This window comes from Synechococcus sp. MIT S9508, from assembly GCF_047303045.1.
Lineage (GTDB): Bacteria > Cyanobacteriota > Cyanobacteriia > PCC-6307 > Cyanobiaceae > Synechococcus_C.
Genome location: NZ_CP138941.1, coordinates 1296356 through 2174476 on the forward strand (window position 1 = coordinate 1296356; position 878121 = coordinate 2174476).

The window sequence follows — 878121 nt, forward strand, 5'->3', positions numbered from 1 at the left end:
CGCAGCCGTTTGAGCCTGACCTCACGCTTCAGCGGCTTCAAAATCTGTTCGCGCCGCTGCGCAGACGTTTGCCTGAGTTGTTGGAGCAACTCAAGGGCAGTCCAAGACCGTCGTCTCTCAGCTGGGACTTGCCAGCATCGACTCAGCAGCAACTGTGTGATCAGCTCCTCAGCGACTGGGGCAGGGACAAAGGGATCACATGCGTCGCGGCGTCGCCACACCCCTTTTCAATCACATTGGGTCCTCGCGATTTCCGCATCACCACGCGTGTGGTGGCTGGTCAGCCTTTGTCCTGTTTTCTGGCCACAGCCCATGAATGGGGCCATTCGTTGTACGAGCAGGGACTGCCGACCTCTGCGCATCAGTGGTTCGCCTGGCCTCTCGGTCAGGCCACGTCGATGGCCGTGCATGAAAGTCAGTCGCTGTTCTGGGAAAACCGGGTAGCCCGCAGTCAACCCTTTGCAGAACTCTGGTGGGAACGTTTTGCCGCTGCGGGTGCACCTCTGGGGTCATCGTCGGATCTGTGGAAGGCGATGAATCCGGTGGCTCCCGGTTGCAACCGGGTGGAAGCGGATGAACTCAGCTACGGACTTCACATCCTTGTGCGAACCGATCTTGAGCTGGCTCTGCTGGAAAAGGGTCTACCGGTGGAGGATCTCCCGAGCGAATGGAACCGTCGTTACCGCGAATTGCTGGGGGTCACCCCTGCAGATGATGCGCAGGGCTGCCTCCAGGATGTGCACTGGAGCGAAGGTCTGTTTGGTTATTTCCCCTCCTATCTACTTGGGCACCTGGTGAGCGCGCAGTTGAGCGAGGCAATGACGTCGGCGATTGGGTCCCCCGAAGAGCATATTCGCCGTGGTGATCTCAGCGTCATGCTCGGTTGGCTGCGAGACAACGTCCATCCCATCGGGCGAGCCCTCAATGCTGAACAGCTCGTCGAGCAGGTTTCCGGCCGATCTCTCTCAAGTGATCCCTTCCTGAACTACCTGGAAGCGAAGCTGGAGCGCTTGTTCACCATCCGGGCCTAACCCTCTGCCCCGTGCTTTGTGCTGGATCAGCCTGCGGTGAATGTCAAAGCTGCACCATACGGTTGAGCACAAAGCTGCGTTGAGACGTGCTCGTAATATCACCGCTCCGAACGCCGTCTTCCATGGCCAATCTCGACCAGGCTCCGAGCCGCAGCATGCCGAACCTGCTGCATGTGCTGCCGGCCTTTGCTGACGAATCCGAGTTGCGTCTGAACACGATCGTGGAGCTCAACTCGAACACGATCAACAAGTATGAGCTGATCACCGAGACCGGTCATCTGAAGTTGGATCGGGTTGGTTATTCCTCTCTGGCCTATCCATTCGCTTACGGCTGCATTCCCCGGACCTGGGATGAGGACGGAGATCCACTTGATATTGAGATCGTCAATGTCACTGAGCCTTTGGTTCCAGGTTCGATCGTTGAAGCTCGAATCATCGGCATCATGACCTTTGACGATGGTGGTGAGGTTGATGACAAAGTCATCGCTGTGCTGGCTGATGACAAGCGCATGGATCACATCAAGAGCTTTGAGGATCTTGGTGATCACTGGAAAAAGGAAACCACTTATTATTGGGAGCATTACAAGGATCTGAAGAAGCCAGGAACCTGCACCGTGAATGGATTCTTCGGTACGGACAAAGCCATTGAGATCATCAAGACCTGTGAGGCTCGTTATCTGGCTGAGATCGATCCCAAGCTCGTGGATTGATCTACGCATTCTGCGAGTTCAACATGATGCTGCCCACCCATCCCCGGATTGCCAAGTTGCTGATGCAGGTCACCTGGATTGTGGGTGGCATCGGTCTCTTCTTTGGATTTAATGCCCTGTCTTCAGGCCAGATTGCTTCTGCCCTTCAGTGGGTAGCGCTCTGGTCAGTTGGTGGTGTGGGGCTGTTGTCATTCGTCCGTCATGCCGTCTTTCATCGCAGCGATGCGGTGCGGATGGGCTGGGATCTCGGCAAGCGCAATGATTTCCAGATCGAGGTGGGATTCGCCAATCTCGCCTGGGGTGTGGTCGCTTTGGTCGCCTCGTGTCTGGACTGGGGAACCATGACTCTTGGTTCGCTCATCCTGGTGTTCGGCATCTACATGCTGCAGGCCGCGGTGTTGCATCTTTTTGACCGTGAGCGCAATCCCCAGCATCTGAGAGCAGGACGCCATCTCATTAATCTTGCCTTTGCTGTTTGTCTGCTCTGGTTTGCTTTTTCGGTGCTGCCCTGAAGAGGCTGGATACCGCAGGCTTTGCTGCAGTCAGTGATGGATTGAAGAGGTTTCTTCAGAAAGTCCTCCACTGGTGTGCGGTTTTTCCTTCGACCAGTGGATACGTTGAGACCAGTGAGTCTTGGCTGTCTGGTAATGCGTCTCAAGTGCGTTGGTTGTTCTTCGCTGGCGGTTTTTGGGGCCGTTTCCTTGGCTCTGGTTGCACTGGGTCCAGCGGTTGCTTCGCCTCAGCTGCAGACACCGTTGTTTGCTTCAGCGACAGTGCATTCCCTGAATGCTGAGACCAGCATTCACCTCGATCTCAAGCAGCGACGCATCAGTGTGATCCGCGCTGGTCAGTCCATCGGGAGCTGGCCTGTGGCGATTGGTGATCCCAAGACTCCAACTCCGACGGGTGTGTTCCGGGTCGAGACCAAGCTTGTCAATCCTCAGTACGAAAGCACGAAATCCGGCCGGGTTCATCCCGTGACAGGGCCTGCTAGCCCACTTGGGCATCGCTGGATCGGATTCCTACAGCAGGGACCCAACCAATTCGGAATTCATGGAACCCCCTGGCCTCATTGGGTGAAAATCCGCGCGGCGGTGTCGAATGGCTGCGTACGCATGCTCAATGCCCACGTTCAGAAGCTTTACGAGCTGGTGGACGTGGGCACGCCAGTGATGATCACCCGCTGATTTTTGTCAGGCTTCGGGGCGAACCGAGGCGAAGATTTCCTTCAGGATCTCGCCTGCGCCTTGAGATTTCAGGTCTGCTGCGAGCTTCAGGCCCACATCCTCAGGATTGCCGAGGGGGCCACGGCGTTCATCACGGATCATTCGCTTGCCATCCAAGCTGGCCACCATTCCGGTGAGAACCAGTTCATGGTCATCAATGCGGCTGTTCACTCCAATAGGCACCTGGCAGCCGCCTTCAAGTTCCCGGAGGAAAGCCCGCTCAGCCAGGCATCGTCCGCTGGTGGGGCCATGCTCAAGCACTTGAATGATATTGAGAACATCTTTGTTGTCTGTGACACATTCAATGCCAAGGGCTCCCTGTCCCACGGCATGGAGTGAGATGTGGCCAGGAATGATCTGGTGGATCCGATCTCCGAATCCGAGTCGACTCAGGCCTGCCGCCGCGAGGATCAGGCAGTCGTAGCCACCAGCATCTAGTTTCTCGAGTCGGGTAATGACGTTGCCGCGAACGTCCTTGAACTGAAGATGGGGGAAGTGGTACCGCAGCTGAGCCAATCTGCGCAATGAGCTGGTGCCCACGACGGATCCCTCCGGCAACGTTTCCAGCGTGTAATCAGCGTTCTTGCTGTTCACCACCAGGGCATCCGCGGGATCTTCCCGCTCGGTGATGCAGCCGAGCATCAGCCCATCGGGCAGGTTGGTGGGTAGATCCTTGAGCGAATGCACGGCGATCTCCGCTCGACCCACCAGCATCTGGGCCTCTAATTCCTTAGTGAACAGGCCCTTGTCGCCGATTTTCGCCAGGGCCACATCCAGGATTTTGTCGCCCTGAGTGGCCATGGCCTCCACCGAGATCGCCAGGCCTGGGTGGGCTTTCTCCAGTTCGGCTTTCACCCAGTTGGTCTGCACCATGGCCAGCTGGCTGCGGCGGGAGGCGATGCGCAGTTGCTCGAGAGCCATGGGCACGTTGAAACAGCCATTCAGCCTACGGAGTCGAAGGCCCAGTTCCGTTCAAGATTTCACAGAATGCAGGCCCGCGGTCGCCTCTAGGCCTTCCATCTCAGCGGCATCGCCCACTCTCCAAGGCGAGCAGCTTTACGATTTAGACGTTCTCGAGGGTCGTAATGCCTGGTCCTGTGGTCAACGGGGTGAAGCTGAACCAGTCATCCGCCGGCTCCTCTCTGGTTCAGGCGGATGAATCGGTACCTTTCTTGCCTTTGTTGAGTGAGGGATCGATTCGGCTGGTCTTGCTGACGAGTGGGGTGATGCTGGTGGCACGCCTCAGGCAGACCACTGATTCCGATGGCGATCGGGCTTATCAGTTGATCCGGCCCCTGCGACTGGAAAAGCAGGATGACTCAGGACCGTGGTCCCTGCACTCCTATCTGGCTGGCTTAACGCCTCAGCGCAATGTTGTGATGCTTAAGGCTGCAGTCGCAGCACTGCTAGAACCTGAAGCACGCATTCTTCAGGCCTATACCCGTTCCACCAACCAGGAATGTCCTCCATCGGAAACGCCCGTTGAGCGTTTGAAGAAGGCATTTCAGGAATTTACCGAGAGCATTGAGTCGCACTGAATGGTTGAGGCCTGAGGAAGATTCCAATAAAGAAAGGAGGCCAATGGCCTCCTTTCTTTATTGATCTGAGAGCTGCTGTGATGCAATCACTTGATGTATTCCTTCAGGACCCCGTTCCGGTTGGGATGCCTCAGCTTGCGCAATGCCTTGGCTTCGATCTGGCGGATCCGCTCACGGGTGACATCGAAGATCTGGCCAATCTCCTCAAGGGTTTTCATCCGTCCATCATCAAGGCCATAACGCAGGCGTAGAACGTCGCGCTCTCTGGGACTGAGGGTGGCCAGCACGCCTTCCAGATCCTCACGTAAGAGGTTTTTGGCGACGTCCTGCTCCGGATTCTCGATGTCGGCTTCGATGAAGTCGCCAAGGCGGGAATCCTCTTCTTTGCCAATGGGAGTCTCAAGGGAGATCGGAAGCTGGGCGCTCTTGGCGATGAAGCGCAGCTTTTCAATGGTCATTTCCATTGATTCTGCGATCTCTTCTTCCGTCGGTTTGCGGCCAAACTCCTGGCTGAGCACTTTGGTGGTCTTCTTGATGCGGGAAATGGTCTCGTAGAGGTGAACCGGGAGGCGAATCGTTCGACTCTGATCAGCGATGGCCCGTGTGATGGCCTGGCGAATCCACCAAGTGGCGTACGTGGAGAATTTGTAGCCCTTCTCGTGGTCGAATTTCTCCGCGGCACGAATCAGGCCCAGACTGCCTTCCTGGATGAGGTCCTGGAAGCTCAGGCCCCGGTTCATGTATTTCTTGGCGATTGACACCACAAGGCGCAGGTTCGACTGAACCATTTTTTCCTTGGCCCGACGGCCGAGCATCAGTCGCCGGCGGAAACGAATCAACGGCATCTCAACCAATGCCGCCCACTCCTTGTTGTCAGGTTCGCGGCCGTTGTCGCTTTCGAACTGAGCCGCCAGCTCCTCGAGGTAAAGAAGATCGGCGATTTTTCTGGCCAGTTCGATTTCTTCGTCTGGGCGCAACAGGCGGATCCTGCCGATCTCCTGCAGGTAAACCCTGATGGAATCTTCGGTGTAGACCCCTTTGGGGCCAACCTTGATGCTCGCCAGCACCTTTGCCTTGGCGTCTGCTTTGGCTTTCTCCTCCTTGCTGGCAGAAGGGTTGCCGGAGGTCTTGGCCAGCAACTGATCAGCGGCAGCATCAAGATCAGCGGGCTTGACAGCGGCCGCGCTCTTGGCACGTGTTGCTGCAGCAGAGGTTTTCGCGCTTTTCGTTGTCTTGGCCGTCTTGGCAGCTGATGCGCTCTTGGCAGCTGATGCGCTCTTGGCTGCTGTCCCGCTCTTGGCTGCTGTCCCGCTCTTGGCTGCTGTCCCGCTCTTGGCTGCTGTCCCGCTCTTGGCTGCGCTGCTCTTGGTGGCCGGTTTCGATTTCGCGGCGGCCTTCGTTGCAGAAGACTTTGCAGCTGAAGTGTTGGACTCCGACTTGGTCTTCTTACTCACACCCTTCGCTAGTCCTTTGGAATCCGCCAGCATCACGAAGGATGGAGCCGCCTTGGACGACGCCGCTTTGGAGGAGGCCGTCTTGGGCGCTGCAGCGGTGGGCTGAGCTGACTTGCTCGCAGCAGGACTCATGGGGATTGGGATGGTGAGGGTGTACGGAACTAACGCAGTCAACTAAATCGCAACCAAGCTCGGCTTGGAGGCGCATCACGGCTTTCAGATCTGCCCCAAGCAGAGGGGTAGACGACTAAGACAGTGATCGAGAATCAATTGGTGGGCTTTGGGCAGGGGCAGGGCTGTCAGGGGCGTTCGCAGACCGGTCGGCCGTCGGGATGAACCCTGGCTCGAGCTTCGTGTCTTCCCACTGGACGGAACTCTGCTCTGTTCCGACAACAGCTGTTGAGCTGTCCAACATCTGTATCTTAAGAAAAACATGTGATGTCGGCAACCCCCGTCAACCAATCCTCCAGCCCGCCTGCCGCGCAGTCATTCTCGGAGGTCGATGTCTGGCTGGAGGCCGGTCGTGACGGGCGTACTTTTATCTATTGCGACAGCCTGAGTCTCGGCGTGGGATTGGGTGATCTTGTGGTGGTCCGGCTGCGAGGTCGTCGACTGCAGGGGTTGGTCACGGGCTGTCGATTGATCACAGCAAAGGCGAATTCTGCTGACAGCGATGGTCTACAGCTCAACCCCGTTGAAGAGCTGGTGCAGCGCGCTGCAGTCGACCCATCCTGGCGGTCATGGCTCGATGCGATGGCGGTCCTTTGTCATACCAGTCCCTTTCGCATGCTCAAGGCGGCATTGCCTCCGGGATGGCTGGGCCAACGGCCCGGTTCGACCCCTGCCTTGCGCCAGCTCTGGTGGATTGAGCGGCTTGAGGCTGCTGATCCCTCCGCTCTCCCGAAGGCCACCAGGCAGAGCGCACTGCTGGCAGAGCTCGAACGCCGAGGCGGTGGCGCCTGGCAGCGGGACCTGCTGGCGGAGGGGTTTCAGTCGGGCACGGTCAAGAGCCTGGAGAGCAAGGGCCTGATCCGCCGGCAACGCAAATCTGAGAGCGGCCCTCGTGCATCAGACCAGTCAGCAGCCAGGGCTGCTGAGCTGGAGTCACCGCGCTCGCTGACCGATGAGCAACAGTCTGTGGTTAACAGGTTTCAATCACTTCCTGAGGGTGGAGGTCTGCTGCTCTGGGGCATCACCGGCTCCGGCAAGACCGAGGTCTACTTGCAGCTGGCAGCAGCAGAGCTGGTGGCTGGCCGTCACGTTTTGCTGCTCACTCCCGAGATCGGCCTGATTCCCCAGCTCGTGGATCGTTGCCGACAGCGTTTCGGAGAGAGGGTTCTGGAATATCACAGCGGTTGTACCCCCCGTGAGCGGGTTCGCACCTGGCGTCGCTGTCTCGTGAGCGGCGACCCTGTGGTGGTGGTGGGCACGCGCTCCGCTGTGTTCCTTCCCCTGCGCCCGCTGGGCCTTTTGGTTCTGGACGAAGAACATGACAACTCCTACAAGCAGGACTCACCCATGCCCTGCTATCACGCAAGGGTCATGGCTTCAGAGCGGGTCAAGCTGCAGGGCGGCCGTCTGCTGCTTGGCAGCGCGACTCCTTCGCTCGAGAGTTGGAGTCGTCTCCAGCCTCATGGATCTTTGGTTCTTGCACGGCTGCGCTCGCGGATTTCCAGCCAGCCACTGCCACCTGTACGGATCATCGACATGCGGCATGAATTAGCCGAGGGCAATAAACGCTTGATCAGTCGTGCCCTGATGGATCGGCTGGCACAGCTCCCAGAGAAAGGGGAGCAGGCTGTCGTGCTGGTGCCGAGGCGTGGATACAGCACCTTTCTGAGCTGTCGCAGCTGCGGAGAGGTGGTGATGTGTCCTCATTGCGACGTTCCTCTCACGGTTCACGGCAGTCGGGGCGCGCAGCAGTGGCTGCGCTGTCATTGGTGTGACCATCGAGCACCCATCACACCCGCATGCTCGTCATGCGGTTCCCTGGCGTTCAAGCCCTTTGGTGCAGGAACACAACGGGTGTTGGAGCGTCTTGGCGAGGAACTTAGTGACCTGCGTCTGCTGCGGTTCGATCGCGACACCACAGGCGGTCGTGATGGTCACCGCAGACTGCTGGACCAGTTTGCGGAGGGTGAGGCCGATGTGCTGGTCGGAACGCAGATGCTGGCCAAGGGGATGGACCTGCCACGCGTGACTCTGGCAGCAGTGCTTGCCGCCGATGGTCTTTTGCATCGACCTGATCTGAGGGCTGGAGAGCAGTGCCTGCAACTTCTGCTTCAACTCGCTGGCCGGGCTGGGCGCGCGGAGAAGCCCGGTGAGGTGCTAGTTCAGACCTACAGCCCTGACCACCCAGTGATCCGACACCTGGTGGATGGTCGTTACGAACGTTTTCTGGAGGAGGAATCGACCCTGCGCCGCGAAGCCGGATTGGTTCCCTTTGCGCGGGCCTGCCTGATTCGCCTTTCGGGAGAGTCCGCGAGCGATACGGCGACTGCGGGAACCCTGCTGGCTGAAAGGATTCGTGCAGGCTGTGCCGCTGCAGGCTGGCAACTGCTGGGTCCTGCACCTGCGCCTGTGGCTCGGGTGGCGGGCCGCAGTCGCTGGCAGCTGCTTCTCCACGGTCCCCAGGACAGTGAGATCCCCCTGCCCCCCGGTACCGGTCTTTGGGAAGGGCTCCCCAAAGATGTTTCCCTTTCCGTTGACCCGGATCCTCTGCAGCTTTGAATCAGGACGGCAGCTCGGGATAGCCGAAGCCGAGTCGAACGCGCATGGACTGGAGCAGAAAACTCAGCAGCAGCAGCAGGCCTATCAGTACACTGCCAAGCCCTAGCGGGCTCCACTGCCAGCGGCGGATCTGCAGTTGATTGACGCTGCCGCTGTCGAGGACCCAGAGCAGAACATCCCCCTTCAACCGACCGGTCATGGGACTGCTGTTGACCTGTTGGAGGTCATGGACAGGGGTGATGCTGACCTGCAGATCTCCTGCGGGGAACTCGGCGAGGGGTGAGAGGTCAAGGCGCAGATTCAGTTGCTGCTGCACTCCGATCAACCAGTTCCTCTCCACGATTGACAAGTCGGGTGTGGGAAGGGTCACGCCCGCGCTGCGTCCAGCCAGCTCCACACTGCTGCGCATCAGCCTGGCGGCCTGGTCGGAACCCAGGGTGGGGCTGATCAGGTTGAGAGAGCCCGTTCGGTCTTTCTGCACTGTCCAGTTCAGGCCTTCGGCACGCAGCGCCTTGGCGAAGTTCTGCTGCCAGGGAAGACTGTGGCCATTCAGGCTGTTGATCCGCCAGCTCATCGCCAGGCGATCGGGACCCGCTAGATCAATCTCTGCTTTGACGCGCACGCATCCGCTGAGCAACAGGGTCAGCCCGAGCAGCACTGTCAGCACCAGCACGGCAAAACCTGCTGATGGGGCCTGGGTGGGACCGGTTGGTGGAGGAGGTGGTGGAGTGGGCTTTCGTCGTCGGCTGCTGCTGGGGCTCCCTTCCCCCATGCGGGGAGCCATGTCCAGCGTCGGTAACTGCATCGACCAGCGAGCAGGACGCTCAAGGCTTGGAGCCTCGAGCACACTCAGCAACTGACGAGCCCGGTTGCGTAGATCAGGATCCTTGCAGCGTGTGAGCAGACGACAGGTGGAGATCGCTTTGCGTTCCTCGCCCTGTCCCATCCAGGCCGTCACCATCACCATGCGGATGGCAGCTCCTTCGGGTTCAGTGATCGGGTTGGCGGCGGCGAGCGGTTCCAGCAGGCGTAAGCACAGGCCGTAATCACCCCGTTCGAGTGCCCGTTCGGCTGCCGCAAGCCCTGTGCTCATCCCTCAGCTGCGTCCCACCACCATGGTGCCGATGCCTGCATCGGTGAACACTTCCAGCAGCAGGGCATGGGCGACGCGCCCATCCACGATGTGGGCAGCGGAAACTCCCTGGGCGAGTGCTCTGATGCAGCATTCGGTCTTAGGTGTCATCCCCCCGGCCACCACGCCCTCGTGAATCAACTGCCTGGCTTCTGAAAGCTTCAGCTGACGGATCAGAGACCCTGGATCCTCTCGGTTGCGCAGGATGCCTGGAGTATCGGTCAGCAAGATCAGCTTTTCGGCTTGCAGGGAGGCAGCAACTTCGCCAGCCACCGTGTCGGCGTTGATGTTGTGGGCCACTCCATCGGGATTGGCGGCCACACTGGAGATCACGGGCACATAACCGCGTTCCAGCAGGGCTTCGAGCACGTCGGGGTTGACCTTGGCCACATCGCCGACCATCCCGTGGCTGCCATCTCCCCAGGCGCGGGCTTCAACCAGACTGCCGTCACTGCCGCTCAGGCCGACCGCTTTGGCGCCAAGTCGGTTGAGTCCATTCACGATCTGTTTGTTGACTCGCCCGACCAGGACCATTTCCACCACGTCCATAGTTTCAGGGTCGGTCACACGCAAACCGTCTTTGAATTCCGGCGCGATGGCCAGTCGCTTCAACCAGTGATTGATCTCTGGACCACCGCCGTGCACAACAACCGGCTGAACTCCGACACTGCAGAGCAACGCCAGGTCTCTGAATACGGCGGATTGCAGTTCGGAATGGGCCATGGCTGCACCGCCGTACTTGACCACGATCCTGCGGCCTGCGAATCGCTGGATATACGGAAGAGCCTCACTCAGAACAGAGACCCTGAGGGCATCATCCATTCGCCACTTCTCCGGACTCACCTTGCTGATCCGATGTCGAAACACCCACTGGCAGAAGCAGCAAATCCAGTCGGTCTCCACTCAGAGGTTTGATGGTTGCCTCGAGGCCCTTGGCAAAAAAGCGGCTCAGTCGGTCTCTTCGCTCCTGCCAGATCTCAAGAGGAACGGCCTCGCAGGCGAAACGCAATCGCAGTCCGTAATGACCGCTTTGCATGATCTCCTCAATCTCCAGCAGCTGAGGAGGGTTGTCTTCATCCCAGAGCTTGAGAGATTCCAGAGAGCTTTCCAGATGGGCTTTCTGGCCATAGCGCCAACGCGTGACATCGCCGAGAAGTTTTCCCAGTTCTGGAGTGGCAGCCTGACGTTCTCCTTTGAATTGCGCTTTTGGCGTGACGCGCTTGGCCGGTGGTAATTCCGATGACTTCAAGGCCAGTCCACCCAGCAGGATCGGAATGCCGTAAAAAATTGTCGGAAGGCTCAAGTTGGCGGCGCCGGTCCCGTAGGCCACAGCACCCACCACGGTGAGCACACCTCCGGCGATGGTGACCAGGCTTCCTGGCGAGAGCAGATCGTTCATGCGGCATTGGAAGTGGCGCCATTCTGACCGTGCGGGGTTCAGGATGGATGGGCCTGCGGCCGCAGTTGATGGACAGCACCCGAGCGCAAGACCAGGATCAGAACGCAATGGACGATGCAACGGCGCTGATTCAGCAGCTTGAGCAGGACAGGGCCTGGTTGCTGGAACAGATTGACCGGGGGCGATGGCAGGAATTCCGCCTGGACCTGGCCGCACTCGAGCGTGAGCTGGGCCAGCTGTTACAGCGTGCCTCAGAGCATTTCAGCTACGGCGCCGATCAGCGCTGAACAGAATTTGCTGTGGTTCAGAACGGGATGTCATCTGTGTCTGGAACCAACGGCGCGGCATTCCACTGCGCTGCAGGCTCTTGCGCAGCTGTGGGCGCAGCAGCAGCTTCAGTCCTTTTCGCAGGAGCTGACGCTGCAGGTTGGGCTGGAGCTGTGGAGCCTGCACCATCCGACACCGGGTGCAGCCTGGCGAGTGTGAATTCAGCGCGTTTTTCCTTGGTACCGTCCTGACGGGGCACCGTGTTCATCCGAAGCCTGCCCTCGATCAGTAGGCGCTGGCCGACCTGCACGCGATTTTGCAGATCCTGGGCAAGATTGCCCCATCCCACCACCTTCAGTTGACCTCTGGGATCATCGGGACGCAACGCATCAAAACCAACCTCCATTTCAGCGATTGGTGTCTGATTGTCTTGGGTGTATCGCAGGGTGGGAGCCTGAAGAACATCCACCTCAAGTACGCAGTGATTCATCCTCGGCCTGGTCGGTGAGCGCCATCTTGATGCACCGCTGGCGGAATCGCCAGAACCATGTGCTGGTCTTTGCCGGAACCGGCGAAGGACCAGGAATCGCGAGGACTCTGCAGGAGTCTGGTCATCGCGTCAGTATCAGTGTTGTCAGTGCAGCTGCGGCAAGGGCTTATGCCGGCATTCATCTGGATGACCTGCATGTGGGGCCATTCCCATCTCAAGACCCTCTCGAGCAACACCTGGCGGCGAGGGGTGTGACATTGGTCCTGGACGCGACCCATCCCTTCGCTCTGCAGATCAGTGCTCAACTCCAGTTGGCCTGCTCCAGGTGCAATCTGCCGCTGCTTCGATTCGAACGGCCTGACCACGCCGTGTCGGATGAATCACTGCTCGCAACAGTCAGTGATCTCTCTGACTGTGCTCTTGCGGGCCACCATCTGCTTCTTGCCGTAGGCGCGCGGCAGCTGGCCGCCGCAGCGACGGCAGCCAGGCTGGCAGGAGCCTTGGTTCATGCCAGGGTCCTGCCCACACCTGAAGCCGTACGCCAGGCTGGTCTTGCGGGCTTGTCTGGCGAACGGCTGGCTGTGTTGAGGCCTGGGACCGGTGATCGCACTGGGGGGTTGGAAGCGGCACTCTGCCGTCGCTGGCAGATCAGCGATGTGCTTTGTCGTCAGTCGGGTGGAGCTGCGGATCAACTCTGGAGTGATCTGGCCCGTCGCCAGTCCATTCGGCTCTGGAAGCTGAAACGACCCAACCCGATGCCTGGAGTTGACGTTGTTCATAGCGTGAAGCAGTTGTGTCGACAGCTGGATGCCCATGTCAACGGACCTGAGAGTGGTCCTCACCACGGAGGCTGATCAGATCAAGGCCGATGCGCTTGCTGAGCAATTGATCACCCGTCGGTTGGCTGCTTGTATCACCTCGATGCCAGTGCAGTCCTGCTACCGCTGGCAGGGGAAGATTGAGCGTGCGCAGGAAGTGCAGTTGCTGATCAAGACAAGCTCTGATCGCCTGGAAGAGCTGCTTTCAGCTCTGGAGGCACTGCACAGCCACGACACTCCCGAAATTCTCCAGATGGCCGCACAGGCTGGAGCTGCCTATGCGGCGTGGGCGCTGGGTGCTGTCAGTCCAGATGCTGCTTCTGCAGCTCTGGAAGCGAGACCTGGGAACGAGCACCCAGCTGGGTGACGATCTGACCGGCACACAGTGCTCCCAGCTGACCGCAGCGCTCCAGTGAATGGCCCTGGGTGAAGGCATGCAGAAATCCTCCGGCGTAGAGATCACCGGCACCAGTGGTGTCAACCAGTTCGCCGAGTCCGTAGGTTCCGATGTCCCAGCGCTGATCGCCGCTGAGAACAACGGATCCGTCGCTTCCGCGTGTCACCGCCGTCACCGAGCAACAACCGCGGACCTTCTCGATTGCGGTGTCGAAGTCTTCGGTTTGGTAGAGGGATTTGATCTCCACTTCATTGGCGAATAGCACATCGACATGACCGTTCACCAGCTCGAGAAAGCTTTCTCTGTGGCGATCCACGCAGAAGCCATCGGAGAGGGATAGCGCGACTTTCCCGCCGGCGGCACGGCAAGCCTCCGCGGCCGCAATGAAGGCCCTTTTGGCTGCAGGGCTGTCCCAGAGGTAGCCCTCGAGGTAGAGCACTTTCGTCTCCTTGACCATGGAAAGGTCGAGATCCTCCGGCTCAAGCTGAGTTGATGCACCGAGGAAGGTGCACATCGTGCGCTCTGCGTCCGGTGTCACATAAATGAGACAGCGTGCGGTGGTCGCGCCTTTGGTGGCGGAGGGGGTCTCAAATCGAGTGCCTACGGCACGAATGTCGTGGCTGAAGATCGATCCAAGCTGGTCATCTCGCACCCGACCGATGAACCCGGTTCGGCCGCCAAGCTGAGCGATACCGACCATGGTGTTGGCGACCGATCCGCCGGAGGTTTCCAGTCCAGGACCACTGGACTTGTAAAGAGCTTCTGCCTGCTGTTCATCGATCAGGCACATTCCTCCTTTCTGCAGTCCGTGCTCACTGAGAAAACCGTCTTTTGTCTGGACCAGTACATCCACGATGGCGTTGCCGATTCCCACCACATCCAGGGACGCGTTGGGCTGGAAACGGGAGGAATCGGCCATGAACAAACTGGTATTGACTGCGGCAGTCTTACGCCTGATGGGCTCTGCCGGAATCAGGCACTGAGCAGTGCCCGTTTTGGACCGTGGATTGGATCCTCAACAACGATGGTCTGATCCCGACCGGCACCCAGTGACACGATGGCGATTGGAACCTCCATCAGATCGGCCAGGAAGCGCAGGTACGCCATGGCTTTCTCGGGGAGATCCTCAAGGGTGCGGCATTCAGCTGTTGAACATTGCCAGCCCGGTAGCGTTTCGAAAATCGGTTGACAGCGGGCGAACGCCTCTGCACAGGAAGGGAAGTATTCGATCCTTTCCCCATCCAGTTCATAGGCCACACAAACCTGAAGTTCGTCGAGTTCGTCCAGCACATCGAGCTTGGTGACGGCCAGGCAATCAAGGCCGTTCACGCCAACGGCGTAGCGTCCGATCACACCGTCAAACCAACCACAGCGGCGGCGGCGGCCGGTGGTGGTGCCGAACTCACCACCTCGGTCGCAGAGATGATCATTGAGGCTGCCATCGAGTTCGGTGGGGAATGGCCCTTCCCCAACTCTGGTCGTGTAGGCCTTGGCCACACCGATCACTCGGTCGATCAGGGTCGGACCCACGCCAGCCCCAATGCAGGCCCCGCCTGACACAGGGTTGGAAGACGTCACATAGGGATAAGTGCCGTGGTCAAGGTCGAGCAGCGTTCCTTGTGCGCCCTCGAACAGAATGTTTTTGCGACCGCGTGCTGCCTTGTGAATCTCGCGGGTGCAGTCCACCACATGGGGAGCCAGCCGTTTGCCGTAGGCCAGATATTCACTGATCACCGCTTCCGCATCGAGCGGTTCCATGTCATAGATGGTCTGCAGAAGCTGGTTCTTCTCCTTCAGTGGGCCTTCAAGGCGGTCACGCAGACGTGCTTCGTCGAGAAGATCGATGACCCGTATGCCGCTTCTCTGAGATTTATCCGCGTAGGTGGGACCGATGCCCCGTCCAGTGGTGCCGATGCGTCGATCGCCGCGCTGCTTCTCCATCGCCTGGTCGAGCAGGCGGTGGTAGGGCATGGTCACATGCGCCGTGGAGGAGAGCTTCAGCCCAGCGATGTCGATCCCGTTCTCGATCAACATGTCGAGTTCGCCAAGCATCACTTTGGGATCGACGACGGTCCCTGAACCGATGAGACAAACGGTATCGGGATACAGAATTCCAGAGGGAATCAGGTGAAGCTTCAGAACCTGATCGTCCACAACGATGGTGTGGCCAGCGTTGACTCCGCCCTGATAGCGAACAACGACATCAGCGGAACGGCTGAGGAGATCTGTGATCTTTCCCTTCCCTTCGTCACCCCACTGCGCACCGATGACGACAACATTGGCCAAAGACACCGCGGCCCGAAGCCGCCATTCTGCACAATCCGGAACTCTCTCAGATTCACCTGCCTGAGGTCAAAGAGAGTTGCGAAATTGTGATTGGATTATGAAACGCCTCCCGGATTGAAGTGGTCAGGTGCCTCGGAGAGCGGATTTCTCGGCTTTGCTCAACTCCTTTTCAACACGAGTCCGCAGTGCTTCCGGTACCGGACGGTTGGTGTAGGTGTTGTAGTGACCTTGCAGAGAATTCAGGGCTGTCTGCATGGTGGTGAAGGAGCTGAGGCCATTGATCCGGGGCCTTGGTCGATACCTCGACATGTAGTCATTAATGAGATCATGTGCTGCCTGCTCCGACTCCTGTAACCCTTCAGCATCAGAGGGGAGTGCAAGCGTGGTCTGCAGCGACTGAACCACAGCCACTGTGTCTTCGACGTAATCGCCAGTCATCGTTGAAATGCTGTCGCTACAGGCGGATAGCATCAGGGTCAGGCCAAGGCATAGGGCCAAAGTGAACCCCCTGAGTTGGCGGCTGAGGCGTTGCAGCTCTATTCGCATGGCAGGAAAATTTTGGTGAACTTTAAGGCGAAGCATCGCTCGCTAGACCATGGGGCGAGCTTGGACGGCCTTGAGCACATGGGTCAATGCGTCCTGATGCGACATGGTGCTGTTTGAGCGGGTGGAGCGCTCCACCACTTCGACCCGTCCGGCTTCGGCTTCGCGACCGACAACGACCCGCCAGGGGATTCCAATCAGATCGGCGTCTTTGAATTTGACTCCGGCACGTTCGCTGCGGTCATCCAGGAGGGCATCAACTCCTGCAGATTGCAGCGATCCGTAGAGAGACTCTCCTAGGGCCAGCTGTGTCGCGTCCTGCACGTTCGCGACAACAACGATGACCTGGAAGGGCGCAATGCTCACTGGCCAGCAGATCCCCGCGTCATCGTGATGCTGTTCCACTGCCGCTTGGGCGAGGCGAGAGATGCCAATGCCGTAGCAGCCCATCAGCAGCGACGCTTGTTTGCCCTCTTTGTCGGTGAAGCAGGCCTCGAGCGCGTCGGAGTATTTGCTGCCGAGCTGGAAGATGTGGCCCACTTCAATGCCCCTCCGCTCCTCAAGGATCTGCTCCTGGTTGTGGAGAGACCGATCTCCGGCTCTGGCATTGCGCAGATCAGCTTGGATCTGAGCGGGCATGGAGCTCCACGTCGCTCCCCAGCGATGCTGATCGGCGTTGTTGGCGCCACAGACGAAGCGCTCAAGATCCAGGGCGGTTGGGTCGGCCAGGCGTTCAAATCGGGTTTCCCAGCTTCGCGACTCCTTCAGTGTGCTGTCGGCAAGATCGGGCCCGATCGAGCCGAAGGGCAGTGATGCAAGACCCTGCTTCCGGAGTTGCTCTGGGTTGATCGGTGCAATCTCCAGTGCGGAGGAACCCATCCGCTGGGTCACGGCATTCGTCAACTTGACGTCATTCAGCTCCTGGTCTCCTCGCAGGCTGACCAGCAACGGTTGCTCTCGACCATCCTCGAGGCGGGCCAGCAGCACCAGAACCTTGACGGTCTGAGATGGGGAGAGGTCGTTGGCAGAGCAGAGGTCCTCAATCGTTGCCTGTCCAGGCGTGTCAAGGCTTCGTTCCTCGCCAGGAGGCAGTGCTTCTGCTGGGCACGGATGTGACACCGCTTTCTCTTGATTGGCGGCATAGCTCCCATCTGGCGTGGAGAGAATCAGGTCCTCGCCCGCATTCGCCATCACCATGAATTCCTGGGACGCAGCTCCTCCAATGGCGCCGCTGTCGGCATCTACTCCCACGGCGTTGAGACCGCACCGCTTGAAGATGCGGGCATAGGCCCCGGCCATCAGTGCATAGGTCTGCTCCAGATCCGCTTCGTCGGCATGGAAGGAGTAGGCGTCCTTCATGATGAATTCCCGACTGCGCATCAGCCCGAAACGGGGCCTGATCTCGTCGCGGAATTTGGTCTGAATCTGATAAAGCGTGACGGGCAGCTGTTTGTAGGAGCGCAGCAGCTCCCCAGCGAGCTCCGTGACGACTTCCTCATGTGTGGGGCCGAGGCCCACGCTTCGGCCCTGGCGATCCTCCAGGTGGAACATGATGCCCTCGCCGGCGGTGTAGCCCTGCCATCGACCGCTGCGTTCCCATGGTTCGGCGGGTTGGAGCTGGGGAAGCAGCGTCTCAAGTGCACCGAGGCTGTCAAGCTCGTCACGAACAATCGTGCTGATTTTGCTCAGCACCCGCCACATCAAGGGGAGGTAGGCATAGATGCCTGGTCCAACGCGTCTGATGTAACCACCTCGAACAAGCAATTGATGAGACGGGATTTCAGCGTCAGCGGGCACGTTCCTTAACGTCACCAGCGACAGGCGGGAGACGCGCATGACAGGAATTTATAGAGGGGGTCAGGAAGCTATCACCGCCAAGAAAACGGTCGATCGAGGAACTGTCACTTTTGCTGTGATCGATGCTGGCGTCCTGAGTCTCAGCTGCTATGGTCTGCCAAATCCAAGCTGTCCCAGCGCTGTCTCATGTTTCCTCGGTCGTTAGACGTTTCAGTGCCGGCCGTGAGTGAATCTTCGGATTTTCGGAATGATGCTGCGGCTGTTCTTTCTCAGTCGGATGCGTTGGTTGGAATCGACGATGTTCAGAAGTCGTTGAATCGATCGCGTGCATCTGTGTATCGCTACACCAACACCGATCCGCGCAACCTCAACCCTGTTTTTAATCCCCGCAAGCTCAATCCTGAATACAGAAGCGATCAGAAAGATCCGCTTCTGTTTCATCCCAACGAGGTTGCTCGATTTGCCAAGGATGTCTTGCGGATCAAAGAGGTCACCGTTGAGGTTCTCAACTCACCCTCCACGGCTACGCAGCAAGTGCTTGGAGCAATTCTCGATGAGTTGCGACTGATCAGGGCCCGCCTTGATGGCCTCCCTGAAGCTCCATCTGATCTTGCCTCCCGTCGTGATCGGCAGGATCGTCCTGCTGCATAAGCCTTGCAGTGATGTCAGAATGCAGAAGAGTTTTGATTCTTCGGATTCACAGCTCAATCTCCCTATAAGGCCGTCTTCGGACGTCCTGAATGACTTCTGAGCACTTTGCATGAAGTCTGGGATGTCCCCGACCACCACTGAATGGACCCTGAGCCTGCCCCCAAACACCCTGCGCATGCAGCGCAGTTCGTGGCCATCCCCGCTCTTGCTGTTCTCGGGTTCACTCTCGCCGTTACAGGGCTAGGCATTCCATTGGCCGCTGTGCTGACCGATCGCCCCACCCACTCCTCCGTCACTGTTCAGGAGAGTTATGGATCTCAGGGCTCTTACCCCATCTCCGTCTCCAGGACTGGTGAATCTGATCGTTGAGATCCCAGCGGGAAGCAGCAACAAGTACGAATACTTTGAAGAAGCTGGGGTCATGGCCCTCGACCGAGTTTTGCATTCATCGGTCAGATATCCATTTGATTACGGCTTTATCCCCAACACCCTGGCTGAGGATGGATCGCCTCTTGATGCCATGGTGATCATGGCGGAACCCACCTTCGCTGGATGTCTGATTCAGGCAAGACCGATTGGGGTGCTTGATATGACCGATATGGGCCATTACGACGGCAAAATTCTTTGTGTGCCTGTTGCTGACCCACGTCAGCAGGCCATTCAGAGCATTGTTCAGATCGCGCCGAGTCAGCTTGAGGACGTCGCTGAATTTTTTCGCACTTACAAAAACATGGAAGGTCGTGTGACCGAGATCGGCGGTTGGCGCGACGTGGATGCGGTTCAGCCCCTTCTGGAGACCTGCGTTCAGGCGGCTTCCGCCTGATCAGTCATCGATTCAGAATGAACACCTCGCTCTGCAGAGGTTGGCGGCAAAATCCTCGGTTGCCACCATGAGGCTTGTAAATTAAGCGACACTTTGATGTAAAAGATCCGTGCCCACCATCCGTTTTGAGCAGGAAGGCCAGCAAATTGGCTGTATTGAGGGTGCCAACCTGCGCAAAGCGGCTCTCTCGGCTGGTGTCAACCCTTACAAAGGTCTGAACAACCTCAACAATTGCGGTGGTGTTGGTCAATGCGGCACTTGCGTCGTCGAAGTTCTTGAGGGAGCTCAGAACCTTTCCCCTCTCAGTGATGTTGAAGAGGTTTATCTGGCGGATCGACCAGCCAATTACCGCCTCAGCTGCCGCACGACGGTGAACGGTGATGTGACCATCCGTTCACGTCCCGGCGATGGAGTTGGTCAAGGCTCCAACAGCCTTATTGGTGCTGTGAAAAGCCTGCTGAACCAATAATTGTGGCCGGTTTCACAGTCTTCAGTTATTCCCGTTGCAGCACTTGCCGCAAAGCGCTTTTGTGGCTTGAGAATGAAGGGCTCGAATACGAGGTGATCGACATCACGCTCGTTCCTCCTTCATCTGATCTTCTGCATCAGGCTTATCGGCAGTTTGGCCAGGTCAAGCCCTTGTTCAACACCAGTGGACAGAGCTACAGGGCCCTTGGTGCTGATGCGGTCAAAGCCATGACCGATGATCAGGCCCTTCAAGCATTGGCTGCCGATGGAAAGCTGATCAAGCGTCCTTTTGTGCAATGCCCGGACGGTCGATTTCTGGTTGGCTTCAAGCCCGAGGCTTGGTCTGAGCTGCTTCTGAACTGAAGTTCAATCCATCGAGCTCTGTGATCAGTTCATCGACATCCTTTTGGAACCTCAGTTGATTCATGCTGTTTCTCTTGAAATCTTCGAGAAATGCCGCCACGAGTTCTTGGCTGCGTTCAAGAACTGGACCCTGCTCAAGAGTTTTCGCTAGTTCCTCCCAGAATCGGTCGATGGTCTGAATTCCCAGTTCCTGAAGCACCGGATCCTTCTGTGCAAAACGATCGCCTGCGTTGCGGGAGAGATTCAACAGAGAGTCAACGAGGCCTGTCGAGAGCTGAAGGCTGAGCTGATGTTCGGCTTTGTCAATCCCAGGCAGTGCTCGCAGCGGCGTTGGGATTGCTTTGTCTTCAAGGTTGCGTCGCAGAGCATGACTCACCAGGGCCACAAGCTGGGGTCGCATGCCTGGCCCGACCTGGGTCAACACCAATGGAAGCCAGAGGCGCAGCAGTTCAGCGAGCTCCCTTTCCCCCTCCGATTCGATGCTCTGATGGCTGCAGAGACGACGGATCTTGTCGGGCCAATGGGGTGAGCGCACCGCATCCTGCGCAGCATCAAGGATGCGCAGTGTGATCACTTCGAACAACTCGAGAGCGAGTACTGCGACCACGCCGCGGCTCACCGCGGCTCTCAGGGGTTCCAGTTGGATCATGCGTGTGCTGGACAGGCGCTCTGCAACGGGGACGACGCGCAGCAGCCTCCAGAACGGAATCAGCAGTGGCAAATCAATCCATCGACGCAGCAGTGCATCTCTCCAGGCGATGGCGGGATAGCGCTGCTTCAGCCGAATGGCGCGCAGCATGATGTCCAGCAGAAAGAGAATCTGGAAAGGAAGATCGATCCTCCATGACAGATCGATCGGCTGCCCGTTTTCATCCGTGCCGCGCCAGTAATTCGTGGAAGCAAGGGGAAGAATGTTGTTGCGCCAGAACCTTCGTTCCGCTGCCCATCGTTCATCCGTGAGATAGCGGTCTCCCAGTAGATGGGCGGCAGATTGTTTGGCTGAATCCATGCCTGCCCTGGCCCTCAGGCGACTTTTGAGTTTCTCCAGCGTTCCCGTTTTGTTGGAGCTGACAAAAGGGTTTTCATCGATCAGCTGACTGTTGCGCACCACCATTTCCAAACGCAGCTGCTTGGCTGCAGGGCTGTTGATACCACTGGCCGCGGCAGTGCGTTCCAAGCGCTGAAAATGTTGGATGTAGGCCTCAGTGTCTTGATGAGGCTCAATTCCCTTCACCGGGTCATACAAGGGTGTGATGTCAGGCAGCCAGGGCAGGGGAACTGCAAAGCTGATCGAAGGTAGGGGAAATAGAGTGCGCTGAAGCCAGAAGTTGCGCAGCGGCACATAGGTCATGTCGAAGACGACCCAGGCGAGGTTCAGAGCTGCAATCCCCGCGACCAGTCGGTCCCAGCCAAGCCAGAAGCGACGGCTTGCGGAGGGTTTCACACCTTGCCACCGAGGTCTGACCATGGGTGTGAGCGTTCTCAGCTGAGGCTAGGAGGCCATCGCCATCAGGCCTATCTTGGATTATCCAAGGTCAGCAAGGTTTCCGTTGCCAGACGCCCAGCACGACGCTTCGCCTTCACAAGCTGATTCTCCATCGGATTCGTCTGCGGCTCCCTCCAAGTCACAGGGCCAAAAAGGACATCCGTTCTGGGATTTCTGGGGGCCTGTGATCTTCACTCTGGCCCTGTATCTCGGGATCCGTCATTACGTGGCTGAAGCACGCTTCATCCCTTCCGGTTCGATGCTGCCTGGTCTGCAGATCCAGGACAGGCTGCTCGTGGAAAAACTCTCCTATGCCAGACGAGGGCCCAAGCGCGGCGAAATTGTGGTGTTCAACTCACCGCATGCTTTTGATCCAGCATTGAAAACCGCTGGATCTCCCCCCACCTTCCGCTGTGCCCTGGCCAACTTTCCTCTTCTGGGACTGATCCCCGGCCTGAGCCATCCTGCATGCGATGCCTACATCAAGCGGGTTGTCGCTGTGGGTGGAGACCAGGTCTCCGTGAACCCGCGAGGTGAAGTCCGCGTGAATGGAGATCCCGTGGATGAGCCCTATGTGACCAAGTATTGTCCTGTTGATGAACAAGGGATGAGCCTCTGCCGCACGCTGAATGTGACGGTGCCTGAAGGGCACGTGCTCGCGCTTGGTGACAACCGCAGCAACAGCTGGGATGGGCGCTATTGGCCAGGAGGTCCTTTCTTGCCTGAAGACCAAATCATTGGCCGAGCGCTCTGGCGGTTCTGGCCTCTCAATCGGCTGGGAACGCTGGGGTCCTGAGCCCGCATTGCACAACGCGTCCACTTAACGGCTGGTCGAGGCAGGGCTGATTGGCTGCCTTCGAAGCCCATGGATCTGATCGCGTGGGTCTCCAGGTCACATCGGGGTCAAACAGAATCCAGCGATTGCTTCCTTGTGTCAGACACTCCTCTTCAACCCCCAGGATTCGGGAGGGACCGAAGCTGAGCACGTCCCAGAGCCGTTCTGCTGTCCAGCCGCTCGACACCACAAGCGTTTGCCAGAGGGAGGGAAGCACGTGTTGATGACCGGCGATCCCACGTTGGCGCTGATCAGGAGGCAGCAGGCACTCTTCATCATCAAGCGGTGATGCATGGACAGCGATCGCCTGGATCAGGCCCTCGCTGAGGCCTTCGACCAGTGCCTCACGATCTGTTCTGTTGCCCAGGGACGGTGAAACAAACCATGAGGTTGCCGTGGCTGCACTGGAACTGTTACTCGTCAGCACGTGCCACCAGCTCACGGTCGCGGCAGGACGCAAGCTCATCTGCTTCAGCAGACCAACTCCTGCTGCGGTGGACAAACCCATCAGCGTCAGCTTGCGCTCTGGGTGCTCCTGTTGAAGCTGAGCGAGCTGGCTGAGGGGCAGTGTTTCGCTGCTGAGAGGATCGGTTGGCCAGCCAGCCCGTAGTGCTTCGGGGCCTTCCCGCAACAGGCCCTCCCCGCGCAGAACGGCATCAAGGGGTGGGATCAGAACAGGAGATACACCTGATTCTCCGAGGGTAAAGGCGCGGTCGAGCAAGGGGACCGGCGGCATGTTGTTGCCATCCGAGAGGCCAACGGCACCTGCCTCGATCAGATCGGCATGGGGAGTCAGTTGTTCGCCCTGACCGCCCTGGCTGAAGCCTCCCCAGAGATGGACAGCCACGTCACAGTCGGATCGCTCAAATCCGCGAAGTCGATCTGGCAGTTCCCGTCGGTTCCCTGATGCCTCAGGTAGCAAAGCAAGCTGTCCATAACCGCCTGCAGCGGCCGATCGCACCAGGCTTTCCAGAGTTTCGCCTGGGCCCTGGAACGGCTCCGGCAGCAGGGAATGAACATCGACCAGGCATGGAGCAAGCAGCTGATGTCCTGCAGCAGTCGAGCCGATTCCCGCTGTTCGAGCCGCTTCGCGGGCCTGGTCGCCGAATGCCTCGAGACGTCCCTCGCGCAGCAGGGCTGCACCCTTTTCCTGCAGCGGCTGGTCGGGCCCGACCAGCACCCTCACGGGGTCAAGCAGGATCATCTCGGTCATCAATTCAGTGTTAGAGCGCGCCGGCCGCCGTGCGATCAAGCACACCGCCGAGGTGGGAGGTGAGGTTCAGGCAGGCAACCACTGCAGGCTGGCCCGGTTCGGATGGCATGTCGACCACCGTGACGCCTCCGTTGCCCTGTTTGACGGCCCAGATGTCAGCAGGACTGAGCCCCAGCAGGTGGCAGAGGATTGTTTTATTCACAGCGTCATGGGCCACCACCAGGGCGGTTTCCGTGGCGTCGAGACTGGATGCAATGGCATTCCAGCTGTCAACGGAGCGATTCCAGACGTCTTGGATTGTTTCCCCTTCAGGCATCTGCACTGTGTCGGGTGAGCGTTTCCACTCCTCCAGCAGATCTCCCCAATCGGCGCTGATTTCTGATTCAAGCTTGCCCTCCCAGAGGCCATGACCGATTTCCATGAGTCCGTCCGTGAGCGTGATGGAGATACCTGGGTGAGATTTCAGGATGCCCTCAGCTGTCTCGCGTGGGCGTGACATTGAACTGCTGTAGGCCTTTTGCAAGGACACGTCTTGCAGAAAGCCCCTCGCAGCCTCCGCTTGAGCATGACCATTGCTGTTCAGAGGGATGTCGATCTGTCCTTGGAAGCGACCTTCTCGATTCCAGTTCGTTTCGCCATGTCGCACAAGGATGAGTCGTGATCCTCCGCCTTTGGCAGGAAGTGGAGGGTCGAGGTGCGCGGTGCTGTTCAGGCACTCGATCTGCACCTGATAGCCGTTTTCGCATGGGCTGAGATTGAAAATCGAGAGTGAGGCATTGTCGAGGCGGAGTCGACGGAAGCCCCGTTCCGGATCTCCCAGCAGGCTCACGATCAGGCAGCGCAGGATGGCGTTATGCCCCACCAGCAGCACGGTGTCATCGCTGTTCACGGGATGCCGCCTGACCAATTCCTCCAGGAAGCGTCGGGCCTGCTTCATCAACTCCTCGTAAGGGCGATAACGGCTCCCGTCCTTTCTGATTAACTCCAGAGCTTCCGGTTTCTGTTTCCAGGTGGCGAAGTCCTCTGGGAAGCGTTCCGAGCGTTCGGCCGCAGTCAGCCCACTCCACGGCTCGAGATCAATCTCCAGCAGGCCGTCATCGAAGCTTGGTTCCAGTCCGTCGTCCCGGCTCTCGAGGATTCCCGCCGCTGTGGATGCAGCCCGTTTCAGCGGAGAGCTGTAAACCGCCTGAACGGGGACATCGACAAGCGCCTGCCCGAGCCGGCGAGCCTGCTCCTGTCCTGAAGCAGTGAGTGTGGAGAGATCGTCTCGCCCCTGGATTCTCCGCTCCACATTGAAGCTGCTGAGACCGTGGCGAACGAGGAGAAGACGCAGGGGCACCGCTACATGCTGAAAGAGCGCCGCCATCGTATGAGCGTGCCCAGGGTGAACTCTTCATCGGCTGTGGCAGCGCTACCGACGAGAATTCAAGGCAATTGCCCGCTCTGTGTGACCAGCCCACCTTCCGGACGATCAACGGCGGCCTCGTCTTGGAAGGTGCTGCTTGCCATTTTGTCGCTGGTACTTGCTACCACGATCTGGGCCCTAGGGCTGGTGGACAGTTTCGCTAAACCCTCTGTTGCGCCTGCATTGTCGCTGGAGCAACAGGAACTGACGTTGCTGGCAGAACCGCAGATTGCCCCGCCTCTGCGACCCCTTCTGCTTGGAACAGATGCCTCCGATTCCCTGCTCAACAGCCTGCGGCAAATTCCGCTGGAGCGGTTGGATGACCGCCAGAAAATTTTGTTCACAGCCCTGGAGACGGATCCCGAGCATCGGCGCAGTCTCCAGCAATTGGATCTCCAATCCAGTGATCTGCGGCAGCTTCAGAGAGCGCTCGCGGAAGGCGATAAGCGCAATGTCTCAGCGGATGAGCGTTCCAGGCTGCTTCTCCTGACTGCCGACCCGCTAACCCGTCGACTCGCCTGTGAAGCACTGGGTGGTGACGAGGAGAGCTGTCTCGATCAGGCCTTGGCGACAAGGGCTGCCCGCCGGTTGGTGATCAGTGAGCTGCTTCCCCTGCTGGCCCTGCTGCTCGGTGGACTTTTGCTGTTGCGCCATCTATGGCAACTGCTGCGACGCCGACTGCCCTCCTGGCCAGCTCTGCTTGCCCCTCCTCTCAGGGTTCTGGACATGGTTCTGCTGGTGGCGGGCGGTTTTGTGGTGCTCGGTGAGGTGTTGATGCCTCTGTTGGTCATTCCGATCTCCTCGGCCTTCACGCGCGGTCTTTCTGCACCTCTGACGCAGGGCATCAATGTTTTTCTGGGTTATGTCGCCCTGGCGGTACCTCCCCTGCTGATCTTGCGTCAGCAGCTGGGGCAGCTGGACCGTGCACAGAGGCCTCCGCAAGGATGGCTGCAGTGGGGGATTCAGCCTGTTGCTAGGGCCCTGCTTCAGGGGGGGCGAGGCTGGCTGATGGTTTTGCCTCCCGTTGTTCTGACCGGTTGGTTGATCACTCGTGTGATCGGGGATCAGGGAGGCAGCAACCCATTGCTAGAGATCGTCCTCAAAAGTCAGGACCCCCTCGCCCTGTTGCTGCTGTCTCTCACGGCTGTGGTTCTGGCGCCGCTGTTTGAAGAAACCATCTTCCGCGGTGTGCTGTTGCCTGTGCTTGGACAGTCTCTAGGTCGATTGGGAGGCGTGCTCGTGAGTGCTCTGGTCTTTGCAATCGCTCATCTCAGCATCGGTGAACTGGCTCCGCTTTTGGTGCTCGGACTCGGCCTTGGCCTGCTCCGTCTCAGCACCGGCCGGCTGCTTCCCTGCGTGGTGATGCACGCACTCTGGAACGGCGTGACCTTCCTGAATCTCGTGTTGTTAGGGAGCTGAGCCAATCTTCAGTCCTGGTCAAGGTTTCAGGCTTGCGGTGTCCTCTCTCAGGTGGTTCACTGGCGCATTGATCAACCTTGTCCGTGGTCGCGGTTCCGCAGTCACAACCGTCTTCCGCGCAACGTCAGGCCTCAAGACGTCCGTTCGAGGTCATTCAGGGATCGCTCTCTGCACGTCGTGTTGCACGCAAGTCCCCTCTACTGGCCGGTTTACACCGCACGGCAGACGGCAGCCTGATTGGAGTCTTCGCGGCAGTTCTTCTCCTTAGTGGGCTCACGCTGCATTGGCAGCATCGGTGGACCCTCGCCTTCCGTCAGCTTGAGATGACCAGGGAGCAGGCCCATCGTCTGACCGAATCCACGGCCATGCTCGAACGTCATTTGTTGGAGCGCTCTCAGACCCCCAATCAGATGGTGCCCACCACGGTGGCCAATCTGGTGTATCTCGACCGTCCCTCATCGGCTTCTACTAAGCCAGGGATCGACCACCTGGCCATGCTCGGTTCGCTCATGAAGCGCACCATTCATCACGGCTACTGATTCATGGGCCGTTCCACCAAGTCTTCACGGCCAGGAGCCGGCCGTCAGCGCAGGAGAGTTGTGCCTTTGGAGCCAGTCCCGGCGGGACGCATGCGATCTGTCTTCGCGCTGCTGTGTGTGGGCATTGTCGGCTTGATGGGACGAATGGCCTGGCTGCAGGTGTTTCAGGCCAGCGAGCTCGAGGCTCGTGCGCGTTCAGTGCAGACCCAGCGAACGCAGCCGCTGGGGACCCGTCGCCCCATTGTTGATCGCACCGGGCGTCTTGTTGCTCTTGACGAAGAGCGCTACCGACTCTGGCTGCATCCGCGTTACTTCAATCTTCCCGGCGATGTCCCGACTCTGATTCGCCCACCTGCCGATGTTGCGGCACGTTTAGCTCCGTTACTGACACTCACCGAGGCGGAGATCCTTCAGCGAATCGGAGACCGTCCTTCTGGGATCAAGTTGATCGAGGGGCTTGATCCAGAAACTGCATCAACAATCCGCTCCGCTGGCATCTCCGGCGTTGACCTTGAGTCCTATCCCTACCGCGTGTATCCCCAGGGTGATTTGTTCGCCAATGTGGTCGGATTTCTCAATCAGGATCGTGAGCCTCAGGCAGGTCTTGAACAAAGCCGACATGACGAACTTCAGCGCCATGAACAGGCCCGAAGTCTTCGTCGAGGAGCCGATGGCACTCCGTTGCCCGACAATCTTGATGCCGGAGTGTTCTTTGGGGATGATCTGAGACTGCAGCTCACGCTCGATGCGCGTCTTCAGGCCGTTGCTGCGAAGGCCCTGGCTGCTCAGATCAAAACCTGGAAAGCCCAGAAAGGAGTAGCCATTGTCATGGACGTCACCAACGGTGAGTTGCTGGCGTTGGCATCGGTGCCCACTTACGACCCGAACAGCTACTGGAGTTTTCCGGCAGGTCGTTTCCGAGAATGGTCGGTACAGGATCTCTATGAACCCGGATCCACCTTCAAGCCCATCAACCTGGCGCTTGCTCTTCAGGAAAATGCAATTCAGACCACAGGACGTGTTCAGGACAGCGGTTCTGTCACGATCGGCGGGTGGCCGATTAACAATCATGACCGTCGAGCCAACGGTTTGATCGACTTTGCCACGGTGCTGCAAGTGTCCAGCAACGTCGGCATGGTCCAGGCCATGCGCAAGCTTCCCTCCTCGACGTACTGGGACTGGTTGAGTCGACTTGGCCTGGATGCACGGCCCGACACCGACCTCCCCGGTGCCGTTGCCGGTCAGCTCAAGACCAAGGAGCAGTTCACCACCCAGCCGATCGAGCCGGCAACGGCGTCGTTTGGGCAGGGATTCTCACTGACACCGTTGAAGTTGGTGCAGCTGCATGCCTTGCTCGCCAACGGCGGCCGTCTGGTTAGCCCCCATATCACCCGAGGTCTGAGAGCCGGCGATGCGTTGGCTCCACCTGGATCACGTCAAGGCAAGCCACTGCTGAAACCTGAGGTCACGCGAACTGTGATGGCTTGGATGGAATCAGTGGTGGAGAAAGGAAGCGGCAAGGGCGTCAGAACACCGGGATACCGCATCGGTGGCAAGACGGGCACCGCTCAGAAGGCTCTGAACGGCGTTTATGTTCCCGGCGCTTTGATCTGCAGTTTTGTGGCGACTCTCCCCGTTGACGATCCGCGCTACGTCGTGTTGGTGGTCGTGGATGAGCCCCAGGGAGACAACGCCTATGGATCCACGGTGGCTCTTCCGGTTGCGAAATCAATCATTGATGGTCTGTTGGTGATTGAAAAGATTCCGCCCAGCACTGCGCGTACTCCAGCTTCGGCGCAACCAGGTTGAAGTGGTGGAAGTGCCTCGTCTTGCTGGGCTTTCGTTGGGATGCCAGCTCTGAAAACACCGCTACGTTACAAGCAACAAGCCTTTAGAGACATGGCAACTCTTCTTGAGCAGCTCTCTGCGATAACCGTTGTGGTGGCGGATACGGGTGATCTTGAAGCAATCCGCAAATTCACACCACGGGATGCCACCACGAATCCATCCTTGATTCTCGCTGCTGCTCAGATCCCTGCTTATCAAACTCTGATCGATGAGGCCCTGCGATCCTCCCGTCATCTGATCGGCGATAGTGCACCCGTTGAGACGGTGGTGCGCGAGGCGCTCGATGAAATCAGCGTGATTTTTGGCAAGGAAATCCTCAAGATCGTGCCCCGCCGCGTGTCCACCGAGGTTGATGCTCGGCTCAGTTACGACACTGCCGCCACGATTGAAAAGGGTCGCAAGTTGGTTCGCCTCTACAACGACGCCGGCATCAGTAATGATCGCGTGTTGATCAAGATCGCCTCCACCTGGGAGGGCATCAAAGCTGCTGAAGTGCTTGAGAGGGAAGGTATTCACTGCAATCTCACGCTCCTGTTTGGCTTTGCTCAGGCGGCAGCCTGCGCTGAAGCAGGCGTGACTCTAGTTTCGCCGTTCGTTGGCCGCATCCTCGACTGGTATAAAGCCGAGACAGGAAGGGATTCTTATCCCGGTCCGGAGGACCCCGGTGTCTTGTCTGTCACCAGAATCTTCAACTACTTCAAGGCCTACGGCTACAAGACTGAGGTGATGGGGGCCAGTTTCCGCAACGTCGATGAAATCACCGAGCTTGCCGGTTGCGACCTGCTCACTATTTCACCCAAGTTGCTGGATCAGCTGCGTTCCAGTGAGGCCATTCTCAATCGCAAACTCGATGCGACAAACCCCTCAAACAGTGAACCTCAGATCCACGTCGACAAGGAGCAGTTCGACAGCCTGATGGCCTCTGATCGGATGGCCACAGACAAACTTGGCGAAGGCATCAAGGGCTTCAGCAAAGCGATTGAAACGCTTGAAAGCATGCTGGCCCATCGACTCGCGGAACTTGAGGGTGGTCAGGCTTTCGGTCATGCCGTGCAGGAGATTTTCATGCTGAATGACATGAACGGTGACGGCTGCATCACGCGTGATGAATGGCTGGGCAGTGATGCTGTGTTTGATGCTCTGGATGCAGATCATGACGGCAGACTTACTCAGGAAGAGGTGCGGTGCGGCTTCGGATCTGCTCTGTCACTGACCAGAGCCTGATCGTCCTGTCGTCTCTGACTGTTTCTCCGTGAATGCCCTCCTCGACACCATGCGTGCCCTTGCTCAGAAGAGTGAGGTGCATGGCGCTCATACCGGCGACGTGATCTTTAAGGCTGACGACCCTGGTGCGTCGATGTTCGGTGTGCTTGAGGGAAGAGTCCGACTGAGCTGGACCAATGAAAACGGCCAGCAGGGGTATGAACTGATCGAAGCTGGCAATGTTTTTGGTGCCGGTGCGTTGGTGATGGAAGGCCATCGTCGACTGGGCACGGCAAAGGCTGAAACCGATTGCCGCCTGATCGAGATGAACCGCGAGAAATTTCTGTTTGCCGTTCAGGAGTCGCCCATGTTTGCCGTCGAGCTTCTGGCCTCAGTCGATGCCCGTCTGCGTGATCTGAAGATTGCACCCCAAGCCTGATCTTAATCTGACTAGTTTCTTGAGAGTGTTTTGGAGCTGTTCCGCAGTAGATGGCGTTGCAGCTGGTCTGGTTCAAGCGTGACTTGCGGCTCGAGGATCACAGGCCACTGATCCAGGCACTGGCTCTTGGAGACGTGCTGCCTCTTTACATCGTTGAGCCTGATCTTTGGCGCCAGCAGGATGTGTCAGGTCGTCAGTGGGAGTTCTGCAGGGAAGCTCTGCTCGACCTTCAGCAGGCCATGGCCGCTCTTGGCCAGCCGCTGGTCATTCGCTGCGGGGATGCAGTGACAGTGCTTGAGCGTGCCAGGCGTCAGCTCGGAGTGTCGGGCCTCTGGAGTCATGAAGAGACTGGTAATGACTGGACCTACGCCAGAGACAGGCGGGTCGCGGCGTGGGCCAGGGAGCGCAGCATTCCCTGGCGAGAGATTCCGCAGTTTGGTGTGATCCGCCCGTTGCGGACACGTGGTGGATGGGCCCGGCGCTGGGAAGAGCGCATGGCGGAACCGATCACGCCTGCTCCCACCCGTCTCGAGCCACTGCAGGGGGTCTCAACCGGTGAAGTGCCTTCGGCTGCTGACCTGGGACTCGAGCCTGATCCATGCCCTCATCGCCAGCATGGTGGCCGTCATGCCGGTCTGAACGAACTCGAGCATTTCCTGGACCAACGGGTGGGGCAGTACTGCCAATCCATCTCCAGTCCGAACATGGCCTTCACAGGATGTTCCAGGCTCTCCACTTATCTCACCTGGGGTTGCCTGTCCATGCGTGAGGTTCTTCAGCGCAGTCGTGCGAGCCGGGGACGCGGGGCGCGCAGTTTTGGGTCGAGGCTTCACTGGCACTGTCATTTCATCCAGAAGCTTGAGGATCAACCCTCAATCGAGTGGCAGGACTTTCACCCTTTCATGCGTGATCTCCGAGATCCTGATGCCGAGCGTCTATCGGCCTGGGCAGAAGGCCGAACCGGAGTGCCTTTTGTAGATGCCTGCATGCGGGCTCTGAGGGCCAATGGCTGGATCAACTTCCGGATGCGGGCAATGTTGATGTCGTTTGCGAGCTACAACCTTTGGTTGCCCTGGAGGGACAGCGGCCTGCACCTCGCCCGTCAGTTTGTGGATTACGAACCGGGGATTCACTGGAGTCAATGCCAGATGCAGTCGGGCAGCACCTCCATCAACACGATCCGGATCTACAACCCGATCAAGCAGGGTCGTGATCACGATCAGGACGGCGTGTTCATCCGCCGCTGGTGCCCTGAACTGGCGCACATTCCCACGGTGCATCTTCATGAACCCTGGGCGCTCAACGGCGTTATGCCGATTGTGGATTGTGCCGATTCAGCAAGACAGGCCAAGGAGCGGATCTTCGCGATCAGGCATTCAGCTGGATTTGACCGTCATGCCGATGCGATTCAGCGGCGGCATGGCTCCAGGCGGGCTGGTTTGCCGGCACCATCCCGACGACGATCACGTCGCCGCGTCAGTGATCCATCGGTGCAGCAGCTGGCCTTCGATCTCTAGCTGCGCTGCAGCAACAGCCGGCGAATGACCCGCTGAGCGATATCGCCATAGCCCATCTCTCCGGAGAGGATCTGGGCGATCCGTCTGGGAGCTGTCGGCCGTTTGACCCCTAGCTGATAGCCCACACCGGGGAAGCGGTAAAACACCTGGGCAATCCGACGACCCCATGCCATGGAGTCGCCCCAGCGCTGTCGCATCGCCTTTGAGTAGCCCTTTAAAGATTGTTCCTTGCCCTTCAGCCAGTGGTCCAGGTGCTTTGCGGCTTCGCAGCCGCTCATCAGAGCTGGTCGCAACCCCTCTGCAAGGAAGGGGTCGCAGAGAGATGCGGCATCGCCAACCGCCACCACCCCGTCGGCATGGAGCGGGCTGTGACCGTTCCAGACCCTCAGATTGGCCTGCTGCCGAAGACCTGCGTCGGCTGCAAAGCCAAGGTCAGGCAGCAGTGCATTCAGGATCGTCTCCGAATCGGTGACATCACGACCGATGAAGGTGCCCACTCCCACATTGATCCCATCGGCCAGCGGAAAAGCCCAGGCAAACCCGTGGTGCACAAGCCCGAATTCGAAACGTGCCGTTCCAGGAGCGAGCGTTCCAAGCCCTTCCAGACGAACCGAGAGTGTGCTTGCCATGTGCAGGGAGCTCGGGCCGACGCCGACTTGTTGCGGCCAGGGAGACCCTGAGCCATCAGCGATCACCACAGCTCGGGCCTTCAAAGTTGTCCCTTGTTCCGCTGTGAGCGTCCAGCACTCGCCGGTGCGATCGAGCGCTGTCACACGACATGGTCGCTGAACGGTGGCACCAGCGCTCACGGCCTGCTCAAGCAACAAGGAATCCAGATGCTCACGCCTCACAATCCAGAACGGTGCCTCACCGGGAAGTTCGGCGACAACGGGATCCTCCAGACACCAGCTGAAGTCGACCTGACGGATGACATCATCAACCGCAGGGCTGAGGTCGAAAGGGAACCAGTTCTGCACAGAGGAGGCCATACCTCCACCGCAGGGCTTGATCTGGGTCCGGGTCTCCGCTTCGAGAATGGTGACGGAATGCCCTGCGTGAGCAAGGTGAAAAGCAGCTGAAGTGCCGGCAGCTCCGGCACCGATCACGGCAACGTCAGTTGTAATCACACTTTAAGGATGTCGGCCTCCTTATCGGCCAAGTGCTTCTCCAGCTGTGCAATGAACTTCTCGAGAGTTTTCTGGATGGTTTCCTGTTCGTCACGGCTTTGATCCTCGGAAAACTCACCCTCTTTTTCTTGCTTCTTGATTTTGTCGATGGCGTCGCGGCGGATGTTGCGCAGGGCAACCTTTCCTTCCTCGGCATATTTGGAGGCGAGCTTGCAGAACTCCTTGCGCCGCTCCTCGGTGAGTGGTGGCACGTTAATGCGGATGATTTTGCCGTCGTTGTTGGGGGTGAAGCCCAGTTCGCTCATGGCGATCGCCTTCTCAATTCCCGCCAGCGAGCTGATGTCGAAGGGCTGGATCTGGATGGTCTGTGAGTCCGGTGTGGTCAGCGTGGCCAACGATTTCAGTGGTGTGTCGGCGCCGTAGTACTCCACCGAGATGCGATCGAGCAGAGACGAGTTGGCCCGTCCTGTTCGGATGGTGTTGAACATGCGTTGGGTGGATTCCACCGACTTCTGCATGCTCGCTTCGAGGTCTTGCTTCGTCATAACGCTTGTCAGTTGTTGATCCGGGAACCGATCGGCTCTCCAGCCACGGCTTTGCCGATGTTGCCAGGTTCAAACAGATTGAAAACAACAATCGGGATGTTGTTGTCTTTGCAAAGAGCGATGGCCGTGCTGTCCATCACGGCGAGTTCACCGCTCAGAACCTGCTGGTAGGTCAGGTGCTCCTGTTTTACGGCATCGGCATGGATGGCGGGATCCTTGTCATAGACACCATCCACCTTGGTGGCCTTGAACACCACATCCGCATTGATCTCGGCTGCCCGCAGAGCTGCCGTGGTGTCGGTGGTGAAGAAGGGATTGCCGCAACCAGCGCCGAAGACCACCACACGTCCTTTCTCGAGATGGCGGATCGCTTTACGGCGGATGTAAGGCTCGGCGACTTCCTGCATGCCAATGGCGGTCTGCACACGGGTTGGTACACCTGCGCGCTCCAGTCCGTCCTGGAGCGTGATCGCATTCATCACGGTGGCCAGCATGCCCACGTAATCCGCTGTGGCTCGATCCATTCCTGCGGCCGACCCTTTCAGGCCTCGGAAGATGTTTCCTCCGCCCACCACAATCGCCAGCTGGGTGCCGCCAGCGATCACCTTGGCAACGTCTTCAGCGATGGACTGCACGATGGCGGGATCGATTCCGTAGCCCTGGTCTCCCATCAGCGCCTCTCCGCTGAGTTTCAGGAGTGCACGCGCGTAGGCCATTCATCCACCTGATCCAGCTGACAGTAGCAACCAGGATCGGACGGTCCCGCCACTGGCGCGTACGCAGCGGAGCCGCTTGGATAGGGAAACGTCAAAGCCCCCATGTCTGACGAGAACGGTGGACGCAGTTCGGTGATGGCACGCCTCACCCTCTCCGCTCTGGATCGCGCTAGTCAGGATCCTTCCTGCTGGCGTGATCCCATTGTTCATCGTGCTCTGCTGGTAAGTGGTCTGTCGGTGCTGACTGCTGCATCGGGTTTGATCAGACGCGATCTGGATCAGGGCTGAGGTTCAGTACTCGATGCCAGCCTGAGCTTTCACACCCTGCTCTCTGAATGGGTGTTTGCTCAAGGTCATTTCCGTAACGAGGTCGGCTGCATCGATCAGTGATGCCGGTGCTCCGCGTCCAGTGACGGCCACATGGCACAGCTCAGGTCGCTCCCTCAGGCCAGCAATCACGGTGTCTGGCTCGATGTAGCCCAGCTTGATGGCCACATTGAGTTCATCCAGCAGAACCAGCTTGATGCGCTCGTCACGCAGATGGTCCAGGGCGGTTTGCCAGGCCTCTGTGACCAGTTGCTGATCACGCTGGCGGTCTTGGGTTTCCCAGGTGAATCCCTCCCCTAGTGCATGCCAGCTGATCTGGTCGCCGAAGGCTTGTAGCGCCCTGGCTTCGCCTGGCTCCCAACCACCCTTGATGAATTGCACAACCGCCACCCGTTCGCCGTGGCCGAGGGTGCGAAGCACAAGCCCCAGGCCTGCCGTTGTTTTGCCCTTGCCGTGGCCGGTGAACACCAGGATCAGTCCCTTCTCCTTGTTGCGCTCCTCGACGCGCTGGCGTTGCACCTGTTGGCGTCGTTCCATGCGCTTTCGGTAGCCGGCATCGTCCTTCTCGGGTGCAAGTTTTCCTCCCATACCCAGTTCCGCTGCTGTCTGGTCAAGATTGATGTTGCTCATGGAGAAGGTGCGTCGATGCTTGGGCGTGCCGCGGTGAGCCGCTGCAGGGCTTGCCCTGCCAATAACTCCTGCTTCACCGCAGTGAAACCGAGCTTCTGCAGCTGAGACGGCAGGTCGTCCTCCAGCATGGACGTGGCCGTATCGGTTTCAAACAAGGCGCAAAACAGTTGTTGCGGCAGTCGCAGCCATGGTCCTGCGGGGTGCAGATCCACAATCACCAGCCAGCCACCTGGTTTCAACAGGCGCAAGCTCTGGCGCAGCACCAGTTCGCGTTCGCGGCGAGGAAATTCATGCAGCGCAACGCTCAGCTGAACGGCATGAAAGCTTTCATCTTGGAACGGTGGTTCCTCGGCCAATCCCTCCACTCGCTTCAGGCCTGGGTGGCGTCGGGCGGCCAATGTCAGGGCGAGCGGAGAGAGATCAAGCCCTGTGACACTGAAGCCGGCCGCCAACCATGGCGCTGCGGCCTCACCGCTGCCGCAGCAGAGATCCAGCACAGGTGCACCGCTCTCAAGCCTGGACTGCAGGGCCTCCACCCCCAGACTGCGGAGTTGCTCGACTCCACCCACGCTCAGTGATGAGATCGCCGTGACCGTGTCGTAGATCCAGCGGTAGCGATAGGCCAGGGGCCGCAGAAACGAGGTCATCAGGGTCAGGAATGGATGAGAGGGGCGTCATCCAGAACGTTCATCCTGACTTTGGAGTGACGCGTTCTGCGGCACCGAAAGCCGATAATCAGTTGTGATTGCGATGCGTTCTCGCAATCCAAACCGCAGCTGTTGTCTGCAACTGCATGGCCAGCCTTGATCATTGATCCCTCATGACGCCTGTTGTCGTGCCAGGGCCGCGTCCACAGCCTGCTGCTGATCGCGCCGGGTGATCCAGTGGTGATAGGTGCGGGTGTGAATGGCCACGGAGTGGCCCATCATTCTTGCGGAGACCGTGTCAGGTAGACCGATGTGGATGGTTCTCACTGCCCAGGCATGACGCAGGTCATAAGGGGTGAGGGGAAGGTCGTAGCGCCGAAATTGCTCGGTGACCCGGCGTCCCACCTGCTGCAGGGTCGTTGTCCTCAGATCAGTGCTGATCACCGGTAGCGCCTGCGGCTCTCGTCCAAGTTTCAGAAGGTCAAACCGCTCGACCCAGTCCGGGTTGAAAGGCCAAACCTGATGCTCACCCGTTTTGGTGGTGGGCAAGACCCGGATCACGCGATCTCCCGCGTCGCTTAGTGCGGAGAGGTCGCTGAAGAACACTTCATGGTTGCGAAGGCCATAGGTGGCCATCAGGCCATAGGCCAGTCGCCAGCGTGGATTGGGAATCCGCAGGATGCTCTCGAGAATTTTCTGGTCGCTTGGGAGCTGGCGGAAGCGGGCTCGATGCAGGCCATAGCCGGCCGCCTCTGCTCGCCAGTTCTCGGGCAGTTCCAGTTCCAGGTGCCTGGCCAGGCTGCCCAGGGCTGTGCTGCATTGCTGGCGACTGCGGCTTCCATCGGGGTAGCTGTGCAGGGTCTGAAGCAGCAGCTTGGCGCCGATTCGCCCCGTGTCCTTGCCGGCCAGAGTGCGCAGTCGTCGCAGATAGGGGTTGTAGGCACCTGTCCATGTGGTTCGACTGCCAGCAGGTGAGCGTCGCCGACGTGGATCAGCAAAAAAGGCTTGCTCGAAGGTCTGTAGTTGCTGATCCAGCAGATGGCGAGTTCCTGCTGCAGCGCCGGATGTGGTCGCCGTTTGCGCAGGCGCCTTGATCCACTGCTCCCATCGAAACTGGTCGCGCTTGAGCTGGGCATCAATCACCCGAGCGATCTGTTCGGCTTCGCGCAATCCATCCCTGTCGTTCTCAAGGCCGAGGCTGAGACGTTGCACCGATCGCTGGCCGGGTTTTTCACGCCCAGGTAACAAGCCACGCAGGTTTAACCGGCGACCGCGACATTCGATACGTAAGCCGATGCCGATCGAGGCCAGCGCTGTATTCGAATTTCGCCTGATCTCTTCAAGAGGCTCGCTGGGAGTCATCCTTTCCTTCAGGACATCGTCAAGATGCCGTTAACGCGGGTTACTCTCAACCCCTGCAATCGTTTCCAGACATGGCTCGGGTCGGTGTCGTACTGCTCAATCTGGGTGGCCCTGAGCGGATTCAGGACGTAGGTCCCTTTCTTTTCAATCTCTTCGCGGATCCGGAGATCATCCGGCTGCCGATTCCAGCTCTGCAGAAGCCTCTGGCTTGGTTGATCAGCACCCTTCGCAGCGGCAAGTCACAGAGCGCCTACCGCTCCATCGGTGGCGGTTCTCCACTGCGTCGGATCACCGAGCAGCAGGCTCGAGAGCTGCAGAGCCTGCTGCGGCAACGGGGTATCGAGGCCACCAGCTACGTGGCCATGCGCTACTGGCATCCCTTCACAGAGTCTGCCGTTGCGGATATCAAGGCCGACGGAATGGATCAGGTGGTTGTGCTGCCGCTTTACCCACACTTCTCCATCAGCACAAGTGGTTCAAGTTTCAGGGAGCTCCAGCGCCTACGTCAGGGGGATGGTGTCTTCGAGAAGCTGCCAATCCGCTGCATCCGCAGCTGGTTTGACCATCCTGGCTACGTCACCGCGATGGCTGAGCTGATCGCTGAGGAAGTCCGCAATAGCGATGACCCCCACAAGGCTCATGTCTTCTTCAGTGCCCATGGCGTACCGAAGAGTTATGTCGAAGAAGCCGGTGATCCTTATCAACAGGAAATCGAGGCCTGCACGGCTCTGATCATGAAGAGGCTCGAGGAGCTTCTGGGCCACGACAACCCTCACACCCTCGCTTATCAAAGCCGTGTGGGTCCGGTCGAGTGGCTGAAGCCTTACACCGAAGAAGCCCTCGAAGAGCTCGGCAAAGCCAAAATCAACGATCTTGTCGTGGTTCCGATCAGCTTTGTCAGCGAGCACATCGAAACGCTCGAGGAAATTGACATCGAGTACCGCGAACTCGCCACCGAGTCCGGTGTGGTGAATTTCCGGCGCGTCCGTGCTCTCGACACCTATCCCCGCTTCATCGAGGGATTGGCTGATCTTGTGGTCACCAGCCTTGAAGGCCCTGAAGTCAGCCTTGATGCTGCAGCTGAACTGCCAACCAAGGTGAAGCTCTATCCCCAGGAGAAATGGGAGTGGGGCTGGAACAACAGTTCCGAAGTCTGGAACGGGCGATTGGCCATGCTGGGCTTCTCCGCGTTTCTGCTCGAGATCATCAGTGGCCAGGGTCCTCTGCATGCACTCGGACTGCTCTGAACTCCGGCAAACCGACAGGCCGGCCCTTAATCTTGAGGGTCAGTTCCCCGTGACGACACAGTGACGCTGATCTCCGCTCCCACGGCCGACACAGCGTCCAACAGTGATGGAAGTCGCCGGATGAGCGGAGCCCAGGCCTTGATGGATGCTCTGCGCCTGCACGGTGTGGATACGATTTTCGGCTACCCAGGCGGCGCCATTCTTCCGATCTACGACGCCCTGCATGTGGCAGAGAGCGAGGGTTGGTTGCGTCATTTCCTCGTGCGTCATGAACAAGGCGGAACCCATGCTGCTGATGCCTATGCGCGTGCGACCGGCAGAGTCGGTGTGTGCTTCGGAACGTCCGGTCCTGGGGCGACCAACCTGGTCACGGGCATTGCCACCGCTCAGATGGATTCTGTGCCGATGGTGGTGATCACCGGTCAGGTTCCGAGGACGGCGATTGGAACCGATGCATTCCAGGAAACCGACATCTTCGGCATCACCTTGCCGATCGTGAAACATTCATGGGTTGTGCGAAACCCCGCAGATCTCGGCTCGGTGGTTGCTCAGGCCTTTCACATTGCCGCCTCGGGTCGACCCGGTCCCGTTTTGATTGATATCCCTAAGGATGTTGGCCAGGAGGAGTTTGATTACATCCCGGTTCAGCCAGGATCCGTCGTTCCTGCTGGGTTCGGCTCCACTCCAGCACCTGATTTCCAGTCGATCGAGGCAGCACTTGACCTGATCGCCGAAGCCCAGCGGCCTCTCCTTTACGTGGGGGGCGGCGCAATTGCCTCATCCGCTCACGACAGCATCGCCGTGCTCGCAGAGCGCTACCAGATTCCCGTCACCACGACGTTGATGGGTAAGGGCGCCTTTGACGAGAACCACCCACTAGCGCTGGGCATGCTGGGTATGCACGGCACGGCCTACGCCAATTTTGCTGTAACCGATTGCGATTTGCTGATTGCTGTCGGTGCTCGCTTTGATGACCGGGTGACCGGCAAGCTCGATACCTTCGCCCCGCATGCCCGGGTGATTCATTTCGAGATCGATCCGGCTGAGATCGGCAAGAACAGGCGCCCTGATGTCGGCGTTCTCGGTGATGTCGGCACCAGCCTTGCCGCGCTGGTGGATCTGAGTCTGCGCCGTTCCTTCGAACTTCAAACCAGCGTCTGGTTGGAGAGGATCCGCGAGTGGAAACAGCGTTACCCCCTCTCCATTCCTCCTCAGGAAGGGCCCATTTACCCCCAGGAAGTGCTGATGGCTGTCCGCGATCTGGCCCCCGGCGCCATCGTCACGACGGATGTGGGACAGCATCAGATGTGGGCTGCTCAGTACCTGCGCAATGGTCCACGTTGCTGGATCAGCAGCGCCGGACTGGGGACGATGGGGTACGGGATGCCTGCAGCTCTTGGTGCCCAGGTCGCTTGTCCTGATCGACAGGTGGTGTGCATCGCTGGAGATGCCAGTGTGCTGATGAACATCCAGGAGCTGGGCACCCTCGCTCAATACAGGCTTCCGGTGAAGGTGGTGATTGTGAACAATCACTGGCAGGGGATGGTTCGTCAGTGGCAGGAGAGTTTCTACGAAGAGCGTTATTCCGCTTCGGACATGCTGGGTGGCATGCCCGACTTCGAAGCTCTGGCCAAAGCATTTGGCGTGGAGGGGATGAAGATCGTTGAGCGCAATGATCTCCACACCCGACTCGCGGAAGCGTTCGCGTCACCGCATCCAACCCTGGTGGATGTGCATGTTCGTCGGGGTGAGAATTGCTATCCGATGGTTCCACCCGGTTGCAGTAATGCCCAGATGGTGGGTCTGCCGGCCCATCCTGAGTTGGCGTTCCAGGACTCAGGTCGTTCTGCCTCTAATTCAGGAGGCCAGTGAGAGTCGGCATTCTCATTGCAGCTGTCTTAAGCCTGATGCTGTTGCTCGTGCTGCCTCCCCAGGCTTTTGCCGCCGAGGTTCTGCAGGTGCGCTCAGCAACGCTGCTTCAGATTGGTGACCGCAATCGTAATTACAGCGTGCAACTGGCTTGTGTTCAGGTGGATCCCGAGGATGAGCCGCAAGCGCAGGATTGGATGCGTCGTGCGCTTCCCCGTCGCCGACGGGTGAATCTGCGGCCGGAGGGCAGTGCAGATGGTGTCCTGCTGGCCAGAGTCACTCCGATCGGAGATGACCTTGATCTGGGATCGGCGCTGGTGAGTGAAGGTCTGGCCCAGGTCACTTGCCCCGGAGTATGAGATGGCACGCAACCGCATTGCCTCAGGAATTGTCATGGTGCCCTGTGTGCTTCTGGGCGCAGCTTTTTTGAGCACGGCCATTTGGGGTGACGCGGCGTCTGGCAACCGCTCTCTCGCGATCGGCATCGGCAGTCTGCTACTGGTTGCCGGGCTGCTTTCGCTGGCGATTCAGGGTGGCAGCCCCGAAGCTGAGACCAAGGACGACCCAACAGAGCAGTCCCCTTAGGGGGGCGAACAATCGTTCTGATCTCCGCTCGGTAGTGTTTGTACCAGGGGTCGGGAAAGGAGAGAGCTCGTGCTGCGCCTGAGCGAGCTTCGACTGGAGCTGGACCATACGGAGGATGATCTCGAGCAGGCTGTTCTGCGTTGCCTGCGAGTGCCTCGCGAGCAACTGATCTCGCATCAGTTGGTGAAGCAGAGCATTGATGCCCGTCGTCGGGATCGAATCCGGATCATCTACAGCGTGGATGTTCAGGTACGGGGCGAGAAAGCATTGCTGCGTCGTCGTTCGGCTGACCGGCGCATTCGTCGCAGTCCTGATGAGTCCTACCGATTTGTTGCCCGCGCTCCTTCCAGTGCGGTTGATGCGTCAGGGGCGCGGCCTGTGGTGATTGGGGCAGGACCCTGTGGATATTTCGCAGCACTGCTGCTCGCGCAGATGGGATTTTGCCCACTGTTGCTGGAGCGCGGACAGGCGGTGAAGCAGAGAAGCCGAGACACGTTCGGATTCTGGCGTCGTCAATCGACGTTCAATCCCGAATCCAATGTGCAGTTTGGCGAAGGGGGTGCTGGAACCTTTTCCGATGGCAAGCTCTACAGCCAGGTGAGCGATCCCGTTCATTACGGCCGCAAAGTGCTGGAGGAACTGGTGAACTGTGGCGCCAATCGCGACATCCTGACTCGTCACAGACCCCATATCGGCACCTTCAAGCTGGCGACAGTGGTGAGGGGGTTGCGCGCTCAGATTGAGGCTCTGGGCGGTGAGGTCCGCTTCGGTTCCCGCGTGGAACAACTTTTGCTGGAACCGACCCACGCCAGCGACGGCAAGTCGATGCGGATCACTGGTCTGCAACTCGCCGATGGCAGCCGTCTTGACTGCAGTCAGGTGGTTCTAGCTCCTGGACATTCGGCGAGGGACACCTTCTCGATGTTGGATCGGATCGGTGTTTCCATGGAGCGGAAGCCCTTCGCGATTGGTCTTCGGATCGAGCATCCGCAGTCGCTGATCGACAACGCCCGCTGGGGAGATGCCGCTGGCCATCCCTTGCTTGGAGCCGCTGAATACAAGCTGGTGCATCACGCAGCCAATGGCCGCTGCGTCTACAGCTTCTGTATGTGCCCCGGTGGGTTTGTGGTGGGTGCGACCTCCGAACCAGGTCGTGTTGTGACCAATGGCATGAGCCAGCATTCCCGCAACGAACGCAACGCCAACAGCGGGCTGGTGATCCCTGTGTCGGATGCAGACCTTGAGGCCCATGAGCGCTGGCCTGGAGATCCACTTGCGGGCCTGGTGTTCCAGAGTGAACTTGAATCCCTCGCTTTCCAGCTCGGCGGTGAGGACTACAGCGCCCCGGTGCAGCGACAGGAGGACTTTGTGGCCGGAAGGCCATCCACGTCTCTCGGATCGGTTCGCCCCTCTTATCAACCTGGGGTCCAACCCTCAGATCTTGCCGAGCTTCTGCCGCAACCGATGGTGGTTGCCCTGAGGGAAGCTCTGCCGGCCTTCAGTCAGAAAATCTCCGGTTACGACCACCCCGATGCCGTTCTGACTGGGGTCGAGACCCGTACCTCTTCGCCGTTGCGCATCTCTCGGGATGATCGGCTGGAGTCGCTCAATGTGCTCGGTCTCACGCCTGCCGGTGAGGGTGCCGGTTACGCGGGCGGGATCCTTTCAGCAGCGATCGATGGCATCCGTGCTGCTGAAGCGGTTGCATTGCGTCTGCTGGCGCCTATATCGAACTGATGCCGGCGGAATTCAGATCGCAGCTTGTCCAACGATTCCACTCCACTGAACCGCCTTCACCTGATCACGCCGCCAGGAGTGAAACAGGCTGGGCTCAGCGACCGTGCAGAGCGGACATGTGCTGATCCTTGTGTGGTTAATCCCTTCGGCTTTCAGTTGCTGCAGGGCCGCTTGTCGGATATCCAATCGGCAGTGACCTTGCTCGGGATCGGAATCAATCACGGCTTGCCTCTGCAGCTCCTCCAGTGATCTGGGTTCGGCTGCCAATGCTTCACCCACCTGAAGGGCCACTGACTGCTCCACTTGATAGCGCTGACCACTGACCGCTGGTCCGAGGGCGACGATCAGCTGTTCTCTGCAGGCGCCTCGTTGCTCAAGCCTGGCGATAGCCTCGGGAAGGATACGGCTGGCCACGCCTCGCCAGCCGGCATGGCATGCGGCAACGTGCCCGCTTTTGGGATCAGCGAGCAGAACCGGAGTGCAGTCGGCTCCACAGACCCAGAGGCTCTGCCCTCCGCGATCGCTCACAAGGCCGTCGGCATCGGGCCATGGTGCTGATGCCGCAGCGGAGGCCTCAAGCACGACGTTTCCATGGACTTGCTGGGGTCGATGAACGGAGACACCGCAGGACAGGTAGGTCGCTAGCTCGTCGGGACCACGACCCTGCCAGCGACGGGTGAAGAACCCATGCTCAAAGCCAGCGTCATCCAGTTGATCTGCTGTGAGGTAATAACCGCCATAACAGCCCACCCATGTCCAGCCCGGCAGGGTGTTGAAGCGGCTGTCGGGCTGAGCGAGAGGATCCTCTGTCTCAGCGCCAGAATTTGCTCCCTGAGCGGAGCTCATGGTTGAGGCTGATCCCTCAGCATCCAGAAGCCTTCGAACCGTTCACTCTCAGGTGCACTCTGCACAGCGATGAATTGAAGGCCATGCAGGTTGAGGCAGGAAGCTTCGAGCGCGGCGGCGATCTGCTCGGCTTCCTGTTGGCTCAGATCACTGACCAGCCAGGAGTCGTCCTGACCAGCGTCAAGGATCAGTTGGCGGGAGCTCACCCGCAACCGCACGGGTTCTAGCCCTCCGAGCCAACCTGCGAGGGCTAGGGCTCTGGTGCGACTGAACAGACGCAGCCCGGGAACCTCAAGATTTGCCTCCAGAGAGGGGGGGACCTGCAGCAGACCGTTAAAGCCAAGAGGCCAATCATTCGCATCCTTCAAGCTGCCGACCGGCAGCCCAGCCCAGGTCCAGGCGTCGCCCCGGACGGCTTCGGGCAAGGGCAAAGGTGGGGTTTCAACAGGGGACGGCGGCAGGGCAAGGGGGCCTGCCATGAAGCCCTCTTCCTGTGGGTACAGCGTCCGCTCTCGTTCATCAAGCCAGTCGAGCAGGGCATAGGTGCGCCTGCTCGATACCACTTCCAGCAGCAGTTCAGCCGCCGCACGCTGCACCATCGTTCTCATGGCACTGCGCCAGGCGCGCAGTCTCTGCGGTGGCTTCCAGCCCTGCTCTTCAGCCTCAGCCAAGGCTTCGCGCAGGGCAGCGGCCAGCCAGGTGGAATTCACCTCGCTTGCCGGACAGAGCTTCTCGAAGCGGAAGCAATCGTTGCTGTTGATCTCCGGGGTGCTGATGATCAGCAGCTCCCAGCGCTTCTTCCCATCTTTTTCCAGGATGGGTCTTGAATAGAAATCCAGCTCCCAGTCGGCCTGACGATCGGTCCGGGACTGGGGGCCGGCGTCACCGGCAGACATGGAAGCTGTGATCATCCAGCTGACTGTTCCTGCTGCCTGAGGACGTTACGGGCTCTGTTGGCTCGATCGGCAGCCTCGGCCATGACGGTGTCCTTATCGACGAGAAGTTCCCCTGGTTGTCCCTCCAGCAGGGCAGTGTTGAGCGCGATTCGACCTCGACCGGGGTCAAGTTCGGTGATCAGAGCCTTCACCGTGTCGCCCTGACCGAAGACTTCGCGCAGTGAGCGCAGACTGCCTCCGGTGATGACTGACTGATGCAGCAGTCCACTGACGCCTCCTAGATCGATGAACAGTCCATAGGGCTTGATGGAGGCCACCTGACCTTCCACCAACTGCCCAACCTCAAGCTCTGAGAAGCGAGCGGCCGTTGCAGCGCGCTTCTCGGACAGGACCAGTTTGCGGGTCTCAGAGTTGACCTCCAGGAAAGCGACGCCAAGAGTCTTGCCAACCAGTGCTTCATGGTTTTCGCCCTCCTGAAGCTGAGATCTGGGAATGAAACCCCTCAGCCCTTCGAGGTCGCAGGTGACACCCCCTCGATTGAAACCAGTGATTTTGACCTGAGCCACCTTGCCGTCCTTGGCGAGCTGCTTGACCTTGTCCCAGCTTTTGCGCAGGACTAAGGCACGGCAGCTGATGGTGACCATGCCATCGGCATTCTGTTCACGGGTGACCAGTACCTCTATCTCGAGACCCTTGGGAAAGCGTTCCTTCAGGTTGGTGATGACCCCCAGCCCACATTCGCTTTTGGGCATGAAGCCTGGAGCCTTGCCGCCGATGTCGACATAGACGCCATCACTTTCCATCGCGATCACGGTGCCTGTGACCACTTCACCGGTTGTGCCTACAGGCTCATTGGCATCGAGCGCTGCAAGGAAGGCATCCTCATCGAAATCAAAATCGTCAACGCTGCGGCTTGCTGCAGTGGATGATTTAGTGGGCGCATTGCTCAGTTTGCGTCCTGCATCAGCAGGGCCAAGGAGATCGGCCATGGTCATTCCAGCCAGATCATCGTCGTCGGCATCGCGTGATGGAGCTGCAGATGCTTGTGGCCCTCTGGGAGGCGCAGGGGGGCTGGGAGCAACCGACTGGCCACCTTCTGCGGCAAGTGCAACCTGCTCGAGCTCTGCGGCACGCATCGCTGCCGCATCTGCGGCGGCACGAGCCTCGTCAGCTTCTTTGCGCAGGCGATCTTGCTCTTCCCGCTTGCTGATATGCATCACCTGAAGCGGTTTTCGTGGCGGCTGCGCCGAAGCCGCAGCAGCTTTGCCACCATCCAGTCGGGAATTCTGACGTTCTGTTCCTGCCATGGAACCCATAGTCCTTGGCAGGTCAGTCTGACAGCAGGAGGTTGATTCAGGATGAGCGTCGATGGTGGACAAAACTCCAGGCGGCTGGGCTGCATGCCTTGGCCGGAGGCTTCTCTGTCACTGCAGCGGAGCGGTTCAACCCTTGTCTGGCCATTCGGCGCTTTCGAGCAGCATGGTCCTCAGCTCCCCCTGCTCACGGATGCGCTGTTCGCGCAACGCATTCTGGATCGCGTGCTGGAAGGGCTTCCCGAAGAGATGCCGATCTGGGCTCTGCCAACTCAGGCGATCGGTCTTTCTCCTGAACATCGCGGCTTTCCAGGAACACTCAGCCTCAGTGCTGAACTGCTGATTCGGCTTGTCAAGGAAGTTGGTCAACAGCTTGCAGACCAGGGTGTGAAGCGCTTGGTGTTGTTCAACGCCCATGGCGGTCAGATCGGTCTTTTGCAAACCGCCGCCCGAGAACTGGCAGCTGAAACTCCCTCAATGGCCGTACTTCCCTGTTTTCTCTGGAGTGGAGTTTCAGAACTCAAGTCCCTCGTGCCTGCTGATGAGCTGGCGAATGGATTGCATGCGGGGCTGGCTGAGACCAGTCTGATGCTGGCGCTTGAGCCCTCCCTGGTCGGCGAACAGAGGCCGCTCGATGGTGACCATGCCAGCGAGACGGCGGCAGCGACTCCTCCTGAAGGCTGGAGCCTTGAAGGTCCCGCACCCCTCGCCTGGTTCACCGCCGACCTCAGCCGCTCCGGTGTTGTCGGGGATAGTCGAGGCGCGGACACGATGCTTGGAAGTCAGTTGGAGACTGCGCTTGTGGCTCATTGGCATCGACTCTTCACAAGCCTGATGGCCTCCAGTTGGCCACCTTGTGGAGATCAGCGACGTATCTGAACTCCATCAATCGAACATCCAATTTCGGCAACACTGGTTACACTCAACCGCGTTGAACGTTACGGAAAGACTTATGCCGACTCCCGTCAGCCCCGAGGTCGCCGTCCTTGACGAGCGGGATGCATCGGCAGAGCAATTGCCTGACTTCACCACTGAGGCCTACAAGGACGCCTACAGCCGCATCAATGCGATCGTGATTGAAGGGGAGCAGGAGGCCTACGACAACTACATGGCCCTGGGAACGTTGATCCCAGAAAACAAAGACGAACTCGCCAAACTGGCGAAGATGGAGATGAAGCACATGAAGGGCTTCACGTCATGCGGTCGCAACCTTGGTGTGACCGCCGACATGCCCTTTGCTAAAGAGTTCTTTGGACCTCTTCACCAGAATTTTCAGAAAGCTCTGAAGGAAGACAAAGTCGTGACCTGTTTATTGATTCAGGCACTTCTGATTGAAGCTTTCGCTATTTCCGCATACCACATCTACATCCCAGTTGCTGACCCCTTCGCTCGCAAGATTACTGAGGGTGTCGTCAAGGATGAATATCTCCATCTCAATTACGGTGAACTGTGGTTGAAGAACAATTTTGAGGCAAGTAAGGAAGAACTCTTTGCTGCCAACAAGGAGAATCTTCCACTGATCCGCTCCATGCTCGACCAGGTCGCTTCTGACGCAGCCACTCTCCACATGGAGAAGGAAGATCTGATCGAGGATTTTCTGATCGGTTATCAGGAAGCTCTCAGCGAGATCGGCTTCAACATGCGTGAAATTGCTCGTATGGCCGCCGCAGCTCTCTGACTCCTGTAGGACCTGAGCCTTCTAGGCCCCGTTTGGAAGGCTCAGGTCCGGTTCAAGCACAGGCACGTTTTCCTTCAAGACTGCCTTCATGGGAACATGAGCGAATTGCCCTTATCAGGGTGAGATTGAGTTCAATGCGTACACGTACGACCGTCGGCAGTACATGTTTGGTCTGATCGGGCACTCCACCAGTTTTGAGGCGGCGAGGCGCAAGGCCTCGGATCTCGGATTCGATCACATCGCCGGAGGCGATCTTGACGTCTGGTGCAGTGCGCCTCCCCAGCTGGTGGAAAACGTTGAGGTCACAAGTGCCACTGGCAAGACCATCTCCGGTGCCTACATCGATTCCTGCTTTGTGCCTGAGATGCTGAGCCGCTTCAAAACGGCTCGGCGCAAAGTGCTCAACGCCATGGAGCTTGCTCAGAAAAAGGGCATCAATATCACAGCTCTCGGCGGCTTTACGTCGATCATTTTTGAGAACTTCAACCTTCTCCAGCATCAGCATGTGCGCAGCACAACCCTGGAGTGGGAGCGGTTCACCACGGGCAACACCCACACGGCCTGGGTGATCAGTCGCCAGGTTGAGAACAACGCTCCTCTTCTGGGCATCGATCTCTCTAAAGCCAAGGTTGCCGTGGTCGGTGCCACCGGAGATATCGGTAGTGCTGTCTGCCGTTGGCTGTCCAACCGCACGGGTGTTGCTGAGCTTCTGCTGGTCGCACGTCAGCAGCAGCCCCTCAAGGATCTCCAGTCGGAACTGGATGGTGGAAGGATCCTCACCCTTGAAGAGGCGCTCCCTGAGGCTGATGTCGTGGTCTGGGTCGCGAGTATGCCGCGCACTCTTGAAATTGATTCAGCCACGCTGCGAAAACCCTGTCTGATGATCGATGGGGGCTATCCGAAGAATCTCGATGCCAAGGTCGCCTGTGAAGGCGTTCATGTGCTGAAGGGAGGCATTGTTGAATTCGGCAGTGACATCGGCTGGACAATGATGGAAATCGCTGAGATGGAAAAACCTCAGCGCCAGATGTTCGCCTGCTTCGCTGAAGCGATGCTGCTTGAGTTCGAGCAGTGTCACACAAATTTCAGCTGGGGGCGTAACAACATCACTCTGGAGAAGATGGATTTCATCGGTGCCGCATCGGTCCGTCACGGTTTCTCCACCCTCAATCTCCAAGGACAGCCTCAGGCTGTTGTTGTCTGAAGTCGTTTTCTCCCTCCTCAATGGCACGTCGCCCCCTGCTTGATTTTGAGAAGCCGCTGGTGGAGCTCGAACAGCAGATCGAGCAGATCCGTCAGTTGGCAAGAGATTCAGAGGTCGACGTCAGCCAGCAACTGCTGCAGTTGGAAACGCTCGCAGCCCGACGTCGTGATGAGATTTTTCGTTCCCTGAGCCCGGCTCAGAAAATTCAGGTTGCCCGGCATCCTCATCGGCCAAGCACCCTCGATTTCATCCAGATGTTCTGTGATGACTGGGTTGAATTGCATGGTGATCGCCGTGGCAGTGATGACCAGGCACTGATTGGTGGGATCGGACGGCTAGGGGAACGATCGGTTCTTCTTATCGGCCATCAGAAGGGGCGTGACACCAAGGAGAACGTGGCGCGGAATTTCGGCATGGCCACTCCGGGTGGCTATCGAAAAGCTCTGCGCCTGATGGAGCATGCCAACCGCTTTGGTCTGCCGATTTTGGCTTTCATCGACACGCCCGGGGCTTATGCCGGTCTGTTGGCGGAGGAGCAGGGGCAGGGTGAGGCCATTGCCGTGAATCTGCGCGAGATGTTCAGCCTGCGGGTTCCGATCGTCGCCACGGTGATCGGAGAGGGTGGCTCTGGCGGGGCACTCGGCATCGGAGTCGCGGACCGGTTGATCATGTTTGAGCACAGCGTTTATACGGTGGCCAGCCCTGAGGCCTGCGCTTCGATTCTTTGGCGTGATGCGGCGAAGGCTTCAGAGGCTGCGGCTGCGTTGCGTATCACCGGTAAGGATCTGCTCAGCCTTGGTGTGGTGGACGAAGTTTTGCCTGAACCTGCTGGTGGTAACAATTGGGCTCCCCTTGAAGCGGGTGAAACGCTGAGGGCAGCACTGAATCGCCATCTCGACGATCTGCTGGCTTTGTCCGTCGATGACCTGAGAGATCAGCGCTACATGAAATTCAGGGCCATGGGGCGATTCCTCGATGCCACCTCGCCGGAAGGAGGTTTCGCTGCCTAGGGTGCACCTGATTGCACGGATTTCTTGCCTTCCGTTCTGATCACCGGTGCATCACGTGGAATCGGTCATGCTGCTGCCAAGGCTTTTGCCGAGGCGGGGTGGAACTTGCTTCTTGTTTCCCGCAGTGAGGCTGCATTGCAGTCTCTCGAGTCGGAATTGAGTGCTGGTGGCGTTCGTGTCGCTTACAAGGCGATCGATCTGACCGACTCATCCGCCATCGCTCCCGGCATTGGTGAATTGCTGAATCAGGGGCTCCGTCCCTCAGTGCTCATCAATAACGCCGGTGCTGCCTGGACCGGGGAATTGCTTGAGATGCCCCTAGACCGCTGGGACTGGTTGATTCAACTCAACCTCACCAGTGTTTTCCAGGTCTGTTCCGCTGTTGTCCCTGCCATGAGGCCAGCCGGTGGATTGGTGATCAACGTGAGTAGCCACGCTGCCAGAAACGCATTCCCCGGTTGGGGGGCGTACTGCACCGTCAAAGCTGCTCTGGCGAGTTTCACTCGCTGCCTGGGTGAGGAAGAACGTGCTCATGGCATTCGTGCCTGCACTCTCACGCTTGGTGCGGTCGATACCTCCCTCTGGGACTCCCCGACCGTCGACAGTGACTTCGACCGACGTGCCATGCTGCCCGTCAATCAGGCCGCTGCCGCCCTTCTTCACTTGGCCCAACAGCCTGCCACGCAGGTTGTTGAGGATTTAACCCTCATGCCAGCTACAGGCGCTTTCTGACTTCTGAAAGAGATGACTTCTACACTTCCTACTTCCACTAACGGAACCAGTACCGCTGCGCTCAGTCAATTGAGTTCGCATCCGACTCGCAGTAAGGGCCGTGGTCAGTTCGCCATTACTGACGCCAAGATTTCCGAGGTGATTCGCGAACGTCTGCGTGAGCGTGGGGCTTCTTTCCTCGCCAATGACAACATCGCCGATCACATTCTCCCTGGAGAATTAGAGGAGCTTCAGATGGAAGTGGCAGATCGCTTCCGTGATCTTCTGCACAGCCTCGTGATTGATATCGAGAACGACCACAACACCGAAGAGACGGCCGAACGGGTCGCCAAGATGTATATCCAGGAGGTCTTCAAGGGTCGTTATCACCAACAACCCAAGGTGGCCAGCTTCCCGAACGTGAAGCAGCTCGATGAGATCTATACGGTCGGACCTCTCACAGTCCGTTCCGCCTGCTCTCATCACTTTGTGCCAATCATGGGCAACTGCTGGGTCGGCATCAAGCCAGGAGCCCGAGTGATCGGTCTCTCCAAATTCACCCGTGTCGCCGACTGGGTGTTCTCAAGGCCTCATATCCAGGAGGAGGCAGTGATGATCCTTGCCGATGAAATCGAGAAACTCTGCGAGCCCAAGGGCCTCGGGATCATCATCAAGGCTCAGCATTACTGCATGAAATGGCGTGGTGTGAAAGAGCCTCAGACCAGCATGGTCAATTCCGTTGTCCGAGGTGACTTCCGTCATGATCCCAGCCTCAAGCAGGAATTCTTTGAGCTTGTGCGCCAGCAGGAAGCTTTGCTGAGCAACTGATCGGAGCACTCACTTGTTCTGCAGGGATTGGGGTGACGCAAGCAGCACCCCAATCGCTTAATCACTGATCGGACCGATCACGTTGCTGCTGGTTCGTTGAACCTTGCCGTCACGGCCTCGCACCACCAACACAGCCATCAGCCTGTCGTCTCGGTCCTGAGGACCGACTTGATAGCTGTGGCCTGAGCCAGATTCCACCAGCGTCCAATTCCCCTGGCCACTGCGCCGGTACCAGTGGACTTCAAGTTCATCCACGTCAGCTCCCTGGAGTTGCAGTTCCGCTTTCAGCAGCGCACCTTCTCTGGCCTCTCCGACCAGCACGAAGCGTTGCAGTCCTTGAATCGCCTGCTCCAGATGTCCTTCCTGCTGAAGCCCCTGGTTGATCTGTCCATCGAGCACCTGAATCTGTTTCTCTGGGCTGGCCGTCAGGCCTGGCACACATTGAAGACTGCCGTTCTCTAGTCGGCATCCCGGCAGCATTCCTTGGGCTGAGGCCCCGAAAGGGACTGCCGCCATCAGGGTGAGGCAAAGTGACGTAGCCCGGAACATGGGTGCTGTTGAGGGGAGACTCAACTTATCCCCGGCTGCCCGAATTGACCCTGACCGCCTCAATGAGTGCTTCGACACGACGGAGATCCTTCACCCCCGGACTGTGCTCCAGGCGGCTTGAGGCATCCAGACCAAAGGGGCTCGCTTGATGCACCAGTGTTGGGACCCACTCGGCGCTGATCCCTCCAGCAAGCCACCAGGGAAGATCGCTGCAGATCCGTGTCTCCAGCCGCTCAAGCCAGGCAGGATCGAGGCGATGCCCCGTCCCTCCCAACTGCTTCGGGCTCCAGGCATCCAGAAGCAGGGCATCCACGCTGGCTGCATAGGCGTCGATGCCGTTGAGATCCGCTTCCCCACGCAGGCGTAGGGCTTTCCACCATTTAGTGCCGGGATACAGCCGGCGCAGCTCGGCACATCGCTGCGGCGATTCCTCCCCGTGCAGCTGCACCACCGAGGGCTGTCCCTCTCCCGATAGTGCCGATGCCAGCAGTTCATCGCTGGGGTCTGCCACGACCCAGACCCGATTCAGCGCAGGATGCTCCTGGGTCAGTCTCTGAAAGATGGCCCTGCGCTGATTCGGCTCCACGAAACGCGGAGTGTCTGGCACTCCGATCACGCCGATTGCATCAACCCCCATGGCAGCGATCTCACAGGCCTGGTCGCAGTCAGTCAGACCGCAGATCTTTAGAGACAGGCCCTGATCGACCATCGGGGAGCAGCATTGGATGTCCTTTCTAGGATTGAGTCAACACTGCCGGCCAGCCCGCCGGAGAAGCATTTGGGTGATGGCTGGCAACTGATGCGAATCGGCGGGATCCCTCTGAGGGTCCATCCCAGTTGGTTCATTGTTCTGGTGTTGTTCACCATGGCCTTTCAGCAGCAGGTTGCCAAACTCCCAGCTGCGGCCGGTGCTGACTGGATCAGCTGGTCGATGGGGCTGCTCACTGCGCTGCTGCTGTTCGTTTCTGTGCTGCTGCATGAGCTTGGTCATTCCCTTGTGGCCCTGCGCGAGGGAGTGAAGGTGAGCAGCATCACCCTGTTTTTGATGGGTGGAGTCGCTCGGGTGGAACGGGAATGCTCCACGGCGATGGGCTCACTGAGGGTGGCTGCCGCCGGGCCAGCGGTGAGTCTGATTCTTGGAGCTGTGCTGCTGTTCAGTGTTCACTCCGCTGAACATGTCAGCCCTCTTCTGGGAAATCTTGTGGCTCAGCTCGGGGGGCTCAATCTGGTGCTGGCGCTGTTCAACCTGCTGCCGGGGTTGCCGTTGGATGGCGGCTTGATTCTCAAATCCCTTGTCTGGCAGTGGACCGGCAGTCAACGTCGAGGCATCCAGGTGGCGACCGCCAGTGGTCGTTTCCTATCTCTCCTCGCCTTGGTGATCGGGTTCTGGATTGTGCTTAGGGGAGGTGGATTCGCCGGACTGTGGCTCGTGCTTCTCGGCTGGTTCGGAATGAGCGCGTCCCGAAGTCAGACCCAGACCCTGGCCCTGCAACAGGTTCTCAAGCGGGAAACCGTTGGACCGGCGACCTCCCGTCGCTTCCGCGTGGTGGAGGCGGATCAGAGTCTGCGCAGTCTCAGCAAGTTGCGTCTGGGAGCGGTGGACAGCGACGATCCCTGCATCGCGGACTGGGTGCTTGTCTGTCGAGGCGGTCGATGGATTGGCTTCATCACGGATCAGCCGCTCAAGGACCTACCTGTTCAGCAATGGGATCGCCAGACCATTGCTGATCATCTTCAGCCCCTGGAGCGTTTGCCCTCGATCAAGCAGGCAGCACCTCTCTGGGAGGCGGTCCTTGCTCTGGAAGAGACGGAGCAGGGGCGTCTGCTGGTGCTCGGCCCTGCCGGTTTGCCCGACGGAACCCTTGATCGCAGTGATCTGGGCGAAACCGTTCTCAAGGGTTTATCCGTGAAACTGCCGGAGGCCATGCTCACTGCGGCACGCCGCTCCAACACTTATCCGTTCGGAATGCCCCTGGCCCAGGTGGTGAAGAGTATGCGTGCTTCAGGGCTTCTTGATGATCAAAGTGCTGAAGCATCCAGTCGATAACGCTCAGCACCTTGCTGCATCAAGGTGCGTTCTTCGCTGCTCAGAGGCTGATCAGTCCAGACGTGATTTGACAGACCCTCGCTGAAACTGGAGATCAGCGCTGTTTCGACTGCCGAGGCATCGGGCGCGGCTGGCCTCCATTGCGGAGGGTCGGTTCCGAACACGGTTCGCCAGAGATCCGCCGGTGAGTTGAGAGGGATTTCACCGTGCTGCAGAAGATGGCCGTGCTGCCAGAACTGGGCACTGCCAATGCGTTTGGTTCCCTGACTATCGACAAGGTCGGCCGCTGTGGAACGGGCGAAGCAGTTCACGGCGCCGGCCTCTGCAGGGGCGACGCCTGGATTGAGACTGACGCCCAGTTTTGCGAAGCCTGCGGTGAGCCAGTGGTTTACCTGCAGATAAGCCTCCCGCTTCTGTCGCGGTGCTTCAGGCCACACCAGTGCGTAGGTCAGACCACCGGCGTGGAGCACGGCACCGCCACCACTGGGGCGGCGAAGCAGATCCAGCTCACCAGTCCTGGCAAGGTTTCGCCAAGCCTCTGGAATGTCCCGTTGATGCCTGCCCAGGGAGAGGGATGGCCTTCTCCAACCGTAGAAGCGCAGCACTGGTTGCTGATGCCCTTTGGCCCAGCACTGCTGAAGCAGCAGGGCATCCAAGGCCATCTGTTCGGCGCCGTTGAGCGTGAGATTGGGCAGCAGGCGACCGTGGCGTGAGTGCTCGGACCGGCAGGATGCTGGCAGCGTCATGGCAGCGATGACTTTGGCGGATGTGCTGTTGGCCGTGCCATTGGGGCTCTTGGCAGGAGCTCTGGCCGGTTTGCTGGGAATCGGTGGTGGTCTGATCTTCGCGCCTCTTCTGCTCTGGATGGGGCTCAGCCCCCACCAAGCGCTGGCAACGAGCACGTTTGCCATCGTGCCGACGGCGATCGGCGGCAGTTACACCCATTGGCGGAGCCGTTCCTTGCCGCTGAAGCCTGCCTTGGTGATTGGCCTGACGGCTTTTGCGACCGCACTGATCTTCAGTCGTCTGGGTGGTCTGGTTGCCGGCTGGCACCTCTTGGCTCTGCAGGCCTTGCTGTATGTGGTGTTGGCCGGCTCAATCCGAGCCGATCGTGAGGCATCTCATCCGAGTGATGGGCAGGGTCCATCTCCCTGGGGGTTGTCTGCGGTCGGTGCTGTGGCGGGTCTGTCCGGAGGACTGCTTGGACTGGGCGGAGGGCTGTTGATGGTGCCCCTGATGATGAGTGGACTGTCGATGCCCATCCGTCAGGCCATTCGACTGAGCACGTTGGCCGTGGCCTGTTCGGCCAGTGCAGCCTCGCTCCAGTTTCTGCAGGAAGGACGGGGACTGGCTTCGATGGGGTTGCTGCTCGGAGGCGTTGCTGCTGTTTCGGCCCAGTGGACCGCATCTCGCCTGGATCGGGTCAGGCCGGGAATGCTGGCCTGGCTCTTACGGCTTCTGGCATTGGTGCTAGCCATCGACAGCGGACGCAGGGCCATCGCCCTCGCTCTCTCCCTGAACTGAACTCAGCCCCCAGTCCAGGCGATCAGAGGCTGAAGGCCAAGAGCGATCACCAGGCTGACAATCATGCCGATGAACGCTTTCCAGAGATCGCTGCCGACGATCTTGCCGAGACTGCCTCCGGATCGGTTGGTGAACACGTATTCGAATTCCTGTTCTTTGATGCGCAGGGCGATTTCACGACCACCCAGCAAACCCAAGAACACCCACGTTGTGCTTAACGGGAAGCTGCTGAGAAATGCCTTGTACAGCAGGCAAAGTCCGAACATGAAGTCGATCACCGTGGCCGAACGCAGATCAGTGGTGTTGGTTTTGCTGCGAAGCACATCCTGAATCGGACCACCGCCGATGGCGACGAGCACACACAGTCCGATGCAGAGGATGGCGGTGCAGACCAGCATCGGAAATAATCCAAGCTCGCGGGGAAGGAAGACGAAAATGTTGGCGAGATCCTGCACCATCCACGTGCTCCAGAGGAAGCCGGTGGAGAACCACTGAAGGCCATACCAAACCTTGTTGAAATCCTTGCCTTCCTGGGTCCGCCGGAACACCCAACGCTCCAGTAGCCACATTCCAAGACCCCAGGCCGCCAGTCCGAGACAGAACGCCAGGAAATAACCAGCCAGTGAGCTTTCGAGAAGTTTTGGGATGTTCTTGGGAACAAATGCGGAAAGCACCAGAAAGGATGTGCTGACGGGTGCCCCCCAGGCGGTCAGCCCCAGCACCGCAATCGGAGGAATGATGTAGGCCCAGGTGAAAGTTTCAGGAGTCGGGAACTTTGCCAGCCGTCCCCAAGCAGGGTCGCCGCCGTTGATGGACCAGCCGAGCATCAGCACGAAGATCGTGACGGTGCAGATGAAAATCATCTGCACCACCTTTGGAGTGCGTTTTTTGTTAGATGAGATGTAAGTGCCGAGTGTCTGAAGCGAATCGTTCGCCACCACTGAGTAGGCAGCTAACAAAAAGCCAATATCCATCCAGATGTTGGCGTCCATCGATCCAATGAATTCCATCTGGTTTTAGGAAGCGTCTCGCGGTGCTGGTGTTGTGTGAACAACACGTGGATTGTGCGCATCCTGCGTGCAGTCTTCTTTGAAGGCTTAGTTCAACACGGTCAGTGACTGGATCTGGAATGTTTTTACCCAACTTGCGAGTGCCTCCAGTGAGGTGCGATCTAGAAGACAGACGCAGCCACTGCCGGGGTCGCAACCATGGATGCCCAAGCCGGAGCGGGTCGTTTCGAAGCGTGGCGTCAGGGTGAGCCAGATGTCGTCTCCCAAGGCTTCAGGCAGACCCAAGGAGTAGTTGCCCGAAGGCAGGGGGGCTCCATTGCCAGGAGACCAGCGGCGATCGAGTGATTGGCTGGAAGCAAATCCGCTCACGGCCTCCCAGCTGGCCAGACGTCGATCGTCTTGATGAAGCTCAAGTTTCCAGACGCGTTCTCCATCCTGACGTTCGTCTTCAGTGCGTCGAGCTGACAAAGAGAGAGGCGCTTGGCTCAGATTGGAAATTAGCTCTGGGGTTGGGCCGAGCTGCCCTGGTGGTGGAGGTTCCTGTGGCTGTGATTCTGAAATCGCGGCAGGGATGGAGGCTTGCGCTGGTGCTGTGAGGGCTTGCTCTGGTGGCGATCTCCTCAAGCAGCCCTGGAGAAGAAACCCCGCCAGCATTAGGCAGCACCATTGACATCTGGCTCTCCTCGCGGTCATCGCGCCTGGTCCAGCAGCTCCCAGAACCCCCCATCTAACTCGAAGCCAAGGCTTGCCGCCATCAAGGAAAGATTGCCGCGTTGATGTCCAGGAATCCCCGCATCTGCCCCATGCTGATCTAGAAGCATCAGTCGGTGAGTGATCCAGAGCTCAAGGGCCTGGGGGTCGAAACGGATTCCTTCGCTGGGGCTGAAATCGTGGGGAACCAACATCGCCACATGTTGAGCCAGGCTTCCGCCGGTCCGATCCAGTAACAAAGGCAGCCAGGGGTAGTGAGCGTCTGCCCGCAGAGCCCACAGCCGAGGCTCAGGACATTCGCTGAGTTCTCTTGGGTCGTCGACCTCACGGGGCCAGTCGTAGCGAAATTCCAGGACAGCGCCGGCATCGAGCAGCTCCTGAAGAGGTCGTTCCATCCAGGCTGAAAGAGCCTGCAGGTTCAGTGTCCTGATCGCTTTTGCGTCGATCGTCACCAGGGAATCAGGACTCAAGGCTTCCATGCGGGTGTGACAGGCCTTTGCGAATGATGGCGCCCCGAGGCCTGCGCAGGAAAGAATGCGAAGGTTTCAAGCTTCCGTCATGGTCAGCACCCTTACCCAGGCCGAAATCTTCATCGCTCTCGTGGTGGCTGCTCACGCCGGTATCCTCGCGATCCGCCTTTGCGTGAGCCTCTATCGCGCCTGAGCTTTAAGGGGCCTCTTGGCACGAACGGTACGCCGCGTTACAAGCGGACATGCAGAAAGCCGTTTCTTCAGCGCCTGATGCTGCCTCTCTGGCAGCTTTGCTTCAGCAGCAGAATGATCGGAGGGAACTGTTGTGCAGTGCCCTGGCGCTTGCCGTGAAGAGTGGTCTGATCTTTCTGGGCGTTGTGAGTGTTGTGCGGTTGTCGATGGCTTATCAGGAACGGCTCGACCGCCATGGAGAGCTGGCGGCTGTGGTGGATGTGGAAGCCACCAAGCTGCAAGGGCTGCAACAGCGCTTTGACACCCTGTTCACTCTCGGTGGGGACGAACGTCTGATGGATGAGCAGGAGCAATGGATTGCTCCCAATCGCTTACGGGTGATTTGGCGCTGACTCTGCTGCGCTGACGGTCTGTTCTCTGGGCTGACAGCTGCCCGCAGAGATTCGTGACCGGTGGCTGTTGTACCCATGGTCTGAACGGCAGACTGAGCGATCTGCACAGATCCCCCGATGCCCGTTCCAGGCACTGTTCTGATCACCGGAACCACATCCGGGGTTGGCCTGAATGCCACACGTGCTCTCGTGCAACAGGGCTGGACTGTGATCACTGCTAACCGTTCTCCTCAGCGTGCCGCCGCCGCTGCCGATGAGCTCGACCTGCCCACTGAGCGGTTGAGGCATGTGCTGATGGATCTTGGTGATCTGGAGAGTGTCCGCCAGGCGGTGGAGGGACTGCCTGAGCAGATCGATGTATTGGTCTGCAACGCTGCCGTCTACAAACCGAAGCTGAAACAGCCAGAACGTTCACCTCAGGGTTATGAGATCTCGATGGCCACCAATCACTTCGGCCATTTCTTGCTGATTCAGTTGTTGATGCAGCGTCTCAGGGCCTCGACGCACCCCTCTCGCCGTGTGGTGATTCTTGGCACTGTCACAGCGAATTCCAAGGAGCTTGGAGGCAAAATCCCGATTCCTGCGCCTGCCGATCTCGGTGATCTCTCCGGTTTCGAGGCCGGTTTCAAAGATCCTGTTTCGATGGCCAGCGGCAAGTCATTCAAGCCCGGGAAGGCCTACAAGGACAGCAAGCTCTGCAACATGATCACCACGCAGGAACTGCACCGTCGCTTTCACAGCGAAACCGGTATCAGCTTCACTTCGCTGTACCCAGGGTGTGTTGCCGACACTCCGCTCTTCCGAAACGCCCCGAGGCTGTTCAGAAAAATCTTTCCTTGGTTTCAGAAGAATATCACCGGTGGCTATGTCTCCCAGCCGCTGGCAGGTAGGCGTGTTGCCCTGGTGGTTGCTGATCCGGACTTTGCCGAATCCGGGGTGCATTGGAGCTGGGGCAACCGTCAAAAGAAAAACGGTCAGCAGTTCAGCCAGGACTTGTCCGACAAGGTCACCGACTCCCAGACCGCCTGCAGGGTCTGGGAGCTGTCGATGGGGTTAGTCGGGCTGAGCGCCAGAACCTAAAGCTCAGTCAAATCCCAGCAGGTCGAAGATTTCGCGATCCTTCAATGAGACGGCTTCGAGGGGTTCGACCTTGTCGAGCATGTTCTGTGCAAGGTTGAGATATTCCTGTCGACAGGCTTGCACTGCCTCGTCGTCGTCGTCCATCTCAAAGATGGTGCACTTCTTCAGGCGGGAGCGGCGAATGGCATCCACATCCTTGAAGTGAGCCATGGTTCGCAGACCTGTGCGCTCATTGAACTTGTCGATCTGATCGGTGTCTGCCGATCGGTTGGCGACAACACCTCCCAGCCGCACCTTGTAGTTCTTGGCTTTGGCCTGGATCGCCTGGACGATCCGATTCATCGCAAAGATCGAATCGAAATCATTGGCGGTCACGATTAGGCAGTAGTTCGCATGCTGCAGCGGCGCCGCAAATCCCCCGCAAACCACATCCCCGAGCACATCGAAAATCACTACATCGGTGTCTTCCAGCAGATGGTGCTCTTTAAGGAGCTTCACGGTTTGCCCTGTGACATAGCCACCGCAGCCCGTGCCTGCCGGTGGACCGCCGCTCTCAACGCACTGCACGCCGTTGAATCCGGTGAACACGAAATCCTCTGGTCTGAGCTCTTCGCTGTGGAAGTCCACCTCCTCAAGGATGTCAATCACCGTTGGCACCATCTTGTGCGTGAGCGTGAAGGTGCTGTCATGTTTCGGGTCGCAGCCGATCTGCAGCACCCGTTTGCCCAGTTTTGAGAAGGCGGCTGAAAGATTCGAGGAGGTAGTGGATTTGCCGATCCCGCCCTTGCCGTAGACGGCAATGACCAGGGTCTCCTCCTGGATGTTCAGCGACGGGTCCTGAAGGACCTGCACACTGCCTTCTCCGTCAGCTGGCCGCGTCAGGGTCGTGGTCATGCAGGACCTTTGCAAAAGGGATCAATCTCATTCAACAGCAACACATGCATCCCGGCTGATATTCACCAAGAAATAAAAGATCCTTCGTTTCAGAAATGCTTGACTCTCGTATTTTCTTTGGATTGATTAAAAGAAATGAGTGAATTTGCTCATGCCTTGTAGTGGGCTTTTGCGTCATAGAGCGTTTCGCTGCTGATCTCCAGGCGCCCCTCCTGGCGTGCATAGGTTTCGGTGTTTCGGCGCACCTTGCCACGCACAAAGAAGGGGATTTTTTTCAGTTCCGCCTCGCCGTCGGCAGTCCACACCGGGCCTTGCTCTTCATGGCTCATGACCACGGGGGATGGGCTGTGCTCTTCGGCGGCTTGATCTGTCCCGCCGCGATGCCCCAAGTGGCTCTGATGTCCGTCCACAAACTCAAAGTCATGGCGGAACATGCCGATCAGATGTTCCTCAAGACCCATCATCAGCGGATGCACCCAGGCGTCGAAAATCACATTGGCGCCTTCCCATCCCATCTGAGGGCTATTGCGAGCAGGAACGTCCTGCACATGCATCGGCGTGCTGATCACGGCGCAAGGGATTCCCAATCGCTTGGCGCTGTGTCGTTCCATCTGGGTTCCAAGCACCAGCTCGGGAGCGGCGTCGGCCATGGCCGCCTCGACCTCCAGATAGTCATCGCTGATCAGGGCTTCAAGGCCAAGCTCCTTGGCAGCAACACGGACCGACCGCGCCATCTCGCGGCTGTAGGTGCCAAGGCCAACCACTTTGAATCCAAGCTCCTCACTGCAGATGCGAGCTGCCGCCAGGGCGTGACTGCCGTCGCCAAAAATGAACACCCGCTTACCTGTGAGGTAGGTGGAATCAACGGATTCCGAATACCAGGGAAGCCTTGAACAGCGATACCCTTCTTCTCCTGTGGGTGGATCCATCCCCAGCAGCGTGTGCAACTCCACCAGAAAGTCGTGGGTGGCACCGACGCCGATTGGCACCGTGCGTGTGAAGGGCATTCCGAAGCTGCGTTCAAGCCAGCTGCAGCTTGATTCGGCGATCTCCGGATAGAGGCACACATTCAGATCTGCCTGGGGGATTCGCTGGATATCGCTGACCTCCGCTCCAAGCGGTGCGACCACTCCGACATCGATGCCATGCACGGTGAGCAGTCTCTGGATTTCGAGCACGTCATCACGGCATCGAAATCCCAGCAGGGACGGACCGATCAGATTGACCCGAGGTCGCCGGCCGACGGCTATCCAGGCCTTGGGATCATGCTGCGGCTGATCAGGCACCTGGGGCTTCAGCAGATTGCGCACAAGCTGGTAAAGCGTTTCTGCTGCTCCCCAGTTCTCCTTTTTGCTGTACGCGGGTAGTTCCAGGGTCACAACGGGCATGCTCAGTCCCATGCCCTGAGCCAGGGCGCCCGGTTGATCCTGAATCAGTTCAGCGGTGCAGCTTTCACCCACCAGCAGTGCATCCGGACGGAAACGTTCTGCCGCTTCACGCACTGTGCGCTTCACCAGTTCGGCTGTGTCGCCTCCTAGGTCGCGTGCCTGAAAGGTGGTGTAAGTCACCGGTGGGCGCTGCCCGCGCCGTTCGATCATCGTGAACAGAAGGTCGGCATAGGTGTCACCTTGAGGCGCATGCAGCACGTAGTGCACGCCGCGCATAGAGGCGGCGATGCGCATGGCCCCCACATGCGGTGGTCCTTCGTACGTCCAGAGCGTCAGTTGCATGGGAATCAGGCGTGGATGGAAGGATTCGAGGTCTGTGGATGCAGTGCTGGATGGATGAGTTGCCTCCTTCGTAACGGGCGTGAGAACAATTCGGCCAGATCTCCGGCTTGATCGATGCCGTGGATCGGGCTGAACACGAGTTCGATCGACCATTTGGTGGTGATGCCTTCCGCTTCCAAGGGGTTGGCCAGTCCCATCCCGCACACCACAAGATCCGGGTGCTGATCGCGAACACGGTCAAGCTGCTGCTCCACGTGCTGACCCTCCGTCACGTCGGTGCCCTCCGGCAGCAGTTCCAGTTCCGGCACCATCTGTTCTCGGTTTAGATAAGGCGTGCCGACCTCCACCAATTCCATGCCGCACTCGCGCTGCAGAAAGCGTGCAAGGGGGATTTCAAGCTGCGATTCCGGCAGCAGCACGATGCGTTTCCCAGTTAGTTCCGCCCTGTGGGGTGCAAGCGCCATGCGCGCTCTCTTTTCCAGAGGATCCAGCACTGCAGCAACTCGATCTCCAGGGAGGTTGAAATCCCTACAAGCTGTCTCCATCCATCGGCGGCTGCCCTCCGCCCCGAGCGGAAACGGTGAACTCAGCACCTTGGCGCCCCGTTCCTTCAGCAAGCGTGCGGTGTTGCTCAGAAAGGGCTGGGTGAGTAGCACGGTGGTTCCTGGACCCACACCCGGCAATTCCGTGGACTGTCTTGGTGGAAGACTGCACACAGTCTCAATTCCGAGCCGGGCGAACAGGTGAACCAGGCGGTCCTCAACCGCATCAGCCAGGGTTCCAGCAAGCAGAAGCTGGCGTTTGTCGGTGCTCGGCAGAAAGGGGACCAGGGCTGACAGGGCGCCGTCCTCTCCCTCTGTGAATGTGGTTTCAATTCCGCTTCCGGAGTAGTTCACCACACGAACCCTGCCTTGCAATTCCTCGTTGAGGCGTTCGGAGGCGCGGGCAAGATCGAGCTTGATCACCTCGCTCGGGCAGGAACCCACGAGGAAGAGTGTGCGGATCTCGGGGCGTCGTGCCAGCAACTCACGGGCCACACGGTCCAGTTCGTCGTGGGCATCAGCCAGGCCTGCGAGGTCTCGTTCATTGAGGATGGCTGTGCCGAATCTGGGCTCAGCAAAGATCATCACGCCCGCTGCGCTCTGGATGAGATGGGCGCAGGTGCGCGACCCCACCACCAGAAAAAAGGCATCGGGCATGCGTCGATGCAGCCAGACGATCGATGTCAGCCCACAGAACACCTCCCGGGGTCCAGATTCCTTACGCAGATTGGCGCCCATCGGGATTCCAGAGCTGTCCTTCCCTTCACCATGACTCCGGATCGGCTCAACGGTGCAAGTGTCTGAAACTCTTTGGGATCGTTGCGGTCGGAAATGGTCGATCTGGGTACATTTCGACGACCGCTTCAGATCCACTGATGTCTTCTATGCGTGTTCTCCCTGCCGCTCTTGCGCTGGGCCTGGCACTTGTGGCCTGTCAGTCGGCTGAGAAGAAGGCGGAGAACGATGAGGTGAAGGTCTCTCATGGTGTTGAAGCCGTCTGTGCTGCTCAGGTCGACGTTGACGCTGCCGTGGAGCAGGTCAACGGTCTCACTCCTGATTCCACCGTGGCGGATGCTCAACAGGCGGGAGACAAGCTCAAAGGCGCTCTCTCTGCTCTCAACAAAGCTGAGGGTCAGCTTGAAAAGGCCGAAGTGAAGGAGTATCGAGATCAGGTGGATCTCTTCCGCAAAGCCGTTGCTGAAGTCAGCAAGAACAAGGGCCTGACCCTGGCAGAAGCGGCTGATCAACTGAAGGGCAAGGCTGCTCCGCTGCTCGCGGCGCGTGAACAGCTGGTATCCACAACGGTCTGCATCGATGCTGCGGATGACAGCGCCGATGCAAAGGCGGATGAGAAGCCGAAGTCCTGATCAGTGGGATTCAGAGTCGACGGCGGAAGCGATCATCAGCGAAGTTGCCGCTGCCACGCCCATCCGAGCCGTCTATTCGGCTCAGGCGCCAGACATTGCGACTGACACGCCGCGCTGTCAGGCCTCCCCTCTCAACAGATTCTGTGCCGGGTCGAGCCCCGAGCAGATAGGTGACTTCAGTCGTTGTTAAGGGAGCTCCGCTATTGACGGCTAAAGCGGTGAGTTCCAGTCTCTGGCGAAGCTTCCGAACCATGCCGGCATGGCTGCTGTCATCAGTGTCCAACCAGGGCATCTCCGGCTGGCCTTCGCCGGCAAGACGCTGCATCAGGCTGTAGCTGACCAGACCCAGGGCCTGTTCGGCGTTGAGTTCAGTGGAAAGCTGGCCAGGTTCCTCTGATTTTCGACGGGCGGAAGCCATGGCTCATAGGGCAGTTGGCCCGAAGTTATCGGCTGTGTGGGGCAGTGCAAGCACCTGCGCGCTGTTTGTCGATCGGCATCCGGTAAGATCCGCGCCATGAATCGTTTCGCCGGCTTCGACGCCAGAGAGCGGCGGGTTGGCGGGAGCGCTCTCGTCACCGGTACGGAGGTAAATCCCTCTGTCGGAGGAGCGAGCTGCGTCGTGACGACTGACTCGGAGTCTTCTCGGCTCAATCGGAAAAATAGTCTTGTGCAGTCAATCGAGCTGCGCACCCATGTGTTCATCGATTCACTGCAGCCACAGTTGGCTGCCTACATGGGAACGGTGAGTCAGGGCTTTTTGCCGATTCCAGGGGATGCCTGCCTGTGGCTGGAAGTCTCGCCAGGTATGGCTGTTCATCGAGTGACCGACATCGCTCTAAAGGCCAGCAATGTGCGACTCGGACAGATGGTGGTGGAAAGGGCCTTCGGATCGATGGCCCTTTATCACCGAGACCAGAGCACTGTGCTCCATTCCGGTGATGTTGTGCTTGAGGCCATTGGCAGCTCGGTTGACCAGCGAACTCCTGCTGAGGTGAGTTGGACCGAAGTGATTCGTGCGATCACTCCTGACCATGCTGTGCTGATCAACCGAATCAATCGCCGTGGCTCCATGATCGAGGCCGGAATGAGCATGTTCATTCTGGAGACAGAGCCAGCGGGCTATGTGCTGATTGCCGCCAATGAAGCGGAGAAGGCATCCAACATCACGCTTGTCGATGTGAAGGCTGTGGGCGCTTTCGGACGCCTTACTCTGGCGGGGCGAGAGGGTGATGTGGAGGAGGCCGCGGCTGCCGCCATGCGTGCGATTGATTTGGTGAATCGACGCGCCGCGCGGAGCTGAACGTTCAGTCCAGTTCCAGTTTTTTGCGTAGGCCAGGTGCCAGAGCGCGGGCGGCCTTGCCTCGACTCCCGAGTTTGGACAGCTGTGAGGTGTTCAGTTCTCCATAACTGCAGCCGGCCTCACGCACCCAGAACAAGGATTCAATGCCTCCTCCTGGATAGGCCGGTGCAGACAGAAGTTCACCCCAGCAGATGCCTTCCGCTTGCTCGTCGCAGGCCCCGTCAGGTGAGCAGAGCACCATGGCACTTCTGAAGCGCGCACTGCGATAAGGCACGTCCGCCATTGCTTGCATGAGCTTCGAGAGTTTTTCCTGATTGCTGGGGGCGAGTCGTGCCGTGTAGAGCCCAGGAGCTCCATCGAGGGCGTCGACCTCAAGTCCGGAATCATCTGCCAGAGCCCAGCAACCGGTTCTTGCCGCCGCGGCACTGGCCTTCAGCCGGGCATTCTCTAGATAGGTACTGCCAGTTTCTTCAACATCCAGATCGGAGGGTTGGCGCCGCACTGACACATCGATCGGGCCAAGCATCGTTTCGATCTCAGCAACCTTGTGTGGATTACCACTGGCGATGATCAGCGTGCGCAAAGCGCTGCTCCTGGAGTGGAGCACCATTGTGTGTGATCAGGTGTAAATCTTTTGAGCTTCAGTCGTCACAGGAAACCTGAAGAGGTTGAACATCCCACCCGGAAAGCCCGGATTTTCAGATTTCCGCCTGTATCGTTAGGGACCTTTTTCGGTCTTGCCACCGCATGTGTTGGCGTGCTGACCTCGGAGAGCACAGTTCTTTAGATCAGTCCCTGACAGGGTGATCAGCAGGGCTTATCAGGTTCACTACGGACAGTGATCCCGAGAAAGCGCTTTAGCTCTTGACGGGGCGCCCATTGGCAGAGCAGTCTCACCGGCGAACATCCCCCCCTATTCCCGGTAGGTAATGGCAAACGAAACCATGGGCATCGCTCTCGGCATGATCGAGACACGCGGCCTCGTTCCTGCGATTGAAGCGGCTGACGCCATGACCAAGGCAGCCGAAGTGCGCCTGATCGGTCGTGAGTTCGTCGGTGGCGGTTATGTCACCGTTCTGGTGCGCGGCGAAACCGGTGCTGTGAACGCTGCTGTGCGTGCTGGCGCCGATGCCTGTGAGCGCGTTGGCGACGGCCTCGTGGCTGCTCACATCATCGCTCGCCCTCACCGCGAAGTGGAGCCTGCACTAGGCAACGGCAACTTCCTCGGTCAGAAGGACTGAGATCGTCTGAGCCTCTGAAATTTTGAGGTTTCAACGACTCACCCGCCTTCAACGACTTAACGGACTTTTCTTATGAGCAAGAAGTACGACGCCGGGGTAAAGGAGTACAGAGACACTTACTGGACTCCTGATTACGTTCCCCTAGACACTGACCTGCTGGCCTGCTTTAAGTGCACCGGCCAGGAAGGTGTGCCCAAGGAAGAGGTCGCCGCTGCTGTGGCTGCTGAATCGTCCACGGGTACATGGTCCACCGTGTGGTCCGAGCTCCTTACCGATCTCGATTTCTACAAGGGCCGCTGCTACCGCATTGAGGATGTCCCTGGAGACAAGGAATCCTTCTATGCCTTCATCGCCTACCCCCTCGATCTGTTCGAAGAGGGTTCCATTACCAACGTTCTGACCTCATTGGTCGGAAACGTCTTCGGTTTCAAGGCTCTGCGCCACCTGCGTCTCGAGGACATTCGCTTCCCGATCGCTTTCATCAAGAGCTGCTACGGCCCCCCGAATGGCATCTGCGTCGAGCGCGACCGGATGAACAAGTACGGCCGTCCTCTGCTGGGTTGCACCATCAAGCCGAAGCTCGGCCTGAGCGGTAAGAACTACGGCCGTGTGGTCTATGAGTGCCTGCGTGGTGGTCTGGACTTCACCAAAGACGACGAGAACATCAACTCCCAGCCTTTCCAGCGTTGGCAGAACCGCTTCGAATTCGTTGCCGAAGCCATCAAGCTGTCTGAGCAGGAGACCGGCGAGCGCAAGGGTCACTACCTCAACGTGACCGCCAACACTCCCGAGGAGATGTACGAACGTGCTGAGTTCGCCAAGGAACTCGGTATGCCGATCGTGATGCACGACTTCATCACCGGTGGCTTCACCGCCAACACCGGTCTGTCGAAGTGGTGCCGCAAAAACGGCATGTTGCTGCACATTCACCGTGCAATGCACGCGGTGATCGACCGTCATCCCAAGCACGGCATCCACTTCCGCGTTCTCGCTAAGTGTCTGCGTCTGTCCGGTGGTGACCAGCTTCACACCGGCACCGTGGTCGGCAAGCTCGAAGGTGATCGTCAGACCACCCTCGGCTACATCGACCAGCTGCGCGAATCATTCGTGCCTGAAGACCGCAGCCGCGGCAACTTCTTCGATCAGGACTGGGGTTCCATGCCTGGAGTGTTTGCAGTTGCTTCCGGTGGCATCCACGTGTGGCACATGCCTGCACTGGTGGCGATCTTCGGTGACGACTCCGTTCTGCAGTTCGGTGGTGGTACCCACGGTCACCCCTGGGGCTCCGCTGCAGGTGCTGCTGCCAACCGTGTGGCCCTCGAGGCCTGCGTCAAGGCACGCAATGCCGGTCGCGAGATCGAGAAAGAAAGCCGCGACATCCTTATGGAAGCCGGCAAGCACAGCCCTGAGCTGGCGATCGCCCTCGAGACCTGGAAGGAGATCAAGTTCGAGTTCGACACCGTCGACAAGCTCGACGTTCAGAACTGATCGCAACCAAGGCCGGTTGATTGAACCGGCCACCTTTTTTTACTTACACCCAGGATCCCCATGCCTTTCCAGAGCACCGTGGGTGACTACAAAACAGTCGCCACCCTGGAGACCTTCGGCTTTCTTCCGCCGATGACCCAGGACGAGATCTACGACCAGATCGCCTACATCATTGCCCAGGGTTGGAGCCCGCTCATCGAGCACGTCCATCCCAGCAACTCCATGGCTACCTATTGGTCTTATTGGAAGCTGCCCTTCTTTGGTGAGAAGGACCTCAATGTTGTTGTGAGTGAGCTCGAGGCTTGCCATCGCGCCTACCCCGACCACCACGTGCGCATCGTCGGTTACGACGCCTACACCCAGAGCCAGGGTGCTTGCTTCGTGGTTTTCGAAGGACGCTGATCCTTCGAACCTTTGGTTCCGAGCCCTGATCTGAGTTCAGGGCTCCAGATTCTTTTCGGGAGCATCAGCTCCCAGCTCTTTGACGACTTCACCGGGCGGACATGGCAAGACTTTCCAGTCGAGAACTCGCACTTGAGCGCCGCAAAGCGCTGACGACCTCTGGTAAGAAGGCGTCTGCCGCCGCCGGTGGTAACAACCGCGTGCGCACTGCAACCGATGCTCGTCCTACCCGAACGGAAGTCACGTCAGTGAACGAACCAGCGGTGACTGTTCCCATAGCGGCAGCTCCCGAGCGTGCGGCCTCTCTCACTCGGACGCCCGCACGCTCCCACACCTCAAACGCGAAGGCGCTGCGCAACCCCAGTCGCGATCTGGTTCTGTCCCGTCGTGAAGCCCTGTCTCGCCGCGGCAAGACCGCAGCATCCAGCCGCGACCGCAACCGTGCAGATGTGGCCCGTGAAGCTCCTGCCCCTGCACCGGTTGTTGCTGCTGAAAAAGTTGATCGTCCAGCCGTCACCGTTGAGCTGACATCGCGCTCCGGTGATCGCCGTGCCGGTCTTGAGCGCCGCTCAGTCACCCCAAAGAGGCGTTCCATCGAAAATCCCAGCCGTGCCCTAGTGCTGGCGCGTCGTGATGCCATGTCAAAACATGGCAAAACCGCAGGTAAGCAGCCCACCAGCGCAGCCGCTGTGGCCCGTCAGGCTAATCCTGATCTCTCCAGCCGGGAGATCGCTCAGCAGGTGCGCGAGCTGCGGGCCAAAGCCGGTGCAATCAGTAAGCAGAACGCTGGCGTTACCCGTCCCACCGGCCCTAATCGCCATGGTGCCAAGCAGGCTGCCGCCGCTGATGCTCACTGGAAAGTGGGAGAAAGCACTACGCCATCCGGACAGACTGTGACCGGGACCCAGGCCAACCGTTCGCTGAAGACCACCGGTAATGAGGCCAGCACCTGTCGCTCCATCACAGGCACTGAGTACTTGGGCGCTGAGGTCTTCCAGACCTTCTGTCAGCAGGCCCCCGAGCCCACAACACCTGCCAAGGTGAGAGTTACTGCCACCAGTCATGGCAATCGTGTGACCGGTAATGAGGTCGGTCGATCGGGCAAGGTCACCGGCGATGAGCCTGGCACTTGCAAAAGCGTGACAGGCACGGAATACATTTCCGCCAATCAGTCCGCTGCCTACTGTGGTGGGTCCAACCCATCCCCTCGCAAGGTCGGTCACAGTCTCACCTTGGAGGGCCGCCCTGTGAGTGGTGTGATGGTTGGCCGTTCTGCCAGCGTCACCGGCGATGAAGCCGGAGCCAACCGCAGCCTCACCGGAGATCAGTACCTCGGGTCAGATCCCCTTCCCGATGGTCGCCCAGCCGCAAAAGTCGGACTGTCAGCCACTCTGTCAGGAACGGGAGTGACCGGCACCTTGGTTGGCCGTTCCTCCCAGGTGACTGGTGATGAGTTCGGATCCTGTCACCGCGTCACCGGTGATCAGTACATCAGCTCTGAGCAGGTCAATGGTTTCTGCGGAGCAAAACCTGACCCGGAGGCCGCCAAGGTCGGTTTCAGCATCACCAACCGCAATCAGGTTGTGAGCGGGACCCGTACGGGCCGTTCCGAGCGTGTGACCGGTGATGAGCCCGGCAGCTGTCAGGCCGTGACCGGAACGCCCTACGCCGGTCTTGAGCAAGCAGGCCAGCATTGCGGAACTCCCGCAGTCCAGGCGATCAGAGAACGCACACCTGTCCGTCCTGGAACACCCTCAGCCGCCATGACCGGCATCCAGCCCGGAGTGGGCGGAGTGATGACCGGTGATCAGCGTGGTGCCTGTGAAGCGGTGACCGGTACTCCCTACGTGGGAGCAGATCAACTGGCCGCAGCCTGTGGTGCAGAGGCTCCGGCCGGCACCGACACCCACGGTCAATCGCCTGAAGGTGCTGCCTGGACCCGTTTCAGCGTGACCTCACCAGCTCGCGCCGCTCAACTGCAGCGTGATGCTCAGGGTTACGTCACCGGAACGTCCTACGAGCAAGGTAATCGCATCACCGGCCCTTTTGACATGGCAGGCGGCAAGGTCACCGGCACCGAGCAGTTCCGCTTTGACAACAGCGACTTTCAGCGCCGGCACTTCCAGCCCACTGTGGCCGTTGTCAGTGAACCTGCTGATGAGCCAACCTCCCGGGTGACGGGTGAGGGCTCCTCCACCAAGGTCACTGGAGATGACTGGGACCGTGGCGAGCATGTCACCGGTACCGAAGGTGCTTCAGCCCGCCGGCGCAACCCCAGCCGTCCTGGTCCCATGGGTGCCATGGCTCCCTTCGAGCGCAAGCGAAATGAGCAAGCCGAGTGGCCTGTCTGCCGTGTGACCGGATCCCACGGCAATACCGACAAAGGCTCTCTGATCACCGTCTCTGGCGGCGCAAGGGGCTGATTCGCAAATGGTTCGCTCCATGCCTTCCCGTGGCGGGCGACCTCTTGCGCCCACTGCTCCAACCCGGCGACAGCTCCAGGCCTCACTGGCTCAAGACACTGCCAAGGCTGAATCCTTTTCACCTGGGGAGGTCAGTTCGCCCTCCGGCAGCACAGCACGACAGTCGGCTCTTCTGCGCCGCCAGGCCCTGACCACATCCGGCAAGGCTGCTTTGCTGAATGGAGGTTCCGTCTCAGGCGGACGTATCCGTTCCCAGGCTGACCGCCGTCGTCCCACTCCCCAGCAGCCCGGCTGGGTGAAGCGTGGAGAATCTCGAACTTCGGTTGCCGTCAACCTCAGCAGAACATCGCTTCCCTGGTCGGTGGAGTCCCATCCGCTGACCGACCAGTCGGCCAATGAACGCCTCAAGGTTTACGAACTGGAGGTGAAGGGTCGCTTCGATCGGATTGTGCCTCTGCTGAAGCAGGTCTCTGCTCTGCAGCACGAACCAGACTTCCTTGCGCAGGCTCAGCGGCTGGCCCGCGCCGAACTGGGTTTCGATCTTCCGGATCACATCCTTGAGAAGTCTTGGGTGAGACCTCTCGACATGCGCGCATTGTTTGCATGGTGCGTCTTCCAGTCCCACCAGCTGTTCAGTGAACGTTTTTTCCAGGACGATCCCCTGGAAGCCGCTTCAGGCAGCCGGGCTTCGGAGGAATTCAATGCGTTTCTCCTCGACTGCGGTTTTCATCTGCTGGACGTCACACCCTGCGCTGATGGTCGCCTGGCTCACACGATCGCCTATGCGCTGAGGATCCCTTTCAGTGCTGTGCGCCGGCGCTCCCATGCCGGAGCCATGTTCGATGTTGAGAACACGGTCAATCGTTGGATCAAGACCGAACATCGTCGTTTCCGTGAGCAGGTTCCGAATGAGGCGCATGCGCCAACGCGGTATCTGAAGGTGGTGGCTTATCACTTCAGCTCCCTCGATCCAACGCATCAGGGTTGTGCAGCCCATGGCAGCGACGATGCTCTGGCCGCATCCTCAGGACTTCAGCGTCTGCATGACTTCCGTGAAGCCGTTGAAAACAGCTTTTGTTGTGGTGCTTCTGTTGATCTGCTTCTGATCGGTCTGGACACCGATACCGATGCCATTCGCGTTCATGTTCCTGATCAGGACGGTGAGATCCGACTGGATCAGTGGCTCTGTGCCAGATCGCTTTACGAAAGCACCGCTCCGCTCACGGTGCAGCAGGCCAGGGATGCTGTCCAGGCGGCTGTTCAGACCCATGTGTCATCCGCTCCCGATGAAGGCATGGTTCGGTTCATTACTCGATTGCTTGTCAGCAACATCTCCCAGCAGGACTACGTTCGATCGCTTCATCACGGCGCTTATCCCGACGCCGGCCATGCAGAGCGCTTCATCGGTGTTGGCATCGGCTTTAAGGAGGTGCATCTGCGCAACCTCACCTATTTCGCTCACCTCGACACCGTTGAACAAGGTGCTCCTGATCTTGATGTCGGTGTGAAAATCTTCAAGGGACTCAATGTCGCCCGCGATCTGCCGATTCCGGTCGTGGTGCGTTTCGATTATTCGGGCAAGGTGCCCGGTGCGCGGGAGCGTGCCATCGCCGATTGCCAGCGCATTCAGAAGGCCATCGATGAGCGTTATTCAGCGCTCGTCAGCGAAGGTCTGCTCCACACGCTTCTCACGATCCGCGACCGTGACCAGCCGCTCCCCGCGGTGGCGGTAGGTTCCACACTCGATCCCGTCCAGCAGGAGGCTCACTGACCATGCTGATTGTCAAGGTCCTGAAGCCGCTCGTTTCAACCAACCGGATTCCGGATTTCGAGCACAAGCATCTCCAGGTGGTTCTGGACGGCAGCACGAAGAAAGTGGCTGTCGATGCAGTCGGGGCCAAGCCCGGCGACTGGGTGATCTGCGTCAGCAGTTCCGCCGCCCGCGAGGCTGCCGGCAGCAAGTCTTATCCAAGTGATCTCACCATCGTGGGCATCATTGACCACTGGGAGCCCGATCCACCCAAACCGTCGTTGGCACCCCCTTCAGCTCCTGCAGCCTCCAAGTCATCCCCCTCCACCAAGCCAGGAGAGAAGACCTGATGGAGATCATGCAGGTGATGGGGACACTGGTCTGCTCTTACCGCCTGGCGGGGTTGGATCACATGCACCTGCGCATTCTCAAGAACAACAAGGGCAAGCAGATGGTTGCTGTTGACCCGGTCGGAGCTCGAGAGGGCAACTGGGTTTTCACTTCCAGTGGTTCAGCTGCCCGTTTTGCATGCCCAAACAGCTCCGTGCTCACGGATCTGACGATCGGTGGAATCATCGACCACTGGATGCCGGATGGATAACTGATCGCGTCCCGTCCCTCCATTCCATCCGTCTGAAATCTTCCCCATGGCATCCCCAGCTCCCCGTCGTCGCTCTTCCGCAGCCGTTGCTGCAGCTTCGACCACATCAACGACGGCCAAGGCCTCAGCTGGGGCCACAACCAGTTCTGCATCCAAACCGGTTTCTTCGACGGCTGATCCTGCAGCCTCTAAAGCCACTGTGGATGTGACTCCGGTTGCAAGTAGCCGCTCTACAACGACCCGTCGCAGCACCACTGCAAGGTCTGGCTCCAGCCGTGCCGTGGCGGCACGGAGTGGCAGCACCCGTCGCGCCTCATCCTCCTCAGGCTCATCAGGCTCAGGTCGCGCCGCCAAGTCCGTCGCAGCTGCTCCTGAGCCGTCTGTGCAGGGAGTCGCCCTCGGCATGATTGAAACCCGCGGCATGGTGCCAGCCATCGAGGCTGCCGACGCCATGACGAAGGCTGCCGAAGTGCAGCTGATCAGCCGTGAATATGTCGGTGGCGGCTACGTCACGGTGATGGTGCGCGGTGAGACCGGTGCCGTAAACGCCGCGGTGCGTGCAGGTGCTGACGCTTGTGAGCGTGTCGGCGACGGCCTCGTGGCGGCCCACATCATTGCCCGTCCCCATCAGGAAGTGGAGCCTGCGCTTGTGCCGACCAATGTGCGAAGACGTAGTTGATCAATAACGTCTCTCTGCATCATTTCGGACTAGATTCCCCGGCCAACACGCACCACAACGGCCCTTCAGGTCTCGTTGCTTTTGACTCCAGCTCTTTCGCTGCCTCTTCAGACCGCCTGGTTGATTCCTCTCTATGGATTCGCCGGAATGCTGGTGTCCCTTCCCTGGGCCTTCGGATGGTTCCGTAGAGATGCCCATCGACCTCCGGCGTATCTCAATATCCTGCTAACCCTGCTGGCCGTGGTTCACGGCAGTCTTGTGCTCAGGGAGGTCATGGCCAACGGTCCTGCCTTGATCGGCATGCCCTGGCTGACTGTGGGTGATCTCAATCTTGAGATCAGCTTCAGCCTTTCGCTCACCAATGTTTCCGCTCTTGAGCTGATCACTGGCCTGAGCCTTCTCTCCCAGATCTATTCGCTGGGGTACCTCGACAAGGAATGGGCTCTAGCTCGCTTTTTTGCTCTGCTCGGTTTCTTCGAGGGCGCTATGTCGGGAGTTGTGCTGAGCGATTCGTTATTTCAAAGCTATTTCCTTCTGGAGATGCTCACCCTGTCCACCTATCTGCTGGTGGGCTTCTGGTATGCCCAGCCGTTGGTGGTCACTGCAGCCCGCGACGCGTTTCTAACCAAACGCGTCGGTGACGTGATGTTGTTGATGAGTGTGGTGGCCCTCACCGCCTGGTCAGGCGTTACGAGCTTCGATGATCTCTACAGCTGGTCGGCCCAGGACACCCTGACGCCATTGGCTGCAACTCTTCTCGGTCTTGGACTGGTGGCAGGACCAACCGGCAAGTGCGCCCAGTTCCCCATGCACCTCTGGCTTGATGAGGCCATGGAGGGTCCGAACCCTGCCTCGATTCTGCGCAATTCCGTTGTGGTGACCTGTGGTGCGATCGTGCTGCTCAAGGTCATGCCCCTGCTGCAGCACGCGCCGGTGACTCTTGTAGTGCTTCAGGTGATCGGCACGATCAGCGCCGTCGGCGGTTCCCTTGTTTCGATTGCCCAGGTTGATATCAAGCGCACGCTGTCGTACTCCACGACGGCCTATCTCGGTTTGGTGTTCATCGCGATTTCCTTGCAGGTGCCCGTGCTGGCATTGCTGCTGCTCTATGCCCACGCCGTCTCGAAGGCTCTCTTGTCGATGAGTGTCGGTGGGGTGATCGCCTCGACCAACTGTCAGGACATCACCGAGCTCGGCGGTTTGGCCAGTCGTATGCCCGCCACTACAGGAGCCTTTCTGGTTGGTGGCGCTGGGCTCGTCGGATTGCTTCCACTCGGTGGATTCCTCTGCCTTGCCCAAGCTGTGGAGTTGGTCGGTGCCAGAGCCGTGGTGTTCGTGCCGGTATTCCTGATCACCAATGCCCTGACAGCGTTGAACCTCACCAGGGTGTTCCGCCTGGTGTTTCTTGGTCCATCACTTGCCAAGACCCGTCGAGCCGCTGAGATCAATTGGCAGATGGCGCTGCCGATGGTGGCTCTCACCGTGATCGTGGTGCTGACGCCGTTCCTGCTGATCCGTCTGGAATCCCTCGATGGTCTGCTGGCCTTTCCCTTCTGGGCCGCTGCTCTGGTGGTGTCGAGTGGTGCTGCCGGGTTGATTGTCGGGGCTCTCGTTCCCCTCAACAAAGCCTGGTCACGCTCGCTCAATCCGATTCTTCGTTGGTTTCAGGATCTGCTCGCCTACGACTTTTACACCGAGCGTTTTTACCGAGTCACCATTGTCAATGTGGTAGCCACCTTCTCGCAGCTCGCAGGCTGGTTTGACCGCAATGTCGTCGATGGAGTGCTGCATGGTCTGGCACGCTTCTCCCTGTCGAGTGCCGAAGGCCTCAAGCTGAGCATCAGTGGTCAGACCCAGTCGTATGTGCTCACAGTGATCGGTGCCATCGTGCTGCTGCTCATGTCTCTGAGCTGGGTTCTGCAGTGAGGTCATCATGCTGACGATTCTTCTTCTGATCCCCTTCCTGGGCGCATTGTTGATCTGTGTTCTGCCGGATGCAGACAGTTCCGACACTGAGAGTGTCGGTCGCAGTCGGACCTTCACCCTGGTCACCCTCGCGGTCCAGTGCCTGCTCAGTTTTGGTCTGCTGATCCCCTTTTCGGCTGTCGAGCCCGGCCAGCAGCTGGTGGAGATTCTTCCCTGGCTTCCGCAGATGGGCCTTGAATTCAGCCTCGGAGTTGATGGTTTGTCGCTCCCGCTTGTGCTGATGAATGGGGTTCTCTGCCTCGTGGCAGCAGCTGCCTCGCGCTCAGTTGAGAATCGTCCCCGCGTGTATTTCGCCCTTCTGCTGGTGATCAGTGGAGCTGTGAATGGAGCCTTTCTTGCTCAGAACCTTCTTCTCTTCTTCCTGTTCTATGAACTGGAACTGATTCCTCTCTGGCTGCTCATCGCCATCTGGGGTGGCGCCAACAGGGCCTATGCCTCCACCAAGTTCTTGATCGTCACCGCCGTGTCCGGCGTGTTGATTCTGGCGGCCTTCCTGGGGATCGCCTTAGTAACGGGGAGCGTTGATTTCGGAATTCGGCCGATCCTCACGACTCAGATGGGATTGACCAGCCAGCTGGTCCTGATGACCTGTCTGCTGATCGGCTTCGGGATCAAGATTCCTCTTTTCCCTTTCCACACATGGCTTCCAGATGCGCACACCGAGGCGTCCACTCCAGTTTCAGTGCTGCTGGCCGGGGTCTTGCTCAAGCTGGGCACCTATGGCCTTCTTCGTTTCTGCCTCGGCCTTTTCCCGGAGGCCTGGTCCGTGGCCGCTCCATGGCTGGCTGGCTGGGCTGCAGTTTCAGTGCTGTATGGATCGCTGGCAGCCATCGCCCAGACCGATATGAAGCGGATGGTGGCCTACAGCTCCGTGGGCCATATGGGCTATGTGTTGCTCGCCGCCGCTGCGGCCACCCCCCTCGCGCTGATTGGTGCTCTGTTTCAGATGGTCAGTCACGGTCTGATCTCCGCGGTTCTCTTCCTTGCGGTGGGTGTCGTCTATGAGCGCACCGGCACCCGTGATCTGAATGTGCTGAGGGGGCTTCTGAATCCTCAGCGTGGTCTGCCACTCACCGGCACTCTGATGATCATCGGTGTCATGGCCAGTGCAGGCATCCCCGGCATGGCCGGCTTCATTTCCGAGTTCCTGGTGTTCAAGGGCAGTTTCGAGATGTTCCCTGTGGCCACCCTTTTGTCGATGGTGGGTTCAGGTCTGACGGCCGTTTATTTCCTGCTGCTAGTCAATCGAGCTTTCTTCGGTCGTCTTGCCGTGGCTCCCGGCGCCAATCAGAATCCGAAAATTCTCAATCAGGTTCCCTTCGCTCAGCAGATCCCTGCTCTTTCGATGTCTTTGCTGATCCTTCTGCTTGGTGTTGTTCCCAATCTGCTCGTGGGCCTGAGCCAGCCAGCCACCGCCCAGCTCAGTGAACTCGCCACACTGGTCAAGCCTGGAGGGCTTTCATGACCACCACTGCCCGACCTCAAGCCACCGAACCCACGCTCCCCGATCAGGAGGAACTGATCAGGCGCTTGCTCTCGGATACACCGCTGCTTGCTGACACCCCTGATCATCTGCTGCAGGTCGTCAACGTGCTGGAGAGCTATGGCCTCGTCCTAGACGCCTACAGCTGCAATCTTGTTCATCAGGGGAAGACTCAGCTTCTCAACCCGTTTCCGGTGTTCCGCTTCTTTCACGAAGGGTTGACTGCCAAACGCCTCTGGGAGCACCTGATGGGTGACCGCATCAATTTCGAATATGCCGAGTATTGCCAAAAGGCGATGTTCTGGCATGGCACCGGTGGGATGGATGCCTATTTCGATTCAGAGCCGTTTCAGGATGTATGCCGCCGCGTGATTGCCTTGCGCTCCAAGCGGGATCCGCTTCTGCGTTTGGTGAACACTCTTTATCCGGGATTTGCACCGGAGGCGATCCGGTCGATGACGACGATCTATGCGCTCGGCCTGTTCTGGCGGGTGATGAGTGACATCTTCATCGATCTGGCACGCCGCTATCGCATAGGTGAAGTGGCCTGTGTGCTGGATGTGGTTCACCACATCCGCGATGGTCTGGTTACGGCCGCAGGTAATCCCATCACCTACGAGGTCATGGTGGGTGGAGAGTCCGTCTGGGTTCTCCCCCCGGAAGCAGGTCTCACCTTCCTTGTGGATGTCGCCGTCCCTTATGTGGAGGCGGTGTTCTTTCGAGGGATGCCATTTCTGGGAACTGTGTCCTATAACGCCCAGGCCCGTCAGATCGCGGCCGACCAGAGCCTGTTCAAATACGGAGCTCTGTACGCCGATCCTTTGCCGAGTATGGGAGCTGGAATTCCTCCCAGCCTGTGCATGTCGGACATGTACCGGAACCTTCCCGAGGAGCTCAGCCGCTGGTACGACCATCACGGCCGTGCCCAGGCGGATGCCCATGTTCAGATCTGCATCAGCTTCCAGAAGTCGATGTTCTGTGTCACTAACGCAGCGATCGCCGGGACGATGCCTAATCCTCTCGATACCCAGGACCCCGAGCAGCAGGCGGCCAATCATGCCTACGCGTCTGCTTGGTCAGAACGCCTGATGGGCTGCCAGAGGGGCGCTCTCCTTTAAGTTTCGGAGAGGCCTCGAGGTTGTCGATGGAAGCTTGGAATGAACGCAAGCGACCGGTCTGTCTGGAGAAGCGATTCGAGTTCGGTAGCTACAGCTCCACCCGTGATTTTCTTGATCGGCTCGGTGAGTTCAGTGAAGTGAGCAAGCGCTATCCCGATATCAGCTTTGGGAAAACCTATGTGAACATCACTTTGCGCCCCGATGAGGATGCGGAGGATGCGACCCTCACCGATTCAGATCACGCCTTCGCCGCGGCGATTGATGGACTCATCGATTGATCTTGAGGCCAGCTTTATTGCGTCGGGAGTCGGAGAGGTTCTCGAACACTTAGACACCGAGCTGATCGGTCTGTGGCCAGTCAAAACCAGAATCCGTGAGATCGCCGCTTTGCTGTTGGTCGATCAGGCTCGCCAGTCCCTGGATCTGCTCAGCAAAGCTCCCAGCCTGCACATGTCGTTCACCGGTCAACCAGGAACCGGAAAAACAACTGTTGCGCAGAAGATGTCGCAGATTCTTCATCGCCTGGGTTACTTGCGCAAAGGCCATGTGATCACCGTCACCAGGGATGACCTTGTTGGTCAATATGTGGGGCATACGGCCCCGAAAACCAAAGAAATGATCAAACGCGCCCAGGGAGGCGTTCTGTTCATTGACGAGGCTTATTACCTCTACAAACCAGGAAATGAGCGGGATTATGGAGCTGAAGCGATTGAGATCCTCTTGCAGGAGATGGAGAGCCAGCGCAATGATCTTGTGGTGATCTTTGCCGGTTACAAAGACCGGATGACAGCGTTTTATCAATCCAATCCAGGACTTTCTTCAAGGGTTGCTCACCACATCGACTTCCCTGATTACAGCCAGAGTGAATTGATGGCGATTGCTCAACTGTTGCTGGAACAACAGCAGTATCAATTCAGCGACGCAGCGGTTGAAGCTTTTGAGAGCTACATCAGCCGGCGGCGTCAATTGCCGTTCTTCGCCAATGCACGTTCAATCCGTAATGCCCTCGATCGTCTGCGACTGCGGCATGCCAACCGCTTGTTCTCGCACCGCGGCCAACCTCTCAGTCGTGAAGCCTTGATCACGATCGAAGCAGCGGATGTGTTTGCCAGTCGTGTGTTTCAGGGGGAAGTGGAGGGAGCCGATCCTTCCCAGCCACTGACCAATGGAGCCGAATGAGCTTCCCTCACCTCGGGGTGGGCTGCTCTAGATCTCTCTTGATCAGTGCCATCAGGTAGGAGGGGGCCTTGTAACGCCCTGGCAGGCAGCGGTTGAGTGTTTCCAGATGGCCCCAGCACACGGTTTTTTCGATGTCCTTGACTTCTCGACCTTCCTTGAGCAGCCGTCGTAACGCCTTGCAGTACAAGGGATAGCCCGCTTCCAGTTCGCCGATGGTCAGCTTGGCCTGGGCCATGAAGGTCGCTCGGTTCTTCTCTTAACTTATGAAACCGCCGGATCGCTTTATCCAAGCCAGGCGATGCAGTCGATCTCCACCTTTGATCCCTTGGGCAGTGCTGCGACCTGAACGCATGCCCTGGCAGGGCTGACACCGCTTCCGAACAGTTCGGCATAGATCGCATTGACCGCCTGAAAATCGGCGAGATCGACCAGGTACACAGTTGTGCGCACGACCTTGGCGGCCTCAGTTCCCGCAGCGCTCAAAACGGCCTTCAGATTGCGCAGCACTTGCCTTGTCTCCACTTCCACATCGCCGCCGCCCACCATCTCTCCGGTTGCTGGGTCTAGAGGGATCTGGCCCGAGCAATAGAGCCATCCGCCAGCCTGCACGGCCTGGTTGTATGGCCCTACCGGAGCCGGCGCGTCAGGTGTGGTGACAGCTTGATGGGTGGTGGTTGACATCAAGAGGGATCACAATGGGACTGCATTTTCGCGCTTCGTGTCGATGGAGTCCCTTCCGGTCGAGATCGATGGTCTCTGGCACAGCTATGACGCTTCCGGAGCGGAGTGGACTCTTCAGGACATCAATCTCAGCCTGCAGGGCGGTGAACTTGTGGGGTTGTTGGGCCCCTCCGGCTGCGGCAAGACCACCCTTCTGAGATTGATCGCCGGTTTTGAAAGACCAATCCGCGGCAGTATTCGCCTTCATGGCCGCGAGGTGGCCAGCCCTCAGCGCTCGCTGGCCGCCGAACGCCGTGGAGTGGGCATGGTTTTTCAGGACTATGCCCTGTTCCCTCACCTGAATGCCTGGGCCAACACCTGTTTCGGTCTTCGCCGCGGGCAGGACACAGGTCGGGCGTCCTGGCTTCTGGAGCTGCTGGGTCTGGAACGGTTGAAAGAGCGTTATCCCCATGAGCTTTCCGGCGGTCAGCGTCAACGTCTGGCTTTAGCTAGAGCTCTGGCACCAGCGCCATCGGTGGTGCTGCTCGATGAACCCTTCTCCAACCTGGACGTGGAGGTTCGGCTGCGCCTGCGCAGTGAACTGCCATCCGTTCTCAGTGCCTGCAACGCCAGCGGCGTGTTGGTCACCCATGACCCGGAGGAGGCCCTGGCAATTTGCAGTCGGGTGGCTGTGCTGCGCGACGGACTTCTGCATCAGTGCGCCAGCCCGAAGCAGCTAGTGGAGTCACCGGCAACTCCCTTCGTGGGCAGCTTTGTGCTTCAGCGCGATGTTCTGCCGGTTTGGAACGATGCCGCCGGCGGTTGTCTGCGCTGCCCTCTGGGTGACCTGGAGAGACCTGGTGATCTTCAGGCCGATGCCCTGCCGGAGGAGGCAACGGTTCTGGTTGCTCCCGAAGCTATCGCGCTGCTGGAGGATGCCAATGGTGAGGATCAGGTGGTGGGGCGCGAGTTCCTTGGCCACAGCTGGATGTACAGGGTGAAGAGCGGTGACCGGCAGCTGCGGCTGCTGAGACCGCTTTCCGAGGACTATCAACGCGGCCAGAGCTGTCGTCTGCGTCTTCAGCCCGGTTCATCGGTCTTGCTGCATCCTGAGCGACGCGCCCTGGTGACTCGAGCCTGCTGAGCCTTTCTCAGCCGCTCCAGCTGTCCTTGTGCAGCCTGAGTTCACGCAGTTCTTGCACTGAACACGCTCGCAGAAACAGGTTGGTGCGCCGCTCCTCACCCATGGTGCTGGGCAGGGATAAACTTCCACGGCTGCGCAGGTCTTGGACCGTGCTTAGGCGTGCGGCGATGGCCTGATCATCAGGTCTTAGGGCGTGGGCCCAGCGAAGGTTGCCTTCGGTGTACTCGTGAGCGCAATGCACGATGGTGTCGTCCGGAAGATCCTGCAGGCGTTTGAGGGCCAGGTGCATGTCTTCGGCGGATCCTTCGAACAGACGACCGCAGCCTGCCCCGAACAGGGTGTCGCCACAGAACAGCACTGGCGTCGGAAGCTCCGGGGAGCACCCCTCGGGCAGGACATAAGCCAGATGCGCCCGGGTATGGGCTCGCACATCGATCACCGAGACGGGCTGTCCCAGCAGCTCGAGCTGTGTGCCGGGCTCGACCGACACCGTCTGGAAAGGAATCCGCTCCTGATCGGCAGCTGCTGCGATCACCGCAGCGGAAGGCCATTGCCGCAACAGATCGGGTGTACCGCCGATGTGGTCGGCGTGGTGATGGGTCTGAAGGACGGCGGTGAGCTCCAGCGTGCGATCCACCAGCCATTGCCTCACGGGTTCGGCAACGGCGGGATCGACGACTACCGCCTCGCGTCCCCTTGTCCAGATCCAGACGACGTTGTCCTGCAGGACCGGCAGCGGCTTGATTCCGTCGCTCTGACAGGGGTGGCCCATCGTTAAAGTTTTGGGCGATGCAAGCTTCCATGATCACCGTTGCACTGGCCAAGGGCGCGCTGCTGCGGGAGTCCGTGGAACGTTTCCAGCTTGCCGGTCTTGATTTTTCGGCAGTGTTGGATCCCGACAACCGCCAGCTGATGGTGCCTTCGGTCTGTGGCCGGGCCCGAGCTCTGCTGGTCCGCAACGGTGATGTGCCGGTTTATGTGGCTTACGGCCAAGCCCAGCTTGGTGTGGTCGGTTACGACGTGCTGCGCGAGCACCAGATGCCTGTGGCGCATCTGGTCGACCTCGGTTTCGGCGGCTGTCGCATGTCCGTTGCTGTCAAGTCGAGCAGTGGTTACCAGAGGCCCACCGACCTGCCGCCGCATTGCCGTGTTGCCAGCAAATTCACCCGTTGTGCCAGGCAGTATTTCGATTCCATCGATCTCCCGGTTGAGCTGGTGCACCTCACAGGATCCGTGGAGCTTGGTCCAATCACAGGAATCGCCGAAGCAATTGTCGACCTGGTCGCCACAGGCCGAACCCTCAGGGATAACGGTTTGGTGGCGATTGAAGACCTCTTCCACACCACGGCCCGACTCGTTGGCCATCCGCTGTCGCTGCGCTTGGATCAGGGAGAGCTGCAACAGGTGATCGAGGCGATGGATGCTCCCAAGAGGGAGATGGTGAGCACGACCTGATGGCCGGTTCCGATCTTCAGCGCATCAGTCGGCTGGGGCGCTACCTCGGACGCGACCGTCGTCGTCTGCTGCTCACCCTGATTCTGCTGATTCCGGTGGCGCTCGCCGGCGCGATTCAGCCGCTGCTTGTCGGTCAGGCCATCTCGATTCTGCGAACCGTCTCCGGTGCCACCAACGAGTCGGTCGCTCCGATCCTGCAGCCCCTCGATAGCACCCTGGCCCTGCGGCTGATCATTGGTGCTCTGCTGATTTCTGTGCTGGTGCGTCTGGCTCTACAGGGGGTGCAGAGCTACAACATCCAATCCGTAGGGCAGCGACTCACAGCCAGAATTCGCCGTGATCTGTTCGCCCATGCGATGGATCTTTCCCTGCGGTTCCATGACCGCATGCCAGTGGGCAAGTTGCTCACGCGCCTCACTAGTGATGTTGATGCACTGGCTGAGGTGTTTGGCAGCGGGGCTGTTGGCGTTCTTGGCGATCTGGTCACGCTCACCGTGATTGCGGTGACCATGTTGTTGATCGAATGGCGACTCGGGTTGCTCTTGCTCGTGTCTCAGGTTCCGGTGACCCTGGTTGTGCTCTGGTTGCAGGGGCGCTACCGCAAAGCCAACTATCGGGTGCGTGAGGAGCTGTCGCAGCTGAATGCAGATTTTCAGGAAAATCTGCAGGGTCTGGACGTGGTTCAGATGTTTCGCCGTGAAGCCTTCAACGGTGACCGTTTCCAACGCACCGGCCTGGCCTATCGCGAGGCGGTGAATGGAACGATTTTGTTTGACAGCAGCATCTCCGCATTCTTGGAGTGGGTTTCCCTCGGAGCGGTGGCGATTGTGCTGGCTCTGGGGGGCTGGATGGTCACCTCCGGGGCTATGGGGCTGGGGATCCTGACAACGTTCATCCTCTATTCACAGCGGCTGTTTGATCCACTGCGGCAGATGGCCGAGCGCTTTACCCAGATTCAGGGTGGCTTGACCGCGGTTGAGCGAATCGGAGAACTGCTCGAGGAGCCACTGGAAATTCGAGATCACACCCTTGCGGGCCCTGGCAACACCAAGGAATCGCCTGTTGAAACCTTGACTGCTCCGCTGCAGGTGAAGCCTTCGGCCCGCGGCGAAGTGGTGTTTGAAGGTGTTCATTTCGCCTATCGACCTGATGAGCCGATTCTTCAGGATCTGAGCTTCAGGCTTGCGCCCGGTGAGCATGTGGCATTGGTGGGCCCCACCGGCTCTGGAAAGACCACGGTGATCCGCTTGCTCTGCAGGCTTTATGAGCCCCAGAAGGGCCGCATCCTTCTCGATGGACGCGACATCCGCAACCTTTCTCTGGCGGATCTCCGTCGTCAGCTGGGGGTGGTTCTCCAGGACACCTTTCTGTTCAGTGGCAGCGTCGGTGACAACCTCCGACTCGACCGGGAGATCGATGACAAGCAGCTCAAGGATGTTTGCAGAGATCTCGGCCTCAGCTCACTGCTGGCCCGGCTTCCTCAAGGGCTGGACACGGAGCTGCGCGAGCGCGGGGGCAACCTCAGCTCTGGAGAACGTCAACTGCTTGCTGTGGCTCGGGTAGCGATTCGCAATCCCAATGTGCTTGTGATGGATGAGGCCACCGCCTTCATGGATCCTTCCACGGAAGCCACCCTGCAAAGAGATCTCGACCGCTTGCTGGAGCGCCGAACCGCCGTTGTGATTGCTCACCGTCTGGCCACCGTTGAGGCCGCCGATCGGATCCTCGTTCTGCGTCGTGGCCGTTTGATCGAGCAGGGAACCCATCTGCAGTTGCGCGCTCAGGGCGGTCTCTATGCTGAACTCGCCGAGCTTCAGGAACGGGGTCTTGCCAGGCTCTGAGACTCAATCCAGCTGGACAGGATGTCGCTCAGAATCTCCGGCTTCTCTTGCATCGGCAGATGGCCACAGCCAGCGATCTGGTGATAGTCATGCCCAGGGCTGTAAGCCGCCAGATGGCGCACATAGCCAGGTTCCATCACCTGATCGTTGTCGCCACTGATCCAGAGGCTGTCGACGGCTAGGTCAGACACCAATCCTGGCAGTTCTCGAACAGCGCCCCGGCTGGTGCTGTTCACCAGCAGTCCGCGGGCAGCCCGCCGCTCGGCCTTGAACGGTCCAAGGGTTCCAAGGGGGGCTGGTAGCTGAGCCAGGCCATCGGGACGCAGCTCCAGAATCAATTTCCCGAAGCCGCGCAGTCGACGAAAGGGCCGTGGCTGATAGATCCCTCCCCCTGCTGCCAGCAGAACAACGCCCAATAAACCGGTCTGTTTCTGTCGTCGCAGATGTGCTTCGGCATGCAGCACCACGCTGCCGCCGAGTGAGTGGCCCAACAGCACGAATGGTCGTCCCTTCGCTCTATGAATGGCGTCGTCTGCCAGCCAGCGGCCGTAGGCCGACAGGTTGGGAAGCAGTCCTGAGGGGCGCTCCGCATCCCCGAAGCCAGGCAGATCAGGGCACCAGAGCTCAATCTCTGGATGGCGTTCTTTCCAGCATGCGGCAAGTGGCGACCAGACCTGCTTGCTCAAAAGCCAGCCATGAACAGCTATCAGCAGTTGACTTGCAGGCATCTGTGCAGAACTTGCCCATCCACCTTGCCGCCTTCCGCACCTTCCGTGCGCCAAGATCGTGACAATGCAGCATCGTCAGTGATCGACGACTCTTCCCTTACGCCAGAGACACTGCAAGTGATGTATGGCGATCAGGCGAAGCTGTGTGCGACCCCTGCCAGCCAGCTCACTCTGGTGTTCAGCCAGCACCGACCCTTTGATTTGGTGGAGTTGGAGCAGCTTCTGGAAGCGGTGGGCTGGAGCCGGCGACCTGTCCGACGGGTTCGCAAGGCTCTCGACAACAGCCTGATCCGGGTTGGTCTCTGGCGCCACGATGCCCGGATCCCACGTTTAGTGGGTTTTGCGCGCTGCACAGGCGATGGGGTGCTCGAAGCGACTATCTGGGATGTTGCTGTTCACCCCCTGTACCAGGGCTCCGGTCTCGGCAGTCAGCTGATGGATTACATCCTCGATGCTCTGCGCGCTCTTGGGACTGAACGCGCCACCTTGTTCGCCGATCCAGGGGTCCTGCCTTTCTATAAACGTCTGGGCTGGGACCTTGAGCCCAATGGTCATCGCTGCGGTTTCTGGTATGCGAACTGAGTGCCGTAGTAATCCTCGGCTAGCCGCTCCGCAGACTCGCCCTGCTTCCAGCGCCGACGCAGCCGTGCATTACGCCAGCTGCGCCGTAGGACTCCGTCGTCTTGCCAACGTCGGCCATCGGTGGTCAGTGGGAGGCCTATCCGCTTGAGATCAGCGATGCGGCTCAGGCGCTCCATCAGATCCAGATCCTCCATCAGCGGCAGCTCGGCAAAGCCGCCGCAACGGTGATAAAGCTCGCGATGCAGCAGCAGCCCTTGATCACCGTAGGGACGCTGTAGCCAGCGACTGCGCAGGGCCACAGCCTGCTCCAGCAGACGTCGCGACGCTGTGGAGGGAGCAATTCGAAAATCGAAATACCAGGCGTTAGCTGCTGCGGCAGAGGTTTGCAGTAGCGGGCTGACCCCCCTGAACCATTGAAGGGGAAGACGACTATCTGCATGCAAGAACAGCAACCAGTCGCCATGAGCCTGAGCCGCTGCGGCGCGCAGTTGACGGCCACGGCCAGCGGGATGAATTTTGATCAGATGAGCACCTGCCAAGCCTGCGATCTCCGGTGTGGCATCGCTGCTCCCCCCATCCGCTAGCAGAATCTCCAGACCGCTCCCAACGCACTGCAAGTCCGCCAGCAGCAACGGCAGCCGTTCTGCCTCATTGAGGCAGGGGATGACCACGCTCAGAGCTGCTTGCCTGGTCATGCCAGCCATCCCTCAAGATCCTCGAGCTGGTCGATGTCATTGCGTGTGTCGAGCTGTGCCGGTTTCAGACCGCGCTGGCAGGCTCGCTGCCAAGTGAGGCCAAAGACCTGGTCGCTACCCCAAGGGATCGAATGAAAGGGCCAGCGGGGTGCTCCTGGTGTCGTTGCCGACAGACCGAACAGCCAGTAGCCACCATCCCGTGATGGTCCGATCACCAGTGGTGACTGGCGAAGAAGCTCGATAGCCTTGATCAGATCTTTTGCAGCCAGGTCGGGAAGATCCGTGCCGATCAGAATCACCGGAGCAGCAGGGTCAGTGGAACGTGCCTGCAGAACCTCCCTGCGCATGCGATTGCCAAGATCTCCTCTTCCCTGTGCGCTGATGCTGGCCTCAGGAATCGAGGCGAGCCAGCGACGGCAGGCTCTTGAGCCGGCACCGCTGATGGCGATGTGCAATCTCAGCGTTCCATCTCTGGCGAGACCTTGGGCCACAGCCAGGGTGTGAGCGATCAGCCGCGCCTGGATCCCTGCAGCCTGCGAAGCCCCCAGCGTGCTTGCAAGGCGACGTTTGCAGCGCCCGCTGGCGGGCCAGCGAGTCATCACCACCAGGATGGGCTCGGTCATCGAATTAGCCCGCCAAGAATTACTGCTGCCGCGGGAGTTCCTCAGGTTTCACCATCAGCTCGAGGCTTTCGCCGTCGCGCTCAACAATGATGGGCATGGCCTGGCCGACACGGCCCCGGTCGACTGCCAGCTGCACCTGAGAAGGATCCTGCACTTTGGTGCCGTTCACTTCACGGATCAGGTCGCAGGGGCGGATTCCGCCCTCTGCAGCAGGGCTGTTCTCCACCACTTCGATCACCACCACGCCGTTCAATTCAGGCACCGTGCACAGATTGCTGTTGGCCGCGGCATTGATCTCCTTGGCGAGCTGGGGCGTGAGGCTCTGGAGACGGACGCCAATGAAGGGGTGAGACGCCTGGCCGGTACTGATGATCTGCTGCGCGATTCGCTTGGCCAGATTGATCGGGATGGCAAAACTCAAGCCGGCTCCGGGGGCCTTTTTGATGGCGGTGTTGATGCCGATCACCTGACCAGCGGCGTTGATCAGCGGCCCGCCGCTGTTGCCTGGATTAACGGCAGCATCGGTCTGGATATAGGGCACTCTTTGCCCCTCTCCAATGGCATTGGTGCGATCCACGGCGCTGATGATCCCAGCCGTCACCGTGTTGTTGAGGCCAAGGGGATTGCCGATGGCGATGGCCCATTCCCCGGGCTTGAGATTGTTGGAATTGCCGAGGGGAGCGACCGGCAGTTTGTCGGCAACCACGCGCACCACAGCGATGTCCGTGAGTGGGTCACTGCCAAGAACGCGACCGCTGAAGCTTCGACCGTCGGGCAGTGTCACCGAGACCTGGTCCGCGCCCTCCACAACGTGTGCGTTCGTGAAGATCAGGCCATCGGAACGCGTGATGAATCCGGATCCCTGGCCCGCCTGTTGCTGGATCGGTGCTCTGCCGCCGAAGAGGTTGCCAAGCGGGTTCACGACACGTTTCACCGTATCGATCCGCACCACTGAGGGACCGACCCGATCCACCGCTTCAACAATGATGTTTTTTCCCGGTTGAAGGGGGGCTGAGCGGGGGCCATCGCTGACCTCAGGTAAGGGGTCGCTGGCAGGGGCCTGATCCAGTCCGATGCGTTGCTTCCAGGCGGTTCCGCAGCCGCTGAGACTGGAGCCGATGAGGCCGACGCCGATGAGCGTGAGTGCGCGCTGCAGTGGACGCTGGATGGCGGAGGCCATGAAGATCTGTGATGTCGTCAGCACCTCATTAAAGACGGACCGATCGGCCTGGAGTGCGTAGATTCAGCCACCGTGATTCGGAGGGTGTAGTGCTGACGGGCAGTGAGCTTTGGAGCAAGGTTCAGCAGGCCCTTCAGAGCAACCTCAGCAAGCCGACCTTCGAGACCTGGATCCGCCCTGCTCAGTGCGGTGGATTCAGGGAGGGGACTCTGACATTGCTGGCGCCTAACAGCTTTGCCAGAAACTGGTTGCGCAAGAACTACGCGAGCGCCATCGCGGACGTGGCTGGTGAAATCATTGGTCAGCCTGTGACGGTGTCGGTTCTGGCGCGTGATGCCGAGGACCTCCAGGCAGGTTCGGCACCTGCAGCTGTCACTGCGGCAGCTTCCGCAGCAGCTGTGCCGGCTCCTCTAGCGCCGCCAACCCCAGCGAAGAAGGCGCCCCGACGTCTGCCGGGGCTGAACATGCGGTACGTGTTCAACCGATTTGTCGTGGGGCCTAACAGCCGCATGGCCCATGCCGCTGCCCTCGCTGTCGCTGAGGCCCCGGGTCGCGAATTCAATCCGCTGTTCATCTGTGGAGGGGTCGGCCTCGGTAAGACCCACCTCATGCAGGCCATCGGCCATTACCGCCTCGAGATCGATCCTGAGGCGAAGGTGTTCTATGTCTCCACTGAGACCTTCACCAACGACCTGATCGTGGCGATCCGCAAAGACGGCATGCAGGCCTTTCGCGATCGTTACCGGGCCGCTGACCTCATCCTTGTTGATGACATTCAGTTCATCGAGGGAAAGGAATACACGCAGGAAGAGTTCTTCCATACCTTCAACGCGCTGCATGAGGCAGGTCGACAGATTGTGATCGCGAGCGATCGTCCCCCTAGCCAGATCCCCCGACTGCAGGAACGTCTGATCTCTCGTTTCTCCATGGGTTTGATCGCTGATATTCAGGCTCCGGACCTAGAGACGCGTATGGCGATTCTTCAGAAAAAGGCCGAACAGGAACGTGTTGCCTTGCCAAGAGATCTGATTCAGTACATCTCTGGTCGTTTCACCTCCAACATCCGTGAGCTGGAGGGAGCGCTCACCAGGGCGGTCGCCTTTTCCTCGATCACCGGGATGCCGATGACTGTTGAATCGGTCGCTCCCATGCTGAATCCCAGCGGTCAGGGTGTTGACGTCACACCACAGCAGGTGATCGACAAGGTGTCAGAGGTCTTCGGGGTGACTGCGGATGACATGCGCAGCAGCAGTCGTCGCCGGGCCGTCAGTCAGGCCCGGCAGGTGGGCATGTTCCTGATGCGTCAGGGCACCGGCCTCAGCCTGCCGCGCATCGGTGAAACCTTCGGCGGAAAGGATCACACCACGGTGATGTACGCCATTGAGCAGGTGGAAAAAAAGCTCGGCAATGATCCACAGCTGGCTAGTCAGGTGCAGAGGGTGCGTGATCTGCTTCAGATCGATTCACGCCGCAAGCGCTAACTGTGGCTTGAGGGAACGGCTGCATGCGAGAACATGTCGATCGCATCGGCTGAAATCATTCCTGCCTGAACGACGATCGTGACGCTTCCTCCCTTGGTCACCACTGATGGGGACCTCACGTCGACCCTTTGTTCGTCATTGCTGATTGGTTCAGTTTCCTCCGGTCCAGCCGGCCAGATGAGCTGCAGCTCGGGACTGAGCCAGTCGCCGGGAAGCTGGCAGAGCAGGGTCCAGCTGGGAGGAACTGAACGGCGGCAGAGGGCGGGTTCGCAGCCATGCCCCCCAGCGGAACTCGTGATACGGGATTAAGCGCTGTGGTTCGATCAGGCCTTCCTTCTTGAGTTTCCAGACGAGGCTGCGGTAGGGGTCGTCTTCAAGGCCCAGCAGTGAATGGGGCAGCTTCGAGGGTTCCCAGGGACCGTTGCCCCGTCCGTCATGGAGATAGAGCCAGCCCCGATCCTGCAGGGCCAGTAGGGCTGCATCGCGGCTGTCGCTCTCAATCTCAGCGATCACGTAGCCATAGGTGGTGACGGTGGGATCCATCTCCAGCAGTGCCCTCAGGCGATGGTGTCGATCCACCATCCAGAGCTGCCCAAGGCGGTTGCGCACCAGGGGCACTGGCTTGCCGCGCAGATATTCGAGACGTTCTTTCCGGCTTTCCTGGCTGAAGTCCCTCTGACGGCTGCGAACTTCCGCCAGCCCAACGCACATTTGCGTGGGCTGGAGATCACTCACCCTGACTTCGATCAGGCTGTGGTCATCGTCATGATCAGGAATCCGGTCGTAGCGAGGCAGATGCACACCGGACTCCAGGTCTCGATTGACTCAACCCTATGCGGATCTCAGCGATTGTTTGGTTTGCTGATCTGAATCGCACCCTGTGAAGAGCTGGAAACCAAACCCATCAGAATGGTTGGTAGTTGAACGTCAGCTGCGGTGAACCAGTCGTTTGATCTTGTGGTGCTCGGTGCTGGTTCCGGTGGTTTGGCGGCTGCTAAGCGGGCGGCACGTCATGGTGCTCGCGTGGCCATCGTGGAGGGTGACCGCGTTGGTGGCACGTGTGTGATCAGGGGCTGTGTCCCCAAGAAATTGCTGGTGTATGGATCCCAGATGGCGGAGCAGATGGAGGAGGCCTCCAGTTATGGCGTCCATCCTTCTGAGGTCCGCATTGATTCAGCACAGTTGCTGGCCAATGTGCGTACTGAGGTGGATCGCCTCAATGCCATGCACATTGAATTTCTGGCGAAGGCCGGTGTCACCCTGATCCAAGGCTGGGGCCGGTTCGAGGACGACCATCACATCCTTGTCTCGACTGATCCCGGTGGTGACCCGCAGCACCGCCTGCAGGCTGAGAGGGTGCTTATCGGTGTCGGCGGTCGCCCTCAGCGACCTGATATTCAAGGAGTCGAGCTGGGCTGGGTCAGCGACGACATGTTTCTGTTGGAACGTTTCCCTGAACGGATGGTTGTGGTGGGTGCTGGCTTCATCGCCTGCGAATTCGCCGGCATCCTCAGCGGTCTTGGTGTTGAAGTCACCCAGCTTGTGCGGCGTGAGCATCTGCTGCGGGGCTTCGACGCCGAACTGGCTGGAGTGGTTCAAGAAGGTATGGCGGAGAAGGGCGTGAATCTTCAGTTCACAACAAGCCCTGAAAGTATTGAGGGAATGCCGGGAGATCTCGTGGTGCGCACGGATCGTGGAGATCGCATCGCCTGTGGCGGGGTGCTGCTTGCCACAGGACGCCGGCCTTTCTTGAAGGGACTCAATCTTGATGCAGCGGGCGTATCGACTCAGGGGCATCGCATTCCCGTCGATGCTGATCAGCGCACCAACGTCTCCCATGTGTTCGCCGTCGGTGATGTGACTGATCGCATTTGCCTCACGCCAGTGGCGATTGATGAGGGTCGCGCCTTCGCTGACAGCATTTTTGGAGACCGTCCGCGTCAGGTGGACCATGAGCTGGTGGCCAGTGCCGTGTTTAGTCAGCCTGAGCTGGCAACGGTGGGATTGTCGGAAGAAAACGCCATTGCTCAGTACGGCGCCGATGGCGTCGTGATTCACAGAGCCCGGTTCCGTTCCATGGCGCAGGCACTTCCGAAGCGCGGCCCCCGCTGCCTACTCAAGCTTGTGATTGAAGCGGAAACCGAGCGAGTGCTGGGTTGCCATATGGTTGGTGAGCATGCCGCTGAGATCATTCAGATGGCAGCGATCGCGGTTGGGATGGGAGCGACCAAGGCCGACTTTGACCGCACGATGGCTCTGCATCCCACGGTGTCAGAGGAATTCGTCACCATGACCTGACAGCCAAGCCACCCCTGAGATCTCCTAGTCAGTTGTGGAGTCTTGCGTGGAGCGTGTCTGCCATGCGCAGTGCCAGGGCGATGGTGGTAAGACCAGGCCCCACGCTTGGGCAGCTTGGGAACACACTGCTGTCGACGATGTAGACGTTGTCGAGCTCATGGCACTTTCCAGTTGCGTCCACAACGGATGCGGCGGGATCCTCACCCATGCGGCAGGTGCCGCAGGCAAAGCCAACAACGCTGAGAGGGGCTTCACCGCGGGGATGAATGGGCTCTGACGTCACCACCTTGGTGTACGGATCAGCCTCCACGGATTTGAGCGTATCGATCCACCTGTAAACCAGTCGGTCATGGGCTTCACGGTTGTTATGGAGGTAATTGATGCGGATTTGCTCCTTGTTCATCCACACTCTGTTCTCCTGATCGGGGAGCACTTCCGTCATGGCCCACCAGGCCACCGTCCGGGAGGCGAGACGTTGGATCCCAAAGCTCGGAATCAGTTTGCTGATCAGCGACAGGACAGGTGGTGATTCGGCAAACAATGCGTCCTGAAGCACTCCTCCAGCCGCCTGAATGTGTCCAAGTGGGAAGTTCACATTCTTGTCTCCCCAGTAGTAGTCGTTGACTCCATAGGAACGCGCATAACGCCCGCTGTTGGGTGCCGCGGAACGCTGCAGGATGGAGGTGATCTGCACGTTCATCAGATTCCTGCCCACCTGGTCAGACCTATTGCCGAGGCCGCCGGGGTTTCGTTCACTTCTGGATCTCAGCAGGATCGCCGGTGTGTTGATTGCGCCAGCCGCAAGCACAACCAGATCCGAGGAAAACAGCCAGATCTCTCCCTCTACATCCGCCTCCACTCTTTTCACTTCCTGTCCGCTGGGATTCACATGCAGCCTGAGAACCTTGGCTTTGTGGCGAATGTGCAGATTGCCGGTGTCGGCATGCGCCAGTCCGCATAGCTCGGCATCACCAACGGGATCCCCTTCATCGTCTGACCAACTGAGAGGCAGGTCATAGGGTTGACATCCCTGGCGCAGTAGACCTTCCCGCAGCTCCTCCAGGAACGGCAACACCGCGCGAGGTGAATGTTCAAAATCCTTGCTTCGTGATGGTTCCGTGGGATCGACGCCAGCTTTGCCGTGGACCCGATATAGCGTTTCAGCCTGGTCGTAGTAAGGAGCCAGGTGGTCGTAATCGAATGGCCATGCCGGCGAAACCCCTTCCTGCAAGGGCAGGTCGGTGAAATCCTTTTCGCGCATGCGCTCGAGCACGGCTCCCCAGATTTTGGTGTTTCCGCCTACGGCATAAAACGTCTGGGGTGAAAAGGGATCCCCATCCGGTCCGAACCACTGTTCATCTTTGATCCGTGGTCGGGTTTGCCAACCCTCTTCCACCGCTTCGCCTCGCTCGAGCACGAGCACACTGCGGCCTTCTCGGCTGAGGGACCCCGCCAGGGTTGCTCCTCCGGCACCACTGCCGATGATGATGATGTTGTAATGGCGGTCGTCGATAATCATGGCGATGCTGTCACTTTGACGGCCGGAAGAATCGGCTTGTTCAGGTCGTGCGTTGCCATACGTAAATCAACAGGAAAAGAATGATCCAGATGACATCCACGAAGTGCCAGAACAGACTCACTGAAGTGACCCCCATATCACCTTTCGCGTAGTTATTTGGGAGAAAAGACCGGAATAACATTAATCCCATCAGGAAAATCCCAGTGATCACGTGAAGACCGTGGAAGCCGGTCAGCAGGTAAAAAGTTCCGCCGAAAACACCGCTGCTGAGTGTGAATGTAAGTTCCGACCATTCAACATATTGCCCATACACGAAATAGCTGCCCATGGCCATCGTGAGCAGCCACATCGCCCTGAATCCCCAGAGGTTTTTCTTGTGGAGATAAACCTCCGCAAAATAAGCAACAAAGCTTGAGCTCACCAGAATGATCGAATTGATCAGAGGCATTGTTGTTTCAAGCCCTTCAACCCCATCGGGCAACCATTCAGGGCTCGTGATCTTCAGCACGGCATAACCGGCGAAGAATGCAATGAAGATAATGCTTTCTGAACACAGAAAGATGATGAATCCGGTGAGATTATGGCCATCGTGCTGGACATGCCCCGGGGTGTGATTGAGAGGTAGATCTGGATTGGCACCTGTCATCAGGTCATGCCTCCAGCGAGCGGCGGATGTAGAACTCCTCATCCTCGACAAGGGGATGTCCCATTCCATAGCCATAGGGCTCACTGATCACCGTTGGGATGTCGTCCTCAAAATTCTCGGCAGGTGGAGGAGATGGAAGCAGCCATTCCAGACCGATGGCTCTCCAGGGGTTGGGGGTTGCCCTCGGACCTCGTGCCCAGGAGCTGACGATGTTGAGGATGAAGGGAATGGAGGCCACACCAAGAATGAAGGCCCCGATGCTGGCGATCACATTCCAGAGAGCGAATTCGGGGTCATAGGAGGCAACGCGTCGCGGCATGCCGTAGAGGCCTGCCCAGTGCAGAGGAAGCCAGTTGAGGGTTGCGCCAATGAAGGTGAGCGTGAAGTGGATCTTGCCCAGTCCTTCGTAGTACATCCGGCCCGTGAATTTTGGGAACCAGTGATAGATGCCTGCGAAGATTCCGAATCCAATGGTGTTGAAGATGATGTAGTGGAAATGGGCGACAACGAAGTAGGTGTTGCCGACGTGGATATCGATCGGAACCGTGCCGAGCATGACTCCGGTGATGCCTCCGAAGATGAAATTCACAAGTCCACCCAGAACGAACAACATGGGAGTGGTGAGACGGATCTTCGCTCCCCAGAGTGTTCCTAGCCAGGCGAACACTTTCACTCCGGTGGGGACGGCGATCAGCATGGTGGTCACCATGAATAGATTGCGCATCCACTGTGGAGTTCCGGTGTAGAACATGTGGTGCACCCAGACAATCAGGCCCAGAAAGGTGATGATGAACGAGGCCAATGCCACGAACTTGTAGCCAAAGAGTGGTTTGCGCGAATAAACCGTGATTAGCTCCGAGAAAATTCCGAATACCGGAAGCACCATCACGTACACCGCCGGGTGAGAGTAAAACCAGAAAAAGTGCTGGTAAAGCACGGGATCGCCACCCCCTTCAGGTCTGAAGAAACTGGTGCCGAAACTGAGATCGAACAGGAGCATGATCGCTCCACCGGTGAGTGCCGGAAGACCGATCAGCTGAAGAGTCTGCGCGGCCCATGCGGTCCACACAAACACCGGCATGCGGAAATATCCCATGCCCGGAGCCCGCATGCCGATGATCGTGGTGACGAAATTGACGGCACCCATGATTGAGGAAACGCCGGAAATGGCTACGGCAAGAATCCAGAGAAATTCACCATTGATGAAATGTCCCAGAGGGTTCTGAATGCTCATTGGTGGATAGGACCACCAGCCCGATGAGGCAGGGCCGCCTGGCACGAAAAAGCTGCTGAGCAGCACGACAGCAAAAACCGGCACCAACCAGAAGGCCAAGGCGTTCAACTTGGGGAAGGCCATGTCCGGAGCCCCGATCATCGTGGGGATCAGCAGATTGTTGAAGCCGTTCAGGACCGGGAACAGAAACAGGAACAGCATCACCGTTCCATGCATCGTGTAAAGACCGTTGTAGACACTGGGGTCCACAAGATCCGCCGGTGGAGTGATCAATTCCCCTCGCATCACCATGGCCAGCAACCCACCCAGGAGAAGGAAGAGAAGGGAGAGACCGATGTATTGAATGCCGATCACCTTGGCGTCGGTATTGAAGCTGAAGAAGCGCTTCCAGTTGTCGGGAGCACCTGGAACGGGGTGGCTCGCCTTCAGCACCCTTGGGTCGTAATCGGTGATCGTCATCTTTTCAGGAGTCGTGGGGCGCTTCGGGATTACCGGGGTCGTTGACCAGGGGAGGGGGAGCTGGAGCAACCGTGGCCCAGCCGCGGTTGCCCTCCTTGAGGCGTTTCTCATAGAGAGGGGTACCCGGGCTCAGTCCCTGCACCATCGGGAGCTTGGCTGTGATTGTCAGCCATGCGTCGTAGTTCTCCTCGGATTCGACAATCACATTCGTCTGGTTCTGGGAGAAATAAGCGCCGCTGAACATGGCATCGCGCAGCCTGAAACGTCCTTCTCTTGTGGGTGTAAGGCTGTAGGAGATGACGCTCCCTGGAATGATGTCCTGTTTAAGACGGAAGGCTGGGATGTAGAAGCTGTGGATGACATCATTCGAACTCAACAGGAAATTGGCCCTCAGATTCACAGGAAGATGCAGTTCGGAACTGCGAACTGCATTGGGATAAATGAATTCCCATGACCATTGCCTTGAGATCACTTCGATTGGGCCGACCTCGCGAGTTGCATCCAGGGTGGCAACCGTTTCAGGTGTCTGATTGACGGCAACGTCATATTTCTGCTTTGGACCAAGTGTGGCCAGCGTTTCATTCACATGGATGGAATAAAACGCAAGAGCCATGACAATGACGAAGGGAATCACGGTCCATATGATTTCTAGCTTCGTGTTGCCTTCAATTGGCAGACCATCACTTTCGTCATACTTTTCGGCCCTGCTGAAAAGTATGGACCAGATGATGAAACCCACGCAGCCGATGAAGATGAAAGCCCCGATGCCCACTTCCAGGCTGAACAGATCATCCACATAGGGAGCGGCCGTGGACGCTGGGACAGGCAGCCATCCGTAGGCCCAGCGGGAGATCTGATAACTCGCTGCAATATCAATCAGAGTGCAGACCAGGACCACGGCGAGAAGCTTGAGCGGCGGGCCCTTCCTTGGACTCCGGCGAGTGGATGTCATGGCAGAGCCTCCTTGAGATCGACTCCTGCAGCTAGCAGCTGGTCCGCTGTGATGTGGACCCCGAATTCACTGGCGAGCCATGCCCCGAGGCTTCCATGAACGCCCATCACAAGCAGGATCGTGGCTCCGCAGAAGAGATACATCCAGGTCACCTGACGTCCCAGGTCTTTCCGCCAGACGAAGCGCTGGTAGCCACGCCAGATGGTCATCGCCACGATGATCAGCAGCAGGGCCACGCCTCCGATGCCATGCCAGAGCATGGTGTTGATGGCGTTCTGCCCGATCACAGTGCGAATGTCCCCCGGAAGAGGCACTGCCAGGAGCATTTCGTAGAAGCCTGCAGCCACCGTGAAAAAGGTGATCACGCTGCAGGCCAGCACGTTGTACCAGCCCACGTCGTGAAAACCCGTTCGGGTCACCGGCAGGGCAAGAAAGCGGAACACCCGCTTCTCCAACGGGTAAAAGGCACCGGCGAAATCGAAAGCGATTCCGATCGCAAACAAGCCGATCGTGAAATGCACGAGATTCGGATGGATCGGGATTGAGTAAGGCAGATCATTGGCTCCCAGTTGATCGGCGATCTGATTGATCGGAGAGGGAATCGCCATCAACAGGCCAAGAATCTCGGAGTTCATGACACCGCTCCACTGCGGATGGCATCAACAACTGGGACCGTGTGCAGCCCGTAGATCCAGACGAGCATGTCGCCCAGATACACCTGACAGAACACCAGCGTGGCGAGCACGCCGTCCAGCACGAGGAATCCTGCGGGAAGACGGGTGGGGTCCTTCTGACGCACCACGTAGCGCCATCCTGTGAATAGGCCCAGCACGCCTGCCAGGGACCAGCCGATGGTGCTGTGGTAGTTGAGGATGTCGCGAGCTGCTCCGTAGGGGCTGGCCAGGCCCGCTTCGATCTGACCGAAAATGATGGCGACGAAGATTGCAATTGTCGCCACTAGAAGATTCCAGAAGCTCACCTCGAAGAGATTTCGCCTTCGTGTGATCACACCCAGCAAATCGAACACAACAGTGATCAGCGCCATCGCGATCACGAAGTGCACGACGATTGGATGGATGACATCCAGCCAGGGCAGATTTTTGTCGTTGAGAGGTGGAAGCAGCTCGAGCATCGGCAAGCCGAGCAACGTCCCTCAAGGATGGACAGCATTGAGTGAGCAGTCAGCCCTTCATGAACGAATGCTCGCGATGATTTGACACAGCCTTTTCGATGAGCCCGCGCAATCAGCTCGGCTCGTTGGGTTGCTTCAGTCGCTTGCGTTGTAGCTGTCGCCAGTACAGACCAGCTTGAACAACAATTACGACAACTACAGCTGGAACCACGAGGCAAAGCATCACCAGTCGGAATTCGTCCTGCCAGGTGGGCAACGTGCGAGGCAGTACCTGATCCACCACGTAGAACACGTACAGGGCCAGCAGGATTCCCCCTTCCAGTCGGGTGATCTGGCCTTTGGTCCAGAAGATTGGCATGCAGGCCAGTGCGGTTAGCACCATCACCGGCATGTCGCGCTGAATCAGCAAGGGACTCACCTGCAAACCGCCGGCGCCAGCCGCTGCCACGGAACTAGCGCCCAGCACGAGCAGCTGGTTGAGCAGGTTGCTGCCCACAACATTGCCGATTGCCAGATCGGTTCTGCCCTTGATGGCCGCCACCAGAGAGGTGATCAATTCGGGCATTGAGGTGCCGGCGGACACGATCGTGAGTCCAATCACCGCTTCACTGACGCCCAGATAGGTAGCGGCGCCGCTGGCACCGCTGACGAGAACCCGTGACCCAATACTCAGCAGCAGAATTCCCAGCAAAAGTGACAACACCGCTTTGAGGATGCCGCGCTTGCCCTGGTCGGGATTCACATCGGGTTCTGCTCCTTCAACACCTGCTGGCTCCTCTCGGGCTGTGCGGATTTCCCAGATTGAGTTGATCACAAGGGCCAGCAGTAGTGCCACGCCCGACTGCCAGGTCACCCTCCCAGCCGAGGCCATGCCCCAGACCGCCGCGGACACCGCGATCATTAACGGCACGTCCCTGCGAACGAGACGGCTTTCGACGCACAGTGGCATCACCACAGCACTGCTGCCTAGCACCACCATCACATTGAAGATGTTGCTGCCCACGACGTTGCTCACGGCCAGGGAATCCAATCCACGCAAAACGGAATTGATACTCACGAACAGTTCAGGAGCACTGGTTCCGATCGACACGACAGTGAGTCCGATCACCAGTTGAGGGATTCCGAAAATCAACGAGAGCGTCACCGCTCCCTGGACGAAAACTTCTCCGCCTGCAAACAACAGGCCGATCCCGATGAGGACCTCCAGGGCGGATGTCAGAAACTCGGGCATCGTGCGTCGCAGCCTGCTCTCATTGTGCGATGCCACCCAGTTCTCATAAGGGAACGAGCCTGCACGGATTCAGTCCATTGCGCTGACAGGGAATTAGCATTCCGCCACATTCGAAACGGTCTGGCGTGCTTCTGAATCACATCAGTACACGCAACGTTCGTGGGGATTTTTTCGGTGGTGTGACGGCAGCCGTCGTGGCGTTGCCGATGGCCCTCGCCTTCGGTGTGGCCTCCGGCGCGGGAGCCGCTGCCGGACTTTGGGGCGCTGTGATCATCGGCCTGGTGGCATCGCTCTTCGGTGGCACTCCCACACTGATTTCCGAGCCGACGGGCCCCATGACGGTGGTGTTCACCGCCGTCATTCTCAGTTTCACAAGCCAGATTCCCGACAAGGGCACTGCACTGGCGATGGCCTTCACTGTGGTGGTCTTGGCTGGCGTGTTCCAGATCCTGTTCGGATTTTTCCGTTTGGGCCGCTACATCACGATGATGCCCTACACGGTGATCTCGGGCTTCATGTCTGGGATTGGTGTGATCCTGGTCATTTTGCAGCTCGCTCCCTTCCTGGGACAGAGCAGCCCTCCCGGCGGTGTGATCGGGACTCTGAGTTCTCTCCCCGCGCTGTTGTCGGGTGTTCAGCCTCTTGAGCTGGGACTGGCCGTGATCACCTTGTTGATCCTTTGGTTCACACCCGAGCAGTTGAAGCGCTTCTGCCCTCCTCAGCTACTGGCTCTTGTGGTGGGGACCTTGTTGTCGCTCACTCTCTTCGGTGACGTTGAACTGCGCAGGATTCCTGAATTCACAGCCGAATTTCCCAGTTTCAATCCACCGACCTTTTCAAGTGATCAGATCCGGTTGATGGTGGTGAATGGTGCCGTGCTCGGCATGCTGGGATGCATCGATGCCCTGCTCACCTCGGTGGTGGCAGATAGCCTCACCCGTACGGAGCACGATTCCAATAAGGAACTGATTGGCCAGGGCCTCGGCAATGTGATTTCGGGTCTGTTCGGTGGACTGCCAGGAGCTGGAGCCACCATGGGCACCGTGGTCAATATTCAGGCGGGGGGGCGCTCGGCCCTTTCCGGGATCGTCCGGGCCCTGATCCTGATGCTGGTGATCCTGCTGGCAGCGCCGCTGGCAGCGCAAATTCCTCTGGCGGTGCTGGCAGGAATCGCTTTGAAGGTGGGCTTCGACATCATCGATTGGAGCTTCCTTCAGCGTGCTCACCACCTTTCGATCAAGGCGGCATGCATCACCTATGGGGTGATTGCACTCACCGTGCTGGTTGACCTGATCTGGGCCGTGTTCATCGGTGTGTTCGTGGCCAATGTCCTCACCATTGAAAGGATGACGGCCCTGCAGGCACGAGGTGTCAAAACCATCAGTACGACCGACGATGACGTTGAACTTCCTGAGGATCAGCAAGCACTGCTGGATCAGGCGGGAGGACGGCTGTTGCTGTTCCAGCTCACAGGTCCAATGATCTTCGGTGTGGCCAAGACCATCAGTCGTGAACACAACGCTATTGAAGACTGCGAAGCCGTTCTGTTCGACCTGACGGAGGTCTCCCATCTCGGAGTGACTGCATCATTGGCCCTTGAAAACGCCATTAAGGAAGCTGTTGAAGTGGGTCGGTCTGTTTATCTGGTTGTGATGAACGGCTCCACACGCAATCGTCTCGAGAAGCTGAAGCTGCTTGAGCTTCTGCCTGAGAATCATGTGAGCGAAGATCGGGAAGAGATTTTGCGTCGTGCGGTGGGGGAGCTCCCTGTCCTTCAGGAGGTCTGACTTGGCGGAGGTTCCAACGTCCCTGGTGCTTCGCCGTCCGGACGACTGGCATGTGCACCTCAGGGATGGAGCCATGCTGCGGGCTGTGCTGCCTGCCACAGCCAGAACCTTTGCCCGGGCCATCGTGATGCCCAACCTGCGCCCACCGGTGACATCGGTGGATGCAGCGGAGGCCTATCGCAGCAGGATTCTTGAGTTTCTGCCTGAGGGGATCAGCTTCGAGCCGCTGATGACGGCATATCTCACAGACGATCTCGATCCCGATGAGCTGGCGAGGGGATTCGCTCAGGATGTGTTCCGAGCGGCCAAGCTGTATCCAGCGAATGCAACCACCAATTCAGCAGCCGGTGTCAGTCATCTGTCCAGGATCTCATCGGTGTTGACCTGCATGGAGGCCATCGACATGCCCCTGCTGATTCACGGTGAGGTCACGGACCCTGATGTTGATGTTTTCGACCGTGAAGCCCTGTTCATCGAACGGCATCTGAAACCGTTGCGCCAGCGCCATCCTCGTTTGCGGATCGTGCTTGAGCACATCACTACCGAGGAATCGGCGATCTATATCCGAGAGGCTTATCAGAGTGGTGATGACCGCATCGCCGCCACAATCACTCCGCATCATCTGCATCTCAACCGCAACGCCATGTTCATGGGTGGGCTACGCAGTGACTTTTATTGTCTTCCGGTCGTGAAGAGGGAATGCCATCGAAGGGCGTTGGTAAAGGCTGCAACGAGTGGTCTGCCCTGCTTCTTCCTCGGCACGGATTCCGCCCCCCATCCCCGCTCTGGCAAGGAGTCATCCTGTGGTTGTGCAGGCATCTTCAATGCCCTTCATGCATTGGAGAGTTATGCCGTGATTTTCGAGCAGGAGAATGCTTTGGGTCGACTCGAAGGCTTTGCCAGTGAACATGGGCCCAACTTTTACAGACTCCCCTTAAACGAAGACACTGTCACCCTGGTTCGACGTGATCAACAGGTTCCTCTCAAGCTGCGTGAGCCTTCTTCACCGCCAACAGGTGAAGAGTCAATGCCAGAGACTGAATGGCCTGTCTTATTTCATGGAGGAGAGATTCTCCCCTGGAGCATTGAATTCGGTTGTTGAGTTTGGATCAGCTCAACGCATTAGTCCCGCAGATTCTTCGCCCAGCTGTGCGTCGGAGATCGCCGAAGTTGATATGAACGAAACACCCTCATGTTTGCGAAGTGAATGAGGGTGATCTGGAATGCCCATGACGAAAGGACTTATTTCACTGCCGGTGGTGGGGGCGGGGGGACTTGAACCCCCACAGGATTTTCATCCCAAACGATTTTAAGTCGCGTGCGTCTACCGATTCCGCCACGCCCCCACGAGCCACCGGCACCGTGATGGCATTCTAGATTCCCCCAAGAAGGCCCATTCTGCAAACCATGGAGACTCTCCTCAACGCGGTTTCCCTGGATACCTTGCTCGTGATCGGAGCATATGTGGCTCTTGGTGGTGCCTACCTGGTAGTCGTCCCTCTCCTGCTTTATGCCTGGATGACACGTCGCTGGACCGTGATGGGTAAATACGAGCGTTTGGGGATCTATTCCCTTGTGTTCCTGTTTTTTCCTGGATTGATTGTGTTTGCTCCATTCCTTAATCTCCGCTTCAGCGGTCAGGGTGAGGTCTGATCCTTGACGCGTGCTGGTGTCCTGAAACTTGGCCTTGGCCTTCTGCTGGCTGGTGGTTTGGGCTACTGGCTGTTTGAAGCTCTTGGATTAGAGGGGTTTTCTGCGGGTATTGCCGCTGAGGCGCTTCTGGTTGTGGTTGTGGTGATTTGGACCAGCTCCTATCTGTTCAGAGTGGTGACGGGGCGGATGACCTATATGCAGCAACGCCGTCGCTATCGCAGCGGTTACGACCAGCTCACCGCTCAACAGCTGCAGGAGCGGTTTGATGCCATGACTCCCGAGCAGCAGCAAGCACTGATGGCCTCCATTGCTGAAGAGGAGACCACTCAGGCCTCTGAGTAGTTTCAGTCGACCTTTAGGCTCGCCTGCATCACAGTTTCAGAATCCGTGGCAGAGCTGTCCTCACGCATTGCAGAGGTCTTTGTGAAGACCGCCAGTGAGCAGCGTCTAGCACTGATGCCTTTTGTGATGGCTGGTGATCCTGATCTGAAGAGCACAGCTGAAGTGTTGCTCAGTCTTCAGAACAATGGAGCTGATGTGGTGGAGCTTGGCATTCCTTACAGCGATCCTCTGGCGGATGGACCAGTGATCCAGGCTGCAGCTCACCGAGCTCTTGAACAAAACACAACTCCGGCAAAAGTGCTGGAGTTGTTGAGTGGATTACGTGAACAACTCACCATGCCGGTTGTGCTGTTCACCTACAGCAACCCACTGCTGAATCGAGGCGCGGAACGCTTTTTTTCTGAAGCTGCCGCCGCTGGTGTTTCTGGGTTGGTTGTGCCTGATCTCCCCCTTGAGGAAGCGGAACGTTTGTCCCCACTTGCAGCACAACATGGCCTTGATCTTGTTTTGCTTGTGGCTCCCACGACACCTGAACAGCGGATGGAGCGCATTGCTGCTTCCAGCCGTGGGTTCACCTATTTGGTTTCTGTGACGGGTGTCACCGGAGAACGATCAAGTCTTCAAGAACGTGTCGGCCAATTAGTTACTTCTCTGAAGCGATGTGAAGCCGGTCCTGTTGCTGTGGGATTTGGAATCTCCGGTCCTGAGCAGGTCCGTCAGGTGAGGGCATGGGGCGCCGATGGAGCCATTGTTGGCAGTGCGTTAGTCAAAAGAATCGCCGCTGCGCAACCTTGTTGTGCAGCGGCGGAAGCAGGAGAATTTTGCCGTGAACTGCGTGCAGCAGCCGGCTGAAAATCACTCTTCGTCTTCGTCTGTGCCACCAACGGGAACGAGGCGGATCTGTTTGCGACCCAGCTTGATCTCGAACTCATCACCAGGCTTGAGATCAAGCATGGCGGTGTAAGCCTTGCCGATCAACAAGTTGCCGTTCCCTTGGACAGTTGCAACGTAGGAAAGCTTGCGACCACCCTTGCCAATACCAGCGGAACCACCGCCAAGTTCAATGCCCTTGGCATTGAGAAGAGCCTCATAGAAAGCTGTGAAGTTAACGCGATCAGAACCATCCTTCTTTTTTGAGACATACCCACAGGCAGTGGCCAGGTCTGTCTTGGAGACGTCACCTAAATCCTTGACCTTTGCAAGGAGTTCAGTACCAGTGAGCATCATCATAAAAACAATCTACCTTCTGAACATAGCGCTTAATGTGCAGTATGCGTCAACCATTCGGCGCAGATTTTTTTAACCGGAGGTGAAACTATGGCCCGCTTCGTTCTCTGGGGGACTTATTGCGACAACGCATTGGAAAAAAGAGCTCCGTTTCGCGATGAGCATCTCGAGCGGCTTAAAGCCCTCAAGGAAAGTGGGACATTGATCACTCTCGGACCGACTGTTGGCAGTACACACGTTTTCGCAGTCTTTGAGTGCGACAGTGAATCAACTGTGCGAGCTCTGCTTGAAGCAGATGTCTATTGGCGAGAAGGAATCTGGACTCATCTGGATGTTTATCCCTGGATCCAGGCATTCTGAGCCTGCTGCCAGATCCAGTCGGCAACCACGACGTCATTCCCTTCTCCGAGAACATCGGCATAACCGCTCATTTGGCCAACCCCTTCACGGGCAATCTGCGCGATCGCTTGAGCATTGTTGAGCTCTCGTTTTTCGAGAGCCTTGAGCTTTAGTGTTCGTCCTCGACGAATGATGTTGCCACCGTTGGGATGACATCCAGCGCAATGCAGATCAAATAGTTGCGCTCCTGATCCACTCAGGCTCCAGGCGCTTGAACTCTGCCAAAGCAGTGTGATTAGCATCAGGGCCCCTGCCAGCAGAGTTCTCATCGTCAATCAGCCGGTGATTTCAGTCTGCCTCGGTGCAAGCCAATGGCTTAATCTGAATCTGCGGGTTGTCAGGATCACAACAGTTGTTCCTGATCTGATGGCGGAAGAGGATCTGCAGCGTTTTCTGTTGAAGGTTCAACAGCTCAACGCATTAGTCAGCAGTCTTGATGCTGATCCGGAACGACGTCGTCAGTTGGCCTCATGCTCTGATCACAATGCGGTTGTGCAACTGGCCCGGTCTTGGGGATACAGCATCGGCCGACGCTGGGGAGAGCCGAGTGTTGAGTCGCCACGTCGATCGAATCTGCTGGCGGAGGCCCCTTCAGCTTCAGGGCAGGAATCAGAGGAGGAGTTGTGTTCAGGCCGGGATTGGAGGCTGATGAGAATCAGCTCCAATGGATCGCGCAGTCCTGATGGTTTCTGGTATCAACAGAAAGAGAATGAGTGGCTCACCCTGTTGAAAGGAAGCGCTCGCTTACGTCTTGAAGATCCAGAGGAATGGATTGAACTCAGCGTTGGGGATCAGCTGATGCTTCCAGCCGGTCGGCGTCATCGGGTTGAGAGGACGGATGCTGATCCTGGAACGGTATGGCTCGCTCTTTATTGGAATGAGAGTCCGGGCGAGTATCGGGTTCATTCGATCGTTTAACGAGCCAGTAAGCCCCCGCCAACGCGATAGCGGAGACACCAAGGCCGATCAATAGCTGAGGCTTATCTTCCGCACCTTTGGGCAGCACAATGACTTTTCTGGCTACGGCCGTCAGTGCGGTGACTAGCACCAGTTCGATCTGCACGACATGGCGACGCAGGTAACTGGTGATGTTCTGCAGCACTTCAAGGGCAATGAGTACGGTCAGCAGATCGCCAAGGATGCGAATCAGACCATCACCGAGCCAGTAGGAATCCTGTTCATTGGTGATCAGCGACAACGCAACCCGGATTGTGAGCTGCACGATCGAAGCAGCGATCACAACAGCAGTGATCGCGGTGAGCAGGATGGCGACCTGCTTTTCACCCGCATCAACCCATTGAAGGAAACTTCGACGTGTGCGGCGGGATTGAATCACTGTGCTCAGTTGCTGCTGAACGGGTTGAAGTAAGGCTTGGCGGGTGTGTCGCCAGGGGGGTTCTCGATCTTGGTGTTGCAGGTGATCGATCCATCCGCTGCTTCGACGCAGTCGGTGGGAACAACTGTGCTCTGTTCACCGGTGCGGCTGTTGGGGCCCAGCAACCAGACCTCTGATTGAGCCATCGCGGCTTGAGGAAGCGTCACGCTGACAGCGGTGAGGAGGCTGACGCCGAGCAGTCGTTGCGGGACGGATGCCATGGAGAATCAAATCTATATCCCCATGTTGCCTGCGATCGTGTTCAGCCGGTGCAGTCGTCTCTAATTTCTCTAAGCAGCAGATCCAACTGACCGAAGGGATCGGCATTGGTCTGAGCGGGGCTGGATCCTGAACCCTCATGCGCAGGTGCTCCTGGATCAGCGGCCCACTCAGCTTCGATCGAGCAGAGCCGGGCTGCTAATCGAGGCATGCCCCCAAGGACATGCTCTCTTTGCAGCACTTCCATCAGGGCTGGCATCCGGGTGGATGTCGCTCTGAGGCTGCGGCGGAGGTCCGACTGGGTACGCCCTTGCTGCTTGAGCCAGTCCTTCAGCAGTGCTGCAAGGTCGTCCTCTAACTCACGTGACCAGCGGCTCATGGGCGGTGGATCGGGAACCATTGATCCAGTTTGCGTTGCGCCCGTTGCCTGATCTCGGGAGTGATGTGATTCCGGCATAGACCCATGACTGCGGTGATGGCCACCAGGTCATCACTGAAACCAGCCACTGGTAACAGATCCGGGATGAGGTCTGTGGGGACGAGAAGGTAAGTGAGAGCTGCCAGCAGGGTGAACCTGGCTTGAGGAGGCGTTGCCGGATCAAGCATCATCTCCAGCGCTTCAAGGGCTGGGCGAGCAATCGATCGTCCAGCCCGCTTCAGCAGTTGCCGAAATGCAGACTCATCGATGACTTCACTGTCGAGCACTTCGGCATCCACTCCCTCACCGTTGAACCCGGCGTTGAACTCCGTGGTGCCTGAAGGGGAGCTCGATGTCATGGCGATGGCGGTTACGCGGTCAGCCTTAAGAATCTCACCCCTCCAGGCGAATCTGCCAGGAGGTGAGCCGAATCTCCGGGGGTGGGTTCCCGTTCAGACGCTCATCTCGACAAGGCCGTGTTGGATGCCGGTTTTGCGCAGTTTGCGCAGAGCGCGTTGCACCACTTGGCGGCAGTACTCACGGCTGCAGTTCATGTGCCGGGCTACCTCAGCCAATGTGCGCCATTCATGGCTGCCATCGAGGCCGAATCTCAGCATCACGACCGTCCGTTCTTTGGGCGTGAGATTGGATTTGTCCAACAGCTTCCAGGCCGAAGCCGTCCTTTCAGCGATTTCCGCCCGTTCCATCGGTGGAATTTCATCGCTAGGGAGAACGTCAACCAGCTCTGAAGGATCAGATTTTGACTTCACGACCCCCTGAAGGCTGACCGTCACACTGCGTAATTCACAACCCAGAAGATCTTCCACTTCGCTGAGGGAGATTTGCATCGACTCCGCCAGTTGTTCTGATGTTGGAGGCAAGCCATTGCTCTGCATCAGTCGAGCCTTGGCAGCACGAAGTTTGGTGAGTTTTTCATTCACATTCACGGGAATACGAATGGTGCGGCTCTGCGTTGAAAGAGCGCGGTTCAAGCCCTGACGAATCCACCAGTAGGCATAGGTGGAAAAACGGTGACCACGCGTTGGGTCGTATTTTTCGACGGCGCGTGTGAGTCCAAGGGTGCCTTCCTGAATCAGATCCAGTAGGTCAAGTCCCTTGCCCTGGTATCGCTTCGCAAGATTCACGACCAACCTGAGGTTGGACGTGATCATCTGATTTTTGGCTCTTTCTCCCCGCTTAATCGTGCGCTTCTCTTCATCGTTGTAAACACATGCGGGTCCACTTCCGCCGGCAAGCTGACAGCGCTCGTTCAGAGCAACCATCGCTTGAACTTTGCGACCCATCGTTAACTCCTGTTCAGGAGTCAGTAGTTGATGTCTGCCGATTTCGCCTAGAAATGCACTCAGTGAACTCACCATCACATGGTTGCCAGGTTTATTGAACCTAGGGCGAAAGCCTTTTTATTTGGCGCGTGTAATGAAGACTGCGGAATTCACATTTCAGACGTAATTCTGAATTTGTACCGAATTCAAGTTTTGTTCATAGTGTGATTCGTTTCGCTTCATATTTGCCTTGAATTGGTTGTGCAGACCTTCCCAATGAAAGCGACGCAGGCTTCCTCTCAGCCGCTACTGTCGCCAGCAACAAATGATTCGAGCTCATGTTGCTGGCCTCTGCGCTGACTCCGGAGATTGCCAAGAGTGCTGGAGTGGCTTACGTCCACTACCTGAGCTTCATGCTCTGCTTCGCAGCCTTGGTGGTGGAGCGCCGGCTGATTCGTCCTGATCCGGATCGCAGGACCGCAACGGCCATGGTGATCACCGACATAATTTATGGAATTGCAGCACTCGCTTTGCTGGTGACTGGAATTCTGCGGGTGCTTTATTTCGGTCAGGGCAGCGAGTTTTACACCGAAAACCCATTGTTTTGGTGGAAGGTCGGTTTGTATCTGAGTGTTGGAGGGCTGTCGCTCTATCCCACGGTTACTTATGTCCTTTGGGCGATTCCACTGCGCAAGGGCGAGTTGCCAAAGGTGGGAGAGGCGCTAGCAACCCGTCTTGGCTGGATCATCAACGTGGAGCTGGTGGGATTTGCAATGGTTCCGATGCTCGCCACACTCATGGCAAGGGGTGTTGGTCTTCCCGCTGCTTGAGTAACGAGTTCGATGCTTGATGCCCCCTGTCCACCGGTTCAGCAGGTTCGCAAGCTGGAGGGGCATCCCTTCACTGCTGCGGCTGCCGAAACAGCACCTGGATACGGGGCGCGTTTGGCGACAACGGCTTTCGGGATTCCATCTCTGCCTCGCTGGTGTGTCTGGGTCGAGCCTGCAGCTGGTGAGGTGGCGGATCAATGGGAGCGACGTTGGCTGAATGCCATTGATGCCGCTTTGGATCAATGGATGCCTCTGTTGCCGATCACGCGTGTCAGTGATCGCAACCGTGCTCACATTCGGGTGGAACGCCGTCGGCCGCCGCGGCGCAAGCTGGCGGGGGGCTGGAGAGCCAGCAATGGTCGTGCTGTGCTCCAACTGCTGGAAGTGCGTCGCGCAGGCATCTGGCGACTGGAACCAGGCGTGACCGTGCTGGTCTCACCGGAGCTGAGGGCGCAGTCCCTGCAGGCCACCGCGTTGCATGAGTTGGGCCATGCCTTTGGTCTCTGGGGGCACAGCGTTGATCCGGCTGATGCCCTTGCTCCGGTGCAAGGAGCCTCGCCTGTGCTCGCTCCATCCGCCGGGGATCGAAGCACGCTGAACTGGTTGCGTGACCAGCCCAGCCGTTTCGGTGAGCCCTTCAAGCCTGCCGATGCCGCAGAGCAATGATGATGCTTTTGACGCACGCTTCAAGCTTCTGTCAGGCCGCTCAAAACTCGGCATGCTGCCTGCAGTGAACAATTGCTGGACTTGAGGATTGCGACCTTGCTGCGCTCACGCAGCCTGATGCGTTCACTGCTCATGAGCGTTGTGCTCGTTTCGGTTGCCGGATGTGGTTCCTCGGGTCCTCTTCCCAGGGACGGACGGACCGCCAAAGACAGCATCCGCATTCAGTTGGATGCTGCCAATCCCTCCGCCAGCACTGGAGAGCTCAATCAGGGACGGGAAGATCGTCGCTTCAAGGTTGGCTACGGCCGCAACGGCATCGCCTGCGCTGGAACAACCTTTGAAGAGGGCTGGACTCCGCTGGGCACCTTTCGCGTGAACGCAATCCTCAGTAAGGATCGCTTTGTGATGGATCCCGCTTTGGTGAAGGAGTCCGGAAAGACTGAGACCTATCTGCGCGAGAACCTCTTTCGCAACATGAGTTCCATCGATTTCAAGGGTGATGGTGAAACGGGGGAGTACGGCGATGGATACATCAGCCTGGCGCCTGTGCCTGCCACGCCACAGCCATTTCGTTTCAACACTTACGACGGCAAATTCCGCTGGTACAGCTTCGCGATTCACGGCACCAACGATCCCAGCCGGGTGGGGCAGTCGATCACCGGTGGCTGCATCAATGTGGATCAGACGGTGATGACGGATCTGCTCCAAACTGTGCAACTTGGAGATGAAGTGGTGATCAGTTCTGAGTCTCCCTGCACACCTTGATCACGCACACAATGATTAAGGTCTGCGCGGGGCTCTACGCCGGGCCGCCAGGACGGCCTGTACTTGGCGCCAGCTCACACCGTGATGGGCTAGGGCCACCTGCAGATGAAAGAGGATGTCGGCCGCTTCTCCAGCAATCTCGTCGGCGTTGTCGTCCTTGCAAGCCATGACAAATTCCGCACTCTCCTCCCCGATTTTTTTGAGGATGCTGTTGTCACCTCCCTCCAGCAGTTTGTTGGTGTAGCTGCCTTCCTCCGGTTGATCTCGGCGGCCTTCGATCACGCGCATCAGCTCCGTGCAGGCATCCGCCGGGGGGGCAAGCGACTCCGGCCCCCCCGGGGCGCGTTGATCACTGTCTTCGTAAAAGCAGCTGCGAGCGCCGGTGTGGCAGGCCACATCGCCGGTCTGTTCAATCGTGATCAGGATGACATCCGCATCGCAGTCGTAGCGGATGCTTCTCACTTTCTGAGTGTGGCCGCTGGTGGCGCCCTTGTGCCAAAGCTCTTTGCGCGAACGGCTCCAGTAATGGACCTCACCGCTGCTCAGGGTGAGGTCGATGGAGTGCCTGTTCATCCAGGCCACCATCAGCACGGCACCATCCAGCCAGTCCTGGGCGATTGCAGGGATCAGACCCGCATCATTGAAACGGAGCTGATCAATGAAGGCTGATGTGAGGGGCTGCATCGGGCTGCGCTTGCTGCAGATGGAGTCAGAACGAATCCTGACGCAGTGCCTGTCCCCCTATCGATTCGCCCGAATTGGTCGAGGCTGGCTTTCTGGAACCGTTGGTTGACTGAGGTCAGCATCGATACGTTGATTACAGAGTTCTGAACGTTGCGATGCGATCTGGTCTCAAGCGAGCAATTGTCAGCAGTGGCCTTGTGCTGCTGTCCTGCGCACTCGCCACTGCGACCTCTGCTTCGCAACGGCGCAGTTCAACACCTCTCGATTTTTTGACTATCCGAAAGGCCTCAAGCCCGCAGATCTCGCCTGATGGCGAGACGGTGGTTTTCGTTTTGGAGGAGCCAGGACCTCAAAAGGAGGGTCAACCCTGGCGTGGTGATCAGGATCTTTGGAGAGTTCCAACAAACGGCAGCGCTCCTCCCCAACGCTGGATCTCAAGTCCACAGCGGGACTGGTCACCTCGATGGTCTCCGGATGGCGGAACGCTGGCCTTTCTCTCCAAACGTGGCAAAGCAGAGTCAAACGGATCCACAACACAGATTTTTCTGAGCGATTCATCTGGCGCCGAGGTTCGTCAGCTCTCGCGGGTGAGCGGAGAGATCTCCGCATTCCGTTGGGCGCCCGATGGCAGCACTCTCGCTTTTCTTGCTTCAGACGATCTGAATCATTCCGACAGCGGCCCCCATCCATCGAACCGGCCCCTACCTCTGACGAAGCTTTATCAGCTGTCTGTTTCAGGAGACGAGGTGACGCTGATTTCACCGTCTGGCCTGAATGTGATCGACTTTGACTGGTCACCGGATGGCACCCGAATTGCCGCTCTGACCTCTCCAACAGCCAAGGTTTCGGATCTGGTCAGTGCCAGGCAGCTCGTGATCATTGATCCCTCCCTGGCTGCGGTTGAGCGCCGTTTCACCAATCGCATCGGTTGGGACTCTCCCGTGTTGTGGTCGCCTGACGGGGAGCTCATCCATGTGGATGTCTGGAGATCACCCGGAGATGCTTGGTCTCCGGCTTTTATCTCAACCAGCGATGGTCAGACTCAGGTTGTCATCGATGATGTCAGAGCCACGATCGGAGATACACGCTGGTCTGCTGACTCCCGCTTTCTTTTCGGCCAGTTGTTGGAGGGGAACCAGACGACTCTCGCAAGGATTGAGCGAGAGACGGGTGCCATCCAGCGGCTAACTCCATCTGGCGCCAAATTGTTTGAGAAGGGCACATACACCGCTCATGATTCATCGGGCCGAGTTGTTCTGCTCAAAGCTTCTGCATCGACTCCGCCAGATCTCTGGTTCGTTGATGCAGGTCAGGCTCCCAAACAGCTCACGCGTTTAAATCCGCAGATTGATCAGATCCGATTTGGAGAGGTGCGTGAGCTGCAATGGCGCAATCCAGATGATGGTCAAACAGTGCATGGATTTTTTGTTCTTCCCCCTGACTATCAACCTGGTCGCCGTTATCCGATGGTGACGGTTCTGCATGGTGGTCCGACATCGGCGTGGCAGATCGGATGGTCGGATGGTTTTACGGATTGGGGCCAGGTCTTGGCTGCCAATGGTTACATCGCTTTTTTCCCAAATGTGCGGGGTTCACTGGGTTCTGGAGTTGATTACGCCAATGCAAATACAGGTGATTTAGGCGGAATTGATTATGTGGATGCGATCAGTGGAGTCGACGCAATGGTTGCGCACGGATTTGCAGATCCCAACCGGTTAGGTGTTGGTGGTTATAGCTATGGCGGTTATCTGAGCTCATGGAGCATCACCCAGACAACACGTTTCAAGGCAGCGGTGTCCGGCGGAATCCTGGCTGATCTGATCAGCTTTTACGGCACCACTGATATCCCTCAGTATCTGACCATTCACCTCGGCGAGCCACCTTTCCCTGAACAATCACTGGCATGGCAGCGCTCTCCGCTCAAGCATGCGTCAAAGGTGACAACACCCGTTTTGTTTTATGTGGGTGACAGTGACCAACGCACCCCCCCGGGTCAGGTTCATCAGATGCATCGTGCCGTTGAGGATGCTGGAGTCACGACCTTGAAAGTGATCTATCCAGGAGAAGGTCATGGATTCGTGGACCGAAACAATCAATTGGATCTGATGCAACGGATGCTGGCTTGGTATGGACGCTATCTGGCGCCAGCTGGGGAATCTCAATGAGAATATTGAGCTTCAGTCAGCCGCGTTTCTTGGGATTCACTGTCAACTTTGTAGCGTCATGCCTGCGCTTGCTGAAGATATAGACAGGAAGAATCCTGCCGCAGTGCCGTCCCTCTTCTCCGCCCGATGCCTCTGCCCTCCGCTGGTTACACCTGCAGCAAGCATTTCGAGGAGTACCCCTGTTGCCATCGGCAGTGGCAGCACCCCGGGCATTGCCGGTTTGTCCACGGCTACAGCCGCAGCTTCACCGTGTGGTTCGCCGCGACCCACCTCGACCCATGTGGGTTTGTGGTGGATTTCTCCAGTCTCAGGCCCCTGGAGAAGCAGCTCAGGCACCAGTTCGATCACACCTTTTTGGTGAATGCTGATGATCCGTTGATGCAGCAATGGCAGAGCCTGCATGAGCAGGGTGCTCTGGATCTGCGGGTGATGGACAACGTTGGGATGGAAGCCACTGCGCGGTTGGTGTGGGGCTGGGCCAACACCCTGTTGCAAGAACGTGATGCCGGCCGCAGCTGCTGCTGGAAAGTGGAGGCTCGTGAGAACCAGGCCAATGGCGCTTGTTACGAGGCTCTGCCCGATTGGTTCGGCACTGCGAACCAATCGGGTCAGTGATCAGCTCAGCACCAGTTTCCGCTGCTCTTCGCTGCCGCTGGTCGGCTGCACATCCACAGTGACGTCATCTCCGTCGCCGTAACGTCCAGCCAGGATGGCTTTGGCAATCGGTGTTTCCAGCTCACGCTGGATGGCACGCTTGAGCGGACGGGCGCCGTACACCGGGTCATAGCCGGCATCGGCAAGCCAATCGGTGGCGTTGTCGCTGATGCTCAGACCGAGCTTGCGCTCCATGAGACGTTGACGCAGGCGGTTCACCTGCAGACTCACGATCTGGCGTAGTTCGTCTCTGCGCAGGCTGTGGAAGATGATCTGATCATCGAGCCGATTGAGGAATTCAGGACGGAAATGACCGCGAAGGGCGTCATTCACCCGCCGTTCCATTTCGTCGTGCTGCCCGTCATCACCGCCCAGATCCAGGATCGACTGGCTGCCGATGTTGCTGGTGAGGATCAGCACGGCATTGGTGAAATCCACGGTTCGGCCCTGACCGTCGGTGACGCGACCGTCATCCAGGATCTGCAGCATCACGTTGAAAACGTCGGGGTGCGCTTTTTCCACTTCGTCGAAGAGGATCACGGCATAAGGGCGACGGCGCACGGCTTCAGTGAGCTGTCCTCCCGCCTCGTAGCCGACGTATCCAGGAGGAGCACCGATCAGACGACTGACTGTGTGTTTCTCCATGTATTCACTCATGTCGATGCGAACCATTGCGTCTTCGCTGTCAAACAGCTGTGCTGCCAGGGCCTTGGACAGCTCGGTTTTGCCGACACCGGTGGGACCGAGGAACAGGAAACTGGCGATTGGTCTGTGGGGATCACTGAGCCCGGCGCGTGAACGCTGAATCGCATCGGCGACGGCGGTGACGGCCTGCTGCTGACCCACTACTCGCTCGTGTAGCTGGTTCTCGAGCCCGAGCAGCTTGGCCATCTCCGATTGCACAAGCTTGGCCACAGGAATACCGGTCCATTTGGCGATCACCTCGGCGATGTCGTCTTCGGTGACCTCCTCACGCAGCAGCGACTTCTCCTGACCGTTGTCGTTGTCCTCGCTCAGTGCGGCCTCTTTCTCAGCCAGCTGCTTCTGGAGTGTGGCCAGTGTTCCGTATTCCAGCTCCGCAGCCTTGTTGAGGTCATAACTGCGCTTGGCCTGGTCCACCTGCAGCTGCACACGCTCAATCTCCTCCTTGAGGTTGGAGAGCTCATCAATCGCTCCCTTCTCCTGCTGCCACTGAGCATTGAGAGTGCTTTGCTGCTCTGAGAGTTCTGCGAGTTCCCGCTCGAGCTTCTCCAGCCGCTCCTGGCTGGCGGCATCGGATTCTCGGCCGAGCGAGAGTTTCTCCATCTCCAGCTGGAGGATCTTGCGATCGATTTCGTCGATCTCCTCTGGTTTGGAGGTGATCTCCATCTTCAGTCGCGCGGCGGATTCATCCACCAGATCGATGGCCTTATCTGGCAGAAAGCGGTCGGCGATGTAGCGGCTGCTGAGGACGGCGGCAGCCACCAGTGCACTGTCAGCAATGCGAACACCGTGGTGCACTTCATAACGTTCCTTAAGTCCGCGCAGGATCGAGACCGTGTCCTCCACCGTGGGTTGGTCTACGAGTACCTGTTGGAACCGACGCTCAAGAGCTGGATCCTTTTCGATGTGCTGACGATGTTCGTCGAGTGTTGTGGCGCCGATGCAGCGCAGTTCACCTCGGGCCAGCATCGGTTTGAGCAAGTTGCTGGCATCCATGGCGCCGCCTGTGGCACCGGCCCCAACCACCGTGTGGATCTCATCGATGAATAGAACGATCTGTCCTTCGGAGTCGGTGACCTCTTTCAGAACCGCTTTGAGCCGCTCCTCGAATTCGCCGCGATATTTGGCCCCGGCGATCAAGGCCCCCATGTCGAGGGCGATGAGCTGTCGGTTCTGCAGCGCCTGAGGAACATCGCCGTTGACGATGCGCTGTGCCAGGCCTTCGACAATGGCGGTCTTGCCGACGCCTGGTTCGCCGATCAGCACGGGGTTGTTCTTGGTTCTGCGGCTGAGGATCTGAATGGTGCGGCGGATCTCCTCGTCGCGGCCGATCACGGGATCAAGCTTGCCGTCGCGGGCTGCTGCCGTGAGATCACGTCCGTATTTCTCCAGTGATTCGTAGGTTGCTTCTGGGTTTTGGTCGGTCACGGTCTGGCTGCCGCGCACGGCATCAACGGCAGTTCTCAGGGCTTTGGCGTCAGCACCCACCTGACTCAGCAGGCGTTGTCCGCAGCGAGAATCCTCTGCTAAAGCGAGCAGCAGGTGTTCGATGGAGATATAGCTGTCTCCGTACCCCTGCTTGAGAGATTCGGAACGATCCAGCAGGGCGTTAAGCCCTTTGCCCAGATAAACGGATTCTGGCGGAGACTGCAGCGCCGGTTGCTGACTGAGATGGGCTTCCAGGTTGCTCTGCAGAGCGGATGGCGTCACACCGGCTTTTTCGAGAATGCGACTGGCCAGTCCGTCCTGTTCGAGGAGTGCCAGCATCAGGTGCTCGGTCTCCAGTTGTTGATGGCGTCGCTTCTGGGCCAGGTTCTGGGCCGAGAGGATCGCGGCCCAGGCCTTTTCAGTGAATTGTTCGGCCGTGGGTTGCATGAGTCCGTTGGTACTGATGTCACCGTATGGGTCTTATCCATGCTCGAGCCAGGGGGAACCGATCCAGTTGGTTCGGTCTGCACGCCAGCATGCGGTCAACCGATCCAGATCGGTAGGGTCCACCGAATCCTGCAGCGATCAAGGTGGATGGAACCCCTGTGAACCCGACTCTGGTCACAACATTGGTGGTCAGAGTGCAAGAGCTCTATGGACCGTCGCCCTCGGACCTGGAGAGGATGTGCTGGACAGTGGTCCATGAACATCATCACGGCACCATGCCGTCTGAGTACGACATCCGGGAGGTTGATGAGGATCTCTATCTGGCGGTGCTGACGGCGGCTCGCTCGTAGGAATAAAGGGTTGCAACGGCGTCTCGGCGTACTTGCAACTCAGGCACCGGCTAGGCCATGGTTAAGCAAATCTGAAGGAGTGGGTTGTGAAGGCTGCCCCGTCCTGTCCCCTGCATCTGGGGATTCTCGATTCACCCGACTACTGGACCGACAACGCTCTGGTTGAGTCTGTATCGCCAACCACCGCTTCTGAGTGGAGGCAATGGATTCAACAGTCAGAATCCGATCGCAGGCTAAGGAACCCTGACCGGCAGGCTGGTATCCGTGGCTGAATCGTCCTCTGTTCGGCAGGATGAAGACATGAAAAGACGGTCATGGCTGACTCGGATCAGTGCACACCTTCTGGGTGTTGTAGATGAGTACTGGGCGATGCGCGAACCCGCCCAGTATCACCAGCAGCTTCCCTGTTGTGATCTGAAAAGCGAAATGGATGCGACCAGGTCGACGAGCCAGCGTTGAGACAGTGGAGATGGCAGCACTGTTGTAGCGCTCTGAGACAGCATTCCCGCTTCAATCACGAGATTGCTGCCACTCCGTTGGACTGTGGCTAGGTGATGGAGATGACCTCATTGATGGTGAGCTGCATGTCCGTGATCAATATCTCCGGCGACAAGACCCCCAAGCTGGATCGTGTGTTTGAGTACTGGCCGCGCACGATCCAGCAGTACTGGCGTGATCAGGAGAACCGTCAGAAGTCGCTGCAGGCCAAGCTCTTGTCTGAAACGATTCGCCTGCAGAGTGCTTCAAGGCCTCGTAAGCAGCTCTTCGCGAAGCGACAGAGTTTTGTCTCTCCGTGCCATACCCTTCGGTCGTAAGGCCTGTTTCAGCGACAGGCCGCAAGATTGACTTTTGCTGCCTCCAGGGCTTCTTCACAGGCGGCACGATCCTCCTTATCGATGTCCCCCTGGCTGCCATTCAGGCGGGCTTCAAGAAACGCGATCTCTTCGATCCAGTGGTTGCGGTCGTTGGGTTCAAGGCTCATGGCTGACGAAGAGTCGCTGCGACTGTCGCATTTACCATCCCAGCATCGAGGAGGTGCTGATGTCGGTTGTGGTGCCGGAGGATTTCGATTATTCGGCTTCCATTTCGTTTCTTGAGATCAGGGATCAGCTGCCCTTGATCGATCCTGAAAGCCTGTCCCGGCAGGATGTGCTGGCGATTCTTCTCCATCTGTTTGATCAGAAACCCGGTTTTGTCGACCGCGGTCACGATGTCAATAACACCGAAACGGCCTGGGTGAATGCCTATCTCTTCAGGCTCAGGCCAGGCCGTGATGATCAGGGGTTGGAAGGATATGTGGTCGAATGCATCGGATCCAGTGTGGATCGCATGGCCCAGCTGTTCTGATCTCAGTCATTGACGATCGTTGTCCAGGCCAGTTCAGTTACTTCTGTAGCGGCCGATCAAGCAGGTCGCATTGATTCAACCCCTGAGCATTGGGGTCGGCTTCCTGAAGTCGATGGAGGATGTTGCGAAGATCGGCTCCAGCCAGTTCTCCGTTGGTTTCCCACTTCAGGCTGGTCCCGCGACGGTTGTGAACGGTGTCGTTCATGAGCATTCTCGAGCGAATGCACTTTCGTTGATCAGCAGGACGCCGGAAAGCACCCACTTGAAATCCTTAAAGGAAGTTAAAAGTGTGTTGGTTGCTACTTTCCTGGCGCGGTTTGTTCTCGGCCAAAGCCTTTGGCTTGCGCCTGGCGGGTGAGGTTGCGTTGCTGGCGGCTGAACAGTGCTTTGCACTCAATCGCTTCTCCCGCATGGGGTGCGATTTCGATGCCACTGGTCTGCATGGCGTGCTGCTGCTCTTGTTCTTCGCTCGACCCCGTCTCGTTCTGTAGGTAGGCATTGACGTAAGCCTGGGCAGTCTCTGTAGGCGGGTAATACAGCGTTCCAGGTCCCCTTCGGCGGCGAGTGAGGTTTCTCGCTAGGCGTCGATGTTGGATGCCTGCCCAGAGTTGACCTGGGTTGCGGACCATTTAGTTATTGAGACTTGGCGCCTCGGTGTCTTCGCTGAGCGCCATCGAGGTTCCATCAACGAAGTCGCTCAGCAGGGTGACGACTGGCATGGCCTGGGCCACAAAGGTTCAGTCTGTGCTGCCGTGCGTTCTGATTCCCAGAGCACTGCGGCTGAACCAGCTCTCCATCTTTGATGTCTGATCGTCTGCGACCAGGTCGGCACGATTCAAAGCGAAGTCGAGACTTCTTGCTAAAGCCACAATCTCAGTATCGTCTGAGCAGCCGTGCAGTTGTCGTCTGAGCGATTCACTGTGTTCGAGCGCATGCACAAAGGCACTCAATGCTTCTCTGCTCATCGTGACCATCCTTTTTCAGCCTGTTTTTCGACGAATGCAGCGACATCATCGATTTCCGTGAGACTCAGCTTGCCTTCGTAGGAAGGCATGGCATTTTTGCCGTTCTCGATCTGATGCTCGATTGCTTCAATCGGATGCTGGCTGTAGGAATCGAGGTAGGCCTGCAAGTCCGCCTGGCTCAGGGTGCGAGTGGCTCTGATCACATTGCCGCCACCCATATGGCAGGCAGCACAGTTGCTTGAGAACAGCTGGGCTCCATGAGACAGATCAGCGTCAGTCATGGCTCTTGCCGGCAGAGCCGCTCCGAGAGTGAGGCATAGGCTGAGGACCAGTGCCAGTGCAGAAGCAGGGTTTGGCATCCCTTGGCGTTCATCTCTATGCCAAACCTATCCATCATCAACAACAAGAAAAGACCCCAGGTTGAACGTTGACAATCTGGGGTCTGAATATGTTGAAACCTGAAAAATCAGGTGTTTTCTGAACAAATCACTCGACGATCACTTGGCCAACCATGCCAGCACCGCGGTGGGGCTCGCAATAGAAGTCGTAAGTACCGGCTTCGCTGAAGGTTTCTTCCCAGGATTCGCCGGGGGAGAATGCCAGATCGGGGTGGCTGTATTCATCGTGACCTTCAAAGACGGCGTTGTGAGGGGCCATCTTGTTGTTGACGAACTTGACGGTGTCACCGGCTTTGATCGTGACCGAGCTGGGCTCGAAAGCCAGCATTCCTGAATCTGCGCCAAGCTTCACCTCAACGGTGGCGGCACTTGCGGAAGCAACACCCACGGTGCAGGCCAGCACAAAAGCGAAGGCGGTGTAGAAAATCGATTTAAGGCTCTTCAGCATGACGACTGTTGAAGTTGCCTCATTATAGGCGTATCTCAGGGTGATCCCCGTTTCGGTAAACCTGAATCCAGCAAGACCGATTCAAGATCTGCGGCATGGCTTTTGACGCCGAAGCGCTCTGGCTGGGTCACGGGTTCGTGAATGAAATGGCGCTGACGAATGGAAAAGCGATCCCAGGCATTGACCTCGATCGGCAGCACCTTGATCAGTGTTTCGATCAACCAGGGCCAGAGAGGGATACCAGGAGTTCGTCGAATCCCACGCCAGCGGCAAAGGCTGGCCACTGCTTCATTCACGCTGATGGCCTTCTGTCCCATCACAATTCTGCGTACAGCACCCTGGCCGGGCTCCGGGTTGCGTTGATGGGGATGGGTGGCGAGATAGCCGCAAATCGCAGCAATGTCTGCTGCGTGGATGAAGTGGAAGCTGGCATCGGCCCGAAGGAATCGAGCCAGCCAGAGCCATTTGCTGGCTTCTGCGAGGCCTTCGGTGAGGTAGCTGGTGGGGAAAGGACTGCTGCCGTCCACTCGGCCTCCGAACACCAGGGTGGGGAAGACGGTGACAATTTTCTCGGCGAGAGGATGCTCCTCTAAATCTTTCAGGCACTGGGCTTTGGTCTGGATGTATTCAGTGCCGTAGGCCAGTGCTTCGGTGAGGGGCTGCAGATGCCGATCCAGGATGCTGGCTGTTGAGAAATAGGTGATTTGCTCGACCAAGGATGGATTGAGCAGTGACAGCATTCGCTTCACGGCCACAACATTCACTTGCTGAGCCCGTTCGGGATCCCCCCAGGCAGTGGCTGTGTGGATCACGCGGTGCGCACTGGCCAGCTCAGATGCGAATCGATCGGCTTCGCGAAGGTCGCCCACCAGCAGTTGAATCCGCGGATGATCCGCAGAAACGGCAGTGAGTTTGCTGGGATCACGCAGCCAGAGCAGCAGCTCTGCGTCGCTGTTCTCCAGCAGCCATGAAGTGGTGTATTGCCCGACGCAGCCGCTGGCACCCGTGATCAGGATGCGCGACGGAGTTGTGGTCTGACTCAAGCGAGAGCCCCGACTCGATCCATCACGCTCTTGCCTGCTGTGAAGAAGGCAGCTCCATTCTCCTCGGGTGTGCCGGGAAGAATTCCATGGCCGAGGTTCAGGATATGGCGGCGACCTCTGGCCTTGCGAACGCAGTCATCGATTCGGGCTTCGATGGCCTGAGGGGTTCCGAACAGCAGGCCGGGATCAACATTGCCTTGTACACCGATGTGTTCAGGCAGGCGTGCACAGGCCTCTGCCATGTCCACGGTCCAGTCGAGGGAGATGATGTCCACACCGGTCTGGGCCATCCTTTCGATCACGCCGGCGCTGCCGGAGATATAGAGGATGAACGGGGTATCGGGATGGGTCTGCTTGACAAGGTCGACCACCTTTTTCTGGTAAGGAGCCGCGAAGACGTCGTAGTCGGCTGGGCTGAGTTGCCCTGCCCAGGAGTCGAACATCTGCACCACTTGTGCCCCGGAATCGATCTGATAGCGCAGGTAGTTGGCAATGGACTCGGCGAAATGGTCGAGCAGTTTATGCAGCAATTCGGGCTCACGGAAGGCCATGGCCTTGATCACCGCATAGTTTTTGCTGCTTTTGCCTTCCACCACGTAGGCAGCCAGCGTCCAGGGAGCACCAACGAAACCCAGCACAGCCGCCTCATTGCCAACGCTCTCACGTAAACGCCCCAGCACTTCGCCTACAAATGGCATGGATTCGCTGGGAATCAAGGGTCGCAGAGCATTGACCTGGTCGAGATTGCGGATCGGATCACCGATCTGAGGCCCTTTGCTCTCGATGATGTCGAAGTCGATTCCCATGCCAGGAAGAGGCGTGAGGATGTCGGAGAACAAGATCACCCCGTCTGGCTTGAAGGCCCTGAAGGGTTGCATCGAGATCTCGTAGGAGAGGTCTGGATTTTCAGAGCGCTCGCGAAAGCTGGGGTACTTGTCCCTCAGGTCGCGGTAGATCTTCATGTAACGGCCGGCCTGACGCATCATCCAGACCGGAGGACGCTCCACCGCTTCACCACGGGCTGCACGCAGTAACAGAGGCAGAGAGTTGCTCATCAAGCCGGGATCAAATCAGTCGGAAACCTACCTGAAGAAACTGTGCAGAAGCGCTGGATTCCAGGCATGCTCAGCTGTTCGTCACATCGTTCGCCTGGTTTCAGACGCTCTCGGTTTGCTCAAGAGCGCTCAAGCTGCGTTTCGGATCGTGTCTGAACACCATCAGGCTTAGCGGTGGCAGGCACAGATCGAGAGAGTTCTCGTATCCATGAATGCCCCACTCATCGGTGGGTTTGCCTCCCATGTTGCCCAGGTTGCTGCCGCCGTATTTGGCTGCATCTGTGTTGAAAATCTCCTCGTAGAAGCCCGCCAGTGGCACGCCCACTCTGTAGTGGGAATGACTCTGAGGAGTGAAATTGGCAACCACCACCAGCCAGGTTCCGCTGCTGCTTTCCCTGCGCATGAAGCTGATCACTGAATGGCGATTGTCGTTGCAATCGATCCATTGGAAGCCGAACTGATCGAAGTCATCCCTCCATAAAGCAGGTTCGGCCTTGTAAAGAGCATTGAGATCCCCCACCAGGAGTTGAAGCCCTTGATGCGGTTCGTGGTTCAGCAGATCCCATTGCAGATCGCCCCACACATTCCATTCGGCTCGCTGACCGAATTCCATGCCCATGAAGATGGTTTTCTTGCCTGGGTGAGTCCACATGTAGGCCAGAAGAGCCCGCGTGTTCGCATATTTCTGCCAGTCGTCTCCAGGCATCTTGTGCAGGAGATGACTCTTGCCATGCACCACTTCATCGTGGCTTAGGGCAAGCATGAAATTCTCGGTGTAGGTGTACCAAATCGAGAAAGTGATGTTGTTCTGATGAAACTGTCGGAACCAGGGATCCAGCTCGAAGTAATCGAGCATGTCGTGCATCCAACCCATGTTCCATTTCAGGTTGAAGCCAAGGCCCCCGATGTCGGTGGGCTGGGTCACCATCGGCCAGGTGGTGGATTCCTCCGCAATCGACAGTGCTCCTGGGAAATGCTGGAAGAGCACGTGATTGGCCTGCTGAAGGAAACGCACCGCTTCAGTGTTCTCACGGCCGCCGTTCTCATTGGGTAGCCATTCGCCGTCCGGCCGCAGGTAGTCGCGGTAGAGCATGGAGGCCACCGCATCCACCCGGATGCCGTCGATGTGGAACTGGTCGAACCAGAACACCAGGTTGGCCACAAGAAAGTTGCGAACTTCATTGCGGCTGTAGTTGAAGATCAGCGTGCCCCATTCCTTGTGTTCGCCGATGCGTGGATCGGCGTGCTCATACAAATGGCAGCCATCAAAAAAGGCCAAACCGTGGCTGTCACGGGGGAAGTGACCTGGCACCCAGTCGATGATCACGCCGATGCCCTCGGCGTGGCATCGATCGACAAAACCCCGGAATTCATCCGGGGTTCCGTAGCGGCTGGTCGGGGCATACCAGCCAGTGACCTGGTAACCCCAGGAGCCATCAAATGGATGCTCGGTGATCGGCATCAGTTCGATGTGGGTGAAGCCCCTCTCCTTGACGTAGGGAATCAGGCGATCAGCCAGTTCCGGATAGGTGAGCAGGCGAGCACCTGGTTTGAGATCTGCTGCGGGAACCGGTGGCCTGGCACTGCCATCGGCCTCAATGAAAGGCTCTTCCGCGGAGGCGTGAATCCAGCTGCCAAGGTGCATCTCATACACAGAGATCGGCTGGTCCAGCACATTGCTGCTGTCGCGCGTCTGCATCCAGCTGCTGTCCGTCCAGTTGAAACCATCGAGATGGCTCACCAGGGAGCTTGTGTCTGGACGCACTTCGTGCTGGAAGCCGTAGGGATCGGCCTTTTGGTAGCAGTGGCCGTCGTGGGTTCGGATTTCGTATTTGTAGAGCTCTCCTTCAGCCATTCCGGGGATGAACAGCTCCCAGATCCCGCCGAGGCGCTGTTGCATGGGGTGCTGGCGACCATCCCAGCTGTTGAGATCGCCGATCACGCTGACGCTGCGGGCGTTGGGAGCCCACAGGCAGAACATCACACCCTGGACGCCGTCTTGATCGCAGCGATGGGCACCCATGCGCCGCCAGATGTGGTGGTGATTCCCCTCCGCGAACAGATGGCGGTCCATTTCGCCCATCCATTCCTGACGGAAGGCCCACGGATCATGCTGTTCATGGGTTATCCCTCCACGGTTTACGCGCACCCTGTAGGTACTCCCTGGGTTGAGATTGACCTCGGTTTCGAAGATCCAGGGATGGTGTGGAGTTGCCATGGCGATCTCCTCTGAACCGGTCAGGAGAGTCACGTTGTCGGCTTCGGGCATCCAGACACGGATGACCCAGCCACCGTTGTCTTGCGATTGAGGGCCGAGAATGGAGAGGGGGTGGTCGTGACGACACTCCGCCAGTCGCTGGGCATCCTCAACCATCCAGTCCTGCACAGTGATGGTCATGACGACGGAGCTTTCGTAGGCCGGGAGCTTAAGCGGAAAGCCTGCTCAAACTCCTTTCCTGCCAGGGATTTCAGACCAGATCTGCTGAGAAGTCGACGTTGATGATCCGCCCCTGGCGGTTGAAGATCACAAAGAGGTTGTCGGTCATGTTGACGAATTCAATTGTGACCAACACCAGTTGCTGCTCACTGTTGCTCGAGGCTGCAAGCGCGCTCTTGACGCTCTTCACCCCCCCGAGAACCCGCTCCAGCTTCGACCACTTGCGTTTGAGGTCAGCTGGGGAGATCTCCTTTTGAAAGTCGAGGTCCAGGTAATACCGGGCTGCGATCCAACGACCGTCATCCAGATCTTGCACAAACTGCAGTGCGGTCTGTTCGATCGGGAGCACCGTCTCGACCCACTTCCAGGCCAGCAGTTGTCCGTCGTCATCGAGCACCAGTAATAGAGGCAGCTCACGGGTGCCGCTGTTGGTGATGGCCACGGTTTCCACGGTCGTGTCGTCAAGACCTGGATTGACCGAGACCACTCGGAAGGATTCGATCATGGGCGCGCTTTGAAGCCGCTGGCTGATGGCCTCCACGCTGGTGGCTGATTTCAGGGGCGTCGCCAACAACTTGTAAATCCCATGCGCGTTCTTCGCTTGGATCGATGTGAGCAGTTCTTTGGCGGCGTTTTGGGCTTGGCTTGGAGTGAGATTGGTCCGCGGCGCATTTAGGGCCTGTGCAACCTGGACCTCTGCTCGGACGCTTGCCGCAGGGATCATCTCCACAGTGCAGGTGGCCATGGCAGCTGCCAGAAGACAGGAGGTGAACTTCACGGCAATCGTCAGAACGGTAGAATCAGTCTGCCGGAGTTCCCAGGTGTTGGGGCGCCAGCAGAGGCAGCATCCACAACTGAGCCATCTCAAGATGCAACTCGATGCTGATCACACGGCAATCGGCACTGGGTGCGCTGCAGGCCACGGCCTCATGCCCAGGATTGATGGCAATGGCTGGCCAGGCTGCTCCTGCAATCGATAAACGCAGCCTGTCGCCGGGTTCGAGCGTGGCAAGCAGCGGCTGAAGGTCTAGCTCCCGTTCACAGAGCTCGAAGGCTTGCTGTCCGCGGATTCGCAGCATCCCAGTCGAGAGCTGTTGCACCGTGTTCTTGCCACGAGGCAAGCGCGACAATGCCACACAAAGATCAAATCCAGGCTGGTCTGCGCAGACGTTAAGTTTGAGCTTCGGCTTGCCCTGCAGAGGCAGGGCGCCCTTAAGGGGTTCACCGGTGAACACCGCCACGTCACTGCGACGATCAAGGGATGCCCGATCGCAGGGCCCGGCGCTTGGGCTGAGATGTCCACCGATGGCGGGTACAGGCCGCCATGGGTCATGCACGATCACCACCTTGCCGCCACGGTCAGATGCTGCGTCAAGGATCTGTCCTTCTTCTGGGTCAAGGCAGGCGAGGCCTCGACTGCACAGATGCCAGCGCTGCTGATCGAAAGGTTGTGAGGAGACCGGGGATAGGGGGGTGATCGATGCTGGATGCAGATCGTCTGCTCCGCACCAGCTGTCGCTGACTTGGTCCCACAGCCAGACGACGATGTCATCCGCACTGTGCGGGGGGGCGCAGTCGCAGGGAGAGTCGATCAGATGCCGCTGGAAGAACTTCAGCAGCAGTTCGCTGCTCTCTGCCCACCACTGCAGATGGGTGGCAGGGCCGATGTGGAGTTCAGGTCGCCCTCCCGCTGCTCTGGCTTGTTCCGCAAGAGCAATCACGCCGCGGAGATGGGGATCCCACCAGCCTCCAAGTAACAGCATCGGTTGCTGCAGCCATCGATGTGGCATGGAGTGTTGGATCCAGTCGCTGTCCCGTTCGGGGCTTTGCTTGAGCCAGCGCAGGGCCATGCCCTCGGGATCGTGGTGTTCAAGCATCGACATGCCTTCACGCAGATAGCTGCCGTCTTCAAGGCTGCGTCGCATCTCGTCCCAGGCCTGATGGTCTCCCCGCCTTTTGGCCTGGAGACTGGCCAGCTGCAAGCCCCAACCCAGCCCCAGATGCCACCAGTGGGCGTTGCCGTCGCAACTCCAGTGGTCCCGTTCGTCCAGGCCGCACATCGCCGGTGCCAGACAATCGGGTGGTGGGCACTCCGAAGGCGCAAGCAGTTGGGTCAGGCCTTGATAGGAGAAGCCGTACATCCCGACTCGACCATTGACCTCTGGCCTTTGTCTCAGCCAACTCAAGGTGTCGGTCGTGTCGTGCGCTTCTTGGGAGAAGCCGCGGAAATGTCCTCCCGACGCTCCCTGGCCGCGCACATCCTGAACAACCACAACAAAGCCGTGACTGCACCACCACTCCGGGTGAGGGAGCGTGACGGTTGAAGCGATGGACTTGCCATAGGGCTGTCTCATCAACAGCGCAGGCCAGGGGCCTTCTCCGCAGGGTCGCCACACTCGCGAGACCAGCTCAACGCCGTCGCGGGTGATCAGTGACGCATCAGCGAACATCCGGGCAATTGAGTCCGATCACGTAGGTCGCAACAATTTCAGCTTCCGTCTTGTTGAGGTTGCGTTGGCCAGCAATCACAGCAATGGATTGGCTGGACAGTGCCGACTCCCCTTGGGCATTGATGGATTTGAACTGTTGGCAGAGTGCCTCGGCTTCACCGGGATTGCGCTTAACGCTTTCCAAAAGAGACGACTGGGCCTGACTGAAAGGGCTCACCGCAAGCAGGGTTGAAACTGCGGCAACTGTTGCGAATCTGAGGTTGTTGAGGAAACGCATCGGAACCTCTGTCCGAATCTGTCCCTCATTTGAAACGGGTGAGACGGAGCTTGCTGGTCTGGACGGTCAGTTCGTGTTTTGCCTCTCCTTGGCACGGAGGATCCAGCGGCGGGCCACGGCAAGATCCACAACTGGGGGGTGTCCGCTTCGCAGCTGACGTTCCAGTCGTCCGGTGCGGGTGAGCAAGTCCTGTGGGGTGGCCCCAGCGATCGCTGTCACGGTGGCCAGTCCTGCGTGCATCAGCAGGGCAGCATCCTGAGGGGCCAGGTCCAACGCGCAGGCCAGATCAGCCATGCCTTGCAGACGTCTGAGGTTGCGTGCTGACGCCCGACCGCTGGAGGCCAGTCGACTGATTTGCAGCTCGTCAAGAGACTTCAGCTGCCCCCAGGTGGTGATGCCGGAAGCCAGCAGCTGTTTCAGTTCATCGCGCATGCCCTGGGGTAGCTCCTGTAAGGGATCCTCTGGTCTCATTCGGCTCGAAAGTTGCGAACGGTTTCGCCCAGAACCACTGATCTGGAAGCTCCTTCACCCTCAGGCTGGAGCTGACGTAAACGAACAGTCACCTCAGGGCTGTTGCGGCCGCCAGGACGGACATTCCCCGCCAATTGCTGCAGGGTCGGTTCGATCGCTTCGTCTGGAAAATCGGCCTTGGCCTGAGCCACCACCAGATCATCACCATTGTCAAAAACTACCGGGGCTCGCAGTGCTCCCTCCACGCTGACGCTGGGTGTGTAGCTCAGACCAAAAGCCCAGCAGCTGGCCGACAACAGCAGCGTGAAGCTGCTCACTCCCACCAGTCGGAAACGGATGCCCCAGCGGGCGATGAAGGCGATCAGTGTCAAGCCAAACAGCGCCAGCCCGCCTTTGGCGAGCCAGATGCTGGAGGTGGAGAGCAATTCCTCAAGTGGCATGGGCTGGTCTGCTCGGAATGTGGTCCTTATATTGCGTCGACCTCCGGCGTATTGACGGGCATCGATGCGAGGAGGTCCAACCAGCATGCGGCGTAACAGGCTCGTCCTGTCTGTTTTGGGTGGATCCCTCATCGGTGGGGTGGTGCTGTGGTTTGCCGCCGATCACTGGGCCAGTTCGCTGTTTCAGCGGGTGCGTCCAGACATCGAGGCTCAGATCTCCAAGCCTCTTGGTCACCCCGTCAGCATCGGTCGCTATCGCGGCCTGGGTCTGCAGGGACTTGCTCTAGGTCCTGTTCAGGTCCGCAAAGGTCCACTCGATCAGTCGAATGCAGAGATTCAGCGCCTCACCATCGGGCTCGATCCCTTCACCAGTCTTCTGCGATTCAAGCCCGTTCTCACGGTGCGGGTAAGAGGAGCTCAGCTCGATCTACGGCGCAATGACCAGGGCCGTTACTGGGTTCCAGGACCCTTTCCAGAGCAAGGCGACCCACCCCGCTTGGATCTGCAGGTGCGTTTCAGCGATCCCGCCAGGATCAAGATCGACTCTGCGGGTCTCAGCTTGACAGCTGCTGGTTGGAGCGGCATCCGTCTTGATGAGCACAGGGCTGATGGCGTCCTCAATCTCTTGCTTCCAGACAGGGGGCGTATCACCGTCAAGGCACGAGGCCGTTGGGTCCGCCCGGAGTTTGAGCTCACCACCCAACTGGAACGGATTCAGTTGGAGCGCTATCAGGGCTTGTTGCCGTTGAATCTGCCCGTTCAGATGCAGGGCCAGCTTGGTGGCAACCTGCGTCTGGGCTGGCGTGGGGGACGAGCCAACTGCAGCGGGGGGCTGTCTCTGAAGAGAGCGCAGTTCAGTGGCCAGGCCATGGAGCACAGGCTGGAGTCTCCAGAGTTGCTAGTCAGTTGTCGCGGGGACACACTCAAAGTTCCGAACAGTCGATGGACTTACGGGCCCTACAGGGCTTCTCTCGGCGGCAACGTGCGTCTCAACCGCTCTTTTGCTCTAAAGGGAGCTTTCAAGGAACTGGATCAGGATCGCAATCTGGCGTTTCGGCTCGATGGCGACTGGTCTCAACCGAAGCTGCGCGTCGATGGTCTCTGGGCCTTGCCTGACTCCATTCCGGTGGACGGACCTCTTCGCCTTACCGCTCAATTGAGTGCTGATTGGCGGGACCGCCAGGATTGGTCGGCAACGCTGGATTGGCTTGCTCTTCAAGCGCCTGGTGTGGATGTGAAGGCCAAAGGTGAGTTGCATCCTCAGCTGCGGGTTGCCACCCAGCAGCTTGAGCTGGCGGGGCCTGCCTGGAAGCGCCTTCCTCTCGTCTCGCCTCTGCTCGGTACGGCAGCTCCCTTGAAGGGAATGCTTCAGTTGAGCGGTGAATCATTGAAGCCTGAGTTGTCTCTGGAGATGGCTCAGGCCAGTAATCCCTTGCTGCAGGAATGGTCGCTGCAGGCTGGATGGACTGCACAATCAGGACTGCTGGAGCTTGAGCAGCTCCGCAGTCCTGATTTCACCGCCAGCGCAAGGATGCCGCTCAGCCTTGGTGCAGGTGGTCTGAAACCCGGTCCATTGGAGGCCGATCTGCGCCTTGACTCCTATCCCCTCAAGCGTCTGGGTCCTCTTCTGGGCACAGAGATGGACGGAACGATTGCGGTATCTGGTCAGGTTCTGGGTCCTCTCGATGCATTGCGACCTGATCTGCGCCTTGCCGTCAATCATCCGAGGGCGGGTGCTGTGCGCCTCATGGAGGACTGGATTGGAACCTTCCTCGGTCGCTCCGGCGGCGGTGGTGTGCTGTCGATGGCTTCGGTGGGATCCGTCATTGCTGGATCTCTTGAGGCCCGGCTTGGTGCGAACTGGCTTCCCACTGATGTGATGCTGCGTCGCCGCAAGGGGGATCTGCAGCTTCAAGGAACGCCTGCCGGTTACCGATGGACAGCCACTGATCTAACGGTGGATGGACTGGAACTGGCGCTTCCCCCCAGGCAACGCTGGGAAGGGGTTTATGGCCGTTTGAGTGGCGACGGCACTCTCGGACTGCAACCGCTCGCCATGACGGGTGATCTGAGCATCAGTCGCCCTGGAATCATGGGCCTGCAGCTGCAGCAGATTCTGCTCACGGGCCGTTACGCGGATAGTCGTTATGCCATCACTAGCGAACTGCTGCCGCCGGATACGGGCCAGATCACCGTGGATGCCGAAGGACAGCTTGATGGCTTTTTCAAGGGCCAGGCTGTGGCGAGGGGACTGAGCGCACGCTGGCTCAGCAACAGTGCTCTCAACCTGCCCAGGTTGAACAAGGATGCTCCCTTAGAGCAGGGCTCAGCATCCGACCTGGGCACGCTGCTGATCAACACTTTTGGCGGCAATCTCGATGGGCAATTGCAGGCCCTGCGGAACGCCCGGACGGCGTTGCTGCAAGCCCGTCTGCAGAACCGTGAACGGGAACCATTCCGTCTTGAGGATCTCCGCGGGCAAGTGGATGCGGTGATCGATCTGACCGGTCCTCGCATCAGTCGTCTCAATCTCGATCTCAAGGCCCGAGGTCATCTGTGGATCGAGGGTGAGGATGCGGATTACGCCTTGCAGGTGAAACCCTTCACTGCACGGATTGAAGGTCCCCTGCAGGGAGGAGAGGGGCAGTTCTCCTTAGCTCATCTCCCCTTCAGCCTCTTGGCCCTGGTCGCTCCTGTGCCGACGTCACTGCTGGGAGCACTGGGCATGAAGGGGACCTACCGCCTCGATGGTTCCAAGGCAGCGATCAGCAGCGAGCTGGTTCTCGAGGATGCACGCCTCGGCCCCAACCCGATTGCGCTGAAACGCGGCCAGGTGCTGCTTAGCGATCAGGCTCTCAAGCTGGATCTGGCTCTCGTCTCCGAGACCTCCACAGAGCCTGTCACCGTCACCGGCAGGATTCCCTTTGCTGCTGATCAGCAGCTTGATGTCCGCATCGTGAGTCTTGGCGATGGCCTGAACTTTCTCACCGGACTGACCAATGACACCGTGTCTTGGGATAAGGGTGATGTGGATCTTCGCCTGTTGCTCGGCGGCACGCTTCGAGCGCCGAAGGCCAACGGCTACATCGTGATCAAGGATGCTGCCTTCAAGGCTCAGGGCCAGAGCCTTACCAAAGTCAACGGCTCCATGGTCTTCGACTTTGACCGGCTGGAAGTGCAGTCGTTCAAGGGTCGTTTCGGCTCGGGTGGTCAGCTCAAAGGCAGTGGTGCCCTGGCGCTTCTACGCCCATATCCCGAGCCCAATCCGCTACGCATCCAGCTCGAAAAGGCACGCATCAAGATTCCGAATGCCGATGTCGAGGTTGGCGCTGATCTGATGCTCACCGGAGCTGTGGTGAACCCACAGATTGGCGGAATTCTTGAGGTCAGTCACGGAGCGATTCGCCCGAACCGCTCCCTGCTTTCCCGTGTCAGAAATCCACAGTCTCGAAACTCTGTTTCCACCAAGGCAGTCTCCATTGATGAACTGATCGAGGATCAGTGGGACTTCAAAGAGCCTCTGATGCTGCGGGGGGCTGATGTGGAGGCGGCGACCAGTCGCTCGATCAAGGCCTCTCTGCCCAAGCTTCCCTTCATCGGATTCCGTGACCTGCGCCTCACGCTTGGTCCCAAACTGAAAGTCGAGGTGCAGCCCCTGGCGACGTTCACCACGCAAGGTCTTCTCAGCATCAATGGTGCCCTTGACCAAAGCCTGGAACTGCAGGGCGTCGTGCAGCTTCTGTCTGGACGGGTGTCCATGTTCACCACAACCTTCAGCCTTGATCGCAGTGCTGCGAACGTCGCTGTATTCACTCCAGCCCTCGGGCTGATCCCCTACGTGGATGTCGCCATGGTTACCAGGGTTTCCGACAACGTGACCATCAACAACGATGACAACAATGCTTTCTCTACATCTGTGTTTGATTCCAACGGTCTCGGCAACCTCGGAGCGGGAGGACAGCTCAGGCTGATCAAAGTGATGCTCGCCACAAGCGGTCCAGCTGATCGTTTAGCGCAGAACATCCAACTGCGCAGTTCACCTGCGCTACCCCAACCGCAGTTGATGGCGCTGATCGGTGGCAACTCACTGTCGGGTCTTTCCGGAGCCGGAGCCGGCACAGCTCTGGCCGCCGTGCTTGGTCAATCCTTGCTGTCTCCTGTTCTGGGTACCTTGACCGACGCCTTCAACCAGAGGCTGCAGTTCGCCCTCTATCCGACTTATGTCAGTCCCGTTGTTCAAAATGAAGAGGAGCGTGTCTCTGGTCAGGTTCCACCCCAGCTGGCTCTCGTGACGGATGTGGGCTTGTCCATCACTGATCGCTTCGATTTTTCCGTGCTGGCTGCCCCCAACCGCAATGACATCCCCCCGCAGGGAACTGTGACGTATCAACTCAACCCAAACATGAGTTTGTCTGGATCGGTCGATAGCCAGGGCACTTGGCAAAGTCAGCTTCAACTGTTCATGCGGTTCTGATTGATGGCTCAATCAGTGGCTGAAGGAGTTGCAGATCGGTGCGTTCTGGGTGTGGATCTCGGTGGAACCGCGATCAAGCTCGGTCTGTTCAGCCTTGAAGGGGAGTTGTTGGAGGAACATCAGCGTCCAACGCCCCAACCCGCCACGCCTGGATCGGTTTGTGTGGAGATCGTTGAGGCGATCGGGTGCATTGACCCTCATGGTCTGGCTTCGGTGGTGGGGATTGGTTTGCCGGGGCCCATGGATGCTGAAGCGCGAGTGGCCCGCGTTTGCATCAATCTGCCGGGCTGGGAAGAGGTCCCACTGGCCGCGTGGCTTGAATCACGCCTCAATCGAAGGGTCACCCTCGCCAACGACGGCAATTGCGCTCTCGTCGGTGAGGCCTGGAAAGGCGCGGCTCAGGGCTGCAGCGACGTGGTGTTGCTCACTCTTGGAACCGGCGTTGGTGGAGGAGTGATGCTTAGGGGTCAGTTGTTCACAGGGCACAACGGAGCAGCCGCGGAACCAGGTCTGATCACGCTGTTTCCCGATGGACCTGAGTGCAACAGCGGCAACAGGGGGTCGCTGGAACAGTTCGCGAGTATCGCTGGGCTGAAGCGGCTCAGTGGTGCTGAGCCGTCTTCACTGGCCATGGCGGCATCCCGCGGGGATGTTCAGGCCAGGGACCACTGGGAGCGCTATGGCCAGCTTCTGGGTACTGGGATCAGCTCGCTGGTTTATCTGTTCACGCCCCAGCTGGTGCTGGTGGGGGGAGGGCTGGCTGGTGCCAGTGAGCATTTCCTTCCTGCGGTGCGTCAGGAGGTCTCCACCCGTGTTCAGGCGGTGAGTCGCGAGGGCCTGCAGATCAAGGCGTGTGCCCTGGGTAATGGTGCCGGTCGTCTGGGTGCGGCTCGCCTGGCGATGCAACGGTTGCTGCTTTCTCCGTCGCCCCAGGCGGGATGATGGAAGCCGTTTTGAGATGTTGCTCGTGCAGGCCGTTCCAGACCCCTCCCCGGAGCTTCTGTCTTTGGCGGCGGGCCTGCGCCGTGCCGCCACGGATCTGGGCCTGACCAGCGATGACCAGCGCCGGGAGGCGCTGCTGGCCATGGCGGAGTCACTCCGTGCCAACAGCGGCGCCATCGTTGCCGCGAACCAGCTCGACCGTGAGAACGCTGAGCAAAGCGGCCTGGCTCCGGCACTGATGGCCCGCCTCAAGCTCGATGACGTCAAGCTTGAAGGTGCGATTGCCGGGGTGCGACAGCTGGCGGAACTTGCTGACCCACTCGGTCGACGTCAGTTGCATCGGGAACTGGATGATGGCCTTGTGCTGGAACGCGTCAGCGTTCCCCTCGGGGTCGTGGGTGTGATCTTCGAAGCCCGTCCTGATGCCGTGATTCAGATCGCTTCGTTGGCGATCCGCTCCGGTAATGGGGCGATCCTCAAGGGTGGACGTGAAGCTGAGTGCACCAACAAGGCGGTGATGGCAGCACTGCAGCAAGGCCTAGTCGCCACATCGGTATCTCCCGAGTCCCTCGCTCTGCTCACCACCCGTGAAGACAGCCTTGCTTTGCTGCGGCTTGAGGGATTGGTGGACCTGATCATTCCCAGGGGTAGTAACGAACTGGTGCGCTTCATTCAGGACAACACCCGTATTCCCGTGCTCGGCCATGCCGATGGGGTTTGTCATCTGTATGTGGATGCCGAGGCGGACCCAAATCAGGCTGTGACCATTGCCCTGGACAGCAAAGTGCAATATCCGGCGGCCTGCAATGCAATCGAGACTTTGCTGGTTCATGCCGACATCGCCGGGATATTCCTGGAGAAGGCCATCCCCGCTTTCCAGGCCGAAGATGTGCGGCTGCTCGGTGATCCAGGCGCTTGCTCTCTCGGGATCAGTGAGGCCGCGGCCGAGGAAGACTGGAGCACGGAATATCTGGCGTTGACCCTGTCCGTTCGTGTTGTGGATGATCTCGCTGCAGCTCTTGAACACATCCGTCGCTATGGCTCACGTCATACCGAAGCGATTGCAACCCGTAACGTCTCCACTGCAGAGCGATTCCTGCGCTCAGTCGACAGCGCCGGTGTCTATCACAACTGTTCTACGCGCTTCGCAGACGGCTTCCGCTACGGATTCGGCGCCGAAGTTGGTATCTCGACTCAGACGCTGCCTCCCAGGGGACCTGTCGGTCTGGAGGGGTTGGTGACCTATCGCTATCGATTACGTGGTGATGGCCACACTGCTGCTGACTATGCCTCGGGTGCCCGTCACTTCAGTCATGTGGACTTGGATGGATGAGCAACGTCACCCATCCCCTGGACATAATCAGAGTCGACAATCTTCGCCTCTGGGCCCATGTGGGGGTGCTCGACCATGAGCGTGAACACGGTCAGTGGTTTCGTGTTGATCTGGAGCTGCATCTTGATCTGAGCCAGTCGGCCTCCGCTGACTCGCTGGCGGCAACGGCTGATTACAGCTTGGGAGTTGAGGCTTTGCAGCGTCTTGCTGCCGAGATCACTTGCCACACCATCGAACATTTCAGTGAGCGCATGTTCGAGGAGCTTGAGGGGATCTATGGGTCTTTGCCGATGCATCTTTGGCTGAGCAAATGTCATGCTCCGATCCCAGGTTTCGCAGGTACGGTGAGCCTTGAGCGCTGGCGCCGCAAACCGTTTTGAGATGACAAGCACGGTGCCTTCTCCATCGCGGCGACCGCTGGTTCTTGTCCATGGCCTCTGGGACACGCCGCATCTGTTTCGTCGATTGGTCCGTCGCTTGGAGGAGCATCAGGTTCCGCTGCTGGTGCCCCATCTCCCGCACCGCTTAGGCGCTGTTCCCTTGCGCACCCTGGCGGAACAACTCGACGATCACATCCGTCAGAGCTGGGGTGGCGACGTTGAGGTGGACCTGCTTGGTTTTTCGATGGGAGGCATCATCGGGCGAGTCTGGCTGCAGCAGTTGGACGGTGCCCGACGCACCCGTCGCTTTGTGAGTGTTGGCAGTCCGCAGCGGGGAACTGTCACGGCGCAGTGGATTCCCTCGTGGCTTTGTGCCGGGTTGGCCGATATGAAACGAGGCAGTCCGCTGTTGCGTTCTCTCAATGATGAAGTGCAGACTCTCAAGGGATTGGACTGCGTCAGTTACTACTGCCGCTGGGATTTGATGGTGTTCCCTGGATGGCAGGCCCATCTGCCTTGTGGACTCGTGAGCAGTGTTCCTGTCTTCACCCATCAGCAGTTGATGTCGCATCCTCGATCTCTTGATGTTTTGCTGAGAACGCTTCTGAGCGACTGATTGGCTCACGAACAGTGACATGTTCTGTGCTGATGGGCACACTTTGAGTGTCATCCATGTCCTGCCGCGCATGTGTTTTTCGGCTTCGGCAAGCTTCACGGCATCCGCCGTGCTCGTTCCTTTAGGTCTTTATTCGCATCATCTGGCCACGCGTCATGAGCGGCCTGATTACAAGCCTCTCGCCCTAGTGCCCTTTTTCTTCGGGGTTCAGCAATTTGTCGAGGGCCTCGAGTGGACAGCCATCGACGGCGGAAACATCGAACCTCTTGCAACGATTGGTGGTCTCGGCTTTCTCTTCTTCGCCTACTGCTTCTGGATGATCTGGATTCCGTGGAGCGCGTGGTCGATTAGCCGCAGTACCGACTCCAAGGGATTGCAACGCCGCTTGAAATGGGTTGCGATTGTGGCCACGGTTCTCGGGATCGCGTTCTATTTGCCCATGCTCTTCAACCCGCCTGCGATTCAGCCAGCGGTTCACAGCAATGGTCGACTTCTCTACGACATTGCCAGTCTGCGCAGCATCTTTCACAACTTTGTCAACACTGAACCTGTCGGTGAGTTGGTGTATTGGGGCTTTATTGTTTTGCCGCTTCTGGCCGTCAGAGACAAGGCGGTGAAATTGTTCGGCGTGCTGATCTTCGTGTCGATCTTCCTGACGTGGGCTACGTACAGCGCAACCTTCAATTCGGTCTGGTGCTTCTATTGCGCCGTGCTTTCGATCATGGTGATTTGGATCGTTAATCGTCCCCATCTGCGTCAGGCTTGAAGCCAATGGCTGACCAGTTGTTGGCATCTCTTGAGTCGATGGGGCAGCTGCTGCTGGTCATGGACTCTGGTGTTGGTCTGCTGATCGGCGTTGGATTGTCGATGTCCGCTTCGCATCTGTTTGCGTTGCTCGCCAACCGTCTGACTCCGATGCAGATCCTGATGCACATGATCGTTGATGCGCTCGTGCTCAGCCTTGCTTTTCTCCTTGGAATCCTTTGCCACAGCTTGATGCTGATGCTTCTGGAAGGTGTCCCTCTACAGCCGATCACCTTTGCTAATCACATGGGTGCAGCCATGTGGCCTGGTTTGTTTTATGTGCTGGCAGCTGCTCCTTACGTCAGTGATCTGATTGCAGTGACCTTGCTGGCCTGGATCCATCTCAATGTGCTGCTGCTGCTTAAGGCGGTTTACAACATTCCCCTGGAGACGAGTTTGGTGGTGGCGCTCCCTGGTTTCGTGCTCGCACTGCTCCTGGTGGGCTTGCTCTTCGCCCAGCGTTGGCGCACTAGCTACGCCATGCTCGCCTCAGAGGTCTCAGCCCTGAGGTCGCCATGACAGGGTCCTCTTCGACAGAAACAATCGCCGCTGTTCAGCACCAGCGCCGTCGTCTTCGCCATGTGCGTCGTTGGCTCGTGGTGGCCTTGGTCTGTGTTGCCATGCTCGGACTGCTGGGTCTGACTGCCGTCCGCAGGGATGCGGCCTCGCTGTTGCAACCCGAATCGTTACTGGAACTGCTGACCTGGTTCGGAAGCGTGCTGGTCGTGGTGGTCGCCCTGGTCGGCGTGTATTCGGTGATGGTGGATTTCGTGTTCTGGGAAGGCTGGATGCATGGCCTCCCGGACCCCCGGCAACTATTTGCCTCAGAACGTGAGGGTTCTGGTCAGCATCGTCACTATGTCGTTTACCTCGATGGAATCCATCAGAGCGAAGAGAGTCATCCACCACGGGTGAGTGAATTTCTTGACTGTCTGCAGGAGTCGATTACGGATGACACGATGCTCGTGAAAGGGATCGAGGCTTACACGATCACCAACGTCGGACTGCGTACGACTACCTTCGCTGGATGGTTCTGGCAGCGGCTGTTCGCTCTGCAGGAGCATCACCCCAATGGTCTGGTTCGTTTCATCTGCGCCTTCTGCGTGCAGGCGAACAACGTCATCAAGGTCGGAATCTCCTCAGATCGACGTTATGGACCGGTGATGAACTATGAGCTGGCGTTGAAGATCGCCCGTCGTCTCGATTCGATCGGCTTCATTCCTCATCAGGCGTCCCGCATCGTCCTCGTTGGTTACAGCGGAGGTGGAGAGATGGCGATCGGCATCGCTGAGATTCTCCAGCAGCTTTGTCGTGTGAGGGTTCAGGTGATCACGGTCTGTGGAGTCTTCAGCGGCAACGGCGCGCTCGAGTCCGTCAATGATGTGGCCATGGTTCTGGGTAGTCGAGACCCCGTGGCGGCTCTGGGGCGGATCGCCTATCCCGGTCGTCTGCCCCTGCTGCCACTCTCCAATTGGAATTGCTGGCAACGGCATCATTCTCTGCAGCGCTACATGATTGAGGGGATGAGTCATAACGGCTCCTCCGGCCCCTTTTCCACGGCGTTCCGTAGCTCGGTGGTTGAGGCCATCTGCAAGGAACTGGAGCTTTCTGCCCTCAGTCCTCCGTTGAGAATTCCCCGTTGAGAGCGCGAACCAGTGCGAAAGGGCTGTGTCGTGGCTGGCTGGCTTTCAACCTTCGATGGGCTTCAGGTCGGGTCTGGTTGTCATGAAAGAGGTCCTGGGGCAGTTGGTCCAGGGCGAGGCGGTAGCGGTTCACGCTGTCGTCTGTCGCTTGCAGGCCAGCGTCCAGTTGTTGTTGCAACTGGCGATGCAGTCGCTGACGCCAAAGGTCTCCGAGCGTCAGTGGGAACAGATGAGTTGTTCCCGTGATGGCCTTCTCCAGCAGGGCTGTGGAGTCGATGCAGAACCCCAGCACTCCGTATCCGCCCATATGGAGAGAGCTGAACTGGGCTTCGCTGTTGTGCACGGCCCCCATCAGCTCACAGAGATTGAGGGTCTCACCCAGCTGTTCGCCTCTAAGTTTGGTCGCTTGATAGGCGACGGTTCCATTGTTCCGATCGTTCTGCCAGGGACGATGCAGCTCATTGAGGGCTGCCCAGCCGTTCAATCCTTCAACGCCCTGGTAGTACTGCAACAGTAGCGGTGAGCCGCTGGGAGGCTGCAGTTCCATTTCCAGGGAGGAATGGGGCATCAGTGCCTGGATCTCTTCGCCAGTTTCATCAAGAAGGCTGGTCCGATAGGGCACCGCCAGAGGTATCTGCAGCCATTGCTCACCCATGCGGGTGCTGGCGCCCAAGCCGAAACTGGCCACACTCGTGCGAATCCGAGCGCAACACTGCCAGCCCTTGCTGTTCAGATGATCCAACAGCTCACGGCCGCTGCTGACGTTCTCGAACCTGAATGGTTCTGATGCACGGCTTGCCCCGTTTAGTCGGTTGCTCCCGAGCACATTGAGGATCTGAGCTAGCAGACGGTTGCGCAGCCGTTCAGGTTTTGCTTGCAGATTGGAGAGTCCTTGGTTGCTCCAGGTCAGAACCCCGCCCATTGCACTGATTCTCGCCAGCGTGCCAGGGGGTTTCTCTTGGACTGCAGGCAAGTCCTCGGATGCATCCACCGTCATTGACCACAGCGCTTTGAGCGTCTGCGGCAGTGTGAGGGTCTTTTCAGCGCTGATGGAGATCTGTCGCTGACACCAGCGATCAAGGGCACCGAGTGCTGAGGGTTTAGAGACTGCGGGCAACATGTGTTGCAGGTCATCGGCCAGGGTTGCCAGCAGCAGTGGGCTGACCAGATTGTTCTCTAGCAGGCTTGCAAAGCTGCGTAGATGTTCCGGCAGGCTGGCGCTCTGCCCTCGCCAACGCCTGGGAAGCATCATCAACAGCGGGATCAAACGCTGATGGTGTAGGTCGTTGAGCAGCTCCTTGAGAAACACATCACGGCTGATGCCGCGACGCAAGCTGCTCTGTTCCAATGCGGCTTCCAGCTCGATCAGAGGAGCGAGGCCAGTGCCATCTTCAGCAGACTGGCCCCAGGTTGCACTCAACCTGAGCAGATCGTCTGCCAAGGCTCAGGCCTCAAGCTGATCGGGACGCCGAGACCGCCAGACCGGTATGTCGGATGAGTGCTGCGCTGGTGGCGTCCCTGCCGCGGAAGCGCCGATAGACCTCTGCAGGCCGCAGGCTCCCACCCAGGCTGAGGACGGTGTTGCGGAAACGTTCCCCAGTGGCAGCGACATCATCGTCCTTTTCCAGGCCCACTTCTTCAAAGGCTGCAAATGCATCGGCGCTGAGCACCTCGGCCCATTTGTAAGAGTAATAGCCAGCGGCATAACCCCCGGCAAAGATGTGGCCAAATGCGCAGAGGAAACGGTCTTCCTTGATGGGCTGCAGCACGCTGGTGGTTTCAGCGATGCGGCGACGGAATGCATCCGGGCTGATCTTGAGTTCTGGGTTCCATTGGCTGTGGAGTCGCAGGTCGGTCAGAGCGAAATGAACCTGCCGAAGCGTGCCGTTGCCCTGCATGAAGGTACGGCTACTGCACAGCTTCTGATAGTCCTCCTCCGGAAGAGGTTCCCCGGTCTGCCAGTGACGGGCCATGCCCATCAGGGTGCTTCGATCCAGACACCAGTTCTCCATGAACTGGCTGGGGAGCTCAACGGCGTCCCATTCCACGTTGTTGATGCCAGCGGCTTCCGGGTGCTCGACCGTGGTGAGCATGTGTTGAAGGCCATGACCGAATTCATGGAAGAGGGTTTCCACCTCTTCGAAGCTCATCAGGCTGGGGGTGTCACCAGCCGGGGGGGTCTGGTTGCAGATCAGGTAGGCCACCGGCAGGGTGAGATCGCCATCGGCGTTGCGTTGACGGCTCAGGCACTCATCCATCCATGCACCGCCGCGCTTGCTGGCGGGACGGCTGAAAGGGTCTAGATAAAAAGCCGCCAGGTCTTCGCCGCTGCAGTCCATGACCCGGAAGAAGCGAACATCCTCGTTCCAAATCGGTGCTTCGCCGTCTGCGGCTTTGATGCGGATGCTGAACAGACGTTCGCAGAGGCTGAACAGTCCCTTGAGCACCTGGGGTAGAGGAAACCAGGGCCGCAGGGCTTCCTGATCGAGATCGAAACGTTCTCGTCTGAGCTGCTCCGCCCAGTGGCTCACATCCCAAGGGGCCAGTGCATCGGCTTCGGCCGCACCGTGGCTTCGGGCACATTCACCCAATTCCTGGAGTTCCTTTTGAGCCACTGGCATCGCTGAAGCTCTCAGCTCTTCCAGCAGCGACTCCACCGCGGGCACATCATCAGCCATTTTGGAAGCGAGGCTGAGCTCCGCCCAGTTGGCGTAGCCCAGCCGGGTTGCCTGTTCACGCCGCAGCTGAAGGATCTCCTCGATCAGCGGCGCGTTATCCAGATCGCCACTGCTGGCGCGACTCACATGGGCTTTGTAAACGGTCTCACGCAGGCTTCGGTCCTTGGCGTGAGTAATCACCGGGATGTAGCGCGGCATGTCCAGTCCCAGTCGCCATGGTCCTTCGGTTGCGCTCGGTTCGGAACCGTCAGCGGCTTGATCACCGGCTTCCTTGGCGGCGGCAGCAAGGATTTCCAGGGCTCTCTCTGGAACACCGTTCAGCCGATCACGCTCCTGAATCACCAGGCTCCAGGTCTGCGTGGAGTCGAGCACGTGGTTGCTGAAACCGGTGGAGAGAGCCGCCATCCGTTCACTTGTACGGTTGAAATCCGATTGCTCTTCGCCTCTGAGGGCCACTCCTCGATGCTGCATCGAGAGAAGCTCCGCATCGAGGATGCGTATCTGGGTGCTGTCGAGTGGTTCAGCAGGGGATGACTTCAGTCTGCTGAGAGCTTCATGCAGTATCTGGCTCTGACCGAGGCGGTTGCTGAAGCGCACCACCTCGGGCTGCTGTTTCGCATGGGCTTCACGCAGCTCTGGTGTGTTGCGAACACCAGTGAGATGACTCACCACGCCCCAGCTCCAGCGAAGACGTTCGCCAAGCTGATGCAGGCTCGGCATCAGCTCATCCCAGCCCAGAGGTGAGGTCGCGGCGAGGCGCTGCTTCAGGGATGTTTCCAGCGTCTCCAGCTGATCGTTCAGGCTGGTCAGAAGCGCAGGGATCTCGTTGTTGACCTGCTCAGCGTCAATGGCCTCGAAGTGAGGAAGGCCTTCGCCGCGCAGCAGTTCTGGGGTGCTCATGGATGGTCAGCCGGTGGGGAGAAGGGCACGGGCAGCAATAACGGTGTGACTTGCTAGATCAGAAGCAAGGGCATCGGTGGATGCCTCATAGAGATCCATGGCGATCCGAGGCCAGATGCCAATCACCAGTGTTGGAACCAGCAAGGTGAGCCCAATCGCCGCTTCCCGAGGGCGCATGTCCTTCACGAAGGCGAGGGCAGGAATTCGTGGTCCGAAAAACACTCTGCGGCACATCGACAGCAGATAGATGGGAGTGAGAACAAGCCCAATCGCCGCCAACACGATGGTGGTGACTCTGAAGAATGTGGTGAAACTCTCCTGACTGGTGATGCCTAGGAACACTGTGATCTCGCTAATGAAGCCGCTCATGCCAGGTAAGGCCAGTGAGGCTAGGGAGCTTGCAAGGAAAAAGGCGAATGTGATCGGTAAGGCTTTGGCCAGGCCTCCCATGTTGGGGATCGAAAGGGTCTTGGTGCGCTCGTAGAAGCAGCCCGTGACGAAGAACATCGCTGCTGCTATGAGGCCATGACTAATCATCTGAAGCATGGCTCCGCTCAGGCCGAGAGCATCGACGGCGCCGATCCCCACCAGCACGAAGCCCATATGACTGACGGAGCTGCAAGCGATCCTGCGCTTCACGTTGTCTTGGGCGAAGGCGTTGAGAGCGCCATAAACGATGTTGACGATCCCGAGGATGATCAGAGCCGGGGCCAGTACCAGATGGGCTTCCGGGAGCATCTGCACGTTGAAGCGCAGCAGCGCGTAACCGCCCATTTTGAGCAGTACGCCGGCTAACAACATGGAGACCGGAGCATTGGCTTCACCGTGGGCATCCGGAAGCCAGGTATGCAAAGGAAAAATCGGCAATTTCACGCCGAAACCAACGAGGAAGCCCAGATAGCAGAGCAGGCCGAAGCTGCCACCTGGGGAGCGCTGAGCCATCTCAGTCATGTTCAGGGTAAAGCTGTCACCGGAGTTGGCAATGGCTAGGCCGCTGATCAGGATCAGAAGGGATGCCAGCGCTGTGTAGAGAATGAATTTGGTCGCTGCGTACTGACGGTTCTGACCGCCCCAGATGGCAATAAGCAAATACACCGGCACTAGTTCCAGTTCCCAGGCCAGGAAGAACAGCAGGAAGTCCTGGGAGAGAAACACCAGGGCCTGGGCAGAGGCCTGCACCAGCAGCAGTGCGAAATACAGCCTGGATTTATGGGTGATGTTCCAGCTGGCGCACACGGTCAGCAGCGTGACTAGACCACTGAGCACAACGAGTGGAGCTGAGAGACCGTCAGCTCCGAGTGACCACTCCAGACCGATCGCAGGTACCCAACTGACACGTTCCACCAGCTGAAGCTGACTCTCCAGCGGGTCGTAGTGACGGCTGAAGGCAGCGATCATCAGACCGAGATCCGCCAGCAGCACGGCAACTGTGAGATTGCGTGGAACCGGTGAGGTGTTCTGGTCTTCTCCAGGGAGAAGCGGCATCAACAGCGCTGCAGCCGCTGGAAGCAGCACGATCAGCGAGAGCCAGGGGAACCCTGCGTCGGACGCAGCCATCAGCGGCAGGTTGGCGTCCATGAAACTCCCAAGATTGTGATTGAACTTATCAGCCCCGAGACCTCTCCTGAGTACTTCTACCCAGTTCTGAGCTCAGCCTGCATCCTTGGGATGCCAGTGACTGCCAGCTGTTTGGAGGCTTAGAAGCGGCGCGCGACTGGCAACACCCACAGACTCCCATGCCCTCACCATCGCCTGGCTGACGGCGGCACCATTCTCTTCGCAACAGAGGGCCAGGATGCTTGGACCGGCACCACTGATGGCGCATCCCCATGCCCCTGCAGCGATTGCAGCTTCTTTGACCTCCTGTCCGCCCTTGATCAATCGCCAGCGATAGGGCTCATGCAGCCTGTCGTGCATCCCATCCGAGATCAGGTCACCGTTACCGGTGCGTAATCCCTGGAGCAGAAGTGTGAGTGCACCCAGGTTGACTACCGCATCGCTCACAGGCACAGCCTTGGGCATGGCGCGACGCGCTTCACTGGTGCTCAGTCGTATCGCCGGAATCGCCACAACGGCCTTCACGCTGTTCATCCATTCGCATCGCACAACCCGCCAGCGTTGAGAGGCGGCCTTGGCTGTCATGCAGAGGCCCCCCAACAGCGATGGCACGACGTTGTCTGGATGCCCTTCGATATCGATCGCGAGCTCCAGCAGTTTCTCCCGACTCAGAGGTTCGCCCACCAGCGCGTTGGCTCCCACAAGCCCCGCCACGATTGCTGTGGCACTGCTGCCTAGTCCTCTGGCCGGAGGCACCGCAAGACGCACCCTTGCCTCAAGAGCGACCGGTTCTTCACCGGCAGCTTTCCAAACGCGCTGAGCCGCTCGGTAGACAAGATTTTCAGCACCGCCTCGCAGGTGAGATCCCTCTTGCCCTTCGATGATCAGCTCAAAACGCTCTCCATGCCCCTCGATGCGTCGCATCGTGAAGCGGTTGTTGAGATCGAGGGCGGCGCCAAGGCAGTCAAAGCCTGGCCCGATGTTGGCGGTGGTGGCTGGTACATCCACCACGACGGTCTGGCCTATTCGCGGCTGCGCCATCCCTGCTGCTCTACTCAGGCCAGTGTCCCACCCGACTCCACGAGATCACGTGCGCGGCAAGCCGCGCTAAACAATCCCGCCTCCGGATCGATGACAGCGCGGATGGTCAATCCTTCGATCAGGGAACGAAACCGTCCTTTGGACCGTAAGGGCTCCAGAAACTGCGTTGAGCAAAGGCCATCAATATTTTTCTCGGCCGTTCCCCCTCCAATCCAGAGGCCTCCGATGCAGAGCTCCTGTAGGGCCAGGTCTCCTGCAGCAGATCCATAGGCTCCAAGCCAGAGTTTCAGTGCTTTGCCGGCAAGGTCGTCACCCTCTGCGGCTGCTTTGCCAGTCAAGGCCGGGAGATCCGGATAATCGGGGTGATCGGCAGGCATGGCGCGCCATGCCTGGGCCTGAGCCTTCAGACCATGCTGAATTCCGGTCTGGCGGTGAAGCAGCCAATTCATGACATATCCGAGTCCGGTGCCACTGACAATCCGCTCGATGGATAACCGTTGCAGTCCAAGGTCCCGCTTCAGCCACTGAGCCAGTTCCCATTCCTCTTCGCTGCGCGGTGCAAATTCCCGATGGCCGCCTTCGCTTGGTATGGCCAGCCACCCGCCAGCTGCGGGCAGTCCGCGCGCCATGCCGAGGCCGGTTCCCGCACCAAGGATGGCAACGGGCCCGTTTTCAGCACCGGCAGGTGCAGGTGTCGATCGGTTGCATCCCATCTGCAGCACCACCTGTTGCTGATCACTGAAATGGGATAGCCCATGGATCAAGACAGCGAAGTCGTTGACCAGCTCAAGCCGTTCCAACCCCGTTGCAGCGGATAAGGATGTTTCACTCATCTGCCAGGGCAGATTGGTGAGCTTTGCGATGCCCTGATGCACAGGCCCGGCAACCGCAATACAACTGGTCGTCGGTTTTGGTAGCTCGGTGGGCGCTTGTTCCAGAAAATGCTTGAGCATCGACTCGAGGTCTTGCCAATCCGCTGATCTGTAGCGGTGGCTGTGCTCTTTCTTCAGCTGCCCATCAATGTCCCGATAGATGCTCAGGAGTGTCTTTGTGCCTCCAAGATCTCCTGCCAGGTAGGTCTTGGCTGCCATGGGTGCGGATCAGGGCTGCTGTCTTCAGGCTGGAGCTCGCCTTGCTACTCGGCAACCAATTGGATCGACTCAGCCATCGGATGGCGAATGATCTAGGGAGTGGATGCAAAGAAATCCAGCGGGAGGGGGCCCCATGTGGTGCTTGGCTCGGTGTTGTCGTTGCCGTGACCGCTGATCAGGATTCCTTCCCCTAACCCGTGCTCGATGCGTAATCTGGCAGTCAAGGTCTGCTGGTTGGCTTTGAGATAAACCGGTCCATCCAGTTCGGGACCGGAAATCAGCTCATGAGCTGGCCAGGCTTGATGTTGTTCAAGTTGGCGAAGTGATCGAACAGCCTGCTCAGCCGTTAACGCCATGATTCCTGCGGTGAACCATCGATATAACATCATCTGCTGTTGAAGCTCAGTCACAATTAAGGCCTTTTCCATTGCATGGAGAACAGGTGCAGTTCTCAATCGACTAAAGTCAGTCAGTCTCATGAATGAACTGCCGTAACCAGAGCATCTTCAGATTTATTGTTATTTGCTTGATTGCAATAATTGATCAATTTGTTAACAGATATTTCTCCTAAGTCGCCATTCTTTCGACTTCTGAGGCTGACGGTATTGTTTTCAGCTTCTTTGGCTCCAATTACTGCAAGAACTGGGATCTTGGCTTTTTCTCCATTGCGAATGAGTTTGCCCAGGCGCTCTCCGGATTCATCCACAGTGGCAGAGATGCCTTGATTGAGCAATTTAGTCTGAACTGTTTCGGAAAAGCCTCTTGCGTCGTCGCTCACTGGAAGAATTCTAATTTGCTCCGGTGCAAGCCAGAACGGAAACTCGCCGGCGTAGTTTTCAATCAGAATTCCGATGAAACGTTCAAAGCTGCCCAGAATAGCTCGGTGCAGCATGACTGGGGTATGGCGAGATCCATCTTCCCCGATGAAGCTTGCATCGAGTCGATCAGGCATCGAAAAATCAACCTGAATTGTTCCGCATTGCCACACTCTTCCTAGGCAATCTTGGAGAGAAAATTCAATCTTGGGCCCATAAAAAGCACCTTCGCCAGGGTATAGCTCCCACTCCAGATTTTTATTTTCTAAGGCGTCTTGTAGCGCCTTTTCAGATTTGTCCCAGACTTCATCGCTGCCCACTCTCTTCTCAGGACGGGTTGATAGTTTAATCGAAATTTTCTCAAAGCCAAGTGTTTTGTAGACGTCAAAGACAAGGTCGATGAAGTTTGATACTTCAGACTGAATCTGATCTTCTGAGCAGAAGATATGTCCATCATCTTGAACGAAGTTCCTGACTCTCATTAGCCCATGCAGTGTTCCTGATGGTTCATTTCTGTGACATGAACCAAACTCAGAGAGCCTGATTGGTAAATCTTTATAGCTGCGTAATCCCTGGTTGAAGATTTGAACATGACACGGACAATTCATCGGTTTGACCGCGTAGTCTCTGTTTTCAGAGGATGTTGTAAACATGTCCTCTTTGAATTTATCCCAGTGCCCTGATTTCTCCCACAAAGTTCTATCCACAATTTGTGGAGTGCTGATTTCTTGGTAGCCAGATTCTCGAAGTCTCCTGCGGATATATTGTTGCAACTTTTGGTAGATCGCCCACCCCGGTGGATGCCAAAAGACCATTCCTGGCGCATTGTCTTGAATGTGAAATAGCGAGAGCTGGCGGCCCAAGCGTCGATGATCTCGTTTTTCAGCTTCTTCGAGTTGCTTTAAGTGCGATTTCAGTTCTTTTTCTGTGCCCCATGCCGTTCCGTAGATTCTTTGAAGCATCTGGTTATTGGAGTCACCTCGCCAATAAGCGCCAGACACTTTCATCAGTTTGAAATGTCTTAAATGCCTTGTATTGGGGACGTGAGGACCACGACACATGTCTGTGTATTCTTCATGATGGTAGAGCTTGATTGTTTCGCCGTCGGGAATGTCTTCAACGATTTCCAGCTTGTAGGGTTCTTCTCTGGATTCGAATGCTTGTTTTGCCTGATTGCGATTGACGACTTCAACATTGACCTCATAATCTTTGGCAATCAGTTCTTTCATTCGTTGCTCTATGGCTTCTAAATCTTCTGGAGTGAAGGGTTTTTCATAGGCAATATCGTAATAAAATCCGTCTTTAATGACAGGGCCGATGGCCATCCGTGCTTCCGGGTAGAGCTGTTTTACTGCATGCCCTACAAGGTGAGCAAAAGAGTGTCTTATAATGTCAATTCCCTCAGCATCTTTTGCTGTTAACAAGCGCAGATCAACATCCTTATCGATTGGCATGGCCATATCCAAGGATTCACCATTGACCACTCCTGCGAGAGCTGCTTTGGCAAGCCCGGGTCCGATGGATGCCGCGACATCTGCAATGGTGACTGGCCCGTCAAAACTTTTAGTGGTTCCGTTTGGAAGGGTGACGACGGGCATGGAGGCGTGAGTCCTGAGATCTGATCGATGGCTACTGCCACAGCTGGCAAGCCACGGACATCCTATTAGTGGATGTACGCTCGCAAAAAAGCGAGGCTCGTTTCACTTGCCCTCTGAACTTGAAGGTGGTGACTTGCTCGCGCCACTTCTTGCTTCGTTGCTAGCTGATTTCGACCACTGGTTTACCAGGGGGCAAAGTAATACTTGAGCAATGTCCTGACGGCGTCCTGTCGTCATGTGATCGTCTTGAGTTGGCTGAACGTCTTGCCGACGGAAAGCGTCCGATCGCGGCGACAAGTTCTCTCTTGCAGGCCTCCTCTGAACCGGTCGCTGTCTCGATGCAGGCGATGGATCCCTGGCATCAACTGGTCATGGAGGTTTGGGCTCTCTCGGCGCGTGTCTAGCGGTCTTCTGGATGAGCCGCAGGGCTTGAGCTGTCTGGGCAGCTTTTGGGGCAGCCCGGAATCATTGATGGTTGGCTATCAGGCGCTTTGGCGCAGCTGACTCAGATTGGTCATGTAGAAGGCCACAAGCTCGGCATGGCTTTTTACGGGCTGTCCATAGGCGCTTTGGCCGGCATGGGTCGGAAAGGAAGCCCATTCCGGGGCGAGCCGATTCATTGCCGCTTTGGTGAGGCCATTACGGTCAATCTCCTTCAAGGCGCCACGCTTTTCGACGAGATGCAGCGCTGCTTGGTCTTGATGCTCTGGGGCGAAGCTGGGTAGGTCGAGCCTGTTGGCCACCTCCTGCCAGGTGGTTGGCAAGAACTGATACGCCCCTGCTGCGGCACTGGAATAGCGCTTCACGACAACACGTTCAGGGTGGCGGGAGAGGTCTTGAAACTGACCACCCCCATAAAGGATGCGGTAGCCCTGGTCCTTGCCGTCCTTCCAGGTGCCTTCTGCAAAGCGGATGGTGTTGAGCAGTGCGCGACGTTCAGGTGTGATGACGTAATGCGCTGCGGGTTGGCCTGAGAGGTTCGCTGCGCTGATGTTGTCGCTCGTGGTGTTCAGCGATCGCTGCGGCTTCAGAGCCTCAGCCACCATCCGGTTGTGCTGATTGCGTTCGCTCGAGCGCTCGGCCTGCAGGCTCTGTCCCACGGAAAGCGCCAGCCCGACGCTGATGGTGCCAAGGCCGAGGACCTTTGGCGCGGCCTGGGCAATGGGCTGGATCCGGTGAGTGAATCGATGCAGCAACCGAGATAACTCCGAACAAAGGAGTCGCCACCCTCGTCAATGGCATGGCTTGATGGCGAGGGCCCCATGCGCTCTCTTGACGCGTTGCCGTTGATATGCCTAGGCAGAAAAACTCAGCCGGATCTCGGTACTGGACTCGCGAGACCGGCCTGGTGGCGTGCAACCCCTTGCCTGAGTGCTCTTTGATGCGCTGGTTGCTCTCATCGAGCTTTAAGTATTAGCAAAGCTTTTTAATTGCTTTGGGACTGATCAGCTGGCGCTGAGGAATCCCATGGCGTCCCGCGTTCGTCTGACCGTGGTGTCAGCCACGGCGCTGGCCCGTTCGCGACCCTTCTGCAGGACTGTCTCCAGCTGGGCGCGGTCGTCCATCAGTAAGCGGTAGCGCTCCTGAATCGGCTCAAGAGCGGCAATCGTGGCTTCCGCCAGCAGGGGTTTGAACTGCCCCCAACCCATCTCGGCGCAATCCTTGGCGACGACATCGCGCCCCTTGCCGCTGAGAATGGCGTAGAGCCCCAGCAGGTTGTCGGTTTCGGGACGGTCGGGATTGTCAAATTCCAGGCCACGCTCAGGGTCTGTTTTGGCCCGTTTGATTTTTTTGGCAATCAGCTCCGGAGGGTCCAGCAGGGTGATGCGACTGCCTTCATTGGGATCGCTCTTGCTCATTTTGCTGCGGCCATCCGTCAGGCTCATGACCCTGGCGCCCTCCTTGAGGATCAGTGGTTTGGGGACCTTGAGTACAGGGGTCTCAGCTTTGCCGAAGCGGGCATTGATGCGCTGTTGTGCGATGTCGCGGGCCAGTTCCAGGTGTTGCTTCTGGTCTTCGCCGACCGGAACCAGGTCTGCGTCATATAAAAGGATGTCGGCGGCCATCAGCACGGGGTAATCGAGCAAGCCCACCGACACGTTGTCGCCTTGCTTGACCGCCTTTTCCTTGAACTGGATCATCCGTTCCAGCCAATTCAGAGGCGTGACGCAGTTCAGTAGCCAGCAGAGCTCGCTGTGGGCAGCTACCTGGCTCTGAACAAAAACAGTGGAGCGCTCGGGATCCAGTCCGCAGGCCAGATACAGCGCTGCAGTGCTGAGGGTGTCCTGGGCCAAGCGATCCGGATCGTGAGGAACCGTGATGGCATGGAGATCGACGACACAGAAAAACGTGTCGTGATCCTTCTGAAGATCAACCCAGTTGCGGATCGCTCCTAGCCAGTTGCCCAGATGAAGGGCGCCCGTCGGCTGGACGCCCGAAAGAACACGAGGCAGCCCCATTAATCAGGCCTCTGTTGTGCTGTCCTGGTTTGCGCTGTCATCTCCTATTGGTTGTTCAGGAGTTGAGTCGGCTTCAGCAGCAGCCTCTGCTGTTTCTGCAGGTTCTTCAGGCTCGGGCTCTGGAGCGGGGGGCTGGGGTTTGGCAGGGCGCGCGAAGGGATCCGGTCTTGATCCGCGACCACCTTCTCCGCGATTGTCACGGCGTCCGCCACGGTCATCATCACGCCGGCCACCTCCTCGGTTGCCTTGGGTGCGTTGCGCTGCCACCAGTTCTTCCAGCTTCCCCTCTTCCAGCATCTGGCCGAGTGTGCGCACTGCAAAGCCGAGCACCGCAACGGTTGAGCGGAGATTTAAGGCCTCCTGCAGCGCACGTGCGGAGCGCATTTCGTTGTCGCTCAGCCTGATTCTGAAGCCACCGCCCTCACGGTTGCCCTGGCCGCGTCCTCCGCGGCCTCCACGACCGCCATCGCGGCCGTTGTCACCCTGTCCGCCCTGGTGGCGGGAATCGCTGTAGGAATCAGTCATGGCCTGGGGCCTGGAGTCAGGCGCAAGTGTGACGCATCACCGCTCTTCTGACAGTGACTTGATTCGTTCCCAACAGCTTTGACCTGATCGCCTGCGGTCGACACCAGCGGTTCGCCCCCTTTGCAGGTTTCCTGTGAGCGAGGCAATTCGACTTGTTGATCGATTGCAGGCGGCCGATTCTCTGGGCTGTATCACTGGAGGTGAGCTAAGAAGGCCAGATCTGGAGGATCCCAGTGCAGTTCCCGGTCCAATTGATCCGCTCCTTATCACTGGGTGATGGAACCATGACGTCCGGTGTGATCAGGCGTGTCCTGCTGTCTGTCGGCGTGATCGGAACCGGTCAGTGGCTGCTGTCGGATGTGGTGCATGTACCTGGGGGTGGGCTGGGTGTTGCTGCTGTTGCAGGCCTGTGGTGGTTGTCCAGGTCTCCAAAACAACCCCGTTTTCGTGAGCCGGCATCCCTCAAAGGTTGGATCGAGCGCTGCGAGCTGGTGCTGAATCAGTTCGAGGAGCTTGAGGTGGTGCTGGAACTGCAGGGATTGCGTTCTCCCCGGGAAAAGGAGTTGCGGCGCATCGAAGGCTTTGATGTCCCGCTCAGTGTGGGTGTGGTGGCCACTGAGGGATCCGGTGTGCCCGCTACGGTTCAGTTGCAGCAAGCGTTGGCGGGCGCGGCCTCGCTCGATCTCTGCCTGGCGAATCCCCTACCGGTGACATCCACTTCTTGGAGCTGGCCTGATGATCTGCAGGAGCTGGATGTGCTGCTGCATGTGCTGCCCCTGCCTCTGCGTGCTGCAGACCTGCTCTGGTTGGACCAGCTGCCTGCGGATCGCCCTGTTTGGCTGCTGCTGCGCTCCTCAGTTGACAGGTCTGCTGAAGACCATCTGGAGGCTTTGCGCTGTCAATTGCCGGAGCGATGGCATCAGTGCCTGCTTCCTTGGTCTGGTGAAGCCATCGAACTGCGAGGTGTGCTCCAGCCTGTTCGTCAACAGCTGATGCGTGCGGAACGGGTTCGAGAGGGCACGCGTCAACGCTTGCTCAACAACCTGCATCGGCGCTGGCAAGCTGATCTTGAAACGCTGCGAAGAGAGAGATTCCGCCTGCTGCTGCAGCGCAGTCAGTGGATTGTCGCTGGCGTTGTCATCGCTTCACCGGTTCCCTCTGTTGATCTGCTGGCTGTTGCCGTCGGCAATGGCTTGATGGTGAAGGAGATGGCCACGATCTGGAGCTGTCCTTGGAGTTCCGAGGTGCTGCAGGTGGTCGCCCGGCAGCTGGGCAGCGCCGCTCTGGCTCAGGGTGTTGTGGAGTTGAGCGGCCAGGCGCTGCTTGGACTGGCCAAGCTTGATGGGGCCAGCTGGATCGCCGCAGGTGCCATGCAGGGATTGAGTGCTGCTTACCTAACCCGCGTGGTGGGCGTTTCCATGGCCGACTGGATGGCCTTGAATGCCGGCGTCGCTGAGCCCGATCTGGAGGAGCTGAAGCGACAGGCTCCGCTGCTGGTGGCACGTGCTGCAGAGCAGGAGCGCCTCAACCTCGCTGGGTTCGCCCAGCAGGCCCATGAATGGATTCAGGAACGCAACAGCTGCACCCCCGCATGATTTGGGCGACCAGAATTGCTTCAGACTTCTTCATGAAGCCTTCATGAAGCCGTCATGAATGAATGCTGCGAGTTGACTCGATTGATGAGAATGACGGGTCAAAAGTCGACATTTCCATAACCTTGAAACGAATCTTTGCCGACCGATCGGAAGGCTGATTCATCTCCGTTCTCTTTCCTTTCATGGCTACTGCAATCCGCAGCGGACGCCGCGGCAGCTGGGAAAATTTCTGTCAGTGGGTCACCGACACCAATAACCGCATTTATGTGGGCTGGTTCGGTGTGCTGATGATTCCCTGTCTGCTTGCAGCCACCGTCTGCTTCATCATTGCCTTCATCGCCGCTCCCGCGGTGGACATCGACGGCATCCGTGAGCCCGTTGCTGGCTCCTTGATCTACGGCAACAACATCATCTCTGGTGCTGTTGTTCCCTCCTCGAACGCCATCGGCCTTCACTTCTATCCCATCTGGGAAGCTGCTTCTCTCGACGAGTGGCTGTACAACGGCGGTCCTTACCAGCTGGTTGTCTTCCACTTCCTGATCGGCATCTCCGCTTATATGGGGCGTCAGTGGGAACTCTCCTACCGCCTCGGCATGCGCCCCTGGATCTGCGTTGCTTACAGCGCACCGCTGTCTGCAGCCTTCGCTGTGTTCCTGGTGTACCCCTTCGGTCAGGGTTCCTTCTCTGACGGCATGCCCCTGGGCATCTCTGGCACCTTCAACTTCATGTTGGTGTTCCAGGCCGAGCACAACATCCTGATGCACCCCTTCCACATGCTTGGTGTGGCTGGCGTCTTCGGTGGTTCACTGTTCTCCGCCATGCACGGTTCACTGGTGACCTCCTCCTTGGTTCGTGAAACAACCGAGAACGATTCACTGAACTATGGCTACAAGTTCGGCCAAGAGGAAGAGACCTACAACATCGTGGCTGCCCACGGTTACTTCGGTCGCCTGATCTTCCAATACGCGTCGTTCAACAACAGCCGTAGCCTGCACTTCTTCCTGGCTGCCTGGCCCGTTGTCGGCATCTGGTTCACCTCCATGGGCATCAGCACCATGGCCTTCAACCTGAACGGTTTCAACTTCAACCAGTCCATCCTTGATGGTCAGGGCCGCGTCCTGAACACCTGGGCTGATGTGCTGAACCGCGCCAACCTCGGCATGGAAGTCATGCACGAGCGCAACGCTCACAACTTCCCTCTCGACCTGGCTGCTGCTGAGTCCACTCCTGTGGCTCTGCAAGCTCCCGCCATCGGCTGAGGCTGAAGTCTCCAAGAGATTCAGCTTTAGCTGAATCGGAAAGCCCCCTCTCCCGAGGGGGCTTTTTACTGGCTTAATTAACATCCCTGCTTTCGCGCAGGAATCCTTTCAATAACTCTGAGCTTGAGTGATCGATCGACAGAATGGTATGTCTGCTAATTACTTCAGTGCAGGTTGTATTGATGCTGATCGATTCGCGCAGCCTTCCCCTATATGAGAGACATGCGAACTGGCTGTTGGTCAGGCTTTTTCATTGCAAGCACTGGCGTGCTTTTCGCGCCAGTTTGATCCACAATGGTGCGGGTACTCAATGTTTTTGATTCCAATTACATGGAGGCAGGCTCTAAAACTATGACCCACTAATATTTCGCGAAGAGATGATTCGTTGAATATGTATGGATCAACTTCTTCCTTGTAGGAATGACTGATTAGTATTTTTGTCCAGATCTGAAGTCGTGCTCTTCTTCTTTTAATTCAGATGAACTGCAGGTTGATTGCGCATAGTGGATGAGGTTTTTATATCCTTCTGGTACTAATCCAGGGCAAAGAATGCCGACTTCGATGGCCTGAGGGCAGAAATACACACCGGCCCACCGATTGATGAAACGCCCTTTGATCTCGTCTGAGAACACGAAGCCATTGCGCGCCGCGTAGTCAATGATCTGCTGCGGCCCGAGATCCGCTAACTGCTCTCGGAATGTCTTGTCCTCTCTTGCTCTGTCAATAAAAGCATGCAGCGCAGCCTTAGACATTGGGCTCCTGGATGTTTTAATCAATGTACTGCTTTTAGATTCTCTTATTGTCGTGAAGCTTGTGATTGCAATATTTGCTTGCACCATGCATCCTCACTGTTGAGCTTTGTGAACTGATCAGTTTTTTCATGACTATCTTTTATGAAAAGACCTATGATTAATGTAATGAGCTTTTCGCTTTACGCTCTCATCAGGTCTGCTGTCCTCGGATGAAAAGAGTCACGTTTGAGCTCGGTGACGAGCTCCATAAGAAATTAAAACTTCTCTGTTATACCGAGGGAGTTTCGATCGGACATATTTTGCGTGAGTGTGTTTCTGACTTTTGTAATAAGCATGATGCACATCTTATTGAATTAGTTGACCATCGCTCCAAGTAATTATTTTAATGCTCTGGTTCAAGGTCAGTTCTTGATTTTGCGAGTGTTCTCTTCTCCGGAAGTTAGGCGTTATTTCCTTGGTCAAAGATGTTGGGGCAAGTCTGATTTTGATTGTCCTGATCCCGGCAACGTTTTTGATGCTTATTGATTGGGGGATACATTGAAATTAAAAACTGTAACGCATCCCCTAAGGTGTTTTGGTGATCCTTGGTTTGACGATAGTTTAAAATTTATTGTTTAATGCTGCAGCGGTATGGCAGAGCGTTTTGATGTTTTGGTTCAGGGAATATCCAAGTCTGATGCGCTTCATTTATTGTTTGCTAAAACAGATTCTGTTCAAAGGCCCTCTGATCGTTATTTTGCGGCCACGAGGCTAGGCCTGTGTGATTGTGATGAAACTCTTGATGCCTTGATCAGGGCAACTACCGATCTCAAGGTTGACGAATTATTTGACAGGATCACTCGACGTAAGGCTGTCGAGGCATTGGGTAGAAGGAAGGATCCCAAGGCCATTCCTGCATTGGTTGAAGTCCTGAGGTGTACTGATACCGAAGCAGTGATTAATTCCTTGTCGGCATTGATCAGAATTGGCTGGTCGCCAAATGAGGAAGAGGAAAGTCATCTTCTGAATCTGTTGGATGGAGAAGTCACGCAAGCTCGTGCAGTGATTCAGCTTTTCACGAGGCTTCGTATTCAAAGTGCGCAGTCAAAGAATCGGATTGGCGGTTTGTGCGATCACGAAAGTCTGTTGGTCTCCGGTGCTGCAAGGGCTTATCTGGCACAGCTTTATGGGGAAGTCGGTTTGATGAAACCATTGGTCGCTTGTCTTACTGACCTTGTTGCTGGAAAGCGGAGATCTGCGGTGATTGATATTGGTGATTCCGGGGATGAAAGCCTGCTGCCTGTCTTGGTTCGTGCACCTGTATCGATGTCGCTTCGAGCTAAAAGTTTCTTGCAGATCGTTGATGGCAACCAGTCTCTCTCGAAACCTGAAAATCAGGCTTTGTTTGAACAGCTGCTTCGCGATGATCCTTTGTTGTTAGACATTCGACCGGAGTGGGAATGTGGATCAGATCCTGATGAGATCGAACGGAATCTCAGCCATCGTGATGAAGCTCGACAGTATGGTGCTGCAGCGAGTTTGATGCGGATTGATCGCAGCGAATGCCTTGCAGTGATTGAAAGTATGCAGGAAAGACTCTGGTCTGATTATGTCACTCACTATTATCTGAGTTGTCTTGTTGGTTTGCGAAAGTTCAGCGAAAAGAGTGATCTTGTCAGGTCTGCTCTTGCCGAAACCACGCCCCAATATACGAAGTCGAGAATTGCAGCTGCCTGGGCTTGCGTTGAACTGCAACTTGATGACCAGATGGATCTTTTGTACGAGCTCTCTTCATCGGCTCCTTGGGTTCCATTGCGTTGGACATGCCAGAAAGCATTGGCACGCTTGATTGAGACGCAACAGCTCGAAAGGACGTTCTGAGATCTCTTGACTGAACGATTTTCCTCTTGCTTGCTTAAGCAGAATGCTTGGCCATGTGCTGCATCAGGTCAATGCATTTGCAGCTGTAGGCCCATTCATTGTCGTACCAAGCCACCAGTTTCATGAACTGATCATTGAGCGCCATGCCTGCTCCAGCATCAAATACTGAGGTGCAGCTTTCTCCCAGAAGATCGTTGGATACGATTGGATCTTCGGTGTAACCAAGGATGCCGGAAAGACCGTTCTGTGAGGCTTCTTTCATGGTTGTCTTGATTTCTTCGTAACTAGCTGGTTTGGCCAGATTCACGGTCAGGTCGACGACGGAGACATCAGGAGTTGGTACCCGGAACGCCATGCCTGTGAGTTTCCCATTCAGTTCTGGAATCACACGACCCACGGCTTTGGCAGCACCCGTTGAGCTGGGAATGATGCTCTGCCCCGCGCCTCGTCCACCTCGCCAGTCTTTGAGTGAAGGGCTGTCAACTGGCTTCTGGGTTGCCGTGGTGGCATGCACGGTGGTCATCAGACCACTGACGATTCCGTAGTGGTCGTTCACGACCTTGGCGAGTGGTGCCAGACAGTTCGTTGTGCAGCTGGCATTCGACACGATGTCTTCTCCTGCATAGGAGTTGTGATTCACTCCCATGACGAACATCGGCGTGTCGTCTTTGGAGGGAGCGCTCATCACCACGCGTTTGGCGCCGGCCTCAAGGTGTTGGCGGGCGGTGTCGGCGGTCAGAAAGAAGCCAGTGCTTTCCAGCACGTAGTCGGCTCCCACCTCACCCCAGCGCAGCTGGCGGGGGTCTCGTTCGGCCGTGACGCGAATGTGACTGCCATTCACCATCAAGTGGCCATCCACCACGTTGATTTCACCTGGGAAGCGGCGATGCGTTGAGTCGTAACGCAGCAGGTAGGCGAGGTAGTCGAGTTCGATCAGGTCGTTGATGGCAACCACCTCCACGTCGGGGCAGGCCATGGCCTGTCGGAAGGCGAGACGCCCGATGCGTCCGAAGCCATTGATGCCAATACGGATGGACATGAAGGCGACCCCTTCTGCTTCCCTGACTTATAGAGCCCATTGCAATCGAAAACCCCCTCCTTTTCTGGGACGCAGACAGAGTGAGCTCAGGTCGTTGCCGATGCCCATGGTTTCTCCGCCAGCCGAAGCCTCTTGCCCCAACCGGCCCTGCCCCGCTGGCCGGTTGGGGCCTGCTTGATTCGCGTCGACACTGTGGTGGCCCAATCAACTTTGTCCCTGAGGAAGCGCAGGATTGGGGCGTTGTTGTCCAACGTGCTTCCCAGTTGGTACGTGCGGTCACAGGCTGCGAACGTGTCTATGCCATCGCCTTCGGTGAGGGAGCCCGACATCTGCATCTGCATCTGATCCCACGTTCTGCTGATGATCCACGCACCAGCGCCTGGAAGATTGCTGATCTCTATCGAGATTTCGAAGCGGGAAAGGTCAATGCAGCGTCTGCTGACTGTGTGAATGAATGGGTGTTGCGCGCCAGAGATTTGGCCTCAGCCGTTCTGGATTGACACAGGTCATTGTGATTGCACAGCTCACCGATGCCAGTCGTCTCCAGTCACGCTTTTGTAGCGATCAACCAGCATTTGCTCGGTTTGCTTGAACCGGTTGATGTTGTTCGTCAGTTCCTGCTCATTGTGTTTGAGATAGGCGTGATGACCCACTTTCCATAAAGTTCTGGCTTTTTTCCAGCGAACCTGTGCTTCCTTCGCAGCAGCAATTAATTCGCTGAACTCTTCGTTTGAGAAGTCAAATTTCATCCTTTGCATGGTCTTGATCAGGGTTCGCCGTAAGGCCCGAAGCGCGTCGCGCAGGCAGCACCGCAGCGCGCTCCCAGCGCGACCGCCAGTTGAGTGCTCCAACCTGCGCTTAGTCCAGCGGTGACGCCTGCGGCAAAGCTGTCGCCACATCCATAGGACTCCACCATCGGGCCTGGCAGTGGAACAGCATCAAAACGGCCGCCTGGAATCAGCACGCCTCCGGCCTCACCCTCCGTGGCGATTCGAACGGTGGGTGCCGGATTGAGACAGTTCTCGGGAACCTGTTCGCCGGGGTCCAGTGCGCTGCCGATCAGGGCGTCCAGAGGCACTGAAGCCTGCTGCAACACGGCGAGTCCGAGTCGTGGTGTTGCACTCAGAACCCTGGCCTGGCGTGCCTGATGCAGGCCATCGCAGTCGGTGGCTGAGACGAACACGCCGTCGCAGTCTGCAAGTCGTTCCCAGTTGAGGTCGTCTTCAGCGGTGGGCATCAAGCGCTCGCCAATCACCGTGATTGCACGGTCACCACTGGGATCCATCAGGCTAATTCCGCGCCGACTGGGTTGGTCGCGCCAGGCCACCACTGGTTCAACTCCCAACTCTCTGAGGCGTTGTTCGCTGCGTTGGCCAATCGCATCCCGACCGAGTGCTGTGAAAAACAGAACTCTTTGACCGGTGAGGCGTGCCAGCTGGACTGCGATGACAGCTCCGGCACCCGCAGGTTCTTCGAGGTCTCGAGAAGCTCGTCCGATCCTGCCTGGTCTGGGCAGTGCATCGACCTCTAAAAAGGTGACCCACTCCTGATGCCCTACCACCGCCAGAGTCAGAGATTTCAGCTCGCTATCCAAGGGCGTGGGCATTGCGTCAGGGGATCGGCAGGACGGATTTGGCGGCATTGCGCAGCTGCACGTTGATCTTGCCTCCAACAGAATCCACTCTCACTGCTCCGGTCACATTCAGTAGTTCCCCATCGGGAGTGCCGACCAGCACGGGACCTCCGTCGCTGCCGTTCACGGTCACCGGCGCGGTGACTTCTTCCACCGTGACGGCACCTTCAACGGAAACACTGCCCTCAACCTTGACGGGTTCGGTCACGGCCACACCTTTGGGCACTCCCACGTCGCCGCTCACGGGCAGCGCTTTGACAGCTTCGATCGATAGAGGCTCCTCACCCTTCACGCTGACCGGCGCAGAGAGCTGATCAACGGTGATGCCTCCCACGAGCCGAACAGGCAGCGGCTGATCTAGTGGCAAAGCAATCGGGATGGGTTGACGAAGGATCTGAATGGCAGCCACGGCAATGGCCCACGCGGCGATCACTACAGCCAGCGGCCAGCGGCTGGCCATCATCAGAACGAACCAACGGGGATTAGAGCTTGGTGAGGTCGATGGGCCCTGGTCTGCCATGGCTTGAATGAACTTGATGCACCGGTTGTACCGGCTTCCTGCGGCTCGGCCATGGGTGGCGCCAGGACCTAGAGCTCAAGTTCAGAGCTCGTATTCCTCTTCGAATCGGCTCAATAACCCTTTGTAGAGAGCCAAGGTCCCCTCGCTCTCTTCGGTCACCCCATCGGTGATGTAGAGCGCGGCCAGATGGCTGCAAGCGGCATGAACCTGAGCAAAGGCTTCTGCGTACTCGTTTTGAACGTCTTCCTCACGGATGTCTCTGATCATCGCTGAGACGAATTCCACTTTCTTCTCGGCTGCTTTGATTTCAGCCTCCATCTCCTTGCTCAGTTTGCGTCGCTTGCGAGCCATGCCTCTGGTTCGACTGGCTTCAACCTAGGAGTGAGACCTGCAGGTCTTCCGTCGAGTCAGAAACAGAACGGAAGATATTTGGCGCTGCAGGCGACGTAACCATCAACCAATGGGCCGAGTCCGATCTGATGGACGATTCCCTGACCTGTGATGGCTTCAGTGAGAACGCCTATCACGATGCCCAACATGGCGGCACGGCCATTGAAACGCTCCACCCGATCCAGCTGCTGTTCATGGATGGCGCGGGCCGCTGAATCCTGGAACCACTTGTCGCTGGCTTGCTGCTGAGTCATGAAACCGTTGCGGATGTTTAGCAATGTAACAGCACATTGACTTTTGTCCTTAATCACTATCACTAATGCTTCTAATCGCCGCCCAGTGGCAGATCGGGCCTTGCCCCTGACCGATGGCCAGAGCCTGCTTCAGGCCTTGCTTGACGTACTCACGTGCCGCCGTCATTGCCACGTCGAGATCTTGCCCGAGAGCCAATCCTGCGGTGATGGCAGCTGACAGCGTGCAGCCTGTGCCGTGGGTATGGGGAGTATCCACCCAGGGACCCTCAAGCCAGTGGGGTTGGCCGTTGAACAGCAAATCCCGGCCCCCCAGCGATCGTTCGCTGCCGCTTTTGATCAGAACTGCCGCAGGCCCCTGGGCGTGGATCGCGGCTGCGGCTGCTTCGATGTCACTGTCGTCGTTCAGTTCATGGCCGCTGAGCAACCGCGCTTCATGGCGATTCGGGGTCAGCAGGGTTGCCAGCGGCAGCAGGTCGTCGCGTAGCGCGGCGATAGCGTCATCTTCGAGCAGCACGGCGCCTGTGCGGCTCACCATCACCGGGTCGATCACCTTCGGGATGCTCCAGTGCCGTAAGAGTTCAGCGGTGGTTTGAATCAGTTCGCGATTCAGCAGCATGCCGGTTTTCAGTGCATCGACAGGCAGGTCGTTCTTGACGGCTTGCAGCTGTGCCTCCAGGCCTGCGGGAGGAATGGGATCCACTCGGGTCACTCCGCAGGTGTTTTGCGCGGTGACGCAGGTCAGGGCACTGCAGCCATGAACCCTGAAGGCCATGAAGGCGCGCAAATCAGCCTGGATCCCTGCACCTCCTCCTGAATCGCTTCCCGCGATGGTGAGGGCGATCGCGGGAGTGATGTGTTGGGCCTGCATCAGGGTTTACGCCAGATCACCGGCTTGCGGCGTTTCGGGTAGAGCTCTCGGCACAGCTTGCAGACGGTGCCATCGCAGCCGCGTGCGCTGCAGTGCTCGCGGCCGTAGAAAATGATCTGCAAATGCAGTCGATTCCATTGCTCCTTTGGGAAGAGAGCCTTGAGATCTGCTTCTGTTTTCACAACGCTGTCGCCTTTGCTCAACCCCCAGCGCTGAGCCAGACGATGAATGTGAGTATCCACGGGGAATGCAGGGACCCCGAAAGCCTGCGCCATCACCACGCTGGCGGTCTTGTGCCCGACTCCTGGTAGCGCTTCAAGCTCTTCAAAACTCTGTGGAACGACTCCGTTGTGGACATTCACGAGGATGTGGGCGAGCTTGTGCACATTGCGCGCTTTGGTTTTGGCCAGTCCCAGCTGACGGATGTGGCGGTGGATCTCTGTTTCCTCGAGTGCTGCCATGGCAGCGGGCGTTGGCCCGGCAGAGAACAGTGCTGGAGTGACTTCATTCACCTTTTTGTCGGTGCACTGAGCACTGAGTAGAACGGCGATCAGCAGCGTGAAGGCATCGCTGTGATCCAGGGGAATCGGCGTCTCGGGGTAATGCTCGTTCAGCCGATCGAGGATCACTCTGGCTCTTTCGCCCTTGTTCATCACGGCTTGAGATCGACAGCCATAATTGCAGCGCCGTTGTTGGGATGAGAGATTGGCGAGTGTTCGAACTGTGGGTTCATGAGCCTTGAGCAGCGCCGAAACAGTTCTGATTCAAGCGACGCTTATGCACGAGCTGTGCGTCGGGAAGAGCAGCAACAGGAGCGTGAACAGCAGCAGCGTCGTCAAGACGACAAACCTCAGAACATTGCTGAACTCACTGAGATTGACGAGGCCAGCGATCTGTTTCGCCAGCACAGCCATCAACAATCAATGGAAGGTGGCTGAGTCTGGCTTGTTCTCGATCCCATCTCCATGAGTTTCACACGCTCCCAAGAGTGAAGACATTGAACCTGGTCTTTGATTGAATCGAGACGTATCAGCGTCCTGTTGAACAGCTCGAAAAGGAAATCAAGCTTCCAGATTGAATCAATTGATGGACGAAACGTCTGATGGCAGCGTTTCGGGAGAAAGCATCAATCCACTACAAACGGATAGACATCCGTATGAGGTCTGAAGAAATCACACACGCGAACCAAAGCATTCCAAATCTTGTTGCAACTTAATCAGATCAAGATATAGTGACTTTCCGATAAATACTTTGTTGGAAGCCCTGCTCCTGTCAAAACCTAAAGCGGTGAGGCTTTTAGGAGCCTTCATTACGGGAGCTTGTGCCTTCACAATATTGCCATCACAAGGCTTAGCTGCTGACAACATTCAAGAGATAACAGTTGGCCTAACTTGCGCAAACGTCGGAAGGGAGACCGGCAAGTGGGAAGACCTTGAGGGAACAGGAGGGTTTCTTGACGCGCCTTGGTATACCGGCAAAAAAGAGAGCCAAAATTGGCAGGAAGACAATTCAAACAAGGCGTCAAGAATATGGTCAGAGCTCTACTACGAAAAAACAAATCTTCAGTGGACAAGATTTTTATACTATTCAGACAAGTCATCTAGATCTTATCCAGTAAATCGTCATCACAGGTGGGCCGTAAAGGCAGGTCATTCTTCAAGCCTTTTCACATGGGTGCATTCAGACACTTCGCAAAGATGGGGTAGATATATGAGCAATTGCGAAACCATAGAAGGCGGCATACCGATTAGTTCGGTTTCCAAGGCGAGCATCCTTGAGTTAGCAAGAGGAATAAATATTGACGTTGAAAATACTGTGGCAAATAATTTCAAAATGGCACTCAATATACTCCCTAGAGCCCACACAGCGACTGGTGGCAGGGCAACCCAGGAATACCAATATCAACTCAGTGATGTTGTTTTGGATAGTTTTGACCCAGTCCAGCCTGACGAAGTCAAAGAATCCAATGAAGCAGAAGGCACAACAAAAACAGATAAACAGTCACGTCAATCAAAACCTGCCATAGAAGCCTGGATCAAAACACTGAGCGGCCATCATTCTGTTTTTGATTACGAACGCGGCTCTCACGGCACATTTGGAAATTGGGAAAGCAACTACTCGGGATACGTCATAGGAGTCAACGCAAACCTGAACAAGAACTTTTCGGTTAGTGGATTCATGAACAGAGCTGACATTGATGTCAGCTTTCTAGATGCGGGAGGAGGCTATTGGCGCCCAAGTGGATATGGTGGAGGAATCTCCTTGGGTTATCAACAAGGCAACTTTGTTGCTAAAGGCTTGCTTGGAAAAAGCACAATAGATGGACTGCATTCGAGAGGTCTCTTGGCAATCGGAGATTCAGAAGCAGGATTGGCCTATGGAGATAAGAAGGCGGAGATTTACACAGTCTCTTTGATGACGAGCTATAAAATAAAGATTAAGCTTGCAACTTTTGAGCCTGAAATATTTCTGAATGCGAATAAGAACTATGACTATCAGTGGAATGAGATTGGGGGAGGTGATTTCAACTTACGCTATGAGAACTACGACGACTTCTTTCTAAGAAGTCGTTTATCAGTAAAAATATCGCCTCCCCTCGCCGCCGAAGAAACGAACAGATTTTCTCCTTACCTGCGCATTGGCTGGCTTGCTGATTGGAACACCAACAATCGCGACGTTAAAGTTCAAAATATCTACAACAACAATCGCGCATCTCTTCCAATTAATCAAAAGCACTGGAACGGACTGAGCATTGAAACCGGATTGAACTATCTAGTGAATAAACAAGGTGACAGCCAAGCATCGATCAATGTCAAGGGAGGAATTGAGACTTGGGACTCGTCCAAGAAGCCAACAAACTGGAGTATTTCAGGCGGAATATCAATACAATTTTGATCGTGAATCACATCATTCAATCTTAAAAATCCATAGCCTTATAAATCGGCTGCAAGGCGCCTAAAATAACTCGGACAATGAATCCATCATTCACACTCACTAATAGACCTTGCGGGGTCTTAAATGCACCTCTGCTCTAGTCGTAAACCATCCACGAGCTTCTCCAAAAAGATCCTTGATTGAGCAGAAGACATCTATTTTGCTTTGCATGTTTTTATAGTTTTCCAGGTCATATTTAAATTTATCACAAAACTTGTCTTTGGCTAATTCTAAAAACTGTTCCGTATTTATTCGTTTAGCCATCACTTGTCCGGCATCTTGAGCCGCGCGAGCCAAGGGATCCCTAGTGGCACCATCATGACCACATGCTGATAGATAGCGAGCCGCTCAACCTCTGGATTCTCTGCTCTTGAACGTCGACATAAATTTCTGAGGGCCTATTACGTATCCGAACGGACGCTGAAGGACCCCCACGCCCCCTTGCGTGCCTGCTGATCAAGGTTTGCGTTGTTCGCGATCTGTTCTGCTTCTTTCTCAGTGCGGTTGATGGTTGGTCGCGGCCGCCGATGCCCGGCGGTCAATCCGCTCTGTTCATGGCAAGAAGGGACATGAGAGCCGAGGACACTGTGTCCTTGTTGTTCCAGCTCAATGCATTGGGTGGACTATTGCTGAAGCTGTTTGGTGAGCGCAGCACCGGACCCTTTTATTGTCTAAATGGTTTAGAAGCATGGTGTATAGATTGGTTTATAGATGTAAATGAGTGCTGCTGAGAAGCCAGGGTTGTACTGGACTCTGAGCCTGTCTTTAGGATGGCTGTAATTAACAATCAATGGAAGGTGGCTGAGTCTGGCTTGTTCTCGATCCCATCTCCATGAGTTTCACACGCTCCCAAGAGTGAAGACATTGAACCTGGTCTTTGATCGAATCGAGACGTATCAGCGTCCTGTTGAACAGCTCGAAAAAGACATCAAGCTTCCAGATTGAATCAATTGATGGACAAAACGTTTGATAGCAGCGTTTCGGGAGAAAGCATCAATTCAATTAGCATTTTCCGCTTGCATGTATTGGCTATAGTGATTTTGAGGCTTAAGAGAAACAGGATGAACCTTCGCAATCGATTGATCGCAGTTACGACTGTTGACTTGACGCTATCCACTGCCCACTCTATTTCCGCAGCAACGCTTCAAGACAAGGTTCGGTTTTCATACAGTATCGGCACGCAGCCTGGAAAACAGTATTGCGCCAATAAAGCAGCTCAAGAAGCGATGGAAAAAGGAACTGCTATTGCCATGGGTCAGACAAATATACCGATGTCAGTGATAAGCGAAATGGACTTTGAAGATGATCGCTACGCACTGCCTATGATTGAGGGCATGATTTCTTATGCTATCGATCATTGCCCGCAATGAGCAAAAAGACTATTCCCCGACCTCTATAAAATGTCTGATTAATCAATAGCGCTTAGGCGCTAGGGAGTGTTGCAATCCTTTTGAACCGATTGTGGTCTTGGATCACTTGGTTGTATTGATCAAATCATTTATTGATTTCTCAGCCTGTGCTCAGATTTGTGCTTTGCTTCGGGATTATTCAGATGGCTGATTCAAGCATGCCTCTATGTCAACGGCTATCCACTTCGACGCGCAGTATGGGTTGAGTGACGCGTTGCTACTTTCATTTTTGTTGACTGGTCTTTCCTCTATCCCTGTTGGCTTTGTTTTGATTATGTGGTTTGACTTGCTCCCTTGGCTCGATGACAGCATCTCTGGCTTGGTTGCCTATGTCGGCCCCATGTCCCCTCGTTGTAGTCTCGGCCCATGACTCAGTGAGTTGCATGTCGAATCGACGGATCGCTTTAGTGATTGGGACCGTTGTCGGCTTGATTGCGATCGTTGCATGGGTCGCTGAGATTGACATTGTCTTTCAAGAGTCAGCGGAAGAACAAGAGCCGAATCAAAAGTCACTGGTGATTGATGAGTCTTCTGCTGAGTCAAAGGCTCTTGCGAAATGACATGACGTTCCGGCTTGATTAGTCTTCCTCTAGTTGCCATGCGTGCGTGCTACAGACAGTTGTTTTGGTGTGTCTTGGCCTTGTATGGGCTTTTTATGTCAGAAGAACAAAGGCAATAATTAAAAATCTAAGGTCGCAGCTTCGAGATCATCAGCTTCAAGAACATGCTGCAATTAATTGGTGCTGCTGTGCTATTCAGCGTGCCGACAATAAGGATGAGCTGCTGAAGGCTTTTTGCCAGTTTGTTGACACCGGTCGTGAAATTATTGACTATCCGGATCGTCTCGCTGAGTTTATGAGCATCAATGGGCTGACAGAAGTTCAGCACATGAGAAATATCATTGTGCTAGATAAGGTTCTAAAATCGTTTAAAGAGCGTTGATTGATCGAGGTTGGATGTTCTCCTGAGCTGCCTTCTCAGTTAATCATCGCTCTGAAGCATGGATCTGCTGTCTGCGTGTTGATTACTTGGATGGATTGATCTCTATCGAGAGATTTTTATGCTTGCATTGCGCAGTGACGTCTGAAGCCTCGCCCGCCGGGATTAGGGCGATTCCTCCTCTCTGTCCATAGTCAGCTCCGCGATATTGAGTGATTTCTGCATAACCAGCTTTGCCTGCGTCGCAATCCACCGTGACGGCCACCAGTTGGTCACTTCTGACATCAAACGTTTCTCCTAGTTTCTTGTCGAGGTCCGCTGACCTGCCCGTCTCAGTGCTCAGCGTTGTTTGAATACTTGCAGGGCTGCAGACACTGGTGACATCTGTTGGTGTGCTGTAGTCCGCTGCATAGCTGAATGGCAAGTCTTGAGGAAACACCGTGACGGAGACCTGTAGTGGATGGTCTTTCCCTTCCAATCGCTCGTACTGCATGGGGTAGGTGTCTCCAACGTCGTCGTAAACCGCCATTTGTAGGAGCGTTGGGCTGCACCAAGTCACGACTGTCTGCAGTTTCGACCTGTCAATTCCGATGGTTCCTTGTTGGTAGGGGCCATTGCTCAGAAATGTTTTTTCTTCAAACCGATCTGATGCTGTACAGCCTGCAAGCAAAGTAGAGATCAAAAGAACGATGGCAACAAAGCTCTTCATGTGCTGATGAATGATTTCAATATTAGATTGTTTGTGCAGGAGTTTTGATTTCTTCAGGACATTCTTGTCTCAAGGCTTTCTGCATTATCTGCTTGCTGTATTCAAAGATGGAGCGCAATGAGGCTCATTCAAGAGCCAGGCTTGATCGCTTCTTTCACTGATTCAACGCCTTTCTGGATCGCTTCTGCGGGCATTCTGAGCTTCTGTTGCTGAGTAGTCGACCAGATGTTGACGGCGTAGACGATGGCGCCGCCCACAATCAATGCGGCAAGAACAAGGCCAATTCCATTGCCCCCCTGTTGAATCACGACAGGCCTTTGCTGTTCCTGATCACTCATTGAGGCTCCTCTCACTGTTCATCACTGACATGGTTGTAGCCATTGATTGTTGTCTTGTCCTTCTGCGCCAATGGATTTGATCGCTGGCATCGTTGTCGCTATGACGAGCCATAACGTCACCAGTTCGGAGTGTTCGGGCCATGCTCACCACCAGCACCCGTCTGAAGCTGCAGTCAATCCTTCAGCGAGTGGCTGAGGGGGCCAGTGTCAGCCTGTCGGACCGTGTTTATCTTCAGAAATTTGCCGACCGAGATCGCACGGTCTCGTCCTGGCTGCGTCGTGCTCGGCGCCAACAACTCTCCGGGTACCCTCTCGAAGGTCTTGACAGCCTTCTCGATGGTCTTGACCTGTGCAGTGCAGAACCCGACCAGCAGCACAGTCCCGAGGCTGATGACCTCGGTGATTGGTTCGCAGGGGCCGATTCCTGGCTGAGACGTGACTGAGGTTCGCTTAGCGTTGATTCAGCGCCTGATGTCTCGTCTTGAACAACACCTCGCGAGGAGTGATTTACGTTTCGGTCTGGGTGGTGATTTGGGGCACGGCTTCCTCACTCGTGGACTGGTTGCTTCTCCACGCTGATCTGTATCAAGAAGGTAGTTTCGGTCAGGCCGCTACCTTCATCGGCTACGGAGCTGCTGCCTCGGTTCTCGCGGTACGTCTTTCCAGTCGCTTTCTGTTCAAAGCCGAGGTTGCCGAGGAGAGTGCCGACAGCGATCAGTCAGCCAGCTGATCCGGCGATCGATGGACCGCCAGCGCAGCCAGTATTCCGGCTAGAAATCCGGTTGCATGTCCGATCCAGCTCACGCCAGCGGGAGATGCCCAGGGAAGCAGGCCAGGTAGGGCGCTTCCGTAGAGCAGCAGCGCGATGGTGCTCAGCAGGATCGACAGAGGTCGTCGTTCCAGAAAACCGATCAGCACCAGATAGCCCAGCAACCCGTAGACCACTCCGGATAAGCCGTGAGAACCAACCGGCCAAAACAGCCAGACCGGAATCTCCAGAACGATCACCGCAATCCAGATGTTCAGATAAGCCCTTCGGCTTCTGGCCAGTACGAGGTAGCTCAGCGGTAGGAAGACCAGGCTGTTCGTGAGCAGATGGCCGAAGCCTTGGTGGCTGAATGGTGCTGTGAACAACGTCCACCAGGGTGTTCCAGGACCCATCGCCAGGTTCCAGCGACCGCCGAGCAGCAGTTGATCCACCAGTTCCTGAAGCCAGGCCAGGCCCAGCAGAATCAGAGGCAGAGCAATCAATCCATCCACACATTTGCTCTGATCACTGAAGCAGTTTTTGGCCGATCTCGGTTCGCTGTGTTGGTGACAGCCGATGTTCATGTGTCGGAATGCAGCTCCGACCCGCTATGAACTGACCATTCACCGAGCGGATCACACCATGACCACCAAGTGTGAGGTGATCGTGATCGGCAGCGGTATCGGTGGTCTCTGTTGTGCTGCACTCTGTGCCAGAGCCGGCCACGAGGTGATGGTTCTCGAAGCCCATGGCCATCCAGGTGGTGCTGCTCATGGATTTGAGCGGCAGGGCTATCAGTTCGAATCAGGCCCTTCTCTCTGGAGCGGACTTGGCCGATGGCCAAGCAGCAACCCGCTGGCTCAGATTCTCAAGGCCTTGGATGAACCCCTGGAGGTCATCCCCTATCGAGACTGGGATGTGTTGTTCCCCGAGGGGCATCTGCGCATCGGGGTGGGCGCTGACGGCTTCGAACGGGTTGTCGCTGATCTGCGAGGAACGGCGGCGGTAGAGGAGTGGAGACGTTTCGCTGAGGTGTTGCAGCCCATCGCAGCAGCGGCGGACGCACTGCCGTTACTGGCACTACCGCCGGGTGGACTCGAGGGTCTTGGACCACTGCTGCGACGCAGCGGTCGCTTGCTTCCCCATCTGCCGGCTCTGCGTCATCTCAGCGGTGCCTTCGGTCCGCTGGTGGATCGCCACCTTCAGGATCCCTTCCTGCGCCATTGGGTTGATCTGCTCTGTTTCCTGATCAGTGGAATGCCCATGGCGGATACCAATGCGGCAGCAATGGCAACACTGTTTGGCGAATGGTTTGAACCTGAGGCCTGCCTTGATTTTCCCAAGGGCGGGAGTGCTTCCGTGGTGAAGGCCCTCGTCCGTGGTCTTGAGAAACATGGCGGCAGCCTGCGCCTTGGCGCCCGTGTGAAGCGGCTCCTGCTGGATGGAGATCGTGCTGTTGGCGTCGAGCTGGTCAACGGTGAACAGTTCGCTGCCGATCATGTGGTCAGTAACGCTGATGCCTGGAGTACGGCGAAGCTGTTGCCTGAAGCGACATCGCCCTCCTGGCGCCATCAACGCCTAGAGACTCCAGCCTGCGCTTCCTTTCTCCATCTGCACCTGGGGTTTGATGCCAGTGGCCTCGACGATCTGCCCATTCATACGGTTTGGGTTGGAGACTGGGAAAGGGGAATCGAGGCCGAACGCAATGCCGTGGTGGTTTCGATTCCGTCGGTGCTTGATGCCTCGATGGCGCCTGCCGGTCAGCACGTTCTGCATGCCTACACACCGGCCAATGAACCGTGGTCGCACTGGAGTGGTTTGGAACGTTCAACGGCTGCCTACGACAAGCAGCGTGAGCAGCGCTGTTCGGTGTTCTGGCAGGTGCTTGAGCAGCGCATCCCGGATCTGCGCAGCCGCTGTCGGATCGTGATGGAGGGCACGCCTCTCACCCATCGTCATTTCCTGTCGGTGCATCAGGGCAGTTATGGCCCAGCGCTGTCGGCAGCCAAGGGGTTGTTTCCTGGTGTGCAGACGCCAGTGCAAGGTTTTCTTCAATGTGGAGCCAGTACCTTCCCCGGTATCGGCATTCCGCCTGTGGCCGCCAGTGGAGCAATGGCTGCCCATGCGATCACCGGACAACGGGCTCAGAAGCAATTGCTGGAGAGCTTGTCTCTTTGATCAACCACACAACCTCTGCCAGCTGCTCATTGCAACTCTCCAAGGGACGCGCTTCGTCGCTGGTTTCTTTAGCTTCCGAGTTGATTGGACGGTAGGAATTCCCCGTGGTCGTGCAGGTCTTGAACGACAACGAGCGCTTCAAGCTCGACGACAGTGATGATGCGCTGTTTTACAGCGACCCCCGTTTTGTTCAGCATCTCGATGCAGCGTTTCGTTTGCGCTTGACACAGCTTTATCGCGAGCGCATCCCTAGTTGTGCGGTTGTGCTCGATCTGATGAGCAGTTGGGTGAGTCATCTGCCGGAAGATCAACGCTACGAGCAGGTGATTGGCCATGGATTGAATGCTCAGGAGTTGCAGGCCAATCCGCGTCTCGATCGTCACTGGGTGCAAAACCTGAATCGCGACCAGACACTTCCCCTCGACGATGCCAGTGTCGACTGCACCTTGATCGTGGCCGGCTGGCAGTATCTGCAGCAGCCAGAGTCTGTGGCCGCCGAGCTGCTGCGCATCACCCGCCCCAAGGGGCAGGTGATCTGTGCTTTCAGCAATCGTATGTTCTTCACGAAGGCGCCTCAGATCTGGACCGATGGCGGTGACGGCGACCACCTTCGCTACGTGGCGGAGGTGATGATGGCGCAGGGATGGCCTAAGCCTGAATTGGTTGCTGAACAAACGCAGCAAACCGGACCTCTTGGTTGGGTCGGTGCGAAGGGAGATCCCTTTTTTGCAGTGATCGCCACCAAGCCCTTGGCTTCAGATTCCCTCTGAGTCGTCTGGAGGGATCGGCTGCCATCCGCTCTGCCATTGCGCCTTGTCTTGAAGCTGCGTCCAGCTTTCTCTGAGTCGTACCTGAGGCTCCAGCAGTGAAGCCAGTTCAACCCAGCGTTCAGAGCCGCGTCCGCCCTGAAGAACAACGCGAAAATGACGTCGTCCTGATCGGGGAGTGAGGCTGGTCCAGGCTTCTGCTGGCTTCCAGGGCACAGAACTGCAGCACAACGGTGTAGAGAACGATCATGCCTCGCGTTCTGCCCTCTCGACGTTGTCAGGATTCGGTTGCCCCTAACGACTCAACAGCTGGCGATTGCTTCTTGCAAGCTCACCACGGGTTGCTTCTTAGAACTGGTGACCTCAAGGATTTTTCCGATCGAATCGGAGGTGTTCAAGGCTTCGATGCAGCAGCGTGCAACCAGACGACGAGGGATTGAATCACTTTCCTGCTTGTCAGCTCCAGTCCACAGCACGCCTTCCTCGTCAAGGTCGTCTTCGCGCTCGTTGAGTCCACCAGGTCGGATCACTGTCCAGTCGAGCCCACTGTTTTCCAGATTGCGCTCACCAACACGCTTCCAAACCAGGATCAAGCCAAACAGGTTGAGAGGGTGTTTCCAACGCCCTGCGCATAGGGAACTGACCAGCACCACGCGCTGCACGCCGACGCGCTGGCAACTCTCGACCTGTCGCTCGACGCCCCAAGCATCCACTTTCATGGGCCCTGTCAGGTCAACGGATGGACGTGCTCCTGTCGCGATCACCAGCGCGTCCACGCCGCGCAGAGAGTCGTCCAGGGCGTTGGAATCCATCAGGCTGAGTCGGTGCTGTTCACAGCCCTCCAGTGATGATGGAATCTGGGATTCAGGACGCAGAAGCAGCCTGGCCTGATCGCCTGAAGCCATGATTTCTTCGGCAACACGGAAGCCTGTTTTGCCCGAGGCACCGCTTACGGCAATCGTGCGCGTCATAGTCGATCGAGGCGGGCACGAAACCTAGCCATAAAGCCCAGCCATAGAGTTTGCTCCTGATACGGCAGCGGCGCTGGCCGGAGCGTGACCAGCACAAACACTCAGTTACACAGCTTTACAAACAAGCTATGGTTCTTAACAGAAGTACACAAGCTAGTAATGACTGATTACTCCGCCGCCATCTATGGGCTCCTTGCTTTCACCGCTGTGATCACTGCAGGTGTGATCTATGTGCTGGCTCAGCCGACCGACCTGCCTTTCGTTCAAGCAAAGGGTTGATTGATGTCGATTGATTCGCGTTGCAAGGAACAGCAGTCGGTTGCTGATCAGATGTTTATGGATTTCAAGTACACCAAGCCGGGCTCGAAGGAGCAGGTTCGTGCTTTGTCCACACTCAGTTTCCTTGTTGGCATGTGGTCTGATTTTCTGGTGAACGAAGAGAAAAGGATGTCCTCGGCTCTCGCTCTTGAAGCGAGTTCGTAGTTGTCGATCTTGGTTGCCTGCACAGGCCTGTATTCAAGACGTTGAATTGGACCTTCACGTTCAATGATTTGAGTATCGATTCCTAGGGCGCGTGGGTCTTCTGCACGCGATAAGGAGTGTGCACGGAGTTTTTCTCCGGAAAGTGCTTGGGGAGAGTTAAGACGGGCCGCCACCCGTCTTTTTTGTTGGTTCCTTCAGAATCGAGGCTTTTCCAGCGGTTTCCATGCCTGGCAAGGATGTTGATCTTGTTGTGATCGGTGCTGGGCTGTCCGGTTGCGCGTTGGTGGCAGCTCTGAGCAACAAAGGCTGGCGCGGGACAATTCAAATTCTGGAAGCTGGGCGAGGACCCGGTGGTCGCTGTGCCACCAGGCGGCGGCGCGATGCCCCTCTCTGGCGTCTGGATCACGGATCTCCGACCCTGAGTTTTCAGAGTGAGCCTCAAGGCCATTTGCTGGACCTGATGCAGTCGCTGGAACAACGCGGCGTCATACGTGTTGATGATGATCCTGTTGTTGGCTTGGACCATCACGGTGCTGTCGTTGCACCTCCCGATCACCCTCTGCTGCGCGGTCCGCGCTGGCGAGGTATCCCAACCATGGCTTCGGTTGCGGAGACGTTGCTGTCTGATGGCTCTGATCAAGTTGGTGTTTGTTTTGGGGAGCGGATTCAGACGCTTTCCAGAGATGGTGAGAGCTGGGTTCTTCCTGGTGGAGCTTGTGCCAGCAATCTCGTGCTCAGCGGAACGCTTCTTGCCCATCCCCGTTCGTTGGCCATGCTTGGCAGGAGCGATGTGCCCTTGCGTGACGCCGTTCCTGAGCGGCACGATCTTCTTCTTGATCAGGCACTGGCCTCGATTGCCGGCCTCAACGCGAGCATTCGCTGGAATCTGATGCTGGAGTTCCCGGCGATGGATCTTGATCCTTTGCCTCGGCAGATCTGGCTGACGCCTCGGGCGCAGCAGCAATTCGGAGTGGAACGTCTTGTGCTGCAGCGACAACAGCAGGGGCGTCTCGGTCTGGTGATCCACGGTCTTGACGATGGTTCGTTGATCACGCCTGAAACGCAGCCACAGCTTCTGATCATTCAGGAACAGCGATTGCTGAGTGTTTTGCCAGAGCTTCTTGGCTCTTGGCCATCACTGCAGAGGATGGTGTCCAATGCGCATTCGCTTGGCGTGATGCGCTGGGGAGCTGCTCAACCCTTGGAGCAAGGAATGCCAAAAGCGCTGCAGTGGTGCAGCAAAGCCCGTGTGGGGTTCTGTGGCGACTGGATTGCGGGACCCGGTTTCGGCATGGCGGAGGGAGCTCTTCAGAGCGGTCTCGATCTGGCCGAGTTGATTGCGTCCTGAATGGCGACTGCTTGTCGCTCAAGCATCACCCGTCGTTGGTTCATGCAAAACAATCACAGGATTGTGATAACTGCTGGCCGGAATCGGCGCAGCGCGTCACAACAGAGAAAAGGTCGTCTCCCATGCGCAGCCGATTTCAGCCTGTCCGGGTTCATGCCAGTGTTCATGATGATGAGCCATGCCAGTGCCAAGACTGTGTGGCCCTACGTCGTCGCTTGACCCAGATGGTCACTCAGACCAAACCGTTGCCTGGGCCGCATCGCCCCGTCTACGCCTGCCGGTGAGGATAAACGTCTCCATGGTTGGACTTTGAAGGTTGATCCAGGGCTTTGACAAGCATTTGAGCTGATCAGCCGTATTCGGGGCACCATCCAGCCTGGTCCTGCCAGGTCGGACACCAGAGCCGGCAGCGCTTGGTGAGATGGTCTCCCTGCTGGAGTTGTTGCTGTCTGAGCTTGCAGGCCACCATCGTTCGGCAGGACGCATCCACTCCATAGGTGAAGTGCTGGCAGGTCAGGCAAATCCGAGCCCCCTTCCAGCTCTGAAGCTCACTTGCGTCGACGTATTCCCACTCGTCCATAGCCTGCTAGTCAATGGTACTGATGTACTAATGCATCCAATGGCGCCGGGTCAAGTGCCTTCAACAAGCCTCTGGTGGCTCTGGGCCAGATCCCCGTCCGCAAGCAGTCACCGCACGAGCCGCCGCCGCAAGAGCAGCCATTGGCCAGAATCAATTCCCTTGACGTCAGGCCATGCGATGGTTGATCACGGCTCTGCTTTCCCTGGCAGCCTTTGTCGTTGTCTTGGCCAGCGGAGCCAAGGCCGATGTCACGATTCACGTGGGTTCAAGAACCCCACCGGCTGATGCCCATTGCCATCGGGTTGGAACTCGCAGTACCGATGAAGGCAGGGTGCTGAGCGTGTATGCCTGCCGCCCATAAAAAAGAGGCAGAGTGCCAGCTCTGCCCCTGAGTTTTCTCGTCGTGCCACCCATGGCTGGGAGGCACGCGAACATTCTCGTCATCGCCGGAATGCGGTCGTGTGCATGGACACCAAATCAGCAGCTCCGTTGATAGCGCAGCTGGAATTGATGAGTTGAGTTGTTCGCTCTGAGTTTTGGTTGATTATTGGCCAAAACCCTTATTCGATGATTGCTTTTGAGCTTTCTTTGCTTTGGGCGTAGTTGTCTCCTCCATAGCAGAATCTTTGAAGAAGATTCCATCCAGCCAGACTGTGATGATGTAAACAACGATCAAAACTGGAATCAGAACAAGCCACTGATTCTCAAACTCATAGGGAAGTTTCTGAACCCCAAAGATCGCTAGGTATCCGGTGATCAGAGTGAAGATAAATCTGCGAATGCTGGAGGGATTCAAGGCAGGGCGTTGTCTCTGTTGAGCGGTTCATCTGAGAACTGCTCAGATGTTGGGTTCAGTCAACACCTGTGCGACTCGTCAGGCATCCAGCTGTAACAACAGTGTTAGTTGAAGACGTTTGTCTGGCCTCGATTCAAGCTTCCGGAGTTTCGATTGTTTTGCCGAGGCTCTCCAGGCGTTGTGCATTCACGCCGAGGTCGGACTCTCCAAGGCGCGAGATGGAACGCGCCTCCAGAGTGACGGCATCGGTTGCAGAGAGTTCGACGTCGTCGACGAAACCGAAGATCCTGCTGCTGTAGGTGGCATGCAGATAGTTAGCCCTCTGCTCGACAATCTCGGTGCGAGGAGTGGCTTTGATTCGTTCAGAAAGCTGTTTCAGAGCTGCAGAGGAATCTTTAACGATCCATTGGCTGCTTGCACAGTGCTCAGGGCCTGGGCAGGGACTCAGGTGACCGCCATTGGTCGCCAGGTCGGTTGGCATGGGTCCAACAACATGGAACAGCGCCAGAACAACCGGGATGGTGATCTGAACCAGAAACGCAGGCATGCTGATCAACAGTCCAGGCATGCAGTCATCCTATGGGGCTTCATCAGCGATCATTCCTTGATCTCAGTCATCTGAACTGAAGGCCACATCTGCAGTCTCCTGCAATCGTCTGGTGGCTCCCGAGCAATTTCTTGAGGATCAGAACGAGTCAATCATTGGGCCACGGTTTCTCTTTGTGGCTATTGCTGGGGAAGCGGTCTCGTTGGTGATGAGATTTTTCACTGTAATTCTGCTCGGCTTCTTGCTGTTGGGTTTTGGGCCTACAGCTTTTGCCAATGATTTATCGATCTCCGCTAGCGGGCGAAACCGAGAAGTCACGCTGAACAAACTGCTTTCACAAGTTCCTGAAGGCGCAGCAATGACGGATGCATCGTGCAAAAGAATTGGCATCGCTGGCCTGAATTATCAGTATCGCTGTTCTGTGGCATGGGAATTCAGGAATCAATACCTGGGAGCCAGCTGACTGTGCCTTTCATGATGGTTCTTTTCTGATCAGGTCCAGCGCACGGGATCGTCCGATTTCAGGTGTTGCACGTGCTCGGTCGCGTGATCGAGCAGGTCGTGACTGATCGTGAGGCAGATGCTGTCCAGCGGCAGGGAAAAGCTGCTGCAATCTGCATCAAACGGACCTTCCACATAGGCACCGATTCGTTCGGCCATCAGGAACAGCACCACGATCACCACACCTCCAAAACGGCTGTGTGAATCGGGACCAAGGTCGTGGAAGTACAGCAGCAGCAACAGGACGAACAACCAGTTCAGAAGTCTGACGAAAACTTCGTAAGAGGCCGGAAGCGGTGTGTTGCGGATTCGCTCCAAGCCGCCAATGGCATCGGTGCAGGCGTTGCCTACTTGCATCAGCTGCAGCCGACCAAATCCATCGGTTAAGCCTTGGCGATGGAGATCCCCAATCCAGACGCCGCGTAGCTGTCCCAGCTGGCGAAGGTTGGTGGTGCTAGGCAGCCTCAGATCCTGCAGCAATTGATCTTGCAATTCCCGCAGGTCTCGCTGCCAGAAGTTGCGTAGCTGAAAGTTCAGTTGCCACACGATGGCAACCTGTAGACGCAACAACTTGCGTTCCTGGCGTCCGGGCGGCCTGCTGCTGTCGAGATGGGCCCGCAGTGCGTCTGCCCAGTTTCGGCTCACGTTCACAACGGTTCCCCAGAGTTTGCGGGCTTCCCACCAGCGCCCGATTGCCTGGGTGTTGCGAAAGCCGAGAAAAATCGATGCCGCGATGCCCATGATCCTCACCACGCTTTGGTTGGCGGTCCAGCTGCGGGGGATCCAGTCGTTATGCACGAGAACGATGATCAAGAGCAGCAGCAGCAAGTCGAAGCGCATGCGCCAGAGCAGCTGCAGCACAACAAGCATGTAGTCCTGTCTGCGGGTGCTTGGTGGATAGCCGTAGTCGCCAGACTCGATCATGGCCGCTCTTGCAGAGACTCGATCACAGCTGTGATCATCGCCGGCCAACCAAGGGGCCAATGGCCAAGGGTCGATGGGTGGGGCCGGCGCCGAGTAATCATGGTTTGCTGATGCCGCGATCAACCCCGCGATGATCTGTGTGACCTCCAACTGCCCGGAGAGTGTGATCCTGGCCCTGGGTGTTCGCGACTGGCCGGTCTGGGCCTGTGAAATCAGCTGTTTCCCCTGGCAGTACGACCAGCGGGAAACCTGTCTGCTGCTTGAGGGTGATGTCACGGTGACGCCAGAAGACGGCGAGCCGGTTCGATTCGGTGCTGGCGATCTCGTGGAATTCCCAGCAGGCCTGTCGTGCACCTGGCAGGTTCATCAACCTGTTCGAAAGCATTATCAGTTCGGCTGACGACAGATGCTGCGTCTGGCGAGTGTTGACGGCTTAGAATTCAACATCAGCGGCCCACTGGGGCCTGCATGGAAGCCAACCGACACGTAGGAGTTCACCCCAGAGGCGTTCAGCCGTGTCCTGACTCAAATGCACACGTGTGGTCAACAGTGGTGCCTGGTCTGGAAAAGGTCGCCCTGAATCCACGAACACCCTCGGATCGCGGTTCCAGCTTTTTTCATCGGCATGGAACCGTTTCGTGTCCTTGGTGCTGGGATCCTGGATCCAACCATGGCTTGGCATCGTTTCCGTGGGGTGATCAGGGACGCACGCATCCACTCCTCAGCCTTGAACGGTGCATAGGGGGAGCTCGGAGCCATGGATCCTCTGCTGATACACCTGTTCTAGTGCTGTAGTACAGATGTGTCAACGCAAGGCTTTGTTGTCTTTTGGTCGCTGCCGTTGTTGGTGTCGTCCCGTTTCGGTCAATGCGTACATTGATGGTTCTGCGAACGGACTGCGGTCCCTCAGGTTCAAGCTGCTGCGACAACGATGATTTATCTGGCTTTCCGCTACGGCAATCTTGAGATGAGCAATCTCAGCGTTGTGGTGATTGCGGCTGCAGGGGTGTTGTCATTGGTGTTTTTTGTTATTGCTTCCCTAAACACGGACACCCAGGGGCTGATTGATTCGGCCGTGCAGAAATTTGACGACGACGATTGAGGCCGCTCTAGGTGATCGCAGGCTTTGCTGGCGATTTCAGCTGTTCAGACAGGGATTTCAGCCTCAATCTCCCAGCCTTGATCCGTGAGCTCTTGGATCTGCAATGGGGCTTCCTGGGATGGAACCTCAACAAGGAGGAAGTCCTTTCCCTGATGGCAGTAAATCCTGGTTTGACCGATCACGGCGGGGGCTCCCGGGTGACACAACGCCATCAAACCCAGTTTTGCGTCCAGAGACAAGAGGCCTGATCCAGGCTTTCCTGTTTGCTCACATTGCCGCCTTGGAACAGGCCCAGTTCGATGGCGTTTTCGCTTGACGCGATGGTGTCCACGTTGCTACTGCGCAGTCAGTGATGGATCCGTCAATGTCTCAAGCACGTGAGCTGATTAATGCACACCTTTACCCAGTGCTTTTGATCTTTGCCGTGATCTATGGAGCCATCCAGATCTCTCCGCTGGCGAATCAAGCGCGATATTTCAATCACTGCGTAGACGATGTGATACGTGAAAGTAATGTTGAGAAAATGTCGTTTTCAGAAAAACGTGCTCTGGGAGTGAGGCTCTGCAATGGGACTTCTCTTTGAGGGATTTTCCTCGATGCATGATGGAAATTCTGAGCGCTTTCTTCTCCCTTCAGAGCTGAGGGGAGAGGCGTCTCCTGTCAGATTGTCATCATTGACCGACCTCTCGGGTTTCACTGAACAACGCGCTACGAGTCGAATTCTCGTTTGAAATAGTTGCTGGCAATCTCCTCGGGCTTGAATCCTTCCAGTACCAATTCAGCGAGTTCGATCAGCCATGTTCGTCGCATCATTTTCTGATGTGGCTGTCCATCAATTGTGCAGGGAAAGCTCACGTCATAGCCGCGATGCCCAGCGGGAGTTTTCTCCTCTCTGCGAGTGATCCGGTAGCCGGCTTCCTGAAGAATGTTGCGCGACAGCTCGTAAGGCGTGACCTGCCTTTGAGCTGCCAACCTCTGGACCCGTCCCATGCTCAGATTTGTCTGTGCTGTCCCCACGCTGCACTGACCACAGCTCGTCGGCAAGCTTCATCCGTTAGAGCCCTGGCGTCATCGATCACCGTTTGCGCTTGAAACAGTCCATGCTGTCGTTTAGGTCAGACCCGGAGTCGGCACTGTCGTTAGCCCAGTCATGAATGCACCACAAGCACTGCTGACACGGATTGGAAAGAGCCAAGGCCATGGTCAGGGATTTAACCGTCTGGTTTTGCTGCTGACACAGCTTGGTGACTTTGATTCGATGGAATATGCCCAGGCGCTTGTGCCTGCGCTGCCCAGACTCGAACAAGCAGGGATCCGCCCCCTCGCCATTGCGATTGGCGATCAGGCCGGGGCAGAGCGCTTCTGCTCGTTTACTGGGTTGCCAAGGGAGTTGCTTGAGGTCGAGCCTGATTCCGGCCTGCATCAGGCTCTTGGCTTGTCCCCCGGTCTGCAGGCCCCGGGAGGGCCCTGGCCTTCGCTTTTGCTGATGTGCGCTGGCATCGGTTCCCCAGGAACCCTTGCCGAGGTGTTGCGTGGTTACACCGGTGACCGTTCAGCGGCCCAACGCTTTGACGCTGATGAAACGGTGTCCACCGGCGTGCTGCCTCCTATACCTGCTGCTTTGTTCCGACGTGCTGGAGGCGATGGGTTTCAGCGGCCCTTTGAATTGGCCACCGTGCGGCTGCGCAACATGAACGAGGTGCTCCGCAACTGGAGCACTTACGTGCCGGATGATCGCTTCATCACCCAGCGTGGCGGCACATTCCTACTGGATCGCGACGATTCACTCCTCTACGTCTACCGCGATCGTGGCATTCTTGGATTCTCGGCAACCATGCAGCGTCCGCTCGCGTTTCTTGATCCCTGGCTGAATGATGTCGAGTGATCACGAAACGGCGATGAGTCTTCCCCCTTGGCGATTACTTCTGCGCAGTGCTCGTCAACGGGAGGGGCGATCTCCCGGCGCCACCTGGCTGCAGTTGGCGACGACTGCAGAAGACGGCAAACCACGAGTGAGAACGCTGGTGTTCCGGGGTTGGAGCCCTCGTGGGGAATTGGAGCTGCTGAGCGATGTGCGCAGTGAAAAGTCTTCTCAGCTGCTCAGTCAGCCGAGGGTTGAACTGTGCTGGTTGTTTCGCAAGGCTAAAGAGCAGTTTCGACTGAGGGGCAGGGCGCTTCTCGTCACTGCTGAGCAGGAACCGGAGGCGTTGCTCGATCATTGGCAACGCCTGTCGCCATCCGGTCGCAAGGTCTGGGCCTGGCCGTCTCCAGGTGAACCTTTTGATGCGCAAGGGCCCTGGCCCCAGGAGGTGGCTGATGACGAGCCGATGTCCTCGCATCTGCTGCTCATGCGTGTTGCTCTGGAACGTGTCGAGCGACTCGATCTCAAACCCCATCCCCACCTTCGCCGCAGCTGGGAGCTCCGAGATGGCTGGCATGAGCAACGTCTCAACCCCTGAGAGTCCAAAACGCCAGTCCGCCGCCTCTGCCCCGCGCGGCCATCCACCCCTCTGGGCTGCGGCTGATCAGGGCAAAAAACGGCTCTCGACCTTCTTCCGGTGGCGGCAACTCCTTCTTCAACAGCGTGAAGCGGCCGAGCAGCAGTTTCACCTGCTCAAAGCGGAACTTCAGCAGTGGTTGGCGGCCATTCAGTTCGCCTGGACCTGTGAACTGGAGGGTGAGTCCGGCGAGGTTCACGGCGTTACGCAGTTGAAGCCCGTCGGTAGATCCACCGCTGATTTCGAGGCAGGCACCGATGCTGCGCAGCAGCCAGCCATTGAAGGCATTGGCTTCGGTTTGACCCTTGGGCCACACGGTCTTGAGTTGCCAGTACCCCATCAGGTTTCCGGCGGTCAGTCCTGAACCGCTGCGACGAGCCTGCTTCTCGAGATCCAGTAGATGGCTGTGTTCGATGTCCACGGGTAATCCGCTCTGGCGATGATCATGCAGCGGTGCTCCGAGGATGCCATGACAGAAGTCCAACCTGGCGCTGATGCGCTCAGCTGGTCTGAGCTGGATGCTCTGGCGGCGCCAGCAGCCGAGCGCATCGAAGGACCTGCCAATTCCCAGGCCACCTTGCGCCTGTTTGGTCAACCCGAAGACTCGATTCGGGTCACATTGTTCCGCGATCACCATGCCTGGTGCCCGTACTGCCAGAAAGTGTGGCTTTGGCTTGAGTTTCGCCGGATTCCGTACCGAATTCGCAAAGTGACCATGCGCTGCTACGGCCCCAAGGAGCCCTGGTTCACTGCCCTCGTTCCGTCGGGGATGCTTCCGGCTCTGGAGCTTGATGGCCGTCTGATCACTGAAAGTGATCGGATTTTGGAGGCTCTGGAGCGAAGCTTCGGGCCCGTTGGTGCTCCTATGGCCGACCGCAGAGTGCGTCGGCTTCGGGATCTTGAACGCCTGCTGTTCAGGGCCTGGTGCATCTGGTTGTGCACTCCCGGTCTGGGAGAGCGACAAGAACGTCAGGCCCGTGATCAGTTTCAGCGTGTCGCCCAGCAAATGGAGCAGGCGCTCATCAGCGGCGGCGGCAGCTGGTTGGATCCCGATGCACCTGATGCTCCGATCCCTGGCACAGCAGACCTGGTGTTCATTCCTTATGTAGAACGGATGAACGCCTCACTCGCTTATTTCAAGGGCTTTGCGTTGCGCGAGGAGCATCCCGCAATCGATCGCTGGCTCACCGCACTTGAGCAACTGGAGACCTATCGAGGCACCCAGAGCGATGTGCACACCCATGCCCATGATCTACCGCCGCAGATGGGCGGCTGCTGGGCTGATGGCAGCCAGGCACAGCAACGCATGGCTCTGGCGGTGGATAGCGGAGCCGGACTCAATGAGCTTGAACGTCGCTGGAGCTCGTCAAGCGAGATGGTGTCTGCAAAGGCGCGCGCTTTGGAGAGGGTTCTGAGGCATCGCAGCATTCTTCTGGCCAGAAACCCTCTTGGTGATCGCTTTGATCAACCGCTGAGGGCTGCACTCACAGCAATGGTTCTTGACCAGCCCGTAACACCGGAGACAGGTTCGGCCTCAGCATTGCGTTATCTGCGAGACCGGATTTCCGTGCCCCGGGATATGCCGCTGGAGAGCGCCAGGTTGCTGAGGAAGTGTCTGGAGTCCACTGCGGCACTGGATGGTGATCAGCATCCAGATGCACTGCCGTTTGAGCATCGTTTCGATCAGGATCCCAGGCCTTTTTTGACCCATCACAGCTGATGGATTGGCTCAGCAACTGGCGTTAGATCCACAAGATGAGAGAGACCCTCTGTCATCAAAAAGCCACCGCCGTGGCAGTGGCTCGACTCTTGGCTCGGATCATTCCCATCACCCGGCCTTCTTCGGGAGAGTAGGGATCAAACACGCGAAATAAGTGTTTAGGCATACCTGGTCATCAATTTCAGCAGCGATGCACCATATGTGGCGTTGACGAGCCTGATGAGTGATCCCAAGATGTGGATCCCCATCACCCTGGCCCGGCTGCACTAGCAGTGGGGTCTTTTTTGTTGCTACGCCACGTTGTGGGCCTCGGAGCCAATCCGTTTCGTTGCCCATGGCTGGGGGCTGACCGCCCTTGAAGGTTCGGTTTCAGGCCCCGTTCCTGCAGGCATGCACGTGGGGCCTATCACCGTGATCTGAATCGTGTCCCACGAGTGATGCCTGCTTATGGCTATGGCCCTGGATCCGTGTATGGCACACCTGCAGGCGTTGGGATTCAGCTGAGCTTGTGAGCGATCAGAACATCGATGCGGATCGCGTTTGATCCGCATCGGACATGGAGAAAAAATAAGTAGCAAGCGCTACTCGTATTCCCAAGCAACCTTGCCCCAGTTTATTTCTCAAATGTCTTTGCTCTTGGCGCGTCCTATGAGACTTCGAGGGATAAGCCTTGCTGATGGCGGGTTATCCTGTGGAAAAAAAAGGTCGATTTTCCACTGATCTCAAGAGCTTTTCCACAGAAAATCCCCGAAACAGCAGATGAAAATTGAAAATCTGTGGTTTTTGATCCGAGTGCCATTCGCCGCTTGACAGAAAAGGGACCTCGCTGGAAAGCGAACTGTTGGACCCCATCGCTGAGTAGGAAACCACTGCCACGACACGAGTCTCGTCTGAGATCAGCGATTGCTGGCAATTCTGCGAGAGCTTTGACGTCCTTTCAGATTCATGGCTTTGTGGTGGCGGAAAGCCGGACGTCCGAAGACTGAATGGATCGCAACCAATTGGAACGCTGCGTCAACCCCGCGCTGGCTGCCGCCACTGAAGAAGAGGCGTCGTTTGTGAGTTTGGAATCTGAAATTCCTGAAGTCCTTTTCACCGCGATGAAAGGGTTCATCGGTGCCAACCCCAACTGGGATCAATATCAGCTGATGAGTTCAGCGTTAGCTCGATTTTTGTACCAGAACGGTTGTAGCGAAAGAGCAGTGACGGAGCGTTATCTCGATGACTTGTTTGCAAGTCCGATCGTTGAATGTTCAAAGCAATAGAAGGGCTCAACAGCAACTTGAAAAGTTCGTTTTCAAGTGATCAGTTTTGATTGATTTGAGTGCTGTTAGATATGAATGTCAGCGAGCATATTGATTGTCGCGAGCTAATCTTCAGAGGCCGTCATTCCAGTTAGAAGAAGGCCTTCTTTTGGCTCAAATGCTGGGATAAGCGTTTGCCAATCCCCAAAGAGCCCAGGCTGCGATGTAGGCGAAGGTCAACGTGGCCCACGCTGTCGTGATTGAACTGGGGCGCTTGGACAGTGGGAGCTGGATTTTTCTCGCCATCACTTGAGGCCAGACATCTCCCCATTGGTTGCTCAATCCGGCCTTGGTGACCACTGATGTGTTCGAGCTCTGACGGAGCACCTGACTGGCGCAAGCTCATCAAGGTGCATGCGCAGATCGAGCTGGACCGTCGCCTGTTGCAAGGTGGAAGAGATTTCAGGCTGCCTGATGACCACCATTACTTTGCTGGGTATTGGCCTTCTAGGCGCTGCAATCGGACAAAGGCTGCTTGATGTGGGCTGCACGCTGAACGTGTGGAATCGCAACCCCACTCGCTGTGCTGGGCTTGTGCAGGCAGGGGCTCAGCAGCTGAACCTTCCCGGTGAGGGGCTGGACTCTTCATCCGTTGTGATCACAGTGCTGCGTGATGGTCCAGTTACCGCTGAGATCATCGGCAGCCTCGGTCCCTTGGCTGGGAGATGCATCGTGCCGATGGGAACCATGGGTATCAGTGAGAGCGTCGCCCTCGCTGAGCAGGTGCGCCTGCAGGGAGGCTCATATCTGGAAGCTCCGGTGCTCGGCAGTCGTCCTGAGGCCTTGAAAGGCAGATTGTTGGTGATGGCCGGCGGCGAGCAGCAGGTGTTTGAAGCTCAGTTGCCCCTGCTGCGCCAGTTGGCGTCAGAGCCGCGTTTGATGGGTTCTGTGGGCACGGGCGCTGCCTCAAAGCTGGCTCTCAACCAGCTGATCGCCAGCCTCACTCATGGATATTCACTGGCGCTGCGTTTAGTTCAAGCCTCCGGTCTGGACGTTGATCGCTTCATGGAGGTTCTGCGTCCGTCTGCTCTGTATGCCCCCACTGTCGACAAGAAGCTTGAGCGGATGGTGTCTCACCACTACGGCGATCCAAACTTCAGCACCAGCCTGTTGCGAAAGGATCTACATCTCTTTCTGAAGGAGGCGCGATTGGCGGGAGTGAATGCCTCTGCTCTTGATGGACTTGCGAGTTTGCTGGAACGCGCTGACGGTACGGATCTGGATGATGGCGACTATTCCTCCCTCCATGAACTGACGGACGGACGATGAGTTGGCGGTTGTGTTGAAGCTCAGCTGAGGTACCAGCGGATCAGGGCCACCACCTGCCCGGCGGGACCATGGCCGGTGATCCACTCGCCGACGATCGCGGCTGCAAATCCCACCATTGCGGTGCGGCCATTGATTCGCTCAACGATCTCCAGAGCCGAGGTGTTCCAGGGACGTTTGGTGGTGAGGCTTTCACCGAAGGCTTCGATGGGTTCGTATTGATATCGCTGATCGGGCATGGAGGGAGGCGCTTGTGCGGCACAGAAGCTTATGCAATCTCCGCAGAAACCTGAATAGTGTGATTTTCTTTCTTGGACTTCGCTGTGAACGTTGATCGTCTGCGTGAACTGTTCACCAAGCCCTACGGCATGGCTGCGCCCACTGAGGAGCAGTGGCGAGAGCTCTATGACGAGAATGTGCGATTTAAGGACCCGACTCAGGAGCGTCAAGGCATCAAGGCCTACGTGGAGGCCCAGGACGGCTTGATGCGGCGTTGCGATGACGTGTATCTCACTCCCGCCGCTATCGCCGTCGAGGGCGACACCGCATTTGTGGAATGGGAGCTGGGACTCAAAATCAAGGGAATTGAGTTCGTCTACCCAGGCACGAGTCGGCTGCGCTTCAACGCCGAAGGCAAGGTGGAGGACCACAGGGACTACTTCGATTTCGTGGGGCCAACCTTTGAGCCCGTGCCAGTGGTTGGTGGATTTGTGCGCTGGCTTTACAAGCGGTTTGTTGACTGAGCACGGCTCAGTTTCCAGAACAGCAGGCTGAGGGTTGCAGCCCCGAAACCAAGGAACAAAGTGATGAGAGCTTCGCTGGTCATGTCAAGCACTCTTAATGTTCCTTCATTTTGGGGCGCCTTGACTCATGTCGCGTCCTGGCTGGAATGAGTATATCTGCTTATTTTTTGTCTGATCTGCTCTTTGGTCACACGAGTCAGGGGGCCAGTCCCTTACGTTTCGTAAACTATCTTTTATTTCTGTGATCAGGGCAATTCTTACTCGACCCTTCCTTGCTGATGTCGGCCTTCTTCTGCTCCGGGTCTTCACTGGAGTGCTCCTGATTCATCACGGTTACGAAAAGCTTGCCAATATCGGCAATTTTGCAGACGCTTTCGTTCGTCCTTTGGGACTTCCCTTCCCAATAACGCTGTCTTACATCGCAGCCTTCTCAGAAGTTGGCGGCAGTTGGTTGCTGATCACCGGATTGCTCACCCGCTTCGGTGCTCTAGCCATCCTCGGAACAATGTCGGTGGCGATTTACCACGCTGTCAGCACTGCTGGATTCAATATTTATCTACTTGAGCTTCTTGGTTTGTACTTCGCTTCTGCAACAGCAATTCTGGCTGTAGGACCTGGCCGACTTTCCGTCGATGAGCTGATTGCCCGACGCTTTGCAACCGACACTCGCTCCCAAGCCGATCTGCTTGAGGCAGCTTTCACTGCAAACAGTGAGTCAGCTGAAGAGATCAATGCCGACGTTGTTGCTGACGGCGTCGGTTGAAACAGCTATCGACCTGCCTCAGTACACAGATTGAGGCAGGGTGAATCCACTGTTCATGTGTTCGAAATCGAGCAAGACCCAGCTGAGCCAGATCACCAAAGCCACAACGCCAGAAACCGCAGCGAAGCGGGCGAAATAGCGGGCAACCAGCTCAACAATGCTGATTTCCTTCATCGATTAATGGCGAGGATCTTCATTTTGCTCGATTTGTCGCTCTGCTGATGCCTTTCCAGCTCGACGCTCCAACATTCAGTCTGCTCGTGGTCGGCTCGGTCTTCGCCGGTCTGCAGGTCTGGTGGATTGGCTCACTGGTGATTCGCAACAATCGCCGTCGCGGAGAGCGACCTCTCTCCACTCAGCAATTCCGACGCGATCTGGAACGTATCTTTCGTCAGGAATCCTGATCGAGCCAAGCTGAAATGTGCGGTCGTTATGCCCTTGCCACGCCCCTGAGCCAGTTGCCGGCTACGTTGCTCGAAAGCATGGATCAGGAACACCGCAATCGCTACGCACCACGCGATTTGATTCTTCCTGGCGAGCCCCTGCTGGTCTATCGCTCTGACCAGTCGGATCCAGAAGCATCGCTGATGCTTTGGGGATTGATTCCCGTTTGGCAGAAGGATCCGTCGCAGGGACCCAGGCCTTTCAATGCCCGTTCGGAAACGGTCGCAGACAAGCCCAGTTTTCGAAGTTCCTGGCGTCATCGACGCTGTCTGATCCCTGCCAGTTGTTTCTTCGAAAAAGGTCGCGCGATCAGACGCATTGATCGCCAACCCTTCTGGCTTGCGGGCCTCTGGGAGCGTTGGTTGGGGAGTGATGGCAGTGAGGTTGATAGCTGCACTGTCCTCACAACGAGTCCGAATCAGCTCGTCAAGCCACTGCATCACCGGATGCCCGTGCTGATTCCGCAGGGATTGGAAGAAGCCTGGATGTCAGCCTTGGATGGCCAGCAGTTGAGAGCGCTTGAGCCGCTTCTCAGTCCATGGGATCCCAGTGGCTGGGAAGTGGTCTCTAGCAAGGATGATGGCCAGCTTTCGTTGCTTTCTGCTCTGCAGAGCTGATCCGTTGGTGAACGGACGAGGTTTTCGGCAAACACCAATTGCTTTGAAACCAATCCTGTTCAGGCAGTGAGTCGATGGTTTGCGAAAAGACGTTCGACGGTGCCTCTCCTTTTGAGCCATACAGCTTCCATCTGCATCAATTGAATCCCTCGCCTGGTCGAGGAGACCTTGCTTTGTGGAGCAATTGATACAGCGCAGGGACGCGTGAGTATCAAAATCTAATTGGCACTGATGATTATGGCTAACACGCAAGCTACAACTTTTCAGCGTCGAGTTGGAGAAGTGCTGATTGCTCAATTCTCCTCGAAGCTTCTGCTCAATCTGATTTTTCTCCTGACCTGGTTTTGGGGAATTTTCTGGATTGTTAATGCAGCGGAATCGGATTTCAGCGTTTTCATCGCGGGTCTGCCGGCAATGCTTCTTGTCGCCGGTGGATGGTTCACCTTTTTAAATAGAGGCTTTAACCGGAAATGAACAGCTCCACTCAGGTCACAACTGAATTGCCAAAGAATTTTCGGGCTTTTGGCTTTGCATTCTTTATGACTGGTGCTTGCTTCCATTGCATTGACTTTCTTGGTGCTGAAGACACTTTGATGTGGGGAATGGGGCTCGGATTTTTAGGAGCACTTCTATTGTCGTTATATTTTTGGGGTCGAATTGCTGTGAATAAGAAATTCTGGAAATATTTGGTCTAACGATTGTCTCCAAATCTTTGGGTTGCGCCTGAATGGCGCACTGTCGGTTCAGCGTCTTCCTCTGTAGATAGCAGCTGCTTAAATCTCGATCATGTTTCGATGACGACCGGAGCTTTGATTTGTCTGGCCCTTTGGATTTGGCTGAAGCATCGGGTTGTTTGTTTCGACGACCACGGTTGCTATTTCCATTGATGCATTGATGTGAGCGTGATCTGATCGGAGGAATTGTGCCCTAAGTGATTGGGGTTAATCTGAACAGGATGCTGAGCTATCGATTCCGCGAGGGTGTTCACGTTGATTCGGGTGAGAACGCTGTTTTCATCACCACTCCCTATGCCACGAGGCTGAACTCTATTCAGCAAAGCCTGAAGATTGAAGATCCAAGTGATTGGTTGAAGATTCTTTTGCATGATCTGTCTGAATCGGGCGTAAATCGGGCGCAAATTTTTAGAAATAATGATCCATTATTCGTTATTGCTGATCATCAAGAGCTTCTTTATCAGCTTGAGACTTTTTACGCGAGGGGGTTGCTTTTTATTGAAATTAGTGGATTAAACGGTGCAGCAATCTGTCTTGATCCTGTGAAGTCGTTGCTTCACCGAAAGAGTCTCCCTGTCGGCGACTACCGCATTAAGTTTTCAAAGTTTGTTCGTGTTCTGCCTCGGGTAGATGGGCTACAGATCACAACACCTTTGGCAACGGCAATGGTTTTGCTGAAGGATCAACGATTGTTCCCGACCCTCGTGAAACTTGTTTCAGCGTGCGATCAGAAGAGCTTCCAAGAAGCTCTTCCTGTTGATCTGCTTGAACACCATGAGGATGTTGTTTCTCTGTTGTTGAGTTCTGGTATCGCAGGCGTCTGTGATCACGAGGGTGTTGTTGATATCGATAAGGACGCTGTCGATGCGGGCTGGACGCCTGAAGACCTCGCGTTTCACTGTCATACGCGTGAACAGATGATTGATGTATGTCGCGATCCATCACCCCCGAAGCCCATTAACAAACAGCAGTTTCCTGCGAAGCATCAAAGAATCATTCTCTCTACTGCTGTTCTTCCTGAGCCATCCCACAATCATCACAACCTGGGTTTTTTTCAAGTTGTTCGCGAACGTAAAACAATCCGCGCTTATCACGAACAGCCCGTGACTGCAGGTGTGTTGAGTGATTTCCTCTGGTACTCCATGCACATTCGGGAGGAAATTCTCTGCGATCCAGGTCTATCGCGAGCGTATTCCGGCTTGTTGAGACCTGTCGCCAGTGCAGGAGCTCTTCATTCCATTGAGCTGTACTTATGCATCCACCGATGCATCGGCCTTCAGCCTGGGTTTTATCACTACGACTCCTTCAATCACTCTCTAGGAAAACTGAGTGATCTCGGCGAACCTTGTCTTCAGATGCTCGACCTTGCCGCTGCCTCCACCTGTCGTGCACCTCAGGTCACTTCTGTATCGCCGAGCCAGGGCCAGCGACCGGATGTGCTTGTTGTGATGGCTGCCCGCTACGGCAGACATGCAAGTCTTCATCAGCACACCGGTTTGTCCTACGCGTTGATCCTCAAAGATGTGGGGTCGATCTACCAGCAGCTGTATCTGGTGGCCACGGCGCTCGGCCTCGCTCCTTGTGGGCTGAGTTTTGGCAGCAGCGAATTGTTTGAGCAGGCTTCAGGCCTTTCCGGTCGGCTGGAATGTTCCGTGGGTGAATTCATGATTGGCAATCCAGCGTCAACGCATGGATTTGACCCGGGGGCTGCTGTTTTGGCTTAAAGCCTGTCCTGCCGCAGACGCCTCATGGTGTTTCTGGGAATCATTCGGTTGTCTTGCAGTGAGGGCATCCGATTCCCTGGCTGTCGTGCGCGCGGATGAAAGCCGATCAGCACCATGCCAATCAGCATCAGAACGATCACCGCTCCGGCTCGAAGCATCTGGAGCATCAGCTGATCTCGTCCTCCAGTCCAGGTTGCACCACACCCTGCTCGAGCGGCAGCAACTCTTCGTCATCGCCGGCCCTGCTGCGCACCGGAGCGCTGAAGCCGCGAGCGCGTGGGTTTTTCACCTCAAACGGTCCTGGTGTTCCAGCCGGCACTGCCAGTCGCAGTGCAAAAGGGTGGTCTCCTGGAAGCACATCGCCGATCGATCCCACGCGTGTGCGGTTCTGGAGCACCGGTTCGCCACTGCGATCCAGAATTCGGGCGTACACATCAGTATCCACAACGGAGTTGCGGCCGGGGTTGTTGACGTTTCCGCTCAGCACGTAGCAGCTAGCTCCTTCCGGGCTGGTGATGTTGCTTCGTTGCCTGTTGCTGTTGCTCGGCTGGGAGCCCGGGTCGGCAGCGTCGCAGGGAGCGAGGCTCACGGAGGTGAGCTGCAGGTCTGCTGCCCATGCCGGTTGCGCCATCAGCAGGAGGGCTGCAAACAGCAGTGAGAACAGGCTTCTCAGCATGGGACCCAGACAGGATGGGCGGACGCTATCAGGGCTCAATCGCTCCCGCGAGCAGAGAGCGCCGCTCGTCGCTAGAAGAGAGCGAACTTCAGCGTCTGACGCATTCACTTCATGCAGAGCCCTTCGTCGATGCGATCGGTCACCCCAGGAGGTCCCGAAGGTGGTCTGGTGGCGATCGTTGCCCTTGTTTTGGCCGGTTTGCTGCTCTTGGGTCAGGCGCTGTTTGTTGTCCCAGCCGGTGAGGTGGCGGTGATCACCACCCTTGGCAAGGTGAGTGGTGCTCCGCGCCAGCCGGGCCTCAATGTGAAAGCTCCGCTGGTGCAGCAGGTGTGGCCATTCAGCATCAGAACTCAGGTGAGGCCCGAAAACTTCGCCACGCTCACCAAGGATCTTCAGGTGATCCAGGCCACGGCTACCATCAAATACGCCTTGCGCCCTGATGAGGCCGGCCGGGTTTACAGCACGATCGCCAGCAGTGATCGCGATGTTTATCCGCGCATCATTCAGCCTTCGCTTCTGAAAGCGCTCAAATCGGTGTTTTCCCAGTACGAGCTGGTCACCATTGCGTCTGAGTGGAATGACATTTCCTCGCTGGTGGCCTCCACGGTTGCTGAAGAACTTGACCAGTTCGATTACGTGAAGGTTGTGGGCCTGGATCTCACCGGTCTGGAGATTGCTGAGGAATACCGAGCTGCCATCGAGCAGAAACAGATTGCTGAACAGCAGCTGCTTCGCGCCCAGACCGAGGTCAAGATTGCTGAGCAGGAAGCGCTCCGTTACGACACGCTCAACAAGAGCCTCGATGATCAGGTTCTCTACAAGCTTTTCCTGGATAAGTGGGATGGCCAGACCCAGGTTGTTCCTGGTCTGCCAGGTGGTGCTGGCGGAACTCCTCCGGTGATTGTCGGCCGGAAGTGATATTTTTTCAGCCGCTGGTATTGATCAGGTCATTCGCGCCTGAGAGGTTTGTCCTCCCGGTCGGCTGGCCTGTGAGGTTGGTCTGAGCATGAATCAACGCGCAGCTACAGGACTGTTGCTGGTGCTTCTGTTGGGTCTGATCACCCACTGCGCTGCTCGTACGCGGGTGAGGGTTCAGTACCGGGTGTTGCCGCAACAAGGGCCTTTGCCGCAGGCTCCTGCTCCTTCACAGCAGCGCAATCAGCGTCCAGGTGTGCTGATGTGATGCCGCTTGTCAGGGCAGCTGCCATGGCTCGTGTGTTGGGGAAGAAAAACCGATGGATGCGGATCTTCCCTTCTGGTTGGGTTAGCGGTGGAGAAACCCTCTGGAGGTTCCCCATGTCCATGAAACAGCTGGAGACTTTTCTCGCCAGGGCTAACGGCAACGACAACATCCGCCGCGAGGTTGAGCAGTGCGCTGGTGACACAACCTGCGTGGCCAAGGTTGGAATGCGCCATGGGCACAAGTTTTCCGCTGCCAACTTCAGCCGCTGGCAACGCGAGCACAAGTGATCATTCGGGCCGCCACTTGATCAGTTGGCGGCCCTTATGTAACGGCACATTGACGACATCCACGCCTTTTCCGTTGAAGCTTTTAGAACCGCCGGGTTGGATATTCGAGCGTTCCATGCAGATCAGCTTCAGCAGTGAACTGGCACATTCAATGGCTGTGATGCTGATGGAATTGCACGCTGAACTGGAAGAGTTTGCTTACCAGCAGGATCATGTGTCTGATCATGCTGAGCAACTGTCCACCAATCTGCTGGGAAGCTCGGCTCAAGCCTGATCTGGATCCACTGGCAGTCCACGCATTTTCAGAGCAATCTGTCTGGCCAATAGCAGCCCCGGATACAGGCGATTGGCTCGACCAGAATTGCTGAACAGTCCATTCAGCAGGAGCAGCAGAGGATCGCTGGGAGACAGCTGCTGACAAAGCCTGGAGATGGCTTCACTGCCATGCCAAATCAGGTCTTCATCCATCAGCACAGCGCCGTTGCTGAGATTGAATCCTCGGTTGCGCAGTTCAGCTCTCAGCGCATGGTCACTGCGGCCGTCCCTGATCACCAGGTCGGGAAGACCACCCATCAGTTCACTGCGGTGTGCGAAATGCCTGCAGAACGGGCAGCCGCCGTCATAGACGAGTGTGAGAGCCATGCAGACATCCTGGCGTGTTCAGATGCTGTTCAGCGGCAGTGGTAAGCAACGGTCTGCCGTCAATTCTCTGTGTAACGGAAGCGCGCTGCACTCTGAACGGTAGGTTGATGCCATCGATTAAACGGATCGCATCGGGCTCGAATGGCAGACAAGGAACTCCTCAGAGAGGTGGCGCTTGAGCTTTGGGGCTCAGTCAAGAAGCTGCGTCCAGGCCTACCAAGGGAGTCTCGGCTTGAGCTCACGCTCAAAGCCTTGATGGTGATCGGCGATCTGCATGACCAGGTGCAGGCGGCTGTGGTGGTTGGCGTGATTGCTGAACAGGAACCTCCTGAGAATGAGCCTGAAGGGCAGGATGTGACCAAGTCGGCAGACTCGGCAGACTCCGCTCCTGAAGTCGAACAAACACCTGACGGTCGCCGAGTGGTGCGTCGCCGCTCCCGCTCCACCAGTTGAGTTGCGCGATCGCGCCAGTTGTTGTTGATGCAGCAGTGCTGGGTTGGATTCGTTTTGGTGCTGTTGCCATTGGATCGGGTGACGACAGTCAGCCGTTCTGACCAGCTTCAGGACTGTGAAACTCCAATGATGTTCTCTAATGAGTGGTGGTCTCTCGCTTGAATCGCTCAAAGAGCGACAACGGTATGCCGACTGGTATGAGGCAAAACCTGAGGAGGAACAGCTGCTGATCGATGAAATCGCAGACCAGACTGATTACATTCTTGGCGAAGATCAGAACAATGCATTTATCATTCTTTTAAGGCAAAACGGAATCAGGACTGCCGATCAGTTTGTTGATTCCTTTTGCGTCGAATATGAGGGTGTTGTCCAGTCTGATGAGTTTGTGGTCATTACTTTTGAGGGTAATTCATACTTTTTTAGAAGGTTGTGCAGTCGCTCCCAATAAAAACTTGGCCTGATAGATGAATGGGGTAAGCACCTAACCATGAGATCCCCAGTTTTCAAGCTGATTGAAGCCCACTCAGCTTGTAGCACCGCTTGAAGGTCTGAGCTCCAGCACATCTCAAGCAGCTCGTTAAAGGGCTGACTGGAATGGGAGTAATAGCCGCATCGCAGTAACAGTATTGGTTCGTGGCTGTGCTTTAAGAAGACGACTATCTGACTCCATCCGTAGCTAGTAATTGAATAACTCTGTGAGTGACTATAAGACTCGCTCTTCTTTCTGCTCTAGGTTTGGCGATTGCTATACCAGCAGCTTCTGTTGCGGAAAATCTTAGGAAAGGTGAATGGGACTATCTCACAACTGCTGATGATGAATACTCTTGCTACGGTCGTGTGCTTTCAAGGATGGGGGATCAAGTTGTAATGAAAGTCCTAGTTGCCAACCCTAAAGATGAGGTTGAAAAGGATTATGTGGTTACTTATGCCATTGAATGCAAAAAGATGGCAATTAAACAAAGTGGGGGAAAGTAAATGGGAGAAAATTGACAAAACTTCCGTTGCCCAAAGTTGGTGGAGTTGGGCATGCAAATAACACCTCGCTTCTGGTGGCTCATATCCTGCCTGAGGTGACTCAAGAATCCTCCAGCATGCCTTTTCAACTTGCTATAGGTTCAAGGTGACTGCGGCTTTAATAGCACCCACGCAGTGATGGAACAGAGCCGCACCCCTTATTAGGCTAAAGCTCCTTTCTGCCTTTGATCACATCGGTTGATTGACAGCATTAAGTTCACTCCTGATAGAATGACTGATGTTACTTATCAGTTCATTGACCTTCCCAAGCAATACGGTTAAGTTGCAAACAGCATGCCATTGGCAATGAAAACACTGTTACTACTTATCGCCTTGCTTACTGCAGCTGCAGCTCCAGCTCCAGCACAAGCTGAAAGATATGATTTTGGCCAGGGCGTAGCTGCAATGGGGTGTGCAATGCTGGATTCAGGTTACAGCAATCGAGAAGTGGAAAATGTATTGAATTCGCTAGAGAGATCTATTGTCAGAGATGGAATCAGTAAGAGGGGGCAGGCACAAATGGTAAGAGGTTTTAATTATCAGACTTCTAGGCTGAACTGCTCATTGAGGTATAGAGACTAATCTGATGTCCAGTAAGCCAAAGCTTTTGTCGACTACCCAGGCAGCTTCCTTTTTAGTTGCGTTTTTTGTTGTTATTTCGCTGTGGGTTCAAGTCCTTTTGAGCTGGACTCGTGAAGGTGTTATTGCTCTGCAGCCTGTAACACTGTCTGATTACATAGTCATACTTGCACTATTTGTAGCGGTTCCTCTAGTTGTTATTGCTTTGTTTGTTGCTTGGGCTGCTTATTTGGCTTTGCATAGAGCTCAGTCTGATTAGATGGATGCTTACAAACTACTAGTCCTGTTAAAAGAAGGAAGACTGATACTCTATTCATTGATTGCTTTGCAAATGCCTTTGGTTGAAAATTTACCAATGTACAGGCCTTCGAGAGAAGCGCCTTTGCAAGGATCTGATTTCATTCTGATGACTGCATGACAGATCGCGAATCTTTCAAGGCAAGCATAAATAATTGATACAAAATATAAGCTGCAGGCGTGACAAAACTGGTTACAAGCAATTTATGCGATAATTGGATCAATATCGTTGCTCAAGATGAAAAAAAGCAGATATGTCTTATCTTCTGGAGAGGCAGAGATCTCAAAGAAAACCTGCAATGCTTCTCCTGGAAAATTTAGTATTTGGTGGACTCTTCTATCTCTTGGCCTCCAACGAAAGGAGCTCCACCAAGGCTGGCTCGTGTTTACCAATCAACGAGTGATCTTTTGCAAGCGTCACTGGCTCAAGGCGGACTTACTGGGGCTTTTTCATGCATTTATTCCAAGCAAGCGCATTTTATGGGAAGTCAACACAGAAGATATTGAGTCCATCAGTCCTCGTACGTGCCTTCTGATATACCCAGTGCAACGGGTTAGGACAACTCGGCAAGACGGAGAGATTTACGATTTTGGGTATGGAAACGAAGGTATGAAGGAACTCTGCAAGTTGACAAACATCAAATATATAGAGAACTAAGTATCAATGAATTTACCTAAGCCTATTTTGCAAGGTTTTATTTACAGCATGGGAACGAGTGAGGACTTGAAATGCGTTAAAGGTGTCTCTTACTTCAAGTTAAACAATGAACAAGGTAAGGAAATTAATACATGCTACGCAGCGATGGTTAACACAGAAAGTTTTTTAATTCCATATAAGTTGCATGTTAGCAAGTATGTCATTGCCGAAGTGAATGCCGGTAAGAATGATGCGGGAGATCAGTATTATGAATTAGACCAAGATTGGAAAGAAGAGCTTCAGTCGGTCCAGCTCCTTCCTGCCTCACTGCCAAAATATCAAATAGGAATGGACTCATATTGGCCAGCAATTGGGCTTGGTCTTCTGTTCGTTGGCTGGATTGGTTTTGTCATTGTGCAAGCAGTCAATTCTAAAGTCGAATCAGAAAATTCATTGTCGGACGACCAAGCATCTGAGAAGTAATTGCAAAAGTCGATTAATATATTGCCTCCCAACATCACTAGCTGATTTGCATCAGCTCTCAGACTGTTTGAAAGACTCGTTCCATGCTGATGCATCAACTTCTTCGCATACGCCTTCAGCTCTATAAGTCGATGATTGATTCTTGGCTTTGACGATCCCTGTACCTGTTGAAGAGTTTAAATATGGCGGGGATAATTTAATTTTGGTTACGTCGTCAACCTTTACTTCGTCATCATCAACTTTTTGAATAATAGTTGCTATTTTATTTTTTAGCGCAAAGTTGACTGTCAGTCCAGCACGTGAGTCGTGCATTGTCTTCTTCGAAAAGTCTATCTTAAGGATGGATATGTCATCTATTGTTCTGTCTTCAACTATTTCGGATGTTATTAAATCGGTAATGACTATATCAACTGACTGCTTGCATCTCAAATAAAGCAAGTCATCTGCAATGGCAGGTGATGCTGAGAGAAGCAGAGCGCCAAGAATTGGAAGGTATTTCATATCAATAGGCTAGAGAGGACTCTCTATTTTATCTGCCACCTGCGAAGGGATTGGCAATTGCTCAACCGTACCGATTCCTGTACGACTCTAGGATTTCCATAAGTTCCTCAACCTTTTTCCCATAACAGTCACTCAGTGAGCGCATCTGGTCATCATGATTCATCCAGAAGCTCACAAACTCCGTCTTGCTTTTGGATAATCCTGTTCCATGTTGCACAATCGTGATCCCAAAACGGTTAATGTCACTCCAGCGATAATAAAACTTTCGAAACATCACCCTATTCCTTATGCCATCTGGCCCTAGTTTCAGCCAGCTACTATTAGGCCAAAGCGTCAATACGGATATCAGCATTCCTAAGCCGCCCAGCACGCAGAGGAACAGCCCAAGCAATGTTTCAGTGTCGTGATCTCCTATCAGGAAGATCCCCATTGTAATAAAGATGATGCAGCCCAGTAACACCAATACCCACTTGGTTTTGTTGGGATAAAGCGTCATTGACTCCGATAGCAATTCCTGTTGATTCACAAGCCTTAGTGTGCTCCCAATAGCTGTTCATAAGCTTAGAGACGACTGCCTATTCCATCTACCACCAATGAAAGTCCCCCAAATTAAGGCCCTCGGGCGATCTTTGACCCGTTTGTGGGATGCGCCTTCATCACCCTTTCAGCGACGGTGCGTATGTTCACAATCAATCAATCAATCAATCAATCAATGAAAGGTCTTAAGCGGGTTGTTCTCTGCTCTGCTGTTGGCGGTCTTCTGCCTGCGGTGTCGTTCTTCGCAGTAGATCCTGACATCAAAAAGCCCTGCATCTAGTATAGAGACATCAATCTGGGTTCTACAGATCTAAAATGACATTATCAACAGTTCTTGTGTATGTTTCTATTCCATTCGTATTAGTCACCCTGTACTTCGGTACAAGGAACGGTTTTTACAATACAGATAAGTATGACGGAGACGGAACCGCTCATAAAGTATTGAAGTGATTTAACAAGAAAGTAAAGCGATGAAGACCCAAGTCCTTCTGGTATTGATGGCATTCGGATGCTCGCCAGTGATAGAACCTTTTGCTCGACCCATGAGGTCACAGTATTAGGCACACTATCGATTCAATAGCCGCATCCCTTGATCGTAGATTTCAGTTGCGTACTGGGTCCATTGACCCTGACCCCAGTATCTAAAGCAGCTGGTTTCCAGCAGCAGCAGATGCATCAGTGCATCTCGGAAGGCAGGTGACTGCGACAAGCCTGGCTGTTCAGAGAGCTGCTGATCGAACTGCTGGTGAAAGCTTGCGCTGAAGCGCTGCATCGGTTGGAGCACGTTGTCGTATCCCTCAACCCAGCTGAGGTTGTTGGTCCATGAAGCACCCTCCATGGAAAAACCGTCGTTGGCTGAGCTGAGCTCATCGATGCTTGTGGCAACGCTTTTCACGTCACCAGAGTCACCCGCCTTCTGCCATAACCGATTTTGGTGCACGGCTTGGATGCGGGGATGATCACTCGTCTTCAGTCCCATTGCCTCGAGTTGTTCGAGGTATTCCGATCCATTGAGTGCGGCTGTGTCTGGTTGGCTGTCGCGAATGCGGCGATTGGCTTGACGGAAGGCTTCCGGAAATTCATTCATCATCACACCACCGTTCTCTCCGTCTGCGATCTGGCTTACGAGAGAGGGGATCTCAACGTTGCCAAGTCGTTGGCGACTGAGACCAAACGCTTCCTCACACGGTTGCATTTGCCCGACGAGTTTGGTGTCGGACCCCTGGGTCTTTATCAAGGCTGTGATGCTGACTTCCTCGCCTGAGCAGGAACGAGCCACCAGCCTGTTGGGAACAAAACGTTGTTGGGAACTGAGGGGTGATCCATCCAGCTGTTCCACGCTGTGTTCCTGAACGATCAGCCAGCGATAACCGCCTTGGAGCAGGCTGTTCACTAGCGCAAACAGGGTGTCCGGGTGATTGGGCAGGTGCATTTCCGGCAGTGAGAACCCACGTACGCGCTGGAGAGCGGCGTCGCCAAATAGGTCGGCGAACTGGTGTTGCCATGCGCTGATCTGCAGAGCCAGATCTGGAATGGGCGTGGAGGGTGCAACGGCATGGCTCCAGAATGTGCCCAGCCATTCCACGTGTCTTTCCATCTCGGCATCACAGGCCAGGTAATGAAGAGCCTCGGTAATGTCTCGGCGTTGCATCTGCGTGACGCCCCAGAGAAGATTTCCTGAGTAATCGAGCATGATCCGCGGATTGCAGCCCTCTTGGATCAACTCCGGGATCAGCGTCGCCATGCGCCTGTAGCACTCAGCGAAGGGTTCAGCGTTGTGGTTATCGCCTTCATTCGGATGTTCCAGCATGTACTGCAGGTGGGAGATCAACTCTCCATTGGGACCTGCGGGCACCGTGGGTTGATGCATATGCAGCGCACAGGCGAAGGCCGATTTCAGCCCCTGAGCTCCGTGCTCGGTTGATGGCCAGTTCCGAGTCGACTTCTGCATCAAAGTGCGCAGCTCCTGCTCTCTTCCACAGATCACAGGGTGGTGTGCTGACTGGATCGCCATGAACGCCTCTCTTGTTGAGCAGGATGTGATTGATGCTGGTCGCGGTCAGGCGATGTCTCGCTCCCTAACCGCGACAGCCGTTTGAGTCGGCATGAATGAACCCCCGGAATTCAGAGTTGGTGCTGAATTCCGGGGGTTTTTGCCAGCAATTTGCTGGTTTGGTGACCGCACCATCCGGATGAATGGAACGGCCTAACTCGCTCGTTTGTTCATTGGCTTCCTGTCTGAATCTGAACGTGAATCCTGGTTGAATTCGTTGCGAAGGACAGTGAGTGAAGCGAAGGAAAGTAGAAGCGAACAATCCTGCTGTGAGCCTCTTGGACCAGATTTCTGTGAGGCTTGGCTGATCGGATCGGCCTTGATGACCTGATCAATTACACCTCATGTTGGTTGAGAGAAACGTTGGAGCAGTGACGAACAGCCGAATCGCTTCTCAGATCTGCTCAGGTGGAGTGTCTGCCGTCATCCGGTGCCTCCGATTGGATGACTCCAGTGTTGATGTTGTGTGGCCCCCTGGGCAATCAGTGCAATCACGCATTGTTCTGGGTTGAGACCTGCGTCAGGCTGAATTCATAGTGGCTACTGCTTCGCCCCGATGCCGTCTTGCGGAGTGATGCAGATGTTTCAATCTTTGGCCCAGCGCTGACTGCACCTGCTGGAGCAGTTCATGTCCCCATCCGGGTAGCTGAAACCAGCTTTGCGGGCATTCTTTTCAACTTCCGCTGGGCTTGAACCACTGAAGCTTCTGGTGGTTTTGGCCTCGACAGCGATGGAGGCTGCCAGCAAACCAGTGGCTGTGACCAGAGCGATGCTGATTGAGCGCATGATGAGGGTGAAACGGAGTTGATCCTCTGGTTTTCAGGTATTCAGGTCAAGAAATGGCAAGCAATCGTTTGAATGGGCGATCTCGATCCCAGGCTTGAGCGATGGGATTACTTCACTGTCCACTCTGTATGGGTCTGGCTGTTTTGTCGGCGCTTCGCTTCTCTGCTCACGCTGTGATGGCCTTTCAGCTTGAGAGGCAACGACTGGAACGTTCGTCCCACGTCGATCACTCGATGGGAATGCTGCTGCGCCTGTGATGAAGGCGATTCGTGGTTATTGCTCTGAGACCACCCAGGCGGTGGCAGCCCGTTGGCGGAAATAGAGGTCAGTGAGTTCCCGTGCCAGAGATTGAAGTTCATGCACATCAGTGGTGGCATCAATCATCCGCTTGAGCGACTCGGCTTCGAATTGCTGAGAAAGATTGACCTGCATGAAACAGCTAGTTGATGACTGAAGCTTAAAAAAATGTCACGACCGTTCGCGAGAGCCCTTGTCCGGCAGATCTGCGATGGCACTCGCGGTGGCCTGTCGCGAGCGTCATGATGTAACAACTTCGTTACAAATCTCCGATGACCCTCGGCGAGCTATTCCTGGAAAGCCTTTCCACAGGTGTGATTACAGAAGATGAGGTGGATTGGCTGGCTTCTCATCAACATGTTTTTTCGCGAGCCGAGGAGGCCGCTGCAGTCCGCTTGGGACGCTTGATGGACGATGGCGTGGTCAACCTCGGTTGCCGTGTTCCGCCTCAGTGGCTTCAGCATCGGGATGTGGTTGAACACTGGATTGAGCCTCTCGGTCGGCGGCGTCATGCGGCGCAGGCTTGATGCGATGCCGCAGCCCAGTGAATGAGTATCCGAGACGTGAGAGCGTGAATTCTTCAAGCATGCGGATGTGAACTTCACTGCGGTGCTCTTCTCCGGGCTGACCACGCTTTCTCTTTCGGTTGGTCAGCAGGAAGCGGGGATCATTCCGTCAGGCGATTTTCAGCAACTGCCTGCCGGTGGAGCCACGTCCAGCTTGTTCCAATTCATCGAAGAGAGCGTTGTTGTTGAAGGCACCAGGTCAAAATTTGAACGGGCTCGATTGCTGATCCGAGGATTGCCTGTGAATGAGGCGATGGTCCGTCTCGCTGAGTTCTTTCTTGGCAGCCCCTATTTGGCCATGTCTCTCGATCAATCCGGTCGAGAACAGTTGCGTCTCGACCTGACCCAGTTCGATTGCATGCTGTTCGTCGAACAGCTGCTAGCCATTGTGTCGGCTGATTCGTTTGACGGTTTCGCTGAACTGACCCGGCGCCTTCGCTACCGAAACGGCGAGATCAGTTATTGCACACGTCAGCATTATTTCCACGACTGGGTTGGCTCGGCGCAGCTTCAGGGAGTGCTTGAGACGTCTCCCGTCTGGCCTGGGCAGGCCATGCGCCATCTGTCGCTCAATTTCATGTCGAGCCATCGCGATCGATACCCCGCCCTGCAATCGCCTGCTCTGTTTGATTGCATCGATGCTCTGGAGCAGGGAAGGCGGATTGATCAGCATTACCTGCCGCTTGCGGCGCTCGACGATGCGCTTCCCAGTCTTCAATCCGGCGATATTTTTGCTGTGGCAACGCGGGTCGCAGGTCTTGATGTGAGCCACACCGGGGTTCTGGTTCGAGATGGTTCTCGGCTGGATGCCATCCATGCAGCCCCCGGTCGAGGCGTGATGCGTTCGCGATCATTCACCACTTACCTTCGCTCAGTGCCTGATGCAATCGGTGCAGTGATCGTGAGGCCGCAAAGGGTCAAGTCAGTTTCATTTCTGCGGCAATGAAGCGCTTACCTCGAAGTCCTGTCGTTGAAGACCTGATTGCCATCGTTGTGATTGTGGTTTGTTGCACTGAAGCCGTTCCAGACATCTCGTTGATCTTCTGATCGATTGATTGATGAATTGCTCGATCAGCATGCAGATGACCTGATTTGCTTGCTCAGCAAGATGATTGATGTCGCTGTTGTTGAGCATTCGATCAAGCATGAGATTGTTGGTTATGCATTGAACGTGCCCAATGCTGTGATGAGATCACTGCCGCATCAGTTCGCGATTTCACTGGTGATTGGCCTTTGCCGCTGTTCGCTTTTGGACGGCGATTCCGGAGGCAAAGGTGTGTCTGAAACGGCTGCTGGAGTTCCGCCATCTCTGGATCGGCCTCTTCTGATGCGACTGGGAGACAGCCGTGTCGCTGCTGCGTCTTTGGAGGTGATTCAGGCCTGTGAACAGCGTCTTGGTCTTGCTGCGGAAGATGTTCAGTTGGCTCACCCAACCAATTTCGGAGACCGCAAGGTCAGGGATTCGTGGGGACGTGTGTTGCAGGTGAAGCCGATGGTGATCGTGCTGCACGAAACAGTGATCAGCGAGCCTCAGGCCCTTGGCCTGTTTCAGACCAATCATCCGGACGATGATCAACAGGTGAGTTATCACATGCTGATTGGCCGGGATGGGCGCCGCGTGCGGATTGTTCCTGATCAGAAGCGTGCCTACGGCAGCGGTATGTCGGCCTTCGGTGACATCACGATGCGGGATCGGCCCGGCAGCGTGGGATCGATTAACAACATCGCTTTGCATCTCAGCTTGGTGACGCCATCGGATGGTCGCGGAGACTCACATGGCCATTCTGGTTACACGAACGCGCAATACAAATCGCTCGCAGAGCAGGTGTTGCTTTGGCAGGCGACATTCGGGATCCCCATCACGCGCCTGACCACGCATGCGGCCGTGGATCGAAGTCGCAGTCGATATGACCCGCGTAGTTTCCGTTGGGATCGTTTTGACCCTCATTACATTCACGCAGCAGAGCTCTGTGGGTTCAATCAGTTCAATAACGAGCAGGCAGGCCCGTGAACAAGCAAAGCCTGGGAGGAGTTATCTGCGCGGCATCTTCTAAATTCAATGCTGCTCTTTCGTTAATGCCGTGCCGCTGATTCCCCGCTGGCGGTATATGACCGACGACAGCAAGGCGCTGGTCAAGCGTGGTGCTGTGAGTCTGCTGGTTGTGTTCCTCGCCGTGATTGTGTTGCGTGCACTGCTGCCCTGGGTGTTGCTCGGCGTGATTGCCTGGTTCGTCTGGTCTTGGGTGGCGCGGCGTTGATTGGCTGTGCCAGTCGACATCCCTTGAGCCGATGTCGACGAAGGTTCGTCGTTGTTTCGTGGATCAACGCGTTATCCGTCGATGTGAATCACGCCACTGAGATAAGGGATCACACGGCCGCTGATCAACACTCTTTCATCCGCCAATGCGCAGTGCAGCAGTCCTCCTCGAGCTGAAAGCTGACGGGAAACCAGGCTTGTGCGATCGAGGCGATCAGCCCAGTAAGGCGCCAGGGTGCAATGTGCTGAACCGGTCGCGGGATCTTCTGCGATGCCGCATGACGGAGCGAAGAACCGGCTGACGAAATCAACGCCCGAGTGCGAACCTGGTGCTGTGACGATCAGACCCCGTCCAGGAAGAGCGGTGACAGCTTCCGAATCAGGCTTGATCGCCTCGACCTCACGCTCATCTGCGACCACCACCATCAGATCCATGGCCTGCAGACAGGCAACGACGTTGGTGCCAAGGATCTGATGGAGTCCGGTCGGGGTGGCGCACGGTTCCCCCGGCTGCAGAGGGAAGTCGAGAGTTAGCTGCTGTCCATTGCGGCGAACCGTCAGTGGTCCGCTGTTGGAGCTGAACTGCACAATCTCGAGGTCGGGTTCGCGCTGGAAGACGACATGGCCAGCCGCCAAAGTGGCGTGGCCACAGAGATCCACCTCGCAGCTTGGAGTGAACCAGCGAAGCTCATAGTGACCTTCGCTGCCTACATAAAAGGCGGTCTCGGAAAGATTGTTCTCACAGGCGATCGCCTGCATCAGCTGATCCGGTAGCCAGGTCTGCAGAGGGCAGACAGCGGCAGGGTTGCCCTGAAACGGACCTTCAGCAAAGGCGGCGACCTGTTCGATCGGGATCGTCCCTGTCATGACCTGCTCAGCTGGATTCGTTGCGGGTGTGTTCATCGGCAGAGCCGCGTGATCTCTTCACCTGCGTGAACAGAAGCCAGGCCATGGATGCGAGGACTACCCCGGTCAAGTGGCTGCGCAGCAGTTCCACGATCGCAACGGTGCTTGCGGCAATGCGTAGGCCTCGCAGCAGAATGTCCTGAAGCGCAGGCCTGACAGGCGTTGATTTGGCGGGCGTTTGCGGGTCCATCGTTGAGCAGCCTGTCACCGTTCAAGGGTCTGGTCGACTAATCAATTGCACGCTGGCCCACACATGGGCGACACAATCTGTTACAAAGGGTGCATACGTGCTTCTTTCCCATGGACAACGCAAAATTTGGTTTCTCCGCCTTCGCTGAGCAGTGGAACGGCCGTCTGGCAATGATGGGCTTCGTGATAGGTCTCGGCACCGAGCTTCTGACTGGTCAGGGAATTCTTTCCCAGGTTGGCCTCGGTTGAAATCCATTCAGGAGCCTGATGTTTGGGCACCGGAAGATCGCGTTGGATACGTCCAGTTGATTCTCTTCGGTGCGTTCATCGCGACCCTCGGAGTAGGTGCCAACATTGTTGTGAAGTACCTCTGGTCATCGCTGGACGCTCTCAGCAATTATTTTTAATCGAATTTATCCGGCAACTACGATTGCCGGTTTGAATGAGCCCCTGTTAATTGCAGGGGTTTTTTGATGGGAACTGCTGTTCTTTACCAAGGGAGCACTGTGCCGTTGGCGTGCCAAAAGCTTCCACTGCTCTCAAGAGTCAGTTCATCAATTCGTGCAATCAGTCCGTTGACAGAGTCCGCCGGGCTGATGCCGTTGGGGTTGAATCTGATCATCCGAGTCTTGACCAGGCCAGGATGCAGTATCGCCACGGCAATGCCTCGTCTCTGCAGGTCAACTGCGAGTGATTTGCCAGCAATGTTCAGCGCCACTTTCGACATCCTGTAGCCGTAAGAGCCCCCTGAACTGTTGTCTTCGATCGACCCCATGCGGCTGGTCATCAGCACCAGTTTTGATCCCTCAGGCATCAACGGAATCAACGCCCTGGCAAGCAGAAGAGGTGCCAAGGCATTGACCTCAAACTGCTGGCGGATGCCATCCGGGTCCAGGTCGCTCAGCCCCATTGACTGCAGCACACCTGCATTGAGAATTACTGTTTCCAGCTGTTGGCCGGCCAGTCCATTGACCAATGCAGCGATCGAATCGGGGCTGGTGAGTTCAATTCCTGATTCAACCCGTACGCCAAGGGCGTCCAGTTCGTCGCTGGACTGACGGCAAACTGCGATCACCCTGTCTCCACGAGCGTGGAGCTGTTGGCAGTAAGCAAGACCGATTCCCCTATTGGCACCGGTCACCAGAGAAGTCGCCAAGGCCGAATCGCAGTTGATCACCATCCTGCCGTCAGAATCAAAGGATGGTGGCCGCTCCCATAGCCTTGGCTCGTAGTCTCTTTGCATTCGCTGAAGCGGTCGCCGTCGCGCGGTTTTCATGGGCTTTGATCCGCGCCAGTGGTCGCCGTCATCGTCAACCCGTGACGATCGCAACCGGCAGAACCACGCTGAACGTGTCACCAGCAATGTGGAAGCTTTGCTGCGCGAAAACGACGCTCTGCGCAGGGAGGTGCAGCGATTGCATCAGAAGCTTGATCGTTTGCAGCGGCAGCAGTGGCAGCGACCTCAGCGTGATGCGGACCGTGATTGGAACCGGAAACAGCCATCGACTCTGGTGAACTCTGCGCAGGTGCAGCGCTGGGGAGATTCTCTGGCGATGCAGCCGGGTTGGAGTGTGTTGCGCCAGCACGGACTTGAACAACTGATCGACCAGCTCAATCGCAGCAGCTTTCACTCTCAGCTCAGCTTGAGCCAGAGGCTTGACCGGGTGGTCAGTGGTCTTGGCACTGATCTGTTGGCTGCCGTGGGGGGCAAGTCCACGAAAAAAACCGCGGCGGTGCTGGCGGCGTTTGCGCTGTATGGGGTGCGGGCCAGTGAGTGGCTTGATGAGGATCCACGCAGGGTGGTGGCGGAACTCCGTCACCGTCATCGGCAGGGCCAAGATCATCGCCACGCCGGCTGCAGCGGTCGGCGAACACGCAGTGATCAACGAGCGACGGATCGAGAGCCAAGCGAGCAGGGGCGCAGTGGATCGGGTGATCTGCGTTCCGAAGCTCTGTCGGTTCTCGGCTTGAAGACGGATGCCTCACAGGAGGCCATCAAGCAGGCATTCCGGACGTTGGTCAAGTTGCATCATCCCGATCTGGGTGGATCGGCAGATGCTTTTCGCAGGGTCAATGACGCCTATCAGTTGCTGATGGCCTGAAGGCAACGCTGCGAAGACATCCATGGCCCTGGCCTCATCGCCACAGCACTTCGATCGTGGTTCCTCCGGACATGTCGAAGCGGATGCCTGTTGTGCTGTTGCTGCGCTGACAACGCAGTCCCGCTTCGCTGTACGGGAAGTTTGTTCGCGGAACATGATGGTCACGTAGCCCTGGCGCTGGCTGAACCGACACGGACCGGATTGGAGCTGAACAGAAGGGTTGTGATGGCTCAGTTGGCAATGGGCGATCGTGCTGTCGGCATTAACCCTGGTGGCCGCTTCAGTGATGGCGAAGCCAAGGCTCAGCAGCAGAACCCTGCAGGTGAGTTTCAGGGGATGGTGCAGAGGCATGAAAAAAGCCCTGACGGAGCAGGGCGTTGTGCCGGAGTTCGGCGGAACTCATCTGGCCACTTTCTGGCCCCGGTACACGAGTTCAGGACGCTCGCTGCTTTTGGCGACAGCGGTGTTCTGCGCGTACTGCTGGCCGCGGTAGGTCAGTGTCATGGTGGTTCCTCGAAGCAAGCTCAGGTCCCCGTTCCATGGCCTGAGTCGTACTGCGCCTCGCCAGGGACGAGGTGAACGATGTTCAGAGTCTCAACCAGATTTGTTAGCAGGCTGGTCAACAGTGAGGTCGTTCGCGCCGCTACACGGAGCGTTTAACTCTCCTCCGGAAGCGGGCAGGGCATCAACGGCAGGCAATCTCCGGAGGGGTTCAGCCATTCCTCGAATTCACTGCGAACTGCATCGGCGTCGACGCGACGGTCGGTGCTGTGCAGAACTCTGCAGCGCTGCCGGCTGTAATCCACCGCGGCTCCAATCAGTGCAATCGCTTGTTCTTTGGTCATGGGCTGCCAGCAGTTGGATGCATGCTTGACGTCCAGCCCGGCTTTGGTCGTGGCAATCGCGACAGTCTGCGAGTTCTGCGGCGTGGTTCGGCTTCTTAAGATGAGGCCAACGTTGGCCGCGACATGAATCCCAAGCAGGTGAGTGCCCTTCGACGGGCCGTGATCTATTTCCTGGTGGGATATGGCGGACTGACTGTGATCAATAACAGCGGTCTGGCTCCCGAACGGATGTGGCTGGCCTACACGCCCTTGTTTGTGGGGGTTTATTTCTTCGCGCGCTGGGCGGACGCCAGAATCGCCGCATCAGGCCAAACCAAGGACGAGTAAGTGGCCGATGACGGTGTTGTTCAAGCTCTCATAATGAAAAGCACATTCAGGACGTCATTGTCGCTATCATTTACTTAGAAGATCTCATTGATACCGACTCCAATCTTGAGTTGAAGTGTTGGGGATGTCGTTCAGTTGATGTCTGACTTTGGATCGTTTCCAGTAAAAATCTCCGCAGAGAGTGCTGCGGAGATTTTGTCCGTTGCTTCAGGTGTGACTACAGCGATCAGCTGAGGCCAAGTATTCCGAAAGTGATCTGACTGAAGATGCCGTGACCAGTCAGCGCTTCAGTGAGAATTCCGATCACGAAGCCGAGCATGGCAACGCGACCGTTCAACAGTTCTGCGCGCACTAGTCGCTCACCTTTGATCTGGCTCGCAGCTGCATCTTGATACCACTGGTCTTGGGTGGATGTAGAAGAACTCATTGCATCTGCGCTTATGAAGGAATATTAAGGTCTTTTGTGACGGAATGCAACGCATCCGATGGCGGTTTGGCGGGATTGTCTGTCGGCCAGGGCATTTCAGCCCGATTGATTGATCAACTGCGACTTGAGATGAACCAATCCCGACATTTTTCCGTTGCTTCTCAAGATGTTCGTTTCAGCCGCACATCTTGATGGCAGATTCCTCTAGATCTTGTGTTTCAGATTGAAGAGCTCACTGACGCGGGCTGGCATCAGACAGACTTGCATGACACCAAGGACCACGCTCTTTGGCATGCAAGATCCAAAAGTGATGCAGATGGCCACACCTATCGGGTGATCAGCAGGGAATCGGGTCTTGTGTGTCTGATGACCAGGAATGGCAGTGAATGCTGGGAACTGGATTGAATTCATCCACCAGGTTTTCACTGTTGATGACCTTCGCTTTGCATGTGATTGCCCTTGGCTCGCTGGGACCTGCCAGGGCGGATCAGTGGTCGCGCTGCCTCTACAACAACCAAAGTATTGACTGCAGGCGAGCCTTTCTGTGCAGCGGTGCTCCCTGCGGCGTGTTCAAGCTGGAATGGAAAGACGGTGCGAGTGATGTGTTCACTCGCTACAAAGACGGTGTTGCGCGCAATGTCGGCTTCTACAAAGACACACGAGGCGGTGAATGGATGCTGCGTGGATTTGCAGGTTCCTTCGGGCTCCGGAATGTCGACAACGGGAACGCCATTGTTTATGGCATGACTCTTTCTGAGTGCAGGCAATCGATGCTGGAAGATTTCTGCAGCTGATGATCACTCCGAACCGTCATCCCCAGATGTCAGCGTCCGAGAGGGTCTCGAGGTATCCGTTGGCGTCGTAGCGCCGCACGATCTGATGGGTTTGCCCCTGGGGAGTGATCCAGCGCAGGCCGCAGGCCGTGGAATCTCCCATTTGCCGATCTCTGGCATCGAGCAACAGCTCCACATGCGGCTCGGGTTGCCAGATCACCCAGTTGCCGCTGGTCCTTGTCGTGCACTGCAATGGCTGAGCCGGTGCCACTGGTTCACTGTCTTGCCTGGTTTCAACGATATAGACCACCTGATCCAGACCATGAAATCCATGGCGTGCAACAACCCGCCGCCGTTCTTCGCCATGGACGACGCTCAGTTCACCGACCCAGGCCAGAGGAGTGATTGCACTCGGGCCGAGTGACCAGCCGCCACTTGAATTCACCTGCATCGTGAACGGCACGGTTTCGAAATTCATCGACCGCTGCTCTCCGGAGGAGATATAGGTGAGGCAGTTTTCGATCACGCCATCGCGTTCCTGCACCTTCAGCGATGTCGGGAAACGATCGTCCTCATTGCCGCTGCTGCCCAGCCGAATGAAGCACCCCTTCCAGTGTCCGCTGTTGTGCTGCAGCAGCGCAGCGCGGGGGTCATGCATGGCTTCAAGTGGTGTTGGTCGACCACCAATCGTGGCGGCCTAAGCGGTCAGCCGTGATGCATCCAATACGGAAGGCCTCCCCTTCCGGATGGAAGAGACGGCCTAACTCGCTCGTCCTCGCAAGGTTCACTCCATCAACGTCGGTGGAAGAAGGAGTGCGAAGCAACTGGCTGTGGCGTCCCTGGGGCCATGACGTCCAGAGGTGGGGCTGATGCTGCTCCGGGGCACCTGCGGCGGTGTAATGAAGTGTCGATCGACGTGGCGCACCTGATATCTGCCTGTCGAAGGACCAGCCTCACGGATGGGTGGAAACTGTTGGAGTAGGGGGCCAGAAAGTCAGAAGGCTTCTGCGATCTGGTTGGGTGGAGTGTCGGCTGTTATCAGCGCCTCCGATCTCGATCAACATAGTTTTGGTGTCGGTCGCTACAAAAGCAATGAGCATGAAGGCGCATTACCTGATCCCGGTGAATCCCTGGAGAGTGAAGACGGCGTGCCTGGATCTCGAACTGAAGCGCTGAGTTTTACGCTCCGTGCCAATAAGACACCCCCTGAGGCTCGAGATGCATGGCTTTGCAACTTCACTCAGCTGAGTTTCTCCATGACGATGGACTCACCTATTGCATTCGGCGTGAGTCGCTTGATCAGGACTTCACGATCTATGAGAAACAAGATGGTGATTGGGTTGATTGTGGTCTTGATCAAGCTGTGAAAGACCTCAATTTTGCTGAGTTCAAGCGCCTTGGATTGCTGATCAAAACGATCATGGACGCCGATCGCTGGGTCGCTTAGTTGATTGTTGATGTGTGAAGCAGTGGAGGAGTTGCATCTCTTGCTGTCTGGACAACCGACCCTGTGCAGGCGGTTTTCCCCCTGTGAAGATTCTGGGCGCTGTAGGAATCTTGTTGCGGTTGAGAAGTTCATGAGAGCACCAGTTCCTGAGGTGAAAACCTTGGGAACTTTTTTATGAAGCGCACGTGTTTTTCCAGTGATGGCAGAGGACGATGGAGTCTTGCTGCTGCACAGCCCCTTGCTGGAACCGGAGCTGATCACGCCACTGACCGCCCTCAGGGTCGATGAAGCCGGTCGGCTCACCTATACGGGCCAAGACGGCTGCCGGCGTGTGATCGTCGGCGACCCTGATCTGCTGGACAGACTCACGCAGAATGATCCAATCATTGATGAACAGTGAAGCTGAGCGGCTTGATTGGGTCGCGTTCATCTTCATCGATCAACAGCTGTGATCTTCAGGGCCTTGACGGTGACGTTTAAGTAGGGAAGCATTTCACCCTTCCATGATTAAGGGCGTCTTTGGGTTTCTGAAGTCGTTGTTTTTCGGAGAATCCGATCAACAATTGGCCACGGATGATTCTCAATCGTTGAAGCAACGAACGCTTCAGGCGGTTGCCTCCGAACAGCAGGATCTGGTTCACAAAGGGCCACGCGGAGGTCTTTACCGCCTGGACTCCAACGGCCGGAAGATCTATCTCAGGCAGAGCTCCCAGGCCGCAGGCAAGCCTCGCCGAGCCAGGCGACGTCGGCATCATTCCTCCAAGGCGTCCTGACGGCTTGCGCAGAGTTCTCATTGGCGTGGTGTCACGCTCACCAACAGCCCGTCACGCGGGGTCGGGCTGGGAATCTGCTTCAACGAGAGATCTTGATCGGGCACGAGATGCAGCTGCAGCTTCTGGATCAGCCCCACGGTCATCAGCTTGATCTCCAGTTCGGCCAGGGCCTTGCCGAGGCAGACCCGCTCACCGCCTCCGAAGGGGAGAAGGGTTTGAGTGAACGACCCATCCAGATGGCGCTGCGGCCTAAATGCGGCGATGTCAGATGAATCCTCTGCGGTTCTGGAACCCAGCACCACCTGAATCACCCGATCCTGGGGAATCTCCAAATCGGCCAACCGGATCGGCTGCAGATTGCGTCGAAAAAAACCTCCCACCGGTGGCGTGAGCCGCATCACTTCCAGAACCGTGGCATCCAGGCGGGGTGATCGATGGGAGGCCTCGAAAGGCCAAGGTGATGACCGCAGCTCCGGCAGAAGCCATTGCTCCACGTCTGGGTTGAGCAGCAGAGCACGGAACAGACAGCTCAGCGATGATGCCGTTGTCTCATAACCAGCGAACAACAGAAGCAATAACTGCTCCACGAGGTCGTCGTCATCCAGTGGCATGTCGACTTCATCGAGCCCGCCACTGAGCAGATCCAGCCCTCCCTGGCTGGAGTCGCTGTGTTGCAGCACCGTTTTCAGGCTGGTGAGCAACCGCTCCCGTGCAGCCAGTGCCCGGGCAAAGGGAGTCCCCGGTATCGCCAGTGGAATGGAGAACAGGGCCTGGGTCCAGATCTCGAAATCAGCGAACAGAGCATCGCGATCGCTGGCTTCCAGCCCCAGCACGGTGCTGGCGATCACGGCGAACGCGAAGCGTCTCATCCTGGCGGCCAGTGGCTGCGGAGTCTCAGATTGCTGCAGCTCAAGGATCAGTTCCTCGATCAAACCCTGGATCGATGGGGTATAGCGGCAGAGTGCACCGCTGGAAAACAGCTGCCCCACCACGCGACGGCGGGCTTTGTGAGCAGGGCCGCTGCGGTTGGCCAGCGACCGGCTGCCGAGTAGTTGACGCACGCTGCCTGGCCACCAACCCTCGAGGGTTGCTCCCTGCTTCAGCAGATCGGAAATGGCCCGCTCCCCCTGGATGAACACAATGCGCTGAGCCAGCAAGCGGGTCTCAAAGACATCGCCATGAGCTGCGAAGCGTTTGCTGGCGAAGCCAGGATCACTGAAGAAGTCGAGTGTCTCCCTGAGGCCCGTGACCGCACCGGTGCTGGGACATGTCGCGACGCTCATGGAAGCTGATTGGTTGCCACGAGAACCTATCGGCTTGGCTCAGATCTGTGGGTCAAGTGCTGTCGTTGATGGCCGGCTGAAGACGCGTGAACTGAGGATCAGGGCGATCAGGAATCCCAGGAATTGCACCATCACCACCGAGGGACCTGAGGGAAGGTTGGTGAGTCCGGATGCCAACAACCCCAGCAATGCGCAGGTGCCTCCCAGGATCGAGGAGACGAAGACGTAGATCGGAAAACGTCGACAGAGCAGACGGCCTGCGCAGGAGGGAATCACAACAAAGGCGCTGATCAGGAGCACGCCAACCGCCTTGATAGACACCGCCACCACCACGGCGAGCAGCACGATGAAGGCCAGTCTGTGCCATCGGGTCTGCACACCCACGGCACCGGCAAGATCCTGATTCAGGGTGAGCAGCACCTGTGCACGCATGCTCAGGCTCAGATAGAGCAGTGCCGCTGCCAGCAAAATGCCGATCACGATCAGGTCGAGACTGCTGACCCCGAGGATGTCTCCAAACAGCAGCTGGCGAATACCGCCCCGATAGCTCTCCACCAGGCTGAGGAACAAAATGGCAGCCGCAAGAGACGTTGAATACACAATGTTCAGCAGGGCATCCGTGGGGAGGGAGCTGCGCTCCACCAGCTGATTCACCAGGATGGCGAACACCACCGCAAAGGGGATCAGAACCAGCGTGGGGTTCACGCCGATCAGGATTCCCAGCGTGATGCCCAGCAGGGCGGAATGCCCCAGGGCATCGCTGAAAAATGACAGTTCCCTGAGCACGGCAACACTGCCCAATAAACCGCCAAGCGCTCCGGTGAGCAGGCCGCCGATCAGCGCGCGCTGCATGAAGGGTTCGGCGAGAACAAGCACCAGCGCTTGAGTGTCAACCATGACACTGATGCCTGTACGGAACCATGTTGGGTCCATACAGATCAACGAGTCGTTCAGGAGTCAGGGTGTGGTCCGGTGAACCACTGCAGCAGAGGCGACGATTCAGTCCCAGAACCTGGTCGCTGCTGCGGCGCACCATGTCGAGATCGTGAGAGACGTGCAGAACGGTCCATCCCTCCTGACGCCGCAACTCCAGCAGCAGCTGTTGAAAGCGTTCGTTCGATGGCACATCAAGACCGGCCTGTGCTTCATCGAGCACCAGGAGTTGACGGGGCCGAACAACGCAGAACGAGAGCATCACGCGTTTGAGCTGACCCCCAGACAGTTCACTGAGAAGACGGTTTCTCAGATCGATGCAACCGGTGCGATCCAGGGCCTTCTCAATGGCACTTTTTCGTTTGCGATGTTGATGCCAGGGCCAACGTGGCCCTGGCGGGTCAAACCCGAAGCCGACGAACTCCGCCACGCTCAAAGGGAAGCGTCCCTGTAGGGAAAGACTTTGCGGCACGTAGGCGATCTGGGATCTGATGGCACCGGGAAGGTCGCCGTTGGGCGAGAGCTGTTTGCCCAGAATCTGCACCTGACCGGCTGTTCGGGGCAGCAGGCCAAGCAAGGCGGCTACCAGGGTGCTCTTGCCGGCACCGTTGGGTCCAACCACGGCGGTCTCGCTCTCACTCTGGAGTTCGAAAGAAACCTTGTCCACCGCTAGACGACCTGAACGTTCAACCGACAGGTCGCTCACTACCACCACCGGGCTGGGCATCAAACGTCAGTCCCCAACGGCTTTGACCAGATTGTTGACGTTGGAGCGCATCACCTCAAAGTAAGTTCCAGGAACTTTGGCGGACTCTGCTGAGCCGGTCTCAAGCGGGTTGAATTCAACGATATTCACCCGGAGATCTTTCGCCAAGGCATTGAAGGAACGATTGCCCTCCTGAGGCTCGCTGAGCAGGGCTTTAAGGCCTGAAGCTTTGACCTGAGCGGCCACCTGTTGCAGATCTGCCGGGCTGGGATTCATCTCGGGAAGGTCAACCAGGAATTCCGCTTTCAGCGAATAACGGTTGGCGAAGTAGGTCGCGAAGTCGTGAAAGGCCACGAACGTCTTGCCGCTGTAGGGCTTGAGCTTCTCGGTGAATTCCGTATTTAGCTCTTTGAGCTTGGCGGTGTACTGAGCAGCGTTCTTCCTGTATCCCTCAGCGCAACTGGGATCGGCTTGGACAAGACCATCTCGGATGTTTTCGACCTGCTGAGCGGCGCGAACCGGGTCAAGCCAGATGTGCGGGTCGTATTCACCGTGGCTGTGTCCATGGCCGTGATCGTGGTGATCATCGTGATGGTCGTCGTGGTGACCACCTCCAGCGGCTTTGATGGTCTTTACGCCGCGGCTGGAATCAATCACGACAAGATCCTTGTTGCCAGCGGAGTCGATTAGGTCGTCGAGGAATTCCTCCATCTCCAGTCCGTTTTTGACCAGCACATTCGCGCCACTGAGGTCCGTCAGGTCGGATGGTGTGGCCTGAAAGTCGTGGGGTCCCAGGTTGGGTGGAATCAAGGCTGTGACATCTGCGCAGTCGCCAGCCACCGCTTCGGTGAACAATGTGATCGGCAGGAAAGTGCTGACCACTTTCAATTCCTTGCTTTGGGTCGCATCAGTGTTGTTGACACCAGGAGCACCGCAGGCCACAAGGCCAAACAGAAGCGACATTGCGCTTAGACGCGAAAACACAGAAGCCATTCGGTTCCGAAAGCCAGGACAGGTTTGAAGTTCAGAGCTCAATCGAGCCCACTGATGAAAAATGATAATCATTATCGCGGCGGTTGACTGTGCTTACTAGCGTTGTGAAAGCAAGACGCCCAATGTAGATGTATCAAAAAGTACCCGTTACGATTCTGACCGGCTATTTAGGGTCTGGAAAAACAACATTATTGAATAAAATCCTCAGCGAAGAACATGGCAAGCGCATTGCTGTGATTGAGAATGAATATGGGGAAGTTGGCATTGATCAAGGGCTTGTCATCAACGCCGATGAAGAGGTCTTTGAAATGTCGAATGGGTGCATTTGTTGCACAGTGCGTGGGGATTTGATCCGAGTTCTTGGCAACCTGATGAAACGACGTGACAAGTTCGATTACGTCTTGGTTGAAACAACTGGGCTGGCTGATCCCGGTCCAGTTGCGCAGACATTTTTCATGGATGATGAGATCCGTGATGAATTCACCCTTGATGGAATTGTCACGCTCATTGATGCTGCACATATTGATCAACAGCTTGAGCGAAGCAATGAAAGCTCCGAGCAAGTGGCGTTTGCTGATGTGTTGATCCTCAACAAGTCTGATCTTGTTCCAGAGGAATCACTGGTGAAGCTGGAGTCACGCCTGCGTGATATGAACACGATGGCCCGTGTGGTTCGCAGCACACAGGCTGAAGTTCCAGTTGAAACGGTGTTGAATCTGAGCGCCTTCGATCTTGACCAGATTCTGGAGCGTCGTCCCACCTTTCTTGAGCCGGAATATCCCTTTGAATGGACCGGTGTTTACCAGCTTGAGCCAGGAAATTACGAGATGACTCTCGATGATGGGCCAGACCCTGAGATGTCTCTGGTTGCCATCCCCGGTCAGAAAGCGGATGAAGATGCGCTGAAGCAAAGCGCAGAGCAGTGTGTTCGACTCTTCGCCCAGGCCGCGCAATCTCTCAAGCCAGGCGATTCGATTGCTGCCAACAAACATCTCAGTCTGGAGTTGGAGTCGAAGGGGACGAAGTCGTTTCTATTTGAAGTCAAGAATGAGGAAACGATCGGTTTCTATGCCCAGCACACGGCAGAGGAATTTGACCTGAAGATCATCAAGGCTGGGCAAGCGGTGAGCCCGATCAAAGAGCGCGTCTGGGTCGCAGAGCACGAGCATGATGATGAAGTCGGTTCCATCGCCATTGAGCGTCAGGGCAATGTTGATCCTGAAAAGCTCAATCAGTGGATTGGAACACTGTTGGCTGAAAAGGGTGTTGATATTTTCCGGACCAAGGGATTCATCAGTTACAAGAACGAATCCCGCAGAGTTGTGTTTCAGGGGGTCCACATGTTGTTCACCGCCCAGCCGGGGCAGGAGTGGGGAGATGCGCCGCGCTGCAATCAGCTCGTGTTCATCGGCCGTAATCTCGATGAAGCCCAGATGCGCAAGGACTTTGACGAATGCCTGATCTGAAGACGTTTGCCCCCCAGGGCATGCTTCATGAGGGTTGGACTGCCCAGGTTGATGACTACGCGCTGGCCTGTGGATGGACGGGCGATGGAGACAATCTGCTGGTCGGTGATGTCGCCGGTGGACTGTCTCTGTTTGCAGGCAAGACCGGTGAACTGATCTGGACCAAGAACAACATTCACCAGGGCGGTTTACTGGCTCTGGCGATTCATCCGAAAGGGGATCGTTTCGCCACATCCGGCCAGGATGGATGCGTCTTGATCTGGGATAGTCAGCAGGGGGAAATCCTGCACTCGATCAATCCTGGGCGGAGCTGGGTTGAGCATCTGGCCTGGTCAGGCAGCGGCGACATGCTGGCGGTTGCTGCATCAAAAAACGTTCACATCTATCACCCTGATGGTGTTGAGAAATGGTGCACTGAAGAACACGCCAGCACCGTGAGTTCGATCGCCTGGTCGAAGCCCGATGAGCTGGCCACCGCTTGTTATGGGAAGGTCAGCTTCTTTGACATCACCAGGCAACAAGTTGCTCAGGAATTGAAATGGCAGGGATCACTGGTCTCTATGGTGCTGAGTCCCGGCGGAGACATCGTGGCCTGCGGTAGCCAAGACAATTCCGTGCATTTCTGGCGCCGTTCAACCGGCATGGATGCTGAGATGACCGGCTATCCAGGTAAGCCCAGCCAGCTGGCGTTTGATCAAAGCGGTCAGTTTCTGGCCACCGGTGGCAGTGATCAGATCATTGTCTGGAATTTTCAAGGTGATGGTCCTGAAGGATCACTGCCTGGTCAGCTTGTGCTCCACCCCGAAGCCATTTCCACCCTGGCTTTCGCGCATGAAGGACGGATCCTGGCTTCAGGTGCAAGGGATGGATCGGTGTTTGTCTGGCTGCTTGATCACAATGGGGATGGCAATCCGCTGGGGGGAGCCTTCACTGCTGAGAAGATCAGTGCGGTGTGCTGGAAACCGGATGACACCGCTCTGGCGGCGATTGACTCCGATGGTCGAGTCTCAGTGTGGCCCTTCAAAATTCGTGGCTGATCTCTGATCCAGCTCTCTGTTGGGCATGTTTGAACTTCCCAAACCCATACAGCGCAGCAGGATCCGGCATGTGCTGGGTCGAGAGTTTCATATTGCAAAACGAAAGGTCCACTGGTTGATGGGAGGCCAGAGCTGGGCTTCACGCTCGGACTCCCTGTTGATCAACCATCTGAAGTTCAGTCATCAGTCGTTGATTCTGCGTCCCTTGCCAGGAGTGGACCTTCAGCTTCAGCACAACAAGCGCAGGAATCTCGAGCTGGCTATCGCCCGATTGGACCGAGTTGTGTTGCGTCCTGGCGAGACATTTTCAGTGTGGAAGCTGGTGGGTCGGCCGACCAGAAGGAAAGGCTATCTGGATGGTTTGGTCTTGAAACAGGGAAGGATTGCTCAAGGTCCGGGTGGGGGACTTTGCCAGATGGGAAATCTTTTGTTCTGGATCGCAGGGCACAGTCCACTTACGATCAGCGAGCGCTGGCGGCATGGCTTTGATGTTTTTCCTGATGTGAATCGATCGATTCCTTTCGGGGCTGGAGCAACATTGGCTTACAACTATGTCGACCTGCAGTTGACCAATCACACGGCCTATTGCTTTCGTATTCACTTATGGCTGGATGAGAAGCATTTGCATGGTGAGCTCTTCTGTGACACCAACTATTCATCGACTTACACCCTGGAAGAGCGCCATCACCAGATCAAGCAACAGATCTGGGGCGGCTATTCCAGGCACAATCAGATTTTCCAGATCCGGCATGATCTGGATGGTTCCAGCTCAGACAAGCTGCTGGTTGAAAACCATGCCCTCATGATGTACGAGCCGTTGTTGACAGCAGCTTGAGCCAGGTGCTGTGGTTGTGGCTAGCTAGTTGAAGTGACCTGTCTCTCTGCCCATGGACTGGATGCTGCTGCTGTTGATTGCCGCTTCCCATCTGGCCAGCGCCTTCCTGGCCGCGACGATTGCGCGGCAGAAGGCTCGCAACAGCCGGTCGTGGTTTGTCGCCGGTCTTCTGTTCGGGATGCTGGGCCTGATCGGGGCTGCAGGAATTCCCGATCGTCATCAGATCGTTTTTCTGCGCCATCTCGCTGAAGCTCAGGGATACAGAAACAGACGTGGATCCGGGGGCAAGGCAGGTCAGCCTCAACGGTGAACCGTGCCGCAGCAGTTTGTTTTCGTGGCGTCGGCTACCGGTTGATCACGGCGATGGAACCCGGATCTCTGATCTGTCATCGACCACACATCAGCGTTGGTTCGGCTGCGGTGTCATGCCACCACCTGTTGCTGATCCATGGGTTCTGCCTCCTGCTCTGAGAGCACCTCCTCCAGTCGATCCATCAACAGTTGTGCGGAGGATTTCTGTGGGGAGGATTTGGTCTGCGTGCAGTTCTGGATGAATGGCTGCTCCCAGGTCGCCCATGTGAGTCGCTCTGCTCTCGGTCGCTACCGCCGTGATCTGCTGGCGACGGGGGCTGTGCTGTTGAACTGAATAATTAGAGCTTCGGCGTTGATGTGGACTCAGCTACCCGTTCCCAGTGGTTGTCTCTGGGCTGATTGCAGTTGAATGGGCAATCAATTTCCTGTTGCGGCCAAGGACTCGACTTTCGTTGATTCGGGTGTGATGTACTCACAAGAGATTTGATCGTTGATGATTGGTGTGATTACAGCCACTGGGACTGGTGAATCAGGTACGTCGGCATCAAGGTCGATTTCAAGTGTATCGAGATCCAGTGTCAGTGATATAAAACCGTCTACAAAGGATATTTCCGTTGGGGACATTGTGAAGACAAAAACGTTGTCAGAAATTTCTGTTTTAAAATTAATCATTTCTAGATTGTTGGAGATATCGTTGTATTGACTTTTTGGAATGAAAGAAGCGAAGGGCACTTCGTCTTTAAGGTTGAAATCGACGAGAGATTTGGTCTTTTTGTTGTAGCTGAAGACTTCTCCTGTTAGGCGGTCAATATGAAAGTCAAATCCAACTGAGTTTGCAGAGCAGTAAACGCGTTTGATTGTTCCGCTATTGAAGGCGATGTTCTGGTTTGGGATTGTGCACCCTGTGCATAGCAGTCCGATCAAATAGGCTGAAAATCGCAGGCTGTTCCATCGGTTGTTGGTCTTCACAGTGACTTGCTTTGCACGTTGGTCTTAGCGATTGATGACCATATCATTTGTTTGTTTTGCCATATTCGGGTTCTTTTGAAATCTGGCTCTGATTCTTGTATGGAGAAGAATCAGATTCGGACTGCTTTGCTTGTTGAATTGTATTGTTGCGACTCTCAGCGAAAGATCGCTTACGGCCTTGTAGGAAGTTTAAGTATTGCTCCAGGATCTGGGGCTATGAGCTGCTCTCCTTTGTGATCTGGATACGACAAAATCATGAGTCGTCATGGGGCTTTGTGTGGGCGTTGGATATGGACTCAGAGGCACCCCAGCAATTGGCTTGAACCGGCGTGATGGATCTGACTGCTCCCCTTGACTTCTCTTTCGTCGCAGCCCTGTTGTTAGTGGCCACCGCTTTTGCCGCCTGCGCTGGTTTGCTGATTGCCCTCGTGGGGTTGCAGCGGGTGTTTTCGATCGCCCCTTGCTTGGAGGCAGCGCCTGAACTTGATCCAGCGGACACCTCGCTGTGTGTGGTGATCCCCGCCTACAACGAAGCCGACAACATCGGTCCTTGCCTGAGCAGTGTGCTGGCCAGTGATCCTCCCTGCCATGACTGGCAGGTGCTGGTGGTGGATGACGAGTCCACGGATCTCACCGCCGAACGAGCAATGCGCACAGCAGCTGCGAGCACAGCCAGTGATTCGAGCGCTGCTGGGCTGCCGTTTGAACTGCTCAGGGCCGGCCCCCGTCCCCGCGGTGAGCGCTGGGTGGGCAAGAACTGGGCCTGCACCCGAGCGATGGAGCAGGTGCGCAGCCACTGGGTGCTGTTCATCGATGCCGATGTGCGTCTGCGGCCCGAGGCCTTGCGCCGTGCCTTGGCTCAGGCGATCCGGGAGGAAGCGGATCTGTTCAGTCTGGCGCCGCGGCTTGGCTGTGGCTGCCTGGCGGAATGGATGGTCCAACCGATCATGGCCAGCCTTCTGGGGCTGGGGTTTCCGATTGAGGCCACCAATGACCCTGATTCAGAGGTGGCATTTGCGGCAGGGCCTTTCATGCTGTTCCGCCGCAGTGCCTATGAGGCGATTGGCGGGCATCGCGCCCTCGCGTCAGAGGTGGTGGAGGATCTGGCTTTGGCCAGGGGCATCAAGGGGGGCGGCTTCCGCTTGCGCTACCTGCTCGGTCTGGATGCGGTGGATCTGCGCATGTATGCCGATCTGCCATCGCTCTGGGAGGGGTGGACCAAGAACTGGTTGATCGGTCTCGATCGCGACGTGGGCAAGGCACTGGCCGCCGCCGGTGTGGTGGTGCTGATGTTCAGTTCTCCCTGGCTGCTGCTGCCCTCGGCGCTTGTGTTGTTCTGGCTGTTGCCCCAGCTATCGCTCTGGTGGCTGCTGTTGTCGGGGTTGTCATTGCTGGGGATTGGGCAGCAGTTGGCCCTGCGCTTCTGGCAGCGCCGGCGCTTTGATGTTCCGCTCACCTACTGGTGGCTGATGGGTGCCGGCGGCCTGCTGCTGGGGGCGATCGGACCGGTGTCGGTGTGGCGCACGCTCACCGGCCGCGGCTGGACCTGGAAAGGTCGTCAGCTGGCCTGATCAGCCTTAATCACTGATCACCTGTGCTGGTTTCTGAACGTCTTGCCCAGACTCCCGTCTCTCTGCCTGCCAGGCTTCCAGCACTTCCGGGAAGTGCTCTTCAATGCAGCTGTCGCAGATGCCATGGGAGAAGTTCAGGGTGCTGCGTTTGGCCAGGTACTGATCGAGATGCACCCAGTCGCCACGCTCATCCTTGGCTTTGCGGCAGTAGCTGCAGGTGGAGATGATTCCCGATGGCTGGCTTTCAGAGCAGAAAGATTCGAGCAGATTGATCGATCGTTTTCTCAGATCGAGGAACGAAACCACCTGTCGGGACAGGGCTTTCATGATCTGCATCTGATTGCCTGAGAGCTGGCTTGGCTTGCGGTCAATCACACACAATGTGCCGATCCGGTGCTCTGCATCGTTGTTGAGCGGAAAGCCGGCGTAGAACCTGATCTTTGGATCGCCGCAGACCAGCGGGTTGTCGACAAAACGCTCGTCGCGAAGCGCATCGGTCACGATCAGGGGCTGGTCGGTGTGGATGGCATGGGCACAGAACGACCAGTCTCTTGGAGTTTCCTCAGCTTCAATTCCCACCTTTGATTTGAACCATTGGCGCTCGCTGTCCACCAGGCTCAGCAGTGCAATCGGTGTTTCGCACACCAGAGAGGCCATGTGCGTGATGTCGTCGTACGACTGCTCAGGGCGAGTGCCCAGAATCCTGTATTCACTCAGGGCCTTGAGGCGTTCCTGTTCAAATTCAGGGATGAGAGCGGTTTTCATCGCCTGGCCCAGTTGGACCCCAAGTTATGTGTTGTTGAGAACCCGTGCTGATGCAGCAATGGAAATTCACGGCGTTGCACAATGTGTGTGAAGTTTCGAGATGAATCGGTGAGAAAACCCTGCTTTGCTGTATTCACAAAGCCGGTGGATTGCGATCAAACAGTGAACGGTGCTGCTGAATTCGTTGCGGCTGAATTCATCGCCGCTGCGATCGTTCTGGTGTTGTGTTGATTCACCGCGACTCTTGCCGGCTGACTGCCAGGTTTGATCCAGGGCGATCTCAAGCAGGAAACCAGGCGGTGTCAAGGTGGTCTTGATTCGACTCTTGATCACTTTCAGGCCGAATCCTCCGATCTCAGCAGTGAGTTGGATCACTGAAACGGACGACAACCATCCATCAACTGCTGGCTCTTGTGGTTGTGAAAACGCCTCAAATTGTCGGCACGATCAGACGCGGCTGTAGCCCAGCTTGCTGGCGAAGATTTTCAGCGGCAGTCCGAACGACTCCATCAGGGCGCGGCATTCGTCGCCGACGGTGCCGTAGACCTCGACGCTGAAGCCATCACCCAGCTCGGCGTGTTGTTGCAGATAGTCCTGCACCGGTGGATTGCTCACATGAGCCGCGAAGGCCGCATCATTGGCATACACCTCTGACCAGACGAAGGCCTGGGGATCGTCTGGGTCCTGATCAAAGGTGTGATGCAGCATGCCGGGCTCACTGGCCTGGACGGCGGTATCGGTGGCTTCGGCAAGCTTCAGATAGGCGTCCACGCAGCCCGGTTTCACATGAATGCGGGCCAGCAACATGAACGGTGTGGATGCATCAAATCCGGCCATCACTTCACTTCACTCTGGAGTAGTTGATTTTTGCCTGAATAGGGTCCGCTGACTGAATCATGGTCACACTGAACTAGGTGTCTGTTTTGACCTCTGAATCCATGCGTAAGTTCGTTCTCCCCGCCCTGGCGGCAGCCTCTGTTCTGATCACGGGTGTTTCTGGCTGCTCCAACCGGGGAAGTGAAACCACCCAGGCTGCTGCGCCTGCCGAGTCGGCTTCAACTGAGGTCAAGATCGAGGAGGTGTTCAAAGGCTCGAAGACGCTGAACGGCACCGCTCTGAGCTACCCCGAGGGCAATCCGGAGCTGCGCCTGTATCGGGTGGAGATTCCTGTGGGAGGCAAGATTCCTGTGCACACCCACCCCGCTCCGATGCTGGTGCATGTGCAGGGCTTCGAATCCGGGGATCTGCTCAACACGCGGGTTCAGCCGGATGGCACGGAGGTGAGCACCGTGTTCAAGCCCGGTGAAAGTTTCATCGAAGGCTCGGCGGAACCTCATTTCGTGCAGAACAACAGCGACAAGCCCACGGTCGTGTGGGTGATGGTGGCCTCGGTGGAGGGGATGCCCACCACTGAGTGGGACGAATGAATCGCTGATCGCTTCAGCTGAGTTCAGGCCCGGGTGGCTTCAATCAGGCAGAACGGTGGGGTGGCCACGATCGCTGTCCAGTAGTCGGCTCCCAGTGCCTCCACCCCTTCTTGAGCCAGGCTGAGCTGCGGCCAGTGCACCTGTTGCAGGCCGCAGCCTTCCATCACCGTCTGCATCACCTCACGGCTGATGTAGTAGTCGGTGAGTGTGAACACACCACCGTCTTCGAGTTCGAAGCGGTAGTGGATCCCGGCACCCTCCACCAATGGGCCATCGATGCTTTTGCTGTAGCCGTAGGGGCGGCCCGCCTCGAAGTTCGACGGAGGGTCGTCGGGGTTGTTGTTGAGCGCAACCAGCCGTCCTCCGGGGCGCAGCAGATTGCTGACTGTGATGCACTGGGACCGTAGTTCCTCGCGGTTGCGGGCGTGATTGAACAGGTAGCCGGCGAACACCAGATCAACGGGTTCCGCCAGTGTCAGATCGCCGGCATCCCCGACTCGGTAGTCGATGCCGAGGGGATGGCTCCTTTCCTGGGCTCGTGCCAGCTCCACCATTTCGGAAGACAGGTCGACCCCCAGTACCTGCGCGGCACCGAGCTGCTTGAGCAGGCGGCTGTAGTGGCCTTCGCCGCAGCCCAGATCGACAACGGACTGGTTGCTCAGATCTCCGAGCAGGGCCAGCGCGGAGGGCTGTTCGAAGTAGGTGCGCCAGGGCTGGCGCTTGGCTGTTTGGTAGCCGGCGGCATGTCCCTGGTAGTCACTCATGCTGCCGAATGTGTGGGCTTACAGCCTATGAACGCTGTGATCAGGGCACTCATGGCTGCGTCTGCGGTACCAGATCGATCACAACGGCGGTGGCTGGGTGGTCTGAGTCGTTTCTCCAGCCGTGCAGCACACCGGTGGATTCGAAGACGGCCTCTCCGGCTCTGCGTTGGATGGCGCGGGGACCTGTCCCGTCATCGCGGATCTCGATAAGGGATCCATTGATCAGGTAGGCAACACCGGGCCGTTGCTGATGCTGATGCCAGGCCACTGATCCACCGGGAGCAATCGTGATGCGCCTGGTGCGCAGCATCCGGCCTTGCAGTGCGGCGAACTCCCTGGAGAGATCAAGCCTGCCCAGAGACTCCACGCTCACCTTTGCGGTGGTGGATGGTGCATCACGGGGAGCTGGGCGTTGTTCGCGGGCAGGCGTCAGGGTCTGGGATTCGTGGTTGCCGTGAGCCAGGGCAGCGGCTCCCGGCGCCAGCAGGCCGGTGAGGGCGATCAGCGACAGGACGGGGGTTCGCATGGCTTCGCTCGACTTGGTCACTATTGTTTCAACCACTGCCAAGGCGGTGCTGATTACCGCTCGATCGACATGAGTACCCCCGTTTCGCCCAACCGGGTTCTGGACTTTCTGGGCCGCGTGTTTATCGCAGCTGTGTTTGTGAACGCGCTGCCCGGCAAATTCACCGATTTCGCCGGTAACGCCGCTCGGATCGCTTCCAAGGGGATCCCCGAGCCGTTGGCGAATGTGCTGCTGTTCGCAGCGATTCTGGTGCTGATTGCCGGTTCAATTCTGCTGGTGTTCGGCGCCGACACGATCCTGGGCGCTTCACTGCTGCTGGTGTTCCTGGTGCCCACCACCTTGGTCTTCTATGCGTCCCCGTTTCAGGCCGTGCCGTTTCTGATGAACCTGGCACTGATCGGTGGCCTGATCCTGGCAATCACCCGTTCAACGGCCAATGCTGCGCCCAACTTCCGCAAAGTGCGGGCCAAGGCCTTCGACATCATCCGCTGATTGGCATCTTCTGAAGGTGGACTGAGCGTTCAGGCCACAAAAAACCCCCACGCTCTGGTGGGGGTGATGGACAAATGTTCAGAGCTTCACTCGTCGAAGACTTTGCACATCGGTGAACCGGGATGGGTATCGCAGATCTCGTCGAGCACCTTGTCGCGGTGACGGCTGTCAGGGTTGTTCACGCCCGCATCCTTTTTGGGGTCGAACTCTTCTGTTGTGTGCTTTTCGTTGGTGCCGTAAGGGAGCTCATACTCCTCGAACTTGTGCTTGCCTTCAGACATCGCGCAATTCCTCCTACAGAACGAATTCCTTAAGTCCAGACCTTAGAGAGCCTGGGAGGGGAACTGAGCAACTTTGGCAATTCTTTCGTTGAGCTCAGCTTCCGGAGGCGCGCAGCGGTCTGCGTTGGATGCGCAGGCGCTGGGGGATTTCGCTTGCGCTTGGCAGTTGCAGCTGGGCCTCGGCCCAGTCCTGCATCAGCGCTTCCAGCAGGGATTGACGATCGCCGAACAGCCGAAGCATTGTCCTTGCATCTGAGATTCACTCTCAACAAAGCATGGCTGCTCTGCTTGGAGCAAGTGATTCTCATTAGCGTTCACATTGTGTTGCTCGAGGAGGTTCAGCGCTCGCCTTCGGCTTGCTCCGGGTTGATCACAACGTCGTTTCCGTAGCCTTCGCACAGCGTCGACAGCTCCGGATTGGGAAGGTTGGCCTGCTCCCACTCTTCGTTCACCGGCCTAGAGATCCGGCAGGTAGGCGTGGCTGAACCGTCAATGGGCCCCTTGAGGTACACGTTGTAGAGCAGGTCCTGTTCGGTGATGCTGCGGGGCGTTGCGGGTGCTCGGTAGATCTGATGCGTCCAGGAGCAGCAGCTGGAACGGCCGCTGGTCACCAGGTATCCAGCGATCGGCCGAAACAGGGAAAAGCCTCCCTTGAAGAACAGATAGGCCTTGTGTTGCTGGGGCATCAGCTTGTGAATGCGGTACCAGCAGTTAGGTCCGGCTCCGCAGAACACGCGTTCAACAAACTCCAGCTGGTCATCGCCATCCATGTCGTCCAGGCGGCCTCCGCCGCTGGGATGTTCGGAGAGCACTTGGCTGCGCTGCAGAAGGGTTGTGTAAGGAGCTGATGCCGTAGGGCTGACCTCGATCCGGAACACACGCCTGTCGCCTGTCGGGTCGATCTGCTCGGTGAGCCTCAGCCTGGAACCGTCTGGATTGCGTTTCTCCTCCGCTCCGGCCGCCTCGGCGGCCAGTGCCGATCCAGATAAAAGCAGCAGTGCTGTGAGCAACAGGATTGGCACCGGCAGTCGACCGCTGCCTGAAGCCTGGCAACACATCCGCATTCAGGCTGACGCAGGCAGCTTCCCCATTCACAATCGCCTCAGTTGCCCAACCAGGCGCTGATGGGGCCGTTCCGCCTAGAGCTGATCAGCAGGCACAACATCCGTGATCCAGGCCTGGGTCTGAATGAACCCTCAGGCCTCACCCTGAATGCCGATGGCACGGGGCTCTATACCGTGAGCGACGACACCAAGGCCATCTATTGCATGGATCTCGAGGGCCGGGTGTCGACCAGCGAGTCGTTGTTCTTGAGCGTGTCGGATCTAGAGGGCCTCGCCCTCAGTCGCGACGGCCAACAACTGTTCGCGGTGCAGGAAGACAGCAACACCGTGATCAGCATTGATCTGGCCAGTCGCCGCGAACTGCAGCATCGCCCCCTGGCGGAGATGGCTAATTACGCCACTGTTGCGATGCACTTCCCGGCCAAGCCCGATAACAAGGGACTGGAGGGGATCACGGTGAACAGCGCGAACCAGAACGTGTTTGTGGTGAAGGAAGCTCGACCGGGGCTGCTGATCGAACTCGATGCCGATTGCGGCACGATCCTTTCGTCGAGGCTGCTCAGCGAGTCGAATGGCTTCTCCCATCCCCGAGTGGGGCCCGGCAAGCTTGATTTCTCTGGGCTGAGCTACGACAGCCAGCGCGACACGCTTTGGATCGTCAGCGACAAGGGGCAGTGCCTGTTCCATTACGACTGGAATCGCGACCGGGTGCTGCAGCGCCTGGATCTGATGCTCGATCCGGAGGGTAAATCCAAGCGGGTGCGAAAAGCCGAAGGCATCGCCGTGGATTCAGAACGTGGCAGGGTTTATGTGGTGAGCGATCGTGACGCCGAGCTCTACGTGTTCCAGCTCCATGGCTGATCCTGCATCCCAGCGCGTGTTGCTCACCGGAGGCAGCTCCGGGGTTGGTTTTGAAGCGGCGAAAGTTCTCAGTGCCCAGGGGCATCAGCTCACGATTGTCTGCCGCAACCCGGCCACGGCCGATCAGACCCGCAGCCTGCTGCCGGATTCTGTTCATACCTTGATCTGCGACCTGGCTGATCTCGCGGCCGTTGCCACGATCTGCAGCCAGCTTGTGGATCGCGGCACAGCGTTGGATGCGCTGGTGCTCAATGCCGGTCTGCAATACGCCGGTGCCTCCGAGGCGCAGTTTTCGGTGCAGGGCATCGAGCTCACCTTTGCGGTGAATCAGCTGGCCCATCAGCTGATGGCGATGCGGTTGCTGCCGCTGCTTCGGAAGGCCGCAAGCCCGCGGGTGGTGATCACCGCTTCGGAGGTGCACAACCCCTCAAGCGGTGCCGGCAAGGTGGGCAAGCCTGCGGATCTGGGCGATCTGGAGGGGCTGCGTGCTGGGGCCGGCTTCGCGATGGTGAATGGCAGCCCAGGCTTTGATGGCAACAAGGCCTACAAAGACAGCAAGCTCTGCAATGTGCTGATGGCGCGGGAGCTCAACCGGCAGCTGGAGGGCGCTCTGCCGGTGATCGCCTGGAGCCCCGGTCTGGTGATCACGCGCAACAGCGGCGGCTTTTTCCGGTACAACAAGCGCAGCAATCCTCTGGGCATGGGGGCGTTTGCGTTTGTGGCCCGCGATCTGCTGCGCATCACCGAATCGCCTGAAAATGCAGGCCGCTTGCTGGCGCAGCTGGTCTGCGATCCAAAGATCGCGCCGGGGTTCAACTACTTCACCAACAAGGTGGTGAGCTTCGGTGGGCATCGGCTGGAGCCCACCGACACCAGTGCTGAAGGTGCTGATCTGCAAAAAGCCAGGGAGCTTTGGCAGCTGTCGGAGCAGTTGATTTCCCTAACTTGAGCGCACGCACAACAGCTTCATGGGCGAAACGGGTTCTTCAGCGCAGCAGCAATCGCATGTGGTGGTGGTGGGCGCCGGCTGGGGCGGCTGGGGTGCCGCCAAGGCGCTCTGCGAAGCCGGCGTGCGCGTGACTTTGATCGATGGGATGGCGGATCCCAGCGGCAGTGAGCCGATCACCACCGAGAGCGGCAAGCTCTTCGAGGCCGGCACCCGCGGCTTCTGGAAGGACTACCCCAACATCAATTCACTCACCGATGAGCTGGGGCTCGGTTCGATCTACACCGACTTCACCACCAGTGCGTTCTGGTCGCCGGATGGGCTGGAGGCCACCGCACCGGTGTTTGGTGATGCGCCACAGCTGCCCAGTCCGGTGGGGCAAGTGCTGGCCACAGTGAAGAACTTCAAGCGACTGCCGGTGCCGGATCGGCTCAGCATCGCCGGCCTGCTTTACGCCATGCTCGATCTCAACCGCAGTGATGCGGTGTACCGGAGCTACGACGCCATCGATGCGCTGACGCTGTTCAAACAGCTGCGCATCAGTGATCGCATGATCGACGACTTCCTGCGGCCCACGCTGCTGGTGGGACTGTTCAAGCCGCCGGAGGAGCTCTCCGCGGCGGTGACTATGGAGCTGCTCTACTACTACGCCCTGGCCCATCAGGACTCGTTTGATGTGCGCTGGATCCGCTCCAAAAGCATTGCTGAACAGCTGATTGCACCACTCAGTGAGCGCTTGCGTGAGCGCCATCAGCTCACGGTGCTGGGCGGCACCCTGGCCGGCAAGTTGAACGTCTCATCCGATGGCCAGAGCATTCGCTCGCTGGAAACCCGCAACGTGATGACGGGCAGCAGCGCTGTTCTCGATGACGTGGATGCGGTGGTGCTGGCCGTGGGTGCCAAGGGCATGGGCTCTTTGATGTCGCAGTCGCCGCAGTGCGGCGTGCTGGCACCGGAGCTGGTTCAGGCCGGCACGCTTGGAACGATCGATGTGGTGTCGGTGCGGTTGTGGCTGGATCGCTACGTGCCGGTTGCCGATCCCGCCAATGTGTTCTCGCGCTTCAGTGCACTGCAAGGATCCGGTGCCACCTTCTTCATGCTCGATCAGCTGCAGAAGGAGTCGGAGGCTGAGCTCTGGGGTGGTCAGACGCCTCAGGGATCGGTGATCGCCAGCGATTTCTATAACGCCACCGCGATCGCCGAATTGAGCGATCAGGCCATCGTTGATTGCCTGATGCAGGATCTGCTGCCGATGGCGCAGACCGCCTTTGGCGAGGCCAAGGTGGTAGATCAGGAGGTGCGGCGCTATCCGCGTTCGGTGTCGCTGTTCTCACCGGGAAGCTTCAGCAAGCGGCCGCCACTGGAAACCTCATTGGCGCCGGTGGTCTGCGCTGGTGACTGGGTGCGGATGGGCGAGAGGGAACATGGAGCCAAGGGGTTATGCCAGGAACGCGCCTATGTGTGCGGTCTGGAAGCGGGCAACTCGCTGCTGCGGCGCGGCATCGTGCGCGGCGACAGCGTGCCCCGCAGTCGCCAGCATCCTGTGATTCCGATCCGGACGGATGAACCGCAGGTGCTGCTGGGTCGTGCCCTCAACAAGCTGGTGATGGATCCGCTGGAGACCCTGGGCATCAACTGGCCCTGGCTGGGGAATTAGCTCTAGCCGTGGAGTTCAGGGCAGAGCTAAAGCTGTGCCTTCCCGGCGTGGGTCGGCCGCCCCATGCCAGCGGTCGTTGATCCTTTGCACCAGAGCAGTGCCGCTGCCTACCCGCTGCAGGCGTGCGAGGTGATCGCTGGTTTGCAGCTGATCCAGCGGCAGCGGCCAGGGGATCGGTGGATCCTGTTCCAGCACAAGCCCTTGGCCGCGGCTGGAGAGATGGGGCAGGCCCACGCTTTGCTGCGGCGATTCGTTCCAGATCAGTGAGGCCAGCAGCACCCGGCTGAGCAGGTGGGGAATGCTGCGGCCTCCCGGGCTGCCGAGCGCCAGCACTGGCTGGCCCTGCTTAAACACCAGCGTGGGCGCCATCGATGACATCGGCCGCCGGCCCGGCAGACGACGGTTGGCGACCGCTTGGCCGTTAATCATTGGCTGAAAGGCGAAATCGGTGAGCTGATTGTTCATCACCATGCCGGCCACCAGGTGCCGACTGCCGAACACCGTCTCCACCGAGGAGGTGTAGCTGGCGATGTTGCCGAACCCGTCCACGATCGTGACTTGGGTGGTGCCCTGTTCGCGGCCCTGGTTCGGGCGGCCATAGGGGTAGCGACCGATCCCTGCTGGCAGCCCTGGTGAAGGTTGGGCTGAGGGTGTGGCCTGGATCTTGTCTGCTCGGCCCTTGATGTAGGCCGGATTCAGCAAGGCCGCGACGGGACCACCACCATCGATCGGGTCATGCACCCAGTAGAGGCGGTCGGAATCGGCCCAGGCCTGGGCTTTGGCCAGTTGCCGCCAGCTCTGCGGATCAGCGGCGCTGGAGCCAGGCAGATCCGTGGACTGGTCCAGCAGGGCCAGGGTCTGCAGCAAGCCCACGCCACCACTGCTCGGCGGCGGCATCGTGCAGATCCGGTGCTTCAGTTGCTGGCTGCAGAGCGGTTGGCGGCGCAGCACCGTATAGGAGGAGAGGTCTGATCGGCTCCAGCCGCGGAAGTCAGGGTCGCCGGCCTTAAGCCTGGCCATCTCCTGCAGGATCTGGCGGGCCAGGGTTCCGCGATAAAAATCAGGGCCGCCCTGCTGCGCCAGTGCCTCCAGCGTGCGTGCCAGCTGCGGATTGCGGAAGGCTTGATCGGCCGGTGGTGGTTTGCCGCCGGGAAGGTAGAGCGTAGTGAATGCTTGGTTGTGACCCACCCCGATGCGCTGGGCCAGGCTGATCGATCGCAGCAACCGCGGGCTGGGAAGGAAGCCATCGCTGGCCAGCCCGATTGCCGGTTGCAACGTGTTGGCCCAAGTCAGTCGCCCGAACTGCTGATGGGCCTCCCAGAGCAGCGCCACCGTTCCGGGGATGCCGATCGCATCGAGTTGTGCCGTGGCTTCGCGCCAGGGCAGTGGGTCTCCGGTTGGCGTCAGCAAGTCGCCGGGCCGGCTGCTCCGTGGTGCGACTTCGCGGCCATCCAGCACCTCCAGCTCCTTCGCCTGCGCGTCCCAATAGAGAAGGAAACCACCACCGGCGAGCCCGGAACTCTGCGGTTCAACAACGGCCAGCACGGCCTGGGCTGTGACCAGAGCATCGGCTGCGGTGCCGCCATCTTTGAGAATTCTCAGGGCTGCTGAGCTGGCCAGGGGATTGGCGGTGACGACAACCGCAGAGCCAGCGGCTGTGGAGATGGGCTTGTGGCCAGGGTCGGAGGATTCCGGATCATCGCGGCTAACCGGTGCTGCAAAAGCTGCCGCAAGGCTGCCGGCACTCAGCATCAGCAGCAGAGCTCTGAGCAGTGGGGCAGGGCTAGGCAAGTGGAGTTGTTGGCTTCGCGCACCAGCTTGGTCGCTGCTGAGCGTCTGCGCGGGGGAATGGTTCAGGGCGTGGAATGAACCAGCTTCTGCAGAAATGACCGCAGCTCAAACACCTTTGCATCGAGGTAGGTGATGTTGTTGATGCGCCAGCCGCCCTTGCTGTTGTTCAGCTCGTAGAGCAGCCGTCGCGGGCTGCCGCTGGATTGGCCACGCAGGCCAACATCCACGGCCACCTCAGCCTGGATGCTGTTGTCCTTTTCCGCGCTGCATCCTGTGACCTTGGCTCCGTAGGTCGCCACCTGGGTGTTGCTGAACACGTCGAAATCGAGAAAGCGTCCATCACGCGTGGGCGTGAGTTGTCTGGCCTCCCGCAGCAACTTGAACAGTGATGGTGTGAAGCGTTGGCGCTGGCTGGAGAACGCTTTGTCGGGGTCTTCGTTGCCATCGAATGGCTTCACATGCCATTGGTAGAGACCATCGATCTGAGCGATCACTCCTCTGGGGCAGGGTCGATCGGCTGCCGGAACCGCAACGGCGATTAGGCTGGTCGCCAGCAAAGACAGCATCGGTGCGCTTCGGTTGGCATCAGTCTGGCTGCGGCAATCAACCAAGAGTGTTGCTTGATCAATTCCTAAAAAGTGATCGCCTATTCGTTTCATTTGTCTCCAATCACACCGCATTGCTGATCTGAAGGCGGCATGATTTCCTTACGTGGATGGTCAAGCCGACCAAGACGCGGAATCCAAATAAACGGACCAGTTCAATGAGCCGAAGAGGAATTCACCCCCTTTTGATGGGGTTGGACAAGATCAAGCGCAAACCGATCGAGAAGAAACAGGTTGAACTGTCTGGCTATGAGTCAGCGCAGCGCAAGCGTTTTCTTCGTTCCGAAGCTGAAGAGTCTGAGCAGCGCAAGGCCGCCTAAGGCTGGAACGCTTTGACGGTTTTTCATCAAGAGGGGGGCGACCTAGGCCGCCTCCGTCCTCATGACGTGGGCGCCCCACCAAGAGCGCTTCCCACGCACTATTGATGGCAACGGAACTGAGAACAGGCAACCGTTGATGCCACTGGATAAGAGAAGTTAAGGGGTCGTGATTGGGGTGATGGATTCCTAGATTTTTGGTCAGAGGTTGGTCGGAACATGATTCGCAGAATCGCAGCGTTATCGCTCTTCGCCGCGCTGAGCGGAGGCGTCATCCCTGTTTCAGCCGAGCCGGTAAAGCAGCTGCTCCAGAGCCTTCCTCCCAGCCTGGGATCCAATGCCGAGATGATGTTCAGTGCCAATCCCCTGGGGCAACTGGCGCTCAACAGCCGGCATCAGAACACCACGCTGGAAGCCTTGCTGGCCAAGATTCGAGCCGATCTCACCAAAGCCGGTTACTGCGAAGAACCGATTCGCACCAATGTCACCCGGGGAACGTTTTCAGCCACCTGGGCACCGCCTAAAGGAACCGTTGTTGATGGCACACAGCAGGGAAAATACGCAGTGCTGGCCACGCAGGCTGTGATGCTGGATCCATCTGTGGTCAACCTGAATGTGAGCTTCAGGGAAGTACTCGGCGGTAATCAGGCTGTAATCACTGAGTGCTATGGCGGTTCCTCTCTGAACAGCAACCCTTCTGGATCAAAACCGTCGTCAAAACCATCGATTTCTCCAGTCAGGATCAAGTTGTTCTGAGCCCAAGCCTGGCTGCCGGGAAGGTGCTGCAGCCCATGCTTTAAAGCTGTCCCAGCGCCAGCTCCAGCCCATCAATCACTGAGGCCAGGAAGGGCAGATCGAGCGTGTCGATCGTGTCGCTCATCTGGTGATAGTGCGGGTTTCGCATGAACGAGGTGTCCGTCACCATCAGGGCGTTGTAGCCCTGATCCCAGAAGGGACTGTGGTCGCTGCGGCGCACAGCGGGCACATCGATGCCGGCGCGCGGCACCGGCAGGGCTTTGCTTTTCACGTGTTGCCCCATGGCATGGGTGAGCTTGGAGAGCATCAAGCCAGCGCGGGCATTCGCCACCAGGGCAATGAAGTCGCCGCGGTTGCCGTAGAGCCTGCCCATGGCGGGGTGGGGGTAGCTCTGCTGGTCGCTGGTGTAGGCGAGCATCTCCAGACTCACCATCAGCTTGAGCCGTTGCCGATCGGCCTTGAGTTGTTCGGCCAGCACGGTACTGCCGATCAGGCCCCATTCCTCCAGATCGAAGCCCACCAGCCACACAGGTCGCCGGGGCGGTGCAATGCTCCAGCGCCTGCCCAGCTCAAGTAGGGCAGCAACGGCACTGGCATTGTCATCGGCGCCGATCGATTGCAGCGGCCCGTCGTAATGGGCGCCCACTAGTAGCGGCCGGCGCCTGGGGTTGCGGCCGGGAAGTTTCAGGATCAGATTCACGCCCTCATGGCTTCCACTCCTGAAGCTGTGCTCCTCCACATCGCCGAGTGCGGCCAGCTGTTCGCGCACATAACTGCGCACGGCCAGCAGACCCACCCGATCCCAGCTTGTATGTCGGGGAACGGCGATGGCGTCCAGGTCCTTTCGGCAGGAGGTAGAGAGCAGGGCCATTCCCCCAGTCTGATCCGCTTGCTTGGCTGGCACCCAGGCAGGAAAAGCCTCCCCCGAAGCCATTGCAATCTCAAGCAGTGCCTTGAGATCCTCCAGGGGGACAACCGTCTGCTGCGGGTGCGGGGATCTCTTTCGCAGTCGACCAAGCAGCTGGCTTGTGCATTGCACAGATACCTCGCAACCAAGCAAATACGACCTGCGCGCCATCAGCTCATCACTTCGGGCTGAGCCGGAGCCTTTTAGTTTCGCAGGATCAAATGTAGATCCAACGGATGTCCGATCCGACTCAGCCATCGGTCTGGCCGGCCATGCTGCCCACGTTTCTGTTCTTCGGGGGGCTGGCGTCCGCCGCTCTGCTCACCCAGCTGATCACCTAGCTGCCCCTGCCCTTGTGCTGCAAAGCACAGGCTGGAGTGAGGTTCTGTGAACTCTGGCCCGCTTTGCAATGGATCACAGCGAAACTTTCCGGCATGCCGAACTGGGACCAGGCCACCCATGAACCACCGCTGAAGGCCGGCAGGGATGGCTGGCTGGTGAATGGTGATGAGCAGCTGCTGGTGAGGTTCAGCAATGGCCGCTCCACCGCTCATGGTCAGTGGGTGATTCTCAGTACCTATCGATGGGTGAGGCCTCACCCCCCGGAGCCGCAGAGCCAGAGACGGATGCTGCAGCACAACGCCATCGAGGCTTGGCAGAACATGCAGAAGGTCGGCTGGCGGCGCTGCCGACCACCGGTGCGCTGACTTTGCTTTGAGAAGGAAAGGCACATCAAAGCGATTTGCCGGGGTTTACTGATCTGCGGGTTGCCATTGAGCGGCGAGCCGGTTTGATCCTTGGCAACAGGTCTTTGCCCATGGACCGCGCTCAGAATCTCGCCGGACTTGCCTCCATCGCAGTGGCCAGACAATCCATGGGCGAAGCCAAATGGCAAACCATGGAGAACATGCGCCGGGCTGCCTATATCCATCGCATCGTCGACTGCATGCTCACTGGCCAGGTTGCACGTCTTCCCGATACCTATCGGATCAACCCTGTGTGATCCAGCCATCAGTGCTCAGGCTTCCGGGCTTACCCAATCGGAGGGAGGAGCTGCCACGACCACTGGATCAACCAGGCAATGGCTAGCGAATGCAGCACGTAAGGGAACTGGTCGCTGAGCTTGGGGAACTGACGCCGGGCTGAACCATCACTGCTTTCTTCAGCCGGGCCTTGGCTCAAGGCAAGGTGGGCGCCCCAGTTCAGTACCAACCAGGCAGAGAGCCACTCCACGAACAGGTATTGATCGAGCCCGAACATTCCCATTGCTCCCTCCTTGATGCAGGGGAACTCTCGCAAAGTTGCGATGACCGGACTTCACCGGGCGTGAACAACGGGGGATGACAACGCTGCTGCCGTCGTTATGAGGTTGCGGAGCTCTGATCAAGTCAGCTTGACGTTCACAGGTTGCTCACAACAGGAGCTAGCAGCATCGCCAGCCCAGCAGCGCCCAGAGACACCAGCCAGGCCAACAACCGCTTGCGCACGGCGACTGGTCGCGGATCAAGCCCCGTGAGGATCACAACGCTGGCATTGCCGAAAAGCCTTATGGCCACTGTGATCAAGGCCAGAGCTAGCAGCTGTACTTCCATGCTGATCCGCTGCTTGTGCCCCTGAATGACTCCCTGCCATCTGTACCAAGGGAGTGAATCATGGCTTCGCCATCGCCCTCTGCGAGCTGGCTGAGTTCCGACTAGCCCGGTGCTGAATCGTTCAGCACCGGTCCCACCTAGGCGACCAATCGACCATCAGATTGGACTCACAACCTGGCAACAGCTGCCTAAAAAGCCTTGCATCACCTGAAGCACCAGCACAGGTGAAATGCATCCCAACCACTGAATCATTTGCGGGTGTCCATACGTCCTGGCGCTGTCCCACCAGCGCCCGAACGACCAATCAGCCACCTCTGACTCATTGGACCTCAAAGCTGCCACCTCAGCGGGGTCCGTCAATGTGTCGCCGACATCCTTTGACCAATGAATATTGGCCGTTGTTGCTGTTCAATCCCGCTGAGCAGTCCATCAAAACGGGTGACTCTGCTCCTGGCTGACCTGCCCGAGAAGGTCCTGAAACCGAACCGACTAGGGCGGCTGTCCTTCTCCCAAGCGTCATCGAAGGGGTATAGACCGATCAGGTCCCACTCGGAGACAGCCATGACAACTGCAACTCTTTTGGATGATGAGCGCTACTGGCAAGACCTTGCCGCAGCCCAGATGCGCCGTGAACACCTGGCAAAAGCTGAACGCCTGAACGGACGTCTGGCCATGCTCGGCTTTGTTGCTCTGATCGGCAGCGAAGCCCTGCTCCACCAGGGTCTGCTGATGGCGCTGGGTTTTTGATCTGATCTCATCTGCCTGACTTTGTTTTCGTTCCTCAGCGGCTCTTGATTGTTAGCGAGAGCAACGATCGGTGGCGAGATGTTGCCGGTCGTTAGTTAGTTGATTAAAGAACAATATGACTCAAATACAGACAAGCGCTCATCAGCGGGTGCTTTTTTTTGATCAAATCAAGGCGGTGATGATCGCACTTGTGGTCGTGGTCCATGTCACTCTGCTCTTTCTCCCTGGAGGGGCATTCATGGGATTGAGCTTCGCTGGACGGATTCAACCAGGCTGGTTGACTGGATTTGATTTCGCGATTGTAGAGCTGTCGAATACTTTTTTTATGTGCATGCTGTTTTTAATATCTGGTTACTTTGTGCCGCGCTCAGTGGCCAAAAAAGGTGTTGCCGATTATTTTAAGAGTCGATTGAGAAGAATTGGAATTCCGTTTTTATTCGGATTGCTGGTAATTAATAACCTATCTTATTTGGTGAGTCAATGGTTCCAAACGGGTCTTTTGCGTGGAATACCTCTTGCAGACTATCCATTGAATCATCTTGGTGTTTTGTGGTTTCTGGTCGTTCTGTTTGGCTTCGATTTGTTGTATTGCGGCTGGGTGAAGATCTGTGGTGGTTGTTTCAGGATTGATGACACCATCCCACCGCCTGGACTGTTCCCCTGGCTTGTCAGTGCAGGGATCTTGGCTGTCATCGAGGTGTTGATGGCCATGCAAGGTAACTTTTGGTTGAAATTGATAAACTCACCGCTAGATGGTCTTGGCGCTCAGGGACCTCATATTTTTACCTATGCCTTTCTCTTTTTCCTTGGTTGCAAGTCTGCATCTCATCAATGGCTTGAGCGTCTTGATACCCATTTGGTTCTGAAATGGTTTCGTCTTTCAATCTTTCTATCTTTGCTTTTGCTGGGTCTTTGCGCCGTATTGGCGATGAATGGACATCTCAAAGACGAAGCAATTGGTGTCGCTCGGCTCCTTGCTTTTATGAACACATTTATTGGCTGGGGTGTCATGGGATATTTGCTGCTTTGGTTCCAGCGTCATCAGCAGACTTGTGGCCAGTGGTTGGCCACTGCAGGAGTGGACAGTTTTGCTGTTTATATCATTCATCCACTCATTGTCGTTGTTGTTATGGGCCTTATTTCGCTAACCGAATGGCCTAATTTTTCTGCTTTGGTTTTGGGTGGTGTCGCATCCGTGATTGTGAGTTTTGGCTTGAGTCATCAGCTCAGAGAAGTGCCTTTCTTAGGCAGGGCGATTTGATTGGGTCTCTTCATCAGGTTCAGTCCAATTCAGAGCATTGAATGTTTCTTGTTTGGTGGTAGCCGGGCTGGCTTTTGTGCGGCTTAGCCAAGTTCCAGGCAGGCCAGCCCGTACACCTCATCCAGCTGCCGGGATGGCATCACGCCGCGGTACATCCGTAGCGTGCGGCCAACGGCTTTGAAACCAAGCTTCTCTAGCAGCGGCGCGGCTAGGGCATTGCTACCCGGTGAATCCATGATCACCAATCCCTGTCTGGCACTGAGCAGATCCATGATCAACAGCTCGGCCAGTTCAGGGGAATCCGCCAGTAAGGGGCCGATGCGCCAGCCCGCTTCGTTTTTCAACAGGCAGGGGCGGATTCTCGCAAAACCGTGACAGTCCTGCTGACTGTCAATCAGTGCCGTGACAACCCCGGCTGGGTGATGTAGCCAATCAGACAAAAAGTGCGGTCTGGGGTTGAGTTCACGATCAGCGTCATAGATCTGAACCTTGGGTTCAGGTATGTCATCGCCATGAATCAATCTGAGCCCTTCCGGTCGTTCCAGTGATCTGATCTGATTAATACGCGAGTCAATCTCAAGCTGCCACCGCGTCGTTGCGGAAGCCGGTTGAAACCCCCAGTTTGAGTAATCATCAATCCTGTTTTCTGCGGCTTCGAGACCAACGCAGCTCACGTCATGCAGATGGTCAAGCGCTTCTCTCCAGAGCCTCACTCCGTAGCCTCGACCTCTCTGATCGGGGCGCACGATGTAGAGCCCGATGAATCCGTAGGCATGGTTGTAGCGGATGCCTGCGATGCATCCAACCGGATCTTCACCCAGGCAGCCGGTCCAGATGCCCTGGCGGTCGGTCTGGCGATAAATCCCAATATCTCCTGAGCCAGGGGCAAACCCTTCACGTCTCGCCCAGTCGTTGATCACTGGAATGTCAACGGGTTGGACTGGGCGAATCGTGAATTCAGAGTTCATCGACTCAGCCTGAACCGCTCCCCTTGCTGTTGCAAGCAGGCTTCATGACTGCTACAGATTGTTGATGCAATCCCCTCAGGGATTCAGGGTGTCTTGAGTATGTCTTGGAGCTTTTTCAGTGATTGATTGCTTCAGTTGCAGGATTTGAATCTGAAAAGTTTTCACTGGTTTTTTGAATCACCACTTCAGTTTGATCTCGCTTCCGTGTGGTCCTTCGAAGGTGACACTGCCTGATTTCTTGCGTGGCTCGTAATAAGGCCCCCAGTTCACTGGTCTGCGGCCCGTCCACCAGGGGCCATTGCGAATGCAACGACCCTGGCCGGCGTAGTGATAGCCAATGGCACAAACAAAATGGTCTTTGCGGTGTTTTGGCTTGCAATAACCAGAGCCCAGCATCGGTCCTGTTTGAACCCAATGAGCGCCAGATCCACAGTCTTGAGCGGCCTGGCCTGGCATTACGCCAACGGTGAATGCCTGGGCGACGGCAAACAATGCGATGGAAGGTGATCTCAGTGAAAGCATTTCATTGACCCCGATCCCTACACGTTGAACATGACGAGTGTGTTTGTCAGGACTTCCGCTTGATGTTCAGAGGTGTCAACTCCAAATCTGGGAGATGCTGCGCAAGAGCTGCAGCCAGCGATCCATCCCGACGAGGCGGGAGCCGGCGCGGATCAGTTCTGCTTGTTCAGGTATTGCAGCTGTAGTACCGATGATCACGCCATGTAACTCATCGATGACACATGACTGAAAATAATTCAAATTCAACCAATGGTTTGATCGAAATTGGGTATCAATAAGTGAGTTGTTTCTTTTGCTTTTGGCTAATATGTTGAAAACATTGATTCAAATGCTTAGCATTCTGCCTTCCTATTATCTTGTTTTTCTTGGCTTGGGCCTTGCTTCTGTGGTTGTTGTTTTATTCACTGCTTTCAGCGAGACCTCAAAGCATGAAATGAGCCGCCGACGTCGCTGAAGGCTGGGGTTCATTATCGTCGTCTTGGCGATTTGTTCGTTCTCTGAAGTTCTCATTAGTTCGCTCAGGCCCCTTTCTGACATTGCTTGCCGGATGAATCGTCTTTTTTGTTGTCATTTGTGAAGTGTTTGACAGGAAGCGACTTTAAAGATCGCAGGAAGCTACGAGCTCTGAACTGAATTGCCGCTCAATGCTGCATTAAAAGTGTCAGAAGTGTCGGACAATACTTTAATTATGAGCCATGCTTTAGCATTTGAATAGTGATCAATAGTCTTATGCAAAATCAAATTGAAAGTCGTGAAATTGAGGAAGTGCCGGTTGAGTCTGCCGGTGTGGTGAATCCCGCTGCTTTGATCCTGCTGGGTTTGATTGCCATCGCTGGGCTGTGGAGTTTTTCGTTGCTTCTGGAATATCTAGTACCTGATTAATGTCTACGAGGTTTCAGTTGCCGCCTTCTCCAAAATTGTATGAAGGTGTGGTGTCTTGTCTCTTTATTTTTACGCCTTCAATATTTTGATTTGAAATAGACTTTAATTCCGTTTCTGTGAATTTAAATCCCATAGCGCTGGCGATGGAGGCGATCTCGTTTGCAGTCGCAAAACTTGAAACCTTGTCGTACAGAGTCATGTCGGTTTGAATGGCAACTAGAAATCTTTTTAATTCTTCCATCGACATATGTTGCTGGCAGGTCGATAGAACTTACTCGGTTTTGTCGTTTTGATTGATCAGATGATTGTCAGGGAAACCCTCTTTGGCACATCTGTTTGATTTCTTGGCAGTGATGCCTTCAATCTCCTCGATGGGCATCCTCCTCAGGCGATCTCTGGAACAGGGAAGCTTTTCCCAACGGCTCGACGACCGAGCCGCGTCTCGTCGCCAACGATCCATTGCGCAAAGGTGTTGCTGTTCGGTCCCGGCCAGTATCGGTAGGTTTCGGTGAATGGGTAGTGGTGTGGGGAGGATTCAATCTTCTCCGCGATGCTGATCGCATCATCACTAACCCATCGCTCGATTAAACGTGATGGACCATTGCCAACACCTTGGTAGGGAGACAGAAGGTTCTTGTGCAGATGCCCCCAGCAGGAATCGTTCTGGCGCGCGAATTGCCAGACTTCCCAGCGATCGCAAGTTTCATGATCGCTGGCTTCAACGTCGCGAATCACCAGCAGCCAAAAATGATCTGCAATCAATCCAGGTAAGCCTGGAATTTTGGCGGCCCTTAATTCAACCTTCAGCATGGGTTGATCAAAGAAACGACTGAGGCTTAAAGATCGTTGGCCTGCTGCCGCTGCTTCCTGAGTTGAACTTTCTTTAACTTCACCTGCACTTCGTAATTGGTTGTGCGTGTGAAGGAATAAAAAATAACCACAACAATCGTTGCCAGCCCGAGGCCGAGCGCCACCAGATAATACGGAGAGACCAGGCTCAGCAAGGTTGACTGAAGAATTGCGAAACTCTAGCTGCCTCTTGTGGCTTCAACGGCACTTGCTCTTAACTCAACCTGTATGGCTCAAGTCACTTGCTCGTTGTTCAACATCAATTCGATGGAGCACTCGTCGTTGAACAGATGCAGTGCTCCATCGCGCCTGATGTACTCATAATCCTCTGGCTCACCACTCACGTCTTCCGACTTCAGAACCTGCTCCAGCTCGTCAAGAGATAAGTCTTTTCAGTGGAGTGTCTTTGGGCTCACTGATGATTTGCTTGGAGCAGCACTTTAGGGGATGGGCCATGGGGCCGCTTCGCTTGGCTTCAACAGAAGAAAAGGCAGGGCTGATCAGTAACCCTGCCTTCCATCCACTAAGTGGTGATTGGCTTTGTTAGCCCGATCACTCTTCGCCTTCTTCCTCACCGCCCACAGGAATCAGGCGGATCGCCTTTTTACCCAGCTTGATCTCGAATTCGTCGCCAGGAGCAAGATCCAGCATGGCTGTGTATGCCTTGCCAACCAGGAGATTGCCGTTGCCTTGCACTTTGGCGGTGTAGCTCAGTTTGCGACCACCTTTGCCCATGCCCGCAGAACCGCCACCGAGTTCGATTCCTTTGGCATTCAGCAGTGCCTCGTAGAAGGCAGTGAAGTTCACACGGTCAGAGCCGTCTTTCTTCTTGGAGACATACCCACAGGCAGTTGCCAAATCAGTTTTAGAGACATCTCCTAGTTCTTTGACCTTGGCAAGCAGATCGGCACCAGTGAGCATTTCAGGTAGAAGAATTCGTCAGTCATATTTATACCCTGCCGCGCATGAATAACAAGTCTTGAGCTCGTCGGGCTCTCAACCTTTCGTAGATCTCATCAGTTGAGGATGTAGCAGATGAACTCGCAGAGTCCTGCCTCATGCTGGTAAGGAATTGGCCTTTTCGATGCAAGCGACCCTCTCAGTGAGCTTCTCCCCAGCTCTCTGCAATGTTGCAATCTGCCTCCAGGGGAATGTCACCCAGGTATTGCTTCTGAAGCTTTTCTGAGGTCATCGAGGCCACGGCCACGGCTTTGACCTCGTCCACCAGATCCCTTGGAACCTCGAGAAGAATCTCATCGTGAATCAGGCCAACGATGTGAACACCTGCGAAGCGATCCAGTGCAGGCCAGAGGTCACCAAGGGCAGCGGCGAGCAGATCACGACCAGAACCCTGAACAGGGAAATTGATCCCGTTGGTGCGTCCCAGCGGTTGCATCGCTCTGATGCCATCCGGGCCTGCCTGCTGACTGCGGAATGTCATCCGTCTCCCCGCAATGCTGCGCACTTCGGTGACGTTTCTGTTGGAGAACCTGTCCATCTCCAGGCTCATTTGTGGGTGCAGGCGATGCCAGGCGTCGTAGACCTTCTGGGCTTCAGTCTCCGTGACCTGCTCACCGCGAGCACGGGAGAGCAATTTGCGAACACCCGAGAGCCCACAGCCGTAGGCCAGGGCGAAATTGGCACGTTTGCCGATCGTCGAGCGTTCCGGATCCGCTTTGGTGATCTCGCGTCCGCAGGCCTGACTGGCGATGTAGGCATGCGGGTCAATGCCATCCAGCAGGATCCTGCGCTGACCATCGTCGTTGTAAAGCTGCGGGCTGGCCTGGAGCCGGATCTCAATCGATGACCAGTCGAGGTCCATCAGCACGCTGTCGGGATTGCCGGTGCCCAGGGCTTTTTTGCGATCGCCAGTGATGCCCTGGAAATTGAACCCGCATTGCCCAAGCTTCACGGCCTTGGGTTCTCCTTGTCTTTGGCCTGTTTTGAACCGCTCGGTATCGGAAGGGACCTGACTGCTGGTTTCGCGGATCAGAGCGCTGGTGCTCATGCGGCCTGTGCTGGCACCAATGATCCGGTAGTGGGGCCGGACCCGGCCATCCGTGAGCTGGGCCTCCTCGAGCAGCCAGTTCACCTCTTTCAGCTCCTGATCCAGCGCCTTAAGCTGGAGCAACGTCTCGATTACGGGATCGGGACGGTAGGTGTTCAGAGTCCGGTCTTTGGTGTTTTCAACTGGCTCTCCCAGGTGAACACTCAGAGCCTCCTGAAGCTTGTCCGGGCTTCTGTAATTCTCAATCCCGAGCGTCTTCTGCACCTCAGTCGCCAAGCGTTGCCGTTCGCTGAGAGCTCGTGTTCTGGAGTCGCGTGCTGCTTCGACATCAACTGCCAGCCCTCGCACCTGACCATCGGCGCAGGCACTGATCATTGAGCAATCGAGCCGATGCACTGCAACCTGTTGCGTGGCCACCAGCTGTTGATGGAGCTCACGCCCCAAAGGCAGCACAATTTCGGCATCCAGAGCCGCATAGCGCAGCTGGCTGGCGCTGAGGGCATTCCCCCAATCGCTGGTCTGTTCGCTCTTGTCGAGCTCACGCTTCAGGTAGTGCGCAGACGCGGCGGCCAGGCTGTTGCTCGTTAAGTCGCCGATGATCTGGCAGGCCAGCATCGTGTCCCACCACTGGCACAGCGGCCTGATTCCAGCAGCGATCAGAAAGGTGGCTTCAAACAGAAGGTTGTGGCCCACCAGCCTGCGGTCCGGGTTGCGCGCCAGCCTTCGCAGCCAGTCGATGGCGGCTTGGCCGATCACCGCCACATCGACCACCAGCGTGCTGTTGCTGTCAGCCGTCGTGAGCTGAGCCAGACGGATTTCGCCACCCAGAGACGGGCTGAGGCTGGCTTTATGACGCCATAGATCGGTGCGGCGGTTGAACGTTTCCAGATCAAACCCAATGGACAGTGCCATCGAATCAGGATCGGGTAGATCAACCGCGTTACCGATGTATTCGATCCCGGTGGGAGCCTTCCCGCAGAAAGGCACCGGGCAAGCCGGTTGGATGGCTTCGCTTCCAGGGAATAGCAGTTGCTGATCGAACAACGGCTTTGACTTCCTCCAGGCAGTCTCGGCGGTTTCAAGCGATTGCGGCGTGCCTGACCACGCTGGTTGCCTCGATCGGGCTCAGTGCCTGACCGGGCAGGCGCAGGCGTCCATCTGCAGCTCGCGGGTCACAGCTGCCACGCCATCCATGTCGCGGAAGGCGCGATACATGGCCAGCTGCTTGTTCAGGTCCTGGCAACGGTTGCTGTTGGCTTTCATGAGTCCAACTCCAACGATGGTGATGCAGTCATGCTGGCCAGCCGAAATGCCTTCGTCGGTGACAACGGCTACGGAGACCCGATCGATGTGTTGCTCAGCTGTGATGGGCAGCTGTGATGAGGGTCCGTCAGATGAAAAAAAACTGTGAATCTGCTCTCACCCAACCCGCCTGGAAAGATCCTGAAACCGTACCTCTGAGGTCGGCTGTCCCTTCTGCTCCCTGCAGTGCGACAGGCATAGAACGAAAAGGTCCTTCCCGGAGACACCCATGACAGCAGTTCTGTTTCAGTGCGCCTGCCCCGGCTGTACCTGCGCCGTTGAGGAAGCCACCGCCATGCGGTGTGGCAATCAGCTCTTCTGCTCGCAAGCCTGCGCCAACGGTCATACCAAAAGGGAGCCATGCCATGAGCATGAGCCCTGTGGTTGCAACTGCGCCGGTTGATCTCCTTGATGTACGTCTGCGTCAAAAACACTTGCACCTGAAACCATGACTGACACCACCCAACGCCGCTTCGGCTTCGTCAACTTCGCTGAAACCTGGAATGGCCGTCTTGCCATGCTTGGCTTCGTGATTGGCCTCGGCACCGAACTTCTCACCGGCCAGGGCATCCTCAATCAGCTCGGATTCTGAATCTGGCTGGCCTGGACAAAGGTTGGCTTATCACGCCCCGGGCCTGACCGTGTGTTCGGCCCGGGGCGGATTTCACTGTCACGATCGAGCCCAGGAATGGCGATCGTTGAATTCAGCTAATCAACGTCTCACTCAAGTGAGGCTTTTGCCGTCTCTGCACCATGACCAACCATCGCTTGTCGGTTGAGCAGAAATTCAATCTCGAATCTGCGTTTCGCGAAATTGATGCCTGTGAGGACATTGAGCAGTTGCGTCAGCTCACCAAACAGATCATCACGGCGCAGGAAAACGAGAAGGCTTTTGCCCGCGAAGCGATTGTGCAGATCAGACGCGAGGTTGAAGCCAGCGCCGCTCGCCGTTTTGGGTTCGCTTAGAGCAGGAGTCAACTGATGTCACCAGTTCAAACGACGAACCGCTACCTGGTGCGCTACCGGGATCTCAGCGGAGCCACGCTCGAAGGTTGCGTCTATGCCTCTGATGCGATGGAGGCTAGGGATCTGGCCCGTGAGTTCACTGCCGAACTGCGGCAACGCCCGAACCTGATCAGCGCGATTCTCAGAATTGCCTGACGACAACGTCTGTAGGGATTCGTTCAGGCTTGATGGCGCTGTTGAAGCGCCTGGACCTCCTGGTTCAGCTGCGCGTTGAGCTTCTCGAGGTAGCAGACCTCGTGCTCGAGCATCTGCATGTACTTGGCGATTGAGGGGTCCGTGCCGCGCAGACTTTTGCGTGCCTGCTTCTGCAGCTCTGGGTCAACGTTCATTCAATCAGTGTGATTGGCTGTGAACCCTACGGAGCATCGCCATGCTGATGCGGGCTGTGAAATCAGGCTGGAGTTGGCTTAGATAGGAGATCTTTTTCAGCTTGGTGTGACCTTCGGGAGATTTCTGGCGTTGTTCGCCCTGGGCCTCATCGCCGCTGTCTGGCTGCAGTGGTCATGGCTCTACTGGTTGCTTGCTGCGGCTGCTCTCTGGGCGCTGTACAAGCTGGTCCGAGCCTGAAGCTGGGCATCGGTGGTTGGTGGAGCCAGCGCACAGCAAAGCCCCGCGTTGGGCGGGGCTTTGGGTTGTTGTGAGTTGGATCAGGCTTCGAGCTTGGCGGGCTTGGCGTCACCTTCTCTGAGCTCGGCGTCGATGATCATCACGGCAGCAGGGTTGCCTGCGGCGAACTTGACGCGACCCAGCAGATAAGCGGCTTCGTGCTCAGAAAGGCGCTGATCATCAACGATGGGATCAAGGAACACCGAGGTGCGGCGGTCGAGATCCTGCTCAGCGGTGCCGTAGAGCTGCAGAACGGAAGCTGTGACATCCGCTTCCATGCGGAAGACATTGGCGATCACCTGCTCGACATCAGGCCATTGCTGACGAGGCGGTTCAACGGTGTCGAGAACAGGCCGTTGACCTCTGGAGATCAGGTAATCGGCGAACTTGGCAGCGTGTTGCTCTTCCTGTTTGGCCTCATCGCGGAGATGCTCGGCAAAGCCGACCAGCTCGCGTTCAGCAAACCAGATGGCAGCAGCGAAATAGGCAGCAGCGGACTGACGCTCCAGGTTGAGGTGAGCCTGCATGAGATCGAGCATCTCGGAGGACATGGGCTCGGCCATGGCCCGTCCTGCAGGACCGACGGGAATAGTGATGGTGGCTTGAGCGGCAGCTGAATTTGTCATGTCGAACCTCTTGGAGGGATGAATCAGTTCTACATCACAAAAGAGCGAAAGATAAGGGTAAAAACCGAACATTAAGGGATCAAAATATGCTTTTGAGAATCACATTCAGTAGTCGTAAATATGCACTTGAGAATCACAGTCAGGAGTGCAAATCTGCTGATGAGAATCAGTTTCGTTTGTCTGCCCAGTTCGTCCTGCGCTGCCCGCCAGGCGGCTTTTATGGTTAATGTTGCGCAATGTTAAGGGCGGTTCGCTTGCCCTTTTGTCTCACTGCCGCATTCATGACCTACCCCTTCGGCGCTGCCAGAACCGAGTTGGAGAAAGCCTTTGCGCTTCCTTCCGTGCCGCCGGCTGTTGAGCTTGAGCCGGCCTCCCGCGCCCGCGAGCTCAGCGAGTCCGACCGGGCAGTGGCCCTGTTTGAGCATCCCGATCACTGATCTGACCGTTCAATGGACAGCGGCCTGCCCGACCAGCTCACTTCTGAAGACATCGATCGCGTGATCGAAATGGCCTGGGAAGACCGCACCACGTTCGAAGCCATCGAATTCCAGTTCGGCCTGTCTGAAGCTGCAGTGATCGCTCTGATGCGCTCCCAGCTCAAGTCAGGCTCTTTTCGCGTCTGGCGCAAGCGAGTGACTGGCCGGCGTACCAAGCACGGCAGCACCAGTTCGTCCGAGCGTTTCCGCGCGGCTTGCCATAAGTGAGATGACAGCGTCCCGATCCCACTCCAGGCCCAGCGTCTTGATCACTGGAGCGTCCAGTGGCATTGGTCTGGCGACAGCCCACCGGTTGCTCGACCGTGGTTGGCGAGTTTTCGCTGCTGCGCGTCGGCTTGAGGCGATGGAGTCCTTGCGTTGTCGCGGCGCTGAGGTGTTGCCGCTTGATCTCGCTGATCAGGCGTCCTGCCGGCAGCTGGCCGACGCTGTCAGCGGCCAGGTTGGTGCTTTGGATGCCCTGGTGAACAACGCCGGCTATGGGGAGACGGGTCCGGTGGAGACCATGCCGATCGAGCGTGCCCGAGCGATGTTTGAAGTGAATGTGTTTGGGTTGATCGGTCTCACTCAGATGCTGCTGCCGCCCATGCGTGAACGGCGTCGCGGCCGCATCGTGAATCTTTCATCGATTGCCGGCCGTTTTGTCACTCCCGGTGCCGGCTGGTATGGCGCCAGTAAGCATGCGCTGGAGGGCATTAGTGATGCTCTGCGTCTGGAGCTGCATCGCTTCGGGGTGCAGGTGGTGCTGGTGGAACCTGGGTTGATCCGCACCGGCTTCGAAGCGGTGAGTGAGGCTTCCTTGCAGCAGCAGTCGACCGATCCGGTGTGGGGGCCGATGATGCGTCGTGTTGCAGCCAGCTGGGCTGAGGGCTTTCGCCGAGGTTCATCGCCGGAGCTGGTGGCCAGCACCATCGTCTCGGCTCTGGAGACGTCCAGTCCCAAACCTCGCTACCGCTGCGGCAGCGAGTCGGAAGTGTTGGTGTTGCAGCGGTTCATCCCCGTCCAGCTGTGGGATGCACTGGTGCGCCAGCGCATGATCGGTTAGCGGCGTCCAGGCTCTGCAGCGCCTGCCACTGAGGTATCAAGGCGCGTGGAATGGGTCTGGGTTGATAGTCGCGTGGGTCAACCGGGCCATGGCGTAACACCGCATTCACCACGGTTGCAGCCTGATCACCCCGGACGATGGCGGCATGCGGAATTCTCGGCGGAATGCGGACCCAGGTTCGATCCTTTTGCTTCAAGCGAATCAACTGAAACTGGCGATTCTGAAGAATCACCAGATCCAGGCTGCCGCTCAGAACCATCAACTGGTCGGTTTGGTGGCGATGACAGAACAACTCGGCATGTCGGTTGGGCGTCACGTCCGCGACCAGCGTTTCATGGCTGATTAGGGGATCACTGAAAAAGGCGATTCCTGTGTCTAGGCCAGCGCATCGAATGATTTCAATTGATTGTTGATTCGCCATGATATCCGCATTGATTCCGCATATCATCGCGACTCAATCATTGGAGCTGATGTGTGCATGAATACCCATTCAGCCTGTTGTCAGCGATTGGTCATTCGCTGATTGAGCGTTTCAAACAATGGCTGGTTCCAGCATCGATGGTGACATCAGCTTGAAGCCGGAATCCTTGATCTTTTGGTTCGAAACACGGGCGTTCATGCTGCGTTCGCTCGCTGAGCTGGAGTGGCTCCAGAGCACGGGAGGCAGGCCATCTTGATCGCAGATCAGAGTGGAGAGTTCCCGGCGACTCAGCTGCATATCGTCGACCAGGTTGTAGATGCCTGTCAGTTTCTGTTCGCTTGCGAACTGCACACCTCTGGCGATGTCGACAAGACTGCTCCAGGCATTAATGGCATTGCCGTTCTTGGGCACCTGCTGGCCAGCAGCCTCGCGAATCATGCCCACCATGTCGCGGCCGGGTCCATAGATCCCGCCCACCCTCAGCACACAGATCGAGGTGTCAGGGCGGTCAATGTCGAGCATCAGTTCTTCCGCTGCCGCGAGCATGCTGTTCACCGGAGAGCTGGAGTCCACCGCTGAGTGCTCCCACACCTCTTCTCCCTGCCGGTCTCCGTAGACGCTGACGCTGCTGATGTAGGTGATGTGCAGGGGTTGTGTGCTGGTTCTGCGCCGCAGTGCGCCAGCCAGGTTGCGCATGCCGCGGGCGAAAACATCGCTGTAGCCATCGTTCTGTCTGGTGGGTGCCACGCTGATCAGCAGGCCCTGCAGATCGGCAAGGAAAGAAAGGTCCGGATCGGGGTCAGTGATGTCGAGCTGGCGCACGTCATCCATCAGTCGCCGCAATTCGCGAACGTTCTCTACTGAGCGTGTGGTGGCAGTCACGGGCTGGCCTGCCCTTTTCATGCGCATGGCCACGGCGGTGCCAACGTATCCGCTGCCGATTACTCCGTATCCGGTGGACATGCTTGCTGTTCGTGTCAACCCCTTTTAACGGATCTTGACCTGCCACTGTTGCAGCGACGCCGACAGTTTGGCCGTTCTGTTTGTGCGGGCTTGCTGATGATGCGCCATCCATGATTGGCTGCCCTGATTGCGATGTGCAGTCCATGGACGACGAGAACCTGATGCAGCTTGAGCGTCTGCGTACCGTTCTGGAAGTGGCCAGGCGCAACGGTAATCAGCTGTTTATCGACAACATCGAACGTGAGATCGCAGCCCTAGAACGCGGTGATTGCTCTCCCATCGTTGAGGAGTACCTCACAGAGGAGGAACGTTCTTGAGGCTCGGCTGTGCCCCATCAGATTTGCCGGCGGCGCTGTGCAGAAGTGCAGCCACGCTGGTGCTGTTGGCGCATCCCTGCTCTGCGGGTCTCGACAGCTACACCGAGCTTGACCGGGTCAATGGCTGGTTGATTGAGCGCAAGCAGGGAGCAGATGGTGCGATGAGCTGTCGGGCGTTTTTGCCCTCAGGCGCGTCGTGGTTCAGCGCCAACATTCATCTCGATGCCGCTGGCGAGCTTGTGGTGCCGGCAGGTCGCAACTTCGAAGCAGAGCAACAGGAGCTCGAAGATGTGCGTGAGGCGTTGGAACGCTGCAGTTCTGATGTTCTTTATCTGCCCTTCTGAAGGCTGCTGGTCAGCGGCGATCAAACGTTGCGGACCGGTACAACGGTCATCCCCACAGGAGCCAGGGAGATCAGGGCCAGCTTCATGTGCTGAATTCCGAAGGGGATGCCCACGATGGTCACGAAGCAGGCCAGGGCGGAGCTCAGATGGCCGATCGCCAGCCACCATCCCGCTACCAGAAACCAGAGCACGTTGCCGATCAAGCCCAGAGATCCGGTGCCCAGATCATCGCGGCCCCTCAGATCCCTGCGGTTCACGGCTTCCTGCCCGAAGGGCCAGAGCGAAAAACGCCCGATCACAAAACAGGAACGAGCCCAGGGCATTCCTACCACCGTGATGGCGCAGATCAGTCCGGCCAGCCACCAGCCCAGAGCCATCATCAGACCGCCGAGCACCACCCAGAGGATGTTGAGCAGGGAACTCAGCATGGGGCTCGCCTCCAGAAACGCGATCTCTGCACACAATGACCCGCTTTCACACATCCGCTGAGGATCGTGTTCAATTGCACCAGTTCATCAGCAGCGATGACCGCATCACCGGTGCAGCAGTTTCTTGAGCACCTGGGCCGTGATCCGGTCCTGCAAGTGAGGGTTCAGGCGGCTGTCACGGCGGATGAAGTGGCGCAGCTGGCCAAGGAGCTGGGTTATGCCGTGTCTGGCAGCGATCTGCTGATGTTGTCCGGCCGCAGCACGGCGGGGGTGCGCGTCACACGCGTTGATCATCCTGGTGAATATCCCGGCCGTTACTACTGAGTTCAGCTTTTTCACTCAGGCGCATTGGTCACAGACATCAGCGGAACCGTCTGGCAGCCTCCCTGAAGTCTGAGAGTTCAAGTGGTAGCCCGATTTCTCAACAACGTTCGTGTCCGCTGCAAAGAAGGCTGCGAAGACAACTTCATCGCCGTAACGAAGCAATGGGTCAATCCCGAAGGGATGCTGGATGCCTACTGGGCCAAGACAGGTGAACGCTCCTATTGCTTTGTCGGCCTCTGGGAGAGCGAAGAGAAACTCGTTGATGCAAGGCCTCAGATGATTGAGCACCTCAATGCAGTCCGCGACTTCTTTTTGAAGCTCTCACCAGAGCTTGGAGTCACTGACCCTGTCTCCGGTCCGGTCATTACCCACAAGCCTTGAAGCCGACGCACGAACAGAGGTGGAATCCGCTGATTGGTCTTGTCATCAGTGGCGCGATTGCCTCTCTGCTGATTGCGACGATTGGCCCCAATCCTCTGCTGGTGGCTTATTTGTTGTTTGCGGGAATGGTCTGGCTGCTGTTGGCGACGGGAGTGCTGGATCAGTAAAGGCCCTGTTCGAAGGCTTCAGGGAAATCCTGCGGATTGCGATCACTGCTGCGCTGCTGCCGGTACAGCTCCATCAGATGCTCAGAGGCTCGAATCGTGATCACGGCTCCGTTATGTGCGGTGAATTTCAGACACACTCCTCCTTCAGACTCCAAAACACACCGGGCAGTTGTGGTGTTTGGATCGATCGAAGCATCCAGCTCCGCTTTTGTAATGCGTTTTACCTCAATCTGATGCTGGGAGCAGTAGTTCGCGAGAGCCGTCAGCTCGGCTAGGCCATTGATTCGGTGGCTCTGCTGATAAGGCTGCAGATTGAAACGCATGCGCTGGCTGATTCGTTAAGTCATTCAGATGATCCGCAAAACTGCTCGAATCTGCGTCAACGTGGACTCACCCGACGCTGCATTCCGCAATACGCCGTCGGGTTCGTCACGCGCGAACGCCCACCTCTGAACGGTCGCGGAGTGATCATGGCGAGCCGGCTGGCATCGTTGCTGCATCACATGCACCGCATCGCCTGACAAATGCACTGAGTGCATCAGTCCACGACGTCATTCATCGGGTCGTCTCCATTGAAGCTGCTGCATTGGTTCTGTGCCCGGCCGCCAGGGAGCATCGTTTCGGGAATCAAACCATCCTTGAACCCCTGGCAAAGTTCAGCCGGTGGTCTGCTGTCCACCCAGTCCTGGAAATCGAAATCACTCCATGCCAGGAGTTGAGCGATCAACAGAAGGCCCTGCATGACAACCCCGGTGCATCTTCAGTGCTAGCTCGGTGAGCACGTTGATGGCTTGTGGTGGCAAACGGCTTGCACTGCGCATGGCTCAGGGCTGTTCGTTCTGTCGTTGTTTTGCGTATTGCTGTCCTGGCCAGAAGAGCAGTTTGAAATTCGGATAAATCGACAGGATTCCAAGGGTGATGATCAGCGACTGCACCCCCACAAAGGGGAACACCTCATATCCCGGCATCAGGCTGCTCACAACAGCGATGTAGAGCCAGTTTTTCTTTAAGCGTGGTCCCAGATCTCGCCATCGTCTCCAGGTAATCGGCAGAAATAGAAAGACGTTCAAAATCTCACCAAGCAACCACACTCTGACGGCGTGATCTGTAGCCCATTGTGAGATTGCTGCTGATAACTCTTCGTAAGAACTGCTGAAATAACCTCTAAAAACCCAGGCAAGAGCAACGAAGAAAATCAGGCCTGCAATCAGCGACCTGAAGATGGCGCTACCCCAGTAATCAATGCGACCCATCTCTCCTTCGAAAGAGAAGAAAGAAGGCTTCTCATGCGTCATATCAATGAGACTTCAGATGAATGAACGCTACCTGAATCAACGCTGACAAGCCCACTTCTGCCTTGCTTGCTGCTTGTTTGTGCGTTGTCGCTCAGGCAGATGTTGCCTGAATCGGCAGAGGCTGTCTGGAGCAGACCGGTATTGAAGCGGTGATTGATGTTTCCTCCCGCGCCACGCTGTCCATGGACTTCATGGATCTGCATCACGTCTGGAGTACTGAGAGACAAAGCGCCTATCAGTGTGATGGCGGCGCCGAGTAGGCCTGACTGGAAAGACATGGAACAGTTTGCGGTGGAGGGAACTCCGTTGCCATCACCATGCGCTTTCCCAAAGGTTCACTCGTTCACCTGAGGCAGCCAGACCTGTGATGTTGCGCACAGCTGAGCAGTGTGCTCACTGGTCTCCATGGATAGAGGTCAATCGTTGTGCGCCATCTCTGATCCACCCAAGGGCCGCCCACCCGTGGCGAGTTTGTACATTTCCTCGTGAATATCCTCAGACTCTTTTGCAAACCAATTCACTTCATGAGTGGTTGGAATTGTCTTAAGTCCAAGGTCTAAAACTTGATACTCAAGAGTCATGAAATCGAGACCACTCTTGTAACCAAGATCGACAAGAATTTTACCACTTTTGAATGGTAAGTTGATCCTGACTCTTTCTTCATTTAAAGAGACTTGGACTATTTTAGACGATATCGAATGATCCCCGCTGATGTCTTTCATCCTGATGAAGAGTGCAGATTCAAAGTCCCGTTGGATCATTGATTTGCTTTCATCTCTGATCTTCCAATGGCAGATCAACTGATCAGAGTGGACGTTGACCGCAAGAAAGGATACGTGTGAATTGCTTTGCTGATTGGGCTGTTTGCTTTTGCTGGAAAATCCAAGTATGGATAACAACCATCTCATATTCTTTATTTTAATATTATTGCAGCACTTTATATGTTAAAGACGGCCTGGATTTCTGACACACACGATACTTAATACCTGCATGCAGTCTCGGCATGCCTGAAACTCACGCGCCATGCCATGAGATCAGTTCATTCAAACGGGCATGAGCCGTCAGGAACTCGAATCCCGATAAGCCACATCGCTGATGCAAAGGGCTTACTGCGGCTCACTGGGTTGTGATTAATGAATGATTTCGTGGAAGCCGGAGGAATAGGGATAGTCAAAGCCTTCGTCTAATTCCCGCACTAATTCTTCTGCTTTGTATAAATCACCACAAAATTGACATTGCCCGTCTGGATCGCAAACAACAAAGCCCTCGTGATGTTTGTGCAAGGCAGTTCCCCTGGCAGTTCTGGCAAGAAGTGTCTGGACATCCATGGAGTTGGAGCGGGTTGCCTTTTTGTCATGGCATTGGTGAATCAGGCAGTGTCGTAACGATTCCTACCAGAACGAAAATTCAGTTGTAGGACTCATCGCGGCATTCGTGACTGCAGATCGCGTGCTGATTTTTGATCAAAACGAAGTTCAGCCTTAGCGAATATCAGATGGCAACGATTGTTGGCGCTGAATGCGCCTCAAGCCAGGGCTAAGGCCTTCTTGTTTTCGTCTTGCACGCTTGTTTCCACAACCGGTGGGAACAACATGAACACTAGACAGGTGAGAATTTCATCGAGACCGTCGTCATCCAGGGCTTGCCGCGAAGATTGTCCGGAGATCGAAAGCCAGGCCAGGAGCGTCGCTCCATCGCTGTGATCCACCCTGGTCATATCGCCCTGATCGTTGTCGACCGTTTCCATGCCATGACGGTCCTCCAGGATTGCCACCACTCTCTCCAGTAGATGCTGGCGGTTGAGACCCTCCTCCGCCTCCATTTCCACGAAGAGGTCTGCACCCTCGGTTTCAAAGCGAACGTTATAGAGCTTCGCTGCCATTCGTCGCACCTTGAAGGATCCCTGTGCAGGGTGTGCTTGCAGTATCGGTAGGACCAGCCTTCACGGCAACGGAAGTCGGTGTTCAGCTCAATGTCAGTTCGAGAAAAGCGTCGTCCACCGCAACCATTTCGCTCTCGTCCTCATGGCTGCTGCAGCGGTAGAGCAGGTTGATGATGCGCCCTATCTCCAGGTTTCGATCACCCACCTCTTGCCAGAGCCGGCGTGTCAATTCCTGATCGGCCAGAATAAATTGAGCTTCGACCAATTCACGGGAAATGCAGAAGTAGGTCTGACGGTCATTGCGGGCACGGCATTCCTCTCCTGCCAGCACGGTTTCATTCAGCAGCTCCTGGTCACTGAGCAGTTTCTGGGAGATCTGTTCTTCGCTCAGGCCTGAGGGAATGGCATCAACCTGTTGGTCTTTCATGCTTTTCTTTCTCTTCGCTCACTCTTCAGTCTGATTGCCTTGCTGGGCGCGAAAATCGGTGTTCCTACTCAGCTCAGCTGTGGTAAAAAGCGACCGAAACCAGCTGGTGAGGGTGATTCGCGACGATGGCGTTGAAGACGACCTCACGCGCAGGTGCTTCAGCACGTATGACGAGGCGTATGACGAACTCGAACGTTTTTATGCCGATCTCTGCTGTTCTGATGATCGGGTGGAGTATTCAATAATGCCAGCAGAATTGGAGAGTGATAAGCAGTGAAATGTCTTTCGTTAATGAGTTTTATTGATCTTGTTGGCTTTGGTGTTGATTTTTGTCTCTTGATAGTTTAGATCGATTGCCGATTCTTGTTGCTACTGATTGGTTGTTCTAAATTGATACAAGAAGCTTTGGCTTGTTCAATATTTTTTCGATTATTGATCTGCTCAACCACACAATCGCAAGTTTTGTTGAGTTGGCTTAGCAGTAATTGTTTGTTGGCCTGCTGATATTCTTTTCGCATCGCTGCGGCGCAGCCGCTGAAGATGATGTTGTTCTTGAAATTAGCCTGAGCAGGGCGTGGCGCAGTAAGTGCAATGACTGCAAAGACGGTAATTCCCCATCGTGGTTTCATGGCACCGTCATTTTTTGTTTCAGTAGCAGCTTAAACCTAAACCGCAATGTGTGGTGATGGCTGATTCACATTCGGTCATCAGTTTTTTCACCAATCACTCACGTTTTGTTGGTATTGGCGTTGTACCTTTCATCGCCAGTGTCATTCCCGACGTGATGCTTGATCAGAAGTGCTGCCATGTCGACGTCTTTCGAAATGATCCTTGAAGGCTCGTCTTGATTTCTCGGATGATGCGAGTCTGCTCACGAGAAGTGCTGTGTCGTGTGCCGACAACTCTCCGTCGATCCCCCACTTAAGGCAAGACAGTGGCGCCGGAGATTGGCCTCTCATCTGCACAACAAACGGTTGGACCTTGCCACCTTAATGTCAGCGAACCCAGACAAATAAGCAGACAAGCTGAAGAAGTGAGATAACCCCTGAGTATAAATCACCAATAGATTGGCTTATTTGGCTGAACTGGTCAGCAAAGCCCAGCGAATCGTGCGTCCACTTCTTGCCGGCCCTGCTTGCTTTTTCATGCCTGCCGCCATTTGGCTGGTTTCAATCTGATCGATGGAGCCACAGCACGGTTGCTCAAGCTGGCTTGTCGGCGTATTGCTGGTTGAGCCTTGATATTGTTTGTTCTGGCTGAAATCAAGGCTCGGCTAAGGATTTCGTCCGTAACGGAGCCTCTTCGCTGTTTGTTTATTGCATCACTGGCGACAATAAAACATGCATTAACAGATACAAGCTGACTCCAATCAGAACGGTAGGGAGCGTGAAACCCATCAAAATCCTCCGACTGTCTCAGCTTTATAGGCGTAATTTGTGTGAGTAGTAGTCTTTGCCACACAAAACTTTGTTCAGGTAATAATGCTTAGGGCTATATGCTTAGCCATGTTTCTAATGCAGCAAGTCAGCCCTTTCCATCATTCTTTTCAAATTTTCTGGTCAATCTGTGCCACTAAATAAGTCTGCAATACCTTGGTATCGATCACTTGTTTGCCAGTCAAGGGCGGGATTGGCCTGGGTCTCCGAGTGAATCACTTTTAGAGCCATATCTGATGGCTCTACACAGCAGAGTAAAGCGACTCCTCAAGCTTTGATGATCTTTCGTTCATTTCACAATCTAGCTTTCAGCAAAGGTAGTTGCTATTCACGTCCTATGTCTTTCATCTTTTCTCGAGCTAAGTCCATCGCTCCACTGAGGTTGCTGTAATAAATGTGCCTGTTGGTGTGATGTTCTTGCTGGTGATTCTGTTTCGTTTGATTAGTTTGCGCTTTGCCAACGTTTCAGATCAATGTCTAGGTTTGTCAAAAATCTTGCTACTCGTCTTATTAACTTAGCTCTATTGCTTTGTCTGAGTTTGGGACTGCTTGTCACGGCATGTTCCAACGCTGGTGTTGCTTTGAACAGCAATCCTGTTGTGTTGGAACCCGTCTCAATGGATCAAGCGGAAGCAGACCAGGCACTTTTTGATTCTGGTTCGTTGGATGACGCATTACTGGGTTCTGGTCTCTGAAGCTGGATTTGCAGCCGCTTTCTAAGAAGATCCTGCTGTTTTGAGCTGGTGTGCTGAGTTGCTTCGGGCGTCCTCGTTGAAGCGCGATGTCATTCATGACACCGCGCGATCACAAGATGCCCTTAGGATCAGTACAAATACTCAGCGTGATTGTTGCTCCGATGCTTTCCTTCCTCGTTTTGGGCACGGTCGTTGGTCTCACAATTTTTCTTCGGGCGACCAGCGACATGGAACCTTAGGCCTGAACACCGAATGTGGTTAATCACCGTTTCATTACTGACCGGTTTCACGGTTGTTGCCCTTGCGCTCTGAAAACAAGCAACAGATTGGTTTACTGGCTGATTGGTTCCTCCAAGATTTGAGTTGGCGCGGATCTGCTGAAATCCAAGGCCAGACTTAGCCTTTAAGTCTTATCGCACGAGTCCCATGGGCCTGATCGGTTGGTTGTTGCAATGGCCTGTGCGTGCTGTGGTTCTGCTGCTCGTGGCGGCGATGCCTCTGGGAGTTGAACTGGCTGGGTTCCAGGCAGCTCTTTCATCGGCCGTCACGATTGGTTTGCTGGGCACTTTCCTGATCCTGCCTCTGAAGTTTGTTTTGGCGCTGCCTTGGGCAGTGACCAGTCTTGGCGGTTTGATTGCCCCGGTTAGCTGGCTGTTCGACTGGTTGATCACTGTGATCCTTTTTGGTTTGGCGGCGTCGTTGATTGATGGTTTTCGTTTGAAGTATGGACTGCGCAGTGTCGTGCTTGGGGCTGCGGCCTACAGCGTCATCAGTGCCGTATTCATCCGTGTTCTCGGTCTGGCTGATGTCGGGGTCATTCGTGCTGCTGCAGGAGGCTGACGCCTTGTTACCTCGGCTCAATCCGGCCTCATTGGCAAGATAAGCAAATACACCTGGTTACACAGCTTTACAAAACGCCTAGGATCCTTTACAGAAGTACATGCACAATGTCCGATTACTCCGCAGCTATCTATGGCCTCATTGCATTTGCGTCCGTGATTGCCTCAGGTGTCGTCTACGTCTTGGCTCAGCCTTCGGATCTTCCTTCGATCAAAAAAGTAAAGAGCTGAGTATGTCGACAGCATTCTTAACCCTCGCGTACACCGTTGTTTGCACGTTTGTGCTGCTGTCGGTATTTCGCGGCATGGCATTGGCATTCAGGCGTCAATCCCGGACTGGTGACAGAACTGGTTTGAAAACAACTCATCCTGAGTTGATTGATGAAAATGGTTTTATCACTCAAGAGGAATTATTAGTCGTTTACTTTGGTGGGCTCGACGGTAATCCTCTGTCGGTCAGCTCTTGAAGAGTGGATGGTGATTTGATGGAAGTTCTAACAGCAATTGCAATTCTGCCCTTTGTTGCTGCTCTCGCAATTGGTGCACGTCAGGCCGAGCGTGAAGAAGATTAATTCTGGTTCAATCAATTTGAGGTTGGAGTACATCGGTGGATCCAGCAGCTTCGTCAAGGTTGATCAATGTTGACTCTTGCGTTCTGTGGGGTGTTGGCATTGCTCAATGTAGGTTTCATTATGTTTGTGCTTTTTGTCGATAAGTTGTTTGTTTGACATCTTCTGATAATTACTTAAAATTTGTACTTGCTTTTGTACACTTATTCTCAAGCTTTGAATTCTGAATAAAAGCTGAATGGAACCAAGTCAATAAAACTGATCCCAAGTTCTAAATGCGATGGATCAGCAAAGTTGCGTCTCTATCGCACTGATGTTTGGCTTTTGATGCTTGAAACGAATACAATTTGGTTGGATTTGAAGAATGAGCTCGTCATTCTTTGTTCGAAACTGCGTCAAACATCAATTTGGGGCTGATCGGCTTTTGGCTCGCACGTCCCAGCAATTCATCGACATCGTTTGCTGATCAGGCGTTTCCCAGATTTGATAAACGCTTCGCCAAGATCAGACGGTTGGGTCTCTATAACAAGACTCGCAACGATCTATGGCCTAACGCAGGTCGTGGTGGCTCATCAGTGCGCATAACCGCACACACACATCTCAATAAAGAGGGCAAGACATCGTGGTTCCTCTTGCTACGGACATGCCGTTCAGCTTGGACAAGCCAATGGCTTGGAAACTTTTGAACCAGCGTTCAACAGCTTCCCGCTCTTCTTCATTGCAACGCTCGAGGATTTCTCGTTGCAGGACTTGTCGAATCTGGGAGTCCATTACAAAACTTTATGCCTGCAGATTCTGGCGAGTTCTCCCCCGGCGCTTCGTTGGCTTGATTACGGAAGGATGTTCAAAATGCTTCTGTGGCCTTGGTTTTGAGCATTTCTACTCAGACATGAAGCTCAGGCTGTTGCTCATGTTGTTATGGCTATCAGTCAAAGCTTTGCTTTGAGTTGTTCTGTCGTGAGGCTTTGGAGGTGGCTGAGATAGGCCTGTTGCATCATCTCGGCTGGTGTAATGCCGATGTCTTTGCAGTAGGAACGATATTTTGCGAAAACCTGTTCGACCAATGTCTCCTTTTCGGTCATTGAGCCTTCCATTGAGCGTTGAAGATTCGCTGAAGCTGGTTTTGATCTGCAAAAAAGAAACCCCCGCCAAAGGCAGGGGTTCTGAAAGTTCAACGTGAGTGTGTCCTTGTTTCCACCACGTGAGCTTATCTCCTCACAAGATTAATTTAGCCACCTGACTGGCACAGTGCCACTTGTTGGCAGGCCGGTCTCTTGAATGGCACAAAGGAGCTGCTAGAACTCGGTCAGTTGGTTCTCCTCACAGAGATTCCAACTCCTCACACCCCCTGAAGGCCCTTCGGGCCTTTTTTTTTGCGGTTCCTGAAAAAGCTAAAGCTGACCAGCTCGACTCCAGACGGCTGACCCATGGTCATACCCCACCACTAGTGCCTTCCAATAAAAAAGCCTGCCACTGGGGCAGGCCGGGTGATGGGGTCTCCAAAGCTAGGTCGTGGGGACGCTAGATGCAGAGTTTTGCACCCAAGTGTTTCAAGACTGTTAATAGTTCACTCAAACCTGAAGGGCAGCTTTAGTAACTCCATATGTGCGGTTCACGCACTAACATTTTCTTCAAGTACCACAAGATGTGGTGCAAACGGCCGGGTGATGGGGATCGCTTGGTTTGAGGGGTGAACCGCTTCAGTTCTGGAGCGGTTCTTTTTGTTTGCACCTTTCACCTGATGCCAAGTGGGTCTCCCGAGGGCAATGGCCTGAGGCATGAAGGAGGCCTGTTCAGCGTTGATTAAGCAGCGCGCTTGTCGTCTTTGAGCCAGATGTTCCTCCTGCTGTCAGGAAGGCGCACAACTGATCTCTCATAGCGACTGCGGCAGCTCTGCCTAAGGAGATGTTCCTCCGCTTCTTGCAGCAGGATTGTCAGTCTTTGATCCGTCATCACTGAGTCACAAAGTGCCTCATCATTGAGAAGCAGGCTGATTGATTGTCAAGGCATTCGATTGTGAGATTTTTGTTAATTCTCCAGCGAAATTGATATGGGTGTTGCGCTTGGGGGCGATGCTGCTTTTGAACGTAACGTGATCTTTACAACGTAAAGCGAAAGTTACATGGTTGGCACTTGCGAATCTTTGCTTCTTTGCGTTGCTCTTTCAGGCCATAGGTGGCCAGACTAATCGTATTCAGGAGTAGGTATGGCCCGTCGTCGCGTCTTCCCCAGTCCTGAGACAAGGGCTGCCCAGAAACTTTACGATTCGCTGATTGCCACTGGGGTTGGCATTGCTTTTATCGGTATGGTCACGACCTGCTATCTGGCCTTGTCTGAAGCTGCCACTGCACCCTTTGATTCCTGGATTGCTGGCAAGACGTTCTTTTAGTGCTCGACTGCCGCGTCTTGCTGGGGTGATCACTCTTCATCTCGAAGTCAGTGAGACGGTTCAGCCCCTGATATTCATCAAAGAGAATAATTTAGATGATTAACATTTGATTGATTGGTGTAATTTCGCAGTTGTAGACCAAGAGATGCGAATCTGCATCTCAATGGCTCAATCCAGTCGCATCTGCCTGACATCAAAGGGATCCACCATCGATGCTCTGGGAGGTGGTCAATACAGAGTCTGCGATCAAAGCCGAAGCTGCACAGTCACAGAAGGTCTTTGGGCTGCTTACGAATCCTTGCGTGAGCTAGAGCAAAAACGCATTCAGTGATTCAGTTGTCGGCTTCTAGTCGCTTGAACTGCTCAGAAATCGGTGCGATCAAAGCCCTGGATTCCTCTTCGCTGAGATTGAGGTTTGCGGCTGCTCTCTCGATCAGAGCTTCAAGCGCTCGTCTTTTGCTGTTGTCAGTCATACAACTTGTTTAGCGAGTTCGCCTGATCAATGCACAACTCGCGTTCATAAGATCACAACAAGATGTTATTGGTGAATCTTTGATCATCGCCTCAACCTTGGGCCTGAACCGGCTCGTAGCGGAGGTTGAGGTCATCACCCAAGACCATCAAGAAGGCAATCTCTGATTGGTAAGAGAGTAGATGGCAGGTTTGTTCCTGCCCATTTTTTCCGTAGCAATAAGTGTCAAAATCTGAAGGATCTCTTTCAGACTCGAAGACCTCTCCACTCCCCAGTACAAATCTTGTCATCGTCTGTTGAACCCTTGCTGGTTTGATAGCCAGAGGGAGTGCATGAGTCAGCTTTTTGTTCAGACCAGGTTCTGATTCTCTGACAAGCTATGCATCCTGGTTGTTGTTATTACTCGCTTTCAGCTGAGTTTGGGCTGTTTGTGATCAGTGCCGAGTGAGCCGATGGTGTCTGGCCTGCACAAGCCAGACAACCTCCATTAATGCGATACGGGGCCAGATGACCTCGCAGGCAAGACGTTCCTCGAAAAAACAGAACCTGGCCGAGCTCGCGAGCATGGGCATCAGTCAGTGGAAGTCGCAGCCAGCGATCCGGCACATGCCCCTTCAATGCATCGCGTTGACGCTTTGCGTCCTCCCGTCTCTGACGTTCTTCACGATCGTTCTTGGCGCAGACACCTTCAACCTGTAGTTCTTTGGAACAGAGCAGACAAGCCGTAATCACTGGTTTTTTGCGGGCTGTGTTGGTGGAGAGTTTGTCTCCGGGCACCTCTCTTTCTTTGCCACAGCTGCAACGACACCACCAATAGGCATTGCCACTTTTAGTGCGGCGTTCGGATGCGCGAACCACGGTCAATCGTCCATAGATTTCGCCGACACGATCACGGGGTTTAGATGGCATGCCAGTCTCTAGATCTCAATGCATGGGCAGCGTGCTCAGTGTCATTCTTGATTGACGTCATTCGTCAGGTCGACGCCGATGTCTTTCATGGCACTGACCGTCTCATTGACTGAGGGAACTACGGCAACTCGCCTTTTGAGTTTGTCCAGCGGTTGAAGCAACCACATCCACACAGACGATTTTTGATTTTGTTTTCGCGTCTCCAAGCTCTCAGGTCATCACTAAAATCAATTTAGCGCTTCTTTCTCTGGCTGCTGTGAATTTTGCCAGCCTCCCTCTTGATTCATCCATTGGGTTGAATCTCAGCCTGATCGCTCTTGATCATCTTGTTAAGGCGGTCATCAATGTTTCTGAGGAGTTAACCTCTGATTTGATCAATCACATTGGTTTTCGCATTCAGAAGACGACCAACAATCCTGGTCGTTTCACCTTCTCCCACGTTCAGATCTGAAAGTTCCTGAAATTTATTGAAGAAGAGTTGATCAATCTCTTCGCAAAAATTGTCGTAAAAGATCGATAGAGCCTTTTTTTTATCTTCGCCGTAGAGTCTTTCCACTGTCATCACTCATGCAATCGATTGATCATTGTATCAAAAGTCAGTCTGGATGAGTGAAATTGCTTTGTTGCTTGAGTTGGAATTCGTCAAAAAGAGCTGATGCAGCCAGTGGCTGTTTCATGGCAATCAGCAGTTCAATGCGATTGGACCACCAAAACTCCAACCGGTCAATGTCTTCGATTGACCAAACAAAGGTTGGCAGCATCTGTCTACGCTCCTTTGACTTTGAGATTGCTCCATGCTGCCAATGCTTATGACCGTTGAAGTTTGCTGATGCGGTCTCCATGAATGATTTCCCATGTCCCATCGGGATGGGTTATGAGGAAATATTCTTCGGACAGGCGTTGTAATCCGGCTCGATTCATAAAAACAATTTACGTTCGCACAAGCCTGCGCCAGTGTGCCTGTTGATACTCTATGAAGATGTTTTTGGCTTCAAGAACCTCGGTTTTTGAGGAGTTCTTCTGTCTCGATGCATTGCTACGCCCGCTCGGCAACTCACGACACCTGATCTGGTCTCATTCATTTCAGTCCAATCTGTTTGTTTGTCCGATGGTTGTAGTGCTGATTGCTGTTACGCAATTGGATTGATTTGATGAAGGGTGGTTTCTCCATTCAATTCGAATCAAGCAGGTTGGGCTGGTGAGTACTAGGGATGGTTTCACCAGCGCACCTCTGTCATTCGTCTTGTCTCCGTGCGTGGTTCGACAACGGACAGGCATTGATCAAGAGTAAGATGATTAGGTTTTAGTTTGCCTGAAAGTCATGAGTGAAGAAACGTCGAATCAATTTTCCTCAGACTTGTGCTTACTGATTCTGCGCGTAGCTGCAGGATTTCTCATGATTCATCATGGGTTTGAGAAGTTGCAGGATCCTGTTGGATTCACCTCATTTATTGTTGATCAGTACTTTTCTTTTTTACCGTTTGACCATGTCCTTTGGACATACCTTGCTGCATACACACAAATCATCGGATCTGTTGTTCTCGTTTTCGGCATCGCCACTCGTCCAGCTGTGATTGGTTTGTTGTCGACGATGTTGTTCGCGATGACATTTCATTTTCTCGACACCGGTTTTCAAGGCGCTCCCTTCGGAGTTGTTGAAGCCCACAACTACGAATTCGAGACTTCAGCGCTTTATCTGTTCATTTTTCTGGTGCTTGCCATCGCTGGTTCTGGCTCTCTAAGTCTGTCGAAGCTTTATCGCGATCGTTTCCCGCAACCTCTCAAGGCCTGGGTTTGATGAAGCGATCGAGAAGTTGATCCAGAATCTGGTGTGACAGCCACGATTCGGCACTAAGTATTTCTACCATGTGTTGGCCCACCTGCAGAGAAAGCCCTCCTTTTGAGAGGGCTTTTTACTGCGCTTCTGCCAGCATCTGGTCAATGGCGCGTCGTGCTGCAGCATCCGCAGCCTTCAGGGATGGATATTCTCTGCCCAATTGCTTTAGGTGTCCCTTGGGTGAGCCAAGCACGAGATATCCAGGACCACCGGTCATTTCTTTAATGACATAAGCCATGCCTTTGTGCTCGTATCGACCCTGGAGCATTGAAGATTTGTGCTCATTAATCATCATTTAGCAGATTTACCGCTCTTTGACCGTCTCATCTGGTGACCGATTGGAACCTCGGGCCTGTCAGCAACGGACTGTGAACTGAAGTGGCAACTGAGACTGGTTGGATTTGGTTGATTAAAAATTTTACATATGTTCTCGTAACTTTAGCTGGAAGTTTGTCTTCTAAAAAGTGTCTTTGGGGGTGTTGGATCCTTATTTGCTGCTGATTCGGTCGAGAATGTTGGCTTCAAGCCATTGCCTGGTCATGGCTCTCTTCTTTTTTAATAGTGTTGGATTTTCAAATGCTCTGAGGTCAATATCACTTTTGTAGACGGATGGTATGTAAGAGTCGTCCATAAGTCTGCGGATGAAAATGTTTTTAATGTATTGGTCTCTTGCGAAGGTGATGACAATTGAAATAACAAAAGCGGGTGGAATTGTGGCGATGATGATGCTTGAAGAGTCAGCCGCTTGGGTGAACTTAGGGAGAATGTAAGCCGCATTTAAGACCAGTAAAATCGCAGTATATGATTTATTGCTTAGCAGAATTTCTTCGGTCTTCTTTTTTAGCTCCTGCAGTGAGGGAAGGTTAAACTTCATTGAATTTGAATTTTAAATTAATCTAATTAGATCTTTTTGTTGTTGATGCAAAAAACATCACACTCTGGTCAAACATTGGGGCTCTTCAGCGTTTCTGTTTACGAAGGGTGCCGCTACAGGCGATGATCAGCTTGGTCGCTTATGTCCATGGCTCTCGATCAGTTGAAGGCGTTTCTGGTTCTGATGCAGAGCGATCCAGCGTTGAAGGATGCTGTTTTGGCCTCATCCACTGCTGATGATGTGGCCAAAATTGCTGTCGGTCTTGGCTATGAATTCGCCGGTGATGAGCTGCTGCGTTTCTCAGGTCAGAAGGTGGGACGTGTCACGGTGTCGAAACGTCAGCCTCCAGGCGAATACAGCTGAATCAACAGCATTCTTGTTCTCTGACCTGATCCTGTGTTCTCCTTGGCTGATTAACCACGCCGCTCCGCATCGCATGAAGCAACTGCCTGGGCGCAGTCGCCCCCCTTGGCTTCAACAGTTGATCAGCTTTGCTGTTCTGGTCATCGTCACGGTCTGGATGGTGACGCTTCTGCCGGTTCTGCTCGTTGTGGGACTGATTGCAGCAGTTCTGTTGATTCCTGTGCTCAAGCAGCTCCGTCAGGAAATCGATCAGATCGAGCGAACGCAACGGGGGGACAGCGTTCCACCCCAAGATGTGACGCCTTGGCATCGACGTCTTTGGAATCGCTGGAACAGTCGTTGAATCACGAGAGCAATATTTTTTTGTCGCTAGCTGTTGGCATGATCAGTGCAGAACCGCATTCTTTTGTTTCGTGGGCTCCAGTGACCTCCTCACCCAGGCCAGCGCTATTGCTGATGCAATCGAGCAGTTGGCCGACCAGCTCACTCCATCAGTGATTCGCACTGCCCGGGCTGATCAGCAGGGACGTGCAGATCTCGATCGGATTGAATACGCCCTTGGCACGATTGGTAAGGCTCTGATCCTCACTGACTATTCGATCGATCAGGAAAAAGACATCGACAAACTTCAGGCCTTTCGAGAATCTCAGCAGCGTTGAAAAGATTCAGACTATTGGCCATTTGAGACGCTCACCATGCCTCTGATCACTCTGCGCACCTCGCTTGCTTCTGTCGATCGTCGAGACGAGCTTCTGCTTGAGCTTTCAGCCATGTTGGCCGAGCAGACCGGCAAGCCAGAGGCCTACGTGATGACACTCCTCGAGACCGATGTGCCGATGACCTTCGCCGGTACATCCGCTCCTGCCGCATTCGTTGAGGTCAAGTCCATCGGGGCCCTGCACCCATCTGCGATGACAGAGGCATTCTGTGAGCTGATCACGGCTCGAACGGGGATTCCTGCCGACAGGATCTACATCAGCTTCGATGATGTTCCTGCGAGTTTCTTCGGTTGGAACGGAAGGACGTTCGGCTGACGCATTGTCTTTCTTTCGCAATGGCCGCAGAGTCCAGTTATCCATAACCTGAACCGCCAGGCTTTCTTTTTATGGCCGTTCTCGGGCGTCAGGCGATCCTGCGGTTGATCGACAGTGGCGCCATCACCATCACTCCGTTCATTCCTGAGCATGTCGGTCCTGCCTCAGTCGATCTCACGCTGGCTTGCAGTTTTCGAGTCTTTCGCAAAGTTCACGAAATTGTCGATGTGAATGAACACACTGACTACCGCTCGTTCACCGACAAGGTCGACATCGCACGAGGAGACCACATCCTGATCATGCCAGGTGAAACCATCCTCGGGATCACCGAAGAGCGTTTGAGGCTTGGCCCTGGCCTTTGTGGATGGCTTGAGGGGCGTAGCCGATTTGCTCGCCTGGGTCTGATGGTGCATATCAGTGCACCCTTTATGGGACCTGGAATCGACAGTCAACAGGTGCTGGAGATGAGCAATTTCGGACCTGCTCCTCTTGCCGTTCATCCTGGTACAGCCATCTGTCAGTTCATCTTCCAAAGTCTTGATGGCGAAGAGAACTATCAAGGTCGTTTCGCCGGTCAGAACCAGAGCAGTTTTTGAATCAGCGTCTGCCACTCATGATGCGATACCGCAAGCGATGCGCGCACCTCCACCGCCGAGTGGGGGAACGTCGCTGTAGGTGTCTCCTCCGGCATGAACGATCAGAGCCCTCCCTCGCAGATCAGCAGTGTTCAGCCGCGGAGCCAGAACTTCGGTGGTGGTGCTGCCATCGGCATTGACAATCAGGCGACTGAGATCACCACGATGTCCTTCGCTGAACGGACCCCTATGCGTCTTGGTGTTGTCGGGATCCCAGTGCCCTTTGGCTGCCAGCCCTGCGATGCTCACGTTCTCATCATTGAAAGCCGCTTGGCAGGACGTGCCGGCATGCAGATGAAATCCATGCTCGCCTTCGCTCAGACTGGTGAGGGATGGTGTGATCACAAGTCCGTTCTGACTGTCTCTCGCCAGAACGGTGCCAATCGATTCGCCGATTCCGTCTTTGGAGATGCTGTGGATGTCAATCTCCAAAGAACTCGCCTGACCCTTGCCCGGCATCAGCAGGGCGATGCAGAGAGCCAACAGCGAAGCAAGCAGACGCATCAAAGACATTCATCTGGAACCATTCTGCTGTTGTGACTTGCTTGCTGTGATCCACGGCTGATTGTCTCAACACCATTCAACTTCGGTGCCTCCCGACAGAGAGGTTCTTTGTGTGCCTCAACTGTTGTTCTTTCAAGGGCGGCCATGACTCCTTACCTCAACCTGGCTGGGAGCAACCCCAACCCATCTTCGAGTTCTATGGATCACAACACATCCAGTTCAAACCAGCGTGATAATCGTTTTCAGGATCGAAGGATTAAGCGGTAATCATTATCATTTTCTCGTTTAATTGTGTGACTTTCATTTACTCTCAGGTCGGCGAACCTCCATTTGCTGTTAGACCTGTCTCAGAAGTGAATGTTCGATGATGGCAACAGTCTTGAAATGTGCATGCCCAGACTGCAACTGCGAAGCTGGCGGTTCGTCTGCTGTACAAAGAAATGGCCAAAGTTTTTGTTCTGATGCTTGCGCCAATGGGCACCCCAACGATGAGCCTTGTCATGATGCCGCGGGCGCTTGTGGTTGTCGTTGTGGCGGATAGTTCGCCAGTCTGTACTTGATTGCCGCGGTGAGCCTGGGGTCTGTTGTCAGGAACGAGAGTGATAACCATTATCGTTTTTAACACTGTTATGTAACTCTCAGCCATTTTTCAGTTACTCAAGATCATTCGGCTGTTAGGACGATTGAAGTCGCGATTAAGTCGATGTGCTGCAACAACCCCAATGCTGAACATCACAAGAATCAGTCTGGTGACACAAAAGCTCCTGCGAAGTGAGCTAACTCTTCAAGGTCAAAGTCCGGGACCTTCCCGTGCCTTAAAAGGAGGTCCTTTCTTGAAGCCTTGAATCAAATCATGCCCCTTCTTGCAAGGGGCATGATTTGATTGGGTCAAAGTCCATTGGTGCTTGCAAGGCCTGACCCAATCAACTCGGGAGCTGACCTTGCTTGAATAGCCCTTATGGGTAACAAGCCGTTTTTTCAAGCCAACATTCACTCGCCGGGAACGGGAGTGGCGTTGATTGTGATTGCCATCACTCTGATTCCGGTTGGTGTGGCCTCCCTGGCTCAGCTCAGTTGCTTCGGCAGGCCCAGTTCAGAATCTGCCGCCTGGTCGATTGAGCGCATGAGTGCCTGTCATGGCGGCTGAATGGAGTGGCCTGGTGCTCCAAAGCCAACCTCAGCCCGGCTCTGTGGTTGAGACGGCAAGGTTCAGTGATGTTTGATGCTTAACGTCGTCCAACCCAGTGGGTATCCCTATCCACTGGATTGGCAAACGCCCGAAAGCTCGACGCAAATCGGACTTTGACTATGACGACTGCAGTGATCCCTCTGTGGGTCGCCAATCAGAAAGCTGACCCAAGGCAAAAAAAAGACCCATTGGGTCTTCAGTGGGTGTGAGGAGTTGGGAATCTCGGTGAGGAGAGCCAACTACAAGAGGTATAGCCACCGCTGTGTGGTTCGGTGCATTTAAAACACACCTGGTTGTATTTGCACGGAAAGTTCCGTCGTCACCATGACGTCCAATCCAAAGGCCTCATCGCGAGTGCCTGCTTGTCTCGAAATGGAGCTTGAATCTCAAGTTCGTGACAACGGATACAAGAACACCTACTCCGAGGTGATGATCTCTAAACTTGTTGTATTGGGTCCGGTGATGGGGATTATCCGACATTCCAAGTTGAACCACTACTAACACTGTGGTTTTTTATTGGCGTCGACGAGATAGTGCAATCACAAAAAAAGAGGTTGGATTGCTCCAACCTCAGATCCATCTCGAACTGTGCTGATGATGCCAGTTGCTTGATCGGATGCAAGTCGAGCTTGGTGTAGATCGAAAAGATCGTGCTGAAGCGAAGCTTCATCGCTTTCTTTTTCGGCGATTCGCCTTGCGCGTTCCTCCGTATCTGTAGCCCGATTGGGTAGCAATTCTTGTCCAGCACTTTGCACACACAAGAGTCCACTCTCTGGTTGCTTCGCTGCGCACCCGGTAGTGCACAGAACCGAGACATTCACAGAGCTCACAACACAACCCTGGTTCGGAATGGATCACCGGCCCAGCGCTCCATCTCGCCAGGGATAACGCCCATGCTTGATCAATATGTCGCGGTTTCGCCGCGCCACATCGGCCGTTGCGATATCAACCCATCTCTCCATAAGAGGGATGGCCTTGTTCACCGTCTCGAGGCACTCGGCGTGCAACAGGGGCATTAACCAGAACTGTCGACGTGCTCTCTGAGGCTCAAGCTCCAACCAACGTTGATCCAGTGCCAGGTGGCTCAAGCGCTGTGCATGGAGATCTCCCTGAAAGGCACGGGCTTGCTTACGCCAGATCTGTCGAGAGAACTGATCGAGTAACAACACGAGCGCTAAACACGACGTCTGGCTGACTTCCCAGTCGATCAACCCCTGCTCCTGGGCAGCTTCCGCTAGCGATCTGAATCGTTCACTCACAGAACGATCAAATTCGCTGTCATGCCGAAACCATTGCCAGGGCCTGCAGTCTTCAAACCAGAAGCGAAGGATGTCTTCCGCGAGAGGGAGTTCCTCAGCCGGCATCGCGGACCCGTTTTACGGCAAGACCTGCTTCCGCTGCGGTGATGCCAGCCAGCAACAGAAGACCCAGCAGACCCACCAGCTGATTCTGCTGTTCCGCATCAGCTGCGGCCCCCTGCGCCAGAGCAGCACCGGCAACAAACCAGATCGTCGCAAGAGCGGATGTGATCCAGTAGGCCTTCCAGCGACGCTGATAGAGATAGCCAGCACCGAGGCCCGGCAACACATTCAGCAGCACGGCCACCCAGCCCGCTGATGCGGCGAGAACCTGGTCACGGTTGGGGAAGGTCATGACTTCTGGTGACTGTGAACTCATGGCTTGTTTTGATTAGCCGCATAGGCCACGGCTCCACCTGCCACCAGGGTGAGCAGACCGGTGCTCAACAAAAATCCCGTGAGCATGATCAAGCCGAGCACAGAGCCGAGCAATGACATCTTTACTCGCAGCAGCTTGGATTTGATCAACAGAATTAGTAACAGTGTCACTGTGGCCTTGAGACCGGCAATCTTCGCGGCGCTGATTGGACAGAACGGAACAAAGGGAGGGAGCATTGAACTGGACCTGCACGAGGGTGCGACCGTGTCACTCTGTCGTTTCAAAGGCGCTGCTGTGGATCAACCTCTGCGATGGCGCGAGCTTCTGTGCCGTCGATTGTTCCAGCTCCTGCTGGTGTTGACCATGATCGTCACAGCTGAGCTGCCGGTGTCAGCGACCTGGATTTGTGATGGTGACCGCCTCACCGCGGAACCCATTCAGCTGGGTCGTGACGCTTTCGGTGCTACGGCTGAGCCGATCCCCAACAGTGCTGACGGCACCGTTCCTGGGGATGTAATCCTGCTCAGTTGGCGGGGCGTCACCCTGCAATTACCTCGTACCAATAATGCTGGGGCTCCCAGTTACACCGATGGTCGCTGGTGGTGGCAAGTCGAGGATCCTGAGCAGCCTGATTTCCGCCAACGCAAGGGGGGGATCGTGAGTTATGCCTGCAGCCCTGAAGAATGAACCCGTTGAGTCAGGCCGCAGGCGCTAACCCCTGTACGAGTGAGTACTCATAGGCCGCAGCCGCCAAGAGAAACACTCCGATCACACCAATCAGCACTCGACCGTCAATGCGTTTCAAGGTGAGCTTGTCTGCTGAGCAGAACCAATGGAGACTCAAGCTAGGGGTGATGCCGTTGATGAGCTACAACTCGCCCGCTCGTCGTCGTTGTTCCTCCTCTTCGAATCGGTCAGTCTCCACCAGGGTCCAGCCGTCATCTCGAAGCATGGAGTTGATCACCTGGTCGCGATAGTCGACTTCCAGAGCACCATCAACTCCAAAGGCGACCATGACCTTGCCACGATCAGCGATCAATTCCTCGCGGTAGATCTCGTAAAGGTCGGGGTTTTCGATCAGGCTTGGATCGGGCTTGCCGTCGAGTCGCCACAGCCACTGGTACAGGAACGGTTTGTATCTCGACTTGGTTTGCACGATGGACATGAGCTGATCGAGCTTCAGCAGGTCGCACCGGGTTTGAGCATCCCAGATCTGCTCATCACTCAGGGCTTCTGAGTTCTGCTTGCAGTGATCGAAGAGGGCTTTGAGGAACTGCTGAGCTGTGTACTCAAGGCACCGTTCAGCAGGAGCGATACCCTCCTGTGCCAGATAAACCATTCGGTTTAGGTCGTTCTGGCTGAAGCTTCCCTGTAGTGCATAAGTGGCTGCAGCTTTGCGAATGTCCCAGAACAAGCCGGTGTTCTCAGCGCAGGCACGGGTGATGAAGTCATCAAAAAGTCTCTGATCATCGGCAGTGATGTGAATTGAGAGGGCGTGCACCGCTGAAGCGAATTCTTGGTCCAGCCGATGATCGAAATTCTGCTGATGGGATCGATAGAGATCGCTGCTGCGCCAGTCATTGAGGTCTCCCACCCAGCCCGCGGGTGGAGCTGGATCCCTGAATAGCTGAAATCTCTCTTTGCCCTCCAGGCTCCAGTTGTAAGCCGATAAATCCTCAGCTTTCACTCCTTCAACCAGGTGGATATCGTGACCCTGGCTATTGGAAATCAGACGTACCACCGCCAAAGTGCTGCGCGGCAGGTCAAGGGTGTCAATGGCAATCACCCCTGTCCCCTCGCTGGACAATTCGATCAGCGTGCCGTTGGCGCTGTGGCTGAAGCTTTGTAGGCAGCTTTCCGGTCTGCGATCGCTGCGAATCTTCCTCGTGATTGGATCAATGACGATCGAATACGACTCGATCGGTGCTCCCTTGATCCCGTTCGGTCGCCACGAGCTTTCGTCTGAACGGCAGATCACGACCACCCGATTATTCAGCTGGTGCGTCAAGTTCCCCATCCCGAGGGCTGGCACCTTAATCGTTTCGATCAGAGTCCAAAGCAAGTCGGGTTTGCTGTCTGTTGAATTGCCGCCATGAGCTGAGCATCCTGCGCTCTGATCGTTGGGGCTTCAACTCGACGATCCGCGTGCCATGGTCTTGACGATCATCAAAAAGAAACCCCCGCCGCAGGCAGGGGTTTTGAAAACTCTGCGGGAGTGTGTCCTTGTTTCCACCCCGTGAGCATTTCTCCTCACCGATTCAAGCTAGCCACTTGAGTGAAACTGTGCCAGTTACCGTTCAGCCAGTCCGTTGAATGACACAAGTCACGGCGCTTCGTCATGCCGTGGGCTTGCCTCGAGGTGGCCTGCAGCTGCTGAATCCTGGCCATCTGGCCTTGGTTCGCCAAGGGCTGGAACGGGCGCTGCGAGTCCTTGCCGCCTGTGCCTCAAGCCACGAATCCTTGTATAAATCTTTGCTCTTGCTTCAGCGTGCTTCCTTGGACGGGATCCCGCTAACAACAAGGAGGGGCAGCGGGATGCCCCTTTTTTACTGTTCAGCGTGGAAGACTGACTGGCCCACTGACGGGTCGACTGACAGAACTGTCCGACGACATAGCCCTCTTTAGGCAGTTGCTTTCACCACGAAGGTCATCACCATGACGGCAAGTGCAACCGTGCATCCGAATAGGGGGAGCGACAGGTGCAGTTCTTTCATGGGGCTCCTTGCGGTTCCTGACTATGGACGCTTTTTTTCTTTTCGACGATTAAGGCTTAATGCCTATTTCTCAATCCCGGCTCGAGCAATGTCCCCAGGGATTGCCCTTGTCACATCAGCCAGAATCATGCGATGAAGCGCAATTGGAGTGACATCGAGCCGCATTGGCTGCGACTGAGCAACAGGACTGCGTTTGACCTCAGTGCCGAGTGCGTGGTGATCGATCAGCAGAACGAAGTCATGCAGACGACTCTTTCAGGCCTCTCGACTCATCTCAGAGTTTCGTCGGCGATGTCGAGTCCACTGGTGAAACAGTTCATTGCTCTTGCGAAAGAACGGGGAGCAGAGAAAGCCATGCACAAAATGCTGATGAACTCCGGAGAGGAATTCGCTCAGTTGTGGAAGGAGGCTCAATCAGACTTGCAGAGAGGAGCCATTATGACGATGGATGATGTTGTTGAGGCTGTTGCAACCGCAAAGAAAGGCTATGACGAATCCCCGAGACGAATCCTGGTTATTCAAGTGAATCAGCGCGATTGTGATGTGCTCTTGGTTGGGCCACCCGATGACGACGAGTCAGATTCGTGGAATGCCTAAGAATTGATCATCGTGCTTAGGACAACCCATTCCAATAAAGACGATTGCAGTGATCGCAAAGCTACGGGTTAAGTCATGGGCATCAATGACATCGGCGCATCAATTCAATTGCTGAAACAATGTGTGACTTAATTAGATGTGGCAACGTCGGTGTTTGATCAGCATCAGTAAACGACGTTGGGTTGCAAGTCTTTGCTCTGGCAGTTGTTCGTCCAGGGGTGGAACTCCGCTCCAGCATGGCGAACAGAACATATGGCCATGGCGAATCCAATACGTTTCCATCGAGCCTCCAACGGATTGACTACAGATGAGGCATTGAAAAGGCTCGTGCATCATTAACTCAGACCAGCGACCTGTCATGCGACAGTGCTCTTCTTTCTTGATGACGTCTGTTCAGAATAAGCGTCTTGTTTGGTTGGTGAATCCTCTGGCGACATTGGTGTGTCGAACCAACGCCTCTTGCCGCCGATCACAATGTAATCGTCGTCACTTTTTTGATGCTTGCTTGGCATAGAAACACTTCTGATTGGCTAATCGTTGCGAACCTGTGTTTGATTGCCAGACTCCTTAACCAATTTTCAAATACAGTTGCGCCAGTCGTTATGCCATGGCGTCCTTCAATCAAGATCTATCGAGATGACCAAGCTCCCCACTGATGCGCTTGGTAGCAACATCAGCACTGCTTGATGGATTCAATGCTGAAAAACTCCGCGCTATTCGATTTCTGGGCGTCTCCGCCCCGCATGGATGGTTGCAACTTCTGTGATCTCCTCAATCACTAAGTGCTTTCTCCAGTCTTGTGAGCCATTCAATAATTCATCGAGCTCCTCGGCTGTCATCTTTTTGTCTAGGCCTCCGAGAGTTCCCTTGATCGCGCATTTAATGATGATCTCTTGCTCATACGTCATGATTAGAAGGTTGCTATCTTTAGCGTGCTCAATGAATGAGCATTGGCTTGAGATCTGTGGATTTATTCACCATCTGAATTTTTGAATGGGTTTGGCATCGCCTCGAAGTTTCATTAACTCATCGGCAAAAACAGGTTTGTCAGCGTCTGGCAGATCAAACACGTAGCCGATGTATTGGATCTCTTTCTTCTCACAGAATCGATTGGTTGTTGCACCCTTGTATTCGATACTCTCGAGGTATCCGCTTGGCTCAAGGGTGAATGCAATGCCTTGGCGAGCCCAGTTTTCGCATGCTTTCTCTGCTTGTAACACTGACTGATAGTTGTTGTCGCATGCCGTCAAGCTGCTCACTACGAACGCTAGAAAAATTGGAAGAGTTTTCATTGCGTTGAGCTGAGCGTGTGCTTCTTACTGATCAAGCCTAGTTCTTTGGAAATTCTTGAATGGGAGTTGGCATCTGACTGTGATTCATGTCTTCTGGCCTCTTGGCAAGTCTTATTCCCTTGTCGTTCTTGTCTGTTTCGTCTGACGTTGCGTCGTGTTGTATTGCTGCAGTGAGTGACTGTTGTGTCCAGTTTCCGCAGGCTTGATGCCTTCTTCCCTAGAACGATCTATGTCTTTTGGGTCTTTGAAGCCTGTCCGTGAGCCAGCCTTATCCATCTATTTTGATGCAGGGATCTCAGGTCTCTCGGGCATCTGCCGCCATCGGGTCACCTCACCGCTTGGCCAAAGGTTGGTCACACTCCCAGTTGAAACAACCGCTTTCTGTCATGCCAATGGATGTCGATGAACTTGCATGATCCCCGCTTGATCCTGGTTGCTTGGGCCGTTGTGGCTGTTGCCTCTGCACTGCGCTTCTGGCGGCTTACAGGTCCGTTCCGTTCCAAACTGAAGGCTCAGCAGCGGTTGGAATCGCTCGACCCTGATCAGGTGCGCGCCTCACTTGAACGGTCCTGGCTTAAGAGCGACACTCGTAACCATCGCTGAATAGCATCATGGAATGGCCAATTCGATGTCATCTCAGCAGTTGGAGCGGGAGCTGAACCACGCTCGCGAAATGGGTCGCTGGCTGAGTGACGACGAACTTGAGCAGCTTGAGCATGAGCAGCTGTTGATCCGACAAGAGCAGGCGCAGCACTCACAAAGACGTCTGAAGCTTGGCCTTTTCACCGTCGTCTGTGTGCTGATTCCACCCCTTTGGCCTGTTGCTCTGGGGTTGAGCCTTCATCTTCTCTTCCCCCAGACATTCCGACGACTGCTTTGGTTCGCCGGGGGGAGTGTGTTGTTGCTGACTCTGTTGGCTGCTGGCGTCAGTATCGCCGTTGTGTCGTTGCTTTGGATGTTGATCAGCTGAAGTTAGAGATTGAAGATCAACCAGGCCAAAGAACATCCCAAAAGCAGTGCGAAAATGCCCAGGAGAAACCTCCAGAAGCTTGGGTCGTTGGGCTCAAACAAAATTTTTTGGGTTGTCAGGTCAGCCTGATCGATCCATTGTCAACCTGCTTGAGCAGGTCTCTGCGCAACTTGAGATCTTGGTCGTCGAGATCCTTCAGCGTGAGCACCGATCGGTAAGCATCTTCGGTGATGCAGCTATGCAGCTTTGCGTTCAGGTAAAGCTCAACCATGGATGAACCAATCTGAGAAAACCCTAATCGTGCTGGTCAGCCAGTTGTGGGGCTCAGAAGGTTCATTGGACACTGAAAACAGGTGATTTTTAGGCAATGGAGGCCAAGACTGGCGGCATCATCCATTCGGCGCCATGAGTGGAGGCATGTCCTGTTTGAGCACCCAGCAGGTTGCCGCTTTCTGGGTCTGCCAGGCCTGCATGAGTTGTCTGGCTAAGTGACGAAGCTGTTCCGGGTCCTGGGTTGTGTCGAGAGCACGATTGAACTGCTCGATCTGAAATTGCTGCTCGGTGGTGAGTTGGATGCTGCCTTTCATGTCGATCACCAGTGCGGAATGGCTGCAAGGTATCGGGATCATTCAAACGTTTTGTTGCAGATCACACGGTTCCCCAGGTTTTTCAGTGATCCCTCGCTTAACAGCCTGGGCTGCCGCAAGTGTGTCGTCAGGCTCTGCCAAGGCCCAAAAACACCACCACGAGGATGACCAGCAAGACCATCAGGATCACCAGACCGCTTCGGCAAGAGTCCTCCACATTCTTTTCATCTCAAGCACAGAGTCATTGTTCTGGAGTTCATGGACTCGGGCCTGTCGGTCGCTGATTTGAGCACAACCCTCAGTGGAGAAAAAACATGGAGTTGTTGGCAGTCATCAAGGGAAGCGGATTTCGAACTGACTAATCATTTCCATTGGTCCATGCATTACTCGTCAATTGTTGGCATGAATCAGCGTCGTTAAGTAGATGTCGATCCAGTTCAATGGCTCATGAGGAACCTCATTGATTGGTCTGTTTGATTACACTTTCGGGTGAATCATGACCTGTTGTGTCTCAAGTCTTACTGAAACCTTAAGCTCCGCTGAAAAAGAGCTGATTCGGTCTTCATCGCAATCACCGCTTCGTTAGGTTCTTGTCAACTTATGGCGACAAGCCCGCCTCAGTCAGCAAAGGAGCCAATTCCATGGCAAATGAAAAGACCGCGAAGCCCAAAGATTTCATTGTTGTGGGTGGAAGGCGTCGCTGGTTTTCTGTACTGGATCGGGATGAGCGCTTTAGTGAGCTTCAACAACGGGTGATGCAGGAGCGAGACCTTTCCATCCCTGAACGACCTCCAGAAATCAGCTGATGACACTCTTCGATGTGCAGATTGTGCGTTCATCAACGATCGACGACTGCTTCAATCCCGATTCGCGAGCGATCAGTGTCAAGACCAATCCGAATTGCAGATCAATGTTGAACTAATGCTGTCTTGCCCTCCTGGCGAGGCTTTTAGTGCCTGACGCAATATCTCAAGCTCTTCACTCTGATCATGAACTTAGGGCTCATCAGCTTTGATTAGCCAGCCAGCGCGTTGCTGGTTCGTTGACGATGTTGATGGAGTGTGACTCCCGATCTCTCAGGGTTGTTGTGGCCATGTTCATGTGCTCTGGCTAATACGAAGCGTCGACCAGCCCGGTTGGCATCTTCCACGGACCGGTAATTGCCCACATGGGTGTAATCGAGGCCATCGCTGGTTGCTGACACCGAAAACAGGTTGTTGGTCACGCGCTGAACGCTCCAGTGCATGAAGCAGGACGGTGCCGAATGATGCAGAGCCATACCACGTCAGAAACCGAATGTGTTCAAACTATGACCAATGCCTGGAGCCAGTTCAGCAGCTTCTTAAATCTCAAATAAGTATTTATTTTTCCTAAAGAATTATACTTCGATTGGCTGGAGCCTGGTCAATTTTGCGTGATGGTGTTGGCGTCGATCCTGTCTGCGTCGCGGGACTTCATCTGATCAGGTTGGATCAGAGTCTCGAATTGCTGGCCAGTTGCCCTAACTTTTGAATTGGTTTTGTGACTTTTCGTGCTCGTTAGCGCTGATGGGTAGGCAGCGAAGAGAGCGATCGGGTGTTGTCTCTGGGGTTCGCCCTCGCGATCGCCCCGTGAAAACCTGTCCGGTCTGTGGCCGGCCTTTTCAGTGGCGCAAGAAATGGAAGGACGTCTGGGATGAGGTGCGCTACTGCTCCGAGCGCTGCAGGCGTCAAAAAAATCCCCGATCACTGATCGGGGAGTCAGAAGCCGGTGATTGAAAGTCCCCAACACCCGGCCCTGGAATGGGGTCGCCGCGGCTGATGCCGCCTCCCATTCACCCTTCTACCAATAGGTCTGGTGTGCGTCTTTGCGCAAGCCCCATATCTAGCGCCATCGAGCGAGCGGATGGGCTTTGCGTTGGCCCCTCTGTCGCAGTGTGTCTTCGCTCGGAGTTGTCGGCCACTACATGTGGCGTGAGTTCATCGTGCCGTTTTGAGTCGGTGCGCGTAGATCACGTGAATGCGGCTGGAACGATTGATCTGAGTCATCATGTTGTTTGAAGCATTCATTCAGGCGGCTCATCTCCGCCGAGATGTATTCATAGAAGTCATGTTTGAGTTTATCAATGTTATGATTTTGCCAGTGATGTTGATCGTGTATTATGCGATTCAGCGTCTTGTTGTACATCATAGTGCTATGGAACTGAAGGTGCTGATGCACTATCTGATAGTGGAATCTATGCACAAGCATGCTCACGATTTTGATGACTGATTGCATGCTGTCTCGGGCATCATTGCCTGGGCTGTATCTCTTTGTTTGATTGGAATATCTCAGCTCGATCTCAGGAAAAGGAAGAATCAAATGATGGGTGTCATTCTTTAAGGTAGATATAGAGGTGTCACGCAATGGTGAGCTCGATTTGTTGAAGCGGGGCCTGCCTCTTGTCACTACCTGGATCAGTCTCTTTTTCATCACGGCTGCCTGCAATAGCTCGACTCGGCTGGGGGCTCCCAGTGTGGGGGATCCTTCTCAGCAGGGTCGTGGCTCAGATCGTTCGGCTCAGAGCAGTCGCCCCAAGGTGCTGACGACTTTCACGATCCTCGCTGACATGGCCCGCAATGTTGCTGGCGACAGGCTGCAGGTGGAGTCCATCACCAAGCCCGGGGCGGAGATTCATGGTTATGAATTCACGCCCAGCGATATCGAGCGCGCTGCCGGTGCCGATCTGATTCTTGAAAACGGACTCGGTCTTGAACTCTGGGCCAGGCGTTTCACGGAAGCGGCAGGTGATGTGCCCTCGGTGACGCTCACTGATGGCATTGAACCGCTCTTGATCGGAGAGGACGCCTACGCCGGTCGCCCCAATCCGCATGCCTGGATGTCTCCCAAAGCTGCCCAGCATTACGTCGACCGCTTGGTTAAGGCTTTTTCGACGCTTGATCCCGAGGGTGCGCACCAATACGAGGCCAATGCAGAGGCATACAAAGGTCGTCTTCAGGAACTGGATGCGGAGCTGCGCAAGAGCTTGAAGGTTCTGCCTGCTGGTCAGCGCCTGCTCGTGACCTGTGAAGGCGCTTTCAGTTATCTGGCGCGCGATTACGACCTTGAAGAGGCCTATCTCTGGCCCGTCAACGCAGAAAGTCAGATCTCACCACGTCGCATGGGCCGGTTGATTGAACGCGTGAAGCGAGATCAGGTCCCTGCCGTGTTCTGTGAAACCACTGTCAGTGACAAGGCCCAGCGCGAGGTTGCCAGGGCATCTGGCAGTCGTTTCGGCGGCAGTTTTTATGTTGATTCCTTGTCAGATCGCAACGGTCCTGCCGCCACCCTGCTTGATCTGCAGCGCCACAATGTGAAACTCATTCGAGCAGGGCTGGGTTCCGCCGCCGATCCAAAGCCATGACGATTCGGATCGCAGCCGATCAGCTCTGCGTTGATTACAACGGCTCCGTTGCGCTTTACGACGCGTCGCTGACGCTGCCTGCCGGTTGCATCTGCGGAATGGTGGGGATGAACGGAGCTGGTAAAACCACCCTGTTCAAAGCACTCACCGGCTTTGTTCGTCCGTCCCGGGGACAGATCCGCATCAACGGACTCAAGGTGGCTGAAGCTCAGCGGGAGCAGGCTGTGGCCTATGTACCCCAGAGCGAGGGTATCGATTGCGATTTCCCTGTGTCTGTCTGGGATGTGGTGATGATGGGCCGCTATGGCTCCATGAATCTGTTGCGCATTCCTCGCCAGTCCGATCGCCTGGCGGTCCGTAATGCGCTCGAGCGGGTGGAACTGCTGGATTTGAGAGATCGCCCCCTTTCTTCGTTGTCCGGTGGTCAGCGCAAGCGAGCATTTCTGGCCAGGGCGATTGCCCAGAGAGCTTCTGTTCTGCTGCTCGATGAGCCATTCAGTGGCGTTGATGTGCGCACTGAAAAGCTGATGGCGGAATTGTTTCTGCAATTGCGTAAGCAGTCCTGTTCGATCCTGATCTCGACTCATGACCTCAGCCATGTGCGTGATTTCTGTGATCTGGTGGTGCTGATCAATAAGACCGTGCTGGCCTACGGAGAAACATCGGAGGTCTTCACTCCGGAAAATCTCTCGCAGGCCTTTGGTGGTCTTCCACCTGATGTGCTGCGGGGGCAGACCCAGTGATCTTCACCGTCTGTCGGATGGCCTGTTTGCTGAAACAGCGCACGTATCAGAGGGGGCACAACATTGCCTGACGTCCTGCTGGAGCCTCTGCGTCATGACTTCATGGTGCGAGCGCTGATGATCAGTGCACTTGTTGGCGGAGTCTGCGGTTTGCTCTCCTGCTACATGACGCTGAAGGGATGGGCCCTGATGGGTGATGCCGTATCCCATGCCGTTCTTCCCGGTGTGGTGTTGGCCTATGCCCTGGGATTGCCTTTTTCCTTGGGAGCCTTTGTGTTCGGTGTGGGATCGGTGGCCACCATCGGTTTCGTGAAGCAGAAGTCGCGCATCAAGGAAGACACGGTGATTGGCCTTGTTTTCACAGGCTTCTTCGCTCTTGGTTTGGTGCTGGTCTCCAAAACGCGCAGCAATATCGATCTCACTCAGATTCTGTTCGGCAACGTGCTGGGGATTTCCGCGGCTGACATCCAGCAGACCTGGATGATCTGCCTTGTCGTAGTGGCGCTGCTGCTGCTGTTCCGACGTGATCTGCTGCTGTTCTGCTTCGATCCCACCCATGCCCGCTCGATCGGGATCAACACCGGTTTCCTCCATTACCTGCTGCTGTCGGTGTTGTCGCTTGCGGCGGTCGCCGGCCTGCAAACCGTTGGCATCATCCTTGTGGTGGCCATGTTGGTGACACCGGGTGCGACGGCCTACCTTCTCACTGATCGCTTTGATCGCATGACCTGGCTGGCGATCGGCAGCAGTGTGCTGTCCAGTCTTCTGGGCGTTTATCTCAGCTACTGGACCGACAGCTCCACGGCTGGCTGCATCGTTCTGGTTCAGACCGGTCTTTTCCTGCTGGCGTTCCTGCTGGCGCCGCGTCACGGAATCCTCTGTCGACCGTCCTCCTGAGGCTTGGCCCCGTTCCTGTGCACATCAACGCTCTCTAGCTAAATATCTCTTAGTAACGACATTCCTATGACTTTATTGCGACGTTCATCAGTTGCCGCTGCCGCTGTTGCGGTCTCATCCCTTGTTGGTGCGCAGGTTCAGGCCAAGCCTGTGGTTCAGGTTTTCAACACTGCAATCACTGAAGCTGAAGTCAATCAAATTCAAGAAGGTTGGTGCGATGCTCTGCTGGCCATAAGTGCCGCTTATCAGAACGGTGGCTATGACGCGGCCAAAGCCAAAGCTGCTGCCGTGATCGACACGGCGTATGCCTACAACTACGGGCCTGTGGCGTTTAAGCCCACCTATGCCACAGGACCAGACACGTTCCGAACAACCCGCGATGGGGCTCTGGCTTACTTCGTGGGACCCGATCCTTCGATCCCCCTCTTCCGTGGCAAGAAGCTGGGATTCGCCACCTATCGCCACTGGGTCAAGTGCGAGATCAAAGACGAAGTGGTGCAGCTGTTTGGTAACACTGCAAACACCATGGGTCAGGTGATCGTCACTGATGCCGAAGGACAGACGGCGGCTCCTGAGAAAACCTGGACGTTCATCCGTGAAATGGATGGCTCGGTTCGCATCGTGCTGCATCACTCGTCCGCACCATTTGATGCTCGCTAGTTCGTAAAGGGCTGCACAGAGGCTTGGATGATGTTGGAGAATGTTAGAAACACATCTGCGTTGTCCAGCCTGATGCTCCTCACCAACCGACCCGTCGTTAGGGGTTCCCTGGTCGCACTGGCCGCACTCACACTCGTGGGAGCACAATCAGCCCGGGCCCACCATGTCCCAGGCGATGACCACACCGGCACCCTGCTGTCTGGTCAGTCCACGACCAAGACCACTGCACAGGGCAAAAAAGCCATGTTCAGCACTCAAGCTGAGGCTGAAGCAGCTGCCCCAGGCTTCAATTGCACGGGCGCTCACAAGATGGGCAATCAGTGGATGCCCTGTTCAGCGCATGGTCACGGCGCTCACTGATTGCGCTGGCCGCCTCAGGCCATCAAAGCAGTGATGGTCTGAGCCGGCTTGGTCGGTAGCTGAGTAAAAATTTTTGATCCTCGGCTCTCACCGCCGTGATGCAGTCGTCTTCTGTATTCCAGATCCAGACCTGTTGAGGGACTTGATCTGAGTTTTTGATTATTGTGCTGACAGGCGAGCCATAACGAGTTCTGAGCCCTGCCAGCACTTCCGTCATCGATTCGCTGGGCAAGCTGTAGACCAGTTGTTCCAGCCCTTGATTGCCAAAGCGCAGATCCAGCTTTTCAACAGGGATTTCACCGATGTGCTGGTTGCTGACGCGATAAATAGCTGACGAATCTGCGTCCAGGGAACGCGCTGTTTCCAGAGACACCTCCAGACGCTGTTCAACGGTGGAGCTGTCCATGCCCCACTGCAAACCTGGAATGCAGGCCATGGCTTCTCCGGGAGACCAGAGCAGAGCGCCCGCAATTAGCAAACTCAGCCCCCATCGCAGCGAGAGTCGCAGCATGAATTCCAAGACGACGTCTCTCCTCGGACGTTAGTGGTGATGCATGCGGCTGTCTGTTCTCTGCCGCTGTTCATTCACCAACAGAGTGATGTCGACATTGCTGACGTTGCTTCCTACGTTGAGCAGCAAACAACTAACGGTTGGAGCTGAAGTGCTCAGGTCTGAATGACGCGTGTCGCAACCGGTTGGGCCATCTTCCAAGGCCTGCTGATCGAGGCACTTCCCTTTTTGATGTTGGGAGTCACCATTGCCGGTCTCGCTCGCTGGCTGGTTCCCCAGTCGGCCTGGGTTCGACGTCTGCCACGACATCCCCTGCTCGCACCAATCGTTGGAGCCTTGCTCGGGTTTGCGCTCCCGGCCTGTGAATGCGGCAATGTGCCGGTGGCTCGTCGCCTCTTGGCCAGCGGTGCTCCTCTAGGTACGGGATTCGGCTTTCTTTTCGCTGCTCCGGTTCTCAACCCCATTGTTCTGGCCAGCACCTGGGCGGCATTTCCTGATAAAACCTGGTTGCTTTGGGCCAGGCCTGCTGGGGCATTTGTAATTGCACTGGCTTTGAGCGCTCTGCTGGGGCTGATTCCTGAATCCCGCCTGCTTCAGGGTGCACTGCTGGAAGAGCGCAGGCTCAGTCAGCCCCTTTCGAGCATCGGGTTGCTCGAGCGCCGCATAGGACTGGTCGGTGCAGGTCCTGCCAAGCCTGCAATGCCAGCCCAATCAACGGCCCTTTTGCCGCGTGAGCTTCTCTCCCACAGCACCCGGGAATTCCTCAGCCTGCTCACGTTGTTGGTGCTCGGCAGTGCTCTGGCCGCCGTGGTGCAAACCTGGCTGCCGCGCAGTTGGCTGCTGGCGCTTGGTAGTGCGCCAACGCTGTCGGTCCTTGCGTTGATGCTGCTGGCGTTGGTGGTCTCGGTGTGTTCGAGTGTGGACGCTTTTCTGGCAATCGGTTTTGCCGCCCAGGTCACGCCAGGTGCGTTACTGGCTTTCCTGTTGCTTGGACCGGTCGTTGATCTCAAACTGGCCGGATTGTTCACCGTTCTGCTCACTCCGCGTGCCATCGCAATCACAGCGCTGTCTGCATCACTGATGGTTCTGCTCATCGGCCAGTGGGTGAACCTGATTCAGCTCTGATGTGGTGTCTGCTGCGATGAGATCCTTTCGTCACCTGCGTCGGGCAGCTGTTCTCCCCCCTCTGGTGCTCACGCTCTGGGGTTGGGTGCTGGTGTGGAGCAGCCTGTCTTCCCGGTTGGATCTGCTGCTGAATGCGGCCTTTCACCCGGTGGTCGCCGTTGCCGGTGTGGTGCTGATGCTGGTTGGACTGATCCAGCTGCGGCTGGCTGGTCGACGTCGCCTGCCTGTTGCTCCTCTCGGCTGGTTGCTATCCGCAGCAGTGGCGTTGTTGATTTTGCTTCTGCCTCCCCGACCATCGTTCAGTGACCTTGCCGCGAGCCGTCCGGACAGTCTTCCGGCGGCACCGAGTCTGAGTTTTTTCCTGCCTCCGGAGCAGCGCACGCTGACGGAGTGGGTGCGGCTGCTTCGCAGTCAGCCTGATCCGGAGTTGCATGCAGGAGATCCTGTGCGGATCAGTGGTTTTGTTCTGGATCGACCCGGTGAACCCTTGCAGCTGGCTCGCTTGACGGTGCGTTGCTGCCTCGCGGATGCAACGCCAGCCGGACTGCCCGTGGACTGGCCAGCTGAGGCGAACCCTCAGGCGGACCAATGGTTTTCGATCGAGGGGACGATGATTGTGCAGGAGCGGAATGGGGTGCCGGTCAGTGTGGTGAAGCCGACTCAGATGACACTGATTCCAAGGCCTGAGCGCCCTCTCGAACCATGACCACCCAGGCCTCATCGGCAAGGCCGCGGCTGTTGCTTGGAAGTCTTGCGGCTCTGGCTGGACTGGCTGTTGTGCAGCAACAGATCCTGTTGCGACGACCACCTTGGCTTCAATCCGTGGCCATTCAGCCCCTGCGTTCTGGAGCCGCTGCGCTGGATGTGATCTTCAGCAGGCCGATGGATCGCGACACCGTCGCAGCCAGTTCACTGGCTCCAGATCTTCCGCACAGCTGGTTCGGGCGACAGGATCGTCTGCGGCTTCTGGTGGACTCCGGCCAACCCATTGCGGGGCCTCTACGTCTGGAACTGCTTGGTCAGGATCTGCGGCAGTTGCCCCTCAAGAAGCAAGTTGTGTGGTGGAACCCCAGGCCCCACCTGCTTGCGGTGGTGCCCAGCGGGGATGGAGAACGCTTGAAGTTGCGCCTGCGAGACGGACGATGGCAGTCGCTTGCACCGGTGCAGCAACGCATTCTGCAAATTGAACCACTGGGCAATGGCTCCGGTGTTGCACTGGTCAGCGACGACAGCGAGGCACGGCAGCGGGTGCTGCTGCGTCAACTGGATCAACAGGCTCTGAGCATCCGTGAGCAAGGTCTTGGGGATCCAGTGCTGGGAAGCCTTGAGGAGCTGGAGTCCGGAGACTCAGGATCGCTGCTGTTTGCTCATCTAAGTAGCAATCAACTGGGTGAATTGCTGGTTCAGCTCGGGGGGTTTGAGCCAGACAGTGATCGCGCCTGGATTCAGTCCAGAGGCAAAGCACGACGGCTTCTGGATTTGAAGGCCAGTGGTCCTCTGCGTTTGCTCCCTGATGGCAACGGACTGGTGTTGCCGTCTTACGACGGTTTGGAGTTGCTGCCCCTTAATCCTTCCCTGGAAGGAGGATCAAGGCAGTCACTGCCTGGAAGTCGGGAGGTGAAAGCCTTCTGCTCCGGATCCGGGCGCGCTTTGTTAGTGCGACACTGGCCTGACTATCGCCGATCTCTAGAGCTGGTGATTCCGGCTCGGCCTCCACAGCAGGTTTGGCTGGGTGAGGCAGGGGTGATGGCGGCGGCCTGCGATAACGGTGGCGAGCGCCTCTGGCTGGTGTTGCGGGAAGCCGGCCTGCGCACCGAGGACGTGCTCTTGCAGCTCGACAGCGAAGGGCAAGAGATGCGTCGACGCTCCCTGGGGCCATGGCGATTGAGCTCAGGGTCGGTACTCGACTACGACCCCGTGAGTGATCAATTGCTGACTGTGGTTCAGAAGCCTGCGGCCGACCATGGACGGATTGCTCTGATTTCCGGCAGCACATTCAATCTCGAGGTGCTAGAGCAGCCGGCGGTGCTGGCGCGTTGGCTGCCGGCCGGAGGAGCCTTGACTGACTTTTCAAAGCCATCTCGATAAGTTGGCTGAGAATCGTTCTCACTGCCCATGAGGGTGGCTCCCCTCGTCGCGCAAGGTCTGTCTGTCGCCTATGGCGATCGCGTCGTTGTTGATGATGTGTCGTTGACGCTGGAAGCCGGAACGCTGACGGCGCTGGTCGGCGCCAACGGTGCCGGCAAATCAACCCTGTTGCACTTGCTGCAAGGCCGATTGACCCCCTCCGCCGGCAATGTCGCTTGCGACGGGATGCCGATTCAGAGCTGCCGTGATCGGGTGGTGCTGATGCCGCAGCGGGGCAGGATCGACTGGTCTTTCCCGATCTCCGTGCGTGAGTTTGTGGCACTCGGGGAGATCGGTCACCGTTCCTTTGGTTGTTGCGACCGGGAAGCGGCATTGCAGCGTGTCGGTCTGGAATCGCTGGCGACGCGTCGCTTGGATGCGTTGTCGGGAGGACAGCAGCAACGGGCGTTGTTGGCACGCACTTTGGTGCAGCCGTCTCGGGTTCTTTTGCTGGATGAACCCTGTGCCGCGATTGATCCGCCGTCGCGGGAGCAGCTGCTTGCGCTCATGCGTCAACTCGCTGATTCAGGTCACACCCTGTTGGTGAGCAACCACGACTGGGGCGCTTCCCTCGATCTGTTCGATCGGGTGCTTGTTCTTGATGTCAGCGTCGTGGCGGATGGTCGCCCCGATGAAGTGCGTCGCAAGCTCAGCAGCCAGCCTGAGCATCGGGAGTACCGGCATGAGTGAGCTCGATCTCTGGTTGGTGCCGCTGCTGATGTCGTTGCTCGTTGGGGTGCTCTGCCCCATTACCGGCACGTTGCTGGTGACGCAACGACGCGTTTTGCAAGCGAATCTGATTTCCCATGCTGTTTTGCCCGGTGTCGCCATCGCAGTGGCATTCGGTCTGGATCCAGCCATTGGCGGTGTGATCAGCGGGTTGCTGGGTTCGCTGGCGGCTGAGCGCATGCAGCGGGGTCAACCGGCGGGCCAGGAAGCTGTGATCAACACGGTGCTTGCGGGTTTTCTCGGCCTCGGTGTGCTCTTGATTCCTGTGCTCAACATTCGCCTTGATCTGGAGGCGCTGCTGTTCGGGGATTTGTTGATCGTCGACTGGTCAGACCTTTACAGGGTTCTTGTGGCCGCTGCAGCGATGGCGTTGTTGCTTCTGACCCGCTACCGACAGCTTGTGTTTCTGGGTGTTGATCCCGAGGGTGCCCAGGCTTCCGGATTGCCGGTCCGTGGCTTGCAACTGGCTCAGGCACTGGTCACCTCCATGGTGATCGTGAGTGCCATGGCTGCTGTGGGTGTGATTCTGGTGATTGGCCTGCTGTGTGCACCCGTCCTCCCTGGGCTCTGGCGAGTGAAAAGTCTGCGTGCGGCAATGCTGCAGTCGGCGCTGGTGGGTTTGGGCCTCAGTGCTGTGGGTTTCCTGTTGGCTGTCCCGCTCAATCTTCCTCCGGGTCCCCTGATCGGTGTTGTCTGTATGGCTTTGCTCTGCCTGCCCAACCTGCGACCTGCCAATGCAGGCTGACTTGCAGAGTCAATGAGAATGATTATCATTCCCGAAGATATTTTGTCGCATTTTGCCTTTCCCTCTTGTCACGGCAGCAGCAGGAACCCTGCTAGCCGCTGCATCTTCAGCCCCAACGGTTGTTGCAGTTGACGGCGTTCTTTGCGACATCACCAAGAAGTTGGTGGCTGATCAAGCTCGCGTCATTTGCTTGATCCCGCCGGGTGCAGACCCGCACACCATGGCCCTCAGGCCTGCTGATCGCAGCAATCTCAGCAAAGCCAAACTTGTGCTGTTGAACGGCTACAACCTCACGCCTGCCCTCAAGGGCGTCAAAGCCGGCGGTCCGGTTGTATCCGTTGGCGAAATTGCTGTTTCCAGCAATCCAATGAATGATCCGCATCTGTGGCATGACCCTGCAATCGCGGCGTCCATGACCAATGCGGTTGCGGTCAAGCTCAAGCCTTTGTTCAACGGAAATCAGGACGCAGCGATTGATCAACGCAGGGCTGCTATGGATTCAGTGCTGGGTTCGCTAGGAACCTGGACGGGACAGCAAATTCAGACCGTGCCGGCTGAACAGCGCGTTCTGATTACAGGACACCGCGCCTATTCCTTCTTGGCACGTCGGTTCGGCATTCGTGAACTCCCTGTTGTTGATGAATACGCCACCGGCGGCCGCATGCGCCCCTCCAGCCTGAGTGCCATCAGCAAGGCGATCAAGAAGTCAGGGACCAAGGTGATTTTCCCCGAGGCTTTGCCTCCGTCCAAGACGATGCGCCGGATCAGCAAGGCAAGTGGCGTTCCCCTCGCCAGCAAGCCTTTGTTCGCAGATGGCCAGGCTCCAGGAAAAAGTCTTGTCCAAACAGCAACCGGCAACATTTGCACATTTGTTGTTGCGCAGGGCGGACGTTGTGATGAGAGCGTTGCGGCTCAGCTTCAGGAGCGTTGGGCTTCAATTCGCTGACTTTTTGTTTTTCTATTTTTCTAATCTTTCAATCCAATGATCTTTTCTCGTCTTTCGTTTCTTAATGCCGCTGCTGGGCTTGTCTTGTTGCTGGCTGGTGATGCTGCAATCCGCGGGGTCCATGCCCATGGCGGCCATGGTGGTGGTGGTGAACAATTGCCAGCTGGTGAATCTCGAGTGACCCCCACGATTACGATTGAGGGACATGCCGGTTTTGAAGATAACCTAAACGAACCTGGAAAGCATTATGCAATTGATGCCCTATTTGGTTACGTCTTCGAGTGGGGGCTTGCAAACGAAGGCACTTTTGCCATTGAAGCTACCGTTGGTCCCGCTGCTGTTTGGAATGAAGCGGAACATTTTTGGGGGACAGTTCATGTCGAAGATGAGCATGCAGAAGAGGAAGAACATTCTCATGGAGGTGGAGCTGAGTACAAAAGAACAGACGTCAAGGGATATTTTGCTGCGCGATATCAACCGAATGATCGGTTGTCTTTCCAGCTCTCTTGGATGCCCTACTTCGTCACAGGTAAAGGTGAGCACTATGGCGAGGGTCTCAAGAATGAAGTTGGCGTAAATGTGACTTATGCATTCGGCGATGGTGATGTGGACTTCGCTTTAGGTGACGGCCTCGAAGATGTGATCGATGGTGCCTTCATTTCCCTTGAAAATCGCACTGGTTGGGAAGCCGATAGTACTTATATTGGTAACTACACTGATCTTTGGCCTGGTTTAGGCTTCAATACTGATCAGTTGAATTTCACAATTTCAGGTGGTCCTCGTTTTTATTCGCCTGGTAGTTACTCAGGTCTTTCTTCTCGCACAGATTGGGGTGCAGAGATACAGGTTGAGTATCCAATGACGGACAAAATCACCTTGTTCGCCCATTGGAAGCCTATCTATAGCTCAGAAAACTGGAGTGATGAAGGTGGCAAAGGATGGAACCATCATGCTGGTACAGGCGTGAGCTTATCGTTCTGATCTGCAGCGGGTTGTCTACCCATCGCTTGGGTTAGGCAACCTTCTCCAGTTTTGGTCGCTGTATCAAAGCCCTGTTCAGGCATCATCTGAACAGGGTTGTTCTATCTCTGGGGGGAAAATTCTGATTCAAATCTTGTCGAGTCATTGATCAAGATCAATCAAGCAATCCATGAGTTTTGACTCTTGTTCTCTTTCTAATTTTCTGCTGCAATTTCAGCTGACTTTCTTGATTTGCATCCACATGATTGTGCTGATATCGATCTTGATCAGGGTTTCCATGTGTTCTTGCGTTAAAGCTCGAGCATCATTTTCTCGACCCTGGAGTGTGAGTTTTGAGAGTTGACCCATGCACCAGTTTTGTAATGCAGCTGCCTGTGCTCTGCGGCATCTGAGATGACAATGTTCAGGCAGATCCATTGCGCTGGATTCAGTGCAAGTTGTCTACTTGTGCGAATGAATAGGTGTGGATTCAAGCTCAACACCCGCATGTAGCGAAATGCACCGCTGCACTGTTCTGGTATCAAATGTGTGAAATTGATTTTGTTGATTGAGCGCTCTTTTGTGTTGCTGTTGTGAGTTGTTGATCGTCATTCTGATTGCAGTTAGGCAGCTTCTGAGCATGCCGCGCGTGAATGCTTCTTTGGCAGGTTCATTGCTGGCAACTGCGGGGCTTGAGGACTGGTCTGGAAAGGTTTCCAGGATGCTTCGCTCACGACTTTGAGCAGCGACTGAGCTGACGTCGTTGCTGGGGGATCTGCTGAAGATGCTGCTGATGGTGATTTGCAGACGTGTGAAGGTCGTATGTAACGAGCTGCAACGTCTGATCGACGGCTTCTGGCTCGGATCTCATTCTCGTTGCTCATCGCCTTCCAACGGTCGCTCTGATTGCGGTCTTTGCAGCTGTCCAGTGGGATCTGGTCGGTTGTACTGGTGCCATCTGTACCTCGCAGGCCACGTCTTGTTGGGTCTTCAGGTAGCAAATGGCTCAAAGGAACCCCCTACTGCTTCTGAGAATCGCTTGCATGAAGGCAAGTTTTGCTTCTAGAGTCGAGATCGATTCTCAATAGCAGGACGTTTTCCGTCCATGACTCTCTCGGCTTACCGGTTTCTCCCTGATGCTCCCGTGGCATTAATGACGATGCCTCGCCACCAGACCGTGTTGATCGACCCGGCTTCTGCTGGCCAAGGCAGCATTCTTGAGGTCCATGAAGGCTTCTGCCGTGTGTATTGCCCCTGCGAAGAAACAGAGGGCATGACTCTGGCTTTCCTTCAAGCAGGTGATCGCCTGAGGACTGATCGTCTTTGCAGCGAAGGCATCTGCGTCGAAGCTCTCACTGATCTTCGTCTCGCCCGCAGCGTTTCCTCCGACGATGAAGTCGGCATGGATGCAGTGAACGAGTGGACATTGCAGCTTCTGCGCATCCGTCACCTCGGACAGGCTGAGCAGAGACTTCATGCTCTCTTCGCTCTGTTGGTCAATCGTCTTGGCAAGCGCTGCAGCGATTGTTTCCAGTTGCCTTTCCGTTTGACCCATGACCGCCTCGGAGAGCTGATTGGAGCCACGCGCGTCACCACGACCCGTCAGGTCTCCAAGTGGAGAAATGTGGATCAGATGAATTGTTCGGGTGGTGAATTCACCATGAACTTCTCGATCGACATGATCAGCACCGCGCCTCTGACCCATCTCTGATGGCTGTGATTCACCGCAAGGGAAGCAATCTCATGGCTGCGCTCTGTCGTGATGCAGAGCGCTGCACAAGGCGGAGCCTCCAGATCACTCAACAGTGTGATTTTTGTCTGAATCAGACACTGCTCAAGCGATTGCGCTCTGAGCAGTGCCTGATTGCCATACGCCTCGAGCAACTGCAAAAGCTGATTGCGGGGATGGATCGCGAGTCTGTCGTTGATCCGCTGGCATTGGATTTCGCCAGTGAAGTTGCCCGGCGGGCGATTGTCAAAACACGCTCTTTGGCGAACTAACTACTGAAGCTGGGCAGGGTGCGAGACACCTTCCCTCAGTTCGTTGTCTATGACCAGTAAGGCGGCAGCCTGACCATCAGCGAACTTGGTCCGACCGAGCAGATGGGTTGCTTCATGTTCAGCTTTGATTTGTCCTTCCACCATTGGTTCAAGGAACACGGTGCTGCGTGTGTCGCCAACACGTTCTGCTGCCATCAGCAGTTGTTGGAGCGACGTTGTCACGTCCCGTTCCGTCAGGAATGCGGTGCTCATCAGGTCGTAGACCGACTCCCAGGATTGATCCGGAGCTTCAAGGGCATGCAGTTCGGGTGTTTGTGCCCTGGCAATCAGGTACTCAGCAACTTTGGCTGCGTGCTCTTGTTCTCCTTTTGCCTCATCGTTGAAGTGTTGGGAGAAGCCGCATAATTCCCGTTCTCCCATCCAAATGGCGGCGCCAAAATAGGTGGCATGGGCCTGGCGCTCCATGTTGAAGTGCGCCTGAAAGCCCTCCAGCAACGACGGATCCATTGGCTCCGCCATGGTCCGACCGGCAGGGCCAACTGGGAGTTGAACGTGCTTGGAGGGGTCTGAAAGCATCACATCGGGCTGCCTGTGTATCAAATGTACAAGAGTTATCGAGTCTTTCGATGGTCGTTGGCGTTGTGATTGATCAGCGCTGTATAATGAGATGCATTCTCAGCAGCTTGAATCGTGACGGTTCATCAGCCTCAGAAAAAGAAAGGTTGTAAGAAGTCCAAGTGCTCGAAGTGGAAGGGTGGTCAGTGCAAGTGCGGGCGAGGTTGAGCGAAGAGTTCGTCTTGCTTGACTTGGAGTTGAACCAGATTGAGTCGCATCGTTTTCGTCACTGCATCCACGTCGATCAGCTTCTGGCGTTGCATCCAGCCAAGATGCCTACTGATCGTCGGTCTGGTGCTGCTGATGATTTCCCCGATGCGTCGGTGCGATAGGCCCGAAATCAGCGTCTGTTCAGTATTGGCACCTTGATTGCCTTTTGATTTGGCAAGTAGTAAGAACAGTTTGATCAATCTTTCCAGGCTGTCTGCGGGCTGCTTGATTTCGTAGAGGTCGAGAATCCAGTTTTCCAAATAAACGTTGGTGTTCACTGGTTGATCTTTTTGGTTGAATTCAACTTTGGATTCTTCAAGCGCTTCAATCATCAGTCTTCGGTGGTTATTCCAACAAATTGAACTGTCGGTGCCAGCATGAATTAATGCCAATGTCGATTCGGTCGTATTATTTCCAATGTCATTCATGCAGTAAAGGCGAATAAAGCCATCAATTATCTTTAGCTGGAAGCTTCGATTTTCGCTGTCGTTCGTGATGATCCTGTGTTGACTTGATTTCTTCAGTGTGATGACTGATGTGACCAGTGTCGTCAGATCTTTTTCAGCCTGCGCCATATCAAATGCTGGTGCAGGATTTTAGGAATGCACCTTTAATTACTGTTGTTATAACAGTGCAAGCGTGCCTGTGATGGGTGTTGTTTGATACGCCCTCTTGGAGGTTTCGGTGCAGTTCGAGCTGGGTTGAGAGCAATGCGAATCCACTGAATCAGATTCTGACCTTGCCCACTTCTGCGCGAAGCGGCGCGTTTCCTGTGCTGATCAGAATCGGCTGACGGGTGAAGATTTCGACGCGGATCCCGCTCCGCGTCACAACGATCAAGGTCCAGCTGATGGCCAGGACTGAGATGACAAGGGCAGCTGGCCAGATCAAGGCCATCAACAGCGCAGTCAGATCAGCCATTGTTGTGCGGTTGCAATCTGCACTTGAGATAGCAATGGTCGCCTTGAGGAATGCTTGGTTGGATGGCTCCAACTTCTCGTTCTGGCGTGCAGAGGGATTGGGGGGTGACGGATTGAGCCAAGCCAGGCACCATGGTCAACCATGTTGAATCCCATGCGTCGCATCGCCTGGCTCCTCGGGGGCGCTCTTCTTCTTGCCCCTCCCGTTTCAGGGGCGGGATTGATGGAGCTGCTCGACAGCATGAAGCCGGCCCGGCCTGAGCGGTCAAGGCTGCAGCTTCCGCCGCTTCCGTTGACGCCTGGTCGCGGCAAAAACTGGGTTGGTGACCGCATGCCCAAGCAGGGAAGCTCGATTCTGGTTCTGGCAGGTCACGCTGATTCTCAACGGATGTACGGCTCTGGAACGCCAGGCTGGGCAGTCGGTGTTGCTGGAGCCGCTCCGATGCAATCGGGAATGACGGACGAGCTCTACTGGAATCTGCGCACCGCCAGGGCAGTCGTGGCCGAGGGAAAAAAGCAAGGTCTGAACATCAGCTTCTATGACCCCGGCGTGCGCACCATCCGCAATGTGCAGGATCCGCGCACCAACTGGTCCGTGGGGCAACAGCATGCTTCAGAGGGGGGATACGTGTTGGAAATCCATTACGACGCCTACTCACCCCATGGCATCGGCTCAGGAATCATCCCAGCCGTCGCGTTTGGTTTTTCCGTGATGGATGAAGCCCTGGCGAAAGAATTCGGGGCCTATCCCTATGACTACCGGGGCATGTTGGGAGCACCTCGCAGGGGTGTCTCGATGTTGGAAATCGGCATGCTTGAGGGCTCTCTGGAGCGGGGACTTCGCGACCCACGCCAACGCAAGCAGACTTTGGAGAGGATTGCCAAACGCGTTGTTTCCGCACTGCGTGAGGGCTTGGAACAAGGAACCTCACTGAGGGCGATCTGTCGTCCCACGACAGGCATCGCGGCTTATTGCCGTTAAGAGCTTAGAGAGTGGTGTTCAAACAGTCCTCAAGGCGGTCAGTTGGAATGTGCTGATTGGAGACGGCTTTCCCTAATGGCATAAAGAAGGGCATGGTGAGTTGTCCATCGATCACCAGGGGAATCAGCGGCTGTAGATCCACCCGCATCTCGGCGCCGATTTTCTGAACGCAGAGCAGTTCAAGAACCCCATCGTCGTGCTGGCGTTGGTAAATACGTGCATTCTCAATCGTGGCCAGGTTGCAGGGAGCAAATCCATGGTTGGCGACAACATCACTCAGCCTCAAACTTCAGAGCCCCCTTCTCTTGAGGCCATGAGCAGACCCATGCTCTGTCGGATGCGAGGCGAGATGGACCGAATGGATTGTTCGAGTGCGAGTGCCTGATGCCATTCACCGGCGGCTTGTGCCGCATCCTGCTGATCCCAGAGGAGAAGGCGTTCACTGAGCAATTGCAGCAGTGAGTGTGAGTCGTTGATCGTGTTGGTTCGGTTGTTGTTTTGCGTATTTTGCATACTGATACTGTCTATGATTGAAACCAAAACATCAACGCAATGAAGGGTGTGATTGCCGAGCTGAGATGTTCGGTTCACCGCTCTGATGTTTTGGCCTAAACCTGCAGCACTGCATGAAATTCATGGCCAGGCATGCGAATGTCAAAGCCGTTCAGCAATGATCAGCAGCATGAATCTGATCCTGCTTTATGCCGACGACGTCTGGTCTGGATCCAGCTGTTTCTTGGCGAATGGTCGCCGCACCCAACACATCCGTACGGTTCTGCAAGCGGTGGTCGGCGACACGCTTCGGGTTGGGTTGTATGGCGGTGCTCAGGGGAGCGCTCGTGTTGATGTCATCGACGACGCTGGTGTGACGTTGTCTGTGCAGTTGAAGCAATCACCGCCGCCAAGGCATCGCTTCGACATCGTTCTGGCACTTCCTCGTCCAAAAATGCTGCGGCGGATTTTGCGCACCGTCGCGGAATTTGGTGTCTCAAACCTGCATCTGATCAATAGTGCCAGGGTCGACAAGAGTTATTGGCAGTCACCTCTGCTGTCGCAGGTCAAGCTAAATGAAGCTTTGATTGCGGGGATGGAACGCTCACAGGACACGATCGCTCCAGTGGTGCACTGTCATCAACGCTTCCGTCCTTTTGTGGAGGATGAGCTTCTCCAGCTTTGCAACGGTCGGCCTTGCTGGATCACCGACAAGGGAGCAGCGACTGCCCTGTCGCAAACACCTGCAAGACCTGCTTTGGTGATGATCGGTCCAGAGGGAGGTTTTGTCCCTTTCGAGGTCGAGCTTGCTACCTCGGTCGTGGCAGAGCGGGTCCATCTCGGTGAACGCACTCTCAGTGTTGATACTGCCCTGCCGGCGGTCTTGGCACAGGGTCTGGCGCTGTAATCAACTCCAGATCAGCTCCAGGTGAATCGATGGATCAAGGCTGCGTTTCACAGGACATTGCTCGGCCACGCGTTGCAGCAGTGAGCGCTGTTCGTTGCTGAGCTGCTGGGGCAGTTTCAGTTGCACTCGCAGCTTTTCCACCTTGCGGGGACCTGATTGGGTCATCTGTTTCTCAACATCTGCAGTGCTCCCCTCAATCGACCAGTTTCTGCTCTTGGCAGTAATTCCCATGATGGTGAGCATGCAGGTTGCGACGGATGTGGCCAGAAGGTCGGTAGGGGAGAACTCTTCGCCTTTGCCGGCGTTGTCGATCGGAGCATCGGTGATCAATACGGCACCAGAGCCATGGTGTGTGGCTTCACAGCGCAGCTCACCGCGATACCGACAGGAAACAGTGGGCATGAAGTCCCTTCGCATGGTTTGTTCAAGTTGACAGCACAATCCGTGACTGGTCAGTTCTTTGTGGTGTGCTCACAATGAGTTCATGTTTTGTCGCTTGTGGAACTGTTGTTGTTTTAAATCTCGTGTCAGTGATTCATCTCTGTTTAAGTGTCTGATCTGATGAGTTGATGATCGAATTGTTGTTGGTAGGTCGTCATCATTGAGATGTCTTTGTCTTTTCTGCTGTACTTGGTTTCGTGAGTTGAGCTGCAGAAACAGATCGATTTGCTCAACGTTCTGGATCAAGGGTTTCTGCTGACAGGTGAGCCACTGGCTCTTCGTCGACTGATTGTCACGTCATCTGATGGCTATAACCCTGTAGCACTTCAGCATTGATGCAGTCCTTCGTGGACAATGACGACATGACAGACAACAGCGAACTTGCCGGATTGCAGGCTCTCGTCGCCGACGTTGGCGGCGGCAATGTGATCGATGCCGAACTGCTTGAAGGATGCACGGTTCAGGCGCATGAGCTTGATGAGATGGATGAGGATCAGGCTGCTCGTGTGGCGGCTCACTGTTTCTCCGTTCTCTTTGATCACAAGGTTGAGCAGCTGGAGGGCACGGCTGCTGATGCTGCGATAGGGGTCTGGCGCGGCAAGGTTGACGGCTTTGCTTTCACCATCAGCCGTGAAGATCTCGGTGACCTGGTGCTTGATTTCAGCGTTCCTGATTGATGACTGTCGATGAGCTGCGTCAGGACCTGTCCCAACGGATCGGTCGACCTGTTGAACTGCTGTTGACGCGCGATGGCGAAGCAGTCGTCGAATTATCTGATCTCTACCAACCCTCTCCTGCTGGTTTTGGAGGACGGTTGCGTCTTCGTGATGGAACGGCGATGACCTGGGAGCTGTGGCTGGAGGACGGTGACAGCTGGAACTTTCATAGTGCGCCGTTAGTGGAGTCATGACGACGTGCATCGACGCAGTTGGTGGCTTCGCTGTGATGGCTCTTGTGGCGATTTGGATTTGATCGTGGCCTTGCATGGCACCCTGATGTGACTGGGACGGCAGTTTGCGCGAACAAGATGGATCTTTGTTGCGCTAATTGTTGAGTATTGTGTTTTTGTTGCTGGGTCTTGATGAGATTTGTTGTGAGAGTTTTTGTTTGCTGAATTTATTGTTCTGTGCATGTCCTTCTCCCGCATATTGGCAGCTTGATTGCTGAGGTGCGCAGGTGGCTGAAAGTCCTGGTCAAAGTGGAGACTTGCCATTCAAAGAGCCTGTTGACGCTGCCGAACTGAATCTCGGGCTTGACCCCATTGAGGCTGAAGAAGTTCAAAATTTTGAGATTGCAAAGTCTCCACCGGATGCTGTTGAAGCTCCGTCATCCTTGGAGTCAGAAGATCATGGGGATGAACTCTCGGTCTCTCACCTCCTCCAACAGCTTTCGCTTGGATTGGATTCGCTGAAAGAGTTGAATCTTGAGGGCTTTAAGCAGATTTACCCGATCTTTCTGATTGTCTTCGGCTCGGTGATTCTCGGTTTGCTGCTGTCGTTTATCACCACATTTTTGAGCTCAATGAACCATCTGCCGGTTGTCGGTGGATTGTTCCAGGGAGTCGCTGAGCTGATTGGCCTGGTTGCTGTCGTGCGATTGATTACTTCGAATTTATTGCTGCAGCATCGACGAGCAGAAGTGTTCGCGCGTATTGCCGCATTAAAAAAAGATCTACTGGGAGGGCAGGAATGAATGTGTTGATTGCTGAGCCCGATCTGACCGGTCCTATTCCTCGATCACAAATCCAAAACTTTCAAAAACCTCGTCATTGGTGTGGATGATCTTTCGGGCACCTTCTTGCTGTTTGACAGCGAATCCAGTTTGAGCAAGACGCCTCATCAGAGCAGCTGTGTCTTCGAATCGTTCAGCCATGTCTTCAAGGGTTCCGCAATCTGCGGAGAGGGTGGATTCATTCCAGGTGAAGGAGGCCATGGCGATTTCGGAAGAGGGTGAACCAGTGCTGCGTCAGTGCAGATTTGACACGACTTTAAAGCTTTTGTCTGAGCAGTGCTGATGCCAAGGGTCTGCTGGACCCTGCTATTGGTTCAGTTGGCGCTGACGCTCTGCGCCAGTTCTTGGCCGAATTCCTCATGCAGCCCCAATCGTCCATCGATGTCAGAGACACGATCGGCCTTGTCGGCCAGTGTCAACATCTCCTGCTTCGAGCGAGGTGGTGCTTCGTTGGCTAGCACCACATGCAGAGGGCAGTGCAAGTTCTGAACCTGTGCCAGCCACCAGCGGGAGTCGGAGGCCGCATCCAAACCCCCGCTCACAAACGCCACGCTCGCAAAACGAGCTCCCGGCTGCCGACTGATCTGTTGCTGCTCACGCAGGCGTTGAGGTGTTAAAAGGTTGCGATTGACCCAGACATGGCGACGCAGCATCAGTTTCAGGATCGCTCGACTGGTGTTGAGTCGATAGAGAAGCGGTCCGATCAGTGGCAGTTCCACCAGCCGTCTGACCCAGTTGAAGCTCTGCCCTGCTCGTCCTGTCATGGTTGGAAGCGGACCTCGGAACGTTGGTGCAACTACCACGATCTGTGCCCATTGCCGAGAGCATTTCTCGGCGAGGCCTAGAGCGATGGGAGCACTGTGGCCCGCCGCCACAAGATTGATCTTGTTCAGATCAGCACCTTGAATGTGTTGAAGAATGCCGGTTAAAGCCTCACGCAGGGTATTGGCGTTGTACGCAATTGCTGGACGTTCGCTATCTCCAAATCCCGGCCAATCGAAGCTCACCAGCTGACATCGTTCACCCATGGCATCAGCAAAGTCATGCCACTCGCTCCGGCTCGACACGGTGCTTAAAGCTGGTAGCAGCAGCCAGAGGTCGCCGTTCTCTGGACCGCGACGTTCCAGCGTGATGCGAACGTCGCGGCCATTCAGGTTGACGTGGAGATTTTCGGGTACACCACCGATCCGGGAACGAAGGTTCATGGTGACGTCGAGGTATTCGACTTCGTGCATGGTTCCAGCTTCGCTCTGAAGCAGTGATCTCCCAATGGATGTTGCAAAGATTTGCCGTGCCTCACTCCATCAGTCGTGCTGGTTCGAAAGGTCACCAGCAATGAGCGAGTGGCCTGATCAGTGGATTGAACAGTGGCCCCATGGACCACAACCTCAGGGTTGAAAGGCTCTTCGTTCGAGGTCGCAGTCTCCGTTAGGGGACAGGCCTTGACGGCGCATGGCCTGGACTTCCGCTCTTGCGGCTCGCAGATCAGCGCGGAAGACCGGATCGTTCTGCAATTGAGCCACGGTGCCTGAGGCGATGATTTGGCTGGCCTGTACATCACTCAGCCAGTGCACATTGCAGATGTAGCGGCTCTTTCCGTATTCAATGCCTCTGGCCAGGATTGCATCGCGACGTTCCGGTGCGAGCTCACTGAGAACCAGTGCCCATGACCATCCAGCAGCGGTGTGGCCGGATGGGTAGGAGCCATCGCCTCTCAGCAGGGTTTCCTCGTCGGGCGTGCAAATTGGCTTGCCGTTGACCATGAACGGTCTGGGGCGTTGATAGTTGTTTTTGGCCTTGTAGGTCGCCAGACCGGCGTCGGTCAGTGTGCGTCGCAGCAGGGTGTAAAGCCTTGGTGTTCCTTCTTTGGTGATCGGCACGCCAAGAGCGCAGGAGTAGATCGCTGCGGCCTCAGGGAAATGCAGATTGGCATCAATCGCTGCCACCTCCCAGCGTGGACCTCCCTGTAGCGGAAAGGTTGATTCGGCATTGGCCACATCCAGGTCGTAGGCCATGGACCCCTTCATGGGATGCGCCGGCAGAAGCATCAGCGAATCGGGTACGGCATCGGGCGCCAGATAGCCCTCGAGCAGCCCATGCTTGATGGTCTTGAGATTCATCGGTGAACCAACATCAGGTTCGCAGTAAGTCGGTATCTGTGCTCCTGCTGGCAGGCCTGCAACGCTGATGCCTGCAATCAACCCGATCGCAGCGCAGCTGTAAGCGAATCGACTCATTGTTAGTTGTTGTTCGTTCATTCACGGCTTAGCAACTCGGGAGATTCAGTCCCAACAGTCATGGCGTCAGGTTTGCACTCCATGTATCAGCCGGTTCGCAATGGCTCTTCAACTTCGGGGCTTCATCAGCAGTGTGAGTCCTGATGCTGTGATCACAACGGTGAGCACTCCCAGCAGCGCTGGATAGAACGACTGCAGATTCAGCCAGCCGAATCTGCCGGTGTGAATCTTGAGTAACCAGAATGCATCAATTCCTTGCTCCAGCAAAACGCTGTAGAGCGACCCGCTGATTGCCGTGAGCATGAGTGGTGCCGCTGCAATGGGAACAAGCCAGCGGTGAACGCGTCGTGCCTGACGCTGTGAATCAAGGACGCGCTTCATTGCTGACGCAGTTGTTGATGCAATTCACGCTCATCTGCGCAGGGCATCCAGCGACCGTTGTTTTCATGAACAGCCTTGCAGCCGATCTGTTCAGCGCGTTCACGTGCTTCGGCTTCTGTTGCGTAGAGGCCTTTGCTGTGAGCCAATGCAGGGTCAGGCATCACCAGGCCAGACATCACAACAGCAGAGATGCAGGCAACGGTTGTGCATGCAATCGCCAAGGCAGAAAAAACCATGATTCAGATGCAGGTTCAGCGCCTCTCGCAGTGTGCAATCAGCTTGAGCTGAATCAAGTTTGCCGGTGCTGACTGTGCGCTGGTTGTTGCTGAAGCCGCTTTGAGCTTTTTTGTGGCAGCTGAGTGGTGTCACAACGGTGGCCATTGATAACCATTCTCATCACAATGGATGCAACGACAGATTGTGCATGCGCGCTCTCGCTTTCACGTGTATCGCCGCTATGGCTGGTATAGGTGGTTTCTATCAAGCTCCTGTGTTGGCTCATGCTGGTCATGGCGATGAGTTTGTCCAGACCGGTTCCGTGGGCCAGGTGAAGGCCAATCCCACCCGCGATCAGATGCTCGGTATCGTCTCTGAAAAGCCCAAAAAGGAGGCCAATGGTCAGTTGAGCGTGCCGAACGTTGCCATCGTCAAGGCCTACGGACAGCCCTACGTCTTCGTCTTCAGCGGTACCACCTACGACCCTGTTGTGATTAAGCCAGGCTCTGTTTCTGTGATGCGCACGGTGGTTCTCGATGGTGTGACGGCAGACGAGCAGATTGTCGTCTCTGGTGCGTTGTCGATCTTCGCTGAATCGCAGAAGAACAAGCGCTGAAACTCGTTTTTCTCCCTTTTTCTTTCGGCGATTCAACATTTCAACGATGTTCAACAATCTGCTGAACGACATTCTGCGCTGGTCGATTGCCCGCAGATGGCTTGTGCTGATCAGCTCCGTGCTGATCAGCCTTCTCGGCGTGATCAACGTGCTGCAGATGCCGTTGGATGTGTTTCCGCCATTTGCACCACCACAGGTTGAAATTCAGACCGTTGCGCCCGGTCTGGCTCCCGAGCAGGTCGAGCATCAGATTAGTGAGCCGATCGAGGCTGCAGTCAATGGCCTTGGGGGGGTGGATCTGGTGCGATCCGCCTCCAAGCCTGGTCTGTCGATGGTGCAGGTGGTGTTTCGTGATTCGGCCAGCTTGGATCGTGCCCGGCTGGCCGTGTCGGAACGCTTGCAGCAAGTGCGGATGAAACTTCCTGAGTCGGCGGAGGCTCCGGAAATTTCGCCGTTGCTCTCTCCTCTGGGAACGATTCTTCAATACGCTTTCACGCTTCCGGAGACCGCCTCCCCCGAGCAGGTTTTGCAGCTGCGCAGCGTTGTGCAGCGCACCTACGAACATCCACTGCTCGCCATTCCCGGTGTGGCGCAGGTCACGATCTATGGGGGTGACCATCCGCAGACCCAGTTGCAGCTTGATCTCAAGGCTCTGCAGGATCAGGATGTCGCCTTGAATGAGCTGGTTGAAGCAGCTGGCAACGCTCAATTCAATGGCCGGGGCGGGGTGCAGATTTCCGGTGGTCAGGAGCGTCTGATCCTCAGCGACCATGCCATTAGCAACAACGACGACATCACACGGTCCGTGGTGCGTGCGGGTGATGGTCGTGCCATTCCGCTGGGCTCGCTTGCAGAGGTGAGATCCGGAGCTGCGCTGCGGCGCGGCGAGGCCAGCCTGAATGGACAATCGGCTGTGGTGTTGATGATCAACAAGCAGCCTGATGTGGATACGCCTCAGCTGACACGCACTGTTGAAGACAGCATGCGACGGCTTCAGTCGTCACTTCCCACGGATGTCTCGGTGACTCAGACGTTCCGTCAGGCGAAGTTCATTGAAATCGCCATCCGCAACGTCAGTGAATCTCTCCTACTTGGCGTGGTGATCGTTGCTGTTGTGCTGCTGCTGTTTTTGATGAATTGGCGCACGGCCTTGATTGCCCTCAGTGCCATTCCTCTGTCGCTGCTTGTTGGACTGTTGTTGATGCGTGGGCTCGGCTTGCAACTCAACACCATGACCCTCGGGGGACTGGTGGTGGCGATCGGTTCCGTAGTCGACGACGCCATCGTCGATATGGAAAATTGCTACCGGGGTCTGCGCAGCAACCGGCTTCAGGACAAGCCTTTGAATCCCCTTGAGGTGGTGTTCTACACCTCGGTTGAAGTGCGACAGCCGGTGCTGTTTTCCACCTTGATCATCGTTGTGGTGTTCGCACCGATCTTCACGCTCAGTGGTGTGGAGGGGCGCATTTTCATGCCGATGGGGATCGCCTATGTGCTGTCGATCGTTGCCTCCACAGCGGTCGCGCTCACCTTGTCACCGGCACTTTGCGCCTTGCTGCTCAGTCGTGCTCCCCTGCCGGCTGCAGCGTCATGGGTGGAATCCCGTGTTCAGCGTCTTTATAAACCTCTGCTTGAGGTTGTTCTGAGATCTCCTCGCCGGGTGCTTGTGCTGGCCGTGTCTGTGGTGATCGCCACCCTGCTGATTCTTCCTAGTCTCGGCCGGGTGTTCTTGCCTGAGTTCCGGGAGCAGTCACTGGTGAACTCGATGGTGCTTTACCCCGGTGTCTCGCTCGAGATGACCAGCCGGGCAGGTCGACTTCTCTCCCAACAGCTCCAGTCCAGCGACGATGTGGAGTGGGTACAGGTGAGAGCCGGCCGGGCGCCGGGTGATGCTGATGGCGCCGGAGTGAACATCGGCCATGTGGATCTTGAGTTGAGTGATCAGGCGATGCGAGACCGTCCTGCTGCGATCGCGCGCATCCGTGAGGTGTTTGTTGGCCTGCCGGGTGTGGCACCCAACGTCGGTGGATTCATCTCCCACCGGATGGATGAGGTGCTGTCGGGTGTGCGGAGTGCCATCGCGATCAAGATCGCCGGTCCTGATCTGGTGGAACTGCGTGATCTCGGAGAGCAGGTCCGCGATGTGGTGGGCGTGGTTTCCGGTGTGGTTGATCTGCAGCTGGAGCCGCAGTTGCCTGTGCCTCAGATTCAACTGCGCATTGATCGCGCTGCGGCGCTGCGGGAAGGAGTGAGCGTCGCCGCACTGGCGCGAGCCGCTGAGGTGGCCCTGCATGGAACGACCGTTGGCCATGCGCCATCCTCCGGCATTCCGGCTCCATTGGTAGTGACGCTTCCCACTGAGCAGCAGGGCGACCTGCAGTCGCTGCAAGAGCTTCCGATCCGAACGGCATCAGGGGACTTGAAGCCACTCGGTGATTTCATGACCTTCGAACAGACGACGGGTCCCAATGAGGTCAATCGTGAGGATGTCTCCAGGCGGATCGTCGTCTCGGCCAATGTCGCCGGTCGCCCCCTTGGGCCGGTGGTGAATGACATTCGTCGCCGTTTGGATCAGTCGGTGAAACTGCCCTCTGGCTACACCCTGCGCTATGGCGGTCAGTTTGAGTCTGAACAGCGTGCCACCCGTTCTCTGGTGCTCTACAGCCTGCTTGCCGCTGTGGTGATCGCGGCGGTGATGGTGGTGGCTGTTCGTTCTCTGCCCGCGACGGTTGCCATTTTGCTCAATCTTCCGCTCGCGCTGGTTGGAGGCCTTGTTGCCGTTCTGCTCAGTGGCAGCGTGCTCTCCGTGGCATCGCTGATCGGGTTCATCACCCTGTTCGGCGTGGCAGTGCGAAATGGGCTGCTGCTCGTTGACAACTACAACCGACGCCACCAGAGGGGCGAGAGCCTCAAGGAGTTGATCCGAGCGGGCACCTTGGACCGTCTTAACGCAATCCTGATGACTGCCCTCACCTCATCGCTGGGGATGCTGCCACTCGCTCTGGCCTTCGGGGCCGGTAACGAGATTCTGCAGCCGTTAGCGATCGTGGTGCTGGGTGGCCTGATCACGTCGACCCTGCTCACGCTGGTGGTGATTCCGGCTCTGTATGCACGATTCGGATCCAGGTTGCTTGCTGATGTCAGGCGCTGAATGTTCAGGAGTCAGCCCGAGCAACAGTGGCTAGCAAGGAAGTGGCTAGCCATTCAGGAACTGGTGACGGTCCGGGATCAGCTGTGATGGGGGCGTCATCGACTGTTGATGTGCTCGTCGTCGGTGGCAATGGGCGCGTCGGTGCCTCAACAGTGCGTTGGCTCCATCGCCTCTCCTCCCGTTGCAGCGCGAGTGCGCCACTCAGACTTGCGATTGGCGGTCGCAGTAGGGCCCATTTTGAGGCTGTACGCAATCGTCTCGATCTCCCGGAGCTCCTCTTCAGGACGGTGGATCTTGAGGCTGAGATGAACTCGCTCGTCACGGTGGTGCGTGGCGCAAAGCTGGTGGTGCATACGGCAGGACCATTCCAGGGGCGGACGCAACCTGATCTCCTCCGTGCCTGCATCGAAGCAGGAGTGCCCTATTGCGATGTCTGCGATGAGTACAGCCTCAGTCGCCATGCCAAGGACCTCTCGGGAGAGGCTGCGGCGGCTGGGATTCCTGCCGTGGTGTCGTGTGGAATCTGGCCTGGCGTCAGTGCACTCATGGCGGCGGAGGCGGTGCAACAGCTTGGGGGGGCGTCGAGCTGTGAACGCATTGAGCTGAGCTTTTTCACAGCTGGAACCGGTGGTGCCGGTCCCACCATCGTGAGTGCCACCTTTCTGCTGCTGGCCACCAAAGTGCTGACCTATCGGGATGGAATGCTCACGCTCAAAGATCCATGGACCGAGCGACGGCTCGTTGACTTCGGTGATGGTGTGGGCAGGCACGCCTGCTATTTGTTCGATAACCCCGATGTGCCAACGACCGTTGAAGCGTTGGCTGTTGCTAACTGCGCTTCTCGCTTCGGCACCGCTCCGGGTGTCTGGAACAGTCTGTTTGCCGCCATGAAACTGATGCCGAGCGGTTGGCTGGTCAATCGCGCTGCGATGCAGGGCTTGGCAGTGGTCTCGATGCCTGTGATCAGATTGGTCGACAAGCTTGTCGGCGCCACCAATGCCATGCGTGTTGATGGCTTCAGCAAAGCTGATGTCAGTTCAGGTTTCCCTGAAAAGGTCACGCTGCGCTGTGTGCATGCGGATCTCGAAGATTGCGTGGGTCAGGCCACAGCAGCATTCGCGATGGAGCTGTTGCGAGGGCGTTCAGGCCACACATCTGCAGAGCAGACCATTCCCTCAGGTGTCTGGTATCCGGCCGAGCTGCAGGCAACAGCACGCAACAACATCCTTGAGGTGGCGCGTGAAAATACTTTGGTCTGGAAGATCTGAACTGGCAGCAGCATGATCACTTCGGCCTGTGCCGCGAGATGCAGCGGCAGTCGAGGTGACTCGTGCTTTCGCTGGTTTCCTGAAGAGAGCAGGCACTTTTTGATCTTCAGGTGGTGATCTGAAAGTGTTGGCTGTTCAATCAGCTCTGCTTGTTACAACTCCGGAGTCTTCCAGGGAAGTCCGGGAACCGTAGAAAACAGCGTCAGTAAAAGTCCCTGCGCTACAAGAATGGTAGTGCACCCGGCCAGAGTCCATCGCCTAGATGTTGTTGATAACCAGTTGGCGTATATGCGACTGAGCCAAGGCACAAGTAAGTAGCCGGTGAGTAACACCGTGATCAAGTTGCTGATCAACATATTGAGGGGCATGGGCAGGTTGCCGAGTGTTGGACCACTCAGCCACATCAACAGCATCACTGAGGGGTAGAGGGCCAGCCAGACCAGAAGATTCACCTTCCAGATCGGTTTCTGTGATGGTCCTTTGGCCTGAATCCACTGGTCAAAGGAGTTTGAATCCAGGCGGAAGCGATAGTGATAGCTGATCAGTTTTTCTGCTTGATTGAGCAATTCTCTTCGCTGCGGGCTGTCCAGCCAGCGGAGGCATTGCTCCAGTTCTTTAAAGCGAACATGCGTGGTCACCTTCACTGCTGGACCAGTGTCTGACTCCTCATACACAACGTCTTGCCCGAGGTAACCGCTAAAGGCCTGAGCGGCATGGTTCATGCGCTCTTGAATGCTCTGATAGTCCTGGCGCTGTGAGGCTGCGATCGAGCTGTGAATCGTGTAGACAATTTGATTTTCAGTTTGCTCAGACATGACGACTTAGTCCTTGATGCTCAATAGCGAGCCCCGTCGGGCAGCTCGCGGAATTCATCCCACACGTTGCAAGCCTCACACTTGAGAATTTGTGTGAGTTTGATTTCACGCTGGGCCTTTGGTTTCTGCATGTCTTGATTGATGGCTTCATCGGAAAATAGATCGTTGTAGTCCGACCAGGACGCCGCGTAGAACACGTTGCGAATGCCGGCCCAGTAGGCCGTGGCGTAGCACATCGGACAGCATTCGCAGCTGGTGTACATCACACAGCCAGACAGATCCCAGGTTCCTAGTGTCTTGCAGGCAGCTCGAATCGCATTCACCTCAGCATGGGCGCTCGGGTCAAGATCCCTAATAACGCTGTTGCCGGCCGAGGCCACTATTTCGCCGTTTTTGGCCACCACAGCTCCAAAGGGACCCCCTGATTTATTGACGATCCCAGCTTCACGCATCTGCTTAATCGCTTCACGCATCAAGACCTCATCATGTTTTGCTGCCATGGCCAGGAGGGGGCACTCTTCTGAATCGTGACCATGACCATCGCCCACGACAACGAAGAGAACGAAAACGACAAACACTCGGCCGACGATCACTCACGACCCTTCCAGAACTGCTTCAAGCCATGGCAGACATATGCCGCAAAACAAGATTCTTCCAACGTTGCAGCGCTGGAAGGCTCAGCGGCAGAAGTCTCAGCGCTGGAACCATTTGATCCGGTTTGAAGGCCCGGATCTGCTGGCAGCCCTCAAAAATTCGATGTGATCACTGGACGGGTCATAGAGGGTGTAGTTGGCGCCCGAACCCACACCAATCACGCTGCGTTTGGGCACAGGTTGTTCATGCAGCTGCTCGCCGGCGTGATCTTTCACTCTTGATCGAATCTGTCCCCCTGTGAGCTGCAATCTGAACTGACGTCCACTGCGCGCGGTGAATAGTCGGTTGACATCCAGTCGAGTGAGGCGATCGAGCAGGATCAACGGTGAGGTTGATTCCTCAAGTTCATCGCCCACATCCGCTGAGCTGCCGTGGATCAGGCCGCAGTCCAGTTCTATCAAGCCAAATTGCAACGAAGCCAGCCAGTTGAGGTGCTCTGTGTCCACCGCCTGTCGTAACTGCTGCACTCCGGAATCGTCGGATTGAAGCTGAAATTCCTCGGCTTTGGCTTCCCCTCGATAGCCGTGTAGAGACAGCAATTGCTCTTCCAGCCAGCCGTAGATGCAGTGAGGTTGGAGATCACCGCGTTTAGGTTGGCGTAAGCGCTTCAACAGCGCATCACACTTGGGGTGGGGACCGATCATGTCGCCCAGAACAAAGAGATGCGCCGTTCCCCGCCGCTTCTGCAGATCGGATTGGATCTGCTCATAGAGATCTAGGTCTCCACGCAGGCCACTCACCAGTGCCCAACGTTCCATCAGCGCTCACAGACGTGGCTGGCGTCTTCCGCACGCTCGGCATATTCGAACCCGTGGCTCAGGCGCCAGGCGAACACCTCGGGTAGTCCCGCCTCAATGATGGCTCGGCAGGTTTTGGAGACGTCGTACTCCACTTCACGGACACTCACCGCCCCGCTGTCGTCGTCATGGACCACATAGGTTGCTTTGGTCGAACCATGCCTGGGCTCTCCAACTGAGCCGGCATTAACAATGCGGCGCACCGGCAGAGTCATCTCCTGTTCGCTGTCGGAATGATTGCCGTTCTTTTGTACCGACACCCGAATGGATCCTTCACTGAGCTCTCGCACGTAGGGCTGATGGGTGTGACCGCAAAATAATGTCTCCGCTCCAGCGGTTTCCACGCGTTCCAGTGCTGCGAATGCATTCATGTCTGGCAGCAGGTATTCGTGCTGACTGTTGGGACTCCCATGCACAAACAGCAAGCGTTCTCTGCGCAGGGTCATGGGCAGGCTTGCCAGAAAAGCCTTGTTGTTTTCAGTGATGCGCTCAGCAGCCCAGTGGTGTGCGCGGTGACCGCGACGCTCGGCCAGCTGGGAGGGATAGCTGCATTCGCAGGCGTTGAGTCCGTCGATGATGTCCTCATCCCAGCAGCCCTGGCAGGTGGGAATGGAGCGTTCACGAACGAGTTCAATCACTTCATTGGGTTGGGGGCCGTAGCCCACCAGATCGCCCAAACAGGTAATCGTGTCGATGCCTTGTTGGTCGATATCGGCCAGCACGGCTTCGCAGGCTGCGAGGTTGGCGTGCAGGCAGGAGATCACTGCGTGGCTCATGGTCATCCGTTGGATTGAAGGGCGTGTTGTCTGTCTCTGAGTGGGGCCTGATGCAGTTCCAGCACGTCGTCTGTGAGCAGGCAGTCGTCGATCGTTGACTGAATGCCGGTGGGGTCAAGGGCTCTGCCCTGAACCACCAGGTGTGATGTGCGATTCGGCCTGCCTGCCGGCGGCTCCACCGCTTCCAAGGGAAGAAACTGAGAGCTCTGCTGGCTCACCATCCAGTTGCACAGGAATGAACGACCATCCGGCAGGTTCATCAGTGCTTTGGCCCGATACACATCGCCATAGGCGCCATTCACCAGCTCAAACCAGAAGCTGCTGAGGCTGTTGGGATCCCAGACACAACCTTGAAGATTGCGATGCCAGGATTCAAGACGCTTGAAGTCCAGGACGTCTTCGTCCGGGAGTTCTGGATCTAGGCCGAAATGCAGTGTGCGATCCGGCCGCAGATTGAAGCGCTCCAGCTGCCGGAGCACCTGCGGTTCGATGCCGTCCGGGCCGCTGTTGGTTGGTGGCTGAAACTGCTGAACCTCGATCAGCAGCAGTCGGGTGCCTGTTGACGGTGGAGCATCCGCTGTTGTTGCAACATCCAGGAGTTCAGGGATCTGGTCTTGGAGCCAGGTGCTGTCGATGCCTGCGTTATGGCCCTGTTCGAGATCTTCTTGTTCGGATCCGCTCAAGCGGAGATAGGCACAGGTGCCGGGGTGCTTCAGGAAGGAGTCGCGGATCCAAGTGGTTTTCCCGCAGCCGGGAGGGCCCGTGATCAGCCAGGTGTTCTGCATGGCCAGAAAGCGTCAGACCCGGGTATCCGCAGGCCTGGGAATGGGAATCATTCTCACTATGCCTGGTCAAATGACACTTGTCAGTGAATCAAGCGTAGAGATGGGTCATGTCTCGCCTCCAGGCACTGTCATGGTTGTTTCGGCTGCTGAGCTCTGCCTGTTCTTTGCTCGGATCGTGCTGTCAGGCGCGATTCGTTGCTTGCCGAGATTGCCGCTGATCCAGATCCAGTGGTGATGTGCTTTGTTGTGCGGCAAGCAGGTTGTCTTCGATGGAGCACTGCGGATCGTTCGACACCAGTCGCTAACCATCAGGAGCCCATGATTCAGATCTCACGGCGTATCAAAAATAACAATTGATCGGCTTCTAGGCTCAAGCTCTTGGCGATTTAAGTTCTCTTAACGTTTTGCAAATGCCTTTGTTGCTGCAGTTTGCCTTTCTACCTCTTCTGTTTGGCCATGGAGGAGGTGGAGGAGGAGCTGATTACTCCAAGCATGCTTACTCCGTGTGGGCAGAAGAGCATGCTGAGCATCGATGTGATGCTTACAAGCAGGGCATGAATTGGGATGAAGCTTATGCCTATGCCAAGGAATCGTCAGGCCAAGGTTGGAGAGCTGTGTTTGTCTCTTATCCTGAAAGAATGAAAGCATTCAATGCTGCTATTAAGCGAGATTGCAAGATCCTTCATGTTGAAGCGTGGAATCAAAAAGTGAACAATTGATCTGTGGTTGATTGATCTACGCAGTTGCTTTCTGTTGATTGAGATCTGAATCTGCTGCCGCGCCTCGAGTGATAGGACAAAAGAGGAAGGCCGCCCTTCCGGATGGAAAGACGGCCTAAGTCGCTCGTTTGTGCATTGTTCAACCCATCGCTTGTCGAGTAAGGAAGGGGTCGAAGCTTCTGGCTAGAGGCGCCCTGGGGCCATGTGCTCTAGGTGTCGGGTTGTTGTCTCCGAGGGCACCTAGGGCGGTGCGAGTGGAGCGTCGATTGGCGTGGCGCACAAGGTCTGCCTACCAAAGGACCAACCCAGGTCATTGTTGAGACTGTTGGAGCAGGGGCCAGAAGTCAGTCTGCTTCAGCGATCTGCTCAGGTGGAGTGTCGACCAAGCTTGGTTCCTCCGATTGCGTGGCCTTACTCTCCACCCGCAGAGGCGTTTTTGGCATCGGTTAAATCGCGCATTGCCTTGGATGGCAAAACCTCCAATAGTGGAAACGGTGTGGCTGGATCGTTCCCTGGAAGCAACTCTTGAGCTGTTATCAATACCGCAGAAGGATCGGCTGGCGACCATTGGCGGCGGCAAAGCAGCAACTTTGATTGACTGATGGCGGCATTTGCGCGGGAGATTGAAGCCTGTGATGGCTATTCATCCAGGCGGACCAAGGAGATCTTCAATCAGAATTTCAAGGACGCCACCCCTGAGGAGATTGAGGCGTCCCGCAAATGGTTCGACCACGACAGATGGACTGAAGAGAATCAGGAACAACAGATCTGGAAGCCAGATCTGTTGGCCCCAGTGCCAGAGGGTCAACAAGGCCACGGTGTGTTCGTGGTCAAGCATCCACACAGCATCACCTTCATGTGTGGGCTTTGGGCGGTCGTGCTTGCGCTCAGCGACGAAGCAGGCAAGAGGCACAAGTATCCGGCCTGGACACTGGGAGTGAAGACCGGCAAACGGTTCCGATGTTCACCCTCAGCCATTCGCACATTGATCCTCGGCCAGTTTGATCAGGACACCTATGACAACTGGAAACAGCTTGTGATGAACAACCAGCAAGGAGCGTATGAAGCTCTTGCTTCTGCATGTGATTGGCTTGGACACAAGAAAAAAGTTGGCTTGAGCTACCTCAGTGGTCGATCATCGATGCAGCTTTTAACGGACATGGGGATTCGATGTGAGAGAGACCATGCCTTCCTTTATCCCCATTACAAAAAGATGTTTGAGGAGAGGCTGTTGAACGAAACCAGGTCGGAATATGAAGAGTGGCTCAAACATGCTGCAAGCGACCATCGAGAGATGTTTAAGCAGATGGTCTGGAACACCAAAAGAGAGAACCCAAGGCTCACCGAAGCGGCTGCACGACAACAGGTCATTACCACCCTTCATGAAATGGGCGTGATGTCATAAAACCTTGCCGCCAACCTGTCGTTACGGATGGTTCATCAATGTCTTCAGCATCAAGTGATTCCAGATTTCTCAGTGATGATCAGGACTTGATTGCACAGAACCTCGATCAGATCATTCATTCGGACACCTACAAGCTGGCTCACCATGACCTTGACCTGCTGAATCGGTCGTCGATGCGCGGGGTCAGGATGCTTTTGGAGATTAGTAAGCCAGAGCTAAGGCTTGAGGAGGCTGGAATCACTTCGACCATCATCGTCTTCGGAGGTGCTCGCGTTCAAGAACGCTCAACTGCAGAGGCGTGTCTGGCGAAATCAGTTGATGCACTGAATGCTGACTCAAGCTCCCCCTTTTTACAACGCAAAGTGGATCAAGCCCGAAGACTTGTAGAGCTTTCTGGTTTCTACGATTCAGCACGAGAATTTGCTTATTTGGCTTCCAGATATGGCCAACAAGGTGATAGCTCCTCTCCTTGTTGTTCGACCCATGTGATCGTGACTGGTGGCGGCCCTGGGATTATGGAAGCTGCCAACCGTGGAGCTTTTGACGCTGGCTGCCGTTCGATCGGTTTCAATATTGATCTTCCCCATGAGCAATATCCAAATCCTTACATTACTCCAGAGTTGTGTTTTAAATTTAACTATTTTTCGCTGCGTAAATTCCATTTTGTGATGCGCTCAGTTGGTGCAGTGCTATTTCCAGGCGGTTTTGGTACGTTGGACGAACTTTTTGAAGTGCTGACATTGCGGCAGGTTGGAGCTAAAAGCGCCATGCCAATCATTCTTTTTGGTACTGATTACTGGTCGAGTTTGATCGACTTCGACTTCATGGCTGACTCGGGACTGATTGATGATAAGGATCAGCAATTATTCCAGTTTGCTGATACAGCTGATCAGGCTTGGAGCATGATTCGTGATCAAGCTCAAGCGCCTTCCTGAACGATTGAACCAAAGTCGAGGTATGGCCTCGGCTGAATCAATAGCTCTGTTTGACCCAGGACTTTGACTTGATTGGACGTCCTTTGCGTCATTCGGGGTAATTTCAGTTGCAGAGACTGATTTGATGTGAAGCGTTTTCTCGCCACGGTGATTGGCTTAAGTGCTATGGCTGCCCCGGCCTTTTGCGCTGAACAAATCAGCTTTCAGCTTGGTGAATTCGAGCGATCTATCCCGATCGATGAACTCGCCGACTACGCGGCTGGCAAGTCTCCAGGAACCGCGCTCGCCGATATTCTTCGTCTGTTTAAACCTTCACAACAACAGGCACTCCGTAAGGCTCTCAATCAGTCGGCGCCGGTGAATGCCGTGATGGCATCGACCTATCTATCTACGCCTTTGGGGCGTCGAACGATTCAACAGCTGGTGAAGCTGATCAACCAGCCCACAGACGTTGCAGCAAATGCCCTTGCTTCAGCATTGATCGAGGGAGCTGCCAGCAATAACAGCATGGGCATGATCGATGTGCTTCAGGCCTATCCATTGCCCACGATTCCTATTGATGTGAGGGCTGTCGCTTCGCTGCTGCGTTCCCTTAATCAGGAGTTCAATCTTCAGAACAAGTTGTATTCGCGTCTGGCTGAACTGGAAGGGACTCCAGAGACTGGTCCAGATCTTCTGGCTGCCGCGAAACCAGGCAGCATCCGCTTTCAGCAGTTTCACTTCAGCTTTAAAGGCCATGTTGTCGACAGCATCAAAGCCGGCGCCTATCTGCCTGACTCGTCGACGGCTGAGAGCAAGGTTCCTCTGGTGGTGCTTGCGCCCGGCCTGAACACCGACATGAACGCCCTTTTGTATGTGGGGCAGACCCTTGCCAGTCATGGATATGCGGTTGCTTCTCTCGATTTTCCCTTCACCAGCGCCGACACCATGACGGCAGCCATCAAGGGCACAGGAGCCATTCCTCCTGCGAACGCCTGGTATCGCCAGCCGATCACAGTCAGCGAATTGATCGATCAGGTGGAGAAGCGCTGGGGGAATCGTGTCGACACACAACGGGTTGGCGTACTCGGTCAGTCCCTTGGCGGTTATACGGTCACGGCGCTTGCTGGCGCCAAGCTGGACTGGCCCCATCTGGTTCGTGGTTGTGAGCAGCTGAATGATCTCCGCACAGTGGTTCTCAATCCGGCGATCGTCTGGCAGTGCAAAGCACCCGGTCGTGTGGTGAAACAGACAAGCTTTCGTGATCCCCGCGTCAAGGTTGCTGTGGCGGTGAACCCGGTGACCAATCCGATTTTCAGCAGTCAATCAATCTCCTATGTGGAGGTGCCGATGCTTGTGATCGCTGGCATGAATGACGTCTTTGCTCCGCCTGTCTCCCAGCAGCTCTCCATGTTTACAAGCCTCCGCCAGCCAGGCTCGGTTCTGGCAGTTCAGGAGAAGGGCACCCATCTTTCCTTCTTGGATGCCACTTCAAACTTTCCACCAGTGATCACCGGTCCGGATCAGTCACTCGCCAGACAGCAGCTTCGGGGGATGGCCAAACTGTTCTTCGACAGGAATCTGCTTGGTGATTCAGGGACTGTTCCGCTCGCGCCTGCGGGTGATGGATCATTTCAATCTGGTGGAGCCCCTCTTCCTTTGCTGTTGCGATCCTCGTTAACCATGCAGCAACTGCAGCAGGTGGAGCCAGGCCTGAAGGAGGTTCCCTGATTGCACGACTGCTGAGAACCTTTTGGCCAGAATCATGAGTGCTGAACATCACTTGAGCGTTTTCGATCTTTAGACAATGGTCAGCAAGCCTGGCTCTCACTTATTCCGTAGTTCTTTGATGACTGCAATAAAAAAAGGTGGCCGCAGCCACCTTTGTGTTGGTTGTGTTGGGTTGATAGCTGAAGTCAGCTGTTGCTCCAGCTGAACTGTGCGCCCAGACTGATCAATTGTGCATGGGTCAGTGAGGAGTGGTTTTCGTCATAGGGGTTGCGAATCTCGTATACCCCTGTGACCTCGTCGTAGCTCATGATTGTGCGAGCGTGACCGCCCCATCCTGCGCATACGACACGGTCGCTGTTAACGAGGGTTTGCAGCTCCGCAGAGCTCACATTGTTTACGCCGATGCCTGACGCGCTTGCATTGCCCCAGCTGGAATTGAGTCCAGTGATATGGGTAATCGCGTCAGTGGTGAACCCCCAGCTGATGCCTTCATCACCGGCAATGCCGTAGCGGTTTGTCGCTTCTTCTTGATTAAGGCGACCCGACTCATTCAGTTGTGCATAGGCTTTTTCCGCCAGGGCAACCCAGAGTTCGTTGTGGTCTGCCACCACGCCGTCGATTGCGTCGCCCGCGCCGGTGTCGGCATGCAGGTAAGTGCCATCGGCTTTGGTCGCCATCATGCTGTCGACGGTGACGTAATCAGCCTGCCCGTTGGTATAGAACCGAACGCTGTAGGTGCCGTCACCATTGTCAGTGAACATGTCCTCAATGATCGACACCTTTTTGTCGGCGGTGCCGGCAAGAGCGGAGAGGAAATAACAGGAGCCTGTCGCTCCTTGATCAATATCGCCGGCGCTGTAGCCACCGATCTCCAGGGTGCCTCCGGCCTGGGTGTAGGTGCCGGTGTGAATCATCGGCCTGTCGGTGCCGAGCATGTGTTTGCCAATCAGCAGATTGAGGTTCTGGGTGCTGGTGCCGGATTCCAGATTGCCGAGATCATCAACGATGCTGTCGTAGCCGGTGTAGTGATCATTACTGGCATCCCCGAACACCACCTTTTTGGAGAGGCCGGCAATATCAGCGCGCATGGTGCCGCTGAATATGTTGTGGAATTGCTTTAGATCGGTCAGCTCGGTATTGGTGACAGATCCATAGTCGCCAGCACTTTTAAGGATGCCGATCACGTCGTCGCGGCTGAATTCGTTATCGAGTTTGATTGAGTTGAGCGTGGCGTTTTTGACGCTGCTGTCATCAATCAAGCAGTTAGTGATTTGTTCAAAGCAGTCGGCCTGGCGGCTGATGTTGAGATTGAAGGCAGTGGCGCCTTTGTTGTTCCACCAAGAGGTGTTATAGCTGTAGATGCGGCTGGTGTAGTGGCCTTCACTCAGGTAGGTGCTGATGTTTTCATCCTGAGTTCCCCACTTGTTGGACCAGGTGACCAGTGAGCCACCCTCGTCATAGAGAGCCAGACCAACGTTGGCCGAGAGGCCTGTGAGGGAGAGGTCAAAGTTGCCGGATTTGCCGGCATAGAAGGAGAAGTAATCGTTGCTGTCACGATTCCAGCCGCTGCGGTAACCAACGGTGCCGATCACCTGTTTGTCATCGCGATAGGCGACGGTGCCGATGTCAGCTGCATTGTGGAAGCTGTCGGTGACGTCGTAGCCGCTGCCTTCATGGGCGGAGAATCCGCTGCCAATCGTGAAGTTGTAGTGGGTTTCGGTGCCGGTGGATTGATCGCGATCAAAGCGGTCTTCTGCGAGCAGGTTGTTCACCTCTGCGCGTTCGCCGAGATAAGAGAGCAGATCCGGATCAATGTCAAAGATGCTTGGCATTGGCATTGGCACAAAGCCCATGGCGCCGGACCTCGTATCTCCGGTGAGTGGATCGAGCTGGGTTTGTGCGGTGTTGAGATCTGTTGGGCCAGCCTGATTGGCTTGATTGAGCTTGAGCAGGTCAGTGCTGGTTGTGGGTTGTGTGCTCAGGATGTCGCGGCCGCCGAGGTGACCATCGGTGAGGAGATCGATCTGGGCTTGATCGCTGTTGTCTTGCTGGCGATCACTGCCTTGATCGCTCAGGGCAGGGACCCAACCAAAACCTTTTGGCTGACTGGTGTGGTTCTGGATGGGTGTGCCCTGGTTCCAGAATGCAGTACGAGGCAGGTTGAGTGTTGCTGCGCAATCGTTTTGAGCCTCATCTGCCAGCGCAGAGAGCGGATCATGGGCGCTCAGAGGATCGAAGGCCAACTCGGACTGGAGATTTTTCTGTGGAGAGAGGCCGTAGGCGGAAGCGTCTCCTCCAGGGAATGGCTGGTAGACATTGCTGGCGTCCAAAACGCCGAGGAGCTCGCCTTGGAGGTTGAACTCAAGCATGGGAGGAGGTGAGAACGTTGGAGACCGGATTGGGGCCTGGCCTCTGAATGAACTCAGCTTTCCCGTTTTGTTGATTGGCCTTGATGATCGAGATCAAGAGGAGCTGTGATTTTGCTCACAGGTGCTAGTTGGAAGCAATGGCTGAGCTGCTTGATTCCAGCAGGACTTTCTTTTTGCGTGGCTATCAGTGAGGTTGTTCGCCGACCTCGTTGAGGTCGAGGGAGATGCCATGAACGCAGTAATCTCAATGGCTGTTGTTTTGCTGGCAGCTGGAGCTGGGTCAGAGTCCGTCTCGCCTGATGGTCAGCGCACGTACGCCTGCCGCAGTGAGCGCTTGTCGGCAGCTGGTTGTTTCAACGCCTGGACCAAGCTCACCCATAAGGGTGAGTCGGATGGGTGGGTGCCTGCTTATTGCAGTGATCAACCTGATAAATACAGCTCAGGGAGCTGTTATGGCGGTGGTGTTCCCTGGTGGTGGTGGAACGGCAACGGAAGGATTGGTGATGCTGTATTGAACGACTTCTGGTTTCGTGATTACGCGGGTCCTGAAGTCGATGGTGTGTTCCGCAACAACAATGCTTACGGCGATGCTCAGCGTTTGCCAGGTCATCACCATTGCTACAAGGCCAAGGAAAGTACTTTTTGCATGGAATTCATGCGGCCTCGTTAGAGCCTTTGAGCCTTGTCTGGATCTTGATGAAGCATCGATCAATCAAGACAGCTCATGGCTTTCGATTGTGATCCGGCAATGAGTGTCTCAAGTCAGCCTTGAAGGTTTTGAATCACTTCCGGCTGCAACCGTTAGTTGACTCAGCGTCCACTCTGCCGATTACTCAGCAGCAGCCAGGTCGAGGGGGAAGAAATGAACTTTGTGCTCGTGAATCACTTTCATGTCGAGGCCGGCATGGTTGAGGATGTCAGCTCAGGCGAAGCAAAATCCGCGCTGTGTCTCTGCAGATCATGGTTTTCGCGAGTGGATCGATCGTTGCCTGCTCAATCCATCGGCCTGCGAGTTCGATGTCTTCGTAGGGGTAATCCGTGGAGAACATGATGCGTTCCGGGCCGAGAGTCGCGATCGAACACTGCAGTGCCGCATCATCACACACGCCTGAGGTAGTGATGAAGAAATTTCGTCGGAAGACGGCGCTGGGTGTGGTGCTGATGTCGTTGCGATAGCGAGTCGACGCATAACGACTGTCCAGTCGCCAGAGATAAAAGGGCAGGTTCTCACCCATATGTCCGAGGATCACGTTGGCGTTGGGATGTTTGTCGAAAACGCCTTTCACAATCAGACGCAGCGCATGGGTAGCGGTGTCAAATGACCAGCCCCAAGTGGCACCATCGAGTTCTTTCACCATCGAAGCAGGTTGGTTGGTGGGAAGTCCGGGATGGAGATAAAGGGGCACATCCAGCTGCTCGAGCGTCGACCACAGCGGATCGACTCTGGGGTTGTCGAGGTATTCAGATTGTGTGCTGCCATTGACCAGAGCTCCAACGAAACCCAGCTCGCTGACGCATCGCTTCAGCTCCGCACAAGCGGCATCGATATCCAGCAGATTCAGTGCCGCAAAGCCTCTGAAGCGCCGAGATTGCTGCTCGATTGCTGCGTGCAGAGCGTCGTTCGCATGTTTGGCCATGGCCGATGCTTCGGTCGAGTCGGCGATCGCTTGAATACCCGGCGCAGTCTGTGACAGTACGGCGATCTCAATACCGGCCTTATCCATATTGGCTAGTCGCTGTTCAGCCAGCTCAGGCAGTAACGGTTCAATCACCCCCAGCACTTGTGGGTCGAAAAACTCCAACTCTTCTGATTTGGGGAGAAGTTCTCCGATGGAGAAGTGTTCTTCGAGAGCGATCTTATTGATGTTTGGCTCTTCCTCTGCCGCTGCCGGTATCAGTTGGGTGCAGTTCTGGTTCACTTTCGGACCTATTGTTGATTCGCCAGTCATTGCCCGTTCATTCATCGATTTGCCGGTGTCAGTTTGTTGAGACTTGAGCCTGTTCTATTGGTAGCAGCGGTAGCGATAAAACAAAAAACATCGGAAATAACCAAGTGTTTGCTCCTGGGTTTTCTTTTGTTTTATGCGCAACAGGGCGTGATTGTGGGCTAGTGCTGATTTGCTGTCTGAGCGGTGTTGGTGTGAATGCCTGAGTGGATGGAATTCAGGTGATGATTTGAAATTTGGCTGTGAGGTCGTTGAAGTCGTAGTCGGAGGTTGACATCTGGGTGTCGTCCTCAAAGGCAAAGAGGCAGCAACCGAGATTTTTGACTTGAGATGAGCCGTAGGTGTGGATGTCACCTGAGAGGTATTGATTGATGTCAGCACGATGAAAATCCGATTGATCTCGAATTCCATTGAAGCTACTGATCGCGAACGGCTCTATTTGAAGCGTGTGTGATGCGTGCTCGCTATCCTTTTGATTGATTGAATGACCCGAAGAAGTGGGTTTTGATTGAAAGCTTTTGACGCTTTTTATGGCCAGGATAATGGCGACTGCTGGAAAAGAGATGATTCGGAGAATCGTAAAAAGAGGACTTAGTTCATCGTGTGCAGCCAGTCTTTCTATGTCTAAATTGATGGGATTTTTGTATAAGTGATTGTCGGGACGTTTGTCTCTTGTCGATATTTGCTGGACCGAATTTACTGTCTTATTAATACTAAAAATTGCCGAATCCTGCTCCGAGCCTGAATACCCGCCTTCTTTGTCTGATGTCGCTGTTATTTTAAGACTTTGCGCATTGCCCACTTTCCCTAAAAGATCAGCTGTGAAGAAGACTGTTTGAGGTATATCCCAGTTTTCAGGCGTGAAAACTAGCTTTTCTTGAGAAAAAATCCCTTGGAAGTCGTTCGGCGAATTTAAAGTAACTGTGAGATTGCTCGTTGGCGCAGCTGTGAGAACTACAAAAAATGCATCGCCAGTTGAAGCCTTGTGTTGAATAATACTGTCATCAACTGAGGAGCAAAAAGAATTAGCTAATATTAGTACGCCTTTTTCTTGACTAATTCCGCCATCAGTTTTTGACCTAAGGGTTTGACCGCCGCCGCCTTCCCCTAATAATGAGTCGTAGTTAGTAACTATTCCCGTTGGTTGTAATTCACGAAAGTTGATCAAGCTATCTGTTGTGAATGTTGTTGATGGTTGATCGACCTTTATTTGACCTGTCTCAATGAATTCGTTAAAGCCTGAAGGCGGGTTTGTTTTAGGGGCTACATCGATGTTGATGCCGGTGTCGACGGTGAGGGTGACGGTGTTGTTGCTATCAGAACCGTCGTTGTTGGTATTGCCTGCGGAATCGGAGAACTTGGAGGAGGCAACGGAGATCACACCGTCGGTGGTGCTGTCTGCTGTTGGTGTGAAGGTGGCGGAATAGGAGGTTGCCGATGCAGCGCTCCAGTTGGAGAGGGTTCCACCAGAGACGGTGACGTCGGATTCAGCGAAGTTGGAGGAGGCTTCTGAGAGGGTGAAAGTGAGGGTTGCGGTTTCTCCTGCTTTTAGGGAGGCGACATCAGAGCTGACGGCGATGGTGGGCCTGCCGGTGTCGACGGAGAGAGTGACGGTGTTGTTGCTATCGGAGCCGTCGTTGTTGGTATTGCCTGCGGAATCGGAGAACTTGGAGGAGGCAACAGAGATCACACCGTTTGTGGTGCTGTCTGCCGTTGGTGTGAAGGTGGCGGAATAGGAGGTTGCCGATGCAGCGCTCCAGTTGGAGAGGGTTCCACCAGAGACGGTGACGTCGGATTCAGCGAAGTTGGAGGAGGCTTCTGAGAGGGTGAAAGTGAGGGTTGCGGTTTCTCCTGCTTTTAGGGAGGCGACATCAGAGCTGATGGCAATGGTGGGAGCAGCACCGTCGATAACGAGTGCGCTGGAGCCGGCGAGGGAATCGCTACCGGCAAGGGAGGGGAGTGTGAGAGTGGCATTGTTGCCTGCGGCCTCTTTGATGGTGCCGCCGTTGAGTGCGAGAGAGGAGGTGGCCTTGTAGTTGAGATCGGAAGCGGTGTCGCCTGCTTGAACGGTGTAGGAGAAGGCGAGTGTGGTGGTGCCAGATCCAGAGGAGTAGGAAGCGTTCTGGTCTGTAGAACCGGTTTCGAGGGTGAGTTGCGGGGTGCCACCAGTTGTTGTGACGGTGACGGCTTCTGAGAAGACGACGTTGATGGTGATGACGTCACCAGCTTTGTAGGTCCCATCAGCGGTGGAACTGCTGACGGATTGCACTGTTGGTCGAAGGCTGAAGACCCTTACGTGGCCTGAGTTGCTGCCATTGCCGTCGTTGCCGCGGGCACCGATGGCAACGAAGCTGCCGTCGCTGGAGAGAGAAACGCTTCTGCCGCTGGCATCGAGGGCGGCTTCTCCATCGATATCGCTACCGAGTTGATTCCAGGAGGAGGAGGCTGAATCCCACTGGTAGATGCGCGTATGGCCTGAGCCATTGCCATTGGCGTCGTTGCCGCCGGCACCGATGGCAACGAAGCTGCCGTCGCTGGAGAGAGAAACGCTGTGGCCGCTGCCGTCATAAGCGGCTTCTCCATCGATATCGCTACCGAGTTGATTCCAGGAGGAGGAGGCTGAATTCCACTGGTAGATGCGCACATGGCCCGACTTTGCGCTACTGCCATTGTTGGAGGGGGCACCGATGGCAACGATGCTGCCATCGCTGGAGAGAGAAACGCTGACGCCGCTGCTATTGTCTTTGGCTTCTCCATCGATATCGCTACCGAGTTGATTCCAGGAGGAGGAGGCTGAATCCCACTGGTAGATGCGAGTATGGCCTGAGCTGTTGCCATTGCCGTCGTTGGAGGTGGCACCGATGGCAACGGTGCTGCCATCGCTGGAGAGAGAAACGCTGTAGCCGCTGGAATCATTAGCGGCTTCTCCATCGATATCGCTACCGAGTTTGTTCCAGCTGGAGCCGTTCCATTTGTAGATGCGCGTATGGCCTGAGTTGTTGCCATTGCCGTCGTTTCTGTGTGCACCGATGGCAACGATGCTGCCATCGCTGGAAAGAGAAACGCTGTAGCCGCTGTAATCGAGGGCGGCTTCTCCATCGATATCGCTACCGAGTTGATTCCAGGAGGAGGAGGCTGAATTCCACTGGTAGATGCGCGTATGGCCTGAATCTTCACCATTGGCGCCGTTTCTGTGTGCACCGATGGCAACGATGCTGCCATCGCTGGAGAGAGAAACGCTGTGGCCGCTGCGGTCACTAACGGCTTCTCCATCGATATCGCTACCGAGTTGATTCCAGGAGGAGGAGGCTGAATCCCACTGGTAGATGCGCGTGTGCCCAGAAACAACCTTGCCATTGCCGTCGTTGGTGTAGGCACCGATGGCAACGACGCTGCCATCGCTGGAGAGAGAAACGCTTTTGCCGCTGTAATCGCCGGAAGCTTCTCCATCGATGTCGGGGCCGAGCTGGGTGAAGGCCATCGCTACGTCTCCTCGAGGCTTGCGTCCTGATCTCCCAAATCGAGCCAGCTACTAGGCTTCACCGGACATGTCCAGACGCCAGCGTTCCACTCCCTGTTCCAAGGGAGATGCTCCGGTATGAGTGGCGAGAGAACTAGCAAATGCAGGCTTTGTTTGCTTGATTCTGGAGCCGACACTGTGATGAAGCCACTGGTGTTAAGCCGATTCGTGCAGGATTTGATTGGGCCATCGCTCGGTTTCGTTGAGAGGGGTCAAGAGGGGGCTGAGTCTTGGTTCCGGCTTTAGAGGTCTGTTCGATGCCACTGGCTGCATGCCATTTTCAAATCGATCGCTGCACGCACCGCCTCTAGGCAGAATCGTTGTCAGGAAACTTGAATTGAGTGGCTGCGAGCAGCATCCAATCTGAGGATCAGAGTTGGCCCTGGTGGCCGCTGCTGCCGTTGTATCCATATGGCCGCCGTGCCACGCACTTTGAAGAGCTGATTCCCGGACAGCTCTGGAGCCTTGAGCAGCTTCAGGGTGTGTATTACGTGGCGGTGCCGATCCGGCTCACGGTGGTGAAGGTTCCCGGCGGTTTGATGCTGGTGAATCCGCTGCCGCCCACCGGCGAGCTTCGTGCGTTGATTCGCCGCCTCGAAGCTGAGCATGGTCCGGTGCGCAGCATCGTGTTGCCCACGGCCTCCGGTCTGGAGCACAAGCTGCCGTTGGCTCCTCTGGCCAGAGCATTTCCTGAGGCTGATCTCTGGGTCTGCCCAGGCCAGTGGAGTTTTCCGATCAATTTGCCGCTTTCTTGGTTAGGTGTGCCCGCCAACAGAACCAGGGTGTTGCTTGACGATGGCGTGCCCCATCCCGAAGTCTGTGAGTGGATTTCGCTTGGGCCCCTGGATCTCGGCGTTGGTCGTTTTCAGGAAGTGAGCTGTCTGCACCGCCCCTCAGGCGCACTGCTGGTGACGGATGCCCTGGTTGGGATTTCCTCTGAACCGCCGGATGTGTTTGCTCACGACCCTGCACCGCTGCTGTTTCATGCGCGTGACCGCGGCGATCAACCCTTTGACGACACACCAGACAATCGCCGGCGCGGCTGGGCGAGGCTCGTGTTGTTTGCCTCCTATCTGCGGCCTGAACCGCTTGATGTACCTGATTTGCTGCAGGTGATCCGGCAGGCTTTTCGGCCCGGTCTGCGCAGTGCGCGAACCCATTTCGGCCTGTATCCCTTCGCCTGGAAGCTCGGCTGGCTGGATTCGGCAAGAGCGTTGATGGGAGATGGTCAACCACGACTGCAGGTGGCACCGGTGTTGGAGCGCCTGGTGCTGCCCAGGCAACGACAGGCGTTGATCGCCTGGTTGGCGGCTCTCGAACAGCAGCGCGATCTGCACTGGTTGGTGCCCGCTCACTATTCAGCGCCGCTGGTCTTCTCAACCTTGCAGGTTGTTCAGCTGCGCGAGCATCTCATGATGCGGGAATGGGCCCCCAGTGAAGGCAACTGGGAGTTCCTGGCAAACATTGATCAAACCCTGCTCGAACTCGGCGTTGTTCCCGACTCGCAGAAGTCATCGCAGTGAAAAAACGCTGTAATCGCTCATCACTGCAGATGTGAATTGGATTTGGATTCAGAGATCCGAGTCGGAGTCGATCGCCATTTCATCGTCGCCGAACAGCGTCTCTTCCAGCTCCTTGCGTTGCTCCATCTGGCGCAGGAAATAGCCGGTCATCATCGCGGAGGCCAGCATGTTGGCCAGGTTGTCGCGATTGGAGGTCACTTTCACCTCGAACTGTTCACCGGGAAGCATTCCCAGCAGCCCCTGAACGTTGTGGCGAATGATGTCCTGAATGTCCGGACTGGCCGATTTGGCCACGCGTTGCAGCACGTCTGGAGATTGATCCTGCAGGTACTGAATCAGGCCATTGACGGGCTGACCCTCCTGGTTATCGGTGGTCAGAAACTCAGGGTTAAACATCCCATCGCTCTCCGTCATGTGACTGACCCTATCGCAGCTGTGCTCTTCGTCACTAAAGCGTCGGGTCGAGAGAACCGAATCGGACCGAACCTGTTAAGCGGCCAGTAGCGCAGGATTGCCGTCCCGATCACATCGGCTTCCGGCAGCGGGCCCCAGAGGTGGGAATCAAGGCTGGCATTACGGTTGTCGCCCATCACCCAGAGTTCGTTGTCGGGCACGGTGAGCGGGGCCATCACATAGTCGATCTCTTGGTTCAGCCAGGGCTCATCCACGGCCTCACCGTTGCGCCAGAGCTGGCCATCTCGCACCTCCAGCTGGTCTCCTGGCCTGCCCACCACCCTCTTGATCAAGGCAGCATCCGGGTCATATCCGGCCTGTACCAGAGGCTCAGGAACCTTGAACACCACGATGCTGTTCAGGGGCAGCGATTGGTGACGTACCCGGTCAAAGCGTGGACTCAGTTTCTCCACCAGGATCCGGTCCTGCAGTTGCAGGGTGGGCAGCATCGATCCGGATGGAATCCAGCGCGGCTCTACCACGATCCAGCGCAGCAGCAGTGCCAGCAGCACCCAGATCAGCAAAGAGCGCCAGCTCCCCTGATGTTTCGTGGAGTCGGCGGAAGGGTCGCTCATCAGCAGCGTCAGCAATGAGGGTTGGCCTTGACCGAGGATCGCATCAGCCTTGGCATCAGGTCTGAGTCACGCCGCCGACAATCTCGCTGCAGCGATAGGTCTGCTGTTGTGCCTGCAGCGGCAAGGCCTGGAGCGCCTGGTGCTCTGCCCTGGCAGTCGTTCTGCACCACTGGCGCTGGCGGCGGGTGGCCTGGCTGAACGGGGATTGCTGACGCTGACCACGGCCATTGATGAGCGCTCCGCCGCCTTTCATGCCCTGGGCATGGCGGCAGCATCCGGGCGTGCAGTGGCTGTGATCACCACGTCGGGCACTGCGGTGGCCAATCTGCTGCCCGCTGCGGTGGAGGCCGATCGCTCCGCTCTGCCCTTGCTGTTGCTCACAGCCGATCGTCCGCAAAGGCTCAAGAATTGCGGTGCCAACCAGACGGTCAATCAGGAGGACTTTCTGGCGTCGGTTTGTCGTGCGTTCACGACTGGACCCCTGGATGGTCTGCACCGGCTGTCCCAGACCCAGCTGCAAGCGCTGGCGAACCAAGCCTGGGAGCAAACGCTTCAGTATCCCGGGCCGGTGCACCTCAATCTCCCCTTCGAGGAGCCCCTGCATCCCAGCCGCGAAGACCAGCAGCAGGCCTGGTCGGGTTGGGATTGTGCTGTGAATCAGCAGCGGCAGCTTCGCCGTCCACCGGCCTCCGCTGCTACCCGGCCAACCGATGGCTTCGATTGGTCCCGTCCCGGCGTGGTGGTGGCAGGACCCTGGCGAGGCCTGGAAGCCGCCAAGCCCGCCTATCAGCAGGCAATCAGGGCGCTCGCTGAGTGCAGTGGCTGGCCGGTACTGGCCGATCAGCTGGCTGCGATTCCCGCTGATCTGCCCCATTTGATCCGCCACTGGGAACTGCTGTTGCCGCAGTGTCTGCCGGCTGCTGAGGCAGACCTTCAGGTGCTGCGGCTGGGCCCACTCCCTGCCAGCCGGCGACTGGAGAGCTGGTTGCGCAGTCTTGGTTCGGGCCAGCTGTTGATCAGCGAGGGCGAACCCCGCTGCCTTGATCCGCTCGGTTTGTCGCGGCAGTGCAGCAGTGGCCTGGTGGCTTGGTGGAAAACCATCAGCACCGATGCTTGCTTCAGTCCGTCCAGCTCGCGGGCGCTGCTCACGGCCTGGGCTGAGGCCGATGCCCAGGTGCAACACGTTCTGGATCAGCACTTGCCGGCTGCAGGCGGCGTCAGCGAGCCCGCGCTGATGAAGGCCCTGCCTGAACTGTTGCCGCAGGGGATGCCGCTGATGCTTGCCGCCAGCAGTCCTGTGCGCGACTGGCAGACCTTCGCGGCTGCCGATCTTGGCTCACGTCGATGTTTCAGCTTCCGCGGGGCGTCCGGCATCGATGGCACCCTGTCGCTGGCTCTTGGTCTGGCCCGCGTTCAGGGTCCAACCGTGCTGATCTGCGGTGATCTGGCGCTGCAGCACGACAGCAATGGCTGGCTGCTGGCCAGCGGGGCCTCACCACCTCTGCTGGTGCTGCTGATCGATAACGACGGTGGCGGAATCTTTGCCCAGCTGCCGATTGCTTCCGTTGCATCCAACGCGTTGGATCAGTTGTTTGCCATGCCTCAGCGCCATGACCCTCTGGCTCTGGCAGCGGCCCATGCCGTGCCCGCTCGCCAGCTGACCCGGCTCGAGGATCTGCAGCTTGCTCTGGAGTGGGGACTGGCGCAGCAGCGCACAGCACTGCTGCGTGTTTGCACCGATCGATCCGCCGATGCCGAGCTGCGTCATCAGCTGCGCGAGATCACCGCCGCCGCACTGCAGCAGTCGCGGGGCGGTACAACGGAGGCCTGATCGTCGTCGCTGCCATGGCTGAGTCGTTCCCCCGCGCGGTCTTGCCCGGTGATCCAGGGGTGACGTGGCAGCCCTGGGGCCAATACGAGGATGTGCTGCTCGATCGCTGCGAAGCAGGCATTGCCAGGGTTGCCATGAATCGACCGCAGAAACGCAATGCCTTTCGCCCGCGCACTGTGGCGGAGCTCTGCGATGCCTTCGCCCGCATTCGCGATGACAGCAGCATCGGTGTGGTGCTGTTCACTGGGGTTGGTCCTGCAGACGACGGCGGCTACGCCTTCTGCGCCGGTGGGGATCAGAGCGTCCGTGGCGACGGCGGCTATTTCGATGAACAGGGTCTTGCCCGCCTCAATGTTCTTGATCTGCAGAGGATGATCCGCAGCCTGCCCAAGGTGGTGATCGCTCTGGTGGCCGGCTATGCGATCGGCGGCGGCCAGGTGTTGCACCTGCTCTGCGACCTCAGCCTGGCGGCAGACAATGCCGTGTTCGGTCAGACCGGACCACGGGTTGGCAGCTTCGATGGCGGATTCGGTGCCGGTTATCTGGCCCGGGTGGTGGGTCAGCGCAAGGCTCGGGAGATCTGGTTTCTCTGCCGTCGCTATGGCGCTGAGCAGGCGCTCAGCATGGGACTGGTGAATGCCGTGGTTCCCCTGCAAGAGCTCGAGGCCGAGGGCGTTCGCTGGGCGCGCGAGGTGTTGCAGCACAGTCCTACGGCGATTCGCTGCCTCAAGGCTGCCTTCAATGCCGAGACCGATGGGCTGGCTGGGATTCAGGAGTTGGCGGGGCAGGCCACCCATCTTTTCTATCGAACCGAGGAGGGCCAGGAGGGTCGTAACGCCTTCCTCGAGAAGCGAGATCCTGATTTCTCTGCGTCTCCCTGGTTGCCCTAGCTAAACAAGGAGAAATTCCCCGCTCTGCGTAGCGATGCCGGTTCGCATTCCCTTCGTTTCAGGCCTTCCGGCTTTGGCAGCCATGCTGCTGTTGCTGCCTGGTGTGGCGCTGTCTGTTGAGGCAGAGCCCAACAACGACACTGTCGCGTCTGAAGCCACTGCCGCTCCCTCCGCCAAGCGCGAACCTGATCCCATTCCTCCCCTGGCAGCAGCCGTTTCGGATGCTGAATCGATGCAACGGGTTCCCGATGATCTGCTGCAGCGGGTTGGGTTGCAGCTGGTGCTTGATCGTCAACATCGCCAGCTGCTTGTTCTGCACGATGGTGTTCTCACCCGGCGCTTTCCTGCTGCGGTCGGCACCGTGGGCTGGGAAACGCCTGCGGGGCGATTTAGCGTGATGCAGAAGGTCAAGAAACCGGTGTGGACCCATCCGGTCAACGGCAAGAAGCTGGGCCCGGATGATGCGACTAACCCACTTGGCAGCCGCTGGATTGGCTTCTACCGCGATTGCAAAGGCCGTGAAGGCTGGGATGGAGAGCAATACCTCGATATCGATGGCTGCACGGTGGCTGGCTTCCACGGCACCCCCTATCGCTGGACGGTGGGTCGCGCTGTGTCCCACGGATGTGTGCGTCTTTACGAGGAGAACGTGCAGGAGATCTTTGAGCTGGTGCGTGTCGGAACTCCGGTCACCGTGCTGCCCTGATCGGCCTGAATACAGGGGGGATTGCGCTTACAGTCGCGCCGCTTAGCCGGATCGATCATCCATGCGTGTGCTGTTTGCCGCCGCCGAATGTGCACCCATGGTGAAGGTGGGCGGTATGGGCGATGTGGTCGGCTCCCTGCCTCCCGCCCTGGCGCAGCTCGGCCACGACGTGCGCCTGATCATGCCTGGCTACAGCAAGCTCTGGAGCCAGCTTGAGATTCCCGCTGAACCGATCTGGCGCGCCCAGACCATGGGCACTGAATTCGCCGTGTTCGAGACCCGCCATCCCACCAATGGCCTTCCTCTTTACCTGGTGGGCCATCCCGTGTTCGATCCGGAGCGGATCTACGGCGGCGAAGATGAAGACTGGCGTTTCACATTCTTCGCCAGTGCGGCGGCGGAATTCTCCTGGAATGTGTGGAAGCCCCAGGTACTGCATTGCCACGACTGGCACACCGGGATGATCCCGGTCTGGATGCATCAAGACCCTGAAATCAGCACGGTCTTCACCATCCACAACCTCAAATACCAGGGGCCCTGGCGCTGGAAGTTGGATCGCATGACCTGGTGCCCCTGGTACATGCAGGGGGATCACACCATGGCGGCAGCATTGCTCTATGCAGAAGGTGTCAATGCCGTGTCGCCGACCTACGCGCAGGAGATCCGCACGTCCGAATACGGCGAAAAACTCGAGGGGTTGCTGAACTACATCTCCGGCAAGCTGCGCGGCATTCTCAATGGCATCGATCTTGAGGCATGGAACCCCGCCACAGACAAGACCCTGCCAGCGAATTACAGCGCTGATGATCTCAGCGGAAAGCTGGTTTGCAAGAGCGTGCTGCAGGAGCGGATGGGGCTTGAAGTGCGCGATGACGCCTTTGTCTTGGGCATGGTGACGCGCCTGGTTGATCAGAAAGGCGTTGATCTGCTCCTTCAGGTTGCCGATCGACTTCTGGCCTACACCGATACCCAGATCGTTGTACTCGGGACCGGTGAGCGTGGCCTGGAGTCCGGTCTTTGGCAGCTCGCCTCTCGCCATCCGGGCAGGGTTTCGGTGTTCCTCACCTACGACGACGCACTCTCCCGGCTGATCTATGCCGGCAGTGATGCCTTCCTGATGCCGAGTCGTTTTGAACCCTGCGGCATCAGTCAGCTCAATGCCATGCGTTACGGCAGTGTGCCTGTTGTCCGCAAGGTGGGCGGACTGGTGGACACCGTGCCGCCGCACGATCCCCGCAATGCTGTGGGGACAGGGTTCTGTTTCGATCGCTTTGAAGCTGTCGACTTCTACACCGCGCTGGTGCGCGCCTGGGAGGCCTACCGCCATCAGGACAGCTGGAAACAGCTCCAGCTGCGAGGCATGCGTGAGGACTACAGCTGGGCACGCTCGGCCCTGGAGTACGACCAGATGTACAGGGATGTCTGTGGTCTGAAGGAACCCGGCCCCGATGCGGCAGCTGTCGAGCGGTTCTCTCAGGGCCAGGACGCTGATCCATCACGCAACGGAGCCATTGATCCGCAGTCCGATCAAGAACTGCAAGCCGAAGCCCGCGGTCGTGGCAGTCGCAACCCCCTGGCCCGTTTGCTGCGTCAGTCTCGCTCCTAAAACCAGCGCATTGCCGTCAGGACAGGCCATGATGGTGATGGGCTTGGTGCGCACCAACTGGGCAGCACTCGGTTTGCATGTCCCAACGCTTGAGTGATGCAGGATCAGGACGCAAGGGACGAACGTTCGCTTCCGGCTCCCTACCAGAGTCCATGGGAAGCCTTGCGTCAGGATCTTCCCGCTGCAGCTGCTGATCTGCGCCTGCGCGTTCAGGAACTCTGGCGACGCAACCGCGAAGGTGATCTTTCCACGCCTGGTTTTTGGCCGCAGGATCTAGCTCCTTTGTTCTGGCCTGTCACGTTGGCTGTTTTGCTGCTGCTGCTGGCTCTTGGTGTCGTCCAGCTTCGTGCAGCATTGAGCGGCGCCGATCCAGACCCTGTTCCAGCTGTCGAACGCATTCGCACAACTCCCTTGCCTGAGGCCCGGCCGCTGATGTCAGCGCCAGAGATCGTGCCGGATGCTGCTGATCCAGCACTGATGTCAAAGCCAACGTCTCCTCCACACGCGCCGATTCAGCCCGCACCACCTGAGCCTGTCGCTCTCGAACTCCCTGAGCCGGAGCTCCCGATCCTTCAGGTGGATCCTTTGTTGAACCTGCTGGAGCAAGTAGACGCCGACGGGGCAGCTCCAGCAGGCTTGTTGCTGTCTGCACGTCCCGTGCCTGCTGAGAATGCTGCGGTGCTGGTTGTGGATGCAGATCTGTGGTCTGAATTGCCGCAGGCTCTCCGCCGCGATCGTGCTGAAAGCTGGTGGGCCACTCTGCAGGACCAGGGCTATGACGCCATCACACTCGAAGATGTCGATCAGCATCTGCTCGCCAGGCCAGCCCGGGTGGGCGGCGGCATGATCATGTTTGATTCGTTGCCTTCGCCATGACGCTGCAGCTTGCTCAGCTTGTGCAGCTCTGGGGGCATCCCGAAATGAGTGGAGCAACGTCTGCTCAGTTGCAGGTCAAGCTCGGGCCTGTCTGCACCGACAGTCGCCAGCTGCAACCGGGTGCGTTCTTCATCCCCTTGCGCGGTGAACGCTTTGACGGACATACCTTTTTGAACCAAGCCGCGAAGCTGGGAGCGCAAGCCGCAGTTGTGTCCAGTGACTGGAACCAGCCCCTGCCGGAGGGTCTGCTGCACTGGCGGGTGGAGGACACACTCTGGGCCTATCAGCAGCTGGCCATGCTGCACAGGCGTCAGCTCAAGGCCAGTGTGGTGGCCGTGACTGGTTCAGCCGGAAAGACAACCACCCGTGAGCTGATCCGAGCAACGCTGGCGCCTCTTGGAGATGTTCAAGCCACGGTCAGCAACAACAACAACGACATCGGGGTGCCGCTCACCCTGATGGGTGTGCACCAAGGCCATGCTGCTGTGGTGTTGGAAATGGGCATGCGGGGCCTGGGTGAGATTGAACGTCTCTCCCGTTGTGCTGAGCCGGAGATTGCCGTGATCACCAACATCGGTACGGCACACATCGGTCGGCTGGGGAGTCGTGCGGCCATCGCCACGGCCAAGTGTGAGATCACTGCCGCTTTGGCCCCCCAGGGAGTGGTTGTGATTCCAGCGGGTGATCCCTTGTTGGAACAAGCCCTTTCGCGCTGCTGGAGTGGTCGCACGCTGCGGGTTGCCCTTGAAGGTGACATCGCCGCTGACCTGCCGGAGAGTGATTGTTTTGCGGCCGATCTGATCGGTGTTCATGATCCACAGCAGGGTCTGCTCAGCCTCGAGGGTCTGCGCTTCTCGTGTCCGTTGGAGGGTCGCCACAATGCCCGAAACCTGATGCTGGCTCTGGCGGTGGCCTCAGAACTCGGTGTTCCCCTGGCGGATCTTCAGCACCTCAAGGTGACCGTGCCCGGTGGCCGTAACCGGCGCATGAGCATCGGCACACTCACTGTTCTCGATGAGACCTACAACGCTTCCCCGGAAGCTGTGCTTGCAGCTCTGGATCTCCTGGCACAGCAGAGCGGTCGGCGGTTCGCCGTACTCGGCACCATGCTCGAGCTCGGCGCCAGCAGCATCGAGCTGCATCAGGCCGTGGTCTCCAGAGCCGTCCAGCTCGGATTGGACGGTCTGGTGGCTGTGGCGTCGGGTGACGAGGCTGCTGCCATGCAGCGAGCGGCGACATCTCTCGAGCGATTTGCTCTAGTGGAGTCGCCCGAACTGGCTGCAGAAACTCTCAATCACTGGTTGCAGCCTGGCGACATGCTGTTGCTGAAGGCCAGCCGCGGAGTTGCTCTTGAGCGATTAATCCCGTTGCTCAAGCAACCCTGAGGGTTGCGGTTTAGGCCGCCATCACTCCTGATTGGGTGTCTTCGCAGCGAATCAGATCGATGGCATGGGGATGGTTTCGGATGTAAGGAACTGACTCCATGGCCAGCACTCTGGCCTCAAACGCATCACCGGCGTAGTAACAGGATTCGATCTGTCGGCTGCTGGCGTCCCGATAACGCACCGTGTAGCGCTTGTGATCGTTCATGGATCCAGTGATGGATTCACCCAACGTCCCGCATGATCAGCATCAGGCCATCGGCATCACCTGAAGACAATCAGTGGATTCGGACAGTGGATTCGGATCAGTTTTGCGCGTTGATGTTGCCTACAACAAGTTTTGCCAACCGTTCAATTGGCGTTTGAACTCATTGTTTTGAGTTGATCAGGTTGCGGCAGTTCCATCGCATTCATCGTGACCTCATTCCAGCCGCTCTCCTCACGATGGGAGATCAGGGGAGTCAGTCGGATTCGCAGGGGACTGCCCTCGCTGATGTCAACTCGCAGGGCGCTGTAAGCCTTGCCGCCATCGCAGTCAGCCCAGCTTCTGCCCACATACAGTTCACTGGTGGCGACCCGTCGCTGCTCTCCATTGCTCTGCGATTCGCTGAGGTGAGGGCCCTGTCCTCGCTGGTCACGCAGGCTGTAGCCGCTGCCGCCGCAGACAGCCCAGTTGGTGAATGAATCGCCATGACCGGTGTCGTCTGTCCTCAAAATCTCGAGGCAGTGAGCATGCCCGCTGAGCACGAGATCGACGGTTCGCTGACTGCGGCTCTGGCGGCCGAGGACTCGGTTGACATCATCAAGAACAGTGCGCAGCCGCTGCCTGATCCCCAGTGTGTCGGCCTTTGCCCATTTGGTTCTCTCGGTCACGTAGGGAGGGTGATGCAGGGTCAGGATTCGGCCGCGAACACGCGGATCTCGATGGGATGCGATCAGTCCGTCGCGCAGCCATGTGAGCTGCTCGCCATCTTCAGCGGCGTGATGGTGAAGCCTCCTTTGCAGATCGAGCCGTTCCTCCTGCAGGGTCTCGAGATCATCCATTAATCCATCGCGTTGCTTTTCATCGCGGGCTTTCAGCGACAGCGCTTTCAGGCAGCGGGTCTGCTCGTCGTCGAGGGATTTCAGCTGTTGTCTCAGCGAGGTACGGTCGTCGCGCCCGCTCAACGGAGTAATCAGAGTGTTGGAGTCGAGCGCGAAGACGTCTACACCGGCATGACGAAACCGGTAGTAGCGGTTCGGCAGTCTGGTGTGATGGCCCGGTTGATATTGAAGGCAGCGTTGACCATCCCATTTAGCCGTGTAGTGGCGGTCGAGATAGTCGTCCAGTCGACTGCTTGATATCTCCGACAGCACATCCCAGGCCCGTTCAGCTCCTGGGGCAGGGAAATGGACCAGGCCGCTGATCTCGCCGTGCAGAATCGTCGCGGCCAGTTCGATATCGCCTCCTTACGCGATGGTGCGCGACGACGTCACAGAAAGATTGCCGAGGCTGCCGTCGCTGGTCATGCGCTCAAGCACTTCCTCGGCAACGAGAAGATCGAAACCTTTGAGCACCTTACTGTTGTTGCAGGCCCAGGATCTGAGTGCCGAACAGACGTTCAGATCGGCATTGAGAACAATCTTCGACGGCATCGATGCTCAGGGGAGAGGTCGGACGTCAGAAACTGGCTTGGCTGTGGAGTCGTGCTTCACCCTTCTCTGACAATTTCTCGAGTTTGATTGATGGCAGATGCGCCATCAACGACACCCTTGTTGGTAGTGGATCCAACGTTCAGCGTCAGCTGATGATGGAGGCCGACAGATCCCAAAAGTGCTGAGATTTCCTCCGTTTTGAGATTGGCCCTATGGCTTCGCTGCATGCCAGTTGTCTTTCATCGTTTGTTTGGCGCGTCCAATCGCGAGAGCTCCATCAGCAACGTTTTTGGTGAGAGTTGAACCGGCCGCCACCGTGACACTCTTTCCAAGGGTGATCGGTGCCACCAGCACTGAATTGGCTCCTGTTTTGCTGTTGTCGCCGATCACGGTGCGGTGTTTGTTCACGCCGTCGTAGTTGGCCGTGATCGTGCCAGCGCCCACATTCACATTGGTCCCCAGCTCGGCATCGCCGATGTAGCTGAGGTGATTCACTTTGCTGCCATTGGCAATGGTGCTCTTTTTTACCTCAACGAAATTGCCGATCTTGCAGCCATCGCCGATTGCCGCAGCGGGCCGGAGGTGGGCGAATGGTCCAACTGCAGTGTTGCTTCCCACCTCGGCCTTGTTGATCACCGAGTGCAGCACGGTGACACCGTCCCCAAGCACCGCATCCTCCAGAAGGCTGCCGGGTCCGAGTCGGCAGTTGTCGCCGATCTGGCAAGCGCCTCGTAGGTGTGTTTGAGCTTCGATCACCACATCGCGACCGAACTGGCATGTTTCACTCAGGCTGCAGCTGTTCGGATCCACAAAGGTGACCCCCTCATCCATCCAGTGTTCTTTGAGGCGCTGCTGCAACATGGCTTCGCATTGAGCCAGCTGGCGCCGGTTGTTGATGCCGTTGACTTCATCAGAATCCTGCACTTCCAGGTGCATGGCCCGATCGAGCATGCCAACGGTGTCGGTGAGGTACAACTCGCCCTGGTCGTTGTCAGTGCTCAGCGTCGGCAGCACGGCCGCGAGCTTGCGCCAGTTGAAGCAGTAGATGCCTGCATTGGTGAGGTTGTTGCAGTGTTGTTCCTCATTGCAGTCGCGATGCTCAATGATGGCGCTAACCAGGCCATCGGCAGTTGCAAAAACGCGGCCATAGCCGGTGGGGTCGTCCAGTCGTGCCGTCAGCAGGGTCACATCGGCACCACTGCTCCGGTGTGTGGCCACCAACTGATCGATGGTTTCAGCACGCAGCAGCGGGACGTCGCCATTCAGCACCAGCAGCTCCCCCTCAAAACCATGTAGTGGTGTCAACAGCTGTTGCACGGCGTGGCCCGTGCCGTTTTGAGGATCCTGCAAGACAAATTCCAGCCCGCCGATGGGGCTCAGCTGTTGTTCAACACGAGCGGCCTGATGGCCAACGATCAGAATCCGCCGCTCAGGCTGCAGATTGCCGGCGCTAGCCAGAACCCGTTCCACCAGAGTGGCGCCAGCCAGTGGCTGCAGCACCTTCGGCAGTGCACTCTTCATGCGGGTGCCTTTGCCTGCGGCCAGAACAGCGACAGCGAGCATGAACAGCAATGCGAATCGGGCGGAATCTAACGGATGCCCAGCTTTTTGTCAAAACCTGTCGCTGCAGCTGGTTTGGGGCTTAAGCTGACCACACTAAAGGGCGCACTAAGGCTGTGGGGAGGAACAGGAAAGGTCCTTACAAGACGTCCAAGGGACCTACTTACTACTGCCGTTTGATAGTGCCGCCAAGGTTACGGGAGGTTGTGGGTAAAACATGCCTAACAAGATCCCTGAAGACCACCAACTACAACGTTGCTCTCACCCGCTATGGACCTACCTACCTGCAGCTTGAACGGGAACTGGAGGCCCTGATGAAGCCAAAGGGTCTGTCTGACCTCAGAGACCACGTAGAAGCCATTAGGGACCCTGAAGAGAACCCAGCGTTCCTTACTGAGCTGTTGGTTGGTTTAGACGAGGCCAATCCAACTCAGAAGCAGAAGCTGGTTTACGAGGCTCTCAGCACCGGCAAAACCATTCCCGTTGATTGGGAAGAGGCCATGCAGCTCTGGATCAAGCAAAAGAACCGCACTAACTCCAGACCTCTGGCAGCCGGTTCCATCAAGCACGCCAGAAGTCAGATCAAAAAGATCCAGCCTTACGGATCACCACATCAATTGACCAAGCAACTGATCTGGGACTTCATTGAAGACGAAGAAGAGCTAGGCAAACAACCCAACACCGTGGCCTCTTACCTAAAGAATCTCTCTGCCATCACCGAAGTGCTCGTGCAGTTAGATCACCTTGAGGTAAACCTCTTTAAATCAATCTCATACTCAGTCAAGAAAAAATCAGACAGACGTTCCTTTACTGATGATGAGCTTTGCTTGATCAAACAGAAGCATCCTGAAGCACTCCTTCTGACAATGATGGGCCTAAGGATTCAAGAGCTTGAATATGGTGTAGTTGATAAGGATATGCTGGTTATTAATGAAGTCTGGAAGAACGGCAAACTGATCTTTAGACCTAAAACATTGTCTAGTTACCGTCGTGTCCCTCTCCCAAAGGTCTACAAGCGTCTAGATAGGAATCAAAGGACGCTAAGGAAAAGACTAAGAGACTTGATTTCTGACACTAATGTTGTCTTACATAGTGCTCGGCACACCTTCATTGAACTCTCTAGAAGAGCTGGCTGTGATGCAAGGATTATTGATGAGGTATGTGGTCATGGCTCTAGTAGTGGTTCATCCTCTAACCGTTCCTACTGTGAATTTCCTGATGCAGTTCTCCTGAGAGAGACACAAAAGGTCTGGGATTTAATTGATGACATCACAGGTGCCTTGAATCAGCAGGAGCAATAGCAATGCAAAACACGCAGTGCTTGTATCTCACAAAGGGTGATTCTTACACGAACCATTGATTACAAAGGTATATAAAATTCCACCTTTTTCCGCTGTTCCCCAGTCAGTTCGGTCAATGATTTCCGTATAAACAGAGGACAAAGAGCCCTTATCAATAAAAATACTATATTCCTGGAACTCTTGATTGCCGGTGCTTTGATATGTGCTCTCAAGTATAGGGCGCCTTTTCCTGACTAACTTAATTTGATTTCTTGTTTCTTCGATAGAATAAAAGATAATATCTGAACTACGGTCTACAACAGCTTCCCGTGTATCTGGGTTGAACTCAATGGTGTATGGGTCATCCTCTCCATACATGTGTCGCGTTTCACAATCATCATTGAAATAATCTTCTGGCTCACATATTGGTCTCTCAACCCTTTTTTTTCGAAGTACTCCATCAACTCATTTGCTTCATAGATGGCCACTCCATCATTTTCATGGCACAACAGCCTTGCAGGTAGAGCTAATGCTGGAGAAGCTGAGAGGAGTAGAGCGCCAAGGAGGAATGAAAGCTTCATTGGTACACCTCTTTGCAGACTATATCTTCTGTTATATTCTGGTATGAATTGCGTATGTCAGAAACATAAGGCTTGTGATCTGGATTTTCTGAAAGCGCCTTAACTGTCCCAGATAATATATCTTTTGCGTATTCTTTTTTAATAAAGTTATCTATTGCCAGGCCGCACAAAATATTGCCGACTCCATAAATGTAGCCGTAATTATAACCTTTCAGTCTTGCTGAAGCCGTATTGCTGGCAGCAAGACCAGGCGTAACTGATAGGAGCAGAGCACTAAAGAAGATTGGATGTATCATCTGAAAAATCTATATATTATAGCTTAATTCAATGGCGGGTATTTGCTCTTACAAATAGTCACAATCTCTTCAAAAATCTCTTTGAAGTCTTGGTCTGCATATTTAACGTAGAAGTATTCGCCCATACAGTCGCAATACTTAGATTTCTGAATCCTGTAGTCGTCCTCCATTTCATCGGAACCCATACACTTTTCTTTAAAGGCAACAGGAATTGGTCCGATATCAGCAAATACTACTGGAGAACCATAAAGGAGTAGTGCACTAAGGGCTATTAGGGATTTCATAGACAGAAACAAGATTCCTGAACATTAGCAACGTCACGCATCTGCATCATTACTCAGGCTTCTTCTCACAGACCGCTTCGTATAGCTCAGGCAATCCCATTTCAGCTGTATTGAGCCAATCCTTAGGAATCTTTAAGTCAAGCCCATTTTCCCTAGCAATAGTCTGTACTTTGCAATCAACGATTGATTCAGAGAAGTAAGGATTACTAGGTGTATCATAAATAGTTTTAGTTTTAATCTGCCATTTACCTATCCCAACTTTCTCTGCCTTGATTAAATAGCTCCAGTAATACTGGCCTTGACGGAAATTTTCATAGAAGGGCACGACACTGCTGACTGATTGTGACCTTGTATTTAAGCCCAAGGCGAGTTCTAACGAACCTAAGCCAAACATAAGTAAAACAATCAGCAGCTTCATATTCCTCCATTGGCAAGGTATGGATCTTGAATGTTCAGTTCTTTAACGATATCTAGAATTAATTGTTCATCCTTCTTGCTGTACATTTTGTCATCTAGCTCCTTTTGAAGAGGTGCTACTTTAACTCCTCTTGTATTGTTAAAGCATCCCAATATGTTCTCTCGTTCGCCGACAAAGAATAGAATCCTTAGATCAGAGCCTCTGCCGCTATCGGCTAATGGATTTCCATAAAATTCATGTACTCCGTCGCAGCTTTTTGATGGATTTGGCTTCGCATCTGCTGTAATATTAATAATGGAAGTCGCGCAAAATAAGGCGATAACGCTTAAGCTTATAAAGAGAGTTGGAATTAGTTTTTTCATTAAACTTGCTATTTGTTTATTTTTAGTCTTGGCTTGATATATACATCAAAGACACTAACAAAGGTGCCAATTAACGCACCTCCTCCATAAAGCCATAAGTCATATTTCCCGCCATTCCCTCCAGTTGCCGTAATAAAACTAACTACACAGCAAAGGGTAATAACAGGCATTACTAACCTCTCCCCTAACTCCCAAACTTTCTTCTCCTTACTCTTTCTAATAAAGATGTATGACATCAACGCATAGACTGGAACCCATTGCCAGTTTCCACTACCTGGTACAAACGAAGTTACCGTAATCGCTATGAATAGAACAGCCCCTGCCCAGTTCAACCAGTTGGGGTATGTCTGCGTGAGTTTGTCCGACTTCTTGTCACCCATTAGCTGCGCCTGTGTATACGCTCCTTATAGCCTCTTGTTAGGCGTTAGATGGCGTTAGGTGGCGGAACATGTCAAAAAAAACTGAAGTCTGGAGCTGTCTCTAAGGCTAGAAAGCGTTCCAAATCCTTATAAGTGTAATGACACCAAAAGCTGGTGCATGCGGGCAGGGGCGCACGCAGGCCCCTTGCACACCTCTTAAGAGTGTGCCAGTTGCCTTATTAGCAACACGCAGAGACCGGGGGCCGGATTTATTTGGGTACGGGCACAGGTACGAGCGACATTATGAGGCGAGAACCCAGTGATAGCTAGCGACCTCAGCAAAGCCAAGCCGGATTAGCAATCCAACGTGGTGCAATGTCCTGAGCCACTGCCTGCTTAACAGGGCAGGCTGGACAGGGTCAAGGCAAAGGAGAACTTGCAAAAGTTCTTGATTCTATTTATTCGTTAAATTGACAGGAAGTTCATCTTGAATAGAGTTAAGTACTACTCGGCTAACAAGAATGAGTAATTCCAACAATCTGCTGGCCACTAAACAATTATCAATTATTACTTTTTTCGCAGCAGCATTGGCACTTGTGTTGGCATCGTCTAGCTCGCATCCATTTATTAGTTTTATTATTTGGATCATTCTTCTCTTTAGCTTTTTCTCTATCTCTGTTTTGGTGTTTACTCTGTTGGCAAGGGGGGCAAAAGGCAGTCCCTCTAAATCACGAACAAACAAAAGAAGAAACTCGTATACGGATGAGAGCGATAGATTAAATCATGAGATGTATGAGTATGAGCAAGATAGTCAGGATGATCGCTGTGACTCAAGCAGTAGCGACTCAGGCAGCAGCACTTGTGACTCAAGCTCTGACTGAATCTTCCTCTAAAATTGCTTGTTATAATACCAATCCCTTTTCAAGATTGAAAGTACTACGAAGGGGGAGAAAAATCCCGAAGTAGACAAAATAAACCCAGTAGTTATACGAGTGAATAGAAAAGTATAAAACTGGCTAACATTAGTTTTTCAGCCTTTTTTATAGGGCGAGCCTAGAAGGTTACTCTGCAAAAAGTCCGGCGAGCAGGGAAAGAAGTACCTGTGGATACTGAAAACAGCACTACGGCACCAATACCAGGGAGTCGGAGTCGATTGCTGCCGTTGAACGAGTATTGGCAGGAGTTGCTAGTTGATTGCAGTCTTGATTACTAATTAAGCCAGTCTTTTTCTAATTGTTCAGTAAGTCCGTTTCTATTCATCTTGGCAATCTCAATATTGATTAATTGCTTAAGACCGTCATCCAGATTGCTGCCAAAAATAAATGATTGAGGTGTTTTTCTAGGAGATTGATAGGAAATTGCAAATTCTTTTTCTAGACCAGCTTCTTTTAGTTTAGTCGAATAAGTGGTTATATTTGCCACGAAATGATGGGGCTTGTCGGCAGAGCGACCGCGCAAAAGGTCGAGCATTTCTGCCTTGGTTTTAACCGTAATTGGCTCGAGATCCGGCTCTGAATATATACCAGTAATTGCAATCCTGTTGTTGAGCCAGCTTGCTGTCGAAGACTCGCCGAGGACAGCGATTCCCTCTTTCAGCATGGATTCAAGCTCTTTATTGCCAAGTTCCTTAGTTGCTTTAGCAATATTCTCCTCGAAAACGATTGTCACTGTTGTTCCAATAATTGCAGACATTAAAAGCATATGTGAAAGGCTAGAAATCAGTACAGCAATGTTGTCAAGAATTTTTGGTCCAATCACCGTATCAATCCCGTCATTAAGAATCAAAAACGTCCAGGCTCGAGTGAATCGCCTAGCCTTTGATTTTCTAGTAGCTTTTGAGCTTCTAAAATATTTTGATGTATACGCTGTTACGGCGGTTACCAAGAGCAACAATAAGCTGCAGCGAACAACAATCTTATTTCGAAATATTTTAACAATAAGATCAAAAACTGGCCTTTGATTTTGCCTGCTAACTATAACTATTCCGCCCGAAGTGTATGGAACTGCATATTGAACCAATTCTAGGCGCTCCGGCGTGACTTCATGACATGAAGCGATCACATCAAATTTTCCGATTGCAGCAAGGCTTACGGCTTCGTCAAAACTTGGAATACTAGATATTTCGTATTTCAACTTTAGCCTTTCACCGATTCGCCTCCAAATATCAATAGCCATTCCTTCGTGGGTTTGATTTATATAATCTGAGCACGGTAAAAAGTCGTCAACAGTGCCGATTTTGAGAGTCTTTTCATCCTTATCAAAAGCTTGATCTGCTTGTATCGGTATAAAAATAAACTCTGCAACAAGGCACAGCGCAAAAGCGCTGGTGATTGTTGCAAGCAATTGATTCCACTTGAATCTCATGTCGTTACCGCTACGGGCGTTACCGATACACCACTATTGACAATGAGTACGAGTTGTGGCAACTCATTCGCTTGATAATACGAGCACGGAAAGGACTGTTCTCCCCCACGCCCCATTGAGCATGCGCAGTGGGTTGTTGTCGAGACAAGACCGCTACGGCGTGGTGATCAGCTCGTCTTTCGCAGGATGTCGACCTTTGCTTGGTTGCGCTCATTGCTTACCCCTTCTGGGAATCACTCCACCTGTTCCTTCAGCTAGCTCTTACGGCTTAGCACTAGGCTTGCCCAATGCGTCGTAGGTGCCCCCCAGGTGAAGCTCTCCAGCGGCGAGCAGTTCATGCGCCAGCCGAACCGCATGCAAGAGGCAACGACTTAGGCTTTTAGGAGCCCCCAGTTTTGTTAACTTAGTGACTATCGATTGGATGGAATAAGTCTCACTGCATCACCTTTGTCATTCATCAACAAAACTTCGTCAATCCCCCATTTTTTGGGATAAATCTCTTGAACAACCCCGGTCACATAATCGTTGGTATGCACTGTGTTTCCCTTTACATGAAGAGTTACGCCAGGCTCCAGCCTTATAGCGGCAAGATTGAGCTTGCCTGAATCAACTTTCCCAACCACGAAATAAGACTCTCTTCCATCAACTTTTGACAAAAGGGTAAGCATGTGGTCATTTGGATGACGTTCAATTCTGGCGCCGTTCTCTGGTAGAACGAAATCTTCTAGATAATCTGCTCCATATATATATGTTGCCAAAACGCTTTTTTTGGGAGTATTCAAGACATCCCCTGGTTGTGCTATTGAGGCACCGTATTTCAATAGTTCGTCTGAGTACATTGAGAGAATTGGGATTAATTCATTTGAAGCAGAGGTTTTAAATATATATTTTCCAGGTTTTCCTGCCAGCCCTTCACCTCTGGTCCATCCAATGATTCTTGACCGGTCAACAGGTGGGTGATTTGATGCTTTAAAAGGCAATTCATCAGGGTATTGACCATTACAGATGAGCTTGAATTTACCTTCTCCGATCCAAAGAACATTTTTAATTTGCATGCCAGGTCTAGACCCAAGCGTTTTTCTTAGTTCTTTTTCCAGGCTTTCTGCTTGTAATTTGATTCTTTCATACAGGATCCTTGGAGTGCATTGTTCCCTCGCCATTACAGGGAAGGAATTAAAAACTAAAGCAGATGAAGCGAGCAGTCCAACGGAGAGACGGCGAAGCATGGCTCAGGAGTCATTCCGCGAATGATGCCGAGCTTTGCTTGGTTGTGCCCGCTGCGGCACTGAGGAAGATTTCGTGCCACTCGAATCAGACTGGCGGCTGATTGTTCTCCTGCATGCCGATTCCCTGGGGCCAGCACCTCGACCTGGCCCTCTGCGAGTCGTTGTAGTCGACTGGACTACGACGAAGCGCCATCCAGAACAGCAACAGCACCAAGGACGCTGCCAATACCTATAAACATGACCAGAGCTAGGAACACGGGACAAAAAGGAATTTAACCAGATGAGTATTAACGCTTAAGTAGATTTACTCATGTCTTCCGGAATACGCTGGTTGCCTTTTCTTGCGAAAGGGAGCACTTCGAGCTGGCCAGATGCGCTGCATCGATCGCCGATGTGGATTCAGGCGTGATCAGGTGGGTCAACACACACCCGATGAACTTGACGCGTTTTTAGGAATGCCCCAAAACGCAGGTGTAGACAGGGATCTCGGCTGATGCCAAAAAGGATTCGTCCCCCGCTCTCGGATGAATCCATGTTTGATTTACCTCCAATCCCGCAGAGGATCGTCGCGAAGCTCCAGGTCGGTGTTGACCGTGGATTGGCTGATCGCGTCGACGCGACCGCAAAGAAATACGGCGTGCCTCGAGCACTGCTGCTTCGGCATGTTCTCGACCAGGCGTTCCCGGCGGAGGGCACAGCTGATGCCTGAACTCGCATGGGACATCGGACAGGTTGAGGCTCAAGCCAAGAGATGGAAGGAGATGGCTTCTGTCCTTGAGAACGACCAACAACGCGTCGCTTGGTTGATCGATCAAATCTCTTACCTGAGTGCCTCACACATGCAGTTGCAGCAAGTCTGCAAGGTGCATGCGGATGCTCTGGTCCGCGTCATTGGAAAGGCAGACGCCATTGAGCAGGTCCAGTTGATTCAGATCCAGTCGATTGCTGAACGACTTGAAGTACTGGAGCGGAAGTCATGAAAAAAACCCCTGCGTCAACAGGGGGCCAAGAACAAAAGACTGACTTCAACGGTACTGCGACATCCAGTAATGGATGGCCCGTAGCGTCAAAGTTCAGAACAACTTGGCCCTGGCAAGACATCGATGTCTCCACCACCAGCGCCTTGCTGCGGCAAGGACGCGAAGTCGGCTGGACTGCCGAGCATTGCCAACGAATCGCTGACGTTCACGCCCATAAATTCCCATTGGGCTGCTTGCTCTGGGAACGCGAGGCGAGGAGGGCTCGGCGATGACGGGTTCTCGTATTTATGACTCCTGGGAGGCAGAACAGGCTGCTAACGAGAAGGTGGCGGCTCTCGCTCGACGCTCTAGTCCTGATGAGCTGTTGGGCGAACTACTGCCACGGAGGGCTCAGAAAAAAGCCAATGCGGCGACGGTGATGGAGGTGCTGTCAGAGATGGCAGCACAAGGGCACGGATCGCTGCGCTGGAATTTGATGACCGATGAGGTTGAGGTGCAGGGCATGCCCCTCTCTCCAACGGCGCATGACTGCTTTTACGTGCTCTGTCAGAGCCGTGGGTATGACATCGCCAAGGGTGAAGCCATCGATGCTTTGGACCTTGCAGCGCAGGGTGACGCCTATCACCCGGTGCAGAACTGGTTGCTGAGTTGTAGGGACCAAGAGCCGTACGACATTTTTCGTCTTGCGTCTGAGTTTCTACGTCCTGGTGATCTTTCAGGACCGGAGACTATTTACGACCGGATGCTGGTCAAAACCTTGGTCGGTGCAGTGCGCAGGGCTTTTGATCCGGGCTGTCAGCACGACACCTGTTTGGTGCTTCAAGGGGAGGGAGGCAGCCGCAAGACATCGTTTTGGCGCACGCTTTTCGACCCCTGGTTCACAACGTTTCGAGGACGCATCGGCAGCAAGGACGCGATGCTCACAGTGCATCGTTTCTGGGGACTGGAGCTGGGGGAGCTGGATGGGATCACCAGTCAGACCCACGCCGGTCATCTCAAGAATTTTCTGAGCACCAACGTCGACAGCTTTCGCACCCCATACGGACGGAAGGTGTCGCCAGTCCCACGCCATTCCGTTTTTCTCGGCACCTGCAACGAAGGGACATTCCTGGTCGATCCGACGGGCAATCGTCGTTGGTGGATCATCCCGGTCACGCGCACACGGCAGGAACAGATCGACACGGAAGCTTTGGTCCGTCTCAAGCCTCGTATTTGGGCCGAGGCTTATCGGCTTTTTCTAAATGGCTACAGCTCGTACTTAAAAGAGTCTGATGAGCATTTAAACGATGCAATTAATGATGACTTTGGTGAGGACAACCCGTTAGAGGAGCACCTTAATAGCTTCATCAGGAGTCGGCCAGATTGCACGCAGATTGCACCAAGCGAGCTGTATGCGGATCTGGCCAGAACATCGGAAATCTTCCGCAAGATGACGGCCCAACGTGGACAGATGTTGGTCAAGTCCCACATGACAAGGACCGGATGGAGTCTGAAGCGGATTGCAGCCACCAAAAGCGACTCAACACGTCCACGAAGATGGTGCAGGTCCTAGGTAGGTCCATGGTGCTGTCCATGGTTAAAAGCCAGTTATTGCAGTCATAGGTCCACTGTCCTACTGACCCCTTCCCTTTAAAAACTATGGAGATAGAGATGCATGGAAGAGAGTTGATGGGGAGGGGGGCCATGGACTTATGGACCTCCCCTGTGTTTGCGTTATGGGTCTTTATGGCTGCTTAGGCCAATTTCTGCACAAAACGCCCGAGAATTGCATTGATTAGACCGATTTAAGCAAGAGCAGCATATTCATTTCTTGTGATATTTAGCATTTAAGTACTCACCTTTTATGAGACAGGAGAGTTATTTATGACGACTACAGCCGTTGATGTCCAACGGCGTTATCTCACCATCGATGAACCTCAGGCTGATTCTGATCAGCTTGAGTTCTCGTTCAGCAGCGAGACACCTGTCACCCGATATTTCGGTGATGAGGTGTTGGATCACGACCGAGAAGCCGTTGACCTAACCAGGCTCAACGGTGGTGCGGCACCGCTGCTGTTCAACCATGACCCCGATCGCGTGCTCGGCATTGTCGAGCGGGCATGGATTGATGAGAGACGCCGCGGCATGGCCCGCATTACATGGGCCACTAACGACCTGGCACGACAAGTGCGGCAGGACGTCGAAGCAGGAGTGATGTCCAACATCAGTGTTGGTTACTCCGTGCTGCAAGCCGAGCAGGAAGACGACGTGATGGTCGTCCGCAAATGGCAGCCGATCGAATTGAGCGTCGTGAGCATCCCTGCCGACGCATCCATTGGCGTGAACCGCGCTTTACCTACTACGACAACACAACCAATGACCAGCACTTACGAACCGATCAGCACTGCCATCGCGCCAGATGCTGAATACAACCGTGAAGCCGAGCAGTTCTCAATTGTTCGCGCTGCTCAAGGCATCGCCTCTGGGCGCGGACTGAGGGGCCGTGAAGCAGAGATCAATCAAGAGCTGGAACGACGCAACGGTCGCCGCACTCAGGGTTTCTTTGTTCCTGATTCAGGCTGGAAGAAGCGCACCTATGTCGCTGGCACGGCCACGGCAGGCGGCAACCTGATCGCTACTGATCACCTGGCTGACAACTTCATCGAGGCACTTCGTGATCGCCTCGCAGTAGCTGAACTTGGTGCGACCTTCCTTAGCGATCTGGTCGGAGACGTAAGCATCCCTAAGCGCACCGGCACGGCTACGGCCTATTGGTTTGGTGCTGATGACAGCGACAGCATCACCGAATCAACCGGGACGATCGGCACCGTAACGATGTCGCCCAAGACCGTTGGTGCACTCAGCAAGTTCTCTCACCTGATGAATCTGCAGAGCACTCCTGACATTGAGCAGCTGATCCGCGCCGATTTCGTCGCCTTGATCGCTGACGCAATCGATGCGGCTGCAATCACTGGTAGTGGATCAAGCAACCAACCACTCGGCATCCTCAATACATCAGGAATTGGTTCAGTAGCTGGCGGAACCAATGGTGCATCGCCAACGTTGGATCACTTACTAGACCTCAAAAAAGAGGTCGCTGTCGATAACGCTGATGTTGCAACGTGCGGCTTCCTCACGAACTCGAAGGTCGAGTCGGTTCTTGGAAAACTCAAGGACTCGCAAAGCCAATACCTGCTCAGCCCTTATGGAGCTGAACTTGGCCGTTCCCAGATTGCGGGGAGGCGTTACGAGGTCAGCAATAACGTCCCCTCAAACCTCTCCAAGGGCACTGGGTCCAATCTGTCCGCTGTTATCTACGGGAACTTCAACGATCTACTGATCGGCCTCTATGGCACGACTGAGATTCTTGTAGATCCCTACACCGATTTTGCTAAGGGAACGACAGGCGTTCGCGTCTTACAGAGCATCGATATTGCAGTCCGCCACGCTGAATCATTTGCTTCTATGCAGGACGCGATCGCATAACCGCGTGACCGCCTGCTTGTGGTGCAGCACTGGCCCGGGGTTTGGACGCCTCGGGCTTTTTATGCATGACGAACCAGTACGGGGCATCATGCGCGGACTGACGCCTATCCAATGCTCCGCCGCCTCTCGATTGGATTGTTGGCTTCTGCTGTTGCCATCGCCCCACTGCCACTAAGAGCACAGGACGGCAGTGCAGAGGATCTGGGTGATGTGATGAGCATCAGCCTTAAGGATGTGGTCAAGCCAACCCTTGGCTTCCAAGGCGCGCTGCAAGGTGCTGGAACGCCGAACCAGGCGGGCATTGGCGGGTTCTTGCCACTGTCTGTTGGCGACAACAGCGTTTGGTTCCTTGATGCCCTGGTCAACGCCAACTTCGCTGACCGTGAGGGTGATAGCAGCATCATCAACACCGATGTTGCTGGCACCACTGTCAGCACTTCAACTCGGCTTGGGTATCGCTGGCTGAATAGCGACCGCAGTTTGATGTTTGGTCTGAATGCTGGTTATGACAGCCGTCCGATCACTTCAGGTGAGGCAGATACAGGAGTGAGTGTTAAGGATAAGAGGACGGTTCTTTTCCAACAGATTGCCTTCAATGCAGAAGCAGTTCATGAAAGCGGCTTTGGGTTAAATGCTTATACCAACATTCCAGTAGGAAATACATTTCAACGCCTAAATTCTAATTACAATGGTGGCGCTCTTGATCTTTATGGATTAGATGCAAGCTACTACTTGAGACCTGAGCTTAAAATAAAAGCTGGATACTATTTTCAAGATACCGATTGTTATGTGAATGAAAGTTCGTCAGGAGGGCAAGTTGCACTCGAATATGAAGCAACAGATGATCTTGTATTTGGGCTAAAGGCTAGCTACGATGAAATCTTTGAAACTCGTATTTTAGGAAGCATTTCATACAGACTGGGCTTGCCTGCCCAAGAAAATAGCTCTAGCCGTAGCATTGGACAAAGCAAGCTGCCAGTAATTCAATCGCTGACAGGTTCTATTGCTAATCGAGATATCAAAGTGGCAGATGGATGCTACATGCAGCAAGGGATGTGCAGGAATTTAAGTGAATGCGGATGCCCAACATTTGTTTGCAATGCCCTCCTCTGTGTCCCAGTTTGCGACTATGCGGCTTGCTAAGATGATCGATATTGTGCTCAAAGTTGATTTTCTAATTCGCACCAACCTCATGCTTGTCTCTAATTGCTAATTAATGCTTAGTCCTCGCCCTGAAAGTGGTTCTGTTATCTGCTTGGGTACGCCCAAGGCGGGCTAAAGCCTAAAAGCCAACAAATCAGCCTTTGATGCCTGGCACGATTGAGCGCAGTTGAGCAGAGATAGTCAGGGCTTAACCAGTAATCAAGGCTGCAATCAAATAGCAACTCCGGCTAATACTCGTTCAGCAGCAGCCCGGTCTTCGGGGACACCCTGGCAAATGCGGGGTTTCTTGTCACTCTATTTATTGGGTCCTTCTGGCTTAAATGTGAGTGGGTCGTTCGTGCGCGCACTTTTCCTGTAGCGCCAGCGAATCATTGGTTGATCACCTAATTGAGATTATGGCCGTCTTAAATCTGAGTAATGCGAGTTCCCACCTTGGTTTTCGCTCATGCGTGACATTGCGACGAATGCACCGTGATGGCTAATTAGATGACTACTTACGGGATGGAGTGGACAGAAGGGGCATTTATCTAGAGACAGACCCTGATGATCTGCCGTCATTGCAAAGGCACGTGCAGAACCACACGCGGTTCAATGCAGCGTCACCGCTGTGGAAGCGTTGCCCGCCTAGGTGGTGATTCAGACCGTTGCTATGAATGGTGAACAGACCTGCTACTCATGTCAGAAGAGCAACTCAAGGCATTCCTCGAAAAAGTCAAAGCAGACACCATTCTTCAGGAGAAGCTCAAAGCAGCTGCTGACAATGATGCTGTTGCTGCGATTGCGAAAGACGCTGGGTTTAGCATCTCTGCTGATGACTTGAAGAACGCTCCATCGATTCTGAGACGATACGCTCCATCAAGAGAGCTTTCTGAAGAAGAATTGAAAGGGGTGGCTGGTGGAGCCAGGGGTTATGACAATATTTATCCAATTAGATGATGTTATATTGACTTATATTGAAGGATGAATCAAAGCCCCTGCAACCGCAGGGGCTTTTTATTGCTTCAATCACTCCAAAAAGACCAACAATCAGCCTTCAATACCTGGCACGATTGAGCGCAATAGGTGTTAATCATAAACTTTGCAACTGTTCGTTGCTATAAGCGGTGTAACAGCGCATTCCTCATGTCAGAAGAGCAACTCAAGGCATTCCTCGAAAAAGTCAAAGCAGACACCATTCTTCAGGAAAAGCTCAAAGCAGCTGCTGATAGTGATGCTGTGGTTTCTGTTGCCAAAGAGGCGGGATTTATGATTTCTGCTGACGACTTGAAGCAGTATCAATCAAGAGGTAGAGAATTATCAGAAGAAGAGCTGGAAGGTGTGACTGGGGGTGGCAGATATATAAATCCAGATCCAATTAGATGACTACTTACGGGACGGAGTGGACAGAAGGGGCATTTATCTAGAGACAGACCCTGATGGTCTGCCGTCATTGCAAAGGCACGTGCAGAACCACACTCGATTCAATGCAGCGTCACCGCTGTGGAAGCGGTGCCCGCCTAGGTGGTGACTTGACTCAGTTCCCCCCTCCGTTGCACCAGCGGACAGCCTTGGCTTGCACCCATTGGGGGTCGGGGTAGGTGTCGCCGTCAAACAGAGACCCAGCTTTTTCGACGCATTCAGACCAGATCCTGGCTTGTCGCGCGTATTGCCAGCCTTGTGACAGAAGCATTCCGCCAACGACTGCAGCGACGAGATAGGGCCAGAACAATGAGGGCTCTTTCATGCGATCAGCGTGGCTGAAAAGGTGGTGAAGGTCAGTAGTAGCAACTGACTGAATCGTCACCATCGACGTTGCAGCCGTATAGAACCGTGTGCCCGTCTTTGGTTTCAGGTCCGATCAAATAAACAGTGACATCGTCACCATCTTCAAGCTGCGCATTGGCAGGGGAGGGGTTCAACCCATCGACAGCGAAGAACGCCGCCGCACCCAGAAGACCGCCAAAAGCAGAACCGATAACAACACGTCCGAGACCTTTCATTGATCAAGCCTCCACCTGAACTGGCGTTTCACTTAGCCAGTACACGCCTTTAAATTTCTTCTTTGCCAGCTTTTCGAAGGCAGACATTTCCATGTGAATCGTGGCTTTGAACTCAACGCTGAGTTCTTCACCAGCGGAATCGGTTCTGACGGTCGTGACCATCTCGCGGTGATTGTGGTCATCAGGGCTGATTGAAAAGTGCCCTGGACTAAACGAAGCCATTGGATCTGTTCATCTGGAGTCACCGTCGCTGAAAGGGTGGTGAAGGCACATCCCCTAAACGGGTGATTTCGTCAGTCAGTCGATGGAAGGATGTGGCTGACCAGATCTGCATTCACCCAGCGAATCGCTCCGGTATCGACATCAGCGATCTGAAAGAGGTTGTGGATCTTTGGATCACGGGCAGCACCACCGCAGTGGATCACCTGCCCCATCCACCAGTCCTTGTCTTGCTTCTCGCCCACCCGGTGGTCACACCTGACGATCACCGTCATGCCTGGCGCTACGTCCAGGAAAGCTGGCCGCTCTGACTGCGGCGAGCTGTAAACACCATGATCAACAGACACGAGCAACTGGTACTGGTGTATCAGGCTAGCTAGGGATCATCGCGGCGACTTTGTCGAGATCGAGTCCCATAGCAGCGGCGTCATCCATGACGCAGTCGATTTCAACCAGCTTGTAATTCTCAGTTTTAAGCCTGCCGAACTCCATCCTTCCGGTGCGGGTGTTGATGGCGAAGCCGAGATTCTCACGAACGAGCCAACCGTTGAATTCATTGCGATGCGACAGGTCAGTCCTGTCCCCATCCATGAATGCCTTGAGCCGTCGACGCACCTCACGTTCGGCTTTGCGACCGGTAGGGCGACGCTCAAGCGACTGCATGGTGTCTTCTGCTCTTGTTAGCTCCTGCTCCTTCGAGCGGACAGCAGCCTCTACTTTTTCGAGTCTCTTGTCCCAAAGGTTCAGAACATTCACCGGGGTTCCAGGCTCTGCATCCATGATCTGCAACCGCTTTTCTTCGACCTTGTCCTGCAGTGCTCCGAGTTCTCCTGTCAGCGTCAGGACCACTCGACGAGCGTTAGCGAGTTCAGCTTCGTGCTTGTCGCTCCCGAAGAAATCAGCCCAGCGGAAGTGATGCAGCCTGTTGAGCATCGCTTCTTCGTCGTACCGGATGTTTGGTGCGTCGCAGGTCTTGTTCTTCTTTGAGCTGCAATAAAACGCGTGACCGTTTCTTCCATTTCGTAATCCCAGCTTGGCCCCACAGCAATCGCAGAATGTTTGTGCCTCAAACAGGTTGTGGCGGTGCCGTCCGTTGGGCACCCGCTTGTAATTGCGAGACTTCAGAGCGACCTGAACCGCATCAAACTCCGCTGGAGTGATGATCGCGGGGTAGACACCCTTAACAGGATCACCGATCGCAACATTGTCTTCGAAGTGCTGCCTCCAACCCATGACGGCAATGTTTCGGAGAAGAACATCGACATCGCCAACTTTTATCGGCGTGTCACTTCTCGCCTGCGTGACGCCAATGTCGCGCAGTGCTTGAGAGATGGTCACCGCACCCTTTTCCTTGGCAAGCCTGAAAGCACGCTGCACCCAAGCAACCTCCTTCTCCAGCTGGACCCAGTTGCCATCAGCGTCAACATCGAGCCAACGCGGGTAGCCAGGATCTATGGGGCATTCGCTTCTGGGTTTGAAGCGATAGTTGCCGAACACGGCGGACTTGCCACCACTGGCATTTTCAGCAATCTGTTCTCTGCGCCATCTACGAGCGCCGCGGGTGCGATCTCGCTTCTCAAGCCACTCACGATGTGAATTGGATGCAGCTCCAACGATCTGGTGGACAGTGCCTCCCGTCTCATCAAGCGATCGGAGGATTTGATTTCCAAAGTCGCAGAAGCTGACACCAAGCCCTGCCTTGAAGATGTCGAGCATGAGCTGCATGCAGCCCTGCATGTCGTCCCGACTTAGGCGAGAGAAGGTTTCAACAACAAGAACTGTTCCAGGGGCAACACTGCCCTTCTGTGCATCTTCAAGAAAACGACCGAGAAGACCTTCCTTGACGTTCTTCCGACCTGAGATCGCTTCCTTGATCACGCGGACCTCATAGTCAGGGTGATCGCGTTTCCACCTGGTTAAAGCTTCACCTTGCCGACTGAAGCCAGATCGATCCTCTTCTCCCTGAGCCTCTGTACTCACCCGCTGGTAGCTGACCGCCAGCTTGACAAGTGGATTGGTTTGCGGATTTTGCGTCTTAGTGGGCGACAACAGTGGAAACCAGATCCCTTGCAGTCACTACGTTATGCGATGTGTCAACTGCATTAGGTGCATCAAGCCGACCTGGTGACGCACATCCTGCCGAGGGGCTGAACCGCTGCCATCTTTGGGGTATGGCCATTCTCAGGAAAAGCCTTGTCACCATGGGCTTGACGATGATTCTCGCCGTGCTGACGCTCCCCTGGAAAATTGCAGGGCTGTTTTACGTAAGAGTGATTGTCGCGATTTGTCTCGGCTATTTGAATCCTTGGGATTGGGTGGTGGGAACTGTTGAGCTTGTGGCGGTGATTTTGTGGATGGCCATGCTCATCGCTGCTTTCTCCTGGGCACTCTGGGGCATCTGGCGGAAGCCAATCGCTCTCGCATTAATGAAGGCAAGGGCTGAAACGGCAGCCATACAGCGGTGCTGCGCTGGGTCAACGCTGATCTCGTGATCTACATCCTTCAGACGATTGAATGATGAAATCACCCGAGCAAGTACTGCACCACAAGCAGGCAGTAATCGATTATGCGATCGCGTCCTGCATCGAAGCAAACGAAGCCTGGGAAACGATGCAGAAGTCAGGGGGTGGAAGCGTTGCAAGCCCAAGTGGTGATATTTAAGTCATCAAGGACGAGTTTTTGCGCAGTAATCACGAAGCTCACCATCCCTCACTGCAATTCGTGCTTGAGCAACCTCATCACTAATGTGCCCGTCCCACCAAAGATCACAAGTATGTATTGGGTTTCGCTCTGTTTCTTCTACGCATGCGGAGGCTTCAAGGCTTAGTGCAGTTAACGCGATAGCAGTGACGATAAAAATTCGTTTCATGCAACCATCCTTGCTTGGAAAGTGGTGATGAGCGTGTGACCAACCTCACAGCCCTGCATGAGGCAGGTCATCAAGTCAGACGCTGAAAGCGGAGATGGTGTGTCCATCGAGAGGGAACAACCCTTCACCGCTTTCAAAACTATGCCTCACATCACTACTTGGGATGGACTCATTGCCCGCCAGGCTGGCTTTCAGAAGGCAGATGAATTCATCAAGTTGGGCGACATCAAAGGTGAGTATGAAGCAGATGAGCTACCCGGCGGCTTCGATCCACTGAACGAAACAACCAACTTTGATCCAAAAATCTTGGGTCCCATCAGTGGTGAAGGTGTGTTCAAGCCCCAAGACATCGACACCAAAGGCAGCGTGATCGTTGGCGATAACCACTTCACGCCAGATCGTGGCGGCGACTCCCTTACAGGTGAAGGTCGTCCTACAAAAATCTGGACAAACGGTGGTGCCAGCACCTTTGAAGACAGGACCGTTGGTGATTACGACGCCAACGATGCGGTGTTCGGCGTTGGGGAGAACATCGACTGGACTGCTGCAAATGGCGGCAATGGTTCGAGTTGGCTGACAGCAAAGAACGCCAGCAAGGTCAATGCTTATGTCGATGAGGATGTGGATGGCTTTATGAAGCTCGGCGACATCGGCGCGTTTCAAGCAGATGAGCTGAGGAGCGATAACAGCTTTGTAATGGAAAGCTTCGAACCACTCGCTGGGATGAACAGCTTCGGGGAATCACTCAACCCTGTTGCTGAACTCGGCGGTACTGCTGGACCTGGAGCTTCGACCTTCATGACAGAAAAGATCGGCGCTAACCCTGGTCAAATGCTCAGCCCTCTTAGCGGAGGTGACGGCTGCCCCTTCTGAGCCACGACGCTTCAACGCAATGCCCCGCTCACGAGTGGGGTTTTTTAGTGGTGATGCTCTGGGTGAATGCCGATCTGGTCACCCATATGATTCCCTGACTTTGATGAGTCTCTGGCGAAGGTTGGGTAAACCGTCAGCCATGAACTCTCGCCGCCCAAATCTCTGTTTCTACGGTTTATAAGTCGTACTGATGAAGGATGCGACAGCTAGAGGCAGGAAGTGATGACCCTGCCTTTTTCCTAATCGCATCACTAAGTGCCATGCTTTATCTCTTAATCGCTGTTACGTGGTTAGCGGTGTTCATTGGCATCGCCAAAAGCGAGAAATAAATAGGCAAAAAAGAAACCCCCGCCTAAGGCAGGGGATCTGAAAACTCTGCGGGAATGTGTCCTTGTTTCCACCCCGTGAGCTTTTCTCCTCACAATGAAAGCGTATCCCTTGGGTATAGGTATGCAACCAGTTGTGACCAGTGAGCTAAACGGCACAGGCTTGGGCTATACCAGTGGCAGTTGGCTTTCTCCTCACCGAGACTCCCAACTCCTCACACCCCCCGAGACCCGACAGACGTCCGGGTCTTTTTTATTGAGACAGCAAACTATCTTCTGAACATTGCAATCAACAAAGAACCAGTGCTCAGTGCGATCACTCCATAGAGCCAGGCTTTCCTGCTGTATTTGCTGTTGATGTTATAAACCCAAGTTGGAACGCCATCACTTGTGAAGATGATGGTGAGGCCCAAGATGATGACGACGGGAATCCCTAAAGCAATGACTAGATCCATTTCAGCGGAGTGCGTGGCAATCATCCTGCTATCACCGCCAGCAGGAAGGTGTTGATGTTATCTCTCTTCATCTATGAATTAACGGATTTCTATCCCAATGACATTTTCATTGGTGTTGTTGACGTTCTCAAAACCTCGGTTGCTCGCTCGGTGGCTCTGACCGCCCAAAACCCAGCAGAAATTTCCGAGGCCCTATTACGTACCTGCACGGACGCTGAATAACCCCCACGCCCCCTTGAGTGACTGCTGATCCAGGTTTGTGCCGTTCGCGATCTGTTCTGTTTCTTTCTCAGTGCGGTTGATGGTTGTTCACGGACATCGATGCCCGGCGGTCAACCTGCTTTGCTCATGGCTAGAAGGGACATGACATGCATGGGCACTTTGTTCAGGTCATGAAATGTGGATGGACCATGTCTGAGTTCCCCTGGTAAGCCAAAGGAGAACGCTCTGTTGGCACTTTCAACTAACCACACAAAAGGGCACACTTTAAAAAAATTTGTTTGGCTGAGAGACCTTTCAGTGACTCAAAGGGATTTTACGGAAATAGGAGGATGATCTTCCAGGATCCCGTGGCTTCAGCCCAGCAGGACGGTTCTTGGTCTCTTCAACGGCCAACCAGAGTGCAACTGGGTTGACGGATCAAGGCATGGGCCCGTTGACGGGTGCAGTCCATCGGTTGGAGCACGGTGCTGAGGCGCTCGTCGTCGTGCAGGGCTTCAAGAACAAGAAGACTGCCGTAGAAGACGATCTGAAATGTCCAGGCGTCGAAGCCGGACAGGGTGAAAGTCATGGCAGAAATGCACATCACTCCATTCAGCCTGGACCTTCATGGGCCCGAAGTCGACGATATCTTGAACTCCCCACTAGCACTTAACAGAAATGACCATCAAGATCCCGCCATTAGCCTGGTTTTTCATACGGGAGAAGGTTGATCTCAGCAGAGAAAATAGTTTGGTCAGAGCATTTTAATTCAGCCTGTACAACCGGTTTTTGATGTCGCTCCAGCCTGGAAAATCCAGACCTGTTTCTTCGTTTCAGGATCACACTCAGCTGATATCTGAACTTTGCTATGGGGTTTGGTTCATCATCCAGCGACGCTGCCAGGCACTGGTGCTCTCCAGATCACAGCACTGTTGCTCGAGCTCTCGTCGTTGCTGGATGCTCTCGGCCTCATCAACACCTTCGGGATCTCGATAGGGCACTGACGCTCTGGTGTTGAGGTGCTCTTCTTCCATTGCACTCAGTGCAGTCCATCCAGGCCCTTCCGTCGCCAATGGTGCTGAGGCGAGGGGTTTCACTGCCAGTGTGCCGGCGCTCCATCCGATCCGCTGTTGTGCTGCCGGACGCAGTGATCGAAGCGTCAGGCCTGCACGCCGCAGGCTGCTTCTTACGGCAGCGGCTCTGCAGTAGGTGAGAAGGCGTCCTCCCGGTGCCAGACGACTGGCCAGAGTTCCGAGGAATTCCTCGCTCCAGAGCTGTGGACAGCGCCCAGGAGAGAAGGCATCCAGGAGGATCAGGTCCATTTGATAATTGCTGGGTAGGGCCTTCAGGTTTTGGCGCGCATCGCCCCAAAGCATCGTTCCCTGGCCCCCCTTGTCACGCCAGCTACCGCTCTTGTGAAGCTGTTCAAGCCTCTGCAGAATGGCGCTGGGCCACAGCTCACAAAACGGTTGGTGATTCAGTGCCCATGCAAGGGGCCGTGGGTCAACATCCAGCCCCCACCACTGCACCGAGGGTGGGCTGGTGGGAGGCAGTGCAGCCATCACGGCCGCGCTGTTGTATCCCAACCCGAAGCAGACATCGAGCAGCTTGAGCTCGCTCGTTTGCGAGAACCGTCTCAGCTCCGCGGGTCGGACAAATTTCGTTTCCGTTTCCTCTAGGGCTCCTGCGGAGCTGTGAAACGCCTCATCAAAATGATCGCTGTGAAGACTCAGACTGCCGTCAGCCGTTTCCAGCGCCTTGAGTTGCCCGAGCGGATGGGTCAACGCTGCAGTCGATCGAGATCGGTCCAGAAGCTGGGGTAGCTCACCGCTGCGGCTTCACTGCGCGTCAGGGTTGAATCACCCTTGGCCATCAGGGCTGCCACCGCAAGACTCATGGCAACACGATGGTCGGTCTCGCTATCGAGTTGTGCAGCTTTCAGTGGTCGACCTCCACGGATGGTGAGACCGTCGGGATGCTCATCAATGTCTGCGCCCATGGCTTTCAGTTGGCGTGCCATCACCGCCAATCGGTCTGTTTCTTTCACTCTCAGTTCAGCCGCTCCAGTGATCTGGCTTTCGCCATCGCAGAAGCATGCCGCCACGCTCAAGATCGGAACTTCATCCACCAAGCGCGGCATAATCTCCTCTCCAAACCGGAAGGGTTTCAGTGATCCGTGCGTGACACGTAGATCCCCTACCGGTTCGCCTGCCACATCACGCTGATTGATCACTTCGATCTTGGCTCCCATCTGCTCCAGAACCTCCAGCACTCCAGTGCGGGTTGGATTCAGACCCACATTTTCAACGGTCAGATCAGCACCGGGCATCAGGGCGCCGGCGATCAGCCAAAACGCTGCTGAGCTGATGTCACCTGGCACCACAACATGCTGCCCCTGCAGTTGAGCACCGGGGCGAACGGTGATGTGGCGACCCATCTCTCCACCCACATCCAGGTCGGCACCAAAGGCCTTCAGCATGCGTTCGCTGTGATCGCGGGAGTGTGCAGGCTCAATCACCGTGCTGGTTCCATCCGCCGTCAGTGCGGCGAGCAGCAAGGCGGATTTCACCTGTGCACTGGCGACGGGGGTGCCGACAACGGCACCGCGCAGCTTGCATCCCTGCACAGCCAGTGGGGCAAAATTGCCCTGCCCGCGTCCGCGTACGTCGGCCCCCATCATCGAGAGCGGTTGCCCAACGCGTTGCATGGGTCTCCGCTTGAGTGAATCATCCCCGCTCAACACAAAATGTCGGCCATCCCGTCCTGCCAGTAATCCGAGCATCAGGCGCATGGTGGTACCTGAATTCCCGCAGTCGAGCACTTCACTCGGCTCCTGCAAACCATCCAGGCCAACGCCTTGAACGGTGATGATCTCCCCGTCGGCGACAGGACTGATCTCCGCTCCCATCGCTCTGAGGCATGCTGCTGTACTAATCGGATCCTCTGCAGGAAGCAGGCCCTCAATGGTGGTTTGGCCTTCGGCAATGGCTCCAAACAGCAAGGCCCGATGAGAGATCGATTTATCTCCAGGAACCCTCACATGACCTCTAAGAGTTCCGCCGGATCTCAGTTGGCGGGCATCTCTTGGGGTTCCCGGCACTTTTTCTCATGGCTTTGTGCCCTAATTCTATGAGTCGTTTGCTCCAGGTCCAGTTTGCACTTGCGTGTTGATTGAAGCCATCAAATTTGTGTGATCAACTTCAGATTTTCTCGGAACGACTCGGTCAATCCCAAATCCAATGTAAAATGAGAGATTTTGAAAAAATTACCAGAGATGGTTGATCAAGTGATGAGTAAATCCATGAATGGCCAAATATTAATTGTAGGACTAAACAGATTGAATAGCGTTTACTTGCAAGGTATGCTGTAGCTAGAGCGCTTAATCTGTTTTCGGTCGAAGCGTGATTTGCAAAAGCTTTTTCGAAATAGCTACTCCATACAATGAATGTTTTGAATTGATTCAGCGAATCAAGCAACTTACTGGTTCAAGAAAGAGCAACTTTTTTGGCGATTAAAATGTTTAGCTCGTCCCGGTAGTTTCGAGCAGCTTGCCAATCTTTCCGTTTCACCGCATTGTTGTAAGATTTGATGAGTTGTTGTCGATGTAATTCGTGCGCGACGTCCATAGTTTCGTGTTTGGTACAAATAATTTATGGATTGTTTTGATTGCGTGCGCGAAGTTCTGATGCGCTTTGGGGTGATCAATGAGTCTTGGCGCTTGTTGGGCATTACGCCGATTGAACTGCGAATGGCGGTAGCGGCATGGTGTCGATGACTGTCTTGCTCATGACGGCGAGCGACAAGTGATCACAAGCGAAGGTTGTATAGGTTACAAGGGTGGTCGGTTCGCGTTTTGGCACGCTTTGCGCTTTGGCTGCGTGCAGGCTCTGCCTCGGCATGGCTCCTCAATGGCTGGCCTGGTGCTGGGCTCCCTGATCTCTGCCCCGGAGTCGGGTTGGATTTTTTTTGCTGAATGCCAGTGAGGCCAATTGTTTTGAAGTTTTTCCTTTGTTCTCTTGTGCGTCTTTGTCGGGCATTGACAGCTTCGATTCATCCTCTCGTGCAACAGGTTGCTTTTGTGTCGCGAGCCGGAAGGGTTTCGGTTGATTTGCTTTCCCGAGGTTTTTTTCAGTGTTAACCCCCTCCGTCGTTTGTCTTCTTGAGTGTTTTGGGTAGCAAAGTCGTCGATGGTGCGTTTTAATACTGTGCGAGGCAAAAGCCTCTTCCTCTTTTTTATTGGTGTGAGGATCAATGAAACTGTTCAAGCAACTGCTTGTTGCTCCCGCTGCTCTGGGCCTCATGGCTCCAGTAGCTGCTGTTGCAACTGAAGTTAGTGTTTCTGACTACACAAACGTGTCTTCCGACGCGGTGGCTGTAGACCAGGTCACCAGCATCAACCAGTTCAACGATGTCTTTCCGGCTGACTGGGCTTATCAGGCTCTTAGCAACCTGATCGAGCGCTACGGCTGTGTTGCTGGTTATCCCAACGGCACTTTCCGTGGCAACCGTGCAATGACCCGCTTTGAAGCGGCTGCACTGCTGAACGCCTGTCTCGACCGCGTCACCGAAGTGACCGACGAGCTCAAGCGTCTGATCAAGGAGTTCGAAAAGGAACTCGCCATCGTCAAGGGCCGTGTTGACGGTCTGGAAGCCCGTGTTGGCGAACTGGAAGCAACCCAGTTCTCCACCACCACCAAGCTTAAAGGCCGTATTGACATGGTCCTTGGTGGCATCAGCTACGGCGGTAGTGGTGCGGAAGGCACCGATTCGGGTACTCCTGCTAACCAGAACTACGGTCTCAATACCGGTTCTGATTACAAGGGCCAGGATGCGCTGACCTTCAACTACACAGCCCAGTTCGATCTGAACACCAGCTTCACTGGTAAGGATTTGCTGTATACCCGTATCAAGACCGGTAACTTCAGCAAGAACTTCTATAACCAGGACTCTGATGCCTACGGTCAGTCCAACCTTGCTGATCTTGCAGTTGGTAACTCCAATGGAGATACTCTGAAGGTCGACAAGCTCTGGTACCAGTTCCCCATTGGTTCCAGCTTCACAGCTTATGTAGGTCCCAAAATTGAGCATTACTACATGCTCGGATCTACACCAAGTGTGTACCGTCAAATCCTGAAGCAATTCAAGCTCGGTGGTTATTACGGTGCCTACGGCGCCAGCACATCCCCTGGTGCAGGTCTTGCTTGGAGGCAGCAGAAAGATGATCGCATGTCTCCTAGGTTCACCGTTTCTACCGCTTACACAGCTTCAGAGGGTGATCACAGCTGCATAAGAGGTAGTAGCTGTGGTGGTATTGGAACCAACGAATCCAGTGCTAGGTGGACATCCCAGATTGCTTATGGCAATCCTCAGTGGAACATCTCTGCTGCTTATCAGTACGCTCAAGAAGGCGGCTTCAAGGGTTATGGAACTCCTGTTGGCAAAGCCAACTACTACATCAACTCAAGCGGAGCTCTCACCAAGGGTAGTTACGCTGATGTGAATTCTGTTGCCCTGCGTGCATGGTGGCAGCCCTCCAAGTCCGGTTGGATGCCCAGCATCAGTACAGGATGGGGCCTGTCATCATTCAGTGACCCCGCTGTTGAAGGTGATGAGCTGAACTACAGCTCCACCTCACAAAACTGGTTCGTTGGTCTGAACTGGAAGGATGCCTTCATGAAGGGCAACATTCTTGGTGCTGCAATTGCGCAGTCTCTTTTCAAGACTTCCATGAAGAACTATTCCGATAACAATGGTGCTCGGGATGGCAACTACTCCATGGAGCTCTACTACCAGTTCCAAGTTACAGACAACATTTCTGTGACTCCTACCATCTTCTACCTGTCACGTCCTTATGGACAGCTCACAGGTTCAGAAACAAAGTATGGTGGTAACGGCGCTGACAGTTTCAACATGTTCGGCTACCTCGTTCAGTCGACTTTCCGTTTCTGATTCGGAATTTTTGAGTCCTTTAAGCTCCCTGAAAGGGGAGCTTTTTTTTGCTTTTTATACAAAATAAAAAAAGGAGACCTTTCGGTCTCCTTTCTCCATTGGTAAGTCAGTCAGGACTTCACCAGCAATTTTCGCCCTCGCCAATCGGTACACAAAGATCTTCTTCAGCGGCTTTTTCAGCAGCTTTTTTGGCATCGGCATCTTTTTTGGCTTCAGCATCGATATCTTGATCGGTGCTCCATTCCTGCATCCCACCGGCAGGAGTGTCGGCTAACGCTGCTGGTACTGCAACGGCAGTGCTCAGTGCTGTTGCACCTGCAATAAAGATGGAAAGAGTAGACCTCTTCATGACAGAACGACTAAGTGACGAACAGCTCTTATTTTAAGGAATTACGGATGCGTTTTCATGTGCCCAACGATCGCAGCAAATTCGTATAGGCGAGAAAGATGAGATCGAGCTCTTCGCTGCGACCATGTTTGGCAAGCAATCCCCTAGCACCGCTATCTAGTTGAAATAGTGTGGTGCGGTCGAGCTCGCTTTTTAAGTAGCTCTCGATCCAGCCCACGCAAGCGATGCGCACGCCCTCTGTGACTGTGTTCACGCGATGCATCGATGTACTTGGGTAGATCACGATTTCTCCCTGTTCAAGCTCAAGGTCAATCGAATCCATCACAGTATCAACTTCAAGTGATCCGCCTTTGAATTGATTGTGGTCTGATAAGCATAAAGTGAAAGATAGATCGCTCCTGCCGCTGCTCATATAAGCATTGTCCACATGGCTGTCATAGCCTCCTCCTGGGCTTGTTTTGCTGATTAAAAAACGATGGAGTTTTCGTGGCAAGCAAAAGCTTTTAATGGCGGGATGAGCCCACATTGCTTTTTGTACATAGGTATGAATTTCCTCTCTTAATGGAGAGGATTGTTTGACTTGTTCATTGATTTTTCCTGTTTGGGCTTGAGAGCCTGCCGTTGTCTTCCCATCAATCCACTCCGCATCGCAAAGTTTGCCTAAAAGCTTTTCGCACTCCTCGTTGTTGAGCAATTGAAGCTTGATGTGGTTCATTGCTTAACATAGGTATCAAATGTTCTCTTGCTTGGTGCTAAATGCGCAAGACGAACCGGTTTTTCTTGGACAACCTCAGGTGGGTTCTTGTGTTTTATGAAGCTGTTTGCCATCCCATTGCTCGCGTCGCTGTCTTTCTTAGCGGCTGCCGCACACGCCGAAGAAGTTCGAGTTTATTCAGGGCGTCACTACAATACGGACCGTCAGACTTACAAGGCATTTTCTGAGAAAACTGGTATCAAGGTTCGTCTGATCGAGGCAGCAGGTATCTCTCTTGTTGAGCGTCTTAAGCGAGAGGGAAGTAACACCAAGGCTGACGTGATCATTCTTGTTGACGCAGCCAGAATCAATAATGCAGCAAAAGCTGGCTTGTTTCAGCCAATCAACTCTGCAAAGTTGAAGTCCGAAGTTCCTGCGCGTTATCGCGATCCAGGTAACCGCTGGTTTGGTATTGCACGACGTGTGCGTGCAATCATCATTAACCCCAATCAGGTCAAGCCATCACAGGTACAGACTTACGCGCAATTAGCGTCTCCCGATCTCAAAGGCAAAGTTTGCCTACGTAATCGTAAAAATGTCTACAACCAATCGTTGGTCGCTGATCAGCTCGCGATTCGCGGAGAGGCAAAGACCAAATCTTGGCTGAAAGGTTTGATTTCCAATGTCTCCCAGCCTTACTTCCCGGGTGATATCGCCCTCATTCGAGCAGTCGCTCAAGGTAAGTGTGGTGTTGGTGTGGTAAATCACTACTACCTTGCCCGAATGCGAGCTGGTATCAATGGTGCGAAGGATACGAAGCTTGGTAATCAGGTGAAAATTGTGATGCCAAATCCTGCACATGTGAATATCAGCGCAGCAGCTGTGTCTAAATACGCCAAAAACAAATCAGCTGCTGTTGAACTCATCGAATTCATGGCTTCCCCTGATGGAAGCAGAGGGATTGCAGGTCCCACTTTTGAATTCCCGCTCACTGGTGTTGGTGGTTCGGCCTATCTCAAAGGGATGACCAAGTTCACCCCTGACAACGTCACGATCTCTCAGTTGAGTGCACTCAATCCCAAGGCCATTCAGCTCATGGCCGAGTCCGGTTGGCAATGAGCTGATCCAGCAGGTAGCCGAACAATTCCGGGTTCGGCTCCGTGTTGCTGATATCGGTTAATCCCAGTTCATCCAGGCGGTCCGTCACGCGTTGTTCTAGATCGTCTGGTCTGCTCAGAGGTTCGCCCCAAGGATGGTTTTTCTCAGGGCCGATTTTGGTGGTGGCGTCAATTGCCAAACGTCCGCCAAGGCCGAGTTGCTCACTGGCGAAGTCCAGGGTGTCGAAAGGCGTGTTTTCCAGGGTGAACAGGTCCCTTTGTGGATCCACTTGAGCGGCGATTGCCCAGACCACCTGCCGGGGATCACGCACGTTGATGTGACTGTCGACCACCACCACAAACTTGGTGTAAGTGAACTGCGGCAAAGCGCTCCAGAACGCCATTGCGGCGCGTTTGGCCTGGCCTGGATAGGCCTTGTCGATGGAAATCACGGCGAGCTTGTAGCTCAGTGCTTCCATTGGTAAGAAGAAATCCTTGATCTCAGGAATCTGCTGACGCAGGATCGGTGTGTAGATCCTGTTCAGTGCAATCGCCAGCATCGCTTCCTCTTTGGGCGGCCGGCCGCTGAATGTGGTGAGAAAGATCGGATCTTTGCGTTGCGTCATGCAGTGAAAATGCACCAGAGGTGAGTCCTCAACCCCCCCGTAAAAGCCCATGTGATCGCCAAAGGGTCCATCAGGCATCACCTCACCGGGCGTGATCGTGCCTTCCAGCACCACCTCACTGTGACTTGGCACACTGAGATCCACGGTCTTGCAGGGAGTGAGCCTGACGCCTTCGCCGGCGTAAATCCCGGCGAACAACCATTCGCTCAACTGCACAGGGATGGGTGTGGCAGCCGCCATCACCAGCAGTGGATGCACACCAACCGCGATGGCGATCTCTAGCTTTTGGCCGAGGGCAGCTGCTTTGCGCAAATGGCGTGCACCACCGCGGACGCTCAGCCAGTGAACGGTCATGGTGTTGACCGACTGTTTCTGGAGCCGATACACCCCCACGTTGGGAACACCGGTTTCGGGGTCTTTGGTGATAACCAGTCCGAGCGTGATCACCCCACCCGCATCGCCTGGCCAGGGGCGGATCAGGGGGATGTTGTCGAGGTTGACTTGATCGCCTTCAAACACCTGTTGCCGGCAGGGAGGCAACAGATCCCTGTCTGGTCTTGCCTTCACCAGATCCCAGAACACGCGGGCAAATTTCTTGGTTTCCCCTAATCCCTTGGGCGGGCGTGGTTGTTGCAGCAGCGCCAGACGCTCACCCAGGTCTTCCAGTTGTTCTGGGTACTCGAGGCCCATGCTCCAGACGACGCGCTCCACGGTGCCGAGCAGGTTGACGGCGACCGGCATGGAGGATCCGATCACGTTTTCGAACAACAATCCCGGTCCACCACTGGCCAGCACGCGATCGGCGATCGCTGCCAACTCGAGATCGGGATCCACCGGGGCCGTGATCCTTTTGAGTTGACCCCGCTCCTCCAGCAGTTGAATGAAGGCGCGCAGATCCCTGGTGCTGGGACCGGAGCGGAACAGAGCCATCTGGAAGCCACCTCAGCGGGGGTGATCTCGGTACTGTGACGCACGCTGACGGTGATTGTGGCCATGCAGGTTTCCTATTTTCATGCGGCCGCGGATGTCCCCGACACGGTTGGTTCCGCCGACGGTCCTGATGCTGCGGTCGTGATCGATGTCCTGCGAGCCACGACCACGATTGCCTGGGCGCTGCACAACGGCGCCGAAGCGGTTCAGGCGTTCGCTGATCTCGATGAACTGCGTGCCCAGGCGCAGCTGTGGTCTGAATCCTCCCGTTTGCTGTTGGGGGAGCGCGGCGGTTGCATGCTCGACGGCTTTGACCTGGGCAACTCCCCGGTGGCGGTGACCCCTGAGGTGGTGCAGGGCAAGCGATTGCTGATGAGCACCACCAACGGCACCCGTGCATTGCAGCGGGTTCGCGACGTCGCTTGCGTTGTCACGGCGGCTCTGCCTAACAGGCGTGCAGTTACCGAGCGGTTGCTGGCAGGCCAACACCAGCGGCTTCTGATTCTTGGCAGTGGTTGGGAAGGCACCTATTCCCTGGAAGATTCACTGGCTGCCGGCGCGATCGGAGAGCTGCTTGTGTCGGCTGGAGCCTCGGTTGCCAATGATGAACTTCAGGCTGCACTCGCCCTCTGGAATCAGTGGAAGCATGACCCTGAGGCCTGCCTACGCACCGCTTCGCATGGTCAGAGGCTGATCGGGATTGGCAATCATGATGCCGACTTCAGCTGTTGCGCGGCGTTGGATCAGATTTCCGTCGTTCCGACCCAGGTCGAGCCCGGTGTTTTACGAGCCGTGCCTGTCTAAAGCGCGGAGCCCGCTTCAGCCATACCATTTCAACGACTTAACTCTGATCTCTGTGCGTGATTTCCTGGCGGCGGCCGTGCAACTCACCAGCAGTTCTGACCCGCAGAGCAATTTCACGGCTGCCGAGGAACAGATCGACCTTGCCGCACGTCGGGGAGCCGAGTTGATCGGATTACCCGAGAACTTTGCCTTTCTTGGTGAGGATTCACGGCGCCTTGAACTGGCTCCCTCTCTGGCAGAACAGGCCTCAAATTTTTTGGTCACCATGGCGCGTCGCTATCAGGTGGTGATTCTTGGAGGTGGTTTCCCTGTCCCCGTCGGGGATGGTGAGCACACCTATCAACGCGCGCAGTTGGTGGGTCGTGATGGTCAGATCCTTGCCAGTTACGACAAACTCCATCTGTTCGATGTGGACCTGGCCGACGGTAGTTCCTATCGCGAGTCAGCCTCGTTTAGCCCCGGCACGACACCTCCACCCGTTGTGGATGTGCCTGGACTCTGTCGGGTGGGGCTGTCGATTTGCTACGACGTGCGCTTCCCTGAGCTCTACCGAGATCTGATCGGAGCCGGAGCTGAGTTGCTGATGATTCCCGCCGCTTTCACGGCTTTTACGGGTAAGGACCACTGGCAGGTGCTTCTGCAGGCCCGTGCGATTGAAAACACGTCCTACGTGCTTGCCCCAGCACAGACCGGTGTTTACGCAGGACGACGTCAGAATCATGGACATTCCCTGGTCATTGACCCCTGGGGAACGGTGCTCGCCGATGCCGGGGTGAGCCCAGGTGCAGCAGTCGCACCGGTTGACCTTGATCATCTTGAGCGCATTCGCACTCAGATGCCTTGCTTGAAGCACCGCAGAACCGCACTGTTCTGAATCTGATGCCTCGGCTCCCTCGTCGTTTCAGCGCTCTGCTGGTTGCTCTCGTTATGCAGAGCGCTGGCTTGCTAATGGCCTTGCCCGCTCGGGCTGCCAGTGCCCTTGCGGCTTGGTCGCTGGGACGTGATGGGGTTCTGCAGTTGCGCACGGCCACGGGAGCGCGCCTTGATGCTTTCTTTGAAGCCGGTGAAGCCGGTCGTGGGCCAAGGGTTTGGATCGATTTTCCCGGTGAGCTGAGCCGCACACGCAAGCTGCGTGGTTCTGGACCGGTTCGTGAGGTTCGACTCGGCAAGCCCAACCCCGGGGCCACGCGTCTGGTGATCGAGTTCAATCCTGGCGTTGAACTTGATCCTGGCCAACTGCGACTGATCGGCACCTCGCCGGATCGTTGGAAGTTGATGTTCGAAGGGCTTCCCACAAGAGGCCTGCGCACCATCGGGGAAGGTGATCTCAATCGGGCCAGCTCCGGACGCTGGGGCGGCGTTCGCATCAAACCCACAAAAACTCCGGTGAATGCGGAAGGGCTGCCGAGTGTGCCTCGAGGTCGTTACAACGTCGTGATCGATCCAGGCCATGGCGGACCTGACCCTGGCGCAGTGGGGATCAGGGGGATTCGCGAGTCGGAAATTGTTCTCGATGTTTCGCTTCAGGTGGCTCGATTGCTTGAGGCCAAGGGCGTTCAGGTCACCCTTACTCGAACCGCAGAGGTGGATGTTGATTTACCTCCGAGGGTGTCGCTGGCCAACCGACTGGGTGCAACGGCCTTTGTGAGCATTCATGCCAATGCCATCAGCATGTCTCGTCCGGAAGTGAACGGCATTGAGACCTTCTATTTCGCCGACCCTCGCTCTGCACGGCTGGCCGCACATATCCAGCAGCAGGTGCTGAATGTGTCTCCTGGAAGCCCCAATCGCGGAGTCCGTCGCGGCCGCTTCTTTGTGATCCGCCGCACCACCATGCCTTCGGTCTTGGTGGAAACAGGCTTTGTCACTGGCAGTCTCGACTCCCCAAGGCTGGCCAGCGCAGCGCATCGCCGGCGGCTCTCTCTTGCTATTGCCACCGGCATCCTTGAGTATCTGCAGGGGGTGCGATGACCATCCGTCTTGGCATGTTTGACAGCGGCCTTGGCGGACTGACGGTCTTGCGTCGGGTCCTGGAACGCCATGGATCCCTTCAGGTGATCTACCTCGGGGATACGGCTCGCGTGCCCTACGGCAGTCGTTCAGCGGCTGAAATCCGCACGATTGCCTCCGAAGTGGTGAGTTGGCTCAGCCAGCATCAGATCTCCACTGTCGTGATGGCCTGCAACACCACCAATGCTCTGGCCAGGGATGTTGCCGAGGGTCAAGCAGGTGTTCCGGTGGTCGGCCTGATTGGAGCTGCCGCAGCAATGGTTCGGGAAACCCGGGTCGGGGTGCTGGCCACACCGGCAACCGTTGCATCGGGTGCCTACCGGGAAAGCATCGAGGCTCTGCATCCTGGAACGCTGGTGGTGCAGCAGTCCTGTCCTGATTTCGTTCCCTTGATTGAAAGTGGAGATCTGCGTTCTGAGGCCCTCCGTGATGCTGCTAGTCGCTACCTGCAACCCCTGATGGAGGCTTCTGTGGAGTCTGTGGTGCTGGGCTGCACGCACTATCCCTTGCTGGTGCCGCTGCTCAACAATCTGTTGCCGCCATCCATCCGGCTGATCGATCCCGCCATTGCCGTAGCCAGCCAGCTCGATGCCTTGCTAGGGAAGCCAGTCCCCGGAGGCCTGGGTCAGCCCCTTGCCATGGGGGCAACTCGCATTTGTGTCACGGCTGACGCTGACGGATTCGCGGACCGTGCCACGCCCTGGCTGGGGCAACGGCCACGGGTTGAGCTGGTGCAACTGCAGTGACAGGTCGACGCCTTCTAAGATCTGCGCACTGAGAGGATTCATGACCACCGTCACCGATTTGCTTGAGCCAGTCGAGGCGGATCTAGAGATCTTGCTCAGCGACCTGCGCAGTCTGATCGGAGCCGGTCACCCGATCCTCCAAGCAGCTGCAGAGCATCTATTTAGCGCTGGCGGTAAACGCTTGCGGCCCGGCATTGTTCTCTTGATCTCAAGAGCTCTTGCCAGCGACGGTGGGCTCACGTCCCGGCATCGCCGCTTGGCAGAGATAACTGAGATGATCCATACAGCCTCGCTGGTTCACGATGACGTCGTGGATGAAGCCGCAACCCGGCGTGGCGTCGAAACTGTTCACAGTCGTTTCAATCACCGTGTGGCCGTTCTGGCAGGTGATTTTCTGTTCGCACAAGCCAGCTGGCACCTTGCCAATCTCGATGATCTCGATGTGGTGAAACTGCTCAGCCGCGTGATCATGGATCTGGCTGATGGTGAGGTGAAGCAGGGTCTGTTCCGTTACGACACGGGCCAGACTTTCGAGACTTACCTGGAAAAGAGTTATTGCAAAACCGCGTCTCTGGTTGCCAACAGCGCTCGTGCTGCTGGGGTTCTCAGTCGTTGCACCGAGCCTCAGCTGGAATCGCTCTACCGCTATGGACGCCAGTTGGGTCTGGCCTTCCAGGTGGTGGATGACATTCTTGATTTCACGGCCAGTGATCAGCAACTCGGCAAGCCTGCCGCTAGTGACCTCTCCAGTGGATACCTCACCGCACCGGCTCTCTATGCCCTGGAGCGCAATCCAGCCATGGGTGTGTTGATCGAACGGGAATTCAGCAATGAGGGTGATCTCGACGAAGCCCTTGGCATCGTGCGTGAGTCGGATGCGATTGCTCGTACCCGTCAACTGGCAGAAACTTTCGCTCAGGAGTCCCGTGAAGCGCTCACCTGGCTTCCGGATTCCCCCTACCGCACAGCCTTGCTGGAGCTCCCCGATTTCGTTCTCAGTCGTCTCTACTAACGACCGATTCAAGGCTGCGCTGGGCCTCGCTCAGTTGGCTGATGACAATCAATCGATCAGCCTGCAGCAAATCATGCTCTACAGGTTCCAGCTGGTCAGCCTTCTCAGTCGTTCGAAGCAGTCGCCAAACCAAGCACCCTGCCGCCAAGGCTGATTCGCATCCGGCCCTGGAATCCTCGAAGGCCCAGCACTCTTCAGCCTTCACCTTCAGGCGATCAGCTCCAAGCCGGAAAGGATCCGGAGCTGGTTTTCCAGCCTTTAGATCGTAATCATCTCCGCAGATCATCAGCTGCAAACCATTCACCCAGGGGTGATTGCCAATCTTGTGTCGTACTGATGCTCGGTCGCTGCTGGTGACTAAAGCCGTCGCAATGCCAAAACGTTCGGCTGATCGCACCAGCGATTCTGCTCCCTCCATGGCCTTGGCTTCAGGCAGCAGCTGTTCTGCGATCGGTTGCCTGACGGTGAGCAGTTGCTCCGGTGTGATCGCTTGATTGATCCAGGAACAGACGAGCTTTGCGTTATCGAGCCGGCGGCGGCCCTGCAACTGGATCAGCTGATTCGATTCAAGATCGGTGCCGAAATGAAGTGCCGCCTGTTGCCAGGCGCGCGCATGCAGCGGCTCAGTGTCGATCAACAGACCATCGAGATCAAACAGGCAGGCCTTGGGTGGGCTGGTGAGCTGATTCAGAGATCACCCCTCTGGCTGGCGTTGCCACGCATCAAAGACTCAGCGCGAACAGGACTGAGGCGGGCATCCAGCCTCGACATGGCTGCTCCATGAACCTCAACCATTCTGATCGGGGTTTCCATTGAGTGACCACTAACCATTGACCACTGATCGCACTTAAGCAGAAGGGAGTGTTCAGCTGTTCGAAACGGTTTAATCCAAGGTTCTGTCTGAATGCGACGCGGCCACTATCTTTTGCCCTAGGCGCAACAGGCAAACCCCAGATGACGAGCGAGACATCCACCATCGAGAGCGTTCTTCAGGAGCAACGGGTTTTTGAGCCGCCTATCGACTTCTCTCGTTCCGCCCGTATCGGTGGCATGGAGGCCTATCGGTCCATGTCCGACGCAGCCCGCCAGGACCCTGAAGCCTTCTGGGGAGACGCTGCGCGCAAGGAACTCTCCTGGTTCACGCCTTTCGAGTCAGTCCTCGATTGGTCGGATGCGCCGTTCGCGCGCTGGTTTGAAGGTGGCACCACCAACATCTCCTACAACTGCCTGGATCGACATCTCCAAAGCGACAAGGCCAATAAAACGGCACTGATCTGGGAAGGCGAGCCAGGCGACGTGCGACGGTTCACCTACCGCGAGCTGCATGCCGAGGTCTGCAAAGCCGCGAATGCCCTCAAGGCCATGGGCATCGGTAGGGGCGATCTTGTGGCGCTCTACATGCCGATGGTGCCTGAGGCAGCCATCGCCATGCTCGCCTGCGCTCGCATCGGCGCACCTCACTCCGTTGTTTTTGGCGGTTTTTCAGCCGAAGCCCTGCGTGATCGTCTGATTGACGGTGAAGCCAAGGCGGTGATCACGGCCGATGGCGGCTTCCGCAAGGACAAACCCGTGTCGCTGAAGCCAGCTGTTGATGCAGCTCTTGCCGGTGGGAGCTGCCCAACGGTGCAGTCCGTTCTGGTGGTGCAGCGCACCAAGCAGGCGGTGGAGATGGCTGAAGGTCGTGATCAGTGGTGGCATGACCTGGTCGAGGCACAGAGCACCGATTGCCCAGCGGAACCGATGGCCAGTGAAGACCGTCTTTTCGTGCTCTACACCTCAGGCTCCACCGGCAAACCCAAGGGTGTCGTGCACAGCACTGCGGGATACAACCTCTGGGCCCATCTCACATTCCAATGGATCTTCGACATTCGCGACGATGATGTCTACTGGTGTACAGCGGATGTGGGCTGGATTACGGGTCACAGCTACATCGTTTATGGCCCGCTGTCTAACGGTGCGACCACAGTGATGTATGAGGGGGCGCCGCGTCCGTCCAATCCCGGAGCGTTCTGGGAGCTGATCCAGATGCACGGCATCACGATCTTCTACACCGCTCCCACCGCAATCCGGGCGTTTATGAAAAACGGCCGTGAGGTGCCCGATCAGTACGACATGAGCAGCCTGCGGTTGTTGGGCACCGTGGGGGAACCGATCAATCCTGAAGCCTGGATGTGGTATCGCGATGTGATCGGATCCGGTCGTTGCCCGATCATCGATACCTGGTGGCAGACCGAGACCGGTGGCGTGATGATCAGCCCTCTCCCTGGAGCAACCCCCACCAAGCCTGGTTCAGCCACACTGCCACTGCCTGGAATTGAAGCCGACGTTGTCGATTCGGATGGCAACACCATTGGAGCCGATGAAGGCGGATACCTCGTGGTGCGTCGTCCCTGGCCGGGGATGATGCGCACTGTGCATGGCAATCCTCAGCGCTTCCGTGAAAGTTACTGGGAGCACATCCGTCCCGCTGACGGCAGTCACATCTACTTCGCTGGTGATGGCGCTCGTCGTGATGCTGATGGCTACTTCTGGGTGATGGGGCGTGTGGATGACGTGATCAACGTCTCCGGTCACCGCCTCGGCACCATGGAGATTGAGTCTGCTTTAGTCAGTCATCCGGCCGTGGCGGAGGCTGCGGTTGTCGGTCGTCCCGATGACCTCAAAGGTGAAGGCATTGTCGCCTTCGTCACCCTTGAGGCAGGACGTGAACCGGAGGATGCCTTGGTCGCAGAATTGCGGGCCCATGTAGGCAAGGAGATCGGTCCCATTGCCAGGCCCGATGAGATTCGATGCAGCGATGCTTTGCCTAAGACCCGTAGCGGCAAGATTATGCGCCGGATTCTGCGTGCCCTCGCCGCCGGCCAAGAAGTAACGGGTGATACTAGTACCCTGGAAGACCGTTCTGTGCTGGATAAGCTGCGTGCCTAAGCAAATGGCTCATCAGTGACTGCGACCTAAGGTGATGAAACTGGGCCGCCCTAGGCCTAGGAGGTTGTCTGGTCCTTTATGAGGTTCACCTGCTGCTGCCAGTCGCCACCTTCTGCCCAGTCGACCAGAAATTTCTTTGTACACCTGCAATGGCGCTTGTGAGGTGATTTCTGAGCAATCTGATCAACTTGTTGCTCTATTAGGAGCATGTCAGTCTCTGATCAATAGCGACTCGTTTTCGATGCATTGCTTGCGTAGACATTATCCTGATTGTTTGACGTTCTGTTGATCTGTTGTTGTCGGGGATATTGTGCAGACGAATCTAGATTGTACCGAATTAGTTGTTAGAGATGGCGTTGATGGTCAGCTTTAATTTTTTTTAAACGAGCTCTCGAGTTCTTTGTTCTCATACTGGGATGTTGACGAAATGGGCAATCGAAAATTGGCTGAGCGTTTGGTGATAATCCGTGATCTGCAAATCTTGAATAGTTCGCGTGTAGAGAGAGCGAGGGGGAGAATGAAATATTCAATCAATGGATTGTATCGATTGTAGCTAGTATCGGTTACCCCGAAGGATATAGCTTTGGCTTGATGCTTGTTGACATAAACATATGTCCCAAACATTTGATCCCAACACTTAAGGAAAGTGCCGTAGTTCTTGTTAAAGTGCCTGGGATCCTTGGAGTGGTGTACCCAGTGATCACATGGACTCATTAAAACGATTGATAGAGGCTTGGGAAGTCTTAGGTATAACTCCGAATGCCCAACCCACTGGTTTATGTGCTTGTAGGCTGTAAATAGTGTGAAGCCAATTACTGAATATATTGAGAGCGAGTCAATTGCTTTGGAAGAAGCCCAATATATCGGAATTGCAAGCGGCAAGAATATAAGAGCCTTAATCATTTGCTCCAATGGGCTTGTTCTCATAACCGTGAAGCCGGTCATGTGAGTTGCTGAATGATGCAGCTCATGTATTTTCCAGAGGGGACTAAATTCGTGGTGAACACGATGGCCCCAGTAATGCAAAAAATCACCTGCCGCGAAAGTTAATGCAACCCAGAATATACCGCTTGGGCTAAATCTTGTGTCTAGGAATTGGTGAATTGGATTTGAGATCTTTTGAGATATTAACGGAACAATCTGGTCGCTTCCCAATACGATCGTGGACGATAAAAATGCTATCGAACCTACGAAAAAATAAAATATGTCTGCACATGGAAACCCGTCAGCTTTAAATAAACCTCTTATAGTTAGCGCTTTGCGGATGTTAATGGATGGCCTGCATTCCCAGGGTTTGAACTTCGGGCATATTTCGCAAACTGATATCGTGGCAATTGGGATTGCCGCTAAAAGAATTCGAATTATCAATGGACTTGACTCTAGGCCTACAAGTGCTTGTTCAAGTCCGGTGCCACTAAGGGAGTTGCTAATGTATGGTTTATTCATCCAGAAAGCGCTAACCAGAAATAGGCTAAATACGAATATGTACATGTAATTGGATTCAGGACGGTTATTATAACGCTAATTTAGCCTAAATCTGCTGAAAACGTTCAGCTATTGAGGCGCACACGTTTGCACAGCAGCCGGCAACCGAATCAAAGATGTGGGGCCCCGGAACAGCAAGGATAACGACGTTCACCAAGATCACATTTATTTATAAATAAGCTTGCTAAACAGTTGTCATGCTAAATCCGAATAATTGTCTTGTCATGGTGCTGGATAAACCTATATTCCAACTTATCTTTCACTTCTTTTATGCTATTGAATCCTGAAGATATATTTGCTATTTGTGGGAGATGGTAAGTCTTAATGGTTTAGGCATTTTGATTGATTTCGCGACTTTTCTTTTCATGATGGGCCTCGTCTTTGCATGCTTAAGTCGATTGGTTGTTGTGTTTGATTGAGCTAAATTCCATACTTTCATCGGTTTTGAAAGCTTTGAAGTATTATCCTCAATAGAATTTGAGCTGTTATGACGGGATTCAGGGTATTCAGAGAGTCTGAGAATAATAAAAAGAGTTCTAAAAAGCGAGAAGATATTCAGTTAATCTTTTTAGAAGCACGAGATTGTGAATTGCGTTTTGAGACAGCAAAGGCAGAGAAGGCTTATGAAAAAATTATTAAATCTGGTTGCTATCATTCTGAAGCTTTTTTCAATTTAGGTGCTATTTACTATGAGAGCGGGCGATTAAAGCAAGCTCTGAATCTTTATCAGAAAATTATAAGTGTCAAGCCTAATCTTGCTCATGCGCATCTGAGAATAGGCACAATCTATAAAGACCTTGGGTTTGTAGATTTGGCAAGAAACGCGATCTTGGATTTCCTTGAGCTATGCCCCGAAAGCCCTCGAGCACTATTAAGCATAATGAGCGTTCATAAAATAGAGGATTTGAAAATGTTGAAATTAAATGCAGTGACACTTTTAAGGCGAAATCCGAGCATTGTAGAAAATTTGGATTTTATTGAATTTGTATCGACGTTAGGAGAGGATTTTTACCATGAATGTTTTTCTGGCCTTGAGCTTTCTGTTGCATTTAAGGATGTTTGAATGAGTTGGATCTCGAGTTCTAGCGCTTTACTAAGTTCGGATTCACTATTTTGATCATGCTCTTGAAGGGCTTTTGTTAACTCTACTCTTCTCTCGATATTTAACTTTTGAATGAATATCATTAGATTCCTTGTGGTTTCTTTGTCTATTCCTGTAGTGGAGAGGATGGATGATAAATGCAAGAGAGGTAATTTGGATAATTGGCACCCAACTGGTAAAGAGCTAATTGATATCAAGCCAGAAGTGATTTGTTTGCAGTCGATGTCGTTGGATTCTGCTTCTTGTTGTCCAAAGCATCTGATAACGGTTGAGTATTGTTTGACTGTGATTTCAAAGGGGATGCTATAAGAAATGATGCTTTTGGCTGAGAAGCCATAAGACCTCCATAAGCTCATCGCACTATTTTTGCCACTGTATTTATGCAATATTTCTGCATCTTTTGGAATTGCTGGTGGGGTCTCTAGGCCAGTGTTGGTAACTCTGAAGGGTGGAGCAAAGTTGCTATGGTTGACTAGTTCTAGCAATGGAGCAAGTACGCTTTGTCCTTTGAATCTAAATGCACGCTCGTCAATAAATCTTTCTAGAAGTGTTTGGTCGTTGTCGAGGTAATTTGACATCCTTTTGTCTATAAATTTGTTATTGGCCAATGCATTTTTAATGGGCATTGGAAGAGTTGTAATGTATTTTAGAAATGCTTTTGCATCTTGATTACCGTCGCTTCCCCAGGAAAGTTCATTGTAATAGAGTTCAGCAAACTCTCTTTCTTTCTTCCCTATCCCTGAGCTGGGGAGAATTGATATATTTCTGTCATTGATTTGCACGCTATCGCTTTTGATGAGTATGTTTTCTGGAGTGACTATTAGGGATTTCTGAGCGGAGTCTTGTGGAAATATGCCGCGACCATGTCTTCCCTTTTTTAAGTCAATGTTCTCAGCAATGCCGCCAAGGCTTTTGAATGTATTAATTATATTTGCCCATATATTGTGTGGCATTTTTGGTTCGTTGCTTGGGATCATTATACACTGATCTCTTTTGTGAGCTGCTGGGTTAAATGGTTCCCTGCCCAATGCCGGCAAATTTTTGTTTAGCCGTTTTGATGGCTGCTTATTTGTAAATATTTAATCCTGATTGGGTTTCTTGCAAATCTTCAAGCGTTTCGCTTTTAAGGGTTTAAAAATTGCGAAAAGTTGACGAGCATTTGAGTTGACCGATCATCATTTAATTGTCAGATATGTTGGTCTCCTGGATTAGGCTGTTTTCCGGCTATTGGAATGATATTGAGTTTTGGAGCGCAAACGATGTGATCAGGTCCTGTAGACGGTTCACCTGTTGTTGACGGTCGCTGCCTTCAGCCCAGTCGCCAAGGAACTGTCTGCGCAGGCCGGCACTGGCCGGTGTGAGGTGATCTCCCGACAACCTCAGCAGTTCGCTGCAGTCGCCTTTGCGCGCCTGCAGTGCCGTGATCAAATCGAGACTCTGATCGATCTTGTCTTTGTTGAAGCGCACCACCTGATTACGTGGCTGCAGATACTGACGCTCGATCAAGCGCAGGGTTTCCTTTGGGCTCGGACTGAATTCGGTGCTCACCCCCAGGCTTGGCGCCACGACGTCGAGCAGGGGAATCGACTGATCCGCGGTGAAGTTGTTGAAGCTCAGCGCCACAAGGCCGTTGCAGTTCCGTCCTCCATCGGGCGCCAGCAGATGCAGTTTGCAACCCAGGCTGTGACCGAGGCGCAGAGGTGATGGCAGCTGTCCTAGGCGTTCCAGATGTCGTGACCGGCAGGCGCGCATGGCACTCCAGGCTTCGCGTGCCTGGAGCTGGTGGTCGAAACCTGGCACATAGCTCCAGGCATGGATGGCGATCCCACGGGCCGCCAGTCCTTCGAGCAGACGCCGGTAACTGATCTGTGGTGTTGCCGCGAGGTAGCTGCCTCCCACGAATTCGACTAACCCACGTGGCTGACGCGGGTAGAGGGTCCAACAGTCACGGAAGCGAACCCAGTTGCTCATTGACTGGGTTGCAGCGAACGCAGCACCTGCATGGCTTCGCGAACGTGGGCAGGGCCATCGAGCAGGTTGTTGAACACGTGCTGGATCACTCCTTGGCCATCAATCACGTAGGTGACCCTGGATGGCAGCAGGCCGAGGGTTTTGGGCACCCCGAAGGTTCGGCGCAGGCGTTGGTGACTGTCGCTCAGCAAAGGAAAGGGCAGCTGATGGCGTTCCGCGAAGCGGCGATGGCTCACTAGATCGTCACCGCTGACTCCCCAGACCTGAGCACCAAGCTGTTGTAGCTCCTGGTGGGAATCACGGAATCCGCAGGCTTCTGCGGTGCAGCCCGGGGTCTCGTCTTTCGGATAGAAGAACAACACCAGGGGAGTGCCGTTGCGCTCGCTGATGGCGCAGATGTTGCCTTCGTGATCCTCCAGGTTGATGGACGGAACGCTGTCACCAACGGTGAGGGCCATGCCAAACAATCGAATTGGTGGCGAAACCTTAGGAAGCGTGGATAAAAGACGGAGAATGGAGCGATCCAGGAGGGAGGTCAGCGCATGGAGAACCAATCCGTACCAGGTCAGCTCGATTTGCTGTCGTTAGGCGGTGGCCCACCTTTTCCTGTCTCGACGCCTCATGTCACACCTCAATCTTTGCCGCCTTCAGCTGCTGATCGCGCCGCTGCAGCACGCACGCTGTTGATTGTTGACACTGAAACCACAGGGCTCGATCCGCAGCTGGATCACTGCCTTGAGGTGGGGGTGATTCTCTTCGACGTGTCCAGTCGTCAGGTGCTGGCGCAGCAATCGTTCCTGTTGCCGGTGGAGGCGAATGCCGCAGAGGCGATCAATCGCATTCCCGCCTCCACGACCACCCTGCCTCAGCCCTGGCGACCCGCCCTCGACTATCTGCAGTCGTTGCTGGATGCTGCCGATGTGTTGGTGGCCCACAACGCCGCCTTCGACCGCCAGTGGTTCGGGCGTGGTCACTTGCCGTCCACTGAGAAACGCTGGCTCTGCAGCATGGAGGACATACGTTGGCCTGCGGATCGTCAGCTCAGGTCAAGGCCATCGGTGCGTGATCTGGCCCTGGCCTATGAAATCCCCGTTTGGGCCGCCCATCGTGCTCTTACCGATTGCATTTACTTGGCGGAGGTCTTCCGTCGCTGTGATGACCTTGAGCAGTTGATCGAATGTGGTCTGGAGCCGCGTCAGCTGATGCGTGCTCAGGTGTCTTACGACGAACGCCATCTCGCCCGGGATGCCGGTTTCCGCTGGAACGAACCGGTGAAAGGAGCCTGGGCTAGGCGTCTATCGGTGAGGGAAGCCAGCAGACTCGATTTCCCTGTTGTGCCTGTTGATCCTGAATTGCCCCTGGCATCCTGATTTGCTTCAGCAGTCGGAAGCCTCGTAGTGGGTTTGCCAATGCTGCTGCTCAGACAGCCAGGCTGAAGTCATGGATCTTCCCAGGCATCCGCCTTCCATTCGTTCTCGCCTGCAGCGTTGGCAGCAGGTCAGGACTTGGGCGCGCCTGATTCGCGAGGCGGAGTGCCTCTGGCATGTGGATGTGCGTGAACTGAAGCGTCTCGGTGCGTTGGAGCTCTCGCATTTGCTGGAGGAGGTTCCGTCCTGTCAGCGGTCGCGAGTGAATCGATGGCTGACGCGTTATTCGGCATCGACGCGGTTGCCTTCAGGTGCATCCACTCATGAGCATTGATTCCCTGCTCAAATGCTCTTAAGCATTTACCAACCACGTTCACCAACGCTGCTGAGGTCTGCTCTCGGCTATGGGTAGGTCGCTTCTCTTCAGGCAACCCATGAGCTTTGCTAAGCAGGCTCTCACCCTGTTTGCTCTGCTTGCCGTTGCAAACGGTGTCTCCGCTTTTGCAGAGTCGTCTCTGACCAGTGTCGGTGCCTCACTCCCCGCCAGGCTCTACCGAAACTGGTTTGCCCAGATGGCCAGCTCAGGCGGTCTTGAGGTCAGCTATCGCTCCGTGGGCTCAGCTTCGGCTCAATGGGCCTTGATCAGGCAGACCGTTGATTTCGCGGTGTCCGATGCTCCAATGCAACCGAAGGATTTGGCCAAGGTGAGGCGTGGTGTCGTTCAGATCCCCATCGCTGGCAGCGCCATCGCTTTCGGATACAACCAGCCTGGGTGCGATCTGAAACTCACCCAGCAGCAGGCTGTTCAGCTGGCCAGCGGCAGGATCACCGACTGGAAGCAGCTCGGCTGCGAGTCCGGTTCTCTGACCTGGGTGTATCGATCTGATGTCTCTGGGATCACTGATGCCTTCACTCAATCCATGCAGGCGTTTTCTTCCCAATGGCCGCTAGGAACCGGAGCAACGATTCGCTGGCCAGCAGATCATGCGATCGCTGCGGAGGGGAACTCCGGAGTTGCTGCCGCGATTGAAAAAAGGAGGGGAACGATCGGCTACCTCGGTTTGTCCCATCTCAGCGGCAGTGTCAGGGCTGCTGCCTTGCAGAACAAGGCCGGAGAGTTTCAGCGACCCAATTTGATCTCAGCGGCCAAGGCCCTCAAGGCCATCGAACTGGACTTCAATCTTGCCGGCAGTAGCCCAAATCCTTCGCTCGAGGGTGCCTATCCGATCGTCACGCTGATCTGGGTTCTGGCCTACAGGTCTGGGAACGGCGAGAACGCGCCCGCGATCAGAGCGGCGCTTGACTTCATGCTCAGCAGCCCGGCTCAGAGCCAGTTTGCCGAGCTTGGCTTGATTCCGCTGGAGGCTGAAATGCTCAGCAAGTCGCGGCCGGTCGTTGAACGGATCGCTCAGTAATTGCAGGCCTGCTGATCGATCATTGCCCGGTTTGTCAACCATCGATTGATCAATTTTGCCCTGATCTTTCGATACTTTTGACCACTCCTTATTGATTCGATTGCGGGCTCTTCGTCTGGGTGTGTGATGTTGCGCTCCATACACTCGTCGGTAGGGAATCGTCAGTCGATGCTGTCGAATTTCCTCCAGAATCAAAAGCACAAAAAGCAAGGCCCTGCCTTCTGGACTCCAGTATTCAAAATCGAAATCGCTTGCACCTTGCTGCGGGAAATGTAGTGCCATTGCACAAAAACAGGCTCTGGCTTGTCGTCAATGGCATGGTGAAGCTCGGGGCGGTTTCTGTCCATGGAGACGAGCTGTTGCTGGGCTTGGCTGGTCCTAACGAGACGTTCGGCGAGCCATTGAGCACGGTGCAGGCTTATGAGGCTGTGACGCTCACAGACTCGGACCTTCTTTGCATGACGATGGGTGAGGTGCGTGAATCACAGGACCTCGCCAATGATCTGTTGGGAGCGGTTGTGCTCCGTCATCGGCAGTCGGAGTATCTGCTCTCTCTGCTTGGTCTGCGTCGTGTTGAGGAGCGCGTCAGAGGTTTTCTGGAGTTGCTTGCCCAGGACTACGGCCAGCCCTGTGAGCAGGGATTGCGTCTCAATCTGCGTCTGACCCATCAGGAGATGGCGAGTGCTCTGAGCACGACCCGTGTCACGGTGACCAGGGTCATCGGTTTGCTCAGAGACGAGGGATGGCTCAAGATCGACGGCCAACGTCACCTTGTGATCACCCATTTGCCCTGCAAATGAATGAGTCCTGAGAGATTAACTCTTGCTTCTTTCCTTCGGAGTTGCTGTTCTTGGCCTTGCGAAGATTACAGAGAATTGCATTAAAAAGACCCCTCAGATAAGGGGCCTAATCAATCGATTGGTCTGTGACATCGGAGCGGCGGGATTTGAACCCACGACCCCTACTACCCCAAAGTAGTGCGCTACCAAGCTGCGCCACGCCCCGACGGCAGATGCAAGCTATCACAAGGCATTCCCGCTCTTGGTGTGTCGCTTGATGCGTGTCAGCAGTCTTGTTGTGAGCCTGTCACGGCTGTCGCCCGCATACCCCCAAAGTCGCAGTTGTCTGCCCAGCTGACGCAACGCCGCCAGATTCATCGAGGCCAGCCGCAGCTCTGGCAGCGTTCTCCAGGCTCTGGAGGCAATCGGCAGATTGGAGCGTCGTTTGTTGTCGCCAAGACTCAGGGTGCCATCCGCGATCCACTCCGGAATCAGCACCACCAGCACAGCAATCAGGCCATAGAGCTCCACCAGGCCACTCGGCAGTGGATGCAGACGACGAGGGGGCTTCGGCTCGGGAATGGTGGGCACGCCGCGCGAGGAGTCCAGTCGCTACCAACCTTGCCAGGTCGGTTTGACCAGAGGGGAGGGAGTGGTCAGATCGCCAGGGTTCCCCTCAGAAGGTGAGCGCTCACCTGTGCTGGAGGGCTAGGAGAAGGATCACGCCACAGAAATGGACGCTCATGATCCGACCTTGGTCTTAGAGCAAAGGCCATCGCGAAGACCAGGATCACCGTCAGAGCGATCACAGCGATCACCACCCTGTCGGGAAGGGAGTCATTCATTTTTGGAGCTGGATCGGACTGTTGTCACCACGCAAGACGCAGTGACTGATGCTCCAGTCGTAATGGTTCCAGACCTGAGTGGGTAAGCGATAGTCGGATCCTTCAAAGGCATCGAGGCTGATCCCTGTGGGCATGGCGGAGCAGTAGGGCCTGCTGCCGGGACGCGCCAGATATTGCTGGTGGTAAGACTCGGCGAAATGGAAGGTTCGGTCGGATGCGATTTCGGTCGTGATGCTGTCCCGTTCGGCCTGAGTCAGAGCCTGTTGGTAACAGTCGCGACTGGCCAGGGCCAGTTGCATCTGCCGAGGGGTGGTGGTGTAGATCGCAGATCGATACTGACTGCCCTGGTCATTGCCCTGGCGGTCCCCTTGCGTGGGGTCATGACATTCCCAGAACAGTTTCAGCAGGTCGCTGACGTCGATGGCTGGGGTGCTGTAAACCACGCGCACCACTTCGGTGTGACCAGTCCGTCCGCTGCAGACCTGCTCGTAGCTGGGAGATGGAGTCTGGCCGCCGGCATAGCCCACGGCTGTGGAGACAACACCGGGTAACCGCCAAAAACCTTTTTCAGCGCCCCAGAAGCATCCGCAGCCAAAAACAATTTCTTCCTGGTCCTCCATCAGAGGCGCCTTGAGTGGCGTTCCAAGAACAACGTGACGTTCGTCAGCGTTGCCGTCTGATTGTCCTTGCTGAGAACCCGTAAGCCAGTTGGGCAGCATCACATCCTTGTCTGTGTCGCAACCCTAGGCAGATGTCATCGGATCCAGGCGGATGTGATTGAGCAGAGTGGTGACGAAGGCAAATAGCAGAAACGGCACGCTGAGCACAAGAATCAAGCCGACTCCCACCAGGGCAAACACCGGTCGTGAAGAGCCCATTAGGGCCAGCCCTGCTGCAAGGCTCACAAAAATCACAGCCATCCAGGCCAGGATCTGTCCGTAGATATCCCCGAACGTAAGGGTGCAGCGGACCGAGAAAGGGGTACCTGACGTCATGGTTCGACAGCAGAGACTCCAGCTAAGCCGAGGCGCCAGGTTTTGTCGCCCGTTCGTTGCGCAACCTTTGCGTCAGGCCACCGATTCCAGCCGTTCTGCGGCCTGCTCCCGTTCCCACAAACTGCGGTAGAGACCCTGTTCCTGAATCAGATCGGAGTGGTGTCCCTGCTGCACCAACCGTCCCTGATCCAGTACCAAGATCCGGTCGCATGCTGCGGCTGCCGAGAGTTGATGGCTGATCATCACAATCGTGCGTTGTGTCTGGCGTCGGACCGAAGCGAGAATCTCGGCTGCGGTGTTGTTGTCAACGCTCGCCAGTGCATCGTCCAGGACCAGAACAGGAGCCTTCATCAGCAAAGCCCTACCCAGTGCGGTGCGCTGCCTCTGGCCTCCACTGAGCGTGATTCCCCGTTCTCCGACAAGCGTATCCATGCCATCGGGAAATCCGCGCACATCTGCCAGCAGGCGAGCCTGTTCAGCGGCTGCCTCAACCCGTTCGATGTCGGCTTCGGGTTCGCCATAGCGCAGGTTGTCCGCCAGGCTGCTGGTGAACAGATAGCCCTCCTGCGGAACGAGGGCGATCTGTTCGCGCAGGTGATTCAGGCGCACGTTGGTGAGGTCATGCCCATCCAGGAAAAGTTGATTGGAGGGCACTTCCACCATGCGACCCAGCGCGCGGGCCAGGGTGGTCTTGCCACATCCGACTGGACCAACAACGGCCACAAGCTCGCCTGAGTGAATTTGGAAACTCAGTCCATTAAGGGTGTCGAACTCGGATCCGTCGTAGCGGATGTGCAAGTTGCGAGCTTCCAGATCTCCGCGCACAGGAAGTTCGAGATGATCTGGATCGATTGGATCTCGGATTAGCGGTTGTCGCGACAACAGTTCCTCGACACGTTCCAGGCTGACCTGTCCGGTTTGGAATGTATTGAGTGTGAAGCCAAGCAGAGCGGTGGGAAACACCAGCCGCTCCACGTAAAGGATCAGGGCGACCAGGCCGCCGATCGACAGGGTGCCCTGCTGGAGTTGCCCGCTTCCAAGTGCAAGCAGCAACAGCAGCGAGATGGACGAGATGCCTTCTAGTAGGGGGAAGAGGGTGCTGCGTGTGCGTGCCAGCTGAATGGCGGTGTCGCGATAACCGCGGTTGCGAGAACTGAAGGCATTCAGTTCCTGTTGTTCTTGGCTGTAGATCTTGATGGCTGCGATCCCTGACAGGTCTTCTTGAATGAGTTCACTCAAACCTGCCAGTGCTTCCTGCTGGCGACGCTGTTCGCGCATCATTCGCCCTCCGAACAGGCGAACGGCACCGAGCATCACTGGATAGAGGGAGATTGCGGCAACCGTGAGACCGGGATCAATCGCCAGCATGGCCGGCAGTGTGAAGGAGTAGGCCAGAACGGTGTTCGTCAGGCTGAGCACTGCAAAACCCAGGAGCCGGCGCACGTTTTCAACATCGCTGGTTGCACGGCTGATCACCTCACCGCTGCCCGTTTGCTGAACCCACCCGGGCTCCTGTTGCAGCATCTGATCAAACAGCTTCTGCCGAAGCTCAACCTCCACCTGACGCCCAACTCCAAAGACCAGCTGGCGCGAGATCAGCCTCACCACGCCCATGCTCGTGGCGAGCAACACGATCCAGCCCGCCTGTGCAAGCACATCGGAGAAGGCGAAACCCTCCTGAAGGTCATCAATCACCCGCCGAACTTCGAGGGGGATGGTGACGCTGAGGATGTTCACGATCACCAGAGCGATCGCACCCATCAGCACCGTGCGGCGATGGGGCTTCAGGTAGCGGCCGATCAGATCGAGGCGGAAAGCGGCCATCGCGAACCCTGAACAACGAACAACCTAGGCATTGAGCTGGTGCTCAGGAGAGCGATAAGCGGCAGGAAGGGTTGCGATTGGCGTTGAACTGGCCATCGCATTCTTTTTAAGGGATAGTGTTGATGTCCCCATCACCCGGCCCGGAGTGCATCTGCACCCGGGCTTTTTTCTGTCCGTCGATCTCCAAGGCTCCAAGCCTCTTTTTCCCATGGTCTCCGCAACTGTTTCCTGGCCTCAGACACTGGAACTTCTGCTCAACGGCGGAGTGCTCGTTCCTGATCAGGCAGCGGCCTTGATGAGGGCATGGCTTTCGGAGGAACTCACGCCAGTGCAAACAGGGGCGTTTTTAGCCGCCATTCGGGCACGTGGTGTCAACGGCGGAGAACTCGGTGCCATGGCAGCGGTGTTGCGTGAAGCCTGTCCTCTGCCGGGGGCACGGCCGGACTTGTTGATGGTGGATACCTGTGGAACAGGGGGTGACGGTGCGGACACCTTCAATATCTCCACAGCCGTGGCTTTTACAGCTGCAGCCTGCGGTGCCAACGTGGCGAAGCATGGCAATCGCAGTGCCAGCGGCAAGGTGGGCTCAGCGGATGTGCTCGAAGGGCTCGGCTTGCATCTGCAGGCACCTGCGGCTCAGGTGGTGGATGCTCTCTCTCAGGTCGGAGTGACCTTCTTATTTGCGCCGGCATGGCATCCAGCACTGGTGAACCTGGCTCCACTTCGCCGCAGTCTGGGCGTGCGCACGGTGTTCAATCTGCTGGGCCCCCTTGTGAACCCTCTGCGTCCCAATGGTCAGGTGCTTGGCGTGGCTACCGAAGACCTGCTGGATCCGATGGTCGAGGCACTGCAGAGTCTTCGCCAGGAGCGAGCCGTCGTTGTTCACGGTGCTGGTGGTCTGGATGAAGCGTCGCTGGCCGGACCCAACGCCCTGCGCATTCTTGAAAATGGCGTGCTGCGTTCAGAGTCCATTTCACCTGGTGATCTCGGACTTCAGGAGGCACCACTCGAAGCGCTGCGTGGTGGTGATCTTGCCTGCAATCAGGCGATCCTCAGTGATCTACTCCAGGGGCGCGGCACTCAAGCCCAGGCCGATGTCGTTGCTTTCAACTGTGCGCTGGTGCTTTGGGTGGCGGGTGTGGAGATGGATCTGAAATCTGGTGCGCAGAGAGCTCTTTCGGCTCTTGGCGATGGCCTTGCTTGGAAGCGTCTTGAGCAATTGCGCCAGGGCCTGACCCCCGCCGAGGGAGGATGAGGGCTCCAGCGTTGTTGAGGGGATTCGTCTGCTGATGACTGCTTCATCCAGTGAGTCGGCATGGCTAGTGCTGGCCGATGGCACTGTCTTCTCCGGTCTGCCATGTGGCGCTGGCGGCAGTGTGGTCGGTGAGGTTGTTTTCAACACCGGCATGACCGGGTACCAGGAGGTGATGACCGACCCCAGCTATTCAGGACAGCTGGTCACGTTCACCTACCCGGAACTGGGAAACACAGGGGTCAATCCTGATGATCAGGAGGCGGATCAGCCGCATGCTCAAGGTCTGATCGCCCGACAGTTGTCCCCGGAGGCAAGCAATTGGCGCTCCCGTCAGAGCCTCCAGGACTGGTTGGCGGCCCATGGCGTTGTGGGTATTCAAGGCATCGATACCCGCGCTCTGGTGCGCCATCTGCGTGAAACAGGCGCCATGAATGGTGTGATCAGCTCCGATGGACGCTCGCCGGCTGAGCTGCTTGAGCTGGTGCGTTCAGCACCGTCAATGGAAGGCTTGAATCTCGCCGACAGGGTTTCGACAAGTACCTCCTACGCCTGGAGCACTACCTGTGCTGTTGATTTCGATCGACGCTTGCAAAGCGGCCGACCGCAGAGTCCGTATCGCGTTGTCGCGATCGATTTCGGCATCAAGCGCGCCATCCTCGATCGATTGGTCAGTCATGGTTGTGATGTGACCGTCATGCCGGCCTCGACGGACCTACAGAGCGTGCTGGATTGCAAGCCTGAGGGTGTGTTTCTGTCCAACGGCCCGGGTGATCCGGCGGCCGTCAGTGATGGGATCGCTCTGGCTCGTGGTCTGATTCAGCAGCGGGATCTCCCTTTGTTCGGCATCTGCCTCGGCCATCAGATTCTTGGACTGGCCATGGGGGGCACCACCTTCAAACTTGGCTATGGGCATCGTGGTCTCAACCATCCTTGCGGCACCACGGGTCAGGTTGAGATCACCAGTCAGAACCATGGTTTTGCCCTGGATGCGGCCAGCCTCCCTGCTGACAGCATCGAGGTGACCCATCTCAATCTCAACGACCGCACCGTTGCAGCGATGGCCCATCGGCAGCAGCCGCTGTTTGGTGTGCAATATCACCCTGAGGCAAGTCCTGGACCCCACGATGCCGACCATCATTTCGCCCGTTTCGTTTCGCTGATGTCGGATCGACGTTGATGCGTGGTCTGTCTGTTGGAGCATCACTACACTTCGCACGACGACGACGCAACATGGGGGGTCTGGTCCCATCACTGAACTGCAGCGACTGACGGTTTCGCTCCGTGGAGGCTTTGAGCAGAAGGATGGCTGCCTGGTGTTTCATTTCACCGGCCAGTTGGATGCCTACTCCGAAAAGCAGTTCATCACTTACGTGATGGATGTTTTGAAGGCCAATGCCTTCCCGGCAGTCTTTGATCTGAGCAAAATCGACTTTCTCGATTCCTCCGGTCTCGGCGCCCTGGTGCAGCTCGCCAAACAATGCAAAGACGCCAAGCGCAGCTTCGTGGTGGTTGGCAATGCCCGTGTGACCCAGACCGTAAAACTGGTCCGACTGGAATCGTTCCTCCACCTGGTGAATGATCTTGAGACGGCTTACACCCAGCTGGCTGCTTGAGCGACTGGATCCGGCTTCAACACGCTCTGCCGGCAGGCTCCACTGATCTTGGGCCCTTGCAGCTCGCCTGGCTCGGAGACGCTGTCTGGGAGCTCCATCAACGTTTGCGGCACTGCCGGCAGGCAGGCCGTTCCAAGGATCTGCACCAAGCGGTGGTGGCCGAGGTTCGGGCCGATGCTCAGGCGGCTGCCTTGAAACGGCTCGAGCCCTGGCTCACTGATGAGGAGAAGGATCTTGTGCGTCGTGGCCGCAATCGTGCCGGCCGCGGACCACGCGGTTCAGACCCTGCGGCCTATGGAAAGGCCACGGGGTTTGAGACAATGGTTGGCTGGCTCTTTCTTCAGAATCCGACGCGGCTTGCCCAGCTTCTGGATCGACTCGAGGAGACCGAATCCGCCCTGTCATAACCATCGATCCCATGAGCTCCCGTTTTGATCGCCGCCCCGCTCGCCCCTCCCGTGGTGGTGATTCCGCAGGTGGTCGACCGCCTCGTGGCGGGCCCCGTGGTCGTCGCACAAGAGTGGATGGCAGCCCGACAGGATCGCGCCGGCGGGATGGAGACGACAGCCGGGGCGATACCCCCTGGCGTGGATCCCGCGATGGTGAGTTTCGAGGACGTGGACCGTCCCGCAATGGTGCATTTCGCGGGGGTCCCAGAGACGCATCAAGACCTCCTGGCCGAGGCGATCGTCGTGAATGGGAGCGACGCTTTGAAGACCGCCGTCAGGGTGATCGCCGTGACGGGGACCGACGCTTTGAAGACCGTCGTTCTGATGATCGGCGTTTTAATTCAAGGCGCTTTGAAGACAGCCGCGATGGTGACCGGCGTTTCGAAGGACGCCGCCCTGAAGAGCGCCGTGATGGCGATCAGCGCTTTAAGGGGCGTCGTTCTGATGAAAGGCGGTTCCCAGACCGTCGTCCTGGAGCTCGTCGCTTCAGTGATGGCGAGGCCCGCAGCATTCGCCCCGGCCGTGGCGAGCGTCGAGATCGTCAGGTTGATGATCAGCCCCGTGGAGAAGCCACTCCCCATGCTGCTGATCCTGTGGCTGATGATCTGCTCTGGGGCCGGCATGCCACTCAGGCTGCACTGGAAGCCGGTCGTCCGATCCATCGCATCTGGTGCACCAGTGAGATGAGGAGTGCTCCCAAATTTATGCAGCTTCTCCGGGATGCCAAGGCCTCCGGAGTTCTTGTGGAGGAAGTCACCTGGGCTCGTCTGGCTCAGATGACCGGTGGTGCCGTCCACCAGGGCATCGCTCTGCAGACCGCTGCAGCTGACACGCTGAATCTTCCTGATTTGATCGATGGCTGCAGCGAGCTCAATGAACCTCCGCTGCTGCTGGCCCTTGATGGCCTCACCGATCCCCACAATCTCGGTGCGATCGTTCGTTCCGCTGAAGCCTTAGGAGCCCACGGCGTGGTTCTGCCTCAGCGCCGCAGCGCAGGTCTGACGGGATCCGTCGCCAAGGTTGCGGCTGGTGCACTGGAACATCTGCCTGTGGCGCGGGTGGTCAATCTCAACCGCTCCCTTGAAACCCTCAAAGATGCTGGCTATCGCGTGGTCGGCCTTGCCGAGGAAGGTGATCAGACCCTTGAAGAAGTTGATCTGGAAGGTCCTCTGGTGGTGGTCACGGGTTCTGAGGGCCAGGGACTGTCCATGCTCACCCGTCGCCATTGTGATCAGTTGATTCGCATCCCACTGCGGGGTGTCACGCCAAGCCTGAATGCCTCGGTTGCGACCGCTCTCTGTCTCTATGAGGTGGCGCGTCGAGGCTGGATGAAGGGTCTGAAGGGTCAGACCCCATCTCCCCGCATCGTGCGCCCCCAGCTCCCCGCGCCGCCATCAGAGCCATCAGAGCAGATTGAAGCCTCGCAGAACGGGACTTCATCGCCGTTGGAAGCATCCGATACCGCTGGGATGCAGCCCTCCAGCGAACCTGACGCCTCCCCCGTGCCGCCCGAGAACCCACGCATTGATTTGCAACTAGAACGTCTTCCGCAGACAGTCGAGGCACCCTTTGAAGGCAGCATCGATCTCTGACCGCGCTGCGGTGAACTTCAGGGACTCCGAACAGCGATGGTTCGAATCCTTCCGCCAGGGTTGAATCAGTGCACAATGACCTTGTCTTTATCGCTCCGCCATGGGCCCTCTGAACCGACCGATGCGCTCACTTGCCAACGGTCTAGGCATGGCTTGGTGGGCCAGGGTTCAGACCCATGGACCAGACGTCACCTACTGGTTTGGACCTTTCGTGCGCCGCTCCACCCTGGAGCAGGAGCTCCCGGCTTTTCTGAATGATGTGTCCTCGGAATCGCCCGCTTCACTCGATCATTCATTGGTGCGCTGTCGTCGTTCCGAACCGTTCACGATCGAATCCCAGGGCTGAGTTAGCCCGATGCGAACGCATCTGACTGATAGCGTCTCAGCTGCACGCAAATCCTGACCATGGCGATCGCCGAATGGCGTCAGCAACTGGCAAACGGGGAGGTGTCCGCGAGGGAACTCACCGACCATCACCTTGCCAGGATTGAAGCGGTCGACCCAGACGTGCATGCTTTTCTTGAAGTCACGGCAGAGCGTGCCCGTGCTGATGCCGATCGCATTGATGATGCTCGTCGTGCCGGCGATGATCTGCCGCCCCTGGCTGGGATCCCTCTCGGCATCAAGGACAATCTCTGCACCAGGGGCGTGCGCACCACCTGCTCCAGTCGCATGCTCGAGCAGTTTGTGCCTCCCTATGAATCCACGGTGACCGACCGGCTGTGGGCCTCCGGAGCGGTTCTTCTCGGTAAGACCAACCTGGATGAATTCGCTATGGGTGGCTCAACCGAAACGTCCGCGTTTGGTGCCACCGCCAATCCCTGGAATCCTGAGCATGTGCCCGGTGGGAGCTCCGGCGGCAGTGCCGCTGCTGTTGCCGCCGGCGAGTGTCTGGCCTCCATCGGCTCCGACACCGGTGGTTCGATTCGTCAGCCCGCATCCTTCTGCGGGGTGGTTGGTCTCAAGCCCACCTACGGGCGCGTGAGTCGCTATGGCTTGGTGGCTTTTGCCAGCTCCCTCGATCAGGTAGGACCGTTCACCTCATCGGTGGCGGATGCCGCAGAACTGCTGCAGGTTATGGCAGGAGTTGATCCTCGCGATTCGACCTGTCTGAATGTTCCTGTTCCTGACTACACCGCTGGCCTTGCCGCTCCGATCAAGGGTTTGCGGGTCGGTCTGGTCACCGAATGCTTTGACCAGGAGGGATTGGACTCGCAGGTGAAGGCGTCGGTGCTGGCGGCAGCAGATCAGCTCAAGGCTCTTGGCGCCGAACTGGTGGAAGTGAGCTGCCCCCGCTTCAACGATGGCATCGCTACGTATTACGTGATTGCGCCGTCGGAGGCATCGGCCAATCTCGCCCGCTACGACGGCGTCAAATATGGCTATCGGGCCGAGGATGCAACATCTCTGGCTGCCATGACTGCCAGAAGTCGTGCGGAGGGTTTCGGCAGTGAGGTGCAACGCCGAATTCTGATCGGTACCTATGCCCTGTCAGCCGGTTACGTCGATGCCTATTACAAGAAAGCGCAGCAGGTGAGAACGCTGATTCGGTGCGACTTTGACGTGGCCTTTCAGTCGGTGGATGTGCTGTTGACGCCCACGGCTCCCAGCACCGCCTTCAAAAACGGTGCCCATGCGGATGATCCCCTGGCCATGTACTTGTCGGATCTGCTCACCATTCCGGCCAATCTCGCCGGCCTGCCTGCTATCAGCGTGCCCTGCGGCTTTGATGCCGGCGGTCTGCCAATCGGGGTTCAGCTCATCGGCAATGTGCTGGAAGAGCCCCGTCTGCTGCAGGTGGCTCATCAGTACGAGCAGGCGGCGGACGTGATGAAGTCCAGGCCGAAAGCGGGGCTGGTGCCTGCTTGAAACGAGGCTTCTCGCCTGGTCGGCACTGCATCTGGTGTTTCCTGGGGCGCCTGTGCACTGCATCTTGCGCATGCTCCTAGGCTGGGTGCATGGCATTCGTCCCCCTTCACAACCACAGCGACTACAGCCTGCTGGATGGTGCTTCGCAGCTGCCTCAGATGGTGGAGCGTGCCAAGGAGCTGGGAATGCCGGCATTGGCACTCACCGATCATGGGGTGATGTACGGCGCTGTGGAGCTGCTCAAGCTCTGCAAGAGCAGTGGTGTGAAGCCAATCATCGGCAACGAGATGTATGTCATCAACGGTTCAATTGATGACCCACAGCCCAAGAAGGAGCGTCGATACCACCTGGTGGTGCTTGCCAAAAATGCCGTCGGATATCGCAATCTCGTCAAGCTCACCAGCATCAGTCACCTGCGTGGAATGCGCGGCCGTGGAATTTTTTCACGTGCCTGTGTTGATAAGCATCTGCTCGCGCAGTATTCCGAAGGCCTGATCGTTGCCACAGCCTGCCTGGGCGGTGAGATTCCTCAGGCCATCATGCGCGAACGACCTGATGTGGCCCGCGATGTTGCCCGCTGGTACCAGAGCGTTTTCGGTGACGACTTCTACCTGGAGATTCAAGACCACGGCTCGCCGGAAGATCGCATCGTCAATGTGGAGATAGTCAAGATCGCCCGTGAACTGGGCATCAAGGTTGTTGCCACCAACGACGCTCACTACCTCACTCGTAATGATGTGGAGGCCCATGACGCACTGTTGTGCGTGCTCACGGGCAAACTAATCAGCGACGAAAAACGTCTTCGCTATACCGGCACCGAATACCTCAAATCTGAAGAGGAGATGGGCCATCTCTTCGCAGATCACCTCGAGCCTGAGGTGGTGCGGGAAGCGATTGCCAACACTGTTGCCGTCGCAGAAAAAGTCGAGGACTACGACATCCTGGGCCGCTATCAGATGCCCCGTTTTCCGATTCCTGATGGCCATACCCCGGTCACCTATCTGCGTGAGGTCACAGAGCAGGGCTTGCGTGACCGTCTTGGCCTGATAGCTGCAGACACCATCGAGGAGGTTTACGCCGAGCGGATGGTGCACGAACTCAAGATCATGGAACAGATGGGCTTTCCCACCTATTTCCTGGTTGTCTGGGATTACATCCGTTTCGCTCGTGAACAGAGCATCCCTGTGGGTCCGGGTCGTGGTTCGGCTGCAGGCTCACTGGTGGCCTACGCCCTTGGGATCACCAACATTGATCCCGTGAGCAACGGTCTGTTGTTCGAGCGTTTTCTCAATCCGGAACGTAAGTCGATGCCTGATATCGACACCGACTTCTGCATTGAGCGCCGGGGCGAGGTGATCGATTACGTCACGCGCCGCTACGGCGATGAAAAGGTGGCTCAGATCATCACGTTCAACCGCATGACCTCGAAGGCCGTGTTGAAGGATGTGGCCCGCGTTCTCGATATTCCCTACGGAGATGCGGACCGTCTGGCCAAGCTGATCCCTGTGGTCAGGGGCAAGCCCGCCAAACTAAAAGCCATGATCGGCGATGAGTCGCCGAATCCCGACTTCAAGGAGCGCTACGAGAAGGATCCCATCGTGAAGCGCTGGGTTGACATGGCCATGCGCATAGAAGGAACCAACAAAACATTCGGCGTTCATGCCGCGGGCGTGGTGATTGCCGCTGATCCCCTCGACGAACTGGTCCCTCTTCAGCGCAATAACGACGGCCAGGTGATCACGCAGTACTTCATGGAAGACGTCGAGTCGATGGGTCTGCTGAAGATGGACTTCCTTGGCCTCAAAAACCTCACGATGATCGACAAGACCCTCGAGCTTGTCGAGCAGACCAGTGGCCAACGGATCGACCCCGATCAGTTGCCCCCTGAAGATCAGGGGACCTTCGATCTTCTGGCCCGCGGTGACCTCGAGGGTATTTTCCAGCTCGAGTCCACAGGGATGCGCCAGATCGTGCGTGATCTGAAGCCCTCATCCCTGGAAGATATCTCCTCGATCCTGGCGCTTTATCGACCAGGTCCACTGGATGCTGGCCTGATTCCTAAGTTCATCAACCGCAAGCACGGCCGTGAAGCGATCGACTTCGCCCACAGCACGCTGGAGCCGATTCTGAGCGAGACCTACGGAATCATGGTGTACCAGGAGCAGATCATGCGCATTGCGCAGGACTTGGCCGGCTACTCCCTTGGCGAGGCGGATCTGCTGCGTCGCGCCATGGGCAAGAAAAAAGTCTCGGAGATGCAAAAGCATCGCGGCATCTTTGTGAAGGGAGCCACGGAGCGTGGCGTTGACACCAAGGTCGCCGACGAGTTGTTCGACCAGATGGTCTTGTTCGCCGAGTACTGCTTCAACAAGAGCCATTCCACGGCCTATGGAGCGGTGACATATCAAACCGCTTATCTCAAGGCTCACTATCCAGTGGCGTACATGGCAGCGCTGCTCACAGTGAATGCCGGAGCTAGCGACAAGGTTCAGCGCTACATCTCCAACTGCAACGCCATGGGCATCGAAGTGATGCCGCCGGATGTGAATGCCTCCGGTACCGATTTCACCCCTAGGGACAGCCGAATCCTCTTCGGGCTATCGGCGGTGCGCAATCTTGGCGACGGTGCGATCCGTGCCCTGATTCGCTCTAGGCAAACCGATGGCGTGTTCCAGTCACTCGCTGATCTCTGTGACCGGGTTCCCTCCAGTGTGGTCAACCGGCGCAGCCTGGAATCGTTGATTCACTGCGGAGCACTCGACGCGCTGGAGCCTGAGGCCAACCGCGCCCAATTGATCGCCGATCTTGATCTTCTGATCGACTGGGCCGGATCCCGGGCAAGGGATCGTGCCAGTGGTCAGGGCAATCTGTTTGATCTGATGGCGGCTCCTGCTGAGGATGAAGCTGAAGCCAGCACGGACCTGAGCCTTGCTCCCAAGGCAGCTCCTGTGAAGGACTATCACCCCAGCGAAAAACTGAAGCTGGAAAAGGACCTGGTGGGGTTTTATCTCTCCGATCATCCGCTCAAGCAGCTCACCGCCCCCGCCCGTCTGCTGGCACCGATCGGACTGGCCAGCTTGGAAGAACAAGCAGACAAGGCGAAGGTCAGCGCCATCGCGATGGTGAGTGAGATGCGTCAGGTCACGACGCGCAAAGGTGACCGCATGGCGATTCTTCAGCTCGAGGACCTCACCGGTTCCTGTGAAGCCGTGGTGTTCCCGAAAAGTTATGCGCGGCTCTCCGATCACCTGATGGCCGAGGCCAGGCTTCTGGTCTGGGCCGCTGTGGATCGACGCGACGAACGGGTGCAGTTGATCGTGGATGACTGCCGCGCGATTGATGATTTGCGTTTGCTTTTGGTGGAACTCGACCCTGATCAGGCCTCTGATGTGGCGGTTCAGCACAAGCTGAGGGAATGTCTCCAGGCCCATCGTCCTGACCAGGATGAGCTGGGTGTGCGCGTTCCCGTGGTGGCAGCGGTGCGTCGAGGCCCGGACGTGCGCTATGTACGTCTTGGCCCCCAGTTCTGCGTAAAGGATGCGGTCGCGGCTCAGCAACATCTGCAGAACAGTGCTTTCACCGTCAGCTGCAGCGACCCGTTGATGCGTTAATGCTGAATTCGATTAAGCCTGCTTCTGGGCTTTGATCGAGCTGCGCAGACGTTGCAGGTTGGGCTTTAGGTGCTCCAGGCCCAGAAACGTTCCTGGCTGAGGTTCCCAGCTTGCCGACAGCACTCCGTAGCTCAGGCCGACCAGACCTAAAAGGAAGAAGAAGCCCGATCCCAGCAGGGTGATGCTTGGCGGGACATCAAGAATGCCTCGACTCACCACGAGGTAACTGATCACAAAAACGGCCATTCCCATCAGGGAAGGAACCCCTGTGGCAATGGCGACGCGTCGGGCCATACGGTTGGCTACTTCTCTAGGAATCGCTTGATTCCGGGTTGTCTCTGCAGCTGAACGACGCGGTTCAAAAGGAAGAGGATCGCGCTTTTCAGCCATGACTCATGCAGATTCTGGGATGCGGTTCAGCCGCGGATACCCAGTTTGGCGATCAGGCTGCTGTAACGCTGTTCACTCTTGCCTCTCACATAGCTGAGCAGGCGCTTGCGGCGACCAATCATCTTCAACAGCCCCTGACGCGAGGAGTAGTCGTGGTTGTTCTGCTGCAGGTGGCTACTGAGCTTCGAGATGCGCTCGCTCAGCATCGCCACTTGAACCTCAGCCGATCCGGTATCGGTGGCATGGGTCTGGTGGGTGTTGATCAGCTGCTGCTTTTCGGTGGTATCGAGCGACATGCGCGGCGTCTGGCCCAGACAGTGCAAAGAACCAACTTACCTTCCCGCGGTCCCGTTAAGCCGATTCGCTGAGCCAACGCAAACTGGCACGCAGCCATCCTTCATTGTCGTTGTCTTCAGGCACCTCGGAACTGCTGGCGACAGCTCGCATGGCCCGTCGGATCTCGAGGTCCTCATAGCCGAGAGTCTCGAGGGTGAGTTGAAGTTCCTGCAGGGAATCAGGCTGGATTGGCAGAGCTTTCACGTCGCTGCGATCAACAAGCGATAGAGACGCCTCGTTGGCCTCAGGCGCCCAGGAGCCAAGGCGATCCCGGAGTTCCACTGCGATGCGTTCAGCAGTGCGTTTGCCGACCCCCTGAGCCTGCGTCAGCCGCTTCAGGTCCCCTTCAATGATCGCCATCACGAGTTCAGTTGCTGCGCAGCAATCGAGCAGCGAGAGAGCCATCTGGGGACCAACTCCATTCACCGCAATCAGGGTTCGGAACAAATCACGGTCCCGTTGCTGGGGGAATCCATAGAGCGTCGAACCGTCGTCTCGCTGAACCTGATGGATCCAGACGGTGCAGCTGTCACCGATCTGAGTTTGCTGGTCGCGTTTGGTCAGCTGCACTTCATAACCGACCCCTGAACAGGCGATCACGACGCCCCGGCGGCCGCCCTGCTCCCAGGCCTGGATCCGTTCACCCCGAAGCCAGCCGATCATGAAATGCCCCTGTCTGTTGAATTCTGACCGTCACCAATGATGCCCGTAAAAACTGAATTCAGAGCCACTCAGGTTGATGAATGCCAGATTGAAGCTCGGCGGCCTGGCTGAGAAGCAGTGGTGATCCAGCTTTTGTTGTCAGGGTGAAGGCATTAATAGATGTCGGCTTGGATCAAGACGGCTTCAGCTGGGCTGATTCTTTTCGCAGTGCTCCTGGTCAGTCAGGCTGCGCAAATAGCGGCGGCGTTGGGGTGATTCGTCGCCAGTTCAAAGACTGTGGTGCGGTGGACTCGATTTGGTTTGAATCTTTTGTTTCCCTGATGTTGAGGTGGTTCTGTTCATGCTGGAAGTTGGCGTTATTGCTGTTGATTTGTCAATTCCTAAAAGTTCAATGATATTCCTAATTATTTCATGAAATACATGCTTGAACGGTATCAAGCAATGAAAATGACCTGATCTTGAGGATGTTTCGGGTCGTCGACCGTACCTCTGATGGCGGCTCTCCACACTTCACGTTGACTTGAGTCGGGATTACACCGAATCAGTCGGTTCTGGTCTGATTTGAATGACATCAATCCCTATTTTTGAGCATGACGTGGATCGAAAGTCTGGATTGTTCCGATTATCCGCGAATTTGTTTTTCCAGAGTCTTTCCCGGTGATGACACATGAAATTTTTGGCATCTCTTGCTGCTCTTGCTCTGATGGTCATCCCTGCTAAGTCGACTGCAAGGCCGATGGTCGGAGATCTTATGGCTGAAAAGCTGTATTACGCCGAGGGGCGGCAGCATCCTGGACATCCCTTACATGGTTCTCATGAAGGTCTTTGGGCCGGTTCAGACCGTTGATTTTTTTGTGATTGATGTGGTTTTCTGTATTACCTTTTTGATGAGTTAATTCATAATTCTACTTTTTGATCCAATCCCGAATTCGCTTTTGAATTAATTGCCGAATCAAAGTCTTTCTGTGTCTTTGTAGCTTTGGTTACCTGAATGGCTCTTGTTGTGTGAGATTGTGATGAATTAGAGTGTAAAACATGGCTAAATTAAGGCTTGGCCTTTATGGGGCTACTGCGTTGGCTGGTATTGCGTGGCCTTGGTATTGCATTTATCAATTCATTCAGGAAACGGAAGCGCTGGGTTTAACGGATCCAATTGAAATCGTTAATTTGTTCTCCCAGGGCGTCTGGGCCAATGCCTCTGCGGGCTTTATTGCAGCTGACCTCACGCTTGTGCTGATTGCATCGTTTGTTTTTTATGCAGCGGAAGGGATACGGCTAAAAATGAAGTTTTGGTATCTCTATATCGCCGTGACGTTTGCTATTTCCTTTGCTTTTTCGTTCGGTCTGTTCATGTTCAACAGGGAGCGGAACATGGCTGCTGCGTCGGCGTCTGACTAGTCGTTGCTGGAGCGCAGAGGCAGGCCGTTCTCACCCTCGGTCTGACCAGTGTGGTTACAGGATTCGGGCTGCCGTTAGCCTGAACCTGTAACTCCGTGTGATTGCTCCAAACACCACCAATGACTGGTATCCAGGTCAGCGAGATTTCAGATGTCCATGCGTCTGATTGTCCACTCCGTTTTGCAGTGATTCAATCTCTACGCAGCGCGCCCAGGGCGCTTCTGTCCTTGTTTCTGATGTGTCTGATCAGTCTCGGCCTGACCTCCTGTTCATTTGGCGATCGTCCGCCTCGCGCTGTGATCCTCAGCGCTCTTGGTCAGCAAATTCAGCTCACCCAGAGTGCAATCGCCCAGTCGTTGGATCTTGATGCCTCCGGGGCTCCAGAGGTCACCAGGGTCCGCCTTGAGGAGCAAGAGAGTCTGAGCATTGGTGATCAGAAAGGCGTGCACCTCATCGGACGCTTCGATTGGCGACTGCCTGGAGATGCGATCAAGGTCGATAGTCCCTTCGAGCTGTTTCTTGAGCGAGGGGAACGCGGCCAGAGCTGGCGTCTGGCATTGCCGAGTGGTTCCGATGACGGCAGTTCGCAGACCTGGATCACTTATCCACTGGCGATCGATCAAGCCTGACGTTGTTTTGCGCTCAGGCTGATCAGAGTGGCTCCGAGCACGCAAAGTGCACCGACGATGACGGTGCCGGTCACCGGTTCAGCAAAGATCAACACTCCCCAGAGAGTGGCGAACACCACCTGCACGTAATTGATGGAGGTTGCGCGCGCCGCAGGGAGTGTCGCCAGGCCTTCGGTCAGCCAAACCTGCCCAATCTGTGTGAGCAGGCCGACCCCCAGTAACCACAGCCAGTCGCTTCCCGTCGGTAGCACCAGATTGTTCACCAGCAATGGCAAGGTCGCTGGGACGGAGACGAGCGGGAAATAGAACACGATTACCAGAGGATGCTCCCGCACAGAAAGTTGGCGGACGCTTACGTAAGCGAGTGCCGTTAACAGGGCTCCACCAAGTCCGATCAGTGCTGAAAACGGTGGAAGTCCTGCCATCGACTGTCCTGCCCATTCGGGCTGCACCACAAGCAGAACACCGAATAGCCCCAGCAGCACCGCCAGGCTGATGCGCTTGCGGATCGGTTCCCGCAGCAAGGCCCAGGCGCAAACCGTCGTGAGGGTCGGGTAGGTGTACTGAAGGAGGGTGGCTGCGGCCAGAGGCAGGCTGGAAATAGCTTGGAAAAACATCAGCAGTGCGCCAGTGCCGAGTACACCTCTGACCAGCAGTAATACCCTCTGATGCCCCCAAGGGGAGACTCCCAATTGCCTCAACATGGTGAGCGTGATCGCGAGGCTGATCAGCGATCGAATCAGCACGACCTCAGCCACGGGTAAGCGGCCTCCAAGGTGCTTGACGCAGACGGTCATCAGGCTGAAGGCCAAGGCCGCTCCGACTAGACTCACGCAGGCTTTCCATTCCTCAGGGGACTGCGATCCGCGGATGGTTGTCAGCAGGCCTCGCATTCACCGGTCTGAACGCTAGTTCTCAACGATGCCACCGGACTTGTTCCTGATCGAGCCCTGTGTTGAGGGATCAGTCCGAGTCATTCATCAGCGAGACCATGGTTCATGGTTCCCGTCCGTTGTTTGGATCGTCTTGAGCTCGAAGCAGCAATTGCGATCGACGGGACGCGCGGTTTCTCGCAGAATGGTTCGATGGTCAGCCCCCGACTTCACCCACGCACCATCGAGGCCGTTAAGGAACGCGCCGACATCGTGGATGTTGTTGGTGAGCACGTGGTGCTCAAGAAAAAGGGTCGTGAGTTCGTCGGAATCTGCCCGTTCCACGACGACAGCAAGCCGTCAATGACGGTGTCTCCCGCCAAGCAGTTCTATTACTGCTTCTCCTGCGGCGCAGGAGGAAACTCCATCAAGTTCCTGATGGAGTTTCAACGTCAGAGCTTCAGCGAGGTGGTGCTTGACCTTGCCCGCCGATATCAACTGCCAGTGGAGACCGTCGACGGTCCGCAGCAGGAGAAACTCAAACAACAGCTGTCTCGCCGCGAAAAGCTGCACCGAGCGCTTGCATTGGCCTCCGGCTGGTTCCGTGCACAGCTCAGAACAGACACCGGTGCTGATGCACTTCGCTATCTGCGCGAGACCCGCGGCCTGAGCGAAACCACCCTTGATCAGTTCGAGCTGGGTTATGCGCCTGATCAGTGGGATGGCTTGCTTAAGCATTTGCAGCAAGTGGAGGGATTGGCTCCAGAACTGCTCGAGGCAGCAGGACTGGTGGTTCCCCGTAAAGGAGGGAATGGTTTTTATGACCGCTTCCGCCATCGGGTGATTGTTCCCATTCGTGATCGTCAGGGGCGGGTGATCGGCTTCGGTGGCCGCAGCCTCGATGGCAGTGAGCCCAAGTACCTCAACTCACCTGAAACAGAGGTTTTCGAGAAGGGGAAGCACCTTTTCGGACTTGACCGGGCCTCATCCGCAATCCGCAAGGACGATCGTGCTGTTGTTGTGGAGGGCTATTTCGATGTGATTGCCCTGCACGCCTCAGGTGTCACCAATGCGGTGGCTTCTCTGGGCACCGCTCTCAGCAGTCAACAGGTCACCCAGCTGTGCCGATGCAGCGATGGCAAGCGGATTGTTCTGAATTTCGATGCCGATGGTGCCGGCGTGCGAGCCGCCAACCGAGCGATCGGCGAGGTGGAGCAGCTGGCACTCCAGGGACAGCTGGAGTTAAGGGTCCTGCACCTTCCATCCGGGAAGGACCCAGATGAATTTCTCAAGGAGCATGGCGCCGGTGACTATCGGGCTCTGCTGGATCAGGCGCCGCTCTGGCTCGACTGGCAGATCGAACAGGTCCTTGAGGGAAGAGATCTCAGTAGGGCAGATCAGTTTCAACGTTCGGTGGCTTCGCTGGTTGCGTTGCTGGGCAAGCTTCCCCAATCCGCCATACGCACCCACTACATCCAGCAGGTGGCCGAGCGCCTCAGCGGTGGGCAGGGGCGTCTGGCTCTGCAGCTTGAAGACGATCTCCGCCAGCAGGTTCAAGGTCAGCGCTGGCACGGTCGCTCTAGCCGACATGAGAAGGCTGGTGAAGCTTCCCAGCGCGAACGTTCAGAAGCTGAGATCCTGCTGCTCTATTTGCATTGCCCTTCCCATCGGGCTGGCATCCGCCAGGAACTGAGGAGTCGGGAGCTCGAGGATTTCGCGCTGCAGCATCACCGTCTGCTCTGGTCTGGCATCACGGATCTAGAGGAAGGCAATCTCGGCAGTGTGCGTCTGGAAGCGATCTGTCGCGGTGAGGATCGCGGCGACGAACTGGCAGACCTCGATCTGCCCCGACTGCTCACGGATCAGCTCCTGCTGGACAACAGTGATCTGGTGACGCGTCTGACGCCACTGCTCGAACCGGATGAACTGCAGCGTGTTGCCTTGGCCCGGCCGATGGATCAGCTGCGTGGAACGGCAGCGATGCTTGAACGTCAGAAGAGCAATAAACGTTGCCGGCATTTGCTGGAAGCCTGGACTGGTCAGCGTCTGCAGACCCTGGAGCGTTGCATTGCCGTCTTAATCGAGCAGGAGAAAGATGAGCAGTCAGCTCCTGCTATTGAGATGGAAGTCGATATGGAGCAGCGCATCCACACCATGTTCGACGACCTCAACGCTGAAGCCCTGCGTTTTCAGGAGCTGTATTACACCGAACGTCGACACATCCAACATCTCGATCAACAGCGCTGTGCCGGCTATGCCTCGGACACCAGCTCCGAACCTGCAGCTCCCGTCAACGGTTGAGTTAACGACCCATCCAACCTCCATCCACGACCAATGTCTCTCCATGGACGTAGCGCGAGGCCTCACTGGCGAGAAACACCACCGGGCCGCGCAGGTCATCAGGTGATCCCAGGCGACCGGCGGGGATGCGTTCCAGGATCTGCCTGCATCTCAGTGGATCCGACTGCAGCGCTTCGGTCATGTCAGTTTTCACGTATCCGGGTGCAATGGCGTTCACCCTTACGCCGCGTCCTGCCCATTCATTGGCCAGTGAGCGCGTGAGGTTGGCCAGGCCCGCTTTGCTGGCGGCGTAGCTGGCCACATTCAATCCACCCTGATCACTAAGGATCGAGGCGGTGAAAATGATGCTGCCCTTGCCTCGCTCCAGCATCAGCGTCCCGATCCGGCGACTCACTCTGAACTGCGCACTGAGGTTGACTTCCAGCACCGTGTCCCAGAGCTCATCGCAGTGTCTCTCTGCGGGTGCCCGACGCACGATGCCGGCATTGTTCACCAGCACGTCGATGACTGGATGTTGGCTCAGAACCTGTTCGAGCACGCTGTCAAAAGCATTGCGGTCGCTGAGGTCGCAGCGAAAACCAGAAAATCGACGGCCACGCCTGCGAATCACGTCTCCCACCTCACTGCTGTCAGGGTTGAGTGAGGCGCTGATTCCAACAATGTCGGCTCCTGCTTCAGCCAGTGCATCCGCCATGGCGTGGCCAATGCCTTTGCGGCATCCCGTGACCAGTGCCACTTGACCATCAAGCCTGAACAGCGAATCCTCCATCGTTCTGCGCGTCCCTTATCCCCATTCTTGAGCGTCTAGGCACTGGGCAGCGGCTCGGGTCGGAGTCATGATCAAAACGGTCGTTCCCAGTGTCCGATGTCGGAATTCTTCGAAGCGTTCTGGCATGGGGAAGGCATCGGTGATGGCGGTGACCTGGAGGAGGCTTTGCAGGCCTATGTGACCGTCAAGCCTGACGACAACGACTGGATTGCGGCCTGTGCAGTGAAGGAGGCGGCTCCCCGGATTGAACGTTTTTCGTCATTCGAGGCCTATCTCGATAACCAGGATCCTCTGGATGTAATTGAGGTTTCACCGCAGATGATTGTGGTGGCGATCGAACAGCTGCCTGTCTGATGTCTCATCCATCCGTTGATTTCGCGGCCAGCGCACCGGTGAACGACCTCTGGCCTGCTCTGGTGGAGCGACTCGGTCTTGAACGATCGCAGCGTGCAGTCCGGCAGGCTTTAGACCTTCAGGCTATGCAGGGCAGTGCTGCAACGTTGCCGGTGTTGTTTTGTGAGACCTGTGGCCTGGCACTGGCCAGTACTGATTTGCTGCGTGAGCAAACTGGATTAAATGGCCATGGCGACAATTTTGTGCTCTTGTTCTCTTCTAGATCCAATGCAGTGCAGTTGGTTTGCCCTGTCTGATCAAAGACTTGAAGCCTTTCAAAAACCAGCTGTTCTCTAGATTGCAAATCTGAATGGTTAGGGATCACTGATATCACTGGCGATCGGGGATGCAATGAGCCACTACGGATATGAAGGAACTGTGATTTGATGGCCCGCAAAATTCAGCTGCCACTGTCGAAAAGCTCCAGCTCGAGTACAGCGGCCTGGGCGGCCATGACCTTCGCCTCGATTACAGCCTTGGCGGTTTGGGGTTTGGCGAATGCCTATCCCCATATCTGACGAGACCAGTGGAGCTGCCAGTGCAAGGGGAATTGGTCTGTTTTGTATCGACTCGAACGACCAACCCCTTGAGAGTTGTCTTATATAAGGTCTGTAGCAACAGCTACCAACACGTTCACCTCTTTTCGGAGAGGCGCAGTTCGATTCAGGCCAAGGAACGGGGACCTGAACTTGCTTCGAGGAACCACCCATGACAGCTCTTATTTACAGAGGCCAGACCTACACCCCTCATCACACTGCTGTGCAAAAGCAGAGTGTTGAACTCACCTACCGACGCGAGCACTACAACGCTTGTCGCCAGCAGGCAGCTCGTGAGCTTCACCCCCAGCTTGCTTATCGCGGTGTCTCCTACGCCAGATGATCGAGCGATGATGGATGACATGCCTCGCTTTTGCGAGGCTTTTTTATTGACCAGATCTGAATCTGCTGCCGCGCCTCGAGTGATAGGACAAAAGAGGAAGGCCGCCCTTCCGGATGGAAAGACGGCCTAAGTCGCTCGTTTGTGCATTGTTCAACCCATCGCTTGTCGAGTAAGGAAGGGGTCGAAGCTTCTGGCTAGAGGCGCCCTGGGGCCATGTGCTCTAGGTGTCGGGTTGTTGTCTCCGAGGGCACCTAGGGCGGTGCGAGTGGAGCGTCGATTGGCGTGGCGCACAAGGTCTGCCTACCAAAGGACCAACCCAGGTCATTGTTGAGACTGTTGGAGCAGGGGCCAGAAGTCAGTCTGCTTCAGCGATCTGCTCAGGTGGAGTGTCGACCAAGCTTGGTTCCTCCGATTGCGTGGCCTTACTCTCCACCCGCAGAGGCGTTTTTGGCATCGGTTAAATCGCGCATTGCCTTGGATGGCAAAACCTCCAATAGTGGAAATGGCTTGCCCAAGCTCAGATGCAGGCCAGATTTGATGCAGCTTCGATCGATGGCAATCCAGTTGCTGGCGACGGCGATGCTTGCAGGGCCGGCTCAAACGGCAGCTCCTGAGAGTGTCACCATCAGCGACTGCTACGACGGTGATACCTGCCGAACAACCGATGGCGAGCGGATTCGGCTGGCCTGCATCGATACCCCTGAACTGAGGGGAAAGCGGGCTGATCCTGTTCCCGCGAGGGCTGCCCGGGATCACCTTCGCGGGATGGTTGTGGGACGATTCGTCGGGCTTCGACGCATCACGATCGACCGTTATGGCCGGACCGTCGCTGAGCTGTTTGTCGACGAGATGAATGTGCAGTTGGCCATGATTTCCAGTGGATATGCCCGGATCGATTGGCGTTACGCAGGCCAATGTTCTTGGGCCTCATGAACAACAAAACTGCTCCGATTCACTCGATCGCTGTTGCGCTGCTTGCCGTTGCTGTCATTTTTCTGGCAATCAAAGAACCTCGCTGCGACTGCGACAACGACATGCCATCAGCAGAAACGACAACTGGTCAGCAGGATTCAATGCAGCGCCCGTCGAGAACTGGACGGCTGCGTGAGCTCCGCAAGTTTTGACCTGCCGCAATTGCACCAACCACTGACTCTGGTCAGGCTGATCCCCCACCCACCCACCCACCCCCCCCTCCATGGAGTGATCACTGAAGCCTCAAGATGCACTCAGGCAGTGAAAGGGTGTTCTGATAAACAAAAAGTGACTTTGCCTCTCAATCAATCAGTCAAAACAACAACAAGCAGTCTTGTTAATGTTGTTTTATGAAGAAACTTACACAATCCAACATTGACCGATCGCGAATGCTTCTTTTGGATCGATCAATCTTAACGGCGTCTATGCCTTTTGAGTGTCTTGATTGCCGCTTTTGATATCCAATGGTTTTGTCTCATAAGCTGAGGGCAGTACGAATGATTTGTATGGAAGACAAGCTTGCTAATGGCAACTCTCAGGCTCTGAGTGAAGAAGCGGTCAGCGATATTAATCCAACAGTTCTCATTGGAGTTTTTATCGCTGTGAGCACATTTTTTATCCTTGCATCGACCATTGGCTCAGTTGTGGAGAGTTTTTCATGAGATAAGAGAAACTCAGTAAAAATAATTTGGTGAGCCATGAAACATCGATCATTCAGCATGGGCCTGCCTTGATTCTGATAGTTCAGCTTCTTGACGATTCGAAGGGGGTGTTGATCTTCAAAAGGAGGCCGGAACGGCAGGTCTGGAGCCTCGCATCAAGCGTTAGTCACAACATCTTCGGGTGACTTTTTCAAGAAAGGCTTTGAGTTGTTCTTCTGCCATGGCTGATTGCCTCTTCCAGAAGACTTGGCCATGACCATCAGCAACGCCAGCAGGGCTAAGGGCCTCATAAGGGCCCCATCCCGTTGGCTCTTGCTGGGTGGGGCTTTTATTCATGGACTGTGCTCAGGAATCAACAGCACTCGCAGCTGGTGCAGCATTGATCTCCGCCGGCATGTCCATCAGCGCAAGGCTGAGAACAGAACAGCTTTCCATCTTTTTCGACTGCAGAGTCTGGAGCAATCGTGCAATCGCAGGGCTCACAGGCACATGTTGGGGTTGGGATCGCCATGGGCAGACCTCATCACTCATGCCTTCCTAGGACAGGTTGTGTTGAGGATCAACCCTCAAGTGGGTGTTCTTCTCCCATGCTTCAGATCAGTGCAGAGGCCACTGATCCGGGTGCTAGCGAGCGTTGGCAGATGAGGCTGTTCAAGATTTCTACTGATCGCTAGGAGGTGCGATCACACGCTGGGGTGATGTGTTCTGCATCGAGATCGAGGACCCTTGCACCAACTTGTTTTGGTGAATGGACAGTCGCGCTCGGGTGGTTATGGGTTCTGCTGTTGCCGGCCTGATTGGGGTGGTGGCGCTTGCAGCAATGGAGGGATGGTTCAACCCTGCCCAAGCCGATCAGGTGTATCTGTGTTGTGATGTCTCCGGACTGGATGGAACCATCTGGGAAATCACGCTTCATGAGAAGGCTGGCAAAGCTTGGGTTTACAAGCCTGAATTCCGCAGCAGTACGGAATATCCAGCCTCGTTTACACCTGAGCACGTGCGGTTTGGGAAAGAGCTGCCCTACACGGGGTCATACCTTCCCAAAGTTTTGGATGGTTCAATCGGTACTTTAACCAGTGATATTTGGGGTTTGTCCGCTCCTCCTCTGACCGCAACCTGCGAAATTGAAGCCAAGACAACTCACACGGTTTGATCGGCGACTTCCTTCGTTTTGGTGATGTGCGCTGTTTCAGGCAGAAGACGTTGGAGCAGCTCACCTTGGAGAGTGGTTGGGAACTCGGTTGATGTCCGTTCAGCAGTAACGCTGGTCAGCTCTGCAGAGTTTTTGATTGGCTTGCCAGGCCGGCCATGACTCCTCCGGCCTCGGACGCTTGTACATCAACTTCAGCGGCCATAACGCCAGGGTCAACAGCATCTGCATGCAGATCTTCTCAAGCCATTCGGAAAGATGAATCAACACCTCTGAATCACGACTTGCAGATGGTCTGTTGAAGAGTTCGGTCATGGTCAACGTACCGATCCTTTAGTCGTAGCTCATGGACCGTTGAAGAGCATCGGAACTTCAACCCAATCGGGTTAGTTGAACAGACCAAACACCTGGTTGAGGATGCCTTTGCCGGTGAGTGCTTCCACGGTTACTCCGATGGCCAGCCCCAGCATGGCCATGCGTCCATTGAGACGTTCTGTGTAGAGATTGACAGGGTCTGCAGTTGTCTGCCTTGGACCCAGTGGTGAATTTGGGGTCAACAAAAACCGGGCTGTTCAATTATTGAGCAAACCTTAAGAGCGGCGATCTGTTGTCCGTTGTGCCAAAAGCGCGTGTCGTGTCATTTTTGATTGCTTGCCTGAATCAGGTTGTAAGCACCATCTGTTTCTGTGCACTTCATGGATTCTCTGAAGTTTTCTCAAGGATGGGTTGGGTTGATTGTTCAGACGCGCATCGTGATGCTGGGTTGCCCATGTTCAAGCTGCTTTCGCGTCGCCGTTCGCTTCTGGTTTTGACTGTATCGATGGTCTGGGCCGGTGTTCATCCGTGTCTGATGCAGGAACACGACCGTCGCATTTGAGATGTGATGCGTTGCCAAAAGATGGAAGAACGTTCAGGTTTGCTTCCAGGAGTGCGTCTCGTTAAATGTTTCGATATGGATCCAGGAATCTGTCCTCTTCTTCCTTTTCATGCCGCGACTCTTTCTTGTTTAAGGATGGCTTCAGCCCACGTTGATGGTATCCAAGGGGCTGTTGTCTGTAGCCCCTTGGATACCAGCGCTTTGAAGTATGGCAATCGTTCTTCAGCTGTTGGTGTGGGGTGTCCCGCGTGTCCCCGGATACACGGGACGGGCCAGCAGCGTGAGCGGTTTTGAGGCCTCAGATTTCTTCTGTTGCGTTGCGTTCTTGTCGATTGACGGCATAGCACCAAAAGCGGTTCTTTCAGGTGTAACCCAGGTCGACCCTTTCGCGCACCTTGGTAAAGCCTCGGAATTGATCCTGTCTCGCTGGGATGGTGCGTCTTGCAGGATTCACGGTTGCTGGGCGTGCTTGCCAGATGTTTGGGTTGATGCCGAAGGGGCTCTTGCCCAGCTTTCTCCTCTGGTTATTGCAACGCATCAAAAAGGGAGGCTTGTTCGTTGGCCTCCCCAGGATTTGAACCGACCGTGAAAGGCTCAGGCCACTGAAATGCTGTAAGGAGCGGCGGGATAGCTTGTCGGCATCGGATCAATGCTGCCGTTGGCCATGGCCTTTGCGCGTCGATACATCTGACTATCAGTGGCGCCTTGCTTCTCCATGGCGGCAGCAATGACTGCCCAATTGCGAATCTCGTAAGTCATTAGAACAAGCGAAGAAAGAACAACAAGACCATCGCGAAATCCTGTTGTTGTCCGTGACGGAGATATCCGCACAGCTGCGACTCGCGAAAAGCTCAACGACCACCTAATGCCAGTTGCGAAAAATGGATACTGTTGCTGCTGCTACGTCAAGGCAGCATGGAAACTTGTAATAATCTCTTCATCATCTCGTGTGTCCCATGAACGAGCCTGTTGCCACCTTCTCCTACGACTTGAACGCTCTGAGGTTGGAATACAAGACAACCTGCGACGCACTGCGTCATTGGCCGGGCGGCGATCCCAACGAGCAGGATTTCCTTGAGTGCAAGAAGCAGGAGATTTTCCGGGCCTTGGCCGAGCAGTCACTGCAGCTCATGGTTTAAGCGCTTAGCACGTGTTTTGAGAGGAAGGCGTCGAGGCTCCTGGCTCGATGACTGCCTGGGTCTGTTGCGGTGTCGAAGGCCCTTGCATTGCTTTCCGCGTTGGCGATCGTTCGGTTCACTCAACTGTGGTTACTGCAACATGTCCTCAGACGTTGTTATTCAATGCATCGTTTTTTGATTGCTCTCACTGCTGCTTCTTGTCTTTGTGCTTCTCCGGTGATGGCCATTCCGGCCATGGATGATCTGGAGCTCAGATTGCAGGGTGAAGCCAAGGGTTGGCTTGATGCTTCTTGCACCTATTACGGATTGGGTTGACTCACTGCCGATCAGGGATCAAAGGCCTTGAAGCGTCTGATGTTGCTGTTGGCGGCGCACTAACTCGATCCAGAAGAAATAGAACGGGCGAAATCCGCTGCACTTCGAGAGATCCGCAATGCAAAACCATCTGGCCTGAGTCATCTCCATGACGTCCGCTCAGGCTCAGTCCAGCTTTACCCCCACCTGGATGGAGATGTTGTTGTTGACCTTTGGACTGCGTAGTTCGTTGTAGATCGTTTGGCCGTTCAGGGATGTGAACAGGCGCTGATTTTTCATGGGGAAGACTTTCAGCGCGATCGAAAAGATGTTGTTGGTTGAGATTCCGTTCACGTATGCCCCGGTATAGGTATTAGTCAGCGTGAGGCTGGTGGCAGAGCTGGGCTTCCATTCCAGTTCAGCTCTCGCTGTTGTTGCTGCGAAGGTCTGTCCGCAGACTGGATCTGCGTTGCATCCATCCCCTCCCCAGATCTGTTCAATGGAGGGACCGAGGGACACGGTGAACCGTGTTTTTGAAGTCTTGATTAGGTCGTAACCGAGGCCAATTGAGCTTTCAAACGCGTCGGTTCCGCTGAGGTTCAGTGTGTCGTAGTTGAAGTGCGCACCTGCATAGGCGTGCAAACGACTGTTCAAGCTGCGGATGTAGCGCAGTTCAGCATCGCCTTCATTGGTGTCTGTTGAGTTGCTGGTCTCTCCCTCGTCACGGGAGACCTCGTACTGGGCATTCACTTTCAACGAGACTTTGTCGGCGCCTGAGGCGTAGCTCGTTTCTAGCTGTGCTGTCCCCCCGACGTCGAGATCGTTGTCGGTATTGGATCCCGTCACTCCCCCGGAGAGACTCAGCTTCCATGGCTTCGGTTTGGTTTCGGGCATCAGTGACGTTTTCGGGATGCTCAGCCGACCCAGCACTGGGTGCTGAAGCACCGTTGTGGTATCTGTGCTTGCGGAAGGGATCAGCTCCCCGTGCAGCGTGTCGCCGTTGCTCAGCGTGAGGGTGACCTGCTCGGCGACAGTCGCTGTGGCCCCCAGCAGGACAGCACCCGCAGCAATGATCGGGATTCGCCGCAACACAACCCTTCCGTCGATAGAGGCCAGATTTTTTCATAGAACCCTGTTGATGTTGTTCAGGCCTGGACCACGGGTACATCGCTCAGTCGTGTGGTGGCTGCCCGGCCTAGGCGTTCCCGTCGCATCGCCCAGCCGGAATGCAGGCCGCAGGCGGCCCACTGCACGGTGCCTCGTCCATAACGGCGGTTGAGACCGTCGATGGTGTTCATCAGCGTGTCTCGCTGTTGCAGGTGTGCTGCGCTGCAAGGCACCAGCAGGTGATGCTGCAGTTGCTCAGTGTCCTGCAGGTGCTCCATCAGCACCCCGGCCTTGGCAAGCTGACGGTGGGGCTGGAAGATCCGTTCCACCAGTGGCAGCGCGGCGTTCAGCAGCATCTGGGTGTCGTTGCTGGGCAGGTCCAGATGGGTGCTGGCGCTGCGGCTGTAGAAGCCAGGTGCGAACGGACTGGTGCGGGTGTACACGCTTAGGGAGGCGGCGCGTTGCTGCTGTTTGCGCAGCTTTTCCGCGGCACGCACCACGTAGGTCGCCACAGCTTCTCGCAGCTCCGCCAGAGACGTTATGGGTCGGCTGAAGCTTCTGCTGACACAGGTTTCCTGCTTCGGGGATGGGGCCAGATCGAGGGGAAGACAGGCATGCCCCTGGAGTTCCCTCTGCAAGCGCAGGCCGACCACACCCGCTTTGGCCCGCAGGGGGCCGCTGGCCATGTCTCGCAGTTCCCTGGCGTTGCGCACACCACGCAGTCGGCACCAGGCAGCGAGTTTGCGACCGATTCCCCACACGTCTTCGATGGCGATCGTTTCCAGCCAGCGGTCCCGATGGCTGCAGTGCCCCAGATCGAACAGGCCTGCATGGCTGGCCTCCACTTTGGCGAGATGGTTCGCCAGCTTCGCCTGGCCTTTGCTGGCTCCCAGTCCGATGGCGATTGGCAGTCCCAGATTGCGACGGATCAGGGTACGCAGCTGCCGGCCCCAGGGCCGTAGATCTACCGCCGCTGGACGACTGATGCGAGCGAAGGCTTCATCGATGGAATAAACCTCCAGCTCCTCCACCTGACTCTCCAGAAGGCTCATCAGTCGCTGGCTCATGTCGGCGTAAAGGGCGTAGTTGGAACTGCGCACCACCACTCCGCACTGTTCCAGTGTCTGCTTGGCCTTGAAATACGGAGTGCCCATGGCAATGCCGAGTGCACGGGCTTCGGCGCTGCGGGCCACGATGCAGCCGTCGTTGTTGGAGAGCACCACCACTGGGCGGCCGATCAGGGCTGGATCCAGGCTCTGCTCGCAGGAGGCATAGAAGTTGTTGGCGTCGATGAGGGCGGTGACCTGAGCCATGGCGTTCAGAGGGGATGAATCACATGAATGGCAACCCCCCAGATCTGCACGTCGTTGCAGGACCGCAGATCTAGAGGTGGATAGTTGGGATTGGCTGCTTCCAGGCGCAGCTGGCCGTGATGGCGGACCAAGCGCTTGAGGGTGAAGCCGCCATCTAGAACGGCCACCACCACGCGTCCGGGGTGGGGGTCAAGGCTGCGGTCCACAACCAGAAGGTCGCCGTCGTGAATGCCGTCACCGGTCATGGAGTCGCCGCTAACACGCAGGAAAAAGGTGCTGGTGGGATGCCGGATCAGCTGGTCGTTGAGGTCAATCCCCACGTCCACGTAGTCTTCTGCCGGAGAAGGGAAGCCTGCGGCCACCCGCTCTCCGGCCAGTGGCAGCTGCCTTGACGTTCGTTGGGGGCTTAGGGGTTGCGGTGGCTGGAGAAAGGAGCGATCGATCTCCATTGCCATGGGTTCAACAGCCCGACATGCATAGAATAGTACAGGCGTTCTATTCGGGAGGGGGCTGGCGATTGGTGGCTGGTGGTTGGTTGTGCTCTGCGTTCAGGTTGGGGCGATGAGATCCGCCAGGCCTGAAGCGATTGCAGGCTGGGCCTGGCTATCGAAATGGATGCCATCAAGGGGTGAGGGGCTGGCCACGGTCTGAACATCGAAAGCCAGCACTTCCAGTTCGTCGGCGAGCTGGAGATAGCAGCTGGCTAATGCCTGGGATTTCGTGTCGGCGCCCTCGAATCCCCAGGCCAGCGACTGTGCCGTGATCTTCACCAACGGTGGTGTCATCAGCACGATGGTGGGGGGCTGGTCGGGCCGCTCGCGCGGGCCACAGTTGAGCGCGCTGCGGATGTCATGCATCAGGATGCGGGCGCCATCAGCGATCTGCTCGGCGGACAGGTTGAGATAGTCCTTGCAGTCGTTGCAGCCCAGCGCCAGGATCACCATGTTGATGGGTTTGTGACTGTGCAACGACGTCATCAGGCCTGAGCGGCCGCTGCAGCTGTATTGCGCGCCATACCTGGCTGCGCCGATGGGATCGTCGAGCAGCCAGGTGCGGGAATTGAGACCGTCCTCAATCGTTCGCCAGGCCTGGCCGGACGCACGCCGGTTGAGCTGCTGCTCCAACTGATTTGGCCAGCGTGTGTCGTGGGGCAGTCGCCCACCACCGTCGGGGTTGAATCCCCAGGTATTGGAGTCGCCGAAGCAGAGAATGGTCCTCGGCTCCCGAGCTGGTGCTGTCATGGACGGCAGGTTGTCTGCGCAAATCCAGTTCAGCCATGATCCGCATTCCGCGCCATCGCGGCCTTGACCGGAGAGGATGCGCTCACTGACGTTGTCGTGATGGCTGCTGCTCCATATCTCGTTGCCCTCGCCCTGATCGAGCAGGAGGGGAAGAGGGCTCTGCCGCTGGCCGGGCGTTCCCTCAGTGCAGAAGCCGCTGCTGCGGAGCGGCCCACGCAGGTGGCCCATTCGCTGGCTCTGGAATTGCTGCTGCGTCTGTGGCAGCGCAGTGATGAGGGGCCGTTACGTCGCGCCTGCGGCTTGGAGAGTCTGCTGCTGGTGGAATTGCCGATGGAGTGTCTGCCGGAGGACCTCCCCAGGCTCAAAGCCGACTGGCTCAATAGTGGCGACACCGAGGCCTTTCAGGCGAGTCTTCAAGCCATCTGTAGGCGCGCCTGGACCATGAGCATCGCCAAATTCGAAGCTGTCGCTCTCAGCACCTGGCCAGCCTGAACCTCGTGTTGGTGTTGGTTTTAGGCCCGGTGATAAGGACTCCCCTGCAGGATCGACTGCGCTCTGTAGAGCTGCTCAACCAGCAGCAATCGCGCCAGCTCATGGGGAAAGGTCAGGGGTGAAAGGCTCAGTTGCCAACGGGCCGAGCTCTTGAATGCATCGGTGAAGCCGTCAGCACCACCGATCACAAAGGCCAGGCGCTCGGAGCCAAAGTTCCGTAAACGATCAGCGAAGTCCAACGAGGTCAGGGTGTTGCCCTGCTCCATCAGCAGCACCGGCAACTCATCGGGACGCAAGGCCTGACGGATCGCTTCGACCTCCTTGTCACGGCTGCTGTCACGCAGTTCAGTGATGGTTAGCCCAGGCAGGCGCTTGAGGTAGAGCTCCATACCGTCCTGAACCCATCGCTTGCGCACTTTTCCGACCGCGATGATCCGGCATCGGGAGATGTTCATGGCACAGCGGCGTTACTCCGTCTCGTCGTCTTGTTCCTCGAGAAACATCTGCCCGAAAGCCACATAAAGGCTTTCCTCTTCGCTGCCGGGCACCACATCACGGCGTTGAGGGCGGGTGTTCTTGCCCTTGCCGGTCGAGCGGGCGGGGACCGCTGTTTGGGAAGCGAGCGAATCCTGCGTCAAGGGGGATGGCGCATTCAGCGTCTGGCGTCGCTCACTGTCGACCCGCTCTTCTGCATCCCGCAATCTCGCCATCAGATGCTCAGGGACGGTGCCGTCCTGGCTCACCTGCATCAGTTCATGAAACAGCGCTTTGGGGTCCTGCTCGGTTTCGACTCTGTGGCGCGGTCGGCTGGTTTTTGCAGAGCGTTGAGTTTCGGCTTCTGGTGCAGGGATGGGCTCAGGCAGCTGCCGTCCCAGTTGCCTGAGCCGCTCAAGACTGCGGGGATCGAAGCTCATGGGCAGCCGAGGGTGTCACGAGTGTCGCGGCCGGTCACAGGATTGGTGCCATCAGCAGCGGCGCAGAGTGTTTTCAGTGCGTCGCCGCGAAACGGCACGTTGGTGAAGTCGGCACCGGTGATCGTCACATTGATGAATCGGGTGTTGAAGGCAAAAGCATCCTCCAGAACGGCATCTGTGAGGTTGGTGCCATCAAGCACTGCTGAATCCAACGTGGCATCACGCAGATTGGTTCCTGTGAGGTTGGCGTCCTGAAGCTTGGCTCCGTAGAGACTGGCGCCCCGCAGATCGCTGCCAGACAGATCAGCTTCTCGCAGGTTGGTGAGGTTGAAGGTCACCCCCTGCATCTCCCGGTTGGAGAAATCAGCACCGATCAGCACCTGTTTGGCGTAGTCCATCGCGGCCTGCACCGGCTGCAGAGGCAGACCAATGAGCAGGACGAGAGCAAGCAGGAAGGCCAGCAGATGTCGTTGCATCAGCGGATCAAAAGCGTGGCCCAAGCCTAGGGGGCCTGATTCCTGGCTTAAGGGGGGGAACACTTCGAGAATCCAGGGAGATGAGTCTTGTGCGCTTTTGATGCGAAGAGAGATCCCGGTCGCTGGGCAGAACTTCGTGCTCTCAATCTGTTGAAACGTCGTGGCTGGCGTTGCCTTGCTGAGCGCTGAAGCTGTCGTTACGGGGAACTGGATTGAGAGGAAGAAGAGAGCAATAGCCGCGACGGTGATGATCAATGAGCGTCGATGTGGTCTTGATGGCTGGGGAATGAGAGCTTTTGCCAGGTCCAAGCGCCGACGACTGGCCCGAACGCTTGCCTGTTGGCAGTCCTGTCACTCCTGTTGTGATCAGGGGCATCTCGAGGTGGTGCTAGCGCTGGTGCCGCTGCCACCCAGCTCAAGGTCTGTGCGCTGGATCAGGGTGCCGGAGCTCAGGATCTCTTGATCAGACCTTCAATCCGTTTCACAGCCAGCGGAAGACCCGTTGGAAGATCGCGGATCACCAGATCAGCCGAACGTCTCAGCGGATGGATGAACCGCCGCTCTCCCGGCAGCATCTGCATCACTGACTGACGCAAGACCGACAGGGGGCTTCGCTGGCGTTCGCGTACGTCACGGCGCAGGCGGCGAATCACCCTTATCGGCAGGGATGCGCTCAGATAAATCAGAAGATCAGGATCGAGATGATCCATCAACAGTTGGGGGCCGAACGCACCCTCCAGGAGCACAACATCCCAGATCTCGTTGAAAGACTCCCAGCTGACGTCCCTGGTGCTCATGTCGTAACGGCGTCGATGCTGCAGACGGCGTTCGAGCAGGGCCTGAACATCGTCGATCAGTGCATCCCTGTCGATGGCATCGACTGTGTCGAATCCATAGATCGAATCCGGTGTCCAGTGCTCGCGGTAGTAATCGTCGGAGCCGATCACCACAGCAGCAATCCCGCTTTGCGCGAGCGACGTTTTCAGCTCCTCACTGAAGTGGGTCTTGCCTGCTGCGGATGGGCCGGCGATACAGATCAGCAAGGCAGATCTGTTCATCAACCGCGCCAGACCTGGACACCATCATCATCGCGTTCCGCGCCCTCTGCTGTGGTGCACAGTGAACCCATGGCCCGCATGACATGAGCTTCGCAGGACATACGGCCCGCAAACGGTTTGGACAGCACTGGCTGCGGGATGAACGGGTTCTTGATCGGATTCTCGAGTCGGCAGAACTCGTGGAGGGGGACCGTGTTCTCGAGGTGGGACCAGGACGGGGTGCTCTGACCGAACGACTGCTCAGGAGTCCTGCCGCGTTGGTGCATGCGATCGAGCTGGACCGAGATTTGGTGTCAGGTCTGAACGAGCGATACGGAGCCCAATTGCGGTTTTCACTCTGTGAGGGCGATGTTCTCAACGTTCCTCTGACACTTCCTGACGGTTCTCCGGCCTCCAAGGTGGTGGCGAATATTCCGTACAACATCACTGGCCCCTTGCTCGATCGGCTGATTGGTCGTCTGGATCGGCCCGTTGATCCGCCCTACGAGCGGCTCATCCTGCTCGTCCAGAAAGAGGTGGCAGAGCGCATTCGAGCCCGTGCCGGACACAGCAGTTTCAGTGCTCTCAGTGTGCGTTTGCAGCTTCTCGCCCGTTGCCAAACCGTTTGCCCTGTGCCGCCGCGTTGCTTTCAGCCGCCTCCGAAGGTTCAGTCCGAGGTGATCAGACTTGACCCCCTGCCGGCGCATCAGCGCCCAGATCCGGAGCTCTGCCGTGGGGTGGAACGATTGCTCAAACAGGCGTTTCTGGCTCGACGCAAGATGCTGCGTAACACCCTTGCCGGTGTCAAACCGCCGGATCAGCTTCAGGCGCTGGCACAGCAGGCCGGCATTGATCTGCAGCAGAGGCCTCAGGACGTGGCACCGGAAAACTGGGTGGCCTTAGCCAGGGGCTTAAGAGCAGCGGACTCATCCGAGTGAGCCGCTAAGCCCGGGTCAGCGTCTGCGCCTGCCGTGGATGAGCAATCCGCCAGACAACTTGCCTTCGATCCCTTGTCAACACTGGGCTCTGCCCGTGGTTTAGCCTCAACGTTCGGGTCGGAGTCCGGCCGACTTCGCTTTGTCCTGTTCATGACGGCTCCGGTCTGCGTCAAAGCTCCGGCCAAGATCAATCTGCATCTCGAGGTTCTGGGCCTGCGGGATGACGGGTTCCACGAACTCGCCATGGTGATGCAGAGCATTGATCTCGCCGATCAGTTCGAGTGTGAGAACACTGCTGACGGAACGCTTTCCCTCAGCTGTGATCAATCAGGACTCAGTTGCGGAGACGACAACCTGATCATGCGGGCGGCCAGGCTGCTGCGTAAGCGATCCGGATACGGGGAGTTGGGTGCACGGATGCATCTGCGCAAGCGCATTCCCATCGGCGCCGGTCTTGCGGGAGGCTCTAGTGATGGGGCAGCAGCACTGGTTGGCCTGAACATGCTCTGGGGCCTTGGCCTCAGTGCCTCTCAGCTCGAGACGCTGGCTGCTGATCTTGGATCCGACATGCCGTTCTGCATTGGCGGCGGCACCCAGCTCTGTTTCGGACGCGGAGAACGGCTTGAGGTTCTGCCTGAAGTGTCTGCGCCGCTTGGCGTTCTGCTGGTGAAGGATCCATCCATCAGCGTGTCGACACCGTGGGCCTATGGCGAATGCAAGCGAGAACGTTTTCATCTCTATCTCGAGGGTGAGGCAGCCTTTGAGCAACGTCGTGAGTCGCTTCGAACCTCTGCTTGGCTGAGGCCCCTGCGAACCGAATTGCCTCCTCCTTTGCGTAACGACCTTCAGGCCGTTGTGGCTCCGCAGACGCCCTCGGTCCGCACTGCGCTGGCCCTCTTGAACGCATTGCCAGGGCAGTTGCAAGTGGCCATGAGTGGTTCCGGCCCGAGTTGCTTTGCTCTGTTTCCAGACTTCAGCGCTGCTGAACAAGCCCGTCTTCATGCTGCTGCGCAGTTTGAAGCGGAGGGCCTGCAATCCTGGAGTTGTTCCCTGCTCCCCTATGGCGTCAAGCTGGCGGCATGAGTGATAGCGACGCAGCCACAGCCAAACCCCGCAAAGGGCCCCTCAGTTTCCTATCCGGATCAATCACCAGTCTGGTTCTGGCCTGGTTGAGTTTCGGCTTAAGCAAAAAAGTCGTGATTTATCTCTCGACGCACTCGTCAAATTTCAGCAGCACAACAGCGCAGAACATCGCGTCTGCCATGAAAACGCTGTTCATCGGAATGTGTTTTCTGGCCACATTCAGCTTTGCCTTCATCGGGATTGGCTTGTTCCTGGTGTTTCTTCGCAGTCTTTTCACGAAAGACACCGTTGACGCTGCCTAGCCTCATTGCAGAGCCCTCGCAACCATGACCCCCCACGATCTCGGTCAGCTCGTGTTGCTGCTGTCTCCAGGTCTGCTTCTGTCGGTGCTGCTGCTGGCGACCTTTGCTGCCGGAGGCTGAACACCCCTGGACTGAGATAGCTTGGCCGCTGACGCCGGCATTGCCGGGATTGCAGCAACGCCGTGGCAGGGACTCTTCTCTTCAACGCACTTCGCGAAGCCATCGATGAGGAAATGGCCCGTGATCCCCATGTTTGTGTGATGGGAGAGGACGTCGGCCATTACGGCGGCTCTTACAAAGTCACCAAGGATCTCTACGAGAAATACGGGGAACTGAGGGTCCTCGACACCCCGATTGCCGAGAACAGTTTCACCGGCATGGCTGTGGGTGCCGCGATGACAGGACTAAGGCCGATCGTGGAGGGCATGAATATGGGATTCCTGCTGCTGGCCTTCAATCAGATCTCCAACAACATGGGGATGCTGCGCTACACAAGTGGCGGCAATTTCACGATCCCCACGGTTGTGCGTGGCCCGGGTGGTGTCGGTCGACAACTTGGCGCCGAGCACAGTCAGCGGCTCGAGGCTTATTTCCATGCTGTGCCGGGCATCAAGATTGTGGCCTGCAGCACGCCGACCAATGCGAAGGGCCTTATGAAGGCCGCCATCCGCGACAACAATCCGGTTCTGTTCTTCGAGCACGTGTTGCTCTACAACCTCACGGAAGAACTGCCAGACGGCGACTACACCTGCGCCCTCGATCAGGCGGATCTGGTCAAGGAGGGCAGTGACATCACGATCCTGACCTACTCACGCATGCGTCATCACTGCCTCAAGGCTGTGGAGCAGCTCGAGGCCGATGGGATCAACGCCGAACTGATCGATCTGATCAGCCTCAAGCCCTTTGATATGGAGACCATTGCCCGCTCGATCCGCAAGACCCACAAGGTAATCGTGGTGGAGGAGTGCATGAAGACCGGTGGCATCGGTGCCGAGTTGATTGCTCTGATCACCGAGCACTGTTTCGATGAGCTCGATGCCCGGCCGATCCGGCTGTCCAGCCAGGACATCCCCACCCCCTACAACGGCAATCTCGAGAATCTGACCATCATTCAGCCGCATCAGATAGTCGAAGCGGCTCAGACTATTGTTCGTCAGGGGCTCTGATTGATGGCCCGTCAACAGGGCTGGTTTGCCCTCATCCTTGCGCTTGCCATCGCTGCAGCTGCAGTTCTTTCCAGCTTCCCGCTGCAGCTCGGACTTGATTTGCGTGGGGGCAGTCAACTCACACTGGAGGTCCAGCCGGCCGGAGAGATCACCACCATCGGCGCCGAGCAGATGGAAGCGGTGAAGGCGGTGCTCGATCGCCGCGTCAACGGTCTTGGTGTGGCTGAATCCACCCTGCAGACCGTTGGTGATGATCAACTCGTGCTGCAGCTGCCGGGCGTCACCGATCCGACCCGCGCCGCAGACGTTCTCGGAAGCACAGCCTTGCTCGAGTTCAAGGCTCAGAAGGAAGACACGCAGGAGGAAGTGCAAAGCCTTCGACAGCTGAGAGGCCAGCTGCAGAGCGTGCTGGCCACCCGTTCGGACGATGATGAATCCGAGCTTGACTCCGTTGAGCAGGACGAGCTCGCCAGACGCCAGAAAGAACTGGATCTTGATGGAACGGCAACAACGGAGACGGAGCAACTGGAGCAGTTGCTCGCGCGCACCAATCAGGAAATTCTTGATCGGTTCGAGCCCACGGCCTTCACGGGTAAGCAACTGGTCAGTGCAGGTCGACAGCAACAACAGAACGGCTCTGGCTGGGAGGTGACCCTGAATTTCAACGCTGAGGGTGGCGAGAAATTCGCCGAACTCACCCAGTCGATCGCCGGCACGGGACGCCTGCTGGGAATCGCTCTTGATGGCGAACTCATCAGTGAAGCCAGCGTCGGTCCCCAGTACAAAGCTGCTGGAATTTCAGGAGGCACGGCGTCAATCTCCGGCAACTTCACAGCTGAAGACGCCCGCGATCTCGAGGTTCAACTGCGGGGTGGTTCGTTGCCCTTGCCGGTAGAAATCCTTGAGGTGCGCACCATCGGACCGTCTCTTGGTGCGGAGAACGTCCGTCGCAGCCTGATCGCCGCCCTTTCAGGTCTTGTGTTGGTCGGCATTTTCATGCTGCTGATCTACCGGCTTGCAGGTGCTGTGGCGGTCATGGCCCTCAGCCTCTATGCCCTGTTCAATCTCGCGGTCTATGCCCTGATTCCTGTCACGTTGACGCTGCCGGGTATCGCTGGTTTCATCTTGAGCATCGGCATGGCAGTGGATGCCAACGTGCTGATCTTCGAGCGCATCAAGGACGAACTCCGGCGAGGCAACACCCTGATCCGCTCCATTGAAACGGGATTCTCCCAGGCGTTTTCATCGATTGTTGATGGTCACCTGACCACCTTGATCAGTTGTGCAGCCCTCTTCTTCCTCGGCACCGGACTGGTGAAGGGCTTCGCGGCGACTCTCGGCATTGGTGTTCTGCTTAGTCTGTTCACGGCTCTGACCTGTACACGCACGCTGCTGCGTTTCCTGATGAGCTATCAGGGCTTGCGGCGTCCGACGAACTTCCTGCCGGCATGGCAACTTCCTACGACAGCGTCCTGAGCCATGGCTTTCACATCACCCGCAACTGATGAGCGACCTCTGCGCTTCCCCCTGACCAGTGGTCGACGGCAGGTCTGGTTGGTGTCCGCTGTCTGCCTGCTGCTGAGCCTGATCGGGATTGTGCTCAGCTGGACTGACCCTCAGATCGGATTGCCTCTGAGGCCAGGTCTCGACTTCACCGGTGGAACTCAGATCCAGCTGGAGCGCAGCTGCGCTGAAACCTGCGATCAGCTCAGCACCGTCGCTGTTGAATCTGAGCTTCAGCAGATCAAGCTTCCGGTTCAGGATGGGAAATCACTGCCCAAGTTGGACAACGCTCGCGTTCAGCTCCTCGATGGTGGTCAGTCGATTGTTGTGCGGATGCCAGCCCTCTCCGCAGGCCAGGGGCAGGCTGTGATCGAAGCGCTTGAAACGGTGGCTGGACCCTTTGAGCCTGGAGGTCAGTCCGTTGACACCATCGGTCCCAGCCTTGGTGGACAGTTGCTGCGCAGCAGTCTGATTTCCCTGCTGGTCGCCTTTACGGGAATTGCGCTGTACATCACCGTTCGCTACGACCCTCGCTATGCCTTTCTGGCCCTGGTGGCCTTGGCTCACGACATCGTGATCGTTTGCGGCGTCTTCGCCTGGCTCGGCCTCACCACAGGGCTTGAGGTTGACAGCTTGTTTGCCGTGGCTCTGCTGACCATCGCTGGATATTCCGTGAACGACACCGTTGTCGTTTTCGACAGAATTCGCGAGCGCCAGCGCATGGATGGTGACCTTCCTCTCTCCGTGCAGGTTGACCGTGCTGTGTCAGCCACGCTGACCAGAACCATTTACACCAGCGGCACCACACTTCTGCCCCTGGTTGCCCTCATCCTCTTCGGTGGTTCAACGCTCTACTGGTTCGCCATTGCTCTGGCACTGGGAGTGATCGTTGGAAGCTGGTCCAGCATTGCCTTGGCCCCTTCTCTGTTGAGCATCTGGCCATCCCGATCTGGTGCAGCTGCTAGTGCCTGATCGCGCAGCAACAGCATCAGTTCGCTCTCAGCGCTGGATACCGCTGTTGTTGTTGATCCTGGCTCTGAGTGATCTCAGAACAGAATTGCTACTGCTAGCGGATCATGTGACCTTGACGGCTTTGATCTTTGCTGTGCGACATCACCTGCTCGCCGTGGTGGTGCTGGTGTTGCAACCTTCACTCTGGAGCCGCTACGGCCCGCGCCGTCGGCGCGTCAGTAACGAAACTGTCGATAACCCTTGATTTCCAGAGAGTTCTGCTGTGCAGCTGTCAATTGTTCATCTCTGGCAACGTCGAATTCAATGCAGTTGAAGCGTCGATAAGAGCTCACAGGGGTGCATGTTCGGCGCGGGCGTTGACTGGTCTCAACACGAACGTCCTCGATCACTTTGGTGGTGGGAAGATCGCTGACACCACCGGCAGCCGTTGCCGTCGAAGTCGCGTTGGGAGGTAACTGCTGAAAGGAACAGAGCTCTTTAGCGAGATCCGTTGCCGCTTGATCGAGACAGGCTTCAAAGTCCGCTTCAATCTGGCCTCTGCGCTTTTCATCAGCCAAAAGCTCGAGTTTGCGTCGTTCCTGGCGGGTGAGGGGGATGGTCTTGCGAACGCGTTGTGTGGTCGTGACGGTGAAGGTGCCCCCCTCCGTGATCCAGCGTTCGGCTTCCTGCTTGGCCTGCGCTTGCGATGGATAGGAGGGGCGAAGCTCCTGGGGCTCTTCTATGGAACTGGTTCGACGCAGGTTTGCGTAAAAAAAGCCGGCGTAGATAAGCAGGCCCAGTACTCCGCTTCCGGCCACCATTGCGAACACACTCAGGGAGGAGGGCCGATCCAGGGGATCCTGCTCAGAAGCCGTTGAAAACTAGCAGTCTCTCTCTGGTGTCTGCAGCGCTGTGACGTTGTGCTGTGACCGTTTTGCCTATTCTGCTCGCATCGTGAGTACGAACCGCCATGTCGCTTGATCTGGACGCCAAGAAGACACTGTTGCGGAAAATTCCCCATGGCCTGTTCATCTGCGGCGTCGCCGAGGGTGATGAGGTGAACGGATTTACGGCCAGCTGGGTCACCCAGGGATCGTTCGAGCCGCCTCTGGTGGTGATGGGTGTCCGTGCCGACAGCACCAGCAACGGCATGATCCAGCGCACACGTCGTTTTTCTCTGAACGTGCTGGCCGCCGACCAGAAGAATCTGGCTGCGACATTCTTCAAGCCCCAGTCGGCAGTAGGCGGCCGTTTTGAGGTTGCGCCCTTTGAGCTTGGCTCCCTAGGTCTGCCGATTTTGAAGGATGCACTGGGTGGTGTTGAGTGCGAACTGGTGGGTGAGCTGGCCCACGGCGACCACACCGTGTTCATCGGAGAGGTGAAATCAGCAGTGCTCCACCGTGATGGAGACGCCCTGGAACTGAGCACCACCGGCTGGCAGTACGGCGGTTAACGGATTCTGTTAGCTCCAGCGGTCCATGGGCTGCTGAGTCATACCAATGCTTCTTTGGGGGTGTGTGCCCAAAAGTGTGGCCAATCACCCTCTCGGGAAGGGATCAAAGCGACGCACTGTCCTCGTATCCCCAGTAACTCTCGAACTCTTTCAAGGACTTGGCCGCAGATCTGATGAAGAGTTCGTCTTCCCCAGTCCCAGGCGACATGGGCATCTCACCCGGCAAGCCATCGGGGAAGTCTGCCGAAAGTGGGGCAAAGCCGCTGGGTTCCACGTTCACCCGCACCAGCTAAGGCAAAGCCAGCCATGCCACACATGCTGTTCAGCGAGTTGTGGACGTCTTCACCCTTCAGGCAACCCTGGGGCATTCATCTAGTGCAACGATGGGCCATTACGTCGCCAGCAATCCACGAGATAGCTCCTTTCTGCGGCTGGGCTGATCGAACATGAAAAAAGCCCCTTTCTCACGGGGGGCGGTTTTCTCGTGCCGTGTTCAGACACGAAACCATTTTACAAGGGAGGGAGGCTGCCGGCCAGGCCATCCTTGGATAGAAGCTCAATCAGATTTAAGGAGTCAACCCCTGCCTCAACTGATAGTCAACAAGCAAATAAATAAACTTTGTTTTCTATTGTTTTCTAATCCTTCCTATTTGCTTCCAATGCGCTCTAAATAGTAAAAGCAAACTAACTTTGAAAGCTGGTGCCTAGGCGAAGCCAGTGCTGCGCAACACTCCGCAGGTTCATGGATTCGGAAGGACCCTAAGTTAATTGATTTTGACCTCGGCTGCCGCAACTCTCTTAAGAGTTATTGGCCTCTCTTCTCCATCTGAATCAATCACGATAGTTACATATGTGCCTGCCTCACCACCAATCATTTCAGTAAGCTCTTCTACACTAACTCCGCGAATTTTTTTGCCGTTAACTTCTAAAATTCTATCTTGCTTCCTAAGCCTTCCATCTTTGTAAGCAGGAGACCCTTTAATGACTCCCAAAATAATGCAATGATCAGACTTTTCGGACTGCGAAGCCGCATAACATGAAAACTGTAAGCCAATAACACCAGGGGTTGTAAATCCGGGGGAAATAAAACCTTCGGCCTCTGTATTGTTCGAATAGTCTGGCTTGCTCTGCGGAGCTGTTCCGTAATACAGATCAGGACATTGCTGTTTTATCAAATAGAGCATCGAATCACGCATTGCAGAACCGCCCGTGATGATGTTTGCAATATTCGAAGAAAAACCACCTCCCATACTGTTCGCCAGTGCATTAGTTGCTGCTCTGGAAGCTTGGTCATGACTCCTACCCGCAGCCCTAGCTGCGCAATAGGCAGTCGCACCTACTTGAGCCCCACCTCCACCCCACTGAGCAGAAGCTCAACTGCCAAAGATAAACAGACCTACAAAGACCAGCAAAAGGCGATTCATATACAAATCAGGCTTTGCTTCACTCTGATCTCAATTCTTAGTCAGTCTTGGCAATCTGGCCAAGCTGCTCCAACCGCCGCCAGGTGCTGCTGCGCCCCCAGCGATTCAGCCTGGCTTGTAGCTCCACCCATCGACCTTCTGGCTTCTGATAACGGTCAGGGCGCTGCCCGCCGTTGAGGTAACTATCAGTGACCCAACCCATGGTGCTGATGCGATCTGAATAGAGCGGGTCGGAGGCTCCATAACTCCGACCCTGTTGTGTTGCTGCCAAGTGAGCTATGCGCCTGAAAACCACCTGAACGGGTGCTTTGGTATTAGTTCAGTTCAGTGATGGTCTGAAGGTTCGAGACGAGAGCCATTCAATTCATTGATCAATTGAGCGAGGCGATTACGTTCCAGCGAGTTTGACTGAGTGGCGGGTAGTCTTCACTAAAAGGAGTCGATGCTTTTGAAACCTGTGAGTCAGCTTGATTTTGATGCTGAATACGGACGCAAATACCGAACCACAATTCAACATTCTGTACCGGGTCATGCAACCCTTCTTGAGATCGCTGCGGCTGCAATCGGTGAAGCAAATCCCGCAGCCAGGCGACTCCTTGTCGTAGGGCCTGGACCGGGAGATGAGCTGCCTCAGCTACTGGAGGCCTGTCCTGAAGCTGATTTTGTAGTAGTCGAGCCCAGTGCTCAGATGTTGCAGACCAGTATTGAAACCGTGAAAGGCCAGAGTGGTTTTCAAAGGTGCCAGTGGGTGCCAAAGACCCTAGAAGAAGCTGTTCACTCGGGACTCCTGCAGAGGGATTTTGATGGCGTCATCTGTCACAACGTGCTGCACCTGATGGCTGCAGATCAGCAGGATCTGATGATTGAGAGTCTTGTAGAGCAGTCACTGCCAGGGGGCGTGCTGCTGGTCAGCAGTTACAGCGAAGCTGCGGAGCCTTGGGTCTGCGAAACGATCTTCAGTATCGCTGCGCGACGATTACTCGATCGTGGACTGCCTGCTGAAATGGTGGATAAATTTCTGACAGCAAGAAACACCGCTGTTTTCTCTCTGGATGCAGCGCGGTTCGAATCCATCCTTTTGGGTCTGAACTGCCAATCTCCAATCCAGCTTTATCAGGGCCTGTTTGCACGCTTGTGGATCACCAGGCGGAACGATCCTTGATAGTCAGGGCTATGACGCCAGGTGGGGCTCCAGTGGCGGCAACGCTTGGCTAAGCCCCTGAAACGCTTCCGGTGAGACTGAAGTGCTGAAAAAAATGAGACTTTGTTTTGACAAGACTGCTTGCTAGCAACAACACAAGAGGCACGTCGAGGCAGGTGATTATCTACTGCCTAAATTGACGAGCCTGATTAAAACTAAAGCAGAACGTGACTTAATCAGAATGTCTACATTCACCTACAGCTTATTGGCTGGCTTTTCACTATTTGCAGCATCACTTTCATTGTTTATCTTGCCTTACATGGGTAACTGGCCGCAAAGCTAATCAGCATCAGGCAATTATTCCGTTTTAAAAGCCCCGCCAATTGCGGGGTTTTTTGTGGCAGTCGATGCGCTCATATGCAACAACGGGCTCAACTACGCCAAGCTCGGCATGTTGCCAAATCTGACGCCATAATCAGTCGCCTCAGTATTTCGGCATAGCCATCAACTAGTGGGAGCACCTTGTTCGGCATCTGGCCACGATGGTCCAATTAGAAAATGCCAAGAGTCTTTTTTTTGCAGTAACCAGCGCCGATATTCATCCAACCTGACTTGCAAGCTTTGCCATAAGTGGGTGCTACCTCGTAATAGATGGGCGAAACACAAGTGGTACCGAGTGTGTTGATGTAACCAAGCGGGCACTGCTCATGACCAGGCGCTTTCGGGATTTCCCTCTGAGCCATGGCTGCTTGAGGGACTGATGCAATGACCAAAGGCAGGAGTGTGAACAGTGCTTTTTTCATGAACAGGTGATTTCTTGCTGTCGGTGTAGCTAACTCAACGAGTGGAGACAAGCTGATCAGGCAGACAGGTGGTCGCTTGTCCTGCTGTTGCTACTTGGCCTGGCGCATCCGATTACGTCCTGAAACTGGTCTTATCGTTACGGCCTCTATCAAAGCCGCAACGACTTGGCCTGTGCTGCTGGGGTTAATCGTCAGGAAATGCTCTGTTGGTGGATACACCAGCTGATGTCTGCTGCCGGTGAAGGCGTTAAACATAAGCAGCCATCCGTCACTATCAGTGCTAGTCGTGAGTTGGATGCGTTGCTGGGGCTTGAACTTCTCCGCCTACTCGGCAGCAACCACCGGCTTGCTGGTGAACAGGAAAGCCGGTGCTTCATTGATAGTGACTAATTCATGCATGGGTATGCCTTGAAGTTGCCAACAGGAGCAATGTAGTCATCGTAATTAAGCCAAGGAAAAACCAGCCAAGGCGAGATTGATTGGGATTCGGAAGTTCTTCGCGAAAAACGCTAATTAGTAATCCTCCGCCAATAAATGCAGTGGCTATAGCAAGCGTCAAGTCAGAGATGGGATGAAACACAGCTGCATGAATCGTGCCTAAAAACAGTGCAGAGCTACCAAGCCAGCGAAAGCGATGCCTAAAAACTTGCCTATGGTTTTGATCTAAAACTCGATCTGCAAGCAAAACATGCGCACTAATTACCACTGTATACAACAAGCCGTAGCTTATTCCGGTTGTTAGCAATGACGGTAATGAGTATGCATAGAGATAACTGACCAAAGAGAAAAGAGCCAGGCGAATTATGCCTGTCCACTGATCATTGGATGGATGCTGCGTGCTGATCACTCCTAATGCATAAGGAATCAAGACACCCAGGAGAACAATGAGGAAAAGAAAGCTCTCTGTGAGTGCATCTGGCAGATAGCTATGCATCCCTACAGCCTGGCTAATGGTGTCACCTCCACTAGTTAGCTCCGGCAATAGATGCACAAAAAGATATCCCAAACCAGCTCCACCACCAACAGAGGCCCAACGTATTTGAATGGATTCTGATTGGTATGAGATCAAACTTGCCAACCAATGGCAGCTTCCGATAGCGGTAACGCAGATGATGACCAAAATCCAGAACATCATCTAGCAAAAGCAAGCTATTGCATCCTTGGTAGCAATACTCCTCAGGTTCTGCAGCCTGCTCATATCAGGCGTTCTTGAAAGTTTTTCACCATTCGGCGTTCGTGCAGAAGTCCTCGTTTCGTGAGCATGTCAGTCGATGGCGGGATCCAAAGCTGGCAATCCATCTATCTCTGCGGCGCTGTAAGTGTACTGACCGGCATTTGGATGATGAGTAGCAGGTTTTCTTTGTTCAGAACTGTGATAGGAACGTCATTAAGTCACTTGCGAATGGGGCTTCCATGGAGGAGGTTCTGGAACTTGAATCAAAAGAAGTTCAGCTGGTATATGACCGACGGCCCAAGAACGATGGCCTTTTTTATTTTTTGTTCCCTGATCACCCCCAAAGCTGATATCTCCGGGCCCCATCTCCACGATCACACCATCCATTGTCTCCACGCTCCAGCGCCCACGCAAGGGAATGATCCATTGAGGCATTGGATTTTCATGCCAGTCTCCAACTTCACCCGGCATTAATATTAAAGTGATTAATTTAGCGTTTCCCTCGTAGTGAACTGCACTCCAGATTGGAGCTGCTCCCTGCGCAAAGACTGATTGCTGATGCCCTGTTAGTGAGTGGAGGCTCTGACAACTGCCACCTTGATCATTAACCCACACACGCCAAAAATTTACAGCGTCGTTTTTCATGGTTCTTTAGTTAGTTGGATTCAACTTCATCAAAAACATCTTGCGCAGCTAAAAGTGCATACGTTGCAGCTGGAAATCTGCAATAGGCAATCATTTGGGTGATGATTTCAAGGATTTCCGATTTGTTGCTTCCTGTGTTTGATGAGCCCTTTATATGCACCTTTAGTTCTGGCAACGAAAAGCCTTGGACTGTCAGCGCTGCCACCGTGCACAGCTCACGCGTTATGTCGTCAATAGTCAATAACATCCCTTCGATATAACTCACCAAATGGAAATTCTAAGTCCAGCGGTCCATGATCTGCTTGACCACGACTTGCTCCATCCCCACCTGAAGCACCACAACCAGTGGCAGCGCCAGCAACACGCCAGGTAGTCCCAGCAGAGCACCCAAACTAAGCTGGGAAGTGAGAGCCACCGTGGGAAGCAGATTCACGGTCCGCCTGAGCAACAGCGGTGTGAGCACGAAGGCTTCCAGGTTCTGCAGTGTCAGCCGCAGCACCAACACCTGAAGCATCGTTCCCGGTGAAATCATCAGCGCCAGGCTGAGAGGTAGAAGCGTTGCCGCTGTGGGCCCGATTGTCGGCACGAAGGTCAGAAGTCCACAGACCAGAGCAGAGAGCAGAGCCAGAGGAATGCGCAGAATTGCCAGACCTGCCCAGGTGCAAAGAAACATCGCCAGGGCGGAGAGAGTCATGCCAGCCAGCCAGCCACCCAGAGCAGTCCGGCACTGGTCCAGTAGATCCTCCATCGATGCGCGTGCAGGACGCGGCGTCGCAGCGACAAGGATGTGTCTGTGTGCTGAGGGGTCCAGGACGAGCAGTACCGCCAGCAGGCTCATCAGCAGCACCTGAACCAGACCGTTGGCTGCTCCTCCGGCAACGCCGAGCAATTGAGCTCCGAAAGGTTGGATGCGGTCCCAGCTGAACTGGTCGGGCAGGCTTCGTGCCAGTTCTCCAAGCAGGGGTTGATTGGACAGCAGCGCCTGGACCTGGCTGAAAAGTACAGGCAACAGGGTTGTGAGCTGTTCGAACTGGTTGATCAGCTGAGGCAGCAGCAGTTGCAAAACCAGCACTCCTCCCACGATTGTGATCAGCAGCACTGCTAGCAGCGCAATCGGACGGGGTAGCCGGTAGCGCTTGATCAAATGGTGAACGGGCACATCAAGCGCCACCGCCAGCACAACAGCACCGAACAGCACCAGCAGCACCCAGCGCAGCTGCCAGGTCAGCAGAGCAAGCACCACAAGGGTGAGAGCTGCCAGCAGATTGCTTGGGTTCATGCGGCCGCGCGACGTTTCTTCCAGGGATCCAATAGGTCGTGGATCACGATTTCCGTGATCAGCACTTGGATCACCACCGCCAGAGGCAGGGCCATCAACAGACCTAGGGGTCCAAATAGAACTGTGAAAATGAACTGTGCCGTCAGTGTGAGTCCAGGAAGCAGGTTCACCTGCTGTTGCATCACTGAAGGAGTGATCACATAGCTTTCAAAGTTCTGGATCACCACGTAAAGCCCCAGCACGGCAACGGCCTTCCAGGGATCGTCAAGCAGAGCCACCGCCATGGGGAACACGGTGCTGAGAGTGGGCCCCACATTGGGGATGACATTGAGCAAGCCAGCCAGCAGGGCATTGGCCATCACCAATTTCACGCCAAGCAGAGAGAGTCCGATCCCTGCCAGTAAGCCCACGCAAAGCGAACTGATCAGCACGCCGATCATCCAGCTGCTCAGGGCTTCTCCACACTGCAGAAGAATGGTATTGGCGCGCCTCCTGTAGAAGGAAGGCACTAACTGAATGGCCACATTGCGATAGGACTCCGGTTGGATCGCCACCATCAGCGCCACCGCGAATACGAACACCAGCTGAACGAGTCCGCTGCCGAGATTGCTGGCCAGACCCAGCAAACCCTTGATTCCACCACTCACGCCGGAGGCTAGAGCCGTGCTGTTGGGGAGTGATGAAAGGTCGCCCGGAACGAGCCTTGCTCCGCCATTCGTTGCCTCACCTGCTCCGTATACAAATGATGAGGCATGGTTAACCCAGCCCATCACGATCTGTTGGAGCTCGCGTGCCGCAGCAGGAAGCTGTTGGAGCAGCTGTTGAAACTGGCTAAAGAACGGCGGAATGATCACGGCCACGGCAAGGGCTACGATCAACATCAGACCGAGCAGACAGATCAACAGGGCCAGCGGCCTCTGAATCGTCCATCGCCTGCGCAGGGCACCCACCAAGGTGCAGACCGCCATGGCGAGAACCACAGCCGCGAACAGATGAATAAGGACTTCGCGGAGGCTCCAGAGCAAAAGCCCGGACGTCAGCAACGCCGCAAGTCCGAGCCAGTGCTGAAATTTCACCCGTCTGTTCCTTCCTCGCTGGAGTCATTGTCGCCGGAGTTCTGTGAATAACCCATTCCGTTGGAATCCGCATAACGTTGCGCAAAGCGCATGAAGCGTTGGAAATCCTCTTCGCTTTTCCAGGTGTAGGTCGCTTCCAGTGCAAAAGGCTTGCCATTCACGAAACGGCCATTCACTTCACGGGTCACCATTTCACCCTCTTCATCCACCATCCACATTCCGGCGATTGCTTCAATCGTTTCCGGTGCGAGTGCCTGAGGTTCTTCGAAGACGAAGATGGCTTGCCCGGTGCGACCATCTCGGCTGCGCGTCATGCGGATATCGGGAACCACGGGCTCGTCTGTGCCGCGGAAGAACTGAATCGCCGCCTTGTCGCCTTCAGCCATGGTTCATCAACTTGGAGGTGTGGATCTTAGTTGGAGATCCCAGGGATGACGTGCCCTTGATCAAGAAGCAGTCTGGCTGCTTGCTCGCTGGTGAGTCCCTGCAGATTCACCGAGGATCTCGCTGGTGAACGCTCAAGTTCACGGTCATAACAGCTGTCGTAGTAATCGAGCATGGCTTGACAGGCCACATCCCAGTTCTGGGAGTCGATCGCTTCAATCGCCTGTCTTGTGCGCTGAGGACCAAGGCGTTTCTGGATCCGTTCTGTGGCTTGCTGCAGTTCGGCCCGCTGATGACACGAGTAGACCTTCACAAGTCGCTCCACGCGTTCCTGGTCACTGCGCTGGATTTCCAGGACTGGAGACGTTTGCATCTGATCAAACAGCCCTTTGGGAATCCTGCAGCGGCCGACCTGGATGCTTTCGGCCTCTAGCCAGATCTCCTGCACTCCTGTGTGGCGCAAAACCTCCAGGCATTCCGCCAGTTTGTTTTCGTAGTGCTCGCTGGTCGGTTGAGGCGGCAGCCCCAGATTGCCGAAACTGCTGCCGCGGTGATTGGCGAGACCCTCAAGATCGATCACACCAACGCCCTGTTGGTTCAGCTCGAGCAGCAGGTCCGTTTTGCCAGTCCCTGTTCTGCCCCCGAGCACCCGCAAGGGCCAAGTCTGCTCGAAGCACTCCAGCACCCATCGGCGATAACTCTTGTACCCCCCCTCCAGCACCATGACGGGGTGATCGCTCATGCTAGCCAGCCATCCCATGCTGTTGGACCGCATTCCTCCACGCCAGCAGTAGATCCTCAAGGGATTTGCGGGTCCAGCGGCTGCCGTTGAGAGTGCAATCGACAACTCGGCCAGAGAGGGACCGCAGAGCTTTAAACCGAGTTGGATCGCTGCGAGTCGACCCTCTTGCTTGTAGTTCAGGCCCACCAGATGACGCTGTTCATCGGTGAACAGGGGGATGTTGACAGCTCCTGGCCAGTGACCTTGAGCAAATTCAGAGGGTGTTCTCACATCCACGATGGTTCCCTGCGCCGTGCGGAAGCTGTTGAGACCGGTCACGATGCTGTTGCCCATGCCTGACATAGTGGGCCAATGCTGAGCCAGTCGGTGCCGGCACATCGCCATGCTTTCCGGACGACCTCCCTCCACACAACTCGGTATTGATCAGTTGCTGGATCGACTGGTTTCGGGATCATCGCGTCAGAAGCGTTCCACGGCCTCAGCGCTGGAAAAGGTCTCAGAGCAGCTCTCAGGACAAGCAGATGTTGCCCTAAAGGCTTACTCCCCAGAGGGTGATGACTGGGGAGCGGGCTGGATCTTGCAGATCCTTCAGCGTCACCACCCCGAGACTCTGGACGCCATTCCAGGTGTCTCTGGCGGTTGGTTCCAGATGCCGTCGTCCTGCGGGATCGACTATTCAGATCTCCAACGTGCATTGCTGAAGGAAGAGTTTGAGGAGGCTGATCGCCTCACCAGTTGCGCACTGCGTCAGCTGGCCGGTAAGCAGGCGGTGGAACGGGGATACGTGTATTTCAGCGAAGTCCCTTCGATCAAACCGTTGGATCTGACCACCATCGATAGGCTCTGGATCGCCTACTCCCAGGGACGTTTCGGATTTACGGTGCAATCTCGACTGCTCAGTGCACTCGGCGGTCGTTACGACAGGCTCTGGCCGAAGATCGGCTGGAAGAACGAGGGTGTCTGGACCCGTTATCCCGGCAGTTTTCAGTGGTGCATGGATGCACCAGAAGGACACATGCCATTGGTGAACCAGCTCAGGGGTGTCCGCTTGATGGATGCGCTTCTTCAGCATCCCGGTCTGGCGAGTAGGACCTGACACCGTCGGATTCCTCTGGCAGAACCTCAGCAGGCCGGTAAGGTCGAAAAGGATGAAACAGTGCTGATGTTCAGCCGATTTCTACCTTCGTTTCGGTGGGCTGATTTCATCCTTCCGTCAACCTTTCAGCTCAGTCCATTGATGGAGCTGTTGCTGGAACCTGTTGACTGCAATGAGACCTCGTGTCGGTTGCAACTGGGTCTTCAGGAAGCCTTGGTCAATGCCGTGCGTCACGGCAACGCGGGGGACCCTCGCAAGTGCCTGCGGATCCGTCGGATTCTCACGCCGAATTGGTTGATTTGGCAGATCCAGGATGAAGGCGATGGTCTCTCGAGTGATGCCAGGCAGGGTTGTTTGCCGGATCAAGTCGATGCCAATCAAGGGCGTGGTCTGTTTCTGATGCATCAGTGTTTTGACGACATCCGCTGGAGCCGTCGAGGCAACAGGGTGCAGTTGGCCTGCCGCCGTCCTGGAACCAGCCAACGGGCCATCAGTGCCTAGGGCAGCCAGGGTCTTTCAGCTCTCCCCTGATCCAGCCCAGAGCCTGCTGAGTCAAGGCTTCCACATCACGATTTCGTCCGTTTTGCAGCAGCTGCGCCAGTGCCGCAGCCAGCAATTCTGCTCCGCGTCGATCCGCATCGGCTTTGAGTCTGTGCCATTCACGATCACTGATACTGAGGCTCTGATGCAGAGACAAGGCCTGTTCAATCGCCTGTTCTGGCCATTTTTTCGCGGACACGTTGGCGTTGGATTAGCGGGGCCTCTCTATCCTGACTGCTGTGATCGCTGGTGGTGGTGAACAGGCAGCTTCACAGTCGGGGAGGTTTGCACGGACTGCGCTCTCTTCTCCGCTATCAGCCCAGATCTTGGGAGGCGAGGGATCGACGCTCGATCCGTCGAATTCAACAGCGTCGACTGCTTCGTCAATTGATGGAGGCGGACCCTGAAGCTCTCAACTGGCTGCTCACACCAGAACGTGGTCAGCGTTTCTGGAGGGTTCTGCGCTGGGGAGGACCGGCTTTGGTGTTGGGTTGGTGGCTGACTCGCTGAGCCTCAGGCTGCTACTGCTGCGCTATCGACCACAACAAGGGAATTCGGTGCCTCCTGAAGCCGCTCTTCAGGGTGAGGCTGGCCTTCGTTCGCAGAAGGTAGGGCTTGACCTTTGATCCAGGCCTGATAAAGGGCACGACGACGGCGATCCTCCGCAAGCACTAGACGATCCGCAGCAGCAGTTGGGCTTTCACCGGGATTAAGTGCTGTTCTCAGACAGATCCCAAAACCTTGAGCTTCAACTTGAACCTTGCCTTCCATGAATACGATCTGAAAGGTCCATCCCCGCAACCAGCGGATCCGAAAAGGATTCGACATGGACGCAGTCCCTGAGTTATTGCACAATATGGGGTTGCTGTGCCCCTGCAAGCGTCTATGTCAGGGAATCACTGTGTTGAGGTGATGAATTCTTCGTGGCTGTCCACACCCTGGTCATGAAATGAGATTCAGCTTGCACATCACTGAAGCCAGCATCTTTGAGGCGCTGGTCAATGTCATCACTGATGAAATTGCGGTAGTAGGGCTCGTGAAAAACGCGTCTGAAATTGTCCATGGCAACGTCGAACTGTGGCGAATCCTTCAATTGCACTGAATCGGCCAAAACCAGAACCCCGCCAGGCTCAAGCAGGCGGTAACAGTCCTGAAGAACTGCCTGCCTGGCATCAGCAGGCAGTTCGTGAAACAGGAACACGCAGGTGATGGCCTGGAAGCCAGCGTCATCGAAGGGCATCCGCTCTGCGTTTCCCTGAACCAGCTGCACCAGCGGTTTGTTGGATTGGTTCAACCATCGATTGGCCTGGCGCAGATAGGCCTCGGAAAGGTCCACTCCAACAAGAGTGGCGTGCGGCAGCGCAGCACGAATCTGATGCAATGTTCTGCCCGTGCCGGTCGCGACATCAAGGATGCGCAGACTTCCCGGTGCACGACCTGCAAATCGCTTCAACCCTTGTTGCAGTGAAGGGAGAATCCGGCGCCGCATGGCATCAGCGGCGCCATTGAACAGGATGTCGACCTGAAGGTCGTACAGCTCGGCGGAGTGATCGCTGAGGTAACCATCGGTTTGATGGTGAAAATTCTGGAGGTAATAGTCGGGATAGAGATCGCGATTGGCCAGATCAGGAATGTCCTTGACGTCTCTGGCACGCCTTCTGGCCCAGTTGGAAGGCAGGTCCAGCCACACGCGTGGATAGCGTTCAGCCCATTCCAACCAAGGGATATCAAACAGCAGCGACTGGGGGTAAATCCCAGACTCAGAATCCTGCCAGTCACGCTGATGCAGCTCATCCAGCGACTGACGCAGAGCGTCCATCATTTCGCTGGGAACAGGTTCAGTTTTGGGCACCACATCAGGCGCCACCACTTCCATCACTTTGGTGCTTAGTTCCTTGTGGACCAGGCCAGCAAGACTGCGGCCCTGTTGCATGGTCCGGTAAGCGATTTCAGTGAAGCTGGGCGCCATGAAAAGGATTGAGATCCAAGCCGACTCATTTCAATGGATTGCGAACGTTGTTGTGGGTTTTTGCCGCAGTGATCACGAAAGTTATGTGAAGCCCCTGTGAAAATGGTAGCCGTTGCTACAGAATTGACTCAGGTACTTCAGGAGCTCTCGATGGCCGTTGAGATCACCACCGCCGGGACCATGGCGTTGTATTCGGGCAATGTGCTGGAGCGCCGGCAGCGTGCGGCCGCAGAATTTCTGGCCTGGGCGGAGCACCATGCCCATGACGTGCTTAGGCAGCAAGCAGCTCATGCTCAAGTTGAAGGCCATCCTGATCGGCTTGATCAACGCAGCGCTCTGGCTCAGCAACAGGTGTGTGCTCGCCGACGTCTGCATGCCAAGCAACTGCATGACAGCGCCATGGCTCAGTTAAGGCACTCCTGAAGTGCCCTGTCGCTAGGTGCTCACGATGGCCACAAAAAAAGGAGCCGTAGCTCCTTTTAGAACAACAGAAACTGTCGATTAATGACCAATCAAGCGTCGTAGTACATCACGAATTCGTGGGGGTGCGGGCGCTGGCGCAGCTGCTGAACCTCTTCGTATTTCAGGTCGATCCAGTTGTCGATGAAATCCTTAGTGAACACTCCACCTTCCAGGAGGTAGTGGTGGTCTGCGTTTAGAGCTTCGAGCGCCCCATTCAGGGATGCAGGCACAGTGGCGATCTTCTTCAGTTCATCAGCGGCGAGTTCGAACAGGTCAACGTCCACGCCGTCTCCGGGGTCGATCTGATTCTTGATGCCATCGATGCCGGCCATCATCATCGCGCTGAAGGCGAGGTAGGGATTGGCCAGAGCGTCGCCGGAGCGGAACTCAAGTCGCTTGGCTTTCGGGCTGGGGCCGGTGAGAGGAATGCGAACGGCCGCGGAGCGGTTGCCTTCCGAATACACCAGGTTGACAGGAGCTTCAAAGCCAGGAACCAGTCGCTTATAGCTGTTGGTCGTGGGGTTGGTGAAGGCGAGGAATGAGGGAGCGTGCTTGAGGATGCCGCCGATGTACCAGCGTGCTGTCTGAGACAGGTTTGCGTAAGTCCCTTCCCCGAAGAACAGCGGCTGTCCTCCTTTCCAGAGGCTTTGGTGCACGTGCATTCCTGAGCCGTTGTCGTTGAAGACCGGCTTGGGCATGAAAGTGGCCGTTTTGCCGTACTTCTTGGCGACATTGCGCACGATGTACTTGTACGTCATCACGTTGTCGGCCGCCTGAATCAGCTCAGCGAACTTCATGCCAAGTTCGTGCTGTCCAGCTCCGGCCACTTCGTGGTGGTGCTTTTCGATGGGAATGCCCAGCTGAGCCATCATCAACAGCATTTCCGAGCGGATGTCCTGGGCGGTGTCGTTCGGAGCAACGGGGAAATATCCCTCCTTCTCCTGGATTTTGTAAGCGAGGTTTCCGCCTTCTTCGACCCGCCCTGTGTTCCAGCCGGCCTCGATGGTGTCAACGCTGTAGAAGGATCCGCCTTCAGCGGAGTTGTAACGCACGTCGTCGAACAGGAAAAACTCCGGTTCTGGACCGAAGAACGCTGTGTCAGCAAGACCCGTGCTGGCCAGGTAAGCGAGTGCTTTCTGGGCAAGTGCTCTGGGACAGCGCTCGTAGGCTTCTCCCGTGCGCGGATCCTGAATCGAGCAGATCATGCTCAAGGTTTTATGCCTGTAAAAAGGATCGATCCAGGCGGTTGCAGGATCGGGCACCATGGCCATGTCGGAGGCGTTAATCGCTTTCCAGCCTCGGATCGACGATCCATCGAAGGCCAGTCCTTCCGTGAACGATTCAGGTTCGATTAGGTCCTGACAGACGGTGAGGTGCTGCCACTTGCCGTGCAGGTCCGTGAACTTGAGGTCGATCAGTTCGATGCCTTCATCCTTGATCTGACGAAGCACGTCCTGGGCAGTTTTGGCCATGGCGGGGAATCGAGCCCATACAAGTCGAACCGACCGTAGATATCGATCCGTAGCTGTTTTGTATCAACGGGCACCTTTTTGCCTTCCTTCTTCCTTGGTGGCTTCAGAGAGCCACTTAGTAACCGTTTCTGTCAGATTGCTTTGATCGCCTTTGCTGAAGCAGGTTTCATCGCTTTGTCGGTGTTACCTTCCAACCAACGTGGACAGGGCTTGCATGCGCGATGCCATCACCGGACTGATCGGGCAGTACGACCAGCTGGGTCGCTATCTCGATCGTTCTGCGATCGATCGCATCGAGAGCTACTTCGATGAAACGGAAGTGCGTGTTTTGGCCGTTGAAATCATCAACCGTGAAGCTTCTGAGCTGGTACGTGAAGCCAGTCAGAGACTCTTTCAGGCGGATCCGGAGTTGTTACTTCCGGGCGGGAATGCCTACACAACCCGTCGCCTCGCGGCCTGTCTGAGGGACATGGATTATTTCCTCCGTTACGCCAGCTACTCCTTAATCGCTGGCGACAGCACGATTCTCAACGAGCGCGTCCTGAACGGTCTGGACGACACCTACAAGAGTCTTGGTGTTCCAACCGGACCGACCGTCAGGAGCATGGTGCTTCTGGCTGATGTCCTGTGTGAACGCCTTCTGAATGATGGTGTTCCTCAGGATCGTTGCGCGCTGGTCCGTCAGCCGTTTGAGCACATGGCCTCCGGTCTTGCGGCCAGCGACGTGCGTCAGCGCTGATCGAAAGTCTCCGAATCATTTCAAGCGGCGTCGGAGTATCCGTTTGGGGCCAATTTCTCACCGATTGATGCGTAGGCTTCTCGCCATTGATTTCCGGTTCCGGCTTCGCCGATGACACACCCTCATCCTTCGGTTGACTCGTGCCATCGATCCTCCATCGGTCCGATTGACACACCCGACCGTTTGTTGCTGGGTCCCGGACCTTCCAATGCCCATCCCACGGTTCTTCAAGCGCTGTCTCGCACGCCAATCGGTCACCTAGATCCGCTTTATGTGGAGCTGATGGGAGAGGTTCAGGAGCTCTTGCGGTACGCCTGGCAGACCGACAACCGCCTGACTCTGCCGATGAGCGGTACTGGTAGTTCAGCCATGGAAGCCACGCTGGCTAACACCATCGAACCCGGGGATACGGTTCTGGTGGCTGTGAAGGGATACTTCGGGAATCGCTTGTTGGATATGGCCGGTCGTTACCGCGCCAACGTTCAGGTGATTGAGAAGCCCTGGGGTGAGGCATTCAGTCTTGAAGAGATCGAAGCGGGGATCAAGAAGTACAAGCCTGCGATCCTGGCGATGGTTCATGCCGAAACGTCCACCGGCATTTGTCAGCCTATGGAAGGGATCGGTGATCTGTGCCGAGAGCACGATTGCTTGCTCCTGCTCGACACGGTGACCTCCCTCGGTGGCGTTCCGCTGTACCTAGATGCTTGGAAGGTTGATCTGGCCTACAGCTGCAGCCAGAAGGGTCTCAGCTGCCCTCCAGGCCTCGGTCCCTTCACGATGGGTCCGCGTGCAGAAGCCAAGCTAGCTGCACGTCAAGACAAAGTCCCCAACTGGTACCTGGATGTTTCTCTGTTGAACCAGTATTGGGGGAGCGACCGCGTGTACCACCACACCGCCCCCGTCAACATGAACTTCGGCATGCGTGAAGCGCTTCGTCTTCTGGCCGAAGAAGGACTGGACAACGCCTGGGCCCGTCACCGCCGTAACGCGCAAGCCCTCTGGACTGGCCTTGAATCACTCGGTCTGGAAATGCATGTGCCTGAAGAGCTGCGATTACCGACGCTCACCACGGTTCGCATTCCCGAGGATGTGGATGGCAAAGCTTTCTCTTCTCACCTTCTCAATAGCCACGGCATCGAAGTCGGTGGTGGACTCGGTGTGCTTGCTGGAAAGATCTGGCGGATCGGTCTGATGGGCTACAACTCCACTCCTGAAAATGTGGATCGTCTGCTCAATCTGTTCGAAACCGAACTGCCTCGGTTCCGCCAGAACGCTGCCGTCGCTGCCTGAACCAGCGCCCCAGCAAAGCGGATGCTTCAGGTTCCATCACGCCCCCAATCACTTGCATGTGATGGTGCGCACTGGAATGTTTGGAGAGATCAATTGTGCTTCCCAGGCCACCACGTTTGGGATCGTGCGCTCCGTAGATCACCTGACCAATGCGTGCCTGTACCAGAGCTCCTGCGCACATCGGACAGGGTTCCAGCGTCACAATCAACGTGCATTGATTCAGTCGCCAGTCGCCAAGGATTAAGGATGCCTGGCGCAGAGCCACGAGTTCCGCATGCCCGAGTGGATCTGAAGCCCATTCGCGTCGATTGCTGCCGTGGCCGATGCATCGTCCTTGTGCATCCAGCACCACCGCACTGACAGGGATCTCTCCCGATTTACCGAGACGCTCTGCACGCTTGAGCAGGCGCTGCATCCAGGCATGGATCTCGGTGTTCCCCAGTTCGACTGGTGTCAGTCGCACCTCCAACCCCATCGTGCAGAGGCGTCCAATGTGCCACCGCAGGTGAGAATGGCTGTTCCTTCCGCTTCCTCCTTGTTCGGATCCTCCAGGACTTCATCGGCGGCATCGACTGCGACGGAACTGTCTGCATTTGCCTCTTCAGAGGCCCTGGATCCGCAGTTGCAGCGGTTCCTGGAGGACGCCAGCGCTCGCCTGTGTGAGTGGCTCGGTTCAGCTTCCAAACGATCGCCGCTTCCAGCTCTGCGGCTGCTCCCCGAGGCGTTCCCAGAGCCTCAGGGTGTCGGGGCGGACTGTCTGCTGGATGACCTTCAGCAGTTGATGGATGGTGCTTACCAGCCCAACCATCCTGGCGCCCTCGCGCATCTCGACCCTCCTCCGAACACGGCATCGATCGCTGCCGAACTGATCTGTGCCGGACTCAACAACAACCTGCTGGCAGAGGAACTCTCACCAAGCCTCAGTCAACTGGAGCGTCAACTCTGCAGCTGGTTCGCTGCCCGTTTTGAATTGCCCGATGGCGCTGGTGGAGTCGCCGCGAGCGGAGGCTCCCTCAGCAATCTCACCGCCCTGGTGACGGCCCGTCATCGGATGGGGCTGGACCATGACCCCAATGCGGTGATTCTGATCAGTGATGACGCCCACGTGTCACTGGAGAAGGCGGCCAGAGTCATGGGGCTCAGGCCTGACGGCATACGGCGTGTTCCTGTGGATCCCCGGGGATGCATGCTGATTGAAGACCTGCAAGAGCACCTGCAGGAGCTGAAGCAGAACAACCGGCCTTGCATCGCAGTGGTGGCGACAGCGGGCACCACCGTGCGTGGAGCGATCGATCCGATTCCCGCTTTGGCTCAGTTCTGCAAGGACCAGGGCCTCTGGCTGCACGTGGATGGAGCGATTGGTGCTGTTTTTGCACTGTGTCCTGGCACCGCGAACCTGATGGCTGGACTTGGCCAGGCCGATTCCATCACGGTGAACCCTCAGAAGCTGCTCGGAATCGCCAAGACCTCGTCGCTCCTGCTGGTGCGAGAGCAGTCAGCTCTTCAGGAGACATTCCACACCGGCCTCCCCTACATGGAGCCCGCCTTCGCTGTTGCCCATGGCGGTGAACTGGGTCTCCAGGGAAGTCGCCCTGCAGAGATCCTCAAGCTCTGGCTTGGGTTGCGTCAACTGGGTGAGCAGGGGATCAATGCAGTGCTGGAGAAGGCTCTGTTGAGACGTCAGCGCCTGGAACAGGGTCTTGACTCCTCTTTCTTGGAGGTCACATCAGGTCCCCTGCATTTACTTGCCTGTGCTCCGCTTGGAGCTGATCCAGCGCGTTGCGACCACTGGACAGCGGCTGTGCGACAACGGTTGCTGGATCGGCAGATCATGGTGTCCAGGCCCGTTCATCAAGGGCGGCATCGCATCAAAGTCGTGCTCGGTAACCCCCACACCTCCAATGCGCTGATCGACCAACTGGCGGCCGATCTGAACGATTTCTCACGGGAGATGTTGTGATGCCAGCAGCTCAGAACAAGCGAGGACGCTGGGTTGCCATCGTGACCGGAGCCATGTCAGTGCTGATTGGTGTGTTGTATCTCGGTCTGATCACGGTTCTCGATAGCCGCGGTCCGATGCGTCCTCCGCCGCCCGAGGCCCTGGCCGGGGCGGAAGTCGTTTATTTGCCTCCTGCTGGAGGGGCTCCACCACCCGCCGCAGTGCCGCCTGCAGAAAGTCCTGCAAGGAGCGATCCCGCTGGTTGAGCTCGTAGTGGTGCTGAACTACGTCCTGAACTCCGCCATCGCCCCAGTCCTGATCCTGTTGGAAATAGGTCATGAAACTGGCACCCGCGATTCTGGTGAGCCATCCGGCTGCCACACCCTGAACCGCCCGACCGAGTAACAGGGTCGGCAGGTTCACACTCAGTGCGGTGCCGATCAGAGCCACTCCCCCTTTGACCACACCCAGCCCCGCAAGTGTCCGACCCACCGAGACGGCCAGCTCCTGAGCCCTGCTCCGGGTCAGTTGGATCCCATACACCGCTCCCACTTCCATCACCATTTGGGCATTCACAGCAGCAGTGCCCAGTAAATCCACTCCAGGCAGTGGCGTGGCGGCGACGACACCCGCACTAATCCACGTGTAGCGATCAATGATTCTCTGGGCTTCATCGGTGCGCTGTCGGTCGAGCAGATCCCGACCGGCCGAGCCCAGATCTCTGCATTGCAAGAGGATGTTGTCTGCCAGCAGTTCCTCGCCATCGGCATGCAGTAATGCGGCTAACCGTCTCACCAGCAGCCCGATCTCGGCTGGTGGCTGAACGGGCCGTTGGCCAGGGCGAGGCAGAGACTGGGGGCGTGCACTGGCAGGAATGACATCGTTCGGTTGCAGCCATTCCGCGCAGCGTTGCCGCAACAGCTGAAGCAACCGGCGTTCCTCCTCCTCACCTCTGAGATCACATTTATTGAGCACCAGCACGAGACGCTTGCCCAGTCCTGACAGGCTCTGAACCACATTGAGTTCGCTCTTGCGCAGATCGCCATCCACCACAACGATCATGAGATCTGCTCTGCTGGCTTGGCGACGTGCTTCTTGCTCGCGTCCCCTCCCTTCCTGTCCTGCTTCAAGGATTCCCGGCGTGTCCACCAGAAGCACCCCACGCTCGAGACCTTTGAGCCGGAGCCGGTAGCTGCGACTTTCACTGGTGGAGCCCATGGCGGCACCGACATCGCCGACGATCTCTTTGAGCAGGGCACGGATCAGAGACGTTTTGCCACTGGAGCCGGTACCGAAGACCACAAGCACGAGATCACCGCGTTCCAGTTCCCTGGCGACCCGTTGCCGTTCCTGCAGGAGAGACTCACGTGCCACATTGTTCTGAAGTCGTTCCAGCAGACGATCCACACTTGACAGGCTCTGTTCTGCTGCATCTCGACTGCTCGTCGGTGCTGGTCTGTCCTGAGGCGATGACGCGGCCCGACGTTGACGTTGTGTACCCCACTTACGCAGCCATGGCAGGCCAACCTGAATGACGACCGCCACCAGCAGAACCGTTCCGATCAGCAGCACCGGGCCGACCAGCCAGGGCGGCAGCCAGTAACTCAGATCCCAGAGCAGGTTTCGGATTCCCTGCAGCACCAGGCCAATCACCATGAGGGCGATCAGACCGGCGGCTCCAAACAGAATCCAGCGTGTCGATCCCTTCATCCTCCGTTGAGCCCTCCTCGACCCGCAGCGCGGATGATGTCAGCCCAGAGCGATGCCGCAAGGGCGCTGGAGCTTCTGGAGGGGCTGTTGTCGTCATTGCCGAGCCAGATGCCAAGCACCCAGCGCCGTGAGGGTTCATAGCCCACGAACAGCAGATCCCGGCCTTCATTGGTGGTTCCGGTTTTGCCTCCTTCCTGTCCCCCTAGCGATGCAGCAGTGCCGGTGCCACTGCGTACAACCGCGCGCAGCAAGGCCTGCATCTGAGCCGCAATGTCGCTGCGGACAGCCTGGCGTCCAGTGTTCACCTGGCGCTGATCGTCGCCAGCAAGGCTGCCGCAGCCACGCAGATTGTCCTCGCGACATGTTTCCGCATCAAGCAGACGACGAATCGTGTTGGGGGGTCTCCATTCCCCCATGTTGACAATGGCTGCATAGGCTCCAGTCAGCTCAATCAGTCGCACTTCGCTCTGGCCGAGTGCGAGTCCAGGAACTGGATCAAGCGGTGTGGTGATGCCCAGGGCTCTGGCCTGGCGAACCACCTGTTCAAGTCCCACCCGCTGTGCCAGGCGCAGAGCTGCTGTGTTGTTGCTGGATGCAAAGGCGTTGGTGAGGCTGAGGCGACCTTTGCAGCTGCTTTCAAAGCGTTGCCCTCTCCAGTTCAGAGGACTGCAGTCAATGGTTTCGCTGGGTTTGATTCCCCTTTCCAGGGCCGCCAGGTAAGTCATCAGCTTGAAGGTGCTGCCTGGCTGCCTCAGGGCCATGGATGCACGATTGAACTGACTGAAGCGATAGTCACGTCCGCCGGCGATCGCCAGGACTCCGCCTGTGCTGCTGTCGATCACCACGGCGGCCCCTTCACTCACGCCGAGTCCTCCGGCATTGCTGACCACATTGCGCAGTTGTCGTTCAACAACCGACTGCAGCACGGGGTCAAGGTGGGTTTCGATCAGGAAATTCCCTTCAGCGGCAACCTCTGGACCCACAAGTGCCGTCAGGTCCCTGCGCACCTGATCGGTGTAAAAGGGTGCTGATCGGGTCAGAGCAGTCCTGCTGCAGGCCTTGGGTGCGAGCTGGATGGGTTGACGTCTTGCCAGACGAGCGGCGTCGAGTGAAAGGCGACCGGAATCAGCCATCTTGTTGAGCACGCGGTTGCGAGCTTCAAGGGCTCGCTGGGGGTGACGGCAGGGATCGTGACCATTGGGTGATGGCAACAGTCCCACAAGCAGAGCGGCTTGTTCAACGCTCAGATCAGACGCTGATTGATCAAAAAAGGTCTGAGCGCTGTCTTCGAATCCCCAGCCCACCCCGAGGTAGACCCTGTTGAGGTAGCTCAGCAGCAGCTCGCCTTTGCTGAAACGGCTTTCCAGCTGCAGCGCCACGAGTAGTTCGCGCCATTTACGGCCCAGGGTGTCGCCCTCTCCGACCAGGTTGGGGTAGAGGCTCCGAGCCAATTGCTGGGTGAGGCTGCTGCCACCTTCGAGAACTCGTCCGCCGGCCAGGTTGGCGGCGAAGGCACGCAAGCTTCCGATCGGATCAACCCCTGGATGCCACCAGAAGCGGTTGTCCTCACTGCTGAGCAAGGCATCGACCAACAACGGAGAAAATGCGTCAAGGCTGTTCAGTTCACGGTGTCGATTGGAATCCACCGACTTGAGCGGTTTGTTGTTGCCGTCGTAGATGGCCAGTGGTCCGCGAACGCTGGCCAGTCGTCCACGCACCGGCACGTTGATGGTGGCCAGAGCGAGGAGCAATCCTGCCCCGCCCAGGCAGCCCAGGATGCAGATCCCCAATGACTTCCGAATGCGCTGATGCAATCGTTGGCTCGGGTTCTCAAAACCAATCCAGGGGGTATCGGTGTCTTGGGTCGGGGAAAACCTGATGCAATCGCCGTTCTGGAGCACCAGCTGTTGCACACGTCGCCCTTGCCACCACAGCCCGTTGGTTGACCCTTGATCTTTGAGAATCCAGTGTCGGCCTTTCTTCTGTAGCAGCGCATGTAGGCGACTGACTGCCGCATGGTCGATGCGGATCTCCACGTCTGGATCGCGTCCAATCCGATAGCCCTCGCCGTGCAGATGCAGGGTGCGCTCAGAGCAATCCTGCTGATGAATCGTCAGCAGGGCTAATCCACTTGGTTCAGCCGTCGCTCTGCTCATGTCTGTTGATAAAAGCGTCGATGGCAAAGCAGAGGACTGCCAGGTTGATGGCGATATCCGCCCAGTTGAAAATCGGAAACTGGATCGGCACCAGTTCGAGAAAATCGGTCACATGGCCAAGACGCCAGCGGTCGATGCCATTGCCAATCGTGCCTCCGAGCAGAAAGCCGAGGGCCATCCCCATCCAGAGATCTCGTCTGGCCTCCCGCCAGATCCAGATGCTCACGCCGATGGCGACCACCAGGCTGAGAATCCCAAGGATCAGGGAGGAATCATGGAACAGACTGAAGGCAGCACCGGTGTTGCGCACCAGATTCAGTTGCAGCAATCCGGGAATGAAGGGCCTCGACTCTCCTGGGAGCAGGGTTCCTCGGGCCCAGTGCTTGCTGAGCTGATCCAGCACCACCATGAGCACACTGAGCGCAATGACGCTGCCGCGTCGCATGCTTTGAGCTGGTCGTCTGTTCATGGCATGGTTCCGGCTCATTCCACCCAGAGCACACGTCGGGTCACGCGTGCGATCAGCCCAGCGGCGCAACACAGGGCTAGCTGGGCTGCCAGGGGCCCGAGGCTGTACCCGAACAAAAGCTCGATCAGGGGTTCATTCCAGCGATTCAGTGCAGCTCCCAGAACAAGATTGAGCAGACCGCAGACCTGGATGGTCAGCAGGCCGGCTATGGCTGCCAGAGTCAGTCTGGCGATGTCATTCATGCCGTTCTGCTGGGCCAGCCGACCGGTCAACCAGGCGGCAGGGACGAATCCAGCCAGATATCCGAATCCAGGATTCAGTACATAAGCGAAACCACCACCTCCGTGGAACACAGGCAGGTCCACCAAGCCGATGGTCAGATAAGCCACTGAAGCAATCACGCCCGCTCGTGGACCCGCGACAAGGGCACAGACGAGCAGTGCCGGAACCTGCCAGGTGCTGGGAAGACCCAGCAGTGCCGGGGGTAATTCAGGCAGCGGCAGAAGCAGGGCAGTCGGAATCAGGCTTCCGACCAGGATCAGAAGCAATCCGGCAAGAGCGCCGCTCCAGGTGGCCAGTGCCCGCACGGGCAATCGTCAGCTCGCACCATCCTGCTGTAAGAGAGATGCATTGCCCAGCAGAGATGTCCGTTTCCATTGGTGACCAGGTGCGACTGGTTCGCCCTCAGACCTTTTTGAAGACAGCTGATCCAATGCCGATGCTCAGACCTCCTGATCTTGTGGCCCACAACGAGATTGGCAGGGTCATGGCACTGCAGCCGGCGGAAACTGCGGCGGTGCGCTTTGCCAGGGGCACGTTTCTGTTGTCGATCGAGCAACTCACGCTCGTGAGCGAAGACTTGAACACGGTCTCGGATCAGGATGCCCCATCTGACTCAACTGGCTTATCGGACTCCGATGCTTCATCAGCGACGCATGCATCTGCTGATCCATCCGACTGATCCGGCTGACTGATCAAGGCGCGTTGCCTTCAGCAAAAGCGCTGAGGGTCCATTGTTTCTCCAGAGATGCCAGGGTTTCCGCGGGGCCGCACAAGCTGAGTTGCGGACTCTGCAAATAGCGTCCTGCTGCGTCACGCAGATCACTGGCCCGCAGCTGATCAAGTTGGTTGAGGCAGCTCTGGTCATGGTCATCAGGGAGATTCAGACCACGCAGTTGCGCTCTCCGCTCTGCCCTCTGGCCAGTGGTCTGGGAGCCGTGAGCCAGCTGCCCCTTGAATTTAGCCTTGGCGAGCTTGAGATCGACCTCAGAAATGCTCGTCTCCATCAGCTCAATCCAACTTTTAAGCAAGAGTTCGAGCGATAGTTCCGCCCTGTCGACTCCGGTTGAGGCATGCATCACGAAGGGTGCCGCTCCAGCGCGTGCCGGGTGATGGACACCCACGTCGTAAGCGACGCCATGCTCCTCCCGAAGCCGTCGGAACAACAGGCTGGACATGCCTGAACCCAGGTGGGCCTGGAGCAGCCTCAGTGCCAGGTCGTCCGGGTGGCCGTGGGGCAGAGCGGCTTGCCCAAGCATCAGCACCACCTGTTCGGTGGCGAGGGACTGAAGCCCTAGCGAAGGTCTTTCGCAACGGTCTGATTCCAATGATGCTCGGATCGCTGATCCGGCTTCTGAGGAGCTTGATTCGGTCTTGCTTGTGCCGAGCCAGTCCACCAGTTGTGCTTCGGCCTGATCAGGAATCGTTCCGGATAACGCCAGCACCGAGCCTCGGCTTTCGAGATCTGAGGCAAGGCTGGTCAATTGCGCTTTCTGAAGATGTTCGAGGTCAATACCGATTCCGAGTGGGTCGTGTCCGTAGGGACCTTTGCCATAGGCCAGCTGTCTCCAGCCATCAAAGGCGCGATGGAAGGGATCCTCTTTCTGTCGTTGAAGGGCCTGCAGGCTCAGATCTCGCTCCAGTTCGATCTGACTTTCGTCCAGATGCGGCTGGCGCAGCATCCAGCCCAGTGCAGGCAACAAACGATCGGCATCAATGTCGCGGCACTTGAGACTGATCAGAATTCCGTCTTCATGGGTGTCACAACGAAGACCGGCTCCACAGCCTTCAACGAGATCCGCCAGTTGCAGATGATCGACAGGTCCGCATCCCCGGCTGAGCACTGAGCCCAAAAGCTGATGCCCGCCCCTCTGCCCGAGCGGATCAGCACTGCTTCCCCGCCGGATCCAGAGCTTGGCGGAGAGCACCCCGGTCGTGGTCACCGGATCGAGAACGAGATCACAGCTGGAGCTCAAGCGTTGTCCTCCGATCGGGCAATCAGGGTGAAGCTGTGTTGGGGTTGCAGTAGGGGCATGACCCGTTCCCGCAACGTTGGAGCATTCCAGTGCATCAGGTCCTGAAGTGGAGCCAGAAGGTCTCGGTGTCGTCCCCAGAGTGTCTGTGAACCGGCACTGGCGGCCACAGCTCCAGGCGCTTCGAGACTGAAGCGATGACCGTTGCCGACCAGTTGCAGCGCGCGATGAAATTCCTCATCCGTGATGGCCGTGGTCAAGCTGCTGTTCAGCTGTTGGTGGATTTCCATCTCCACGCGTTCGATCTGTTCGGCGGGGCAACATGCCTCAATCATCACCAGGCTTCCCTGTTCCAGCGTGGTGACATCCATGTCGATGGATTCAACAATCTGAAGCTCTTCGCGCAGCTTCTGCACCAACCGACTGCGCCGACCCTCGGCAAGGATGGTGGTGGCCAGATCCGCACCGGCGATTGCCAGCTGATCGTCTGCAGAGGCAACGGGCCAGACCATCATCAATCGTGCTGCTTCCAGTCGAGGGAACATTCGGCATTCCCGTCCGCTGTGAAAGCTCAGTGAAGATTGGGTTCTTGTGTTCTGATCGGAGTCCTTCATTGTGTCCAGCGTCGCAAGCGGGCTGCTGAGCACGTGACTGATCAGACCCTCCTCGAGGGCTCCAGCTACCGAGAGGCAGCAGTTGGCTCCTTGGTAGCGGCGATGGTGGTAACTCCTCATTCCACCAGGGCTCATCTCTCGCAGGCTGTTCTCCCAGCCGAGAATGGGTCTGCCATAGGAGTGGGGAGCACAGCAGAGTTCCAGCAGGGTCTGCAGCACTTGGTCATCAGGCTGATCTCGGTACTGGGCGATCTCCTCGAGCACCACCTCGCGCTCCATTGAGAAGCTGTCCTGCTCGAGAGCCGGATCGAGAACGAGATCCAGAAGTAAATCGAGTGCTTCCTTCGATTCCGCGCTGGGCACAAGCACGTGGTAGTGCACGTCATCAAATCCAGTGGCTGCGTTGCTGCTGCCACCCAGCGCTTCAATTCTCCGGTCAAATTCACCTGGACCCAGCCTTCGGCTGCCCTTGAACACCATGTGTTCGAGGAAGTGAGCCATGCCCTCCTCACCGCTTCTCTCCCAGGCGCTTCCGCCTCGACACCAGAAATCAAGGCAGGTGAGTGCCGCATCGGGGATGGCGGCAGTCACAAGGTTGCTGCCGTTATGAAGAGTGCGGTGTTCGAGCACCGGACCGGATGTGATCGCAGTCAGGGTCCCGTGGCAAAGTCCCATTCTGTGCAATTACGGATCGGATTGATGCCAGCGTCCCCGAGCGGTCAGGAGATGCACCCGCTGGTGATGGCTCTGGCTGCTCGCATTCGTCAGTGCAGGGACGGCTTTCCGGAGCTCAATCCACTCATGTTGTCGACTGACCTCGAGGAGATCATCGGGACTCTGGATGGCGAGGCTCTGTTCATCACCAATGAGGTGCATTCCTGTCGTGGACTGCGCAAACTTCACCTGGAAATCGCACGACTTGGACTCGGGCTGCAGATCCTTCATTGCGTCTTTTTTCCCGATCCTCGTTTTGATTTGCCGGTGTTCGGCGCCGACATTGTTGCCAGCCCCGCCGGAATCTCCGCGGCCATCATCGATCTTTCCCCGGTTGGTGATCAGCTTCCCGAACGCATTGAGTGTGGCCTTGAAGCCGCTGTGATCCCTGCCTTTGAACAGGTGCGCGAACTTCCCACTTGGGCCACCATCTTCTCGCCGTTTGTGAGATTCATTCGCCCCGTGAATCAACAAGAAGAAGATTGGTTCGTGGAACTGGTTGACGATTACCTCCAGGTTCTGGGCGATGCCGTGCAGGCTGCAGAGCCCGATGACCCAAGTGCTCCTTCTACTCTGGCCCGGTATCACGGACAGGTGTCCTATTGCCGGCAACAGAAACGCAACGACAAAACGCGGCGGGTTCTGGAGAAAGCCTTCGGGACGGTCTGGGCGGATCGGTACATCGAGGAGCTTCTGTTCGACGAGCCACCGAGTCCCTGAGTGGATCAAGTCGGATCTGGCTCGGCGTAGGTGCCCTGGCAATACTTGCTGTTGCTGGTGGAGTGTTGATGCTGCGTCGACCGCAGCCACCCACTCCTGCCTCTGCTTCAGAGCAGGTCGCAAGCCGACAGCCAGAATCGGTCGCAGCCCTCGGAAGCCTCAGACCTGCTGGTGAGGTCCGTCGTCTTGCGGCACCGGTGAGTGGTTTCGGTGGCTCCCCGAGGGTGTCTTCACTGTTGGTGAATGAAGGCGATCCGGTTCGCAAGGGTCAAGTTCTTGCTGTGTTCGACAACCGGCCGAAGATTGAAGCGGATCTCGCCGCAACCGACGCCAAGATCCTCACCGCTGAGACCGAGATACCGCTGAAGCGAAGAGAGGTTGCCCGTTACGCACAGGGCGCTGGTCAGGGTGCGGTGGAAGTTGTTGTACTGGAGGAAAAACAGAACCAACTCACCCTGCTTGAGCGCAAAAAGGCTGAACTGATTGCCGAGCGCGGAAAACTAGAAGCTGATTTGAACGACAGCGAACTTCGTTCTCCAATCGATGGAACGGTTCTCAAGCTGCGTGCCCGGGTGGGTGAGCGACCTAGCGCCGATGGTGTGTTGGACGTTGGAGCGAGTCAGTCGATGGAGGCTCTGATCGAGGTTTACGAGTCAGATATCAATCGCATCAAGCTTGGCGAAGCGGTCACGTTGATCAGTGAGAACGGCGGTTTCGAAGGGGATCTCCAGGGAACGGTTGCACGCATCAGTCCTCAGGTGCGACAACGACAGGTTTTGTCCACGGATCCGACCGGTGATGCGGACGCCAGGATCGTTGAAGTGTTGGTCCGCTTGGATTCAGGATCCACCCAGCGTGTTTCAAGACTCTCGGGCTTGAAGGTGATCGCCCGATTCGGATCCTCATGATCGGTCGCTTCCTGAGCGGGCGTGGGATTCCACTGGCTTCACTGATGCTGGTCAGGCAGCCGGTTCGTCTGGCTGTTGCACTGGCTGGCATCAGTTTCGCGGGAATCCTGATGTTCATGCAGCTGGGATTCCGCGACGGCCTCTTTGATGCCAGCGTCACGGTGCATCGCCTCTTCGACGCTGACATTGTTCTGATCAGTCCACGTTCGACCAGTTCCGTGAGCATGGCTGGCTTTCCTCGGCGTCGTTTGGTGCAGACCATGGCCCTGCCTGAGGTGGAGGGCATCACGCCAGTGCACTGGAATCTTCTGCTCTGGCGCAATCCCCAGACACGCGGCACCCGATCGATCCTTGCCCTTGGTTTTGAACCGGGTGATCCCCTGTTTGTGGACCCAACCCTGGCGCCCAAAGCTCAGGTGCTGACTCAGAAAGGTCGGGTTCTGTTCGATGAGAAGTCGCGTCCTGAGTTCGGGCCGGTGGCCGAATGGTTCCGAGATGGTCGAACCGTTGAAAGTGAGATCTCAGGGAAAAGGGTACGGGTGGCCGGTTTGATTGAGCTCGGCAGCTCCTTCGGTGCTGATGGCAATTTGCTCACCAGCAGCGAAACGTTTCTCGAGCTCCTGCCCAACACGCCCCCAGGAAGCATCGAAGTTGGACTGGTTCGGTTGCAGCAGGGCACGGACGCCGAAGCGGTGGTGGAGAAACTCAATGCTCTGCTCCCTGAGGACGTCACGGTTCTCACCAAGCAGGGTTTTATTGATTTCGAGCAGAACTACTGGCGCACAAGCACATCGATTGGCTTCATTTTCACCTTGGGTGCTGCCATGGGCTTTGTTGTCGGCTGCGTGATCGTTTATCAGGTGCTGTATTCCGATGTCAGTGACCATCTGCCGGAGTACGCCACGTTGATGGCCATGGGCTACAAGCTCAGAACCCTGCTGGGTGTAGTTGTGCGCGAGGGGCTTCTGCTTGCGCTCTTTGGATATTTGCCGGCTTATGCCGCCGGGCAAGGTCTCTATCTGCTGGTCAGAAGTGCTACCGCACTCCCTGTGGCGATGGATTTCAGTCGAGCCATCACGGTGTTCAGCATGATCCTGGTCATGTGCATGGCTTCGGCAGGTTTAGCCATGCGCCGTCTAGTGGATGCCGATCCGGCGGAGATCTTCTGAGACCATGACGGTTCTTTCTCATCCAGCTCAACACCAAGGTGCTGATGTTGTCAGCACGGTGAAGATTGAAAATCTCAGCCACTGGTACGGACGTGGGTCAATGCGCCGGCAGGTTCTTCAGTCGGTTGATCTTCAGATCGCGGCCGGCGAAGTGGTGCTGCTGACCGGTCCATCAGGCTGTGGCAAGACCACTCTGCTCACCTTGATCGGCGCGCTTCGACAAGTCCAGCAGGGGGATGTTCGCGTGTTTGGACAGCAGCTCCAGGGTGCCGGCCGGGGCCAACGACAGTTGCTTCGCCGCCGGATCGGCATGATTTTCCAGGGCCATAACCTTCTGCGTTGCCTCACGGCCGAGCAGAACGTGCAGATGGGAGCTGATCTCCTTGAGGGCTTCAGTTATCGCGGTCGCCGTGATCAGGCCAGAGAGTGGCTCAGGGCCGTAGGGCTCGAGGATCACCTCAGCAAGATTCCTCAGGACCTCTCGGGTGGTCAGAAACAGCGCGTGGCCATTGCTCGTGCACTGGCTGCTAGGCCCCAGTTGCTGCTTGCCGATGAACCGACGGCAGCGCTGGACAGCGGGACCGGTCGTGAGGTTGTGGAATTACTCAAGCGCCTGGCTCGCGAGCAAGCCTGTTCCGTGTTGATGGTCACCCACGACCCGCGCATTCTTGATGTTGCTGACAGGCTGGTGAAAATGGAGGATGGCCGTTTGCTTCAGCCCATTGAGTAAGTTGGGTGAACTTCAAGAAGCTCCGGACTCCCGAATGGCCAAGCGCAGAAACCTCAAGAAGGAAAAGCAGGAGCGCAATCGCGCCTACGCGCGCAAATTCAAGAAGCGCAAGATGCGCAATGACGGCCGTGGTGAAGGTGCCGGCAACGGTGTGACAGGCACTGCCAATAATGGTGGCGCTGCAGACTGATCTGTTTGCAAACAGCTTGTTCAGAGGGGGCTGAAGGCCCCCTTTTTTTCTTGCCTTTAGGCTGACTCACGACGGCTCATCGTGCGGGCGGATGTTCATCAGCGTCGTGATTCCCACCTACAACAGACGCGACATCCTCGAGAAGTGTCTGCGTTCTCTGGATTGTCAGAGCGCTTGTTCAGAAATTGATGAGTATGAGGTTGTCGTGGTGGATGACGGATCCACCGATGGCACTCCTGACTGGCTCAGATCATCGGCAGGGGAGTTCTCCAGGGTCCGTTTGATTGAGCAGAGCCATGGGGGACCTGCCGAGGGACGCAACCGTGGCGTCGCTCATGCCCGGGGCGATGTGATCGTCTTCATCGACAGTGATCTGGTCGTCACGCCGACATTCCTGGCCAGTCATGCGCAGGCTCTTGCGAGGCAATGGCAACGTTCCGGAAACCGTCTCTGCTTCACCTACGGCGCAGTGATCAACACCGCTGATTTCGACAATCCAACAGGAGAGCGTCACAAGATGCGTGATCTTTCCTGGGCTTATTTCGCAACTGGAAATGTCGCGATCGATCGACAAGTGCTGGAACAGTCTGGCCTGTTTGATACGGGATTCAGGTTGTACGGCTGGGAGGACCTCGAACTGGGTGAACGTCTCCGCCAGATGGGAGTGCAGCTGGTTCGCTGTCCTGAAGCCGTTGGTTATCACTGGCATCCTGCCTTTCACCTTGCTCAGATCCCCGACCTCATTAGGGTCGAACGGGAACGCGCCCGCATGGGGCTTGTGTTTTATCGAAAGCATCCCAGTCGCAGGGTGCGAATGATCATCCAGTTCACCTGGATGCATCGTCTGCTCTGGGGTCTGCTGACGTTGGGGGGCTTGCTCAATGAACGCAGCTTGCGACCGGTGCTGGCCTGGTTGATTCGCCTGGGTCAACCGTCCCTGGCACTTGAGCTGCTGAGACTTCCGCTCAACCGCATCGGTGTGGAGGCTTTGTTTCGAGAAGCGCGTCAGGCCGGGCTGTCCTGAGCCGGTACTTTGTTAAATTCGGCGGGTCCTTTCAAACCGCACACCTGTCTGTTTCGGGTGCTGGATGTGATCTGAACCCCGGTTCACCACACCATCCCTGACAGGTGGAGGCGAACCCGAAACCTCAACACAACCATGGCTGTCGTCACTCTCGCCGAGATGATGGAAGCTGGTGCCCATTTCGGTCACCAGACCCGTCGCTGGAACCCCAAGATGTCGCGCTACATCTATTGCGCGCGCAACGGAGTTCACATTATTGATCTTGTGCAGACCGCTGTCTGCATGAACAACGCCTATAAATGGACGCGCACCGCGGCCAGAAGCGGCAAGCGTTTTCTATTCGTTGGCACCAAGAAACAAGCGTCCGAGGTGATCGCTCATGAAGCGGCACGTTGTGGAGCGTCCTATGTGAACCAGCGTTGGCTGGGTGGAATGCTCACCAACTGGACCACGATGAAGGCCCGGATTGATCGCCTCAAGGATCTGGAGCGGATGGAGTCCAGCGGTGCGATCGCCATGCGCCCCAAGAAGGAAGCAGCTGTGCTCCGCCGGGAGCTTGATCGTCTTCAGAAGTACCTAGGTGGTCTGAAGAACATGCGTCGTCTTCCCGATGTGGTGGTCCTGGTGGATCAGCGTCGCGAGACCAACGCTGTGCTCGAGGCCCGCAAGCTCGATATTCCTCTGGTGTCGATGCTTGACACCAACTGCGACCCGGATCTGTGCGAGGTGCCGATTCCTTGCAATGACGATGCAGTGCGTTCCGTGCAGCTGGTGCTGAGTCGCCTCGCTGATGCCATCAACGAAGGTCGTCATGGTTCCAACGAGCAGCGTGGCGCCGACAACCAAGGTTGAGTCGCCTTAGCCGCTAAGTTCACGCCGCCCCCCCGCCAGAGCGGGAAGGCGGATCTTTTTGTCCCAACGTCCTCCACCAACACATCCGATGGCTGCTGCCGTATCCGCCAAGCTCGTTAAGGAACTCCGCGACAAGACCGGCGCTGGAATGATGGATTGCAAGAAAGCTCTTGCAGCAACTGATGGCGATGCCGACAAAGCCGTTGAGTGGCTTCGTCAGAAAGGTATCGCCAGCGCCGAAAAGAAATCTGGTCGCACTGCCGCTGAGGGTGCCATCGGCAGCTATATCCACACGGGAGCCCGCGTTGGTGTCCTGATCGAAATCAACTGCGAAACCGATTTCGTTGCGCGTGGCGACATGTTCCAGGAATTGCTCCGCGACGTATCCATGCAGGTGGCTGCCTGTCCTGGTGTGGAGTACGTCACCACGGATGAGATTCCTTCAGAGATCCGCGAGCGTGAGAAAGCGATCGAAATGGGTCGTGATGACCTTGAAGGCAAGCCCGAGCAGATGAAGGAGAAGATTGTTGAGGGTCGCATCAACAAGCGCCTCAAGGAACTGGCTCTGATGGAACAGCCCTTCATCAAGGACAGCTCGTTGACCGTGGCGGAGCTCGTCAAACAGACAGCAGGCAAGATCGGCGAAAACGTAAAGGTGCGTCGATTCACCCGCTACACCCTTGGAGAGGGCATTGAGATTGAAGAGTCCGACTTCGCTGCAGAAGTCGCCTCCATGTCGAAAGGCTGATCTTGACGGGATTGCCTGGGAGTCGTCACGCGCACGATCCAGGCGTGCAGCTTGCACGTCTGGAAGATCGCTGTAACTCTCTGGCACCTCATCTCTACAGAGAGCAGGCTCAGTATCTGGAACAGGTGCGTCGGACCTTGCCCACCGCAGTCAAGGCGGCGATCCGCCACCTGCTCTGCTCTCTTGCGCCTCTGCAACGCGCATCGCTCTCAGACCGCCAGACGGTGTTGCAGCAACGCATTGATGCACTCGTTCAGCGTGCTTCATCGATGATCACGATCGAGCAGTTGCTTGTTTTGGCTTTGCGCCTTCAGGACGAAGATCGGAGGTCCCGCATTCAGCAGTTTCAAAATCTTGCGGATCGAGCCACCAGAAGCGTCGAGCCACAGAACCAAGATGCACCGTCCCAGGGAATTGAACTGGGCCTGGATCTGCCTCTGGAACGTCCCGATCTGCTGGAGGGTCTGCTGCCGAACGATCCGCCTTCCTCAGCGGATGATTCGCTGGATCCTCCTGAAGCCGTCGATCCTCAGTCACTGACATCACCTGATCCAGGGGCCGAGCTGTCCGAACTGGAGATTCTGCGGTCGCTATTTGTCATGGCCGGTGAATCATTGGATCAGGGTGAGTCCTCCCAGGAGTTTCAGAGCGGTCTCGAAGCCGACGATTCCCTTGTTCCTCTGGCGGCCCAATCCAGCGATCAGCTGATGCCATCGACAGCAAGCGGTCTTTTGAGTTGGATGGATTCAGTGGATTCCGCCTTGATTCGCAGACTCCGCAACGTGTCCCACGCTGTGAATGTTGAGCTGATGCGAGCAGGGGTCACGCGCAGCTTGCTTCCCATTCAGCTTTTGGATGCCGTTAACACTGGTCAGCTGCCATCACAGTCAGCACCCTCCAATGTGCTGAGGCTGACGCTGCCTCTTTCAATGGTCAACGACGGCCAGGCGATGGACACGGCCTGCGTCTTGATGCGCCCGTCCGAGCTTGAGTTCGATGACCATGTTCTGAGACGCAGTCGCAGTCGTCTTCGATTGCACCGTCGTGATCTAGGCAGTTTGCTGCAGAAGGAGCGACACTGGCAGCGTCGCGCCAGTGTCCGAGAGGTCCAGAACGATTGGTGGCCCAACCAGCCGGAGACTCCTCAACTCAGTTGAACGCCGGCCTGGATTATCAGGCTCTTGAGCGGTTTCTGGTGTGGATCCGACCTCTGCAGAAGGCGTTGTCACTGGAGGTAGACCGCGGTTTCAACAATCTTCAGGGCCGCACCGAACGCTTTGACAGCTTCATGCAGCGCGAGCTGGGAACGCCTCCGCAGATCCCTTTGCCAGGCGATGTTCCGCCTCGGCTTCAGGCTTTGGCGAAGGACTTCGCCGACTACGCATCCCTTGATGATGCAGCCCGCCGCCGACAGGTCACCGTGGTTAGGCAATGGCTGCATGCACTGCGCCAGCGGCTGGAGCCATCAGAACCCATGGCTCCACCGCGTCTGAAGGTTGCGCAACGATCTTCGTCGTCTGCTGCATCCACGCCTGCTGCACCTAGTCTCGACAGTCCACTCGCTCAGGTTAAAGGCATCGGGCCGAAACTCGCAGAGCGACTGGCCAGTCTGGGGCTATTGCTGGTGCGTGATCTGATCCTCCATTACCCCAGGGATTACGTCGACTATTCGGCGCTGCGACGCATTGATGCCCTTGTGCCGGGTGAAACAGCAACGATCGTGGCCACGGTGCGTCGCTGCCATGGCTTCACCAGTCCCCGCAATCCCAACCTGTCGATCATTGAGCTGCAGCTTCAGGATCCAACAGGGCGGATCAAGGTGACCCGGTTCCTGGCTGGAAAGCGGTTCAGCAATCCCTCCTATCTGCATGGTCAGACCCGTCAGTACCCCAATGGAGCCACGGTGGCCGTCAGTGGTCTGGTCAAAAGAGGGCCTTATGGAATCAGTTTTCAAGATCCACTGATCGAAGTGATGGAAAGTGCTCAGGCACCGCTTCGTTCCAGCCGCATCGGCAGGCTGCTGCCTGTGTATCCACTGACGGAGGGGCTGACCGCGGATCGCTTCCGTTCGCTGATCGAACGCGTTCTGCCTTCGGTGCGTCTGTGGCCAGAGCCCCTTCCCCGGGGCCGGCGTGATGCTCGGCAGCTGCTCAGTCGCGATCGGGCCTTGGTGGCGATTCATCGTCCTGAGTCATCTGATCAACTTCAGCAGGCCCGGCATCGCCTGGTCTTTGATGAGTTTCTGTTGCTGCAGCTCGGCTTGATGCAACGCCGCGCGGCGTTGAAGCAGCGCTCCGCTCCCTCCCTGAGCAGCAGTGCCTCGGATCCTGACGGGTTGCTGGGTCGGTTCCTCACCATGCTGCCGTTTGAATTCACTGAAGCGCAGCAGCGGGTGCTGGCGGAAATCGAGTCAGATCTGAACCGCCAGGAACCCATGGCTCGACTGGTTCAGGGAGATGTCGGCAGCGGCAAGACGGTCGTTGCCGTGGCTGCGCTGTTGAGGGCCATTCAGGCTGGATGGCAGGGGGCAATGATGGCCCCAACGGAGGTTCTTGCTGAGCAGCATTACCGCAGCCTCTGCGGCTGGATGCCCGCGCTGCATGTCACCGTTGAGCTGTTAACGGGGTCGACACCACAGAAGCAACGGCGCAGGATCCTCGCTGACGTTGCCTCTGGGGCGTGCAAAATTCTGGTCGGAACCCATGCCCTGCTGGAGGACCCGGTGGCCTTCTCCCGTCTTGGCCTCGTGGTGGTCGACGAACAGCACCGCTTCGGTGTGCGTCAGCGCAACCGTTTGCTCGGTAAGGGTCTGCAACCCCATCTGCTCACCATGACGGCAACGCCAATTCCTCGCACCTTGGCGCTTTCGCTGCATGGTGATCTGGATGTGAGTCAGATCGATGAACTGCCACCCGGCCGGACGCCGATTCGTACCGCCATGATCACCGGCTCGAATCGCGACGAGGCTTACGACTTGATCCGGGACGAGGTGGACAAGGGCCAGCGGGCCTATGTCGTGCTGCCTCTGGTGGAAGAGTCCGAAAAGATGGATCTGCGCTCAGCAGTGGATGTGCACCGACAGCTCGCCGATGAGGTGTTTCCTGATCTTCAAGTGGGTCTTCTGCACGGACGTCTTGCCAGCGCCGAAAAACAGGCTGTGATTAGAGCCTTCGCTTCTGGGGAGACCAAGGTTCTGGTTTCGACCACCGTGGTGGAGGTGGGCGTGGATGTGCCGGAGGCCAGTGTGATGGTGATCGACCATGCCGATCGTTTCGGTCTTGCGCAGTTGCATCAGCTGCGTGGTCGTGTCGGCCGAGGCGCAGCGGCCTCCCACTGCCTGCTGATCAATGACAGTCGCAACCCTCTAGCCCGCCAGCGTCTTGAGGTGCTGGTGCGTTCCACCGACGGCTTCGAGATCGCTGAAATGGATCTTCGCTTGCGTGGACCAGGCCAGGTCCTGGGCACCCGTCAATCCGGCCTGCCGGATCTGGCGCTCGCAAGCCTGGCGGATGATGGATCTGTGCTGGAGGAAGCGCGCGAAGAAGCTGCGGACATTTTTCGTGAGGATCCAGAGCTGAGGGATTACGCCGTGCTCAGGCGTCTTCTCGATGAGCAGCGCAGTCGTGTGACATCGGCGGCTCAGCTCAACTGAAATCCATCGTCGCTGCTGTTGCTCTCCCCATACGATGGCTGCCTTGCGTTCTGAGGTCGGATGAGTCGTCCCTGGAGCGATGTGGTGATCGACGACTGTGGTGAACCGCTTGTGTCGCTCAAGCCACGCTTCCTATGCCTTGAGCCCCATCCCTATGCCTGCGTCGGTGCACCGTATGGCGAGGGTGCAGATCCCTATCGACTGCGCTCTGGCGTTCTCAAGCGGCTGATTGCCGCACAAACCCTTCTGTCGATGCGCAGTGATCCTGAGGTCGACACGGTGCAGCTGGCGATTTTTGACGCGTGGAGACCGATCCGTGTGCAGGCCTACATGGTGGAGCACGCCGTTCAGGAGCAATGTCGCTCTCAGGGTTTTGATCCTTCAGACCCGTTGATGGCTGCAGCTCTTGAACAGGTGCAAAGCGATGTGGCCCGGTTCTGGGCTCCTCCGAGCCCGGATCCCTGTACACCCCCTCCACACAGTACTGGTGGCGCAGTGGATCTCACCCTTGCGGACAGCTGTGGAGCTCTACTCGAGATGGGCGGTGACATCGATGCCATCGGCGATCAGTCCATTCCTGATCACCATGCCAAGGAGGCTGAAGCGAATCCTCACGGTGAGGCGGCTCTCTGGCACGGTCGTCGTTGTCTGCTCAATGAAGTGATGACCAAGGCTGGTTTTGCCAGACATCCCAGTGAATGGTGGCATTTCAGCCACGGAGATCAGCTCTGGGCCTGGCAACAGCAGACCTCCGGAGCGATCTATGCCTCCGTTCCCAGGAGTTGTTGAACTGCTTCGTCTCCGAGTCGGTTGACGTGAGCTCCGAAACTGCGCCTGACCCCGCACTGTTTCCAATTGATCAGCAAGGGTTCCAGCGTTGATTCCAGTTGATCAAGGGGCATCTTCTGCAGGAAGGGCCTGGCGAGCACCTGAAGATTCGGAGTCCCACCCAACCAGAGCTGATATTGATTCAGGCCACTTCCCACCAGAGCCAGTTCGGCCATGTAAGGACGGGCGCAGCCATTGGGGCATCCGGTCATGCGCACCAACACCGATTGGTCAATGCCCAGTTTTTGCAGTAACGCATCCAGGCGGTCAAGCACATCGGGGAGAATTCTCTCGGCCTCTGTAATCGCCAGCCCGCATGTCGGCAGAGCAGGGCAAGCAATCGCATGACGTGCCAGTGGGGCCGGTTCACCTGGAAGTTCAAATCCCAGTTTGGCGAGTTCCCGCTTGACCGATGTTTTTTGGGCAGCCCCGATGTTGCAGAGCAGCAGGTCTTGATTGGCCGTCAGGCGGATCTCAAGTTGATAGGTCTGCACAATCTTGCGCAACCCTTTTTTCACCGCACCTTCCAGTCGTCCGCACATCATCGGTAGGCCAACGAACCAGAGGCCTTTCTTCTGACGGTGCCAACCCAGATAGTCCTGAAGCTTGGCAATCGGTTCCTGGCGGATTCCCTTCAGTTCACCATTGAAGTAGTGCTTGCGCAGAGTTGATCTGAACCAGGTGATCCCGCGCTGATACAGGAGATATTTCATACGGGCGTGCTTGCGGACTTCCCGATCTCCATGGTCCCTCTGCAGAGCCATGATCGCTTGCAGTAGATCGAAGATGTTCTCTGCTTTCACGTAGCCGAGTACGTCGGCGGTTCTCGCAAACGTGTCTTCCTGATTGTGAGTTCGGCCCATGCCGCCACCCACGTAGACATTGCAGCCTTTGAGTGCTCCTGAGGCATCAACAAAAGCCACAAGACCAATATCCTGCGTCAGCAGATCGATGGAGTTATCACCAGGCACGGTGACGGCGACTTTGAATTTACGTGGTAGGTAGGTGTCGCCATAGAGGGGTTCAGCTCCGCTGCCCGAAAAGACACCTCCCTTTTGCTGGCGGGTGCGAGCCTTGCTCACCGTTTTGGCCGGCTGAAAGCGATAGCTGTGGTCACCATCAATCCACATGTCCAGATAGGACCCCTCAGCGGCTTCAGGACTGAGCAGATCAGCGATTTGATCAGCGAGCGCACGTGCAGCGGGGTAAGCACCCTTCTCGAACGGCGCAGGGGGCGCCATCACGTTGCGGTTGATGTCGCCACAGGCGGCGAGGGTTGAGCCCAGGTTGGTGATGATCGTGCCGATCACGGTCTTCAGGTCACCCTTGGGCACCCCGTGCATCTGGAAGGCCTGTCGGGTGGTGGCGCGCAGTGTGCCGTCGCCATAGCGGTCGGAGAGGTCATCCAGAGCTGCGAACAGGTCAGCCGGAACCCGACCACCTGGGTTGCGCAGCCGCAGCATCATCTGCCAGCAGCGCACCTTGTCGGTTTTGCGCAGTTCGCGATGGTTCTGTTGATAGCTGCCGTGGAATTTCAGCAGCTGAACCGCATCCTCACTGAAACGGATGTCGTCGTTCAGCAGTTCCGACTGCAGCGGCTCGCGCAGGTGACCGCTGTAAAGCTTCCTTTTCTCAGCTTTTGACAGTGCTGTGTCGATCGACTCTGTGCGCGCTGCAGGCCCATCCAGCACAGAAGACACCACGGCCTCCTGGGCATTGGATGTGGCTGTCAGTCCGTCGCTCACACGTGCATCGTTGTTGCATTTGAAACTAGCGAAGCGGCGTCTCATAAAGTCGCCACCTGCATTGGCACGTGGAGTGGCAAACACGTTTCTGCTCGAGATCGGCACCGAGGAACTACCGGCCGATTTCGTGCGCTCAGCGCTTCAGCAGCTGGAGCGGCGTGTCCGTACTGATCTGAAGGAGCTGCGGCTTGACCATGGACAGCTCTCTGTGACGGGCACACCCCGTCGTTTGCTAGTTCAGATCAGCGATCTCATCGATTCACAACCTGATCTTGAGGAGGATCGCAAGGGCCCTCCTTTGTCCCAGGCGCTGGTTGACGGCCAGCCAGGACCGGCTGCCATCGGTTTTGCCAAGCGTTGTGGTGTGGACCCTTCGCAGCTCGAAAGTCGAGAGACGCCCAAGGGTCCCTGTCTGTTTGCGAGCATTTGCACACCTGGTCAAGAGAGCTCCGTTCTGTTGCAGGACTTCATCCCCCAGTGGATCGACTGCCTTCAGGGTCGTCGGTTCATGCGCTGGGGAAGTGGAGAGCAGCGGTTCAGTCGACCCGTGCGTTGGCTGGTCGCTCTGCTGGGTGAGACCTTGATCCCAGTAACGCTCAATGCCTCTGATCCCCTCGTGCGAAGTGGTCGTCAAAGTCGAGGCCATCGTCTCCACGACCCACTCGCTGAGCTGAAGTCAGCGGATGAACTCCCCGCGCGTTTGGCTGAAGCCGGTGTGATGGTGGATCGCGATCAGCGTGCCGAAACCATCCGCAGTTCCATTGCTGCCGAGGCAGCGTCCTGCGGTGGTGAGGCGGATTGTCCTGAGAGTCTGTTTCAGGAGCTGGTGGATCTGGTGGAAGCCCCGGTGGTCCTGAAGGGTGAAATTGCCGATCAGTATCTGGATCTACCCCCAGAAGTGATTGTCACGGTGATGCAGTCGCATCAGCGCTACGTCCCGCTCAGACAACCGAACGCGACTGCCGATCCATTGCAGCTTGAGGCTCGCAATGTGTTGCGGTCTAATTTTCTGCTTGTTGGCAATGGACTGCCGGATGCCTCCGACACGATTGTCAGTGGAAATCAGCGGGTTCTGAGCGCTCGACTTGCGGATGCGGAGTTTTTCCTCAACGTTGACCGCCTTCAGCCCAGCGAGCAGCGCCGTCAGGAGCTCGATCGCGTCACCTTTGCCGAAGGTCTCGGCAGCCTGCTGGATCGCACCGAGCGGATCAGCTGGGTGATGGACCAGCTAGTTCAGGCTCTTGCAACCAGCGACTCACTGGCAGGCCATGGACGCCGTGCGGCCCATCTCTGCAAGAACGATCTTGTTTGCCAGATGGTGGGTGAATTCCCCGAACTTCAAGGCCTGATGGGCGGCAAATATCTGCTTGAAGAGGGTGAACACCGCGAAGTTGCCTTGGCAGTGGCTGAGCACTATCAACCCGCCGGATCCGGCGACGCACCTCCCTCCAGCGATGTCGGTGCCCTGTTGGCGCTGTCGGAACGCCTGGAGCTTCTGCTCAGCATTTTCGCCAAAGGTCAACGCCCGTCGGGTTCGTCCGATCCTTATGCGCTTCGCCGTGCTGGCAACGGGATCGTCCAGATTCTCTGGGATCGTGGGTGGCGCCTGCCGCTGCAGACTCTCTTGAGCACAGCGTCACACCACTGGGCAGGGCTGTTCCCAGCGTTTCAGTTCGACGCGGCTTCTCTTGCCAATGATCTGGGACAGCTGTTGCGCCAACGCATGGTGTCTCAGTTCGAGGATGATGGTTTTCCCCCCGACCTTGTTCAGGCCGTGAGCGGAGAGGCCGTTAGCAGCGCACGCCTGCTTCAGGATCCGGTCGATGCGCGTGAACGGTTGTTGTTGCTCCAGGATTTGCGGGCTGATGGCCGGCTACAAGCGGTTCAGGCTGTGGTTCAACGGGCATCCAAGCTGGCTGAGAAAGGAGATCTCGACACCTCTCAACTGGTTCCGGCTCAAGTGATCAAAGCCTCGTTGTTCGGCTCCCCCAGTGAGTCTGATCTGCTGAAGCAGTTGGAGAGCCTCAGTCCGCTGGCTAAAGCCTGTGACTACAAAGGTCTGGCATCAGAGCTCCAGGGTGCTGCCCGAGCTCTCGAAGCCTTCTTCGACGGCGAAAACAGTGTGATGGTGATGGCTGAGGACGAAGCTGTACGACGCAATCGTCTGAACCTGCTGGGTGTACTGCGCAATCAGGCTTCCGTTTTGGCATGTTTCGACAACATCCAGTCGTGAATAACGCCTTGAGCCCGTCAACAGCCGAGCTCAGCCTTGATGGGCTCAGCTGCTGGTGACTTTTGAACGCTCCTCGCTATTTGAAGCTGGGTCTTCGCTGGCCTTCGATTTGATCGCCTGGGACGCTTCCTCAGCAAGGAAGTCTCCGTCTGAGCGACCTACAGCTGAGGGAACAGACCCGTAGTTGGACGGTGCAAGGGCCTGACCACGCAACAGGCTTGCCACAGTGCGCAGGGTCAGTTTGACCTGCTGCCAGGGATTCATCATCACCACTCGCTTGTACAAGTAGCTGTCGAAAGTGAGTTTCTGAACATCGCGGTCATCGCACATTTCCACAAAGGCTTCGCGAGCGGCGTCGTTCCGGTAGAAAATCTTCTGAAGAATGTCGAGCACCGCGTAAGTGGCGCCGTACTTTCTGTCCCAGCGCTTCAGGTAGGTGGACTTGATCTGCTTCTCCGTGGGGATGCAGCTGCCATTGGCTGAAATCTCCACGATGGCTTCGGCACACATCCGCCCACTCTTGGCAGCGAAGTAAATCCCTTCGCCGGAGCTCTTGGTGACATAACCAGCGGCGTCGCCAACAAGGGCCATCCGACCCACGACGCGTCTTGGACGAGGGTGCTCGGGGATGGGATGGGCTTCCACCTTGATCACCTCACCTTTGAACAGACGCTTGCGCGCCCGTTCACGAATCCCTTTCTGCAGACCTTTGATCAGCGACTGGTTCTGCTGCATGGTGCCTGTTCCCACAGCCACGTGGTCGAACTTGGGGAACACCCAGGCATAGAAGTCAGGGGAGACATCGGTGCCGACGTACATCTCGGCGAGATCCTCGTAGTAGGTCATCTCCTCAGCAGGCAGCTTGATGCGTTCCTGGAATGCGATGGCCACGTTGTAATCGCCGGCATCCATGGCCTTGGCAACGCGGGAATTGGCGCCGTCGGCGCCAATGATCAGATCCACCTCGAGAGTCTTCATCTCACCGGTGGGCCCACCGTTGCTGTAGTCGGCGTAATGCAGGGTGTAGGGCCCCTGGCGATTGGTTCCGGTATCAATCTTCTGAACCAGCGCATTCACGAGGGTCGCCCCGAGCTCGGCGGAACGGTTGCGCAGGAAGGAGTCAAAAACTTCGCGACGACACATGCCGATGTAGGCATCGTTGTCGTAACCCAGGGGATCCAGCCGGATGTCCACCTCCTTGTTGGAGGGGGAAATCATCTTCATGTTGCGGACTTTTCGATCGAGGATCGATTCGGGAAGTTCGAATTCCTCGACCATGCAGAGAGGGATTGCTCCTCCGCAGGGTTTGGCATTGTCGAGTTTGCGCTCGAAAATCCAGGTGCTGATACCAGCTTTTGCAAGCACTTCGGCCGCGCAGGATCCACTCGGACCTCCGCCGATGACGGCAACTCTCAGCATCTCAGCACACTCCGCTGGACTCTAAATTGAAGCTACACCGCAATCAGTTGTTTCGCCGCTGGGACTGGCGCACCCCCTTACGATCGAAACATCAATGAAGTGCTCTTTTGTCTCGGGCTGTCGCCACCCGCAGCAGGAAGCGTGATAGCAGCCGCGATGACATCCCCATCGCACGCCGCAGTCGTTCCTCTCAACCGAAGCGGGGGAGTGGTTTAGGTCTTCTTCTCACCTGTGGGGTTATTTTCTTACTGTCGCTGGCCACAGTGATGTTCCTGCCGGAACTGCTGCCCTTCGGCTCCAAAACCCAAGTGGTGGAGGGCATTGATGAACAACCAGGACGTGATGGTCGCCTGCTGGGGCATTTCCCCTACGCGGAAGCTGTCGTGGATCAATTGGTGCCAGTGGAGGCGGGCATTGAATTGCAGCGAGACGCCGCTATCTCTCTTGATGCCATGCGTCGTGCGGCTGCAGCTGATGGTGTTGATCTGAGATTGCTGAGCGGTTATCGCTCCCAGGAGCTCCAAAAAAGTATTTTCTTCGACGTCAAATCAGAGCGAAATCAAACGGCCGCAGAGCGGGCCAAGGTCTCCGCGCCACCCGGTTATTCCGAACACAGCACTGGGTATGCCGTCGACCTCGGTGATGGGGCCGATCCAGCAACGAATCTTTCCGCCTCGTTTGAACAGACCGACGCCTTCAGTTGGCTTCAGGATCATGCAGCCAGCTATCACTTCACGCTTTCATTCCCTGCGGTGAATTCGCAGGGTGTCAGCTACGAGCCTTGGCACTGGCGATTTGAAGGTTCAGCGGATGCATTGCGAAGGTTTGAGCCCGCACGTCGCCTGGCCAATGGAGGTTGATGGTTGATTGGCAGTCGTTCTGCGCGACTGATCATTTGCGCTGCTCTCGGGCGTTGATCTGGAGCAACCTTCAGCCAGACCGTCCACATCGACCCGAAACGATCTCACGTTGAGATAAGGTGCGTCGACTGCGCCCCCGGGCGCCAAGAGACATTCCGCCACCTACAGACTCCTATGAGCGCCCAGCAAAAGGCGATTCGCAATATCGCGATCATCGCCCACGTTGACCATGGAAAGACGACCCTGGTCGACTCACTGCTGGCCCAGTCAGGCATCTTCCGTGACAACGAAGCAGTCCCCACCTGCGTCATGGATTCCAACGATCTGGAGCGTGAGCGCGGAATAACCATTCTTTCCAAGAACACGGCTGTCACTTACAACGACACCCGCATCAACATTGTTGACACCCCTGGACACGCTGATTTCGGCGGTGAGGTGGAGCGTGTGCTCGGCATGGTGGACGGTTGCCTGTTGATTGTTGATGCCAATGAAGGACCGATGCCTCAGACCCGTTTTGTGCTGAAAAAAGCGCTCGAGCAGGGTCTGCGTCCCATCGTGTTCGTTAACAAGATTGATCGTGCTCGGGTTGATCCTGAAACTGCTGTCGACAAGGTGCTGGATCTGTTCCTTGAGCTCGGTGCTGACGACGACCAGTGTGATTTCCCTTATTTATTTGGAAGCGGCCTGGGGGGATTCGCCAAGCCCGATATGAAAACAGAGAGCGACAACATGCGTCCGCTCTTCGATGCAATCCTCCGCCATGTTCCGCCTCCGGTTGGCGATTCCACCAAGCCTCTGCAGCTTCAGATCACCACACTTGATTACTCCGATTTTCTCGGTCGGATCATCATTGGCCGGGTGCACAACGGCGTCATCAAGCAGGGTCAGAATGCAGTTCTGATCAAAGATGACGGCAACCTCAAGAAAGGCCGGATCAGCAAACTGCTGGGCTTTGAGGGTCTTCAGCGCGTGGACATTGCTGAAGCCAGCGCTGGCGATCTGGTGGCTGTTGCCGGTTTCGACGAAGTCAACATTGGCGAGACCATCGCCTGCCCAGATGAACCCAAGGCACTTCCACTCATCAAGGTCGATGAGCCAACCCTGCAGATGACCTTTGTGGTCAACGACTCACCGTTTGCAGGCAAAGAAGGTAAGTTTGTGACCAGCCGTCAGGTGCGCGACCGTCTTCAGCGAGAGCTGCTGACCAACGTTGCACTGCGCGTCGAAGACACGGACTCCCCTGATCGTTTTGCAGTGAGTGGTCGCGGTGAACTGCACCTCGGCATCCTGATCGAAACCATGCGACGCGAGGGTTACGAATTCCAGGTGTCCCAGCCACAGGTGATTTTCAGGACCATCGACGGAACACCCTGCGAACCCGTTGAGACCCTTGTCATGGACGTCCCCGAGGCCGCTGTGGGCAGCTGCATCGAAAAGCTGGGATCTCGCAAGGCTGAGATGCAGAACATGGAAACCAGTGCTGATGGCCGCACGCAGTTGGAATTTGTCGTTCCTTCCCGTGGCCTGATTGGTTTCCGCGGTGAATTCATCCGCGCCACCCGTGGTGAAGGGATCATGAGCCATTCCTTCTTCGAATACCGCCCGATGACGGGTGATTTCGACGCCCGCCGCAACGGTGTGTTGATTGCATTTGAAGAGGGCACAGCCACCTTCTATGCCCTCAAGAACGCTGAAGACCGTGGTCAGTTCTTCATTGCTCCAGGAACAAAGGTCTACAAGGGCATGATCATCGGCGAGAACAATCGTCCTCAGGATCTCGAGATCAATGTCTGCAAGTCGAAGCAGCTCACCAACATGCGTTCTGCGGGTGCTGAAGAACTCGACACCCTCCAGGCACCTGTGCAGATGACGTTGGAGCGGGCCCTGGAATACATCGGCCCAGGCGAAATGCTTGAGGTCACTCCGGAATCGATTCGTCTGCGCAAACTTCCTGCGAAGAAGATGGCTAAGCGTTGAGTCCGGCCGATGATCCCCGTTTCCCGCAGGCTCTGGAACTGTTCAATTCCGGAGCCTGGTATGAGGCCCACGATGCCTTTGAGGAGATCTGGCATGAACAGATCGATCCCGACCGCAAGTTGATTCAGGCGATCGTTCAGATCGCTGTCGCTCATGTTCACCTCGAAAGGGGAAACACACGCGGTGCAACCATTCTTCTCGGTGAAGGCATCGGGCGTCTCAGGCCCTCATTGCCTAGCGCGCTGGGACTTGACCTCGACGCGTTGCATACGGCTGTCGCTGACCGCCTGAGCGCCCTTCAATCCGGCTCAGACCCGGAGGCCCTACCGCCACCCCGACTGATTGCAGCGGAGTGATTCATGGGACCATGACACATCACCTTTTCAGCTTCTTGCCCGATCGTGTTTCCACCGTTTCAGCGATCGATGACTTTGCTCCGCTCTTCCTTGATCTGGTGCGCTGGTCTGCTCCTTTCCTTTGTCGGACCTTCTCTTGCCCAGGAGTTTGTTGCACCTCTTGAGGGTCCCCCATCGGACGACGGCTTGATCACTATCGAATCCGACAGCCAGACAGCCGACAACGTCACTGGCGTGGTCACTGCTATCGGGAATGTCCGCATTGTTTACCCCTCCCGCGGAACAGTGGCGACCTCACGTCAGGCTCAGTACTTCAGTCGCGAGGGACGCTTGGTGTTGAGTGGTGATGTCGACGTGGTGCAGGAAGATGGCAGCACACTCAGGGCTGAACGTGTGACCTACAACCTTGAGGATGAGCGGGCTGTCGCAGTGCCATCGAGTGGCGGACAGGTGCGCTCAACCATGATCCTGCGCCCGGATCAGCCAGCGCAGACCCCGCTGACGCCATGAGTCTCAGTCTCAATCGGGTCTCTCTCGCCCTGGGAGGTCGACCTCTGGTGAAAGACCTCACGTTGACGCTGGAACCGGGTGAAGTGATCGGTCTTCTGGGGCCAAACGGTGCCGGTAAAACCACAAGCTTCAATCTCGTCATCGGTCTGCTCAAGCCCGATCAAGGCGAGATTTTGATGGATGGTCATCCTGTTGCCAGTCTTTCCATGCCTCAGAGGGCACGGCTCGGGATCGGTTACCTGCCTCAAGAACCCAGTGTTTTTAGACAATTAACTGTCCGGGAGAATCTGGAGCTCGTTCTTGCCCAGACCGGTCTTGCGAAGTCACAGGCCCACGAGCGCCTGCATCAGCTGATTGATGATTTTCATCTGCAACCCTTTCTAAATCGCATGGGTTTCCAGCTTTCTGGCGGCGAACGTCGCCGTTGCGAAGTGGCCCGTGCTCTGGCGGTCGGGCTTGAAGGACCGCGTTATCTGCTCCTTGATGAGCCTTTCGCTGGGGTGGATCCACTGGCTGTGGCTGACCTGCAGCAACTGATTCAGGCGTTGCGTCAACGCGGGATGGGAATTCTGATTACCGATCACAACGTGAGGGAAACCCTTGCCATTACGGATCGGGCTTACATCCTCACGGATGGCAGCGTTCTTGCCTCAGGGCTTTCCGACCAGGTGGCATCTGACCCATTGGTTCGTCGTCACTACCTCGGCGAGGGATTCCAGCTGTGATGCAATCAATTAATCACAGGGTCCGCACTCTTCTTCGGCGCATTCCGCTTCTCGATCGTTGGCTCATCGTCGAGCTGATCAGCCCACTGTTGTTTGCAGTCGCCGCCTTCACGGTTGTGTCGCTGTCGGTTGGGGTGATGTTTGAACTTGTGAGAAAGATCGTTGAATCTGGTCTTCCCGTTCTGATTGCTGTCCAGGTGCTGTTGCAGCGTCTGCCTAGTTTTCTGGTGATTTCCTTCCCGATGGCCACCCTGATGGCCACCCTTCTTGCCTATAGCCGTTTATCTGCAAACAGCGAACTCACTGCTCTACGCAGCGTGGGCGTCACGGCCACCCGAATGATCCTGCCAGCGCTTGCTTTGTCTCTTGTTATGTCGAGTCTGACATTTGTTTTCAATGACGTAGTGGTGCCCCGAAGCAATCGTTCTGCTGAGATCACTTTGCGCAGAGCACTAGGGAAGTCGATCGCCACTGAGAAAGGCGACAACATTGTTTATTCACGGTTCGGATCTATCCAGCAACCTGACGGTTCCACCGGGAAGGGCTTGGTTCAGCTGTTCTATGCCAGCAAATTTCGTGACGGCACCATGACAGGCGTAACAGTGCTCGATTTTTCCCGGATGGGGTTCACACAAATGTTGGTAGCCGAAAGCGCTAATTGGAACGAGAGAGAAGCCAAATGGGAGTTTCTAAACGGGCAGATCCTGACTCTCACCCCCTCTGGCAGCACCACTTCGGCAGATTTTGTCAGGTACCTCTATCCGCTTAGTGCTGCTCCAATTCGTATTGCCAAGCTTCCTAAGGATGCCAACAACATGACGGTGGCTGAAGCGCTGCAGGCAGAACAACTTCTTCTGAATGCAGGTGATATTAAAGAGGCTCGTCGACTTCAGGTCAGGATTCAGGAGAAATTCACTCTGCCGATGGCATGTCTTGTCTTCGGTTTGATTGGTGCGAGTCTTGGTGCTAAACCCAACAGCCGAACCAGTCGAAGCCAGGGTTTCGGCATCAGCGTCGTTTTGATCTTGGTCTACTACGTGCTGAGTTTCAGTTTCAGCTCGCTTGGTGTTAAAGGCACACTTACACCCGTTCTTGCTGCATGGAGTCCTGTGTTGATCTCCCTTGCTGGTGGCGGATTCTTACTCAGGCAGGCCAGTCGATGAGCCAGACCGTCAGAATCAAAGTTAGTACGTCCTCTGCTTGAGGTGGTTGATGGGGTTTTCCGGTCTGGAAGCGATCGTTTCGGAACCTGTTCTGCTTCTGGGTCTGATGGCCTTTGCCTTCCTCTTGGTCGCGCTGCCGTGGAGTTTCTGGGCATTGTCCAATGGTCGGAGCTCCAGCGGTGTGCGCTCGCTGATCGCCCTTTCCAACCTCTTGCTAACCTCTCAGCTTGTGCTGCGTTGGTGGCAATCGGGACACTTCCCGATCAGTAACCTCTACGAATCGCTCTGTTTTCTGGCCTGGGCTTGCACACTCACCCAACTTCTGGTTGAACGCAACTGGACATCGCCACTGGTGGCAGCTGCCGCAACCCCCGTGGGCCTTGGCTGCATTGCCTTTGCCAGCTTTGCTTTACCCGACCAGCTGCAGCAAGCATCACCACTCGTGCCGGCCCTGCGCAGTAGCTGGTTGGTGATGCATGTCAGCGTGATCATGGTCAGCTACGCGGCTCTGATGGTGGGGTCATTGTTGTCGGTTGCCGTGCTGCTGACTGACCGTGGTGAAGAGCTGGAACTTCGCAGCAGCTCCATCGGAACCGGTGCATATCGACGACCGAAGCTGTTGTCGATGCAAGGCTCTGTTGCCGTCCAGAACCCGCCGGAAGTTCAGCTTTCATCCATTCACTTCAGTCGCACAGAGCAGCTCGACAGCTTGAGCTATCGCACGATCACCGTGGGTTTTCTATTGCTCACCGTCGGCATCATTAGTGGGGCCGTTTGGGCGAATGAGGCTTGGGGAAGTTGGTGGAGTTGGGATCCAAAAGAAACTTGGGCGTTGATTTGCTGGCTGGTCTATGCCGCCTATCTCCATACACGTCTGAGCAGAGGCTGGCAAGGTCGGCGTCCGGCGCTTGTCGCCGCTTTCGGTTTGGTGGTGATTGTTGTGTGTTACATCGGGGTCAATCTTCTTGGCATCGGATTGCACAGCTATGGCTGGTTTTTCGAGTAAGCACCAACCACAAAGGTTCAGCTGATCTCATGTCGTGTTGATCAGTTGATTGATATCCCCTAAGAAGCCACCTGAAACACAGTAAGGGTTTGATCGGTTCACGCTTTTCGTCCGGTTCAAGTTGCGATCAGATTTTTCGGCGTCTTGTCTGCCAATGAGGCATTCTCAGGCCAACAGAGTATGAAGGAGATAAAATTCTCTATGGCTATTTTTTAGCAGCTCAGGGATTGGAGTCTTGAAGCCTTATGCTCATGGCAAACGATGGCAGGTTTTTTAGGTAGTGCTATTAATGGTAAAAGTCAATCACTCATGAAGCGCAACTTCTTACTTGCTCTCTCAGGTGTCACAGCAGCATGTGTCTTGGAGCGCCTGTAATGAGTTCTGAATTTATGATCAATCAAAGGGTTGATGCTTATTGCTCAATCATGAAAGGAGAAAATGTAGCCGTTATGAACTCATATGATCGAGGTATGAATGAAGGTATGGCTATAGGATTGGTTATGGCTCAATGCCCAGAAAAGATTGACCAACTTGCCTCAATGAGCGAGCAACAAATCAATAGCAAATTTTACCCTGTGATTGAGCAAAGATGTCCTCATTATTCATTCGGCGTCAAGTAGCAAATAGTCTGAAATGATCTATGTTTCTGACAGAAATGATTCTTCTCACTCTGTTTTCTGTTCTGCTGACCTCTGGCACTTCTACGATTGCTGAAGAGCTAATTTATCTCCATTGCAAAGGAGATCTCACCTCAAAAGTTGCCAATACAAATACTTCCGAAATTATTCAGCAGAACAAAGGCAAGCAAAGCAAGACATTCATCATTGATCCTCAGAGAAGAATGGTGATGTTCAAGGGCGGGGAATGGTTGAATGCTGAGATTATTGACGGTGTAATCACTAGTATAGGCAGGTCTGGACAAGGTTTCAGTACAAGTGAAAAAACAATCCGAATCAGTCTTGATCCTGTAAGTGAGTACACCTATGCGCAGAGGATTCAACAAAGGAATATCACTATGGAAATTAATGTAATAGGCACCTGTCAAGAAGTTGATCCTTCGTCATTGTGATTGAGGATCAACAGCGAATCATCTTGCTCTTTTCTGTTCGATGCCCGTATAGATCTAACGCCTTTGCAAACGAAATCATTGGTTGTTAATTAAATTTCTCACAATAGAACCAATGATTAATTGAAATGCTGGTTATCTCTTTGAATGTATGAGAAGCTACGCCTTTGTCCGCTAATCATCTTCTGCTTCAGCCAATGCGGTAAACCATTCTCTGAGTTGTGTTGGTGTCTTGATTCCTATCCGTGTAAGACCCTTCACGAGTTGCTTGCAGTCTCTTGGACTCAAATAAATTTCTGTCTCGATCTGAATCATCTCATCGTAGAGACCCCTCTGCTCATCCGATAGATCTTTGTACCAATGCCAGTCGATGAGCACTGCTCAACTGCGTGTTGATCTCAGTATCAGTTCTGATGCTGAAGCTGTCTTCCCCCATTCGTACCAAAAATAGACCAATGACACTGCATGATTGGCTCTAACGGGCTAATGAACTGATGACTGTTGATTATGTTCAAATCGGTCTACGAAATTGACTGTATAGCTTGGTATGTTTTTGGAGAACCTTGCATGTAGGCTTATTCGAATCTGAGGTTATTCTGTTTAGTCTGACTTGTTTTGCTAAAGTCATGAACATGATAAATATCAACGAATTGACCAGCTCTATCCCTTCCCTCCAAATACACTTCTTTCCAACGGCCAAATGACCCTAGTTCAATAGTTTGATTGAACTGTTGTAATGCTTCTGCATAGTTTTTAAAGCAATCGACTTCAATTAAGAGATTACCGTCATTTAGGTGCACAACGTAACAGGCTCCTTTTAATCTTAAATTTGCCATGGTTGTTTGGAAATTGAAGTCTTGGAAAACTGGAATTGATATTTTGATTCTAGAAGTTTGCATGTCTCTTGTCGTTCCTATCTCCCATAAATGTCTGATGACGTGCTGGCGTGAAGATTCAACATGGTTCCATATCGGGATCCAGTCTTTTCGAGATCTATCGAATTGAAAACTGTTTATTAGCTGGTTGTTCATGTCACTCAATCCCAGCCGCCTCAACAAATTCGCTCTGTCAGGCGTGCATGACATGTGTTGGATACCATCGTCACGCCCAGTGCTCTAAACTCAATAGCTCATCTGAGATGCTAGATTTTTGAATTCCTATTAAATGAAAGTTAGTTGGTGTTTTTGATTCGTACAAAATCAAGTTGGTTTTCATGATGCCTGACAGTAACAAGCTACAATCCGCTGAATATGAGTTTTCTGGCGAAAATTTTTGCTTGATGCGTGAGACGGTTCAAGATGAGGCTTATGTTTTGTATATGGAGGACAGTGGGAAATGGGCTGAGATGAATTGGCAAGGCTACTTCGAAGACGGTGATATTGATACGTTGAAAATGATTGAAGAGATTACTAATAACATTATTGCTCTTGATGATTGGCTACCTGATTCACAGATGCCATCAAAGCCCTTTGCTTATTACGAGGAAGGCCATATCTATTCTTTCTGGAACCAGAAAATTGAAAAAACGGTGGAAGTCGAGGCATCATGCTTGGATGAAGCTTCTAATATTATGTTTGGTGATGGTGAGTATGATCCGAATAATTGGAAGTTAATTTTGATTGATCAGGAGCCGATCACGCAAGTTTGATGGCTAATGACTCTGATTCTTGAGATCAATACACTGAGATTTCCTATCAAGATGCCGAGCTCAACCTGTTGACTAAACTGATTTTAGCGAGTCATTTCAGCCAATGTCTTTACAAATCATTATAGCTTTGTTGGTGGTTTGTCTTTTAACGTTTGTCCCTCCAGGACTGGCTTCCAATCTTGATTCTTATCTCAAGGATGGTGCTGAAAAATTACAATCCGGCGATTATCATGGAGCCTTGATTGAATTCAATAGGGCCATTGAGCTGGATCCAGAGAATGCAGCTGCGTACCAATATCGTGGTGTTGCTAAAGCTAGATATGGTGATTTTGAGAGTTCAATTATTGATTACAGCAGGTCAATAGAGCTTGACTCAACAAGCAGCGAAACGTATGGCAGTCGAGGTATTGCGAGGGCGCGATCTGGTGATCTATCTGGTGCCATTCTTGATTTCGATGTTGCGATTCAAATGAATCCTAACGATGGCGCGGCTCACTTCAATCATGGAATGGCGATGGAAATGTCAAACGATCTTGAACGAGCATGCTCGGATTGGGCCCAAGCGGACCGGCTTGGTGATTCTCAATCTATTGTTTTTATCAGAAAGTACTGCAGACCCTAGAAAATAATATATTGGCCAAAATATGTTTGTAGCAAACTTGATTCGCTATAAGTATTTGAGCAATACTGATAGAGGAATAAATTGAATTTTTAAGTGAATTTTTAAGATGTCAAAGTCGAATGCTGAAAAATAATTTTTTGTCTACTTTCAGAGTTCATCAGTTGGTTTTGAATAAATCAGATGCCATATCCCGGAAGCCCGACAAATTTTTTCCTGGAGCCCTCTTATTAGGCCGAATTGAATTTCCCGGACGTAAGGCATTCGGAGCAAAGTTCACTAGAGCGCGAACAGGCTGATCCGCTTCTGCTGCTGCGAGTTGAGCTGCGATCGCTTCGGCTGTCGTTAACGATGGCTTTTTCTGGTTGGACGCATCAAGTAAATTTGAGTCAGTTGCATTTCGCTCAAACTCAGTTGTTTCGCTATTATGACTCTTCTGAACTTCCGAATTTTCGTCCGAAGAGGCAATTGTGGTGACTTCTGATCTTTGATCTTCGACAATCTCACTGGTCTCTGCTGATGGTGCTTGTTGCAGGGGACGTAGCAGAAAAATTCCGAGAGCAAGCACTAACAAGGACAAGATCGTTGCAGGGAGTCCCAGAGTGCGACCCTGAAAGTTCCAGAGAATCGATGAACCAGTAAGTCCAAGGACGCCTGCGATCGCCACCAAGGGGCCGAGAAATTTCACTAGAAGATTTTTCATGACGTAATTATGGCGAATCTAATCCAGTTGATGTGAGTTGGAACGGTGCGGGAGATCAACAAGCTTGATCCTGATCCAGGCGGAGCCTGATGCCTGTGCAAATTTTTCCTTGTGTTTGATCTTGAAGTCAATGATGTATCAAAGTCATCATCCAGGTTGGCTTTGTGACACCCGCGCTGTTTTCGATGCCGTGATGTTCTTTGGTTGTTTAATTGCTCAAGGATTGCAAAGAATTGATTGCGAGCATTCATTCATTTTCATTTGGATTGGTCTGATTTGGTCTCTAATGTTATTAGGAAGTCCAGTAATTGATTCTTGTCATGCGGCTGTATTGGCTCAAAGTTTTTTTTAGTAACCGCGTTGTTCTTGTTCACGCATTTGGAGCCGTATTTTTTGGTATTGAAGAATTGCTCGCTCTTTGCTGAGATGTGGAAACAGAGCTGATGCTTCTTGTTGATTGATGGGATCCAGTAACAAATCATAATGTCGTTCTGGTGTTACTTCCTCGGCTGATCGCTCCCATCGTTGATGGATCGGCAGCCATCCAAACCAGCGTTGGCGCCATTGGCCAAAGGTTTCAAAAGGATGCATAGATCTTTTCTGTGGAGTCGATGTTTTCCGTTGTGATTAGGCTTGAAAACTCACGCGTTGATAACAGAACCACAGCCATTGCTGAAAGAGAAGATTTCGGTGTGATCTCCAAAGAGTCTGAGGATGGTCAGAATCAAAGTTCTGTGGTGGCGGTACATCGCCCCGGGCTTTGTCTCGTTCCATTTCCGCCAGAATTCTGTCGACGTTGTATTCGGGATGCCCAAGATGCATCAGTTGTCGTTGATCTGGTGTTTCGAAGATCGTGTAGCCGACTGACTCTCCATGTGCAAGTAGTCGCAGACGCCCCTGTCGTTGGGCTTCCTCCATCGCGGTATCTGGAAGCGTCGCGTAGCGACTTTGCGGACAGAGAAATTGATCGTTTTGAGTTCCCATCAGAGAATGGCCTGGCACAAGGCTGCGCATCGGAAACACTCCAAAGAGTTTCTGTTGAAGTGGCACTTTGCGAACCCCAGTCAGATACGCCAGTGCAAATCCGGCCCAACACAAACCAAGAGTGCTGGCGCAGCTGATGCGTGCTTCATCAACCAGTTTTACGAATTCTCTCCAATAGGTCACCTCTTCAAAATCGAGATGTTCAACAGGTGCGCCGGTGATTATTAATCCATCAAGAGGTCCCTTGGCATTGGCCTCGTCCCAGCTTTTGTAGAGGCCGTCAAGGTGAGATTGGTCCCAGCTCTTGTACGCATGGGACTGCAAACGAATCCAGATTGGTTCGATCTGCAGCACTGAAAGTCCCAGTGGATGCAGCAGGTTGAATTCGTACTGTTTCCCCAAGGGCATGATGTTCAGAATTCCGATCCTCAAGGGCCGGATGTCCTGACGTTCAGCCTGCTCTGGTTTGATCCAGGAAATGCGATTGCGTTCAACGGCGGTGATCTTGTGATAGTTAGCCGGGAGGATCAGAGCCATGTCACAACATCTCCGATCAGGCGCCTGATGCCAGGGCCTGATCGAAGTCAGACTTGATGTCATCAATATGTTCAAGGCCCACCGACACCCTCACCATTGTTGGCGTCACGCCGGCGGAAGCTTGCTCACTTTCGCTTAGCTGTTGGTGTGTGGTGGATGCCGGATGGATCACCAATGTTTTGGCATCCCCCACGTTGGCCAGATGGCTTGCCAGTTTCAGGCTGTTGATGAATCGCACTGCATCGTCATAACCGCCGTTGAGCGAGAACATCAACATGCAGCCCATTCCTCGGCCTGTCAGATATTTCTTGGCTGCTGAATGGTATGGATCGCCGCTCAGGCCGGGGTAACTAACGCTTGTGACCTTCGGGTGTTGTTGCAGCCATTGCGCCAGCTCCATGGCGTTTTGAGCATGGCGTTCGACACGCAGGCTCAGCGTTTCCAGGCCTTGCAGCAGTAAAAAGCTGTTGAAAGGACTCACTGCCGGGCCCCAGTCGCGCAGTCCTTCGACTCGGGCTCTCAGTGCAAAAGCAATGTTTCGATTGTCTGGAAGTCCCAGCATCTTGCAGATGTCACTGCCGAAGCCAAACGCATCCCAGTGCACAAGACCGTGATACGCAGCGCTGGGCTGGCTCATCAGCGGGAATTTGCCATTGCCCCAATTGAAGGTGCCAGCATCCACAATCACCCCGCCGAGACTGGTGCCATGGCCACCAATCCATTTGGTAGCGCTTTCTACTACCACATCAGCACCATGCTCGATTGGGCGAAGCAAAGCACCGCAGGCCCCGAGGGTGTTGTCCACGATCAGGGGAATGCCTCGTTCTTTGGCGAGAGCTGATAGCCCTTCAAAATCAGGGATGTTGAAGCGGGGGTTGCCCATCGCTTCCACATAGATCGCTTTGGTGTTGTCGTCGATCTGCGCGGCAAAGCTGGCAACATCGTCTCCCTCGGCGAACTTGACGTTGATGCCGAGGCGGGGGAATTGAACCTTGAACTGGTTGTAGGTCCCGCCATAGAGGAATGACGTGGAGACGAAATTATCCCCAGCCTGCATGCAGTTTGTGATGGCCAAGAACTGGGCTGACTGTCCCGATGCGGTGGCAAGCGCTGCGACACCTCCTTCCAGAGCAGCCACCCGCTTTTCGAAGACATCCGTCGTCGGATTCATCAGTCGGGTATAGATGTTCCCGAATTCCTTCAGTCCAAACAGATTGGCGCCGTGTTCTGCGTCATTGAAGACGTAGGAACTGGTCTGATAAATCGGTACAGCTCTTGAATTGGTTGTGGGATCAGGGACCTGTCCCGCGTGCAGTTGCAGGGTCTCAAAGTGCTGATCCGTCACGGCGATCGCAAAAAAGTCAATCCATTTCTAGCGGTGCAGCGATCGAGCGACCTTAGCCGGCGTCTGGAGCAGGTTTGTCGGTTTCTGCCAGTGAGGGAAGGGTCTGACGCAGCAGCGGAGTCAACTTGCTGCGCACTTCGCTGCGAAAGCTGTCGACCGTTCCGCCCAGCAACACCGGATAGGGCTGTTCTCCAGTGAGTTCGCGTAAATGACGCCATTTGCTGTTCTCCTTTTCTTTCAGTTCCGCCAGCGCGGCCTGAAAGTCATGTCTGCGTAATTGCATTTCCTCGCCGACCAGCGCAGATGCCTGTTCAGCCATCTGCTCCCGGAAGGCATCAAAGCTCTTAGCTTTGATCGTGTCCGGAAGACCAAGGACAGGCTGGTAATGGTCTAGAAGACGCAGCTCTTCCTCCAGAAGAATCGGCCACGCTCCCTGAGATCCTTCAGTGAGCTGCATCTGGGACTGTGCCGCGCACATGGCATCCAGGTGGAAACGCAGCCAGCGGTAGTAGGACTTGTCTTGCGTGTTCTTTTTGACAGTGGCTTTGCCGGTTGCAAGAACGGGCAGAGCTGCTTCGGCTTTGCGCAGAAAAAGACGATCTTCCCGCTCCAGGTTCATAGCCCCCCAGCGCTGCCGATACTCCCAGAGTTCGGCGTAGCGACTGACATCGTCAGCAGACCAGCCGAGACCGGCCAGTTCGTCGGCGCGATGGGTGAGTTCTTTTGCCACGCAGCTTGTTGAGTCCTGATCTCAGAAGCGTAGATGCCAGACGATGAAAGGCCAGGGGGGATGGCCACTGTTGCAGCATCTTCAACCCATGTCTGCGTCTTGCTTCAGGGTTGGAGCTCTTCCTTCAGCGGTGCACTGTGGCGGTTTTGTCGCAGATAGTCGATCACCCCAATCGGTTGTTGTTGCTCATAACCCTCATGCAGCCAAAGGTCACCGCCTGAGGAGGCGTAATGGATCTGCCATTGGTGAAGACTCCGATAGGTCAGTGGCTCTTCCTTAAGTAGTGCTGCGTAATGGAGCACTGCTCGGCCGTAGTGGTCGCTGTTGTTGTAACCCCAAAGTCCGCTCCGGATGTCCTTCAACCCTCCGCGTCTCACGAGATAGCGAGCTGCTGCATGAATGGCATCCCATGGGTCACGGATATTGCCACCATTGCCGATGCCTGGTTCTGCCCAGGTGGTTGGTAAAAACTGCATCGGACCCTGGGCATTCGCAACGGAAACGCCATCGATCCTTCCCATTCCGGTTTCCACCAGATTCACTGCAGCCAGAACAGTCCAGTCGATCCCTGTGGCCGCAGATGCACTGCGGTAGGCCTTGAGTAGTTGATCAGCAGACGCAGGTGACTGGATTCTCCAGGCCGGCAATGTGGACGATGCAGGTCCACGGTGCATTGCTAGAAATTCTCTGCGGGCAGCGATGTGCTGGTCAAAGACCCAGCGCCAGCGTGGATCAATACGGGAGCGGACGTTCTCACTCAGCTGCGGGCGCTTGGAGAGAACTCTGTAAATCACCTGTTGCTGGTGGGCCAGAGCGGCGAGGTCTTGTTGAGCCAGCTGCGGGGTGATTAAAGCAGCCTCGATATCGGTAATCAGCGCGGCGATGTCACTTGGTTCTTTCGGCACCAAGGGATAGTTCCGACCATTCGGAGCAACGGGCAGGCCTGTCTGCTTTGGCAGGTTCGGGATTGTTGCGCTGCTTGGCGTTGTATCGATAGCCGTCTCGATGGTTTCAACCGTCTTGCAGGCCACGGTGATCGGACTGAGCAGAACAGCAATGCTCATCAGACAACGCACCCAGACCCTGGTGTCAGGCAGATGACTGTTCACCAACGCAGAAAACCCCTCCGGTCATGGAAGTCTGGCTTGTCTGCTGGATGGGACAGAGCCCAATAACTCAGACATTTACTTCGGTCTTCCAGAACCATGCTCAGGGCAATTTCAGGAATCTCTGCGTGAGGCCACCAGGGCTGGAGTGGAATCTGAATGGTGCAGCGGCAACCAACACGTTCAAAGCTGAAGTGCACTTCAGGGGGTTCCGCCAGTGGCTCTGCCATGCCACCCGTGCGGTAACTGCTGAATTGATAAAGGTTCCAGTCTCCGTTCGGCGCAATATTCACCTCCCAGTACCCTTCGTCACCCGGACGAGCAAGAAAGGCTTCGAAACAGGTGTGCTTCCAAAGGTTGTCTTGCCTCTGTGACGTGTTCTCTTCCTTAGTGCTGTTGAACAAGAGGCCATCGACGCAGCTTTCGGCCAGCTTCGGGCCAAGGCTGAAGCTCAGTTCAAGAGCAGCGTCTTCGGTCCAGACAAACTCCGCGGTAGCGAAAACCGCCGGGCATTGAGCATGGTCGAAGGGAATGAGTGGGCAGACCTGCCTGACCATCACAGGGTGTCGTCCCATCCCTCAGGTCCTCGTCCAAGCTGTGCCGGTTTGAGCTCGATGCCTTATTGCGTGCCTTGTCGTCACTGTTGAGTGGTGAAGTCCGGCCTGTTGAGATTCGCAGATTAGGAGCAGAGTCAGAATGGAACCAGGGGCAGCTGACAAAACATGAGCCTGAGAGAACACTTCGCTGATCTGTTGATTCGCGCTGCCTGCCGCATCGCCCCACCTGTGAGTCCCGACGAATTCGAAGACTTGCCACAGTTGTTGGAACCCTTGGAGGATGCTGACCCTCTCACGATTCCAGCTTCGGCCGATGCTGCTGATCTGCCTTCCGTGGAACCACTCTCGTTGGATCAACGTGTCATCAGCCGTTCGGTTAAAACCCTTAAGGCCGAAGCCATCAGCTCCCTGGCCACTCTTCATGCAGCCCATTTAGTGGGTGCCTCCGTCTGGGATGAGCGCCGAATTGCTGCTCGGGTGAATGCTGCCTCTGGTATCAAAGCTGCCAGTCCTGAAGTGCTTGCTGAAATCGAGGGGTTGGCCGTCACCTGGCAAAACGACCTGTCTGCCATCACCAACGCGCTGCAGCAGGTTGCTGCCATCAGCTGTCCAGAAGCACCGATTTCTCAGGACCTTCGGCTTGAGGGGGAAGAGCAAGACCTTGCAGCAGATCTGATCGAATCCTGTTCCGTGGAACTAACGCGCCATCAATTGGAACTGGCCAACCCTCAGGGCGAAGACTCTGAACAAGATCCAAACGCTGAACAAGATCCAAACCAACAAGATTGATCGACAGACTCAACACTCAATCAAGGACTGAGCTGGAACAGCTGTGCAGGTTCTTTGCAGTCTGAGGGCAGGGATTGGCAACAGCGACACCGGTTCACGCTGAGCTGAGTCATCCTGGTTTGACACCAAGCAAGCAGCAGAAGATGTCAAAGGAAACTGGAAAGAATGATCGCTCCCCTGGTTATAGGCAAGCCAGGGAGTGGTTGATTTCAGCAGCTCTAGAGACTGTGCTTGATCATTGTTCAGGCGAGGATCTTGCGCGGCTGAGGCTGAATGTGTCCTCAGAACTTCAGAACTGTGATGTACTGATACCTGATTTTAATGAAGAGACCAATCAATATGCTGATCTTATTGTACAGCAAGCAATCGCGACGATCTCTATCTTGATCTCAAAGGAATACAATATCACTATTTTAAAGTAGGAAGCCTGATCCCATTTCACTTCTTGAGAGGGGTTTGATTTTTGTAGGCTGATCCAATGCATTGTTAATCAGCGAAGATCTGAGTGATTTTTGGTTGTCAATATGGCTGAAACTTATTGCGCTGACTTTGGCGGATCAGTAGGCAGGTGTTTTGCGCCACATGGGAGTGGGGTTTATTGTTTCCATCCTGTTGATTCTTGATGGCATCCTCTGTAGCCCATTGTCTTGACCTGATTCGCAGGTGATTGGTGGCAAGCTTATTGCTTTTTGGCAGAACAAATCTTGTTTTTCGGAGGATGTCGCAAAGGAGCAGCTACAAGAGATTTGGTTTTTCCTTGTAGTTATATCCCTTGGTCAAGATGTTTGTTTCATTCTCTTCGGTGCACTCCGCCTGTGTGCTTAAGGCTTAGCGTTCTTGCGATAATTCTTCGATCAGGTTGTTGAGATCTTCCCATTGATTCTCGATCGATCGTGTCAGCGCAAACTGAACCTCAGCACGGTCGAGATTGTGCTGAGGCCTTGATGTTCGGAAGTAGCGGTCTCCCGACAGATGATCTGTGAGAAAGCGGATTCCAAGCTCAAGTGGAATCAGGCGAATGCAATCAGGTAGGTAGCGGAAATCCTCTGGCGTGAGGAATGATTGACCGATCGACAGATATCCCTCAAGGATCGCGCGGCAAAGGTTGAGATCAAAGCTGACCTTTCCTGGATCGAGAGTTTCCTCTCCCAATCTGTTGCAGCAGGAACGTAGACAGTCGCCGATGTCGTAATGAACCAGTCCAGGTTTCACCGTGTCAAGGTCGATGAGACCGACGGCCTGTCCGGAGGCGTTATCGATCATCACATTATTGATCTTGGGATCTCCGTGGATCGGTCGTCGTTTCAGTTCACCTCGTGCGCAGGCCTGCTCAAGAACATCGATCCCTTGTCTTCGCTCTTCGATGAAGGAGACGGCCTGAGTGGTGCGATGGCTGATCTGATCATTTGATCTGGAGAACACCAGGTCGAATTCAGCCAGGTAAGCCGGCGCAATGTGGAAATTCTCGAGCGTGTCTGCCAGTTCGTCAGTGGCCAGATCACTGATTAGGTGGTGAAACATCCCCAACCCGTAGCCCAGTTCACGGGCATGAAGGTCGTCTTGGATGACATCCGTTGTGGTGGCTGCACCGATGTGGGTGATAGACCTCCAGAACTCCCCTTGATGTTCCACCCAGTGGCCATCGGCATCCAGTGTCGGCAGAACTTTGGGAACCTCCCAGCGACGACCCAAAAGTTCTGGCGGTTGTTGTGCAAGACGCTGCTCAACGTGGCTGCCCAGTTTCAGCAGATTGCGCATCACCAATTCAGGTTGTTCGAACACATCAGTGTTCAGGCGCTGCATGACGAATGCTGATCGTGATGCGCTGCGATTGAGTGTCACCAAAAATGTGTCGTTGACATTTCCAGACCCGAGCTGGCTGATCCCATCGATCTGTTCCGGTGGATGGAACAGGCCTGCAATGGTCTCCAGGATCGAATTGGAGCTGGAGAACGGGGAGGACACGGCGAATCGCATGGGTCTCATTACGAAACATGCCGTCTTTATTGCCCTTTGCCAGCAATCAGTGTGCGGAAAATCAGGCGGGAACGCGGCAGCATGGTGATCGTTGTCTGAATGGCACGGGTGCCACGAATTCTTCACACCGCTGACTGGCAGATCGGCAAGCCCTATCGCTGGATTGAAAATTCTCAGAAACAGGCTCGTTTGCAGCAGGAGCGCGTTGATGCCGTTCTGAGGATTGCTGAAGTAGCAAGCCAGCAAGAGGTGGACGTAGTGCTGGTTGCCGGTGACCTGTTCGACTCGAGCACGGTGGCTGCTGCCATGGTCATGGAGGTGCTGGAAGCGGTGGGATCGATCCCATCACCTGTGGTCGCGATCCCTGGAAACCATGATCACGGTGGTGCCGGTGGGATTTGGAGGCGTGAGGATCTCCGCCGGCAGATGCAGCAGCGTGCTGGCAACCTTCAATTGCTCCTCAAACCGGAACCGGTTGATGTTGCTGGTGTCACTCTTCTGCCGTGCCCCCTGCAACGACAGCGGATGAGCCAGAGTCCTTCTCTCTGGCTCGATCAGCTCAACTGGACACAACTCGATCCGTTGAAACCGCGCGTTGTTCTGGCCCATGGCTCGGTGCAGGGTTTCGGTGATGAAGGCCAGGTCAATCAGCTTTGCTTTGAGTCTCTGCCCCGTGATCAAATCGATTACATCGCCCTTGGCGACTGGCATGCGCTGATCGAGGTTGATCGCAGAACCTGGTACAGCGGCACACCGGAACCCGATCGTTTCCCCACCGGGCCCGATGACTTGAGATCACAGGTTCTTGTGATTGATGTGGAGAGGACCCAACCGCCAACGGTCATGGTGAAACCCACGGGTCGTCTGCGCTGGCACCGGATCACCATGACCCTCAACAGCGATGCCGATCTGCCCCGGCTTGAGCAAACACTGGTCGAATCTGTAGGCAGTCGCGTGGGTCGCGATCTGATGCGGCTTGAACTCAACGGACAACTTGGTCTGCAGGGCCATCTCCAATTGGAGGAACGCCTGGCGCTGCTCGGGGAACAGCTTCTTCACCTCCGCCTGCGAGGCAAGCTGCACCGTCAACCAACCGCGCAGGAGAGGGATGAGCTGCTGCTTCGGATGGATAGTCCCCTGGTCAGCACCATTGCGGCAGGTCTTCAGGACGAGCTTCAAAGCAGTGCTGATCCTCTGGTTGAACAAGCCTTGATCGAGTTGCACCGTCTCTGCTCCATGGATCCATGCGCCTGATTCGTTGCCGACTGGAAAGCATTCGCCGGCATCGAGCGCTTGAGGTGTCCTTTGCTCCTGGGCTGACCTTAATTGGAGGTGCCAATGAATCCGGTAAAAGCTCGCTTGTGGAGGCGATGCACCGCACATTGTTTCTGCGTGCTTCTGCCACGGGAGCAGCAATTCGTGATCTGCGCTCGGCAACACATGCAGGTCATCCCCAGGTCGAGATCGACTTTGATGCTGCTGGGCATCGTTGGTCATTGTTGAAATGTTTTAGCGGTGCCGGCGGAACCAGCCGCTTGAGTCGAGCAGGTCAGAAGGCTTTGCTTGGTGGCGATGCCGAGGACCAGCTGGCTGTTCTTTTGGGAGTCGAGGAGATCATCGGTAGCCGTCAGGTGAACCGTGTTTTACCCACCCGTTGGGCTCACCTCTGGGTGATGCAAGGACTGGCCGGTCGCAATCTGCTGGATCTCAGCGGCGAGCACTATGACCTCAAGAGATTGATCACTGCTTTGGAAGGCCAGGCTGAGCAATCTCTGCAGTCGCCGATGGATCAGCAGGTCTACAACCATCTTGAGCAACTTGTGGCCTCCAGCCTCACCAGTCGGGGCGTGAAACAAAACAGTGAACTCTGGAAGCGCCGGCGGGACGTTCAACAAGCTTCAGAGCAACAATCCGAAGCACAGGAGCGACTGCTCAGTTATGAAGCAGCCTGCATCGAGCTTGACGCCAATGAGCAGGCTCTTGATCAGCTGGAGTGCCGTGCGCCGGAAGTTCAGAAGCGACGTCGACAACTTCTCGCTCTCAAGGATCTGCAACAACAGCTGGCTCCTCTTCGTCTTCAGCAGAGCCAATGGCAACAACAACTCAGTGCTCTGAGTCGTCTGATCAAGGAAATGCAGGCTGCTGAAACGGCGATGAAGGTGTTGCGACAGGAGCTCAAGGTCATGAACGAGTCCGCCGAGACCACCTCCATCACACTCGTTGATCAACGACGTGCTTGTGAACAACTCGACTTCAAGCGTCAGATGCTTGAAGAGCGTGGCCATGCACTACGACGTCGTCAGGACCAGGAACGGCTTGAACAACGGATCCAGGAAATGCGTCGTCACAAGGAACAACGCGCCAAATTCGAACAGCAGAAATCGCAGCTCAAGCAAAAGCTGACGGCACTGCCAAGTCGCGATGCCAGCGATTTGGCGGCTCTTCAAGCTCAGCAATCACAGCTCCGTGAGTTGGAGATCCGCCTTCAAAGCATGGCATCGCGAGTCGAATTGCAATCCTCGAACATGACTGTGCGCCTCGATGGCGAACAGCTCGGGATTGGCGACGTTGCTGAAAGGACTGGTGCTTTTCGGCTTGAAGTGGGTGAAGACGTCACCCTGTTGGTCAGTCCTGGAGAAGGGACCGGCCTTTCAACACTGATGGCCGAGAAGACACAGTGTCGGTCTCTGTTGGAGCAGAAGCTCAAGCTCTGGGGTGTCAACAGCCTCGAGGCTGCTGAGGCTCTGTTGCAGACGCGCACGGAGCTACAACAGCAGCTTGCTGTTCTTGATGCACGTCTTCGCCAGCTCATGGAGCAGCAGCAGAGCAACCTGAAGAGTGATCAAGACCTCGAACAACTCGATCAGCAGCTCGCTGAGCTGCGACAACATCCAGTTGATCCGGAGATTGTTGTTGAGGACGACCTTGCAAAGGCTTTGGACGACTGCCGCCAGAGTTATCAATCGGTTCAGCAACGGGTCCGCTCACTGCGTGAGGACTGTGAGCGCGTGGAACGTGAACAGAAGGGATTTGCTAAGACGCTTAAGGATCTCCAAATTCGACTGGAGCGTCATGAGGCTCAGCATGCCCAGCAGCTTCAGCAACAACACGAGATCGAATCGCGGCATGGCTCAGCGCAAACTATCGATTTTGAACTCAAGAAGGTCACGCATCAGTGTGAGCTGTTGCAGGACCAACTGCTCGTGCTGAGCGACAACTGTGGTCTGGCCTCTGGCACCAAGGTGGAGACATCACTGGCTGAGCTGGATGATCGTGAGCTGAAGCTCAATCGTCAACGCATCGATCTCAATCGTGAACGGGGTTCATTGCTCGAGCGCTGTGAACGTCTCGGAAGCCGTGAACTCCATGCCGAACTTGAGGAAGCGTCCAATCGTCTTGAGCTGGCGCAACAGTCAGAAGAACAGGAAACCCAGCTGGTTGAGTCACGGGTTCTGCTTCTCAAGCGATTCCAGGACGCGCGTGCGGATCTTTCACGTCGTTACTCGTCACCACTGAGAACCAGCATTAATCGTTTTATTGCCCCGTTTCTGCAGCATCCCGGCGACAGCTCGGAGCTGCATTTTGATGCCAGCGACGGCCTGAAGGATCTGCGACTTCAGCGCTCAGGTCAGAGCCTCGAGTTTTCACAACTCAGCGGAGGACTCAAGGAACAGCTCAACGCAGCTGTTCGCTTGGCGATCGCTGAGGCTCTGCGAGATGGTCACGACGGCTGTCTTCCTTTGTTGTTTGATGACGCCTTTACCAACAGTGATCCCTCGCGACTTGAAGCGGTTGGGAGCATGCTCCGGCAGGCTGTAGATCTGGGTCTTCAGGTGGTGCTTCTCAGTTGTGACCCCAATCCCTACCGAGAGGTTGCCGATGCGGTGATCGACCTCGACGTTCACTGATTGTTTGGACTTGGATGATCAAGTTCAGAGTGCGTTTTCGATCACGTTCATGGCTTTGAGATAGGCCGGTGGTTCATCAGCTGTGTCCTGTTCCTCAATGCCGTTGTCATCCCGAATCAAGCGGCGGGCGTTATCGGCAATCACAGCATTCACCAACAAATCCATCGCTTCGGGCTGGTCAAGATTCTGGAGTGCCTCTGCGTACCGCCGGCTGTGGGTGGGTCGCACCGACTCCTGGCAGTAATTGGAGAGCTCACGGCTTTCGGTCATCACCGAAAACGCCACATCTTTGGTGGTGGAATTTCCATAAATGGCCATGTAGAGCAGATTCACCATCGATGCGTCGTGCACGGGAATGGCGTATTTGCGCACGATCTGTGGCCAGTAGCGCAATGACTTGAGACCTTCCAGGCCTCCTTTACGCAGGCCTGCCTGTTCGCACCAGTTCTCGAGCTCTTCCATCGAGTGTGGACAGCGCTTTTCGTCGAGCATGTGCTCTGCTAACACCTGACCTGCATGGAAATTTCGGGTCGGTGTGCCGGAAACCGGCAACATCATGCTGCCGCGTACGTCAGCCACCATGGCGGTGAGTTGCGCAAAGGTGTGATCGCGCACCTTCTCCATATCTCCCCCGCGCACTAAAGCCGCTTCGATCCTTTGAACGCCATAACCGAGCTCCGTCAGTGCAAAAGGCTGACGGTTGTAAAGCCTCTGGCGATTGCGCCGAGCCATGGAAACCGTTGCCGCTTGGTCCAGACACTGGTCAAGCAGAAGCGTCAGCAGAGTTGGAAGCACTCCAGGGTTGTCCTGGTGATAGGCGTAGCCAAACCCGGCGAACACCGACGACATGTTTTTCGCTGCCTTGATGTACTGCCCCTCAATGTTGTGAACCCCAGCTGAGACCTGAATGTTCGGCGACAGTCGATCCAGCATTCGCGCTCCCAGGAGCGCTGTCAGTGCGTTGGGATGGCAGAAGTTGGCCGTGAAGCTGTCGAGCGGATTGCGCAGGGCGCCATGACGGTGAAAGCCTGAGAAAAAGCCCAGGCTTGGGACTTTTTCACATAGCACATACGACTCGTTGATCAGGTTGTCATGACTGAATGATCCGGCCAGGCAGGCCAGAACAACGTGTTGCCGACCCAATTGATCCCGCAGTTGAATCGCTTCGATCAGGTCTTCTTCAACATGATTGCTGTTGGCACTGAGCACCACCAGCTCACAGCGTTTGAGCAAGTCAGCCAGTGTGTTGGGCTGACGCACACCACCAACTCGATGGCTGCCCATGCGTTCCATGACCGCCACATGCTTCGGGTCCATGCCGTCGAGGGCCGACTGCGTGAACGCACCGAGAAGCTCGCGATCGGGTCGGGGTGCCAGCAGCAGATTCTCTTCGTCCTTCTGCTGCATGGCGCAGTTGTAGGCAAGGGAAGCGGGATAGAGCCCCACGCTGTAAAACCCGACCTTTCCGGTTTCCAACTCCCAGACCCGCTGACGCACCTGATCCCTGTCGAGGCTTGGAGGAAAGAATCCGTTTGAGTTCAACAGTGCTGCAGTACTGAGACTCATTGCAATGAAGGGGAGGATGAGGTGAACAAAGGATGGAAAGCTTGGGCTGGCAGCCGAGTTACACCACCGCTGTCTTTGGCAGTGTCATGAGCTCGGAGCAAACCGTTGGATCAGCCTGTTCAACCTCAGCATTGATCCATTATCTGCTCTCAGGTCAGAGGGAGCTTCGCCCATGCTGCAGGGATGATGGCTGAGAACACCAGCCGAGAATCTCATTCCCCAAGTTTGTGAATGGTTTGTCTGGCGACAGATGGAAGAATCGATTGGTTGAGATGTGCATCATTGAAGACTGACTTTGCGTTGACAATCGGTTGCTGTGCGTCAGACAGCTCCAGAGAATGTTGCTTTTGTTCGAGAGATCATGGCGTTGATGGTTTATACTTATTTCAAGACCTAATGCCTTTATTTAGTTTCTGAGCGATGAATAGCCTGGAAATGGAGAACGAAATTCGTGTTTTGCTCGGAAGTGGAGAGATTGGAGTGCTGGAAGGTCTTTTGGTGGATTCGGCGGATTGGGGAGTCAATATCAGGATGACATTAAATGAAAATTTTGTCGAAGTTGATTTGATTAAAAACTGGGATGGATTTGAAATGATTTTGCTTGATGATCAAAATCGAAGTTCTATCCAAATTGATGAACTCAAGGACATTCTGCAGGTTTTAAAAAGTCACTATTAATCCTCCTGTGACACTGTTTTGCTTCCGTTTTCGTAGGCGAATTTCATTGCAAAGATTGCTAGGTTTAATGCCAATGTGAATGAATTTGCGATCATCACCGGTTTGGCGTCAGCCTGATACCCATAAATCACCCAACAAAAACACCCTGTGCTGAACGTGAGCAGCAAAGCATAGGAAACGTCCTTGGCTGATCGCGTTTTCCATGTTTTGATCACTTGTGGCAGAAATGCGATTGTTGAAAGTGTCGCTGCTGCGAAGCCGAATATTTCCGATGAACTCAAATCTAATGTCATATGAAAAATGTTCATTGATCAAGGTTGCAGCCTTGATGATAGCTGAATCAACCAATTGTTTGAAGCTAAAGAACACGGAATCTCAGGCTCAGGTTTTTCAAGACATCCTCAGAACTCAGGGCGATCTTTCAGGCAGCTTGAATCTGGCCGAGCCCGTTGCCAGCATTCATCCACAAGTGATGTGATCCTGTAACTTTAAAGGTTTTCGGCGGTACAAGAACAAGAGCTAGCATGCCCCTCTGGTTCATGGAAGAGAAAGCGATCAACGATGAACTGGTTAAACTGGACCTGCAGTCAAATCAGCATCGCCATGCTGATTTCCTTGGCGTCAACCCATTTGGAAAGCTTCCTGCTTTGATCGACAGTGATGTCCTTCTTGAGGATGGATCTCCACTCAAGTTGTTCGAAAGTGGTTCAATTCGTTTGCATCTTGCCGAGACTTATAGCTTCGGCCTCATGTGCTTGATTCGTTCCCTCCAGTCGTGATCGTGAATTTCCACGACTCATGGAGGTGCTCAATCGTTAACTAAATCCTGAGCGTCCTCTGGTTGGCGATTGCTGAGGTGCGGCTGACTGCGCTGTTCAGGCCCATCTCAGTGACCTGCCATTGTTTTCCCCAGAGCTTGCTCTCAGCCCCTATCCGGTGATTCAGGCTGTGATTGAGCGCACCCATCTCCGGCCTGCTTTCAGGTTGGTCATGGGTTTTGCCTGAAGTCTGATTATCGTTCCGCTGTTCGATGATTGGCGATTCAATCGCTGCATGGGAGGGTGAGAACCAAGCTCGCGACAGTATGGTTGGGATGGATCTCGCTTCACTGCATCAGGAACTCGTCGCCAGTCCAGACCTTTTGATCGTGCAGGACCTTGACGGGGTCTGCATACCTCTGGTGAAGAATCCACTCAGCCGGAGCCTTTCTGCGGATTATGTGCATGCCGCTGCTCGATTACGTGGCAGTTTTGTGGTGCTGACCAATGGCGAACACGAAGGTCACCGCGGAGTGAATCGCCTTGTTGAGAAAGCACTCGGTGACAGTGAAAAGGCCCGAAGTCAAGGTCTCTATCTCCCCGGGCTCGCTGCCGGTGGTGTGCAGCTGCAGGATGAATTCGGCAACGTCACGCATCCAGGAGTCAGTGAGGCTGAAATCAGCTTCCTGGCATCGGTTCCAGGGCGGATGAAGGCACTGATGTGTTCCATGCTCCCTGCCTTGATGCCGGAATTGAGCGATCAGGAGCTATCCGTTGAGGTTGACCTGGCGGTTCTAGATACTCAGCTCTCACCAACCATCAATCTCAACCACCTGTTCAGTCGGATCCCTGATGATGTTGCGCATCAGCGCCGATTGCAGTCAATGCTGGAGTCGCTCATGCAGCAACTGATGGCGATGGCCGTTTCCGAAGGGCTTCACGACTCTTTCTTCCTGCATGTTGCGCCGAATCTCGGGCGTGATCCTCTTGGCTGTGAACGGCTCAAGCCTGCCGTGAAGCGAGATGTTGGCAGTACCGACATCCAGTTCATGTTGCGAGGAGCCATCAAGGAAGCGGGATTGCTGGTGTTGATCAATCGCCACATCGCAGCACGCACAGGCACGGCACCTCTCGGTGAAGCGTTCAACGTCAGAACAGCACCCAATGACCATGAAGCACTGCTGGCTCTCTGCAAGCAACGGATACCTCGTGAACAGATGCCTCACCTCGTCGGCGTTGGTGACACTGTCACTTCAACGATCAATCCTTCTGGAGGAGGCTGGTTGAGAGGAGGCAGTGATCGAGGCTTTCTCACTCTCCTTCAGGAACTCGGATGCAGCTACAAACGTCCAAACCGGGTGGTGCTTGTCGACAGCAGTGGCGGAGAGGTTGACCGACCGTCGTTAACCGATGGCTCTCTCGCTGGGATCAGTGACCCTGAGGATCCTCTGCATTTCGATGTCTGCATTCCTGGTGGTCCCGAGGCCTATGTGAACTGGTTCATCGCTTTGTCGGAAACTCGGACCGAACTCACACCCTGAAACGTTCCTGCCAAATTGATCTCGGTGTGTGCCCTGATCGTTGAACAGTCGCCTCCCTCACCTTGCGGGTGATTCGCCAGAATTCCAACAGGTCACGGCTTCAGATCGCACCCCGACGTTGACATCAATCTTTCCCGAAACACTGAGGTTCCCCCCCGTTCGTCGAGGCAGATTGACCACCCTGCAGGTCAACCTCGGCTATCGATGCAATCAGAGCTGCAGTCACTGTCATGTGAATGCCGGCCCCTGGAGGAAGGAAATGATGGCTAGGGAGCTCATTGATCTGATCCCTGAGGTGCTCGCTCGCCTTGGTCTTCGCTGTCTGGATCTCACCGGCGGTGCACCGGAACTGCACCCTCAGTTTCGTGAGCTTGTTACGGCGGCCAGGGCTCTTGGCGTCGAAGTGATCGATCGCTGCAATCTCACGATCCTCAGCGAACCCGGACATGAGGATCTTGCTGAATTCCTGGCGGTGATGGGTGTGAGGGTGGTTGCATCTCTGCCCTGTTACGAACAGGAGAGGGTGGATCTGCAGAGAGGCCAGGGGGTCTATGAGCGCAGCATTGCAGGTTTGAAGCAGTTGAATCGGTTGGGATACGCCCAACCCGGATCACCCTTGCAACTGGATCTGGTGTTCAACCCTTCAGGCCCTTCCCTTCCTCCGGCTCAGGAATCCCTTGAGGCCCAATACCGGCAGGCCTTGTCTTCTAGCCACGGGATTGCGTTCTCCCACCTACTCACGATCACCAACATGCCGATTCAGCGGTTCGCGCGAGATTTGCAGCATCAGGGTCAGCTCGAGCCGTACCAGCAGATCTTGCGTGAGGCACATCGACCGGAAAATATTGCTGAGGTCATGTGCCGAAGCCTGATCAGCGTGAGCTGGACCGGAGCGCTCTACGACTGCGATTTCAATCAGCAGTTGAATCTTGCATCTAACGCTGGCCCTCGAGTGCTCGCTGATCTACTCAGCGCTGCGGATGGACTGATGGATCAACCGATTGCCGTCGCAGACCATTGTTTTGGGTGTACGGCTGGCAATGGATCCAGTTGTGGTGGATCTCTTAGTTGAGAGTGACCTGAACGCCAGCTGGCGTGAACAGGAACACATGCACCCCAAGCCGATGTTCCTCACCGTCGACAGCCCTCACGCCACCGGACACGAAATCAGCGGTGCGTTGTGCCTGGGCGATCTCCATGGACGTGAGATCAAGCACCACCGTTCTTTGACTGCGAACAGCCAGAACAGCTGCCATCCCCTCCGTCACGTCTTGCGGACGGATCACAAGCAGTTCCCGTAATTGGGTTGGAGTGAATTGATTCATTACTCTCAGCCTGGCGAGGCTGGAGGAAATCCGCATCAACCGTCACCATGCAGAGATGACCAAATCTTCCTCACCTGATTCGGCGCCAGCTCATTGCGGCAGTAAGCCCAAACGCCTGGCTGTTGGAATTGCCCCACTCGGCACTGTTTCGATCGGCATCGTGCCGATGGGAGTGATTTGTATCGGCATCGTTCCGATGGGGGTGGTCTCCATCGGTGTGGTTGCCATGGGGGTGATCAACCTCTCAATTGTGGGAATGGGACTGCTGGCAATCGGTGCCAATACCATGGGGGTCTGGACGGTTGGACCGATGAGCATGGGTTTGGTCCAGATCGGTGGGCGAGGCAGCCACAATCACAGCAGCCCTAACCACAACAGCAATTCTCTCGCTGAGTCAGAGGACGATCCACGCTTGCTGGCTTTCCCAACCAAAGCTGAAGCTGAAGCACAGGCCAAGCTGATTGGCTGTGAGGGAGTCCACCAGATGGGCAGTCACTGGATGCCTTGTTCCGAGCATTCAACAGGCCATCACTAGGAAGCCCTGATCAGCGGCATGCAGGGCAGATGCCACGCACATTCAGGCTGGAATCGATCAGTTCAAAATCGAATTGCTTGCAAGCATCACGCCCTGCCTGAAGTACAGGCTCATTTTCAAATTCTTCCGTACGGCCGCAGCGCACGCAGACAAGGTGATGATGGTGAATGTGTTCTTCATCCGCCAGCTCGAAACGACTTCCTCCATCTCGAAGTTCTAGTTCCTGAAGAAAATCCATCTCCACCAACAACCGCAGGGTGCGGTAGATGGTTGCCAGCGAGACCTTGGACTGATTGTCCACAAGCTGACGGTGGACCTCTTCCGCACTGAGATGACTACCGCTGCCGATCTGTTCAAACAGGTCCAGCACTAATCGCCTCTGCGGCGTCATCCGACGCCCTTCCTGGTGTAGCCCCTTCTTCAGAGTTCCGGTCGCTTCAGCAGAAGAGGTTGCAGGCGACATGCAAACGGAATGCAGTGTTTCTCAATAGTACGCACTATTGAGAGTCAACACCAGTGCTCGTTGACGACTTGTTTTCACCTTTGGCTGGTCGCAAGCGTGACCTCTGATACGAATCGCCAGTCCAGCTGTGACGTCAACTGCTAATGGGTGCGTTTTGGGGCTGATCTTTGCGGAACCTCATGCCGATTGATCTGACATCGGACTTAACAAGCCTCAACAGCCCGTCGAGGTTCAAGCCGGCAAACCCGATAGGCTGACTTGCCGTTCGATGAAAAGAGTGTCGGTCTCCTGGTCGGTGCTAATGCGCTTCGTCGCGAGCGGCCTTTTCTTGTTGGCTCATGGATTGCTGGTGCTTGAACACATCGCACTGGGAACAGCACTTCACGGCGTTGCCGAAGTCTTTCTGGCTCCCTGGGCGTTGCGTCACCGTGCCTGGGACCTGATTGTGATTGGGTTGATTTTCTGCGTTTTTGACCTGTGGGGAACCCTGAGATTGATCAATGTGCTGGGTTGAGCGTCACAGATTCCATCCACCAACGGGCCACGCGTCCAGCTTGATTGGGTTGAGGCGCTGGCACCGTGACCACTACGAGCCGCTTGTTGCTCCGTTGGTAGTCGTAACGGCAGTATCCAGCACCTGTCCCTGAGCAAGACGCCAGTGACGACAGTTGATTGCCCGCCAGCTTCTGCTCAAAGGTCTGTACTTGTCCTTCAGGAGCAGGATTCCAGCCTGTGGAAGTGAGGGTTTGGTCGACAACCAAAATCGATTGCCCTGCCTGCAATTCAGGTGGACGTTGCTCCGCTTTGAGATCAACCCAGATCCCGGACATGATGAGTCCGGAAAAAAACAGCAGCCAGCGCATAACCGAGCCCGTTTACTCAGGCATAGCCATGGATCTGCTTCTAATGCCACGCTTCAGCGTTGATCCTGTTCGGCCTCTCTGGCTCCAAAGACCAGAGCGGCGAAAAAAGGCAGAACCGCAAGGGCTGTGAGGATTTCCACCAGTGATCTTCGAGTACAAGGAAGCTTGCGCTGTGTAACGGATCGCTGTGGTTTCAACAGTTACCAGCGCAATCACAACCCACAGCAGCTCCTTGTGATTCACCGGCTCGGTTCTGGATAACAATCAGGCCGACAGAACGATCGCCTGAGCGAATGATTGGTGTCCAGTCAGTTCATTGCACATCGAAGATTCGCGAGGAATTAATTGTTGTCGTTTCAGTATTGATAAAATTTTTGCATTGAATCAGCTCATTGAAGTTGTGTGATATGGAGTCAATCAATTTCCTTCCCATAAAAAATAACCACCTAACACACCAGCTTTATTGGAATGCAACATCACGTCGTTTGATAACTCCGCTTCTTTCAGAAGCTTGCTGTTGCCACCACCCAAGTGCAAAAAGTCCCAGTTCCAGATGTACTTTGTCGTTGATATGACTTTTTTAACACGCTGAATCCACTTCTCTTTGCCAATTTCTTCAAGTGCCGGTCTGCCGATATAGTCTTCGTACGTCTTTTTCTTTTTAAACAAATGATGGGCAAGTTCCAAGTTGGGTACCAGCCGTCCATCAAGAAACAAGGCTGATCCCATTCCTGTGCCAAGGGTCAGCACCATTTCAACACCCTCTCCGGAAACACATCCATATCCCTGTACATCTGCGTCATTGGCAACTCGAGTCGGTTTTTTTAGGCGCTGTTCCATTTGAGCGGCAAGATCAATGCCTAACCAATGGGTATCTAAGTTGGCAGCAGTTTCAATGATTCCATTGCTGACGACGCCAGGGAAGCCAACGGCAACACGATCAAATTCGGGTACTTTTCTGGTCAACTCTTGAATGACCCCAAGAATTGATCCCGGGGTTGCAGGGTGAGGAGTTTCTTGACGTTGTCGATCACACAACTCACTTCCTGTGGGGTCAAGAACAATGAGCTTGACACCTGTGCCGCCAATATCGACGCAGAGAGTGTTGGCTGATGATTTCATTCTTGCGCTTAATATTAATGATAGTCTATATCTGAAAACTCAGCTTTTCAATAATTTCAGGTTTTGTCGAAATTGCGTTTGAAACTATCGATATCCCGAGCCTTTGGCCAAGGTCTAAGGCTGAGACTGATTGTCCAGATTTTTCGATCTTGTATTGCTTGTGAATGAGGTATCTAGAATTCTGACTTCTCGCAGTCTCTTTGGAGGTCATCAGACCGCTGTTGATCGCTCCACTCGGTTTTTCTTGCACGTCAATGTCATCTTGGATGCCTCGCAGGTAGAGAGATCATGCCACTACCGCTATAGATATTGCACAGATCACGGCGATCGTTTTCAAGAATTTTCCCAAAGCCGTACCTGGCGCAAGCAAAACTCTGCTTTGAGCTTCTCGTTTGAATTTCGGTCATCAATCGGGGCGACAGGATTCGAACCTGCGACCTAGTGCTCCCAAAGCACCCGCGCTACCAAACTGCGCCACGCCCCGTTACCTCCGCATAGTAGTCGTTGGAGGTCACTCCCCCCATCCGCTTCAGCATTGCGCATTGATATCTTAGCTGAAACCACACTGATTGTTTGCTAACCACATCCTTCGGATTGCTCAATCGGATGGTTGAAACAGAGCGCAAATGGGTTTCATGACAATTGCTAGCTTCAACGAGTGGATGGAATATCGATTGATTCAAGCCATGTCATTGCTGTTCCGTGGCTTGATGAGGTATCGATCGAGCAGTTCAGGAAGGCGTTCAAACAGATCTGACTTGATGATGTAATCAGTCGCTCCATTATCGATAGCTTCTTGTCGTTTGGCCTCGTCATTGAACGAAGTAACAAGAAGGACCGGAATTTTCTCTGCGCGCTGATTGAGATGTCGAAGGCAGGTCAGTCCGTCCATGACCGGCATCATGAGATCAAGAAGAATCAGGTCAACCTTCTCAACATCTAAACAATCCAACAGTTCCTGGCCGGTGGTGCAAGCGAGAGGCTGAACGCCTTCATCGAATAACTCTTCGGCAATCAGACTGCGAAGACGTGGATCGTCATCTAGGAAAGCAACCTGTGGTTTTCTATCCATGTTCAACCCTGGCCAGTTACAACAATCATGACCGGGGCATGAGGATGTCGGTAAAATGGGTCGCCTGAGATTCGAACTCAGGACCAATCGGTTAAAAGCCGAGTGCTCTACCGCTGAGCTAGCGACCCCCCTTGAGCCGGAGCAAGCGATCCGGAACAGGCTGTGCCTTCAAGCACACAAGAAAAATATCACCCTGACGAACCATCGTCCATGAGCTCCTCGGAATCCATTTGTGCCTCAATTGGCATCACCATCATTGCCAGATCTGGTCAGCTGCTGATCTCACCCGCTTAAATCAGCGCTCCGAGTTCAGGACTGTGAACTGATGGCTGGTTCGTCCACTCCAGAGCCGTTGAAGATCGGTTCGCCAAGGATTGATCCTGAGGCTTGGGTCGCTAAAAGTGCCGTGGTGATGGGTGATGTTGAGATTGCAGCAGGTGCGAGTCTTTGGCCAACTGCCGTGGCAAGAGGCGACATGTCGTCCGTCGTGATTGGACCGCACAGCAACGTGCAAGACGGTGCCGTTCTGCATGGTGATCCGGGTTTACCCGTGTTGATCGGATCTCATGTCACGATTGGCCATCGGGCCGTGGTGCATGGGGCCACCCTTGAAGACGGTTGTCTGATTGGAATCGGAGCCATTGTTCTCAATGGCGTCACCGTTGGCGCAGGTGCTCTCGTTGCCGCAGGAGCGGTTGTGACCCGTGATGTTCCTCCACGCAGCCTGGTGGCAGGGGTTCCGGCTCTGGTGAAACGTGAGCAGAGCGATGCGGCAGTGCTCGAGCAGAGGCACCATGCGCTCAACTATGCGCAACTGGCTGCACGTTGGGCTGAAATGCTGCAAAACCAAACGGACTGACCTTTTTGAGCCTTCGCTGGACTCACATTCATTAGGATCACCCGACCATCCCTAAAAACCATGGACCTACGTGTCGTCGTCGTGGCAGCTCCGATCCTGATCGCCCTGGGTTGGGCTGGTTACAACATCAGCCGTGCTGCGATCGGTCAACTGCAGATGATGCTCAAGCGCGGAGAAGCTTGAGTTTTTCCAGCCGGTTCTGAACCGATCGATAGGGTTGAGAACGGTTCATTGAGATCTCTTGGGAGTTAGACCCGTCATTGTCATTGGTGCTGGCTTGGCCGGTACCGAAGCTGCTTGGCAGATTGCACAGGCAGGGGTGGCGGTTCATTTGGTCGAAATGCGACCTCTGAAACGATCTCCCGCACATCACAGCAGTGAATGTGCAGAGCTTGTCTGCAGCAACAGTTTCGGAGCCCTGAGCAGTGACCGAGCAGCAGGCCTTCTGCAGGAAGAACTGCGCAGACTCGGCTCACTGGTGATTCGAACCGCTGATGCCCATGCGGTACCGGCAGGCGGTGCACTGGCTGTCGATCGTGGTCGCTACAGCGCTGCCTTAACGAAGATTCTTGAGCAACATCCTCTGGTCACGTTCGAACGTCGTGAACAGATGTCCCTCCCCGATTCTGACCAGATCACTGTTCTGGCGACAGGACCGCTGACCAGCGAATCACTGGCGAATGATCTTCGTGAGTTCACGGGCCGTGATGACTGTCATTTCTTTGACGCTGCCAGTCCGATCGTCGACGGTGACAGCATTGATATGGACAAGGCTTTTCGAGCCAGCCGTTACGACAAGGGAGACGCGGATTACATCAATTGCCCGATGGATCAGCCTCAGTATCTCGACTTTCGCGCAGCGCTTCTCGAGGCTGAGCAAGCTGAACTCAAGAACTTTGAGAAAGACAGCGCCACATTTTTTGAAGGTTGCTTGCCGATCGAGGAACTTGCACGCCGTGGTGAAGACACCATGCGCTACGGACCTCTTAAGCCGATTGGCCTCTGGGATCCACGTTGGGGAGATGTCTACGATCGCGATGTGCGACGTGCCAAACGCGCCTACGCCGTGGCCCAGCTGCGTCAGGAGGACAGAGACGGTCGCCTCTGGAATCTGGTGGGCTTTCAGACAAATCTCAAGTGGGGAGAACAGAAAAGGGTTCTTCGCATAATTCCCGGGCTTGAACAGGCTGAATTCGTGCGCTTTGGCGTGATGCATCGCAACACCTTTCTCGAGGCCCCTGAGCTGCTTCAGCCCACGCTTCAATTCCGAGGGCGTCAACGCCTGCTCGCTGCCGGCCAGATCACAGGTACAGAGGGTTATGCCGCTGCAGTGGCTGGTGGCTGGCTTGCGGGGACCAATGCCTCCCGTCTGGCTCTAGGACGCCCCACGTTCGACTTGCCTCCCACCTGCATGATTGGCGCGCTGACGCACTTCATCAGTGAGGCACCATCGGGCAAATTTCAGCCGATGCCCCCCAACTTTGGTTTGTTGCCCGTTCTGCCTGAAAAAATCAAAGATAAGCGCCGTCGCTATTGCGCTTACAGGGACAGAGCCCTGAACGATTTGCTGTTAGCAACTGAGAAGCAGGAGTCTGTTGATGTCGCCTGTCCGGCCTGAAGATCGGCTGATTGAGCGCCGTTCCCTCAAGATCGGCGTCTACGCCAGCGCACTGATGGCGATAGCTGGGGTCGCTGTTCACGTGATTTCAGGCTCCTACGCCCTGCTTTTGGATGGCCTGTATTCAGCGGTCATGGTCGGTTCTGGTCTTGTGGCCGCAAGGATCAGTCGCAACGTGGTTCGACCGCCAGATCGTGCCTATCCCTTTGGCTACGACGGGCAGGAAGCGTTGTATGTGCTCTTCCGTTCTCTGCTGCTGATGGGGGTGCTCTCTTTCGCTGCGATCTCAGCTCTCAGCACCGTGATTGATTACGCCTATGGGGTTGAAGTCAGCTCTGTTCGGCTCGGACCCGTCGCTTGGTATTCCATTGCCATGGTGGCCACATGCTGGGGCCTTGCCTGGCGCCATCATCACGACTGGTGCCGGACAGGGCGGCACTCGCAGATCCTGCTCACCGAAGCCAAGGCTGCGCGACTGGATGGTTTGATCAGTGGTCTGACCGGCTTGGCTTTGCTCGGGTCACCGTTGCTCAACGGCACCATGCTGTCTGGCCTGATTCCTGTAACCGACTCCTTGCTGGTCTTGATGGTCAGTCTTCTGGTGTTGCGTGAACCGTTGCAAGGTTTCCTCATCGCTTTAGGGCAAGCAGCAGGTGCTTCGGCTGAGACTGATCTCATTCGCAGTACCCGGTTGGCCCTGGAAGATCTCCTGGCAGGACTGTCCTGCTGGCTTCTTGATCTCACGGTTTATCAGGTCGGTCGCACGGCCTTTGTGGTTGTTTATTTGAATCCAAGTCAACCGATGGATGGCGGCGCCATTGATCTGATCCGTGATCGCATTCAGGAGCGATGCCAGTCCTTGCTGGCCTGTCCTGTGCGAACGGAGGTGATCCTGACAGCAAAGCCACCCTTCGCTGCGTCCGGTGTTTCCTAGGGTTTAAAGCTGCAGCAATTTCTCAGGTGTGGCCGTGAGCTCAAACCCAGACTGGGATGTGATTGTGATCGGTTCCGGCATTGGCGGGCTGGTGACCGCATCTCAGCTGGCTGCCAAAGGCGCCAAAACCATTGTGCTTGAGCAGTATCGGATTCCTGGTGGTTCTGGTGGCAGCTTTCAACGCAAGGGTTACACCTTTGACGTGGGTGCCTCGATGATCTTTGGCTTCGGCGAGCATGGGCACACCAATCTGCTCACAAGGGCCCTTGCCGATGTGGGGCAGTGCTGTGAAACGGTGCCTGACCCGGTGCAGCTTGAGTATCACCTGCCCGATGGTCTAACCATGGCAGTGGATCGAGATTACGAGGGCTTCATCGCTCGTATGAGCGCCAGATTTCCCCATGAGGCAGGGGGAATCAGGGCCTTCTATGACACCTGCTGGCAGGTCTTTCGCTGTCTCGATGCCATGCCGCTTCTCTCTCTTGAAGATCCGGCCTATCTGGCCAAAGTTTTCTTTAGAGCCCCACTTGCCTGCCTGGGACTAGCACGCTGGCTTCCCTTCAATGTGGGCGATGTGGCGCGCAAACACATCCAGGATCAGGACTTGCTGCGTCTGATCGATATGGAATGTTTCTGCTGGTCGGTGATGCCAGCTGATCGGACACCGATGATCAATGCAGGCATGGTTTTCTCCGACCGCCACGCCGGTGGCATCAATTATCCGAAGGGTGGTGTCGGGACAATCGCCGAGAAGCTGGTGGCAGGGCTTGAAGCCCACGGCGGAACGATTCGCTACAGGGCTCGTGTTGAAAAGGTGCTCATCGAGCAAGGTCGTGCCGTTGGTGTGGCGCTTTCCGATGGAGTAGAGCTGAGGGGCAAGCGCATTGTGAGTAATGCCACCCGCTGGGACACCTTCGCTGGTGAAGGTTCACCTGAGAGCACTCTGGTTACGAAAGACCACACCCCTTCCGCCGAATCCACTTGGCGTCGTCGCTATCAACCATCAAGTTCGTTTCTGTCGGTTCACCTCGGAGTGAAGGCTGATGTTGTCCCTGAGGGCTTCCACTGTCATCACCTGCTATTGGAGGACTGGAATGAGCTTGAAGCCGAGCAGGGAGTGATCTTTGTGTCGATTCCAACGTTGCTGGATCCATCCCTGGCCCCTGAGGGGAGACACATCGTTCATACCTTCACCATGAGTGATATCCAGCACTGGGACGATCTCAAGCCCAAGGACTACAGAGCTAAAAAGCAGCACGACGCCTCTCGGCTGATTGAGCGACTGGAGTTCATCCTTCCGGGTTTGTCGCAGGCCATCGAACTGCAAGAGGTGGGTACACCCCGCACCCATCGCCGATTTCTTGGCCGGATGGGTGGTTCCTATGGGCCGATCCCGGCAGGTCGACTGCCTGGTCTTCTGCCCATGCCGTTCAACCGAACAGGATTGAACGGTCTGTATTGCGTGGGCGACTCCTGTTTTCCTGGCCAGGGATTGAATGCGGTTGCCTTCAGCGGCTATGCCTGCAGCCATCGCATTGGGGCGGATCTGGGTTTGAATCCATGGGCTCTCCCCGCTTGAATCTGATCACGTCAGAGCGCATGAGCTGTTTAAGGTCGTTTTGATCAGTTCATCTCCATGTCACCGGCTCCTCAACCCAGTTCTGCAGAGCTCGCGCGTTACCTCGAACTACGTGGTGAACTAGGGAAGCCTTGGATGCTTCAGATGCTGCGGCTTTCAAAATTGAAAGAGGCGCGCGACCAGATGACTCCTGAGACCTATCTGAAATCGATTCAGGAGGCCCATGCCGACCTAATGCGTCTGGGTGAATTCTGGAAGGGTCGAGAGGAGGAAGTCTTCAACGGCGATTACCGCCCCAACGATGTGATCGAGCCTCTGCCGGGTTCACCAGAGGATCGCTGAGCGATGCCTGTCGCGCTTCAGGAGCGGTTTCGACTTTCACCACTGATCAGGGGAACTCTCATCTGTGTCTACCTGGCACTGGTGCTGCCATTGCCGTTAATGGCACCTCCAGGTTTAAAGCTGACGCTCTGGCTGGCTGCCCCGATTGGATTGACACTAGTGCTTGCCATGCTCAGCGAGCGGGTCAACGTAGATGACCAAGGAATCAGCGTGGGTTATCCCCCTTGGTGCCGCTGGTTGATTCGTCGTGGTTGGCAGCTGCAATGGGGAGAGATCCAGCGACTGGTTCCTGTTGGTACAAGCCAGGGAGGAAGTGTCTATTACTTCACCACCTTCAACCAGGAGAAACGGTTGCTTCCACAACGTCTTGAGCAGTTCGATCGGTTCCTTTCAATTGTTGAGGGGAGAACCGGTCTCAAGACAGGCTCGATCCAACGGCTAACTCCACCCTGGACCTACCAACTGCTGTTTGGCCTGGCGGTTGGCATGCTGACTATCGAAATAGCGGTGGCTGTTGCCGTGAGAACGGGATGGATTGCTAGTCCGGCAGGTTATCCAGGCTGAACCGATATCCCTGCTGACGAACGGTGGTGATGCCGCCACCTTCGCCTAGACCTGCCTGTTCAAGCTTGCGGCGGAGCGTCAAGACCTGGGTATCCACTGAGCGTGGCCCACCACTGAACGGAGGCCAGGCCATTCTCAGAAGCTCTTGACGGCTGCGCACCATCCCAGGTGGCATCAGTAATGCGCACAGCAGGGCGAATTCGCGGGGACTGAGTTCAACCGGTTGCTCTCTCAGGGTCACCTGACGTAGCAGTAGATGGACCTCAAGGGGACCAACGGCAACGCGTTCCTGCAGGCCGCTGCGACCCCGCTTGAGCAGAGTGCGACAGCGGGCGGCCATCTCTTCAAGGCCAAAGGGTTTGCGCAGCACGTCATCCGCGCCGTCATCAAGCAATCCCACTACGGGTTCAGCGCCGCTGCGGGCTGTCAACACAATCACTGGACAGCGCAATTGCTGGCCAAGTCTCAGGGCAGAACTTTGTTCCAGCAGCTCAGCACTGACCAACAGATCAGGAGACTGCTCCTGACAGAGCTCAATGGCTTCCTGCGACGACGACACCGCAGCAGTGAGATGGCCGTCCTGGCGCAGACGCTGAACAAGGACGGTCCGCAGTGTCGGATGAGGTTCTACAACGAGAATCCGAGCGGGTTCTCGGGACGGAATCGCGGGAACAGTGAGTTGCTGCACAGGAGCCTGACCGGTTCCATGGGCGAGGAGATCGCGGGAGGAGGAGGTCACAAGGCATCCGAAAGCCGTCTTACGCTAATGCCTTTCCTAGGCACGCTGGTAACAGAGGCTGCCGTCCTCACCAAAGATGACATCTCTTCAGCACCCGGAGGCCATTCGCCACTTCCAGGCGCTCTGTGATGCCTGCCAGGAACTGACAAGTCGCTATCACGGCCCGTCTGAGTTGCGTCTCTATGCCGATGGCTATCTGCATGCTCTGCGCAGAACCGGTGATCTCGATCCAAGAGAACTGTCCAAGCTTGAGACACTAATTGAACGCTGGATCCTGGATCCTTCCAGTTTTATTGGTCCTGACGGGGATGTGAGCGCTCTCTACAGGCATCCGAATCAGTATTGAACCTCCGGGTCATGGGCATCAATCGTCATTCCCTTGAGGCTGTAAGAACGGTCTCGGTCGACGGAGGCTTCATTGAGCTGCGTTATTACCAACCTCACGCTGTGGAAGCTGCTGATCGGGTTCCTTTATTGATCACGCACGGAGGTCCAGGTGGTTCCAGCGTTGGTCTCTATGACGCTCTGAATCCCCTGGCTGATCAACGACCAACGATCTTCTACGACCAGCTTGGCTCGTTTGCATCACCTGCCGATCTGCTGCCGGAGCAGATGACACTGAAGCGCTTTGCGACGGAACCCCGTTGCATTCTCGATCAGTTGGGCATCGCCCGTGCCCATGTCTTTGGACATTCATGGGGTGGCGCAGTCATGACGCAGTTCTGCCTGAATCACCCAGATCGAGTGGCAGCCCTGTTGCTCTCGTCTCCTCTGCTGTCAACACAGCGGTGGATTGCCGATTGCAATCAGCTGATCAACAACATTCAAAGAGAGTTGGGCGAGTCGGTCGATTTGGAGACCGAATTCGAACGCCGACACTTCTGTCGTTCCGATCAAGCATCAGATCAAGAAGCAGTGCGTTGTGAGCGTCAGAGGGGCAACAACAAGCTTTATCGACAGATGTGGGGACCGAGTGAGTTCCAGCATCAAGGACGACTCAGTGACCTTGAGTTGTTTCCAAGCTTTCAGAATATCTCGAAGCCAACGCTGCTGATCTGCGGGGAATACGACACGGCCACGCCACAGACCCTGGAGGATGCAAGATCAATGCTTGGTGATCGCGCCCGATTGGAAGTGCTGAAGGATGCAGGTCACAAGACCTATATCGATCGCAATCAGACGTTCATTGCAGTGGTGAATCATTTCTTGGATCAGTTGGATGAGTCAGCTGGCTAAAGCTATCTCCAGCTTTTCCTTCAAAGTGTTGTCGTTGTACATCTCGATGAGGATGTCGGATCCACCCATGAATTCGCCTTTGACATACACCTGAGGAATGGTGGGCCAATCGGAGTATTCCTTGATTCCCTGGCGGACCTCAGGGTCAGAGAGCACGTCAAACGTCTCAAAACTCACGCCAAGTGCATTGAGGATCTGCACAACATTGTTGGAGAAGCCGCACTGAGGCATCAGCTTGGTGCCCTTCATGAACACAAAGATTGGGCTCGACTGGATCAGGCTCTCGATGCGGGATTGGGTCTGGCTGTCCATGGAAATCAGGCGATCAGAGAAAGAGGCGAATCAGTTGGGTGTGGAGGTGTTCAGAGCTAGGGCGTGAATGGCCTCTGAAGCCAGCTCCTCCCTCAAGGCTCGATAAACAAGCTGATGTTGACGGATGCGATTGAGACCGTCGAAGGCGGTCGACACCACGCTCACCTGAAGATGATCACCACCACCGGTGAGGTCCTCGACGCTCACCTGAGCATCTGGGATCGCGCGACGAATGGCAGAGGTGACCGCGTCAGGCTGAACCATTGGATCAGAGCTTGAACTCAAATGATGCTGGCAGATGAATGTCGCGTGTGAATCCGATCACTCACCAGCGGAAGCACCGCGGTAGGGGGTGTCAACGAAACCGAGTTCCAAAAGGCTCTGGTAGGCCTTCTGACCTTCTGGTTTGGCAGGGGTCATCAGTCTCACGACTTCAACCAGCACCGGCACAGCAACTGCCGGCTGCCCCTGACGGCGGAAGAGCGCTGCAAGACGGAGGTTGGACTGGGCAAGGAGAGCCAGAGCCGCACGTCCTTTGGTATCCATTTCCCTGGGGATACGGGCATCGAGCCCTCGGAATGAACCAGAGAGATCGCGGTAGAACGCCAAAAGCTGCTTGGAAGCAATTCGAGCGTTGTCGTAGTCCTTCTTCGCCTGAACCAGATTGCCGGATGCCACTGCTGCATCACCGCGCTGAATCAAGGCCTCGACGGATGAAACATTGAAACCCGAGCCACTGGAAGCAAGCACTTTGGTGGGTGAGCCAGAAGAATCCGCTCCCGACTGTGCCAATGCAGGGGTCATGCACAAGCCGGCAGTCAAGGCAATCGCTGAGCAAAGAAGGCGGGTGCCCATGGAACCAATCTTGAGTGCGCGGACTTTAAAGGCAATTCAGCGGTCGTCCGATGGCCTCTCGGGCCGCTTGTTCAGCCGTATGCATCCGATTGGCGAGTAAGTGATTGAAGCGAAGGGCCTCCTCCTTGCCCTTGCCATCAACCACTAAAGGTTGTTCGAAGCAAATTGCTGAACGACTGCGTGGGCCTGGAACAGCAGGGTTGTAGGCAAGACCAACAGGCACTACCTGCACATTGATCCCCCGGCGTTGAGCCAGTTGCGCAAGCCTGACGGGGCCTTGCTCCAACTCGATTGGTGCATCAGTCCTTTTGATCCGTCCCTCAGGAAAAACCACCAGTTGTTGACCACTCTCCAAAAGGTCAAGAGCAAATCTCAGGGTTGTCAGTGAAGGCTTGTCTTGGTCGACCGCAAAACAACCCAGACGGTGCAGGAACCATCCCTGCAATCCGGACATTTCTGTTCTTGTGACCATGAAACGACAGTCACGGCCAGTGATCCGTCGTCCTGCAGCCATGGGGATCATCAGGGCATCCCAGCGGGCTCGGTGCGTTGGAGCCAGAAGAACCGGACCGTCTTTCGGAAGATTCTCCGCGCCCAGAACGGTTCTCCCACGCAGGTAATGAAGCGCCATGTCCTGGGTCACAACCATGGCAAGAGGGGCCCAGAAGGGATCGATCCCCGTATCGAGGGCAGATGAACGCATCGTCAGGCTGCTGGACACCGCCTCGAACTAAAAATCCACTCAGCAGAAATTACCGGGGAAGACCGCACCCCAAGGACTCTGCTGGGCAGTTGCTCCTTCGGCCGAATCGGATCAGGCGCTGAATAGGATTCATGCCATTTCAACGACACAACGTGGCCAGCCTTGGGGTGAATATCGACCACATTGCCAATGTGCGGCAGGCCAGGAGAACGGTGGAGCCTGATCCTGTGCCAATGGCTCTATTAGCCGAACTTGGAGGAGCTGACGGAATCACCGTGCATCTGCGCGAAGACCGTCGTCATATTCAGGACCGTGATGTGGATCTTCTCAGGCAAACCGTGCGCAGCCGTTTGAACCTGGAAATGGCTGCCACCGACGAGATGGTTGAAATCGCTTTGCGTGTCAGACCAGACATGGTCACATTGGTTCCTGAACGTCGTGAAGAGGTCACCACCGAGGGAGGGCTAGACGTCGCATCTCAGATTGAGCAGCTGAAAATCATGGTGCAGCGACTGCATGAGCAAGCCATTCCCGTCAGCCTTTTCGTGGATCCGGACCCGTCGCAGTTGAAGGCCAGTCGCGATGCAGGAGCACGCTGGGTTGAATTACACACCGGCACCTACTCGGAGGCTGCTTGGACAGAACAACCCCATGAATTGGCCCGTTTGACGGAAGCCACTGCGTTGTCCCGCTCCCTCGGCCTACGCGTCAACGCCGGCCATGGACTCACCTATCAGAACGTTGAACCAGTCGCAGCCATAGAGGGAATGGAGGAGCTCAACATTGGCCACACGATTGTGGCCAGGGCGCTTGCAGTCGGTTTGAAAACCGCTGTTAGCGAAATGCGCTTCTTGGTTCAGAATCCACGCCGTGAGCCCTTGTTCGCCAGCCAAAGTTGATGACCACGTACTACTTCGTTGCAGCAAGCGATCGATTCCTCACCGAGGAGGAGCCATTGGATGAAGTGCTCAAGGAAAGACGACGTCACTATCAAGAACATGGCAAGGAGGTCGATTTCTGGCTTGTTCGCCAACCTGCTTTCCTCAACGCAGCGGAGATGAGGACGATTCGTGAACGGCTCCCTCAGCCTGCTGCGGCTGTGGTCTCGACAGATTCCAATTTCATTACGTTCATGAAATTAAGGCTGGAGTTTGTCCTTGACGGACGTTTTGAAGCCCCCAGTTCTGAAATTCCTGATGCCATCGCAACCGCGGGATGAAACCTCTGCCATCTTTTTCGTATCGCTGAGCAATGGCTCTACTGGTATTGATCATTATTCCTAGGCATTTCAGTTCAGGAACTGAGTAGTTGCTCTTCAAGCAACATGTTGAAGTTCAAAAGTTGCTCGTCGGTGAGCTGCTGACGTGAACTGGCCTGAAGGTGTTGATTAAGAAAGTCTTTCGCCTGTTGCTGATTCCATTGCAGCCGTTTGAGAATTTCGTCCCCCTGAGTCACTAAATCGGATCGACGTAAAGGAATCTCGGCGTGCTGTGGATCACTTCCTGCCGTCAGATCACGAAGACGTTTCAGGTAGGCCACGAGATCACTGAAGCGCGTTAGTCGATGGCGGCTTGCATGTCCGAAGGCTCGTTCGAGATAGATCTTTTCGCTGTCGCGGTCCCATCCGATCCTCTGAAGTTCGAGGTCGATGGCAGTGAGCTCCTCACTCCAGTCCTCTGGGTCGATCGGTGATTCGCTGGGAGGTTGTGGATCAGGACCCCTTCCCACGATTTCGTCAGCAGCAGCGGTAACAGGCGTTGGCTGCTTCTGCTGGGGTTTCATAACCTGCTTGGTTTCCACCGATTCCTTGATTTCAGGCTTAGCGACGCGCCTGATCGGCTGCAGCTGTTTTGATCCGCCAGGCTGAACCGAGCCTTCAACGCTAGTAAGAAAAGTCGTTGTAGTTAGTTCTTCGACTTTGGCGGGTTCAGAGGTGCCCAGCCTTGCTCGAAGTCGCTCAAGAGCCTGATCCTCAGCTTCTATGGCGCTGCGTCCTTCACCGAGAGCACTCCCCAGAGGTGTTGTGCCCTCGTAGGCCTCAACAAGCACAACGCATCGGTCGGAACTCACATGGCAGAGCTGGGCGTGGGTTCGCATTCCACTGATCAATGTCTTCCATTTCTAGGCTGTAGAAATGGATACAGCTGCACTGTCGTCACTCACTGCCTGGTTGGACGGCGTTGATCAGCTGGGTGAACTGCTGCCGCTGTTGCCAGTACTTGTCGCTCTTGAGTTGCTTCTCTCGGCCGACAATGCGATTGCGCTGGCGGCAATCGCCCGTGAACAAAGGGATCCCCGACTTGAACGACGGGCGTTGAATCTCGGCATTGTGATGGCGTTCGGGTTGCGCGTCGGGCTGATCCTGATGGCGCAGTATGTTCTGGCTTTTCCGCCGATTCAGTTGATTGCAGGCGGTTACTTGCTCTGGATCTGCTTCAGTCACTGGAATTCTTCGACCGAAGAAGCCAGTGAAGTATCGGTTGAAACAGCTTCCAAGCCAATCCGATTCAGTCGAACGGTGCTGACCCTGGCGATCACCGACCTCGCCTTTTCGATCGACAGTGTCGCTGCTGCAGTTGCCATCAGTGATCAGTTGCTACTTGTGTTGACGGGTGCCTTGATCGGAGTGGTCGCTTTGCGTTTCACCTCAGGACTGTTCATTCGCTGGCTGCAGATTTATCCACGTCTAGAAACAGCCGGTTTCCTTGCGGTTGGTTTTGTGGGTCTCAAGCTGCTGGCGCTGATGGCCCTACCAACCCTTCATCCATCTGAACTGGTGACTCTTGCGGCAGTCGTTGGCTTGATGGTCTGGGGATTTTCTCTCCGTGAATCCCCTGCAGCAGAGGAGTCCTGAGCAAATGCTCGTGGAAATCCGACAGACCGGCAGTGAGCAATTGCTCGATCGTGTTGAACTCGATGAGCTTCCTTCCCCGGGCCTCTGGTTCCTGCACGACGACGACAGTTTCCTTGTGATGCAGCGCCGTCACCGTTACCGACTCCATTCCGGAAGCTATCAGTTGAGTTCAGTCGTTCTGATGGTGAAACCTCAGAAGAGACCCGACGATGCACGCTGGTTTCAGCATGGCTGGGTCATTGGTGATCCTGCCTGTCGTTTCAATGCTCGAAGTCCACTGATGCGCTGCGCTGTGATCCCTGAGGGTCCATGCGAACGTTGCAGTCACTGGTCGGCGTGACATCAATGAAACGTGAGCGCTGTTGGGTCTGGTTTCGTGGTGGTCTGAATCAGAAGTCCCACTGGGAAGGAGGGTTTTATGCCACCACGGATGAACAGGAAGGGGTCCTGATTCAACATGGCAGCTATCGAGATACAAGGGTTCCCGCTTGGCGGGTGAGCCAGCAGGAGCCAACCGATCTACACACGGCACCGGAAATTCCAGAGGATGCTGTCTGGAAGATCAACTGAGTTCGTTTTGTTGAAGGCCAGGCAAGCCTCTAGCCAGTGTTTTTGGGTCGCCTCCTAGGGTGAAAGATTCGGCTCCAACACAATCAGCGAGACCTCTGTCACGGTCAATTCCCAGGTCGGCTTCGAAGACCTGGGACTCGGTGAACCCCTTCTCAAAGCGCTGAGGGACAAGGGGTATATCCACCCGTCGCCGATTCAGGAACAGGCGATTCCAGCGGTGATTCGTGGTCGTGATGTAATGGCGGCAGCTCAGACCGGCACTGGGAAAACAGCCGGATTCACGCTGCCCATGCTCGAACGACTTCGGCATGGCAGACGCTCCGGTCGTGGGCAGGTGAGATCGTTGGTTTTAACGCCCACTCGTGAACTGGCCGCTCAGGTTCATGAGAATGTGCGTGCTTATGGGCATCACCTTCCTTTGCGAAGTGATGTGGTGTTCGGTGGAGTCAAGATCAATCCGCAGATTGAACGACTTCAGGGAGGAGTGGATCTACTGGTGGCGACACCAGGCCGACTGCTTGATCTCCAACAGCAGGGGGTGGTGCGTTTTGATCAGTTGGAATGCCTGGTGCTGGATGAAGCGGATCGAATGCTTGATATGGGCTTCATACATGACATCCGCAGATTGATTCGGCTGATGCCCGAGCAACGGCAGACCCTGCTTTTTTCTGCCACATTCAGTCCTCCGATCCGAAAGCTGGCCACCGGGTTACTGCATCAACCACTGCAGATTCAGGTCACGCCCGAAAACCAGACTGCACGTTCTGTGGAGCAGGTCGTTCACCCCTGTGACATGAAACGCAAGCCGGAACTTCTCAGTCATCTGATCAGAAGCGGGAACTGGCGTCAGGTGCTCGTGTTTTCGCGGACCAAGCACGGCGCCAATCGCGTGGCGGAAAAGCTCAGCAAGGAAGGACTCGAAGCGGCTGCGATTCATGGCAACAAAAGTCAGGGTGCTCGTACCCGAGCTCTTCAGGGCTTCAAGCAGGGCAGTGTCCGGGTGCTTGTGGCCACCGACATTGCTGCAAGGGGAATTGATATCCAACAGTTGCCGCACGTTGTCAACCTGGATCTTCCCAACGTGGCAGAGGATTATGTCCATCGCATTGGTCGCACCGGTCGAGCTGGTGAAACCGGTCATGCCATTTCGCTTGTTGCCGCTGAGGAATCACTGTTGCTGAAGGCCATTGAGCGTCTCACTGGCGAAGCATTGCGCAAAGAACAGGTGAAAGGTTTCGAACCGACGATTCTTACGGCCCCACCTCTGGACCTCGGCGGTGGCAAACGGCGCAGCAGTCAACGCGGTCATCAACGCGGTCGTCGCAGTCCAACAGCCGTATCCCGCCAGCGCAGACGTTGAGCGGGGCCAAGGAGTGTTTGCTCAGTCAGCCAAGCATGACGCCTGTCTTGGCCTGCAATTGCTGAACGAGAGCCCGGCCATGGCTCCTACCTTTTCCTTCCAGCTGTGCTTCGCGGATCAGTAATGGGCACCCTGAACTGCTGACCACCAAACCAGCCTCACAGCTCTCCAGAACCATTCCGGCCTGGTGCCCACCGGTTGGCCAGCGGCCCAGGAGGTCTTGCGCGAGAGGGCTCAGATCCTGACGCAGTCTCTCGATCAAGGGTTCAGTGACCAGCAACTTGAGCCGTTTTCCGTTCCAGAGGGTCACAGCACCTGGAAAGAGGCCCATCACCTTGCGATGGATGGCAAGTGCCGAAGCAGACCAATCGATCTGGTAGTCACTTTTCACGAGCATGCGTGCGTAGGTGACCTCAGAAGTCTGGTGGCGTACACCCAACCTGCGAAGTCGCTCCTCTTCCGGTCCTGCTCCTGCGGTTTCAATCTGTGGCAAGGCCTCAACCATGAGATCTGCCGTGAGTTTGCTGAGTCGCTCACCGAGTTGATGCGCGTTTTCAAGTAAACCGATTTCGAGTTCCCTTTGGATCAGCACGGGACCGGTGTCCAGTCCCTCTTCCATGCCCATCACACCAACGCCGGTCTGAGCATCACCTTCAAGGATGGACCATTGAATTGGGCCTGCTCCCCGCCATCTCGGCAGCAATGAGCCATGACCGTTCCAGCAGCCCAATGGTGGCTGTCTCAACACTTCAGGAGGCAGAATTTGGCCGAACGCAACCACAACAGAAAGGTCGGCACCAAGATCGGCGAGCTGCTGTTGACAGGCATGATCTCGGCGGATTTTTTCGGGGGTATAAACCCTTAAGCCGAGTTCCAAAGCCCGTGCTTTCACGGCTGAGGGCATTAATTGTTTGCCCCGACCTCGACGTCGATCGGGCTGCGTCACAACACCGACGATCCGATGTCCTGCAGACAGCAGGGCATCGAGCGTGGGCACTGCATAAACGGGCGTACCCCAGAACAGAACTTTCAAGACCAATGAATCAGCAAAGACTGTTCAGGCTTCACCAGTGATCGCCAGACCATCAACCCACACGTAAGGACTAACCCCTTCATGGGTGATCACGGATTCCGGTTCGAGATGAACAATGGAACGTAGGAGTTCGCGAATGTCGCCGGCCACTGTTGCGGCCTCAACGGAAATGCGTTCCCCACCTTGAACCAGCCAACCGTCGAAGGGCAGTGAGAACGCTCCTTGACTGGCTTTCACACCGGCATGAAGAGCACTGAGGCTTTCAATCAAAACGAAAGTGTCAACACTGGTGGCGTGATCAAGATGATCGGCTCCTGTGTTCATGGAGGGCGTGCGACTGACTTCAAACCAGTCGGGACCGACGGACACCTTGGCACCCATCCCAGCATGTCCTGTTGGATTTACCCCGAAATGGCGAGCGGTGGCTTCGGAATGCAGGAAGTTCTCCAGGCGACCCTCACGGATCAGGGGTAGGGCTCGGGTTGGGGTTCCTTCCCCATCAAAAGGCATGGCTCCAACATGGGCTGGATGCAGACCGTTGTCGGTGAGATTGAAGAAAGGAACGGCTAATTGATCGCCGATCGATTCAGGTTTGCTGAGACTGACACCGTCTAGGACGGCACGGGCATTGAGCATGCTGCTGAATGAACCGATCAGATCAAGAAAGGCCTCCGGTGTGAAACACACCAGGTAGCGACCAGTGTCGATGGGCTGATAGTTGAGATGGCTGATGGTGCGCTCTGCAGCCTCATCGATGCATCCCGACAGATCCAGATCGCGGCTGCCAAGAGCGAGCCGCACCGCACCGCCACTGCGGGGTTTGCGACCACTTTCCTCCGCACGTGCCATCAGAAAAATGCTTGCCTGAGTGCGTTGTGCCTGGCGCAGTGCACCTTCACTGTTGAGGTAGATCCGTTCACTACTTCCCTCATTCATGGCGTTGTAGGGAAGTGTGCCGATGGCCGGATGACGACCCAGCAGTTGCTGCTCAGCGTCCAGCAGTTGCTCGAGGAGACGCTGAATGCCTTGAGCCTCTTGGACAGGACGATGAAGATCCGGTTGAGGTGCAGTGGCGAGAGGGGAAAAACCAGGCACGTCGTCGGGGTTACCGAATTCACTCGCTTGCTGCGCGCCCATCAGCGCTTTTTCCAGACCTGAATCAGACAGATCAGAGGTGCTGGTGATGCCAACCAACCCTTGTTGGTTCCAGACTCGAACCGTGATCGAACTGCGTTGTGCAGCTTTCAGCTGTTTGGCCTCACCACGGTCAACCTGAACTGAAGCACTGCTGCTTCGACTGGCGCCCAGATCCCATTTTGAAATTCCTTCGCGACGGGCAAGCGACTGGAGCTGATCCTGAAGCGACCTCACATTGAGTGGAGCGTTGGTCATGATCAACGACCTCCCACGGTGATTGAATCCACTTTCACGTGAGGTTGACCCACGGTTACAAACACGCTGCCGCTGACGGACCCGCAGTAGCCGGCAGCAAGCTCAAGATCATCAGCACACATAGAGATCCGGGGCATGACTTCCTTGGCATCACCGATCAAAGTGGCGCCTTTGACCGGTTGACCGAGCTGACCATTTTTGATCAGGTACCCCTCTTCAACAGAGAAGTTGAACTGTCCGGTTGCACCGACGCTGCCTGCTCCCATGGATTTGCAATACAGCCCATGGTCAATCGAGCTAATCAGATCATCGATGCTGTGAGGACCCGCATCGATGTAGGTGTTGCGCATGCGGCTTGCAGCAGCGAAGCCATGACTCTGTCGACGACCGCTGCCGGTGCGGGCGTGTCCTGTTCGCATTTCACCAGCTCGGTCACTCAGAAAACATTGAAGGATTCCGTTTTCAATCAGAACGGTTCTTTGAGGCTCCATGCCCTCGTCATCCATGGATATGGATCCGAATGCACCACCACTCACTCCCTCATCGATTGCAGTGACGGCGGAATGGGCAATGCTTTCACCAATGCTGTCGGCAAATGGTGTGGAACCACGCTCAACCTGGGTGGTTTCCAAAAGGTGACCACAGGCTTCATGGAAGATCACACCACCGAATCGATTGGCCAATACCACGGGCATCTGGCCACCGTCGACGTAATCGGCCCGGAGCATTTTGGCGGCGCTGTCACAGACCTCTTGAGCCGAAGCATCAACGTTCCAGTGGCATAGATCATCAGGACGATCGCTGCTTCCGTAACGGCGGGCAATGCTGGAGCGATGTTCGCCATCGGCTGCGAGCACACTCAGTCCACTGGACTGATGCAACCTGATGTCACGGGCAAATGTTCCATCGCTGGCTGCAACAAGTACTTCTTGCCAGTCGCGAGCGAAGCTGCCCCGACGGACGTCAAGATGCTGACCGCGCTTCTGCAGGCAATGTGTTCCCTCAAGAAGACGCTGCGTGATGGTGACGAGATCTGGTGTGCTGTCCAGCCACGTGTTTTTGGAAGAGCCGTAGTCACGAAGAGGTCCAAGACCATCAAATGAGTTAGGGGAGGCAAGTGTGGAGGAGTTGAGCTGAAGCATGGCCAGAGCCTGGTGGAGAGCTTCTTCCAGCCCTTGATCACTCAGGTCGTTGGTACTAACGAAACCATCCCTCCCAGACCGGAACACCCGGATACCTGCTCCCATCCCGAATGAGGGGCCGACGCTTGTGATCTTGTCCTGTTCGGCAAGGACCCCGAGATGATCCGTGCGTTCCAGAAACACTTCAACGAGATCGGCTCCGGCACTGACCCCCGCATTCAGCAATGCGTCGAGGCGTTGACGCCAGGGGTGATGGCCTGGGTTCAGATCATTGAACCCAGCCGAAGACTTTTGAAGAGTTGTCTGCATCAGCGCACACTGGGCTGATAGTTTTCGCTGCGAACAGGTGACATCAAGAAGAGAGATGCCATCTGTGCTCCGTTGGCAATCCAGTGCGGAAGTTTGCGAACAAATTTGAGTGGAGCTGGTGATGAACTCTTATCCACAGAATCCAGAGACTCGTTGTTCGTGATGATTTTTTCCAATCGTTCGTAGAAACGAGGATTTTGTACGTCAAGAACAACCGGGAAGACCCGAGCGGATGTCTCGTTGGTCTTGTCGATCACCATTCGGTCGTACTCGCGAGCATCGAGGCCAAGAGCTTCGTAAAACTCCTTGCGAGCCACATCCCTGACATACATCGTGGCGAAAACTGCAAGCAGGAAGAATCGACACCAGAGCCGGGCACGCAGACCGCGAACGGTGTCAGGCTGAGACTTCATCAGGGCGTCAAAGAAATCTCCATGGCGATTTTCGTCTTGACACCAGTTTTCAAAGAAGTTAAAAATTGGGAAAATTTTACTTTCAGGATTCTTTTCAAGATGCCTGAAAATTGCAATATAGCGCCAGTATCCAATTTTTTCAGAGAGGTAAGTGGCGTAAAAAATAAATTTTGGCTTGAAGAAAGTGTATTTCTTGTTTGCAGTTAGAAACCCTAGATCGAGCTGAAGACCAAAATCACTCATCGATTTATTGAGGAAGCCAGCATGTCTGGCTTCATCTCTGGCCATGTGAGCGAAGCATTCTGCAAGCAGCGGATTCTTGGCTTTGATGCGACGGCTCAGCTCTTTATAGAGAAGAAAACCTGAAAATTCAGAGGTACAACTCTGTTCAAGGAACTCAATGAAGACGCGACGCGTCTCGGGGTCGAGTTTGTCTGCTGCACCGTCGAATTCCTCATTACGCACAAAGTGGTGACGGTTGTAATCCTTGCGGAACTCCTCACAGATCGCCTCGAGCTCAGCCTCATTGGGGCGGAGATCCATCTCCGCCATGGCTTCAAAATCAGTTGTGTAGAAGCGGGGCGTCAGGATCGTGTCCTTGACCGGATCTTTGACGGCGACGCCGGAACCCCCGGATTTTGCGTCATTCACAGCGGTGGGAGGCACCATCAGATCCAACGTGTGTTTTCAGCATCGTAAATGCAGTCCAGGCACAGCCGGGGCTGGGTGTAACCCATTGGTTCAGTTGCCTCCGAACCACTTCTGACCATTCAGGCGTTGGAGCAGTCGAGATTCAAGCAAGGCCAGGTTGATGCGTTTCTCATCGATCAGGAACGATTCGAGCAGGCTTGGATCTGAACCGGATTCAGCAAGAGCGATCGTTTTGCCCGACGTGATCGCATCGGCTTCAAAGCAAAGCCAGAACCGACGTTCTGAAGGCAATTCGCCTTGAACCATCCAACAACGACCACCCACCACCGGGCGTTCTCCCTCAACCAGCGTGAGGCTGATCGGCGTTTGTTCGCGCGCGGTCAAAGATTTGGTCAGTGATGGAAGCAGATCCTCCTGGATGAAATTGGTAAATGGCTTGTCCTCCGGTTTGGGTTTTGGTGCGGGTTTGGCGGGTTTATCCGTGGTATTAGTCTTCCCTGCCTTGGCCGCAGCTGGAGCAGAACTGGCTGATGAGTCGGCTTTCACAGGGGCAGACTTCTTCTGCGCTGGATCAGGCTTCTCTCCTTGATTCGGTTTGGCAAGGGTTGGAGTCTTGTCTGGCTTGTCGGTTGCTGGATCCGAACTGGCCGATGAGTCAGCTTTGACGGGGGCACCTTTCTCCTGCGCTGGATCAGGCTTCTCTGCTTGATCTGGTTTGGCAGAGGTTGGAGACTTGTCTGGCTTGTCGGTTGCTGGATCCGAACTGGCCGATGAGTCAGCTTTGATGGGGGAAGCCGTCTCCTGAGCTGGATCAGGCTGCTTCCCTTGATCCGGTTTGACAGGGTTGGGAGTCTTGTCTGGCTTGTCCGCTGCTGGATCCGAACTAGCCGATGAGTCAGCTTTGATGGGGGCAGCCTTCTCCTGCGATGGATCAGGCTTCTCTGCTTGATCCGTTTTGGCAGGGGTTGGTGTCTTGTCTGGCTTGTTGGTTGCTTCTGTTGCTGGTTCGGCTTTCTCCGCTGCTTCTGCTTTGGCCTTTGCTTGTGTCTTGTCCGGTTTGTCTGGGGAGACAGTCACGTCCGCTTCCGCCGAAGCTTCTGTACCTGCAGGCACTGCAGGTGCCTCAGGTGTTTCGGGCTTGGCAGGAGTGTCGGGGGTTTCGCTCACCGGACATAAATCGCTCGCGGGACTGTAGACAGCCCAGGACACTTCTCACCAGTTTCACCAATCTGTCGGAATTGGTTGATTCCAGTCATCAAGGTCTGTTGTTGAGGTTTGAACAGGCTCTGGAACAGTTTTCTCCCGCACCTCCGGCCGAGGCTTGCTGTCCTTGGATGAGCGACCGGTCCGAATCACCCTGAAGGGCACTGACACGGTGGGTGCAGGATCTCGCACGTCTCTCTCCGGCCAAGGCATGGTTGCTGCCGTTGTGGCTGCACGCTGCGTGTCTGGCTCTGAGACTTCTTCTTGCCATGTGTAAGGCCGCCGGACCTCCCGTTGCAGGGTCTGCTGTTTCGATGATCCTGCAGCCAGCACACCTCCAGATCCGAGCACGGCGCCTGATGCGGCGGCGACAGCCATCCACACGCCGATAGGAAGTTTGGGTAGCTCCCAAGTGAGGATGCGAAGACTGCCTGACTTCCCAAGGTTGAGGCCACCGACGAGCAACGTGAGAAGCAGGGGTGAAAGACAGGGGATCAGCAATAGGCGCTGGAAGTTTGTCATGGCTGAGGCCCCTGCCAACGTTTCTGATCGGTGAGGGATTCCCCTAACGAGTCAAAGAGCCTCATCACCAGAAAATCGAGCATGTCGTCGATGCTTTCAGGCTGGGTGTACCAGGCCGGGATCGGAGGAGCAATTCTTGCTCCTGCTTCAGCGAGGGTCGTGAGGTTGCGCAGGTGTAACAGGTTCCAAGGCATTTCCCTTGGAGCGATCACGAGAGGACGCCCTTCCTTGAGATGGACGTCAGCACAGCGCTCAAGCAGGTCACCGGCAAGTCCTGCCGCGAGACGACCCACTGTTCCCATGGAACAGGGCACAACAACCATGCCTTTGGTGCGCACACTGCCGCTGGCAACGACAGCTGATTGATCATTCCAGCGATGACAGATCAGTTGACCATCGTTCACCCCAAGTCGATCCCGCCAGAAGCGTTCCTGAAGCTTGGGATCCACAGGCACCGAGATTGATCGTTCAGCACGCCAGACTTCGTGCGCGCCACGACTGAGAATCACGTGAACGCTGAGATCTCGACGCAGCATCCACTGCAATGTGCGTTCAGCCAGTTGTTGTGCCGAAGCTCCGCTGATACCAATTACATAGGGAATCATTCCTCGCTCACGGCCACCGGAAGGGGGTCCTCAGCAACTGGTGTAGTGGCAGGAACCACTTCAAGATCGATTTGGTTTCTCAACACATCAACCTTGAGCACTTTCACTTCGACGCTGTCACCTAACTGATAAACGCGCCTGCTTCTTCGGCCAACTAAACGGTTTTGCCTGGATCGATATTCATACCAGTCATCATTCAGTGAGCTGACATGCACAAGACCTTCAACCATTGAAGGGGCAATTTCAACAAAAAATCCGTAGCTCTGAACGCCACTGATGACACCGGCCTGCTGCTGCTCAAGCATGGGCTCTGCACTACGAGCCTTGGTCATTGCCAAGACATCCTTTTTAAGTTCTTCAACTTGGCGTCGCCGCGCATTCAACTTCTGCACTGTGCGTTCACGGATCGTGTCAAGGATTTTCTGCTCCTGAGACGCCGTGAATAAAGGCCAGCTGACTGAGGCAGCGACTCCTTTTTCTCCAAGTTTGACTTTGTTCTTTTGGCGCACTGTTGGACGATCCTTGCCGTCATTGAGCAGTGCACAAAGCACCTGCTGGTTGATGACATCTGCCTGATGGAGCGTTGGGCAGCACCAGGGTGCAAGGGTTTGAAGTGGCTGCTTGCCCGAACCATCAGCGTCGCTGTTGTCGGAATGATTCGGTGAGTGATCCACAGTGGACTCACTCAATGTTTGTTCAGATCCGTCTGTACCGGGCTCCTGACTGCTGCTTGAAGCCCGATAGAAACTCTCTGGCAACGCCTGCCTCAGTTGCAGATTGAGGACATGACTCGACTCGCTGCTCGCCAAGGCTTGGCAAAGTTCAAATGGTGTGGGAGCACCATCCTCGTCTAGTTCAAGAGGCACATCCAGTGCGATGGCAGCCTTGGCAACATCATTGAGAGCGGCATCGTCCGCCGGTGGAGCGTCAAGAAGAATCGCTGGCAAACCAAGTTTCCGACTGTGTTCTTCCCAAACACGATGGGCGTGCCGAATCAGGACAGAGAGAACCGAATTCGGGCAACTGGCATTCAGTGGTGTTGACCAATTCTGACCGTCACCATCAGGCGACACATGATTGAGATCACCCAGGTCGTCCGCTTGCGCTCGCTTGAGATCCAGTTCGATGCGACCTTCTCGCCGTTCAGCTTCATGCAGCTTGGTTGCACAGAAAATCAGTGTTTCCAGCTGACCGATTTGGTCTTTGATCGACTTCAAAGCGGTAGGAACTGCTCTCGACTTTGGTTTACGTGATTGCAATGCATGGAGAGCTTCAGCCTTCACTTCAGCGACAGGCCGAATTCGACTGAGGCAAAAGTCCCAATCGCGCCACTCACCATCGGAATCGATATCCAGACGCAACGAAACAGCGTCCTGCACGTCCCCGACGGAAAAGTCAGCGGCCTTCGCAAGGGCGGGGCTCAGCAATGGAATCCAGTGTCCACCGAGACAAAGGCTTTCCGACTGATTGAGAAGCCACTGGTCGTAACTGTTCCCTGGGCTCAGGCGCTCGGCCACGGCGGGGCTATGAATCCATAGACGGATGCCACCCTCGTGAGGAATGACATGAACAGCTGGCAGCGTTGGAGCGCCATCTGAAGTCCAGCCGCTGATCATCAACGTGGGCTGCTCGGTGAGGTCCTCGCGTTTTTTGGCTGATGGCGCTTTGAAACTGGCGCGAGGAGCAGCCGGCCGCTGATGAAGATTGGCCTTGGTGAGCATCAGCTCACGATCAGCTCCAGCACCACCATCGAGGGGAAGCGATCGAGCTACATGTCCGCGTGCCGGAAACTGTGCGATTGGATAGCGATCCAGCACGACTTCTGCAACGGCCATCCCAATCGGTTTTTCCGCATGGGGCGCATCGTCGGAAGAGAGTTCAATCGACGCCAGTAAACGGTCGTCGAGTGGAACAGCGATCACGTGGTCATCCTGTTGTTCCACCGAAGCAAGCAAACTTGTGGTGGCCCGCTCAAGAATGCACTGGATTCCTCCTTCAGGGGAACGGCGTCTTCCTCCTTCACGCGTGAGCCTGACAAGGACCCGATCGCCGTTCCATGCGTGATTGAGTTGATGATCACGGATATAGATGTCATCCCCGCCGTCATCACGAATCGCAAAACAGAATCCTTTGCTGCTGCAGCGAAGACGTGCTTCGACCAGATCGACTGATGTTCCCCTGCTGATGGCTCGATCGCTATCGAGATCAAGAATTCCAAGCCTTGTCAGAGCTTGGACAGCAAGCTCGAGAGAATGTTTCTCTGCACGATTGGTCAGTCGCAGGATCTTTTCAAGCTTGGCAATCTCAAGATTGCCCTCTTCAGGAACCTGGTCGAGGAGGTCAGCGACCGTGAATTTCATCGGAACGGTTTACGGGAACCGGCCTTCAGGACCGGGAGGGATCATCTCGGGTGCGCGTGCAGCGAAAGACCGCGCCTTCCCTTGATTTCTCAATCTTAAAGGTCCCTCGCGCGCCTGGAGATTCAGTCGTCGGCCGTCGCTGTTGATTCCGCTCCACTGAGAAGTGGCCAAAGCAGTTTCAGTCCAATCGCCAGAAAACCAAGTGATGCCATGAGCTGCAGCCAGTCGGCAGGCACAACGCCTGACAGTGATCCTCCGGCGATGGCACCGATCAGGCTTGCCAGCACAAGCGCTGATGATGAGCCGAGAAACACGGCCAAGGGGCGGTTGGATGTTCCGCTAATTGCCACGGTGGCGAGTTGGGTTTTATCGCCGAGTTCAGCAAGGAAAACGGTGGCGAACGTGGACAGAAGCAGGGGCAGATCCATGACAAGAAAACGTTCAAAGGCCAATCGATCGAGAGAGTCCTTTTAGAGAGGGTTGGCGGAAATCAAAGACTGCAGTGCCTGGGAACCGAGCCATAACCCCAGTCCCAGCATCAACAGGCCGGCCATCTGCTCGAGCCGTTCCGGTTGCATCACTGTTGATAGCCAACGTCCCACCAACACGCCGACAAGGCTGGAGCAGATCAACGCCAGCGCCGCACCACCGAACACAAGCCAAGGTTGCCCCGATTGAGCAGAGAGTAAAAGTGTGGCGAGTTGGGTTTTATCGCCAAGCTCGGCCAGAAAAACCGTTGTGAATGTCGTCAGAAGGACGGTGGTGAAACCAGGACGTGGTGGGGTGCCGGAATCAGTCATCACAAAGGATCCGTTGAACGGATGAGACGTTCGAACTTACGCAGTTCCCTACTGCGACCGCCATGAACTGAACGGATCTGTTGTCGGCAGCAATCGATCGCAAATCGGTCCATCTGATCGGGTTCGATGCCGAACAAGCCGCACAGACTGCTGACACGGCAGAAATCTGGACGGGAGTCATAAATCCGACATCGCCTTGATCCACTGTCGAAATGAATGCACCAGCCATCGTCACCCACCATCGATAGATATTGCTGTTGCTGAAGAGGATTCAGAGCCTCAACGGCTTCTGGGCGTTCATCAGGTGCCAGTCGGCAGCAGGCACCGCACTGGTCCATGCAGGACCAATGGGGTTGAGAGCGAGTCACGAGACCACCTCAAGACCATGATCAGCACTTTGCGGCTGTGACAAGCCATCACAGAGGTTGAGTTCGTGCTGTACGTGGAGGGGGAATGCCTCGTAGCCTGCATCTGGCAACATGCCGCTCATCTGCTTCCGTTCCATGGGACTCGATTTCCACCTGATCGCCAATTTCGCGGCACTAGCCCTGATCACCCTGGCCGGCCCCGCCGTCATCTTCATCCTCTTCTATCGCCGTGGTGCACTCTGAAGTTTGCTGAGGCCGTGATACACCGGATCTCTGCAGACCAAGCGTCCGGTGTAGGCAGCAAGCACTGAAGCAAGAACAACTCCAGCAAACAACTGTTGGTCGCCTGTCAGTCTCCAGGCAAAAACGATCGAGACGAGAGGGAGTTGGGTTACGCCTGAAAGTCCTGCAGCGAGGCCAAGGCCGATTCCCACTTGTGAGCTGATTCCGGCCACTGCGCAAACGGTGTAGCCAAGGACCGCACCGAACGTCAGAGAAGGGTCAATAAGACCGCCTGGGACTCCAGGGCTTAATGCCAGCATCGGTCCAACGACCCTCACCAGCGTGATCCAGCCGCTAGTGAGTCCAGTAATGAAATCCTGATCATTGCCAAGAGCATTGGGCATCCCTTGTTCAATAAGCTGACGGACGAGCGCTTCGCCATCAGACGTGGAGGTTCCCCAGCTCAGCAGAGCAAGCACTGTCAATCCACCACCGAGACATAAGCCTGTTCGCAGGGGTTTTCTTTTGATCACCGGGGCCAGGCGTCTGGTCAGCCAGACCAGGCCTTTGTTAAACAAACCACCGACAAGTCCGCAGACAATTCCGATCGGGAAAGCCAGCATGAGTTGCTCGATTTCCGGCAAGGCGATGTTGAGGACTCCGAGTCCAAACATCGGTTCTCCGCCGATGTTGGAGAATCCAGCTGCGGCAACACTGACCACCAGCGCTGGCCAGATCGTCACGATCGAATAATTAGCGGTGAGTTCTTCGAGCATGAACACGGCTCCAAGCAGAGGCGTGTTGAATCCACCGGCAAGACCGGCACCTCCACCGATGGCCACAATCTGGCGTTCATTAAAAGAAGGCAACCAATCCCGGAAGCGCCGATGGCAGGCCCTCGCAACGGCTGCACCGAACTGAACAACTGGACCCTCCCTTCCAAGCGGAAGCATGGCGACGGTGGCAATGGACCAAAGCACTCCACGTTGCACTGTTCCAGGCAGTGCCATTGCTTTGGGCAGTTGAGATGGGTCTTCAAGCCCATTCATTGTGGATGGAATGCCGGAGCCAGCACCGGCCTGCCAGGGTCCACGCTGGAGCAGCAACAGGATCGGCATCACCACGAGCGGCATGAAGGCGACAAGCAGTCCCTTCCAGCTCCATCCTTCAGTAGCAGAGGTCGGCATCAAGTCGTACAGATGATCCTGAACGCCATCGACAAGATTCAGAGGCAGACATGCAAGCCCGATCAGCACTCCGACCAGAACCAGACCGATGAAATGGCGAACAAGGCCTTTGAGTCGGCTCTGTGAGGGCAATGTTCCTGGAATCAGGACTGATTCCTGTCGGCTATCCGGACTCATGGGCGTAAACCGAGGCCGATACAAGCCTCCTGCAGTAGAGCTGCAACGTAAGGGTGTGAAGCGCGACTGTCGTCGCTTTCCAGCACACCCTCGTGATTGATACGACTCACCAGTGTTTCTCCGTCTGGATTGATCAGCTCCAGGCTTTGGCGATCGATGCGCTGCACTCGGTAGCTTCCGCGAGAACGCAAGAGTTCCATCACTTGATGATGGGGTCGAAGAGCCTGGATCTCCAGTTGAAAACGGCTCTCGCCACGCCAATGATTCTGAGTGACGGTGTACGTGGCATCGATTGTCTGACTGAGAACAGCGTTGTCGGGCCAGCGCCAAACAATGGCCTGGCGTTCCACTCCGTGTTGTTCAAGTTTCAGCCGTAAGTGCCCGCCGCGTAGGGATTGTTGGTCGGTGATTCTGCAACCTCGTGACCAGAACAACGGTTTTGGATGACCAGCACCGAAGGGTTCGAGTTGTTGCAAGGCTTGCCAGAAATCATGGTTAATTTGATCGAGCTCTAGCAGCGCTTCCGGTTCAACCAACAGATCCTCACCCCGACCCTGCAGCCATTGCGCAGCAAGAGCGTTGAGGGCTTGATGCAGGGCACTGACAGACGTCACCTGAACCGTGAATCCGCCAGCGGCGGGATGACCTCCGTGACGGTCTAGAAGAGCACTGCAATGTTGCAGCGCTCGATCAACGGCAAAACCATCGGGTGCACGCACCGAGGCACGCATTTGTCCTTCGCCGTCGCTGGCGAGCAACGCTGCGGGACGTTGATAACGCTCAACGAGTCGTGCAGCAACGATGCCAATCACACCGTGATGCCAATGGCCCTGCGCAAGCAGCACAAAGGGAGGCAAAGGTGATGGGTCACTTTCAAGCAGTGCGACTGCTTCCGCTTCGATCGCATCGCAGAGCTCTCGTCGCTGACGATTCAGTGCGTCGCACTGACGCCCGAGCTCAAAAGCACGATTGGGGTCATCGGCTGTGAGCAGGTCAACCACTAGGGAGGGTTCACCGATGCGGCCGACCGCGTTGATCCTCGGTGCCAATTGGAAACCGATGTCATCAGCACGTAAGGGACGATCTCCAAGACCAGCGAGTTGCTGCAAGGCTTGAACCCCAGGGCAACGGCTCCGATGCAGATGACTCAACCCTTCTCGGAGCAGGGTTCGATTGGCTCCTGTGAGTGGTGCCATATCGGCCACGGTGCCAATACAGAACAAATCTCTCGCTGTGGTGATCGACGCTGGATTCTTCAACTCCGCTGCTAAGGCTCTGGCCAGCACATAGGCCAATCCCACTCCAGCCAGACAACCATAAGGAGAGTTTTTCGGAGTGGTTGCTGGGTGGATCAGAGCCAATGCTTTGGGTCGATTGGCGGGAAGGGTGTGGTGGTCGGTCAAGATCACCTCGACGCCGAGTTCCGAAGCCTTCTCGAGAGCTTCATGTGCAGCCACCCCGTTGTCGACTGTCACCAGTAGACGAACGCCCTGGGCATGGAGCTGCTCCACCATGCCACTGTTGAGGCCATATCCGTCGGCCATCCGGCTCGGGATTGCTGCTTGAGGACTGGCTCCCATGGCCTCAAAGGCACGCATGAGAAGAGCAGTACTGGTCATGCCATCGGCGTCGTAATCGCCACAGATGGCCACTGCTTCCTGGTTGAGGCACGCTTTTTTCAACCTTATGAGTGCTGCAGTCAGCTCCGGAAAGTGGAGATCGGCTGCCGGAAGCGGTTGATCACTGAGAAGCAGCATCACCTGCTCAGGACTCTTGAGTCCTCGTCTGAACAGCATCACTTTCAGAGCGAGCGGAAGATCCACTGAGGGCAGTGGGTCTCCTTCGATGGGTTGTGGGAGTCGCCACTGTTGATCCTGGGCGCCCGCAACCATGCCGATGGAAAGTAATGGCTGCATTGTGCGTCCTCATCGCCTCAAAAGCGATCGTTCAAGCTGGGCCCCGATTGGATCTCCAACATGACCCGTTTGCAGGCTGTTTTCTGGGATGTGGATGGAACGCTCGCTGACACCGAGCTGAATGGTCATCGCCCAGCTTTCAATCAGGCTTTCTCAGACTGTGGTCTCGACTGGTACTGGAATGAAGAGCTCTACTCCGAACTGCTGAGAATCCCTGGCGGACGGCAGCGCATGCAGTGCTACGCGGAACAAGTGGGAGCCCCGATTGATCAGGCCTTGGTCGATCGATTGCGACGATCAAAGCAACAGCACTATCTGAAGATCGCTTCCTCTGGAACTGTGACTCTTCGTCCCGGTGTCAGTCGACTGCTTCAGGAACTCAACAGTGCTGCGGTGCAGCAGTGGATTGTGACTAGCAGTGGACGAGCTTCTGTTGAGGCTCTACTCCAGTCTTTACCAAGCGAATTGGCCGGAATCTTTAAGGGAATGGTGACTGCCGATGATGTGGATCGACATAAACCCCATCCCGATCCTTATCAACTGGCACTTGACCTGAGCCAATCAGATCGGGCCCATGTTGTCGCTTTCGAGGATTCATCCCCTGGACTCCTGTCAGCCAAAGCAGCTGGTTTGCGCTGTCTGCTGACCCCATCCCCGTGGGATGCCGAGCTTGACTACAACCTGCAAGTCGCCGAAGCCGTGGTCGATCAGTTCGGAGACGCTGATCAGCAGGCAAGGATCTTGTGCGGCCCCCCTTGTGCAGAGGGCCGGATCACGCTGGAGTATCTGGAGTTGCTGATCACGACCCACTCGCGATGACGCTTCAGGCCACTCGCTACGAACAGTTGCAACGCCGGATCGGCATGCAATTGAACCAGACACTGGTCGGTCCCTGGAGACGACGCAGTGTTGCGGTTTTGGCTCTGCTGTTCGGCTTCATCATCGGCAGCAATGTGACCATGATTTGGTTTCAGAGATCTGGTCAGAACCGTCCTGCAGCGGTGCTGGTGATGGTGCTAATCATTGAGCTGATCGTTCGCCTACGCAGCAAAGTACGCCCGGGCCCGTGGCCTCTCCCCTGGCTTGCCCTCGACAATTTGCGCATCGGCACGGTTTATGCGGTTGTGCTCGAGGCTTACAAGCTTGGATCCTGATCACAAAGTCGATTCAATGCCTCAGGAAGTTCCTGTTGGCTTCGAGCGTCTTCTTGCAAGCTTTGACTGGTCCAACGTTGAGGACTGGTGGAATCGATGGGTACCTCATGGCGGTGTGACTCTGGCCAGACATCATTGGTCTGCGCCAGTTGTGGATGGCTGGATTGCGTTCGTTGGTTTGCCATTGCTGAGCCGAGTTGAGTTGGCTCTGCATCAGGGGGAGTGTGTTGTGCTTGGTGTAAGTGCCCTGCCGGGGTGCGGTAAATCAACGCTGTGCAGCTGGGTCAAATCCGCCTCTCAACACTTGGGTTGGCCGGTGGAGCATCTTTCACTCGATGATTTCTATTGGCCAGCGGAGCAGCTGGAGAAGAGCATGCGGGGTAATCCCTGGTCGGTTCCGAGAGCTCTTCCTGGCAGTCACGACATTGATGGGCTGGTGCAATCGCTTGCAACTTGGAAAGAAACTGGTCAGATCACGGCCCCCCGTTTTGACAAGTCACTCCGCCATGGCCGGGGAGATCGATGCGGAAGCAGCAGTTCACGACCACAAGTGGTGTTGATCGAAGGCTGGTTTCTGGGGGTATCTCCCCTACCCTCGATTGAGACCGAAATCCTTGAAGGATTGTCAGAGCATGAGCTTGCCTGGCGCTCCAGATCCGTTTCTTTACTCACTGACTATCAGCAGGTCTGGACACTCCTTGATGATCTCTGGCATCTGCGGGCTGTACGAAACGACCAATCGTCTCGATGGAAGCAGCAGCAACTGGCCACCTTGGAGAAGCAGAGTGGAGTGGGCTACCGCAGCAGTGAACTTGCCGACTTCAACCGGATGGTGCTTGCCGCACTACCACCGAGCTGGCTACGCATGCTTCCACTGAGCAGTGTGGTGATCGATCTCACGGAATCACGCGATGTGCGTGAGATCCACGTCTTGGATCGTCAGCTTTCAGCCTCGTCCTCTTCAGCAACAGGATAAACAAAGCCCTGAGCCCGTCCGCTCAGCACAGACTTGCCAATCGAGAGTGCACGCTGAGCGGCAGTGGCGGCTTTGGCCTTCCAGACAGCATGTCGCTGGTTGCGCTTGCCTTTTGAGGTTTTCTTCTTCGGGACGGCCATCGCGGGCGTTTCACTGCCAAACAGCCATGATCTACTTCGAAGAGCCCACTCGTCAAATCGCTAGTCTTAGTTCAACGCATTTGCGGTGTGAGTTCAGAGCAGCCGAGCCAGTCAGAACCGGGAACTCAAGCGCCCAAGTCAAAGCCTGAGGAGCAACAGAACAATCCGTTCGCCCTGTTTCAAAGGCAACCGGATGTGAGTTACAGCACCCTGCTCAAGGAAATTTCGTCCGGCTCCGTCAAGGAACTGGTGTTGGTCCCCGCTCGCCGTCAGGTGATCGTCACCTACCGCGACGGGAAGCAAATCACAGTTCCTGTACTGGCGAATGATCAGCAGATCCTGCGCGTCGCTGAAGCATCTGGTACACCTCTGAATGTCAAGGATGTCCGACAAGAGCAGGCACTGGCAGGCCTCGCTGGAAATGTTGCTCTGATTGTTCTGATTGTTGTCGGCCTGTCTTTGCTGTTACGCCGTTCAGCTCAGGCAGCCAACAAGGCCATGGGGTTTGGACGCACCCAGGCCAGAACCAGCCCACAAGATGAGATCACGGTGCGATTTGAAGATGTTGCCGGGATCGGTGAAGCCAAAGAAGAGTTGCAGGAGGTGGTCACCTTTCTGAAACAGCCGGAGACCTTCATCAACCTTGGTGCTCGAATTCCTCGTGGGGTGTTGTTGATTGGTCCCCCAGGAACCGGCAAAACACTGCTTGCCAAAGCCATCGCCGGAGAAGCAGGCGTTCCCTTTTTCTCAATTGCTGCCTCTGAGTTCGTTGAAATGTTTGTTGGTGTCGGTGCCAGCAGAGTCAGAGACCTGTTCAAAAAGGCCAAAGACAAAGCCCCCTGCATCGTGTTCATCGATGAAATTGATGCTGTTGGTCGCCAGAGAGGTGCGGGGATCGGTGGTGGAAATGATGAGCGCGAGCAAACCCTGAATCAGTTGCTCACCGAAATGGATGGATTCGCCGATAACTCGGGCGTCATTCTGTTAGCAGCGACGAACCGACCTGATGTTCTGGACACAGCCTTGATGCGTCCAGGACGGTTCGACCGACGCATCCAGGTGGGTCTCCCTGATCGCCGCGGTCGGGAATCGATTCTCGCTGTGCATGCAAGAACACGACCGTTGTCAGATGAGGTTTCGCTTGCTGAATGGGCCAGCAGAACGCCTGGTTTTTCAGGCGCGGATCTTGCGAATCTTCTCAACGAAGCAGCGATTCTTACGGCTCGTCATGAGGCGTCTTTTCTTGGCAACAGAGAGCTTGAAGAGGCACTCGAGCGGATCACGATGGGCCTGACAGCTGCCCCGCTCCAGGACGGAGCAAAGAAGCGATTAATTGCTTATCACGAGATTGGCCATGCACTCGTGGCGGCACTCACTCCCCATGCCGACCCGGTGGACAAGGTCACTCTGTTGCCCCGCAGTGGTGGAGTTGGAGGCTTTACTCGTTTCTTCCCTGATGAGGAAATCATTGACTCTGGTTTGGTCACGCGTGCCTATCTGAGAGCAAGGCTGGTGATGGCCTTGGGCGGTCGTGCGGCTGAGATTGTGGTTTTCGGAGACTCTGAGGTGACACAGGGCGCCAGCGGCGATCTCCAGATGGTGTCGCAACTCGCACGAGAAATGGTGACTCGTTTCGGATTTTCTGATCTGGGCCCAGTTGCCCTTGAAGGACAGGATCAGGAAGTTTTCCTCGGACGTGATCTGGTGAATACCAGGCAGTCCTATGCCGAAAGCACCGGTCGAGAAATTGATCATCGGGTTCGAGCGTTGGCACAAGAGGCCTTGCAACAGGCCATTGATCTACTGACCCCGAGGCGGCAGCTGATGGATCGGCTTGTCGAGGCTCTGATTGAGGAAGAGACGCTTCAGTCCGATCGTTTTCATGCTCTGGCAGGACTCGACGTCCCCTCCAGGAGCTCTAGCCTGGATCAGTTGCCGGCTGGGGCTTGAGCCTGCTTAAACGGGGTATTTCACCCCTACTGCGTCCATCAGCGTTGTTGCTCCTGCTGGTGTTCCCATCTTTCTGGCTCTTCGCCAGGCTTCAGGTTGAGTGGTCTTGGTTTTCTCAGTTCGGGCACCAGGGGATCTATGGGCAACGACTCGGTTTTCAGTTCCTCGGAGCTGGTTTAGCGCTCCTCTTTGTGCTGATCACCGCTTGGTGGCGACGCCGCTGGATGCAGGCCTACGTTCCGACACCAAGGGGAGAGATCCCCGCATTACGAGGCGGCGTCTATTCCCTCTCTTTACTCGCTTGCCTCGCGATTCTTCTCAGCGTTCTCGGCATCACGACACGGCTGGCATGGCTGGCATGGAAGCAACCGTTTCTTCTTGCCCACTGGTGGAGTGTTCCGTTTCAACCGGAATGGAGCGTTCTGATCGTCAGCATTGTTCTGATCCTGTTGATCACATCGGGGCTTGGACGAAGGCGTCGCATCAACCTTGCCTTTGTGTATGGAAGCCTTTGCCTCTGTGTTGTGGCAGGTCGCAGCTGGGGACTTTGGGCACTGGCCATCACGATTCCTGACTCAGGAATCACGGATCCACTTCTAGGTGCTGATCTCAGTTTCGGATTAGGTCGTTTTTCAGCGTTTGCTCTGGCCCTCGAGCTGCTGTTGCTGCAGATCCTGCTGACGCTGAGCACCTCGGCATGGAGTCGCTTGACCCGTTCTCCTTGTCTCACTGACTGGGGCTTTCCTGGCTGGAATTCACAAGAACGTGCGTTGCTTCGGCCTGCACTGGCCCTGTTGCTTCTCGTGTTGGCTGCTCTCACATGGCTTGTACGTCACCAATTGCTCTGGACCCAGAGCGGATTGGTTGCGGGAGCAGGCTGGCTTGATGTTCATCTCAGGCTCCCCCTGCGTCAGTTGGTTGCTCTGCTGCTGGTGTTGATGGCCGGCACCTGTCTGCCATGGCGGGGAGAGGCCCAACAACAACGACGAAGGCTGAGAACAGCTCTCTTCACATTGGCGTTGATCTCTGTACTCGCGGAATTATTGCTTTCGCCGATTGTCCAATGGATGGTGGTCAGGCCGCGAGAACTACAGCTCGAAACTGCTTATCTCAGTCGCTCAATTTCAGCGACACGACAGGCCTACCAACTGGATTCCATCAGAGCTCGTGGCATCACGCCAACGCAGGAGATTGCCGAGGAGGACCTGATCAAAGGAGCAAGCACGCTTCAAAACATCAGACTCTGGGACAGCCAACCCATGTTGGACACCAATCGCCAGCTCCAACAACTGAGGGTTTATTACCAATTTGCGAATGCTTCCGTTGATCGTTATCCACTCAATGCGGAAAGTAATGAGAATCAACAGGTCATTATTGCAGCGAGAGAATTAGACCAGGCTGCACTTCCTGCGCGTTCACGAACTTGGCAGAATCGTCATTTTGTTTTTACCCACGGTTTTGGCTTCACACTGAATCCTGTGAATACAAAAGAGCCGGATGGTCTTCCGGCCTACTTCATTAGTGATATAGGCGAATCCACACGAATAGAAGGTAATAAATCGTTGGGTATTGCCAAGGCTGATGTTGAACGTGAAGTTCCAATTGGTCGTGCTGCAATTTACTTTGGGGACCTGCATTCACCCTATGCAGTAGCGCCCACTCGCATCGAAGAGTTTGATTACCCCGATGGTGATGACAACACCTATAACCACTATTCAGGCTCTGCTGGCGTCACACTTGAACATCTATGGCAGAGAATTACCGCAGCGACATATCTTGCTGATCCCAGATTTCTAAACACAGGAGCCCTCACTGAAGAGTCTCGTTTGCTTCTACGGCGCGATGTCAAAGAAAGAGTTCGAACCCTGGCACCTTTTCTGGATCTGATGGGAGATCCATATCTTGTTTCAGTGCCTATGGATGATGCTTCTAATGGGTATCAGAAGGGCCAGCACCAATACTGGATTGTTGAAGGGTTCACCTCATCAAGGACTGTCCCTTATGCAGCAACACTTCCAGATGGCCGACCTCTTCGTTATGTCCGCAATTCTGTCAAGGCAGTTGTTGATGCTTACAACGGCAAAGTTCATCTGTATATCAATGAGCCGAGTGATCCGATCATTCAAGGCTGGGCCAATGTATTTCCAACTTTGTTCGAACCACTGGAGATGATGCCACCCAGCCTAAGAAGGCACTTGATGGTGCCTCAGGCACAGTTTGAATTACAAGTCCAGCAATTACTTCGTTATCACGTCACCAACCCTCGTATTTTCTACAGCGGAGATGATGTCTGGCAAGTGCCGATGGAGTTATACGGGAAAAAACAGATTCCTGTGGCGCCTTATCACATCACTGCCCAGGTCAAGCCAAGTCAAAACTCAGAGTTTCTTCTGCTGCAGCCTCTCACTCCTTTGGCTCGACCGAATCTATCTGCCTGGTTGGCAGCAAGGAATGATGGTGAACACTATGGAGAGCTCATTCTCCTGCGATTCCCGAGTGATATTCCGATATTTGGGCCAGAACAAGTACAAGCACTGATTAATCAAAACCCTGAAATTAGTCAGCAGTTTGCTCTCTGGGATCGAGCGGGCTCACAGGTTGTGCAAGGCAATCTGCTTGTTGTACCTGTTGGTGATTCGTTGTTATACGTTGAACCAATTTATCTGAGAGCGCAGCAGGGAGGGCTTCCGACATTGACCAGAATCGTGGTGAGTGACGGGCGGCGTGTGTCAATGGCCGCTGATCTAGATACTGGATTGAGATCACTTCTCGACAGGCGTAGACAGGAAAGCAGCTCAACGTCATAAAAAAGGTCCGCTCAAAGCGGACCATGGAATCATCGAAGAACGATGTGTGAATCAGTTAATGGCAGCAAAGAATTCTTTGCTTCCAACCGGGTCCGGCTTCATGGTCTTTTCGCCCGGTGTCCAGTTGGCAGGGCAAACCTCATCAGGATTGGACTGAACGTATTGGAAGGCCTGCAGAACGCGCAGAGTCTCGTCAACATTTCTTCCAACAGGGAGATTGTTGATGGTTGAGTGCATAATCACACCCTCTGGATCGATGATGAACAATCCGCGAAGTGCAACACCTTCTGCTTCATCAAGCACGTTGTAGGCCGTGGAGATCTCTTTCTTGAGATCGGCCACGAGGGGGTAGTTGATAGCACCAAGACCACCTTGGTTCCGTGGACTCTGGATCCAGGCTAGGTGGCTGAACTGACTGTCAACCGAAACACCTAGAACTTCGGTGTTCTTGCTGGAGAAATCTGAGTAACGATCACTGAATGCTGTGATCTCGGTGGGACACACGAAGGTGAAGTCCAAAGGATAAAAGAACAGCACCACGTACTTGCCGCGGTACTGCGAGAGAGTGATGTCCTTGAACTCCTGGTCAACCACTGCTGTGGCAGTGAAATCGGGGGCCTGTTGGCCCACACGCAGCGAAGACATGTTGGTGATGCGAGGTTTGGCAAGGAAGTGAACAGGCCTAGGTCGTAGTCGTTCCGACTTCCAATTGCTCGCGACAAGTTATCACGGCTGACCTAGAGACTGCGGGACGGCGAGGAGCCTGTCTTGGCATGGCCCACTCTTATTATCAATGCATGATTAACTCATCCATGAGCTGGGATCCAGCGCTTCTCAGAAAATTCAGCAGCACCGGGCATTTCCGACTCCTGAATCAAGTGCGAAGTGAGCTGAACAGCCAACCACTAGAACGTGATCCAAAAACAAGGGCACTGCTTCTCAAAGCTCGGCCTCACCGTGGTCAACCAGTCAGGCAACAACGAAGGCCCAATGCGATTCCCGATGGTCATGTCTCCTTGACGGAAGATGTGGGAACAGCGCAGTCATCTCCTAAATCCTTCCGAGAACGTCTTAACGCCATTGAGATGCGCTAGCTCAATCAGGACATCTCAAGATGTATGATGGGTACTGGCCTGTAGGCCTTTCGTCAGAGTAGCTCAGCTGGTTAGAGCACAGGATTCATAACCCTGAGGTCGAGAGTTCAAGTCTCTCCTCTGACATTTAATTTTCAAATAAAGCCAACAAATTCAATATTTTTGTTGTTCAATTAATAATCTTGAAGCTCAATTAATCATATTGATGCTCAATTGATCACTGTTTAAATACAGTAACGTCGTTAACTTTGCTCAACCACGACGGGTGGGAAGCAAGGCCATCGGATCGAGGGCAGCACCACCTGGATGACGAATCTCGAAGTGCAGGTGGGGGCCTGTGCTCCGACCAGTGCTGCCCATCAAAGAAATACGCATGCCCTGAGGAACCATCTGGCCTTTCTTGACTAGCAGACGACTGCTATGGGCATAACGCGTGGTTGAGCCATCACCATGGGACATTTCAACGAGATATCCATAACCACTGCTCCAGCCGGCGAAGGCAATCACACCATCCTTGGCCGCAAAAATCGGTGTGCCGACATTATTGGCTATATCGATGCCTTTGTGCATACGCCCCCATCGCCATCCATAGCCGGAGGTGAAAACACCTTTGGTCGGCCAGATGAACGACTGAGAAGCGTCAAAGGCCTCAGATCCAGTGAAGCCAGGAAGATCAGGCCAGCTCGCACCTCCGGATCTGAGTGGACGGATTCCCAACAAGGGTCGTGCTTTGGCGACACGAACTTTGCTACCAATCGCCAACATTCTCGAAAGCTGGACACCCGGATTCAGATCCTTGAGTTGTTGAAGCGAGATGCCATGGTCTCTGATGAAAGAGGACAAGGACTGATCTGATTGGATCTCGACCACATCCTTCGGAGTTGGAGGAGAACTGAGAGGCGCACTTGTGCGCAATGATCCAGCGATAAATCGGGAGGAGCTAGCAACTTCACTACGGCTGTGTTCAGGAAGAACAAGCCAATTTCCAGCTTTGAGCATCGTTGAAGCTGACTGCTCATTCAGCTTTGAAAGATCAATCAGAGAAAGATCAAGCTCTCTGGCAATCACACTCAGATCGCTGTCTGCTGCCAGCTCAACCCAGATCAATGCCGCTGGGTTAGGCGGAGGTGATGTGTTGGGAAGTGCAGTAAAAAGGTGCTGGGCGCTGTAATGGTCGGAATCTGCATACCCTGAAAGCTGTGAAACCGCGAATAGCGCAGTGCTGGAAGTAATTGCGGTAACAGCTATGAAGAGGGGCTTCATTCAGTAATGCTTTAAAATAATTCCCGATGAAGCCGCCACGACCCGGGATTTTGCCGAAGTTAGCGAGTAGAAAACAACTGTGCAAGGGCTTTCGTGGCAGATCTCCAATCACCACAACTGAAGCTTCAATCCTGCGTGATAACTCACGATTCCACAGGCGACGGAGAGATTAAGGCTGCGAACACCACCACTTCCGTCGGCATCAGCGCTGCAGGGCATCGGGATCGTGAGCATTTGATCACACTGAGCCCTGATCGGATCTGGGAGACCGATGTCTTCGCGTCCGAACAACAGAACGTCGCCTTCTTGAAAACTGATGGTCTGAAGGGTCTGTCCTCCGCGACGGCTGCAGCCGATCAACCGCGATGGTTTGGGAAGGCTATTCAGAAAGTGCTCAAAATCCTGATGGACAGAGAGATCAATAAAAGGCCAGTAATCGAGGCCAGCGCGTTTGAGCTGACGGTCGTCAATCGAAAAACCAAGGGGCTCGATCAGGGCGAGCGGCAGACCAAATGCTGCGCAAGTGCGCCCGATTGTGCCTGTGTTCGGGGGGATCCTCGGTTCGAACAGCGCAACCCGCAAGGGCGTGGAATTCAACGTCATCGATCCGGTACTGAATATCCGAGAGCATGGAGGTCAAGAGCTCGTCCCTGGACGACGAGCCAACTAGCTGAGGCAATGGTTTCAAGCTGTTGGGCCAACCAACCTTGGCGATCGCGAAATCGGCCCCCGATGGCTGTTGCTGGCACAACTCCCCATCCTGTCTCCTCGATCACGACAACGACTGGCCTTTGTCGCGCCTGAAGACTTTGGATGAGCTCTGCTTCAAGTTCCATCCAGTCGACAGGAGATGCGTCCAAATGCCACGCCGTAAAGGCTCCCAGAGCATCCACAAGAACCGTATGACTGGGAGGAATGGTGTTCAGAGCTGTTGACAGATCGGCTCCACTTTCGATCAGGTTCCACTCCGTGGGCCGTCGCTCGCGATGCAGGCGAAGCCTCTCTTGCCATCCACTGTCGTTTGGGCGTGGATCGGATGTTGCGACGTAACTGATAGGACTATGTTGAGCGACAAGATGTTCAGCCCAGCGGCTCTTTCCACCACGGCTTGGGCCGGTCACAAGGACCAAGCCCTGCAAGGGTTTAGCCACCACCGTTCATGCCGCGAAGTGTGGCCACAGAGGAGGGACTGACACGGTTGAGATATCTGAAGATCCAATACTTGAAGATGGTGGCAAGAATCACCGGAAACGTGGCGATGAAGAGAAGGATGAAGTTCTCTCGTGCTGGAAAACCAAAGTGATTGGCGATTCCATCCAAAAGAACAGTCCAGCCCTCGGGACTGTGGAATCCAACGAAAATATCGGTGAAGAGAATGATCGCGAAAGCCTTGGCTGAATCGCTGAGTCCGTAGACAGCTTCATCAAAGAATCCACGAAGCACCCTCAGCTCTTCGCGACTGAAAAGACAAACCACCACAAAAGCAACGGTTGCAGCTAGATCCGCCAAAACATTTTTAATGGCATGAGTGCTTTCCGAATCAGCCTCTTCCTTCAATTCTTCGGCTTTTGCAGATAGTTTCTGTTGAAGCTCCTCCTGGGTGGGAATTGAATCCCCGCGAAGAAGAGCATCAAATTCAATCTCAGCTTTAAAGACCCTTAGTTTCTCAACGGCCTGCTCCTCAAGCTGAGGCTTGGGATAACTGAGAAACGGGAGATCCGGAGCAAAGTGATCAACCGCAGGGCTAATGATGTACGTGCGGCTCACTTGCTGGACCAACAACGGCACAAGAATCAGCAGAAGCAGTACCTTCAGCGAGATCAGAGTTGAATCTCTACGGCGTCGGAAACCTGCCACCAACGTGGCTTCTGCAGCAGGATTGAGCTGTCGGCGCAATGTGTCGAAGATGCCCAGCAAAGACCGGGGCAGAGGATCAGGGGCTCGGCTGATTGTTGGCGCTGAAGCTGTACGCCTAGGACTATATCGATTAACAACACTTTCAATCAGTTGAAGTTGTCTAAGCTCCTGGGTGTCAAATTGCGCGCGTTGATATTCAAGTTTGTCAAGCGACGAGCGGCAGACGTTGATGGCAGCCCTGAACTTGCGAAGGATCGTAGCCTGAACAGTTGATGGAACGGAGAGTTCCAAGTCTGGACGAATAGGCCTGTCACCGTAATATTCAAGCTCAAGACTTTGAATCAGAAGCGCGGCTTCGTAACCACGATCCAGCTCTGAATTCACATTGAATGACTTGGTTCCACCGAAGGTCCCAAGCCAGTTACGTCCTGCCATCGTGTCGTTAGCTGGAGAAAATCCACCAGGTCGCCATAGGCACTATGGTGCCGACGACGAGAAGAACGACAACCCATGTGAAGGCGTTGCTTTCTCCAGTCTCCTCAGCAGTTGGAATATTGGTGGGGTTGGAGACACGCTCAAGCTGCACGGGTGGACCAGGATCTTCACCTCCATTGAGGACCACTTCGATTCGGCTGACTCCGTCGAGGGTGGCCTGGCGAAATCGATCGCCATCTCGCAGCGGTTGGCTCATGGTCGTCCGTCCCGTGCTGCGCAATAGAGACTCTGGTAGCTGCTCCAGCAGCTCATCAGCTGCAACCACCGTCGCCTGCTTGCTCTGAGTTTCCTCAAGGAAAATCAGCAGTGGGCGATCAGTCAGGTTGGACTCCTGGCTCCATCGATCCAGAAGTTCGTCCCCAAAACCGGACAGGCTGAGTCCGTAGTCGAGTCGTCGCAATGTCACCAAGCGGGCATCGACATGGAACTGATCGAGCTCCTGCAAACGCGTGCTGATCTCGTTTCTGCTGGCTCTGCTCAGTACATCCGCTGAATCGAGGACGACATCATCAGGCAGAGACATCGGGAAATCCTGTGCAGAAACAGCCACCGCTGCTGGAACAGCGAGCAACAGACAGAGCACAGCAGACAGAATCCCTCCGACGAGGTGGTTCAGACGCTTCATGGTCAGGAGCATTGTGCTGACAGTCTGCCTTCAGGAGGAAAGACTGTCGCGATTCAGGGCCATGATGGCCTCCATCACCGCCACTGCACGGCCGTCAGGAAGCGACAGTCGATTGCAGAGTTGGTTTAGGAACCTCTGCTCTGCAGGCGAAACATCCCTGTCGGCATGGGTTAGTTGAACGGCCACGGCCAGTGCCGTCTCCTGCTGAATAGGGGTGAGTGCTGGCAATGCCTCAGTAACCAATTGGTTGACCCCCTGTTCGCGCAGCGTGACCAACAGCCGGTCGAACAAGGCTCCCATCTCCTGTTCCGTGCGGTCCTTGTAGGGAGTGCGGTACTCCAGTGATCGGCGCAAGGCATGGGCTTCCTCACGACCGAGGGTGCCGTCGCAGGCCACCGCAGCGAGTGCGATCGAGGCAAAAGCTTCTGCGTCCGTCATCACCACTGGTCAGTGCTGCCCCATTTGAGCAAGAGTGAACTCTTCTGACCGCAGGATTCTCGAGACCATGCCAGGTTCTGCACGACTCTGTCTGATCTCTGGACTGTTGGTGTTGGGGCTGGCTGTGTTCAATGCTTTGACAGCAGGAACGTTCACACCCGCATTGCAGCGTGCAGAAGTGCTGTCCGGTATGGCAGCGGTTGGCTTGATGCTCGTGGCGGTGCTCTGGACCCGTGCGGTTCCACGTAATCCCAAGGCCGTGAAGCTCGAGGGCAAGCAAGGTCTCGAAATCGCCGCAGGACTATCCGAAAGCCTGCGTACGGAATTGGCTTGGGGAAGCCATCAATTTCTGATGGCAACTTCGGCCGCAACGATCCTGGTGAACTGGGACGGCAAGGTGCTTCTGAGACGAGGTCTGATTACCAAGGAGCCGTTTTCGCCTGGTGAGATCTGTCGACGCAGTACGGATCGGCAGGCCCTGGTGTCACTGGTTCGAACTGCTCTTTACCCAGGTCGGCAAGAATTTGATCCTGTTTTACCAGGTCTGCCAGCGGTGATGGTTCAACCCCTTGGAGAGCGTGGTTGGATTGTGTTGGGTGGCTGGTCAGAGCGCTGCTTCACACGCTCTGATGAACGATGGCTGGTGGGTTGGGCAGAAAGGCTCAGAACTCAACTGGAGCTGATTTCCGCGGTCGAGGACTCTGATCCACAGATTGATCCGAAGGGAATCTGACCTGAGATTGAACCTTTCCATCCGCTAGGACCTCCTCAGTGCGCCAGTTCCAGCTGCAAGTCGGTGCATTGAGCACCTCCCCTGGCTGTTCAATCCTGCAGTCACCCTTGATCACAACCGTGCTGTCCTGCAGCTCAGCCTGAAACGCATTGCCAAAGATCCTTGTGCGGTCGAGTTCCGCTTCGAAGGGTTGATCGCTGCGCACGATCTGCGTTCGAAAATTCCAAGTGGTGTCCTGTGCCGTGAGAACGCCTTTTTGACGTGGCATCCGCACAATCACCGGAGCCATGACCTTTAGGTCACCTACACGTGTATTGCCTTGAATAGTCTTGCCCTCAAGCTGCTCAAGCACCGTGCCTTCCCTGTCACGTCGCTGTGCCAGTACAGGCCCCTCGGCGTTCAGTAAACCGGTATCCAGATTCCACTCGGCCGGACCGGTTCTGAGTGTTGTATCCGGGTTGGATGGATCGGAGTCCTTGGACCAGCGCTCAAGTTTGACAACACCCTTAAGGGTCAGATCGTTCGTGGTTTGCAGAAGCTGTGCTTCGGTAGCGCTAATTCTGGATTCTTTATCGGTAGCCCTCGGACGCTGCTCAATCAGCAAAATCCCCTGCTGCGGTCGCCAGCGCAGACGATCTCCTTGAATCAAAAGTCTGGAACCTTTGAGTTGCTGCAGCCTGACATCACCTTCAAGCAGAATCTGTTCGCCATCGTTGACAACCAGAGCCAGATCAGACTTCACACTGAATGATGGCTTGCCATTCCTGTAGAGAACCCCGTCAGGCTGTCGGGCACGCACAAGACGACGAGTGAGCTCATAACGGGCTTCAGGACTGTTCAAACTCCAGTCCATCAGTCCTTGCTTGGTCTTCTGTTCGAGTTTCAGCGAGCGAAAGACAAAGGGTGGTGCCTGAACTGTTGATACCGGTTTCTCACTGACACAGCCTGTCAGAAGCGTGAGAGTGATGAGCAGACCACCGCGCAGGCGACCTGTTGAATTGATCAAGGTCATCAGAGTGGTGATTCGAGCTCAAGTCTCTGCATGACAGGTTCCGGTTTGGGCAGAGGTGATCCGGGAACCAGCCTTCCCCAGTTCAGATGGTCGGTCCACGATCCGGAAATCGGGGAAAGACCCAGTTGAGCAAGGATGCGTTGACTGAGATCAGGCACGATCGGTTGCAGAAGAATGCCCACAATCCGGGAACATTCCAAAACGGCATAAAGATCTTCACCAACCTGCACTTCCTGGCCTGGTTGCTTCATCTGACTCCAGGGAGCCTGTTCGTTCAGAAAACCATTGGTGTCGATTGCCAGCTGAAGCACCGCTTCAGCTGCTTTTTGAAAATTGAGCTCCGGCATTGACGTCCGAACCTGCTGAATCGTCAGCTCTGCCTTTCCGCGAAGGACATGGTCGTCGCGAACTGTCTCAGCAACAGCAGGCAAGCCATTGCCAAACCATTTCCTAGACATAGATGAGGTGCGGTTGAGCAGATTCCCGATCGTGTTGGCGAGATCGTTATTCACCAGATCCACAAACCGCTGCTGTTGGAAATCACCGTCATCACCGAACTGAATGTCGCGCAGCAAGTACCAACGAACCGCATCCGTACCGCAGCGCTCAAGCAACAGTTCAGGGTCCAACACGTTGCCCAGAGATTTGCCCATTTTTTGGCCTTCGCGGGTGAGAAATCCATGGCCGAAGACGCTCTTAGGCAACGGCAAACCTGCCGACATCAACATCGCTGGCCAGTAAACAGCGTGAAAACGCAGGATGTCTTTGCCGATGACGTGCACGCTGACGGGCCAGCCAGCACTGCTCAGGCGATCCAGATCCACTGAACCTCCATCATCCAGAAGAGCTGTCAGATATCCCAGTAGTGCGTCAAACCAAACATAAAAGGTATGGCCAGCATGGCCCGGAACCGGAAGCCCATGCGACACATTCACACGGGAGATAGAGAAATCTCGCAAACCTCCGGCTACGAAGTTTTCAACCTCTTTGCGACGACTCGCCGGTGCAATGAATCCAGGCTCTGCGATCAGCGATTCAATTGGCTTCTGAAACTTGGAGAGACAAAAGAACAGGTTCTCTTCATCACGCCATTCAAGGGGCTTTTGGTGGGTTGGACAGTTCGGTGATTTGGCATTGGCAGGATCATCCTTGAATTCCTCGCAGTCGACGCAGTACCAGCCCTCCTGATGGCCTGTGCGGATGTGACCTGCAGCTTCACAGCGATGGAAAAACTCCTGAACTAAGGGCAGGTGGCGCTCGCTTGTGGTTCGCACAAAACGGTCGTTGCTGATCTCCCACTCAGACCAGAGATCCATGTATTCCCTGCTGATCTCATCACAGTGGGCCTGTGGGCTGATCTTGCGAACCTCAGCCGTGCGCTGAATCTTCTGACCATGCTCATCAACTCCAGTGACGAAAAGAACCTGCTGTCCCTCAAGGCGCTGAAAACGGGCCAAAGCGTCACAGGCAATGGTCGTGTATGTGCTGCCTAGATGTGGCTTGGCATTGACGTAATAGAGCGGTGTTGTGAGGCTGTAGGTCATCGCTTCGGCGCTCTCCTTAGGCCCCTTGCTCTGGGGCTGGATCTTAACGACCCTCTTTCCGGGTCCCTGATCTTGCGACCCCGCTGCCTGGAGCATGCGAATGAGTGAGATCTGATTCAGCTGCAGACCTCTGAGCTGGGTCATTTGCAGACTGCCGCTGCCGTCCTCATCCAGGAACGGAAAGGATCATGACCGTCAACATTGATTCGGTGGACGTGCTGGTCTGGGGAGGGGGCACTGGCGGAGCCGCAGCAGCGATTCAGGCGGCTCGTGGCGGTGCCTCCACCCTGCTTCTCACCCCAGGGCCGTGGTTAGGCGGGATGGTCAGTGCTGCCGGTGTGTGCTGTCCAGATGGCAATGAACTCAGCCCATGGCAAACGGGGCTTTGGGGAGCTTTTCTGCGTGAACTGGAACAAAGCGAACCAGAAGGACTCGATCAGAACTGGGTCAGCTGTTTCGGCTACCGACCCAGAACAGCGGAAACCATTCTTCAGAACTGGTTGCAGCAGGAGGCCAGATTGCTTTGGTGGCCTGGTTGTCAGCTGCTGAACGTCGAGCGTGCGGGCTCTCTGATCACGGGCTTGAGCTTGGAGATGGAGGGAGAGGTGCGCAGGGTGAAGTGCCGCGTTGTGATCGACGGCAGCGATCGAGGTGATCTGTTGCCCTTGGCCGATGCTCCCTTTCGATTCGGCTGGGAGCCCCAGGAACAGTGGCATGAGCCCAGCGCCCCATCGCAGCAACGTCTCAGTTCAGAACCCTTTTTCAGAGATCAACCCATTCAGTCCCCCACTTGGGTGGTGATGGGCCAACTGCTGAGCGATCAGCTCAAAGACCATACGCAGCAAGACGAACAACCGTCTGGTTCAAGACTTCCTGCACCCTTTCGTGGTGCCTGTGACACGTTCGGGTTGGAAAAAACCATCACCTATGGCCGCTTGCCGTCAGGACTGGTGATGCTCAATTGGCCATTGCAAGGCAATGACTGGCATCGGGGTTTGGAACGAGCATTCCTCGCTGATGCCAGTCAAGAAGCTGCGCTGTTCAGTGAGATGCAGCAACACAGTCTCAGCTTTGCCGATGCGTTGCGCAAAGCCACTGATGGATGGCTGCAACTTGGCCAGGCCTTTCCCAGCAGTGCAGCAAGCCCTGCGCCCTGGATTGCTGCCATGCCGTATTGGCGTGAAGGCCGACGGATGATTGGCCGCACCACTGTGATTGAACAGGATTTACTCCCCCTGACAGAAGGAGTGTGCATGTCTGGTACACCAGTCAATGACAGTGAAGTGCTTCAGTCGATTGCGGTGGGGAACTACGCCAATGACCATCACTACCCCGGCGATGACTGGCAATTGGCTCCCAAAAGTTGCCGTTGGGGTGGTCGCTGGACAGGAACACCCTTCTGCATCCCCTTCGGAGCCCTGCTGAGTGATGCCATCGATAATCTGCTGATGGCAGATAAGGCTTTCAGCACGAGTCATATGGCCAATGGCGCTACCCGGTTGCAGCCGTTGATCATGAACGTTGGCCAGGCTGCAGGAGCAGCGTCCGCTCTCGCCGTGGAATCAAACCTGCAACCCTCTGAACTCTCGGTGCGCAGCCTGCAGAATCGACTGATTGGAGACGACAGGGCACCAGCCGCAGTCGCACCGCTCTGGGACACAGCCTGGTATCACAGTCAGTGGTTGGAGCGGCAGACAGCAGCCCTCGATCGCAAGCCACTGGCACCAGCCCTTCCCGAGACATTGGAATCAGGCAGATCAATGCACGCCATGGTCATTCCAGACGGTGAAGGTGCCTACAGAATTCAACTCGAGGACGCCGAGTCCTGTCAGTTGATCACGCTGGAACCAGCCGTCAACGCAAGACTTCAGACGCTCGATAAGCCGATAAGCGTCATGGTTCAAGGCACTCACAACCCCTGGGGAGGATGGTTTCGGACCACCTCACTGCGGTAATCAACGAGCTAAGGCAAGCAGTCTGAGTTGATCACACTGGGAATCAACCTGATCGACTTTCAGCACGAGACCATCTCCAGGCACCGATCCGGCAGGGCACTCAGCAGCAACGTCCATGGCCAGATCATCCAGACGAACCAACCCCAACCGGTCCTGAGGTCTCAGCCAGCGCAAGAAATCTACCGGCCACTGGTGGCTCTGGTGATGCTCGAACCAGACCTGTTGCCAGTGGCGCTGATCTTCCCTTGAGATGGTGAGCCCCTCGCGTACAGCTGAATCGAAGCTGTCGATCAGCTCCTGCATAGACTCCTCGCCGAGCGGTGTTTCAGCGTTGATCACAGCGGCGATCTGGCGTTGCACCACAAGATCGCCGTAGCGCCTGATTGGCGAGGTGGCCTGGGCATAGGCGCTGAGGCCAAGGCTGAAATGAGGTGAGGGTTGAGTTCCCATCAGTCCGCGGCTCAGACAGCGTTTGATGGCAGCAAATCGAACGGCTCCATCCGGTAGCTGCTTAAGCTCATTTGCCGAGGGAAGGTCGGCAGGCAGCTGACTGCGATAGGGCAAAGCCAAATTGTGGGTCGAACCGAACCGAGCAGCAACGGCTCCAGCGAGGATCATGGCCTCAGCCACCATTGTCCTTGACGCACCAGGCTCGGTGACCTGCACGGACAGCTCACCATCACGGCATCGGATACGACCCTCTGGCAGGTCCATCTGCAGTGCGCCCTGATCTGTCCGCCAACGTCGACGGCGTTCAAGCAGTTGATGGAGATCCGAAAGATATGCCTCTTCAGGTGGAGCGAAATCAATCAATTCATCGGCATCCTCATAGGTGAGGCGGTACCGCGGGGTGACCCAGCTGCGCAGGATTCCGAAATCACCGATGTCACCGTGCTGGTCGAGATCGACCCAGGTACTCCAGGCAGCATTGCGACGCCCGGTTCTGAGACTGAAGGGCCCTGTCGAAAGCTCAAGCGGAAACATGGGAAGGTTGCCCCGCGACAGATAAAGGCTGCTGCCACGGCGTCGAGCTTCGAGATCCAAGGGTGAACCCTCAGGGATCAAGCGTCCTGGATCGGCGATATGAATCCAAAGACGTTCGGATCCGTCTTGTCGACGTTCCAGAGCAATCGCATCGTCGATGTCACTGGTCTCGGCATCATCGATGGTGACGCAAGCCTGAGCCGTGAGGTCATGCCTGTGTTCATCTCCCGGAAGCATTCCCTCACTGTTGTCGACCAGCTGCCTGGCATCAAGGAGCAGCGTTTCACTGAAACCATTGCTCCAGTGTGTGCCCGTCATCGAGGCAGGTTGATGCTCATCCCACTGGCCAAGCTGAATCAGCAGATGACGGAGATCCCTGGCGTTGGCATCGACGCGGACGGTTTGCAGTGACTGCAACAGCTGAGCATCGAGTTTGGCGCCTTCATTGCCTTCGCCAACCAGCTCTTGCATACTCTGAATCCATGACTGGTGAAGAGGATCAAGCGTGTGGAAGACCACGGGTTGACGTGTCTTCAAGACCTGGATCCATCGTTTGCTTTGCCGTTCAGCCTTGATCTGCATGCGCCGTTCTGCCCGACGGCTGCGGATCTCAGAAGCAGGCCGGGCTTGAATCACGCCCTGTTTCAAACGGAAAAAGTCCTGGTCTCGATGCAAAGCAAGCCAACAGGCAGCCTTGCTGATCGCAGCATCAGTGCCGCAGGCCAGCTCCGTGAATCCAACGAGATCAATAGTCTCTCCTGATTCACGTATTAAGACCCATGCTTCACCCCAGTCGCGACAGTTGGGACTGGCTTGAGCGAGATCCTCCTCGTCGAAAGTCCATGGAAAAACCCCCAACCGGGACGACGGATCAACGTCGCCAGGGTGGGGGTGAATCAAATCGATTGTCCGGGCTGGAACGACTTGTTCCTTGCCTCGAAAACCAACACTCAAACGACGTTTGCTGCCTTGGACGGCTAGTACAACTGCAAGTTGAGATGATTTGAGGTCGCTGATGCCGACCAGATCTCCCGGTTTGCAGTCAGCAGTGGCCAGGAATCAACCCTCGGGATTCACGAAAGGAAGCAGAGCCACGATCCGTGCACGCTTCACAGCGTTGGTGAGATCACGCTGCTGTTTTGCAGTGAGGCCAGTGAGGCGTCTTGGCAAAATTTTGCCACGCTCTGTGATGAATTTCTTCAGCAGATCCACATCCTTGTAATCGATGGGATCGCCGGGCTTTATTGGCGAAAGACGCTTCTTGAAGAAGGAGCTCGACATGAATCAGAAACGATTGGAAAACTGGATGAACAGCAGGCTCACTTGATCTCTTTATGGAGAGTCATCTTGTTGAGCTGCGGGCAGAACTTCATCAGTTCCAGCCTTTCTGTGGTGTTCCGACGATTTTTCTCGGTCGTGTAGCGGGACACACCGGGAGAACGCTTTTCGGAGGCGGGAACGGACCGGCATTCGGTGCACTCAATGGTGACAACGATCCGGACGCCCTTGTTCTTGGCCATAAAGGACGTAACGCCGCAGTTGCGAAGCGAAATGACAAACATCCACTTTACAGGTCCACCTCACCCCACTCCAGTCTTTAAGCAGTGATTGTGAGTTCGTAGGATCACGCGCTGACTTCGAGCTCCCAATGCGGGTTTCTCTCTCCTGGCTGCAGGATTTGGTGCAGGTGAATGAGCCCGCTGATCAACTGGGTGAACGCTTGTCGATGGCTGGATTTGAAGTGGAGGAGCTGGAAGATCTCTCTCTGCTGGCTCAAGGTGTTGTGGTCGGTGAGGTCGTGGCCTGTGAGCGGCATCCCAATGCCGACAAACTCAGTGTTTGCAGGGTGAATGTGGGTGCTGAGCAGACTCTGCAAATTGTCTGTGGAGCCAAGAACGTGCGTGCAGGCATCCACGTTCCTGTCGCCATGGTTGGAGCGGTACTTCCAGCCGTGAACCTCACGATCAAAGCAGGTGAACTCCGTGGTGTGAGCAGTGAGGGAATGATTTGCTCACTCTCAGAACTCGGCCAGACCAGCGATGTCGATGGAATCGCCATCCTCGAGGATCTCCTTGCGATGGCGCCAGCTCCAGGAGAGCCAGTTGCTCCATCACTGGGCCTCAACGACAGCGTTCTCGAACTCGCCATCACCGCCAACCGTCCTGATGGTCTGTCCATGACGGGCATTGCCAGGGAAGTCGCTGCTCTCACTGGAGCGCCGCTTTCACTGCCTGAGTCATCCGCTCCATCAAACATGCAAACGCTGGCGACTGATCAGCAATCCAAAGCTTCTATGCAGGCCGGGGGGCTTTATGGCTTGACCGAGGTGAAGAACGTTGATGGTTCATCACGCTCACCGCAATGGTTGCAGCAACGGCTGACTCGTGCCGGAGTGAAGCCCGTCAACGCCGTTGTCGATATCACCAACCTCGTGATGCTTGAACAGGGCCAGCCTCTGCATGCCTTTGATGCCGATGCACTGGAATCACTCTGCGGAGCTGAGATCAGGGCCAAGGATTTCGGACTGCGTCAAGCCCGTGAACGTGAGCTCTTCAAAGGTTTGGACGGACGTGAAATTGAACTGGATCCCCGCGTTCAGGTGGTGACCTGCAGGGATCGTGCCGTCGCCGTGGCCGGTGTGATGGGCAGTGCCGAAAGCGGTGTCTGCGATAACACTCGCCGAATCTGGCTGGAATCTGCCCTGTTCACCCCCGCCTCCGTCCGCAACGGCAGTCGAGCCACAGGGCAGCGCACGGATGCCAGTAGTCGTTACGAGAAGGGTTTGCCAAGGGAAATCACCCTGCTAGCAGCGGGCCGTGCTCTGACGTTGTTCAGGGAGATGCTTGATGCTGAGCTTGGTGAAACCTGGGTTTGTTCAGCAGAACAGAGAGACGATCCGGTCGTGACCCTGCGACGCAAATCACTGCATCGTCTGCTCGGACCTCTTGAATCCACAGACAGCGATGGTCAGCCTGAGCAGCTCGCCGATGCTCAGGTCGAGGCCTGTCTCGCAGCACTCGGATGTGAACTCTCTCCTGCTGCCGATGGATGGAAGGTGGTCGTTCCCCCGTCAAGGCGAATGGACCTGTTACGTGAGGTTGACCTGATTGAAGAGGTGGCGCGATTGGTGGGGTTCGATCGTTTCCAGTCCCAGCTTCCAGACCCGCTTCAGCCCGGTCAGCTGACGCTCATGCAGCAGGCCGAACGACGCTTGCGTCAGCGTCTGAGTGCCTCCGGACTTCAGGAAATCACCACTTTGTCACTCACCGGTGCCGATGATGCTGATCCCAATCGCATTGCCATCAGCAATCCACTGTTGGCGGAGACCAGCCATCTGCGAACTGCGCTCTGGCTGGAGCATCTTCAGGTTTGTCAGCGCAATCTTCAGGCCTCACAGCCTGGATGCTGGGTGTTCGAAATCGGGCATGTGTTCAGGTCCGATGGCGCCGCGATCAATCAGGAAGCTCGGCTCTCGGGAGTGATCTGCGGCGATCGTCGCCTGTCGCGATGGCAGTCCAGTGGCAAGCCCGAACCTCTCAACTATTTCGACGCCAGAGGCGTGCTCACCACCGTTCTGAATTCCTTCGGAATTGAGGCTCAGGATCGTCGTCTCACCGATGACGCGCGTCTGCATCCAGGCCGTGCAGCGAGCGTGGTTGTTGAAGGTCGCCCCCTTGGCTGCTTCGGTCAGTTGCATCCTGCTCTGTGTGAAAGCCATGAGCTGCCGGCGGAGACGTATCTGTTCGATCTGGAGCTGACACGTCTTCTGGAAGCAGCCACCCGCAGCAATCGCTGGAGCCCGCAGTTCAAGCCCTACTCCACCCTTCCTTCGTCGGAGCGGGATCTGGCCATGGTTGTTCCACGCAGCCTGGCGGCAGGAGAGCTTCTGCAGGCCATCCGCAAAGCAGGCAAACCACTGTTGGAGTCGGTCGAATTAATCGATCGTTTTGAAGGCGGTCAGCTGGGCTCCGATTCATGCAGTCAGGCATTCAGGCTGCGTTATCGCGGCAAAGACAGCACGCTCACCGACGACATGATTCAGCCTGTGCATGAGAAGGTGCGCCTGGCACTGGTCAAGCAGTTTCAGGTGGAGTTGCGCAGTTGAAGCGCGACATCAAGACCAGACATTCCAGGTGAGAGGTCTGAGGGAAGAAATCCATCGGCTGAACATGTTCAATCCGATAAGGCCCCGAATCTCCAGCTAATTGTTTGAGATCTCTCGCCAGGGTTGCAGGATCACAGCTCAGATACACCAGCCGTTGCGGCGGATGGTCCAGGATCACGGTCAGAACTGAGGGATCCAGACCCTTACGAGGTGGATCAACAACCAGGGCATCGTGCAGCGGCAATACATCGCGCAAATGCCGAATGACATCGCCATCAAGAAATTGTGTTGACTTCAGCCTGTTGCGTCGTGCATTGCGTTCGGCATGGCGGATGGATGCAGAGCTGATTTCCAAGCCGGTCACTCTGTGGCCAGCAGCAGCCAGCGGTAAGGCAATGGTGCCGATGCCGCAGTAGGCATCAATCACCCGTTGATTGGCCTGCGCGCGAGTAAGCCAGTCGCGAATCTGCTCCACCACCCGTTCTGCTCGGGGTGTGTTGACCTGAAAAAAGGTTGTTGTTCCAAGCTCGAGTGATAGATCACAAAATCTCTCCTCGATCGCATCCTCGCCCTGAAGACATACGGTTTGATCACCGAACACGGCATTGCTGCGTTTCGGCTGCAGATTGAGCGTCACACCCTTTATCTGTGGCCAGCGACGCATCCACGCTGCGCTCAGCGCTTCAACACCCTGCAGCGAACGAGTGGCGGAAATCAGGGTGATCAGCACTTCACCGGTTCGGATGCCGATTCTCAATCCCAAGTGGCGAAGACCTGGATCGCCCTGCAGGTCAGAATCCATGGGCCAGCTGGTTGATTCAAGGTCCTGCTTGATTGGAGCAATCAATGCATCTAGTCGTGGATCAAGAACTGGGCAGTGGTTGAGATTGACGATGCGATGGCTGCCACGTTTGTAGTAACCGAGACGCACCTTCAGTCCATCGCGACGGACTGGGATCAAGGCCCGGTTTCTATACCCCAGTGATTCCTGGTCTGGACTCACCAGGGCGTTCACATCCGGATCCAGCTGGCCGATGCGAGTGAGTGTGTTGGTCAATCGCTCCTGTTTCCAGTCGTTTTGGGCCTCCACCGAAAGATGCTGCAACGAACAACCACCGCAGTCGCTAGCAAGAATGCAAGGTGGTCGACGGGCATGGGGAGATGCGGAGATGATCTCCACTCTTCGGGCCAACCACATCCGCCGCTGACGCTGCTGAACTTTGACCTTGGCCTCTTCTCCAGGTAGCAGCTCAGGCACCGTGATGACCCAACCATTCCAACGCGCCAGGCCACGACCCTGCTGGTCGAGATCCTCTCCAACAACATCGATGGTCAGTCCTGGATGCGGCGTTTCATTCATCGCTGTCATTGCAATGGCGTAACACCCCTCAGCTCCAACCCATGGCTGGGGTTCATGGCCCTTAAACTGTTTCCAGCATGCCAGCCGTCATGAGCGTTGTAAGGGATCTGATCCTCCAGGCGGATGACGATCTGCGTTACCCGAGCAGTGGTGAACTTCGCTCGATGGTTGATTACCTCAGCCAGGGTGCTGTTCGTCTGGCTGTGGTCAGGATCCTCACCGACAGTGAAAAGAAGATCGTCGATGAGTCAGCACGCCAGCTGTTTGGCTTACGACCGGAATATGTCGCTCCTGGCGGCAATGCTTATGGCCAGAAGCAAAGGGCCCAGTGCCTGCGTGATTACAGCTGGTATTTGAGGCTGGTCACCTATGGAGTGCTTGCGGGCAGCACCGACATGATTGAGCAGATCGGCTTGATCGGCGCCAGAGAGATGTACAACAGCCTCGGTGTTCCCATGCCTGGGATGGTGGATGCCATGCGTTGCATGAGGGAAGCCTCCCTGGTGCTTCTTTCGGAAGAGCAACAAAAAATTGCAGGTCCTTATTTCGATTACCTGATCAAGGGGATGCAAACCAGCACTTGATCGATCGGCTGAATCGACAACTGCTCAGTTCAATTCCGTCATTCTTAGGCTCGCCCATCTCAGTCAAGATTCTTAGAAAGACCTCTTTTGCGTCTCGACTGAGACGAATAATTGCTTTATTCATTGATCTCTCGGAGCAGCTCAACACTCCCAAAAGTGTTTGCCTGTCTCAGGCAAGACTTGTGTCAAGTCTTTGCTGTGTCTTAATCAAGAATCGTGGGACTGACTGACGTCGAGTGCCAGGCCCAGCTTTCTGAACTGGACACGCCGATCAATTTGATCAGATCGCACCAACTTCGACTCCCTCGCTGTGCCCAACACACTTGCGTCACTGTGTTAACAGCAGAGACGCAAAGCGGAAAAAGCCCTTTTTGACTGGGTTAGTGGGCCTCCGGCCATGCCGCTGGACAGGCTAATTGGCTCGCTGGACAGCCACTGAACCATCTCAAGATGTTGAATTTCGTCAAGCTCAATCAAAAACCAATGCGTAAGGATTTCACCTACGCATGCAAATAAAACAATCAAAAAAAGTGATCTTGATAGAAACGATCGAATCTCAATAGCCGGGAGCCTGAGGGATTGAATCAAAAAACGAGGGATCTCTTAGATGTCTTAAGTGAGAGCTGAGATAAGTCCAAGCTTGAGACTCGAAAAAGACTACCGAGACAGTTCTTTCTGTCGATAAAGTTCTTTCAACATCTGATAAGCCTCGTTCAGTCGGCGCATGGCATCGGTTGAACCTCCCGAGTCAGGGTGAACCTCAACGGCTTTGCGCTTGTAGGCGTCGCGGATCGAGCGCAATGTCAACGATTGGCCAGCCTGCGTGGGCAACTCAAGTTGTTTCAGCGCACCATGCAGAGTCATCGTGGACTCAAGCGTTTCGAAGGATGTGACCTTACGGCTGCGCTTGAAGCGACTCACGAAACGACGAATCAACGTTGGGATTCGGTCTGGCACTGAAGCGCTGGCAAAGGGATCCTCAAGAACCGCGGCAGCAACTATCACCTGCTCAAAGCGAGGGGAAGGAACCATCCAGCTTTTGCAGAATTCGGTCATGGAGTGATTGACCTGACTCCAAGTGAATGTGCGCCCCTCGGATCCATCGATATGGGGCCAGATATCACGAGCCATCCACAACATCACAGCCTCCATCACGGTGGGGCCAGGTTTGGAACCATACAGATTGAGCCAATGGTTGAGAGCTACTTCAAACCAATCCTTGATCTGCTGATCACTGATCACCGGAACAACGGGAATCTCGGTGTTGGGTTGATTCTGTGGCGTGATGCTTTCGCGAATCGCAGTGCTGCGCTTGCGAACGAAACCAGGCAGATCAATACCAACCCCCGTAGGGGATGCACTGCGTGTTGTTGGTCGTGTAGGGGCGGGACGGTCATCGTCCTGACCTGTCGTCTCTAATCCCCCAGCTGAACCAACTAAAACGATGGCGCGATCCTCGTCGTACTGAGGCTGTTGGATCGGTTGTGGAGCAAGCAAAGCCTTGGAACCATCCATAGCTTCAGAATCAGCTGGCTCCGCCGTGCCCTCGGAAGACTGATCAATTAGTGGATCAATGAGTGAACCGGGCGACTCATCCTGATCAAGATCGGGCTGAAAAATTTCCTCAAGCAGCCGTTGAAGACATTCCCCCCTGGAACGAGTCTTCCAATCTTTGCGAAGCTGATCAATCTGGTCGACGAGCTCCTCGGGTAATTCCAGGCTGATGCGCTTGCCGCTCATAAGGATCTGACTTGCTGACCGTCAAGCAGGTTTAATTATCGACCCTGCAGACGACGCAACCAGTCCTGTTGGGCACGGATTGCGTCACGGTAACGCTGCTCGAGGCTGCTGTTCACTCTTGTCGGCATAATCATTGCAGGAGTCATGACATTGGTGCCACCCCTGGGAGCCACGAGTAGAGGAGGTGGTGGAGTTGCAGTGGTTCTGACAGGCTGCGCAGTGGGCTGTGCAACGGGCGTAGCAGGCATTACTTCAGGTGCAGATTGCGCATTGACAGCAGGTGGAGCCACTTCTGGCTTGACCTTGCGCGCCTTGGCTTCGGCCTGCGCCTTACGGGCGGCTTTCAACATTTGTTGACGCTCACGCAGCATGGCCAGCTGTGTCACTGGAACCACGCTGAGCAAGTGACCCGGCGTTGCATCGGCGGGGTAGACGACACTCACCGTGACAGGGTTGTTGGATCCGCGTTTGAGATCTAGATCGGCAATGGAAAGACTCTGTCCGGAGCGCATACCAACATGGACTTCTTGATATCCAAGTTCAGTCTTGATGCCGATTGATCCACGGAAGGCTGTAAATGGAGAACGGCCCGAAGCAACAGGATGACTGAGAACAAGCTCATGAGCACCCTCGCCGGCAAGATTCAGATCAACATCAAAACGGACTCCGTAAGTGCCAACATTATTGACAGCTGAATCCACCATGCGGGTACTGAGTTGATTGACCTGAATATCTCGAGTCCCGAAATGATGCTTGCGTGTGCTGGTCAAAGGCACATGCAATGAGCCTTGAGAGAGATCGTGCTGAATTGAAGCTTTATACTCATCGCCAAGTGCAACTCCTGCAACTCGGGAGAACACTTGTCCTGACTGAATCTCACGAATACGATTGAGATAAATTCTTCCTGGTGCAAGTCGTCCACGATCAAGCACAGCGATCAGTGCATGTTCGTCTTGGGTTTCTTCAGCTGCAATTACAGCCATTTGGAAGGGGCCGTTGCTGCTGCCACGCAGAAGCCCATTCATGATTCCGCGAGCGGGCAGAACCGTGCTCACAATTACTTTACGACTGTTAGGAGGAATCACAACCTCTCTTGAAAGATTGCGATCCAGTTCGCCACGAAGAATCTGAACTGCCGTCGCATCACCAGGCCCCGTGTTCCAAGGTCTGGGGCCTAACGGCTTCACTCCCATCAATTTATTGGGGTGATATGGAGCTTCAAAACTATTTTTGACAGAACCTCTTTTGAACCGCAAAGTAACGGGTGTTGTGCCGGGGTTGATGGCAATGGCAGCAACAGTCAACAGGCCTCGGGCTCTGCGACCTCCCAGTTTGCTGGAATCCTGTGGGTAATATTTGTGATGCATATGAACCCCAAAATCACCATTGAATGTGAATGTGGAGTTCTTCAGCGGTTGGTTGGTTTCGGCAGCAATTGAACTCCCAGGCGAAGTATCTATAAGAATTCCAGGTCCTTTGACAATCTCCGGCTGATTGGAGTGAAGAACGGGCACATTGTTGAAGCTGCCATTCAGAGGCCTTGCTCGTTGACCAGCCATCAATGGCACATAGGCCTCAACAGGCCGAGCAAGTTCGATCTCGGCCATCCCAGCCGAGACGCCAATCAAGACCAGTAGTGGGATCCGGTGAGACACTTGCGACTGGTGATTGGGGCCTTGGAAGGGCTCAAGTTCTAAACCTAATCGCCAGAGAAAAAACCGCCAAGTCATCCCGGTGACGCAGTGAGGGGGTCGTTCTCGCCAGGATGAATGGAATTAACAACCCTCCGGATGTTTCCTCCTTTAGACTGCTCACCCTGCGCTGATGGCGACTGGCAGCGTCATCACCAAGAACGCAAATTGCGCATGATGCGCTTCTGGCGGGACGGACTTGAGCGTCAAATTGCTGCTGTCACAGCAGCAATCAACACACTTGAGCAGCAGATCGAACGAGATCAGGCCGGTTCCAACTGAACTGAGAGTTGTTGACGCATCTAGGCAAGCCCACGCTTCACTCGACGTTGATGGTCATGGCGCTGATGCCAGTTTGATTGCCAACGTCTCTCAAGCTTTGCCCTTTGAGGATTACTTCCTCAAGCGCAATCCGTTCCTGTCTCGAGAGTCGTTGTAACGCCTGGCTGAGCTGTCGCCGGTGTTCACATCGATCCAGTTCAATCGTGGCGTCAGTCTCCCGTCTGATGACGTCATAAGCCAGTGGCACCAGTCGACGTTGCTGATTGGCTTCATTAAATCCGGCTCCGACATCGAGATCGCTGTTCTGCAAAGCTCGCGGGAGCCGAATAACCGCGGCTTTGTTTCGCTGATAATGCAGGATCGCCCATCTGATATGGGGTCGAGCAAAGGCTGAGAAAGGATTCTTACTTTGGCCTTAATAGCATTCAGCGGCCCGCAGTAACCACATCAAGCCCACCTGCAGAAGGTCATCTGGGTCCTGACACTTTTTGCCGCATAACGTCTGGCCAGGGGTTCCACAAGGCGCATGTGATGTTCAACCAGTGCATTGCGTCTCATCTGCTGTCTGTTCATGGATCGTTTCAAGTGGAGCTGATGGACTCCTTCAGACAGACATCGCTGATCAACTCAATGCATCAGTGGAACCACGGCAGTCAGGAACAACCTGTCTGAGCAACTCTTCACCACCATGGCTCTGAAGCCAGGCCAAATCTGATCGGTCCGTCGCCAGCAGGTAACCAGCAAACCCGAGTGCATTGACGCTGAATCCCTTTACGTTCTCCTGACTGCGTTTGATCAAGGCCATCCAAGACCTCGTCAGCAACAGGTTGTAGGGAATTGCTGGTGGTTGTTGGCTGAATTGATCACCGAGACCCAGTCGCAAGGCAAGCGAGCGATAGAGATCATGGAGGAGATTCGCCTCCTCGTCTGGATCGCTCGAGAGTGGACGATCTGCGATGACGCAGCTTTTCAACAATGGATCAATGTTTCGATCATGGCCTGTCGATGCAGAAGGTTTGTGGAGTCGCTCCATAAACCAGGACAGTCGCGGACAGATGCACTCACCTGGATGACGGGGCAACAGTTGGAGATGACGATGGGGCTGACTGGCTCCGGCCCTGGGACCACTGTTGAAGAACCAAAGGCCTGTGCTGTCCCTGTCGACCTGCACCAGGGCACGCCAGTCTTCAGGTTGAAGCCAATCGATTTGAGAGGCCCAGTCTTGGGTGATCAACAGCATGTGACCACGCTGAACTGGGTACTTATTGAGAATCAGAACGTGATGGTTGTGAATCCGTTCAATTTCCAGTTGAGGGTCCCAGGGAAGAAAAGGATTGGGCTTGGGCCCTTCAAGTCTGTGATGTTTGGGCAGCGCCGCATTCAGCTGACGCAGTTCGAACTGCTCCGCACTGGCCACTGAAAGCTCGATGGTGGAGGTGCTGAGAGGGATCAGAGCACGGCAATTCAAGGCCTGTTCGGAGCGCTCCAGCGCCTTCGACCAGAATTGCTTCTCACCCATCGGATTTGATCCTCGCCAGCGATGCCCCTGAGTAGTACCTGCCGAGGATCTCGTTGAATCGAAGCCCCTGTTGCGCCAGCTCCTGAGCACCATGCTGGCTCATGCTCGCACCGAGATGCCCGTGTGCGTCATCGGAGATCTCCTGAGTGGATGCATACAACGACTCAACCAGGCCTCCCTTGAAACTCAACACGAGCCCGCGAGTATCTTCCGTGGCTTGGATGGTTGACTCGTTGCTGCTGGTTCTGCCGGCGTAAGCCTGCCAGCGAGTGGTGTCTCCAAGGTTCCAGTCGCTGTTGGCCGGACGGAGCATGTGAACGAGGCCGTAGGAGCGGGCTGCCACGGCCTGGGCTTTGAGAGCTTCGCTATTCCAGTGGCTTGGCATTTCAGCTCCCACAACAGACGCCACATAGCGCTCCAAGTTGATCTCATTGATGGCGAGCCATCCCTGCCCTCGATTCAGCAGATGAATGGTTCCTTCGTAGGCACGACCGTTCACCAACACCGATCCACCGTTACCACCACAACTCACAAGACCTGTCGAGGCCTTGGCGAGCATTCCGTTGAGCAGTCCTGGCAGCACGGGAATCCCGCCCTGCTTGTGACAGCCCGCTCCATCCTGGGTGCTGACCTGCAGCAGTGGGCGCTGACTCAAAAGAGCGATGCGCAGCTGAGGATCAACACTCGCACTGGGTGCAGGCACCTCAGGGACAGAGACTCTTGGCAGCTCATGAGCGTCGCTGCTGGAATGAGTTTCGGCGTTAAACAAAGTGCTGAGAAAGAGCTCTGCGTCTTGGCTGTCTGAGTGGACACGCCCAGGTCCGGTGGACCAGACGATCAGTGCGGCCAGCCCCGCACTCGCCAGCAGAGTTAGTAACAGTGGTCGGACGAGACGCATACCCGCTGAGGCGGCGCAGAGATCATGCCTGAAATGTGCACCGATAGCTGGCAGGGACGAGCTCTCGTTGTCGGAGGTGGCGGGATCGGGCGGGCCCTGAGTGCGGAACTGGCACATCGCCAGCCTTCTCTGCTGGTGACGCTGGCCACGCGTCACCCGGTGTCGGATGAGGAGTGGACCGTTGACCTCCAATGCATGGACAGTCTCAGCAAACTGACCGAACAACTGAGGGGTGACTCCCATCCTCTGAGAGTTGTGATCAACGCGACGGGACGTCTCCATGGACCCTCGTATCAACCTGAAAAGCGACTGCAACATGCCGAGCAATCCGCGTTGCTCGATTCGTTTGCCATCAACGCGGCCGGACCACTGCTGCTAGCCAAGGCAATCGAGCCTGTTCTGAGCAGAGACTCACCCTTTCATTTCGCCAGCCTGAGTGCCAGGGTTGGCAGCATTGGCGATAACCGCAGCGGAGGCTGGTACGCCTATCGCGGTTCCAAGGCAGCACAGAACATGATGTTGCGCTGCCTGAGTCTTGAGTGGGGTCGACGTCTGCCGCTCGCGACCGTGACCCTTCTGCACCCTGGAACGACAGATACAGCCCTTTCGAAGCCTTTTCAGAGTTATGTACCCAAGGAGAAGCTGTTCAGCCCTGAAAGGGCAGCAGGGCATCTCCTGGATGTCCTGCTGGGTCAGACACCATGCGACAGCGGTCGATTTCTCGCCTGGGATGGTCAGGAGATTCCCTGGTGAGCATTCTCTCGCAGGATGTCCAGTGGAATGATTTCAACCGTGCTGCGCTCAGTGGAGTTCAACAGAACTGGCGGAGCCATTCCGTCCTCATGAGCCTCCTTCCAGCGAGGAGCACAGACACACCAGTGATCTCCAGGTTGAAGACCCGGAAAACCAAACTCAGGCATCGGGGTGCTCAGATCATTGCCCTGAGCCCTGCTGTAGCTGAGAAAGCTTTCAGTCATCACGCAACAGACGCTGTGACGTCCGAGATCCCCCACATCAGTTCGACAATGTCCATCTCTGAACCAACCGGTCATGGGCTGACAGCTGCACACTTCCAGAGGCATGCCCAGAACGTTCAGATCGCTTGCCTGGACTTCAGTTTCGGGAAGTGTTTCAGAGCTCATTGCGCCATGGAATCCAAGAGGAGTCTGCCGAAGGAGTGGCACATTGCGCGACAAGATGGTTGACGGATCCCGGGGGCGAGGAGTTAAAGGTCAATCAGTTATGCCTCCTCGATGGATTGGGAGTTCACTGAAGACGCAGCGTTCCTCGCCCTCTGCGACGCCTTCCGCGAAAGCGGGGAATCCTCGGCGATTGAGTTTCTTGCTAATGGTGAGGGGGCATTCCACTTCCAGGACCTGTCTCAGAATGCTGCGGGTGAGGGGATCGACCTCAGCGAATCCAGCGCCCTCGAGGAATTTCAACAGGAAGTGATCGACACGATGGAGAAGCTCTGCCAGGAATGATCCGCAGAGCTCCATCAGCGGTTTGGGTCAGCCGTAGAAGAAGCTGATCTCCTTAGCCTTCAGACCCTCCCATCCGGCATCGATCAGGCGCTGATTCAGCGTTTCCTGATCAAAATGCTTGGCACCTGTCTTGACCACCCGGTTGCGCATCGATTTGCGGACTCCGCTGCGCTTGCGCTGGCTTTCAAGAGTCATCACTTCCCTGTAAAGCGTGAGCATCTGAGCAGGCAGGGGTGATCCATCCAGATCGATCCCTGCATTGATCGCCTCATCGATGGCGCCGGGCCCACTGAGATCCATGGTATGTGGTTGATGAAAGCTGCAGTCTGCAGCAGTGATTCTCACTTAAGCGCTGAAGTAGCGGGCTTTGCTGTGCAAAGCCACCAGTGCTGTGGTGCTCTGTTCCGGATGGAGCTGGTCACCCTCATCCATGCTCAGGCCCACACGGTCAGCGCCAAGCCATAGCAGCTGTTGCCTTGAATCTGCAACGTTGGGACACGCCGGGTAGCCAAAGGAGTAGCGACTGCCCCTGTAGCGCTGGGCCAACACATCCTTGAGCGGCATCCCTTCGGGATCCGCAAATCCACATTCACGTCTCACGCGGGCATGGGTCCATTCGGCAAGAGCTTCGGCCATCTGGACGGCCAATCCATGGAAGAACAGGTAGTCGCTGTAGGAATCTGCTTCGAACAGCTGTTGAGCGAAGACAGAGGCCTGCTCTCCCATGGTGACCGCTTGCATCGGCAAAACATCGCTGGGACCGCCGTTAACGAGATCCCTGTAGAAATCGGCAATGCAGTAGCGATTGCCGCCGCGCTGGCGTGGCAAGGAAAAACGGCCAAGCTGACGCCCCCCGTCCGGGTCAAAAACAACAACATCGTTGCCTTCACGTCCGCAAGGGAAATAGCCATAGGCCACAGCGGGGTGCAAAAGGCTTTCGTTGATTGAGCGTTGAAGCCAGGCCTGGAGAACTGGCTCGGCTTTGGCTTGCAGATCAGCCTCATAGTCTTCCCTTGACTGGCCTTTGACCTTGCGCATCTGCCACTGTCCGGCAAACAGAGCCTGTCGATCGAGATAGGCCATCACCTCAGGCAGTGGTATTTCAGCGTCTCCCTGCAACACCTTCGGACCCAGGAACGAGGGCTGAATGGCTGCTTCCTCCGTCACGGTGTCGGATCGGTCAAAACTGATCGGTAATGGGTCGGCCTTGACCTCCTTTCCGGCTTCACTCGGCTTCGAATCGTCGGATGTGGCTGGCTCGGATTGCGAACCTGATTCACCTCCAAGGGTCAGTCCCTCAGGGGTCCCATTCAGAAAGCCTTTCTCGTTATCCCAGGCGTCGGACTGACGGGCATCCACAAAGGCATCCATGAAACGCAGATCTGTAAATGCGTCTCTTCCGTAGAGAACTTTGCCGTTGTACACCTCACTGCAGTCCTTGTTGACAAACCTCGGAGTCAAAGCAGCTCCACCCAGAACCACTGGAACATTGATTCCTGCTTCATTAAAAGCAGAGAGATTGTCTTTCATAAATGCGGTGGATTTCACAAGAAGTCCACTCATGGCGATGCAGTCAGCCTGATGCTGTTCTTGAGCAGCAATAATGGCTCCAACATCCTGCTTGATACCTAAATTGATAACTTCATAACCATTATTCGTGAGAATAATATCAACAAGATTTTTGCCGATATCATGAACATCCCCCTTCACTGTGGCAATCAAAAACTTTGCCTTCGCAGACCGCTTGCAATCGCTTTTCTCCATATGCGGCTCAAGAAACGCAACGGCTGATTTCATCGTTTCAGCAGATTGCAAAACGAATGGAAGCTGCATTTGACCAGAGCCAAATAATTCACCAACAACCTTCATCCCATCGAGAAGGAAAGTATTAACAATCTCGAGTGGTTTGTAATTCTCAAGCCCCTCATTGAGAGCCACATCAAGTCCGATCCGTTCTCCATCGATGATGTGCTGTTTGAGTCTTTCCTCAACGGGGAGATCGGCTAAAGAGGGGCCTGAGGAGCGGGCCTCCTTCGTGCTGACACCCTCAAATAGCTTGGTGAGCTCTGTGAGTGGGTCATAGATGCAGACGTCCCCTTCAAAACGGCGGGAATCTGTGATCAGATCGCGACAAACCTGTTGGTGCCCCTCCTCAATCTTGATCAGGGGAAGAATCTTTGCGGGAGAAACAATTGCAGCATCCATCCCTGCCTCACAGCAGTCATTAAGGAAAACTGAATTCAAAGTAATCCTGGCAGCAGGAGAAAGTCCGAAGCTGACATTCGAGACACCGAGCACAACGTGAACACCGGGAAGTTCGCTTCGAATCCGGCGAATCGCTTCAATCGTTTCGATTGCATTGCGGCGATCCTCTTCAATTCCTGTTGAAATTGGTAATGCAAGCGGGTCGTAAAAAATCTCTCGGGCTGGGATCCCAAACTCAACAGCATCTCTGTAAGCACGTTTTGCAATAGCGACTTTTTTCTCAGCAGTTCGCGCCATGCCCTCCTCGTCAATGGTGCCAATCACCACAGCTGCGCCGTAACGACGAGCCAGGTCAAGCACTTTGAAAAAACGCTCATCGCCATCCTCATAATTCGTGGAATTGAGGATGCATTTACCACCGGCAACCTTCAGTCCGGCCTCCATTTTCTGCCACTCAGTTGAGTCGAGCATCAGTGGCAGATTCACATTGGTGACCACACGGGTCACCAGTTCATGCATGTCTTTCTCGCCATCGCGTCCCACATAGTCGACATTGACATCGAGAACATGAGCGTTCTCCTTCACCTGCCCACGTGCCAGACCAACAAGGCCATCCCAATCTTCTTCATTCAGTAGTTCACGGACCTTTTTGGACCCGCTCGCATTCAATCGCTCGCCGATGATCAGGAAGGAGTTGTCCTGGAAATAGGGCGTGGCTCCATACAGCGACGCTGCCGCCGGCTCATAGCCGAGCTGCTTTCGTTCAATGTGGTGGGTGCGTACTTCCCGTGCGGCCGGTTTCAGTTCTTGAGAAATCTCAGAAAGCGCTTTGATGTGATCCGGTGTGGTTCCGCAGCAGCCACCGATTACCTGAACCCCTAAATCTTCCACGAAGTGGAGGAGCTTCATCTTTAGCTCTAAGGGTGAAAGATGATAATGAGCTACGCCTCCAATGTTCTCGGGTAGACCGGCATTGGGGATGCAGCTGAGAACGAAAGGAGAGTTTTCACTGAGGTATTTGATGTGCTCTTTCATCTGTTCTGGACCGGTGGCACAGTTCACACCGAGCACATCGATTGGAAAAGGTTCAAGTATTGAGACGACAGCCGCGATATCCGAGCCAACCAACATCGTTCCCGTGGTCTCCATCGTCACTGACACCATCAACGGGCGACGTTCTCCGCAGGCTTCAAAAGCGTCCTCCACTCCTTGCAACGCCGCCTTGATCTGAAGCACGTCCTGGCAGGTCTCGATGATGAACAAATCCACATCGCCGGCAATTAGCCCTGCCGCCTGATCTCTGAAGGAGACCCTCAGAGTGTCGAAATCAATGTGGCCGAGGGTGGGGAGCTTGGTGGTCGGCCCCATCGAACCAGCGACGAAGCGAGGCTTCTCAGGAGTGCTGTATTCATCGGCGATCTCTCGTGCCAGTTGCGCGGCACGCTTGTTGAGAGAGAAGGCTTGATCAGCGAGGTCGTATTCCGCCAACACCACGGACGCTGCACCGAAGGTGTCGGTTTCGATCACATCACAACCAGCCTCCAGGAACTGGCGGTGCACTGCTTGCACTGCGTCCGGGCGCGTGACCACAAGATTCTCATTGCAGCCCTCTAGCTCTTCCCCGCCGAAATCATCGGCCGACAGATTCATCATCTGAAGCTGAGTACCTGTGGCACCGTCAAACACCAGAACAGGGCGACTGGGATCGTGCAGACGCTTGAGGAACCGAGATGATTCAGTGATGGACTTCGTCTGAACTGCCTGCATCACCACTGGATCGATGGACCCATCTTAAGAAATGCAGGTCTCAGGATCCTGGTTTTGACGCCAAGAACACAGACTTTGCCAGGCTCAGTTCCCCAGGTCGATGCGGGTGATCCAGTGGGCATACTGCTCATCCCTGCCCTCGGTGATGGCCACCAGCTTGGAGCGAAGCGCTTCCATAAGGGGTCTGTGTTGTGAGAGAACCGTTGATTCCAGCTGACGGATCGGACTGATCTTGGCCGCTGTTCCTGTCAGAAAGACCTCATCAGCGATGAAGAGCTCGGTCTTGTCTACTGGCCGTTCGATCACATCAATACCCATACCTCTGGCCAGTTCGATCACGCTGGCCCTTGTGATGCCCTCGAGAATGTCCTGATCCACGCCCGGGGTGATCAACTGGCCGTCTCGGACGATGAACAGATTCATCCCACTGGCCTCACTCACCTTGCCACGGGTGTTCATCAGCAGAGCTTCGTCAAAACCGCTTGCAACGGCCTCCGACTTGGCCAGCGAGCTGGTGATGTAGGCGCCGCTGATCTTGCCGCGCAGCGGCAGTGAGCGATCTTCCTGACGGGTCCAACTGCTGATCCGACAACTCACCCCATCCGGAGAGAGATAGTCACCCAGCTCCAACCCGTAGATCAGAAAATCGGTCTCAATATTGTGCAGTCGTGGCGCGATGCCGAGATCACTCGTGTACACGAATGGCCTCAGATAAATCGGTGTGGTGGGCTTGTTGGCATGAAGCATGGCTGTGAGAGCTTCCATCACGGTCTCTTCACTGAGATCAGCCAGCAACAGATGGGCGCTCTGAGACAACCGACGGGCATGACGGTCAGCGCGGAACAGGAGCATTCCTCCAGGTTTGATTGGGTCGGGAATGGCCCGCATCCCACCAAAGGCTCCGGTTCCATAATGCAATGCATGCGTCGCCACCGACACCTTGGCGTCTTCAAAAGGAACGCAGCGTCCCTGGAACCAGGCGTAGGGAAGGAACTGATGCATCGCTGAGGGTCCGTTGACCAGATCTTCTCACCCGTCAGTTCCCGTTCGTCCTGCGGTCTGGAGAATGGGGACATGCATCGCCTAAGCAGCCTGCCGGGGGCCGACACCGATGGGCCGATCTCCTACGTGGAGCAACCCACTGCACCGGTGTTGTTTCTGACCAGCGCCAGCTCGGATATCTCCGCCCTGGCAAGGGTTCTAGACGAGCAGACGCAACCGCTCTGGGAGGACGGAATCCGTGCATTGCCGTTGGATGCCCTGTCCCATCCTGCGCAAATCGATCATTACCTGGCCCTGTGCACGAACAAGACGCAACTGATCGTGATCAGATTGCTCGGGGGTCGTGGTCACTGGTCCTATGGCCTTGAACAGTGCTGCTCATGGCTGGGGAAACAGCAGGGCCGGCAACTCCTTGTTTTGGCCGGCACTCCTGACCAGGAACGTGAACTGCATCCACTCAGCAGCCAGCCTGAGCCCTTCTGTGATGCCATGGCACGGCTGCTGCGCGAAGGCGGAGCCGACAACCTGCAGCGTTGGCTCGACGGTCTGGAATGGGTCCTGTCGACGGCTTCAGGCCGGACGTCTGCCATGGATGCACCGTCACTGACTCTGACGGCCAGTCCCGATCCTGATCCCTACGACTGGCGGCAGGAAGACGGGCCGAACGTCGGGGTGCTTCTCTACCGCGCCCATCGTCAATCAGCGGATGTTCACTGGTGCGATGTCTTGCTCGAAACCCTGCGAGCGCGTGGACTGGTGCCAAAAGCGCTCTGGGTTAGCAGCCTGCGTGATCCGGCCGTTCAGAGGGCTGTGAAGGATCTGTACCGGCAACAGGCCGTGGAGCTGGTGATCACCTGCACATCCTTCGCTTCTGTTCAATTTTCGGAAGCTGGTCTGGGTGCACCCCTCTGGGATGACCTGGATCGTCCTGTTCTGCAGATGCTGAGCTCAGGACGTTCCCGTGAGAGCTGGCAGGACTCGTTTCAAGGCCTTGATCCCATTGATCTCTCCCTTCAGGTTGTGCTGCCGGAGCTGGATGGTCGAATCACAACGCGGATCGGAGCCTTCCGAGAGGTGGACCACGCGGATGAGCGTTTATGCACGGCGGTCAAACGCCTCGAGCCTGATCGCGCTGGCCTGCACTGGATTGCTGAGCACGCCAGGGCCTGGGTCGACTTGCGATCCACACAGGCCGAACAGCGTTCAGTGGCACTGGTCCTGGCGAATTACCCTCTCAGAAACGGTCGCCTGGCCAATGGCGTGGGTCTCGATACGCCGGCAAGTTGTCTCAACATCCTCCGCTGGCTGCGCGATGACGGATTCGATCTCGGTGATCTGCCTCTGCCGAAGGATCCTGATCTGCTGATCCAACAGGTTCTCAAAGGTCGTACCAACGATCCAGAAAGTCAGATCAGGCCACCGCTCACCCATCTGCCGCTCTCGCACTATCAGCGCTGGTGGTCATCGTTGCCTGAGGCCGCCAGGTTGCCGATTCTGGATCGTTGGGGTGAACCAGAGCATGCGATTGATCTTGAGCCGCTTGGCTTCGCCATCCATGGTGTGCGATTCGGCCATGTTGTGGTTCTGGTGCAGCCCAGTCGTGGTTACGACGCCGATCAGCTCAGTGATCTGCATTCTCCAGATCTTCCCCCTCCCCATCGCTATCTGGCTCAGTACCTCTGGTTGCGGGAAATCCACCACTGTCAACTGATGCTGCATGTGGGGAAGCACGGCAGTGCGGAATGGCTGCCTGGCAAGTCAGTCGGTCTCAGTCCATGTTGTGCCCCTGCGCTCGCACTGGGTGCCATCCCCCATCTTTATCCCTTCATCGTCAACGATCCAGGCGAGGGGTCACAGGCCAAACGCAGGGGGCATGCGGTGATCCTGGACCACCTCACACCTCCTCTCGGCAGGGCTGGTCTGCATGGATCCATGCTGTCTCTGGAATCACTTCTGGACGAATACATCGAAGCCAGGCAACTCGGTGCCTCTCGATGCGATCAGATCCAACAACAGCTGATCCAACTGCTGATCGATCTGAACTGGCCGTCGATGGAGAGCATCCTGGCGAACCAGAGCTCATCAGAAGCGATCGTTGACTTGCTCGAGCAGGTTGAGACCTACTTGTGCGAACTCAAGGAAGCACAGATCAGGACTGGGTTGCACCGGCTGGGGGAGCATCCCCAACCAACCCAACTGGCAGAGTTGTTGCTGGCGATCGCCCGCTCTCCGGCGTCTGATCGTCCTGGACTCACCCAGTGGATGAGTCGCAGTGTCGGCCTTGAATGCGATCCCTGGAAGGACGAGGACGGAACTGTGTTGTCCGATCAGGATCGGCGCATCCTGGAATGTCATGGCTGTCATCAGCCTCGGCGACTCAGTGATGCGGTGGAGTGGATAGAGGCACAGGCCGCAAGGCTTCTGCTGAAGCTGATCGACGGCGATCAATCGCAGCAGCACGACCAGGCCATACCGCTCGATGACTGTTTTCAGCAATTACTTCTTTCAGAGAAACTGCCCAGTCCACTCCAGTTCATCAAGACTGATCTCTGGCCTCGGTTGCAGCAATCCGCCAGTCATGAACATCAGGCCGTACTGGCGGCAGCGAGCGGCCAACGGATCGCTAGCGGTCCTTCTGGCGCACCAACCCGTGGACGAGATGACGTTCTGCCGACGGGGAGAAACTTCTATTCCGTGGATCTCAGAGGTCTACCCACTGAAGCTGCCTGGGATCTGGGTCGACGCAGCGCGGAACAGCTGCTGGATCTTTACGAACTCGAGGAGGGAGAACCTCTGCGGCATCTGGCCTTATCGGTCTGGGGAACAGCCACCATGCGCAATGGAGGCGAAGATATCGCTCAGATGTTTGCCCTGCTCGGCGTGCGGCCGGTCTGGGATGGCCCGACACGGCGCATGGTGGACCTCGAGTTGATTCCCTTGACACTGCTGGAGCGACCGCGCGTTGATGTCACTCTGCGCATGTCGGGTCTGTTCCGGGATGCCTTTCCACAGCTGCTTGCCTGGGTTGATCGAGCCTTGTCCATGGTGGCTGGTCTTGATGAAGCCGACAGGGACAACCCTCTGGCAGCTGTCACACGCAGCCGCGGTCCTCAGGCTCGTCTGTTCGGATCCGCACCAGGCTCCTATGGCGCCGGTCTTCAGGCCCTTATCGACTCAGGTCAGTGGGAACGGCGTGATGAGCTTGGAGAGGCCTACCTGGCCTGGAGTTCCTGGAGCTATGACGCCGAAGCGAAAGCCCATAACGACAGGGTGGGACTCGAACAGGCTCTTCAGGACGTTCAGGTTGTGCTGCACAACCAAGACAACAGGGAACACGACCTGCTGGATTCCGATGACTACTACCAGTTTCAGGGGGGGTTGGCAGCTGCGGTGAACAGGGTCAGCGGCAACGATCCGAAACTGTTTTTCGCTGATCACTCCCGAAGTGAACGGTTGCGGATTCATCGACTGGATCGTGAGATCGACAAGGTCGTCCGCAGTCGGCTGCTCAACCCACGCTGGATCGAAGGGATGAAGCAGCACGGATACAAAGGTGCCTTCGAGATGGGGGCCAGCCTTGATTACCTGTTCGCCTACGACGCCACAACCGGTTCTGTTCCGGATTGGTGTTACGGCCGAATCGTTGAAAGCTGGCTGCTTGCCGAGGATGTAAGAGAGTTTCTCTTGCGACGTAATCCCTGGGTCATGAGAGATATGGCCGAACGCTGTCTGGAGGCAGCCACAAGGGGACTCTGGTCCGATGCCGATGCCTCGTTGCTCGATGCGATCCGTCGTGTCCTGCTCGAATCGGAGCGTGCGGTTGAAGGAGTTGACATCAACCGCTGAGGCTTGATCTTATTTGTTGAGATCCCGAACCATGGAGAGGAAAGGATCGATTGAACCAGGCTTATTACTCTTCTGAGAACCTGAGCTGGAAGGCTTCGGTTCCTCTTTGGGTTTGAGCTCCTGTTTGCGAGCCAGAGGAGCCGCATCAGGGGCAGCGAGAGCGTTCACACCTGCCTGCTTCAGTGCGTTGCCTTTGAGCCGCTCGTCCAGTTCCGATTGCGACATCGTTTCCGCAAAGGTTTTCTTCACCGCTTTGGGAACACCGGTATTGACGCTGACCGTTTCCTTTTTGACAACCTGATCGCCCAGACCCTCACTGCGCCTATCGACTTTAAGATCCGTGGCGTCCACTGCAGTGACCATCTCCTTCATCCCAGGGCTGTCAAGAGTTCCTGGAAACGTGTGGCGAATGGTCTTCGACTCACGCATGTAGTCGCGGTCGCCAAAGGTTGACGCGCTATCGCTGTCGAGGAAAAAAGCTTCCTGTTTCGGCTTTTTGGCCTTGGGAACTTTTGCAGACTCGTTTTGATCCGAGCGGGAATTAAGCAGACGATCGAAGAGGCCCATACCCAGAGAAAGGGAATTCCGTCGAACTTAGCGACCTTCCAGGTTCAAGCCGTGACTATCTGTTCCACACGTACGCAAAAGGCCAAGGTTCTTCAAACGACGATCGATGGCTTCACAGACCACAGGAGACCAGCTCCAGCGGGTTTGCATGTCGTAGTCATACCAGGCTTCACCCCCGTCAAAGCCGAGTTCTGCAGCAGCATCGATCAGATCTGCAAAGCCGACCCTGTACCGACCTGGATGGGCAAGAATGGCCAGACCGCCTGCCTCATGGATCGCTCGACAGACGCTCTCCGCTCTGAGATCCTCTCCGACCGCTGCATCACCGCTGTTGTAGACAGCGAGTGCCTTGTGCCCAGGTTCAAAACCAAGAGCCAACACATGGACAAGACAGCCTCGCAGGATGGCGCTGATCTCCATACCGCTCCAGAGAGTCGGAACCTTGTCACCACGCTGACGACGTTGGTTGAGCCAGTCGAGCATCGGTAGAAACGAAGCACTGGAGTGGTGATCAGTCACAGCAAGATGACTGAGACCACGTTCAGTCGCCTGTTCAATTAATTGAAGTGGTTGCAGACTGCCATCACTGCATTGTGTGTGGCAGTGGAAATTACAGATATCAGGGCAGCTATCGGGACCGACGTCTCTGAGAACCTCTCGAAGAGGGTGAGATTCAACTGACAAGACACGCCCCCAGCCGACGAGCATCAACAACTGATCTTTTCAGGATGATGGTATCAGCAGAGCAGTCGAATCGGAAGATCAAGGGAATCAATAGTTTGCAACATCGATATTTCTGACAAAGCAATGTGAAGCTCTAAAATCAATCTTGAGACGAATATTGCAGAACTTACAATGACAGCTCAAGCCAAGGATTAACGACAAAAAGGCTTGACAAAAACAGTGAAGCGAGTCAGCACTCTTTACAGTTGTTGAAAAAACAAGCCTTGTTGATCATGTAACAGTATAGTTGAGGCAAGCGTCATCAAACCAGCGTGTCTGATAAAAAATCTAAGCTTTTAATCCTTTATTCAACCGTTGATGGACATTCTAAGCATATTTGCGAATACGCCCAGGAAAAGCTGAATGAAGACAAGGCGATAACCATTGCCTCTCTTGATACAGATTCCGAGCAAGACCTTTCTGATTTTGATGAGGTTCTGCTTGGCGCAAGTGTCAGATATGGCTATCACAGAAAAAACGTATATGAATTCGTCAGAAAGAATAAAAATATGCTCTCTGAGAAAAAGACGGCATTTTTTTCACTGAACCTAACGGCGAGAAAGCCTGAAAAGGGAACCCCTGAGACCAATCCCTACATCGTTAAATTCTTGAAAAAGGTCGAATGGGATCCCGATTTGAAAGGCGTTTTTGCAGGCAGACTCGACTATCCCAGCCTCAACTGTCCCAACAGATTGGCGATTTTACTGATTATGGCCATCACCAATGGTCCAAAAGACCTCTCTAAAGTTCATGAATTCACGAATTGGACAAAAGTCGATGAGATGATTGAGTCAATTAGAAATTTTTAAACGCTTTCATCTCTCATTGATCAACACATGTCATAGGGATTCAATGAATTGCTTGGCATGATTTTGGTGCTTCCGCAGAACATCGGAATCCATTCGATCCAGATTGCGGGCCATCATCGCCAGCCGGAACTGACCACGGAAGAAGTCCTCATGTGTCTTGATGAAACTCCAGAAAAGTCCATCCCAGATGTCGCACCACTCTCCTTTGCGGTAATCCGACATCTTGCGCACGTAATTCGAGCCGGAGAGATAGGGCTTGGTGGAAAATAGGCCTCCATCAGCAAACTGACTCATGCCATACACATTCGGGACCATCACCCAGTCGTAGGCATCGACGAACAGCTCCATGAACCAGCGATAGACACGGTTGGGATGAAAGCCGCAAAGCAGCATCACATTGCCCAGCAGCATCAAACGCTCGATGTGATGGCAATAGCCAGTGTCCAGAGCGTGGTGAATGGCGTCATCGATTGGGGGCAGGCCGGTTGTGCCCAGATAGAAGGCCTCGGGGATGGGCCTGTCATCGAAGTCCCAGAAATTGCAGGTGCGCATCTCAACCCCATGGCGCTTGTACATCGCGGCCATGAACTCACGCCAGCCGATGATCTGGCGAATGAAACCTTCAAGTGAATTGAGCGGCACATCCCCCTCAGCAGCCCGTTCAAGCGTGCGATCGAGAACCTGTTGAGGTGTCAAGAGACCGATATTGAGCATTGGCGTAAGCACGCTGTGCCACATCACTCGATGCTGTGTGCTGATGGCGTCCTCATAGGAGCCGAAATCTCTAAATCGCTGCGTCAGAAAGTCCTGAAGCCAGGCATCCGCGGAATGGTGATCCAGGGGATAGGCGAACAGATCCCAGCGACCGATCAGCGGCAGATTTTCCTGTTCCAGCTCCTGACGCGACCGATCCAGCACAGCTGCTGAGCTGGCTGTTGGTTCCTCAGGAACAACGATTCCCTTGGGAAGCTTTTTGCGGTTGTCTGCATCAAAACTCCAACGACCTCCAACGGGGCCCCCATCCACTTCAAGTAGAACATTCAGACGTTTGCGCTGCATCTCATAGAACTTGGCCATAAGCGGCTTGCGACCTGTGGCGAAGTGCTCGTTGATGACGGAATCCGTCGTCAGAAACATCGGAGTGACTGTGATTTCGAGGTTGCAACCGTTCTGTTCTGCAAATCGATTCAGGCGCCTACTGAGAACGTCGTCGACAGGATCTGCCAGATGGAAGTGCTTGTAGCCCATTGAGAAGAGAGCCTGGAGATGTCCCTGCGTGTCAGGCGCCAGGTGATGGCGTCGTTCCAGAACAGAGAAGCCTCGTTTTCGCAGGCCCTCGGCGTAGACAGACATCGAACATCGATGAAGCAACAGCCGCTGACGATGCACCTGCATCGGCCAACGCGGGTCCGTACCGAAGAAGAGCGGATCCTCTATCAGCGCCACCGCCCGGCCTGTTTGAAGGCTGGGATGATCGGCAAACAGCTGATTCGGATAGACGACAGTGAGCTCCATCTCAGCCCTCCCCCGCCAGACGACACGCACGTCGTCCGATTGATGTGGCGTAGGCCCTGTCCACCGGACCTGACATGGGGCTGAGCTGGCCTGCCCTGCAGTTCATCACGACCTTTTCTCGATGGCCCAGCTGGTCGTTGAGTTTCAGCACGAGCTGCCAGTGATTCTTGGCGCTGCGTGTGATGTCATCCGCACAGACAGGCCCGGTGCAGAGTCCCGGTGAGGCGATGACCGCGCAAGGGGAGACCAAACCGATCATGAGACCCATCACCAGTGCAGCCAATGAGAAAGCACGGATCATGGTGTCGAGGAGCCCGGGTCTGGAATCTGCCCATCCTGCTCTGCATCCTGATCAGGGTGGAAAAAGCGATGGATATCTCTGGCCAGTGCCAACCCGACACCTGGCGCCTGAGCGAGGGTCTCCACAGGTGCCAGCTGAATGGCGTCGATGGAATGGAAATGGGCCAGCAGATCCTTCACCCGTTTAGGTCCAACACCAGGAATGTCAGACAGACGTGAACGTTTCATGCGCTCACCCCGTTGCTGTCGATGAAAGCTCACAGCAAAACGGTGAGCTTCATCGCGAAGGCGACGCAGCAGAGCCACGCCGAGCTGATCGGGTTCACTCTCCAGCGGATGACTTTCACCTGGCAGAAAAATTTCCTCTCTCTGTTTGGCCAGAGAGCAGACGTTGAGATCCTCCTGCAGGTTCAGCTCTCTGAGAGCTTCCATCACGGCGGAGAGCTGACCTTTTCCGCCGTCAATCATCACCACATCAGGCCAGTCGTTGAGACCATCGGTCTGCAGAGCACTTCCGCCTCTTTGTCGCAGAGCACCGACATCGACGCCTTCAGCCTTGGCGCGTGCCCAGCGGCGGAAACGGCGACGCATGATTTCAGCCATGGCCATGAAGTCGTCGCTGTGACCAGCCCTGATACTGCTGCTGCGGATCTTGTACTTGCGATAGTGCTGCTTGGCGGGCAGCCCATCAATGAACACCACCTGGGATGCAACGGCATCGCTGCCCTGAATGTGACTGATGTCATAGCCCTCGATGCGTCGAGGCGGCGAAGGTAGTTCCAGAAGCTGAGCCAGATCTTCGGTGGCGAGCGCCTGTTGCTCCTGACCCTGTTTCGCCCGTTGGAGCTCATAGTCGGCATTGCGCTGAACCAGTTCAATCAGATCTGCTTTCTGTCGCTGCTTGGGGCAGTGAATCTGAACCTTGCGTTCGCGCTGTTCCGTCAGCCACTCCTCAAGCAAGGGCTGTTGCAGAAGTGGATGCTGAACCAACAGCTCAGGCGGGATCTCAACCGCATCCACCTGGCTGTAATGCTCCTCGATCACCCGCTGAAGGATCTGTCCGGGATCCTGATTACAAGCATCAGCCATATACCCGAGTCGACCAACGAGCTTTCCTGCACGCATTTGAAACAGCTGAACAGCAGCCAGCCGTTCATCGGTCGCCATGGCAATCACATCACGGCTAACGGAAGCATCGGGCAGGCTCATTTTCTGATCTGCAGTGAGCTGATCGAGTCCCTTGAGCTGATCACGCACTTTTGCGGCTGCTTCGAAATCCAGTCGTTCGGCGTAACGCTCCATCTGTTGATGAAGGAGTCTCTGAAGCTCATCACTGCGCCCCTGAAACACCATCGCAACCTTGCGCAGCGTGCGGTGGTAATCCTCTGAGCTGATCTGCTCCTGGCAAACACCAGGACAACGTCCGATGTTGTAGTTCAGACAGGTGCGGTCCTGATGGAGTGGCCTGGGGCGTTGCCTGAGCGGGAACACCCGCTTCACGAGAAAGAGGGTTCGTCTCAGCAACCCCACATCCACATAGGGACCGTAGAAGCGATCCAACGGACTGCGAAACCGTCGACGCCGGGTGATGAAAATTCTCGGGTAAGGCTCACTCCAGGTGATGCAGAGATAGGGGTATTTCTTGTCGTCTTTGAGCAGCACATTGAAGTGCGGCTGTTGGTTCTTGATCAGGTTGGATTCCAATGCGAGAGCTTCTGCCTCGCTATCGGTCACGATGAATTCGATCTCACAGATCTGACGCACCATCAAGCGAATGCGCGGGCTCAGATCGTGGCGACTGCGGAAATAGCTGCGCACCCTGCTGCGCAGACTCTTGGATTTGCCCACGTAAAGCAGACGATCCTCAGCGTCACGCATCAGGTAGCAACCGGGTTCGGTCGGGATGTCCTTCAGCCGACGTTCCAGGCGATCAGGTTGCTCGAGCAAGGTGGGCATGCCGAGAATCTAGTGATGCCGGTGTGCATAGGATCCGGCCAGCTCCCGCTGAGGTTGTTGCGATGAAAGCGCTCTATCCAGGCAGCTTCGATCCTCTGACGCTTGGTCATCTTGATTTGATCGAACGCGGATCATCCCTGGTGGAGGAACTCATCGTTGCGGTGCTTCAGAACCCTGGAAAATCACCCGCCTTCTCACTGGATGAGCGACTTCATCAGATCCGTCTCTCCACGAGCCATCTCAACAATGTGCGTGTGATCAGTTTTGACGGTCTCACCGTCGAATGCGCCAGATCCAATGGCACGCGACTCATCCTCCGTGGTTTGCGTGCGATGAGCGACTTTGAATACGAGCTGCAAATCGCCCATACCAACCGGTCGCTGGATCCTGATTTTGAGACGGTCTTCCTCAGCACATCAGCTCACTACAGCTTTCTCAGCAGTTCAGTGGTGAAGGAAGTGGCTCGTTTCGGTGGATCTGTTGCACATATGGTCCCGCCGGTGGTGGCGGAGGACCTCATGAGGTTCTTTAATTCGGCTTTCAACCAACCGCAGCGATGAGCGAGATCCGGTTCTCCGTAATCGACCAGCTCGACCAGCTCGAGGAAATCGTGCTGGAGGGAAGTCGCATCCCCTTTAGTGGTGGACGGCTCGTGAATGAGCAAGATGCTGTTGAGTTGCTTGATGCGGTGCGTGAAGCCATGCCCGCTCAGGTCGAGCAGGCTGACCAACTGCTCCAGAAGCGGGTTGAGTTCATTTCCACTGCGCGCGCACAGGCCGACGAGATCGTCAACAAAGCTCAACAACAGCGCGAACAGCTTCTTGCTCAGGCATCCATCCGTCAGGAGGCGGAACGTCAGGTCAACGAAATGCGTGAACAAGTTCGTCAGCAGTGCGAGCAGATGCTGCAAGGCGTTCGCCAGCAGTCCGCCCAGATGGAGCAGGACATGCAGTCGAAGCACGCGCAGCTTGAGCAGCAATTCTCATCCCGTCGCCAACAGATTGAGCAGGAATCACTGCAACGCCGGCAACAGCTCGATCAGGAAGCCAACGAAATTAAGCGACAACTAACTGAGCAGCATGAGCGCAATCGGCAGCAGTCACTCCAGGAGCTCGAGCAAATTCGTGTGGAAGGACTTCGCCTGCAGAAAGAAGCACAGACTGAAGCGGAGCGACTGCACCAAGATGCTCTCCAGTTCCGACAGCAGACGCAGCAGCAATGTGAAACGCTGATTCAGCGCAGCCGCCAGGAAGCTGGGAATGTTCAGGACGGGGCCAACCGTTATGCGGAACAGACCCTCGGTGAACTCGAGCAGAGGCTCAAAGAGATGGCTCAGGTTGTTCTGGCCGGACGTCAGGAATTAGTCAAAATCCAAACGGGTCGACCAGAGTCATCCGAAGTTGAAGCCAAGGACGGCAAAACCGTCCCAATCAGCCGAGCACGTCGGGCCGCTTCACGGGTGCGACAGATGAGGGGCATGGGCTGAATCTCTTCACGGATCGCAGGATTTGCCCCATCACCGTGTTGGGGCGGACCGATCCGTTGGAAATCATGCTCACGTACCTGGGTCCATCGACGGTCTGCAGATAACCGGAAATGCTGCGAACTCCGCTGATGGTTCCTGTCTTGCCTCTGAATCGACCGTCAACAACACTTCCTCGATACAGATTGCGCAGAGTGCCTCTCTGTCCGGCAATGGCCATTGAGGCTTGGTAGTAGGCGGAGAAAGGGTGCTGATCCATGCGCATCAGCAGAGCAGCGATGGTGTTGCTTGTGACCCGATTGTTGCGTGAGAGACCACTGCCGTCAGTCACACGTAGGCCCTGAACCGGCAGACCTTGCTCGAACATCCAGCGCTCTATTGCGCGGGAAGCCGCCCTAACATCCCACAGACCAGAAGCCTGGCGCATGAGCACTTCTGCGGTGAAATTGTGGCTCTCAGTATTGGCAAGACTGAGCAACGCGTGCATGGGAGCAGAGCTTTCCTCGTGCAACACGACCGTGTTCTGCTGCACAGCTAAAAGCGTTTCAGCAACAGGTTGACCCCTCTGGATCTGGACCGTTCCCCCGCGACGAAGCGCTTCTTGCTGGAACAGTCGCTGGAGACGCGAGTAGGGGTCACTGACAGCGCCGCCAACGGCATTGCTGGTGAGGGCCAATCGTGTGATCGGAGCGCCATAGGCATAACCACGATCGGCAGGATGCCAATCGCTGGGCCACCAGTTGCTACGTGGCTCTTCGCGCACCATCAGCTTCACGCCAGCAATTGAATTGCCTCTGGCACCGCCTTGACGAAGGGCGGCAAGAACGAATCGCTGAAGACCTGCGATACCGAGATCAGGATCTCCCTGGCCGTTCAGTTCCATCGAACCATCCGGTCTCTGGATTAAACGGGTTTTCAAGCGAAAATCTGGGCCGAGGCGATCGAGGGCGTAGGCCGTGCTGATGAGCTTTTGATTGGACGCTGGAATTCTTGGAACGGCCCCGTTGATCGTTCCAAGGACATCTCCGTCGCTGTTGAGAACAGTGACGGACCAAACCCTCGCCTCACTACCAACATTGGATCTGAGAGCCGTTTGAAGAGCTGGGCACGAACGACCTTGCTGCAACTGGGGGAGTGGCTGCTCGGTCGGTGGCGGCGGTGGCATCGTCAGCGGAACCAACTGACTGGCAGCCACGGGCATGGCGAGTGGAGTCAGAAGAAGTCCTGAGGTGAGGAACGCTGTTCTCATTGAAGGGAGACTCCACTGACAATTCCGCTCACCCGATAGAAACGGCCCTCAAGTTCTACAGGAATTCCCACTTTCAGCTTGGTGCCTGCCATCACAACACCGGACGAAGTAACGGTGGCGTCACCTTGGAGAACGAAACGGGCATCAAGCATGCCCTGAATCTCCCTGTTGGGGTCATCCGCCATCACAACACTTCCATCTGGGAGGACGGATGCAAGCTGGCGCCTGATGTCGTCGACCCTGATGAGTTGCACGCTTCCAGCGGGCTGATTGCGTATCACCAGTGATGTGCGGCCTGATTGGAGAGCTTCCGCAATGAATTGATCCGGATCCGCAACACTGGTATTACGGATGTCCACGGTGACTTCAACAGGTTTGATGGCTCCTGTGGCCCTGGCGACCGTGTTACTGAGCTTTGGACTCCACAGAACACCTCCCACAGCCACAAGAGCAACAACCGCCGCGGCTGCGTCAATCACGGAGATTGATCGAAGGCGTTCAGAGAAGGCCATGGGAGAAAGCTTGAGAGGGCAACACTAAAAGTGATGGGCCTGGCAATCAACCACGCAAATCATCGATGAAGCGATCCATCGCCCCGAGGGTCTGACTCAAACCGTCGCCCGCACCGGCCAGGGCTTGGTCAATTTGTTCTTGATCCGGACGGACATCGAATTGCTTGACCCAGCGATATCCGTCCGGATCCTGTCGGAATAGTTCCCATTGCTGCTGATGTTCCTGCATCAGAGCACCTTGGATAAAGGGTTCCAAATGAAAGGCCGATTGCCAGGTCGACATGAATCCCTTACGACGCTGACGAGCCACGCTGCCGATTCCGACCGCAGCATCTTCAAGACGGCTGTTCAACAGCACGACCGGTTCAAACCACTGACTGCAGATTGCTTCCACGGTTTCGTAATCGCTGGGTTGAGCGCCGACGATCAGCAACAGATCACCACGGCCTGCCCAAGCAGGGTCGCGTTGAAGCTGATTCAGATCAACGCAGCAGTCGGCAAGCTCGGGTCCATCACGCTTGGCCAGAGCTGCGGCTCCTGCATCTGGCCAGGCCAGGAGCAAGCCAATCCCGCTGTCCTTCAGGGCTTGAGACAGCCTGATCGAGGGCCCAAGCAACCGCAGACCCTCGAACTTCCAGGTCACTTGCCAGCGACCACGACGTTTGGAGCAGAGAACCTCACTCAGAGCAACGAATGTTCGCTGTTCAGCTTCGGATAGGTCAGCAGGGAGAACGGCGCTCACCAGGCTCAGTCAAATTGTTTGGGCGGAGCGTACAGCCGCTGCAGCATCAACTGCACAGTGACTGTTCAAGTCCGGCTTGGAAGCGATGCACGATCTCATCAAGGTGCTGACGCTCAATCCAGGGCCCAAGACTGAGTCGGACGCTGGATCGGCACTTGGTCTGAGGAAGCCCCATGGCAACCAAAACAAGGCTGTCGCTGTCTTTGCCAGAGGAACAGGCACTGCCGCTGCTGACAGCCAATCCACAGGCATCAAGACTGCGTACGAGCCGACGACCTGACACAGGCTGGCCGTTGTGATCGCAGACCAGCAGAGAAAGATGGTGAGGCAGCCGGTTCTCTGGATCACCACAGATCATCAAACGTTCATCTGTCAGTAATCGGTCGCGCAACGCATCGCGTAGATCAGCAATGCCGTGTCCTGATCGCGCGAGATCGGCTGGAGCACAGCACTCGATCTGATCGAGTGCAGCAGCCATCCCGGCAGCCAAAACAACAGATTCAGTCCCACTTCTGAGGCCACCCTCTTGGCCACCACCTGAAAAGAGCGGCATCAGCTCAGAGCGGTACGACTGACGCATCATCAAGAGGCCGATTCCTCTTGGACCCCCGCTTTTGTGGGCCGAAGCACTGAGCAAATCAACCGGTAAGTGTTTCCAGCTGGGGAGGCCCTGGCTCAGCACCTGCGTGGCATCGGTATGAATCGTGATGCCCCTTGTTCTGCAAGCTTCTGCAACCTTCAGCAGGGGCTGAATCGTGCCCACTTCACCCTGGCCCCAGACCAGGGAGACCATCTGAGTGGGAGGCGCCAACAGCTCCTCCAGATGTTCCAATTTGATCCTGCCCAGCTGATCAACAGGCCATTCGGTCACCTCCCAGCCGCTCTTGGTCAGCAGACGTGCCGCGCCTGAGACGGCGGGATGTTCCACCGAGGAGATCACAAGCCTGCCTGGCGAACGTGTTGCGGCAAGCCCATGAAGCGCAAGATGAATGGACTCGGTGGCTCCGGAGGTGAAAACCACGTCGCTGTGATCTGCACTAAGTTTTTCAGCAATCTGAAAGCGGGCCCTCTCCAACGCTTCAGAGGCTTTCAGACCGAATCTATGAAGGCTGGAGGGATTAGCCCAGGCCTGATCCTGGGTCTCGATCATGCGTTGAAGCACCCCCGGTCTGAGGGGTGCAGTGGCGCAAGCATCGAGATAAATCACACGTCTCTCAGGATTGGGACCCGCGTTGGAGTCGCGAGAGCGTTCGCTGTTCCAGGGACTCCGTGGCGATGTTGATCATCGAATCCAGCGAGTTGGAGGCAATGAATTCCTGAACTCTGGACTGGGCTTCCTCCTCAGAACAGTCTTCAGCTGGTTGGCGGTTGTCGGGCTCATTGCTGGCTGCCTTAGGAGACGCTGCTTGTTCAGCCTCTACCGATGTTCCATCAGTGGTTGAACTCTGAAACGGGACGAGTTCAGGATTCAGAACACCATCGAACACGGCAACAGCTGGTCCAGTCATGAACACCGATGCACCAGACTTCTCCCAGCTGATCTGAAGAGGCCCTCCTGGCAGCTCAACGGTGGCTTGTCGATCGCTAAGACCGAGCAGAACAGCAGCCACAAGCGTGGCGCAGGCACCGGTGCCACAGGCAAGCGTGGGACCAGCACCTCGTTCCCAGACTCTGATTTCGAGCTGAGAACGACCGTGCACCTTTAAAAAATGCACATTGGTTTTGGCCGGAAACACCTCGTGGCACTCGAGCTCTGCTCCCCAGCGTTCAAAGGGAATGGCGTTTAGATCATCGACGGGAACGACTGCATGAGGGTTTCCCATGCCCACAGCGGCCAGGGCAAGAGTGTCTCCATCAAGGCTGAGTTCACCCACCGGAAGACCCGTTGAGTCAGCATTGAGCGTGGTGGGGACAGAAGCGGGATCAAGTAAAGGAGCTCCCATATCCACACGGATCTGACCATCGTTCTGAAGTTCCGGAATGATCAAACCAGCGAGTGTTTCGATCGACCATCGACGACCTGGACCATCCCCATCACTGTCAGCGAGGAAACGCGCAAGACATCGAATTCCATTGCCGCACATCTCCGCTTCCGAGCCATCAGCGTTGAAAATGCGCATGCGCAGCTCGGCATCGCCTTCCGGAGGGAGAGCCAAGATCAATCCATCCGCTCCGATGCCAAAGCGTCGATCGCAAAGGCGTTGGACCCAGCCTGGATCTGGGGTATGAATCTCAACGGACAATTGCCCGGAACGTCCCTCCATCAAGATGAAGTCGTTGCCCAGCCCTTGATATTTGCTGAATGTCAGCATTCAGAACAAACCTGTGATACCAACACGTTACAGGATTTCGAAAACTGATATTCGATCCTCATCCTGCTCAACTCAGTAGCTCTGCAGAGCAATGTTGACGGAATCCGAGCTTTACATCTCAACCTCTTGAAGATCTCAAGTCAAGTTGTTGATTACAGAACAGCCCAACCTCCGAGCATTGCCACCAGTGATAGCATCAAAAGAAGCAAGAAATTCAACAAAATAATCTCTACAATACATTATTAATGAAATTGAAGAACCTGATATGCGAGAGGTGTCGATCCAAAGATTGCAGCACAAAGCCGAATCAAACGATACGATCATCAATGGTGCGATGCAATCTCAGAATCGCAATTCTGCAGATCACCTTGACTAGGGCGCTGTCCAGAAACCGCTGTAAAACCAGTCATCAATGAATTTATCCAGCTCTTGATCGGTGTCACAGCCACTCTCCATAATCAGTTCATCATCTGAATCCAATTTGCGAATTTCATAAAAATCTTCTGGTGTGTAATCACCTTCATCCAGCTGATCCAACATCGAGGCCCACTGATTCGTGAGCGCGATGAGTAACTGCTCTCTTGTCTCAGTGGTTAAGTTCAAAACAAGACCGTGATCAGTGCTTAGGTGGTTCTTTCAGATGTGTTGTCGTCTCGTCAGGTCAAGACAGATTCAGTCTGAAGGATCAATCGCTCAGGAACCAGGCATCCCCAAGAACTGATTGACGTGGCCAAGCGTCTTTGCTGGAGTGCAAACAACATTCCGTTTTCCCTTCCACACCATGGAGTCAACGGGCTTCGATCCCAGCTTGCCCGGTATCCGGTTGATTCAGTCGTGGATTCGTGAGCAGCGAGTGCTCGGGATCGAGCTGAATGATGGCCGCAGATTGGATGGCTGTCTCGCCTGGCAGGATCCTCAGTACTTCGCACTACACCGGGAAGACAGCAACGATCCCGTCTTGATCAATCGCCTGGCGGTTCTCACCATTCGCCCTTTGGCCTGAGTGACTTCGAGGCGGCTTCCAGAGGAAGGCCTCAAGCTGTGTCACGATCTCTCGCAGGTGTTTTCCTGATGTGACAGCCCCGCAGTCCTCGTCCATGCCCGAATCCAGCTCGGGGCTGTCCGATCGCTACGACCCCTCCCTTCTCGAAGAACAGTGGCAGCGCAAATGGGAACAGGAAGCGCTTTATCAAACACAGGATCCCAGGCCTGACCAGAAGGCGTTTTATGCGCTTTCGATGTTTCCATACCCCTCCGGCAGCCTCCATATGGGGCATGTTCGGAATTACGTGATCACCGATGTCATCGCCAGAGCTCAGCGGATGCGCGGTGACGCTGTGCTGCATCCGATGGGCTGGGATGCCTTCGGTTTGCCTGCTGAAAACGCGGCGATCGAACGCAATGTTGACCCCGGCGTCTGGACAGACCGGAATATCGATCAGATGCGAAGTCAACTTGGTCGCCTAGGGCTATCGATCGACTGGTCTCGGGAACAGGCCACATGCCATGAGGACTATTACCGCTGGACGCAATGGCTTTTTCTTGAGTTGCATTCAGCAGATCTGGCCTACCAGAAGGAAGCAACTGTCAACTGGGACCCCATCGACCAGACGGTGCTTGCTAACGAGCAGGTTGATTCCGAGGGGCGTTCATGGCGATCCGGTGCGCTGGTCGAGCAGAAGAACCTGACGCAGTGGTTTCTGAAAATCACCCAGTACGCAGATGCTCTGCTCGAAGACCTGGATCAGCTGCAGGGATGGCCTGAGCGGGTCCGAACGATGCAGGCCAATTGGATCGGACGCTCCATCGGGGCAGAAATCGACTTCCAGGTTGATGGCCACAACGACGCCACGATCACCGTTTTCACTACCAGAGCCGACACCGTGTTTGGTGTCACCTATGTGGTTATGGCACCTGAAAATCCACTCGTCGATGCTCTGACAACTGCGGATCAGAAAGAATCCGTTGAAGCGTTCCGCGATTTGGTCAGCGATCTGTCCAACGATGAGCGCACAGCGGATGATCGTCCCAAGCGGGGTGTGGCAACCGGTGCAGAAGCGGTCAATCCAGCCAACGGTCAGAAGGTTCCGGTCTGGGTTGCTGACTACGTTTTAGCGGAATACGGAACCGGAGCTGTCATGGGAGTTCCCGCCCATGACGAACGCGATTTCCGTTTCGCAAAAACCTACGAGCTGCCCGTGCAGCGTGTCATCCAGATGGATGGCACTGATGAACACTCCAATGACGGTGAGGCCTGGACAGGCCCTGGAACCCTGGTCAACAGCGGAGCCTTTGATGGCCAGAGCAATGACCAAGCCAAGCAGGCCATCACCGAACACGGCGCGACAAAAGGATGGGCACGAGCCAAGCGGCAGTACAGGCTGCGAGATTGGCTGATCTCGCGTCAGCGCTACTGGGGTTGCCCTATTCCAATCATTCATTGTGCGGACTGTGGCGCCCAACCGGTTCCAACAGATCAGTTGCCGGTAGCTCTGCCCAAAGACGTGAATCTTGCCGGCAAAGGTGGATCACCTCTCGCCGCACTCGATGACTGGGTGAATGTCCCCTGCCCAATCTGTGGGAAACCGGCACGACGCGAGACGGACACCATGGACACCTTCATGTGTTCCTCCTGGTATTTCCTGCGCTTCGCTGATCCGCAGAACTCCGATCGTCCATTTGAGAGCGAGGCCGTCAAAAAGTGGCTGCCTGTTCAGCAATACGTCGGAGGCATTGAGCACGCCATTCTTCACTTGCTGTACTCGAGATTTTTCACCAAAGCCTTGAAGGATCGCGGCTTGATCTCGATCAATGAGCCCTTCGAGCGCCTCTTGACTCAGGGAATGGTGCAGGGGGTGACCTACCGCAATCCACGGACGGGGAGATATGTCGCTCCCGCTCTGGTGGTCGACCCGGGTACTCCGAGGGACCCCGACGACGGCGAGGAGCTTGAGGTGTTGTTCGAAAAAATGTCCAAGTCAAAGCACAACGGAGTCGATCCAGCACTGGTGATTGACCGGTATGGAGCGGATACGGCTCGGATGTTCATCCTTTTCAAAGCGCCGCCGGAGAAGGATCTTGAGTGGGATGACGCCGATGTGGAAGGTCAATTCCGCTTCCTTCAACGTCTCTGGCGGCTCGTTGACAGCGTCAGCAAACTGACAGCTCCGGATCTATTGAGCAAAGACGTTTCAGGCATTCCCGCAGAGCTGTCCGAATCTGAAACAGAGATTCGACGGGCTGTTCATCTGGCTATTCAGGCTGTCAGTGATGATCTCAGCGGCGAGTTCCAGTTCAACACCGCGATATCGGAGTTGATGAAACTGTCGAATAGCCTTTCTGGAGCTGTGCTTGATGCATCAAGGCCGGTCCAGGTGGAAGCGATGGGAGCGCTGATCAGGCTGCTTGCTCCGTTTGCTCCACACCTTGCAGAGGAATTTTGGTTCCGACTCGGAGGACAGGGCAGTGTTCATCTCCAGGCCTGGCCTCAGCATGACCCTGCTGCACTCGTGCAAGACACGGTTGATCTGGTGATTCAGATCAAGGGAAAGGTCCGAGGAACCATTCAGGTTCCAGCTGAGTGCGACAAAGACACGTTGGAGGCCCTTGCTCTGGCAAGCGATGTAGCCAAGCGCTGGTTAGAGGGCAAGCCCCCCAGGAGGGTGATTGTTGTGCCAGGGAAGCTGGTGAATCTGGTGCCGTCCTGACGGCCAATCAGCATTTACTGAAACGCAGAGTTGCCGGTTTGTTCCAGTCACCCTGTGCCTGATAGCCCCGGTTATTGCCGGTGAGATGACGCACAATCCAGAAGACGGCTTCAACCGATCCTTCGCCGATGGCCTGCTGGATTTCCACGACCGAGCGGGACACCCCATCACTGAGCACGTCCTCAACCTGAAGCTGGAGTTTGAGGATCGCAGCTGCTGCCTTCTTGCCGGCTTCCACGCCAGGCTGGTGATAGGCATTGATGTTGACCAGTTCTCCGTAAAAGCCAACAGCACGTTCGAAAAGAGCAATCAGAGCGCCGAGTCGGCGGGCATCGAACTGACGCATGCTGATACTCAGACTCTGACGACCTCCCTCTGTGAGAGCTGAACGGGTTCCTTGAACGAAGCCATCAAGAAAGTCTCCAGGCCGCTCACCATTGATCTCAGGGATGTCCTCCACATCGCGAAGCACTTCGATGAAGGTCACGAAGAAATTGTCAACACCATCTCGCAGCTGCTGAACGTACGCGTGTTGATCCGTTGATCCCTTGTTGCCATAAACGGCGATGCCCTGATGGGCGACATCACCATTGCGATCGAGGCGCTTGCCGAGGGACTCCATCACCAACTGCTGCAGGTATCTACTGAACACCTCCAGGCGATCGCGATACGGGAGCACCACCATGTCGCGCTTGCCCTTGCCTCCCCCCGCGGAGTACCAAGCTGCGGCCATCAGAGCTGCAGGGTTGCGGCGCACATCATTCACACGAGTGGCTTCGTCCATCTGAGAAGCACCTGCCAGGAAGCTGCGGATATCAGATCCGATCAAAGCTCCCGGAACCAGGCCAACAGCACTGGTGATGCTGGTGCGTCCGCCGACCCAGTCGAACATGTCGAAACGCTGCAGCCACTGTTCAGCAAGGGCCTGCTGGTCGAGCTTGCTCTCAGCCATGGTGATCGCCACAGCCTGAGCCGACCATTGACCACCGACTGCTTCCAAGCGATGGCGTGCCTGCTCCATCCCGAGATGGGGCTCAGGTGTACCACCCGACTTGCTCACCGTTACAACCAAGGTGGTCCGTAGAGCATCGCCAAGCTCAGCGAGCACCCGACTCATTCCATTCGGATCCACATTGTCGAAAAAGTGAAAAGGAAGTCCGACACCCTTCTCCTGAAGGGCCCGGATCATCAGCAAGGGGCCGAGTCCACTGCCACCAATGCCGATCCAAAGAACATCCGTGAACGGTTGACCGGTCGGAGACTTGATCGTTCCATTGATCACCGCCTTTCCGAACTGCTCAATCTGATCAATTTCAGTGGAGATGTGCTGACCTACTTCCGGATCAGGAGCCAGCTGAGGATGCCTTAGCCAATAGTGACCAACCTGACGATTTTCGTCGGCATTGGCGATGGCACCGTTCTCAAGGGCCTTCATGGCCTCAAAAGCCTTCTCCAGTCTGGGCGTGAGTTCCTCAAGCTGAGCATTGTTCAGGTGCATGCGGCTGACATCCAGCCACATTCCGAGGTCCTCGTGATGCCAGAGAAGATCACAGAATCTCTGCCATTGAATCTGGGCATCAGTGGCACTGAAATCCGGGAAACTCATCTAATGGAGAGAACTCTCTGTGCAGAAGTTATCCAGGATCCTGCGGAATGCCCATGAACTGAGACACCACGGCTAATCTCCGTCAATGCTTCCTGACAGGCTCAATTTCTGCTCCGCAATGGTCCCGAGAGCGATCACTAGCCTTACAGCCCTGGCCATAACGGCTGTTGCCGTTTCCATGACGGGTTGGCCTCCTCTGCGTGGAATCAATCCCCACAGCGATTTAGCGCAATCATCCTCACCCCTGTCTCAGGAGAGTGATCCCGATCCGACCGATTTCAGTGCCGAAGAGCTCGAACATCTGCAACGCCGGTTTGGCGTCCATGGACCTCAGACGCAACTGGCTCAATTGTTCACCCGAGGGGTTGATCAGCTCCAACCTCTGCGTGCCAACACCCTTTCGAGACTGCACAGGTTGAAACCTGTTATCCAAAGAGAAGCGAGTCGCCACAGGATCAATCCGATGTTGATCACGGCCATTCTCTTCGACGAAATTCAGCACTCCAAACCAGGAGAAGATCTGCCGTTCGTCGTTCACTCAGGTCTTGTGGAGACGCATGGTCCTGCGCAGCTCGGAATCAGTGAACTGATCCATCAAGGGCGGCTTCCTGTCGATCCCTCCCCGCAGCAGATTGCAGCTGCCCGCGACCTGCTGATGGATCCAGATGCCAATGTGGAGCTGCTGGCAGCGAAGCTGGCACGACTGAAAGGTGAGCTCGGACTGGAGCAAGAAGCAATCCTGATTGCAAGCCGGTCCTATGTCGATGCCAAAGCCATTGCCACCCTGGCCTACTTGCATAACGGCAAATTGGATTATCCCGCCAGGGTCCTGCGCTATATGCAAGACCCTGCACTTCATGGACTGATCTATTCCACGATCCGTCCAGCACCACTTCCTGTGATCTGAACAGCTGCCGCCTTTGCCTACGCCTGGCAGAGCTTGCCTAGGGCAGCAAGGCGATTCTGGAGTTCGGACCAGGAGAAGCTGCGGGGATCAGCCCGTGCTCCACCCAGGTCAACATGCCGGTGGGTGGTGATTGCAGCAGGATCGATCTCAAAGCGTTCGAGCCATCCATCCAGAACCAGAGCCAGGGCGTCGTACTGAGCGGCCGTGTAACCGCTGTGGTCGCCATGGCTGCCATGCCCATCATCCGGTGTTTCAAGACTGAGATGGAGTGCAAAGTTGTTGACAGAGCCATCGAACTCTGAATTGGTGACGGCCCACTCACCGAGAAACGCAGAGTATCCAGCGCCATAGGCCCGCTTGAGTGGATCCACCACATCCACGATCGATCCATCCAGACCGACCAATGAGTGATAGCTGACTTGATCCTCATCACGGGGATGGGGAGTCAGAAATGTGTTCACGGCCGAACTGAGGGAATAGACCGTTTCATGGAGGACCACAACCCGAGGAGCAGGGTTGATGGCCTGGCCCCATGGGTTGCTGCGGAAGCGATCTCCGTAATTGGTTGGGTCAGCAGGAATGGATTGGCGCAGCTGAGGCAGTTTGCGGCGCTTGTCGAGAAGTCGACTGCGCGTCGACTGATCAATCCCCGAACACTGCCGGGCAAGAGGTGATGACCAGGAAGCACCTTTTGGAGCATCAGGTTGCTGTCCAGGCAGTACCTTGTCCGAATCGGAGTCGCGAGCGACTTCATCCAGCAAATCCAACAGGGAAGGCTTGCGAGCGACGCCATCAGTGGACTTTTCTGCGGTGAAACCAACCAACGACAGCACTAGCACCAGCGTGGATGTTGTCGCGAGCAGAATTCCAGCTCCTGGAAGGCGCAGCAAGCCAAGAGACTTGAGCCACACACGGTTCAGATGATCTGGAACCATTGATCGCGGAGCAAACGAGCCTCCCTGGAAGCACCAGGGTCCCAGGCCAATCGGTGGCGTTCCACCCCGGCCTTCTTCAGGAATAGCTCCGTGCTGGCAATCCGGCCACGACGGTTGTAGATCACCTGACATTGCTCCGAACCTTGCAGCAGCTGCTGGCTGCGTTTCAGGTTTCGGCAACGCCAATTCCTGAGTGACAGCAACTCATCACCTGCAACAAGACCAGCGGATTCAGCGGAACCAGACGACACCGTGCGATCAATCCAAACACTTCCATCCGCTTCACGCAGGGTCCATCCCGCATCGGGATGAGCTGCCATCACAGGCTCGAGCTCAAGACCAAGGGCTTTCAGACAGGATACGATCGGGATCGAGTCACAGTCATCGAGCCAAGTTGGCAGTTGTGTGGCCAGTTCAGGGGAGTGGGCTGAGATGACCTCCATCAAATCGTGGCGGGTATAACCCCGCCCATGGATGCCAAGTCGGGCCCACAACAAACGCAGGGTTTCAGCCAGAGACGCACCGACCTGACGCAAGCGCACATCGAGGCAAAAGGCCAATGCGGTTCCCAGCCGGTAATAACTGATCTGACTCCGGGCATTGGCGGGGGACTGCTTGTAAAGCCGCACCCAGGCCTCCCGCGAGCTGTCAGCCAGGGACTGAATGCCGGTGCCTGGATTCAACAGCACGTGAGAAAGATCCGCAGCCAGATCTTCGAGCAGATCCAGACGACTGGAAAAACCGGAAAGCAGAGGCAAGGCCAGGTCGAAATAACTGGTGATGCCTTCAGCAAACCAAAGGCCCTCACTGATCACGGGCCGGTCGTAGCGGTAGGGAACGTATTCACTCGGTCGAAGTCGTCGAACGTTCCACTGATGCAGATATTCATGGCCAATCAGCTGCAACAAGCTGCGGGTTCCGCCCTCTTCCAGTAAGCGAGTCCAGGGGAACTGCATCACCGAAGAGTTGTCGTGCTCCAACCCTCCGTAACCGTGATCCAACAGTTGCAACACCAGCTGATAAGGCTGTCGCGAAGGTGGGTCGCAATCCATCAGATCGCACACTGATGAGCAGATGGATTCGATCTCCGCTGGCAGCGTTGTTGACCATCCCGAAGGCGGAGAGCCGATCAACACCAGTTCATGAGACACGGTCCTGACATTTAGCTTCTCGACATGAAGCTCACCGGCATGGACAGGTGCGTCCAAAAGATGGTCGAAGTCCTCAGCCCAAAAGGAGTTGTTGTTTCTTGGCAACGGGCAGACCACAGACCAAGAGCTAGGAACCACCACCTCCAAAACGTGTGGATTCCAGCGTTGACCCTCCACCAACATCACGACTGCGGAAAGGCAGAGTGACGCAAACACGGGATCGACGTGATTGGTGCGGACGGTCAGCTGCCTCGCTTCTAGGGCGTAGCGCAACGTGATCGGTTCTGAAACATGGCACTCAAGGACCCATGTCTCCGGTGAACGGCGACAGGGGACGAGAACTTGCCCAGCCTGCTCAACGGTGAGGCTGTGAAGATGCTGGGAGGGATCCCGGACGGTGTATGAACCCGGAGTCCAAACAGGCAGGGTCCAGGTTTGCCGAGCCTGAGTAGGACTCCATCGAAGTTCAACCCAGAGAAGCTGTGAAGCAGGAGTGCCGAGATCGAGCGCAACGTGAACGTCGGCCATCAGATGCCGGCAGTAACCGTCTCAGCGTCAAGAAACTCCGCCTGCCGCATGGCCTGATGAATGGCATAACGACGCAATACACGTCGCAGAGCGGGTTCGGTCTGTCCGGAACCCTGAGGTGCGGCTAAGTCCGCCACCAGATCGAAATGGGGTTGGTTATCACTGTGTTTCCAGCCCAGCTGCAGACCGGATGGATGCACGGCGGCAAGATCAACGGACTGATGCGTGTCGAAGGAGCTCACGACTCCACCTCGAAAGACCTTGAATCCTTCGCTGCAGAGAGCGATCTCAAGCAGATCGAGATCGGTCACCAATGTGGGCAGGATGGTCAAATGGGACATGTAATCGGAATGCCCGCGCAATCTGACCCTAGCCAGATGGACAGCGAGTGTTATCCCGCGTTGATCGTTCCAGCGATCGGGACATGGCCCAGGTTTGATTCACCCTTGCGGCTGGGGGTGATGGCCTCAGGAACAGGAACCAATTTTGAAGCGCTTCACAACGCCATCGCCTGCGGCGAACTGGATGCCCAGATCCGTGTCCTCGTCGTGAACAAAGCCGGCTGTGGAGCCAGTGATCGAGCCGAGCGCCTGGGGATCCAGTGTGAGCTCAGAGACCACCGCCTGTTTGCAAGCAGAGAGGAGATGGATCACGACTTGGTGCGCACGTTCCAGAACGAAGGTGTTGAAGCCGTTGTGATGGCCGGATGGATGCGCATCGTGACCCCGGTGCTGATCGATGCCTTCCCAGGCCGATTGCTCAATATCCATCCCTCTCTTCTCCCATCTTTTAAAGGCATGGATGCGATCGGTCAGTGTTTGAGCTCAGGCGTGACCGTGACTGGCTGCACGGTGCACGAAGTGCTGAACGATGTGGATGCCGGCCCAATCGTCGCTCAGGCTGCCGTGCCAATCCTCAGTGATGACACCAGGGAGCGACTCAGCCGCCGCATTCAGCGGCAGGAACACCGTTTGCTTCCCTGGGCGACGGCCCTTGCCGGTCAACGCTGGAGAACAGCAGCAACAACTCAGGGATAGAAGGGTGCCAATGGGAGGCCTTCACTGACCGGTAGTCCCGCCATCAGGTTCAGACACTGCACCCCTTGGCCAGCCTGTCCTTTCATCAGGTTGTCGACGGCGCTCATCAGCACCAGACGACCTGTGCGTCCATCCACCTGCACCGAAAGAAGAGCCTGATTGGTGTGCTTGGCCCATTTAGTGGCTGGATAGGTTCCCACAGGCAACACGCGGACGCAGGGGTGGTGGCGATACACCGCTTTGAGAACCGTTGTGCAGTCTTCGGCGGTGAGGCCGGGATCCCTCAATCGTGCGTAAATCGTCGAGAGAAGACCCCTGACCATTGGCACGAGATGAGGGGTGAACTGAATCTGAATAGGGCATCCCGCCACGCTGCTGGCGAGCTGTTCGATTTCCGATGTGTGGCGATGCCCCACAACGCCATAGGGACTGATCGACTCTGATGCTTCGGCCAGGAGCAGATTCTCCTTGGCAGCCCGACCGCCTCCGGACGTGCCGGTTTTGGCATCGATGATCAAACCTTCGGTCTCAATCAGCCCCTGTTTGAGGAATGGCAACAGGGGCAGAAGGCTGGTGGTGGGAAAACATCCCGGAGCTGCCACAAGCCTGGCCTCGGCAATCTCAGGGCCATGCCACTCAGGGAGCCCATACACCGCTTCTTTGCAGAGATCAGCGTCAGTGCGTTGATGGGTTCTTGCCTCATGCACATACACCGAAGCCCATTGATCAAGGCTGCGATAGCGGTAATCAGCGGAGAGATCCACCACCCTGACGCCCTTGTCGAGCAGAGGAGGCACGAGCTGACTGGCCAGACCGTTCGGAAGACTCAACACCGCAAAATCAGCGGCGGCTGCGATGCGATCCGGATCCGGACTCTCCACGGTGAGGTCGTCACACAGTGTCAGGAACTGGCAGATCTCGCTCCAGCGGCGTCCTGCGGATCGCTCACCTCCCAGGTAAGTGATGGCAAACCCTGAGTGAGCGTTCAGGAGGCGAAGGGTTTGCAGACCTCCGTACCCGGAGGCACCCACCACAGCAACCCGTTGAATCCCCATTCCGGCGATAGCACATCGATCGATCGTACCGACGTCGATAATGGATAAAGATTTAAGGACACCTGGACCGCTGCCCGATTCCGTTGCTCATACCAAGGGGGCTTCTCCCATGTTCGATTCCATTCCTGATGCACTCGCGGCCATCCGAAATGGAGAGTGCATCGTAGTTGTGGACGATGAACGACGGGAAAACGAAGGGGATCTGATCTGTGCAGCGCAGTTCGCCACCCCGGAACAGATCAACTTCATGGCCACGGACGCGCGTGGCCTGATCTGTCTGGCCATGGAGGGGGAACGCCTGGATGCGCTTGATCTTCCGCTGATGGTGGATCGCAATACCGATTCCAATCAGACAGCTTTCACGGTCAGCATTGATGCGGGCCCTGAGAATGGTGTTTCCACGGGCATCTCAGCGGACGATCGTTCACGCACGATCCAGGTGGCGATCCAACCGGGTTCCAAACCCTCGGATCTGAGACGACCCGGACATATTTTCCCACTCAGAGCCCGGCCAGGAGGTGTTCTCAAGCGAGCAGGACACACCGAAGCCGCCGTGGATCTTGCCCAGATGTCGGGCCTCTATCCATCCGGTGTCATCTGTGAGATTCAGAATCCGGACGGTTCAATGGCACGGCTTCCGGAGCTCAAGATCTATGCGCGTGAGCGTGGGCTGAAACTGATCAGCATTGAAGACCTGATTCGCTATCGCCTCGATAACGAACGCTTTGTGGTGAGATCGGCTCAATGCTCATTACCAACGGAATTCGGATCATTCCTCGCCATTGGTTACTCCAATGAGCTGGACGGCAGTGAACATGTCGCTCTGGTCAAAGGCGATCCCAACAACCTGAGAGAACCTGTGCTGGTGCGGATGCACTCCGAGTGCCTCACCGGTGATGCCTTCGGATCCATGCGTTGTGACTGCCGTGCCCAGCTGCACACTGCGCTGAAGCACATCGAAAAAGAAGGAGAAGGCGTTGTTGTCTATCTGCGCCAGGAAGGTCGGGGGATCGGTCTGATCAACAAGTTCAAGGCCTACAGCCTTCAGGAGGGAGGTCTCGACACTGTTGAAGCCAACGAGAAGCTCGGGTTTGCACCTGACCTGCGAAATTACGGAGTCGGCGCACAGATTCTCAGCGACCTTGGGATTCACCGGCTCAACCTGCTCACCAACAACCCCAGAAAAATCGCAGGCCTGGGCGGCTATGGCCTTGAAGTGGTGAACAGGGTACCGATGAAGGCTCCGATTGGTGATTTCAATGCCAGATATCTGGCCACCAAAAAAGAAAAGCTGGGGCATCTGCTGGATGCCATCCATCTCAGCTCTCACTGGGTTCTCTGTCTCGACAGCAACTCCACCGATGACGGGGTTCTTTCAGACCTGCTGCACCGTGTGGAACAACTCAGCGAGACAAGCGGCATTCAATTAAAAGCCGAGCAAGGGCCGCGCCTGCTGGCTTTATGGGAACGACCACGCTTCGTCTGGTCGCTGCAGGTCTCAGAGCCCGACACAGCCTCGGTCAAGTCGATGTTGATCACCATGGCGGGTTGGAAGGAAACCTCAAGACTCGGTCTCCTCCACACCGTGAACGAACAGCAGATCACTCATCCACCCCAAACATTGGAACGCAAGGAGCTCAAACGCAGCTCATTGGCTGATGCTTCAGAGGACACAGCCTGGTTCCCCGAAGGAAACCAGGCCGCCTTACTTCACTGGTCCTGAACGGTGACCTTTTGGATGCGAGTGCCGTTCTTGATGGCCATGACCACGTCCATATCACCGGTCAGTCCGAAGACGGTGTGGACACCATCCAGGTGGGGCTGAGCCTCATGGACGATGAAAAACTGGCTGCCCCCAGTATTGCGGCCGGCATGAGCCATCGACAGGGCACCGGGAACGTGCTTTTTGCTGTTGATCTCGCAATCGATCATGTAACCAGGACCGCCGGTACCAGGAGTTCCTCGTGAACCCTCACGGCTGTTGGGGCATCCACCCTGCGCCATGAAACCGTCGATCACACGGTGGAAGGCAAGCCCGTCGTAAAAGCCGTCACGCGCAAGCTTCACGAAATTGGCGACGGTGTTGGGAGCATCCTGTTCGAACATCTCCAGCTTGATATCGCCGGCGTCCGTGGACATGAGAACGGTCGTCAAGGCGTCAATCCGAAAACACCATGCTAGGCAGGTGGCTGTGCAGGCCGACCTCAACCACGCCATGAGTCAAACAGCCTCAGGTCCAGAGCTTGATTCCGCCCGGGTGGGAGTGATCGGTGGCAGCGGTCTCTATTCCATCAACAACCTGGAATCGGTGCGTGAGGTGCAAACCGACACTCCGTTCGGCAAGCCATCGGATGCACTCAGAGTCGGAACACTCAATGGCATTGAGGTGGTTTTTCTGGCTCGTCATGGACGTCAGCACCATCTGCTTCCCAGCGAAGTTCCCTATCTGGCCAATATCTGGGCCATGCGAAGCCTCGGCGTGCGCTGGCTGATTTCAGTGTCCGCCGTGGGATCGCTGAGAGAACACCTGAGACCACGTGACATGGTGGTGCCGCATCAATTCATCGACCGGACCAGGCAACGCCCTCAGTCATTTTTCGGAGACGGATGCGTTGCGCATATCAGCTTGGCTGACCCGTTCTGCCCAACCCTCTGTGATTGGCTGGCAACGTCAGCAGCGGCCGCCATCCCAACGGGTCACCATCTGCACCGTGGTGGAACCTATCTGTGCATGGAGGGTCCAGCGTTTTCAACCCGTGCAGAAAGTGAGCTCTACCGAAGCTGGGGTTGCGATGTGATTGGCATGACCAACCACACGGAAGCTCGCCTGGCGAGAGAAGCGGAAATCGCTTATGCCTCACTCAGCATGGTGACTGACTTCGACTGCTGGCACGACGATCATGACGCCGTCACCGTGGAGATGGTGGTCGGCAACCTCAAAGCCAATGCAACGGCAACCGGACCGATTCTGGAACAGTTGATGGGCAACTTCAGCAAAGAGCGTCCCGAATCGCCAGCGCACCGTGCACTGGAACATGCGCTGATGACGGCTCCCGAGGCGGTTCCTTCAGCGACCCGTGAGCGCCTCGACCTATTCACCAGTCCTTACTGGGGAAACGTTCAACCCTCAACAGGGAGAGACTTGCCCTGACTGGCCAGCGCTGATCTCAGATCAGCAGCATGAGCTTCAAGCAGGGCATCAGCTTCGTTCGCCTCCAGATCACAGCTGCCCATCAGCAGGGCACGTTTCACAGATCCCTGGGCGCGTTCCAACAGGATCAGAGCAACGTCGCGATTCACACCAAGTAGGTCTCTGAGCATCCGAATGGAGCGGTCGACAAGTTTGCTGTTGCTGGCAGCAACGTCGACCATCCGGTTGCCGTAAACCTTGCCAAGCCTCACCATCACTCCTGTTGAGAGGATATTGAGAGCCATTTTTGTGGCCGTTCCAGCCTTCAGGCGAGTTGAACCTGTCAACAGCTCAGGCCCTGTCAGCAGTCGAATGTCGATCGCGCATGGCAGAGGTGCCTGCTCCGAGGGAACACACGCCATGGCAATCGTGAGTGCACCGAGCTGCCTGGCATAACTGAGTCCACCTCGGACATAGGGAGTCGTCCCTCCCGCAGCGATCCCAACCAGGCAGTCCTCGGCGCGAAAACCACGTTCCTGAAGATCGGTCACCGCGGCAGATTCAAGATCTTCAAGACCCTCGGAGCTGCGCAACAGCGCTGGTGCACCCCCGGCAAGAATGCCCTGAACCAGCTCCGGTGGGCTGCAGAAGGTGGGTGGACATTCAGCAGCATCGAGAACGCCGAGTCGCCCTGAGGTCCCTGCACCCTGATAAAACAAACGGCCGCTTCGCTGAAGGCGTTCGGCAATCGCGTCGACGGCCTGGCTCAGAGCTTGTCTCGCTGCAAACACAGCCTCTTGTGGCCTGCGATCCTCCTCGATGAACAGCTCGACCAGTGCGTCGGTGGAAAGCTGATCAAGTTGATCACTCGCTGGATTCACCTGTTCGGTGAGGAGATAGCCCCGGTCGTCCGAGGGAGACACCAACGAGGAGCTGGACCCTGAGCCCATGGACGAAACGTCAGCCATGTTTAGAGAAGGCCCTCAAGACGCCGCCGCACATCATCAAGATCCTGGATGGAGGAGTCGGATGCGTCCTTGGATGCGAGGTCCTGCCCCTGGGTCGGATCCTGCTCCTGCCAATTGGCCACGTCACGATTGGCACTCGGTGGCGCCAGCATCAGCCGTTCATCATCCGACTGAGGCACAAAACCATCGGAGACGAATCGGGCCTCATAACCGGCTTCACGGCAGAACAACTCGATCTCCTCACGATCGAGAGCTTCAACGGTGGGAGTTGGAAAGTCCTGCGCTTCCAGTAGTCCGGCATAGCGATCAGCATCATCGCGGTTTTCAAACATCAACACCACCGTCTGACCTGAGAGCTCGAGGGAGTGAATGCCTTCGCTGTCCTGTCCTGCGTCGTACAGGAGCACGTGAACCAACATGCTGATCAATCGTCAACAGCAGTCTCTCATCGGAACAGCGGCTTAGAACGTGATGGCACGCTCGAGACTGAGTTCCTGCAAGCGTTGATAAAGCGCCCGTTCATCGTCATCCAGGGCCGCAGGGATCACGATCACGATTTCCACAAGTTGGTCGCCGCAATCGTCTCCAAGCTGAAGACCGCGACCGCGCAATCTCAGCAATCGTCCGCTGGATGAACCGGGAGGAACCTGGAGGGTCACCGGGCCAGAAAGAGTGGGTACATCAACGGCACAACCAAGCGCTGCGTCCGGAGGCAGCAACTCAAGTCGGTAATGCACCCGAAGACCATCAATGCGTAGACCGTCATCCGTGATCACTCGCAGATGCAGGAAATGATCGCGACCTCCCGGTGCAACACCCTCCAGACGTAACCGCCAACCATCTCCTGCCCGAGGCGGAGTCCCGACTTCAACCAGGGTGCCGTCACCGAGTTCCAACTCCACGGTTGTGCCCTGAAGGGCCTGATCCGGTGAGAGATCAACAACCGTTTCCAGATCGTCTTCACTGCGCACCGGTGGGGGTGGTTGCGGCGAGGCCTCAGGCCAGTGAGCCCCATAGGCCTGATCAGTCTCTGCGCTTGGCTCTGACGACTGCTCTCGCTCATCATGGTCTCTTGGAGCCTGTTCTCGACGAATAGGCTCTCTTCCCAGACCCAGGACAACAGCTAGGTAGTCCTCAAAATCGGGAAATCCAGTGCTGAAAGGGTCAGTTGCAGCAACTCCTCCGCGTTGGCGCGTCTGCCATTCCTTGCGCCGGTCAGGGTTGCTGAGTACCGCATAGGCCTCATTGACCAGCTTGAAGCGTTCTTCGGCGTGACGATCATTGCCATTTAGATCGGGATGCCAGCGTCTGGCTTCACGCCTGAATGCCCGCTTGAGAGCGTCTGGAGCTGCACCAGGCTCCAGACCAAGCAATGACCAGTAGTCCGGTTCAGCGGAAGTTGTCATCGTCCCAAGGATCAATCCCTCTTCGTCCACCGCTCATGCGTCCGTCGTAACGGTCGTAGCGGGATTGTGGCGATGCCCAGGGGTCATCATCCCAGTCGTCTTCAGCAAACAGTTCATCCTTAAGAGTGCCGAGAGTGCTTTTGATTCCCTGCAAGGGACCTGCCTCGATCTGACGCTCAGCCGTGAGGCGGCGGTTCAGACCGAATAAGGCTTCCTGAAGACCGCTCACAGCCATCTCGAGCTCTTGAAGATCATCCTGTTGCAGGAGATCCTGAACATCACGAACCGACATCTCCACCGCTCTTTGCTGACGTTCAGCTCCGTAAGGGCCGAGCTCCAGCGCAGCATCACGAAGGCGCCGCTCTGCCTGTGCCACCAGAGTCATCGCCGAATTGCGCCGCTCAATGGTGGAGCGCTTGCGACGGTCTTCATCAGCGCGTGCTTCGGCTTCAGCAAGGAGACCCTGAATTTCATCCTCACTGAGCGTTGATCCTCCTTGGATGGTCACCGACTGCTTCCGGCCCGTTGTCCGATCCGTTGCACTCACCTGAAGGATTCCGTTGGCATCGATGTCAAAGGCAACCTGAATCTGAGGCACACCACGTGGCGCGGGAGGAATACCCGAGAGACGGAAACGTCCTAGTGACTTGTTATCTGTCGCCATCTGGCGCTCTCCCTGCCAGACATGAATTTCGACAGAGGATTGATTGGGCTCCGAAGTACTGAACACGTCGGACTGACGAACAGGGATCTGGGTATTGCGCGGAATCAGAACCTTCATAAGCCCTCCGATGGTTTCCAAGCCCAGCGAAAGCGGCGTGACGTCATTGAGAAGCAGATCGCGCAATTCACCGGTGATAATTCCTGCCTGGACCGCTGCACCCACGGCAACGACCTCATCTGGATTCACCGACTGACAGGGATCATTGGGAATCAGAGTTCTGACCAACTGCTGCACCATCGGCATGCGGGTGCTTCCACCAACAAGCACCACATCATCTATGTCTTCAGCGGCCCAACCGGAATCTCTGAGCGCTGACTGAACAGGAACGAGCAACCGGTCGAGAAGATCAGGGCACAATCCCTCAAAAGTCTCCCGGTCGAGTGTTGTTTCGATGTGAAGAGGACCATCAGCGCCCGTAGCGATGAAGGGCAGAGAAACGGGGGTTGAGGTCACCCCTGAGAGCTCCTGCTTGGCCTTTTCAGCAGCTTCGGTGAGTCGTTGCAGTGCCTGACGATCACGCCTCAGGTCGACAGCGTGCTCTTTGAGAAACGCTTCCGCGAGCCAGTCAACAATGCGCTGATCAAAGTCGTTGCCCCCCAGTTGGGTGTCTCCATTGGTGGCTTTGACATCGAAAACACCATTGGCGATCCTGAGCAGCGACACATCGAAGGTTCCGCCGCCGAGATCAAAAACGAGTGCGCGACGGACTGCACTGCGATCAAAGCCATAAGCGAGAGCAGCAGCGGTGGGCTCATTGAGAATCCGCTCAACATTGATACCCGCCAAACGACCGGCATCGCGAGTGGCCTGACGCTGGGCATCATTGAAGTAGGCGGGAACAGTGATGACTGCAGATTCCACCTCTTCTCCGAGATAGGTCGAAGCGTCATCCACCAGCTTGCGCAGGATGCTGGCCACGAGTTCCTCTGGGGCATACTCTCGCTCGGTCTGAGGACACGCCACTCGGACATTGCCCTGGCTGTTGGAACGGACCGTGTAGGGAACGGTGAGGGATCCGTCGTCAAGCTCATCCCAGGCCCGACCAACAAAACGCTTGAGGTTGGAGAAGGTGTTGCGCGGATTGAGAACCAGCTGACGTCGAGCTGGTTGACCCACCAGTAGTTCGTTGTCTTTGGTGTACCCCAAGACAGAGGGGGTCGTGCGGGTCCCCTCCGCATTGGCAATCACCACGGGCCGCCCGGCCTCAAGAACAGCCACGACGGAATTGGTAGTACCCAGGTCGATTCCGACGATCCGGCCCATAAAAGCCTGTGTGGAATCCCACGGTAACGGCCCAAACAGCTCTCACCCAGCCCCCGCACACGCAATCCCACAGGGTGTGTTATTGAGCTCTTAGTGACCCGGGTCCCGTTGGACCGTTACGTTTCAAGGGTCTGTGCAGAACAGAATGCCTAGGTCGTTGGAGCTGTACCGCTTACGGCGACGTCCGCCAATGGAGAAATCGGTGGATGGCGGCTTCAGGATCCTGGCGATCGTGCTGGCCTCCTTGGTGGCAATAGTTCTACTGGCGATTCTCATCGTGGTGTTCTGGGGATCGCTGGATTCGATGGGCCGATATGGCTGGTCATTTCTGGTGACCTCCAACTGGAATCCCGTCAAAGATGAATACGGGGCCTTCACAGCCATTTATGGAACGCTGCTGACATCGCTGCTGGCCCTGCTGATTGCTGTGCCTCTCGGCGTAGGAACTGCGATTTTCATCACCGAAAACATCATTCCCCTAAGAATCCGAACGTTGATCGGGTTGATGGTGGAGTTGCTGGCGGCGATTCCCTCAGTGGTGTTGGGGCTTTGGGCCATCTTCGTGATGGAACCGTTCATCCGTCCATTTCTTGAAGTTCTGCACAACACCCTCGGCTGGCTGCCTTTCTTTTCAACAGATCCCATGGGACCTGGAATCACACCAGCGGTGTTGATTCTGGTTGTGATGATTCTGCCGATCATCACGGCGATCTCCAGAGACTCACTCAACCAGGTACCGATGAAGCTGCGTCAAGCCGCATACGGCGTAGGCACAACACGCTGGGGGGCCATTCTCAACGTGATGTTGCCCGCTGCCATCTCAGGAATTGTGGGTGGTGTGATGCTGGCCCTGGGACGTGCCATGGGCGAAACGATGGCCGTCACCATGATCATTGGCAATTCGAACACCTTCAGCTGGTCACTGCTTGCACCTGGGAACACCATTTCAGCCATGCTTGCCAATCAGTTTGGAGAAGCCGACGGAAGCCAAGTTTCGTCGCTGATGTATGCAGCATTCATCTTGATGATTCTCACCCTGGCGGTGAACCTTCTTGCCCAATGGCTGGTCAAACGTCTGAGCCTCAAGTACTGAACTATGACACTTTCACCACCAGCAAGTCTGAGGCGAGACATTCCAGACCTGTCATATAAGGGGGGATTGAGGCGCAATTTACTCAGCAGAATTCTCACGTTTCTGGCCGGATTATTCTCAGCAATAGCCGTTCTTCCGTTAATTGCTGTACTGGCATATGTGCTGATCAAGGGTGGTGGAGTTCTCAACGTAAGTCTGTTCACTGCATCATCCACAGGACTTGAAGGTGGCGGAATTGGCAATGCGGTAATCGGAACCATCATCGTCACCTTTCTATCGGCTCTGATCGCCATTCCAGTCGGGGTAGGAGGTGGGATTTTTCTCGCTGAGTATTCAGGAGGGGGAGTCTTTGCAAAGTTTATTCGCTTCGGGACCAACGTCATGGCTGGTGTCCCATCCATTATTGCCGGTGTCTTTGTTTATGCCGTGATCGTCAAAACAAAGATTATTTTCGGAAACTCCTACAGTGCAATTGCAGGGGGAGTTGCATTATCGATTTTGATGTTACCGACGGTCATCAAAACCACCGATGAGGGGCTCAAGCTAGTTCCCGACGACCTCCGTCGCGCCTCATTGGGTGTGGGCGCATCCAAGTTCATCACGATTCTGCGAATCACCCTTCCTTCAGCCTTCACACCCATTGCCACGGGTGTGGTGTTATCGATTGCGAGAGCAGCAGGAGAGACAGCACCTTTAATCTTCACGGCCTTATTTTCACCCTTCTGGCCTGAGGGGTTCGATGCAATTTTCAACCCGATTGCCACACTTTCAGTACTGATTTACAACTTTGCGACTCTGCCCTATGAATCTCAGAACGAACTCGCTTGGGCAGCATCGTTCGTACTTGTTCTATTTATCCTGCTCATCAATCTGTTTGCTCGGTGGCTAAGACGTTTTGCCTCCAATTGAGGCACCACTCTTTACCCGATCACTTGACATCCATTTTTTTCAAAAAGTCAGTCACTCCTCATGACTTCCACCAGCCAGAAGAGCAACGCAGATTCAAAAGACATCTGCCTCTCGATTCAGAACACCACAATCAGCTACGGCAGCTACGAGGCTATCAAGAACGTTTACTGCGATATTCCTCGAGGCAAAGTCACTGCATTTATCGGTCCATCAGGTTGCGGAAAATCAACGGTTTTGAGAGCACTGAATCGGATGAATGATCTTATTGATGGCTGCCGCCTGAAGGGTCGCGTTCTATTCGATGGAGCAGATCTTTATGGCCCCTCAGTGGATCCGGTAGAAGTGCGGCGCCGGATTGGCATGGTGTTCCAGCAACCGAATCCGTTTCCAAAAAGTATCTACGAAAATATTGCTTTCGGAGCTCGAATCAACGGATATACCGGGGATATGGATGAGTTGGTTGAACGGTCCCTACGCCAGGCTGCAGTTTGGGATGAGTGCAAAGATAAACTCAATGAGAGTGGGTACTCCCTATCTGGTGGTCAACAACAACGCCTCTGCATTGCACGCACAATCGCGATTCAACCGGAAGTGATCCTGATGGATGAACCCTGCTCAGCTCTAGATCCAATCTCGACATTGAAAATCGAGGAAACAATGCATGAATTGAAGAAGAGTTTCACAATCGTGATTGTGACTCACAATATGCAACAGGCCTTGAGAGTGAGTGATATGACCGCCTTCTTTAATGCTGAAGCGGTCGAAGGAGGATCTGGGAAAGTCGGCTATCTCGTCGAGTTCAATGAAACAGAAATGATCTTCAATTCACCCTCTCAACAAGCCACGCAGGATTACGTCTCAGGTCGATTCGGTTGATAAAGAGTTTGTTGGATGAATTGGAGCTATCAGGCAGCAGATTAGTCATTGGAGATCGCTCACTGCGATCGTGCCAATAAAAAACCGGTCCAATAGGACCGGCGGAAAACGGAGAGGGAGGGATTCGAACCCTCGATAGAGTTGCCCCTATACAGCATTTCCAGTGCTGCGCCTTCGACCACTCGGCCACCTCTCCAGGGGCTCGTCTGGCACGTCAGAATGTAGCAGGGCGTTTCCATATGAACTTAATGAGGCCGACTCATCGGGTCACGATCCACTGGAGACAGCAAGGGCGGGTGATTTCCCATGAAGTGCCGGAGGGCGATTACATCCTGCAGAGCTTTGAACAACAGGGAGATCCACTGCCTTTTTCGTGCAGAAACGGATGTTGCACAAGCTGCGCTGTTCGTGTTGAGCAGGGTGAACTGGATCAACAGGAAGCGATGGGACTTTCCAGAGAACTGAGGGCCAAGGGCTATGGGCTTCTCTGCGTTGCAAGAGCCATTGGCCCGCTTGTCGCGGAAACTCAGGATGAGGATGAGGTCTACGACCTGCAATTCGGTCGTCACTTCGGCCGGGGCAAGATCACCCGCGACATCCCTCTTGAGGAACTCGAAACCTGGAAGGAATGAGAAAGCAATATCTGGATTGCGATGCAGCCGCCGCAGAAGCCGGGCTGACGTCGTTGAGACTCGAAGAACTCAGTCAGGTCGCCAGAACGACAGCTGATCTGGGTGGATCGGTCCTGATGCAGCATTACGGACAACGCGTCTCAATCCGAGAGAAAGGACGAGCCGGAGATCTGGTCACCGATGCGGACCTCGCTGCCGAGAAAGCCGTACTGAGAAGTCTTGGCGAAGCAACTCCTGAAATTCCAGTGTTGGCAGAGGAATCAGGAGCACAGGGTGATGTTTCCGAAATGTGCTGGTGTGTTGACCCTCTCGATGGCACGACGAATTTCGCGCACGGATACCCCTTTTTTGCCACATCCATCGGCTTGCTCTGGAGAGGTCTACCGATCCTCGGGGCTGTAGCTGTTCCATTTTTGCAGGAGGTGTTCTGGTGCTGTCCTGGCACAGGAGCGTTCCTCCATGACCATCGCATCGAGGTGAGTGGCTGCTCGTCGCTACAAGACAGCCTGCTAGTCACGGGATTCGCCTATGACCGCAGGGAGCGCTTGGACAACAATTACGCGGAGTTCTGCCGGCTAACCCATACAACAAGGGGTGTGCGCCGCGGTGGTGCGGCAGCAGTCGATTTGGCCTACGTGGCTGCAGGACGACTCGACGGTTACTGGGAGCGAGGCTTATCTCCCTGGGATCTGACAGCTGGTGCTGCTTTGGTAGTGATCGCAGGAGGAGACGTCAGTGATTACGGAGCACAGAATTACGACGTTTCATCCGGTCGGATTCTGGCCACTGGCCCTGGGCTGCACAGCGCACTACAGAAAGAACTCGAGGGGATCGAACCTTTCGCAGAACAGCTCTACGCGGACTGAAACCCAAGCCATGGGATCCTGATCGAAGCAGCGACAGGCGCGATGGCCCTGCAACCCGCCTCAGGCGTGAGAGATCTCAATCCTCAGCAGGTTCAACGCAACCAGGAACTCAGGGAAACACTGGCCGCGGTGTTTCGCCTTTGGGGATACGAGGAAGTCACGCCTCCCAGGATTGAACGGATGGACACGCTCAAGGCTGGAGGAGCCATTGACAGCCGAGACATCGTTCGACTTGTTTCGGATGAACCACTGGGCTTGAGACCAGAACTGACAGCCTCCATTGCCAGAGCAGCCTGCACCAGGCTATTAGAGCGTCAACGACCACTACGTCTCTGGAGTTGCGGAACGGTTTTCGAGTCCAGAACCGCCGACGAAGGCGGTCAGTGCATTGAGGAGAACCTGCACTGCGGGGTTGAGCTGTTCGGAGGCCTGGGTGTTGAGTCGGAACTGGAGTTGTTCAGTCTCTTGCTGGCATCGCTGAAGGGTCTGAACCTGAACGCGAGCCATCAAGCGAGACTATTGATCGGACACACCAGCCTGATGGACCTGTTGCTCGAACCCTTTGAGTCGAAGCAAAGACACAGGATCCGCACCTGCCTCAGTCAGTACGACCGACTGGGACTGCAGGAGATGGGTTTAGAGCGCGCTGCCCATCACAATCTGGCTTACTGGCTTGACCGACGAGGCAGTCCCCAGGACATTCTCAACGCGCTGGATGCGCAGTATCCGAATCAATCGGTGCTGAAGCAACTTCAGAGACTGTTCACGCATCTGCGCCCTCTTGCTGAACAGTTGGGTCTGACACTGCAACTCGACCCCACATTCCAACCTCATTACGAGCTTTACGACGGAATCGTGCTGCAACTGGTCTGTCAAGGAACATCCGCTCCGGTTGTTATTGCGCGCGGCGGACGATACGACTCACTGGTCAGGAGACTTGGCGGTGAAGGCGCTGAGGCAACCGGTCTGGGTTTCAGCTACTGCGTTGATGACATCCGGGATCTGCCGGGAGATTCGATCACCACAACCCATGAGGAGAGCGCGGCACTGATCTGTTATGGGCCCAAACAAACTCTGGAGTCGGCACTGCAACGCCAGATGGCTCTGCACCAACAGGGAAGGATCAGCGTGCTGGATCATCGTGCCTGCAGCGATCATGCTGAAGCACTAGATCGACTGAATCAATCGGGCTGCGACAGTCTCGAATGGATCGATACATAGGATCAGTCGGCACTGAATGGATGCATGGCCCACACGATCGTGACCGATGTCTGCGAAGGCGCGGGCGATTGCGTCGACGCCTGCCCTGTCGCTTGCATCACAGCTGGGGACGGTCAAAACACAAAAGGATCTGAGTATTACTGGATTGATTTCGATACCTGTATCAACTGCAGCGTCTGTCTACAGATCTGCCCCATCGAGGGCGCAATCCTGCCAGAGGAACGATCAGACCTCCAACGCCCACGGACACGCTGACGTACGGAAAACTCACCAAGGGACCTCTTGATCAGCAGCACCCACCCTGACTAATTTTCTACAAGCTCATGCGTGCTGATGTCGGTGCTTGAACAGGGTCAGATTCAGATCCATACCGAAAACATTTTTCCAATCATCAAAAAGGCCGTTTACTCAGGCCACGAAGTATTTCTAAGAGAACTTGTCAGCAACGGTACTGATGCCATTAGCAAGCGCCGCATGGCAGCAATGGCAGGCGATTGTTCTGAAGGAGATGAGGGACTGATCAACATCACTGTTGATCGAGAAGCGAAGACGGTCAAAATCAGTGACAACGGAATCGGCATGACTGCCGACGAAGTGAAAAAGTACATCAACCAGGTCGCCTTCTCCAGTGCAGAGGATTTTCTGGAGAAATACAAACAGGAATCGGATGCCATCATCGGGCATTTCGGTCTTGGCTTCTATTCGAGCTTCATGGTTGCCAAGGAGGTGGAACTAATCACATATTCAGCCAGTCCTAACAGTGAAGCGGTTCGCTGGGTATGCGACGGGTCACCCGCATTCAAACTTGAGAGTCACGAAAGATCTGAGCCTGGCACAGATGTCATCCTTCATTTAATGGATGATGAATTGGAGTACTTGGAGCCTGCAAGGTTACGCACACTGATTACTCAGTACTGCGACTTCATGCCCATTGATGTCCAACTCGAGGGCGAAAGCGTCAATAAGCGTAACCCAGCCTGGAGGAGAAATCCTAGAGAAATGTCCGATCAGGACTATATCGACCTTTACCAATATCTCTACCCATTTCAGGGTGATCCCCTCCTCTGGGTTCACTTAAATACCGACTACCCCTATACGCTGCAAGGCATCCTCTACTTTCCTCAATCCGTAGGGCGAGCTGACTGGGAAAAGGGCGACATTCGCCTGTATTGCAACCAAGTCTATGTGAGCGATTCAATCAAAGAAATTGTGCCACGCTACTTGTTACCTCTTAGAGGAGTGATTGACTCTCCCGATATTCCTTTGAATGTGAGCAGAAGCGCTCTTCAAACGGATCGCAAAGTTCGGTCAATTGGCAACTTTGTTGCCAAAAAAGTTGCTGATCGTTTGAAAAATCTAAAGAAAGATCAACCAGAACAATATGCAGAAGTGTGGGATTCTCTAGCACCCTTTGTTAAAATCGGCGCCATGGAAGATGAAAAGTTTGCCGAGCAGGTTTCAGATCTGATTCTTTTTACAACAACGGCAGAAGCAGCTGAAGGACAAGCAGAACCCATCAAGGCCGGAGACAACAATTACACCACCTTGTCCTCGTATCAGGGCAGGCTTTCAGACCCGCAATCCAAACGGATTCTCTACTGCACTGATGAAGTAGCCCAGGCAGGTGCTTTGTCACTTTGGAAAAGCCAGGGAGCTGAAGTGGTTTTCGCCGAAACGGTTATTGATAGTCAGTTTCTGCCCTGGCTTGAAGCAACCAATGATCAGTTCAAATTCCAGAGAGTGGATGCGGAGCTCGACGAGAGCCTTCGCGACGAAAAACCGGAAATCAGTGACCAGGATGGTGAAACGCAGAGTGAGTCGATCAGAAACCTGATCAAGGAAGCACTAAGCAATGACAAAGTCACGATCCAGGTGCAGGCGCTGAAAGGAGGTGAAGACGCTCCACCAGCCATGATCTTGCTTCCGGAGCAAATGCGTCGCATGAATGACATGGGTGCTCTGATGGATCAACGTTTGCCAGGATTACCCGATCATCACGTGCTGCTGATCAACCGTCGGCATCCACTTGTCGAAGGCCTGCTGCGATTGTCTGCAGGAAGTGTTCTGCTCGGAACCGAGCAGTCGTCCCCGAGCAAGCAACTGGCTTCAGAACTCGCACTGCACCTGTATGACATGGCACGACTGGGCGTGGGAGGACTGGAACCCAATGAGCTGGCGGGCTTCCAGACACGCAGCGCCAAATTGATGTCCGAGCTAGTCAACAAGGGGACCTGACCAGGTCTGTTTGCTAAATTGGCTGCTTGGCCTTTGGCCACTGAAACAAAGGATCGTCATCATGTCCCGGGTGTGTCAGCTCACTGGTACGCGTGCCAACAACGGAATGGCAGTGAGCCACTCCCATATCAGAACCAAAAAGCTGCAGCAAGCCAATTTGCAGCAGCGGCGACTCTGGTGGGCAGAAGGCAACCGCTGGGTCAATCTGCGGATCACAACCCGTGCCCTGAAGACCATTCAAAAGAAAGGTCTTGGTGCCTATGCCAAGTCCCTTGGCATTGATTTGGCTAAAGTCTGAATCGTTACTGACATGCCTCAGCTTGTGCTGAAACGTCGAGACTTCCTCGGCATCACAATGACTGGGGCTGCAGCTCTGTTCTGGAAACCGTCAAAAGCAAAGGCCCTTGGAGGCAAACTCCCCGAGATTGGAGAGCATGCACCCGACTTCAACCTGCCAGGCACTCTGGGGGGAGGCGCGTCAAAAAATTGGAATCTTGACGACTGGTCCGGTCGCTGGCTGGTGCTTTATTTCTATCCGAGAGATTTCACGTCTGGTTGCACGATTGAAGCCCATGGCTTCCAGGAATCACTCAAAGAGTTCAACGCTCATCAGTGCGATGTTGCTGCTGTTTCAGCAGACAGCGTTGATGATCACGAATCATTTTGCAGCAGCGAAGGACTGGACTTCACGTTGCTTTCTGATCCTGAAGGCAAAGTCAGTCGACAGTATGGGTCGTGGATGGCCCCTTACTCACTCCGGCACACGTTTTTAATCGATCCGAAAGGTGTTTTACGTGCAAGCTGGACCGGTGTCAGACCAGTTGGGCATGCTCAGGACGTGCTAAAGACTTTGTTGTCAGAACAGAGTAACTCCATTGCTTAACAGATTCTCTGATGAGCTGGATCGTGGAGTTAAACCAAAATCATATGGGAGTTCATGTCAATGGATTTAAACTTAGGTAGCAGTAATTTTATTATTCTTTATCATCGGACACCTTTCGATGAAGCAAAAGACGAAACAGGTCAAAGGGTTTGGCGTGACCAAAAAAGTCCGAATGGAATTATCCCGACTCTGAGAAACCTGTTCCGAGACCGAGACAACGGAACCTGGATTGCTTGGCGACAGGTCAATGACCTAGCCAATGCCGAAGACGAACGAATTGCGATGGATGAACCTGCGTCATTCATGCTGAGACGAATACCACTTGAACAGGCGCAGATTTCAAGCTTTTACCACGTTACTTCCAAGGAATCATTCTGGCCTATTTTACATACTTTCCCAAATTATTTTGATGTCAACAACACTGATTGGGGAATTTTCGAAGAAGTCAATCAACGCTTTGCGGATGCTGCATGCTCAGAAGCAGCCCCAGGGGCAACTGTATGGGTTCATGATTACAACCTTTGGCTCGTTCCTGGGTACATTCGAAGCAAACGCTCAGACTTAAAAATAGCTTTTTTCCACCACACACCATTCCCAAGTAGTGATGTTTTTGCCATCCTTCCCTGGCGGAAGCAGATTGTGGAAAGCTTGCTGAGTTGCGACGTGGTTGGATTTCATATTCCACGCTATACAGAGAATTTCGCAAGGGCTGCCAATTGCCTACTAGGCGTAGAAAAAGGAAAGAAACAAAATGTTCCTCTTCGATTTCTCGGTTGCGGAACTGCCTTGACAGAACCATCTGAAACCCCCTGGCTGCAGTACCGAGGGCGAAAGGTTCGACTTCTATCGTCTCCAGTTGGAACATCTCCAGACGTTATTCAAGCGCTCACTAAAGATCAGCATGTCCGTCATTTGTCAGAACGGATCAATGAAGATACAAAGAAAGGACGGAAGCTGATTCTTTCTGCCAGCAGGGTCGATTACACCAAAGGGAACGAAGAGCTGTTGCTGGCATTTGAGCGACTACTTGAACGTCGTCCCGACCTACACGGAACAGTTGTGCTGATGCTGGCCTGTGTTGCTGCAGCGTCAGGAATGCGAATCTATGAAGACACTCAGCGACTCATTGAAGAAACAGCTGGGCGTATTAATGGACGTTTCAGCAAAATGGACTGGGTTCCCATTCGTTTCTCAACTCGCAGAATTCCTTATGAGGAGATGGTGGCATGGTTTTCACAAGCAGATATCTGTTGGATTACACCACTTCGTGACGGTCTCAACCTGGTCGCTAAGGAATATGCCGCCGCAAGGAAAGGGCAGGATGGAGTACTCGTTCTATCTGAATTCACAGGAGCTTCAGTCATTCTAGATGGTGCAGTGCTGACCAATCCTTATTCGCATAAACAGATGGATGCTGCGATTGACGCAGCGATTGATATGCCCACTTCAGAACAAGTCGAAAGGATGGAGAAAATGAGTTCAGCAGTTGAAGCATTCACTGTTTCGGACTGGGCTGATGAACAAATCGGTGCACTTGAGACCCAGGAGTAAAACCATGCTCTGGCTCAGGAGGAGATCATTCAGGCTGTTGATGGTGTCCATCATCATCGCCAGCTGTCTCTTTGGTCTTTCTGTGTTTGCAAGACAGCCAGACCATATCTCAATCTTGATGCCAGCTCCTTTTGCTGATTCGACTGTTGAACTAGTCAAAAGTTTTAATCAGCAGAACAAGGGTCGGATTCATCTGAATGTGATCAGGGGGCCTCTGGAAACCGAGGCAATTTCAGACTTGGCAATCAGCAGTCTTTTATTGGGTGATACACCCTTTGACGGATTACTGATGGACGTGACCTGGGTTCCGAAATATGCAAGGGCGGGCTGGCTCGAATCCCTTGATAGCTATTTCAGCAACGATGAAGTGAGCGCTCTTGCATCAGGAGCCAGTGAAGGAAATCATTACCAGGGGGCACTCCTGCGTTGGCCGCTCACTGCAGATATCGGTCTTCTGTACTGGCGTACAGACCTGATGGATCATCCCCCTCAAACTCCGCAGGAACTGGAGAACATCAGTCAGAAACTTCAATCTAGCGGCAGGGTCCCCTATGGCTATGTGTGGCAGGGAAGGCAATATGAAGGGCTCAGTTGTGTTTTTCTGGAGATTATTGATGGATTTGGCGGTGAGTGGTTTTCACCCGAATCCGGGGAGATTGGCTTGGACAAGCCAGCTGGCCTTGCTGCTGCGCAGTGGCTCGATGGCCTGATTCAACGAGGCATCAGTCCAAGGGCCGTCACCAACTTTTCTGAGTCTGAGGCCTTACAAAGTTTCAAGTCCGGTCAGGCCGCCTTCATGCGCAACTGGCCTTACGCCTGGGCTGAATTACAAAAAAACGACAGTCAGGTCAGGGATAAAATCGCAATCACCACGATGGTGGCGCAAACGGGCCATCAACCTGCTGCAACCCTGGGAAGTTGGGGACTGAGTTTATTAAAGGGTTCCGCACATCCTGAATCAACAGTTGAGGCTTTTAAATTCCTCACCAGCGAGGAGTCGCAACGCTATTTGTATAGCCAATACGGCTATACACCAACCCAGAAAGCGATCTTCAATGATCAGACCCTGCTGAAGAAGCATCCTTCTTTGCAATCCATCGGTGAGGCCTTGGTGTATGCACGCTCCAGACCAGAGACTCCCCTTTATGCCCAGGTCAGTGATGTTCTACAGAGGAAACTCAGCGGCACACTCACAGACATGACATCCCCAACAGCAGGCATGCAACAAGCCGAGCAATCGACAACTCAGGTGCTTGAAGCAGCAGGAGCAGCTCCCTAATGCCATTGATGCTGCTGCTGCCATCCCTGGTCTTCCTGATTGCGGTGTTTGCATTGCCGCTCATTCGCTACGTGTGGCTCAGCTTCCATGCTGATTCCGTGATGACAGCTCTGGTAGCCATCCCCAATCAGGGGGCTAACTGGCAGCGTTTCATCCATGATTCTCGTTATTGGCAGGACCTGCTCCAGACGCTTCGTTTCGCCTTTGTCACGGTGACCGCTGAGGTCGTACTCGGCTTGATCATTGCCTTGATCCTCAATCAGCCGTTGCGCAAACGGGCACTGATCCGATCCTCCTCATTGATTCCATGGGCCTTGCCAACAACAGTTATGGCGCTGGGCTGGAGATGGATTTTCAATACTCCCTATGGACCCATTGACCGGCTGATGCAATCTGGATTGGGACGACCACTCAACGCTCTGGGAGAACCATCGATTGCATGGATCACCACCGTTTACGCGGACATCTGGAAAACCACGCCATTTGTTGCGCTGATCTTGCTTGCTGGCCTGCAGACCATTCCTTCTGATCTGTACGAAGCCGCAAAATTGGAGGGGGCAGGTCCCTGGATTTGCCTAAGGCGTATCACGGTTCCTCTATTACTTCCCTATTTGGGTCTTGCACTGATGTTCCGACTTGCGCAGGCATTCGGAGTGTTTGATCTTGTGCAGGTGATGACCGGAGGTGGACCGGCCAGCAGTACAGAAAGTATTGCTCTGTATGCCTATTGGAACGCTCTACGTTTTCTTGATTTTGGATATAGCGCAACCATCATGATTGGCAGCTTCGTGATTCTCAGTTCACTGATTGTGATTGCATGGTTCGTGATCTCGTTCGCACGAAACCGTTCGCCAGGATCTTTCGCAAAATGAAAGCAACACGTTTCGTGATTATCACTTTGTTGATCTGGTCGCTCGGACCGCTGGCCTGGCAGCTTTACACCTCGTTCTGCACGGATCAAGCTCTGGTGACACCGTTTGCATCACTTGATCAACGCTGGACACTCGCCCATTATCAAAGTGTTTTGCAGAGCAATCCACCCTTCATTCGCTATCTCCTCAATAGTTTATTCGCAGGAGCAGTCTCTACAGTCCTCACGCTGCTATTGGCAATTCCTGCTGGTTATAGCATAAGCAAACTTGGTCAGCGAACTGCACTGATTATCAAATGCATCTTAATTGGATGTGCTTTATTCCCTTATGTTTTGCTCTTTCTGGCATTACTAGAGATCGCCAGATACCTACAACTGGGAAACAACCTGATTGCACTTGCTATTCCCTATGCAGCCCTATCGCAACCTTTGGCAGTTCTGCTGCTCACGAATGCATTTTCAGATCTGCCTCCAGAGCTCGAAGATGCTGCCAGAGTTGAAGGATTAAGCGTTCTTCAACGATTTCGCTGGATCTTGCTTCCACTCATTTCACCAGCCATTGCCAGCACGGCGATTCTTGTTTTTCTGTTCTCTTGGAATGAATATCCAATCGCACTCACATGGATCAGCGACTCAGATCAATTAACACTGCCAGTTGCGATGGCAAGAATTGCAGGCTCATCCATTCATTCAGTTCCTTATGGTCCTTATGCAGCAGCGACAGTGATTGGTTCAATTCCCCTCATCCTGTTGGTGATGCTGTTCCAAAAACCAATTGTTTCGGGCTTAACCACTGGAGCTGTTAAGGGATGACACTCGAACTCAAGCAGGTTGGACGAGCCATCAACAACCAATGGATTGTTGAAAACCTGACCATGACGGTCGCAGACAATGAATGTCTTGCTCTCGTTGGGCCCAGTGGTTGCGGCAAAAGCACGACATTGCGCTTAATTGCAGGACTTGATCCTGTTAGCTACGGATCGATTCACATCAGTGGTCGTAACATCACAACCCTTTCACCTGCTGAGCGAAGCGTTGGCATGGTGTTTCAAAGTTATGCGCTGCTTCCGCACCTAACGGTGTTTGAAAACCTCGAACTTGGTTTGCGGATCAGAGGCATATCAAAACGCGAAAGAACCTCAAAAATCAAACATATTCTTGAGATGGTGCAACTTTGGAATCGAGCCAGCAACCGCCCTGCTGAGCTCTCAGGTGGTCAACGTCAAAGAGTTGCTTTAGCCAGGGCACTGCTCAGAAACCCTGAGGTTTATCTGCTCGATGAACCAATGAGCAATCTGGATGCACAATTAAGAGAAGATATTCGTCCGGAACTTCGTCGACTGGTCTTAGAGCAAAGCAAACCAACGATTTATGTCACTCATGATCAACATGAAGCAATGGCGATGGCACAACGAATCGCTGTACTTCATGAAGGGAAAATCGAACAGATTGATACCCCTTACAATCTCTACCACAATCCTTGCAGCCTTTTCGTTGCGCGATTCATTGGTCGACCACAAATCAATTGTCTGAACGATGAGTCAAATCGTCTTCGTGCCGTGAGACCAGAATCGATTCGTTTTTCTGATTCAGGATTATCTGGCAAGCTTCAATCAAGAGAATGGCTGGGGAATTCCCAGTTGCTGTTCCTTGAAACACAACAAGGACTGATTCGAATGATGGCACCTCCAGAACAGGTGATTCCAGAACAGATCAATTTGACCTGGCGGGTTGAAGACGAGATTCTCTTCAACGCTGAAACAGGGTGTCGTTTAAACCGATAATTTTTGAAGTTCACCAACAAGCATGGTCTCATGAAGCTGAGCATCATGCTTTAATTGCTCGATCTGTGAGCCATCTGGTTGAGCTGTCATGGCTGACTGCCATTGTTGATTCAACTGATCAGCATTGAGCGCATCGTTTAGATCGACCCAGGGCAAGTCGGCTAGTTGTGCCGCTGCCTTCACTTTCGGGTCATAACTCAGCGCCGCGGTCGGGCAACCTGCCGTTGCAGCAAGAATCAAAGCATGCAGACGCATTGCGATGACCAGTGCAGATTCACTAAATAACGACTGGACCTGTTGAAGAGACTCTGCCTGCATCTGCAGGGAACGTCGACACAATCGCTCAGGGATTAGATCACGACTGCGAAGCTCATTCCACAATGAGGCATCTTGATCTGCATGGAAAGCCAGCCAGATCACCTCAGCACAACCACTGGAACTGAATCGATCCACCGCATCGAGCAGAACACTCCAGCCCTTGATGTCCAATAAAGGGGTGGGTCTCCAGCAAAGGATCAGCCGGTTTCCACCCATCCAGGGTGGTGAAGGATGGCGCCAAACAGGATCAGGCCCCATCACCATGGGAATGTCGAGTTCCCAGCGCTGCGCCAGCCCCATGGAGCCAGGATCCCTCCAAGACACAGCGCTCACTCCTGAGAGTGTTTGTTTCACCAAGAAATGACTGAATCGACCCTGCAATGGACCCAGACCCTGACCCCAGAGCAGAATGGAAAGACGCTTGAAACGGGCAATCCAGAGAAGAACGAGATAATAAACAAGGCTTTTAAAGCTGGTTCCATCCTGAAGCAAACTGCCCCCACCAAGAACCAGAGCATCAACACGGTTCAGGGCCTGAATGGTGTCCGATAGTGATCGACGATTTACAGTCGACACCCCGGGAACCAGCGCATGAACAGCGTCTGAGTCCCTAGCTGTCACCAGAAGATCCCAATCGGAAGGGATCTGCGACACCAAGACTTGAAGCAAAGCATCGTCGCCGAGATTGTGTTCTCCGTAATAACCACAGAGCAGCACGCTCAACTTCCGCCCACTGTGAAGCGCCTTCACCAGCAATTAACAGTTGATCTGACCATTATCTAAGTCTTCAACCGTTACGGTGAACGACACCATTGAAATGACATGCACGCGCTTTCGCTGGGGACGTGGTGGATTCATTGGGCTTCAGTGGCTGAATGGCTGATGGCCATCGTGCTGATTCATCAATACAAACCCGATGGGCAGACAGCTTCAACTCAACGGATCGCCTGGGCGATGCTTCCAGCTCTGGTCAGTGCAATGGCAGCGTGCACCTGGCATCTCTACGACAACGCTGAAGAATTGCGCTGGCTGGTCACACTCCAGGCCTCTTTCACCCTGATCGGCAACGCCATGCTGGCCTGGGCCGCATGGTCGATCAAAGCGCCATCAAGCTTGGAGGATCAGATCTGATGCATGACTTCGATCCATCACCGTTGTTCGCACTCTCTCTGTTTCCTTATCTGATTTTTTTGTATTTCCTGGGTCAACGTCGGTTGCTTCCCACCCTCAGCCGTCGTGGCTTTCAGCTCACAATTTTGTTTGTCGGAATCACCATTGCAGCAGCTGTGATTGCTGATCTGAAATTTGGAACTGAGCTGGTGGCGATCGATCCCCTGCATGGCGGAGCTGAAGCTTTCCTGACGCTCAGCAACGCCGTCATCGTGGCAGGACTGATCGGGTATCAAAAAGCACTGCGATGAACAACTTTTACAAGTTTTAGGCGTGTGTGCCTAAAGGCTGGAAGATAAATTGTTGCCTCTGATCTTCATGCTCGCTCCACTCCTGGCCATTGCTCCCGCCACGCTGACCTGGTCTCCAAAAGTGGGGCTTGTGATGATCGTCTGCAACGTCATTGCCATCATGATCGGCAAAGCAGTGATCAAGTACCCGAATGAGGGAGCTCAGTTGCCCAACCCGGCATTCTTTGGGGGCATGAGTCATGCTTCACTGCTGGCCACAACAAGCCTTGGCCACGTCATTGGCATGGGTGCAATTCTTGGCCTTGCAACCCGAGGGGTTCTTTAAAACCACTCTGAACTGATCATTTGAAGTGAAGGGGGTGGCGAGGCTACCCCCTTTTTTGTGGTTTCAGCGACGAATCGAAGGGACTTCAACGCCACTTTCAGAGGAGGTTTGAACCTGGGTGGGCACGAAATTGAATCGATCCCGGATTCTCTCAGCCATCTGATCAGGGAGCAGACCAAGCGATTCGAAACTCTGCTGTGGGGTGGCATGGTCTACCAGCACATCGGGAATTCCCAGCCTCATGACGGGCAGATGAAGTTCAGCGTCCTGAAGGGATTCAATCACTGCGGAACCGAAGCCACCCTCCAACGACCCTTCTTCCATCGTGACGACACGACTGATGCGCTGGACCAGTGGATGGAGCAGTGTTGTGTCGAGAGGCCTAAGGAATCGAGCGTTGACAACTGTGGATTGAATCCCCTGAGCAGAAAGGATTTCAGCTGTTGCCATCGCTTTGGCATTCATGGCGCCGTAGGCCACGATCACGAGATCATCTCCAGACCGGAGAACTTCACCACAACCAATCGGAAGCGGTTCCCATCCTTCTTCCATGAGGGGGACGCCTTCACCGGGCCCCCTCGGAATTCGAATTGCGCAAGGCCCGTCGTGCTTGAGGGAGCTGACCAGCATGCGTTGCAGTTCAGCCTCATCCTTGGGCGCCATCACCGTGAAGTTGGGGATGGAGCGCATGTAACTGATGTCGTACTGGCCCTGATGGGTTGGGCCATCGGCGCCAACGACGCCAGCACGATCCAGCACGAATGTGACCGGCAGTTTCTGAATCCCGACATCGTGGATCAACTGATCGAAAGCCCTTTGCAGAAAAGTGCTGTAGATGGCGACCACGGGTCGAAGACCATCCGACGCCATACCTGCAGCCAGAGTCACTGCATGCTGCTCAGCAATGCCCACGTCGATGTATTGATCCGGCAAAGCCTTCTGCAATAGGTCCAATCCCGTGCCGGTGGCCATTGCCGCTGTAATCCCCACAACGCGGGGGTTCTGCTCACAGATTTTGACCAGAGTCTGTCCAAAAACCTTGCTGTAACTGGGCGGTTTGGGAGTTTTGCTCGGGCGGGCCTTGCCGGTATTGAGGTCAAAAGCCGACTGCGCGTGATATCCCACCTGATCGGCCTCCGCATAGGGGTAGCCCTTGCCCTTGGTGGTGAGCACGTGCACCAGCACCGGACCACCTACACGGTGGGCTTCCTGGAACGTTCTCATCATCTCGGCAATGTCATGGCCGTCGACGGGCCCCATGTAGGTGAAGCCAAGTTCCTCAAACACAGCACCAAGCTTGGGCACCGCCAGACGACGCATGCTGCCCTTGAGTCGGTTGAGTTCAGCGGGAAGATCACCGCCCATGAAAGGCAAGTGACGCATGCTTTCTTCCACGCTCCCAGACAAAAACTGCATCGGAGGGCTGAGCCTCATCCGGTTCAGATGACTTGAGAGCGCACCAACCGGTGGGGAAATGGACATGTCGTTGTCGTTGAGCACCACCAGCAAGGGTGTGTTGGGCATGTGTCCCGCATGGTTGATGGCCTCGAGGGCCATTCCGCCAGTGAGTGCTCCATCACCGATGACCGCAACACATTTGTGGTCTTGGCCAAGGCGGTCGCGGGCCATAGCCATGCCCAACGCAGCTGAAATGGATGTACTGGCGTGACCAGCGCCGAAATGATCGAACGTGCTCTCACAGCGTTTGAGATATCCAGCAACTCCACCCTTTTGTCTGAGTGAATCGAAATCGGCGTATCGACCAGTGATCAGCTTGTGCGGATAGGCCTGGTGGCCAACATCCCAGACCACGCGGTCACGATCCAGATCAAGAGTCTGATAAAGCGCGAGTGTGAGCTCAACAACTCCTAGACCTGGGCCAAGATGACCACCGCTATTGGACACCACTTCCAGATGGCGCTGTCGAATCTGGGCTGCGACATCTTCAAGCTCTTCCACGGATAGACCATGCAGCTGATTGGGATGCGATAGATCGCTCAGGTGCATGAGCCTCCCGGCAGATTGGGTCAATCTACGAGGCGTGCCTGCCGCCTGTGAAAGCCTCTGCTTGTCAGACTGATTCGATGGATGATTACCTGCAGAGGATCCTGCGCGCGAGGGTTTACGACGTCGCCCGCGAAAGCCCGCTCGAACCAGCGACGAATCTCAGCCGGCGTCTGAACAATCACGTTTGGCTCAAACGTGAGGATCTACAACCGGTCTTTTCCTTCAAACTGCGCGGTGCGTATAACCGCATGGCTCAGCTGTCGGAGGACGAACGTTCACGTGGTGTGATCGCCTCGAGCGCGGGCAACCATGCCCAGGGTGTTGCACTCAGCGCCGCCCATCTGGAATGCAGAGCTGTGATCGTCATGCCGATCACCACACCAAGCGTGAAGGTGGAAGCGGTTCGTCAGCTTGGCGGCGAGGTGATCCTTCACGGAGAGACCTATGACGAGGCCTATGCGGAGGCCCGAAGACGTAGCGAACAGGATGGCCTCTGTTTCATTCATCCTTTCGATGATCCGGAGGTTATCGCCGGCCAGGGAACCGTGGGAATGGAGATCCTGCGCCAGAGCCAACAACCCCCAGATGCGATTTATGTGGCCATTGGTGGTGGTGGCCTGATTGGTGGGGTGGCTGCTTACGTCAAGAGCCTTTGGCCTGACATCGAAGTGATTGGCGTTGAACCCCATGACGCTGCTGCGATGACCCTTTCACTGGAGGCCGGTGAAAGAATCCGCCTGCCTCAGGTGGGATTGTTCGCGGATGGAGTCGCTGTGCGAGAGGTCGGAGAACACACCTTTCGACTGGCGCAGAAGTATGTGGATGCCATCGTCACGGTGAGCACCGATGAGATCTGCGCATCCATCAAAGATGTCTTTGAAGACACCCGATCCATCCTTGAACCGGCCGGTGCACTTGCTGTTGCTGGGCTGAAGGCCGATGTCTCTAAGAGGAAATTAAAAAATAAGCAGCTTGTGGCGATCGCCTGCGGCGCCAACATGAATTTCAACCGTCTGCGCTTTGTTGCGGAACGGGCCGAGCTTGGTGAAGAGCGTGAAGCCATGCTCGCCGTGCAGATTCCGGAACAGCCCGGCAGCCTGCGCAAGCTGTCCGAACTCCTCCAAAAGCGCAGCCTCACGGAATTCAGCTATCGGATGGGCGCTGGTGATCAGGCCCACATTTTTATGGGAATTCAGGTCAAGGATGTCCAGGACCGATCGGATTTGCTGGCCTCCTTGCGCAGCAATGGATATGAGTGCCTGGATCTCAGCGACGACGAACTGGCCAAGGTGCATCTGCGACACATGGTGGGAGGCCGTTTGCCGCAGAAGTCGGAGGAGCCAACTCAGGAGCTGCTGTACCGCTTTGAGTTCCCGGAACGGCCAGGTGCGCTGATGCGGTTTGTGAATGCGCTCCATTCCAATTGGAGCATCAGCATCTTTCACTATCGAAATCATGGTGCCGATGTCGGTCGGATCGTCGTCGGTGTTCTGGTCAGCCCCAACGATCTCGAGTCATGGCAGGCGGTCCTCAAAGACCTGGGCTATCCAAGCTGGGAAGAGACATCCAACCCCGCCTACCGGATTTTTCTGGGTCCCTGATGGCGCTCACTGGGATGGGCGTTACCTTGGCTTGTCGGACTCAAGGATGCTGGCTTGGACCAGGGAAGCGACCAACCACGCAGTCACAGCTCCCAGGACGCTGCGTCGCTGGTATCACTCCCCGCTCGTCTTGAGGCGATCCTTTACCTGAAAGGGCGTCCAGTGGCGCTGCAGGAGCTGTCGTCCTTGGTTGGGCTCTCCGAAGCGGAGACCGAGCAGGGAATGCTGATTCTGATTGCTGGCTACGCGCAGCGAGACACCTCTCTGGAGATCAATCAGAGCAACGGTCGTTACAGCCTGCAGTTGCGTCCAGGTCTGGGTGAACTCGTGCGAGATCTGCTTCCAGTGAATCTTTCCACAGCCACGCTAAGAACCCTGGCCACAGTTGCGCTAAAGAAAAGGATTCTCCAATCGGATCTTGTCGATCTAAGAGGTTCGGGGGCCTACGACCACATCAAGGAACTGGTGAACCAAAACTTCATTGAACGCAAGCGTCAAAGTGAAGGTCGTTCCTACTGGATCACCCTCTCCGAGAAGTTCCACAGAACCTTCTCCGTCCTTCCAGACCTTGGCGGTGGCTCCGAACCATCCCAGGCTGCATAGAGTTCTTTTAATTCTGCGATTTCCATGGCCACCGAGCTTGTGTCCACAGTCCTTCAAGTGCTCGCCCAGACACTCCAGATCTATTCGCTGGTTTTAATCGTGCGGGTGCTTCTGAGCTGGTTCCCCAATCTCGACTGGGGAAATCCCGTGCTCAGCACCGTGAGTTCGATTACCGATCCCTACCTGAATGCGTTTCGCGGCTTGATCCCTCCTCTTGGTGGACTGGATCTGTCGGCAATCCTGGCCTTCATTGCCCTGAGCCTGATGCAGCAGTTGCTGATGTCTGCCAGCTTCGCTTTCGCCGGTGGTTTCGGCATGTACGGCTGAGCACAAATCACTGGGGCTCAGCGGTGATCACCCTCGCCTTGGAGCGTTCCGCGTTGAGAGCGGCTTTTGAGTTTGCTGAGGTTGGCTGACGCCACCTCTTCAAGGCTGAGCCCAAGTTCTGTGGCCAGTTGCGCCACGTACCAGAGCACATCCCCCAGCTCCAGGGCTACATCCTCGGTGAAGCGCTCATCCACAACGCCTTCACTATCCCGAATCAGTTTCTTCACTTTGTCGGCGACCTCACCGGCCTCGCCTGTCAGGCCCAGGGTTGGATAGATGAGATTGTTGCCGGCATCGGGGTATCGAGCCGTCTGGCGTGATTGTTGTTGGTAGTCGTTGAGGAGCACGGAAGGTCAGCGGAGGGTTGAGGGCATGACGGTAGATTCCGCTGGTTTCCGGCGCCAAGGATGGCCGAGCTCGATCTGACACGCAGAACAAAGATCGTCGCCACGATCGGCCCAGCTACCGAGAGTCCCGAACGCATTCGGGAATTGGTTCAAGCAGGCGCTACAACATTTCGACTGAACTTCTCGCACGGAGACCACTCCGAGCATGCCGCCCGGGTCGCCACGATCCGTCAGGTGGCGCATGAGCTCGGGGTTCATATTGGAATCCTCCAAGACCTTCAAGGACCGAAGATTCGACTGGGTCGCTTCGAGGAAGGCCCCATCACGCTTGGGAAGGGCGATCACTTCGCTCTCACCTCCAAACAGGTTCGCTGCAATCAGACCGTTGCCACGGTTACCTACGACAGGCTGGCGGAAGAGGTCACAGCAGGCAGTCGCATCCTTCTCGACGATGGTCGAGTGGAGATGAAAGTCGACCGCGTGGATGAGGTTGACCAGACCCTTCACTGCGTTGTCACGGTTGGCGGAGTGCTGTCCAACAACAAGGGAGTGAATTTCCCGGATGTTCAGCTGTCGGTGAGAGCACTCACCACCAAGGACCGACAGGATCTGGCATTCGGCCTGCAGCAGGGAGTGGACTGGGTCGCACTGAGTTTCGTGCGCAATCCATCGGATATGCAGGAAATTCGTGAACTCATCAGGAAGCACGGCTTCTCGACCCCAGTGGTCGCGAAGATCGAGAAATTTGAAGCCATTGATCAGATCGACGCCATCCTTCCCTTGTGCGACGGCGTAATGGTGGCCAGAGGTGATCTTGGCGTCGAAATGCCGGCCGAAGAAGTCCCTCTGCTGCAGAAGGATCTGATCCACAAGGCCAACAGCCTAGGAATTCCGATCATCACGGCAACCCAGATGCTGGATTCGATGGCCTCAAGCCCTCGGCCAACCAGAGCAGAGGTCAGCGATGTGGCGAACGCCATTCTTGATGGCACCGATGCAGTCATGCTCTCCAATGAAACTGCAGTGGGAGATTTTCCCGTCGAAGCGGTGGAGACGATGGCCACGATTGCCCGGCGAATTGAAAGGGACTATCCGCAACGCCCGATCGACACGCATTTGCCAAGCACCATTCCCAACGCCATCAGCGGCGCGGTCAGCAGCATTGCCAGACAGCTGAATGCTGCGGCAATTTTGCCGCTCACAAAAAGTGGTGCCACGGCCCACAACGTGAGCAAATTTCGACCCTCGACACCGATCCTCGCTGTGACATCTGAAGTGTCAGTGGCCAGAAAACTGCAGCTTGTCTGGGGCGTGACCCCATTGCTTATCGAAACTCAGCAGAGCACCACCGCCACCTTCACGCTCGCCATGGGAGTGGCACAGGAGCTGGGCGTGCTCAAGGACGGGGACCTCTGCGTTCAAACCGCTGGCACACTGGCAGGCGTAAGCGGCTCCACTGATCTGATCAAGGTGGGAATCGTGAGTGCTGTGCTGGGTCGTGGAACTGGCTTCGGAAGCGGATCCATCAGCGGCAAAGTGCGCATCGCAACCTGTGCCAGTGACTGCGCCAAGCTCGAGCCCGGCGAGGTCCTCGTGGCCACCGACACGAATGCTGACTATCTCGACGCGATTAGAGACGCCGCAGCGGTGATCACCGAAACCCCCGCAGAAAGCTCCCATGCAGCGGTGATTGCTCAGCGTCTTGGTATCCCTGTGATTGCAGGCATTGCCAATGCCACACGCGATCTGCTGGAGGGCGAGGTTGTCACACTGCTCGTCAAGGAAGGAGCAGTTCATCGAGGAACCGGCAGCAACATGGCCGTGAAACTCGACACGATGCTCTAAGCCTGAGCATTCATCCATGGCGAGCAATCTGCCCATCGCCGAAACCGTCGGCATGGCCCTCAACACCCTTAAGGCCAACAGGTTGCGGAGCCTGTTGACAATGCTCGGGATTGTGATCGGCAATGCGTCCGTGATCACGCTTGTTGGCGTTGGGCGTGGTGCCCAGAATCTCGCTGAAAGTCAGTTGAGCAACCTGGGCGCCAATGTGCTGTTCGTGGTTCCAGGCAGCAACGACACAAGGCGTCAAGGGGTGGCGTTCCCGCGCACTCTGGTGCTTGAGGATGCTGAGGCCATTGCTCAACAGGTCCCTAGCGTCAAGCGAGTGGCTCCTCAGATCAATGCCAACGAGGTGGTGCAGTCAGGAGCGAGAAGCAGCACTGCCGCCATCTTCGGTGTGACACCGGAGTTCCTGCCGGTCAGAACTTTTGAAGTGGGCCGGGGACGTTTCATTAGCGAACAGGATGTCCAGGCAGCACGAACCGTGGTGGTCATCGGTCCTGATCTGCGCGACAAGCTCTTTCCAGGCGGCGGAGCCATCGGTAGCTCTCTGCGCATCCGTGACCAAAGCTTCAGCGTGATCGGTGTGATGGCGCCAAAAGGAGCTGTCTTCGGGTCCAATCAGGATGAAAACGCTTACATCCCTCTCAGCACGATGGTCAGCCGCCTGACAGGGCGTGACCCCACCTATGGAGTCAGCCTCAGTTTCATCAGTGCAGAGGCCAGGGATGAGAACAGCACAAGTGCGGCAAAATTCCAGATCTCTAATCTTTTGCGTCAACGACATCGCATTCTTCGGGATGACGATTTCGCCGTTCGCTCTCAGCAGGACGCATTGACAATCGTTGGCACCATCACAGGTGGACTGACCTTGATGCTTGGCGCCATCGGAGGGGTTTCGCTGCTCGTCGGCGGGATCGGCATCATGAACATCATGTTGGTCTCCGTGAGCGAGAGAACCGAGGAAATCGGCCTGCGCAAAGCACTCGGTGCACGCAGCTCGGATGTTCTGAGGCAGTTTCTGGTCGAATCTCTGGTGCTCTCCAGCCTGGGAGGGGTCATTGGAACGGCAGCCGGTTACGGGGCAATCGCAGCGGTGGCTATGCTCACCCCGCTTCCCGCAGCCATCGGTGTGCCCACAGTGCTTCTGACAGTTGGGCTTTCAGGTTCGATCGGACTGTTTTTCGGCGTTGTCCCCGCACGACGTGCAGCTCGACTTGATCCGATTACGGCTTTACGCAGTCTTTAGGTAGAACAACTGCACAGTTTGTAACCCGAAGCTCTTACGATCATCGGATCTTCATCAATGCCATGAATCAGCGCTGGCGGCAGATCCTTCTCTGGGGACTTCCCATCACTGTTGCTCTGCTGCTGGCATTGCAATTCCTCGGCAGCGGAGCGCTGAGCAACCTGAAGCCAGGGGGCCCAACTGAGGCTCCCCGCAACACCGCAGTTGCCAGGATGAGCTACGGCCGTTTCCTCGATTACGTGGAGGCCGGGCGCGTCACATCCGTCGACATCTATGACGGTGGACGTGATGCGGTGGTTGAGGCGGTTGATCCCGATCTCGATAACCGAGTCCAGCGTCTGCGAGTTGATCTGCCAGGTTTGGCACCGGAGTTGATCAACACCCTCAAGACTGAGGGCATCAGCTTCGACGTTCATCCACCGAAGACGGCGCCCCCTGCTTTAGGGATCCTCGGCAACCTGCTGTTCCCACTGCTGCTGATCGGTTCTCTGATTTTCTTGGCACGTCGCGGCAACAACATGCCTGGCGGTCCTGGACAAGCCATGCAATTCGGAAAAACCAAAGCTCGTTTTGCGATGGAAGCCGAGACAGGCGTGATGTTCGATGACGTCGCAGGCGTCAACGAAGCCAAGCAAGACCTTGAAGAGGTGGTGACATTCCTCAAGCAGCCAGAGAAGTTCACTTCCGTCGGAGCTCAAATCCCCAAGGGTGTGTTGTTGGTGGGCCCTCCTGGCACTGGCAAAACACTCCTTGCCAAGGCCATTGCTGGCGAGGCAGGTGTTCCCTTCTTCTCTCTGTCAGGCTCCGAATTTGTGGAGATGTTTGTTGGCGTTGGAGCCAGCAGAGTGCGAGACCTGTTCAAGCGCGCCAAGGAGAACAGCCCATGTCTGATCTTCATCGACGAGATCGATGCGGTTGGACGTCAGCGTGGTGCTGGAATCGGTGGTGGAAACGATGAACGTGAGCAAACACTGAACCAACTGCTCACCGAGATGGATGGTTTTGAAGGAAATAGTGGAATCATCATCATTGCTGCAACCAACCGTCCTGATGTGCTCGACTCGGCGTTGATGCGTCCTGGTCGTTTCGACCGTCAGGTCACCGTCGACGCTCCTGACATCAAGGGCCGCTTGTCGATTCTCAAGGTTCATTCACGCAATAAAAAACTTGCTGAAGATCTTTCTCTTGAAAGCATTGCCCGCAGGACTCCTGGTTTCACGGGTGCCGACCTGGCCAACCTCCTAAACGAAGCAGCGATCCTTACAGCTCGTCGCCGCAAGGAAACCATCAGCCTTGCTGAAATTGATGATGCCGTCGACCGCATCATCGCGGGATTGGAAGGTCATCCGCTCACCGATGGACGCAGCAAGCGTTTGATTGCTTATCACGAGGTGGGACATGCTCTGGTCGGCAGCCTCGTGAAGGACCACGATCCCGTCCAGAAAGTCACCCTGATTCCGCGAGGACAAGCTCAGGGGCTGACCTGGTTCTCCCCTGATGAAGAGCAAATGCTCGTCTCCCGTTCTCAGCTCAAAGCACGGATCATGGGTGCCCTTGGAGGTCGCGCTGCTGAAGATGTTGTGTTCGGATACGCCGAAGTCACCACGGGTGCTGGCGGAGACATCCAGATGGTTGCTTCAATCGCCCGCCAAATGGTGACCCGTTATGGAATGAGCGGACTTGGCCAGATGTCCACCGAAGGAGGAAGCCAGGAAGTGTTCATCGGCAGAGATCTGATGACGCGTAGCGACACCTCTGAAGGCACGTCAAAGCAAATTGATGAACAGGTTCGCGGCATCGTGATGCAGTGCTACGAAGAAACTCTGGATCTTGTACAAGGTCAGCGCGAAGCGATGGATCGTCTAGTTGAATTGCTCATTGAAAAAGAGACGATGGATGGCGATGAATTTCGAGAAGTTCTCGCTAACTACACCACAATTCCAGAGAAAGATCGTTTCTCTCCGGTTCTGAATTAAGTCGAAATCATCACTCTCCCTTGATTCAGGTTCTTAAATGAGCCTGATTTTTTATTGGGATCATTTCATTGATCTCAAGAAATTAGACAATAAAAAACTCCCAAACAGGGAGTTTTTGTGGATGAAAGTCGCAAGAATCACACTGAATGAACAGGCCGCTTATCGATCACGCTATCAATCAATCCATAGTCCTTCGCTTCAGAGGGGGACATAAAGAAATCACGATCGGTGTCGGCCTGAATCTTGTCAAGAGGCTGGCTGGTTCTGTCAGCAAGTTCTCTGTTCAAACGATCTTTCAAGAACAGAATTTCATCAGCCTGAATACGAATATCGCTGGCCTGACCCCTTGCACCACCAAGAGGCTGGTGGATCATGATGCGCGAATGTTGAAGACTGCTGCGTTTCCCCTTGGTACCTGCACAAAGGAGAAAAGCACCCATGCTTGCAGCAAGGCCGACACAAACTGTCTGGACATCAGGCTTAATGTGTTGCATGGTGTCAAAGATCCCGAGACCGTCGTAGACAGAACCGCCTGGTGAATTGATGTACAGGTAGATGTCCTTTTCGGGATCCTCTGCTTCGAGGAACAGCAACTGAGCAACGATCCTATTTGCCGACTCGCTGGTGACCGCTTCACCAAGAAAAATGATTCGCTCGCGCAGCAAGCGCGAATAGATATCAAACGCCCTTTCCCCGCGTCCGGATTCCTCAATGACGATGGGGATCATGTTGGGCCTGCTGACTTGCTGAATCCTAACGGCGGCAACAGCAGCGCTATGGTCTTGCCTTAAAGACAGCCTTAAAAGAGCTTGACTGGGTCCCAGACGATCGCTGACAGCAAGAAAGCCTTTCACACAGCTTTCCCTTACGTCATTCCTTCGCTGTATCGACGCACAGCAGATGAGCTGCTGGTGGAACTTCACCTGCTGAGTCATCAAACTCACTTCAGGATCAATGCGTTGTTCGCAGTTGGCCTGTGTCAGGTCTTCCAGGCCTTCACGAAGGGATATCGCCCAGAAACACAACTCGACCCTTTGTTTGCGGCTCTCTGCAGCTGTAATGGGTTTGACGGCGATGAGATCAAAGCTCTCGCGCAAGGGAGCAGCAAAGCCGTCAAGGGACACACCGTTGACGATGTCCAGGCCTGGTTGAAATCAAAGGGGAAAGGTGCTCCAGAGCCTCTAGCAAGTGGTCTTTCAGCAGTGACCGGAGATGAATTCCACTACTCCCGTCTCGTCGCAGTTGGATTGTTCAGCCTGCTCTCCGAAGCTCAGGGAAACAAGAGTGATGATCCAGAGGAATTGAGCAAAACCGTTCACGCCATCGGTGAGGAGATCGGATTATCTCGTCCCCGCCTGGAGAAGGATCTGGGGCTTTACCGCAGCAACCTCGAAAAGATGGTTCAGGCCGTTGAGCTCATGGAGGAAACGCTTGCTGCTGAGCGACGCAAGCGCGAGCGACAGAAGGCTGAAAAAGCTGCCAAGGATTAAGAGTCTGGTGTGAGCGTCAGGCTTCCACTGACTCTCCACCACGACTGTCTGGCGAGCTGGCTACTAGCAGAGATCTTGAGTGGCTTGACTTCTATATTCAGGCTAGATGCTCTCCGCACAGGCTTAGGCCAAAGTCCCCCAAGCAGACCAATCTGGGTTAAACGCTGCGGATCGCCTTTGACTCTGAGGGACAAACGGTTTTGCGGCATCTGAGTTGAAAGGAAGGGCTGAGCAGCAGGTTCAGTTCCAAATCCCATGCTCATAACAGGTGATTTCTGACCTTGGATGATCAGCCAGCCACCGACGGTGGTCGGATCGGGATCATCACGTCGCTGCCAAAGGATGGGAGCTTCACGCTCTGATGACACCCGATCGTCCTGAAGCTTCTGGAACCCCCTGGAGTCGAGGCGTTCCGACACTGCTTTCAGAATCTGTGCCCATTGCTGCGCACTCCCGGTCAAGGGCAATTGAACCTGTAAACCAGCCTTGTAAGCACCGCTCGCACGGCTCTGAAGCCTCAAAGAGAAAGGAAGGTCAGCGATTTTGCTGCGCATCGCAGCATTGATTCCGTAATGCTCCTCAAGTGGAGCCTGAATGATCTGACGCGACAGCAGCGTTCCTAAAATCAGATCCACACGATCGCCATCAACCTGAAGCAATGTGAGCTCACTGGATGTTGTATCAGTCGAGTTCAAATCATTGGATGCTTGATCTGAAGACGCTTCGATTAAGCCTGAGGACGATAAGGAGCTCCTCATAGTGAGCGAACTCAACGGTCGACGACCGATCACCCCCTCCCAGAGAAGTTGATTGGCCTGAAGCCGAAGCTGAACACAACCTTCACGACCCTGCTGAAGGAGAGGCGCGAGCGTTCCGCTGAGTGTTGCGAGGGCATCAGCGTTCCAGATCACCCCTGGCGCCTCTGACAGCGCATGAAGACAAGAAGCCCAAAGGCTGTCGGTCTGCACGCTGGTCGTTGAGACCTGGTTGGTTTTCAAGCGTTGCAGCAACTGCTGGCGGTGCAATGCATCGGAGGCAAGGACCTGCATCGAGCCCACGCGCTGGCGTTGCAGCCCCTGAAGCTGCGGAGGAAACGTGGAAGACGCAAGAATCAGATAGGCACCACCGTCCTGTGCCCATCCCTGCCACCACATGGAACGGCCGTAGCGTCGCCAAAGATCCGTGGCTGGCTGGACACCCAAACGCTCAGCCCAGAGCGACGGAACGGCTCGGTTCGGGTCGCCGCGGAAACTCTGAACAAGAATGAGCGCCCCGGACAATTGAGCCAAGGAGGACGCTGAACTGTCATCGGCCCAGTGCAGTCGACTGTTCGACAGTCGCAACCCGATCCAACCAGATCCCACGAGCAGCGAGATTCCGGCGAATGTGGCTGTTGAACGCAACAGCTGGTCGCGACAACGCTCCCACCTCTGACTCAAGAGAGCAGCTTCAAACACTTTGTCACCGGCGCCGACGCCGATCTCTCCACTCAATGGTGGATAGATAAATCACAGATCCGCTAACAAAGACCAGCAGTGCTACAGCTGTAACAGCGAGTCCTTGGTTGACCAGGGGAGACTGAAGAGTCTCGTACACGTCAGAAATTAATGGAGCCGTCACCGTTACGACCCCACACCACCATGGCGATCGAAAAGCTGAACACAGCTGCGAGAGAAGCCCAGCCCAGGGTGAAAAGCATTGTGGATCTCTTGGTTGACGGCAGTGTAACTAAGCTTCCCTGCGGATTCATCCCGTCTGTTCACGAGACATCATGACTTCGTCATCACCCGGTGCAGCAACGGTTCTTGAACGCCAGGGGACAACGCAGCGCTACCCACAAGCCCGAGTGATCGTGCTCGACGATGACGTCAACACGTTTGAGCATGTGGTGGAGTGCCTGTGCAAGATCCTTCCCGGCATGAATGCTGATCGAGCCTGGGCTCTGGCCAGACGCATCGACGGAGAAGGACGTGCCGAGGTCTGGTGTGGTCCCCTTGAACAGGCTGAGCTGTATCACCAACAGCTTGGTTCGGAAGGGTTGACGATGGCTCCAGTCGAGCGCTGCTGAAGCCCCACCTAAGGTCAGCGAATCGCTTCTGCAATCCGTGGGATCAGCACGGTTCATCTTCCTTGCACTGCGCCTGGGCCTGTTTCAGGCTTGTCTTGGCGCTCTCTCGGTTCTGACCCTTGGCATCTTCAACAGACTGCTGATCGATGAATTTGAGGTGCCTGCCGCGTTGACCGCGCTGGCTCTGGGCTGTCAACAGCTGGTTGCCTTTTCAAGAATCTGGTTCGGACAGCAATCGGATCGCTGCCGCTGGAACCAATTGCGTCGCACTCCTTTCATCATTGGCGGTGCAGCGGCGTTCTGCGTCCTGACATGGATTGCAGGCCACACCGTTCTCTGGCTCGCGGCAGCATCCCACTCCGGAAGTCAGGCCGATGTGATCTGGAGAGGATTGATCCTGGCTCTGGTGTTTGTGCTCTACGGCTTGGCCATCGCAGCCAGCTCCACGCCGTTTGCAGCGCTGCTGGTTGATGTGAGCACTGAAAAACAGCGACCTGCTCTGGTCTCCATCGTGTGGTCGATGCTGATGGTGGGGATCGTGGCGGGAGCGATTCTGCTGAGTTCGTTTCTTGGCTCCTCATGCGCCACAGCCGAGTTGAGCAATCTGATCTCCGGAGTGGAACGGTTGATCACGGTGGCTCCGCTGGTGATCTTCACGCTTGTCGTGGCTTCAATAACAGGGGTAGAGCCACGCCTGAAGCCTGACATCGGCAGACACCATTCACGACTAGCAGCCACTCAGGAAATGTCTCTGAGTGACGCGTGGACAGTGCTGAAAGGATCTCCACAGGTGGGGTATTTCTTTGCTGTTCTGTCCCTGTTTACCTTCGCGTTGTTTCTCCAGGAAGCTGTCCTGGAGCCCTACGGCGGAGTCGTTTTCGCCATGGACCTCTGTACAACCACTCGGCTCAATGCCGTCTGGGGCATCGGAACATTGCTGGGCATTGCTGCAACAGGGTTCCTGATCACTCCACGCCTTGGCGCCCAGCGGACAGCACTAACCGGTGGAGTGCTCTCAGCACTTTTTGTGCTGATGATGGTCGTCGCGGGGTTGCTGGCTTCAACTCCACTATTCCGAGCAGCATTGTTTCTGTTCGGAGTTGGAGCTGGGATTAGCACCAATGCAAGCCTCACGTTGATGCTCGGTCTGACCTCGCCACTGATGGCGGGAACTTTCATCGGTGTCTGGGGGCTTGCCCAGGCCTATGCGCGAGGGCTCGCCACGATTAGCGGCGGAGCGCTGCTTAGCCTGTTCGGAGAACTCACTGGATCACAAAACAGCTTTGAGGCTTACGCCGGAGTGTTTGTTGTTCAGGCTGTCGGTCTTCTAGCCGCAGGTCTGCTGCTTCTACGCGTGGACACAAAGCTCTTTCAAGCCAAAGTCGAACAAGCACTCAGCTCGGTTCTGGCGAGTGAGCTCGACTGAATCAAGCCATTGATGAGGCTGGTGCTCAAGCAGCAGGCTGCCTGCTGCTGCGAGCCAAACGAAGCATCTCCGTTGTTTTGATGCGCCTGTTACGAGCAGCCAACACGTATCGAAGAACCTTGCCAGGACAAAACGCCAAGCCCCGGACTTCATCACCGTGAACCTCCGCCGTTAGAACCCTGGCCTGGGGACCGCAGCGGTCCTGCAAAGGACCGGTCACCTCACAAAGCAGCCTGTCGACAGATCGGAGCATGGCTGGCAGATCTCTCTCTTCTCTGTAGCCAAATCCACTAGCTTCGACCAGCACAACGTTCAGCAAGCAGCAACTCTCTGTGGGGCGCTTGGTCATTACGCACAGTACCTATGTGGAGGGGTTGATCCCCTGGCTGAAGGTTCTTGCCAGAGATCCGGAGATCCAGACGATCACTCCGGGCGTGATTTCCAGGGTGCGAGGTCACAGCTCAGGCCTTCAGTTACGCGTTTCAATACCGGTCACAGGCGGCTTCAAAATGCTGGCCCGCAAAGGCACGAGCGCGCAAGAAGTATTTGTCGTAACGCAACTCGCCAAAGATGAACTGCTGAGGCGCATCAAGACCAGCAGTCCGTAAGTTGTCGGTAAATCAGACTCACCCAAGACAAGAAAACTTCTTAGGGGCCTTCTGAAAACATGAATCAACCAGGCATTTCAAGATCTCAGACATCAAAAAACAAAGAAGAAATACCGGACAAATCAATAAACTATTTAATAACAACACTGGCATTGGTGAGTAGAGAGGCAAGCCGGAGAACTTATTTCAAATCAAGGAGCAGATCGACAGGCTGAAACAAAGGATGCGAGCATTCTCAACAACGGTATTAACGAAATCAAACCTGAGAGTCCTGTAATGAGACAAGTAATCATCACAAAAGAGCCTGTTACACTCACTGGCAATTCGGCAATTTTGCCCAAGGAGCTTGTCCAACGACTAGAAGACGACAGGACTGATGAGCTGCAGCACCAATTGGCAAAAGCCGGCAACCCTGATTCATGTAAAATCAATCCTGCACCATGGCATCCAATCGAAGGGAATAGGTATCAGGCCGTATTTTCTTGGAACGAAGAAAAAACTCCTGAAATCGTTGATCAAAACTACAAAACGCTCAAAGATCAGAAGCTATCCATGGATAGCGAGATCACGGCAAAACTCATCTTTGTTCAGACCGGCTATTTAATAAAAGACGAAGAAACGGTTGGAACTCGTCTTAACTTAAAGGGTCTGCAAGTCATTCACGATGATAGAACGATTAATGATCCGCGGAAAGGCTGATAACATCGCTTGAAAACGTCATAAGAGAATCGCAAAAGTCTCAATAACGAAAATTTTTAACAACTCTCCACTCGCCCTTTTTTCCCGCCTCATCCCGATAGGTGCCCTTTTTAATCGCGTCATTTTCAAAACCTAAAAACCGAGAATTTTCTTGCTCCGACTGGCAGTAGCGAGAACTCATTACGACACTCTCAACAATCGTCTTTGAAGCATAAGCTAATTTTTGCTTTTCCCAGTCAATAATCTGATCGTCCCAAAAAGCTGCATCTGGCCTTGGATTCTCTTGTTCAAATTTTATTCTTTTTTCAAAACCTAATAACTCGCGTTCGTAATCAACCTTGGCTTCCTGCGCCTGCCATTCACGACAAGCACTCTCCGCTTCAGATCTTGACGGGTAATTCATCGAACAGGAGGGAGCCACAATCAGCACAGCAATTGCGACTGCCAAATGATGACGTCTCACAAGCGCAAAGCTTCAGAACACAGGGTGTAGCTCTTCTTCCACAGCAGTTGCATCGTGATGCTGCCCTTGGTGGTGAAGCCAACGAGCCTGAAGAATCAGCGGATCAATGTCGCATTCCAGGACCCAGCAACGCTCAAGGCAGCGCCGCCATAGCGGTTCCGGGCCGGATACAAAGCGGATGATTGCAGCCATGGCATCAGGGCCCGAACCCAGAAGGAGATGAAAGCGACTCCTTAAGGTTGGCTTAAGGCAACCACTTTGTGCAACAAAACGGGAGAAGCCACGTCTCGGAGCTGTTGCAGCAAACGATCAGGAGCAGGTTCAGAAAGTCCTCTTGCATGGCCCATCCCTTGCTCCAACGACCACTAAGCGGATGGCGAGAGACAGGGACAGTTCAAGAGCAGGACCCGGAGAACCTGTCCTTAAAGAGCAAGAGAGGGGTATGGACGGATGGCTCACGACTCCGAAGGACTATTGGAGTGACCGGTTTCAAAAAGATCCATCAAGCACCTGGGGCAGGAGATCAGCGCGTGTTTGTCGATCACGACAGACAGATGCCCGTCGGTGAGCCTGCACTGCTGAAGACCGAAAGAGAGCTGTGGGTGGACTATTGCTGAGCCAACTTGGTGAGCAAAGATTGGGCTATGCCGCTTCTGATCCGTCGTTTATTTTCAAATGAGTCATCAGGCAGCTAGTAATGCAGTTTTCATCATTGAGATCGCATTCTGTTATGCAAACAAAATATTCTTCAAGTGCATCCCATCTTTCAGCAATAGAAGATGAGCCGGATACTGGCATTGATTCATACATTCCTTGCTCCCGAGTTAGTGATCTATAAGCTACTTTCCATCGATGGTCAATTTATTTGTGTCGAGGAATAAACTACCTAGGTCTAATCTCTTAAGAGAAAATACTTAGAGGATGCAGGTCCGCTAAGAAATAACAGGCATCTAAAGTGCCTATATATCGATTGAAAAAGTTTGACTGCTTTCTTTTTGGTGAGTTCGTTTGTCATGGCAGTGCTGCTCTTAAACGAGAGAGAGGCCTCAGGCAAAGCTGTTGCAGAAAAGGATAGAGCAGTCAAGAATTACAGGGCTTCTGAGAAATGGTTTGCCACTGCTGTTTCAATGGCAGACAATGAACAAGAGATAGTAGATGGACTCACACAGATAGAGAAAGTGGAGAAGAGGAAATGGGATAAAGACTGGCACTCAGAGAGTGAAACAAAAATGAGCATGGATGACCAAAGGTATGTTGATATCTCAATGCTCGGGCATCTTCTAAAAATGCACAGCAATAAGCGGCCCCTGTGAATACCTTGGGCCAACGGCCTCCATTCTGGTTGACGCCAATGCCATCGCTTCCGCGCCATGAACCTCTCGATTTCAAGAAGAGGCCGACGGTCGAGGGTGTCTCTGAAGAGGGAAAAAATGAGATGGTCATTTCGCTGGAAGAGTTAGAGGAAGACAAGGAGTCAGGCTTCCAGGTCCCCAATGAAGGTCGGGCCCCAAGCTTCTAAGCACATCTGGCAGGGTCAGCAGCCCGGGATGACATTTGACCAGATCAGCCTTGAACCAGCGGGCACAACCAAGCAAAGCTCGGCATCATGCGCGGACTGATGCCTGATTCATGCTTCGCCGCCTTTCGATCGCATTACTGACCTTGTCTGTTGCTATCTCCCCATTGCCTTTGAGAGCGCAAGAAAGAGCGCCTAGCGAGAGAGAATGGCAGAGTTAAATAAAAACTTTTTAGACACCATGGCTGAATTATCTAACGACAAGGAAGTGTCTGAATTCTTGGGTGTCTTCAGTATTATTTCACTTGCAATCTACAATTGTGAATCAGTCTCGAAGGGTATCGTAAAACACAGCGCTGTTGATGAACTTTTGAGCCAGTATTATCTAGACATTTACGACCTCCCAAACATAAAAATGGCAATAAGTATGCAGTCTTCGGCCCTTAGTGATTACATAGTGTTTCCAAAAAACGTTTTTAGACTTTGCGATCCAAAGCGCATTCTACCGAAATTCAAAGGTCTTCCAATAAGCCCTCCCCAATAACATTTATTCAAAAATATGTTTTCTTACTATTAAATCCTGCAAATACTCGTTCAGCGGCAGAGGTCAAATCCGTCTCCCCGCCTTCGGCTAGGTTTCTTTTTGCTTGACTTCGGCAGCGAGGACTATGCACTAGTTTCGCAAACATCAAACTCACGATAAAGCGCATCAGCATCCTGGAATCGCTTGCTCAAAAGCAAGTCTTTGATTCGCTGTCTCACCCAATCTTCAATCAAACCAGCATCTTTATCAACAAAGGTGTATTTGGGCAATTCCATAATCCTCCTTTGAATTAATGACTATATATCGTGATTTCCTCTGCAGGCCAAATAATCATTACATAACTTATGTGCTCTGGGCTACATTCCGTCTGCTACCAAGCCATGGCCTTTTGTTGTCAACATCCTGTTAAAACCAGGCAGGTTATTGAGGCTCGCAATTCCCCTCTGCTAGGTCGGTCAATGCTTTAGAGGGATTTGCTATTGAGGCATTGTCCATACCAAGCGTCAGGATCAAATCCACTCGACGGAAATACAGTTATCGAAAACAGTCGCTCATCACCACGAATCTGAATTTCATAATCCTTATTCAGCCTGTCATTGGTGAACTTTGTAGTAAGTGTTTTCCCATAGATTTTGATGTCAATTGGCTCGTTCCCAGCAGATAACTGTTCAGTGTCGATATCTACCTCTGTGAGGGTCGACGCATCTAGATCCAATTTGTATTCAACACGAACTGGAAAGTTCATTGGGAGGCCTGTTGCAACACCAGATCCCTGTGTTCTCCTGCCTTTGCATTCAAAGTAAAAGATGTTTGATCCATTTATCCCCTCATGTGCGATTGAAGGCATAACAGAGCAGCCCACAACAGAAGCAAGCAGTCCAATGGAAAGACGGAGGAGCATGGATCAGGCACGAGTCCGCGCATGATGCCTCACCCGCACTCGGGGCACCCGTCCGGCTTGCACTTACCAGGTGGGTCAGCGTTTGATTCGCTCGACGCCGTAGCCGACCAACAGTCCTGCGGCGCCACCCATCGATGCAGCGGTGAGCTGGGTCTTCTGCTTCGGGCTAAGGCTTTCACCAAGCAAGGTGATGAACGCGATTGCTGCGAGCAGTGCAGCTCCGACAACAACAGCATCAAGGTGGTTGTTTCTTGAGGGCCCATCAGGTGAGCCGGATTGAACGCCTCTCTTGACCGGAGGCTTTCCTGAAGGCGGGCTGGAATCCAGATCTCGCTCAATCCGTTCGAGTTCTTTTTTCAGCTCCGCCTGACATAACTGATCCCAAATCCTCGACTGGTTTTCAGTAGTGCTTGGGTAGTGGTATTGGGTAGTGGTCTACCAACTTCGCTCACAGATGCAGATCCTTGAAAACAGCTGCTGCACCTTTGTTTTGGAATGGGTGGACCACCTGACCGTGCGAGCCCCAGTGTTCGACCTGGAGTTACCAGAAGGGGCAACAAAGTGAGGATTCGTTTCCGGCTACAAGGCCGGTTTACGGCACCTTCACGACAGTCACCCCAAGTCGAAAGAGAGTCAGATCAGAGCACTAGAGAAAGGCTGTCACCAACCAGGTAGTCCAATCTCAATTTAAGGGATTCGGCCAGATCTCACGAATTTGCTTCAAAAGCCTTTCAGCCTCCATGCCACGCGCATCGGCATCGGCTTGGTCAAGCAGCACAGTCACATGACCAACCTTTCTTCCAAGCATTTCCTTCTTGCCATACCAATGCAGATGAGAGCTGGGGATGGCCTCCAGAGCAGCAAGCCGCTTCTCCAAGGATTCCACGCCTTCAGACTGCAAACCAAGAAGATTCACCATGATCGCGCCAGGCACCACAAGGTCGGTTGTCGGAACCGGCAGACCCGCAGTAATGCAGAGCTGCTGATCAAACTGACTGCTGCTGCACGCCTCAATCGAGAAGTGACCTGAATTGTGCGTCCGCGGCGCAATCTCATTCACCATCAGACCTGCTGGGCCGTAAAAGAATTCCAGCGCCATCACACCCACGTAATCGAGGCTTGTGAGCAAGGACGCTGCAATGTTGTAAGCGGTGGCTTCCAGCAGTTGCTCAGCTGGAGCAGGAGCAAGAACCCAGTCACAAACTTGACTCTTCTGATGCGTTTCCACCAGTGGAAGGCTACGGATTCGTCCCTGCTGATCACGACTGACGACCAGAGCGAGCTCACGCTCGTAAGTCACCCAGGTCTCCAGCAGCCAATCCTCGACGGAAACGCTGCTCAACAGCTTGCGAAGAGACTTGAGATCACTGATCACGCAGGTTCCCTTGCCGTCGTAACCGCCATGGGCCGCTTTGGCCATGACGGGAAACGTCCAGCCGGCGGGAAGAGCCGGTGAGTCGGTGTTGACCTCATCCAGCCCAATCCAGGCCGGACTTGGAATCGCCAGATCGTCCAGCATGCGGCGCTGAGACAGCTTGTTCACCAGCGGCAGCAGACTGACGAGGGAAGGAGAAAACACCGCCCCATCACGTTCCAATGCCCTTAGGGCATCAACGGGTATCCACTCATTCTCAAAGGTGATGTGCTGGCAGCGCTTCAACAGTTCAGCCGTGGCAGCAACATCAGTTGGTGCTCCTGAGACCTGCTCCTGAGCGGCGGCCATCGCAGGATCCTGGCCAGATGCGCTCTGCACGATCACATCAACCTCTCGCGACTTCGCTGCTTCACAAAGCATTAGTGCGAGTTGACCACCCCCAACAACTCCAATTGTCCCGGCAGCGCTGGCCATAGCCACTGATGTCCTCCTCTGAAGCTTGCCATCCGACCCTCAGGGACGTGGAAGGGACCTGGCCTAGATCAGTGAGCGTTCCTCACTGAAGGCGAACCTGATCGCCGTCAGCAGCAAAACAATCAGGAATAGGGCAAGACCGACAGTGCAGGCATAGCTGATCTCAAGCTCTGCAAAAGCCTGGTCATATACGTAATAAACAAGGGTCCTAGTTGAGTCGGCGGGACCTCCCTGTGTCATCAGAAAAACCTCCTCAAAAACTTTGGTGGCAGCAATGGCTGAGATCACTGCAACCAGAGTCACGTAAGGACGCAACAGCGGAAGAGTGATATCGAGATGTTTCCTCCAGCCCTCACTGCCATCGAGTTCAGCAGCCTCATACAGCTCCTTGGAAATCCCTTGAAGGCCTCCGATAAAGATCACCATGTAGTACCCCAGTCCTTTCCAAAGGGTCACAAGCATTACGGCAGGCAGTGCCAGCAACGGATTGGTCAGAAAGTCGATGGGAATGAAACCGGATCCGATCAAGGCTTCAAGCCAGCCATTGATCAGACCGTTCTCCGCATACAGCCAACGAAAGGCGATGGCTGCAACGACAATCGAGACCAGCACGGGTGTGTAGAACGCAGCTCTCAACCAATGAATGCATGGCAAGACACGATTGACGAGGACGGCCAAGGCCAGGGCACCAAGAACAATCGGAGGCACCACACCCACGAGATAAATGAGGGTGGTGCCTAAGACCCGATAGAACATCGGATCACCAGCGAGCCTGCGCAGATTGGCCAAGCCGATGAACTTCAGCGGCTCTGACACATCAAGCCCTGTCTGCGTAAAGCTGATCAACAGAGCCATTGCGGCAGGAATCAGCACGGAAAGACTCAACAGCGTGAGTGCAGGCGCAAGAAAAGCCCAGGCGGTGAAGCTTGTACGCCGATCTAGCCTGGAGGCAGGGTTCATCGAACTCAAAGAGCTTGCGGCTGAGGATAAGGTCAGTCGATGGAATCCCACGCGGATCGCAACCGCAGCATCAGCCCATGAGCACAGTGCAGGCAGCTGACTTGCAGGAACGCACAACAATCACGGTGTCCCTGGAGCGCAATCCCTACGACGTGATCATCGGCCGTTCGATGGTGAAAGAAATCGGTTCTGCGCTGGCTGATCTACCCATTCGGTCAGGGACCAAAATTCTTGTGGTCAGCAATCCTGACGTCGCCAGGCCGTATGGCGGCAGCTGCCTGAACGGACTCAGAGCGGCAGGCTTCAACCCCGTGCTACTGGAAATCGATGCGGGTGAAGAACGAAAAACCCTGCAAACACTGAGCTTGATCCTCGACAAGGCACAGCAGGAGGGTCTTGAACGCACCTCCCTGATGCTGGCGCTGGGAGGTGGCGTTGTCGGTGACATGACGGGCTTTGCAGCGGCATGCTGGCTGCGCGGCATTGGCATCGTCCAAGTCCCGACCACTCTCCTCTCGATGGTCGATGCCTCCATCGGTGGCAAGACCGGTGTGAACCATCCAAAGGGAAAGAATCTGATCGGAGCCTTCCACCAGCCACGCTTGGTGGTGATTGATCCTTTGACATTGAACACGCTCCCTGTGAGGGAATTCCGCGCTGGCATGGCGGAGGTGATCAAATACGGAGTGATCGGAGACCCCGACCTCTTCAGCCGTCTTGAGGAAGCTTCAGACCTCTCCGATCCCGCAGCCATGGATCCGACCTTGCTGCACGACATCCTTGTGCTTTCCGCGGAAGCCAAAGCTGCCGTTGTCGCCGACGATGAACGAGAAGGAGGCCGGCGCGCAATCCTCAATTACGGCCACACCTTTGGACATGTGGTGGAGACCCTGACCGGATACGGAACCTGGCTCCATGGCGAAGCCGTGGCGATCGGCATGGCGGCAGTTGGTCGCCTCGCCGTCCAGAAAGGTCTCTGGAGCGAAGCTGATCAACAGCGCCAGCTGAAACTCATCGAGAAGGCCGGTTTGCCCGTGGCCTGGCCGACCCTTGATCGGGAGGCTGCACTGCGGACCTTGCAAGGCGATAAAAAGGTCCGTCACGGGCGACTGCGTTTCGTCCTACCGACCCGGATCGGCAACGTGATCATCAGTGACGAAATCAGCAACGAGGATGTCAGTCGCTGCCTTGCATCCCTCAACTGATCAGCTCGGTTCACGCGGAATCGGTTCCCGCAGGAAACGACTGTCGAGAAGTCCGTTGTCCGCTGCAGTTGGCGTGTTGCGAAGAAAGGCGAACCAACGCAGCTCACCAAGACAACTGGGGTCGACAAGTCTCAGAAGGGCTTCCCTTCTACGCAGCGCTTCCGCTAACTGATCAGCTGGCATTTGCTGCAATGCGGTCAGTCGCTCTGCCAGACCCAAGGCAAGCAATGCTTCTCCTTGACGGCACTGTCCGGTAAACAACCAGCCTGCCTCGGAGGCCGCACCAACCACGGACTCCAGGCATAGGTGGGCAGTGATGTCTTGAGAACCCGCATCACGCAAAACATCCGTTGAAGCCTGTTGGCGTTTGTAGGCGAGCAGGGTTCCATCGCACCGGCGCGGAGCGTAATAGCGGCTTGACTCCAAGGCGTAATCGACCACCAGCAACATCCCATCGCTCATTGCTGCATATGCCTGCTGCATCCAAGGAGCAACGGAGTGATGCCATTCCGTGGCCCATCCATCCAACGCCCCCCTTGGCGGAAGCTCCAAGGCATCACGATCCGCCTGCTTTTGGATCTGAGCCTCAAGCTGTAGAGGCAAAGGATCTTCATCCCATCGGAGCAGGGGCTCAGATCCATCAAAGGCCTCAAGAGTGACCATCTGCCGCCGAAGGGAGCCTCCCCTCAGGATGAGTCGCTCGACCGGCAGAGCATCAAGCAGCTCATGGGCAAGCATGATGCCGTTGACCGGTTCAGCGGCGAGCTCCTGCAACACAACCCAGCGGCAGGGAATCTTGCCCACTGACTCGAGCCGCGCTCTCTGGCGCTGCTGCATGCCAGGGTTGATTTCGACAAGAACACACTCCAGACGCGGCAGCCATTCAGCTGCGGAAGCTTGAAGAAGGGGGATCAACTGAGCGATGAGATCCCCCTCTCCTGGCCCCACATCCACGATCGAAAGCCGGCCTTCCGGATGGCGAACGGCCAGCAACTCCAGCCATTCGATCAGCTGATGAAACAGAAGGCCTGAGAAATCCTCACCGAGGGATGGAGAAGTAACGAAATCGCCAGACATGCCCACATGCAGTTGACCACTGCCATAGGCGCCGTGATCAGGGTCATGCAGGGCCCAGTCCATGAAGGTGGAGAAGGGCACCCGCTGGCCATGCTGCTGCAATCGCTCCCGCAGCCATTCGGGGCAGGGCACATCAAAGGCCTTCATGTGGTGAGAATGGCGTGCACTCGCTCTAAATCATGGGTGTCCAAGCAATGATGCGTGGCCTGAAGGCCCTGCTGAGCCTGTCAGTGCTGCTGCTGATGGTCGCAGCGCCTGCTGGGGCCATTGATAATCCCGATCTGCTCCCAGACCATCCGACCCCAGTGATTGATCTTGCTAAGGCCCTGAGCCAGACGCAGCGCCAGTCACTGGAAACGTCTCTCGACGCCTTTGAGCAACGCAGCGGCTGGAAGCTGAGAGTGCTGACCCAATACGAGCGCACTCCAGGATTGGCAGTGAAGGAATTCTGGGGACTGGACGAACGCAGCCTGCTGCTGGTAGCGGATCCGCGTGGGGGCAATCTGCTCAACTTCAATGTGGGCGATGCCCTGTTTGCGCTGATGCCGCGCACCTGGTGGGTTGAACTGCAAACCCGCTACGGCAATCAGTTCTATGTGAAGGATCACGGAGAAGACGGAGCCATCCTGGCGGCACTGGATGCCGTTGAACTGTGCTTGGACCGTGGCGGATGCCAGGTTGTGCCAGGCCTGCCGACGGAACAGTGGCTCTGGACGCTCAGCACCTCAATCCTGGGTGGCCTGATTGCGGGATTCGCGGCCTATCCACGAAAAGAGGGTGAACTGATCGCCTGGGGCTGGCTGTTATTACTGTCACCTCTTTGGGTGATGCTCTTTGGCGTGTTCGGAGTAGCACCCGTGATCACACGCACCAGTGAACTACTGCCGTTGATCCGCAATGGAATGGGTTTCCTGGCTGGAGGAATTGGTGCTTATCTGATCGCCGGAGCGACGGTCGGACGGAAATTGAACGAATCCAGCGAAGAGGGCTGAGTCAAGCGGGATGCTTCAGCGCTATTTGCATGAAAATGCCGGACCTAGGCAATCTGAAGCATCAACCTTGGTTGGAGTGGAACTCTGAGCAGAAAGAGCTGAACGCCGCTCGTCGCGAATCTTGCGCAATTGAGCCAGATTCACGTTGAAGAATCCCTGGAGATTGGTGAAACGCTTTACAGGTTGTCCGTAATAGCTTCTGCCGCGAAGGGTGGGGAAGGATGCCCATTCAGGAGCCAACAATGCCGCGAGTTGAGGTGTCATCACACCGTTGTCAGTCAGACGAAGCGCTTTGCGACGTTGAATCAGAAATAGAGCGCCTTGATCCTGAACTTCTGGGCCGAACCCTCGAACGCCTAGACGGCGTTTGACCATGTCCCAGGTGAATGGCATGAACTGGTATGCACCAGCAGCAGCACTTGCATAACGAGAGGAATAGATCACCCGGTTGGGATGACGATCCATCGATGGCATCAAACCGCCACCGAACATGACGCGATAGCCAAGATCGTGACCACCCTTCCAGGTACCTTCAGCGAAGCGGATGGTGTTGAGCATCGCGCGACGCTCGGGGGTAATGACGTAAGGGAGAGCTGAAGTTTCTGCATCCTCCTCGAGCATCACCAACCTGGAACGGGAGCTTTCCAGGGCAGGAAGAGCTGAGCGAACCGCAGGAGCAGGGAGAATGGTGAACAGCGAAACAACACTTGCAACAGCGCCTGGGATGCAACGACAGGCTTTGATAGCAAGGGAAGTCATACAGATCGGTCAAGGAACAGAATCAAGCTCTAATGACACTTAAGAAGTGAATTTGTGAGCTAAATCGTGGGATTCAATGAATCCAGTGCTTTAAAACACGGGCAAACTGTGTCGAACCGATGCCTCTGATCACAGAGGGTTTGTGACAGGCGGAGGATCGTCATGCAAGCTGCTGTTGTCAGGACAAGCTCAAAAGTCCAGAGACAGAAACGCTTTGAAGCGTAGATAAGCTCAATTAATCGTAAAAATCAGCCTTGTTTAACATTGTTGATTGCAACCAAGCGAATCGCTTCAGCGGCTTGAGTTGCACCGCCAGCACTCAAGGGCGGACCAGCAGCAGGTTCCAGAGGCTGATCCAGCTTCCAATCACCAGATTCCAGCGACTGTCGACTGAGAATCCTGTGGTCAGCATGTGATCGCAAACCGTCCATCAGCACAGACGCCTCAGCAAAGCCCTGGCGTTCCACCACGTGAAGTGCGACACCGCAGCTCATCGCCTCACAAAAACTGCTGAATCCGGGTTTGCCCAGAAGTCGATCACAGAACGGCATCACATCCAGAAACCTGATCGTTTCAGGCAACAACAGCACATTCGCGATCTGACCAAGCTGCTCGAGCTGTCTGGAAACCTTGGGTGCAGGCATCAGGAACAGATGTTGAGGCCAGCGTTTGAAAAGGTCGCTTTGAAGCGAGTATCCGAGTCCACCAAACCCCACCAGCACCTTGGTTCGACCATCAGCGCGAAGACGCCTCTCCAGATCGAGTGGAAGCGCCTCCGGATCTGCTGACACAAGCCCCAGCGCCTGTTCCGGTAGCGACCAGTTCATGGGCAAGGACAACGGACAGCGCAACAGCAGCGCTCCGCTTTGATAAGCCGCTGTAGCGTGATTAGCCCAATCCACAAAAGCGCCGCCTAAGGGCGCATAAATCTCATCCCAGCCAAAATTGCCCATCCAAACCAGGGGAGCGTCAAGCTGACGAGCTAACTGGGCTGCTGCAGGCGGGATATCAGCGAGAACAACACACTGGCTGTCCTGCTCGCGAATCCAGTCAACCTCTCGTTGCACCAACTGGGGAAGCTCGTTCTCGAGATGCTGAAGTGCCTGCAGGGTGGCCTGCTGATCCACGACCAAGGCATCGGCCTGAAGCATGCCCACATCCCAGCGAACTGTTCTTCTGCCGACCGGCACATGGCGAAGCACTAGAGCAAGGAAGGTCTCATCCACGCTGGAACTGATTACAAGCTGCCAATCCGGCTGGAGTCGGTGCAACTGAATCAGAACAGCTGCCTGACGCGCGGCATGGCCATAGCCATGCGTACTCACGCACACGTAAATCAGCATGACGCCTGCCCTTTGATGGCATGGCGCAACAGAGTCTGCTCATAGATCAGTTCACCACTGGGGCGGTACCAACGGTGACTCACCAACGATGGTTCAGTGCCTAAGAACTCCACCCAAGTGAGGTGATGCAGCGTCCGGCCTGATTCATCCACACCAATTCTTGGCACGCATGCCGCATTCACAAAGCAAGTGCCTCGACGATCGCGGTGAAACGTGATCCGTGCACCGCGTCGTCCTTTGAGCTGATGGTGCATGTGGCCAAACACCACAAGGTCAGCCGGACGAGTTCGCTGCATGCGGTCTAGAGCCATTGCCAGATCACGATCGCCCCAGTCGATATGGGGCTGCTTCCAATCACGACCGCAGGGGCTGTCCGCAGCTGACCCCAGCCCCGTCGGACCGGAATGGGCCAGCACGATCAAAGGCCAGTGCTCAGGGGCCTGCTTGGCAGCATCGACGATCCAGTCGGCCGACTGTGTTTCTGTGATGGGCCCGAACACCGCTTGCACCGCTTGAGACAGGTGAAATCCACCTCCTGCGCTGCATGGACGGGCACCAACCACCGCCAGCGCAGGCTGGCTCCATGCTCTCAATTGCCATGGACAGTGCCGGGCTCCAAGCATCGTGATTTGCCGTTGCAGCAGATCTCCGCTTCTGTCGCGTCCACGGTCATGATTTCCAAGCAGGATCGCCACAGGCAGCGACAGCTGGGTGATGCTCTTGACCAGGCGTAGGTCTCCATCGCTGAGATCCCCCACAAAAAGGAGTGCATCCGGTTGCAGTCGCTCAATCAGATCCACATCCTCTGTCCCCCAGTCACCATGGAGGTCTCCGGCAATGGCAACACGGAGTGATTTCAGGACGACTTCTAGGCTGGTCCCATCCTGCCCCAGATGGCCCCGATGAGCTCTGACACCGCACTCGTCGCGGCGATCAACCAGCTCCGCCAGGAACGCAATGCCGTAATCCTTGCGCACTATTACCAGGAGCCCGAAATTCAAGACATCGCCGATTTCATCGGTGACTCGCTTGAGCTGTCGAGAAAGGCTGCCAACACTGATGCCGAGGTGATCGTGTTCTGCGGGGTGCACTTCATGGCGGAGACCGCCAAGATCCTCAGCCCTGAAAAAATAGTGGTGCTGCCTGATATCGATGCAGGCTGCTCACTGGCCGACGACTGCCCTGCCGATGAATTCGCCAGCTTTCGCGAAAGCCATCCGGACCATCTGGTGGTGAGCTACATCAATTGCACGGCGGCAGTGAAGGCCCAAAGCGATCTGATCTGCACCAGCAGCAATGCCGTGGATCTGGTGAAACAGCTGCCAGAGGAGCAACCCGTGCTCTTTGCTCCCGACCGCAATCTTGGACGTTGGGTGGAACGCCAGAGCGGACGCGAGCTCACGCTCTGGCCTGGACGTTGTTTTGTGCATGAAACCTTCAGTGAAGAAGCACTGATCAAGCTGAAACTGGATCATCCAGACGCTGAAGTGATCGCCCATCCGGAATGCCAGGAAAATCTGCTGGATCTTGCCGATTTCATCGGATCCACAAGCAAACTGCTGGTTCACTCCGAAACCAGCGACTGCGACACGTTCATCGTTGTCACAGAGCCTGGGATCCTGCATCAGATGAAGCAGCGGGTCCCCGAGAAGAAATTGCTTGATGTTCCTGGCCTCGATGGCTGCAGCTGTAATGCCTGTCCATACATGCGTATGAACAGCCTGGAAAAACTGCGCGACTGTCTAGAGACACTCTCACCGCAGATCACCATGGAGGAGTCGATTCGTTCCAAGGCTGAAGCGCCGATCCGACGCATGCTCGAAATGAGCAAGTGACGCCCTCACGAGCCTGGGACACGCCAGCAGCTCAGGCTTGCCAAAGTTGATGAATGAACGTTCTCGAGCGAACCGACAGCGGTCTGTATTGCAGAGCAGCAGACGCCTGGATCGATCCCTCACGGCCAGTGTCGAGAGCCTTGATCACTCACGCCCACGCTGATCACGCCAGACCTGGATGCGGCGAATACTGGGCTGTGGATATCAGTGAAGGTGTGCTGCGACAACGCTTGGGCCGAGACATCACTCTGCATTCCATGCCTTATCGCCAAGAGTTCTGGCTCAATCAGGCCTGTTTGTCGTTCCATAGCGCTGGCCACGTCTTGGGATCAGCTCAAATTCGCTTGATGGTTGAGGATCAGGTCTGGGTGGTGACCGGTGATTACAAACGCTGCCCTGACCCGAGCTGCGAACCGTTTGAGGTGGTGCCCTGCGACGTGCTAATCACCGAAGCCACATTCGGGTTGCCGATTTATGCATGGGATACCGGGAAACGAGTGGCAACGAAGATCCGAGACTGGTGGCATGGAGACCGCGAGCGGCCCTCGCTGTTGTTCTGTTACTCGTTCGGCAAAGCTCAGCGTCTGCTAGCCGAGCTGAAAGCCATTGGAGTGGAAGAGGAAGTGCTTCTCCATGGTGCCGTTGAAACCGTCACGCGCCACTATCGCGAGGCAGGTGTGGCGATGACGGCGAGTCGGCCTGTGAGCGAGCTTCCCCGCAAGGAGTCCCTGGCAGGAAGACTGATCCTTGCGCCGCCTTCCGCCCATCGTTCAGCCTGGATGAGGCGGTTCCGCTCGCCACAGACAGCCTTTGCATCCGGGTGGATGGCAGTGAGGGGAGCCCGGCGGAGGCGTGGCTATGAACGAGGCTTCGTGCTGAGTGATCATGCCGATTGGAATGGGTTGGTCAGCACGGTGCTGAACACTGGAGCTGCATCTGTCTATGTGACCCACGGCCAGAGCGATGTGCTGGCGCGCTTTCTGAGCGAGAGACACGGACTTGATGCCAAACCGCTTGATCAGCTCAACTGAACTAACCTCAAGAACCTTCTCTGGAACCATGGCGACCCGCAGCTCTACCTTGACCGGCCTCATGGTTTTGATCGCTGCGACCGCTGGACCGGCACTCGCCCAGCAAACCACGATCACCATTGAGCAGATCAACACCGTGGTGTTCCCTGCTGATGGTGCAACAGCGGCAAAGGCCATCTGCGAGGGTCTGGCTAACGGCGCACTGACCCGTGATCAGGTTGGGAGCGATCTGGCCCGGCTTCAGGGAGCTTTGCGTGAAGTGGCCGACTCTGGAGACACAACCAGTTACGTCAAGGCATTCAACAGTGCGACAGCTGGAATCAACGGATGCAATGTTCAGGTGACAGGTCCAAACGAGGACAATCGCTGGAATTACTGAGCAGTCGCCTAGAACAGCTTTGGCATGGATGCATTCGCGGCTCTGATCGAGGATCTGGACGAGAGCACAGGAACGAAACGCAAGATTGATTTGATCGCAGGGCATCTGCAGCAAGCCGATGCCCACGACGCCGCGTGGACGGTATTACTACTGATGGGAGAACGGCGCAAACGGTTGATCACCGGTCGCCGGTTGCGCAACATTCTTCAGCAGGCGAGTGCGATGCCTGACTGGCTCTTCGACGACTGTCGGAGCCACGTCGGAGATTCAGCAGAAACCCTCTCACTGCTCTGGCCACAACTAAAACACGACATTGGCGGCCACATCCACAACCCCAATGTGACGATCTGGATTAATCAACTCAATCATTCACCGCCGATGCACTGGTGGATGGAACAACTGTTGCCGGCCGTGGCGGCGATGGAGGCTGAGGAGCAAAGCAGCGCGGTGCTCGCGATCTGGGAAGCCTTGCCTCACGACCGCCTGTTCCTGTTCAACAAACTCCTAACGGGTGGCTTTCGCATTGGTGTTGCCCGCGGACTTGTAGTGAAAGCGATCGCGACAGGATTCAACTTGGAGGAGGCTTTGGTTCTCGAGCGTCTGATGGCGCCAGCCGATGCCTCTGAACATTGGTTTCGTGCACTGACGGCTGCCACCAGTGAAGAGCGCGGCAACAGAGGGCCCGTTCCCTACCCATTTTTTCTGGCCAGCCCACTCAAACCGGAGACCATCGAGGACACCGCACCCTCCGAGTGGTGGGTTGAACATAAATGGGATGGCATCCGCGGACAGCTGATTCAACGCGAGAGCGGAACATACCTGTGGAGTCGTGGTGAAGAACTGATCAACGAACAATTCCCAGAACTGATCGAGATGGCATTAGCGATACCGGCCGATACGGTGCTTGATGGCGAGGTGATCTGTTGGGCGGAATCGGAGCAACAACCAAGACCCTTTAGCGACCTGCAGCGACGACTTGGCCGAAAAAGTGTCGGCCGCAAACTGCGGCTCGAATGTCCTGTGAGTTTCGTGGCCTATGACCTACTGGAACGCAATGGACAAGATCTGCGCTCAGCCCCGCTTCAGCAACGGCTTGAACAACTCAGCGCTGTTCAACAGCGCATGGATGCCATTACGGCAGGGTGGCGTTGCCGACTCAGCAGCGGACAACAACTTGAGCATTGGGATCAGCTGGATCGACTCCGCCAAGAGGCTGTGGAGGAGGGTGCCGAAGGGGTGATGCTCAAGCATCTGCAGTCTCCTTATCTGAGCGGTCGTAAGCGTGGGCATTGGTGGAAACACAAGCGCGATCCCATGACTCTGGATGCGGTGCTGATCTATGCACAGGCAGGCCGCGGACGTCGCGCCAACCTGTTCACCGACTACACCTTCGCGATCTGGGAGACACAGACGGAGTCAACAAGCAACCCTCAGTTGGTGACATTCGCTAAGGCCTATTCCGGTTTGAACGACGCCGAAATCCTCGAGCTGGATCGATGGATCCGCAGTCACACCCGGGAACGGTTCGGCCCAACCCGCTCGGTGGAGCCTGAATTGGTCTTTGAGATTGGCTTTGAAGGCATCCAGACATCCAGACGGCACAAGTGCGGCCTCGCCGTTCGTTTTCCCAGAATTCTGCGATGGCGCAGTGACCGCACGGCAGACAGTGCCAACACCATCGAAGATGCTCGAAGGCTCTGCGACCAAGTGGTGAAGCGAACGTCGTCATCGTGAAACAGACGTCTCACAACCAGCGCGCTCGCCATGAGTGCGACGCTGATCCGCAACGGATTCTCTCGCCGATTCTCAACTGGTTTCAACATCAGAGATGGTCGCCGCTTCCCTTTCAGAAGCGGACATGGGAATCACACCTGCAGGGTTTGAGTGGTCTGATCCAGGTCCCAACCGGGTCAGGAAAAACTTACGCCGCGGTGATGGGGCCGATCGCGCAGATGCTTGCGTCAGCTAATGAGCAAGCAGGGATCCGCCTGCTCTACATCACGCCACTCAGGGCGTTAGGGCGTGACTTAGCCGTGGCGCTACAACAACCGATTGATGCGATGGGCTGGCCCCTGCGGGTTGGGATCCGCAATGGAGATACCCCAAGTGCTGAAAGGAGTCGCCAGATCAAAAACCCACCCGAAATTCTGATCACCACACCGGAATCATTGTGCGTTCTGCTGGCGAGTCGCCATTGCGAAGCACTGTTCAAGACGCTTGACACCGTCGTTCTTGATGAATGGCATGAGCTGATCGGAAGCAAACGCGGTATCCAGGCAGAGCTCGCTCTCAGCTGGTTAAGGCAACAACGCCCACAACTCCAAACATGGGCGATCAGCGCCACGATCGGAAATCTTGAGGAATCAGCTCGATATGCCCTCGGCGAGGCGTGTGAGCCATGTTTGATCACTGGAGCTCCCAAGCGAGGACTCGATGTCACGAGCATCCTTCCCGACAGTATTGATGGATTCCCCTGGGGTGGTCACCTGGGGCTAAGACGATACGAAGATCTCATCGGGAAGCTCAAACCCTGCACCAGCACACTGCTGTTCACCAACACGCGCAATCAGGCTGAACGCTGGTTTCAGTGCCTGCGCTACGCCTGCCCAGAAATGGAGGGCTTACTAGCACTGCATCACAGCGCTCTTGATCGCAGTGAAAGGGAATCCATTGAAGCTGCTGTGAAAGCGGGGTCGATGCTCTGGGTGGTCTGCACAAGTTCGCTCGATCTTGGAGTGGACTTTCAACCGGTGGAGCGAGTTGTTCAGATCGGCTCGCCAAAAAATCTGGCCCGGCTGCTGCAACGCGCAGGACGCTCAGCACATTTACCAGGAGGAACCTCCAAGGTGCTTTTCATGCCCACCAATGCCCTGGAATTACTGGAACTGAGTGCCGTTCGCCGAGGCTTGGAGAACGGAATGGTGGAAGAACGGCGCCCCCCTAACCAACCTCTCGACGTGCTGCTACAACATCTCACGACACTGGCTTGCGGGCCAGGATTCAGACCTGTCGAAACTCTCGAGGCCATTCGCAGCACCAGCACCTACAGAACTCTCGAACAAGAGGGGTGGGATTGGTGTCTGCGCTTTCTTGAGCATGGAGGTGATTGCCTCGGTGCATATCCCCGCTACAGAAAACTGGACAGCACAGATGACGGACGATTTGTGGTGCGTGACAACGCAATCGCCAGACTGCATCGCCTGAACATCGGCACGATTACCTCAGCTCCAGCGATCCGAGTGCGCTTTGTGCGGGGATCAGTGCTGGGACACGTGGAGGAAACCTTCATCAGCCAGCTGAAACCGAAGGATGTGTTCTTTTTTGCAGGACGTCAGCTGGAATTCGTGAGGCTGCGCGACATGACGGCCTACGTGAAAACCACAACCAAAAAAAGCACTGCGGTTCCAGCCTGGGCGGGAGGACAGATGTCACTGTCCGATCTGTTGACCCATCATCTGCGGGAAGAAGTGGCGCGCGCCGGACGGGGAGAACTGGATAACAATGAGCTCAAGGCACTGGAACCACTGTTTGAACGCCAGATGGATCTGTCGACCTTGCCATCAAGTGATCAGCTGCTGATTGAAACCTGCCGAACCAGAGAAGGAATGCATTTGTATGCGTATCCGTTTGAGGGTCGCTTTGTGCATGAAGGTCTGGGCTTCCTCTGGGCAACACGACTCACAAAGAAGAAGCGCGGCACGATCACGGTTTCAGTCAACGACTACGGATTTGAACTGCTGGCACCAAAGGGATACCCCATGGACGACCTGCTGGAGGAACATCTGGAGGATCTTCTGGATGACAGCAATCTGGAAACTGATCTTGAACAGGCTCTCAATCTCTCCGAACTCTGTCGACGACGATTTCGTGGCATCGCCCAGGTTGCAGGACTGCTTGTACAAGGATTCCCAGGCAAGAATAAAAGTGCAGGACAGCTGCAGATCAGCGGTTCATTGCTATGGGAGGTGTTCAACAAACATGAACCAGGCAATCTTCTCCTGAAACAAGCGCAACAAGAAGTGCTGCAGGAGCAACTTGAACTGCCACGCTTACGCAGTGCACTGAAAAGAATGCAACGTGGAGAAACACTGCACTGCCCTACGCCTCGACCAACACCACTCGCTTTTCCACTGTTGGTTGAACGACTCAACAATCGCATGAGCAATGAATCCGTCTTAGAGCGGATTCAGAGGATGCAAAGGGAAGCGCTAAACCAGGAAGGTTTCTAACCCATCTATCGAACAGGAGTCGACCAAATCATGAAATTTGAATTAGTTATTTCTGTCACAACCACCTTAATCTTAACCTGCACTAAAAAGAGTGGAGGGTTAATGCATCTAAATAGACCATTCTTCACTTTCAACAAGTCTGTACCTCAGTAAATATTACCGAAAGAACTGGAGAAAAACGTATCGGCCAGGGCAAAGAGACTGTCAGATAGATTGCTGTACAAATCAAGGATTAAGTGCAAGAATAAAAAAAGTTGGAACTCAAAATCATGGAAACCACGGTCTGGACATTCAACCTGAGCGTTCCATTCTCAGAGTGGGCCAAAATTTATGACAGCGATGACGTCACCCAAATGCATGCATCAGTAGGAATCAAATCACTGTTTAGAGGAGTTTCCAAGGACGATGCATCGAAGGTCTGCGCGATTCAACAAGCACCCATTGGGGTGGCACAAAAGATCTTTGAAGATAACAAAGAGATGATCCGGGGAGCTGGACATATCATCGAAAGCACTATAATCACATCCTATTCAGAGCAATGAACTAACCAGAGGAGCTAAGCAGTATAGGCAGACCCGATCCACTGATAAAGCGGGGATCTTTCGATCCTCGAAACTCTGCTGCAGAGATGAAACTCAACGGCCATGTCGCAGAAACCACCGTCATCTCACAGCAGATCGGCCAACAAGTACAATAATTAAAGCGAATCACTGATGAATTCAAGGAGTCAACTATGGATTTTCACATTGTGATTCTTGATGAGTTCATCGCAAGCTATCCTGAAGTTAACTGGGGGAAGTGGAAAGACTATGTGAGGGAACAGATGATCAGCCAAGGGGATCACTGGTCAGAGGCGACACTGCCTGGAAACGACGTCTGGGATTGCATAGACAAACATAAAATCAACCCTCTTCATATCGTTCAGTGGAAACCAGTCGAAGATACTCTTTACAAAGTCAGCCTTCCTGATCACCCACACCCATTTGATCACCCGTTATGAGAACATAGTGATCAAGTCATCACAACAGAGTGGCAAATTCTGGTATATTCAAATGGATGAAAAGAGGTTATAACTGATTTATATGTATAATAACAGGCTCACTCTCAAATTACCGATCACCAATAAAATACAATAAGTACCGAGATACCCTGAGGCTCGCAGCATTGGATCATTGAGTCTCAAATGAGTCTCGCGTAGGCAACAGTTTTGACAAACTTATCATCTAAAGCCAAGTCGATTGGCCTTAGATTGAAGACTGCAGTAGAAGCAATGTGAACAGACGCAAGGCACCCTATTTCCCTCTAAGCAACCAATATTTTTACCTAGCTTTTTCCGTCGTTTTATCATTCCTATTTGGCTGGTCACTAGAAGCTCACCTTTTGTCAGCCAGTGGTTTCTTCAACTAAGAATTAATTTAAACGATAAACACATCTTTCAAATGGCCTAAGGAGCTGAGACAATAGTAATTGATCATAGACCGACCAAGAAAGCCTTGGATTGGGAATGAAAGAACCGCAATCCTACCGAGTCGAAGAGTTAAATCCATTTCAGGAATGGCATCTTCATGGATCAGCGATTGAGATGGAGGAGGCACTCAACTGGGCAAAATCTCTTAGCAAGCAGATCAATCGATCTGTCCGCGTGCTCGATCCAGCAGGCAATATCATTGCGATGCTGAGATGAATCGCAGAGATCAATTAAAACATGATTAGCTTGGCTGTGATTGAGTGGCTACAACATGGATTTCCTCAGCTAGCTTTTTGATTGCAACTAACGTCTCTCGGTCAGTCTGAGCCTGCTGCTCAGCAATTTCGCTTTGAATGTTCTGACCCACGATAATAATCGAAAGCAGTACTAGCTGCAAGAAAGTCTCAGCGATCCAAGAAATAATTTCCAATGGATCTTCTGACGACAATGCTTCAGGCAATGAGATGAGTGCCATCAAAGCAAATAAGTAGGCACAGGTCATCGTGCCTACTTTCTCTGTAACAAACAAAGCAACTTGTTTATTGAAGTCTCGAATCTGCATTGCAGGAATTGATCTGATAGCTGTATCTTAGACTGGTAAATCACCCAAGGGGAGGTTGACTAGTCATGTCTGAATAAGCTGTCATTGCCTGCTGCAAAATAATCATCTCAACGTGCCAAACCGCGAGTTCATGGCTGATCTGGTTAGAAGTCAACCAAGAGACTCACCTGATTCAACAAATAAACCTCATGAGTTATAAGCACTTCATCGCACAGAACCCTATTCAATGTGGTTCTTGTGAAATCAGTACTGGACCTTGAGCCAGAATGACGCACAAGCCGTTGAAGGCCATGACCGTTAGCGCAAAAGAAACCCATCGAGCCATTTTGAAGCTCATATCAGTTCTTTCTGGACCCGCCTATCTGCAGAGTGATCAAAACAAACCACTCAACTTACAAATCGAGCTTTGTATGGAACGCATCAAGGCAGAAGCCTCAGAAGGAGTTGCCTTGATCGATGCCTGTGCCCCACATGGCAGAGCCATGCTCAGTCAAGCGCAGCAAAAATTAGATGCCTTAGCGGAGCTATCCGTCTTGCATCAATTGGCCATGGAGAGATTTGACATCAATTAGGTCCAGATTGTACGTCGTGCAGCGACTTGCGAACACCTGAACGAGCTTCAGCGTTGTCGCTTGAAGGTATAGCAGCCACCGTGATAGCCGGTGAAGGGTTGGGCATAGGTGACCAGTTCCCAGCCTTGAGCACCGAGTTCATTCATCAGCTCAACCAGGCTTACCTGCTGGGGGTGGTTTCTGGAGATCAACGGCTTGTCATCCAGCCAGAGCTCCTCAATTTCTCCAGTCCAGCTCTTGCCACGGGGAACAAAGCGAAGCTGTGTGTATTCCCAGGCCATCAATGCTCGATGAGTCGATGGACTCTAAGGCCATGAGGTGAAAATCTGTCCTGTCTTAGACAATCAGCCCATTAAGCAAGGCTGACACCGCCAGGCCGACATAAGTACCAAGCAAATATCCCAGGAGCCCGATTGCCACTGACGGCAAAACTAGATTGGGTCTCTCAAGGCTTCCTGCGAGAGCCAGAGCAGTGCTTGGCCCACCCACTGCAGCCTGAGAGGCAACCAGACATTCAGCCAAAGGCCAGCGGAACCAGCGTCGTGCCTGAAGCACAACAATGGCCTGAACAAGAACCACCATTCCGGCATAGAGCAGCACTGGCAGGCCGTCACCAAAGAGATCTTTAAGACTCGAGCTGAGACCGATCACAGCGAAAAAGGGTTGGATCAAGACCAGACCAAGCCCGTAGCAAGCACTCCGAGAATCCGATCGGGGTAACTGGGCAGCAATCAACGCCACCGTTGTGAGCACCAGGATTGATGGGGCATCAATCCCCAACAAACGCAAGAAACCGCCCATACGGTCGGAGATCAACAAAACCCCACCCCCCCAGAGAAGACCGAACAACACCTCTCGGAATGAAGGCATCACAAAAGCGTTGGTTGGGTTTGAAGCAGAACTCTTCAGCACTGGAGTTTCATTCGCTCTGTACTGCCAACCACCACGGCCGATCAGCAAGCTGACGACAAACCATGCCGTGAATGCAACGTGATCTGCCGCCGTGGCAATCAACAGGAGAGAAGGAGGTATTTCAAGACTTCTGGCAACGGAAACGAAGTTCAGACTGCCTCCGGTGAACGTGGCACTCAAAAGACCTGCCAGTGAAATCCAAGACTGTCCAAGCCATCCTGATAGCAATAACCCAACCGACAAAACAGCCACCAGAGTTCCAGCTACAGCTGCGATGAAAGGCAGCAACAAGCGACGTGCATCAGGCAGCACACTGCGCAGCTCAACCGCCAGCAGCAGTTCTGCAATGGCGAAAGAGGTTAACGGTCCGTTCACCCACGAGACAGCGGTTGGTTCTGGAGTCCAGCTGGTCACATTGGCCAGCAGCAGACCGAGCATCAGGATCACCATGGTCGACCCGAACTTGCGAGCCAAGCTGTTCACCTGAGCGAGCCACCAGCCGAGACCTGTCAGTCCTAGAACCAGAACCAGTGACATCAGCGGAAGAGACGCAATCATGACGATCAGCCGGTTGCTGTTTTCAAAAGCATGACTCAACGCATCAGAATGAAGCGATGAGCACCACCCAAAACTTGTTTCTCGTCGTTTTGGGCGGACGTACCGCGACCAGTCATATCGAATTGCATGACGTGCGCTGGGTGGTGGGAACAAGCATTGAAGACACGATCCCGACACTTAGGCAACAATGGTTTGGTCTGCAGAGCGGCCTTCACATCGATAGCTACAAGGCCATTCAATATGTGGATGGATACGCCATTGAGCTGATCAAACAGAGAGAGGACTGCAAAGAGAAACTTGAGGCGTCGTCAACAGCAATGAAGGATCAACTGTGGTTCATCAATCTCGGTGGTTACGACCGAGATTCTTTACAGGAGTTGCATCAATTCGGCCTTGTTGTGGCTCCCAGCAAGCAAGCAGCCAAAGCATGTGCTCGTCGGCGGTGGCTTGGCAGTGCCTTACAAGTCCATAAAGATGACCTGCACAGCCTCGATCACTTTGGCACGGTTGATGACTGCTTACCCATCTTCAATGTCGAAGACTGGCAAATCAATCTGAGGGCGGAACCAGGCAGACATGAGGAAGAACTCAAGCCGGACTGGTTGGGCTATTGGCGGATTGATGGTCGACAGCCCAGACCACATCCCGAAAAGCTGCACTAATTTCACACCGCAGCAAACCGCCACCAAGCCTCGAGCCTTGCAGGAGAGAAATACGTGGTGGTACCAAACAGTCCCCCATGGGCAGTGTCGGATTGAACCAGATGACGAGCACCACAAAGCAAGGCAGAGTCGACTGGCACCAGGCCATCACCGCTGACATCAACAGATCCGGAAATAGCTCGATAGCTGCCTTTGGCACTGCGCCGACTGAAGACAGAAGCAGTAGTGCTGTTCAGGTTGAGCTCACCAGCGATCGCCACATAATCAACGTCAGGCTCGTGGCATCCAGGACATCTCCGATCAACCATGGCCCTGAGAGGAGTGGCGCGAATCGCTTGATGCGGACTACCCAGGCTAATCAGACGATCACATCGAGATGCACCGCCATAGGTACGACCTTGGAATGGCTGTTCACTGAGATAAAGCCTGAGCATCACCCCCCCGGAGCTATGACCAATCAACGTCACACGTCCTGTGGGTGACATCGACTGAAGAAGCTGCACATGCTGATCAACCCGATCTAACACTCGTCGCCAACCGAAGCCCCAGCTCGTGAGAAGCCAGTCATAGCGGCTTACTGGGACAACCTTCGCGTCGGTCACACCCTGCTTGATCAGCCAATCAGCAATCGGTTGATAAGCCTCTTCGGTGATCAGAAAACCTCCGAGAATCACCACCGGCTGATGTGGATCAACAGATGCCATAGCTCCGATCACACCGAAACAACGCCATCATCTCCGCAGAGCAGAACCATTCAATGACAGCGGAAAAAGTTGCCGACTATCCCCGACCACCAAGGCTGGAGGTCAGCCCTGATCACGTTTTGGTGCGGGTCGGTGGAGACGTTCTGTTTGATGGCGTTGGATGCATGCGAGTGCTGGAGACCTTTCATCCACCGACGTTCTACCTTCCAGCTGCCAGCACCAATCAAAAGCTGTTAATTCCCGCTGCTGGACGTAGCTTTTGTGAGTGGAAAGGAGTCGCTGATTATTTCGATGTCTTAGTAGGAGAACAGCGTATTCACCGTGCTGTCTGGCGATACTCTTTTCCCACGGAGTCGTTTCAAGCCATTGCAGGTTGGTTCGCCCTCTATCCAGGATTGATGGATGGCTGTTGGCTCAATGGTGAACAAGTGACTGCTCAGCCAGGAGGTTTCTACGGAGGCTGGATTAGCTCGGCAGTTGAAGGCCCCTTCAAGGGAGATCCACGCCATCCAGAACTGATTTAATCAAGATCATTAATCAACCATTGATCGAGGTCTAGATATCTAATAGATAAGTAAATTATGCATCAATCATCCATTGCATCTTAACCTTTTCGTAAAGTTGACGCTGCCTAGATGTTGTCACCAGGGTGTCGAGGCACAGCTTGTACCCAGACTGAGGATGACAGAAGATTTTCTGCGATGTTTCGGCAATCCACTCAATGAACCTCGAAGCACCAGTTTCGGGTAACTTGAGAGTCTCAATATAGTACTCTGACTCAAAACTTTCAATTTTGTGAAGACTTTCACGATAGTCCGAAAGCTGGAAGAGGAGAAACTGCTCACCCAACCAACAATCTTTGAGCGACAGAGATGAGCGCGCAGCAGATATTTCAGGGTCTGCAGAAGTGAGATATCTTAGCCTGCCAAGAAATGAGCTTGATTGCAAGTGATCAACTTGATCCAAAGCGCAATGACCAATCGTGATCAAGCTCGGATCATGATTGATTTCTGCCACATAAAGTGCTGAATACACGTCGCCATCATCAATGGCATCTTCAAGCCAGTTAACGATCGAAGGAATACCCACATCAAAAAGACTACCTATATTATTTTACGAATAAGCTCGAAATTTAATTGCTCAATTGAGCCCCCTGTTGGTACCTTTTGTCTACCCTTTAAGGCAATTGACGGTCCATCTCCCACAAATTAGAATGAAAAATACAAATCACCTTATCATTCACTGGCTTGCCTCAAGACAGACAAAGAAGATTTCAGAACAGAGCAAGAGAGTTGCTGTTTGCGCAAAAGATAATTTCAAGAATAAAGTCTTTGGTGAACATCATGACCAGCATTATTATTCTAGTCACTAGGCACTGCTCCTCCTAGCCATGCTGGACCCGTCACAGCAACAGGCTTCCTCGGATCAGCAAAAATTGGCGATCCGAAAGCAAATGTGGCGCAAGCGGCGACGGTCACAGACACAAGCTGCGAGACAGTTGGTGTTCGTTTCGAAGGCGGCAACAAATTTCGCTGCACCCTAACTTGGGATTAATTATCATCAATGATGATTGACTACAAATCACATCGAAAATTCAATTAAACATAAACCATGAATAAACTAATTCGACGATTAAAAGAACGGGCGGACGATGACAGCATCCCCGATCTCGTCGCAGCGGCCGAAGCCAATTCAGACGTTGATCTCAGCAGGGATTTGGCACTTCTCAAGGGTGTCTGGGAACTTCGCTGGAGCAGTGCAACTCAGCTCTGGCTGAAGCAAGCGAACTGGTTAGAAAACATTCAGATTCTTGACCCAGTGAATTCACGGGGAATGAATCTCCTACGCCTTGCCGGCCCGCTAGGGGAGTTAGCAGCTGTGACGGTTGAGGCTGAGCTAAGCACTGATGGTGCAAATCGTGTTGGAGTCCGATTTCGCAGAGGCGGCTGGAGAGGCCCGGCCATGCCGGGTGGACGACGGCTCGAATTGTTCAAAACCGTGAATCAGTCTTTCCCAGCATGGCTTGACATCACCGCACTGACGAACGAGCTGCGTATCTGCCGCGGCAATGCTGGAACGACATTCGCCCTTCTCAAGAGGCATGACATGGCAGTCTCTGACTTTTTTTAGGAGCTTTCAGGTGAGCAGCATGAGTTTTGCAGAACAGATGGAGAAGTTCTCTGCCGAGGTCTGAAGAGATCACTTGAATAGCCGAAATCAACTAGATTCACCTCTGCCATCAATCAAGTAATGATTCCAGAACCCTACGAGCTGTTCGATATTGACAAGGGCTCAGACAAATTATTCCTGATTGGGACAGCCTGGATCGTGCTCTTCTTATTTCTCTTGTAAGAAAATCCGTTGGTCTGCTAGTCAATCCTTATTCAATCAAAAAAAGTCTCCACCATGGCGGTTGGACTATCTTGTGTTGCAGCTGCCAAAAGCATGAAGAGATCAAACCCAATCTGAACCAGCCTTTAGCAACTGAATCCAAAGCTACTCATCCGCAGTTAAAACGAAAAATTACAGTTGTAATCTGGGAATGTCTTATTGAAGCTCTCCATTTCCAATTGATAGCCCTTGGCGAAAAGATCAAATTGATAAGAGCTCTGATTTTCAAACCATAATTTGTATTTATCCAAAATCTCATCACCTTCAACTTTAGCAAGATTGCCCTTCAATGCTTCAAAGCACATATAATTTGCGATTCCCGAGCCATAACCCAAAGAAAAACTACTGATCCCATCACCGGTTTCTTCGATCAAACCCTCTGCCAATGGAGGAACGATTTGAGCCGTTGCGGTTGAAGCCATAGATGTTGAAACTATTAAAACAACTGTAAGGCATTTAACTTTCCCAAGAATGATTTGATGACGTTCAAGGTTCATGGCCTACAGCTCGATTTTCAGGCATAGCAACAGGCACAGGAGGGCACTGTGTCCAGATCGCTAGCATACACTATAGAGAGCAAAATTTAATGCAAGCAAGCGGGATCATAGATCACCAAGGTTCCAACATCTCAGTCCTCTAAATAGACTTTTACCCTGAGTTTAAAAACTCGCTTGTATGGAAAAACAATCTAGAATCTCTAAAGCCCCATGCCAATAACCAACCAAAAAGTGTCCGGCGTATTCCAGGTGGAATAAAGCAACAAGAAATGCTGAACAAACAGCCACTAAATAAGTAGGGATTTTAGGATAATGTTGACGTTGTTCACCATGATGTCGTGCTTCTTTCTTCTTGACTGCCATCATCTTGGATCCGTTGGCACAAGCTTCCATTCAGCATCTTCAGGAATCACAGGGCCAACGTTGATATCTGCAGGCTCTTCAAACACCACCCGCCAATCAGCAACTCGGCAAGCAACATATTCACCTCTCTCGATGCGGATGCCTCCAAGGATCGATGGTGCTCCATAAAAACCACTGATCCACTCGGATTGAAGCCCTTAACCTCCCCTAAACCAGACCCAACAGCGACAGTTGGGTTGCGTCGTGGATCGCTTGGCTGCCACTTAGGCTCCCCATTGCTTCGAAAGATAGGCGGTGCATACCAATCAAATCTGTTGCTTTCTAGTGAGCTCTCTTGCCAGCCAACACCTAGGCGGATAGAACGCATATACTACAGACAAGGCTATGGGCAGCGACCGTGCCGCGACGACTCTCTCAGCGAGAGCAATCATTGATGTACCTGGCGTCCTAGCTGTCAGGCCGGGAAACTTCGTGATCATCAGAGCTCAACAGCAGATTGATAAGCCGGTTAATGATGACTGGTGGATGGGACAAATCCTCTGGTGTGAACCAGAAGTCCGTGCACCCAGAGTCAACGCTCTGCTGCAGGTGGCCAATGTTGACGACGGAGCGTTGCACTGGGTCAAGGCGGAGACGGTGGCCCACGTTGTTCACGCACTCGATGGAATTGGCGATAAACAGTAATTCGACGACGCCTACTGGCCACAAACAAAAAGTCATTTCCACATTGGGCCCCAACGCGCCATCAAGCAATGAGCGATTCGACGGATGCCAGAACCCCCCTCGCTGATGGATAGTGATCGCATCAACGGGATTCGGAGGCGTTCAATGAGTAACGACGGTCCAACTGAGCACCCATTAGAAGCTGCCTGACTGGCCCGACAAGCCAAACAGCCAGACGCTTCGACCCGCCCTACTCGGCCGACTGAGTAATGGGTTTGAGCAACATTCAGAGAAGCCGTCTTCCTCTCACGGAGGGCGGCTTTTCTTGTGGGTGTGCCTTGGCACGGGGGATGGCGAGGCACCCATCAAAACCTCAAAACAACCGCTCCTCTCCAATACAGGCAACGCCCAAAAACGAAGTCCAGACCAAGAAGTCTGAGGTGAGCAAACCCTTGACTCTCCTTGCTCGTTCTGTTTATCCCGGAACACCTGGACTATCCCGTGGCCGCGCCTGAAGCGATCACCATGGCCCAGTGGTGTAAAGCCACTGAGTTGAGAGATCGATCCATGACAGAAACATCGAAGCAAGAATTGATCACTCACGACCAAGACTGACCAGCCATTAGTGATGTCATCATCGGTCAATTAATAGAATCGTAACCGTTCAAAGATTGGCATGTGCTATGGGACAACCATTGAAAATTGCTGTTGCAAACTGCACTATGCCTATGCCTCGTCTTCATCCTCATAGTCACTGAATGAAATGACGTATTGCTCGTGATCATTCTTTTCAATCACCCATGCGAACACCCAACCATTTCCCTCACCTGTGTAGATGGTGCCCGACCATGATTCATCTTCGTCTTCGACTTCAAGAATATCGTCCTCAGAAACACGCGCAGCCTTGGGGAACAGCTTCATAAACACCATCCCGGCCAACATCGATGCTTGTTCATCACTCAGGTAATTCAACTCGTCCTGAGTGAACTGCTTCCCATCACTGGCAAAATCAGCCTCCAGCAGATTTCCCTTTAGTGGGATGTTCTTGGCCTGACCCAAGCCGACCTGAATTCGAGCTTCGTGGTCCGGACACCTCTCGGCTAGTGCGATGCGCTCTTTGGAGTCCGCGTCGAGGCTCCTGATCTTTGCGGCGAATTGTTCGAATTCCATGCTTTGAATAGTGGCTGAACCTCAGCCGCTTGTCATTGGCATGCACCAAACGCTTGTCATCAAGCTGTGGCTGAAATCCCCTGTGACCCCAGGACAAATCTGACCTGGCACTCAACACAGAAGTCAGTGGGTTGGCTGATCCCGGACTCTTTGATAAAGCTGTTGGTCGGCTGATCATGTCCTCCACCTTGACGGAACGCTCTACCCGGAAAAGGAAGACCTCAGTTATCCACGGAACAAGGCCATGAGCGTTGAATTCGCGATTGCAATGCTGCAGCAGGAGGGCAGATGGCTGCTGCAATTGCGCGATGAGAACCCCAGGATCGTTGCGCCAGGGTGTTGGGGGCTGTTCGGTGGCCATCTTGAACCCGGCGAAACTGCTCTCATCGCTGTGCGACGAGAACTCAACGAGGAGATCAGTTGGTGCCCAGATCAGCTGAAGATCTGGTTCCGGCATCAGGATGAGCAGCGCATCGTGCACGTCTTCACAGGCGAGCTCAGCGTGCCTCTCCAGCAGCTGCAGCTGCGTGATGGCCAGGACATGACCTTGGCCAGTCCTGAACAGATCCGCTGCGGTCGGCTCTGGAGCAGCAAATTGAACCAACAACGTCCGCTGGCATCAGCGCTGTCGATGCTGGTCGAAAAACTGGATGAAATCACTTAGGCGGACTGAAACAACAGCACGAGAACGAGCGCGATCAGAGCCAAGAGAATCCAAAACCTGAAACCACCTGAACCGCTTCGAGACGATCGAAGTGAACGTCCCCCACCACTGGATCGTCGTGCTTGCTGATCCGCTGGAACTCCGCAGTGGGAACACACCAGGCGGCCACCAAGCGAGCGATCAGCACGAAAGCTGGTGGAACCGCAACGGGCACAACGTCGAACAAACATCAACACAACTTCTTGTTAGGGCCAGAATCAACCGATGGAGCTTGTTCATGCAAGAGACACCGATCCAGCCTGGCTGGACTGTCAGGCCGTTGAGGCCTGGATCAATGGTCATCAGGTTGTCAAAGACCTGACTCTGCGCCTCATGAGAGGAGAATCAACGGCTGTACTCGGTCCCAACGGTGCTGGCAAAACCACACTCGTGAAATTAATCAGCCGCTCGCTTTACCCAGTCGTCAAACCGGGATCGCATCTGCGCTTGTTCGGTTCGGAGACAGTCAATCTCTGGGCACTGCGCCAACGTCTTGGGATTGTGAGCAGCGAAGTGGAACAGCGCATCCCGGCATCGATCACAGGCCGGGAGCTGTTATTGGCAGCTTTTTTCGGTGCCATCGGTCTCGGAAGAGACAGAACCCCCACTGCAGACCAGTGGTCGCGAACTGAAGCGTTACTGCAAAGGATGGATCTTGATGGCCTCGCTGACGAGAACTACGGACAGCTGTCCGAAGGTCAACGACGAAGGCTGCTGATTGCCAGAGCTCTGGTGCATGCACCAGAAGTTCTTGTGCTCGATGAACCAACAAATGCTTTGGATCTGCGCGCAAGACACACCTTGTTGAGAACCCTGCGGGATCTATGCCAGCAAGGAACAACTCTGGTGCTGGTGACCCACCAGGTTGATTCCATCATCCCCGAGATTCAAAGAGTCGTCGGACTGCAGAACTGCCTCGTGAGCCTTGATGGTTCAGCTGAGGACGCACTCACCGGACCCAGGCTTTCAGCACTGTTCGACACACCACTGGCCGTTGTTCAGGCCGGTGGTTACCGCCAAGTCTTGCCAGGATGAGCATGCTTGAAGATGCCCGAACGAGGCTGATTTGCTTCTGATCCTGCCGGCTATCAGCATGGCCTTTGGCGGCCTGCTTGGCAGCCGCATCAGACCTGGCAGACGCTTTCGAGCGGTGGTTGCCCATTTAGTGGGCGGTCTGGTCTTGGGCATTGCAGCAGCCGACCTGATGCCGGCCGCCAGCAACAGCGGTCATCCAGTTGCACTGGCGATTGGTTTCTGCCTGGGCTTCTCGCTGTTGCTGGTGATTAATGCGGTCCTGGAAGAGCCCCACGACAGCCCCGAACACGAGCGGGCTCGACCGATGCTGCTGCTGATGTTGCCCTTTCTCGTGGACAGCCTGATCGACGGGCTGGTGGTGGGCATCAGCAGCGAAGCCGCAGAACAGCATTGGGTAATTCCCGTGGCCGTTGGCCTGGAAATGGGATTGGCGACCCTCGGACTTGGAACTCTGCTTGGCCGCGGTGCCAGTCGCTGGCGAAGCGCGGTGTCAGGTGCACTGATGGCTGTGACCTACTTGATCGGCCTCAGAACCAGCCTGTCGATCACCGATGGGTTGCAGGGACCTGCACTGACCGGCACACTCGCGTTCGGTACAGCGGCTTTGATCTACCTGGTGGTGGAAGAGGTGATGAAGGAAGCCCACGCACGCGGAGAAGATGATTCAGGTCTGGTCAATGTGGCTTTTTTCATTGGTCTGCTCTGCATCTGGCTTCTGGACTGTGTCACCTCCTGAGTTGTGAGCTGACACCCCTGAACAACAGCGACTGAAAGTACTCGGTGCTCTTGTAAAAACCACTTTGCGCTTCTAGTTGACGGGGGAGGCGGTGTCATAACCTCGCCTCGCCTGCAGGCTGAAGCCTTGAACAGCAACGCCAGAATCGACGCCCTTCAGTTGATGCTGACCGATCTGCGTATGCGCAACGAACCGATCCGGCATAAGGCGGCTTTTCGAGGCTGCCAGCCAGAATTTCAGGCTCTGGTCACCAAGCTGATTGAACAGCTCGAATCCGAACTGATGGAAGAGAAACAGCGTTTCAGAAGCGCTCAGCGCGGTTGATTCCTGTAGGCGGCAGGAGCGATCACGAGAAACAACGTCCACCAAGCCACAACGATCACTGCCGTCGGGATGGTGACCCAGAGGCGATTCAAGACCAACCAACTGCCTGAGATCGTAAGGACTCCAGTGAGAAGGATCGTCCAGGGCTGACACCACCAGGGTTTTTCGGCCCAGAGATCTGGTTGAGGACGATCAGACACCACAGATTCTCAAAGACTTCCTAAACACGGAGCTGTACACCCATGATTCATAGCAGTGAGTTCTGTGCTGATTGGATCATCCTGCATAAAAGTCCAGATCCTTCAGAGGACAAATTAGATTTCGCAGCCAAGACGCAGCAGGCATAAGCGTACGCCTGATCGAGAAATGCATTCAATCAAGCTTCATGAACGCAGCAATGGATATCAGTGAAGACAACACTCTTTGAAGTAAATCACATTAACTTCCCCATAAAAACAGCGGTTAACAAATACTGAATCATGATATTACTTGGCACCTTCTCCTGCGTTCCGGCGACTTCAATCGCTTTGATCGTTACTTGACTCCTCGAATCGCCAAAGAAGCATGGAAGACGGGAGCAAAGAAACCCTGAACAACAAATAGTTTCGACAGCCCAAATGCATTTCACCAGAGAGGATCTGGATCATTGAATTCGAGAAGGAAAGGCCAACACAAAGCAAAAATGCACACCAGCCGAAACCGAACTGTTCCATCACTTTGTTTCAAGCCTGACCTGTGCCATCAGGCTGGCTAAGTTTCAAATCTGACCAATGCCTCAGCCCCCTCAACATCTTGAGCATCACCAAATGGCTGGAGGCGCGTGCCCAGCTCGCTGAACTGATCGAAGCCATGGAGGAAGAGGCTTTGGCCTCCGATCTCGATAGTGATCAGCTCTGGCCCCCTGGCCGCAGCAAATTGACACCCATGGATCGTATTAATGCACTGCGACACGAGGTGGAACAGTTATGCATCGAACTACCTGAGCTTCCCGATTCACACTGAACCTGGCTTGACAACCGAGGATGAATGATTGCCAATCCTCTGCGTCAGCCCAGCTTCAAGCCTCAGGCAGACGCCGATTAATTGGCTTTGGAAGGCTCACGCTTCAACTGTTGTGCCAAGGCCCTGAACGAGGGTTGCAAAGCGAGCTGAGCGAGGTCGTCATAACCCCCAACAACATCCCCATCAATGAAGACCTGCGGGAAGGTGTTCATCCCGCTGCGTTGACGGAATGCCTCGAAGCGGTCGTCAGACTCGATCGTTTCCAGGCGATGGGGAATGGACAGCCTTTCCAACAGTTGCCTGGCCCGCAGACTCCATGGACATCCTGGGAGCACTGCTAGCTCGACGCGCTCACTGAAGGAAACAGATTCCTCAACCGGCTGCTGAATAGTCTTTGCAGTGGGCAAACCGCTTAAGCCGAGAAGAAGCTGGGCGCCCTTGAGCACAACGGTGCCTGGCTCAAGATGCCCTCCCCAGACCTGACAGGCGCCATCTGAAAGGCTGAGATGAAGATGAACGCCGGAGGGCGAGAAGGTTCCATTCAGCGTGATGACCTCGAGCTCCCCACTCATCCGCGTTGGCTGCTGTTTACCAGGACAGCGAAAAGTGGCCTGAGACAGATTGCCGACGACCCCGAGAACAAAGCCACTGAGCTGCTGCTGCAACGCCAGCTCAGATAGAGCCAGATGAAGGTCCTGACCGGGCTCAAGCTCAAGAGGCAGGGTCTCCATCCAGACAGATCAAGAAACCGCGCCAGGTTACGCCACGCCGTCGGGCACCTAAAAGGTACGATTTAGTTACGTAATAAACACGAAAACGTGTCATTTTTGGAAAGTTTGCTGGAAGAGTTGCAGGAGCAACTGCAAAACGAGCCAACTGATCTCACAGCAGCCCAGGTTGCTGATGCTGCAGAGTCGGAAAGACTCAATGTGACCTTGGCAGGCGGGGTGATGAGTCGCCTGAAGCAGCAAGCATTAGCCGAGGGTCGTAGCTGCAGCAGCCTGGCCAACTTTCTGATCGAAGACGGACTACGCCGCCACGAAACGCTCAGCTGAAGCCAGGGATGTGCATGCATTCACCATCAATGAAACAGCGGATTAATTAAGCAGCCGATCAGTGATCGACTTAACCTCGCCGCTTCGCTGCATCTCCAAAAGCTCGACATCAATCGGAGTGCGCAAGGCGCTGTTCATTGGAATCACAAACCCGTAGGTCTGATTCGCAAGCGCGAAGGGAGCCATTTTGAATGGCGCTTCAGGTTTCTGCTGCAAGTAATAACGAAGAGGGGCCTCATCAAACAAAACAGCCGCAACCTCACCCTTCGACAACAGATCAATGGCCTGGTCAAGGCTCACGGATTCACGGGCCCGGGCTCCGTAAATTTTGGCCCAAGTTCCACTGGTCGTCCCGGCTACCACTGAAACAGTCTTACCGCGCAGATCGGTGCGTTCCTGAATGGCAGAGGGTTCCAACCTCGACAACGACACGGTGAATGCCGAGGCCAAACCTGCCGTAATCGAGGACAGAGCCAGAAGCGACATCAGCATCCAAACCCCTGCAATGGTGCGGCCTGCTCTGGTTGTGGGAGATCGATCCCCATAGCCAACCGTTGTAAGGGTTACAAGAGCGAACCACATCCCGTTACCGACACCATGCAGGTACTGACGGGGGAAGTGCTCGGCGTTGCGACGACGCTCAGCCAGCCACATGAGATTGCCGACCAAAAACAGAAGGATCATCAAGCCACCTAGTGATGACAAGGCCGCCCAGCCAAAAAAGGGTTTGAACCTTGCCCATAAACCAGGCGTCTTGATGGGAATCATCAACCCCTCCCTGCCATGGAAGTAAGGCTGGGTGAAATCAATCCTGGGGTTAGCTAATCGGTCGGGGGTGATGCTGATCGGACCAATAGCAAGATCCAGATCGCCGTTTTCCACGGCCTGCAGATTGGCCTCCGTATTCAGCTGGTAGATGAGTTCATAGGGTTTGTCGAGGCGGTTCGCCACTTTTTCCCAAATCTGCATGCTGATCCCGTGAACAGGTTCACCCTTCGGCATGACGAATGGCGGCGCACCACTAACTCCAACGCGTAATGGGTCTGCCAGTGCCGCACCTGGTACAGCAACACAAATGAAACCAGCGAGCAACAAAGAAACCCTGGGAACTCTGATCACACCTTTCACCCGTTGTTCTCAAGACGCTTCACGATCACCCCCATGGCGATGAGTGATCCCAGAAGCGCAAGCAACAAAGCGAGGGTCATCAGAAGTCAATCGGCTCGTGCATTCTGAGGTTGCCACCTCAGATGCTGAGAGGCCATGACCTGTAGCCCAATGAAGGGCGGACATGCTTTTGAAACACTTCCGTGTTTTGCAAGCAAAATGGTGCAAATCTCTGCTTTGCCATTCCACTGTTGACTGCCATCAACATTGAAAAAAACAGTAATCAGGCTGATGGCGAGCCAACAGCCAATGCAGACACAACCGTTTCGCATTGTCGCTGGCAATGGCGAGACGAAGATCTGGTTCTGTTGGCTCAGAAAGCCATCTGGCGACCATCCAGTGAAGACCTCCTTGTTGCCGATCTGCATCTTGGCAAGGCAGAAGTGTTCCAGGCCTGCGGAATTCCACTGCCCAGTGATGAGGACAGGGGCACATTGCAGCGGCTGGAAAAACTCTGTGAGCAGTGGAATCCAAATCGTGTGATCATCCTTGGAGATTTGATCCATGGCCCACTCGGGCTCACCCAGCGCCTGAAGGTTGATCTCAGCAACTTGCACAACCGCTTACACGCTGAGGTACTCCTGATCGGGGGCAACCATGACCGCCATCTGCACTCGAGCGCTTTCCCCCAGCATCCTGCCTTCAGGCTGGGAAACCTCTGGCTCAGTCACGAACCGGAACAGCCCAAAGACGGGCGTGCGTGCCTGAATCTCTGCGGACATATTCACCCCACAACCACTCTGCGCCAGGGTTCAGATCGGCTCAGGCTTCCCTGCTTCGCCTACGACAAAGTGGAACAGCGAATGCTCATTCCCGCGTTCGGAGAGTTGACGGGAGGGCACGACTGCCGTCACGGTTACCGCAAATGGCTGGTTGCCGAGGGCACCATCGTTCCTTGGCTCGACACCGCGCAGGCATTCAGAGGGGCCAAGCTGACATGGTGACGCGGGCCCGTTCCACCACTGCTGCGGCCCCAACCAAGAAACGGGTTCGGCGCCGTCGTCCCCGTCCGAAACGACTTCGTAAACGCTGGTTGGTTCTGGGTGTTCCGCTTGGGATCTTTGCAACCCTTGTCGCACTGGCCCCAGGAGCTCCACAGCCTGAGGTCATCTCAACACTGGAGGAGGAAGCCAGTGGAGCTGCGCTTGGAGCCTTCCGCTATCAGTCGGATGACGAGGTCTATGCACTCGATTTCGACCCAAGGAAGGTGCGTTTCGGACTGCTCGAGGGATGGGATCGCGAGCAGGATGCCTTTGAGGATTCTGCGGCTCTGGCCTACGTATCAGGCCCTATGTACGAACGCCACATCGACAACGGTGGCCAGGAAATCACGGTTCCACTCGGGGATCTGAAATTCGGGCGGAAGGTCTGGCTAGGCAGGAACCGAACGGCATCCCGACAACGAGCGTTCGTTGGGATCAAGAGCAATGGTGCCGTGGAGTTTGGCTACGGAGAACTCACTCCAGAACGTGCCGAGACCTACGACATGTTCGTGGGTGGCTTACACAGTGTCTACAACGACCTGAACGCCCCCCCCGACAGCTACAAAGGTGCTTACAGCATCAGCATGGGCCAGCGCATTCGCTACTACCTGCCCAGGATCCGGATGGTCTACGGACTGCGCAGCGATGGCCGGCTGGAAATGTTGATGAGCAGGGACGGCCTCACTCTCGAGCAGACGAGGGAGCTGGCCCGTCGTCGGGGCCTAGTGGCCGCCTACATGCCTGATCACGCCTCCAAGAGTCGTCTGATCATTCCCGGAGTGAAGGGATTTACCGAGGAAGACGCCAACTGGATCAGTGGTGGAGCGACCAGTTTTGTGCACGTGCCCTACTTGCTGCGGCTGAGTGAACGCCGCTTCCATCTGCAAGGCGGCTTGGTTGAAAACCTCAGCGAAAGGCTGAGGTCAAAGGTGGAATGCAAAGGCCCACTGGACTGCACCGAAGTTGCTGGTCATCGCCTGATGGACAGGGCCCTTGCTGGGCTGAATCGCCTGATGGAGCAAGGGGTGGAGCCCGTTGCCCGATTGATCTGGAAGCCGAAGCGTCAACCCCTGAAACCAGGTTTCTCTCAGGACAAACCAGGTGGCAAGTCTCAACGTTCGCCTTTACCGGAACCCCCCATCACCGCTGATCCCCTCGTGCTGCTTGAACAGCCGCGGCAGAACAAAGAATCGGACGCTGAAGGACCTGCATCGGTGTTCCCTCGGTTCGAACGCGATCTTCCTCCAGACTTGCCTCCACCCGTTCTGCTGACACCGGAACGGTTGCCCAGCGAAGACTCCACATCCCTTCCCTTTGCAGACTCGTACCAAGCAAAACCAATCACTGAGTCCATTGAAGATTCAGATCCTGCTGAAGATCAGAGGCCAAGCCTCTCTCAGACAGATGCAATGGTCGGGGCACCGCCACCACCCTTGCTGCCGCCACCAGCGCCCTGAAATCAGCTTCGCGACACAACCGGGGTCGATAACACCATGTCGAATCAGCCAGTGTTTCTTATCCATAGAGCTGGAGTCGACTTAAAATTATATCTCCAAACATCAATGTCAGCTATTGGGAATAACTATTTAGCGCCATCGAAACCGGCCAAACAGCAACATATTGGGAGTTAGACTAAATACTGAAAAATGCATTGAGCACGAAGCAAAGTCTTCACTCATTACCACCAAAATCTCAGGAACAATAAATGAGTTAGAACTCTGCCGGAAGATGATGAGTTGCGAGAACAGATCTTTTGAACTCTCGGAACAGTTGGTGATATTTAACGCAGGAAAAGACCATTGCAATCTCCTGACGCGGGTGTCTTGAAGCAGATATTTTCCGGCGACCAATAGCCAACCGCAGGGAAGCGAAGCCCCTGGCGACGAGCTTCTGAATTCACAGCTTCAACGCCGCGTGCGGTAACCAGCACATGGCCCGGTGCTTCCACTTGATCAAGGAAGGTCTGTTCAGGCATCTCCTTTTGCGGGGAGGCAAACACCGGACTGGCGATCAGCGCGAGCACAGAACCGAACAACACAGGAGAAGCGGTGCGTACAGACATGATTGAGCGGCAACGAATGAGAGCAAACAAGACAGAAATTCAGTTGGGAGTCACAACGACAGGAGTCCCGACGTCGACCTGTTGGAACAGTGTGACCACATCCTTGTTCAGCATGCGAATGCATCCAAGGCTGACTGCCGAACGCAGCTTCACCCAATTAGGCCAGGCTGTTCCATGAATCGCATATTCGCCTGATCCGATCTGGAAATAGGCCATGTAGCGAACACCCACCGGATTCTTGGGACCCGGTGCAATGACCTTGCCGCCCTTGTGATACACAGGGGCTTCCTCTTTGCGAGTGATGGCGTAGCTGCCAGCAGGGGTCGGAGATTCAGGAGCACCGATTGCAACGGGGAAGCGCTCCACCACCTTTCCGTTGTCAAACAACGTCAGATAACGATCTTTGAGGCTGATTTCAATGGCCTTCTCGGCCTTTGCGGGCACTGGGATCAGGCCGAGGGTCAGCAAAGCCACCCCTGCAGATACGGCAATCCGCCTCAATTGCATGACCATGCCTCGGCACTCACATTCGGCGACATTGTGACCCAAGAACGGATCCAGCTACCGTCGCACAACTGTTGCTCAGACCTGTGACTCACTTCCAGGCGTTCCATTCCGCACTCAGAAATCGTCCAGCCAGGTGGATTGCAGCTGCCGTTCTCGGTGTCTCCTGCGGGATGGCTCAGAGAGCCGAAGCCGGGTTCTCTACGGAACAACTAGAGGCTTTTGAGATCACGGAAATGAAAGCAACCGTGACCACATCACTTCCTGCCGAGAAGGTCATTGAAGTGATCGATCCGCATGGTCACCGGGAAATTCTCACAGTGGGCATCGATCTCGATCCCCTTGGCCTGAAGAAAGGCGACGAGGTTTCAATCTCGATTCTCGACGGCCTCGTTGTTGAGCTGGAGGCCAGTGCGAACAAGGATTTGAGTTTCAACCGCGAAGACATCATTCTTCCCGCGGACATGGGCAAGCTCAAGAAAGGCATGCGGGTGGCGCTGGCCTCAGGAACAGCTCAGGTCATCAGCATCGATCGGCAAGACAACAGCATCGACCTTCTGGGGCCCCTCGGTGGCATCAACAACCTTGATGTGGTGATCCCGGATGGCGCCAATCCCTTTGATCGCATCAAGGTTGGCGACACCGTTGATTTTCGACTGATCCAGCCTCTGGCTGTGAATGTGCGCAAATTGCCCCGCTCCTCCACAGGTGAAGCGCTCAAGGACTTTCGGGAGAACGGAGAACCGCTGCTGATCAGCCCTCTTGCAGCCCAGGAGGTCAGCCTGAAAAGCGAGTTACTGGAGGCCTTCGAGCTCGCGCAACTCAACGCCACCATAGAACGACTGGTCCCTGGCCAAAAACTGCTGAGGGTGAAAGGCTCGCGAGGGCACAGCATGCTGATCACCTCAGCGATCGACCCAAGCGCAGCGGGGTTCAAGGTCGGAGATCAGGTGAACATTGAAATGCTGCAGGGACTGGTGGTTGATCTGCGCAGCTCTCAGCAGAACCAACTCACGTTGCAGCGAGAAGACCGCAGGCTGGGTCGTGATTTCGGACCGGTGCCGGCAGGTGCTCGGGTGGCCATGGCCACTGGGACAGCCGAAGTTGTGCGCCTCTCCCGCACCGACCACAAGTTGACCTTGAGAGGCCCACTCGGCAAAATTCACAAGCTCGATATCCGCCCTGAGCTGGAAGCTGAAGTGTTTGCTGATTTGAGTGTGGGCGACATGGTCGACTTCCGTCTGATCAAGCCGATCGCGATCCGGATTCAGCCAGCCGCCCAGCGTTAGCTATGAGCTGATGCCAGGGCCCTAACCACATCACCGCGGGTGAGCACCCCGACGGGATGGCGCTGTACATCAACGACGATCAGACGTTGGGTGCCCTTTTCATGCAGCATCGAAGCAGCCTTCGGCAGCGGAAGGCTGACTTCACAGCTGTGGCTGTCGCGGTGCATCAAATCACCAACAGTGTTGCCCAGCACCTGATGCACCTGACGATCCCAGTTCAAGGGATTGCGCAGGTAAATCACGCTGTCGAGAAGCATCACATAAGGCCCGACATCCACACCGCTCTCACGGACCATCAGATCTTGTTCAGTCAGTTCTCCAATCAAAACGCCTTCCCCGTCGACCACTGGCAATCCACTCACGTGGTGATCATTCAGCATGCTGACTGCATCCTGAAGAGTGGTCTCCGCCGTCACCGTCAGCACCGGAGCGGACATCACCTCCCCGACCGTCTGCTGGAGCACCATGGGACCTGATCAACTGCACGCATTCTGAGCCTTGATCTCTCCCTGGCGATTGTGGGCCGATCGACTCACGCTGCTGCGTGCCGCGCTTGGAGCACCGTTGCTGCTGCTGCTGGCCTCAGGACAGCAGAGCTGGGCATGGTGGCTACTGCTGATCGGAGCCTTGAGCGACTGGGCAGATGGATGGATGGCCCGCAAAGCTGATGGGGGCAGCAGTTGGGGAGCAAAACTTGATCCCCTCGCTGACAAGTTGTTGATCAGCGCTCCATTGATCTGGTTGGCAGCCGAGAGACAACTGCCCCTATGGGCTGTATGGCTGCTGCTGGCTCGAGAATTGCTGATCTCCGGATGGCGGTCGGGTAGCTCCAGCGGGGCTCCAGCCTCCTGGCTGGGGAAATGGAAAACCACCCTCCAGTTTCTCAGCTTATTTCTGATGCTCTGGCCGACAGACTGGTCTGGGGAGCAGCTCACTCTGATCCTGCATGCACTGGGATGGTGGCTCTACTGGCCAGCTCTGGTGATGGCGCTCTGGTCAGCTTTGGCTTATCTCAGGCCCCGATCAACGCCTCATCGGCACTGAAGTCCGGTGCGGATGTTGGAGACAGCGCGTAATCACGCTGATAGCTATCAGCCATGCAGGCCAGTGCATCAAACCGAGGCGTCCAGGCCAGTTCACGTTCAACACGGCTGATATCCGTGAGGAAATGACTGAGTCGCAAAGGGAACCCCTTACGAGCCTTCGGATCAAGAGCGGAGGGATCAAAAGGGCGTAGATCGAGGCGTTCTGGAGGGCGGCCGCAGGCCAGCGCTGCAGCTTCGATCAAACCTTGGAATGTGATCCCTTTCTTGGCAGAGCAGTTGTAGATCCGGTTGCAGGAGGCATCCACCTCAAGACTGCGCGCCATTGCTTCGGCCAGATCCTCGACATGGCCGACCTGGGTGATGGTTGTGCCATCTCCCGGTAAAGGAATGGGGCGATCATGCGTGATCCGATCGAAGAACCAACGCTCAACTGGGTTGTAGTTACCAGGACCGACGATGTAAGTGGGTCTGAAACTCGTGAAAGCGATCCCTTCACGCATGAGCCATCGCTCTGTTTCGCCCTTACCGGCATGACGACTTTCCGGATCGAGAGGACTGTCCTCATCCAGAGGCCAGGTCTGGCTGCCTGCATAGACACCCGCTGAACTCACGTACAGAAAACGATGGCTGGGTGCACCCGTGCGCTCCACCACACGCTGACTGTCATTGAGCGAGCGCCCAGAACTATCAACAATCACATCAAAAGCGCGCCCCTTGAGTTGATCGAGAGCCTGCTCATCACCACGGTCTCCATTAACGGCTTCAACCCCGTCAGGAACAGGCTGACGGCCGCGGGTGAACAGGGTGAGGCTGTGACCCTGCTGAAGCAGACAGCTGACCAGAGGCTTGCCAACAAAACGGGTTCCACCCATCAAGAGGATTTGCACGAGCACCCAGGCAGACCAGCTGTTATTGAAGCGCGCTGAACCCACCCGTGCAGGATGGGAGTCAGTCCATCGCAACGGCCATGCAGATCATTCCAGCCATCGACCTGCTGGGAGGGGCCTGCGTCCGTTTGCACCAAGGCGATTACGACCGGGTCACCCGATTCAGCGATGACCCTGTATCCCAAGCCATGAGCTGGCAAGAGCAGGGGGCTAGCCGTCTGCACTTAGTGGATCTCGACGGTGCCCGCAGCGGTCAACCCATCAACGATGCAGCGGTTCGTGCGATCACAGAGACACTGTCGATCCCGGTCCAGCTCGGTGGTGGCGTGCGTTCGGCTGAACGCGCCGAAGCACTTCTGGAATGCGGGCTCGAACGCGTGATACTGGGAACGGTTGCATTGGAGCAACCGGAACTTGTCGTGCAGCTGGCAGACCGACATCCCAGCAGAATCATCGTTGGCATTGATGCCCGCCACGGCAAGGTCGCAACGAGGGGATGGCTGGAGAACAGCAACACCGAAGCCACTGCTCTGGCCGCACGCTTCAGTGATGCGGCAATTGCAGCAATCATTAGCACCGACATCAGCACGGATGGAACCCTTGCGGGCCCCAACCTCGACGCTTTAAGGCAGATGGCCACTGCCAGCAGCGTTCCCGTGATCGCCTCTGGCGGAGTGGGCTGCATGGCTGACTTATTGGCGCTGTTGGCACTAGAACCACTCGGTGTTGAAGGCGTCATCGTTGGACGAGCCCTTTATGACGGCCGGATCGATCTTGGAGAAGCGCTCAAGGTCCTTGGCAATGGACGACTTAAGGACCCATCAACAGGAATGTTGAAGGACATGGCTTAAATCCCTTATCAAGACGGGGCCACTTAGCAGGTCTAACCTGAAATCGTTACGACGACTGCCGTGGAGTCGCTGGTCGAGTCATTTCTACCCAAGGGAGCCCATGACAAGCGCACCCTTCAGGATGCCTTCGATCGTTGCCGACATTTGGGGATGCGACTGAGCCGGCAACGGCGAATGGTGCTCGATCTGCTGTGGAGCGAAGCCAGTCACCTCAGTGCTAGAGACATTTTTGAGAAACTCAATCAGCAAGGCCGACAAATCGGCCATACCTCCGTTTATCAGAACCTGGAAGCCCTCCAAAGTGCAGGTGTGATCGAGTGTCTCGATCGAGCCAATGGGCGTCTTTATGGATATCGCAGCGATCCACACAGCCATCTCACCTGCCTAGAAACAGGTGCAATTGAAGATCTTGATGTGAAACTTCCCGACTATGTACTCAGGGAAATCGAACGCCGGACCGGATTCAACATCGAGTCGTACACCCTTCAATTAAACGGACGTCCAAAAATTGCCACTGGAGCATCCTCGCCAGTGCCGTTACCTTGACGCTCATCAGCACAGTTACAGGGCACCGTGATCGACCAGGACCGGGAGATTCTCCTTTTCGCTCCCGATCTTCTCGGTGAAAGCCTTGCTGCGGAAATCCCCACTGAAGAGCTGCCAGTTCGCATCAGACGGTCTGCTGATCAGCTGCAGGGTCACCCATCACTGGTGATCTGGTCATTGCCGACCGAGACCCAGCCTCTGATCCTCGAGCGGGAGATTCTTCAGCTGCAACAGCGCTGGACTCCTGCTCCTACGTTGCTGCTCTTACCAGCTGACTACGGACGTGACCCTCAGTCTCTGCTCTCGTTGAACTGCGACGGCATCCTTCAAGATCCAGACCTCGCAGCACTCAGGGATGCGGTTCAGACCCTTCTCAATGGAGGCAGAGTGCTGAAAATCAAGCCCCACTCTGAGCATTCCTCAACCAGCCAGCCAAGTCTGAGCATGGCGCAGTGGCTGCTTGTCAGTGGTTTGCAGCAGATCGGTCGGGATCTTCAGGTCATCGAAGCACTGCTCGATCCCCCGCCTGAACATTTCGTGATGCGACTGATGCTGGAAGGTCGCTGTCGCGAACTGCGCAGTGCCAAAAACCTGCTTCTGTGGCTTTGGGGACCTCTTCACACAGGCCTCGCTGATGTCATGCCACTGCATGATCAGAGCAAAACCCTTGAACTAACCCTGAACGACCGAGAACCAACGGCCGTCTGGAATGCCATTCAGCAACGACTCGAAGGTGCTGTGAGCAGTGGACTGGGCAACGGCACAGGCCAGTTGCTCGCCATTGAGGGACTTCACCCGGAACGCCGTCGCGACCTATTGCTGGCGCTTTTACAGCAATTGCATGAAGTTCTTCTTCGCCTGCGCGGTGATGAGCTCCTCGGCAAACGCGACCAGAAAGCACTGAGCGCTCGTTGGCAGTCTCTGCAGACGGAAGTGATGCAACAGGCGTTGCGCAGCGTCGCAGGCAATTACGTGCGCCTTCCCCAAGGGGAAAGTCTTGTTGCCGTGGCCGACCAACTGGTGGATCGCACCGATCTCCACCAATCGGATGATGAGCTGCCAGATCCGCAGACCATGCTGGCGTCACTCGTGCTGGACCAACCTGTCCTTGTGGATGGTCAGCTGCTTCCCTCAGACGACCCCAGAGCATTACTGCAGCTTGAGAACCTGATCAGCAACTGGCTGGTGCGTACAGCTGAACTCATTGGTTCCGAACTGCTCGGAATCTGCGGCGAATGGCCCGAACTGCGCCGGTATCTCCTGCAGCAGAACCTGATCTCAACTCGCGAACTGGAACGTTTGCGCAACCAACTCAACAGTCAGTCGCGCTGGCAAAACTGGATCGAACGTCCAATTCGTTTGTACGAGAGTCGCCGATTGCTGTTCAGCCTCAAAACCGGACGCATTGAACCCTTGCTGTTGACCGAGCCAAGGGATGAGGAGCTCAAGCGCCTGCGCTGGTGGCAACAACAGGTTGCTCTCATTGTTGAGGCCCGAGATGCCATCGCACCTCAGGTTCAGTCCTTAGTCAAACGTCTCGGGGACCTGATGGTGGTGGTTCTCACCCAAGTGGTGGGTCGAGCAATCGGTCTGATCGGACGCGGCATTGCTCAGGGGATGGGTCGAAGTCTCAGGCGCAGCTGATTCTCAGCTGCATCGGCTGACAAGGGTCAGAATGCACGCACTGTTTCGGTGCCATGACCGCGTTCCTGATCCGTTCCATCGTCGCGGTGCTGGCCTTGATGCTGATTGCACTGCCGGCTCAGGCCATCCGGGAAACCGATAGCTACGACGGCAATATTTTCGCGCTGTATGCCGGTAACGGTTCACTTGTTCCTCCTGCCGTCACCCTGGCTGATTCACAGCAGGCGGGTCGCACCAGCGTCATCGTTTACTACCTCGATGACAGCAGAACCAGCAAAGCTTTCTCTCCGGCCGTTTCGGAACTTCAAAGGCTGTGGGGGAACAGCGTGGACCTTCTGCCTTTGACCACTGATGCACTGCAGGGGAGAGCCACGAACGACAGAACTGATCCTGCGCACTACTGGCACGGAATCATTCCGCAGGTGGTGGTCATCAACGGAGATGGCCAGCTGTTACTCGATGGGGAAGGGCAGGTCCCACTGGAGCAGATCAATGCCGCCATAAGTGAGGCAACCGGTCTTCCCGCACCGCAGGGAGAAAGCATGAGCCTCAGTTTCAATGAGCTCAACACCGAGGTGATTTCACGTTGAACGATCACGTGGACGCCTTACGCTGCGCGCCATTGAGACCGGCCGACAGCCGACGTTGACATGTGTGTTCTGCTTGTGATCCTGCTCCTGATCGGCCTGGGAGTGTTATGGATCGAAGCGCGTCACCGTCTGCGACCCTCATCACCGCTGAAACTCCGTCAACTGGACTGGAGCGTAAGGCCATCGGGAGATGATCTTGAGTTGCAGGGATGGATTGAGATCAGCAACACTCACAAACGCATGGAAGTGATGGTGCCGGAGCTTCAGGTCAACCCAGTGCTGATCGGCAGCTCCGATCTCAACGATGTCACGGTCAAAACCAGGATCACGCCCCATCACCCTGATGAGGACACACGGGCTGACGGCTACTGGCCTGCCTACATCGTGAAGGGGCGCAAAAGCACCCGCATCCAGGTCAGCGTCACCCTCCATGGTCAGACAGGAGCTGCCATTGCTGATCGGGTCGATACGGTCTGGATGGATGTCAACTGGGTGAACTACGGACCCTTCGGCCGCGTTGATCGTCGCCAGGGCGTGGTGGTGCCTCTGCGCAAACCTGCTGTGCTTCAGCTCAGCAAAGCTGAATTCCGCTCCGGGGAGAACTGCAGAGTGCTTCCTTTGAAAACACACTTGCTTGGCCCTCTCGACAGCACCCTAGACGTGCTCCGCGACTACGCAGGTGAGCTGGTGCAGCCGGGAGACATTCTCACGATCGGGGAAACCCCTGTCGCCGTGATCCAGGGGCGATATACCCACCCCTCCATGGTCGAACCGACCTGGATTGCTCGCTTGCTCTGCCGCGTATTCCACCCCACCAGCAGCCTCGCCACCGCCTGCGGATTGCAAACACTGATTGACCAGGTCGGGCCGACTCGCGTCATCCTTGCTTGGTCAATCGGATTGGCACTCAAAATTGTTGGATTAAACGGCTGGTTCTATCGACTCGCCGGCGAACAAGCGCGTCTGATTGATGACATCACCGGGACGACACCCCCCTACGACCAAACCATCGTCCTTGGCCCCTCTGACCCGGTCCGTCTGTGCCAGGACGCTGCAGATGCTCTCGGCGTCGCCGTTGCGATCGTTGATGTAAACGATCTTGGTCGCGTGAAGGTGCTGGCCTCTAGCAACGGCTGCGATGAAGCGTTGTTGCATCGCGCCCTGCGCCCCAACCCTGCTGGAAATGCCAACGAGCGCACTCCACTGGTGCTGGTCCGACCAGCCTGACCTCAAACAACGAAAGGCGGCGATAGATTTGAGCAGTGGTGGAGGCCTGACGTGGCAGCGACAGCTGGATTCCGGCTCCGGGTCGAGCCTTTGAAAGCTGGTCATTTGAGCCAGATCGCTTCCACTGTGGATGCCTGTTCCAGCATCGATAACAGCGCTCTGCAGAGCTTGCTGGTTCAGTCATGGTTCAGCCGTCTTGAGCAGTTCCTGCCAGACCCGCTGAACGCTCGACTCACCCGGGTGCTGGCCCTGATCGAGTCGTCCTCAGAAGTCGCAGACCAGATCGAATCCCTGCTGCTGATGCGCTCCAGCAACCGTCGCAACAGTTGCTGGCAACTCGACGTTCTGTCGCTTGCGACCCCTCGTCACTTCAGTCGCCAACAAGGTCTTCGCCTTCTGATCCAGCAAGCGCTGAACGATGACATCGCTCGTTGTCGCAGCTGGCTTGTTCGCTGCGACCCCACGGATCGGCCGCAACTGGATCTGTTACGCGAGCTTGGCTTCCAGCCTCTACGCCAGGGGAGGATCTGGAATCCGCCGCTCATGGCTTCGCCATCCTCGGCGAACGCAACTAACGGTGGAGAGCGAACGAACAGTGGAGAGCTTCCGCAGGGACTTTGCTGGAGTCCCATCAACCGCGAGAACGCACGACAGCTTTTGTCCCTTGAGCAGTCGAGCATCAGCCCTCAACATCGGCAAATCCTCGATCGCCAATGGGGCGACCTGCTCGATCTGAGCGGTGGTGGTTCAACAGTTTTAACGTTTGAAAGAGAGGGAGATCCTCAGGTCATTGCGGGGCTGATCAGGCGCCCATGGGGGATCGATTCACCCCGTCTTGAACTGCTGCGGGGACCGGCGTGGGATGAGCGCATTGGCGCTGGGTTACCCGCAGCGTTACTGCAGCTGCTGAACCAGCAGATCCCACCATCACTTCTGGTGTCGGACGACGACCAACAACTGAAGGACGTTCTCGCAAGTCAGGGATGGCGGGAAGGATCCCTGGAAATGATGCTGGGACGAAGCATCTGGAGACGCGTGCAGCAGCGCAACCTGGGGGGTCTACGACCGCTTGAATCCATGCTCGGTCGTCTGCAGCCTCAACAACCGCAGCTGCCAACCCCGAGCCTGGCCCCGAGGCGCTGAGTTGACTTCACCTCCCCAGGCGCGGTCAGCACTCAGCCTTGATGTCGGCCGTCGAAGGATCGGGCTCGCAGGCTGCGACGGCCTTGGATTGACTATCACTCCACTCAAAGCATTGCAACGTGGCGACTTCGATCACGATGTCAGCCAAATCAAGACACTCTGCGACGCGCGCCGGGTTGAGGCTCTGATTGTTGGTCTACCCCTAGACGATGCGGGTAAGCCCACCATGCAGGCCAAACATTGTCATCGCTACGGCGTCCGACTGGCTCGTGCTCTGTCCCTGCCAATGGCCCTTGTGAATGAGCACAGCAGCAGCTGGGCAGCGGCAGAGCGCCATCAGCTACATGGAGATCGCACTGGGCGACTGGACAGTGCCGCGGCCGCACTGCTGCTCGAACAGTGGCTTGCCGATGGGCCTGAACCACAACCAGTCCAGATGGCGCCTGCGAAACGTGGCGAAACGGATGCTGATGCAAGATCCTGGGCTTCAATTCCTCCAGCGCCATGAGTTCCAGCGGACCTGCTTCCAACGGTGAGGTGCCCACCATTCTCGTCAAGGACCGTGACGGACACGACCTGCTCTGTTTTCTTGAGCAGCTCATTCCTCTTGATGAGAAGGATTATGCGCTTCTCACGCCTGTTGATACACCTGTGTGTCTGTTCCGTCTGCGCGACGGGGATGATCCCGAACTGATCGAAAGCATCGCCAGCAGCGAGCCGATTCTTTCGGTCGCTGATGTGGTGCTTCAGGAACACGATCTCACCTTGGTCCGCTCAGCGGTGACTCTGACCGTGAACGGTGAGCTTGATGAACCCGATCCTGACGATCTCGACGAGGAGGACGTTGACGATGAATCCGAAACCTATGAGCTGTTGGTGAGCTTTCTCGTGGAGGAACAGGAATATGGCCTGTACATCCCTCTGGATCCCTTTTTCGTGGTGGCAAGAATGGACGACGGTGCAGCCTTGCTTGTTGAGGGTGAGGAGTTCGACCGCGTTCAACCACGGATTGAAGCCGAGCTGGATGAGCAGGGGCTTCCTGAGTGATGCAGCGTCACTGGCTGATACCGGATTGGGATCCGGGCCTGACCCTGGCCCACTTACCCCTGGAACCCTTGATTGGGAGGGGTATCAAGGTTCTATTGCTGGATGTGGACCGCACCCTGCTCCCAGGGCGTGGCGTGGAACTGCCCGCTCCAATGCGTCGCTGGGCCAAGGATGCATCGCGTTTGTTGCACATTCATCTGATCAGCAATAACCCTTCGCGCCAGAGAATCCAGGCAGTGGCGGATCAGTTGAATGTGACTTACACCTGCTCAGCATCAAAACCTCGCCGTGGAGCTATTCGTCGAGTGATCAGCACGCTTCCCAATGCGACGACCGAGATCGCCATGGTGGGAGATCGTGTGTTCACCGATGTTCTTGCCGGCAACAGACTGGGGCTTTACACCGTGCTGGTGAAACCGCCACGCCCCGACGGCACAGCCTGCAGTCACGATCGCGTGCAAAGGCTGGAACGGCATCTCGCCAGATTTTTCGGAGCAGTGGGGCAATGACCCTCAGGGTTGTAAAAGTGGGGACAAGCCTGCTGAGACAACGCCAAGAGACGTCTACGGCCGAAGCAATTGCACAGTTGTCCAACAACTTGGCGGACAGCATGGGCCGCGGCGATCGCACGGTGCTCGTGTCGTCTGGAGCCGTTGGCCTGGGCTGTCAACGACTCGGCATGACTCAGCGGCCCCTCAGCCTTCCAGGCCTGCAAGCTGCAGCATCCGTGGGCCAGGGATATCTGATGAGCCTGTATGAAAAAGAATTCTCCCACCATTCCATTCCAGTCGCACAGGTGCTTCTCACGCGCGCCGACTTGGCAGACCGCCTGAGCTACCACAACGCGTCTGCAACATTGAATCAGCTGCTTGATTGGGGAGTACTCCCCGTGGTGAATGGAAACGACACGGTGTCTTCAGATGAGCTGAAATTCGGTGACAACGACACACTCTCAGCACTCGTTGCTGCAGCGGTCAAAGCCGATGAATTGATCCTGCTGACTGATGTTGACAGTCTCTATTCAGCAGATCCTCGTAGTGATCTCAACGCCACACCAATCAAGGATGTGCATGATCCCGAGCAGATCGGAGAGCTCGAGGAAGGAGCCAGTAGCGGTGGCCGATGGGGTACCGGGGGCATGGCCACGAAACTTGCAGCAGCTCGTATCGCCACCGCAAGCGGCATCACAGTGCATCTGGGCGATGGCCGGAAACCAGAGTCATTGCAGAACATTCTGCGAGGCGGTCGAGGCGGCACTGTGTTCCATCCCCACCCTCAACCGTTGGGCAATCGCAAGAGTTGGCTAGCTCATGCACTGCAACCAACAGGCTCGCTGCGCTTGGACCCCGGAGCCTGTCGAGCACTGCTAAAAAAGGGAGCTTCGCTTCTGCTGGTTGGCGTCACAGAGCTGAACGGACAGTTCGAGGCCAACCAGGCTGTGCTTCTGCTCAATGAGGATGGCCAGGAGGTGGCTCGCGGCCTCACAACGATGAGCAGCGAGAAGTTGAATCATCTGCTGACCCAGCAGTCATCGAATGCCACAGCCGATGGCGGCTCACCAGTGGTGGTGCATCGCGACGCCATGGTGCTGATGATGCCAACGACACAACAAGCAGAGAATTCATGATCGATGCAAGTTTGTCAATGCGAAACAGGTCGATCTGATGCTTTCAAGACCGCCTGCTGAATCAGTTCAGACGCAATTCACAGATCAAATCGAAGACTATTTGCTTGCAGAAAGCCCAAGATAATATCCAAATCCGTTGGCACAAATCATGCTAAGGAAGAGAAAAGGAATGATGATATTGGAATAATCGTGAGCCAGCCAAGACGTCAGCAGAAAAGCACCGACAGAGGCAGCAGCAAACAAACTGATGATCGGATCCTGTTTCGCCGACATGACATCGTTAAGCACGAAAATTAGAGTAGCGAAAGACTCTCCTTGCAGCTGTATCAGCATCTACAGCGGCGAACATCACAGGTCAATCATCAACCAGCAAACGCTCAATAAGCCGCGAATCATCCAACCAAGCCAAGAATCATTCAGGAAGACGGAGCAAGGATGGCTCCTAAAAGTAGATAAGACTATCGAATCGAACAAAAAGCGAGGAACTAATTCAGCGCAGGCAAGATCACATAAATATAAAGGAGAAGACCTGAATACAGACCTCCAAGAATTAAAAACCACTTCGACATCATTCATGAATAATTTGACACAGCATAGCCAAGAGGCAGCTCATGCTCTTGCCGACCCAAACATCATCGAGCAAACAACAGCTTCAGGCCGGCAAAGACGAGACACTGAGATGCGTTCAAACGCTGAATGCCAGCAATAACCATTCATACCAACAAGATCAAAGAGTTAACCCTTGACAGTCGTTGAAAATCAGGATTCAGGAAATAACAATGTTTGCACGAATAGGAGTAGCAATCAGACTCACAAGAAGCCGAAAATCTCTACCAAAATGTTGAGAGCTCACCGCGTTGCGCAAACAGAATCCGCCAGCGTTGCCTGTTCAAACTCTCGATCAGTCGTGATTTCGGAACAGTCGGGCATGCATCATCGAGGTCTTAGCCGGCTAACTTGACCGCAACTTCTCACTGGTTTTTCAAAGGCTGTTAGTAACGAATGCGTTGCAAACCAGTTGGAGAATGTCAGCTGTGAACACGATGTTCAGTCAAACCGGTACGTCCCCATGCGCTTCAGCGAGTTGATCGCCATTCTTGAGCAGGGCGAGTCAGGCGTTCTGAAGGTTTCCGCAGGCCAGGATCCCGAACTCCGAGGAGCCGCCTCTCTCGAATGCGCACAAGCTGATCAACTCAGCTTCCTTGAGCAAGGCAATGCGCTAGTCGCAAGCCTTGAAACCAGTGGCGTAGGTGCTGTCTTGATCCCTGATCAAGAGGAGTTGAAGGCGCTTGCTGAACACCGAAAACTGTCTTGGGCCGCCTGTCGCGATCCTCGATTGGCTTTCGCTGAAGCGCTCGAACAACTGCATCCCCGTCCTGTACCGAACGCGGGCATCCATCCCAGCGCCGTGATCTCCGATCGCGTGCAGATTGGAGCTGGTGTCAGCGTGTCCGCCAACGTGACGATTGGGGATGACACCCGGATCGGAGCGCAAACCGTGATTCATCCAGGAGTGGTGATCTACGGCAACGTGGACATCGGGGAAGGCTGTGAATTGCACGCCAATGCTGTTTTGCACCCCGGCTGCCGTATCGGCAGGGGTTGTGTCGTTCATTCCAATGCAGTCGTCGGATCAGAAGGGTTTGGCTTTGTGCCAACGGCCAAGGGTTGGCGCAAGATGCCCCAGACCGGTTTGGTTGTTCTCGAAGACGGTGTCGAGATCGGATGTGGCAGCACAATTGATCGTCCTTCCGTCGGTGAAACGCGGATTGGTGCCGGTAGCAAAGTCGACAACCTCGTGCAGATCGGTCATGGCGTCGTGACAGGACGGGGCTGCGCCTTGGCCTCTCAGGTGGGGATCGCCGGTGGAGCACGTCTGGGCGATGGGGTGATTCTCGCCGGACAGGTGGGCGTCGCCAACCGTGCGGTGATCGGCGACAGAGCGATCGCCAGCTCCAAAAGCGGCATCCATGGCGAAATCGCTTCAGGGGAAGTGGTGAGCGGATATCCAGCCATTCCGAACAGGCTCTGGCTGCGCTGTTCTGCGGCCTTCAGCAAATTGCCTGAAATGACCAAACAGCTGCGTCAACTTCAGCGTCAGGTTGAACCAGCGGTCTCTGGTTCTGAAGGATCAGAGACCGCTCAGTAATCTCGCACCAGCACTGTCCGGGCTCGGCAACATGGATCAGCATCGTGTCGTTCTTCTGCCCGGCGATGGCATCGGCCCGGAAATCACCGCCATAGCCCGTCAGCTTCTCGAAGCCGTCGCCGCACGTTTTGACTTCAACCTGACGTTCGATGAACAGCCGATCGGTGGAGCCGCCATCGACGCCACCGGAGAACCATTACCGGCAAGCACTCTGGAGACCTGCCGTTCAGCCGATGCTGTGTTGCTTGCAGCCATCGGCAGTCCCCGTTTCGATGCATTGCCGAGAGCCAAGCGACCGGAAAGCGGACTGCTGGCTTTGCGTTCTGGGATGGAGCTGTTCGCCAATCTCCGACCGGTCAAGATCGTGCCTGCCTTGATCGATGCCAGCAGTCTCCGGCCAGAAGTGATTGAAGGAGTTGATCTGATGGTCGTCCGTGAGCTTACGGGTGGCATTTACTTCGGCCAACCGAAAGGGCGAATCGAAGCAGACGGAGAAGAACGGGGCTTCAACACCATGACCTACTCGGATTCAGAGGTTGATCGAATCGCCAGAGTGGCTTTCGAGCTGGCGGGTGAACGTACGGGACGACTGTGCTCGGTGGACAAGGCCAACGTGCTTGATGTCAGCCAGCTGTGGAGAGACCGGGTGGATGCCTTGTCGAGCAACTACAGCAACGTGGAGGTGAGTCACATGTACGTGGACAACGCTGCGATGCAGCTCGTTCGAGCCCCACGTCAGTTCGATGTCTTACTCACAGGCAATCTTTTCGGCGACATCCTCAGCGATGAAGCAGCGATGCTCACCGGATCCATCGGCATGCTTCCCTCAGCGTCGCTCGGAAGTGAAGGGCCCGGGCTCTTTGAGCCGGTGCATGGATCAGCTCCGGATATTGCCGGCCAAGACAAGGCCAACCCCATGGCCATGGTTCTCTCCGCAGCGATGATGCTTAGAACAGGCTTGAAGCAACCCAGCGCAGCAGACGCATTGGAACAGGCTGTTGATCAGGTGCTGGCGAAGGGCTTTCGTACCGGCGATCTGATGGCGGAAGGTTGCACACCACTGGGTTGCAGGGCCATGGGTGAAGAGCTGCTCAAAGCACTCTGATCAGATTTGATCAAGCAAATTTCGAAATCGGTCCGTTGACCTGCCAAACTCTTCGGGCCAGATCTGCCTCCGTCGATGTCGAAGCGTCACCCCGTCGTGGCTGTCACCGGTTCCTCAGGTGCCGGCACCAGCACCGTGAAGCGTGCCTTCGAGCACATCTTCGCGCGTGAAAGCATCACACCGGCTGTCGTTGAAGGCGACAGCTACCACCGCTTTGAGCGGATGGCCATGAAAGATGCCATGGCTGATGCTTTGGCCAAGGGTGAGAACTTCTCCCACTTCGGCCCTGAAGCCAACCTCTTTGACAAGCTTGAGGAACTGTTCCGCGTCTATGGAGAGACAGGCGGTGGGCAGAAGCGCTACTACCTGCACAGTCCAGAGGAAGCCGCTGAGCACAATTCCCGTTTGGGAGTTGATCTCAATCCTGGCCAGTTCACCCCCTGGGAAGACATCCCAACTGGCACAGACCTGTTGTTCTACGAAGGGCTTCACGGTGGCGTTAAAGGTGATGCCTACGACGTGGCATCACTTGCAGATCTTCTGGTGGGTGTGGTGCCGATCACCAACCTCGAATGGATCCAGAAGATCCACCGCGACAATGCTGAGCGCGGCTATTCCGCCGAGGCGATTGTGGACACCATCCTGCGCAGGATGCCTGACTACATCAATCACATCTGTCCTCAGTTCAGCCGCACCGATATCAATTTCCAGAGGGTCCCAACGGTCGATACCTCCAACCCATTCATCTGCAGGAACATTCCCAGCCCGGATGAGAGCTTTGTGATCATTCACTTTCGCAAGGGTGCTCGAGAGAAGTGGGGGATTGACTTCAACGATCTTCTGAACATGATCCACGACTCGTTCATGTCCAGTCCCACCAGCATCGTGGTGAACGGCGGCAAAATGGGTTTTGCCATGGAACTGATTCTCACTCCAATCATCCACCGCATGATTGAAGAGAAGAAAAAGATGAACTGATTTCTGTTCATCAATAGCCCCAATCAGTCCTATCGTGGGCTCATCTGATTGTTCAGGTGAGCCTATTTCTGTTTCACCTCCCTCCTTCGTGATCGCGGGAGCCGGCGGAAACGCCAGCCTCACTCCACGCTGGGACCGAGTGGACAGCAGGCGCCTGATCGCTTTGGCCCGAAAAATTTATTTCCAACATCTGAGCGAATCAGCCCATTCGCTCGACCCCTGCGGAGTTGTCGTGAAGATCAATCTCACTGAGGGGCGTGTGGTTCTCGAGGCTCCAACGCTGTTGCCTGATGAACAATTCATCAGTGCAGAGCTGATCAGTCGAAGGCTAAGGCGACCACGCAATCCCAAAGAACGGGTCAAGGGGCAAGGGTCGTGAACCCACTCCTGGTTTCGATCGTGCTGCTCACAGGAGCGTGTGTTGGCAGCTTCATTAACGTCGTCACCTGGCGACTTCCGCGAGAGGAGTCCGTTGTTTGGCCAGGCAGTCACTGTCCTCGCTGCGGTCATTCCGTGCGATGGCACGACAACATTCCCGTGATCGGCTGGCTGGCATTAAGAGGACGCTGCCGCAACTGCGATCAACCCATCTCTGCTCGCTACCCCCTCGTTGAGGCTCTCACTGCAGGGTTATGGCTGAGTGCAGTGTGGGCCATCGGCTTCAGGGTTGACACGTTGTCATCAGACCCCATGACGACTCTCGTAACGCTGGTGGGTGGAGTCGTGCTGATCAGCCTGTTAATGCCGATGGTGCTGATCGACATCGATCACCTTTGGTTACCGGAACCGATCTGCCGCGCAGGAGTGATCACAGGACTGCTGGCGAGCGCCCTGGTTGCTGCCTTTGGACATCCGGAGATCGGGAATAGCCTTCTGTTCAATCATCTGTTGGCGTCAGCCGCGGGGTTACTGGTGCTGGAAGGTCTCAGTGCTCTGGCGGAACGCTTGGTGGGACAGCCTGCACTGGGATTGGGTGACGCCAAACTGGCAGCCATGGCAGGTGCCTGGCTGGGACTGGCTGGACTAGGAATGTCGATGGGGATCGCGGTGATCTCAGGAGCGATTTTCGGGGTGATTGGCAGGATCACCGGACGCCTGCAACCCAGACAACCTTTCCCGTTCGGCCCCTTCATTGCCCTGGGGATTTGGTTGGTCTGGTTGATGGGCCCTCAATGGTGGTGGAGTCAGTGGGTGGCACTGATCGGGTCGTGAACAAAATCAGACGGCCGCACCGCCACCAGCGCCTGCAATGTCAAAAGCTCCTCCTGCTTTGACGTTGGCCAGCAGAGTTCCATCGAGAAATTGCTGATCGAGCAAGATCAATGCCGCTGGACTGGAATCGGCCAAGCGCAGTCGTTTCAGAACAAATCGAGCTTCGGATTCTTCCTGCAGCTGCTCACCCACAAACCAATCGAGCATGGCTGTGGCAGTCCTATCCCCTTCATTTTCCGAAAGCGTATAGATATTATTGATCGACTTGGTGACAGTTTTTTCCATCTCATACACCTTGTCAAAAAGCGTTTTAACAGACTGCCACTCTCTCTCAGGCGACTCAATCGTAGGCAGCTGAACATTACATTCGCTATCAACTAGATAGGCAATGAATTTAGAGGCATGGCCTCTTTCCTCAGTGCTTTTATTGAGCATGTAGCTAGAGAAACCAATTAAATCTCTCTCACGCAACCAAATCGACATCGCCAGGTAGGTATGACTAGCCTGAAACTCAAGCGCAAGATGTTCATTGATTGCCGAAGTATGAGATGCCATTAAAAGAATGCCAATAATTTTTTATAGACAAACAACCGCATGTGAGTCCTAGAGCAAAGATTAAAAGCGACCGGAATCACACCTCTTGAGTGACAAATGTTACGCGCAGCACCGCCTGCTTCGGTGCTCGATTGATGGTGTGACTGTGAACGGAATTGAGACAAAAAATTCCATCAACATCGTCTTGAAAAGGCTCCTGGAAAAGAAGAGAAGCCCCGATGGCATGGTTCTTGGCCCGGTCCGTCTTTTAATGGGCTGGTCTGGATTGTCCCCGTGTCTCTTTTCGACTGGTTCGCTGATCGCCGCAAGGGTCAGTCCGTGGTCAAGGTCGCACAAGAACCCGAGGAGGGGGATGGTCTCTGGAGCAAATGTCCTGAGTGCTCCCAGGTGGTCTATCGCAAAGACCTTCTGGCCAACGCAAGTGTTTGCGGCAACTGCAGTTATCACCACAGAATCTTTAGTGCTGAGCGAATCGCGATCATTGCCGACGAAGGAAGCTTTGAACCGCTTGACGAAGACCTGACTCCTACTGACCCGCTTGGGTTCAAGGATCGACGAGCCTATGCCGATCGTCTGCGAGAGACCCAAGCCAGCACAGGGCTTCGCGATGGGGTGATTACGGGATTGTGCCGAGTGGACGAGATCCCCATGGCCCTTGCGGTGATGGATTTCCGTTTCATGGGCGGATCCATGGGCTCGGTGGTGGGAGAAAAAATCACCCGGCTGATCGAGGCGGCCACAGCCAAACAACTTCCTTTACTCATCGTCTGTGCCTCCGGAGGCGCACGCATGCAAGAAGGCATGCTGAGCCTCATGCAGATGGCCAAGATTTCCGGAGCGCTGGAACGCCATCGCGAAGCGGGTGTGCTTTACATGCCGCTGCTGACGCACCCCACAACAGGTGGCGTAACGGCGAGCTTCGCCATGCTCGGCGATTTGATCCTCGCCGAGCCTAAGGCTCTGATCGGTTTTGCCGGCCGGAGAGTGATTGAACAAACCCTGCGGGAGAAGCTTCCCGATAACTTCCAAACGGCCGAATACCTCCAAGAGCATGGGTTCGTTGACACAATCGTGCCGAGAACACAGCTGAAGAACACCTTGGCAACTCTTTTAAGCCTGCATGGCTGTCGTCCCGAGGTCGCCGTCGAGGCATGAATATCAATCTGAGGAAAACAGTCCATCAGTGGCTGACATCAGCACTGTTGGCTTTACTGGTTCTGGTTTTAATGCAGACGGGTGTCGCTCAACCGGTTTTCGCCGGTCCTGTTGATTGGCGTGAAGTGCCATCAACCAGCGAAGGGCAGCAGTGGTGGGACGCAGGCAGCGTCCGCAGAACAAGAGAGGGCAATGTGTCAGTTCTCAGTCGATACAGCCTGAAAACCGATGATGAATCGCCTGCCCTGGGGACTCTTGTGGTGATGGAAATCGATTGTGATCAGTCGCTCTATAGAGACACACAGAAGAACGGACTGCCCCGCTTCAGAGCTGACTGGGAAGCGCCGGCCAAGGATGATCTGATCACCGAAGTCATCAACGCCGTTTGCAGTTCAGAACTGGTCTGACTGCGTCCCTGTCTGTATCCGCCGCCCGCTTTTCCATGGCTCCCAGTCCGATCTCTCAACGCCCGATTGGTGTTGCCATCGCCGGCCTCGGCTTCGGCGAAGCGGTTCATCTTCCTGCTCTGCAGAACGTTCCCGAGCTGGAACCTGTCGCTCTCTGGCACCAAAGGCAGGATCGACTGGATAAGGCCTGCAGCAACTCCGGCCTGAGGGGTTACCACTGCTGGGACTCACTCCTTGAGGATTCCCGAGTCGATGCAGTGATCATTGCCACACCACCGGCACCTCGTTTTGAGCTGGGGATGCGAGCGCTGAAGGCGGGGAAACATCTGCTGCTTGAGAAGCCCGTCGCCCTGAATGCGCAGGACGTGGCGGATCTGCAGCGCGAAGCCATTGGCAGAGGTCTCAGCGTTGCTGTGGATTTCGAATACAGGGCAGTTCCCCTGTTTCAACAGGCAGCACGCCTTCTTGAGCAGGGAGCTGTGGGGACCCCCTGGCTGGTGAAACTGGATTGGTTGATGAGCAGCAGAGCCAACCCGCAACGAGCCTGGAACTGGTACTCACAGGCCAATCAAGGTGGAGGCGTCATCGGAGCGCTTGGCACCCATGCCTTTGACACCTTGGCGTGGTTGATCGGCTCTGTTGGAGAACCACAGGCCATGACACGCACCGCCATTGAACAGCGACCCGATTCCGAAGGCAACATGCGGCCCGTTGATGCTGACGACATCGCCCTGATCAATGTGGACTTAGGGACCCATCAAGGTGGGACCGTCGCCGCACAAGTCGCCCTTTCCTCGGTTGCCCGCAATGGTCGTGGTTGCTGGATTGAGATCTACGGATCCGAGGGCAGCCTGGTTCTGGGGAGTGAGAACCAGAAGGATTATGTGCATGGCTTTTCGCTCACCCTGCAACAAGGCGGAGACGCGCCTCGCAACGTCCAACCAGATGAGGATCTGCGCTTCGCGACGACGTGGAGTGATGGACGCGTCGCACCGGTCGCGCGTCTTCAGAGCTGGTGGGCGCAGAGCATTCAAAAGGGCCATCCGATGGTGCCTGGCCTAGCTGAAGGTCTCGCGAGCCAGCAGGCCTGTGACAGGACGTTGACGTCACGCTGATTCAGACAACGAACTACACACCTTCAACTTCGTATCAACAGTGACTGCTTTGCGTGACTTTGAAAATGCCATATAAATATGAAATAGCTTTAATCAATATGAATTTTCTTTGATCAATGATCAAAAAAGCAACCTGTTTTGCTGCGCTCCTATTGATGGCGGCGTGTTCATCTGGAACGGTCAGCAAGGATTCAGCCAAGGACAACCCAGCTTCCAACAACAGCGAGGTCGAGGCCTATGAACAAAACGAGACCACCCTTTCTGGCGAACAGAACAACAAAGATTTCGTCAACACAGTCGACGACAAGGCTCTCGTTAGCGCGCTGAGGGATGGCGGTCATGTCATCTACATCCGTCATGCCAAAACCACGAAGGACTGGGGCGACCAGGTCAGCCCAGAACTGGATCTCGCTGATTGCAGCACTCAGCGTCGCCTGAGCGATGAAGGCAAGGCTGATGCCAAAACGATCGGTGAAGGCATCAAGGCCGCAGGCATTCCTGTTGGAGATGTCATCTCAAGCGACTACTGCCGTGCGTACAACACGGCTGATTTGGCTTTCGGCACCTACACCAAGAACTCAGATCTGAATTTCCTGCCCTGTGTTGAGTGCACTCCTGAGGATTACGAGAACTACGCAAAGCGCGTTGCTCCCTTGATGTCCGCGAAACCTGAAGCCGGCAAAAACACATTCCTCGTTGGGCACGATGACCCCTTCCAGGGAGTGACGATGCCGGTGGTTCCAACCAATGGAATTTATCCCGCACCCATGGGTGTTGCCTACGTTGCAAAGCCCCTCGGTGATGGCAATTTCGAGCTGGTTGCCAAAATCCTTCCCAATCAGTGGCAGGCCCTCTCTGAGCTTTGATTCGGCCTACTCCTGATTGAGACTGCAAAGACCAAAAAGCTGGCTCCTTGAGGAGCCGGCTTTTTTATGCAACACAGCCCAGAACAAAGTGAGCTGGTTTGAGGAGAAGGAATTGACATCAGCTCGTCGACTGAACGGACAAGTCGACATCAGTCTGAATCGCTTAGCCCAGTTACCAGCGCGCTGCAACCAATCAGGGCAGCAACGATCAAATGTTTCAGCTAGTACGTAGCAAATCTCACTTAAGGGTGTAAACAGAGAGGCTTGGGTGTCCTTCTGGACCCCGAGACTCTCTCAATTCCGAAGAATCAAATGGCACTGTCTGATTATTCCTCCGAACTGATTGCAACCGCACAATCTCTCGCCTCACCTGGCAAAGGGATTCTTGCTGTGGATGAATCCACCAAGACCATCGGCAAGCGCTTGGGCTCCATCGGAGTTGAGAACACCGAAGCCAATCGCCAGGCCTATCGCGGAATGCTCTTCACCACAGCCGGTCTCGGAGACTTCATCAGTGGAGCCATTCTTTACGAAGAGACCCTCTTCCAAAACCATGCCGACGGCGAGTCCATGGTGAACAAACTTGGCAAGCTGGGAATCATTCCTGGTATCAAGGTTGACATGGGCCTCCGTCCGCTCGTCGGCGCAGGCTCGGTTGAAACCCTTTGCACTGGTCTGGACGGACTGGTCGAGCGTGCAGCCGACTACTACGCACAAGGAGCACGCTTCGCAAAATGGCGCGCTGTTCTGCAAATCACCTCTGACGGCTGCCCCTCACCTCTGTCTGTTCGGGAGAACGCCTGGGGACTGGCTCGTTATGCACGCTCAGTCCAGGAATCAGGTCTTGTGCCGATTGTGGAACCAGAGATCCTGATGGATGGTGATCACACGATCGAAACCACAGCCCGAATTCAGGAGCACGTGATCCAAGAGGTGTATCACGCTTGCCAGGCCAACGGTGTTCTGCTTGAAGGAACCCTGTTGAAGCCCTCGATGACCGTGCAGGGAGCCGATTGTTCCGAGAAAGCAGATCCAGCCAAAGTGGCTGCCATGACCGTGCGCACTCTGGAGCGCAGCGTCCCAGCAAGCGTTCCCGGCATCGTTTTCCTGTCCGGTGGTCTTAGCGAAGAAGCTGCTTCGGTGTACCTGAACAACATGAACACCATTGAGCGCAAAGCGAAATGGAATCTTGGCTTCTCTTACGGAAGAGCACTGCAGCACTCCTGCCTGAAGGGATGGGCTGGCACGAACCTTGAAGCCGGCCAGAAAGCACTGCTGGCACGCGCCCAGGCCAACTCTGAGGCCTCACTCGGTCGCTATGTACCCGGATCACAGCCCTCCTCAGATGAGCAGCTGTTCGTAGCGGGCTACACCTACTGACCAAGCATCACGCACAGCCTGACAGCGCTTGTGAAACAGGCGTGCGTGACAAATTAAACACCATTCAGGTAAAGTCTCGGCCCTACGGACCTTTTGTCCGATAGGGCTTTTTTTTGGACTTTCTCTATGGCGCTCGTTCCGCTTCGGCTTCTGCTCGACCACGCTGCCGAAAACGGCTACGGCATTCCTGCATTCAACGTCAACAACCTTGAACAGGTGCAGGCAATCATGGAAGCGGCCGACGAGACCGATAGTCCGGTCATCCTGCAGGCTTCCCGTGGCGCACGCAGCTACGCAGGTGAGATCTTTCTGCGCCACCTGATCCTGGCTGCCACTGAAACCTATCCCCACATTCCCGTGGTGATGCATCAGGACCATGGCAATGCTCCTGACACCTGCTACTCGGCAGCAATCAATGGATTCACCTCCGTGATGATGGATGGATCCCTCGAAGCTGACGCCAAAACACCTGCCAGCTACGACTACAACGTTGCTGTCACCAAGCAGGTTGTTGATTTCGCTCACTCCGTTGGCGTGAGTGTCGAAGGTGAGCTGGGATGCCTGGGCTCACTAGAAACCGGAAAAGGTGAAGCTGAAGACGGCCATGGCTTCGAAGGTGAGCTGTCCAAGGACATGCTGCTGACAGATCCAGCAGAAGCTGCTGATTTCGTGGCCAAAACCAAGTGCGACGCGCTGGCCATCGCGATCGGTACCAGCCATGGTGCTTACAAATTCACCCGCAAACCCACCGGTGAAGTGCTGGCAATCAGCCGAATCGCTGAAATTCACAAAGCGATCCCCAACACGCACCTCGTGATGCATGGTTCCTCTTCCGTGCCACAGGAGTGGCTGGAGATGATCAACAAGCATGGTGGTTCAATTCCTGAAACCTATGGAGTTCCTGTGGAGGAAATCCAGGAAGGAATTCGCAACGGTGTTCGCAAAGTGAACATCGACACCGACAATCGCCTTGCCTTTACTGCGGCAGTGCGTGAGGCGGCGATCGCCGATCCAGCCAATTTTGATCCCCGCCATTTCAACAAGCCAGCTCGCAAATACATGAAGCAGGTCTGTCTCGACCGCTATCAGGAGTTCTGGGCCGCAGGCAACGCCAGCAAGATTCAACAGCAGAGCATCACCTACTACGCCGGCCTCTATGCCAAAGGCGCACTGGATCCCAAAGCTGCTGTTGCTGTCTGATCAACTTGACCACGCAACTTGCATCGAACAGGGGCCATCAGGCCCCTTTTTTTTACGGCTGTTTGAAGACTTCAAAGATTCAGCGGCGTCTCGCTCAATAGCGAATCAAAACTGCGTCAATCATGATCAGCCCGAAGCAAACTGATCGAATCAGCAAAGAAGAGGTGAGCCAATAGCAAGGTGAGATCTAGCATGGGAATCCTTTGATCAATCTCGAATGGATGGCGAACAGAATTCAATCTCGCCCGTTCAGCGGCGATCATTCGACCGACTGATCAACTTCACTGATGCAGTTGTTGCGATTGCCATCACCCTTCAACTGCTTCCGCTGGTTGACATCAAATCGACAGGGGGAGAATCGATATGGCAACTGATTAGCGATAACTCATCTCAGATTTTTGCATTTTGGCTGAGCTTTTTAATCCTTTCCGTGTTGTGGCTTAAGCACAATCAGGTCTTCAATTCGATGAGAACGTTTGACGGAACAATTTTTTGGCTGAATTCATTATGGATGGCATTAATTGTTTTCCTTCCCTGGCCCACAGCACTCTATGGTTCATTGAATGATGGGCAGATGATTGCAAGCAATGGAGTCGGCCTTCTCTACTGGTGGACTCTTGCATTGATTAGCGGCATTGGATGGCTCATCGCAATCCATGCCTGGCAGAAGCCCGAGCTGCTTGAGCAGTCAGCCCTGATCAAAGGTCGTGAGGGTTCAGGACTCAATAAATCTCGAGGAGCAAGCTTCGTTGCAGCCTTTCTGTTAATTGGTCTAGCCGCAGAATTTTCGCCTCAATTCGTGCCCTATCTGACTCTTGGGATGATTCCAATGGACTTGCTATTGAGAAAAAAGATAAGAGGCAAAACCCGAAGAATTGAGGCACGCAACAGACGCTGAACGAGACCCTTTAGGCCTGCAGTGTGAGTTGGCCTGATGATGCATCGAGCAATGCTTCGCGTCCAAGAGGCAGTGCCCAATTCGGCAGACCATGACCAAGAGGAAGATCCATTACAAGAGGTACGCCGAGATCACTGAGACGTTCGTCAAGGATTTCCGGCATGGAGAAATCGCCAGGAAGAACATCGTCTTCTTTCCAGCTGAAGCGACCACAGGCCACTCCGGCCAAACCCTTGAACAGACCAGCGCTGCGCCACTGGGTGAGCATGCGATCCACTCGATAGGGCGCCTCTCCAACATCCTCGAGCACCAGAATCGCCCCTTTGAGCGAGGGGAACCAACGGGTCCCAATCAGATGGGTGGCAACCGTGAGGTTCGTGACCACCAGTCGTCCCCGTGCCTGACGACCGTGACGTCCTCGTCCTTGCAATGGTTGCGTCGGTCGTCCAGTCAGCAGGTCAACCGTGCGTTGCCACTGCTCCTCGACTCCCCAGGCAGAGCCATGAATGGCTCCCAGCAGACCGGCCTGCCATTGGGCGAGCAGCAGAGCACTGCTGTCAGAAAAACCTAGAGACCAAAAGGGGCGATCAGGAAACCGCAGGCCAGACTCCAGCACACGCGCTGCACCCCAACCACCTCCCACGTACACCACGCCATCGAGAGTGGGGTCGTTCCAGGCGTTTTCGATTGAGGCACGCCGCTGATCATCGGTGGCCGAGAACCATTGCCACTGACCTCTGACGCTCTCTGGAATTTCAAGATGCCAGCCTTGGGCGGCGCATCGCTGCAGCAACGGAGTGAAATCCGTTTCAGGATCCATCCACGTGCCTGGATTGATGGCTCTCAGCCGTGAGCCTCGGCGAAGGGGAGGCACTGGCAGAGGTTGACGCGACCTAGACGTGGCTTTGCCATGACCTCCAGCCAAGGACACAGCAACTCCTGAGCCGGCGGAAAGAGCCAGCGCCAGAAGAGAACGACGACGCATGGGTCAGGAGAGCAGCGCTTCCAGGATGGCTCGACCTGCGGTTCCTCCCGTCTGCTGATCACAGGCTCGCTCAGGATGAGGCATCAGTCCGAGCACCGAACCCGAGGCATTGGTGATGCCGGCGATATCCGACACGGAACCATTGGGGTTCACGCAGTACTGCAAGGCGATGGCGTCATCGTCCTGAAGCTGCTTCAGCGTGTCATCACTGCATTGATAGCGCCCCTCGCCATGGGCAATCGGCAGGGAAAACTGGCTTCCCCGGCCACGGGAAGACAGCCATGGCGAGCGATCACTCGCCACAGAAAGCGCAGTGTCTTCACAGATGAAATGAAGATCACGGTTGCGGGTGAGCGCTCCAGGTAGAAGTCCCAGCTCTGTCAACACCTGGAAACCATTGCAGATGCCTAGGACCCGTCCACCGGATGAAGCGAAACTGAGCAGTGATTCAAGAACCGGAGCAAATCTGGCGATTGCACCACAGCGCAAGTAATCCCCGTAGCTGAATCCCCCGGGAAGAACAACTGCATCAAGACCACTCAGATCACGTTCCTCGTGCCAGAGGTAACGCGTTGGCATCCCCAAGCAGCCCTCGGTCGCCCAACGAACATCACGGTCGCAGTTCGATCCCGGAAAGACGACAACGCCGATGGTCATGACTGGGTCAACTCAAGAGTCCAGTTCTCGATCACAGGATTGGCAAGCAGCCGATCACTGAGCAGCTCCAGGTTTCGGCGTGCTTCCGCCTCATCGGAGGCCTCGACTTCCAATTCCACAGCTTTGCCGATGCGCAGTCGCTCCACACCCTCCACTCCGAGACGGGACGCGGCTGCCCTGGCAGCCTCACCGGCTGGATCGAGCACCGATGGGCGCAGGTGCACCAGAACGCGGGCTTGGTAACGCGGCACGGGCTCCGAGCGGCAATTGTTAAATATTGACAGGCCAGGGGACCGCTTTCGTTCGACGAAATGCACGTTGAAAAAAGCCCCTTGCTGCAAAGGCCAGTCCGTGCGCTATCCACTGGCACCTCTCATCCGCTCCGTCAGCCAGGCCAGCGTGCTGCTTGCGGCTGGCCTCGGCCTGGCTGCGCCAGCCCAACCCGCAGTCAGCGTGCCAGTGGAATGTCGTAAACAACATCAAGCGTGGCAAGACTTTCGCTATGAGAGCGATCAACCGGGCAGCAGCTGGCAATTGGCGTTTGAGAACACAACCGTGCGCTTCCACCATGACGGCAGCGGGCGCATGAAGATGCAGCGGAATGGCAAAAGCAACTGGACGGGAGTCCAGGCCCGTTGGGTCGCGGAACGGACGCTCTGCTGGAACGACATTTGCGTCCGAGGAGAGATCCCTCTGGATTGATCAATGCTCGAGCGCTGCATTAACGGCACATTCAAAAGGCACCGCCGCCGCCGGAAGCGTGAGCAGATGCGCGCAGAGACTGGCCAGATCCTCAGGCTGTGTCATCTGCTCGGGCGGCATTGTTTTCACCCCGGCGGCCATTTGGGTATTGACCCAACCAGGGCAGACTGCGGTCACACGAATGTTCTGATCCCAACCCTCGTTGCGCATGGTTTGGCAGAGGCCCATCAATGCGAATTTGCTCGCGGTATATCCAGCAAGCGAACCTTTGCAGCGCTTGCCGCTCATCGAAACCAGCACCTGAATCCGACCCCGTCCAGAATCAATGAGGGCAGGCCAGGCAGCCCGAGTCAACCACCAGGGACCCATCACATTCACGCTCCAGAGTTCATCCGGTTCAGCGCGTTGCTCTTCATTGAACAACAGGGGAGTCCGACGCAGGATTCCAGCGCAGTGAATGAGCGTATCCAGGGATCCAAACCGGTTCAGAGCCGTGTCGACAACCCGTTGAGCATCTTCTGGAACGCGAGCGTCATAGGGGCATGACACAAGGCGATCGGGCAATAGATCGGGGTCCAGATCGGTTCCCGACAAAGCCTTGGGATCGCGCACTGCCAGGCAGAGTCGCTCCCCTTGCTTGATCAACGTGCGCGCCACCGCAGCCCCGATTCCCCTGTTGGAACCAGTGATCACGACGGTTCTCATGATTGATGGGAGGTCAGAATTGGAGCATGGTCCCACTCAGGAGCAGTCGTGATGGAGACAGCCCCGCCATGAGCGGCTGGAAACAAGCATTCACAGGCTGGGGGTTGAGCTGGGACGGCTGGTTCAACAATCGACGTGGTGAGTGGTGGTTGATGGCACAGCTGGCCCTGATCAGCTGTCATCTGATCCCTGCATGGCCAAATCCGGGGTTGTTCGGGATTGCCTGGCCTGGTGCAGCTCAAATCATGGGCCTGATCACCCTGACAATCGGCCTGGGCCTGGCCGTCCAAGGATTTATGACGCTGGGGCCTAGCCTTTCTCCGCTACCGGATCCGAAACCGGGAGCTGATCTGGTCACCACAGGCGTCTATGCACGCTGCCGCCATCCTCTCTACCGAGCGGTTCTGGTCTGTTCTCTGGGAGTGGTGATCGCGTTGGGAAGCATGCTGCATCTGTTGCTGTTTCTGCTTCTGATCAAAGTTCTCACCGGCAAAGCTCGGCGCGAGGAACGCGCACTGCTTCATGAGCTTCCCTCCTATGCGGACTACATGAGGACGACGACGGCCATCGTCGCCCATTTCCCTGGCCTGGACTGGCGACAACTCGAGGCCAGCTGAACAACCGTTTATTCATTCATCAAGCGATAATCATCCCCTTTAGGACAGGCACGTTTTTCTGCCAACGGGATGCAAATCGTCAGAACTCGTCCTCTGTTCAGCAGCCTGCTCTCATGTCTGACCCTGGCTATGGTTCTGGCAGGGACAAGTTTGATGCCTGCAGCGAGAGCTGAAGCCAAACCGTTCAAACGGCAATCCTTGATGGCGTTGCTTGAGCCTGAAGCGCCGAAGCCCGATCCTGCTCCCACCCTTGTTCTCGAGCGCACCGATCGTCGGCTGCCAACAACCGGAGATCCCATCTGGAACCTCAAAATCGAGATTCCTGGAGAACCCCAGCGTCGTTTTGACGCTGTCAGTGGCCGAGCCAATCGTCAGAACGCCAATCGTGACCAGCTCGGTAGCCGTGCGCCCCTGCCGATCGGGAATTACAGCGTGGGTGTCGTTGAACCCTTGACCGAAGGTCATTACCCCGAGCTTGGTCCTGTGTGGATCAGCATCGAGCCCACCTTCACCACCGGTCGCAGAGTGCTGGGGATCCACCTGGATCCCAGCGCGGGGCTTCAGAACGCCAACAGCGGAACTCTGGGTTGCATCGGCCTGGTCAACAGGTCCGACATGCTCGAACTTGCTCAACTAATCAAACGCAGCGGCACGGATCGGCTGGAAGTCCGTAATTAAAGGGCCGATCTCTAGACCACCGAATCACAGTCCTTCAACGTGACGCGCCACTCACCCTCAGAGTCGCGCTGTTGAAGGAAACCACTGTTGCCTTTGATCCACCAGGTGAGCTCGCGGTCAGCACTGAATCGAGCTCCCGATGCCGAAGCGATCTGCGGCAATGTCAGCTGACGTCCATCCGGCAGTCGCAGACGAACAAACGCCAGAGAACGATCGCGTAGCTCGTAATAGGTCGCCTCAAGCTGCTCGCCACCGCTGCAGCGGTAGCTCACACTCGCCCCCTGTTGAAGCCGTGGTTCTTCGGCCTTGACGGCGATGAACGAATTCCAGAGCCCCCCGAAAAGAGCTGCTGTAGCGAATCACCGCAAGCTCATCAAACTCCCTGCAGAGAAGTGTTCTGCAAGCGCTGTTCGAGTCGCTGGGTGGAATCATTTTGCAAACCGATCACCACCAACTCCAGACCTTGGCAACCAGCAGGCTTCCAGGCCTCAATCGGAGCCGACTCAAACCAGCTCTCCAAACGAGGACCCACCATCTGGATCTGAAGAGGAAGGGTTTTTCCCTGAATCCACAGCCGTCCCTTCAGCCGGATCACATCGTGGTCGATCACAAAGCTGCTGAGCAACTGTTCGAGCTGTCCACGCTCGAAGCATCCCTCCAGTTGAATCTGACCGCTGACCGCCTCCACATGGGTGTGATCGTGATGATGATGATGGCCATGACCATCGTGTGGGGAGTCATCTTCAATGGGCATCGACTGGTGGGCGAGATCCATCCCCAGCACAAGTGCTGGATCGACAATGCCTCGACTGATCGCCAGGGTGCCAGCTCCTGACCTCACCCGTTCTGCAAGCTGCTGTTGAACTGACTCCATTTGGGAGGCATCGAGTCGATCCGATCGACTGATCAGCACGAGATCTGCCGCCTCAAGCTGATCCTTAAACAAGTCATCGATGGCAGTGAGGTGATCCAGATTGGGATCCTCCTGACGCTGACGTTCAAGGGCTGCGGGATCGCCAACGGGGCTTCCTGCACAAAGAGCTTCCCCGTCCACAACGGTGACCACCCCGTTCACATGTAACCGCTTACGGATGGCTGGCCACTCAAGAGCCTGTAGAAGCGGTCTGGGCAGTGCCAGGCCACTGGTCTCCACGACGATTCCATCGAGCTGATCCGAACGCTGGAGCAAGGTCTCCATCGTCGGCAGGAAGTCGTCCTGAACCGTGCAGCACAAACAACCGTTGTTGAGCTCCACCAACCGACCGTCAACCTCGTCTTCAGGGCAGAAGCCACAGCTGCGGATGAGATCGCCATCCAAACCGACCGAGCCGAATTCATTGACCATCACTGCCAAGCGCTGGCCGCTGTTCATCAGAAGATGTCGGAGAAGCGTTGTTTTACCGGCCCCGAGAAAGCCGGTGATCACGGTGACTGGAAGCCGTAAAGGCATCAGCGACACCCCAGGGATTCACGGGTACTAAGACCACTGCGGCTGTTCACACCTTTGGCCCGGCCGCACAACGCCTTGAGCTGGGGAAGGTCGATCACAGCATTGGTGAAATCCGTTCCTTCGATTTCAGCATCGTTGAAGCGACTTTGCATCAACATCGCGTTGGTGAAGTTGGCATCGCGCAGATCGGCTCCGTCGAAGCGACTAGAGAAGGCCACGACATCCTCAAGATCCGCTCCCCGAAGATCAGCACCCTGGAGCTGCGAGGTATTGATCACAGCACCACGCAAATCGGTCTCGCTGAGATTCACCTCGCGCAGGTCAGCTTTGAGGAATTCCTTCTCTTTGAGATCGCGCCCATGCATATCGGCAGAGATGTCTTGAACAGCCCGTTGCCCGCGCAGCTCAGGAGCCGTGATCGCATCAGCAGCGTCACTACCGACCACCAGACCGATGACGACGAGTAGGCCACACAACAACGAAGCGATGAAGCGGCGGGAAACAGTTCGAAAAAAAGCAGACAAGACCATTGTGGGTGAACACTCGACAGGTCTCTTGGGACAACTGCCGTAACTTGAGCGGTCACGATATGGCAGACGACTGCCCAGCCACGCGTCATGGCCAAGACTCTCCGGGTGGTGGTACCACCCCATCCCCTGATCGCCCACTGGCTGACCGTGCTGAGGCATGACGGGACACCACCGGCTTTGTTCCGAACGGCCATGGAGGAGCTCGGACGCTGGCTCAGCTATGAAGCGATCCGCGACTGGTTGCCTCATCGCAGAGATGTGATCAAAACTCCTCTGGCCAGCACGGAAGGAACGGTGATTGAAACAGCGGTTCCACTGCTGGCCGCCCCGATATTCCCGGGAGGACTACAGCTCTGGGAAGGTGCACGCCAGGTTTTGCCCAGCGCCGAACTTTGCCTGGGAGGTCTGCCTGAAGCGATTGAAGCCCAGGCCGGTGTGGTGCTGCTTCTGGATCAGATCCGTCAAGGCGATGAACTGATCGAACTGCTGCGGCGTCTGGAGCAACTGGGCGTCGAAGCACCGCGGCTGAGGGTGATCACAGCACTCACCGCCAGCCCAGGACTGAAGCAAATCGGTGAGACCTACCCGGAGATCACAATCCATACAGCCTGTATCGATGCCGACCTCGACGAGCAAGGCCGGATCCTTCCAGGAATCGGTGATCCCCTGCAAAGACTGGGAATCAGAACAGCTCAGCCGCACTAGGCTGGACATATTCAAAGGAAGCCCATGGCGCGGCAGCAGGACTCTGGATCAGGAACTCTGGCCACCCTTGTCAGTGGTGCCGTTCTCGGAGCGGCAGGCTTCGGTTGGTGGCTGCTCTCCGAGGCTGACCGCCGTCGTCGACTTCGCAACCAGCGATCGATGCTCTACGCACCGCGCATGCAGGACGGTAGTGAGGCATTCAGCGCCGGGGATCGTCCAGAACCCGACACCGACAGCCACCTTGAAGCTCGCGTCGAACAGCTGAATTCGGCGATTGCAGATGTGCGCCGTCAGCTTGAAGATCTCGGCTCCAGACAGTGACAGAGCGGCCGGTAGGTTGACCGAAGTGAATCGCAGCAACGCGAGATCGTCCATGCTCCGCTCCGATGCCGTCACCAAGGGGATCCAGCGTTCCCCTAACAGGGCGATGTTGCGAGCCGTGGGCTTTGGTGACCAGGATTTCGGGAAACCGATCATCGGGATCGCCAACGGCTACAGCACGATCACGCCTTGCAATGTGGGCCTGAACGATTTGTCGAAGCGTGCAGAAGCGGCAGCGCGCCTAGCCGGAGGCATGCCTCAGATGTTCGGGACGATCACCGTCAGCGATGGGATCTCCATGGGCACCGAGGGGATGAAGTACTCCCTCGTTAGCCGTGAAGTGATTGCCGATGCGATCGAGACGGCCTGCAACGGCCAGAGCATGGATGGTGTGCTTGCCGTAGGCGGGTGCGATAAGAACATGCCCGGCGCCATGTTGGCGATGGCCCGGATGAACATCCCGGCGATCTTTGTCTACGGCGGCACAATCAAGCCGGGAAAACTCGGTGGATGCGATCTCACCGTGGTGAGTGCCTTCGAGGCCGTGGGTCAGCTCACGAACGGCAAGATCAATATGGACGAACTCATCGCCGTCGAAAAAAATGCCTGCCCTGGAGCTGGAAGCTGCGGCGGCATGTTCACTGCCAACACGATGAGTGCAGCGATCGAGACCATGGGTCTCAGTCTCCCGTGCAGCTCCACGATGGCGGCGGAAGATGCGGAAAAAGCCGACAGCGCTGCTCGGTCAGCGGAGGTCCTTGTTGAAGCGGTGAAAGCGAATATCAGGCCTTTGGATCTGCTCACCAGAGAGGCCTTTGAAAATGCCATCAGCGTGATCATGGCCGTTGGCGGCTCAACCAACTCGGTTCTGCATCTGCTCGCCATCGCGAGAACGGCCGGAGTCGAATTGACCATCGATGACTTTGAACAGATCCGCCAGCGGGTTCCGGTCTTCTGCGATCTGAAGCCGAGCGGTCGATACGTCACCGTTGATCTCCACAGAGCAGGCGGCATCCCCCAGGTGATGAAACTGCTGCTGAATGCCGGTCTCCTGCATGGAGATTGCCGAACGATCGAAGGTAAGACGCTGAAGCAGCTTCTCAAAGATGTGCCTTCAGCCCCCCCCGCTGATCAGGATGTGATCCGCCCGATCAGCAAACCCATCTATCAGAAGGGACACCTGGCCATTCTCAAAGGCAACCTTGCACTAGAGGGAAGCGTCGCCAAGATCAGCGGTGTCAAATCACCCGTACTGACGGGCCCAGCGAGGGTCTTTGAAAGTGAAGAGACCTGCCTGGAGGCCATTCTTGAACGCAAGATCAAGGCAGGAGACGTCGTCGTCGTCCGCTATGAGGGGCCAGTGGGTGGACCTGGTATGCGCGAGATGCTGTCACCCACTGCAGCCATCGTTGGTCAGGGGCTGGGAGAAAAAGTGGCCTTGATCACCGACGGTCGCTTCAGTGGTGGTTCCTACGGACTGGTGGTTGGGCATGTGGCCCCCGAAGCCGCGGTCGGCGGCAACATCGGACTGGTTCAAGAGGGCGACAGCATCACCGTTGACGCCAATCAACTTGTGCTTCAACTCAATGTGGATGAAGCCGAACTGGAACGCAGACGCGCTGCCTGGAGCAGTCCGCCGCCCCGCTATCGAACCGGCATTCTTGGCAAATATGCACGTCTTGTGAGCTCCAGCAGCAGGGGAGCGGTCACAGATCAACCCTGATCAGACCAGCAGGGCTCTGAGACGTCGAGCAAGGGCTTCAAGCGGTGCTCCATCGGCTGGAGCAGAGCAACGCTTGCCCGTTTCACCATCCATCCATACAGGGTGCTGACCGTGCCAAAGCATCGGTCTTGCAGGTTGATCAACCCAGGCAAGGGTGAGATTGAGATCCTCGCCACTGCGATACAGCTCAAGCTCGAGATCGAGCTCTTCGAGACGATTCCCGTCTCCATCTCTACATTCGATCCGTCCTCGGTAGTCATCGAGCGTTGCATCCTTGGCAGACAGGACTGCATGAAGCACAGGTTTGCGGCACAGGTCTGCTGCGGAGGCGATCAACGTCTCAAGCGCAGAGCAAGCACTCATCTCAAAACGCTTCGATCGAGCGGATCAAGAGCTTGATTGCACCGGCTCGATAGCCGGGATTTGGCTCACCATCGTCACCGAATCGTGAATGCAGTAATTGGAGACGAGTGACGCACGACGGATCAAAGCGAACCGGAAGGCTGACAGGTTTGGCACGGACGACAGGCTTAAGACGGTCAAAGGGAAGTTCAACAACCGTGGTGTCCGTTAATTCAGTGGCAATCGTCGTGACCCAACGCAATCCACCTGGAATCAGCTCAGTGAGTCCAAACACTCCATCCCTGCAAGCCACCGCAAACTTGAAACTGCGCCCTTCCCCATCCAGTCTCAGACGCAACCCTGAGTAGGAAGCGAGATCCAAGGGGGGTCGATAGACGGGCGAACGGCAGCTCACAAAACCGCCCCCTTCACTCACCACTTCGCCTTCGAGAACAAGGCCCTGATCACTGAATCTGCAGCCGGCACTGCTGGACCCGCCCATGATTGTGTCATTGAGACTGGCCCATTCGCGAAAGGAGTCACCGGCAGCGATCACTCGAATTTCAGGTGGTTGGTGGTGGGGAGGTGTTGTCAAAGACCTTCAGCAGCAGCCTGATCGGCGAGCACGAGAATCTCAGAACCCGATTGAACCAGCTTGGCAGGTGTGCGCTCCGGGGATTCATCTGCATCGACGAGTCTTGACAGAGCCTGGCGTTTGGCATCTCCGCTCACGAGAAACACTACCTGGCGTGCAGCACTGAGCACAGGTGCCGTGAGAGTGATCCGCTCAAGCCCTTTGCCCCGTCCAATGGTGGTCCAGCGATCACGGACTCCAGGAGCCTCAGTGCCAGGGAAGAGTGACGCCGTATGACCGTCATCACCAAGCCCGAGCAGCATGAAATCGAACACGGGTGGCTGGCCCTGACAGACCTTGGCCACTAACTGCGCAAAAGCCTCGGCGCTGGCTTCAGGAGACGCCAGTTCCACGGTCGGGACGGGATGAAAACAAGCGCGAGCTCCAGGCTGACCCTGCTTGAGCAGGGTGTTACGCAACATGCGTGCGTTGCTTGATTCATCTTCAGCGGCAACCCAACGTTCGTCGCCCAGAAACACATCAACCCTGTCCCAGGGCAGATGTTCCTGACCTAGCAATGCATAGGCCAAAGCAGGGGTGCTGCCACCAGACAAGGCAATCTGCGCCCGATCCCGCTGATCAAGCGCCAGGTCGATCGCCGATCCGATGTGCTCGGCGGCTCGTCGAGCAAGACCTTGGGCTGTACCAACCTGCTCGATGCGATAGGAGCTCATCGCGCGGTCCTTAGTTGAGCCACTCGGTGTGGAAGGTGCCGTCTTTGTCTACGCGCTCGTAGGTGTGGGAACCGAAGCAGTCGCGCATCGCCTGTACAAGGTTCTGAGGCAGTCGTGCTGTGCGGTAGCTGTTGATGTAGTCGAGAGTGCTGCTGAGACACGGCACCGGCACGCCAGCAGCAGCAGCACCAGCAACCACTTTGGCCAAACCGGGCAGACGCCGGTTCACCTGCTCGGCAAACCAGGGATCGATCAACAGGTTTTCCAGCTGGGGGGTGGCGTTGAAAGCATCTTGAATGCGCTTAAGCAAGCGGGCGCGAATGATGCAACCACCTTTCCAGATCTGTGCGATCGAAGGCATATCCAGGTTGTAGTTGTGCTCAGCGGATGCAATCCGCAGCAGCTCCATGCCCTGGGCGTAGCTCGCCATACAGGCCAGAACCATGGCATCCATGAGAGGAGCCATGCCATCGGCGGATGGGCCCATATCGAAGGACTGAAGCGCCGGCCCCTTCAAAATCGGCTCAGCCTTGATGCGCTGGTCTTTCATGGAGCTCATCACCCGTCCATTGAGGGCGGCATAGATCGTGGGTACCGAGGCCCCCATCTGCAGAGCACTGACAACTGTCCAGAGACCCGTCCCTTTCTGACCGGCCTTGTCCTGGATCTTCTCAACAAGTGAAGTCCCATCATCAGGATCCATCGTGCGCAAACACACCTCGGTGATTTCGACGAGATAAGAGGAGAGCTCTTCTGTGCTGTTCCAGTGAGCGAACACATCGGCCATCTCGAGGCTGCTCATGCCACCGACCCGTTTCATCAGGTCGTATCCCTCCGCCAAGATCTGCTCAATGCCGTACTCGATGCCGTTATGAACGGTCTTCACGAAGTGACCAGATCCCCCTGGTCCGATGTAGGTGACGCAAGGACCATCCTCGACCTGGGCTGCCATCTTGCAAACCAGACTTTCAATCGCGTCGTAGGAGGCCTTGGTCCCCCCGGGCATCATGCTCGGCCCCTCCAGGGCACCTTTGGCTCCACCCGAGACGCCCATCCCAATAAAACCAAAACTCTTACTTTCCAGCTCAGCAACGCGACGTTCGGTGTCGTGATATTCGGAGTTACCACCATCAATTAGCAGATCTCCCTCATCCAAATAGGGGGCAATCTGTTCAATCACAGCATCCACAGGTCCACCAGCCTTGACCATCATCAAGATGCGTCGTGGCTGCTCCAGTTTGTTGACGAAATCCTGAAGGTCCGTGGCACCCTGAATGTTCTTACCAGCACCCAGACCGGCAAGAAACTCTTCGGTCTTTGCGTAAGTGCGGTTGTAAACGACGCTCGAGAAACCATTTCGCTCAGCGTTGAGGACAAGGTTTTCCCCCATCACGCCTAGGCCAATCAGACCGAAGTGGGCCTTGGACATGCTCGTTTGGACGATTCACTGACAACAGTGTGACCACGACAACCGAAGTCGGCTGCAACGTGGTCAATCTCTGTCAGGAATGAATGATCAGATCACACTTCCATCAGGAATCGAAGCATTTTTGACAACGACCACGATTCCATTTCGGATGTAGAAGCCGAGCTCCGGGCGATCAGCTTCTTCAACATGGTCCTTATTCACGATGCTGACATTGGAACCAATACGAGCATTTTTGTCGAGAATGGCTCTCTTGACCGTGGTGCCCTGACCCACTCCGAGAGGGATGCCACCGCGCTCTTTAAGCACACCTCGCTCTTCGCTCGACTCGAAGAAATCAGCACCCATCACGAGGGTGTCTTGAATCACCACATCCGACTCAAGCCTGCTACGGACGCCCAGAACGCAGTGATGAACACTGCAGGACTTCAAAATCGACCCTTCGCCGACAATTGAATTGGTGATCTGAGCATCAACAAGCTTGCTTGGAGGCAGATAACGCGGCCTTGTGTAGATCGGGAATTTCTCGTCGTAGAAGCTAAAAGGTGGTTGTGGTTGTTGTGTCAGTGCGAGGTTGGCCTCATAGAACGCACCGATCGTGCCGATATCTTCCCAGTAGTCATCAAAGACGTAGCTCTGGAGTTTGTCCCCTTGAGCAAGTGACTCAGGGATGACTTCCTTGCCAAAATCCTTGTGGTTGGTGTTGCCATCAAGGAGATCGAACAGTGTCTTACGGCTGAACACATAAATGCCCATCGAAGCCAGATAAGGGCGTTCCTTCGCAGAGTCAGGACTCAACCCGAAGCGAGCGGTGTCGACGGCCATTTCAAGCAGGGAGTCACCCTTGGGCTTCTCACGGAATTCCTGAATGTTGCCGTCATCATCTGTTCTCATCAGACCGAAGGATTCAGCCTGTTTGGCATCAACGGGGAGAGCCGCCACCGTCAGATCGGCTCCGGTGCGGCGGTGATGCTCGATAAAACGGCTGTAGTCCATGCGATACAGCTGATCACCGGACAGGATCAGATATTCATCGACATCCCATTCCTGGAATAGCCACTGATATTTGCGAACAGCATCAGCAGTGCCTTCGAACCAGGAAGGGCTGTCTGGAGTCTGCTGAGCAGCAAGAACCTCGACGAAGCCTCCTCCAAAGGAATTGCTGAGGTTGAACGTCTGGCTTAGGTGACGGTTCAGCGACGCACTGTTGAACTGCGTCATCACGTACATCTTGTTGATGTCGGAGTTGATGCAGTTGCTGATCGGAATATCGATCAGTCGGTACTTACCCGCGAGAGGAACCGCGGGCTTGGCCCGCATCTTGGTGAGGGGATATAGACGCGTTCCCGCTCCTCCCCCCAGAATGATAGCCAGAACACGCTTCATGCCGCCCCCGCAGATCGGCTTTGCCGGGCAAACCTACCGGACTTTTGGTTCTCCAAACCGATGCATGGGCCAGATCCGACGAGAATGCTGGGAATCAGTTTTAGACAGGGAACTTGCGAGTCGGAAATCACTCAGCGTTCCTGCTCGTCTTCCTGCACCAGATCAAACAAACGCTCGACCACGAGCAGAGCATTTTGTCGTTCGCTGCGCTGCTGTGGTGCACGCAGTGATGTCACCGGGGTGTGCAAAATCTTGTTGATGATGCCCTTGCTGAGAGCTTCCACCACCTTGCGCTCACGGGCCGAGAAATCAGGTCCCATGCGGCTCAGCGCCTTTTGCAATTCTTCTGCGCGAATCGACTCCAGAGAAGAACGAAGTCGGTTGATGGTCGGAACTGCCTCCAGGCTGTCCCACCATTCCAGGAAAAGCCTCGCTTCTTCATCAAGAAGGCCCTGAGCCTCACGAGCCACCTGCTGTCGAGCTTCTTGATTGCGTTCGACAACTTCCTTCAGATCATCGACGTCGTAAGCCTCAACACCAGAGATTCCATCCACATCAGCGTCAATGTTGCGGGGAACGCCGATGTCGACCAGGCGCAGCGAACTGCGACGATTCAACTGCTGAAGTCGACTGGCATCAATAATTGGATCATCCGCTGCCGTACTGGTGAAGACCAGCGAACAGGTGCTCAGGCAGTGATCAAGATCCTCGAGTGGGCGGCACTGCACGGGCAGGTCCGGGAAGTCGGCAACGAGAGCCTGTGCACGGCTCACAGTGCGGTTCAAAACAACAACACCTGAAGCACCCTTCGCTTTCAGATGCTGAAGCAGAAGACGACTCATTCGCCCTGCCCCAACAACGGCCACCTGTTCATCCTCAAGGGTGACCAGATCATCCACACCACGGCTCTGACCCAGCTTCAACTGGGCAAGTTCAACAGCCGCGGAGCTGATGGAAACGGCACCGGTGCCAAGATTGGTTTCACTACGAACCCTTTTACCTGTGCTCACAGCTTGCGTGAGCAATCGATTGAGGATCGGGCCGAGCGATTTGTGCTCCTGCCCCAGGCGCATCATTTTCTTGACCTGGGACAGAATCTGCCCCTCCCCAAGCACCAGGCTGTCAAGACCGGCGGCAACCCTCATCAGATGACCAACGGCATCCTCGTGGTGGAAGGTGAACAGGTGGGGGTTCAGATCGCCGGTATCCAGTCCGGAATGTCCGCTCAAAAACTCCCTGACAGCCGAAATTCCCAATTCAGGGTTGCGAACAAGGGTGTAAATCTCAAGACGATTACAGGTGCTGAGAATCGAAGCCTCAAGCACCTGGTCATGACCCCGGAGATTCTGCAAGGATTCCTCCATGGTTTGCTCAGGAATACTGAGCTTTTCGCGCACTTCGACCGGTGCCGTTCGATGACTGAGGCCGACAACGGCGATGTGCATGGAGAAACCCTCGCTGCTTAAAGAAGGAGGTCAGCTCAGAGCAATGCTCTGTGCACCGTCCTTGATATGAACCGTGTTGGTGAAACGGCAGGTGTTGTCAAGGTTGCTGATGATCAGGCTGCTTGTGCGAGTGCAGTCATTCTCAAACTTAACGCCGTGGAACAACAGGCCATCCGTGATCCCACTTCCAGCAAAAATCACATGCTCACCAGAAGCCAACTCATCAGCTTCATAGATCTTGTCGGGATCGGTGATTCCCATTTCGGAAAGTCGCGCCAAGTTGCCTTCCTTGGTCATGTCAGCCCACTCAGAGGTCTGAGCGATGGCAGGGTCATAGACCAACTGACCTTGGAAGTGGCCGCCCAGAGCGCGCATAGCCGCTGCTGAGATCACACCTTCGGGAGCTGCACCGATACCCATGAGGCAATGGGTGCCAGTGCCAGAGAAACCACAGGCAATGGCTGCTTGCACATCACCATCGGAGATGGGCTGAACCCTGGCACCAGTCGCACGGATTTCAGCAATCAAACTCTTGTGACGAGCACGATCCATCACCACAATCGTGAGATCACTTACAGCTATTCCAAGACAATCACTGAGAATTTTGATGTTCTCCGTCGCCGATTTGCGAATGTCAACCTTGCCCTTAGCAGCCGGGGGAGCTGCCAACTTCTTCATGTAGAAGTCAGGAGCATTGAACAGCCCGCCACGATCGGAAGCTGCGAGCACAGCCATTGATCCGCGTTGGTTGTTCGCGCAAAGGTTGGTGCCTTCGCAGGGATCAACAGCAAAGTCAACGCCAGGGCCTTGGCCTGAACCGACTTCTTCACCGATATAAAGCATGGGAGCTTCGTCACGCTCGCCTTCTCCAATCACGATCCGGCCCTGCATTTCGATCTGACCCATGCGTTTGCGCATGGCTTCCACCGCTGCGGCATCAGCTTCGTCTTTTTGGCCGAGGCCTGTGAGCTCGGCAGAGGCAATGGCCGCCTGCTCAACGACCTCAAGAATTTCCTGGATGAGAGTGCGATCCACTGTTGTGCGGCGGGGAACTAATGCGGAGAGGATCAGCTCTCAGGGCTTGGCGCCACTGGGCTTTTCGCTCAAAAGCGCGGCTTACTGTATCAGTCAATTCAAACAAACCTCAGATCAGGGGTTCTTCTCTAAAGTCCCCCGAGTTTTAAGGCCCTCCATGACCGCATCAGAACGCCCGATTCAGATCATTCCATCGGTGTTGCCCGCTGATTGGGCAGCGATGGGCCAATGCGTGAAGGATCTCGAAGCCGCTGGTGTCGACAGGATTCAGTTTGACGTGATGGACGGCAACTTCGTGCCGAACCTCACATTCGGCCCTGAAATGATTAAGGCGTGCCGCAAATACTGCGATGTGAAGTTTGAGACCCAGCTGATGGTGAGCCAATACAACGCAGAAACGATGCTTGAGGAATATGTGAATGCAACCAAAGGCCCAAACGGAGAGCCTGGAGTGGTGATTGCCCACGTTGAGTCCAACACACACCTACATCGGGTACTCGGCAGGATCCGGCAACTCGGGGGCAGTCCATCAGTGGCGATGAATCCCCATACACCAATGGAGATGGTTGAAAACGTGCTCGATATGGTCGACCACGTTTTGGTGATGACTGTGAATCCTGGATTTGGTGGACAGGCGTATATCCCCACAATGTTGGACAAGATTTCAAAACTGAGAAAAACTATCGATGAACGTGGACTGAGCGTTGACATCGAGGTCGACGGCGGCATCAAAGCGAACTGGACCATCTCCCAATGTTGCGATGCAGGTGCTAATTGCTTCATTGCTGGGAGCGGGATGTTCGCCTACCCAACGTTGAAGGAAGGATGCGACGATCTACGTCGCGTTGCAGAGGAAGCCAGGGCAGGGAAGGTGCTTCCGACTCCTGCATAAAGGCTTGATTGTTCTAATGAATGGGCTGCCTCGACACTCACTGGGGGGCGCCCATTCCTCTTCACTTATCCCTCCTGGTCGGCAACATCAGCACCGGAACCAAGATCGCTATCAAGTTGCTGACCAGGCTTCCAACCACTGGCCCAGATCTCACGACAACGGGCATTGAGGCTTTGGGAGTCAAGGCCCCAGCCAGTCACAACCTTCTGAATGTCCTGTTTGATGTCATCAGCGCCTGGGAAATCGCCGTATCGCATCACAAGCCTCGCCGCCACAGTGAGCTGCTCCGGGCCGGGATCACCCTGATGGCCAAGCAAAGCATCCACTTGATCACGATCCGTCGCATACAAAGGATGCGTCTGGCTAGACGGATCACTCATGGGGGAATGGAGACACTCACACCAGGATCTCACCTGCAGGGAATAAGAGGAACAAAAAATCAAAAAAGCCGACTTGAAACAAGTCAGCTTGGGCGGGAAAAAATCATGTTCTGAAAAATCAGATCAAAACAAGAAATTAATCAGAAGGTGAATGTAGTACGTATTAGGCCACCAAACTGTCTGAAGGTACCGTCTTTACCATCAACCCCATCAAAAGTGAGCTGACCAAGAGGACGACTCAGATAGAACATTGAAGGTGTCAGAGTGATATTATCAGTAACCTGGAAGCCGTAATACCACTCCCATACATAGTTACCATCGAATGGTGTGTCAGCACCCTTGAGATCAGTAGCGAAAGTAGCCTGTCCAACTGCCATGCCGGCAGAGTTACCTTGAATAAATGCATCATCCCAGTGGACAGCGACCTGCCAAGACTGAGAAGTCGAGACATAAGAATCAGCAACATTGTCATTGGCAAAGTTTGTTGTATTCAAACCCCAGCCAGCACTTATTGCTGGAATCCAGCCTGATTCTTCGGGTTGCCAGTAGGCTGCCAAGCCGAATGCATTCAAAGACATATCCAAATCCTGCGCATAACTTAATTGCGTATAGGAGGTGGCGTACGGGACGAGCGAAGGACTTTGGAGCCAACTGTAAATTCCCGCAAATCCCCATTGCTCACCTTCATAGCCAATCTGAAAAGTACCTACTCCCTTTGAGCTATCGGCAGCGATGCCGCCATCCCTAGGATTGCTACCAGTACAAGTATCAAGATCACAAACGTACTGAAGACCAACATTCCAGCCGTTATTTTCATAATTAAGAGCTACCCCAGGTCCCTGAGTCTTGTTGTAAGCTCCAGGTGCACCATTAAGGGTCAGCACATCGAGAACAGTGTTCCCGTCTCCAGATGGATAAACAGAAGGCCACATCGGCATCATGTCATCCTGACCAACATTCGGGCCCACAAATATTGTGAAGGTCTCGCCTAGAGGAAAATTATAAAAGAGCTTATCGATATATAAGGAAGTCCCAGAATTGGAAGCAACCTCTAATGTTGAAAGATTGGTAGGATTGCCGTTAAATGCGTTATCGTCACCAAAATTACCTGACCTGATTGACGCCGACAGCAGGTCTTTGCCGGTAAAACTAGTATTTAGGAAGAGCTGATAATCGTAGTTGAAAGTTGTAGCGCCATATTCCCTGCTTGCATTCTCCTGATAGTTTCTATCGCTGGAGCCAGCAACACCAGTAGGAAAATAAATGCTACTGATGTCAGGGAAATGGCTTGTAATCTTATCAACATTAGCTTGAGTAAAAAATAAGTCACCGCCAAAAGTATTTGCACCAATATCAAAGGTGGCCTGACCATCAATCTTTGTGGTAGTGGAGAACTGGGTTGCTTCCAGTTCGCCAACACGGGCTTCCAGACCGTCAACACGGCCTTTGACGATGGCGAGTTCCTTTTCGAACTCCTTGATCAGACGCTTGAGCTCGTCGGTCACTTCGGTGACGCGGTCGAGACAGGCGTTCAGCAGTGCAGCCGCTTCAAAGCGGGTCATTGCACGGTTGCCACGGAAAGTGCCGTTGGGATAACCAGCAACACAGCCGTAGCGCTCGATCAGGTTGCTAAGAGCCTGATAAGCCCAGTCAGCAGGAAAGACATCGTTGAACTGGTTGATGCTGGTGACCTGCTCCGCAGCAGCCGCGTCAGAAGACACAGAGGCGTAGTCGGAAACACCAGCAACATTGACGTCAGTCGCGCCAGCAGACATCGGAGCCAGAATGCCCAAGGCAGCAGGAGCAACAAGCAATTGCTTGAATAATTTCATGAGATTCCTCACACCAAAAAAGAGGAATGCGAATATTAAGAAGAAAGAAGCGGAAGGCAAGTGATCACGAAAAACTTAAATACAAATGATTCAGCCATGCGTCAAAAAACAACGCAATAATGCAACGCCTTAGAGCAACACATAGCAAGGATTAAATCAAACATTTAATAGGGACTGATGTCCTTGATTTCGTCATACAATTGCTTAGCAAGCTTGTTGTTATAACCAGTGCACAACTCACGCATGCATAGAGCATCAAATATAGAAAACAAACCTGGTAATAACGTCCAGAAAAAGATAAGAAAAACCAAGCCGCTTTTACGATCGTTCAGCCAAAATCGATGGAAACCAAACCAGCCCAAAAGAAGAGCGTAAACGACACCTAACGAAGGCTGCCTACAACGAAGCTCAAACTCATTCTCAAAAATCATTTGCTGACCATGAGACATCTTCTTAGCAAGATGGTGATACTCTTTTCTCATCTGCAGCGGCTAGGACGGTGCTAACAGAAGACTAACAACAACGGAAGACGGGATCAAGCGATTAGAGAATAGCAAACACAACAAAACTGATAAAACACGATAATTCAGGAGACAAGGCCGTCGTAAAACCCTACAAAAATTGGGATCAAGCATTACCAATGTTACATATTGGCGCATCAGTCGATCACTTCTGCAGCAGTTGTGCCTAACAGGACAGAAAGGAAAAAGAAAGAATCAGATCGCAACAAGTAGTGGTGATTAAAGTTGACAATATATAAGACAACCAATCCGATGCCACACTGCAGCAAATGCGGGAAATTGCCACCGCTAGGTCTCAAAAGGTTGTTCAAAGCGATTGGACGACTACTTCAGAGTCTTTTTAAATCCATCAATACCTGGATAAAGACAACAACAAAGCACAAAAGCTAGCCAATTATTAATTGAATGAATACATTGAAGTTTACTCAATACACGAAATCAACATTATAGTGACAAACCAATTCTTAGGCAACAATCCAAGCACCTTCTGGGCCATACTTTTCAATAGATCCTGATAAGTTGTCTTTCCAATGCTCATAAGCAACGTCAAACTCTCGATCCCACAAGGGCGGAATATAGATAACAGATTTTTGGAAATAACCATCCTGAATTGCACTTAAATACAACCTGCGCAGGGCAATCCACCTGGGTTCATTTTTATGCGACATCCTGAGCATAATGTCTTGCAACTCACCACCAATATTCTCAGCTGGAATGCAATAAAAATCTCCAACTCTACGCTTTGAACGCAAAAAATGCCCTTCTTCAAGCAGATGATTAATAACAGCATCTTGACCATCTTTTTGATCCAAAAACTGAAATAATGTTCGCGCTCTCTTGAGACCAATTTGGTATCTTCTATTAGCAAGCCACTGGGTAATCGCCGTACGACGTGTAATAGCTATTAAAACAAGTACCAACGCAATGAGCAATTCAATTTCAATAATCAGCATGATTACGAATAATCTATTTTAAAACTAGCAGCGTTTCATAGCCCGGCAAGCAACAACATTTACCAAGTAACATATGCAACGAACAATAACTCCATGAATGCGAATTCCTGTTTTTGTTTATTATTTCATTCGCAACAGGAAATTGCTTGTAACAAATTCTACGGTGATTGCGGTATTAGGTCTGCTTTAGTTGCCAGCCGATTCGACGAGCTCTAGCCTTTTCATTAGAGACGCAATCGCACAGCTACGAAATGGATTTAAGTGAACTAGCAGTTCATCATTCAGCAACTGTCGTTGGTGTGAGAAGTGATGGTAGCGATCTGAGTAATTCCTTCAAGGATCGTTTAGAGGCAATGGGAATAAGGAAAGGTCGGAGCGTTCAGGTTATGCGCAAAGCTCCTGGTGGAGATCCCTATGAGGTGAGGGTTGGCAGCACCACCGAGATTGCCATACGCAAGTCAGAAGCATCTTTGGTGGAAATCACTGATGTGATTGATCTCAAAAAGTCAGGACGATAACTGTTTATTCCATATCAATCAGCCTTAAAAAAACCCATCATGATCACTGCAGAAACCGGCAAGACAACGGAATCAAAAAACGAGTTGCCCAGGATCGTCTTCGTTGGTCAACCCAATACGGGCAAATCAACATTCTTCAATCGTGTTACGAATGCCACTGCAGGTGTCGCCAACTGGCCTGGCCTAACAGTTGATTTCATGCAGGCAAAGATTGAGCGTAATGGCAAAACAATTGAGTTTGTTGATCTGCCAGGAATCTACGATCTAGATGGATTCACAGAAGACGAAAAAGTCGTTCAAGATTTCCTAGAAAAATACAGCTTTGATCTAATCGTTTGTGTGATCAATGCTTCTCAAATTGATCGACAGATACTTCTACCGCTACAACTCAAGAAATTGGGTTTACCAAGCTTAGTTGCCTTGAATATGGCCGATGAAGTAAAACGTTTTGGCGTGAAGATCAATACACAGCAGTTGTCTCATTTTCTTGGGATGCCGGTTTTTACAATTAGTGCAAAATATGGTGCTGGTTGCAGCCTGGCAATAGACGGAATCTGGAACACTGTTAACGACATTACAGATTCATATAAAGTGAAAGAACTTGTTGAGTTTTGTCGTGAAAATAAAATCACCGATGAAGAAATCCAAGACTCTTTAGATCAAGGAATAGAAATGCCACCAGAGAATCTGGTGACATTCACGAATCGAATGGATGCCGTGCTCTTGCATCCAATATTTGGTTTGCCGATCTTTTTCCTCACCATGTTGGTCCTATTCCTACTGATATGGAATATCGGAATGCCAGCGCAGGATCCCGTCGGCGATTTCACTGATTGGTTACAAGCCACAGTCTTAGAGCCAGGGTTGAGCTTCCTCCCAGATATTGTCAAAGATTTCGTCATCAGTGGACCTTACACAGGTTTCGCTTCACTGCTGGGTTTTGTGCCACTTGTTGCCTTCTTCTTTGTGGTGATGACTGCTCTCGAAGACAGTGGTTATCTATCTAGAGCTGCGTATCTGATGGACAACATCATGCGCAAGGCGGGACTTGACGGGCGTGGCTTTGTCATGCAGCTGTTTGGATTCGGATGCAATGTTCCAGCAATTATGGGAACAAGAACGATTCGTTCCCGCAGTCAGCGATTGCTATCGATCCTTGTCATCCCATTCGCGTTGTGCTCAGCAAGACTACAAGTATTTGTTTTCTTTCTAGGAATTATCCTTCCAAGCAACATGGGTGCTGTGGCCCTATGGCTTCTTTATATCATTAGCTTTGTCGTTGCTTTTGTCATGGCAATGATCTTCAATGCCAGCGGACAATTCAAATCAAAAGATCCCTTTGTTATTGAACTACCCCCTTACCGAACTCCTACTTTTAAACAAGTTGCGCTGAATGTATGGAGTGAAATGAAGACGTTCGTGCAAAAACTATCGGTTTTCATGATCATCGGAACAACAATCACTTGGTTCCTTACGAATTATCCTGGTGGTTCTGAGGGGTTGAACACCTATGCAGGACAAATCGGAACCTTCTTCCAACCTTTGATGGCTCCTTTGGGCATCAATCCATTATTGACAGTTTCACTCATCATTGGCTTCGTTGCGAAAGAGGTTCAGTTGGCTGCGGTTGCAACAATGTATGGAATGACGGAAGGAAGCGACGCACTCAAAGCAACACTTGGAGGAGTAATCAACTTCCAACAAGGTTTCAGCTATTGCCTGTTCAGTCTCCTCTACGTTCCATGTCTTACAACGGTTGCCACCATCTGGGGTGAAACCAAGTCGGCGAGATTTACACTCTTTTCTGTCGCTGTATCAATGATCGTAGCCTGGGTTGTGGCCTTTGTTTTCTATCAAGGATATAATCTAATTTTCACTTCCTAAGATCAGCAGAAACGATAATGCCTTATCAAGCGTATGTGTTTATGACTTCCGATCAAACTTAATCTATTTTTGACGATTAAAAGTCAATTGAGAACTCGAAGGGAGTGATCATTAAACAAGTGCAGCGATATCTAGCGTCAAACTAGAGATAAGGAATCGTTATGAAATGCAACCAACTTGGTCGTTTCATCAAAAAAACGATCAAAGAAAGTTGACAAGAAAGGTCCAATAGTTTGACGACTAATGAGCAATCAATATATCGTTTTGAATCATGCTGCTCTCTGTTCCATTGGGGTGAAATCCCAGCCAATTGGAGTTAATGACCTTGTTGTTTCCCGATGAACCTTGTAAAGCTCTTCGATCTCAATGCAAGCTTTGTCGTATGCAGACCAACCCGTCATGCGCCTTGAATGCGCCCGACCTCTTTTATCAACAGACTGATCCACCGTGACACCATTGGTTTCGGCGCTCTCAAAAGCACTTAAAAGGGGAATTTGAGACTGCAAAACATGAATATCAAAACCTTCAAGGATTTCAACGGCTGATTCTGCTGAGGACCGTTTGCGTGAATCAACCTTGACTAACAAAGCGGCGTAAGGAATCCGGTAATTATTCAACAAGGTCGACATTTCAATCGTCAACTCTAATGAGCGACTTTGAGGTGTTGTCGGAAGCACAATAATATCCGATCCTTCAACAAGATTTTTGAGTTCTTCTTCGTTGCTGCTTGCCTGACCATCGGTCACAACAATATCAGCACCTCTTGCTACCTTGGCTGCTGCTTCAATCGGAATGACTGGATAAGGGAGCAATTCTCGTGCTCCATAAGCGGTTGCCGAACGATTCCTATCCGCATCAATCAAGGCAACTTTTTTGTGTTGATGGGCCCAGATGGCAGCTAGATGAACACTCGTACATGTTTTTGCAACACCCCCTTTCTGACCGAAAACAGTAATAAACATTGTTTTGAACAGATTTTTAGCATCATTACGTCAACAAGCAAGTTGTCAAGGGCTTTTAGACTACTTGTCATAGCAGCTCTTTTGCCACGTATGAATCGACCGCAGCTGCCGGATGACTGGAGAAGCCAGCATCTACAAAGACAAAGAGTGCAAGAGTGACTCAAACCTGATCAGCAGGTCAATCCTTCAAAGTCAAAAAAACGGGGCGGTATCCCTATCGCCCCATCAGAAACAGTGCCTGGGGCAAAGACACCAGACGATCTCATTATCCCGAATGAGATGGAAGCACTGTGACTGCACTGAGTGAATCAACAACATTCAGGCATGAAAAGTATGCCATCCCAAGTCGTGAAGCAGCAATGACAAGCCCTTTGCGCTGAGTCTTTGCCAAGCGCTCGAACCACTTCGGCTTCCAAATCCAGTGGAAGGAACCTGAGGATGATTAAAGAATCACAGCTGAATGAATGAATTCGCACGTGATGATCACTGCTTCTAAGCAGATTATTCACCATGAACGAAAATTCAAACGAAACTCGTCCTCAACAGGACGAGGACGAAAGCTTTACCGCCTGGCTCAAGCGCAACCGTCTTGACAGTGGTCAGCCATGGTTGTTTTACGGCGAAGATGAATTGTTTGAAGATGTCATCTGAGCTCTTGATTCGTTCTGCAGAGATTAGAGACTGTAATCAATAAAGTTTATATGATATACGATTTAGCACTTCAACTATCATGATTCGCATAATCGATTCGCTATATCTTTAGCGAAAACAACTGAAAACCGTGAGTTGTAATGACATTATCAAGAAAGAAGCGGATCAATCGTTAAAGAGAAGCATTGATGCTGATCAAAGCCTAGACAAGTTGGTGTTCGGCAGACCTAATTTGACGCACAAGCCTTGGCTCACTCATTTTCACATTCGTCCCCAAAGACCACTGATCAAGCTCGATGGTTTGAATCATTTCAAAAATTTCATTCACTGAAGCCAAATCCTGCTGCATAAATTCCATAACCACTCTAATTTTTGAATAGACTTGAAGCTCTGATTCGCAAAAATAGCGAATAGGGCCTTGGACGCCTCGACTGACATATTGATTAAGGAATCGTTCCAGGCTGTCTTTCTCATATCCCTCCACGATCGAACTCTTGAGTTCGATACATCGTATGGTGAAGTAGCTCAGGGTCGTATCAGGCATCAGTTGGAAAAAATTTTGAATCACGCTAGTGGTTTTGATTTTGACTCTGCGAACAACCAGATACACAGGCAGCCCTCTTAAAGCACTCTGAACAATTGATTGCCAACTCAACAAAGCACATCTTTCAATCAAATTAATGCCCTATTCACAAGGGTAGGTATCATTCAAATTCGACAATTGCAACCAACTCAGAGAGGGTCATTATCGCCAATTACTTCTTCACCGAAGCACTTACTCAGATGCAAACTCTGGCGCACCGGATTGAACCAGGACGGCCACTGACAAGCAATCAATGGCAATACTTACTTTTTTTGAAGACAAATTCAGGTTAAGTTTACCTCTAAACCTTTCGAAGTCATAGTCTTGATATCACCTGATTCTGATCAATAGGGATAACCATTGGGAACAAAGAACTGTTCGTTGATGGGAGGGCGCGCATAATCACCCTTTTTTGGCCTAGGAGGAAGCTTGATCCCTGGAGGTGTCATATCTTCCCAAGGCACCTTGCTGAGTATGTGGCGAAGACAATTCAGTCGTGCTCTCCGCTTATCATCGGCTTCAACAGTGAACCAGGGAGCCTCTGGAATATTGGTTCTCGTGAACATTTCATCCTTGGCCCTAGAAAAATCAACCCAACGATTACGTGCCTCAAGATCCATCAAACTCAACTTCCACCGGCGCGTAGGGTCATCGATACGCGACTGAAATCGTGCCTCCTGCTCAGTGTCGCTGACTGAAAACCAATACTTGAGAACAAGAACTCCACTGCGCACAAGCATCCGTTCAAATTGAGGAGCATCATCCAGAAACTGTTCAACTTGTTGAGGGCTGCAGAACCCCATGACCCGCTCAACTCCGGCTCGGTTGTACCAGCTTCTATCGAACACAACAATCTCGCCAGCAGCCGGGAAATGTTCGACATAGCGCTGGAAATACCACTGGCTTTTTTGGCGCTCTGTTGGCGTTCCCAGTGCCACAACCCTGCAACCTCTTGGATTCAAGGGTTCGGTTAATCGTTTGATCGTGCCCCCTTTGCCTGCAGCATCACGCCCTTCAAACAGAACGACCATCCGATAGCCGGTTTCACGAATCCAGTACTGCATCCTGACCAGATCAGTCTGGAGGCGGATCAATTCAGCCTCATAAAGCTTTTTATTCAGCCTCACAATCTTGGGCTGATGATCATCGATGAGACCCCCTAAGCGCTCCGATGGAGTGCCAACGTCCTGAGCACTGGCCCCAAGGCTTTCCGATGCCACGTCAGAGACGCGGCCTGAACAAGCTTTGTCGTTGGCTTGATCGTGTTTTTTTGCTTTGCCCTTATTGCCCATATGCGGCACAGATCCACTTCTATTGGAGGCATCGGATGTGCCCAGCTCAACATCTGCTCCAGTTTTTCTCAGATTTCAGCTCGTCAGAGACCTGGTCTGGCCATCCAACAACGGCAGGCTAAAGCGGATCGCAAACCTGCCTGGGCCAGTCCCCAAATCGATCTCGTCTCGATGGATGCACTCCAGTCGGCCGCCGTGGAGACGCGCGACGTGAGACACGATGGCCAGACCTAAACCACAGTGGCCCTGCTGACCGCGTGATGAATCAAGACGATGAAAGGGTTGCAGAGCCTCTTCCCATTGCTGAGCAGGCATTCCTGTGCCTTGATCCCAGACCTCGATGCAGCAGCGGGAATTGTCGACATGCAATCGAATAATGACGGGAGCAACTCCATAGGAGAAGGCATTGTCGATGAGGTTGGCAATTGCGCGACCAAGGGCAACAGGTTTGACCGAAACAGAGAGAGGATCCAGGTCGAGACGCAATTGATCCGCCGGATGACTGCTGGCCACCTCCGCCAGCAATTGATCCAAGGGGACTTGCACCGAAGTTTCACTGTCACCACCGCCGGCAAACAGCAAAAACTGCCCCGTGATTCTCTCAAGAGACTGAAGATCACCAGCACAACGCTCCCGCTCATCCGCTGAAAGCTGCGGCATGGACAGACGGAACTGAAGACGGGTGATCGGTGCTCTCAGGTCATGGGCAATGCCAGCAAGCATTGTTGCGCGTTCTCGACGATTGGCAGCCAGCCTCTGGACCATGGCATTGAAACGCTGGGTGAGGCGCTGGACCTCAGGAGCTCCACGGGCAGTGACGGCATCAGGATCCTCACCATCACCAACGCGGGAGAGCGCTTTTTCCAGACCGCGCAGAGGAGCCTCGACCTCCACCAGCAGGAACAGTCCGCCGCAGATGATGCCAGCGCCCACCAAGGCAAGCCCAAGCAACGTGGGCTCTGGAGGCCATCGCATCATCGAGGGCACATCCACACGCAACCAGATGGGCTCCAAAGGTGAAATCAATTCGATCCACACACTGCGTTCACCGCGGGCAGCCCGGTCGGGCAACACCATTGGGCAGTGGGAGAGACGTTGACAAAGCTGTAGCTGCAACGCCTCCGCCTGACGTTTAAAAGCTGCTGAAGGTTGCAGCGGAGCGGGTTTGGGACGGACCGTGACCTCAAGATCAAGACCGCTCAGCTCCGCAACCAGATGAGGGGGATAACGCTCAAGTGCTAGCTCAGTGAGCCTGACGTTGAGGGCTAGATCTCTCCCAAGCTGAATGGTCTGCAACTGCTCCAGTTGGCGACCGAAGAGAGCCTGGAAAACCACCAGGCAAAACGCTGAGCTTCCGAGGGCCAGACCTCCCCAGCCCAGCAAAGCAGTGAGACGCTTTTGCCAAGGGCGGGAAGGCATCGACAACAGTCGTGAGGGAGTGATCAGCGGGATCTTGGTTCGCCGTCTGGGACAAATACATAGCCATAACCCCAGACGGTCTGCAGGTAACGCGGGCGAGTGGGATCCGGCTCCACCAGTTTGCGCACCCTGGAGACCTGAACATCCATGCTGCGGCTGTCGGTGTCACAGCCAGGCCCGCGGGCTAGCTCAATCAACCGCTCACGCGACAAAGGGCGATGAGGATGCTGAACGAATGACGCCAACAGGCTGAACTCACCACTGGTGATCACAACAGGCTTGCCTTCACGGGTGAGCGTGCGAGCAGCCAGATCCAGCACGTTGTCGCCAAAGACCACATCACCCCCTTCAGCCAGAGGTGTGCCTGCAGGCAATGCACTACGCCGTCTCAACACCGCTTCAATCCGAGCTGAAAGCTCACGGGGTAGAAAAGGCTTGGCCAGATAATCATCAGCCCCCTGCTCTAGACCGATGATGCGATCCACACCTTCTCCACGGGCCGTCAGCATCACCACCGGTAGGTCATCGCCTGCATCCCTGAGACGACGGAGTGCCGTCAGACCATCGTCACCGGGCATCATCAGATCAAGCACGATCAGATCAGGTCGCTGAAATTCGAGACGGGCCTCAAGCTGCTTCACATCGCTGAGACTGCGTACGTCATACCCCTGATCCAGCAAATAGGTGCCGACCATCTGACGCAAATCCGGATCATCATCGACTACCCAGATCATCGAAGTGCGGGGCATGGGTTCTGTCGCTGCTTCAAGTTTCACTGATCGTATGGATGCCGTTGCGTCCTGTCGCGCTGAAACGGACCTTGTCACAGCTGATCGATGATCTGTCACGACTCAGACATGTCCATGTCGCCCAATCTCCATATGCTCAATGCATGGCGATGCGCTTGACACAACCGGTGTTGATGGCCTTCGTGCTGCTTGGGATGCAAAGCCTTGTCCCTTTGGCCCCTGTTCTGGCAAGTCCACATCACGTGCAGATCTATGGCCGACGCATGGAGGCATTGTTCATCCGGATGGATGTCAATGGTGATGGTCGTCTGGAATCAGGAGAAGTCAGGGGTCGGCCTTATTTCGAACGGCGTCTGCAACGACCCGACTCGCGTGGCTATCTGCTGCTGAAGGATCTCAGACCCTTAAGCCCTCACCCGAGCGGTCAACGGCTGCAGAAACGGTTCAATCAAGCCGATCGCAATGGTGATGGCCGGATCGACCGTCATGAATGCCAATCACTGCCCTGGTTGAGCCGGAATTTTGTGAGCTTCGATCTTGACGCCGATGGAGGACTGACGCTTGAAGAACTGTGGACGGTTCAGCGTTCGCTTGCGCCTCGGCACTGAAGTCAACGCCGAGGTCTGGGTCGACGATGAATCTTCTGACTCGGCTTGAGCCGCTCAGAGCTGATCAAGCGTGTGAAGGATTTAACCAGGCGGAACACTCCTGACACCAGGGCCAGAAGGCCGGCGAGAAGGAGCATTGCGATCAGGATGACCGCGGCGAGACCGAACAATGCTTCCAGGAGCTGTCCAAGGCCTCGAATCAGATCAGCAATGGCCTCACTCACCACCACCATGGCGTCGACCTTCTGAGGCAACCAGCTCAGGAATGCGAGCAACCCTGAGCCAAGGGCCAACAACAGAAGCCCCTCAAGCATCTGACGACCCACTGAAACAGCCCTGGACCTGTGCCGCTTGCTGAATACTCTCCGAGTCTTGGGCACAGCACTAAGAGGTCTCAGATTGGGGGAATTGATCACACCGCCTCCTGAACGAACTCCTGAGCGAAGCCAGTGGTCGGACAGCGGCGCTGCAAGCTGATCAAAAAGCAGAGAGATGCTGCCGGCAAGAACTCAGCAATCCGAACAACAGAACTCTTGAGGTTGGTCGGACTCTCTGCCATTCGAATCGTGAAGCAATTGAGGCATTCTGAGCCGCCTGGCTCAGAGGTCAACGCTCTTGATCAGGTTGTGCAGGATCGCTGATCGGAGTTTCTGTCTTGACCTCGGGAGCCTGCGCAGGGGTGGGAGATTGAACCTCAGGCAATGGCAACAGAAGCCCCAAGACGCCCAAGACAACAACCGTGGCACCTCCAAGCAGCGGAGCCGTCAGCCTCTGCGTCAACGGGATCCGCTCAACAAGATCCCGACGAGGAAGTGGTTCATGCTGGATCGTTGGCCAGGCGAGACAGACACGGCCGTCGCTTCGCAAGGCATCAAGACAACGAACCAGATCAGCCAACTGAGCATCATCAAGCTGGATCGAAAGAGGCGGAATACCTGGCTTGCCACTGGTGAGGTCAAGACGGTGCTGAGGCCCATCGGGAACTAGCCGAACTGGATCGTTCAGCTCACCCAGGGAACGAACCACCCCTGAAAGACGCAGTCGCACATAGGGAATCACCACCTGCATCAATGCTTCCAGATGCTCACGTTTGCCCTCCAGCTCGGAAGCGCCGACGATTTGTAAACGCCAGCTGGAGAGAATTCCGATGGCCTGCTCTGCATGACCAGCAGAAAAGTCAGGCAAGCCTTCAACCTCCAGGCGAGCGGTGGTTTGGTCGTAGCGGTAGGACTGTTTGAGCATCACCATTCAGGGGGTCGGATCAAGAAGACTGGCGCGGAGACGATCAACCCCACCGGGTCCAGCAGCGAGTGCCAGTGTCAACACCAGCTGTCGCTGCAGCGGGCCTTCTGGCTCACTGCCAAGAAAACGCTGAATGGCACCACGCCGAAGATTCATGCGTTCTTCAATCAGATCGCGTAGGCGCTGGTGGACCAGCTGCCAGCGCTGGTGAGTGAGGTCCTGGGGCTCCTTGCTGGACAGCAACTGGTGAAGCATGGGATAGAGCCTGTCTGCCATCACGCAGAGGATCCTGATCAAGGCCTCTGTTTCCACGGCACTGAGTTGACCACGTCGTGTGGAACGCCTGAGCGGGTTGTGGCAGCGACGTTTCCAAAGCTCAACGCGATTGGGAAAGATCGTTTCAAAACCAAGCTGACGGGTCGCCCAGAGCATGGCCTCCCCGCCGTTCAGGTCAAGAGACTCAACAGTGAGCAGAAGCAGATCAAGGCGCTCGAGAGCACGGCGGCCAAGAACCGCTTCAGGAATCGACGGATCTGGAGCCGCCTCAGCAGTGACATCGGTCATGGCTGCGATGATGCCAGGGTTGAGGCCTTCGCGTCACCACCCTGTGGATCTTCGTCAGTTCATTCGCGATGTGCCGGACTTCCCAAAACCCGGAATTTTGTTCCGCGACATCTCACAGTTGCTGCGCGATCCCCGTGGATGGAGCGAAGTGATGCAGCAACTTGGCGACGTCTGCGAGCGACTCCAACCAGACCTGATCGTGGGAATTGAGTCCAGGGGCTTCATCGTGGGCACTCCTCTGGCAACACAGCAAAAGATTGGCTTTGTGCCGGTCAGAAAACCCGGAAAACTTCCCGGCGAAGTGACCGGTGTTGATTACACCCTTGAATACGGCAGCGATCGTCTCGAAATCCAGACCGATGCTCTGGCGGATGGATCCCGTGTCTTGCTGGTCGACGATCTGCTGGCAACCGGCGGAACTGCTGCCGCCAGTGTTGAGCTGATTCAAAAAGCTGGAGGCAAGCTCGTGGGCTGCGGGTTTGTCATTGAACTGGCAGATCTGGCCGGACGCCGTCGATTGCCAGAGGGACTTCCAATCGAATCACTGATCCGTTACGACTGATTGGTGCGCAAACCGTTAGAGGAGCAGCTGTCTCGGTCAATCCTGCTGCTGTTGCCAATCAAGAACCTCTTGATACTGCGCCAGGTTCAGCAATCCAAAGCTCCAGAGAACAACAGGAAGAGGAGCCTGCTCCAGATGGGCCTGACGAATGCCGAGATTGATGGCGTTCTCGCTCAATCCCAGCCGCTGCTGCAGAAACGCAATCAAAGCTCGGGAAGCCACTGGTTGTGGATCACTGCTGATGACCATCAACTTCAGAGCGAGACGCTTACTTTGGCAGCGGTTTCAGCAAGGTGCCTGGGCCGTCGGTCATCGCGGACAGACTGAAGCGTCGAATCCAGCTGATGCGCTTCAGCATGAAGAGTGCAAGACGCCTGAAAGGCATCAGCAGAGGATTGTGATTCGAGAAGAAACGAATCAACAGATCCGTCGACAACAAAACTCCCACCAGATCGATGCGTCGACAACGGGAATAGCGTCGAGCCAGCGATGGGGACGCCATCTCTCCACGCCGCACTGCCGCAGTCAGATTCAAAAGGTCACTGACATCGCGCCAACAAAGATTCAAGCCCTGTCCACCAACTGGATGGCAGCGATGACCAGCCTCTCCAACCAGAAGCAAGGATCCACGGTGAAGACGTGGCGCCAGACTTAACTCCAGAGGAAAAGCTCCGGGTTCGTCGAGCAGTTGAACAACGTCCACCCCCTCGGGAAGAATGGCGTCTAACGTTGATACCAGCTCGGATGCAGAAGAGGCAGCCCGATCTCGACATCGCTGCAGCGGTGCACTCCAAACCACCTGGTAACGGTCCTGCCCAAGGGGCAGAACGGCCATAGGACCTTCCGGCCGGAACAACTCATAAGCGCAGTGTTGATATGCTCCCGTTAAGCGAAGCTTCACGGTCAGGCAACCCTGTCGGTAGGGATGGGACAAGAAAGGCACCTCAGCCGAGCGACGCAACATGGAACGAGGGCCATCCGCAGCAACGATCCACTGGCGAGATCCCTCATTGGCGAGAGCCTCCTCGGCTGGTGTGGCGTCATCCAATTGCAGCGCAACCTGATCTGAAGCCTCAAGCCGCTCTAGCAAAAGGCTCATCAAGGGTCGATGGTCAAGAACCCAGCCAATCGCCTCCGCGGGGCGATTGGCTGGTCGCAGATCGCGAATGTGGAACCAGGCTGTGCAATGGGCTGAGCAGTCATCAAGACGCAGAGAGCAAAATGGCTCCATCTGATCCAGCAAGGCAGCCCAAAGGCCGAGATCCTGCAAAAGACGCCTAGACGAGTGCGTGATGGCGTAAGCGCGGCTGCGGCTCAACAGCAACTCAGCGCTCAAGCGATCGTGAAGAACAACAGAAAAGCCCTGTTGAGCTAATCCAAGCGCTAACAGGGCTCCTGTCGGACCAGCTCCAACGATGCGGAACTGTTGATGGACAGCTTTGACAGCGGAATCTCGGGATTGAGGATCAGCTGTCACCACATCAAACAATCAGCCAATGCCGAGAAGACCACGAGTAAAAGCTTCGCCACCCAGAGCGAATTCCGTGGCCAACAATGCAATGAAACCAAGCATGGCCATGCGGCCATTCAGCATTTCTGCACGCTCATGGAAGCCCCAGCCGCTCTCGGTGTCCACCACTTCCATGCGGGGCTCGGTCGCAAAAGCATTGAGACGACCACCATCTTCTGTTGTCACGGTGGCGCCGCGAATCGCTGGTGAGCTGGAAGGAACCTGAGACATGATCAACCTGACTTCTTTACACAGTGTAACGCACTATTAAGAACTTTTACGCAAGCGCATTCTGCAGAGATCCTCAAAGGCCGGTCTGAGCAAATAGGGATACTCGCCTACCCAGAGCTTGAGTTGCGGCAACCATGCATCGGAGAGAGCGCCAACACTGGAAAAATCTTTGCGGTCACTGAGAACAATGCAGCGAACTAGCAGGCCCTCACGGATCGCTGAATGGGTCTTGGCCATGGGGAAACTAATCCTCCCCAGGTAGCCGTCCTCATCGGCGAGCTCCAGGATCATCCAGGTTCTGCGGTTTTCAACCAGCTCGAGTCGTCCGCTCGCATCCGCCTGTTCGCGCTGATTCTCAACACGCTCCTTGATATGAGCCTCCACCACCTCGCCCTCGAACAGGGCGGCTGATGGATATCGCCGCAAGGACGAATTGCGACGACCCGCCTCAAGAATCGGACCCCAAAGGATATAAAGCAGCAAAACGACTCCAGCGATCAGCCAGACAGAGCCCCAGCGGTTGAATGAAAGGCTCTGACTGATCAACAGGGTGATCACTCCTCCAATGCCTGAGATCAACAAACGCTGCAGGATCTTGCGTGGATCACCCAGAGCAAATCTGAACTGAGTACCCGTCGCCACAGCTGGTATCAGCGTCTGCAGTTCGCCGGGACGAAGTGGAATCAGCATGAAAACTCAGATCAGCCTCTCCAGGCCGTAAACGAGTCCTGGCAGCTGTCTCACTTTGCGAACACATAACAAAACGCCAGGCATGTAAGCAGCGCGATCAATGGTGTCATGACGAAGCGTATAGGTCTCACCCGGAGCACCGAACATCACTTCCTGATGAGCCACCAGCCCTGGAAGGCGCAGGGAATGCAGACGCAGCCCGCTAGCACGTTCACCACCACGGCTGCCCTCGAGCGACTCGTGCTCATCAACCTCTGCGGCATTAAATGTTTTGCCCAACTCCTCCATCAACTCCGCCGTTTTGATGCAGGTTCCACTGGGGGCATCTGCCTTGCGGTTGTGGTGAAGCTCCGTGAGCTCTGCATGGTCATAAAACCGAGCTGCGGCAGCTGCGGCCTGTTGGAGCAGCACCATGCCCACAGAAAAGTTGGGGATCACAGCACCGCCCACGGAGGCCTTCTCTGAAAAACTCTGCAGATCCTTGAGTTGCTCAGGGGAAAGTCCTGTGGTTCCGATCACAGGATGGACGCCGTAAGCGATGGCCGCTCGGGTGTTTGCATATACCACCGATGGATGAGTGAAATCCACCATCACCGCTCCCTTCCCGGGGCCGGAATCACGAACCGCCTGGCTGGTGGCGCAAAGGCAACCCTCCAGATCGGCCGTGACGGCCACCTCCAGGGCTCCCAGGCCAATCAGTTCGCCGATATCGGCTCCTTCCTTGCCCGGTGTGTTGTCAACAGCCCCCACCAGGTGGCAGTCGGATGAAGCGTGAACAGCACGGATCACCTCTGCGCCCATGCGTCCCAGAGCTCCGATGACCAAAACAGGGATTGACTGATTCTCAGCAGCGCTCATGCCAGGGATGTCTCTCGTCAGAGCCTATGCACCGATCGAGTTGTAACACCGCGAGAAAACCTGGGCGTAGAACTGCTCGTCGCCGTAAAGTTCGTTACACAGCTCAATGTGCGCCGATGTTCACACAGGTCCGCTCCGCCAATCGCCGCGTGGCTCCTGTGGAGGGTCAGAACCATAAGTCCGTCATGAAGGCGGTGTATGTGGTGCTGGAGCCCCAGTACCAGAACGCACTCACGCAGGCGGCCACCGCTCTGAACGCCAGCGGAGGCGACCTGGGTATCGAACTCAGCGGCTACCTGATCGAAGAACTTCGCGATGACACCAACTACGAAGACTTCAAAGACGATGTGGCCCAGGCAGATGTGTTCATCGCCTCTTTGATTTTCATCGAAGATTTGGCTCAGAAGGTTGTCGACGCCGTCACCCCCCATCGCGATCGTCTCAAAGCCGCGGTTGTCTTTCCCTCTATGCCGGAGGTGATGCGCCTTAACAAGCTCGGCAGCTTCTCGATGGCTCAGCTCGGACAGAGCAAGAGCGCGATTGCTGGCTTCATGAAAAAGCGAAAGGAAGCTGGCGGCGCCGGTTTCCAGGACGCCATGCTCAAACTCCTGAACACTCTGCCCACTGTTCTCAAATATCTGCCTGTTGAGAAGGCGCAAGACGCGCGCAGCTTCATGCTCAGCTTCCAGTATTGGCTAGGTGGAACACCAGACAATCTGCGCAATTTCTTGCTGATGCTGGCGGACAAATATGTCTTCCCTGCAGAAGAAGGTGAGGAGCGTCCTGTGATGGACGTTGCAGCCCCCGAAGTCTTTCCTGATCTCGGGATCTGGCATCCACTGGCTCCGTCGATGTTCGAGGACCTCAGGGAATATCTCAACTGGACCTCAAGCCGCACCGATCTCTCCGATCAGGCCCTGAAAGGACCAGTGATCGGTCTTGTGCTGCAGCGCAGTCACATTGTGACCGGAGATGATGCCCACTACGTGGCGACGATCCAGGAATTGGAGTTCCGTGGTGCCCGGGTGATTCCCATCTTCTGCGGAGGGCTCGACTTCTCCAAGCCCGTCAATGCCTTCTTCTACGACCCTCTGAATCCAGACCAACCTCTTGTTGACGGCATTGTCTCCCTCACAGGTTTTGCTCTGGTGGGAGGCCCTGCCCGTCAAGACCATCCCAAGGCAGTCGAATCACTGAAAAAGCTCAATCGTCCCTACATGGTGGCTCTGCCGCTGGTGTTTCAGACAACCCAGGAATGGGAAGGTAGTGATCTCGGTCTGCATCCGGTTCAAGTCGCACTCCAAATCGCTATTCCCGAGCTGGATGGTGCGATCGAACCAATTGTTCTCTCCGGCAGAGACGACGCCACCGGAAAAGCTCACACACTTCAGGATCGAGTTGACGCCATCGCTGAACGGGCAATCAGGTGGTCATCTCTGCGCATCAAACCCCGTGTCGACAAGAAGCTGGCGATCACGGTGTTCAGCTTCCCACCCGACAAGGGCAACGTTGGCACCGCGGCATATCTCGATGTCTTCGGCTCCATTCATCGCGTTATGGAGGAGATGAAAGCGAAGGGATACAACATCAAGGATCTGCCTGCCACGCCCCGAGCCTTGCTGGAAGCCGTGATCAACGACGCCAATGCCATGCAGGGCTCTCCAGAGCTTTCCGTCGCGCACCGAATGAGTGTCGAGGAATACGAACGACTCACTCCCTACTCAGAACGGCTTGAGGAGAACTGGGGAAAACCACCCGGCAATCTGAACAGCGATGGTCAGAACCTGCTGGTGTTCGGCAGACACTTCGGCAACGTCTTTGTCGGCGTACAACCCACCTTCGGCTACGAGGGTGACCCCATGCGTCTTCTCTATTCGCGCAGCGCCAGCCCTCATCACGGATTTGCGGCCTACTACACCTATCTGGAAAAAATCTGGAAGGCCGATGCTGTACTCCACTTCGGCACCCATGGTTCGCTGGAGTTCATGCCCGGCAAGCAGATGGGGATGAGCGAAACCTGTTATCCAGACTCCCTGATTGGATCGCTACCGAACCTCTACTACTACGCAGCCAACAACCCATCTGAAGCAACGATCGCCAAGCGTCGTGGTTATGCATCAACGATCAGCTACCTCACTCCACCTGCGGAAAATGCCGGGCTTTACAAGGGGCTCAAAGAACTTGGCGAATTGGTTGGCTCCTACCAACAACTGCGTGAGGGTGGTCGCGGCGTGCAAATCGTCAACACGATTGTGGAGACGGCTCGCCTATGCAACCTCGACAAGGATGTTGATCTGCCCGATGACGATGCCGCATCCCTAGATCTGGAAGGACGCGACGCCCTCGTTGGTGCCGTTTACCGCCAGCTGATGGAGATCGAGAGCCGTCTGCTTCCCTGCGGACTCCACACCATCGGCAAGCCTCCCACCGCCGAGGAAGCCATTGCCACCCTCGTGAACATCGCGGCTCTGGAACGAGATGAAGACGGACTTCGTTCCCTTCCAGGCCTGTTGGCTGAATCGATCAATCGAACGATCGAAGAGATCTACAAGGGGAATGACAACGGTGTTCTCGCTGATGTGGAGCTCAACCGCACCATTACCGAGACATCGCGTACAGCGATCTCCGCCATGGTCCGGTCTGTAACCGGCAGTGACGGACGAGTCAACCTGCGCAACAACTGGTCGTGGTTCAGCGACCTGCTGACCCGCTTCGGCTTCAAGCTGCCTTCACCATGGCTCAAGGCCTGCAAAACCAACGGGTTCAGTGAGATCGATCCAACGGAGCTCGACAGGCTGTTCGGCTATCTGCGTTTCTGCCTTGAGCAGATCTGCGCCGATATGGAGATGGAGAGTCTTTTGAAAGCACTCGATGGCGAATACATCCTTCCCGGACCTGGCGGTGATCCGATCCGTAATCCCGGAGTTCTCCCCAGTGGCAAAAACATCCACGCTCTTGATCCTCAGGCGATCCCAACCCGGGCTGCTGTTGCCGCGGCCAAAGGGGTGGTGGACAAGTTGATCGAGCGCCAACGCGAGGAGCAGGGAGCTTGGCCCGAAACCATTGCCTGCGTCCTCTGGGGCACGGACAACATCAAAACCTACGGAGAATCTCTGGCCCAGATCCTCTGGTTTGTAGGTGTGAAGCCCATGCCTGACTCCGTCGGTCGCGTCAACAAGCTTGAGCTCATTCCTCTTGAGGAGCTGGGACGCCCCCGCGTTGATGTGGTGGTGAACTGCTCTGGAGTCTTCCGCGATCTGTTCATCAACCAGATGGCACTGATCGATCAGGCCGTGAAGATGGCAGCAGAAGCGGATGAGCCACTCGAGCAGAATTTTGTTCGCAAACATGCCCTTGAGCAGGCTGAAAAAGAGGGAAGCAGCTTGCGAGACGCGGCTTGTCGGGTGTTCTCGAATGCCAGTGGCAGCTACAGCTCCAACGTGAATCTGGCCGTGGAAAACAGCACCTGGGAAGAGGAAGGCGAGCTGCAGGAGATGTATCTATCCAGGAAAACCTTTGCTTTCAATGCTGACAATCCTGGTGAGATGAACCAAAAGCGTGATGTCTTCGAAAATGTCATGAAAACCGCTGACGTCACCTTCCAGAATCTGGATTCCGCGGAGATCTCCCTCACCGATGTGAGTCACTATTTCGACTCTGATCCCACCAAACTGATCGCTGGTCTGCGTGATGACGGCAAGGCACCCACCAGCTACATCGCCGATACCACCACAGCCAACGCTCAGGTGCGTTCTCTGAATGAGACGATTCGTCTCGACTCGCGCACCAAACTTCTCAATCCGAAGTGGTATGAGGGCATGCTCGACTCGGGTTATGAGGGTGTTCGAGAAGTTGCAAAGCGGCTTAATTTCACTCTTGGCTGGAGTGCAACCAGTGGCTCAGTTGACAACTTCGTTTACGAAGAAGCCAACGAGACATTCATCAACGATCCAGAAATGCGCAAGCGACTTCTGGATCTGAATCCCAACAGTTTCCGCCGCATTGTGGGGACGTTGCTTGAGGTGCACGGTCGTGGTTACTGGGAGACCTCCGACGAAAACATCGAACAGCTCCAGGAGCTCTACCAGGAAGTTGAGGATCGGATTGAGGGCGTCACAACCGCCGAATCCTGAACACAGACCTCACAGCACTGAACTCTCAGCTCTGAGAGTTCAACCATTCAGCCGGTGCTCTGACGCCGGCTTTTGTTATCGGTGTACCACTCAGTTCACTGCGGCAGCGAACAACGCTCCTGACACAGTTGATCGAGCGATGCACGGTTGGTGATTTTCAGGCGATAGCGAGCCCAGACGCCATAAAGACCATCAACCACTGGCCCGACCACTGGCCAGCGGGTTGGCGCATACAGCCAGCCGAGACCGATCAAGCGGTAAGCCTCGCGAAAGACGGCGACATCAGTGAGCACTGTTCCATCGGCCTGAATGGCATGAATCCTTGACATTGCCTGGCGATAGCTAATGCCAGACCAATCCTCGGGGGAGTAATCCTGTGCATCAACGTCAACGAAGCGGATGGACTGATCGCGATCCTTGCGACGCAGAAACGTCACCTCACGGACGCAGAGTGGACATCCCCCGTCGTAAAGCAGGGTGAGCTCAGGGCTCGTGCTCATGAATGCCTCACAGAAGGGTCTGTTCTAGCCAGATCAGTCATGAACGTTGGCGGGCGAACCTTGCCGAGCCACCGCCGCGGCCATGGTCACCACCTGATGGATCGGCCCTACATCATGGACTCGCACCACGTGGACCCCTGCCTCCACAGCCCTGGCGCAGACTGCAGCCGTCCCCCAGATCCTTGCCTTGGATCGGGGCTGGTCAAGAACAGCCCCGATAAAACGCTTTCGAGAAGGTCCCAGCAACAGCGGAATGCCGTCCTGCTGAAGCTCGTCCAACTGTCTGATCAGCTGAAGATTTTGGTCTGTGGTCTTCGCGAAGCCAAGACCTGGATCCCAAATCAGCTGTTCCCTGCTCAGACCTGCTTGGAGAGCTCGGTCGGTGCTGAGCCTGAGTTCATGCAACACTCCGGCAACAACGCCCTGTTCGCCGTAATCGGTGCAGTCGTCCATGGTTTGACTGTCACCACGACTGTGCATCAGCACATAGGGGCAACCGGCATCGGCGACCAACGAGAGCATGACCGGGTCGCGTCTGCCTCCACTGACATCGTTGATCCAATCAGCGCCTGCCTCCAACGCAGCTCGGGCAACGGATGCCCGAAAGGTGTCGACAGAAAGAATCACCTGCGGATGGGCTGCACGAATGCTTTGAAGGCAGGGGAGAAGACGCGACAGCTCTTCTTCCGCACCCACATCAACAGCACCAGGCCGGGTGCTCTGGGCACCGAGATCAAGCACCTCCGCTCCATCGCGCAACTGACGTGACGCCTCGTTCAAAGCCAGATCCGCCCGGTTGAATCGTCCTCCATCACTGAAGGAATCCGGGGTGAGGTTGATCACCCCCATCACAGCCGGGCGATGGCCCCAGCAGTCGGGATGACGCATGAGGAATCAGGCGACCTGATAGTTGGCGATGCGAGCGAAGCTTTCAGCATCCAGTGATGCACCACCGACAAGCACACCGTCGATATCACTCATGCCCATGAGCTCATCGATGTTTCCGGGTTTGACGGATCCTCCGTACTGAATGATCAGATCAGGGGCACCCACCCAACTACGGATCAGACCACAAATGCGGTTGGCCTCCGACGATTCACAGGTCTTACCGGTGCCGATGGCCCAGATGGGTTCATAGGCAACGACAAGACGATTTGGATCCAGTCCTTCGAGGCCCTGCTCGACCTGACGGCGGATCACGCGCTCAGCTTCACCACGGCTGCGCTGTTCATCACTTTCTCCAACGCAGACGATGGGAATGAGGCCATGGGCTTGAGCTGAACGCGCCCGATGGTTGATCTGCTCATCACTCTCACTGAAATACTTACGAGGCTCGCTATGACCAACGATCGCGTAACGCACTCCATGCTCTTCCAGCATCGATGGAGCGATCTCACCCGTGAAAGCGCCATTGGCTTCCCAGTGCACGTTCTGACTTGAAATCTCCAGCCGTGATCCTGAAGTGATTTCAGCAGTGGTGCTGATCGCCGTAAACGGAGGCGCAACCACCAACTCACGGTCGTCAGGCGTGTCGGCGATCAGTGGCAGAAACGTGGCCAACCAGTCCCGGGCCTGGGCGCACGTCATGTGCATCTTCCAGTTTCCAGCAATCACCGGTTTGCCCACGCTTGCGTCCTCTGCGGCTCAGCAGCAGCCAACTTACGTTCCTACGCGAGCAAAGTCGTCTCAGATCTTCGTGACGACCGCCTGATCGCCACCCACAATCACGCAATCCCCGAGCTTGAGCTGTCGACCTCGCTGAGTCACAACGCTGTCATTCACACGCACTTGCCCAGCCTGGATCAACATCTTGGCCTCACCACCCGTGCCAACCCATCCTTGCCATTTCAGGAACTGATCGAGTCGCATCAACCCAAGAGATCAAGAAAGAGCATTGATAGTGTGACGCGATGCTGAAAACCTCCGAGGCAGGATTCCGCAGGCTGCTGCCATTGCTGCGTCCGCATCTGCCGCAACTGAGCCTCGGGCTGGTCTGCATGCTCATATATGTGAGCAGCTTTCTGTTTCTGCTCAACCTCGCAGGATCCCTCTTCCCCGCACTGGGATCGAGAGATCTTGGGCGGGTGCTCGGGTTGATCGGGCAGGGAGTGCTGATTTTCGCAATCCAGAAACTGGCTCAGTTCGGCCAGGACTCCCTCTTAGCCGGACCAGCCCTTCAGGTGAGCAAGACCCTGCGCAGCAATCTGTTTCGTCGCCTGCAGACCGTTGAACTGGGGGCACTGGAGAAACTCTCAGCAGGTGATCTCACGTACCGACTGACCGAAGACGCGGATCGTGTCAGCGAAGTGCTGTACAAATCGGTTCACGACACATTGCCAAGTGCGCTCCAACTGCTGGCGGTGCTGGGGTACATGCTCTTGCTGGACTGGAAACTCACGGCTTCCATCCTGCTGCTGGCACCGTTGATTATCTGGCTGATCAGCCTGTTTGGCGCCAAGGTGATGGCGGCCACCGAACGCAGTCAGAAAAAAGTGAGCGAACTGGCCGGTTTGCTCGGCGAGGCCATCGAGGGCCTGCCGCTTGTTCGAGCATTTGCCGCAGAGCCCTGGCTTCAAGGTCGATTTGAAGACGAGATTGATCAGCATCGTCAGGCCAGGCACCGCACCTACAGCCTTGTTGCACTGCAGCATCCGGTGGTGGGAATGATCGAAGTGGTGGGTCTTTTCTCCGTGCTGGGACTGGCCGCCTGGAGGATTCAGAACGATGGCCTGACCATTGCTGGCTTAAGCAGCTACCTCACTGGCCTTGTGGTGCTGATCGACCCCATTGCTCACGTCACCAACAACTTTAATGAATTTCAGCAGGGCCAGGCTTCGCTGCGAAGACTGCGCCAGATCGAACAGGAGCCTCAGGAAACTGCAGATCCAGATCCGGCCTTGCCGATTGGTCGACCCGCAGGACACCTGAATCTGCATCGCGTTCACTTCGCTTACGGCAATGGCGAACCGGTGCTTCGTGATATCAATCTGACCATCGAAGCCGGTCAGGTGGTGGCGCTGGTTGGCCCATCCGGTGCCGGCAAAAGCACATTGTTCTCCCTACTTCTGCGCTTCAACAGTGCCCAGTCAGGAGAGATCGAGCTGGATGGGAACAACCTGGCGCAAGTGAAAGCGCGCGAACTCAGGCAGCAGATCGCCCTCGTGCCCCAGCGCACAACGGTGTTCTCCGGCAGCATTGCCGAGGCGATTCGTTTCGGCAGACCAGCGAGCCATGATCAGCTGCTCGAAGCCGCCCGTCTGGCCAATGCCCACGACTTCATCATGGCCTTGCCAGATGGCTACGAGACGAAGCTGGAGGAACGCGGTACCAATGTTTCTGGAGGCCAGCTGCAGCGCATTGCTATTGCCAGAGCCGTGCTGGGAAATCCCGCGGTGCTGTTGCTTGATGAAGCCACCAGCGCGCTAGACGCTGAGGCTGAGGCGGCTGTTCAGCTGGGACTGCGCCAGGCGATGCATGGCCGCACCGTGCTGGTGATCGCTCACCGCCTGGCCACGGTTCAGGAAGCTGACCAGATCGTTGTGCTTGAACATGGCCAAATCAGTGAACAAGGCAGCCATGATCAGTTGATGGCGAACAACGGTCGTTATCGAGATCTGTGTGAACGCCAAATGATTCGCGATCGGTGCGGCTAAGTTTCCTTGGATTCAACAGTGATTCAGTCGATCCGATGACCGCAACGCCAGCAGAAAACCCAGTACTCACCTTCGAAGGCAAGCGCTACAACCTCAATGAACTTCCTGAAGATCTGAAGGAACTGGTGCGCGGCATGCAGGTCGCCGATGCGCAATTACGGATGCACGAAGACACCCTGAAAGTTCTTGCAGTGGGTCGTCAGTCCATGGCCATGCAACTCAATGAGCGCCTGAAGAACGTCACCCCGATGCCCGATTAAGGCTGAGCGATCAAGAGAACCGCACAAACCTCACCATCAAAAAAGCTTCCGGCCGCGGCCGGAGGCTTTTTTACAGCTGATCAGCCGATGCAATCAGTTGGATGATTCCGACGCATCAGGGAAGCGATAACGACGAGTGAGTTCAAAAACGGTTCCTGACAACAGCAAAAGCGCGATCAGGTTGGGAATGGCCATCAGGCCATTGAGAGTATCCGCGACACCCCACACCACACCACGGTCACCGACCAACGAACCGATCACCACCACAGCCACCCAGACGCCCCTAAAAGGCAGAATCGCCTTCACACCGAACAGATATTCGGTGCAGCGTTCGCCATAGAAACTCCAACCGAGAACGGTGGTGAACGCGAAAACGATCAAGCCGAAGGTGACGATCCACCCCGAACCGGCCAGCGCCTCATTGAAGGCTGCGATCGACAGCTCAGACCCCGACAATCCACCTGCAGAAATCCCACTGACCAGGATCACTAGGGCAGTGAGCGTGCAGATAAGCATCGTATCGATGAAGGTGCCGAGCATCGCCACCGTGCCCTGACGAACGGGATCATCGGTGCGCGCAGCAGCATGGGCAATTGGTGCACTGCCCAGACCGGCTTCATTGGAGAAAATCCCCCGTTTGAATCCCATCAAAATCACCTGCGTGAGCGTGCCCGTTGCAGCTGCCTGTCCAGAGAATGCATTGCTGAAAATGCTTGCGAAAGCGTCAACGACGCTGCCGATGTTGGCCAAGAGAATGATCAGGCAGGCGAGCACGTAGGCGATCGCCATGAATGGCACAATCGCGGAGGCGGCCTTGGAGATCCGGCGCACACCGCCGATGATCACGGCAAAGACCAAAACACCTAGGACCACGGCTGTGACTTCCCGAGGCACCCCGAGCCCAAGCAATGCACTGGAGACTTCAAAGCACTGAACGCCGTTGCCGATGCCAAAACCGGCCAGCATGCCGAACAGAGCGAACACCCCTCCGAGCCAGACCCATCGAGGTCCAAGACCTTTGCTGATGTAGTACATCGGCCCACCGACGTGATGACCTAGGTCATCCACCTCGCGGTAGTGAACCGCCAGAACGGCTTCGGCGTATTTGGTGGCAATGCCAAAGAAGGCGATCAACCACATCCAGAAGACCGCACCAGGCCCACCGATGGCGATCGCTCCTGCCACACCGGCGATATTTCCGGTACCGACGGTAGCCGCCAGCGATGTCATCAGAGCCTGGAAGGAACTGATGTCACCCTCAGCTTGCTGGTCTGAAGGGGCAAACATCATGCGCACTCCATAGGGAAGCCGCAGAATCGGCATGAAGCGCAAACCGACCATCAGCAAAACGCCGGTGATCGAAATCAGACCCACGGTCGGCCATCCCCAGGCGAAGGAACTGACCGGACCATTGATCGCGGTAACGACGCTGTCGAAGTTGTCGGCAGCGCTGACAGGAACTGACATCAGAGTGCAACCAGATCGTTGAACTCGAACACCTGAAGCGTGTCCTTGCCGTCGGCATCTTTGGAGCCGATCGCTCGACGCTCAAGGACCCAACAACCCTGCTCACCAACCGGCACGAACGTATCTTCAAACGTGCTGGAGGCACCCCTGGCTTCGCCGCTGGTCGGATCCGAATACTGGCTGGTGTAGTTGCGACTGAGATAACCCGATCCAGTGTCCGTCGTACTTCCGGTGTGAATCGTGACCACCGTTCCGTGGATATGGCGGTGAACCATCGTCACCACATCGGCTTTGATGCGATAGCGATCACCCTCACCTTTCCCTCCGATCAAAACCTCCAAGCCTTCATCGGTGCTGTCACCTGCAGTGAAGGTGTTGGCACCATGCACCTGCTCAAAAGGTCTGCGAACACGATGAATGGCGACTTCCCAGAGTTGGGATGCGATCGCCTTCTCCACCTCAGCATCATCGATGCCCTCGACCTTGGCCTTCAAATCCGCACCGATCTGGAAACGACCTTCAACACGACGGTCGCCCTGTTCCCAGACGCACCGTCCTTGATATCCGCCAAATCCCGGTTCCCAGGTGTAGCGGTTCTGATAAGCAGCTTGAAAAGCATCCCGGCAGTCACTGCCGGGGGCAACGTTGGGAATGCTGGTGACAGTCACTTGAAGACATTGACGCTTTGGCGACCTTACCGGGGCTGAGCCTATCGATGAACATCCTGAAGGGCATGGATATCAAACGTCTGCGATTGCAGCGCCTCAATTCCCTGAACAGCAGACCGAGCTCCGGCAAGCGTGGTGAGGGTCGGTACTGAGTAATCGAGCGCAGCACGCCGCAAGTAGCGATCGTCATGGGCCGCTTGACGTCCAATTGGCGTGTTGATCACAAGTTGCACAGCACCAGAGCGAATCAGATCCTCGATATTCGGACGCCCTTCATGGACCTTCAACACTGACTGCACCTGAAGACCAGCCTCACTCAACGTGGCCGCTGTGCCAGCGGTTGCGGTGAGCGAGAAACCCAGATCAAGCAAACGCTTGGCCACAGGAACGAGCGCCAGCTTGTCCCGGTCATGGGTCGATAGAAAAACGTTGCCCTTGGTGGGCAGGGCCTCCCCGGCGGCCAGCTCTGCCTTGGCGTAAGCCATCCCAAAGTGCGGAGCCCACCCCATCACCTCGCCAGTGGAGCGCATTTCCGGGCCCAGCAGGGAATCGGCACCGGGGAAGCGCCGGAAGGGGAGCACAGCTTCTTTCACCGCTTGAAGCGGCGGAGAAGGCTCCTGACTGAGACCGATATCAGCGAGAATCTCGCCAGCCATCAGGCGAGTGGCGACTCGTGCCAATGGGACACCGGTGGCCTTGGCCACGAATGGCACTGTCCTTGAAGCTCGCGGATTGGCTTCGATGATGAACACCCTCTCCTCCCCTGAGGCAGTGCGTTGAACAGCGAACTGAAGATTGATCAGACCCTGAACTTGAAGGCGTAGGGCAAGGGCCTTGGTCCAGGAGCGAATGGTGGCAAGGGCCTCATCTCCGAGAGAGACCGATGGCAGACAACAGGCGGAATCACCTGAATGAATCCCAGCGGGTTCAATGTGCTCCATCAGCCCACCGATCACCACCACACCATCCCGGTCACAAAGCGCATCCACATCCACCTCAACGGCGTTCTGGAGGTATTGGTCGATAAGCACCGGATGATCCGGTTCCACCTGCACCGCTTCGGTCATGTAGCGATTGAGCTCCAACTCGTCGTGAACGACCTCCATTGCCCGACCACCCAACACGTAAGAGGGGCGCACGACGACCGGATACCCCACGGTCTCTGCCACCGCGCGTGCCTCGTGTTCGCTGCGGGCAAGTCCGTTGCGTGGTTGGCGGATATCAAGTTCACGCAAAATCGCTTCGAACTGCTCACGATCCTCAGCACGGTCAATCGATTCCGGGGATGTTCCCCAGATCCGGGTGCCCGTGGCCTGACCTGCCGGTGAGTTCAACCAACGCAGCAGGGGCATCGCAAGCTTGAGCGGCGTTTGGCCGCCGAATTGCACAATCACGCCTTCGGGTCGTTCCGCCTCGATCACATTGAGAACATCCTCAAACGTGAGTGGCTCGAAATACAGACGATCACTGCTGTCGTAGTCGGTGGAGACCGTTTCGGGATTGCTATTGAGCATCACCGTGGCGAAGCCACGGTCCTGGGCTGAAAACGATGCATGGCAACAGCAGTAATCGAATTCGATGCCTTGGCCAATGCGATTGGGACCGCCGCCCAAGATCATCAGTTTGCGCCTTTTGTCCTCTGACACTTCTGTCGCCGGGGGCTGCACCGTCAGTGTCCCCTTTGCATCCAGGCGAGACCAAGGACGTTCATAGGTTGAGTAGTGATAAGGAGTGGTCGAAGCGAATTCGGCCGCACAAGTGTCCACGGTCTTGAACACGGGACGCACGCCAAGCTTCAGTCGCGCTTCGCGCACATCCAGCTGATCTGAACCGGTGAACCAGGCGATCTGACGATCGGAATAGCCGAGCTGCTTCAGCCGGAGAAAATCCGCAGCGCTGAGGGCCGACAGCTGCCGGTCGTTGAGCAGTTCGGATTCGGTGTTGATCAGAACGCGCAACTTGGCCAGGAACCAGGGGTCGATGCGGCTGAGCTGATGAATCTGTTCATCCGAGCGTCCCGCCACCATGGCGGTGCGCACAGTAAGGATTCGTTCCGGCGAGGGCGTACGCAGGGAGCGGTCAAGTTCTGTAGCGGTGAGCTCCTGCTCAGCGCGATCACCACCCCAGCCGGCCAGGCCGGTCTCCAGGGATCGCAAAGCTTTCTGGAACGACTCCTCGAAACAGCGTCCGATGGCCATGGCTTCACCCACCGATTTCATGGCCGTGGTGAGCACTGCAGGCGAGCCCCTAAATTTTTCAAAGGCGAAGCGTGGAACCTTGGTGACGACGTAATCAATCGTCGGTTCAAAGCAGGCGGGTGTTTTGCCGGTGATGTCGTTGAGAATCTCGTCGAGGGTGTAGCCAACAGCGAGACGCGCAGCAATTTTGGCAATGGGGAATCCAGTGGCCTTGCTGGCCAGAGCCGACGATCGGCTGACGCGGGGATTCATCTCGATGACCACCACCTCGCCATCGGCGGGGTTGATCGCGAATTGGATGTTGCTGCCTCCAGTGGCCACACCGATCTCGCGAATAATGGCGATGGATTGATCCCTCAGACGCTGGTACTCGCGGTCCGTGAGGGTCTGGGCTGGGGCCACGGTGATCGAATCACCGGTGTGAACACCCATGGGATCGAGGTTTTCGATGCTGCAAACAATCACCACGTTGTCGGCGAGATCGCGCATCACCTCCAGTTCAAATTCCTTCCAACCCAGCAGCGACTGTTCGATCAGAATCTGCGAGACGGGACTGGCATCAAGTCCGGTTTTGCAGATTGAGGCATATTCCTCAGGGTTGTAGGCAATGCCGCCTCCACTGCCGCCCAGAGTGAAGGCGGGGCGGATGATTCTGGGATAAGTGCCGATAGCGGCTCCGACAGCCTCCGCCTCCTCGATCGATGATGCGATTCCCGAAGGACAGACCTTCACTCCGATCCGCTCCATCGCCTGCTTGAACAGCAGTCGATCCTCAGCTTTTCGGATCGCCTGCAGATCGGCACCAATCAGCTCGACCCCGAATCGCTCCAGGGTTCCGTCCTCAGCCAGGTTGACAGCCAGATTGAGGGCGGTCTGGCCTCCCATTGTGGGAAGCAGAGCATCAGGTCGCTCCTGTTCAATCACCCTTGCGACCACCTCAGGGGTCAGCGGTTCCACGTAGGTGCGATCTGCCATATCCGGATCGGTCATGATCGAAGCCGGGTTGGAATTCACCAGCACGACCTCATATCCCTCGGCGCGAAGTGCTTTGCAAGCCTGAGTTCCGGAGTAATCGAACTCACAAGCCTGGCCGATCACGATCGGCCCTGAACCCAGCAGAAGAATGCGACGAAGATCATTCCGCCGGGGCATGTGCGTTCTCTCTGCGGCCAAACCTTTTGAGTCTCCCACGCAGCCCCATGTCCACATGCATCTGTTCAGCGGCAGGTGCCCGGCAGTCGCTAGCGTTAGGGGTCAGGAGAACAATCGACAGTCATGAGTGAGCTCCAGCGTCTGAAAGGGTTGCTTCCCCCGGAGATGCAGAGCTGGGTGTTCGTCGAGGCAGCCGCTGCCGTTGAGCCGGCTTTGATCACCCTTGAAGAGATCGGCAGAGATGAGGTTGAGATTCAGATTGATCTCGACGCCTGGGACAACCTGGCTCTCGATCACCGAAATCTGCTTTTCTGGCATGAGGTGGGCAGGATTCAGAATGACACCATTCCCCGCGATGGCTGGGAGATGGCGGCTCTAGCGATCGGCCTGGGCGGGGCCATCGGCGAGCTCTGGGTGCAAGACGGTCTGCTCTTGTTCATGGCCCTTGGATTATCCGGATTCGCTGGCTACCGCCTCTATCTAAAGAACAATGCGGAAAAACGGCTGCGCGATGCGATCTCGGCTGATGAACGAGCCATTGATCTGGCCTGTCGCTTTGGCTACAGCGTCCCGAATGCCTACAAAAGCCTCGGCGGCGCACTGAAGGAACTCGTCGAAAAAACCAGAAAGAAGAAAAAACGCAGCTTCTACGAAGACCGACTTGAGGCGTTACGCAAGAGTGCTGGGAAAGCTCGCGCTGAAATGGCGCAACAGCAAGGTTCCCGTCAGTCCGTCACCAGCGAAAATGTCTATGGATAGTGAACAGCTTGCGGAACTCGCGGCCGATGCTTGCGATGACCGTAAGGCGGTGGACATTCAGCTTATCCGCGTTGATGAGGTCTCAAGTCTTGCCGACTGGATGGTGATCGCCGGTGGCCAGAGTGACGTTCAAGTCAGAGCGATTGCACGCTCGGTCGAGGATCGGATTGAGGATGAGGTCCAGAGACTCCCCCTGCGAAAAGAGGGAGTGAACGAGGGACGCTGGGCCTTACTGGATTACGGCGAACTTATCGTGCACGTGCTCCAACCTGGAGAAAGGAGTTACTACGACCTTGAAGCATTTTGGAGTCACGGGGAATGCCGTCCCTACCTAACCTCCAAACCATCTGACGATTAACAGGCGGCCCGGCATGGCCTCGAGCATCCCTTGCCCTGTTCCCCCTGAGCAAAGACCTCAGGAGGAATTTGCTCAATTCAGCCGATCCTGGTTTTTTGCATGGCCCTGTACGGCCCAAGTGTCGCTCGACCGGGCTTTGCTGATCAGCTGGCTGATGATTTCACCAATCACCGTGCTGGTGGCCAGTGGTAGCTGGACCTTGCGCCACGATCCAGTGCGTTTGCTGCTTGCCGGTGCTGTTGCAGCCCTTGTGATGCCCATGCTGCTGTTGATTAGGCAATGGCTGGGCTGGACCTACGTGCATAAACGCCTGCTGTCGGAGAAAGTCGAATATGAGGAATCAGGCTGGTATGACTTTCAGGTCTGGGAAAAACCTGTGTCCTGGCGAGAACGTGATCTCCTGCTTGCTCAGCACGAGGTCAGGCCAATCCTTGGCCGTCTCGGCAGGGCCATGGCCCTCGTGACCGGTCTGATGCTTGGCGGAGCAAGCATCTGTCAAGCTCTCTGAACCTTTGGAACATCAGGGCATGTCGATCCCATCGGGTTACCGCGGTTCGGCGCGCTCCCTGAGTACTCCACCTCTTGAGGTCCGGCTGCGGCGAGGCTCCTCGATCGAGTCCACTCACCGTGTGCATGCAGTGGTCTGCGACAGCCGCGGCCGGGTGCTGATGAAGGCTGGGCAGCCAGACTTCGAAACGTTCATTCGTTCGGCACTCAAACCCTTTCAGGCCCTGCCGCTAATCAGCAGCGGTGCCTCGGAGACCTACAGCTGTGAGGAACGGGGGATCGCCATTAGCTGTGGATCCCATTCAGGCACCCCAAATCATGCGCGTGAGGCCTTCCGGTTGCTTTGGAACGCAGAACTGGAGAGTGATGATCTGCAGTGCCCCATCCCATCAGGCCGGTCGAGTCCTCTTGAGCACAACTGCTCGGGCAAGCACGCTGCTTTTTTAATCACTGCTCGCAAAATGGGATGGCCCGTTGAGACCTACCTCCAGGGAGACCATCCTCTGCAGCAGGAGATTACGCGTCGCGTGGCAGAACTGCTCGGCCTGCCCCCTGATGAACTGGTCGCTGAACGCGATGACTGCGGCGCCCCCACACTGCGCCTTCAACTCGACCAGATGGCACTGTTATTTGCCCATCTGGGCTCTTCCGCTCATGCGGAGCTCGAACAGATCAGCCGGGCGATGCTGGCGCATCCGGAACTGGTGGCTGGGGAAGGTCGATTCGATACGGAATTAATGCGACGCTCCCATCACCAGGTGATTAGCAAAGGAGGGGCAGAAGGCATTCAATGTCTGAGCCGAACCGGAGAAGGACTTGGCGTGGCCATCAAGGTTGAAGATGGCGCCCGACGTGCCAAACAGGCTGTTGCCCTGCATCTGCTGCGTCAGCTCGATTGGATGACGCCGAGCGGACTGAAGGAACTGGAGGAACAGCTGCTGATCCTCAACCCTGGTGTTCACCTGGATGTGGAAGGTGAGCTGCGAACCGCCTGAACTCCATTGAGTGGTGTCTTCGATCACCAAGTTGTATAGTTCTCGGGTCACCGCGGGGTAGAGCAGTCTGGTAGCTCGTCGGGCTCATAACCCGAAGGTCGGGAGTTCAAATCTCCCCCCCGCCACCAATTAAAAAAGCCCCAATAAAGTGGGGCTTTTTTAATGCTTTTTCGTTTGGTTGATTTCGCTCGAATTGCCTCAAATGCAAGACCTGAGCAAGGGAAGCGATCTCAATGTCTTGTCTTGAAAGCAAGACATCTGTTTCAGATTGACCCCACCTTGCTGGCTAGCAACATCGCGAAACCTTGCATCTGGAGGACAAAGCAGAGATTCAACTTTGAGAGAGAGATCTCCAACGCCAATGAAGCAGGCAGAGTCAAAATGAGCCTCTTCAGCTGATTCAACAACAGCCTGAATCAGCCTTGGAATCCTCTCCATCTGCTCTCGGCGATGGGTCTTACTGCCACCAAGCTCCGACGTCTCTGCTCGGAAACAGGTCTGGCCAAGATCAAGGGCAGACGCAGCAGGAAGATTCAGGAGACTGGCAAGAGCCATCGACCGCGTCAGACACTATCGGTAGGTCGTCGTCATGCCGTGTCCTTGAATCCCTTTGAAGCGATTGTGATCGGGTCGGGGGCCACAGGTGGCGTCGCCGCGATGACACTTGCCGAAGCAGGGCTCCGGGTTCTGGTCGTGGAAGCAGGACCCGATCGATCAGCTTCGGAAGCCCTGGGGAGTGAGCCAGGCAATAGTGTCAGGCGGGCCGAAGGGCTGATCAGCGGCCGCCATCGGCGTCAGATCCAGCATCCTGGCTACTGGAAACAAAACCCCTCCCTCTACGCAGACGAGCGTCAGTACCCCTACAGCACGCCAGAGGATCAACCCTTTCTTTGGACCCAGGGTCGTCAAGTTGGCGGGCGCAGTCTCACCTGGGGTGGCATCACACTGCGCCTCTCGGACTATGAGTTCAAGGGCGCAGATCATGACGGATACGGCCAAAACTGGCCCATCACTCATGCCGATCTTGATCCTCACTACAGCACACTCGAGCAGCTGTTTGAAGTCCGAGGTGAGCGGGATGGGCTTGAGCAGCTCCCTGATGGTCGAATGGCACCGGCGTTACCATTCATGCCTGAGGAAGAGCGGTTCCGTGAGCTGCTGACAAGGGAACGCGGCATCCCCTTCATCCATTCGCGAGGCTTTGAAGCCCACCAACGCCAGCAGACCTCGAGCTGGCCGAAATCAAGCAGCAACGGCTCCAGCCTTCAGCGCGCTCTGGCCACGGGTCGAGTGGAGATTCTGTCCAATTCGATGGCGGAATACCTCGACATGGATCCAGCACAAGAGCGTGCCAGTTCTGTTGTGGTGGTGAACCGCAGCACTGGCGAACGACAACGACTGGACTGCAATCTTGTGGTGGTCTGCGCTTCAACGATCGCAACGCTGCGTCTGCTGCTGCAGTCAGAGAGCCAGTCCCATTCCAGGGGGTTCAGTGATCCCTCCGGCCAACTTGGGAAAGGCTTGATGGACCACGTCTCCTGCTGTCGATTCTTTTCCGTTCCCAGCGCAACCGGACGTGTGGCGACACAACAATCCGACCCATCCAGCTCGCTTTCAGGAGCGGGCAGCTTCTTCCTACCTTTCGGCAATGCCCCAGAGACTTGCGCGGGGCGCCCCTTTCTGCGCGGATATGGGATTTGGGGGGGCATCAACCGGTTTGATCCACCCTGGTGGCTGAAACGCAATCCAGACCATCGGCTTGGCTTTCTGATCGGCCACGGCGAGGTGCTCTCAGATGCAAGGAATCAGGTGTGCCTCTCGCAACGCTGCGATCCACTGGATGTGCCAATGCCCCACATCAGCTGCCGATGGAGAGCGAATGAGCAGGCGATGGTGGAACACATGCAGAGCACGATTCAGGACTGCATCAACGTCGCCGGAGGTGTCACGACATCCCTGGCTGATCAAGTGCACCTACCGCTTGTGAAGCCGCTCGTTGCCAAAGCCCTTTCTGCCCAGGAGGACGCTCCAGCTCCTGGCTATTACATCCACGAAGTCGGAGGGGCGCCCATGGGAACCAGCGAAGAGAACAGCGTCGTTGATCGATGGAACCGTCTCTGGCGCTGTCCCAACGTGCTGGTGGTGGATGGGGCCTGCTGGCCCAGCTCCGGATGGCAGAGCCCGACACTTACCATGATGGCGATCACCCGCAGGGCATGCCTGGCGGCTGTCACGCCTGAGAACGAATGAATAGATCATCGAGATAGCGCTCCATGACGGCGCGCTCAGAACAGCCGTTTTGAAACAGGAACTGGGCGAGAGCTGAGCTCATCACCTGGTATTGATCCCAAGCAGGATTGGATCCGATGAAGGCTTTCATGCCCTGATAGAGCACTTCAGGGATTTCAGCTTCAAGACTTACGAAGGGTGATTCAGCATCCGCTGCAGTGGTCGTCTGCGTTTCCATGCAGCGCTCAAAATGATTGCGTTCCATCCGCGCTTCTGCGTCCCGTTTCAACCAACAGAAAGCCACACAACCGCCCTGATCGTCAAAGCCGGCAACGCATTGCCAGCAAACAACGATCTCAAATAAGACTCACTGCAGTGCAGTGGGTCAGCTCCTGAAACGAGCACAGCCCACCGCTCAAGCAATCGAGCGGCGATTCCTGTCAAGTCGCGAAAGGCACCGGAACCCAAAACCACAGACCCAGCCCTGAGGCAGCCGCTTTCGGGAAATCACAGTGGAAAAGCGACCCAGAACTGTGGAAAACCCCAGTTGTTATCCACAGCGCCGTCAAACATCAGGCACGCTTATGCAAGCAAGTCTCACGAAACTCAGGCAAGACAGAGATGCCTGAGCATGCCGTTTCCACTGAATTGCTTCAGATTTGAGACTCAGCGGCCTCTGGCTGTGGTGTTAAGCGACGCAGGGTCGTGGGTCCAAGGGGGTGATCGGCGTGGGGGTAGGGGTGGTGCCCATGGTCATGGCTGTGATGGTCATGCTCATGGGAATGGTCGTGATGGTGGCCAGCGCCGATAGGAATTGGGATGCCGTCGGGCTGGCAAACCCCCGTGCATTCGCGTTCGCAGAGGGTGCAAGCTTCTGTAAGGCCCTCCACGTGATGGTGGTGGCTTGACTGGTCAAGCCCCACTTCCTGCTCAAAGCCCAGCACCTGAGCCCTGTATTTGCAGAGAGAGCAGTTCATTGCAGTCTCTCCGCCCATCACCTCCTGAACCCGCTCCAGGAACGTGTCTAGAACGAAGCTGTGATCTCCCAGATAGGACGCATTCACAAACTCAACGCCTGGATGATCCTCCGCAACCCGTTCTGTGTGTTGACGGATGCGGCTGACTAGCACCCCTGAGAACAGAAAATAAGGAAACACGATGATGCGCTTGAACCCAAGCTTCACCACATGACGCAAGCCGGGTTCGACCAGTGGAAAGGTGACGCCCGAATAGACGGTTTCACCCCAGCCGAAACCAAAACCCTCCACCAACATCCTGGTGACCTTGGCGACGTTGGAATTGGCGTCAGGGTCGGAGGAGCCACGTCCGACCACCACAAGCATGGTGTCGGAAAGGTCAACACTGGATGTCCTGTTGAGAGCCTCCTGGATGCGTGCGCCTGCCGCGGCGATCATCAACCTGTCAACGCCCAATTCTCGGCCGTAGTCGATCTCCAGCCCGGTTTCAGCGCTGTAGGTGTTGAGCACAGAAGGGATGTCGTTCTTGGCGTGTCCAGCGGCAAACAACATCGCCGGAACGGCAAGAACCTTCTCGACCCCCTGCTCTCGCAGTCTTTCCAGGCCATCTCTCAGGATGGGACGTGCGAATTCAAGGAACCCGTATTCCACCGGCAATCCGGTCAGGCGCTCTTTGAGTCCGTTGGCCAGCCCCTCGAACTCGGCAACCGCCAAACGGTTGCGGCTGCCATGACCACAGATCAGAACCCCATGTTTGGTTGCAGCAGGAGCAACGATCTGCTGGGTCACACGTGCGGTGCATCTGTATCAAACCTATTCGCGGCCGTAAAACAAAGACCATGAACCCGCTGGCGAGTGATGCAAACACCCTTGGTTGCCTGACTCCCGGTCCGGAGTTGTTAAAGCAGCTGATGCGGCAACCGCTTGGAGCAACACCCCTGCGGGTTTGCTCAGGTGGGAGCAGCAGTCGCTGCGCAGCCAATGGCTGCTGGACAGTGGATCTGCAACGACATCGGGAAGTCAGCTACCACGAGAACTCCCGAGAAATCGAATTCGGCACCGGTCTGACGATGACCGAGCTGCTGCAGGTCTTAAGAGCATCAAACCGCAGCATTCCCATTGGACTTGCCGGCCTGACCGGAAGCGGCTTCATCCTCACGGGAGGGATGGGTCCCTTGAGCCGCTCTCAAGGCCTCGCTGTCGACTCCATCACTGCCATCGAAGGGATCTGGGGATCAGGTGAGTCCTTTTCCTTTTCGGAAGATCACACAACAGTGGATGGACGCCGCTGGCGCGGACTGATGGGTGCCTCACCGTTCCTGGCTGTGGTCACACGCCTGCGCCTGCAGACCCAACAAATCCAACCATTGCGAGTACGCCATGGCTTGATCAGTCCCTCGTTACTCCCCGAACTGCTGCAAATGGCGGAGCAATGGCCTGAAACATGCAGCCTGCAATGGAGCTGGGGCGACAGGTTGGAGATCTACGCAGTGGACTGCAGCTCCAAGGAGACAACACCCCAAACGCTGACGGGACTTGATCCGATCCTGGGAACAGATCAGCACGCTGCCGTTCAGCACTGCGCGGATCAACTGGAGCAGCCAACCTTTGGCAAACTCGCCTCTGAAACCGGTTCGTCCATTGCGGCTCATAGCGAGGTGACCGGTCGTCTGGGTCCAGCCCTGGGGCGTCAGGCTGGCCCGTTGATTGAGCGACTGAGCGCGCGACTCAATGAACGACCTCATCGTGGATGTCGCATCAGCGCTCAGCAACTCGGCGGAGCAACAGCGCGAATCGACCGTCAGCGCACTTCATTCATTCACCGCGATTCGGTCTGGAAACCATGGATCACAGCAAGCTGGAATCCTGGAGATCTTTCAGGGCGGGAGCGCAGCCTGCAATGGATGGATCAGGTCAGTGACGACCTCCGCCAGGCCTTCCCGGGATTGCATCTCGCACAATTGCATGACCATTTGCCCAACCATCGCCAGGAACTGGTCGATGCCTTCGGCGAGTGGTTGCCGGAACTGCGCCAACTCAAGAGCGAACTGGATCCGGAGGGACGATTGCCGCCGCTCTGAACTACGGTCCCTGCACCCAACAGATGATTGATGGCCTCAGGATCCGCGCCTCGGCAGTTGAATCTCGGCTTTGGCAACCCAAGCAAGGAACTGCTGTCCGGACTTGTGGTGGCCTTCGCCATGATTCCGGAGGCGATTGCGTTCTCCGGCATCGCGGGTGTGGATCCGCAGGTCGGCCTGTTCGGAGCATTTCTGCTGTCGATCACGATCGCTTTCGTCGGTGGTCGCTCGGCAATGATCACCTCCGCCACCGGCTCCACGGCACTACTGATGACCGGTCTGGTCGCAACAGGGGAAGCGCGCGGCGAAGGGTTGGGGCTGACCTACCTCTTGGTTGCCGGGGTTGTGACAGGCATCCTGCAGATTCTCTGGGGTTGGCTGCGCCTGGCTTACCAGATGCGTTTCGTGCCTCTTGGCGTGCTGAGCGGATTTGTGAACGCGCTGGCGCTGCTGATCTTCCAGGCACAGTTTCCTCAACTGGGCATCAATCTTCACTTCGGCGAATCAGACGTGGCGGGCCACGCCCATGACCTGCTGCCCCATGGCAGCCAGATTCAGATCGTCTGGGGACTGGTCCTGCTTGGTCTGGTGATCATCTATGGATTGCCGCGCCTCACACGACTGGTGCCATCACAGCTGGTGGCCATCGTTGTGCTGACCGTGATCTCGATCGGTTTCAGCCTGGAGATCCCCACCGTCAGCAGCCTCGGGGACTTGCCAACCGGACTGCCGCTGCCGAGCTGGCCCTTCGGTTCGCCTGCCGACATGAAAGTGCCCTTCAGCCTCGAGACCTTGGGCATCGTTCTACCAACGGCCCTGGCCATCTCACTTGTTGGCCTGATGGAAACCTTCCTGACCCAAGACATCCTCGACGACCGCACCGACAGCAACTCCAACAAGAACGTCGAAGCACGAGGTCAGGGCATTGCCAACATCGTGTCTTCACTGTTTGGTGGCATGGCGGGCTGCGCCCTCGTTGGTCAGTCGGTGATGAATATCGACAACGGCGGACGCACCCGGCTCTCCACTCTCTTTTCAGGGGTCAGCCTGCTGGCCATGATTCTCCTGGGCCGGCCATGGCTCGAACAAATCCCCATGGCGGCACTGGTGGCTGTGATGATCAGCATCGCCGTGAGCACAGCTGACATCGCTGGACTGCGTCGCCTTCGGGCAATCCCGAAGAGCGACACGGCGGTGATGCTGATGACCTTCGCCGTCACCATGCTCACCACCCCACATAATCTTGCGCTTGGAGTGATTGCAGGGGTTGCGCTGGCAGGCATCCTGTTCAGCCGCAAGGTAGCCAAGGTGATTCGTGTTGATGCTGTTGATGTGAATGAGGAGATGCGCCGCTACGTCGTCACCGGGCAGCTGTTTTTCGTCAGCAAAATCTATTTTCTTCAGGGATTTGACGTTCATGATCATCCCAGTCAAATCACGATTGATCTTTCAGCAGCTCATATCTGGGATCAAAGCGGTGTCAGCGCACTCAACCAGGTCATCCGCAAGCTTCAGCAAGGTGGGTCAAAGGTCGAAGTTCAAGGATTAAACGAAGAAAGTCTCAATCTTTTCGAGCGAATCGGTTCTCAGCCTGAAGGGGGCCATGGCTGAGGGGGGGGGGGAATTGACAAGGCTGCGATCCAAACAGATGAATCAACAGGTTCACTGGCCGCTGTAAAGAAGCCCCAAGCAGGATGAGAAGTCATTGCGCATTCCTTGCAATCGCTGTTCGATCTGCTGATCGCTGGAATGCTCTTGGAGATAGCGCTCGGTCACGTCATTCCCGATGCTCATCACGAGGCAAAGAGTCTGGAGATCGTCGGTATCAACGGCACGCTGCTTGGCTCCCTCAAGCATCACGTTGAGCAAGGCCATCTTGTTGTTGTATGCCTGTCGGTCACCGAGCTGCCAGCTCAAAGCAGGAGAACCAACCACGGACAGTACAAACGCCATGGCAAACAAGGATCCCGGTCGGAACCGAGACATCTTTCGGCTCTTGATCAACATGCTGAAGACAGTAGAGATTCCCTCCAAGGTCAGCAGACATCCTTATCAAAACTCTCGAAGTTCTGACAAAATTGCCCTTCAAGGATCACTCTTATGACGAAGCGTCGCTCACTGATCTCCCTTCTCTCCGCATGCCTGGCAATTTCAGCCTGCGCAACCCTTGGAGATGGCGATGCATCAAGGGTGGATTTGATTCGCAAAAGGGGAGAACTGCGATGCGGCGTCAGCGGAAAGATCCCAGGTTTCAGCTTCCTCCAGAGAGATGGCAGCTATGCGGGCCTTGATGTGGATCTATGCAAGGCCTTCGCAGCAGCGATCATCGATGACCCCAGCAAGGTGCAATACAGACCGCTCACAGCGCCGGAACGATTCACAGCACTGAAAACTGGAGAGATCGATCTTCTTTCACGCAACACAACGTTCAACCTCAGTCGAGATGCTGCAGGTGGAAATGGCGTGAGTTTCGCGCCAGTCGTTTTCCACGATGGGCAGGGGTTATTGGTGCAACGAAACAGCGGAATCCGCAGTCTTAAAGATCTCAAAGGTCAGTCGATCTGTGTTGGCTCAGGCACCACGACCGAACAGAATCTGAATGATGCGTTTCAGTCACTCGGGCTGCCATATAAGCCGATCAAATATCAGGATCTCAACCAAGTGGTTGCTGGTTATCTCCAGGGACGTTGCCAAGCAATGACATCAGACCGTTCGCAACTGGCATCAGCACGCTCAGGGTTTGAGCGACCTGAGCAGCACGTCATTCTTGGCGATATTCTCAGCAAGGAACCTCTGGCTCCCCTGTCTTCAGGTGGTGATCAACAACTCTCAGACGCCATGCGCTGGGTGGTTTATGCAGTGATCACAGCAGAGGAGATGGGAATCACCCAGGCCAATGTCGACAACAAGCTTCAAGAGGCGCAGAACAATCCTGATCTGACGAAGTTGCGACGGTTTCTCGGTGTTGAGGGTGATCTAGGCGACAAGCTGGGCCTCAGCAATGATTTCGTGGTGAACGTGATCAGGGCCACCGGCAACTACGGAGAGATCTACAACCGACACCTGGGACCAGACAGCGCCGTTCCGATCCCACGCGGACTCAATCAGTTGCATCGCGATGGAGGTGTCATCACCGCGCCACCATTCCAATGAAACCGTTCCCATGAAACGGAAACGCTTCCCATGGCTTGAGATCGTCCTGTTGATCTTGGTTCTCACGCTTGTGGGAATTCTGGTCAACAACCTGGCGGTGAATCTGATCCGCACAGGCTTAGGGCTGAGTTTCGAATGGCTCTGGCAGCCTGCAGGATTCGCACTCAGCGAACACACACTTCCCTATCAACCAGGAGACAGCACAGCCTGGGCTTTGCTGGTGAGCTGGCTCAACAGCCTCCGGGTGATCGCATGCAGCATCGTGCTGGCCACGGTGCTGGGTGTTGGGGCCGGAGCTGCAAGACGAAGTCTCAATCCCCTACTCCGGCAGCTGGCGGCCTTGTACGTGGGCTTGATCCGCCAAATCCCATTGCTGCTGCAGCTGCTCTTCTGGTATTTCGTGGCTTTTCTTGGCCTGCCATCCGAACCGATGGCTCCCGTTGGAGCGCTGATCAGCCTCTCCAATCAAGGCGTCGCCATCCTCGGTCTGAACCTGAGCGTGGAGTTTTCTGCGGTTTTGGTGGGCTTAAGCGTCTTCACTGGTGCGGCGATCGCGGAGGTGGTTCGCGGCGGGCTCGACTCCGTCCCTAAAGGACAGTGGGAAGCATTCCGCAGCCTGGGAATCAGCGAACTCCTGGGCCTGAAAAAGGTTGTGTTGCCACAGGCTTTGCCGGCCATTCTTCCGGCCCTGAGCAGTCAGTATTTAAATCTGGCCAAAAACAGCACGCTGGCAATCGCCGTTGGCTTTGCAGATCTCTACGCCGTGAGTGATACAGCGATCACTCAGACCGGTAGAGCCATCGAAGGATTCCTGATCCTTTTGCTGAGCTTTCTTGCACTGAATCTTCTGATCAATGGAGGCATGCAGGTGCTGAATCGAATCGTGGTTCGTCCTGCACAGCGCACCTAGCATCAATTGATCAGTCCTTAGCCCATGAATTCCCGTCGTATCGCTGCAGTGCTGCTGGTCATCGCTGCAATCGCTGCGATCCTGCTTCCCTTTGTTTCCGCAACTCTTCTCACCATTGGAATTGGTGGAATCGCATTTGCCGCAGGCATCGGTCAGTTTCTACGACTCGGCGAGGAGAGCAACAGTCAGGGAAAACTATTCCGCGTTCTCTCAGCACTGCTGTACATCGGTGGCTCAATCTTCATCCTGATTGATCCCATCGACAGTGAAGTCAGCCTGACCTTGTTTGCAGGAATCCTGCTGTTGGTCGAAGGTGTCATGGAGCTTGCCTCAGGAGCCAGTGCATCAGGTCCAGCCGGTGGCTTGAGCCTTGTTGATGGCATACTCACCTCCTTAATTGGCGTTCTGCTGGTGTTGGAATGGCCGTCCGACAGCCTCTGGGCACTGGGAACTCTGTTCGGAGTCGCGTTGTTCACTTCAGCTCTCAAGCTGTTCAGCTCACCAGCGGAGCAGCCCGGGAATTGATGACCGGGTCACGGACTGCCTATCGAAAACGACTCCACCAGGCCAAACTTCATCCACTGCAGACACTGCTCAGCGTTGTGATCCTGGCCCTGATCGCTTGGGTCGTCTGGTCCACAGCGAGCTGGCTGGTTTTTGGTGCTAACTGGTCTGTGGTCTCTGAAAATCTGCCGCTTTTCGCCGTTGGGGCCTATCCGGAGAACGAGCGCTGGAGACCTTGTCTTTGGCTTGGATTGTTATGCCTGATGACGGCAGCAACTTTGTTGCAGCCTCTCGTGTCCGCACGCTGGCGACTCAGTGGATTAGCTCTGTCATGGTGCTGGCTCGCCATGCTCCCGTTGGGCCTGCTGCTGCTCGCAGGCGGAGCTGGATTGCCGACCGTGAGCTCCAGAGATTGGGGTGGTTTGACGCTCACGGTCCTGCTCACCGGCTTCAGCGGTCTTCTGGCTTTGCCACTGGGGGTCCTGCTGGCCCTTGGGCGCAGAAGCAAGCTGACGCTGCCACGCCATCTCTGTCGCTTTTACATCGATGGAATGCGAGCCGTACCGTTAATTGCCGTGCTGTTTTTCGGACAGCTGCTTCTTCCTCTGTTTCTGCCTGTCGACATCGAAATCAATCGTGTGCTCAGAGCCGTCGTGGCCTTCGCTCTGTTTGCGGCCGCCTATGTCGCCGAGGATGTCCGCGGAGGTTTACAAGCCATTCCGGGTACTCAGCTCGAAGCAGCGGCCGCTCTGGGGCTGGGTCCATGGCAGATCCAACAGCTCGTGGTTTTGCCTCAAGCTCTGCGCGTGGCTGTGCCGGCACTCACGAATCAAGCCATTGGCCTGCTCCAGAACACCAGCTTGATGGCCATCCTTGGACTGGTGGAACTGCTCGGGATCAGCCGCAGCCTGCTGGCCAACCCTGCCTATATCGGCCGACACCTCGAGACCTACATCTGGCTTGCAGGGCTGTACTGGCTGGTGTGCACCTCCATGGCCCTCATGGCTCGCCAGCTTGAACGTCAGGGCCCCTCTGCCTCCACTTCAGCCATTCCTTCATGACCATTGCCGTCAGAGCCGAATCCATCACCAAGAGCTTCAACGGTTCACAAAAAGCGCTCGATCAGGTGAACCTCAGCGTCAACCACGGCGAAGTGCTGGTGGTCATGGGACCCTCCGGTTCCGGCAAGAGCACGCTGATTCGCACATTCAACGGGCTTGAGGCCATCGATGCCGGGCAACTGAAGATCGTCGGCATCCCTCTGGATACCGATCAGGATGAACGGCAGATCCGACGGATTCGCCGTCGTGTCGGGATGGTGTTCCAACAATTCAACCTGTTCCCGCATCTATCGATCCTCGACAACATCACGTTGGCACCGATCCGTGTGAGGAAGATCAGCAAAGCCAATGCAGAAGAACGGGCTCGCGGCCTTTTGGCACAAATGGGGATTGCCGACCAGGCCATGAAATATCCCTCTGAATTGAGCGGAGGTCAGCAACAACGGGTGGCCATCGCCAGAGCACTGGCCATGGATCCCGAGCTGATGTTGTTTGACGAGCCCACCAGTGCCCTGGATCCAGAACGGGTTAAGGAAGTGCTGGATGCCATGCGCAGACTTGCTGCCGATGGCATGACGATGATTGTTGTGACCCATGAGCTCGGATTCGCGCGTGAAGTCGCCGACCGGGTCTTGTTCATGGATGCAGGTCGGGTCGTGGAACTGACGGACTCATCCACATTCTTCACCCAGGCAAAGGAGGAACGCAGCCGACGTTTTCTCAATCAAATGGCGCACTGATCAGGATCTGGTCCGCAGGAACCTGTTGTTTTGCCAAGGACTTGGCCATGGTGAGGATGTGTTGGAGAGATCGCACATCAATGCTGATCGTGGAGAACAGAACGAAGGATGCAGCCAGACTTGATCTGGAGCTCTGCAGGCCAGGCAACCGAACGATCCAGTTATCGGCTCACCCACACCCGTAACGCGTTATGGACCAACGCGAACGGGTTCAGCAGCTGTGCGAAGACCACGCCGAAGATCTCCGCGACCTTGCCATCGAAGTGGGGGCTCATCGTCAGTGGGATCTAACCCTGCCCGTCGCGGTGATCGATGCCCGTTCCGATAGACGACGATTCCACGTCACTGCGGTGGGAACGATCGGCAATGTTGTCCGGGTCTCCACGACCATTGACCATCCACTGATGCAACAGCTGTTCGAACTGATCCAGACCAGGAGTGATCAGTCCGCATTGGAGCTCATGCTCAGCAATGTCGACTATGGAGAGGAGTTTGCAGGACTCTTCGAGGTCTATCGCGAAGAACGCAGCGGTGGAGCACCTCTATGGAGCGCGTCGGATGCGGCATCCTTCGTTGTCAAATCCAAGGAAGCCTTCGACGACCGAGAACTTGCCGTCGTGGCCTTGCTGCCAAGCGATCCACATGACGTGGTGACGTTTGGCATCCCACTTCGCTACTACTGGATCGAGACAAGCTGATCCACACGGTTATGGAGACGCAGCAGCGCATCCTCTGCCGCCGAGAGCTCCCGTTCGGTCACCAACCAACGCTCATTACCAAAAGGGAGGCTGGCCACCTGATCAGACAGCTCCAGCTGCAGCTGCTGGCATCGCTCAGCCAGGGTCGCGCTGAGCTGAAGAAAATGCCGTTGTATCAAGCAGGAGGGTGCGGCGACGCTCAAAATGACCCCTTGGCACGGACGGATAGAAGTCTGGCACAAGGGGCTTGGTTTCTACTGTTGATGTGTTGATGCATGCCCCGTGCTGAACCTCCTCTGGGAGATGGCTCCCTGCCTGCTCGGGGGAGCACTGATTGGACGATGGCGACCCCAGTGGATCGCACCACTAGCCCTTCCGCTGGTGCGATTTGGCGTTCCTTTGAGCCTGATGGGGCTACTGCTGCATGGCGGAATCAACGGGTCGCTGTTTGGGATGGCGCTGCTCGCGGTTGCAGCCATCGCACTCATGCTGGTGATCCTGCACTTGTTGAGTTCTGGCATCGCTGCTCTGGGCCAGCCGGATCTGCAGATGGGCAGCTGCATCGGCAACACGGCTTACTTCGGGATTCCAGCCACCCTGGCCCTGCTTCCACCGGAGGCGCTAGCGGTGAGCATTGGCTACGACCTGGGCGCAACCCTTTTGACCTGGAGCCTGGGACCTCTCTGGCTCAGCCGAAGAGGCCAAGCGGGAACCACCCGTGGGCGCTGGCGGGATCTGCTTGGACATCTCAGCGCCAGTCCAGCCACTAGGGGATTGCTTGGGGCACTGATCGTGAAGGCAACCCCGTGGCATGAACCAATCCGTGATGCTCTTTGGCTGCCATCGCGAGCTGTGATCGTGCTGGCGCTGGTTGTGGTGGGCATGCGGCTGGGGGATATCGCTGCACGAAAGCTGAAGAGCCCGGGAGTCGATCTAACTGCTCCGCTGATCTACAAACTTGTGGTGTTTCCGACCCTCATGCTGCTGATCAGCCTGGCCTTTCCCCTGCCTGGCTATGCACGTCAGGCGTTGGTTCTGCAGGCAGCTGCCCCAACCGCAATTTCCGTTCTGCTGATCGCTGAATCCGAACAAGTGAACTCAGCCAGACCAGCACAACTGATCTTGATCAGCACACTTGTCGCGCTGATCACTGTGCCGATTTGGGGTCTGCTGATCAGTCCACTGAACGGAACACCCTGAACGTGAGGTTGAGCCTTGCTTGCTTCACACGCTTTCTGACCGGCAAGCCATGCATCCAGAGCCTCTGACAATCAGGATCCATCAGCAGCAGATCGCCGTCAGCCAGTGAGACATCGCAACGGGCTCCACTGACTCGATGACGGAATTGCAAATCCCTGCTTGATCCCAGCGACAGCGAAGCAATCGGAAACGAGGCATCAATCTCTGGCTCGTCATCAGCGTGCCAGCCCATCCGGTCCTGACCATCGCGATAGAGATTGAAAAGACAGCCATTGAACGGCGCTGAGCTTCTGGACGAGACAAGATCCAGCAGTGGACGGAACCAGTCCGGCCAGCCCTCTCCACGGTGAACTGCACCGCTGTACCGATAGGCAACCTGATGATCGGCCAGAAAAGCCGTCAGTCTTGGCACGCGATGCCATCGTCCATAAACGCGGACCTGCGGCTGATCCCAGTTGATCTGCTGAACGCAGCGATCCATCCAGATCTGGCGGTCGTCAGGCGATAGCCAGGCTGGCTGATGGGTCCAGTTCATCACTTCAACGGCCTCGTTTGCGGCCATCCGCTGCACACCCTCACGGCCGAGCACTCTGGCGCTCACGCAGCCTTGATGGAGCGTGAAGACGGATAACAGGGTGAGCGAAGTTGCCGGGCACTGCCCATAGATTGAAGAGATGGGAGCACGGATCACGCTGGAAACGTTCCTGAAGCGAGCTCAACAGCGCTTCGGTGATCAGTTCGACTACTCCGGTATCCAATGGCGGAGCTTCAAGAGCCCTGTGAAAATCCGTTGTTGCAAACACCCTGTTCAGGAAATCACCATCACGCCTGAACGACACCTCCAGACCACTGGCGGCTGCAAACATTGTCTGCGTGAGCGCCGGGTTGAAGCGCTCGAGCGTGAACTGAATAGAACATCCGCCCAGCCGGCGGCAGAGGTGCCTCGCACCACCGCCAAGGCGATCGCAGCCGAGTGAAAACGGGATTCAACCGTGCAGCTTCTCAAACCAGAAGCCGGCGAGTTGCCAACTCGACAGCAGGAAAATGCCCAGGAACAACCAGTTGAGCCAGGCAGGACGATCCTTCTTTTCGAACATGTGGGCTGAAGTGGATGATGTCATTGTCACCCAGAAGCGCGTCCAATCAATCCAGTTCCAGTGAGCAACTGTGAGTGATCAGGCATTGTCAACCTGAAGAGATCTCTTTAGATCATGCATGCCCTCAAGCTGCTGATGAACGGCTTTGAGCTGTCTTTGAATGTGATCGCTCTGGGGAAGACCACTGAGTGAAGCCAGTGCAAGCTCCAAGTGATGCTTGGCATCAATCAACAGACGACAGTCCAAGCTGCCAGGTTCATAACTCATCCGCAAAAATCAGCTCAGACCATTCAGCGACAGAGCTCGAGCAATGGCTGTGTGAATCACAACACTCTGATGTGTTGCTCGTGACTCCAGCAATCAAACGCAGACTGCCTGCGTCAGCCAGCCACCGCTTCGACTTCGACAACTCTCACAGGGTCCATGAATTGGTTGGTGAGGTAACGCAGCGTGCGGTTCCGGATCAGCTCAACTTCCAAGGCATTCCAGGCGCCACCGACCAGGCAACCCACGAGGGGAATCGTTTTAGTGATCAAGGCTCTCTTCGTCACCCTGCGACCGAAAACCCTTGTCATCACTGCATTAATCAGGCTCAGGCTGCGCTGGTTGATCAATCTGAGCACAACGTCTCGCGTGGTGGTCTTCACAGCCTTAAGACCAAACTCCACAGCCAACTGACTGATCACAGTCGAGCCGAACACAGGAATGAGCAATTCATATCGAGCTGCTTCGCTGTCGAGGAAACCGGGAATCAAGAGTTCGGCCGCACAGGCCGCAGCGAAAAGCTGTGCACGGGTGGTGACGGAAAGATCAGCCAGCGCACCAGCCACACTGAGCAGCGGATTCGCCGCCAAGCCCATGGCAGCGCCGGCTGTGATCACACGCAGACGCACGTCGCTGAAGGCTTGCTCCGCAAGCTCATAGGCCGTCGCATCCGGGAAGCGCCTGCGAAGCAGCATCACTTCCTGACGAACTTTGTTGACGTCAAAACTGATCACCCAGTCGAGATAGTCGGCAACCGAACCGAGCGGCAACGCAATCTCCCGATTGATGCCTTCAAGTTATCGGGAGCTGTCGCTGACTTCATGCTCAACACACATAAAGCAGGCTGAAAGGATGCGCGCAAACCGCCCAACAACAGATTGAAACCGACAGCACTGATCGCATGAATTCCGGCTTCGGCGATGAACGCCTGATCTTCCCTGCAACCCAGCGCAACCGCATCCCGATTGGAGATGTGCTGTCGCAACAGCTCCCATCCAAAGGATTGATTCTTGAAATCGCCAGTGGGTCCGGCGAGCACGGCGTCACCTTCCAGAAACGCTTTCCAGAGCTCACCTGGCAATGCAGTGATCCCGATCCTGAGCATTGCCGAAGCATCGACTCTTGGATTCGTCACGAACAGCTGACCCTGAAGATGCCGGCTGCGCTGCAACTGGACGTGAGAGACAAAGGCTGGCTGAAACAACTGACAGAGCCTGCACAGGCCGTGGTTGCGATCAACCTGCTCCATATTTCTGACTGGAACTGCACAACCGCCCTGTTCACGCAATCAGCGGCAGTGCTGCCAAGCGGTGGAACACTCTGCGTGTATGGGCCCTTCAGCGTTGATGGCCATCACATCAGTGAAAGCAATCGAAGCTTCGATGCCTCCTTACGCGAAAGGAACCCTGACTGGGGAGTACGGGACCAGACGAGCGTTCTGAAACAAGCCTGCACGGCGGGCTTGACGCTTCAGAACATCACCTTGATGCCTGCGAACAACCGCATGATCACCTGGGTCCGCTGAGACCATCAGTGCTCGCGCAGACACCCAGAAGCGACTGACGACAACGATCACGGCACCAAAACCACACAAAACCGGCTCAAAGCAACTCTGAAGCAACTTCACAGTAACTGTCTAGTGACTTCACAGTCACTTCGAGCTATGGTGCAGGTGACGTGAAGACCGAGCGGATGGCGCCCCAACGGGAAAACCAGGTGAAGCTCACGGTTTCCGTTCCACCGAGCCTGCACGTGCTGCTTCGCAGCTGGGCTCAGTGCGAGGGTCGCGAGCTGACCAGCGTGGTCTTGCAGTGTGTTGAGCTGTCTGTACGCCAACTCAAAAGCAACGGTTCGATCCCTGCCGGTGCAGTCCGCAACTACGAAGTGGCCTGCGAAGAACGTCTGGCCGCCGGCAGCGCAACGCCATGAACATCGTTCAGATCGAGGATGCCCTCCTAGCCCCCTGCATGGATGCCGTGATCGCTGTCACGGAGCGCTACCAGTTCCTGGAAATCCACCGTGGCGCACGCGTTTTTACCGCGTACAGAGAGATCGACCATGTGATGTACCTGGGGTTCCAAGACGATCTGAACGAACAGTCCCTCAAACAGCTCAGAGAGCGAGGCTTCCAATTGCTGGAGGCAAGGGAAGGAACACGTCGCGAGCACCGACTGCTCCTCTTGACGTTGAAGGAGATCGGCTACTCCCACAGCTACGGGGAGGGCTATTACGAGGCATCGAGATCTCTCGCTCGCCACTTGCGCAACCTCGGGTGGCCGCTAGGGGCACTCGCACAGCTGCTCAAGAGCCCGCGCATCAACAGAGAAGATTCAACCGGCTGACACGCACGATTCTGATTCTGATCAGCAGGGCATGACCTGTTGCAAGGGCTGCAGCCCAGCCCATTGCTGGAGTGCATTCCAGGAGCGCAGACGTTGCTCGATCCAGGAATGGCCATCGGCATTGAGATGAATGCCATCCGGCTCCAGCCATTGCAACCAGTCAGGCTCAGCCTGCATGGCCCGGTGAAGGCTGAGATAAGGAACATCCACCTCAAGACAGGCTTCCTCGATCTGGGCTTCATGCAGAGCAATGTCGCTGTTGCGGTACCAAAGACAGTCGGCGAATGGCATGGCGTGTTCATCGACAGGCGTCAACCCGAGGACAAAAACGGAGCCATGGGGCTGAATGGCCCGCAGCAGCTGTTCAAAGCCGAAGCGAAAGGCCTGCGCATCAAGAGGTTGTCGGCCGTCAGAGCGACCGACCCGAGCCGTGTCATTGAGCCCCACCGATAACAACAGGGCCTCGGGCTTCTTCCGGCGCAATTCTCCTCGGCAAGACCACTCGCGTTCCCATCGAGCTGACACGGCCTCGAGACCGTCACCGCGAACACCGAGCCCGTAGATCAGCGGCGCATCCGGGAGCTGCATCCAATGGCAGCGAAGACGTTCACACCATCCACCTCGCTCACGATCTCCCCAGCCCACCACGCCGCTGTCTCCAATCACGATCAGTTGACGGGGAGCCCGCATCAATCCACTACTGTTCGGCTGAACAGGGTCAGCTTTGCAGCCAGTGCTGCCGTGACTGATCACTGAGCCATTCACCGATCAGGGTCAGCACCGCATAGGTGGTGATCAACAACAACACCGCCGCCCAGTGAAAGGAACTGAGCGACTCCAACAGTTGCCAGCCCAGACCGCTTCCACCGATCAGACCGACCACCACCGTTTCACGCAGAATCACATCACTGCGATAAGCCCCATAGGCGAGATGGGAAGGGCTCCTGGGACTGAGTAATCCATACAGCCAGCCCATCTGCGAGGACGCACCGCTGCTGGTCAGAGCAACTTGAGCGGAGTTGTCCTGCTGCTGCAAACCCTCCTGCAGCAATCTCCCCATCACACCGCTGTTATGGAGCCCCAGCGCCAGTGCACCAATCGCCAGAGTTGGCTGGTTGCTGAGCAACAACAGAAACACAGCAAGAGGTGGGGGTATCACCCGCACCAGGACCCAAAAGCCACTGATGCAGCGTTGCCAGAGAGGCGCTGGGGTCAGCAGAAGCAGCAATGGCGGCAAGCCAATGGCGATTCCAGCCGCCAGCACAGTCAGGATCAAGGTGTCCCACAGCATCGAGATCCAAGGGAGCTCCTCTGCCGCCAAGCGAAGACTGCTGAAATCAGGCCATTGCAAAGGAAGCCAGATCAGGGAGCCTGCATCGGGAAACAGGTGAGCCAACCAGACACCGCCAAGACCTGCTGACAGCACAACCGCGACGGCAAACCCCATGACCTGGCGCTGTCCGAATTGAGCCTCTTGACCCCAGCTCCTCCAACAGCGGAGTCCCTGCTCCAGAGCAATCGTGACCAGCGTCAACAACCACAGTCCCGTCCACAGTTCATGGAACTGCAGAGATTTCAGACTCAGTTCCAGATCCATCCCCAGACCGCCAAGCCCGAAGACCCCAAGCAAGGTGGCACTACGCAACGCACACTCCAGTCGGTAGCCCCCGTAACTGACCAGCACCGAGCCCATGGCAGGCGACAACGCCGTCATGCAGGCAGCCATGGGAGAAGAGCCGGTCTGGAGCATGGCCTGAAGCCGGGAAGGATCGAGGCTTTGCAGCTGATCGCGCCAGACCCGGGCGATCAGGCATGAATAGGGAATCGAGATCGCCATCACCGCAACCCAGGGATGCAGACCAAGCACCTGCAGAAGCAGCAATCCCCAAATCAGCTCATGGACGGAGCGGGGCAGAGCCATCAGGCGCCGCAGCACGATCGCTGGCCAGACAGGAAGAGACCAGGTGAGCCAGAGACGCTCCGAACTCAGACACCCCAACAACACGCCGAGCACAAGACTCCAGCTCCATCCAGTGAGTGCCGTAGCGATCGTCACCTGCAGACCGATCAGCAAGGCCTTCAACAGAGCCGGATCCATGGAAGGACTGACGGCGCCGACCACAAAGGAACCCAAAATCTCCGCCCCACCGCCATGGGCTCCATTCAGCACCACAATCAGAACCGGCAGCAGAGCAAAAGCCGGCAACAGCACAAGGGCGGGAGCAGTAGGCCGCATTGGAGCAATCACGGCGCATACAGATCGCGCAGATCATTGGCTGAGACAGTCGATGCAGGCGTATCGATCACAAGCCGTCCTGCGCGAAGGCCAAGCACCCGATCAAAACGATCGATCAGCTCTGGGCGATGCAAGGACACCACCACAGCCTGCGCTCCACTGCGCAGAGTGCCATCGGATTCAGGGGTGAGAAGTCTCTCCAAGACTTCGGCCGCGATGGCGGGATCAAGACTGGCAAGGGGTTCATCCGCCAGCATCAGATCAGGTTGTTGTCGAAACAGTCGAGCCAGGGCCACGCGCTGCCGCTGACCTCCCGACAACTGCCCCACAGGAAGATCAAGCCCCGTATCAGCCAGCAGCGATTCCTCCAGACCTGCCTGGCGCAGACAGGATCGACTGGCCTCCGCATCAATCCGAAACAACAGGTTGCCCAAAGCCCATGGCAGGCGACGGCGGCCAAGAGCGCCGGCATTGACGTTCTGCCCAATGCTGAGCTCTTCGATCAGACGCAGGTCCTGCCAGAGGGTGCCGATCCGTGCGCGCTGTCGCCGGCTGAGCGACGCAAGTGCCTCACCCTGAAAGCGCACGTGCCCTGCTGCTGGCAGCAGGCTGCCGTTGAGAACACCAATCAGAGAACTCTTGCCAGCACCGCTGCGTCCGAGCAGGGCGATGCGCTCACCGTTCTGGAGCCTGAGACTGACAGCGTTCAGCCGATCCCCGTGGGGACCGGCAACACGCACCTCATCGAGCTCCAACAACGCTGTCACCTGATCTTGCCCAGCTCCCGGCCCACCTTTTCGATCGGCTTGTACTGACTCGCCTCTGCCGGAATGAAGCGCTTGGCCGCAAACAGCTCAAGAATGGTCACCTGACGCGGCGTGGTGGGCTCAAGGCCGAGGATCGCTTTCTGAAGGCGCGTGGTGAAACCCTTCCCGAACCGCTGATCGAGCTTCGGGCGAACAACCCAGTGGTAATCAACGTATTCAGGCGTTCGCCAGATCACACTCACCTTCTCGGTGTTCACGCGCCCGTCGTTCACCGCTGATGTCCAGACCTGCTCATTGAGCGCACCCGCTTCATAGGCACCGCTCTGCACCACGGCGATCGTGGCGTCATGGCTGCCACTGAATCCGGCTCGACCACCACTGAACTGACTCGGAGTCACTCCGGCTTTGGCAAGAAAATGTTGTGGCATCAAACGGCCGGAGGTCGAGCTCTCTGAACCGAAAGAAAACCGCTTGCCTCGCAGACTGGTGAGACCGTTGATCGAGCTGATCGGTTGCAGCCCGGAGCTTGTGTTGGCAATGAATACACTGCGGAAGCGGGCATCAATGTCGCGCTGAGCAAGCACCTGAGCCCCTGGCGTCTGCAGGCGGGCCTGCACACCGGTGAGGCCACCAAACCAGACGAGATCCAGTCCACCAGTGCGAAAAGCGCTCACAGCCGCTGGGTAGTTGCTGACCGGTACATAGCGCACCTTCACATCGAGGCGATCACTCAATTCGTCTGCCAACTGGCCATAGAGACGATTCAGTCGCTCAGGATTCTGATCAGGAATGGCCCCCACCTTGAATGTGGGCTGAGCAATAACAGGCAAGACCGTTGCCCCTTGGCATAGCAGTACGGCCAGCAGGGCAACGGCCTGGCGTTCTCGTGAAGGCATGTCGCTAAAAACCTTGTGAGTGATGAGAGTGTTTCCCGATCTCAGCCAGCTGGAAGCAAGCGGGCGAGGCGAGACAACCCATCAGCGATCGTCTCACGCGAGACAGCACAGGACAGACGCACGCAGCGGTCGTCTCCAAAGGCGCCACCAGGGACGATGGCCAGCCCCTCCTCCTCCAGAGCCTTCTTACAGAAACTCACCGAATCACCGCATCCGTCGGGAAGCTGGGGAAAGGCGTAAAAGGCTCCATTGGGAGGAACGAGCGTGATGCCTGGGAGGGCCTGGAGCCCCTGAACGAGAATGGTCCGGCGCTCGTTGTAGCTCTCCGCCATTTGTCTCACACAGTCCCTGGAGCCCTCGATGGCGGCGATGGCTCCTCGCTGCGCAAAGCTGCACACATTGCTGGTGCTCTGGCTCTGAAGAGCGGAGGCTGCCTTGATCACTGAGGCGGGGCCACTGAGATAGCCAAGGCGCCATCCGGTCATCGCCCAGCCCTTGGCGAAGCCATTCACCATGAAACATCGATCTCTCAGATCAGGCGCCAGAGCAGCGAAGCTGTGGTGCTCAACGCCGTCATCCAACAGATATTCATAGATCTCATCGGTCATGACCAGCAGACGCGGATGACGCCGCACAAGCTCGGCCAATTGCTGCAACTCATCAAGACTGAGAACACGGCCGGTGGGGTTGCCCGGTGAATTGATCACCAGCAAACGGGTGGCCGGAGTGATTGCTGCCTCGAGGGCCTGCAGATCCAGGCAGAAACCGTCGAGCGCTGACGATGGAACTGAAATCGGCTTTGCACCGGCCAGGCGGGCCATCTCGGGATAACTGAGCCAGTAGGGCGCAGGAATCAACACCTCATCGCCTGGGTTGAGCAACACCTGGAACAGGTTGAAGATGGCCTGCTTGCCCCCGTTAGTCACCAGCACCTCGTCTGCCGTCGTGGGGAGACCGTTTTCGTTGGTGATCTTGCTGGCGATCGCCCGCCTCAGGGCAGGGTCTCCAGCCGCAGGTCCATAACGCGTGACCCCGTCACGCAGCGCCTGGATTGAAGCCTCAACGATGAATGAGGGTGTGCCGAAATCGGGCTCCCCGGCACTGAGGCTGCAGATATCGCGACCCTCCTGCTGCAAGGCCTTGGCCCTTGCACTGATCGCCAAGGTGAGAGAAGGCTGGAGGGCTTCAGCCCGGCTTGAAAGGGATGGCGGGCGTGACATCAGAGCGGCACCCCTCCAGTGGATGCGCAGGTAGAAGCTTGATCATCCTGCCTGATGTGGTGTCAAAAACAACAGAGAAGACGTGTTGTGCACGACAACCCAGAAACGACTCACACAGCCAGGCTCCAGACCAAGGATCATGTCGGAATGACTAGTGACGACATTGCTCTGAGCTGGGTGCTCGCCTCACGCAGTCCCGAGCAACTGGCGAGGTTCTATGCGGATCTTCTGGGCACCAACCCCAAACCTGGCGTGGCAGCACATCACTGGATTGTTCCTCTGCAAGGACAGGCAAGCCTGCAGATTTACACACCCTCACGCAAGCGTCCATGGCCTGCCTCAGGCTCGGCGCTGGCGCCATGCCTGCAACGACGGACAACGGCTGACCCCCTGCTGGAGCTCCAGGCTTGGCATCAGCACGTGATTCAACTCGGAGGCAGAAGCACAGAAGAACCGAGGCTGGAATCTTTCGGAGCGGAATGCTGGCTGGAGGATCCAGAGGGCCAGAGTTTTTTGCTGCTTGTGCTTCGGCCTGAATCATCAGAACGGACGATTTGATGACAAAACCAGCGCTGAACCCGATCAACCTTGGCGAGCAGAGCCCTCAGCTGGTGGTTGGACGTGGCAATCCGAATGCCCGCCTGATGCTGATCGGCGAAGCACCCGGAGCGGAGGAGGATGCCCGTGGTGTGCCGTTCGTGGGTCGCTCAGGACAGCTGCTCAGTGAACTCATGGTCGAAGCAGGCCTGGATGAACAAAACGAGGTCTACATCTGCAATGTGATCAAGTGCAGGCCACCCAACAACCGCAAGCCGACAGCGAAGGAGATCGACATCTCTCGCCCCTGGCTGAGGCAACAGATCGATCTGATTGATCCCACACTCGTGTTGCTCTCAGGCGCCACAGCCCTGCAGGCGCTACTTGGCGTCCGAAGCGGCATCAGCAAGATGAGGGGCCAGTGGCAGAGCCATGACGGCCGCGACTTCATGCCGGTGTTTCATCCCTCCTACCTGTTGCGCTTCCGCTCTCGCGAGGCTGGTACACCCCAGGACCTGACCCTGCAGGATCTGCGAGAAGCCAAACGCCGACTGCAGCTGCTCGAGCTGAACTGAGTTGAGCTGAGCCATTGAGATGCACCAGGGTCCATGTTCACGTTGAGCGCTAAATGTCGCTCGACTGGGACATCAGCAAGTCATTGCGCTGACGTCTATGCCAAGGTTTGGCTCAGAACCCGTCCGATCCATGACCGGCACCTTGACCAGTGCTCCTGTAAGCAGCAGTGAAGTTGCCATCAATCCCCGTTACGACACGGTGATTCGCAGGCGCAGTACGCGCACGGTCATGGTCGGCGAAGTCCCCATCGGCAGTGAGCACCCGGTGGCCGTTCAATCGATGATCAACGAGGACACCCTCGACATCGAAGGATCCGTGGCCGGGATCCGTCGACTCGTTGATGTCGGCTGCGAGATCGTGCGGGTGACCACGCCCACCCTGGCCCACGCCAAAGCCATGGGCCAGATCCGTGCGGCTTTGCGCGCCCAGGGATGCAATGTTCCTCTTGTGGCGGATGTTCACCACAACGGCATTCGGATTGCTCTGGAAGTGGTCAAGCACGTGGACAAGGTGCGGATCAATCCCGGTCTGTTCGTCTTCGACAAACCAGATCCAAACCGACAGGACTTCAGTCAGGAGGAATTCGATGCCATCGGCGAGCGCATCAAGGACAAATTTTCGCCACTAGTCGAAGCACTGAAGAAGGAGAACAAAGCTCTGCGGATTGGGGTGAATCACGGCTCTCTGGCGGAGCGCATGTTGTTCACCTACGGCGATACCCCCGAGGGAATGGTGGCGTCGGCCATGGAATTTGTGCGGATCTGCGACGACCTCGATTTCCACAACATCGTGATTTCGATGAAGGCTTCCAGGGCCCCTGTGATGCTCGCTGCCTATCGAATGATGGCCGACACACTCGACAATGCAGGGTTCAATTTCCCCCTGCACCTTGGAGTGACCGAGGCCGGTGATGGCGATTACGGCCGCATTAAAAGCACCGCAGGAATCGCAACCCTGCTGTCCGAGGGTCTCGGAGACACGATCCGAGTCTCGCTGACTGAGTCTCCTGAAAAGGAAATCCCCGTCTGCTACTCGATTCTGCAGGCCATTGGCTTACGCAAGACCATGGTCGAATACGTGGCCTGCCCGAGCTGCGGTCGCACTTTGTTTAATCTCGAGGAAGTGCTGAATCAGGTGAGAAATGCAACCTCTCACCTCTCCGGGCTAGACATCGCCGTGATGGGATGCATCGTGAATGGTCCGGGCGAGATGGCAGACGCTGACTACGGTTATGTCGGTAAAGGTCCGGGCACCATCGCGCTCTATCGAGGTCGCGAAGAGATCCGCAAAGTCCCGGAAGCCGATGGTGTTCAGGCGTTGATTCAGCTGATCAAAGACGACGGACGCTGGGTCGATCCTGAGTGAACTCGTTAATCTGAAAGGACGGCCCCAAAGGACATCAATGACCACCAAAAGTCCTCGACCGGCTGGTGCACAGCACAAGGGTCTGTTGCTGATGCTCGGGGCAGGTGGCTTGACCGCAGCCATCGCTATTGCGTCACCAGGTCTTGGCCTCCCCAGCACCAATTCCTCATCGATTACCAACAGCCCCAAGGAGGTCATCGACCAGGTCTGGCAGATCGTTTACAGAGATTTTCTCGACTCTTCAGGAAAGTATTCCCCTGAAACCTGGACCAGGCTGAGACGAGATCTGCTGGCCAAGAGCTATGCCGGCACCAATGAGTCTTATGAAGCGATCAGAGGCATGCTCGCCAGCCTCGATGATCCCTACACGCGCTTTTTGGACCCCAAAGAGTTCAAGGAGATGCAGATCGACACCTCCGGAGAGCTCACGGGGGTTGGCATCCAAATCACGCTGGACAAAGACACCAAAGAGATTCTTGTGGTGTCCCCGATTGAAGGCACCCCTGCTTCCAGGGCCGGTGTGCAACCCAAGGACGTCATCGTCTCGATCGACGGCAAACCCACCAAGGGCATGACCACGGAAGATGCTGTGAAGCTGATCCGAGGCCAGGAAGGCAGCCAGGTCACTCTTGGGCTGCGCCGTAATGGGGAAGTGGTCACGGTGCCTCTCAAGAGAGCACGTATCGCCATCAATGCGGTTGAAAGTCGGCTCAATACAGCAGCCGATGGCAAGAAAGTCGGCTATATCCGCCTCAAGCAATTCAATGCCAATGCCGCCCGGGAGATGCGGGCTGCCATCCGTGAGCTCGAACAAGATGGTGCTCAGGGCTATGTGCTCGATCTGCGCAGCAATCCGGGGGGACTACTCGAAGCCAGCATCGACATTGCACGGCAATGGTTGGATGAAGGCACCATCGTCAGCACCAAAACCCGAGATGGCATTCAGGATGTGCGCCGCGCCACTGGCAACGCGCTGACCAACAGTCCTGTTGTGGTGCTGGTGAATGAAGGATCAGCCAGTGCCAGCGAAATTCTCTCCGGGGCACTCCAAGACAACAAACGAGCCGTTCTGGTTGGTCAGAAGACCTTTGGCAAGGGATTGGTCCAGTCCGTCCGTGGCCTCTCCGATGGATCCGGGTTGACGGTCACCATTGCCAAATACCTCACCCCCAAAGGCACCGATATTCACAAGAACGGCATCCGCCCGGATGTGGACGTGAAGCTGAGCGATCAGGAGATCGAATCGCTGACCGTGGAACAGCTCGGAACTGGCAAAGACAGTCAGTACCGGGCTGCCGAAACCACCTTGATCAAAGCGCTGCGATCACCACAACGCGGTCAGGCTTATCAACCAGGATCCGCAAACCTGCGCTCCGCTCTTCATCGATAGGGAAACAATCCAAATCCCTCGCGTTCACTGCGGCTATCCGTGCGAACCGGGTTCCGATTGACGGGGACCGTTGCCATTGATGGGATGGATACAGGGCTGTTCTGAATCCTGCGCACCATGGTTCTGCAGCCTCCAGCTGCGTTGATCGCTCCATCGACAGAGGCCAGTTGGATGCGTTGCCCCCATCGTAGTTCCCATCCCCAGATCTGGCCCTGGCGATCAAGCAGATCAACAGCCTGCGCGCGGCTTAGCTGTCGTTCTCGCATCAAGCATGTGGCTGTGGCCAGTGATGCGAGCTGGAGAGATGAGGTGCGACCTGGCGCTGTTGCCGTGGGGTAACGGGTCAGCGGCCTGGACACGGGCATGACGGGACGTCTTCTTCCCGCAGGAAAAGCTCCGATGGGAAGCCCCCCCATCGGAACAGCGGCCATGGGAACAGCCCCCATCGGCATGGGGCCATTGCCACCGAACAGACCGAGGGCAGCCAGCGCTAGTTGCATCAGTAATGAATTCATGATTAACCCGATGGATCGTGGTGAAACAATGTTTTGACGGCATTCAGACGCGAACCTCAGCTCCGCAATAGCGATCGAACAACTGCAGAACATCGCGTGGAGGGAGCTTGGCGGTGTATCTGGCTTCCAGTTCAGCCAATTGCTGCTGACGGGGATACACACGAATCGAACGCACCTCCGCCGGATGACTCCGCGCAAGGGCTGAGTACATGGCGCGATGGTGCTTCCGATCTGAGATAGGGCCGCCAATGCAGCGCTGCATGCGATGGGTTGCCTCGTGGGCAAGGGTGTCCCAGACCTGGGCTGGGGACCTGTGCGAGCGACAAACCACAAGGGTGTCGCTGCTTGGGTGATACAAACCCTGGAGCCCTCGTTGAGAGCAGTCCCTTTGAACCACACGCACACCAGCCTGCGTGAGCTTGTTGCGCAGAACATCAATGGCTTCCCAGGACACCGCCTGCGCCGGAATGGCTGCAAGGACTGGCAAGCAAACGGCTGGAAGCCAACACCACCAACATCGGAGCAAAGCGTGGCTCAAATGCCCTGAACAGAGTGGGACTGTTCCAGGCTCTTATGCAGAACCAAAAAAACCATCACCCAAACGGGTGATGGTTATGAGGGGATGTGACTGAAAGGAGGTAGGCAGGCTTGGACTTTTCAGGCCACAGGCTGCATCAATCCACCGCCAGGTGAGGAATCATCGTCGTCATTATTCTGCGAATCGTCCTGCCAGAGGGCATAAACACCCAGTGCCGCAGCTCCAATCAGGCTTGAGAACATACCCATGGAACCCACGTTGCTGATTGGATCGATGAATTCGCCCACGTGGTCCATTTTGCTTCGGCCAGCGTAACGAAGAATTGCGCAATGTGTAGGAACTTTCTCATCTTTGCCCGTTCGCCAGGATCAACGCGAAGGGTTAAACGCTGAGAACGGCCTCGTTACGGGCGGTTTGCTGTTTTTCGCGCTCATCGGCTGTGAGCCCTTCGGCATCAGGAATCTGAGCGGCCATCTGCTCAAGCCAGCTCTTGATTTCCTCAAGCTGCTTCTCCATCGGCAACACTCCCAGGCCTCTGGCCATCACCTTGGCCGTCGCACCAGCCCCGGGCTGATAGACAAGCCGACCATGTAAGTGCTGCGGCAACCCCTGGCGTAACAGGCGAAAAGCCGGCTCCTCCATCGGTGTCTCCAGGGCGATGTTCGGCTTCTCAGGACGGATGCGTGAAAAACCGCAACGTTTGGCCAAAAGCTTCAGATCCATGAGTTGGAGCAGCGACTGAACCGGTCCGGGCAGAGCGCCGTAGCGATCGGCCCAAATTGCTGCAAGTTCAACCAACGACTCGCTGCTGACACACTCTGCTGCCGATCGATAGGCCGCCATCTTCTCGTCGGCATCGGTGATCCAGTCAGCAGGAATGAACGCAGTGACCTGCAGATCCACCTGGGTATCGTCAACCGCAGGAATGTCCTGGCCCTGGATCTCGGCCAGGGATTCCTGAAGCATCTCCATGTAGAGATCAAATCCAATGGCTTCCATCTGCCCGCTCTGCTGCACTCCCAATAGGTTTCCAACCCCGCGGATCTCCATATCCCGCATCGCCAGCTGATAACCACTGCCCAGCTGGGCAAATTCCTGAATCGCCCTCAGTCGCTGCCGTGCCGCTTCACTGAGAGAGGCATTACCGGGATAAAACAACCAGGCATGGGCCTGGATGCCACTACGACCGACACGTCCTCGCAACTGATAAAGCTGCGCCAGTCCGAATCGATGGGCATCCTCAATCAGGATTGTGTTGACTCTGGGGATGTCGAGTCCGCTTTCCACGATCGTGGTGCAGAGCATCACATCCGCTTCACCGCCGTTGAAAGCCACCATGGCGCTCTCCAGCTCGCCCTCAGCCATTTGACCGTGCGCCACCAGTAGTCGCAGGCCAGGAAGCATCTGACGCAGCTGACCAGCCACATCTTCAATACCCTCGACCCTCGGGACCACGTAAAAGACTTGGCCTCCGCGATCAAGCTCCTGACGAATGGCACTGCGAACCGCCTCTTCATCGAGAGCGGCCAGATGGGTCTTGATCGGTCGGCGCAAGGGAGGGGGCGTGGTGATCAAGCTCATCTCACGCACTCCTGAAAGGCTCATGTAGAGCGTGCGCGGAATCGGCGTCGCCGAAAGAGTGAGCACGTCGACGTCCTTGCGCAGCGCCTTGATCTTTTCCTTTTGGTTGACACCGAAGCGCTGTTCTTCATCCACCACCAGCAGGCCGAGCTTGTCGAACACCGTGCTCTTGCTCAGCAGCTGATGCGTTCCCACAACGGCGTCGATGGTGCCTTTCTTAAGACCTTCAAGGATCGACTTCCGCTCGCTGGTGGTTCGGAAGCGATTGAGCAGAGCCACCTTGATGGGATAGGGCGCAAAACGCTCTGAAAGCGTTCGCCAATGCTGCTGGGCAAGCACTGTTGTGGGAGCCAACATCGCCACCTGTTTACCGGCCGTAATCGCCTTGAAGATGGCCCGGATCGCTACCTCGGTTTTGCCGAAGCCCACATCGCCGCAAACCAGGCGATCCATCGGTTGCGACTTCTCCATATCCCGCTTCACATCGACTGTGGCCTTGAGCTGATCCGGGGTTGGTTCATAAGGGAATGACTCCTCCAGCTCGTTCTGCCAAGGGCCGTCAACCGGAAACGCGAATCCAGGGGCCTGATGTCGCTCGGCGTAAAGCTTCACCAGGTCGAGCGCCACCTTGCGCAAGGCCTTTCCGGCACGTTCCTTGGCCTTGACCCAGGCCGAACCGCCCATCTTGCTGAGTTGGGGTGGAGCATCACTGTTGGCGCGATAACGACCAAGGCTGCCCAGCTGATCCGCCGCCACCCGCAGGATGCCGTCGGCGTACTGCACCACCAGGTAGTCACGCACCTCGCCGCTGATCGCCAACTTTTCCAGCTTCTGGAAACGGCCGATGCCGTGATTGCGATGCACCACGAAATCCCCAGGCTGCATTTTGTTGGGATCCACCGTGCGACTGGCTGCCTTGCGGCGGCGGCGCACATAGCCCGTGCTGGTGAGGGTTTGCTGCCCAAAAAACTCGCGGTCAGTGATGAGAGCGATCCGCCAGGCGGGAAGCTGCAGACCCTCGAGGTCAGCAGTGCCGCGTGTCTTCAAAGCAACAGGTGTTCCCTCTTCAATCAGACGCTCGATGGCAGGCGCATCGGCAGCATTGGGAACGAAACGACTGATGCAGTCATGCTCTTCGAGCAACGCAACAGCTCGACTGGGCTGGGCAGACAGCAGCCAAACGGCCTGTTTCTCCTTGCCGTAGCTCTTGATCAGTTCACCAAGCTTTCCGAACTGATTGGGATAGGCCGGCACAGGACGACTGTTGAGATCAAAAGCGTTGGGATGGTCATCACTTTCCTGCAACTCAGCCAGATCAAACCCTGGGAAAGCTTCAGCCAGCCCCATCGCCTCCTCGATGTCTCGATGCAGGATCGGCAACGGCAACGCCAGTTCGTCGTGATGCTCCCTGGCATGGTCCAGCCACTGGTCCCCATGGGAGCGGCCATGACGTCGCTCATCAATGGCCACAAAGCTGTTGGCCGGGAGATAGTCGAGAAGTGAGGCAGGCTGCTTCCAGGCCAGTCCAAGTAGGCGGCGCATGCCCTCGGGAGTCCCCCCTTCCAGCAATTCAGACAGGGATTCCTCACTGAGAAACTGATCGAGACCATCGGGCATGGCATCGCGCAGCTGTTCAGCGATCAAAGGACTGAAGCCTGTCGGGGTCAGCCTCAGACTTTCGATCGGGTCAAGGGAACGCTGGCTGGCGGGATCAAATTCACGCAGCTTGTCGAGCTCATCACCAAAGAACTCCAGACGCACCGGCAGTTCACTGCTGACTGGGAAAACATCAACGATGTCGCCACGGCGGCTCCAGGTACCTTCCTGATCGATGGTGGAAACCCGTTCATAACCAAGCTGGGCCAGGCTGGTGGCTAGATCCTCAAGGTCGACGCTGTCGCCTTTACGAAGGGTTCGACATCGATCAGATAAAGCCTGCGGCGATGGCAGATGCGGTTGAAGACAGCGCTCCGTGGCCACAATCGCCAGATCGCAGCTCTGTTGATCGAGCTGCAATTCACTGAGCACCTGCAACTGCCCCCAGGTGATTTCACTGGTGGGGTCAAACGGTTCATAGGGCGAACCTTCACTGGTGGGATAGAGCTGGGCACTGCGCCAGCCCATCAGGTCCAGAAGAGCCGTCCAGCGACCCGCCTCCTCAAGGGTCGGCACGACCACAAGCAGAGGCCGATCCTGTTGGCGCGCCAGCGCACTGGCCACAAGAGCCCTGGCCCCCCGACCACCTCCGCGGAGCAGGAGCCGGTCGGGGCGATCGATGCGTTCGCCGAGCTCACTGGTCAGCGCTGAGCACTGCAGCAGGCGCACCAGGGAGCTGAGGGGCATGGCAGGACCACTGACGGCAACTCATGATTGTCGCAATTCACAGTTCGCCACTGCGTGTATCAGCACGCGCTCTTCGGCCATGCCTCGATTCCGCTGCCCTGATTGCTGTTGTGGTCCTGCGGTCGTCCTGCACCCGCCGAAAGGGGCCCTGCCTGTTTGCTTCCGTTGCGGCACCGTGATGGAACGGCAGCCACTGGTGAAGCCCATTCCACTGGCTGTCTTTCTGACCGTGAGCTCAGCCCTTATAGGACTCTCCATACCAGCGCTTCTGGGCCCTCCACCTCCTTCCAGACCTCCGACATCGGAGAACCTCGCTTAAGTCATCCCTTCTCACCCAAACGACCAGACCAAGCGCCACCATGAAAAGCCGAGCATGAACCGATCGAGCCGCCTGGAGTGCAAATTTGAAGGGCTGATCTGGAAGTTCCGACTGATCACACTGATTCCCGTGGTGATGAGTCTGCTGGGGAGCATCAGCTGTTTTGTCATCGGCACCTACGCAGAGATCAGCGTTCTCAGAAAAGTCTTTCGAGGTGACTTCACCCACGACAACAGCACGCTGCTGATTGGGGAGGTGGTGGGAGGAATCGACTACTACCTCATCGGCATCGCCCTGCTGATTTTTGGCTATGGCATCTACGAGCTGGTGATTTCCGACATCGACCCGCTACAGAACGCTGAATCGTCTTCAAGACGCAATCTGCTGAACATCCAAGATCTCGATGGTCTGAAAAAGAAGCTCACCAAGGTGATCATTGTTGCCCTGATCGTGACGGCGTTCAAGGTGATATTGAGCTTTGAGGTGACCTCAATCACCGTACTGATTCAGTACTGCGCAGGTGTGCTGATGTTGGCGTTCATCTCCTACCTGATCGGGCGCACTGGCAAGCAATGGTCACCTGCCCATTCCTCCCCCTTGAGGATGCATCCGTTCATCCTCAAGAGTGATGTGAGCCAGCCATGAATCAGCGGACCTTGAAAGGGTTCCTGAGGAGGTGGGACGCAAATTGATAGGGAAATAATTTTATTAATAAATAACGGCTGCAAGCACCTTCAGCTTTTAATATTGCAAGCAAATGGTCTTGTGCTTTCACTGATTTTGATCACATTATTCTTAGTACTGCTTAAAAATGCAAAAAGCGTCAAGCTAACTCAACACAATCAAATCTTCAGCTTCAAGACTTAATCTTGCCTAGGCATCAATTGAGCCACGTCCTAACAGGAGTGAGCAATGAAAATAGCAATGCAAATCAAAGTAAACAACCGAGTACAGACAGTCATTAAGTGCACGCTATGTGGCACTACAACAAGCGTTAAAGCTGGTATTGATACAGAGACAGCCAAGGACTTGAACACAGGTAGTTGAGGCATTAGAGACACCAGTCACTCACTGAATAATTCTATCGGGCCTATGCAAGCAGAAGAACTTGTGCATTGAAGGCCTATCTAAACAGGAAGATGCTGTGATTTTCTGGCCTATAATCGACTGATGAGAAATCAATCAATCAAGACCCTTGCCTTGTTAGGCGGTCTTTTGCTAGCGACAACCACTGCCAAGGCTGAGAATCCATACGATCCAAACTCTTATTGGTTTGGATTCACTGCTGGAGCCGGTGCAACTCTTTGCCAGTCAGTCAAAGCAGGAATCATCTCCAAAGCAAACGGAGTGAGTGTCTTCGATGGGATACGTGAATCATTCGAAACAGACCCAAAGATAACCGAATTCAAAGATGATTTTCTAGTGGCCTTTCAGATATTAAAAAAGAGCCCCGACTGCAACGGTGTTATTGAATAAGCCCATTTCATCGGATCTGTAAAGCAGCCAGTTCTTCACGGATAAAATTAACGAGTAATAATTCGGTTGTCGGTAGTACCGCTTAATGCAATACGGCCACCCTCATGGGTGGGGCGTCATCAGATAAGCCCCGACTCCTTCTCGCTACTGCTTCTTGGATTTATCAGCCTCATTTAGTCTTTCGTCAGGCAGCGCCGGCTCGTTGTTCACCTCTGTGCCTGGTCCCGGTTCCAACCCAATGCCACCTGGATCTGGTTCAGGACTACTGAAGTCAACAACCCCAGCCACGCCATCTGAAGGAGTTCTGGTCTGGTAATCCCCACTGCCGTCCTGCGCCTTCAAAGGCAGTGGGGCGATGGCAACAGCAGAGGCCAGCAGCAGAGCAACAGTCAGAACAAGGGCTGAGGTCATCGCCCGAGCTAAGCGTATGACTCGAGTTTCTGCCAGCTGGAAAGCGAGCCAATTACTTGACGACCACCCCTCCCTGCGAGTAGTACAGCTGTACTTGCCAGTGATGAATGATGGACGGATGGCTTTCAGATCCAAAGGGCTGCTGGCGTGCTCGGTTCCACAGAGACCCGAATAGCACCTATGTCAGAGATCAAAGGGTGTTTCTGGACGACGGCAGGCCAATGCCTGATGGACCTGCTCTGCTCAAGACAAGAAGGGAGATGCGGTATGAAGATGCCGCGAGCCTTTGGTTCCAGTTGAAGAGTCTTGGGTGGACCGTCGCTGAGCCTGCTTGGAGAACTGATCTGGAGCCTTAAAAGTCTGGGGCTCGACCATCGTTGTGAACCTCGAAGCCTGACTCCTTGGCCTGTTCAATCTCTTCCAGGGAAATGACCTTCTAATTTTTGCCCTCTTCAGAGACACCCACGACAGTTGGCCCTTTCTTGAGGTCGGCAGCGGAAGGCTTAGGAGATTGAAGCCCAGGAATCCAGTTCTCTGGCATTGAAGTCAACCAAAACGGTGACCATTGCCAGGATGGTATTCAGAGGGGCGCTGAACTGCAGCTCTAGAAGTCAGCCAGGAAGTCCTTCCGGCCATCAACAGAGCTAGCGGGCTTCATGGTGGCCATTTGTCCCTCCAGGGCTTCTGCCCGCTCGGTGGACTTGACCGCCCAAACTCCAGCAGAAATTTCCAAGGCCCTATTACGTACCTGCAAGGACACTCAATGACCCCCATGCCCCCCTTCTGCTCCTACGGATCCAAGTTTGTGCCGTTCGCGATCTGTTCCGTGTCTTTCTCGGGGCGGTTGATGGCTGGCCATTGACATCGATGCCCGGTGGTCAGCCTGCTCTGCTCAAGACCCGACGGAAGATGAAATACGAGGACGCTTTGAGCCTTTGGCTCCACTCACAAGCTGTAGATGGACCCTTGCTGAGGCTGCTTGGCAGCAGCGCGTGAATGCATTCTGTAAGTGCAGCGGGTTCTTCACTCCTTAAAAATGACTGGTAATACTGGAGTCAGGACGACTAATTAGAAATACCAGATATCAGCCCGACACACCCAGAAGCCAAGCGAAAACGATCGCCAGTCCTGCCGCCCAGGCGGTCTGCAGACCATTAACCAGCTCATTGCTCAGCCAGGGCCAGCGGTCCTGGCCAAGAGCTCCCAACAAACTTTCCAGCAGTGTGGCGATGAAACCCACCACCAGCACAACAGCAAAGGCAGCTCCGGATTGAAGCAATCCAAGCAGAGCCATCACAACAGTCATCAGCAGACTGCCAACGGCACTGGCCAGGGTTCCTTCCACACTCACCGCACCCTCGGTCCCAGCGGGCACCGGCCTCAGGGTGGTGATCAGCAAGGTGGTCCGGCCCCAGCGCTTGCCGATCTCACTGCCGAAGGTGTCGGCCAGTTTGGCCGCAAAACTCGCGGAGAAGCCGATCAACAACAACATCGGCGAACCGATGCGAGCGGCGATCAGCAAAGCCAGCACAAGACCGGTGAAGGCCGAGCCCCAAACATTTTCTGGACCGCGACGACCGCCTCGCCCCTCGGCAAGACCAAGCTCCTGCTTCCTGGCAAAGCCAAGCTTGGTGACCAGCGAACCAAGCACGAGATACGCCACAACTGCCAACCAGCCGCGCCAAGCCAGCGAACCCCAGAGCGCCGTGCCAAGTATGCCTGCATGACACCAACCGGCGCGGGTGAGCAAAGGAAAGCGCTGAGCAAAACCGATCAAGAGCGCATTAACCAGGAGCGCGGTGAGCCACAGCGCAGCGGTTTGAGACGGGAGCTCAAAAGGCGTGAAAAACATCAGGCTGTGTTGCACTGCCCTAAGCATCAACGCTGACGGGCGCTTCGGCACGGATAATCAGCTTGACGATTTCCCCGCTCAGGCATGGTGCTGAACAGAAAGGGTTTCTTCCTTGAGCTGGGAGAGCAGGAACCGCAGGCGGCAGAGACAAAGCCTGAACCCAAGCCGGAGAAGGTCGAGACCGCTGCTGAGCCATCCCAGCCAGCAGCGGTCCCAGCTCCAGTTGCAGAGGCTGTCCCTGCCCCTGCTGCTGAGCCATCCCAGCCAGCAGCGGTCCCAGCTCCAGTTGCAGAGGCTGTCCCTGCCCCTGCTGTTGATCCAGCTCCTGCTCCTGCTCCTGCTCCTGTGGCCGTAGTTGCTGAAAGCCAAGCTGCAAGCAATCCCGATACCACTGCAAAGAGCAATGAAGACGCTCCGAAAGCCAAGCCATCTCTGACCACTGCAGAGGCCATCGCCGCAGAGCTAGCCGCCGCAGAAGCCGCTAAACCGGAGATTCAATTGACCACCTTTGCCCCAGATGCTCTCCAACCTGGCAACTCGATTCGTCCCGGCAAGCGTCGTCCAGGCAACAATCTGGCCGGCTTCCGCAGCATGGCCAGCGAGCTATTCCAGAGCTAAACGATCTGGGGCAGGCCTATATCAGGCACAATCCTGATCTGATCCATTGATGCGTCGTTCCATTAATGCTTCAGTGGACGATCACAGGCGTGACGCACCTTCTGCCCTAAGCAACATGAAACTTGCTCAGACTCTGGTCTGAGAGAGGCGCTTCAAAGCCCCTCCTCTGTGCAGATCACGCTGATGCAGCGCATGGGAGTGACCGGGAGACCTTTAATCGATGCCTGTAAGCGCCGGAGCCTCAGCACCTGAGCGTGCGCCAGTTACTGAGGCTGCTGATCCCAGCCACAGCAGCGGTGGAACTGCGCAGGATGGTGTCACCCAGAGACACAAAGATCCAGCCTGCTGCTTGTGCTGCAGCCAGTTCCTGCTGGCTCCACCCTCCCTCGGGTCCGATCGACAGCCAGATGGATCGATCCACTGAGGCCTGAGTCGCAAGCCATTCAGACAATCGAGGACTCTCCAACTCGCGAGCCACCGCAATCAAGCGCAGGTCGTGCGGCCCCGGTGTGTCCCACCACTCTGCGGCGGGACACAGTTCAGGCAGTTCAGGAGCCCAGAGCCGCTCGCACTGTTCAACGGCTTCCTGCAGGATCGAGCCCCAACGCTCCGGACGATAATCAGCCTGGGGAACGGAGTGTTGACAAGCCAGCGTCTGCAACCGATCCACACCCAACTCACAACCCATCCGCATCACGTCATCCATTCCTCGACGGATCAACGCAATGGCAAGGCCCAGTTTCGGCCTTGGGGAGATCACAGTCTGACTAGGCGCGTCGATCTCTGAGCACAACTCAAGTTGATGACCGTTCAAAAGACGAGCCACCCACAGGTTGCCCCGGCCATCGATGACATCCACCTGAGCACCTTGCTTCAGCCGCAGAACCTTGCGCAGGTAGCGCGATTCATGATCCTCAAGCACAAAGCGACGATGGTCATCCGCAGACTGCAACCTGCGGGAGGCGATCAGCAGGCGACGTCGTTCCGCCACGTCAACGCTCAACCCATGCCGGGGAACACACTGTCGGGATGGTCTTCCACAGGCCAGTCGTCATTCACGCCTCCGATCAACAGTTCCTCGAGCTGCACCACATCAGAATCAAGTTGTCGCAGGGCATTGATCAGAACATCGAGGGCAATCCCATCACTGGTGCCCAGATCAATCCAGCAACGGGCCCAGTCCTGCTGGTACTCCATCTGGCCCATGTTGTGCATCAGAGCCGGCATCACCCCGGTTGCCTCCTCGGTTTCGTAGCTCATCCAGCTGAGCTCATCGCCTTCTTCGTGAACCTGCAGGCTCTCGGCATTGAACCCGCCAAGACGTCCCAGCACATACCAACTGTCAAAGATGCCATCCACATAATTCCGTTCTCCCTGACTGGGAATCTCGCTGAATCGCAACCAGACCCAGCAATTGAAGGGATCAACCTCTCGGAAGCGAACGCGCATGACCCACCGCTGATCCCGTCATCATCGCCGTCGACGGAGCCATCGACCATGCTGGGGAGCCAAGGCAGCCCAGACCGGGGCATTCGATCGGAATGCTGGAACTCACAAATATCAACTACAAACCTGCAACGGCAGAACACTTGGTCTTGAACAGCATCCAGCTGAAGGCCGATCCAGGGCGCCCACTGCTGATATCCGGCGACAGCGGCAGTGGAAAGACCAGCCTGCTGGAGGTGATCAGTGGGATGGCCGGTGCTGACACCGGCAGCATCAGCTGGAAGGGGCAGCCACTCAATCAGCGCCAACGACGCTGGCTTTGCGGAGTGGTGTTTCAGTTTCCAGAGCGACACTTTCTGGGCTTGAGCGTCAACCAGGAACTGAAGCTGGGCCACAGGCGGCTAAGCAGCGAAGAGATGATTGCGGCGCTGCGAAAGGTCGGACTCAGCAGAGTGGATGGGCGTCAGGCTCCGGAGCGACTCAGCGGCGGACAGCAGCGGCGTCTGGCTCTGGCGGTGCAGCTGCTACGCAAGCCGGATGTACTTCTGCTCGACGAGCCCACAGCAGGACTCGACTGGTCAGTGCGTGCCGAAGTGCTTGAACTACTTGACCGGCTGAGCCAGGAGCGTTTGCTGATCGTGGTGACCCACGAGCCGGAACTATTCCAGGGCTGGAGCTGTGAGCACCTGCGCCTGCGCAATGGCCGACTGCATGCTCTGTCACCATGACGCCTGGATTGTTGTAGAGCCATGGCTGATCGGCTGGTCCGTGCCACCGCAGCAGGTGGGGGAATCAGGCTTGTGGCGGTAACCACCGGCGAAACCACTCGTACCGCCCAATCACGTCACGGACTCTCGTACCTAACAACCGTGATACTCGGCAGAGCCATGGGTGCGGGTCTACTGCTGGCCAGCTCCATGAAGGTTCAGCATGGTCGCGTCAACCTGCGACTGGGATCAGATGGCCCTCTCAAGGGCCTGACAGTGGATGCCGGCCGTGACGGAAGCGTGCGTGGTTTTGTCGGCAACCCTTCGCTTGAACTAGACCCGATCAGCGATTCAGCAGGACAAGCCAGTTTCGACTTCACCTCAGCAGCAGGAACGGGGTATCTGCATGTGGTGAGGGACGACGGCAAAGGCGAACCCTTCAGCAGCACAGTGGAGCTGGTGAGCGGAGGCATCGGGGAGGATGTCGCTTCCTATCTGCTCCACTCCGAACAGACACCCTCTGCGGTGTTCGTGGGCGAAACGATCAACAGCGAAGGATTGCAGAGCAGCGGAGGCTTGCTGGTTCAGGTGCTGCCGAAGGCCGCAGAAGAGCCAGCTCTGGTTGCTCTGCTCGAGGAGAGGTGCCGCGAGATTGAGCATTTCAGCCAGAAGCTGCACCGCTGCAGTGACCATCCGGAACAGTTGCTTCGGGAGGTTTTCCCAGATCTTGATCCTCAGCCCATCCCAAGCAGCGAACCGACGCAACCTGTGCAGTTCCATTGTCCCTGCAGCCGTAGAAGAAGCTTGGGCGCACTCATGTTGCTAGGCAAAGAAGAATTGCAGTCCATGCTGGAAGACGACAAGGGCGCAGAGCTCACCTGTCATTTCTGCAGCGAGGCTTATCGATTCAATGAATCAGAGCTGCAAAGCCTGATTGAGGGAATGATCGAATCAGGCGAATAATAGAGCTCCGGCAAGCAACAACAGCAGGGTGGGCAGTGCCTGCCATTGCTCCACACCCAGTGGCAGACCCGCCTGAACAGTGACAGTACTGAGCAATGCACCCAGAGCCAGGCCAACAACCAGAAGCAGGAGGGTCCAGCCAAGGGAGCCCAAGGGCCGACGGCCTCGCTTGACCTGACTGATGAACACCGCGATGGTTGACAGGGGCAGAAGCAGGTCGACCGTTTGGGGAGCCAGCAGCAAAAGCAGTAATGCCAAAGCTCCTGCGATGGAGCGCACCACAAGACCCTGACCTTGCACCAATTGCAGATCGGGCATAAAACCGGCACCACTCAGTGACGGCGCCGGCAATGACATGCCGCGTAAACGGGTGAGCAAAGCGGCAGGACCATTGCCACTACTGGGCACTCCTGCAGACACCTGTTGGCGTTCCACCTGTGAAGCAGAGGCGGCCGCCGAACTGAGACGGCCAGACTGTCGATCTCGTAGACGCTCCATCAGGACTGCGTCGTAAGCAGCCTCAACACGAGCGCGGGCAACTGCATCATCACCACAAGAGGCGACGACCCGATCTCTTGCTTTTTGAACGTCGTCAAATCCGGCGCCAGGAGTGACGCCGAGCATGGAATAGGGATCTTTTGGATCCGAATCCGAGCCTGGATCCAGCCCTGCAGCCATTGATATACAGAAATCTCTCTAGAGATTATCGAGAGACTCGCTCAAGCGAGCACAAACCTTGAATTCGGAAGCGACTCAGAACAGAGGTGGACCATGGCGAAATCCTTGCTGGCGCTCAAAACGGTGCCGAAAACGGGGCACATCGGCATTGAGTAAGACCTGACGGTGCTTGATCAGGGGCATTTGGGGAGGCTGATGATATCCCTCCAGAACCTCAACGTGATCGCAATGATCACGAAAACAGACGTAATCGGTACCGCCGTCATCACAAGGACGGAGCAGCCAGAGGGTGTCCACAGCAGACCGCTTAAGCGACAACATTCTGGCGATGAATTTGCTTGCCCGTGACTGAAAAGCTGTCGTGAGTGAATCTCAACATTTCAACAAGGATTGGGATTGAAGCCAACAACGGCTCCAATCAGATCTGAAGACAACTCTGAACTAGCTGGCGAGCAGCTTCGTGCAGACCAGCGCAGATTTTGCTGAGAACAGGGTTGGAGGAGCCTGCGACCAAGACCTACACATACACATTGACCAAGGCAGTTCTTCAATATTGATCAAGTTTTTTCTGGATAGGAACTGCAATTTTCATCCGCCAGAAAAACCATTGACTTCAGAGGTGCATTTCAAAGCAACAGGCCTCCAACTCAGACTCGTACAGATGAAACCGGGATTAAATCGTTGACGAGCCAATGCATGTCATTCATCAATAAACATAGACAAGGTTTATTGATGCTGACTGGTGAAATCAACCTCGGTCGCAAAGCCATTCGCTTGATTCCTGTTGGCTCAACGAATGAAGAAGGCGACGAGGGATCGGCTGAACAGCTTTTCCAGATTTGAAAACCAACAGAAAAGCTCTTCCAGCTTGAGAGGGCTTTTCCTCAGCTGATCAATCAGCGAGTTCTGTGATCAGAGACTGATCGGCTCAACTCCACTCACAACAGGAGCCACAGCATTGAGCTCAAGATCAGGATGCTCTTCATGAAGCTGATTGAGATTCCAGTCGTTTTTGAATAACAGAACCGGTCGATTCCATGCATCCCTCACGGTTTTGCAATTAAAAATCCGACCGACTTTCTCCAGCGACGACCAGCCACCAGTGACCCAACGAGCCACTTGATAGCTCAGTGGCTCCAAGCGAGTTTCGACACCGTATTCGTTCTGAAGACGATGCTGCACAACCTCAAGTTGCAGCTGACCGACGGCAGCAAGGATTGGATCCCTTTTACTTTCGTCATTGTCATAGAGGATCTGCACAGCTCCCTCTTCACGCAATTCATTGACCCCCTTACGGAAATTCTTGAATGCTGAGGGGTTGGGATTACGCAGCCAGCTGAAGATCTCTGGACTGAAACAGGGAATTCCCTCGTACTCCACCTTGGTTCCGGTGTAGAGCGTATCGCCAATTGAGAACATCCCGGGATTGTTCAGTCCAATCACGTCACCTGGGAACGCATCCTCCACAACCGCACGATCTTGTCCAAACAGTTTCTGTGGGCGTGACAAGCGAATGGCCTTGCCCGTGCGGGCATGACGGACTGTCATGTCTTTTTCAAAACGCCCGCTGCAGACACGGACAAAAGCGACCCGGTCTCTGTGACGAGGATCCATGTTGGCCTGCAGTTTGAACACGAAACCACTGAAATCAGGCCGCAACGGATCGACTGGACCGTCTTGCCCCTGACGCGCCACAGGCTTCTGAGCCATCTCCAGAAACGCATTCAGGAAGGGACGCACGCCGAAATTGGTCATCGCCGAACCAAAAAACACCGGCGTCAGCTCGCCGGCATGCACCAGCTCGAGATCAAGTTCAGCCCCTGCCGCTTCGAGCAGCTCCATCTCCTCAACCGCCTGCTCCAGCAGCTCGGGTTCCACAAGGTCTTTGAGATCAGGGTCATCCAAAGAGAGATGACGTTCTTCCGATTGGCGCCCACGTTCAGCACGACTGAACAGAATCACTTCGTGGGAACGACGATCAATCACTCCACGGAACTGCTCGCCACTGCCGATCGGCCAGTTCACGGCCCAAGGGGTGAGTTCCAGCTCCGATTCAATTTCATCGAGGAGTGCCAGAGGTTCCCGACCCGGTCGGTCCATCTTGTTGATGAACGTGAAGATAGGAATTTCCCGCATGCGACAAACCTCAAACAGCTTGCGGGTCTGCGGCTCAAGCCCCTTGGCCGCATCTTCAAGCATCACGGCGTTATCCGCTGCTGCCAAGGTCCGGTAGGTGTCTTCCGAGAAATCCTGGTGGCCGGGCGTATCCAGCAGATTGATGGTGTTACCCGTGTAATCGAACTGAAGAACAGTGGAGGTGATCGAAATACCCCGTTGCTTCTCAAGCTCCATCCAATCGGACGTGACCTTGCGCTGCTCACCACGGGCTTTCACCGCACCAGCCTGCTGAATCGCTCCCCCGTACAGCAGCAATTTCTCAGTCAGCGTGGTTTTACCCGCATCAGGGTGAGAAATAATCGCAAAATTGCGCCTTCGCGCCACCGCATCCAGCAGCTCACGTCCGTCCTGAAGTGCTGAATCGGTGCTCATGGTGTGCGTTGACCAGATCCAGCCTGACAGCCCGTGATCCAGCCACTCACCTCCAGGTAGCGATCTCCAACGGCAACCACCTGCAGATGCTGCAGAGCAGCAAGCAGCAACTGCGCTTTGACCTCCTCCAACGAGAAGGACGCATGCAGCGATGCCCTGTAATCCCGTTGCAGCACTAACGGAGCGTCAGCGACATGGCACTGACAAAGTCGATCAATACTTGCCTCGCTGTCCGGGCGACGAAGGTCGCGATGCAACACCAGGCAGTGAGGCGCTGCCAGTGGGATCAACGACGACCAAAGCTGATGAGGGTCGTGGAGGTGATGCAGCAAGCTATTGCTGACAATCAGATCCGCTGGTTGCTCCGCCTGGTGAATCGGCAGCAGAGCCTTCTCATAGCGAAGGCGCTCGCGCGACAAACCGGCTGCACGACGGCGATCATCCGCCACAGCAATCATCCGGTCAGCCGCATCGAATCCGAGCACTGAACACTTCGGCCATCGCTGGGCCAGACGAGCCGTAATATTTCCTGGTCCGCATCCGAGATCCAGCAAACGTGCTTGAGGCTTGAACGATGCGCCGGATGAGTGAAGCAACGTGGCAATTCGCTCGACCATCGCCTGGTCCGTTCCACTGAAATCTGCAGCTGCGTAGGCATCAACCTGCAGCGGGTCGTTCATCACTTCAGGTTCTGGAATGCGCAGCATCATTGATTTGATTCAGAGGAATGCAGCTCCAAGGTCTGTGTGGGGAAGGGGATCTCGATGCGATGCTGCGAGAGCACCTCAAGGATCCTGCGATTGAGGCGGTGCACACTGTTTTCAAAGTCGTCATGCATGGCGTGGCATGAACGGATCTCCAATTCATGGTCGTAGCTGAACGCTGAAATGCGCACGAGCCGACAGGCCTCGAAATCAAGTTGAGAATCTTCCGCCACCACTGATCGCATCAGCTCCGGAATGCGTTCCAACTGTTGAGGAGTTGTGCTGTAGGCAACACCCACCACAAGCTCACTGAGAGAAACCCGTTCCAGCAACTCTTCCAGGGCCACCAGCAGCGTTTCACGCACTTTCAAAAATGCTGTCCAACCGTGAAGTTCAACCATCACAAACACAATCAGTTGATTCGTGCCGTCTTCCAATGATTCGAGACTCACCACAGGTTCATGCAGTTCCACCTCCAACTGCAGCGTTTCAGATGCGGTAACCATGCGCCTGGCCTGACGCATCAGCTCATCCAGCTGAAACGGTGAGAGCGGATCACGAATCGGCAAGCGCAACTCAAGCCCTTGCACCGGCTGACGCTCCCAGCTGACACCGCGTCTTGAATAATTCACGATCGTGGCTTCATCCGCAACGGAATTGGGGATCGTGACGCGGCTTTCCAGCGTTTGCAGTTCCATTGAACGCAGGCCGATCTTGGTCACGAAGCCGAGATTGCCTCCGACTTCGCAGAATTCGCCAACCCGCAGAGGACGATCGGTTTGGATCGACAAACCAGCAAACAGGTTGCCGAGCAGCTTGGAAGCTCCGAGACCGATAGCGAGACCTGGTACGGCTGAAAAGGCCAGCACGGTGCTGGAAGGGAGACCCAGCAGGAGCAGCAGCCGATAAATCAGCACGACAGAAACCAATGCGCCGACAACGCGACTGATTGGCATCACCAGACTCGTGATCCTGCGCAATCGAATCGGAGACTCACCACCACGAACCCGTGCGAGGAACTCAGAGCTGCTTCGACCAACCGCTTCGAATAAAAAGAAGACGAGAACACTGGCCGAGAAATACCAGATCACATAAAAGGAATAGATGGCCACCACGAGTGGAAATCCCGTGAAATTGAGGAAGTTATCGATCAGCTGTTCAGTGGCATAAGTGAGAGGCAGCGCGGGCAGAACAATCAAAACCCGCTGCCAGGCCAAAGAATCGAGTTGAAAGATCAAGCGATCATTTTCGACTCGATGCGCGCCAGATTTATAAGTGTTGAACAGCATCCGCAGCAAGCGCAGATAGATGAACCCATAAACACCGATCAAGAGTGCTGCGCAAAAAACCTGAAAAAGCGTCTGATCACCGATTGGCCATTCGAACAAGCCACGCCAGCTCTTTGGAAGAGCCAGATACCAATCTGGTGGCACCAGATAGCCGGGAGTGTGGATGAAATCTGAGTAGAAACGTGGGGTGGCGAAAGGTTGTTGAATCTCTGGGATGGTTCGGATCTCGTCGTACATCGAGCGGATCGATGACACGGTTGACGCAGAGAAATAAAAACTTTCATTCTCCGGATCATCATCAAGATCCGAGGTAAGCGTGACTGCCGTTCCAGGAATACGCCATGAATTTGTCGGCGTTGAACGTCGGTCATTGAGCTCTTTCATCCTCTCCACATCGGGGACTTCAATCAACTGCCGGCTATGAGTGAACACATAATCGAGTACGTGCTTGAGCTGAATCGCTGCCTCATCGGCCATGTCATCGCGAACGCTCTTGGGAATTGAACTGGAATCCAGTGCCTTAACAGCCAGAGCGAACAACAAATTTGTGTCGTCAATCTGTTCCTGACGTGACTGTTCCTTGGCGGAAGATCTCTGACCAAGACGATCGGCCCTTAGACCAACATCCGCCATCACGGAATAAAAGTTCAGCAAGGTTGTTCGAGGGCTGTCGCCCACAACCTGATCAAGTACGACATCACTCCAGGTTTCGGAAGACTTCAGCAGCAGCGGATAAAACGGCTGATCTTCAATCGGAATTAAACCCTTAGAGGTCATGGGTTGCTGCTGAAAAGCCTCAGTGGCTTTCACATTCAGCAGAGGTGGGGCAATGCTCAAGGCCAATGCCACCAGACCAACCAGCAGAAATCTCAACGCACGCTTGAACGGTCGGGTCAATGCTCGCGTGAACAGTCGCCCCACCAGGCGCTGAGAACAAACCATCTACCTGCTGACGATGACTGATCGAAATGGTGGCAGTCCCTGCCCCCTCTTGACCAGCGACACTGCGGATAGTGCCACCAACCGGTTGCCACCCCCATTGCTGGCGTTAGTGTGCCTGAACTGACCCGCCCGACAACGTGACCCTGTCTCCAAGCCGCAGTGACACCCAGGACATCACTGAAACTCTGTCCAGCAACGGCAACTTCCCCGCCACAGCTCCTGCCGCCAACCCCGTTTTCTATCGGACATACAGCCGACGCAGCAGCTCCGGAAGAGAGAGTTGGAGTGAAGTTGGATCGCGAAATCTCAGCGGTTTACAGAAGCTCGGCGAGCTAACCGATGAAGAAGTGTCGCTGTTGGCCCGGATGCAGGCCAATCAAAAAGCTTTGCCTTCTGGTCGTTGGCTTTGGATCGGCGGCACCCCCTGGATCGAACGCCAAGAAAATTTTTCGGGTTCTTACAACTGCACATCCACCAATTTGGTGGATTGGGAAGCCTTCGGTCTGATGATGGACCTGGCGATGATGGGCTGCGGTACAGGCGCCATCATCGAACCGCACCTGATCGACCGACTGCCGGTGGTCACCAATCCGATTGAAGTGGTCAAGGTCACCGACATCGGCGTCACTCCGGCCGGCGAGCGCCAAGACTGCACCAGCCACATCATCGATGGAGACACCGTCTCGATACGTGTTGGCGACACCCGTCGGGGCTGGGTCGACAGCTATCAATTGCTGCTCAACCTCAGCAGTGATGAGCGTTTTGCAGGACGCACAATCAAAGTTGATGTTGATCTTTCCGACGTTCGACCTGTTGGCGAAACCCTCAAGGGCTTCGGGGGCATGGCCAATCCGGTCAAACTCAAGGATCTCTACGGACGTGTCGCCCGTCTTCTGGGCAAAGCCGTTGGGCGCAGGCTGACCTCGGTTGAATGCTGCCTACTGATTGATGAAGCTGCCGTCACCATCGTGGCCGGCAACATCCGTCGCAGCGCGGGCATGCGTCAGTTCGCGTTCAACGACACCAGCGCGGCCGGCGCTAAAGACAACCTCTGGCAGCAGGATTCAGATGGCAACTGGCGGATTGATCCCGAGCGTGACGCGCTGCGCATGGCCAATCACACCAGGGTTTATCACACCCGCCCCAGCCGTGAAGTGCTGTTAGAGGCGGTGACCCGCCAGTTCCACAGCGGTGAGGGAGCGATCCAGTTCGCGCCTGAAGCGATTGCTCGCTCCAATGCTGATCTTCTCTCTACACCTGAACTGCGTCGGGAATTCATCGACATCTATTGCGATCAAGGCAAAGAAGAGGCTGGTCGCTGGCTGAATCTTAATCACGGCCCAATTGCAGATGACGAACTCGAGCATCGACTCGGACGCTACGGGCTCAATCCCTGTGGGGAGATTCTCGGTGCCGACTTCCACTGCAACCTGGCAGAAGTTCATCTCAACCAGATCGACCCCAGCGATGACGAGGGTCAACGCGACGCCTTCAGAGCTGGTGCCTTGTCAGTGGCTTGCCTGCTGAACCATCAATTCGAAGTGGAACGCTATCGCCAAAGCCGCGCCTGGGATCCGATCGTTGGCGTGAGTTTCACAGGCCTGTTCGATTTCTTCGTGCACGCTTTCGGAACCCCCTGGCTGAAATGGTGGGAAGCCGGTCGCCCAGACACCGAGGAAGGCCAGGACTTCAAACGCCAGGAAGCGGAGTATCTCAGTCGCTGGAAAACAACCGTGAATGAAGCGGTTTGGGAATACTGCGACCGTCATGGACTGCGTCGTCCCAACCGCTGCACAACAGTGCAACCCGCCGGCACCAAAAGCCTGCTCACCGGTGCTGCCCCTGGCTGGCACCCCCCCAAGGCTCAGCGCTTCATCCGCCGCATCACCTTCGGAAAGAACGACCCAGTGGCCATGGCTTGCATGGACTACGGCTACACCGTGGTGCCATCTCAGTCCGACAAAGATGAGCAAGGTCGACTGCTGGATGATCCATTCGATCCCCGTTGCACCGAATGGCTGGTGGAAATTCCCACTGAAGTGAGTTGGGCGAATCTGCCCGGCGCGGATGCAGTAGACATCAACGCCTTCTCGGCCATGGCCCAGTTCGATTTCTACATGCAGGTTCAGACCCACTACACCGCTCACAACACCTCGGCAACAATCGAGTTCCGTGAACATGAAATCGAAGCTCTCACCGATGCACTGCACGGCACCATCGAACGTGGAGAGGGCTACATCTCAGCGGCCTTGCTGGCCCGTTTCGACGCCAACGCCACATTCCCTCGTCTTCCGTTCGAACCAATCGATGCCGCAACGTACGAACGGATGCAAACCGAAGTCATCCAACGACGCGTGAGCTCTGATTTCTTCGAGGCGCTGCAGCGCTACGACATGGGTGAAATAAGCGAAGCCGGCCCCGCCGGTTGCGATTCAGACAAGTGCCTCTTGCCTCTGGCCAAGCCCAACAGCTGAAATAAAGAAAGGAGTCATCCGGAGGTGACTCCTTTAAACTGCCTTGGCGAGTAACGAATCCACGAGCCCACTGCAGGCAAATAAAAACCCCACTCGTTAAGGCGGGGCCTTGCGTTGAAACGTCTTGGCTGGGTAGGTCGTACTGCCAGGACTTAATTGAGTCGATCGGCTCAGCTGAAGATTCCAACGCAGCTGAACATCACACCCAAAAAACACTTAATGCCGGAAAGGTCCAAAACAGACGCTTGATTGAAAGTAGCGACCTGCTCGACAATTCCTTTACCTGTCAAAGCTTCAACAGCTATCCAATACCCAGACCAAGCATTGCTGCACGCCCATTCAACTTTTCACTGAAAGACTTATAAGGGTCAGGCGTGTACTTAGTAGTTGCGTCGGACATAGGTAAAGAGCCTGTACACCAACATTAACTAGTGCAAAGCCCAGTGAGTCGTATCGCAGAAGACCTTCTCCTAGATGGAATCTCAGCTGAGTAGCGCACAGCAGTGAGCGCTAATACTTATAAGCAGTTAAAGAATAGCTGCTGTGATCAGACGCCCAGACCCTATCGTCATAAGGAACATCATCATGATCACTACATCCCAAGCTTTAGATTTAATAAAGTAGGGCACCGATATACTCATTGCCGACAAATGGATTATTACACCAGTCACTACATCAAGGTGCAGGGTTATGTAGTATGCAACAATAACTAATCCACTACCAATAATTCTCATTCGTTGCAGCAAGACCATCTTACTTATTTCATCAATTTTTGATTATTAAAAATTCTCGACGCCTAGTGCGGAAGTAATTCGTTAGGGATTACCGGCATCGACGAGTGATGTTGACTTAGGCGAGACCAACGCCTGAATTCATGAAAGGCAGCAGTAGATCAGAAGCCACGAACGCCCTCAATGCACTTAGCACTCGCTTTGGGTTGCCAACTCTGGATCACTCTGGAATTCTCCATGCACTGCTCCATGGAGGCTTGTGGAATCTTCTCCAGAGCAGCAGTGGTTCGATGAGCGCCGTAGGTTGCCCAGGTGATAACCAGCCAAGTGATGGATTCCATTTCAATACCAATAGCTGTTAGATCGTAAGAACGAATAACAGATCATTGTCCGGCTGGAACCGGAAAGTGCGAGCTGCGAAACCCACTACGCATATCCACTTTACATTCCGCAATGGCCCGCCTAACGTTTGCAAATCAGCAGAAGGCTGATGTGCGGCACCTCCGACCTCCTAGTCCTGATCGTCAGTTTCGGCACTGCTTGCTTCACGCTCAGTGATCGGCTGAGTGTCCAGGTTGAGATGGACAGTTCGGATTAAATCTCTGCGAGAGTAATGTCGCTCTAGGCGCGGTCAAAGACCATCGACAGCCTCGTAATTCTATCCATCAGCCTTGTTTTCCTGATGCTTATGGCGATCAGTTCGAAGCTCTACAGCCGCCAGACTGAAGGCTGAGATTTCACGCAGGCAGGAAGCTCAGCGGTTGACGTAAGCCTCCTTCTCTCGTTCAGGCGGTCTTCCAGCCACCTGACTTCTATATCGTTTCCCAGGCTTCGATGGCGTTATGGCGCAACATGCGTCTGACTACAGGCTGACCACCACCCCGTAGCAGTCGGGTCTCAACGACGACCCATTGAGCATGCGCAGTGGGCGAGTCATTCGTAAAGCTGCAAACCTTCCCTTACTGGGCGTTCACAAGCCAGCCGACACCGTGCTTCGGCACATGGCGATCAACATGTGGGCGGTCCTTGATCGGCAACTGGACACGATGGCGAAACCATCGCTGTTCGGCTGGCTGCATCCGTCAACCCAAACGGGGGAGTCAGGTGGGCGGAAGAGCACCTGAACGGGTGATGTGGATTCGATTGATTCCGGAGATGGTGAAGAAGTCCAGGAGGGATGACCTCCACTATTCACATCAAACAATATTTACTCAAATCGCAAAGTCTAAGAAGCAACAAGTTGTCGAGATTATCTCTGTTCTTGCAATTGGGGTTGGTATTTATTTCAGTAGCTTTGAGAGATATGGGAGATACATGTTTTGGAACCCTATTTTCGGTGCAAGCGAGGTGTCCTGCCCTTATGAATAATAATTCCGAAAGATCATTGATTCAGTTCCCGTCATTTATTCACTTCATACCAATGACAATCGCAACTACACAAACCACCCAGCCTTCCTTTTTTGAAAAGCAATTGAGCAAAGTCGCCTGGAAGAGAACTCTCATCATCGGCGCTGCTCCTGGAATTCTTGGTGCCGTTGGCAACTCTAGCGACATAAATAGTCCAGCTAGCCGCCGTTGGTTATAGCGGGGCCATGGTTGTTATGGCTTCAGGTGCCACCGTCGTCTGTGGCAAAACGTACTGATTCATGAGTTGATCCATTGTCGGGAAGCCTGAAGCCATGAAAGCGAGGCTGAAAGCTTTACAAGACCCGAAAGGGAAAAGCAGGGGGCGTTGAGTAGTCGCTATCGATCTCCCGAGAAAACAACCTCACACCAATCACACCCTGTCACGAGCGGGGTTTTTGTATTAGCCCTACATCTCAATGCTTTTATAGATCGAAGCATCGGGGAAAAGGGTTTTGTGGCTAGTGCAGAAGTCAGCAACGAATTGATTGACAAGCTTTGATTCCTCATTGTGATCTTCAAGAAGCCCCTCTTTAGTGGTATCAGTCGCAATCCATCCACTTACAACTTCTCCAGACTTGCAATCAATTATCAGTAATGAGGGCATACGCATGCTCCACTGAATGCCGCTGCCAGGATAGATAAATCCAACTGCAAACTCATAGCCTTTGCCTAGAAACTGATAAGAGGCGAACTGTTTTTTGCCTTCCCAGTTCAATGCGCCTCTGTGCCAATTTTCTGTTATATCCTTTTCTGACAACTGTGCATTTACGGGAATGGACAGGGCTGAAAGGAAAAGCGACAGGCCAAGTACCTTGATTAGCATCAGCTCAAAGCATTATTTATCACTTTAGTAGAATAGCCATTTGCGTCTATAGGCCATTGATCTCCTGACAAAAACCTCACATCAATCTCACCTCGCCAAGTGTGGGGTTTTTACTTCCACTACAGGCAAACAAAAAACCCACTCTTGAGAGCGCGTAATTGAGGTGTGGGGGTCAGACCATCAACGGCAACCACAGATGAGTCATCCACGCATGGCTCACAGCAGAAGTCTTTGCCATGATGAGTTGGTTATTCGGATTACTCATGAAGCGAGTTGCATTTACTCTTGTCATGCTTTTGGCGATACCTTTAAACGCAAGAGAGATTCATGCTCATGATGGACATGGTGCGGAGAAACTAGGTGTCAGCATTACAGAGCTAGTTAACTCATCAAAAGAATGGAATGGACAAGCACTCCCTAATTACCCAGCCGGTCAGGCTGAAATCAAAGTCTTGAGAATTAAGATTCCCTCGGGCGTGACACTTCCATGGCACTACCACCCCGTGATCAATTCAGCGGTGATCCTTAACGGCCGTTTAGAGCTTTATACAAAAGATGGGATGACAAAGTCATTTGGAGCAGGAGAAGCTCTGATCGAAGTTGTAAACACAGCTCATGCGGGAAAAGCAGTTGGTCCCGATGATGTTGACCTAGTGGTTTTCTATGCTGGAAGCAAAGGAATACCAACAACGGTCTTATCTAAATAACCGCCAAACTTTGCATAGTCACAATTGAGATAGTCACCATCTGTAGCGATGCGACGGGTGACTGGGGGATTCTCGCTGGTCAGCGCCCAGTGCACACATTCGATTAAGCGCCGTAATGGCAGCCACTGCGGCCGCGTATTGACCACAGTTCCCTGCCTTGCGGGCAATGTGTTCTACGCGTCCAACCTGCTAAAAGAGGAGATCACGCTGGTTAATTTCCTGATTATTAAACGCCTCCATCCAGTCTTTGTGGGCCTTGGCCACGACATCAGAAGCGTTTCGGCGGGAACACCGCCATGTTTCAGCAGTAATCGTAGTTAATTCACGAAGACCCATTCCGGCGTCAATCTGCCGGATCGCCCATTCATAGCGTTGCTTCTTCTCGCTGGCGGTGACTCTTTTCCGTGCCATGGCTACCTATGGAGCAGTGACTGACTGGTGATGAAGATCGGCGCCGCCACACGTTTTCTGTCCGTAGTTGCAGCAGTATTTCTCGGCATAACAGGACTTCATGAATGGAGCGCTCAAAGCGCTGAAATGGCCTCCTCGAACAACGAAACCAGCTCTACTGTCCTGGCCGTCAGAGCCCAAGGGAAGCTGAAAATTGGACTTGCCATTGGCTTTATTGCTCTCGCTTCCGCAGGCGTGAGTTTCGACAAAAATGGGAATCGCAACTGAGCGCATCACAGCAGTCCCGCGCCGATGAATGCCTCTTCTATCTCGCTCATAGCAGCGGGATCTAAATCCATTTCATCGATTGTGTTTTGCACAAGACGACGTGTGATCCCAAACCATTGCTTGCGTTTTGCTGACTTGGGCCAGTCATCCACGCCATCAAGCAGTGGAGTACTGGGGATAGCTCTTCTCTTCGGCTGGGCTAACCATGGCTCTGATGTTAGTTTTGAGAAAACTGCTATTGGGAGGAATTATTCGTATGAAGAGGTATCCACTTTTTTTTCTATTTATTGGAGCAGTGATAATTGGAGATAGCCCTTCTCATGCTTTATCTGCTAGGCAACAATACGATCTTTGCCGATCAGTTATGGAGAATCGACCATACAACCCAGGGATAGATGGGCCATACCCTAAACCTACAAATTCGATAGGTTATGGAGCCTATCCGCCTCCAGAGCAGAGGGGAATTTGGATTGACTGGAAGTGCTGGGAGATACCGGGCATCTACAATCCATTCTGAAAATATTACTTCCCCAACGACATAATCGTAGTTATGTCATTCAAGAGAGCTCACTTATCTCAGGCTATCACAGGCTCACCGTCATTATCACGATCCAGACAGGTATCCTTCTCTCAAACACTGTGAATTCAATAACAGCTGATTTGGGCTAGTTCAAAAGACTCAAAGTCTCCGTATGTATCGAACATTAAGAGTGATTTTTGACCCATTTTTAGATTTTCTAGCGTATCATTTGTGTAGCCAACACTATTGCCTGCGCTATCGATTTTAGTGACTTCACCGTAAAGATTTTCGCAGTCCTTATTAGCCACCACCTCCAGTTGTACGCATCGTCTATGGCTGCAGCTGTAGCTACCATCTGGACTCCACTTAACGGCTACATTGCGGTTGAATCTTGAGAAGCCTTCTGGAACCCAGGAGTTGTCCTCTGGTGGAGATGTGGATGGGCTGGAGGAGCCATCATCGCCATCTGTAGAACCAGCGGCAAGAACAGCAAATGTCAGCAACGGTAGTAGATGCGAGAGTAATTTTTTCATTTTCAAAATAAAAATACCTCGACAGAGTAATACTGCAGCTTAGAGCTTCGGCAGGTTCAAGACGTATTTATGCTACTAATGCAATCCCAGCTGCAACAAGGGCAGTCCAGGCATCTTGCGCATCAAAGTGTCCTGTTAACAAGCCGAGTTGAAGCACTTCTGGTCCCCAAGCTATAAGCGCAATGGTGCTCGCATAGATTGAAATTTTTACCGCCAGTGTTTTGCCTCTTAATCTTGCCTCAAGATATCTTTTCTTGATATAGAAAGTGAGGGAAAATGTGTAAAGTGCGGCTGGCACTGAGTAGACAATTATTTCTAGCCACTTCCAATCGGCGACTGCTTCAGTGCAGTGAATCAAAAGCAAATTTTGAAGGGTATCAAGTCCCGTGCATTGCTTTATCCCAATCCATTGATAATATAGCAGAGAATTAACTCTGCAGGAAAAATATATAAAAAAGCCAACTAGGATTGGGATAATTGTCTTTACAATGTCATTGGTTGATAGGGGTGGTTTCTCTCTCATCAGCTCGCACCTACTAGGAACTTAATTGAGGCTTGGGCCGCCCACTTTGTGGAGGCATCGTCCGTCCACTGTCCGTAGTGCCGAGTTGCGTTTGGATTCAAGGCTCAGCTACCGGTGAGTAATCCCGTCGAATCATCGGCGCAGAAAAGTTGTCGGTAGGCCGATGCGGTGCTGCACATCACCACCGGGATGGCGGCCAACAAACCAAAACCAAAGGCGATTAATCCCAGCAGGACGATTACCAGCTGCATTGTCAACAATCCAAACACTTTCCACCACTGTCCTTGCACGGTGCTGAAGCCTTCCCGAAGAGTGGGGATCGGTCCTAGCCCTTTCACCACTGCTAGGAACCCCAGGAACGTCTGGTTCACCTGGATGTAAATGGCTATGACGGCTCCGATCAGCAGAACCAAAATCGCGACGGAATTACTACCAACAGCAAATGCCAGATCTTGAATCTCAGTGAACAGGCGATTGATCGCCTCGAAGTTGGAAGGATCAATTACTTGGATTCGCCAGTAGATCGACTGGGCAAGCTCTCCAGCATCAGCCACTGTCACAGCGAGGATTGCCGACGTTGTGCTGATGACACCAAGCAGCACGGTCAGCAGAAATTGCCGGCTGAAAAGGCGCCAGATAGCAGGGCTATTGATTTTGACCAGATCGCCGAAACTGGGTCGATCCCCGTTGATGCCAAGCCAAGCGCCGCGTATTAATCCCACGGTGGCCCAGAGGTCGACCAGTGTGCTGAAGATGATTCCAGCGAAACCCGGGAGTAGATCCACAACTGTGGACAGTACGAACGCGAATAGGGCAAAAAAGACAAACGTCCAGGGCGTACGACGGAACGTTGTCCAACCGTCTTGTAGGGCGGTCCCAACCGACAGGCTCATGATCTAGCAGGCAACACCCGGAAGGTACCGGCCTTACAAACAGGCTGCAAAAATCACCTGCAAGGGAAATGCAGGGGGTGTTGAGTAGTCGCAATCGATCTCCCGACAAAATAGCCTCTTGCCAACCACGCCAAGCCAAGCCAAGCCAAGTGTGAGGTGTCTTGGCACTAAATTGATTGTTTACCTCTTGGGCAAAGCGACGTGGGTCGTCCGTGCGCTGCATGAGGAATGTGGGGTTTAATCCTTAGAAGCAACCCATCTATAAAGATTCAGCATTACAAATTTACTTACCAGTCTGAATCTTTCAAAAGCTTCCATTTTTTCCATATGAAATCGGAATCATCTGTAAAAGCTGCATATGCCAGGAAGGACGTTTTCTTGTTCCTGTTGCACTCTATTTCAGCAGTTTCCGTACGATCTCTGTTCCAACCGTATACAATGCCAGATTGATTGTCGTCGTTGATTTGAGTGTTGACTTCATTGCCCAGTCCATTATTTGCGAGAGCTGCAGAAGCCCTGGCTATGCATTCTGAAACAGTTGATTGATTTCTGAAAGCGTAATCGTATGCCTGCGTGTAAACAAAATTCCTCTTTTGGGGTACTGCCTTGGCTGGCGATGTTGTTCCGATCAGAGCAAGTGCAAAAGACGAGACGATTAAAAACCTGTTCATCAATCAAAAGTGGCAATGGTTTCGTAATAGCCAAGAAATTTCTTAATGGCAAAAACAGTTTCCTGACTACTGCTGCATCTGCTGCTGGCGCTTAGTCAGTGCAGCTGCAGCTCGCTCCGCATCCAGCTCGTCATAGGTGGAGTTGTAAGTGCGGAAGTGCATCTCAATGCTGTGGCCCATGCTTTTGGCCGCCTTGCGCGGATCAAGATCAGCATGGATTGACCGGATGCCCCAGGCATGTCTCAGGTCCATCAGTTGCAGACCAGCCAATCCCTCAATCCGCTTGGCTCTTACCTGGACCCAACGACACCATTGGTTGCCTAGATACTTCGCGTATTCACTGTCATAGGAACCGAGGTCAAAGCTCCACCGTCGGTCCACCTCCAACAGCCTCCAACGACTGACCAGCTCCTGCGGAAGTGCGAGAGGGTACTTCGGATGGGGTGACTTGCCCTTGGGCAGATTGACTGCGAAAGCTGTGCCGTTGTCTTTAGGAATCAGGCTCCAGGTTTCTGCGGGTCTCGTGCCGTACACAACCAATGCAGCCGTAAGCCATCCGTATTGGCCATCGTCCCGAAGGCCGTCGATCAACTCGATCAACAGCGACTCATCAAAACTGCTGCGCTGCTTTGGCTTGTAGTCACCTCGAATCGAATCGAATCGCTCTAACTCTTTCAATCCAACCAGCTTCGCCAAACGCTTGAACTGTTTGCAGGCGTCTTGCCGGCCCCGTGTCTGAGGGTCACTGCATTGTTCAGCAACAGCAACCAACAGATCAGTAGTTACTTCAGCGTTGCCGACCGGTTTGAGGTGCTGAAGAACATCAGCAATACGAGCCCAACTTCGTCTCTGCTGTGCGTTACCTTCCTTGCCTCGAAAAAAAGCAGCCTGTAGCTGACCGATTGCACAGGTGACCGTCAGAGTCTTGGCAGAAGAAAGCGGCGTTACCTTCACCACCCAGGGCATGGGATTCGGCAAATACCCCAGGCGTTGATATTCAGCCCAAAACTCTGAAGCTCGCGACTCAGCATGGATGAGCTGATCATTTTCAGCCGGTAGATCCAAAGAGACACGCATCCGCTTGCTGCTGCCGTCGCGCTGCTTAAAAGTTCCGCGTAGGGCCAGGGTCTTTCCGTGTTGGACCGCTGTGGACCGAATGAGGCGGTCGTCCAGGTGTTTTTGCAGCTTGGAGAGCAGAGCCATCCTTGGACCGTTATTGGACCGTTTTCTGATCTGAAGCTACGCCAAACCGCAAGAAGCGCAAGGAGGCGCCTTTGACCAGCGAAAAGACGCCGAGAGGACTAAGAGTCCAGTATCAAGAACGTGACTGGGGTTGCTATCATTAACAAGTCGAGCTCCCGAGCACGACCCTCATGGAGAGGTGGTCGAGTGGTTTATGGCTCTGGTCTTGAAAACCAGCGTGGACGCAAGTTCACCGTCGGTTCGAATCCGACCCTCTCCGTTAGAAAAGCCCAGTCAATGACTGGGCTTTTTAATGCGTAGGCCCCGCGCTACAGGCCCGATTCGGACAGCTGAAATAACTTTCTCCTCTGTCATTCGCCATGACCACCAACCCGCTATGTTTGACCATTCGGTCGGCAGAGAGGACGACAGGGCTTTTTGCGTGTCTCGGTTCGACGATCATCGTTTTCAGCGGAGTCACTCCATCGGCCCAAGCTGCATGCGCAACAGATATAAAAGTTGAGGCTTGGACCCTTAATCCAATTACTGGAGAGCGAAGGTCCCTAAAGGGTGCGGCGCTTGATACGTGCGGAAATATCCATGGATCATTTACTGCCGTAGGTGATGGAAATCTTCGCTTTGGAACAGCTATCTGCTTTTCAGATTGCGCCAAAGGATTCAAACCAAATCAGAGAAGTGTTCAAGTCAACGGAACTCACGACACCAAAGGGGCAGTTTCTTCATTCCCTGGAAGTGTCACCTGCGTTTCTCAGCCAAACAAAGCACTTCTTTATTGCTGGAAGAAATAACATTATTTGGCTACGCCCGCTGCTCAACCACCAAACAGGACCCGAAGCCCAGCTCGAAGCACATTCACGGCAGGGCTGTGACGCGATCTTTTCTGAGTACATCAGCGGTGCTGCTCCATACAGCGAGCGCGTAAAGCTTCAGAACGCGATAGCTGCCTGCAGCCAGGGCGATTTGCTGGTGGTGGCCAATCTCTACCGACTTGGCTGCTCAATGGAGTCCTGCGTCATCCGCCTGTCCGAACTGCTCGACGCAGGCATCCACAACAAAACCCTCGACGACCGAGTGGACACCAAAGGCCTGGGCAAGATGGCCAAGCTCCTTTGTGATCGCTGGCAGGGTTGGCTGAAACGGCGATTCCCTGGGATGCAGTTCTACGGCTTCTGACATGCCTGGGCAATTCGAAGCATCAGCAAAGTGCTTTCGACATCAATCGCGGCGAAGTGCATGGGACACGACATCGCCATGCATCACCGGGAATAACACCGCTAGCCGGATCAGACCGACATTGCTGCCGTCGCTGCATCCCTGGCTGGATGACGCCAGGGAGTCGAAGTTGATGGCTACTTAATCGATACGATTCTCAACTCTGAATCGCATTTTCTTATTCACAAGTTCTCACGTTCTGCAGACTGCTGCCCTCGAACTTTATCGATAGTCGATGAGGCAAGCTTCTCAGAGCGATTGATCACTTTGATGATTAGAAACAGCGCCCAAGCCACTATTAGAGAGTTGATTACAACATCGAGAATCTGGCCAATAGCCAGTTCGCCATCGAAGTAGGGAATCGCCAGGTTCTGCCAGGTACCACCTCGAACCAGAGGATTCAGCAGAGGCATCAGGAGATCTTTGCTAATGGCATTCACAATCTGCTGAAACTGTGTACCAACAACCACTGCAATCGCCAGGTTTAAGGCATTGCCCTTCGAAAAGAAAAATTCGTTGAATTCACGCAACCAACGACGAGCACTCATAAGGAGTTACCAACAGCAGTACTCTTAATACATAGCTCAGAAGCTCCTAAAAAGCAGCAAAGCTCAGAAAAGAAAGCTACTGCCAAACGAGTATTGGCAGGAGTTGCGAGTTAATAGCAGGCTTGATTGCTAATTAAGTCCTGACTATCTCTGCTCAACTGCGCTCAATCTTGCCAGGCATTGGAGGTTGATTTGTGAGTCTTTAGGGATGATCAAAGAAATAAAAAGCCCCTGTGGTGGCAGAAGCTTTGGAGAGTTAGGGTCAAGAGTCTCAATCATCAATCGGTCCAAGGCAAAAGGGGGCTTCTCAACCGCTAACGGTGACAGGACCAAATAGAGATCCGTCATCCATTAGACATTGATCGCTAACCTGAATTCAGGATTGATCCGCTGGGTCAACATCTACCTGTGCAAAAAGATTCCAAGGATTGTTTTTCTCTTGCAGTAACCAGCGCCAATATTCATCCAACCTGAGGCACAGGCTTGTCCGTAGGTTGGCTCAACTTCATAATAAATAGGTGACACACATTTTGTGCCGAGCGTATTTATATATCCTAGTGGACAATGGTCATGACCTTCTGCTTTCGGTATTTCCTTTTGTGCATGCGCACATGATCCTGCAAAGAAGGCAGAGATCGCGAGAAAAAAGTTAGTCCTTTCATCATGGCTAATTTTAGCCCTCAAAAATTACAGCAGCTTTGATGGCTGGACAACGCTACATGGCATTGATTTGTGAGCACTTATTACTGAGCCAGCAAGCTGGATGGCTGTGGGTCAATAGATCAGCGTTGACCCAGCGGATCACGCCTGAATCGACATCTGCATTTGGAAAGAGGTGTGCATTGAAGGGTCACGGGCAGCACCGTTGCAGTTGATCACCTGCCCCATCCACCAATCTTTGTCTACTTTCTCGCCAGTCAGATCGTCGTTTTTAACAATGACCGTCATCTCTGGATACACGCCAAGGAAGATCGGCCTCTCTGATTCCGGAGAGTTGCAGACCCCTTAATCGACTGGCATGACACCTTCATCCCGCACAAGAAAAGGCCACGAATAGAGAAGATTGCACGAGCTCTCTGGCATTCAGATCATGGGTGAGCGATCATCCACACAATTGCACTCAGAACAGTGACCAAGAACCCCTTCAAGGCATTAGTGGGCGCAGATCGTGATGCCTACTTCTGGATCAAAAAAAAGTTCGGTCTGGGTGAGTACCAAATGGGGGCACTTGTGTGGTTTTCGGGCCTTGTCATCGGAATCCTGCTTGGAGTGTGGATAGGCTGAGGCATTGCGATGACAGGCGCAATGCTGCATTGGTTGGCGACTCAATACCGCCAGGCTCTGTAAGCGGCAGTATTTCATTGTCAGATGGTTTGGAGTCGATTTAAACCTGCTTTGGCTCCTCGCAGCGGATCTCTTCAATGGAGTTGGGGTGAGCCTTGATAAAGGGAACCACCTCCATAGCCAGAACACGGGCTTCGAAAGCGTCACCAGCGTAGTAGCAGCTTTCAATCCTTCTACTACTAGTCTCGCGGTGTCTGACTGTATAGCGCTTGTGGCTTTTCATGGATTGATCCATGGATTCACTTAAAGTCTCTATCTGCACTGAACGTCTATCAACAAACCATTGGTTTTATTTTGGGATCAAATGCATAAATCAAGACATTCAATGATTGTCGCAATTAATACCTATGCTGATTTCAGCAAGACTTCATTCAATTAAATGAATGTCAACCAACGAAAACACAGCTCTTCTTGAAAATAATTGTAGTTACTGGCAGCTGACTGACGAGGAGCTTGCACTTGTAAATGCTTCAGCTCCAGATCAAGACAAGTGGTCCTTCAAAATGGAACATCGTAATGACGGCATATGGCAGTTCTCTATGCCCGAGTACAAGACACACAACGAATTGCTCGTGGGCGGCACTGAGCAGATCATGGACGATATGTATCGATCGATATCTGAAGTAAAGCCTGATCGCTTCTCAACGATGGAAGTCACTGTCAGTCGCGTGCCATTGGAAGAACAAACAACCACCTTCACCAAGCTAAGAAAAGACTCTAAAAACCCAGGATCCACTTACTGGTTAGACGAAGTCACTGGAAAGCAAGCTTGGCTCTGCCCATGGCTCAAGCTTTGCTGGGACCCTGCACCTGAGCTGATGTATATCCACTGCGAACTCACATCATGAGTCAGACATACAGAAACAACTAATGGACAAGAGGAGCTTTTCTTAAACTGTCTGGCTAACAAACGATCATGGTCTTACCTTCACTAGACCTCAAGGGCTTCCAATCAGTGCACCCGAATAACAGTTTTTTAATAAAGCCACGTTCTTCAACAATCAGTGCCGGAAATCAGCCGTATAGCAGCAGCGATAAATACGGACTACCTAGTTCCGTTTGGAAGCTGAATTGCAAATCCAAGTTTCAGCAACAGACTTCTCCTGGCTAACGATTTGCCAGAAAAAGACCATCAAGGAAGCCAGCATCAGCCGACCTTCTTTGATTAAAACTAAAAGGTTATAACCGTCCAATCAATTGACATACCAGTTATTAGCCGTACTGGGCAATCTCTTGGCAACTTTTGCTTTCTCGGCAGCAGTCATCTCTGTCCAAAGCTTGTAAGTGCAATCCAGAGCACCACGGTCCTTCAGAGCTTCCTGATAACAAGCTGATAGCTCGGCGAACTCTTTGGCGCGCACAACGGGAACAGTCATGCGGTTTGCCCAGTAATCACTCATGCTCAAAGAAACGAGTCTCACCAGCAGTTCTAGCAAGTAGAGCAGAATTGGTGAAAAGACAACTCCGTAGAGATGGATGACTCGCCCCATCCGCAAGCCCCAGTCACCCGTCCCTGGCCTGCAAGTGCTGTTTGACAATCACCGCCGCCATAGAGATACCTATCCAGGAACATGAATAATTTGCACAGGACCAGTGATTCACCCCTCAGACATCCAACAGAACTTTGCGGACAGGACATTCGTGCCAGCGGCAGGAGAGCTTGTCTTGCAGGAGAACACTGATTAAACGGATGTCTAAATCGATTTCGTTCCATGGTCAGTGAGCTGCTGCTGCTGGCACTCGCTGCAATTGCGGTTGTGGCCAATGGCCTTTCAGCCTTTGCCGGTGGCGGTGCCGGCCTGGTGCAGCTACCAGCACTCATCCTGCTGGGGCTTCCCTTCGCTTCGGCTCTCGCCACCCACAAACTGGCCAGCGTGGCCCTCGGCGTTGGTGCCGCCGGTCGCCACTGGCGGGCGAGCAGCCTTGATCCCCACATCAGCCTGTTAGTTCTGCTCGCAGGTGTGCCGGGAGTGTGGATCGGCGCCAGCAGCGTGATGGCTCTACCTGATCGCATCGCTACGGCAGCACTTGGGCTGCTCACCCTGTTACTCGGGCTGTACTCCACCCGCAAGCCTGAACTGGGACAGACCGACAGGCTGGTGAACCACAACCGACAGCAAAAGCTCATCGGCACTGCTGTGATTTTCGTCATCGGAGTGCTCAACGGCTCACTCACGTCTGGCTCGGGGCTGTTCGTCACACTGTGGCTGGTGCGCTGGTTCGGCCTGAGTTATCCAAGAGCCGTTGCCCACACATTGATCCTGGTGGGTCTGGCCTGGAATGGCACCGGTGCTCTTGTGCTCGGGTTCAGTGGTGAGATCCGCTGGGACTGGGTACCGGCCTTGATCGCAGGATCACTGATCGGGGGATATCTCGGTGCTCACCTGTCACTCAAAAAAGGAAGCCGAGTCGTCAAGCTTGCTTTCGAATGTCTCGCGCTACTGATGGGCTTGTCTCTTCTGATCCGGAGCCTGTGAGCTGATCACTCACAGATCAAGACAAGATTGGCTGCTGCCCTGAGTGCGACGAATAACAGAGCCTTAGCCCTGCGCCAACAAAACCAAAACAGCTGGATTGCCCGCGTCGTCTTTCTGGTGCAGATACCGAAATTCGTCGTCGCCTCCGAGATGGAATCGTGAATTGCTGCAATCTCTCCCTCTCCCCGGCAGCTTGATGCCGTAGTCCTCAACGAGACGCATACAAGCGCTGATGATTTGCTCCGTAGTGGCCTTCCATGGATGAATGCCTTGCAGATCCTCTGCTCCGAGCAAAACTCCTTCTAAAACCGCGGAGATGGGATCAGTCGTCATGAGTTCAGGATGGCTGCCATGGAGGCTTACCAAAAGGCTGGACAATGCATCCAGCCAATCTGCTGCAACTCTTGGTAGAGAGACACTGCATCCTCATAAGCCATATGGATGCGTGACTTGATCAGAGCTGGCTGACTGTGAGGCATGGGTCTGCCGTTTTCCACGACGACCTGCACATCTCCATCAAGTGTTTTTGATTGCTGATGGAACCTCATCGCCCAATGGGTCTTGGGGTCTTCCAGCCAGGCATCAGACATCGTCACTTGCTGAGGTCTTGCTCTTATCGATAGAGACCCGTACCCCCTGATGCCCAGCCAAGTACAAATAAATACAAGGAGTCATCCTCACCCGATCTTTGGGAAGAGGACAGTCAGTAAGCAGCTGAGCCATCGAACTGTCTTAGGGGAGTGAGCCTCCAAGAGGTTGATCCTGGGCACTTTCGAGGGTTTTCATCAACTCATGCAGCAAAGCTGCTTCTTCGTCATCAGGAGTGTTGCCGCAACCAACCCTGCAAAGGGCAGACCTCAGCCTCAAGAAGTCAGAAGCAGGAATATTGATTTGAATATTGATTTGGATCTGGTCCTTCGCCCTAGAAAGAATCACATATGTTCTGAACCAAGCTGCATCACCGGAGGATTCGTCTCAAAAGTGATCGCCCAGGTCGAGACACCAAGACCTAACTCCAGGCAGGACGATCCAGCCTGGTACTGGCCAAACCGCCTGAGCTCGAGTCCAAGTCACCTCTAACAGGGCAAGAGCTCCTGCACTTTCTGTAGCTAACGCCTGAAAACAAATTCCAGTTCATTTGTTACTTCATCAGGTTCCGCGATCAAATGCCACGCAGCACCACCAACACAGCTATGGGTCGAATTTTGAGAACGCTGATTGAAAAGCCGCAGCATCATCTCGCTTAGCAGCGCTTAAACGCAATGCTCGTAACACTTCAGGGCGTTTCGCATAGGGAGAAAAGTCGAGCAGACCGTCGACGATCTGCTCGGTTGCGGAACTGCACCATGCCCAGCACGGACACTCACGCCTGAAGAGTGGGCTGAGCCGCTCATCCATCTTCTACGCGAGCGAAACAATGGACCTGCAGTAGTGGTCTCCCAAGGAGCTTCTTTGCCAATAGCACTAGCGGTGGCAGCCCAGGCACCAGAGATGGTGAGCGCTTTAGTAGCGATCAGCCCTCCAGCCTGGCTGGTTCTCAAGCAGGAATTCCCCCAGAGGAGAGCACGTTGGCTCTGGCGATTGCTGTTTGGTGGACTGATTGGCAACTTGTTTTACCGATATGCGGGGCGGCGCAGATTTCTAGACGCCTTCTCTAGAAAAATTTGTTCGCACAACCTGAAGCCGTCGATCAGGAATGGCTTGAGATGCTCAATCAGGGATCACGCGCGATGGACACCCGCTGGGCCATGTATCCATTCCTGGCAGGATTCTGGCGACGTGACTGGGAACCGCTGCAGACCGGATTGAAGATCCCGGTGCAGATCATCTATGGAACCAAGGCCACCGGAATTGGTTCATCCAAGAACTGAGATGATCTCAACAAGCGGCTCAGTACTTACAAAGAACAATTGCCCAACGCTTCGATCAGCACCATCCCTGGCAGAAACGTTCTTCCTTATGAATCCACAGAGGAGTGCGTCAACAGCGTTAGGGAATGGCTGGCAGCGCTCTACTCAGGCCCGCCAAGTGCCAACGAGAACAATGATCAGCTGCAGCGAACGCTCCGAGGCTCTTAAGAGGTGACTGGAGCCTGAAGACAGGTGATCTGCAGGATGAATCGCAGTTGACCTCATGAAAAGCCGTCATCTGTTAAAAAGCACTGCTCAAGGCCCCGTTCAGATGCCCGTTGATGTCACGGCGATTCTGGTTTCATCCACCTTCATGGGAGCAGGGCTGGCATTGGCCAAATTCTTCCCCGAATCCTCCCTGCTAGCGGCATTCTTTTTAGGTGGCCTAGCGCTGGTCAATATTGGGCTTTCGCTCGCTGGCTAAACCACAGACACCATCCTTTTTGAGCCAGACATCAATCGCTAGCTTTTCAGAAGTCAGATTGACGGCTGATGGCATCGGGTCACGAGTTGTGGCGATCCCTGGAGCCACTGCAGAACAGGTCTCCTGAGTTTCTGGATGCTGTGGCTTCGTATCTCCCAACAGTTGAAACGCTCAGTTGCGAAGACAAACACAAGCTGTCTGTTTTCAAATCAGCAGAGCTTGTGAATGCTCTTTTGCAGATCCGAGAGAAGCGAGAAAGCGAAGATCGCTTTGGGCCTGAATTGGCTAAGGCATCGTTCGTACTGGTTCGAGCGGCCATCCGCGATCGGATCATGCATCTTGGCTCTGAGGGAACCGTGGATCTCAGAGCCCCTGAGATTCGAGCCGTGATCAATGAAGGCTGCAGGTTGTTTCATGCGGGCAAAAAACACCCGGAGAGATACCAACTGGCTTTGGCATTATCAGCGGCACAATGCATCGCGCTTTCCCCATGGCTTGATGGAAGCCTGATGCGTTACAGCAAGGGCTGCGGTCTTCAACTACCTGAAGCCTTGATTCATGCCGTTCGCGACAACTTCATCACCCCTTATCGCCAAAGCGAACACGTTGAGTGCTGACAAGTGGCTGGGCAGACAAGGCCCCAAGGCCTCCTGCAAGCGTGCAAAGAGGCGTGCGCTTTGATACCTTGAAGAGTGACATGAGAGGCAAGTCGAGCAGCCGACTCATGTGCGTTGGGGAGAGGGAGACGTCACACTCCCTCTTTCCGCAAAGTCAACGCAGAGGGGGAGAACAGTGCATCCAGCCGGTGTTCTGCAGGTTCTTCCATAACTCAACTCCGAGGGAATGAAGCAGCCGCTGCTGGCGGACTGGTTGACCCAGAACAGGTGACCAACGAAACGTGCTCAGCACAACGAACTGAGGCTGCTCTGTCGAGGCGTCTGGCTTGAGGTGAATGAACAGACCTTCCTGAGAATTCACAAGCCAGACCCCAGCTTGGGGCAGCTGGTCGAACTGAGAGGCGTCAGGATGATCATTGGACATCATTGAATCTGACGAGAGTCAAAAACTCCGCAGCTGATCATTGCAGCGGAAGTGACGGAACTTGGGAATCCTCCATAGGAATGGGGGCCTCCACCGGCACTTGCTTGATTCCCTCTTTGACCGCCGTTGCCGTGATGAAGCCACCGATGACCACAACTACCAGACAGCTCAGACCAGACAAAACACCAATTACCACGATCACTCTGGTCGTCAAATCAACAGACAAGTTCTGAACAGGGTTTGACGGCATGGTCTGCAGTTCCACTGTTTCTGTTCTGGCCCTTCATCAACACTGACGCAAGTAGGTCTGGAGCTTGATTGGCGCCGAAACAATCCAACGCGATCACTCCAGTACCGACACGAGCCTGATCAGCCAAGGAGCAGATAGAGATCGCACAATCATTGTTTCTTGCTAGCAACCGTTATCACGACATAACAGCAAGCGCCTCGATCTTGAGGAATGGAAGGACTCCTAAACGACGAACGACCAGGTCAAAAAATCCTGAATCCAGCAATCAAAGAAGTCTTTAATCAAGATCTAGAGCCCAGCAGGCACAAGCTCCAAATTAACGTTGTCCCAAAGGATGAGAGAAAAGCACGAAGGTATTTGATGCAAATAAAGAGGCTGAACGGCGTCAAGCAGATGAAGGTTTGCATGGTGACAATCCCTGAGCCGATAGTTAGGAATCCTTTCGGAAAGATGATGGATGTGGTGATAAGCAATATCTGCAGTGAACCAATTCAAGATTGCTGGCATCTGAAGAAAAGAAGATCCCTCGATAGCACCCTTGAAATAACTCCATTCCTTCTCATCACTGGCATAAGAGCCTGGGAAATTATGCTGAACAAAGAACACAGCAATCATCAACGCGGCACTCGTGCTCATTACACATATGTATAGGAGCCAGAAATGCCAGTGACCGATCGAGCGACCAATAAAGAACCAGCAAGTGAAGAGTATTGCGGTGTTTGCGATGGTGTCATAGACCTCGCCTCGCGTGTAGAAATAACTTGATTGATGCTTAGTAATTATCACAGGAATATTAGGAATTTGCCCTTTAGAGATCACAAAAGCTACCTTTCTAAGGCTTACAAAAAAGCATTCAAAGAAACCAAGAACAAGTGCAATCCTCGGCTTAAGAATGAGGTAATAAAAGCCTCCAGGGAACAACAACAATGGGTGACGCAAAAATCGATAAAAAGCCTTCTCGTCTGATTTCTTCGCTTCATATTGCACCCGTGTCGTCAAAGCCGAAGGGCCTCTATAACGATCCCAGTTGCCATTGTATTTATGGTGAAAAGCATGGCCTCTAGACCACGGATAGTGAGGGATCCCGTGAATGATGCTGAGCAAAAAAGCAACAAAACGATTCACTCGCTTAGAGCCAAACAAGCTTTGATGGCCACAGTCATGCATCAAGGAAAAACTTCGGCTCATCAGCAGAATGATGAGCACAAAGAACAACGGGGCCATCACCACCGATGTCAAATCAAACGATGTTGTGACTGCGGATAATCCGAATGCACAGAGAGCCAAGGGAACAACAGTATTAACAATCTGCCAGGTAGCGATGCGATCATCACTAGCCATATAAGACTTGAGATCAAAGTCGACTCGTCGAACAGGTCTCCTTTTTGGTGTGCAGGTCGCAGAACTATTCAAATGATTGATGCATTTTGGCGTTCTGTCTCAGAAGAAACTACAGAGTAAGTTATCGAAAATCCCTCACCGGGGTTGAATCATTTTGACTAGATAAGGACACTTCAGGGATCGATGGGGTCGTGAGTGGACAGATTCCAGTGAGGGCAGGCCCGTCCGCCTAAGCTGCAGCAGCGCAGCTGCGTAGTGGCTCCAGCGGTTCTGGGGAAGGTTCAGCCAGAAACATTCGAGCCGCCAAGGGCGAGCGGCAGCAAGACTCAAAGCACAACCATGACTGGCTCGCTGTCGACCGATCACGAACTCACCAAAGCCCCGTAACCAGGCAGATCGCGACGATCAGACCATGCTGGCGGGACAGCGACCACCGTGCAGACGTAGCACTGATGTGAGGCCTGAGAGTTGCTCAAGCATAAGACATCGAAGGTGAACAGAAGGAACTGAACGACATTCAGACACAGAAATGCAGAAATTAGCACCCAGAGTCCTTGAGTGATGCACCACGACAACAGCTTCGATGAGACAACTGCCCGCAGTAACGACACTCACCAGAGCAACCATCGCCTTGACCCAAAGCGAAAGCGAAGCAGAGTTAGACTAAAGCTGAATCTTCCACCTCTCTACTGCTTTGAGACCTAGTCAAGAGTCGCAATGCCGATAAATTGACAGGAGAAATCTGGACTCGATGAGCTCACTCGATCTTGAAGTCGTCAATGTGCTCTTCTTCCAACAGATGATCGAAGCTGTGGAAGTGGAGCAATGGGATGAAGCAGCAATGGCTCTCTACAAGTTGTACGCCATTGAAGAGGGCGAACGTTTTAATGATCTCACGAATGAGCCTGAAGAACTAAATGATTCTTTAGAGGCTGCTGTAGCTTAAAAACAGCACAACTTGACGACTCAAGTTTCAAACCATTTAAAAAGTAGCTACCAGCAAATCTCATTTTGCCGATTCCGGCCGATCTTGAAAAGACTATTCAATCAAAAACTCATCTCTGATTGATCTTGCATCTTGGATACGCTGCTCACGAGCGAGTTGTCGGAGTCGCGAATCAAGCCAATCACGCAAACGCACAGTTTTATGAGAGATGTTCAGAAGATGATCTAATGGCTGGTTGTCTTCGCCGTGGATCATCGACAACGGAAAGTTTATGTATTTAGCTTAAAGACGAGCGTTCATCAGTGCGTGACCAGTCCACCAGATTGAAGCGACCATCTCCAACGATTGACAGAAAAACATGTCATGGAAGAATGGAAGACGAGTGACATACTGATCAGGCATCACGCTGATGGAGTTGATGGAGCTTTTCAACAATTGTTTTCTGCAGTCGATCTTTTTTTGAAGAGAGCCAAGTACTGACATGAGCTTTCTCTTCAGAAGTGAGATTCATTTTTTGCACATAATCCTTAGTAGCATCCCAGACAAGCGCTCCAAACTCCTTGGAATGCTTCAGCCTTTCAGCCACTCCTCCATGAAGATCATCCTCATCGAGAAGGGGGTGAGATTCCACAATCGCCGTGACATCAACAATTTGAGGATCCGAATTCTCCGACATTTGGGCATGATCACATTCAGCCAATGCATAGCAAGCTCTATAGCTGAGTGCACATCAACATCACAACAAGCTATTCAGCGTAAAAAAACAGCAAAGAAGCAATGCAAAGATCATGGGCAAAGAATCAACTCATTAGCTGCTCACGCTGCAGGACCATATTCGGATAGCTCAGCAGCAGTGGGACTCATCGCCTTCGCCAGTACAAGCAAGTCAGTTGCCAGACCATGCTCACCTTCACGCAAAAGCAGACGCCTCAGGCAAATGACATCACCGTAGTCAGCAGCGGCTGTGCCATTGATCAGACCACGGGCGGTGCCGCGTGCTACAGCCAGTTGAAGCGTCATGCTCATAGTTCCAGGCTGTTCCAGACTCAGGAGTGAGTCGCTGTAACCACCTACAAAGCTCCTTAATTCATGATTTATCCATAAAGCAGCCCCAGACGAGATCAGCCAACTGCTTGGTCTCAGAGCACAACCAGTTGCCCCGACTCAATCTTCCTCCAACAAGACAAGACTGTTTTTGGATCCAGCAATGGGCCTCAAAACAATCAGAGGCTGAACTTTGAGGACGCCACTGAAGTTAAAAGGACATCTGCAGAGAAGCTGGAACAGACAACAACACAGCCCAGACAAGTCAGAGAGCAAGACCTGATCGAGGGTTCTCCAAGTGACTTTCTTCCAGATCACAACAGTTTTCAAGCCACAGCAGCAGTGGAACATTGGCGAGAATTAGAGAATGAAAAATGAAATCAAAGTCGTCTCAGGCTTCTTGGCTCTCAACTCGATGATCATTTCATGCGTCGTGCTTCTCTATATGAAGGGAGGAATGAGGTTCGATAAGGTTCTAAGTTACCTGTTCAGCTAACACAGTTTTCAAAGACAAACGCGATCAACATTGATCAAGCAAGTGGTGATAAACATTGACGAGAGCAATAGAACACTCAACCAAAAACCAATCCAACATTAATGGGCAAATCCATTCTAGGCCTTAATTGATGGGATTGAATTGATCAATTTGATCAAAGTACTGATCTACCAACTCAACAGCAGTGAATCTGTCAGGGAATACTTCTTACCAATGGTCTTTCAGGTATTCCAATCTTTTTACAGCCTCCTCCAAGGCAATAAAATCACTGTCAAGATGTTCTTCACCTTTAACCCAGACATGAATAAAATATTGGTTACTCTCTAAAACCATAGAATCTAAAAATTTCTCTTAAAGAAATAGGTGTTGCCATTGAAAACAAACCTGTGAAAGTCAAACCGAATCAACTCATGCCAAAGCTTCGCTGAATTATTCTGCTTCAACAACTGCTTAGGAAGACATCCCTTAGCCAAAGCGCACCAGTCTTGTACAAACTGCTGCAAGACATCATCTTCATTACCCTCGTACTCACCGAAGAATGAATCTGCGAACTCGTTTTCCGATTTAATACCATAATCTGCAAGCATCAAAAGAAACCTATCAATTTCGGCTTCCTTCAGCACAAAGGAAGTTCTCTGACAGATCAGATCAACGAGTGCTTGGACAAGCGAACTCTTTGATTCATACCAATTTGACAAATTAGCCATCACACCATTTGACAATTTTCAGATCTTCTTTGCCTTCCTTCAGGAGATCAACGGAAAAGTCGTTAAACCAAGCAACAAATTCGCGAGAATAGCATTCTCCGTGAGGTGTTTTCGTATAAGTGCCACTTGAAAAATCTAACCCATCTTTTGTGATAGAAAAGGCTTCCGCATGGTGAACATAAATTGCGTGATCATACCTTTCAAGACACTCTGCTGTCTCACTTGCATTCAAGCCACAGTGTTCAATCCAGCTTTCAATATTGTCATCAGAAATCAGGCGAAGCTGATATTTGCCAACCATCCTGCTCGAAATAAATAACAATCCTGAGTGCTGAGAATCATTCCAATAAAAACCACTTTCATACCTTGAATAATCTTTCGCATGCTCAATTAGATCATCCTTAATGGAATAGAATTTTTCTTCCCATCCTCGATTGTCTTTTGGCTGGCTGCTTTGCATCGACTTAGGTTAGGCGATCACCAATCAAAAACAAGCGACATCTCACGACTCTAGGCAGGAAAAACTCATGGTCTCCTTGTTGGATCAGGAAAAAGGAGTACCTACCAACTACTCCCGAGGTCCATCATCACCCGAACGAGGATGACTCCAAAAATTTAAAAGTCGGGAAGGTCATGTTGCGTGAGAATGAGTATGCGGTTTACCCACCCTCAATCAAATCGCATATCGACATCAACATTGGCTTGAGAACCGGTTCTTAACCCTTCACTGGTGTGCAATCAGATCGCTGAGCCGCATTGGTCAAATCTCGACTTCATCAAGCTCGTCGAAAACAACACATCGATGAGGATTATCTGCAGCGAAGCGGATCGACATCTGTTGGATATTCTGCGTTTCGTCTGGCAATCCTCGGTATGAGATCCCCCTAGTGATGGAGCCTAATGTCGTTGAATCGGGTGTTTTCTGAAGCTCTGTGCAGTGTTCTGAGAGCTTTTGAACAGCTTCTTCCTCAGAAGCTGCGTTGACTTTCCAGAGCACATCAACTTCAACAGGTGTGGTGATCAGATACGTAGGACTCATGCAGTTTTTCCGGACCTATGAATTGTGCGTTACTGCTATTGCATTGTCAGGTGACAGATGCCTCGCAACCACGGAGATCCCGCACCATGGGCCCGAAAGTTCTTGATCCCAATTGAACGTCTTTCGGATTATTCCTGAAATCTGACGATCGACCCATTCACCGCCGATCTGGGCTCTGATCTGAGACGAAAGAAGTGACGAAGCCCGACGAGCGCCCTAGCCCAACTAGTACCTTCGTGCTGTCATACTGTGTCGGTCGATCACCTCGCCGCGACCAAAGCTCCTGATGAGGCGAAGCCAGGGTTCTTGGATGTGAAACCTGGCATGAAGGTCATCATGAGGAATGACGAGCGAGCTTGTGAAACCCAAAACCAGGACTGGTGGATGGCAGAAGTGATCCACTGCGGCGGCGCTGCTCGTGACCCAAGCATCCACACCCTTTTTCAGGTGGCCGATGTGGATTCAGGGGTGATTCGTTGGATCAACGCAGACCTGGTGACTCACATCCTTGCTGAGCGTTGAAGGACAGGTCGTTCTGCAGATACAGAGGACGTCCCACCCTTGTCCCAGCATCACTTCCCAATCGTGATCAGCGCCTCTTTGTTCTTCCACCACACCCAGTCGCGAATGGGTGGCGTGTTGCGCAGCTCTTCACGCGTCAATCCAAGTTTGAGCTTCTGTGAGGCTCCGAGCAGCACATCCAGCATCTCCTCTCCATCGCTACACCGAGCCAAGGCCTGATTTGTTTTCTTGGCACCATCGAGTGCCCTGACCAACAAAGCCACACGACGGAAAGGGGAAAGAGAACGGGGATCCATATCCAGAGCTCTTTGGCGACCCACCGTAATCACATTCACTGACAGCTCTGGTTCACACAGTCAGAATCAAGTGATCAAAGCGCTCGAAATGGCGTCCACTCGAGGCCATCACTGGGTTATCGGTGACGTGCATGGATGTCACGAGGCCCTGCATCGCCTGATTTCAGTGCTTCCAGCTGAAGATCACCTGGTGTTTTGTGGGGATGTGATCAATCGCGGGCCTGGAATCGCCGCATGCATCAATCAGGTATGGGGATTAGTGGCCAGCGGTCGAGCCACCTGGTTGCGAGGAAACCACGAGCAAATTTTGGTGGAAGGCCTTCAGGCCATTTCTGCTGAGGGGAGAGATGATCTGATCGCGATCGAGACCTACCGACAACTGGGTGACTCGCTGACGAGGGAATGGCAACAACGCCTGAGCACGCTTCCTTTGATGTATTCCGGAGATGGATGGGTGGCCACCCATGCCGGCTTTGATGAACAGGGTCAACCAGACCTCAATGTGCGCGAACCCTTCTGGGAGGGCTACGACGGTCGCTATGGAACCGTGGTGGTGGGCCATACGCCCCGACCGGCGGTAGAACATCGCGGCCAGATCGTGATGATTGACACCGGCGCGGTCTACGGCGGTCTGCTCACCGCGTTCTGCCCAGAAACTGAAGCGGTGGTGCAGGTGAACGGAGAGCCCACTGACAGTCCAACGCCCGCAGACCGTTATGAGCTCTTTGCAGAAGTGCCTTGCTGAGGGTTTACCGCAGCAACCGAGCGGAATTACTCGCTGAGCTTCTGGCGCAGGAACTCAGGCTTGAGCCTCCTGGCCCTTTTGAACAAATCGAGGTGGTGGTCAACACCTGGCCAACCAGCCGTTGGCTCGGTGAACAGCTGGCCAGAGTGAATGGGATCAGTGCACTGGTGCGCTTTCCATTCCCTGGTAGTCGCCTGCGGCAGCTCGTGCAGACCGTGCTCAGCGATGCGCCTGACATCGAAGATCCATGGAGAGCGGAGCGTCTGGTCTGGCAGGTCCTAGACGTTCTGCCGAACCTTCTTGAAGAAGAGTGTGCGTCGAACCTCAGGGAGTGGTGGGAACTCCATGGCGGTCGAGAGGGACAACTGAATCGTGACCAGTGGCAACTGGCCCGCAGCCTGGCCGATGCAATCGACGACTATGCCCTCTACAGGCCAGAGGAGCTGGGTGACTGGCTGGCAGGAGGCGCGGGCGATCAACTCCCGGAGGGATTGCGGTGGCAACCTTGTCTGGCCCGTGCGCTCGCAGAGCAGTTGCCATGCAGGCCTTTCGGATTGCAGGTGCAACAGGTGATTGAACGACTCCGCAAGGGAGAAGAGCCTGCGCTACCCCTACCGCCACGCCTACGCCTCTTCGGCGTCAGCAATCTGGCCCCGGTCCAGATCAATTTGTTGCAGGCCCTGGCCGGACGCATCAGCGTTGATCTGTTTTTACTCACACCCTGTCCAGACCTTTGGCAGCGGTCGCAGAGACGACGCAGGCAACTGGGTGAAGACTGGATCAATTCCCCCGATGGCTCCTGGCTGATTGAAGCTCCACGTCTGGAAGGAATCCTGGGCCGCATGGGTGCCGAATTTCAGTTACTGCTTGAGGGAAGCGGCGAGTGTCTGCTGGGCAGCTGGGAACAGGGCGACCTGTTCGCTGATCCCACTGTGATGAGAACGGCAGAAGACTCCCAGGCGTCTCTACTGGAACAGCTGCAACGGCAGCTCGCGAGCAGCGAATCGGACCAAGCAACTTTGTCACTCAGGCAAGGTGATCATTCGCTGTTGTTCATGGGCTGCGCAGGTCCCTGGAGGGAAGTGCAGCTTGTGCGTGATCGCATCCTCAGCTGGATGGCCGCTGATCCAAGCCTGCAGCCCAGGGATGTTCTGGTGATGACACCCGATGTGGAGCGCTATGCACCGCTGCTGGCTTCTGTGTTTTCCGATCGGGATGCCACTGGTGTGGACCTGCCCTGGCGATTAACCGATCGAAGTCAACAAAACTGTCCTGGACTTCAGCAAGCTTTCATGAGCCTGTTGCGCTTGAGCGCGGATCGGCTCACCGCAAGCGGACTAGAGGCACTGCTTGGCAATCCTGCACTGCAAAGCCTGAAACAGCTGACATCGCAGGACGCGATGGCAATCAGCGAAGCACTGCAGCGCAGTGGCTTCCGCTGGGGGTTGGATGCAGCTGAACGCAACGGAGATGACACCAATAGCTTGCGCTGGTGCCTGGATCGCTGGCTGCTGGGTCTGGCATTACCGGAAGAACCAGGACTTGCAGTTGATTCCTGCGCACCCGCGCTGACTGATCTGAGCCTGCAGCAAATCGAGGTGTGGTGGCCGCTGCTGGATCAACTGGCGGGGTGGATCGCCCAGTTGCGTTGCAGTGCTCCCTGCCCTGAATGGGTGGATCGGTTGCGCAGGCTGCTTCAGGAGCTTTTCAATGATGGTGGCAACTGGGACTGGGAGCTGCAGGCCATTCATCAGTGCCTTGAGACCTGGCAGCTCCAAGCCAATGACTGCGCTCTGGAACTGGATATTGCAGTTGTGATCAGCGTGCTGGAGGAAGCGCTCTCCACGGAAAGCGGCCGCTTCGGCCACCGCAGCGGTGCCCTCACGATCAGCGCTCTGGAGCCGATGCGAGCAATCCCACATCGTGTGATCGTCCTGATGGGTCTTGATGCCTCCTCCTTTCCAAGACATCAGGAACGTGCAGGCTTTCACCTGCTCGAACTACAACGTCGACTCGGCGACCCCAGCAGTACAGACCAGGATCGCTATGTGTTGCTTGAAGCACTGCTCTCAGCTCGGCAGCATCTGCTGATCAGCTGGAGTAACCGTGATGAGCGACAAGGTGACCCACTGCCGCCATGCCCACCGGTTCAACAGTGGCTGAGTCTGCTGGCAGAGGAGTTCGAGACTGAGCAAATGGACCGGCTGCTGATTCACCCTCCCGCCAATCCTCTGGATGTCGCTAATTTCATTGTCACTCCACAAAGAGACGCGATCAGTTGCGACCGCCGGCTCTTAAACGCACGACGCAATCTCGATGCACATATCGGGGAAGATCATGCACATCGTGATCTAGGCCTGGCCTTACCGCTTGTTTGGCAGCCTCCAACAACCGATGCAGCCATACCAATCAACGCGGAAGCAATCGAACGACTTGAACGCTGGCTGCAGGCCCCGCAAAAGGAGTGGTTGAAACGTCAAGGCATCGATGCGGGTGAATGGTGTGATCCTGTCAACGATCTTTCTCCCCTATCGCTACCGGAATTGGACTGTCATCAGTTGCTCAACCAGCGATTGTCTGAACAGCTCGATCTGCTGGCGCACGATCCCGAAGCCCGTTGGGACGTTCAGGAGACGGAAGACTGGATTGCCCGTAGTTGCGGGCAAGGCTTCATGCCTCCTGGCGCGGCAGCTGAACTGGAGAACAATCGGCTGGAGAGACGCTGGCAAAACCTCCAAAAAACTCTTCTGAACCTGGGACCTCTACGGCTGCAGCAGCAACCGGCGTCCCAGCATTCAGCCTTGTTGATGGCAGGCGAGACAGCTGTTCAAATCAGCACGTCAAGGCTGAGGTCACGCTCTCTGTTGCAGAGTTGGCTGAAGCACCTGCTAGCCCAATTGGATGATGCTGCCTGCCACACCGCTGTGGTGTGCCGACAAGACAGCAGTGCAAAAGCCGATCAATTCCACATCGCCATGCGTTGGAGAGCGCTGAAACCCCAGGAGGCTGATCACGAAATCAGAGCTCTGCAGAGCCTGGCACAGCAGGGAGCAGAGTTGTGCTGGCCGGTCCCACCGGACAGCGGCCTGGCCAGAGCAATGGCTTGGTCGAAGGGGGAAGAAGCGGCGGACAAGGCCTTTATGAATCGCTGGCAGGGAGGCTTCAGCGGCTGGGCCGAACGGGATCGGCCCGAGCAGAAAGTCTGCTTCGGCAGCCACTGCGATGCCGAGTTGCTGTTAAGCCTGGAAGGCTTTGAAGCCGCTTTTCAGGCGTTGTATCAACCGCTGCTCGAGGCGCGGTGCTGATGACGATGGCAACAGCTAGAAGCACGCGACGATTCGAAGCCAATACCTACCCCTTGACGCCCGGCATTCGACTCCTGGAGGCGAGCGCTGGAACAGGAAAGACCTTCGCCCTGGCCCACCTCGTACTGCGACTGGTAACGGAACAAGGATTGAGCCTCGATCAACTATTGGTGGTGACCTTCACGGAAGCCGCGGCCGATGAATTGCGCGACCGGATCGGACGCCGACTTGACGCGACGCTGCAGGGACTACTTCAAAAGGAACGAAGCAGCAGCCTGTTGCCTGAAACGGATGCAGTTCTGCAGAACTGGCTTGAGCAGCACGGACGGCATTCCCAGCAACGCAGACTGCTGGCCAGCCGACTGCTCGAGGCCCTCGAAGCCCTGGAACGAGCAAACATCACCACGATCCATGGCTTCTGCCGCCGCAGCCTTCGCCGGCAAGCGCTTCAGAACGGTCAGGCCATTGATCTTGCTCTTGATGATGATCCACAGACCCTGGCCATCCAGGTCGCTCATGACCTCTGGCGAGAAGAGGTCCTCGAGCTTGAACCAGGGCACGTTGCAGGACTGCTGCAAGCAGGCCTGTCGCCAGAAGCATTCGCTTCAGCACTTCAAAGACTGGATGGTGACTGTGCGGTGCACATCGCTGAGGATGCAGAGCCGATCGCGCCCGAGCAAACGCTTGGCGAGGTGTTTGAGGGTTGGCTGCAGAGCCGCTGGAAGCACTTCCTTGCTGAATGGAACAGCGGTGGAGCGGCTCTGGAACAAGCACTTCGAAGCTGCGCAGCCGAATGGCGCAGCCTCGGTTGCACCGACACCAAACCCTTTAGTGCCCGCCCTAGGAAAGACCGAAGCCAGGAGCTCGACACCTGGATTGACCACATCAGCAAGACCTGTGGACCTTCGATGCACTATGTCGAAGTGCGCAATCAGATGCTTCTCGGTGGTTATTTCCATCCAGGCAGCTTTCAGAAAACGGCGCGGTCCTGCGCTGAAGCCGACCCCAGCCTTGCTTCAGCCGCACTGCAGACCGCCATCGCCGACCTCTGGGACGGACCAGCCGAACAGACCTGGCGCTATCTGCTGATCAAAGGGCTGAATCAGCTCATCGAGCGGCGCAGACAACGCGGAGTGGTTGGATTTTCAGGGCTGCTGGATGCACTCGACCCCGCGCAGTCAGATTCAGCGGAAGCTTGGCTCACTCCTCTGCGGGCGCGCTACCGGGCGGTGCTGATCGATGAGTTTCAGGACACCGACCCGCTTCAGTGGAGACTTCTGAAAACCGCTTTCTCGACGCCGAACCACCTGCTGCTGATGGTCGGGGACCCCAAACAGGCGATCTATCGCTTCCGCGGCGGAGATCTGAACACCTACAAAACGGCACGGCTTCAAGCGGACTGTATTGATGACCTACTCGACAACCGCCGCACAACACCCCTGCTGATGCAGGCCATGAATCAGCTGATGGCTCCGGGATTGCTGCTCTCCGAACTCTCGGTACCTGAGGTGATGCCAAGATCTTCCGCACAACCCCTGCCACTGCTTGAGGGGAGTGCATCACTCCAGATCCACGACATCAATCCCGATGACGATGAGGGGGTTAGTAGCCGTACATCTCTGGAGGAGCAGATTCCCCGCGTTGCCGCCGGCCTGATCCTGCACACCCTCAGACAAGATCCAGACCTGAATCCCTCCGAACTGTGCATCCTGGTCAGCAGGCATCGTCAAGCCGAAGCCATCCGCGCAGAGCTGGCGGCTGCTGGACTGCCAAGCCGCCTTGTCAGTCAAGGGGATGTCTTCAGTAGCCAGGGAGCCTCGGATCTGCAGACCTTCCTTGACGCACTCGCACGTCCTGCCCATGCCGGTAGATTACGGCAACTGGCCGTGTCCTCACTCCTGCAGTGGAGAAGCGATGAGCTGGCAGCCGCAGATAGCAACGGTCAGCTGGATCAACTGGCCTCACAGCTCCAGCAGCTCGGCGTCGATCTTCCGAAGCTAGGGCTGATGGGTTGCCTGGCACGCCTGATGGATGGGCAGACCGTGGCCGATCTATCGAGCCGCGGCCGCTTACTCGGTGATCTCCAGCAATGTGCACGACTCGTGCAGGACACGATGCACCGCCAGGGCTTGGATGCCCCAAGTGGTGCCGATTGGTTGCGACGCCAACGCCTTGACCCTCCCGACACGATCCCAGAGCAGCGCCAGCCCTTCAGCGATCTAGCCGAGAGTGCGGTTGCGGTTGTGACTGTTCATCGCAGCAAAGGTCTGCAGTATCCGGTCGTGATCTGTCCCTATTTGTGGGAAGCGCCTTCACCTGCAAAAGGTCCGCTGTGGCGTGTGCCGGCAGGAGACGAGTCCGGCAGCTGGCGCGTAGCGCTGAATCCGCATTGGGGACTGGGGCATACGGCCAGCCAATGCGATGAACGGGAAAGTCGAGCTGAAGCGGAACGTCTCGCCTACGTCGCGATGACACGGGCCGAACGCCATCTGGTTCTGTTTCAGGCCAGGGCAGCGCGGCAGGAGGGCAATCCACTCGCACCATGGCTGGAGCAACTCGCTGACCCACCGGGTCCCTTGATCAGCCTGCACCGAGCCGAAGTCAACGCCTTATCCGACCGATGGCACCCCCGCATGGTTGAACGGAACCTGCAATGTGGTGCCGTACCAGGTCATGGTTTTGACCGCAGCTGGGGGCGCAGCAGCTACTCGGCCTGGATCTCAAGCCATGGCAATGCGAAAGCCACCAGCCCAGACCCGCGCAACCTTGAGGAAGGGCGCGATGTAGATGCCCAGACCGGTGCAGATACCGAAAGCCTCTCATTCAGCGATCAAAGCGAACCGGTGGATCCCAAAGACAGCCCGTTGGGAGCCTTTCCAAGGGGTGCAGCAGCCGGTGATTGCTTGCACCGCATCCTGGAGCAGGTTCCATTTGATCAAGACATCAAACAGGACAACAACCGCGCTCTGGTGGAGCGAGAACTGACGCGATCCGGCCTGGAGACCTCCTTGGACGACGCAGTCCTCGAGGGTCTGGAGACACTGATGCAGGCCCCCTTCGGAGGACCACTCGGCAATCTGCAACTGAAGTCGTTGCACAGTGGGCGGCGTTTGCATGAACTCAGCTTTGATCTACCTGTCGCTCATCAGGGCAGAGCGGTCCAGCCCAAGCAACTGGCGCGGGCCTTTCGCGTTGACCCCGATCGCCGATTCGGTGAACGCTACGCCGATTCACTGGAAGATCTGGAATTTCTCAGCCGAGGCTTTCTCACTGGCTCCATAGATCTGGTCTTCACTGATGGCGACGATCCCACCACTGCTCGTTGGTGGGTTGCGGACTGGAAAAGCAACTGGATCGGCGAAAGAGACGTGGATGGGCGTCCGTTGCACTGCGGACCACGGCACTATTCACAGAGCGCCATGGAGGAGCAGATGTATCAACATCACTATCCTCTGCAAGCCCATCTCTACCTTGTCGCCCTACATCGATTCCTGCAGTGGCGACTCGACGGCTACCAGCCTGAGCGACATCTCGGCGGATATGCCTACGTCTTCCTTCGTGGTGTTTCCAAATCTGGCGGCAGTGGCGTGATTCTTGAAGCAGCACCTCTGCAACGCCTCCGTGCGCTCGACTGTGTCTTGAGAGGTGAGGATTGATGGATCCCTACGATTGGACTACCGCCTCATCGGCTCTGAGTCGAGGAATAATGTCGATGCTGCTTCGTCGCTACCCACCTCCGGCGGAGTTCGGCAACAACGAGCTCAGTGCTCTTAAAGATCTTGTGAGGGCGATGACCCAGGCCCTCAGCCATGGTGAGATGAGTATCGATCTGGGCACCAGCAACCAGCAACCCAGTGAGCTGGAGGCCGATGGCTGGCCCGAGACGCATCGACGGGTGATTGAAGCCAGCGGCTGGTTGCAGAAAGAGCCTGTGCTGATGGTGATGGAAGGGGATCAGCTGCTCTGGCGACGTTGGCATCAGGGCATGGAGACGCTGGAGCAGACACTGATCCAACGCAGCGCACTGTCCCCCGTTGGCAAGCCAGACGGACGTCGCAGAAGAGATGACACCAAGAGATTGACTTCGGAGCAGACGTTCAACCCGGAGCAGCTTGCGGCGGTCAATGCGGTCAGCGATCACAGGGTGGTGCTGCTCAGCGGAGGGCCCGGGACCGGCAAAACCAGCACCGTGCGCGCCATGCTGATCCGAGCCATGGCGGATCGCGGAGACCTGCGCATTCATCTGGCCGCTCCGACAGGAAAAGCGGCACGGCGCCTGCAGGAGGCAATCCGAGGCGATCAACGCACAGCTGAATTGCCCTGCACCACATTGCATCGGTTGCTGCAAGCAAGACCAGGCGGCTTCATCCGTCATCGCCGCAATCCACTCGCCGTGGATCTGCTGGTGGTCGACGAAGCCTCAATGGTCGACCTAACACTGGCGCAGGCACTGATGGATGCTCTGCCAGCCACGGCACAACTGCTGCTTGTTGGTGATGCCAACCAGCTGCCACCGATCGGAGTCGGCGCGGTCTGGCAACACCTACAAAAGGCTGACCTGCAGCAGCGATTCGGCACTGCTGCTGTGCGTCTAAATCAGGTTTACAGAAACCGAGGAGACCTGGCTCGATTGAGCTCGCTGTTGTGCCATCAGGGGGCGGAAGCCTTCTGGACCGACCTCGCGGATCTCGATGACGCGGCCAACGTGCATCAACTGCTCTCTGAGTCTTCTCGGTTGCCAGCGACGGTGACCGATGCCGTCCATCAGCAGCTGGAGAGCCTGAGGTTGGCGGCCAACAGCCTGGAGGTCAGGCCTGATGGATCTCCCGATCCCGAACGAGCCCATGCCCTTCTCGAGCGCCTCGATGCCTTGATCGTGCTTTGCCCGCGGCGTCGGGGGTTATGGGGAGTGGACAGTCTTCACCGGCATTTGGTGTCGGGCAGTGATGCTCGTGATTGGCCCGAGGGGTTGCCTGTTCTCTGCAGCGACAATCAAATTGAACTGGGTCTTGCCAACGGCGACCTTGGGCTCTGCATCGGCAGCGGCGAAACACGCAGACTGCTGTTCCGATGCAGTGATGAATCAGGCCACGGTGTTTATCGACTACTGCATCCAGCCAGGGTCCGCCGAATCGAGCCTGCTCTGGCTCTCACGATTCACAAAGCTCAGGGCAGCGAGGCTGATCAAGTGGTGCTGCTGTGGCCACCTTGCGATGACACAAGCAACACAGCGCTTCTCTACACGGCTATCACAAGAGCTCGTCATCAACTGACTTTGGTGCGACTGGCATCCTCAAAGAGCAGCGGCATGCTGGGGGCGATCGATCGTCAGGGGTCGGTGTGACAACAAGAGTGGATCGTCCCTGGGGCTGGTACGAAGAGCTGGCCGAGGGAGCCGGCTACAAAGTGAAGCGACTACTTGTGAAGGAGAACGCGCGGCTCAGCCTGCAACGCCACCAACATCGCAGCGAACATTGGGTGATTGCCGCTGGAAGTGGGTCCGTCTATTGCGATGGCAGCTGGATGGACGCTGCGGTGGGCAATACCTTTGAAATTCCTGTAAGAGCAATTCATCGGGCCTTCGGAGGTCCCGGAGATCTTCTGATCATCGAAGTCCAACGCGGCGCAATTTTGCTGGAATCCGACATCGAACGACTGGAGGATGACTTCGGGAGGGTGATAAATTGACCGTTCACCTTTGAAAAGAAGGCAAGCAATACAGCGCGGCACAACATGCCGATGGGACGTTGCAGGCCTGATTTGAAGGATCAATCAGGCAGACCGCCTTCATCGACATGACCCAGACGCAATCGCAGGCCGTTGAGCCCTGCGCAGTGGATCTCACTGTTTCAGAGCTTCCTGTAGCAACAGCCGAGGCCGCAGAACAGGATCTGTTCACCACCGTGATTGAACCGAGCGGGGACGACAAATCCGGCGCAGACCCAAGAACTAAGGAGTCCAATCCATCTGGCTTCGCTGGTTTCGGATTCAGCGAAGCACTGCTGAAGACCCTTGATGTCAAGGGCTACAAGGAACCATCCCCGATTCAAAAAGCAGCAATTCCAGAACTGATGCTGGGCCGCGATCTGGTCGGCCAAGCTCAGACCGGCACAGGCAAGACCGCTGCCTTTGCGCTGCCCCTACTGGAACGCCTTGAGGGGCGTAGCAATCAGCCGAGGGTGCTGGTGCTCGCACCCACTCGTGAACTGGCGATGCAAGTTGCCGACTCCTTCAAGGCTTACGCCGCCGGACATCCCCATCTGAATGTGATGGCGATCTACGGAGGATCCGATTTCAGATCGCAGATTCATGCCCTCAAGCGTGGTGTGGATGTGGTGGTCGGGACCCCTGGCCGCGTGATGGACCACATGCGCCAGGGAACACTCAACACCTCAGGACTGCGCAGTCTGGTGCTGGATGAAGCCGACGAGATGCTGCGAATGGGCTTCATCGACGATGTGGAGTGGATTCTTGAGCAACTGCCTGAAGAGCGTCAGGTGGTGCTGTTCTCAGCAACGATGCCGAATGAGATCCGTCGTCTCTCGAAGCGCTATCTGAGCGAACCAGCAGAGATCACCATCAAGACCCAAGACCGTGAAGCCAAACGAATCCGTCACAGATCCATCACCCTTCAGAACAGTCACAAACTCGAGGCCTTGAATCGGGTACTGGAGGCTGTAACCGGGGAAGGCGTGATCATTTTCGCCCGCACCAAGGCCATCACTCTCACCGTTGCTGAGTCCCTGGAGGCGTCAGGTCATGATGTGGCGGTTCTCAACGGCGATGTTCCGCAAAACCAGCGCGAACGCACGGTTGATCGCCTGCGCAAGGGCACGGTGAACATCCTCGTCGCCACAGACGTGGCAGCCCGTGGTCTTGATGTGGACCGGATTGGGCTGGTGATCAATTACGACATGCCATTCGACAGCGAGGCATATGTGCACCGCATCGGGCGCACAGGTCGAGCAGGCCGCACAGGCGAAGCCATCTTGTTCATCACGCCTCGGGAACGTCGCTTTGTCGGCAACCTCGAACGGGCGGTGGGTCAGGCCATTGAACCGATGGACATTCCCAGCAATGCCGAAATCAACGAGAGCAGGTTGAATCGGCTGCGTACCCGCCTCAGTCAGGCTGCTGTAGCCGAAAGCGACGAAGAAACCACGCTGCTACAGGAGCTGATTCAAAGGGTGGGCCAGGAGAACGAGCTGAGCATGGAGCAGCTGGCAGTGGCAGCCCTGAAGCTTGCAGTGGGTGATCAGCCGCTGCTGGTGCAGGGTGATGAAGGCTGGCTCAAGACACCTGCTCGCGCCGATCGTCGCGATGATCGGCGCGATCCACGCGGTCGCGATCGTCGCCGAGTCGATCGAGAGTCACGCCCTCCTGAGGACAACATGATGCGCTACAGGGTTGAGGTGGGTTACCGCGACCGGGTCAAACCGGGGAACCTCGTCGGCGCTATCGCCAATGAATCAGGCCTGCAGGGGCGAATGATCGGAAGAATTCAGATCTTTGATGCGCATAGTCTTGTGGATCTTCCCAAAGGCATGCCTGAGGATGTGTACAACGCTCTTCGCAGACTAAAAGTCATGAACCGAGAGCTGCAGATCACTCCAGCCTCCTGACCCTCATGGTCGGCCGCCTTTGTTTGCTCAGCATGGCACTCGCCACGCTGATCCCGATCTGCGGGCCCGCACACTCAGTGGAAGCTGAAAACAAGATCACTCAGCTTTGCCTTGCGGGCTTCAAGACGGCCATGAGTCAGGCCGGAATAGTACCTCCAAAGGGAATGGGAGATTTCACCTGTGACTGTTTTCTCAGAGAAATGAACAAGGGCAATTCAATTCAGTGGCAATCTCTGCTGAGCACCATTGAATCGGCACAGGAAACCTGCACACAACAGGCAGCGGAACGCTTCAAAAGCTGAATTCCAGCCGAAGTTGGTCGGGGTGCCTCCCCAAAGCTGAACTGTTGATCGGTGTTCTTTGAAGGTGATCCGCAAACCGCTAATACCTCTATCAACAAGCCCCACCTGGAATTAGACACTTTTTTCGCGTCTCTTTCCTGTCCAGGCTGTAGCGTGTAACTGCATCAGCATCACCCTTCGGCTCTGATCGGCTCGCTCCCCCCGGCTTCAGCTTCTCGGCTACAGCATCAAGGACTTTCCAATTCGGACCACGGCTTCACTGATCAAATGTCCATCGGTCCCAATAGGAAATGACCATCTACATCGGCAATCTCTCCTTCCAGGCTGAGCAGGAAGACCTGCTTGACCTGTTCAGCCAGTACGGCGAAGTGAAGAGCGCCAGCCTTCCTCTCGACAGAGAGACAGGTCGCAAGCGCGGCTTCGGCTTCATTGAAATGAACACCGACGAAGACGAACAGAAAGCAATCGACGACCTCCAAAATGTTGAATGGATGGGTCGGATGATCCGTGTCAACAAAGCCACACCCCGTGAGCGTGGCGGCGGCGGTGGCGGCGGTGGCGGCGGTGGCCGCGGTGGCTATGGCGGCGGCGGCCGTGATGGCGGTGGCGGTGGCGGTGGCGGTGGCTACGGCGGCGGTGGCGGAAATCGCTGGTAATCAACGCCTTGGAGCCGGCTCAGAGAGCTGGCTCCTGCTCTAAGCCATCCAGCCACTGATCACGCTGAAGAGCACGCCGTTGTCGGCGCTGACTCACGTCCAGTCGTTGATATCCACCCCATTCAGCTTGAGAGTCCGGAATCCTGCAGCGCAGGGTCTGCCGATGACGGTGAGCCAAATACCGATGGAATCGGTTCAGTGCGCGTGAACGGGTCATGCAACCTCCTCGTTCTCCTTTCATGGTCTAGCTCGGCTGTAAATGGACTCAAGCGACTGCTCAACACAACGCTTGAATAAGACAGTGAGCAGGCCGAACGGATGCCCCATTCCAAGCCCCATGCCATTGAGCAGGCGCCTCTGATTCGTTTGTTTCAGCATCTGCGCCCTTACCGCAGGAGGGTTTGGTGTGCCGCCAGTTGCTCGGTGATCAACAAAATCTTCGATCTGGCACCACCGGTGCTGATCGCGCTCGCTGTTGATGTTGTTGTTCAGCAGGACACGTCATGGCTTGCTCAGCTCGGCGCCACCACGGTGCTCAGTCAGTTGATCGTGCTGGCAGTGCTGTCGTTCATGGTCTGGACGGCTGAATCCTTTTTTGAATATCTCTATGGCCTGCTCTGGCGCAACCTCGCCCAGAGCACTCAACACAGCCTACGTCTTGAGGCCTATGACCATCTCCAGAAACTGGAGATGGACTTCTTCGAACACGACAGCAGCGGACGGCTGCTCACGGTTCTCAACGATGACATCAATCAGCTTGAGCGATTTCTGAACCATGGAGCCAATGAAATCTTGCATCTCATCACCACGGTGCTGCTGGTGGGTGGTTTGATGACGATGTTGGCTCCAGGTGTGGCGCTTTTTGCCTTCCTGCCCATCCCAGTCATTCTTTGGGGCTCGCTGAATTTCCAGCGCCGGCTCGCCCCACGCTATGGCGATGTACGCCGCCGAGCAGGAGATATGGCCTCCAAACTCACCAACAACATTGGAGGCATGCTCACCATCAAAAGCTTTGCCCAAGAGAAATGGGAGCTTGAGCAGCTACGCAGGGAAAGTGATGCCTACAGGGAGTGCAACCGCCATGCCATCAGGATCTCTGCCGCTTTCATTCCACTGATCCGTTTCGTCATTCTGTTTGCATTTCTGGCCATTCTGCTTGTCGGGGGGATTCAGGCCAGGAATGGCGTGATCGCAGTTGGTACTTACAGCTTTCTTGTCTTCATCACCCAGCGGTTGCTCTGGCCGCTCACCACTCTCGGCCGCACACTGGACGACTACCAACGCTCCATGGCCTCGACGACTCGGGTGCTTGATCTGATCGACACACCAATCCAGATCGCTGGTGGAAGCTGCCGTCTCGCCCCTGAGCAAGTGCGTGGTGACATCCGCTATGAGCTGGTCGATTTTGCCTATCGGAATCGCCCGGCTCTGCTGAACCAATTCAACCTGACCATTCCCGCGGGAAAAACCCTGGGAATTGTCGGAGCCACCGGTTCAGGCAAAAGCTCTCTGGTGAAACTGTTGCTGAGGCTTTATCCACTCAATGGAGGGAGAATTTTCCTGGATGACATCCCCATTGAGCAGCTAAGGCTCGATGATCTCCGGCGTTCAATCGCCCTCGTCAGTCAGGACGTCTACCTTTTTCATGGCAGTGTCGGCGAGAACATCGCCTATGGAGCAGCTAACGCCTCACTAGAGAAAGTACTCGTCGCCGCCCGAGAGGCCGAAGCGCTCGAGTTCATCCAGGCACTGCCGGAACAGTTCGACACGATCGTGGGAGAGAGAGGGCAACGGCTCTCCGGAGGGCAGCGCCAACGGATCGCATTGGCGAGAGCGATTCTGAAAAACGCACCTGTATTGATTCTCGATGAAGCAACCGCGGCAGTTGATAACGAGACCGAAGCCGCGATCCAGCGTTCACTCATGCGCATTACCGCGAACCGCACCACACTGGTGATTGCTCATCGACTCAGCACAGTTCGACATGCCGATCGCATCGTTGTCATGGATCAGGGTTGCATCGTGGAGGATGGCACCCATGAACAACTGCTGCATCAAGCTGGTGTCTATGCCGATCTCTGGCGCGTTCAGGCCGGACTTCGCCACGATGAAGCCCTGATTCTTTGATGGTCCACCTGCTCGCTGCGGCGTCACCGGGGTTCACATCGCTGTCCCATCTGGCACATCAGCCATTGGGCAGCTTTGCCTTGCTCGTTGCACTGGCAATGCTGGTTCCACCCCTATTTAGGAGAACAGGTCTTCCCGATCTCGTCGGCCTGCTGCTCGCGGGCGTGCTGATGGGCCCCAGCGCTCTCAATTTTCTGCAGCCAGACGGTGAGACCCTTCAACTCGTTTCTGACATCGGCGCGATCTACCTCCTGTTCATAGTGGGCCTAGAGATTGATCTCGATGAATTCAACCGAGTTCGCAGTCGATCTCTGACCATTGGAATTCTCCATTTTGTCGGTGGCATGACAACCGGGGGAGCCATTGGACTCCTACTCGGCTATCCACTGGTGCCCTGTCTCCTGATCGGGAGCCTGATTGCAACGCATACCCCTTTGGGCTACCCAATCGTGCGCAGTTATGGAGCACAGCGAGATGAAGCTGTCGTGGTCAGCGTTGGCAGCACCATCCTCACCGATATCGCCTCTCTGGTTGTGCTTGCGATCGCCATCGGTCTTGGCAAGCAGTCCTTTTCACTAACCAATCTGGCCGGCCTGATCGCCAGCGTCTCCATCTTTGCCGTGGCCGTCGTCACGATCATTCGCAAGGTCGGACGCAGGATCTTCCGCGGAAGCATCAACGACGAAAGCAGGATCTTCCTAACCATCCTGCTCATCCTGTTCATCGCTTCGATTGGAGCGGAGCTTGCCGGGGTGGAAAAAATCGTGGGGGCCTTTCTGGCGGGGCTGGCGGTGAACTCCGTTTTACCGGAGGGCAAGTCAAAACAGCAGGTGATTCTGGTTGGTGCGGCTCTGTTCATCCCCATCTTTTTCATTCACCTCGGCCTCCTGCTTGATCTGAACAGCCTCAAAAACTCCATGACCCATTTTGAGCTGCCTGTTCTGATGGTGATCGGAGTGATCAGCTGCAAAGGCGTGGTGAGCCTGATTGCAGGTCGAGCCTTCCGGTACAACGGCAACCAAATGGTGATGATGTGGTCGCTGGCCATGCCACAGGTCGCCGCAACACTGGCCACAGCATTCATTGGCTACGAAGCTGGATTGCTCGACCAAACGGTGCTGAATTCCGTTCTGGTCATGATGGTGGTGACCGCAACCCTCGGACCAATCCTCACCGCACGTTCCGTCAGGCAGCTGGTGGAACCGAAACGAACACGACGCAACGGCGCAGAGCTTGACGAGCAGGCCTTGTCAGGCGACGACACTCCTCCAGAGGTGGTCAGCCGTCCCCTAACCATCGTCGTTCCGATCGCGAATCCTTCCACGGAACAGGGGCTTTTGAGCATTGCGTCTCGGCTGCTAAGTGGCAGTGCCGAAATGCAGGGTCAATTACTGCCCCTGGCGCTGGTCTGTCCCAGTCTTGAAGAAGCGCGGGGGGGATTGAATCGTGCCGTTGCATCTGCGAGGGAACGACTGTCCCAGGCTGCGACTATTGGCAAACAGCTCAAGGTCAGAACCCGCTGCCTGCTTCGACTGGATGAAGACATTGCAGGCGGAATGAGTCGCAGCGCCCTGGAACAGGGTGCTGATCTGTTGATGATTGGAGCGGGACGACCGGACAAGGTGAGGCGCTGGTTTTTTGGTGACCTCGTGGACGGGGTCTGCCGCAGCGCTCACTGCCCCGTTGTGGTGGTCAGCCTGGCCGAACGCCCGGTCGAAACCCTTCAACGAATTCTTGTACCCATCAAAGACCTCTCCGCCAGCGCCCGCGAACAATTTGAGCTTGCCCAACGGCTTCTCGCGAGCCAGTCCAGCGAGCAAGGCCTGATCACGCTTTTGCACATCGTTGATCCAAGACTCAATCGATCTGAACGCATCCGAATCGAACATGAGCTGCGTCGCTGGCAACCCCGCGGCAGCATGGGCGCCGTCATTCGGATTCAGCTCGCGTCCGGACCTGGGGTTGAAACCAAGATCGAACGCAGCAGCCGCGATCACGATCTGGTGATCTTGCGCTCTCAGCGCCGTCAGGTCGCAGGGTTACCCATTCCAGCAAGTGATCGAACCAGCAATCTGGTCTCTCTGATGAATTGCGCTTCGATGGTGATCAGCGAACCCTTGACCTGAACCAAGTCAACCAAGAAATCATTAAGAAATGGAGATTTCGGGCTTAAAGTGCGTCAATGGATGATGCGAGAAAAGTTCGGCCAAAAACTTTAATCCTGTCAGCCATTGCGGGGCTGACAGGGGGATTTTTGCTGGCGATTCCGCTCAGTCGTTCGCTCATGCCTGAATCTGAGGCTCCTCTTCTGCTGCCTGTCAGCAATCCCTTTTCAGCTTGGTCCGTCTTTGACAACCGCGAGATTCTCGTGCTTGGCGTTGATGATGGTGGCGGCAACACCGATGCGATCTTCACGTTGAAAGTGGAAGGAGGACGCACCTCCATCACTCAGATCCCAAGAGATAGCTACATCGATTCCCATAGCTTCGGGCCTGTCAAGGCCAATGCTCTTTATGCCTACGGGGGGCATGAAGCTGTCAAGGCTGAGTTATCCAGGCTGATGGGTCGACCGATCGACCATCACATCCTTGTGAACCTCAATGGAATCCGAAAACTCAGTGATCTAGTCGGAGGCGTTGAGGTCGATGTCCCGAAACGCCTTTACTACCGCGACAACAGTCAGGGGCTGCTGATTGATCTGCAACCCGGACCTCAACTGCTCAAGGGTCATGACCTTGAAGGATTCCTGCGCTGGAGACACGATGAGGAAGGAGACTTGGGTCGTCTGGCGCGACAGCAGCTTGTGCTGAAAAGCCTGTTCAGCCGACTGACCCGGCCTGAACATCTTGTGAAACTGCCCGCCCTGATCAAAGAAGCCGGCAACAACCTTGAAACCGATCTCGGCGCCATGGAGCTGGGCGGATTGATTACGGCGATGGGGCTGACGGAACTGGAAACCGAACGTCTTGATGCACGCCCCTTCTATCGGAATGGCATCAGTTATCTCGACACTGAATGGCCTGCGCAACAGAGCGGTGGTGATGCCAGTGAATCCAGCAGCTGGCGCTACCGCTTCCTCTACTGACATGTATCAGTTTGATTTTCAACTGATACATGACTGCAATTCATAGAAATTATGCATCCTCAAATTCCTCGATCTCGATTAAAGCCAAAATCAAATCGTTCCTTTTACTCATTAAGCTTTACGAGGAATAGGAAGATATTGTCTTCTTCCAAAGATTAGGTTCATCAATATTAAGAACAGTACATTTCTCAAAGCATCCAGCCTTGAAGGAGACTGATTTCAGGCCTTAATCAGCCAAGGCTTTAGGCCACAAAGAAATCAAGATGACTGCAACGGCAGAGCCAATACAAGATTCGCAGAAACGCAACAACGCATTCAGCGCTGGGTTTAGCACTGGATTTAGACTTGCAGTCACCATGACTACAAGCACTGTAATAGCCGAAAGCCTCATCCAACTGTTCATATTCAAAGAAGTGCAGATAAGCGATGAAGCGAAAATCGATGCACCCATTCCAACCGCATGAAACGGAAAGAGAGAGAGATAAAGAGCACTAATGGTAGCCCCCAAGGCTGTTCCGATTACCCTAACCCAAGCGGAGTCTGCGGTACCTGTTTTGCTTACCCGAACTACAATGACAGCCGAAATTGCTGACCAGAGACCTCCTATTTTTGGGAAATAACCTGGGAACAAAGCAGTAAAACGCAGGCCGAGCCAATACGCAAAGAGAGCGACAAGAGCGATCTGAACAGAAATCAAAAGCTCATTTAGCCTGATTTGGAACCTTCCACTCGATTTGAACATCTTTTAAAAATCAAGGAGACGATACTTGGCGTTCGAAAAGATTGGAGCCAGTTAGAACTTGTCAGATAGCCTCATACTTGAAGAAAAGGAATGAAAGAGAATTGCAGGACCTCAGATCAACAGCGTGAACGAACTGATCACGGATTCGAATAATCCCTGCACCTTCGACCAGCGATCTTCATTGGTGCTGGTCGCCAGGGTGTAGAGGCGACCGCGGTCGACCACCACAGTGGCCAGCTCATGGCGATCGCGGTCTTCTAGGTGCACGGCATATTCCAGGTCGTAGAAGACATGACCATCGGAATCACGCTCACGGGCTTCAATCAGCTCAGCATTCCGCCCACTGCCATCAGGAGCGATCACCTCACGCCGCAACCGCTCGCCGACTGCTACCGCACTGCCGAGAGTCTCAAGGTCATCATCTGCGTCGACCTCAGAGACCACCAAACTCACCGTCTCATCACTGTGGATCAGGTCGTGAAACACCACAGCAGGCCCACCGGTCACCGCAACCCGCGTCCAGCCGGTGGGGTAAAGAAAGGCATAACGGCCATCGGGACTCTTGAAGGAGTTGAGGCCGGCGCTGGCTCCGCCGCATGCGCTGAGCATCAGCACACAAAGCAGAACGAGCAGTGACCGGAGTGGTTGACGCAGCAATGAACCCATTGAAGAACTTGAATCGAAGTTGACCGAATGCGCGCCATTCTGCCCGCACCATCCCCTGCTTAGATTTTCGCAACTTGCCTCAGTGTTCTGAGCGGATTCACCCGACCCCTAGCTCGTCTGATCGACCAGTTCGAGCGACTCCCGGGGATTGGCCCCCGAACCGCGCAGCGACTTGCCCTGCATCTGCTCAGACAACCGGAAGAGCAGATCCGCAGTTTCGCGGATGCCCTACTGGCCGCACGCACCCAGGTCGGGCAATGCCAGACGTGCTTTCACCTCAGCGCTGATCCAGTCTGTGAAATCTGCCGCAACGAAGAGCGTTCCAACGGCCAGATTTGCGTGGTTGCTGATTCACGCGATCTGCTTGCTCTCGAACGAACCCGGGAATTCAGCGGCCGATATCACGTGCTGGGAGGGCTAATCTCTCCCATGGATGGAATTGGGCCCGATCTGCTGCAGATCAGCAGCCTGGTAAAGCGAGTGGCCGACGACGACGTGGAGGAAGTGATTCTTGCTCTTACCCCCAGCGTGGAAGGCGACACCACAAGCCTCTACGTGGCCAGGTTGCTCAAACCGTTCACAAAAGTGAGCCGGATTGCCTACGGACTCCCGGTGGGCAGTGAGCTTGAGTACGCCGACGATGTGACTCTCAGCCGTGCACTAGAGGGTCGACGCGACGTGGACTGATTTGCGCTGCTGACTGCAGCGATGCGATCGATGACGGATGTGGAGTCGGCCATCAGGTTCTCCCTTTCTGGAAATGGAGCCACCCTGAAAGAAGACCCGTTCATCGGCGTGCGCAAGACCAGCCGCTTTTCATCCATCCAGCCGCACGAGCGGTTACCAGAGTGGCTGCGTCGCCCCCTGGGAGAGGCCTCTGCGATCGAACGGGTTCAGGGGCTGGTGAAGTCCAATGCCCTTCACACCATCTGCGAAGAAGGGCGCTGCCCGAACAGAGGGGAGTGCTACGCCGCCGGCACCGCCACATTCCTACTGGGGGGGTCGATCTGCACGCGCAGCTGCGCGTTCTGCCAGGTGGAGAAAGGTCGCGCGCAGGCCGTCAACCCGCTCGAAGCGGAGAAAGTTGCCGATGCCGTGGAAGCCATGGGGCTGCGATACGTCGTGCTCACCGCCGTTGCACGCGATGACCTCGATGACCATGGGGCCTGTCTGTTCACCTCTGCTATGAACGCAATCAGGGCCAGAAATCCCTTGATCGCCATCGAGGTGTTAACGCCGGATTTCTGGGGAGGGCACGCCGACTCACGGCGAGCCGTCACCGCTCAACGTGAGCGGTTGTCGACAGTACTCAAAGCTGCGCCGGTGTGTTTCAACCACAACCTCGAAACCGTCAAACGCCTTCAGCGGGAGGTTCGCAGGGGAGCCACCTATGAGCGATCGCTTGGCCTGCTGGCCGCCGCGCGAACACTGGCACCAGATATTCCAACCAAGAGTGGCCTGATGCTGGGGCTGGGAGAAAGCAGGGATGAAGTCATCGAAACCATGCGCGACCTCCGTGCCGTTGACTGCCAGCGGCTCACCATCGGGCAATACCTGCGCCCATCGCTGGCCCACATCCCTGTCGCCCGCTACTGGCATCCCGATGAATTCGAAGATCTGGGATCCGTTGCTCGCGACCTCGGCTTCGCTGTGGTGAGGAGTGGGCCTCTAGTGCGCAGCAGCTATCACGCAGCGGACTGACGCCAACGCGTCAGAGCCCTCTCCCGCACCTGATCGCAGTCTCCAAGCATCAGTGCTCCGGCACCGCCCCAGACCATGCGCAGCGGCAGATCCCAGAGAGCAGCCTGCACCTCGCGCACGGATTCAAACCCACGAGACCTGAAGTAACGCACAAGCCGTTGATGCTGTCCTTCTTCATCACGAATGGCCAGCAGCCTTGCCTGTCGGCAAGGTGTTGCCTCAACCGCCCAGGCCATGGTCGCCGCCCAGACGAGATCACCGCAACCTGCAGGAGCAGCCGGCAGCACGCGCATCGTATCCAGTTGCAATCCACGGGGACCGCTATAAGCCCAGGCTTTCATCTCACCGAGAAGCTGCAGTCGTTCCGACTGTGAACGAGCCACCACAAGCCGCAGACTCCACAGCCCCAGAGGGCGGCCGACTTGAAGTCTCAACAGTAGGCCCCTTTGACGGGCCTCCATTTCCAGTTGATCCAGCATCACCGCTCCGAATCGAGGTATGGAGCCGCATCGACAACAGCCTCAATCGGCAATGGCCCATAAAGGTGCGGAAACAACTCTCCGCTTGGAATCGCATCGGCACGCAGAGGGGCTGTCAGCCGCGCCGCATCAATCGTGAGCAAGACCACAGACTCCGCATCCGCATAGAAGCGCTCAAAGGTGGCAGCCACCTGTTCACGCCAAGACAGATGAATGAATCCCACCTGGTCAAGTCGCAGTCCTCGGGTGGACATGTCGTACTGACCCGACAGGGTTGCAGCTTTCCAGTCCTCAGCCAGCGCCAGATGGAACAAGGGTTGGTCAGCTGGAACGTCGACGGCATCAGCGGGAAACAGGGGCTGAAGTCCCCCGGGATGCCAGGGATCAGCCCTCTGCATGAGGCGCTCAAAATCAGGATCTTGCAGAAAACGCCTTAACCAACCACTCAGCGGCTGCAGGGATTGATCAGCGTCAAATCCCTCAGGATCAGCAATGCGCCACTGACGCACAAACGGCCACAGTGCGACATCAGCGAGGGAACAGCTGGCATCCACAAGCCAGCCTCCACAGTCAGCGATCTGATCTGACCAACTCCGCAACACCTCTAACCCCTGCTGTTGATGGTCTTGTCTCGACTGCCCCGGATATCGGTCGGTGTATTTGAAACGGTCGAGATGGTGTTTAAAGGTCGTGTCGTTGAGCTCAATCAGCTGCTGGATGCTGTCCTGCGTTTTGCCAGAAAGCTGCCGGCGGAGATCGCACGGATCAGCCTGCTTGAGTGCCCAGTGCATCACCGCAAGACTTTCATCGATCACCGTGCCATCAGCGAGAACCAAAACCGGCACCGTTGCTTTCGGAGATGCCTCAAGCATCGGCGCTGGTTTGTCCTTGAGTTCAATTTCCCTCCATTGGACAAGCTGGCCTGCCTGCAACAAAGCCCAGCGTGCGCGCATCGCATAGGGACAGCGACGAAAGCTGTAAAGAACAGGCCGTGCTGCGCTCATCCGTGAGTATTGGCCCTTGATTGCCAGCCGGAGGATTGCGAGAGGACGCCTTGTCTGAGCTGTCTCTGCCGCATCGCGAAGCGTGCCCTATCGTCATCCGTAAAGCGATCCCTGCACTGCAGACACTGCACCCCGGGGATGTAACTCTCTAGTTGCCTCTGTTCCGGCGTCAGCGGCAGACCACAGGCATGGCACAAGCTGTGCTGACCAGGCTCGAGCTGATGGTTGAGGGCGACTCGCTGATCAAACACGAAACACTCACCCTCCCAGCGGCTTTGCTCTTCAGGCACCTGCTCCAGATAGTTGAGAATGCCGCCCTGAAGATGATGAACCTCGGGGAATCCCCGCTGTTGCAGAAAGCTGCTGGCCTTCTCACAACGAATTCCACCGGTACAGAACATGGCGATGCGCGCCGGAGACGTGCGCTCAACCAGAGGGCGGAGATGCTGTTCCACCCAGTCAGGAAAATCCCGGAAACTGTCAGTTGCTGGATCCAGAGAACCCACAAAACTGCCGACGGCCACCTCATAGGCATTGCGGGTATCGATGACCAGCGTGTCGGGGTCATCCACCAGCGCATTCCAATTGCGAGGGTCCACGTAGGTCCCCACATTGCGGCGGGGATCAGCACAAGGCTGTCCCAGGCTCACAATCTCGCGCTTGCGACGGGCCTTGAAACGACGGAACGCCTGGCGGCGACAACGGCTCCGCTTCACCTGAAGGCGCTCGAAATGGGCATCCCCAAGTGTGATCCTGCTGCGCAAGCACTCCAGGATTGCGGTCACGCCCTGGTCGGGACCGCTGATCGTTCCATTCACACCTTCTGGTGCCAGCAACACAGAACCAACAACCTGTTCGCGACAGGCCAGTTCAGGCAGATCTGTCAGCAACGATTCCAATGCAGCAGGTGAAAGCGACGTGAAGGCGTAAAACGCTGCCACGAGAAACGATGGGCTGTCGGCTTGCGCCGCCGTCATGCCGCTGCTGTCTCCTGTTCTGGCTGCTGCTCGAGTACCTGGTCCTGCCAGCTGGCCTGAACCCCGGCAGCTTCCAGCAGAGCCCGGTCGGCATCCACAGCAGGGTTACCTGTTGTCAGCAAGGTATCACCGTAAAAAATCGAATCCGCACCTGCTTGAAGGCAGAGGATCTGAGCTTCCCGATTGAGTTCTTCCCGACCAGCGCTCAGTCGCACACGGCTGAACGGCATCAGAATTCTGGCAACGGCCACCATCCGGACCAACTCAAGCGGATCAACGGTGGGCAAACCTTCCAGAGGTGTTCCCTCGACAGCCACCAAACCATTGATCGGGACACTTTCCGGATGTGGGTCAATGCAGGCCAGAACCCGCAGCATCGAGGCACGGTCGCGAAGCGTTTCGCCCATGCCGATGATTCCACCGCAGCAGAGCGTCACTCCGGCACGACGAACGCGTTGCAGTGTTTCCAGCCTCTCCTCATAGGTTCGGGTGGTGATGATCCGGTCGTAATGCTCCGGACTGGTATCGAGGTTGTGGTTGTAGGCCGTGAGTCCTGCTTCGGCCAGACGCTCCGCCTGCGTATCGGTGAGCATTCCTGCAGTGACACAAGCTTCAAGACCCAGCTCACGCACCCCTCGAACCATCCTCAGCATCGACTCAAAGGCAGGTCCTTCACGGATCTCCCTCCAGGCCCAGCCCATGCAAAAGCGATCGGCACCGGCAGCGGCCGCTGCACGTGCCCTGTCCAGGACCGCCTTCACCTCCAGGTCGGCCTGACCACCCACATCACTGCTGTTGTACATCGACTGGGAGCAGTAGGCACAGTCCTCCTCGCAGCCACCGGTCTTGACGCTCAACAAAGACGCCAGCTGAACCCGGTACCCAGGATTGGCGGCACGGTGCACGCTTTGGGCGCGCCAGAGCAAATCCATCAGAGGCAGGTCAAGCAGGGCTTGGATCTCCTCAAGCGTCCAGTCGTGGCGTAGGTCCACCGTGTCCGTCATTGAACCAGCCACCATTGCTGCTGCACTCAGGATCCCAGAGCGTGGGGCTCCATGGACTGAAGCCCACCAAAACGTCGCTGACGGCTCTGGTAATCCTTCAGTGCGAGCTGAAGAGCCTCAGCATCGAAATCCGGCCAGCAAAGATCGGTGACATGAATCTCGGCATAGGCCAGCTGCCAAAGCAGGAAATTGCTGATCCGCCGCTCGCCACTGGTCCGAATCAGCAGATCCGGATCAGGCTCGCCTGCCGTGAACAACTCTGCGGCCAGGGCATTTTCATCGATTTGCGATGGCTCCAGCTCTCCACGAGCAACGCGCTCCGCCAGACGCTGACTGGCACGCACCAACTCACGACGACCTCCGTAATTGGTGCAGACGTTGAAGTGAATGCCGCTGTTTCCGGATGTCCGCTGCGTGGCTTCAGCGATCAGTGCCTGGAGCTTGACAGGCAATGCGTCCAGGTCTCCAAGGAAGCGAATTCGCACCTGTTCCTGCTCAAGCGCCTGCAGTTCTCTCTGCAGAACGCTTTCAAACAGAGTCATCAAAAAATTCACCTCGTCCCCTGGCCGAGACCAGTTCTCGGTGGAGAAGGCATAGGCGGTGAGTGCTTCAACCCCCCAGTCGCTGCAATTTCGGAGGGTGGATTTGAGCGCCTCTACACCGGCTCTGTGTCCCATGACCCGTGGCAGGCCACGAGCTTTGGCCCAGCGTCCGTTGCCGTCCATGATCACGGCGACATGGCCCGGCATCCTGCGTGGATCCAGTGCTTCAGGACAGCACCGTGGTGCAGCTTGATCAGTACTGACGGCCAGTCGTTGGCTCAAGGCAAGGAATCCTGAGTGCCTGAACTCACGCTACGCGGAGATGGTGATTTCACAGGCGCGGTCGACACAGACGCGGCAATCAACTCGGTGAGCAGATCCTGTAAGCGTGAACTGGTGATCGGACGTTCCAGACGTCCCTGGTTGGCCAGTGACAGGGTTCCGGTCTCCTCGGAAATCACCACGCAGATGCAGCGATCAAAGCGTTCAGTGATCCCCAGAGCGGCCAGATGACGGGTGCCGTAGCGACTGATGCCCTGCCGTGACAACGGCAGAATCACCCCCGCGGAGATGATGCGGCTGCCCTTAATCACGACGGCACCGTCGTGAAGAGGCGTATCGGCAGCGAACAAATTCAGCAGCAGTTCGCTGCTCAGCTGGGCATCAATGGTGATTCCCGGATTGAGGAAGTCTTCCGGTCTCAGATCACTGCCGAGATCGACAACGATCAGGGCTCCACGACGACTCTTGGAGAGACGGCCTGCCGCGTCGGTGAGCTGAGCCACAGTGCTGGCAGTCGCCCTCATTTTGCTTTGGGGATTCCCCAGCAACACAGCAAGACGGCCCGTGCCGAGTAGTTCCATCAACCGACGCAACTCTCCTTGCCAAAGGATCGCCAGCGACAGTGAGCAGGCCAGAACCAACGCATCGATCAGCGTTGAGGTGAGCGGAAGATTGAAAAAGCGCTTGACGAACCAAGCAAGCGCCACAAGTAAGAGGTATCCACGCAACAACCAAAGCGTGCGTTGCTCATTGACCCTGGTGAAGAGCAGAAAGCCGAGGAGAGAAGCGCAGAGAACGTCGAGAAGAAGGCGCAGTTGCAACACCTCCAACACCTTCTCCTTCGCCCTTTGGTGTCCTCACTTTACAGAGCGCAACCGTTCAGGCATCAGGTCGTAACGCAGCAGATCTTCCGGCTGCTCTCGACGCTGAACCAGCTCCGCATCTCCTGCATGCACAAGCACCGCAGCTGGTCTTGGAATGCGGTTGTAGTTGGAACTCATCGACGCGTTGTAAGCCCCAGTGGCAAAGACCGCCAGAATTTCACCGCTGCTGCAGCAGGGGAAGGCAAGATCCTTGAGCAGCACATCTCCCGACTCACAGTGTTTTCCCGCGAGAGTCACGGTCTCTTCAGCATTGGCCAGAGGGCGGTCCGCCAGACAAGTGGTGTAAAGGGATTGATAGGTGATTGGCCTGGGGTTGTCGCTCATACCCCCATCAACAGAGAGATAAGTACGGATCCCCGGAACCACCTTGCGGGAGCCGACGGTGTAAACAGTCACACCTGCAGTCGCAACCAGCGATCGGCCTGGCTCGCACAGCAAACGCGGCAACGCAAGATCTCGCTCCCTGCAGGCCGCAACGACGGCTTCAGCCACCACTTTCACCCAGGCATCGATCGACGGCGGGTCGTCACTTTCCACGTAACGGATTCCCAGGCCACCACCAACATTTAGGTCCCGAACGGGATGACCGAGCTCAAGGGCCAAACGCAGGGCATCCGCCATGACAGCAGCCAGGTCGCGGTGGGGCTCGAGCTCGAAAATCTGTGAACCAATATGGGCATGCAGGCCTTCAACCCTCGCCCAGGAACATCCCTGAAGCTTGCGGAGCACGGGCTCGAGCTGATCAGGATCAAAGCCGAATTTGCTGTCGAGGTGGCCGGTGCGGATGTACTCGTGGGTATGGCACTCAATGCCAGGCGTGAAGCGAAGCATGAGGCGTACAGGCCGCCCTCCTTCCGGAACAATCGTCTGCAGGCAATCCAGGTCGTGCTGGTTGTCCGCAACCACCATCACGTCGTGGCGATAGGCCAACTCAAGCTCTTCGACCGACTTGTTATTGCCGTGCAGCACCATCCGTTCAGCAGGCATGCCGCCGTCGAGCGCCGTCATCAATTCACCCGCCGAGACGGCATCAAGCCCCAGACCCTCCGACGCCACAAGAGCCGTCAGAGCCATTGAACTGTTGGCCTTCGAGGCATAAATCGCCAGTGAGGGACCTGGATAATGACGCTTCAGGGCATCGCGATAGGCCTGACAGGCCTTGCGGATGCTGGCTTCATCCAGCACATATAAAGGTGTTCCATAACGCTCGGCCAGCTCGCTGAGAACACAACCGCCAACGGCAAGACGTCCCTGATTGTCAAGTTCTGCGGTGATCGGCGCGAGATTGCGATTCGGGCTGTTCAGGTCACACCCTGATTCGTAGGGCTGTGGCATGGAGCGTCGAGGCGGTCGGACAGGCAATGTAAGGAGGCGCGTCGCCCAGGTAGTGCTGTTTTGGTTGGTGAAGTGGTAATCACGCCACGCAGACTGGGGCCGGACGACCTCAGCGGCTGCCTTCAGCTTGACCGGATTGCTTTGAAGGGGCTCTGGACGAAACAGCAGTGGGAGAGGGAGCTTTCAGATAACAGCAGACTGGTGATGGGCATCGACGCAGAGGATCAAAGTCTGATCGCCCTGGCCTCGGCATGGTTGGTGGTCGATGAACTGCAGATCACATCAGTCGCAGTGGATCCGACTCACCAACGCTGTGGATTCGGCGCGAGGGTGCTGCAGGCGGTGATGGAACGGGCCACAGCCCTCGGAGCGATATCAGCAACCCTGGAGGTGGCATCAACGAATGCCGTAGCGCGAGCCTTTTACGCCCAGTGCGGATTTTCAACCACTGGTTGCAGAAGCAGTTACTACTCCAACGGCGACGATGCCCTGCTGCAGTCGCGATCAATCAGAAGGGGTAGGGATTTCCGCACTGATCAAACTGAATAAAGGAACACATTTCGGCATTGATTAATACTTTCTGGGGCAATCAACCCGCAGCAACACTGGGATGTGCCTTTGGATCATCGATCCACAACTACCCGTTCAGCCCTGATAGGTTGGGTCGAACAGCTGTCGGCCTGAACAATGTTCGAGAGGTTTACCGAGAAGGCCATCAAGGTGATCATGCTTGCCCAGGAAGAGGCAAGACGTCTGGGTCACAATTTCGTTGGTACCGAGCAGATCCTGCTCGGGCTGATCGGTGAGGGAACTGGGGTCGCAGCCAAAGTGCTCAAGTCCATGGGCGTGAATCTCAAGGATGCCCGTGTAGAAGTTGAAAAAATCATCGGACGCGGCTCCGGTTTCGTCGCAGTCGAGATTCCGTTCACACCCAGAGCTAAACGTGTCCTCGAGCTGTCTCTCGAGGAAGCGCGCCAGCTTGGTCACAACTACATCGGTACTGAGCATCTGCTGTTAGGGCTGATCCGTGAAGGTGAGGGTGTTGCAGCGCGTGTCCTAGAAAATCTCGGGGTTGACCTTGCCAAGGTCCGTACCCAAGTCATTCGGATGCTGGGAGAAACGGCTGAGGTGGGTGCTGGAGGCGGCGGTGGTTCCGGTGCCAAGGGATCCACCAAAACACCCACACTCGATGAATTCGGCAGCAACCTCACCCAGCTGGCCAGCGAAGCCAAGCTCGATCCGGTGGTTGGACGCCACAACGAAATTGACCGTGTCATTCAGATCCTTGGTCGGCGCACCAAAAACAACCCTGTGTTGATCGGTGAGCCAGGGGTCGGCAAAACCGCCATCGCCGAAGGTTTGGCTCAGCGCATCCAGCAGGGTGATATTCCCGACATCCTTGAAGAAAAGCGTGTTCTCACCCTTGACATTGGTCTACTGGTCGCTGGCACCAAGTACCGGGGCGAATTTGAGGAACGCCTCAAAAAAATCATGGAAGAGATCAAGGGTGCGGGCAACGTGATCCTTGTGATCGACGAGGTGCACACTCTGATCGGTGCTGGTGCGGCAGAGGGTGCCATTGATGCTGCCAACATCCTCAAACCTGCTCTCGCCCGAGGTGAGCTTCAGTGCATCGGAGCCACCACACTGGATGAGTACCGCAAGCACATTGAGCGGGATGCTGCTCTGGAGCGACGTTTCCAGCCCGTCAACGTTGGTGAACCCTCGATCGAAGACACCATCGAAATCTTGCGTGGACTGCGTGAGCGCTACGAACAACATCACCGCCTACGCATCACCGATGAAGCCCTTGAAGCAGCGGCCACCCTCGGCGATCGCTACATCTCCGATCGCTTTCTGCCTGACAAGGCCATCGATTTGATCGATGAAGCCGGCAGCCGCGTGCGTCTGCTGAATTCCAAGCTTCCACCTGAAGCCAAGGAAGTTGATAAAGAGCTGCGCACAGTGCAGAAAGACAAGGAAGATGCCGTTCGCGAGCAAGATTTTGCTCGTGCCGGAGAGCTGAGAGACAAGGAAGTTGAACTGCGCGAAAAAATCCGCACCCTTCTGCAGAGCAGTCGCCAAGACACTCCCAGCGAAGCTTCGGAAACCACCGAAACAGTCGAACCCTCTACTGAGTCGACGACTGGAAGTTCCGAACAATCATTCTTCCAGGGTGCAGTTGCAGAGACAACGACCCCGGTCGTGAGCGAGGAGGACATCGCCCAGATTGTGGCCTCGTGGACGGGTGTACCAGTGCAGAAACTCACTGAAAGTGAGTCCGTCAAGCTGCTGAACATGGAAGAGACGCTTCACAAGCGTCTGATTGGTCAGGACGAAGCTGTGAAAGCAGTTTCGAAAGCGATTCGACGGGCGCGTGTTGGCCTTAAAAACCCAAACCGCCCGATTGCCAGCTTCATTTTCTCCGGCCCGACCGGTGTGGGTAAGACTGAACTCACAAAAGCCTTAGCTGCCTACTTCTTCGGCAGTGAAGACGCCATGATCCGACTTGACATGTCGGAATTCATGGAGAGGCACACGGTCAGCAAACTGATCGGTTCACCTCCTGGCTATGTGGGTTTCAATGAGGGTGGCCAGCTCACCGAAGCAGTCCGCCGCCGTCCTTACACGGTTGTTCTGTTCGATGAGATTGAGAAAGCGCATCCTGATGTGTTCAATCTTCTTTTACAGTTGCTGGAAGACGGACGCCTCACCGATTCCAAGGGTCGAACTGTCGACTTCAAGAACACTCTGATCATCATGACCTCGAACATTGGTTCCAAAGTGATTGAGAAAGGTGGCGGTGGTCTTGGCTTCGAATTCTCTGGCGATGAAAACGCTGAAGAGAATCAGTACAACCGTATTAAGTCGCTCGTCAATGAAGAGCTTAAGCAGTATTTCCGTCCTGAATTCCTCAATCGCCTTGATGAAATCATCGTCTTCAGGCAACTGAATCGCGAAGAGGTCAAGGAGATTGCAGAAATCATGTTGCGGGAGGTCTTCAACCGCATCGGGGAAAAAGGCATCACCTTGTCCGTGTCAAATGCCTTTAAAGAGCGTCTCGTTGAAGAGGGTTACAACCCTGCTTACGGCGCCCGTCCCTTGCGTCGAGCTGTGATGCGTTTACTTGAAGACAGCCTTGCCGAAGAGGTCCTTTCAGGTCGCATCAAAGATGGCGATTCAGCGGAAGTGGATGTTGAAGATGGCAAGGTGGTGGTGAAGCATCTCTCCGCTGTACCCAGCGAAACCCCTGCGCTCGCTGGTGCCGGTCTCTGACCTGGATGATCCAAACAGACTCCAGCAACAGACAAATCTCAGTTCATTCCATCGCTCCCGCCCAGGTCATTCGTGGGTCGGGAGCCTGGATTGAATCTCAGAAGCCAATTTTAAATCTCTGTCGTAATCCATTGCTGCTTGGCAGGAGTGAGTCCACGCAGGCGATTCGGTCCAAGCTTTGTCGTGAGCTGAATCAAAGCGGTCTGAGAGTGTTCCAGCAGAATCTCGAGCACGATTGCTGTGAGCTTGATCTTCAAAGGCTCCAAAACGATTTTGTTCGACAGTCGTGCGATGGAGTGATCGCTGCAGGGGGTGGCAAGGTTCTCGACAGTGGAAAATTGCTGGCCGACAGACTCGAAGTCCCCTGTATCACGGTTCCACTGAGCGCGGCAACCTGTGCCGGGTGGACTGCCCTCTCGAATCTGTACAGCCCTGATGGAGCTTTTGATCGTGATCAAGGCCTCAGGCACTGCCCTGATCTGCTGGTTTTCGATCATGAGCTGCTGATAAAGGCACCGACACGCACCCTGGCCAGTGGGATCGCAGACGCGCTGGCCAAGTGGTATGAAGCCTCCGTGAGCAGCGGCTCGAGCCAAGACGGAGTCATTCAGCAAGCTGTGCAAATGGCCCGAGTTCTGCGAGACCAGCTGCTGATCGACAGCATCGAGGCCATCCAAGAACCTGGCTGCGAGGCTTGGAAGCGGGTTGTGGATGCCTGCGGACTCACTGCAGGAGTAATTGGGGGGCTCGGTGGAGCTCGCTGTCGAACGGTCGCCGCTCACGCAGTTCATAACGGCCTCACTCAGCTCGAAGCGTGCCATTCCGTTCTCCATGGCGAGAAGGTGGGCTTCGGCGTACTCGTTCAGTTGCGCCTCGAGGAGCGTCTCGGCGGCAATCGTTTAGCGGCGCAAGCCCATCGCCAGCTCTTGCCTCTGCTGCGAGATCTGGGTTTGCCCGTCTGCCTTGATGACCTGGGGCTGGGTCAAGCCAGCCTCAATCAATTGCAGCAGGTCTGCCAGTTCGCCTGTCGAGACGGATCTGATCTGCATCATCTTCCTTTCGAAGTCACTCCAGGCGCCCTGATGGAAGCCCTTGTGGGAGCTGCTGAAACAAGCGCAGTTTTGCCTTGAAAGATCTGCTGGATTCGATCAAAGGCGAACTGTTGGACCATAAGGCCAGCAACCTGGCGGAACAACTCGAGTGGTGGGAGCTGCCGGAACTCAAGATTGACGCACCATTTCCTGTTGCCGTGGTGGGGGAGGGTCCCCCTCTGTTGTTGCTGCACGGGTTCGACAGCAGTTTCTTGGAATATCGGCGCCTGGCCCCACTGCTGAGTCAACACTTTCAACTGTTCATTCCTGACCTGTTCGGCTTTGGCTTCTCACCGCGTCCCCTCGATGCGATCTACGGTCCCGAACAGGTGCTCAGTCATCTGGATGCCGTGCTTGAGCACATCTCGAAGGCAGCTCCATGCGGCTTGATCGGAGCTTCGATGGGAGGGTCCGTTGGCGTGGAAATGGCACGCCGTCACCCGCATCAGATCAAGTCCTTGATGCTGCTTGCCCCAGCAGGACTCACGGGCAAACCGATGCCAGTCCCCCCTCTGCTGGATCGCTTCGGCGCCTGGTTCCTCAGTCGCCCAGGAGTGCGTCGAGGCCTTTGCCGCCAGGCCTTTGCCGATCCAGACGCCAACGTGGGTGCCGCGGAAGAACAGATCGCTTCACTGCATCTGCAGTGCCCCGGCTGGGCAGAGGCACTCGCAGCGTTTGCCCGCAGCGGAGGATTTTCAGGTTGTGGCACACCGCTTCCCGATCAGCCTCTGCACGTGATTTGGGGAGACAACGACAGGATCCTCAGGGCTCCACAAAAGAAAGCGGCGGCTCTGATCCTCAACGACAGGATTGAACAGTTCGAGGATTGCGGACATCTTCCGCACATCGATCAGCCCGATCGAGTGGCCGAACGCTGTCTCAACTGGTTCCAATCCACGCTGTTGACCAGCCATCCCTCGGACCTCATTGGATGATGAGGTTCTGATCCGCCATCGTGGTGCTCAGCTTCCATGCCCCAGACCAGCTCAGGCCCCGTTCTCCAGCTCCTGGCCAGCGGTCTTCAACGCTGGATTCACAACCAGTGCGACTCTGTTGAGGAGTTGAATTTGGCCCTTCAGGGTTCAGCGATTGAGCTGCTGAGAGGTCGGCTAAAAGGTGTCTCGCTCGAGGCTCGCAGAGTGAGTTTTGAACAACTGCCCCTGCTGCGCGCCGAATTGCAATCCGGCGAACTGAAAACAATATTCCGCCCTGGTCAACCCAACCAGCCGCTGCAGCTCAAGGACTCTTTCAGCATCGAGGGGGAGGTGGTGCTGAGCGGAACCGATCTCAACAAAGCTCTGGCGACTGATCGCTGGCGATGGTTGGCCGATCTACTGGCTGAACAGCTGATGGGCCTAACGCCACTGCGCTCAATGGCGATCGATAACGATCGATTGGTGCTTACAGCGGATGTGATCACAGGCAAAGACCCAGTGCAACGAAGCTTCTCCCTCTGCGCGGATCAGGGCACGATCAGAGTGAACCACTGCGATGCGGAAGCAGAATTGTTGCTGCCCATGGATCCTTCCATCAAGATCATCGATGCAAGGCTGCAGGGCGGTCAGTTGGTGATCAAAGGCAACGCCACAGTTCATCCCTGAACAGTTCACCCCTGAAACGTTCAACCTTTAGCCATCACGGGCATCACCAGGGTCACCACGTAAAACACCACCGCTGGTGTGAACAGATAGCTGTCGATCCGATCCAGAATTCCGCCATGGCCCGGGAGGGCATCCCCGGAATCCTTCACGCCGGCATCCCGCTTCATCATCGATTCGGTGAGATCACCCACCAGAGCAAACAGGGCGACGAGCGCACCCAAACAACCGCCGGCGAGAGGTCCGTAGGGCCACTTCAGCAGTGCACCGCCAAGCGCACCGATCAGCACCGCAGAGACCAGTCCTCCATACGCCCCTTCAATCGTTTTGCCGGGGGAAATTGGAGAGAGAGGGTGGTGACCAAAGCGCCGACCGAGGACGTAGGAGCCGATATCACTCGCGACCACCATCAGGCAGGCCATCAACGTGATCAGCAGACCGGAGCTGATCCAGGTCCAGGACATGTAATCCACCAGGGGTGCGATATCTACAGCCTCAAGGTTGCGAAGCCGCAACCAGTGACTGGGCAGAAACCCCAGATAGAACAGTCCAAAGATCGAGGCGGCGATGTCCGCAATCGAACCGGTAATCGGCTGCAGCAGCAACCAGCCACAGATGGCAGCTCCAGAGAGAGGTAACACCGCATAAGCGAGAGAAGATGCGATGCCTCCATTCACAGACCACTGAGTGCTGATCAGCAGTAATTGGCAGGCCACAAGTGTGGTTTTTGTGGCTGGACGCATGCCTTTGAACTGGGCCATGCGGAAGAACTCCAGCAAACCCAGATGCACAATCACCCCCAGGGCGATCGTGAACCACCAACCACCCAGACCCACCACCACCAAACCAAACAGACCCACCAGCACCCCGCTGACCAGGCGTTTGTGATCGGCGGCTCGCCTCTTGCTCACGGCCTTTCCGGTTGTGGCGTCTGAAATCACCTGTCAGATCCCAGGGCCCGTCAGGCCAGAACCTTCACCATACCGGGCACCTGAACAGGCCATCGTTGATGCTGCGACTGCAGCCATTGGCTTCGCTCTGCAGAGATTCTCTCTCCAGGTACGAGCAGGGGCACACCGGGCGGGTAGGGGCAAATCAGCTCAGCAGCAATTTGATCAGCGCACTCCGCCAATGGGCGAATGCAATGGGGAAGCCGCTGTGCTTCATCAGGGGTGAGCTCAGGAATCGACGTGCTCTGCAACGGCGGATCAGGGATGACCGGCAGCGGCACACCATCACCCTCACGAGCCAACGCCTGCCAAATCCTCTGCAGTCGCTTTGCCAAGCCCCGATGCCGAGCAAATCCAAAGCAGAACGTTAGACAAAGAGGCTCAGGCAACTCAGCGATCACGCCCTGACGCATGCAGAACTCATCCGCATCCAGACCACTCACACCAATCTGGCCCGTTGCAAGGATCAATCGCAAGGGATCATCACTGGGATGGAACAAAACGCCCTGCTCTCGCAGAGCATGGATCAGCTGGTTGGCTTGGTGCCGACGAGCCTCGAAGAGCGAAGTCCAGCGGCTGGACAGCAACCAATCCAAAGTTGTCTCACAGGAAGCCAGCAAAAGGGAGCTGGGACTCGTGGTCTGAATTCTTGCCAGAGAACGTTGAACTCTCTCGTGGTCCAACCTTTGAGAGCGATGCCACAGAACTGCGGTCTGCGCGAGACCAGGCGCAGATTTATGCAGGGAATGCACAACCAGATCAGCTCCGGCAACAAGAGCAGACACAGGGCTGTCCTGCTCGGCATTAAAGGCCAGATGGGTGCCATGGGCTTCATCCACCATGACCGGCAATCCCCTGCTGTGGAGTAGTTCGATCAGCTCCACAATCTCAGCGGAGTAGCCGTGATATGTGGGGTGAACAAGAACAGCACCAGCAATGGGACGACCTGGATCAGGCCAGGGGTCCAGGCTCTGCCGCAGGCCCTCAGCGGTCATCGCCCCGGCGTGACCGCGATCGGCAAAAAACGGTACCGGCAGAAAGACCGGCATCACGCCCCCTAGCTCGCAGGCAGCGATCAACGAACGATGGGCATTACGAGGCAGCAGCACAGCCTCTCCCGGTTGCGCCATCGCAAGCAGACCAGCCTGAAGCAGACCAGTGGCACCATTCACGCCAAACCAACAGTGATCAAAACCCATCGCTTCAGCCAACCGCGCCTGACTGGTTGCCACAGCACCGTGCGATTCGAGCGGACCTCCGATCTCCGGCAACTCGGGCAGGTCCCAGCTGCCCGGTGATTGACGCAGCAAACGCTGCATCAGTGGCGGCAAAGCTGCTCCACGACCATGCACCGGAAGATGCAGAGCCAGACGTCGATCCGGTCGCAGAAGCTCGAGAAGCGACGGCATGAACGCAGGGAATAGACAACAGAGCGCGGCATCACCAGCTGGGTGATGCCAGCTGGACTTTCCCCATGCAGCATGGCAACTGCTGCAGCTGCTGACCGATGCTGATCGGCATTAATCGGTCCGCTCTCTGCAACACAGAAGCATCGAGCAACCTTTTGGACTCTCTAGGATCCACACTCCCTAGCGCTGCTGGGCGTGGATTCGCTTCGCTACAACCCGGGCCGAGATATCCGATGGCTCCTGTTGCGCCCGTGGATCGGCATACCGCGCCTGATCCAGATCTTCTGGGCTCTAATGGGACTGGTCTTGAGCTTGCTGCTGAGGGGCGGCAGCAACGACCCCCGTGTTCAGCGCGATCTGGCTCGCACTCTGCTGCGCACCCTGACCAACCTCGGGCCTTGTTTTATCAAAGTCGGACAGGCCCTTTCGACCCGTCCGGATCTGATCCGTCGAGACTGGCTGGATGAGCTGACACGGCTTCAAGACGATCTGCCGTCCTTCGACCACACGATCGCTTTGAACACGATCGAAACGGAACTGGGTGCTCCAGTGGATCAGCTGTTTGAGGAATTTCCCGATACACCTGTTGCAGCCGCAAGTCTTGGGCAGGTCTACAAGGCTCGGGTCAGTACACAACGCTGGGTCGCCGTCAAAGTCCAGAGACCCAATCTGACCTTCATTCTGCGGCGCGACATGGTGCTGATCCGCAGTCTCGGGATTCTGGCCGCTCCATTTTTGCCACTGAATCTGGGCTTTGGCCTCGGAGAAATTATTGATGAGTTCGGCCGAAGCCTGTTCGAAGAAATCGATTACTGCTGCGAAGCAGACAACGCCAGGCACTTTTCAAGATTGTTCGCTGACAATGACGCAGTCACCATTCCCGATGTCGACGAAGAGCTCTCAAGCCGCCGAGTTCTGACCACCAGCTGGATTCAGGGAAGCAAGCTTCGCGATTCACAGGAGCTCAAGTCCCAACGCCTTGATCCCGCGGCTCTCATTCGCACAGGCGTGATCAGCGGACTCCAGCAACTTCTGGAGTTCGGTTACTTCCATGCCGATCCCCACCCGGGCAATCTCTTTGCACTCCCTGGTCGCAGCGGCGATCTCGGACACGTGGCCTACGTGGATTTCGGGATGATGGATTCCATCAGTGATCAGGATCGCCTGACACTCACAGGAGCTGTGGTGCATCTGATCAACCGTGATTTCGAAGCGGTTGCCCGAGATTTCCAGGAACTCGGATTCCTTGCACCCAATGCTGACCTGACACCGATCATTCCCGCCCTGGAAGATGCCCTGGGAGGAAGTCTTGGAGATTCTGTCGGTTCGTTCAACTTCAAGGCAATCACCGATCGTTTCTCGGAATTGATGTACGACTATCCCTTCCGGGTGCCTGCACGTTTCGCTCTGATCATCCGAGCAGTGGTGAGCCAGGAAGGCCTTGCTCTAAGACTCGATCCCGACTTCCGCATCATTGCGGTGGCCTATCCCTACGTGGCCAAGAGACTCCTCGCTGGCGACACCAGAGAAATGCGAGAGAAGCTTATGGAAGTCATCTTTGACGAGCAGGGAAATCTGCGCGTTGAACGACTTGAAAGTCTTCTCGATGTAGTTGGCAATTATTCGGGGGGTCAGAGCAGCGGAGAACTGCTGCCGGTGGCCGGGGCAGGTCTGCGTTTGTTGCTGAGTCGAGATGGAGGAGACCTGCGTCAGCGCCTCCTGCTGACCCTGATCAAAGACGACCGCCTGAACCTCTCAGATCTGAAAGAGCTGACTGCCCTGATGCGAAAGACCTTTGGACCTCGTCAAATCGCCGAGGGTGTGATTCAACGTCTGAATCCGCTCGCGGCCTGATGAGGCCTAACGCCCCGTCACCCCTGCAGTAGCAGAGCGATAATGGCGTCTCAACGATCCTTTTTCTGACTTATGTCGATCGCGCCCGACACTGCTCCCATCGAGCTCGATCAGGCTCAGATCGACTTGCTGACCGAAGCATTCGGCGGTCTCAGCATGGATGACATCCTTCTCGACTACGCCAACCTGCAACAACCGCCCTATGCGATGGCAGGGCTGGGATTGGCAATCAGCGTGGTTTGCGGACTCACCTTCTCCAGGCTGGTTCAGAACCGTCTGGATGGCTGGAAAAAAGACAGGCTGCCATTGCTACCCCTCGGCAATGCCGAAACCGTGATGAGTTATTCGGGGATCCTGATTGGCGTCACCTTGTTCATCGGGGGCTCTCTCCAAGTTTTCGGCTTTGCTTCAGGTGCCGCCTATCTCAGTGCACTGGTGCTCTCAATCCTCACCGGAGGTGCACTCTGGGCTCAACTTGAGCGCTTGATGACCCAGGTCGAAGCTGGAAACTTCAAAGCAGTTGATTTCGACAACTTTGACGAATTCTTCTGATCACTTCTGTGCAATCAGCGGGTGTCAGGCCAGCACATAAGCCTCGAGCTGAACATCACCACGGCGCAGTAGCTCCAGACCTTCGCGTTCGAGCTTGCGGGTGCGATCACGACTCATTTTCAGCGATTTAGCAATCGCTGTGAGGCTCATCGGATCTTCCCCGTCCATCCCGTAGCGCATCCGCAGCACACGCTCCTGAAGTTCAGGCAGCTGACCCAACAGATCACGCAGATCTCCCTTCAAGCACTCACCTTCCACCTGCTCGCTCGGCAGTTCACCATCTCCTGCCAGCAGATCCAGCAGTTCGGTGTCATCACCGTCGCCCACCTTCATCTCCAAACTCACAGGCTGACGCGCACGGCACATCAGTTCCTTCACTTCCTCTTCCGGCAGCTCCACAAAGCCCGCCAGTTCGGTCACCGATGGCGTCCGACCCAGCTCTTGGCTCAGTTCACGCTGACCTTTCTTCAGCTTGTTCAGCATCTCCGTGATGTGGATCGGCAACCGGATCGTCCGGCTCTTCTCCGCAATCGCACGCGTGATCCCCTGACGGATCCACCAATACGCATAGGTGCTGAACTTGTAGCCCCGCGTCGGGTCGAACTTCTCCACACCACGCACCAGACCGATCGTTCCCTCCTGGATCAGGTCCAGCAGTTCCATATTCCGCTTGGTGTACTTCTTGGCAACACTCACCACCAGGCGCAGATTCGCTGCCACCATCCGCTCCTTCGCGCGGCGACCAGCTTGCAGCTTGCGCTTCAGCTGCGCTGCACTCAGTCCTGCTGCTTTAGCCAGCTCTGCAGGGGGCACCATCTCGCCACCACGCTGATCGCTCAGCTCTGCTTCTTGAGCTTCCAGCTCCATCAGCTCTTGCACCTGACGACCCAGCGTGATCTCCTGCTGATGGCTCAGCAGCGGCACACGGCCGATGTCACGCAGGTAGGAACGCACAAGGTCCGCATCTGGTAGCAGGGCCAAGGGCGACATCGTCTAATTACGAAACCTATCCGTTTCTTAATTTACCATCGTTTACAGGCGTTCCTCGCTAGGGAAACTCCAGAAAAGATCCAGGGTCAGAATGAGGAAACTCCTGGAGTCCCCTGTGACCTCCGCAACCGCCAGCAGCAAAACCACCAACAACATCAGCACCAACAGCTTCAGCGCTGCTCACCTTCTAGTGGTTGAAGACGACACCTCCATAAGAGAAACCGTGAAGGAGGCGCTCAGTGCCGAGGGTTTTGAGGTGAGCGCCTGCGGGGATGGAAACGAAGCCCTGGCCATGCTCACCGGAACGCAAGCCGACAGCATTGATGCCCTGGTCCTTGATCTGATGCTTCCAGGGATGGGTGGGCTAGACCTCTGCCGCAAGCTCAGGGAACTCAATAACGCCACGCCGATCCTTGTCATCAGCGCCAGGGACAGCGAAACCGATCGAGTCCTCGGCCTCGAGGTGGGTGCTGATGACTATCTGGTCAAACCATTCGGGCTCAGGGAGCTGGTGGCCCGATGCCGCGCCCTGTTGCGCCGTTCCCATCGAATCAGCCCCGAATCCACGAACAAAATTGACGTTATTGAACATGCCAACCTCTGTCTTTACTGCCAGGAATTCCGGGTGACGCGGGACGGAGAGGATCTCAGCCTTGCCCCCAAGGAATACAAGATTCTGGAACTGCTGATGCGAAACCCGAAGCGTGTCTGGAGCCGCGATCAGCTGCTGGAACAAATCTGGGGCATCGACTTCGTCGGAGACACCAAAACCGTCGACGTGCATATCCGATGGTTGAGAGAAAAGATCGAGACCACTCCCTCCTCTCCTGACCACATCCGAACCGTGCGTGGATTCGGCTATCGATTCGGCTGATTGATGTGAGTTCAGTTGCTTCGCTCATCCTTGGCATCACAGTCGGTGTGGTGAGCGGTTGGGCTTTGCACAGCCGTTTCAATCTGAACGCCGGTTCCCGAAGGCATTCAGCACAGATCTCGCCAGTGTTGTCCGGTCACTCGCTGAGTACAGCGCAACTGCTGGCCTGGATCGATGCAGCCACCCAGGGATGGCTCGTTCTCACACCGGATCTCACCATCGGTTTCATCAACTCAAGAGCGGAACGATTGCTTCAGTTCTCCAGCAATCGCCTCGTTCGCGGACAGGCACTCGACGAGGTTCTCAAAGTCTCTCAGCTCGAAGAGTCGATTGTCAGCGTGCGGTATCAACAACGGCCGCAACGCTGTGAATGGGAACAGCAAGGTGTGCCTCTGGAAGCCATCGTGCTGCCCGGTTCGGACGAGTGGTTGCTGGTCCTCCTCCAGAACAGACAATCGCTGGAAGCACAGCAGGAGCAACAGGAACGCTGGGTGAGCGATGTCGCCCATGAACTGAAAACACCACTCACGGCCCTGATGCTCGTGAGCGATCGACTGGAAACTGCAGTCTCAGCCGATGACGCCATTCTTGTGGAGCGTCTGCAGAAGGAACTCAGACGTCTGCAATTGTTAGTGGAGGATTTGCTTGAGCTCTCCAGGCTGGAGAACATCCTTCCCCATGAGCAGGGGGGCTACTCACCGGTCAATCTTGCAGAGCTGGTGGAGGCCGCCTGGAACAGCATCCGTCCGCTTGCAGATCAGCGCGAGGTGAGGCTTTCCATAAACACCCAAGAGCCAGGACCACTTCTTGGAGATCAACGGCGATTGCATCGAGCCATCCTCAACTTGCTCGATAACGCCTTGCGCTTTTCGCCTCAGGGAAGCGCCGTGGACGTGAAGATCCTCCCCAGTGGTGGCTGGTGGCTGGTCTGTGTCCGGGACCATGGCCCAGGTCTGAGTGAAAGTGATCTCAGCAACATGTTCCAGCGCTTTTACCGCGGCGACCCATCGCGGGCCCGCTCCCACCAAAGTGGCAGCGGCCTAGGACTGGCCATCGTCCAACAGATCGCCGTGAACCATGGAGGCCGAATTCAGGCCCGAAACCACCCCGACGGAGGCACATCGCTTGACCTGTTGTTACCGCGCGGTGATCACTAAGACACAACCGAGCTGAATGCACCAGCGAATTCAGAAACTGATGTCCGCCGCGGGGCACTGCTCACGCCGCCAGGCAGAGGAACTGCTGCGCCAGGGTCGAGTTGACGTCAACGGAACGATCGCAGCACTCGGAGATCAGGCTGATCCGGAAACGGATCTGATCTGCGTGGATGGGACGCCGTTAGCCAAGGTGACAGAGGAGCGAGTGCTGTTGCTCAATAAACCTCCCGGTGTGATCAGCAGTTGCCATGACCCTCAAGGTCGCGAAACCGTGCTGGACCTGATCCCAGCCGAGCTCAGGCAAGGTCTGCATCCGGTCGGACGTCTTGATGCCGACAGCCGTGGAGCTTTATTGCTCAGCAACCAGGGAGAGCTCACCTTGAAGCTCACACACCCCCGCTATGCCCACAGCAAGACCTACAGGGTGACGGTGACCGGAATACCGGATCATTCGAAGCTGGAACGATGGCGACAAGGCCTGGAACTCGATGGCTCTCGAACCCTCCCTGCCAGTGTGAAACTGCTCCACAGCAAACGTGGACACAGCACCCTGGAAGTAATTCTTCGAGAAGGACGTAACCGGCAGATCCGCAGGATTGCCTCGCTGCTCGGTCATTCCGTGCTCGACCTGCAGCGGGTTGCAATCGCTGGACTGGCTCTTGGAGCGACGAAAGAAGGATGCTGGCGCCAGCTATCCAGGCGAGAATGGCAAGGCCTGATCAGCTCTCAGGCAGGTGAGGCGTAAACCGGCCATGGCTTTGTTCAAACGTTCCTTCCCATGGCGCTGGCGTCGAAGTCGCCAGATTGAGGCCAATGCAACGGATCAAACAGCCAAAGAGGCCCCGCTGATCGAGGCTGGTCAACGTCTGAAACAGCACCGTGAACAACGCGGCCTGAGCCTGAGAGATTTATCTCGGGAGGTGCGCATCACCACACCAGTGCTGGAAGCACTGGAACGCGGCTGGTCAGACCGCCTACCAGAACCGGCTTACCTGGTGGCAATGCTGCACCGTCTGGAGCAATACCTCCAGCTCGATCTCAACAGTCTGAGCGGAGCACTGCCTGAAGACTGTTTTCAACAAAGACTGCCCCGAGAGCAGAGGAGGACACGTTTCACGCTTGGAAGCATTGACATCTTCACCACCTGGCAGGGAAGCCTCGTCTACATCGTTGTCATCAGCGTGTCTTTACTCGCGCTGAATCAACAGCAACGACAACTTGCGATCGACAACACCAAATTCTTCATTCCTGTTCCTCTGAATCTTCAGCAGGATTCCGATGCACTGTTGCAAGGCCTGCGCCCGCTAGCTGAGCTCAGAACACAGAAGCCGGTTGACTCCGTCGCAAAACTCCTGGGCGACCAACCGCTGCCTGGTGTGCTTGAAGTCACCCTCAAGCAACCAAGCACGTTGACCCTCAGCAGTGAAGGCGGCGATCGCAGTTCACTTCAAGGGGCAATGGGCACGCTCACCCTTCAGCTATTGCCTCCTCTTGAGCTCAGCGTTCAACCAGCACCAACAGCAGGAGATGTTCGATGGGACGGACTCCCGCAAGAGGCGCTGAAGAATCGACCAGGGATTTATCGCCTTGACCAGACGTCGGCACGCAATCCATAACCCTGAAGTGCACCTTCAACCGAATCGTCAAACGCCGCTAAGCGCCAGTTCCAGTTACCTCCTACCGTGCCTGGGGTATTGAAGCGGGCAACATCGTCGAGGTGCAGCAGGTCCTGCAGCGAAGCAATCACCAATTGCGCGGATGTCGCCAGACCCAGCTCCAGCAGCTGCCAGCCAGGAGCCTCAATCGGACATTCGAGACAACTGGCAAAACGAGCACGGGAGTCGCCATCAAGCCTTTGCCACCAGCCCAGACTTGTGGGGTTGTCGTGGGTTCCTGGATAGACCACCCATCCGGTGCCATGGATATTGGAAGGAAGGTAAGGGTTCTGGGGATTGCCATCAAAAGCGAACTGCAGCACTTTCATTCCAGGCAGATGAAAACGATCACGCAGCTGCTCCACATCCGTAGTGATCACCCCGAGGTCTTCGGCCACCAGAGGTAAGCGGCCGCCTGCATCTCGACGCAGACAGCTGAGCAACTCACGACCGGGAGAACGTCGCCAGGCTCCGTTCATGGCTGTGCTGTCCCCACCAGGAACAGACCAGTAAGACGCCAGTGCACGGAAATGATCAAGCCTCAGTCGATCGGCGAGCTGCCACTGACGCCGCAGACGATCCCTCCACCAGCGAAAACCGGTGCAGCGATGCCGGGGCCAGCTGTAAACAGGAGTTCCCCAGAGCTGACCGGTCTCGGAGAAATAATCAGGCGGAACACCACTTTGTTCTCGCAGCCTTCCATCCGCAGCAATGGAAAACAACGAGCGATGACTCCAGACATCAGAGCTGTCGCGAGCCACATAAAAGGGAAGATCCCCGAGAATCTCCACATCGAGTTCACGGGCAAGCTCGCGCAGCCGCGTCCATTGCCGGCTCAGATGCCACTGAAGGAGCTCCTGCTCCAGAAGACGATCCTCATGGGCATCGCGCCACTCCCATAGCGCGGTCTGATCGTGAACTGCCAACTGTTGAGGCCACTCCCACCAGGGACGACCCTCGTTTTGTTCACGCAGCACCATGAAGGCAGCGTGATCTTGAAGCCAGCGGGACTGATCCCGTCGCCAGCGGTCAAAGTCCGCGTGGTTTGAGTGCGGCAGCTGGTCCCAGCAATGGCGCAGTTGCCTGGCCAAAGCTGCAGCCCGCCTGTCTGCGAGTGGGAAATCCAGTAGAGCTTCGGCTGCCTCAACACCCGGAAGAGCCTCTAAATCACCAGGTTGAAGAAATCCCTGGTCACTGAGATCCTTGGCATCTAGTAGCCAGGGATTGATGGCAAAACTGGATGGAGAGCTGTATGGAGACCCCGTTCCGTCTGGTGGTGACAGTGGCAAGATCTGCCACACGCCGATTCCTTGCTGAGCAAGAGCCTTGAGCCAGTCGCGGGCAGGAGCTCCCAACCCCCCGCAAACAGGTGAGCCTGGCAGGGCAGTCGGATGCAACAGAACACCGACGCGACGACGCGGCAGAGAAATAGAGGTCACGCACGACTCGCTTGGCAAGGCAACGACTGACAAGCCAACGACAGGGCCTCAGAAAAGAGCGGCATCACCAAGGTCTTGGCCGTCCATCCCGTCATGCACAACGCGTTCAAAAAACTGCTCCAACGTGTCGTTGCCATAGGAGGGCGTCGCTGCACTGTCGTAGTGCTGACGTTGTTCGTCCCAGACAAGCATTGACTCTCCAGCGTAGTAGCGGCCGATCTTGCCGAATTCAGCGGCGTCCTCAAGCGAGGGGAACGTCCCGGATAAAAATTCAAGACAGCCAACAGGAAGATCCATCAATGCAATCGGCAGGGAAATCATCCAAGGTTTTTTACCTAAAGCCTTGAAGAGCATCTCTCCCTGCTGTCGAGCACTTAATGCCTCTCCGGGTCCTCCAATCGGCAAAATTTGATTGATCTTGTCTTGGTCAACAACACAATCACTGAGAAAAGACGCCAGATCAGACTCACTGATTGGCTTGCAACTTGCCAGCTCACCATCTCCGAACATCACGTACGGGGCTCCCTTGCGACAACTTTCAACCTGCGCTCCCAGGCTTTTGAAGAACGCCGTCGGGCGAACAATCGAATAGGTCACATCGCTGCAATTGCGAAGCTCAGCCTCCAGCGCAAGCTTCGCCTTCTGAAATTCCAACAGAGGCTTTTGTACACAGATCGCCGACAACAGAACGAAATGCGAAAGTCCTGCTTTTTTCCCCTGCTGATAAGTGTTGAGGGTGGCCTGGTAGTCAACGGCCCACGAATCCTTGCGTCCACCAGTGCGTGATGCGAGGCAGCTGATCACCACATCCACTGGCTGATCAAAAGCATGCCGCGCCAGTGAATCAGCATTCGTGACATCACCGAAACGAACCTCAGCGCCAGGAAAATCAGCCCTCACGCTCTCCTGATTTTGACGGCCACCCACACCACTGCGCTCACGAGCAAAAGCAACAACGTTGTAACCGCGCGTGATCAGCTCCTTCACCACGAAACGACCGATATATCCCGTCGCACCAAAGACCACAACACGCACCTTGTCCGGCGAACGGTCTCGGAAGTCGTCGTTCAGAAGCATGGGCATGGGGTCGACACCATCCATTATTCGCTTAGAACCAGTCGAGACTGCGGCTCAGTTCTGGAGGATTCGGCGCAATGAAGGACGAGGGACCGACAGGTGATCCTTCACCGAGCCGATTGACGCGATGGTTCGGGAGCCATCCCTTCAGAACCATTATGAGAATCGCCGCTGCTTTGGCCGGAGCGAGCCTGATCGCTGGAGGGCTCGGGTTGATCTGGCCAAAACCTGACCCAATAGCGGCGGAACCGCCCTCCGCGGATGATCCGGCCAGCCTGGCACCACTTCCCAAAGGTCCAGTCATGGTGCTGGTCGTGGGCATCGATGCGGATGGCATCAATGATTTAAGCAACAGAGCCGCTCCCAAAGGACCGGCCAATGCCGACAGTCTGATGCTCATCCAGATCAGCCCTGGCGACCCCGTGGAAGTGCTGCAGCTGCCAACAGAACTCGCGGTGAATCTGCCAGGGCGCACAACACTGCAATCGCTGGCTGATGCCTATCGGCTCGGCAGCGTTGCCCTGACTGCCGATGTCGTTGCTGAAGTGGTGGGCTTGAAGGAGGGAGAACCGGAACGGTTCGTGGTCATCCCCCGCCAAGCTCTTCGCAGTCTTGTGGACGGACTGGGTGAAGTGGAAGTCACGCTCAATAAGTCCTATGAGCACAAGGACTCAGCTCAGAACTACAGCGTGAACTTGCAGGCAGGACGGCAAACACTGAACGGCCAGCAGGCCGAACAGTTGGCCCGCTACAGACCTGAGCCCAAAAATGATCAAGCACGGCGAAGCCGGCAACAAAGCCTTCTGAACGGGATTCACGAACAGCTGAATCAACCCAATGCGATCGCCCTTCTGCCCTCTGTGATTAGCGAAGTCAGCGCCCAGATGGAAACAGACCTCACGCCCATGGAGATGATGAGCCTGGCAGCCGCAGCGCTCAGCAGCAATCAGCCGCCGGTGATCACTCAGCTGGAACTGGCACCCCGAACGGGACAGCAAGTGATGCGAGAACTCAAACCGAACCAGCAGCTTCCCCTCTGGCCAGTACCTCCTGGCGATGCTGCAGACAACTGATCAACCCTCTTGGGTCATCATCAGGACCCTGCAGGCATCCACACCATGGAAGACCATCGGTGCGACGTTTAGGGACATCCCATTCGCCGCCAAGTTGTACGAGTCCCAGCAGGGAGAGGTTGAGCGCCCGAGCGAAGGCCACAGACGCTGGGACGATCCCAGCAAAGCGACCATCAGCTCGAGGCTGCGCCAACATCAGCACGGGGATTCGCCAGGCAGCGAGAGCTTCCAACCAGCTGCCCTCGCCGCTTTCATCCACGCCGGCATCACCGCTCAACCTCAACAAGGTCAAGGCCTTAGAAGCACTGATCTCTGAAGTGAGTTCTCGGAGTAGTGGGTGCGGCGCAAGGCCGCAACCCTCCTCCAGGAGAACAGCTCCGAACTCGTTAGCAAGAGAGCGACAGGCTGCGGACATCTGCAGTTCAGGCAGAGCACCGGCGCCGATAACAACCAGGAGGTTCAGGGACATTCCGGCACGTTAAGAGGACTGATTCAGGAAACGGCCAGGAGGAATGGGACCGCGCACCCTTACGATCGGACAACCAGTTTCTCGTTCGCGGGCATCGTGACCGGATTCCTGACTGCAGCCCGCGCCGAACAGGAGAAGATCCAGAACGACACGAGGCGTCTGCGGCTTTTCACTGGAACCTCCAATCCTGCCCTGTCACGTGAAATCGCCGCCTATCTGGGCGTACCGGATGGTCCAAGAGTCTGCAAACGCTTCGCCGACGGTGAGCTCTATGTGCAGATTCAGGAATCCATTCGGGGCTGCGACGTGTTCCTGATCCAGCCCACTTGCGCTCCTGTGAACGATCACCTGATGGAGTTGCTGATCATGGTGGATGCCTGCCGACGCGCCTCCGCCAGACAGGTCACCGCTGTTGTGCCGTATTACGGCTATGCCAGGGCTGATCGCAAAACAGCAGGCCGTGAGTCGATCACCGCGAAGCTGACCGCCAACCTGCTGGCGACCTCCGGTGTTGACCGAGTGCTGGCGATGGATCTCCATTCCGCTCAGATCCAGGGTTACTTCGACATTCCCTGCGATCACATCTATGGCTCTCCAGTTCTTGTCGACTATTTATCCGATCAGGACCTGGGCGAGGTGGTGGTGGTGTCTCCGGACGTGGGCGGTGTCGCACGCGCCAGAGCCTTTGCCAAACAGATGAATGATGCGCCTCTGGCCATCATCGACAAACGGCGCACAGGTCATAACATGGCCGAAAGCCTCACCGTGATTGGTGATGTGCAGGACAAGACCGCCATTTTGATCGACGACATGATCGACACAGGTGGCACAATCTGCGCCGGCGCACGCCTGCTGCGAGAGAAAGGGGCGCGGCGGGTGATCGCCTGCGCCACTCATGCCGTGTTCTCCCCACCTGCGGCGGAGCGTCTTTCAGTAGACGGTCTGTTTGAGCAGGTGGTGGTGACGAACTCGATTCCAATCCCTTCAGACCGTGTGTTCTCACAGCTGAAGGTGCTCTCGGTCGCCAACATGCTGGGCGAAGCGATCTGGCGGATTCATGAGGAGAGCTCCGTCAGCTCGATGTTCCGCTAAATCCGTGACCAGAGCTCAGCAGCAGCTCCGTCGGACGACCGCAAGCGTGATTGCTGGAATGTTGAGCCTTTGCGCTGCAGCTCCGGCATCAGCACAGCTTCCGTCTGTTCAGCCCAAACGCACACTGGGAGTCTGGCTGACCAATAGCCCAAGCCGTCTTTACTACGACCGTCAATCTCTCATCCGGGCCATGGATGAGCTGAAAGCAGCAGGCTTCAATGCCATCTATCCCAATGTCTGGAGTCGCGGCACAACGTTTCATCGCAGTCGTTTCGCACCGGTTGAACCAGCATTGAAGAAAGCTGGGCTTCAGCTCGATCCCATCTGCACCCTGACTCAACAGGCTCGTCAACGCGGGATGAAAGTCATCCCATGGTTTGAATATGGACTGATGGAGCCCGCCGATGCGGCGATCGTGCGTCAGCAGCCTGAGTGGGTCTTAGCTCGAGCTGACGGCAACACCTTCATGACCATGCATGGCAAGAACATGGTCTGGCTCAACCCCGCCCATCCCGAGGTACGCGAACGTTTTATCGGCCTGGTGGTAGAGGTAATGAAACGCTGCCGAATGGATGGCCTGCAGCTGGATGACCATTTCGCATGGCCAGTGAAACTGGGATATGACCCTTACACCTCTGCGTTGTACGAAACGCAGACCGGCGCACCACCACCGAAGGATCACACCAATCGCTATTGGATGACATGGAGACGCCGTCAGCTGACAGGCCTGTTGAGGGCACTGAGAGAACGCTTGGAGAAAGAATCTCTGCCTCAACGCATCAGCCTTTCGCCAGGACCTTTTCGATTTGCCTACAACCACTGGCTGCAGGACTGGGAACTCTGGGCAGTTGGAGAACTGATTGATGATCTTGTCGTACAGAACTATGCCTATTCACTCAAAGGGTTTGCCAAAGATCTCAATCAATCTGCTTTGCGTAAAGCGCGTCAGTGGGGATTGCCGGTTCAGATCGGCGTTCTTGCTGGTTTCGGGAAAAGGACAACACCAATCCCTGTCCTTGCCGAAAAAAAACGACTCAGCAATGAACAGGGTTATGGAGTGATTTACTTCTATTGGGAGGGATTGTGGGGAGTTCATAGCGGCAAAGAAGGATCGATCTATCGACGCAAAGCTCTGCAGGAAATGGGTTCTCAGAACCAGTAAGCACGAATTAATTATCAAGAGCTGGGCTACCGCCGCGAATAACTCAAAAAGGGTCGATGTGTTGCCTTACTTGACGACTTAGATTCAAGAGTGGGATGAGTTGAAGACACGCCCCAACTTTCTTCTGGCCCGTACAAGCTTTAAATTCAAATAATGAAGGATCCGACCCTCATTGCTCGAAAGCTGATCAGCGAGCTTCGCGACGAGATGTCAGATGCTGCCAGGGAATTGCGTAATCGAGCCAGCTGGGATCTGCAATGCCCTGTGATTGTGATTGATGCCAGAGAGCATCCCAAACGAGTTCTGAAAACGTCGGTGCGAGGTCTCACTGGAACCATCACAACAAGCAATGTTATCGACAATCCACTGTTGCGATCATTTCTGGCTCGTTCCAAGGAGGTGGGCACCGACGAAGCCCTTGATGAATTCATGCATGGTCCGGAAGCAGAACACTTCTCCATGCTCTGGGATCGCTATGCCGATGAACGCCATCGTCATGGACTCGCTGTTTGGTCGTATTCCGAAGCAGCCAAATTCGCCCTCAAATCCAAGCAGTGTTTCGAACAAGGGGACATTGCCTGTGTCGCCATCACGGAGGGGAGCGAGACAGATGATCACGGCGTTCTCACTTTTTCAGTGGATTCCAGCTGGCTCTCCTGAAACCAGCGGATCCACAACGCTGAATGATCTTTCGCGAGAGTTGGACAGACTTGTCCGACTGGGGGCAAACCAAGAGCGCACATGTCATCAAATCGAGCCCGCCTAGACGTCTTGGTGTCTGAGTGCCGGCAGACGTTCGTGGAAGCAGCCATCAAAGTCAGCGCTATGAAGGCTTGGGATTTCTCCTGTCCTTGCGTCGTTCTCGATGGTCGTACGGATGAGATCAAAGCGGTGGTGATCGGCGTAGGTAGCATTGGCAACCTGGTGCCAACATCAGCCGCTATCGATCATCCAGAGGTCAAAGAATGGCTTCAGATCGCCACGGAGAAGAGTCCCGAAGTGGCCTTCGCCGAGATGCTCGATGGCGACGAGGAACGCGCCAAACGATTTAATGAGGCTTACGAACGACTGATTGAAGAACGTCGATCCGGAATTAAAGGCCTTTGGTCCGCCGATGATCTCTCATCATTTGTCTCCAGAAGTCAAGCGGCATTCCCCAAGGCCATCAGCGCGATTGCACTTCTACCGGGGCAAGAAGGACAAAGTCACAGCATCCTCACGTTTGAGAGTGATATCAAGTCTCTACTGAATTAAAGATCATAAACCAACAAGATTGCTCAACAACAAACAAACACTCTGACTTAAACTAAGCATCAAGTCCGCAAGACCTACTTCTATACATACTGAACTCTTTAAAGACGGCTTCCGCCTCGCGAAAATCTTTGTCTTCTCGTAAAAAATAGAGTTGAGCTTTCCACCATTCCCAGGTGTCTTCATAAATATCTTTTTTCAGGAGATCCTCCAGAACTTCGCTGCTCATTCCTCCTCTCCAAGTCTCTGCAACCTAGAGAGCATCATTCCCGAGTCAATTCAGTTTCACAGGGCGTAACGCAGTGGTGATGAGCGGCACAAAACACCACCCAAACGCTCAAACCTTCTGAACGTTGCACAGCCCATCACCCTCGGCCGAATCGAAAGAAAAAGCGTCAGGCTTCCATCAACGTCACCACTTCACGGGTGTTTGTGGAGAGATCTGCCGAAGCAAGTGTTGACAAGGCCCGCTTCACGGCAGCCTGACGTTCGCTGCCGTAAGTGCGCCAACGGCTAAACACCTTGGCGAGCCGCGATGCTGTGATGGCATTGCGCTGATCCACGGCGATGATCTGTTCGGCCATGAACTGATATCCACTGCCATCAAGGGCATGGAAGACACGAGGATTACCAACAAGCCCACCCAGCACAGCACGTACTGAATTCGGGGCCATCGGGTCATAACGGGGGTGGTCCAGCAAAGCCGCAACCCTCTCAAGAGCATCTGCGCGCGGTGTTGAAGCTTCCAGCGAAAACCAGGTATCGAAAATCACCGGACGTTCCTGCCAGCGATCGTGGAACGATCGGAGAGCCTGGTCGCGCTCATCACAGTCAATCGGCTGCAAGGCCCGCAGGCCGGCACGCGCCAACGTCATCGAGGGTCCTTCCACCGCCTGAGCAGCATCGGAGCGGGCCCCTGAATCACCGGCAGCAGCCAACCAGCTCCAGATCAGACCCGTGAGCTGGCGCTCGCCCTGGCCCGCGGGCCAGACTTGATCCAGGCTGGACGCAACGCCATCGAGCCTGGACGTCAGCAACGGTGCCAGCTGGGATCCGAGCAGCTCTCTCAGTTCACAAGTGGCTCTCTCCAGAGCAGGAGGGTCGGCTTCTTTTTGCAGTGACTCAAGTTCGGCAGGACCAGGAAAAGCCAGGAGAGTGGCCAACACGGCAGGGTCTTTTTCGCCATCAACAGCGAGGAGCTGGCCAAGGGCATCCAGCATCCGTGACTCCAGTTCTGACTCAGGAGTTCCTGCTGCACGGGGAAGAATCAGCCGCTTCCACAGCTGCTGGCCAGCATCCCAGCGGGCAAAGGCGTCGTTATCCCCAGCAAACAGCGCAAACAGATCGTCGAGGGCCTGGCCGGATGCCCAGGTCACCGGAGCTGAAAAACGTCGGAATAACGAGACAACCGGGGGCTGTGCAGCAGGAGACAACCCCTCCAGGACAACGGTCTGTGTCTCCTGATCAAGCACAAATAGCCGTTCTTCTCCGGCACCTTCATTGGCCTGCAGGACAGACCAAAGGACAGGAATCACCAGTGGTTGCTTCCGTTCCTGACCTGGCGTTGGAGGCGTGGACTGCTGCAGCGTCAGGCTCAGACGTCCGGCTTCGCCATCCCAATGAGATTTCACCGTGACATGAGGCGTTCCCGCCTGGTGGTACCAGAGCCGAAATTGCTCGACATCAAATCCGAGAGGCTGACCATCTGCTCCCGCGCCATCCACAATCGCGTTCACAAAATCCTCTGTTGTGGCGGCTTCTCCGTCGTGCCGCTTGAAATACAAGCTCATGCCTCGCATGAAACGTTCAGGCCCAAGCAAGGTCCGCAACATGCGAATCAGCTCCGCCCCCTTTTCATAAATCGTGGTTGTGTAGAAATTATCAATAGCCTGATAAGAGTCCGGCTTCACCGGATGGGCTGTTGGGCCTGAATCCTCTCGAAACTGCGTATTGCGAAGCATCGCTGCATCTTCAATCCTCTTCAAAGGTTCGGAATGAAGGTCGGCGGTGAAGCACTGATCTCGAAACACCGTGAGACCTTCTTTCAGCGACAACTGAAACCAATCACGACAGGTAATTCGATTACCGGACCAGTTGTGAAAATACTCATGCCCAACAACACTTTCAATCCGCTCTAGTTCCCCATCTGTTGCGGATTCTGCATCAGCAAGAACCAGCTTGGAATTAAAAATATTCAGACTTTTGTTCTCCATTGCGCCCATATTGAAGTGGCGCACCGCGACGGTATTGAACTCATCAAGGTCGTACTCGAGTCCATAAACGGACTCATCCCATGCCATGGAACGCTTCAACGACGCCATGGCATGGGCGGTGAAGGGCTCATCACCTGCTTCCACATGCAGACGCAGCGTGACGTCCCGCCCGGAAGCAGTGGAGTAATGATCTTTGATTTCGCGCAGGTCGCCAGCAACGAGAGCAAACAGGTAAGAGGGCTTGGGGAAGGGATCTTCCCAGACGACCTCGTGCCGAGAGGCGTCGTCTGCGAGAGCCGAAGCACTGATTTCGTTTCCGTTGGAGAGCAGCACGGGAAAGCGTGCGCGATCCGCCTCGATCCGAACCCGGTAGCGGCTCAAAACGTCGGGACGATCTGGATGAAAGGTGATGCGTCGGAACCCTTCTGCCTCACATTGCGTTGTGAGCATTCCGCCACTTTCATACAAGCCTTCCAGTGAGGTATTGGCCTGAGGATCAAGACGACTGACAGTCGTCAACGTGAAGGGCTGAGTTGGCGGTGAAGGGATTTCCAGCTGCTCATCATTCAAGAGATAGCTGCTCGACTCCAGGGGATGCCCATCGAGCAAGATTGAAATCAGCTCTAGATCAACTCCACGCAAGATCAGCGGAGTGGCTGCCTTTGAATCGGAGGGCTCAAGGTGCAGATCAGCCGTGACCAAAACTGAATCAGGCTGATGCACCACCACATTCAGCTCAATCCTGGGGATGGAAAATGGGAAAGGCCGATAGTCAGACAAACGCTTAGGCGGGGTAACTCCCGCCCAGCTGATGGCCGACTCAGAGGATGCGGTGGGAACCATGAACAGCTCACTCTGCTTTGATCTTGGCTCCCTGAATCAAAAGGTGGCGGGAGGGAAAACCTCACCAATCAACAAAAATCGCGGATTCAAGCTTCAGCTTTGCGAAAAACGGTTCTTCAGGGTGGAGAATACGCCGCCCGTACTAATGATTGGAACGTCGATGTCTTGGGAATCACAAAAGAAAGTTTCAAACTGAGATCAAAAAGTTAACCAAGCTTTCTCAATTAACTTAAACATTTAACGCAACAAACCTCATGAATGAAACTTACATTCGAGACTCAATAAGCTTAATCAAGAGGCCAGACCTACACCAACAATTGCTGGAACAGGCCTGGGCAATCAAATGTCAGCTTCCTGACTGAGACTTCAATAGATTCTCTGCCTTTGTCACCTCTTTCTTGTAATCCTGTGGCAAGTCCTTGCCACAACGGATGCCAACGACTGGCAACAATTGCAACGCCAGACCATTGGCGACCTCCTCTGGAGTCAACGCCTGCCCTTTCTTGACACCCTTAATCTTGGAACCGTTGACTTCTTTGATGTAACTGACCATTGGAACCATGTTGGCCTGCATTGCAGTCACGAATGGAACCTTGCTTTTCGACAAAATGCACATATTGATTGAAGCGATTGAAACCATCCGCTCGATTTCAATCCCCGTGGCCGGGGTTGTTGCTCCAGCTGCCCCTTGAGCGAATGCAATTGAAGTATTGAGAGGAATCGCTGCGAGAAGCAGACCAGTTCGAAACGCCTTCGGAAGACTGGGACGGGGGATACGCACTGACAGACTTAGGGGAGCGGTCCCATGCTGCCTCATATCAGCGAAAAATGGCTAGGAAGCGGTTGCGACAAGATCCATCCCTTACCAGCAGCGGAACTGCTCAGTGTCCGGACAAAGGGGTGCTTCCAGGTTGAGAACAGAACCAGCATTCCTGTCATGACGTTGGTCGGCACTCAGCTCAAACCACTGCCAGACCATCAAGCCAGTCAGGGCTTACAAGGACTTTGATAACGAGACAACAGTACTGATCCAGAAAAACGCACTGCTTGGGACCGACGTAGACAGCGAAGAAAACTCAACTCACTCAGTGTCAATCGGAGCGGAAGCATCTTCAAGACGGGTTTCGTGGTGATGTTCCACGATTTCCAGATCACCTTTCTGCCAGCTGTAGATCGCACGTGATCGGAAACGATCCTGATCGATCAATCGTGTGTATTCCTGCACATCCCAGTCCAGGTAATGCGATTCGAAGACCACTTCATGTTCATCCACCTGACGAATCCGCGTTCGCGACTCGACTTCTTCGAGATAGGCACGACTGCGTAGCAACTGGTGACCCATCAGCGTTGCTTCCATGACGCCTTCACGCTGGTAACGGGGTTTGCGATCGAAGAAATCTGTTTCATGTTCAGGCCACCAGCTCATGCGGTAGTGGGGCTTGCCAACACGTGATTCCGCAAAAATCTCCACCCGGATCATCATGTCCAGGAAAAGAACTTCCTCATTCTTAAAAACGTATTGACGTCGTGAACGCCAAAGGCCGAGATTTCGCGCAAACCAACGCCTGAGATTGCTGTCAAGGTAAACCCGCTGCGAAGCCGGGGACTCACCATCCGGAGGTGGAGCACCACGGCGTTCAACAGGAAGAAGGGCCATGAAAAGTCCTGACTGACAACAGTCTGTTCAAAATCGTCTTAGCGGTTCTGCTGACCTTTGCAAAAACCCATAAGGTAAGGCTCATCTTTTGGAGCAACACTTGGTGGGCGGGATCGATCCCACACCACGTCAGCAGCTGACTCTGCTCCTAGTCGCAGGTCGTCACCATCTCTCCAGCGGTGATCTGCGTTCGCTGATCCAGTTCCTGGAACAGGAGGACTGCGGTTTTGACGTGACACTCCAGGTGGCTGATCCTGTGGAGCACCCAGAGTTGCTGGAACTCCACCGATTGGTGGTGACGCCTGCATTGGTGAAGCTTCAGCCCATGCCAAAGCAGGTTTTTGCGGGTAGCAGCATTTTTCAGCAGCTTCGAGGCTGGGTGCCTCGCTGGCAACAGGATGAAGTCGTGAGCGGACTTGGCCTGAGCCTGAAGCCCACGGAACTCGACGGAAGTCGCACCCAGCGCGAGCTTCAACTCGAGGATCAGCTGTTGGTGCTGCGGCAGGAAAATGAAACCCTGATTGACCGCCTGCAATCTCAGGAGCGTCTTCTGAGGATGGTGGCCCACGAACTTCGCACGCCCCTAACAGCCGCAACACTGGCACTTCAGAGCCAGCAGCTTGGTCAGATTGATCTCAACCGATTCCGCGACGTCTTAAAACGTCGCCTCGATGAAATCGCTTTGCTGTCCAAGGATCTGCTGGAGGTGGGGAGCACACGCTGGGAAGCTCTCTTCAACCCCCAGAGACTTGACCTGGCCAGCATTGCCGCAGAAGCCATCCTTGAACTGGAGAAGCTTTGGCTCGGCCGGGACGTGACCATCAACACCGACATTCCGGCCGATCTGCCACTCGTCTTCGCTGATCAGCGGCGCATGCGTCAGGTGCTGCTCAATCTTCTGGAGAACGCACTCAAATACACCCAGGACGGCGGCACGATTGCACTAGCCATGGTTCATCGCACCAGTCAGTGGGTGCAGGTCAGTATCAGCGACAGCGGTCCTGGCATCCCCGAAGCAGAACAGCAACGCATTTTTTTGGACCGTGTGCGGCTGCCTCAAACCTCTGGAGGAACATCGGGATTTGGAGTTGGACTTTCCGTCTGCCGACGAATCGTTGAGGTGCATGGCGGACGCATTGGAGTTGTCTCAGAACCAGGAAAAGGAGCCTGCTTCACCTTCAATGTCCCTGTCTGGCAAGGACAAGGACAAGAGAAGTTGACCGCTGCCTTGACGGAGGGTCAGTCGGAACCGTAATTTCATTTGGTGCTCGGGAGAACACCTGAGAGCACGGCCTCGCCCCCATCGTCTAGAGGCCTAGGACACCTCCCTTTCACGGAGGCGACAGGGGTTCGAATCCCCTTGGGGGTATTGATTGATTTGCTTCGTGCAGCATCACATCCAGAGAATGGATGTTTTTTTATGACAATTGATCATTGACTGAGGAGCTCATTTAAGAACCCCAAAAGCTCTACTCAAGAGAATCGCTCAGGCCTCAGTGAATCTGCGAATCGTTTCTTTCTCAACCGCAAGGAGATTGTCATTGAGGTCTTGTCGCAAACGCTGTTCAATCAGTGCCACGGGCATGCCCATGCATCCCTGAACGGTGAGTTCGTAAAGAACCAGTGTTTGATCAGGAACAGCCTGCAAACGCCAGGCACCCTCGAAACGCCGAAAATCACCTTTCAGCATTTTGAATTGAAGCAATCCTTCGGGACGATGCTCCGTAAGTTCCAGCTGGACTTCAGCCGAGAATTTCAGGCCTAAAACCAGTTGCTGACTACCAACCTGGGCGAGCGTGACTCGATTACCTGAACGCTCAATCAGCTTGCTACTGCTGAGATTGGGGATGAAATTGCTGAGACCTTCATAGTCAGTGAGCACCTGCCAAAGGTGATCCACTGTTTGATCCGTTCGCAGCTGAACAGCCAGCCGACGAACCCCTTGCGGCAGACGCTCAATGGTCTGCTCAATCGTCTGCTGACGGCCTCTAGTTGCTCGCTGAAGAGTCGTCAAAGAGTCGGCGAAGTTCAACCTGAAGAACTTAACAAGGGAATCCTAAGGGAAGTCAGGCTGAAGACCAGACCGCAATCTGATGTGAAGGTCGGGTCGACTTAAGGCCGACGTTGATGACACGACTATGATCGCGCGATCTTTCAAGGGAACCGAGATTCCATGCGTGTCAGCTCGGCGGGTACCAGCAGCTACAACGAACGGATGTTCACGCTGGTCGTTGTCTGGCTGCAGGCCGGCAAACACATTCGATCGGAAGAACGCATCACCGTTTCCTACGACCGCCTGCAAACCACTGTCCAGACCATCAATGCCAGAGGTGGCCGGATTCAGTCTGTGATTCCAAACAATGAGCCAATCCAGGCTGGTGAGCAGGCTACAAAAGCTACAACCGCTAAGGCTGTTGCTGCCAAGGCTTCTTCCTCGAAGGCTTCTTCCTCGAAGGCTTCCGCCTCAAAGGGTTCTGCCAAAAAGGCTTCCGCAAAGCCTGTATCCAAAGCAGCTGCAGCTAAAGCTTCTACCAAGCCAGAAACCAAAGTGGACGCTTCCAAGGCTCCTGCAAAGCCTGCTCACCAGTCGGTTCCCGTCAATCTCTACAAACCCAAGACCCCATTCGTGGGAACCGTTCTGGACAACTACAGCCTTCTGCAAGATGGGGCTATCGGACGGGTCCAGCACATCACCTTCGACCTCAGTGGTGGTGATCCACTTCTCGAATACGTCGAAGGTCAATCGATCGGCATCATTCCTGAAGGGACCGACGCCAAAGGAAAGCCACACAAGCTGCGTCTTTACTCGATTGCCAGCACGCGCCATGGAGACGACATGGCGGGCAAGACCGTCTCACTCTGCGTGCGCCAGCTCGAATATCAGAACGAGGCAGGAGAAGAGATCAAAGGTGTCTGCTCCACTTATCTCTGCGACATCAACCCTGGAGACAAAGTCAAGATCACAGGCCCAGTTGGCAAAGAGATGCTGCTTCCTGAGGATGAAGAAGCAAATGTGATCATGTTTGCCACCGGCACAGGCATCGCCCCAATGCGCACCTATCTGCGCCGCATGTTTGAAGCCAGCGAACGTGACAAAAACGGTTGGAAGTTCCGTGGGAAGGCATGGCTGTTCATGGGTGCTCCCAAAACTCCAAACCTCCTTTACGACGACGATTTCGAGAAGTATCAGGCTGAATATCCTGACAACTTCCGCTACACGAAAGCGATTAGTCGTGAGCAGAAAAACGCGAAAGGCGGTCGCATGTACATCCAGGACCGTGTCCTTGAGCATGCCGATGAAATCTTCTCAATGATCGAAGATTCCAAGACTCACGTCTATATGTGCGGACTGCGTGGAATGGAACCCGGCATCGATGAAGCCATGACAGCGGCTGCATCTTCCAAGGGCCTGGACTGGTCAGAGTTACGTCCTCAGCTGAAGAAGGCAGACCGATGGCACGTTGAGACTTACTGAGTTTTCTCAGTCAGATTCAAGACAAAAGCCCGCCGCATGGTGGGCTTTTTTTGTTTGGGTTGTCCCGAGACGACGACAAAACGTCGCGGGATGTTCCGGAGCACTGTCAGCGCGGGGATTCCTGGTTAAACCTGCGTCAGAGCTTCCGGTGTCATGAGCGCAACGATGACAAACCCGCTGAGGGTCGGCCTGCGTCAGGAGCGCGTGATCGCTCCCCAATGCCTGGTGATCTTCGGCGCAAGTGGTGACCTCACGCATCGCAAATTGGTGCCGGCCCTGTTCGAGTTGTTTCTACAGCGACGCCTGCCCAGTGAATTTGCAGTGCTGGGATGTGCTCGGCGCCCATGGAGTGATGAGGAATTCCGCCAAAAAATGGCGGAAGCCATGGAGACCTCGGTGAATGAGAACCGTGCTGCCTGGGAGCAGTTTTCGGCAGGAATGTTTTACGAACCGGTGGATCTTCAGCAGCCCGAGGATCTGGTCAAGCTCGGGCTCCGACTGGACGAGATCGACAGGACGCGAGCAACCCGCAGCAACCGTACGTTTTATCTATCGGTTTCACCCAAGTTTTATGGCAGTGGCTGCCGCTCTCTCGCCGACGCCGGCCTGCTGAAGGATCCGCAACGCAGTCGTGTGGTGATCGAAAAGCCCTTTGGCAGGGATTACGGAAGCGCCCAGAACCTCAATCGGGTGGTTCAGAGCTGTGGTCAGGAAAATCAGATCTTCCGCATTGACCACTATCTGGGCAAAGAGACCGTTCAGAACATCATGGTTCTGAGGTTTGCCAACACAATTTTCGAGCCGATCTGGAACAGGAACTACATCTCAAGTGTTCAGATCACAGCCGCGGAAACGGTCGGTGTAGAGGAGCGAGCCGGCTATTACGAAACATCAGGTGCACTCAGGGACATGGTGCAGAACCACCTGACCCAGATGCTGGCAATTACAGCCATGGAAACGCCTGGACGCTTTGACCCGGAAGCAATCCGCAGTGAAAAAGCGAAAGTTTTGCAGGCGGCACGGCTGGCGGACGAAAACGAACCCTGGAACTGCTGCATCCGCGGTCAGTACGGCCCCGGTGGCACCCAGGACTCACCTCTGCCCGGCTATCGCCAGGAGCATGGCGTCGATGCCAACAGCACCACAGAAACCTATGTGGCGATGAAACTGTTTATCGACAACTGGCGTTGGCAGGGCGTGCCCTTCTATGTGCGCACAGGTAAACGAC

General features: G+C 55.6%; 1034 protein-coding genes, 9 tRNA genes, 1 other RNA gene and 2 pseudogenes (2 of these 1046 only partly in view). 535 read left to right on the forward strand and 511 right to left on the reverse strand.

Annotated elements, in window-relative coordinates; all coding sequences use genetic code 11:
- From SIB42_RS06795 to SIB42_RS06810, 4 genes are all read left to right on the forward strand, one after another.
- A protein-coding gene (locus SIB42_RS06795; protein WP_067092870.1) for a carboxypeptidase M32 crosses the window boundary here: on the forward strand, positions 1–1031 show its 3' portion. 502 nt of this gene lie to the left of the window's left edge; only the last 1031 of its 1533 coding nucleotides appear in the window; its start codon lies off the left edge, out of view; the stop codon is at positions 1029–1031.
- A gap of 122 nt (positions 1032–1153) precedes the next feature.
- Complete coding sequence (locus SIB42_RS06800; protein WP_067092871.1) at positions 1154–1741, forward strand: inorganic diphosphatase; 588 nt, start codon at positions 1154–1156, stop codon at positions 1739–1741.
- 26 nt (positions 1742–1767) lie between these two features.
- On the forward strand, positions 1768–2253 hold the full coding sequence (locus tag SIB42_RS06805; protein ID WP_156485084.1) for a DUF6790 family protein: 486 nt from the start codon (positions 1768–1770) through the stop codon (positions 2251–2253).
- A gap of 189 nt (positions 2254–2442) precedes the next feature.
- Positions 2443–2928: a L,D-transpeptidase gene (locus SIB42_RS06810; RefSeq protein ID WP_231856295.1), complete on the forward strand. Its 486-nt coding sequence runs from the start codon at positions 2443–2445 to the stop codon at positions 2926–2928.
- A gap of 6 nt (positions 2929–2934) precedes the next feature.
- On the opposite strand, the gene hemC is transcribed toward SIB42_RS06810, so the two are convergent.
- Positions 2935–3888, reverse strand: coding sequence for a hydroxymethylbilane synthase (gene hemC / locus SIB42_RS06815; protein ID WP_067092874.1), 954 nt, complete (start codon positions 3886–3888; stop codon positions 2935–2937).
- Positions 3889–4052: 164 nt separating this feature from the next.
- Here hemC and SIB42_RS06820 point away from each other — a divergent pair, with 164 nt between their 5' ends.
- Complete coding sequence (locus tag SIB42_RS06820) at positions 4053–4505, forward strand: DUF6561 domain-containing protein (protein WP_067092875.1); 453 nt, start codon at positions 4053–4055, stop codon at positions 4503–4505.
- Between the two features lie 86 nt (positions 4506–4591).
- On the opposite strand, the gene rpoD is transcribed toward SIB42_RS06820, so the two are convergent.
- Positions 4592–6091, reverse strand: a complete 1500-nt coding sequence (gene rpoD / locus SIB42_RS06825; protein ID WP_067092876.1) for an RNA polymerase sigma factor RpoD — start codon at positions 6089–6091, stop codon at positions 4592–4594.
- A gap of 306 nt (positions 6092–6397) precedes the next feature.
- Between rpoD and priA the strand changes: the two genes are divergently transcribed.
- Positions 6398–8689, forward strand: a complete 2292-nt coding sequence (gene priA / locus SIB42_RS06830) for a primosomal protein N' (protein WP_067092877.1) — start codon at positions 6398–6400, stop codon at positions 8687–8689.
- 1 nt (position 8690) lies between these two features.
- Here the strand turns inward: priA and SIB42_RS06835 are convergent, their stop codons facing one another.
- From SIB42_RS06835 to SIB42_RS06845, 3 genes are read right to left on the reverse strand one after another with little or no spacing between them, the layout of a single operon-like run.
- A complete protein-coding gene (locus SIB42_RS06835; RefSeq protein ID WP_067092878.1) occupies positions 8691–9782 on the reverse strand; it encodes a DUF3153 domain-containing protein in 1092 nt (363 codons plus the stop codon).
- Between the two features lie 3 nt (positions 9783–9785).
- Positions 9786–10643 (reverse strand): acetylglutamate kinase, encoded by an 858-nt coding sequence (argB, locus tag SIB42_RS06840; RefSeq protein ID WP_067092879.1) that lies wholly within the window; start codon positions 10641–10643, stop codon positions 9786–9788.
- On the reverse strand, positions 10636–11220 hold the full coding sequence (locus tag SIB42_RS06845) for a DUF2854 domain-containing protein (protein WP_067092880.1): 585 nt from the start codon (positions 11218–11220) through the stop codon (positions 10636–10638). Before SIB42_RS06845 ends, argB begins: the two co-directional genes overlap by 8 nt.
- A 107-nt stretch (positions 11221–11327) precedes the next feature.
- Here SIB42_RS06845 and SIB42_RS06850 point away from each other — a divergent pair, with 107 nt between their 5' ends.
- The gene (locus tag SIB42_RS06850; protein WP_067093135.1) at positions 11328–11507 is read left to right on the forward strand and encodes a hypothetical protein; all 180 of its coding nucleotides are present in this window, start codon (positions 11328–11330) and stop codon (positions 11505–11507) included.
- A gap of 17 nt (positions 11508–11524) precedes the next feature.
- On the opposite strand, the gene SIB42_RS06855 is transcribed toward SIB42_RS06850, so the two are convergent.
- Entirely contained in the window at positions 11525–11977 is a 453-nt protein-coding gene (locus tag SIB42_RS06855; RefSeq protein WP_067092881.1) for a single-stranded DNA-binding protein, read from the reverse strand.
- Positions 11978–11991: 14 nt separating this feature from the next.
- Here SIB42_RS06855 and SIB42_RS06860 point away from each other — a divergent pair, with 14 nt between their 5' ends.
- Positions 11992–12831, forward strand: a complete 840-nt coding sequence (locus SIB42_RS06860; RefSeq protein WP_082824966.1) for a precorrin-6A/cobalt-precorrin-6A reductase — start codon at positions 11992–11994, stop codon at positions 12829–12831.
- Positions 12791–13162 carry a divalent-cation tolerance protein CutA gene (cutA, locus tag SIB42_RS06865; protein ID WP_231856296.1) on the forward strand — a complete coding sequence of 124 codons (372 nt, stop codon included), beginning with the start codon at positions 12791–12793 and terminating at the stop codon, positions 13160–13162. The genes SIB42_RS06860 and cutA overlap by 41 nt, the downstream gene beginning before the upstream one ends.
- Here cutA and SIB42_RS06870 read toward each other — a convergent pair.
- From SIB42_RS06870 to SIB42_RS06885, 4 genes are all read right to left on the reverse strand, one after another.
- A complete protein-coding gene (locus tag SIB42_RS06870) occupies positions 13098–14111 on the reverse strand; it encodes an adenosine kinase (RefSeq protein WP_067092883.1) in 1014 nt (337 codons plus the stop codon). The two genes, cutA and SIB42_RS06870, sit on opposite strands and share 65 nt — an antisense overlap.
- Positions 14112–14164: 53 nt before the next feature.
- Positions 14165–15484 (reverse strand): adenylosuccinate synthase, encoded by a 1320-nt coding sequence (locus SIB42_RS06875; protein ID WP_186988870.1) that lies wholly within the window; start codon positions 15482–15484, stop codon positions 14165–14167.
- Positions 15485–15601: 117 nt separating this feature from the next.
- The gene (gene psb27, locus SIB42_RS06880) at positions 15602–16024 is read right to left on the reverse strand and encodes a photosystem II protein Psb27 (RefSeq protein WP_067093137.1); all 423 of its coding nucleotides are present in this window, start codon (positions 16022–16024) and stop codon (positions 15602–15604) included.
- Positions 16025–16066: 42 nt separating this feature from the next.
- Positions 16067–17857 (reverse strand): proline--tRNA ligase, encoded by a 1791-nt coding sequence (locus SIB42_RS06885; protein WP_067092885.1) that lies wholly within the window; start codon positions 17855–17857, stop codon positions 16067–16069.
- A gap of 147 nt (positions 17858–18004) precedes the next feature.
- Between SIB42_RS06885 and SIB42_RS06890 the strand changes: the two genes are divergently transcribed.
- From SIB42_RS06890 to SIB42_RS06910, 5 genes are all read left to right on the forward strand, one after another.
- Entirely contained in the window at positions 18005–18469 is a 465-nt protein-coding gene (locus SIB42_RS06890) for a resolvase (RefSeq protein ID WP_067092886.1), read from the forward strand.
- Between the two features lie 141 nt (positions 18470–18610).
- Complete coding sequence (locus SIB42_RS06895) at positions 18611–18838, forward strand: hypothetical protein (RefSeq protein WP_074160687.1); 228 nt, start codon at positions 18611–18613, stop codon at positions 18836–18838.
- Entirely contained in the window at positions 18780–19292 is a 513-nt protein-coding gene (locus SIB42_RS06900) for an inorganic diphosphatase (RefSeq protein ID WP_067092887.1), read from the forward strand. Before SIB42_RS06895 ends, SIB42_RS06900 begins: the two co-directional genes overlap by 59 nt.
- A gap of 109 nt (positions 19293–19401) precedes the next feature.
- Positions 19402–19761 (forward strand): 2Fe-2S iron-sulfur cluster-binding protein, encoded by a 360-nt coding sequence (locus SIB42_RS06905; protein ID WP_067092888.1) that lies wholly within the window; start codon positions 19402–19404, stop codon positions 19759–19761.
- 2 nt (positions 19762–19763) lie between these two features.
- Positions 19764–20123, forward strand: a complete 360-nt coding sequence (locus SIB42_RS06910; protein WP_067092889.1) for a Spx/MgsR family RNA polymerase-binding regulatory protein — start codon at positions 19764–19766, stop codon at positions 20121–20123.
- Here the strand turns inward: SIB42_RS06910 and SIB42_RS06915 are convergent.
- Positions 20086–21591 (reverse strand): hypothetical protein, encoded by a 1506-nt coding sequence (locus tag SIB42_RS06915; protein ID WP_067092890.1) that lies wholly within the window; start codon positions 21589–21591, stop codon positions 20086–20088. The genes SIB42_RS06910 and SIB42_RS06915 overlap by 38 nt on opposite strands.
- An 82-nt stretch (positions 21592–21673) precedes the next feature.
- On the opposite strand from SIB42_RS06915, the gene lepB (SIB42_RS06920) reads away from it, so the two are divergent.
- Positions 21674–22405, forward strand: a complete 732-nt coding sequence (gene lepB / locus SIB42_RS06920) for a signal peptidase I (protein ID WP_067092891.1) — start codon at positions 21674–21676, stop codon at positions 22403–22405.
- Here lepB (SIB42_RS06920) and SIB42_RS06925 read toward each other — a convergent pair.
- Together SIB42_RS06925 and SIB42_RS06930 are read right to left on the reverse strand one after the other, a co-directional pair.
- The gene (locus SIB42_RS06925; RefSeq protein WP_067092892.1) at positions 22377–23657 is read right to left on the reverse strand and encodes a hypothetical protein; all 1281 of its coding nucleotides are present in this window, start codon (positions 23655–23657) and stop codon (positions 22377–22379) included. The two genes, lepB (SIB42_RS06920) and SIB42_RS06925, sit on opposite strands and share 29 nt — an antisense overlap.
- Before the next feature lie 10 nt (positions 23658–23667).
- Positions 23668–24996: a histidine phosphatase family protein gene (locus SIB42_RS06930; RefSeq protein WP_197459834.1), complete on the reverse strand. Its 1329-nt coding sequence runs from the start codon at positions 24994–24996 to the stop codon at positions 23668–23670.
- A gap of 108 nt (positions 24997–25104) precedes the next feature.
- On the opposite strand from SIB42_RS06930, the gene SIB42_RS06935 reads away from it, so the two are divergent.
- From SIB42_RS06935 to SIB42_RS06960, 6 genes are all read left to right on the forward strand, one after another.
- On the forward strand, positions 25105–26481 hold the full coding sequence (locus tag SIB42_RS06935; protein ID WP_413327693.1) for a CPBP family intramembrane glutamic endopeptidase: 1377 nt from the start codon (positions 25105–25107) through the stop codon (positions 26479–26481).
- An 83-nt stretch (positions 26482–26564) separates the two neighbouring features.
- Entirely contained in the window at positions 26565–27020 is a 456-nt protein-coding gene (locus SIB42_RS06940) for a hypothetical protein (protein ID WP_067093138.1), read from the forward strand.
- 3 nt (positions 27021–27023) lie between these two features.
- Entirely contained in the window at positions 27024–28829 is a 1806-nt protein-coding gene (locus SIB42_RS06945; protein WP_067092895.1) for a peptidoglycan D,D-transpeptidase FtsI family protein, read from the forward strand.
- Positions 28830–28919: 90 nt separating this feature from the next.
- A complete protein-coding gene (locus SIB42_RS06950) occupies positions 28920–30092 on the forward strand; it encodes a transaldolase (protein WP_067092896.1) in 1173 nt (390 codons plus the stop codon).
- 28 nt (positions 30093–30120) lie between these two features.
- Positions 30121–30510 carry a Crp/Fnr family transcriptional regulator gene (locus SIB42_RS06955; protein WP_067092897.1) on the forward strand — a complete coding sequence of 130 codons (390 nt, stop codon included), beginning with the start codon at positions 30121–30123 and terminating at the stop codon, positions 30508–30510.
- 50 nt (positions 30511–30560) lie between these two features.
- Positions 30561–32027, forward strand: a complete 1467-nt coding sequence (locus SIB42_RS06960) for an FAD-binding domain-containing protein (RefSeq protein ID WP_067092898.1) — start codon at positions 30561–30563, stop codon at positions 32025–32027.
- On the opposite strand, the gene SIB42_RS06965 is transcribed toward SIB42_RS06960, so the two are convergent.
- From SIB42_RS06965 to pyrH, 3 genes are read right to left on the reverse strand one after another with little or no spacing between them, the layout of a single operon-like run.
- A complete protein-coding gene (locus SIB42_RS06965; protein WP_067092899.1) occupies positions 32024–33154 on the reverse strand; it encodes an NAD(P)/FAD-dependent oxidoreductase in 1131 nt (376 codons plus the stop codon). The genes SIB42_RS06960 and SIB42_RS06965 overlap by 4 nt on opposite strands.
- The gene (gene frr / locus SIB42_RS06970; protein ID WP_067092900.1) at positions 33151–33699 is read right to left on the reverse strand and encodes a ribosome recycling factor; all 549 of its coding nucleotides are present in this window, start codon (positions 33697–33699) and stop codon (positions 33151–33153) included. Before frr ends, SIB42_RS06965 begins: the two co-directional genes overlap by 4 nt.
- Positions 33700–33707: 8 nt before the next feature.
- Entirely contained in the window at positions 33708–34415 is a 708-nt protein-coding gene (gene pyrH, locus SIB42_RS06975; RefSeq protein ID WP_067092901.1) for a UMP kinase, read from the reverse strand.
- Between the two features lie 102 nt (positions 34416–34517).
- On the opposite strand from pyrH, the gene SIB42_RS06980 reads away from it, so the two are divergent.
- Positions 34518–34703 carry a hypothetical protein gene (locus SIB42_RS06980; RefSeq protein WP_067092902.1) on the forward strand — a complete coding sequence of 62 codons (186 nt, stop codon included), beginning with the start codon at positions 34518–34520 and terminating at the stop codon, positions 34701–34703.
- Between the two features lie 3 nt (positions 34704–34706).
- Here the strand turns inward: SIB42_RS06980 and cobO are convergent, their stop codons facing one another.
- From cobO to SIB42_RS06995, 3 genes are all read right to left on the reverse strand, one after another.
- Positions 34707–35372: a cob(I)yrinic acid a,c-diamide adenosyltransferase gene (gene cobO / locus SIB42_RS06985; RefSeq protein ID WP_067092903.1), complete on the reverse strand. Its 666-nt coding sequence runs from the start codon at positions 35370–35372 to the stop codon at positions 34707–34709.
- Positions 35369–36019, reverse strand: coding sequence for a class I SAM-dependent methyltransferase (locus tag SIB42_RS06990; protein ID WP_067092904.1), 651 nt, complete (start codon positions 36017–36019; stop codon positions 35369–35371). Before SIB42_RS06990 ends, cobO begins: the two co-directional genes overlap by 4 nt.
- A 171-nt stretch (positions 36020–36190) precedes the next feature.
- Positions 36191–37381 (reverse strand): site-specific integrase, encoded by a 1191-nt coding sequence (locus SIB42_RS06995; RefSeq protein WP_067092905.1) that lies wholly within the window; start codon positions 37379–37381, stop codon positions 36191–36193.
- A 71-nt stretch (positions 37382–37452) separates the two neighbouring features.
- On the opposite strand from SIB42_RS06995, the gene hemH reads away from it, so the two are divergent.
- From hemH to SIB42_RS07020, 5 genes are all read left to right on the forward strand, one after another.
- A complete protein-coding gene (gene hemH / locus SIB42_RS07000) occupies positions 37453–38628 on the forward strand; it encodes a ferrochelatase (RefSeq protein WP_067092906.1) in 1176 nt (391 codons plus the stop codon).
- A gap of 60 nt (positions 38629–38688) precedes the next feature.
- A complete protein-coding gene (gene ilvB / locus SIB42_RS07005; protein WP_067092907.1) occupies positions 38689–40500 on the forward strand; it encodes a biosynthetic-type acetolactate synthase large subunit in 1812 nt (603 codons plus the stop codon).
- Positions 40501–40535: 35 nt separating this feature from the next.
- Positions 40536–40856: a nuclease gene (locus SIB42_RS07010; RefSeq protein ID WP_067093139.1), complete on the forward strand. Its 321-nt coding sequence runs from the start codon at positions 40536–40538 to the stop codon at positions 40854–40856.
- A 1-nt stretch (position 40857) separates the two neighbouring features.
- Positions 40858–41082 carry a GIVxVP protein gene (locus SIB42_RS07015; protein ID WP_067092908.1) on the forward strand — a complete coding sequence of 75 codons (225 nt, stop codon included), beginning with the start codon at positions 40858–40860 and terminating at the stop codon, positions 41080–41082.
- Between the two features lie 69 nt (positions 41083–41151).
- Entirely contained in the window at positions 41152–42819 is a 1668-nt protein-coding gene (locus SIB42_RS07020) for an NAD(P)/FAD-dependent oxidoreductase (RefSeq protein ID WP_067092909.1), read from the forward strand.
- A gap of 12 nt (positions 42820–42831) precedes the next feature.
- Here SIB42_RS07020 and pgeF read toward each other — a convergent pair whose 3' ends face one another.
- From pgeF to SIB42_RS07035, 3 genes are read right to left on the reverse strand one after another with little or no spacing between them, the layout of a single operon-like run.
- Positions 42832–43665, reverse strand: a complete 834-nt coding sequence (gene pgeF / locus SIB42_RS07025; protein ID WP_067092910.1) for a peptidoglycan editing factor PgeF — start codon at positions 43663–43665, stop codon at positions 42832–42834.
- The gene (locus SIB42_RS07030; protein WP_067093140.1) at positions 43662–44561 is read right to left on the reverse strand and encodes a Tab2/Atab2 family RNA-binding protein; all 900 of its coding nucleotides are present in this window, start codon (positions 44559–44561) and stop codon (positions 43662–43664) included. The genes pgeF and SIB42_RS07030 overlap by 4 nt, the downstream gene beginning before the upstream one ends.
- Before the next feature lie 11 nt (positions 44562–44572).
- A complete protein-coding gene (locus SIB42_RS07035; RefSeq protein ID WP_067093141.1) occupies positions 44573–45868 on the reverse strand; it encodes a S1 RNA-binding domain-containing protein in 1296 nt (431 codons plus the stop codon).
- A 51-nt stretch (positions 45869–45919) separates the two neighbouring features.
- Here SIB42_RS07035 and SIB42_RS07040 point away from each other — a divergent pair, with 51 nt between their 5' ends.
- From SIB42_RS07040 to folE, 6 genes are all read left to right on the forward strand, one after another.
- Complete coding sequence (locus SIB42_RS07040; protein WP_067092911.1) at positions 45920–46753, forward strand: creatininase family protein; 834 nt, start codon at positions 45920–45922, stop codon at positions 46751–46753.
- 73 nt (positions 46754–46826) lie between these two features.
- Positions 46827–47552, forward strand: coding sequence for an aldehyde oxygenase (deformylating) (locus SIB42_RS07045; RefSeq protein WP_067092912.1), 726 nt, complete (start codon positions 46827–46829; stop codon positions 47550–47552).
- 163 nt (positions 47553–47715) lie between these two features.
- A complete protein-coding gene (locus tag SIB42_RS07050) occupies positions 47716–48756 on the forward strand; it encodes a long-chain acyl-[acyl-carrier-protein] reductase (RefSeq protein ID WP_067092913.1) in 1041 nt (346 codons plus the stop codon).
- 20 nt (positions 48757–48776) lie between these two features.
- Complete coding sequence (locus tag SIB42_RS07055; protein ID WP_067092914.1) at positions 48777–49766, forward strand: acetyl-CoA carboxylase carboxyltransferase subunit alpha; 990 nt, start codon at positions 48777–48779, stop codon at positions 49764–49766.
- A 24-nt stretch (positions 49767–49790) separates the two neighbouring features.
- A complete protein-coding gene (locus tag SIB42_RS07060) occupies positions 49791–50498 on the forward strand; it encodes an SDR family oxidoreductase (RefSeq protein WP_067092915.1) in 708 nt (235 codons plus the stop codon).
- Between the two features lie 12 nt (positions 50499–50510).
- Positions 50511–51305: a GTP cyclohydrolase I gene (gene folE, locus SIB42_RS07065; RefSeq protein ID WP_067092916.1), complete on the forward strand. Its 795-nt coding sequence runs from the start codon at positions 50511–50513 to the stop codon at positions 51303–51305.
- 57 nt (positions 51306–51362) lie between these two features.
- On the opposite strand, the gene SIB42_RS07070 is transcribed toward folE, so the two are convergent.
- Positions 51363–51821: a hypothetical protein gene (locus tag SIB42_RS07070; protein ID WP_231856298.1), complete on the reverse strand. Its 459-nt coding sequence runs from the start codon at positions 51819–51821 to the stop codon at positions 51363–51365.
- Between the two features lie 58 nt (positions 51822–51879).
- A complete protein-coding gene (locus SIB42_RS07075) occupies positions 51880–52563 on the reverse strand; it encodes a phosphoribosylanthranilate isomerase (protein ID WP_067092918.1) in 684 nt (227 codons plus the stop codon).
- Positions 52564–52632: 69 nt separating this feature from the next.
- On the opposite strand from SIB42_RS07075, the gene SIB42_RS07080 reads away from it, so the two are divergent.
- Positions 52633–53901, forward strand: a complete 1269-nt coding sequence (locus SIB42_RS07080) for a site-2 protease family protein (RefSeq protein WP_067092919.1) — start codon at positions 52633–52635, stop codon at positions 53899–53901.
- On the opposite strand, the gene SIB42_RS07085 is transcribed toward SIB42_RS07080, so the two are convergent.
- A complete protein-coding gene (locus SIB42_RS07085) occupies positions 53874–54647 on the reverse strand; it encodes a lipoyl protein ligase domain-containing protein (protein ID WP_067092920.1) in 774 nt (257 codons plus the stop codon). The genes SIB42_RS07080 and SIB42_RS07085 overlap by 28 nt on opposite strands.
- Between SIB42_RS07085 and SIB42_RS07090 the strand changes: the two genes are divergently transcribed.
- Positions 54646–55425 carry a sulfite exporter TauE/SafE family protein gene (locus SIB42_RS07090; RefSeq protein WP_197459835.1) on the forward strand — a complete coding sequence of 260 codons (780 nt, stop codon included), beginning with the start codon at positions 54646–54648 and terminating at the stop codon, positions 55423–55425. The two genes, SIB42_RS07085 and SIB42_RS07090, sit on opposite strands and share 2 nt — an antisense overlap.
- Before the next feature lie 2 nt (positions 55426–55427).
- Here SIB42_RS07090 and SIB42_RS07095 read toward each other — a convergent pair whose 3' ends face one another.
- The 3 genes from SIB42_RS07095 to SIB42_RS07105 all read right to left on the reverse strand — a co-directional run bounded on the left by SIB42_RS07095 (position 55428) and on the right by SIB42_RS07105 (position 57625).
- Positions 55428–56417, reverse strand: coding sequence for a hypothetical protein (locus SIB42_RS07095; protein WP_231856299.1), 990 nt, complete (start codon positions 56415–56417; stop codon positions 55428–55430).
- A gap of 105 nt (positions 56418–56522) precedes the next feature.
- Positions 56523–57059 carry a hypothetical protein gene (locus SIB42_RS07100; RefSeq protein WP_231856300.1) on the reverse strand — a complete coding sequence of 179 codons (537 nt, stop codon included), beginning with the start codon at positions 57057–57059 and terminating at the stop codon, positions 56523–56525.
- A gap of 65 nt (positions 57060–57124) precedes the next feature.
- The gene (locus tag SIB42_RS07105; protein WP_067092921.1) at positions 57125–57625 is read right to left on the reverse strand and encodes a CRR6 family NdhI maturation factor; all 501 of its coding nucleotides are present in this window, start codon (positions 57623–57625) and stop codon (positions 57125–57127) included.
- A gap of 79 nt (positions 57626–57704) precedes the next feature.
- Between SIB42_RS07105 and psaM the strand changes: the two genes are divergently transcribed.
- The 3 genes from psaM to SIB42_RS07120 all read left to right on the forward strand — a co-directional run bounded on the left by psaM (position 57705) and on the right by SIB42_RS07120 (position 59280).
- The gene (gene psaM, locus SIB42_RS07110; RefSeq protein ID WP_067092922.1) at positions 57705–57809 is read left to right on the forward strand and encodes a photosystem I reaction center subunit XII; all 105 of its coding nucleotides are present in this window, start codon (positions 57705–57707) and stop codon (positions 57807–57809) included.
- 49 nt (positions 57810–57858) lie between these two features.
- Complete coding sequence (locus SIB42_RS07115) at positions 57859–58200, forward strand: hypothetical protein (protein ID WP_067092923.1); 342 nt, start codon at positions 57859–57861, stop codon at positions 58198–58200.
- Positions 58201–58317: 117 nt separating this feature from the next.
- On the forward strand, positions 58318–59280 hold the full coding sequence (locus SIB42_RS07120; RefSeq protein WP_067092924.1) for a protochlorophyllide reductase: 963 nt from the start codon (positions 58318–58320) through the stop codon (positions 59278–59280).
- A gap of 3 nt (positions 59281–59283) precedes the next feature.
- Here SIB42_RS07120 and bchL read toward each other — a convergent pair whose 3' ends face one another.
- The 3 genes from bchL to SIB42_RS07135 all read right to left on the reverse strand — a co-directional run bounded on the left by bchL (position 59284) and on the right by SIB42_RS07135 (position 63184).
- Positions 59284–60174, reverse strand: coding sequence for a ferredoxin:protochlorophyllide reductase (ATP-dependent) iron-sulfur ATP-binding protein (gene bchL / locus SIB42_RS07125; protein ID WP_067092925.1), 891 nt, complete (start codon positions 60172–60174; stop codon positions 59284–59286).
- A 149-nt stretch (positions 60175–60323) separates the two neighbouring features.
- Positions 60324–61904, reverse strand: coding sequence for a ferredoxin:protochlorophyllide reductase (ATP-dependent) subunit B (locus tag SIB42_RS07130; RefSeq protein WP_067092926.1), 1581 nt, complete (start codon positions 61902–61904; stop codon positions 60324–60326).
- Positions 61905–61909: 5 nt separating this feature from the next.
- The gene (locus SIB42_RS07135; protein ID WP_067092927.1) at positions 61910–63184 is read right to left on the reverse strand and encodes a ferredoxin:protochlorophyllide reductase (ATP-dependent) subunit N; all 1275 of its coding nucleotides are present in this window, start codon (positions 63182–63184) and stop codon (positions 61910–61912) included.
- 146 nt (positions 63185–63330) lie between these two features.
- On the opposite strand from SIB42_RS07135, the gene SIB42_RS07140 reads away from it, so the two are divergent.
- Entirely contained in the window at positions 63331–63813 is a 483-nt protein-coding gene (locus SIB42_RS07140) for a hypothetical protein (RefSeq protein ID WP_231856301.1), read from the forward strand.
- A 10-nt stretch (positions 63814–63823) separates the two neighbouring features.
- On the opposite strand, the gene SIB42_RS07145 is transcribed toward SIB42_RS07140, so the two are convergent.
- Positions 63824–64231, reverse strand: coding sequence for a hypothetical protein (locus SIB42_RS07145; RefSeq protein ID WP_067092929.1), 408 nt, complete (start codon positions 64229–64231; stop codon positions 63824–63826).
- Positions 64232–64327: 96 nt separating this feature from the next.
- Between SIB42_RS07145 and SIB42_RS07150 the strand changes: the two genes are divergently transcribed.
- Complete coding sequence (locus tag SIB42_RS07150; RefSeq protein WP_067092930.1) at positions 64328–65113, forward strand: BMC domain-containing protein; 786 nt, start codon at positions 64328–64330, stop codon at positions 65111–65113.
- 4 nt (positions 65114–65117) lie between these two features.
- Here SIB42_RS07150 and SIB42_RS07155 read toward each other — a convergent pair whose 3' ends face one another.
- On the reverse strand, positions 65118–65720 hold the full coding sequence (locus SIB42_RS07155) for a non-canonical purine NTP pyrophosphatase (protein ID WP_369818411.1): 603 nt from the start codon (positions 65718–65720) through the stop codon (positions 65118–65120).
- Positions 65721–66042: 322 nt separating this feature from the next.
- Here SIB42_RS07155 and SIB42_RS07160 point away from each other — a divergent pair, with 322 nt between their 5' ends.
- From SIB42_RS07160 to cbbX, 13 genes are all read left to right on the forward strand, one after another.
- Positions 66043–66354 carry a BMC domain-containing protein gene (locus tag SIB42_RS07160; RefSeq protein WP_006169870.1) on the forward strand — a complete coding sequence of 104 codons (312 nt, stop codon included), beginning with the start codon at positions 66043–66045 and terminating at the stop codon, positions 66352–66354.
- 72 nt (positions 66355–66426) lie between these two features.
- Complete coding sequence (locus tag SIB42_RS07165) at positions 66427–67842, forward strand: form I ribulose bisphosphate carboxylase large subunit (RefSeq protein ID WP_067092932.1); 1416 nt, start codon at positions 66427–66429, stop codon at positions 67840–67842.
- A 60-nt stretch (positions 67843–67902) separates the two neighbouring features.
- Entirely contained in the window at positions 67903–68244 is a 342-nt protein-coding gene (locus SIB42_RS07170) for a ribulose bisphosphate carboxylase small subunit (RefSeq protein ID WP_066905746.1), read from the forward strand.
- A 101-nt stretch (positions 68245–68345) separates the two neighbouring features.
- Positions 68346–70667 (forward strand): CsoS2 family carboxysome shell protein, encoded by a 2322-nt coding sequence (locus SIB42_RS07175; protein ID WP_067092933.1) that lies wholly within the window; start codon positions 68346–68348, stop codon positions 70665–70667.
- 7 nt (positions 70668–70674) lie between these two features.
- The gene (locus SIB42_RS07180) at positions 70675–72438 is read left to right on the forward strand and encodes a carboxysome shell carbonic anhydrase (RefSeq protein WP_067092934.1); all 1764 of its coding nucleotides are present in this window, start codon (positions 70675–70677) and stop codon (positions 72436–72438) included.
- A 2-nt stretch (positions 72439–72440) separates the two neighbouring features.
- Positions 72441–72767, forward strand: coding sequence for a carboxysome peptide A (locus tag SIB42_RS07185; RefSeq protein ID WP_067092935.1), 327 nt, complete (start codon positions 72441–72443; stop codon positions 72765–72767).
- Positions 72767–73018, forward strand: a complete 252-nt coding sequence (locus SIB42_RS07190; RefSeq protein ID WP_067092936.1) for a carboxysome peptide B — start codon at positions 72767–72769, stop codon at positions 73016–73018. Before SIB42_RS07185 ends, SIB42_RS07190 begins: the two co-directional genes overlap by 1 nt.
- Before the next feature lie 46 nt (positions 73019–73064).
- Positions 73065–73697 carry a BMC domain-containing protein gene (locus SIB42_RS07195; RefSeq protein WP_067092937.1) on the forward strand — a complete coding sequence of 211 codons (633 nt, stop codon included), beginning with the start codon at positions 73065–73067 and terminating at the stop codon, positions 73695–73697.
- Positions 73698–73778: 81 nt separating this feature from the next.
- The gene (locus SIB42_RS07200) at positions 73779–75623 is read left to right on the forward strand and encodes an NAD(P)H-quinone oxidoreductase subunit F (protein ID WP_067092938.1); all 1845 of its coding nucleotides are present in this window, start codon (positions 73779–73781) and stop codon (positions 75621–75623) included.
- 4 nt (positions 75624–75627) lie between these two features.
- Entirely contained in the window at positions 75628–77148 is a 1521-nt protein-coding gene (locus SIB42_RS07205; RefSeq protein WP_067092939.1) for an NADH-quinone oxidoreductase subunit M, read from the forward strand.
- Complete coding sequence (locus SIB42_RS07210; RefSeq protein WP_067092940.1) at positions 77145–78284, forward strand: CO2 hydration protein; 1140 nt, start codon at positions 77145–77147, stop codon at positions 78282–78284. The genes SIB42_RS07205 and SIB42_RS07210 overlap by 4 nt, the downstream gene beginning before the upstream one ends.
- 26 nt (positions 78285–78310) lie before the next feature.
- Positions 78311–78562 carry a 4a-hydroxytetrahydrobiopterin dehydratase gene (locus tag SIB42_RS07215; protein WP_067092941.1) on the forward strand — a complete coding sequence of 84 codons (252 nt, stop codon included), beginning with the start codon at positions 78311–78313 and terminating at the stop codon, positions 78560–78562.
- Positions 78546–79463, forward strand: coding sequence for a CbbX protein (gene cbbX, locus SIB42_RS07220; protein ID WP_067092942.1), 918 nt, complete (start codon positions 78546–78548; stop codon positions 79461–79463). Before SIB42_RS07215 ends, cbbX begins: the two co-directional genes overlap by 17 nt.
- Before the next feature lie 7 nt (positions 79464–79470).
- On the opposite strand, the gene SIB42_RS07225 is transcribed toward cbbX, so the two are convergent.
- On the reverse strand, positions 79471–79698 hold the full coding sequence (locus SIB42_RS07225; protein ID WP_067092943.1) for a DUF3136 domain-containing protein: 228 nt from the start codon (positions 79696–79698) through the stop codon (positions 79471–79473).
- A 47-nt stretch (positions 79699–79745) separates the two neighbouring features.
- Positions 79746–80144, reverse strand: a complete 399-nt coding sequence (locus SIB42_RS07230) for a RidA family protein (protein WP_067092944.1) — start codon at positions 80142–80144, stop codon at positions 79746–79748.
- Between the two features lie 43 nt (positions 80145–80187).
- On the opposite strand from SIB42_RS07230, the gene SIB42_RS07235 reads away from it, so the two are divergent.
- The gene (locus SIB42_RS07235) at positions 80188–81267 is read left to right on the forward strand and encodes an ABC transporter ATP-binding protein (RefSeq protein ID WP_067093145.1); all 1080 of its coding nucleotides are present in this window, start codon (positions 80188–80190) and stop codon (positions 81265–81267) included.
- Between the two features lie 7 nt (positions 81268–81274).
- Here the strand turns inward: SIB42_RS07235 and gloB are convergent, their stop codons facing one another.
- On the reverse strand, positions 81275–82039 hold the full coding sequence (gene gloB, locus SIB42_RS07240; protein ID WP_067092945.1) for a hydroxyacylglutathione hydrolase: 765 nt from the start codon (positions 82037–82039) through the stop codon (positions 81275–81277).
- A gap of 29 nt (positions 82040–82068) precedes the next feature.
- Between gloB and hisG the strand changes: the two genes are divergently transcribed.
- Both hisG and SIB42_RS07250 read left to right on the forward strand, forming a co-directional pair.
- On the forward strand, positions 82069–82722 hold the full coding sequence (gene hisG / locus SIB42_RS07245) for an ATP phosphoribosyltransferase (RefSeq protein WP_067093146.1): 654 nt from the start codon (positions 82069–82071) through the stop codon (positions 82720–82722).
- Positions 82722–84563, forward strand: a complete 1842-nt coding sequence (locus SIB42_RS07250; RefSeq protein WP_067092946.1) for an ABC transporter ATP-binding protein — start codon at positions 82722–82724, stop codon at positions 84561–84563. The genes hisG and SIB42_RS07250 overlap by 1 nt, the downstream gene beginning before the upstream one ends.
- On the opposite strand, the gene SIB42_RS07255 is transcribed toward SIB42_RS07250, so the two are convergent.
- Positions 84536–85291: an alpha/beta fold hydrolase gene (locus SIB42_RS07255; protein ID WP_067092947.1), complete on the reverse strand. Its 756-nt coding sequence runs from the start codon at positions 85289–85291 to the stop codon at positions 84536–84538. The two genes, SIB42_RS07250 and SIB42_RS07255, sit on opposite strands and share 28 nt — an antisense overlap.
- Positions 85292–85411: 120 nt before the next feature.
- On the opposite strand from SIB42_RS07255, the gene SIB42_RS07260 reads away from it, so the two are divergent.
- Positions 85412–85873: a GNAT family N-acetyltransferase gene (locus SIB42_RS07260; protein WP_074159282.1), complete on the forward strand. Its 462-nt coding sequence runs from the start codon at positions 85412–85414 to the stop codon at positions 85871–85873.
- On the opposite strand, the gene SIB42_RS07265 is transcribed toward SIB42_RS07260, so the two are convergent.
- The 3 genes from SIB42_RS07265 to SIB42_RS07275 are packed head-to-tail and all read right to left on the reverse strand — an operon-like array spanning position 85843 to position 88371.
- Complete coding sequence (locus tag SIB42_RS07265; RefSeq protein WP_413327714.1) at positions 85843–86568, reverse strand: TIGR04283 family arsenosugar biosynthesis glycosyltransferase; 726 nt, start codon at positions 86566–86568, stop codon at positions 85843–85845. The genes SIB42_RS07260 and SIB42_RS07265 overlap by 31 nt on opposite strands.
- Complete coding sequence (locus tag SIB42_RS07270) at positions 86565–87191, reverse strand: TIGR04282 family arsenosugar biosynthesis glycosyltransferase (protein ID WP_067092949.1); 627 nt, start codon at positions 87189–87191, stop codon at positions 86565–86567. The genes SIB42_RS07265 and SIB42_RS07270 overlap by 4 nt, the downstream gene beginning before the upstream one ends.
- A 19-nt stretch (positions 87192–87210) precedes the next feature.
- Positions 87211–88371: a trypsin-like peptidase domain-containing protein gene (locus SIB42_RS07275; RefSeq protein ID WP_067093148.1), complete on the reverse strand. Its 1161-nt coding sequence runs from the start codon at positions 88369–88371 to the stop codon at positions 87211–87213.
- Positions 88372–88424: 53 nt separating this feature from the next.
- On the opposite strand from SIB42_RS07275, the gene dnaA reads away from it, so the two are divergent.
- Complete coding sequence (gene dnaA, locus SIB42_RS07280; RefSeq protein ID WP_231856302.1) at positions 88425–89852, forward strand: chromosomal replication initiator protein DnaA; 1428 nt, start codon at positions 88425–88427, stop codon at positions 89850–89852.
- A gap of 150 nt (positions 89853–90002) precedes the next feature.
- Here dnaA and SIB42_RS07285 read toward each other — a convergent pair whose 3' ends face one another.
- A complete protein-coding gene (locus tag SIB42_RS07285; RefSeq protein ID WP_067092951.1) occupies positions 90003–90653 on the reverse strand; it encodes a ParB-like protein in 651 nt (216 codons plus the stop codon).
- A 135-nt stretch (positions 90654–90788) separates the two neighbouring features.
- Here SIB42_RS07285 and gorA point away from each other — a divergent pair, with 135 nt between their 5' ends.
- Positions 90789–92150 carry a glutathione-disulfide reductase gene (gorA, locus tag SIB42_RS07290; protein WP_067092952.1) on the forward strand — a complete coding sequence of 454 codons (1362 nt, stop codon included), beginning with the start codon at positions 90789–90791 and terminating at the stop codon, positions 92148–92150.
- A gap of 28 nt (positions 92151–92178) precedes the next feature.
- Here the strand turns inward: gorA and SIB42_RS07295 are convergent, their stop codons facing one another.
- From SIB42_RS07295 to SIB42_RS07325, 7 genes are all read right to left on the reverse strand, one after another.
- Positions 92179–93669: a GMC oxidoreductase gene (locus SIB42_RS07295; protein ID WP_067092953.1), complete on the reverse strand. Its 1491-nt coding sequence runs from the start codon at positions 93667–93669 to the stop codon at positions 92179–92181.
- A 40-nt stretch (positions 93670–93709) separates the two neighbouring features.
- Positions 93710–94315, reverse strand: a complete 606-nt coding sequence (locus SIB42_RS07300) for a heme-copper oxidase subunit III (RefSeq protein ID WP_067092954.1) — start codon at positions 94313–94315, stop codon at positions 93710–93712.
- 4 nt (positions 94316–94319) lie between these two features.
- Positions 94320–96008 (reverse strand): cbb3-type cytochrome c oxidase subunit I, encoded by a 1689-nt coding sequence (locus SIB42_RS07305; RefSeq protein WP_067092955.1) that lies wholly within the window; start codon positions 96006–96008, stop codon positions 94320–94322.
- A gap of 4 nt (positions 96009–96012) precedes the next feature.
- Complete coding sequence (locus SIB42_RS07310; RefSeq protein ID WP_067092956.1) at positions 96013–96960, reverse strand: cytochrome c oxidase subunit II; 948 nt, start codon at positions 96958–96960, stop codon at positions 96013–96015.
- A complete protein-coding gene (locus SIB42_RS07315) occupies positions 96957–97595 on the reverse strand; it encodes a DUF2231 domain-containing protein (RefSeq protein ID WP_067092957.1) in 639 nt (212 codons plus the stop codon). Before SIB42_RS07315 ends, SIB42_RS07310 begins: the two co-directional genes overlap by 4 nt.
- On the reverse strand, positions 97592–98092 hold the full coding sequence (locus tag SIB42_RS07320; RefSeq protein ID WP_067093149.1) for a DUF2231 domain-containing protein: 501 nt from the start codon (positions 98090–98092) through the stop codon (positions 97592–97594). The genes SIB42_RS07315 and SIB42_RS07320 overlap by 4 nt, the downstream gene beginning before the upstream one ends.
- Positions 98093–98204: 112 nt before the next feature.
- Positions 98205–99323, reverse strand: coding sequence for a calcium/sodium antiporter (locus tag SIB42_RS07325; RefSeq protein ID WP_067093150.1), 1119 nt, complete (start codon positions 99321–99323; stop codon positions 98205–98207).
- 125 nt (positions 99324–99448) lie between these two features.
- Here SIB42_RS07325 and SIB42_RS07330 point away from each other — a divergent pair, with 125 nt between their 5' ends.
- Complete coding sequence (locus SIB42_RS07330; RefSeq protein ID WP_067092958.1) at positions 99449–101110, forward strand: SulP family inorganic anion transporter; 1662 nt, start codon at positions 99449–99451, stop codon at positions 101108–101110.
- A gap of 1 nt (position 101111) precedes the next feature.
- Positions 101112–102212: a dihydroorotase gene (gene pyrC / locus SIB42_RS07335; RefSeq protein ID WP_067092959.1), complete on the forward strand. Its 1101-nt coding sequence runs from the start codon at positions 101112–101114 to the stop codon at positions 102210–102212.
- Between the two features lie 155 nt (positions 102213–102367).
- On the opposite strand, the gene SIB42_RS07340 is transcribed toward pyrC, so the two are convergent.
- A tRNA-Leu gene (locus tag SIB42_RS07340) sits at positions 102368–102456 on the reverse strand.
- A 61-nt stretch (positions 102457–102517) separates the two neighbouring features.
- Here SIB42_RS07340 and SIB42_RS07345 point away from each other — a divergent pair.
- Genes SIB42_RS07345 through trpA form a run of 3 tightly spaced genes read left to right on the forward strand, consistent with a single transcriptional unit; the run spans position 102518 to position 103957 of the window.
- Positions 102518–102763, forward strand: a complete 246-nt coding sequence (locus SIB42_RS07345; protein ID WP_067092960.1) for an NAD(P)H-quinone oxidoreductase subunit L — start codon at positions 102518–102520, stop codon at positions 102761–102763.
- Between the two features lie 3 nt (positions 102764–102766).
- Positions 102767–103105: a DUF3007 family protein gene (locus SIB42_RS07350; RefSeq protein WP_067092961.1), complete on the forward strand. Its 339-nt coding sequence runs from the start codon at positions 102767–102769 to the stop codon at positions 103103–103105.
- A gap of 45 nt (positions 103106–103150) precedes the next feature.
- On the forward strand, positions 103151–103957 hold the full coding sequence (gene trpA / locus SIB42_RS07355) for a tryptophan synthase subunit alpha (protein WP_067092962.1): 807 nt from the start codon (positions 103151–103153) through the stop codon (positions 103955–103957).
- A 3-nt stretch (positions 103958–103960) separates the two neighbouring features.
- On the opposite strand, the gene SIB42_RS07360 is transcribed toward trpA, so the two are convergent.
- Complete coding sequence (locus SIB42_RS07360; protein ID WP_067093151.1) at positions 103961–104329, reverse strand: AbrB family transcriptional regulator; 369 nt, start codon at positions 104327–104329, stop codon at positions 103961–103963.
- Between the two features lie 93 nt (positions 104330–104422).
- Here SIB42_RS07360 and SIB42_RS07365 point away from each other — a divergent pair, with 93 nt between their 5' ends.
- Positions 104423–104692, forward strand: coding sequence for a YciI family protein (locus SIB42_RS07365; RefSeq protein ID WP_067092963.1), 270 nt, complete (start codon positions 104423–104425; stop codon positions 104690–104692).
- Here the strand turns inward: SIB42_RS07365 and SIB42_RS07370 are convergent.
- Entirely contained in the window at positions 104668–105000 is a 333-nt protein-coding gene (locus SIB42_RS07370; RefSeq protein ID WP_067092964.1) for a c-type cytochrome, read from the reverse strand. The two genes, SIB42_RS07365 and SIB42_RS07370, sit on opposite strands and share 25 nt — an antisense overlap.
- A gap of 97 nt (positions 105001–105097) precedes the next feature.
- On the opposite strand from SIB42_RS07370, the pseudogene SIB42_RS07375 reads away from it, so the two are divergent.
- Positions 105098–105547 (forward strand): annotated as a pseudogene (locus SIB42_RS07375) (Nif11 domain/cupin domain-containing protein); the annotation flags it as partial.
- Here the strand turns inward: SIB42_RS07375 and SIB42_RS07380 are convergent.
- The 5 genes from SIB42_RS07380 to SIB42_RS07400 form a co-directional block, all read right to left on the reverse strand.
- A complete protein-coding gene (locus tag SIB42_RS07380; RefSeq protein WP_369818412.1) occupies positions 105510–106067 on the reverse strand; it encodes a phosphate-starvation-inducible PsiE family protein in 558 nt (185 codons plus the stop codon). The pseudogene SIB42_RS07375 and the gene SIB42_RS07380 overlap by 38 nt on opposite strands.
- Before the next feature lie 5 nt (positions 106068–106072).
- Positions 106073–106327: a hypothetical protein gene (locus SIB42_RS07385; protein WP_082824968.1), complete on the reverse strand. Its 255-nt coding sequence runs from the start codon at positions 106325–106327 to the stop codon at positions 106073–106075.
- Positions 106328–106368: 41 nt separating this feature from the next.
- Positions 106369–106704 carry a hypothetical protein gene (locus SIB42_RS07390; RefSeq protein ID WP_067092966.1) on the reverse strand — a complete coding sequence of 112 codons (336 nt, stop codon included), beginning with the start codon at positions 106702–106704 and terminating at the stop codon, positions 106369–106371.
- The gene (locus tag SIB42_RS07395) at positions 106701–107102 is read right to left on the reverse strand and encodes a YkvA family protein (protein ID WP_082824969.1); all 402 of its coding nucleotides are present in this window, start codon (positions 107100–107102) and stop codon (positions 106701–106703) included. Before SIB42_RS07395 ends, SIB42_RS07390 begins: the two co-directional genes overlap by 4 nt.
- Before the next feature lie 93 nt (positions 107103–107195).
- On the reverse strand, positions 107196–108122 hold the full coding sequence (locus SIB42_RS07400; protein WP_067092967.1) for a sigma-70 family RNA polymerase sigma factor: 927 nt from the start codon (positions 108120–108122) through the stop codon (positions 107196–107198).
- Between the two features lie 242 nt (positions 108123–108364).
- Between SIB42_RS07400 and SIB42_RS07405 the strand changes: the two genes are divergently transcribed.
- The 3 genes from SIB42_RS07405 to SIB42_RS07415 all read left to right on the forward strand — a co-directional run bounded on the left by SIB42_RS07405 (position 108365) and on the right by SIB42_RS07415 (position 110287).
- Positions 108365–108856: a DUF2214 family protein gene (locus tag SIB42_RS07405; protein WP_067092968.1), complete on the forward strand. Its 492-nt coding sequence runs from the start codon at positions 108365–108367 to the stop codon at positions 108854–108856.
- Positions 108857–108868: 12 nt separating this feature from the next.
- Positions 108869–109522: a peptidase gene (locus tag SIB42_RS07410; protein ID WP_067092969.1), complete on the forward strand. Its 654-nt coding sequence runs from the start codon at positions 108869–108871 to the stop codon at positions 109520–109522.
- 117 nt (positions 109523–109639) lie between these two features.
- The gene (locus SIB42_RS07415) at positions 109640–110287 is read left to right on the forward strand and encodes a L,D-transpeptidase (protein WP_067093155.1); all 648 of its coding nucleotides are present in this window, start codon (positions 109640–109642) and stop codon (positions 110285–110287) included.
- A gap of 15 nt (positions 110288–110302) precedes the next feature.
- Here the strand turns inward: SIB42_RS07415 and hisIE are convergent, their stop codons facing one another.
- Positions 110303–110971, reverse strand: coding sequence for a bifunctional phosphoribosyl-AMP cyclohydrolase/phosphoribosyl-ATP diphosphatase HisIE (gene hisIE, locus SIB42_RS07420; RefSeq protein WP_067092970.1), 669 nt, complete (start codon positions 110969–110971; stop codon positions 110303–110305).
- 155 nt (positions 110972–111126) lie between these two features.
- Between hisIE and SIB42_RS07425 the strand changes: the two genes are divergently transcribed.
- Both SIB42_RS07425 and SIB42_RS07430 read left to right on the forward strand, forming a co-directional pair.
- Positions 111127–113136, forward strand: coding sequence for an alpha/beta hydrolase family protein (locus SIB42_RS07425; RefSeq protein ID WP_067092971.1), 2010 nt, complete (start codon positions 111127–111129; stop codon positions 113134–113136).
- A 126-nt stretch (positions 113137–113262) separates the two neighbouring features.
- Complete coding sequence (locus SIB42_RS07430) at positions 113263–113751, forward strand: 6-carboxytetrahydropterin synthase (protein WP_067092972.1); 489 nt, start codon at positions 113263–113265, stop codon at positions 113749–113751.
- Here SIB42_RS07430 and clpB read toward each other — a convergent pair whose 3' ends face one another.
- Positions 113752–116367, reverse strand: a complete 2616-nt coding sequence (clpB, locus tag SIB42_RS07435; RefSeq protein WP_067092973.1) for an ATP-dependent chaperone ClpB — start codon at positions 116365–116367, stop codon at positions 113752–113754. It lies immediately after the preceding gene.
- Positions 116368–116510: 143 nt separating this feature from the next.
- On the opposite strand from clpB, the gene SIB42_RS07440 reads away from it, so the two are divergent.
- The 3 genes from SIB42_RS07440 (at position 116511) to SIB42_RS07450 (ending at position 117532) form a co-directional block, all read left to right on the forward strand.
- Positions 116511–116717: a hypothetical protein gene (locus SIB42_RS07440; protein WP_074160691.1), complete on the forward strand. Its 207-nt coding sequence runs from the start codon at positions 116511–116513 to the stop codon at positions 116715–116717.
- Positions 116718–117017: 300 nt separating this feature from the next.
- On the forward strand, positions 117018–117176 hold the full coding sequence (locus SIB42_RS07445) for a hypothetical protein (protein ID WP_231856305.1): 159 nt from the start codon (positions 117018–117020) through the stop codon (positions 117174–117176).
- A 101-nt stretch (positions 117177–117277) separates the two neighbouring features.
- On the forward strand, positions 117278–117532 hold the full coding sequence (locus tag SIB42_RS07450; protein ID WP_067092974.1) for a hypothetical protein: 255 nt from the start codon (positions 117278–117280) through the stop codon (positions 117530–117532).
- A gap of 8 nt (positions 117533–117540) precedes the next feature.
- Here SIB42_RS07450 and SIB42_RS07455 read toward each other — a convergent pair whose 3' ends face one another.
- Positions 117541–117699, reverse strand: a complete 159-nt coding sequence (locus SIB42_RS07455; protein ID WP_197459836.1) for a hypothetical protein — start codon at positions 117697–117699, stop codon at positions 117541–117543.
- Between the two features lie 59 nt (positions 117700–117758).
- Here SIB42_RS07455 and SIB42_RS07460 point away from each other — a divergent pair, with 59 nt between their 5' ends.
- Positions 117759–118064 carry a hypothetical protein gene (locus SIB42_RS07460; RefSeq protein ID WP_067092975.1) on the forward strand — a complete coding sequence of 102 codons (306 nt, stop codon included), beginning with the start codon at positions 117759–117761 and terminating at the stop codon, positions 118062–118064.
- 37 nt (positions 118065–118101) lie between these two features.
- Here the strand turns inward: SIB42_RS07460 and SIB42_RS07465 are convergent, their stop codons facing one another.
- The 13 genes from SIB42_RS07465 to SIB42_RS07525 form a co-directional block, all read right to left on the reverse strand.
- Positions 118102–118269: a hypothetical protein gene (locus SIB42_RS07465; RefSeq protein WP_197459837.1), complete on the reverse strand. Its 168-nt coding sequence runs from the start codon at positions 118267–118269 to the stop codon at positions 118102–118104.
- A 94-nt stretch (positions 118270–118363) separates the two neighbouring features.
- Positions 118364–118693: a hypothetical protein gene (locus tag SIB42_RS07470; RefSeq protein ID WP_231856306.1), complete on the reverse strand. Its 330-nt coding sequence runs from the start codon at positions 118691–118693 to the stop codon at positions 118364–118366.
- A gap of 108 nt (positions 118694–118801) precedes the next feature.
- A complete protein-coding gene (locus tag SIB42_RS07475; protein ID WP_067092976.1) occupies positions 118802–119029 on the reverse strand; it encodes a Nif11-like leader peptide family natural product precursor in 228 nt (75 codons plus the stop codon).
- The gene (locus SIB42_RS07480) at positions 119026–119388 is read right to left on the reverse strand and encodes a c-type cytochrome (RefSeq protein ID WP_067092977.1); all 363 of its coding nucleotides are present in this window, start codon (positions 119386–119388) and stop codon (positions 119026–119028) included. Before SIB42_RS07480 ends, SIB42_RS07475 begins: the two co-directional genes overlap by 4 nt.
- Positions 119389–119515: 127 nt before the next feature.
- On the reverse strand, positions 119516–119875 hold the full coding sequence (petE, locus tag SIB42_RS07485) for a plastocyanin (protein WP_067092978.1): 360 nt from the start codon (positions 119873–119875) through the stop codon (positions 119516–119518).
- 35 nt (positions 119876–119910) lie between these two features.
- Positions 119911–120918, reverse strand: coding sequence for an NAD-dependent epimerase/dehydratase family protein (locus SIB42_RS07490; protein ID WP_067092979.1), 1008 nt, complete (start codon positions 120916–120918; stop codon positions 119911–119913).
- Positions 120915–121973, reverse strand: coding sequence for a uroporphyrinogen decarboxylase (gene hemE / locus SIB42_RS07495; RefSeq protein ID WP_067092980.1), 1059 nt, complete (start codon positions 121971–121973; stop codon positions 120915–120917). The genes SIB42_RS07490 and hemE overlap by 4 nt, the downstream gene beginning before the upstream one ends.
- 100 nt (positions 121974–122073) lie before the next feature.
- A complete protein-coding gene (gene glgB / locus SIB42_RS07500; protein ID WP_067092981.1) occupies positions 122074–124371 on the reverse strand; it encodes a 1,4-alpha-glucan branching protein GlgB in 2298 nt (765 codons plus the stop codon).
- 70 nt (positions 124372–124441) lie between these two features.
- Complete coding sequence (locus SIB42_RS07505) at positions 124442–125188, reverse strand: DUF3887 domain-containing protein (protein ID WP_067092982.1); 747 nt, start codon at positions 125186–125188, stop codon at positions 124442–124444.
- A gap of 22 nt (positions 125189–125210) precedes the next feature.
- Positions 125211–126860, reverse strand: coding sequence for a CocE/NonD family hydrolase (locus tag SIB42_RS07510; RefSeq protein ID WP_067092983.1), 1650 nt, complete (start codon positions 126858–126860; stop codon positions 125211–125213).
- A complete protein-coding gene (locus tag SIB42_RS07515; protein WP_067092984.1) occupies positions 126850–127137 on the reverse strand; it encodes a hypothetical protein in 288 nt (95 codons plus the stop codon). Before SIB42_RS07515 ends, SIB42_RS07510 begins: the two co-directional genes overlap by 11 nt.
- 66 nt (positions 127138–127203) lie before the next feature.
- A complete protein-coding gene (locus tag SIB42_RS07520) occupies positions 127204–127608 on the reverse strand; it encodes a DUF4332 domain-containing protein (RefSeq protein WP_067092985.1) in 405 nt (134 codons plus the stop codon).
- Positions 127605–128048 carry a Ycf51 family protein gene (locus tag SIB42_RS07525; RefSeq protein ID WP_067092986.1) on the reverse strand — a complete coding sequence of 148 codons (444 nt, stop codon included), beginning with the start codon at positions 128046–128048 and terminating at the stop codon, positions 127605–127607. Before SIB42_RS07525 ends, SIB42_RS07520 begins: the two co-directional genes overlap by 4 nt.
- 115 nt (positions 128049–128163) lie before the next feature.
- Here SIB42_RS07525 and SIB42_RS07530 point away from each other — a divergent pair, with 115 nt between their 5' ends.
- From SIB42_RS07530 to SIB42_RS07565, 8 genes are all read left to right on the forward strand, one after another.
- Positions 128164–132522, forward strand: coding sequence for a translocation/assembly module TamB domain-containing protein (locus tag SIB42_RS07530; protein WP_413327731.1), 4359 nt, complete (start codon positions 128164–128166; stop codon positions 132520–132522).
- Between the two features lie 3 nt (positions 132523–132525).
- Entirely contained in the window at positions 132526–133464 is a 939-nt protein-coding gene (locus SIB42_RS07535) for an ROK family protein (RefSeq protein WP_067093157.1), read from the forward strand.
- 16 nt (positions 133465–133480) lie between these two features.
- On the forward strand, positions 133481–134797 hold the full coding sequence (locus SIB42_RS07540) for a glutamate-5-semialdehyde dehydrogenase (protein ID WP_067092988.1): 1317 nt from the start codon (positions 133481–133483) through the stop codon (positions 134795–134797).
- Positions 134794–135177, forward strand: coding sequence for a dihydroneopterin aldolase (folB, locus tag SIB42_RS07545; protein WP_067092989.1), 384 nt, complete (start codon positions 134794–134796; stop codon positions 135175–135177). The genes SIB42_RS07540 and folB overlap by 4 nt, the downstream gene beginning before the upstream one ends.
- Before the next feature lies 1 nt (position 135178).
- On the forward strand, positions 135179–135793 hold the full coding sequence (locus tag SIB42_RS07550; protein WP_067092990.1) for an esterase/lipase family protein: 615 nt from the start codon (positions 135179–135181) through the stop codon (positions 135791–135793).
- A gap of 70 nt (positions 135794–135863) precedes the next feature.
- The gene (locus SIB42_RS07555) at positions 135864–136559 is read left to right on the forward strand and encodes a DUF6629 family protein (protein WP_067093158.1); all 696 of its coding nucleotides are present in this window, start codon (positions 135864–135866) and stop codon (positions 136557–136559) included.
- Between the two features lie 5 nt (positions 136560–136564).
- The gene (locus SIB42_RS07560; RefSeq protein ID WP_067092991.1) at positions 136565–137116 is read left to right on the forward strand and encodes a hypothetical protein; all 552 of its coding nucleotides are present in this window, start codon (positions 136565–136567) and stop codon (positions 137114–137116) included.
- On the forward strand, positions 137113–138240 hold the full coding sequence (locus SIB42_RS07565; RefSeq protein WP_067092992.1) for a hypothetical protein: 1128 nt from the start codon (positions 137113–137115) through the stop codon (positions 138238–138240). Before SIB42_RS07560 ends, SIB42_RS07565 begins: the two co-directional genes overlap by 4 nt.
- Here SIB42_RS07565 and SIB42_RS07570 read toward each other — a convergent pair.
- The 7 genes from SIB42_RS07570 to thrS all read right to left on the reverse strand — a co-directional run bounded on the left by SIB42_RS07570 (position 138212) and on the right by thrS (position 147920).
- Positions 138212–139681, reverse strand: a complete 1470-nt coding sequence (locus SIB42_RS07570) for an ArgR family transcriptional regulator (protein WP_067092993.1) — start codon at positions 139679–139681, stop codon at positions 138212–138214. The genes SIB42_RS07565 and SIB42_RS07570 overlap by 29 nt on opposite strands.
- A 10-nt stretch (positions 139682–139691) precedes the next feature.
- Positions 139692–141818, reverse strand: coding sequence for a M3 family metallopeptidase (locus SIB42_RS07575; RefSeq protein WP_067092994.1), 2127 nt, complete (start codon positions 141816–141818; stop codon positions 139692–139694).
- Positions 141819–141824: 6 nt separating this feature from the next.
- Positions 141825–143396 carry an NAD(P)H-quinone oxidoreductase subunit 4 gene (locus SIB42_RS07580; protein ID WP_067092995.1) on the reverse strand — a complete coding sequence of 524 codons (1572 nt, stop codon included), beginning with the start codon at positions 143394–143396 and terminating at the stop codon, positions 141825–141827.
- A 72-nt stretch (positions 143397–143468) separates the two neighbouring features.
- The gene (gene thrB, locus SIB42_RS07585) at positions 143469–144416 is read right to left on the reverse strand and encodes a homoserine kinase (protein WP_067092996.1); all 948 of its coding nucleotides are present in this window, start codon (positions 144414–144416) and stop codon (positions 143469–143471) included.
- 14 nt (positions 144417–144430) lie between these two features.
- The gene (locus tag SIB42_RS07590) at positions 144431–145507 is read right to left on the reverse strand and encodes a glucokinase (protein ID WP_067092997.1); all 1077 of its coding nucleotides are present in this window, start codon (positions 145505–145507) and stop codon (positions 144431–144433) included.
- A gap of 92 nt (positions 145508–145599) precedes the next feature.
- Entirely contained in the window at positions 145600–145986 is a 387-nt protein-coding gene (locus tag SIB42_RS07595) for a DUF1824 family protein (RefSeq protein ID WP_067092998.1), read from the reverse strand.
- Positions 145983–147920 (reverse strand): threonine--tRNA ligase, encoded by a 1938-nt coding sequence (thrS, locus tag SIB42_RS07600; protein WP_067092999.1) that lies wholly within the window; start codon positions 147918–147920, stop codon positions 145983–145985. The genes SIB42_RS07595 and thrS overlap by 4 nt, the downstream gene beginning before the upstream one ends.
- A 251-nt stretch (positions 147921–148171) precedes the next feature.
- On the opposite strand from thrS, the gene SIB42_RS07605 reads away from it, so the two are divergent.
- Positions 148172–148324, forward strand: a complete 153-nt coding sequence (locus tag SIB42_RS07605; protein WP_369818413.1) for a DUF2605 family protein — start codon at positions 148172–148174, stop codon at positions 148322–148324.
- 78 nt (positions 148325–148402) lie between these two features.
- On the opposite strand, the gene SIB42_RS07610 is transcribed toward SIB42_RS07605, so the two are convergent.
- From SIB42_RS07610 to SIB42_RS07620, 3 genes are all read right to left on the reverse strand, one after another.
- Positions 148403–149116, reverse strand: coding sequence for a glycoside hydrolase family 104 protein (locus tag SIB42_RS07610; protein ID WP_231856309.1), 714 nt, complete (start codon positions 149114–149116; stop codon positions 148403–148405).
- Between the two features lie 249 nt (positions 149117–149365).
- Entirely contained in the window at positions 149366–150379 is a 1014-nt protein-coding gene (gene trpS / locus SIB42_RS07615; RefSeq protein WP_067093000.1) for a tryptophan--tRNA ligase, read from the reverse strand.
- Positions 150380–150382: 3 nt separating this feature from the next.
- Entirely contained in the window at positions 150383–150904 is a 522-nt protein-coding gene (locus SIB42_RS07620) for a hypothetical protein (protein ID WP_067093001.1), read from the reverse strand.
- Between the two features lie 284 nt (positions 150905–151188).
- On the opposite strand from SIB42_RS07620, the gene SIB42_RS07625 reads away from it, so the two are divergent.
- Together SIB42_RS07625 and psbA are read left to right on the forward strand one after the other, a co-directional pair.
- Entirely contained in the window at positions 151189–152499 is a 1311-nt protein-coding gene (locus SIB42_RS07625; RefSeq protein WP_067093160.1) for a YcjF family protein, read from the forward strand.
- A gap of 182 nt (positions 152500–152681) precedes the next feature.
- Positions 152682–153758 carry a photosystem II q(b) protein gene (psbA, locus tag SIB42_RS07630; RefSeq protein WP_067093002.1) on the forward strand — a complete coding sequence of 359 codons (1077 nt, stop codon included), beginning with the start codon at positions 152682–152684 and terminating at the stop codon, positions 153756–153758.
- 428 nt (positions 153759–154186) lie between these two features.
- On the opposite strand, the gene SIB42_RS07635 is transcribed toward psbA, so the two are convergent.
- The gene (locus tag SIB42_RS07635) at positions 154187–154510 is read right to left on the reverse strand and encodes a Nif11-like leader peptide family natural product precursor (protein ID WP_067093161.1); all 324 of its coding nucleotides are present in this window, start codon (positions 154508–154510) and stop codon (positions 154187–154189) included.
- A 357-nt stretch (positions 154511–154867) separates the two neighbouring features.
- Between SIB42_RS07635 and SIB42_RS07640 the strand changes: the two genes are divergently transcribed.
- Complete coding sequence (locus SIB42_RS07640; RefSeq protein ID WP_156485088.1) at positions 154868–155035, forward strand: hypothetical protein; 168 nt, start codon at positions 154868–154870, stop codon at positions 155033–155035.
- Positions 155036–155140: 105 nt separating this feature from the next.
- Positions 155141–156370: a HEAT repeat domain-containing protein gene (locus SIB42_RS07645; RefSeq protein ID WP_067093003.1), complete on the forward strand. Its 1230-nt coding sequence runs from the start codon at positions 155141–155143 to the stop codon at positions 156368–156370.
- A gap of 34 nt (positions 156371–156404) precedes the next feature.
- On the opposite strand, the gene gap is transcribed toward SIB42_RS07645, so the two are convergent.
- On the reverse strand, positions 156405–157409 hold the full coding sequence (gene gap, locus SIB42_RS07650; protein ID WP_067093004.1) for a type I glyceraldehyde-3-phosphate dehydrogenase: 1005 nt from the start codon (positions 157407–157409) through the stop codon (positions 156405–156407).
- A gap of 80 nt (positions 157410–157489) precedes the next feature.
- On the opposite strand from gap, the gene SIB42_RS07655 reads away from it, so the two are divergent.
- A complete protein-coding gene (locus tag SIB42_RS07655) occupies positions 157490–157909 on the forward strand; it encodes an HIT family protein (RefSeq protein ID WP_067093005.1) in 420 nt (139 codons plus the stop codon).
- 24 nt (positions 157910–157933) lie between these two features.
- On the opposite strand, the gene SIB42_RS07660 is transcribed toward SIB42_RS07655, so the two are convergent.
- The 7 genes from SIB42_RS07660 to nth all read right to left on the reverse strand — a co-directional run bounded on the left by SIB42_RS07660 (position 157934) and on the right by nth (position 161727).
- Positions 157934–158158 (reverse strand): hypothetical protein, encoded by a 225-nt coding sequence (locus SIB42_RS07660; protein WP_067093006.1) that lies wholly within the window; start codon positions 158156–158158, stop codon positions 157934–157936.
- A gap of 17 nt (positions 158159–158175) precedes the next feature.
- Positions 158176–159015, reverse strand: a complete 840-nt coding sequence (locus tag SIB42_RS07665; RefSeq protein WP_067093007.1) for a PfkB family carbohydrate kinase — start codon at positions 159013–159015, stop codon at positions 158176–158178.
- A gap of 4 nt (positions 159016–159019) precedes the next feature.
- Entirely contained in the window at positions 159020–159502 is a 483-nt protein-coding gene (locus tag SIB42_RS07670; protein WP_413327741.1) for a hypothetical protein, read from the reverse strand.
- 141 nt (positions 159503–159643) lie between these two features.
- The gene (locus tag SIB42_RS07675; protein WP_067093009.1) at positions 159644–159913 is read right to left on the reverse strand and encodes a hypothetical protein; all 270 of its coding nucleotides are present in this window, start codon (positions 159911–159913) and stop codon (positions 159644–159646) included.
- Between the two features lie 56 nt (positions 159914–159969).
- A complete protein-coding gene (locus SIB42_RS07680; RefSeq protein ID WP_067093010.1) occupies positions 159970–160206 on the reverse strand; it encodes a high light inducible protein in 237 nt (78 codons plus the stop codon).
- Positions 160207–160255: 49 nt separating this feature from the next.
- A complete protein-coding gene (gene thiD / locus SIB42_RS07685) occupies positions 160256–161074 on the reverse strand; it encodes a bifunctional hydroxymethylpyrimidine kinase/phosphomethylpyrimidine kinase (RefSeq protein WP_067093011.1) in 819 nt (272 codons plus the stop codon).
- A complete protein-coding gene (nth, locus tag SIB42_RS07690) occupies positions 161074–161727 on the reverse strand; it encodes an endonuclease III (RefSeq protein ID WP_067093012.1) in 654 nt (217 codons plus the stop codon). Before nth ends, thiD begins: the two co-directional genes overlap by 1 nt.
- A 78-nt stretch (positions 161728–161805) precedes the next feature.
- Here nth and SIB42_RS07695 point away from each other — a divergent pair, with 78 nt between their 5' ends.
- On the forward strand, positions 161806–162012 hold the full coding sequence (locus SIB42_RS07695; RefSeq protein ID WP_067093013.1) for a hypothetical protein: 207 nt from the start codon (positions 161806–161808) through the stop codon (positions 162010–162012).
- Between the two features lie 316 nt (positions 162013–162328).
- Entirely contained in the window at positions 162329–163969 is a 1641-nt protein-coding gene (locus SIB42_RS07700) for an autotransporter outer membrane beta-barrel domain-containing protein (protein WP_156485089.1), read from the forward strand.
- A 99-nt stretch (positions 163970–164068) separates the two neighbouring features.
- Here the strand turns inward: SIB42_RS07700 and SIB42_RS07705 are convergent, their stop codons facing one another.
- On the reverse strand, positions 164069–164305 hold the full coding sequence (locus SIB42_RS07705; protein ID WP_067093015.1) for a hypothetical protein: 237 nt from the start codon (positions 164303–164305) through the stop codon (positions 164069–164071).
- Positions 164306–164961: 656 nt separating this feature from the next.
- Between SIB42_RS07705 and SIB42_RS07710 the strand changes: the two genes are divergently transcribed.
- Together SIB42_RS07710 and SIB42_RS07715 are read left to right on the forward strand one after the other, a co-directional pair.
- Entirely contained in the window at positions 164962–165378 is a 417-nt protein-coding gene (locus SIB42_RS07710) for a hypothetical protein (RefSeq protein WP_156485090.1), read from the forward strand.
- 645 nt (positions 165379–166023) lie between these two features.
- Complete coding sequence (locus SIB42_RS07715) at positions 166024–166359, forward strand: hypothetical protein (protein ID WP_067093017.1); 336 nt, start codon at positions 166024–166026, stop codon at positions 166357–166359.
- 82 nt (positions 166360–166441) lie between these two features.
- On the opposite strand, the gene SIB42_RS07720 is transcribed toward SIB42_RS07715, so the two are convergent.
- Positions 166442–166885: a hypothetical protein gene (locus SIB42_RS07720; protein ID WP_156485091.1), complete on the reverse strand. Its 444-nt coding sequence runs from the start codon at positions 166883–166885 to the stop codon at positions 166442–166444.
- Positions 166886–167193: 308 nt separating this feature from the next.
- On the reverse strand, positions 167194–167403 hold the full coding sequence (locus tag SIB42_RS07725) for a hypothetical protein (RefSeq protein WP_067093019.1): 210 nt from the start codon (positions 167401–167403) through the stop codon (positions 167194–167196).
- Between the two features lie 140 nt (positions 167404–167543).
- Here SIB42_RS07725 and SIB42_RS07730 point away from each other — a divergent pair, with 140 nt between their 5' ends.
- Both SIB42_RS07730 and SIB42_RS07735 read left to right on the forward strand, forming a co-directional pair.
- Positions 167544–167846, forward strand: coding sequence for a hypothetical protein (locus SIB42_RS07730; RefSeq protein WP_067093020.1), 303 nt, complete (start codon positions 167544–167546; stop codon positions 167844–167846).
- Positions 167847–167884: 38 nt separating this feature from the next.
- Entirely contained in the window at positions 167885–168133 is a 249-nt protein-coding gene (locus tag SIB42_RS07735) for a hypothetical protein (protein ID WP_067093021.1), read from the forward strand.
- Here SIB42_RS07735 and SIB42_RS07740 read toward each other — a convergent pair.
- Complete coding sequence (locus SIB42_RS07740; RefSeq protein WP_067093162.1) at positions 168118–168654, reverse strand: rhomboid family intramembrane serine protease; 537 nt, start codon at positions 168652–168654, stop codon at positions 168118–168120. The genes SIB42_RS07735 and SIB42_RS07740 overlap by 16 nt on opposite strands.
- 139 nt (positions 168655–168793) lie before the next feature.
- On the opposite strand from SIB42_RS07740, the gene SIB42_RS07745 reads away from it, so the two are divergent.
- Both SIB42_RS07745 and SIB42_RS07750 read left to right on the forward strand, forming a co-directional pair.
- Positions 168794–170329, forward strand: coding sequence for a phytoene desaturase family protein (locus SIB42_RS07745; protein ID WP_067093163.1), 1536 nt, complete (start codon positions 168794–168796; stop codon positions 170327–170329).
- A 104-nt stretch (positions 170330–170433) separates the two neighbouring features.
- On the forward strand, positions 170434–171099 hold the full coding sequence (locus SIB42_RS07750; protein WP_067093022.1) for a methyltransferase domain-containing protein: 666 nt from the start codon (positions 170434–170436) through the stop codon (positions 171097–171099).
- Here the strand turns inward: SIB42_RS07750 and SIB42_RS07755 are convergent.
- Entirely contained in the window at positions 171085–171312 is a 228-nt protein-coding gene (locus SIB42_RS07755) for a TIGR02450 family Trp-rich protein (protein ID WP_067093023.1), read from the reverse strand. The two genes, SIB42_RS07750 and SIB42_RS07755, sit on opposite strands and share 15 nt — an antisense overlap.
- An 86-nt stretch (positions 171313–171398) precedes the next feature.
- Positions 171399–172067 carry an SDR family oxidoreductase gene (locus SIB42_RS07760; protein WP_067093024.1) on the reverse strand — a complete coding sequence of 223 codons (669 nt, stop codon included), beginning with the start codon at positions 172065–172067 and terminating at the stop codon, positions 171399–171401.
- A gap of 282 nt (positions 172068–172349) precedes the next feature.
- Between SIB42_RS07760 and SIB42_RS07765 the strand changes: the two genes are divergently transcribed.
- Positions 172350–172550 (forward strand): hypothetical protein, encoded by a 201-nt coding sequence (locus tag SIB42_RS07765; RefSeq protein WP_067093164.1) that lies wholly within the window; start codon positions 172350–172352, stop codon positions 172548–172550.
- Between the two features lie 223 nt (positions 172551–172773).
- Positions 172774–173898 carry an NAD(P)-binding protein gene (locus tag SIB42_RS07770; protein WP_067093025.1) on the forward strand — a complete coding sequence of 375 codons (1125 nt, stop codon included), beginning with the start codon at positions 172774–172776 and terminating at the stop codon, positions 173896–173898.
- A gap of 349 nt (positions 173899–174247) precedes the next feature.
- Here the strand turns inward: SIB42_RS07770 and SIB42_RS07775 are convergent, their stop codons facing one another.
- Positions 174248–174478, reverse strand: a complete 231-nt coding sequence (locus SIB42_RS07775) for a hypothetical protein (protein ID WP_067093027.1) — start codon at positions 174476–174478, stop codon at positions 174248–174250.
- A gap of 172 nt (positions 174479–174650) precedes the next feature.
- Between SIB42_RS07775 and SIB42_RS07780 the strand changes: the two genes are divergently transcribed.
- The gene (locus SIB42_RS07780) at positions 174651–174839 is read left to right on the forward strand and encodes a hypothetical protein (protein ID WP_067093028.1); all 189 of its coding nucleotides are present in this window, start codon (positions 174651–174653) and stop codon (positions 174837–174839) included.
- Positions 174840–175022: 183 nt separating this feature from the next.
- Here the strand turns inward: SIB42_RS07780 and SIB42_RS07785 are convergent, their stop codons facing one another.
- On the reverse strand, positions 175023–175274 hold the full coding sequence (locus SIB42_RS07785; protein ID WP_067093029.1) for a hypothetical protein: 252 nt from the start codon (positions 175272–175274) through the stop codon (positions 175023–175025).
- A 133-nt stretch (positions 175275–175407) separates the two neighbouring features.
- A complete protein-coding gene (locus SIB42_RS07790) occupies positions 175408–175842 on the reverse strand; it encodes a DUF1499 domain-containing protein (protein WP_231856310.1) in 435 nt (144 codons plus the stop codon).
- A gap of 91 nt (positions 175843–175933) precedes the next feature.
- Between SIB42_RS07790 and SIB42_RS07795 the strand changes: the two genes are divergently transcribed.
- Positions 175934–176284 carry a hypothetical protein gene (locus tag SIB42_RS07795; RefSeq protein ID WP_067093030.1) on the forward strand — a complete coding sequence of 117 codons (351 nt, stop codon included), beginning with the start codon at positions 175934–175936 and terminating at the stop codon, positions 176282–176284.
- Positions 176285–176313: 29 nt separating this feature from the next.
- Here SIB42_RS07795 and SIB42_RS07800 read toward each other — a convergent pair whose 3' ends face one another.
- Entirely contained in the window at positions 176314–177246 is a 933-nt protein-coding gene (locus SIB42_RS07800; RefSeq protein ID WP_067093166.1) for a bestrophin family ion channel, read from the reverse strand.
- 130 nt (positions 177247–177376) lie between these two features.
- On the opposite strand from SIB42_RS07800, the gene SIB42_RS07805 reads away from it, so the two are divergent.
- The gene (locus tag SIB42_RS07805) at positions 177377–177646 is read left to right on the forward strand and encodes a cupin domain-containing protein (protein ID WP_067093031.1); all 270 of its coding nucleotides are present in this window, start codon (positions 177377–177379) and stop codon (positions 177644–177646) included.
- 33 nt (positions 177647–177679) lie between these two features.
- Here SIB42_RS07805 and SIB42_RS07810 read toward each other — a convergent pair whose 3' ends face one another.
- Positions 177680–177928 (reverse strand): DUF1651 domain-containing protein, encoded by a 249-nt coding sequence (locus SIB42_RS07810; protein ID WP_067093032.1) that lies wholly within the window; start codon positions 177926–177928, stop codon positions 177680–177682.
- A 249-nt stretch (positions 177929–178177) separates the two neighbouring features.
- Here SIB42_RS07810 and SIB42_RS07815 point away from each other — a divergent pair, with 249 nt between their 5' ends.
- The gene (locus tag SIB42_RS07815; RefSeq protein ID WP_156485092.1) at positions 178178–178348 is read left to right on the forward strand and encodes a hypothetical protein; all 171 of its coding nucleotides are present in this window, start codon (positions 178178–178180) and stop codon (positions 178346–178348) included.
- Between the two features lie 44 nt (positions 178349–178392).
- Here SIB42_RS07815 and SIB42_RS07820 read toward each other — a convergent pair whose 3' ends face one another.
- Positions 178393–178560 carry a hypothetical protein gene (locus tag SIB42_RS07820; protein ID WP_413327750.1) on the reverse strand — a complete coding sequence of 56 codons (168 nt, stop codon included), beginning with the start codon at positions 178558–178560 and terminating at the stop codon, positions 178393–178395.
- Between the two features lie 496 nt (positions 178561–179056).
- Positions 179057–179338, reverse strand: coding sequence for a hypothetical protein (locus SIB42_RS07825; RefSeq protein ID WP_067093033.1), 282 nt, complete (start codon positions 179336–179338; stop codon positions 179057–179059).
- Between the two features lie 160 nt (positions 179339–179498).
- Here SIB42_RS07825 and SIB42_RS07830 point away from each other — a divergent pair, with 160 nt between their 5' ends.
- A complete protein-coding gene (locus SIB42_RS07830; protein WP_067093034.1) occupies positions 179499–180233 on the forward strand; it encodes a peroxiredoxin-like family protein in 735 nt (244 codons plus the stop codon).
- Entirely contained in the window at positions 180223–180807 is a 585-nt protein-coding gene (locus SIB42_RS07835; RefSeq protein ID WP_067093035.1) for a pyridoxamine 5'-phosphate oxidase family protein, read from the forward strand. The genes SIB42_RS07830 and SIB42_RS07835 overlap by 11 nt, the downstream gene beginning before the upstream one ends.
- Here SIB42_RS07835 and SIB42_RS07840 read toward each other — a convergent pair.
- Positions 180797–181330 (reverse strand): hypothetical protein, encoded by a 534-nt coding sequence (locus SIB42_RS07840; protein ID WP_231856312.1) that lies wholly within the window; start codon positions 181328–181330, stop codon positions 180797–180799. The two genes, SIB42_RS07835 and SIB42_RS07840, sit on opposite strands and share 11 nt — an antisense overlap.
- Here SIB42_RS07840 and SIB42_RS07845 point away from each other — a divergent pair.
- Together SIB42_RS07845 and SIB42_RS07850 are read left to right on the forward strand one after the other, a co-directional pair.
- Positions 181316–182566, forward strand: a complete 1251-nt coding sequence (locus SIB42_RS07845; RefSeq protein WP_067093036.1) for a glutathione S-transferase family protein — start codon at positions 181316–181318, stop codon at positions 182564–182566. The two genes, SIB42_RS07840 and SIB42_RS07845, sit on opposite strands and share 15 nt — an antisense overlap.
- Before the next feature lie 986 nt (positions 182567–183552).
- On the forward strand, positions 183553–183831 hold the full coding sequence (locus SIB42_RS07850; protein ID WP_067093037.1) for a DUF2811 domain-containing protein: 279 nt from the start codon (positions 183553–183555) through the stop codon (positions 183829–183831).
- 153 nt (positions 183832–183984) lie between these two features.
- On the opposite strand, the gene SIB42_RS07855 is transcribed toward SIB42_RS07850, so the two are convergent.
- Positions 183985–184197, reverse strand: a complete 213-nt coding sequence (locus SIB42_RS07855; RefSeq protein WP_067093038.1) for a hypothetical protein — start codon at positions 184195–184197, stop codon at positions 183985–183987.
- 87 nt (positions 184198–184284) lie between these two features.
- Between SIB42_RS07855 and SIB42_RS07860 the strand changes: the two genes are divergently transcribed.
- Entirely contained in the window at positions 184285–185139 is an 855-nt protein-coding gene (locus SIB42_RS07860; RefSeq protein WP_067093168.1) for an NAD(P)-dependent oxidoreductase, read from the forward strand.
- Between the two features lie 20 nt (positions 185140–185159).
- Here the strand turns inward: SIB42_RS07860 and SIB42_RS07865 are convergent, their stop codons facing one another.
- On the reverse strand, positions 185160–185375 hold the full coding sequence (locus SIB42_RS07865) for a chlorophyll a/b-binding protein (RefSeq protein WP_067093039.1): 216 nt from the start codon (positions 185373–185375) through the stop codon (positions 185160–185162).
- Positions 185376–185504: 129 nt separating this feature from the next.
- On the opposite strand from SIB42_RS07865, the gene SIB42_RS07870 reads away from it, so the two are divergent.
- Positions 185505–185879 (forward strand): nuclear transport factor 2 family protein, encoded by a 375-nt coding sequence (locus SIB42_RS07870; RefSeq protein ID WP_156485117.1) that lies wholly within the window; start codon positions 185505–185507, stop codon positions 185877–185879.
- Positions 185880–186120: 241 nt separating this feature from the next.
- Positions 186121–186642 (forward strand): DoxX family protein, encoded by a 522-nt coding sequence (locus SIB42_RS07875; RefSeq protein WP_067093040.1) that lies wholly within the window; start codon positions 186121–186123, stop codon positions 186640–186642.
- 18 nt (positions 186643–186660) lie between these two features.
- Here SIB42_RS07875 and SIB42_RS07880 read toward each other — a convergent pair whose 3' ends face one another.
- Positions 186661–186816, reverse strand: a complete 156-nt coding sequence (locus SIB42_RS07880; RefSeq protein WP_197459838.1) for a hypothetical protein — start codon at positions 186814–186816, stop codon at positions 186661–186663.
- A gap of 47 nt (positions 186817–186863) precedes the next feature.
- Here SIB42_RS07880 and SIB42_RS07885 point away from each other — a divergent pair, with 47 nt between their 5' ends.
- The 4 genes from SIB42_RS07885 (at position 186864) to SIB42_RS07900 (ending at position 190161) form a co-directional block, all read left to right on the forward strand.
- Positions 186864–187046, forward strand: coding sequence for a hypothetical protein (locus tag SIB42_RS07885; protein WP_067093041.1), 183 nt, complete (start codon positions 186864–186866; stop codon positions 187044–187046).
- A gap of 15 nt (positions 187047–187061) precedes the next feature.
- Positions 187062–187703, forward strand: coding sequence for an SOS response-associated peptidase (locus tag SIB42_RS07890; protein WP_067093042.1), 642 nt, complete (start codon positions 187062–187064; stop codon positions 187701–187703).
- 237 nt (positions 187704–187940) lie between these two features.
- Positions 187941–188177 carry a hypothetical protein gene (locus SIB42_RS07895; protein ID WP_115126805.1) on the forward strand — a complete coding sequence of 79 codons (237 nt, stop codon included), beginning with the start codon at positions 187941–187943 and terminating at the stop codon, positions 188175–188177.
- A 964-nt stretch (positions 188178–189141) separates the two neighbouring features.
- Positions 189142–190161, forward strand: a complete 1020-nt coding sequence (locus SIB42_RS07900; protein WP_413327756.1) for a SagB family peptide dehydrogenase — start codon at positions 189142–189144, stop codon at positions 190159–190161.
- Here the strand turns inward: SIB42_RS07900 and SIB42_RS07905 are convergent.
- Together SIB42_RS07905 and SIB42_RS07910 are read right to left on the reverse strand one after the other, a co-directional pair.
- A complete protein-coding gene (locus SIB42_RS07905; RefSeq protein WP_156485095.1) occupies positions 190158–190328 on the reverse strand; it encodes a hypothetical protein in 171 nt (56 codons plus the stop codon). The two genes, SIB42_RS07900 and SIB42_RS07905, sit on opposite strands and share 4 nt — an antisense overlap.
- The gene (locus SIB42_RS07910; RefSeq protein WP_067093046.1) at positions 190328–190837 is read right to left on the reverse strand and encodes a hypothetical protein; all 510 of its coding nucleotides are present in this window, start codon (positions 190835–190837) and stop codon (positions 190328–190330) included. The genes SIB42_RS07905 and SIB42_RS07910 overlap by 1 nt, the downstream gene beginning before the upstream one ends.
- A gap of 111 nt (positions 190838–190948) precedes the next feature.
- Here SIB42_RS07910 and SIB42_RS07915 point away from each other — a divergent pair, with 111 nt between their 5' ends.
- The 4 genes from SIB42_RS07915 to SIB42_RS07930 all read left to right on the forward strand — a co-directional run bounded on the left by SIB42_RS07915 (position 190949) and on the right by SIB42_RS07930 (position 192581).
- Complete coding sequence (locus tag SIB42_RS07915) at positions 190949–191755, forward strand: prohibitin family protein (protein WP_369818414.1); 807 nt, start codon at positions 190949–190951, stop codon at positions 191753–191755.
- 88 nt (positions 191756–191843) lie between these two features.
- Positions 191844–192020, forward strand: a complete 177-nt coding sequence (locus SIB42_RS07920) for a hypothetical protein (RefSeq protein WP_197459839.1) — start codon at positions 191844–191846, stop codon at positions 192018–192020.
- Entirely contained in the window at positions 192020–192307 is a 288-nt protein-coding gene (locus SIB42_RS07925; RefSeq protein ID WP_067093047.1) for a Nif11 family protein, read from the forward strand. The genes SIB42_RS07920 and SIB42_RS07925 overlap by 1 nt, the downstream gene beginning before the upstream one ends.
- A gap of 115 nt (positions 192308–192422) precedes the next feature.
- On the forward strand, positions 192423–192581 hold the full coding sequence (locus SIB42_RS07930; protein WP_197459840.1) for a hypothetical protein: 159 nt from the start codon (positions 192423–192425) through the stop codon (positions 192579–192581).
- Here SIB42_RS07930 and SIB42_RS07935 read toward each other — a convergent pair.
- Positions 192572–192949, reverse strand: a complete 378-nt coding sequence (locus SIB42_RS07935; RefSeq protein ID WP_067093048.1) for a DCC1-like thiol-disulfide oxidoreductase family protein — start codon at positions 192947–192949, stop codon at positions 192572–192574. The genes SIB42_RS07930 and SIB42_RS07935 overlap by 10 nt on opposite strands.
- A gap of 141 nt (positions 192950–193090) precedes the next feature.
- Between SIB42_RS07935 and SIB42_RS07940 the strand changes: the two genes are divergently transcribed.
- From SIB42_RS07940 to SIB42_RS07965, 6 genes are all read left to right on the forward strand, one after another.
- The gene (locus SIB42_RS07940; RefSeq protein WP_067093049.1) at positions 193091–193402 is read left to right on the forward strand and encodes a TIGR03894 family protein; all 312 of its coding nucleotides are present in this window, start codon (positions 193091–193093) and stop codon (positions 193400–193402) included.
- 139 nt (positions 193403–193541) lie between these two features.
- The gene (locus SIB42_RS07945) at positions 193542–193850 is read left to right on the forward strand and encodes a hypothetical protein (protein WP_067093050.1); all 309 of its coding nucleotides are present in this window, start codon (positions 193542–193544) and stop codon (positions 193848–193850) included.
- A 251-nt stretch (positions 193851–194101) separates the two neighbouring features.
- Positions 194102–194377: a hypothetical protein gene (locus SIB42_RS07950; RefSeq protein WP_156485096.1), complete on the forward strand. Its 276-nt coding sequence runs from the start codon at positions 194102–194104 to the stop codon at positions 194375–194377.
- A gap of 625 nt (positions 194378–195002) precedes the next feature.
- Positions 195003–195254, forward strand: a complete 252-nt coding sequence (locus SIB42_RS07955; protein WP_197459841.1) for a hypothetical protein — start codon at positions 195003–195005, stop codon at positions 195252–195254.
- The gene (locus tag SIB42_RS07960) at positions 195255–195413 is read left to right on the forward strand and encodes a hypothetical protein (RefSeq protein ID WP_413327761.1); all 159 of its coding nucleotides are present in this window, start codon (positions 195255–195257) and stop codon (positions 195411–195413) included.
- Positions 195414–195956: 543 nt separating this feature from the next.
- A complete protein-coding gene (locus SIB42_RS07965) occupies positions 195957–196412 on the forward strand; it encodes a hypothetical protein (protein ID WP_067093052.1) in 456 nt (151 codons plus the stop codon).
- Positions 196413–196463: 51 nt separating this feature from the next.
- Here SIB42_RS07965 and SIB42_RS07970 read toward each other — a convergent pair whose 3' ends face one another.
- The 4 genes from SIB42_RS07970 to SIB42_RS07985 form a co-directional block, all read right to left on the reverse strand.
- Positions 196464–196913, reverse strand: coding sequence for a hypothetical protein (locus tag SIB42_RS07970; protein ID WP_156485098.1), 450 nt, complete (start codon positions 196911–196913; stop codon positions 196464–196466).
- Between the two features lie 61 nt (positions 196914–196974).
- Complete coding sequence (locus SIB42_RS07975) at positions 196975–197409, reverse strand: hypothetical protein (RefSeq protein ID WP_067093054.1); 435 nt, start codon at positions 197407–197409, stop codon at positions 196975–196977.
- 606 nt (positions 197410–198015) lie between these two features.
- Complete coding sequence (locus SIB42_RS07980) at positions 198016–199464, reverse strand: glycosyl hydrolase family 57 (RefSeq protein ID WP_067093055.1); 1449 nt, start codon at positions 199462–199464, stop codon at positions 198016–198018.
- 624 nt (positions 199465–200088) lie between these two features.
- Complete coding sequence (locus SIB42_RS07985; protein WP_067093056.1) at positions 200089–200289, reverse strand: hypothetical protein; 201 nt, start codon at positions 200287–200289, stop codon at positions 200089–200091.
- 101 nt (positions 200290–200390) lie between these two features.
- Here SIB42_RS07985 and SIB42_RS07990 point away from each other — a divergent pair, with 101 nt between their 5' ends.
- Positions 200391–200546 carry a hypothetical protein gene (locus SIB42_RS07990; protein WP_197459842.1) on the forward strand — a complete coding sequence of 52 codons (156 nt, stop codon included), beginning with the start codon at positions 200391–200393 and terminating at the stop codon, positions 200544–200546.
- A 16-nt stretch (positions 200547–200562) separates the two neighbouring features.
- On the opposite strand, the gene SIB42_RS07995 is transcribed toward SIB42_RS07990, so the two are convergent.
- A complete protein-coding gene (locus tag SIB42_RS07995; RefSeq protein ID WP_170951883.1) occupies positions 200563–200721 on the reverse strand; it encodes a hypothetical protein in 159 nt (52 codons plus the stop codon).
- A 137-nt stretch (positions 200722–200858) separates the two neighbouring features.
- Between SIB42_RS07995 and SIB42_RS08000 the strand changes: the two genes are divergently transcribed.
- From SIB42_RS08000 to SIB42_RS08015, 4 genes are all read left to right on the forward strand, one after another.
- Positions 200859–201113: a hypothetical protein gene (locus SIB42_RS08000; RefSeq protein ID WP_067093057.1), complete on the forward strand. Its 255-nt coding sequence runs from the start codon at positions 200859–200861 to the stop codon at positions 201111–201113.
- A 67-nt stretch (positions 201114–201180) separates the two neighbouring features.
- Positions 201181–202098 (forward strand): N-acetylmuramoyl-L-alanine amidase-like domain-containing protein, encoded by a 918-nt coding sequence (locus SIB42_RS08005; RefSeq protein WP_067093058.1) that lies wholly within the window; start codon positions 201181–201183, stop codon positions 202096–202098.
- Between the two features lie 150 nt (positions 202099–202248).
- Positions 202249–203163 carry a peptidoglycan recognition family protein gene (locus SIB42_RS08010; RefSeq protein ID WP_231856314.1) on the forward strand — a complete coding sequence of 305 codons (915 nt, stop codon included), beginning with the start codon at positions 202249–202251 and terminating at the stop codon, positions 203161–203163.
- 70 nt (positions 203164–203233) lie between these two features.
- The gene (locus SIB42_RS08015) at positions 203234–203410 is read left to right on the forward strand and encodes a hypothetical protein (RefSeq protein WP_197459843.1); all 177 of its coding nucleotides are present in this window, start codon (positions 203234–203236) and stop codon (positions 203408–203410) included.
- A gap of 71 nt (positions 203411–203481) precedes the next feature.
- Here the strand turns inward: SIB42_RS08015 and SIB42_RS08020 are convergent, their stop codons facing one another.
- A complete protein-coding gene (locus SIB42_RS08020; protein WP_067093060.1) occupies positions 203482–204276 on the reverse strand; it encodes a PhzF family phenazine biosynthesis protein in 795 nt (264 codons plus the stop codon).
- A 7-nt stretch (positions 204277–204283) separates the two neighbouring features.
- The gene (locus SIB42_RS08025) at positions 204284–204505 is read right to left on the reverse strand and encodes a hypothetical protein (RefSeq protein WP_067093061.1); all 222 of its coding nucleotides are present in this window, start codon (positions 204503–204505) and stop codon (positions 204284–204286) included.
- Positions 204506–204615: 110 nt separating this feature from the next.
- Here SIB42_RS08025 and SIB42_RS08030 point away from each other — a divergent pair, with 110 nt between their 5' ends.
- Positions 204616–204753 (forward strand): high light inducible protein, encoded by a 138-nt coding sequence (locus SIB42_RS08030; RefSeq protein WP_066908436.1) that lies wholly within the window; start codon positions 204616–204618, stop codon positions 204751–204753.
- 241 nt (positions 204754–204994) lie between these two features.
- Here the strand turns inward: SIB42_RS08030 and SIB42_RS08035 are convergent, their stop codons facing one another.
- On the reverse strand, positions 204995–205660 hold the full coding sequence (locus SIB42_RS08035) for an SDR family oxidoreductase (RefSeq protein ID WP_067093171.1): 666 nt from the start codon (positions 205658–205660) through the stop codon (positions 204995–204997).
- A gap of 118 nt (positions 205661–205778) precedes the next feature.
- Between SIB42_RS08035 and SIB42_RS08040 the strand changes: the two genes are divergently transcribed.
- On the forward strand, positions 205779–206606 hold the full coding sequence (locus SIB42_RS08040; protein ID WP_067093062.1) for a J domain-containing protein: 828 nt from the start codon (positions 205779–205781) through the stop codon (positions 206604–206606).
- Between the two features lie 34 nt (positions 206607–206640).
- Here SIB42_RS08040 and SIB42_RS08045 read toward each other — a convergent pair whose 3' ends face one another.
- The 4 genes from SIB42_RS08045 to SIB42_RS08060 form a co-directional block, all read right to left on the reverse strand.
- A complete protein-coding gene (locus tag SIB42_RS08045) occupies positions 206641–206799 on the reverse strand; it encodes a hypothetical protein (RefSeq protein ID WP_156485099.1) in 159 nt (52 codons plus the stop codon).
- Positions 206800–206886: 87 nt separating this feature from the next.
- Entirely contained in the window at positions 206887–207009 is a 123-nt protein-coding gene (locus tag SIB42_RS08050; protein ID WP_413327769.1) for a hypothetical protein, read from the reverse strand.
- Positions 207006–207110 (reverse strand): DUF4278 domain-containing protein, encoded by a 105-nt coding sequence (locus SIB42_RS08055; RefSeq protein WP_074160696.1) that lies wholly within the window; start codon positions 207108–207110, stop codon positions 207006–207008. Before SIB42_RS08055 ends, SIB42_RS08050 begins: the two co-directional genes overlap by 4 nt.
- A 152-nt stretch (positions 207111–207262) precedes the next feature.
- Positions 207263–207451: a hypothetical protein gene (locus SIB42_RS08060; RefSeq protein WP_067093064.1), complete on the reverse strand. Its 189-nt coding sequence runs from the start codon at positions 207449–207451 to the stop codon at positions 207263–207265.
- Between the two features lie 123 nt (positions 207452–207574).
- Here SIB42_RS08060 and SIB42_RS08065 point away from each other — a divergent pair, with 123 nt between their 5' ends.
- Entirely contained in the window at positions 207575–207778 is a 204-nt protein-coding gene (locus SIB42_RS08065; protein ID WP_067093065.1) for a hypothetical protein, read from the forward strand.
- A 226-nt stretch (positions 207779–208004) separates the two neighbouring features.
- Here the strand turns inward: SIB42_RS08065 and SIB42_RS08070 are convergent, their stop codons facing one another.
- Entirely contained in the window at positions 208005–208205 is a 201-nt protein-coding gene (locus SIB42_RS08070; protein ID WP_067093066.1) for a chlorophyll a/b-binding protein, read from the reverse strand.
- Positions 208206–208636: 431 nt separating this feature from the next.
- Here SIB42_RS08070 and SIB42_RS08075 point away from each other — a divergent pair, with 431 nt between their 5' ends.
- Entirely contained in the window at positions 208637–208999 is a 363-nt protein-coding gene (locus SIB42_RS08075; protein ID WP_231856316.1) for a hypothetical protein, read from the forward strand.
- A gap of 16 nt (positions 209000–209015) precedes the next feature.
- On the opposite strand, the gene SIB42_RS08080 is transcribed toward SIB42_RS08075, so the two are convergent.
- Entirely contained in the window at positions 209016–209636 is a 621-nt protein-coding gene (locus SIB42_RS08080) for a DUF3598 family protein (protein ID WP_067093068.1), read from the reverse strand.
- A gap of 564 nt (positions 209637–210200) precedes the next feature.
- Here SIB42_RS08080 and SIB42_RS08085 point away from each other — a divergent pair.
- The 3 genes from SIB42_RS08085 (at position 210201) to SIB42_RS08095 (ending at position 211198) form a co-directional block, all read left to right on the forward strand.
- Positions 210201–210425: a hypothetical protein gene (locus tag SIB42_RS08085; RefSeq protein WP_067093069.1), complete on the forward strand. Its 225-nt coding sequence runs from the start codon at positions 210201–210203 to the stop codon at positions 210423–210425.
- A gap of 199 nt (positions 210426–210624) precedes the next feature.
- On the forward strand, positions 210625–210825 hold the full coding sequence (locus SIB42_RS08090; RefSeq protein ID WP_067093070.1) for a hypothetical protein: 201 nt from the start codon (positions 210625–210627) through the stop codon (positions 210823–210825).
- A 103-nt stretch (positions 210826–210928) separates the two neighbouring features.
- Positions 210929–211198, forward strand: a complete 270-nt coding sequence (locus tag SIB42_RS08095) for a hypothetical protein (protein WP_231856317.1) — start codon at positions 210929–210931, stop codon at positions 211196–211198.
- Positions 211199–211215: 17 nt separating this feature from the next.
- Here SIB42_RS08095 and SIB42_RS08100 read toward each other — a convergent pair whose 3' ends face one another.
- From SIB42_RS08100 to SIB42_RS08115, 4 genes are read right to left on the reverse strand one after another with little or no spacing between them, the layout of a single operon-like run.
- Positions 211216–212481, reverse strand: a complete 1266-nt coding sequence (locus SIB42_RS08100; protein ID WP_067093071.1) for a cytochrome P450 — start codon at positions 212479–212481, stop codon at positions 211216–211218.
- Positions 212482–212520: 39 nt separating this feature from the next.
- A complete protein-coding gene (locus SIB42_RS08105; RefSeq protein ID WP_067093072.1) occupies positions 212521–213378 on the reverse strand; it encodes a metal ABC transporter permease in 858 nt (285 codons plus the stop codon).
- Entirely contained in the window at positions 213371–214141 is a 771-nt protein-coding gene (locus SIB42_RS08110; RefSeq protein ID WP_067093073.1) for a metal ABC transporter ATP-binding protein, read from the reverse strand. Before SIB42_RS08110 ends, SIB42_RS08105 begins: the two co-directional genes overlap by 8 nt.
- 6 nt (positions 214142–214147) lie before the next feature.
- Complete coding sequence (locus SIB42_RS08115) at positions 214148–215083, reverse strand: metal ABC transporter solute-binding protein, Zn/Mn family (protein ID WP_413327775.1); 936 nt, start codon at positions 215081–215083, stop codon at positions 214148–214150.
- Between the two features lie 158 nt (positions 215084–215241).
- Here SIB42_RS08115 and SIB42_RS08120 point away from each other — a divergent pair, with 158 nt between their 5' ends.
- The 6 genes from SIB42_RS08120 to SIB42_RS08145 are packed head-to-tail and all read left to right on the forward strand — an operon-like array spanning position 215242 to position 219097.
- Positions 215242–216579 (forward strand): CobW family GTP-binding protein, encoded by a 1338-nt coding sequence (locus SIB42_RS08120; protein ID WP_156485100.1) that lies wholly within the window; start codon positions 215242–215244, stop codon positions 216577–216579.
- A complete protein-coding gene (locus SIB42_RS08125) occupies positions 216567–217616 on the forward strand; it encodes a WD40 repeat domain-containing protein (RefSeq protein WP_067093074.1) in 1050 nt (349 codons plus the stop codon). The genes SIB42_RS08120 and SIB42_RS08125 overlap by 13 nt, the downstream gene beginning before the upstream one ends.
- 25 nt (positions 217617–217641) lie before the next feature.
- A complete protein-coding gene (locus tag SIB42_RS08130; RefSeq protein WP_067093075.1) occupies positions 217642–218451 on the forward strand; it encodes a VanW family protein in 810 nt (269 codons plus the stop codon).
- Between the two features lie 52 nt (positions 218452–218503).
- On the forward strand, positions 218504–218761 hold the full coding sequence (locus tag SIB42_RS08135) for a hypothetical protein (protein WP_067093076.1): 258 nt from the start codon (positions 218504–218506) through the stop codon (positions 218759–218761).
- On the forward strand, positions 218758–218922 hold the full coding sequence (locus SIB42_RS08140) for a hypothetical protein (RefSeq protein WP_156485101.1): 165 nt from the start codon (positions 218758–218760) through the stop codon (positions 218920–218922). The genes SIB42_RS08135 and SIB42_RS08140 overlap by 4 nt, the downstream gene beginning before the upstream one ends.
- Positions 218900–219097 carry a hypothetical protein gene (locus tag SIB42_RS08145; protein WP_067093077.1) on the forward strand — a complete coding sequence of 66 codons (198 nt, stop codon included), beginning with the start codon at positions 218900–218902 and terminating at the stop codon, positions 219095–219097. The genes SIB42_RS08140 and SIB42_RS08145 overlap by 23 nt, the downstream gene beginning before the upstream one ends.
- A gap of 83 nt (positions 219098–219180) precedes the next feature.
- Here the strand turns inward: SIB42_RS08145 and SIB42_RS08150 are convergent, their stop codons facing one another.
- Positions 219181–219732 (reverse strand): hypothetical protein, encoded by a 552-nt coding sequence (locus SIB42_RS08150; protein WP_067093078.1) that lies wholly within the window; start codon positions 219730–219732, stop codon positions 219181–219183.
- 332 nt (positions 219733–220064) lie between these two features.
- Here SIB42_RS08150 and SIB42_RS08155 point away from each other — a divergent pair, with 332 nt between their 5' ends.
- On the forward strand, positions 220065–221303 hold the full coding sequence (locus tag SIB42_RS08155) for a glycosyltransferase (protein WP_067093079.1): 1239 nt from the start codon (positions 220065–220067) through the stop codon (positions 221301–221303).
- 6 nt (positions 221304–221309) lie between these two features.
- On the opposite strand, the gene SIB42_RS08160 is transcribed toward SIB42_RS08155, so the two are convergent.
- The 3 genes from SIB42_RS08160 to SIB42_RS08170 all read right to left on the reverse strand — a co-directional run bounded on the left by SIB42_RS08160 (position 221310) and on the right by SIB42_RS08170 (position 222905).
- Positions 221310–222068 (reverse strand): GAF domain-containing protein, encoded by a 759-nt coding sequence (locus tag SIB42_RS08160; RefSeq protein ID WP_067093080.1) that lies wholly within the window; start codon positions 222066–222068, stop codon positions 221310–221312.
- 66 nt (positions 222069–222134) lie between these two features.
- Positions 222135–222458, reverse strand: a complete 324-nt coding sequence (locus SIB42_RS08165; protein WP_156485102.1) for a hypothetical protein — start codon at positions 222456–222458, stop codon at positions 222135–222137.
- A gap of 57 nt (positions 222459–222515) precedes the next feature.
- A complete protein-coding gene (locus tag SIB42_RS08170; RefSeq protein WP_067093082.1) occupies positions 222516–222905 on the reverse strand; it encodes a putative quinol monooxygenase in 390 nt (129 codons plus the stop codon).
- 101 nt (positions 222906–223006) lie between these two features.
- On the opposite strand from SIB42_RS08170, the gene SIB42_RS08175 reads away from it, so the two are divergent.
- On the forward strand, positions 223007–223495 hold the full coding sequence (locus SIB42_RS08175; protein WP_082824972.1) for a cupin domain-containing protein: 489 nt from the start codon (positions 223007–223009) through the stop codon (positions 223493–223495).
- A 23-nt stretch (positions 223496–223518) separates the two neighbouring features.
- Here SIB42_RS08175 and SIB42_RS08180 read toward each other — a convergent pair whose 3' ends face one another.
- Together SIB42_RS08180 and SIB42_RS08185 are read right to left on the reverse strand one after the other, a co-directional pair.
- Positions 223519–224259, reverse strand: coding sequence for a class I SAM-dependent methyltransferase (locus SIB42_RS08180; RefSeq protein ID WP_067093083.1), 741 nt, complete (start codon positions 224257–224259; stop codon positions 223519–223521).
- A 49-nt stretch (positions 224260–224308) separates the two neighbouring features.
- Entirely contained in the window at positions 224309–224785 is a 477-nt protein-coding gene (locus SIB42_RS08185) for a cupin domain-containing protein (RefSeq protein WP_156485103.1), read from the reverse strand.
- Positions 224786–224854: 69 nt separating this feature from the next.
- On the opposite strand from SIB42_RS08185, the gene SIB42_RS08190 reads away from it, so the two are divergent.
- Positions 224855–225277 (forward strand): DoxX family protein, encoded by a 423-nt coding sequence (locus SIB42_RS08190; protein ID WP_067093085.1) that lies wholly within the window; start codon positions 224855–224857, stop codon positions 225275–225277.
- A gap of 86 nt (positions 225278–225363) precedes the next feature.
- On the opposite strand, the gene SIB42_RS08195 is transcribed toward SIB42_RS08190, so the two are convergent.
- From SIB42_RS08195 to SIB42_RS08205, 3 genes are all read right to left on the reverse strand, one after another.
- Entirely contained in the window at positions 225364–225558 is a 195-nt protein-coding gene (locus SIB42_RS08195; RefSeq protein ID WP_067093086.1) for a hypothetical protein, read from the reverse strand.
- A gap of 94 nt (positions 225559–225652) precedes the next feature.
- A complete protein-coding gene (locus SIB42_RS08200; RefSeq protein ID WP_156485104.1) occupies positions 225653–225799 on the reverse strand; it encodes a hypothetical protein in 147 nt (48 codons plus the stop codon).
- Between the two features lie 97 nt (positions 225800–225896).
- Entirely contained in the window at positions 225897–226616 is a 720-nt protein-coding gene (locus tag SIB42_RS08205; protein WP_067093087.1) for a hypothetical protein, read from the reverse strand.
- Between the two features lie 66 nt (positions 226617–226682).
- On the opposite strand from SIB42_RS08205, the gene SIB42_RS08210 reads away from it, so the two are divergent.
- From SIB42_RS08210 to SIB42_RS08220, 3 genes are read left to right on the forward strand one after another with little or no spacing between them, the layout of a single operon-like run.
- Positions 226683–227483 (forward strand): SdiA-regulated domain-containing protein, encoded by an 801-nt coding sequence (locus tag SIB42_RS08210; RefSeq protein WP_067093175.1) that lies wholly within the window; start codon positions 226683–226685, stop codon positions 227481–227483.
- The gene (locus SIB42_RS08215) at positions 227476–228432 is read left to right on the forward strand and encodes an SDR family NAD(P)-dependent oxidoreductase (protein ID WP_067093088.1); all 957 of its coding nucleotides are present in this window, start codon (positions 227476–227478) and stop codon (positions 228430–228432) included. Before SIB42_RS08210 ends, SIB42_RS08215 begins: the two co-directional genes overlap by 8 nt.
- Before the next feature lie 19 nt (positions 228433–228451).
- Positions 228452–230086, forward strand: coding sequence for an FAD-dependent oxidoreductase (locus SIB42_RS08220; protein WP_067093089.1), 1635 nt, complete (start codon positions 228452–228454; stop codon positions 230084–230086).
- Between the two features lie 15 nt (positions 230087–230101).
- Here SIB42_RS08220 and SIB42_RS08225 read toward each other — a convergent pair whose 3' ends face one another.
- On the reverse strand, positions 230102–231838 hold the full coding sequence (locus SIB42_RS08225; protein ID WP_067093176.1) for a gamma-glutamyltransferase family protein: 1737 nt from the start codon (positions 231836–231838) through the stop codon (positions 230102–230104).
- Between the two features lie 101 nt (positions 231839–231939).
- Complete coding sequence (locus SIB42_RS08230) at positions 231940–232443, reverse strand: DUF3828 domain-containing protein (RefSeq protein WP_067093177.1); 504 nt, start codon at positions 232441–232443, stop codon at positions 231940–231942.
- Positions 232444–232670: 227 nt separating this feature from the next.
- Between SIB42_RS08230 and SIB42_RS08235 the strand changes: the two genes are divergently transcribed.
- Positions 232671–232802, forward strand: a complete 132-nt coding sequence (locus tag SIB42_RS08235; RefSeq protein WP_255359897.1) for a hypothetical protein — start codon at positions 232671–232673, stop codon at positions 232800–232802.
- A gap of 216 nt (positions 232803–233018) precedes the next feature.
- Complete coding sequence (locus SIB42_RS08240; RefSeq protein WP_067093090.1) at positions 233019–233555, forward strand: hypothetical protein; 537 nt, start codon at positions 233019–233021, stop codon at positions 233553–233555.
- Between the two features lie 40 nt (positions 233556–233595).
- On the opposite strand, the gene SIB42_RS08245 is transcribed toward SIB42_RS08240, so the two are convergent.
- Positions 233596–234633: a M28 family peptidase gene (locus SIB42_RS08245; protein WP_197459844.1), complete on the reverse strand. Its 1038-nt coding sequence runs from the start codon at positions 234631–234633 to the stop codon at positions 233596–233598.
- A 263-nt stretch (positions 234634–234896) separates the two neighbouring features.
- On the opposite strand from SIB42_RS08245, the gene SIB42_RS08250 reads away from it, so the two are divergent.
- Together SIB42_RS08250 and SIB42_RS08255 are read left to right on the forward strand one after the other, a co-directional pair.
- Positions 234897–235169, forward strand: a complete 273-nt coding sequence (locus SIB42_RS08250; protein ID WP_067093179.1) for a DUF1651 domain-containing protein — start codon at positions 234897–234899, stop codon at positions 235167–235169.
- Between the two features lie 110 nt (positions 235170–235279).
- Positions 235280–235465, forward strand: a complete 186-nt coding sequence (locus tag SIB42_RS08255; protein ID WP_156485105.1) for a hypothetical protein — start codon at positions 235280–235282, stop codon at positions 235463–235465.
- Between the two features lie 29 nt (positions 235466–235494).
- Here the strand turns inward: SIB42_RS08255 and SIB42_RS08260 are convergent, their stop codons facing one another.
- Positions 235495–235722, reverse strand: coding sequence for a hypothetical protein (locus SIB42_RS08260; protein WP_413327786.1), 228 nt, complete (start codon positions 235720–235722; stop codon positions 235495–235497).
- A 140-nt stretch (positions 235723–235862) separates the two neighbouring features.
- Complete coding sequence (locus tag SIB42_RS08265) at positions 235863–236054, reverse strand: hypothetical protein (RefSeq protein WP_067093093.1); 192 nt, start codon at positions 236052–236054, stop codon at positions 235863–235865.
- Between the two features lie 561 nt (positions 236055–236615).
- On the opposite strand from SIB42_RS08265, the gene SIB42_RS08270 reads away from it, so the two are divergent.
- Positions 236616–236801 carry a chlorophyll a/b-binding protein gene (locus tag SIB42_RS08270; protein WP_067093096.1) on the forward strand — a complete coding sequence of 62 codons (186 nt, stop codon included), beginning with the start codon at positions 236616–236618 and terminating at the stop codon, positions 236799–236801.
- Between the two features lie 148 nt (positions 236802–236949).
- Positions 236950–238062 (forward strand): acyltransferase family protein, encoded by a 1113-nt coding sequence (locus SIB42_RS08275; protein WP_231856318.1) that lies wholly within the window; start codon positions 236950–236952, stop codon positions 238060–238062.
- A gap of 83 nt (positions 238063–238145) precedes the next feature.
- Here the strand turns inward: SIB42_RS08275 and SIB42_RS08280 are convergent, their stop codons facing one another.
- Positions 238146–239030, reverse strand: coding sequence for a GNAT family N-acetyltransferase (locus SIB42_RS08280; RefSeq protein ID WP_067093098.1), 885 nt, complete (start codon positions 239028–239030; stop codon positions 238146–238148).
- Between the two features lie 177 nt (positions 239031–239207).
- On the reverse strand, positions 239208–239552 hold the full coding sequence (locus tag SIB42_RS08285; protein ID WP_067093099.1) for a hypothetical protein: 345 nt from the start codon (positions 239550–239552) through the stop codon (positions 239208–239210).
- A gap of 714 nt (positions 239553–240266) precedes the next feature.
- Here SIB42_RS08285 and SIB42_RS08290 point away from each other — a divergent pair.
- On the forward strand, positions 240267–240434 hold the full coding sequence (locus tag SIB42_RS08290) for a hypothetical protein (protein WP_156485107.1): 168 nt from the start codon (positions 240267–240269) through the stop codon (positions 240432–240434).
- A 13-nt stretch (positions 240435–240447) separates the two neighbouring features.
- Here SIB42_RS08290 and SIB42_RS08295 read toward each other — a convergent pair whose 3' ends face one another.
- The 5 genes from SIB42_RS08295 to SIB42_RS08315 form a co-directional block, all read right to left on the reverse strand.
- Positions 240448–240681, reverse strand: a complete 234-nt coding sequence (locus SIB42_RS08295; protein ID WP_067093100.1) for a Nif11-like leader peptide family natural product precursor — start codon at positions 240679–240681, stop codon at positions 240448–240450.
- A gap of 137 nt (positions 240682–240818) precedes the next feature.
- Positions 240819–241244: a DUF3750 domain-containing protein gene (locus tag SIB42_RS08300; RefSeq protein ID WP_067093101.1), complete on the reverse strand. Its 426-nt coding sequence runs from the start codon at positions 241242–241244 to the stop codon at positions 240819–240821.
- A gap of 26 nt (positions 241245–241270) precedes the next feature.
- On the reverse strand, positions 241271–241438 hold the full coding sequence (locus SIB42_RS08305) for a hypothetical protein (protein ID WP_156485108.1): 168 nt from the start codon (positions 241436–241438) through the stop codon (positions 241271–241273).
- A gap of 397 nt (positions 241439–241835) precedes the next feature.
- Positions 241836–242204: an AbrB family transcriptional regulator gene (locus tag SIB42_RS08310; RefSeq protein ID WP_067093102.1), complete on the reverse strand. Its 369-nt coding sequence runs from the start codon at positions 242202–242204 to the stop codon at positions 241836–241838.
- A gap of 178 nt (positions 242205–242382) precedes the next feature.
- Positions 242383–244335, reverse strand: a complete 1953-nt coding sequence (locus SIB42_RS08315; protein WP_067093103.1) for a DNA polymerase — start codon at positions 244333–244335, stop codon at positions 242383–242385.
- A gap of 84 nt (positions 244336–244419) precedes the next feature.
- Here SIB42_RS08315 and SIB42_RS08320 point away from each other — a divergent pair, with 84 nt between their 5' ends.
- Positions 244420–244671, forward strand: coding sequence for a hypothetical protein (locus tag SIB42_RS08320; RefSeq protein ID WP_156485109.1), 252 nt, complete (start codon positions 244420–244422; stop codon positions 244669–244671).
- Between the two features lie 10 nt (positions 244672–244681).
- Here the strand turns inward: SIB42_RS08320 and SIB42_RS08325 are convergent, their stop codons facing one another.
- Positions 244682–244939 (reverse strand): hypothetical protein, encoded by a 258-nt coding sequence (locus tag SIB42_RS08325; protein WP_413328698.1) that lies wholly within the window; start codon positions 244937–244939, stop codon positions 244682–244684.
- Here SIB42_RS08325 and SIB42_RS08330 point away from each other — a divergent pair.
- From SIB42_RS08330 to SIB42_RS08345, 4 genes are all read left to right on the forward strand, one after another.
- Positions 244889–244996: a hypothetical protein gene (locus tag SIB42_RS08330; RefSeq protein ID WP_231856324.1), complete on the forward strand. Its 108-nt coding sequence runs from the start codon at positions 244889–244891 to the stop codon at positions 244994–244996. The genes SIB42_RS08325 and SIB42_RS08330 overlap by 51 nt on opposite strands.
- A gap of 45 nt (positions 244997–245041) precedes the next feature.
- Positions 245042–245185 carry a chlorophyll a/b-binding protein gene (locus tag SIB42_RS08335; protein WP_066907841.1) on the forward strand — a complete coding sequence of 48 codons (144 nt, stop codon included), beginning with the start codon at positions 245042–245044 and terminating at the stop codon, positions 245183–245185.
- A 161-nt stretch (positions 245186–245346) separates the two neighbouring features.
- Complete coding sequence (locus tag SIB42_RS08340) at positions 245347–245559, forward strand: hypothetical protein (RefSeq protein WP_067093106.1); 213 nt, start codon at positions 245347–245349, stop codon at positions 245557–245559.
- 15 nt (positions 245560–245574) lie between these two features.
- A complete protein-coding gene (locus SIB42_RS08345) occupies positions 245575–245754 on the forward strand; it encodes a hypothetical protein (RefSeq protein ID WP_170951874.1) in 180 nt (59 codons plus the stop codon).
- A gap of 23 nt (positions 245755–245777) precedes the next feature.
- On the opposite strand, the gene SIB42_RS08350 is transcribed toward SIB42_RS08345, so the two are convergent.
- Positions 245778–245948 (reverse strand): hypothetical protein, encoded by a 171-nt coding sequence (locus SIB42_RS08350; protein WP_156485110.1) that lies wholly within the window; start codon positions 245946–245948, stop codon positions 245778–245780.
- A gap of 106 nt (positions 245949–246054) precedes the next feature.
- Between SIB42_RS08350 and SIB42_RS08355 the strand changes: the two genes are divergently transcribed.
- On the forward strand, positions 246055–246186 hold the full coding sequence (locus tag SIB42_RS08355; protein ID WP_413327795.1) for a hypothetical protein: 132 nt from the start codon (positions 246055–246057) through the stop codon (positions 246184–246186).
- Positions 246187–246266: 80 nt separating this feature from the next.
- Here SIB42_RS08355 and SIB42_RS08360 read toward each other — a convergent pair whose 3' ends face one another.
- On the reverse strand, positions 246267–246851 hold the full coding sequence (locus SIB42_RS08360; protein WP_413327797.1) for a ferritin: 585 nt from the start codon (positions 246849–246851) through the stop codon (positions 246267–246269).
- 281 nt (positions 246852–247132) lie between these two features.
- Here SIB42_RS08360 and SIB42_RS08365 point away from each other — a divergent pair, with 281 nt between their 5' ends.
- Genes SIB42_RS08365 through SIB42_RS08375 form a run of 3 tightly spaced genes read left to right on the forward strand, consistent with a single transcriptional unit; the run spans position 247133 to position 248390 of the window.
- A complete protein-coding gene (locus tag SIB42_RS08365) occupies positions 247133–247288 on the forward strand; it encodes a hypothetical protein (protein WP_156485301.1) in 156 nt (51 codons plus the stop codon).
- A gap of 12 nt (positions 247289–247300) precedes the next feature.
- Positions 247301–247555, forward strand: a complete 255-nt coding sequence (locus tag SIB42_RS08370; RefSeq protein WP_067098404.1) for a TIGR03643 family protein — start codon at positions 247301–247303, stop codon at positions 247553–247555.
- 1 nt (position 247556) lies between these two features.
- Positions 247557–248390, forward strand: coding sequence for an SDR family NAD(P)-dependent oxidoreductase (locus tag SIB42_RS08375; protein ID WP_067098400.1), 834 nt, complete (start codon positions 247557–247559; stop codon positions 248388–248390).
- On the opposite strand, the gene SIB42_RS08380 is transcribed toward SIB42_RS08375, so the two are convergent.
- Together SIB42_RS08380 and SIB42_RS08385 are read right to left on the reverse strand one after the other, a co-directional pair.
- Positions 248338–248811 (reverse strand): hypothetical protein, encoded by a 474-nt coding sequence (locus SIB42_RS08380; RefSeq protein ID WP_067098396.1) that lies wholly within the window; start codon positions 248809–248811, stop codon positions 248338–248340. The genes SIB42_RS08375 and SIB42_RS08380 overlap by 53 nt on opposite strands.
- A gap of 111 nt (positions 248812–248922) precedes the next feature.
- Positions 248923–249774 (reverse strand): NAD-dependent epimerase/dehydratase family protein, encoded by an 852-nt coding sequence (locus tag SIB42_RS08385; RefSeq protein WP_067098392.1) that lies wholly within the window; start codon positions 249772–249774, stop codon positions 248923–248925.
- Between the two features lie 110 nt (positions 249775–249884).
- On the opposite strand from SIB42_RS08385, the gene SIB42_RS08390 reads away from it, so the two are divergent.
- Positions 249885–250091 carry a hypothetical protein gene (locus tag SIB42_RS08390; protein ID WP_067098389.1) on the forward strand — a complete coding sequence of 69 codons (207 nt, stop codon included), beginning with the start codon at positions 249885–249887 and terminating at the stop codon, positions 250089–250091.
- Positions 250088–250435: a hypothetical protein gene (locus SIB42_RS08395; RefSeq protein ID WP_082825115.1), complete on the forward strand. Its 348-nt coding sequence runs from the start codon at positions 250088–250090 to the stop codon at positions 250433–250435. Before SIB42_RS08390 ends, SIB42_RS08395 begins: the two co-directional genes overlap by 4 nt.
- A gap of 20 nt (positions 250436–250455) precedes the next feature.
- On the opposite strand, the gene SIB42_RS08400 is transcribed toward SIB42_RS08395, so the two are convergent.
- Positions 250456–250863, reverse strand: a complete 408-nt coding sequence (locus SIB42_RS08400) for a YccF domain-containing protein (RefSeq protein WP_067098447.1) — start codon at positions 250861–250863, stop codon at positions 250456–250458.
- A 96-nt stretch (positions 250864–250959) separates the two neighbouring features.
- Between SIB42_RS08400 and SIB42_RS08405 the strand changes: the two genes are divergently transcribed.
- The 3 genes from SIB42_RS08405 to SIB42_RS08415 all read left to right on the forward strand — a co-directional run bounded on the left by SIB42_RS08405 (position 250960) and on the right by SIB42_RS08415 (position 251735).
- A complete protein-coding gene (locus SIB42_RS08405; protein ID WP_067098386.1) occupies positions 250960–251187 on the forward strand; it encodes a Nif11-like leader peptide family natural product precursor in 228 nt (75 codons plus the stop codon).
- A gap of 81 nt (positions 251188–251268) precedes the next feature.
- Positions 251269–251568 carry a hypothetical protein gene (locus tag SIB42_RS08410; protein ID WP_067098383.1) on the forward strand — a complete coding sequence of 100 codons (300 nt, stop codon included), beginning with the start codon at positions 251269–251271 and terminating at the stop codon, positions 251566–251568.
- Positions 251565–251735, forward strand: a complete 171-nt coding sequence (locus SIB42_RS08415; RefSeq protein ID WP_156485300.1) for a hypothetical protein — start codon at positions 251565–251567, stop codon at positions 251733–251735. Before SIB42_RS08410 ends, SIB42_RS08415 begins: the two co-directional genes overlap by 4 nt.
- Here SIB42_RS08415 and SIB42_RS08420 read toward each other — a convergent pair.
- The 8 genes from SIB42_RS08420 to SIB42_RS08455 form a co-directional block, all read right to left on the reverse strand.
- Positions 251729–252058, reverse strand: coding sequence for a hypothetical protein (locus SIB42_RS08420; protein WP_067098381.1), 330 nt, complete (start codon positions 252056–252058; stop codon positions 251729–251731). The genes SIB42_RS08415 and SIB42_RS08420 overlap by 7 nt on opposite strands.
- 215 nt (positions 252059–252273) lie before the next feature.
- The gene (locus SIB42_RS08425) at positions 252274–252477 is read right to left on the reverse strand and encodes a hypothetical protein (protein WP_067098376.1); all 204 of its coding nucleotides are present in this window, start codon (positions 252475–252477) and stop codon (positions 252274–252276) included.
- A gap of 82 nt (positions 252478–252559) precedes the next feature.
- On the reverse strand, positions 252560–253030 hold the full coding sequence (locus tag SIB42_RS08430; protein ID WP_067098373.1) for a DUF805 domain-containing protein: 471 nt from the start codon (positions 253028–253030) through the stop codon (positions 252560–252562).
- Positions 253027–253308, reverse strand: coding sequence for a hypothetical protein (locus tag SIB42_RS08435; RefSeq protein ID WP_156485299.1), 282 nt, complete (start codon positions 253306–253308; stop codon positions 253027–253029). Before SIB42_RS08435 ends, SIB42_RS08430 begins: the two co-directional genes overlap by 4 nt.
- A 138-nt stretch (positions 253309–253446) precedes the next feature.
- Positions 253447–253752, reverse strand: coding sequence for a hypothetical protein (locus SIB42_RS08440; protein ID WP_156485298.1), 306 nt, complete (start codon positions 253750–253752; stop codon positions 253447–253449).
- 408 nt (positions 253753–254160) lie between these two features.
- Positions 254161–254358, reverse strand: coding sequence for a hypothetical protein (locus SIB42_RS08445; protein WP_074160789.1), 198 nt, complete (start codon positions 254356–254358; stop codon positions 254161–254163).
- A gap of 197 nt (positions 254359–254555) precedes the next feature.
- Positions 254556–254912, reverse strand: a complete 357-nt coding sequence (locus tag SIB42_RS08450; RefSeq protein ID WP_067098364.1) for a hypothetical protein — start codon at positions 254910–254912, stop codon at positions 254556–254558.
- 82 nt (positions 254913–254994) lie between these two features.
- On the reverse strand, positions 254995–255339 hold the full coding sequence (locus SIB42_RS08455) for a hypothetical protein (RefSeq protein ID WP_231856503.1): 345 nt from the start codon (positions 255337–255339) through the stop codon (positions 254995–254997).
- A 58-nt stretch (positions 255340–255397) separates the two neighbouring features.
- On the opposite strand from SIB42_RS08455, the gene SIB42_RS08460 reads away from it, so the two are divergent.
- Complete coding sequence (locus SIB42_RS08460; protein WP_067098362.1) at positions 255398–255616, forward strand: hypothetical protein; 219 nt, start codon at positions 255398–255400, stop codon at positions 255614–255616.
- A gap of 67 nt (positions 255617–255683) precedes the next feature.
- Here the strand turns inward: SIB42_RS08460 and SIB42_RS08465 are convergent, their stop codons facing one another.
- Positions 255684–255968 carry a hypothetical protein gene (locus tag SIB42_RS08465; RefSeq protein ID WP_067098359.1) on the reverse strand — a complete coding sequence of 95 codons (285 nt, stop codon included), beginning with the start codon at positions 255966–255968 and terminating at the stop codon, positions 255684–255686.
- A 1928-nt stretch (positions 255969–257896) separates the two neighbouring features.
- Between SIB42_RS08465 and SIB42_RS08470 the strand changes: the two genes are divergently transcribed.
- On the forward strand, positions 257897–258310 hold the full coding sequence (locus SIB42_RS08470) for a phage holin family protein (protein ID WP_067098356.1): 414 nt from the start codon (positions 257897–257899) through the stop codon (positions 258308–258310).
- 232 nt (positions 258311–258542) lie between these two features.
- The gene (locus SIB42_RS08475; protein WP_074160787.1) at positions 258543–258776 is read left to right on the forward strand and encodes a DUF2973 domain-containing protein; all 234 of its coding nucleotides are present in this window, start codon (positions 258543–258545) and stop codon (positions 258774–258776) included.
- A 1031-nt stretch (positions 258777–259807) separates the two neighbouring features.
- Here the strand turns inward: SIB42_RS08475 and SIB42_RS08480 are convergent.
- The 3 genes from SIB42_RS08480 to SIB42_RS08490 form a co-directional block, all read right to left on the reverse strand.
- Complete coding sequence (locus SIB42_RS08480; RefSeq protein ID WP_156485296.1) at positions 259808–259960, reverse strand: hypothetical protein; 153 nt, start codon at positions 259958–259960, stop codon at positions 259808–259810.
- Positions 259961–261599: 1639 nt separating this feature from the next.
- Positions 261600–261740, reverse strand: coding sequence for a hypothetical protein (locus SIB42_RS08485; RefSeq protein ID WP_156485295.1), 141 nt, complete (start codon positions 261738–261740; stop codon positions 261600–261602).
- A gap of 398 nt (positions 261741–262138) precedes the next feature.
- The gene (locus tag SIB42_RS08490) at positions 262139–262648 is read right to left on the reverse strand and encodes an early protein (E6) (protein WP_067098342.1); all 510 of its coding nucleotides are present in this window, start codon (positions 262646–262648) and stop codon (positions 262139–262141) included.
- A gap of 295 nt (positions 262649–262943) precedes the next feature.
- Between SIB42_RS08490 and SIB42_RS08495 the strand changes: the two genes are divergently transcribed.
- Entirely contained in the window at positions 262944–263099 is a 156-nt protein-coding gene (locus SIB42_RS08495) for a hypothetical protein (protein ID WP_156485294.1), read from the forward strand.
- Positions 263100–263244: 145 nt separating this feature from the next.
- Here SIB42_RS08495 and SIB42_RS08500 read toward each other — a convergent pair whose 3' ends face one another.
- Positions 263245–263490, reverse strand: coding sequence for a hypothetical protein (locus SIB42_RS08500; RefSeq protein WP_156485293.1), 246 nt, complete (start codon positions 263488–263490; stop codon positions 263245–263247).
- A gap of 479 nt (positions 263491–263969) precedes the next feature.
- Here SIB42_RS08500 and SIB42_RS08505 point away from each other — a divergent pair, with 479 nt between their 5' ends.
- Positions 263970–264446: a DoxX family protein gene (locus SIB42_RS08505; protein ID WP_067098336.1), complete on the forward strand. Its 477-nt coding sequence runs from the start codon at positions 263970–263972 to the stop codon at positions 264444–264446.
- 115 nt (positions 264447–264561) lie between these two features.
- Here SIB42_RS08505 and SIB42_RS08510 read toward each other — a convergent pair whose 3' ends face one another.
- Together SIB42_RS08510 and SIB42_RS08515 are read right to left on the reverse strand one after the other, a co-directional pair.
- Positions 264562–264753, reverse strand: coding sequence for a hypothetical protein (locus tag SIB42_RS08510; RefSeq protein WP_067098333.1), 192 nt, complete (start codon positions 264751–264753; stop codon positions 264562–264564).
- Between the two features lie 219 nt (positions 264754–264972).
- Entirely contained in the window at positions 264973–265359 is a 387-nt protein-coding gene (locus tag SIB42_RS08515; RefSeq protein ID WP_067098330.1) for a hypothetical protein, read from the reverse strand.
- A gap of 147 nt (positions 265360–265506) precedes the next feature.
- On the opposite strand from SIB42_RS08515, the gene SIB42_RS08520 reads away from it, so the two are divergent.
- The 5 genes from SIB42_RS08520 to dcd all read left to right on the forward strand — a co-directional run bounded on the left by SIB42_RS08520 (position 265507) and on the right by dcd (position 267352).
- Entirely contained in the window at positions 265507–265722 is a 216-nt protein-coding gene (locus SIB42_RS08520) for a Nif11-like leader peptide family natural product precursor (protein WP_067098327.1), read from the forward strand.
- A 13-nt stretch (positions 265723–265735) separates the two neighbouring features.
- On the forward strand, positions 265736–266065 hold the full coding sequence (locus tag SIB42_RS08525) for a hypothetical protein (protein ID WP_413327809.1): 330 nt from the start codon (positions 265736–265738) through the stop codon (positions 266063–266065).
- A gap of 70 nt (positions 266066–266135) precedes the next feature.
- Complete coding sequence (locus tag SIB42_RS08530) at positions 266136–266381, forward strand: hypothetical protein (RefSeq protein WP_067098324.1); 246 nt, start codon at positions 266136–266138, stop codon at positions 266379–266381.
- 36 nt (positions 266382–266417) lie between these two features.
- Complete coding sequence (locus tag SIB42_RS08535) at positions 266418–266756, forward strand: phenylpyruvate tautomerase MIF-related protein (RefSeq protein WP_067098322.1); 339 nt, start codon at positions 266418–266420, stop codon at positions 266754–266756.
- Between the two features lie 71 nt (positions 266757–266827).
- Positions 266828–267352 (forward strand): dCTP deaminase, encoded by a 525-nt coding sequence (dcd, locus tag SIB42_RS08540; protein WP_067098317.1) that lies wholly within the window; start codon positions 266828–266830, stop codon positions 267350–267352.
- Positions 267353–267367: 15 nt separating this feature from the next.
- Here the strand turns inward: dcd and sodC are convergent, their stop codons facing one another.
- A complete protein-coding gene (gene sodC, locus SIB42_RS08545) occupies positions 267368–267895 on the reverse strand; it encodes a superoxide dismutase family protein (RefSeq protein WP_067098314.1) in 528 nt (175 codons plus the stop codon).
- 367 nt (positions 267896–268262) lie between these two features.
- Between sodC and SIB42_RS08550 the strand changes: the two genes are divergently transcribed.
- The gene (locus SIB42_RS08550; RefSeq protein WP_074160790.1) at positions 268263–268436 is read left to right on the forward strand and encodes a conjugal transfer protein TrbI; all 174 of its coding nucleotides are present in this window, start codon (positions 268263–268265) and stop codon (positions 268434–268436) included.
- 417 nt (positions 268437–268853) lie between these two features.
- Positions 268854–269042 carry a hypothetical protein gene (locus SIB42_RS08555; protein ID WP_067098312.1) on the forward strand — a complete coding sequence of 63 codons (189 nt, stop codon included), beginning with the start codon at positions 268854–268856 and terminating at the stop codon, positions 269040–269042.
- An 896-nt stretch (positions 269043–269938) separates the two neighbouring features.
- Here the strand turns inward: SIB42_RS08555 and SIB42_RS08560 are convergent.
- The 3 genes from SIB42_RS08560 to SIB42_RS08570 are packed head-to-tail and all read right to left on the reverse strand — an operon-like array spanning position 269939 to position 270997.
- On the reverse strand, positions 269939–270448 hold the full coding sequence (locus SIB42_RS08560; protein ID WP_067098306.1) for a DUF924 family protein: 510 nt from the start codon (positions 270446–270448) through the stop codon (positions 269939–269941).
- Positions 270438–270737, reverse strand: coding sequence for a hypothetical protein (locus SIB42_RS08565; RefSeq protein ID WP_067098442.1), 300 nt, complete (start codon positions 270735–270737; stop codon positions 270438–270440). The genes SIB42_RS08560 and SIB42_RS08565 overlap by 11 nt, the downstream gene beginning before the upstream one ends.
- Positions 270738–270757: 20 nt before the next feature.
- Positions 270758–270997 carry a hypothetical protein gene (locus tag SIB42_RS08570; RefSeq protein WP_067098303.1) on the reverse strand — a complete coding sequence of 80 codons (240 nt, stop codon included), beginning with the start codon at positions 270995–270997 and terminating at the stop codon, positions 270758–270760.
- Here SIB42_RS08570 and SIB42_RS08575 point away from each other — a divergent pair.
- Entirely contained in the window at positions 270939–271448 is a 510-nt protein-coding gene (locus tag SIB42_RS08575) for a hypothetical protein (protein ID WP_413328700.1), read from the forward strand. The genes SIB42_RS08570 and SIB42_RS08575 overlap by 59 nt on opposite strands.
- Before the next feature lie 181 nt (positions 271449–271629).
- On the opposite strand, the gene SIB42_RS08580 is transcribed toward SIB42_RS08575, so the two are convergent.
- On the reverse strand, positions 271630–272793 hold the full coding sequence (locus SIB42_RS08580; RefSeq protein ID WP_231856501.1) for a hypothetical protein: 1164 nt from the start codon (positions 272791–272793) through the stop codon (positions 271630–271632).
- 895 nt (positions 272794–273688) lie between these two features.
- Here SIB42_RS08580 and SIB42_RS08585 point away from each other — a divergent pair.
- Complete coding sequence (locus SIB42_RS08585) at positions 273689–274072, forward strand: hypothetical protein (protein ID WP_197459933.1); 384 nt, start codon at positions 273689–273691, stop codon at positions 274070–274072.
- 974 nt (positions 274073–275046) lie between these two features.
- Here SIB42_RS08585 and SIB42_RS08590 read toward each other — a convergent pair.
- Positions 275047–275364 carry a hypothetical protein gene (locus SIB42_RS08590; RefSeq protein WP_067098291.1) on the reverse strand — a complete coding sequence of 106 codons (318 nt, stop codon included), beginning with the start codon at positions 275362–275364 and terminating at the stop codon, positions 275047–275049.
- 408 nt (positions 275365–275772) lie between these two features.
- On the opposite strand from SIB42_RS08590, the gene SIB42_RS08595 reads away from it, so the two are divergent.
- Positions 275773–275967, forward strand: coding sequence for a hypothetical protein (locus SIB42_RS08595; protein ID WP_413327815.1), 195 nt, complete (start codon positions 275773–275775; stop codon positions 275965–275967).
- A 13-nt stretch (positions 275968–275980) separates the two neighbouring features.
- Complete coding sequence (locus SIB42_RS08600; protein WP_067098286.1) at positions 275981–276334, forward strand: hypothetical protein; 354 nt, start codon at positions 275981–275983, stop codon at positions 276332–276334.
- Positions 276335–276449: 115 nt separating this feature from the next.
- Here the strand turns inward: SIB42_RS08600 and SIB42_RS08605 are convergent, their stop codons facing one another.
- Positions 276450–276605, reverse strand: a complete 156-nt coding sequence (locus tag SIB42_RS08605) for a hypothetical protein (RefSeq protein WP_197459932.1) — start codon at positions 276603–276605, stop codon at positions 276450–276452.
- A 118-nt stretch (positions 276606–276723) separates the two neighbouring features.
- Entirely contained in the window at positions 276724–276963 is a 240-nt protein-coding gene (locus SIB42_RS08610; protein WP_231856500.1) for a hypothetical protein, read from the reverse strand.
- A gap of 599 nt (positions 276964–277562) precedes the next feature.
- On the opposite strand from SIB42_RS08610, the gene SIB42_RS08615 reads away from it, so the two are divergent.
- Positions 277563–277727 carry a hypothetical protein gene (locus tag SIB42_RS08615; RefSeq protein ID WP_156485289.1) on the forward strand — a complete coding sequence of 55 codons (165 nt, stop codon included), beginning with the start codon at positions 277563–277565 and terminating at the stop codon, positions 277725–277727.
- 209 nt (positions 277728–277936) lie between these two features.
- Here the strand turns inward: SIB42_RS08615 and SIB42_RS08620 are convergent, their stop codons facing one another.
- A complete protein-coding gene (locus SIB42_RS08620; RefSeq protein WP_067098281.1) occupies positions 277937–278200 on the reverse strand; it encodes a hypothetical protein in 264 nt (87 codons plus the stop codon).
- A 268-nt stretch (positions 278201–278468) separates the two neighbouring features.
- On the opposite strand from SIB42_RS08620, the gene SIB42_RS08625 reads away from it, so the two are divergent.
- The 7 genes from SIB42_RS08625 (at position 278469) to SIB42_RS08655 (ending at position 282963) form a co-directional block, all read left to right on the forward strand.
- Positions 278469–278678 (forward strand): DUF2256 domain-containing protein, encoded by a 210-nt coding sequence (locus SIB42_RS08625; RefSeq protein ID WP_074160786.1) that lies wholly within the window; start codon positions 278469–278471, stop codon positions 278676–278678.
- Positions 278679–278949: 271 nt separating this feature from the next.
- Positions 278950–279171, forward strand: a complete 222-nt coding sequence (locus SIB42_RS08630) for a hypothetical protein (protein ID WP_067098278.1) — start codon at positions 278950–278952, stop codon at positions 279169–279171.
- Between the two features lie 244 nt (positions 279172–279415).
- Entirely contained in the window at positions 279416–280303 is an 888-nt protein-coding gene (locus SIB42_RS08635; protein ID WP_067098438.1) for a metal ABC transporter substrate-binding protein, read from the forward strand.
- Positions 280304–280305: 2 nt separating this feature from the next.
- Positions 280306–281046 carry a metal ABC transporter ATP-binding protein gene (locus SIB42_RS08640; protein WP_067098436.1) on the forward strand — a complete coding sequence of 247 codons (741 nt, stop codon included), beginning with the start codon at positions 280306–280308 and terminating at the stop codon, positions 281044–281046.
- Positions 281047–281148: 102 nt separating this feature from the next.
- Positions 281149–281943 (forward strand): metal ABC transporter permease, encoded by a 795-nt coding sequence (locus SIB42_RS08645; RefSeq protein ID WP_067098433.1) that lies wholly within the window; start codon positions 281149–281151, stop codon positions 281941–281943.
- Positions 281944–282018: 75 nt separating this feature from the next.
- Entirely contained in the window at positions 282019–282603 is a 585-nt protein-coding gene (locus SIB42_RS08650) for a hypothetical protein (protein WP_231856499.1), read from the forward strand.
- Positions 282604–282675: 72 nt separating this feature from the next.
- Positions 282676–282963: a DUF3721 domain-containing protein gene (locus tag SIB42_RS08655; protein WP_067098430.1), complete on the forward strand. Its 288-nt coding sequence runs from the start codon at positions 282676–282678 to the stop codon at positions 282961–282963.
- Positions 282964–282985: 22 nt separating this feature from the next.
- Here SIB42_RS08655 and SIB42_RS08660 read toward each other — a convergent pair whose 3' ends face one another.
- A complete protein-coding gene (locus SIB42_RS08660) occupies positions 282986–283483 on the reverse strand; it encodes a hypothetical protein (RefSeq protein WP_082825112.1) in 498 nt (165 codons plus the stop codon).
- Positions 283484–283639: 156 nt separating this feature from the next.
- Between SIB42_RS08660 and SIB42_RS08665 the strand changes: the two genes are divergently transcribed.
- The 7 genes from SIB42_RS08665 to SIB42_RS08695 are packed head-to-tail and all read left to right on the forward strand — an operon-like array spanning position 283640 to position 290127.
- Positions 283640–284599, forward strand: a complete 960-nt coding sequence (locus SIB42_RS08665; RefSeq protein WP_067098273.1) for a permease — start codon at positions 283640–283642, stop codon at positions 284597–284599.
- A 16-nt stretch (positions 284600–284615) separates the two neighbouring features.
- Positions 284616–285305, forward strand: coding sequence for a TIGR03943 family putative permease subunit (locus tag SIB42_RS08670; protein ID WP_067098424.1), 690 nt, complete (start codon positions 284616–284618; stop codon positions 285303–285305).
- Positions 285302–286687 (forward strand): hypothetical protein, encoded by a 1386-nt coding sequence (locus SIB42_RS08675; protein ID WP_067098270.1) that lies wholly within the window; start codon positions 285302–285304, stop codon positions 286685–286687. The genes SIB42_RS08670 and SIB42_RS08675 overlap by 4 nt, the downstream gene beginning before the upstream one ends.
- Before the next feature lie 27 nt (positions 286688–286714).
- Positions 286715–287416 (forward strand): metal ABC transporter ATP-binding protein, encoded by a 702-nt coding sequence (locus SIB42_RS08680; protein WP_067098268.1) that lies wholly within the window; start codon positions 286715–286717, stop codon positions 287414–287416.
- Positions 287409–288200, forward strand: coding sequence for a metal ABC transporter permease (locus tag SIB42_RS08685; RefSeq protein ID WP_067098265.1), 792 nt, complete (start codon positions 287409–287411; stop codon positions 288198–288200). The genes SIB42_RS08680 and SIB42_RS08685 overlap by 8 nt, the downstream gene beginning before the upstream one ends.
- Before the next feature lie 52 nt (positions 288201–288252).
- Positions 288253–289146, forward strand: a complete 894-nt coding sequence (locus tag SIB42_RS08690) for a metal ABC transporter substrate-binding protein (RefSeq protein ID WP_067098262.1) — start codon at positions 288253–288255, stop codon at positions 289144–289146.
- 36 nt (positions 289147–289182) lie between these two features.
- A complete protein-coding gene (locus SIB42_RS08695) occupies positions 289183–290127 on the forward strand; it encodes a hypothetical protein (RefSeq protein WP_067098259.1) in 945 nt (314 codons plus the stop codon).
- A gap of 213 nt (positions 290128–290340) precedes the next feature.
- Here the strand turns inward: SIB42_RS08695 and SIB42_RS08700 are convergent, their stop codons facing one another.
- A complete protein-coding gene (locus SIB42_RS08700) occupies positions 290341–290544 on the reverse strand; it encodes a hypothetical protein (protein ID WP_067098257.1) in 204 nt (67 codons plus the stop codon).
- Between the two features lie 667 nt (positions 290545–291211).
- Here SIB42_RS08700 and SIB42_RS08705 point away from each other — a divergent pair.
- Both SIB42_RS08705 and SIB42_RS08710 read left to right on the forward strand, forming a co-directional pair.
- The gene (locus tag SIB42_RS08705) at positions 291212–291817 is read left to right on the forward strand and encodes a Crp/Fnr family transcriptional regulator (RefSeq protein WP_114992061.1); all 606 of its coding nucleotides are present in this window, start codon (positions 291212–291214) and stop codon (positions 291815–291817) included.
- Positions 291817–292107, forward strand: a complete 291-nt coding sequence (locus SIB42_RS08710; protein WP_067098251.1) for a hypothetical protein — start codon at positions 291817–291819, stop codon at positions 292105–292107. Before SIB42_RS08705 ends, SIB42_RS08710 begins: the two co-directional genes overlap by 1 nt.
- Here the strand turns inward: SIB42_RS08710 and SIB42_RS08715 are convergent, their stop codons facing one another.
- The 3 genes from SIB42_RS08715 to SIB42_RS08725 form a co-directional block, all read right to left on the reverse strand.
- Complete coding sequence (locus tag SIB42_RS08715) at positions 292108–292683, reverse strand: ferritin (protein ID WP_067098249.1); 576 nt, start codon at positions 292681–292683, stop codon at positions 292108–292110.
- A gap of 182 nt (positions 292684–292865) precedes the next feature.
- Positions 292866–293507: a helix-turn-helix domain-containing protein gene (locus SIB42_RS08720; RefSeq protein WP_067098246.1), complete on the reverse strand. Its 642-nt coding sequence runs from the start codon at positions 293505–293507 to the stop codon at positions 292866–292868.
- 151 nt (positions 293508–293658) lie between these two features.
- A complete protein-coding gene (locus tag SIB42_RS08725; RefSeq protein ID WP_067098242.1) occupies positions 293659–293853 on the reverse strand; it encodes a hypothetical protein in 195 nt (64 codons plus the stop codon).
- Positions 293854–294006: 153 nt separating this feature from the next.
- On the opposite strand from SIB42_RS08725, the gene SIB42_RS08730 reads away from it, so the two are divergent.
- On the forward strand, positions 294007–294834 hold the full coding sequence (locus SIB42_RS08730) for a dehydrogenase (protein ID WP_067098421.1): 828 nt from the start codon (positions 294007–294009) through the stop codon (positions 294832–294834).
- Positions 294835–294838: 4 nt separating this feature from the next.
- On the opposite strand, the gene SIB42_RS08735 is transcribed toward SIB42_RS08730, so the two are convergent.
- Entirely contained in the window at positions 294839–295120 is a 282-nt protein-coding gene (locus SIB42_RS08735) for a hypothetical protein (RefSeq protein WP_067098239.1), read from the reverse strand.
- Entirely contained in the window at positions 295117–295347 is a 231-nt protein-coding gene (locus SIB42_RS08740) for a hypothetical protein (RefSeq protein ID WP_067098236.1), read from the reverse strand. Before SIB42_RS08740 ends, SIB42_RS08735 begins: the two co-directional genes overlap by 4 nt.
- Positions 295348–295516: 169 nt before the next feature.
- On the opposite strand from SIB42_RS08740, the gene SIB42_RS08745 reads away from it, so the two are divergent.
- On the forward strand, positions 295517–296233 hold the full coding sequence (locus SIB42_RS08745; protein WP_067098418.1) for a 16S rRNA (uracil(1498)-N(3))-methyltransferase: 717 nt from the start codon (positions 295517–295519) through the stop codon (positions 296231–296233).
- On the opposite strand, the gene SIB42_RS08750 is transcribed toward SIB42_RS08745, so the two are convergent.
- On the reverse strand, positions 296234–296635 hold the full coding sequence (locus SIB42_RS08750) for an OsmC family protein (protein ID WP_067098233.1): 402 nt from the start codon (positions 296633–296635) through the stop codon (positions 296234–296236).
- 374 nt (positions 296636–297009) lie between these two features.
- Between SIB42_RS08750 and SIB42_RS08755 the strand changes: the two genes are divergently transcribed.
- The 3 genes from SIB42_RS08755 (at position 297010) to SIB42_RS08765 (ending at position 298366) form a co-directional block, all read left to right on the forward strand.
- Complete coding sequence (locus tag SIB42_RS08755) at positions 297010–297351, forward strand: hypothetical protein (protein ID WP_231856498.1); 342 nt, start codon at positions 297010–297012, stop codon at positions 297349–297351.
- A complete protein-coding gene (locus tag SIB42_RS08760; RefSeq protein ID WP_067098230.1) occupies positions 297351–297584 on the forward strand; it encodes a hypothetical protein in 234 nt (77 codons plus the stop codon). Before SIB42_RS08755 ends, SIB42_RS08760 begins: the two co-directional genes overlap by 1 nt.
- A 266-nt stretch (positions 297585–297850) precedes the next feature.
- Positions 297851–298366: a CAAD domain-containing protein gene (locus tag SIB42_RS08765; RefSeq protein WP_067098228.1), complete on the forward strand. Its 516-nt coding sequence runs from the start codon at positions 297851–297853 to the stop codon at positions 298364–298366.
- Positions 298367–298399: 33 nt separating this feature from the next.
- Here SIB42_RS08765 and SIB42_RS08770 read toward each other — a convergent pair whose 3' ends face one another.
- From SIB42_RS08770 to SIB42_RS08790, 5 genes are all read right to left on the reverse strand, one after another.
- Complete coding sequence (locus tag SIB42_RS08770) at positions 298400–298606, reverse strand: hypothetical protein (RefSeq protein ID WP_067098225.1); 207 nt, start codon at positions 298604–298606, stop codon at positions 298400–298402.
- 113 nt (positions 298607–298719) lie between these two features.
- Positions 298720–299640, reverse strand: coding sequence for an alpha/beta fold hydrolase (locus tag SIB42_RS08775; protein WP_082825111.1), 921 nt, complete (start codon positions 299638–299640; stop codon positions 298720–298722).
- A gap of 153 nt (positions 299641–299793) precedes the next feature.
- Entirely contained in the window at positions 299794–300642 is an 849-nt protein-coding gene (locus tag SIB42_RS08780; protein ID WP_067098222.1) for an acid phosphatase, read from the reverse strand.
- A 108-nt stretch (positions 300643–300750) separates the two neighbouring features.
- Entirely contained in the window at positions 300751–301023 is a 273-nt protein-coding gene (locus SIB42_RS08785) for a fumarate reductase (RefSeq protein WP_067098219.1), read from the reverse strand.
- On the reverse strand, positions 301020–301199 hold the full coding sequence (locus SIB42_RS08790) for a DUF3721 domain-containing protein (protein WP_369818481.1): 180 nt from the start codon (positions 301197–301199) through the stop codon (positions 301020–301022). The genes SIB42_RS08785 and SIB42_RS08790 overlap by 4 nt, the downstream gene beginning before the upstream one ends.
- Before the next feature lie 248 nt (positions 301200–301447).
- On the opposite strand from SIB42_RS08790, the gene SIB42_RS08795 reads away from it, so the two are divergent.
- From SIB42_RS08795 to SIB42_RS08805, 3 genes are read left to right on the forward strand one after another with little or no spacing between them, the layout of a single operon-like run.
- Positions 301448–301855, forward strand: coding sequence for an efflux RND transporter periplasmic adaptor subunit (locus SIB42_RS08795; protein ID WP_156485286.1), 408 nt, complete (start codon positions 301448–301450; stop codon positions 301853–301855).
- Positions 301856–301901: 46 nt separating this feature from the next.
- Complete coding sequence (locus SIB42_RS08800; protein ID WP_067098211.1) at positions 301902–305006, forward strand: efflux RND transporter permease subunit; 3105 nt, start codon at positions 301902–301904, stop codon at positions 305004–305006.
- A gap of 26 nt (positions 305007–305032) precedes the next feature.
- Positions 305033–306274: a saccharopine dehydrogenase NADP-binding domain-containing protein gene (locus SIB42_RS08805; protein WP_197459929.1), complete on the forward strand. Its 1242-nt coding sequence runs from the start codon at positions 305033–305035 to the stop codon at positions 306272–306274.
- Between the two features lie 152 nt (positions 306275–306426).
- Here the strand turns inward: SIB42_RS08805 and SIB42_RS08810 are convergent, their stop codons facing one another.
- Both SIB42_RS08810 and SIB42_RS08815 read right to left on the reverse strand, forming a co-directional pair.
- The gene (locus SIB42_RS08810; RefSeq protein ID WP_067098205.1) at positions 306427–307089 is read right to left on the reverse strand and encodes a hypothetical protein; all 663 of its coding nucleotides are present in this window, start codon (positions 307087–307089) and stop codon (positions 306427–306429) included.
- A 20-nt stretch (positions 307090–307109) separates the two neighbouring features.
- Positions 307110–307589 (reverse strand): nucleoside deaminase, encoded by a 480-nt coding sequence (locus SIB42_RS08815; protein ID WP_067098406.1) that lies wholly within the window; start codon positions 307587–307589, stop codon positions 307110–307112.
- Between the two features lie 33 nt (positions 307590–307622).
- Here SIB42_RS08815 and SIB42_RS08820 point away from each other — a divergent pair, with 33 nt between their 5' ends.
- Positions 307623–307811 carry a hypothetical protein gene (locus tag SIB42_RS08820; protein ID WP_156485285.1) on the forward strand — a complete coding sequence of 63 codons (189 nt, stop codon included), beginning with the start codon at positions 307623–307625 and terminating at the stop codon, positions 307809–307811.
- Here SIB42_RS08820 and SIB42_RS08825 read toward each other — a convergent pair.
- From SIB42_RS08825 to SIB42_RS08835, 3 genes are read right to left on the reverse strand one after another with little or no spacing between them, the layout of a single operon-like run.
- Entirely contained in the window at positions 307782–308501 is a 720-nt protein-coding gene (locus SIB42_RS08825; protein WP_067098202.1) for a phosphoesterase, read from the reverse strand. The genes SIB42_RS08820 and SIB42_RS08825 overlap by 30 nt on opposite strands.
- Positions 308501–309316 (reverse strand): metallophosphoesterase family protein, encoded by an 816-nt coding sequence (locus SIB42_RS08830; RefSeq protein WP_067098199.1) that lies wholly within the window; start codon positions 309314–309316, stop codon positions 308501–308503. Before SIB42_RS08830 ends, SIB42_RS08825 begins: the two co-directional genes overlap by 1 nt.
- 2 nt (positions 309317–309318) lie before the next feature.
- Entirely contained in the window at positions 309319–310101 is a 783-nt protein-coding gene (locus SIB42_RS08835; RefSeq protein WP_067098197.1) for a GTP-binding protein, read from the reverse strand.
- A gap of 410 nt (positions 310102–310511) precedes the next feature.
- Here SIB42_RS08835 and SIB42_RS08840 point away from each other — a divergent pair, with 410 nt between their 5' ends.
- From SIB42_RS08840 to SIB42_RS08860, 5 genes are all read left to right on the forward strand, one after another.
- Positions 310512–310820 carry a hypothetical protein gene (locus SIB42_RS08840; RefSeq protein ID WP_067098191.1) on the forward strand — a complete coding sequence of 103 codons (309 nt, stop codon included), beginning with the start codon at positions 310512–310514 and terminating at the stop codon, positions 310818–310820.
- 467 nt (positions 310821–311287) lie between these two features.
- Positions 311288–311422: a hypothetical protein gene (locus tag SIB42_RS08845; RefSeq protein WP_413327832.1), complete on the forward strand. Its 135-nt coding sequence runs from the start codon at positions 311288–311290 to the stop codon at positions 311420–311422.
- Positions 311422–312225, forward strand: a complete 804-nt coding sequence (locus tag SIB42_RS08850) for a hypothetical protein (protein WP_067098144.1) — start codon at positions 311422–311424, stop codon at positions 312223–312225. The genes SIB42_RS08845 and SIB42_RS08850 overlap by 1 nt, the downstream gene beginning before the upstream one ends.
- 38 nt (positions 312226–312263) lie before the next feature.
- Positions 312264–313160, forward strand: coding sequence for an LOG family protein (locus tag SIB42_RS08855; protein ID WP_067098141.1), 897 nt, complete (start codon positions 312264–312266; stop codon positions 313158–313160).
- Positions 313161–313286: 126 nt separating this feature from the next.
- Positions 313287–314870: an alpha/beta hydrolase gene (locus SIB42_RS08860; RefSeq protein WP_231856493.1), complete on the forward strand. Its 1584-nt coding sequence runs from the start codon at positions 313287–313289 to the stop codon at positions 314868–314870.
- Positions 314871–315055: 185 nt separating this feature from the next.
- Here SIB42_RS08860 and SIB42_RS08865 read toward each other — a convergent pair whose 3' ends face one another.
- Positions 315056–317239, reverse strand: coding sequence for a C2 family cysteine protease (locus tag SIB42_RS08865; RefSeq protein WP_067098135.1), 2184 nt, complete (start codon positions 317237–317239; stop codon positions 315056–315058).
- Positions 317240–317432: 193 nt separating this feature from the next.
- Here SIB42_RS08865 and SIB42_RS08870 point away from each other — a divergent pair, with 193 nt between their 5' ends.
- Entirely contained in the window at positions 317433–317909 is a 477-nt protein-coding gene (locus tag SIB42_RS08870) for a hypothetical protein (RefSeq protein ID WP_067098132.1), read from the forward strand.
- A 247-nt stretch (positions 317910–318156) separates the two neighbouring features.
- Here SIB42_RS08870 and SIB42_RS08875 read toward each other — a convergent pair whose 3' ends face one another.
- Together SIB42_RS08875 and SIB42_RS08880 are read right to left on the reverse strand one after the other, a co-directional pair.
- The gene (locus tag SIB42_RS08875; RefSeq protein WP_082825108.1) at positions 318157–319203 is read right to left on the reverse strand and encodes an amidohydrolase family protein; all 1047 of its coding nucleotides are present in this window, start codon (positions 319201–319203) and stop codon (positions 318157–318159) included.
- A 199-nt stretch (positions 319204–319402) separates the two neighbouring features.
- Positions 319403–322666: an Ig-like domain-containing protein gene (locus SIB42_RS08880; RefSeq protein ID WP_067098129.1), complete on the reverse strand. Its 3264-nt coding sequence runs from the start codon at positions 322664–322666 to the stop codon at positions 319403–319405.
- Between the two features lie 380 nt (positions 322667–323046).
- Here SIB42_RS08880 and SIB42_RS08885 point away from each other — a divergent pair, with 380 nt between their 5' ends.
- On the forward strand, positions 323047–324228 hold the full coding sequence (locus tag SIB42_RS08885; RefSeq protein ID WP_067098126.1) for a DUF4336 domain-containing protein: 1182 nt from the start codon (positions 323047–323049) through the stop codon (positions 324226–324228).
- A gap of 48 nt (positions 324229–324276) precedes the next feature.
- Here SIB42_RS08885 and SIB42_RS08890 read toward each other — a convergent pair whose 3' ends face one another.
- Positions 324277–324624: a DUF760 domain-containing protein gene (locus SIB42_RS08890; protein ID WP_067098188.1), complete on the reverse strand. Its 348-nt coding sequence runs from the start codon at positions 324622–324624 to the stop codon at positions 324277–324279.
- A gap of 14 nt (positions 324625–324638) precedes the next feature.
- Positions 324639–325256: a signal peptidase I gene (lepB, locus tag SIB42_RS08895; protein ID WP_067098185.1), complete on the reverse strand. Its 618-nt coding sequence runs from the start codon at positions 325254–325256 to the stop codon at positions 324639–324641.
- A gap of 49 nt (positions 325257–325305) precedes the next feature.
- On the opposite strand from lepB (SIB42_RS08895), the gene menD reads away from it, so the two are divergent.
- From menD to SIB42_RS08925, 6 genes are all read left to right on the forward strand, one after another.
- Positions 325306–327087 carry a 2-succinyl-5-enolpyruvyl-6-hydroxy-3-cyclohexene-1-carboxylic-acid synthase gene (gene menD, locus SIB42_RS08900; RefSeq protein ID WP_231856492.1) on the forward strand — a complete coding sequence of 594 codons (1782 nt, stop codon included), beginning with the start codon at positions 325306–325308 and terminating at the stop codon, positions 327085–327087.
- 14 nt (positions 327088–327101) lie between these two features.
- Positions 327102–327977, forward strand: coding sequence for a 1,4-dihydroxy-2-naphthoyl-CoA synthase (gene menB / locus SIB42_RS08905; protein ID WP_067098123.1), 876 nt, complete (start codon positions 327102–327104; stop codon positions 327975–327977).
- Positions 327978–328011: 34 nt separating this feature from the next.
- Entirely contained in the window at positions 328012–328683 is a 672-nt protein-coding gene (locus SIB42_RS08910) for a L,D-transpeptidase (protein ID WP_231856491.1), read from the forward strand.
- Between the two features lie 61 nt (positions 328684–328744).
- On the forward strand, positions 328745–330289 hold the full coding sequence (gene glgA, locus SIB42_RS08915; protein WP_067098120.1) for a glycogen synthase GlgA: 1545 nt from the start codon (positions 328745–328747) through the stop codon (positions 330287–330289).
- A gap of 96 nt (positions 330290–330385) precedes the next feature.
- Positions 330386–331165 (forward strand): hypothetical protein, encoded by a 780-nt coding sequence (locus tag SIB42_RS08920; protein WP_067098117.1) that lies wholly within the window; start codon positions 330386–330388, stop codon positions 331163–331165.
- The gene (locus SIB42_RS08925; protein ID WP_067098114.1) at positions 331162–332550 is read left to right on the forward strand and encodes a UDP-N-acetylmuramoyl-tripeptide--D-alanyl-D-alanine ligase; all 1389 of its coding nucleotides are present in this window, start codon (positions 331162–331164) and stop codon (positions 332548–332550) included. The genes SIB42_RS08920 and SIB42_RS08925 overlap by 4 nt, the downstream gene beginning before the upstream one ends.
- Before the next feature lie 10 nt (positions 332551–332560).
- On the opposite strand, the gene SIB42_RS08930 is transcribed toward SIB42_RS08925, so the two are convergent.
- The 4 genes from SIB42_RS08930 to glmU form a co-directional block, all read right to left on the reverse strand.
- Positions 332561–332755 carry a hypothetical protein gene (locus SIB42_RS08930; protein WP_067098177.1) on the reverse strand — a complete coding sequence of 65 codons (195 nt, stop codon included), beginning with the start codon at positions 332753–332755 and terminating at the stop codon, positions 332561–332563.
- A 143-nt stretch (positions 332756–332898) separates the two neighbouring features.
- Positions 332899–333903 (reverse strand): metallophosphoesterase family protein, encoded by a 1005-nt coding sequence (locus SIB42_RS08935; protein ID WP_156485282.1) that lies wholly within the window; start codon positions 333901–333903, stop codon positions 332899–332901.
- Positions 333904–333996: 93 nt separating this feature from the next.
- Positions 333997–334182, reverse strand: a complete 186-nt coding sequence (locus tag SIB42_RS08940; RefSeq protein WP_067098105.1) for a hypothetical protein — start codon at positions 334180–334182, stop codon at positions 333997–333999.
- Between the two features lie 210 nt (positions 334183–334392).
- Positions 334393–335745, reverse strand: a complete 1353-nt coding sequence (glmU, locus tag SIB42_RS08945) for a bifunctional UDP-N-acetylglucosamine diphosphorylase/glucosamine-1-phosphate N-acetyltransferase GlmU (RefSeq protein WP_067098174.1) — start codon at positions 335743–335745, stop codon at positions 334393–334395.
- 113 nt (positions 335746–335858) lie between these two features.
- On the opposite strand from glmU, the pseudogene SIB42_RS08950 reads away from it, so the two are divergent.
- Positions 335859–336047, forward strand: a pseudogene (locus SIB42_RS08950) (DUF6538 domain-containing protein); the annotation flags it as partial.
- Positions 336048–336056: 9 nt separating this feature from the next.
- Positions 336057–337043, forward strand: coding sequence for a hypothetical protein (locus tag SIB42_RS08955; RefSeq protein WP_156485281.1), 987 nt, complete (start codon positions 336057–336059; stop codon positions 337041–337043).
- 27 nt (positions 337044–337070) lie between these two features.
- Here the strand turns inward: SIB42_RS08955 and SIB42_RS08960 are convergent, their stop codons facing one another.
- From SIB42_RS08960 to SIB42_RS08985, 6 genes are all read right to left on the reverse strand, one after another.
- A complete protein-coding gene (locus SIB42_RS08960) occupies positions 337071–337400 on the reverse strand; it encodes a hypothetical protein (protein WP_156485280.1) in 330 nt (109 codons plus the stop codon).
- Between the two features lie 199 nt (positions 337401–337599).
- Positions 337600–337899, reverse strand: coding sequence for a hypothetical protein (locus SIB42_RS08965; RefSeq protein WP_156485279.1), 300 nt, complete (start codon positions 337897–337899; stop codon positions 337600–337602).
- 23 nt (positions 337900–337922) lie between these two features.
- Entirely contained in the window at positions 337923–338183 is a 261-nt protein-coding gene (locus tag SIB42_RS08970; protein WP_067098096.1) for a hypothetical protein, read from the reverse strand.
- 49 nt (positions 338184–338232) lie between these two features.
- The gene (locus tag SIB42_RS08975; RefSeq protein ID WP_067098093.1) at positions 338233–338601 is read right to left on the reverse strand and encodes a hypothetical protein; all 369 of its coding nucleotides are present in this window, start codon (positions 338599–338601) and stop codon (positions 338233–338235) included.
- Positions 338598–338963: a hypothetical protein gene (locus SIB42_RS08980; protein WP_067098090.1), complete on the reverse strand. Its 366-nt coding sequence runs from the start codon at positions 338961–338963 to the stop codon at positions 338598–338600. Before SIB42_RS08980 ends, SIB42_RS08975 begins: the two co-directional genes overlap by 4 nt.
- An 8-nt stretch (positions 338964–338971) precedes the next feature.
- A complete protein-coding gene (locus SIB42_RS08985; RefSeq protein WP_067098087.1) occupies positions 338972–339343 on the reverse strand; it encodes a hypothetical protein in 372 nt (123 codons plus the stop codon).
- A 500-nt stretch (positions 339344–339843) separates the two neighbouring features.
- On the opposite strand from SIB42_RS08985, the gene SIB42_RS08990 reads away from it, so the two are divergent.
- On the forward strand, positions 339844–340203 hold the full coding sequence (locus SIB42_RS08990) for a hypothetical protein (RefSeq protein WP_156485278.1): 360 nt from the start codon (positions 339844–339846) through the stop codon (positions 340201–340203).
- A gap of 328 nt (positions 340204–340531) precedes the next feature.
- Here the strand turns inward: SIB42_RS08990 and SIB42_RS08995 are convergent, their stop codons facing one another.
- The 3 genes from SIB42_RS08995 to SIB42_RS09005 all read right to left on the reverse strand — a co-directional run bounded on the left by SIB42_RS08995 (position 340532) and on the right by SIB42_RS09005 (position 343138).
- The gene (locus SIB42_RS08995; protein ID WP_231856490.1) at positions 340532–341665 is read right to left on the reverse strand and encodes a transporter substrate-binding domain-containing protein; all 1134 of its coding nucleotides are present in this window, start codon (positions 341663–341665) and stop codon (positions 340532–340534) included.
- 431 nt (positions 341666–342096) lie between these two features.
- A complete protein-coding gene (locus tag SIB42_RS09000; RefSeq protein ID WP_156485277.1) occupies positions 342097–342912 on the reverse strand; it encodes a hypothetical protein in 816 nt (271 codons plus the stop codon).
- An 85-nt stretch (positions 342913–342997) separates the two neighbouring features.
- Positions 342998–343138 carry a hypothetical protein gene (locus tag SIB42_RS09005; RefSeq protein ID WP_156485276.1) on the reverse strand — a complete coding sequence of 47 codons (141 nt, stop codon included), beginning with the start codon at positions 343136–343138 and terminating at the stop codon, positions 342998–343000.
- Between the two features lie 306 nt (positions 343139–343444).
- Here SIB42_RS09005 and SIB42_RS09010 point away from each other — a divergent pair, with 306 nt between their 5' ends.
- The 7 genes from SIB42_RS09010 (at position 343445) to SIB42_RS09040 (ending at position 349883) form a co-directional block, all read left to right on the forward strand.
- Positions 343445–343621 carry a hypothetical protein gene (locus tag SIB42_RS09010; RefSeq protein WP_156485275.1) on the forward strand — a complete coding sequence of 59 codons (177 nt, stop codon included), beginning with the start codon at positions 343445–343447 and terminating at the stop codon, positions 343619–343621.
- 52 nt (positions 343622–343673) lie between these two features.
- On the forward strand, positions 343674–343892 hold the full coding sequence (locus tag SIB42_RS09015) for a hypothetical protein (RefSeq protein WP_413327844.1): 219 nt from the start codon (positions 343674–343676) through the stop codon (positions 343890–343892).
- A gap of 268 nt (positions 343893–344160) precedes the next feature.
- Positions 344161–345444 (forward strand): VapE domain-containing protein, encoded by a 1284-nt coding sequence (locus SIB42_RS09020; protein ID WP_067098072.1) that lies wholly within the window; start codon positions 344161–344163, stop codon positions 345442–345444.
- 311 nt (positions 345445–345755) lie between these two features.
- Positions 345756–347357, forward strand: a complete 1602-nt coding sequence (locus tag SIB42_RS09025) for a phage major capsid protein (protein ID WP_067098069.1) — start codon at positions 345756–345758, stop codon at positions 347355–347357.
- A gap of 111 nt (positions 347358–347468) precedes the next feature.
- Positions 347469–348500 (forward strand): carbamoyl-phosphate synthase, encoded by a 1032-nt coding sequence (locus tag SIB42_RS09030; protein WP_067098066.1) that lies wholly within the window; start codon positions 347469–347471, stop codon positions 348498–348500.
- 696 nt (positions 348501–349196) lie between these two features.
- Positions 349197–349457, forward strand: a complete 261-nt coding sequence (locus SIB42_RS09035; RefSeq protein ID WP_067098064.1) for a Nif11-like leader peptide family natural product precursor — start codon at positions 349197–349199, stop codon at positions 349455–349457.
- A gap of 186 nt (positions 349458–349643) precedes the next feature.
- On the forward strand, positions 349644–349883 hold the full coding sequence (locus SIB42_RS09040) for a Nif11-like leader peptide family natural product precursor (protein ID WP_067098171.1): 240 nt from the start codon (positions 349644–349646) through the stop codon (positions 349881–349883).
- Positions 349884–350034: 151 nt separating this feature from the next.
- Here SIB42_RS09040 and SIB42_RS09045 read toward each other — a convergent pair whose 3' ends face one another.
- The 5 genes from SIB42_RS09045 to SIB42_RS09065 all read right to left on the reverse strand — a co-directional run bounded on the left by SIB42_RS09045 (position 350035) and on the right by SIB42_RS09065 (position 352768).
- Positions 350035–350244 (reverse strand): hypothetical protein, encoded by a 210-nt coding sequence (locus SIB42_RS09045; RefSeq protein ID WP_067098062.1) that lies wholly within the window; start codon positions 350242–350244, stop codon positions 350035–350037.
- A gap of 31 nt (positions 350245–350275) precedes the next feature.
- Positions 350276–350500 carry a hypothetical protein gene (locus SIB42_RS09050; RefSeq protein WP_067098059.1) on the reverse strand — a complete coding sequence of 75 codons (225 nt, stop codon included), beginning with the start codon at positions 350498–350500 and terminating at the stop codon, positions 350276–350278.
- Positions 350501–350503: 3 nt separating this feature from the next.
- Positions 350504–350662: a hypothetical protein gene (locus tag SIB42_RS09055; protein WP_156485274.1), complete on the reverse strand. Its 159-nt coding sequence runs from the start codon at positions 350660–350662 to the stop codon at positions 350504–350506.
- Between the two features lie 131 nt (positions 350663–350793).
- The gene (locus SIB42_RS09060; protein WP_074160784.1) at positions 350794–351066 is read right to left on the reverse strand and encodes a DUF3104 domain-containing protein; all 273 of its coding nucleotides are present in this window, start codon (positions 351064–351066) and stop codon (positions 350794–350796) included.
- 25 nt (positions 351067–351091) lie between these two features.
- Positions 351092–352768: a recombinase family protein gene (locus tag SIB42_RS09065; protein WP_067098049.1), complete on the reverse strand. Its 1677-nt coding sequence runs from the start codon at positions 352766–352768 to the stop codon at positions 351092–351094.
- A 122-nt stretch (positions 352769–352890) separates the two neighbouring features.
- On the opposite strand from SIB42_RS09065, the gene SIB42_RS09070 reads away from it, so the two are divergent.
- Positions 352891–353211, forward strand: coding sequence for a hypothetical protein (locus SIB42_RS09070; RefSeq protein WP_067098046.1), 321 nt, complete (start codon positions 352891–352893; stop codon positions 353209–353211).
- 434 nt (positions 353212–353645) lie between these two features.
- Complete coding sequence (locus tag SIB42_RS09075) at positions 353646–354461, forward strand: hypothetical protein (RefSeq protein ID WP_067098043.1); 816 nt, start codon at positions 353646–353648, stop codon at positions 354459–354461.
- Between the two features lie 595 nt (positions 354462–355056).
- On the opposite strand, the gene SIB42_RS09080 is transcribed toward SIB42_RS09075, so the two are convergent.
- The 5 genes from SIB42_RS09080 to SIB42_RS09100 form a co-directional block, all read right to left on the reverse strand.
- Positions 355057–355266, reverse strand: coding sequence for a hypothetical protein (locus SIB42_RS09080; protein ID WP_067098039.1), 210 nt, complete (start codon positions 355264–355266; stop codon positions 355057–355059).
- A 580-nt stretch (positions 355267–355846) separates the two neighbouring features.
- Positions 355847–356032 (reverse strand): hypothetical protein, encoded by a 186-nt coding sequence (locus SIB42_RS09085; protein WP_066906656.1) that lies wholly within the window; start codon positions 356030–356032, stop codon positions 355847–355849.
- A 277-nt stretch (positions 356033–356309) separates the two neighbouring features.
- Positions 356310–357227: a tRNA (5-methylaminomethyl-2-thiouridine)(34)-methyltransferase MnmD gene (locus SIB42_RS09090; RefSeq protein ID WP_231856488.1), complete on the reverse strand. Its 918-nt coding sequence runs from the start codon at positions 357225–357227 to the stop codon at positions 356310–356312.
- A complete protein-coding gene (gene aroA, locus SIB42_RS09095; RefSeq protein WP_067098033.1) occupies positions 357224–358543 on the reverse strand; it encodes a 3-phosphoshikimate 1-carboxyvinyltransferase in 1320 nt (439 codons plus the stop codon). Before aroA ends, SIB42_RS09090 begins: the two co-directional genes overlap by 4 nt.
- A gap of 805 nt (positions 358544–359348) precedes the next feature.
- Entirely contained in the window at positions 359349–359708 is a 360-nt protein-coding gene (locus SIB42_RS09100) for a hypothetical protein (protein WP_156485273.1), read from the reverse strand.
- On the opposite strand from SIB42_RS09100, the gene SIB42_RS09105 reads away from it, so the two are divergent.
- Positions 359695–361392 (forward strand): iron uptake porin, encoded by a 1698-nt coding sequence (locus tag SIB42_RS09105; RefSeq protein WP_067098028.1) that lies wholly within the window; start codon positions 359695–359697, stop codon positions 361390–361392. The genes SIB42_RS09100 and SIB42_RS09105 overlap by 14 nt on opposite strands.
- Before the next feature lie 118 nt (positions 361393–361510).
- Here SIB42_RS09105 and SIB42_RS09110 read toward each other — a convergent pair whose 3' ends face one another.
- Positions 361511–361741, reverse strand: coding sequence for a hypothetical protein (locus SIB42_RS09110; RefSeq protein ID WP_067098025.1), 231 nt, complete (start codon positions 361739–361741; stop codon positions 361511–361513).
- Positions 361742–361796: 55 nt separating this feature from the next.
- Positions 361797–362456 carry a Fe2+-dependent dioxygenase gene (locus SIB42_RS09115; protein WP_067098022.1) on the reverse strand — a complete coding sequence of 220 codons (660 nt, stop codon included), beginning with the start codon at positions 362454–362456 and terminating at the stop codon, positions 361797–361799.
- 96 nt (positions 362457–362552) lie between these two features.
- Here SIB42_RS09115 and SIB42_RS09120 point away from each other — a divergent pair, with 96 nt between their 5' ends.
- Positions 362553–363554, forward strand: a complete 1002-nt coding sequence (locus SIB42_RS09120) for an extracellular solute-binding protein (protein WP_067098019.1) — start codon at positions 362553–362555, stop codon at positions 363552–363554.
- Here SIB42_RS09120 and SIB42_RS09125 read toward each other — a convergent pair.
- Positions 363529–365088 carry a UbiD family decarboxylase gene (locus SIB42_RS09125; RefSeq protein WP_067098015.1) on the reverse strand — a complete coding sequence of 520 codons (1560 nt, stop codon included), beginning with the start codon at positions 365086–365088 and terminating at the stop codon, positions 363529–363531. The two genes, SIB42_RS09120 and SIB42_RS09125, sit on opposite strands and share 26 nt — an antisense overlap.
- Before the next feature lie 63 nt (positions 365089–365151).
- Between SIB42_RS09125 and SIB42_RS09130 the strand changes: the two genes are divergently transcribed.
- Genes SIB42_RS09130 through sds form a run of 5 tightly spaced genes read left to right on the forward strand, consistent with a single transcriptional unit; the run spans position 365152 to position 369660 of the window.
- Positions 365152–365892, forward strand: a complete 741-nt coding sequence (locus SIB42_RS09130; protein ID WP_067098168.1) for a 2-phosphosulfolactate phosphatase family protein — start codon at positions 365152–365154, stop codon at positions 365890–365892.
- 52 nt (positions 365893–365944) lie between these two features.
- A complete protein-coding gene (locus SIB42_RS09135; protein ID WP_067098012.1) occupies positions 365945–366766 on the forward strand; it encodes a carbon-nitrogen hydrolase family protein in 822 nt (273 codons plus the stop codon).
- 5 nt (positions 366767–366771) lie between these two features.
- Positions 366772–367863, forward strand: a complete 1092-nt coding sequence (locus tag SIB42_RS09140; protein ID WP_067098165.1) for an N-acetylmuramoyl-L-alanine amidase — start codon at positions 366772–366774, stop codon at positions 367861–367863.
- Positions 367860–368648: a glutamate racemase gene (murI, locus tag SIB42_RS09145; protein ID WP_067098009.1), complete on the forward strand. Its 789-nt coding sequence runs from the start codon at positions 367860–367862 to the stop codon at positions 368646–368648. The genes SIB42_RS09140 and murI overlap by 4 nt, the downstream gene beginning before the upstream one ends.
- 40 nt (positions 368649–368688) lie before the next feature.
- The gene (gene sds, locus SIB42_RS09150) at positions 368689–369660 is read left to right on the forward strand and encodes a solanesyl diphosphate synthase (protein ID WP_067098007.1); all 972 of its coding nucleotides are present in this window, start codon (positions 368689–368691) and stop codon (positions 369658–369660) included.
- Here sds and SIB42_RS09155 read toward each other — a convergent pair.
- Entirely contained in the window at positions 369644–370351 is a 708-nt protein-coding gene (locus SIB42_RS09155; protein ID WP_067098005.1) for an HAD family hydrolase, read from the reverse strand. The two genes, sds and SIB42_RS09155, sit on opposite strands and share 17 nt — an antisense overlap.
- A gap of 263 nt (positions 370352–370614) precedes the next feature.
- Between SIB42_RS09155 and acs the strand changes: the two genes are divergently transcribed.
- Positions 370615–372588: an acetate--CoA ligase gene (gene acs, locus SIB42_RS09160; RefSeq protein ID WP_067098002.1), complete on the forward strand. Its 1974-nt coding sequence runs from the start codon at positions 370615–370617 to the stop codon at positions 372586–372588.
- A gap of 369 nt (positions 372589–372957) precedes the next feature.
- On the opposite strand, the gene SIB42_RS09165 is transcribed toward acs, so the two are convergent.
- A complete protein-coding gene (locus SIB42_RS09165) occupies positions 372958–374079 on the reverse strand; it encodes a sterol desaturase family protein (RefSeq protein WP_074160782.1) in 1122 nt (373 codons plus the stop codon).
- Between the two features lie 481 nt (positions 374080–374560).
- Between SIB42_RS09165 and SIB42_RS09170 the strand changes: the two genes are divergently transcribed.
- The gene (locus tag SIB42_RS09170) at positions 374561–375136 is read left to right on the forward strand and encodes a tetratricopeptide repeat protein (protein WP_074160781.1); all 576 of its coding nucleotides are present in this window, start codon (positions 374561–374563) and stop codon (positions 375134–375136) included.
- On the opposite strand, the gene SIB42_RS09175 is transcribed toward SIB42_RS09170, so the two are convergent.
- The 3 genes from SIB42_RS09175 to SIB42_RS09185 form a co-directional block, all read right to left on the reverse strand.
- Positions 375082–376152 carry a hypothetical protein gene (locus SIB42_RS09175; protein WP_156485272.1) on the reverse strand — a complete coding sequence of 357 codons (1071 nt, stop codon included), beginning with the start codon at positions 376150–376152 and terminating at the stop codon, positions 375082–375084. The two genes, SIB42_RS09170 and SIB42_RS09175, sit on opposite strands and share 55 nt — an antisense overlap.
- Positions 376153–376399: 247 nt before the next feature.
- On the reverse strand, positions 376400–377146 hold the full coding sequence (locus tag SIB42_RS09180; RefSeq protein WP_067097993.1) for a DUF1350 family protein: 747 nt from the start codon (positions 377144–377146) through the stop codon (positions 376400–376402).
- A complete protein-coding gene (locus SIB42_RS09185) occupies positions 377143–377604 on the reverse strand; it encodes a peroxiredoxin (RefSeq protein ID WP_067097990.1) in 462 nt (153 codons plus the stop codon). The genes SIB42_RS09180 and SIB42_RS09185 overlap by 4 nt, the downstream gene beginning before the upstream one ends.
- 84 nt (positions 377605–377688) lie before the next feature.
- Between SIB42_RS09185 and SIB42_RS09190 the strand changes: the two genes are divergently transcribed.
- The 4 genes from SIB42_RS09190 to SIB42_RS09205 all read left to right on the forward strand — a co-directional run bounded on the left by SIB42_RS09190 (position 377689) and on the right by SIB42_RS09205 (position 380728).
- A complete protein-coding gene (locus SIB42_RS09190; protein ID WP_067097987.1) occupies positions 377689–378516 on the forward strand; it encodes a 3'-5' exonuclease in 828 nt (275 codons plus the stop codon).
- Positions 378517–378586: 70 nt separating this feature from the next.
- Positions 378587–378847 (forward strand): hypothetical protein, encoded by a 261-nt coding sequence (locus tag SIB42_RS09195; RefSeq protein ID WP_067097985.1) that lies wholly within the window; start codon positions 378587–378589, stop codon positions 378845–378847.
- 70 nt (positions 378848–378917) lie between these two features.
- The gene (locus tag SIB42_RS09200) at positions 378918–379928 is read left to right on the forward strand and encodes a PstS family phosphate ABC transporter substrate-binding protein (RefSeq protein ID WP_413327857.1); all 1011 of its coding nucleotides are present in this window, start codon (positions 378918–378920) and stop codon (positions 379926–379928) included.
- 221 nt (positions 379929–380149) lie between these two features.
- On the forward strand, positions 380150–380728 hold the full coding sequence (locus SIB42_RS09205; protein ID WP_067098162.1) for a Crp/Fnr family transcriptional regulator: 579 nt from the start codon (positions 380150–380152) through the stop codon (positions 380726–380728).
- 131 nt (positions 380729–380859) lie between these two features.
- On the opposite strand, the gene SIB42_RS09210 is transcribed toward SIB42_RS09205, so the two are convergent.
- The 6 genes from SIB42_RS09210 to SIB42_RS09235 form a co-directional block, all read right to left on the reverse strand.
- Positions 380860–380933 (reverse strand) — tRNA-Pro (locus SIB42_RS09210).
- A 17-nt stretch (positions 380934–380950) separates the two neighbouring features.
- A complete protein-coding gene (locus SIB42_RS09215) occupies positions 380951–381298 on the reverse strand; it encodes a hypothetical protein (RefSeq protein WP_067097978.1) in 348 nt (115 codons plus the stop codon).
- Between the two features lie 65 nt (positions 381299–381363).
- Positions 381364–381552 carry a hypothetical protein gene (locus SIB42_RS09220; protein WP_067097975.1) on the reverse strand — a complete coding sequence of 63 codons (189 nt, stop codon included), beginning with the start codon at positions 381550–381552 and terminating at the stop codon, positions 381364–381366.
- Positions 381549–382271, reverse strand: a complete 723-nt coding sequence (msrA, locus tag SIB42_RS09225; RefSeq protein ID WP_067098159.1) for a peptide-methionine (S)-S-oxide reductase MsrA — start codon at positions 382269–382271, stop codon at positions 381549–381551. Before msrA ends, SIB42_RS09220 begins: the two co-directional genes overlap by 4 nt.
- A 24-nt stretch (positions 382272–382295) precedes the next feature.
- Positions 382296–382547 carry a hypothetical protein gene (locus tag SIB42_RS09230; protein WP_066906518.1) on the reverse strand — a complete coding sequence of 84 codons (252 nt, stop codon included), beginning with the start codon at positions 382545–382547 and terminating at the stop codon, positions 382296–382298.
- Between the two features lie 72 nt (positions 382548–382619).
- Positions 382620–384371: an ABC transporter ATP-binding protein gene (locus tag SIB42_RS09235; protein ID WP_067097972.1), complete on the reverse strand. Its 1752-nt coding sequence runs from the start codon at positions 384369–384371 to the stop codon at positions 382620–382622.
- 208 nt (positions 384372–384579) lie between these two features.
- Between SIB42_RS09235 and trpD the strand changes: the two genes are divergently transcribed.
- The 8 genes from trpD (at position 384580) to SIB42_RS09275 (ending at position 394760) form a co-directional block, all read left to right on the forward strand.
- Positions 384580–385626 (forward strand): anthranilate phosphoribosyltransferase, encoded by a 1047-nt coding sequence (gene trpD / locus SIB42_RS09240; RefSeq protein ID WP_067098156.1) that lies wholly within the window; start codon positions 384580–384582, stop codon positions 385624–385626.
- Positions 385627–385660: 34 nt separating this feature from the next.
- The gene (gene carA, locus SIB42_RS09245; RefSeq protein WP_067097969.1) at positions 385661–386803 is read left to right on the forward strand and encodes a glutamine-hydrolyzing carbamoyl-phosphate synthase small subunit; all 1143 of its coding nucleotides are present in this window, start codon (positions 385661–385663) and stop codon (positions 386801–386803) included.
- A gap of 88 nt (positions 386804–386891) precedes the next feature.
- On the forward strand, positions 386892–387239 hold the full coding sequence (locus tag SIB42_RS09250; protein ID WP_074160780.1) for an STAS domain-containing protein: 348 nt from the start codon (positions 386892–386894) through the stop codon (positions 387237–387239).
- Positions 387236–387646, forward strand: coding sequence for a ribonuclease III domain-containing protein (locus SIB42_RS09255; RefSeq protein ID WP_067097964.1), 411 nt, complete (start codon positions 387236–387238; stop codon positions 387644–387646). Before SIB42_RS09250 ends, SIB42_RS09255 begins: the two co-directional genes overlap by 4 nt.
- A gap of 11 nt (positions 387647–387657) precedes the next feature.
- Positions 387658–389280 carry a 23S rRNA (guanosine(2251)-2'-O)-methyltransferase RlmB gene (gene rlmB, locus SIB42_RS09260; protein WP_082825106.1) on the forward strand — a complete coding sequence of 541 codons (1623 nt, stop codon included), beginning with the start codon at positions 387658–387660 and terminating at the stop codon, positions 389278–389280.
- Between the two features lie 100 nt (positions 389281–389380).
- A complete protein-coding gene (locus SIB42_RS09265) occupies positions 389381–389626 on the forward strand; it encodes a DUF1816 domain-containing protein (protein ID WP_067097951.1) in 246 nt (81 codons plus the stop codon).
- Between the two features lie 59 nt (positions 389627–389685).
- A complete protein-coding gene (gatA, locus tag SIB42_RS09270) occupies positions 389686–391149 on the forward strand; it encodes an Asp-tRNA(Asn)/Glu-tRNA(Gln) amidotransferase subunit GatA (RefSeq protein ID WP_067097948.1) in 1464 nt (487 codons plus the stop codon).
- A gap of 89 nt (positions 391150–391238) precedes the next feature.
- Positions 391239–394760, forward strand: coding sequence for a DNA polymerase III subunit alpha (locus tag SIB42_RS09275; protein WP_067097945.1), 3522 nt, complete (start codon positions 391239–391241; stop codon positions 394758–394760).
- A gap of 12 nt (positions 394761–394772) precedes the next feature.
- Here SIB42_RS09275 and SIB42_RS09280 read toward each other — a convergent pair whose 3' ends face one another.
- Genes SIB42_RS09280 through ruvA form a run of 3 tightly spaced genes read right to left on the reverse strand, consistent with a single transcriptional unit; the run spans position 394773 to position 396149 of the window.
- Entirely contained in the window at positions 394773–395150 is a 378-nt protein-coding gene (locus SIB42_RS09280; RefSeq protein ID WP_067097941.1) for a PAM68 family protein, read from the reverse strand.
- 26 nt (positions 395151–395176) lie between these two features.
- Positions 395177–395446 (reverse strand): 30S ribosomal protein S15, encoded by a 270-nt coding sequence (rpsO, locus tag SIB42_RS09285; RefSeq protein ID WP_067097939.1) that lies wholly within the window; start codon positions 395444–395446, stop codon positions 395177–395179.
- A gap of 55 nt (positions 395447–395501) precedes the next feature.
- A complete protein-coding gene (gene ruvA, locus SIB42_RS09290) occupies positions 395502–396149 on the reverse strand; it encodes a Holliday junction branch migration protein RuvA (protein ID WP_067097936.1) in 648 nt (215 codons plus the stop codon).
- Between the two features lie 167 nt (positions 396150–396316).
- Between ruvA and SIB42_RS09295 the strand changes: the two genes are divergently transcribed.
- The 3 genes from SIB42_RS09295 to SIB42_RS09305 all read left to right on the forward strand — a co-directional run bounded on the left by SIB42_RS09295 (position 396317) and on the right by SIB42_RS09305 (position 398176).
- Positions 396317–396544: a hypothetical protein gene (locus SIB42_RS09295; protein ID WP_067097933.1), complete on the forward strand. Its 228-nt coding sequence runs from the start codon at positions 396317–396319 to the stop codon at positions 396542–396544.
- 640 nt (positions 396545–397184) lie between these two features.
- Positions 397185–397547: a DUF2834 domain-containing protein gene (locus tag SIB42_RS09300; protein ID WP_067097931.1), complete on the forward strand. Its 363-nt coding sequence runs from the start codon at positions 397185–397187 to the stop codon at positions 397545–397547.
- A gap of 221 nt (positions 397548–397768) precedes the next feature.
- Positions 397769–398176, forward strand: a complete 408-nt coding sequence (locus SIB42_RS09305) for a hypothetical protein (RefSeq protein ID WP_231856494.1) — start codon at positions 397769–397771, stop codon at positions 398174–398176.
- Here the strand turns inward: SIB42_RS09305 and SIB42_RS09310 are convergent.
- Positions 398167–399069: a DMT family transporter gene (locus tag SIB42_RS09310; protein WP_067097928.1), complete on the reverse strand. Its 903-nt coding sequence runs from the start codon at positions 399067–399069 to the stop codon at positions 398167–398169. The two genes, SIB42_RS09305 and SIB42_RS09310, sit on opposite strands and share 10 nt — an antisense overlap.
- 192 nt (positions 399070–399261) lie before the next feature.
- On the opposite strand from SIB42_RS09310, the gene dnaG reads away from it, so the two are divergent.
- Positions 399262–401349 carry a DNA primase gene (gene dnaG / locus SIB42_RS09315; protein ID WP_067098150.1) on the forward strand — a complete coding sequence of 696 codons (2088 nt, stop codon included), beginning with the start codon at positions 399262–399264 and terminating at the stop codon, positions 401347–401349.
- Between the two features lies 1 nt (position 401350).
- On the opposite strand, the gene SIB42_RS09320 is transcribed toward dnaG, so the two are convergent.
- Positions 401351–402118, reverse strand: coding sequence for an SDR family oxidoreductase (locus SIB42_RS09320; RefSeq protein ID WP_197459927.1), 768 nt, complete (start codon positions 402116–402118; stop codon positions 401351–401353).
- A 96-nt stretch (positions 402119–402214) separates the two neighbouring features.
- Between SIB42_RS09320 and SIB42_RS09325 the strand changes: the two genes are divergently transcribed.
- From SIB42_RS09325 to SIB42_RS09355, 7 genes are all read left to right on the forward strand, one after another.
- A complete protein-coding gene (locus tag SIB42_RS09325; RefSeq protein ID WP_067097925.1) occupies positions 402215–402472 on the forward strand; it encodes a hypothetical protein in 258 nt (85 codons plus the stop codon).
- Positions 402472–402768 carry a hypothetical protein gene (locus tag SIB42_RS09330; protein ID WP_067097922.1) on the forward strand — a complete coding sequence of 99 codons (297 nt, stop codon included), beginning with the start codon at positions 402472–402474 and terminating at the stop codon, positions 402766–402768. Before SIB42_RS09325 ends, SIB42_RS09330 begins: the two co-directional genes overlap by 1 nt.
- 129 nt (positions 402769–402897) lie before the next feature.
- Complete coding sequence (locus SIB42_RS09335) at positions 402898–403029, forward strand: hypothetical protein (RefSeq protein WP_255359919.1); 132 nt, start codon at positions 402898–402900, stop codon at positions 403027–403029.
- 190 nt (positions 403030–403219) lie between these two features.
- Entirely contained in the window at positions 403220–403390 is a 171-nt protein-coding gene (locus tag SIB42_RS09340) for a DUF4278 domain-containing protein (protein ID WP_074160778.1), read from the forward strand.
- A gap of 537 nt (positions 403391–403927) precedes the next feature.
- A complete protein-coding gene (locus SIB42_RS09345) occupies positions 403928–404323 on the forward strand; it encodes a thermonuclease family protein (protein WP_231856475.1) in 396 nt (131 codons plus the stop codon).
- A complete protein-coding gene (locus SIB42_RS09350; RefSeq protein WP_067097530.1) occupies positions 404320–404514 on the forward strand; it encodes a hypothetical protein in 195 nt (64 codons plus the stop codon). Before SIB42_RS09345 ends, SIB42_RS09350 begins: the two co-directional genes overlap by 4 nt.
- 354 nt (positions 404515–404868) lie before the next feature.
- Entirely contained in the window at positions 404869–405024 is a 156-nt protein-coding gene (locus tag SIB42_RS09355) for a hypothetical protein (protein WP_156485257.1), read from the forward strand.
- Between the two features lie 352 nt (positions 405025–405376).
- Here SIB42_RS09355 and SIB42_RS09360 read toward each other — a convergent pair whose 3' ends face one another.
- Positions 405377–405535 carry a metallothionein gene (locus SIB42_RS09360; protein ID WP_074160771.1) on the reverse strand — a complete coding sequence of 53 codons (159 nt, stop codon included), beginning with the start codon at positions 405533–405535 and terminating at the stop codon, positions 405377–405379.
- 237 nt (positions 405536–405772) lie between these two features.
- Here SIB42_RS09360 and SIB42_RS09365 point away from each other — a divergent pair, with 237 nt between their 5' ends.
- A complete protein-coding gene (locus SIB42_RS09365; RefSeq protein ID WP_156485256.1) occupies positions 405773–406177 on the forward strand; it encodes a hypothetical protein in 405 nt (134 codons plus the stop codon).
- 99 nt (positions 406178–406276) lie between these two features.
- On the opposite strand, the gene SIB42_RS09370 is transcribed toward SIB42_RS09365, so the two are convergent.
- From SIB42_RS09370 to SIB42_RS09380, 3 genes are all read right to left on the reverse strand, one after another.
- Positions 406277–406489, reverse strand: coding sequence for a hypothetical protein (locus SIB42_RS09370; RefSeq protein ID WP_156485255.1), 213 nt, complete (start codon positions 406487–406489; stop codon positions 406277–406279).
- A 71-nt stretch (positions 406490–406560) separates the two neighbouring features.
- Entirely contained in the window at positions 406561–406731 is a 171-nt protein-coding gene (locus SIB42_RS09375) for a high light inducible protein (RefSeq protein ID WP_156485254.1), read from the reverse strand.
- 914 nt (positions 406732–407645) lie between these two features.
- Positions 407646–407810 carry a hypothetical protein gene (locus SIB42_RS09380; protein WP_170951815.1) on the reverse strand — a complete coding sequence of 55 codons (165 nt, stop codon included), beginning with the start codon at positions 407808–407810 and terminating at the stop codon, positions 407646–407648.
- Between the two features lie 197 nt (positions 407811–408007).
- Between SIB42_RS09380 and SIB42_RS09385 the strand changes: the two genes are divergently transcribed.
- Both SIB42_RS09385 and SIB42_RS09390 read left to right on the forward strand, forming a co-directional pair.
- Positions 408008–408190, forward strand: coding sequence for a hypothetical protein (locus tag SIB42_RS09385; RefSeq protein ID WP_067097515.1), 183 nt, complete (start codon positions 408008–408010; stop codon positions 408188–408190).
- A gap of 162 nt (positions 408191–408352) precedes the next feature.
- Positions 408353–408505 carry a hypothetical protein gene (locus tag SIB42_RS09390; RefSeq protein ID WP_413327872.1) on the forward strand — a complete coding sequence of 51 codons (153 nt, stop codon included), beginning with the start codon at positions 408353–408355 and terminating at the stop codon, positions 408503–408505.
- A gap of 165 nt (positions 408506–408670) precedes the next feature.
- Here SIB42_RS09390 and SIB42_RS09395 read toward each other — a convergent pair whose 3' ends face one another.
- The 4 genes from SIB42_RS09395 to SIB42_RS09410 all read right to left on the reverse strand — a co-directional run bounded on the left by SIB42_RS09395 (position 408671) and on the right by SIB42_RS09410 (position 412145).
- A complete protein-coding gene (locus SIB42_RS09395) occupies positions 408671–409576 on the reverse strand; it encodes a DUF481 domain-containing protein (RefSeq protein WP_067097512.1) in 906 nt (301 codons plus the stop codon).
- Positions 409577–409629: 53 nt separating this feature from the next.
- Positions 409630–410904, reverse strand: coding sequence for a Y-family DNA polymerase (locus SIB42_RS09400; RefSeq protein WP_067097509.1), 1275 nt, complete (start codon positions 410902–410904; stop codon positions 409630–409632).
- A gap of 5 nt (positions 410905–410909) precedes the next feature.
- On the reverse strand, positions 410910–411353 hold the full coding sequence (locus SIB42_RS09405) for a LexA family protein (protein ID WP_067097507.1): 444 nt from the start codon (positions 411351–411353) through the stop codon (positions 410910–410912).
- 99 nt (positions 411354–411452) lie between these two features.
- Positions 411453–412145, reverse strand: a complete 693-nt coding sequence (locus tag SIB42_RS09410; protein ID WP_067097504.1) for an SGNH/GDSL hydrolase family protein — start codon at positions 412143–412145, stop codon at positions 411453–411455.
- Positions 412146–412244: 99 nt separating this feature from the next.
- Here SIB42_RS09410 and SIB42_RS09415 point away from each other — a divergent pair, with 99 nt between their 5' ends.
- Positions 412245–412637 carry a hypothetical protein gene (locus tag SIB42_RS09415; RefSeq protein WP_067097605.1) on the forward strand — a complete coding sequence of 131 codons (393 nt, stop codon included), beginning with the start codon at positions 412245–412247 and terminating at the stop codon, positions 412635–412637.
- 20 nt (positions 412638–412657) lie between these two features.
- Here the strand turns inward: SIB42_RS09415 and SIB42_RS09420 are convergent, their stop codons facing one another.
- The 5 genes from SIB42_RS09420 to SIB42_RS09440 form a co-directional block, all read right to left on the reverse strand.
- On the reverse strand, positions 412658–413092 hold the full coding sequence (locus tag SIB42_RS09420; protein ID WP_067097501.1) for a 23S rRNA (pseudouridine(1915)-N(3))-methyltransferase RlmH: 435 nt from the start codon (positions 413090–413092) through the stop codon (positions 412658–412660).
- Positions 413093–413104: 12 nt separating this feature from the next.
- On the reverse strand, positions 413105–413551 hold the full coding sequence (locus SIB42_RS09425; protein ID WP_067097498.1) for a hypothetical protein: 447 nt from the start codon (positions 413549–413551) through the stop codon (positions 413105–413107).
- Positions 413548–414027, reverse strand: coding sequence for a pentapeptide repeat-containing protein (locus tag SIB42_RS09430; RefSeq protein WP_067097602.1), 480 nt, complete (start codon positions 414025–414027; stop codon positions 413548–413550). The genes SIB42_RS09425 and SIB42_RS09430 overlap by 4 nt, the downstream gene beginning before the upstream one ends.
- 142 nt (positions 414028–414169) lie before the next feature.
- On the reverse strand, positions 414170–414403 hold the full coding sequence (locus tag SIB42_RS09435; RefSeq protein ID WP_156485253.1) for a hypothetical protein: 234 nt from the start codon (positions 414401–414403) through the stop codon (positions 414170–414172).
- Positions 414404–414476: 73 nt separating this feature from the next.
- On the reverse strand, positions 414477–415085 hold the full coding sequence (locus SIB42_RS09440; RefSeq protein WP_067097495.1) for a uridine kinase: 609 nt from the start codon (positions 415083–415085) through the stop codon (positions 414477–414479).
- Positions 415086–415168: 83 nt separating this feature from the next.
- Here SIB42_RS09440 and rsmA point away from each other — a divergent pair, with 83 nt between their 5' ends.
- From rsmA to SIB42_RS09475, 7 genes are all read left to right on the forward strand, one after another.
- Positions 415169–416002, forward strand: a complete 834-nt coding sequence (rsmA, locus tag SIB42_RS09445; RefSeq protein WP_067097491.1) for a 16S rRNA (adenine(1518)-N(6)/adenine(1519)-N(6))-dimethyltransferase RsmA — start codon at positions 415169–415171, stop codon at positions 416000–416002.
- Between the two features lie 150 nt (positions 416003–416152).
- Positions 416153–417085: a 4-(cytidine 5'-diphospho)-2-C-methyl-D-erythritol kinase gene (gene ispE, locus SIB42_RS09450; protein WP_067097599.1), complete on the forward strand. Its 933-nt coding sequence runs from the start codon at positions 416153–416155 to the stop codon at positions 417083–417085.
- Positions 417082–417387 carry a DUF3082 domain-containing protein gene (locus SIB42_RS09455; protein WP_067097488.1) on the forward strand — a complete coding sequence of 102 codons (306 nt, stop codon included), beginning with the start codon at positions 417082–417084 and terminating at the stop codon, positions 417385–417387. Before ispE ends, SIB42_RS09455 begins: the two co-directional genes overlap by 4 nt.
- 182 nt (positions 417388–417569) lie before the next feature.
- Entirely contained in the window at positions 417570–418553 is a 984-nt protein-coding gene (locus SIB42_RS09460) for an alpha-ketoacid dehydrogenase subunit beta (protein WP_067097485.1), read from the forward strand.
- A gap of 3 nt (positions 418554–418556) precedes the next feature.
- Positions 418557–420029, forward strand: a complete 1473-nt coding sequence (gene secD, locus SIB42_RS09465) for a protein translocase subunit SecD (protein ID WP_067097482.1) — start codon at positions 418557–418559, stop codon at positions 420027–420029.
- A gap of 3 nt (positions 420030–420032) precedes the next feature.
- The gene (gene secF, locus SIB42_RS09470; RefSeq protein ID WP_067097478.1) at positions 420033–421028 is read left to right on the forward strand and encodes a protein translocase subunit SecF; all 996 of its coding nucleotides are present in this window, start codon (positions 420033–420035) and stop codon (positions 421026–421028) included.
- Positions 421009–421272, forward strand: coding sequence for a hypothetical protein (locus SIB42_RS09475; protein ID WP_369818469.1), 264 nt, complete (start codon positions 421009–421011; stop codon positions 421270–421272). The genes secF and SIB42_RS09475 overlap by 20 nt, the downstream gene beginning before the upstream one ends.
- On the opposite strand, the gene SIB42_RS09480 is transcribed toward SIB42_RS09475, so the two are convergent.
- Entirely contained in the window at positions 421244–421828 is a 585-nt protein-coding gene (locus SIB42_RS09480; RefSeq protein WP_067097596.1) for a hypothetical protein, read from the reverse strand. The genes SIB42_RS09475 and SIB42_RS09480 overlap by 29 nt on opposite strands.
- 149 nt (positions 421829–421977) lie before the next feature.
- Here SIB42_RS09480 and SIB42_RS09485 point away from each other — a divergent pair, with 149 nt between their 5' ends.
- Together SIB42_RS09485 and SIB42_RS09490 are read left to right on the forward strand one after the other, a co-directional pair.
- The gene (locus SIB42_RS09485) at positions 421978–422460 is read left to right on the forward strand and encodes a flavin reductase family protein (protein ID WP_067097475.1); all 483 of its coding nucleotides are present in this window, start codon (positions 421978–421980) and stop codon (positions 422458–422460) included.
- A 46-nt stretch (positions 422461–422506) separates the two neighbouring features.
- Positions 422507–422836 carry a tyrosine-type recombinase/integrase gene (locus tag SIB42_RS09490; RefSeq protein ID WP_074160770.1) on the forward strand — a complete coding sequence of 110 codons (330 nt, stop codon included), beginning with the start codon at positions 422507–422509 and terminating at the stop codon, positions 422834–422836.
- Between the two features lie 388 nt (positions 422837–423224).
- Here SIB42_RS09490 and SIB42_RS09495 read toward each other — a convergent pair whose 3' ends face one another.
- On the reverse strand, positions 423225–423710 hold the full coding sequence (locus tag SIB42_RS09495; protein WP_082825090.1) for a PDZ domain-containing protein: 486 nt from the start codon (positions 423708–423710) through the stop codon (positions 423225–423227).
- Positions 423711–423921: 211 nt separating this feature from the next.
- Positions 423922–424155 (reverse strand): hypothetical protein, encoded by a 234-nt coding sequence (locus SIB42_RS09500; RefSeq protein ID WP_067097465.1) that lies wholly within the window; start codon positions 424153–424155, stop codon positions 423922–423924.
- A gap of 171 nt (positions 424156–424326) precedes the next feature.
- Between SIB42_RS09500 and SIB42_RS09505 the strand changes: the two genes are divergently transcribed.
- Complete coding sequence (locus SIB42_RS09505; protein ID WP_067097461.1) at positions 424327–425046, forward strand: class I SAM-dependent methyltransferase; 720 nt, start codon at positions 424327–424329, stop codon at positions 425044–425046.
- A 530-nt stretch (positions 425047–425576) separates the two neighbouring features.
- Here the strand turns inward: SIB42_RS09505 and SIB42_RS09510 are convergent.
- The 8 genes from SIB42_RS09510 to mnmH form a co-directional block, all read right to left on the reverse strand.
- Entirely contained in the window at positions 425577–425828 is a 252-nt protein-coding gene (locus tag SIB42_RS09510; protein ID WP_074160769.1) for a hypothetical protein, read from the reverse strand.
- A gap of 391 nt (positions 425829–426219) precedes the next feature.
- Positions 426220–426960, reverse strand: coding sequence for a hypothetical protein (locus SIB42_RS09515; RefSeq protein WP_074160774.1), 741 nt, complete (start codon positions 426958–426960; stop codon positions 426220–426222).
- 255 nt (positions 426961–427215) lie between these two features.
- A complete protein-coding gene (locus SIB42_RS09520) occupies positions 427216–427647 on the reverse strand; it encodes a cupin (protein ID WP_067097455.1) in 432 nt (143 codons plus the stop codon).
- Between the two features lie 10 nt (positions 427648–427657).
- Positions 427658–427912, reverse strand: a complete 255-nt coding sequence (locus SIB42_RS09525; RefSeq protein ID WP_413328657.1) for a carboxymuconolactone decarboxylase family protein — start codon at positions 427910–427912, stop codon at positions 427658–427660.
- Positions 427913–427924: 12 nt separating this feature from the next.
- Positions 427925–428926 carry an AI-2E family transporter gene (locus tag SIB42_RS09530; protein ID WP_067097450.1) on the reverse strand — a complete coding sequence of 334 codons (1002 nt, stop codon included), beginning with the start codon at positions 428924–428926 and terminating at the stop codon, positions 427925–427927.
- Positions 428923–430002 carry an AI-2E family transporter gene (locus SIB42_RS09535; RefSeq protein WP_067097447.1) on the reverse strand — a complete coding sequence of 360 codons (1080 nt, stop codon included), beginning with the start codon at positions 430000–430002 and terminating at the stop codon, positions 428923–428925. Before SIB42_RS09535 ends, SIB42_RS09530 begins: the two co-directional genes overlap by 4 nt.
- A complete protein-coding gene (gene psb28 / locus SIB42_RS09540; RefSeq protein WP_067097444.1) occupies positions 429999–430388 on the reverse strand; it encodes a photosystem II reaction center protein Psb28 in 390 nt (129 codons plus the stop codon). Before psb28 ends, SIB42_RS09535 begins: the two co-directional genes overlap by 4 nt.
- 26 nt (positions 430389–430414) lie before the next feature.
- On the reverse strand, positions 430415–431470 hold the full coding sequence (mnmH, locus tag SIB42_RS09545) for a tRNA 2-selenouridine(34) synthase MnmH (RefSeq protein ID WP_067097441.1): 1056 nt from the start codon (positions 431468–431470) through the stop codon (positions 430415–430417).
- Between the two features lie 40 nt (positions 431471–431510).
- Here mnmH and SIB42_RS09550 point away from each other — a divergent pair, with 40 nt between their 5' ends.
- Positions 431511–432224: a GUN4 domain-containing protein gene (locus SIB42_RS09550; RefSeq protein WP_067097438.1), complete on the forward strand. Its 714-nt coding sequence runs from the start codon at positions 431511–431513 to the stop codon at positions 432222–432224.
- Positions 432225–432290: 66 nt separating this feature from the next.
- A complete protein-coding gene (locus tag SIB42_RS09555; protein ID WP_067097590.1) occupies positions 432291–432725 on the forward strand; it encodes an ATP-binding protein in 435 nt (144 codons plus the stop codon).
- Here SIB42_RS09555 and SIB42_RS09560 read toward each other — a convergent pair.
- On the reverse strand, positions 432715–432963 hold the full coding sequence (locus SIB42_RS09560; RefSeq protein WP_067097435.1) for a DUF6439 family protein: 249 nt from the start codon (positions 432961–432963) through the stop codon (positions 432715–432717). The two genes, SIB42_RS09555 and SIB42_RS09560, sit on opposite strands and share 11 nt — an antisense overlap.
- A gap of 56 nt (positions 432964–433019) precedes the next feature.
- Here SIB42_RS09560 and SIB42_RS09565 point away from each other — a divergent pair, with 56 nt between their 5' ends.
- Complete coding sequence (locus SIB42_RS09565; RefSeq protein WP_197459920.1) at positions 433020–433274, forward strand: hypothetical protein; 255 nt, start codon at positions 433020–433022, stop codon at positions 433272–433274.
- A gap of 3 nt (positions 433275–433277) precedes the next feature.
- Here the strand turns inward: SIB42_RS09565 and SIB42_RS09570 are convergent, their stop codons facing one another.
- Together SIB42_RS09570 and SIB42_RS09575 are read right to left on the reverse strand one after the other, a co-directional pair.
- A complete protein-coding gene (locus SIB42_RS09570; protein WP_067097430.1) occupies positions 433278–433592 on the reverse strand; it encodes a copper-binding protein in 315 nt (104 codons plus the stop codon).
- A 55-nt stretch (positions 433593–433647) separates the two neighbouring features.
- Positions 433648–434733: a class I SAM-dependent methyltransferase gene (locus tag SIB42_RS09575; RefSeq protein ID WP_067097427.1), complete on the reverse strand. Its 1086-nt coding sequence runs from the start codon at positions 434731–434733 to the stop codon at positions 433648–433650.
- Between the two features lie 102 nt (positions 434734–434835).
- On the opposite strand from SIB42_RS09575, the gene SIB42_RS09580 reads away from it, so the two are divergent.
- Complete coding sequence (locus tag SIB42_RS09580; protein ID WP_413327885.1) at positions 434836–435156, forward strand: hypothetical protein; 321 nt, start codon at positions 434836–434838, stop codon at positions 435154–435156.
- 89 nt (positions 435157–435245) lie between these two features.
- Here SIB42_RS09580 and glnA read toward each other — a convergent pair whose 3' ends face one another.
- Positions 435246–436667 (reverse strand): type I glutamate--ammonia ligase, encoded by a 1422-nt coding sequence (glnA, locus tag SIB42_RS09585; RefSeq protein WP_067097422.1) that lies wholly within the window; start codon positions 436665–436667, stop codon positions 435246–435248.
- A gap of 214 nt (positions 436668–436881) precedes the next feature.
- Between glnA and SIB42_RS09590 the strand changes: the two genes are divergently transcribed.
- The gene (locus SIB42_RS09590) at positions 436882–437406 is read left to right on the forward strand and encodes an allophycocyanin subunit beta (protein ID WP_067097419.1); all 525 of its coding nucleotides are present in this window, start codon (positions 436882–436884) and stop codon (positions 437404–437406) included.
- Between the two features lie 111 nt (positions 437407–437517).
- The gene (locus SIB42_RS09595) at positions 437518–438696 is read left to right on the forward strand and encodes a pyridoxal-phosphate-dependent aminotransferase family protein (RefSeq protein ID WP_067097417.1); all 1179 of its coding nucleotides are present in this window, start codon (positions 437518–437520) and stop codon (positions 438694–438696) included.
- On the opposite strand, the gene SIB42_RS09600 is transcribed toward SIB42_RS09595, so the two are convergent.
- Positions 438638–439111 carry a nucleoside deaminase gene (locus tag SIB42_RS09600; RefSeq protein ID WP_082825092.1) on the reverse strand — a complete coding sequence of 158 codons (474 nt, stop codon included), beginning with the start codon at positions 439109–439111 and terminating at the stop codon, positions 438638–438640. The two genes, SIB42_RS09595 and SIB42_RS09600, sit on opposite strands and share 59 nt — an antisense overlap.
- Positions 439112–439207: 96 nt before the next feature.
- Here SIB42_RS09600 and SIB42_RS09605 point away from each other — a divergent pair, with 96 nt between their 5' ends.
- The gene (locus SIB42_RS09605; RefSeq protein ID WP_067097411.1) at positions 439208–440656 is read left to right on the forward strand and encodes a pyridoxal phosphate-dependent decarboxylase family protein; all 1449 of its coding nucleotides are present in this window, start codon (positions 439208–439210) and stop codon (positions 440654–440656) included.
- Between the two features lie 90 nt (positions 440657–440746).
- On the opposite strand, the gene SIB42_RS09610 is transcribed toward SIB42_RS09605, so the two are convergent.
- From SIB42_RS09610 to SIB42_RS09625, 4 genes are read right to left on the reverse strand one after another with little or no spacing between them, the layout of a single operon-like run.
- Positions 440747–442345 carry a GTP-binding protein gene (locus SIB42_RS09610; protein WP_067097408.1) on the reverse strand — a complete coding sequence of 533 codons (1599 nt, stop codon included), beginning with the start codon at positions 442343–442345 and terminating at the stop codon, positions 440747–440749.
- Positions 442342–444501 (reverse strand): transglycosylase domain-containing protein, encoded by a 2160-nt coding sequence (locus tag SIB42_RS09615; RefSeq protein WP_067097405.1) that lies wholly within the window; start codon positions 444499–444501, stop codon positions 442342–442344. The genes SIB42_RS09610 and SIB42_RS09615 overlap by 4 nt, the downstream gene beginning before the upstream one ends.
- Entirely contained in the window at positions 444482–444970 is a 489-nt protein-coding gene (lspA, locus tag SIB42_RS09620; RefSeq protein WP_067097584.1) for a signal peptidase II, read from the reverse strand. The genes SIB42_RS09615 and lspA overlap by 20 nt, the downstream gene beginning before the upstream one ends.
- 14 nt (positions 444971–444984) lie before the next feature.
- Positions 444985–445557: a biotin transporter BioY gene (locus SIB42_RS09625; protein WP_067097581.1), complete on the reverse strand. Its 573-nt coding sequence runs from the start codon at positions 445555–445557 to the stop codon at positions 444985–444987.
- Between the two features lie 56 nt (positions 445558–445613).
- Between SIB42_RS09625 and SIB42_RS09630 the strand changes: the two genes are divergently transcribed.
- Positions 445614–445931, forward strand: a complete 318-nt coding sequence (locus tag SIB42_RS09630; protein WP_067097402.1) for a DUF3148 domain-containing protein — start codon at positions 445614–445616, stop codon at positions 445929–445931.
- 13 nt (positions 445932–445944) lie between these two features.
- On the opposite strand, the gene SIB42_RS09635 is transcribed toward SIB42_RS09630, so the two are convergent.
- Both SIB42_RS09635 and SIB42_RS09640 read right to left on the reverse strand, forming a co-directional pair.
- Positions 445945–447225: a M16 family metallopeptidase gene (locus tag SIB42_RS09635; RefSeq protein ID WP_082825088.1), complete on the reverse strand. Its 1281-nt coding sequence runs from the start codon at positions 447223–447225 to the stop codon at positions 445945–445947.
- Complete coding sequence (locus tag SIB42_RS09640; protein WP_067097396.1) at positions 447222–448511, reverse strand: M16 family metallopeptidase; 1290 nt, start codon at positions 448509–448511, stop codon at positions 447222–447224. The genes SIB42_RS09635 and SIB42_RS09640 overlap by 4 nt, the downstream gene beginning before the upstream one ends.
- A 24-nt stretch (positions 448512–448535) precedes the next feature.
- On the opposite strand from SIB42_RS09640, the gene SIB42_RS09645 reads away from it, so the two are divergent.
- The 11 genes from SIB42_RS09645 to SIB42_RS09695 all read left to right on the forward strand — a co-directional run bounded on the left by SIB42_RS09645 (position 448536) and on the right by SIB42_RS09695 (position 459332).
- Positions 448536–449270 carry a phycocyanobilin:ferredoxin oxidoreductase gene (locus SIB42_RS09645; RefSeq protein WP_067097578.1) on the forward strand — a complete coding sequence of 245 codons (735 nt, stop codon included), beginning with the start codon at positions 448536–448538 and terminating at the stop codon, positions 449268–449270.
- Positions 449271–449338: 68 nt separating this feature from the next.
- Positions 449339–450178: an HlyD family efflux transporter periplasmic adaptor subunit gene (locus SIB42_RS09650; RefSeq protein ID WP_067097393.1), complete on the forward strand. Its 840-nt coding sequence runs from the start codon at positions 449339–449341 to the stop codon at positions 450176–450178.
- Positions 450175–451347, forward strand: coding sequence for an ABC transporter permease DevC (gene devC, locus SIB42_RS09655; protein ID WP_067097390.1), 1173 nt, complete (start codon positions 450175–450177; stop codon positions 451345–451347). Before SIB42_RS09650 ends, devC begins: the two co-directional genes overlap by 4 nt.
- A gap of 4 nt (positions 451348–451351) precedes the next feature.
- Positions 451352–452077 (forward strand): DevA family ABC transporter ATP-binding protein, encoded by a 726-nt coding sequence (locus SIB42_RS09660; RefSeq protein WP_067097387.1) that lies wholly within the window; start codon positions 451352–451354, stop codon positions 452075–452077.
- Position 452078: 1 nt separating this feature from the next.
- Entirely contained in the window at positions 452079–452267 is a 189-nt protein-coding gene (locus SIB42_RS09665; protein WP_067097384.1) for a hypothetical protein, read from the forward strand.
- Between the two features lie 91 nt (positions 452268–452358).
- Positions 452359–453291, forward strand: a complete 933-nt coding sequence (locus tag SIB42_RS09670; protein ID WP_067097381.1) for a glycosyltransferase family 2 protein — start codon at positions 452359–452361, stop codon at positions 453289–453291.
- A gap of 135 nt (positions 453292–453426) precedes the next feature.
- Positions 453427–454143 carry a 30S ribosomal protein S2 gene (gene rpsB, locus SIB42_RS09675; protein WP_067097378.1) on the forward strand — a complete coding sequence of 239 codons (717 nt, stop codon included), beginning with the start codon at positions 453427–453429 and terminating at the stop codon, positions 454141–454143.
- 88 nt (positions 454144–454231) lie between these two features.
- A complete protein-coding gene (gene tsf / locus SIB42_RS09680) occupies positions 454232–454891 on the forward strand; it encodes a translation elongation factor Ts (protein ID WP_067097376.1) in 660 nt (219 codons plus the stop codon).
- A 2-nt stretch (positions 454892–454893) separates the two neighbouring features.
- Positions 454894–456048 carry a hypothetical protein gene (locus tag SIB42_RS09685; RefSeq protein ID WP_067097373.1) on the forward strand — a complete coding sequence of 385 codons (1155 nt, stop codon included), beginning with the start codon at positions 454894–454896 and terminating at the stop codon, positions 456046–456048.
- Positions 456009–458543, forward strand: a complete 2535-nt coding sequence (gene recG, locus SIB42_RS09690; protein WP_067097370.1) for an ATP-dependent DNA helicase RecG — start codon at positions 456009–456011, stop codon at positions 458541–458543. Before SIB42_RS09685 ends, recG begins: the two co-directional genes overlap by 40 nt.
- Positions 458544–458603: 60 nt before the next feature.
- Positions 458604–459332 (forward strand): M15 family metallopeptidase, encoded by a 729-nt coding sequence (locus SIB42_RS09695; protein ID WP_067097367.1) that lies wholly within the window; start codon positions 458604–458606, stop codon positions 459330–459332.
- Here the strand turns inward: SIB42_RS09695 and SIB42_RS09700 are convergent.
- Positions 459305–461062 (reverse strand): NADPH-dependent assimilatory sulfite reductase hemoprotein subunit, encoded by a 1758-nt coding sequence (locus SIB42_RS09700; protein WP_067097573.1) that lies wholly within the window; start codon positions 461060–461062, stop codon positions 459305–459307. The genes SIB42_RS09695 and SIB42_RS09700 overlap by 28 nt on opposite strands.
- A 127-nt stretch (positions 461063–461189) precedes the next feature.
- Here SIB42_RS09700 and glyS point away from each other — a divergent pair, with 127 nt between their 5' ends.
- Positions 461190–463349 (forward strand): glycine--tRNA ligase subunit beta, encoded by a 2160-nt coding sequence (gene glyS / locus SIB42_RS09705; RefSeq protein ID WP_067097570.1) that lies wholly within the window; start codon positions 461190–461192, stop codon positions 463347–463349.
- Positions 463350–463394: 45 nt separating this feature from the next.
- On the opposite strand, the gene chlP is transcribed toward glyS, so the two are convergent.
- Positions 463395–464768 carry a geranylgeranyl reductase gene (gene chlP, locus SIB42_RS09710; RefSeq protein ID WP_067097364.1) on the reverse strand — a complete coding sequence of 458 codons (1374 nt, stop codon included), beginning with the start codon at positions 464766–464768 and terminating at the stop codon, positions 463395–463397.
- Between the two features lie 107 nt (positions 464769–464875).
- On the opposite strand from chlP, the gene SIB42_RS09715 reads away from it, so the two are divergent.
- The 9 genes from SIB42_RS09715 to SIB42_RS09755 all read left to right on the forward strand — a co-directional run bounded on the left by SIB42_RS09715 (position 464876) and on the right by SIB42_RS09755 (position 472434).
- A complete protein-coding gene (locus SIB42_RS09715; protein ID WP_067097361.1) occupies positions 464876–465628 on the forward strand; it encodes a M15 family metallopeptidase in 753 nt (250 codons plus the stop codon).
- 174 nt (positions 465629–465802) lie between these two features.
- Entirely contained in the window at positions 465803–467605 is a 1803-nt protein-coding gene (typA, locus tag SIB42_RS09720; RefSeq protein WP_067097358.1) for a translational GTPase TypA, read from the forward strand.
- Complete coding sequence (locus SIB42_RS09725; RefSeq protein ID WP_067097356.1) at positions 467602–467961, forward strand: DUF309 domain-containing protein; 360 nt, start codon at positions 467602–467604, stop codon at positions 467959–467961. Before typA ends, SIB42_RS09725 begins: the two co-directional genes overlap by 4 nt.
- 69 nt (positions 467962–468030) lie before the next feature.
- On the forward strand, positions 468031–468471 hold the full coding sequence (locus SIB42_RS09730) for an LptA/OstA family protein (protein WP_067097352.1): 441 nt from the start codon (positions 468031–468033) through the stop codon (positions 468469–468471).
- The gene (gene lptB / locus SIB42_RS09735) at positions 468468–469196 is read left to right on the forward strand and encodes an LPS export ABC transporter ATP-binding protein (protein ID WP_067097347.1); all 729 of its coding nucleotides are present in this window, start codon (positions 468468–468470) and stop codon (positions 469194–469196) included. Before SIB42_RS09730 ends, lptB begins: the two co-directional genes overlap by 4 nt.
- Positions 469196–470359, forward strand: coding sequence for an LptF/LptG family permease (locus SIB42_RS09740; RefSeq protein WP_067097343.1), 1164 nt, complete (start codon positions 469196–469198; stop codon positions 470357–470359). Before lptB ends, SIB42_RS09740 begins: the two co-directional genes overlap by 1 nt.
- Before the next feature lie 49 nt (positions 470360–470408).
- Positions 470409–471365 (forward strand): c-type cytochrome biogenesis protein CcsB, encoded by a 957-nt coding sequence (ccsB, locus tag SIB42_RS09745; RefSeq protein WP_067097340.1) that lies wholly within the window; start codon positions 470409–470411, stop codon positions 471363–471365.
- Positions 471366–471739: 374 nt separating this feature from the next.
- Positions 471740–471985: a hypothetical protein gene (locus SIB42_RS09750; RefSeq protein WP_067097337.1), complete on the forward strand. Its 246-nt coding sequence runs from the start codon at positions 471740–471742 to the stop codon at positions 471983–471985.
- Between the two features lie 35 nt (positions 471986–472020).
- Positions 472021–472434: a hypothetical protein gene (locus SIB42_RS09755; RefSeq protein ID WP_197459919.1), complete on the forward strand. Its 414-nt coding sequence runs from the start codon at positions 472021–472023 to the stop codon at positions 472432–472434.
- 572 nt (positions 472435–473006) lie between these two features.
- Here the strand turns inward: SIB42_RS09755 and SIB42_RS09760 are convergent.
- Complete coding sequence (locus SIB42_RS09760; RefSeq protein ID WP_231856470.1) at positions 473007–473462, reverse strand: hypothetical protein; 456 nt, start codon at positions 473460–473462, stop codon at positions 473007–473009.
- A gap of 185 nt (positions 473463–473647) precedes the next feature.
- On the opposite strand from SIB42_RS09760, the gene SIB42_RS09765 reads away from it, so the two are divergent.
- Positions 473648–474079 carry a hypothetical protein gene (locus SIB42_RS09765; protein WP_156485250.1) on the forward strand — a complete coding sequence of 144 codons (432 nt, stop codon included), beginning with the start codon at positions 473648–473650 and terminating at the stop codon, positions 474077–474079.
- Positions 474080–474182: 103 nt separating this feature from the next.
- Positions 474183–474701 (forward strand): tetratricopeptide repeat protein, encoded by a 519-nt coding sequence (locus SIB42_RS09770; protein ID WP_067097319.1) that lies wholly within the window; start codon positions 474183–474185, stop codon positions 474699–474701.
- 157 nt (positions 474702–474858) lie between these two features.
- Here SIB42_RS09770 and SIB42_RS09775 read toward each other — a convergent pair whose 3' ends face one another.
- The 7 genes from SIB42_RS09775 to SIB42_RS09805 all read right to left on the reverse strand — a co-directional run bounded on the left by SIB42_RS09775 (position 474859) and on the right by SIB42_RS09805 (position 480678).
- Entirely contained in the window at positions 474859–475401 is a 543-nt protein-coding gene (locus SIB42_RS09775; RefSeq protein ID WP_067097317.1) for a hypothetical protein, read from the reverse strand.
- A 348-nt stretch (positions 475402–475749) separates the two neighbouring features.
- On the reverse strand, positions 475750–475992 hold the full coding sequence (locus SIB42_RS09780) for a hypothetical protein (protein ID WP_067097314.1): 243 nt from the start codon (positions 475990–475992) through the stop codon (positions 475750–475752).
- A 36-nt stretch (positions 475993–476028) separates the two neighbouring features.
- On the reverse strand, positions 476029–476922 hold the full coding sequence (locus SIB42_RS09785; protein WP_067097311.1) for a homoserine O-succinyltransferase: 894 nt from the start codon (positions 476920–476922) through the stop codon (positions 476029–476031).
- A 16-nt stretch (positions 476923–476938) separates the two neighbouring features.
- Positions 476939–478267 (reverse strand): O-acetylhomoserine aminocarboxypropyltransferase/cysteine synthase family protein, encoded by a 1329-nt coding sequence (locus tag SIB42_RS09790; protein ID WP_067097308.1) that lies wholly within the window; start codon positions 478265–478267, stop codon positions 476939–476941.
- 52 nt (positions 478268–478319) lie between these two features.
- Positions 478320–478997 carry a hypothetical protein gene (locus tag SIB42_RS09795; RefSeq protein ID WP_067097305.1) on the reverse strand — a complete coding sequence of 226 codons (678 nt, stop codon included), beginning with the start codon at positions 478995–478997 and terminating at the stop codon, positions 478320–478322.
- Positions 478998–479101: 104 nt separating this feature from the next.
- The gene (locus SIB42_RS09800; protein WP_067097566.1) at positions 479102–480061 is read right to left on the reverse strand and encodes a lytic transglycosylase domain-containing protein; all 960 of its coding nucleotides are present in this window, start codon (positions 480059–480061) and stop codon (positions 479102–479104) included.
- Positions 480062–480102: 41 nt separating this feature from the next.
- Positions 480103–480678, reverse strand: a complete 576-nt coding sequence (locus SIB42_RS09805; protein WP_067097301.1) for a DOMON-like domain-containing protein — start codon at positions 480676–480678, stop codon at positions 480103–480105.
- Between the two features lie 147 nt (positions 480679–480825).
- Here SIB42_RS09805 and SIB42_RS09810 point away from each other — a divergent pair, with 147 nt between their 5' ends.
- Together SIB42_RS09810 and SIB42_RS09815 are read left to right on the forward strand one after the other, a co-directional pair.
- Complete coding sequence (locus tag SIB42_RS09810) at positions 480826–481449, forward strand: hypothetical protein (RefSeq protein ID WP_067097298.1); 624 nt, start codon at positions 480826–480828, stop codon at positions 481447–481449.
- 74 nt (positions 481450–481523) lie between these two features.
- Positions 481524–481871 (forward strand): hypothetical protein, encoded by a 348-nt coding sequence (locus tag SIB42_RS09815; RefSeq protein WP_156485248.1) that lies wholly within the window; start codon positions 481524–481526, stop codon positions 481869–481871.
- A gap of 406 nt (positions 481872–482277) precedes the next feature.
- Here SIB42_RS09815 and SIB42_RS09820 read toward each other — a convergent pair whose 3' ends face one another.
- Entirely contained in the window at positions 482278–483426 is a 1149-nt protein-coding gene (locus SIB42_RS09820) for a phosphotransferase enzyme family protein (protein WP_067097292.1), read from the reverse strand.
- 99 nt (positions 483427–483525) lie between these two features.
- On the opposite strand from SIB42_RS09820, the gene SIB42_RS09825 reads away from it, so the two are divergent.
- Positions 483526–484680 (forward strand): metallophosphoesterase family protein, encoded by a 1155-nt coding sequence (locus SIB42_RS09825; RefSeq protein WP_369818468.1) that lies wholly within the window; start codon positions 483526–483528, stop codon positions 484678–484680.
- Positions 484671–487334 carry an AAA family ATPase gene (locus SIB42_RS09830; RefSeq protein ID WP_067097289.1) on the forward strand — a complete coding sequence of 888 codons (2664 nt, stop codon included), beginning with the start codon at positions 484671–484673 and terminating at the stop codon, positions 487332–487334. The genes SIB42_RS09825 and SIB42_RS09830 overlap by 10 nt, the downstream gene beginning before the upstream one ends.
- Positions 487335–487358: 24 nt before the next feature.
- Here the strand turns inward: SIB42_RS09830 and SIB42_RS09835 are convergent, their stop codons facing one another.
- A complete protein-coding gene (locus SIB42_RS09835; protein WP_067097286.1) occupies positions 487359–488900 on the reverse strand; it encodes a hypothetical protein in 1542 nt (513 codons plus the stop codon).
- A gap of 420 nt (positions 488901–489320) precedes the next feature.
- Between SIB42_RS09835 and SIB42_RS09840 the strand changes: the two genes are divergently transcribed.
- The gene (locus SIB42_RS09840) at positions 489321–489578 is read left to right on the forward strand and encodes a hypothetical protein (RefSeq protein ID WP_067097283.1); all 258 of its coding nucleotides are present in this window, start codon (positions 489321–489323) and stop codon (positions 489576–489578) included.
- On the opposite strand, the gene SIB42_RS09845 is transcribed toward SIB42_RS09840, so the two are convergent.
- Both SIB42_RS09845 and SIB42_RS09850 read right to left on the reverse strand, forming a co-directional pair.
- On the reverse strand, positions 489575–489793 hold the full coding sequence (locus SIB42_RS09845) for a SemiSWEET family sugar transporter (protein WP_231856473.1): 219 nt from the start codon (positions 489791–489793) through the stop codon (positions 489575–489577). The genes SIB42_RS09840 and SIB42_RS09845 overlap by 4 nt on opposite strands.
- Entirely contained in the window at positions 489687–489947 is a 261-nt protein-coding gene (locus SIB42_RS09850; protein ID WP_231856477.1) for a hypothetical protein, read from the reverse strand. The genes SIB42_RS09845 and SIB42_RS09850 overlap by 107 nt, the downstream gene beginning before the upstream one ends.
- Before the next feature lie 170 nt (positions 489948–490117).
- Between SIB42_RS09850 and SIB42_RS09855 the strand changes: the two genes are divergently transcribed.
- The 3 genes from SIB42_RS09855 to arsS all read left to right on the forward strand — a co-directional run bounded on the left by SIB42_RS09855 (position 490118) and on the right by arsS (position 492949).
- Positions 490118–490357: a glutathione S-transferase N-terminal domain-containing protein gene (locus SIB42_RS09855; protein WP_369818467.1), complete on the forward strand. Its 240-nt coding sequence runs from the start codon at positions 490118–490120 to the stop codon at positions 490355–490357.
- Between the two features lie 305 nt (positions 490358–490662).
- Entirely contained in the window at positions 490663–491877 is a 1215-nt protein-coding gene (gene stpA / locus SIB42_RS09860; protein WP_067097556.1) for a glucosylglycerol 3-phosphatase, read from the forward strand.
- A gap of 118 nt (positions 491878–491995) precedes the next feature.
- Positions 491996–492949 carry an arsenosugar biosynthesis radical SAM (seleno)protein ArsS gene (gene arsS, locus SIB42_RS09865; protein ID WP_067097553.1) on the forward strand — a complete coding sequence of 318 codons (954 nt, stop codon included), beginning with the start codon at positions 491996–491998 and terminating at the stop codon, positions 492947–492949.
- Here arsS and SIB42_RS09870 read toward each other — a convergent pair.
- Positions 492942–493202: a cell division protein SepF gene (locus SIB42_RS09870; protein ID WP_067097280.1), complete on the reverse strand. Its 261-nt coding sequence runs from the start codon at positions 493200–493202 to the stop codon at positions 492942–492944. The genes arsS and SIB42_RS09870 overlap by 8 nt on opposite strands.
- A 55-nt stretch (positions 493203–493257) precedes the next feature.
- On the opposite strand from SIB42_RS09870, the gene SIB42_RS09875 reads away from it, so the two are divergent.
- Positions 493258–493737: a hypothetical protein gene (locus tag SIB42_RS09875; protein ID WP_067097277.1), complete on the forward strand. Its 480-nt coding sequence runs from the start codon at positions 493258–493260 to the stop codon at positions 493735–493737.
- A 10-nt stretch (positions 493738–493747) separates the two neighbouring features.
- On the opposite strand, the gene SIB42_RS09880 is transcribed toward SIB42_RS09875, so the two are convergent.
- Entirely contained in the window at positions 493748–494200 is a 453-nt protein-coding gene (locus SIB42_RS09880) for a Fur family transcriptional regulator (RefSeq protein ID WP_067097274.1), read from the reverse strand.
- A 301-nt stretch (positions 494201–494501) separates the two neighbouring features.
- Here SIB42_RS09880 and SIB42_RS09885 point away from each other — a divergent pair, with 301 nt between their 5' ends.
- Positions 494502–494714, forward strand: coding sequence for a hypothetical protein (locus SIB42_RS09885; RefSeq protein WP_067097271.1), 213 nt, complete (start codon positions 494502–494504; stop codon positions 494712–494714).
- Here SIB42_RS09885 and SIB42_RS09890 read toward each other — a convergent pair.
- The 5 genes from SIB42_RS09890 to SIB42_RS09910 form a co-directional block, all read right to left on the reverse strand.
- Positions 494698–495030, reverse strand: a complete 333-nt coding sequence (locus SIB42_RS09890; RefSeq protein ID WP_231856467.1) for a hypothetical protein — start codon at positions 495028–495030, stop codon at positions 494698–494700. The genes SIB42_RS09885 and SIB42_RS09890 overlap by 17 nt on opposite strands.
- A 450-nt stretch (positions 495031–495480) precedes the next feature.
- The gene (locus SIB42_RS09895) at positions 495481–496185 is read right to left on the reverse strand and encodes an ROK family protein (RefSeq protein ID WP_067097266.1); all 705 of its coding nucleotides are present in this window, start codon (positions 496183–496185) and stop codon (positions 495481–495483) included.
- A 410-nt stretch (positions 496186–496595) separates the two neighbouring features.
- A tRNA-Pro gene (locus SIB42_RS09900) sits at positions 496596–496669 on the reverse strand.
- Positions 496670–496864: 195 nt separating this feature from the next.
- Positions 496865–497257: a response regulator transcription factor gene (locus tag SIB42_RS09905; RefSeq protein WP_067097259.1), complete on the reverse strand. Its 393-nt coding sequence runs from the start codon at positions 497255–497257 to the stop codon at positions 496865–496867.
- 56 nt (positions 497258–497313) lie between these two features.
- Positions 497314–497385, reverse strand: a tRNA-Lys gene (locus SIB42_RS09910).
- Between the two features lie 197 nt (positions 497386–497582).
- On the opposite strand from SIB42_RS09910, the gene SIB42_RS09915 reads away from it, so the two are divergent.
- Genes SIB42_RS09915 through SIB42_RS09945 form a run of 7 tightly spaced genes read left to right on the forward strand, consistent with a single transcriptional unit; the run spans position 497583 to position 503153 of the window.
- Positions 497583–498116 carry a gamma carbonic anhydrase family protein gene (locus tag SIB42_RS09915; protein ID WP_067097256.1) on the forward strand — a complete coding sequence of 178 codons (534 nt, stop codon included), beginning with the start codon at positions 497583–497585 and terminating at the stop codon, positions 498114–498116.
- 60 nt (positions 498117–498176) lie between these two features.
- Positions 498177–498299, forward strand: coding sequence for a photosystem II protein Y (locus SIB42_RS09920; RefSeq protein WP_067097253.1), 123 nt, complete (start codon positions 498177–498179; stop codon positions 498297–498299).
- A gap of 58 nt (positions 498300–498357) precedes the next feature.
- Entirely contained in the window at positions 498358–499734 is a 1377-nt protein-coding gene (gene trmFO / locus SIB42_RS09925; RefSeq protein WP_067097251.1) for an FADH(2)-oxidizing methylenetetrahydrofolate--tRNA-(uracil(54)-C(5))-methyltransferase TrmFO, read from the forward strand.
- The gene (locus SIB42_RS09930; protein ID WP_067097248.1) at positions 499715–500668 is read left to right on the forward strand and encodes a cation transporter; all 954 of its coding nucleotides are present in this window, start codon (positions 499715–499717) and stop codon (positions 500666–500668) included. Before trmFO ends, SIB42_RS09930 begins: the two co-directional genes overlap by 20 nt.
- A 28-nt stretch (positions 500669–500696) precedes the next feature.
- Positions 500697–502247: a carotenoid isomerase gene (crtH, locus tag SIB42_RS09935; protein ID WP_231856466.1), complete on the forward strand. Its 1551-nt coding sequence runs from the start codon at positions 500697–500699 to the stop codon at positions 502245–502247.
- 57 nt (positions 502248–502304) lie between these two features.
- Positions 502305–502589, forward strand: coding sequence for a hypothetical protein (locus SIB42_RS09940; protein WP_067097245.1), 285 nt, complete (start codon positions 502305–502307; stop codon positions 502587–502589).
- Between the two features lie 3 nt (positions 502590–502592).
- Positions 502593–503153, forward strand: coding sequence for a hypothetical protein (locus tag SIB42_RS09945; protein WP_067097242.1), 561 nt, complete (start codon positions 502593–502595; stop codon positions 503151–503153).
- Here the strand turns inward: SIB42_RS09945 and SIB42_RS09950 are convergent.
- Positions 503128–503892, reverse strand: a complete 765-nt coding sequence (locus tag SIB42_RS09950; RefSeq protein WP_369818466.1) for a response regulator transcription factor — start codon at positions 503890–503892, stop codon at positions 503128–503130. The two genes, SIB42_RS09945 and SIB42_RS09950, sit on opposite strands and share 26 nt — an antisense overlap.
- Positions 503893–503968: 76 nt before the next feature.
- On the opposite strand from SIB42_RS09950, the gene SIB42_RS09955 reads away from it, so the two are divergent.
- Together SIB42_RS09955 and SIB42_RS09960 are read left to right on the forward strand one after the other, a co-directional pair.
- Positions 503969–504238: a DUF6761 family protein gene (locus SIB42_RS09955; RefSeq protein ID WP_067097239.1), complete on the forward strand. Its 270-nt coding sequence runs from the start codon at positions 503969–503971 to the stop codon at positions 504236–504238.
- Between the two features lie 11 nt (positions 504239–504249).
- The gene (locus SIB42_RS09960) at positions 504250–505128 is read left to right on the forward strand and encodes an alpha/beta fold hydrolase (protein WP_067097236.1); all 879 of its coding nucleotides are present in this window, start codon (positions 504250–504252) and stop codon (positions 505126–505128) included.
- On the opposite strand, the gene grxD is transcribed toward SIB42_RS09960, so the two are convergent.
- From grxD to SIB42_RS09980, 4 genes are read right to left on the reverse strand one after another with little or no spacing between them, the layout of a single operon-like run.
- Positions 505117–505440 carry a Grx4 family monothiol glutaredoxin gene (grxD, locus tag SIB42_RS09965; protein ID WP_067097233.1) on the reverse strand — a complete coding sequence of 108 codons (324 nt, stop codon included), beginning with the start codon at positions 505438–505440 and terminating at the stop codon, positions 505117–505119. The two genes, SIB42_RS09960 and grxD, sit on opposite strands and share 12 nt — an antisense overlap.
- Positions 505441–505470: 30 nt before the next feature.
- On the reverse strand, positions 505471–505704 hold the full coding sequence (locus tag SIB42_RS09970) for a BolA family protein (RefSeq protein WP_067097230.1): 234 nt from the start codon (positions 505702–505704) through the stop codon (positions 505471–505473).
- A 57-nt stretch (positions 505705–505761) separates the two neighbouring features.
- Entirely contained in the window at positions 505762–506295 is a 534-nt protein-coding gene (locus SIB42_RS09975) for a hypothetical protein (RefSeq protein ID WP_067097227.1), read from the reverse strand.
- Positions 506296–506320: 25 nt separating this feature from the next.
- Complete coding sequence (locus SIB42_RS09980) at positions 506321–506998, reverse strand: lysophospholipid acyltransferase family protein (protein WP_231856465.1); 678 nt, start codon at positions 506996–506998, stop codon at positions 506321–506323.
- Between the two features lie 152 nt (positions 506999–507150).
- Here SIB42_RS09980 and SIB42_RS09985 point away from each other — a divergent pair, with 152 nt between their 5' ends.
- Together SIB42_RS09985 and SIB42_RS09990 are read left to right on the forward strand one after the other, a co-directional pair.
- Positions 507151–507897, forward strand: a complete 747-nt coding sequence (locus SIB42_RS09985; RefSeq protein ID WP_067097541.1) for a pyridoxine 5'-phosphate synthase — start codon at positions 507151–507153, stop codon at positions 507895–507897.
- Positions 507897–508217 carry an MgPME-cyclase complex family protein gene (locus SIB42_RS09990; protein ID WP_067097224.1) on the forward strand — a complete coding sequence of 107 codons (321 nt, stop codon included), beginning with the start codon at positions 507897–507899 and terminating at the stop codon, positions 508215–508217. Before SIB42_RS09985 ends, SIB42_RS09990 begins: the two co-directional genes overlap by 1 nt.
- Positions 508218–508291: 74 nt before the next feature.
- Here the strand turns inward: SIB42_RS09990 and SIB42_RS09995 are convergent, their stop codons facing one another.
- Positions 508292–509095, reverse strand: a complete 804-nt coding sequence (locus SIB42_RS09995; RefSeq protein ID WP_067097221.1) for a hypothetical protein — start codon at positions 509093–509095, stop codon at positions 508292–508294.
- A 37-nt stretch (positions 509096–509132) separates the two neighbouring features.
- Between SIB42_RS09995 and SIB42_RS10000 the strand changes: the two genes are divergently transcribed.
- The 3 genes from SIB42_RS10000 to SIB42_RS10010 are packed head-to-tail and all read left to right on the forward strand — an operon-like array spanning position 509133 to position 510422.
- Positions 509133–509852: a TerC family protein gene (locus SIB42_RS10000; protein ID WP_067097218.1), complete on the forward strand. Its 720-nt coding sequence runs from the start codon at positions 509133–509135 to the stop codon at positions 509850–509852.
- 4 nt (positions 509853–509856) lie between these two features.
- The gene (locus SIB42_RS10005) at positions 509857–510192 is read left to right on the forward strand and encodes a DUF6464 family protein (RefSeq protein WP_067097216.1); all 336 of its coding nucleotides are present in this window, start codon (positions 509857–509859) and stop codon (positions 510190–510192) included.
- 5 nt (positions 510193–510197) lie between these two features.
- Positions 510198–510422 (forward strand): hypothetical protein, encoded by a 225-nt coding sequence (locus tag SIB42_RS10010; RefSeq protein ID WP_067097538.1) that lies wholly within the window; start codon positions 510198–510200, stop codon positions 510420–510422.
- On the opposite strand, the gene SIB42_RS10015 is transcribed toward SIB42_RS10010, so the two are convergent.
- Positions 510415–510732, reverse strand: coding sequence for a hypothetical protein (locus SIB42_RS10015; protein WP_231856476.1), 318 nt, complete (start codon positions 510730–510732; stop codon positions 510415–510417). The two genes, SIB42_RS10010 and SIB42_RS10015, sit on opposite strands and share 8 nt — an antisense overlap.
- On the opposite strand from SIB42_RS10015, the gene SIB42_RS10020 reads away from it, so the two are divergent.
- Entirely contained in the window at positions 510640–511782 is a 1143-nt protein-coding gene (locus tag SIB42_RS10020; protein ID WP_231856464.1) for a DEAD/DEAH box helicase, read from the forward strand. The two genes, SIB42_RS10015 and SIB42_RS10020, sit on opposite strands and share 93 nt — an antisense overlap.
- 25 nt (positions 511783–511807) lie before the next feature.
- On the opposite strand, the gene fmt is transcribed toward SIB42_RS10020, so the two are convergent.
- The 11 genes from fmt to SIB42_RS10075 form a co-directional block, all read right to left on the reverse strand.
- Positions 511808–512815, reverse strand: a complete 1008-nt coding sequence (gene fmt, locus SIB42_RS10025; protein ID WP_067097207.1) for a methionyl-tRNA formyltransferase — start codon at positions 512813–512815, stop codon at positions 511808–511810.
- A gap of 24 nt (positions 512816–512839) precedes the next feature.
- The gene (locus SIB42_RS10030; protein ID WP_067097204.1) at positions 512840–514207 is read right to left on the reverse strand and encodes a TldD/PmbA family protein; all 1368 of its coding nucleotides are present in this window, start codon (positions 514205–514207) and stop codon (positions 512840–512842) included.
- 2 nt (positions 514208–514209) lie between these two features.
- A complete protein-coding gene (locus SIB42_RS10035; protein WP_067097201.1) occupies positions 514210–515658 on the reverse strand; it encodes a TldD/PmbA family protein in 1449 nt (482 codons plus the stop codon).
- A complete protein-coding gene (gene acsF, locus SIB42_RS10040; RefSeq protein ID WP_067097535.1) occupies positions 515658–516740 on the reverse strand; it encodes a magnesium-protoporphyrin IX monomethyl ester (oxidative) cyclase in 1083 nt (360 codons plus the stop codon). The genes SIB42_RS10035 and acsF overlap by 1 nt, the downstream gene beginning before the upstream one ends.
- A gap of 72 nt (positions 516741–516812) precedes the next feature.
- Positions 516813–517268 carry a DUF2996 domain-containing protein gene (locus tag SIB42_RS10045; RefSeq protein WP_074160772.1) on the reverse strand — a complete coding sequence of 152 codons (456 nt, stop codon included), beginning with the start codon at positions 517266–517268 and terminating at the stop codon, positions 516813–516815.
- Between the two features lie 675 nt (positions 517269–517943).
- Entirely contained in the window at positions 517944–518447 is a 504-nt protein-coding gene (locus tag SIB42_RS10050; RefSeq protein ID WP_067094555.1) for a hypothetical protein, read from the reverse strand.
- Positions 518444–519052 (reverse strand): flavin prenyltransferase UbiX, encoded by a 609-nt coding sequence (locus SIB42_RS10055; RefSeq protein ID WP_067094558.1) that lies wholly within the window; start codon positions 519050–519052, stop codon positions 518444–518446. The genes SIB42_RS10050 and SIB42_RS10055 overlap by 4 nt, the downstream gene beginning before the upstream one ends.
- On the reverse strand, positions 519049–521412 hold the full coding sequence (locus SIB42_RS10060; protein WP_067094561.1) for an RNB domain-containing ribonuclease: 2364 nt from the start codon (positions 521410–521412) through the stop codon (positions 519049–519051). The genes SIB42_RS10055 and SIB42_RS10060 overlap by 4 nt, the downstream gene beginning before the upstream one ends.
- A gap of 122 nt (positions 521413–521534) precedes the next feature.
- The gene (locus SIB42_RS10065) at positions 521535–521840 is read right to left on the reverse strand and encodes a TMEM165/GDT1 family protein (protein WP_067095049.1); all 306 of its coding nucleotides are present in this window, start codon (positions 521838–521840) and stop codon (positions 521535–521537) included.
- Between the two features lie 42 nt (positions 521841–521882).
- Complete coding sequence (locus SIB42_RS10070; protein WP_067094564.1) at positions 521883–522212, reverse strand: TMEM165/GDT1 family protein; 330 nt, start codon at positions 522210–522212, stop codon at positions 521883–521885.
- Entirely contained in the window at positions 522212–522580 is a 369-nt protein-coding gene (locus SIB42_RS10075) for a YkgJ family cysteine cluster protein (RefSeq protein WP_067094566.1), read from the reverse strand. The genes SIB42_RS10070 and SIB42_RS10075 overlap by 1 nt, the downstream gene beginning before the upstream one ends.
- A gap of 135 nt (positions 522581–522715) precedes the next feature.
- Between SIB42_RS10075 and psb30 the strand changes: the two genes are divergently transcribed.
- Complete coding sequence (gene psb30, locus SIB42_RS10080) at positions 522716–522823, forward strand: photosystem II reaction center protein Ycf12/Psb30 (protein ID WP_074159310.1); 108 nt, start codon at positions 522716–522718, stop codon at positions 522821–522823.
- Here the strand turns inward: psb30 and SIB42_RS10085 are convergent.
- A complete protein-coding gene (locus tag SIB42_RS10085; RefSeq protein ID WP_067094571.1) occupies positions 522802–524166 on the reverse strand; it encodes a chloride channel protein in 1365 nt (454 codons plus the stop codon). The genes psb30 and SIB42_RS10085 overlap by 22 nt on opposite strands.
- Positions 524163–526082, reverse strand: coding sequence for a single-stranded-DNA-specific exonuclease RecJ (gene recJ, locus SIB42_RS10090; protein ID WP_369818436.1), 1920 nt, complete (start codon positions 526080–526082; stop codon positions 524163–524165). The genes SIB42_RS10085 and recJ overlap by 4 nt, the downstream gene beginning before the upstream one ends.
- 60 nt (positions 526083–526142) lie before the next feature.
- Between recJ and SIB42_RS10095 the strand changes: the two genes are divergently transcribed.
- Genes SIB42_RS10095 through SIB42_RS10105 form a run of 3 tightly spaced genes read left to right on the forward strand, consistent with a single transcriptional unit; the run spans position 526143 to position 528212 of the window.
- Positions 526143–526901 carry an HAD-IA family hydrolase gene (locus tag SIB42_RS10095; protein ID WP_067094575.1) on the forward strand — a complete coding sequence of 253 codons (759 nt, stop codon included), beginning with the start codon at positions 526143–526145 and terminating at the stop codon, positions 526899–526901.
- A complete protein-coding gene (locus SIB42_RS10100; RefSeq protein WP_067094577.1) occupies positions 526898–527236 on the forward strand; it encodes a DUF565 domain-containing protein in 339 nt (112 codons plus the stop codon). Before SIB42_RS10095 ends, SIB42_RS10100 begins: the two co-directional genes overlap by 4 nt.
- Before the next feature lie 16 nt (positions 527237–527252).
- Positions 527253–528212: a kinase gene (locus SIB42_RS10105; protein ID WP_082825028.1), complete on the forward strand. Its 960-nt coding sequence runs from the start codon at positions 527253–527255 to the stop codon at positions 528210–528212.
- Here the strand turns inward: SIB42_RS10105 and rpmF are convergent.
- Positions 528176–528352, reverse strand: a complete 177-nt coding sequence (gene rpmF, locus SIB42_RS10110) for a 50S ribosomal protein L32 (protein ID WP_067094583.1) — start codon at positions 528350–528352, stop codon at positions 528176–528178. The genes SIB42_RS10105 and rpmF overlap by 37 nt on opposite strands.
- An 87-nt stretch (positions 528353–528439) precedes the next feature.
- Between rpmF and ftsH (SIB42_RS10115) the strand changes: the two genes are divergently transcribed.
- Together ftsH (SIB42_RS10115) and SIB42_RS10120 are read left to right on the forward strand one after the other, a co-directional pair.
- Positions 528440–530302, forward strand: a complete 1863-nt coding sequence (gene ftsH / locus SIB42_RS10115) for an ATP-dependent zinc metalloprotease FtsH (protein WP_067094586.1) — start codon at positions 528440–528442, stop codon at positions 530300–530302.
- The gene (locus SIB42_RS10120) at positions 530299–533109 is read left to right on the forward strand and encodes a UPF0182 family protein (RefSeq protein ID WP_067094589.1); all 2811 of its coding nucleotides are present in this window, start codon (positions 530299–530301) and stop codon (positions 533107–533109) included. Before ftsH (SIB42_RS10115) ends, SIB42_RS10120 begins: the two co-directional genes overlap by 4 nt.
- Before the next feature lie 51 nt (positions 533110–533160).
- On the opposite strand, the gene SIB42_RS10125 is transcribed toward SIB42_RS10120, so the two are convergent.
- Positions 533161–533754, reverse strand: a complete 594-nt coding sequence (locus SIB42_RS10125) for a peroxiredoxin (protein ID WP_067094592.1) — start codon at positions 533752–533754, stop codon at positions 533161–533163.
- A gap of 152 nt (positions 533755–533906) precedes the next feature.
- Between SIB42_RS10125 and SIB42_RS10130 the strand changes: the two genes are divergently transcribed.
- Together SIB42_RS10130 and SIB42_RS10135 are read left to right on the forward strand one after the other, a co-directional pair.
- Complete coding sequence (locus SIB42_RS10130) at positions 533907–534203, forward strand: hypothetical protein (RefSeq protein WP_067094595.1); 297 nt, start codon at positions 533907–533909, stop codon at positions 534201–534203.
- Between the two features lie 52 nt (positions 534204–534255).
- Positions 534256–534329 (forward strand) — tRNA-Met (locus SIB42_RS10135).
- Between the two features lie 126 nt (positions 534330–534455).
- Here SIB42_RS10135 and SIB42_RS10140 read toward each other — a convergent pair.
- The 6 genes from SIB42_RS10140 to SIB42_RS10165 form a co-directional block, all read right to left on the reverse strand.
- Entirely contained in the window at positions 534456–535466 is a 1011-nt protein-coding gene (locus SIB42_RS10140) for a peptidoglycan DD-metalloendopeptidase family protein (protein ID WP_067094598.1), read from the reverse strand.
- 108 nt (positions 535467–535574) lie between these two features.
- Positions 535575–536069 (reverse strand): tRNA (cytidine(34)-2'-O)-methyltransferase, encoded by a 495-nt coding sequence (locus tag SIB42_RS10145; protein WP_067094600.1) that lies wholly within the window; start codon positions 536067–536069, stop codon positions 535575–535577.
- The gene (locus SIB42_RS10150) at positions 536066–536617 is read right to left on the reverse strand and encodes a bifunctional adenosylcobinamide kinase/adenosylcobinamide-phosphate guanylyltransferase (RefSeq protein ID WP_231856396.1); all 552 of its coding nucleotides are present in this window, start codon (positions 536615–536617) and stop codon (positions 536066–536068) included. The genes SIB42_RS10145 and SIB42_RS10150 overlap by 4 nt, the downstream gene beginning before the upstream one ends.
- Positions 536610–537758 (reverse strand): proton extrusion protein PcxA, encoded by a 1149-nt coding sequence (gene pxcA, locus SIB42_RS10155; RefSeq protein ID WP_067094611.1) that lies wholly within the window; start codon positions 537756–537758, stop codon positions 536610–536612. The genes SIB42_RS10150 and pxcA overlap by 8 nt, the downstream gene beginning before the upstream one ends.
- Before the next feature lie 7 nt (positions 537759–537765).
- Positions 537766–538443: a photosystem II repair protein Psb32 gene (gene psb32, locus SIB42_RS10160; RefSeq protein WP_067095055.1), complete on the reverse strand. Its 678-nt coding sequence runs from the start codon at positions 538441–538443 to the stop codon at positions 537766–537768.
- A gap of 30 nt (positions 538444–538473) precedes the next feature.
- Positions 538474–538881, reverse strand: a complete 408-nt coding sequence (locus tag SIB42_RS10165) for a tellurite resistance TerB family protein (RefSeq protein WP_067094614.1) — start codon at positions 538879–538881, stop codon at positions 538474–538476.
- Positions 538882–538948: 67 nt separating this feature from the next.
- On the opposite strand from SIB42_RS10165, the gene SIB42_RS10170 reads away from it, so the two are divergent.
- The gene (locus SIB42_RS10170) at positions 538949–539614 is read left to right on the forward strand and encodes a cofactor assembly of complex C subunit B (protein ID WP_067095058.1); all 666 of its coding nucleotides are present in this window, start codon (positions 538949–538951) and stop codon (positions 539612–539614) included.
- Here the strand turns inward: SIB42_RS10170 and lptC are convergent.
- Complete coding sequence (lptC, locus tag SIB42_RS10175; protein WP_067094617.1) at positions 539544–540626, reverse strand: LPS export ABC transporter periplasmic protein LptC; 1083 nt, start codon at positions 540624–540626, stop codon at positions 539544–539546. The two genes, SIB42_RS10170 and lptC, sit on opposite strands and share 71 nt — an antisense overlap.
- Positions 540626–542170, reverse strand: a complete 1545-nt coding sequence (locus SIB42_RS10180; protein WP_067095060.1) for a methionine--tRNA ligase — start codon at positions 542168–542170, stop codon at positions 540626–540628. Before SIB42_RS10180 ends, lptC begins: the two co-directional genes overlap by 1 nt.
- Positions 542171–542358: 188 nt before the next feature.
- Between SIB42_RS10180 and SIB42_RS10185 the strand changes: the two genes are divergently transcribed.
- Complete coding sequence (locus tag SIB42_RS10185; protein WP_067094620.1) at positions 542359–544125, forward strand: FAD-dependent oxidoreductase; 1767 nt, start codon at positions 542359–542361, stop codon at positions 544123–544125.
- Here the strand turns inward: SIB42_RS10185 and SIB42_RS10190 are convergent, their stop codons facing one another.
- From SIB42_RS10190 to rpmG, 3 genes are all read right to left on the reverse strand, one after another.
- Positions 544126–545967 (reverse strand): ribonuclease catalytic domain-containing protein, encoded by a 1842-nt coding sequence (locus SIB42_RS10190; RefSeq protein WP_369818438.1) that lies wholly within the window; start codon positions 545965–545967, stop codon positions 544126–544128.
- Positions 545968–546168: 201 nt separating this feature from the next.
- Positions 546169–546390 carry a 30S ribosomal protein S18 gene (gene rpsR, locus SIB42_RS10195; RefSeq protein WP_006041316.1) on the reverse strand — a complete coding sequence of 74 codons (222 nt, stop codon included), beginning with the start codon at positions 546388–546390 and terminating at the stop codon, positions 546169–546171.
- A 38-nt stretch (positions 546391–546428) separates the two neighbouring features.
- Complete coding sequence (gene rpmG / locus SIB42_RS10200) at positions 546429–546629, reverse strand: 50S ribosomal protein L33 (RefSeq protein WP_066907761.1); 201 nt, start codon at positions 546627–546629, stop codon at positions 546429–546431.
- Positions 546630–546757: 128 nt separating this feature from the next.
- Between rpmG and pheT the strand changes: the two genes are divergently transcribed.
- Positions 546758–549214 (forward strand): phenylalanine--tRNA ligase subunit beta, encoded by a 2457-nt coding sequence (gene pheT / locus SIB42_RS10205; protein ID WP_067094627.1) that lies wholly within the window; start codon positions 546758–546760, stop codon positions 549212–549214.
- Here the strand turns inward: pheT and rlmD are convergent.
- Positions 549183–550583: a 23S rRNA (uracil(1939)-C(5))-methyltransferase RlmD gene (gene rlmD, locus SIB42_RS10210; RefSeq protein ID WP_067094630.1), complete on the reverse strand. Its 1401-nt coding sequence runs from the start codon at positions 550581–550583 to the stop codon at positions 549183–549185. The genes pheT and rlmD overlap by 32 nt on opposite strands.
- 80 nt (positions 550584–550663) lie before the next feature.
- Here rlmD and SIB42_RS10215 point away from each other — a divergent pair, with 80 nt between their 5' ends.
- Positions 550664–551158 (forward strand): allophycocyanin subunit alpha-B, encoded by a 495-nt coding sequence (locus SIB42_RS10215; RefSeq protein ID WP_067095064.1) that lies wholly within the window; start codon positions 550664–550666, stop codon positions 551156–551158.
- Positions 551159–551815: 657 nt separating this feature from the next.
- Here SIB42_RS10215 and SIB42_RS10220 read toward each other — a convergent pair.
- Together SIB42_RS10220 and SIB42_RS10225 are read right to left on the reverse strand one after the other, a co-directional pair.
- Entirely contained in the window at positions 551816–552898 is a 1083-nt protein-coding gene (locus SIB42_RS10220) for a molecular chaperone DnaJ (protein WP_067094632.1), read from the reverse strand.
- Positions 552899–552933: 35 nt separating this feature from the next.
- On the reverse strand, positions 552934–554505 hold the full coding sequence (locus SIB42_RS10225; RefSeq protein ID WP_067095068.1) for a DUF3370 family protein: 1572 nt from the start codon (positions 554503–554505) through the stop codon (positions 552934–552936).
- Between the two features lie 183 nt (positions 554506–554688).
- On the opposite strand from SIB42_RS10225, the gene SIB42_RS10230 reads away from it, so the two are divergent.
- Positions 554689–554871 (forward strand): hypothetical protein, encoded by a 183-nt coding sequence (locus SIB42_RS10230; protein ID WP_067094635.1) that lies wholly within the window; start codon positions 554689–554691, stop codon positions 554869–554871.
- Positions 554872–554908: 37 nt separating this feature from the next.
- Here SIB42_RS10230 and SIB42_RS10235 read toward each other — a convergent pair whose 3' ends face one another.
- From SIB42_RS10235 to SIB42_RS10245, 3 genes are all read right to left on the reverse strand, one after another.
- Positions 554909–555244 (reverse strand): sigma-70 family RNA polymerase sigma factor, encoded by a 336-nt coding sequence (locus SIB42_RS10235; RefSeq protein ID WP_082825030.1) that lies wholly within the window; start codon positions 555242–555244, stop codon positions 554909–554911.
- A 249-nt stretch (positions 555245–555493) separates the two neighbouring features.
- Positions 555494–556390 (reverse strand): ATP adenylyltransferase, encoded by an 897-nt coding sequence (locus tag SIB42_RS10240; protein WP_067094642.1) that lies wholly within the window; start codon positions 556388–556390, stop codon positions 555494–555496.
- Positions 556383–557288 (reverse strand): SpoIID/LytB domain-containing protein, encoded by a 906-nt coding sequence (locus SIB42_RS10245; RefSeq protein WP_074160735.1) that lies wholly within the window; start codon positions 557286–557288, stop codon positions 556383–556385. Before SIB42_RS10245 ends, SIB42_RS10240 begins: the two co-directional genes overlap by 8 nt.
- Positions 557289–557312: 24 nt before the next feature.
- Between SIB42_RS10245 and SIB42_RS10250 the strand changes: the two genes are divergently transcribed.
- Positions 557313–558041 carry an SDR family NAD(P)-dependent oxidoreductase gene (locus tag SIB42_RS10250; RefSeq protein WP_067094645.1) on the forward strand — a complete coding sequence of 243 codons (729 nt, stop codon included), beginning with the start codon at positions 557313–557315 and terminating at the stop codon, positions 558039–558041.
- On the opposite strand, the gene SIB42_RS10255 is transcribed toward SIB42_RS10250, so the two are convergent.
- Positions 558023–558430: a DUF2237 family protein gene (locus SIB42_RS10255; RefSeq protein WP_067095074.1), complete on the reverse strand. Its 408-nt coding sequence runs from the start codon at positions 558428–558430 to the stop codon at positions 558023–558025. The two genes, SIB42_RS10250 and SIB42_RS10255, sit on opposite strands and share 19 nt — an antisense overlap.
- Positions 558431–558541: 111 nt before the next feature.
- On the opposite strand from SIB42_RS10255, the gene SIB42_RS10260 reads away from it, so the two are divergent.
- The gene (locus tag SIB42_RS10260) at positions 558542–558772 is read left to right on the forward strand and encodes a hypothetical protein (RefSeq protein WP_066907493.1); all 231 of its coding nucleotides are present in this window, start codon (positions 558542–558544) and stop codon (positions 558770–558772) included.
- Positions 558773–558799: 27 nt separating this feature from the next.
- Here SIB42_RS10260 and SIB42_RS10265 read toward each other — a convergent pair whose 3' ends face one another.
- The 3 genes from SIB42_RS10265 to SIB42_RS10275 form a co-directional block, all read right to left on the reverse strand.
- A complete protein-coding gene (locus SIB42_RS10265; protein ID WP_067095077.1) occupies positions 558800–559072 on the reverse strand; it encodes a DUF4090 family protein in 273 nt (90 codons plus the stop codon).
- Positions 559073–559117: 45 nt separating this feature from the next.
- Entirely contained in the window at positions 559118–562744 is a 3627-nt protein-coding gene (gene metH / locus SIB42_RS10270) for a methionine synthase (protein ID WP_067095080.1), read from the reverse strand.
- Positions 562745–562828: 84 nt separating this feature from the next.
- Complete coding sequence (locus tag SIB42_RS10275) at positions 562829–563746, reverse strand: branched-chain amino acid transaminase (RefSeq protein WP_067094648.1); 918 nt, start codon at positions 563744–563746, stop codon at positions 562829–562831.
- 72 nt (positions 563747–563818) lie between these two features.
- Between SIB42_RS10275 and cobN the strand changes: the two genes are divergently transcribed.
- A complete protein-coding gene (gene cobN / locus SIB42_RS10280) occupies positions 563819–567592 on the forward strand; it encodes a cobaltochelatase subunit CobN (RefSeq protein ID WP_067094650.1) in 3774 nt (1257 codons plus the stop codon).
- Between the two features lie 9 nt (positions 567593–567601).
- Here cobN and SIB42_RS10285 read toward each other — a convergent pair whose 3' ends face one another.
- Both SIB42_RS10285 and SIB42_RS10290 read right to left on the reverse strand, forming a co-directional pair.
- A complete protein-coding gene (locus tag SIB42_RS10285) occupies positions 567602–568159 on the reverse strand; it encodes a hypothetical protein (RefSeq protein ID WP_067094653.1) in 558 nt (185 codons plus the stop codon).
- A 27-nt stretch (positions 568160–568186) separates the two neighbouring features.
- Entirely contained in the window at positions 568187–568867 is a 681-nt protein-coding gene (locus SIB42_RS10290) for a PHP domain-containing protein (protein ID WP_067094656.1), read from the reverse strand.
- A gap of 287 nt (positions 568868–569154) precedes the next feature.
- On the opposite strand from SIB42_RS10290, the gene hemG reads away from it, so the two are divergent.
- Positions 569155–569691, forward strand: a complete 537-nt coding sequence (gene hemG, locus SIB42_RS10295) for a menaquinone-dependent protoporphyrinogen IX dehydrogenase (protein WP_067094659.1) — start codon at positions 569155–569157, stop codon at positions 569689–569691.
- Between the two features lie 30 nt (positions 569692–569721).
- Here the strand turns inward: hemG and SIB42_RS10300 are convergent, their stop codons facing one another.
- Genes SIB42_RS10300 through uvrC form a run of 3 tightly spaced genes read right to left on the reverse strand, consistent with a single transcriptional unit; the run spans position 569722 to position 573462 of the window.
- Positions 569722–571206, reverse strand: a complete 1485-nt coding sequence (locus tag SIB42_RS10300; RefSeq protein ID WP_067094662.1) for a cryptochrome/photolyase family protein — start codon at positions 571204–571206, stop codon at positions 569722–569724.
- Between the two features lies 1 nt (position 571207).
- A complete protein-coding gene (locus SIB42_RS10305) occupies positions 571208–571474 on the reverse strand; it encodes a hypothetical protein (protein WP_156485190.1) in 267 nt (88 codons plus the stop codon).
- Positions 571475–571503: 29 nt separating this feature from the next.
- On the reverse strand, positions 571504–573462 hold the full coding sequence (gene uvrC / locus SIB42_RS10310; RefSeq protein ID WP_067094668.1) for an excinuclease ABC subunit UvrC: 1959 nt from the start codon (positions 573460–573462) through the stop codon (positions 571504–571506).
- Positions 573463–573524: 62 nt separating this feature from the next.
- Between uvrC and coaD the strand changes: the two genes are divergently transcribed.
- Positions 573525–574022: a pantetheine-phosphate adenylyltransferase gene (coaD, locus tag SIB42_RS10315; RefSeq protein ID WP_067094671.1), complete on the forward strand. Its 498-nt coding sequence runs from the start codon at positions 573525–573527 to the stop codon at positions 574020–574022.
- Positions 574019–574948, forward strand: a complete 930-nt coding sequence (locus tag SIB42_RS10320; protein ID WP_067094674.1) for a hypothetical protein — start codon at positions 574019–574021, stop codon at positions 574946–574948. Before coaD ends, SIB42_RS10320 begins: the two co-directional genes overlap by 4 nt.
- Here SIB42_RS10320 and SIB42_RS10325 read toward each other — a convergent pair.
- The 6 genes from SIB42_RS10325 to SIB42_RS10350 all read right to left on the reverse strand — a co-directional run bounded on the left by SIB42_RS10325 (position 574893) and on the right by SIB42_RS10350 (position 580297).
- The gene (locus tag SIB42_RS10325; protein ID WP_067094678.1) at positions 574893–576194 is read right to left on the reverse strand and encodes a D-alanyl-D-alanine carboxypeptidase/D-alanyl-D-alanine-endopeptidase; all 1302 of its coding nucleotides are present in this window, start codon (positions 576192–576194) and stop codon (positions 574893–574895) included. The two genes, SIB42_RS10320 and SIB42_RS10325, sit on opposite strands and share 56 nt — an antisense overlap.
- On the reverse strand, positions 576191–576706 hold the full coding sequence (locus SIB42_RS10330) for a DUF4330 domain-containing protein (protein ID WP_067094680.1): 516 nt from the start codon (positions 576704–576706) through the stop codon (positions 576191–576193). The genes SIB42_RS10325 and SIB42_RS10330 overlap by 4 nt, the downstream gene beginning before the upstream one ends.
- Before the next feature lie 46 nt (positions 576707–576752).
- Positions 576753–577448, reverse strand: coding sequence for a DUF1995 family protein (locus tag SIB42_RS10335; protein WP_067094683.1), 696 nt, complete (start codon positions 577446–577448; stop codon positions 576753–576755).
- A 46-nt stretch (positions 577449–577494) separates the two neighbouring features.
- A complete protein-coding gene (locus tag SIB42_RS10340) occupies positions 577495–578655 on the reverse strand; it encodes a cysteine desulfurase family protein (protein ID WP_067094686.1) in 1161 nt (386 codons plus the stop codon).
- A 7-nt stretch (positions 578656–578662) separates the two neighbouring features.
- Positions 578663–579760 carry a diaminopimelate epimerase gene (gene dapF, locus SIB42_RS10345; protein WP_067094689.1) on the reverse strand — a complete coding sequence of 366 codons (1098 nt, stop codon included), beginning with the start codon at positions 579758–579760 and terminating at the stop codon, positions 578663–578665.
- Between the two features lie 372 nt (positions 579761–580132).
- Complete coding sequence (locus SIB42_RS10350; RefSeq protein WP_197459882.1) at positions 580133–580297, reverse strand: hypothetical protein; 165 nt, start codon at positions 580295–580297, stop codon at positions 580133–580135.
- A gap of 184 nt (positions 580298–580481) precedes the next feature.
- Here SIB42_RS10350 and SIB42_RS10355 point away from each other — a divergent pair, with 184 nt between their 5' ends.
- Positions 580482–580763 (forward strand): Hfq-related RNA-binding protein, encoded by a 282-nt coding sequence (locus tag SIB42_RS10355; protein WP_231856399.1) that lies wholly within the window; start codon positions 580482–580484, stop codon positions 580761–580763.
- A 70-nt stretch (positions 580764–580833) separates the two neighbouring features.
- Positions 580834–583467, forward strand: coding sequence for a leucine--tRNA ligase (gene leuS, locus SIB42_RS10360; RefSeq protein WP_067094695.1), 2634 nt, complete (start codon positions 580834–580836; stop codon positions 583465–583467).
- 7 nt (positions 583468–583474) lie between these two features.
- Here leuS and SIB42_RS10365 read toward each other — a convergent pair whose 3' ends face one another.
- On the reverse strand, positions 583475–585073 hold the full coding sequence (locus SIB42_RS10365; protein ID WP_067094698.1) for a glucose-6-phosphate isomerase: 1599 nt from the start codon (positions 585071–585073) through the stop codon (positions 583475–583477).
- Between the two features lie 178 nt (positions 585074–585251).
- Between SIB42_RS10365 and SIB42_RS10370 the strand changes: the two genes are divergently transcribed.
- Positions 585252–585980, forward strand: coding sequence for a helicase DnaB (locus tag SIB42_RS10370; protein ID WP_197459883.1), 729 nt, complete (start codon positions 585252–585254; stop codon positions 585978–585980).
- A gap of 17 nt (positions 585981–585997) precedes the next feature.
- On the opposite strand, the gene SIB42_RS10375 is transcribed toward SIB42_RS10370, so the two are convergent.
- From SIB42_RS10375 to SIB42_RS10385, 3 genes are read right to left on the reverse strand one after another with little or no spacing between them, the layout of a single operon-like run.
- The gene (locus SIB42_RS10375) at positions 585998–586915 is read right to left on the reverse strand and encodes an N-acetylmuramoyl-L-alanine amidase (RefSeq protein WP_067094701.1); all 918 of its coding nucleotides are present in this window, start codon (positions 586913–586915) and stop codon (positions 585998–586000) included.
- Positions 586897–588594 carry a M61 family metallopeptidase gene (locus tag SIB42_RS10380; protein ID WP_067094704.1) on the reverse strand — a complete coding sequence of 566 codons (1698 nt, stop codon included), beginning with the start codon at positions 588592–588594 and terminating at the stop codon, positions 586897–586899. Before SIB42_RS10380 ends, SIB42_RS10375 begins: the two co-directional genes overlap by 19 nt.
- On the reverse strand, positions 588594–588935 hold the full coding sequence (locus tag SIB42_RS10385; protein WP_067094708.1) for a DUF1257 domain-containing protein: 342 nt from the start codon (positions 588933–588935) through the stop codon (positions 588594–588596). The genes SIB42_RS10380 and SIB42_RS10385 overlap by 1 nt, the downstream gene beginning before the upstream one ends.
- A 36-nt stretch (positions 588936–588971) precedes the next feature.
- On the opposite strand from SIB42_RS10385, the gene purN reads away from it, so the two are divergent.
- The gene (purN, locus tag SIB42_RS10390) at positions 588972–589631 is read left to right on the forward strand and encodes a phosphoribosylglycinamide formyltransferase (protein ID WP_231856400.1); all 660 of its coding nucleotides are present in this window, start codon (positions 588972–588974) and stop codon (positions 589629–589631) included.
- Here purN and argC read toward each other — a convergent pair.
- The gene (gene argC / locus SIB42_RS10395) at positions 589622–590686 is read right to left on the reverse strand and encodes an N-acetyl-gamma-glutamyl-phosphate reductase (protein ID WP_067094715.1); all 1065 of its coding nucleotides are present in this window, start codon (positions 590684–590686) and stop codon (positions 589622–589624) included. The genes purN and argC overlap by 10 nt on opposite strands.
- Before the next feature lie 109 nt (positions 590687–590795).
- Here argC and ribBA point away from each other — a divergent pair, with 109 nt between their 5' ends.
- Complete coding sequence (ribBA, locus tag SIB42_RS10400; RefSeq protein WP_156485178.1) at positions 590796–592409, forward strand: bifunctional 3,4-dihydroxy-2-butanone-4-phosphate synthase/GTP cyclohydrolase II; 1614 nt, start codon at positions 590796–590798, stop codon at positions 592407–592409.
- Here ribBA and SIB42_RS10405 read toward each other — a convergent pair.
- The gene (locus SIB42_RS10405; protein ID WP_369818442.1) at positions 592397–592825 is read right to left on the reverse strand and encodes a peptidylprolyl isomerase; all 429 of its coding nucleotides are present in this window, start codon (positions 592823–592825) and stop codon (positions 592397–592399) included. The genes ribBA and SIB42_RS10405 overlap by 13 nt on opposite strands.
- Before the next feature lie 76 nt (positions 592826–592901).
- Between SIB42_RS10405 and mtnP the strand changes: the two genes are divergently transcribed.
- Complete coding sequence (mtnP, locus tag SIB42_RS10410; protein WP_067095087.1) at positions 592902–593837, forward strand: S-methyl-5'-thioadenosine phosphorylase; 936 nt, start codon at positions 592902–592904, stop codon at positions 593835–593837.
- Here mtnP and murQ read toward each other — a convergent pair.
- Genes murQ through dnaK form a run of 4 tightly spaced genes read right to left on the reverse strand, consistent with a single transcriptional unit; the run spans position 593807 to position 598177 of the window.
- Positions 593807–594784 (reverse strand): N-acetylmuramic acid 6-phosphate etherase, encoded by a 978-nt coding sequence (murQ, locus tag SIB42_RS10415; RefSeq protein ID WP_231856401.1) that lies wholly within the window; start codon positions 594782–594784, stop codon positions 593807–593809. The genes mtnP and murQ overlap by 31 nt on opposite strands.
- A gap of 2 nt (positions 594785–594786) precedes the next feature.
- Positions 594787–595203, reverse strand: coding sequence for a DUF3110 domain-containing protein (locus SIB42_RS10420; RefSeq protein WP_067094722.1), 417 nt, complete (start codon positions 595201–595203; stop codon positions 594787–594789).
- Between the two features lie 42 nt (positions 595204–595245).
- Positions 595246–596190: a DnaJ C-terminal domain-containing protein gene (locus tag SIB42_RS10425; protein ID WP_067094725.1), complete on the reverse strand. Its 945-nt coding sequence runs from the start codon at positions 596188–596190 to the stop codon at positions 595246–595248.
- Positions 596174–598177 carry a molecular chaperone DnaK gene (gene dnaK / locus SIB42_RS10430; RefSeq protein WP_067094728.1) on the reverse strand — a complete coding sequence of 668 codons (2004 nt, stop codon included), beginning with the start codon at positions 598175–598177 and terminating at the stop codon, positions 596174–596176. Before dnaK ends, SIB42_RS10425 begins: the two co-directional genes overlap by 17 nt.
- A gap of 145 nt (positions 598178–598322) precedes the next feature.
- On the opposite strand from dnaK, the gene pstC reads away from it, so the two are divergent.
- From pstC to pstB, 3 genes are read left to right on the forward strand one after another with little or no spacing between them, the layout of a single operon-like run.
- Positions 598323–599270 (forward strand): phosphate ABC transporter permease subunit PstC, encoded by a 948-nt coding sequence (gene pstC / locus SIB42_RS10435; protein WP_067094731.1) that lies wholly within the window; start codon positions 598323–598325, stop codon positions 599268–599270.
- Positions 599271–599273: 3 nt separating this feature from the next.
- Complete coding sequence (gene pstA / locus SIB42_RS10440; RefSeq protein ID WP_067094734.1) at positions 599274–600179, forward strand: phosphate ABC transporter permease PstA; 906 nt, start codon at positions 599274–599276, stop codon at positions 600177–600179.
- Positions 600180–600239: 60 nt separating this feature from the next.
- Complete coding sequence (gene pstB / locus SIB42_RS10445) at positions 600240–601055, forward strand: phosphate ABC transporter ATP-binding protein PstB (RefSeq protein ID WP_067094737.1); 816 nt, start codon at positions 600240–600242, stop codon at positions 601053–601055.
- Positions 601056–601164: 109 nt separating this feature from the next.
- Here pstB and SIB42_RS10450 read toward each other — a convergent pair.
- Positions 601165–601251: transfer RNA gene (locus tag SIB42_RS10450), tRNA-Ser, on the reverse strand.
- A gap of 52 nt (positions 601252–601303) precedes the next feature.
- Between SIB42_RS10450 and SIB42_RS10455 the strand changes: the two genes are divergently transcribed.
- The 12 genes from SIB42_RS10455 (at position 601304) to SIB42_RS10510 (ending at position 612377) form a co-directional block, all read left to right on the forward strand.
- Positions 601304–601687 carry a 2Fe-2S iron-sulfur cluster-binding protein gene (locus tag SIB42_RS10455; protein ID WP_067094742.1) on the forward strand — a complete coding sequence of 128 codons (384 nt, stop codon included), beginning with the start codon at positions 601304–601306 and terminating at the stop codon, positions 601685–601687.
- Positions 601684–602553, forward strand: a complete 870-nt coding sequence (locus SIB42_RS10460; protein ID WP_067094744.1) for an inositol monophosphatase family protein — start codon at positions 601684–601686, stop codon at positions 602551–602553. Before SIB42_RS10455 ends, SIB42_RS10460 begins: the two co-directional genes overlap by 4 nt.
- 42 nt (positions 602554–602595) lie before the next feature.
- Positions 602596–603774, forward strand: coding sequence for an ATP phosphoribosyltransferase regulatory subunit (locus SIB42_RS10465; protein WP_067094747.1), 1179 nt, complete (start codon positions 602596–602598; stop codon positions 603772–603774).
- Between the two features lie 24 nt (positions 603775–603798).
- On the forward strand, positions 603799–604029 hold the full coding sequence (locus SIB42_RS10470; RefSeq protein ID WP_074160736.1) for an indolepyruvate ferredoxin oxidoreductase subunit alpha: 231 nt from the start codon (positions 603799–603801) through the stop codon (positions 604027–604029).
- A gap of 78 nt (positions 604030–604107) precedes the next feature.
- Positions 604108–606009, forward strand: a complete 1902-nt coding sequence (htpG, locus tag SIB42_RS10475) for a molecular chaperone HtpG (protein WP_067094750.1) — start codon at positions 604108–604110, stop codon at positions 606007–606009.
- Positions 606010–606070: 61 nt separating this feature from the next.
- Positions 606071–606307 (forward strand): 50S ribosomal protein L28, encoded by a 237-nt coding sequence (rpmB, locus tag SIB42_RS10480; protein WP_066907589.1) that lies wholly within the window; start codon positions 606071–606073, stop codon positions 606305–606307.
- Positions 606308–606334: 27 nt separating this feature from the next.
- Complete coding sequence (locus tag SIB42_RS10485) at positions 606335–606892, forward strand: peroxiredoxin (RefSeq protein WP_369818443.1); 558 nt, start codon at positions 606335–606337, stop codon at positions 606890–606892.
- 60 nt (positions 606893–606952) lie between these two features.
- Positions 606953–608443, forward strand: a complete 1491-nt coding sequence (ggpS, locus tag SIB42_RS10490) for a glucosylglycerol-phosphate synthase (protein WP_067094753.1) — start codon at positions 606953–606955, stop codon at positions 608441–608443.
- A gap of 118 nt (positions 608444–608561) precedes the next feature.
- Positions 608562–609722 carry an ABC transporter substrate-binding protein gene (locus SIB42_RS10495; protein ID WP_369818439.1) on the forward strand — a complete coding sequence of 387 codons (1161 nt, stop codon included), beginning with the start codon at positions 608562–608564 and terminating at the stop codon, positions 609720–609722.
- Positions 609722–610594, forward strand: coding sequence for a carbohydrate ABC transporter permease (locus SIB42_RS10500; RefSeq protein ID WP_067094758.1), 873 nt, complete (start codon positions 609722–609724; stop codon positions 610592–610594). The genes SIB42_RS10495 and SIB42_RS10500 overlap by 1 nt, the downstream gene beginning before the upstream one ends.
- Positions 610591–611406, forward strand: coding sequence for a carbohydrate ABC transporter permease (locus tag SIB42_RS10505; protein ID WP_067094761.1), 816 nt, complete (start codon positions 610591–610593; stop codon positions 611404–611406). Before SIB42_RS10500 ends, SIB42_RS10505 begins: the two co-directional genes overlap by 4 nt.
- The gene (locus SIB42_RS10510; RefSeq protein ID WP_067094764.1) at positions 611403–612377 is read left to right on the forward strand and encodes an ABC transporter ATP-binding protein; all 975 of its coding nucleotides are present in this window, start codon (positions 611403–611405) and stop codon (positions 612375–612377) included. The genes SIB42_RS10505 and SIB42_RS10510 overlap by 4 nt, the downstream gene beginning before the upstream one ends.
- Here SIB42_RS10510 and csaB read toward each other — a convergent pair.
- Positions 612366–613412 carry a polysaccharide pyruvyl transferase CsaB gene (csaB, locus tag SIB42_RS10515; RefSeq protein ID WP_082825036.1) on the reverse strand — a complete coding sequence of 349 codons (1047 nt, stop codon included), beginning with the start codon at positions 613410–613412 and terminating at the stop codon, positions 612366–612368. The genes SIB42_RS10510 and csaB overlap by 12 nt on opposite strands.
- 105 nt (positions 613413–613517) lie before the next feature.
- On the opposite strand from csaB, the gene SIB42_RS10520 reads away from it, so the two are divergent.
- The 3 genes from SIB42_RS10520 (at position 613518) to psaK (ending at position 614441) form a co-directional block, all read left to right on the forward strand.
- Positions 613518–613826 carry a DUF2499 domain-containing protein gene (locus SIB42_RS10520; RefSeq protein WP_067094769.1) on the forward strand — a complete coding sequence of 103 codons (309 nt, stop codon included), beginning with the start codon at positions 613518–613520 and terminating at the stop codon, positions 613824–613826.
- Positions 613784–614116 (forward strand): DUF3593 domain-containing protein, encoded by a 333-nt coding sequence (locus tag SIB42_RS10525; RefSeq protein WP_231856404.1) that lies wholly within the window; start codon positions 613784–613786, stop codon positions 614114–614116. The genes SIB42_RS10520 and SIB42_RS10525 overlap by 43 nt, the downstream gene beginning before the upstream one ends.
- A gap of 67 nt (positions 614117–614183) precedes the next feature.
- Positions 614184–614441, forward strand: coding sequence for a photosystem I reaction center subunit PsaK (gene psaK, locus SIB42_RS10530; protein ID WP_067095096.1), 258 nt, complete (start codon positions 614184–614186; stop codon positions 614439–614441).
- Between the two features lie 63 nt (positions 614442–614504).
- On the opposite strand, the gene dxs is transcribed toward psaK, so the two are convergent.
- A complete protein-coding gene (gene dxs, locus SIB42_RS10535; protein WP_067094774.1) occupies positions 614505–616448 on the reverse strand; it encodes a 1-deoxy-D-xylulose-5-phosphate synthase in 1944 nt (647 codons plus the stop codon).
- 77 nt (positions 616449–616525) lie between these two features.
- Here dxs and ilvA point away from each other — a divergent pair, with 77 nt between their 5' ends.
- From ilvA to SIB42_RS10550, 3 genes are read left to right on the forward strand one after another with little or no spacing between them, the layout of a single operon-like run.
- A complete protein-coding gene (gene ilvA, locus SIB42_RS10540) occupies positions 616526–618049 on the forward strand; it encodes a threonine ammonia-lyase, biosynthetic (RefSeq protein ID WP_067094779.1) in 1524 nt (507 codons plus the stop codon).
- A gap of 54 nt (positions 618050–618103) precedes the next feature.
- Entirely contained in the window at positions 618104–618652 is a 549-nt protein-coding gene (gene scpB, locus SIB42_RS10545; RefSeq protein ID WP_067094782.1) for an SMC-Scp complex subunit ScpB, read from the forward strand.
- 24 nt (positions 618653–618676) lie between these two features.
- A complete protein-coding gene (locus SIB42_RS10550; RefSeq protein WP_067094785.1) occupies positions 618677–618979 on the forward strand; it encodes a YggT family protein in 303 nt (100 codons plus the stop codon).
- Between the two features lie 17 nt (positions 618980–618996).
- On the opposite strand, the gene SIB42_RS10555 is transcribed toward SIB42_RS10550, so the two are convergent.
- Entirely contained in the window at positions 618997–619326 is a 330-nt protein-coding gene (locus SIB42_RS10555) for a nucleoside triphosphate pyrophosphohydrolase family protein (protein ID WP_067094788.1), read from the reverse strand.
- A 60-nt stretch (positions 619327–619386) separates the two neighbouring features.
- Here SIB42_RS10555 and pyk point away from each other — a divergent pair, with 60 nt between their 5' ends.
- The 3 genes from pyk to ftsH (SIB42_RS10570) all read left to right on the forward strand — a co-directional run bounded on the left by pyk (position 619387) and on the right by ftsH (SIB42_RS10570) (position 624393).
- Positions 619387–621171 carry a pyruvate kinase gene (gene pyk, locus SIB42_RS10560; RefSeq protein WP_067094791.1) on the forward strand — a complete coding sequence of 595 codons (1785 nt, stop codon included), beginning with the start codon at positions 619387–619389 and terminating at the stop codon, positions 621169–621171.
- Between the two features lie 16 nt (positions 621172–621187).
- On the forward strand, positions 621188–622417 hold the full coding sequence (locus SIB42_RS10565; protein WP_067094794.1) for an ABC transporter permease: 1230 nt from the start codon (positions 621188–621190) through the stop codon (positions 622415–622417).
- A gap of 62 nt (positions 622418–622479) precedes the next feature.
- Positions 622480–624393: an ATP-dependent zinc metalloprotease FtsH gene (ftsH, locus tag SIB42_RS10570; RefSeq protein WP_067094797.1), complete on the forward strand. Its 1914-nt coding sequence runs from the start codon at positions 622480–622482 to the stop codon at positions 624391–624393.
- Between the two features lie 137 nt (positions 624394–624530).
- On the opposite strand, the gene clpP is transcribed toward ftsH (SIB42_RS10570), so the two are convergent.
- Entirely contained in the window at positions 624531–625121 is a 591-nt protein-coding gene (gene clpP / locus SIB42_RS10575; RefSeq protein WP_067094799.1) for an ATP-dependent Clp endopeptidase proteolytic subunit ClpP, read from the reverse strand.
- Between the two features lie 81 nt (positions 625122–625202).
- Here clpP and psb29 point away from each other — a divergent pair, with 81 nt between their 5' ends.
- Positions 625203–625883 (forward strand): photosystem II biogenesis protein Psp29, encoded by a 681-nt coding sequence (gene psb29 / locus SIB42_RS10580; RefSeq protein ID WP_067094801.1) that lies wholly within the window; start codon positions 625203–625205, stop codon positions 625881–625883.
- Here psb29 and SIB42_RS10585 read toward each other — a convergent pair.
- Positions 625880–627376, reverse strand: coding sequence for a hypothetical protein (locus SIB42_RS10585; RefSeq protein ID WP_156485179.1), 1497 nt, complete (start codon positions 627374–627376; stop codon positions 625880–625882). The two genes, psb29 and SIB42_RS10585, sit on opposite strands and share 4 nt — an antisense overlap.
- Before the next feature lie 104 nt (positions 627377–627480).
- Positions 627481–627582, reverse strand: a complete 102-nt coding sequence (gene petN, locus SIB42_RS10590; RefSeq protein ID WP_066907630.1) for a cytochrome b6-f complex subunit PetN — start codon at positions 627580–627582, stop codon at positions 627481–627483.
- A gap of 72 nt (positions 627583–627654) precedes the next feature.
- On the opposite strand from petN, the gene clpS reads away from it, so the two are divergent.
- Positions 627655–627951, forward strand: coding sequence for an ATP-dependent Clp protease adapter ClpS (gene clpS, locus SIB42_RS10595; protein ID WP_067094804.1), 297 nt, complete (start codon positions 627655–627657; stop codon positions 627949–627951).
- Between the two features lie 37 nt (positions 627952–627988).
- Positions 627989–629377, forward strand: coding sequence for a BCD family MFS transporter (locus tag SIB42_RS10600; protein WP_067094806.1), 1389 nt, complete (start codon positions 627989–627991; stop codon positions 629375–629377).
- Between the two features lie 25 nt (positions 629378–629402).
- Here the strand turns inward: SIB42_RS10600 and SIB42_RS10605 are convergent, their stop codons facing one another.
- Positions 629403–629630, reverse strand: a complete 228-nt coding sequence (locus SIB42_RS10605; RefSeq protein ID WP_067095102.1) for a hypothetical protein — start codon at positions 629628–629630, stop codon at positions 629403–629405.
- 79 nt (positions 629631–629709) lie between these two features.
- On the opposite strand from SIB42_RS10605, the gene SIB42_RS10610 reads away from it, so the two are divergent.
- Together SIB42_RS10610 and SIB42_RS10615 are read left to right on the forward strand one after the other, a co-directional pair.
- Complete coding sequence (locus tag SIB42_RS10610; RefSeq protein ID WP_067094809.1) at positions 629710–629985, forward strand: DUF2103 domain-containing protein; 276 nt, start codon at positions 629710–629712, stop codon at positions 629983–629985.
- A gap of 276 nt (positions 629986–630261) precedes the next feature.
- A complete protein-coding gene (locus tag SIB42_RS10615) occupies positions 630262–630684 on the forward strand; it encodes a hypothetical protein (protein ID WP_067094812.1) in 423 nt (140 codons plus the stop codon).
- Positions 630685–630724: 40 nt separating this feature from the next.
- On the opposite strand, the gene SIB42_RS10620 is transcribed toward SIB42_RS10615, so the two are convergent.
- Positions 630725–631132, reverse strand: a complete 408-nt coding sequence (locus tag SIB42_RS10620; protein WP_067094815.1) for a hypothetical protein — start codon at positions 631130–631132, stop codon at positions 630725–630727.
- 27 nt (positions 631133–631159) lie between these two features.
- Entirely contained in the window at positions 631160–631339 is a 180-nt protein-coding gene (locus SIB42_RS10625; RefSeq protein WP_067094818.1) for a hypothetical protein, read from the reverse strand.
- 146 nt (positions 631340–631485) lie between these two features.
- Here SIB42_RS10625 and SIB42_RS10630 point away from each other — a divergent pair, with 146 nt between their 5' ends.
- On the forward strand, positions 631486–631764 hold the full coding sequence (locus SIB42_RS10630) for a hypothetical protein (RefSeq protein ID WP_156485180.1): 279 nt from the start codon (positions 631486–631488) through the stop codon (positions 631762–631764).
- A 396-nt stretch (positions 631765–632160) separates the two neighbouring features.
- Positions 632161–632460 carry a hypothetical protein gene (locus SIB42_RS10635; RefSeq protein WP_156485181.1) on the forward strand — a complete coding sequence of 100 codons (300 nt, stop codon included), beginning with the start codon at positions 632161–632163 and terminating at the stop codon, positions 632458–632460.
- A gap of 1210 nt (positions 632461–633670) precedes the next feature.
- Here SIB42_RS10635 and SIB42_RS10640 read toward each other — a convergent pair.
- From SIB42_RS10640 to SIB42_RS10655, 4 genes are all read right to left on the reverse strand, one after another.
- Positions 633671–634108 (reverse strand): hypothetical protein, encoded by a 438-nt coding sequence (locus SIB42_RS10640; RefSeq protein WP_067094826.1) that lies wholly within the window; start codon positions 634106–634108, stop codon positions 633671–633673.
- Positions 634109–634605: 497 nt separating this feature from the next.
- Positions 634606–634789, reverse strand: a non-coding RNA gene (ssrS, locus tag SIB42_RS10645) — 6S RNA.
- 1 nt (position 634790) lies between these two features.
- Positions 634791–635957, reverse strand: coding sequence for a 5-(carboxyamino)imidazole ribonucleotide synthase (locus SIB42_RS10650; RefSeq protein ID WP_067094831.1), 1167 nt, complete (start codon positions 635955–635957; stop codon positions 634791–634793).
- A 63-nt stretch (positions 635958–636020) separates the two neighbouring features.
- The gene (locus tag SIB42_RS10655) at positions 636021–636917 is read right to left on the reverse strand and encodes a carbohydrate ABC transporter permease (RefSeq protein WP_067094834.1); all 897 of its coding nucleotides are present in this window, start codon (positions 636915–636917) and stop codon (positions 636021–636023) included.
- A 77-nt stretch (positions 636918–636994) separates the two neighbouring features.
- Here SIB42_RS10655 and aroB point away from each other — a divergent pair, with 77 nt between their 5' ends.
- Positions 636995–638122 (forward strand): 3-dehydroquinate synthase, encoded by a 1128-nt coding sequence (gene aroB, locus SIB42_RS10660; RefSeq protein WP_067094837.1) that lies wholly within the window; start codon positions 636995–636997, stop codon positions 638120–638122.
- Here aroB and SIB42_RS10665 read toward each other — a convergent pair whose 3' ends face one another.
- Entirely contained in the window at positions 638123–639346 is a 1224-nt protein-coding gene (locus SIB42_RS10665) for a class I SAM-dependent methyltransferase (RefSeq protein WP_067094840.1), read from the reverse strand. It lies immediately after the preceding gene.
- 47 nt (positions 639347–639393) lie between these two features.
- Here SIB42_RS10665 and SIB42_RS10670 point away from each other — a divergent pair, with 47 nt between their 5' ends.
- On the forward strand, positions 639394–640191 hold the full coding sequence (locus SIB42_RS10670) for a TPM domain-containing protein (protein WP_369818444.1): 798 nt from the start codon (positions 639394–639396) through the stop codon (positions 640189–640191).
- A 21-nt stretch (positions 640192–640212) separates the two neighbouring features.
- Here SIB42_RS10670 and SIB42_RS10675 read toward each other — a convergent pair whose 3' ends face one another.
- The 3 genes from SIB42_RS10675 to SIB42_RS10685 all read right to left on the reverse strand — a co-directional run bounded on the left by SIB42_RS10675 (position 640213) and on the right by SIB42_RS10685 (position 643132).
- Positions 640213–640950: a glycoside hydrolase family 104 protein gene (locus tag SIB42_RS10675; protein ID WP_067094845.1), complete on the reverse strand. Its 738-nt coding sequence runs from the start codon at positions 640948–640950 to the stop codon at positions 640213–640215.
- A gap of 248 nt (positions 640951–641198) precedes the next feature.
- Positions 641199–642293: a hypothetical protein gene (locus tag SIB42_RS10680; protein ID WP_067094849.1), complete on the reverse strand. Its 1095-nt coding sequence runs from the start codon at positions 642291–642293 to the stop codon at positions 641199–641201.
- Positions 642287–643132, reverse strand: coding sequence for a TIGR04168 family protein (locus SIB42_RS10685; protein ID WP_369818445.1), 846 nt, complete (start codon positions 643130–643132; stop codon positions 642287–642289). The genes SIB42_RS10680 and SIB42_RS10685 overlap by 7 nt, the downstream gene beginning before the upstream one ends.
- A 63-nt stretch (positions 643133–643195) precedes the next feature.
- Here SIB42_RS10685 and nadA point away from each other — a divergent pair, with 63 nt between their 5' ends.
- The 8 genes from nadA to SIB42_RS10725 all read left to right on the forward strand — a co-directional run bounded on the left by nadA (position 643196) and on the right by SIB42_RS10725 (position 651451).
- On the forward strand, positions 643196–644128 hold the full coding sequence (nadA, locus tag SIB42_RS10690; RefSeq protein ID WP_067095108.1) for a quinolinate synthase NadA: 933 nt from the start codon (positions 643196–643198) through the stop codon (positions 644126–644128).
- 53 nt (positions 644129–644181) lie between these two features.
- Positions 644182–645159, forward strand: a complete 978-nt coding sequence (locus SIB42_RS10695) for a ligase-associated DNA damage response exonuclease (protein WP_067094852.1) — start codon at positions 644182–644184, stop codon at positions 645157–645159.
- A gap of 28 nt (positions 645160–645187) precedes the next feature.
- The gene (locus tag SIB42_RS10700; RefSeq protein ID WP_231856405.1) at positions 645188–645538 is read left to right on the forward strand and encodes a DNA ligase; all 351 of its coding nucleotides are present in this window, start codon (positions 645188–645190) and stop codon (positions 645536–645538) included.
- A gap of 24 nt (positions 645539–645562) precedes the next feature.
- Positions 645563–647272 carry an ATP-dependent DNA ligase gene (locus tag SIB42_RS10705; RefSeq protein ID WP_067094856.1) on the forward strand — a complete coding sequence of 570 codons (1710 nt, stop codon included), beginning with the start codon at positions 645563–645565 and terminating at the stop codon, positions 647270–647272.
- A gap of 56 nt (positions 647273–647328) precedes the next feature.
- Positions 647329–649767 carry a ligase-associated DNA damage response DEXH box helicase gene (locus SIB42_RS10710; protein WP_067095115.1) on the forward strand — a complete coding sequence of 813 codons (2439 nt, stop codon included), beginning with the start codon at positions 647329–647331 and terminating at the stop codon, positions 649765–649767.
- Between the two features lie 269 nt (positions 649768–650036).
- Positions 650037–650309 carry a DUF3764 family protein gene (locus SIB42_RS10715; protein ID WP_067095119.1) on the forward strand — a complete coding sequence of 91 codons (273 nt, stop codon included), beginning with the start codon at positions 650037–650039 and terminating at the stop codon, positions 650307–650309.
- 191 nt (positions 650310–650500) lie between these two features.
- Positions 650501–650767 carry a hypothetical protein gene (locus tag SIB42_RS10720; RefSeq protein WP_067094859.1) on the forward strand — a complete coding sequence of 89 codons (267 nt, stop codon included), beginning with the start codon at positions 650501–650503 and terminating at the stop codon, positions 650765–650767.
- Positions 650768–651271: 504 nt separating this feature from the next.
- Positions 651272–651451 (forward strand): hypothetical protein, encoded by a 180-nt coding sequence (locus tag SIB42_RS10725; protein ID WP_067094862.1) that lies wholly within the window; start codon positions 651272–651274, stop codon positions 651449–651451.
- A 25-nt stretch (positions 651452–651476) separates the two neighbouring features.
- Here the strand turns inward: SIB42_RS10725 and SIB42_RS10730 are convergent, their stop codons facing one another.
- A complete protein-coding gene (locus tag SIB42_RS10730; RefSeq protein ID WP_067094867.1) occupies positions 651477–651797 on the reverse strand; it encodes a hypothetical protein in 321 nt (106 codons plus the stop codon).
- Positions 651798–652087: 290 nt separating this feature from the next.
- Here SIB42_RS10730 and SIB42_RS10735 point away from each other — a divergent pair, with 290 nt between their 5' ends.
- The gene (locus SIB42_RS10735) at positions 652088–652369 is read left to right on the forward strand and encodes a hypothetical protein (protein WP_067095122.1); all 282 of its coding nucleotides are present in this window, start codon (positions 652088–652090) and stop codon (positions 652367–652369) included.
- 47 nt (positions 652370–652416) lie between these two features.
- On the opposite strand, the gene SIB42_RS10740 is transcribed toward SIB42_RS10735, so the two are convergent.
- Positions 652417–652650, reverse strand: a complete 234-nt coding sequence (locus SIB42_RS10740) for a hypothetical protein (protein ID WP_067094872.1) — start codon at positions 652648–652650, stop codon at positions 652417–652419.
- Between the two features lie 55 nt (positions 652651–652705).
- Positions 652706–653839, reverse strand: a complete 1134-nt coding sequence (locus tag SIB42_RS10745) for a DUF819 family protein (protein ID WP_067095124.1) — start codon at positions 653837–653839, stop codon at positions 652706–652708.
- Positions 653840–653895: 56 nt separating this feature from the next.
- Between SIB42_RS10745 and SIB42_RS10750 the strand changes: the two genes are divergently transcribed.
- Positions 653896–654501 (forward strand): DUF1543 domain-containing protein, encoded by a 606-nt coding sequence (locus SIB42_RS10750; RefSeq protein ID WP_067094875.1) that lies wholly within the window; start codon positions 653896–653898, stop codon positions 654499–654501.
- 2 nt (positions 654502–654503) lie between these two features.
- Here the strand turns inward: SIB42_RS10750 and SIB42_RS10755 are convergent, their stop codons facing one another.
- Positions 654504–655205, reverse strand: a complete 702-nt coding sequence (locus SIB42_RS10755; RefSeq protein ID WP_067094878.1) for an esterase/lipase family protein — start codon at positions 655203–655205, stop codon at positions 654504–654506.
- A 53-nt stretch (positions 655206–655258) separates the two neighbouring features.
- Between SIB42_RS10755 and SIB42_RS10760 the strand changes: the two genes are divergently transcribed.
- Positions 655259–655729 (forward strand): DUF427 domain-containing protein, encoded by a 471-nt coding sequence (locus SIB42_RS10760; protein ID WP_067094881.1) that lies wholly within the window; start codon positions 655259–655261, stop codon positions 655727–655729.
- 55 nt (positions 655730–655784) lie between these two features.
- Here SIB42_RS10760 and SIB42_RS10765 read toward each other — a convergent pair whose 3' ends face one another.
- Complete coding sequence (locus tag SIB42_RS10765) at positions 655785–656294, reverse strand: hypothetical protein (RefSeq protein ID WP_067094884.1); 510 nt, start codon at positions 656292–656294, stop codon at positions 655785–655787.
- Between the two features lie 522 nt (positions 656295–656816).
- On the opposite strand from SIB42_RS10765, the gene SIB42_RS10770 reads away from it, so the two are divergent.
- A complete protein-coding gene (locus SIB42_RS10770) occupies positions 656817–657335 on the forward strand; it encodes a PAP/fibrillin family protein (RefSeq protein WP_067094887.1) in 519 nt (172 codons plus the stop codon).
- A 380-nt stretch (positions 657336–657715) separates the two neighbouring features.
- Here SIB42_RS10770 and SIB42_RS10775 read toward each other — a convergent pair whose 3' ends face one another.
- Positions 657716–658093, reverse strand: coding sequence for a hypothetical protein (locus SIB42_RS10775; protein WP_156485184.1), 378 nt, complete (start codon positions 658091–658093; stop codon positions 657716–657718).
- Between the two features lie 162 nt (positions 658094–658255).
- Positions 658256–658486, reverse strand: coding sequence for a hypothetical protein (locus tag SIB42_RS10780; protein WP_156485185.1), 231 nt, complete (start codon positions 658484–658486; stop codon positions 658256–658258).
- Between the two features lie 354 nt (positions 658487–658840).
- On the opposite strand from SIB42_RS10780, the gene SIB42_RS10785 reads away from it, so the two are divergent.
- Positions 658841–659140 (forward strand): DUF3104 domain-containing protein, encoded by a 300-nt coding sequence (locus SIB42_RS10785; protein ID WP_067094893.1) that lies wholly within the window; start codon positions 658841–658843, stop codon positions 659138–659140.
- A 705-nt stretch (positions 659141–659845) separates the two neighbouring features.
- Here SIB42_RS10785 and SIB42_RS10790 read toward each other — a convergent pair.
- Entirely contained in the window at positions 659846–660289 is a 444-nt protein-coding gene (locus SIB42_RS10790) for a hypothetical protein (RefSeq protein ID WP_067094896.1), read from the reverse strand.
- A 244-nt stretch (positions 660290–660533) separates the two neighbouring features.
- Between SIB42_RS10790 and SIB42_RS10795 the strand changes: the two genes are divergently transcribed.
- On the forward strand, positions 660534–660953 hold the full coding sequence (locus SIB42_RS10795; protein WP_067094899.1) for an NUDIX hydrolase: 420 nt from the start codon (positions 660534–660536) through the stop codon (positions 660951–660953).
- Between the two features lie 34 nt (positions 660954–660987).
- Here the strand turns inward: SIB42_RS10795 and SIB42_RS10800 are convergent, their stop codons facing one another.
- Positions 660988–661179, reverse strand: a complete 192-nt coding sequence (locus tag SIB42_RS10800) for a hypothetical protein (protein WP_067094902.1) — start codon at positions 661177–661179, stop codon at positions 660988–660990.
- Positions 661180–661217: 38 nt separating this feature from the next.
- On the opposite strand from SIB42_RS10800, the gene SIB42_RS10805 reads away from it, so the two are divergent.
- The 3 genes from SIB42_RS10805 to SIB42_RS10815 all read left to right on the forward strand — a co-directional run bounded on the left by SIB42_RS10805 (position 661218) and on the right by SIB42_RS10815 (position 663087).
- A complete protein-coding gene (locus SIB42_RS10805; protein ID WP_067094905.1) occupies positions 661218–662027 on the forward strand; it encodes an ABC transporter ATP-binding protein in 810 nt (269 codons plus the stop codon).
- Positions 662028–662085: 58 nt separating this feature from the next.
- Positions 662086–662763 (forward strand): hypothetical protein, encoded by a 678-nt coding sequence (locus SIB42_RS10810; RefSeq protein WP_067095127.1) that lies wholly within the window; start codon positions 662086–662088, stop codon positions 662761–662763.
- Between the two features lie 126 nt (positions 662764–662889).
- Complete coding sequence (locus SIB42_RS10815) at positions 662890–663087, forward strand: hypothetical protein (RefSeq protein WP_074160740.1); 198 nt, start codon at positions 662890–662892, stop codon at positions 663085–663087.
- Here SIB42_RS10815 and SIB42_RS10820 read toward each other — a convergent pair.
- Complete coding sequence (locus SIB42_RS10820) at positions 663075–663287, reverse strand: DUF6737 family protein (RefSeq protein WP_074160742.1); 213 nt, start codon at positions 663285–663287, stop codon at positions 663075–663077. The two genes, SIB42_RS10815 and SIB42_RS10820, sit on opposite strands and share 13 nt — an antisense overlap.
- A gap of 592 nt (positions 663288–663879) precedes the next feature.
- Between SIB42_RS10820 and SIB42_RS10825 the strand changes: the two genes are divergently transcribed.
- Entirely contained in the window at positions 663880–664089 is a 210-nt protein-coding gene (locus SIB42_RS10825; RefSeq protein ID WP_136975583.1) for a hypothetical protein, read from the forward strand.
- A gap of 77 nt (positions 664090–664166) precedes the next feature.
- Here SIB42_RS10825 and SIB42_RS10830 read toward each other — a convergent pair whose 3' ends face one another.
- A complete protein-coding gene (locus SIB42_RS10830) occupies positions 664167–664820 on the reverse strand; it encodes a PCC domain-containing protein (protein WP_067094915.1) in 654 nt (217 codons plus the stop codon).
- A gap of 87 nt (positions 664821–664907) precedes the next feature.
- On the opposite strand from SIB42_RS10830, the gene SIB42_RS10835 reads away from it, so the two are divergent.
- On the forward strand, positions 664908–665144 hold the full coding sequence (locus tag SIB42_RS10835; protein ID WP_067094918.1) for a ribbon-helix-helix domain-containing protein: 237 nt from the start codon (positions 664908–664910) through the stop codon (positions 665142–665144).
- A 42-nt stretch (positions 665145–665186) separates the two neighbouring features.
- On the opposite strand, the gene SIB42_RS10840 is transcribed toward SIB42_RS10835, so the two are convergent.
- On the reverse strand, positions 665187–666263 hold the full coding sequence (locus SIB42_RS10840; protein ID WP_067095130.1) for a transporter substrate-binding domain-containing protein: 1077 nt from the start codon (positions 666261–666263) through the stop codon (positions 665187–665189).
- A 239-nt stretch (positions 666264–666502) separates the two neighbouring features.
- Here SIB42_RS10840 and pdeM point away from each other — a divergent pair, with 239 nt between their 5' ends.
- On the forward strand, positions 666503–667255 hold the full coding sequence (gene pdeM / locus SIB42_RS10845) for a ligase-associated DNA damage response endonuclease PdeM (RefSeq protein ID WP_369818440.1): 753 nt from the start codon (positions 666503–666505) through the stop codon (positions 667253–667255).
- Positions 667249–668751, forward strand: a complete 1503-nt coding sequence (locus SIB42_RS10850; RefSeq protein WP_231856413.1) for a hypothetical protein — start codon at positions 667249–667251, stop codon at positions 668749–668751. The genes pdeM and SIB42_RS10850 overlap by 7 nt, the downstream gene beginning before the upstream one ends.
- Before the next feature lie 323 nt (positions 668752–669074).
- On the opposite strand, the gene SIB42_RS10855 is transcribed toward SIB42_RS10850, so the two are convergent.
- Both SIB42_RS10855 and SIB42_RS10860 read right to left on the reverse strand, forming a co-directional pair.
- Positions 669075–669356 (reverse strand): hypothetical protein, encoded by a 282-nt coding sequence (locus SIB42_RS10855; protein ID WP_197459885.1) that lies wholly within the window; start codon positions 669354–669356, stop codon positions 669075–669077.
- Between the two features lie 39 nt (positions 669357–669395).
- The gene (locus SIB42_RS10860) at positions 669396–669869 is read right to left on the reverse strand and encodes a L,D-transpeptidase (protein ID WP_067094920.1); all 474 of its coding nucleotides are present in this window, start codon (positions 669867–669869) and stop codon (positions 669396–669398) included.
- A 65-nt stretch (positions 669870–669934) separates the two neighbouring features.
- On the opposite strand from SIB42_RS10860, the gene SIB42_RS10865 reads away from it, so the two are divergent.
- Positions 669935–671149, forward strand: coding sequence for a hypothetical protein (locus tag SIB42_RS10865; RefSeq protein ID WP_413327958.1), 1215 nt, complete (start codon positions 669935–669937; stop codon positions 671147–671149).
- Here SIB42_RS10865 and SIB42_RS10870 read toward each other — a convergent pair.
- Positions 671146–671616 (reverse strand): CBS domain-containing protein, encoded by a 471-nt coding sequence (locus SIB42_RS10870; RefSeq protein WP_067094927.1) that lies wholly within the window; start codon positions 671614–671616, stop codon positions 671146–671148. The genes SIB42_RS10865 and SIB42_RS10870 overlap by 4 nt on opposite strands.
- Before the next feature lie 31 nt (positions 671617–671647).
- Between SIB42_RS10870 and pgsA the strand changes: the two genes are divergently transcribed.
- The gene (gene pgsA / locus SIB42_RS10875; protein ID WP_067094930.1) at positions 671648–672193 is read left to right on the forward strand and encodes a CDP-diacylglycerol--glycerol-3-phosphate 3-phosphatidyltransferase; all 546 of its coding nucleotides are present in this window, start codon (positions 671648–671650) and stop codon (positions 672191–672193) included.
- Here pgsA and SIB42_RS10880 read toward each other — a convergent pair.
- Positions 672162–673082, reverse strand: a complete 921-nt coding sequence (locus SIB42_RS10880; protein ID WP_067095145.1) for an NAD-dependent epimerase/dehydratase family protein — start codon at positions 673080–673082, stop codon at positions 672162–672164. The two genes, pgsA and SIB42_RS10880, sit on opposite strands and share 32 nt — an antisense overlap.
- Before the next feature lie 80 nt (positions 673083–673162).
- Between SIB42_RS10880 and hisA the strand changes: the two genes are divergently transcribed.
- The 10 genes from hisA to proB all read left to right on the forward strand — a co-directional run bounded on the left by hisA (position 673163) and on the right by proB (position 681757).
- Positions 673163–673933, forward strand: coding sequence for a 1-(5-phosphoribosyl)-5-[(5-phosphoribosylamino)methylideneamino]imidazole-4-carboxamide isomerase (hisA, locus tag SIB42_RS10885; RefSeq protein ID WP_067095148.1), 771 nt, complete (start codon positions 673163–673165; stop codon positions 673931–673933).
- A 150-nt stretch (positions 673934–674083) separates the two neighbouring features.
- The gene (locus tag SIB42_RS10890; RefSeq protein WP_082825038.1) at positions 674084–674479 is read left to right on the forward strand and encodes a Fur family transcriptional regulator; all 396 of its coding nucleotides are present in this window, start codon (positions 674084–674086) and stop codon (positions 674477–674479) included.
- Between the two features lie 27 nt (positions 674480–674506).
- The gene (locus tag SIB42_RS10895) at positions 674507–676123 is read left to right on the forward strand and encodes a DUF3685 domain-containing protein (RefSeq protein ID WP_067094932.1); all 1617 of its coding nucleotides are present in this window, start codon (positions 674507–674509) and stop codon (positions 676121–676123) included.
- Positions 676124–676176: 53 nt separating this feature from the next.
- The gene (locus tag SIB42_RS10900) at positions 676177–676713 is read left to right on the forward strand and encodes a thylakoid membrane photosystem I accumulation factor (protein ID WP_067094935.1); all 537 of its coding nucleotides are present in this window, start codon (positions 676177–676179) and stop codon (positions 676711–676713) included.
- 60 nt (positions 676714–676773) lie between these two features.
- A complete protein-coding gene (locus SIB42_RS10905; RefSeq protein ID WP_067094938.1) occupies positions 676774–677940 on the forward strand; it encodes a F420-0:Gamma-glutamyl ligase in 1167 nt (388 codons plus the stop codon).
- A gap of 105 nt (positions 677941–678045) precedes the next feature.
- On the forward strand, positions 678046–679083 hold the full coding sequence (locus SIB42_RS10910) for a hypothetical protein (protein ID WP_413327962.1): 1038 nt from the start codon (positions 678046–678048) through the stop codon (positions 679081–679083).
- Between the two features lies 1 nt (position 679084).
- A complete protein-coding gene (gene ruvX, locus SIB42_RS10915) occupies positions 679085–679591 on the forward strand; it encodes a Holliday junction resolvase RuvX (protein ID WP_067094943.1) in 507 nt (168 codons plus the stop codon).
- Positions 679588–680130, forward strand: coding sequence for a DUF3727 domain-containing protein (locus tag SIB42_RS10920; protein ID WP_067094945.1), 543 nt, complete (start codon positions 679588–679590; stop codon positions 680128–680130). The genes ruvX and SIB42_RS10920 overlap by 4 nt, the downstream gene beginning before the upstream one ends.
- Positions 680130–680639, forward strand: a complete 510-nt coding sequence (locus SIB42_RS10925) for a YqeG family HAD IIIA-type phosphatase (protein ID WP_067094948.1) — start codon at positions 680130–680132, stop codon at positions 680637–680639. Before SIB42_RS10920 ends, SIB42_RS10925 begins: the two co-directional genes overlap by 1 nt.
- Complete coding sequence (gene proB, locus SIB42_RS10930; protein ID WP_067094951.1) at positions 680636–681757, forward strand: glutamate 5-kinase; 1122 nt, start codon at positions 680636–680638, stop codon at positions 681755–681757. The genes SIB42_RS10925 and proB overlap by 4 nt, the downstream gene beginning before the upstream one ends.
- A gap of 96 nt (positions 681758–681853) precedes the next feature.
- On the opposite strand, the gene SIB42_RS10935 is transcribed toward proB, so the two are convergent.
- Positions 681854–682090, reverse strand: coding sequence for a hypothetical protein (locus tag SIB42_RS10935; protein ID WP_067094954.1), 237 nt, complete (start codon positions 682088–682090; stop codon positions 681854–681856).
- 736 nt (positions 682091–682826) lie between these two features.
- Between SIB42_RS10935 and lpxD the strand changes: the two genes are divergently transcribed.
- The 5 genes from lpxD (at position 682827) to SIB42_RS10960 (ending at position 687201) form a co-directional block, all read left to right on the forward strand.
- Complete coding sequence (gene lpxD / locus SIB42_RS10940) at positions 682827–683906, forward strand: UDP-3-O-(3-hydroxymyristoyl)glucosamine N-acyltransferase (protein WP_067094958.1); 1080 nt, start codon at positions 682827–682829, stop codon at positions 683904–683906.
- Between the two features lie 31 nt (positions 683907–683937).
- Entirely contained in the window at positions 683938–685011 is a 1074-nt protein-coding gene (gene leuB / locus SIB42_RS10945) for a 3-isopropylmalate dehydrogenase (protein WP_067095155.1), read from the forward strand.
- Between the two features lie 75 nt (positions 685012–685086).
- Entirely contained in the window at positions 685087–685989 is a 903-nt protein-coding gene (locus tag SIB42_RS10950; protein WP_067094961.1) for a phosphoribulokinase, read from the forward strand.
- 34 nt (positions 685990–686023) lie between these two features.
- Positions 686024–686368 carry a hypothetical protein gene (locus SIB42_RS10955; protein WP_197459886.1) on the forward strand — a complete coding sequence of 115 codons (345 nt, stop codon included), beginning with the start codon at positions 686024–686026 and terminating at the stop codon, positions 686366–686368.
- Positions 686365–687201, forward strand: a complete 837-nt coding sequence (locus SIB42_RS10960) for a prepilin peptidase (protein ID WP_067094964.1) — start codon at positions 686365–686367, stop codon at positions 687199–687201. The genes SIB42_RS10955 and SIB42_RS10960 overlap by 4 nt, the downstream gene beginning before the upstream one ends.
- Positions 687202–687207: 6 nt before the next feature.
- Here SIB42_RS10960 and SIB42_RS10965 read toward each other — a convergent pair whose 3' ends face one another.
- Positions 687208–687756: a ferritin gene (locus SIB42_RS10965; protein WP_067094967.1), complete on the reverse strand. Its 549-nt coding sequence runs from the start codon at positions 687754–687756 to the stop codon at positions 687208–687210.
- Between the two features lie 273 nt (positions 687757–688029).
- Here SIB42_RS10965 and accD point away from each other — a divergent pair, with 273 nt between their 5' ends.
- The 7 genes from accD to SIB42_RS11000 all read left to right on the forward strand — a co-directional run bounded on the left by accD (position 688030) and on the right by SIB42_RS11000 (position 694777).
- Positions 688030–688911, forward strand: a complete 882-nt coding sequence (gene accD, locus SIB42_RS10970) for an acetyl-CoA carboxylase, carboxyltransferase subunit beta (protein WP_067094970.1) — start codon at positions 688030–688032, stop codon at positions 688909–688911.
- Positions 688908–689318, forward strand: coding sequence for a hypothetical protein (locus tag SIB42_RS10975; protein ID WP_197459887.1), 411 nt, complete (start codon positions 688908–688910; stop codon positions 689316–689318). The genes accD and SIB42_RS10975 overlap by 4 nt, the downstream gene beginning before the upstream one ends.
- Before the next feature lie 35 nt (positions 689319–689353).
- The gene (locus SIB42_RS10980; protein ID WP_067095164.1) at positions 689354–690433 is read left to right on the forward strand and encodes a Gfo/Idh/MocA family protein; all 1080 of its coding nucleotides are present in this window, start codon (positions 689354–689356) and stop codon (positions 690431–690433) included.
- A gap of 116 nt (positions 690434–690549) precedes the next feature.
- Complete coding sequence (locus tag SIB42_RS10985; RefSeq protein WP_067094973.1) at positions 690550–691299, forward strand: histidine phosphatase family protein; 750 nt, start codon at positions 690550–690552, stop codon at positions 691297–691299.
- A gap of 312 nt (positions 691300–691611) precedes the next feature.
- On the forward strand, positions 691612–692679 hold the full coding sequence (locus SIB42_RS10990) for a class I fructose-bisphosphate aldolase (protein WP_067094976.1): 1068 nt from the start codon (positions 691612–691614) through the stop codon (positions 692677–692679).
- A gap of 126 nt (positions 692680–692805) precedes the next feature.
- Positions 692806–693879 (forward strand): class II fructose-bisphosphate aldolase, encoded by a 1074-nt coding sequence (fba, locus tag SIB42_RS10995; protein ID WP_067094979.1) that lies wholly within the window; start codon positions 692806–692808, stop codon positions 693877–693879.
- A gap of 217 nt (positions 693880–694096) precedes the next feature.
- Complete coding sequence (locus SIB42_RS11000; RefSeq protein WP_067094982.1) at positions 694097–694777, forward strand: TMEM175 family protein; 681 nt, start codon at positions 694097–694099, stop codon at positions 694775–694777.
- A gap of 10 nt (positions 694778–694787) precedes the next feature.
- Here SIB42_RS11000 and SIB42_RS11005 read toward each other — a convergent pair whose 3' ends face one another.
- The 3 genes from SIB42_RS11005 to purS are packed head-to-tail and all read right to left on the reverse strand — an operon-like array spanning position 694788 to position 696670.
- Entirely contained in the window at positions 694788–695762 is a 975-nt protein-coding gene (locus tag SIB42_RS11005; RefSeq protein WP_067094985.1) for a S66 peptidase family protein, read from the reverse strand.
- 3 nt (positions 695763–695765) lie between these two features.
- Complete coding sequence (gene purQ / locus SIB42_RS11010) at positions 695766–696419, reverse strand: phosphoribosylformylglycinamidine synthase subunit PurQ (protein WP_067094988.1); 654 nt, start codon at positions 696417–696419, stop codon at positions 695766–695768.
- On the reverse strand, positions 696416–696670 hold the full coding sequence (purS, locus tag SIB42_RS11015) for a phosphoribosylformylglycinamidine synthase subunit PurS (protein WP_067094991.1): 255 nt from the start codon (positions 696668–696670) through the stop codon (positions 696416–696418). The genes purQ and purS overlap by 4 nt, the downstream gene beginning before the upstream one ends.
- Positions 696671–696737: 67 nt before the next feature.
- On the opposite strand from purS, the gene SIB42_RS11020 reads away from it, so the two are divergent.
- Positions 696738–697121, forward strand: coding sequence for a hypothetical protein (locus SIB42_RS11020; protein ID WP_156485189.1), 384 nt, complete (start codon positions 696738–696740; stop codon positions 697119–697121).
- On the opposite strand, the gene SIB42_RS11025 is transcribed toward SIB42_RS11020, so the two are convergent.
- On the reverse strand, positions 697122–697826 hold the full coding sequence (locus tag SIB42_RS11025) for an SDR family NAD(P)-dependent oxidoreductase (protein WP_197459888.1): 705 nt from the start codon (positions 697824–697826) through the stop codon (positions 697122–697124). It abuts the gene before it with no gap.
- Between the two features lie 26 nt (positions 697827–697852).
- Here SIB42_RS11025 and SIB42_RS11030 point away from each other — a divergent pair, with 26 nt between their 5' ends.
- Together SIB42_RS11030 and SIB42_RS11035 are read left to right on the forward strand one after the other, a co-directional pair.
- Positions 697853–698443 carry a methyltransferase family protein gene (locus tag SIB42_RS11030; RefSeq protein ID WP_369818441.1) on the forward strand — a complete coding sequence of 197 codons (591 nt, stop codon included), beginning with the start codon at positions 697853–697855 and terminating at the stop codon, positions 698441–698443.
- A gap of 201 nt (positions 698444–698644) precedes the next feature.
- Positions 698645–699121 carry a hypothetical protein gene (locus SIB42_RS11035; protein WP_413327971.1) on the forward strand — a complete coding sequence of 159 codons (477 nt, stop codon included), beginning with the start codon at positions 698645–698647 and terminating at the stop codon, positions 699119–699121.
- An 11-nt stretch (positions 699122–699132) separates the two neighbouring features.
- Here SIB42_RS11035 and SIB42_RS11040 read toward each other — a convergent pair whose 3' ends face one another.
- From SIB42_RS11040 to SIB42_RS11050, 3 genes are all read right to left on the reverse strand, one after another.
- Positions 699133–699393: an MliC family protein gene (locus SIB42_RS11040; RefSeq protein WP_231856411.1), complete on the reverse strand. Its 261-nt coding sequence runs from the start codon at positions 699391–699393 to the stop codon at positions 699133–699135.
- 101 nt (positions 699394–699494) lie between these two features.
- Complete coding sequence (cobW, locus tag SIB42_RS11045; protein ID WP_067095174.1) at positions 699495–700571, reverse strand: cobalamin biosynthesis protein CobW; 1077 nt, start codon at positions 700569–700571, stop codon at positions 699495–699497.
- Complete coding sequence (locus SIB42_RS11050; protein ID WP_067095003.1) at positions 700571–701101, reverse strand: pentapeptide repeat-containing protein; 531 nt, start codon at positions 701099–701101, stop codon at positions 700571–700573. Before SIB42_RS11050 ends, cobW begins: the two co-directional genes overlap by 1 nt.
- A gap of 87 nt (positions 701102–701188) precedes the next feature.
- On the opposite strand from SIB42_RS11050, the gene SIB42_RS11055 reads away from it, so the two are divergent.
- From SIB42_RS11055 to ilvD, 3 genes are read left to right on the forward strand one after another with little or no spacing between them, the layout of a single operon-like run.
- A complete protein-coding gene (locus tag SIB42_RS11055) occupies positions 701189–701806 on the forward strand; it encodes a uracil phosphoribosyltransferase (protein WP_067095006.1) in 618 nt (205 codons plus the stop codon).
- 24 nt (positions 701807–701830) lie between these two features.
- The gene (locus tag SIB42_RS11060) at positions 701831–702127 is read left to right on the forward strand and encodes a hypothetical protein (protein ID WP_067095008.1); all 297 of its coding nucleotides are present in this window, start codon (positions 701831–701833) and stop codon (positions 702125–702127) included.
- 52 nt (positions 702128–702179) lie between these two features.
- A complete protein-coding gene (gene ilvD, locus SIB42_RS11065; protein ID WP_067095012.1) occupies positions 702180–703850 on the forward strand; it encodes a dihydroxy-acid dehydratase in 1671 nt (556 codons plus the stop codon).
- Here ilvD and SIB42_RS11070 read toward each other — a convergent pair whose 3' ends face one another.
- The 7 genes from SIB42_RS11070 to glpX all read right to left on the reverse strand — a co-directional run bounded on the left by SIB42_RS11070 (position 703851) and on the right by glpX (position 710792).
- Positions 703851–704213, reverse strand: a complete 363-nt coding sequence (locus tag SIB42_RS11070; protein WP_067095015.1) for a hypothetical protein — start codon at positions 704211–704213, stop codon at positions 703851–703853.
- A gap of 1 nt (position 704214) precedes the next feature.
- Positions 704215–704787, reverse strand: a complete 573-nt coding sequence (locus SIB42_RS11075) for a CIA30 family protein (protein WP_067095018.1) — start codon at positions 704785–704787, stop codon at positions 704215–704217.
- The gene (gene pgl / locus SIB42_RS11080) at positions 704784–705500 is read right to left on the reverse strand and encodes a 6-phosphogluconolactonase (protein ID WP_067095021.1); all 717 of its coding nucleotides are present in this window, start codon (positions 705498–705500) and stop codon (positions 704784–704786) included. Before pgl ends, SIB42_RS11075 begins: the two co-directional genes overlap by 4 nt.
- 10 nt (positions 705501–705510) lie before the next feature.
- The gene (gene gndA, locus SIB42_RS11085; RefSeq protein WP_067095026.1) at positions 705511–706929 is read right to left on the reverse strand and encodes an NADP-dependent phosphogluconate dehydrogenase; all 1419 of its coding nucleotides are present in this window, start codon (positions 706927–706929) and stop codon (positions 705511–705513) included.
- Between the two features lie 87 nt (positions 706930–707016).
- Positions 707017–708312: a glucose-1-phosphate adenylyltransferase gene (locus SIB42_RS11090; RefSeq protein ID WP_067095030.1), complete on the reverse strand. Its 1296-nt coding sequence runs from the start codon at positions 708310–708312 to the stop codon at positions 707017–707019.
- A gap of 131 nt (positions 708313–708443) precedes the next feature.
- The gene (locus SIB42_RS11095; protein WP_067095035.1) at positions 708444–709757 is read right to left on the reverse strand and encodes a glutamyl-tRNA reductase; all 1314 of its coding nucleotides are present in this window, start codon (positions 709755–709757) and stop codon (positions 708444–708446) included.
- Positions 709758–709787: 30 nt separating this feature from the next.
- Complete coding sequence (gene glpX, locus SIB42_RS11100) at positions 709788–710792, reverse strand: class II fructose-bisphosphatase (protein ID WP_067095038.1); 1005 nt, start codon at positions 710790–710792, stop codon at positions 709788–709790.
- Between the two features lie 157 nt (positions 710793–710949).
- Here glpX and rpe point away from each other — a divergent pair, with 157 nt between their 5' ends.
- Positions 710950–711684 carry a ribulose-phosphate 3-epimerase gene (gene rpe / locus SIB42_RS11105; RefSeq protein ID WP_067095177.1) on the forward strand — a complete coding sequence of 245 codons (735 nt, stop codon included), beginning with the start codon at positions 710950–710952 and terminating at the stop codon, positions 711682–711684.
- Between the two features lie 65 nt (positions 711685–711749).
- Here rpe and SIB42_RS11110 read toward each other — a convergent pair whose 3' ends face one another.
- The 4 genes from SIB42_RS11110 to SIB42_RS11125 all read right to left on the reverse strand — a co-directional run bounded on the left by SIB42_RS11110 (position 711750) and on the right by SIB42_RS11125 (position 715370).
- Positions 711750–712064, reverse strand: coding sequence for a DUF3288 family protein (locus tag SIB42_RS11110; RefSeq protein ID WP_067095042.1), 315 nt, complete (start codon positions 712062–712064; stop codon positions 711750–711752).
- Positions 712065–712204: 140 nt separating this feature from the next.
- Entirely contained in the window at positions 712205–713896 is a 1692-nt protein-coding gene (locus SIB42_RS11115) for an iron uptake porin (protein ID WP_413328673.1), read from the reverse strand.
- A gap of 164 nt (positions 713897–714060) precedes the next feature.
- Entirely contained in the window at positions 714061–714378 is a 318-nt protein-coding gene (locus SIB42_RS11120) for a TM2 domain-containing protein (protein ID WP_082825080.1), read from the reverse strand.
- A 503-nt stretch (positions 714379–714881) separates the two neighbouring features.
- The gene (locus tag SIB42_RS11125) at positions 714882–715370 is read right to left on the reverse strand and encodes a hypothetical protein (protein ID WP_067097127.1); all 489 of its coding nucleotides are present in this window, start codon (positions 715368–715370) and stop codon (positions 714882–714884) included.
- Positions 715371–715621: 251 nt separating this feature from the next.
- Between SIB42_RS11125 and SIB42_RS11130 the strand changes: the two genes are divergently transcribed.
- Positions 715622–715888 carry a FeoA family protein gene (locus SIB42_RS11130; RefSeq protein ID WP_067097124.1) on the forward strand — a complete coding sequence of 89 codons (267 nt, stop codon included), beginning with the start codon at positions 715622–715624 and terminating at the stop codon, positions 715886–715888.
- Between the two features lie 39 nt (positions 715889–715927).
- On the forward strand, positions 715928–717772 hold the full coding sequence (gene feoB / locus SIB42_RS11135) for a ferrous iron transport protein B (protein ID WP_067097120.1): 1845 nt from the start codon (positions 715928–715930) through the stop codon (positions 717770–717772).
- 269 nt (positions 717773–718041) lie between these two features.
- Here the strand turns inward: feoB and SIB42_RS11140 are convergent, their stop codons facing one another.
- Positions 718042–718734, reverse strand: coding sequence for a ParA family protein (locus SIB42_RS11140; protein ID WP_067097118.1), 693 nt, complete (start codon positions 718732–718734; stop codon positions 718042–718044).
- Between the two features lie 510 nt (positions 718735–719244).
- On the opposite strand from SIB42_RS11140, the gene SIB42_RS11145 reads away from it, so the two are divergent.
- A complete protein-coding gene (locus tag SIB42_RS11145; protein WP_156485244.1) occupies positions 719245–719385 on the forward strand; it encodes a hypothetical protein in 141 nt (46 codons plus the stop codon).
- A 202-nt stretch (positions 719386–719587) separates the two neighbouring features.
- Here SIB42_RS11145 and SIB42_RS11150 read toward each other — a convergent pair whose 3' ends face one another.
- From SIB42_RS11150 to SIB42_RS11165, 4 genes are all read right to left on the reverse strand, one after another.
- Positions 719588–719929, reverse strand: coding sequence for a hypothetical protein (locus SIB42_RS11150; RefSeq protein WP_156485243.1), 342 nt, complete (start codon positions 719927–719929; stop codon positions 719588–719590).
- Positions 719930–720312: 383 nt separating this feature from the next.
- Positions 720313–721260 (reverse strand): polyphosphate kinase 2, encoded by a 948-nt coding sequence (gene ppk2, locus SIB42_RS11155; protein ID WP_067097112.1) that lies wholly within the window; start codon positions 721258–721260, stop codon positions 720313–720315.
- Positions 721261–721335: 75 nt separating this feature from the next.
- Positions 721336–722679 (reverse strand): ATP-binding protein, encoded by a 1344-nt coding sequence (locus tag SIB42_RS11160; protein ID WP_067097107.1) that lies wholly within the window; start codon positions 722677–722679, stop codon positions 721336–721338.
- Between the two features lie 23 nt (positions 722680–722702).
- Complete coding sequence (locus SIB42_RS11165) at positions 722703–723428, reverse strand: response regulator (RefSeq protein WP_170951832.1); 726 nt, start codon at positions 723426–723428, stop codon at positions 722703–722705.
- A gap of 143 nt (positions 723429–723571) precedes the next feature.
- Between SIB42_RS11165 and SIB42_RS11170 the strand changes: the two genes are divergently transcribed.
- Entirely contained in the window at positions 723572–724036 is a 465-nt protein-coding gene (locus SIB42_RS11170; RefSeq protein ID WP_082825085.1) for an EF-hand domain-containing protein, read from the forward strand.
- A gap of 2 nt (positions 724037–724038) precedes the next feature.
- On the opposite strand, the gene SIB42_RS11175 is transcribed toward SIB42_RS11170, so the two are convergent.
- The 4 genes from SIB42_RS11175 to SIB42_RS11190 form a co-directional block, all read right to left on the reverse strand.
- Positions 724039–724362: a hypothetical protein gene (locus SIB42_RS11175; RefSeq protein WP_231856463.1), complete on the reverse strand. Its 324-nt coding sequence runs from the start codon at positions 724360–724362 to the stop codon at positions 724039–724041.
- Between the two features lie 86 nt (positions 724363–724448).
- A complete protein-coding gene (locus SIB42_RS11180) occupies positions 724449–724595 on the reverse strand; it encodes a hypothetical protein (protein WP_156485242.1) in 147 nt (48 codons plus the stop codon).
- Between the two features lie 47 nt (positions 724596–724642).
- Complete coding sequence (locus SIB42_RS11185) at positions 724643–725284, reverse strand: DUF4335 domain-containing protein (RefSeq protein ID WP_369818463.1); 642 nt, start codon at positions 725282–725284, stop codon at positions 724643–724645.
- The gene (locus SIB42_RS11190; protein ID WP_067097099.1) at positions 725285–725842 is read right to left on the reverse strand and encodes a DUF3038 domain-containing protein; all 558 of its coding nucleotides are present in this window, start codon (positions 725840–725842) and stop codon (positions 725285–725287) included.
- Here SIB42_RS11190 and SIB42_RS11195 point away from each other — a divergent pair.
- Complete coding sequence (locus SIB42_RS11195; protein WP_067097094.1) at positions 725841–726404, forward strand: adenine phosphoribosyltransferase; 564 nt, start codon at positions 725841–725843, stop codon at positions 726402–726404. The two genes, SIB42_RS11190 and SIB42_RS11195, sit on opposite strands and share 2 nt — an antisense overlap.
- 36 nt (positions 726405–726440) lie before the next feature.
- On the opposite strand, the gene SIB42_RS11200 is transcribed toward SIB42_RS11195, so the two are convergent.
- Genes SIB42_RS11200 through dapB form a run of 5 tightly spaced genes read right to left on the reverse strand, consistent with a single transcriptional unit; the run spans position 726441 to position 729693 of the window.
- On the reverse strand, positions 726441–726653 hold the full coding sequence (locus SIB42_RS11200; RefSeq protein WP_067097090.1) for a DUF2949 domain-containing protein: 213 nt from the start codon (positions 726651–726653) through the stop codon (positions 726441–726443).
- Between the two features lie 19 nt (positions 726654–726672).
- Entirely contained in the window at positions 726673–727881 is a 1209-nt protein-coding gene (locus tag SIB42_RS11205) for an FAD-dependent monooxygenase (RefSeq protein ID WP_082825084.1), read from the reverse strand.
- 12 nt (positions 727882–727893) lie between these two features.
- The gene (locus SIB42_RS11210) at positions 727894–728145 is read right to left on the reverse strand and encodes a chlorophyll a/b-binding protein (protein ID WP_067097087.1); all 252 of its coding nucleotides are present in this window, start codon (positions 728143–728145) and stop codon (positions 727894–727896) included.
- Positions 728146–728181: 36 nt separating this feature from the next.
- On the reverse strand, positions 728182–728835 hold the full coding sequence (locus SIB42_RS11215) for a hypothetical protein (RefSeq protein ID WP_067097083.1): 654 nt from the start codon (positions 728833–728835) through the stop codon (positions 728182–728184).
- A 6-nt stretch (positions 728836–728841) separates the two neighbouring features.
- Positions 728842–729693: a 4-hydroxy-tetrahydrodipicolinate reductase gene (gene dapB / locus SIB42_RS11220; RefSeq protein ID WP_067097079.1), complete on the reverse strand. Its 852-nt coding sequence runs from the start codon at positions 729691–729693 to the stop codon at positions 728842–728844.
- Between the two features lie 116 nt (positions 729694–729809).
- Between dapB and SIB42_RS11225 the strand changes: the two genes are divergently transcribed.
- Positions 729810–733826 (forward strand): magnesium chelatase subunit H, encoded by a 4017-nt coding sequence (locus SIB42_RS11225; protein ID WP_067097074.1) that lies wholly within the window; start codon positions 729810–729812, stop codon positions 733824–733826.
- Positions 733827–733921: 95 nt separating this feature from the next.
- Here the strand turns inward: SIB42_RS11225 and SIB42_RS11230 are convergent, their stop codons facing one another.
- Genes SIB42_RS11230 through SIB42_RS11245 form a run of 4 tightly spaced genes read right to left on the reverse strand, consistent with a single transcriptional unit; the run spans position 733922 to position 736195 of the window.
- Positions 733922–734326, reverse strand: a complete 405-nt coding sequence (locus tag SIB42_RS11230; protein WP_067097071.1) for a thiol-disulfide oxidoreductase DCC family protein — start codon at positions 734324–734326, stop codon at positions 733922–733924.
- Positions 734327–734359: 33 nt separating this feature from the next.
- Entirely contained in the window at positions 734360–735214 is an 855-nt protein-coding gene (gene folP / locus SIB42_RS11235) for a dihydropteroate synthase (protein ID WP_067097068.1), read from the reverse strand.
- 6 nt (positions 735215–735220) lie between these two features.
- Positions 735221–735952, reverse strand: coding sequence for a triose-phosphate isomerase (gene tpiA, locus SIB42_RS11240; protein WP_067097064.1), 732 nt, complete (start codon positions 735950–735952; stop codon positions 735221–735223).
- A 60-nt stretch (positions 735953–736012) separates the two neighbouring features.
- Positions 736013–736195: an RNA-binding S4 domain-containing protein gene (locus SIB42_RS11245; protein ID WP_067097061.1), complete on the reverse strand. Its 183-nt coding sequence runs from the start codon at positions 736193–736195 to the stop codon at positions 736013–736015.
- 41 nt (positions 736196–736236) lie between these two features.
- Here SIB42_RS11245 and SIB42_RS11250 point away from each other — a divergent pair, with 41 nt between their 5' ends.
- Together SIB42_RS11250 and SIB42_RS11255 are read left to right on the forward strand one after the other, a co-directional pair.
- A complete protein-coding gene (locus tag SIB42_RS11250) occupies positions 736237–737979 on the forward strand; it encodes an ABC transporter ATP-binding protein (protein ID WP_067097058.1) in 1743 nt (580 codons plus the stop codon).
- A gap of 35 nt (positions 737980–738014) precedes the next feature.
- A complete protein-coding gene (locus SIB42_RS11255; RefSeq protein ID WP_067097182.1) occupies positions 738015–738239 on the forward strand; it encodes a DUF6447 family protein in 225 nt (74 codons plus the stop codon).
- Positions 738240–738332: 93 nt separating this feature from the next.
- Here the strand turns inward: SIB42_RS11255 and SIB42_RS11260 are convergent, their stop codons facing one another.
- The 3 genes from SIB42_RS11260 to carB are packed head-to-tail and all read right to left on the reverse strand — an operon-like array spanning position 738333 to position 743724.
- Positions 738333–739706: an alanine/glycine:cation symporter family protein gene (locus tag SIB42_RS11260; RefSeq protein WP_067097054.1), complete on the reverse strand. Its 1374-nt coding sequence runs from the start codon at positions 739704–739706 to the stop codon at positions 738333–738335.
- On the reverse strand, positions 739706–740374 hold the full coding sequence (locus tag SIB42_RS11265) for a DUF3386 domain-containing protein (RefSeq protein ID WP_067097050.1): 669 nt from the start codon (positions 740372–740374) through the stop codon (positions 739706–739708). Before SIB42_RS11265 ends, SIB42_RS11260 begins: the two co-directional genes overlap by 1 nt.
- A 41-nt stretch (positions 740375–740415) precedes the next feature.
- On the reverse strand, positions 740416–743724 hold the full coding sequence (gene carB / locus SIB42_RS11270) for a carbamoyl-phosphate synthase large subunit (RefSeq protein WP_067097046.1): 3309 nt from the start codon (positions 743722–743724) through the stop codon (positions 740416–740418).
- Between the two features lie 123 nt (positions 743725–743847).
- Between carB and SIB42_RS11275 the strand changes: the two genes are divergently transcribed.
- The 6 genes from SIB42_RS11275 to SIB42_RS11300 all read left to right on the forward strand — a co-directional run bounded on the left by SIB42_RS11275 (position 743848) and on the right by SIB42_RS11300 (position 748593).
- On the forward strand, positions 743848–744483 hold the full coding sequence (locus SIB42_RS11275; protein ID WP_067097042.1) for a DUF3318 domain-containing protein: 636 nt from the start codon (positions 743848–743850) through the stop codon (positions 744481–744483).
- Positions 744476–744841, forward strand: a complete 366-nt coding sequence (gene rsfS, locus SIB42_RS11280; RefSeq protein ID WP_067097038.1) for a ribosome silencing factor — start codon at positions 744476–744478, stop codon at positions 744839–744841. Before SIB42_RS11275 ends, rsfS begins: the two co-directional genes overlap by 8 nt.
- A 13-nt stretch (positions 744842–744854) precedes the next feature.
- Positions 744855–745349: a CGLD27 family protein gene (locus SIB42_RS11285; protein WP_067097035.1), complete on the forward strand. Its 495-nt coding sequence runs from the start codon at positions 744855–744857 to the stop codon at positions 745347–745349.
- Positions 745350–745368: 19 nt separating this feature from the next.
- Positions 745369–746343 (forward strand): asparaginase, encoded by a 975-nt coding sequence (locus tag SIB42_RS11290; RefSeq protein ID WP_067097032.1) that lies wholly within the window; start codon positions 745369–745371, stop codon positions 746341–746343.
- A gap of 51 nt (positions 746344–746394) precedes the next feature.
- Positions 746395–746471 (forward strand) — tRNA-Met (locus SIB42_RS11295).
- A 466-nt stretch (positions 746472–746937) separates the two neighbouring features.
- Positions 746938–748593 (forward strand): GMC oxidoreductase, encoded by a 1656-nt coding sequence (locus SIB42_RS11300; protein ID WP_067097024.1) that lies wholly within the window; start codon positions 746938–746940, stop codon positions 748591–748593.
- Here SIB42_RS11300 and SIB42_RS11305 read toward each other — a convergent pair.
- Together SIB42_RS11305 and SIB42_RS11310 are read right to left on the reverse strand one after the other, a co-directional pair.
- Positions 748574–748837 (reverse strand): DUF2811 domain-containing protein, encoded by a 264-nt coding sequence (locus SIB42_RS11305; protein ID WP_067097021.1) that lies wholly within the window; start codon positions 748835–748837, stop codon positions 748574–748576. The two genes, SIB42_RS11300 and SIB42_RS11305, sit on opposite strands and share 20 nt — an antisense overlap.
- Before the next feature lie 388 nt (positions 748838–749225).
- Positions 749226–750338: a sirohydrochlorin chelatase gene (locus SIB42_RS11310; protein ID WP_067097016.1), complete on the reverse strand. Its 1113-nt coding sequence runs from the start codon at positions 750336–750338 to the stop codon at positions 749226–749228.
- 50 nt (positions 750339–750388) lie between these two features.
- Between SIB42_RS11310 and SIB42_RS11315 the strand changes: the two genes are divergently transcribed.
- A complete protein-coding gene (locus SIB42_RS11315; protein ID WP_067097012.1) occupies positions 750389–751630 on the forward strand; it encodes an FAD-binding oxidoreductase in 1242 nt (413 codons plus the stop codon).
- A 30-nt stretch (positions 751631–751660) separates the two neighbouring features.
- A complete protein-coding gene (locus SIB42_RS11320) occupies positions 751661–753241 on the forward strand; it encodes a SulP family inorganic anion transporter (RefSeq protein WP_067097009.1) in 1581 nt (526 codons plus the stop codon).
- Positions 753242–753292: 51 nt separating this feature from the next.
- Here SIB42_RS11320 and SIB42_RS11325 read toward each other — a convergent pair whose 3' ends face one another.
- Positions 753293–753616 carry a hypothetical protein gene (locus SIB42_RS11325; protein ID WP_067097006.1) on the reverse strand — a complete coding sequence of 108 codons (324 nt, stop codon included), beginning with the start codon at positions 753614–753616 and terminating at the stop codon, positions 753293–753295.
- A gap of 114 nt (positions 753617–753730) precedes the next feature.
- On the opposite strand from SIB42_RS11325, the gene SIB42_RS11330 reads away from it, so the two are divergent.
- From SIB42_RS11330 to SIB42_RS11355, 6 genes are all read left to right on the forward strand, one after another.
- A complete protein-coding gene (locus SIB42_RS11330) occupies positions 753731–754783 on the forward strand; it encodes an amino acid ABC transporter substrate-binding protein (protein WP_067097003.1) in 1053 nt (350 codons plus the stop codon).
- 10 nt (positions 754784–754793) lie between these two features.
- On the forward strand, positions 754794–755693 hold the full coding sequence (locus tag SIB42_RS11335; protein ID WP_067097000.1) for an ABC transporter permease subunit: 900 nt from the start codon (positions 754794–754796) through the stop codon (positions 755691–755693).
- Positions 755694–755717: 24 nt separating this feature from the next.
- A complete protein-coding gene (locus SIB42_RS11340; RefSeq protein ID WP_067096997.1) occupies positions 755718–756218 on the forward strand; it encodes an HdeD family acid-resistance protein in 501 nt (166 codons plus the stop codon).
- Positions 756218–757258, forward strand: a complete 1041-nt coding sequence (locus tag SIB42_RS11345) for an amino acid ABC transporter permease (protein WP_067096993.1) — start codon at positions 756218–756220, stop codon at positions 757256–757258. The genes SIB42_RS11340 and SIB42_RS11345 overlap by 1 nt, the downstream gene beginning before the upstream one ends.
- Positions 757255–757998: an amino acid ABC transporter ATP-binding protein gene (locus SIB42_RS11350; protein WP_067096990.1), complete on the forward strand. Its 744-nt coding sequence runs from the start codon at positions 757255–757257 to the stop codon at positions 757996–757998. Before SIB42_RS11345 ends, SIB42_RS11350 begins: the two co-directional genes overlap by 4 nt.
- A 191-nt stretch (positions 757999–758189) precedes the next feature.
- Positions 758190–758696, forward strand: coding sequence for a hypothetical protein (locus SIB42_RS11355; protein ID WP_067096987.1), 507 nt, complete (start codon positions 758190–758192; stop codon positions 758694–758696).
- Here SIB42_RS11355 and SIB42_RS11360 read toward each other — a convergent pair.
- The gene (locus SIB42_RS11360; protein ID WP_413327993.1) at positions 758675–758875 is read right to left on the reverse strand and encodes a hypothetical protein; all 201 of its coding nucleotides are present in this window, start codon (positions 758873–758875) and stop codon (positions 758675–758677) included. The genes SIB42_RS11355 and SIB42_RS11360 overlap by 22 nt on opposite strands.
- Before the next feature lie 103 nt (positions 758876–758978).
- On the opposite strand from SIB42_RS11360, the gene SIB42_RS11365 reads away from it, so the two are divergent.
- Positions 758979–759896 (forward strand): AEC family transporter, encoded by a 918-nt coding sequence (locus SIB42_RS11365; RefSeq protein ID WP_231856461.1) that lies wholly within the window; start codon positions 758979–758981, stop codon positions 759894–759896.
- Here SIB42_RS11365 and SIB42_RS11370 read toward each other — a convergent pair.
- Positions 759871–760431 (reverse strand): alpha-ketoglutarate-dependent dioxygenase AlkB family protein, encoded by a 561-nt coding sequence (locus SIB42_RS11370; RefSeq protein WP_156485246.1) that lies wholly within the window; start codon positions 760429–760431, stop codon positions 759871–759873. The two genes, SIB42_RS11365 and SIB42_RS11370, sit on opposite strands and share 26 nt — an antisense overlap.
- 139 nt (positions 760432–760570) lie before the next feature.
- Here SIB42_RS11370 and SIB42_RS11375 point away from each other — a divergent pair, with 139 nt between their 5' ends.
- Complete coding sequence (locus SIB42_RS11375) at positions 760571–760873, forward strand: hypothetical protein (RefSeq protein ID WP_067096981.1); 303 nt, start codon at positions 760571–760573, stop codon at positions 760871–760873.
- 9 nt (positions 760874–760882) lie between these two features.
- Here the strand turns inward: SIB42_RS11375 and SIB42_RS11380 are convergent, their stop codons facing one another.
- From SIB42_RS11380 to SIB42_RS11390, 3 genes are all read right to left on the reverse strand, one after another.
- The gene (locus SIB42_RS11380) at positions 760883–761017 is read right to left on the reverse strand and encodes a hypothetical protein (RefSeq protein ID WP_255359915.1); all 135 of its coding nucleotides are present in this window, start codon (positions 761015–761017) and stop codon (positions 760883–760885) included.
- Between the two features lie 54 nt (positions 761018–761071).
- Positions 761072–761260: a hypothetical protein gene (locus tag SIB42_RS11385; protein WP_067096978.1), complete on the reverse strand. Its 189-nt coding sequence runs from the start codon at positions 761258–761260 to the stop codon at positions 761072–761074.
- A 113-nt stretch (positions 761261–761373) separates the two neighbouring features.
- Complete coding sequence (locus SIB42_RS11390) at positions 761374–762027, reverse strand: hypothetical protein (RefSeq protein WP_231856460.1); 654 nt, start codon at positions 762025–762027, stop codon at positions 761374–761376.
- A gap of 131 nt (positions 762028–762158) precedes the next feature.
- On the opposite strand from SIB42_RS11390, the gene SIB42_RS11395 reads away from it, so the two are divergent.
- The 3 genes from SIB42_RS11395 to SIB42_RS11405 all read left to right on the forward strand — a co-directional run bounded on the left by SIB42_RS11395 (position 762159) and on the right by SIB42_RS11405 (position 763599).
- Positions 762159–762782 (forward strand): DUF938 domain-containing protein, encoded by a 624-nt coding sequence (locus SIB42_RS11395; RefSeq protein WP_067096972.1) that lies wholly within the window; start codon positions 762159–762161, stop codon positions 762780–762782.
- A 167-nt stretch (positions 762783–762949) separates the two neighbouring features.
- Complete coding sequence (locus SIB42_RS11400; protein WP_067096969.1) at positions 762950–763186, forward strand: hypothetical protein; 237 nt, start codon at positions 762950–762952, stop codon at positions 763184–763186.
- On the forward strand, positions 763183–763599 hold the full coding sequence (locus SIB42_RS11405) for a hypothetical protein (RefSeq protein ID WP_067096966.1): 417 nt from the start codon (positions 763183–763185) through the stop codon (positions 763597–763599). The genes SIB42_RS11400 and SIB42_RS11405 overlap by 4 nt, the downstream gene beginning before the upstream one ends.
- 21 nt (positions 763600–763620) lie before the next feature.
- On the opposite strand, the gene SIB42_RS11410 is transcribed toward SIB42_RS11405, so the two are convergent.
- From SIB42_RS11410 to SIB42_RS11430, 5 genes are read right to left on the reverse strand one after another with little or no spacing between them, the layout of a single operon-like run.
- Positions 763621–764289 carry a GDSL-type esterase/lipase family protein gene (locus SIB42_RS11410; protein ID WP_067097173.1) on the reverse strand — a complete coding sequence of 223 codons (669 nt, stop codon included), beginning with the start codon at positions 764287–764289 and terminating at the stop codon, positions 763621–763623.
- Positions 764290–764317: 28 nt separating this feature from the next.
- Positions 764318–765835 carry a phosphonate ABC transporter gene (locus SIB42_RS11415; protein WP_231856459.1) on the reverse strand — a complete coding sequence of 506 codons (1518 nt, stop codon included), beginning with the start codon at positions 765833–765835 and terminating at the stop codon, positions 764318–764320.
- A gap of 8 nt (positions 765836–765843) precedes the next feature.
- Positions 765844–766602, reverse strand: coding sequence for a phosphonate ABC transporter ATP-binding protein (locus tag SIB42_RS11420; RefSeq protein WP_067096963.1), 759 nt, complete (start codon positions 766600–766602; stop codon positions 765844–765846).
- The gene (locus SIB42_RS11425; protein ID WP_067096960.1) at positions 766599–767498 is read right to left on the reverse strand and encodes a putative selenate ABC transporter substrate-binding protein; all 900 of its coding nucleotides are present in this window, start codon (positions 767496–767498) and stop codon (positions 766599–766601) included. Before SIB42_RS11425 ends, SIB42_RS11420 begins: the two co-directional genes overlap by 4 nt.
- Positions 767499–767539: 41 nt before the next feature.
- The gene (locus SIB42_RS11430; RefSeq protein WP_067096956.1) at positions 767540–768718 is read right to left on the reverse strand and encodes a pyridoxal phosphate-dependent aminotransferase; all 1179 of its coding nucleotides are present in this window, start codon (positions 768716–768718) and stop codon (positions 767540–767542) included.
- Between the two features lie 147 nt (positions 768719–768865).
- Here SIB42_RS11430 and SIB42_RS11435 point away from each other — a divergent pair, with 147 nt between their 5' ends.
- The 4 genes from SIB42_RS11435 to SIB42_RS11450 all read left to right on the forward strand — a co-directional run bounded on the left by SIB42_RS11435 (position 768866) and on the right by SIB42_RS11450 (position 772586).
- Complete coding sequence (locus tag SIB42_RS11435; protein ID WP_067097166.1) at positions 768866–769276, forward strand: VOC family protein; 411 nt, start codon at positions 768866–768868, stop codon at positions 769274–769276.
- On the forward strand, positions 769276–769830 hold the full coding sequence (locus tag SIB42_RS11440; RefSeq protein WP_067096953.1) for a uracil-DNA glycosylase: 555 nt from the start codon (positions 769276–769278) through the stop codon (positions 769828–769830). The genes SIB42_RS11435 and SIB42_RS11440 overlap by 1 nt, the downstream gene beginning before the upstream one ends.
- A gap of 130 nt (positions 769831–769960) precedes the next feature.
- A complete protein-coding gene (ispG, locus tag SIB42_RS11445; RefSeq protein WP_067096949.1) occupies positions 769961–771196 on the forward strand; it encodes a (E)-4-hydroxy-3-methylbut-2-enyl-diphosphate synthase in 1236 nt (411 codons plus the stop codon).
- Positions 771197–771233: 37 nt separating this feature from the next.
- Entirely contained in the window at positions 771234–772586 is a 1353-nt protein-coding gene (locus SIB42_RS11450) for a S41 family peptidase (RefSeq protein ID WP_067096946.1), read from the forward strand.
- On the opposite strand, the gene SIB42_RS11455 is transcribed toward SIB42_RS11450, so the two are convergent.
- From SIB42_RS11455 to mfd, 4 genes are all read right to left on the reverse strand, one after another.
- Positions 772577–773101, reverse strand: a complete 525-nt coding sequence (locus SIB42_RS11455; RefSeq protein ID WP_067096943.1) for a hypothetical protein — start codon at positions 773099–773101, stop codon at positions 772577–772579. The genes SIB42_RS11450 and SIB42_RS11455 overlap by 10 nt on opposite strands.
- Positions 773102–773144: 43 nt before the next feature.
- The gene (locus SIB42_RS11460; RefSeq protein ID WP_231856458.1) at positions 773145–773588 is read right to left on the reverse strand and encodes a hypothetical protein; all 444 of its coding nucleotides are present in this window, start codon (positions 773586–773588) and stop codon (positions 773145–773147) included.
- A gap of 170 nt (positions 773589–773758) precedes the next feature.
- Positions 773759–773926, reverse strand: a complete 168-nt coding sequence (locus SIB42_RS11465; RefSeq protein WP_197459917.1) for a hypothetical protein — start codon at positions 773924–773926, stop codon at positions 773759–773761.
- 94 nt (positions 773927–774020) lie between these two features.
- Positions 774021–777563, reverse strand: a complete 3543-nt coding sequence (gene mfd / locus SIB42_RS11470; RefSeq protein ID WP_067096937.1) for a transcription-repair coupling factor — start codon at positions 777561–777563, stop codon at positions 774021–774023.
- Positions 777564–777586: 23 nt separating this feature from the next.
- Between mfd and SIB42_RS11475 the strand changes: the two genes are divergently transcribed.
- The 3 genes from SIB42_RS11475 (at position 777587) to SIB42_RS11485 (ending at position 779358) form a co-directional block, all read left to right on the forward strand.
- The gene (locus tag SIB42_RS11475) at positions 777587–777742 is read left to right on the forward strand and encodes a hypothetical protein (protein ID WP_413328004.1); all 156 of its coding nucleotides are present in this window, start codon (positions 777587–777589) and stop codon (positions 777740–777742) included.
- A gap of 194 nt (positions 777743–777936) precedes the next feature.
- Positions 777937–778527 (forward strand): YqhA family protein, encoded by a 591-nt coding sequence (locus SIB42_RS11480; RefSeq protein WP_082825076.1) that lies wholly within the window; start codon positions 777937–777939, stop codon positions 778525–778527.
- A 525-nt stretch (positions 778528–779052) separates the two neighbouring features.
- On the forward strand, positions 779053–779358 hold the full coding sequence (locus SIB42_RS11485; protein ID WP_067096934.1) for a hypothetical protein: 306 nt from the start codon (positions 779053–779055) through the stop codon (positions 779356–779358).
- Between the two features lie 144 nt (positions 779359–779502).
- Here SIB42_RS11485 and SIB42_RS11490 read toward each other — a convergent pair whose 3' ends face one another.
- Entirely contained in the window at positions 779503–779769 is a 267-nt protein-coding gene (locus tag SIB42_RS11490; protein ID WP_067096931.1) for a hypothetical protein, read from the reverse strand.
- Between the two features lie 110 nt (positions 779770–779879).
- On the opposite strand from SIB42_RS11490, the gene SIB42_RS11495 reads away from it, so the two are divergent.
- Both SIB42_RS11495 and SIB42_RS11500 read left to right on the forward strand, forming a co-directional pair.
- On the forward strand, positions 779880–780125 hold the full coding sequence (locus SIB42_RS11495) for a DUF1651 domain-containing protein (protein WP_231856457.1): 246 nt from the start codon (positions 779880–779882) through the stop codon (positions 780123–780125).
- A gap of 463 nt (positions 780126–780588) precedes the next feature.
- Positions 780589–780765, forward strand: a complete 177-nt coding sequence (locus tag SIB42_RS11500; RefSeq protein WP_413328679.1) for a DUF1651 domain-containing protein — start codon at positions 780589–780591, stop codon at positions 780763–780765.
- Positions 780766–780853: 88 nt separating this feature from the next.
- Here the strand turns inward: SIB42_RS11500 and SIB42_RS11505 are convergent, their stop codons facing one another.
- Positions 780854–781621, reverse strand: a complete 768-nt coding sequence (locus SIB42_RS11505; protein WP_067097163.1) for a DUF92 domain-containing protein — start codon at positions 781619–781621, stop codon at positions 780854–780856.
- 84 nt (positions 781622–781705) lie between these two features.
- Here SIB42_RS11505 and SIB42_RS11510 point away from each other — a divergent pair, with 84 nt between their 5' ends.
- Positions 781706–782239 (forward strand): hypothetical protein, encoded by a 534-nt coding sequence (locus SIB42_RS11510; RefSeq protein WP_074160766.1) that lies wholly within the window; start codon positions 781706–781708, stop codon positions 782237–782239.
- Between the two features lie 241 nt (positions 782240–782480).
- Here SIB42_RS11510 and SIB42_RS11515 read toward each other — a convergent pair whose 3' ends face one another.
- Together SIB42_RS11515 and SIB42_RS11520 are read right to left on the reverse strand one after the other, a co-directional pair.
- A complete protein-coding gene (locus SIB42_RS11515) occupies positions 782481–783230 on the reverse strand; it encodes a 16S rRNA (uracil(1498)-N(3))-methyltransferase (protein WP_067097160.1) in 750 nt (249 codons plus the stop codon).
- 8 nt (positions 783231–783238) lie between these two features.
- Positions 783239–783688: a DUF3531 family protein gene (locus SIB42_RS11520; protein WP_067096925.1), complete on the reverse strand. Its 450-nt coding sequence runs from the start codon at positions 783686–783688 to the stop codon at positions 783239–783241.
- A gap of 92 nt (positions 783689–783780) precedes the next feature.
- Between SIB42_RS11520 and SIB42_RS11525 the strand changes: the two genes are divergently transcribed.
- Together SIB42_RS11525 and hslO are read left to right on the forward strand one after the other, a co-directional pair.
- Positions 783781–784413: an ABC transporter ATP-binding protein gene (locus SIB42_RS11525; protein ID WP_067096920.1), complete on the forward strand. Its 633-nt coding sequence runs from the start codon at positions 783781–783783 to the stop codon at positions 784411–784413.
- Between the two features lie 21 nt (positions 784414–784434).
- The gene (gene hslO, locus SIB42_RS11530; RefSeq protein WP_067096917.1) at positions 784435–785355 is read left to right on the forward strand and encodes an Hsp33 family molecular chaperone HslO; all 921 of its coding nucleotides are present in this window, start codon (positions 784435–784437) and stop codon (positions 785353–785355) included.
- Here hslO and SIB42_RS11535 read toward each other — a convergent pair.
- Together SIB42_RS11535 and SIB42_RS11540 are read right to left on the reverse strand one after the other, a co-directional pair.
- Positions 785344–786033: a CPP1-like family protein gene (locus SIB42_RS11535; RefSeq protein ID WP_067096914.1), complete on the reverse strand. Its 690-nt coding sequence runs from the start codon at positions 786031–786033 to the stop codon at positions 785344–785346. The two genes, hslO and SIB42_RS11535, sit on opposite strands and share 12 nt — an antisense overlap.
- A 75-nt stretch (positions 786034–786108) precedes the next feature.
- Positions 786109–786354, reverse strand: coding sequence for a hypothetical protein (locus SIB42_RS11540; protein WP_067096911.1), 246 nt, complete (start codon positions 786352–786354; stop codon positions 786109–786111).
- Positions 786355–786729: 375 nt separating this feature from the next.
- Here SIB42_RS11540 and SIB42_RS11545 point away from each other — a divergent pair, with 375 nt between their 5' ends.
- On the forward strand, positions 786730–786876 hold the full coding sequence (locus tag SIB42_RS11545; protein ID WP_156485240.1) for a hypothetical protein: 147 nt from the start codon (positions 786730–786732) through the stop codon (positions 786874–786876).
- A 69-nt stretch (positions 786877–786945) separates the two neighbouring features.
- Here SIB42_RS11545 and SIB42_RS11550 read toward each other — a convergent pair whose 3' ends face one another.
- From SIB42_RS11550 to SIB42_RS11560, 3 genes are read right to left on the reverse strand one after another with little or no spacing between them, the layout of a single operon-like run.
- A complete protein-coding gene (locus SIB42_RS11550; protein ID WP_067096908.1) occupies positions 786946–788583 on the reverse strand; it encodes a peptide chain release factor 3 in 1638 nt (545 codons plus the stop codon).
- On the reverse strand, positions 788580–789290 hold the full coding sequence (locus SIB42_RS11555; protein WP_369818462.1) for a class I SAM-dependent methyltransferase: 711 nt from the start codon (positions 789288–789290) through the stop codon (positions 788580–788582). The genes SIB42_RS11550 and SIB42_RS11555 overlap by 4 nt, the downstream gene beginning before the upstream one ends.
- Positions 789290–791518 carry a mechanosensitive ion channel family protein gene (locus tag SIB42_RS11560; protein WP_231856455.1) on the reverse strand — a complete coding sequence of 743 codons (2229 nt, stop codon included), beginning with the start codon at positions 791516–791518 and terminating at the stop codon, positions 789290–789292. The genes SIB42_RS11555 and SIB42_RS11560 overlap by 1 nt, the downstream gene beginning before the upstream one ends.
- Before the next feature lie 137 nt (positions 791519–791655).
- Between SIB42_RS11560 and nrdJ the strand changes: the two genes are divergently transcribed.
- Positions 791656–793992 carry a ribonucleoside-triphosphate reductase, adenosylcobalamin-dependent gene (gene nrdJ / locus SIB42_RS11565; protein WP_067096905.1) on the forward strand — a complete coding sequence of 779 codons (2337 nt, stop codon included), beginning with the start codon at positions 791656–791658 and terminating at the stop codon, positions 793990–793992.
- Positions 793993–794884: 892 nt separating this feature from the next.
- Here the strand turns inward: nrdJ and SIB42_RS11570 are convergent.
- Both SIB42_RS11570 and SIB42_RS11575 read right to left on the reverse strand, forming a co-directional pair.
- Positions 794885–795064 carry a hypothetical protein gene (locus tag SIB42_RS11570; RefSeq protein ID WP_067096899.1) on the reverse strand — a complete coding sequence of 60 codons (180 nt, stop codon included), beginning with the start codon at positions 795062–795064 and terminating at the stop codon, positions 794885–794887.
- 1472 nt (positions 795065–796536) lie between these two features.
- Positions 796537–796953 carry a hypothetical protein gene (locus SIB42_RS11575; RefSeq protein WP_067096891.1) on the reverse strand — a complete coding sequence of 139 codons (417 nt, stop codon included), beginning with the start codon at positions 796951–796953 and terminating at the stop codon, positions 796537–796539.
- Positions 796954–797216: 263 nt separating this feature from the next.
- Here SIB42_RS11575 and SIB42_RS11580 point away from each other — a divergent pair, with 263 nt between their 5' ends.
- Positions 797217–797660, forward strand: coding sequence for a cupin domain-containing protein (locus SIB42_RS11580; RefSeq protein ID WP_067097151.1), 444 nt, complete (start codon positions 797217–797219; stop codon positions 797658–797660).
- Between the two features lie 189 nt (positions 797661–797849).
- Here SIB42_RS11580 and SIB42_RS11585 read toward each other — a convergent pair whose 3' ends face one another.
- Positions 797850–798071: a hypothetical protein gene (locus tag SIB42_RS11585; protein WP_067096888.1), complete on the reverse strand. Its 222-nt coding sequence runs from the start codon at positions 798069–798071 to the stop codon at positions 797850–797852.
- Between the two features lie 30 nt (positions 798072–798101).
- Here SIB42_RS11585 and SIB42_RS11590 point away from each other — a divergent pair, with 30 nt between their 5' ends.
- The gene (locus SIB42_RS11590) at positions 798102–798338 is read left to right on the forward strand and encodes a hypothetical protein (protein ID WP_156485238.1); all 237 of its coding nucleotides are present in this window, start codon (positions 798102–798104) and stop codon (positions 798336–798338) included.
- Between the two features lie 5 nt (positions 798339–798343).
- Here SIB42_RS11590 and SIB42_RS11595 read toward each other — a convergent pair whose 3' ends face one another.
- The 6 genes from SIB42_RS11595 to SIB42_RS11620 form a co-directional block, all read right to left on the reverse strand.
- Positions 798344–798490, reverse strand: a complete 147-nt coding sequence (locus SIB42_RS11595; RefSeq protein ID WP_197459914.1) for a hypothetical protein — start codon at positions 798488–798490, stop codon at positions 798344–798346.
- A gap of 493 nt (positions 798491–798983) precedes the next feature.
- A complete protein-coding gene (locus SIB42_RS11600; protein ID WP_156485237.1) occupies positions 798984–799391 on the reverse strand; it encodes a hypothetical protein in 408 nt (135 codons plus the stop codon).
- A 67-nt stretch (positions 799392–799458) separates the two neighbouring features.
- A complete protein-coding gene (locus SIB42_RS11605; protein ID WP_067096882.1) occupies positions 799459–799914 on the reverse strand; it encodes a hypothetical protein in 456 nt (151 codons plus the stop codon).
- A 104-nt stretch (positions 799915–800018) separates the two neighbouring features.
- Positions 800019–800807 carry a hypothetical protein gene (locus SIB42_RS11610; RefSeq protein WP_067096879.1) on the reverse strand — a complete coding sequence of 263 codons (789 nt, stop codon included), beginning with the start codon at positions 800805–800807 and terminating at the stop codon, positions 800019–800021.
- Between the two features lie 287 nt (positions 800808–801094).
- A complete protein-coding gene (locus SIB42_RS11615; RefSeq protein ID WP_067096876.1) occupies positions 801095–801478 on the reverse strand; it encodes a hypothetical protein in 384 nt (127 codons plus the stop codon).
- Between the two features lie 66 nt (positions 801479–801544).
- The gene (locus SIB42_RS11620; RefSeq protein ID WP_067096873.1) at positions 801545–802681 is read right to left on the reverse strand and encodes a hypothetical protein; all 1137 of its coding nucleotides are present in this window, start codon (positions 802679–802681) and stop codon (positions 801545–801547) included.
- 172 nt (positions 802682–802853) lie between these two features.
- Here SIB42_RS11620 and SIB42_RS11625 point away from each other — a divergent pair.
- Positions 802854–802940, forward strand: a tRNA-Ser gene (locus SIB42_RS11625).
- A gap of 416 nt (positions 802941–803356) precedes the next feature.
- Positions 803357–803854, forward strand: coding sequence for a recombinase family protein (locus tag SIB42_RS11630; protein ID WP_197459913.1), 498 nt, complete (start codon positions 803357–803359; stop codon positions 803852–803854).
- A gap of 221 nt (positions 803855–804075) precedes the next feature.
- Here the strand turns inward: SIB42_RS11630 and mscL are convergent, their stop codons facing one another.
- From mscL to SIB42_RS11645, 3 genes are all read right to left on the reverse strand, one after another.
- Positions 804076–804441 carry a large conductance mechanosensitive channel protein MscL gene (gene mscL, locus SIB42_RS11635; RefSeq protein ID WP_067096867.1) on the reverse strand — a complete coding sequence of 122 codons (366 nt, stop codon included), beginning with the start codon at positions 804439–804441 and terminating at the stop codon, positions 804076–804078.
- 402 nt (positions 804442–804843) lie between these two features.
- On the reverse strand, positions 804844–805077 hold the full coding sequence (locus tag SIB42_RS11640; protein WP_082825081.1) for a hypothetical protein: 234 nt from the start codon (positions 805075–805077) through the stop codon (positions 804844–804846).
- A 165-nt stretch (positions 805078–805242) separates the two neighbouring features.
- Positions 805243–805389 (reverse strand): DUF3104 domain-containing protein, encoded by a 147-nt coding sequence (locus SIB42_RS11645; RefSeq protein ID WP_369818461.1) that lies wholly within the window; start codon positions 805387–805389, stop codon positions 805243–805245.
- A 180-nt stretch (positions 805390–805569) separates the two neighbouring features.
- On the opposite strand from SIB42_RS11645, the gene SIB42_RS11650 reads away from it, so the two are divergent.
- Both SIB42_RS11650 and SIB42_RS11655 read left to right on the forward strand, forming a co-directional pair.
- A complete protein-coding gene (locus SIB42_RS11650) occupies positions 805570–805725 on the forward strand; it encodes a hypothetical protein (RefSeq protein WP_413328017.1) in 156 nt (51 codons plus the stop codon).
- Positions 805726–806168: 443 nt separating this feature from the next.
- A complete protein-coding gene (locus SIB42_RS11655) occupies positions 806169–806633 on the forward strand; it encodes a DUF6717 family protein (RefSeq protein ID WP_067096861.1) in 465 nt (154 codons plus the stop codon).
- Between the two features lie 345 nt (positions 806634–806978).
- On the opposite strand, the gene SIB42_RS11660 is transcribed toward SIB42_RS11655, so the two are convergent.
- Positions 806979–807221, reverse strand: a complete 243-nt coding sequence (locus tag SIB42_RS11660; RefSeq protein WP_197459912.1) for a hypothetical protein — start codon at positions 807219–807221, stop codon at positions 806979–806981.
- A 276-nt stretch (positions 807222–807497) separates the two neighbouring features.
- Between SIB42_RS11660 and SIB42_RS11665 the strand changes: the two genes are divergently transcribed.
- Positions 807498–808262, forward strand: a complete 765-nt coding sequence (locus tag SIB42_RS11665) for a sulfite exporter TauE/SafE family protein (protein WP_197459911.1) — start codon at positions 807498–807500, stop codon at positions 808260–808262.
- 63 nt (positions 808263–808325) lie between these two features.
- Here SIB42_RS11665 and SIB42_RS11670 read toward each other — a convergent pair whose 3' ends face one another.
- Complete coding sequence (locus SIB42_RS11670; protein ID WP_067096855.1) at positions 808326–808595, reverse strand: hypothetical protein; 270 nt, start codon at positions 808593–808595, stop codon at positions 808326–808328.
- 26 nt (positions 808596–808621) lie between these two features.
- On the reverse strand, positions 808622–808852 hold the full coding sequence (locus SIB42_RS11675) for a DUF1651 domain-containing protein (protein ID WP_067096852.1): 231 nt from the start codon (positions 808850–808852) through the stop codon (positions 808622–808624).
- Between the two features lie 1074 nt (positions 808853–809926).
- Between SIB42_RS11675 and SIB42_RS11680 the strand changes: the two genes are divergently transcribed.
- The 3 genes from SIB42_RS11680 to SIB42_RS11690 all read left to right on the forward strand — a co-directional run bounded on the left by SIB42_RS11680 (position 809927) and on the right by SIB42_RS11690 (position 811213).
- Complete coding sequence (locus tag SIB42_RS11680) at positions 809927–810133, forward strand: hypothetical protein (RefSeq protein ID WP_067096845.1); 207 nt, start codon at positions 809927–809929, stop codon at positions 810131–810133.
- Between the two features lie 262 nt (positions 810134–810395).
- Positions 810396–810596: a hypothetical protein gene (locus SIB42_RS11685; protein WP_067096842.1), complete on the forward strand. Its 201-nt coding sequence runs from the start codon at positions 810396–810398 to the stop codon at positions 810594–810596.
- A 68-nt stretch (positions 810597–810664) separates the two neighbouring features.
- Positions 810665–811213 (forward strand): hypothetical protein, encoded by a 549-nt coding sequence (locus SIB42_RS11690; protein ID WP_067096838.1) that lies wholly within the window; start codon positions 810665–810667, stop codon positions 811211–811213.
- Positions 811214–811367: 154 nt separating this feature from the next.
- Here SIB42_RS11690 and SIB42_RS11695 read toward each other — a convergent pair whose 3' ends face one another.
- From SIB42_RS11695 to SIB42_RS11705, 3 genes are all read right to left on the reverse strand, one after another.
- On the reverse strand, positions 811368–811637 hold the full coding sequence (locus SIB42_RS11695; RefSeq protein WP_067096835.1) for a DUF1651 domain-containing protein: 270 nt from the start codon (positions 811635–811637) through the stop codon (positions 811368–811370).
- A gap of 37 nt (positions 811638–811674) precedes the next feature.
- Positions 811675–811887, reverse strand: coding sequence for a hypothetical protein (locus SIB42_RS11700; protein WP_156485234.1), 213 nt, complete (start codon positions 811885–811887; stop codon positions 811675–811677).
- 288 nt (positions 811888–812175) lie between these two features.
- Entirely contained in the window at positions 812176–813228 is a 1053-nt protein-coding gene (locus SIB42_RS11705; protein WP_067096829.1) for a fatty acid desaturase, read from the reverse strand.
- 751 nt (positions 813229–813979) lie between these two features.
- On the opposite strand from SIB42_RS11705, the gene SIB42_RS11710 reads away from it, so the two are divergent.
- On the forward strand, positions 813980–814174 hold the full coding sequence (locus tag SIB42_RS11710; RefSeq protein WP_067096825.1) for a hypothetical protein: 195 nt from the start codon (positions 813980–813982) through the stop codon (positions 814172–814174).
- A 394-nt stretch (positions 814175–814568) separates the two neighbouring features.
- Here the strand turns inward: SIB42_RS11710 and SIB42_RS11715 are convergent, their stop codons facing one another.
- The 5 genes from SIB42_RS11715 to SIB42_RS11735 all read right to left on the reverse strand — a co-directional run bounded on the left by SIB42_RS11715 (position 814569) and on the right by SIB42_RS11735 (position 817460).
- Positions 814569–814850, reverse strand: a complete 282-nt coding sequence (locus tag SIB42_RS11715; protein WP_067096823.1) for a hypothetical protein — start codon at positions 814848–814850, stop codon at positions 814569–814571.
- 140 nt (positions 814851–814990) lie between these two features.
- On the reverse strand, positions 814991–815194 hold the full coding sequence (locus tag SIB42_RS11720; protein WP_413328020.1) for a hypothetical protein: 204 nt from the start codon (positions 815192–815194) through the stop codon (positions 814991–814993).
- Positions 815195–816052: 858 nt separating this feature from the next.
- Positions 816053–816337: a hypothetical protein gene (locus SIB42_RS11725; RefSeq protein ID WP_413328022.1), complete on the reverse strand. Its 285-nt coding sequence runs from the start codon at positions 816335–816337 to the stop codon at positions 816053–816055.
- Positions 816338–816413: 76 nt separating this feature from the next.
- Positions 816414–816881 (reverse strand): hypothetical protein, encoded by a 468-nt coding sequence (locus SIB42_RS11730; protein ID WP_156485233.1) that lies wholly within the window; start codon positions 816879–816881, stop codon positions 816414–816416.
- A gap of 300 nt (positions 816882–817181) precedes the next feature.
- Positions 817182–817460, reverse strand: coding sequence for a hypothetical protein (locus SIB42_RS11735; protein WP_067096809.1), 279 nt, complete (start codon positions 817458–817460; stop codon positions 817182–817184).
- Between the two features lie 312 nt (positions 817461–817772).
- Between SIB42_RS11735 and SIB42_RS11740 the strand changes: the two genes are divergently transcribed.
- A complete protein-coding gene (locus SIB42_RS11740; protein WP_413328682.1) occupies positions 817773–817982 on the forward strand; it encodes a DUF3104 domain-containing protein in 210 nt (69 codons plus the stop codon).
- A gap of 50 nt (positions 817983–818032) precedes the next feature.
- Here SIB42_RS11740 and SIB42_RS11745 read toward each other — a convergent pair whose 3' ends face one another.
- Complete coding sequence (locus SIB42_RS11745) at positions 818033–818302, reverse strand: hypothetical protein (RefSeq protein WP_231856453.1); 270 nt, start codon at positions 818300–818302, stop codon at positions 818033–818035.
- A 64-nt stretch (positions 818303–818366) separates the two neighbouring features.
- Between SIB42_RS11745 and SIB42_RS11750 the strand changes: the two genes are divergently transcribed.
- The 8 genes from SIB42_RS11750 to SIB42_RS11785 all read left to right on the forward strand — a co-directional run bounded on the left by SIB42_RS11750 (position 818367) and on the right by SIB42_RS11785 (position 830908).
- On the forward strand, positions 818367–819023 hold the full coding sequence (locus SIB42_RS11750) for a metallophosphoesterase (RefSeq protein ID WP_067097136.1): 657 nt from the start codon (positions 818367–818369) through the stop codon (positions 819021–819023).
- Positions 819017–822328 carry an exodeoxyribonuclease V subunit gamma gene (locus tag SIB42_RS11755; protein ID WP_067096803.1) on the forward strand — a complete coding sequence of 1104 codons (3312 nt, stop codon included), beginning with the start codon at positions 819017–819019 and terminating at the stop codon, positions 822326–822328. The genes SIB42_RS11750 and SIB42_RS11755 overlap by 7 nt, the downstream gene beginning before the upstream one ends.
- The gene (locus SIB42_RS11760) at positions 822328–825984 is read left to right on the forward strand and encodes a UvrD-helicase domain-containing protein (protein WP_067097139.1); all 3657 of its coding nucleotides are present in this window, start codon (positions 822328–822330) and stop codon (positions 825982–825984) included. Before SIB42_RS11755 ends, SIB42_RS11760 begins: the two co-directional genes overlap by 1 nt.
- 50 nt (positions 825985–826034) lie before the next feature.
- Positions 826035–827672: an ATP-dependent DNA helicase gene (locus SIB42_RS11765; RefSeq protein WP_413328026.1), complete on the forward strand. Its 1638-nt coding sequence runs from the start codon at positions 826035–826037 to the stop codon at positions 827670–827672.
- A gap of 8 nt (positions 827673–827680) precedes the next feature.
- Entirely contained in the window at positions 827681–828016 is a 336-nt protein-coding gene (locus SIB42_RS11770; RefSeq protein ID WP_082825074.1) for a phosphomannose isomerase type II C-terminal cupin domain, read from the forward strand.
- Positions 828017–828123: 107 nt separating this feature from the next.
- Positions 828124–829950 carry a DEAD/DEAH box helicase gene (locus tag SIB42_RS11775; RefSeq protein WP_067096793.1) on the forward strand — a complete coding sequence of 609 codons (1827 nt, stop codon included), beginning with the start codon at positions 828124–828126 and terminating at the stop codon, positions 829948–829950.
- A 5-nt stretch (positions 829951–829955) separates the two neighbouring features.
- Positions 829956–830252: a hypothetical protein gene (locus SIB42_RS11780; RefSeq protein ID WP_231856452.1), complete on the forward strand. Its 297-nt coding sequence runs from the start codon at positions 829956–829958 to the stop codon at positions 830250–830252.
- 290 nt (positions 830253–830542) lie between these two features.
- Positions 830543–830908 carry an RNA recognition motif domain-containing protein gene (locus tag SIB42_RS11785; RefSeq protein ID WP_413328029.1) on the forward strand — a complete coding sequence of 122 codons (366 nt, stop codon included), beginning with the start codon at positions 830543–830545 and terminating at the stop codon, positions 830906–830908.
- 19 nt (positions 830909–830927) lie between these two features.
- Here the strand turns inward: SIB42_RS11785 and SIB42_RS11790 are convergent, their stop codons facing one another.
- Positions 830928–831125, reverse strand: a complete 198-nt coding sequence (locus SIB42_RS11790; RefSeq protein WP_067098947.1) for a hypothetical protein — start codon at positions 831123–831125, stop codon at positions 830928–830930.
- 101 nt (positions 831126–831226) lie between these two features.
- Between SIB42_RS11790 and SIB42_RS11795 the strand changes: the two genes are divergently transcribed.
- The 3 genes from SIB42_RS11795 to SIB42_RS11805 are packed head-to-tail and all read left to right on the forward strand — an operon-like array spanning position 831227 to position 836120.
- The gene (locus tag SIB42_RS11795; RefSeq protein WP_067098935.1) at positions 831227–833035 is read left to right on the forward strand and encodes an ABC transporter ATP-binding protein; all 1809 of its coding nucleotides are present in this window, start codon (positions 831227–831229) and stop codon (positions 833033–833035) included.
- Complete coding sequence (locus SIB42_RS11800) at positions 833035–835161, forward strand: cation:proton antiporter (RefSeq protein ID WP_067098932.1); 2127 nt, start codon at positions 833035–833037, stop codon at positions 835159–835161. Before SIB42_RS11795 ends, SIB42_RS11800 begins: the two co-directional genes overlap by 1 nt.
- Before the next feature lie 56 nt (positions 835162–835217).
- On the forward strand, positions 835218–836120 hold the full coding sequence (locus SIB42_RS11805) for an LCP family protein (protein WP_067098929.1): 903 nt from the start codon (positions 835218–835220) through the stop codon (positions 836118–836120).
- 226 nt (positions 836121–836346) lie between these two features.
- Here SIB42_RS11805 and SIB42_RS11810 read toward each other — a convergent pair whose 3' ends face one another.
- Both SIB42_RS11810 and psbP read right to left on the reverse strand, forming a co-directional pair.
- Positions 836347–836862: an FUSC family protein gene (locus SIB42_RS11810; RefSeq protein ID WP_074160797.1), complete on the reverse strand. Its 516-nt coding sequence runs from the start codon at positions 836860–836862 to the stop codon at positions 836347–836349.
- A 111-nt stretch (positions 836863–836973) separates the two neighbouring features.
- A complete protein-coding gene (gene psbP, locus SIB42_RS11815) occupies positions 836974–837528 on the reverse strand; it encodes a photosystem II reaction center PsbP (RefSeq protein ID WP_067098923.1) in 555 nt (184 codons plus the stop codon).
- An 87-nt stretch (positions 837529–837615) separates the two neighbouring features.
- Here psbP and recR point away from each other — a divergent pair, with 87 nt between their 5' ends.
- Together recR and lipA are read left to right on the forward strand one after the other, a co-directional pair.
- Positions 837616–838215: a recombination mediator RecR gene (gene recR / locus SIB42_RS11820; protein WP_156485314.1), complete on the forward strand. Its 600-nt coding sequence runs from the start codon at positions 837616–837618 to the stop codon at positions 838213–838215.
- Between the two features lie 21 nt (positions 838216–838236).
- On the forward strand, positions 838237–839229 hold the full coding sequence (lipA, locus tag SIB42_RS11825) for a lipoyl synthase (protein ID WP_369818486.1): 993 nt from the start codon (positions 838237–838239) through the stop codon (positions 839227–839229).
- Here the strand turns inward: lipA and SIB42_RS11830 are convergent.
- The 7 genes from SIB42_RS11830 to lysA are packed head-to-tail and all read right to left on the reverse strand — an operon-like array spanning position 839214 to position 845736.
- A complete protein-coding gene (locus SIB42_RS11830) occupies positions 839214–839708 on the reverse strand; it encodes a hypothetical protein (protein WP_067098916.1) in 495 nt (164 codons plus the stop codon). The genes lipA and SIB42_RS11830 overlap by 16 nt on opposite strands.
- A complete protein-coding gene (locus SIB42_RS11835; RefSeq protein WP_067098912.1) occupies positions 839708–840712 on the reverse strand; it encodes a DUF952 domain-containing protein in 1005 nt (334 codons plus the stop codon). Before SIB42_RS11835 ends, SIB42_RS11830 begins: the two co-directional genes overlap by 1 nt.
- A complete protein-coding gene (locus SIB42_RS11840) occupies positions 840709–841689 on the reverse strand; it encodes a rhodanese-related sulfurtransferase (protein WP_067098907.1) in 981 nt (326 codons plus the stop codon). The genes SIB42_RS11835 and SIB42_RS11840 overlap by 4 nt, the downstream gene beginning before the upstream one ends.
- Positions 841686–842693, reverse strand: a complete 1008-nt coding sequence (gene bioB / locus SIB42_RS11845) for a biotin synthase BioB (protein WP_067098942.1) — start codon at positions 842691–842693, stop codon at positions 841686–841688. Before bioB ends, SIB42_RS11840 begins: the two co-directional genes overlap by 4 nt.
- Before the next feature lie 26 nt (positions 842694–842719).
- Positions 842720–843517: an isoprenyl transferase gene (locus SIB42_RS11850; RefSeq protein ID WP_067098904.1), complete on the reverse strand. Its 798-nt coding sequence runs from the start codon at positions 843515–843517 to the stop codon at positions 842720–842722.
- Positions 843514–844347, reverse strand: coding sequence for a diadenylate cyclase CdaA (gene cdaA / locus SIB42_RS11855; protein WP_197459946.1), 834 nt, complete (start codon positions 844345–844347; stop codon positions 843514–843516). The genes SIB42_RS11850 and cdaA overlap by 4 nt, the downstream gene beginning before the upstream one ends.
- A gap of 27 nt (positions 844348–844374) precedes the next feature.
- Complete coding sequence (gene lysA / locus SIB42_RS11860; protein ID WP_067098898.1) at positions 844375–845736, reverse strand: diaminopimelate decarboxylase; 1362 nt, start codon at positions 845734–845736, stop codon at positions 844375–844377.
- A gap of 72 nt (positions 845737–845808) precedes the next feature.
- Here lysA and SIB42_RS11865 point away from each other — a divergent pair, with 72 nt between their 5' ends.
- The 5 genes from SIB42_RS11865 (at position 845809) to SIB42_RS11885 (ending at position 851704) form a co-directional block, all read left to right on the forward strand.
- Positions 845809–846285: a GNAT family N-acetyltransferase gene (locus SIB42_RS11865; RefSeq protein ID WP_413328036.1), complete on the forward strand. Its 477-nt coding sequence runs from the start codon at positions 845809–845811 to the stop codon at positions 846283–846285.
- Between the two features lie 138 nt (positions 846286–846423).
- Positions 846424–849012, forward strand: coding sequence for an ATP-dependent Clp protease ATP-binding subunit (locus tag SIB42_RS11870; RefSeq protein ID WP_067098891.1), 2589 nt, complete (start codon positions 846424–846426; stop codon positions 849010–849012).
- Between the two features lie 5 nt (positions 849013–849017).
- Positions 849018–850142: an iron-containing alcohol dehydrogenase family protein gene (locus tag SIB42_RS11875; RefSeq protein WP_067098888.1), complete on the forward strand. Its 1125-nt coding sequence runs from the start codon at positions 849018–849020 to the stop codon at positions 850140–850142.
- Positions 850139–851038: an alpha/beta fold hydrolase gene (locus SIB42_RS11880; RefSeq protein WP_067098885.1), complete on the forward strand. Its 900-nt coding sequence runs from the start codon at positions 850139–850141 to the stop codon at positions 851036–851038. Before SIB42_RS11875 ends, SIB42_RS11880 begins: the two co-directional genes overlap by 4 nt.
- Positions 851039–851074: 36 nt before the next feature.
- Positions 851075–851704 carry a DUF2993 domain-containing protein gene (locus tag SIB42_RS11885; RefSeq protein ID WP_067098883.1) on the forward strand — a complete coding sequence of 210 codons (630 nt, stop codon included), beginning with the start codon at positions 851075–851077 and terminating at the stop codon, positions 851702–851704.
- 20 nt (positions 851705–851724) lie between these two features.
- Here SIB42_RS11885 and SIB42_RS11890 read toward each other — a convergent pair whose 3' ends face one another.
- The gene (locus tag SIB42_RS11890) at positions 851725–852642 is read right to left on the reverse strand and encodes a phosphatidate cytidylyltransferase (protein ID WP_067098881.1); all 918 of its coding nucleotides are present in this window, start codon (positions 852640–852642) and stop codon (positions 851725–851727) included.
- A 20-nt stretch (positions 852643–852662) separates the two neighbouring features.
- Complete coding sequence (locus SIB42_RS11895; RefSeq protein ID WP_067098877.1) at positions 852663–854060, reverse strand: aminotransferase class I/II-fold pyridoxal phosphate-dependent enzyme; 1398 nt, start codon at positions 854058–854060, stop codon at positions 852663–852665.
- A gap of 195 nt (positions 854061–854255) precedes the next feature.
- Here SIB42_RS11895 and SIB42_RS11900 point away from each other — a divergent pair, with 195 nt between their 5' ends.
- Both SIB42_RS11900 and SIB42_RS11905 read left to right on the forward strand, forming a co-directional pair.
- Positions 854256–855914, forward strand: coding sequence for an ABC1 kinase family protein (locus SIB42_RS11900; protein ID WP_067098875.1), 1659 nt, complete (start codon positions 854256–854258; stop codon positions 855912–855914).
- Positions 855915–855986: 72 nt separating this feature from the next.
- Positions 855987–856466: a hypothetical protein gene (locus SIB42_RS11905; protein ID WP_067098872.1), complete on the forward strand. Its 480-nt coding sequence runs from the start codon at positions 855987–855989 to the stop codon at positions 856464–856466.
- Between the two features lie 24 nt (positions 856467–856490).
- Here SIB42_RS11905 and SIB42_RS11910 read toward each other — a convergent pair whose 3' ends face one another.
- Entirely contained in the window at positions 856491–857456 is a 966-nt protein-coding gene (locus SIB42_RS11910; protein ID WP_413328040.1) for an RpoD/SigA family RNA polymerase sigma factor, read from the reverse strand.
- 115 nt (positions 857457–857571) lie between these two features.
- On the opposite strand from SIB42_RS11910, the gene SIB42_RS11915 reads away from it, so the two are divergent.
- The 4 genes from SIB42_RS11915 to SIB42_RS11930 are packed head-to-tail and all read left to right on the forward strand — an operon-like array spanning position 857572 to position 861103.
- Positions 857572–858330, forward strand: coding sequence for a response regulator transcription factor (locus SIB42_RS11915; RefSeq protein WP_369818477.1), 759 nt, complete (start codon positions 857572–857574; stop codon positions 858328–858330).
- Between the two features lie 5 nt (positions 858331–858335).
- Positions 858336–859487: a sensor histidine kinase gene (locus SIB42_RS11920; protein ID WP_067097847.1), complete on the forward strand. Its 1152-nt coding sequence runs from the start codon at positions 858336–858338 to the stop codon at positions 859485–859487.
- Positions 859488–859503: 16 nt separating this feature from the next.
- Positions 859504–860232 (forward strand): pseudouridine synthase, encoded by a 729-nt coding sequence (locus SIB42_RS11925; RefSeq protein WP_067097843.1) that lies wholly within the window; start codon positions 859504–859506, stop codon positions 860230–860232.
- A complete protein-coding gene (locus SIB42_RS11930; protein ID WP_413328043.1) occupies positions 860222–861103 on the forward strand; it encodes a helix-turn-helix domain-containing protein in 882 nt (293 codons plus the stop codon). Before SIB42_RS11925 ends, SIB42_RS11930 begins: the two co-directional genes overlap by 11 nt.
- On the opposite strand, the gene malQ is transcribed toward SIB42_RS11930, so the two are convergent.
- Together malQ and SIB42_RS11940 are read right to left on the reverse strand one after the other, a co-directional pair.
- Positions 861067–862614: a 4-alpha-glucanotransferase gene (gene malQ / locus SIB42_RS11935; RefSeq protein ID WP_369818476.1), complete on the reverse strand. Its 1548-nt coding sequence runs from the start codon at positions 862612–862614 to the stop codon at positions 861067–861069. The genes SIB42_RS11930 and malQ overlap by 37 nt on opposite strands.
- Before the next feature lie 15 nt (positions 862615–862629).
- On the reverse strand, positions 862630–863682 hold the full coding sequence (locus tag SIB42_RS11940) for an NAD(P)-dependent oxidoreductase (RefSeq protein WP_413328045.1): 1053 nt from the start codon (positions 863680–863682) through the stop codon (positions 862630–862632).
- A gap of 134 nt (positions 863683–863816) precedes the next feature.
- On the opposite strand from SIB42_RS11940, the gene SIB42_RS11945 reads away from it, so the two are divergent.
- Positions 863817–864731: an LCP family protein gene (locus SIB42_RS11945; protein ID WP_369818474.1), complete on the forward strand. Its 915-nt coding sequence runs from the start codon at positions 863817–863819 to the stop codon at positions 864729–864731.
- On the opposite strand, the gene SIB42_RS11950 is transcribed toward SIB42_RS11945, so the two are convergent.
- A complete protein-coding gene (locus SIB42_RS11950) occupies positions 864670–865200 on the reverse strand; it encodes a hypothetical protein (RefSeq protein WP_067097834.1) in 531 nt (176 codons plus the stop codon). The two genes, SIB42_RS11945 and SIB42_RS11950, sit on opposite strands and share 62 nt — an antisense overlap.
- A gap of 96 nt (positions 865201–865296) precedes the next feature.
- Here SIB42_RS11950 and SIB42_RS11955 point away from each other — a divergent pair, with 96 nt between their 5' ends.
- From SIB42_RS11955 to SIB42_RS11970, 4 genes are all read left to right on the forward strand, one after another.
- Positions 865297–866292 (forward strand): ribose-phosphate pyrophosphokinase, encoded by a 996-nt coding sequence (locus tag SIB42_RS11955; RefSeq protein WP_067097831.1) that lies wholly within the window; start codon positions 865297–865299, stop codon positions 866290–866292.
- A gap of 58 nt (positions 866293–866350) precedes the next feature.
- Positions 866351–867454, forward strand: a complete 1104-nt coding sequence (locus tag SIB42_RS11960) for a glycoside hydrolase family 10 protein (RefSeq protein WP_067097913.1) — start codon at positions 866351–866353, stop codon at positions 867452–867454.
- Positions 867455–867661: 207 nt separating this feature from the next.
- Positions 867662–868114, forward strand: coding sequence for a hypothetical protein (locus SIB42_RS11965; RefSeq protein WP_413328048.1), 453 nt, complete (start codon positions 867662–867664; stop codon positions 868112–868114).
- 81 nt (positions 868115–868195) lie between these two features.
- Positions 868196–868708, forward strand: coding sequence for a hypothetical protein (locus SIB42_RS11970; protein WP_156485265.1), 513 nt, complete (start codon positions 868196–868198; stop codon positions 868706–868708).
- A gap of 52 nt (positions 868709–868760) precedes the next feature.
- Here SIB42_RS11970 and SIB42_RS11975 read toward each other — a convergent pair whose 3' ends face one another.
- Positions 868761–868934 (reverse strand): hypothetical protein, encoded by a 174-nt coding sequence (locus SIB42_RS11975; protein ID WP_197459925.1) that lies wholly within the window; start codon positions 868932–868934, stop codon positions 868761–868763.
- Between the two features lie 166 nt (positions 868935–869100).
- Positions 869101–871761, reverse strand: coding sequence for an aminopeptidase N (gene pepN / locus SIB42_RS11980; protein WP_067097822.1), 2661 nt, complete (start codon positions 871759–871761; stop codon positions 869101–869103).
- Here pepN and SIB42_RS11985 point away from each other — a divergent pair.
- On the forward strand, positions 871760–871957 hold the full coding sequence (locus tag SIB42_RS11985) for a hypothetical protein (protein ID WP_156485264.1): 198 nt from the start codon (positions 871760–871762) through the stop codon (positions 871955–871957). The genes pepN and SIB42_RS11985 overlap by 2 nt on opposite strands.
- Positions 871958–872107: 150 nt before the next feature.
- On the opposite strand, the gene SIB42_RS11990 is transcribed toward SIB42_RS11985, so the two are convergent.
- Together SIB42_RS11990 and SIB42_RS11995 are read right to left on the reverse strand one after the other, a co-directional pair.
- Positions 872108–872542, reverse strand: a complete 435-nt coding sequence (locus SIB42_RS11990) for a hypothetical protein (protein ID WP_156485263.1) — start codon at positions 872540–872542, stop codon at positions 872108–872110.
- 300 nt (positions 872543–872842) lie between these two features.
- Positions 872843–873418 (reverse strand): hypothetical protein, encoded by a 576-nt coding sequence (locus SIB42_RS11995; protein WP_067097816.1) that lies wholly within the window; start codon positions 873416–873418, stop codon positions 872843–872845.
- A gap of 103 nt (positions 873419–873521) precedes the next feature.
- Here SIB42_RS11995 and SIB42_RS12000 point away from each other — a divergent pair, with 103 nt between their 5' ends.
- Together SIB42_RS12000 and SIB42_RS12005 are read left to right on the forward strand one after the other, a co-directional pair.
- Positions 873522–874673 (forward strand): histidine kinase, encoded by a 1152-nt coding sequence (locus tag SIB42_RS12000; RefSeq protein ID WP_067097911.1) that lies wholly within the window; start codon positions 873522–873524, stop codon positions 874671–874673.
- Between the two features lie 41 nt (positions 874674–874714).
- Positions 874715–874787 (forward strand) — tRNA-Glu (locus SIB42_RS12005).
- A 117-nt stretch (positions 874788–874904) separates the two neighbouring features.
- Here the strand turns inward: SIB42_RS12005 and SIB42_RS12010 are convergent.
- Positions 874905–875432: an SRPBCC family protein gene (locus tag SIB42_RS12010; protein ID WP_067097813.1), complete on the reverse strand. Its 528-nt coding sequence runs from the start codon at positions 875430–875432 to the stop codon at positions 874905–874907.
- Positions 875433–875591: 159 nt separating this feature from the next.
- On the opposite strand from SIB42_RS12010, the gene SIB42_RS12015 reads away from it, so the two are divergent.
- Together SIB42_RS12015 and zwf are read left to right on the forward strand one after the other, a co-directional pair.
- Complete coding sequence (locus SIB42_RS12015) at positions 875592–876893, forward strand: FAD-binding oxidoreductase (RefSeq protein WP_067097810.1); 1302 nt, start codon at positions 875592–875594, stop codon at positions 876891–876893.
- 153 nt (positions 876894–877046) lie between these two features.
- Positions 877047–878121, forward strand: the 5' portion of a protein-coding gene (gene zwf, locus SIB42_RS12020) for a glucose-6-phosphate dehydrogenase (RefSeq protein WP_067097807.1). Its footprint extends 449 nt past the window's final position; the window shows 1075 of its 1524 coding nt (coding positions 1–1075); its start codon is at positions 877047–877049; its stop codon lies beyond the right edge, outside the window.

Coding starts and splice junctions, on each gene's coding strand:
- SIB42_RS11840 (WP_067098907.1), bottom strand. CDS start 841,689: ATGACGGCGGCGCAAGCCGACAGCCCATCGTTTCTCGTGGCAGCGTTT.
- SIB42_RS08340 (WP_067093106.1), top strand. CDS start 245,347: ATGACCAACCATCGCTTGTCGGTTGAGCAGAAATTCAATCTCGAATCT.
- SIB42_RS10460 (WP_067094744.1), top strand. CDS start 601,684: ATGAGAAAGCAATATCTGGATTGCGATGCAGCCGCCGCAGAAGCCGGG.
- SIB42_RS07835 (WP_067093035.1), top strand. CDS start 180,223: ATGTCGAGTGATCACGAAACGGCGATGAGTCTTCCCCCTTGGCGATTA.
- carB (WP_067097046.1), bottom strand. CDS start 743,724: ATGCCCCGGCGGAATGATCTTCGTCGCATTCTTCTGCTGGGTTCAGGG.
- SIB42_RS09035 (WP_067098064.1), top strand. CDS start 349,197: ATGTCAGAAGAGCAACTCAAGGCATTCCTCGAAAAAGTCAAAGCAGAC.
- SIB42_RS11425 (WP_067096960.1), bottom strand. CDS start 767,498: ATGCCTTCACGAGAACGCCAGGCCGTTGCCCTGCTGGCCGTACTGCTA.
- SIB42_RS09505 (WP_067097461.1), top strand. CDS start 424,327: ATGCTTTTGAAACCTGTGAGTCAGCTTGATTTTGATGCTGAATACGGA.
- SIB42_RS07805 (WP_067093031.1), top strand. CDS start 177,377: ATGATCTGTGTGACCTCCAACTGCCCGGAGAGTGTGATCCTGGCCCTG.
- psb30 (WP_074159310.1), top strand. CDS start 522,716: ATGGGACTCGATTTCCACCTGATCGCCAATTTCGCGGCACTAGCCCTG.
- SIB42_RS10385 (WP_067094708.1), bottom strand. CDS start 588,935: ATGTCCCATTTGACCATCCTGCCCACATTGGTGACCGATCTCGATCTG.
- SIB42_RS08930 (WP_067098177.1), bottom strand. CDS start 332,755: ATGAACGATCACAAGCGCTACACGGTGCGTTATCGGGACGCCAGCAGC.
- SIB42_RS07050 (WP_067092913.1), top strand. CDS start 47,716: ATGTTTGGTCTGATCGGGCACTCCACCAGTTTTGAGGCGGCGAGGCGC.
- SIB42_RS11715 (WP_067096823.1), bottom strand. CDS start 814,850: ATGTCGGAGAATTCGGATCCTCAAATTGTTGATGTCACGGCGATTGTG.
- SIB42_RS09280 (WP_067097941.1), bottom strand. CDS start 395,150: ATGGCTGAAAAGCGCGATCCTCTTCCTTTTGAACCGCGTCGTTCAGCT.
- SIB42_RS08245 (WP_197459844.1), bottom strand. CDS start 234,633: ATGGCGCGCAGGTCGTATTTGCTTGGTTGCGAGGTATCTGTGCAATGC.
- SIB42_RS10635 (WP_156485181.1), top strand. CDS start 632,161: ATGGCAGTGCTGCTCTTAAACGAGAGAGAGGCCTCAGGCAAAGCTGTT.
- SIB42_RS07860 (WP_067093168.1), top strand. CDS start 184,285: ATGACCACCATTACTTTGCTGGGTATTGGCCTTCTAGGCGCTGCAATC.
- SIB42_RS07865 (WP_067093039.1), bottom strand. CDS start 185,375: ATGCCCGATCAGCGATATCAATACGAACCCATCGAAGCCTTCGGTGAA.
- SIB42_RS06800 (WP_067092871.1), top strand. CDS start 1,154: ATGGCCAATCTCGACCAGGCTCCGAGCCGCAGCATGCCGAACCTGCTG.
- SIB42_RS08490 (WP_067098342.1), bottom strand. CDS start 262,648: ATGCCATCTAAACCCCGTGATCGTGTCGGCGAAATCTATGGACGATTG.
- SIB42_RS09630 (WP_067097402.1), top strand. CDS start 445,614: ATGTCCGTTTCCATTGGTGACCAGGTGCGACTGGTTCGCCCTCAGACC.
- SIB42_RS09365 (WP_156485256.1), top strand. CDS start 405,773: ATGGACAGTCGCGCTCGGGTGGTTATGGGTTCTGCTGTTGCCGGCCTG.
- SIB42_RS08445 (WP_074160789.1), bottom strand. CDS start 254,358: ATGGATGTCCAGACACTTCTTGCCAGAACTGCCAGGGGAACTGCCTTG.
- SIB42_RS10425 (WP_067094725.1), bottom strand. CDS start 596,190: ATGACAACTTCCGCTGAACCGGACTACTGGTCATTGCTTGGTCTGGAG.
- SIB42_RS07820 (WP_413327750.1), bottom strand. CDS start 178,560: ATGGCGTTGTGTCACCCGGGAGCCCCCGCCGTGATCGGTCAAACCAGG.
- SIB42_RS08850 (WP_067098144.1), top strand. CDS start 311,422: ATGGCGGCATTTGCGCGGGAGATTGAAGCCTGTGATGGCTATTCATCC.
- SIB42_RS10985 (WP_067094973.1), top strand. CDS start 690,550: ATGATCAAAAAAGCAACCTGTTTTGCTGCGCTCCTATTGATGGCGGCG.
- mfd (WP_067096937.1), bottom strand. CDS start 777,563: ATGCCCCTCAGCTCCCTGGTGCGCCTGCTGCAGTGCTCAGCGCTGACC.
- SIB42_RS08990 (WP_156485278.1), top strand. CDS start 339,844: ATGAGTAATTCCAACAATCTGCTGGCCACTAAACAATTATCAATTATT.
- SIB42_RS10180 (WP_067095060.1), bottom strand. CDS start 542,170: ATGACCTACAGCCTCACAACACCGCTCTATTACGTCAATGCCAAGCCA.
- SIB42_RS08280 (WP_067093098.1), bottom strand. CDS start 239,030: ATGAACTCTGAATTCACGATTCGCCCAGTCCAACCCGTTGACATTCCA.
- SIB42_RS11110 (WP_067095042.1), bottom strand. CDS start 712,064: ATGAGTGATCCGTCTAGCCAGACGCATCCTTTGTATGCGACGGATCGT.
- SIB42_RS10105 (WP_082825028.1), top strand. CDS start 527,253: ATGCCTCAGGAAGTTCCTGTTGGCTTCGAGCGTCTTCTTGCAAGCTTT.
- ruvA (WP_067097936.1), bottom strand. CDS start 396,149: ATGATCGGCTGGCTTCGGGGTGAACGGATCCAGGCCTGGGAGCAGGGC.
- SIB42_RS07070 (WP_231856298.1), bottom strand. CDS start 51,821: ATGGCGGCAGTCCCTTTCGGGGCCTCAGCCCAAGGAATGCTGCCGGGA.
- SIB42_RS08225 (WP_067093176.1), bottom strand. CDS start 231,838: ATGCTGAGTGCCGGCAGCCTTGCGGCAGCTTTTGCAGCACCGGTTAGC.
- SIB42_RS11675 (WP_067096852.1), bottom strand. CDS start 808,852: ATGTCTGATGCCTGGCTGGAAGACCCCAAGACCCATTGGGCGATGAGG.
- SIB42_RS06960 (WP_067092898.1), top strand. CDS start 30,561: ATGGCGTTGCAGCTGGTCTGGTTCAAGCGTGACTTGCGGCTCGAGGAT.
- purQ (WP_067094988.1), bottom strand. CDS start 696,419: ATGACCATCGGCGTTGTCGTCTTTCCGGGATCGAACTGCGACCGTGAT.
- SIB42_RS07095 (WP_231856299.1), bottom strand. CDS start 56,417: ATGGACGCCAACATCTGGATGGATATTGGCTTTTTGTTAGCTGCCTAC.
- SIB42_RS07345 (WP_067092960.1), top strand. CDS start 102,518: ATGGAGACTCTCCTCAACGCGGTTTCCCTGGATACCTTGCTCGTGATC.
- SIB42_RS08160 (WP_067093080.1), bottom strand. CDS start 222,068: ATGAAAACCGCTCTCATCCCTGAATTTGAACAGGAACGCCTCAAGGCC.
- SIB42_RS07465 (WP_197459837.1), bottom strand. CDS start 118,269: ATGAACGACACCGTTCACAACCGTCGCGGGACCAGCCTGAAGTGGGAA.
- SIB42_RS11655 (WP_067096861.1), top strand. CDS start 806,169: ATGTCAACCAACGAAAACACAGCTCTTCTTGAAAATAATTGTAGTTAC.
- SIB42_RS08195 (WP_067093086.1), bottom strand. CDS start 225,558: ATGTCTGAAGGCAAGCACAAGTTCGAGGAGTATGAGCTCCCTTACGGC.
- SIB42_RS08205 (WP_067093087.1), bottom strand. CDS start 226,616: ATGTGTTGCCAGGCTTCAGGCAGCGGTCGACTGCCGGTGCCAATCCTG.
- carA (WP_067097969.1), top strand. CDS start 385,661: ATGACTGCTTCATCCAGTGAGTCGGCATGGCTAGTGCTGGCCGATGGC.
- SIB42_RS07595 (WP_067092998.1), bottom strand. CDS start 145,986: ATGAGACTGACTGACTTTAGTCGATTGAGAACTGCACCTGTTCTCCAT.
- SIB42_RS07520 (WP_067092985.1), bottom strand. CDS start 127,608: ATGAGACCAGAGGATCCCTTACAGGAGCTACCCCAGGGCATGCGCGAT.
- SIB42_RS08090 (WP_067093070.1), top strand. CDS start 210,625: ATGGCAGAGGACGATGGAGTCTTGCTGCTGCACAGCCCCTTGCTGGAA.
- SIB42_RS11720 (WP_413328020.1), bottom strand. CDS start 815,194: ATGACGCTTCAACTGGCTGTAGCACGCGGCACCGCCCGTGGTCTGATC.
- SIB42_RS10165 (WP_067094614.1), bottom strand. CDS start 538,881: ATGACGGACGCAGAAGCTTTTGCCTCGATCGCACTCGCTGCGGTGGCC.
- SIB42_RS11385 (WP_067096978.1), bottom strand. CDS start 761,260: ATGAGTTATGAACCTGGCAGCTTGGACTGTCGTCTGTTGATTGATGCC.
- SIB42_RS09915 (WP_067097256.1), top strand. CDS start 497,583: ATGGCTGGTTCGTCCACTCCAGAGCCGTTGAAGATCGGTTCGCCAAGG.
- rlmD (WP_067094630.1), bottom strand. CDS start 550,583: ATGACAGCGATGAATGAAACGCCGCATCCAGGACTGACCATCGATGTT.
- SIB42_RS09010 (WP_156485275.1), top strand. CDS start 343,445: ATGTTTGATTTACCTCCAATCCCGCAGAGGATCGTCGCGAAGCTCCAG.
- SIB42_RS10250 (WP_067094645.1), top strand. CDS start 557,313: ATGCCTGAAATGTGCACCGATAGCTGGCAGGGACGAGCTCTCGTTGTC.
- SIB42_RS08770 (WP_067098225.1), bottom strand. CDS start 298,606: ATGGCCTCCTTCACCTGGAATGAATCCACCCTCTCCGCAGATTGCGGA.
- SIB42_RS11710 (WP_067096825.1), top strand. CDS start 813,980: ATGAGCTCACTCGATCTTGAAGTCGTCAATGTGCTCTTCTTCCAACAG.
- SIB42_RS11395 (WP_067096972.1), top strand. CDS start 762,159: ATGAATTCCGGCTTCGGCGATGAACGCCTGATCTTCCCTGCAACCCAG.
- SIB42_RS08835 (WP_067098197.1), bottom strand. CDS start 310,101: ATGCAGAACACCTGGCTGATCACGGGCCCTCCCGGCTGCGGGAAAACC.
- thrS (WP_067092999.1), bottom strand. CDS start 147,920: ATGCCCGTCGTCACCCTTCCAAACGGAACCACTAAAAGTTTTGACGGG.
- SIB42_RS08440 (WP_156485298.1), bottom strand. CDS start 253,752: ATGAAAGACATCAGCGGGGATCATTCGATATCGTCTAAAATAGTCCAA.
- rpmG (WP_066907761.1), bottom strand. CDS start 546,629: ATGGCCAAGAACAAGGGCGTCCGGATCGTTGTCACCATTGAGTGCACC.
- SIB42_RS07235 (WP_067093145.1), top strand. CDS start 80,188: ATGGAGTCCCTTCCGGTCGAGATCGATGGTCTCTGGCACAGCTATGAC.
- SIB42_RS08295 (WP_067093100.1), bottom strand. CDS start 240,681: ATGTCGATGGAAGAATTAAAAAGATTTCTAGTTGCCATTCAAACCGAC.
- SIB42_RS08830 (WP_067098199.1), bottom strand. CDS start 309,316: ATGAGCCACGCAGTGATCTCCTGCCTGCACGCCAACCTCGCAGCCTGC.
- dnaG (WP_067098150.1), top strand. CDS start 399,262: ATGGTCAGCCCCCGACTTCACCCACGCACCATCGAGGCCGTTAAGGAA.
- SIB42_RS07470 (WP_231856306.1), bottom strand. CDS start 118,693: ATGGTCCGCAACCCAGGTCAACTCTGGGCAGGCATCCAACATCGACGC.
- SIB42_RS08185 (WP_156485103.1), bottom strand. CDS start 224,785: ATGCGAACCCCCGTCCTGTCGCTGATCGCCCTCACCGGCCTGCTGGCG.
- SIB42_RS09310 (WP_067097928.1), bottom strand. CDS start 399,069: ATGCGAGGCCTGCTGACAACCATCCGCGGATCGCAGTCCCCTGAGGAA.
- SIB42_RS08715 (WP_067098249.1), bottom strand. CDS start 292,683: ATGCTTTCAGACCCCTCCAAGCACGTTCAACTCCCAGTTGGCCCTGCC.
- SIB42_RS11285 (WP_067097035.1), top strand. CDS start 744,855: ATGGCCTCGAGCATCCCTTGCCCTGTTCCCCCTGAGCAAAGACCTCAG.
- SIB42_RS09530 (WP_067097450.1), bottom strand. CDS start 428,926: ATGAACCCAAGCAATCTGCTGGCAGCTCTCACCCTTGTGGTGCTTGCT.
- SIB42_RS09080 (WP_067098039.1), bottom strand. CDS start 355,266: ATGATTGCCACGCACTCCGCTGAAATGGATCTAGTCATTGCTTTAGGG.
- SIB42_RS09105 (WP_067098028.1), top strand. CDS start 359,695: ATGAAACTGTTCAAGCAACTGCTTGTTGCTCCCGCTGCTCTGGGCCTC.
- dnaK (WP_067094728.1), bottom strand. CDS start 598,177: ATGGGCCGGATCGTCGGAATCGACCTGGGTACTACCAATTCCGTCGTG.
- SIB42_RS11570 (WP_067096899.1), bottom strand. CDS start 795,064: ATGGAATCCATCACTTGGCTGGTTATCACCTGGGCAACCTACGGCGCT.
- SIB42_RS08600 (WP_067098286.1), top strand. CDS start 275,981: ATGGCCAATTCGATGTCATCTCAGCAGTTGGAGCGGGAGCTGAACCAC.
- SIB42_RS11315 (WP_067097012.1), top strand. CDS start 750,389: ATGAACCCGCTGGCGAGTGATGCAAACACCCTTGGTTGCCTGACTCCC.
- lptC (WP_067094617.1), bottom strand. CDS start 540,626: ATGACCTTGATCAATTCAACAGGTCGCCTGCGCGGTGGTCTGCTCATC.
- trpS (WP_067093000.1), bottom strand. CDS start 150,379: ATGGGGCTGCCTCGTGTTCTTTCGGGCGTCCAGCCGACGGGCGCCCTT.
- SIB42_RS09435 (WP_156485253.1), bottom strand. CDS start 414,403: ATGCCCCTGATCACAACAGGAGTGACAGGACTGCCAACAGGCAAGCGT.
- SIB42_RS08725 (WP_067098242.1), bottom strand. CDS start 293,853: ATGGCTGATCTGACTGCGCTGTTGATGGCCTTGATCTGGCCAGCTGCC.
- SIB42_RS07960 (WP_413327761.1), top strand. CDS start 195,255: ATGGATGCTTACAAACTACTAGTCCTGTTAAAAGAAGGAAGACTGATA.
- SIB42_RS08220 (WP_067093089.1), top strand. CDS start 228,452: ATGGGCGAAACGGGTTCTTCAGCGCAGCAGCAATCGCATGTGGTGGTG.
- SIB42_RS10230 (WP_067094635.1), top strand. CDS start 554,689: ATGTTTCCTCCTTTAGACTGCTCACCCTGCGCTGATGGCGACTGGCAG.
- SIB42_RS09120 (WP_067098019.1), top strand. CDS start 362,553: ATGAAGCTGTTTGCCATCCCATTGCTCGCGTCGCTGTCTTTCTTAGCG.
- SIB42_RS09340 (WP_074160778.1), top strand. CDS start 403,220: ATGACAGCTCTTATTTACAGAGGCCAGACCTACACCCCTCATCACACT.
- SIB42_RS08250 (WP_067093179.1), top strand. CDS start 234,897: ATGCCGAACTGGGACCAGGCCACCCATGAACCACCGCTGAAGGCCGGC.
- SIB42_RS09820 (WP_067097292.1), bottom strand. CDS start 483,426: ATGCGATTCGCCGTGTCCTCCCCGTTCTCCAGCTCCAATTCGATCCTG.
- SIB42_RS07985 (WP_067093056.1), bottom strand. CDS start 200,289: ATGCGCTCAATCAGCATCGCTCTGGTCACAGCCACTGGTTTGCTGGCA.
- SIB42_RS11055 (WP_067095006.1), top strand. CDS start 701,189: ATGGCCAAGACTCTCCGGGTGGTGGTACCACCCCATCCCCTGATCGCC.
- dapF (WP_067094689.1), bottom strand. CDS start 579,760: ATGCTGACATTCAGCAAATATCAAGGGCTGGGCAACGACTTCATCTTG.
- SIB42_RS08535 (WP_067098322.1), top strand. CDS start 266,418: ATGCCTCTGATCACTCTGCGCACCTCGCTTGCTTCTGTCGATCGTCGA.
- SIB42_RS10525 (WP_231856404.1), top strand. CDS start 613,784: ATGGTCGATCAAAGCGCCATCAAGCTTGGAGGATCAGATCTGATGCAT.
- SIB42_RS09955 (WP_067097239.1), top strand. CDS start 503,969: ATGACATCTCTTCAGCACCCGGAGGCCATTCGCCACTTCCAGGCGCTC.
- SIB42_RS08745 (WP_067098418.1), top strand. CDS start 295,517: ATGAATCTGATCCTGCTTTATGCCGACGACGTCTGGTCTGGATCCAGC.
- SIB42_RS09180 (WP_067097993.1), bottom strand. CDS start 377,146: ATGAGCAACTGGGTTCGCTTCCGTGACTGTTGGACCCTCTACCCGCGT.
- lptB (WP_067097347.1), top strand. CDS start 468,468: ATGAGTCTCAGTCTCAATCGGGTCTCTCTCGCCCTGGGAGGTCGACCT.
- SIB42_RS07275 (WP_067093148.1), bottom strand. CDS start 88,371: ATGGCCTCCGCCATCCAGCGTCCACTGCAGCGCGCACTCACGCTCATC.
- SIB42_RS07410 (WP_067092969.1), top strand. CDS start 108,869: ATGCTTGATGCCCCCTGTCCACCGGTTCAGCAGGTTCGCAAGCTGGAG.
- SIB42_RS09670 (WP_067097381.1), top strand. CDS start 452,359: ATGTTCATCAGCGTCGTGATTCCCACCTACAACAGACGCGACATCCTC.
- SIB42_RS09200 (WP_413327857.1), top strand. CDS start 378,918: ATGGGTAGGTCGCTTCTCTTCAGGCAACCCATGAGCTTTGCTAAGCAG.
- SIB42_RS07780 (WP_067093028.1), top strand. CDS start 174,651: ATGCGATGGTTGATCACGGCTCTGCTTTCCCTGGCAGCCTTTGTCGTT.
- SIB42_RS07055 (WP_067092914.1), top strand. CDS start 48,777: ATGGCACGTCGCCCCCTGCTTGATTTTGAGAAGCCGCTGGTGGAGCTC.
- SIB42_RS09885 (WP_067097271.1), top strand. CDS start 494,502: ATGCGCTTCGTCGCGAGCGGCCTTTTCTTGTTGGCTCATGGATTGCTG.
- SIB42_RS08625 (WP_074160786.1), top strand. CDS start 278,469: ATGGGTAGGCAGCGAAGAGAGCGATCGGGTGTTGTCTCTGGGGTTCGC.
- SIB42_RS08380 (WP_067098396.1), bottom strand. CDS start 248,811: ATGGCGAATCAACAATCAATTGAAATCATTCGATGCGCTGGCCTAGAC.
- SIB42_RS10375 (WP_067094701.1), bottom strand. CDS start 586,915: ATGGTTCCAGATCATCTGAACCGTGTGTGGCTCAAGTCTCTTGGCTTG.
- SIB42_RS10035 (WP_067097201.1), bottom strand. CDS start 515,658: ATGCAGACAACTCTTCAAAAGTCTTCGGCTGGGTTCAATGATCTGAAC.
- SIB42_RS08240 (WP_067093090.1), top strand. CDS start 233,019: ATGATTCGCAGAATCGCAGCGTTATCGCTCTTCGCCGCGCTGAGCGGA.
- SIB42_RS07535 (WP_067093157.1), top strand. CDS start 132,526: ATGGCTCAATCAGTGGCTGAAGGAGTTGCAGATCGGTGCGTTCTGGGT.
- SIB42_RS09755 (WP_197459919.1), top strand. CDS start 472,021: ATGATTCTTCTCACTCTGTTTTCTGTTCTGCTGACCTCTGGCACTTCT.
- SIB42_RS07250 (WP_067092946.1), top strand. CDS start 82,722: ATGGCCGGTTCCGATCTTCAGCGCATCAGTCGGCTGGGGCGCTACCTC.
- SIB42_RS11440 (WP_067096953.1), top strand. CDS start 769,276: ATGACAAAACCAGCGCTGAACCCGATCAACCTTGGCGAGCAGAGCCCT.
- SIB42_RS07150 (WP_067092930.1), top strand. CDS start 64,328: ATGAATCGTTTCGCCGGCTTCGACGCCAGAGAGCGGCGGGTTGGCGGG.
- SIB42_RS11325 (WP_067097006.1), bottom strand. CDS start 753,616: ATGTCTCGGTTCCGACCGGGATCCTTGTTTGCCATGGCGTTTGTACTG.
- SIB42_RS08975 (WP_067098093.1), bottom strand. CDS start 338,601: ATGAAGCTGCTGATTGTTTTACTTATGTTTGGCTTAGGTTCGTTAGAA.
- SIB42_RS08060 (WP_067093064.1), bottom strand. CDS start 207,451: ATGACCAAAGAACAAGCGATTGCACTGATTGGAGCCGCGGTGGATTAC.
- SIB42_RS08615 (WP_156485289.1), top strand. CDS start 277,563: ATGGCAAATGAAAAGACCGCGAAGCCCAAAGATTTCATTGTTGTGGGT.
- SIB42_RS11005 (WP_067094985.1), bottom strand. CDS start 695,762: ATGCGTCGTCGTTCTCTTCTGGCGCTGGCTCTTTCCGCCGGCTCAGGA.
- SIB42_RS10520 (WP_067094769.1), top strand. CDS start 613,518: ATGCACGCGCTTTCGCTGGGGACGTGGTGGATTCATTGGGCTTCAGTG.
- SIB42_RS07265 (WP_413327714.1), bottom strand. CDS start 86,568: ATGACCAGGCAAGCAGCTCTGAGCGTGGTCATCCCCTGCCTCAATGAG.
- SIB42_RS11615 (WP_067096876.1), bottom strand. CDS start 801,478: ATGAACAGGTTTTTAATCGTCTCGTCTTTTGCACTTGCTCTGATCGGA.
- SIB42_RS08335 (WP_066907841.1), top strand. CDS start 245,042: ATGACTGACACCACCCAACGCCGCTTCGGCTTCGTCAACTTCGCTGAA.
- SIB42_RS07575 (WP_067092994.1), bottom strand. CDS start 141,818: ATGAGCACCCCAGAACTGCTGCGCGGCGAAGGCCTTCCTCACTTCGAG.
- hisIE (WP_067092970.1), bottom strand. CDS start 110,971: ATGCAGCCCCTCACATCAGCCTTCATTGATCAGCTCCGTTTCAATGAT.
- SIB42_RS08670 (WP_067098424.1), top strand. CDS start 284,616: ATGAGATCCTTTCGTCACCTGCGTCGGGCAGCTGTTCTCCCCCCTCTG.
- SIB42_RS10700 (WP_231856405.1), top strand. CDS start 645,188: ATGGCGACCCGCAGCTCTACCTTGACCGGCCTCATGGTTTTGATCGCT.
- SIB42_RS09070 (WP_067098046.1), top strand. CDS start 352,891: ATGGCCATTCTCAGGAAAAGCCTTGTCACCATGGGCTTGACGATGATT.
- SIB42_RS07895 (WP_115126805.1), top strand. CDS start 187,941: ATGGCTAACACGCAAGCTACAACTTTTCAGCGTCGAGTTGGAGAAGTG.
- pstA (WP_067094734.1), top strand. CDS start 599,274: ATGACACTTTCACCACCAGCAAGTCTGAGGCGAGACATTCCAGACCTG.
- SIB42_RS11735 (WP_067096809.1), bottom strand. CDS start 817,460: ATGAGTCCTACGTATCTGATCACCACACCTGTTGAAGTTGATGTGCTC.
- SIB42_RS09580 (WP_413327885.1), top strand. CDS start 434,836: ATGGTAGCCGTTGCTACAGAATTGACTCAGGTACTTCAGGAGCTCTCG.
- SIB42_RS09040 (WP_067098171.1), top strand. CDS start 349,644: ATGTCAGAAGAGCAACTCAAGGCATTCCTCGAAAAAGTCAAAGCAGAC.
- hemE (WP_067092980.1), bottom strand. CDS start 121,973: ATGAGCAACTCTCTGCCTCTGTTACTGCGTGCAGCCCGTGGTGAAGCG.
- SIB42_RS11545 (WP_156485240.1), top strand. CDS start 786,730: ATGTCATTCATCAATAAACATAGACAAGGTTTATTGATGCTGACTGGT.
- SIB42_RS11340 (WP_067096997.1), top strand. CDS start 755,718: ATGAATTCCCGTCGTATCGCTGCAGTGCTGCTGGTCATCGCTGCAATC.
- SIB42_RS09380 (WP_170951815.1), bottom strand. CDS start 407,810: ATGACTTACGAGATTCGCAATTGGGCAGTCATTGCTGCCGCCATGGAG.
- SIB42_RS07455 (WP_197459836.1), bottom strand. CDS start 117,699: ATGAGCCTTGAACCCAACGACCGCAACCACTGGATCGAAGAGATCGCG.
- SIB42_RS09855 (WP_369818467.1), top strand. CDS start 490,118: ATGGAAGAGAAAGCGATCAACGATGAACTGGTTAAACTGGACCTGCAG.
- SIB42_RS08270 (WP_067093096.1), top strand. CDS start 236,616: ATGACAACTGCAACTCTTTTGGATGATGAGCGCTACTGGCAAGACCTT.
- SIB42_RS07830 (WP_067093034.1), top strand. CDS start 179,499: ATGAATGCACCACAAGCACTGCTGACACGGATTGGAAAGAGCCAAGGC.
- folE (WP_067092916.1), top strand. CDS start 50,511: ATGACTTCTACACTTCCTACTTCCACTAACGGAACCAGTACCGCTGCG.
- SIB42_RS11895 (WP_067098877.1), bottom strand. CDS start 854,060: ATGCCGTCGCTTCTCGAGCTTCTGCGACCGGATCGACGTCTGGCTCTG.
- SIB42_RS07445 (WP_231856305.1), top strand. CDS start 117,018: ATGAAAAGACGGTCATGGCTGACTCGGATCAGTGCACACCTTCTGGGT.
- SIB42_RS10470 (WP_074160736.1), top strand. CDS start 603,799: ATGGCCCACACGATCGTGACCGATGTCTGCGAAGGCGCGGGCGATTGC.
- SIB42_RS09190 (WP_067097987.1), top strand. CDS start 377,689: ATGGAGAACCAATCCGTACCAGGTCAGCTCGATTTGCTGTCGTTAGGC.
- SIB42_RS08260 (WP_413327786.1), bottom strand. CDS start 235,722: ATGTTCGGGCTCGATCAATACCTGTTCGTGGAGTGGCTCTCTGCCTGG.
- SIB42_RS08465 (WP_067098359.1), bottom strand. CDS start 255,968: ATGAAACCACGATGGGGAATTACCGTCTTTGCAGTCATTGCACTTACT.
- SIB42_RS07550 (WP_067092990.1), top strand. CDS start 135,179: ATGACAAGCACGGTGCCTTCTCCATCGCGGCGACCGCTGGTTCTTGTC.
- SIB42_RS07210 (WP_067092940.1), top strand. CDS start 77,145: ATGACCACCACTGCCCGACCTCAAGCCACCGAACCCACGCTCCCCGAT.
- SIB42_RS09645 (WP_067097578.1), top strand. CDS start 448,536: ATGCCAGCGTCCCCGAGCGGTCAGGAGATGCACCCGCTGGTGATGGCT.
- SIB42_RS09030 (WP_067098066.1), top strand. CDS start 347,469: ATGCTCCGCCGCCTCTCGATTGGATTGTTGGCTTCTGCTGTTGCCATC.
- SIB42_RS09480 (WP_067097596.1), bottom strand. CDS start 421,828: ATGGTGGCCGGAAGCGGAGTACTGGGCCTGCTTATCTACGCCGGCTTT.
- SIB42_RS11475 (WP_413328004.1), top strand. CDS start 777,587: ATGATTGTCGCAATTCACAGTTCGCCACTGCGTGTATCAGCACGCGCT.
- SIB42_RS07515 (WP_067092984.1), bottom strand. CDS start 127,137: ATGCGTTTCCTCAACAACCTCAGATTCGCAACAGTTGCCGCAGTTTCA.
- SIB42_RS07965 (WP_067093052.1), top strand. CDS start 195,957: ATGAATTTACCTAAGCCTATTTTGCAAGGTTTTATTTACAGCATGGGA.
- SIB42_RS10650 (WP_067094831.1), bottom strand. CDS start 635,957: ATGGCCAGCGCTGCCGGGACAATTGGAGTTGTTGGGGGTGGTCAACTC.
- SIB42_RS10925 (WP_067094948.1), top strand. CDS start 680,130: ATGCAGCGTCACTGGCTGATACCGGATTGGGATCCGGGCCTGACCCTG.
- SIB42_RS10060 (WP_067094561.1), bottom strand. CDS start 521,412: ATGAAATTCACGGTCGCTGACCTCCTCGACCAGGTTCCTGAAGAGGGC.
- SIB42_RS10085 (WP_067094571.1), bottom strand. CDS start 524,166: ATGAGTCCGGATAGCCGACAGGAATCAGTCCTGATTCCAGGAACATTG.
- SIB42_RS11180 (WP_156485242.1), bottom strand. CDS start 724,595: ATGGCAGAGAGTCCGACCAACCTCAAGAGTTCTGTTGTTCGGATTGCT.
- bioB (WP_067098942.1), bottom strand. CDS start 842,693: ATGACGGACACGGTGGACCTACGCCACGACTGGACGCTTGAGGAGATC.
- SIB42_RS09020 (WP_067098072.1), top strand. CDS start 344,161: ATGACGGGTTCTCGTATTTATGACTCCTGGGAGGCAGAACAGGCTGCT.
- SIB42_RS10065 (WP_067095049.1), bottom strand. CDS start 521,840: ATGGATCTGCCCCTGCTTCTGTCCACGTTCGCCACCGTTTTCCTTGCT.
- SIB42_RS07030 (WP_067093140.1), bottom strand. CDS start 44,561: ATGTCTGCCGGTGACGCCGGCCCCCAGTCCCGGACCGATCGTCAGGCC.
- SIB42_RS06950 (WP_067092896.1), top strand. CDS start 28,920: ATGGCAACTCTTCTTGAGCAGCTCTCTGCGATAACCGTTGTGGTGGCG.
- SIB42_RS09890 (WP_231856467.1), bottom strand. CDS start 495,030: ATGTCCGGGATCTGGGTTGATCTCAAAGCGGAGCAACGTCCACCTGAA.
- SIB42_RS11275 (WP_067097042.1), top strand. CDS start 743,848: ATGAGTGAGCTCCAGCGTCTGAAAGGGTTGCTTCCCCCGGAGATGCAG.
- SIB42_RS07905 (WP_156485095.1), bottom strand. CDS start 190,328: ATGCTCCAGATGCTTCGAGCCGGAGCGGTGATCGTTCTGATGCTGATT.
- SIB42_RS07315 (WP_067092957.1), bottom strand. CDS start 97,595: ATGAACTCCGAGATTCTTGGCCTGTTGATGGCGATTCCCTCTCCGATC.
- dxs (WP_067094774.1), bottom strand. CDS start 616,448: ATGCACCTGAGCGATCTATCGCATCCCAATCAGCTGCATGGTCTATCC.
- lysA (WP_067098898.1), bottom strand. CDS start 845,736: ATGCCACAGCCCTACGAATCAGGGTGTGACCTGAACAGCCCGAATCGC.
- SIB42_RS07120 (WP_067092924.1), top strand. CDS start 58,318: ATGCCCGTTCCAGGCACTGTTCTGATCACCGGAACCACATCCGGGGTT.
- SIB42_RS11775 (WP_067096793.1), top strand. CDS start 828,124: ATGACCCAGACGCAATCGCAGGCCGTTGAGCCCTGCGCAGTGGATCTC.
- SIB42_RS08740 (WP_067098236.1), bottom strand. CDS start 295,347: ATGCAAAATACGCAAAACAACAACCGAACCAACACGATCAACGACTCA.
- menB (WP_067098123.1), top strand. CDS start 327,102: ATGGCTGAGTCGTTCCCCCGCGCGGTCTTGCCCGGTGATCCAGGGGTG.
- SIB42_RS08030 (WP_066908436.1), top strand. CDS start 204,616: ATGGACAACGCAAAATTTGGTTTCTCCGCCTTCGCTGAGCAGTGGAAC.
- SIB42_RS08075 (WP_231856316.1), top strand. CDS start 208,637: ATGACCTTCGCTTTGCATGTGATTGCCCTTGGCTCGCTGGGACCTGCC.
- SIB42_RS11120 (WP_082825080.1), bottom strand. CDS start 714,378: ATGAGAAAAGAGTATCACCATCTTGCTAAGAAGATGTCTCATGGTCAG.
- SIB42_RS08170 (WP_067093082.1), bottom strand. CDS start 222,905: ATGGCCGGATTTGATGCATCCACACCGTTCATGTTGCTGGCCCGCATT.
- SIB42_RS07945 (WP_067093050.1), top strand. CDS start 193,542: ATGAGTGGTGGTCTCTCGCTTGAATCGCTCAAAGAGCGACAACGGTAT.
- psb32 (WP_067095055.1), bottom strand. CDS start 538,443: ATGAAGCGTCTGAACCACCTCGTCGGAGGGATTCTGTCTGCTGTGCTC.
- gloB (WP_067092945.1), bottom strand. CDS start 82,039: ATGGGCCACCCCTGTCAGAGCGACGGAATCAAGCCGCTGCCGGTCCTG.
- SIB42_RS07255 (WP_067092947.1), bottom strand. CDS start 85,291: ATGCCTGCAAGTCAACTGCTGATAGCTGTTCATGGCTGGCTTTTGAGC.
- SIB42_RS07310 (WP_067092956.1), bottom strand. CDS start 96,960: ATGACATCCACTCGCCGGAGTCCAAGGAAGGGCCCGCCGCTCAAGCTT.
- SIB42_RS11480 (WP_082825076.1), top strand. CDS start 777,937: ATGAACCGATCGAGCCGCCTGGAGTGCAAATTTGAAGGGCTGATCTGG.
- SIB42_RS07815 (WP_156485092.1), top strand. CDS start 178,178: ATGATTTATCTGGCTTTCCGCTACGGCAATCTTGAGATGAGCAATCTC.
- SIB42_RS08000 (WP_067093057.1), top strand. CDS start 200,859: ATGACCCTCGGCGAGCTATTCCTGGAAAGCCTTTCCACAGGTGTGATT.
- SIB42_RS11050 (WP_067095003.1), bottom strand. CDS start 701,101: ATGGTCTTGTCTGCTTTTTTTCGAACTGTTTCCCGCCGCTTCATCGCT.
- SIB42_RS11705 (WP_067096829.1), bottom strand. CDS start 813,228: ATGGCTAGTGATGATCGCATCGCTACCTGGCAGATTGTTAATACTGTT.
- SIB42_RS09045 (WP_067098062.1), bottom strand. CDS start 350,244: ATGAAAGAGCCCTCATTGTTCTGGCCCTATCTCGTCGCTGCAGTCGTT.
- SIB42_RS08300 (WP_067093101.1), bottom strand. CDS start 241,244: ATGCTGAAGGTTGAATTAAGGGCCGCCAAAATTCCAGGCTTACCTGGA.
- SIB42_RS11255 (WP_067097182.1), top strand. CDS start 738,015: ATGACCGCAACGCCAGCAGAAAACCCAGTACTCACCTTCGAAGGCAAG.
- SIB42_RS10185 (WP_067094620.1), top strand. CDS start 542,359: ATGACCGTCAACATTGATTCGGTGGACGTGCTGGTCTGGGGAGGGGGC.
- SIB42_RS10790 (WP_067094896.1), bottom strand. CDS start 660,289: ATGGAATTCGAACAATTCGCCGCAAAGATCAGGAGCCTCGACGCGGAC.
- SIB42_RS09140 (WP_067098165.1), top strand. CDS start 366,772: ATGCCTCGGCTCCCTCGTCGTTTCAGCGCTCTGCTGGTTGCTCTCGTT.
- SIB42_RS07930 (WP_197459840.1), top strand. CDS start 192,423: ATGCAGATCAGCTTCAGCAGTGAACTGGCACATTCAATGGCTGTGATG.
- SIB42_RS11170 (WP_082825085.1), top strand. CDS start 723,572: ATGGCGATGCGCTTGACACAACCGGTGTTGATGGCCTTCGTGCTGCTT.
- proB (WP_067094951.1), top strand. CDS start 680,636: ATGACCCTCAGGGTTGTAAAAGTGGGGACAAGCCTGCTGAGACAACGC.
- SIB42_RS08360 (WP_413327797.1), bottom strand. CDS start 246,851: ATGACAAATTCAGCTGCCGCTCAAGCCACCATCACTATTCCCGTCGGT.
- SIB42_RS08350 (WP_156485110.1), bottom strand. CDS start 245,948: ATGAACGTTGACCCAGAGCTGCAGAAGCAGGCACGCAAAAGTCTGCGC.
- SIB42_RS10240 (WP_067094642.1), bottom strand. CDS start 556,390: ATGGGTGAGAAGCAATTCTGGTCGAAGGCGCTGGAGCGCTCCGAACAG.
- SIB42_RS10055 (WP_067094558.1), bottom strand. CDS start 519,052: ATGATTCCCTATGTAATTGGTATCAGCGGAGCTTCGGCACAACAACTG.
- SIB42_RS11835 (WP_067098912.1), bottom strand. CDS start 840,712: ATGAGCGCAGCACGGCCTGTTCTTTACAGCTTTCGTCGCTGTCCCTAT.
- SIB42_RS08920 (WP_067098117.1), top strand. CDS start 330,386: ATGCAGGATCAGGACGCAAGGGACGAACGTTCGCTTCCGGCTCCCTAC.
- msrA (WP_067098159.1), bottom strand. CDS start 382,271: ATGCTGCCCAACTGGCTTACGGGTTCTCAGCAAGGACAATCAGACGGC.
- pxcA (WP_067094611.1), bottom strand. CDS start 537,758: ATGGCAGGACGTAACTGGCTTGGGACCTTCGGTGGAACCAAGTCATTC.
- SIB42_RS11290 (WP_067097032.1), top strand. CDS start 745,369: ATGTCGATCCCATCGGGTTACCGCGGTTCGGCGCGCTCCCTGAGTACT.
- SIB42_RS07165 (WP_067092932.1), top strand. CDS start 66,427: ATGAGCAAGAAGTACGACGCCGGGGTAAAGGAGTACAGAGACACTTAC.
- typA (WP_067097358.1), top strand. CDS start 465,803: ATGAGCGCCCAGCAAAAGGCGATTCGCAATATCGCGATCATCGCCCAC.
- SIB42_RS09345 (WP_231856475.1), top strand. CDS start 403,928: ATGCAGCTTCGATCGATGGCAATCCAGTTGCTGGCGACGGCGATGCTT.
- SIB42_RS11090 (WP_067095030.1), bottom strand. CDS start 708,312: ATGAAGCGTGTTCTGGCTATCATTCTGGGGGGAGGAGCGGGAACGCGT.
- SIB42_RS07935 (WP_067093048.1), bottom strand. CDS start 192,949: ATGGCTCTCACACTCGTCTATGACGGCGGCTGCCCGTTCTGCAGGCAT.
- SIB42_RS07745 (WP_067093163.1), top strand. CDS start 168,794: ATGACCACCAAGTGTGAGGTGATCGTGATCGGCAGCGGTATCGGTGGT.
- SIB42_RS08070 (WP_067093066.1), bottom strand. CDS start 208,205: ATGAGTTCTTCTACATCCACCCAAGACCAGTGGTATCAAGATGCAGCT.
- SIB42_RS07215 (WP_067092941.1), top strand. CDS start 78,311: ATGGAAGCTTGGAATGAACGCAAGCGACCGGTCTGTCTGGAGAAGCGA.
- SIB42_RS07850 (WP_067093037.1), top strand. CDS start 183,553: ATGGATCGCAACCAATTGGAACGCTGCGTCAACCCCGCGCTGGCTGCC.
- SIB42_RS11345 (WP_067096993.1), top strand. CDS start 756,218: ATGACCGGGTCACGGACTGCCTATCGAAAACGACTCCACCAGGCCAAA.
- SIB42_RS10510 (WP_067094764.1), top strand. CDS start 611,403: ATGACACTCGAACTCAAGCAGGTTGGACGAGCCATCAACAACCAATGG.
- SIB42_RS07045 (WP_067092912.1), top strand. CDS start 46,827: ATGCCGACTCCCGTCAGCCCCGAGGTCGCCGTCCTTGACGAGCGGGAT.
- acsF (WP_067097535.1), bottom strand. CDS start 516,740: ATGGTGCCTCCCACCGCTGTGAATGACGCAAAATCCGGGGGTTCCGGC.
- SIB42_RS10640 (WP_067094826.1), bottom strand. CDS start 634,108: ATGCTCCTCCGTCTTTCCATTGGACTGCTTGCTTCTGTTGTGGGCTGC.
- clpB (WP_067092973.1), bottom strand. CDS start 116,367: ATGCAACCCACGGCCGAACAATTCACTGAAAAGGCCTGGGCCGCGATC.
- SIB42_RS11525 (WP_067096920.1), top strand. CDS start 783,781: ATGCTGGAACTCACAAATATCAACTACAAACCTGCAACGGCAGAACAC.
- SIB42_RS09350 (WP_067097530.1), top strand. CDS start 404,320: ATGAACAACAAAACTGCTCCGATTCACTCGATCGCTGTTGCGCTGCTT.
- petE (WP_067092978.1), bottom strand. CDS start 119,875: ATGCTGAAGAGCCTTAAATCGATTTTCTACACCGCCTTCGCTTTTGTG.
- SIB42_RS10975 (WP_197459887.1), top strand. CDS start 688,908: ATGAATATCAATCTGAGGAAAACAGTCCATCAGTGGCTGACATCAGCA.
- SIB42_RS08390 (WP_067098389.1), top strand. CDS start 249,885: ATGATTGGCTGCCCTGATTGCGATGTGCAGTCCATGGACGACGAGAAC.
- clpS (WP_067094804.1), top strand. CDS start 627,655: ATGACTTCGTCATCACCCGGTGCAGCAACGGTTCTTGAACGCCAGGGG.
- SIB42_RS11695 (WP_067096835.1), bottom strand. CDS start 811,637: ATGTCCAATGATCATCCTGACGCCTCTCAGTTCGACCAGCTGCCCCAA.
- htpG (WP_067094750.1), top strand. CDS start 604,108: ATGTCGGTGCTTGAACAGGGTCAGATTCAGATCCATACCGAAAACATT.
- SIB42_RS07450 (WP_067092974.1), top strand. CDS start 117,278: ATGACCTCATTGATGGTGAGCTGCATGTCCGTGATCAATATCTCCGGC.
- SIB42_RS08100 (WP_067093071.1), bottom strand. CDS start 212,481: ATGAGCGTCGCGACATGTCCCAGCACCGGTGCGGTCACGGGCCTCAGG.
- SIB42_RS10630 (WP_156485180.1), top strand. CDS start 631,486: ATGGCCCATCCCTTGCTCCAACGACCACTAAGCGGATGGCGAGAGACA.
- SIB42_RS08960 (WP_156485280.1), bottom strand. CDS start 337,400: ATGTATGGAGAGGATGACCCATACACCATTGAGTTCAACCCAGATACA.
- SIB42_RS09185 (WP_067097990.1), bottom strand. CDS start 377,604: ATGGCCCTCACCGTTGGTGACAGCGTTCCGTCCATCAACCTGGAGGAT.
- SIB42_RS10145 (WP_067094600.1), bottom strand. CDS start 536,069: ATGACGTTGAATTCCACGCCCTTGCGGGTTGCGCTGTTCGAACCGAGG.
- lspA (WP_067097584.1), bottom strand. CDS start 444,970: ATGAACAGACGACCAGCTCAAAGCATGCGACGCGGCAGCGTCATTGCG.
- SIB42_RS09385 (WP_067097515.1), top strand. CDS start 408,008: ATGAACGAGCCTGTTGCCACCTTCTCCTACGACTTGAACGCTCTGAGG.
- SIB42_RS08620 (WP_067098281.1), bottom strand. CDS start 278,200: ATGGCTCTGCATCATTCGGCACCGTCCTGCTTCATGCACTGGAGCGTT.
- SIB42_RS10810 (WP_067095127.1), top strand. CDS start 662,086: ATGGCCTTTGGCGGCCTGCTTGGCAGCCGCATCAGACCTGGCAGACGC.
- SIB42_RS09455 (WP_067097488.1), top strand. CDS start 417,082: ATGAGTGATAGCGACGCAGCCACAGCCAAACCCCGCAAAGGGCCCCTC.
- SIB42_RS07845 (WP_067093036.1), top strand. CDS start 181,316: ATGACAGAAGTCCAACCTGGCGCTGATGCGCTCAGCTGGTCTGAGCTG.
- SIB42_RS06845 (WP_067092880.1), bottom strand. CDS start 11,220: ATGAACGATCTGCTCTCGCCAGGAAGCCTGGTCACCATCGCCGGAGGT.
- SIB42_RS08840 (WP_067098191.1), top strand. CDS start 310,512: ATGCCTTTGTTGCTGCAGTTTGCCTTTCTACCTCTTCTGTTTGGCCAT.
- SIB42_RS09995 (WP_067097221.1), bottom strand. CDS start 509,095: ATGCGAACCCACGCCCAGCTCTGCCATGTGAGTTCCGACCGATGCGTT.
- SIB42_RS07580 (WP_067092995.1), bottom strand. CDS start 143,396: ATGGACGCCAACCTGCCGCTGATGGCTGCGTCCGACGCAGGGTTCCCC.
- SIB42_RS11605 (WP_067096882.1), bottom strand. CDS start 799,914: ATGAGAGAGAAACCACCCCTATCAACCAATGACATTGTAAAGACAATT.
- SIB42_RS07270 (WP_067092949.1), bottom strand. CDS start 87,191: ATGACCGAGCCCATCCTGGTGGTGATGACTCGCTGGCCCGCCAGCGGG.
- SIB42_RS08605 (WP_197459932.1), bottom strand. CDS start 276,605: ATGGTTGAGCTTTACCTGAACGCAAAGCTGCATAGCTGCATCACCGAA.
- SIB42_RS07090 (WP_197459835.1), top strand. CDS start 54,646: ATGGCAGCGATGACTTTGGCGGATGTGCTGTTGGCCGTGCCATTGGGG.
- SIB42_RS11730 (WP_156485233.1), bottom strand. CDS start 816,881: ATGCAAAGCAGCCAGCCAAAAGACAATCGAGGATGGGAAGAAAAATTC.
- SIB42_RS11600 (WP_156485237.1), bottom strand. CDS start 799,391: ATGAAAAAATTACTCTCGCATCTACTACCGTTGCTGACATTTGCTGTT.
- SIB42_RS09945 (WP_067097242.1), top strand. CDS start 502,593: ATGCCTGTCGCGCTTCAGGAGCGGTTTCGACTTTCACCACTGATCAGG.
- pyrH (WP_067092901.1), bottom strand. CDS start 34,415: ATGGCCTACGCGCGTGCACTCCTGAAACTCAGCGGAGAGGCGCTGATG.
- priA (WP_067092877.1), top strand. CDS start 6,398: ATGTCGGCAACCCCCGTCAACCAATCCTCCAGCCCGCCTGCCGCGCAG.
- SIB42_RS10455 (WP_067094742.1), top strand. CDS start 601,304: ATGAGGCCGACTCATCGGGTCACGATCCACTGGAGACAGCAAGGGCGG.
- SIB42_RS07300 (WP_067092954.1), bottom strand. CDS start 94,315: ATGACAGGTGCCAATCCAGATCTACCTCTCAATCACACCCCGGGGCAT.
- SIB42_RS07565 (WP_067092992.1), top strand. CDS start 137,113: ATGACAGGGTCCTCTTCGACAGAAACAATCGCCGCTGTTCAGCACCAG.
- SIB42_RS10505 (WP_067094761.1), top strand. CDS start 610,591: ATGAAAGCAACACGTTTCGTGATTATCACTTTGTTGATCTGGTCGCTC.
- SIB42_RS08330 (WP_231856324.1), top strand. CDS start 244,889: ATGCGGTGTGGCAATCAGCTCTTCTGCTCGCAAGCCTGCGCCAACGGT.
- SIB42_RS07555 (WP_067093158.1), top strand. CDS start 135,864: ATGTGTTTTTCGGCTTCGGCAAGCTTCACGGCATCCGCCGTGCTCGTT.
- ispE (WP_067097599.1), top strand. CDS start 416,153: ATGACGGCTCCGGTCTGCGTCAAAGCTCCGGCCAAGATCAATCTGCAT.
- SIB42_RS07295 (WP_067092953.1), bottom strand. CDS start 93,669: ATGATTATCGACGACCGCCATTACAACATCATCATCATCGGCAGTGGT.
- SIB42_RS11400 (WP_067096969.1), top strand. CDS start 762,950: ATGGCGCCCCAACGGGAAAACCAGGTGAAGCTCACGGTTTCCGTTCCA.
- SIB42_RS09875 (WP_067097277.1), top strand. CDS start 493,258: ATGACCAAATCTTCCTCACCTGATTCGGCGCCAGCTCATTGCGGCAGT.
- SIB42_RS06890 (WP_067092886.1), top strand. CDS start 18,005: ATGTTTCCTCGGTCGTTAGACGTTTCAGTGCCGGCCGTGAGTGAATCT.
- SIB42_RS11245 (WP_067097061.1), bottom strand. CDS start 736,195: ATGCGACTCGATCAGTTCCTGAAATGGCAAGGATGGGTTGGCACGGGT.
- SIB42_RS08040 (WP_067093062.1), top strand. CDS start 205,779: ATGGGCTTTGATCCGCGCCAGTGGTCGCCGTCATCGTCAACCCGTGAC.
- SIB42_RS09360 (WP_074160771.1), bottom strand. CDS start 405,535: ATGGCGATCCCAACCCCAACATGTGCCTGTGAGCCCTGCGATTGCACG.
- SIB42_RS09300 (WP_067097931.1), top strand. CDS start 397,185: ATGGCTAAATTAAGGCTTGGCCTTTATGGGGCTACTGCGTTGGCTGGT.
- SIB42_RS09115 (WP_067098022.1), bottom strand. CDS start 362,456: ATGAACCACATCAAGCTTCAATTGCTCAACAACGAGGAGTGCGAAAAG.
- SIB42_RS07170 (WP_066905746.1), top strand. CDS start 67,903: ATGCCTTTCCAGAGCACCGTGGGTGACTACAAAACAGTCGCCACCCTG.
- recJ (WP_369818436.1), bottom strand. CDS start 526,082: ATGCAGCCATTACTTTCCATCGGCATGGTTGCGGGCGCCCAGGATCAA.
- SIB42_RS07400 (WP_067092967.1), bottom strand. CDS start 108,122: ATGGTGAGTTCACTGAGTGCATTTCTAGGCGAAATCGGCAGACATCAA.
- SIB42_RS11115 (WP_413328673.1), bottom strand. CDS start 713,896: ATGAAATTATTCAAGCAATTGCTTGTTGCTCCTGCTGCCTTGGGCATT.
- SIB42_RS11410 (WP_067097173.1), bottom strand. CDS start 764,289: ATGCGGGCTCCCCGTCAACTGATCGTGATTGGAGACAGCGGCGTGGTG.
- SIB42_RS07015 (WP_067092908.1), top strand. CDS start 40,858: ATGGCACGCAACCGCATTGCCTCAGGAATTGTCATGGTGCCCTGTGTG.
- SIB42_RS08215 (WP_067093088.1), top strand. CDS start 227,476: ATGGCTGATCCTGCATCCCAGCGCGTGTTGCTCACCGGAGGCAGCTCC.
- grxD (WP_067097233.1), bottom strand. CDS start 505,440: ATGGACAGCCAGACCCAATCCCGCATCGAGAGCCTGATCCAGTCGAGC.
- SIB42_RS07770 (WP_067093025.1), top strand. CDS start 172,774: ATGCCTGGCAAGGATGTTGATCTTGTTGTGATCGGTGCTGGGCTGTCC.
- SIB42_RS11215 (WP_067097083.1), bottom strand. CDS start 728,835: ATGCTGATTCCACTTCGTCCCGGCGAACTGCAGACGCTGATACCAGCT.
- mtnP (WP_067095087.1), top strand. CDS start 592,902: ATGAGTCAAACAGCCTCAGGTCCAGAGCTTGATTCCGCCCGGGTGGGA.
- SIB42_RS11575 (WP_067096891.1), bottom strand. CDS start 796,953: ATGCTAATCAAGGTACTTGGCCTGTCGCTTTTCCTTTCAGCCCTGTCC.
- SIB42_RS08845 (WP_413327832.1), top strand. CDS start 311,288: ATGGCAAAACCTCCAATAGTGGAAACGGTGTGGCTGGATCGTTCCCTG.
- SIB42_RS10795 (WP_067094899.1), top strand. CDS start 660,534: ATGAGCGTTGAATTCGCGATTGCAATGCTGCAGCAGGAGGGCAGATGG.
- SIB42_RS07920 (WP_197459839.1), top strand. CDS start 191,844: ATGAATCAACGCGCAGCTACAGGACTGTTGCTGGTGCTTCTGTTGGGT.
- SIB42_RS10370 (WP_197459883.1), top strand. CDS start 585,252: ATGACGGGTTGGCCTCCTCTGCGTGGAATCAATCCCCACAGCGATTTA.
- hisG (WP_067093146.1), top strand. CDS start 82,069: ATGATCACCGTTGCACTGGCCAAGGGCGCGCTGCTGCGGGAGTCCGTG.
- metH (WP_067095080.1), bottom strand. CDS start 562,744: ATGCAGGCAGTTCAGACGAAGTCCATCACTGAATCATCTCGGTTCCTC.
- SIB42_RS07525 (WP_067092986.1), bottom strand. CDS start 128,048: ATGCCACTTGAGGAATTGCTCTCCACCTCCAGCATCTGGCTCGCCAAA.
- SIB42_RS11495 (WP_231856457.1), top strand. CDS start 779,880: ATGGACGGATGGCTTTCAGATCCAAAGGGCTGCTGGCGTGCTCGGTTC.
- SIB42_RS08890 (WP_067098188.1), bottom strand. CDS start 324,624: ATGTTTAACCCTGAGTTTCTGACCACCGATAACCAGGAGGGTCAGCCC.
- SIB42_RS08880 (WP_067098129.1), bottom strand. CDS start 322,666: ATGGCCTTCACCCAGCTCGGCCCCGACATCGATGGAGAAGCTTCCGGC.
- SIB42_RS08570 (WP_067098303.1), bottom strand. CDS start 270,997: ATGCTCCCTCCCTTTGTTCCGTTCTGTCCAATCAGCGCCGCGAAGATT.
- SIB42_RS08345 (WP_170951874.1), top strand. CDS start 245,575: ATGTCACCAGTTCAAACGACGAACCGCTACCTGGTGCGCTACCGGGAT.
- SIB42_RS08475 (WP_074160787.1), top strand. CDS start 258,543: ATGTCGACAGCATTCTTAACCCTCGCGTACACCGTTGTTTGCACGTTT.
- psbP (WP_067098923.1), bottom strand. CDS start 837,528: ATGGGTTCATTGCTGCGTCAACCACTCCGGTCACTGCTCGTTCTGCTT.
- SIB42_RS08795 (WP_156485286.1), top strand. CDS start 301,448: ATGCGCGCTCTCGCTTTCACGTGTATCGCCGCTATGGCTGGTATAGGT.
- rpsO (WP_067097939.1), bottom strand. CDS start 395,446: ATGTCGCTCGATACCACCGAAAAGCAGCAGCTGATCAACACCCACCAG.
- SIB42_RS09930 (WP_067097248.1), top strand. CDS start 499,715: ATGTCGCCTGTCCGGCCTGAAGATCGGCTGATTGAGCGCCGTTCCCTC.
- SIB42_RS07955 (WP_197459841.1), top strand. CDS start 195,003: ATGTCCAGTAAGCCAAAGCTTTTGTCGACTACCCAGGCAGCTTCCTTT.
- SIB42_RS10735 (WP_067095122.1), top strand. CDS start 652,088: ATGACCGTTAGCGCAAAAGAAACCCATCGAGCCATTTTGAAGCTCATA.
- SIB42_RS10775 (WP_156485184.1), bottom strand. CDS start 658,093: ATGAACCTTGAACGTCATCAAATCATTCTTGGGAAAGTTAAATGCCTT.
- pgeF (WP_067092910.1), bottom strand. CDS start 43,665: ATGAGCTCCGCTCAGGGAGCAAATTCTGGCGCTGAGACAGAGGATCCT.
- SIB42_RS11700 (WP_156485234.1), bottom strand. CDS start 811,887: ATGCCGTCAAACCCTGTTCAGAACTTGTCTGTTGATTTGACGACCAGA.
- SIB42_RS09015 (WP_413327844.1), top strand. CDS start 343,674: ATGGCTTCTGTCCTTGAGAACGACCAACAACGCGTCGCTTGGTTGATC.
- SIB42_RS08080 (WP_067093068.1), bottom strand. CDS start 209,636: ATGCATGACCCCCGCGCTGCGCTGCTGCAGCACAACAGCGGACACTGG.
- SIB42_RS08420 (WP_067098381.1), bottom strand. CDS start 252,058: ATGCGTTTCAATCTGCAGCCTTATCAGCAGAGCCACCGAATCAATGGC.
- SIB42_RS11875 (WP_067098888.1), top strand. CDS start 849,018: ATGATCCAAACAGACTCCAGCAACAGACAAATCTCAGTTCATTCCATC.
- rpsR (WP_006041316.1), bottom strand. CDS start 546,390: ATGTCGAGCTCCTTCTTCAAGAAGCGTCTTTCGCCAATAAAGCCCGGC.
- SIB42_RS09770 (WP_067097319.1), top strand. CDS start 474,183: ATGTCTTTACAAATCATTATAGCTTTGTTGGTGGTTTGTCTTTTAACG.
- acs (WP_067098002.1), top strand. CDS start 370,615: ATGACGAGCGAGACATCCACCATCGAGAGCGTTCTTCAGGAGCAACGG.
- SIB42_RS07390 (WP_067092966.1), bottom strand. CDS start 106,704: ATGAGCCGCTGGTCACGTGAGTTAGAGGACGACCTTGCAGCACTGCTG.
- pgl (WP_067095021.1), bottom strand. CDS start 705,500: ATGAGCTCCTATCGCATCGAGCAGGTTGGTACAGCCCAAGGTCTTGCT.
- ftsH (WP_067094797.1), top strand. CDS start 622,480: ATGAATCAGCGCTGGCGGCAGATCCTTCTCTGGGGACTTCCCATCACT.
- SIB42_RS11060 (WP_067095008.1), top strand. CDS start 701,831: ATGGCGCGGCAGCAGGACTCTGGATCAGGAACTCTGGCCACCCTTGTC.
- SIB42_RS11190 (WP_067097099.1), bottom strand. CDS start 725,842: ATGACCGATGTCACTGCTGAGGCGGCTCCAGATCCGTCGATTCCTGAA.
- SIB42_RS10730 (WP_067094867.1), bottom strand. CDS start 651,797: ATGCAGATTCGAGACTTCAATAAACAAGTTGCTTTGTTTGTTACAGAG.
- SIB42_RS11910 (WP_413328040.1), bottom strand. CDS start 857,456: ATGTCGCCCTTGGCCCTGCTACCAGATGCGGACCTTGTGCGTTCCTAC.
- SIB42_RS10745 (WP_067095124.1), bottom strand. CDS start 653,839: ATGATTGCGTCTCTTCCGCTGATGTCACTGGTTCTGGTTCTAGGACTG.
- purN (WP_231856400.1), top strand. CDS start 588,972: ATGGACAGCGAGTGTTATCCCGCGTTGATCGTTCCAGCGATCGGGACA.
- SIB42_RS08780 (WP_067098222.1), bottom strand. CDS start 300,642: ATGAGTCGATTCGCTTACAGCTGCGCTGCGATCGGGTTGATTGCAGGC.
- SIB42_RS09990 (WP_067097224.1), top strand. CDS start 507,897: ATGACCACGTACTACTTCGTTGCAGCAAGCGATCGATTCCTCACCGAG.
- SIB42_RS10095 (WP_067094575.1), top strand. CDS start 526,143: ATGACCCGTTTGCAGGCTGTTTTCTGGGATGTGGATGGAACGCTCGCT.
- pepN (WP_067097822.1), bottom strand. CDS start 871,761: ATGGTTCCCACCGCATCCTCTGAGTCGGCCATCAGCTGGGCGGGAGTT.
- SIB42_RS11490 (WP_067096931.1), bottom strand. CDS start 779,769: ATGACCTCAGCCCTTGTTCTGACTGTTGCTCTGCTGCTGGCCTCTGCT.
- secD (WP_067097482.1), top strand. CDS start 418,557: ATGGCCCGTCAACAGGGCTGGTTTGCCCTCATCCTTGCGCTTGCCATC.
- murQ (WP_231856401.1), bottom strand. CDS start 594,784: ATGGCTGACGTTTCGTCCATGGGCTCAGGGTCCAGCTCCTCGTTGGTG.
- SIB42_RS06870 (WP_067092883.1), bottom strand. CDS start 14,111: ATGGCCGATTCCTCCCGTTTCCAGCCCAACGCGTCCCTGGATGTGGTG.
- SIB42_RS08255 (WP_156485105.1), top strand. CDS start 235,280: ATGGACCGCGCTCAGAATCTCGCCGGACTTGCCTCCATCGCAGTGGCC.
- nadA (WP_067095108.1), top strand. CDS start 643,196: ATGAGCTCTGACACCGCACTCGTCGCGGCGATCAACCAGCTCCGCCAG.
- SIB42_RS11760 (WP_067097139.1), top strand. CDS start 822,328: ATGACGATGGCAACAGCTAGAAGCACGCGACGATTCGAAGCCAATACC.
- cutA (WP_231856296.1), top strand. CDS start 12,791: ATGTCAACGGACCTGAGAGTGGTCCTCACCACGGAGGCTGATCAGATC.
- SIB42_RS11870 (WP_067098891.1), top strand. CDS start 846,424: ATGTTCGAGAGGTTTACCGAGAAGGCCATCAAGGTGATCATGCTTGCC.
- SIB42_RS08565 (WP_067098442.1), bottom strand. CDS start 270,737: ATGACCTTCCCCAACCGTGACCAGGTTCTCGCCGCATCAGCGGGCTGG.
- SIB42_RS11985 (WP_156485264.1), top strand. CDS start 871,760: ATGAACAGCTCACTCTGCTTTGATCTTGGCTCCCTGAATCAAAAGGTG.
- leuB (WP_067095155.1), top strand. CDS start 683,938: ATGGATCAGCATCGTGTCGTTCTTCTGCCCGGCGATGGCATCGGCCCG.
- SIB42_RS08875 (WP_082825108.1), bottom strand. CDS start 319,203: ATGAATGAACGGGCAATGACTGGCGAATCAACAATAGGTCCGAAAGTG.
- SIB42_RS09615 (WP_067097405.1), bottom strand. CDS start 444,501: ATGAGCAGAGCGACGGCTGAACCAAGTGGATTAGCCCTGCTGACGATT.
- psb27 (WP_067093137.1), bottom strand. CDS start 16,024: ATGCGAATAGAGCTGCAACGCCTCAGCCGCCAACTCAGGGGGTTCACT.
- SIB42_RS08750 (WP_067098233.1), bottom strand. CDS start 296,635: ATGCCCACTGTTTCCTGTCGGTATCGCGGTGAGCTGCGCTGTGAAGCC.
- SIB42_RS07665 (WP_067093007.1), bottom strand. CDS start 159,015: ATGCCCACGCCCTTGGATAGCGAGCTGAAATCTCTGACTCTGGCGGTG.
- SIB42_RS09440 (WP_067097495.1), bottom strand. CDS start 415,085: ATGAACAGATCTGCCTTGCTGATCTGTATCGCCGGCCCATCCGCAGCA.
- cobN (WP_067094650.1), top strand. CDS start 563,819: ATGCATCGCCTAAGCAGCCTGCCGGGGGCCGACACCGATGGGCCGATC.
- cobO (WP_067092903.1), bottom strand. CDS start 35,372: ATGAGCAACATCAATCTTGACCAGACAGCAGCGGAACTGGGTATGGGA.
- SIB42_RS09905 (WP_067097259.1), bottom strand. CDS start 497,257: ATGGATAGAAAACCACAGGTTGCTTTCCTAGATGACGATCCACGTCTT.
- SIB42_RS11145 (WP_156485244.1), top strand. CDS start 719,245: ATGAACGAAAATTCAAACGAAACTCGTCCTCAACAGGACGAGGACGAA.
- SIB42_RS07870 (WP_156485117.1), top strand. CDS start 185,505: ATGGCTGCGCCCACTGAGGAGCAGTGGCGAGAGCTCTATGACGAGAAT.
- SIB42_RS11620 (WP_067096873.1), bottom strand. CDS start 802,681: ATGGCTCTGCTCTCCAAGCTGCAAAAACACCTGGACGACCGCCTCATT.
- SIB42_RS07590 (WP_067092997.1), bottom strand. CDS start 145,507: ATGGCAGCCAAGACCTACCTGGCAGGAGATCTTGGAGGCACAAAGACA.
- SIB42_RS10330 (WP_067094680.1), bottom strand. CDS start 576,706: ATGGCCTTCTCTGAACGCCTTCGATCAATCTCCGTGATTGACGCAGCC.
- SIB42_RS10830 (WP_067094915.1), bottom strand. CDS start 664,820: ATGGAGACCCTGCCTCTTGAGCTTGAGCCCGGTCAGGACCTTCATCTG.
- SIB42_RS08055 (WP_074160696.1), bottom strand. CDS start 207,110: ATGACACTGACCTACCGCGGCCAGCAGTACGCGCAGAACACCGCTGTC.
- SIB42_RS11250 (WP_067097058.1), top strand. CDS start 736,237: ATGCTGAAAACCTCCGAGGCAGGATTCCGCAGGCTGCTGCCATTGCTG.
- SIB42_RS11320 (WP_067097009.1), top strand. CDS start 751,661: ATGGCCTCAGGATCCGCGCCTCGGCAGTTGAATCTCGGCTTTGGCAAC.
- SIB42_RS10770 (WP_067094887.1), top strand. CDS start 656,817: ATGAATAAACTAATTCGACGATTAAAAGAACGGGCGGACGATGACAGC.
- SIB42_RS08550 (WP_074160790.1), top strand. CDS start 268,263: ATGGCAACAGTCTTGAAATGTGCATGCCCAGACTGCAACTGCGAAGCT.
- SIB42_RS09000 (WP_156485277.1), bottom strand. CDS start 342,912: ATGCTTCGCCGTCTCTCCGTTGGACTGCTCGCTTCATCTGCTTTAGTT.
- SIB42_RS08265 (WP_067093093.1), bottom strand. CDS start 236,054: ATGGAAGTACAGCTGCTAGCTCTGGCCTTGATCACAGTGGCCATAAGG.
- SIB42_RS08970 (WP_067098096.1), bottom strand. CDS start 338,183: ATGAAATCCCTAATAGCCCTTAGTGCACTACTCCTTTATGGTTCTCCA.
- SIB42_RS07625 (WP_067093160.1), top strand. CDS start 151,189: ATGACGTCCGGTGTGATCAGGCGTGTCCTGCTGTCTGTCGGCGTGATC.
- folB (WP_067092989.1), top strand. CDS start 134,794: ATGAGCAACGTCACCCATCCCCTGGACATAATCAGAGTCGACAATCTT.
- ispG (WP_067096949.1), top strand. CDS start 769,961: ATGACCGGCACCTTGACCAGTGCTCCTGTAAGCAGCAGTGAAGTTGCC.
- rpsB (WP_067097378.1), top strand. CDS start 453,427: ATGGCTGTCGTCACTCTCGCCGAGATGATGGAAGCTGGTGCCCATTTC.
- SIB42_RS08455 (WP_231856503.1), bottom strand. CDS start 255,339: ATGAAAGACCAACAGGTTGATGCCATTCCCTCAGGCCTGAGCGAAGAA.
- SIB42_RS11750 (WP_067097136.1), top strand. CDS start 818,367: ATGGCGTCCACTCGAGGCCATCACTGGGTTATCGGTGACGTGCATGGA.
- sds (WP_067098007.1), top strand. CDS start 368,689: ATGACCACCGTCACCGATTTGCTTGAGCCAGTCGAGGCGGATCTAGAG.
- SIB42_RS09785 (WP_067097311.1), bottom strand. CDS start 476,922: ATGGCTCTGATCCTCCCGGCTAACTATCACAAGATCACCGCCGTTGAA.
- SIB42_RS11025 (WP_197459888.1), bottom strand. CDS start 697,826: ATGAGAACCGTCGTGATCACTGGTTCCAACAGGGGAATCGGGGCTGCG.
- SIB42_RS09495 (WP_082825090.1), bottom strand. CDS start 423,710: ATGGGAGGTGGTTTTTCTTCGAATATTGCAAACATCATCACGGGCGGT.
- SIB42_RS10680 (WP_067094849.1), bottom strand. CDS start 642,293: ATGCTGATTTACGTGTGCGTGAGTACGCATGGCTATGGCCATGCCGCG.
- SIB42_RS07980 (WP_067093055.1), bottom strand. CDS start 199,464: ATGGCGATCCAGTCAGCACACCACCCTGTGATCTGTGGAAGAGAGCAG.
- SIB42_RS11885 (WP_067098883.1), top strand. CDS start 851,075: ATGCCCCAGACCAGCTCAGGCCCCGTTCTCCAGCTCCTGGCCAGCGGT.
- clpP (WP_067094799.1), bottom strand. CDS start 625,121: ATGATCCCCATCGTCATTGAGGAATCCGGACGCGGGGAAAGGGCGTTT.
- SIB42_RS06895 (WP_074160687.1), top strand. CDS start 18,611: ATGGACCCTGAGCCTGCCCCCAAACACCCTGCGCATGCAGCGCAGTTC.
- SIB42_RS09055 (WP_156485274.1), bottom strand. CDS start 350,662: ATGGTCACGACCGTCAGAACCGATTCCGCTGGTGAAGAACTCAGCGTT.
- SIB42_RS11355 (WP_067096987.1), top strand. CDS start 758,190: ATGGACCAACGCGAACGGGTTCAGCAGCTGTGCGAAGACCACGCCGAA.
- SIB42_RS10670 (WP_369818444.1), top strand. CDS start 639,394: ATGATGCGTGGCCTGAAGGCCCTGCTGAGCCTGTCAGTGCTGCTGCTG.
- SIB42_RS11925 (WP_067097843.1), top strand. CDS start 859,504: ATGCACCAGCGAATTCAGAAACTGATGTCCGCCGCGGGGCACTGCTCA.
- gndA (WP_067095026.1), bottom strand. CDS start 706,929: ATGTCCAAGGCCCACTTCGGTCTGATTGGCCTAGGCGTGATGGGGGAA.
- SIB42_RS08095 (WP_231856317.1), top strand. CDS start 210,929: ATGATTAAGGGCGTCTTTGGGTTTCTGAAGTCGTTGTTTTTCGGAGAA.
- SIB42_RS07675 (WP_067093009.1), bottom strand. CDS start 159,913: ATGGCTCGCAAGCGACGCAAACTGAGCAAGGAGATGGAGGCTGAAATC.
- SIB42_RS07940 (WP_067093049.1), top strand. CDS start 193,091: ATGGCAGACAAGGAACTCCTCAGAGAGGTGGCGCTTGAGCTTTGGGGC.
- SIB42_RS07130 (WP_067092926.1), bottom strand. CDS start 61,904: ATGCAACTGACGCTCTGGACGTACGAAGGACCACCGCATGTGGGGGCC.
- SIB42_RS08510 (WP_067098333.1), bottom strand. CDS start 264,753: ATGCTCCAGGGTCGATACGAGCACAAAGGCATGGCTTATGTCATTAAA.
- SIB42_RS11690 (WP_067096838.1), top strand. CDS start 810,665: ATGGCATCGGGTCACGAGTTGTGGCGATCCCTGGAGCCACTGCAGAAC.
- SIB42_RS08235 (WP_255359897.1), top strand. CDS start 232,671: ATGGGGTTGGACAAGATCAAGCGCAAACCGATCGAGAAGAAACAGGTT.
- SIB42_RS10405 (WP_369818442.1), bottom strand. CDS start 592,825: ATGTCCACGGACGCCGGCGATATCAAGCTGGAGATGTTCGAACAGGAT.
- SIB42_RS11795 (WP_067098935.1), top strand. CDS start 831,227: ATGCCCCATTCCAAGCCCCATGCCATTGAGCAGGCGCCTCTGATTCGT.
- SIB42_RS08485 (WP_156485295.1), bottom strand. CDS start 261,740: ATGACTGACAACAGCAAAAGACGAGCGCTTGAAGCTCTGATCGAGAGA.
- SIB42_RS09780 (WP_067097314.1), bottom strand. CDS start 475,992: ATGCATCCTTTTGAAACCTTTGGCCAATGGCGCCAACGCTGGTTTGGA.
- SIB42_RS10465 (WP_067094747.1), top strand. CDS start 602,596: ATGGCCCTGCAACCCGCCTCAGGCGTGAGAGATCTCAATCCTCAGCAG.
- SIB42_RS07975 (WP_067093054.1), bottom strand. CDS start 197,409: ATGACGCTTTATCCCAACAAAACCAAGTGGGTATTGGTGTTACTGGGC.
- SIB42_RS10265 (WP_067095077.1), bottom strand. CDS start 559,072: ATGGATCTCAGTGGGCCCGGCGCCATCGATGAGGCGATCAATGCAGGG.
- SIB42_RS10015 (WP_231856476.1), bottom strand. CDS start 510,732: ATGCCGAAGTCGTTCGAGCATGGGCAGCGTGAATCCGGCTGTTTTCCC.
- SIB42_RS08700 (WP_067098257.1), bottom strand. CDS start 290,544: ATGGATCTGCCTGAACATTGTCATCTCAGATGCCGCAGAGCACAGGCA.
- SIB42_RS11330 (WP_067097003.1), top strand. CDS start 753,731: ATGACGAAGCGTCGCTCACTGATCTCCCTTCTCTCCGCATGCCTGGCA.
- chlP (WP_067097364.1), bottom strand. CDS start 464,768: ATGCTGAGAGTTGCCGTCATCGGCGGAGGTCCGAGTGGATCCTGCGCG.
- folP (WP_067097068.1), bottom strand. CDS start 735,214: ATGCGTCATCCCGACTGCTGGGGCCATCGCCCGGCTGTGATGGGGGTG.
- SIB42_RS09355 (WP_156485257.1), top strand. CDS start 404,869: ATGGAAGACAAGCTTGCTAATGGCAACTCTCAGGCTCTGAGTGAAGAA.
- SIB42_RS11370 (WP_156485246.1), bottom strand. CDS start 760,431: ATGAACTGGACCCATCAGCCAGCCTGGCTATCGCCTGACGACCGCCAG.
- SIB42_RS08810 (WP_067098205.1), bottom strand. CDS start 307,089: ATGTCTGAGCAAACTGAAAATCAAATTGTCTACACGATTCACAGCTCG.
- SIB42_RS08665 (WP_067098273.1), top strand. CDS start 283,640: ATGACGCGTGTCGCAACCGGTTGGGCCATCTTCCAAGGCCTGCTGATC.
- SIB42_RS08135 (WP_067093076.1), top strand. CDS start 218,504: ATGGACTGGATGCTGCTGCTGTTGATTGCCGCTTCCCATCTGGCCAGC.
- SIB42_RS09265 (WP_067097951.1), top strand. CDS start 389,381: ATGGGCCCTCTGAACCGACCGATGCGCTCACTTGCCAACGGTCTAGGC.
- rpoD (WP_067092876.1), bottom strand. CDS start 6,091: ATGAGTCCTGCTGCGAGCAAGTCAGCTCAGCCCACCGCTGCAGCGCCC.
- SIB42_RS09640 (WP_067097396.1), bottom strand. CDS start 448,511: ATGGGACTTTGCCACGGGACCCTGACTGCGATCACATCCGGTCCGGTG.
- SIB42_RS11945 (WP_369818474.1), top strand. CDS start 863,817: ATGAGAATCGCCGCTGCTTTGGCCGGAGCGAGCCTGATCGCTGGAGGG.
- uvrC (WP_067094668.1), bottom strand. CDS start 573,462: ATGCCCACCTTGCTCGAGCAACCTGATCGCCTGGAACGTCGGCTGAAG.
- SIB42_RS11780 (WP_231856452.1), top strand. CDS start 829,956: ATGGTCGGCCGCCTTTGTTTGCTCAGCATGGCACTCGCCACGCTGATC.
- SIB42_RS09220 (WP_067097975.1), bottom strand. CDS start 381,552: ATGAATGACTCCCTTCCCGACAGGGTGGTGATCGCTGTGATCGCTCTG.
- SIB42_RS07880 (WP_197459838.1), bottom strand. CDS start 186,816: ATGAAGGAAATCAGCATTGTTGAGCTGGTTGCCCGCTATTTCGCCCGC.
- ribBA (WP_156485178.1), top strand. CDS start 590,796: ATGTTCGATTCCATTCCTGATGCACTCGCGGCCATCCGAAATGGAGAG.
- SIB42_RS10965 (WP_067094967.1), bottom strand. CDS start 687,756: ATGGCATCTCATACTTCGGCAATCAATGAACATCTTGCGCTTGAGTTT.
- SIB42_RS10255 (WP_067095074.1), bottom strand. CDS start 558,430: ATGAGCTCTGAAACACTTCCCGAAACTGAAGTCCAGGCAAGCGATCTG.
- SIB42_RS07915 (WP_369818414.1), top strand. CDS start 190,949: ATGCAGAGCCCTTCGTCGATGCGATCGGTCACCCCAGGAGGTCCCGAA.
- SIB42_RS11210 (WP_067097087.1), bottom strand. CDS start 728,145: ATGTCTCAGGTTCCTTCCAGCTCACCAGCGATTCGCGGCGCCACCGTG.
- SIB42_RS11645 (WP_369818461.1), bottom strand. CDS start 805,389: ATGACGGTCATTGTTAAAAACGACGATCTGACTGGCGAGAAAGTAGAC.
- SIB42_RS09235 (WP_067097972.1), bottom strand. CDS start 384,371: ATGGCCGCTTTCCGCCTCGATCTGATCGGCCGCTACCTGAAGCCCCAT.
- SIB42_RS08560 (WP_067098306.1), bottom strand. CDS start 270,448: ATGCCGGCTGAGGAACTCCCTCTCGCGGAAGACATCCTTCGCTTCTGG.
- SIB42_RS06925 (WP_067092892.1), bottom strand. CDS start 23,657: ATGACCGAGATGATCCTGCTTGACCCCGTGAGGGTGCTGGTCGGGCCC.
- SIB42_RS10225 (WP_067095068.1), bottom strand. CDS start 554,505: ATGGCCGAGATCGAACTTGCTCGGCCTGTTGAGGCCTATGTGCCATTG.
- pyk (WP_067094791.1), top strand. CDS start 619,387: ATGGCCGAGCTCGATCTGACACGCAGAACAAAGATCGTCGCCACGATC.
- SIB42_RS09230 (WP_066906518.1), bottom strand. CDS start 382,547: ATGACGTCAGGTACCCCTTTCTCGGTCCGCTGCACCCTTACGTTCGGG.
- SIB42_RS09335 (WP_255359919.1), top strand. CDS start 402,898: ATGGCCCGCAAAATTCAGCTGCCACTGTCGAAAAGCTCCAGCTCGAGT.
- SIB42_RS08200 (WP_156485104.1), bottom strand. CDS start 225,799: ATGCTTCGGCTGTTCGGCGATCGTCAATCCCTGCTGGAAGCGCTGATG.
- psbA (WP_067093002.1), top strand. CDS start 152,682: ATGGCTACTGCAATCCGCAGCGGACGCCGCGGCAGCTGGGAAAATTTC.
- SIB42_RS07635 (WP_067093161.1), bottom strand. CDS start 154,510: ATGTCTAAGGCTGCGCTGCATGCTTTTATTGACAGAGCAAGAGAGGAC.
- SIB42_RS10305 (WP_156485190.1), bottom strand. CDS start 571,474: ATGGGTCTCATGATCGGTTTGGTCTCCCCTTGCGCGGTCATCGCCTCA.
- cbbX (WP_067092942.1), top strand. CDS start 78,546: ATGGACTCATCGATTGATCTTGAGGCCAGCTTTATTGCGTCGGGAGTC.
- SIB42_RS07320 (WP_067093149.1), bottom strand. CDS start 98,092: ATGCTCGAGCTGCTTCCACCTCTCAACGACAAAAATCTGCCCTGGCTG.
- SIB42_RS11200 (WP_067097090.1), bottom strand. CDS start 726,653: ATGGTCATCAGCAGTGATCCACAACCAGTGGCTTCCCGAGCTTTGATT.
- SIB42_RS07040 (WP_067092911.1), top strand. CDS start 45,920: ATGAGCGTCGATGGTGGACAAAACTCCAGGCGGCTGGGCTGCATGCCT.
- SIB42_RS11805 (WP_067098929.1), top strand. CDS start 835,218: ATGGATGATGCGAGAAAAGTTCGGCCAAAAACTTTAATCCTGTCAGCC.
- hemC (WP_067092874.1), bottom strand. CDS start 3,888: ATGGCTCTCGAGCAACTGCGCATCGCCTCCCGCCGCAGCCAGCTGGCC.
- SIB42_RS10870 (WP_067094927.1), bottom strand. CDS start 671,616: ATGGTGCTCCAGCAGACGGTCGGGGAGGTGATGTCCGCTCCGGTGCTG.
- argB (WP_067092879.1), bottom strand. CDS start 10,643: ATGGATGATGCCCTCAGGGTCTCTGTTCTGAGTGAGGCTCTTCCGTAT.
- SIB42_RS09840 (WP_067097283.1), top strand. CDS start 489,321: ATGAATAGCCTGGAAATGGAGAACGAAATTCGTGTTTTGCTCGGAAGT.
- cobW (WP_067095174.1), bottom strand. CDS start 700,571: ATGCCTTTACGGCTTCCAGTCACCGTGATCACCGGCTTTCTCGGGGCC.
- SIB42_RS06980 (WP_067092902.1), top strand. CDS start 34,518: ATGTCTGACGAGAACGGTGGACGCAGTTCGGTGATGGCACGCCTCACC.
- SIB42_RS10000 (WP_067097218.1), top strand. CDS start 509,133: ATGGATACAGCTGCACTGTCGTCACTCACTGCCTGGTTGGACGGCGTT.
- SIB42_RS08375 (WP_067098400.1), top strand. CDS start 247,557: ATGACAGCGTCCCGATCCCACTCCAGGCCCAGCGTCTTGATCACTGGA.
- SIB42_RS11450 (WP_067096946.1), top strand. CDS start 771,234: ATGACCACCAAAAGTCCTCGACCGGCTGGTGCACAGCACAAGGGTCTG.
- SIB42_RS08590 (WP_067098291.1), bottom strand. CDS start 275,364: ATGAAAACTCTTCCAATTTTTCTAGCGTTCGTAGTGAGCAGCTTGACG.
- SIB42_RS08145 (WP_067093077.1), top strand. CDS start 218,900: ATGGGTTCTGCCTCCTGCTCTGAGAGCACCTCCTCCAGTCGATCCATC.
- SIB42_RS10935 (WP_067094954.1), bottom strand. CDS start 682,090: ATGCTGATACAGCTGCAAGGAGAGTCTTTCGCTACTCTAATTTTCGTG.
- SIB42_RS10100 (WP_067094577.1), top strand. CDS start 526,898: ATGACGCTTCAGGCCACTCGCTACGAACAGTTGCAACGCCGGATCGGC.
- SIB42_RS09515 (WP_074160774.1), bottom strand. CDS start 426,960: ATGTTCTGGATTTTGGTCATCATCTGCGTTACCGCTATCGGAAGCTGC.
- SIB42_RS11960 (WP_067097913.1), top strand. CDS start 866,351: ATGTTGAGCCTTTGCGCTGCAGCTCCGGCATCAGCACAGCTTCCGTCT.
- SIB42_RS11670 (WP_067096855.1), bottom strand. CDS start 808,595: ATGACGACTGATCCCATCTCCGCGGTTTTAGAAGGAGTTTTGCTCGGA.
- SIB42_RS08050 (WP_413327769.1), bottom strand. CDS start 207,009: ATGAGTTCCGCCGAACTCCGGCACAACGCCCTGCTCCGTCAGGGCTTT.
- SIB42_RS09430 (WP_067097602.1), bottom strand. CDS start 414,027: ATGCAACGACATCTGCTGGCCTTCCTGCTTGCTCTCGTCCTGCTCATT.
- SIB42_RS10380 (WP_067094704.1), bottom strand. CDS start 588,594: ATGGCCGACGTTCACGTTGCGCTCGATCTCGGCACTCCTGCTTCACAG.
- SIB42_RS09130 (WP_067098168.1), top strand. CDS start 365,152: ATGCAGGTTTCCTATTTTCATGCGGCCGCGGATGTCCCCGACACGGTT.
- SIB42_RS08630 (WP_067098278.1), top strand. CDS start 278,950: ATGTTGTTTGAAGCATTCATTCAGGCGGCTCATCTCCGCCGAGATGTA.
- SIB42_RS07800 (WP_067093166.1), bottom strand. CDS start 177,246: ATGATCGAGTCTGGCGACTACGGCTATCCACCAAGCACCCGCAGACAG.
- SIB42_RS07105 (WP_067092921.1), bottom strand. CDS start 57,625: ATGGAAGCCTTGAGTCCTGATTCCCTGGTGACGATCGACGCAAAAGCG.
- dapB (WP_067097079.1), bottom strand. CDS start 729,693: ATGAGCGCTGCTGAGAATCAGTCAATCCCTGTTTTGGTCATCGGAGCT.
- SIB42_RS09590 (WP_067097419.1), top strand. CDS start 436,882: ATGCGCGATGCCATCACCGGACTGATCGGGCAGTACGACCAGCTGGGT.
- SIB42_RS08085 (WP_067093069.1), top strand. CDS start 210,201: ATGGCTTTGCAACTTCACTCAGCTGAGTTTCTCCATGACGATGGACTC.
- SIB42_RS11505 (WP_067097163.1), bottom strand. CDS start 781,621: ATGTTTTTCACGCCTTTTGAGCTCCCGTCTCAAACCGCTGCGCTGTGG.
- SIB42_RS08785 (WP_067098219.1), bottom strand. CDS start 301,023: ATGAAGCGCGTCCTTGATTCACAGCGTCAGGCACGACGCGTTCACCGC.
- SIB42_RS07990 (WP_197459842.1), top strand. CDS start 200,391: ATGGGATTACTTCACTGTCCACTCTGTATGGGTCTGGCTGTTTTGTCG.
- psaK (WP_067095096.1), top strand. CDS start 614,184: ATGCTCGCTCCACTCCTGGCCATTGCTCCCGCCACGCTGACCTGGTCT.
- SIB42_RS10300 (WP_067094662.1), bottom strand. CDS start 571,206: ATGGAGCTCACTGTCGTCTATCCGAATCAGCTGTTTGCCGATCATCCC.
- frr (WP_067092900.1), bottom strand. CDS start 33,699: ATGACGAAGCAAGACCTCGAAGCGAGCATGCAGAAGTCGGTGGAATCC.
- SIB42_RS09075 (WP_067098043.1), top strand. CDS start 353,646: ATGAGGCAGGTCATCAAGTCAGACGCTGAAAGCGGAGATGGTGTGTCC.
- rsmA (WP_067097491.1), top strand. CDS start 415,169: ATGAGCTTCGCAGGACATACGGCCCGCAAACGGTTTGGACAGCACTGG.
- SIB42_RS08500 (WP_156485293.1), bottom strand. CDS start 263,490: ATGGAGACCGCATCAGCAAACTTCAACGGTCATAAGCATTGGCAGCAT.
- SIB42_RS08910 (WP_231856491.1), top strand. CDS start 328,012: ATGCCGGTTCGCATTCCCTTCGTTTCAGGCCTTCCGGCTTTGGCAGCC.
- SIB42_RS09520 (WP_067097455.1), bottom strand. CDS start 427,647: ATGAAAAACGACGCTGTAAATTTTTGGCGTGTGTGGGTTAATGATCAA.
- SIB42_RS09750 (WP_067097337.1), top strand. CDS start 471,740: ATGAGTTCTGAATTTATGATCAATCAAAGGGTTGATGCTTATTGCTCA.
- SIB42_RS08400 (WP_067098447.1), bottom strand. CDS start 250,863: ATGCTGAGTTCCCTGCTCAACATCCTCTGGGTGGTGCTCGGCGGTCTG.
- SIB42_RS09165 (WP_074160782.1), bottom strand. CDS start 374,079: ATGTACATATTCGTATTTAGCCTATTTCTGGTTAGCGCTTTCTGGATG.
- SIB42_RS10980 (WP_067095164.1), top strand. CDS start 689,354: ATGGCTCCCAGTCCGATCTCTCAACGCCCGATTGGTGTTGCCATCGCC.
- rpmB (WP_066907589.1), top strand. CDS start 606,071: ATGTCCCGGGTGTGTCAGCTCACTGGTACGCGTGCCAACAACGGAATG.
- SIB42_RS08210 (WP_067093175.1), top strand. CDS start 226,683: ATGGGGCCGTTCCGCCTAGAGCTGATCAGCAGGCACAACATCCGTGAT.
- SIB42_RS08155 (WP_067093079.1), top strand. CDS start 220,065: ATGGATCTGACTGCTCCCCTTGACTTCTCTTTCGTCGCAGCCCTGTTG.
- SIB42_RS11030 (WP_369818441.1), top strand. CDS start 697,853: ATGGTCCCACTCAGGAGCAGTCGTGATGGAGACAGCCCCGCCATGAGC.
- SIB42_RS07560 (WP_067092991.1), top strand. CDS start 136,565: ATGGCTGACCAGTTGTTGGCATCTCTTGAGTCGATGGGGCAGCTGCTG.
- SIB42_RS07140 (WP_231856301.1), top strand. CDS start 63,331: ATGCGTGTTCTCCCTGCCGCTCTTGCGCTGGGCCTGGCACTTGTGGCC.
- SIB42_RS11185 (WP_369818463.1), bottom strand. CDS start 725,284: ATGGTGATGCTCAAACAGTCCTACCGCTACGACCAAACCACCGCTCGC.
- ilvD (WP_067095012.1), top strand. CDS start 702,180: ATGCTCCGCTCCGATGCCGTCACCAAGGGGATCCAGCGTTCCCCTAAC.
- SIB42_RS08955 (WP_156485281.1), top strand. CDS start 336,057: ATGAAGCCAAAGGGTCTGTCTGACCTCAGAGACCACGTAGAAGCCATT.
- SIB42_RS10725 (WP_067094862.1), top strand. CDS start 651,272: ATGAAAGAACCGCAATCCTACCGAGTCGAAGAGTTAAATCCATTTCAG.
- SIB42_RS08865 (WP_067098135.1), bottom strand. CDS start 317,239: ATGCTTGAGTTCAACCTCCAAGGCGAGCTCCTCGGCGTTTTGGACGCC.
- ilvA (WP_067094779.1), top strand. CDS start 616,526: ATGGATGATTACCTGCAGAGGATCCTGCGCGCGAGGGTTTACGACGTC.
- SIB42_RS08760 (WP_067098230.1), top strand. CDS start 297,351: ATGACTGTCGATGAGCTGCGTCAGGACCTGTCCCAACGGATCGGTCGA.
- SIB42_RS08800 (WP_067098211.1), top strand. CDS start 301,902: ATGTTCAACAATCTGCTGAACGACATTCTGCGCTGGTCGATTGCCCGC.
- SIB42_RS08505 (WP_067098336.1), top strand. CDS start 263,970: ATGAGTGAAGAAACGTCGAATCAATTTTCCTCAGACTTGTGCTTACTG.
- SIB42_RS08775 (WP_082825111.1), bottom strand. CDS start 299,640: ATGCACGAAGTCGAATACCTCGACGTCACCATGAACCTTCGTTCCCGG.
- lepB (WP_067098185.1), bottom strand. CDS start 325,256: ATGAGCGACCCTTCCGCCGACTCCACGAAACATCAGGGGAGCTGGCGC.
- SIB42_RS11305 (WP_067097021.1), bottom strand. CDS start 748,837: ATGGAACGCAATCATTTTGAGCGCTGCATGGAAACGCAGACGACCACT.
- SIB42_RS10605 (WP_067095102.1), bottom strand. CDS start 629,630: ATGCTCCGATCTGTCGACAGGCTGCTTTGTGAGGTGACCGGTCCTTTG.
- SIB42_RS09650 (WP_067097393.1), top strand. CDS start 449,339: ATGCTGCGTCGACCGCAGCCACCCACTCCTGCCTCTGCTTCAGAGCAG.
- SIB42_RS08825 (WP_067098202.1), bottom strand. CDS start 308,501: ATGGAACGTTGGGCACTGGTGAGTGGCCTGCGTGGAGACCTAGATCTC.
- SIB42_RS10550 (WP_067094785.1), top strand. CDS start 618,677: ATGGCCACCGAGCTTGTGTCCACAGTCCTTCAAGTGCTCGCCCAGACA.
- SIB42_RS11455 (WP_067096943.1), bottom strand. CDS start 773,101: ATGAATTCATTACTGATGCAACTAGCGCTGGCTGCCCTCGGTCTGTTC.
- SIB42_RS07180 (WP_067092934.1), top strand. CDS start 70,675: ATGGTTCGCTCCATGCCTTCCCGTGGCGGGCGACCTCTTGCGCCCACT.
- mnmH (WP_067097441.1), bottom strand. CDS start 431,470: ATGTCAGGCATGGGCAACAGCATCGTGACCGGTCTCAACAGCTTCCGC.
- pstC (WP_067094731.1), top strand. CDS start 598,323: ATGCCTAGGTCGTTGGAGCTGTACCGCTTACGGCGACGTCCGCCAATG.
- SIB42_RS08685 (WP_067098265.1), top strand. CDS start 287,409: ATGAGTGAGCTCGATCTCTGGTTGGTGCCGCTGCTGATGTCGTTGCTC.
- SIB42_RS08370 (WP_067098404.1), top strand. CDS start 247,301: ATGGACAGCGGCCTGCCCGACCAGCTCACTTCTGAAGACATCGATCGC.
- SIB42_RS11095 (WP_067095035.1), bottom strand. CDS start 709,757: ATGCACATCGCCGTTGTCGGCCTCAGTCATCGAACGGCACCGGTCGAA.
- SIB42_RS10750 (WP_067094875.1), top strand. CDS start 653,896: ATGAGCACCACCCAAAACTTGTTTCTCGTCGTTTTGGGCGGACGTACC.
- SIB42_RS07135 (WP_067092927.1), bottom strand. CDS start 63,184: ATGGGCGCCAATCTGCGTAAGGAATCTGGACCCCGGGAGGTGTTCTGT.
- SIB42_RS11540 (WP_067096911.1), bottom strand. CDS start 786,354: ATGTTGTCGCTTAAGCGGTCTGCTGTGGACACCCTCTGGCTGCTCCGT.
- SIB42_RS08175 (WP_082824972.1), top strand. CDS start 223,007: ATGCGTAAGTTCGTTCTCCCCGCCCTGGCGGCAGCCTCTGTTCTGATC.
- SIB42_RS11785 (WP_413328029.1), top strand. CDS start 830,543: ATGACCATCTACATCGGCAATCTCTCCTTCCAGGCTGAGCAGGAAGAC.
- SIB42_RS11380 (WP_255359915.1), bottom strand. CDS start 761,017: ATGACATCATCCACTTCAGCCCACATGTTCGAAAAGAAGGATCGTCCT.
- SIB42_RS07185 (WP_067092935.1), top strand. CDS start 72,441: ATGCTGATTGTCAAGGTCCTGAAGCCGCTCGTTTCAACCAACCGGATT.
- SIB42_RS07810 (WP_067093032.1), bottom strand. CDS start 177,928: ATGCCAAGCCATGGTTGGATCCAGGATCCCAGCACCAAGGACACGAAA.
- SIB42_RS08025 (WP_067093061.1), bottom strand. CDS start 204,505: ATGGACCCGCAAACGCCCGCCAAATCAACGCCTGTCAGGCCTGCGCTT.
- SIB42_RS11995 (WP_067097816.1), bottom strand. CDS start 873,418: ATGGCCCTTCTTCCTGTTGAACGCCGTGGTGCTCCACCTCCGGATGGT.
- SIB42_RS10140 (WP_067094598.1), bottom strand. CDS start 535,466: ATGAAGCCCCTCTTCATAGCTGTTACCGCAATTACTTCCAGCACTGCG.
- SIB42_RS09960 (WP_067097236.1), top strand. CDS start 504,250: ATGGGCATCAATCGTCATTCCCTTGAGGCTGTAAGAACGGTCTCGGTC.
- SIB42_RS10495 (WP_369818439.1), top strand. CDS start 608,562: ATGCCAGCTCCTTTTGCTGATTCGACTGTTGAACTAGTCAAAAGTTTT.
- secF (WP_067097478.1), top strand. CDS start 420,033: ATGGCTTTCACATCACCCGCAACTGATGAGCGACCTCTGCGCTTCCCC.
- SIB42_RS10920 (WP_067094945.1), top strand. CDS start 679,588: ATGAGTTCCAGCGGACCTGCTTCCAACGGTGAGGTGCCCACCATTCTC.
- SIB42_RS10655 (WP_067094834.1), bottom strand. CDS start 636,917: ATGAACCCTGCCTCCAGGCTAGATCGGCGTACAAGCTTCACCGCCTGG.
- SIB42_RS11335 (WP_067097000.1), top strand. CDS start 754,794: ATGAAACGGAAACGCTTCCCATGGCTTGAGATCGTCCTGTTGATCTTG.
- SIB42_RS11485 (WP_067096934.1), top strand. CDS start 779,053: ATGAGAAATCAATCAATCAAGACCCTTGCCTTGTTAGGCGGTCTTTTG.
- SIB42_RS11000 (WP_067094982.1), top strand. CDS start 694,097: ATGGATGGCGAACAGAATTCAATCTCGCCCGTTCAGCGGCGATCATTC.
- SIB42_RS06835 (WP_067092878.1), bottom strand. CDS start 9,782: ATGAGCACAGGGCTTGCGGCAGCCGAACGGGCACTCGAACGGGGTGAT.
- SIB42_RS07825 (WP_067093033.1), bottom strand. CDS start 179,338: ATGGGACGGGTCCAGAGGTTGGCAGCTCAAAGGCAGGTCACGCCTTAC.
- SIB42_RS11230 (WP_067097071.1), bottom strand. CDS start 734,326: ATGAGCACGAGCCCTGAGCTCACCCTGCTTTACGACGGGGGATGTCCA.
- ggpS (WP_067094753.1), top strand. CDS start 606,953: ATGGATTTAAACTTAGGTAGCAGTAATTTTATTATTCTTTATCATCGG.
- SIB42_RS10780 (WP_156485185.1), bottom strand. CDS start 658,486: ATGGAAGCTTGTGCCAACGGATCCAAGATGATGGCAGTCAAGAAGAAA.
- SIB42_RS10070 (WP_067094564.1), bottom strand. CDS start 522,212: ATGACTGATTCCGGCACCCCACCACGTCCTGGTTTCACCACCGTCCTT.
- SIB42_RS07395 (WP_082824969.1), bottom strand. CDS start 107,102: ATGACATCGAGCTCCCCTTCAGGCACCACGGAGTTCAACGCCGGGTTC.
- SIB42_RS09110 (WP_067098025.1), bottom strand. CDS start 361,741: ATGAAGAGGTCTACTCTTTCCATCTTTATTGCAGGTGCAACAGCACTG.
- SIB42_RS09575 (WP_067097427.1), bottom strand. CDS start 434,733: ATGGCGCCCAGCTTCACTGAAATCGCTTACCGGACCATGCAACAGGGC.
- SIB42_RS10890 (WP_082825038.1), top strand. CDS start 674,084: ATGCGACTGAGCCGGCAACGGCGAATGGTGCTCGATCTGCTGTGGAGC.
- SIB42_RS06915 (WP_067092890.1), bottom strand. CDS start 21,591: ATGGTCAGACCTCGGTGGCAAGGTGTGAAACCCTCCGCAAGCCGTCGC.
- stpA (WP_067097556.1), top strand. CDS start 490,663: ATGGTTGGGATGGATCTCGCTTCACTGCATCAGGAACTCGTCGCCAGT.
- SIB42_RS07790 (WP_231856310.1), bottom strand. CDS start 175,842: ATGCCTGGACTGTTGATCAGCATGCCTGCGTTTCTGGTTCAGATCACC.
- SIB42_RS09880 (WP_067097274.1), bottom strand. CDS start 494,200: ATGTCGCCTGCAACCTCTTCTGCTGAAGCGACCGGAACTCTGAAGAAG.
- SIB42_RS07115 (WP_067092923.1), top strand. CDS start 57,859: ATGCAGAAAGCCGTTTCTTCAGCGCCTGATGCTGCCTCTCTGGCAGCT.
- SIB42_RS09595 (WP_067097417.1), top strand. CDS start 437,518: ATGACACACCCTCATCCTTCGGTTGACTCGTGCCATCGATCCTCCATC.
- SIB42_RS11510 (WP_074160766.1), top strand. CDS start 781,706: ATGGTGCTGAACAGAAAGGGTTTCTTCCTTGAGCTGGGAGAGCAGGAA.
- SIB42_RS09170 (WP_074160781.1), top strand. CDS start 374,561: ATGACGGGATTCAGGGTATTCAGAGAGTCTGAGAATAATAAAAAGAGT.
- SIB42_RS11560 (WP_231856455.1), bottom strand. CDS start 791,518: ATGGTTTGTTCTCAGCGCCTGGTGGGGCGACTGTTCACGCGAGCATTG.
- SIB42_RS10420 (WP_067094722.1), bottom strand. CDS start 595,203: ATGTTGGTTCACGTGCTCCTGTACGACGCAGGACAGGACAGCGAAGGC.
- SIB42_RS08190 (WP_067093085.1), top strand. CDS start 224,855: ATGAGTACCCCCGTTTCGCCCAACCGGGTTCTGGACTTTCTGGGCCGC.
- SIB42_RS08675 (WP_067098270.1), top strand. CDS start 285,302: ATGACCACCCAGGCCTCATCGGCAAGGCCGCGGCTGTTGCTTGGAAGT.
- feoB (WP_067097120.1), top strand. CDS start 715,928: ATGATCACTGCAGAAACCGGCAAGACAACGGAATCAAAAAACGAGTTG.
- rsfS (WP_067097038.1), top strand. CDS start 744,476: ATGGATAGTGAACAGCTTGCGGAACTCGCGGCCGATGCTTGCGATGAC.
- SIB42_RS10275 (WP_067094648.1), bottom strand. CDS start 563,746: ATGCATCAGTTCCTTCCCTACGCCTGGTTCCAGGGACGCTGCGTTCCT.
- SIB42_RS09405 (WP_067097507.1), bottom strand. CDS start 411,353: ATGGAGATCGATCGCTCCTTTCTCCAGCCACCGCAACCCCTAAGCCCC.
- SIB42_RS09805 (WP_067097301.1), bottom strand. CDS start 480,678: ATGGGACGACACCCTGTGATGGTCAGGCAGGTCTGCCCACTCATTCCC.
- trpD (WP_067098156.1), top strand. CDS start 384,580: ATGGTCTCCGCAACTGTTTCCTGGCCTCAGACACTGGAACTTCTGCTC.
- SIB42_RS11555 (WP_369818462.1), bottom strand. CDS start 789,290: ATGCTGCGCATTCCAGAACCTGAAGTGATGAACGACCCGCTGCAGGTT.
- SIB42_RS07695 (WP_067093013.1), top strand. CDS start 161,806: ATGAGCCTTGAGCAGCGCCGAAACAGTTCTGATTCAAGCGACGCTTAT.
- SIB42_RS08965 (WP_156485279.1), bottom strand. CDS start 337,899: ATGATACATCCAATCTTCTTTAGTGCTCTGCTCCTATCAGTTACGCCT.
- SIB42_RS07645 (WP_067093003.1), top strand. CDS start 155,141: ATGGCAGAGCGTTTTGATGTTTTGGTTCAGGGAATATCCAAGTCTGAT.
- SIB42_RS07430 (WP_067092972.1), top strand. CDS start 113,263: ATGCCTCTGCCCTCCGCTGGTTACACCTGCAGCAAGCATTTCGAGGAG.
- psaM (WP_067092922.1), top strand. CDS start 57,705: ATGGTCAGCACCCTTACCCAGGCCGAAATCTTCATCGCTCTCGTGGTG.
- SIB42_RS07385 (WP_082824968.1), bottom strand. CDS start 106,327: ATGGCATCCGTCCCGCAACGACTGCTCGGCGTCAGCCTCCTCACCGCT.
- SIB42_RS09410 (WP_067097504.1), bottom strand. CDS start 412,145: ATGACAGCACCAGCTCGGGAGCCGAGGACCATTCTCTGCTTCGGCGAC.
- SIB42_RS11195 (WP_067097094.1), top strand. CDS start 725,841: ATGGCTGCGATGATGCCAGGGTTGAGGCCTTCGCGTCACCACCCTGTG.
- SIB42_RS10740 (WP_067094872.1), bottom strand. CDS start 652,650: ATGGCCTGGGAATACACACAGCTTCGCTTTGTTCCCCGTGGCAAGAGC.
- SIB42_RS08790 (WP_369818481.1), bottom strand. CDS start 301,199: ATGTCTGGCCTGGTGATGCCTGACCCTGCATTGGCTCACAGCAAAGGC.
- SIB42_RS08610 (WP_231856500.1), bottom strand. CDS start 276,963: ATGATCCCGATACCTTGCAGCCATTCCGCACTGGTGATCGACATGAAA.
- SIB42_RS06885 (WP_067092885.1), bottom strand. CDS start 17,857: ATGCGCGTCTCCCGCCTGTCGCTGGTGACGTTAAGGAACGTGCCCGCT.
- SIB42_RS11765 (WP_413328026.1), top strand. CDS start 826,035: ATGTCGATGCTGCTTCGTCGCTACCCACCTCCGGCGGAGTTCGGCAAC.
- SIB42_RS10855 (WP_197459885.1), bottom strand. CDS start 669,356: ATGTCTGTACGCACCGCTTCTCCTGTGTTGTTCGGTTCTGTGCTCGCG.
- SIB42_RS09490 (WP_074160770.1), top strand. CDS start 422,507: ATGCTTCTTTGGGGGTGTGTGCCCAAAAGTGTGGCCAATCACCCTCTC.
- SIB42_RS08365 (WP_156485301.1), top strand. CDS start 247,133: ATGACCTACCCCTTCGGCGCTGCCAGAACCGAGTTGGAGAAAGCCTTT.
- SIB42_RS10030 (WP_067097204.1), bottom strand. CDS start 514,207: ATGACCAACGCTCCACTCAATGTGAGGTCGCTTCAGGATCAGCTCCAG.
- SIB42_RS10365 (WP_067094698.1), bottom strand. CDS start 585,073: ATGAGTTTCCCGGATTTCAGTGCCACTGATGCCCAGATTCAATGGCAG.
- SIB42_RS09895 (WP_067097266.1), bottom strand. CDS start 496,185: ATGAAATCATCAGCCAACACTCTCTGCGTCGATATTGGCGGCACAGGT.
- SIB42_RS09830 (WP_067097289.1), top strand. CDS start 484,671: ATGCGCCTGATTCGTTGCCGACTGGAAAGCATTCGCCGGCATCGAGCG.
- mscL (WP_067096867.1), bottom strand. CDS start 804,441: ATGAGTGCTCGTCGTTGGTTGCGTGAATTCAACGAATTTTTCTTTTCG.
- SIB42_RS07365 (WP_067092963.1), top strand. CDS start 104,423: ATGGCCCGCTTCGTTCTCTGGGGGACTTATTGCGACAACGCATTGGAA.
- SIB42_RS08755 (WP_231856498.1), top strand. CDS start 297,010: ATGCAGTCCTTCGTGGACAATGACGACATGACAGACAACAGCGAACTT.
- SIB42_RS07160 (WP_006169870.1), top strand. CDS start 66,043: ATGGCAAACGAAACCATGGGCATCGCTCTCGGCATGATCGAGACACGC.
- SIB42_RS11375 (WP_067096981.1), top strand. CDS start 760,571: ATGGGAGCACGGATCACGCTGGAAACGTTCCTGAAGCGAGCTCAACAG.
- SIB42_RS10050 (WP_067094555.1), bottom strand. CDS start 518,447: ATGACAAACTTCCAGCGCCTATTGCTGATCCCCTGTCTTTCACCCCTG.
- SIB42_RS10760 (WP_067094881.1), top strand. CDS start 655,259: ATGACAGCGGAAAAAGTTGCCGACTATCCCCGACCACCAAGGCTGGAG.
- SIB42_RS06995 (WP_067092905.1), bottom strand. CDS start 37,381: ATGACTCCCAGCGAGCCTCTTGAAGAGATCAGGCGAAATTCGAATACA.
- SIB42_RS08695 (WP_067098259.1), top strand. CDS start 289,183: ATGATCTTTTCTCGTCTTTCGTTTCTTAATGCCGCTGCTGGGCTTGTC.
- SIB42_RS09765 (WP_156485250.1), top strand. CDS start 473,648: ATGCCTGACAGTAACAAGCTACAATCCGCTGAATATGAGTTTTCTGGC.
- SIB42_RS10705 (WP_067094856.1), top strand. CDS start 645,563: ATGGATGCATTCGCGGCTCTGATCGAGGATCTGGACGAGAGCACAGGA.
- SIB42_RS11125 (WP_067097127.1), bottom strand. CDS start 715,370: ATGCTGATTATTGAAATTGAATTGCTCATTGCGTTGGTACTTGTTTTA.
- SIB42_RS10715 (WP_067095119.1), top strand. CDS start 650,037: ATGGAAACCACGGTCTGGACATTCAACCTGAGCGTTCCATTCTCAGAG.
- SIB42_RS08430 (WP_067098373.1), bottom strand. CDS start 253,030: ATGACGCATGAGAAGCCTTCTTTCTTCTCTTTCGAAGGAGAGATGGGT.
- SIB42_RS06945 (WP_067092895.1), top strand. CDS start 27,024: ATGGGCCGTTCCACCAAGTCTTCACGGCCAGGAGCCGGCCGTCAGCGC.
- pstB (WP_067094737.1), top strand. CDS start 600,240: ATGACTTCCACCAGCCAGAAGAGCAACGCAGATTCAAAAGACATCTGC.
- SIB42_RS11810 (WP_074160797.1), bottom strand. CDS start 836,862: ATGTTCAAATCGAGTGGAAGGTTCCAAATCAGGCTAAATGAGCTTTTG.
- SIB42_RS06855 (WP_067092881.1), bottom strand. CDS start 11,977: ATGAATCACTGCGTACTTGAGGTGGATGTTCTTCAGGCTCCCACCCTG.
- SIB42_RS08655 (WP_067098430.1), top strand. CDS start 282,676: ATGCTCCTCACCAACCGACCCGTCGTTAGGGGTTCCCTGGTCGCACTG.
- SIB42_RS11430 (WP_067096956.1), bottom strand. CDS start 768,718: ATGTCACGCCCGCCATCCCTTTCAAGCCGGGCTGAAGCCCTCCAGCCT.
- coaD (WP_067094671.1), top strand. CDS start 573,525: ATGAAAGCGCTCTATCCAGGCAGCTTCGATCCTCTGACGCTTGGTCAT.
- SIB42_RS07370 (WP_067092964.1), bottom strand. CDS start 105,000: ATGAGAACTCTGCTGGCAGGGGCCCTGATGCTAATCACACTGCTTTGG.
- SIB42_RS08815 (WP_067098406.1), bottom strand. CDS start 307,589: ATGGCAGCAAAACATGATGAGGTCTTGATGCGTGAAGCGATTAAGCAG.
- SIB42_RS07680 (WP_067093010.1), bottom strand. CDS start 160,206: ATGACTCAGCAGCAAGCCAGCGACAAGTGGTTCCAGGATTCAGCGGCC.
- SIB42_RS07405 (WP_067092968.1), top strand. CDS start 108,365: ATGTTGCTGGCCTCTGCGCTGACTCCGGAGATTGCCAAGAGTGCTGGA.
- SIB42_RS11350 (WP_067096990.1), top strand. CDS start 757,255: ATGACCATTGCCGTCAGAGCCGAATCCATCACCAAGAGCTTCAACGGT.
- SIB42_RS11665 (WP_197459911.1), top strand. CDS start 807,498: ATGGTCAGTGAGCTGCTGCTGCTGGCACTCGCTGCAATTGCGGTTGTG.
- SIB42_RS08940 (WP_067098105.1), bottom strand. CDS start 334,182: ATGCCGTCGAAGATTGTTCTCAATGCCGATCTGAACGTCTGTTCGGCA.
- SIB42_RS08705 (WP_114992061.1), top strand. CDS start 291,212: ATGACTCTCTCGGCTTACCGGTTTCTCCCTGATGCTCCCGTGGCATTA.
- SIB42_RS09760 (WP_231856470.1), bottom strand. CDS start 473,462: ATGAACAACCAGCTAATAAACAGTTTTCAATTCGATAGATCTCGAAAA.
- SIB42_RS09400 (WP_067097509.1), bottom strand. CDS start 410,904: ATGGCTCAGGTCACCGCCCTCATCGACGCCAACAACTTCTATGCCTCC.
- psb28 (WP_067097444.1), bottom strand. CDS start 430,388: ATGGCTGAAGGCGACAAGGCGGCGATTCAGTTCTTCCGCGGCACAGAC.
- SIB42_RS08470 (WP_067098356.1), top strand. CDS start 257,897: ATGGGCCTGATCGGTTGGTTGTTGCAATGGCCTGTGCGTGCTGTGGTT.
- SIB42_RS09125 (WP_067098015.1), bottom strand. CDS start 365,088: ATGGCTCTGTTCCGCTCCGGTCCCAGCACCAGGGATCTGCGCGCCTTC.
- hslO (WP_067096917.1), top strand. CDS start 784,435: ATGGCTGATCGGCTGGTCCGTGCCACCGCAGCAGGTGGGGGAATCAGG.
- SIB42_RS11940 (WP_413328045.1), bottom strand. CDS start 863,682: ATGGATGGTGTCGACCCCATGCCCATGCTTCTGAACGACGACTTCCGA.
- SIB42_RS07195 (WP_067092937.1), top strand. CDS start 73,065: ATGGCATCCCCAGCTCCCCGTCGTCGCTCTTCCGCAGCCGTTGCTGCA.
- SIB42_RS10950 (WP_067094961.1), top strand. CDS start 685,087: ATGTCGAAGCGTCACCCCGTCGTGGCTGTCACCGGTTCCTCAGGTGCC.
- SIB42_RS11550 (WP_067096908.1), bottom strand. CDS start 788,583: ATGAGCACCGATTCAGCACTTCAGGACGGACGTGAGCTGCTGGATGCG.
- SIB42_RS09730 (WP_067097352.1), top strand. CDS start 468,031: ATGACTTTGCTCCGCTCTTCCTTGATCTGGTGCGCTGGTCTGCTCCTT.
- SIB42_RS11225 (WP_067097074.1), top strand. CDS start 729,810: ATGTTCACACAGGTCCGCTCCGCCAATCGCCGCGTGGCTCCTGTGGAG.
- SIB42_RS08645 (WP_067098433.1), top strand. CDS start 281,149: ATGGTGCGAGCGCTGATGATCAGTGCACTTGTTGGCGGAGTCTGCGGT.
- SIB42_RS07710 (WP_156485090.1), top strand. CDS start 164,962: ATGGACAAAACGTTTGATAGCAGCGTTTCGGGAGAAAGCATCAATTCA.
- SIB42_RS08855 (WP_067098141.1), top strand. CDS start 312,264: ATGTCTTCAGCATCAAGTGATTCCAGATTTCTCAGTGATGATCAGGAC.
- SIB42_RS09195 (WP_067097985.1), top strand. CDS start 378,587: ATGGATCTTCCCAGGCATCCGCCTTCCATTCGTTCTCGCCTGCAGCGT.
- thrB (WP_067092996.1), bottom strand. CDS start 144,416: ATGGCGCAGCCGCGAATAGGCCAGACCGTCGTGGTGGATGTACCAGCC.
- SIB42_RS11260 (WP_067097054.1), bottom strand. CDS start 739,706: ATGTCAGTTCCTGTCAGCGCTGCCGACAACTTCGACAGCGTCGTTACC.
- SIB42_RS09660 (WP_067097387.1), top strand. CDS start 451,352: ATGACGGTTCTTTCTCATCCAGCTCAACACCAAGGTGCTGATGTTGTC.
- SIB42_RS08555 (WP_067098312.1), top strand. CDS start 268,854: ATGGGTAACAAGCCGTTTTTTCAAGCCAACATTCACTCGCCGGGAACG.
- SIB42_RS07760 (WP_067093024.1), bottom strand. CDS start 172,067: ATGACGCGCACGATTGCCGTAAGCGGTGCCTCGGGCAAAACAGGCTTC.
- SIB42_RS10010 (WP_067097538.1), top strand. CDS start 510,198: ATGAAACGTGAGCGCTGTTGGGTCTGGTTTCGTGGTGGTCTGAATCAG.
- SIB42_RS10170 (WP_067095058.1), top strand. CDS start 538,949: ATGCCAGGTTCTGCACGACTCTGTCTGATCTCTGGACTGTTGGTGTTG.
- SIB42_RS07725 (WP_067093019.1), bottom strand. CDS start 167,403: ATGAGTGATCAGGAACAGCAAAGGCCTGTCGTGATTCAACAGGGGGGC.
- SIB42_RS09835 (WP_067097286.1), bottom strand. CDS start 488,900: ATGAGTCTCAGTACTGCAGCACTGTTGAACTCAAACGGATTCTTTCCT.
- aroB (WP_067094837.1), top strand. CDS start 636,995: ATGAGCACAGTGCAGGCAGCTGACTTGCAGGAACGCACAACAATCACG.
- SIB42_RS08310 (WP_067093102.1), bottom strand. CDS start 242,204: ATGCTCACTGGTGCCGATCTGCTTGCCAAGGTCAAAGAACTAGGAGAT.
- SIB42_RS10565 (WP_067094794.1), top strand. CDS start 621,188: ATGGCGAGCAATCTGCCCATCGCCGAAACCGTCGGCATGGCCCTCAAC.
- SIB42_RS08450 (WP_067098364.1), bottom strand. CDS start 254,912: ATGGCAGCGAAGCTCTATAACGTTCGCTTTGAAACCGAGGGTGCAGAC.
- SIB42_RS07890 (WP_067093042.1), top strand. CDS start 187,062: ATGTGCGGTCGTTATGCCCTTGCCACGCCCCTGAGCCAGTTGCCGGCT.
- SIB42_RS09810 (WP_067097298.1), top strand. CDS start 480,826: ATGAGCCTGAGAGAACACTTCGCTGATCTGTTGATTCGCGCTGCCTGC.
- SIB42_RS09425 (WP_067097498.1), bottom strand. CDS start 413,551: ATGAGCTTCGATCCCCGCAGTCTTGAGCGGCTCAGGCAACTGGGACGG.
- SIB42_RS11790 (WP_067098947.1), bottom strand. CDS start 831,125: ATGACCCGTTCACGCGCACTGAACCGATTCCATCGGTATTTGGCTCAC.
- SIB42_RS09940 (WP_067097245.1), top strand. CDS start 502,305: ATGTCACCGGCTCCTCAACCCAGTTCTGCAGAGCTCGCGCGTTACCTC.
- SIB42_RS09695 (WP_067097367.1), top strand. CDS start 458,604: ATGAGTCGTCCCTGGAGCGATGTGGTGATCGACGACTGTGGTGAACCG.
- SIB42_RS10245 (WP_074160735.1), bottom strand. CDS start 557,288: ATGCGTCTCGTCCGACCACTGTTACTAACTCTGCTGGCGAGTGCGGGG.
- SIB42_RS09920 (WP_067097253.1), top strand. CDS start 498,177: ATGGACCTACGTGTCGTCGTCGTGGCAGCTCCGATCCTGATCGCCCTG.
- SIB42_RS11160 (WP_067097107.1), bottom strand. CDS start 722,679: ATGCCTTCCCGCCCTTGGCAAAAGCGTCTCACTGCTTTGCTGGGCTGG.
- SIB42_RS06990 (WP_067092904.1), bottom strand. CDS start 36,019: ATGACCTCGTTTCTGCGGCCCCTGGCCTATCGCTACCGCTGGATCTAC.
- SIB42_RS09325 (WP_067097925.1), top strand. CDS start 402,215: ATGTCGGAATTCTTCGAAGCGTTCTGGCATGGGGAAGGCATCGGTGAT.
- SIB42_RS11535 (WP_067096914.1), bottom strand. CDS start 786,033: ATGGCTGCAGGGCTGGATCCAGGCTCGGATTCGGATCCAAAAGATCCC.
- murI (WP_067098009.1), top strand. CDS start 367,860: ATGACCATCCGTCTTGGCATGTTTGACAGCGGCCTTGGCGGACTGACG.
- SIB42_RS07670 (WP_413327741.1), bottom strand. CDS start 159,502: ATGGCCAGCCGCTGGCCGCTGGCTGTAGTGATCGCCGCGTGGGCCATT.
- SIB42_RS07325 (WP_067093150.1), bottom strand. CDS start 99,323: ATGCCCGAGTTTCTGACATCCGCCCTGGAGGTCCTCATCGGGATCGGC.
- SIB42_RS09975 (WP_067097227.1), bottom strand. CDS start 506,295: ATGGGCACCCGCCTTCTTTGCTCAGCGATTGCCTTGACTGCCGGCTTG.
- SIB42_RS10220 (WP_067094632.1), bottom strand. CDS start 552,898: ATGAGCGGCAAGCGCATCAGCCTGGAATTACCCGAGGAGCTCGTCGAC.
- SIB42_RS11435 (WP_067097166.1), top strand. CDS start 768,866: ATGACTAGTGACGACATTGCTCTGAGCTGGGTGCTCGCCTCACGCAGT.
- SIB42_RS06900 (WP_067092887.1), top strand. CDS start 18,780: ATGGATCTCAGGGCTCTTACCCCATCTCCGTCTCCAGGACTGGTGAAT.
- nth (WP_067093012.1), bottom strand. CDS start 161,727: ATGAACAAGGGCGAAAGAGCCAGAGTGATCCTCGATCGGCTGAACGAG.
- SIB42_RS07085 (WP_067092920.1), bottom strand. CDS start 54,647: ATGACGCTGCCAGCATCCTGCCGGTCCGAGCACTCACGCCACGGTCGC.
- SIB42_RS11585 (WP_067096888.1), bottom strand. CDS start 798,071: ATGGCACGGAAAAGAGTCACCGCCAGCGAGAAGAAGCAACGCTATGAA.
- SIB42_RS08720 (WP_067098246.1), bottom strand. CDS start 293,507: ATGGCGCAGGCTGAAAAAGATCTGACGACACTGGTCACATCAGTCATC.
- SIB42_RS09025 (WP_067098069.1), top strand. CDS start 345,756: ATGACGACTACAGCCGTTGATGTCCAACGGCGTTATCTCACCATCGAT.
- SIB42_RS09320 (WP_197459927.1), bottom strand. CDS start 402,118: ATGGAGGATTCGCTGTTCAGGCTTGATGGTCAAGTGGCACTGGTCACG.
- SIB42_RS09085 (WP_066906656.1), bottom strand. CDS start 356,032: ATGACTTTCACCCTGTCCGGCTTCGACGCCTGGACATTTCAGATCGTC.
- sodC (WP_067098314.1), bottom strand. CDS start 267,895: ATGCGTCTGCTTGCTTCGCTGTTGGCTCTCTGCATCGCCCTGCTGATG.
- SIB42_RS07480 (WP_067092977.1), bottom strand. CDS start 119,388: ATGCCAAACCCTGCTTCTGCACTGGCACTGGTCCTCAGCCTATGCCTC.
- SIB42_RS07540 (WP_067092988.1), top strand. CDS start 133,481: ATGTTGCTCGTGCAGGCCGTTCCAGACCCCTCCCCGGAGCTTCTGTCT.
- SIB42_RS11520 (WP_067096925.1), bottom strand. CDS start 783,688: ATGCGCGTTCGCTTCCGAGAGGTTGATCCCTTCAATTGCTGGGTCTGG.
- SIB42_RS09800 (WP_067097566.1), bottom strand. CDS start 480,061: ATGAGCATTGCTGTTCTGCTCAGTCCGATCACCGTGGCCTGCAAGACG.
- lipA (WP_369818486.1), top strand. CDS start 838,237: ATGCGATCGATGACGGATGTGGAGTCGGCCATCAGGTTCTCCCTTTCT.
- SIB42_RS09510 (WP_074160769.1), bottom strand. CDS start 425,828: ATGAAAAAAGCACTGTTCACACTCCTGCCTTTGGTCATTGCATCAGTC.
- SIB42_RS11070 (WP_067095015.1), bottom strand. CDS start 704,213: ATGAGTGCTTGCTCTGCGCTTGAGACGTTGATCGCCTCCGCAGCAGAC.
- SIB42_RS10990 (WP_067094976.1), top strand. CDS start 691,612: ATGGCACTGTCTGATTATTCCTCCGAACTGATTGCAACCGCACAATCT.
- SIB42_RS07910 (WP_067093046.1), bottom strand. CDS start 190,837: ATGCTGAGAAGCCTGTTCTCACTGCTGTTTGCAGCCCTCCTGCTGATG.
- SIB42_RS09570 (WP_067097430.1), bottom strand. CDS start 433,592: ATGTCGAATCCTTTTCGGATCCGCTGGTTGCGGGGATGGACCTTTCAG.
- fba (WP_067094979.1), top strand. CDS start 692,806: ATGGCGCTCGTTCCGCTTCGGCTTCTGCTCGACCACGCTGCCGAAAAC.
- SIB42_RS08105 (WP_067093072.1), bottom strand. CDS start 213,378: ATGGTTGACACTCAAGCGCTGGTGCTTGTTCTCGCCGAACCCTTCATG.
- SIB42_RS07460 (WP_067092975.1), top strand. CDS start 117,759: ATGTCGGTTGTGGTGCCGGAGGATTTCGATTATTCGGCTTCCATTTCG.
- SIB42_RS10285 (WP_067094653.1), bottom strand. CDS start 568,159: ATGGGCCTCTTCGATCGTCTGCTTAATTCCCGCTCGGATCAAAACGAG.
- SIB42_RS10695 (WP_067094852.1), top strand. CDS start 644,182: ATGAACGTTCTCGAGCGAACCGACAGCGGTCTGTATTGCAGAGCAGCA.
- petN (WP_066907630.1), bottom strand. CDS start 627,582: ATGCTTTTCACCCTGGGCTGGGCTTCTCTCGCAGCTGTGTTCAGCTTT.
- SIB42_RS06820 (WP_067092875.1), top strand. CDS start 4,053: ATGCCTGGTCCTGTGGTCAACGGGGTGAAGCTGAACCAGTCATCCGCC.
- SIB42_RS07510 (WP_067092983.1), bottom strand. CDS start 126,860: ATGTTCGCTGATGCGTCACTGATCACCCGCGACGGCGTTGAGCTGGTC.
- SIB42_RS12015 (WP_067097810.1), top strand. CDS start 875,592: ATGCGTGTCAGCTCGGCGGGTACCAGCAGCTACAACGAACGGATGTTC.
- thiD (WP_067093011.1), bottom strand. CDS start 161,074: ATGCAGGCCCAACACATCACTCCCGCGATCGCCCTCACCATCGCGGGA.
- SIB42_RS10325 (WP_067094678.1), bottom strand. CDS start 576,194: ATGAGAACAGCGTTCCTCACCTCAGGACTTCTTCTGACTCCACTCGCC.
- SIB42_RS07925 (WP_067093047.1), top strand. CDS start 192,020: ATGCCGCTTGTCAGGGCAGCTGCCATGGCTCGTGTGTTGGGGAAGAAA.
- SIB42_RS10665 (WP_067094840.1), bottom strand. CDS start 639,346: ATGAAGGCCTTTGATGTGCCCTGCCCCGAATGGCTGCGGGAGCGATTG.
- SIB42_RS09550 (WP_067097438.1), top strand. CDS start 431,511: ATGCTTTCCGGACGACCTCCCTCCACACAACTCGGTATTGATCAGTTG.
- SIB42_RS07970 (WP_156485098.1), bottom strand. CDS start 196,913: ATGAAATACCTTCCAATTCTTGGCGCTCTGCTTCTCTCAGCATCACCT.
- SIB42_RS10290 (WP_067094656.1), bottom strand. CDS start 568,867: ATGCTCGTCGGCTGGGGGCGTGTCTTGTCAGTTGAATCTCACCCTCTT.
- SIB42_RS08520 (WP_067098327.1), top strand. CDS start 265,507: ATGGCTCTCGATCAGTTGAAGGCGTTTCTGGTTCTGATGCAGAGCGAT.
- SIB42_RS08115 (WP_413327775.1), bottom strand. CDS start 215,083: ATGTCGCTTCTGTTTGGCCTTGTGGCCTGCGGTGCTCCTGGTGTCAAC.
- SIB42_RS08680 (WP_067098268.1), top strand. CDS start 286,715: ATGAGGGTGGCTCCCCTCGTCGCGCAAGGTCTGTCTGTCGCCTATGGC.
- SIB42_RS10500 (WP_067094758.1), top strand. CDS start 609,722: ATGCCATTGATGCTGCTGCTGCCATCCCTGGTCTTCCTGATTGCGGTG.
- SIB42_RS07415 (WP_067093155.1), top strand. CDS start 109,640: ATGCGTTCACTGCTCATGAGCGTTGTGCTCGTTTCGGTTGCCGGATGT.
- rlmB (WP_082825106.1), top strand. CDS start 387,658: ATGAGCTCCCGTTTTGATCGCCGCCCCGCTCGCCCCTCCCGTGGTGGT.
- SIB42_RS07035 (WP_067093141.1), bottom strand. CDS start 45,868: ATGGCAGGAACAGAACGTCAGAATTCCCGACTGGATGGTGGCAAAGCT.
- hemH (WP_067092906.1), top strand. CDS start 37,453: ATGGCTCGGGTCGGTGTCGTACTGCTCAATCTGGGTGGCCCTGAGCGG.
- SIB42_RS08925 (WP_067098114.1), top strand. CDS start 331,162: ATGACGCTGCAGCTTGCTCAGCTTGTGCAGCTCTGGGGGCATCCCGAA.
- SIB42_RS08180 (WP_067093083.1), bottom strand. CDS start 224,259: ATGAGTGACTACCAGGGACATGCCGCCGGCTACCAAACAGCCAAGCGC.
- argC (WP_067094715.1), bottom strand. CDS start 590,686: ATGGGGATTCAACGGGTTGCTGTGGTGGGTGCCTCCGGGTACGGAGGT.
- SIB42_RS11035 (WP_413327971.1), top strand. CDS start 698,645: ATGGCGTTGCTTGAGCCTGAAGCGCCGAAGCCCGATCCTGCTCCCACC.
- hisA (WP_067095148.1), top strand. CDS start 673,163: ATGCAGATCATTCCAGCCATCGACCTGCTGGGAGGGGCCTGCGTCCGT.
- SIB42_RS11905 (WP_067098872.1), top strand. CDS start 855,987: ATGTCGATCGCGCCCGACACTGCTCCCATCGAGCTCGATCAGGCTCAG.
- SIB42_RS09600 (WP_082825092.1), bottom strand. CDS start 439,111: ATGCAGCGCCTGCTCAAGCGTGCAGAGCGTCTCGGTAAATCGGGAGAG.
- glmU (WP_067098174.1), bottom strand. CDS start 335,745: ATGCTCGCTGTCGCTGTTCTGGCCGCAGGCAAAGGCACCCGCATGAAG.
- SIB42_RS08985 (WP_067098087.1), bottom strand. CDS start 339,343: ATGGGTGACAAGAAGTCGGACAAACTCACGCAGACATACCCCAACTGG.
- SIB42_RS07260 (WP_074159282.1), top strand. CDS start 85,412: ATGTATGGCGATCAGGCGAAGCTGTGTGCGACCCCTGCCAGCCAGCTC.
- SIB42_RS07775 (WP_067093027.1), bottom strand. CDS start 174,478: ATGGACGAGTGGGAATACGTCGACGCAAGTGAGCTTCAGAGCTGGAAG.
- SIB42_RS11685 (WP_067096842.1), top strand. CDS start 810,396: ATGAAAAGCCGTCATCTGTTAAAAAGCACTGCTCAAGGCCCCGTTCAG.
- SIB42_RS08710 (WP_067098251.1), top strand. CDS start 291,817: ATGGCTGTGATTCACCGCAAGGGAAGCAATCTCATGGCTGCGCTCTGT.
- tsf (WP_067097376.1), top strand. CDS start 454,232: ATGGCTGCTGCCGTATCCGCCAAGCTCGTTAAGGAACTCCGCGACAAG.
- SIB42_RS08385 (WP_067098392.1), bottom strand. CDS start 249,774: ATGTCCACCGGATACGGAGTAATCGGCAGCGGATACGTTGGCACCGCC.
- SIB42_RS11165 (WP_170951832.1), bottom strand. CDS start 723,428: ATGCCCCGCACTTCGATGATCTGGGTAGTCGATGATGATCCGGATTTG.
- SIB42_RS11950 (WP_067097834.1), bottom strand. CDS start 865,200: ATGTCCCTGAACCTCCTGGTTGTTATCGGCGCCGGTGCTCTGCCTGAA.
- SIB42_RS10130 (WP_067094595.1), top strand. CDS start 533,907: ATGATTAACTCATCCATGAGCTGGGATCCAGCGCTTCTCAGAAAATTC.
- SIB42_RS09825 (WP_369818468.1), top strand. CDS start 483,526: ATGGCACGGGTGCCACGAATTCTTCACACCGCTGACTGGCAGATCGGC.
- SIB42_RS07175 (WP_067092933.1), top strand. CDS start 68,346: ATGGCAAGACTTTCCAGTCGAGAACTCGCACTTGAGCGCCGCAAAGCG.
- SIB42_RS08980 (WP_067098090.1), bottom strand. CDS start 338,963: ATGAAAAAACTAATTCCAACTCTCTTTATAAGCTTAAGCGTTATCGCC.
- SIB42_RS10860 (WP_067094920.1), bottom strand. CDS start 669,869: ATGGTCATGCAATTGAGGCGGATTGCCGTATCTGCAGGGGTGGCTTTG.
- SIB42_RS09980 (WP_231856465.1), bottom strand. CDS start 506,998: ATGCGTTCATCTGCCCTCGATACGGGGATCGATCCCTTCTGGGCCCCT.
- SIB42_RS08480 (WP_156485296.1), bottom strand. CDS start 259,960: ATGACCGAAAAGGAGACATTGGTCGAACAGGTTTTCGCAAAATATCGT.
- bchL (WP_067092925.1), bottom strand. CDS start 60,174: ATGACCACGACCCTGACGCGGCCAGCTGACGGAGAAGGCAGTGTGCAG.
- rpe (WP_067095177.1), top strand. CDS start 710,950: ATGACCGCATCAGAACGCCCGATTCAGATCATTCCATCGGTGTTGCCC.
- SIB42_RS07720 (WP_156485091.1), bottom strand. CDS start 166,885: ATGGCGGTTTACGACGACGTTGGAGACACCTACCCCATGCAGTACGAG.
- SIB42_RS07360 (WP_067093151.1), bottom strand. CDS start 104,329: ATGCTCACTGGTACTGAACTCCTTGCAAAGGTCAAGGATTTAGGTGAC.
- SIB42_RS11130 (WP_067097124.1), top strand. CDS start 715,622: ATGGATTTAAGTGAACTAGCAGTTCATCATTCAGCAACTGTCGTTGGT.
- SIB42_RS09970 (WP_067097230.1), bottom strand. CDS start 505,704: ATGGTTCAGCCTGACGCGGTCACCTCTGCCATTCGTCGCGCGATCCCA.
- SIB42_RS07010 (WP_067093139.1), top strand. CDS start 40,536: ATGCTGTTGCTCGTGCTGCCTCCCCAGGCTTTTGCCGCCGAGGTTCTG.
- SIB42_RS07425 (WP_067092971.1), top strand. CDS start 111,127: ATGCGATCTGGTCTCAAGCGAGCAATTGTCAGCAGTGGCCTTGTGCTG.
- SIB42_RS08120 (WP_156485100.1), top strand. CDS start 215,242: ATGTATCAAAAAGTACCCGTTACGATTCTGACCGGCTATTTAGGGTCT.
- rpmF (WP_067094583.1), bottom strand. CDS start 528,352: ATGGCCGTCCCGAAGAAGAAAACCTCAAAAGGCAAGCGCAACCAGCGA.
- SIB42_RS09775 (WP_067097317.1), bottom strand. CDS start 475,401: ATGAAAAATCTTCTAGTGAAATTTCTCGGCCCCTTGGTGGCGATCGCA.
- devC (WP_067097390.1), top strand. CDS start 450,175: ATGATCGGTCGCTTCCTGAGCGGGCGTGGGATTCCACTGGCTTCACTG.
- SIB42_RS09555 (WP_067097590.1), top strand. CDS start 432,291: ATGTTCAGCCGATTTCTACCTTCGTTTCGGTGGGCTGATTTCATCCTT.
- SIB42_RS09370 (WP_156485255.1), bottom strand. CDS start 406,489: ATGACCGAACTCTTCAACAGACCATCTGCAAGTCGTGATTCAGAGGTG.
- SIB42_RS10005 (WP_067097216.1), top strand. CDS start 509,857: ATGCTCGTGGAAATCCGACAGACCGGCAGTGAGCAATTGCTCGATCGT.
- SIB42_RS11610 (WP_067096879.1), bottom strand. CDS start 800,807: ATGAGCCTGTCGGTTGGGACCGCCCTACAAGACGGTTGGACAACGTTC.
- SIB42_RS11415 (WP_231856459.1), bottom strand. CDS start 765,835: ATGCGGCCTACTGCTCCCGCCCTTGTGCTGTTGCCGGCTTTTGCTCTG.
- SIB42_RS09050 (WP_067098059.1), bottom strand. CDS start 350,500: ATGAAAGGTCTCGGACGTGTTGTTATCGGTTCTGCTTTTGGCGGTCTT.
- SIB42_RS11140 (WP_067097118.1), bottom strand. CDS start 718,734: ATGTTTATTACTGTTTTCGGTCAGAAAGGGGGTGTTGCAAAAACATGT.
- SIB42_RS07620 (WP_067093001.1), bottom strand. CDS start 150,904: ATGACTGATTCCTACAGCGATTCCCGCCACCAGGGCGGACAGGGTGAC.
- SIB42_RS08020 (WP_067093060.1), bottom strand. CDS start 204,276: ATGACAGGGACGATCCCGATCGAACAGGTCGCCGCCTTTGCTGAAGGT.
- SIB42_RS09415 (WP_067097605.1), top strand. CDS start 412,245: ATGGCTGCTGCTCCATATCTCGTTGCCCTCGCCCTGATCGAGCAGGAG.
- SIB42_RS09330 (WP_067097922.1), top strand. CDS start 402,472: ATGTCTCATCCATCCGTTGATTTCGCGGCCAGCGCACCGGTGAACGAC.
- SIB42_RS11150 (WP_156485243.1), bottom strand. CDS start 719,929: ATGCCTGATACGACCCTGAGCTACTTCACCATACGATGTATCGAACTC.
- SIB42_RS11970 (WP_156485265.1), top strand. CDS start 868,196: ATGTCATCAAATCGAGCCCGCCTAGACGTCTTGGTGTCTGAGTGCCGG.
- glgB (WP_067092981.1), bottom strand. CDS start 124,371: ATGACCATCACTGTGCAGGACTGGATGGTTGAGGATGCCCAGCGACTG.
- SIB42_RS07230 (WP_067092944.1), bottom strand. CDS start 80,144: ATGTCAACCACCACCCATCAAGCTGTCACCACACCTGACGCGCCGGCT.
- SIB42_RS08730 (WP_067098421.1), top strand. CDS start 294,007: ATGCGTCGCATCGCCTGGCTCCTCGGGGGCGCTCTTCTTCTTGCCCCT.
- gap (WP_067093004.1), bottom strand. CDS start 157,409: ATGTCCATCCGTATTGGCATCAATGGCTTCGGACGCATCGGGCGTCTC.
- SIB42_RS07075 (WP_067092918.1), bottom strand. CDS start 52,563: ATGGTCGATCAGGGCCTGTCTCTAAAGATCTGCGGTCTGACTGACTGC.
- SIB42_RS10625 (WP_067094818.1), bottom strand. CDS start 631,339: ATGGCTGCAATCATCCGCTTTGTATCCGGCCCGGAACCGCTATGGCGG.
- ccsB (WP_067097340.1), top strand. CDS start 470,409: ATGGGGTTTTCCGGTCTGGAAGCGATCGTTTCGGAACCTGTTCTGCTT.
- lpxD (WP_067094958.1), top strand. CDS start 682,827: ATGCGCTTCAGCGAGTTGATCGCCATTCTTGAGCAGGGCGAGTCAGGC.
- SIB42_RS08405 (WP_067098386.1), top strand. CDS start 250,960: ATGACCGCATCACCGGTGCAGCAGTTTCTTGAGCACCTGGGCCGTGAT.
- SIB42_RS10125 (WP_067094592.1), bottom strand. CDS start 533,754: ATGTCTTCGCTGCGTGTGGGCCAACAGGCCCCCGATTTCACTGCCACA.
- SIB42_RS07660 (WP_067093006.1), bottom strand. CDS start 158,158: ATGAAATTTGACTTCTCAAACGAAGAGTTCAGCGAATTAATTGCTGCT.
- SIB42_RS11800 (WP_067098932.1), top strand. CDS start 833,035: ATGGTCCACCTGCTCGCTGCGGCGTCACCGGGGTTCACATCGCTGTCC.
- SIB42_RS10320 (WP_067094674.1), top strand. CDS start 574,019: ATGAGCGAGATCCGGTTCTCCGTAATCGACCAGCTCGACCAGCTCGAG.
- SIB42_RS10615 (WP_067094812.1), top strand. CDS start 630,262: ATGAGACAAGTAATCATCACAAAAGAGCCTGTTACACTCACTGGCAAT.
- SIB42_RS11580 (WP_067097151.1), top strand. CDS start 797,217: ATGAAGCGAGTTGCATTTACTCTTGTCATGCTTTTGGCGATACCTTTA.
- SIB42_RS10900 (WP_067094935.1), top strand. CDS start 676,177: ATGACCGCGTTCCTGATCCGTTCCATCGTCGCGGTGCTGGCCTTGATG.
- SIB42_RS07730 (WP_067093020.1), top strand. CDS start 167,544: ATGCTCACCACCAGCACCCGTCTGAAGCTGCAGTCAATCCTTCAGCGA.
- SIB42_RS08230 (WP_067093177.1), bottom strand. CDS start 232,443: ATGCTGTCTTTGCTGGCGACCAGCCTAATCGCCGTTGCGGTTCCGGCA.
- SIB42_RS09485 (WP_067097475.1), top strand. CDS start 421,978: ATGTCGCTTGATCTGGACGCCAAGAAGACACTGTTGCGGAAAATTCCC.
- SIB42_RS07995 (WP_170951883.1), bottom strand. CDS start 200,721: ATGCAGGTCAATCTTTCTCAGCAATTCGAAGCCGAGTCGCTCAAGCGG.
- SIB42_RS11830 (WP_067098916.1), bottom strand. CDS start 839,708: ATGCTGGATCAACTGGAAATGGAGGCCCGTCAAAGGGGCCTACTGTTG.
- SIB42_RS06850 (WP_067093135.1), top strand. CDS start 11,328: ATGGACGATGCAACGGCGCTGATTCAGCAGCTTGAGCAGGACAGGGCC.
- SIB42_RS10215 (WP_067095064.1), top strand. CDS start 550,664: ATGAGCGTTGTAAGGGATCTGATCCTCCAGGCGGATGACGATCTGCGT.
- SIB42_RS08325 (WP_413328698.1), bottom strand. CDS start 244,939: ATGACCGTTGGCGCAGGCTTGCGAGCAGAAGAGCTGATTGCCACACCG.
- SIB42_RS08130 (WP_067093075.1), top strand. CDS start 217,642: ATGTTTGAACTTCCCAAACCCATACAGCGCAGCAGGATCCGGCATGTG.
- SIB42_RS10850 (WP_231856413.1), top strand. CDS start 667,249: ATGGTGACGCGGGCCCGTTCCACCACTGCTGCGGCCCCAACCAAGAAA.
- SIB42_RS08065 (WP_067093065.1), top strand. CDS start 207,575: ATGAATCCCAAGCAGGTGAGTGCCCTTCGACGGGCCGTGATCTATTTC.
- glgA (WP_067098120.1), top strand. CDS start 328,745: ATGCGTGTGCTGTTTGCCGCCGCCGAATGTGCACCCATGGTGAAGGTG.
- SIB42_RS08110 (WP_067093073.1), bottom strand. CDS start 214,141: ATGCCCAGCCCGGTGGTGGTAGTGAGCGACCTGTCGGTTGAACGTTCA.
- SIB42_RS07190 (WP_067092936.1), top strand. CDS start 72,767: ATGGAGATCATGCAGGTGATGGGGACACTGGTCTGCTCTTACCGCCTG.
- SIB42_RS07765 (WP_067093164.1), top strand. CDS start 172,350: ATGTCGATTGATTCGCGTTGCAAGGAACAGCAGTCGGTTGCTGATCAG.
- SIB42_RS09605 (WP_067097411.1), top strand. CDS start 439,208: ATGGCTGTTCCTTCCGCTTCCTCCTTGTTCGGATCCTCCAGGACTTCA.
- SIB42_RS09870 (WP_067097280.1), bottom strand. CDS start 493,202: ATGAATCAATTCACTCCAACCCAATTACGGGAACTGCTTGTGATCCGT.
- SIB42_RS11405 (WP_067096966.1), top strand. CDS start 763,183: ATGAACATCGTTCAGATCGAGGATGCCCTCCTAGCCCCCTGCATGGAT.
- SIB42_RS10805 (WP_067094905.1), top strand. CDS start 661,218: ATGGAGCTTGTTCATGCAAGAGACACCGATCCAGCCTGGCTGGACTGT.
- SIB42_RS10785 (WP_067094893.1), top strand. CDS start 658,841: ATGGGCAGCGACCGTGCCGCGACGACTCTCTCAGCGAGAGCAATCATT.
- SIB42_RS09175 (WP_156485272.1), bottom strand. CDS start 376,152: ATGATCCCAAGCAACGAACCAAAAATGCCACACAATATATGGGCAAAT.
- ppk2 (WP_067097112.1), bottom strand. CDS start 721,260: ATGGGCAATAAGGGCAAAGCAAAAAAACACGATCAAGCCAACGACAAA.
- SIB42_RS11590 (WP_156485238.1), top strand. CDS start 798,102: ATGAAGATCGGCGCCGCCACACGTTTTCTGTCCGTAGTTGCAGCAGTA.
- dcd (WP_067098317.1), top strand. CDS start 266,828: ATGGCCGTTCTCGGGCGTCAGGCGATCCTGCGGTTGATCGACAGTGGC.
- glnA (WP_067097422.1), bottom strand. CDS start 436,667: ATGGCCAAAACTGCCCAGGACGTGCTTCGTCAGATCAAGGATGAAGGC.
- SIB42_RS11965 (WP_413328048.1), top strand. CDS start 867,662: ATGTCAGATGCTGCCAGGGAATTGCGTAATCGAGCCAGCTGGGATCTG.
- SIB42_RS10675 (WP_067094845.1), bottom strand. CDS start 640,950: ATGACTTCCCTTGCTATCAAAGCCTGTCGTTGCATCCCAGGCGCTGTT.
- pheT (WP_067094627.1), top strand. CDS start 546,758: ATGCGGGTTTCTCTCTCCTGGCTGCAGGATTTGGTGCAGGTGAATGAG.
- SIB42_RS09390 (WP_413327872.1), top strand. CDS start 408,353: ATGCATCGTTTTTTGATTGCTCTCACTGCTGCTTCTTGTCTTTGTGCT.
- SIB42_RS08425 (WP_067098376.1), bottom strand. CDS start 252,477: ATGCAGGGCCTTCTGTTGATCGCTCAACTCCTGGCATGGAGTGATTTC.
- SIB42_RS10260 (WP_066907493.1), top strand. CDS start 558,542: ATGGATTGGGAGTTCACTGAAGACGCAGCGTTCCTCGCCCTCTGCGAC.
- SIB42_RS09740 (WP_067097343.1), top strand. CDS start 469,196: ATGCAATCAATTAATCACAGGGTCCGCACTCTTCTTCGGCGCATTCCG.
- SIB42_RS10905 (WP_067094938.1), top strand. CDS start 676,774: ATGTGTGTTCTGCTTGTGATCCTGCTCCTGATCGGCCTGGGAGTGTTA.
- SIB42_RS07885 (WP_067093041.1), top strand. CDS start 186,864: ATGCCTTTCCAGCTCGACGCTCCAACATTCAGTCTGCTCGTGGTCGGC.
- SIB42_RS07475 (WP_067092976.1), bottom strand. CDS start 119,029: ATGAGCAGAGAAGCATTGAGTGCCTTTGTGCATGCGCTCGAACACAGT.
- SIB42_RS09420 (WP_067097501.1), bottom strand. CDS start 413,092: ATGAACATCTCCCGATGCCGGATCATCGCGGTCGGAAAAGTGCGCAAG.
- SIB42_RS07145 (WP_067092929.1), bottom strand. CDS start 64,231: ATGGCTTCCGCCCGTCGAAAATCAGAGGAACCTGGCCAGCTTTCCACT.
- SIB42_RS10720 (WP_067094859.1), top strand. CDS start 650,501: ATGGATTTTCACATTGTGATTCTTGATGAGTTCATCGCAAGCTATCCT.
- SIB42_RS09275 (WP_067097945.1), top strand. CDS start 391,239: ATGGCATTCGTCCCCCTTCACAACCACAGCGACTACAGCCTGCTGGAT.
- SIB42_RS07225 (WP_067092943.1), bottom strand. CDS start 79,698: ATGGCCCAGGCCAAGCTGACCATCGGCGAACTGGAAGCGGGCTATCCC.
- SIB42_RS08125 (WP_067093074.1), top strand. CDS start 216,567: ATGCCTGATCTGAAGACGTTTGCCCCCCAGGGCATGCTTCATGAGGGT.
- SIB42_RS10755 (WP_067094878.1), bottom strand. CDS start 655,205: ATGGCATCTGTTGATCCACATCAGCCGGTGGTGATTCTCGGAGGTTTT.
- SIB42_RS07305 (WP_067092955.1), bottom strand. CDS start 96,008: ATGACGATCACCGATTACGACCCAAGGGTGCTGAAGGCGAGCCACCCC.
- SIB42_RS06805 (WP_156485084.1), top strand. CDS start 1,768: ATGCTGCCCACCCATCCCCGGATTGCCAAGTTGCTGATGCAGGTCACC.
- SIB42_RS08820 (WP_156485285.1), top strand. CDS start 307,623: ATGACCATCGCCCACGACAACGAAGAGAACGAAAACGACAAACACTCG.
- SIB42_RS08435 (WP_156485299.1), bottom strand. CDS start 253,308: ATGTCTTTCCAGTCAGGCCTACTCGGCGCCGCCATCACACTGATAGGC.
- SIB42_RS08285 (WP_067093099.1), bottom strand. CDS start 239,552: ATGCTTTCACTGAGATCACCTTCCATCGCATTGTTTGCCGTCGCCCAG.
- gatA (WP_067097948.1), top strand. CDS start 389,686: ATGGCGATCGCCGAATGGCGTCAGCAACTGGCAAACGGGGAGGTGTCC.
- SIB42_RS11975 (WP_197459925.1), bottom strand. CDS start 868,934: ATGAGCAGCGAAGTTCTGGAGGATCTCCTGAAAAAAGATATTTATGAA.
- SIB42_RS08515 (WP_067098330.1), bottom strand. CDS start 265,359: ATGAAGTTTAACCTTCCCTCACTGCAGGAGCTAAAAAAGAAGACCGAA.
- SIB42_RS09610 (WP_067097408.1), bottom strand. CDS start 442,345: ATGAAGGGATCGACACGCTGGATTCTGTTTGGAGCCGCCGGTCTGATC.